Annotated in this window: 882 protein-coding genes, 12 tRNA genes, 17 pseudogenes, 3 riboswitches and 2 other annotated features (2 of these 916 running past the window's edge); of the genes and pseudogenes, 396 read left to right on the top strand and 515 right to left on the bottom strand. The window is 53.3% G+C overall.

The window, feature by feature from the left end; all coding sequences use genetic code 11:
• From dmsD to KI228_RS10590, 6 genes are all read right to left on the bottom strand, one after another.
• Window positions 1–494, bottom strand: the 5' portion of a protein-coding gene (dmsD, locus tag KI228_RS10565) for a Tat proofreading chaperone DmsD (protein ID WP_061070152.1). Its footprint begins 121 nt before the window's first position; the window shows 494 of its 615 coding nt (coding positions 1–494); its start codon is at window positions 492–494; the stop codon falls past the left edge of the window.
• A 42-nt stretch (window positions 495–536) separates the two neighbouring features.
• Window positions 537–1,394, bottom strand: coding sequence for a dimethyl sulfoxide reductase anchor subunit family protein (locus KI228_RS10570; protein ID WP_061070151.1), 858 nt, complete (start codon window positions 1,392–1,394; stop codon window positions 537–539).
• A 1-nt stretch (window position 1,395) separates the two neighbouring features.
• The gene (dmsB, locus tag KI228_RS10575) at window positions 1,396–2,013 is read right to left on the bottom strand and encodes a dimethylsulfoxide reductase iron-sulfur subunit DmsB (protein ID WP_141227516.1); all 618 of its coding nucleotides are present in this window, start codon (window positions 2,011–2,013) and stop codon (window positions 1,396–1,398) included.
• 10 nt (window positions 2,014–2,023) lie between these two features.
• A complete protein-coding gene (gene ynfF, locus KI228_RS10580; protein ID WP_141227517.1) occupies window positions 2,024–4,459 on the bottom strand; it encodes a selenate/tellurate reductase subunit YnfF in 2,436 nt (811 codons plus the stop codon).
• Between the two features lie 271 nt (window positions 4,460–4,730).
• Window positions 4,731–5,039 (bottom strand): DUF1161 domain-containing protein, encoded by a 309-nt coding sequence (locus tag KI228_RS10585; RefSeq protein ID WP_080343316.1) that lies wholly within the window; start codon window positions 5,037–5,039, stop codon window positions 4,731–4,733.
• A 169-nt stretch (window positions 5,040–5,208) separates the two neighbouring features.
• Window positions 5,209–7,797, bottom strand: a complete 2,589-nt coding sequence (locus KI228_RS10590; protein ID WP_081097271.1) for an autotransporter outer membrane beta-barrel domain-containing protein — start codon at window positions 7,795–7,797, stop codon at window positions 5,209–5,211.
• Window positions 7,798–8,397: 600 nt separating this feature from the next.
• Between KI228_RS10590 and KI228_RS10595 the strand changes: the two genes are divergently transcribed.
• The gene (locus tag KI228_RS10595; protein WP_043000746.1) at window positions 8,398–9,108 is read left to right on the top strand and encodes a YnfC family lipoprotein; all 711 of its coding nucleotides are present in this window, start codon (window positions 8,398–8,400) and stop codon (window positions 9,106–9,108) included.
• 16 nt (window positions 9,109–9,124) lie between these two features.
• On the opposite strand, the gene speG is transcribed toward KI228_RS10595, so the two are convergent.
• Together speG and KI228_RS10605 are read right to left on the bottom strand one after the other, a co-directional pair.
• Complete coding sequence (speG, locus tag KI228_RS10600) at window positions 9,125–9,685, bottom strand: spermidine N1-acetyltransferase (protein WP_043000745.1); 561 nt, start codon at window positions 9,683–9,685, stop codon at window positions 9,125–9,127.
• Between the two features lie 33 nt (window positions 9,686–9,718).
• Complete coding sequence (locus tag KI228_RS10605; protein WP_044326672.1) at window positions 9,719–10,060, bottom strand: DUF1283 family protein; 342 nt, start codon at window positions 10,058–10,060, stop codon at window positions 9,719–9,721.
• A 152-nt stretch (window positions 10,061–10,212) separates the two neighbouring features.
• Here KI228_RS10605 and KI228_RS10610 point away from each other — a divergent pair, with 152 nt between their 5' ends.
• The 4 genes from KI228_RS10610 to KI228_RS10625 all read left to right on the top strand — a co-directional run bounded on the left by KI228_RS10610 (window position 10,213) and on the right by KI228_RS10625 (window position 15,099).
• Window positions 10,213–10,539 carry a YnfA family protein gene (locus KI228_RS10610; protein ID WP_043000743.1) on the top strand — a complete coding sequence of 109 codons (327 nt, stop codon included), beginning with the start codon at window positions 10,213–10,215 and terminating at the stop codon, window positions 10,537–10,539.
• A 269-nt stretch (window positions 10,540–10,808) separates the two neighbouring features.
• Window positions 10,809–12,023, top strand: coding sequence for a starvation-sensing protein RspA (gene rspA / locus KI228_RS10615; RefSeq protein ID WP_043000742.1), 1,215 nt, complete (start codon window positions 10,809–10,811; stop codon window positions 12,021–12,023).
• A gap of 58 nt (window positions 12,024–12,081) precedes the next feature.
• Window positions 12,082–13,419: an MFS transporter gene (locus KI228_RS10620; RefSeq protein WP_043000741.1), complete on the top strand. Its 1,338-nt coding sequence runs from the start codon at window positions 12,082–12,084 to the stop codon at window positions 13,417–13,419.
• A gap of 213 nt (window positions 13,420–13,632) precedes the next feature.
• Window positions 13,633–15,099: a mannitol dehydrogenase family protein gene (locus KI228_RS10625; RefSeq protein WP_044268060.1), complete on the top strand. Its 1,467-nt coding sequence runs from the start codon at window positions 13,633–13,635 to the stop codon at window positions 15,097–15,099.
• Window positions 15,100–15,148: 49 nt separating this feature from the next.
• Here the strand turns inward: KI228_RS10625 and ydfZ are convergent, their stop codons facing one another.
• The 3 genes from ydfZ to ydfG all read right to left on the bottom strand — a co-directional run bounded on the left by ydfZ (window position 15,149) and on the right by ydfG (window position 17,055).
• Window positions 15,149–15,352 carry a putative selenium delivery protein YdfZ gene (ydfZ, locus tag KI228_RS10630; RefSeq protein WP_042319125.1) on the bottom strand — a complete coding sequence of 68 codons (204 nt, stop codon included), beginning with the start codon at window positions 15,350–15,352 and terminating at the stop codon, window positions 15,149–15,151.
• Between the two features lie 183 nt (window positions 15,353–15,535).
• Entirely contained in the window at window positions 15,536–16,222 is a 687-nt protein-coding gene (locus KI228_RS10635; protein ID WP_043000739.1) for a GntR family transcriptional regulator, read from the bottom strand.
• Window positions 16,223–16,308: 86 nt separating this feature from the next.
• Window positions 16,309–17,055 carry a bifunctional NADP-dependent 3-hydroxy acid dehydrogenase/3-hydroxypropionate dehydrogenase YdfG gene (gene ydfG, locus KI228_RS10640; RefSeq protein ID WP_043000738.1) on the bottom strand — a complete coding sequence of 249 codons (747 nt, stop codon included), beginning with the start codon at window positions 17,053–17,055 and terminating at the stop codon, window positions 16,309–16,311.
• Window positions 17,056–17,193: 138 nt separating this feature from the next.
• Between ydfG and dcp the strand changes: the two genes are divergently transcribed.
• On the top strand, window positions 17,194–19,239 hold the full coding sequence (gene dcp / locus KI228_RS10645; RefSeq protein WP_061070147.1) for a peptidyl-dipeptidase Dcp: 2,046 nt from the start codon (window positions 17,194–17,196) through the stop codon (window positions 19,237–19,239).
• A 124-nt stretch (window positions 19,240–19,363) separates the two neighbouring features.
• Window positions 19,364–20,530, top strand: coding sequence for a serine hydrolase domain-containing protein (locus KI228_RS10650; protein WP_061070146.1), 1,167 nt, complete (start codon window positions 19,364–19,366; stop codon window positions 20,528–20,530).
• Window positions 20,531–20,963: 433 nt separating this feature from the next.
• Here KI228_RS10650 and KI228_RS24600 read toward each other — a convergent pair whose 3' ends face one another.
• The 3 genes from KI228_RS24600 to ftrA all read right to left on the bottom strand — a co-directional run bounded on the left by KI228_RS24600 (window position 20,964) and on the right by ftrA (window position 22,262).
• The gene (locus KI228_RS24600; RefSeq protein WP_224267578.1) at window positions 20,964–21,071 is read right to left on the bottom strand and encodes a hypothetical protein; all 108 of its coding nucleotides are present in this window, start codon (window positions 21,069–21,071) and stop codon (window positions 20,964–20,966) included.
• The gene (gene mgtS, locus KI228_RS10655) at window positions 21,071–21,166 is read right to left on the bottom strand and encodes a protein MgtS (RefSeq protein WP_000901367.1); all 96 of its coding nucleotides are present in this window, start codon (window positions 21,164–21,166) and stop codon (window positions 21,071–21,073) included. Before mgtS ends, KI228_RS24600 begins: the two co-directional genes overlap by 1 nt.
• Before the next feature lie 103 nt (window positions 21,167–21,269).
• Window positions 21,270–22,262: a transcriptional regulator FtrA gene (gene ftrA / locus KI228_RS10660; RefSeq protein WP_061070145.1), complete on the bottom strand. Its 993-nt coding sequence runs from the start codon at window positions 22,260–22,262 to the stop codon at window positions 21,270–21,272.
• Between the two features lie 73 nt (window positions 22,263–22,335).
• Here ftrA and KI228_RS10665 point away from each other — a divergent pair, with 73 nt between their 5' ends.
• The 7 genes from KI228_RS10665 to urtE all read left to right on the top strand — a co-directional run bounded on the left by KI228_RS10665 (window position 22,336) and on the right by urtE (window position 29,809).
• Entirely contained in the window at window positions 22,336–22,737 is a 402-nt protein-coding gene (locus KI228_RS10665) for a rhodanese-like domain-containing protein (RefSeq protein ID WP_044258864.1), read from the top strand.
• 151 nt (window positions 22,738–22,888) lie between these two features.
• Window positions 22,889–23,992: a cobalamin-independent methionine synthase II family protein gene (locus tag KI228_RS10670; RefSeq protein WP_044258865.1), complete on the top strand. Its 1,104-nt coding sequence runs from the start codon at window positions 22,889–22,891 to the stop codon at window positions 23,990–23,992.
• A 225-nt stretch (window positions 23,993–24,217) separates the two neighbouring features.
• Window positions 24,218–25,489, top strand: a complete 1,272-nt coding sequence (gene urtA, locus KI228_RS10675) for an urea ABC transporter substrate-binding protein (RefSeq protein WP_043000733.1) — start codon at window positions 24,218–24,220, stop codon at window positions 25,487–25,489.
• A 167-nt stretch (window positions 25,490–25,656) separates the two neighbouring features.
• Window positions 25,657–27,231, top strand: coding sequence for an urea ABC transporter permease subunit UrtB (gene urtB / locus KI228_RS10680; RefSeq protein ID WP_061070144.1), 1,575 nt, complete (start codon window positions 25,657–25,659; stop codon window positions 27,229–27,231).
• Window positions 27,231–28,304 carry an urea ABC transporter permease subunit UrtC gene (gene urtC / locus KI228_RS10685; RefSeq protein WP_044326677.1) on the top strand — a complete coding sequence of 358 codons (1,074 nt, stop codon included), beginning with the start codon at window positions 27,231–27,233 and terminating at the stop codon, window positions 28,302–28,304. Before urtB ends, urtC begins: the two co-directional genes overlap by 1 nt.
• Window positions 28,304–29,101: an urea ABC transporter ATP-binding protein UrtD gene (gene urtD / locus KI228_RS10690; RefSeq protein ID WP_043000730.1), complete on the top strand. Its 798-nt coding sequence runs from the start codon at window positions 28,304–28,306 to the stop codon at window positions 29,099–29,101. The genes urtC and urtD overlap by 1 nt, the downstream gene beginning before the upstream one ends.
• Before the next feature lie 9 nt (window positions 29,102–29,110).
• The gene (urtE, locus tag KI228_RS10695; protein ID WP_043000729.1) at window positions 29,111–29,809 is read left to right on the top strand and encodes an urea ABC transporter ATP-binding subunit UrtE; all 699 of its coding nucleotides are present in this window, start codon (window positions 29,111–29,113) and stop codon (window positions 29,807–29,809) included.
• A gap of 35 nt (window positions 29,810–29,844) precedes the next feature.
• Here the strand turns inward: urtE and ydeE are convergent, their stop codons facing one another.
• The gene (gene ydeE / locus KI228_RS10700) at window positions 29,845–31,032 is read right to left on the bottom strand and encodes an efflux MFS transporter YdeE (protein WP_061070143.1); all 1,188 of its coding nucleotides are present in this window, start codon (window positions 31,030–31,032) and stop codon (window positions 29,845–29,847) included.
• 196 nt (window positions 31,033–31,228) lie between these two features.
• On the opposite strand from ydeE, the gene eamA reads away from it, so the two are divergent.
• Complete coding sequence (gene eamA, locus KI228_RS10705) at window positions 31,229–32,131, top strand: O-acetylserine/cysteine exporter (protein ID WP_054177037.1); 903 nt, start codon at window positions 31,229–31,231, stop codon at window positions 32,129–32,131.
• A 273-nt stretch (window positions 32,132–32,404) separates the two neighbouring features.
• Window positions 32,405–32,758 (top strand): nuclear transport factor 2 family protein, encoded by a 354-nt coding sequence (locus KI228_RS10710; RefSeq protein ID WP_044258874.1) that lies wholly within the window; start codon window positions 32,405–32,407, stop codon window positions 32,756–32,758.
• Between the two features lie 105 nt (window positions 32,759–32,863).
• Here KI228_RS10710 and marB read toward each other — a convergent pair whose 3' ends face one another.
• From marB to marR, 3 genes are read right to left on the bottom strand one after another with little or no spacing between them, the layout of a single operon-like run.
• On the bottom strand, window positions 32,864–33,082 hold the full coding sequence (gene marB, locus KI228_RS10715; RefSeq protein ID WP_043000725.1) for a multiple antibiotic resistance protein MarB: 219 nt from the start codon (window positions 33,080–33,082) through the stop codon (window positions 32,864–32,866).
• A gap of 33 nt (window positions 33,083–33,115) precedes the next feature.
• Complete coding sequence (marA, locus tag KI228_RS10720; RefSeq protein ID WP_139155862.1) at window positions 33,116–33,496, bottom strand: MDR efflux pump AcrAB transcriptional activator MarA; 381 nt, start codon at window positions 33,494–33,496, stop codon at window positions 33,116–33,118.
• A 19-nt stretch (window positions 33,497–33,515) separates the two neighbouring features.
• Window positions 33,516–33,950: a multiple antibiotic resistance transcriptional regulator MarR gene (gene marR, locus KI228_RS10725; RefSeq protein WP_043000723.1), complete on the bottom strand. Its 435-nt coding sequence runs from the start codon at window positions 33,948–33,950 to the stop codon at window positions 33,516–33,518.
• 259 nt (window positions 33,951–34,209) lie between these two features.
• On the opposite strand from marR, the gene KI228_RS10730 reads away from it, so the two are divergent.
• Complete coding sequence (locus KI228_RS10730; RefSeq protein WP_043000722.1) at window positions 34,210–34,872, top strand: MarC family NAAT transporter; 663 nt, start codon at window positions 34,210–34,212, stop codon at window positions 34,870–34,872.
• Between the two features lie 34 nt (window positions 34,873–34,906).
• On the opposite strand, the gene KI228_RS10735 is transcribed toward KI228_RS10730, so the two are convergent.
• Entirely contained in the window at window positions 34,907–36,103 is a 1,197-nt protein-coding gene (locus KI228_RS10735) for a sugar transporter (RefSeq protein WP_044258876.1), read from the bottom strand.
• A gap of 93 nt (window positions 36,104–36,196) precedes the next feature.
• Complete coding sequence (ptrR, locus tag KI228_RS10740) at window positions 36,197–37,057, bottom strand: putrescine utilization regulator PtrR (protein WP_044258879.1); 861 nt, start codon at window positions 37,055–37,057, stop codon at window positions 36,197–36,199.
• A 99-nt stretch (window positions 37,058–37,156) separates the two neighbouring features.
• Here ptrR and sad point away from each other — a divergent pair, with 99 nt between their 5' ends.
• The 10 genes from sad (at window position 37,157) to KI228_RS10790 (ending at window position 50,240) form a co-directional block, all read left to right on the top strand.
• Complete coding sequence (gene sad, locus KI228_RS10745; protein WP_061070142.1) at window positions 37,157–38,545, top strand: succinate-semialdehyde dehydrogenase; 1,389 nt, start codon at window positions 37,157–37,159, stop codon at window positions 38,543–38,545.
• A 101-nt stretch (window positions 38,546–38,646) separates the two neighbouring features.
• The gene (locus tag KI228_RS10750; protein ID WP_061070141.1) at window positions 38,647–40,236 is read left to right on the top strand and encodes a methyl-accepting chemotaxis protein; all 1,590 of its coding nucleotides are present in this window, start codon (window positions 38,647–38,649) and stop codon (window positions 40,234–40,236) included.
• Window positions 40,237–40,299: 63 nt separating this feature from the next.
• Window positions 40,300–41,226: a glutaminase B gene (glsB, locus tag KI228_RS10755; RefSeq protein WP_044258885.1), complete on the top strand. Its 927-nt coding sequence runs from the start codon at window positions 40,300–40,302 to the stop codon at window positions 41,224–41,226.
• Window positions 41,226–41,585 (top strand): DUF4186 domain-containing protein, encoded by a 360-nt coding sequence (locus tag KI228_RS10760; RefSeq protein ID WP_043000716.1) that lies wholly within the window; start codon window positions 41,226–41,228, stop codon window positions 41,583–41,585. The genes glsB and KI228_RS10760 overlap by 1 nt, the downstream gene beginning before the upstream one ends.
• A gap of 183 nt (window positions 41,586–41,768) precedes the next feature.
• Window positions 41,769–43,205 (top strand): sensor domain-containing diguanylate cyclase, encoded by a 1,437-nt coding sequence (locus tag KI228_RS10765; RefSeq protein ID WP_044258890.1) that lies wholly within the window; start codon window positions 41,769–41,771, stop codon window positions 43,203–43,205.
• A 74-nt stretch (window positions 43,206–43,279) separates the two neighbouring features.
• The gene (locus KI228_RS10770) at window positions 43,280–43,807 is read left to right on the top strand and encodes a GNAT family N-acetyltransferase (protein ID WP_141227518.1); all 528 of its coding nucleotides are present in this window, start codon (window positions 43,280–43,282) and stop codon (window positions 43,805–43,807) included.
• Window positions 43,808–43,913: 106 nt separating this feature from the next.
• Window positions 43,914–45,365, top strand: coding sequence for a tagaturonate reductase (locus tag KI228_RS10775; RefSeq protein WP_054177032.1), 1,452 nt, complete (start codon window positions 43,914–43,916; stop codon window positions 45,363–45,365).
• Window positions 45,366–45,571: 206 nt separating this feature from the next.
• A complete protein-coding gene (locus KI228_RS10780) occupies window positions 45,572–46,486 on the top strand; it encodes a bestrophin family protein (RefSeq protein ID WP_058588058.1) in 915 nt (304 codons plus the stop codon).
• A gap of 223 nt (window positions 46,487–46,709) precedes the next feature.
• Window positions 46,710–49,493 (top strand): autotransporter outer membrane beta-barrel domain-containing protein, encoded by a 2,784-nt coding sequence (locus tag KI228_RS10785; RefSeq protein ID WP_212807574.1) that lies wholly within the window; start codon window positions 46,710–46,712, stop codon window positions 49,491–49,493.
• 321 nt (window positions 49,494–49,814) lie between these two features.
• Entirely contained in the window at window positions 49,815–50,240 is a 426-nt protein-coding gene (locus tag KI228_RS10790) for a CaiF/GrlA family transcriptional regulator (protein ID WP_081048547.1), read from the top strand.
• A gap of 2 nt (window positions 50,241–50,242) precedes the next feature.
• Here the strand turns inward: KI228_RS10790 and tam are convergent, their stop codons facing one another.
• On the bottom strand, window positions 50,243–51,001 hold the full coding sequence (tam, locus tag KI228_RS10795; protein WP_044258896.1) for a trans-aconitate 2-methyltransferase: 759 nt from the start codon (window positions 50,999–51,001) through the stop codon (window positions 50,243–50,245).
• 92 nt (window positions 51,002–51,093) lie between these two features.
• Between tam and KI228_RS10800 the strand changes: the two genes are divergently transcribed.
• From KI228_RS10800 to KI228_RS10815, 4 genes and pseudogenes are all read left to right on the top strand, one after another.
• Window positions 51,094–51,459, top strand: coding sequence for a glyoxalase/bleomycin resistance/dioxygenase family protein (locus tag KI228_RS10800; protein ID WP_054177028.1), 366 nt, complete (start codon window positions 51,094–51,096; stop codon window positions 51,457–51,459).
• A 403-nt stretch (window positions 51,460–51,862) separates the two neighbouring features.
• On the top strand, window positions 51,863–53,191 hold the full coding sequence (locus KI228_RS10805; RefSeq protein WP_061070124.1) for a glycoside hydrolase family 10-like protein: 1,329 nt from the start codon (window positions 51,863–51,865) through the stop codon (window positions 53,189–53,191).
• Window positions 53,192–53,827: 636 nt separating this feature from the next.
• Entirely contained in the window at window positions 53,828–55,210 is a 1,383-nt protein-coding gene (locus KI228_RS10810; RefSeq protein WP_044268086.1) for a diguanylate cyclase, read from the top strand.
• A gap of 26 nt (window positions 55,211–55,236) precedes the next feature.
• Window positions 55,237–56,652, top strand: a pseudogene (locus KI228_RS10815) (PAS domain S-box protein); the annotation flags it as partial.
• Between the two features lie 15 nt (window positions 56,653–56,667).
• Here the strand turns inward: KI228_RS10815 and KI228_RS10820 are convergent.
• Both KI228_RS10820 and hdeB read right to left on the bottom strand, forming a co-directional pair.
• Window positions 56,668–58,599: a methyl-accepting chemotaxis protein gene (locus KI228_RS10820; protein ID WP_061070123.1), complete on the bottom strand. Its 1,932-nt coding sequence runs from the start codon at window positions 58,597–58,599 to the stop codon at window positions 56,668–56,670.
• Between the two features lie 157 nt (window positions 58,600–58,756).
• Window positions 58,757–59,086, bottom strand: coding sequence for an acid-activated periplasmic chaperone HdeB (gene hdeB, locus KI228_RS10825; RefSeq protein ID WP_043000705.1), 330 nt, complete (start codon window positions 59,084–59,086; stop codon window positions 58,757–58,759).
• 402 nt (window positions 59,087–59,488) lie between these two features.
• Between hdeB and KI228_RS10830 the strand changes: the two genes are divergently transcribed.
• The 7 genes from KI228_RS10830 to KI228_RS10860 are packed head-to-tail and all read left to right on the top strand — an operon-like array spanning window position 59,489 to window position 66,376.
• Window positions 59,489–60,355, top strand: a complete 867-nt coding sequence (locus KI228_RS10830) for a MurR/RpiR family transcriptional regulator (protein ID WP_044267623.1) — start codon at window positions 59,489–59,491, stop codon at window positions 60,353–60,355.
• 14 nt (window positions 60,356–60,369) lie between these two features.
• On the top strand, window positions 60,370–60,957 hold the full coding sequence (gene ddpX, locus KI228_RS10835; protein ID WP_044267621.1) for a D-alanyl-D-alanine dipeptidase: 588 nt from the start codon (window positions 60,370–60,372) through the stop codon (window positions 60,955–60,957).
• A gap of 15 nt (window positions 60,958–60,972) precedes the next feature.
• Entirely contained in the window at window positions 60,973–62,523 is a 1,551-nt protein-coding gene (locus KI228_RS10840; protein ID WP_061070122.1) for an ABC transporter substrate-binding protein, read from the top strand.
• A 44-nt stretch (window positions 62,524–62,567) separates the two neighbouring features.
• Window positions 62,568–63,590: an ABC transporter permease gene (locus tag KI228_RS10845; protein WP_054177023.1), complete on the top strand. Its 1,023-nt coding sequence runs from the start codon at window positions 62,568–62,570 to the stop codon at window positions 63,588–63,590.
• Window positions 63,587–64,474: a D,D-dipeptide ABC transporter permease gene (gene ddpC, locus KI228_RS10850; protein WP_043000700.1), complete on the top strand. Its 888-nt coding sequence runs from the start codon at window positions 63,587–63,589 to the stop codon at window positions 64,472–64,474. Before KI228_RS10845 ends, ddpC begins: the two co-directional genes overlap by 4 nt.
• Window positions 64,474–65,460, top strand: coding sequence for an ABC transporter ATP-binding protein (locus KI228_RS10855; RefSeq protein WP_061070121.1), 987 nt, complete (start codon window positions 64,474–64,476; stop codon window positions 65,458–65,460). Before ddpC ends, KI228_RS10855 begins: the two co-directional genes overlap by 1 nt.
• Entirely contained in the window at window positions 65,453–66,376 is a 924-nt protein-coding gene (locus KI228_RS10860) for an oligopeptide/dipeptide ABC transporter ATP-binding protein (RefSeq protein ID WP_043000698.1), read from the top strand. Before KI228_RS10855 ends, KI228_RS10860 begins: the two co-directional genes overlap by 8 nt.
• 75 nt (window positions 66,377–66,451) lie before the next feature.
• Here the strand turns inward: KI228_RS10860 and osmC are convergent, their stop codons facing one another.
• Entirely contained in the window at window positions 66,452–66,883 is a 432-nt protein-coding gene (osmC, locus tag KI228_RS10865) for a peroxiredoxin OsmC (protein WP_061070120.1), read from the bottom strand.
• Between the two features lie 227 nt (window positions 66,884–67,110).
• Here osmC and sra point away from each other — a divergent pair, with 227 nt between their 5' ends.
• From sra to KI228_RS10885, 4 genes and pseudogenes are all read left to right on the top strand, one after another.
• The gene (sra, locus tag KI228_RS10870) at window positions 67,111–67,254 is read left to right on the top strand and encodes a stationary-phase-induced ribosome-associated protein (RefSeq protein WP_042319017.1); all 144 of its coding nucleotides are present in this window, start codon (window positions 67,111–67,113) and stop codon (window positions 67,252–67,254) included.
• A gap of 171 nt (window positions 67,255–67,425) precedes the next feature.
• Complete coding sequence (gene maeA / locus KI228_RS10875; RefSeq protein WP_061070119.1) at window positions 67,426–69,123, top strand: malate dehydrogenase; 1,698 nt, start codon at window positions 67,426–67,428, stop codon at window positions 69,121–69,123.
• A gap of 308 nt (window positions 69,124–69,431) precedes the next feature.
• Window positions 69,432–71,147: an ABC-F family ATP-binding cassette domain-containing protein gene (locus KI228_RS10880; RefSeq protein ID WP_141227521.1), complete on the top strand. Its 1,716-nt coding sequence runs from the start codon at window positions 69,432–69,434 to the stop codon at window positions 71,145–71,147.
• 3 nt (window positions 71,148–71,150) lie between these two features.
• Window positions 71,151–71,279, top strand: a pseudogene (locus KI228_RS10885) (HigA family addiction module antitoxin); the annotation flags it as partial.
• A gap of 44 nt (window positions 71,280–71,323) precedes the next feature.
• Here the strand turns inward: KI228_RS10885 and KI228_RS10890 are convergent.
• From KI228_RS10890 to fdnG, 4 genes are all read right to left on the bottom strand, one after another.
• Complete coding sequence (locus KI228_RS10890; protein ID WP_044257938.1) at window positions 71,324–71,926, bottom strand: inorganic diphosphatase; 603 nt, start codon at window positions 71,924–71,926, stop codon at window positions 71,324–71,326.
• Between the two features lie 126 nt (window positions 71,927–72,052).
• Window positions 72,053–72,709 carry a formate dehydrogenase-N subunit gamma gene (gene fdnI, locus KI228_RS10895; protein WP_043000691.1) on the bottom strand — a complete coding sequence of 219 codons (657 nt, stop codon included), beginning with the start codon at window positions 72,707–72,709 and terminating at the stop codon, window positions 72,053–72,055.
• On the bottom strand, window positions 72,702–73,586 hold the full coding sequence (fdxH, locus tag KI228_RS10900) for a formate dehydrogenase subunit beta (RefSeq protein ID WP_043000690.1): 885 nt from the start codon (window positions 73,584–73,586) through the stop codon (window positions 72,702–72,704). The genes fdnI and fdxH overlap by 8 nt, the downstream gene beginning before the upstream one ends.
• Before the next feature lie 13 nt (window positions 73,587–73,599).
• Entirely contained in the window at window positions 73,600–76,647 is a 3,048-nt protein-coding gene (gene fdnG, locus KI228_RS10905; RefSeq protein ID WP_141227522.1) for a formate dehydrogenase-N subunit alpha, read from the bottom strand.
• A 235-nt stretch (window positions 76,648–76,882) separates the two neighbouring features.
• On the opposite strand from fdnG, the gene yddG reads away from it, so the two are divergent.
• The 3 genes from yddG (at window position 76,883) to KI228_RS10920 (ending at window position 79,915) form a co-directional block, all read left to right on the top strand.
• The gene (yddG, locus tag KI228_RS10910) at window positions 76,883–77,764 is read left to right on the top strand and encodes an aromatic amino acid efflux DMT transporter YddG (RefSeq protein ID WP_044257934.1); all 882 of its coding nucleotides are present in this window, start codon (window positions 76,883–76,885) and stop codon (window positions 77,762–77,764) included.
• A 546-nt stretch (window positions 77,765–78,310) separates the two neighbouring features.
• Window positions 78,311–79,387 carry a porin OmpC gene (ompC, locus tag KI228_RS10915; protein WP_044257932.1) on the top strand — a complete coding sequence of 359 codons (1,077 nt, stop codon included), beginning with the start codon at window positions 78,311–78,313 and terminating at the stop codon, window positions 79,385–79,387.
• A gap of 87 nt (window positions 79,388–79,474) precedes the next feature.
• Window positions 79,475–79,915 carry a GFA family protein gene (locus tag KI228_RS10920; RefSeq protein WP_043000687.1) on the top strand — a complete coding sequence of 147 codons (441 nt, stop codon included), beginning with the start codon at window positions 79,475–79,477 and terminating at the stop codon, window positions 79,913–79,915.
• A gap of 1 nt (window position 79,916) precedes the next feature.
• Here the strand turns inward: KI228_RS10920 and KI228_RS10925 are convergent, their stop codons facing one another.
• The 8 genes from KI228_RS10925 to KI228_RS10960 all read right to left on the bottom strand — a co-directional run bounded on the left by KI228_RS10925 (window position 79,917) and on the right by KI228_RS10960 (window position 87,861).
• Window positions 79,917–81,404, bottom strand: a complete 1,488-nt coding sequence (locus KI228_RS10925) for an MFS transporter (RefSeq protein ID WP_061070114.1) — start codon at window positions 81,402–81,404, stop codon at window positions 79,917–79,919.
• Window positions 81,405–81,615: 211 nt separating this feature from the next.
• A complete protein-coding gene (locus KI228_RS10930; protein ID WP_061070113.1) occupies window positions 81,616–82,389 on the bottom strand; it encodes a 1,6-dihydroxycyclohexa-2,4-diene-1-carboxylate dehydrogenase in 774 nt (257 codons plus the stop codon).
• A gap of 9 nt (window positions 82,390–82,398) precedes the next feature.
• Window positions 82,399–83,415: a benzoate 1,2-dioxygenase electron transfer component BenC gene (benC, locus tag KI228_RS10935; RefSeq protein WP_141227523.1), complete on the bottom strand. Its 1,017-nt coding sequence runs from the start codon at window positions 83,413–83,415 to the stop codon at window positions 82,399–82,401.
• A 9-nt stretch (window positions 83,416–83,424) separates the two neighbouring features.
• Window positions 83,425–83,910 (bottom strand): benzoate 1,2-dioxygenase small subunit, encoded by a 486-nt coding sequence (gene benB / locus KI228_RS10940; RefSeq protein WP_044328245.1) that lies wholly within the window; start codon window positions 83,908–83,910, stop codon window positions 83,425–83,427.
• Window positions 83,904–85,292 carry a Rieske 2Fe-2S domain-containing protein gene (locus KI228_RS10945; RefSeq protein WP_104010311.1) on the bottom strand — a complete coding sequence of 463 codons (1,389 nt, stop codon included), beginning with the start codon at window positions 85,290–85,292 and terminating at the stop codon, window positions 83,904–83,906. Before KI228_RS10945 ends, benB begins: the two co-directional genes overlap by 7 nt.
• A gap of 122 nt (window positions 85,293–85,414) precedes the next feature.
• The gene (catA, locus tag KI228_RS10950) at window positions 85,415–86,341 is read right to left on the bottom strand and encodes a catechol 1,2-dioxygenase (protein WP_043000681.1); all 927 of its coding nucleotides are present in this window, start codon (window positions 86,339–86,341) and stop codon (window positions 85,415–85,417) included.
• Between the two features lie 65 nt (window positions 86,342–86,406).
• Complete coding sequence (gene catC, locus KI228_RS10955; protein WP_141227524.1) at window positions 86,407–86,697, bottom strand: muconolactone Delta-isomerase; 291 nt, start codon at window positions 86,695–86,697, stop codon at window positions 86,407–86,409.
• Window positions 86,698–86,709: 12 nt separating this feature from the next.
• Window positions 86,710–87,861 (bottom strand): muconate cycloisomerase family protein, encoded by a 1,152-nt coding sequence (locus tag KI228_RS10960; RefSeq protein WP_224267579.1) that lies wholly within the window; start codon window positions 87,859–87,861, stop codon window positions 86,710–86,712.
• Window positions 87,862–88,056: 195 nt separating this feature from the next.
• Between KI228_RS10960 and KI228_RS10965 the strand changes: the two genes are divergently transcribed.
• The 9 genes from KI228_RS10965 (at window position 88,057) to KI228_RS11005 (ending at window position 102,509) form a co-directional block, all read left to right on the top strand.
• Window positions 88,057–88,893, top strand: a complete 837-nt coding sequence (locus KI228_RS10965; RefSeq protein WP_161215637.1) for an IclR family transcriptional regulator domain-containing protein — start codon at window positions 88,057–88,059, stop codon at window positions 88,891–88,893.
• 66 nt (window positions 88,894–88,959) lie between these two features.
• Window positions 88,960–89,538, top strand: coding sequence for a TetR family transcriptional regulator (locus KI228_RS10970; protein ID WP_141227525.1), 579 nt, complete (start codon window positions 88,960–88,962; stop codon window positions 89,536–89,538).
• A gap of 216 nt (window positions 89,539–89,754) precedes the next feature.
• Window positions 89,755–91,143: a NarK family nitrate/nitrite MFS transporter gene (locus tag KI228_RS10975; RefSeq protein WP_141227526.1), complete on the top strand. Its 1,389-nt coding sequence runs from the start codon at window positions 89,755–89,757 to the stop codon at window positions 91,141–91,143.
• 85 nt (window positions 91,144–91,228) lie between these two features.
• Window positions 91,229–94,969 carry a nitrate reductase subunit alpha gene (locus tag KI228_RS10980; protein ID WP_061070109.1) on the top strand — a complete coding sequence of 1,247 codons (3,741 nt, stop codon included), beginning with the start codon at window positions 91,229–91,231 and terminating at the stop codon, window positions 94,967–94,969.
• Window positions 94,966–96,510: a nitrate reductase subunit beta gene (narH, locus tag KI228_RS10985; RefSeq protein WP_043000675.1), complete on the top strand. Its 1,545-nt coding sequence runs from the start codon at window positions 94,966–94,968 to the stop codon at window positions 96,508–96,510. The genes KI228_RS10980 and narH (KI228_RS10985) overlap by 4 nt, the downstream gene beginning before the upstream one ends.
• Window positions 96,510–97,205 carry a nitrate reductase molybdenum cofactor assembly chaperone gene (gene narW / locus KI228_RS10990; RefSeq protein WP_044257968.1) on the top strand — a complete coding sequence of 232 codons (696 nt, stop codon included), beginning with the start codon at window positions 96,510–96,512 and terminating at the stop codon, window positions 97,203–97,205. Before narH (KI228_RS10985) ends, narW begins: the two co-directional genes overlap by 1 nt.
• A complete protein-coding gene (gene narI, locus KI228_RS10995) occupies window positions 97,202–97,882 on the top strand; it encodes a respiratory nitrate reductase subunit gamma (RefSeq protein ID WP_043000673.1) in 681 nt (226 codons plus the stop codon). Before narW ends, narI (KI228_RS10995) begins: the two co-directional genes overlap by 4 nt.
• A 668-nt stretch (window positions 97,883–98,550) precedes the next feature.
• A complete protein-coding gene (locus tag KI228_RS11000) occupies window positions 98,551–101,490 on the top strand; it encodes an autotransporter outer membrane beta-barrel domain-containing protein (RefSeq protein WP_061070108.1) in 2,940 nt (979 codons plus the stop codon).
• Between the two features lie 125 nt (window positions 101,491–101,615).
• Entirely contained in the window at window positions 101,616–102,509 is an 894-nt protein-coding gene (locus KI228_RS11005; protein ID WP_061070107.1) for a PhzF family isomerase, read from the top strand.
• A 39-nt stretch (window positions 102,510–102,548) separates the two neighbouring features.
• Here the strand turns inward: KI228_RS11005 and nhoA are convergent, their stop codons facing one another.
• Window positions 102,549–103,394, bottom strand: a complete 846-nt coding sequence (nhoA, locus tag KI228_RS11010) for an N-hydroxyarylamine O-acetyltransferase (protein WP_043000671.1) — start codon at window positions 103,392–103,394, stop codon at window positions 102,549–102,551.
• A gap of 136 nt (window positions 103,395–103,530) precedes the next feature.
• Here nhoA and KI228_RS11015 point away from each other — a divergent pair, with 136 nt between their 5' ends.
• Window positions 103,531–104,100: a flavin reductase family protein gene (locus tag KI228_RS11015; protein ID WP_043000670.1), complete on the top strand. Its 570-nt coding sequence runs from the start codon at window positions 103,531–103,533 to the stop codon at window positions 104,098–104,100.
• Here KI228_RS11015 and KI228_RS11020 read toward each other — a convergent pair whose 3' ends face one another.
• Complete coding sequence (locus tag KI228_RS11020; protein WP_054176188.1) at window positions 104,101–104,856, bottom strand: DeoR/GlpR family DNA-binding transcription regulator; 756 nt, start codon at window positions 104,854–104,856, stop codon at window positions 104,101–104,103.
• Between the two features lie 148 nt (window positions 104,857–105,004).
• Between KI228_RS11020 and KI228_RS11025 the strand changes: the two genes are divergently transcribed.
• On the top strand, window positions 105,005–105,370 hold the full coding sequence (locus tag KI228_RS11025) for a TIR domain-containing protein (RefSeq protein WP_043000668.1): 366 nt from the start codon (window positions 105,005–105,007) through the stop codon (window positions 105,368–105,370).
• A gap of 158 nt (window positions 105,371–105,528) precedes the next feature.
• Window positions 105,529–106,892, top strand: a protein-coding gene (locus KI228_RS11030; protein ID WP_141227527.1) for an IS3 family transposase whose coding sequence is annotated in 2 segments (ribosomal slippage) — window positions 105,529–105,997 and window positions 105,997–106,892 — 1,365 coding nt in all. Because the reading frame shifts where the segments join, the coding sequence is not laid out codon by codon here.
• A 54-nt stretch (window positions 106,893–106,946) separates the two neighbouring features.
• Here the strand turns inward: KI228_RS11030 and pptA are convergent.
• The 3 genes and pseudogenes from pptA to KI228_RS11045 all read right to left on the bottom strand — a co-directional run bounded on the left by pptA (window position 106,947) and on the right by KI228_RS11045 (window position 108,187).
• Window positions 106,947–107,174, bottom strand: coding sequence for a tautomerase PptA (gene pptA, locus KI228_RS11035; RefSeq protein WP_061070105.1), 228 nt, complete (start codon window positions 107,172–107,174; stop codon window positions 106,947–106,949).
• Window positions 107,175–107,238: 64 nt separating this feature from the next.
• A pseudogene (locus KI228_RS11040) lies at window positions 107,239–107,541 on the bottom strand (substrate-binding domain-containing protein); the annotation flags it as partial.
• Between the two features lie 28 nt (window positions 107,542–107,569).
• Window positions 107,570–108,187 (bottom strand): glutathione S-transferase family protein, encoded by a 618-nt coding sequence (locus KI228_RS11045; RefSeq protein ID WP_043000665.1) that lies wholly within the window; start codon window positions 108,185–108,187, stop codon window positions 107,570–107,572.
• 402 nt (window positions 108,188–108,589) lie between these two features.
• Between KI228_RS11045 and KI228_RS11050 the strand changes: the two genes are divergently transcribed.
• A complete protein-coding gene (locus tag KI228_RS11050; RefSeq protein ID WP_043000664.1) occupies window positions 108,590–110,131 on the top strand; it encodes a methyl-accepting chemotaxis protein in 1,542 nt (513 codons plus the stop codon).
• A 228-nt stretch (window positions 110,132–110,359) separates the two neighbouring features.
• Window positions 110,360–111,802 (top strand): L-asparagine permease, encoded by a 1,443-nt coding sequence (gene ansP, locus KI228_RS11055; RefSeq protein WP_044267069.1) that lies wholly within the window; start codon window positions 110,360–110,362, stop codon window positions 111,800–111,802.
• A 35-nt stretch (window positions 111,803–111,837) separates the two neighbouring features.
• Here ansP and yncE read toward each other — a convergent pair whose 3' ends face one another.
• Window positions 111,838–112,899 (bottom strand): 7-bladed beta-propeller protein YncE, encoded by a 1,062-nt coding sequence (gene yncE / locus KI228_RS11060; RefSeq protein WP_044257908.1) that lies wholly within the window; start codon window positions 112,897–112,899, stop codon window positions 111,838–111,840.
• Between the two features lie 263 nt (window positions 112,900–113,162).
• On the opposite strand from yncE, the gene pqqU reads away from it, so the two are divergent.
• Window positions 113,163–115,283: a TonB-dependent receptor PqqU gene (gene pqqU, locus KI228_RS11065; RefSeq protein WP_061070103.1), complete on the top strand. Its 2,121-nt coding sequence runs from the start codon at window positions 113,163–113,165 to the stop codon at window positions 115,281–115,283.
• A gap of 56 nt (window positions 115,284–115,339) precedes the next feature.
• On the opposite strand, the gene KI228_RS11070 is transcribed toward pqqU, so the two are convergent.
• From KI228_RS11070 to KI228_RS11080, 3 genes are all read right to left on the bottom strand, one after another.
• Complete coding sequence (locus KI228_RS11070; protein ID WP_061070102.1) at window positions 115,340–116,005, bottom strand: GntR family transcriptional regulator; 666 nt, start codon at window positions 116,003–116,005, stop codon at window positions 115,340–115,342.
• 236 nt (window positions 116,006–116,241) lie between these two features.
• Window positions 116,242–117,279, bottom strand: coding sequence for an NADP-dependent oxidoreductase (locus KI228_RS11075; protein ID WP_044327435.1), 1,038 nt, complete (start codon window positions 117,277–117,279; stop codon window positions 116,242–116,244).
• A 57-nt stretch (window positions 117,280–117,336) separates the two neighbouring features.
• The gene (locus tag KI228_RS11080) at window positions 117,337–117,912 is read right to left on the bottom strand and encodes a helix-turn-helix domain-containing protein (RefSeq protein WP_044327434.1); all 576 of its coding nucleotides are present in this window, start codon (window positions 117,910–117,912) and stop codon (window positions 117,337–117,339) included.
• Window positions 117,913–117,949: 37 nt separating this feature from the next.
• Between KI228_RS11080 and KI228_RS11085 the strand changes: the two genes are divergently transcribed.
• Window positions 117,950–118,468, top strand: coding sequence for a GNAT family N-acetyltransferase (locus KI228_RS11085; protein WP_061070101.1), 519 nt, complete (start codon window positions 117,950–117,952; stop codon window positions 118,466–118,468).
• On the top strand, window positions 118,465–118,914 hold the full coding sequence (locus KI228_RS11090; RefSeq protein ID WP_043000656.1) for a DMT family transporter: 450 nt from the start codon (window positions 118,465–118,467) through the stop codon (window positions 118,912–118,914). The genes KI228_RS11085 and KI228_RS11090 overlap by 4 nt, the downstream gene beginning before the upstream one ends.
• A 90-nt stretch (window positions 118,915–119,004) precedes the next feature.
• Here KI228_RS11090 and KI228_RS11095 read toward each other — a convergent pair whose 3' ends face one another.
• Window positions 119,005–119,238, bottom strand: a complete 234-nt coding sequence (locus tag KI228_RS11095; protein WP_044267074.1) for a YdcY family protein — start codon at window positions 119,236–119,238, stop codon at window positions 119,005–119,007.
• 9 nt (window positions 119,239–119,247) lie between these two features.
• A complete protein-coding gene (locus KI228_RS11100; RefSeq protein WP_044267075.1) occupies window positions 119,248–120,846 on the bottom strand; it encodes an ABC transporter substrate-binding protein in 1,599 nt (532 codons plus the stop codon).
• A 259-nt stretch (window positions 120,847–121,105) separates the two neighbouring features.
• Here KI228_RS11100 and KI228_RS11105 point away from each other — a divergent pair, with 259 nt between their 5' ends.
• Genes KI228_RS11105 through KI228_RS11115 form a run of 3 tightly spaced genes read left to right on the top strand, consistent with a single transcriptional unit; the run spans window position 121,106 to window position 127,540 of the window.
• Window positions 121,106–122,407 (top strand): SrfA family protein, encoded by a 1,302-nt coding sequence (locus KI228_RS11105; protein WP_061070100.1) that lies wholly within the window; start codon window positions 121,106–121,108, stop codon window positions 122,405–122,407.
• Window positions 122,408–122,411: 4 nt separating this feature from the next.
• Window positions 122,412–125,393, top strand: coding sequence for a virulence factor SrfB (locus KI228_RS11110; RefSeq protein WP_061070099.1), 2,982 nt, complete (start codon window positions 122,412–122,414; stop codon window positions 125,391–125,393).
• Complete coding sequence (locus KI228_RS11115; RefSeq protein ID WP_141227528.1) at window positions 125,390–127,540, top strand: virulence factor SrfC family protein; 2,151 nt, start codon at window positions 125,390–125,392, stop codon at window positions 127,538–127,540. Before KI228_RS11110 ends, KI228_RS11115 begins: the two co-directional genes overlap by 4 nt.
• 34 nt (window positions 127,541–127,574) lie before the next feature.
• On the opposite strand, the gene ortT is transcribed toward KI228_RS11115, so the two are convergent.
• Window positions 127,575–127,748, bottom strand: coding sequence for an orphan toxin OrtT (gene ortT, locus KI228_RS11120; protein ID WP_042318948.1), 174 nt, complete (start codon window positions 127,746–127,748; stop codon window positions 127,575–127,577).
• A 193-nt stretch (window positions 127,749–127,941) separates the two neighbouring features.
• Between ortT and yncL the strand changes: the two genes are divergently transcribed.
• Entirely contained in the window at window positions 127,942–128,037 is a 96-nt protein-coding gene (gene yncL / locus KI228_RS11125) for a stress response membrane protein YncL (protein ID WP_071887673.1), read from the top strand.
• A gap of 96 nt (window positions 128,038–128,133) precedes the next feature.
• Here the strand turns inward: yncL and patD are convergent, their stop codons facing one another.
• The 7 genes from patD to KI228_RS11160 all read right to left on the bottom strand — a co-directional run bounded on the left by patD (window position 128,134) and on the right by KI228_RS11160 (window position 135,741).
• The gene (gene patD, locus KI228_RS11130) at window positions 128,134–129,558 is read right to left on the bottom strand and encodes an aminobutyraldehyde dehydrogenase (RefSeq protein ID WP_043000650.1); all 1,425 of its coding nucleotides are present in this window, start codon (window positions 129,556–129,558) and stop codon (window positions 128,134–128,136) included.
• Between the two features lie 21 nt (window positions 129,559–129,579).
• Window positions 129,580–130,386, bottom strand: a complete 807-nt coding sequence (locus KI228_RS11135) for an ABC transporter permease (RefSeq protein WP_043000649.1) — start codon at window positions 130,384–130,386, stop codon at window positions 129,580–129,582.
• On the bottom strand, window positions 130,376–131,320 hold the full coding sequence (locus KI228_RS11140; protein ID WP_061070097.1) for an ABC transporter permease: 945 nt from the start codon (window positions 131,318–131,320) through the stop codon (window positions 130,376–130,378). The genes KI228_RS11135 and KI228_RS11140 overlap by 11 nt, the downstream gene beginning before the upstream one ends.
• Window positions 131,321–132,334 (bottom strand): ABC transporter ATP-binding protein, encoded by a 1,014-nt coding sequence (locus KI228_RS11145; RefSeq protein ID WP_044267088.1) that lies wholly within the window; start codon window positions 132,332–132,334, stop codon window positions 131,321–131,323.
• A gap of 17 nt (window positions 132,335–132,351) precedes the next feature.
• Window positions 132,352–133,497: a putative ABC transporter substrate-binding protein YdcS gene (gene ydcS, locus KI228_RS11150; RefSeq protein WP_061070096.1), complete on the bottom strand. Its 1,146-nt coding sequence runs from the start codon at window positions 133,495–133,497 to the stop codon at window positions 132,352–132,354.
• A gap of 324 nt (window positions 133,498–133,821) precedes the next feature.
• Window positions 133,822–135,231 carry an aminotransferase-like domain-containing protein gene (locus KI228_RS11155; protein WP_044267092.1) on the bottom strand — a complete coding sequence of 470 codons (1,410 nt, stop codon included), beginning with the start codon at window positions 135,229–135,231 and terminating at the stop codon, window positions 133,822–133,824.
• An 87-nt stretch (window positions 135,232–135,318) separates the two neighbouring features.
• Complete coding sequence (locus tag KI228_RS11160) at window positions 135,319–135,741, bottom strand: type II toxin-antitoxin system HicB family antitoxin (protein WP_044257883.1); 423 nt, start codon at window positions 135,739–135,741, stop codon at window positions 135,319–135,321.
• Between the two features lie 221 nt (window positions 135,742–135,962).
• Here KI228_RS11160 and KI228_RS11165 point away from each other — a divergent pair, with 221 nt between their 5' ends.
• From KI228_RS11165 to KI228_RS11175, 3 genes are read left to right on the top strand one after another with little or no spacing between them, the layout of a single operon-like run.
• The gene (locus KI228_RS11165; protein ID WP_044327425.1) at window positions 135,963–137,366 is read left to right on the top strand and encodes a cytochrome ubiquinol oxidase subunit I; all 1,404 of its coding nucleotides are present in this window, start codon (window positions 135,963–135,965) and stop codon (window positions 137,364–137,366) included.
• Window positions 137,366–138,376, top strand: coding sequence for a cytochrome d ubiquinol oxidase subunit II (cydB, locus tag KI228_RS11170; protein WP_043000643.1), 1,011 nt, complete (start codon window positions 137,366–137,368; stop codon window positions 138,374–138,376). Before KI228_RS11165 ends, cydB (KI228_RS11170) begins: the two co-directional genes overlap by 1 nt.
• Window positions 138,376–138,504, top strand: coding sequence for a DUF2474 domain-containing protein (locus KI228_RS11175; protein WP_071888398.1), 129 nt, complete (start codon window positions 138,376–138,378; stop codon window positions 138,502–138,504). Before cydB (KI228_RS11170) ends, KI228_RS11175 begins: the two co-directional genes overlap by 1 nt.
• 39 nt (window positions 138,505–138,543) lie before the next feature.
• Here KI228_RS11175 and KI228_RS11180 read toward each other — a convergent pair whose 3' ends face one another.
• Window positions 138,544–140,505: a peptidase U32 family protein gene (locus KI228_RS11180; protein ID WP_141227530.1), complete on the bottom strand. Its 1,962-nt coding sequence runs from the start codon at window positions 140,503–140,505 to the stop codon at window positions 138,544–138,546.
• A gap of 78 nt (window positions 140,506–140,583) precedes the next feature.
• Window positions 140,584–141,120 (bottom strand): helix-turn-helix domain-containing protein, encoded by a 537-nt coding sequence (locus KI228_RS11185; protein ID WP_043000641.1) that lies wholly within the window; start codon window positions 141,118–141,120, stop codon window positions 140,584–140,586.
• 91 nt (window positions 141,121–141,211) lie between these two features.
• Here KI228_RS11185 and KI228_RS11190 point away from each other — a divergent pair, with 91 nt between their 5' ends.
• Window positions 141,212–142,378 carry a benzoate/H(+) symporter BenE family transporter gene (locus KI228_RS11190; protein WP_061070094.1) on the top strand — a complete coding sequence of 389 codons (1,167 nt, stop codon included), beginning with the start codon at window positions 141,212–141,214 and terminating at the stop codon, window positions 142,376–142,378.
• On the opposite strand, the gene KI228_RS11195 is transcribed toward KI228_RS11190, so the two are convergent.
• Window positions 142,355–143,230 carry a helix-turn-helix domain-containing protein gene (locus KI228_RS11195; protein WP_043000639.1) on the bottom strand — a complete coding sequence of 292 codons (876 nt, stop codon included), beginning with the start codon at window positions 143,228–143,230 and terminating at the stop codon, window positions 142,355–142,357. The two genes, KI228_RS11190 and KI228_RS11195, sit on opposite strands and share 24 nt — an antisense overlap.
• 171 nt (window positions 143,231–143,401) lie before the next feature.
• On the opposite strand from KI228_RS11195, the gene KI228_RS11200 reads away from it, so the two are divergent.
• Entirely contained in the window at window positions 143,402–144,295 is an 894-nt protein-coding gene (locus KI228_RS11200) for a DMT family transporter (RefSeq protein WP_061070093.1), read from the top strand.
• A gap of 33 nt (window positions 144,296–144,328) precedes the next feature.
• Here the strand turns inward: KI228_RS11200 and KI228_RS11205 are convergent, their stop codons facing one another.
• From KI228_RS11205 to tehA, 3 genes are all read right to left on the bottom strand, one after another.
• On the bottom strand, window positions 144,329–144,997 hold the full coding sequence (locus tag KI228_RS11205) for a DUF3313 domain-containing protein (protein WP_043000637.1): 669 nt from the start codon (window positions 144,995–144,997) through the stop codon (window positions 144,329–144,331).
• 156 nt (window positions 144,998–145,153) lie between these two features.
• Window positions 145,154–145,750: a tellurite resistance methyltransferase TehB gene (gene tehB / locus KI228_RS11210; protein WP_061070092.1), complete on the bottom strand. Its 597-nt coding sequence runs from the start codon at window positions 145,748–145,750 to the stop codon at window positions 145,154–145,156.
• Entirely contained in the window at window positions 145,747–146,751 is a 1,005-nt protein-coding gene (gene tehA, locus KI228_RS11215; protein ID WP_044257870.1) for a dicarboxylate transporter/tellurite-resistance protein TehA, read from the bottom strand. The genes tehB and tehA overlap by 4 nt, the downstream gene beginning before the upstream one ends.
• Before the next feature lie 112 nt (window positions 146,752–146,863).
• On the opposite strand from tehA, the gene ydcK reads away from it, so the two are divergent.
• A complete protein-coding gene (gene ydcK, locus KI228_RS11220) occupies window positions 146,864–147,844 on the top strand; it encodes a YdcK family protein (RefSeq protein ID WP_061070090.1) in 981 nt (326 codons plus the stop codon).
• Here the strand turns inward: ydcK and rimL are convergent.
• Complete coding sequence (gene rimL, locus KI228_RS11225; RefSeq protein WP_044257864.1) at window positions 147,836–148,381, bottom strand: 50S ribosomal protein L7/L12-serine acetyltransferase; 546 nt, start codon at window positions 148,379–148,381, stop codon at window positions 147,836–147,838. The genes ydcK and rimL overlap by 9 nt on opposite strands.
• 183 nt (window positions 148,382–148,564) lie before the next feature.
• Between rimL and KI228_RS11230 the strand changes: the two genes are divergently transcribed.
• The 7 genes from KI228_RS11230 (at window position 148,565) to KI228_RS11260 (ending at window position 154,091) form a co-directional block, all read left to right on the top strand.
• Window positions 148,565–149,686, top strand: coding sequence for a M42 family metallopeptidase (locus tag KI228_RS11230; protein WP_044257863.1), 1,122 nt, complete (start codon window positions 148,565–148,567; stop codon window positions 149,684–149,686).
• Window positions 149,683–149,961 carry a PTS sugar transporter subunit IIB SgcB gene (gene sgcB, locus KI228_RS11235; protein ID WP_086512595.1) on the top strand — a complete coding sequence of 93 codons (279 nt, stop codon included), beginning with the start codon at window positions 149,683–149,685 and terminating at the stop codon, window positions 149,959–149,961. The genes KI228_RS11230 and sgcB overlap by 4 nt, the downstream gene beginning before the upstream one ends.
• A 12-nt stretch (window positions 149,962–149,973) precedes the next feature.
• Window positions 149,974–151,287, top strand: a complete 1,314-nt coding sequence (sgcC, locus tag KI228_RS11240) for a PTS sugar transporter subunit IIC SgcC (protein ID WP_043000630.1) — start codon at window positions 149,974–149,976, stop codon at window positions 151,285–151,287.
• Window positions 151,288–151,298: 11 nt separating this feature from the next.
• Entirely contained in the window at window positions 151,299–152,105 is an 807-nt protein-coding gene (gene sgcQ, locus KI228_RS11245; RefSeq protein WP_044267104.1) for a BtpA family protein SgcQ, read from the top strand.
• Between the two features lie 118 nt (window positions 152,106–152,223).
• Window positions 152,224–152,655, top strand: a complete 432-nt coding sequence (gene sgcA / locus KI228_RS11250; protein WP_061070089.1) for an SgcA family PTS sugar transporter subunit IIA — start codon at window positions 152,224–152,226, stop codon at window positions 152,653–152,655.
• Window positions 152,656–152,666: 11 nt separating this feature from the next.
• Window positions 152,667–153,299: a ribulose-phosphate 3 epimerase family protein gene (locus tag KI228_RS11255; protein WP_043000628.1), complete on the top strand. Its 633-nt coding sequence runs from the start codon at window positions 152,667–152,669 to the stop codon at window positions 153,297–153,299.
• Window positions 153,300–153,314: 15 nt separating this feature from the next.
• Complete coding sequence (locus tag KI228_RS11260) at window positions 153,315–154,091, top strand: DeoR/GlpR family DNA-binding transcription regulator (protein ID WP_043000627.1); 777 nt, start codon at window positions 153,315–153,317, stop codon at window positions 154,089–154,091.
• Between the two features lie 210 nt (window positions 154,092–154,301).
• Here the strand turns inward: KI228_RS11260 and KI228_RS11265 are convergent, their stop codons facing one another.
• The 4 genes from KI228_RS11265 to hglS all read right to left on the bottom strand — a co-directional run bounded on the left by KI228_RS11265 (window position 154,302) and on the right by hglS (window position 159,466).
• Window positions 154,302–154,526, bottom strand: a complete 225-nt coding sequence (locus KI228_RS11265; RefSeq protein WP_042318909.1) for an HP1242/YdcH family protein — start codon at window positions 154,524–154,526, stop codon at window positions 154,302–154,304.
• A 166-nt stretch (window positions 154,527–154,692) separates the two neighbouring features.
• Window positions 154,693–156,348: a glucan biosynthesis protein D gene (locus KI228_RS11270; RefSeq protein WP_044327040.1), complete on the bottom strand. Its 1,656-nt coding sequence runs from the start codon at window positions 156,346–156,348 to the stop codon at window positions 154,693–154,695.
• Window positions 156,349–156,568: 220 nt separating this feature from the next.
• Window positions 156,569–158,077 (bottom strand): carboxylesterase/lipase family protein, encoded by a 1,509-nt coding sequence (locus KI228_RS11275; protein ID WP_061070680.1) that lies wholly within the window; start codon window positions 158,075–158,077, stop codon window positions 156,569–156,571.
• Window positions 158,078–158,122: 45 nt separating this feature from the next.
• Window positions 158,123–159,466, bottom strand: coding sequence for a 2-oxoadipate dioxygenase/decarboxylase HglS (gene hglS / locus KI228_RS11280; RefSeq protein WP_044257856.1), 1,344 nt, complete (start codon window positions 159,464–159,466; stop codon window positions 158,123–158,125).
• Window positions 159,467–159,703: 237 nt separating this feature from the next.
• On the opposite strand from hglS, the gene pcaH reads away from it, so the two are divergent.
• Together pcaH and pcaG are read left to right on the top strand one after the other, a co-directional pair.
• Window positions 159,704–160,444, top strand: a complete 741-nt coding sequence (gene pcaH, locus KI228_RS11285) for a protocatechuate 3,4-dioxygenase subunit beta (protein ID WP_043000624.1) — start codon at window positions 159,704–159,706, stop codon at window positions 160,442–160,444.
• On the top strand, window positions 160,441–161,061 hold the full coding sequence (gene pcaG, locus KI228_RS11290; RefSeq protein ID WP_044257855.1) for a protocatechuate 3,4-dioxygenase subunit alpha: 621 nt from the start codon (window positions 160,441–160,443) through the stop codon (window positions 161,059–161,061). The genes pcaH and pcaG overlap by 4 nt, the downstream gene beginning before the upstream one ends.
• Window positions 161,062–161,096: 35 nt before the next feature.
• Here the strand turns inward: pcaG and KI228_RS11295 are convergent, their stop codons facing one another.
• Window positions 161,097–162,005, bottom strand: coding sequence for a manganese-dependent inorganic pyrophosphatase (locus tag KI228_RS11295; RefSeq protein ID WP_061070088.1), 909 nt, complete (start codon window positions 162,003–162,005; stop codon window positions 161,097–161,099).
• A gap of 125 nt (window positions 162,006–162,130) precedes the next feature.
• Between KI228_RS11295 and KI228_RS11300 the strand changes: the two genes are divergently transcribed.
• Complete coding sequence (locus KI228_RS11300) at window positions 162,131–163,054, top strand: LysR substrate-binding domain-containing protein (protein WP_043000621.1); 924 nt, start codon at window positions 162,131–162,133, stop codon at window positions 163,052–163,054.
• Between the two features lie 43 nt (window positions 163,055–163,097).
• Here the strand turns inward: KI228_RS11300 and KI228_RS11305 are convergent, their stop codons facing one another.
• From KI228_RS11305 to KI228_RS11325, 5 genes are all read right to left on the bottom strand, one after another.
• Entirely contained in the window at window positions 163,098–164,786 is a 1,689-nt protein-coding gene (locus tag KI228_RS11305) for a methyl-accepting chemotaxis protein (RefSeq protein ID WP_044257852.1), read from the bottom strand.
• Window positions 164,787–164,952: 166 nt separating this feature from the next.
• Window positions 164,953–166,071, bottom strand: a complete 1,119-nt coding sequence (locus tag KI228_RS11310; RefSeq protein WP_043000619.1) for an S-(hydroxymethyl)glutathione dehydrogenase/class III alcohol dehydrogenase — start codon at window positions 166,069–166,071, stop codon at window positions 164,953–164,955.
• A gap of 32 nt (window positions 166,072–166,103) precedes the next feature.
• Window positions 166,104–166,379, bottom strand: coding sequence for a metal/formaldehyde-sensitive transcriptional repressor (locus tag KI228_RS11315; RefSeq protein WP_003833178.1), 276 nt, complete (start codon window positions 166,377–166,379; stop codon window positions 166,104–166,106).
• A 226-nt stretch (window positions 166,380–166,605) separates the two neighbouring features.
• On the bottom strand, window positions 166,606–166,857 hold the full coding sequence (locus KI228_RS11320) for a helix-turn-helix domain-containing protein (protein WP_130097082.1): 252 nt from the start codon (window positions 166,855–166,857) through the stop codon (window positions 166,606–166,608).
• Between the two features lie 63 nt (window positions 166,858–166,920).
• On the bottom strand, window positions 166,921–167,187 hold the full coding sequence (locus KI228_RS11325; protein ID WP_141227532.1) for a hypothetical protein: 267 nt from the start codon (window positions 167,185–167,187) through the stop codon (window positions 166,921–166,923).
• A 474-nt stretch (window positions 167,188–167,661) separates the two neighbouring features.
• Between KI228_RS11325 and KI228_RS11330 the strand changes: the two genes are divergently transcribed.
• From KI228_RS11330 to KI228_RS11350, 5 genes are all read left to right on the top strand, one after another.
• Window positions 167,662–168,240: a fimbrial protein gene (locus KI228_RS11330; RefSeq protein ID WP_052443920.1), complete on the top strand. Its 579-nt coding sequence runs from the start codon at window positions 167,662–167,664 to the stop codon at window positions 168,238–168,240.
• A gap of 41 nt (window positions 168,241–168,281) precedes the next feature.
• Window positions 168,282–169,004, top strand: coding sequence for a fimbrial biogenesis chaperone (locus KI228_RS11335; protein ID WP_044257850.1), 723 nt, complete (start codon window positions 168,282–168,284; stop codon window positions 169,002–169,004).
• Window positions 169,005–169,025: 21 nt separating this feature from the next.
• On the top strand, window positions 169,026–171,605 hold the full coding sequence (locus KI228_RS11340; RefSeq protein ID WP_192575741.1) for a fimbria/pilus outer membrane usher protein: 2,580 nt from the start codon (window positions 169,026–169,028) through the stop codon (window positions 171,603–171,605).
• A 2-nt stretch (window positions 171,606–171,607) separates the two neighbouring features.
• On the top strand, window positions 171,608–172,795 hold the full coding sequence (locus KI228_RS11345; RefSeq protein ID WP_061070085.1) for a hypothetical protein: 1,188 nt from the start codon (window positions 171,608–171,610) through the stop codon (window positions 172,793–172,795).
• A gap of 198 nt (window positions 172,796–172,993) precedes the next feature.
• Entirely contained in the window at window positions 172,994–174,088 is a 1,095-nt protein-coding gene (locus KI228_RS11350; protein WP_141227533.1) for a hypothetical protein, read from the top strand.
• A gap of 63 nt (window positions 174,089–174,151) precedes the next feature.
• Here the strand turns inward: KI228_RS11350 and cybB are convergent, their stop codons facing one another.
• A complete protein-coding gene (gene cybB / locus KI228_RS11355; protein WP_043000618.1) occupies window positions 174,152–174,679 on the bottom strand; it encodes a cytochrome b561 in 528 nt (175 codons plus the stop codon).
• A 189-nt stretch (window positions 174,680–174,868) separates the two neighbouring features.
• Between cybB and gap (KI228_RS11360) the strand changes: the two genes are divergently transcribed.
• Window positions 174,869–175,870, top strand: a complete 1,002-nt coding sequence (gap, locus tag KI228_RS11360) for a type I glyceraldehyde-3-phosphate dehydrogenase (RefSeq protein ID WP_054176214.1) — start codon at window positions 174,869–174,871, stop codon at window positions 175,868–175,870.
• 39 nt (window positions 175,871–175,909) lie between these two features.
• Here gap (KI228_RS11360) and aldA read toward each other — a convergent pair whose 3' ends face one another.
• Window positions 175,910–177,349 (bottom strand): aldehyde dehydrogenase, encoded by a 1,440-nt coding sequence (gene aldA, locus KI228_RS11365; protein WP_061070083.1) that lies wholly within the window; start codon window positions 177,347–177,349, stop codon window positions 175,910–175,912.
• A 197-nt stretch (window positions 177,350–177,546) separates the two neighbouring features.
• Window positions 177,547–178,341, bottom strand: coding sequence for a YdcF family protein (locus KI228_RS11370; protein ID WP_061070679.1), 795 nt, complete (start codon window positions 178,339–178,341; stop codon window positions 177,547–177,549).
• 391 nt (window positions 178,342–178,732) lie between these two features.
• On the opposite strand from KI228_RS11370, the gene KI228_RS11375 reads away from it, so the two are divergent.
• Window positions 178,733–180,052 (top strand): MFS transporter, encoded by a 1,320-nt coding sequence (locus KI228_RS11375; RefSeq protein ID WP_061070082.1) that lies wholly within the window; start codon window positions 178,733–178,735, stop codon window positions 180,050–180,052.
• Between the two features lie 126 nt (window positions 180,053–180,178).
• Here KI228_RS11375 and hrpA read toward each other — a convergent pair whose 3' ends face one another.
• On the bottom strand, window positions 180,179–184,081 hold the full coding sequence (hrpA, locus tag KI228_RS11380) for an ATP-dependent RNA helicase HrpA (RefSeq protein WP_061070081.1): 3,903 nt from the start codon (window positions 184,079–184,081) through the stop codon (window positions 180,179–180,181).
• A 201-nt stretch (window positions 184,082–184,282) separates the two neighbouring features.
• On the opposite strand from hrpA, the gene azoR reads away from it, so the two are divergent.
• On the top strand, window positions 184,283–184,888 hold the full coding sequence (azoR, locus tag KI228_RS11385; RefSeq protein WP_043000613.1) for an FMN-dependent NADH-azoreductase: 606 nt from the start codon (window positions 184,283–184,285) through the stop codon (window positions 184,886–184,888).
• 36 nt (window positions 184,889–184,924) lie between these two features.
• On the opposite strand, the gene KI228_RS11390 is transcribed toward azoR, so the two are convergent.
• From KI228_RS11390 to KI228_RS11410, 5 genes are all read right to left on the bottom strand, one after another.
• Window positions 184,925–185,335 carry a GFA family protein gene (locus KI228_RS11390; protein ID WP_043000612.1) on the bottom strand — a complete coding sequence of 137 codons (411 nt, stop codon included), beginning with the start codon at window positions 185,333–185,335 and terminating at the stop codon, window positions 184,925–184,927.
• 14 nt (window positions 185,336–185,349) lie between these two features.
• Window positions 185,350–186,225, bottom strand: coding sequence for an aldo/keto reductase family oxidoreductase (locus tag KI228_RS11395; protein WP_043000611.1), 876 nt, complete (start codon window positions 186,223–186,225; stop codon window positions 185,350–185,352).
• 114 nt (window positions 186,226–186,339) lie between these two features.
• The gene (locus tag KI228_RS11400; RefSeq protein WP_043000610.1) at window positions 186,340–186,663 is read right to left on the bottom strand and encodes a YdbL family probable chaperone protein; all 324 of its coding nucleotides are present in this window, start codon (window positions 186,661–186,663) and stop codon (window positions 186,340–186,342) included.
• Window positions 186,664–186,670: 7 nt separating this feature from the next.
• Window positions 186,671–186,853, bottom strand: coding sequence for a YnbE family lipoprotein (locus KI228_RS11405; RefSeq protein ID WP_416246402.1), 183 nt, complete (start codon window positions 186,851–186,853; stop codon window positions 186,671–186,673).
• 8 nt (window positions 186,854–186,861) lie between these two features.
• On the bottom strand, window positions 186,862–189,498 hold the full coding sequence (locus KI228_RS11410) for a YdbH family protein (RefSeq protein ID WP_141227534.1): 2,637 nt from the start codon (window positions 189,496–189,498) through the stop codon (window positions 186,862–186,864).
• Window positions 189,499–190,053: 555 nt separating this feature from the next.
• On the opposite strand from KI228_RS11410, the gene KI228_RS11415 reads away from it, so the two are divergent.
• A complete protein-coding gene (locus KI228_RS11415; RefSeq protein WP_042318863.1) occupies window positions 190,054–191,043 on the top strand; it encodes a 2-hydroxyacid dehydrogenase in 990 nt (329 codons plus the stop codon).
• Window positions 191,044–191,152: 109 nt separating this feature from the next.
• Window positions 191,153–191,572: a heat shock protein HslJ gene (hslJ, locus tag KI228_RS11420; protein ID WP_054176219.1), complete on the top strand. Its 420-nt coding sequence runs from the start codon at window positions 191,153–191,155 to the stop codon at window positions 191,570–191,572.
• 10 nt (window positions 191,573–191,582) lie between these two features.
• Here the strand turns inward: hslJ and KI228_RS11425 are convergent, their stop codons facing one another.
• Together KI228_RS11425 and KI228_RS11430 are read right to left on the bottom strand one after the other, a co-directional pair.
• Window positions 191,583–191,855 (bottom strand): putative hemolysin, encoded by a 273-nt coding sequence (locus KI228_RS11425; protein ID WP_043000605.1) that lies wholly within the window; start codon window positions 191,853–191,855, stop codon window positions 191,583–191,585.
• Window positions 191,856–192,011: 156 nt separating this feature from the next.
• Window positions 192,012–192,362 carry a C40 family peptidase gene (locus KI228_RS11430; protein WP_141227535.1) on the bottom strand — a complete coding sequence of 117 codons (351 nt, stop codon included), beginning with the start codon at window positions 192,360–192,362 and terminating at the stop codon, window positions 192,012–192,014.
• 738 nt (window positions 192,363–193,100) lie between these two features.
• Between KI228_RS11430 and nifJ the strand changes: the two genes are divergently transcribed.
• From nifJ to uspF (KI228_RS11450), 4 genes are all read left to right on the top strand, one after another.
• Complete coding sequence (gene nifJ / locus KI228_RS11435) at window positions 193,101–196,625, top strand: pyruvate:ferredoxin (flavodoxin) oxidoreductase (RefSeq protein WP_061070078.1); 3,525 nt, start codon at window positions 193,101–193,103, stop codon at window positions 196,623–196,625.
• 356 nt (window positions 196,626–196,981) lie between these two features.
• Window positions 196,982–198,106: a porin OmpC gene (gene ompC, locus KI228_RS11440; protein WP_043000602.1), complete on the top strand. Its 1,125-nt coding sequence runs from the start codon at window positions 196,982–196,984 to the stop codon at window positions 198,104–198,106.
• 156 nt (window positions 198,107–198,262) lie between these two features.
• Window positions 198,263–198,475, top strand: a complete 213-nt coding sequence (locus tag KI228_RS11445; protein WP_043000601.1) for a KTSC domain-containing protein — start codon at window positions 198,263–198,265, stop codon at window positions 198,473–198,475.
• Between the two features lie 81 nt (window positions 198,476–198,556).
• A complete protein-coding gene (gene uspF / locus KI228_RS11450; RefSeq protein WP_043000600.1) occupies window positions 198,557–198,991 on the top strand; it encodes a universal stress protein UspF in 435 nt (144 codons plus the stop codon).
• Window positions 198,992–199,061: 70 nt separating this feature from the next.
• On the opposite strand, the gene KI228_RS11455 is transcribed toward uspF (KI228_RS11450), so the two are convergent.
• Window positions 199,062–200,255, bottom strand: coding sequence for a zinc-dependent alcohol dehydrogenase (locus KI228_RS11455; protein WP_061070077.1), 1,194 nt, complete (start codon window positions 200,253–200,255; stop codon window positions 199,062–199,064).
• Window positions 200,256–200,288: 33 nt separating this feature from the next.
• Entirely contained in the window at window positions 200,289–201,197 is a 909-nt protein-coding gene (locus KI228_RS11460) for an SDR family oxidoreductase (protein WP_061070076.1), read from the bottom strand.
• A gap of 378 nt (window positions 201,198–201,575) precedes the next feature.
• Here KI228_RS11460 and KI228_RS11465 point away from each other — a divergent pair, with 378 nt between their 5' ends.
• From KI228_RS11465 to cydB (KI228_RS11480), 4 genes are all read left to right on the top strand, one after another.
• On the top strand, window positions 201,576–201,761 hold the full coding sequence (locus tag KI228_RS11465) for a con-10 family general stress protein (RefSeq protein WP_043000597.1): 186 nt from the start codon (window positions 201,576–201,578) through the stop codon (window positions 201,759–201,761).
• Window positions 201,762–201,853: 92 nt separating this feature from the next.
• Window positions 201,854–202,351 carry a YciE/YciF ferroxidase family protein gene (locus tag KI228_RS11470; RefSeq protein WP_061070075.1) on the top strand — a complete coding sequence of 166 codons (498 nt, stop codon included), beginning with the start codon at window positions 201,854–201,856 and terminating at the stop codon, window positions 202,349–202,351.
• Window positions 202,352–202,436: 85 nt separating this feature from the next.
• A complete protein-coding gene (locus KI228_RS11475; protein ID WP_061070074.1) occupies window positions 202,437–203,843 on the top strand; it encodes a cytochrome ubiquinol oxidase subunit I in 1,407 nt (468 codons plus the stop codon).
• A complete protein-coding gene (cydB, locus tag KI228_RS11480) occupies window positions 203,843–204,853 on the top strand; it encodes a cytochrome d ubiquinol oxidase subunit II (RefSeq protein ID WP_044257787.1) in 1,011 nt (336 codons plus the stop codon). Before KI228_RS11475 ends, cydB (KI228_RS11480) begins: the two co-directional genes overlap by 1 nt.
• Before the next feature lie 33 nt (window positions 204,854–204,886).
• Here the strand turns inward: cydB (KI228_RS11480) and KI228_RS11485 are convergent, their stop codons facing one another.
• Both KI228_RS11485 and KI228_RS24515 read right to left on the bottom strand, forming a co-directional pair.
• The gene (locus KI228_RS11485) at window positions 204,887–205,405 is read right to left on the bottom strand and encodes a 2-oxo-tetronate isomerase (RefSeq protein WP_061070073.1); all 519 of its coding nucleotides are present in this window, start codon (window positions 205,403–205,405) and stop codon (window positions 204,887–204,889) included.
• Between the two features lie 11 nt (window positions 205,406–205,416).
• Window positions 205,417–205,521: pseudogene (locus KI228_RS24515) on the bottom strand (DUF421 domain-containing protein); the annotation flags it as partial.
• Window positions 205,522–205,610: 89 nt separating this feature from the next.
• Here KI228_RS24515 and KI228_RS24295 point away from each other — a divergent pair.
• A pseudogene (locus tag KI228_RS24295) lies at window positions 205,611–205,820 on the top strand (site-specific integrase); the annotation flags it as partial.
• 47 nt (window positions 205,821–205,867) lie between these two features.
• A complete protein-coding gene (gene ttcA / locus KI228_RS11490; protein WP_043000592.1) occupies window positions 205,868–206,803 on the top strand; it encodes a tRNA 2-thiocytidine(32) synthetase TtcA in 936 nt (311 codons plus the stop codon).
• Window positions 206,804–206,846: 43 nt separating this feature from the next.
• Here the strand turns inward: ttcA and dbpA are convergent, their stop codons facing one another.
• The 4 genes from dbpA to KI228_RS11505 form a co-directional block, all read right to left on the bottom strand.
• Window positions 206,847–208,220 (bottom strand): ATP-dependent RNA helicase DbpA, encoded by a 1,374-nt coding sequence (gene dbpA / locus KI228_RS11495; RefSeq protein ID WP_061070072.1) that lies wholly within the window; start codon window positions 208,218–208,220, stop codon window positions 206,847–206,849.
• A gap of 23 nt (window positions 208,221–208,243) precedes the next feature.
• Window positions 208,244–208,432: a proline-rich small protein YnaL gene (gene ynaL / locus KI228_RS24485; RefSeq protein ID WP_071888396.1), complete on the bottom strand. Its 189-nt coding sequence runs from the start codon at window positions 208,430–208,432 to the stop codon at window positions 208,244–208,246.
• Window positions 208,433–208,707: 275 nt separating this feature from the next.
• A complete protein-coding gene (zntB, locus tag KI228_RS11500) occupies window positions 208,708–209,691 on the bottom strand; it encodes a zinc transporter ZntB (RefSeq protein ID WP_043000590.1) in 984 nt (327 codons plus the stop codon).
• An 89-nt stretch (window positions 209,692–209,780) separates the two neighbouring features.
• Window positions 209,781–210,914, bottom strand: a complete 1,134-nt coding sequence (locus tag KI228_RS11505) for a methyl-accepting chemotaxis protein (RefSeq protein ID WP_061070071.1) — start codon at window positions 210,912–210,914, stop codon at window positions 209,781–209,783.
• Window positions 210,915–211,380: 466 nt separating this feature from the next.
• Here KI228_RS11505 and KI228_RS11510 point away from each other — a divergent pair.
• Both KI228_RS11510 and KI228_RS11515 read left to right on the top strand, forming a co-directional pair.
• Window positions 211,381–211,549, top strand: a pseudogene (locus tag KI228_RS11510) (hypothetical protein); the annotation flags it as partial.
• Between the two features lie 30 nt (window positions 211,550–211,579).
• Window positions 211,580–212,812 carry a sensor domain-containing diguanylate cyclase gene (locus KI228_RS11515; RefSeq protein WP_043000588.1) on the top strand — a complete coding sequence of 411 codons (1,233 nt, stop codon included), beginning with the start codon at window positions 211,580–211,582 and terminating at the stop codon, window positions 212,810–212,812.
• A gap of 44 nt (window positions 212,813–212,856) precedes the next feature.
• Here the strand turns inward: KI228_RS11515 and pcaC are convergent, their stop codons facing one another.
• Genes pcaC through KI228_RS11545 form a run of 6 tightly spaced genes read right to left on the bottom strand, consistent with a single transcriptional unit; the run spans window position 212,857 to window position 217,920 of the window.
• Entirely contained in the window at window positions 212,857–213,246 is a 390-nt protein-coding gene (pcaC, locus tag KI228_RS11520) for a 4-carboxymuconolactone decarboxylase (protein ID WP_043000587.1), read from the bottom strand.
• Window positions 213,236–214,000, bottom strand: a complete 765-nt coding sequence (pcaD, locus tag KI228_RS11525; RefSeq protein WP_061070070.1) for a 3-oxoadipate enol-lactonase — start codon at window positions 213,998–214,000, stop codon at window positions 213,236–213,238. Before pcaD ends, pcaC begins: the two co-directional genes overlap by 11 nt.
• Window positions 213,978–215,342 carry a 3-carboxy-cis,cis-muconate cycloisomerase gene (locus KI228_RS11530; protein ID WP_061070069.1) on the bottom strand — a complete coding sequence of 455 codons (1,365 nt, stop codon included), beginning with the start codon at window positions 215,340–215,342 and terminating at the stop codon, window positions 213,978–213,980. Before KI228_RS11530 ends, pcaD begins: the two co-directional genes overlap by 23 nt.
• A gap of 9 nt (window positions 215,343–215,351) precedes the next feature.
• Window positions 215,352–216,554 carry a 3-oxoadipyl-CoA thiolase gene (pcaF, locus tag KI228_RS11535; protein ID WP_044257775.1) on the bottom strand — a complete coding sequence of 401 codons (1,203 nt, stop codon included), beginning with the start codon at window positions 216,552–216,554 and terminating at the stop codon, window positions 215,352–215,354.
• Between the two features lie 9 nt (window positions 216,555–216,563).
• Window positions 216,564–217,220, bottom strand: coding sequence for a 3-oxoacid CoA-transferase subunit B (locus tag KI228_RS11540; RefSeq protein ID WP_054176227.1), 657 nt, complete (start codon window positions 217,218–217,220; stop codon window positions 216,564–216,566).
• Between the two features lie 10 nt (window positions 217,221–217,230).
• Window positions 217,231–217,920, bottom strand: a complete 690-nt coding sequence (locus KI228_RS11545; RefSeq protein WP_044257772.1) for a 3-oxoacid CoA-transferase subunit A — start codon at window positions 217,918–217,920, stop codon at window positions 217,231–217,233.
• A 170-nt stretch (window positions 217,921–218,090) separates the two neighbouring features.
• Between KI228_RS11545 and KI228_RS11550 the strand changes: the two genes are divergently transcribed.
• Entirely contained in the window at window positions 218,091–218,897 is an 807-nt protein-coding gene (locus KI228_RS11550; RefSeq protein WP_054176228.1) for an IclR family transcriptional regulator domain-containing protein, read from the top strand.
• On the opposite strand, the gene smrA is transcribed toward KI228_RS11550, so the two are convergent.
• On the bottom strand, window positions 218,894–219,457 hold the full coding sequence (smrA, locus tag KI228_RS11555; protein WP_043000580.1) for a DNA endonuclease SmrA: 564 nt from the start codon (window positions 219,455–219,457) through the stop codon (window positions 218,894–218,896). The genes KI228_RS11550 and smrA overlap by 4 nt on opposite strands.
• 424 nt (window positions 219,458–219,881) lie before the next feature.
• Between smrA and ogt the strand changes: the two genes are divergently transcribed.
• The 3 genes from ogt (at window position 219,882) to uspE (ending at window position 222,445) form a co-directional block, all read left to right on the top strand.
• Entirely contained in the window at window positions 219,882–220,397 is a 516-nt protein-coding gene (gene ogt / locus KI228_RS11560) for a methylated-DNA--[protein]-cysteine S-methyltransferase (protein WP_043000579.1), read from the top strand.
• A gap of 194 nt (window positions 220,398–220,591) precedes the next feature.
• On the top strand, window positions 220,592–221,344 hold the full coding sequence (fnr, locus tag KI228_RS11565; protein ID WP_003020397.1) for a fumarate/nitrate reduction transcriptional regulator Fnr: 753 nt from the start codon (window positions 220,592–220,594) through the stop codon (window positions 221,342–221,344).
• Window positions 221,345–221,494: 150 nt separating this feature from the next.
• Entirely contained in the window at window positions 221,495–222,445 is a 951-nt protein-coding gene (uspE, locus tag KI228_RS11570) for a universal stress protein UspE (RefSeq protein WP_043000578.1), read from the top strand.
• A 46-nt stretch (window positions 222,446–222,491) separates the two neighbouring features.
• On the opposite strand, the gene KI228_RS11575 is transcribed toward uspE, so the two are convergent.
• On the bottom strand, window positions 222,492–222,752 hold the full coding sequence (locus tag KI228_RS11575) for a DUF2534 family protein (protein WP_043001925.1): 261 nt from the start codon (window positions 222,750–222,752) through the stop codon (window positions 222,492–222,494).
• Between the two features lie 243 nt (window positions 222,753–222,995).
• Between KI228_RS11575 and KI228_RS11580 the strand changes: the two genes are divergently transcribed.
• On the top strand, window positions 222,996–224,015 hold the full coding sequence (locus KI228_RS11580; RefSeq protein WP_061070678.1) for a mechanosensitive ion channel family protein: 1,020 nt from the start codon (window positions 222,996–222,998) through the stop codon (window positions 224,013–224,015).
• Between the two features lie 84 nt (window positions 224,016–224,099).
• On the opposite strand, the gene KI228_RS11585 is transcribed toward KI228_RS11580, so the two are convergent.
• A complete protein-coding gene (locus KI228_RS11585) occupies window positions 224,100–224,483 on the bottom strand; it encodes a VOC family protein (protein WP_043000576.1) in 384 nt (127 codons plus the stop codon).
• A gap of 98 nt (window positions 224,484–224,581) precedes the next feature.
• Here KI228_RS11585 and KI228_RS11590 point away from each other — a divergent pair, with 98 nt between their 5' ends.
• Window positions 224,582–225,352 (top strand): DeoR/GlpR family DNA-binding transcription regulator, encoded by a 771-nt coding sequence (locus KI228_RS11590; protein ID WP_043000575.1) that lies wholly within the window; start codon window positions 224,582–224,584, stop codon window positions 225,350–225,352.
• 35 nt (window positions 225,353–225,387) lie between these two features.
• On the opposite strand, the gene KI228_RS11595 is transcribed toward KI228_RS11590, so the two are convergent.
• Complete coding sequence (locus KI228_RS11595; protein ID WP_043000574.1) at window positions 225,388–227,001, bottom strand: peptide ABC transporter substrate-binding protein; 1,614 nt, start codon at window positions 226,999–227,001, stop codon at window positions 225,388–225,390.
• 183 nt (window positions 227,002–227,184) lie between these two features.
• On the opposite strand from KI228_RS11595, the gene mpaA reads away from it, so the two are divergent.
• Window positions 227,185–227,913: a murein tripeptide amidase MpaA gene (gene mpaA, locus KI228_RS11600; protein ID WP_141227537.1), complete on the top strand. Its 729-nt coding sequence runs from the start codon at window positions 227,185–227,187 to the stop codon at window positions 227,911–227,913.
• Here the strand turns inward: mpaA and ycjG are convergent.
• The gene (ycjG, locus tag KI228_RS11605; protein ID WP_043000572.1) at window positions 227,888–228,853 is read right to left on the bottom strand and encodes an L-Ala-D/L-Glu epimerase; all 966 of its coding nucleotides are present in this window, start codon (window positions 228,851–228,853) and stop codon (window positions 227,888–227,890) included. The genes mpaA and ycjG overlap by 26 nt on opposite strands.
• 121 nt (window positions 228,854–228,974) lie before the next feature.
• Between ycjG and tpx the strand changes: the two genes are divergently transcribed.
• A complete protein-coding gene (tpx, locus tag KI228_RS11610) occupies window positions 228,975–229,481 on the top strand; it encodes a thiol peroxidase (RefSeq protein WP_043000571.1) in 507 nt (168 codons plus the stop codon).
• A gap of 43 nt (window positions 229,482–229,524) precedes the next feature.
• Here tpx and tyrR read toward each other — a convergent pair whose 3' ends face one another.
• The 4 genes from tyrR to KI228_RS11630 all read right to left on the bottom strand — a co-directional run bounded on the left by tyrR (window position 229,525) and on the right by KI228_RS11630 (window position 234,521).
• Window positions 229,525–231,066 carry a transcriptional regulator TyrR gene (gene tyrR / locus KI228_RS11615; RefSeq protein ID WP_212807454.1) on the bottom strand — a complete coding sequence of 514 codons (1,542 nt, stop codon included), beginning with the start codon at window positions 231,064–231,066 and terminating at the stop codon, window positions 229,525–229,527.
• A gap of 149 nt (window positions 231,067–231,215) precedes the next feature.
• A complete protein-coding gene (locus KI228_RS11620) occupies window positions 231,216–232,277 on the bottom strand; it encodes a YcjF family protein (protein WP_044267155.1) in 1,062 nt (353 codons plus the stop codon).
• A complete protein-coding gene (locus tag KI228_RS11625) occupies window positions 232,274–233,671 on the bottom strand; it encodes a YcjX family GTP-binding protein (RefSeq protein ID WP_061070677.1) in 1,398 nt (465 codons plus the stop codon). Before KI228_RS11625 ends, KI228_RS11620 begins: the two co-directional genes overlap by 4 nt.
• 154 nt (window positions 233,672–233,825) lie before the next feature.
• Window positions 233,826–234,521, bottom strand: coding sequence for an alpha/beta fold hydrolase (locus KI228_RS11630; protein ID WP_161220226.1), 696 nt, complete (start codon window positions 234,519–234,521; stop codon window positions 233,826–233,828).
• 220 nt (window positions 234,522–234,741) lie between these two features.
• Here KI228_RS11630 and KI228_RS11635 point away from each other — a divergent pair, with 220 nt between their 5' ends.
• Entirely contained in the window at window positions 234,742–235,752 is a 1,011-nt protein-coding gene (locus KI228_RS11635) for a LacI family DNA-binding transcriptional regulator (protein WP_043000568.1), read from the top strand.
• 38 nt (window positions 235,753–235,790) lie between these two features.
• Here the strand turns inward: KI228_RS11635 and KI228_RS11640 are convergent, their stop codons facing one another.
• The 15 genes from KI228_RS11640 to pspA all read right to left on the bottom strand — a co-directional run bounded on the left by KI228_RS11640 (window position 235,791) and on the right by pspA (window position 250,204).
• Window positions 235,791–236,696: an OmpG family monomeric porin gene (locus tag KI228_RS11640; RefSeq protein WP_061070067.1), complete on the bottom strand. Its 906-nt coding sequence runs from the start codon at window positions 236,694–236,696 to the stop codon at window positions 235,791–235,793.
• A 76-nt stretch (window positions 236,697–236,772) separates the two neighbouring features.
• Window positions 236,773–237,852 carry an ABC transporter ATP-binding protein gene (locus tag KI228_RS11645; protein WP_141227538.1) on the bottom strand — a complete coding sequence of 360 codons (1,080 nt, stop codon included), beginning with the start codon at window positions 237,850–237,852 and terminating at the stop codon, window positions 236,773–236,775.
• Between the two features lie 10 nt (window positions 237,853–237,862).
• Window positions 237,863–238,525, bottom strand: coding sequence for a beta-phosphoglucomutase (gene pgmB, locus KI228_RS11650; RefSeq protein WP_043000565.1), 663 nt, complete (start codon window positions 238,523–238,525; stop codon window positions 237,863–237,865).
• Window positions 238,522–240,798: a glycoside hydrolase family 65 protein gene (locus KI228_RS11655; RefSeq protein WP_061070065.1), complete on the bottom strand. Its 2,277-nt coding sequence runs from the start codon at window positions 240,796–240,798 to the stop codon at window positions 238,522–238,524. The genes pgmB and KI228_RS11655 overlap by 4 nt, the downstream gene beginning before the upstream one ends.
• Window positions 240,795–241,850: a D-glucoside 3-dehydrogenase gene (gene ycjS, locus KI228_RS11660; protein WP_061070064.1), complete on the bottom strand. Its 1,056-nt coding sequence runs from the start codon at window positions 241,848–241,850 to the stop codon at window positions 240,795–240,797. The genes KI228_RS11655 and ycjS overlap by 4 nt, the downstream gene beginning before the upstream one ends.
• Before the next feature lie 9 nt (window positions 241,851–241,859).
• On the bottom strand, window positions 241,860–242,648 hold the full coding sequence (gene ycjR / locus KI228_RS11665) for a 3-dehydro-D-guloside 4-epimerase (RefSeq protein ID WP_061070063.1): 789 nt from the start codon (window positions 242,646–242,648) through the stop codon (window positions 241,860–241,862).
• Between the two features lie 19 nt (window positions 242,649–242,667).
• Window positions 242,668–243,720: a D-guloside 3-dehydrogenase gene (gene ycjQ, locus KI228_RS11670; RefSeq protein WP_044327764.1), complete on the bottom strand. Its 1,053-nt coding sequence runs from the start codon at window positions 243,718–243,720 to the stop codon at window positions 242,668–242,670.
• Window positions 243,721–243,748: 28 nt separating this feature from the next.
• Complete coding sequence (locus tag KI228_RS11675) at window positions 243,749–244,591, bottom strand: carbohydrate ABC transporter permease (RefSeq protein ID WP_044267167.1); 843 nt, start codon at window positions 244,589–244,591, stop codon at window positions 243,749–243,751.
• Window positions 244,578–245,459 carry a carbohydrate ABC transporter permease gene (locus tag KI228_RS11680; protein WP_043000559.1) on the bottom strand — a complete coding sequence of 294 codons (882 nt, stop codon included), beginning with the start codon at window positions 245,457–245,459 and terminating at the stop codon, window positions 244,578–244,580. The genes KI228_RS11675 and KI228_RS11680 overlap by 14 nt, the downstream gene beginning before the upstream one ends.
• Window positions 245,460–245,479: 20 nt before the next feature.
• Window positions 245,480–246,772, bottom strand: coding sequence for an ABC transporter substrate-binding protein (locus KI228_RS11685; protein ID WP_212807456.1), 1,293 nt, complete (start codon window positions 246,770–246,772; stop codon window positions 245,480–245,482).
• A 13-nt stretch (window positions 246,773–246,785) separates the two neighbouring features.
• Window positions 246,786–248,495 (bottom strand): sugar phosphorylase, encoded by a 1,710-nt coding sequence (locus KI228_RS11690; RefSeq protein WP_061070061.1) that lies wholly within the window; start codon window positions 248,493–248,495, stop codon window positions 246,786–246,788.
• Between the two features lie 159 nt (window positions 248,496–248,654).
• Window positions 248,655–248,879, bottom strand: coding sequence for a phage shock protein PspD (pspD, locus tag KI228_RS11695; protein ID WP_043000556.1), 225 nt, complete (start codon window positions 248,877–248,879; stop codon window positions 248,655–248,657).
• Between the two features lie 18 nt (window positions 248,880–248,897).
• Entirely contained in the window at window positions 248,898–249,257 is a 360-nt protein-coding gene (pspC, locus tag KI228_RS11700) for an envelope stress response membrane protein PspC (RefSeq protein WP_043000555.1), read from the bottom strand.
• Window positions 249,257–249,481: an envelope stress response membrane protein PspB gene (gene pspB / locus KI228_RS11705; RefSeq protein ID WP_042318763.1), complete on the bottom strand. Its 225-nt coding sequence runs from the start codon at window positions 249,479–249,481 to the stop codon at window positions 249,257–249,259. The genes pspC and pspB overlap by 1 nt, the downstream gene beginning before the upstream one ends.
• Before the next feature lie 54 nt (window positions 249,482–249,535).
• Entirely contained in the window at window positions 249,536–250,204 is a 669-nt protein-coding gene (gene pspA, locus KI228_RS11710; protein ID WP_043000554.1) for a phage shock protein PspA, read from the bottom strand.
• Window positions 250,205–250,372: 168 nt separating this feature from the next.
• On the opposite strand from pspA, the gene pspF reads away from it, so the two are divergent.
• The 14 genes from pspF to osmB all read left to right on the top strand — a co-directional run bounded on the left by pspF (window position 250,373) and on the right by osmB (window position 265,999).
• On the top strand, window positions 250,373–251,347 hold the full coding sequence (pspF, locus tag KI228_RS11715) for a phage shock protein operon transcriptional activator (RefSeq protein ID WP_044267222.1): 975 nt from the start codon (window positions 250,373–250,375) through the stop codon (window positions 251,345–251,347).
• 542 nt (window positions 251,348–251,889) lie between these two features.
• Window positions 251,890–252,342 carry a YqhG/Tai3 family protein gene (locus KI228_RS11720; protein ID WP_061070676.1) on the top strand — a complete coding sequence of 151 codons (453 nt, stop codon included), beginning with the start codon at window positions 251,890–251,892 and terminating at the stop codon, window positions 252,340–252,342.
• A 179-nt stretch (window positions 252,343–252,521) separates the two neighbouring features.
• Window positions 252,522–254,165 carry an ABC transporter substrate-binding protein SapA gene (gene sapA / locus KI228_RS11725; RefSeq protein WP_044257738.1) on the top strand — a complete coding sequence of 548 codons (1,644 nt, stop codon included), beginning with the start codon at window positions 252,522–252,524 and terminating at the stop codon, window positions 254,163–254,165.
• On the top strand, window positions 254,162–255,127 hold the full coding sequence (gene sapB / locus KI228_RS11730) for a peptide ABC transporter permease SapB (protein WP_043000551.1): 966 nt from the start codon (window positions 254,162–254,164) through the stop codon (window positions 255,125–255,127). Before sapA ends, sapB begins: the two co-directional genes overlap by 4 nt.
• Window positions 255,114–256,004: a peptide ABC transporter permease SapC gene (gene sapC, locus KI228_RS11735; RefSeq protein WP_043000550.1), complete on the top strand. Its 891-nt coding sequence runs from the start codon at window positions 255,114–255,116 to the stop codon at window positions 256,002–256,004. Before sapB ends, sapC begins: the two co-directional genes overlap by 14 nt.
• Entirely contained in the window at window positions 256,004–256,996 is a 993-nt protein-coding gene (sapD, locus tag KI228_RS11740) for a peptide ABC transporter ATP-binding protein SapD (protein WP_061070059.1), read from the top strand. The genes sapC and sapD overlap by 1 nt, the downstream gene beginning before the upstream one ends.
• A gap of 1 nt (window position 256,997) precedes the next feature.
• Window positions 256,998–257,804: a peptide ABC transporter ATP-binding protein SapF gene (gene sapF / locus KI228_RS11745; protein ID WP_043000548.1), complete on the top strand. Its 807-nt coding sequence runs from the start codon at window positions 256,998–257,000 to the stop codon at window positions 257,802–257,804.
• Between the two features lie 122 nt (window positions 257,805–257,926).
• The gene (gene fabI / locus KI228_RS11750) at window positions 257,927–258,715 is read left to right on the top strand and encodes an enoyl-ACP reductase FabI (protein ID WP_043000547.1); all 789 of its coding nucleotides are present in this window, start codon (window positions 257,927–257,929) and stop codon (window positions 258,713–258,715) included.
• Window positions 258,716–258,915: 200 nt separating this feature from the next.
• A complete protein-coding gene (locus tag KI228_RS11755; protein ID WP_043000546.1) occupies window positions 258,916–260,055 on the top strand; it encodes a CMD domain-containing protein in 1,140 nt (379 codons plus the stop codon).
• 89 nt (window positions 260,056–260,144) lie between these two features.
• Entirely contained in the window at window positions 260,145–262,079 is a 1,935-nt protein-coding gene (locus KI228_RS11760) for an exoribonuclease II (RefSeq protein WP_043000545.1), read from the top strand.
• Window positions 262,080–262,326: 247 nt separating this feature from the next.
• Window positions 262,327–264,318, top strand: a complete 1,992-nt coding sequence (gene pdeR / locus KI228_RS11765; RefSeq protein ID WP_044257827.1) for a cyclic di-GMP phosphodiesterase — start codon at window positions 262,327–262,329, stop codon at window positions 264,316–264,318.
• 181 nt (window positions 264,319–264,499) lie between these two features.
• Window positions 264,500–264,682, top strand: coding sequence for a YciZ family protein (locus KI228_RS11770; RefSeq protein WP_044257733.1), 183 nt, complete (start codon window positions 264,500–264,502; stop codon window positions 264,680–264,682).
• Between the two features lie 90 nt (window positions 264,683–264,772).
• A complete protein-coding gene (yciT, locus tag KI228_RS11775) occupies window positions 264,773–265,522 on the top strand; it encodes a DNA-binding transcriptional regulator YciT (RefSeq protein ID WP_043000543.1) in 750 nt (249 codons plus the stop codon).
• Window positions 265,523–265,780: 258 nt separating this feature from the next.
• Window positions 265,781–265,999 (top strand): osmotically-inducible lipoprotein OsmB, encoded by a 219-nt coding sequence (gene osmB, locus KI228_RS11780; protein ID WP_042318738.1) that lies wholly within the window; start codon window positions 265,781–265,783, stop codon window positions 265,997–265,999.
• 123 nt (window positions 266,000–266,122) lie between these two features.
• On the opposite strand, the gene yciH is transcribed toward osmB, so the two are convergent.
• From yciH to pgpB, 5 genes are all read right to left on the bottom strand, one after another.
• Window positions 266,123–266,449 carry a stress response translation initiation inhibitor YciH gene (yciH, locus tag KI228_RS11785; RefSeq protein ID WP_043000542.1) on the bottom strand — a complete coding sequence of 109 codons (327 nt, stop codon included), beginning with the start codon at window positions 266,447–266,449 and terminating at the stop codon, window positions 266,123–266,125.
• Window positions 266,449–267,186 carry an orotidine-5'-phosphate decarboxylase gene (pyrF, locus tag KI228_RS11790; RefSeq protein ID WP_043000541.1) on the bottom strand — a complete coding sequence of 246 codons (738 nt, stop codon included), beginning with the start codon at window positions 267,184–267,186 and terminating at the stop codon, window positions 266,449–266,451. The genes yciH and pyrF overlap by 1 nt, the downstream gene beginning before the upstream one ends.
• 176 nt (window positions 267,187–267,362) lie before the next feature.
• Complete coding sequence (lapB, locus tag KI228_RS11795) at window positions 267,363–268,532, bottom strand: lipopolysaccharide assembly protein LapB (protein ID WP_043000540.1); 1,170 nt, start codon at window positions 268,530–268,532, stop codon at window positions 267,363–267,365.
• Between the two features lie 6 nt (window positions 268,533–268,538).
• Window positions 268,539–268,847, bottom strand: coding sequence for a LapA family protein (locus KI228_RS11800; protein ID WP_042318731.1), 309 nt, complete (start codon window positions 268,845–268,847; stop codon window positions 268,539–268,541).
• 150 nt (window positions 268,848–268,997) lie between these two features.
• Window positions 268,998–269,762 (bottom strand): phosphatidylglycerophosphatase B, encoded by a 765-nt coding sequence (gene pgpB / locus KI228_RS11805; protein WP_044257730.1) that lies wholly within the window; start codon window positions 269,760–269,762, stop codon window positions 268,998–269,000.
• 196 nt (window positions 269,763–269,958) lie between these two features.
• Here pgpB and ribA point away from each other — a divergent pair, with 196 nt between their 5' ends.
• Complete coding sequence (ribA, locus tag KI228_RS11810) at window positions 269,959–270,549, top strand: GTP cyclohydrolase II (RefSeq protein WP_044257729.1); 591 nt, start codon at window positions 269,959–269,961, stop codon at window positions 270,547–270,549.
• A gap of 50 nt (window positions 270,550–270,599) precedes the next feature.
• Here the strand turns inward: ribA and acnA are convergent, their stop codons facing one another.
• The 6 genes from acnA to topA all read right to left on the bottom strand — a co-directional run bounded on the left by acnA (window position 270,600) and on the right by topA (window position 278,261).
• Window positions 270,600–273,275, bottom strand: a complete 2,676-nt coding sequence (gene acnA, locus KI228_RS11815; protein ID WP_061070058.1) for an aconitate hydratase AcnA — start codon at window positions 273,273–273,275, stop codon at window positions 270,600–270,602.
• A 333-nt stretch (window positions 273,276–273,608) separates the two neighbouring features.
• Window positions 273,609–273,704 carry a small membrane protein YmiC gene (gene ymiC, locus KI228_RS24305; RefSeq protein ID WP_224267580.1) on the bottom strand — a complete coding sequence of 32 codons (96 nt, stop codon included), beginning with the start codon at window positions 273,702–273,704 and terminating at the stop codon, window positions 273,609–273,611.
• 129 nt (window positions 273,705–273,833) lie between these two features.
• Window positions 273,834–274,007: a hypothetical protein gene (locus tag KI228_RS24675; protein ID WP_224267581.1), complete on the bottom strand. Its 174-nt coding sequence runs from the start codon at window positions 274,005–274,007 to the stop codon at window positions 273,834–273,836.
• A 2-nt stretch (window positions 274,008–274,009) separates the two neighbouring features.
• Window positions 274,010–274,150 (bottom strand): YmiA family putative membrane protein, encoded by a 141-nt coding sequence (locus tag KI228_RS11820; protein ID WP_212807457.1) that lies wholly within the window; start codon window positions 274,148–274,150, stop codon window positions 274,010–274,012.
• 321 nt (window positions 274,151–274,471) lie between these two features.
• Window positions 274,472–275,446: an HTH-type transcriptional regulator CysB gene (gene cysB / locus KI228_RS11825; RefSeq protein WP_212807458.1), complete on the bottom strand. Its 975-nt coding sequence runs from the start codon at window positions 275,444–275,446 to the stop codon at window positions 274,472–274,474.
• Window positions 275,447–275,663: 217 nt separating this feature from the next.
• Entirely contained in the window at window positions 275,664–278,261 is a 2,598-nt protein-coding gene (gene topA, locus KI228_RS11830) for a type I DNA topoisomerase (protein ID WP_043000535.1), read from the bottom strand.
• A gap of 395 nt (window positions 278,262–278,656) precedes the next feature.
• Between topA and KI228_RS11835 the strand changes: the two genes are divergently transcribed.
• On the top strand, window positions 278,657–278,908 hold the full coding sequence (locus tag KI228_RS11835; protein ID WP_042318668.1) for a YciN family protein: 252 nt from the start codon (window positions 278,657–278,659) through the stop codon (window positions 278,906–278,908).
• A gap of 50 nt (window positions 278,909–278,958) precedes the next feature.
• Here the strand turns inward: KI228_RS11835 and sohB are convergent, their stop codons facing one another.
• Window positions 278,959–280,005: a protease SohB gene (gene sohB, locus KI228_RS11840; RefSeq protein WP_043000534.1), complete on the bottom strand. Its 1,047-nt coding sequence runs from the start codon at window positions 280,003–280,005 to the stop codon at window positions 278,959–278,961.
• 214 nt (window positions 280,006–280,219) lie between these two features.
• Here sohB and KI228_RS11845 point away from each other — a divergent pair, with 214 nt between their 5' ends.
• Both KI228_RS11845 and cobO read left to right on the top strand, forming a co-directional pair.
• Window positions 280,220–280,981: a YciK family oxidoreductase gene (locus tag KI228_RS11845; RefSeq protein ID WP_061070056.1), complete on the top strand. Its 762-nt coding sequence runs from the start codon at window positions 280,220–280,222 to the stop codon at window positions 280,979–280,981.
• On the top strand, window positions 280,978–281,568 hold the full coding sequence (cobO, locus tag KI228_RS11850) for a cob(I)yrinic acid a,c-diamide adenosyltransferase (RefSeq protein ID WP_044257724.1): 591 nt from the start codon (window positions 280,978–280,980) through the stop codon (window positions 281,566–281,568). Before KI228_RS11845 ends, cobO begins: the two co-directional genes overlap by 4 nt.
• 42 nt (window positions 281,569–281,610) lie before the next feature.
• On the opposite strand, the gene rluB is transcribed toward cobO, so the two are convergent.
• The 3 genes from rluB to rnm form a co-directional block, all read right to left on the bottom strand.
• Window positions 281,611–282,486, bottom strand: coding sequence for a 23S rRNA pseudouridine(2605) synthase RluB (rluB, locus tag KI228_RS11855; protein ID WP_043000531.1), 876 nt, complete (start codon window positions 282,484–282,486; stop codon window positions 281,611–281,613).
• 100 nt (window positions 282,487–282,586) lie between these two features.
• Entirely contained in the window at window positions 282,587–283,207 is a 621-nt protein-coding gene (locus tag KI228_RS11860) for an L-threonylcarbamoyladenylate synthase (protein ID WP_043000530.1), read from the bottom strand.
• Entirely contained in the window at window positions 283,204–284,085 is an 882-nt protein-coding gene (rnm, locus tag KI228_RS11865; RefSeq protein ID WP_061070055.1) for an RNase RNM, read from the bottom strand. The genes KI228_RS11860 and rnm overlap by 4 nt, the downstream gene beginning before the upstream one ends.
• 158 nt (window positions 284,086–284,243) lie before the next feature.
• Window positions 284,244–284,338 (top strand) — a sequence feature (Trp leader region).
• Window positions 284,339–284,361: 23 nt separating this feature from the next.
• Here rnm and KI228_RS11870 point away from each other — a divergent pair.
• From KI228_RS11870 to trpA, 5 genes are read left to right on the top strand one after another with little or no spacing between them, the layout of a single operon-like run.
• The gene (locus tag KI228_RS11870; protein WP_061070054.1) at window positions 284,362–285,924 is read left to right on the top strand and encodes an anthranilate synthase component 1; all 1,563 of its coding nucleotides are present in this window, start codon (window positions 284,362–284,364) and stop codon (window positions 285,922–285,924) included.
• Entirely contained in the window at window positions 285,924–287,519 is a 1,596-nt protein-coding gene (gene trpD, locus KI228_RS11875) for a bifunctional anthranilate synthase glutamate amidotransferase component TrpG/anthranilate phosphoribosyltransferase TrpD (protein WP_044257722.1), read from the top strand. Before KI228_RS11870 ends, trpD begins: the two co-directional genes overlap by 1 nt.
• Before the next feature lie 3 nt (window positions 287,520–287,522).
• Entirely contained in the window at window positions 287,523–288,881 is a 1,359-nt protein-coding gene (gene trpCF, locus KI228_RS11880; protein ID WP_061070675.1) for a bifunctional indole-3-glycerol-phosphate synthase TrpC/phosphoribosylanthranilate isomerase TrpF, read from the top strand.
• A gap of 10 nt (window positions 288,882–288,891) precedes the next feature.
• Complete coding sequence (gene trpB / locus KI228_RS11885; protein ID WP_044257721.1) at window positions 288,892–290,085, top strand: tryptophan synthase subunit beta; 1,194 nt, start codon at window positions 288,892–288,894, stop codon at window positions 290,083–290,085.
• On the top strand, window positions 290,085–290,891 hold the full coding sequence (trpA, locus tag KI228_RS11890) for a tryptophan synthase subunit alpha (RefSeq protein ID WP_061070053.1): 807 nt from the start codon (window positions 290,085–290,087) through the stop codon (window positions 290,889–290,891). The genes trpB and trpA overlap by 1 nt, the downstream gene beginning before the upstream one ends.
• Window positions 290,892–290,927: 36 nt before the next feature.
• On the opposite strand, the gene KI228_RS11895 is transcribed toward trpA, so the two are convergent.
• Window positions 290,928–292,391 (bottom strand): GGDEF domain-containing protein, encoded by a 1,464-nt coding sequence (locus KI228_RS11895; RefSeq protein ID WP_061070052.1) that lies wholly within the window; start codon window positions 292,389–292,391, stop codon window positions 290,928–290,930.
• A gap of 581 nt (window positions 292,392–292,972) precedes the next feature.
• Here KI228_RS11895 and KI228_RS11900 point away from each other — a divergent pair.
• The 4 genes from KI228_RS11900 (at window position 292,973) to KI228_RS11915 (ending at window position 295,214) form a co-directional block, all read left to right on the top strand.
• The gene (locus tag KI228_RS11900; protein ID WP_044257720.1) at window positions 292,973–293,155 is read left to right on the top strand and encodes a con-10 family general stress protein; all 183 of its coding nucleotides are present in this window, start codon (window positions 292,973–292,975) and stop codon (window positions 293,153–293,155) included.
• An 88-nt stretch (window positions 293,156–293,243) separates the two neighbouring features.
• On the top strand, window positions 293,244–293,744 hold the full coding sequence (locus KI228_RS11905) for a YciE/YciF ferroxidase family protein (protein WP_043000522.1): 501 nt from the start codon (window positions 293,244–293,246) through the stop codon (window positions 293,742–293,744).
• 64 nt (window positions 293,745–293,808) lie between these two features.
• Window positions 293,809–294,315 carry a ferritin-like domain-containing protein gene (locus tag KI228_RS11910; RefSeq protein ID WP_043000521.1) on the top strand — a complete coding sequence of 169 codons (507 nt, stop codon included), beginning with the start codon at window positions 293,809–293,811 and terminating at the stop codon, window positions 294,313–294,315.
• A 20-nt stretch (window positions 294,316–294,335) separates the two neighbouring features.
• Window positions 294,336–295,214, top strand: a complete 879-nt coding sequence (locus KI228_RS11915; protein WP_044267184.1) for a manganese catalase family protein — start codon at window positions 294,336–294,338, stop codon at window positions 295,212–295,214.
• Between the two features lie 74 nt (window positions 295,215–295,288).
• Here the strand turns inward: KI228_RS11915 and ompW are convergent, their stop codons facing one another.
• Window positions 295,289–295,942 carry an outer membrane protein OmpW gene (ompW, locus tag KI228_RS11920; protein ID WP_043000519.1) on the bottom strand — a complete coding sequence of 218 codons (654 nt, stop codon included), beginning with the start codon at window positions 295,940–295,942 and terminating at the stop codon, window positions 295,289–295,291.
• A 251-nt stretch (window positions 295,943–296,193) separates the two neighbouring features.
• On the opposite strand from ompW, the pseudogene KI228_RS11925 reads away from it, so the two are divergent.
• The 5 genes and pseudogenes from KI228_RS11925 to yciA form a co-directional block, all read left to right on the top strand.
• Window positions 296,194–296,271 (top strand): annotated as a pseudogene (locus tag KI228_RS11925) (YkgJ family cysteine cluster protein); the annotation flags it as partial.
• Window positions 296,272–296,299: 28 nt separating this feature from the next.
• Window positions 296,300–297,043: a YciC family protein gene (locus tag KI228_RS11930; RefSeq protein ID WP_044257714.1), complete on the top strand. Its 744-nt coding sequence runs from the start codon at window positions 296,300–296,302 to the stop codon at window positions 297,041–297,043.
• A gap of 55 nt (window positions 297,044–297,098) precedes the next feature.
• Entirely contained in the window at window positions 297,099–297,638 is a 540-nt protein-coding gene (locus KI228_RS11935; protein ID WP_043000517.1) for a septation protein A, read from the top strand.
• 175 nt (window positions 297,639–297,813) lie between these two features.
• Complete coding sequence (locus tag KI228_RS11940) at window positions 297,814–300,000, top strand: TonB-dependent siderophore receptor (RefSeq protein WP_061070050.1); 2,187 nt, start codon at window positions 297,814–297,816, stop codon at window positions 299,998–300,000.
• 99 nt (window positions 300,001–300,099) lie between these two features.
• The gene (yciA, locus tag KI228_RS11945) at window positions 300,100–300,498 is read left to right on the top strand and encodes an acyl-CoA thioester hydrolase YciA (protein ID WP_141227539.1); all 399 of its coding nucleotides are present in this window, start codon (window positions 300,100–300,102) and stop codon (window positions 300,496–300,498) included.
• 48 nt (window positions 300,499–300,546) lie between these two features.
• Here the strand turns inward: yciA and tonB are convergent, their stop codons facing one another.
• On the bottom strand, window positions 300,547–301,263 hold the full coding sequence (gene tonB, locus KI228_RS11950; RefSeq protein WP_054176350.1) for a TonB system transport protein TonB: 717 nt from the start codon (window positions 301,261–301,263) through the stop codon (window positions 300,547–300,549).
• Between the two features lie 212 nt (window positions 301,264–301,475).
• Here tonB and KI228_RS11955 point away from each other — a divergent pair, with 212 nt between their 5' ends.
• Entirely contained in the window at window positions 301,476–301,772 is a 297-nt protein-coding gene (locus KI228_RS11955) for a YciI family protein (RefSeq protein ID WP_043000514.1), read from the top strand.
• 41 nt (window positions 301,773–301,813) lie between these two features.
• On the opposite strand, the gene KI228_RS11960 is transcribed toward KI228_RS11955, so the two are convergent.
• Window positions 301,814–301,987, bottom strand: a complete 174-nt coding sequence (locus KI228_RS11960) for a YciY family protein (protein WP_086512586.1) — start codon at window positions 301,985–301,987, stop codon at window positions 301,814–301,816.
• Between the two features lie 141 nt (window positions 301,988–302,128).
• Between KI228_RS11960 and cls the strand changes: the two genes are divergently transcribed.
• Together cls and KI228_RS11970 are read left to right on the top strand one after the other, a co-directional pair.
• Window positions 302,129–303,589 (top strand): cardiolipin synthase, encoded by a 1,461-nt coding sequence (gene cls, locus KI228_RS11965; RefSeq protein WP_043000513.1) that lies wholly within the window; start codon window positions 302,129–302,131, stop codon window positions 303,587–303,589.
• A 34-nt stretch (window positions 303,590–303,623) separates the two neighbouring features.
• Complete coding sequence (locus KI228_RS11970) at window positions 303,624–303,953, top strand: HI1450 family dsDNA-mimic protein (RefSeq protein WP_043000512.1); 330 nt, start codon at window positions 303,624–303,626, stop codon at window positions 303,951–303,953.
• A 35-nt stretch (window positions 303,954–303,988) separates the two neighbouring features.
• Here KI228_RS11970 and KI228_RS11975 read toward each other — a convergent pair whose 3' ends face one another.
• The 7 genes from KI228_RS11975 to ychE all read right to left on the bottom strand — a co-directional run bounded on the left by KI228_RS11975 (window position 303,989) and on the right by ychE (window position 311,890).
• Window positions 303,989–304,825 (bottom strand): ion transporter, encoded by an 837-nt coding sequence (locus KI228_RS11975; RefSeq protein ID WP_043000511.1) that lies wholly within the window; start codon window positions 304,823–304,825, stop codon window positions 303,989–303,991.
• Between the two features lie 47 nt (window positions 304,826–304,872).
• On the bottom strand, window positions 304,873–305,877 hold the full coding sequence (gene oppF / locus KI228_RS11980; RefSeq protein WP_043000510.1) for a murein tripeptide/oligopeptide ABC transporter ATP-binding protein OppF: 1,005 nt from the start codon (window positions 305,875–305,877) through the stop codon (window positions 304,873–304,875).
• On the bottom strand, window positions 305,874–306,887 hold the full coding sequence (gene oppD, locus KI228_RS11985; protein ID WP_061070048.1) for a murein tripeptide/oligopeptide ABC transporter ATP-binding protein OppD: 1,014 nt from the start codon (window positions 306,885–306,887) through the stop codon (window positions 305,874–305,876). Before oppD ends, oppF begins: the two co-directional genes overlap by 4 nt.
• An 11-nt stretch (window positions 306,888–306,898) precedes the next feature.
• Window positions 306,899–307,807 carry an oligopeptide ABC transporter permease OppC gene (gene oppC / locus KI228_RS11990; RefSeq protein ID WP_044267192.1) on the bottom strand — a complete coding sequence of 303 codons (909 nt, stop codon included), beginning with the start codon at window positions 307,805–307,807 and terminating at the stop codon, window positions 306,899–306,901.
• Between the two features lie 14 nt (window positions 307,808–307,821).
• Window positions 307,822–308,742, bottom strand: a complete 921-nt coding sequence (gene oppB, locus KI228_RS11995) for an oligopeptide ABC transporter permease OppB (protein WP_043000507.1) — start codon at window positions 308,740–308,742, stop codon at window positions 307,822–307,824.
• Window positions 308,743–308,861: 119 nt separating this feature from the next.
• Window positions 308,862–310,490: an oligopeptide ABC transporter substrate-binding protein OppA gene (oppA, locus tag KI228_RS12000; protein ID WP_043000506.1), complete on the bottom strand. Its 1,629-nt coding sequence runs from the start codon at window positions 310,488–310,490 to the stop codon at window positions 308,862–308,864.
• 752 nt (window positions 310,491–311,242) lie between these two features.
• Window positions 311,243–311,890 carry an NAAT family transporter YchE gene (gene ychE / locus KI228_RS12005; protein ID WP_043000505.1) on the bottom strand — a complete coding sequence of 216 codons (648 nt, stop codon included), beginning with the start codon at window positions 311,888–311,890 and terminating at the stop codon, window positions 311,243–311,245.
• Between the two features lie 476 nt (window positions 311,891–312,366).
• On the opposite strand from ychE, the gene adhE reads away from it, so the two are divergent.
• Entirely contained in the window at window positions 312,367–315,042 is a 2,676-nt protein-coding gene (gene adhE, locus KI228_RS12010; protein ID WP_043000504.1) for a bifunctional acetaldehyde-CoA/alcohol dehydrogenase, read from the top strand.
• A 139-nt stretch (window positions 315,043–315,181) separates the two neighbouring features.
• Here adhE and tdk read toward each other — a convergent pair whose 3' ends face one another.
• A complete protein-coding gene (gene tdk / locus KI228_RS12015) occupies window positions 315,182–315,799 on the bottom strand; it encodes a thymidine kinase (protein WP_044257707.1) in 618 nt (205 codons plus the stop codon).
• 604 nt (window positions 315,800–316,403) lie between these two features.
• On the opposite strand from tdk, the gene hns reads away from it, so the two are divergent.
• A complete protein-coding gene (gene hns, locus KI228_RS12020) occupies window positions 316,404–316,817 on the top strand; it encodes a histone-like nucleoid-structuring protein H-NS (protein ID WP_042318627.1) in 414 nt (137 codons plus the stop codon).
• Window positions 316,818–316,956: 139 nt separating this feature from the next.
• On the opposite strand, the gene galU is transcribed toward hns, so the two are convergent.
• From galU to rssA, 3 genes are all read right to left on the bottom strand, one after another.
• Entirely contained in the window at window positions 316,957–317,865 is a 909-nt protein-coding gene (gene galU, locus KI228_RS12025; protein WP_043000503.1) for a UTP--glucose-1-phosphate uridylyltransferase GalU, read from the bottom strand.
• 200 nt (window positions 317,866–318,065) lie between these two features.
• A complete protein-coding gene (rssB, locus tag KI228_RS12030; protein ID WP_043000502.1) occupies window positions 318,066–319,079 on the bottom strand; it encodes a two-component system response regulator RssB in 1,014 nt (337 codons plus the stop codon).
• A gap of 92 nt (window positions 319,080–319,171) precedes the next feature.
• The gene (rssA, locus tag KI228_RS12035; protein ID WP_043000501.1) at window positions 319,172–320,080 is read right to left on the bottom strand and encodes a patatin-like phospholipase RssA; all 909 of its coding nucleotides are present in this window, start codon (window positions 320,078–320,080) and stop codon (window positions 319,172–319,174) included.
• Between the two features lie 111 nt (window positions 320,081–320,191).
• Here rssA and KI228_RS12040 point away from each other — a divergent pair, with 111 nt between their 5' ends.
• The 4 genes from KI228_RS12040 to KI228_RS12055 all read left to right on the top strand — a co-directional run bounded on the left by KI228_RS12040 (window position 320,192) and on the right by KI228_RS12055 (window position 321,910).
• Window positions 320,192–320,647, top strand: coding sequence for a YchJ family protein (locus KI228_RS12040; protein ID WP_061070047.1), 456 nt, complete (start codon window positions 320,192–320,194; stop codon window positions 320,645–320,647).
• 55 nt (window positions 320,648–320,702) lie between these two features.
• On the top strand, window positions 320,703–321,545 hold the full coding sequence (gene purU / locus KI228_RS12045; RefSeq protein WP_043000499.1) for a formyltetrahydrofolate deformylase: 843 nt from the start codon (window positions 320,703–320,705) through the stop codon (window positions 321,543–321,545).
• A gap of 160 nt (window positions 321,546–321,705) precedes the next feature.
• Window positions 321,706–321,790: transfer RNA gene (locus KI228_RS12050), tRNA-Tyr, on the top strand.
• Between the two features lie 35 nt (window positions 321,791–321,825).
• Window positions 321,826–321,910 (top strand) — tRNA-Tyr (locus KI228_RS12055).
• Window positions 321,911–322,025: 115 nt separating this feature from the next.
• On the opposite strand, the gene KI228_RS12060 is transcribed toward KI228_RS12055, so the two are convergent.
• A complete protein-coding gene (locus KI228_RS12060; RefSeq protein WP_044257703.1) occupies window positions 322,026–322,469 on the bottom strand; it encodes an Lrp/AsnC family transcriptional regulator in 444 nt (147 codons plus the stop codon).
• Window positions 322,470–322,576: 107 nt separating this feature from the next.
• Between KI228_RS12060 and KI228_RS12065 the strand changes: the two genes are divergently transcribed.
• Window positions 322,577–323,458 (top strand): DMT family transporter, encoded by an 882-nt coding sequence (locus KI228_RS12065; protein WP_104010310.1) that lies wholly within the window; start codon window positions 322,577–322,579, stop codon window positions 323,456–323,458.
• Between the two features lie 12 nt (window positions 323,459–323,470).
• On the opposite strand, the gene narI (KI228_RS12070) is transcribed toward KI228_RS12065, so the two are convergent.
• From narI (KI228_RS12070) to KI228_RS12090, 5 genes are all read right to left on the bottom strand, one after another.
• On the bottom strand, window positions 323,471–324,148 hold the full coding sequence (gene narI / locus KI228_RS12070) for a respiratory nitrate reductase subunit gamma (RefSeq protein WP_044257700.1): 678 nt from the start codon (window positions 324,146–324,148) through the stop codon (window positions 323,471–323,473).
• Entirely contained in the window at window positions 324,148–324,858 is a 711-nt protein-coding gene (narJ, locus tag KI228_RS12075) for a nitrate reductase molybdenum cofactor assembly chaperone (protein WP_044257699.1), read from the bottom strand. The genes narI (KI228_RS12070) and narJ overlap by 1 nt, the downstream gene beginning before the upstream one ends.
• Window positions 324,855–326,390, bottom strand: coding sequence for a nitrate reductase subunit beta (gene narH / locus KI228_RS12080; protein ID WP_044257698.1), 1,536 nt, complete (start codon window positions 326,388–326,390; stop codon window positions 324,855–324,857). Before narH (KI228_RS12080) ends, narJ begins: the two co-directional genes overlap by 4 nt.
• The gene (locus KI228_RS12085; protein WP_044267200.1) at window positions 326,387–330,130 is read right to left on the bottom strand and encodes a nitrate reductase subunit alpha; all 3,744 of its coding nucleotides are present in this window, start codon (window positions 330,128–330,130) and stop codon (window positions 326,387–326,389) included. The genes narH (KI228_RS12080) and KI228_RS12085 overlap by 4 nt, the downstream gene beginning before the upstream one ends.
• A gap of 389 nt (window positions 330,131–330,519) precedes the next feature.
• Window positions 330,520–331,911, bottom strand: a complete 1,392-nt coding sequence (locus KI228_RS12090; RefSeq protein WP_043000493.1) for a NarK family nitrate/nitrite MFS transporter — start codon at window positions 331,909–331,911, stop codon at window positions 330,520–330,522.
• A 352-nt stretch (window positions 331,912–332,263) separates the two neighbouring features.
• On the opposite strand from KI228_RS12090, the gene narX reads away from it, so the two are divergent.
• On the top strand, window positions 332,264–334,060 hold the full coding sequence (gene narX, locus KI228_RS12095) for a nitrate/nitrite two-component system sensor histidine kinase NarX (protein WP_200040444.1): 1,797 nt from the start codon (window positions 332,264–332,266) through the stop codon (window positions 334,058–334,060).
• On the top strand, window positions 334,053–334,703 hold the full coding sequence (gene narL, locus KI228_RS12100; protein WP_042318615.1) for a two-component system response regulator NarL: 651 nt from the start codon (window positions 334,053–334,055) through the stop codon (window positions 334,701–334,703). The genes narX and narL overlap by 8 nt, the downstream gene beginning before the upstream one ends.
• Here narL and KI228_RS12105 read toward each other — a convergent pair whose 3' ends face one another.
• Window positions 334,704–336,110 carry a YchO/YchP family invasin gene (locus KI228_RS12105; RefSeq protein WP_061070045.1) on the bottom strand — a complete coding sequence of 469 codons (1,407 nt, stop codon included), beginning with the start codon at window positions 336,108–336,110 and terminating at the stop codon, window positions 334,704–334,706.
• A gap of 208 nt (window positions 336,111–336,318) precedes the next feature.
• On the opposite strand from KI228_RS12105, the gene KI228_RS12110 reads away from it, so the two are divergent.
• Both KI228_RS12110 and KI228_RS12115 read left to right on the top strand, forming a co-directional pair.
• A complete protein-coding gene (locus tag KI228_RS12110) occupies window positions 336,319–336,672 on the top strand; it encodes a DsrE/DsrF/TusD sulfur relay family protein (RefSeq protein WP_043000489.1) in 354 nt (117 codons plus the stop codon).
• Between the two features lie 263 nt (window positions 336,673–336,935).
• On the top strand, window positions 336,936–337,181 hold the full coding sequence (locus KI228_RS12115) for a DUF1883 domain-containing protein (RefSeq protein ID WP_042318612.1): 246 nt from the start codon (window positions 336,936–336,938) through the stop codon (window positions 337,179–337,181).
• 47 nt (window positions 337,182–337,228) lie between these two features.
• Here KI228_RS12115 and KI228_RS12120 read toward each other — a convergent pair whose 3' ends face one another.
• Both KI228_RS12120 and chaB read right to left on the bottom strand, forming a co-directional pair.
• Complete coding sequence (locus KI228_RS12120; RefSeq protein WP_044257693.1) at window positions 337,229–337,924, bottom strand: gamma-glutamylcyclotransferase; 696 nt, start codon at window positions 337,922–337,924, stop codon at window positions 337,229–337,231.
• Between the two features lie 196 nt (window positions 337,925–338,120).
• On the bottom strand, window positions 338,121–338,351 hold the full coding sequence (gene chaB / locus KI228_RS12125) for a putative cation transport regulator ChaB (RefSeq protein WP_043000487.1): 231 nt from the start codon (window positions 338,349–338,351) through the stop codon (window positions 338,121–338,123).
• Between the two features lie 273 nt (window positions 338,352–338,624).
• On the opposite strand from chaB, the gene chaA reads away from it, so the two are divergent.
• Window positions 338,625–339,725, top strand: coding sequence for a sodium-potassium/proton antiporter ChaA (gene chaA / locus KI228_RS12130; RefSeq protein ID WP_061070044.1), 1,101 nt, complete (start codon window positions 338,625–338,627; stop codon window positions 339,723–339,725).
• Window positions 339,726–339,778: 53 nt separating this feature from the next.
• On the opposite strand, the gene kdsA is transcribed toward chaA, so the two are convergent.
• From kdsA to hemA, 6 genes are read right to left on the bottom strand one after another with little or no spacing between them, the layout of a single operon-like run.
• Window positions 339,779–340,633 (bottom strand): 3-deoxy-8-phosphooctulonate synthase, encoded by an 855-nt coding sequence (kdsA, locus tag KI228_RS12135; RefSeq protein ID WP_043000485.1) that lies wholly within the window; start codon window positions 340,631–340,633, stop codon window positions 339,779–339,781.
• A 36-nt stretch (window positions 340,634–340,669) separates the two neighbouring features.
• A complete protein-coding gene (sirB1, locus tag KI228_RS12140) occupies window positions 340,670–341,479 on the bottom strand; it encodes an invasion regulator SirB1 (protein WP_043000484.1) in 810 nt (269 codons plus the stop codon).
• 3 nt (window positions 341,480–341,482) lie between these two features.
• Window positions 341,483–341,875 (bottom strand): invasion regulator SirB2, encoded by a 393-nt coding sequence (sirB2, locus tag KI228_RS12145; RefSeq protein ID WP_043000483.1) that lies wholly within the window; start codon window positions 341,873–341,875, stop codon window positions 341,483–341,485.
• On the bottom strand, window positions 341,872–342,705 hold the full coding sequence (gene prmC, locus KI228_RS12150; RefSeq protein ID WP_054176259.1) for a peptide chain release factor N(5)-glutamine methyltransferase: 834 nt from the start codon (window positions 342,703–342,705) through the stop codon (window positions 341,872–341,874). The genes sirB2 and prmC overlap by 4 nt, the downstream gene beginning before the upstream one ends.
• Window positions 342,705–343,787, bottom strand: a complete 1,083-nt coding sequence (gene prfA / locus KI228_RS12155; RefSeq protein ID WP_044257688.1) for a peptide chain release factor 1 — start codon at window positions 343,785–343,787, stop codon at window positions 342,705–342,707. The genes prmC and prfA overlap by 1 nt, the downstream gene beginning before the upstream one ends.
• Before the next feature lie 37 nt (window positions 343,788–343,824).
• Window positions 343,825–345,081, bottom strand: a complete 1,257-nt coding sequence (hemA, locus tag KI228_RS12160) for a glutamyl-tRNA reductase (RefSeq protein ID WP_043000480.1) — start codon at window positions 345,079–345,081, stop codon at window positions 343,825–343,827.
• Between the two features lie 201 nt (window positions 345,082–345,282).
• On the opposite strand from hemA, the gene lolB reads away from it, so the two are divergent.
• From lolB to KI228_RS12220, 12 genes are all read left to right on the top strand, one after another.
• Window positions 345,283–345,906, top strand: a complete 624-nt coding sequence (gene lolB / locus KI228_RS12165; RefSeq protein WP_044328030.1) for a lipoprotein insertase outer membrane protein LolB — start codon at window positions 345,283–345,285, stop codon at window positions 345,904–345,906.
• Window positions 345,903–346,754: a 4-(cytidine 5'-diphospho)-2-C-methyl-D-erythritol kinase gene (gene ispE, locus KI228_RS12170; RefSeq protein ID WP_043000478.1), complete on the top strand. Its 852-nt coding sequence runs from the start codon at window positions 345,903–345,905 to the stop codon at window positions 346,752–346,754. The genes lolB and ispE overlap by 4 nt, the downstream gene beginning before the upstream one ends.
• Before the next feature lie 266 nt (window positions 346,755–347,020).
• Window positions 347,021–347,968, top strand: coding sequence for a ribose-phosphate diphosphokinase (gene prs, locus KI228_RS12175; protein WP_001518537.1), 948 nt, complete (start codon window positions 347,021–347,023; stop codon window positions 347,966–347,968).
• 137 nt (window positions 347,969–348,105) lie between these two features.
• Window positions 348,106–349,785, top strand: coding sequence for a C4-dicarboxylic acid transporter DauA (gene dauA, locus KI228_RS12180; RefSeq protein ID WP_071888393.1), 1,680 nt, complete (start codon window positions 348,106–348,108; stop codon window positions 349,783–349,785).
• Window positions 349,786–349,932: 147 nt separating this feature from the next.
• A complete protein-coding gene (locus tag KI228_RS12185; protein ID WP_043001918.1) occupies window positions 349,933–350,442 on the top strand; it encodes a GNAT family N-acetyltransferase in 510 nt (169 codons plus the stop codon).
• A 161-nt stretch (window positions 350,443–350,603) separates the two neighbouring features.
• A riboswitch (cobalamin riboswitch) is annotated at window positions 350,604–350,831 on the top strand.
• Between the two features lie 220 nt (window positions 350,832–351,051).
• A complete protein-coding gene (locus KI228_RS12190; RefSeq protein ID WP_061070042.1) occupies window positions 351,052–352,104 on the top strand; it encodes an ABC transporter substrate-binding protein in 1,053 nt (350 codons plus the stop codon).
• Window positions 352,105–352,168: 64 nt separating this feature from the next.
• Window positions 352,169–353,236 carry a FecCD family ABC transporter permease gene (locus KI228_RS12195; RefSeq protein ID WP_099433069.1) on the top strand — a complete coding sequence of 356 codons (1,068 nt, stop codon included), beginning with the start codon at window positions 352,169–352,171 and terminating at the stop codon, window positions 353,234–353,236.
• A complete protein-coding gene (locus KI228_RS12200) occupies window positions 353,233–354,048 on the top strand; it encodes an ABC transporter ATP-binding protein (RefSeq protein WP_044257681.1) in 816 nt (271 codons plus the stop codon). Before KI228_RS12195 ends, KI228_RS12200 begins: the two co-directional genes overlap by 4 nt.
• Before the next feature lie 11 nt (window positions 354,049–354,059).
• Window positions 354,060–354,500: a pseudoazurin gene (locus KI228_RS12205; protein WP_044267213.1), complete on the top strand. Its 441-nt coding sequence runs from the start codon at window positions 354,060–354,062 to the stop codon at window positions 354,498–354,500.
• Between the two features lie 14 nt (window positions 354,501–354,514).
• Window positions 354,515–355,066: a ubiquinol-cytochrome c reductase iron-sulfur subunit gene (gene petA, locus KI228_RS12210; protein ID WP_044257819.1), complete on the top strand. Its 552-nt coding sequence runs from the start codon at window positions 354,515–354,517 to the stop codon at window positions 355,064–355,066.
• 1 nt (window position 355,067) lies between these two features.
• Entirely contained in the window at window positions 355,068–356,207 is a 1,140-nt protein-coding gene (locus tag KI228_RS12215; RefSeq protein ID WP_043000472.1) for a cytochrome b, read from the top strand.
• A 5-nt stretch (window positions 356,208–356,212) separates the two neighbouring features.
• On the top strand, window positions 356,213–357,016 hold the full coding sequence (locus KI228_RS12220; RefSeq protein ID WP_044267231.1) for a cytochrome c1: 804 nt from the start codon (window positions 356,213–356,215) through the stop codon (window positions 357,014–357,016).
• 69 nt (window positions 357,017–357,085) lie between these two features.
• Here the strand turns inward: KI228_RS12220 and ychH are convergent, their stop codons facing one another.
• On the bottom strand, window positions 357,086–357,364 hold the full coding sequence (ychH, locus tag KI228_RS12225) for a stress-induced protein YchH (RefSeq protein WP_012132144.1): 279 nt from the start codon (window positions 357,362–357,364) through the stop codon (window positions 357,086–357,088).
• Window positions 357,365–357,638: 274 nt separating this feature from the next.
• Between ychH and pth the strand changes: the two genes are divergently transcribed.
• The gene (gene pth, locus KI228_RS12230; RefSeq protein WP_043000471.1) at window positions 357,639–358,223 is read left to right on the top strand and encodes an aminoacyl-tRNA hydrolase; all 585 of its coding nucleotides are present in this window, start codon (window positions 357,639–357,641) and stop codon (window positions 358,221–358,223) included.
• Window positions 358,224–358,339: 116 nt separating this feature from the next.
• Window positions 358,340–359,431 (top strand): redox-regulated ATPase YchF, encoded by a 1,092-nt coding sequence (gene ychF / locus KI228_RS12235; RefSeq protein ID WP_043000470.1) that lies wholly within the window; start codon window positions 358,340–358,342, stop codon window positions 359,429–359,431.
• Window positions 359,432–359,529: 98 nt separating this feature from the next.
• Here ychF and KI228_RS12240 read toward each other — a convergent pair whose 3' ends face one another.
• A complete protein-coding gene (locus KI228_RS12240; RefSeq protein ID WP_054176266.1) occupies window positions 359,530–361,203 on the bottom strand; it encodes a methyl-accepting chemotaxis protein in 1,674 nt (557 codons plus the stop codon).
• Window positions 361,204–362,090: 887 nt separating this feature from the next.
• Between KI228_RS12240 and oqxR the strand changes: the two genes are divergently transcribed.
• Window positions 362,091–362,570 carry an efflux pump transcriptional repressor OqxR gene (gene oqxR / locus KI228_RS12245; RefSeq protein ID WP_044257678.1) on the top strand — a complete coding sequence of 160 codons (480 nt, stop codon included), beginning with the start codon at window positions 362,091–362,093 and terminating at the stop codon, window positions 362,568–362,570.
• A gap of 65 nt (window positions 362,571–362,635) precedes the next feature.
• Here oqxR and oqxB read toward each other — a convergent pair whose 3' ends face one another.
• Window positions 362,636–365,791: a multidrug efflux RND transporter permease subunit OqxB gene (gene oqxB, locus KI228_RS12250; RefSeq protein WP_109740302.1), complete on the bottom strand. Its 3,156-nt coding sequence runs from the start codon at window positions 365,789–365,791 to the stop codon at window positions 362,636–362,638.
• A gap of 24 nt (window positions 365,792–365,815) precedes the next feature.
• Complete coding sequence (gene oqxA / locus KI228_RS12255) at window positions 365,816–366,991, bottom strand: multidrug efflux RND transporter periplasmic adaptor subunit OqxA (RefSeq protein WP_044263763.1); 1,176 nt, start codon at window positions 366,989–366,991, stop codon at window positions 365,816–365,818.
• Window positions 366,992–367,327: 336 nt separating this feature from the next.
• Between oqxA and KI228_RS12260 the strand changes: the two genes are divergently transcribed.
• The 4 genes from KI228_RS12260 to KI228_RS12275 all read left to right on the top strand — a co-directional run bounded on the left by KI228_RS12260 (window position 367,328) and on the right by KI228_RS12275 (window position 371,328).
• Window positions 367,328–367,681, top strand: coding sequence for a helix-turn-helix domain-containing protein (locus KI228_RS12260; protein ID WP_043001911.1), 354 nt, complete (start codon window positions 367,328–367,330; stop codon window positions 367,679–367,681).
• Between the two features lie 205 nt (window positions 367,682–367,886).
• A complete protein-coding gene (locus KI228_RS12265; protein ID WP_141227540.1) occupies window positions 367,887–368,867 on the top strand; it encodes a GlxA family transcriptional regulator in 981 nt (326 codons plus the stop codon).
• 78 nt (window positions 368,868–368,945) lie between these two features.
• Window positions 368,946–369,956, top strand: coding sequence for a type I glyceraldehyde-3-phosphate dehydrogenase (gene gap, locus KI228_RS12270; protein WP_061070039.1), 1,011 nt, complete (start codon window positions 368,946–368,948; stop codon window positions 369,954–369,956).
• Window positions 369,957–370,611: 655 nt separating this feature from the next.
• Window positions 370,612–371,328, top strand: a complete 717-nt coding sequence (locus KI228_RS12275) for a YebC/PmpR family DNA-binding transcriptional regulator (protein WP_043000457.1) — start codon at window positions 370,612–370,614, stop codon at window positions 371,326–371,328.
• Window positions 371,329–371,594: 266 nt separating this feature from the next.
• Here KI228_RS12275 and KI228_RS12280 read toward each other — a convergent pair whose 3' ends face one another.
• On the bottom strand, window positions 371,595–371,819 hold the full coding sequence (locus KI228_RS12280; protein WP_043000456.1) for a hypothetical protein: 225 nt from the start codon (window positions 371,817–371,819) through the stop codon (window positions 371,595–371,597).
• Window positions 371,820–372,029: 210 nt separating this feature from the next.
• Between KI228_RS12280 and KI228_RS12285 the strand changes: the two genes are divergently transcribed.
• The gene (locus KI228_RS12285; protein WP_043000455.1) at window positions 372,030–373,499 is read left to right on the top strand and encodes a hypothetical protein; all 1,470 of its coding nucleotides are present in this window, start codon (window positions 372,030–372,032) and stop codon (window positions 373,497–373,499) included.
• Between the two features lie 49 nt (window positions 373,500–373,548).
• Here KI228_RS12285 and dhaR read toward each other — a convergent pair whose 3' ends face one another.
• Window positions 373,549–375,465: a dihydroxyacetone kinase operon transcriptional regulator DhaR gene (gene dhaR, locus KI228_RS12290; RefSeq protein WP_061070038.1), complete on the bottom strand. Its 1,917-nt coding sequence runs from the start codon at window positions 375,463–375,465 to the stop codon at window positions 373,549–373,551.
• A 228-nt stretch (window positions 375,466–375,693) separates the two neighbouring features.
• Here dhaR and dhaK point away from each other — a divergent pair, with 228 nt between their 5' ends.
• From dhaK to KI228_RS12310, 4 genes are all read left to right on the top strand, one after another.
• Window positions 375,694–376,764, top strand: a complete 1,071-nt coding sequence (gene dhaK / locus KI228_RS12295) for a dihydroxyacetone kinase subunit DhaK (RefSeq protein WP_061070037.1) — start codon at window positions 375,694–375,696, stop codon at window positions 376,762–376,764.
• 10 nt (window positions 376,765–376,774) lie between these two features.
• Complete coding sequence (gene dhaL / locus KI228_RS12300) at window positions 376,775–377,407, top strand: dihydroxyacetone kinase subunit DhaL (RefSeq protein ID WP_044263749.1); 633 nt, start codon at window positions 376,775–376,777, stop codon at window positions 377,405–377,407.
• Window positions 377,408–377,417: 10 nt separating this feature from the next.
• Entirely contained in the window at window positions 377,418–378,851 is a 1,434-nt protein-coding gene (gene dhaM, locus KI228_RS12305) for a dihydroxyacetone kinase phosphoryl donor subunit DhaM (protein WP_141227541.1), read from the top strand.
• Between the two features lie 102 nt (window positions 378,852–378,953).
• On the top strand, window positions 378,954–380,660 hold the full coding sequence (locus tag KI228_RS12310) for an alpha,alpha-trehalase (RefSeq protein ID WP_061070035.1): 1,707 nt from the start codon (window positions 378,954–378,956) through the stop codon (window positions 380,658–380,660).
• Between the two features lie 53 nt (window positions 380,661–380,713).
• On the opposite strand, the gene KI228_RS12315 is transcribed toward KI228_RS12310, so the two are convergent.
• On the bottom strand, window positions 380,714–382,825 hold the full coding sequence (locus tag KI228_RS12315; RefSeq protein ID WP_061070034.1) for a TonB-dependent siderophore receptor: 2,112 nt from the start codon (window positions 382,823–382,825) through the stop codon (window positions 380,714–380,716).
• Window positions 382,826–382,947: 122 nt separating this feature from the next.
• Complete coding sequence (locus KI228_RS12320) at window positions 382,948–383,202, bottom strand: GlsB/YeaQ/YmgE family stress response membrane protein (RefSeq protein ID WP_043000449.1); 255 nt, start codon at window positions 383,200–383,202, stop codon at window positions 382,948–382,950.
• A 203-nt stretch (window positions 383,203–383,405) separates the two neighbouring features.
• Here KI228_RS12320 and ycgR point away from each other — a divergent pair, with 203 nt between their 5' ends.
• The gene (ycgR, locus tag KI228_RS12325) at window positions 383,406–384,140 is read left to right on the top strand and encodes a flagellar brake protein YcgR (RefSeq protein ID WP_043000448.1); all 735 of its coding nucleotides are present in this window, start codon (window positions 383,406–383,408) and stop codon (window positions 384,138–384,140) included.
• Here the strand turns inward: ycgR and emtA are convergent, their stop codons facing one another.
• The gene (gene emtA, locus KI228_RS12330; protein WP_042318553.1) at window positions 384,141–384,752 is read right to left on the bottom strand and encodes a membrane-bound lytic murein transglycosylase EmtA; all 612 of its coding nucleotides are present in this window, start codon (window positions 384,750–384,752) and stop codon (window positions 384,141–384,143) included. It lies immediately after the preceding gene.
• A gap of 138 nt (window positions 384,753–384,890) precedes the next feature.
• On the opposite strand from emtA, the gene ldcA reads away from it, so the two are divergent.
• Both ldcA and KI228_RS12340 read left to right on the top strand, forming a co-directional pair.
• Window positions 384,891–385,805 (top strand): muramoyltetrapeptide carboxypeptidase, encoded by a 915-nt coding sequence (ldcA, locus tag KI228_RS12335; RefSeq protein WP_141227542.1) that lies wholly within the window; start codon window positions 384,891–384,893, stop codon window positions 385,803–385,805.
• Between the two features lie 97 nt (window positions 385,806–385,902).
• Window positions 385,903–387,639 (top strand): potassium/proton antiporter, encoded by a 1,737-nt coding sequence (locus KI228_RS12340; protein ID WP_061070033.1) that lies wholly within the window; start codon window positions 385,903–385,905, stop codon window positions 387,637–387,639.
• Between the two features lie 109 nt (window positions 387,640–387,748).
• Here KI228_RS12340 and dadX read toward each other — a convergent pair whose 3' ends face one another.
• Both dadX and KI228_RS12350 read right to left on the bottom strand, forming a co-directional pair.
• Complete coding sequence (gene dadX, locus KI228_RS12345) at window positions 387,749–388,819, bottom strand: catabolic alanine racemase DadX (RefSeq protein WP_061070032.1); 1,071 nt, start codon at window positions 388,817–388,819, stop codon at window positions 387,749–387,751.
• Between the two features lie 12 nt (window positions 388,820–388,831).
• Entirely contained in the window at window positions 388,832–390,130 is a 1,299-nt protein-coding gene (locus tag KI228_RS12350) for a D-amino acid dehydrogenase (protein ID WP_044257663.1), read from the bottom strand.
• 328 nt (window positions 390,131–390,458) lie between these two features.
• Between KI228_RS12350 and KI228_RS12355 the strand changes: the two genes are divergently transcribed.
• Window positions 390,459–391,991, top strand: a complete 1,533-nt coding sequence (locus KI228_RS12355; protein WP_061070031.1) for a SpoVR family protein — start codon at window positions 390,459–390,461, stop codon at window positions 391,989–391,991.
• A 33-nt stretch (window positions 391,992–392,024) separates the two neighbouring features.
• On the opposite strand, the gene fadR is transcribed toward KI228_RS12355, so the two are convergent.
• Entirely contained in the window at window positions 392,025–392,744 is a 720-nt protein-coding gene (gene fadR / locus KI228_RS12360; RefSeq protein ID WP_042318544.1) for a fatty acid metabolism transcriptional regulator FadR, read from the bottom strand.
• Window positions 392,745–392,966: 222 nt separating this feature from the next.
• Between fadR and nhaB the strand changes: the two genes are divergently transcribed.
• The gene (gene nhaB / locus KI228_RS12365; RefSeq protein WP_043000442.1) at window positions 392,967–394,511 is read left to right on the top strand and encodes a Na(+)/H(+) antiporter NhaB; all 1,545 of its coding nucleotides are present in this window, start codon (window positions 392,967–392,969) and stop codon (window positions 394,509–394,511) included.
• A gap of 141 nt (window positions 394,512–394,652) precedes the next feature.
• A complete protein-coding gene (dsbB, locus tag KI228_RS12370; protein WP_043000441.1) occupies window positions 394,653–395,183 on the top strand; it encodes a disulfide bond formation protein DsbB in 531 nt (176 codons plus the stop codon).
• Between the two features lie 223 nt (window positions 395,184–395,406).
• Here the strand turns inward: dsbB and ycgN are convergent, their stop codons facing one another.
• The 3 genes from ycgN to KI228_RS12385 form a co-directional block, all read right to left on the bottom strand.
• Entirely contained in the window at window positions 395,407–395,853 is a 447-nt protein-coding gene (gene ycgN / locus KI228_RS12375; protein WP_042318693.1) for a cysteine cluster protein YcgN, read from the bottom strand.
• A gap of 92 nt (window positions 395,854–395,945) precedes the next feature.
• Entirely contained in the window at window positions 395,946–396,605 is a 660-nt protein-coding gene (locus tag KI228_RS12380) for a fumarylacetoacetate hydrolase family protein (RefSeq protein ID WP_061070030.1), read from the bottom strand.
• Between the two features lie 68 nt (window positions 396,606–396,673).
• Complete coding sequence (locus KI228_RS12385; protein ID WP_043000439.1) at window positions 396,674–396,967, bottom strand: YcgL domain-containing protein; 294 nt, start codon at window positions 396,965–396,967, stop codon at window positions 396,674–396,676.
• A gap of 126 nt (window positions 396,968–397,093) precedes the next feature.
• Here KI228_RS12385 and minC point away from each other — a divergent pair, with 126 nt between their 5' ends.
• From minC to minE, 3 genes are read left to right on the top strand one after another with little or no spacing between them, the layout of a single operon-like run.
• A complete protein-coding gene (gene minC / locus KI228_RS12390) occupies window positions 397,094–397,801 on the top strand; it encodes a septum site-determining protein MinC (RefSeq protein ID WP_061070029.1) in 708 nt (235 codons plus the stop codon).
• Between the two features lie 23 nt (window positions 397,802–397,824).
• The gene (gene minD, locus KI228_RS12395; protein WP_043000437.1) at window positions 397,825–398,637 is read left to right on the top strand and encodes a septum site-determining protein MinD; all 813 of its coding nucleotides are present in this window, start codon (window positions 397,825–397,827) and stop codon (window positions 398,635–398,637) included.
• A gap of 3 nt (window positions 398,638–398,640) precedes the next feature.
• The gene (gene minE, locus KI228_RS12400; protein WP_043000436.1) at window positions 398,641–398,907 is read left to right on the top strand and encodes a cell division topological specificity factor MinE; all 267 of its coding nucleotides are present in this window, start codon (window positions 398,641–398,643) and stop codon (window positions 398,905–398,907) included.
• A 103-nt stretch (window positions 398,908–399,010) separates the two neighbouring features.
• On the opposite strand, the gene ant(3'')-Ic is transcribed toward minE, so the two are convergent.
• Complete coding sequence (ant(3'')-Ic, locus tag KI228_RS12405) at window positions 399,011–399,811, bottom strand: aminoglycoside nucleotidyltransferase ANT(3'')-Ic (protein ID WP_141227543.1); 801 nt, start codon at window positions 399,809–399,811, stop codon at window positions 399,011–399,013.
• A 77-nt stretch (window positions 399,812–399,888) separates the two neighbouring features.
• Window positions 399,889–400,539: a metal-binding protein ZinT gene (gene zinT, locus KI228_RS12410; protein ID WP_043000434.1), complete on the bottom strand. Its 651-nt coding sequence runs from the start codon at window positions 400,537–400,539 to the stop codon at window positions 399,889–399,891.
• 165 nt (window positions 400,540–400,704) lie between these two features.
• On the opposite strand from zinT, the gene uspF (KI228_RS12415) reads away from it, so the two are divergent.
• Complete coding sequence (gene uspF, locus KI228_RS12415) at window positions 400,705–401,133, top strand: universal stress protein UspF (protein ID WP_043000433.1); 429 nt, start codon at window positions 400,705–400,707, stop codon at window positions 401,131–401,133.
• A 29-nt stretch (window positions 401,134–401,162) separates the two neighbouring features.
• Here the strand turns inward: uspF (KI228_RS12415) and sedR are convergent, their stop codons facing one another.
• Complete coding sequence (sedR, locus tag KI228_RS12420; RefSeq protein ID WP_044327690.1) at window positions 401,163–402,023, bottom strand: beta-lactamase transcriptional regulator SedR; 861 nt, start codon at window positions 402,021–402,023, stop codon at window positions 401,163–401,165.
• A 191-nt stretch (window positions 402,024–402,214) separates the two neighbouring features.
• Between sedR and cdiA the strand changes: the two genes are divergently transcribed.
• Window positions 402,215–403,099, top strand: a complete 885-nt coding sequence (cdiA, locus tag KI228_RS12425; protein ID WP_044263728.1) for a CdiA family class A beta-lactamase — start codon at window positions 402,215–402,217, stop codon at window positions 403,097–403,099.
• Between the two features lie 59 nt (window positions 403,100–403,158).
• On the opposite strand, the gene KI228_RS12430 is transcribed toward cdiA, so the two are convergent.
• The 4 genes from KI228_RS12430 to KI228_RS12445 all read right to left on the bottom strand — a co-directional run bounded on the left by KI228_RS12430 (window position 403,159) and on the right by KI228_RS12445 (window position 405,495).
• Window positions 403,159–403,233 (bottom strand) — tRNA-OTHER (locus tag KI228_RS12430).
• 178 nt (window positions 403,234–403,411) lie between these two features.
• Window positions 403,412–404,041, bottom strand: coding sequence for a helix-turn-helix transcriptional regulator (locus KI228_RS12435; protein ID WP_043000430.1), 630 nt, complete (start codon window positions 404,039–404,041; stop codon window positions 403,412–403,414).
• 52 nt (window positions 404,042–404,093) lie between these two features.
• On the bottom strand, window positions 404,094–405,074 hold the full coding sequence (locus tag KI228_RS12440; protein WP_061070026.1) for a threo-3-hydroxy-L-aspartate ammonia-lyase: 981 nt from the start codon (window positions 405,072–405,074) through the stop codon (window positions 404,094–404,096).
• A gap of 31 nt (window positions 405,075–405,105) precedes the next feature.
• Window positions 405,106–405,495, bottom strand: coding sequence for a RidA family protein (locus KI228_RS12445; protein WP_043000428.1), 390 nt, complete (start codon window positions 405,493–405,495; stop codon window positions 405,106–405,108).
• Between the two features lie 228 nt (window positions 405,496–405,723).
• On the opposite strand from KI228_RS12445, the gene KI228_RS12450 reads away from it, so the two are divergent.
• The gene (locus KI228_RS12450; RefSeq protein WP_044257654.1) at window positions 405,724–406,560 is read left to right on the top strand and encodes an MBL fold metallo-hydrolase; all 837 of its coding nucleotides are present in this window, start codon (window positions 405,724–405,726) and stop codon (window positions 406,558–406,560) included.
• A 64-nt stretch (window positions 406,561–406,624) separates the two neighbouring features.
• On the opposite strand, the gene KI228_RS12455 is transcribed toward KI228_RS12450, so the two are convergent.
• The 7 genes from KI228_RS12455 to KI228_RS12485 all read right to left on the bottom strand — a co-directional run bounded on the left by KI228_RS12455 (window position 406,625) and on the right by KI228_RS12485 (window position 413,424).
• Entirely contained in the window at window positions 406,625–407,890 is a 1,266-nt protein-coding gene (locus KI228_RS12455; RefSeq protein ID WP_044263724.1) for a Y-family DNA polymerase, read from the bottom strand.
• A gap of 389 nt (window positions 407,891–408,279) precedes the next feature.
• Window positions 408,280–408,699 (bottom strand): translesion error-prone DNA polymerase V autoproteolytic subunit, encoded by a 420-nt coding sequence (locus KI228_RS12460; RefSeq protein WP_043000425.1) that lies wholly within the window; start codon window positions 408,697–408,699, stop codon window positions 408,280–408,282.
• A 253-nt stretch (window positions 408,700–408,952) separates the two neighbouring features.
• A complete protein-coding gene (locus KI228_RS12465; RefSeq protein ID WP_012132688.1) occupies window positions 408,953–409,135 on the bottom strand; it encodes a DUF1869 domain-containing protein in 183 nt (60 codons plus the stop codon).
• A 2-nt stretch (window positions 409,136–409,137) separates the two neighbouring features.
• On the bottom strand, window positions 409,138–409,500 hold the full coding sequence (yeaR, locus tag KI228_RS12470) for a DUF1971 domain-containing protein YeaR (protein WP_043000424.1): 363 nt from the start codon (window positions 409,498–409,500) through the stop codon (window positions 409,138–409,140).
• Window positions 409,501–409,667: 167 nt separating this feature from the next.
• On the bottom strand, window positions 409,668–411,644 hold the full coding sequence (locus KI228_RS12475) for an acyltransferase family protein (RefSeq protein WP_061070025.1): 1,977 nt from the start codon (window positions 411,642–411,644) through the stop codon (window positions 409,668–409,670).
• Window positions 411,645–411,773: 129 nt separating this feature from the next.
• Window positions 411,774–412,412, bottom strand: coding sequence for a leucine efflux protein LeuE (leuE, locus tag KI228_RS12480; RefSeq protein WP_043000422.1), 639 nt, complete (start codon window positions 412,410–412,412; stop codon window positions 411,774–411,776).
• A 94-nt stretch (window positions 412,413–412,506) separates the two neighbouring features.
• A complete protein-coding gene (locus KI228_RS12485; RefSeq protein ID WP_044257651.1) occupies window positions 412,507–413,424 on the bottom strand; it encodes a LysR substrate-binding domain-containing protein in 918 nt (305 codons plus the stop codon).
• Window positions 413,425–413,527: 103 nt separating this feature from the next.
• On the opposite strand from KI228_RS12485, the gene KI228_RS12490 reads away from it, so the two are divergent.
• A complete protein-coding gene (locus KI228_RS12490; RefSeq protein ID WP_043000420.1) occupies window positions 413,528–414,613 on the top strand; it encodes a tartrate dehydrogenase in 1,086 nt (361 codons plus the stop codon).
• 44 nt (window positions 414,614–414,657) lie between these two features.
• Here KI228_RS12490 and rnd read toward each other — a convergent pair whose 3' ends face one another.
• From rnd to yoaA, 5 genes are all read right to left on the bottom strand, one after another.
• Window positions 414,658–415,785, bottom strand: a complete 1,128-nt coding sequence (gene rnd, locus KI228_RS12495; protein ID WP_081097235.1) for a ribonuclease D — start codon at window positions 415,783–415,785, stop codon at window positions 414,658–414,660.
• Window positions 415,786–416,016: 231 nt separating this feature from the next.
• Window positions 416,017–417,702 carry a long-chain-fatty-acid--CoA ligase FadD gene (fadD, locus tag KI228_RS12500; RefSeq protein WP_061070023.1) on the bottom strand — a complete coding sequence of 562 codons (1,686 nt, stop codon included), beginning with the start codon at window positions 417,700–417,702 and terminating at the stop codon, window positions 416,017–416,019.
• 204 nt (window positions 417,703–417,906) lie between these two features.
• Complete coding sequence (locus tag KI228_RS12505) at window positions 417,907–418,488, bottom strand: Slp/YeaY family lipoprotein (RefSeq protein ID WP_044264737.1); 582 nt, start codon at window positions 418,486–418,488, stop codon at window positions 417,907–417,909.
• Window positions 418,489–418,547: 59 nt separating this feature from the next.
• Window positions 418,548–419,243 carry a tRNA (adenosine(37)-N6)-threonylcarbamoyltransferase complex dimerization subunit type 1 TsaB gene (tsaB, locus tag KI228_RS12510; RefSeq protein WP_044257648.1) on the bottom strand — a complete coding sequence of 232 codons (696 nt, stop codon included), beginning with the start codon at window positions 419,241–419,243 and terminating at the stop codon, window positions 418,548–418,550.
• A gap of 57 nt (window positions 419,244–419,300) precedes the next feature.
• On the bottom strand, window positions 419,301–421,211 hold the full coding sequence (gene yoaA / locus KI228_RS12515) for a DNA repair helicase YoaA (RefSeq protein ID WP_044257647.1): 1,911 nt from the start codon (window positions 421,209–421,211) through the stop codon (window positions 419,301–419,303).
• Window positions 421,212–421,340: 129 nt separating this feature from the next.
• Between yoaA and KI228_RS12520 the strand changes: the two genes are divergently transcribed.
• On the top strand, window positions 421,341–421,685 hold the full coding sequence (locus KI228_RS12520; RefSeq protein ID WP_043000414.1) for a RidA family protein: 345 nt from the start codon (window positions 421,341–421,343) through the stop codon (window positions 421,683–421,685).
• Between the two features lie 7 nt (window positions 421,686–421,692).
• Here the strand turns inward: KI228_RS12520 and KI228_RS12525 are convergent, their stop codons facing one another.
• Complete coding sequence (locus KI228_RS12525) at window positions 421,693–421,872, bottom strand: YoaH family protein (protein WP_043000413.1); 180 nt, start codon at window positions 421,870–421,872, stop codon at window positions 421,693–421,695.
• A gap of 73 nt (window positions 421,873–421,945) precedes the next feature.
• Between KI228_RS12525 and pabB the strand changes: the two genes are divergently transcribed.
• From pabB to KI228_RS12545, 4 genes are all read left to right on the top strand, one after another.
• Window positions 421,946–423,307 (top strand): aminodeoxychorismate synthase component 1, encoded by a 1,362-nt coding sequence (pabB, locus tag KI228_RS12530; protein WP_061070022.1) that lies wholly within the window; start codon window positions 421,946–421,948, stop codon window positions 423,305–423,307.
• 3 nt (window positions 423,308–423,310) lie between these two features.
• Window positions 423,311–423,889 (top strand): CoA pyrophosphatase, encoded by a 579-nt coding sequence (locus tag KI228_RS12535; RefSeq protein ID WP_043000411.1) that lies wholly within the window; start codon window positions 423,311–423,313, stop codon window positions 423,887–423,889.
• A 185-nt stretch (window positions 423,890–424,074) separates the two neighbouring features.
• Window positions 424,075–425,439, top strand: a complete 1,365-nt coding sequence (gene sdaA / locus KI228_RS12540; RefSeq protein WP_061070021.1) for an L-serine ammonia-lyase — start codon at window positions 424,075–424,077, stop codon at window positions 425,437–425,439.
• Between the two features lie 151 nt (window positions 425,440–425,590).
• Entirely contained in the window at window positions 425,591–427,189 is a 1,599-nt protein-coding gene (locus KI228_RS12545; RefSeq protein WP_151192017.1) for an EAL domain-containing protein, read from the top strand.
• A 6-nt stretch (window positions 427,190–427,195) separates the two neighbouring features.
• On the opposite strand, the gene yoaE is transcribed toward KI228_RS12545, so the two are convergent.
• Window positions 427,196–428,755 carry a CNNM family cation transport protein YoaE gene (yoaE, locus tag KI228_RS12550; protein ID WP_043000408.1) on the bottom strand — a complete coding sequence of 520 codons (1,560 nt, stop codon included), beginning with the start codon at window positions 428,753–428,755 and terminating at the stop codon, window positions 427,196–427,198.
• Window positions 428,743–429,048: a protein YoaL gene (locus KI228_RS24605; RefSeq protein WP_396426848.1), complete on the bottom strand. Its 306-nt coding sequence runs from the start codon at window positions 429,046–429,048 to the stop codon at window positions 428,743–428,745. The genes yoaE and KI228_RS24605 overlap by 13 nt, the downstream gene beginning before the upstream one ends.
• Window positions 429,049–429,197: 149 nt before the next feature.
• Between KI228_RS24605 and manX the strand changes: the two genes are divergently transcribed.
• The 5 genes from manX (at window position 429,198) to mntP (ending at window position 433,393) form a co-directional block, all read left to right on the top strand.
• The gene (gene manX / locus KI228_RS12555; RefSeq protein WP_043000406.1) at window positions 429,198–430,166 is read left to right on the top strand and encodes a PTS mannose transporter subunit IIAB; all 969 of its coding nucleotides are present in this window, start codon (window positions 429,198–429,200) and stop codon (window positions 430,164–430,166) included.
• A gap of 58 nt (window positions 430,167–430,224) precedes the next feature.
• The gene (locus KI228_RS12560) at window positions 430,225–431,025 is read left to right on the top strand and encodes a PTS mannose/fructose/sorbose transporter subunit IIC (RefSeq protein ID WP_042318487.1); all 801 of its coding nucleotides are present in this window, start codon (window positions 430,225–430,227) and stop codon (window positions 431,023–431,025) included.
• Window positions 431,026–431,037: 12 nt separating this feature from the next.
• Window positions 431,038–431,889 (top strand): PTS mannose transporter subunit IID, encoded by an 852-nt coding sequence (locus tag KI228_RS12565; protein ID WP_043000405.1) that lies wholly within the window; start codon window positions 431,038–431,040, stop codon window positions 431,887–431,889.
• A gap of 61 nt (window positions 431,890–431,950) precedes the next feature.
• A complete protein-coding gene (locus tag KI228_RS12570; protein ID WP_061070018.1) occupies window positions 431,951–432,409 on the top strand; it encodes a DUF986 family protein in 459 nt (152 codons plus the stop codon).
• Between the two features lie 417 nt (window positions 432,410–432,826).
• Window positions 432,827–433,393: a manganese efflux pump MntP gene (gene mntP, locus KI228_RS12575; protein WP_043001909.1), complete on the top strand. Its 567-nt coding sequence runs from the start codon at window positions 432,827–432,829 to the stop codon at window positions 433,391–433,393.
• On the opposite strand, the gene rlmA is transcribed toward mntP, so the two are convergent.
• From rlmA to mgrB, 6 genes are all read right to left on the bottom strand, one after another.
• A complete protein-coding gene (rlmA, locus tag KI228_RS12580; protein WP_061070017.1) occupies window positions 433,390–434,199 on the bottom strand; it encodes a 23S rRNA (guanine(745)-N(1))-methyltransferase in 810 nt (269 codons plus the stop codon). The two genes, mntP and rlmA, sit on opposite strands and share 4 nt — an antisense overlap.
• Before the next feature lie 63 nt (window positions 434,200–434,262).
• Window positions 434,263–436,008 (bottom strand): peptidoglycan glycosyltransferase FtsI, encoded by a 1,746-nt coding sequence (gene ftsI, locus KI228_RS12585; protein WP_061070674.1) that lies wholly within the window; start codon window positions 436,006–436,008, stop codon window positions 434,263–434,265.
• A 220-nt stretch (window positions 436,009–436,228) separates the two neighbouring features.
• Entirely contained in the window at window positions 436,229–436,438 is a 210-nt protein-coding gene (gene cspE / locus KI228_RS12590) for a transcription antiterminator/RNA stability regulator CspE (protein ID WP_001062678.1), read from the bottom strand.
• Window positions 436,439–436,450: 12 nt separating this feature from the next.
• Window positions 436,451–436,594: a DUF2627 domain-containing protein gene (locus tag KI228_RS12595; protein WP_043000402.1), complete on the bottom strand. Its 144-nt coding sequence runs from the start codon at window positions 436,592–436,594 to the stop codon at window positions 436,451–436,453.
• Between the two features lie 656 nt (window positions 436,595–437,250).
• The gene (locus KI228_RS12600; RefSeq protein WP_043000401.1) at window positions 437,251–437,538 is read right to left on the bottom strand and encodes a YebO family protein; all 288 of its coding nucleotides are present in this window, start codon (window positions 437,536–437,538) and stop codon (window positions 437,251–437,253) included.
• Window positions 437,539–437,612: 74 nt separating this feature from the next.
• Window positions 437,613–437,756: a PhoP/PhoQ regulatory lipoprotein MgrB gene (mgrB, locus tag KI228_RS12605; protein WP_042318479.1), complete on the bottom strand. Its 144-nt coding sequence runs from the start codon at window positions 437,754–437,756 to the stop codon at window positions 437,613–437,615.
• A 160-nt stretch (window positions 437,757–437,916) separates the two neighbouring features.
• On the opposite strand from mgrB, the gene KI228_RS12610 reads away from it, so the two are divergent.
• The gene (locus KI228_RS12610) at window positions 437,917–438,156 is read left to right on the top strand and encodes a YobH family protein (RefSeq protein WP_043001907.1); all 240 of its coding nucleotides are present in this window, start codon (window positions 437,917–437,919) and stop codon (window positions 438,154–438,156) included.
• Window positions 438,157–438,267: 111 nt separating this feature from the next.
• Here the strand turns inward: KI228_RS12610 and kdgR are convergent, their stop codons facing one another.
• Window positions 438,268–439,059 (bottom strand): DNA-binding transcriptional regulator KdgR, encoded by a 792-nt coding sequence (kdgR, locus tag KI228_RS12615; protein ID WP_043000400.1) that lies wholly within the window; start codon window positions 439,057–439,059, stop codon window positions 438,268–438,270.
• Between the two features lie 176 nt (window positions 439,060–439,235).
• On the opposite strand from kdgR, the gene KI228_RS12620 reads away from it, so the two are divergent.
• On the top strand, window positions 439,236–440,609 hold the full coding sequence (locus tag KI228_RS12620) for an MFS transporter (RefSeq protein WP_141227546.1): 1,374 nt from the start codon (window positions 439,236–439,238) through the stop codon (window positions 440,607–440,609).
• Window positions 440,610–440,654: 45 nt separating this feature from the next.
• On the opposite strand, the gene htpX is transcribed toward KI228_RS12620, so the two are convergent.
• The 4 genes from htpX to KI228_RS12640 all read right to left on the bottom strand — a co-directional run bounded on the left by htpX (window position 440,655) and on the right by KI228_RS12640 (window position 445,078).
• The gene (gene htpX / locus KI228_RS12625; RefSeq protein WP_042318474.1) at window positions 440,655–441,536 is read right to left on the bottom strand and encodes a protease HtpX; all 882 of its coding nucleotides are present in this window, start codon (window positions 441,534–441,536) and stop codon (window positions 440,655–440,657) included.
• A 192-nt stretch (window positions 441,537–441,728) separates the two neighbouring features.
• The gene (gene prc, locus KI228_RS12630; RefSeq protein ID WP_043000398.1) at window positions 441,729–443,777 is read right to left on the bottom strand and encodes a carboxy terminal-processing peptidase; all 2,049 of its coding nucleotides are present in this window, start codon (window positions 443,775–443,777) and stop codon (window positions 441,729–441,731) included.
• A gap of 19 nt (window positions 443,778–443,796) precedes the next feature.
• On the bottom strand, window positions 443,797–444,483 hold the full coding sequence (gene proQ, locus KI228_RS12635; RefSeq protein ID WP_141227547.1) for an RNA chaperone ProQ: 687 nt from the start codon (window positions 444,481–444,483) through the stop codon (window positions 443,797–443,799).
• A 97-nt stretch (window positions 444,484–444,580) separates the two neighbouring features.
• Window positions 444,581–445,078 carry a GAF domain-containing protein gene (locus KI228_RS12640; protein WP_043000396.1) on the bottom strand — a complete coding sequence of 166 codons (498 nt, stop codon included), beginning with the start codon at window positions 445,076–445,078 and terminating at the stop codon, window positions 444,581–444,583.
• Between the two features lie 130 nt (window positions 445,079–445,208).
• Here KI228_RS12640 and yebS point away from each other — a divergent pair, with 130 nt between their 5' ends.
• The 5 genes from yebS (at window position 445,209) to KI228_RS12665 (ending at window position 451,255) form a co-directional block, all read left to right on the top strand.
• Window positions 445,209–446,492: a membrane integrity lipid transport subunit YebS gene (gene yebS, locus KI228_RS12645; RefSeq protein WP_061070015.1), complete on the top strand. Its 1,284-nt coding sequence runs from the start codon at window positions 445,209–445,211 to the stop codon at window positions 446,490–446,492.
• On the top strand, window positions 446,461–449,094 hold the full coding sequence (locus KI228_RS12650; protein ID WP_043000394.1) for a PqiB family protein: 2,634 nt from the start codon (window positions 446,461–446,463) through the stop codon (window positions 449,092–449,094). Before yebS ends, KI228_RS12650 begins: the two co-directional genes overlap by 32 nt.
• A gap of 77 nt (window positions 449,095–449,171) precedes the next feature.
• On the top strand, window positions 449,172–450,611 hold the full coding sequence (gene rsmF, locus KI228_RS12655) for a 16S rRNA (cytosine(1407)-C(5))-methyltransferase RsmF (protein WP_061070014.1): 1,440 nt from the start codon (window positions 449,172–449,174) through the stop codon (window positions 450,609–450,611).
• Window positions 450,612–450,725: 114 nt separating this feature from the next.
• Complete coding sequence (locus KI228_RS12660) at window positions 450,726–450,962, top strand: YebV family protein (RefSeq protein WP_161215572.1); 237 nt, start codon at window positions 450,726–450,728, stop codon at window positions 450,960–450,962.
• A 101-nt stretch (window positions 450,963–451,063) separates the two neighbouring features.
• Window positions 451,064–451,255, top strand: coding sequence for a YdfD/YebW family protein (locus KI228_RS12665; RefSeq protein ID WP_043000391.1), 192 nt, complete (start codon window positions 451,064–451,066; stop codon window positions 451,253–451,255).
• Here KI228_RS12665 and pphA read toward each other — a convergent pair whose 3' ends face one another.
• The 4 genes from pphA to yobA all read right to left on the bottom strand — a co-directional run bounded on the left by pphA (window position 451,256) and on the right by yobA (window position 453,932).
• On the bottom strand, window positions 451,256–451,918 hold the full coding sequence (pphA, locus tag KI228_RS12670) for a protein-serine/threonine phosphatase (RefSeq protein ID WP_043000390.1): 663 nt from the start codon (window positions 451,916–451,918) through the stop codon (window positions 451,256–451,258). It abuts the gene before it with no gap.
• A gap of 409 nt (window positions 451,919–452,327) precedes the next feature.
• Window positions 452,328–452,666 (bottom strand): YebY family protein, encoded by a 339-nt coding sequence (locus KI228_RS12675; protein ID WP_043000379.1) that lies wholly within the window; start codon window positions 452,664–452,666, stop codon window positions 452,328–452,330.
• Window positions 452,667–452,682: 16 nt separating this feature from the next.
• The gene (copD, locus tag KI228_RS12680) at window positions 452,683–453,555 is read right to left on the bottom strand and encodes a copper homeostasis membrane protein CopD (protein ID WP_061070013.1); all 873 of its coding nucleotides are present in this window, start codon (window positions 453,553–453,555) and stop codon (window positions 452,683–452,685) included.
• 2 nt (window positions 453,556–453,557) lie between these two features.
• Window positions 453,558–453,932: a CopC domain-containing protein YobA gene (yobA, locus tag KI228_RS12685; protein WP_044326804.1), complete on the bottom strand. Its 375-nt coding sequence runs from the start codon at window positions 453,930–453,932 to the stop codon at window positions 453,558–453,560.
• A gap of 137 nt (window positions 453,933–454,069) precedes the next feature.
• Between yobA and KI228_RS12690 the strand changes: the two genes are divergently transcribed.
• From KI228_RS12690 to exoX, 3 genes are all read left to right on the top strand, one after another.
• Window positions 454,070–454,300: a DNA polymerase III subunit theta gene (locus KI228_RS12690; RefSeq protein WP_042318454.1), complete on the top strand. Its 231-nt coding sequence runs from the start codon at window positions 454,070–454,072 to the stop codon at window positions 454,298–454,300.
• A gap of 108 nt (window positions 454,301–454,408) precedes the next feature.
• Complete coding sequence (locus tag KI228_RS12695) at window positions 454,409–455,071, top strand: carbon-nitrogen hydrolase family protein (protein WP_061070012.1); 663 nt, start codon at window positions 454,409–454,411, stop codon at window positions 455,069–455,071.
• 23 nt (window positions 455,072–455,094) lie between these two features.
• A complete protein-coding gene (gene exoX, locus KI228_RS12700) occupies window positions 455,095–455,757 on the top strand; it encodes an exodeoxyribonuclease X (protein WP_043000375.1) in 663 nt (220 codons plus the stop codon).
• Here the strand turns inward: exoX and ptrB are convergent.
• The 4 genes from ptrB to yebG form a co-directional block, all read right to left on the bottom strand.
• Complete coding sequence (gene ptrB, locus KI228_RS12705; RefSeq protein WP_141227548.1) at window positions 455,739–457,814, bottom strand: oligopeptidase B; 2,076 nt, start codon at window positions 457,812–457,814, stop codon at window positions 455,739–455,741. The two genes, exoX and ptrB, sit on opposite strands and share 19 nt — an antisense overlap.
• Before the next feature lie 88 nt (window positions 457,815–457,902).
• Window positions 457,903–458,562 (bottom strand): tellurite resistance TerB family protein, encoded by a 660-nt coding sequence (locus KI228_RS12710; RefSeq protein WP_061070010.1) that lies wholly within the window; start codon window positions 458,560–458,562, stop codon window positions 457,903–457,905.
• A gap of 94 nt (window positions 458,563–458,656) precedes the next feature.
• Window positions 458,657–459,010, bottom strand: a complete 354-nt coding sequence (gene yebF / locus KI228_RS12715; RefSeq protein ID WP_043000372.1) for a protein YebF — start codon at window positions 459,008–459,010, stop codon at window positions 458,657–458,659.
• A gap of 73 nt (window positions 459,011–459,083) precedes the next feature.
• Window positions 459,084–459,374 carry a DNA damage-inducible protein YebG gene (yebG, locus tag KI228_RS12720; protein ID WP_141227549.1) on the bottom strand — a complete coding sequence of 97 codons (291 nt, stop codon included), beginning with the start codon at window positions 459,372–459,374 and terminating at the stop codon, window positions 459,084–459,086.
• 131 nt (window positions 459,375–459,505) lie between these two features.
• Between yebG and purT the strand changes: the two genes are divergently transcribed.
• Window positions 459,506–460,684: a formate-dependent phosphoribosylglycinamide formyltransferase gene (gene purT / locus KI228_RS12725; protein ID WP_061070009.1), complete on the top strand. Its 1,179-nt coding sequence runs from the start codon at window positions 459,506–459,508 to the stop codon at window positions 460,682–460,684.
• A 105-nt stretch (window positions 460,685–460,789) separates the two neighbouring features.
• Here the strand turns inward: purT and kdgA are convergent, their stop codons facing one another.
• The 3 genes from kdgA to zwf form a co-directional block, all read right to left on the bottom strand.
• Window positions 460,790–461,431 (bottom strand): bifunctional 4-hydroxy-2-oxoglutarate aldolase/2-dehydro-3-deoxy-phosphogluconate aldolase, encoded by a 642-nt coding sequence (kdgA, locus tag KI228_RS12730; RefSeq protein WP_043000369.1) that lies wholly within the window; start codon window positions 461,429–461,431, stop codon window positions 460,790–460,792.
• A 35-nt stretch (window positions 461,432–461,466) separates the two neighbouring features.
• Window positions 461,467–463,278, bottom strand: a complete 1,812-nt coding sequence (gene edd / locus KI228_RS12735; protein ID WP_061070008.1) for a phosphogluconate dehydratase — start codon at window positions 463,276–463,278, stop codon at window positions 461,467–461,469.
• A gap of 233 nt (window positions 463,279–463,511) precedes the next feature.
• Complete coding sequence (gene zwf, locus KI228_RS12740; protein WP_043000367.1) at window positions 463,512–464,987, bottom strand: glucose-6-phosphate dehydrogenase; 1,476 nt, start codon at window positions 464,985–464,987, stop codon at window positions 463,512–463,514.
• Between the two features lie 330 nt (window positions 464,988–465,317).
• Here zwf and KI228_RS12745 point away from each other — a divergent pair, with 330 nt between their 5' ends.
• The gene (locus KI228_RS12745) at window positions 465,318–466,187 is read left to right on the top strand and encodes a MurR/RpiR family transcriptional regulator (RefSeq protein ID WP_044257634.1); all 870 of its coding nucleotides are present in this window, start codon (window positions 465,318–465,320) and stop codon (window positions 466,185–466,187) included.
• 247 nt (window positions 466,188–466,434) lie between these two features.
• A pseudogene (pyk, locus tag KI228_RS12750) lies at window positions 466,435–467,878 on the top strand (pyruvate kinase).
• A 44-nt stretch (window positions 467,879–467,922) separates the two neighbouring features.
• Here pyk and lpxM read toward each other — a convergent pair.
• From lpxM to znuA, 3 genes are all read right to left on the bottom strand, one after another.
• Window positions 467,923–468,894 (bottom strand): lauroyl-Kdo(2)-lipid IV(A) myristoyltransferase, encoded by a 972-nt coding sequence (gene lpxM, locus KI228_RS12755; RefSeq protein WP_043000364.1) that lies wholly within the window; start codon window positions 468,892–468,894, stop codon window positions 467,923–467,925.
• A gap of 122 nt (window positions 468,895–469,016) precedes the next feature.
• Window positions 469,017–470,339: a murein DD-endopeptidase MepM gene (gene mepM, locus KI228_RS12760; protein WP_043000363.1), complete on the bottom strand. Its 1,323-nt coding sequence runs from the start codon at window positions 470,337–470,339 to the stop codon at window positions 469,017–469,019.
• Window positions 470,340–470,354: 15 nt separating this feature from the next.
• Window positions 470,355–471,299 carry a zinc ABC transporter substrate-binding protein ZnuA gene (gene znuA, locus KI228_RS12765; protein ID WP_043000362.1) on the bottom strand — a complete coding sequence of 315 codons (945 nt, stop codon included), beginning with the start codon at window positions 471,297–471,299 and terminating at the stop codon, window positions 470,355–470,357.
• Window positions 471,300–471,377: 78 nt separating this feature from the next.
• Here znuA and znuC point away from each other — a divergent pair, with 78 nt between their 5' ends.
• Window positions 471,378–472,133: a zinc ABC transporter ATP-binding protein ZnuC gene (gene znuC, locus KI228_RS12770; RefSeq protein ID WP_044257630.1), complete on the top strand. Its 756-nt coding sequence runs from the start codon at window positions 471,378–471,380 to the stop codon at window positions 472,131–472,133.
• Window positions 472,130–472,915, top strand: a complete 786-nt coding sequence (gene znuB / locus KI228_RS12775) for a zinc ABC transporter permease subunit ZnuB (RefSeq protein ID WP_044257629.1) — start codon at window positions 472,130–472,132, stop codon at window positions 472,913–472,915. The genes znuC and znuB overlap by 4 nt, the downstream gene beginning before the upstream one ends.
• Before the next feature lie 86 nt (window positions 472,916–473,001).
• On the opposite strand, the gene ruvB is transcribed toward znuB, so the two are convergent.
• The 6 genes from ruvB to aspS all read right to left on the bottom strand — a co-directional run bounded on the left by ruvB (window position 473,002) and on the right by aspS (window position 478,380).
• Window positions 473,002–474,012 carry a Holliday junction branch migration DNA helicase RuvB gene (ruvB, locus tag KI228_RS12780; RefSeq protein WP_043000359.1) on the bottom strand — a complete coding sequence of 337 codons (1,011 nt, stop codon included), beginning with the start codon at window positions 474,010–474,012 and terminating at the stop codon, window positions 473,002–473,004.
• 8 nt (window positions 474,013–474,020) lie between these two features.
• A complete protein-coding gene (ruvA, locus tag KI228_RS12785; RefSeq protein WP_043000358.1) occupies window positions 474,021–474,632 on the bottom strand; it encodes a Holliday junction branch migration protein RuvA in 612 nt (203 codons plus the stop codon).
• 77 nt (window positions 474,633–474,709) lie between these two features.
• Window positions 474,710–475,231, bottom strand: a complete 522-nt coding sequence (ruvC, locus tag KI228_RS12790; RefSeq protein ID WP_000022509.1) for a crossover junction endodeoxyribonuclease RuvC — start codon at window positions 475,229–475,231, stop codon at window positions 474,710–474,712.
• 34 nt (window positions 475,232–475,265) lie between these two features.
• Complete coding sequence (locus tag KI228_RS12795) at window positions 475,266–476,009, bottom strand: YebC/PmpR family DNA-binding transcriptional regulator (protein ID WP_043000357.1); 744 nt, start codon at window positions 476,007–476,009, stop codon at window positions 475,266–475,268.
• A 28-nt stretch (window positions 476,010–476,037) separates the two neighbouring features.
• Window positions 476,038–476,490, bottom strand: a complete 453-nt coding sequence (gene nudB, locus KI228_RS12800) for a dihydroneopterin triphosphate diphosphatase (RefSeq protein ID WP_043001901.1) — start codon at window positions 476,488–476,490, stop codon at window positions 476,038–476,040.
• 117 nt (window positions 476,491–476,607) lie between these two features.
• Entirely contained in the window at window positions 476,608–478,380 is a 1,773-nt protein-coding gene (aspS, locus tag KI228_RS12805) for an aspartate--tRNA ligase (RefSeq protein ID WP_044328622.1), read from the bottom strand.
• Between the two features lie 265 nt (window positions 478,381–478,645).
• On the opposite strand from aspS, the gene KI228_RS12810 reads away from it, so the two are divergent.
• From KI228_RS12810 to cmoB, 5 genes are read left to right on the top strand one after another with little or no spacing between them, the layout of a single operon-like run.
• The gene (locus KI228_RS12810; RefSeq protein WP_044264778.1) at window positions 478,646–479,212 is read left to right on the top strand and encodes a hydrolase; all 567 of its coding nucleotides are present in this window, start codon (window positions 478,646–478,648) and stop codon (window positions 479,210–479,212) included.
• Complete coding sequence (locus KI228_RS12815) at window positions 479,209–480,027, top strand: DUF72 domain-containing protein (protein ID WP_141227550.1); 819 nt, start codon at window positions 479,209–479,211, stop codon at window positions 480,025–480,027. Before KI228_RS12810 ends, KI228_RS12815 begins: the two co-directional genes overlap by 4 nt.
• A gap of 51 nt (window positions 480,028–480,078) precedes the next feature.
• Window positions 480,079–480,474: an MAPEG family protein gene (locus KI228_RS12820; protein ID WP_042318401.1), complete on the top strand. Its 396-nt coding sequence runs from the start codon at window positions 480,079–480,081 to the stop codon at window positions 480,472–480,474.
• A 40-nt stretch (window positions 480,475–480,514) separates the two neighbouring features.
• Complete coding sequence (cmoA, locus tag KI228_RS12825; protein ID WP_061070006.1) at window positions 480,515–481,258, top strand: carboxy-S-adenosyl-L-methionine synthase CmoA; 744 nt, start codon at window positions 480,515–480,517, stop codon at window positions 481,256–481,258.
• Window positions 481,255–482,223, top strand: coding sequence for a tRNA 5-methoxyuridine(34)/uridine 5-oxyacetic acid(34) synthase CmoB (gene cmoB / locus KI228_RS12830; protein WP_061070005.1), 969 nt, complete (start codon window positions 481,255–481,257; stop codon window positions 482,221–482,223). Before cmoA ends, cmoB begins: the two co-directional genes overlap by 4 nt.
• Before the next feature lie 167 nt (window positions 482,224–482,390).
• Here the strand turns inward: cmoB and cutC are convergent, their stop codons facing one another.
• Together cutC and KI228_RS12840 are read right to left on the bottom strand one after the other, a co-directional pair.
• Entirely contained in the window at window positions 482,391–483,137 is a 747-nt protein-coding gene (gene cutC / locus KI228_RS12835) for a copper homeostasis protein CutC (RefSeq protein ID WP_061070004.1), read from the bottom strand.
• A 2-nt stretch (window positions 483,138–483,139) separates the two neighbouring features.
• Window positions 483,140–483,709, bottom strand: coding sequence for a VOC family protein (locus KI228_RS12840; protein WP_043000350.1), 570 nt, complete (start codon window positions 483,707–483,709; stop codon window positions 483,140–483,142).
• 238 nt (window positions 483,710–483,947) lie between these two features.
• On the opposite strand from KI228_RS12840, the gene argS reads away from it, so the two are divergent.
• Complete coding sequence (gene argS / locus KI228_RS12845) at window positions 483,948–485,681, top strand: arginine--tRNA ligase (RefSeq protein WP_044257623.1); 1,734 nt, start codon at window positions 483,948–483,950, stop codon at window positions 485,679–485,681.
• A gap of 47 nt (window positions 485,682–485,728) precedes the next feature.
• Here argS and bglB read toward each other — a convergent pair whose 3' ends face one another.
• The 5 genes from bglB to flhB all read right to left on the bottom strand — a co-directional run bounded on the left by bglB (window position 485,729) and on the right by flhB (window position 492,336).
• Window positions 485,729–486,868, bottom strand: a complete 1,140-nt coding sequence (gene bglB, locus KI228_RS12850; protein WP_061070003.1) for a beta-galactosidase BglB — start codon at window positions 486,866–486,868, stop codon at window positions 485,729–485,731.
• Window positions 486,869–486,872: 4 nt separating this feature from the next.
• Entirely contained in the window at window positions 486,873–488,456 is a 1,584-nt protein-coding gene (locus KI228_RS12855) for an MFS transporter (protein ID WP_061070002.1), read from the bottom strand.
• Between the two features lie 262 nt (window positions 488,457–488,718).
• The gene (gene flhE, locus KI228_RS12860; RefSeq protein ID WP_043000346.1) at window positions 488,719–489,111 is read right to left on the bottom strand and encodes a flagellar protein FlhE; all 393 of its coding nucleotides are present in this window, start codon (window positions 489,109–489,111) and stop codon (window positions 488,719–488,721) included.
• Entirely contained in the window at window positions 489,111–491,189 is a 2,079-nt protein-coding gene (gene flhA, locus KI228_RS12865; RefSeq protein WP_043000345.1) for a flagellar biosynthesis protein FlhA, read from the bottom strand. Before flhA ends, flhE begins: the two co-directional genes overlap by 1 nt.
• The gene (flhB, locus tag KI228_RS12870; protein WP_043000344.1) at window positions 491,182–492,336 is read right to left on the bottom strand and encodes a flagellar biosynthesis protein FlhB; all 1,155 of its coding nucleotides are present in this window, start codon (window positions 492,334–492,336) and stop codon (window positions 491,182–491,184) included. Before flhB ends, flhA begins: the two co-directional genes overlap by 8 nt.
• Window positions 492,337–492,851: 515 nt before the next feature.
• Between flhB and KI228_RS12875 the strand changes: the two genes are divergently transcribed.
• From KI228_RS12875 to KI228_RS12890, 4 genes are all read left to right on the top strand, one after another.
• Window positions 492,852–493,406 (top strand): fimbrial protein, encoded by a 555-nt coding sequence (locus tag KI228_RS12875; RefSeq protein ID WP_044264788.1) that lies wholly within the window; start codon window positions 492,852–492,854, stop codon window positions 493,404–493,406.
• Between the two features lie 72 nt (window positions 493,407–493,478).
• Window positions 493,479–494,174, top strand: coding sequence for a fimbrial biogenesis chaperone (locus KI228_RS12880; protein WP_061070001.1), 696 nt, complete (start codon window positions 493,479–493,481; stop codon window positions 494,172–494,174).
• Window positions 494,175–494,254: 80 nt separating this feature from the next.
• A complete protein-coding gene (locus KI228_RS12885) occupies window positions 494,255–496,714 on the top strand; it encodes a fimbria/pilus outer membrane usher protein (protein WP_224267586.1) in 2,460 nt (819 codons plus the stop codon).
• On the top strand, window positions 496,715–497,863 hold the full coding sequence (locus tag KI228_RS12890; RefSeq protein ID WP_061069999.1) for a fimbrial protein: 1,149 nt from the start codon (window positions 496,715–496,717) through the stop codon (window positions 497,861–497,863).
• A gap of 198 nt (window positions 497,864–498,061) precedes the next feature.
• Here KI228_RS12890 and cheZ read toward each other — a convergent pair whose 3' ends face one another.
• From cheZ to tar, 6 genes are read right to left on the bottom strand one after another with little or no spacing between them, the layout of a single operon-like run.
• Window positions 498,062–498,706: a protein phosphatase CheZ gene (gene cheZ / locus KI228_RS12895; RefSeq protein ID WP_043000339.1), complete on the bottom strand. Its 645-nt coding sequence runs from the start codon at window positions 498,704–498,706 to the stop codon at window positions 498,062–498,064.
• Window positions 498,707–498,716: 10 nt separating this feature from the next.
• A complete protein-coding gene (gene cheY / locus KI228_RS12900) occupies window positions 498,717–499,106 on the bottom strand; it encodes a chemotaxis response regulator CheY (protein ID WP_043000338.1) in 390 nt (129 codons plus the stop codon).
• Window positions 499,107–499,123: 17 nt separating this feature from the next.
• Window positions 499,124–500,173 (bottom strand): protein-glutamate methylesterase/protein-glutamine glutaminase, encoded by a 1,050-nt coding sequence (locus tag KI228_RS12905; RefSeq protein ID WP_043000337.1) that lies wholly within the window; start codon window positions 500,171–500,173, stop codon window positions 499,124–499,126.
• Complete coding sequence (cheR, locus tag KI228_RS12910) at window positions 500,170–501,036, bottom strand: protein-glutamate O-methyltransferase CheR (protein WP_043000336.1); 867 nt, start codon at window positions 501,034–501,036, stop codon at window positions 500,170–500,172. Before cheR ends, KI228_RS12905 begins: the two co-directional genes overlap by 4 nt.
• Before the next feature lie 19 nt (window positions 501,037–501,055).
• Window positions 501,056–502,657, bottom strand: coding sequence for a methyl-accepting chemotaxis protein IV (tap, locus tag KI228_RS12915; RefSeq protein WP_043000335.1), 1,602 nt, complete (start codon window positions 502,655–502,657; stop codon window positions 501,056–501,058).
• 44 nt (window positions 502,658–502,701) lie between these two features.
• On the bottom strand, window positions 502,702–504,363 hold the full coding sequence (tar, locus tag KI228_RS12920) for a methyl-accepting chemotaxis protein II (protein ID WP_044264796.1): 1,662 nt from the start codon (window positions 504,361–504,363) through the stop codon (window positions 502,702–502,704).
• Window positions 504,364–504,695: 332 nt separating this feature from the next.
• Between tar and KI228_RS12925 the strand changes: the two genes are divergently transcribed.
• Window positions 504,696–505,964: a dicarboxylate/amino acid:cation symporter gene (locus tag KI228_RS12925; protein WP_061069998.1), complete on the top strand. Its 1,269-nt coding sequence runs from the start codon at window positions 504,696–504,698 to the stop codon at window positions 505,962–505,964.
• Between the two features lie 90 nt (window positions 505,965–506,054).
• Here KI228_RS12925 and cheW read toward each other — a convergent pair whose 3' ends face one another.
• The 6 genes from cheW to flhD all read right to left on the bottom strand — a co-directional run bounded on the left by cheW (window position 506,055) and on the right by flhD (window position 511,482).
• Window positions 506,055–506,558, bottom strand: a complete 504-nt coding sequence (cheW, locus tag KI228_RS12930; RefSeq protein WP_043000332.1) for a chemotaxis protein CheW — start codon at window positions 506,556–506,558, stop codon at window positions 506,055–506,057.
• Between the two features lie 21 nt (window positions 506,559–506,579).
• A complete protein-coding gene (cheA, locus tag KI228_RS12935; protein ID WP_043000331.1) occupies window positions 506,580–508,601 on the bottom strand; it encodes a chemotaxis protein CheA in 2,022 nt (673 codons plus the stop codon).
• Between the two features lie 4 nt (window positions 508,602–508,605).
• Entirely contained in the window at window positions 508,606–509,535 is a 930-nt protein-coding gene (gene motB / locus KI228_RS12940; RefSeq protein WP_212807460.1) for a flagellar motor protein MotB, read from the bottom strand.
• Window positions 509,532–510,425, bottom strand: coding sequence for a flagellar motor stator protein MotA (motA, locus tag KI228_RS12945; RefSeq protein WP_043000329.1), 894 nt, complete (start codon window positions 510,423–510,425; stop codon window positions 509,532–509,534). Before motA ends, motB begins: the two co-directional genes overlap by 4 nt.
• Before the next feature lie 125 nt (window positions 510,426–510,550).
• A complete protein-coding gene (flhC, locus tag KI228_RS12950; RefSeq protein WP_042318680.1) occupies window positions 510,551–511,129 on the bottom strand; it encodes a flagellar transcriptional regulator FlhC in 579 nt (192 codons plus the stop codon).
• Between the two features lie 2 nt (window positions 511,130–511,131).
• On the bottom strand, window positions 511,132–511,482 hold the full coding sequence (flhD, locus tag KI228_RS12955) for a flagellar transcriptional regulator FlhD (RefSeq protein WP_043000328.1): 351 nt from the start codon (window positions 511,480–511,482) through the stop codon (window positions 511,132–511,134).
• Between the two features lie 795 nt (window positions 511,483–512,277).
• Between flhD and uspC the strand changes: the two genes are divergently transcribed.
• The gene (gene uspC, locus KI228_RS12960; RefSeq protein ID WP_043000327.1) at window positions 512,278–512,706 is read left to right on the top strand and encodes a universal stress protein UspC; all 429 of its coding nucleotides are present in this window, start codon (window positions 512,278–512,280) and stop codon (window positions 512,704–512,706) included.
• Window positions 512,707–512,722: 16 nt separating this feature from the next.
• Here uspC and otsA read toward each other — a convergent pair whose 3' ends face one another.
• The 6 genes from otsA to KI228_RS12990 form a co-directional block, all read right to left on the bottom strand.
• A complete protein-coding gene (gene otsA / locus KI228_RS12965) occupies window positions 512,723–514,144 on the bottom strand; it encodes an alpha,alpha-trehalose-phosphate synthase (RefSeq protein ID WP_044264801.1) in 1,422 nt (473 codons plus the stop codon).
• Complete coding sequence (gene otsB / locus KI228_RS12970) at window positions 514,119–514,919, bottom strand: trehalose-phosphatase (RefSeq protein WP_043000325.1); 801 nt, start codon at window positions 514,917–514,919, stop codon at window positions 514,119–514,121. The genes otsA and otsB overlap by 26 nt, the downstream gene beginning before the upstream one ends.
• A 165-nt stretch (window positions 514,920–515,084) precedes the next feature.
• Window positions 515,085–516,077 carry an arabinose ABC transporter permease AraH gene (gene araH, locus KI228_RS12975; RefSeq protein WP_043000324.1) on the bottom strand — a complete coding sequence of 331 codons (993 nt, stop codon included), beginning with the start codon at window positions 516,075–516,077 and terminating at the stop codon, window positions 515,085–515,087.
• Between the two features lie 14 nt (window positions 516,078–516,091).
• On the bottom strand, window positions 516,092–517,606 hold the full coding sequence (araG, locus tag KI228_RS12980) for an arabinose ABC transporter ATP-binding protein AraG (protein ID WP_044328750.1): 1,515 nt from the start codon (window positions 517,604–517,606) through the stop codon (window positions 516,092–516,094).
• Between the two features lie 85 nt (window positions 517,607–517,691).
• A complete protein-coding gene (araF, locus tag KI228_RS12985) occupies window positions 517,692–518,681 on the bottom strand; it encodes an arabinose ABC transporter substrate-binding protein AraF (protein ID WP_043000322.1) in 990 nt (329 codons plus the stop codon).
• A gap of 318 nt (window positions 518,682–518,999) precedes the next feature.
• Window positions 519,000–519,557 carry a DJ-1/PfpI family protein gene (locus KI228_RS12990; RefSeq protein ID WP_043000321.1) on the bottom strand — a complete coding sequence of 186 codons (558 nt, stop codon included), beginning with the start codon at window positions 519,555–519,557 and terminating at the stop codon, window positions 519,000–519,002.
• 520 nt (window positions 519,558–520,077) lie between these two features.
• Between KI228_RS12990 and KI228_RS12995 the strand changes: the two genes are divergently transcribed.
• Window positions 520,078–520,581, top strand: coding sequence for a non-heme ferritin-like protein (locus tag KI228_RS12995; protein ID WP_043000320.1), 504 nt, complete (start codon window positions 520,078–520,080; stop codon window positions 520,579–520,581).
• Window positions 520,582–520,707: 126 nt separating this feature from the next.
• Here KI228_RS12995 and KI228_RS13000 read toward each other — a convergent pair whose 3' ends face one another.
• Together KI228_RS13000 and azuC are read right to left on the bottom strand one after the other, a co-directional pair.
• Entirely contained in the window at window positions 520,708–520,959 is a 252-nt protein-coding gene (locus KI228_RS13000) for a DUF2766 family protein (RefSeq protein ID WP_043000319.1), read from the bottom strand.
• Between the two features lie 120 nt (window positions 520,960–521,079).
• The gene (gene azuC, locus KI228_RS13005; RefSeq protein WP_086513008.1) at window positions 521,080–521,166 is read right to left on the bottom strand and encodes a stress response protein AzuC; all 87 of its coding nucleotides are present in this window, start codon (window positions 521,164–521,166) and stop codon (window positions 521,080–521,082) included.
• 213 nt (window positions 521,167–521,379) lie between these two features.
• Here azuC and KI228_RS13010 point away from each other — a divergent pair, with 213 nt between their 5' ends.
• Window positions 521,380–521,610 (top strand): hypothetical protein, encoded by a 231-nt coding sequence (locus KI228_RS13010; protein WP_044257609.1) that lies wholly within the window; start codon window positions 521,380–521,382, stop codon window positions 521,608–521,610.
• Window positions 521,611–521,657: 47 nt separating this feature from the next.
• Here the strand turns inward: KI228_RS13010 and KI228_RS13015 are convergent, their stop codons facing one another.
• On the bottom strand, window positions 521,658–522,296 hold the full coding sequence (locus KI228_RS13015; protein WP_043000317.1) for an RpiB/LacA/LacB family sugar-phosphate isomerase: 639 nt from the start codon (window positions 522,294–522,296) through the stop codon (window positions 521,658–521,660).
• Window positions 522,297–522,555: 259 nt separating this feature from the next.
• On the opposite strand from KI228_RS13015, the gene yecR reads away from it, so the two are divergent.
• Window positions 522,556–522,891: a YecR family lipoprotein gene (gene yecR / locus KI228_RS13020; RefSeq protein ID WP_044257608.1), complete on the top strand. Its 336-nt coding sequence runs from the start codon at window positions 522,556–522,558 to the stop codon at window positions 522,889–522,891.
• A gap of 182 nt (window positions 522,892–523,073) precedes the next feature.
• A complete protein-coding gene (gene ftnA, locus KI228_RS13025; RefSeq protein ID WP_042318344.1) occupies window positions 523,074–523,571 on the top strand; it encodes a non-heme ferritin in 498 nt (165 codons plus the stop codon).
• 34 nt (window positions 523,572–523,605) lie between these two features.
• Here the strand turns inward: ftnA and KI228_RS13030 are convergent, their stop codons facing one another.
• Window positions 523,606–523,845, bottom strand: coding sequence for a YecH family metal-binding protein (locus KI228_RS13030; RefSeq protein ID WP_044257607.1), 240 nt, complete (start codon window positions 523,843–523,845; stop codon window positions 523,606–523,608).
• Between the two features lie 191 nt (window positions 523,846–524,036).
• Between KI228_RS13030 and tyrP the strand changes: the two genes are divergently transcribed.
• On the top strand, window positions 524,037–525,248 hold the full coding sequence (gene tyrP / locus KI228_RS13035) for a tyrosine transporter TyrP (protein WP_043000314.1): 1,212 nt from the start codon (window positions 524,037–524,039) through the stop codon (window positions 525,246–525,248).
• Between the two features lie 27 nt (window positions 525,249–525,275).
• Here tyrP and KI228_RS13040 read toward each other — a convergent pair whose 3' ends face one another.
• From KI228_RS13040 to KI228_RS13055, 4 genes are all read right to left on the bottom strand, one after another.
• Complete coding sequence (locus KI228_RS13040) at window positions 525,276–525,941, bottom strand: YecA/YgfB family protein (RefSeq protein WP_043000313.1); 666 nt, start codon at window positions 525,939–525,941, stop codon at window positions 525,276–525,278.
• A 110-nt stretch (window positions 525,942–526,051) separates the two neighbouring features.
• Entirely contained in the window at window positions 526,052–526,516 is a 465-nt protein-coding gene (locus KI228_RS13045; protein WP_061069997.1) for a hypothetical protein, read from the bottom strand.
• Window positions 526,513–527,292 carry a winged helix-turn-helix domain-containing protein gene (locus tag KI228_RS13050; protein WP_081097232.1) on the bottom strand — a complete coding sequence of 260 codons (780 nt, stop codon included), beginning with the start codon at window positions 527,290–527,292 and terminating at the stop codon, window positions 526,513–526,515. Before KI228_RS13050 ends, KI228_RS13045 begins: the two co-directional genes overlap by 4 nt.
• A 100-nt stretch (window positions 527,293–527,392) precedes the next feature.
• Complete coding sequence (locus KI228_RS13055; protein ID WP_043000311.1) at window positions 527,393–527,905, bottom strand: LuxR C-terminal-related transcriptional regulator; 513 nt, start codon at window positions 527,903–527,905, stop codon at window positions 527,393–527,395.
• Window positions 527,906–528,615: 710 nt separating this feature from the next.
• On the opposite strand from KI228_RS13055, the gene KI228_RS13060 reads away from it, so the two are divergent.
• Window positions 528,616–528,978, top strand: coding sequence for a RidA family protein (locus tag KI228_RS13060; protein WP_043001899.1), 363 nt, complete (start codon window positions 528,616–528,618; stop codon window positions 528,976–528,978).
• A gap of 112 nt (window positions 528,979–529,090) precedes the next feature.
• Here the strand turns inward: KI228_RS13060 and KI228_RS13065 are convergent, their stop codons facing one another.
• From KI228_RS13065 to uvrY, 10 genes are all read right to left on the bottom strand, one after another.
• Window positions 529,091–529,711 (bottom strand): LysE family translocator, encoded by a 621-nt coding sequence (locus tag KI228_RS13065; protein WP_081097231.1) that lies wholly within the window; start codon window positions 529,709–529,711, stop codon window positions 529,091–529,093.
• 83 nt (window positions 529,712–529,794) lie between these two features.
• Window positions 529,795–530,601 carry an AraC family transcriptional regulator gene (locus KI228_RS13070; protein ID WP_061070672.1) on the bottom strand — a complete coding sequence of 269 codons (807 nt, stop codon included), beginning with the start codon at window positions 530,599–530,601 and terminating at the stop codon, window positions 529,795–529,797.
• 181 nt (window positions 530,602–530,782) lie between these two features.
• Window positions 530,783–533,842 (bottom strand): autotransporter outer membrane beta-barrel domain-containing protein, encoded by a 3,060-nt coding sequence (locus KI228_RS13075; RefSeq protein WP_052443913.1) that lies wholly within the window; start codon window positions 533,840–533,842, stop codon window positions 530,783–530,785.
• A 597-nt stretch (window positions 533,843–534,439) separates the two neighbouring features.
• Window positions 534,440–535,354: an alpha/beta hydrolase fold domain-containing protein gene (locus KI228_RS13080; protein ID WP_061069992.1), complete on the bottom strand. Its 915-nt coding sequence runs from the start codon at window positions 535,352–535,354 to the stop codon at window positions 534,440–534,442.
• A gap of 208 nt (window positions 535,355–535,562) precedes the next feature.
• A tRNA-Leu gene (locus KI228_RS13085) sits at window positions 535,563–535,649 on the bottom strand.
• Window positions 535,650–535,661: 12 nt separating this feature from the next.
• A tRNA-Cys gene (locus tag KI228_RS13090) sits at window positions 535,662–535,735 on the bottom strand.
• 49 nt (window positions 535,736–535,784) lie between these two features.
• Window positions 535,785–535,860, bottom strand: a tRNA-Gly gene (locus tag KI228_RS13095).
• Between the two features lie 150 nt (window positions 535,861–536,010).
• Window positions 536,011–536,559 (bottom strand): CDP-diacylglycerol--glycerol-3-phosphate 3-phosphatidyltransferase, encoded by a 549-nt coding sequence (pgsA, locus tag KI228_RS13100; RefSeq protein WP_042318323.1) that lies wholly within the window; start codon window positions 536,557–536,559, stop codon window positions 536,011–536,013.
• 56 nt (window positions 536,560–536,615) lie between these two features.
• Window positions 536,616–538,448 (bottom strand): excinuclease ABC subunit UvrC, encoded by a 1,833-nt coding sequence (gene uvrC, locus KI228_RS13105; RefSeq protein ID WP_043000306.1) that lies wholly within the window; start codon window positions 538,446–538,448, stop codon window positions 536,616–536,618.
• Complete coding sequence (gene uvrY / locus KI228_RS13110) at window positions 538,445–539,101, bottom strand: UvrY/SirA/GacA family response regulator transcription factor (protein ID WP_043000305.1); 657 nt, start codon at window positions 539,099–539,101, stop codon at window positions 538,445–538,447. The genes uvrC and uvrY overlap by 4 nt, the downstream gene beginning before the upstream one ends.
• 394 nt (window positions 539,102–539,495) lie before the next feature.
• Between uvrY and KI228_RS24610 the strand changes: the two genes are divergently transcribed.
• Complete coding sequence (locus tag KI228_RS24610) at window positions 539,496–539,543, top strand: hypothetical protein (RefSeq protein ID WP_418219740.1); 48 nt, start codon at window positions 539,496–539,498, stop codon at window positions 539,541–539,543.
• 19 nt (window positions 539,544–539,562) lie between these two features.
• Window positions 539,563–539,787 carry a DUF2594 family protein gene (locus KI228_RS13115; RefSeq protein WP_042318315.1) on the top strand — a complete coding sequence of 75 codons (225 nt, stop codon included), beginning with the start codon at window positions 539,563–539,565 and terminating at the stop codon, window positions 539,785–539,787.
• Window positions 539,788–539,853: 66 nt separating this feature from the next.
• Here the strand turns inward: KI228_RS13115 and sdiA are convergent, their stop codons facing one another.
• From sdiA to KI228_RS13155, 8 genes are all read right to left on the bottom strand, one after another.
• Entirely contained in the window at window positions 539,854–540,576 is a 723-nt protein-coding gene (gene sdiA / locus KI228_RS13120) for a quorum-sensing transcriptional regulator SdiA (protein WP_043000304.1), read from the bottom strand.
• A gap of 234 nt (window positions 540,577–540,810) precedes the next feature.
• Window positions 540,811–541,563: an L-cystine ABC transporter ATP-binding protein TcyN gene (tcyN, locus tag KI228_RS13125; RefSeq protein ID WP_043000303.1), complete on the bottom strand. Its 753-nt coding sequence runs from the start codon at window positions 541,561–541,563 to the stop codon at window positions 540,811–540,813.
• Window positions 541,560–542,228 (bottom strand): cystine ABC transporter permease, encoded by a 669-nt coding sequence (gene tcyL, locus KI228_RS13130; RefSeq protein WP_042318310.1) that lies wholly within the window; start codon window positions 542,226–542,228, stop codon window positions 541,560–541,562. Before tcyL ends, tcyN begins: the two co-directional genes overlap by 4 nt.
• A 14-nt stretch (window positions 542,229–542,242) precedes the next feature.
• Window positions 542,243–543,229: a D-cysteine desulfhydrase gene (gene dcyD / locus KI228_RS13135; RefSeq protein WP_061069991.1), complete on the bottom strand. Its 987-nt coding sequence runs from the start codon at window positions 543,227–543,229 to the stop codon at window positions 542,243–542,245.
• A gap of 108 nt (window positions 543,230–543,337) precedes the next feature.
• Window positions 543,338–544,138 (bottom strand): cystine ABC transporter substrate-binding protein, encoded by an 801-nt coding sequence (tcyJ, locus tag KI228_RS13140; protein ID WP_043000301.1) that lies wholly within the window; start codon window positions 544,136–544,138, stop codon window positions 543,338–543,340.
• Between the two features lie 87 nt (window positions 544,139–544,225).
• Complete coding sequence (gene fliZ, locus KI228_RS13145) at window positions 544,226–544,777, bottom strand: flagella biosynthesis regulatory protein FliZ (RefSeq protein ID WP_043000300.1); 552 nt, start codon at window positions 544,775–544,777, stop codon at window positions 544,226–544,228.
• Between the two features lie 59 nt (window positions 544,778–544,836).
• A complete protein-coding gene (locus tag KI228_RS13150; RefSeq protein ID WP_212807462.1) occupies window positions 544,837–545,556 on the bottom strand; it encodes an RNA polymerase sigma factor FliA in 720 nt (239 codons plus the stop codon).
• A 162-nt stretch (window positions 545,557–545,718) separates the two neighbouring features.
• A complete protein-coding gene (locus KI228_RS13155) occupies window positions 545,719–547,293 on the bottom strand; it encodes a flagellin N-terminal helical domain-containing protein (protein ID WP_061069990.1) in 1,575 nt (524 codons plus the stop codon).
• A gap of 254 nt (window positions 547,294–547,547) precedes the next feature.
• Between KI228_RS13155 and fliD the strand changes: the two genes are divergently transcribed.
• The 4 genes from fliD (at window position 547,548) to amyA (ending at window position 551,307) form a co-directional block, all read left to right on the top strand.
• Window positions 547,548–548,957 (top strand): flagellar filament capping protein FliD, encoded by a 1,410-nt coding sequence (gene fliD / locus KI228_RS13160; RefSeq protein WP_061069989.1) that lies wholly within the window; start codon window positions 547,548–547,550, stop codon window positions 548,955–548,957.
• Between the two features lie 15 nt (window positions 548,958–548,972).
• Window positions 548,973–549,380 carry a flagellar export chaperone FliS gene (gene fliS, locus KI228_RS13165; RefSeq protein WP_043000297.1) on the top strand — a complete coding sequence of 136 codons (408 nt, stop codon included), beginning with the start codon at window positions 548,973–548,975 and terminating at the stop codon, window positions 549,378–549,380.
• Window positions 549,380–549,751, top strand: coding sequence for a flagella biosynthesis regulatory protein FliT (gene fliT / locus KI228_RS13170; RefSeq protein WP_043000296.1), 372 nt, complete (start codon window positions 549,380–549,382; stop codon window positions 549,749–549,751). Before fliS ends, fliT begins: the two co-directional genes overlap by 1 nt.
• Window positions 549,752–549,819: 68 nt before the next feature.
• Window positions 549,820–551,307 (top strand): alpha-amylase, encoded by a 1,488-nt coding sequence (gene amyA, locus KI228_RS13175; RefSeq protein ID WP_061069988.1) that lies wholly within the window; start codon window positions 549,820–549,822, stop codon window positions 551,305–551,307.
• A gap of 39 nt (window positions 551,308–551,346) precedes the next feature.
• Here amyA and yedD read toward each other — a convergent pair whose 3' ends face one another.
• A complete protein-coding gene (yedD, locus tag KI228_RS13180; RefSeq protein ID WP_043000294.1) occupies window positions 551,347–551,760 on the bottom strand; it encodes a lipoprotein YedD in 414 nt (137 codons plus the stop codon).
• Between the two features lie 185 nt (window positions 551,761–551,945).
• On the opposite strand from yedD, the gene yedE reads away from it, so the two are divergent.
• Window positions 551,946–553,151, top strand: coding sequence for a selenium metabolism membrane protein YedE/FdhT (gene yedE, locus KI228_RS13185; RefSeq protein ID WP_043000293.1), 1,206 nt, complete (start codon window positions 551,946–551,948; stop codon window positions 553,149–553,151).
• Window positions 553,148–553,381, top strand: a complete 234-nt coding sequence (gene yedF, locus KI228_RS13190) for a sulfurtransferase-like selenium metabolism protein YedF (protein ID WP_000790504.1) — start codon at window positions 553,148–553,150, stop codon at window positions 553,379–553,381. The genes yedE and yedF overlap by 4 nt, the downstream gene beginning before the upstream one ends.
• 85 nt (window positions 553,382–553,466) lie before the next feature.
• Here the strand turns inward: yedF and fliE are convergent, their stop codons facing one another.
• Window positions 553,467–553,781, bottom strand: coding sequence for a flagellar hook-basal body complex protein FliE (gene fliE / locus KI228_RS13195; protein ID WP_043000291.1), 315 nt, complete (start codon window positions 553,779–553,781; stop codon window positions 553,467–553,469).
• 216 nt (window positions 553,782–553,997) lie between these two features.
• On the opposite strand from fliE, the gene fliF reads away from it, so the two are divergent.
• From fliF to rcsA, 14 genes are all read left to right on the top strand, one after another.
• Window positions 553,998–555,692 carry a flagellar basal-body MS-ring/collar protein FliF gene (gene fliF / locus KI228_RS13200; RefSeq protein WP_061069987.1) on the top strand — a complete coding sequence of 565 codons (1,695 nt, stop codon included), beginning with the start codon at window positions 553,998–554,000 and terminating at the stop codon, window positions 555,690–555,692.
• The gene (fliG, locus tag KI228_RS13205) at window positions 555,685–556,683 is read left to right on the top strand and encodes a flagellar motor switch protein FliG (RefSeq protein WP_042318283.1); all 999 of its coding nucleotides are present in this window, start codon (window positions 555,685–555,687) and stop codon (window positions 556,681–556,683) included. The genes fliF and fliG overlap by 8 nt, the downstream gene beginning before the upstream one ends.
• Complete coding sequence (fliH, locus tag KI228_RS13210) at window positions 556,676–557,380, top strand: flagellar assembly protein FliH (RefSeq protein WP_043000289.1); 705 nt, start codon at window positions 556,676–556,678, stop codon at window positions 557,378–557,380. Before fliG ends, fliH begins: the two co-directional genes overlap by 8 nt.
• Complete coding sequence (gene fliI, locus KI228_RS13215; RefSeq protein ID WP_043000288.1) at window positions 557,380–558,750, top strand: flagellar protein export ATPase FliI; 1,371 nt, start codon at window positions 557,380–557,382, stop codon at window positions 558,748–558,750. The genes fliH and fliI overlap by 1 nt, the downstream gene beginning before the upstream one ends.
• Window positions 558,751–558,771: 21 nt before the next feature.
• On the top strand, window positions 558,772–559,215 hold the full coding sequence (gene fliJ, locus KI228_RS13220) for a flagellar export protein FliJ (protein WP_043001895.1): 444 nt from the start codon (window positions 558,772–558,774) through the stop codon (window positions 559,213–559,215).
• Window positions 559,212–560,423 carry a flagellar hook length control protein FliK gene (gene fliK / locus KI228_RS13225; protein ID WP_061069986.1) on the top strand — a complete coding sequence of 404 codons (1,212 nt, stop codon included), beginning with the start codon at window positions 559,212–559,214 and terminating at the stop codon, window positions 560,421–560,423. The genes fliJ and fliK overlap by 4 nt, the downstream gene beginning before the upstream one ends.
• A 104-nt stretch (window positions 560,424–560,527) precedes the next feature.
• Window positions 560,528–560,992 carry a flagellar basal body-associated protein FliL gene (gene fliL / locus KI228_RS13230; protein ID WP_043000286.1) on the top strand — a complete coding sequence of 155 codons (465 nt, stop codon included), beginning with the start codon at window positions 560,528–560,530 and terminating at the stop codon, window positions 560,990–560,992.
• A gap of 4 nt (window positions 560,993–560,996) precedes the next feature.
• Window positions 560,997–562,001 carry a flagellar motor switch protein FliM gene (gene fliM / locus KI228_RS13235; protein WP_042318275.1) on the top strand — a complete coding sequence of 335 codons (1,005 nt, stop codon included), beginning with the start codon at window positions 560,997–560,999 and terminating at the stop codon, window positions 561,999–562,001.
• Window positions 561,998–562,411, top strand: coding sequence for a flagellar motor switch protein FliN (gene fliN, locus KI228_RS13240; protein WP_042318274.1), 414 nt, complete (start codon window positions 561,998–562,000; stop codon window positions 562,409–562,411). The genes fliM and fliN overlap by 4 nt, the downstream gene beginning before the upstream one ends.
• Entirely contained in the window at window positions 562,411–562,788 is a 378-nt protein-coding gene (gene fliO, locus KI228_RS13245; protein ID WP_080343230.1) for a flagellar biosynthetic protein FliO, read from the top strand. Before fliN ends, fliO begins: the two co-directional genes overlap by 1 nt.
• The gene (gene fliP, locus KI228_RS13250) at window positions 562,788–563,525 is read left to right on the top strand and encodes a flagellar type III secretion system pore protein FliP (protein WP_043000284.1); all 738 of its coding nucleotides are present in this window, start codon (window positions 562,788–562,790) and stop codon (window positions 563,523–563,525) included. The genes fliO and fliP overlap by 1 nt, the downstream gene beginning before the upstream one ends.
• A gap of 9 nt (window positions 563,526–563,534) precedes the next feature.
• Entirely contained in the window at window positions 563,535–563,804 is a 270-nt protein-coding gene (gene fliQ, locus KI228_RS13255; protein ID WP_044257593.1) for a flagellar biosynthesis protein FliQ, read from the top strand.
• Between the two features lie 8 nt (window positions 563,805–563,812).
• Window positions 563,813–564,607, top strand: coding sequence for a flagellar biosynthetic protein FliR (gene fliR, locus KI228_RS13260; protein ID WP_043000282.1), 795 nt, complete (start codon window positions 563,813–563,815; stop codon window positions 564,605–564,607).
• Between the two features lie 279 nt (window positions 564,608–564,886).
• The gene (gene rcsA / locus KI228_RS13265) at window positions 564,887–565,510 is read left to right on the top strand and encodes a transcriptional regulator RcsA (RefSeq protein ID WP_043000281.1); all 624 of its coding nucleotides are present in this window, start codon (window positions 564,887–564,889) and stop codon (window positions 565,508–565,510) included.
• A gap of 55 nt (window positions 565,511–565,565) precedes the next feature.
• Here rcsA and dsrB read toward each other — a convergent pair whose 3' ends face one another.
• Window positions 565,566–565,754: a protein DsrB gene (dsrB, locus tag KI228_RS13270; protein WP_042318262.1), complete on the bottom strand. Its 189-nt coding sequence runs from the start codon at window positions 565,752–565,754 to the stop codon at window positions 565,566–565,568.
• Window positions 565,755–565,883: 129 nt separating this feature from the next.
• Here dsrB and yodD point away from each other — a divergent pair, with 129 nt between their 5' ends.
• Window positions 565,884–566,111, top strand: a complete 228-nt coding sequence (gene yodD, locus KI228_RS13275; protein ID WP_042318260.1) for a YodD family peroxide/acid resistance protein — start codon at window positions 565,884–565,886, stop codon at window positions 566,109–566,111.
• A 290-nt stretch (window positions 566,112–566,401) separates the two neighbouring features.
• On the top strand, window positions 566,402–567,217 hold the full coding sequence (locus KI228_RS13280; RefSeq protein WP_061069985.1) for a mannosyl-3-phosphoglycerate phosphatase-related protein: 816 nt from the start codon (window positions 566,402–566,404) through the stop codon (window positions 567,215–567,217).
• Here the strand turns inward: KI228_RS13280 and dgcQ are convergent.
• From dgcQ to KI228_RS13295, 3 genes are all read right to left on the bottom strand, one after another.
• Window positions 567,214–568,908, bottom strand: coding sequence for a cellulose biosynthesis regulator diguanylate cyclase DgcQ (gene dgcQ / locus KI228_RS13285; RefSeq protein ID WP_043000279.1), 1,695 nt, complete (start codon window positions 568,906–568,908; stop codon window positions 567,214–567,216). The two genes, KI228_RS13280 and dgcQ, sit on opposite strands and share 4 nt — an antisense overlap.
• 118 nt (window positions 568,909–569,026) lie before the next feature.
• Window positions 569,027–569,209, bottom strand: a complete 183-nt coding sequence (locus KI228_RS13290) for a YodC family protein (protein ID WP_061069984.1) — start codon at window positions 569,207–569,209, stop codon at window positions 569,027–569,029.
• Window positions 569,210–569,284: 75 nt separating this feature from the next.
• Entirely contained in the window at window positions 569,285–570,202 is a 918-nt protein-coding gene (locus KI228_RS13295) for a DUF808 domain-containing protein (protein ID WP_104010307.1), read from the bottom strand.
• A gap of 171 nt (window positions 570,203–570,373) precedes the next feature.
• Here KI228_RS13295 and yedA point away from each other — a divergent pair, with 171 nt between their 5' ends.
• On the top strand, window positions 570,374–571,294 hold the full coding sequence (gene yedA / locus KI228_RS13300) for a drug/metabolite exporter YedA (RefSeq protein WP_044266922.1): 921 nt from the start codon (window positions 570,374–570,376) through the stop codon (window positions 571,292–571,294).
• Here the strand turns inward: yedA and KI228_RS13305 are convergent.
• The 4 genes from KI228_RS13305 to drpB are packed head-to-tail and all read right to left on the bottom strand — an operon-like array spanning window position 571,286 to window position 574,238.
• Window positions 571,286–571,753, bottom strand: a complete 468-nt coding sequence (locus KI228_RS13305; RefSeq protein ID WP_044257588.1) for a very short patch repair endonuclease — start codon at window positions 571,751–571,753, stop codon at window positions 571,286–571,288. The two genes, yedA and KI228_RS13305, sit on opposite strands and share 9 nt — an antisense overlap.
• Window positions 571,734–573,167, bottom strand: coding sequence for a DNA cytosine methyltransferase (locus KI228_RS13310; RefSeq protein ID WP_061069982.1), 1,434 nt, complete (start codon window positions 573,165–573,167; stop codon window positions 571,734–571,736). The genes KI228_RS13305 and KI228_RS13310 overlap by 20 nt, the downstream gene beginning before the upstream one ends.
• Before the next feature lie 50 nt (window positions 573,168–573,217).
• The gene (locus tag KI228_RS13315) at window positions 573,218–573,916 is read right to left on the bottom strand and encodes a phosphohydrolase (RefSeq protein WP_043000273.1); all 699 of its coding nucleotides are present in this window, start codon (window positions 573,914–573,916) and stop codon (window positions 573,218–573,220) included.
• A gap of 52 nt (window positions 573,917–573,968) precedes the next feature.
• The gene (gene drpB / locus KI228_RS13320; protein ID WP_043000272.1) at window positions 573,969–574,238 is read right to left on the bottom strand and encodes a cell division protein DrpB; all 270 of its coding nucleotides are present in this window, start codon (window positions 574,236–574,238) and stop codon (window positions 573,969–573,971) included.
• 647 nt (window positions 574,239–574,885) lie between these two features.
• Here drpB and ompC (KI228_RS13325) point away from each other — a divergent pair.
• Window positions 574,886–576,067: a porin OmpC gene (gene ompC / locus KI228_RS13325; protein WP_044257584.1), complete on the top strand. Its 1,182-nt coding sequence runs from the start codon at window positions 574,886–574,888 to the stop codon at window positions 576,065–576,067.
• A gap of 53 nt (window positions 576,068–576,120) precedes the next feature.
• Here ompC (KI228_RS13325) and KI228_RS13330 read toward each other — a convergent pair whose 3' ends face one another.
• Entirely contained in the window at window positions 576,121–576,483 is a 363-nt protein-coding gene (locus tag KI228_RS13330; protein ID WP_043000270.1) for a winged helix-turn-helix transcriptional regulator, read from the bottom strand.
• Between the two features lie 101 nt (window positions 576,484–576,584).
• On the opposite strand from KI228_RS13330, the gene KI228_RS13335 reads away from it, so the two are divergent.
• From KI228_RS13335 to KI228_RS13345, 3 genes are all read left to right on the top strand, one after another.
• Entirely contained in the window at window positions 576,585–577,334 is a 750-nt protein-coding gene (locus tag KI228_RS13335; protein ID WP_044257582.1) for an SDR family oxidoreductase, read from the top strand.
• Window positions 577,335–577,929: 595 nt separating this feature from the next.
• Complete coding sequence (locus tag KI228_RS13340; RefSeq protein WP_224267587.1) at window positions 577,930–578,502, top strand: hypothetical protein; 573 nt, start codon at window positions 577,930–577,932, stop codon at window positions 578,500–578,502.
• A gap of 433 nt (window positions 578,503–578,935) precedes the next feature.
• Window positions 578,936–579,604, top strand: a complete 669-nt coding sequence (locus tag KI228_RS13345) for an SOS response-associated peptidase (protein WP_141227553.1) — start codon at window positions 578,936–578,938, stop codon at window positions 579,602–579,604.
• A gap of 28 nt (window positions 579,605–579,632) precedes the next feature.
• On the opposite strand, the gene KI228_RS13350 is transcribed toward KI228_RS13345, so the two are convergent.
• The 3 genes from KI228_RS13350 to KI228_RS13360 are packed head-to-tail and all read right to left on the bottom strand — an operon-like array spanning window position 579,633 to window position 582,235.
• Complete coding sequence (locus KI228_RS13350; RefSeq protein ID WP_141227554.1) at window positions 579,633–580,565, bottom strand: DUF2971 domain-containing protein; 933 nt, start codon at window positions 580,563–580,565, stop codon at window positions 579,633–579,635.
• Between the two features lie 30 nt (window positions 580,566–580,595).
• Window positions 580,596–581,864, bottom strand: coding sequence for a Y-family DNA polymerase (locus KI228_RS13355; RefSeq protein ID WP_141227555.1), 1,269 nt, complete (start codon window positions 581,862–581,864; stop codon window positions 580,596–580,598).
• Window positions 581,864–582,235 carry a HumD family translesion DNA polymerase gene (locus tag KI228_RS13360; protein ID WP_141227556.1) on the bottom strand — a complete coding sequence of 124 codons (372 nt, stop codon included), beginning with the start codon at window positions 582,233–582,235 and terminating at the stop codon, window positions 581,864–581,866. Before KI228_RS13360 ends, KI228_RS13355 begins: the two co-directional genes overlap by 1 nt.
• A gap of 79 nt (window positions 582,236–582,314) precedes the next feature.
• On the opposite strand from KI228_RS13360, the gene KI228_RS13365 reads away from it, so the two are divergent.
• Window positions 582,315–582,554, top strand: a complete 240-nt coding sequence (locus KI228_RS13365; protein WP_141227557.1) for a DinI family protein — start codon at window positions 582,315–582,317, stop codon at window positions 582,552–582,554.
• Between the two features lie 277 nt (window positions 582,555–582,831).
• Here KI228_RS13365 and KI228_RS24525 read toward each other — a convergent pair whose 3' ends face one another.
• The 44 genes and pseudogenes from KI228_RS24525 to KI228_RS13575 all read right to left on the bottom strand — a co-directional run bounded on the left by KI228_RS24525 (window position 582,832) and on the right by KI228_RS13575 (window position 616,505).
• Window positions 582,832–584,313: a tail fiber domain-containing protein gene (locus KI228_RS24525; RefSeq protein ID WP_141227695.1), complete on the bottom strand. Its 1,482-nt coding sequence runs from the start codon at window positions 584,311–584,313 to the stop codon at window positions 582,832–582,834.
• Window positions 584,314–584,784: 471 nt separating this feature from the next.
• Window positions 584,785–585,192 (bottom strand): annotated as a pseudogene (locus tag KI228_RS24320) (hypothetical protein); the annotation flags it as partial.
• 9 nt (window positions 585,193–585,201) lie between these two features.
• Window positions 585,202–586,158, bottom strand: coding sequence for a DUF6453 family protein (locus KI228_RS13375; RefSeq protein ID WP_141227558.1), 957 nt, complete (start codon window positions 586,156–586,158; stop codon window positions 585,202–585,204).
• Between the two features lie 7 nt (window positions 586,159–586,165).
• Complete coding sequence (locus KI228_RS13380) at window positions 586,166–589,369, bottom strand: TipJ family phage tail tip protein (protein WP_141227559.1); 3,204 nt, start codon at window positions 589,367–589,369, stop codon at window positions 586,166–586,168.
• Between the two features lie 52 nt (window positions 589,370–589,421).
• Complete coding sequence (locus KI228_RS13385; protein ID WP_212807466.1) at window positions 589,422–590,006, bottom strand: tail assembly protein; 585 nt, start codon at window positions 590,004–590,006, stop codon at window positions 589,422–589,424.
• 55 nt (window positions 590,007–590,061) lie between these two features.
• Window positions 590,062–590,469, bottom strand: coding sequence for a hypothetical protein (locus KI228_RS13390; RefSeq protein ID WP_141227560.1), 408 nt, complete (start codon window positions 590,467–590,469; stop codon window positions 590,062–590,064).
• 41 nt (window positions 590,470–590,510) lie between these two features.
• Window positions 590,511–591,185: a hypothetical protein gene (locus KI228_RS13395; protein WP_156594879.1), complete on the bottom strand. Its 675-nt coding sequence runs from the start codon at window positions 591,183–591,185 to the stop codon at window positions 590,511–590,513.
• A gap of 7 nt (window positions 591,186–591,192) precedes the next feature.
• Window positions 591,193–591,909 carry a C40 family peptidase gene (locus KI228_RS13400; protein WP_212807468.1) on the bottom strand — a complete coding sequence of 239 codons (717 nt, stop codon included), beginning with the start codon at window positions 591,907–591,909 and terminating at the stop codon, window positions 591,193–591,195.
• A gap of 1 nt (window position 591,910) precedes the next feature.
• Entirely contained in the window at window positions 591,911–592,666 is a 756-nt protein-coding gene (locus KI228_RS13405; protein WP_141227562.1) for a phage minor tail protein L, read from the bottom strand.
• 17 nt (window positions 592,667–592,683) lie between these two features.
• Window positions 592,684–593,009: pseudogene (locus tag KI228_RS13410) on the bottom strand (phage tail protein); the annotation flags it as partial.
• Between the two features lie 5 nt (window positions 593,010–593,014).
• Window positions 593,015–595,528 (bottom strand): phage tail tape measure protein, encoded by a 2,514-nt coding sequence (locus tag KI228_RS13415; RefSeq protein WP_141227563.1) that lies wholly within the window; start codon window positions 595,526–595,528, stop codon window positions 593,015–593,017.
• Window positions 595,512–595,826 (bottom strand): annotated as a pseudogene (locus KI228_RS13420) (phage tail assembly protein T); the annotation flags it as partial. The gene KI228_RS13415 and the pseudogene KI228_RS13420, both read right to left, overlap by 17 nt.
• 8 nt (window positions 595,827–595,834) lie before the next feature.
• Entirely contained in the window at window positions 595,835–596,248 is a 414-nt protein-coding gene (gene gpG / locus KI228_RS13425; RefSeq protein WP_141227564.1) for a phage tail assembly chaperone G, read from the bottom strand.
• Window positions 596,249–596,282: 34 nt separating this feature from the next.
• Window positions 596,283–597,020 (bottom strand): phage tail protein, encoded by a 738-nt coding sequence (locus tag KI228_RS13430; RefSeq protein ID WP_044266887.1) that lies wholly within the window; start codon window positions 597,018–597,020, stop codon window positions 596,283–596,285.
• A 7-nt stretch (window positions 597,021–597,027) separates the two neighbouring features.
• Window positions 597,028–597,426, bottom strand: coding sequence for a phage minor tail U family protein (locus tag KI228_RS13435; RefSeq protein WP_141227565.1), 399 nt, complete (start codon window positions 597,424–597,426; stop codon window positions 597,028–597,030).
• Window positions 597,423–597,977, bottom strand: coding sequence for a phage tail protein (locus KI228_RS13440; protein ID WP_141227566.1), 555 nt, complete (start codon window positions 597,975–597,977; stop codon window positions 597,423–597,425). The genes KI228_RS13435 and KI228_RS13440 overlap by 4 nt, the downstream gene beginning before the upstream one ends.
• 9 nt (window positions 597,978–597,986) lie before the next feature.
• Window positions 597,987–598,340 carry a head-tail joining protein gene (locus tag KI228_RS13445; RefSeq protein WP_141227567.1) on the bottom strand — a complete coding sequence of 118 codons (354 nt, stop codon included), beginning with the start codon at window positions 598,338–598,340 and terminating at the stop codon, window positions 597,987–597,989.
• A gap of 11 nt (window positions 598,341–598,351) precedes the next feature.
• A complete protein-coding gene (gpFI, locus tag KI228_RS13450) occupies window positions 598,352–598,750 on the bottom strand; it encodes a DNA-packaging protein FI (protein ID WP_141227568.1) in 399 nt (132 codons plus the stop codon).
• 46 nt (window positions 598,751–598,796) lie between these two features.
• The gene (locus KI228_RS13455) at window positions 598,797–599,822 is read right to left on the bottom strand and encodes a major capsid protein (RefSeq protein ID WP_044257429.1); all 1,026 of its coding nucleotides are present in this window, start codon (window positions 599,820–599,822) and stop codon (window positions 598,797–598,799) included.
• Window positions 599,823–599,892: 70 nt separating this feature from the next.
• Window positions 599,893–600,222 carry a head decoration protein gene (locus KI228_RS13460; RefSeq protein WP_094465318.1) on the bottom strand — a complete coding sequence of 110 codons (330 nt, stop codon included), beginning with the start codon at window positions 600,220–600,222 and terminating at the stop codon, window positions 599,893–599,895.
• A gap of 9 nt (window positions 600,223–600,231) precedes the next feature.
• Window positions 600,232–601,557, bottom strand: a complete 1,326-nt coding sequence (locus KI228_RS13465; RefSeq protein ID WP_141227569.1) for a S49 family peptidase — start codon at window positions 601,555–601,557, stop codon at window positions 600,232–600,234.
• The gene (locus tag KI228_RS13470; protein WP_141227570.1) at window positions 601,538–603,130 is read right to left on the bottom strand and encodes a phage portal protein; all 1,593 of its coding nucleotides are present in this window, start codon (window positions 603,128–603,130) and stop codon (window positions 601,538–601,540) included. The genes KI228_RS13465 and KI228_RS13470 overlap by 20 nt, the downstream gene beginning before the upstream one ends.
• The gene (locus KI228_RS13475) at window positions 603,127–603,333 is read right to left on the bottom strand and encodes a phage head-tail joining protein (protein WP_043001120.1); all 207 of its coding nucleotides are present in this window, start codon (window positions 603,331–603,333) and stop codon (window positions 603,127–603,129) included. Before KI228_RS13475 ends, KI228_RS13470 begins: the two co-directional genes overlap by 4 nt.
• Window positions 603,333–605,255, bottom strand: coding sequence for a phage terminase large subunit family protein (locus KI228_RS13480; protein ID WP_141227571.1), 1,923 nt, complete (start codon window positions 605,253–605,255; stop codon window positions 603,333–603,335). Before KI228_RS13480 ends, KI228_RS13475 begins: the two co-directional genes overlap by 1 nt.
• Window positions 605,230–605,775, bottom strand: a complete 546-nt coding sequence (locus KI228_RS13485; RefSeq protein ID WP_044258782.1) for a terminase small subunit — start codon at window positions 605,773–605,775, stop codon at window positions 605,230–605,232. Before KI228_RS13485 ends, KI228_RS13480 begins: the two co-directional genes overlap by 26 nt.
• Before the next feature lie 349 nt (window positions 605,776–606,124).
• Window positions 606,125–606,298 (bottom strand): GnsA/GnsB family addiction module toxin, encoded by a 174-nt coding sequence (locus KI228_RS13490; protein WP_141227697.1) that lies wholly within the window; start codon window positions 606,296–606,298, stop codon window positions 606,125–606,127.
• Between the two features lie 208 nt (window positions 606,299–606,506).
• Window positions 606,507–606,737 carry a hypothetical protein gene (locus tag KI228_RS13495; protein ID WP_043001123.1) on the bottom strand — a complete coding sequence of 77 codons (231 nt, stop codon included), beginning with the start codon at window positions 606,735–606,737 and terminating at the stop codon, window positions 606,507–606,509.
• 65 nt (window positions 606,738–606,802) lie between these two features.
• The gene (gene ymcF, locus KI228_RS24325) at window positions 606,803–606,991 is read right to left on the bottom strand and encodes a cold shock small protein YmcF (protein WP_071887719.1); all 189 of its coding nucleotides are present in this window, start codon (window positions 606,989–606,991) and stop codon (window positions 606,803–606,805) included.
• A 10-nt stretch (window positions 606,992–607,001) separates the two neighbouring features.
• Window positions 607,002–607,214, bottom strand: coding sequence for a transcription antiterminator/RNA stability regulator CspE (gene cspE / locus KI228_RS13500; RefSeq protein WP_042319517.1), 213 nt, complete (start codon window positions 607,212–607,214; stop codon window positions 607,002–607,004).
• Window positions 607,215–607,457: 243 nt separating this feature from the next.
• Window positions 607,458–607,994: a DUF2514 domain-containing protein gene (locus KI228_RS13505; protein ID WP_046401841.1), complete on the bottom strand. Its 537-nt coding sequence runs from the start codon at window positions 607,992–607,994 to the stop codon at window positions 607,458–607,460.
• Window positions 607,991–608,440 (bottom strand): lysozyme, encoded by a 450-nt coding sequence (locus tag KI228_RS13510; protein WP_046401840.1) that lies wholly within the window; start codon window positions 608,438–608,440, stop codon window positions 607,991–607,993. Before KI228_RS13510 ends, KI228_RS13505 begins: the two co-directional genes overlap by 4 nt.
• The gene (locus KI228_RS13515) at window positions 608,424–608,747 is read right to left on the bottom strand and encodes a phage holin, lambda family (protein ID WP_090049440.1); all 324 of its coding nucleotides are present in this window, start codon (window positions 608,745–608,747) and stop codon (window positions 608,424–608,426) included. Before KI228_RS13515 ends, KI228_RS13510 begins: the two co-directional genes overlap by 17 nt.
• Before the next feature lie 143 nt (window positions 608,748–608,890).
• Window positions 608,891–609,943: a DNA-methyltransferase gene (locus tag KI228_RS13520; protein WP_141227572.1), complete on the bottom strand. Its 1,053-nt coding sequence runs from the start codon at window positions 609,941–609,943 to the stop codon at window positions 608,891–608,893.
• A gap of 202 nt (window positions 609,944–610,145) precedes the next feature.
• Complete coding sequence (locus KI228_RS13525; RefSeq protein ID WP_156594895.1) at window positions 610,146–610,358, bottom strand: hypothetical protein; 213 nt, start codon at window positions 610,356–610,358, stop codon at window positions 610,146–610,148.
• 194 nt (window positions 610,359–610,552) lie between these two features.
• The gene (locus KI228_RS13530; RefSeq protein ID WP_141227573.1) at window positions 610,553–611,311 is read right to left on the bottom strand and encodes an antitermination protein; all 759 of its coding nucleotides are present in this window, start codon (window positions 611,309–611,311) and stop codon (window positions 610,553–610,555) included.
• A 13-nt stretch (window positions 611,312–611,324) separates the two neighbouring features.
• Window positions 611,325–612,314, bottom strand: a complete 990-nt coding sequence (locus KI228_RS13535; protein WP_141227574.1) for a DUF968 domain-containing protein — start codon at window positions 612,312–612,314, stop codon at window positions 611,325–611,327.
• The gene (locus KI228_RS13540) at window positions 612,311–612,994 is read right to left on the bottom strand and encodes a phage antirepressor KilAC domain-containing protein (RefSeq protein WP_141227575.1); all 684 of its coding nucleotides are present in this window, start codon (window positions 612,992–612,994) and stop codon (window positions 612,311–612,313) included. The genes KI228_RS13535 and KI228_RS13540 overlap by 4 nt, the downstream gene beginning before the upstream one ends.
• 16 nt (window positions 612,995–613,010) lie before the next feature.
• Window positions 613,011–613,400, bottom strand: a complete 390-nt coding sequence (locus KI228_RS13545) for a RusA family crossover junction endodeoxyribonuclease (protein ID WP_046401832.1) — start codon at window positions 613,398–613,400, stop codon at window positions 613,011–613,013.
• Window positions 613,397–613,717: a LexA family protein gene (locus KI228_RS13550; RefSeq protein ID WP_317987694.1), complete on the bottom strand. Its 321-nt coding sequence runs from the start codon at window positions 613,715–613,717 to the stop codon at window positions 613,397–613,399. The genes KI228_RS13545 and KI228_RS13550 overlap by 4 nt, the downstream gene beginning before the upstream one ends.
• 32 nt (window positions 613,718–613,749) lie before the next feature.
• Window positions 613,750–614,442: pseudogene (locus KI228_RS13555) on the bottom strand (phage N-6-adenine-methyltransferase); the annotation flags it as partial.
• Window positions 614,442–615,374 (bottom strand): conserved phage C-terminal domain-containing protein, encoded by a 933-nt coding sequence (locus KI228_RS13560; protein ID WP_212807470.1) that lies wholly within the window; start codon window positions 615,372–615,374, stop codon window positions 614,442–614,444. The gene KI228_RS13560 and the pseudogene KI228_RS13555, both read right to left, overlap by 1 nt.
• A complete protein-coding gene (locus tag KI228_RS13565; RefSeq protein ID WP_212807472.1) occupies window positions 615,358–615,543 on the bottom strand; it encodes a DUF4222 domain-containing protein in 186 nt (61 codons plus the stop codon). Before KI228_RS13565 ends, KI228_RS13560 begins: the two co-directional genes overlap by 17 nt.
• Before the next feature lie 163 nt (window positions 615,544–615,706).
• Window positions 615,707–616,261, bottom strand: coding sequence for a YmfL family putative regulatory protein (locus tag KI228_RS13570; protein ID WP_125339915.1), 555 nt, complete (start codon window positions 616,259–616,261; stop codon window positions 615,707–615,709).
• A gap of 43 nt (window positions 616,262–616,304) precedes the next feature.
• Window positions 616,305–616,505, bottom strand: a complete 201-nt coding sequence (locus tag KI228_RS13575) for a helix-turn-helix domain-containing protein (RefSeq protein WP_044268867.1) — start codon at window positions 616,503–616,505, stop codon at window positions 616,305–616,307.
• 88 nt (window positions 616,506–616,593) lie between these two features.
• Here KI228_RS13575 and KI228_RS13580 point away from each other — a divergent pair, with 88 nt between their 5' ends.
• From KI228_RS13580 to KI228_RS13630, 12 genes and pseudogenes are all read left to right on the top strand, one after another.
• Entirely contained in the window at window positions 616,594–617,268 is a 675-nt protein-coding gene (locus KI228_RS13580) for a LexA family protein (protein ID WP_141227698.1), read from the top strand.
• A 166-nt stretch (window positions 617,269–617,434) separates the two neighbouring features.
• Window positions 617,435–617,755, top strand: a complete 321-nt coding sequence (locus tag KI228_RS13585; protein ID WP_212807474.1) for a hypothetical protein — start codon at window positions 617,435–617,437, stop codon at window positions 617,753–617,755.
• Window positions 617,756–618,350: 595 nt separating this feature from the next.
• On the top strand, window positions 618,351–618,722 hold the full coding sequence (locus tag KI228_RS13590) for a hypothetical protein (protein ID WP_001515608.1): 372 nt from the start codon (window positions 618,351–618,353) through the stop codon (window positions 618,720–618,722).
• Window positions 618,723–618,778: 56 nt separating this feature from the next.
• Window positions 618,779–619,606 carry a YfdQ family protein gene (locus tag KI228_RS13595; protein WP_141227580.1) on the top strand — a complete coding sequence of 276 codons (828 nt, stop codon included), beginning with the start codon at window positions 618,779–618,781 and terminating at the stop codon, window positions 619,604–619,606.
• 131 nt (window positions 619,607–619,737) lie between these two features.
• Entirely contained in the window at window positions 619,738–620,277 is a 540-nt protein-coding gene (locus tag KI228_RS13600; protein WP_141227581.1) for an HD family hydrolase, read from the top strand.
• Entirely contained in the window at window positions 620,265–620,441 is a 177-nt protein-coding gene (locus KI228_RS13605; RefSeq protein WP_212807476.1) for a hypothetical protein, read from the top strand. Before KI228_RS13600 ends, KI228_RS13605 begins: the two co-directional genes overlap by 13 nt.
• Window positions 620,438–620,692, top strand: coding sequence for a hypothetical protein (locus tag KI228_RS13610; protein WP_141227582.1), 255 nt, complete (start codon window positions 620,438–620,440; stop codon window positions 620,690–620,692). Before KI228_RS13605 ends, KI228_RS13610 begins: the two co-directional genes overlap by 4 nt.
• Window positions 620,689–620,808: pseudogene (locus KI228_RS24615) on the top strand (DNA-methyltransferase); the annotation flags it as partial. The gene KI228_RS13610 and the pseudogene KI228_RS24615, both read left to right, overlap by 4 nt.
• A complete protein-coding gene (locus KI228_RS13615; protein WP_141227583.1) occupies window positions 620,807–621,073 on the top strand; it encodes a hypothetical protein in 267 nt (88 codons plus the stop codon). The pseudogene KI228_RS24615 and the gene KI228_RS13615, both read left to right, overlap by 2 nt.
• Before the next feature lies 1 nt (window position 621,074).
• Window positions 621,075–621,433: pseudogene (locus KI228_RS13620) on the top strand (3'-5' exonuclease).
• Window positions 621,434–621,475: 42 nt separating this feature from the next.
• Window positions 621,476–621,697: a DUF4224 domain-containing protein gene (locus KI228_RS13625; protein WP_141227584.1), complete on the top strand. Its 222-nt coding sequence runs from the start codon at window positions 621,476–621,478 to the stop codon at window positions 621,695–621,697.
• A gap of 4 nt (window positions 621,698–621,701) precedes the next feature.
• Window positions 621,702–622,697: a tyrosine-type recombinase/integrase gene (locus tag KI228_RS13630; RefSeq protein ID WP_141227585.1), complete on the top strand. Its 996-nt coding sequence runs from the start codon at window positions 621,702–621,704 to the stop codon at window positions 622,695–622,697.
• A 4-nt stretch (window positions 622,698–622,701) separates the two neighbouring features.
• On the opposite strand, the gene KI228_RS13635 is transcribed toward KI228_RS13630, so the two are convergent.
• From KI228_RS13635 to KI228_RS13650, 4 genes are all read right to left on the bottom strand, one after another.
• Window positions 622,702–623,160: a hypothetical protein gene (locus tag KI228_RS13635; RefSeq protein WP_141227586.1), complete on the bottom strand. Its 459-nt coding sequence runs from the start codon at window positions 623,158–623,160 to the stop codon at window positions 622,702–622,704.
• A gap of 1 nt (window position 623,161) precedes the next feature.
• A complete protein-coding gene (locus tag KI228_RS13640) occupies window positions 623,162–623,515 on the bottom strand; it encodes an STAS-like domain-containing protein (RefSeq protein WP_224267588.1) in 354 nt (117 codons plus the stop codon).
• Window positions 623,512–624,624 (bottom strand): ATP-binding protein, encoded by a 1,113-nt coding sequence (locus KI228_RS13645; RefSeq protein WP_141227588.1) that lies wholly within the window; start codon window positions 624,622–624,624, stop codon window positions 623,512–623,514. Before KI228_RS13645 ends, KI228_RS13640 begins: the two co-directional genes overlap by 4 nt.
• Window positions 624,625–624,788: 164 nt before the next feature.
• Window positions 624,789–624,878: transfer RNA gene (locus tag KI228_RS13650), tRNA-Ser, on the bottom strand.
• A gap of 93 nt (window positions 624,879–624,971) precedes the next feature.
• Here KI228_RS13650 and mtfA point away from each other — a divergent pair.
• Both mtfA and KI228_RS13660 read left to right on the top strand, forming a co-directional pair.
• Window positions 624,972–625,769, top strand: a complete 798-nt coding sequence (gene mtfA, locus KI228_RS13655; RefSeq protein WP_043000268.1) for a DgsA anti-repressor MtfA — start codon at window positions 624,972–624,974, stop codon at window positions 625,767–625,769.
• Window positions 625,770–625,869: 100 nt separating this feature from the next.
• Window positions 625,870–625,945 (top strand) — tRNA-Asn (locus KI228_RS13660).
• 36 nt (window positions 625,946–625,981) lie between these two features.
• Here KI228_RS13660 and cbl read toward each other — a convergent pair.
• Both cbl and nac read right to left on the bottom strand, forming a co-directional pair.
• Window positions 625,982–626,932 carry an HTH-type transcriptional regulator Cbl gene (gene cbl / locus KI228_RS13665; protein WP_043001894.1) on the bottom strand — a complete coding sequence of 317 codons (951 nt, stop codon included), beginning with the start codon at window positions 626,930–626,932 and terminating at the stop codon, window positions 625,982–625,984.
• 101 nt (window positions 626,933–627,033) lie between these two features.
• A complete protein-coding gene (gene nac, locus KI228_RS13670) occupies window positions 627,034–627,951 on the bottom strand; it encodes a nitrogen assimilation transcriptional regulator NAC (RefSeq protein ID WP_061069981.1) in 918 nt (305 codons plus the stop codon).
• A gap of 327 nt (window positions 627,952–628,278) precedes the next feature.
• Here nac and KI228_RS13675 point away from each other — a divergent pair.
• From KI228_RS13675 to KI228_RS13685, 3 genes are all read left to right on the top strand, one after another.
• Window positions 628,279–628,354: transfer RNA gene (locus KI228_RS13675), tRNA-Asn, on the top strand.
• 208 nt (window positions 628,355–628,562) lie between these two features.
• A complete protein-coding gene (gene shiA, locus KI228_RS13680; protein ID WP_044257580.1) occupies window positions 628,563–629,879 on the top strand; it encodes a shikimate transporter in 1,317 nt (438 codons plus the stop codon).
• Between the two features lie 115 nt (window positions 629,880–629,994).
• Window positions 629,995–631,449 carry an AMP nucleosidase gene (locus KI228_RS13685; protein ID WP_043000265.1) on the top strand — a complete coding sequence of 485 codons (1,455 nt, stop codon included), beginning with the start codon at window positions 629,995–629,997 and terminating at the stop codon, window positions 631,447–631,449.
• A gap of 55 nt (window positions 631,450–631,504) precedes the next feature.
• Here the strand turns inward: KI228_RS13685 and KI228_RS13690 are convergent.
• The 3 genes from KI228_RS13690 to KI228_RS24620 form a co-directional block, all read right to left on the bottom strand.
• Window positions 631,505–631,580 (bottom strand) — tRNA-Asn (locus tag KI228_RS13690).
• 99 nt (window positions 631,581–631,679) lie between these two features.
• Window positions 631,680–633,167: an EmmdR/YeeO family multidrug/toxin efflux MATE transporter gene (locus tag KI228_RS13695; RefSeq protein WP_043000264.1), complete on the bottom strand. Its 1,488-nt coding sequence runs from the start codon at window positions 633,165–633,167 to the stop codon at window positions 631,680–631,682.
• A gap of 1 nt (window position 633,168) precedes the next feature.
• Complete coding sequence (locus KI228_RS24620; protein WP_220132970.1) at window positions 633,169–633,321, bottom strand: DUF5951 family protein; 153 nt, start codon at window positions 633,319–633,321, stop codon at window positions 633,169–633,171.
• A gap of 6 nt (window positions 633,322–633,327) precedes the next feature.
• Here KI228_RS24620 and KI228_RS13700 point away from each other — a divergent pair.
• Window positions 633,328–633,403, top strand: a tRNA-Asn gene (locus KI228_RS13700).
• Window positions 633,404–633,463: 60 nt separating this feature from the next.
• Here KI228_RS13700 and ldtA read toward each other — a convergent pair.
• From ldtA to pduF, 23 genes are all read right to left on the bottom strand, one after another.
• Entirely contained in the window at window positions 633,464–634,396 is a 933-nt protein-coding gene (gene ldtA / locus KI228_RS13705; RefSeq protein WP_090049505.1) for a L,D-transpeptidase, read from the bottom strand.
• A 119-nt stretch (window positions 634,397–634,515) separates the two neighbouring features.
• Window positions 634,516–635,580, bottom strand: a complete 1,065-nt coding sequence (cobT, locus tag KI228_RS13710; protein ID WP_061069961.1) for a nicotinate-nucleotide--dimethylbenzimidazole phosphoribosyltransferase — start codon at window positions 635,578–635,580, stop codon at window positions 634,516–634,518.
• A gap of 25 nt (window positions 635,581–635,605) precedes the next feature.
• Window positions 635,606–636,349 carry an adenosylcobinamide-GDP ribazoletransferase gene (gene cobS / locus KI228_RS13715; RefSeq protein ID WP_043000259.1) on the bottom strand — a complete coding sequence of 248 codons (744 nt, stop codon included), beginning with the start codon at window positions 636,347–636,349 and terminating at the stop codon, window positions 635,606–635,608.
• Window positions 636,346–636,891 carry a bifunctional adenosylcobinamide kinase/adenosylcobinamide-phosphate guanylyltransferase gene (cobU, locus tag KI228_RS13720; protein ID WP_043000258.1) on the bottom strand — a complete coding sequence of 182 codons (546 nt, stop codon included), beginning with the start codon at window positions 636,889–636,891 and terminating at the stop codon, window positions 636,346–636,348. Before cobU ends, cobS begins: the two co-directional genes overlap by 4 nt.
• The gene (locus KI228_RS13725; RefSeq protein ID WP_061069960.1) at window positions 636,888–638,408 is read right to left on the bottom strand and encodes a cobyric acid synthase; all 1,521 of its coding nucleotides are present in this window, start codon (window positions 638,406–638,408) and stop codon (window positions 636,888–636,890) included. The genes cobU and KI228_RS13725 overlap by 4 nt, the downstream gene beginning before the upstream one ends.
• The gene (locus KI228_RS13730) at window positions 638,405–639,220 is read right to left on the bottom strand and encodes an energy-coupling factor ABC transporter ATP-binding protein (RefSeq protein WP_061069959.1); all 816 of its coding nucleotides are present in this window, start codon (window positions 639,218–639,220) and stop codon (window positions 638,405–638,407) included. The genes KI228_RS13725 and KI228_RS13730 overlap by 4 nt, the downstream gene beginning before the upstream one ends.
• Window positions 639,221–639,228: 8 nt before the next feature.
• Window positions 639,229–639,906 carry an energy-coupling factor ABC transporter transmembrane protein gene (locus tag KI228_RS13735; protein ID WP_141227699.1) on the bottom strand — a complete coding sequence of 226 codons (678 nt, stop codon included), beginning with the start codon at window positions 639,904–639,906 and terminating at the stop codon, window positions 639,229–639,231.
• Window positions 639,893–640,174, bottom strand: a complete 282-nt coding sequence (locus tag KI228_RS13740; RefSeq protein ID WP_043000254.1) for an energy-coupling factor ABC transporter substrate-binding protein — start codon at window positions 640,172–640,174, stop codon at window positions 639,893–639,895. Before KI228_RS13740 ends, KI228_RS13735 begins: the two co-directional genes overlap by 14 nt.
• Before the next feature lies 1 nt (window position 640,175).
• Window positions 640,176–640,913 carry a cobalt ECF transporter S component CbiM gene (gene cbiM, locus KI228_RS13745; protein ID WP_104010305.1) on the bottom strand — a complete coding sequence of 246 codons (738 nt, stop codon included), beginning with the start codon at window positions 640,911–640,913 and terminating at the stop codon, window positions 640,176–640,178.
• Window positions 640,910–641,623 carry a cobalt-factor II C(20)-methyltransferase gene (locus tag KI228_RS13750; protein WP_061069957.1) on the bottom strand — a complete coding sequence of 238 codons (714 nt, stop codon included), beginning with the start codon at window positions 641,621–641,623 and terminating at the stop codon, window positions 640,910–640,912. The genes cbiM and KI228_RS13750 overlap by 4 nt, the downstream gene beginning before the upstream one ends.
• Window positions 641,620–642,414: a sirohydrochlorin cobaltochelatase gene (gene cbiK, locus KI228_RS13755; protein ID WP_043000251.1), complete on the bottom strand. Its 795-nt coding sequence runs from the start codon at window positions 642,412–642,414 to the stop codon at window positions 641,620–641,622. Before cbiK ends, KI228_RS13750 begins: the two co-directional genes overlap by 4 nt.
• Before the next feature lie 11 nt (window positions 642,415–642,425).
• Window positions 642,426–643,211 carry a cobalt-precorrin-6A reductase gene (locus KI228_RS13760; protein ID WP_044266784.1) on the bottom strand — a complete coding sequence of 262 codons (786 nt, stop codon included), beginning with the start codon at window positions 643,209–643,211 and terminating at the stop codon, window positions 642,426–642,428.
• Complete coding sequence (locus tag KI228_RS13765) at window positions 643,208–643,933, bottom strand: precorrin-3B C(17)-methyltransferase (RefSeq protein WP_042318211.1); 726 nt, start codon at window positions 643,931–643,933, stop codon at window positions 643,208–643,210. Before KI228_RS13765 ends, KI228_RS13760 begins: the two co-directional genes overlap by 4 nt.
• Complete coding sequence (gene cbiG / locus KI228_RS13770) at window positions 643,933–644,988, bottom strand: cobalt-precorrin 5A hydrolase (protein WP_044326738.1); 1,056 nt, start codon at window positions 644,986–644,988, stop codon at window positions 643,933–643,935. Before cbiG ends, KI228_RS13765 begins: the two co-directional genes overlap by 1 nt.
• Window positions 644,969–645,742: a cobalt-precorrin-4 methyltransferase gene (locus KI228_RS13775; protein WP_044257572.1), complete on the bottom strand. Its 774-nt coding sequence runs from the start codon at window positions 645,740–645,742 to the stop codon at window positions 644,969–644,971. The genes cbiG and KI228_RS13775 overlap by 20 nt, the downstream gene beginning before the upstream one ends.
• Window positions 645,735–646,304: a decarboxylating cobalt-precorrin-6B (C(15))-methyltransferase gene (locus KI228_RS13780; RefSeq protein WP_043000246.1), complete on the bottom strand. Its 570-nt coding sequence runs from the start codon at window positions 646,302–646,304 to the stop codon at window positions 645,735–645,737. Before KI228_RS13780 ends, KI228_RS13775 begins: the two co-directional genes overlap by 8 nt.
• Entirely contained in the window at window positions 646,294–646,899 is a 606-nt protein-coding gene (locus KI228_RS13785) for a cobalt-precorrin-7 (C(5))-methyltransferase (protein ID WP_043000245.1), read from the bottom strand. Before KI228_RS13785 ends, KI228_RS13780 begins: the two co-directional genes overlap by 11 nt.
• Window positions 646,893–648,032 carry a cobalt-precorrin-5B (C(1))-methyltransferase CbiD gene (gene cbiD / locus KI228_RS13790; RefSeq protein WP_043000244.1) on the bottom strand — a complete coding sequence of 380 codons (1,140 nt, stop codon included), beginning with the start codon at window positions 648,030–648,032 and terminating at the stop codon, window positions 646,893–646,895. Before cbiD ends, KI228_RS13785 begins: the two co-directional genes overlap by 7 nt.
• Window positions 648,029–648,661, bottom strand: a complete 633-nt coding sequence (locus KI228_RS13795) for a cobalt-precorrin-8 methylmutase (protein WP_043000243.1) — start codon at window positions 648,659–648,661, stop codon at window positions 648,029–648,031. Before KI228_RS13795 ends, cbiD begins: the two co-directional genes overlap by 4 nt.
• 12 nt (window positions 648,662–648,673) lie before the next feature.
• Entirely contained in the window at window positions 648,674–649,633 is a 960-nt protein-coding gene (gene cbiB, locus KI228_RS13800; protein WP_061069955.1) for an adenosylcobinamide-phosphate synthase CbiB, read from the bottom strand.
• On the bottom strand, window positions 649,630–651,009 hold the full coding sequence (locus KI228_RS13805) for a cobyrinic acid a,c-diamide synthase CobB (protein WP_061069954.1): 1,380 nt from the start codon (window positions 651,007–651,009) through the stop codon (window positions 649,630–649,632). Before KI228_RS13805 ends, cbiB begins: the two co-directional genes overlap by 4 nt.
• 89 nt (window positions 651,010–651,098) lie before the next feature.
• A riboswitch (cobalamin riboswitch) is annotated at window positions 651,099–651,273 on the bottom strand.
• 302 nt (window positions 651,274–651,575) lie between these two features.
• A complete protein-coding gene (gene pocR, locus KI228_RS13810) occupies window positions 651,576–652,493 on the bottom strand; it encodes a transcriptional regulator PocR (protein ID WP_043000240.1) in 918 nt (305 codons plus the stop codon).
• A gap of 207 nt (window positions 652,494–652,700) precedes the next feature.
• Window positions 652,701–653,510, bottom strand: a complete 810-nt coding sequence (pduF, locus tag KI228_RS13815; RefSeq protein WP_043000239.1) for a propanediol diffusion facilitator PduF — start codon at window positions 653,508–653,510, stop codon at window positions 652,701–652,703.
• 521 nt (window positions 653,511–654,031) lie between these two features.
• Here pduF and pduA point away from each other — a divergent pair.
• The 21 genes from pduA (at window position 654,032) to KI228_RS13920 (ending at window position 670,814) form a co-directional block, all read left to right on the top strand.
• The gene (gene pduA, locus KI228_RS13820; protein ID WP_012906330.1) at window positions 654,032–654,316 is read left to right on the top strand and encodes a propanediol utilization microcompartment protein PduA; all 285 of its coding nucleotides are present in this window, start codon (window positions 654,032–654,034) and stop codon (window positions 654,314–654,316) included.
• A complete protein-coding gene (gene pduB, locus KI228_RS13825) occupies window positions 654,313–655,125 on the top strand; it encodes a propanediol utilization microcompartment protein PduB (protein ID WP_043000238.1) in 813 nt (270 codons plus the stop codon). Before pduA ends, pduB begins: the two co-directional genes overlap by 4 nt.
• Window positions 655,126–655,143: 18 nt before the next feature.
• Window positions 655,144–656,808, top strand: a complete 1,665-nt coding sequence (gene pduC, locus KI228_RS13830) for a propanediol dehydratase large subunit PduC (RefSeq protein WP_042318193.1) — start codon at window positions 655,144–655,146, stop codon at window positions 656,806–656,808.
• A 10-nt stretch (window positions 656,809–656,818) separates the two neighbouring features.
• Window positions 656,819–657,487, top strand: coding sequence for a propanediol dehydratase medium subunit PduD (gene pduD, locus KI228_RS13835; protein ID WP_043000237.1), 669 nt, complete (start codon window positions 656,819–656,821; stop codon window positions 657,485–657,487).
• A gap of 13 nt (window positions 657,488–657,500) precedes the next feature.
• Window positions 657,501–658,022 (top strand): propanediol dehydratase small subunit PduE, encoded by a 522-nt coding sequence (gene pduE / locus KI228_RS13840; RefSeq protein WP_043000236.1) that lies wholly within the window; start codon window positions 657,501–657,503, stop codon window positions 658,020–658,022.
• A gap of 9 nt (window positions 658,023–658,031) precedes the next feature.
• Window positions 658,032–659,864 carry a diol dehydratase reactivase subunit alpha gene (locus KI228_RS13845; RefSeq protein WP_043000235.1) on the top strand — a complete coding sequence of 611 codons (1,833 nt, stop codon included), beginning with the start codon at window positions 658,032–658,034 and terminating at the stop codon, window positions 659,862–659,864.
• Window positions 659,854–660,204, top strand: coding sequence for a glycerol dehydratase reactivase beta/small subunit family protein (locus tag KI228_RS13850; RefSeq protein WP_043000234.1), 351 nt, complete (start codon window positions 659,854–659,856; stop codon window positions 660,202–660,204). The genes KI228_RS13845 and KI228_RS13850 overlap by 11 nt, the downstream gene beginning before the upstream one ends.
• A gap of 19 nt (window positions 660,205–660,223) precedes the next feature.
• Complete coding sequence (gene pduJ, locus KI228_RS13855; protein WP_042318188.1) at window positions 660,224–660,499, top strand: propanediol utilization microcompartment protein PduJ; 276 nt, start codon at window positions 660,224–660,226, stop codon at window positions 660,497–660,499.
• A gap of 23 nt (window positions 660,500–660,522) precedes the next feature.
• Entirely contained in the window at window positions 660,523–661,014 is a 492-nt protein-coding gene (locus KI228_RS13860) for a BMC domain-containing protein (protein ID WP_283247494.1), read from the top strand.
• Between the two features lie 5 nt (window positions 661,015–661,019).
• Entirely contained in the window at window positions 661,020–661,652 is a 633-nt protein-coding gene (locus KI228_RS13865; RefSeq protein ID WP_043000232.1) for a phosphate propanoyltransferase, read from the top strand.
• On the top strand, window positions 661,649–662,140 hold the full coding sequence (gene pduM, locus KI228_RS13870; RefSeq protein WP_044327502.1) for a microcompartment protein PduM: 492 nt from the start codon (window positions 661,649–661,651) through the stop codon (window positions 662,138–662,140). Before KI228_RS13865 ends, pduM begins: the two co-directional genes overlap by 4 nt.
• A gap of 3 nt (window positions 662,141–662,143) precedes the next feature.
• Window positions 662,144–662,419, top strand: a complete 276-nt coding sequence (gene pduN / locus KI228_RS13875; RefSeq protein ID WP_012906340.1) for a propanediol utilization microcompartment protein PduN — start codon at window positions 662,144–662,146, stop codon at window positions 662,417–662,419.
• Window positions 662,420–662,428: 9 nt separating this feature from the next.
• A complete protein-coding gene (pduO, locus tag KI228_RS13880) occupies window positions 662,429–663,436 on the top strand; it encodes a two-domain cob(I)yrinic acid a,c-diamide adenosyltransferase PduO (protein WP_058588250.1) in 1,008 nt (335 codons plus the stop codon).
• Entirely contained in the window at window positions 663,433–664,818 is a 1,386-nt protein-coding gene (pduP, locus tag KI228_RS13885; RefSeq protein WP_044267059.1) for a CoA-acylating propionaldehyde dehydrogenase PduP, read from the top strand. The genes pduO and pduP overlap by 4 nt, the downstream gene beginning before the upstream one ends.
• A 10-nt stretch (window positions 664,819–664,828) precedes the next feature.
• Window positions 664,829–665,941: a 1-propanol dehydrogenase PduQ gene (locus KI228_RS13890; RefSeq protein WP_054176332.1), complete on the top strand. Its 1,113-nt coding sequence runs from the start codon at window positions 664,829–664,831 to the stop codon at window positions 665,939–665,941.
• On the top strand, window positions 665,938–667,293 hold the full coding sequence (locus KI228_RS13895) for a 4Fe-4S dicluster domain-containing protein (RefSeq protein ID WP_044267056.1): 1,356 nt from the start codon (window positions 665,938–665,940) through the stop codon (window positions 667,291–667,293). Before KI228_RS13890 ends, KI228_RS13895 begins: the two co-directional genes overlap by 4 nt.
• A 2-nt stretch (window positions 667,294–667,295) precedes the next feature.
• Window positions 667,296–667,850, top strand: coding sequence for a propanediol utilization microcompartment protein PduT (gene pduT / locus KI228_RS13900; RefSeq protein WP_061069951.1), 555 nt, complete (start codon window positions 667,296–667,298; stop codon window positions 667,848–667,850).
• A complete protein-coding gene (pduU, locus tag KI228_RS13905) occupies window positions 667,850–668,200 on the top strand; it encodes a propanediol utilization microcompartment protein PduU (RefSeq protein WP_042318179.1) in 351 nt (116 codons plus the stop codon). The genes pduT and pduU overlap by 1 nt, the downstream gene beginning before the upstream one ends.
• Window positions 668,201–668,204: 4 nt before the next feature.
• Window positions 668,205–668,657, top strand: a complete 453-nt coding sequence (gene pduV / locus KI228_RS13910) for a EutP/PduV family microcompartment system protein (protein WP_061069950.1) — start codon at window positions 668,205–668,207, stop codon at window positions 668,655–668,657.
• Window positions 668,642–669,856 (top strand): acetate/propionate family kinase, encoded by a 1,215-nt coding sequence (locus KI228_RS13915; RefSeq protein WP_061069949.1) that lies wholly within the window; start codon window positions 668,642–668,644, stop codon window positions 669,854–669,856. Before pduV ends, KI228_RS13915 begins: the two co-directional genes overlap by 16 nt.
• 91 nt (window positions 669,857–669,947) lie before the next feature.
• Entirely contained in the window at window positions 669,948–670,814 is an 867-nt protein-coding gene (locus KI228_RS13920; protein ID WP_061069948.1) for a GHMP family kinase ATP-binding protein, read from the top strand.
• A gap of 35 nt (window positions 670,815–670,849) precedes the next feature.
• On the opposite strand, the gene KI228_RS13925 is transcribed toward KI228_RS13920, so the two are convergent.
• From KI228_RS13925 to dacD, 4 genes are all read right to left on the bottom strand, one after another.
• Complete coding sequence (locus tag KI228_RS13925; RefSeq protein ID WP_042318175.1) at window positions 670,850–671,185, bottom strand: DUF496 family protein; 336 nt, start codon at window positions 671,183–671,185, stop codon at window positions 670,850–670,852.
• A gap of 160 nt (window positions 671,186–671,345) precedes the next feature.
• Entirely contained in the window at window positions 671,346–672,404 is a 1,059-nt protein-coding gene (locus KI228_RS13930) for an FUSC family protein (RefSeq protein ID WP_043000222.1), read from the bottom strand.
• 125 nt (window positions 672,405–672,529) lie between these two features.
• Entirely contained in the window at window positions 672,530–673,003 is a 474-nt protein-coding gene (gene sbmC / locus KI228_RS13935; protein ID WP_044267048.1) for a DNA gyrase inhibitor SbmC, read from the bottom strand.
• A 121-nt stretch (window positions 673,004–673,124) separates the two neighbouring features.
• Window positions 673,125–674,297 (bottom strand): serine-type D-Ala-D-Ala carboxypeptidase DacD, encoded by a 1,173-nt coding sequence (gene dacD, locus KI228_RS13940; protein WP_061069947.1) that lies wholly within the window; start codon window positions 674,295–674,297, stop codon window positions 673,125–673,127.
• Window positions 674,298–674,537: 240 nt separating this feature from the next.
• On the opposite strand from dacD, the gene sbcB reads away from it, so the two are divergent.
• The gene (sbcB, locus tag KI228_RS13945; protein ID WP_043000219.1) at window positions 674,538–675,962 is read left to right on the top strand and encodes an exodeoxyribonuclease I; all 1,425 of its coding nucleotides are present in this window, start codon (window positions 674,538–674,540) and stop codon (window positions 675,960–675,962) included.
• 35 nt (window positions 675,963–675,997) lie between these two features.
• On the opposite strand, the gene tsuB is transcribed toward sbcB, so the two are convergent.
• From tsuB to KI228_RS13975, 6 genes are all read right to left on the bottom strand, one after another.
• Window positions 675,998–676,225, bottom strand: coding sequence for a thiosulfate utilization sulfurtransferase TsuB/YeeD (gene tsuB, locus KI228_RS13950; protein WP_000985275.1), 228 nt, complete (start codon window positions 676,223–676,225; stop codon window positions 675,998–676,000).
• Window positions 676,226–676,240: 15 nt separating this feature from the next.
• Window positions 676,241–677,299 carry a thiosulfate utilization transporter TsuA/YeeE gene (gene tsuA / locus KI228_RS13955; protein ID WP_212807480.1) on the bottom strand — a complete coding sequence of 353 codons (1,059 nt, stop codon included), beginning with the start codon at window positions 677,297–677,299 and terminating at the stop codon, window positions 676,241–676,243.
• 202 nt (window positions 677,300–677,501) lie between these two features.
• Complete coding sequence (locus KI228_RS13960) at window positions 677,502–678,863, bottom strand: APC family permease (protein ID WP_044258725.1); 1,362 nt, start codon at window positions 678,861–678,863, stop codon at window positions 677,502–677,504.
• On the bottom strand, window positions 678,853–678,915 hold the full coding sequence (yoeI, locus tag KI228_RS13965; RefSeq protein ID WP_099433339.1) for a membrane protein YoeI: 63 nt from the start codon (window positions 678,913–678,915) through the stop codon (window positions 678,853–678,855). Before yoeI ends, KI228_RS13960 begins: the two co-directional genes overlap by 11 nt.
• A gap of 216 nt (window positions 678,916–679,131) precedes the next feature.
• Window positions 679,132–680,061 (bottom strand): LysR family transcriptional regulator, encoded by a 930-nt coding sequence (locus tag KI228_RS13970; RefSeq protein WP_212807481.1) that lies wholly within the window; start codon window positions 680,059–680,061, stop codon window positions 679,132–679,134.
• Between the two features lie 46 nt (window positions 680,062–680,107).
• Window positions 680,108–680,932 carry an SDR family oxidoreductase gene (locus tag KI228_RS13975; RefSeq protein ID WP_061069897.1) on the bottom strand — a complete coding sequence of 275 codons (825 nt, stop codon included), beginning with the start codon at window positions 680,930–680,932 and terminating at the stop codon, window positions 680,108–680,110.
• A 162-nt stretch (window positions 680,933–681,094) separates the two neighbouring features.
• On the opposite strand from KI228_RS13975, the gene hisL reads away from it, so the two are divergent.
• From hisL to hisIE, 9 genes are all read left to right on the top strand, one after another.
• Window positions 681,095–681,145 (top strand): his operon leader peptide, encoded by a 51-nt coding sequence (gene hisL / locus KI228_RS13980; RefSeq protein ID WP_001364200.1) that lies wholly within the window; start codon window positions 681,095–681,097, stop codon window positions 681,143–681,145.
• Window positions 681,121–681,244: a sequence feature (His leader region), on the top strand. Its footprint overlaps the gene before it by 25 nt.
• A 46-nt stretch (window positions 681,245–681,290) precedes the next feature.
• Window positions 681,291–682,190, top strand: a complete 900-nt coding sequence (hisG, locus tag KI228_RS13985; protein ID WP_043000214.1) for an ATP phosphoribosyltransferase — start codon at window positions 681,291–681,293, stop codon at window positions 682,188–682,190.
• Window positions 682,191–682,195: 5 nt separating this feature from the next.
• The gene (hisD, locus tag KI228_RS13990) at window positions 682,196–683,500 is read left to right on the top strand and encodes a histidinol dehydrogenase (protein ID WP_212807482.1); all 1,305 of its coding nucleotides are present in this window, start codon (window positions 682,196–682,198) and stop codon (window positions 683,498–683,500) included.
• Complete coding sequence (hisC, locus tag KI228_RS13995; protein WP_061069896.1) at window positions 683,497–684,576, top strand: histidinol-phosphate transaminase; 1,080 nt, start codon at window positions 683,497–683,499, stop codon at window positions 684,574–684,576. The genes hisD and hisC overlap by 4 nt, the downstream gene beginning before the upstream one ends.
• Complete coding sequence (gene hisB / locus KI228_RS14000) at window positions 684,573–685,640, top strand: bifunctional histidinol-phosphatase/imidazoleglycerol-phosphate dehydratase HisB (RefSeq protein ID WP_043000212.1); 1,068 nt, start codon at window positions 684,573–684,575, stop codon at window positions 685,638–685,640. Before hisC ends, hisB begins: the two co-directional genes overlap by 4 nt.
• Entirely contained in the window at window positions 685,640–686,230 is a 591-nt protein-coding gene (gene hisH / locus KI228_RS14005) for an imidazole glycerol phosphate synthase subunit HisH (protein ID WP_043000211.1), read from the top strand. The genes hisB and hisH overlap by 1 nt, the downstream gene beginning before the upstream one ends.
• Window positions 686,230–686,967, top strand: coding sequence for a 1-(5-phosphoribosyl)-5-[(5-phosphoribosylamino)methylideneamino]imidazole-4-carboxamide isomerase (gene hisA / locus KI228_RS14010; protein ID WP_061069895.1), 738 nt, complete (start codon window positions 686,230–686,232; stop codon window positions 686,965–686,967). The genes hisH and hisA overlap by 1 nt, the downstream gene beginning before the upstream one ends.
• Window positions 686,949–687,725: an imidazole glycerol phosphate synthase subunit HisF gene (gene hisF / locus KI228_RS14015; protein WP_061069894.1), complete on the top strand. Its 777-nt coding sequence runs from the start codon at window positions 686,949–686,951 to the stop codon at window positions 687,723–687,725. Before hisA ends, hisF begins: the two co-directional genes overlap by 19 nt.
• On the top strand, window positions 687,719–688,330 hold the full coding sequence (hisIE, locus tag KI228_RS14020) for a bifunctional phosphoribosyl-AMP cyclohydrolase/phosphoribosyl-ATP diphosphatase HisIE (protein WP_061069893.1): 612 nt from the start codon (window positions 687,719–687,721) through the stop codon (window positions 688,328–688,330). The genes hisF and hisIE overlap by 7 nt, the downstream gene beginning before the upstream one ends.
• A gap of 62 nt (window positions 688,331–688,392) precedes the next feature.
• Here hisIE and wzzB read toward each other — a convergent pair whose 3' ends face one another.
• The 34 genes from wzzB to KI228_RS14190 form a co-directional block, all read right to left on the bottom strand.
• Window positions 688,393–689,376 carry an LPS O-antigen chain length determinant protein WzzB gene (gene wzzB / locus KI228_RS14025; protein WP_141227701.1) on the bottom strand — a complete coding sequence of 328 codons (984 nt, stop codon included), beginning with the start codon at window positions 689,374–689,376 and terminating at the stop codon, window positions 688,393–688,395.
• Between the two features lie 143 nt (window positions 689,377–689,519).
• Window positions 689,520–690,686 (bottom strand): UDP-glucose 6-dehydrogenase, encoded by a 1,167-nt coding sequence (gene ugd, locus KI228_RS14030; protein ID WP_061069891.1) that lies wholly within the window; start codon window positions 690,684–690,686, stop codon window positions 689,520–689,522.
• Window positions 690,687–690,933: 247 nt separating this feature from the next.
• The gene (gndA, locus tag KI228_RS14035; protein WP_061069890.1) at window positions 690,934–692,340 is read right to left on the bottom strand and encodes an NADP-dependent phosphogluconate dehydrogenase; all 1,407 of its coding nucleotides are present in this window, start codon (window positions 692,338–692,340) and stop codon (window positions 690,934–690,936) included.
• A 53-nt stretch (window positions 692,341–692,393) separates the two neighbouring features.
• Window positions 692,394–692,852, bottom strand: coding sequence for a PssE/Cps14G family polysaccharide biosynthesis glycosyltransferase (pssE, locus tag KI228_RS14040; RefSeq protein WP_061069889.1), 459 nt, complete (start codon window positions 692,850–692,852; stop codon window positions 692,394–692,396).
• Window positions 692,849–693,337: a PssD/Cps14F family polysaccharide biosynthesis glycosyltransferase gene (gene pssD, locus KI228_RS14045; RefSeq protein ID WP_061069888.1), complete on the bottom strand. Its 489-nt coding sequence runs from the start codon at window positions 693,335–693,337 to the stop codon at window positions 692,849–692,851. The genes pssE and pssD overlap by 4 nt, the downstream gene beginning before the upstream one ends.
• A complete protein-coding gene (locus KI228_RS14050) occupies window positions 693,324–694,367 on the bottom strand; it encodes a glycosyltransferase family 4 protein (protein WP_061069887.1) in 1,044 nt (347 codons plus the stop codon). Before KI228_RS14050 ends, pssD begins: the two co-directional genes overlap by 14 nt.
• A complete protein-coding gene (locus tag KI228_RS14055) occupies window positions 694,364–695,110 on the bottom strand; it encodes a glycosyltransferase family 25 protein (protein WP_061069886.1) in 747 nt (248 codons plus the stop codon). The genes KI228_RS14050 and KI228_RS14055 overlap by 4 nt, the downstream gene beginning before the upstream one ends.
• Complete coding sequence (locus KI228_RS14060; RefSeq protein ID WP_224267589.1) at window positions 695,107–696,162, bottom strand: glycosyltransferase family 61 protein; 1,056 nt, start codon at window positions 696,160–696,162, stop codon at window positions 695,107–695,109. Before KI228_RS14060 ends, KI228_RS14055 begins: the two co-directional genes overlap by 4 nt.
• Window positions 696,162–697,535 (bottom strand): MATE family efflux transporter, encoded by a 1,374-nt coding sequence (locus tag KI228_RS14065; protein WP_212807484.1) that lies wholly within the window; start codon window positions 697,533–697,535, stop codon window positions 696,162–696,164. Before KI228_RS14065 ends, KI228_RS14060 begins: the two co-directional genes overlap by 1 nt.
• Complete coding sequence (locus KI228_RS14070) at window positions 697,528–698,751, bottom strand: O-antigen ligase family protein (protein ID WP_061069883.1); 1,224 nt, start codon at window positions 698,749–698,751, stop codon at window positions 697,528–697,530. Before KI228_RS14070 ends, KI228_RS14065 begins: the two co-directional genes overlap by 8 nt.
• A 4-nt stretch (window positions 698,752–698,755) precedes the next feature.
• Window positions 698,756–699,514 carry a glycosyltransferase family 2 protein gene (locus KI228_RS14075; protein ID WP_061069882.1) on the bottom strand — a complete coding sequence of 253 codons (759 nt, stop codon included), beginning with the start codon at window positions 699,512–699,514 and terminating at the stop codon, window positions 698,756–698,758.
• A complete protein-coding gene (locus KI228_RS14080) occupies window positions 699,511–701,100 on the bottom strand; it encodes an aminoglycoside phosphotransferase family protein (RefSeq protein WP_224267590.1) in 1,590 nt (529 codons plus the stop codon). Before KI228_RS14080 ends, KI228_RS14075 begins: the two co-directional genes overlap by 4 nt.
• A complete protein-coding gene (locus KI228_RS14085) occupies window positions 701,097–701,468 on the bottom strand; it encodes an HAD-IIIC family phosphatase (protein ID WP_061070666.1) in 372 nt (123 codons plus the stop codon). The genes KI228_RS14080 and KI228_RS14085 overlap by 4 nt, the downstream gene beginning before the upstream one ends.
• Window positions 701,469–701,810: 342 nt before the next feature.
• Window positions 701,811–702,704, bottom strand: coding sequence for a UTP--glucose-1-phosphate uridylyltransferase GalF (gene galF, locus KI228_RS14090; protein ID WP_061069880.1), 894 nt, complete (start codon window positions 702,702–702,704; stop codon window positions 701,811–701,813).
• A gap of 177 nt (window positions 702,705–702,881) precedes the next feature.
• Window positions 702,882–704,285 carry a colanic acid biosynthesis protein WcaM gene (gene wcaM, locus KI228_RS14095; protein WP_061069879.1) on the bottom strand — a complete coding sequence of 468 codons (1,404 nt, stop codon included), beginning with the start codon at window positions 704,283–704,285 and terminating at the stop codon, window positions 702,882–702,884.
• Window positions 704,286–704,296: 11 nt separating this feature from the next.
• A complete protein-coding gene (wcaL, locus tag KI228_RS14100; protein WP_043000196.1) occupies window positions 704,297–705,517 on the bottom strand; it encodes a colanic acid biosynthesis glycosyltransferase WcaL in 1,221 nt (406 codons plus the stop codon).
• Entirely contained in the window at window positions 705,514–706,794 is a 1,281-nt protein-coding gene (gene wcaK, locus KI228_RS14105; RefSeq protein ID WP_061069878.1) for a colanic acid biosynthesis pyruvyl transferase WcaK, read from the bottom strand. The genes wcaL and wcaK overlap by 4 nt, the downstream gene beginning before the upstream one ends.
• Window positions 706,795–706,829: 35 nt before the next feature.
• The gene (gene wzxC / locus KI228_RS14110) at window positions 706,830–708,308 is read right to left on the bottom strand and encodes a colanic acid undecaprenyl disphosphate flippase WzxC (protein WP_061069877.1); all 1,479 of its coding nucleotides are present in this window, start codon (window positions 708,306–708,308) and stop codon (window positions 706,830–706,832) included.
• A 9-nt stretch (window positions 708,309–708,317) separates the two neighbouring features.
• Complete coding sequence (wcaJ, locus tag KI228_RS14115) at window positions 708,318–709,712, bottom strand: undecaprenyl-phosphate glucose phosphotransferase (protein ID WP_043000193.1); 1,395 nt, start codon at window positions 709,710–709,712, stop codon at window positions 708,318–708,320.
• A gap of 54 nt (window positions 709,713–709,766) precedes the next feature.
• Window positions 709,767–711,137, bottom strand: coding sequence for a colanic acid biosynthesis phosphomannomutase CpsG (gene cpsG, locus KI228_RS14120; protein ID WP_043000192.1), 1,371 nt, complete (start codon window positions 711,135–711,137; stop codon window positions 709,767–709,769).
• A gap of 193 nt (window positions 711,138–711,330) precedes the next feature.
• Window positions 711,331–712,767: a mannose-1-phosphate guanyltransferase gene (cpsB, locus tag KI228_RS14125; protein WP_043000191.1), complete on the bottom strand. Its 1,437-nt coding sequence runs from the start codon at window positions 712,765–712,767 to the stop codon at window positions 711,331–711,333.
• 3 nt (window positions 712,768–712,770) lie between these two features.
• Window positions 712,771–713,994 (bottom strand): colanic acid biosynthesis fucosyltransferase WcaI, encoded by a 1,224-nt coding sequence (gene wcaI, locus KI228_RS14130; RefSeq protein ID WP_043000190.1) that lies wholly within the window; start codon window positions 713,992–713,994, stop codon window positions 712,771–712,773.
• A complete protein-coding gene (locus KI228_RS14135) occupies window positions 713,991–714,470 on the bottom strand; it encodes a GDP-mannose mannosyl hydrolase (protein WP_061069876.1) in 480 nt (159 codons plus the stop codon). The genes wcaI and KI228_RS14135 overlap by 4 nt, the downstream gene beginning before the upstream one ends.
• A gap of 2 nt (window positions 714,471–714,472) precedes the next feature.
• Window positions 714,473–715,438: a GDP-L-fucose synthase gene (gene fcl, locus KI228_RS14140; protein WP_043000188.1), complete on the bottom strand. Its 966-nt coding sequence runs from the start codon at window positions 715,436–715,438 to the stop codon at window positions 714,473–714,475.
• A 2-nt stretch (window positions 715,439–715,440) separates the two neighbouring features.
• Window positions 715,441–716,562, bottom strand: a complete 1,122-nt coding sequence (gene gmd / locus KI228_RS14145; RefSeq protein WP_043000187.1) for a GDP-mannose 4,6-dehydratase — start codon at window positions 716,560–716,562, stop codon at window positions 715,441–715,443.
• 144 nt (window positions 716,563–716,706) lie between these two features.
• On the bottom strand, window positions 716,707–717,252 hold the full coding sequence (gene wcaF / locus KI228_RS14150; protein ID WP_043000186.1) for a colanic acid biosynthesis acetyltransferase WcaF: 546 nt from the start codon (window positions 717,250–717,252) through the stop codon (window positions 716,707–716,709).
• A 16-nt stretch (window positions 717,253–717,268) separates the two neighbouring features.
• Window positions 717,269–718,015, bottom strand: coding sequence for a colanic acid biosynthesis glycosyltransferase WcaE (gene wcaE / locus KI228_RS14155; protein WP_043000185.1), 747 nt, complete (start codon window positions 718,013–718,015; stop codon window positions 717,269–717,271).
• A gap of 13 nt (window positions 718,016–718,028) precedes the next feature.
• Window positions 718,029–719,249, bottom strand: coding sequence for a colanic acid polymerase WcaD (gene wcaD / locus KI228_RS14160; protein WP_043000184.1), 1,221 nt, complete (start codon window positions 719,247–719,249; stop codon window positions 718,029–718,031).
• Window positions 719,224–720,441 carry a colanic acid biosynthesis glycosyltransferase WcaC gene (gene wcaC, locus KI228_RS14165; RefSeq protein WP_061069875.1) on the bottom strand — a complete coding sequence of 406 codons (1,218 nt, stop codon included), beginning with the start codon at window positions 720,439–720,441 and terminating at the stop codon, window positions 719,224–719,226. Before wcaC ends, wcaD begins: the two co-directional genes overlap by 26 nt.
• Entirely contained in the window at window positions 720,438–720,926 is a 489-nt protein-coding gene (gene wcaB, locus KI228_RS14170) for a colanic acid biosynthesis acetyltransferase WcaB (RefSeq protein WP_043000182.1), read from the bottom strand. The genes wcaC and wcaB overlap by 4 nt, the downstream gene beginning before the upstream one ends.
• 2 nt (window positions 720,927–720,928) lie before the next feature.
• Entirely contained in the window at window positions 720,929–721,771 is an 843-nt protein-coding gene (gene wcaA, locus KI228_RS14175) for a colanic acid biosynthesis glycosyltransferase WcaA (protein WP_044258698.1), read from the bottom strand.
• Window positions 721,772–721,828: 57 nt separating this feature from the next.
• Window positions 721,829–723,991, bottom strand: a complete 2,163-nt coding sequence (gene wzc / locus KI228_RS14180; RefSeq protein WP_043000180.1) for a tyrosine-protein kinase Wzc — start codon at window positions 723,989–723,991, stop codon at window positions 721,829–721,831.
• Complete coding sequence (wzb, locus tag KI228_RS14185; protein WP_043000179.1) at window positions 723,991–724,437, bottom strand: low molecular weight protein-tyrosine-phosphatase Wzb; 447 nt, start codon at window positions 724,435–724,437, stop codon at window positions 723,991–723,993. Before wzb ends, wzc begins: the two co-directional genes overlap by 1 nt.
• 5 nt (window positions 724,438–724,442) lie before the next feature.
• A complete protein-coding gene (locus tag KI228_RS14190; protein ID WP_043000178.1) occupies window positions 724,443–725,579 on the bottom strand; it encodes a polysaccharide export protein in 1,137 nt (378 codons plus the stop codon).
• Window positions 725,580–726,255: 676 nt separating this feature from the next.
• Between KI228_RS14190 and KI228_RS14195 the strand changes: the two genes are divergently transcribed.
• Window positions 726,256–727,839, top strand: a complete 1,584-nt coding sequence (locus tag KI228_RS14195; RefSeq protein ID WP_043000176.1) for a TerC family protein — start codon at window positions 726,256–726,258, stop codon at window positions 727,837–727,839.
• Between the two features lie 110 nt (window positions 727,840–727,949).
• Here the strand turns inward: KI228_RS14195 and asmA are convergent, their stop codons facing one another.
• The 3 genes from asmA to udk all read right to left on the bottom strand — a co-directional run bounded on the left by asmA (window position 727,950) and on the right by udk (window position 731,139).
• Complete coding sequence (asmA, locus tag KI228_RS14200) at window positions 727,950–729,803, bottom strand: outer membrane assembly protein AsmA (protein WP_044266092.1); 1,854 nt, start codon at window positions 729,801–729,803, stop codon at window positions 727,950–727,952.
• A gap of 21 nt (window positions 729,804–729,824) precedes the next feature.
• The gene (gene dcd, locus KI228_RS14205) at window positions 729,825–730,406 is read right to left on the bottom strand and encodes a dCTP deaminase (RefSeq protein WP_043000174.1); all 582 of its coding nucleotides are present in this window, start codon (window positions 730,404–730,406) and stop codon (window positions 729,825–729,827) included.
• A gap of 91 nt (window positions 730,407–730,497) precedes the next feature.
• Window positions 730,498–731,139 carry a uridine kinase gene (gene udk, locus KI228_RS14210; RefSeq protein WP_042318055.1) on the bottom strand — a complete coding sequence of 214 codons (642 nt, stop codon included), beginning with the start codon at window positions 731,137–731,139 and terminating at the stop codon, window positions 730,498–730,500.
• Between the two features lie 326 nt (window positions 731,140–731,465).
• On the opposite strand from udk, the gene KI228_RS14215 reads away from it, so the two are divergent.
• Window positions 731,466–734,795 carry a diguanylate cyclase gene (locus tag KI228_RS14215; RefSeq protein ID WP_054176021.1) on the top strand — a complete coding sequence of 1,110 codons (3,330 nt, stop codon included), beginning with the start codon at window positions 731,466–731,468 and terminating at the stop codon, window positions 734,793–734,795.
• Here KI228_RS14215 and alkA read toward each other — a convergent pair.
• Window positions 734,763–735,632 carry a DNA-3-methyladenine glycosylase 2 gene (gene alkA, locus KI228_RS14220; RefSeq protein ID WP_043001888.1) on the bottom strand — a complete coding sequence of 290 codons (870 nt, stop codon included), beginning with the start codon at window positions 735,630–735,632 and terminating at the stop codon, window positions 734,763–734,765. The genes KI228_RS14215 and alkA overlap by 33 nt on opposite strands.
• 136 nt (window positions 735,633–735,768) lie before the next feature.
• Here alkA and yegD point away from each other — a divergent pair, with 136 nt between their 5' ends.
• Window positions 735,769–737,121 carry a molecular chaperone gene (gene yegD / locus KI228_RS14225; protein WP_141227591.1) on the top strand — a complete coding sequence of 451 codons (1,353 nt, stop codon included), beginning with the start codon at window positions 735,769–735,771 and terminating at the stop codon, window positions 737,119–737,121.
• 98 nt (window positions 737,122–737,219) lie between these two features.
• Here yegD and KI228_RS14230 read toward each other — a convergent pair whose 3' ends face one another.
• Window positions 737,220–737,279 carry a type I toxin-antitoxin system Ibs family toxin gene (locus tag KI228_RS14230; RefSeq protein ID WP_105887528.1) on the bottom strand — a complete coding sequence of 20 codons (60 nt, stop codon included), beginning with the start codon at window positions 737,277–737,279 and terminating at the stop codon, window positions 737,220–737,222.
• Window positions 737,280–737,557: 278 nt separating this feature from the next.
• Here KI228_RS14230 and KI228_RS14235 point away from each other — a divergent pair, with 278 nt between their 5' ends.
• The 8 genes from KI228_RS14235 to yegS all read left to right on the top strand — a co-directional run bounded on the left by KI228_RS14235 (window position 737,558) and on the right by yegS (window position 751,250).
• Window positions 737,558–738,805, top strand: a complete 1,248-nt coding sequence (locus KI228_RS14235) for an MdtA/MuxA family multidrug efflux RND transporter periplasmic adaptor subunit (RefSeq protein ID WP_061069874.1) — start codon at window positions 737,558–737,560, stop codon at window positions 738,803–738,805.
• On the top strand, window positions 738,805–741,927 hold the full coding sequence (mdtB, locus tag KI228_RS14240) for a multidrug efflux RND transporter permease subunit MdtB (RefSeq protein ID WP_141227592.1): 3,123 nt from the start codon (window positions 738,805–738,807) through the stop codon (window positions 741,925–741,927). Before KI228_RS14235 ends, mdtB begins: the two co-directional genes overlap by 1 nt.
• Window positions 741,928–745,008, top strand: coding sequence for a multidrug efflux RND transporter permease subunit MdtC (gene mdtC / locus KI228_RS14245; RefSeq protein ID WP_212807485.1), 3,081 nt, complete (start codon window positions 741,928–741,930; stop codon window positions 745,006–745,008).
• Window positions 745,005–746,417, top strand: a complete 1,413-nt coding sequence (gene mdtD, locus KI228_RS14250) for an MFS transporter (RefSeq protein ID WP_043000169.1) — start codon at window positions 745,005–745,007, stop codon at window positions 746,415–746,417. Before mdtC ends, mdtD begins: the two co-directional genes overlap by 4 nt.
• Window positions 746,417–747,820, top strand: coding sequence for an envelope stress sensor histidine kinase BaeS (gene baeS / locus KI228_RS14255; protein ID WP_104010303.1), 1,404 nt, complete (start codon window positions 746,417–746,419; stop codon window positions 747,818–747,820). Before mdtD ends, baeS begins: the two co-directional genes overlap by 1 nt.
• On the top strand, window positions 747,817–748,539 hold the full coding sequence (baeR, locus tag KI228_RS14260) for an envelope stress response regulator BaeR (protein ID WP_043000167.1): 723 nt from the start codon (window positions 747,817–747,819) through the stop codon (window positions 748,537–748,539). Before baeS ends, baeR begins: the two co-directional genes overlap by 4 nt.
• A gap of 166 nt (window positions 748,540–748,705) precedes the next feature.
• Window positions 748,706–750,067: a prephenate-dependent tRNA uridine(34) hydroxylase TrhP gene (gene trhP, locus KI228_RS14265; protein WP_043000166.1), complete on the top strand. Its 1,362-nt coding sequence runs from the start codon at window positions 748,706–748,708 to the stop codon at window positions 750,065–750,067.
• Between the two features lie 283 nt (window positions 750,068–750,350).
• Window positions 750,351–751,250 carry a lipid kinase YegS gene (yegS, locus tag KI228_RS14270; RefSeq protein WP_043000165.1) on the top strand — a complete coding sequence of 300 codons (900 nt, stop codon included), beginning with the start codon at window positions 750,351–750,353 and terminating at the stop codon, window positions 751,248–751,250.
• Here yegS and fbaB read toward each other — a convergent pair.
• Window positions 751,247–752,299, bottom strand: coding sequence for a class I fructose-bisphosphate aldolase (gene fbaB, locus KI228_RS14275; RefSeq protein WP_043000164.1), 1,053 nt, complete (start codon window positions 752,297–752,299; stop codon window positions 751,247–751,249). The genes yegS and fbaB overlap by 4 nt on opposite strands.
• A gap of 250 nt (window positions 752,300–752,549) precedes the next feature.
• Between fbaB and KI228_RS14280 the strand changes: the two genes are divergently transcribed.
• The 3 genes from KI228_RS14280 to KI228_RS14290 are packed head-to-tail and all read left to right on the top strand — an operon-like array spanning window position 752,550 to window position 755,784.
• Window positions 752,550–753,821: a nucleoside permease gene (locus tag KI228_RS14280; protein ID WP_044258683.1), complete on the top strand. Its 1,272-nt coding sequence runs from the start codon at window positions 752,550–752,552 to the stop codon at window positions 753,819–753,821.
• A complete protein-coding gene (locus tag KI228_RS14285; protein WP_061069870.1) occupies window positions 753,818–754,822 on the top strand; it encodes an ADP-ribosylglycohydrolase family protein in 1,005 nt (334 codons plus the stop codon). The genes KI228_RS14280 and KI228_RS14285 overlap by 4 nt, the downstream gene beginning before the upstream one ends.
• Complete coding sequence (locus KI228_RS14290; RefSeq protein ID WP_061069869.1) at window positions 754,819–755,784, top strand: carbohydrate kinase family protein; 966 nt, start codon at window positions 754,819–754,821, stop codon at window positions 755,782–755,784. Before KI228_RS14285 ends, KI228_RS14290 begins: the two co-directional genes overlap by 4 nt.
• Here the strand turns inward: KI228_RS14290 and KI228_RS14295 are convergent.
• The 4 genes from KI228_RS14295 to KI228_RS14310 form a co-directional block, all read right to left on the bottom strand.
• Entirely contained in the window at window positions 755,758–756,504 is a 747-nt protein-coding gene (locus tag KI228_RS14295) for a GntR family transcriptional regulator (RefSeq protein WP_043000160.1), read from the bottom strand. The genes KI228_RS14290 and KI228_RS14295 overlap by 27 nt on opposite strands.
• 41 nt (window positions 756,505–756,545) lie before the next feature.
• The gene (gene thiD, locus KI228_RS14300) at window positions 756,546–757,346 is read right to left on the bottom strand and encodes a bifunctional hydroxymethylpyrimidine kinase/phosphomethylpyrimidine kinase (RefSeq protein WP_054176013.1); all 801 of its coding nucleotides are present in this window, start codon (window positions 757,344–757,346) and stop codon (window positions 756,546–756,548) included.
• The gene (gene thiM, locus KI228_RS14305; RefSeq protein ID WP_043000158.1) at window positions 757,343–758,131 is read right to left on the bottom strand and encodes a hydroxyethylthiazole kinase; all 789 of its coding nucleotides are present in this window, start codon (window positions 758,129–758,131) and stop codon (window positions 757,343–757,345) included. Before thiM ends, thiD begins: the two co-directional genes overlap by 4 nt.
• 31 nt (window positions 758,132–758,162) lie before the next feature.
• Window positions 758,163–758,260, bottom strand: a riboswitch (TPP riboswitch).
• A gap of 257 nt (window positions 758,261–758,517) precedes the next feature.
• A complete protein-coding gene (locus KI228_RS14310) occupies window positions 758,518–758,952 on the bottom strand; it encodes a hypothetical protein (RefSeq protein WP_044258744.1) in 435 nt (144 codons plus the stop codon).
• Between the two features lie 738 nt (window positions 758,953–759,690).
• On the opposite strand from KI228_RS14310, the gene rcnB reads away from it, so the two are divergent.
• Window positions 759,691–760,017 carry a Ni(II)/Co(II) efflux transporter accessory subunit RcnB gene (gene rcnB, locus KI228_RS14315; protein ID WP_043000157.1) on the top strand — a complete coding sequence of 109 codons (327 nt, stop codon included), beginning with the start codon at window positions 759,691–759,693 and terminating at the stop codon, window positions 760,015–760,017.
• A 212-nt stretch (window positions 760,018–760,229) separates the two neighbouring features.
• Here rcnB and apbC read toward each other — a convergent pair whose 3' ends face one another.
• Entirely contained in the window at window positions 760,230–761,339 is a 1,110-nt protein-coding gene (gene apbC, locus KI228_RS14320) for an iron-sulfur cluster carrier protein ApbC (protein WP_043000156.1), read from the bottom strand.
• A gap of 165 nt (window positions 761,340–761,504) precedes the next feature.
• Between apbC and metG the strand changes: the two genes are divergently transcribed.
• Entirely contained in the window at window positions 761,505–763,538 is a 2,034-nt protein-coding gene (gene metG, locus KI228_RS14325) for a methionine--tRNA ligase (RefSeq protein ID WP_061069868.1), read from the top strand.
• A 203-nt stretch (window positions 763,539–763,741) separates the two neighbouring features.
• Entirely contained in the window at window positions 763,742–764,200 is a 459-nt protein-coding gene (locus KI228_RS14330) for a YehR family lipoprotein (RefSeq protein ID WP_043000154.1), read from the top strand.
• 44 nt (window positions 764,201–764,244) lie between these two features.
• On the opposite strand, the gene KI228_RS14335 is transcribed toward KI228_RS14330, so the two are convergent.
• From KI228_RS14335 to KI228_RS14345, 3 genes are read right to left on the bottom strand one after another with little or no spacing between them, the layout of a single operon-like run.
• The gene (locus KI228_RS14335; protein WP_043001885.1) at window positions 764,245–764,715 is read right to left on the bottom strand and encodes a YehS family protein; all 471 of its coding nucleotides are present in this window, start codon (window positions 764,713–764,715) and stop codon (window positions 764,245–764,247) included.
• Window positions 764,716–764,761: 46 nt separating this feature from the next.
• The gene (gene btsR, locus KI228_RS14340; RefSeq protein ID WP_141227593.1) at window positions 764,762–765,481 is read right to left on the bottom strand and encodes a two-component system response regulator BtsR; all 720 of its coding nucleotides are present in this window, start codon (window positions 765,479–765,481) and stop codon (window positions 764,762–764,764) included.
• Window positions 765,474–767,162: a sensor histidine kinase gene (locus KI228_RS14345; RefSeq protein WP_141227594.1), complete on the bottom strand. Its 1,689-nt coding sequence runs from the start codon at window positions 767,160–767,162 to the stop codon at window positions 765,474–765,476. The genes btsR and KI228_RS14345 overlap by 8 nt, the downstream gene beginning before the upstream one ends.
• Before the next feature lie 223 nt (window positions 767,163–767,385).
• On the opposite strand from KI228_RS14345, the gene mlrA reads away from it, so the two are divergent.
• Together mlrA and KI228_RS14355 are read left to right on the top strand one after the other, a co-directional pair.
• Window positions 767,386–768,117: an HTH-type transcriptional regulator MlrA gene (gene mlrA / locus KI228_RS14350; RefSeq protein WP_043000151.1), complete on the top strand. Its 732-nt coding sequence runs from the start codon at window positions 767,386–767,388 to the stop codon at window positions 768,115–768,117.
• A gap of 59 nt (window positions 768,118–768,176) precedes the next feature.
• The gene (locus tag KI228_RS14355; protein ID WP_042318015.1) at window positions 768,177–768,284 is read left to right on the top strand and encodes a protein YohO; all 108 of its coding nucleotides are present in this window, start codon (window positions 768,177–768,179) and stop codon (window positions 768,282–768,284) included.
• Here the strand turns inward: KI228_RS14355 and KI228_RS14360 are convergent.
• From KI228_RS14360 to bglX, 5 genes are all read right to left on the bottom strand, one after another.
• Window positions 768,265–768,996, bottom strand: a complete 732-nt coding sequence (locus KI228_RS14360) for an ABC transporter permease (protein ID WP_044266120.1) — start codon at window positions 768,994–768,996, stop codon at window positions 768,265–768,267. The two genes, KI228_RS14355 and KI228_RS14360, sit on opposite strands and share 20 nt — an antisense overlap.
• Window positions 768,980–769,927, bottom strand: coding sequence for an ABC transporter ATP-binding protein (locus KI228_RS14365; RefSeq protein WP_061069867.1), 948 nt, complete (start codon window positions 769,925–769,927; stop codon window positions 768,980–768,982). Before KI228_RS14365 ends, KI228_RS14360 begins: the two co-directional genes overlap by 17 nt.
• On the bottom strand, window positions 769,920–771,086 hold the full coding sequence (locus tag KI228_RS14370) for an ABC transporter permease (protein WP_061069866.1): 1,167 nt from the start codon (window positions 771,084–771,086) through the stop codon (window positions 769,920–769,922). The genes KI228_RS14365 and KI228_RS14370 overlap by 8 nt, the downstream gene beginning before the upstream one ends.
• 15 nt (window positions 771,087–771,101) lie before the next feature.
• The gene (gene osmF, locus KI228_RS14375; RefSeq protein WP_044258663.1) at window positions 771,102–772,019 is read right to left on the bottom strand and encodes a glycine betaine ABC transporter substrate-binding protein OsmF; all 918 of its coding nucleotides are present in this window, start codon (window positions 772,017–772,019) and stop codon (window positions 771,102–771,104) included.
• A 141-nt stretch (window positions 772,020–772,160) separates the two neighbouring features.
• Complete coding sequence (bglX, locus tag KI228_RS14380) at window positions 772,161–774,458, bottom strand: beta-glucosidase BglX (protein WP_141227595.1); 2,298 nt, start codon at window positions 774,456–774,458, stop codon at window positions 772,161–772,163.
• Between the two features lie 216 nt (window positions 774,459–774,674).
• On the opposite strand from bglX, the gene dld reads away from it, so the two are divergent.
• Both dld and KI228_RS14390 read left to right on the top strand, forming a co-directional pair.
• Entirely contained in the window at window positions 774,675–776,396 is a 1,722-nt protein-coding gene (gene dld / locus KI228_RS14385) for a D-lactate dehydrogenase (protein WP_061069864.1), read from the top strand.
• Window positions 776,397–776,508: 112 nt separating this feature from the next.
• Window positions 776,509–777,063 carry a GNAT family N-acetyltransferase gene (locus KI228_RS14390; RefSeq protein WP_043000144.1) on the top strand — a complete coding sequence of 185 codons (555 nt, stop codon included), beginning with the start codon at window positions 776,509–776,511 and terminating at the stop codon, window positions 777,061–777,063.
• Here the strand turns inward: KI228_RS14390 and pbpG are convergent, their stop codons facing one another.
• Window positions 777,064–778,011, bottom strand: a complete 948-nt coding sequence (pbpG, locus tag KI228_RS14395; protein WP_061069863.1) for a D-alanyl-D-alanine endopeptidase — start codon at window positions 778,009–778,011, stop codon at window positions 777,064–777,066.
• Between the two features lie 165 nt (window positions 778,012–778,176).
• Window positions 778,177–778,764: a Yip1 family protein gene (locus KI228_RS14400; protein ID WP_043000142.1), complete on the bottom strand. Its 588-nt coding sequence runs from the start codon at window positions 778,762–778,764 to the stop codon at window positions 778,177–778,179.
• A 163-nt stretch (window positions 778,765–778,927) separates the two neighbouring features.
• Between KI228_RS14400 and KI228_RS14405 the strand changes: the two genes are divergently transcribed.
• The gene (locus KI228_RS14405; protein ID WP_043000141.1) at window positions 778,928–779,497 is read left to right on the top strand and encodes a DedA family protein; all 570 of its coding nucleotides are present in this window, start codon (window positions 778,928–778,930) and stop codon (window positions 779,495–779,497) included.
• A 5-nt stretch (window positions 779,498–779,502) separates the two neighbouring features.
• Here the strand turns inward: KI228_RS14405 and KI228_RS14410 are convergent, their stop codons facing one another.
• From KI228_RS14410 to mhbT, 8 genes are all read right to left on the bottom strand, one after another.
• Window positions 779,503–780,264, bottom strand: a complete 762-nt coding sequence (locus KI228_RS14410; RefSeq protein ID WP_061069862.1) for an SDR family oxidoreductase — start codon at window positions 780,262–780,264, stop codon at window positions 779,503–779,505.
• A gap of 67 nt (window positions 780,265–780,331) precedes the next feature.
• Window positions 780,332–781,771: a multidrug resistance outer membrane protein MdtQ gene (gene mdtQ / locus KI228_RS14415; protein ID WP_061069861.1), complete on the bottom strand. Its 1,440-nt coding sequence runs from the start codon at window positions 781,769–781,771 to the stop codon at window positions 780,332–780,334.
• A 144-nt stretch (window positions 781,772–781,915) separates the two neighbouring features.
• The gene (gene dusC / locus KI228_RS14420) at window positions 781,916–782,854 is read right to left on the bottom strand and encodes a tRNA dihydrouridine(16) synthase DusC (RefSeq protein WP_044266169.1); all 939 of its coding nucleotides are present in this window, start codon (window positions 782,852–782,854) and stop codon (window positions 781,916–781,918) included.
• 92 nt (window positions 782,855–782,946) lie between these two features.
• The gene (locus KI228_RS14425; RefSeq protein WP_043000137.1) at window positions 782,947–784,140 is read right to left on the bottom strand and encodes a 3-hydroxybenzoate 6-monooxygenase; all 1,194 of its coding nucleotides are present in this window, start codon (window positions 784,138–784,140) and stop codon (window positions 782,947–782,949) included.
• Between the two features lie 14 nt (window positions 784,141–784,154).
• Window positions 784,155–784,799 carry a maleylacetoacetate isomerase gene (gene maiA, locus KI228_RS14430; protein WP_043000136.1) on the bottom strand — a complete coding sequence of 215 codons (645 nt, stop codon included), beginning with the start codon at window positions 784,797–784,799 and terminating at the stop codon, window positions 784,155–784,157.
• Window positions 784,800–784,807: 8 nt separating this feature from the next.
• Window positions 784,808–785,509: a fumarylacetoacetate hydrolase family protein gene (locus KI228_RS14435; RefSeq protein ID WP_044258653.1), complete on the bottom strand. Its 702-nt coding sequence runs from the start codon at window positions 785,507–785,509 to the stop codon at window positions 784,808–784,810.
• Window positions 785,510–785,523: 14 nt separating this feature from the next.
• A complete protein-coding gene (gene gtdA, locus KI228_RS14440) occupies window positions 785,524–786,561 on the bottom strand; it encodes a gentisate 1,2-dioxygenase (RefSeq protein ID WP_043000134.1) in 1,038 nt (345 codons plus the stop codon).
• A gap of 11 nt (window positions 786,562–786,572) precedes the next feature.
• Entirely contained in the window at window positions 786,573–787,931 is a 1,359-nt protein-coding gene (gene mhbT, locus KI228_RS14445) for a 3-hydroxybenzoate transporter MhbT (RefSeq protein WP_061069860.1), read from the bottom strand.
• Window positions 787,932–788,057: 126 nt separating this feature from the next.
• On the opposite strand from mhbT, the gene KI228_RS14450 reads away from it, so the two are divergent.
• The 6 genes from KI228_RS14450 (at window position 788,058) to KI228_RS14475 (ending at window position 792,366) form a co-directional block, all read left to right on the top strand.
• Window positions 788,058–788,966, top strand: a complete 909-nt coding sequence (locus tag KI228_RS14450; RefSeq protein WP_042317990.1) for a LysR family transcriptional regulator — start codon at window positions 788,058–788,060, stop codon at window positions 788,964–788,966.
• 131 nt (window positions 788,967–789,097) lie between these two features.
• Complete coding sequence (locus tag KI228_RS14455) at window positions 789,098–789,496, top strand: CidA/LrgA family protein (RefSeq protein ID WP_043000132.1); 399 nt, start codon at window positions 789,098–789,100, stop codon at window positions 789,494–789,496.
• Entirely contained in the window at window positions 789,493–790,188 is a 696-nt protein-coding gene (locus KI228_RS14460; protein WP_044258648.1) for a CidB/LrgB family autolysis modulator, read from the top strand. The genes KI228_RS14455 and KI228_RS14460 overlap by 4 nt, the downstream gene beginning before the upstream one ends.
• A 129-nt stretch (window positions 790,189–790,317) precedes the next feature.
• Window positions 790,318–791,202, top strand: a complete 885-nt coding sequence (cdd, locus tag KI228_RS14465) for a cytidine deaminase (protein WP_061069858.1) — start codon at window positions 790,318–790,320, stop codon at window positions 791,200–791,202.
• A 202-nt stretch (window positions 791,203–791,404) separates the two neighbouring features.
• The gene (gene sanA, locus KI228_RS14470) at window positions 791,405–792,124 is read left to right on the top strand and encodes an outer membrane permeability protein SanA (RefSeq protein WP_043000129.1); all 720 of its coding nucleotides are present in this window, start codon (window positions 791,405–791,407) and stop codon (window positions 792,122–792,124) included.
• Between the two features lie 2 nt (window positions 792,125–792,126).
• Complete coding sequence (locus tag KI228_RS14475; RefSeq protein ID WP_043000128.1) at window positions 792,127–792,366, top strand: DUF2542 family protein; 240 nt, start codon at window positions 792,127–792,129, stop codon at window positions 792,364–792,366.
• Between the two features lie 51 nt (window positions 792,367–792,417).
• On the opposite strand, the gene mglC is transcribed toward KI228_RS14475, so the two are convergent.
• The 6 genes from mglC to folE form a co-directional block, all read right to left on the bottom strand.
• On the bottom strand, window positions 792,418–793,428 hold the full coding sequence (mglC, locus tag KI228_RS14480; RefSeq protein WP_043000126.1) for a galactose/methyl galactoside ABC transporter permease MglC: 1,011 nt from the start codon (window positions 793,426–793,428) through the stop codon (window positions 792,418–792,420).
• Window positions 793,429–793,443: 15 nt separating this feature from the next.
• Window positions 793,444–794,964 carry a galactose/methyl galactoside ABC transporter ATP-binding protein MglA gene (gene mglA, locus KI228_RS14485; RefSeq protein WP_043000125.1) on the bottom strand — a complete coding sequence of 507 codons (1,521 nt, stop codon included), beginning with the start codon at window positions 794,962–794,964 and terminating at the stop codon, window positions 793,444–793,446.
• A gap of 66 nt (window positions 794,965–795,030) precedes the next feature.
• Window positions 795,031–796,029 carry a galactose/glucose ABC transporter substrate-binding protein MglB gene (mglB, locus tag KI228_RS14490; RefSeq protein ID WP_043000124.1) on the bottom strand — a complete coding sequence of 333 codons (999 nt, stop codon included), beginning with the start codon at window positions 796,027–796,029 and terminating at the stop codon, window positions 795,031–795,033.
• A gap of 294 nt (window positions 796,030–796,323) precedes the next feature.
• The gene (gene galS, locus KI228_RS14495) at window positions 796,324–797,349 is read right to left on the bottom strand and encodes an HTH-type transcriptional regulator GalS (protein WP_044258641.1); all 1,026 of its coding nucleotides are present in this window, start codon (window positions 797,347–797,349) and stop codon (window positions 796,324–796,326) included.
• A 142-nt stretch (window positions 797,350–797,491) separates the two neighbouring features.
• The gene (yeiB, locus tag KI228_RS14500; RefSeq protein WP_043000122.1) at window positions 797,492–798,649 is read right to left on the bottom strand and encodes a DUF418 domain-containing protein YeiB; all 1,158 of its coding nucleotides are present in this window, start codon (window positions 798,647–798,649) and stop codon (window positions 797,492–797,494) included.
• Between the two features lie 14 nt (window positions 798,650–798,663).
• Complete coding sequence (gene folE / locus KI228_RS14505; RefSeq protein WP_043000121.1) at window positions 798,664–799,332, bottom strand: GTP cyclohydrolase I FolE; 669 nt, start codon at window positions 799,330–799,332, stop codon at window positions 798,664–798,666.
• A gap of 308 nt (window positions 799,333–799,640) precedes the next feature.
• Here folE and fghA point away from each other — a divergent pair, with 308 nt between their 5' ends.
• A complete protein-coding gene (gene fghA / locus KI228_RS14510; RefSeq protein ID WP_061069857.1) occupies window positions 799,641–800,477 on the top strand; it encodes an S-formylglutathione hydrolase in 837 nt (278 codons plus the stop codon).
• Between the two features lie 284 nt (window positions 800,478–800,761).
• Window positions 800,762–802,747: a ligand-gated channel protein gene (locus tag KI228_RS14515; RefSeq protein ID WP_044258635.1), complete on the top strand. Its 1,986-nt coding sequence runs from the start codon at window positions 800,762–800,764 to the stop codon at window positions 802,745–802,747.
• A gap of 64 nt (window positions 802,748–802,811) precedes the next feature.
• On the opposite strand, the gene lysP is transcribed toward KI228_RS14515, so the two are convergent.
• Both lysP and yieE read right to left on the bottom strand, forming a co-directional pair.
• Complete coding sequence (lysP, locus tag KI228_RS14520) at window positions 802,812–804,281, bottom strand: lysine-specific permease (RefSeq protein WP_044258633.1); 1,470 nt, start codon at window positions 804,279–804,281, stop codon at window positions 802,812–802,814.
• Between the two features lie 185 nt (window positions 804,282–804,466).
• Window positions 804,467–805,330, bottom strand: a complete 864-nt coding sequence (gene yieE / locus KI228_RS14525) for a DNA-binding transcriptional regulator YeiE (protein ID WP_043000117.1) — start codon at window positions 805,328–805,330, stop codon at window positions 804,467–804,469.
• Window positions 805,331–805,429: 99 nt separating this feature from the next.
• On the opposite strand from yieE, the gene KI228_RS14530 reads away from it, so the two are divergent.
• The 3 genes from KI228_RS14530 to KI228_RS14540 all read left to right on the top strand — a co-directional run bounded on the left by KI228_RS14530 (window position 805,430) and on the right by KI228_RS14540 (window position 808,534).
• The gene (locus KI228_RS14530) at window positions 805,430–806,479 is read left to right on the top strand and encodes a YeiH family protein (RefSeq protein ID WP_044258631.1); all 1,050 of its coding nucleotides are present in this window, start codon (window positions 805,430–805,432) and stop codon (window positions 806,477–806,479) included.
• A 103-nt stretch (window positions 806,480–806,582) separates the two neighbouring features.
• Window positions 806,583–807,440, top strand: a complete 858-nt coding sequence (gene nfo, locus KI228_RS14535; protein ID WP_090049688.1) for a deoxyribonuclease IV — start codon at window positions 806,583–806,585, stop codon at window positions 807,438–807,440.
• Between the two features lie 2 nt (window positions 807,441–807,442).
• Window positions 807,443–808,534 (top strand): sugar kinase, encoded by a 1,092-nt coding sequence (locus tag KI228_RS14540; RefSeq protein WP_043000114.1) that lies wholly within the window; start codon window positions 807,443–807,445, stop codon window positions 808,532–808,534.
• A gap of 55 nt (window positions 808,535–808,589) precedes the next feature.
• On the opposite strand, the gene KI228_RS14545 is transcribed toward KI228_RS14540, so the two are convergent.
• From KI228_RS14545 to fruB, 6 genes are all read right to left on the bottom strand, one after another.
• Window positions 808,590–809,840: a NupC/NupG family nucleoside CNT transporter gene (locus KI228_RS14545; RefSeq protein WP_061069856.1), complete on the bottom strand. Its 1,251-nt coding sequence runs from the start codon at window positions 809,838–809,840 to the stop codon at window positions 808,590–808,592.
• A gap of 85 nt (window positions 809,841–809,925) precedes the next feature.
• Window positions 809,926–810,861 carry a pseudouridine-5'-phosphate glycosidase gene (locus tag KI228_RS14550; RefSeq protein ID WP_044258629.1) on the bottom strand — a complete coding sequence of 312 codons (936 nt, stop codon included), beginning with the start codon at window positions 810,859–810,861 and terminating at the stop codon, window positions 809,926–809,928.
• A complete protein-coding gene (locus KI228_RS14555) occupies window positions 810,849–811,790 on the bottom strand; it encodes a pseudouridine kinase (protein ID WP_044258740.1) in 942 nt (313 codons plus the stop codon). The genes KI228_RS14550 and KI228_RS14555 overlap by 13 nt, the downstream gene beginning before the upstream one ends.
• A gap of 284 nt (window positions 811,791–812,074) precedes the next feature.
• Window positions 812,075–813,766 carry a PTS fructose transporter subunit IIBC gene (gene fruA, locus KI228_RS14560; RefSeq protein ID WP_043000111.1) on the bottom strand — a complete coding sequence of 564 codons (1,692 nt, stop codon included), beginning with the start codon at window positions 813,764–813,766 and terminating at the stop codon, window positions 812,075–812,077.
• 16 nt (window positions 813,767–813,782) lie between these two features.
• Window positions 813,783–814,721: a 1-phosphofructokinase gene (gene fruK, locus KI228_RS14565; RefSeq protein WP_043000110.1), complete on the bottom strand. Its 939-nt coding sequence runs from the start codon at window positions 814,719–814,721 to the stop codon at window positions 813,783–813,785.
• Complete coding sequence (fruB, locus tag KI228_RS14570; RefSeq protein WP_043000109.1) at window positions 814,721–815,851, bottom strand: fused PTS fructose transporter subunit IIA/HPr protein; 1,131 nt, start codon at window positions 815,849–815,851, stop codon at window positions 814,721–814,723. The genes fruK and fruB overlap by 1 nt, the downstream gene beginning before the upstream one ends.
• Window positions 815,852–816,220: 369 nt before the next feature.
• On the opposite strand from fruB, the gene setB reads away from it, so the two are divergent.
• Entirely contained in the window at window positions 816,221–817,402 is a 1,182-nt protein-coding gene (gene setB / locus KI228_RS14575) for a sugar efflux transporter SetB (RefSeq protein WP_043000108.1), read from the top strand.
• Here the strand turns inward: setB and KI228_RS14580 are convergent.
• Complete coding sequence (locus KI228_RS14580) at window positions 817,399–817,653, bottom strand: YkgJ family cysteine cluster protein (RefSeq protein WP_043000107.1); 255 nt, start codon at window positions 817,651–817,653, stop codon at window positions 817,399–817,401. The genes setB and KI228_RS14580 overlap by 4 nt on opposite strands.
• Before the next feature lie 150 nt (window positions 817,654–817,803).
• Between KI228_RS14580 and yeiP the strand changes: the two genes are divergently transcribed.
• Entirely contained in the window at window positions 817,804–818,376 is a 573-nt protein-coding gene (gene yeiP, locus KI228_RS14585; RefSeq protein ID WP_012131588.1) for an elongation factor P-like protein YeiP, read from the top strand.
• 59 nt (window positions 818,377–818,435) lie between these two features.
• On the opposite strand, the gene uxuA is transcribed toward yeiP, so the two are convergent.
• Entirely contained in the window at window positions 818,436–819,626 is a 1,191-nt protein-coding gene (uxuA, locus tag KI228_RS14590) for a mannonate dehydratase (RefSeq protein WP_044258619.1), read from the bottom strand.
• 205 nt (window positions 819,627–819,831) lie between these two features.
• On the opposite strand from uxuA, the gene KI228_RS14595 reads away from it, so the two are divergent.
• The 9 genes from KI228_RS14595 (at window position 819,832) to yejF (ending at window position 831,506) form a co-directional block, all read left to right on the top strand.
• Window positions 819,832–821,298: a mannitol dehydrogenase family protein gene (locus KI228_RS14595; protein WP_044268667.1), complete on the top strand. Its 1,467-nt coding sequence runs from the start codon at window positions 819,832–819,834 to the stop codon at window positions 821,296–821,298.
• 116 nt (window positions 821,299–821,414) lie between these two features.
• The gene (locus KI228_RS14600) at window positions 821,415–822,401 is read left to right on the top strand and encodes a CobW family GTP-binding protein (RefSeq protein ID WP_044268673.1); all 987 of its coding nucleotides are present in this window, start codon (window positions 821,415–821,417) and stop codon (window positions 822,399–822,401) included.
• A gap of 29 nt (window positions 822,402–822,430) precedes the next feature.
• Window positions 822,431–823,153, top strand: a complete 723-nt coding sequence (locus KI228_RS14605; protein WP_080721930.1) for a phosphatase PAP2 family protein — start codon at window positions 822,431–822,433, stop codon at window positions 823,151–823,153.
• 413 nt (window positions 823,154–823,566) lie between these two features.
• Window positions 823,567–824,136 (top strand): bifunctional murein DD-endopeptidase/murein LD-carboxypeptidase, encoded by a 570-nt coding sequence (gene mepS / locus KI228_RS14610; protein ID WP_043000104.1) that lies wholly within the window; start codon window positions 823,567–823,569, stop codon window positions 824,134–824,136.
• 185 nt (window positions 824,137–824,321) lie between these two features.
• Window positions 824,322–825,878, top strand: coding sequence for a cyclic di-GMP phosphodiesterase (locus tag KI228_RS14615; RefSeq protein WP_061069855.1), 1,557 nt, complete (start codon window positions 824,322–824,324; stop codon window positions 825,876–825,878).
• A 102-nt stretch (window positions 825,879–825,980) separates the two neighbouring features.
• Window positions 825,981–827,795 (top strand): extracellular solute-binding protein, encoded by a 1,815-nt coding sequence (locus KI228_RS14620; RefSeq protein WP_061070664.1) that lies wholly within the window; start codon window positions 825,981–825,983, stop codon window positions 827,793–827,795.
• Entirely contained in the window at window positions 827,796–828,890 is a 1,095-nt protein-coding gene (locus KI228_RS14625; RefSeq protein ID WP_044258612.1) for a microcin C ABC transporter permease YejB, read from the top strand.
• Window positions 828,890–829,915: an ABC transporter permease gene (locus KI228_RS14630; protein WP_043000101.1), complete on the top strand. Its 1,026-nt coding sequence runs from the start codon at window positions 828,890–828,892 to the stop codon at window positions 829,913–829,915. Before KI228_RS14625 ends, KI228_RS14630 begins: the two co-directional genes overlap by 1 nt.
• A 1-nt stretch (window position 829,916) precedes the next feature.
• A complete protein-coding gene (gene yejF, locus KI228_RS14635) occupies window positions 829,917–831,506 on the top strand; it encodes a microcin C ABC transporter ATP-binding protein YejF (RefSeq protein ID WP_061069854.1) in 1,590 nt (529 codons plus the stop codon).
• Window positions 831,507–831,509: 3 nt separating this feature from the next.
• Here yejF and KI228_RS14640 read toward each other — a convergent pair whose 3' ends face one another.
• From KI228_RS14640 to rsuA, 3 genes are all read right to left on the bottom strand, one after another.
• Window positions 831,510–831,854: a YejG family protein gene (locus tag KI228_RS14640; RefSeq protein ID WP_043000099.1), complete on the bottom strand. Its 345-nt coding sequence runs from the start codon at window positions 831,852–831,854 to the stop codon at window positions 831,510–831,512.
• A gap of 342 nt (window positions 831,855–832,196) precedes the next feature.
• On the bottom strand, window positions 832,197–833,387 hold the full coding sequence (locus KI228_RS14645) for a Bcr/CflA family multidrug efflux MFS transporter (RefSeq protein ID WP_043000098.1): 1,191 nt from the start codon (window positions 833,385–833,387) through the stop codon (window positions 832,197–832,199).
• A 15-nt stretch (window positions 833,388–833,402) separates the two neighbouring features.
• On the bottom strand, window positions 833,403–834,110 hold the full coding sequence (gene rsuA / locus KI228_RS14650; RefSeq protein WP_043000097.1) for a 16S rRNA pseudouridine(516) synthase RsuA: 708 nt from the start codon (window positions 834,108–834,110) through the stop codon (window positions 833,403–833,405).
• Window positions 834,111–834,261: 151 nt separating this feature from the next.
• Between rsuA and radD the strand changes: the two genes are divergently transcribed.
• Both radD and rplY read left to right on the top strand, forming a co-directional pair.
• Window positions 834,262–836,022, top strand: a complete 1,761-nt coding sequence (radD, locus tag KI228_RS14655; RefSeq protein WP_061069853.1) for a DNA repair helicase RadD — start codon at window positions 834,262–834,264, stop codon at window positions 836,020–836,022.
• Between the two features lie 124 nt (window positions 836,023–836,146).
• Window positions 836,147–836,431 (top strand): 50S ribosomal protein L25, encoded by a 285-nt coding sequence (gene rplY / locus KI228_RS14660; protein WP_043000095.1) that lies wholly within the window; start codon window positions 836,147–836,149, stop codon window positions 836,429–836,431.
• Window positions 836,432–836,482: 51 nt separating this feature from the next.
• On the opposite strand, the gene yejK is transcribed toward rplY, so the two are convergent.
• Window positions 836,483–837,490 (bottom strand): nucleoid-associated protein YejK, encoded by a 1,008-nt coding sequence (yejK, locus tag KI228_RS14665; RefSeq protein WP_044268661.1) that lies wholly within the window; start codon window positions 837,488–837,490, stop codon window positions 836,483–836,485.
• Window positions 837,491–837,670: 180 nt separating this feature from the next.
• On the opposite strand from yejK, the gene KI228_RS14670 reads away from it, so the two are divergent.
• From KI228_RS14670 to narP, 4 genes are all read left to right on the top strand, one after another.
• On the top strand, window positions 837,671–837,898 hold the full coding sequence (locus KI228_RS14670) for a YejL family protein (protein ID WP_042317936.1): 228 nt from the start codon (window positions 837,671–837,673) through the stop codon (window positions 837,896–837,898).
• 31 nt (window positions 837,899–837,929) lie between these two features.
• A complete protein-coding gene (yejM, locus tag KI228_RS14675; RefSeq protein ID WP_061069852.1) occupies window positions 837,930–839,690 on the top strand; it encodes an LPS biosynthesis-modulating metalloenzyme YejM in 1,761 nt (586 codons plus the stop codon).
• Between the two features lie 73 nt (window positions 839,691–839,763).
• A tRNA-Pro gene (locus tag KI228_RS14680) sits at window positions 839,764–839,840 on the top strand.
• A 191-nt stretch (window positions 839,841–840,031) separates the two neighbouring features.
• The gene (gene narP, locus KI228_RS14685) at window positions 840,032–840,679 is read left to right on the top strand and encodes a nitrate/nitrite response regulator protein NarP (protein ID WP_061069851.1); all 648 of its coding nucleotides are present in this window, start codon (window positions 840,032–840,034) and stop codon (window positions 840,677–840,679) included.
• A 62-nt stretch (window positions 840,680–840,741) separates the two neighbouring features.
• On the opposite strand, the gene KI228_RS14690 is transcribed toward narP, so the two are convergent.
• The 15 genes from KI228_RS14690 to napF all read right to left on the bottom strand — a co-directional run bounded on the left by KI228_RS14690 (window position 840,742) and on the right by napF (window position 852,967).
• Entirely contained in the window at window positions 840,742–841,794 is a 1,053-nt protein-coding gene (locus KI228_RS14690) for a cytochrome c-type biogenesis protein CcmH (RefSeq protein ID WP_061069850.1), read from the bottom strand.
• A complete protein-coding gene (gene dsbE, locus KI228_RS14695) occupies window positions 841,791–842,348 on the bottom strand; it encodes a thiol:disulfide interchange protein DsbE (protein ID WP_043000089.1) in 558 nt (185 codons plus the stop codon). Before dsbE ends, KI228_RS14690 begins: the two co-directional genes overlap by 4 nt.
• Entirely contained in the window at window positions 842,345–844,288 is a 1,944-nt protein-coding gene (locus tag KI228_RS14700; protein WP_061069849.1) for a heme lyase CcmF/NrfE family subunit, read from the bottom strand. Before KI228_RS14700 ends, dsbE begins: the two co-directional genes overlap by 4 nt.
• Window positions 844,285–844,764 (bottom strand): cytochrome c maturation protein CcmE, encoded by a 480-nt coding sequence (gene ccmE, locus KI228_RS14705; protein WP_043000087.1) that lies wholly within the window; start codon window positions 844,762–844,764, stop codon window positions 844,285–844,287. The genes KI228_RS14700 and ccmE overlap by 4 nt, the downstream gene beginning before the upstream one ends.
• Window positions 844,761–844,973, bottom strand: a complete 213-nt coding sequence (gene ccmD, locus KI228_RS14710; protein WP_043000086.1) for a heme exporter protein CcmD — start codon at window positions 844,971–844,973, stop codon at window positions 844,761–844,763. Before ccmD ends, ccmE begins: the two co-directional genes overlap by 4 nt.
• The gene (locus tag KI228_RS14715; protein ID WP_044268653.1) at window positions 844,970–845,707 is read right to left on the bottom strand and encodes a heme ABC transporter permease; all 738 of its coding nucleotides are present in this window, start codon (window positions 845,705–845,707) and stop codon (window positions 844,970–844,972) included. Before KI228_RS14715 ends, ccmD begins: the two co-directional genes overlap by 4 nt.
• Before the next feature lie 122 nt (window positions 845,708–845,829).
• On the bottom strand, window positions 845,830–846,489 hold the full coding sequence (ccmB, locus tag KI228_RS14720) for a heme exporter protein CcmB (RefSeq protein WP_043000084.1): 660 nt from the start codon (window positions 846,487–846,489) through the stop codon (window positions 845,830–845,832).
• Window positions 846,486–847,106, bottom strand: a complete 621-nt coding sequence (gene ccmA, locus KI228_RS14725) for a cytochrome c biogenesis heme-transporting ATPase CcmA (protein ID WP_043000083.1) — start codon at window positions 847,104–847,106, stop codon at window positions 846,486–846,488. Before ccmA ends, ccmB begins: the two co-directional genes overlap by 4 nt.
• A gap of 23 nt (window positions 847,107–847,129) precedes the next feature.
• Complete coding sequence (gene napC, locus KI228_RS14730) at window positions 847,130–847,732, bottom strand: cytochrome c-type protein NapC (protein ID WP_043000082.1); 603 nt, start codon at window positions 847,730–847,732, stop codon at window positions 847,130–847,132.
• Window positions 847,733–847,741: 9 nt separating this feature from the next.
• On the bottom strand, window positions 847,742–848,191 hold the full coding sequence (napB, locus tag KI228_RS14735) for a nitrate reductase cytochrome c-type subunit (protein WP_042317908.1): 450 nt from the start codon (window positions 848,189–848,191) through the stop codon (window positions 847,742–847,744).
• Complete coding sequence (napH, locus tag KI228_RS14740) at window positions 848,188–849,051, bottom strand: quinol dehydrogenase ferredoxin subunit NapH (protein WP_044268651.1); 864 nt, start codon at window positions 849,049–849,051, stop codon at window positions 848,188–848,190. The genes napB and napH overlap by 4 nt, the downstream gene beginning before the upstream one ends.
• Complete coding sequence (gene napG / locus KI228_RS14745) at window positions 849,038–849,733, bottom strand: ferredoxin-type protein NapG (RefSeq protein WP_043000080.1); 696 nt, start codon at window positions 849,731–849,733, stop codon at window positions 849,038–849,040. Before napG ends, napH begins: the two co-directional genes overlap by 14 nt.
• Before the next feature lie 6 nt (window positions 849,734–849,739).
• Window positions 849,740–852,226 carry a nitrate reductase catalytic subunit NapA gene (gene napA / locus KI228_RS14750; protein WP_044258593.1) on the bottom strand — a complete coding sequence of 829 codons (2,487 nt, stop codon included), beginning with the start codon at window positions 852,224–852,226 and terminating at the stop codon, window positions 849,740–849,742.
• Window positions 852,223–852,486, bottom strand: coding sequence for a chaperone NapD (gene napD, locus KI228_RS14755; RefSeq protein WP_043000078.1), 264 nt, complete (start codon window positions 852,484–852,486; stop codon window positions 852,223–852,225). Before napD ends, napA begins: the two co-directional genes overlap by 4 nt.
• Window positions 852,476–852,967: a ferredoxin-type protein NapF gene (gene napF / locus KI228_RS14760; protein ID WP_043000077.1), complete on the bottom strand. Its 492-nt coding sequence runs from the start codon at window positions 852,965–852,967 to the stop codon at window positions 852,476–852,478. The genes napD and napF overlap by 11 nt, the downstream gene beginning before the upstream one ends.
• 410 nt (window positions 852,968–853,377) lie before the next feature.
• On the opposite strand from napF, the gene eco reads away from it, so the two are divergent.
• Window positions 853,378–853,875, top strand: coding sequence for a serine protease inhibitor ecotin (eco, locus tag KI228_RS14765; protein WP_043001880.1), 498 nt, complete (start codon window positions 853,378–853,380; stop codon window positions 853,873–853,875).
• Between the two features lie 47 nt (window positions 853,876–853,922).
• On the opposite strand, the gene mqo is transcribed toward eco, so the two are convergent.
• Window positions 853,923–855,578 carry a malate dehydrogenase (quinone) gene (gene mqo / locus KI228_RS14770; protein ID WP_061069848.1) on the bottom strand — a complete coding sequence of 552 codons (1,656 nt, stop codon included), beginning with the start codon at window positions 855,576–855,578 and terminating at the stop codon, window positions 853,923–853,925.
• A gap of 277 nt (window positions 855,579–855,855) precedes the next feature.
• Between mqo and KI228_RS14775 the strand changes: the two genes are divergently transcribed.
• Window positions 855,856–857,103, top strand: coding sequence for a SulP family inorganic anion transporter (locus KI228_RS14775; RefSeq protein WP_061069847.1), 1,248 nt, complete (start codon window positions 855,856–855,858; stop codon window positions 857,101–857,103).
• Here the strand turns inward: KI228_RS14775 and mgtE are convergent.
• The 6 genes from mgtE to KI228_RS14805 form a co-directional block, all read right to left on the bottom strand.
• Window positions 857,066–858,502 carry a magnesium transporter gene (gene mgtE, locus KI228_RS14780; RefSeq protein WP_043000074.1) on the bottom strand — a complete coding sequence of 479 codons (1,437 nt, stop codon included), beginning with the start codon at window positions 858,500–858,502 and terminating at the stop codon, window positions 857,066–857,068. The genes KI228_RS14775 and mgtE overlap by 38 nt on opposite strands.
• Before the next feature lie 140 nt (window positions 858,503–858,642).
• Window positions 858,643–860,286, bottom strand: a complete 1,644-nt coding sequence (locus KI228_RS14785; protein ID WP_044258587.1) for a multidrug ABC transporter permease/ATP-binding protein — start codon at window positions 860,284–860,286, stop codon at window positions 858,643–858,645.
• Window positions 860,287–860,361: 75 nt separating this feature from the next.
• Entirely contained in the window at window positions 860,362–861,012 is a 651-nt protein-coding gene (gene alkB / locus KI228_RS14790) for a DNA oxidative demethylase AlkB (protein WP_058586850.1), read from the bottom strand.
• Entirely contained in the window at window positions 861,012–862,076 is a 1,065-nt protein-coding gene (gene ada / locus KI228_RS14795; protein ID WP_044328459.1) for a bifunctional DNA-binding transcriptional regulator/O6-methylguanine-DNA methyltransferase Ada, read from the bottom strand. The genes alkB and ada overlap by 1 nt, the downstream gene beginning before the upstream one ends.
• A gap of 83 nt (window positions 862,077–862,159) precedes the next feature.
• The gene (apbE, locus tag KI228_RS14800) at window positions 862,160–863,215 is read right to left on the bottom strand and encodes an FAD:protein FMN transferase ApbE (RefSeq protein ID WP_044266183.1); all 1,056 of its coding nucleotides are present in this window, start codon (window positions 863,213–863,215) and stop codon (window positions 862,160–862,162) included.
• Between the two features lie 115 nt (window positions 863,216–863,330).
• Window positions 863,331–864,461 carry a porin OmpC gene (locus KI228_RS14805; RefSeq protein ID WP_043000069.1) on the bottom strand — a complete coding sequence of 377 codons (1,131 nt, stop codon included), beginning with the start codon at window positions 864,459–864,461 and terminating at the stop codon, window positions 863,331–863,333.
• Between the two features lie 739 nt (window positions 864,462–865,200).
• On the opposite strand from KI228_RS14805, the gene rcsD reads away from it, so the two are divergent.
• Together rcsD and rcsB are read left to right on the top strand one after the other, a co-directional pair.
• Window positions 865,201–867,870 carry a phosphotransferase RcsD gene (gene rcsD, locus KI228_RS14810; protein WP_061069846.1) on the top strand — a complete coding sequence of 890 codons (2,670 nt, stop codon included), beginning with the start codon at window positions 865,201–865,203 and terminating at the stop codon, window positions 867,868–867,870.
• Between the two features lie 15 nt (window positions 867,871–867,885).
• Window positions 867,886–868,535: pseudogene (rcsB, locus tag KI228_RS14815) on the top strand (response regulator transcription factor RcsB).
• 51 nt (window positions 868,536–868,586) lie between these two features.
• On the opposite strand, the gene rcsC reads toward rcsB, so the two are convergent.
• Window positions 868,587–871,433 (bottom strand): two-component system sensor histidine kinase RcsC, encoded by a 2,847-nt coding sequence (gene rcsC / locus KI228_RS14820; RefSeq protein ID WP_212807486.1) that lies wholly within the window; start codon window positions 871,431–871,433, stop codon window positions 868,587–868,589.
• A 174-nt stretch (window positions 871,434–871,607) separates the two neighbouring features.
• Here rcsC and atoS point away from each other — a divergent pair, with 174 nt between their 5' ends.
• The 7 genes from atoS (at window position 871,608) to KI228_RS14855 (ending at window position 879,808) form a co-directional block, all read left to right on the top strand.
• Window positions 871,608–873,434 (top strand): two-component system sensor histidine kinase AtoS, encoded by a 1,827-nt coding sequence (atoS, locus tag KI228_RS14825; protein ID WP_054175989.1) that lies wholly within the window; start codon window positions 871,608–871,610, stop codon window positions 873,432–873,434.
• Complete coding sequence (atoC, locus tag KI228_RS14830) at window positions 873,431–874,816, top strand: acetoacetate metabolism transcriptional regulator AtoC (protein ID WP_061069844.1); 1,386 nt, start codon at window positions 873,431–873,433, stop codon at window positions 874,814–874,816. The genes atoS and atoC overlap by 4 nt, the downstream gene beginning before the upstream one ends.
• Window positions 874,817–875,013: 197 nt before the next feature.
• Entirely contained in the window at window positions 875,014–875,676 is a 663-nt protein-coding gene (atoD, locus tag KI228_RS14835; protein WP_043000064.1) for an acetate CoA-transferase subunit alpha, read from the top strand.
• On the top strand, window positions 875,676–876,326 hold the full coding sequence (locus KI228_RS14840) for a 3-oxoacid CoA-transferase subunit B (RefSeq protein WP_141227599.1): 651 nt from the start codon (window positions 875,676–875,678) through the stop codon (window positions 876,324–876,326). Before atoD ends, KI228_RS14840 begins: the two co-directional genes overlap by 1 nt.
• Entirely contained in the window at window positions 876,323–877,645 is a 1,323-nt protein-coding gene (locus KI228_RS14845) for a TIGR00366 family protein (RefSeq protein WP_043000062.1), read from the top strand. The genes KI228_RS14840 and KI228_RS14845 overlap by 4 nt, the downstream gene beginning before the upstream one ends.
• A 30-nt stretch (window positions 877,646–877,675) precedes the next feature.
• Window positions 877,676–878,860 carry an acetyl-CoA C-acetyltransferase gene (locus tag KI228_RS14850; RefSeq protein ID WP_054175988.1) on the top strand — a complete coding sequence of 395 codons (1,185 nt, stop codon included), beginning with the start codon at window positions 877,676–877,678 and terminating at the stop codon, window positions 878,858–878,860.
• A gap of 192 nt (window positions 878,861–879,052) precedes the next feature.
• Window positions 879,053–879,808: a MurR/RpiR family transcriptional regulator gene (locus tag KI228_RS14855; protein ID WP_061069843.1), complete on the top strand. Its 756-nt coding sequence runs from the start codon at window positions 879,053–879,055 to the stop codon at window positions 879,806–879,808.
• Between the two features lie 94 nt (window positions 879,809–879,902).
• Here the strand turns inward: KI228_RS14855 and KI228_RS14860 are convergent, their stop codons facing one another.
• The 6 genes from KI228_RS14860 to gyrA form a co-directional block, all read right to left on the bottom strand.
• Window positions 879,903–880,919, bottom strand: a complete 1,017-nt coding sequence (locus tag KI228_RS14860; protein WP_044258571.1) for a Gfo/Idh/MocA family protein — start codon at window positions 880,917–880,919, stop codon at window positions 879,903–879,905.
• Between the two features lie 11 nt (window positions 880,920–880,930).
• Window positions 880,931–881,947 carry a PTS glucitol/sorbitol transporter subunit IIB gene (gene srlE, locus KI228_RS14865; RefSeq protein WP_044266195.1) on the bottom strand — a complete coding sequence of 339 codons (1,017 nt, stop codon included), beginning with the start codon at window positions 881,945–881,947 and terminating at the stop codon, window positions 880,931–880,933.
• A complete protein-coding gene (locus tag KI228_RS24335) occupies window positions 881,928–882,146 on the bottom strand; it encodes a PTS glucitol/sorbitol transporter subunit IIA (protein WP_346730021.1) in 219 nt (72 codons plus the stop codon). The genes srlE and KI228_RS24335 overlap by 20 nt, the downstream gene beginning before the upstream one ends.
• Window positions 882,147–882,149: 3 nt before the next feature.
• Window positions 882,150–882,326 carry a PTS glucitol/sorbitol transporter subunit IIA family protein gene (locus KI228_RS24340; RefSeq protein ID WP_249413425.1) on the bottom strand — a complete coding sequence of 59 codons (177 nt, stop codon included), beginning with the start codon at window positions 882,324–882,326 and terminating at the stop codon, window positions 882,150–882,152.
• 9 nt (window positions 882,327–882,335) lie between these two features.
• The gene (srlA, locus tag KI228_RS14875; RefSeq protein WP_042317872.1) at window positions 882,336–882,857 is read right to left on the bottom strand and encodes a PTS glucitol/sorbitol transporter subunit IIC; all 522 of its coding nucleotides are present in this window, start codon (window positions 882,855–882,857) and stop codon (window positions 882,336–882,338) included.
• 356 nt (window positions 882,858–883,213) lie between these two features.
• Entirely contained in the window at window positions 883,214–885,850 is a 2,637-nt protein-coding gene (gene gyrA / locus KI228_RS14880) for a DNA topoisomerase (ATP-hydrolyzing) subunit A (RefSeq protein WP_044266198.1), read from the bottom strand.
• 146 nt (window positions 885,851–885,996) lie between these two features.
• Here gyrA and ubiG point away from each other — a divergent pair, with 146 nt between their 5' ends.
• The 4 genes from ubiG to yfaE all read left to right on the top strand — a co-directional run bounded on the left by ubiG (window position 885,997) and on the right by yfaE (window position 890,926).
• Window positions 885,997–886,725, top strand: coding sequence for a bifunctional 2-polyprenyl-6-hydroxyphenol methylase/3-demethylubiquinol 3-O-methyltransferase UbiG (ubiG, locus tag KI228_RS14885; RefSeq protein ID WP_061069842.1), 729 nt, complete (start codon window positions 885,997–885,999; stop codon window positions 886,723–886,725).
• Window positions 886,726–887,141: 416 nt separating this feature from the next.
• Window positions 887,142–889,427 carry a class 1a ribonucleoside-diphosphate reductase subunit alpha gene (nrdA, locus tag KI228_RS14890; RefSeq protein ID WP_044258561.1) on the top strand — a complete coding sequence of 762 codons (2,286 nt, stop codon included), beginning with the start codon at window positions 887,142–887,144 and terminating at the stop codon, window positions 889,425–889,427.
• 114 nt (window positions 889,428–889,541) lie between these two features.
• A complete protein-coding gene (gene nrdB / locus KI228_RS14895; protein ID WP_061069841.1) occupies window positions 889,542–890,672 on the top strand; it encodes a class Ia ribonucleoside-diphosphate reductase subunit beta in 1,131 nt (376 codons plus the stop codon).
• Complete coding sequence (gene yfaE, locus KI228_RS14900) at window positions 890,672–890,926, top strand: ferredoxin-like diferric-tyrosyl radical cofactor maintenance protein YfaE (protein WP_043000054.1); 255 nt, start codon at window positions 890,672–890,674, stop codon at window positions 890,924–890,926. Before nrdB ends, yfaE begins: the two co-directional genes overlap by 1 nt.
• A gap of 6 nt (window positions 890,927–890,932) precedes the next feature.
• On the opposite strand, the gene inaA is transcribed toward yfaE, so the two are convergent.
• The 3 genes and pseudogenes from inaA to glpT form a co-directional block, all read right to left on the bottom strand.
• Window positions 890,933–891,583, bottom strand: a complete 651-nt coding sequence (gene inaA, locus KI228_RS14905; RefSeq protein ID WP_061069840.1) for a lipopolysaccharide kinase InaA — start codon at window positions 891,581–891,583, stop codon at window positions 890,933–890,935.
• Window positions 891,584–891,799: 216 nt separating this feature from the next.
• Window positions 891,800–892,876, bottom strand: coding sequence for a glycerophosphodiester phosphodiesterase (gene glpQ / locus KI228_RS14910; RefSeq protein WP_043000052.1), 1,077 nt, complete (start codon window positions 892,874–892,876; stop codon window positions 891,800–891,802).
• Window positions 892,877–892,880: 4 nt separating this feature from the next.
• Window positions 892,881–894,239, bottom strand: a pseudogene (gene glpT / locus KI228_RS14915) (glycerol-3-phosphate transporter).
• Window positions 894,240–894,512: 273 nt separating this feature from the next.
• Here glpT and glpA point away from each other — a divergent pair.
• From glpA to KI228_RS14935, 4 genes are all read left to right on the top strand, one after another.
• The gene (gene glpA / locus KI228_RS14920) at window positions 894,513–896,141 is read left to right on the top strand and encodes an anaerobic glycerol-3-phosphate dehydrogenase subunit A (protein ID WP_141227600.1); all 1,629 of its coding nucleotides are present in this window, start codon (window positions 894,513–894,515) and stop codon (window positions 896,139–896,141) included.
• On the top strand, window positions 896,131–897,390 hold the full coding sequence (gene glpB, locus KI228_RS14925) for a glycerol-3-phosphate dehydrogenase subunit GlpB (RefSeq protein ID WP_061069839.1): 1,260 nt from the start codon (window positions 896,131–896,133) through the stop codon (window positions 897,388–897,390). Before glpA ends, glpB begins: the two co-directional genes overlap by 11 nt.
• Entirely contained in the window at window positions 897,387–898,577 is a 1,191-nt protein-coding gene (gene glpC, locus KI228_RS14930; RefSeq protein ID WP_043000049.1) for an anaerobic glycerol-3-phosphate dehydrogenase subunit GlpC, read from the top strand. The genes glpB and glpC overlap by 4 nt, the downstream gene beginning before the upstream one ends.
• Before the next feature lie 182 nt (window positions 898,578–898,759).
• Window positions 898,760–899,674: an Rpn family recombination-promoting nuclease/putative transposase gene (locus KI228_RS14935; RefSeq protein WP_061069838.1), complete on the top strand. Its 915-nt coding sequence runs from the start codon at window positions 898,760–898,762 to the stop codon at window positions 899,672–899,674.
• Window positions 899,675–899,719: 45 nt separating this feature from the next.
• Here the strand turns inward: KI228_RS14935 and yfaU are convergent, their stop codons facing one another.
• From yfaU to KI228_RS14965, 6 genes are all read right to left on the bottom strand, one after another.
• Window positions 899,720–900,523: a 2-keto-3-deoxy-L-rhamnonate aldolase gene (gene yfaU / locus KI228_RS14940; protein ID WP_044258552.1), complete on the bottom strand. Its 804-nt coding sequence runs from the start codon at window positions 900,521–900,523 to the stop codon at window positions 899,720–899,722.
• Between the two features lie 25 nt (window positions 900,524–900,548).
• Complete coding sequence (locus KI228_RS14945) at window positions 900,549–901,838, bottom strand: MFS transporter (protein ID WP_043000046.1); 1,290 nt, start codon at window positions 901,836–901,838, stop codon at window positions 900,549–900,551.
• Window positions 901,839–901,894: 56 nt separating this feature from the next.
• Window positions 901,895–903,100 (bottom strand): L-rhamnonate dehydratase, encoded by a 1,206-nt coding sequence (gene rhmD, locus KI228_RS14950; protein ID WP_043001877.1) that lies wholly within the window; start codon window positions 903,098–903,100, stop codon window positions 901,895–901,897.
• Window positions 903,101–903,114: 14 nt separating this feature from the next.
• Window positions 903,115–903,897: an IclR family transcriptional regulator gene (locus KI228_RS14955; protein ID WP_043000045.1), complete on the bottom strand. Its 783-nt coding sequence runs from the start codon at window positions 903,895–903,897 to the stop codon at window positions 903,115–903,117.
• A 212-nt stretch (window positions 903,898–904,109) separates the two neighbouring features.
• Window positions 904,110–905,306 (bottom strand): nicotinamide mononucleotide deamidase-related protein YfaY, encoded by a 1,197-nt coding sequence (locus KI228_RS14960; RefSeq protein ID WP_054175981.1) that lies wholly within the window; start codon window positions 905,304–905,306, stop codon window positions 904,110–904,112.
• Window positions 905,307–905,420: 114 nt separating this feature from the next.
• A complete protein-coding gene (locus tag KI228_RS14965; protein WP_043000043.1) occupies window positions 905,421–905,963 on the bottom strand; it encodes a YfaZ family outer membrane protein in 543 nt (180 codons plus the stop codon).
• 311 nt (window positions 905,964–906,274) lie between these two features.
• Here KI228_RS14965 and nudI point away from each other — a divergent pair, with 311 nt between their 5' ends.
• The gene (nudI, locus tag KI228_RS14970; protein WP_043000042.1) at window positions 906,275–906,700 is read left to right on the top strand and encodes a nucleoside triphosphatase NudI; all 426 of its coding nucleotides are present in this window, start codon (window positions 906,275–906,277) and stop codon (window positions 906,698–906,700) included.
• Window positions 906,701–906,748: 48 nt separating this feature from the next.
• Here nudI and KI228_RS14975 read toward each other — a convergent pair whose 3' ends face one another.
• A complete protein-coding gene (locus KI228_RS14975) occupies window positions 906,749–907,354 on the bottom strand; it encodes a histidine phosphatase family protein (protein ID WP_043000041.1) in 606 nt (201 codons plus the stop codon).
• 280 nt (window positions 907,355–907,634) lie between these two features.
• Here KI228_RS14975 and arnB point away from each other — a divergent pair, with 280 nt between their 5' ends.
• The 7 genes and pseudogenes from arnB (at window position 907,635) to arnF (ending at window position 915,007) form a co-directional block, all read left to right on the top strand.
• Window positions 907,635–908,774, top strand: a complete 1,140-nt coding sequence (gene arnB, locus KI228_RS14980; RefSeq protein WP_054175980.1) for a UDP-4-amino-4-deoxy-L-arabinose aminotransferase — start codon at window positions 907,635–907,637, stop codon at window positions 908,772–908,774.
• Window positions 908,775–908,776: 2 nt separating this feature from the next.
• Complete coding sequence (arnC, locus tag KI228_RS14985; RefSeq protein WP_044266219.1) at window positions 908,777–909,757, top strand: undecaprenyl-phosphate 4-deoxy-4-formamido-L-arabinose transferase; 981 nt, start codon at window positions 908,777–908,779, stop codon at window positions 909,755–909,757.
• Window positions 909,757–911,738, top strand: a pseudogene (arnA, locus tag KI228_RS14990) (bifunctional UDP-4-amino-4-deoxy-L-arabinose formyltransferase/UDP-glucuronic acid oxidase ArnA). Before arnC ends, arnA begins: the two are co-directional and overlap by 1 nt.
• On the top strand, window positions 911,735–912,637 hold the full coding sequence (gene arnD, locus KI228_RS14995; protein WP_054175978.1) for a 4-deoxy-4-formamido-L-arabinose-phosphoundecaprenol deformylase: 903 nt from the start codon (window positions 911,735–911,737) through the stop codon (window positions 912,635–912,637). The pseudogene arnA and the gene arnD overlap by 4 nt, the downstream one beginning before the upstream one ends.
• The gene (arnT, locus tag KI228_RS15000) at window positions 912,634–914,289 is read left to right on the top strand and encodes a lipid IV(A) 4-amino-4-deoxy-L-arabinosyltransferase (protein WP_044266224.1); all 1,656 of its coding nucleotides are present in this window, start codon (window positions 912,634–912,636) and stop codon (window positions 914,287–914,289) included. Before arnD ends, arnT begins: the two co-directional genes overlap by 4 nt.
• A complete protein-coding gene (arnE, locus tag KI228_RS15005) occupies window positions 914,286–914,621 on the top strand; it encodes a 4-amino-4-deoxy-L-arabinose-phosphoundecaprenol flippase subunit ArnE (protein WP_058586865.1) in 336 nt (111 codons plus the stop codon). The genes arnT and arnE overlap by 4 nt, the downstream gene beginning before the upstream one ends.
• Window positions 914,621–915,007: a 4-amino-4-deoxy-L-arabinose-phosphoundecaprenol flippase subunit ArnF gene (gene arnF, locus KI228_RS15010; RefSeq protein ID WP_043000034.1), complete on the top strand. Its 387-nt coding sequence runs from the start codon at window positions 914,621–914,623 to the stop codon at window positions 915,005–915,007. The genes arnE and arnF overlap by 1 nt, the downstream gene beginning before the upstream one ends.
• Before the next feature lie 3 nt (window positions 915,008–915,010).
• Here arnF and pmrD read toward each other — a convergent pair whose 3' ends face one another.
• From pmrD to elaB, 8 genes are all read right to left on the bottom strand, one after another.
• Window positions 915,011–915,274 carry a signal transduction protein PmrD gene (pmrD, locus tag KI228_RS15015; protein WP_044258528.1) on the bottom strand — a complete coding sequence of 88 codons (264 nt, stop codon included), beginning with the start codon at window positions 915,272–915,274 and terminating at the stop codon, window positions 915,011–915,013.
• 98 nt (window positions 915,275–915,372) lie between these two features.
• Window positions 915,373–916,743 carry an o-succinylbenzoate--CoA ligase gene (gene menE / locus KI228_RS15020; RefSeq protein ID WP_061069837.1) on the bottom strand — a complete coding sequence of 457 codons (1,371 nt, stop codon included), beginning with the start codon at window positions 916,741–916,743 and terminating at the stop codon, window positions 915,373–915,375.
• Complete coding sequence (menC, locus tag KI228_RS15025) at window positions 916,740–917,702, bottom strand: o-succinylbenzoate synthase (protein WP_061069836.1); 963 nt, start codon at window positions 917,700–917,702, stop codon at window positions 916,740–916,742. Before menC ends, menE begins: the two co-directional genes overlap by 4 nt.
• Complete coding sequence (gene menB / locus KI228_RS15030) at window positions 917,702–918,559, bottom strand: 1,4-dihydroxy-2-naphthoyl-CoA synthase (protein WP_043000030.1); 858 nt, start codon at window positions 918,557–918,559, stop codon at window positions 917,702–917,704. Before menB ends, menC begins: the two co-directional genes overlap by 1 nt.
• 14 nt (window positions 918,560–918,573) lie before the next feature.
• Window positions 918,574–919,332, bottom strand: coding sequence for a 2-succinyl-6-hydroxy-2,4-cyclohexadiene-1-carboxylate synthase (gene menH / locus KI228_RS15035; protein ID WP_061069835.1), 759 nt, complete (start codon window positions 919,330–919,332; stop codon window positions 918,574–918,576).
• Window positions 919,329–920,999 (bottom strand): 2-succinyl-5-enolpyruvyl-6-hydroxy-3-cyclohexene-1-carboxylic-acid synthase, encoded by a 1,671-nt coding sequence (menD, locus tag KI228_RS15040; RefSeq protein WP_109740426.1) that lies wholly within the window; start codon window positions 920,997–920,999, stop codon window positions 919,329–919,331. Before menD ends, menH begins: the two co-directional genes overlap by 4 nt.
• A gap of 84 nt (window positions 921,000–921,083) precedes the next feature.
• The gene (gene menF / locus KI228_RS15045; protein ID WP_061069833.1) at window positions 921,084–922,382 is read right to left on the bottom strand and encodes an isochorismate synthase MenF; all 1,299 of its coding nucleotides are present in this window, start codon (window positions 922,380–922,382) and stop codon (window positions 921,084–921,086) included.
• 97 nt (window positions 922,383–922,479) lie between these two features.
• A protein-coding gene (gene elaB / locus KI228_RS15050; protein ID WP_043000026.1) for a stress response protein ElaB crosses the window boundary here: on the bottom strand, window positions 922,480–922,746 show its 3' portion. Its footprint extends 39 nt past the window's final position; 267 of the gene's 306 nt are visible here — the last part of the coding sequence; its start codon lies off the right edge, out of view; the stop codon is at window positions 922,480–922,482.

Here is a 922,746-nt window from a genome sequence, read left to right on the forward strand (position 1 = left end):
ACGTCCAGAAAGCGGGATGACCAGGGGAACAGATGCCACGCCAGCAGTTGTTCGCATTCGCTGTGTCGGCCACTTTCCGCCAGCCACGCCGCCATCAGTAACAACGAGCCGAAATGATCTTCGGGTTCGTTCTGCTCTGTCTCGACGTGAATACCGTTGTCGCGCATCCACTGACGCAGGGCCAGCGTCGATTCGCCAAACAGGACATTTTCACGATCTAGCCAGACCGATCCCCAGGGCGGCGACGGTAACGCGTAGGGTCCCACGAACAGGCGCTGGAATGCCTCGGGAAGTGACTCATCGCTGACGCGTGTAAAGTCCGTTGCCAGCGGGGACAGGGTTTCCGCTGCCAGCGGCCATTGTGTCTGCCAGTCATCAGCGGTTAACGCAGACACCAGAGGCGCGGCTTCGGCGCTGTCGGGGGCGTAGTAAAACAGCGCCCCCAGCACGCGTGCCGTCATCGCAAAATCATCACGTTGAGTAAAATCAGTCATCTGAAACATCCTGAAAAGTGCGGGTTTCCCCGCACGGATTTGTTAACCTGCCACCGCCATACCGACGGTCATATGCAGGCCATAAAACAGGCCGCGGCCAATGATTTCGCCGCCAAGCACGAGGAGCAGCCCCAACAGCAACCCGGCGACATGCGGCTCTTTACGGCGTACCAGCGGGCAGATCCAGCAGCCCAGTCCGGCAGCGACCAGCACCACGCGCCATACCTGCAGAGAGGCGTAATCCGGCACCAGCGCGGAAGCCTGCTGAACCGAACTGTGAATGGTTGCCAGCGACATGCCCTGCAGGACGATGACCGCCACGCTGACCAGTAGCGCCAGCACGCTGATACTGGCAAACAGGGTTCCATTAAAGGTGACACGGGACGCCCGCAGCAGCAATGCTGCGAACAGCGGGCCGCTGAGCAACACCGTCATGAAGAACGCCAGCGTCGTATAGCCAGTATACCAGGTCGGCACGGTATCGATCAGGTAAACCCGGGTCATTGCCCAGACGAAGACGACCCCCAGTACCATACTGACCAGCAGCCAGAGTTTACCCAGCGCGGGCGGCATTTTACCCAGAACGGCGACCAGCCACCAGATTCCACCCACCGCGAAAAAGACGGAGCCTGCGGCGATTTCATTGCTCAACCCGGATGCGCCAATGCGATTGAGTGAGTTGAATGCCCGCATCGGCGACCCCAGGTGCATGATTGACGCCAGGAATCCCAGCCCCATCACCAGCCAGAGAAAAAACATGCTGCGAACCAGTCGTTGCCGGGCGGCGGCATCGTCTTTCATCGCCAACCAGCCTGCTCCACAGACAATCAGCGCGCCCACGACGCACTGGCCGAGTACCGTAAACAGCACCAGCGGCCATTCATGCCATCCATTTCCCATTTCAGACCTCCTTCGGATTCGCCAGATAACCGGTGGTATCCCCGGTCGGGCGGCTGTTGGCATTCGGTTTAATTACAATACTCGGTTTGGTGAAGTGCGCGCCTGGAAGCGGAGCAACCGCAGCCAGATCGCCGTGTTTCTGACGCAGTTCGTCAATCGGACCGAAGTCCAGCGCCCGCAGCGGGCAGGACTCCACACAGATAGGTTTCTTGCCGTCCGCCACGCGGTCATGACAGCCGTCGCACTTGGTCATGTGACCTTTGGCGGCATTGTACTGCGGCGCGCCGTACGGACAGGCCATATGGCAATAACGACAGCCGATGCAGACATCTTCATCAACGACCACAAAGCCGTCTTCCCGTTTGTGCATCGCCCCGCTCGGACAGACCTTGGTACAGGCCGGATCTTCACAGTGGTTACAGGCAATAGAGAGATAGTAGGCAAACACGTTCTGGTGCCAGACGCCATTGTCTTCCTGCCAGTCTCCGCCCGCATATTCATAAATGCGGCGGAAGCTGACGTCCGGGGTTAAATCCTTGTAGTCCTTGCAGGCCAGTTCGCAGGTTTTGCACCCGGTGCAACGGCTGGAATCAATAAAAAATCCATACTGAGTTGTCATCGGTTACTCCTTAGACCTTTTCAACCTGAACAAGATTACTGTGCGAAGGATTGCCTTTGGCCAGCGGCGAAGGGCGGTGCGACGTCAGGATGTTAATGGAGCCGCCGTGGTCTATTTGATCACCAAACATGTCGGCTTTGAGCCACGCACCCTGACCGATGGCCGTGACACCGGGCAGAATGCGTGGGGTCACTTTGGCAGGGATCAGCATCTGACCGTTATTGTTAAACACCCGGACGGTGTCGCCGTGTTGAATCCCACGCGCACTGGCATCGATCGGGTTAATCCAGATCTCCTGTGGGCAAGCTTGTTGCAGGACATCAATGTTGCCGTAACTGGAGTGAGTGCGCGCCTTGTAATGGAATCCGGTGAGCTGCAGCGGGTACGTTTTGCGGATCGGATCGTCCCAGCCGTCAAAACCGGGTGCATAGGCGGGCAAAGGATGGATTATCTCATCCTGCTTCAGTTCCCAGGTATTGGCGATAGTGGCCAGTCGCGCAGAGTAAATTTCAATTTTCCCTGACGGCGTTTTCAGCGGGTTAGCAGTGGGGTCTTCACGGAAGGCGCGGAAGGCGACGTAATGTTCTTCCGGGCATTTTTTCTTGAAGATACCGGTTTGCTTCATCTCTTCGTAATCCGGCATTTCTGGATTGCGTTCTTTGGTCTTCGCATGCAGGTATTTCACCCATTCATGCTGCGAGCGTCCTTCAGTGAATGTCTGGTAGACGTCCGGGCCGAGTCGGCGGGCGATTTCACTGAGCATCCAGTAGATCGGTTTTCTTTCAAACTTCGCTGAAGTCGCGGGCTGACCGAGGATCACATAGCCCATGTTGCCGGCGGATTCGTGAGAAATCAGGTCTTCCTGCTCGGTCGGCATTAAATCCGGTAGCAGAATGTCGCAGTACTTCGCCGATGCCGTCATGAAATGTTCGATGCCGACAATCATTTCGCACTTGCTGTCGTCCTGTAGCACGTCATGAGTGTGGGCGATATTGCCATGCTGGTTAATCAGCGTATTACTGGCGTAACACCACATGAATTTGATAGGAACATCCAGCTTGTCTTTACCACGCACGCCGTCGCGTGTGGCGGTCATTTCGGTGCCGTGATCGATAGCGTCGGTCCAGGTGAAGACGGAGATTTGCGTTTTCACCGGGTTATCAAGCATCGAAAACCATTCCACACCGAGATCCCAGGTGCCTTCACGGACGCCTGAGTTGCCGCCGTTGATACCGACGTTACCGGTGAGCACCGACAGCATGGCGATCGCCCGCGCGGTTTGCTCGCCGTTGGAGTGACGCTGAGGTCCCCAGCCCTGGCAAATATAGGCCGGCTTCGCCGAACCAATTTCACGCGCCAGTTGAATGATTTTATCCGCCGGAATACTGGTGATATGAGAAGCCCACTCCGGTGTTTTGGCAATGCCGTCCGGGCCTTCACCGAGGATATAGGCCTTGTAATGCGCGTTACGCGGCGCGTCGGCAGGCAGGGTGGTTTCATCGTAGCCGACGCAATATTTGTCGAGGAACGGTTTATCGACCAGATCTTCCGTAATCAGCACCCAGGCAATCGCAGCCGCCAGTGCGCCATCCGTACCGGGGCGGATGGGCAGCCATTCGTCTTCACGTCCGGCGGCGGTGTCGTTATAGCGCGGATCGATCACTATCATTCGCGCATTTGAACGTTCGCGAGCCTGTTCAACATAATAAGTGACGCCGCCGCCACTCATGCGGGTTTCCGCTGGGTTGTTGCCAAACATCACCACCAGTTTCGTGTTGGCAATGTCATCCGGGCTGTTGCCATCGTTACTGCCAAACATGTAGCTCATGGCGGCGCTGATTTGCGCGGTACTGTAACTGCCATAACGGCTAAGATAGCCACCACAGGAGTTCATCAGACGGTAAGGGACGTTGGAGTTGGTAATGTTGCCGCCGTCGACACCGGTGCCGTACAGTACGTGAACCGCCTCATTGCCATACGCTTTCAGGATCCGCTTCAGGTTGTCGCCGATGGTATCCAGCGCTTCATCCCAGGAGATACGCTCAAATTTCCCTTCGCCGCGTTTACCAACACGTTTCATTGGATATTTCAAACGGTCCGGATGGTTCATGCGGCGACGTATTGAGCGACCGCGCAGACAGGCGCGAACCTGGTGGTTTCCGTACTCATCGTTGCCGGTAGTGTCAGATTCAACCCAGTAAACGGTGTCATCTTTAACATGCAGACGCAGCAGGCAGCGACTTCCGCAGTTGACGGTACAGGAACTCCAGACCGCTTTTTCTTCGACCGGCGCTGGCGTCATGCCGTCGGCGGCGCGGGCGATACTGGTGAAAGGAAGGGTGAAAGCGCTACTGGCAAGCGCAAGGCTGCCAATAGCGGATGATTTCACCAGACTACGGCGGCTGATATTGGCCTTCATGAGGGCCTCAGGCGTGGTGATTTTCATGGTTGCTCACTTTGCTAATGTCAAAAACTGGCCTGGTTGCTTCCTTGTCCGGGGAACAGCCATTCGCATTTTTTCTGTTTTAATCAACGTGGTGTGGAGGGCGTTGTGCAGATGCCGCACCTTCAAAACAGATCGCTGTATAATATTTTCTATATCGATATCAGAGACATGCTAAACAGAAATGAATTTTACCCCTTAATGGGTAGGGGTTATTAATGCATATCAAAGTGAGGGGAACCCTCCGTTGCCGGAGGGGAAAAAACAGGCGGAATTACTGGGGTTCGGCGTTGGCGCCTTCCTGAGAAGGCGTGGTGCTGGCAGGGGCATTACCACTGCTGGTCCGGGTGTAAAGAATTTTATGTGTGTCGTTAGCGCAATGTCCGACGACCTGTGAATCCGGTTGGTCAGCCTGATCGTTTGGCACAATACTCAGGGTGAAGTTGGCCTCCGGCACGCCGTTATTGATGATGCGCTGCTCAATATCACTCTTGACGCGTTCGCAGGAGTCAGGGGCGGCAAAAACCAGCGGGGAGGCGGTCAGCAGAATGCCTGTCAGTAGTCCTCGGGATAATTTCATCATCAGCTCCATTGTTGAGATGCTCATAATAAGCATAGCATTGCGAGTGTAAGCATTTGTCATGGCCGCCAACCTGTTGATGAATCTGAAAGATCGCTTTGCTCCCTAAAAACACAAACCCTGACAAGGTCAGGGTTTGTGATAAATCTCCATGTCGCCATGGGGGAAGGGATTAGAAGCTGTATTTCAGCCCCAGCATACCTTGCGTATCTTTATAACCGTTATCGCCAATCTGTTGGGCAACGTTACCCCACAGGGTGACGTTCTTCGTCAGTTGGCCTTCAACACCGGCTTTCAGCTCGCCAATATTGCGGCTGCCTTTCACGTCGTTGCTGATGTCATCCATCTGCACGCTGTAATTCTGCGTGTTGTGGACCCAGTTGACTTCGACGAACGGCTGGAAGGTGCGGCCTTTGCCGTCATCCATGGCGTTATGGCCTTGCAGGTAGGCTTTGACGCCAAGACGCGTTTGCAGGTTGCCGTCGGTTTTATCCACCACCCGGGTGCCGTTTTTCTCAACGTGCGTATCAGCCTGCACGTCCATCCAGGTGATTTGCGCTTTAGGCTGGATGTACAGCGCGTTACGCTCGCTGAATTCGGCCAGTTTCCAGGTGTAGCCTGTTTCGACAGAGGCGGTGATGCCGTCTGAATCATACTTTTCAGACGCCAGACCCTGTCCGGACACGGTGTTATCAAACCAGTTGTAGAGCAGCCAGCCATCGACATACGCACCGGTTTTATCGGCGTCGTTGGCATACCAGGTGCCGTACAGACCGGCGCTGTAGCCGCTGATTTCCCCGCGAGAGGTGTAGCCGGTCAGGCTGGAGTGGCTGCGGCTCTTGCTGTTGGCGTAACCGGCCATCAGACCCAGATGCCAGCGATCGAGGCCGTCGGTGCTCCATTGCGCGATATCGCCGCCCAGTTGCATCACGTAGCGGTTACTCTGGGTGCTGATCTGCCCGGAACTGTCTTTGAAGCGGTTATGTCCGCCAATGTGGCGCATCCACAGGCTGGTGACTTTCTGTTCGCCTGTAAAGACGTCAGTGTACTGGGTTTCGCCCAGACGATCGTGAAGCCGGGTGGTGAACAGCGTGTTGGCGGCAAGGGTGTTCGCCAGATAGCTGCCGGTTTCCGGGCGATACTGATGTTCACCAGGCTGGGGAATAGGCTGCTCTGGCGTTTCTGGTGAGGCTGGCGCGGGTTCATCTGGCGGTAACGGATCCGGAATCGCCTCGCTGGTCAGATGCCAGTTCTGGTTGTTCTTTTTAATGATGTTGTAATCGTAAGCACCCGCGACGATACGACCTTCTTTGACGAAGGTCCCGTTAGAGGCACCTTCCACTTCCACAATGGGGATGCCTTCTACCGTCTGCGAACCGCCGCCGCCAGCGTTGGTGACGCTGACACGTGTAGTGCCACTGGTGTCACCACGGACAATCATTTTATCAGTCGCGGAAAGGTCATCACCCAGTACGGTACGCAAGGCCAGCAGACCGTTGTTACCCGCGTAGTTGCCCGCGATGGTTAACGTGGTCGGCGTAAAGGCCGCTCTGGCTTGTGATGGGGAGGAGAGCGTTACTGTACCTGCCAGATCCAGCGAGTTCAGGGTTTGCGAATAACCATTGAGATCCAGACTGGCGCCTTCGCTGACGGTGTAATCTGACGCGGCGCTAAACGTATTCTCCGCACCTGCGCGCAGCGTCCCTCTGGAGACAAGCGTGTTGCCGCTGTAGGTATTGGCTCCTGTGAGCGTGGTGATACCGGACCCAACATGATTGACTTCACCATTACCGTAGATTCGTGATGCCAGCACGAAGTCCTGACTTGAGTGGTTAAAGTTCAGAAGAGCGGTGCTTAAGCCGCTGTTATTCATTAGATAAATTCGAGACGCCTCAATGTTACCCGCCGCCTGTTCGGCTTCGCCCTGCGCGCCGCCGATATTTAAAATCCCGGTACTACCGTTGCCATAGGCGAGACGGATCAACGATCCGGACTTAACGGTTGCCCCATTGCTGACGGTGAGGATCCCCTTCGCGGTGTTATTCGCTGTAGAGAATCCGCCCAGATTGATGGCCGTTGCCACATCCAGGGTGGAGCCCGCGCCGTCGACCAATGTTTCACCAAAACCGTTGCGATTACTATTATCTGTCACGCCGACGTAACCAATACTCATGTGCTCCGTCGTTGAGAGTTTACCTCCATTGGTAATCAATAATTTACCGTGATTCTGATCCCCAACGATAATATGGTTGGTCGCAACGGATGAATTAGCACCGTCGATGGAAAGTAGACCCTCTCCCGTTTCGTAAAATTCGCCAACGCGTAATCCAGCAATACCGGTGATTTTGCTACCGTTATGTACATTCAGTATGCCGGTACCGCCCTCCAGACCAATTTGAATTAACGAATTATTCAGTTCCCAGGTTGCGCCATTGGTTAATGTCACGGAGCCTGTCGCCGCACGGCCAATTTCCGCCCCTGTTGTTGTCAGAATATCCCGCCCGTCAATGATCATTGATCCGGCGCTAGCGTCTCCAACACGTAATGTACTGAAGTTATTCCAGTAACTCTCAGTATTTTCTGTGTTAGAAAGGGTGAGTGTGTCATTATTATTAACAAGGACAATACTGTTGCCTCCGGTCGGAGGGGTAACAGCTAACAGATTGATATTATCCACATTCGCTGCGGCGGCAGTTTGTACAGCCAGTGCCACAGCGATTGCGAGCATTGATTTTGGGTGGTGCAAGTATTTAATTTTCATAATTGTCTCTTCCATAAGAGAGTGCCTGGTGTTGAAAATAACATTTCGTCTTTAAAACAATCTCTTAATGCTTTTATGTTGAACGCGATATAATATGTGTAAATAAATATTGTTTATCTAAGGCATATTTTATTTGCATCATTGAAAATAACGAAATGGTTTTATCTTTGAATTATTGGAACCTTTAATAGGTTTTATCTATTTAATATAATGTTTATTTTCTTATATAAGATCTTATATGTTTTTTTTGCAAGTAATATATCTTATTAAGGCTATTTAAAATAATAGGAATTGTACAAATAATTATCCTTATACAATGAGATAATGGATAGGCAGGATGAGTCATTTTCATTGTCAAAGGAATGACTCATCGGCTAGTCATTTGACGGGTAATCATTACTTAAATGCCACGAGGCGTATTTTTTAGGAATACTGTAAAAAACAGATACACATTAGTTTGATCTTGATCAATTAACGTGAGAGGAAACCGTGAATTCTGCTCACGATTTACCCTTGTTTATGCCACTTTCGCGCAGGTATACAGTAAACGACAGTCTTTGCTACTATGACTGAAGATCATCTTTTTCTCTTGGGGAACCTGTGAAAAAACAGATATTTCTTTTGTCGCTTGGTGTTGCGCTGGTGGGATGTGACAACAGCGCAACGCCGCTCTCCTTTACGCCGGAAATGGCCAGTTTTTCTAATGAATTTGACTTTGATCCCTTACGCGGGCCGGTAAAAGACTTCAGCCAGACGTTGCTTAATGAGAAGGGAGAAGTGACGAAGCGCGTCAACGGTACGTTGTCTGAAGAAGGTTGTTTTGACTCGCTTGAGTTGCACGATCTCGAAAACAATACCGCTGTAGCGCTGGTGCTGGACGCGAACTATTATCGCGATGCCGAAACGCTGGAGAAAAAGGTGCGTTTGCAGGGGAAATGTCAGTTGGCGGAACTGCCGTCAGCGGGTGTCGTCTGGGATACCGATGATAATGGTTTTGTGGTTGCGGCAACGGGAAAAGAGATGAAAGTCCAGTACCGCTATGATGCGGAAGGGTATCCGCTCGGCAAGACCACGATCAGCAAGGACCAGACGTTATCCGTCAGCGCGAAACCCTCGACCGATCCGCGCAAGAAGCTGGATTACACGGCGGTGAGTCTGCTTAACGATCACCCTTTGGGGAACGTTAAACAGACCTGCGACTATGACCGTCATGCCAATCCCACCGACTGTACGCTGGTGATCGTCGATGAAAGCGTCAAACCCGCGGTCGAGCACAACTACACGATCAAAAATACCATCGATTACTATTGAGAGGACCGCGCAGCGGTTACTGCGCGGTAGGTTTTAGCATCGTCGATCCCGGCGAGCGATGCTCTGCCAGGTACTGATGCTGGAAGATACACATCCGGATCGTATTGCGGTATTCCCCGTTGATAAAGAATTCATGAATCAGCTCGCCTTCGACCATAAAGCCCAGCTTACGGTAGATGTGGATCGCCTTCTCGTTCTCTTTATCAACGATGAGGTACAGCTTATAGAGGTTAAGTACGGTAAATCCGTAGTCCATCGCCAGTTTAGCGGCCCGTGAGGCGAGACCTTTTCCCTGGTATTCCGGGGAAATAATGATCTGAAATTCAGCCCGACGGTGGACATGGTTAATTTCAACCAGTTCGACCAGGCCCGCTTTTTCGCCATCACATTCCACGACGAAACGGCGTTCACTTTGATCGTGAATGTGCTTATCGTAGAGATCGGACAACTCGACGAACGCTTCGTAAGGCTCTTCAAACCAGTAGCGCATCACGCTGGCGTTGTTGTCAAGTTGATGGACAAAACGTAAATCTTCACGCTCCAGCGGGCGCAGCTTAACACTGAGGGCGCTTGTCATACTTAATCCTTAATGTCTTTTTAACGCGTTATATCAAGGGGCAATCACGCGACCGGTGCGACGATCCAGACAGCGCAGGGTGTTCGGTTCCCAGTACGCATTCAGGTTGGCGCTCTGTTCGCAGCTGTCGCGGTTATCAAAGGCGGCATCCGCTTTATCCCACTCTTTTTCCGCGCGTTTGTTCACTTTCTGACGCAGACTGCGCGTGTCATCCCACTGTTCTTTTTGCATGGCCGCCTGTTGACGGCTCAGGGCGCTATCGCCTGATTCAATCACCAGTCGGCTGGTCTCAGCCTGCGCGGTCGCGGTGTAGACGACAGCACCCAGCAGCAGCATTGCCGTCAGGCACAGGCGTTTGCGAAGCGTAATGTTCATGGCAAGTTCCTTTTATGAGCGACGCAAAAAGCATCATTTGCAGGCAAATTCTACACCATTCCTTGCGCAGGGCATACCCGCCGCAAGGTTATGGATAAGATCGGAGGATTATGGCGTATCATGCCTGAACCTCAGGTCAATGAACGATTCAGATGCTTAAAACCACGCTGCTTTTTTTTGCCACTGCGCTTTGCGAAATTATCGGTTGCTTTCTTCCCTGGCTCTGGCTGAAGCGGGGAGCCACCGTCTGGTTGTTGTTACCCGCAGGCGTTGCGCTGGCGCTTTTCGTCTGGCTGCTGACGCTGCATCCTGCCGCCAGCGGTCGGGTGTATGCCGCGTACGGTGGCGTTTATGTCTGTACCGCACTGATCTGGCTGCGCGTGGTCGATGGCGTCAAACTCAGCCTGTATGACTGGAGCGGGGCGCTCATCGCACTGTGCGGAATGCTGATTATTGTAGCGGGATGGGGGCGCGGCTAAGCGTTCTCTGCGCAAGATGTGTCATGCTCTTGGCGTATGACATGTGTCATTTCTCGTAAATCTCTCTTTATTCTTATTTAAATTCAATGGATTAATGTGTCTGATGCTTCTCTGTTCAGGCATCCGCCAGACGTTTTCCCTGAAAAGCCTCCTTTTTATAGCCCGTGATTTTTTGTGATCAAGATTGAAAAACAAACCGTTCATACTTGTATGGTAGTATATGTATTGCGTAGATTCTCACCATCACCACACAGAACCAGGAAGAAAAAATGAAGATTGTAGGGGCTGAGGTTTTTGTCACCTGTCCGGGACGTAACTTTGTCACACTGAAGATTACGACCGAGGACGGTATCACCGGTCTTGGAGACGCCACGCTGAATGGACGTGAGTTATCCGTCGCGTCTTACCTGAAAGATCATCTTTGCCCACAGTTGATCGGTCGTGATGCGCACCGCATCGAAGATATCTGGCAGTTCTTTTATAAAGGCGCGTACTGGCGTCGTGGCCCGGTGACCATGTCTGCTATCTCCGCCGTCGACATGGCGCTGTGGGATATCAAAGCGAAAGCCGCCAACATGCCGCTGTATCAACTGCTTGGCGGCGCATCACGCGAAGGGGTGATGGTTTATTGTCACACCACCGGTCACACCGTGGATGATGTGCTGGAAGACTATGCACGCCATAAAGAGATGGGCTTCAAAGCCATTCGCGTTCAGTGCGGCGTGCCAGGTATGAAAACCACCTACGGCATGGCAAAGGGAAAAGGGCAGGCCTATGAACCCGCCACGAAAGGACAGTGGCCGGAAGAGCAACTGTGGTCGACGGAAAAGTATCTTGATTTCACGCCGAAACTGTTCGAGGCGGTGCGCAATACGTTCGGCTTTAACGAGCATCTCCTTCACGACATGCACCACCGCCTGACACCCATAGAAGCGGCGCGCTTTGGTAAAAGCATTGAAGATTATCGCCTTTTCTGGATGGAAGATCCGACGCCTGCCGAGAACCAGGAGTGTTTCCGATTGATCCGTCAGCACACGGTGACCCCGATTGCCGTCGGTGAAGTCTTCAACAGCATCTGGGACTGCAAGCAGCTTATTGAAGAACAGCTCATCGATTATATCCGCACCACGATCACCCATGCGGGCGGGATCACCGGCATGCGTCGCATCGCCGACTTCGCTTCGCTCTACCAGGTGCGTACCGGTTCACACGGCCCGTCCGATCTTTCTCCGGTTTGTATGGCCGCTGCGCTGCATTTTGACCTGTGGGTACCGAACTTTGGCGTGCAGGAATACATGGGCTATTCCGAACAGATGCTGGAAGTCTTCCCGCACAACTGGACCTTTGACAACGGCTATATGCATCCGGGCGAGAAGCCGGGACTGGGTATCGAGTTCGATGAAAAACTGGCGGCGAAATATCCCTATGACCCCGCCTATCTGCCGGTTGCCCGGCTTGAAGATGGCACCTTGTGGAACTGGTAAGCTAACATTTATACGACACGGATGTTGTTCACCTCTGAACCAACGAAGGTAATTATTTATGGTTAGTTCCGTTGATATTAAAAATGATGTTGATAGCAAACCCGTAGTTCGTCGCGTCGCTTCTGCTTCAGCGATTGGTACAGCTGCTGAATACTATGACTTTTTTGCCTATGGCACTGCGGCAGTGCTGTTCTTTGGTCACCTGTTTTTCCCCAGTGACGATCCGTTAATCAGTACGCTGGCCGCATTTGCCACTTATGCGGTGGGCTTCCTGGCAAGGCCTTTGGGCGGAATTGTCTTTGGACATATCGGCGATAAAGTGGGGCGTAAAAAAGCGCTGGTTATCACGATACTGATTGTCGGGCTCGGGACATTCTGCATTGGCTTATTGCCAACGTACGAAAAAATCGGTGTCTGGGCACCCGTTCTGTTGATCTTCATTCGCGTACTCCAGGGGTTTGGTGTCGGGGGTGAACAGGCCGGGGCGGTCTTGATGACGGCAGAATATGCCGAACCTAAACGGCGCGGATTCTTTGCCAGTTGGGTACAAATTGGTGCGCCGGTCGGCTTTTTGTTACCGATGGCACTGTTTGCACTGCTCAATGCCACCTTATCTCCTGAAGCAATGATGGATTACGGCTGGCGTATTCCGTTCCTGCTTAGTCTGCTGCTGGTGATCGTTGGCCTGTTTATTCGCCTAAGAATCGATGAGTCTCCTGTCTTTGCGCAGATTCGTGAGACGAAAGCAGAAGAGTCCCGTCCACTCATTGAAGTCATCCGCGATTTTCCTGGCATTGTGGTAAAAGGCGTCTGCGCAAAACTGATTGAAGCCTGTACGTTTGCCATGTTCACGGTAATCGTCCTGGCGTACGGCAAAGCCAATAATCTGGATGCCAATATCTTAATGGAAACCATGATCATCGCGGTGGTGATCGAAGTGCTTGCCATACCCATGATGGGGGCGCTCTGTGACAAAATTGGTCGTAAGCCGGTGTATATCATGGGCGCGCTGATTCAGGTCATAATGATTATTCCGTTCTTCCTGGCCATTAATCAGGACAATTTCTGGCTGACGCAGCTGGTGATGATCATCGTCATTAGCTTTGGTCATAGCATGTGCTACGCACCGCAGGCATCGTTCTTCCCGGAGCTGTTCCCGACGCATATTCGCTGCAGCGGCATCGCTTTAATCTGGCAATTGGGTTCACTGATTGGCAGCGGGGTGCTGGGGCTGGTGGCAGTGAAGATTTTGCAGATGACCGGTGGGCATTACTACGGGTTAGCAAGCTATGTGATTGTTCTCGGCATCATTTCTGTTATCGGCTTGCTCATGATGCCTGAAACGGCGCCACAGCGACTCAAGCGTGAATACCAGGAGTGGCGCAAGCACGATTAAGAGGATTGTCACCTAATGGCTGCAGGGATGCAGCCAGTACTCAGCCCAGGGATCCTGCCCTGGGCGTCAGGCTCAGCATCAGGAATTGCATCCTGTCACATAACTTTCAAATGATGTTATACCAATTGGCAAAATATTAATTCAAATCAAAACATACAACCATACAGGCGTTACTCTGGAACCGTCCTGATTTCATTCAAAGTAGGTCATACAATGCAAAACAAGCTCTTAACGGCAAAAGCGACGCTTCCTGACTACGATCGCAACCGACTGATCCCGCGTATTGTTCATCTTGGTTTTGGTGCTTTCCACCGTGCGCACCAGGGCGTCTATACCGATATCCTGGCGGCGGAGCACAACAGCGACTGGGGATACTGCGAAGTGAACCTGATCGGCGGGGAACAGCAGATCGCCGATCTCAAACAGCAGGATAATCTCTATACCGTGGCGGAAATGTCTGCCGATGCCTGGACCGCGAGAGTCGTGGGGGTGGTGAAAAAGGCGCTGCATGCTCAGGTTGACGGGCTGGAGAGCGTGCTGGCGGCGATGTGTGAACCACAGGTTGCGATTGTTTCACTGACGATTACTGAGAAAGGGTATTGCCATTCCCCGGCGACAGGACAACTGATGTTGGATCACCCGATGATCGCAGCCGATCTGCAAAACCCACATCAACCGAAATCTGCGCCGGGTGTGGTGGTTGAAGCGCTGGCGCGCCGTAAAGCGGCGGGCTTAGCCGCCTTCACCGTGATGTCCTGCGACAACATGCCGGAAAACGGTCACGTGATGCGTAACGTGGTCACCGCTTACGCGCGTGCCGTGGACGCCGAACTGGCCGCATGGATCGAACAACACGTCACGTTCCCGTCGACGATGGTTGACCGCATTGTTCCGGCCGTCACCGCTGACACGCTGGATAAAATTGAAAACCTGACCGGCGTGCGCGATCCGGCCGGTGTGGCCTGCGAGCCATTCCGTCAGTGGGTGATTGAAGATAACTTTGTTGCCGGTCGTCCGCAGTGGGAAAAAGCCGGGGCAGAACTGGTCTCTGACGTGATCCCGTTTGAAGAGATGAAACTGCGGATGCTCAACGGCAGCCACTCATTCCTCGCGTATCTGGGCTATCTCGCCGGGTATCAGCATATCAACGACTGCATGGGTGATGAAAATTATCGGGTGGCTGCCCGCGCACTGATGCTCAACGAGCAGGCGCCCACGCTGAAAGTGCAGGGGGTGGATCTCACCCGCTATGCAGACCTGCTTATTGAACGCTACAGCAACCCGGCGCTGCGTCACCGTACCTGGCAGATTGCGATGGACGGTAGCCAGAAATTACCTCAGCGGATGCTCGATTCAGTACGCTGGCATCTGGCACATAACAGTCGTTTTGATTTGCTGGCGCTGGGCGTGGCGGGCTGGATGCGCTATGTCGGCGGCGTGGATGAACAGGGAAATGCCATTGAAGTCAACGATCCGCTTCTGCCAGTGATCCAACAGGCGGTACAAAACAGTGCGGAAGGCGCAAGCCGTGTTGAAGCGCTGCTGGCTATTGAGGCAATCTTTGGTAACGAACTGCCGCAGGTCGCGTTATTCACGCAGGCCGTGAAAGACGCGTATCAGACGCTGCTGGCGGAAGGGGCGAAAGCCACCGTGGCAAAGTATGCAGCAAACGTGAAGTAAATGCCTCAGGACTGCCGGATAATCAAGGCATTATCCGGCACTCACACCATTAGTTCATGCCGAGACGAATCAGTTCTACCGGGGCAAATTTGCCTTCACAGCCTTCCACTTCGACTGTTTTTTCACGACGAATTTGCGCCGCATCCAGGCCTTCGGTCTCAATCGCTTTAATGCGACCGGTATGGCCGGTGCCACTGATCATCACACGGCTGCCTGTGGTGATTGCGTTACGGTTACGATCGTATGTCATCATGGTATTTTCTCCTTTCTAACTTACCGTCAAAGCCCGTGGGCTCAGGTCCCACGTAACGGGCGCTATATAAATACGCTTATCAGTCAGGATTTTTTTTGTTTTTGATCAATCTCACATCTTTTTTGATGTAGACATGCAGGGGGGAGGGAGAGACCTCATCTCACGAGAGATGAGGCAGGGGAATTACTCTTCGCTGAACCAATCGCTGTTTTCCTGGCGGATCAGCAGGACCGACTCGCCGATTTCTTGCAGATGTTGAGTCATGGCTTTCTCGACAGCATCGGCGTCATGTTTTTCCAGGGCTGAAAAAATATCGAGATGCTGGCGAAGCAACATTTCTGGTGGAGAGACGTGATCAAGACTCATATAACGCACACGGTCGATGGTGGCCTTGATATTTTCGATGGTGTCCCATGCCAGTTGGCAGTCCGCAATGGTTGCCAGCTTCTGGTGAAAATTGTCATCCAGCTCGAAGAAATCATTCAGCTGTTTGCGCTCAATCGCAATCCGCTGCTGATTAAGATTCTGTTCAAGCTGATAGCACTGACTGTCGGTGATTTGGGCTGCGGCCCGCCGCGCCACCGCGCATTCGATAGCCTGACGGACAAAACAGCCGTTTCGCACCTGCGAGAGGGAGATCTTGTTGACGTAGCTGCCGCGCTGCGGACGGATCTGAATCAAGCCGTTTTCCGCGAGCTTAATAAACGCTTCACGCACCGGTTGGCGAGACACATCGAAGCGAACAGACACCTCTTTTTCGGACAGCGGCGTGCCTGGCGCAATGAGGCAGTGCACGATGTCACGGCGAAGAATGCGATAAATCTGCTGATTTACGGGCTGTGTAGGATTGAGTTGCGTTTCGACGGTCATTCGCTCTTACTTTTTAGAAAATTAACCCACAAATTCTACCACTTTTTTGTCGCGAGCTATACCCGGCCCGCGGGCCGGGAGGCAAATTAACCGCGATGAACGCTCAGTCCGGCAAAAGATTGCGTCACTGGCATCATTTCTACCGTATTGATGTTCACATGGGCAGGCAGGGTGGCGACCCACCAGACCGCTTCGGTCACATCTTCCGGCGTCAGCGCCGTGGTGTTCTCATAGGTTTTTCCCGCTTTATTGTCATCGCCTTTAAAGCGCACGTTAGAAAACTCGGTGCCGCCCACCAGACCCGGCTCGATATCCGTGACGCGAACGGCCGTGCCGTGCAGGTCGGTACGCAGGTTCAAACTGAACTGACGTACAAACGCCTTGGTCGCGCCATACACGTTGCCGCCAGCATAAGGCCAACTGCCTGCGGTAGAGCCGATGTTGATGATATGCCCACGGTTACGCTCGACCATGCCCGGCAGGACGGCGCGGGTCATGTAAATCAGCCCTTTGTTGTTGGTATCGATCATGGTTTCCCAGTCTTCCACGCTGGCTTTATGCGCAGGTTCCAGACCCAGCGCCAGCCCGGCGTTGTTGACCAGCAGGTCGATGTCACGCCACTCGGCAGGTAACGATGCCAGCATCTCTTCAATGGCTGCGCGGTTACGCACATCCAGTTGCGCGATCAGCACGTTATCACCCAGCGACTCTTTTAACTCTTGCAGGCGTTCCTGGCGACGGCCAGTGGCAATGACTTTATGCCCGTTCTCAACAAAACGACGTGTAATGCATTCACCAAAACCTGCGGTTGCTCCGGTTACTAAAACGATCATCTCACTGTTCCTCAACGCTTTTTACGTTTGACTACCATAGCATGTGATCCGCTCTCACGGGTAACCCTGGTTTTACAGGATTGCGGTCTTTTACCCTGAAGCCTACTCTATTGAACAAATCGTTTTCAGGAGTGAAAGATGTCGTTAACGAATCCGTTCTTTAGCCACAGCCTGTTACCGTATCAGGCGCCCCGTTTTGATTTGATTAAAACGGAACACTATCGTCCCGCCTTTGACAAAGGGATCAAGCAAAAGCGCGCGGACATCGCCGCCATAATTGCTAATAGCGCGGCCCCGGATTTTGCCAATACGGTTCTCGCCCTGGAGAAAAGTGGTGAGCTGTTAACCCGCGTCACCAGCGTCTTCTTCGCCATGACCGCGGCACATACGCATGATGAACTTCAGCGTCTCGATGAGGCGTTTTCTGCCGAGCTCGCGGAACTGGCGAATGATATCTGGTTGAACCGCGCGTTGTTTTCCCGCGTTGATTGCGTCTGGCAACAACGTGATGCGCTGGGGCTCGACGATGAATCCGTGCGTCTGATCGAGGTGACACACCAGCGTTTTGTTCTCGCCGGGGCCCAACTGAGCGATGCCGATAAAGCGCAACTCCGGGCGCTCAATACCGAAGCCGCGACGCTCACCAGCCAGTTTAACCAGCGCCTGCTGGCGGCGAATAAATCTGGCGGACTGGTAGTCGATTACGCCCATCAACTGGAGGGGCTCAGCGCGGAAGAGATCGCCAGCGCGCGACAGGCGGCGAGCGAAAAAGGGCTCGCCGAGGGATGGCTGATACCACTGCTGAATACCACGCAACAGCCGGCATTAAGTGCACTGCGCGATCGCCAGACCCGGGAGAATCTGTTTAACGCCGGGTGGCGTCGTGCCGAAAAAGGCGATGACAATGACACGCGTGCGCTGATTCAGCGGCTGGTAGCCCTGCGCGCCCGCCAGGCGCAACTGCTGGGGTTTGCCGATTATGCATCGTGGAAAATCGCCGATCAGATGGCAAAAACGCCGGAGGCCGCACTGGCCTTTATGCGCGCGATCGTCCCTGCTGCGCGCCAACGGGCGCTGAGTGAACTGACCGATATCCAACAGGTAATTGACGATGAACAGGGTGGGTTTACCGCGCAGGCCTGGGACTGGTCTTTTTATGCCGGGCAGGTGCGGCGTGCGAAATACGCGTTAGATGAATCACAGCTCAAACCGTATTTCGAACTGAATACCGTTCTGCACGAAGGGGTGTTCTGGACCGCCAACCAGCTGTTTGGCATCAAATTCATCGAGCGCTTTGATATTCCGGTCTACCATCCGGATGTGCGCGTCTGGGAAATCTTCGATCATAACGGTGTTGGGCTGGCGCTTTTTTACGGCGATTTCTTTGCCCGGGATTCGAAAAGCGGCGGTGCCTGGATGGGCAATTTCGTCGAGCAGTCGACGCTCAACGAAACCCAGCCGGTTATTTACAACGTCTGTAATTATCAGAAGCCCGCCTCAGGACAGCCCGCGCTGTTACTCTGGGATGATGTCATCACGTTGTTCCATGAGTTCGGCCATACCCTGCACGGACTGTTTGCGTCACAGCGCTATGCGTCGCTGTCGGGAACCAATACGCCGCGTGATTTCGTCGAGTTTCCATCGCAAATCAATGAACACTGGGCGAGCCATCCGACGGTGTTTGACCGCTATGCCCGCCATGCGGTCACCGGCGAAAAAATGCCAGAGGCGTTACAGGACAAAATGCGTAAGGCCAGCCTGTTCAATAAGGGGTATGACATGAGCGAACTGCTTAGCGCCGCGCTGCTGGATATGGGCTGGCACCGTCTGTCTGTTGACGAACCCCCTCAGGACGTTGAAACATTTGAAAAACAACGGCTGGCGGCGGAGCAACTCGATCTTCCGGCGGTGCCGCCGCGCTATCGCAGCAGCTATTTTGCCCATATCTTTGGGGGCGGTTACGCGGCAGGCTACTATGCCTATCTGTGGACGCAAATGCTGGCGGATGACGGCTATCAGTGGTTTGTGGAGCAGGGCGGACTGACGCGTGAGAACGGCCAGCGGTTCCGTGACGCGATTTTATCACGGGGCAACAGTGAAGATTTAGAACGCCTTTACCCGGCATGGCGGGGTAGTGAGCCACAGATCGAGCACATGCTCAAACATCGTGGTCTGGCGGGATAACACAATCGACACTTCATTATTAGCAACTTGATGTACAATGCGGGCTCCTTTTTCCGGAGTCCGTATTGTACATGTCTGTTTTCCTGCCTTTCTGCGCTGATATCCTTCAGGCGACTTTCTGCTCATGAAAGCGTCCGCGCCACTCCTTCTTTCTTCTGCTCTGCTGCTGACTGGTTGTAGCAACAGCACCTTATCGCAGTTGAATATGCCTGCCGAACAGAGTGCGCAGGCGGTGGTGGGGTACTATGCTCGCGGTATCGATCCGATGATCCACCAGTATATGCAGGAAAAGCAGGTGAGCGGAATGGTGGTTGCGGTCATTCAACATAACGGACCCGCTGAGTTCCACAGTTACGGTGTGACCGACAGCCGACATCAATATCCGATCACCCCAGACACGCTGTTTGCGCTGGGGTCGCTGAGTAAAGGGGTAACGGCCGAAATCACTACCGTGCTGGTGAATCAGGGTGTGCTGCACTGGAACGACACGCTGGCGCAGCTACTGCCAGCGGATACGCCGCTGAGCGATGACGCCAGAAAGATTACCCTGCTGCAACTGGCGACGCATACCTCCGGTCTGCCCAGACAGCCGATGGATCTGTTGACTCTGGAAAATCTCCTGCGCTATTTCAGTACGGGGGAGAATTTCTATACCCAACTGGATAACGATACGGTGCTGACTTCTCTTGCCGACTTCACCGCGCCCGAGGCACGCGTGCCGCACTATTCCAATATCGGTTACGCGCTGCTCGGTTTCATCGTGCAGCATCGTACCGGCGAGTCGATCCCGTCGCTGGCGAATCGTCTGATTTTCCAGCCATTACAGATGAACAACAGCAGTTTTGAGCCCATGACGCTCAACGCCTATCCGTATCGCGCATTAGGTCACGCGGGAGATCAGCCCAAGCTTATTCGACGCGGTGAACTGACGCCTGACTGGACGTTTAACCACAATATGGTCGGGGCGGCGAGTTTATACAGCAGTGCGCGCGATCTGGCGGGCTATGCGCGAGCGCATTTTGCCACGCAAGACAATGCCGGGCTTGCCCGTGCATTTGCGGACGTCGCCAGAACCCAGTTTTATCGTCAGAAAGAAGCCGCAAATATTGCATGGGTAACCGATACGTTAGCCGATCGTCAGATCACCTATCAGGTCGGATATATTGGCGGTTATTCCAGTTATATTGGCTTTGATAAAAAGAACCAGAATGCAGTGGTGGTTCTGCAAAATAGTTTTAACTGGAGTAATTATCTGGGGCACACCATTCTCAGTCAGTTAGCGCCGCGGTAAATTAAACCGCTAGTTGACGTTTTCGCTGCCAATAATTGGTGGTGGGTTACTGCCTTTACAAAACAGGCGGTTTATTGACATTAACCTGCGCTCAATATGCTACATTCCCTCCAACAAATTGATTAATGGATTAAAACAGTGACAACCGGAGGTAATATGCAGCTGTTCATGGGCAAGAAATTACAGAGAAAACGCTGGAATTCCCGTCCCGAAACGCAGGACTTACAGAATACACGCTCTGTTGAGCCGTGGTCTTCCCGTACTGCATCTTGCCAGAGTAAAAAAGAGTGGAAACGAGAAACGCCTCAATCTTAGCGCCTGCCGTTTAACATTCATTGAGAATCGGCGTGGTAAGGTGTAAGTGATCCATTGTCGCTGCCGGGAGTGGCGGGACGGTGGAAAAAGTAAAATACAAATCTATCCATGCAAGCATTCACCGTCGGTTATCCGGCGGTTTTTTTTGCCCGTCAGCCATAAAAAATGGCCCCTTGTGCAGTGATGCGACAAGGGGCCTTATCGGTTCAGGACTTTCTCCGTTCATTAGTCATCCCATTTGTGGCTGAAATACGCGGCCAGAAATCCAGAAAATAAAATAATTCCCAGAACGGCCATAAAAACGTTCATATTACCCAGCATGTTTGCCTCCATTTAATGAGTAGTGTGTTTCCTCGCTTACCTTAATTTGGTTGGTGAAAGAGATAATAGCAGCTTTAACCTAAACAAAAGCTGAATTAGGTGATTATTTAGCGATAAGCGTAAATTTCTTTCGATATTGTGAAGGAGACAGACAATACATGTGGCGAAAATGGTGGCGAAATAACGCGGCGCTGCCAAAACCAGTTTGTTCCGCGATCAATTCCACGCTGAGCGGTGAGTTTTCCAGGTAATCGCGCGCCCGTAATAAGCGTTCGTTGAGGATCCAGCGTGCAGGCGTGGTGCCGGTACAATCGGTAAAACGACGCAAAAACGTCCGCGGACTCATCCCGGCGCGTTTGGCCAGCGAGGCGGTATCGTGATTCACCGTCAGATTCTGATGCAGAAAATCAAACAACTGGCCCAGCGTCTGACTTTCACGTTGCCGGGCAACGGGGCGCAGAAGCTGCTGTGGCTGTGCGCCATCTCGATGGGGCTGCACCACCAGCCGTCGGGCAACGCTGTTGGCAACCTCAAGACCATAGTCCTCGCGGATCAGATAAAGACACAGATCGATCCCCGCTGCGCTGCCCGCCGAGGTCAGCAACAGTCCGGCATCATGGTAGAGAACGTCATCAAGCACCTCGATAGCCGGAAAACGCTGCCGGAGCGTGTCCGTGTAGCGCCAGTGAGTGGTGGCCTTGCGCCCGTCCAGCAACCCTGTCGCTGCCAGCACAAACACGCCAGAACAGATCGACAACAGACGGCAACCTCGCGCCCACGCGGCACGCAGCGCGGTACACAAGGCTTCGGGTACCGGCGCGTCGATGCCTCGCCAGCCGGGAACCACAACGATATCGGCCTCAGCCAACAGTTCCAGTCCCCCATCCACCATCAACCGCACGCCGCCGGTCGCGCGGAGTGGACCAGCATCGACCGACGCGACGGCAAAACGATACCAGTCCGCGCCCAGTTCCGGGCGCGGCAGACCAAAGACTTCGACCGCTACGCCAAACTCGAAGGTGCACAGTCCGTCATAGGCGAGTACGACCACAAGCGGGCGCGGCGATTTTGGCAGAATCCTGGTGTTTTTTGGCATGGTCGAAGGCGGTACGTCAGCTCAGAGATGGTTAAATTATTGTAAACATAATCGTCACTGAGGAGAAAGTAGAATGAGTCATGTCACTGAGTTTCCCGCCGCCGCATCCACCGTTGCGGTCAACCATTTCCTGTCGCGTCTGAGTCTGGAAACCGATTGTGCCGACGTCCATGAGAGTATGCGCAAGGGGGAACCCGATTTCGTCTTACTTCACGTGGTGGGAAAACCGGAGGCGTTTGCACGTCGTCATCTTCCCGGGGCGATTCATCTGCCGCACGCCATGATGACCGCCGAACGGATGGCGCAGTGGCCTGCGGATACGCTGTTCGTGGTTTACTGCGCCGGACCTCACTGTAACGGTGCCGACCGCGCGGCATTAACGCTCGCCAGACTGGGTATACCGGTAAAGGTCATGATTGGCGGCATCACCGGATGGGAAGATGAAGGGTTCGCGTTTTCCTGTCTTGCGGAGTGAAGATGAATTTTTTTCATAAGCCATGAATTTATCTCGTTTGCCTGTCCGACAAGGGTATGTCAATTTGGACGCATAGACATCCAGAAGTCTAAATGTTCAAATAAGAAACTATCACGTCAGGCAACCTTTGCCTGACGACGAAGGAGATCACATGCAAAGACAACAGGCCCCATTTCGCGCAGAAGTCGTAGGCAGCTTTTTACGTCCCGACGATATCAAAGTGGCTCGTCAGCAGTTTTCACGCGGCGAGTTAAGCGCACCGCAGCTGCGCGCCATTGAAGACGACGCCATTCGTCGGGTGGTCGAACAGCAGTGCGCCTGTGGTCTGCATGTGGTGACGGACGGCGAGTTCCGCCGCGCCTGGTGGCATTTTGATTTCTTCGATGGTTTGCAAGGGGTCGAACGTTATGACTCACAGCAGGGAATTCAGTTTAACGGCGTACAGACCAAAGCACATGGCGTTCGGGTCACGGGTAAACTGGCGTTCGGCGATCATCCGATGCTGGAAGATTTTCGCTATCTGAAGAGCATTAGCGGTAACGCCCAGCCGAAGATGACGATTCCCAGCCCCAGCGTGTTGCACTTTCGCGGCGGACGTAAAGATATCGATGCCACGGTCTATCCGGATCTGAAGGACTATTTTGACGATCTGGCGACCACCTGGCGCGATGCGATCCACGCTTTCTATGCTGCAGGTTGTCGCTATTTGCAACTGGATGACACGGTGTGGGCTTATCTCTGTTCCGATGCTCAGCGCCAGCAAATTCGCGAACGTGGTGACGACCCTGACGCGCTGGCGCGAATTTACGCCGATGTGATCAACCGGGCGCTGGCGGATAAACCCGCCGACATGACGGTGGGACTGCACGTATGCCGCGGCAACTTCCGTTCAACCTGGATCTCTGAAGGCGGCTATGAACCGGTTGCGGAGATCCTGTTCGGCAGCGTCAATGTCGATGCTTTCTTCCTGGAGTACGACAACGATCGCTCTGGCGATTTTGCGCCGCTGCGTTTTATCCGTCCTGGCCATCAGCAGGTGGTTCTGGGACTGGTGACGACGAAAAATGGTGAACTGGAAAACCCGGATGGCGTAAAAGCACGCCTGCAGGAAGCGGCACAATATGTCGACCACGCGCAAATTTGTCTCAGCCCGCAGTGCGGCTTTGCCTCAACGGAAGAGGGGAATTCGCTCACGGAAGCCCAGCAGTGGAACAAAATCAAACTTATCACCGAAATAGCTCAACAGGTCTGGTAAGTTGCCTCAATAATGCACACCGCGTTGCACATAAATAATGCAACGCGGGTACATTGTGGAGCATCCCCCGCGCGAAGCCTTGCAGGCCGCGCACGCCAACGCTTTTTCCTTTCTGCCTTCGTCCTGGCATCCTTTTTGCCTTATTCCTCCTGAACTCTTTTTTGCGCCGTGTTGTTTGTCGGTAGCACCAGAACTCACAGCATTTTTATTTTCAGGAGTGAAATTATGCAGCGTCGTACCTTACTCAAAGCGTTTGCCCTCTCGGCCTCGGTGGCTGCGATGGGACTCAGTTTTAGCGTTCAGGCCGCCGATACCATTAAAGTGGGCATTATGCACTCACTGTCCGGCACGATGGCGATCTCCGAAACACCGCTGAAAGATGTGGCCCTGATGACGATTGATGAGATCAACGCCAAAGGGGGCGTATTAGGCAAAAAGCTGGAACCGGTGGTGGTTGATCCGGCTTCGAACTGGCCGCTGTTCGCCGAGAAAGCCCGACAGCTGTTGAGCCAGGATAAGGTGGCGGTAGTGTTTGGCTGCTGGACCTCCGTGTCGCGTAAGTCAGTATTGCCGGTTTTTGAGGAGCTGAACGGCCTGCTGTTCTACCCTGTACAGTACGAAGGGGAAGAGATGTCGCCGAACGTCTTCTACACTGGCGCGGCCCCCAACCAGCAGGCGATCCCGGCGGTTGAATACCTGCTGAGTGAGGATGGCGGGAGCGCCAAACGCTTCTTCCTGCTGGGCACCGACTATGTTTATCCGCGCACCACCAACAAGATCCTGCGTGCGTTCCTGCATTCGAAAGGGGTTGCGGATAAAGACATCGAAGAGGTCTACACCCCGTTTGGTCACAGTGATTACCAGACCATTGTCGCCAATATCAAAAAATTCTCCGCAGGTGGCAAAACGGCTGTCGTTTCAACCATCAACGGCGATTCCAACGTCCCGTTTTATAAAGAGCTGGCAAACCAGGGCCTGAAAGCCACCGATGTTCCGGTGGTCGCGTTCTCGGTGGGTGAAGAAGAACTGCGCGGGATTGATACCAAACCGCTGGTTGGCAACCTTGCCGCCTGGAACTACTTCGAATCGGTCGATAACGCCACCAACCAGAAATTTGTTGCCGATTATCGTGCATACGCCAAAGCCCATAAGCTGCCAAATGCTGACACCGTGGTGACAAACGATCCGATGGAAGCCACGTACGTGGGTCTGCATATGTGGGCGCAGGCCGTCGAAAAAGCCGGGACGACAGATGTCGATAAAGTTCGGGCGGCAATGGCCGGACAGTCCTTCCCGGCACCGTCGGGCTTTACGCTGACGATGGATGCCACCAACCACCATCTGCATAAACCGGTGATGATTGGCGAGATTGAAGGCAATGGTCAGTTCAACGTCGTCTGGCAGACTGAAGAACCGGTTCGCGCCCAGCCGTGGAGCCCGTTCATTGCCGGTAATGACAAGAAATCAGAACAACCAGTGAAAACCGCCAGCAACTAAAATCAACCGCTTCGGCGGGGGCAGACGGCGACATGCCCGATGGCGCAAGCTTATCGGGCCTACACCGAGCAGGGTTAAGCAGATGTAGGCCGGATAAGGCGAAAGCGTCGCAAGGTTTGTCAACGTGCTTATCCCTCCCGCAGAGGGTGACTTCTGGAGATCTTGACATGAAAGCCATGGGCTTTATTCGCGGTTTGTTGCTGGCGTTCGGGCTTCTGCCAGGGTTCGTTCAGGCCAGCGATGCCGACGCGTTTGTCGCCGCCAGCCGTACCATCCAGGCGCAACTGCTCGAACAGTGGGCGGCAACACCTGACCCTCAGCGTTTGCCGCTGCTGACGGCGCTGAGCCGGGAGGCGCTGCTCACCGACAGCACAAAACAGGCTTTCACCCGCGAGGGAACGCAGGTTGTGCCTCTGGGAACGGCCAGTAGCCCAACGGGAACGTTAAAACCCCTACGCCTGACCAACCGACTGCGCATTCTTGTTGCCGGCGCGCTGGCGACGCATCAACTTGTTAGTGACAGTGTCACACAAAGGCTGGCGGCTACCCGTACGCTACAGCGCGACGCACAGCCGTCCATGCTGCCTTTTATCCAACAGCGCCTGGCACAGGAAACTGATGCGGAGGTGAAATCACGCCTGACCCGCGTTCTGGCTAACCTGCAACTGGCCAGTCCATCGGCGGAGATTCGCCGTCAGGCGATCATGCTGTTGGGCGACTCCAGCGATCCGGAAATGCAGGCACGCCTGCAACCGTTTACTGACAAAGCGCATGAACCGGATGCCAGCGTGCGCGCGGTGGCCAGTGACAGCCTGGCGCGTATCCAACAGCGAATGGCGATTGGCGATCTGCTTGGACAGGCGTTTATGGGGCTGTCGCTTGGATCGGTGCTGCTGCTGGCGGCGCTCGGTCTGGCGATCACCTACGGCCTGTTGGGAGTGATCAACATGGCGCACGGCGAAATGCTGATGCTCGGGGCTTACTGTACGTGGATGGTGCAACAGGCGATGGCGCAGTTTGTCCCGCAGTGGCTGGCCTTTTATCCGCTGGTTGCCTTGCCGGTTGCCTTTATGTTTACCGCAGGCGCGGGAATGATTCTGGAACGCGGGGTGATCCGCCATCTTTACGGACGTCCACTGGAAACGCTGCTGGCGACGTGGGGTATCAGCCTGATGCTGATCCAGCTTGTGCGGATGACCTTCGGGGCACAAAACCTGGAGGTGGCGAATCCGGCGTGGCTGTCGGGTGGCGTACAGGTTTACGCCAGTCTGGTGCTACCGTGGAATCGCATTGTGGTGCTGGGGTTCGCGCTGCTGGTGCTGTTCTTCACCTGGCTGCTGCTGAACAAAACGCGGCTGGGCATGCGGGTACGCGCCGTGACCCAGAACCGCAGTATGGCGGCCTGCTGCGGTGTTCCGACGGGGCGTGTGGATATGCTGGCCTTTGGTCTGGGTTCAGGTATTGCCGGACTTGGCGGCGTCGCCCTGTCGCAACTGGGTAACGTCGGTCCGGAACTGGGCCAGGGCTATATCATCGACTCCTTTCTGGTGGTGGTGCTGGGCGGCGTCGGCCAACTTGCCGGTAGCGTGGCGGCGGCGTTCGGTCTCGGTGTGTTCAACAAAATCCTTGAACCGCAGATGGGTGCGGTACTCGGGAAGATTGTCATTCTGGTGTTGATCATTCTGTTTATCCAGAAGCGACCCCAGGGACTGTTTGCTCTGAAAGGGAGAGTCACCGAATAATGACCATGCCAATGACCTTAACACTGGCGCGTAAAGCGCCGCGTATCAGTCGGGTGCTGGCGGGGATTATCCTGCTAGCGCTGATGGTGCTGCCGTTTCTTGCCTTGCTACCCGCCGATCATCCGCTGGCGATTTCCGTGTGGACATTGACGCTTGCCGGGAAAATTCTTTGCTATGCGGTGGTGGCGGTCGCCCTGGATCTGGTCTGGGGGTATGCCGGGATGCTGTCGCTGGGACACGGGCTTTTCTTTGCGCTTGGCGGTTACGCGATGGGGATGTATCTGATGCGCCAGGCCTCCGGTGAAGGGCTGCCCGCGTTTATGTCCTTTCTCTCCTGGAGCGAGTTGCCGTGGTTCTGGTGGGGAACCCAGCATTTTGCGTGGGCAATGGCGCTGGTGGTACTGGTGCCCGGCGGACTGGCGCTGATCTTTGGCTACTTCGCTTTCCGCTCGAAGATTAAAGGCGTCTACTTTTCGATCATGACGCAGGCGCTGACCTTCGCCGGTATGTTGTTGTTCTTTCGTAATGAGACCGGTTTTGGCGGCAACAACGGGTTTACCGGTTTTACCACGCTTCTGGGGCTGCCGGTCACTGCTACCACCACCCGTATCGGACTGTTTCTGGCGACGCTAGGGTTGCTGGTACTGGCATTGTGGCTGGGGTTTGCGCTGGCGCGCAGTAAGTTTGGCCGGATCCTCACCGCCGTGCGCGACGCGGAAAACCGGCTGATGTTTTGCGGCTATGACCCGAAAGGTTTCAAATTGCTGGTCTGGACGCTCTCTGCCGTGTTGTGCGGGTTGGCAGGCGCACTGTATGTGCCGCAGGTCGGGATCATTAACCCCAGCGAAATGTCGCCCACTAACTCTATCGAAGCCGCCATCTGGGTGGCGCTCGGCGGGCGTGGCTCGCTGATCGGCCCGGTCATTGGTGCGGTGATGGTAAACGGTGCCAAAAGCCTCTTTACCGTCATCATGCCGGAATACTGGCAGCTGTTTCTGGGGCTGATCTTCATCGGCGTCACGCTGTTTTTACCCCGTGGCGTGATTGGCCTGTTTCGTAAAGGAGACAAATAATGCAGCCGGATGAAGGCCTTTTTACCCGCCAGGTTCCCGGCGATCGCTATCGCCAGCAGACGGACCCGGTGCTGCAACTGGAAAACATCAACGTCAGCTTTGACGGTTTTCAGGCATTAACCAATCTCACGCTGAATATTGGCGTTGGCGAACTGCGTTGCGTCATTGGTCCTAACGGCGCGGGGAAAACCACGCTGATGGATGTGATTACCGGGAAGACGCGTCCGCAAAGCGGAAAGGCGCTGTATGACCAGTCAACCGATCTGACCGCGTTGGATCCGATCGCCATTGCCCGTCAGGGTATTGGCCGTAAGTTTCAAAAGCCGACGGTGTTCGAAGCGCTGACGGTGGCAGAAAACCTTGAGCTGGCGATGAAAAACGATAAATCGGTGTGGGCGTCACTGCGCGCAAAGCTAAACAGCGAACAGCGCGACCGCATCGATGAGATGCTTGGCTTGCTGCGCCTGCGGACCGAAAGAGGGCGCCATGCCGGGATGCTGTCACACGGCCAGAAGCAGTTTCTCGAGATCGGTATGCTGTTGGTGCAGGAGCCGCACCTGCTATTGCTGGATGAACCCGCCGCTGGCATGACCGATGCAGAGACGGAATATACTGCAGAACTGTTTCGTACGCTGGCGGGCAAACATTCGCTGATGGTAGTGGAGCATGATATGGGCTTTGTAGAAACCATCGCCGACCACGTCACGGTGCTCCATCAGGGAAGCGTACTGGCGGAAGGCAGTCTGCGTGAGGTGCAGGCCAACGAGCAGGTGATTGACGTCTATCTTGGGCGCTAAGGAGTACAGATGCTACAGGTAAATGAACTGAATCAATATTATGGTGGCAGCCATATTCTGCGCGGCGTCACCTTTGACGCCAGCCCTGGTGAAGTGACCTGTCTGCTGGGTCGCAACGGCGTCGGTAAAACTACCTTGCTGAAATGTCTGATGGGGCTGATACCGGCGCGTAGCGGAACGGTGACCTGGCAGGAAAAGAACATCACCCATCGCAAGCCGCATCAGCGGGTACAGGCGGGCATCGCGTATGTGCCGCAGGGCCGCGAAATTTTCCCGCGACTGACGGTGGAAGAAAACCTGTTGCTGGGGCTGTCGCGCTTTTCGTCACGCGAAGCGAAAGCGGTTCCGGAAGAGATCTACACACTATTCCCGGTACTGAAAGAGATGAAACAACGGCGCGGCGGCGATCTCTCCGGTGGTCAGCAGCAGCAACTGGCGATTGGCCGCGCGCTGGCGAGTCGTCCGCAGTTATTAATTCTCGATGAACCGACGGAGGGGATTCAGCCGTCGGTTATCAAAGAGATAGGACAGGTGATCGCTCAGCTCGCCCGGCGTGGCGATATGGCGATTCTGCTGGTTGAGCAGTTCTACGACTTTGCAGCGGAACTGGCGGATAACTATTTGCTGATGTCGCGCGGTAGCATTATTCAACGCGGACGCGGCGAAAATATGGAATCGGAAGGGGTACGCGGTTTAGTGGCTATCTGACAGACGTGCAGGCCTTGGACCTGCACGACATCAGCTCAACACAACGCCGGTTGGCCCCAGGGTCTGACCCGCATGCCTTTAAGCATCAGCGCCCACGCGACAATAATCGCCACTATCAGGACGATAAACAGCGTCCAGGCGGGGAAAGAGGTCAGAATGACGCCGCTGGCCAACGGGTTAAACGCCGCACCCAACCAACCCAGCGACTGCGCGGAGAAATAACTGGCCTTCATACCCGGTGGGGCGATGTTATCGATCAACATGTATTCACCTGGTGCGTAGATCACTTCACCAAGCGTAAAGATCGCGGCGGATACGCCCCAGAGTAGCAGGCTGTTGCCGGAGATCATGAATCCGCCGAGACCAATGACAAAACAGACGGTGCCAAAGCCCATCAGCGGACGAATGTTAGCCGGCGTCAGTCTGCGCCCCACGGCATACTGCAAGCTGACGACCACCGCGGCGTTGACGGGCAACACCACCGCCACGACTTTCTCAGCGAAATTGCCATCGGCGACGACCATCACGTACTGAGAGAGACAGGACGCAAACGCACCGGAAACAAACGAGGCCAGAAACGCCGACAGCGTAAACCAGAACAGCGCTTTATCGTGCAGCAGTACCGCAGGCGACCAGGCGACGCTGTTTTCGCTATTAACGGCGGCGGCAGAACGCTTAACCAGAAGCTGGATAAACACCAGCGGAAAGGCGGAGCAGAAGGCGGCGAGCCAGAAGGGTAAGTTGATGCTCTGCATCACCAGCAGCGTGCCGAGCGGCGGGCCAACGGTCCAGCCGATATTCAGTACCGTATAGTTAAGCGAAAAGATTTTTGCCTTCGCGCCGGGCGAAAGATGGTCGGCAAACCAGGCTTTCAGCACGGTGGCAAACACCGAATAAGCGCAGTTGATCAGGGCAAAAAGCAGCACCACCAGCATTACGCTATCAACCAACGGAATGGCGATAAAGCCAAAGGCAAAGGCGGAAATCGCCAGAAGCATGTAGCGCTTCTTGTCGAATTTGTCCGCCAGAATGCCAAAGCCAAGGCTAAAGACCACGCCGATGGTCAACGCAATGGTCATGGCATAGCCGATCAGATCCACGCTCAGGTCGTACTGGCGACTCAGATAAATGGTCATGAAGGGCAGCGTTGCGCCACGACCGATCGTCAGTAACAGTGAGGAGGCGAGTAAAGCAAGGGTGGATCGTCTCAGCGTTTTGTTCATTTCTCTGCCCGACAGTGTGTTTCGTTATATTTGTTTTAGATATGTAAAGAAATAACACGGCAAAAGTGTGATGTATAGCGGATAAATTGTTCTATTGTGCACTGCTATCCCTACCAGAATTAATGATCTGTTGCGGGCTACTCATTTCCGTTACTTTAACTTGTTTACAAAAATTTAAACTTCGCGGAGCGGTGGTATGACGCGCAAAGACGGGCTGTTGGCATTACTGGTGGTGGTGGTTTGGGGGCTGAACTTTGTTGTCATTAAGGTGGGGCTGCATGCAATGCCACCGCTGATGCTGGCGGGGTTGCGCTTTTTGCTGGTGGCGTTTCCGGCGATATTTTTTGTTGCGCGTCCGCGTATTCCGCTGTCGCTGCTGCTCGGTTACGGCCTGACAATCAGCTTCGGTCAGTTTGCCTTTCTGTTTTGCGCGATCAAGTTTGGCATGCCAGCTGGACTGGCGTCGCTGGTATTGCAGGCTCAGGCCTTTTTCACCATCGTGCTGGGCGCATTTGCCTTTGGCGAACGTTTGCAGGGCAAACAAATTGCCGGAATTGCGCTCGCAATTTTTGGTGTGCTGGTGCTGATTGAAGGCAGCCTCAACGGACAGCATGTCGGGATGCTCGGCTTTATGCTGACGCTGGCGGCGGCATTTAGCTGGGCCTGCGGCAATATCTTCAATAAAAAAATAATGGGGCATGCCTCGCGCCCGCCGGTAATGTCGCTGGTGGTCTGGAGTGCACTGATTCCGATACTGCCGTTCTTTGCAGCATCGCTGTTGCTCGACGGCGCGACGCAAATCGTTGAAAGCCTGATTGCCATCGATCTGACCACGATCTTATCGCTGGTCTATCTGGCCTTTGTTGCCACGATAGTCGGCTACGGGATCTGGGGGACGCTGCTCGGGCGTTATGAAACCTGGCGTGTTGCGCCGCTCTCCCTGCTGGTACCGGTGGTGGGACTGGCCAGCGCGGCGCTGTTGCTCGACGAAACGCTGAGCGCATTACAGCTGTTTGGCGCGATGCTGATCATGGCCGGTCTGTACATCAACGTGTTTGGTTTTCGCTGGCGCAGAACGGCGCAGGTGAGGGGATCGTAGGTAGGAAAAAGCAAATAGCGCAGGGATTGCCTGAAGTCGCTGCGCTGATCAGGCCTGGCAGGTAAAAACTGACGTTAATATTATCACAATCATCAATTGTCATTTAATACTTAGAAGTGAATTTAAAAATAGTAACAGATATTTTAATAGAGCAGCCATGTACAGGCTGCTCTATTTTTAAGTAATGGCTATATTTTAAATAAATGTTGAACTTGATAATTTTTTGATGATATGTTACGACGAGGGAATGTTCACAGGTTGGAGGTAAATTATATGACGCCAAAAGAGATACTTTGCCAATGGGTTGACGCATTTAATAATGCTGATATAGAAACTATTTCAGAATTATATGATGAGAATGCAATAAACCATCAGGTTGCCAATGAGCCAGTTATTGGTAAAGAGGCGATAAAGAAAATGTTTGAACAAGATTTTTCTTACACGGATATGGTTTGTATCGTTGAAAATATTTTCGAAGATGGACAATGGGCAATTTTAGAGTGGCGTGACCCATTAGGTCTGAGAGGTTGCGGTTTTTTCCAAATAGTAAATAATAAAATTTTATTTCAAAGAGGCTACTGGGATAAGCTAACTTTCTTGAAGCAGCATAATTTGCCTATTGAATAAAATGAATACGTAAAAGAAGAGCGAAAACGGCGCTGCGGGAAATTTTAAGAATATAAAGATCAGGGGGATAAAAAAAGCCCCGCTTTTCAGCAGGGCGAAAACGAATCACAGGCTGTGCCGGTTGTAATAGGGCACGCCCAGTTCGTCGGACTTGTCACTTCCCGCGCCCATGTGATTAAAATCAAACGGCGACTGTTCCTGCGAAGTGGGGACAATCATCGTGTCACGACTGTTTGTCGTGGTGGGCTGCGCGGATTGCTCCGCAACGCTCTGACCTGAGACAACAAGCAGCAGGGCCAGCATTGCAGAAGACAACAGTTTCATGATTTCCTCGATTACGTCGTTTACAGGCGATGGTTAGTTACAATGGTTCAGCGGTAGCAAATACCGCGATTCGCCGCGCATATTGGTAATACGGTATTTATGCGGCGGAACGTCGAAATAGTTTTTGAATGTCCGGGTCAGCGTCTGCTGCGACTCGAAACCGTAACGTTCTGCCAGATATAAAATCGGCTCGTTACTCTCTTTTAATTTCTGCGCTATTTCGGTCATTTTACGGCTGCGGATGTACTGGCCTAATGAATGGCCGGTCTCTTTTTTGAACATCCGCTGCAGGTGCCATTTGGAGTAACCTGAACGCTCAGACACTTTTTCCAGTGAGAGCGGCGATTCCAGGTTATCTTCGATCCAGTCCAAAATGCTATGAATGGTGATAGCGTCAGTATTGCGTCTGGACATCGTCATACCTCTTCTTGTTTTACGGCAGTACTTTCTTAAGCAAATGCTCAAGTGTTGCCACTTCGTCCGCCGTTAAGTTTTTTGTTAATTCCTGGTGCAGGTCTTGTCCTACTAATTGATGACATTGCTCACAAATTGCCGCGCCGTGTTCGGTGAGTTTCACCAGCACACCGCGTTTGTCATGTGGGTTAGGCAGTCTGTCAATCCAGCCTTTGCAGACCAGACGCTCGAGCATGCGCGTTAAGGCGCCGAGATCGACAGACAACACTTTTTTCAGTTCAACCGGGGTAATGCAGCCCGCACAGCGGATAGAGCAGAGCACCTTAAACTGTGCTGCCGTGATATCCAGCGGCGAGAGATAGTCGTTCAACAGACGATCTTTCTTCTGATTGACCATGTGGATCAAGCGCCCCAGTGGGATGATTTCATTGAATAAGTCACTGGTGCTTTTCACAATGGTTGCCCTGGCAAGTATTTAGTTACGGCAGATAATATTGCCCAGGCAACTATAAGTCAAACGAATGGATTTACCGATCACACGTTTTGCTAAAAGCGAAAAGACACGCGCTGTGTCACATTTTATTTAGTTAATGATAATTAGCGGTTATCTCTCAGGTCGCTAACGAATGCTTACAGCACCAGAATGGCTAACTTCATGGTTTTCCACTTATACTTGCCGCTAATACATGGGTGAAACAGGAATGACGGCCAATATGATGGATTTGTTTAAAGCAATAGGGCTGGGGCTGGTAGTGATTCTCCCTCTGGCGAATCCGTTGACGACCGTCGCGCTGTTTCTCGGCCTTGCCGGGAACATGAACAGCGCAGAACGGAATCACCAGTCGTTAATGGCATCGGTTTACGTGTTTGCCATCATGATGGTGGCCTACTATGCGGGCCAACTGGTGATGAATACTTTCGGTATCTCCATTCCGGGCCTGCGTATCGCCGGGGGGTTAATTGTGGCGTTCATCGGTTTCCGCATGCTGTTTCCGCAGCAAAAAGCGCATGAATCGCCGGAGGCGCGGAGCAAGTCGGAAGAGCTGGAAGATGAGCCGACCGCCAATATCGCGTTTGTGCCGCTGGCAATGCCAAGCACGGCGGGGCCGGGGACCATTGCGATGATTATCAGCTCTGCCTCAACGGTGCGTCACGGCACGGATTTTCCTGACTGGGTGATTACCGTCGCGCCGCCGCTCATCTTTGCCCTGGTGGGGGTGATCCTGTGGGGATGCTTACGCAGTTCCGGGGCGATTATGCGTCTGGTGGGCAAGGGCGGTATTGAAGCCATTTCCCGGCTGATGGGCTTTCTGCTGGTCTGTATGGGCGTGCAGTTTATTATTAACGGCGTGCTGGAAATTATTAAAACCTACTGATCAAAAAGCCCGGTCGCGATGACCGGGCTGTCTGTCAGGAATGCTGTGGTTGTTCTTCTAATGAGACCGGCCATTTACGGAAGATAATCACCGACCAGATCAGCGCGGCAAGTGCCGGAACGGCCCCCACGTAGCCAATGGTTGACATCGACCAGTGCAGACTCACCTGATTTCCCACCAGCGCGCCCGCACCAATACCAATATTGAAAATGCCGGAAAACAGCGCCATCGCTACATCCGTGGCATCCGGAGCCAGCGCCAGCACCTTCACCTGCATCCCGAGGCCAATCACCATGATGGCAATCCCCCAGAAAACGCTCAGAACAGCCAGATGAGATTCACTGTCAGCGGCAGGTAACAGCAATACCAGGCAGAGCAGCAGCAGCGCGATGGCGATGCCGATGAGCGCCGAGGCATGGTGATTGCCGAGCTTGCCAAAGATGATGCTGCCGATAATGCCTGCACCGCCCAGCACCAGTAACAGTACGGTGGCGAAATTCGCGCTCAACCCGGCAACAGTCTGCACAAACGGTTCGATATAGCTGTACGCGGTGTAGTGCGCCGTCACCACCACCACCGTCAACAGATAGAGGCACATCAGCGCCGGACGGCGGAACAGCAGTGGCAGACTTTTCAGCGAGCCGGAATGTTCACTTGGTAATTTCGGCAGCAGCTTGATCAGGCAAATCAGGGTGATGAATGCCCCCATCCCGATGGCGAAGAAGGTGGTTCGCCAGCCAAAATACTGACCAACAATACGACCAAGCGGTAAGCCCAGCACCATCGCCAGCGCCGTTCCGGTGGCGAGTAAACTTAATGCCTGAGCGCGTTTGCCCGCGGGAGCAAGGCGGATCGCCAGTGAGGCGGTAATCGACCAGAAGATCGCGTGCGCAAAGGCAATCCCGATGCGGCTAATCACCAGCACGGTGAAGTTCCACGCCAGGAACGAGAGCACATGGCTGGCAATAAACAGCACAAACAAGCATATCAGCAGCTTACGCCGCTCAACCTGACTGGTCAGCAACATGAACGGCAGGGACAACAGCGCGACTACCCAGGCGTAGATCGTCAGCATGATCCCGACCTGTGCGGTCTGCATACTAAAACTCTGTGCGATGTCGGAAAGCAGACCCACGGGGACAAATTCTGTGGTATTGAAAATAAACGCAGCAATAGCCAGCGTAACGACCCGTAACCACGCGACTTTGCGGGAAACCGTTTGAGTTGTCATAAGAGTGCATCGGTTCGTTGCGAAAAGGAGAGGATGCGATCTTAAAACGTTTGCTGATGAAAAGACAACCGTTTTGTGATTCAGATCTCGTTTTCAGCATTGTTCCGTCAGCAGCTCAATGAACGCCTCCAGTTGGCGCATCTTCGCCCCGCGCCGCCAGACCAGCCAGGTCGTCAGCCAGCGCCAGTTACCGGACAGCGGCCAGGCCTCAACCTGCTGATGTCCGGGCATACTTTCCAGCATCGAACGGGGGATTAACGCGATACCGGCACCGGCGATCACACAGGCCAGCATGCCGTGATAGGACTCCATTTCGTGGATCGTGCCTGGCATTGCCCGATCGGCATGAAACCAGCTTTCGAAATGGCGGCGATAGGAACAATTGGCGCGAAAGGCGTAAATGTGACTGCCGTTGACCTCGCTGGCGCGTGTCACTGGCGGGTGACCGTGCGGCGTAACCACCATCATCTCTTCCTGATACACCGGCATCCCTTCAAGACCGGGGTGGGTAATCGGTCCGTCCACAAAGGCGGCATTGAGATGACCCTGAAGCACGCCGTCCAGCATGTTGCCAGAAGGCCCGGTCGCCAGGGAGAACTGGATTTTGGGGTAGCGCTGATTGTAGCGAGCAAGCGTAGCCGGTATGCGTACCGCGGCGGTACTTTCCAGCGCGCCCAGTGAGAACAGCCCCTGGGGTTCATCACCCGCGACAACCATTCGCGCCTCGTCAACCAGCGCGAGGATCTGCTGACTGTAGCGCAGAAAGTTGTGCCCGGCGGGGGAAAGGCGCAGGCGCTGATTCTCGCGAATAAACAGATCGACGCCGAGATCGGCCTCCAGTTGGCGAATGCGGGTGGTGAGATTGGAGGGGACACGGTGCACCTTCGCTGCTGCCTGGGTGATGCTGCCCGTTTCGGCAACCGCGTTAAACATCTCCAGTTGGGTCAGATCCATAATGTTCTCTCATCGTGAATAGTTTGGTTAATATTATTCATTTTTCGGAAAGAGTAAATGCGTCCATGATGATCGCATCAAGAACGATGGAGAGACTGTATGACGATTTCACCGGCAACCCACGCCATTTCCACCAACCCGTACAATGGCGAACGCCTTTCAGCATTGCCGTGGTCTACGGCCCAGGACATTGAACAGGCGCTACAGCTTGCGGCCGTGGGATTTCGCGACTGGAAACAGACTACGGTGGCGTATCGGGCGCAGAAATTACGTGACATCGGCCAGGCCTTACGCGTGCGTGGCGAAGAGATGGCACAGTGCATTACCCGTGAGATGGGCAAACCGATTAAACAGGCGCGTGCAGAAGTGGCAAAATCGGCGGCACTGTGTGACTGGTATGCAGAACACGGCCCGGCAATGCTGGACGCTGAACCCACGCAGGTGGAAAACCAACAGGCGGTCATTGAGTATCGTCCGTTAGGTACCATTCTGGCGGTCATGCCGTGGAATTTTCCGCTGTGGCAGGTGCTGCGCGGAGCGGTGCCGATTTTGCTGGCCGGTAATGGCTATCTGCTTAAGCCTGCGCCGAACGTTATTGGCTGCGCGCAAATCATCCGCCAGGTTTTTGCTGATGCAGCGATACCCGTCGGCGTCTACGGCTGGCTGAATGCGGATAATCAGGGCGTCAGCACATTGATAAACGATGCGCGGATTGCGGCCGTGACGGTGACCGGTAGCGTGCGTGCAGGGGCAGCCATTGGCGCTCAGGCCGGAGCCGCGTTGAAAAAATGTGTGCTGGAACTGGGAGGTTCCGATCCGTTTATTGTGCTTAGCGATGCCGATCTGGATCTGGCAGTGCAGGCGGCGGTGGCCGGACGCTACCAAAATAGTGGGCAGGTTTGTGCGGCGGCGAAACGCTTTATTCTCGAAGAGGGGATCGCAGAGTGTTTTATCGGGCGCTTTGTGGCGGCTGCCGCCGCGCTGAAGCAGGGCGATCCGCTGGCGGAGGAGAGCGAACTCGGACCGATGGCGCGTGCCGATCTGCGTGACGAGTTGCATCAGCAGGTGCAGGCGACGATTGCCGAAGGCGCTGAGTTACGACTTGGCGGTGAGATGCCTTCCGGAGCCGGTAACTTTTATCCGGCCACGGTGCTGACTAACGTAACCCCTGAGATGACGGCGTTTCGCGAAGAACTGTTCGGGCCGGTTGCGGCGATCGCCATAGCGAAGAGCGCTGAGCATGCGCTGGAACTCGCAAACGACAGTGACTTTGGTCTGTCGGCGACACTTTTTACCGCCGATGAAGCCCGGGCACTGGAGATGGCCGCACGTCTGGAATGCGGCGGTGTCTTTATCAACGGCTTTAGCGCCAGCGATGCCCGGGTGGCGTTTGGCGGCGTGAAGAAGAGCGGCTTTGGTCGCGAACTCTCGCACTTTGGTCTGCGTGAATTCTGTAATGTGCAGACCGTCTGGAATAACCGACGCTAATCTTTCCGGCGCTCTGCGGGGCGCCTTGTCACATTTCTGCCATAGTTTTGTCATTTACGCTTCGTAGACTCGCGCTTAACGTGTTGATACTGAAGAATGTTATGAACTTAACTCAAATTTTACGTCGCGTTGCGCGCCGTTTTCTACCGCAGCAGTTTGGCCTGTTAACCGGGATTTTTTGCATCATTACGCTGTTTTCCGTGCTGCAAATGACGTCGTCACTGATGCTGTCGTTTTCTGTCAGTCAGGCCCGGGAAAACGAGCAGCGTAACCAACAGGCGTTGCGTCAACAGACAAAAGTTGAAGAGGCACGGATTGCGCTTCTGACCGCCAGCGATCTGCTCAATCGGGCGGGTGTTTACTTTATGCAGGATGCCGCCACGGGTTCTGAAGGCAGCTGGCAGCCGTTGATTGACGAAGCCCGGCAGGCGTTAACTCAGTCGACAACCGCGTGGAAGGCATGGCGCGAAATGAACCCGCAGGCGGACGACGGGCTGGTCGACAGCTATCAGCGTTTTAGCGGCGGTATCCAGGAACAGGTGACAGGGCTAAGTAAGACGCAGTCGATTGACGCGTTCTTTGCGGTGCCCATTCAGGCGTTTCAGGCTGACTTCAATGATAACTATGCCAGAGTGCAAAAAGTCACTGCCCAGGAGCGGGAGAGTGGACGACAACAACTGCTGGATCGTCTACTCAATCTTCAGCATCTGTTCTTACTCCTGCCGATAATGCTGCTGGCCATTGCGATCGCGGTCTGGTGGGGGATGTCGCGCTGGGTGATTTCTCCGCTGCGTCGGCTGATCGCACATATTGATATTCTGGCGGCAGGCGATCTCTCACAGCCGCTTCCTGCCGTACCTGGGTCTAACCGGGAAGTGTCGCAGCTCCACGTAAGAATTGGTGCGATGCAGCAGGGGCTACGTGAGCTGGTCCAGCAGGTCAGTGAGGCAACGACGGCGATGGCTGACAATATCGAAAGGCTGGCGCAGAACAATACGCGCTTGTATCAGCAGTCGGCGAAACAGAGTGAAGAACTGCATAACGTCACCTCGCATATTTCTGTGCTGGAAACGCACGTTGAAGATAACAGCGGATATGCCCAACTGGCGAATCAGCGTGCGGAAGAAGCGCGCGCCATTGCGGCAGGCGGTGACCGAATGATGGATACCGTGAATCGTTCAATGCAGGCGATTGTGACGCGCTCGGCGGAAATGCGCGGGATTATTGCGCTGATTGATAACGTCGCCTTCCAGACTAATATTCTGGCGCTGAACGCGGCTATCGAAGCCGCCCATGCCGGTGAGCAGGGACGCGGCTTTGCGGTGGTGGCAAGAGAAGTGGGATTGCTGGCGCGCAAGAGCAGTCAGTCCACGCAGGATATTCAGGCGCTGATCTATCACTCTCTGCAAGGAATAGAAGAAGGGTCAAGCGCAGTGACGCATCTGGAAGAGAACTTACAGCAGGTGATCGCGCTGGTGGAAAATCTGGGCGCCTCGCTGAATGATATCTCCGCCGCGACGCTGCATCAGGGAGCCCGAATCCATCAAATGACGCGTCAGCTGCAAGCGCTGAACCTGGTCGCGCGTGATACCCGCGAACTGGTGGATACGGCATCGGCTTCCTCGCAGCAGTTGCATAATGAATCGCGCCAGTTGATTCACGCCGTGGCGAGATTCCGACTTCCGGCCTGACGTGGGGTATTTCGCTCTGTTATACTCGCAGCCCTTTTCAGACCGGCAGGCAAGGAGCGTGGTGTGGCAATCACTCTGGACAATTCAATTTTAGAGACCATTCTGGCGGAGGTTCGCCCGCTGATAGGTCAGGGCAAAGTTGCGGACTATATTCCCGCGCTGGCCTCGGTTGACGGGTCCCGACTGGGTATTGCGATTTGTACCGTGGAAGGTCAGCTCTGGCAGGCCGGGGATGCGACTGAACGCTTTTCTATTCAGTCAATTTCGAAGGTACTCAGTCTGGTGGTGGCAATGCGTCACTATTCAGAGGATGAGATCTGGCAACGGGTGGGGAAAGATCCGTCCGGTTCGCCGTTTAATTCGCTGGTGCAGTTAGAAATGGAGTACGGCATTCCGCGTAATCCGTTTATTAATGCCGGGGCGCTGGTTGTCTGTGACATGTTACAGGGGCGACTCAGCGCACCGCGTCAGCGTATGCTGGAAGTGGTTCGTGCGCTGAGCGGTGTGCCGGATATCGCTTATGATGCGGTGGTGGCCCGTTCAGAGTTCGAACACTCCGCCCGTAATGCCGCCATTGCATGGCTGATGAAATCCTTCGGTAATTTTCATCATGACGTGACGACGGTCCTGCAAAACTATTTTCATTACTGTGCGCTGAAAATGAGCTGTGTGGAACTGGCGAAGACGTTTGTCTTTCTGGCGAACCAGGGGAAAGCGTTTCATCTTGATGAGCCTGTGGTGACGCCGATGCAGGCACGACAGATCAATGCGCTGATGGCGACCAGCGGAATGTATCAGAACGCCGGGGAATTTGCGTGGCGTGTTGGCTTGCCCGCGAAATCGGGTGTAGGCGGGGGAATTGTGGCGATAGTGCCGCATGAGATGGCGATCGCCGTGTGGAGTCCTGAACTGGATCCGACCGGGAATTCGCTCGCGGGTATCGCTGCGCTGGAACAACTGACTCAACGCTTAGGACGTTCAGTTTACTGATGAACACGTTTGATCCGCTTTTTGCCCGTCTGTCGCGCTCGCCGTTTCGCTCCCGTTTTCGTCTGGGCACGAAAGAGAGACAGTATTGCTGGGATAAAGGAGCAGAGGTTATCGATCAACATGCTGCGGATTTTGTGGCGAAGCGACTTGCGCCAGCCGCACCGGTCAATGACGGCAAACAAACGCCGATGCGCGGTCATCCGGTATTTATCGCCCAACATGCCACGGCGACCTGCTGTCGCGGCTGTCTTGCTAAATGGCATAATATCGCCCAGGGACAGCCGTTGAGCGATGAGCAACAGCAGTATGTGGTCGCTGTTATCCATCACTGGTTAGTGCTTCAAATGAATACACCGTAATAATTAAATGGTTACGTTAATCCCATAAAATAAGCATGGTTTATTGCTGGCGGATTTAACAAATAAAAATGTTAACGCAGCTGGAGTACGACTACCTTTGAGAATAATTCATGCTATTCTCTTAAATATTATAACCATTACGCAGAGATAATTGCCGACGGCAATTATATGGATAGATATTTAATGCACGTACTCCACATTCCGTCTTTCCGGCTGTTTCAGGAAGGCCATTCACTGCGTAACGCCAGCGTTATTTTTGCTTTAACCACACTGTTCTACTTTATTGGCGCCGAGCTGCGCCTGGTGCATGAACTCTCGCTGTTCTGGCCGCTCAACGGCGTGATCGCCGGGATTTTTGCCCGTTATGTCTGGTTAAACAAGCTGCATTATTATGCTGTTAGCTACGTCGCCATGCTGGGTTATGATGCGATCACCACCGAGTGGGGATGGGTATCGCTGATTATTAATCTCTCCAACATGGTGTTTATCGTGGTTGTCGCCCAACTGGTGATCCGCGATAAGCGACTGGGGAAAAATAAATATGAGCCTATCAGTGCGTTACGCTTATTTAATTACTGTCTGATTGCGGCACTGCTCTGCGCCATAATTGGCGCGATGGGATCTGTGGGTATCGACCGACTGTCATTCTGGCCACTGGTGGCTGACTGGTTCAGCGAACAATTCTCAACCGGGGTGCTGATTGTGCCCTGTATGCTGACGCTGGGTATTCCCGGCGCGGTAAAACGCTTTAAACCTGAACAACTGATGCCGGTGGCGGCGTTAATTATCTCGGTGCTGGCATCGGTCATTATTGGCGGCGCCGGAAGCCTGGCCTTTCCGCTGCCGGCGCTGATCTGGTGTGCGGTGCGCTACACCCCGCAGGTCACTTGTCTGCTGACTTTTCTTACCGGCGCCGTTGAAATTGTGCTGGTGGCAAATTCGATAATCAATATCGCGGTGGCGTCACCGTTGTCTACGCCGCAGATGTTCTCTGCCCGACTGGGAATTGCCACGATGGCAATTTGCCCCATTATGGTTTCAGTCAGCGTGGCGGCGATTAATTCCCTGATGAAGCAGGTTTCCCTGCGCGCTGATTTCGATTTTCTTACCCACGTTTATTCTCGTTCCGGACTTTATGAAGCGCTGAAGCGTCAGGAGTATCCGCGCTCGCAGCATATCACCGTCATGCTGTTGGATATCGACTATTTCAAGAGCATTAATGACAACTTCGGTCATGAATGCGGCGATGTAGTACTCCGCGTGTTTGCACAACGTATTCGCGAGATTATCGGTGACCGGGGGCTGGTGGCGCGTATGGGAGGGGAAGAATTTGTCGTGGTGGTTCCCTCAGTCCACCCTGATGAGGGAATGCTGCTGGCGGAAAATATTCGTACGGCGGTCGCACAGCAACCCTTCACCTGGAACCAGCAGAATATCTATCTGACAGTCAGCATTGGCCTTGGGAATGGCAGTATCGGCACCCATTTGCTGACGGACGTTTTCAACACCTTGATGGTTGAAGCGGACGAGTGTTTGTACCGTTCGAAGAACGAAGGTCGTAATCGGACCAGCGATCGCCGGACGGATAAGACCGTCTTTGCTGGAAGCGATCTGGCATAACAATATCCTATGGAACTCCCCGTTGTGTTATCACAATGTTAAGTGCATGGTGTTGTCTCTATTACGGAGGCAACATGACCCTGGCAAAATCCTGTTATGTGTTGGATGCGGGAGCTATCGAGGCGAGAATTGATGAGCTCTGTGACGTCCTGACCGACTGTGTGACGCGCGGCGCATCAGTCAGTTTTGTATTACCGTTTACCTGTTCAAAAGCACGTGCATTCTGGCATGACGTCGCGCAAAGTGCGGGCAGAGGGGATCGTGTCGTTCTTGCGCTCGACAACCCCTCAGGCGTGATTGTCGGTACCGTGCAACTCATTCTCAAGCAGCCGGAAAATCAACCTCATCGCGCGGACGTGGCGAAACTTTTAGTTCACTCCAGCGCACGTCGTCAGGGATTTGCTCGTCAGTTGATGACGGCGCTGGAAACGTGCGCAATACAGCAGCAAAAAACGCAGCTTGTGCTGGATACCGCTACAGGAAGCGATGCTGAGTTGTTCTACCACTCTTGCGGCTGGCGCAAAGCCGGTGAGATCCCTAATTATGCGCTGATGCCAGATGGAAAGCTGACCGGCACCACGCTTTTCTATAAATCTCTATAAATAGTTGTCATGAATTGATCAAAACAGGGTTTTACTCTCGTGAAGTTTTGCTAACCTGTTCTACCAATTTAATCAGGTTGTATGACTAATCGAAAGGGAACCCATTGTGAAAACACTTAACCGTCGCGATTTTCCCGGTGCTCACTATCCTGAACGCATCATTCAGTTTGGTGAAGGTAACTTCCTTCGCGCCTTTATTGACTGGCAAGTTGATCTGCTGAATGAACATACCGATCTGAATTCTGGTGTGGTCATTGTTCGACCTATTGAAAGTACTTTCCCACCTTCACTCAGTACCCAGGATGGTCTTTACACGACAATCATTCGCGGTCTGAATGAACAGGGAGAAGCCGTCAGCGATGCTCGTCTGATACGTTCGGTGAATCGTGAAATCAGCGTTTACGGTGATTACGATGCGTTCCTGAAACTGGCGCACAATCCTGAGATGCGTTTTGTGTTCTCTAACACCACGGAAGCAGGTATCAGTTATCACGCAGGTGATAAATTTGATGATGCGCCAGCGGTAAGTTATCCGGCAAAGCTGACGCGTCTGCTGTTTGAACGCTACAGCCATTTCAACGGCGCGTCGGATAAAGGCTGGATCATCATCCCTTGCGAACTGATTGATTATAATGGTGATGCCTTACGTGAGCTGGTGCTGCGCTATGCGCAGGAGTGGTCACTGCCAGCGGCATTTATCACCTGGCTGGATCAGGCAAACGTCTTCTGTTCCACGCTGGTGGACCGTATTGTCACGGGTTATCCGCGCGATGAAGCGGCGCAACTGGAGAGCGAACTGGGCTATCACGATGGTTTCCTCGATACAGCCGAACACTTTTATCTGTTTGTGATCCAGGGACCGAAATCACTGGCAGCAGAACTGCGTCTCGATAAATATCCGCTTAACGTTCTGATTGTTGAGGATATTAAGCCGTACAAAGAGCGTAAAGTGGCCATCCTTAACGGTGCGCACACGGCGCTGGTACCGGTGGCATTCCAGGCAGGACTGGATACGGTCGGCGAGGCGATGAATGACACCGAAATCTGCGCCTTTGTGGAAAAAGCGATTTATGAGGAGATCATCCCGGTTCTCGATCTGCCGCGTGATGAACTGGAGTCATTTGCCAGTGCGGTTACCGGACGTTTCCGTAACCCCTATATTAAGCACCAGTTGCTGTCGATTGCGTTGAACGGGATGACTAAATTCCGCACCCGCATTCTTCCCCAGTTGTTGGCAGGGCAGAAGGCGAACGGCCAACTCCCGGCTCGTCTGACCTTCGCGTTAGCCGCCCTGATTGCGTTCTATCGCGGTGAGCGTAATGGGGAAGCTTACCCGGTTCAGGACGATGCGCACTGGATCACCCGTTTTCAGCAACTCTGGAGCCAGCATGGCGATCGCCAGATGACGACTCAGCAACTGGTGAGTGACGTGCTGGCGGTAGAAGAACACTGGGAGCAAGACCTGACGAAAGTGGCAGGGCTGGTTGAGCAGGTGGCTGCCGATCTCGATGCCATTCTGTCAAAAGGAATGCGAGAAGCGGTGAAACCGCTTTGCTAAAGCAGTGACCCGGCTAAGGCCGGGTTTCTTATACAAGCACTATAGTTACAACATACAATGTATTTAATAACTATTCCCCTCTGTTAGCCTTGTGCATGAACAGGTCTCTTAGCATAAGGCAGGTGACAACGTCACGTTGGACATGCTTGAATGTTTGATCCAGATCACGTTTAATAGCAGGATTCGTTTCTTTCCAGAAAACCGTCATGATCGTTCGTCCGCAACAGCACTGGTTACGCCTGATATTCGTCTGGCACGGCTCTGTACTGGCAAAAATCTCTTCCCGCTTGCTGCTTAATTTTCTGCTGTCTATTGTCGTGATCGTCCTGCTGCCGTGGTATACGATGCTGGGTATCAAATTTACCCTTGCACCGTTCAGCATCCTCGGTGTGGCAATCGCTATCTTTTTGGGTTTTCGTAATAACGCCTGTTATTCCCGTTATGTTGAGGCGCGTCAACTCTGGGGACAATTGATGATCGCTTCTCGTTCACTGCTGCGGGAAGTCAAAACGGTCTTACCGGATGACCGCGAGTTAGGGCAGTTTGTCCGACTGCAAATCGCCTTCGCTCACTGTCTGCGCATGACGCTGCGGCGTAAACCGCAGGCTGAGCCGCTGGCGAAGTATCTTAGCACGGAAGATCTGCAACGTGTATTTGCCTCTCACTCTCCGGCAAACCGCATTTTACTGATAATGGGTGAATGGCTGGCGACACGTCGTCGAGACGGGCAACTCTCGGATATCCTGTTTCATAGTTTAAACAATCGCTTAAATGACATGTCCGCCGTTCTTGCCGGTTGCGAAAGAATCGCCAATACGCCGGTCCCGTTTGCCTATACGCTGATCCTCCATCGCACCGTTTATCTGTTTTGCATCATGCTGCCTTTCGCCCTGGTGGTCGATCTGCATTACATGACGCCTTTTATTTCGGTCCTCATCTCCTATACCTTCATCTCTCTGGATGCACTGGCGGAAGAACTGGAGGATCCGTTTGGAACAGAGAATAACGATTTGCCCCTGGATGCTATCTGTAATGCCATCGAAATTGACCTGCTGGAGATGAATGATGAATCGACCATTCCAGCGAAACTGATGCCGGATAAGCACTACCAGTTGACGTAAAAGAAGGGAACATTCCAGTAAATGAACGACAGGCTGGGTGTGTCAATGCGCTAACATCGGTTTTCAGGATTAACTTATCACCGATGATTGAATTTCAGATAATGTCCGCATATTTTCTGCGCGATTAAAAATAACTCTTGATAAGGGTCGTAAGGCGTTCTTAAAACATCGGCATGCCATCAGTGCATATCAGGATGTTAAACGATGATCAGGAGGATTATCTATGAACGCTATTCAATCAGGAATGAATGACACCCCGCGTGTCGATGCAAAGGCGTCGACGCCATCACTGGTATCAATAAAGTCTCTCTCTCCGTTGCCGGTTATTCCAGGACTGCTGCTTGCCACCACCGGTCTTTTTGCCCCGACAGGTCTGTTGGCAGAGGAAATACGCTGCGAAAGTGAAACGGCCGCAGAGTGTATTGAGAAAAAAATCAAAGCGACAAAGACATTAACAGCATCCTGGACGCCCACGACGGCGAACAGTAGTGTTCTTATTAACGAAAATGCCCAGGTCATTTTATCTGCGGAAGTGAATAACGAGCCTGGTTGGCGTGAGTTTGGCTCCCTGACCGTCGGTCAGGGCACAAAAGGTGAACTCACAATAAGAGGACGCACCATTAAATCCTCTGCAAGCGCGATTGGTAATGGTGCTGTCGGAATTGTGACGTTAACCGAAGGTGCGCAATGGGATCTCAGTGGCGAGAATCTGTTTGTCGGCAAAAATAACGGCGACGGAACATTAACCGTTAAAGAGGGAAGTCAGATCTCCAATATTAACGAACTGCGCATCGGTGAATTTTATGCTGATGCAAAAGGACTGACCACGGTAGAAGGTGAGAATTCGTCGATCCGTTCCGGTTGGGCTGTTGTGGGCGATCAGGCAGAGGGCCGACTGGATATTTTGAACGGTGGTCAACTTTCAGTTAGTAGACATATGAATATTGGCTATGTCGGAAAGACGTTAAACTCAACGCTTAAAGGAAACGGCGTCGTGAATGTCGACGGCGAAAATTCTCTTTTAGAGGTTGGTACATTACTCATTTTAGGGGGCTTTGGAACCACGCCAAATGATGCCAAAGGTGAACTTAATATCAGTAATGGCGGCAAAGTTAAGACAGGAGAGGGAATCTGGCTTGGCATAGGGACAGGAAGTACCGCCACACTGAATATAGGTGGCAAACCCGGTGAAACTGCACAAGAAGCAGGATCTATCGAGACGCCGCTCATTATACTGAGTGACACAAACCAGAAAAATAGTACTGCAACACTGAACTTTAACCACTCCAGCGAAGATTATTCTCTTAATGCAGCGATAAAAGGCTACGGTAATGTCAACCATAGCGGACCGGGTACGACGCAACTGAGCGGCGATAATCGTTATACCGGAAATACTCACATCAGTCGCGGAACGCTCAGCGCCGGAAGTGTCACAGGTTTTAGCCCGAATTCTGATTTTACTGTCGGGGAGGGCGCCACACTCGATCTGAACGGCTACAGTCAGACCATTCAGTCACTTCAGCTTGGTGGGAGGCTGAGCTTTGGCGATCCGCTGGCCAACCGCGATGCTCTGGCGCTGTCAAGTAGTGTTCTGACGGTCAGGGGCGATTACAACAGTGACAATGGCTTACTGAGCCTGAACAGCACACAGGATCAAGTGCAACAAAAACCGGTGGTTAACCAGCTTAATGTCTTGGGAAACACCGCAGGAACAACCCGGGTCGTGTTGAAGGAATTAGGCAATGTCGCAGTTGGTGATCTGAACGGTGCGCGAGTTGTCCAGGTTGCAGGGGATTCTGCGGGTGAATTTGTTGCCCAAAGCCGTCTGGTTGCCGGGGGGTATGATTACGCGCTTTTGCGCGGAGTTGAAAGTGAAAATGACGACGGGATCATGGATTCCAACCATTGGTATCTGGTCAATACCTGGGCGCTCGTCGACGATATCGATCCTATAGATGACCCGATTATTGAACCGAAAGAGGATGATCCGATTCCCTTGCCTACGCCATCCCCAGGCGTCGAGCGCTCATCCGCGGCGGTGATGCGCCCGGAAATGGGGGCATACCTGGCAAACCGCAGGGCGGCTAACACCCTGTTTGTTACCCGTTTGCACGACCGGTTAGGTGAAACGCAGTATATCGACCCGATCACCGGGGAAACGCGTGTCACCAGTCTGTGGTTACGCAATGTTGGCGGGCATACTCGTTTTCATGACCGTTCCGGCCAGCTAAGCAGCCAAAGTAATCGTTATGTGGTGCAGATTGGTGGCGATCTGGCTCAGTGGAGTTCCGGTCTGGAGGATCGCTGGCATCTTGGTGTCATGACGGGTTATGCCAACAGTCAGAGCAATACCCGGTCATCATTATCCCATTATCGTGCGGACAGCACGGTTTCAGGTTACAGCGCAGGCTTGTACGCGACCTGGTATGCCGATAATGCCGCGAAGCAGGGGACCTGGATAGACGCATGGGTGCTCTACAACTGGTTTGAAAACACGGTACGCGGAGAATCTCTGGCGGAGGAACGCTATCGTTCGAAAGGAATTACCGCATCTCTTGAGATGGGACATACCATTAAACTGGCTGAACAACCGCGTCTGAGTTACTGGTTGCAACCGCAAGCGCAGCTTATCTGGATGGGCGTCTCTGCTGACGATCACCGTGAAGATAACGGCACATGGGTGCGGGATAGAGGGAAGGATAATCTACAAAGTCGTCTTGGGGTAAAAGCCTTTATGCAGGGTTACCCTATTCGCGATGAAGGTAAAGATCGACTCTTTCAACCTTTTGTTGAGCTGAACTGGCTGCATAATACGCGTAATGATACGGTCTCAATGAATGAGATCAGTGGCTCTGTCGATGGAGCGAAAAATATTGCAGAGCTTAGAACGGGCGTTGAGGCGAAAATAGATTCGCGCCTGCATCTGTGGGGAAATATTGGTCAGCAGATCGGTAGTGAGGGATTTAGCGATACCCAGGCAGTGCTTGGTCTGAAGCTGCTCTTTTAACGCTTAACCCCGCGCATTCTGCAGGATGTGCGGGGTTGTCTCTATCATCAACACCTCCCTGAACTATTAACGAAAAGTGTGAATTAATAGACTGCATCACTCTATTACCTGACGAATAACGCAGGAAACCTCCGTTACAAGGTAATTAAAGCGATTTATCTCAGGCGCGTTGAGATCAAATAATTCCACTCTATTTGCGTGATAAATGTATTGGACACTTTTAATCCACCTGATATTCAGACCAATCGTTATTAAGGGAACGCGATGCTTATTAATTCATCGTCCTCCACCACGAAAAGACGCGCGGAGCACCGTTTTCACATGCCCGAGGAAATCCGGCATTTAGGGGAAATGCCGCTGTTCAGAGCCGTTGCCTGGTGGGGATTTCTGCGCAATAAAGAATTTTCACGCAATGACGTAAGCCAGGCATTTCATATTGACCTGCGCCGGGCCAGCGGGATACTGCATTATCTTTGTCACCGCTACGATAAACACGACATCGAATTCAGCGTTCGCAAAACGGCAGTACGGGGCGGACATTGTCAGCTATTAGTCAAAATACATTCACCGGCGACGGCGGGGAACTTAACGGCACCGCCTGCCAAAGCGGCACCTGCAACTCGTCAGGTAAAGAAGAGTACCGCAACGGACGATCGTCAGCTTTCACACTGGCTATTATCACGACCAACCGGGAATAATGAAGCGAAGCTGGCCGCCTGGAAAGCAGCCTGTCCGCTGAGAGAGTGAGATCAGGACTGGCGACGCGCAATCACGAACAAGCGCGGAAACGCCAGTAATATCTGGCCATCTTCCTGAAGTGGGTATTGCTCTTGTAAAAGCTGATGATAACGCTCCAGGAACCGTTGCTGTTCGTGTTCATTGAGATCCTGCAGCCAGGGGCGCAACCCTGTGGCACTGACCCAGTCAATAATCGCCTGATGGGAACGCATCCTGTGATAATAGGTTGTGCGCCAGATATCCACTTCGCATCCCGCTTCGCTCAGAATGTCGTAGTAGGCGTGAACGCCGGGCAGGGCGTCACGACCACGATTCGGATAATCCTGTTCATAAGCCACTTCACGCATCAGCACGTGTGTAGGTTCCAGCCAGTTATCCGGCATTTGCACGGCCAGAATGCCGTTATCATTCAGCAGGGTGACCAGGCGGGGAAACAGATCATAGTGATCGGGGATCCACTGTAGCGAGGCATTGGCATAAATGACATCGGGCGGTGTGACGGGTTGAAACTGACGAATATCCGCTTCAACAAAGTGACAATTTGGCAAAGCCGTTCGAGCCTCATCCAGCATCGCTGGAGAGGTATCTACACCGGTAATACTCGCTCCAGGCCAGCGGCTTTGGAGTAACGCCGTACTGTTACCGGGGCCGCATCCCAAATCAACCACGGAAGAGACATGCTCAAGTTGAATTCTGGCCAGCAGTTCAGCGGCGGGTCTTGAACGTTCTGCGCCATACTGCATATACAACGCCGGATTCCAGTCGGACATCAGTAATTCTCCTGTCAATGGTTCAACTAATTGTGCATAAGGTATGAACTATACTAGTTTAGTATTGCCAGCGACTGGGAAGGAAATTCCTTATGAATAAACCAGATATCAAAGGTGGTATCGATATTGCGATGAAGGTCCCATCACATCAGTATCAACAGACGATTGATTTTTATCGCAATGTTATTGGATTACCGGAAATTATCGATAAGCCGCCAGCAGTCGGATTCGAACTCGGATCGAACAGGCTCTGGATTGATGAAGCGCCGGGACTCAGTCAGGCTGAACTCTGGCTGGAATTATTCACGCCTAATTTCAGCGCTGCCGAAAAATATGTTGAACAATGTGGCGTAGTCCGTTGTGACGCAGTTGAACCGTTACCCAACGGTTTCAAGGGCGGCTGGATCATGAATCCGTGCAACATTGTCCATATGCTAAGAGAGCCAGAGGCCTGGTGAATGTAATTCATTGGAGAGGCTGCAGCGAATTCTGTTTGTAGGCATCAGGAACTGGCGAGAACGCTTGTAATCAGCAGGACAATGACGACCGTGAAATGGCAGATTCTGTCTTAATCTTTATTGGTGCGCATAATGTATATTATGTTAAATACAATATTACCAACCGCACTGTACCGGTGTCTGAGTCATTCCCTGCTGTTTTGGTCTTCAGGACCGCTCTGGTTTTCACTCATACTCAGCGAGATGCGTTCTGGTGATTCGTAAACACATTTTTAAGCCGTTGAACAAATCATTCCTCTCCGCTAGCCTGTTTATTGTACGCCTCGCCCCTTCTCCGGCTTGACTTAACGTCGATTAGGAACAAAATAATTTCTCTTTTGTGTTAACCGGATGACTGGCCTATATGGATATCTGTTCTCGTGCCGTTTGCTCTCTGTCTCGCGTTAAAAAAATCAGTACGTTGGTTGTCGCAACGATCTTTCTGGCGAGTTGTTCATCAAAGCCGCCTGTTTCACTGGTGACGCCGCCAAAATCGACGCCGACATCGCCGTATAAGACGCAAAAACTGAATGTGCCTGTTCGCGGCGTGTGGCTGGCGACGGTTTCCCGGCTTGACTGGCCGCCGGTTGCATCCGTGAATGTCAGTAGCGCCACCACGCGGATCGCCATGCAAAAGAAAGCCCTAACAGACAAACTCGATAATTTACAGTCACTGGGTATAAATACGGTCTTCTTCCAGGTTAAACCTGACGGCACTGCCCTTTGGCCGTCATCCATTTTACCGTGGTCGGATATGCTTACCGGGAAGATTGGTGAAAATCCGGGCTACGATCCGCTCCAGTTCATGCTCGATGAAGCGCACAAACGTGGTATGCGCGTTCACGCCTGGTTCAACCCTTATCGCGTCTCCACCAATGTGAAACCGTCAACGGTGAATGAACTGAACCGTACCGTGTCGCTTCAGCCAGCCAGCGTGTTTGTCCTCCATCGCGACTGGATCCGTACCGCCGGTGACCGCTATGTTCTCGACCCGGGGATCCCGGAGGCCCGTGACTGGATAACCAGTATCGTGGCTGAAGTGGTGAAACGGTATCCGGTGGATGGCGTCCAGTTTGACGACTATTTCTACGCTGAATCCCCCGGTTCCGCGCTGAACGACAACCTGACCTTCCGGCGCTACGGCCAGGGCTTTAGCTCAAAAGCGGACTGGCGTCGGCATAACACTCAACAATTAATTGAACAGGTTTCGCGGACGATCAGACAGATCAATCCGGACGTGGAGTTTGGCGTCAGTCCAGCCGGTGTCTGGCGGAACCGTTCGCACGATCCGGCCGGATCGGATACCCGTGGCGCTGCCGCTTATGATGAGTCGTATGCTGACACGCGGCTTTGGGTTCAACAAGGCCTGCTGGACTATATCGCACCGCAAATTTACTGGCCCTTCTCTCGTGATGCGGCACGTTATGATGTGCTGGCAAAATGGTGGGCGGACGTCGTGAAACCGACAAAAACACGGCTCTATATTGGCGTTGCGTTGTATAAGGTCGGCGAGCCCTCTCGCAATGAACCGGACTGGACGGTCAACGGCGGCGTTCCGGAACTGAAGAAACAGCTCGATTTAAATGAATCAATGCCACAAATCAGCGGCACGATTTTGTTCAGAGAAAACAATCTCAACCAACCGCAGGCCCAGCAGGCTGTCAGTTACCTGAGAAATCGCTGGTCTAAGTGACACCGTAACGTAAAGAGAGACATCGAGCTCTCTTTGCGTCGCCATTTAGGTTCCGTTTCCAGTCCCCGCGCTCGCTCCGTCGTTGCCCGTTGTCATCATTTAACGCCTCAACAGGCGGGATAGCATTATTTATGCCAGTGATACGCTTCAGGATAGTGTAATGATTAAATGGGATACCTAAGAGAAAAAGATTATTCAAGCCTCCACTGATATGTGATTATTATTACCCGCAGTCAAAACGGGATTTATTACGTAATGATGACCATATCGCTCAAAAAACTCTCATATCATTTTATGAATTGAAAAAATGCTGACATTAAAAGAGAGTGTGAGCTACCTTACAGGGGGACATGATTCCTCTCAACGATCAAACGGATGGACTATACTTTTCAGACGTCAATACGTTTAAAAAGTCGCTTAAAAAGGATTTTTCTTGCTACTTTTGGCTATATCCATAATTGTTTCAGGCTTACTTCACCGGAATGAATGAAAATATGGCTTAAGGCATTACACTATTTCATTAATGTCACCCTGCACGCTTTCAGGTGTTTTATGTTTTAGATTCATCTTACTATCCAGATTGTGCATTTGAGCCAGGCAAAATGTTGTTCGCTAACTACTGTAAGGATCTTCACCATGGAGATGTATCTTAAAAGAATGAAAGACGAATGGGTCGCGCTGGTTGAACAGACCGACCCTCACATTCGCAGACTCGCTTCTGAGATAGCGATCGCCCATGCCCATGCTTTAAGCATTGAGTTTTATCGTATTGTTCTCGCCGATCCGCATGCTGAGGAGTTTTTGAGTAATGAACAGGTTGAGCGCCAACTCAAAAGCGCACTTGAAAAGTGGATTGTGGATGTGCTCTCCAGTGAAGTCGACAATATTGATGAACTGATAAAAATACAGCATACGGTGGCTGAAGTGCATGCGCGTATCGGTATTCCGGTGGAACTGGTTGAAATGGGTTTTCGCGTACTGAAGAAAATTCTCTATCCGATCATCATTGACAGCCACCATGAAGCGACACATAAGCTGCTTGTTTACCACTTCTCCATTAACAGTATTGATCTGGCGATGGAAGTCATGTCCAGAGCCTTCTCCTTTAGTGAAAGTACCGCAGCAAAAGAAGATGAAAACTACCGTATTTTTTCTTTGCTGGAAAACGCAGAAGAAGAGAAAGAGCGCCAAATCGCCGCGTTACTGTCGTGGGAAATGGACATTATCTATAAGGTCTTACTCGACTCCGATCTCGGCAACAGCCTGCCGTTAAGCCAGGCGGATTTTGGTTTGTGGTTTAATCATAAAGGACGTCATTATTTCAGTGGTATTGCGGAAGTCGGTCACATCTCACGACTGATTCAGGACTTTGACGGCGTGTTTCACCACACCAGTGGGACAACGAAAACGTTAAGCAATAAAGCATCACGGGTGAAATTCCTGCTGCAAATCCGCAATACCGTCTCGCAGATCATTACGCTACTGCGTGAATTGTTTGAGGAAGTGTCCCGCCATGAGGTAGGGATGGATGTACTGACCAAATTACTCAACCGACGTTTCCTGCCAACCATCTTCAAGCGGGAAATCGCCCATGCTAATCGCGCCGGCACCCCCCTCTCTATTCTTATTATTGATGTCGATAAATTTAAAGAGATCAATGATACCTGGGGGCACAATACCGGTGATGAGATCCTTCGTCGGGTGTCTCAGGCTTTTTATGACAACGTTCGCAGCAGTGATTACGTTTTTCGCTACGGTGGCGATGAATTTATTATTGTTCTTACTGAAGCGACACAAACCGATACGCTACGTATTGCGGAGCGTATTCGCAGTCGCGTCGAGAAAACAAAAATAAAATCGCCTGCGGGGGATTTTATTCCGCTTTCATTGTCCATTGGGGCAGCGATGTTTAATGGTCATCCGGATTATGAACGTTTAATTCAGATAGCAGACGAAGCGTTATATACCGCAAAAAGACGGGGCAGAAATTGTGTTGAACTGTGGAAACCCGCTTCTTAATGGGTATACGGAAGCAGAGGTAATAAATGAAGCTATCCGACGTTAAAAGCACCGGAGACAGCATCTTCATTCCTGCTCTTGAGCAGAACATGATGGGTGCCGTGCTAATCAATGACAATGACGAGGTTTTATTTTTCAATTCTGCTGCGGAAAAACTGTGGGGATACCGTCGTGAAGAGGTGATTGGTCAGGGGATTTCGATGTTGATCCCGCATGATTTACGCGCAGCGCACCCCGATTTTATCCGTCATAACCGTGAAGGGGGTCAGCCCCGCGTTGAAGGCATGAGCCGGGAATTGCTGCTGGAAAGAAAAGACGGGACCAAAGTCTGGACCCGTTTCGCCCTTTCCAAGGTCAACGTTGAAGGCAAAATTTTCTATCTTGCCTTTGTGCGTGACGCTAGCGTAGAGATGGAGCAAAAGGAACAGAAACGCCTCCTGGTATTGGCGGTAGACCACCTGGACCGCCCGGTAATCGTACTCGACCCTGAGCGGCGTGTTGTGCAGTGCAACCGCGCTTTTACCGAGATGTTTGGTTACGACATTACCGATGCAAAGGGTCAACAGCCGGACAACCTGCTCAACCTCCCCGAAGAGCCGTCGGACAATGGCCTGCGACTCACACAGTTACTCTGGAAAACGACCCGCGATCAGGATGAGTTTCTGGTAATCACCCGTGCGGGTGAAAAGATCTGGATTAAAGTGTCTATCAGTCAGGTTTATGACCGGCGAAACGCACTGCAAAATCTGGTTATGACGTTTTCCGATATCACCGAAGAGCGGCAGATTCGTCAGCTCGAAGGCAACATTCTGGCGGCGATGTGCAGTAGCCCGCCGTTTCACGAAATGGGCGATATTATTTGCCGCAATATTGAGGCGGTGCTGCGGGATACGCATGTTTCACTGTATGCCTTAAAAGATAACGTCCGCCAGTTCTGGGCGTCGTCATCGAAAGAGATTGACGCAAAAGAGGTGAACGTCTGGACGCTCACCATCCGTCAACGGGATGGTGAGCCAGCCGGGACGCTGTTAATTAAAACGGCGAAAGGAAAAGAGACCAGCGCCTTTATTGAACGCGTGGCAGACATCAGTCAGCATATGGCGGCCCTGGCGCTCGAACAGGAAAAAAGCCGACAGCATATTGAGCATCTCCTGCAATTTGATCCGCTCACCGGTTTGCCCAACCGCAATCATTTGCACTCCTATCTCGATGATCTCATTCACGGCGCGAAAGGGATTTCACCAGTGGTGTTTCTCATCAGCGTCGATCACTTCCAGGATGTTATCGACAGTCTCGGCTATGCCGTGGCCGATCAGGTCTTGCAACAGGTCATCAATAAAATCCGCGAGCGGCTCAGACCCGATCAGTATTTAAGCCGTATTGAAGGCACGCAGTTCGTGCTGGTCAGTGACGACAATGAAATGAGTAATATTACCCAGTTACCGGGCTTCCTGGCGTTACGGCAATTTAAACGATGACACCTGTAAGGCCAGCTCTTCTGCTTCCGCCTTTAAGATCTGCGTCCGCGCCGCGGCATCATCAATCAACGACGCGTTCTGCTGGACCGTGCTGTCCATTTCCGTAACCGCGAGCGTCACTTCGGCTACGCCTTTACGCTGTTCTTCCCCTGCGACGCGAATTTCGCCCATTAACTGACGCACCTGACGAACATGCCCCACCAGTTCCTGTAGACGATCGCCGGCATGATGAATTTGCTCGCTACTGTCATTGACGTGCGACACCGACTCATCGATGAGCGCTTTGATTTCCTGAGCAGCGGTCGCGCTACGCTGCGCCAGCGTTCTCACTTCAGACGCCACCACCGCAAATCCACGTCCGGCATCCCCGGCGCGAGCCGCTTCCACAGCAGCATTGAGCGCCAGGATGTTGGTCTGGAAGGCAATGCTGTCAATTACCGAGACAATCTCAACCATGCGGCCCGAAGAGGCGCTGACGTTATCCATGGTTGAAATCACCCCATGCATAACATCACCGCAGCGGTTGGCCGTTTGCGCTGTACTTTCTGACAGTTCATCCGCCAGTTGAGTATTACCCGCATTCTGATGAACGGTCGCATTAAGCTGTTCCATCGCAGCCGCACTCTCTTCCAGCGCAGCTGCCTGCTGGGTAACGCGTGTTGACAGCTCAGTATTACTGTCGGCAAGGCTAACGGCGTTATTCGCCACCACTTCACTGCTGCTACGCACCGTAAGCAAAATGGCGGCAATTTTGTCCACGAAGAGGTTAAACGCCTCCGCAATCGCTGAAATTTCGTCCTTGCCCTTCACTTCTAAGCGCCGGGTCAGATCGCCGTCTCCCTGCGCGATATCATCCAGCGCCTGCCGCGTGTCGTCCAGACGGGCAATCAACCGGCGAACCACCAGCCAGGAGCCCACCAGCAGCAACGTCATGACCGGGATCAGTACTTCAAGAACATCGCGCATCATGACTTTTGCCAGCCCAACGATGCGTTCTTGCGGTGTTACCAGTCCCACCACCCAACCGGTATCGGCCATCGGGAACAACATCACGCGTGATGGTGCGTTCAGAATGCCATCATTTTCCAGCGCCAGGGAGCTGACATCGGTGGTTTCAGTGCGCAGTTTCTGCAAACGTTGAGCGACAGGACTCAGCCAGCCTGATGCCTTCACCAGATCGCCGACGGTCTTGTAGTGATCCCGATCGTTTTGTGGGAAATAGAGAATTTGCCCCTGTTTGTCGACCACAAAGGCGTATCCTCCGGTGCGTCCACCCTGCTGCTGCATAAAGCTGGCGACGTTATCGAGTCGAATATCGGTGGTTGCCACACCGGCGAATTTACCCGCCAGTAGATAGGGAATGCTGCAGGTCACCATGTTGATTCCGGAAATGGCATCCTGATAAACATCAGACCAGACACAGTTTTCTTGCGAATGGCCCTTCGCGCCCTGATACCAGCTTTCGTTGTGGTAGCCATTGCCACCTGCTGCGTTGTATTCGTCGGAATACACCAGCTTATCGTCAGCACCGCGCGCCCAGAAAAAGCTGCGCCGTGCAACACCAGGCGTAAACGCGTCCGGCTCAGGCCAGATCCCGCCCCCGGTGATGATCGAATTATTTTGTTCGCCGAGAATATGCGGCACGACAGCGCGGTACAGCGCTTCATCATTTGGCAGGACTTCAGCCAGTCGCGACAAACTGACGGTTTCTCCCTCAATACGTGACAGGACGCTGCTGAGTTGACGCGTCAGGCCATGCCCGGTCTCCTCGATCAGTGCCGTATTGACTTCAACGACGCGGGGTTGCCCGCGCCAAAGCATAATGACAACAATCACTAACGTCGTTACGGCAAGTAACGCGATCCCCCCGAGTGTCAAACGAGTCGAAATACGTGACGGATACCAGACCATATAAACATCCTTTTATTTTCAGGGTAATTTATATTCAGTATCGGCACGTATTTTTAGAGCTTTATACAGAATTCCGTATTGACTTAAATTAATAATGTGACGTTGTCACAAATAGCAAAACCCAGCACTCTGGCTGGGTTTAAATACATGCTTAATCTTATTTACTTAATTCTTTTTTGATTTCGTCTTTAATTTTAGTCAGTTCGCTCTGCGGATGTTTTTTACAGATTTCAACGGTCAGAGGAACCGCCGTTGTTACTGTTTCATCGAAAGTAACGTAGTCGCCGCCTTTAAAGTCTTCATCTTCATTTAATACCCAGAAGGCAACCGGCGCCATTGTCTGCGGGTTCAGGTCAATGAACTCCTGGCAACTCATGTTTTTAGGAGTGACGTCGGTTTTCGCGTCAGTGGTTGCTGCATTGACGCTGACACTGGTTAACAGCGCTGCCACTAAAATACCTGCTGTAGAAAGGGAAAATTTGTTCATTATGATGGCTCCGTTAATGATATAAATAACCTCTACATGAGCGCTTTAAACCGTTAATGTAGAACGAAAAGAATAATACCCTTCCCCTCACAGAAATAAATACACCCACACTGGTTATGGCTGTTATTGATATTTCCCGGTACCGATCCTGATGTTTGCCGTTTATTTCGTCGCGAGAGTGTGATCGCGCCTGCGTATCCGGCAGATAACCGCCCTTTCACCTTACCGTTGCACCAAAACTGCACTACGCTGCACAAATGTTGATCATAAGTTAACTAATACGGCATTAATTTAACAATTAACGCCCGTCGCGGCGGCGTTTTCGAACATGGCACGCGTCCTGCATTGTTAATTAACTAACAGTCAGTGGACATTTGACAGCCTGGTAACAGCGAGACGGTGATGACAGCAAAACCTGAGTTACTGAACCGAATTGAACAGACCTTCAGCCTGCATACGCCGAGTGAAAAGCGGGTTGCCAGTTGGCTGTTGACCCACGTGGCGCAAATCCCGTTTGAAACCGCCGACAGCATTGGCAAAGCAACGGGCACCAGCGGGATTACCGTTGGGCGCTATCTGCGCAAAATCGGCTATCGCAATCTGGAAGATGCTAAAGCCAGCCTGCGTGAACTGCCTTCTGTCCCCTATCAGCCCTGGGGAATGAACGAACGTCTGGACTCCTGGCAACAACAGCAACAGTTGCCGGACCGCGCGCGGCAGTCGCTATCGCTGGAGATTGACGCGATCGCCCATGTTTATCAACTGGCGCAAGGGGACGCTTTCCAGCGTATTACCCGACAACTGGCGCAGGCGGAAGCGGTGTATGTCCTGGGGATCCAGTCGACGCGGGGGATCGCCAATGCCTTCTTCAGTCATCTCGAATATCTGCGTCCTCGGGTGAACTACTCCGAAGGGCTCTCCGGCAGTTGGGTGGAATCCCTCAACTCCGGATTTGAGAAACCGTATGTGGTGCTGACCGATACCCGCGCTTACTCCGCCATCGCCCGGCAGTACTGTCGCGTCGCCAGCGAGCGGCACATTCCGCTGGCGCTGATCACCGATGTCTGGTGTCCCTGGGCGCGGGATTACCCCATTGATTTACTGCAGGTGAAAACGGACACCGGACATTTCTGGGATTCGCTGGCGCCGGTGAGCTGCCTGTTCAACCTGCTGCTTTCCGGCGTGGCGGAACAACTGGGCGATTCACTTACCGGGCGGCTACAGACCAACCGCCAGTTACAACAAGAATTTGGTCAATTCGAACAATAAACAGGAAACGTGCTATGTCTGAAACTCCGCAACTGGTCGATCTGTCGGTGATTTTTCCGACGCTGGATATCGACCTCAAATATGCGACCGCCGATAACCTGACCGGCGCGCCGATTTATCGCGAATCGCGCTGCCTGCTGCACCAGGATGCGGTCACCGCGCTGGCGAAAAGCATCAGCATTGCGCAACTGGCGGGCCTTTCTCTGGTGGTGTATGACGCCTATCGTCCGCAACAGGCACAGTCAATCCTGTGGGATGCCTGCCCCGATCCGCAGTACGTGGTCGATGTAGCCATCGGCTCGAACCACAGTCGCGGAACGGCCATCGACGTCACGCTGAAAGACGCCAATGGCAAGATCCTCGATATGGGCGCGGGTTTTGATGAAATGCACGACCGTTCACATGCATATCACCCTTCTGTTCCTGCCGCTGCACAGCGTAACCGGTTGTTACTCAACGCCATTATGTTTGGCGGTGGCTTTGTCGGCATCAGCAGCGAGTGGTGGCATTTTGAGTTACCCGCCGCGAGTCGCTATCCGCTGCTGGAAGACTGTATTGCCTGTTTTCCCGTTACAACCACAACAACACACACCTCTTTTTGATTCCGGAGCGTCGTCATGAAAGTAACTTCGTTGTTTCGTCCCGCGTTGATTGCCGTTTCCCTGGCGATGGCCCTGCCTGCGGTCCAGGCTGCCGTCCCGAAAGACATGCTGGTGATCGGTAAAGCCGCTGATCCGCAAACCCTTGATCCGGCGGTGACTATCGATAATAACGACTGGACGGTGACCTACCCGTCCTATCAGCGTCTGGTGAAGTACAAAACCGAAGGCGATAAAGGCTCAACCGAGGTGGAGGGTGACCTGGCAAGCGGCTGGAAAGCCTCTGATGACCAGAAAGAGTGGACTTTTACGCTTAACGATCAGGCCAAATTTGCCGATGGTTCCCCCGTCACCGCTGAGGCGGTGAAACAGTCCTTCGAACGCCTGCTGAAAATCAGCCAGGGGCCGGCAGAAGCGTTTCCTAAAGATCTCAAGGTAGACGCGGTCGATGCGCACACGGTGAAATTTACCCTCAGTCAACCGTTCGCCCCGTTCCTTTACACGCTGGCCAATGACGGCGCGTCCATCATCAACCCGGCGGTGCTTAAAGCGCATGCCGCAGATGACGCCCGTGGTTTTCTGGCGCAAAACACCGCAGGTTCCGGGCCGTTTATGCTGAAAAGCTGGCAGAAAGGCCAACAGCTGGTGTTGGTCCCGAACCCGCATTACGCCGGTCCAAAACCGAACTTTAAACGCGTATCGGTGAAAATTATCGGCGAGAGCGCGTCGCGTCGTCTGCAACTGTCGCGCGGCGATATCGACATCGCGGATGCCCTGCCGGTGGATCAGCTTAACGCGTTAAAACAGGAAGGCAAAGTTGCCGTAGCTGACTATCCGTCACTGCGCGTGACCTATCTCTATCTGAACAACAGCAAAGCACCGCTGAATCAGGCGGATCTGCGCCGGGCGATTTCCTGGTCCACCGACTATCAGGGAATGGTGAAAGGGATCCTCAGCGGCAACGGCAAACAGATGCGCGGGCCGATCCCGGAAGGCATGTGGGGTTACGACGCCTCTGCGTTGCAATACAACTTTGATGAAGCCAAAGCGAAAGCGGAATGGGAAAAAGTTGCCAGCAAACCCACCAGCCTGAGCTTCCTCTATTCCGACAACGATCCGAACTGGGAGCCGATCGCCCTTGCCACTCAGGCCAGCCTCAGCAAACTGGGAATTACCGTCAAGCTGGAGAAACTGGCGAACGCCACTATGCGTGACCGTGTAGGCAAAGGTGATTATGACATCGCCATCGGCAACTGGAGCCCGGATTTCGCTGACCCCTATATGTTCATGAACTACTGGTTCGAGTCTGACAAGAAAGGACTACCCGGTAACCGCTCGTTCTATGAAAACGCCGATGTCGACAAGCTGTTGCGCAGTGCGCTAAGCACCACCGACCAGACCGCCAGAACCAAGGACTACCAGCAGGCGCAGAAAATCGTCATTGATGAAGCGGCCTACGTCTACCTGTTCCAGAAGAACTACCAGTTAGCGATGAACAAAGAGGTCAAAGGCTTCGTGTTCAACCCGATGCTCGAACAGGTCTTTAATATCGGCACCATGAGCAAATAAGCCACGTTAATGCGGAGCCGTACAGGCTCCGCAAGGGGAAGCCAATGACTTTCTGGAGCATTTTGCGCCAGCGCTGCTGGGGACTTGTCCTTGTGGTGGCCGGCGTTTGCGTCATCACCTTTATTATTTCGCACCTGATCCCCGGCGATCCGGCGCGCCTGCTGGCGGGCGACCGGGCAAGCGACGAAATTGTCGAAAACATTCGCCAACAGCTTGGGCTGAATCAACCGCTGTATGTGCAGTTCGCGCGCTACGTGAGCGATGTCTTCCACGGGGACTTAGGCATTTCCATTCGCACCGGGCGTCCGGTGATGGAAGAACTTCGCGTCTTTTTCCCGGCAACGCTGGAACTGGCCTTTTGTTCACTGCTGCTGGCGCTGGTCATCGGTATTCCGTTGGGCATTCTTTCCGCCGTCTGGCGTAACCGCTGGCTGGATCACCTGGTACGTCTGATGGCAATCACCGGTATTTCGACGCCAGCCTTCTGGCTGGGGCTGGGCGTCATCGTGCTGTTTTACGGCCATCTGCAAATTTTGCCGGGTGGCGGACGACTGGATGACTGGCTGGATCCGCCAACGCATGTCACCGGGTTTTATCTGATCGATGCCCTGCTGGAAGGCAACGGTGAGGTCTTTTTTAATGCCTTACAGCATCTGATTTTACCGTCGTTGACGCTGGCGTTTGTTCACCTGGGAATTGTGGCGCGGCAAATCCGCTCCGCGATGCTGGAACAGCTCAGCGAAGATTATATCCGCACGGCGAAAGCCAGCGGTCTTCCCGGCTGGTACATCGTGCTGTGTTATGCGCTACCCAACGCGTTGATCCCGTCAATTACCGTGCTTGGACTGGCGTTGGGCGATCTGTTGTATGGCGCGGTACTGACCGAAACCGTCTTTGCCTGGCCCGGAATGGGCGCCTGGGTGGTGACCTCTATTCAGGCGCTCGATTTCCCGGCTGTGATGGGCTTCGCCGTGGTGGTCTCTTTTGCCTATGTACTGGTCAATCTGGTGGTGGATCTGCTCTATCTGTGGGTGGACCCGCGCATTGGGCGTGGAGGTGCTGAATGATGTTAACCGAAGAGACGCCGGTACGCGTGACGCGTCGGCGCATTGACTGGGCCAGACTGCTCTGGCTGATGAAAAGCAGTCCGCTGACGATGATTGGCGGTGTGATTATTGTCCTGATGCTGTTATTGATGGTGCTGTCGCCGTGGATTACGCCTTACGATCCGAATGCAATCGATTTAAGTGCGCGGCTGTTGCCGCCAACGGCGGCGCACTGGTTCGGAACCGATGAGGTTGGACGCGACCTGTTCAGCCGCGTGCTGGTGGGCAGCCAGCAGTCGATTGTCGCCGGGCTGGTGGTGGTCGGGATTGCGGGCGGTATTGGCTCACTGCTCGGCTGCCTGTCCGGCGTCATGGGCGGTCGCGCTGACGCCATCATCATGCGGATGATGGATATTATGCTGTCGATCCCCTCGCTGGTGCTGACGATGGCGCTGGCCGCAGCGCTCGGGCCGAGTCTGTTTAACGCGATGCTGGCGATTGCCATTGTACGTATTCCCTTTTACGTGCGTCTGGCGCGGGGGCAAACGCTGGTCGTGCGCCAGTTTACCTATGTTCAGGCCGCCCGCACGTATGGCGCTTCCCGCTGGCATTTGATTAGCTGGCACATCCTGCGTAACTCGTTGCCGCCGCTGATTGTGCAGGCATCGCTGGATATTGGCAGCGCCATTCTGATGGCGGCCACGCTGGGCTTTATCGGGCTTGGCGCTCAGCAACCGAGCGCCGAATGGGGCGCGATGGTCGCGATTGGTCGTAATTACGTTCTCGATCAGTGGTGGTATTGCGCTTTCCCTGGCGCCGCCATCCTGATCACGGCCGTCGGTTTTAACCTGTTCGGTGATGGGATCCGTGATTTATTGGATCCGAAAGCAGGAGGAAAACAGTAATGACTCAACCGGTGCTGGAAATAGACGATTTACACTTGAGTTTTCCGGGATACAAGGCCGACGTTCACGCCCTGAGCCATGTGTCGCTGCGCATTCAACGCGGCGAGATTGTTGGCGTGGTGGGTGAATCGGGTTCAGGGAAGTCAGTCACCGCAATGCTCACCATGCGCCTGCTGCCGGAAGGCAGCTACCGCATTCATCAGGGGCGCGTCTCGCTACTGGGCGAAGATGTGCTGAACGCCAGCGAGAAACAAATGCGTCAATGGCGCGGCGCGCGCGTGGCGATGATCTTCCAGGAGCCGATGACGGCCCTCAACCCGACGCGACGTATCGGCCAGCAGATGGTGGAAGTGATTCGCCATCATCAGACGGTGAGCCGTGCGCAGGCCAGGGAAAAGGCGATTACCCTGCTGGAGGAGATGCAGATCCCCGACGCCGCCGGCGTGATGAGCCGCTTTCCGTTTGAGCTTTCAGGCGGCATGCGTCAGCGGGTAATGATCGCCCTTGCCTTCTCCTGCGAACCGGCGCTGATCATCGCTGATGAACCTACCACTGCGCTGGATGTCACCGTACAGTTGCAGGTGCTGCGCCTGCTGAAACACAAGGCCCGCGCCAGCGGTACGGCCGTGCTGTTTATCAGTCATGACATGGCGGTGGTATCGCAACTGTGCGATCGACTGTACGTGATGTATGCCGGCAGCGTGATTGAAAGTGGTCAGACCGATGCCGTGATCCACCATCCTACCCATCCCTATTCGATTGGCCTGCTGAAATGCGCTCCGGAGCAGGGAGAAGCACGCCAGCCGCTGCCGGCGATCCCTGGCACCGTACCGGATCTCACCCGTCTGCCGCGCGGCTGCGCGTTCCGGGATCGCTGCTTTGCCGCGGGCCCGCTTTGTGAAACGGTACCCGCGATGAGCCCACATGGCGCTGGCAACCAGCACTCGGCCTGCTGGTATCCTCATCTGGAGAATCCTCATGTCTGAAACGTTACTGGCTTTACACGATGTGCACGTCAATTTCCCGGCGAAGAAAAACTGGCTGGGACGGGTCACCGAACGCGTGCATGCGCTCAACGGCATGGATTTACAGATCCGCCGGGGCGAAACGCTGGGGATTGTCGGTGAATCCGGCTGTGGGAAAAGCACACTGGCACAGTTGCTTATGGGAATGCTAAAGCCCAGCCAGGGGCAGTATCAACAGGATTCATCGTCGACCGAAATGCAGATGGTATTTCAGGACCCGCTCTCCTCACTGGATCCACGTCTGCCAGTGTGGCGAATTATCACCGAACCGGTGTGGATTCAAACACGCAGCAGTGAACGGGAGCGACGGGCGCTGGCGGCAACCTTAGCCAGCCAGGTCGGGATACGTCCGGAATATCTCGATCGTCTGCCGCACGCTTTCTCTGGCGGACAGCGCCAGCGTATCGCGATTGCCCGAGCACTGTCGTCAGAACCGGATGTGATCGTGCTGGATGAGCCGACCTCCGCGCTGGATATTTCCGTCCAGGCGCAGATCCTGAATCTGCTGGTTGCGTTGCAGGCCAGTCGCAATCTGACCTACATTCTGATCTCACATAATGTCTCGGTTGTACGCCATATGAGCGACCGGGTGGCAGTGATGTACCTCGGGCAAATCGTCGAACTCGGCGATACCGCGCAGGTGCTCTCCACCCCGGCACATCCTTATACCCGTCTGCTGCTGGATTCCGTGCCAAAAACCGGCGTGCCGTTGGCTGAAGAACGGGTAATTCGCAAAACGGAATTACCTGGCAACCGGGTACTGCCGACGGGCTGTTTTTTTCGCGACCGGTGCCCGTTGGCGACCCACGGCTGCGAAACTCGACAGGCGCTGCGCAGGCTTGATGCGGGAACTGACGTACGTTGTTGGCGTGCCTGATAATGCCCGGGAATCGTAGGCCGAATTCAACGTATTTATGCCCGGTCAGCATCGCGCGACCGGGCAATACTGCCGTTACGACTTCAGTTGATAATCGAGGGTGATTTCAGCTTTCAGCACCTGCGACACCGGGCAGCCGGCTTTCGCTTTCTGAATAATACCGTCGAAGGTGGCGACATCGATTCCCGGCACGTTCACTTCGCTGTGCAGCGCGATTTTGGTAATCGCAAAACCGGCATCAACTTTGTCCAGCGACACGTCAGCCGTGGTGTCGATAGCCTCCGGCGTAAAGCCCGCCTCACCAAGCATCAATGAAAGCGCCATAGAGAAACAGGCAGCATGCGCTGCGCCGATCAACTCTTCCGGATTGGTGCCTTTCGCCCCTTCAAAACGGGTATTGAAACCATAAGGCTGCTGGTTCAGCACGCCGCTTTCCGTCGAAACGGTGCCTTTTCCGCGTTTGATGTCGCCTTCCCAGTGTGCCTGACCTTTCTTATGGATTGTCATCGTTCGCTCCTTATTGTCGTCGGGATAACAAGTATAGGACGCTCACCCGATTTCGTGGCCGTTAGCAGAGACTTCTTAATTCCCTGCTTACACATTGACCTTTCCGATTAAATGTCCGACTATCAATCAGGTCGGTATCCATCGGTACCGTCGACCTTAAGGGTTATATTTCGTCCGCAGTCATATGGACTCATCCTTGAAACCAGTAACAGGATAAAGGAGTTAGAATGAAATCGAACCGTCAGGCCCGTCATATTCTTGGACTGGACCATAAAATCTCCAATCAGCGCAAAGTGGTGACTGAAGGTGATAAATCCAGCGTGGTGAACAACCCTACCGGCAGAAAACGCCACGCAGACAGCAAAAAGTAACCGCACAGCCCGAATATGACGATAAACACCATCGCAAACGCGATGGTGTTTTTGCTTACAAAAGCCTTAATTCATGCACGATGCTTTATACTCTGTGCCCGATGCCCTGGCGGAATGGCAACATATTATAAAAAGTGCCAGGGACGGATATTCAAAAAAAGAGTGAGTGACATGGAAACCAAAAGTAAAAAACTGCGTTCCCTTTATATTCCTTACGCTGGCCCTGTATTGCTGGAATTCCCCTTACTGAATAAAGGCAGTGCATTCAGCATGGAAGAGCGCCGTAACTTCAACCTGCTGGGGTTACTGCCGGAAGTGGTCGAGTCGATTGAAGAACAGGCAGAACGTGCCTGGATCCAGTATCAGGGATTCAAAACGGAAATCGACAAGCATATCTACCTGCGCAATATCCAGGATACCAACGAAACCCTGTTCTACCGACTGGTTAACAACCATCTCGATGAGATGATGCCAGTGATCTATACCCCAACGGTAGGTGCGGCCTGTGAACGTTTCTCCGAGATTTATCGTCGCGCGCGCGGCGTGTTCATCTCTTATCAGAACCGCCACAACATGGATGACATCCTGCAAAACGTCCCCAACCACAACATCAAAGTGATTGTGGTCACCGACGGTGAGCGAATTCTTGGTCTTGGCGATCAGGGGATCGGCGGGATGGGTATTCCCATCGGTAAGCTTTCGCTGTATACCGCCTGTGGTGGCATCAGCCCGGCCTACACCCTGCCCGTCGTGCTGGATGTGGGAACTAACAACCCGCAACTGCTCAACGATCCGTTATACATGGGCTGGCGCAATCCGCGCATCACCGACGACGAATACTATGCGTTTGTCGATGAATTCATTCAGGCCGTTAAGCATCGCTGGCCGGACGTTCTGCTGCAGTTTGAAGACTTCGCGCAGAAAAACGCCATGCCGCTACTTAACCGCTATCGCGACGAAATCTGTTCGTTCAACGACGACATTCAGGGCACCGCCGCGGTGACCGTCGGTACGCTGATCGCCGCCAGCCGGGCGGCAGGCAGCCAGCTTAGCGAACAGAAAATTGTTTTCCTCGGCGCGGGTTCCGCTGGTTGCGGTATCGCCGAACAGATCATTGCCCAGATCCAGCGGGAAGGATTAAGTGAAGAGGCCGCGCGTGAGAGAGTCTTCATGGTGGATCGCTTTGGCCTGCTGACTGACCAGATGCCGAATCTGCTCTCCTTCCAGACCAAACTGGTGCAGAAGCGTGAAAATCTGCAGGCGTGGGACAGCGACAACGAAGTGCTGTCGCTGCTTGATGTGGTCCGTAACGTTAAGCCTGATATTCTGATTGGGGTTTCCGGGCAAACCGGTCTGTTCACTGAAGAAATCATCCGCGAAATGCACAAGTATTGCCCGCGTCCGATCGTGATGCCGCTGTCTAACCCCACCTCGCGTGTGGAAGCGACGCCGCAGGACATCATCGCCTGGACCGAAGGCAACGCGCTGGTCGCTACCGGTAGCCCGTTTATGCCGGTGGTCTGGAAAGACAAAGTCTATCCCATCGCCCAGTGTAACAATGCCTATATTTTCCCGGGGATTGGGCTGGGTGTGATTGCTTCCGGCGCCTCCCGCATTACCGATGAGATGCTGATGTCCGCCAGTGAAACGCTGGCCCAGTACTCGCCGCTGGTGCTTAACGGTGAAGGTCTGGTGTTGCCTGAACTGAAAGACATTCAGACCGTCTCGCGCGCCATTGCGTTTGCCGTCGGGAAGATGGCGCAGCAACAGGGTGTGGCGGTGAAAACCTCCGCTGAAGCGCTGTTGCAGGCTATCGAAGAGAACTTCTGGCAGGCGGAATATCGCGACTATCGTCGTACGTCTATCTGACGAACTGCCCGGTAGCACGCGCTGCCGGGCCTTCAGGCTTGCGCTGTCTCATCACTTGCGATTACACTTTCGCCATCGATTAACATTCGGATAAATAAAAGGAGGATACTTATGCTGTACTGTGAACGCTTCATCGCTTCACATGCTTTTGGCGATCGCCAGTGCTCAAGCGTTATCGGTATCGTGCTGCGATAACTTCTGCTTGAGCGAAGCTAACTTCTGAATTCCCCTTCTCTCGGGCTTACCGGGTTATCGTCAGCGATGTTTGACGAGGCGTTTTGACGCCTGTAACTCTTGAGTAAGCAACAATGAGCACATTACTAACCGCACAATCCCTGCACGTTGATACCGCGTTCGGCACGCTTTTCGACGATCTGACGTTTACCCTGAAAAAAGGCGATCGCATTGGGCTTATCGGCTACAACGGCTGCGGCAAAAGCACGCTGCTGAAAGTTCTCGACGGTTCGATTGTCCCGACTGGCGGCAGCCTGGCGCTGGCGAACCACTGTCATCTTGCGCGTGTCGAACAGCACCTGCCCGACGAGATCCTGCCGCTGACGTTACAGGAAGCCGTTCTGGCACAACTTCCTGAACATGAACGGGCCAGCCAGCTCTGGCAGGTCGAGGCGTTACTCGCGCAAATGGGCTTCAGTGTCCAGGATCGGCAATTAACGGCACAAACCTTGAGTGGCGGTCAGCATACACGTTTACTGCTGGCCCGCGCGCTGATGCGCCAGCCTGATCTGCTGCTGCTTGACGAACCGGGAAACCACCTGGATTTACCGACGTTACTGTGGCTGGAGCAGTTTCTACAGAACTGGTCCGGCAGTTTTGTGGTCGTGTCTCACGATCCGCAACTGCTCGACGCGATCACAAACGGCACGTGGATCTTGCGCGATCGTACCCTACACGCCTTTGCATTGCCCTGTAGCGCGGCACGCCAGGCACTGCTTGAACGCGACGCCAGCGACGTGTTGCGCCATAAGGCGGAACAAAAAGAGATCGATCGCATCACCGCCAGTGCGAAACGACTGGCCACCTGGGGCCGGGTGTATGATAACGAAGATCTGTCGCGCAAAGCGAAGCAAATGGAAAAGCAGGTATTACGTCTGAAGGAGGTGCAAACGGATCTGACGGCAGGAAGTCAGTGGTCACTAACATTGCGCGGAGACGCGCTGCGGGCAGACCGTCTGCTGGAACTGTCTCAGTTGTCGGTCACGCCTGCCCCGGAGGCGCCGACGCTGTTTACCATTGCGGGCATCCGTTTGAAGAGCGGCGATCGGGTGGCGATTGTCGGGCGCAACGGTTGCGGTAAATCGTCGCTGTTAAAACTGATCTGGCAACATTATCAGACCGAACAGGAATCAGATTCGCTGCGCCTCCACCCTCGCGTGGCGCTGGGCTACTACGATCAAACGCTGCATCAATTACCGGATGACGCGTCGCTGTTTGACGCCCTGGAACCGTTCGCCCCGCAGCCGGATATCCGTAAAATGGCGCTAATTAGCGCGGGATTCCCGTGGATACGCCACGCGCAATCGGTCAGTACGTTAAGCGGTGGCGAGCGCTCTCGTCTGCTGTTTGTCGGTCTGTCGCTGGCGCGCTATAGCCTGCTGATGCTGGATGAACCGACCAACCATCTGGATATGGAAGGTAAAGAGGCGCTGGCGCAGACGCTGCAAAGCTTTGAAGGCGGCGTGCTGCTGGTCAGTCACGATCGGCAACTCATCAGCCAGAGCTGTAATCGGTTTTGGTTTGTTGACGACGGCGAGCTCAGCGAATGGCACGATGTCGACGCCATCAATGCCCGTATCCGACAGTCCGCAACAGAACACTTACCAGCGGTGTTGGAGGATAATGCTTCACTGGTCGCGGAGCTGGTTGATGAGGAGCAACTGCTGGAAAAACTGCTCGTACTCGAACAGCGTCTGGCTGAGGATCTGGCGCGAAAACCGAGACACCAGAAACCGCAGTTGCAGGCTCAGTGGCGTAAAGAGATAGACGACATCACCGCGCGTCTTTAACCCTCAATGCCCGTCTCGGTGGTGATCGGCAGCTCCCCGGAAATGTGGCTAAATCTGCAAAATACCTGGAGTCTGGCACAAGCGCAAAAAAGCGTGGACGTGTCCCGCCTGCGCCGTCTGGCGGTGCAGTAATCGCGTTGACAGCCGGACGGGTAAACCCCGTCCGGCAAAATCGCTTATTGCTGTGGTTTTTTCGCTTTCCAGGCGTCCCATGCCTGTTTGATTTCCTGCTTTGCGGTCGCCGCGTCGTTAAAGCCGTTCAGCTCCACTTTCTTGCGTCCTTCCGGTAATTCTTTGTAGACGCGGAAGAACGATTCCAGGCGCTGAACTTCGATTTTCGGCAGGTCGGCCAGTTCCTTGATATTGTCATACGTAGGATCAATTTTGCTGGCGGGAACCGCCACAATTTTGTCATCCTTCTCGCCGCCATCAATCATTTTCAGTACGCCAATCGCACGCAGTTTGATCAGCGTACCCGGAGCCATCGGCGCGCGGGTATAGAAAATCACATCCAGTGGATCGCCATCACCTGCCAGCGACTGGGTCAGCGAACCGTAGTTTGCCGGATAGGCCACCGGCATCGACTGAAAGCGGTCTGCAACGATAAAGCCGGTATTGGCGTCGGTTTCATATTTAATGATCCCGCCTGCCGGGATTTCCGTCACGGCGTAAAATTCTTCCGGATTGTTCTCCGGCTGTGGGAATTCGAGGATGTTCTGCGCCTGAACTGACGCGGAAAGAAGTACGCTCACAGCGAGCAATTTTTTGACCAGATGCATTGTTGGTTAACTCTTCGGTTATTAGTGAAGACAACACGTTACGTTTAGCTAATGACAGGATCATGACGTTTTTATGGCAAAAAAAAGGCGCTACCTGCGTAGCGCCTTCATCTGCTGAAAAAGGAATTAGTTTAGCCCTTCTTCACTCTCTTTTTTCGCTTCTGCTTTCTCGATATCACGGTACCAGCGCGGGTGGTGCTTCTTCGCCCAGCGGCGACTCACCTTCCCTTCAACCATCCCTTTAATCGATCCTTTCACCCAGAATGCCATGTACATATGAATGAGGATGGCGTGGATCAAAATGATCCCTGCCGCTGCGTGGATCAGCAGGCTGTAACGCACCACCTGCATCGGGAAATACTGCGCGAAATACGGACGCCAGATAATCACGCCGGTCACCAGCAGCACAAAAATCATGCTCATGATCGACCAGAACATCATCTTCTGCCCGGCATTATATTTGCCGACATCCGCCACTTTGTGTTCGTTGCCTTTCAGCACTTCGACAATGTTTTTCAGCCACGGTATGTCTTTCTTGTCCGGGATGTTGTGGTGAACGAAGCGGACAAACATGAACATCAGCGCGATAAAGATCGCCACGCCAAAGAACGGGTGCAAAATGCGTCCCATCTGCGGCGTACCGAAGGTTTGCGTCAGCCATTGCAGCGTCGGGAAGAAAAATGAAATCCCCGACAGCGCGACCAGGAAGAAGCAAATCACCACCGTCCAGTGACAGGCGCGATCGATGAACTTCGTGCGCACAATCATTTTCGATTTACTCATGATGGTCCTCCTCGTCATCGTCCACTTCTTTGTTCGGACCTATACCGATGTAGTGATAGATCAGCCCGGCAAAGGTGGCGATAAATCCGGCGGCCGCCAGTGGCTTCAGCGCCCCTTTCCACAGATTGATAGAGGTGTCGACTTTCGGCTCGTTCGGTAAACCGTGGTAGAGCTCCGGCTGATCCGCGTGATGCAGGACATACATCACATGCGTACCGCCAACGCCCTGAGGGTTATAGACACCAGCATGTTCGTAGCCGCGCGCTTTTAGCTTCGCGACGCGCTGCTCGCCCATTTCCAGCATCTCTTGTTTGGTGCCGAAATGAATCGCCCCGGTCGGACAGGTTTTGACACAGGCCGGTTCCTGACCCACGCTGACGCGATCGACGCAGAGTGTACATTTATAGACGCGGTTGTCCTCTTTATTAAGGCGCGGAATATTAAACGGACACCCGGCGATGCAGTAGCCACAGCCAATGCAGTGCTCGGACTGAAAATCGACAATCCCGTTGGCATACTGGATGATTGCACCTGCAGACGGGCAGGCCTTCAGGCAGCCCGGATCTTCACAGTGCATGCAGCCGTCTTTACGAATCAGCCATTCCAGTTTGCCGTTCTGTTCGGTTTCGCTAAAACGCATCACCGTCCAGGACTTGGCGCTGAGATCGGCGGGGTTGTCGTACACCCCGACACAATGTCCTACCTCGTCACGGATATCGTTCCACTCAGAGCAAGCCACCTGGCAGGCTTTGCAGCCCACACAGGAGGAGACGTCAATGAGCTTGGCGACCTCGGCTTTGTAATCACGCGCCTGCGGTGGCGGCGTAATCGTGTTTGTTGCGGACCGTTTGATGATGTCCTGCGTTTCCAAAGACATATGCTCGCCCCCCTTACGCCTTCTCGATGTTAACTAAAAACGCTTTGTACTCCGGCGTTTGCGAGTTTGAGTCACCGACGTTTGGCGTCAGGGTGTTGGCGATATAGCCTTTACGCGCCACCCCTTCAAAGCCCCAGTGCAGCGGGATCCCGACGGTTTCAACCTCCTGACCGTTGACGTGCAGCGTACGCAGACGACGTGTCACCACCGCAACCGCACGAATGAATCCGCGCTTGCTGCTTACCTTCACGTAGTCACCGTTGCCAATGCCTTTGGCGGCGGCCAGCGTTTCGCTGATCTCCACAAACTGTTCCGGCTGCGCGATAGCGTTCAACAGCGCGTGCTTGGTCCAGGTGTGGAAGTGTTCGGTCAGACGATAGGTCGTTCCGACATACGGGAACGCGTCCTTCTTCCCTAAGCGCAAGACGTCATCTTCATAGATGCGCACGACCGGGCTGGACACCACGTTCGGATGCAGCGGGTTAGTACCCAGCGGCGTTTCCATTGGTTCGTAGTGTTCAGGGAACGGGCCTTCCGCCAGTTTATCAAGGGCAAACAAGCGCCCCAATCCTTCGGGCTGCATGATAAACGGGCCGGTTGCGCTGCCCGGAGGCGCGGTGTTGAAGTCCGGGATATCGTTACCCGTCCATTTCGCCCCGTCCCACTGGATCAGCATGCGTTTCGCATCCCACGGCTTACCGTTGATATCCGCTGAGGCACGGTTATAGAGCACGCGACGGTTCAGCGGCCATGCCCATGCCCAACCCAACGTGTTGCCCAGCCCTGATGGGTCGGCATTATCGCGGTTGGCCATCTGGTTGCCCTTCTCCGTCCAGCTACCGGTGTAGATCCAGCAGGAAGACGAGGTCGTACCATCATCACGCAGTTGCGCGAAGCTGGTGAGCAGTTGCCCTTTCTTCGCAATCAGCACGCCGTTGGCGTCATAGAGATCGGCTAACGCGTAGCCGTTGTTCTCTTTCGCCACTTCTTCTGACTCTGGGTGATCCGGCTGTTTGTAGTCCCAGCGCATTTTCAGCAGCGGTTCCACACCTTTACCGCCTTCTGTGCGATACATTTCGCGCAGACGATGGAAAAGCCCGGCCAGAATTTCACCGTCGTTACGCGCTTCACCCGGTGCATCCTGACCTTTCCAGTGCCACTGTAGCCAACGCCCGGAGTTGGCAATGGAGCCATCTTCTTCAGCAAAACAGGTGGATGGCAGGCGGAACACTTCCGTCTGAATGGACGCCGGATCGACATCGTTCGACTCGCCGTGGTTCTGCCAGAAGGTTGAGGTTTCAGTCACCAGCGGATCGATCACCACCATGTACTTCAGCTTGCTCAGGCTGCGAACCACTTTGTTTTTGTCCGGGAAGGACGCAACCGGGTTGAAGCCCTGACAGATGTAGCCGGTGACTTTCCCGCTATCCATCATGTTGAAGTATTTAATGACGTCGTAGGCCTGATCCCATTTCGGCAACCAGTCAAAGCCCCAGTCATTCTCTTTCTGCGCATCATCGCCGTAGAACGCTTTCATCAGGCTGACGGCAAACTTCGGATAGTTGCTCCAGTAGTTCACCTGATCCGCCAGCGTGGCTTTCGGCGTGTTGGCGTTCAGCCAGGTCTGCCAGTCGCTCTGCTTTTCCGACGGCAGCGTCAGATAGCCAGGCAAACTGGTGGAAAGCAGTCCGAGGTCAGTCAGCCCCTGAATATTGGAGTGACCACGCAGGGCGTTCACGCCGCCGCCGGCCATCCCCATGTTGCCGAGCAACAGTTGGATCATCGCCATCGTGCGGATGTTCTGCGCCCCGACCGTATGTTGGGTCCAGCCCAGCGCATACAGGAACGTGGTTGTACGATCCGCCGCACTGGTGGAGGCCAGCACGTCACACACTTTCAGGAAGTCAGCCTTCGGCGTCCCGCAGATGTTCTCGACGACGTCCGGCGTATAGCGGGAAACGTGCTGTTTCAGCAAATTCCATACACAGCGCGGATGCGACAGAGTGTCATCGCGTTTGGCATAGCCGTTTTCATCGAACTGGTAGTTCCAGGACGACTTATCGTACTGCCGCTTTTTCGCGTCATAACCGCTGAATAAACCGTCATCAAAGGTAAAATCATCCCGCACCAGCAGGCTGGCGTTGGTGTAATGCCTGACATATTCGGCGTTAATTTTGTTATTTTCAATCAGATACCGCAGCACACCGGACAGGAACGTAATGTCCGTGCCGGAGCGAATCGGCGCATAAATATCCGCAACCGAGGCGGTACGGGTAAAACGGGGATCGACAACAATCAGCGTGGCGTCATTGTTGTTCTTCGCTTCCATCGCCCAGCGGAAACCCACTGGATGGGCTTCAGCGGCGTTACCGCCCATCACCATCACGACGTTGGCGTTTTTGATATCAACCCAGTGGTTGGTCATCGCACCGCGACCAAATGTTGGAGCAAGACTTGCTACCGTTGGTCCGTGTCAGACGCGCGCCTGGTTGTCTACTGCCAGCATGCCGAGTGAGCGCACAAATTTTTGCGTCAGCATGCCGGTTTCATTACTGGCGGCGGAGGCGCAGAGCATCCCCGTGGAAAGCCAGCGGTTTACCGTTACGCCCTGTTCATTTTTCTCGATAAAGTTGGCGTCGCGGTCGGTTTTCATCAGTTTTGCAATGCGGGTCAGTGCTTCATCCCAGCTAATGCGTTGCCATTTGTCGGAGCCGGGTGCACGGTATTCCGGGTAGCGCAGACGGTTTTCGCTATGAATGTAATCCAGCAGACCGGCGCCCTTCGGACACAATGCGCCACGGCTGACCGGATGATCCGGATCCCCTTCGATATGATAAAGCGCTTCTTTGGCGTTTTTTGCTCCATCTCCCAGGCTATACATTAATAGCCCGCAACCTACGGAACAGTATGTGCAGGTGTTTCGGATCTCTTTCGCGCGCAACAGTTTATAATTTCGCGATTGAGCCAGTGCCATTTTGGGCGTAAATCCCAGCGCAGCAACCGTTGTTCCAGCCATACCGCCCGCGCAGATTTTAAAAAACTTTCTGCGGCTGACGTTCATTGCTTTCCCTCTTTTTCCAGAGTTGTCATGTCGCCGAGGAAACTAACAGCAATACCCATATTTTTTTTGAGTCAAATCAATAACGAAACGGTTCCGCTACTAAATAGTCCCAATTGTCGGTTTTATATACCACTAAGGTGGTAACCCCTCTTTGGATTCACCTGGATAATTTCGCTAAAAAAGTGCTATATATTTCGACTTCTTTTTAGATAAGGCATGGGAAACGGCAAACGGAATGACGAAACAAAAAGCAACGCTGATTGGACTTATAGCCATTGTGCTGTGGAGCACCATGGTAGGTCTGATTCGCGGCGTCAGTGAAGGACTTGGGCCAGTCGGCGGTGCGGCGGCAATTTATTCATTAAGTGGACTGTTACTGATATTTACCGTGGGATTTCCCACTATCCGTCGTTTTCCTGTTGGTTATTTAATCGCCGGTAGTGTGCTGTTTGTCAGTTATGAAATATGTCTGGCGTTATCGTTGGGCTATGCCGCCACACGTCATCAGGCGATTGAGGTCGGTATGGTTAATTATTTATGGCCAAGTCTGACTATTTTATTCGCGATTCTGTTTAATGGTCAAAAAACCAGCTGGATAATCGTTCCTGGATTACTGCTCGCGATAACCGGTATTTGTTGGGTGCTGGGGGGCGAAAATGGTCTGAATCCAGGGGAAATTATCAGCAATATCACCAGCAGTCCATTGAGCTATTTTCTCGCCTTTCTTGGGGCATTTATCTGGGCGACCTACTGTACCGTAACCAATAAATATGCGCGTGGATTTAATGGCATCACGGTTTTTGTTTTACTGACCGCACTCAGTTTGTGGGTCCACTATTTTCTGACGCCGCAACCTGAAATGGTGTTCAGTACACCGGTGGTGATAAAACTGGTCTCTGCCGCCCTGACATTGGGCTTTGCCTATGCGGCCTGGAACGTGGGAATTTTGCACGGGAATGTCACCATCATGGCGGTTGGTTCGTATTTCACTCCGGTGCTGTCATCTGCGCTGGCAGCCGTGCTGCTGAGTGCCCCGCTATCGTTCTCTTTCTGGCAGGGAGCCATTATGGTCTGCATCGGTTCTCTGCTCTGCTGGTGGGCCACACGCCGCGCATAACACTCTACCGGGTTGGTACGCTTTCTGGCCCGGACTTCACCTTCGCGCGACAAATCGTCACTCGTTTATTTTTAGGATATTCATTTTTTGTTAGAAAATTCTTATTTTATTTTTCTACCCACTCAACCATAACTGTATTAATCAATGGAATCGGATTTATTTATTTCATCTTTGGTAAGAGCGTTAACTCTTTAACTTTATGTTAAATTTATGCTAACAAGACGCTAATAAGACAGTGAGTTACATTGTGTGACAATTATTAATCCGTATATAGTACACATTGTTAACTACCTCAATTAATAACCAATTACGCGTATATAGTCCCCTGTGAAAATATTGCATGAAAGGTAATTTCTAAGAATATCTGCGACTCAGATTTGACTTAAGGCGATCTGGATCACACAAATAGAAATAATCTGCAATTACATGAAACTTATTATTGAATTGATACTGCTGCGTAATTTAAAAATAGCTTGCCATTGATTAAATGATTCGATCGACAATGGTTCAGGAATCACACCAAGAAAATTATAAGGATTGTTAACAATGAAACTTAAATTAGTTGCAGTGGCAGTGACTAGCCTGTTGGCAGCAGGCGTCGTGAATGCGGCAGAAGTGTATAACAAAGACGGCAACAAACTGGATCTGTACGGTAAAGTTACCGCTCTGCACTACTTCTCCGACAATGACGGCGATGATGGCGACAAAACTTATGCACGTCTGGGTTTCAAAGGTGAAACGCAGATTAACGATCAGCTGACCGGTTTCGGCCAGTGGGAATATGAATTCAAAGGCAACAACGACGAAGCGAATGGCAACAAAGGCAACAAAACTCGTCTGGCGTTTGCTGGTCTGAAATTTGCTGAGTTCGGTTCTTTCGATTACGGCCGTAACTATGGCGTTGCTTACGACGTTGGCGCATGGACCGACGTTCTGCCTGAGTTCGGTGGTGACACCTGGACCCAGACTGACAACTTCATGACTGCCCGTACCACTGGCGTTGCAACCTACCGTAACACCGACTTCTTCGGTCTGGTTGAAGGCTGGAACTTTGCCCTGCAGTATCAGGGTAAAAACGATCGTGGCGACGAAGTTAAAGCGAACGGTGACGGCTTCGGTCTGTCCACCAGCTATGAGTACGAAGGTTTTGCAGCAAGCGCCGCTTATGCGAAATCTGACCGTACTGATGACCAGGTTGCTTACGGTAACAACAGCCTGAATGCTTCCGGCGACAACGCTGAAGTGTGGGCTGCTGGCCTGAAATATGATGCAAACAACATCTACCTGGCAACTACCTACTCTGAAACTCGTAACATGACGCCGTTCGGTGATGATCACATCGCGAACAAAACTCAGAACTTTGAAGTTGTTGCTCAGTATCAGTTCGACTTCGGTCTGCGTCCGTCCCTGGCTTACCTGAAATCCAAAGGTAAAGACCTGGGTGCATGGGGCGACCAGGATCTGGTTGAATACGTTGATGTTGGCGCAACCTACTACTTCAACAAAAACATGTCTACTTATGTTGATTACAAAATCAACCTGATCGACGAAAGCAACTTTACTCGTGCTGCTGGTGTAGGCACTGACGACATCGTTGCCGTTGGCCTGACCTATCAGTTCTAATTTTTTAGAATTGAGCTGTACAAAAGCCAGCCCACGATGGGCTGGTTTTTTTTCCCCCGAAATCGAATCGGTCATAAGGAGAATGCCGTGCAAACCTATACAGGACGTTGTCTCTGCGGGCAGAGCCATTTCACCGTCGACCTCGAATCCCTCGATGTCTACGCCTGTCACTGTACGATTTGCCAGAAATGGTCCGGTGGGATCGCGATGTATCTGGAAGCCTGTGGGCAGCCGATGATGGATGCCGATGCATCCGACCCGGCGCATTTTGCATCGTCGCCACGCGGGGAACGGTATTTTTGTTCCGGCTGTGGATGTCCGTTGTGGATCAAGTTGACCGACACTGAGCGCTACTTCATTCCCTGGACGTTGCTCGAATTTAACGAGGTCGATCGTCGTCGTCTGATCCTCGCCGCTGAGATTTATACCGAAACGCAACCCGCATTCTGGCGGCTTACAGGTCAGTACGCTCGTCTGAGCGGCAAGGAAGTGGAAGAACTGGACAACCGCTGCCAGTTCACCTACTGAGTTACTCGCGTGCGGCCTTCGCCAGACTGAACCACATGCCGACTGCCAGCAAAATCAGCATGCTCCCGGCGCTGCTTAATGCCACGCTATGCGACCAGGTAAAAGCCTGCTTCGCGGCCAGCAGAACAGGATCCGCCAATGCCGAGGGAAGCGACTGCGCCAGTTGTACCGCTTCACCCATTGAAGACGAGGCACGTTCCATTTCTCCGGCGTTCAGACCGTCAGGCAGCACAATCGACGCAGAGAAACTGCGGCTGAGCAACAGACCAAAGATAGCAATTCCCAGCCCCGCCCCCAGCTCATAGGCCATCGTTTCGATCGCCCCGGCCGCTGCCGCTTTCTCAGCTGGCGCCTCCGCCATGATCGCCGCCGTTGAGGCCAACAGCGCGCTGGCGGCACTGAATCCCAGTAGCGCCATTAACATCCAGGCCTGAATTTGCTGGGTACTGAAATCCGTTGCCGCCAGGCCATAGAAACTCAATGCGCTTAGCGCCATTCCGCCGGTTGCCACTTTCCGCAGCCCCAGTCGTGATACCAGCATCCCGGCAATCGGGCCGCTAAACCCACTGGCCAGCATCACTGGCAGCATAAACAATCCAGCCTGATACGGCGTTAAGCCATGAACAAACTGCAATTCCTGCGCCATTAACAGCTCAAAACCGACCAGTGTAATCATCGCTGTCATCGCCATCACCACGCCGCTTAAGATAATACGATGGGTGAACAGGCGCATATCAATCATGGGACGACTCGCCGCCAGCTGAATGCGGACAAACTGCGCCAGCAACAGTGCGCCGCTCACCAGCGCCAGCGCGATAACGCCGGTGGCTATGTGCCCTTTCAGCGCCGTTTTCGCACTGTAAACCAGCAGCAAAATCGCGACAATCAGCATAATGGCATGTCCCAGATTGAGCGACTGATCGCGACGTCCGGCCTGACGCGGAACATAGCGCGCAGTGAGCGCCACCACGACAAGTACAATCGGCACATTGATTAAGAACACTGAGCCCCAATAGAAGTGCTCAAGCAGCATGCCGCCCACCAGCGGGCCGAATGCCGCCCCGCCAGACCCCACTGCCGCCCAGACGCCAAGCGCCATGTTGCGATGGCGTGCTTGCGAGAAGGTGGCGCGGATCCCGGCCAGCGTCGCCGGTACGATCATCGCCGCGCCAATTGCCAGAATGGCCCGAGTGGCGATCAGCCAGCTGGCGGTGTGGGCAAAGGCGGCAGCCAGTGACGCGAGACCGAACAGCGTCCCGCCGAGGATCAGCAGGCGCTTAAAGCCGATGCGATCGCCGAGCGCGCCCATCGGCAGTACCATCCCTGCCATCACCAGCGAGTAAATATCAATGATCCACAACAGCTCGTTGCCACTGGCAACCAGCGTCATACTCAGCGTGGGTGCGGCAACATGCAGCACCGTTGCATCAATCGCAACAGGAATGTAGACCAGCACAATAATCACTAACGTTAACCACTGACGAAACATAAAGCTCCCTGTAAATACAAACTGGACACATGTCCAGCTTCCACGATCCTACGGAAAATTGAACGTATGTCCAACTTTTTGTTCAGCTACGTGATTATCGAAGATGAGGGTTATTGAATCTGTGAATGATTTTGACGTCGGTGAATGATGGCAATCCAGCGGAATAAAACAGCAAGCCGACCTCCCGTGTCGGCTTACGGGCAGAACAACATCAGCCGAGATCGCCTCCGGCGACCGGTAAGATGACGCCGGTAATATAGCTGGCGTCATCGCTGGCGAGGAACAGGATCGCATTCGCCTGCTCCGCCAGCGTTCCATAGCGGTGCATCAGACTGCTGTCGATGGTCTGATCAATCACCTGCTGATACCACGCCTGCTCCTGGGCGGACGGCGTTTCGTCATTACGCGGAACGAGACGCGCCGGGGCGTCGGTCCCTCCGGGTGCCACCGCATTGATGCGAATACCGCAGCCGCTGTATTCCATTGCAATCGATCGTGTTAGCGCGTTGACGCCGCCCTTCGCGGCTGAATATGGCACGCGGTTTACCCCGCCTGTGGCAACAGAAGAGATATTAACAATACTGCCGCGCCCCTGTTTCAGCATCCACGGGAGCGCTGCGCGGCAGCCCCACAGTGTCGGAAACAGCGAACGACGGATCTCTTTCTCAATCTGATCCGGCTGGTATTCGGCAAACGGTCGGGCCCAGATAGTCCCGCCGACGTTATTGACCAGCACGTCCAGTTGTCCAAAATGCGCGACGCCTGCGGCAAAAACCTGTTCGGTGCTTTCCCATTGTTCCAGGTCCGCTTCCAGCGCCAGCACCTGACACCCACCCGACGCCAGCGTTGCCGCCAGTTCATGGACGTGGCGGGAACGATCGATAAGCAACAGCCGCGCCCCTTCTTGCGCGGCCTGAATAGCGGTCTGGCGACCAATTCCCTGCGCCGCGCCGGTAATGGCCACAACTTTATCGTTAAATCGCATAGAGGCTCCTTACGCCGCCGCACTCTGGCTGGCGATAAATTTTTCGTACCAGAATCCGGCTGGCGTAATGCCCCGCTCGCGTAACGCCGTGGTGATGGCATTGACCATCGGCGGCGGACCACAAAGATAAATATCCACATCGCCCTGATTGAGCATCGCCTCGCTAAGATGATCGGTGACAAACCCGCGCTGTGGACAACCACTTTGCGCGTCGGCGACAACCGGTAACCAGCGGAAGTCAGCCAGTTTCTGCTGAAAGGCGTCCAGCGCGTCGGTTTTGACCAGGTCGACATCATAGGTCACGCCATACAGTAACGAGATCTGACGCTGGCTCCCCTGCGCAGCGAGCGTTTCCAGCATGGACAGCATCGGGGCCAGTCCGGTACCGCCAGCCAGCATCAGCACCGGGCGTTCGCCGTGGCGCAGATAAAAATTGCCCATCGGACCGCTAAGCGTAACGGTATCACCGGGTTGTCCGCGCTGGGTCAGCCACTGACTCATCAACCCACCGGGCACATTACGGATCAGAAAGCGTCCTTCGTTACTGCCCGGCAGCGAACTGAATGAGTAGGCACGCTGCTGCGTCGTCCCCGGAACCTGAATGTTGATGTACTGCCCGGAGAGAAAATGGAGCGCGGTATCCGGGCGTACGATCAGTTCAATCGCGGTGTCAGAGAGCGCATTGATCGCCAGCACATCTGCATGCGTCGTCGTGATGCTGGTTTTACACTGTGCCGCAGCGACCGGCACGTCAATGACACAGTCGCTGGCGGGGATCATCTGGCAGATCAGCACCTGTCGTGCAGTGGCTTCATCCTCGCTCAGCGCCTCTTCCAGAAAGTCCTCTCCCAGCGCGTAATCGCCGCTGGCGCAGTGGCATTTACAGGTGCCGCAAACGCCGTCGGAGCAATCCATCGGCAGGTTCACCTTCTGCCGGTAAGCGGCATCCAGCACCTTTTCACCGGCGTTGCATTGAATAAAACGGGTGATGCCGTCCTCAAAATTGAGGGCAATTGTAAAACTCATAAGCACCTCTTAAATATGGTAAACGTCAATCACCTGACGGATATAGTCGTTATTGAGTCGCACAGTTTTCCGCGTGATTTGCGGCTGGCCGTCCTGTTCAACCAGCGTGCAGTGTGTGGTGCCGAAGTAGGCATCGGTATGCTGATAACGGTGGCTGTAAGTGACCCAGTTGTAGCGCACCTCGATGCCGCCTTCTTTCTCGCCCAGCAGTTCGATGTTGCTGATCATATGCGTGGTACGCGGCTCCGGGGTGCTGGCGCCGGAACGTTCGGTTTTGATGCGGTACACCCGATCTTCCAGTCCGTCCCGGTTGGGATAATAGATAAGCGAAATCTCCCGCTGTGGGTCGCGGGTGGTTTTATCATCATCGCCCCAGGCGGGCATCCAGAAGACTACCTTCGGGCTATAGCAGTTGAGCCACGCGTCCCACTGGCGATCGTCCAGCAACCGCGCTTCGTAGTAGAGAAACTGGCGAACCTGTTCAAGCGTTAACATCCGCCCACCTCCACGCGTTGCGTAATCGACTGTTCATATTGCTGCTGTTCTTTTTCCACCGCTGCGAGCATCAGGTTTTGCCAGTGATGATGATGAGCGATGTAGAGCGCCTCATCTTCGGACTTCACACCACTCAACAGCGGTCTGAATCCTGCCTGTTGCGCATGTTCATCCGGACCATCTACCCAGTGCAGCGCGCCGCGACTGAGATCGCTCCACGCCAGATTTTCTCCCAGATAGCCGCGCTGGCAGGCGCTGAACTCTTCCAGATCGTCGGGGGTTCCCATCCCGCTGACGTTAAAGAAATCCTCATACTGGCGAATGCGTAGCGCGCGAGCCTGGTCAGATTCGCCTTTAGGCGCAAAGCACCAGATCGTCACTTCGGTTTTATCGACCGCGATGGGGCGAATCACGCGGATCTGCGTGGAAAACTGATCCATCAGGTACACGTTGGGATAGAGACACAAATTCCGTGTCTCATTGACCATCTGGTCGGCACGATTTTCACCAAATTCCGCCTTTAACCGCTCACGATGATCGTAAACCGGGCGGACTTCAGGGTTCATCGCCCGCGTCCACAGCAGCATATGACCGTGTTCAAACCCGTAACCACCGCCGAGACTCTTAGACCAGCCGTTGGCATCCACCGTCCGCGTGCCTTCCGCTTCGTAATTACGGCGCGACATGGTTGAGGCATAATTCCAGTGCACCACGCTGACGTGATAGCCGTCGGCCCCGTTTTCCGCCCCCAGTTTCCAGTTGCCTTCATAGACATAGCTGGACGAACCTTTCAGGACTTCCAGCCCCTCGGGAGCCTGATCGACCATCAGATCGATAATTTTGCTGGTCTCGCCGAGGTAGGTTTCCAGCGGCAGCACATCTTCACTCAGACTACCGAACAGAAATCCGCGATACGAGGCAAAGCGCGGAAGCGATTTCAGATCGTGCGACCCGTCATGCCTGAATGTCTCCGGATAACCACCGGTACTTTCATCTTTCGCCTTCAACAGTTTGCCGTTATTACTGAAGGTCCAGCCGTGAAACGGACAGGTAAAGGAGTTTTTATTTCCCGTCTTTCGTCGACATAACATCGCGCCACGATGCGCACAGCTATTAATAAGCGCATGCAGTTCGTTCTTTTTATCGCGGGTAATTATGACCGGTTGACGTCCCAGGGTCAGCGTAAAATAATCACCGGGTTCCGGGATCTGACTTTCATGCGCCAGAAATACCCAGTTCCCTTCGAAGATATGTTTGAGTTCCAGATTAAATAACTGCTCATCGGTAAATATAGAACGATGGCAACGATAAATATGATTATCACGATCCACAATCAGAGCCTGCGTGATTTTATCTTTTAATGCCGAGAGCGTTTTTTGCATGAGTGTATCCCTCCTGCATAATTCAGGATGTATATACCCGTCATACTTCAAGTGGCAGTTGTGTTGGCTGCGCTCAAATTATGTAGGGTATAAAACGATATGGGTCAGACAGGCGTCGCGTATTATTCCTGAGCGCGCAGTCGGGTAATTCGTTGTTCTTCTTCAGCACGTTGCGCCGCGCACAGCGTAAAGTCGAAACAGACTTCTGTATGTTCACCGGCAAGGTCGCGTTGCTGAATCAACGCCGGATCGCTGATTTTCACCGGGTCGGCAATCAGACCATCACGGGTAGCGAAGGCGAAATCATCCCACAGATACTGGTCACCGTTCAGGTTGATCTGACTGGTCAGGTGCTTAAAGCCCGGCGCAGAGACAAAGAAGTGGATGTGCGCCGGGCGGTTGCCGTGGCGGCCCAGTTGATTGAGCAATTTCTGCGTCGGGCCGTCCGGCGGGCAACCGTAACCCGAAGGCAGAATACTGCGCACGCTGTAGCGCCCTTCAGCGTCGGTACGAATGCGACGGCGCAGGTTGTAGTCGCTCTGGCTCTGATCGAAGAAAGAGTAATTGCCCAGCGTGTTGGCATGCCAGATATCGACAATCGCCCCGGCCACCGGTTGTCCGTGTACGTCCTTGACCTGACCGTGCAACCACATCACTTCGCCAGCATCTTTGCCGTCATCCATCCGGGCATAGCCATCAGCCAGCGGTGCGTTAGCCACATACAATGGCCCTTCGATGGTACGCGGGGTACCGGTCTCTGATGACTGGCGGGATTCGATCGCTTCCTGGCGCAGATCGAGGAAGTGTTCCAGACCCAGACCGGCAGCAAGCAGGGCCGCTTCCTGACGTCCGCCCAGTTCATGCAGATAATTCACCGCATGCCAGAATTCTTCCTGCGTGACATTATAATCATCAATAAGGGTACAAATATCACCGAGCAGGCGGTGAATAATCGATTTAAAACGTTCATTCCCTTCCGGCCCATTTAATCCGGCACCTTCACGCAATAATTTCTGTACGTCATCTTGTTGGATAAAAGAATGGCTCATAATGCGTCTCGCTTATTATTGTCTGTAGGGTTATGCCGGATCATTTCCGGCATGCGGTACTGATATTATCGGTCGTTATTCTGAATAGACGATGGATGGCGGCACAGCGCTTCGATACGAATATCCATGAATGGATATAACGGCAGTGCCATTAATATCCGGTGTAATTCTTCGGTATCATCGACATTAAAGATACTGACATTGGCGTACTGTCCTGCAACGCGCCAGATATGTCGCCATTTACCGTCTCGTTGTAACTGTTGGGAATAGGCTTTTTCCCGTAATTTAATCTCTTCAATTTCATTCGCCGGCATTCCGTAAGGAATCTTCACGGTCATATCCACTTTAAATAACATTTGTCTCTCCTGTTATTCCCGACGCTTGCGGGCATAAAACTGCAGTTTTTCCTCATCCAGTTCGACTCCCAGTCCCGGTGCTTGCGGCAGCGTGACACAACCATCGGCGAAGGAGAGCGGAAAGCTGACGATGTCATCTTTTAACAGCAGCGGGCCAAACATCTCTGTGCCCCACTGCAACGGCAGAGTTGACCATGCATGCAGTGATGCCACCGTACCCACGGTACCTTCGAGCATCGTGCCGCCGTACAGTCCGATTCCTGCCGCCTGTGCAACGTGCGCCAGTTTCAGCACGCTGGCCGGTCCACCGGCTTTGGCAATCTTCAGCGCATAGGCGCCGCTGAACCCCTGCTGCGCCAGACGATAACCGTCGAAATGGCTGGCAACGGATTCATCCGCCAGGATCGCTGCGTCACTGCGATGACTCAGGCGAACCAGCGCATTGTTGTCTTCGGCGCTCACCGGTTGCTCAATCAGGTCAACGCCCATGGCCGCCAGTTCCCGACATCCTTTTGCCGCTGAAGTGGCATCCCACGCCTGGTTGACGTCAACACGGATGCTGGCGCGATCCCCCAGCGCTTCCACAATGGCACGGGTATGACGCAGGTCGGTTTCCAGCTCCCGGGCGCCGATCTTCAGCTTAAATGCCCGATGCCGCCCGGCATCCAGCAGCCGCTGTCCCTCGGCAATATCGTTGTCCGTGTTGCCGCTGGCGAGCGTCCATAAGACCGGCAGGACGGTATTCAGCGCGCCGCCCAGCAGTGCGGAAACCGGCAGTCCTAACGCTTTTCCCTGGGCATCCAGCAGCGCGGTTTCAATAGCCGATTTGGCAAAGGTGTTGCCTTTGATTGCACTGCGAATACGCGACGTCAGCGCATTCAGATTCCCGGCAGGCTGGCCTTTCAACAGAGGTGTGAAATAGTGCGTAATCGCGGACTGAATCGCCTCCGGACTTTCCACCCCATAGCTCAGACCACCAATAGTAGTGGCTTCGCCAATGCCGCAGATCCCGTCTGAACGTGTGATCCGGACAATCACCAGCGTCTGGCACCCCATCGTGGTCATGGAAAGTTTGTGAGGCCGAATCGTCGGGACATCAACCACCCAGCTTTCAATATGTTCAACGGTCGCAGTCATTCGTTTCTTCCTGAGCATAAATATCATTACTTTTCGTGCCACCGGTGATAACCCACGGTGACGATGCTTTTGACAATAGGTGTGTGCTATGGAGGTGGTCAACGGCGATAATCGAAATGTTGTGCGATTATCGGCGTGATTGTTACGTTGAGGTTAATAGTGTGATCCCGGTGGGAAAATGGGGATATTCCCGGGCTCGCGTTCATTCGCGCGGTATAGTTGATGCGGTTTAAGATTTGCGTTGCACAGGAGAAGGACTCAATGAGCGATAAAAATCAGATAGTTATCAATAGCCCGCCGGCTAAGTCTGACCCTAATTTTATGCTGTCCCTGGCGCGGGGTCTGGAAGTCCTGAATGCGTTTACTCCTCAACGTCAGCGCCTGACGATTTCACAACTCAGCCAGAAAACGCAGATTTCCCGTGCGGCTGTGCGTCGCTGTCTCTATACCCTGGCGGCACTGGGTATGGTGCACAGTCCCGACGGCCGCAGTTATGAACTGCTGCCACGCGTACTGGCCGTGGGTCACGCCTATCTCGCCGGTACGCCGCTGGCAAAAGTGGCGCAGGCCGCGCTGGATAATCTGGGTAAATCACTCGGCGAATCCTGTTCTGCTGCCACGCTTGATGGCGATAACGTACTGTATATCGCCCGCGCGGCGGTGAATAACCTGCTCAGCGTCGACATTGGACGCGGTAGCCGTCTGCCCGCATGGGCCACGTCGATGGGTCGCGTGCTGCTTAGCGCGCTTCCCGAAGAACAGTTAGAAGTGACATTGTCACGCGCTCAGCTCCTCCGCTATACCCCGCATACGATTTGCGACCTGACGGCGCTGCGGGAAGAGATCGCACGGGTACGTATCCAGGGCTACGCGTTGGCTGACCGACAGATCGAAGTTGGACTCTGTTCCCTGGCCGTTCCGCTGCTTTCCCGCAGTGGCAATGTGGTGGCGGCCCTCAATGTCGGGGTGCCGGCGTCATCAATGAGCGCCGCCGCGTTGAAGGAAAAAGCGCTGGCCCCCCTGCGTCGTTCCGCGATGGAACTCTCGCTTCAGTTGTAGCGTGTAACAATTGAACGGTTGTCCAGCTTGTTGATACACTGCCTCTCCGCAAAGAATGGAGGGGATATGAGCTATCTGAACAAAGATGAGCGTCGCGAAGTGATATTGCAGGCCGCCATGCGCGTGGCGCTCGAAGACGGTTTTTCGGCCATGACCGTCCGACGGATAGCCACAGAAGCAAAAGTGGCCACCGGGCAAGTCCACCACCATTTCAGCTCCGCTGGCGAACTGAAATCACAGGCTTTTGTTCGTCTGATTCGCACCTTGCTGGATGCGGAACTGGTCGCGGAAGATGCCACCTGGCGCACGCGTCTGCACGCCGCGCTGGGCAGTGATGATCGCGGATTCGAGCCCTACATTAAGCTCTGGCGCGAAGCGCAGATCCTTGCGGATAAAGACCCGGAAATCAAAAGCGCTTATCTCCTCACCATGCGCATGTGGCACGAGGAAACGGTCGCGATTATCGAAAGCGGACTCGCTGACGGAGAGTTCACCCCCGCCTCCGACCCTGCCGACATCGCCTGGCGCCTGATTGCGCTGGTCTGTGGCCTTGATGGCATGTACGTTCTCGGCATTCAGGAGATGGCCGACCCGGCGTTTGATCGCCATCTTGATCGCATGATTGAGCTGGAGCTTTTTTCCTGAACGAATGAAGGTTAATCACTTATACTTTTTATTTACATTTGGTAACACTTAAGCAACCTGTTATTCCCCCTTCGCTCCGCGTGGTTGCGCATTTTTATCTATCCTTTCATCAATATTCCTAAAAGCATTAATAAATTCTAAAAAGGGCGTATAGCGCCCTTTTACGCAGACTATTTCTTATTTTTTTATGAACGATCTGTGCATGTGAGGGGTAATATGGCACGACAAAATGAGAAAAATAATCGTTATCTTTTGAGTGACTGGAAGCCGGAAAATCCTGCATTTTGGGAGAATAAAGGAAAGCACATAGCGCGAAGAAACCTTTGTATCTCAGTTACTTGCCTTTTACTCGCCTTCTGCGTCTGGATGTTATTTAGTGCCGTTGCCGTCAATCTTAATAAAATTGGTTTTAATTTCACCACCGATCAACTCTTTTTATTGACCGCATTACCTTCTCTTTCTGGTGCAATATTACGTGTTCCCTACTCCTTTATGGTGCCTATATTTGGCGGACGCCGTTGGACGGTGTTTAGTACCGCAATCCTGATTATTCCTTGCGTCTGGCTCGGCTTTGCGGTGCAAAATACCACCACCCCTTTCGAGGTATTTATCATTATCGCGCTGCTATGCGGTTTTGCTGGCGCAAATTTTGCTTCCAGCATGGGCAACATCAGCTTCTTTTTCCCAAAATCGAAACAAGGCAGCGCGCTGGGAGTGAACGGTGGACTGGGTAATCTCGGCGTCAGCGTGATGCAACTCGTCGCGCCGCTGGTGATCTTTCTGCCGATCTTCACCTTCCTCGGCGTTCAGGGCGTCCCCCAGGCCGATGGGTCACTGTTGTCGCTGGCAAACGCGGCCTGGATCTGGGTACCGCTGCTGGCGATTGCCACGATTGCCGCCTGGGTTGGCACCAATGATATTGCCAGTTCCAAAGCCTCTATTGCGTCTCAGTTACCGGTGCTCAAGCGCTTTCACCTCTGGCTGTTGAGCCTGCTCTATCTGGCCACATTCGGATCGTTCATCGGCTTTTCCGCGGGTTTTGCCATGTTGGCGAAGACGCAGTTCCCCGACGTGAACATCCTCAATCTGGCGTTTTTTGGCCCGTTTATCGGCGCGCTGGCGCGTTCTGCAGGTGGTGTCATCTCTGATAAGTTCGGCGGCGTCCGGGTGACGCTGATTAACTTCATCTTTATGGCGCTGTTCTCGGCCCTGCTCTTCCTGACACTTCCCGGCTCCGGTTCCGGCAGCTTTATTGCCTTCTATCTGGTCTTTATGGGGCTGTTCTTAACTGCCGGTCTGGGCAGCGGCTCTACCTTCCAGATGATCGCCGTCATCTTCCGCCAGCTCACCATCTACAGGGTGAAACTGCGTGGTGGCAGTGACGAACAGGCACAGCGTGAAGCGGTGACCGACACCGCCGCCGCGCTGGGCTTTATTTCCGCTATTGGCGCCGTCGGCGGCTTCTTCATTCCTAAGGCCTTCGGCAGTTCGCTGGCGATGACCGGTTCTCCCGTCGGTGCCATGAAAATCTTTCTGGTGTTTTACATCGTCTGCGTGCTGGTGACCTGGCTGGTCTATGGCCGCCGTAAACCGAAGCAAAAATAACAACATATTCACCGATGTTTTGTAGGTCGGATAAGGCGCCTGCGCCTATCCGGCCTACAAGACCCTATGGAGCAGGAGAAATGTCATGAGTAAACTGTTGGATCGCTTCCGTTACTTTAAACAAAAGGGTGACACCTTTGCTGACGGTCACGGCCAGGTGATGCATACCAACCGGGACTGGGAAGACAGCTATCGTCAGCGCTGGCAGTTTGACAAGATTGTCCGTTCCACCCACGGGGTGAACTGTACCGGCTCCTGTAGCTGGAAGATCTACGTCAAAAATGGTCTGGTGACCTGGGAAACCCAGCAGACCGACTATCCCCGGACGCGTCCGGATCTGCCTAACCATGAACCGCGCGGATGCCCGCGTGGTGCCAGCTACTCCTGGTATCTGTACAGCGCCAACCGCCTGAAATACCCGCTGGTGCGTAAGCGTCTGATCGAACTGTGGCGTGACGCGCTGTCCACCCATGCCGATCCGGTGCTGGCGTGGGAGTCAATCATGAACGACCCGCTAAAGAGCCAGAGCTACAAGCAGGTACGCGGACGCGGTGGATTCATCCGCTCTAGCTGGAAAGAGCTTAACCAGTTGATTGCCGCCGCCAACGTCTGGACGGTGAAAACCTATGGACCGGACCGCGTCGCCGGTTTCTCGCCGATCCCGGCAATGTCGATGGTCTCCTACGCCGCCGGCACCCGTTACCTTTCCCTGCTCGGCGGTACCTGCCTGAGTTTTTACGACTGGTACTGCGACTTACCGCCCGCGTCACCGATGACCTGGGGCGAGCAGACTGACGTGCCGGAATCGGCCGACTGGTACAACTCCAGCTATATCATCGCCTGGGGCTCCAACGTACCGCAAACGCGTACTCCGGATGCACACTTCTTTACCGAAGTCCGTTACAAAGGGACGAAAACGGTCGCCATTACCCCTGACTTCTCCGAAGTCGCCAAACTCAGCGATCAGTGGCTGGCACCAAAACAAGGTACCGACAGCGCGCTGGCGATGGCAATGGGCCACGTGATCTTAAAAGAGTTCCACCTCGACAATCCCAGCGACTACTTCCTTAACTACTGCCGTCGCTATACCGATATGCCGATGCTGGTATTACTGGACGCCCGTGAAGACGGCAGCTACGTGCCAGGACGAATGATGCGCGCCTCGGATCTGGTCGACGGTCTGGGCGAAAGTAATAATCCGGAGTGGAAAACGGTCGCCTGCAACACCACCGGTGAACTGGTAGTGCCTAACGGCTCGATTGGTTTCCGCTGGGGCGAAAAAGGTAAATGGAACCTTGAGTCGCTGGCGGCGGGTACGGAAACCGAGCTGTCGCTGTCATTGCTTGGTCAGCATGATGAGGTATTGGGCGTCGCATTCCCCTATTTTGGCGGCAACGAAAACCCGCATTTTCGCAGCGTGAAGCAGGAACCGGTACTGGTGCGCCAGTTGCCAGTGAAGCAACTGACGCTTGTCGATGGCCGCCGTTGTCCGGTGGTCAGCGTTTACGATCTGGTGCTGGCCAACTACGGCCTCGATCGCGGTCTGGAAGACGCATACGCCGCGAAGGATTATGCTGAGGTGAAGGCCTATACCCCGGCGTGGGCGGAGCAGATCACCGGCGTGCCGCGTTTCAAGATTGAAACCATCGCCCGTGAGTTCGCTGATACCGCACATAAAACCCACGGTCGCTCGATGATTATCCTTGGTGCCGGTGTCAACCACTGGTATCACATGGACATGAACTACCGGGGAATGATCAACATCCTCGTGTTCTGCGGCTGTGTCGGACAGAGCGGCGGCGGCTGGGCGCACTATGTCGGCCAGGAAAAACTGCGTCCGCAAACCGGCTGGCTACCGCTGGCGTTTGCGCTGGACTGGAACCGTCCGCCGCGTCAGATGAACAGCACCTCGTTTTTCTATAATCACGCCAGTCAGTGGCGCTATGAAAAACTGACCGCCCAGGAACTGCTCTCACCGCTGGCGGATGCCTCGAAATTCACCGGTCATCTGATCGATTTCAACGTGCGTGCCGAGCGCATGGGCTGGTTGCCTTCTGCGCCGCAGCTCAACCTCAACCCGCTGACGGTGAAGGCCAGCGCCGAAAAAGCCGGCTTGTCACCCGTGGAATACACCGTTCAGGCGTTGAAATCCGGCGATATTCGTTTTGCCTGCGAACAACCCGACAGCGGCAAGAACCATCCGCGTAACCTGTTTGTCTGGCGCTCTAACCTCCTTGGTTCTTCCGGTAAAGGCCACGAGTACATGCTCAAATATTTACTGGGAACAGAGAGCGGCATTCAGGGGGAAGCGCTGGGTTCCCGCGAAGGCATTAAACCTGAAGAGGTTGAATGGGAATCCCCCGCCATTGAAGGCAAGCTCGATCTGCTGGTGACGCTCGACTTCCGCATGTCCAGCACCTGCCTGTTCTCAGATATCGTTCTGCCCACTGCCACCTGGTATGAAAAAGACGACATGAATACCTCGGACATGCATCCGTTTATTCATCCGCTGTCTGCGGCGGTGGATCCGGCGTGGGAATCAAAAAGCGACTGGGAAATCTACAAAGGCATCGCCAGCGTCTTTTCTGAGGTCTGTGTCGGCCATCTGGGACAAGAAACCGACGTGGTGTTGCAGCCGTTGCAGCACGATTCACCGGCAGAACTTTCGCAGCCGTTCGACATCCAGGACTGGCGTAAAGGGGAATGTGAGTTAATCCCCGGTAAAACCGCGCCGAACATTGCCGTGGTGGAGCGCGATTACCCCGCGACGTACGAGCGTTTCACCTCGCTCGGGCCCTTGATGGACAAGTTGGGTAACGGCGGCAAGGGCATTTCGTGGAACACCCAGACGGAGGTCGATTTCCTCGGCAAGCTCAACTACACCAAGCGTGATGGCCCGGCGAAAGGTCGTCCGCTGATTGAAACCGCGCTGGACGCGTCGGAAGTGATCCTCACTCTGGCCCCGGAAACCAACGGTCAGGTCGCCGTGAAAGCATGGGAAGCGCTCGGCGCGATGACTGGTCGCGAACATACGCATCTGGCGCTCAACAAAGAAGACGAGAAGATTCGCTTTCGTGATATTCAGGCACAGCCACGCAAAATCATCTCCAGCCCGACCTGGTCCGGACTGGAAAGCGAGCATGTCTCCTATAACGCGGGCTATACCAATGTCCATGAACTGATCCCGTGGCGTACCCTCTCCGGTCGTCAACAGCTGTATCAGGACCATCAATGGATGCGGGCATTCGGCGAAAGCCTCGTGGCTTATCGTCCGCCGATTGACACCCGCAGCGTCAGCGAAATGCGGGAGATCCCACCGAACGGCTTCCCGGAGAAAGCGCTTAACTTCCTGACACCGCATCAGAAATGGGGCATTCACTCCACCTACAGCGAAAACCTGCTAATGCTGACGCTGTCGCGCGGCGGGCCGATTGTCTGGATCAGTGAAACGGATGCGAAAGAGCTCGGCATTGAGGATAACGACTGGATCGAAGCCTTCAACGCCAACGGCGCCCTCACCGCCCGTGCGGTGGTGAGCCAGCGCGTGCCGCCCGGCATGACGATGATGTACCACGCCCAGGAACGCATCCTGAATATCCCCGGTTCGGAAGTCACCGGGATGCGCGGCGGGATCCACAACTCCGTCACCCGCGTGTGCCCGAAACCGACGCACATGATTGGCGGTTATGCGCAGCTTGCTTACGGCTTTAACTATTACGGTACCGTCGGCTCCAACCGCGACGAGTTCATCATGATTAGAAAAATGAAAAACATTGACTGGCTGGATGATGAAGGTCGGGATCAGGTACAGGAGGCGAAAAAATGAAGATACGCTCACAGGTTGGCATGGTACTGAACCTCGATAAATGCATTGGCTGCCACACCTGCTCCGTCACCTGTAAAAACGTCTGGACCGGACGTGAAGGAATGGAGTACGCGTGGTTTAACAACGTTGAGACGAAACCCGGCATCGGCTACCCGAAAAACTGGGAAGACCAGGAAGAGTGGCAAGGCGGCTGGGTTCGCGACGTGAACGGTAAAATCCGACCACGTCTGGGCGGCAAAATGGGCGTCATCACCAAAATCTTCGCCAACCCGGTCATTCCACAAATCGATGATTACTACGAGCCCTTCACCTACGACTATCAGCATTTGCACAGCGCGCCGGAAGGCAAACATCAACCTACCGCCCGTCCCCGCTCGTTGATTGACGGTAAGCGGATGGACAAAATCATCTGGGGGCCGAACTGGGAAGAGCTGCTCGGCGGCGAATTCGAAAAGCGCGCGCGAGACCGTAACTTCGACAAGATCCAAAAGGAGATGTACGGCCAGTTCGAAAACACCTTCATGATGTATCTGCCGCGTCTGTGTGAACACTGCCTGAACCCAAGCTGTGTCGCCACTTGTCCGAGCGGCGCTATCTACAAGCGTGAAGAAGACGGCATTGTGCTGATCGATCAGGATAAATGCCGCGGCTGGCGTCTGTGTATCAGCGGCTGCCCATACAAAAAAATCTACTTCAACTGGAAAAGCGGCAAATCCGAAAAATGCATTTTCTGTTATCCGCGCATTGAATCGGGCCAGCCGACGGTCTGTTCCGAAACCTGCGTCGGGCGCATCCGTTATCTTGGTGTGCTGCTCTACGATGCGGACCGCATTGAAGAAGCGGCCAGCACCGAGCATGAAACCGATCTCTATGAGCGTCAGTGCGACGTGTTTCTGAATCCGCACGACCCGGCGGTGATAGAAGAAGCGCTTAAACAGGGCATTCCACAGAACGTGATCGACGCGGCGCAGCGTTCGCCAGTTTACAAAATGGCGATGGACTGGAAGCTGGCGCTGCCGCTGCATCCGGAATACCGCACTCTGCCGATGGTCTGGTATGTGCCGCCGCTGTCGCCGATTCAGTCTTACGCCGATGCGGGTGGACTGCCGAAAAGCGACGGCGTACTACCGGCGATCGAAAGCCTGCGTATTCCGGTGCAGTACCTCGCCAATATGCTGAGCGCTGGCGACACCGGCCCGGTGCTGCGGGCGCTGAAGCGCATGATGGCGATGCGTCATTATATGCGCTCGCAGACCGTGGAAGGCGTCACCGACACCCGCGCGATTGACGAAGTCGGGTTGACCGTGGAACAGATTGAAGAGATGTATCGCTACCTGGCGATTGCCAATTACGAAGACCGTTTTGTCATCCCGACCAGCCACCGTGAAATGGCGCGTGATGCCTTCCCTGAGCGCAACGGTTGCGGCTTCTCTTTCGGTGATGGATGCCACGGCTCCGATACCAAATTTAATCTGTTCAACAGTAGCCGTATTGACGCGATCAACATCACCGAAGTACGTGACAAAGCGGAGGGGGAATGATGCAAATCCTCAAGGTGATTGGCCTGCTGATGGAGTATCCGGATGAGCAACTGTGGGAGTGTAAGGACGATGCGCTGGCGCTGGTGCGACACGATGCGCCGATGCTCACCGACTTCACCGAAACCCTGCTCAGCGCGCCGCTGCTCGATAAACAGGCCGAATGGTGCGAAGTGTTTGATCGAGGGCGCGCCACCTCGCTGCTGTTGTTCGAGCATGTGCATGCGGAATCGCGCGATCGCGGTCAGGCGATGGTCGATTTGCTGGCGCAGTACGAGAAAGTCGGGCTACAGCTTGATTGTCGCGAGCTGCCGGACCATCTGCCACTGTATCTGGAATACCTGAGCGTACTGCCGGAAGCGGAAGCGCGCGAAGGTTTGCAGAACGTCGCTCCAATTCTGGCCCTGCTGGGCGGGCGCTTAAAGCAGCGCGACACGCCGTGGTATCAACTGTTTGATGCCCTGCTTTTTCTGGCGGGCAGCCCACTATCAAGTGACAGTGTCACGAAACAGGTGAACGCCGAGGACCGTGATGATACCCGACAGGCGCTGGATGCCGTCTGGGAAGAGGAACAGGTGAAATTTATCGAAGATAACGCCACGGCCTGTGACAGTTCGCCGTTACAGCAATATCAACGACGCTTTAGCCAGGACGTGGCGCCACAGTACGTCGACGTCAGCGCGGGAGGCCCGAAATGATACAGTTCCTGAACGTCTTTTTTTACGACATCTACCCCTATCTCTGCGGGACGGTGTTTATCCTTGGCAGTTGGCTGCGCTATGACTACGGCCAGTACACCTGGCGGGCGTCTTCCAGTCAGATGCTGGACAAGCGCGGGATGGTCCTGTGGTCGAATTTGTTCCACATCGGTATTCTGGGGATCTTCTTTGGTCACCTGTTCGGCATGTTAACCCCACACTGGATGTACGCCTGGTTCCTGCCTGTTGCGGTGAAACAACAGATGGCGATGATTGCCGGCGGGATCTGCGGCGTACTGACGCTGGTAGGCGGCGCGGGCTTGCTGGTGCGTCGTCTGACCAACTCTCGCGTCCGGGCCACCTCGTCCACGGCAGATATCCTGATCCTCTGCATTCTGCTGATTCAGTGCATTCTGGGCTTAAGCACAATACCGTTCTCCGCCCAGCACCCGGACGGCAGTGAAATGCTGAAACTGGTGGAATGGGCGCAGTCGGTTGTCACCTTCCGTGGCGGGGCTTCTGCCCACCTCGACGGCGTGGCGTTTATCTTCCGCGTGCATCTGGTGCTGGGAATGACCATCTTCCTGCTCTTCCCGTTCACCCGTCTGGTTCATGTCTGGAGCGCACCGTTTGAGTACTTTACCCGACGCTACCAGATCGTTCGTTCCCGTCGTTAGGCATTTCGGTGTCGGATGGTAATGCCATCCGACACGCTGCACGTTATGACGCTTCTTCACCTCAGGGAGAATGCTGCTGGTGAAAAGACATCAGGAGCGAGTATTAGTCCGCGAGGGTATTGTCGATATTGAAGTAGTCATTCAGGGTAACCAACTGCTTAAAGTGACTATATTCGTCAATGCGGCGAACTTGTTTCACGCACAGCGGGTAATAGATTTTTAAAAATTCACGGGTAGGAAATATTCCTACCCGTGCGGTTTATTTGTCTGTCATGATACTGATGAGTTTAAATTACGCCATGAAACATCTTAATAAATCTTAAATCGGATTTAAGACATGTTATCTCTTTAAAAATCATAAAGATGACATCAATCCCTCTCTTTTATTATATGCAATACCTGTTGCGAAATTAACGTCATTTCATCTGTAATCCATTATTTCACTTCACGCTTAACTGATTTCTTTAGTTACGTAAGATCAATTCATTTGTGATCCATTCAGCAACATGAAAAATAAATCACTGTTGCACGAATGAATTACTGGAAGGAATTCGGCAGATATCGTCTGACTCAAATTGCTTTCGCTCTGTCTGGAAACCAAAACGCAGCGTTGAGAAATATAATTTATTCCGTGCTGTATTTGTCTATTAAAAAAAGCGAATAGGGATATGAAAGAATTTAAATTAACCACTATGGCGCTGTTGATCGGCAGCCTGTTAATGACAAATAACGTAAATGCAAAAATTTATGATGAAGATGATGGCATTATCACCGGCAGTGGTGCCCTGGTTGCAGGTGGCAGCTATAAAATTATCAGCGTCGCAGGGGAAGACAACACCCTCTTCGTGGAAAACAATGGCGCGATTACGGTAACGGCTCCGGCTGGAACACCGATTGTTAGCGGCATGGGCGAGTTTGAAGATGGCGATTTTTCACTTGCCTCTGGCGCTGTCTTTGTTGCCAATAGCGGCACAATCAATTTGGGGTCAGGTTCTACCATTAATCAGCTTGTCGGGGATTACATTCCGGGTACGGTTGAAGGACGCCCTGACCTGGCGCTGGACAATGATTATCACACGATGTTCGCGGTTGGCATTCTCAATGTCGGCGGATCAAGCGATGCCTATCTTGCGAAAAAAGGCGCGATTATTGCTGATGATTTAACCATAAACATCAGCCACAAACGTGATAATAAGGACATCATGGGTATTTACGCTGATAAGAATAACGGCGTGATTACCCTGACCGGTGACACCACGGTGAATGCAACCATCACCGGAGCGAAGGGACACATTTTTGGCATTTATGCGAAAGAAGGAACCCTCATCAACGCTGAAAACCTGATTGTTAATAACAAGAGTACGGAATACTCCGTGGGGATCGTTTCAGAATCGACAAATTCCACTCACCGCTCGCTTATTCGTTATCAGAATGCCACCGTGAAATCCGTTGCTGATGAGTTTGCAGACGGCATTAATGCTAACGCGGGTTATATTGAAGCCTTTGGGGATACCGCGGTCGATATCACTGCCAATCGCGTTGGGGCGGTTGCTACAGGTATCTGGCTATCTGATGGTATTGATGACATCGATTTGGATTCGTACATCACCACTCATGGAACGACGTCAGTATTGTTAAAATCAGGCGCGGATCAGACGGTTCTTGAAGGCGTCGATTCAATGGGCTCCTCGCAATATACCGGTAGTAACCTGACCATTACCCTGGATACTCAAGGGCATCAACAGACGACCGGTTCCGGTATTATGGCCAGTAAAGAAGATGCGCTCACGGCGGGTAAAATCGACATTAATGGTCGTCTGAACATTGATGTTATCGATACCACCCGCAGTGGGAGCTGGAAATACGTTCAGGCGAATAAAGGCGGCGAGATCACGCTAAACGGTGAAGTGCAACTGGGGGTTAACTACAACGACCCGGATGCCACTGCCATTCTGGCGGAAAACGCCGACTCCCGCGTGACGATTAACCCGCAGAAAATCGACGTTGTCGGGACGATTGAAGCCCTGGATTCCGCCGTGGTTGATGTGAATGCGATTAACCAGTCGCGTTTCGTCGGCGGGATGGTCACCAGCGGCAATGCAGTGAATAACCTGTCGCTGGCCGACGGCTCGGCCTGGAGCATGACCAAAAGTTCTCAGCTCACCAACCTGACGCTGAATGACTCCACGCTGACCTTTATGCCAGCCGCCACACAGCGTCGTATGCTGACGCGTGATACCGCGAGCTTCAAAACCCTGACAGTGGACGGTGATTACACAGGCACTAACGGTAATCTCGTGATGAACACCCAACTGGGCGATGACAACTCACCGACTGACCGGATGATCGTTGCGGGCAACACCTCCGGCAGCACGAACGTTAAAGTACTGAACGCCGGGGGCGCGGGCGGTCTGACGACGTCGGGCATCGAACTGATTAGCGTTGGCGGCAATTCTGACGGTGTGTTTACACAAAATGGCCGTATCGTGGCCGGTGCGTATGACTACACCCTGCATCGCGGTGAAGGCGAGAATAATAAAAACTGGTATCTGAGCAGCGCCCTGTCTCCGGTTACTCCGCTGGATCCTCTGAATCCTACCGATCCACAGCCGCCAACTCCGACGCCGCGCGAACACGCGGTGCGTCCGGAAGCCGGTCTGTACGGCATGAACCTGCAGGCGGCGAACACGCTGTTCAATACCCGTTTGCAGGATCGTCTGGGCGAAACGCATTACGTGGACGCGCTGACCGGCAAAGAAGCCGTCACCAGTATGTGGCTGCGTAACGTGGGCGGTCATACCCGTCAGAAAGACAGCAGTAGTCAACTGGATATGCAGGCCAACCGTTATGTCATGCAACTGGGCGGCGACATTGCGCAGTGGTCTTCGAACAACACTGACCGCTACCATCTGGGTCTGATGGCCGGTTATGCGAACCAGAAAGCGCGTGCCGAAAACCAGCGTAACGGTAACCGGGCCGACAGCCGCATCAGTGGTTACAGCGTTGGTTTGTACGGCACCTGGCTGCAGGACAACGCGACGCACGAAGGCGCGTATGTCGATAGCTGGGCGCAGTACAGCTGGTTTGATAACACCGTTTCTGGTCGTGACGTCGAATCTGAAGAGTATGATTCTAAGGGCTTCGCCGCCTCTGTTGAATCCGGCTACACCTGGAAACTGGCCGAACTCAGCGAGCGTAACGCGCTGTATATTCAGCCAAAAGCCCAGATCACCTGGATGGGCGTGAAGGCAGATGAGCACAAAGAAGTTAACGGTACCCGCGTTGAAGGTAACGGCGATGGCAACATCCAGACCCGCGTCGGCGTCCGTCTGTTCGGCAAGGGCCACAACACACTGGACGACGGCAAAGACCACACCTTCCAGCCGTTTGTCGAAGCCAACTGGATCCACAACAGCAAAGACTTTGGCGTCGCAATGAACGGTGAAAATGTGAATCTGAAAGGCGCCCGCAATATTGGCGAACTGAAAGCCGGTGTTGAAGGCCAGTTGACGAAGAACGTCGCCCTGTGGGGCAACGTCGCTCAGCAGGTTGGTAACAACGGCTACAGCGATACCTCTGCAATGGTGGGGATTAAAGCCTCCTTCTGATAATAAAACACCCGGCTCATGTAAATGCCTGCCGGGTTTTATTCTTTCACACGCCGGATTGACAGATGCATCGCTATCCGGCCTTTTCCACGTTATGATGCTTCCCTCACTCAGGGAGAACGCTAATGAAACCACAGGTTTACCACGTTGATGCTTTCACCAGAACCCCCTTTCGCGGCAATTCCGCAGGTGTCGTCCTGAATGCTGATGGCCTCAGCGAAACACAGATGCAACTGATTGCCCGCGAACTACGCCACTCTGAAACTGCATTCCTGCTGCGAAGCGATGACAGCGATGTCCGCATTCGCTACTTTACGCCGACCGTAGAAGTGCCGATTTGTGGGCACGCCACCGTTGCGGCGCATTATGTCCGCGCCACGGTGCTGGGACTGGGCAACACCACAGTCTGGCAAACCTCGCTGGCGGGTCGACACCGGGTGGCGATCCGTCATGATGACGGTGATTACCGTATTTCGCTGGAACAAGGCACGCCAACCTTTGAAGCGCCGATTGAAGGTGACATCCGCGCGGCTATTCTTCGTGCGCTGCACCTGAATGAAAGCGATATGCTGCCGGGCTTGCCGATTCAGGTGGCGTCGACAGGCCATTCTAAAGTGATGATTCCGCTTAAGCCTGAAGTCGATATCGATGCCCTCGCTCCCGATCTTTCTGCGCTTTGTACCATCAGTCAGCAAATTGGCTGCAATGGCTTTTTCCCATTCCAGATCCGTCCGGGCAAAAATGAGACTGACGGGCGCATGTTCTCACCGGCAATTGGTATTGTTGAAGATCCGGTGACCGGCAATGCCAATGGCCCGATGGGTGCCTGGCTGGTGCATCACGGTTTACTGGAACACGACGGGAAATCGCTGCAGGTAAAAGGACATCAGGGACGGGCATTGGGTCGCGATGGCACCGTTGAAATTAACGTGACGATTCAGAATAACCAGCCGGAAAAAGTCACCATCACGGGTAACGCGGTGATTCTGTTTCACGCTGAATGGGCGATAGATTTTTAAAATTATGCCCGGTAAGCGCCTGCGCCTACCGGGTTTTCATTATTTTCCCGCTTCGGGATGCGTATCAAACGCCGCCATCACCCTGGCAAGCTCAGTTTCCGTAAAACCATGCTTCGCGTCTGTCACTCCCAGACCAAAACGTTCCTGTAGTAGCGCGTACAATGAAGCGACATCCGGTAAATTGCGCTGTTCTGCCACTCTGTCACCTTCGTAATGCGTGAAATGGAAGTTAGTGAGGGTCAATTTTCCCCCGTCCGGCAAATGACGGCACATCAGCAGATGATGACGAAAATGTGATTGCGGCCAGTGCGCAGACCAAAAGTTGCCCATCACATAATCACTTTGCTGCTGCACCACCCGATCAAAACGGTACATCGATTGCCAGCGATCGTGATGACAAAACTGCAGGATCCAGTCGTCCCCCTCCTGCTGCAAACGGTATTCTCCATGTGGCGTCTTCTGGATAATGTCCGCTTGCAGACGAATGGGGGCAGTAAGCGTCTGACCACCAAATCCCACATCGGCGATCCACGATTCGCCATCCAGTTCAACCAGCAGCAGACGGTGAGTTCGCGGTGGCAGGCTCGGCGGATTAGCCAGCACCACGCGTCCCAGCAAACTACGCACGGTAAACCCCAGTTCGCGCAGAACGCGCTCAAATACGCCATTTTGCTCAAAGCAATAGCCGCCGCGACGTGCGGTAATCAGTTTCTCTTCCAGCGACCTGTCATCAAGGTGCATTTCTCGCGGTAACAGCACGTCGAGATTTTCAAACGGGATAGTACAGTTATGCTGCAAATGTAGCGCCCGAAGCGTCTCAATATTGACTTCGGCACGCCCTGACCAGTTCAGACGAGCAAAATAAGCATTCAGGATAGGCGTCATCAGATTTCCTGTTGTGGGCCTTAAATCGTTATCCGAGTATAAACGATGTGCCAAAGAGTGAGGCGGGTGTTATTCGGCGCTTGGCGCAACGTCAGTTTTCAATAATACTGAGAAAAACCCTTTGCGAGACAATTCTATGAGTCGATTTCGTCCTGTCGAATTACGCCACGCCAGTCGTCTGCTCAATCATGGTCCCACGGTACTGATCACCAGTCGCGATGAGGTCAGCAACCGGCGCAATATCATGGCCGCCGCATGGTCGATGCCCGTTGAGTTTGATCCGCCTCGTCTCGCCATTGTGGTCGATAAAACGGCCTGGTCGCGGGAATTAATTGAGCGCAGCGGCCTGTTCGGTATTGTCATTCCCGGTGTTGCCGCCACTAACTGGACATACGCCGTTGGCAGCGTTTCCGGGCGCGATGAAGACAAATTCAACTGTTACGGCATTCCGGTGGTCAAAGGCCCCGTACTGGGACTGCCGGTCGTCGAAGAAAAATGTCTGGCATGGATGGAATGCCGCCTCCTCCCCGCCACCGCTGCGCAGGAGAAATACGATACCTTATTCGGTGAAGTGGTTTCTGCCGCCGCCGATGAACGGGTGTTTGTCGAAGGCCGCTGGCAGTTCGATGACGACAAACTCAACACCCTGCATCATCTTGGCGCCGGTACATTTGTCACCAGCGGCAAACGCGTGACGGCGGGCTAACTACGCCCTCACCACCGTGATCCCCTTCGCGTTCATCGCGCGGATCCAGCTTTCGTCGGTATTCTCTTCCACGACGACCGTATTAATCAGCGATACGTCGCCAATGGCAAAGGGAGACGCGGTGCTGATCTTCTCCGGTGACGCCAGGACGATAGTTTCTGCGGCTCTGGCGGAAAATGCACGTTTGATGCACGCTTCTTCGTAATCTCCCGTGGTTAACCCCGCTTCCGGGTGAATCCCCGTCACGCCCATGAAAAAGAGATCGGCCTGAATGTTACGCATTCCTTCAACCGTCGCCGCGCCTACCGTGACAATGGAGTGCTTATACACGCGACCACCGATGAGGATGATCTCGATAAGCGGATGATTGACCAGCCCTAATGCGATGCCCGGACTGTGGGTCACCACGGTAATGTTTAAATCTTCCGGCAGACAGGCGATCAGTTCTGTTGTTGTCGTCCCACCATCAATGATTACCACCTGACCGGGGGAAATCAGCGTAGCCCCTTTTTGCGCCACGCGCTTTTTGGCGTCGGTTTTCAATGACTTTCGTTCAAGAAAAGGCGCCGTCGCACCAGACGATGGCAGCGCCCCGCCGTGTACACGCTGCAGAAATCCTTCCGCGGCAAGTTCACGTAAATCGCGGCGGATCGTGTCTTCGGAAACCGCGAACCGGTTACTGAGCGCCTTCGATAACACCTGACCTTCGGCGGCCAGCAGTTCAAGGATCAATTTCTTTCGCTGATCGGTAAGCATAGGGTTATTCCTGAATGTGCACGATTAACCTTGATTGTGCACGAATTTGCTGTTTATGATACGTACTCTACAAATACAACGGCCTTCAGGCAACTAAAACGTGCAGAAATGTGCATTTCTGCCTACGACAACAAAGAGTGAGGATATCATGACAGCACAACTCATTTTAATCGCCGGCCCTTATCGCAGCGGTACCGACGGAAACCAGGCACTGATCGACGCCAACCTTCATCGTCTCGAAGCCGCTGCACTGGAGGTATACCAACGCGGACACATTCCGCTGATTGGCGAATGGCTCGCGTTGCCGCTGGCAAAGGCGGCAGGTTCCATGTCGTTAGATGATGAGATCAGCGAAGCGATGCTCTACCCGGTCGCCCACCGACTCATTACCCGCTGTGACGCGATTTACCGGATTGCAGGGGCATCTAAAGGTGCCGACATGGATATCGAGGTCGCCCGCCAGCATGGACTGACAATTTATACCTCAGTCAATGACATTCCACAGAACGGATGAAAGGTAGACAACAGGTAAAAAGGAGCGAGCCGCCTGGAGAAAGGGATAAATTTGAGTTCTGGTTCAATGTCGTCACGCGATAACCCGATGCGGCCCGGTCAACCTTCTGGACTGCACCCCAAAAGTTGGACACTCAACTGAGTAAGGTGCAGTTTTTTATGGCAAAGCCAAAATATTCCCCTGAAACAAAACTGGCTGTGGTTAATCATTATTTGTCCGGAAAAGACGGAGAAGAGCGTACAGCCGACCGTTTTGGTGTTGAAAGAACTTCCGTCCGTCGCTGGGTCAGGGCGTGGCAACTCCACGGTATGGAAGGGCTGTCAGGGAAAAATAAACATCATTCAGCTGAATTTAAACTCGTCGTCGTCCGGGCGGTTATCCGTGACCACCTGACGATGCGTGAAGCAGCTGCCCGGTTTAATCTCTCTGCAGAAACGCTTGTCCGACACTGGGTCTGCGTGTACAACGATGCCGGAGCGGAAGGACTGCTAAACATTCAACGCGGGCGGCCTGGAAAAATGACAAAACAAAAAATCCCCCCATCCCCTACAGATAAAGAACTGGAAAAACTCTCCCCCGAAGAACTCCGGGCTGAACTCCGTTACCTGCGGGCAGAGAATGCCTATCTAAAAAAGTTGAAGGCCTTGGTTCAGAGCGAAAAAAACGGCAGCAAGCCCTGATAATCAGTGAACTGAGGCATAAGCACGCTCTGCGAGACCTCCTGCGCGCGGCAGGCATGTCCCGCAGTACATGGTATTACAATATGAATGCCCTGAAGCAGGTGGACAGGCATGCCGGGCTGAAAGATAAAATCCGTGAGATATACGCCTGGCACAAAGGCCGTTATGGCTACCGCAGGATCACGCTTTCGCTGAGAAAGCAGGGTCTGCTGGTGAACCATAAAACCGTGCAGCGGCTGATGACAGAGCTGTCGCTCCGGTCTCTGATAAGGGCGAAGAAATACCGCTCATGGAAGGGGGAAACAGGCAAGGCAGCCCCCAATATCCTGAGCAGGAACTTCAGTGCATCAAAAGCCAATGAAAAATGGGTTACGGATGTTACAGAGTTCTCGCTGCAGGGTAAAAAGCTGTACCTGTCGCCGGTACTCGATCTTTTTAACCGGGAAATAATCTCCTACAGCCTGTCGGAAAGGCCGGTGATGGAGATGGTTAATACCATGCTGCGGGATGCGTTCTTAAAGCTCGGACCAGACGACGCCCCCTTGCTGCACACAGATCAGGGCTGGCAATATCGGATGGCAGGCTATCAGGCAAAGTTAAAGGCGCAGGGCATGACGCAAAGTATGTCCCGAAAAGGAAACTGTCTGGATAATGCCGTGATGGAAAACTTCTTCGGGACGCTGAAATCGGAGTGTTTTTACCTGAGTCAGTTCAGCAATATCAGCGAACTGAGGAAGGCGATAGAGGATTATATCCGTTACTACAACAACGAGCGGATAAGCCTGAAACTAAAAGGCCTGAGTCCGGTAGAGCACCGGGCCCAGGCTCTGAAGGCCGCTTAATATAAACTGTCCAGATTTATGGGGTCAGTCCACCTTCGTAACCGGGCTTTTGTATTACATGCTGTAGCCTGGCTTTTTAATCAGCACGTCCATTTGCGGTCCAATCTCGCGCTCCCAGACGCCCTGCCACTCATCCTCCGAAACTTCAGTCAGCGCCACGCTCACTGAGCGCTCCTTGCTTTTCAGATGACGGATGATCACCTCAGTTATATCATCGGCCAGCGCCGCTTTTTGTTCATCATTCAGGTCGCGCGGAAAACATTTAATATCAACGTGTGGCATAGCAGGTTCCTTATTGTCAGTGTGACGTTAACGCTAGCACACTCGACAACATGCATGTGTCGGTTTATGCGGATTCACGCTCGATCAGGTGAAAACCGATATCGATAATGGCCTCTTCCACTGCCGCTTGTTCAATGCGATTCGCCAGCAGCGTGGCGGCGCGCTGACCAATGGCGCGGCGGTCGACGCTGACGGTGGTAGTCGACGGGCGATTGCTGGCGGCAAAATCGAGGTTGCCAAAACCGATGACGGCCAAATCCTGCGGAATACGTCATCCACGGCTTTCCGCTTCCATCATTGCCCCCTGCGCCAGGGTATCGGAACTGCAGACAATCACGTCAAATTCCCCTTCGCTGAAGAGTTTAGTGTGCTGTTACCCGCCACTCCCGTTGCTTTCAGAGGATCCCATTGTTTTTCAACACCTGACGTAATTCTGCCCGCTGACACACGGCGTCCGCTATTGCGCTGATATTCGGCGTATTATCCTGAAACCAGTCATGCCCCGGCCCCCAGGTGCGCATCACGCACAGATAACAGTCGAGCAGCGTTAACTGTTCGCCGAAGGCATACGGTTCCGCGCTGAGCCGATCGTTGAGCCAGAGATAGAGTGATTTACGGTATTCAATACAGTTCTTTTTCAACTCTGCGGGCGCATCAGGCGCCCAGCGTTCCGGGTAGTCGGCATACGTAAATGTCGGATAGATATTGGCCACCAGCCAGATCAACAGACGCTGAAACTGCTGACGCTCGCTGCGTCCGATGGGCGGTGCCAGATCGGGGCGACGATCGAGGACCATCAGCGCGATGGCGGCTGTTTCAGTCATTACCTCACCATTTTCAAGCGTCAGCGTCGGTACCTGACACAGCGGATTGATTTTTTGCAACAGATCTCGCTGTGGCCCTTCGCTGTCAAAGCCACTGACATCGACAAAACGATACGGAATATCCGCCAGGGTAAGCATTAATTCGCTGATCGCTGAACCCCACCCAGGCGCGCCATAAACCTTTATCATGCTGCCTCCTGCAGGTTAAAACTCTAAGTGTAGAGTAACCTGCATTTCTGGCATGGCTTTCTCACTGTTCTTCCCGTCTGCCCCCTACGAAAATTAATAGGTCTGTAAAACTTATGATGTTAACCGTAATTGCACAATCATATTGTCTTTTTGTCATTTTTTTATCGGTCAGGTTTTACTTAAGGGAGCACGCCTACCTTCACAGGTTACGCAGATGTATTTATTTTTCATTTTAATGACATCACAGTTTAATTAAAGCCTGTAAATTTCATTTTAAATACTTTCGCCATTCTTATGTTTAGTAGAGAATGCAGCATTCTAAATACATCAATCTTTATTATCCGTCAGCCCAGGCTGACGGACTTTTGTGTTTATTCCGCACAGCATCACCAGGAGTCTTTCATGAGAAGTAACATCCCTGTTACACAGAAAGAGTATTTACTTAACGAGAAAACGACGCTGTTATCGACAACGAATACGCAAAGCCATATTACCTATGCGAATTCAGCGTTTATCGACGCCAGCGGATTTGGCGAAAATCAACTGATGGGCGAGCCGCACAATATCATCCGTCACCCGGATATGCCGCCTGCTGCATTTGCCGATATGTGGTTTACCCTGCAACAGGGCGACAGCTGGACCGGCATGGTCAAGAACCGCCGTCATAACGGCGATCATTACTGGGTTCGCGCCAACGTCACCCCCGTCTGGCATAACGAACAATTAACCGGATACATCTCGGTACGTACCGTTCCCGCGCGACAGGAAATTGAGCAAAGCGAGCAGCTTTATCACAAGATAAATAATAACAATTTCAAGGGGCATCGTTTATTTAAGGGAATTATTATCCGTCGTGGTGTACTGGCTTGTTTGTCGGCATTTAAATGGTTGTCCATCCGTCAACGTGTCAATTATGCTATCGGTATCAGTCTGTTTCTCACCTTGGGTATTATTTTCTTAGCCATTAATCCGCTTATTCAGGCAGGCGCATTTACCCTCTTATTTTTGCTGCTGGCTATTTACCTTAAGTATCAAATTTGTCATCCGGTTAAACAGATCCTGGCCCAGATGCAGAAAGTGGTCGCCGGGCGAAAGCCCGACAGCATTCATTTAAATCGTGTCGATGAACTGGGGATGATGATGCGTCTGGTTAATCAGGCCGGATTAAATCTGAATTCACTGGTGGATGATGTGAGTACGCAAATTGCCGGGATTCAGGAAATCAGCAAGCGCGTCAGTCAGGAAGGCACGGCGTTGCATAAGCGTTCCGAAGAGACCTCGGCCAATCTACAACAAACCGCGGCAGCCATTGAAGAGATTGGCAGCGCAGTACAGCAAACGGCGGATACCGCCGCACAAACCATGACGATGGCGGACAGAACCAGCGCTAACGCCAGCGAAGGGGGCGATTTTATGAAGCAGACGATCGGCATGATGCAATCGATTTCCCGTGATAACGGGCAGATCGTCGACATCATTGGCGTGATCGACAGTATTGCTTTCCAGACCAATATCCTCGCGCTTAACGCAGCGGTCGAAGCCGCGCGCGCCGGTGAGTCCGGACGTGGGTTTGCGGTCGTTGCCGCCGAGGTGCGGAATCTGGCGCAACACTCCGCGTCAGCAGCCAAAGAGATTACCTCGCTGATTGAGAAGAACGTCGCCAACGTCAATGCCGGCGTGAGCATGGTTGAGCAGACGGAAACCCATCTGACCGGGATGATCGAGGACGTGTTCCAGATGTCGACCATGATCAGAGAAATTGGCCTTGCGACGCGTGAACAAACCCAGGCGCTGGAACTGATCAACGATTCGATCTCCCGCATCGGCACCATGACCGATAACAACGCCGCGATGGTGGAAAGCGTCAGGGATGCCGCCGGCAGTCTTTCCCGGCGCTCCTCACGCCTGCAACAGGCGGTGAGCGTCTTCGGCACCTCCGCCTAATCCCCCTCCCGCTCTGCCTGTTCAGAGCGGGATTCCACTTCAGTTTTGGTTGATTATTACGCAATCTGATCATTTTAAATGGACTATTTTGCACCGTTTATTATTTGCAGGTAGGATGCTCCGCCGGTGGTGTTATCCCTACCCAGAATGATGGGAAGCATCACCGGCGTCGCGCCGGGGAGTTGCGGCAAAAGGTTCGATTTATCAGACAGGTAAACAGGTAACGTAATGAATACACAAGAAACAACGGTGTCGGAGCAGCACGCGGCGAAACGACGCTGGTTGAATGCCCATGAAGAGGGGTATCACAAAGCGATGGGCAACCGTCAGGTCCAGATGATCGCCATCGGCGGCGCCATTGGGACCGGGTTATTTTTGGGCGCCGGTGCGCGCCTGCAAATGGCAGGTCCCGCGCTGGCGCTGGTCTATCTGGTCTGCGGGATCTTTTCATTCTTTATTTTGCGCGCATTGGGCGAACTGGTTTTACACCGCCCTTCCAGCGGCAGCTTCGTGTCGTACGCCCGTGAATTTCTCGGTGAGAAAGCCGCCTACGTCGCGGGATGGATGTACTTCATCAACTGGGCAATGACGGGTATCGTCGATATCACCGCCGTCGCGCTGTATATGCATTACTGGGGGGCGTTTGGTGATGTTCCGCAGTGGGTTTTCGCCCTTGGCGCGCTGGCGATCGTCGGCACCATGAACATGATTGGCGTGAAGTGGTTTGCGGAGATGGAGTTCTGGTTTGCACTGGTCAAAGTGCTGGCCATTGTGCTCTTTCTGGTGGTCGGGACGATTTTCCTCGGCTCGGGTAAACCGCTGGACGGTAACGCCACCGGTTTTCATCTGATTACCGATAACGGCGGATTCTTCCCCCACGGCCTGCTGCCGGCGCTGGTGCTGGTACAAGGGGTGGTCTTTGCCTTTGCGTCTATCGAACTGGTGGGAACCGCCGCCGGTGAATGTAAAGATCCGCAGACGATGGTGCCTAAAGCCATCAACAGCGTGATCTGGCGTATCGGCCTGTTCTACGTCGGTTCTGTGGTACTGCTGGTGCTGCTGTTGCCATGGAACGCCTATCAGGCGGGACAAAGCCCGTTTGTGACTTTCTTCTCGAAGCTCGGCGTGCCTTACATTGGCAGCATTATGAACATTGTCGTGCTGACTGCCGCCCTCTCCAGCCTGAACTCCGGCCTCTATTGCACCGGGCGCATTTTGCGTTCGATGGCGATGGGCGGATCTGCGCCAAAATTCATGAGTAAGATGAGTCGTCAGCATGTGCCCTACGCGGGAATTCTGGCGACGCTGGCGGTGTACGTTGTTGGAGTTTTTCTCAACTATCTGGTGCCATCGCAGGTCTTCGAAATCGTGCTGAACTTTGCGTCACTGGGGATCATCGCTTCATGGGGCTTTATTGTGGTCTGCCAGCTGCGTCTGCGTCAGGCAATCAAAGAAGGAAAAGCCGCCGATGTCAGCTTCAAACTGCCTGGCGCGCCGTTTACCTCGTGGTTAACGCTGCTGTTCCTGTTGAGCGTGCTGGTGCTGATGGCCTTCGATTATCCGAACGGGACATGGACCATTGCTTCCCTGCCGCTGATTGCCATCCTGCTGGTCGCCGGTTGGTACGGCGTGCGTAAGCGAGTGGCGGAAATACACCGCAGCGCGCCATAAACAACAAGGCCTGCACACGGTGCAGGCCTTTTACTTTACAGGGCGATGCGAATCACATCATCCGGTTCAGTGGCTTCTTTCTCACGCGTAGATTTCTGCTTCACGCTTACGTACAGCGTTTTGCCATCGGCGGACAGCGCCAGGCTGTTCGGGAAGGTTGGCGTATCAAACGTTTTCACCACGTTGTAACTCTTCGCGTCAATCACGCTCACTTTACCCGCCTGACGGTGCGTGACGTACACTTCGTTACGCGTTGGGTTGAACAGAATGGCCAGCGACTCCGGCGCCGCGACTTTCGCCAGCACGTTGCCGTTGCGGGTATCGACAACCACCACTTCAGCCGCTTTTGAGTCGGTCACAAATGCGCGATGACCTGCTGTATCAAGGCTCAGGTTGATGAAGAAGTGCTCTTTGCCATCCTCCAACAGTTTTTTACGGCTGAGGATCTTGTTGGTGGCAGTATCGATAGTAATGAATTCGCCATCGGCATTGGTGGTGTACAGACGTTTCGCCTGGCTGTCGATCGCCAGGCCCGCGCCCATTTTACCGGTATTCTGGATCGTCTCTTTCAGCGCAATTTTTTCGCCATCCACCACCCAAATCACGCTCTCTTTACCGAGACCACTGATATAAACCGTATTGGTCGCTTCATCGACAACCAGCTCACGCGGCTGCAGCGGACGTACCTCTTCTGAGCGCTTACGGGCGTCGAGAACCAGTCGCCCTTTCACTTCACTCGTTTTCGCATCAATGGCCGTCACCGCACTGTTGACCGTGTTGCCAAACCACAGCGTCTGGGTCGCATTATTGATGGTGGCACCAAACGGTTTGAGATCGTTGTGGATAACCTGCGTGACGTCCAGCGTCACCGGATCAAGACGATAGACGATACCGCCCTTGTCCAGTTTGCGGCTTTGCGAGGTCGCCAGCCACAGGGCGTTTTCCTGCTGGCTGAAGGCCATTTCGTAGGCGCCTTTGCCCACACCTTTACGCAGCAGGTCTTCTGCAGCCTGAGCGCTGAAGGAAGAAGCAACCAGCAGTGAACCTAACAGCAATGAACCCCGCAGACGCGGTGAGAACAGATGACGAAAATGCATGACGACTCCCTTTGATAAATAGCTATTTTGCTGCTTCACATCGCTTCAACGAGCAACATCCTGGTATTGCTCTTGTTTATAGATGGGAATGGTAATCATTATTCATGTGAATGTGGAGCATTTATTCGCATTCTGGCTACAATCTTCTTAATTTCCTCATTAATTTTTAACGCATCGTGCCGTTAAAATTTTCAAATATTTACAAATCCATTAACATAGAACTTACATACCTCTGGGTACGTTCAATTTAACTGGCCTTTTTCATGAATATTATTTCCACACGACATATCACAGTACCCGCACTTTTTCTCCCGCTTGTGTTCTCATCGTCGGTTATGGCAGATGAGGCTGGCGATGACCAGACAATGATCGTCAGCGCTTCACCCCAGGCGATATCAGAACTGGATACCCCTGCAGCCGTCAGCGTCGTTGACGGTGAAGATATGCGTCTGGCCGCGCCGCGCATCAACCTGTCGGAATCACTGACCCGCGTGCCGGGACTTCAGGTGCAAAACCGGCAAAACTATGCGCAGGATTTGCAGATCTCGATGCGTGGGTTCGGCTCCCGATCCACCTATGGGATCCGCGGCATTCGTCTGTATGTGGACGGCATTCCGGCGACGATGCCGGACGGTCAGGGGCAGACATCGAACATTGATCTCAGCAGCGTACAGAACGTTGAAGTGCTGCGCGGTCCCTTCTCTGCGCTATACGGTAATGCTTCCGGCGGCGTGATGAATGTCACGACCCAAACCGGTCAACAGCCGCCGACGATAGAAGCGAGCAGCTATTACGGTAGTTTCGGGAGCTGGCGTTATGGGCTGAAAGCCACGGGCGCGATGGGTGATGGTACTCAGGCGGGCGACGTGGATTACACGGTCTCCACTACCCGTTTCACCACCCACGGCTATCGCGATCGCAGCGGCGCGCAAAAAAATCTGGCCAACGCAAAACTGGGCGTACGTATCGATGACGCCAGCAAGCTGAGTCTGATTTTCAATAGCGTCGATATTAAAGCCGACGATCCGGGTGGTCTGACTGAAGCGGAATGGCGGGCGGACCCTCAACAATCCCCCCGCGCTGAACAATACAACACGCGCAAAACCATCAAGCAGACCCAGGCCGGATTGCGTTATGAACGCCAACTCAGCGCGCAGGATGACATGAGCATCATGATGTACGCCGGAGAGCGCGAAACCACGCAGTATCAGTCGATACCTATGGCGCCACAGCGTCGCCCATCTCATGCGGGCGGCGTGATCGCTTTGCAGCGCCATTACCAGGGTATCGACAGTCGCTGGACGCATCGCGGTGAACTGGGCGTCCCCGTAACCTTCACCACCGGTTTGAACTACGAAAACATGAGCGAAAACCGCAAAGGCTATAACAACTATCGACTGAATAATGGCGTACCGGAGTACGGTCAGAAAGGCGATCTGCGCCGCGATGAACGTAACCTGATGTGGAACGTGGATCCCTATCTGCAAACCCAGTGGCAACTGACCGACAAACTCTCGCTGGATGCTGGCGTGCGCTACAGTTCGGTGTGGTTCGATTCCAACGATCATTACGTCACGCCAGGCAATGGCGATGACAGCGGTGACGCCAGTTACCATCAGTGGTTACCTGCCGGTTCGCTGAAATACGCCTTAACCGACGCCTGGAACGTCTATCTCGCTGCGGGCCGGGGCTACGAAACGCCGACCATCAACGAGCTTTCTTACCGTGCAGACGGGCAAAGCGGGATGAATTTTGGTCTCAAACCTTCAACCAACGATACGGTAGAAATCGGCAGCAAAACCCGGATCGGCGATGGATTGCTGACGGCGGCGCTTTTCCAGACCGATACCGACGATGAACTGGTGGTTGATTCCAGTAGCGGCGGACGCACGACCTATAAGAATGCCGGGAAGACGCGCCGCCAGGGGGCGGAGCTCGCCTGGGATCAACGCTTTGCCGGAAACTGGCGGTTCAACGCTTCCTGGACCTGGCTGGATGCCACTTATCGCAGTAACGTGTGTCGTGACCAGAACTGCAATGGTAACCGAATGCCCGGCATCGCGCGGAACATGGGGTTTGCTTCGCTGGGCTACGTGCCTGATGAAGGTTGGTACGCAGGAGCCGAAGCGCGCTATATGGGCGATATCATGGCTGACGATGAGAACACCGCCAAAGCCCCGTCTTATACTGTTGTCGGCCTGAATACCGGCTATAAATTCACCGTCAGCAGCCTGACGGTGGACGTGTTCGGTCGTGTCGATAATCTGTTCGACAAAGAGTATGTCGGCTCAGTTATCGTGAATGAATCGAATGGCCGCTACTACGAACCGGCGCCAGGACGAAACTACGGTGTAGGTGTCAATCTGGCCTGGCGTTTTGAGTAAAATCGATTATTCATAACGTACTAGCGGGGATATTCCCCGCTATATTTAAGCCAGACTTAATGATGGTACTGTTGTTTAATTATCGCTACATTTTTATTGATAAGGTCAATTAAACAATGACGGCTGGCGTCTTTATTTCCCGCCGCCATCGCATTCAGTAATTCCTGATAATGCCCGACGTTGTGTTGATAAGCGTCATGCTTCGCCCTGTCATAGAGAAAATGCAGACTCGGCCCCATGCGTACCCAAAGCTGTTCGATCATTTCGACCAGGGTGGGCATATTCGCAAACTGATAGATTTTGAAGCGCAGCGCCCGGTTTGCCAGCAGGCGATCCTCGACCGTACCGCTCTCGTGGGCCAGCTGATAGTCCGCCAGAAGCGCTTGCAGAATCTCCATCCGCTCCGCCGTCACCTCGTCCGTCGCCGTCATTACCGCCATGCCTTCAAGCTCGCAGCGGATGTGTATGATTTCGCTAAAATGCGTCATCGTAATATCCGGAACCATAAAGGCTTGTGCAGGCGCGATAGCCAATGCGTTTGCGGAGACCAGGCGTAATAGCGCTTCCCGAACCGGGGTGATACTGATCCCCAGCTCCTGCGCGATATTTTTAGTGATTAGCCTGGTGCCAGGACGTAATGCGCCAATGCTTAATTTGTCTTTTAGCCCTCTTTCAACTTGCGTGGTCAAACTTATATGTTGCGTTTTTTCCATACCAGGCATTCTGTTTCTTCACCTCATAACATAGCCAATCGCAATTAAGCTAAATCGCCTAATTGATATAAATATCGCCTGGTTTAAAAAATGTGAAACGTAATGAATAGTACTTTACCCGCGTTTTATTAACAACGCCGACAGATTATTCGTCGGTTACGCGGTGATATATACCCTAAATAATTAAAGCTGGAATTTAAAAATTTGCCCATTTTTTTATGGCGGCTCTCGCCGCCAGGTATGGTTTACGCGTCGTCGGCGAGGCGTATCACCACTTTACCAAAGTTTTTACCGGTCAACAGGCCGATAAAGGTTTGCGGCGCGTTCTCCAGTCCGTCGGTAACCTGCTCACGATAATGGATTTTCCCCTCTTTCACCCAGCGTCCCATCTCCTGCTGGAATTCGTGAAGACGATGTCCGTAATCCTGACCGATGATAAAGCCCTGCATACGGATCCGTTTTTTCAGCAGGGTCGCCATCAGCAGCGGCAGTCTGTCAGGCCCAGCCGGTAAGTTTGTCGCGTTATAACCGCTGACCAGACCACAAAGAGGAATTCGCGCCGAGGTGTTCAGTAACGGCAGCACGGCATCAAACACTTTCCCGCCCACGTTTTCGTAGTAGACATCAATGCCTTGCGGGCAGGCTTTCGCCAGTTGTTCAGCAAAATCGCTGGCATGATGGTCCAGACAGAGATCGAAGCCCAGCACCTCGGTAGCATGACGGCATTTTTCCGCTCCGCCAGCCACGCCCACCACGCGACAGCCCTTCAGTTTCCCAATTTGTCCAACCGTGGCGCCGACAGGCCCCGTGGCGGCCGCTACGACCAGCGTCTCGCCCGCTTTTGGCTGGCCGATGTCCAGTAATCCCATATAGGCGGTGAATCCAGGCATCCCCAGCACGCCGAGCGCCCACGACGGATTTTCAGGATTGTCTCCAAGCTTCACCAGTCCCGTGCCGTCGGAAATATCGTAATCCTGCCAGCCGCTGTAACTCAGCACCCATTCACCCGGTTTATAGTCGGGGTGATTTGACGCCACCACACGACTGACGGTGCCGCCCACCATCACCCCGCCAATCTCCACCGGCGGCGAGTATGACGGCTCATCGCTCATGCGCCCACGCATATACGGATCGAGCGACAGATAAACAGTGCGCAGTAAAACCTGGCCTTCGCCAGGGGTGGCGACATCGTCCTCTTCCAGACGGAAATTCTCTGCCACCGGTGCGCCATGGGGTCGGGATGCTAATACCCAGCGACGGTTACGGTGTGTTTGTTGAGCCATGATGTTCTCCTCTGCTTTTAGCATGAATCCATCAATAGTAGCAGGCCGCGGCGGTCATTAACTCCCGGCCTGGTTTAAGCGCACAACGAGGTAAACACAGGGTTGCGTTGTCTCATTGATAAAACGACAGTCATTCGGCGGCCCCAGTTCCAGGCAGTCACCCGCCTTCATCTCGTGGCGCGTGTCACCTTCCATAAACACCAGTTCGCCCTGCTGCAGCCAGATCAGTTGCCGGGCCTGAACATACGATGAGGCAGGCATCGGGATATCGCTGCCCGCCGGCAATTCAATTTGCACCAGATCGATCGGCAAATCGCTGCGCGGCGACACATGGCGGCGCAGATAGTGGCTTTGCGGGTCGCGCCAGACGGGCTGATCGGCGAAACGGGACAGTTTGCCCTCCTGCATTTCAGCACGGGCAATCAGCGTGGACATACTGATGCCAAACGCCCCGGAGAGCCTGCCAAGCAGCGTCGCCGTTGGACTACTTTCACCGCGTTCAATTTTGTGGATCATCGCGCGCGACACACCCGCCCGTTCAGCCAGATCGGTTAGCGACCAGCTGCGGGATTCACGTTCAAGGCGAATTCTTGCGCTGATCCGTTGATTTATGCTGTCTTCAATAGTATTCATATCGTAATACTATAGTGTACAACCCCTGAGGTTCAACATGTCTATTCGATTCGCCAGCAAAGAGGATTGCGCCGCCATCGCAGAGATCTATAACCATGCGGTGCTGCACACGGCGGCCATCTGGAACGACCAGACGGTCGATACCGATAACCGCATCGCTTGGTATGAGGCACGACAGGCGCTGGGTTATCCGGTACTGGTGAGCGTGGAAGGTGACGTTGTCACGGGATATGCCTCCTTTGGGGACTGGCGTAACTTTGATGGCTTCCGCCATACCGTCGAACATTCGGTTTATGTCCATCCGGATCATCAGGGAAAAGGGCTGGGACGCCAGTTACTGAGCCGGTTAATCGAGGAAGCTCGCCGCTGTGGTAAGCATGTGATGGTTGCCGGTATCGAATCGCACAACCACGCCTCATTGCATTTACATGAAACGCTCGGGTTTAACACCACAGCGCAGATGCCGCAGGTAGGCACCAAATTTGGCCGCTGGCTGGATCTGACCTTTATGCAGTTGCAGCTTGACGATCGCCACGAACCGGACGCGCACGGATGAACCAGTCGCTCACCCTCACCTTTCTGATCGCCGCTGGTATCGGCCTGGTGGTGCAAAACACTCTGATGGTGCGGATTACGCAGACCTCATCGACCATCCTGATCGCCATGTTGCTGAACTCGCTGGTCGGAATTGTGCTGTTTGTCAGCATTCTGTGGTTCAAACAGGGAATGGCGGGATTTGGTGAACTGGCCGCCAGCGTGCGCTGGTGGACGCTGATTCCGGGTCTGCTGGGCTCGTTTTTCGTTTTCGCCAGCATTAGCGGCTATCAGCATGTGGGGGCTGCGACCACGATTGCGGTGCTGGTCGCCAGCCAGCTCATTGGCGGTCTCGTACTGGATATTTTGCGCAGTCACGGCGTCCCGCTAAGAGCCTTGATCGGCCCGGTCTGCGGCGCAGTGATGCTGGTGGTCGGCGCCTGGCTGGTGGCGAGACGCCAGTTTTAATGCCTGATGGCGCTACGCTTATCAGGCCTACACATATCCATCGCCATAGGCCAAGTCAGCGCAGCGTCATCCGGCACTACAGAGACTAAATCAAAGGATCGTGCCGCCTTTCGTGAGTTGTTCGCGACGCGCTTCCATATCTTCCTTATGCTGACGACCGTGATGCGCAATTGCGGTTCTTAGCCGCTGCTGCTGCGTGTAGCGATCGTCACGGCTTAACTGCGCATCATCGCTCAGGGCTATCAGCAGTTCATTCATATGGGTAATGACGCCCTCATCAATAGCGGCATCGACACGGGCGCTGACCTCATCCAGGTGCGACATAAAAACTCCTTAATTCAGTTTTGCTTTCGAAAAATCACTGCCCATCAGGCTGACGCTATAACCGGTCACGTTGCTGCGCGTGGCGTAGAACGTTTTGCCGTTTGCCAGCGCAATCCACGGCGCCTGCTGATAATAGATCTCTTGCGCCTGCTGGTAGAGTTTCACACGCTCTTCCGGCTTGCTGACCCGCTTCGCTTTCAGGACCAGTGAATCATACTCCTTATCACACCAACGTGCGGCATTCGATCCGGTTTTGATGCTGTTGCAACCCAGCAACACATCGGCAAAGTTGTCCGGGTCGCCGTTATCCGACATCCAGCCAAACAGCGCGCTGTCATGTTCGCCTTTACGCATACCGGAAAGGTATTCGCCCCACTCGTAAGAGACAATCTTCGCCTTCACGCCCACTTTTGCCCAGTCGCTTTGAATCATCTCGGCAATGCGTCGCGAGTTGGGGTTATACGGTCGCTGCACCGGCATCGACCAGAGCGTCACCTCAAACCCTTTTTCCTGCCCGGCCTGCTTCAGCAGCTCTTTCGCTTTTTCCGGATCGTATGCGTAATCCTTCAGTTCCGGGTTAAAACCCATCATATTCGGCGGGATCGGGGATTTTGCCACTTTCGCCGAATCGAGGAAAACGGCCTTCACAATCGCCTGTTTATCGGTGGCGTAGTTCAGCGCCTGACGCACCAGCACGTTATCAAACGGCTTTTTCTCGGTGTTGAAGGCCAGATAACCGACGTTGAGCGCCTCAACGGCATGCAGCGTCAGGTCTTTATTCTTTTTGATTTCGTCGAACTGTACCGGCGATGGCGCCGGGATAATCTGACATTCGTTGGTTTGCAGTTTCGCCATTCGCGTCTGCACGTTTGGCGTGATGGAGAAGATCAGATGCTTTGTCGGCACCTCTCCGTCCCAGTAATTCGGATTTGCCAGATAGCGAATTTGCGAATCCTGCTTGTACTGCTGGAGCACGTACGGCCCGGTACCAATCGGCCAGTTATCGACGTTTTCCGGTGTCCCTTTTTTCAGCATCGCGTCGGCGTATTCCGCCGAGAGGATCGAGGCAAAATCCATGCCCCAGTCGGCAAGAAACGCCGCATTTGGCTCGCTCAGCACAAACTGTACATGGTAATCATCGACCTTTTTCACCTCTTTAATCAGCTTATCGAAACCGACGTCGTTGAAATACTCATAGCTGCCCTGCGACACATTGTGGTACGGATGCGTGGCCTCTTTCTGGCGTAATACTGAGAAAATGACGTCATCGGCGTTGAAGTCGCGGGTCGGCTTGAAGAACTTGTTGCTGTTGAACTTCACGCCCTGACGCAGCGTAAAGGTGTAGGTTTTGCCATCCTCAGAAATGGTCCAGTCCGTGGCCAGCGACGGTACCGGCGTGTTTTTTACCGGGTCAAAATTGATCAGCCGGTTGTAGAGCACCTGCGAACTGGCGACAAACGACGGGCCAGAGCTGGCAATTTGCGGATTAAAGGATTCTGGCGAGGCTTCCGAGCAATAAACAATCGTGTCGTTATTTGCCGCAAACGCGGCTCCGGTCGGTAGCACTGCACTGAGCGCCAGTGCGAGCAGCGTTTTCCCTGTGGACATGATATGAACCTTCATCGTTATTATTGAGGGGGTTATAGGAGCATAGATTAAGAAAACTGAAAAATAACAAATCCGTCTCAGGTTATGCGAATCCGCACATTTTTGTTGGATCTTTCGCCACAGAATTTCCGTTAAGGCTTTTCGAAAACGTCAACGCCTCTATGCCCAGAAAATTCACCCCTTTTTGCCTCTCTTCCACCGTTTGCCTGAGCCACGAATCCGTAAAGTAGATGCGTGAAAAAGTCTTAGGGACCTTATCGTGGCAAAAACACTCTTGCGCAGCGGCAATCTGGATGATTATCAGGCCGTCGGCGGTGGCGGCCAGGCCGTCTTTGATTCAGCACTACAAATTCGTGAAACGCTCCGTCTGCGTAAACAGCAGGCGATGGTAGATTGTCTCGCCATTCCACAAGTCAACGACAGCGGCGATCGGGTTGACTGGTATTCCCCCCTTGAAGGCGTAGCCGTCGCGTGGAAAGCCGCCGATGAAGAGGCTCGCCTTCGCGCCCTGCGCTACCTTTCCGCGACGCTGGAAAGCGCTGCATCGCTGAGCCGCAAAAGCCTGCAGTCCGGGAAGACGTCACTGCAACTGTTTGGTTCGCTGCTGGAAAAGGCCGTCCAGTTTCCTGGTGAGAATCACGTTTTTCTGGTAGATGGCAAGCCGGTCATCACCTTTTGGGGATTTATCAATCTCAATGAGAACATCCGTGAGGAGGTACTGGAATGCCTGCGTATCCAGGAAGAACCCGAACCGGAAATTCACATTGAACCAGAACCTGTCGAAGAGCCCGCGCCTGAAGTGACGTTTGCCCAGGCGGATGAACCGCTGCTCTCTACGCCGATCGTACCGGTCAGCGAGCCTGACCCCGTGATTGCACCGCAGCCGGTTCCCGCGCTCGCGGAAGAAAAGGTGATGCCTGTTGCGGTTAAACCGTCACGTCGCCTGCCGCTCTGGAGTCTGCCCGTCGCCGCAGTGATCGTTGCCGCCATTGCCGCCCCGCTGCTGTGGAAAGCGCAGGCCCCCGCCATTGCAACGGAAGTGGTCAATGCGCCGCAGCCGGAAATGGCGCCTCTGCCAACGCTCACCGTCGCGCTGCCGCTGCATCAGGCAGAGGTCATTGCACCAGTGAAAAAAGAGAAACCTGCCGATGAGCCGATGGTGATTGCTGCGATCCCGAAAGACGCGCTGGTGATGGATGCGAATCAGATGAAGGCTGGTACTACGCGCTTTCTCAACGGTAACTGGCGCGTCATGGTGGACGTGAAAGATCCCGTCACCGGTAAAGCGCCGTCTCTGCGTTACCAGATCCAGAACAATAAAGGCACGGCGCGCGTGGTTCACGGCGATAACATCGTCTGCCGCGCGGAGCTCTTCTCAGGGCTGCATCAGAGCGGGGAATTAATGATTAAGAGTCGCGGCAATGCGCGCTGCACCGACGGTTCACGCTATCCAATGCCGGAAATCACCTGCAAAGCCGGGACTCATGATGTCGCCGTTTGTACCGCCCGCTTCGATGCGAAAGCCGCGATCCCGTTGACGTTCAAGAAGACAGGGGCCTGATTTTATGCTGGTGAATTTGTGTGATTACAAACAGAGCGTCACGCTCATCGCAAACAGCGGCGTGCAGTTTCTCGATTTCGGGCTGACGCCGCAGGAATCCGCGCATCATGGTCGCTTCGTGCGTAAAACGGCCAACGGTCCCCTGCTGCGTCTGGATTTCGACCTGGCGAATGGTCGCTATACCCTGCCTGCGCGACCGGGCTCGCAGCCGGAAGTGGTAAAACCGGAAAGTACGCAAACGCTGCATTATTCCCTGGAGGTTCTCGACGGCATCTGGCTGCCGCTGCCGTTCCTGCGTTTTAATCCGCCGCGCACCTTCGTTGAAGGGCCAGACAACTGGGCGCGCGTTCAGGTACGTAAGCTTGCCGAAACCGACAGCGCGGGCAACACCCATCGTGTGACGCTCGCGCTCGATAGCCAGTTGAGCGAGAATGCCCCCGCCTCGCTTGCGCCCGGCGAAAACGATCTGCTGAACGGCACCCGTTTTGCCCTCGCCTGGCGCGATGATGAGATCGCCGATTTTCTCGATCAGACCTGGATTGACGGCTGGCTACGCGAGGCGTTCCTCAACCACGTCAGCCAGCAGGAAAACCGGACTGAGCAGGCCATCAGCCTGGCGCTGCGTAACTTTGAGTATCAGGCGCACTGGCTGAACCTGCTGACGCTGCTGGGTGAACAGCTCGCCGTACCGGAAGTCAAACTGGTGACCCACACCCTCAGTACCCCGGCGATCCCGGTTGATTTGATTCTGGATGTCGGTAACACCCATACCTGCGGCGTCTTGATTGAAGATCACGGCGACGCCAATGACGGGCTGCGCCAGACGGCGGAACTGCAGGTCCGTTCGCTCAGCGAACCGCAGTATCTCAACGATCCGCTGTTCACCAGTCGTCTTGAATTTTCAGAAGCCCGCTTTGGTAAACAGCATTTCTCGGTCGAAAGCGGCCGTGAGGATGCGTTCATCTGGCCGTCGATTGTGCGGGTCGGTGACGAAGCGCGCAAGCTGGCGATGCAGCGTACGGGGACGGACGGTAACAGCGGCATTTCCAGTCCGCGCCGCTATCTGTGGGATGAAACGCCGGTACTGCATGACTGGCGCTTCAGCCAGATGAACAGCAAAACCCAGCGCGAACCGCTTGCCACCGCCTTTCCGCTGATGAACCTGATGAACGACGATGGACAGCCGCTCTACTCGCTGCCGCAGGATGACCGTCTGCCGGTGTTTTCGCCTCAGTACAGCCGCAGTACGCTGATGACCCACATGCTGTGTGAGATCCTCGCCCAGGCGCTGGGACAAATTAACAGTGTCGCAACCCGACTGCGTCTGGGTTTCCCGGCGTCCCCACGTCAGTTACGCTCATTGATCCTCACACTCCCTTCGGCGATGCCGAAACAGGAGCGTGAGATCTTCCGTCTGCGCATGTTTGAAGCGATAGCGATTGTCTGGAAAGCGATGGGCTGGCACCCGCAGGATGAAGATTTCAGCACCCGCAAGCAGCAGGAAAAAAGCGTGGTTCCGGTGCCAGAAATTCAGATGGAGTGGGACGAGGCCAGCTGTGGTCAACTGGTCTGGCTGTATAACGAAGCCATTTCCCATTACGCCGGACGCAGCGAAGCATTCTTCAACACCCTTGCCCGCCCGGATCGCCTGCCGGAACCTGGCGAAACGAAAGGCCGGGCGCTGCGCGTGGCCTCGATTGATATCGGCGGCGGCACCACCGATATGGCGATTGTTCACTATCAACTGGACGACGGCGTCGGCGCCAATGTGAAAATCACGCCGCATCTGCTGTTCCGCGAAGGTTTTAAGGTCGCGGGCGACGACATGCTGCTGGATGTGATCCAGAAATGCATTTTACCGGCCTTGCAAACCCGGCTGCAGCAGGCGGGAGTGACGGATGCCGCTGCCCTGCTCGCCACGCTGTTTGGCGATTCCGGACGCATCGACACCCAGGCCGTTTTGCGACAACAAACGGCGCTTCAGCTCTTTATGCCACTCGGTCACGCGGTCCTTTCTGCGTGGGAGAAGAGCGACATTAACGATCCGCTGGCCGGACTGCACGCTACCTTTGGCGATCTGCTGAACCATCGTCCGACCCGCAACGTGCTCAATTACATTCAGCAGGCGATTGATCACGCTCTACCGTCGGGCTCGCCGACGTTTGATCTCTTTAGCGTCCCGTTACAGGTGCAGTTCAGCCAGTTACAGGAGGCGATGCTGGCAGGTCAGTTTACCCTGACGTCCCCACTGCATGCGGTCTGCGAAGCCATTTCACATTACTGTTGTGATGTTCTGCTGGTCACCGGCAGACCGACCTGTATCCCGGCTGTTCAGGCGCTGATCCGCCATCTGCAGCCGGTTCCGGTCAACCGCATGGTGTGGATGGATAACTACCGCGTCCATGAATGGTATCCGTTCAGCCAACAGGGACGCATCGGCAATCCGAAATCCACCGCCGCAGTCGGCGCGATGCTGTGCAGCCTGGCGCTGGATCTGCGCCTGCCGCGCTTTAACTTTAAAGCCGCTGATATTGGCGCCTACTCGACCGTGCGTTACCTCGGCGTCCTCGACAATACGGTGAATACGTTGCGTGAGGAAAACGTCTGGTATCAGGATATCGATCTTGATAAACCCGGGGCGAAGCTCGACACCCGCGTGCACTTCCCGCTCCGCGGTAACGTTACGCTCGGTTTTCGCCAACTGGCGAACAGTCGTTGGCCCGCGACGCCGCTGTATACGCTGAGCATTAACGCCGCCGATCTGGCAAAGAATATCGCCGGTGACGGCGTGTTAAACGTGCGTTTGCAACTGCGCGGCGGCAACAAAGAGACCGGCCCCGAGTCGTTTGTGCTGAGCGATGCGTGGTTACAGGACGGCACGCCGGTGGCGGCGAATGCCCTGACTTTAAAACTGAATACCCTGGCTGACCGCCGACACAGCGGCAGCCATTACTGGATTGACAGCGGGAGCGTGTACCTGAAATGAGCAAGATGTTGAATACCACTCAGGCCGCGATCGCGTGGGTTAACCGCACCCGGCAGCATGCCGTCACGCTGGATGACGAAGCGGATGCGCTACTGGCCCAACTCAACCGCGCAGCCGCCACCGAATCCGCGCTCAATGCCGCCCGACACGATCGCGCCAGCATTGGACTTTACGGCTACTCGCAGGCGGCAAAAGCACATCTCCTTGCCGCGCTGTGCAGCAGCGGCAACGGTAAGGTCAATGTCATAACCCCGGACCGCAGCTTTGACTATTTCAGTCATCTCAACCCCGGACACGCGCCAACTAATATGGCGCTGCGCTTTACACGGCAAAAAAAACTGCCGGATGACGAGTGGCCGTTACGCCTGCGGCTGGTTACGGAAGCAGAACTGGTGCAGATCTTCATCACCCAGGCCTGCGCGCAGCCAGCGTACCGGCAGGTGGAAAAAGCGATTATCGAATCGCGTATTGAAAAGTGGCAGTCGCTGCGTCAGTTGCACCCGGTTCAGGGCGTGACGGCGCAGGAAGTCGCGACCATTGCCCGCTTCTGGCAGCGCTGTATCCCCGCCTCACAACAGCAAATTGATGACGCGCTGTGGCACCAGTTTGCCCTGCTGCTGCCGACGGTCGATCTCTCAACCCGTGCCAGCGCCTGGTCGTTGCTGTGGGGTGAACAGCCAGAGCTGACGCAGCAGTGGCTGCAACTGGCGCAGGTCCTCCAGCAGACGGGTCATGCCGGCGAAGTCGCCGCGCCGCTGAGCCTGTTGGTCGATCAGTTTGGCTTACCGTCTGAAAATTTTATCACCCAGGAATTTCTGGCCTCGCAGGAGCCGCAAAGCGATGTAGTTGTCCATCCGATCGTGGATGAGAAATTACTTAATGCCGTCAGCCTGGCTCAGGCATCGCTGGCTCTGCTGACCCGCGAGATGGTACTGAGCGTCGAAGAGTGCGTACTCGATAACGTCGATCTGCTGGATATTCCGCTTGCGCCGCTCAGTCACCCGCAGCCGCTCTGGCAGGCCAAACTCGGCTGGTTGTTGGAGCATTACCGCCAGCAGTTACAGCCCGATGTGTTGGTCATCTGTAACGCCACCGCCACCCGCACACAAACACCGTCTACGGCCAGAATACTGCTCAACTGGGTGCACGATACACAGCCGACGCGCGAGACCGCGTTGCCCGGCGTGGTATGGGCCATTACGCCGCAAGATGCGCGCTTTACAACACAACAGAATCTTGATGAAGCGGTGCAGCATCTGATGGGAAAACCAGGCCAACGCTGGGGCACTCTGCAGGCGCTGGACAATCACAGTCTGCTGCGCCTGATCGAGTGGCTGTCGCAAGCCACTTCAGCCCCGCAGCGTCAGGCACGCCTGGAGGCGCTGAGCGAACAGCATCAGCAGCGCGTTCGTGAACTGATGTTTGCGCAACCTGCTGAAGCGCTCAGTGCGGAAGCGGTGGTTCGCCAGCTACAGCAACAGGCGGCACATCACGGCGATCTGCTTGATGGTTTGTTACCAGCGGTTCAACAGTTTGAAACCCTGCTCCGCATTCAGCAACCGCGTGAAGAACAGGTCAGCGGTTTATTCAATGAGACCATTGACCTTTTCGCCGAAGTCCGTGATACGCCGCAGCCGTCAGAGAACAAGGAGACGGGCTATCAGGCGCACCGCCTGTGGCTCAACCATATTCGCCAGTGGAGTCGCGATGACAGTCAGGCGCAGCGTGTAGGGTTGACGCCCGCTGCGCTGCGTCAGGTCGTCGACATCCTGGCGATCACCAGCTATCGCCTGCAACTGCCGCAGCAACTGCAACAAATATTGCAGCGTGAAGAGGTTTGCGGCGCTCAGTTGCACGCCTGCATCGCCAACTTTATTGCCTGGCTCGGCTATGCCGAAGTGGCAGAAACAGAGCGACCCGCCAGCCGAATCGCTAAAGGAACGGCAATTTTCAGCGCGGTCAAACGCCAGCCGATGGCGCGTCTGACGCATCTGGAAGAACAGCCGGTGCACGCCGCCAGCCGCTATGTTTATGACTGGCTGGTTGCGCTGTATACCCGGGCAATGGAAAACAAGGGATATCAGCATCCGCAGGAAGTGACTGAAGCCGACCGAAAGGCACTAAACGCGCTGCTGGCAACGGTTTGAGCGTTCCGCCGGAATGGATGCCGGCGATGTCTGCTCAAAACAATGAAAACAACAGTGCCACCGGGAAACTCATGGGCCAGGTGGCCCCGACCAGAAAGGCGCTCAGAAAGCGGATGCGTTTTTTATCGTGCGAGAGAAACCAGGTGATCAGAAAGGCAATCGCGGCCATCACCGCATAGAACATCAACATTTTTTGGTACAAAGACATTTACGGGCATCCGGCCAGAAGAATAAATCGCGCGCAATATGCTCCATTTTTTGACATACATCAAGTTTTATCCCCTTCGGTCAAACCATTTGCCATTTTTTATGACCGCTTACGTTAAGTCCCTGGTTCGTACTATTGCGGATCACAGGATGCCGGACTATACACAAAGGGGCACTAACGCAAGGTGGCAAATATGAATGTATCCAGTAGAACCGTAGTGTTAATAAATCTCTTTGCTGCTGTGGGTCTTTTTGCTCTTATCTCATTGAGATTTGGCTGGTTTATGTAATTTTTGAGAGCTTGCGGCGCAGACAGGCAGAGAGAATATTTCTCTCTGCCTTCGAGTGATCATCTTCCCACGCCACCTTTCGGGCGTAAATTACCCTTAATGTTTAACCATTACGTGGCGGATCACGGTGTAATCCTCCAGCCCATAAAGTGACATATCTTTGCCATAACCGGACAGTTTCTGCCCGCCGTGCGGCATTTCGCTCACCAGCATGAAATGGGTGTTAACCCACGTACAACCGTACTGCAGACGCGCGCTGACCCGGTGAGCGCGTCCGACGTCGCGCGTCCAGACCGACGACGCGAGGCCATATTGCGAATCATTGGCCCACTCCAGCACCTGCTCTTCATCCTCGAAGACGGTCACACTGACCACCGGACCAAACACTTCTCGCTGGACAATTGCATCTTCCTGTTTAGCCCCTGCCAGAAGCGTCGGGGCAAAGTAATAGCCCGGCCCCTCTACTTTTTTTCCACCGGTGACCACGTTGATATGTCCCAGCGCTTTGGCCTCTTCAACGGCTTTAGTGACGCGCTCCAGATGCGCCAGTGAACTCAGCGGCCCCAGTTCGGTCGATTCCTCCTCCGGTGCGCCGGTTTTCAGGCTGGCTACGGCGGCCCCCAGTTTCTCCACCAGCGCGTCGTAAATACCCTTCTGTGCGTAGAGGCGACAGGCGGCGGTACAGTCCTGACCGGCATTGTAAAAGCCGAAGGTGCGCACACCTTCCACCACCGCATCCACATCGGCATCATCAAACACAATCACCGGCGCTTTACCGCCCAGTTCCATATGCGTGCGCTTAATCGACGGCGCAGTATGGCTGATGATGTGTTCACCGGTCGCGATGGAGCCGGTTAACGAGACCATACGCACCTTCTTGTGCCCGGTCAGCGGATCGCCAACCGTTTTGCCTCTGCCAAACAGCACATTGAGCACACCCGGCGGGAAGATATCTTTGGCATATTCCGCCAGCTTCAGCGCGGTCAGCGGCGTGATTTCCGAAGGTTTGATCACCACGCAATTACCGGCAGCCAGCGCGGGGGCCAGTTTCCATGCCGCCATCATCAGCGGATAGTTCCACGGCGCAATGGAGGCCACCACGCCAACCGGGTCGCGGCGAATCATCGAGGTATGGCCCTCCAGATATTCCCCCGCCGCCAGACCGTTCAGACAGCGGGCGGCACCGGCGAAAAAGCGAAACACATCGACAATCGCCGGGATCTCATCATTGAGCGCACAATGCAGCGGTTTACCACAGTTGCGCGATTCCAGTTCAGCAAACTCATGCGCATTCTGCTCAATAACATCCGCCAGCTTCAGCAGCAGTTCACTGCGCACTTTCGGGGTTGTCTGTCCCCATTCGCTAAACGCACGATCGGCGGCGAGGACGGCCGCATCTACCTGAGCGGGAGACGCTTCTGCAATTTCCAGCAGCACCTCGCCGGTGGCAGGGTTATAGACGGGCTGCTTTTCACCTTCACCCTTGACCAGCTCGCCGTTAATCAGTAATTGATGTTGCATAGCATTTTCCCATATCGTTGTTTATTGACCATTTCCGGCGACGCTGTCGCCTTCGCGCGTAAGCCACCACGCCCCCAGAATCGGAATGGTTGTGACCAGCATAACCAGCAGTGCCACGACGTTTGTCACCGGTACGTCACGCGGTCGCCCTAACTGATTGAGCAACCACAGCGGCAGCGTCCGTTCATGACCGGCAGTAAAGGTCGTGACGATGATTTCATCGAATGACAGCGCGAACGCCAGCATTCCCCCCGCCAGCAACGCCGAACCCAGATTCGGCAGCACGACATAGCGGAAGGTTTGCCAGCCATTCGCGCCAAGATCCATAGAAGCCTCTACCAGACTCCATGAAGTACGACGAAAGCGGGCTATCACGTTGTTAAACACCACCACCACGCAGAACGTCGCGTGACCGACCACAATGGTGAAAAAACCCGGATCGAGATTGACCGTCTTAAACGCGGTCAGTAGCGCCAGACCGGTGACAATCCCCGGTAAGGCGATCGGTAACAGCAGCAACAGCGAGATGGCGTTTTTGCCGAAGAAATCACGCCGCCAGAGCGCCGCCGCTGCCAGTGTGCCAAGCACCAACGCAATCGCCGTCGATAACGCGGCGATTTTTAGTGACAACGTCACGGCATCCAGAATATCGCTCCGCTGTGCCGCAACGCTAAACCAGCGCAGCGTCAGTCCCTGCGGGGGAAAGCTAAAGGCCGCGTCCTCGCTATTAAACGCATAGGCGGCGATGATCAGAATGGGAAAGTGCAGGAAAACAACCCCGCCCCAGGCCGCCAGTTTGAGGAAAAACGGTGCGCGCTCAGAGTGCATCAAACGCTCCCAGACGTTTCACGAACGCCAGATAAAGGGCTATCAGCACGATCGGTACCAGCGTAAACGCCGCCGCCATTGGCATGTTGCCAATCGCCCCCTGCTGCGAATAGACCATGTTGCCGATGAAATACCCCGGCGGTCCCACCAACTGCGGCACGATGAAATCGCCCAGCGTCAGGGAAAAGGTGAAGATCGAACCGGCGGCAATTCCGGGGATCGCCAGCGGCAGAACCACATAACGGAAGGTCTGTCGTGGACGCGCGCCCAAATCGGCAGACGCCTGTAACAGCGACGGCGGCAACCGCTCCAGCGCGGCCTGAACCGGCAGGATCATGAACGGCAGCCAGATGTAGACGAACACCATAAAGCGCCCTAATCCCGACGTTGAGAGCGTGTTTCCTCCCACGGCTGGCAGCGTCAGCAGACTGGTCAGTAAAGGTTCTAAACCAAGATGGTTCAGAAACCATTGCGCCACGCCATCTTTTGCCAGCAGCAGGGTCCATGCATAGGCTTTGACGATATAACTCGCCCACATTGGCAGCATGACCGCAATATAGAAAAACGCTTTCATCTTGCCGCGGGTGTAGCGCGCCATGTACCACGCCATCGGAAACGCCAGAATCGCACTGGCTATCGTCACCGCGATCGCCATCGTCAGCGTGCGTAAAATGATGTCGTAATTGGCGGGATTAAACAGCGCACGAAGATTGGCAAGCGTCAGGTCCGGCGTTACCGACATGGTGAAGTCGTCAAAGGTGTAAAACCCCTGCCACAGCAGCGTCAGTAGCGAGCCGAAGTAGACAATACCAAACCACATCAGCGGACCAAGCAACAGCAAAAACAGTCCCAACCCGGGATAACGCCAGAAAAAACCGGTGAGTCTACTCAAGCCGCCGGGCCGTGAAGGCGTGGAGAGCACGTTCATTGCCATTCACCTCTCCTCGACCAGCGGTACCATGACCTCGCGCGGCCAGGAGACCATCACCGGCTGACCGGGCGCAAGCGTGGTCGCAAAGGGTTCTCCCGACTGATTAGCCTGACTGACCAGCAGCTTTTCACCGCCGGTAAGCTTTAGCTCAAAACGGGTGGCGGCGCCCTGATACTGCACCGCCTGAATCACACCCTGCGCCTGGATCTCGCCAGGAACATTGAGCCGGATATGCTCCGGGCGCAGCGAGAAGCTGCCCGTCATCCCGCATACCTTCGAGGCCATCGCCGGATCAAAAACGTTCGCTGTCCCGACGAAGCCCGCAACAAACGGCGTGCGTGGTCGCATGTATAACTCACGCGGTGAATCCACCTGTTCAATGCGTCCGTTGTTAAATACCGCCACACGATCGGACATCGACAGCGCTTCGCCCTGATCGTGCGTGACGAAGATAAACGTGATCCCCAGCGACTGCTGGAGTTTTTTCAGCTCCAGTTGCATCTGCTCGCGCAGTTTCAGATCCAGCGCACCGAGCGGTTCATCCAGCAACAGCACACGCGGCTCGTTGACCAACGCCCGGGCGATCGCCACCCGTTGACGCTGACCGCCGGAAAGCTGTGACGGCTTGCGCTCAAAGACAAACCCCAGCGCCACCTTCTCCAGCGCCTCGCGAGCCTGGGCATGACGCTGTTTTTTATCAATGCCTTTGACCATCAGCCCATAGGCGACATTATCGAGAATCGACATGTGCGGAAACAACGCATAGTCCTGGAACACGGTGTTCACATCCCGCTCCCAGGGCGGCAAATCGCTGGCAGGCTTGCCAAAGATAGCAATCGAACCGCCCGAAAGCTGCTCAAAACCGGCAATCAGGCGCAGGCAGGTGGTTTTGCCGGAGCCAGATGGCCCCAGCATAGAGAAAAATTCCCCGTCTTTAATCGCAATACTGACGCCATCGACCGCCCGCACGTCACCATACAGGCGCGTGACGTTGTCAAACTCCACTGCGTACGTCATAAATCACCCCAGTGACGTTAACGACCGCCCATGATGGCGATGTAATCCTGCGTCCAGCGACTGTACGGCACGAATTTACCGCCTTCAGCAACAGGCGTTTTCCAGAAGGCGATTTTGTCAAAATAGCGGTAACCATTGGTTTCGCAGCCTTTATCGCCCAGCAACGTGCTGGCTTTACAGCCTTCGGTGACCACCGGCAGCGATCCAAACCAGGCGGCTATATCACCCTGAACTTTTGGCGTCAGCGACCAGTTCATCCACTTATAGGCGCAAACCGGGTGTTTGGCTTCACTGTGCAACATGGTGGTATCAGCCCAACCGGTGACGCCCTCTTTCGGGAACACTGTGCCAATGTGTTGTCCTTCACCTTTCAGCGCGTTCGCCTGATACGGCCAGGCGCTCGAGGCCACGACGCCCTCATTTTTGAAATCGCTCATTTGCACCGTGGTGTCGTGCCAGTAGCGATGAATCAACGGTTGTTGTGCGCGCAGCACTTTCAGCACCGCCTGGTATTGTTCTTCGGTGAGTTGATACGGGTCCGAGATCCCCAGTTGTGGCTGGGTGGCTTTCACGAACAGCGCCGCATCGGCAATGTAAATCGGTCCGTCATAGGCCTGAACGCGGCCTTTGTTGGTTTTTCCGTCCGGAAGGTTTTGTTCGACGAATACCACACTCCAGCTATCTGGTGGCGTCGGGAAGGTTTGAGTGTTGTACATCAGCAGGTTCGGCCCCCACTGATACGGCGTACCGTAGACTTTGCCCGCCACGTTAAACCAGTCGCCTTTGACCACGCGAGGATCGACGTTTTTCCAGTTCGGGATGAGCGCCGTATTGATTGGCTGCACGCGTTTCCCCATGATCAGACGCAGCGAAGCATCACCTGAGGCCGTGACCAGATCGTAGCCCCCTTTCGCCATCAGGCTGACCATCTCATCCGATGTCGCCGCCGTTTTGACGTTAACCGCACAGCCGGTCTCTTTTTCGAATTGTGTTACCCAGTCGTACTGTTTATCGGTCTGACCGCGTTCGATATAACCCGGCCAGGCGATAATATCCAGGCGACCTTCAGTCTGACCTAACGTGGTGGGGGGTTCGGCGGAGTGCGCGGTCATCAGCGTCATACTGAGCGCGCACAGGCTGCTGCGGGCAAATTTCTTGCTCATAAGATCTTACTCCTGTCGCAAAATATTGAGCGGCAGCCTTGCCGTAAATATATGTCCTTTCCTAAAAATAGTCGGCGCGCCGTCAGCGCACCTCCCGGCATGAGGAAATTTAATCAGGTTGTGACATAACGCGCATTACGCCCCGGACTGCGGCGTTGTGTGGCTATCTTCTGGAGTATAGACAAGGGGTTAGCTGACGAGGAGGAAAAACAAAAGCTATTGATATTTCCTATGATGGTCTACGGGAAATAACGTCGTACGGTTTTTGCTGATATTTTCTAAATAAGAACGCGCCATTCTTTTATATTGAATCGCGCGCACGTTTTATTTCATCTGCGCGCGAATGAGTTGCCCCAGTTGTTTTACCGCGGCTTCTTCACGTTCCCCCCAACCCCATGCGGTATTGAAGCGGAAAAAGCGTTTCCAGGTGTCTGAGGTCGAGAACATTTTTCCCGGCGCGATGCTGATGTGGTGGGCCAACGCCTGTGCGGTCAGTTCGCCCGCATCCTGTGATTCCGGCAGTTCCAGCCAGAGAAAATAGCCGCTGTTGTTGTGATGTATTTTCACTTCGGCAGGGAGATGGCGCAGCAGCGTTTGCCAGGCCTGCTGTTTACGTTCAGCCAGTTGACGACGCAGGCGGCGCAAATGGGCGTCATAACGGCGCGTTGAGAGATAATCGACCAGCGCCAGTTGCATCGGCGAACTGGTGGAAAGTGTGCTCATCAGTTGTAAACGCTGGATTTGGCGGGCGTGTTTGCCTGCGGCGACCCAACCGATGCGAAAACCCGGTACCAGACACTTGGAGAATGACGAACAATGCAGCACCTTGTCGGCCCGATCCCACGCTTTGGCCGGTAGCGGTTTCTCCCGGCCAAAATAGAGTTCGCTGTAAACGTCATCTTCAATCAACATCACATTATGACGATCGAGTATCTCAACCAGACGCGCTTTTTTCTCCGGACTGAGAGTAAAGCCAAGCGGGTTCTGGCTGTTGGTCATCAGCCAGCATGCTTTAACCGGATACGCCTGCAACGCCTGCTCCAGCGCCGCGAGATCGATCCCCTCCTTCACGTCAGTGGCAACCGACAGCGCTTTAAGACGCAGTCGTTCCAGCGCCTGTAACGCGCCATAAAAACAGGGGTTTTCGACAATCACCCAGTCACCGGGTTTAGTCACCGCTTGCAGGCTCAGGTTGAGCGCCTCCAGCGCCCCGGCGGTGATGACGATTTCATCCGGCGAGACGGTAATGCCCTGTAAGGCGTAGCGACGGGCAATGGCGTGGCGTAGTTCCGCGTTACCCGGCGGCAGATTCTCAATTACGCTCATCGCGGTTGCGGTTCTGCTCACCTGTGCCAGAGAACGGTTCAGTTGCTGGAGGGGAAATAAACGCGGATCGGGAAATGCAGAAGCAAACGGCATCACCGACGCATCCCGGCTGGCCTGTAGCATCTCGAAAATATAAGTGTTGATATCCACCGCTTCGTCGCGCATCACCTGGGCCGGTTGCACCGTTGGCTGGTGAACCGGGCGCGGCGCGACATAATAGCCAGACTGCGGGCGCGCAATGATCCGCCCCTGACTTTCCAGCAGTTGATAGGCATGCCCGACGGTCATAAAGCTCATCCCGCTGCTGACCACCTGTTCACGCAGCGACGGCAGGCGATCGCCAGGTTGCCAGACGCCAGAGGCAATCTGTTCGCAGAGTTGTTCAGCCAGACGCTGGTACTTTTTCATTGTTATTCACTCGTGGATCCGTGGCAGGTGATCCTTGCAGTGTATATCAGTGAATTAAATACTCAACATCCTAAGAACTGTTATGGTTTACGACAGCGTAAGCGACAGTTCTTTGCCGAGCGCGCGCGCCGCCGTCTGCACCGCATCAATTTTTGTTGCGTGTCGTAAGTCGAACAGGCGGGTAATTTCCTGTTTCGGTCTGCCAATGCGTTTCGCCAGCTCCTGCTGGCTGATTTTTGACGCCAGGAAAGCGTTGAGCAAAAGGACTTTTGACGCGACGCTGAGCGGGACCTCAACAAAGTCGTCACCTTCCTTCACCGGCGAAGGTAACGGGACCGACTGGCTATCTTCGAAATAGAATTCAAAAGCGGTGACTAACGCTTCCAGAGCGGTATCAAGGGATTGCTGGCGGGTCTCACCCTGAGTGAGCGCTTCCGGAATATCCGGAAACGAAACCACATAGCCACCTTCTGGCGCAGGAACGAGACGAACGGGAAAGTAAACATTTATGCTTACTTTTCTCGCCTGATAAAAGGGAAATACAGAAAAATGCCCGTCGTGTAGAGCCGCTCATATCAATTCGGGAAGGCAGATTCCAGAATTTATATCAACAGATGCAATTTGTAACATTCACGCAACTGTTATGGTTAAATAGAACCGTTCTGTTTCTGCCACTGAAACCCTTACCGGCCTAGAATTGCGCTGAATCAATTTTTAGTGCGGAGCAATGCATGTCTGGTCTTGATGCGTTTCATCTGGCAAGGATCCAGTTCGCCTTTACGGTTTCCTTCCACATTATTTTTCCGGCGATCACTATTGGTCTTGCCAGCTATCTTGCGGTGCTGGAAGGTCTTTGGCTGAAAAGCAAAAATCCTGTCTGGCGCTCGCTATATCAGTTCTGGTCAAAAATTTTCGCCGTTAACTTTGGCATGGGCGTGGTGTCTGGCCTGGTGATGGCCTATCAGTTTGGCACCAACTGGAGCGGGTTTTCCGAGTTCGCTGGCAGTATCACTGGGCCATTACTGACCTATGAGGTGCTCACCGCCTTCTTCCTCGAAGCCGGGTTCCTCGGTGTGATGCTGTTTGGCTGGAACAAGGTTGGCCCCGGATTACACTTTTTCTCCACCTGTATGGTCGCTCTGGGCACGATTATTTCCACCTTCTGGATCCTCGCCTCCAACAGCTGGATGCAGACGCCGCAGGGCTATGAGATTGTCAACGGCCAGGTCGTGCCGGTGGATTGGTTCGCCGTCATTTTCAACCCGTCGTTCCCTTATCGCTTATTGCATATGTCGGTGGCGGCGTTTCTCAGTAGCGCGTTATTTATTGGAGCCTCTGCGGCCTGGCATTTACTGCGTGGCAACGCGACGCCCGCTATTCGCGCCATGTTTTCGATGGCACTGTGGATGACGCTGATTGTCGCACCGTTACAGGCGCTCATTGGCGACATGCACGGTCTGAATACCCTCAAACACCAGCCAGCCAAAATTGCCGCCATTGAAGGCCACTGGGAAAATCCGCCAGGGGAACCGACGCCGCTGCTGCTGTTCGGCTGGCCGGATATGGAACAGGAACGAACCCGCTATGGTCTGGCGATCCCGGCGCTGGGTAGCCTGATCCTGACTCACAGCCTGGATAAACAGGTCCCGGCGCTTAAAGAGTTTGCGAAAGAGGATCGCCCCAATTCGACGATGGTCTTCTGGTCGTTTCGCATCATGGCGGGGCTGGGTATGCTCATGATCCTGCTCGGCATTTGCGCGCTGTGGCTACGCTACCGGCAGCGTCTTTATACCTCGCGACCGTTTCTGCGCTTCGCCTTATGGATGGGACCGTCAGGATTGATAGCCATTCTGGCCGGCTGGGTCACGACGGAAGTGGGCCGCCAGCCGTGGGTCGTCTACGGGTTGCAACGCACGGCGGATGCGGTCTCCGCTCACGGCGACCTGCACATGAGTATTTCTCTGCTGGCGTTCTTTGTGGTCTATAGCGCCGTCTTCGGCGTGGGCTACAGTTACATGATCCGCCTCATCCGCAAAGGACCGCTGGACACGATTTCCCCGACGCCGCCTACCGGCACGCCTGCCAGACCACTGTCTGCTGCCGTCCTCGATTCTCAACATGAGGCACACCGCTAATGGGTATTGATTTATCGGTAATCTGGTTCGTTATCATCGTTTTCGCTACGCTGATGTACATCGTGATGGATGGATTCGATTTGGGTATTGGCATTTTGTTTCCTGCCATTCGCGACGCTGACGATCGCGATGTGATGGTTAACAGCGTCGCTCCGGTCTGGGACGGTAATGAAACCTGGCTGGTCCTCGGCGGAGCGGGATTATTTGGCGCGTTTCCGCTGGCCTATGCGGTGATTATTGACGCCCTGACGATCCCGCTGACGCTGATGCTTATCGGGCTGATTTTTCGCGGTGTCGCCTTTGAATTTCGCTTCAAAGCCACGCCAGCGCATCGCCCGTTCTGGGATAAAGCTTTTCTCTGCGGTTCGATTCTCGCGACGTTCACTCAGGGCGTGGTGGTGGGTGCGGTGATCAATGGTTTTGCCGTCACCGGGCGTCGTTTCAGCGGCGGGCCGTTTGACTGGCTCACCCCTTTCACCCTGTTCTGCGGCGCGGGACTGGTGGTCACTTACGCCCTGTTGGGCGCCACCTGGCTGGTAATGAAAAGTGAAAATCCGTTGCAGGATAAAATGCGAGCCGTGGCGAAAAAGTTACTGCTGTTGATGCTGCTGGTGATTGCGATGATCAGCCTGTGGACGCCGCTGGCACACCCGGTGATAGCGGAACGCTGGTTTAGCCTGCCGAATCTGTGGTTCCTGCTGCCGGTTCCGCTACTGGTTGCGGTGATTAGCATCTGGCTATGGCGAACGCTTCATCAACCGCACCGCCACGCGCTGCCCTTTGTGTTGACTCTCGGGCTGATTTTCCTCGGCTTTAGCGGACTCGGGATCAGCATCTGGCCGCATATCATTCCGCCATCCATTACGCTCTGGCAGGCAGCCGCACCCGCGCAGAGTCAGGGTTTCATGCTGGTCGGCGCGTTACTGATCATCCCTGTTATTCTGGTTTACACCTTCTGGAGTTATTACGTGTTTCGCGGCAAAGTTCAACATGGCGAGGGGTATCACTGATGCAACACTCTGTCTGGAAACGCCTGATGTGGCTGGTCATTTTGTGGGGCGGCAGCGTGCTGGCACTGGCCGCCGTAGGGATGTTCTTTCGCCTGATCATGACGGCGGCAGGATTTAAATCACATTAATGGGGCGCCGGATAGCGCTATGCGTATCCGGCAGCTTTGTTAGCCTTTACGCTTCGGCAGCGTTTTCATCAGCTCTTCCGGGCTGACGGAAGCCACCACGCTGCCAGGCAGCGGCATCTTCAGAATGTGATTTTTGATTTTACCAATCACATGCATTTCGCACGGACGGCAGTCAAATTTAAGCGTTAGCACCTCATCGCCGTTCACCAGTTGCATCGGCGTCGCCTTCCAGCTTTTGATATTGCCTTTCGCCTGCTTCGGACACAGATTAAAGGCAAAGCGCAGGCAGTGTTTGGTGATCATCACCGGCACCTCGCCCTTTTCTTCATGCGCTTCATAGGCCGCATCAATCAACTGCACGCCATAACGATGGTAAAACGCCCGCGCCTTATGGTTGTATACGTTGGCCAGAAAACTCAGGTGTGATTGCGGATAAACCGGCGCAGGCTCGGACACCGGCTTGCGAACGCCGCGCTGGTAGCTCGCAAGGCGCGCGGCATCCAGCATCTCTACCGCTTCCCGGCGGAACGCATTAAGCAGGCTGTTCGGCACAAACAGCGCGCCGGGCAAATTCACTGCGATATCGCGGGCGTAATAGATTGTCTGCCCCAGTTTTGCCAGTCCGTCCTTCAGTCCGTTCAGCGCTTTTTCCGCGTTGTTGGCCTCATCAAACTGTCCATCAAGCGTATGGGTGATACTGACGCCCTCTTCGCTGGTCAGCGTCAGGATCAGTTGTTCCTGCCAGCCGCCCAACTCAATATCCACCGCCACCCGACGCTCGCTCGAGGTTTTGGTTAACGCCTGCTGCCAGTTATGGTCAAGATTGCGGTTCAGCGGATGGTGTGGACGCAATTTATGCAGTTCGGCAGGCATTTCGTTCGGCCAGACGCGATAGCGATTTTGTCCGGTTTTTTCCACCGTATTGGCACGAAAGCCGACAACATCACGTTTGATCAGGACATTAAGGCCATCGCCGTTCGCCAGCGGCTCGCTGACATCAACGTCGAGGTGATCTTTCGCTACGTTCAGCACTTCACCCACCGGCAGGCCGATAAACTTTGGCGAATCAAAAGCGCCGATATCCCCTTTGCGCGCATTCACAAAGTAGTCGGTGCTGCCGCGATGAAAGGTTTTGTCCGTTGATGGGGTAAAGAAATGTTCCGTGCGTCCGGCGGAAGCCCGCGCCAGGTCACCGCGATCCTCAATGATGGCATCCAGCATCTGCCGATAGTGCGCGGTAATGTTCTTCACGTAGCTCATGTCTTTGTAACGCCCTTCAATCTTGAAGGAACGCACACCGGCGTCGATCAGCGCGCCAAGGTTAGCGGTCTGATCGTTATCTTTCATCGACAGCAGGTGTTTTTCATACGACACCACCCGCCCCTGATCGTCCTTCAGGGTATATGGCAGACGGCACGCCTGCGAGCAGTCGCCACGGTTGGCGCTACGCCCCGTTTGCGCATGCGAGATATAACATTGCCCGGAATACGCCACGCACAGCGCCCCGTGGACAAAAAATTCGATGGTGGCATCGGTCGCCTGATGAATGGCCTGAATCTGCTCAAGGCTCAGTTCACGCGCCAGCACGATCTGCGTGAACCCCACGTCAGCGAGAAATTTGGCTTTCTCCACGCTGCGAATATCGCATTGGGTACTGGCATGCAGTTCGATCGACGGAATGTCGAGTTCCAGAATCCCCATGTCCTGCACAATCAACGCATCCACGCCGGTCTGGTAGAGATCGGTAATCAGTCGCTGTGCGGGTTCCAGTTCATCGTCGTGAAGGATCGTGTTCAGCGTGACAAAGATTTTTGCGCCATAGCGATGGGCGAACGGCACCAGCTCCGCGATATCTTGCAGGCTATTGCTGGCATTATGACGCGCCCCAAAACCGGGGCCACCGATATAGACGGCGTCCGCACCATGTAAAATGGCTTCGCGGGCGATGGCGGTATCACGTGCCGGGCTTAACAATTCAAGGCGATGTGGAGACGGGCGCATAGCGTTGTTTTTATCCAGTAGCAGCAAAATGGCGGCTATTGTAGTCAGAAGCGCCGCTTTGCGAAATAGTTTTCCCGCTTAACTGCGCGGGTAATGGATGAGCGAATGAAAGTGCACGGTCTGTTCGCTGCTGTTGCGATAAGCATGGGCGCTATCGCCGGCAAAACGAATGCCTTCTCCGGCCCTGATGACGCGCCATTGCTGGTCAATGCACATCTCCAGATCGCCTGCGATTACCACCACATGTTCAATCACGCCCGCTTCGTGCGGCGTGGATTCGCTGAGCGCACCGGGTGCCAGCAAAATTGAAAAGTGATCAAAACACAGCACCGGATCCCACGGGAACAACGGCGTCACGACCATCGCCTGCTCTTGCGGATCAAATGTCGGCAACGGCTCAGATTCCGGCGGCGAAATAAAAGTAGAGAACGGGACATTCAGCCCGGTGGCAATCTTCCATAACGTCGCCACCGTGGGACTGGACTCGTTGCGCTCAATTTGCCCGAGCATCGCTTTTGACACACCGGTGGCCTCGGCCAGGCGCGATAAACTCCACTCACGCTGTTTGCGCAATGTTTTCAAGGTGTTCGCCAGATAGTGTGTCAGGTTGTCCATTGATATCCTCCCAAAACATCAGCTTACCACTTGTACGTTATAACGCCCAGATGCTAGATTAAATGACCGTTATAACGCACAAGGAATGCCTATGCGTTCATTTTCCCTCCCCTTACCCACGCTGCTTTCTGGCTTTGTCGCCGTACTGGTCGGCTATGCCAGTTCAGCGGCCATCATCTGGCAGGCCGCCGTGGCGGCGGATGCCAGTTCCGCGCAAATTGCCGGCTGGATGAGCGCTCTGGGCCTCGCGATGGGGAGCAGTACGTTGATCCTGACGCTCTGGTATCGTGCGCCTGTATTGACGGCATGGTCAACACCCGGTGCGGCGCTGTTGGTGACTGGACTCCAGGGACTGACGCTGCCGGAGGCGATTGGCGTGTTCATCATCGCCAACGCGCTGATCGTGTTGTGCGGCGTGACCGGATTATTCGCCCGCCTGATGCAGGTCATCCCCCATTCGCTGGCGGCAGCCATGCTGGCCGGGATTTTGCTCCGCTTTGGCCTGCAGGCATTTGCCAGTCTCAATGATCAGTTTCTGCTTTGTGGCGGCATGTTGTTGGCGTGGTTGATTCTGAAGCGTATTGCACCGCGCTATGCGGTGATTGCGGCGCTGATTGCGGGTGCGGCCATTGCGTTATTTGAAGGTGACATTGCCACCTCTTCGTTAGCGATGACCCCGGTGTTGCCCACGTTTATTGCCCCTCAGTTTTCGCTGGCCCACAGTCTGGGGATTGCCGTACCGCTCTTTCTGGTGACGATGGCGTCGCAGAATGCGCCCGGTGTGGCGACCATGAAAGCTGCAGGTTACGATGTCCCCGTCTCGCCCCTGATTATTGTCACCGGATTACTGGCGCTGCTGTTATCTCCTTTCGGCGTTTATTCCATCTGCATTGCCGCTATCACGGCGGCGATTTGCCAGAGTCCGGAGGCCCATCCGGATGCAGCAAAACGCTGGCTGGCCGCCGCTGCTGCTGGCGTGTTCTACCTGTTAGCCGGCGTTTTCGGCAGTTCCATTACCGGGATGTTGGCGGCGCTGCCAGCGAGCGGTATCCAGATGCTGGCAGGACTGGCACTGCTGGGGACGATTTCGGGTAGCCTGTATCAGGCGTTGAGTCATGAAAACGAACGTGATGCCGCCGTGGTGACGTTTCTGGTCACCGCCAGCGGGCTGACGCTGTACGGAATTGGTTCGGCGTTCTGGGGGCTGATCGCGGGCGGGATCTGTTACACCGTCTTAAGGCTGGCGCGACGCGCGTAGCTGCGATGGCGTCTTCCCGGTCACCTGCTTGAAACGGTTACTGAAGTGACTTGGCGAACTGAATCCGCAGGCCAGCGCAATCTCCGTTAACGGACGCTGTGAGTGACAGACCAGTTGCTTTGCCACTGCCATCCGGCGCTGCATCACGTACTGATGCGGTGCCATTTTCATCGACTGGCGGAACATTCTGGCGAAATGAAATTCGCTCAGCGCAGCTTCATGCGCCAGATCGGCAAGCGTCAGTGGTTCTGCCAGATGGGCGTCGATATAAGCCAGCACATTACGCAGCGTCACCGGCGCGAGTCCACCCGTTACCGTCGGCAATCGCCACTGCACGTTGCTGTAGTGCTGAATAAGATGGGTCATCAGCAATGACGACGCGGCGCTGAGCGTCAGGTGATTCGCAGGCTGGTGCCAGTCGTTGCCCAGTAAAAACTGGCGGTAAACCGCTGTAATCCCTGGATCGTTGCCAAACGTCCGTTCATCCAGCGTAAAACGGTAAGGGCTTTTATCCCAGACTTTTTCCCCGACTTCACGCAAATGCGCGTCAGTGCAGTAAAGATGCACGAACGAGAGGTCGTCGCGGATATCCCAGGTAGATTCACTCTCTTTTGGCAACAGGCAAAACCGGTCCGGGCCGCCCCCATTTTTCCAGCCTGAGGCCGTTTTTTGATAGCTCTCGTAGCCATCTGCCACATACAGACTGAGCGTGTGATGATCGCAATACTGCGTGATGGTATCGCGCTTATTCGACCATGCAGCTAACTGAACGCCCGAGCGCAGCTCGACCGACTCGTGTAACACGGCATTGTGCTGACTCAACTTTTCAAAGGCATCGTAGGACCGGGTCATACCACCACATAAACACTGTTATTCAGGCATTCAGTCTATCGCAGGTCATTGCGGTTACCACCCGTCCGACGGAAAAAAGCGCAAGATTTTGCAAGTATCCCGCAAGCCGATGAAAGCGCGTCGCCCGTGCAATCTGCGACAGTGAATTATTAGGTATGAAGGGAGAAAATAATGAACGCACTATTATATTGTCTGGTCGTGGTGATCTGGGGTACCACGTGGATCGCCATTTATTTACAGCAAGGTCCGGTTGCCGCACCCGTCTCGATTTTCTGGCGTTTTGCGGTGGCGACGGCGTTGATGATGTTGATTATGCAGATTCGTGGAAAGTTACGGACGCTGTCGTTACGTGACCATCTGTTTTGTCTGCTGCAAGGCAGTTGCGTTTTTTGCTTTAACTTCTGGTGTTTTTACACGGCGGCCGCCTGGATCAATACCGGACTGGAATCAGTTATCTTTTCCATGGCGGTGCTGTTTAACGCGGTGAATAGCTTCTTCTTCTTTGGGCAAAAACCTCCGCTGCGGTTTTACTGCGCCGCCGCGCTGGGACTGACGGGTATCGTCACCCTCTTCTGGCAGGATCTGATGAACAGCGGATTTAGAGGATCGCTGCTGCTGGGGATTGGTCTGAGCGCGCTGGGGACATTTGGTTTCTCTCTGGGAAATATGATCAGCCTGCGCCATCAGAAAAAAGGTCTGGAAGTGATGACTACTAACAGTTGGGCCATGCTGTACGGCACGCTGCTGATTGCAACGATTGCCCTTCTGCGCGGGGATAACTTCACTCCGCAATGGACCTTCAGCTACATCGGCGCCCTGCTGTATCTGGCAGTATTCGGATCGGTCATCGCCTTCGGTGCCTACTTTACGCTGGTAGGAAGAATTGGCGCGAGTAATGCCGCGTACAGCACATTGCTCTTTCCGCTGGTTGCGCTGTCATTTTCTACGGTTTATGAAGGTTATAGCTGGCAGGTGAATGCGGTAGCGGGACTGATTCTGATTCTGGTGGGAAACCTGGTGATGTTTGCCCGTCCACCGGCGCTGTTGCGCCGCCGGACAGCATAAAGAAACGCGCCATCAAACGATGGCGCGTCACGATTATTTCTGGTTTACATCAAACATGGTGGCATCCGTCGCCATGTCATCAACCACTTGTTTCAGCGTCTCAAATGCCATCGGCGTATTCTGGTTATTCAGATCTTTGCCTTCACCCTGACGCACGACTTTAATCACCGGCTTATTGGTCGCCGCATCAATTAACTCGCCTTCAAAGTAGAGATGGGTGTCCATCGTGCGGTGACCGGTTGCCATTTGGGTACCGGCAACCACCAACGCCACAGGCACCACTTCATAGAACTGCAGCCCTTCTTTGCTGGTATCCACCCCGGTGATCGCCCCGCGGAAGATCAGGCTACGCGGTCCCGGCGTGGTCACCAGCGGTTTACGTTGACCAATAGAGGTCTTCATCTTTGTGTTGGTGTAGTTTAACAACTGATCCAGCACATTCTGTCCAACCTGTGTGGAAGGTTTCGGGACCGGATAATAGGTTATTGGGTTCCAGACGATGTTGTCATATTTGGTATCACTAAAGTTGGGATCAACCCAACGCAATACCGGATGCCCCGTAGCAGATTTTGTTTCCTTAAGACCTGAGTAGTCTTTTAAAAAACCCGAGTATTTATCAGGCTGCGTCACTTTTGAGGCACAGCCAGATAACGCCAGTAAACCAGTAAGCACTGCAACTTTAAATAAAGTATGAGTACGCATGAAACGATCCCTTAGAATATGCAAATATGCAGTTGAAATAGTAGCAAAGGGAAATCATCTGCGTTGGATTAAAAATGGTAACCAAAGCACAATTTCTTCAGAGCGCCCATTTTTAAGAAAAATGCTGGGCGCAGAGGGGGTTAGCGGAACATCGACTTAGGCTGTTTTACGTGCCAGCAGCGTGGCAAAGCGCAGTTTAATTCGGTTACCGTTGGCGTCAGTACGATGCAATTCACCAACATCTTCATTATATTTCAGTAAATCCCAGCCTTCGTAATAACGACGAAGTTCTCCTTCTTTAAACGCAAAGGGGAAACCCACGGTGCACGGAAAATCAGCGGTATCCATGGCGGCAACAATCAGGTTATAACCGCCAGGTTTAGTGCAGCGCTGCATATTCTCGATTAAACCCGGAATCGTTTTGGCTTCGAGGAACATCATCACCACGGTGGAGAGAATAAAATCATATTCGCCCTCAAACGTTAGCGCGTTGAGATCCACCACGTTGGCCTGGAGATTGTCCAGCCCTTCTGCCGTCTTAATTCGCTCGACGTTGGCAATGCTCATCGGATTTTTATCCCACGCGGTCACGTCAAAGCCCTTCGCCGCCAGATAGAGACTGTTACGCCCATTGCCACAGCCCAAATCCAGCGTTTTTCCCGGTTTAACGACCTTCATCGCCTCCAGCACTTCCGAGTGGGTGCGGGTTAAGTCGTATTTTTCAGTGAAGTAATTTTCGTCACGAAGGGTCATTTTTTATCCTCAGATTTCAGTAATGCCGCGCGCTCTGTGCGAATGAGCAGTTTTCCCTGCATCAGCAGCGCGAACGTGCGTACCAGCAATAATGCAATGATAACATTGGTAAAGATGAATAGCGGCAGCGCCAGCGTGTGAAAAAAGCCCGACGGGCTGGCGTGACCAAGATGTAATCCGGTGGTCGCCAGCGCCGACACGCCGAACGAGAAACTCCAGAATGAGGCGTTAAACGGCTGCGACAAATACCAGGGCATCAGGCGGAGCATAAACAGCAGTTGCAGCAGGCCGTAGCCAAACAGCATTTTCGCCAGCGTGTCGCTCTCGCCGCCGTTGACGCTCAGCCAGGCGCTACAGGCCACCAGCGCAGGCGCAAGCTGGATCCCCAGCGAAGTCCGCATGGCAGTGGGTAATTCCCCGGCACTGCGCAGACGTTGCAGAATAACCGGTTCCAGGCTCAGCCAGGAAAAGACGCCGGCGCCTAAAAAGACCAGTCCGGCATCGGTATAGCCTAACGCGCCGCAGGCCATCGCACTGATAAAGTTGTTGGCGACCGTCGGTAAATACAGTCCGGGCGTCGTCGCCTCTTGCGGATGCGAGCCGCGCCACAGCCCGGCGGTCTGCCACGCGGCGTAAACCAGTTGAATAACCACCCCGACGCTGAACAACCCCATCGCCAGCGGACGACACCACGGTACAAAACCCATCGCCACCAGCATTGTGGTGGCCGGAAACAGGCTGACAAAACTGCTCATCACCGGATGGCGAATCTCAGCAATCACGCTGTGCGGGAAACGAATCAGACGCGTGATAAACGCCAGCGTCAGCAGCCCCCATATCATCATCGCCAGAATCACCAGACCATCACCAAACCAGTGGCTGACAGGCCAGATTTGGCTGGCATAACGCCAGGCAAACCCCATTCCAATCGTTCCCAGCACCATGCCAAAGTAACCGGCGGGAAGGTTCAGAACACGATCGCTATGCTTGCTGTTACTCATTTTGTTTATTTTATAAAGTATATTTGAAATGCATTTTATGGAATTTCATCCGTTTTAGCCAGTGCCGCAGAATTTGCTACGGTTAGAGTAAGCCACTAAACGGAATGCCTTCATGCGTAAATACCGACTCAGCGACGAACCGCGCGCGTTCAGCTACCAGGATAATGGCAATAAAATGAGCGTTTTACTACGCCAGATTATTGCACTCATTGACTTTAATGATGTGAAAGCCGGTGACGCCGGCGGCTGGATTGATGATGAAAGCGTGCTGGACCACGCCGGACACTGCTGGATTTACGACGAAAATACGCTGGCCTTTTCCGGCTGTACGATTTCGGGCAATGCGCGTATCACACAACCCTGTCTTCTGCGCGACAACGTTCACATTAGCGATAATGTCTGGATTGACCGCGCTGAACTCAGTCACGGCGCCAGAATAAGTGACAACGTCACCATTCAGTCATCCACGGTCCGTGGCGATTGCCACCTCTTTGGCGATGCGCGAATTTTGCAGCAATCGGAAATCATCGCGGCACGCGGGCTGACCGTCGAGCGCGATCAGATCCTGCAAATCTATGACCGCACCACGGTCAGCCATTCACGCATTGTCCATCAGGCACAAATTTATGGCGATGCCATCGTCAGTTACGCCTTTATTGAGCATCGGGCAGAGGTCTTTGATGAGGCGCTGATTAAAGGAAATGATGAAAACGACGTCTGGATTTGCGATTGCGCGAAAGTGTACGGACGGGCGCAGGTGATCGCCGGAACGGGAGACGATGCGATCCCCACGCTACGCTACAGTTCACAGGTGGCGGAACAAGCGCGGATTGAAGGTAACTGTGTCCTTAAACATCACGTTCTGGTGGGCGGAAACGCCGTGTTGTGCGGCGGTCCCATTTTACTCGACGATCATATCCTGATTGAAGGCGATGCGCGCATTCTTGGTGAGGTGCTGATTGAAAATCACGTTGATATCCGGGGACATACCACCGTGGAAGCCGCCACAGACGACGCCATTCACCTGCGCGGGCCGAAAGTGTTCAACGGCGATCAGCATATCACCCGCACGCCGCTGATTGGCTCACTGTAGCGTCGAATCAATGATGCGAGCATACAGGTTAACATCGTCATAGTGCCCGTTCAGAAACTCCGCCTGTTTCAGGCAGCCTTCCAGTTCAAAGCCATTACGCTGCGCAACCTGATTGCTTGCCTGGTTCTTTATCCGGCATTTGATCACAAAGCGACGGATTTCGCCGCGCCCGGCATAGTGGTGAATAAATGCCTGCAACGCCCGCGACAGGATCCCTTTCCCCTGCTGCGTTTCGTCTATCCAGTAACCGATATAGGCCGCTTTGTTCAACGGCTCAATCTGATTGAACGACAGCACGCCCAGCATCTCCTCGCCGGCAAAAATGAGGAACATTTTGGCGTAGTCCCGCTGATGCAGCATCATATTACCCTGCACCGTTTTGCGCGTATCCTCTACCGTATTGACGTACTGCGGCCAGTCAAAGAACTGCATTAGCCATGCCTTGTTTTTACATACCAGTTGATACAGCCCGGTAACGTGACATTCTTCAACCGCCCGTAGCTGCAGCGTGTCATCGATCTCAATAATTTCACTCACCCGTTCCTTCCTCCCACGTTCAGACTTTCATCAGCATTGAGCGTTTTTATTCCACTCACCTCACATTATTTTTTATTTCCTCAGCTTTCGCTATTTCCACGTGAAGCAGCTCACAATTATTCGCCCAGCCAGCGCCTATAAAACGCTCAACGAGTGATTGTTTTATCGTCTACGGAGATACTTATGTCATTTTCTGTGCAGGAAACACTGTTCTCGCTTTTGCATCTCAATGCGGTTTCTGGGCATGAAAACAGCGTCGCTGAGGTCATGCTACGCGAATTTTCACGTCAGGCAAAAGAGGTCTGGCGCGATCGCTTAGGAAATGTCGTCGCCCGCTACGGCAGTGATAACCCAAACGCCTTGCGCCTGATGATGTTTGCCCATATGGATGAAGTCGGCTTTATGGTGCGCAAAATTGAGCCGTCGGGTTTTTTGCGCTTCGAACGCGTGGGCGGCCCGGCGCAGGTCACCATGTCCGGCTCGATGGTCACGCTTGCCGGGGATAACGGCCCGGTGATGGGATGCATCGGCATTAAGGCGTACCACTTCGCAAAGGGGGATGAACGCACGCAGTCGCCTTCCGTCGATAAACTGTGGATTGATATTGGCGCGAAAGATAAAGCCGACGCCCAGCGGATGGGCATTCAGGTTGGCACACCGGTTACGCTGTATAACCCGCCGCAACTGCTGGCGAACGACCTGGTGTGTAGCAAAGCGCTGGACGATCGTCTGGGATGTACCGCGCTACTGGGCGTCGCGGATGCCATCGGTGCGGCGTCGCTGGATATCGCGGTGTATCTGGTGGCCTCGGTGCAGGAAGAGTTCAACATCCGCGGCATTGTCCCGGTTTTACGTCGCGTTAAACCAGATCTTGCAATCGGTATTGATATCACGCCGTCCTGCGATACGCCGGATCTGCAGGACTACTCAGAGGTTCGCGTCAATCAGGGCGTTGGCATCACCTGTCTGAACTACCACGGTCGTGGCACGCTGGCGGGATTAATTACACCACCACGGCTGATCCAGATGCTCGAGCAAACGGCTCTTGCGCACCATATTCCCGTGCAGCGCGAAGTGGCGCCTGGCGTCATCACTGAAACCGGTTATATCCAGGTTGAGCAGGACGGCATTCCCTGCGCCAGCCTTTCCATCCCTTGTCGTTATACCCATTCTCCGGCGGAAGTCGCCAGTCTGCGTGATTTGACTGACTGCATTCGCTTATTGACCGCCCTGGCTGGCCTGCCAGCCGGGCACTTTCCCGTTGAGCCTGATTCAGGCACTACACAAGAGGCAAATCCATTATGAAAAAGATCCTTGTGGCATGCGGTACCGGCATGTCGACGTCAACCATGATTGCACACAAGTTGCAGGAGTTCCTTGCCGAGCAAGGCATTGCGGCAAGCACCGCCCAGTGCTGTCTTAATGAGATCCCGCTGAACTGTAACGGCATGGACCTGATTGTGACCTCCATGCGCACCAACAACGATTACGGTGTTCCCACGTTAAACGGCGCGGCCCTGCTAACGGGAATTAACGACGACGCCTTAAAACAAGAAATCAAGGCACTGTTAACGCAATAACAAGGAGGCACTATGTTTGACTACATCCTGTCTCTCGGCGGTACTGTTTTTGTCCCCATCATCATGATTGTGATTGGGTTGATCTTCCGTATTCCCTGGCTGCAGGCGATCAAGGCCGGGGTGACGGTAGGGATTGGTTTTGTCGGGATGGGACTGGTGATCGTGATGGCGATCGACAGCCTCAGCCCGCCCATCAAAGTGATGATTGAACGCTTCGGCCTGACCCTGCATGTGTTTGACGTCGGCGCAGGGCCGGCTTCCGGCGTCGGGTACGCCACCGCCATTGGCGCAATGATTATCCCGATCATTTTTCTGCTCAACGTTGCGATGCTGGTCACTCGTCTGACCAAAACCATGAACGTCGATATCTATAACTACTGGCACTACGCCATTACCGGCACCGTGGTCCAGTTAATGACCGGTAGCCTGATTTATGGCGTGCTGGGGGCCATTTGCCACGCGGCGCTGTCGCTAAAAATGGCCGACTGGACGGCAAAACGCGTGCAAAGCATTGTCGGTCTGGAGGGGATCTCGATCCCGCAAGGTTATGGTTCGAGTTCCGTACCGCTGTTCGTTCTGCTGGATGCTATCTACGAAAAAATCCCGTTCATGAAGGGACGCAACATCGATGCCCAGGAGATCCAGAAACGCTACGGGATGGTGGGCGATCCGGTCATTATCGGCGTCGTGCTCGGCCTGATCTTTGGCCTCGCTGCAGGTGAAGGTTTTAAAGGATGCGCCAGCCTGATGATTACCGTCGCGGCGATTATGGTGCTGTTCCCGCGCATGATCCGCCTGATTGTTGAAGGGTTGCTCCCCATCTCCGACGGCGCACGGAAATTTTTCCAGAAATATTTCAAGGGGCGCGAGGTGTATATCGGTCTGGATACCGCCGTCACGCTGGGCCATCCCACCACGATTGCCGTTGGTCTGCTGCTGATCCCCATCATGCTGATTCTGGCCAGCATCTTACCCGGCAACAAAGTGCTGCCGCTTGCCGATCTGCCCGTCGCACCGTTCTTTATCTGTATGGCGACGGTGATCCATCGCGGCGACCTGATTCGTACCTTGATCAGCGGCGTGATTGTCATGGTCACCGTCCTGTTGATTGCCACGCAGTTTGCCCCGTATTTCACCGACATGGCGCTTAAGGGCGGCTTTAGTTTTGCCGGTGAAAATGCGCAAATCTCCGCGCTGTCCGTGGGCAACATGTTTGGCTGGTCAATCTCGGAGCTGATGTCGCTTGGCATTATTGGCGTCGTCGTGGCGGTGGGTATCGTCGCCAGCGTCGTGCTGTTCTTACGTAAACGTGAACTATCGGAATAAGGAGTACCTTCATGAGTTGGCTGAAAGAGGTTATTGGAACGGAAAAAGCCGTCATTGCCATGTGCCATTTGCGTGCATTGCCCGGCGACCCGAGCTTTGATGCACAGAAAGGGATGAACTGGGTTATCGACCGCGCCCGGGACGATCTGCTGGCGCTACAGAATGGCGGCGTGGATGCCGTCATGTTTTCCAACGAGTTTAGTCTTCCCTATCTCACGAAGGTTCGCCCGGAAACCACGGCAGCAATGGCGAGGGTGATTGGGCAGTTGATGAGCGAAATCCGCATTCCGTTTGGCGTCAATGTGTTGTGGGATCCGGTCGCATCATTCGATCTGGCAATGGCGACGGGCGCAAAATTCATTCGCGAGATTTTTACCGGTGCCTACGCCAGCGACTTCGGGGTCTGGGACACGAACGTCGGCGAGACCATTCGTCATCAGCACCGCATCGGCGCAGGTGAAGTCAAAACGCTGTTCAACATTGTGCCTGAAGCGGCGGTGTATCTGGGTAATCGCGATATTTGTTCCATTGCCAAATCCACGGTCTTTAACAACCATCCTGACGCCCTTTGCGTCTCTGGTCTGACGGCGGGCGCACGCACCGACAGCGCCCTACTGAAGCGGGTCAAAGAAACGGTACCGGATACCGTGGTGCTGGCGAATACCGGGGTGTGTCTGGAAAACGTCGAGGAGCAACTGAGCATCGCCGACGGTTGCGTAACCGCCACCACCTTTAAAAAGGACGGCGTGTTCGCCAACTTTGTCGATCAGGCGCGGGTCAGTCGTTTTATGGAAAAAGTGCATCACATACGGCAATAAAAAAGGGGATAAGCAGCGCGCTTACCCCCGGTAGAACAGCGATCCCTGCCGCCTTCGTCAAAAGTCTCGACGGGGATCGCTATCAGAGTAACCCTAACCGGCAAGGAGTCAACGACTGATGATTAACGATGTTAAGTGGGTACAGGCACAGCGAGAGGCCAGGGACTGGCGTCAGGCCGTCGAAATCGCTGCTCGCCCACTGATTACCTTTGGCGCGGCGCAACCAGACTATGTGGACGGTATTATCGACAACACCCTGAACTGGGGGCCGTACTATGTCATTGCCCCCGGCATCGCCTTGCCTCATGCGCGGCCCGAACAAGGCGCTAACCATAATCAGGTCAGCATCACGACGTTAAAAACGCCCGTTGCTTTTGGGCATGAAGAGTGTGATCCGGTCTGGCTGCTGCTGTGCGTCAGCGCGACGGATGCCAATGCGCATATCCTCACCATCCAGCGCATCAGCCAGTTTATCGATTCGCCTGAACGACTCGCGGCAGTCCGACACGCGCAAACCGACGCCGCGCTGTTCGCGCAGATTAGCGGTTAACGGAGGCGATAATGATTCTGCACCCTTCTCTCGCATCGGCAGATCCACTGCACTACGGGGCGACGTTGAGCGCGCTGGCCGATGCCGATATCGGCTCACTGCATCTGGATATCGAAGACAGCAGCTTTATTAACAACATCACCTTTGGCCTCAAAACCGTACAGGCTGTCGCCCAACAGACGACGCATCCCCTTTCGTTTCATTTCATGATTGCCCGCCCGCAGAGTTGGTTTCCCATCCTGGCGGAGATCAAACCGGCATGGATTTTTGTTCATGCCGAAGCGCTGGCATACCCTTCTGAGACGCTGGCAGAAATTCGCGAAATCGGCGCAAAAGCCGGGCTGGCGGTGAATCCCGCCACACCAATTGACGGGTATCGCTATCTGGCCTCGCAACTGGATGCGCTAATGGTGATGACCAGCGAACCAGACGGGGTCGGACAACAGTTTATTCCCACCCTGTGCGCCAAAGTCCGCCAGGTGCGTGAGTATTTTCCACAAGCCGTGTGCTGGGCCGATGGCGGCATTACGCTTTCTGCGGCACAACACCTGGCGACGGCGGGCGCACAACATCTTGTCGTGGGGCGTGCACTGTTCTCATCAGAGAATTATCACACCACGTTATCCCGGTTTGCAGGACTGTAAGAGGAGATTGCTTCGATGAGCCAACAGCGCCCTGACCGTATCAAACAGATGCTGCACTATCTGTGGCAACATCGTCATCTCTCCACCCAACAGGCCATGGAACTGTTTGGTTATGCGGAGGCGACCGTCCGTCGCGATTTCCAGTATATCGCCAGCCAGTATCCCGGTATGACTCGCGGTCATGGCTGTCTGGATTTCGACGACAGTATGGACGACAAAGAGTATGTCTTTGAGGTTAAGCGGACACTGCAATCCGAGGCAAAAAAAGAGATTGCTGCCCTTGCCCGCACGATGATCAAAGACGGTGACTGTTTCTTTCTCGATTCCGGCTCGACCTGCCTCGAACTGGCGAAATGTCTGGCCGATGCACGTGTGAAGGTCATCTGCAACGACATCAAAATCGCCAATGAACTGGGCTGTTTTCCGCACGTCGAAAGTTACATTATCGGCGGGCTTATTCGTCCGGGTTACTTTTCGGTAGGTGAAAGCCTGGCGCTGGAGATGCTCAATGCGTTTTCAGTGGAACGGGCCTTTATCTCCTGCGATGCGCTGTCGCTGGCCACGGGGATCACTAACGCCACCCTGTTTGAAGTCGGCGTGAAGACGCGGATTATTCAGCGTTCACGAGAAGTGATACTGATGGCCGATCATTCAAAGTTTGATGCGGTGGAACCCCATGCCGTCGCCACGCTCTCTTGCATTAAAACGATTATCAGCGACAGCGCGTTAGCGGATGATATTGTTCAGCGTTATACCCACGCGGGATGCCACCTGGTTTTACCACATCGCTGAGTTTCAGGCACAAAAAAGCCGCCAGGGCTGGCGGCTTAGATTGCTGACAGAGAAGGAAAAAGCGTGGTTTTTCCTTCTCTGTAATTATCAGCCGAAAATCAATAAATTGATTTTCCTGATTTTTAATGAGGTGATCTCTTCTTATCCGGTATCAGGATAAGGTTTGTCATCTCTCTCAAGCCGCCAGGGCTGGCGGCTCATAAATGCGGATTATCCCGCGTCAACACTTTCTTTCTGCAGTATTTTGAGCATATCGTCCTTCAGTTGAAGCTTCTGTTTTTTCAGCCGAACGACTTCGAGATTGTATCCCCGACCATCGGAACCTTCCAGCCTGGCAATTTCATGATCAAGGTTGTTATGCTTTTCAAAAAGCGACAAAAAGCGAGGATTCTCGGATTTCAGTCGGGAAATCAGATCTCTGTATTCTGGAAACATACGCTCTCCCTGTTAGTGATAAACCATGTGTATAAGAAATACACTCCATCAGCTTACCCATTTGACTTAGGGAAAAATGCGAACAGGATCGTGTTTAATTCCTGAACAGATATTTCGCATGCCTGGCTGTTGACGCCCTTCGCATTTCGAAGGGCGTTGGCGCAGATTAACGCATCACGCGATCGTCGACGTAGGTCCGTTTATCCGGCGCCGGCGGGAAATACTGGTACAGCCAGGTTTCACTGATCGCGTCGCCCTGGCAGCGCAGGAACATACGCATGTCCACCGGTTCGGTCGAGTCTGACGTGGGATACCAGTCAAACTGGATGCGGTAACCGTCAAACGGCTCAACGTAGAGAATTTCAATCTGCTTCGCTTCGCCGCTGGACAGCGTAATCACCGGCTCAATGCCTTTCGGTGCGGCCGCTTTCAGATCGCCACCGACGAAATCGACTGCAAAACGTCGCGCCCATTTCTCTGGATAGTGCTCGCCCGGCGCCCAGCCCTCCGGGAATCCGCCCATACCGGTGCGGGTGGCCATCACGCGCGCCAGTGGCGAACGGACCGGCGGCTGTGCGCTCCAGTACAGACGGTATTTATATTCCAGCTCATCACCCGCTTCGATGGCTTTTTCCGGCTGCCAGAAGCAGACCACGTTATCCAGCGTTTCGCCGGTTGTCGGGATCTCCATCAGCCCGATGGTGCCTTTGCCCCACTTGTTACGAGGTTCCACCCACAGGCTTGGGCGCTTGTTGTACCAGCCCATGATGTCCTGATAGTGGGAGAAATCACGATCCAGTTGCAGCAGGCCGAATCCTTTCGGGTTGTTATCGGTATAGGCGTTGAATTGCAGCTTTTGCGGGTTATTCAGTGGGCGGCAAATCCACTCGCCGTTGCCCCGCCACATTGCCAGACGATCGGAGTCATGGATTTGCGGATGAATGGTATCGCACATGCGTCGTTCGTTATTGCCGCAGCTGAACATGCTGGTCATCGGCGCGATGCCCAACTGTTTGATGTCTTTGCGAGCATACAAACGGTTTTCAACGTCCATGATCACCTGGCTCTTCTCACAGTGAATCACAAACTTATAGGCACCGGTGATGCTCGGACTGTCCAGCAGCGCGTACACGGTAAAGGTGGTGGCGCCGGGTTTCACCGTATCGAACCAGAAGGCGGTGAAGTCCGGGAACTCTTCTTTGGTGTCGGTGTAGGTGTCTATCGCCAGACCACGCGCGGAAAGCCCGTACTGATAGGTATCATCGACGGCGCGGAAATAACTTGCACCGAGGAAAGAAACCACGTCGCGTCGTGCCAGCTCAGGCGCTTTGAAGACGCGAAAACCGGCAAAGCCGAGATCGGTTTGCCCTTCCAGTTGTCTGGTATCAACGCCGGCATCATTGTATTTAAACAGTTCCGGGCGGAAGTGAATCTCCCGCGCCAGATGGGTGCTGGAATCGACGGAGAACATGCGCACGCGACGACGGAAGCCCATCCCAACGTGGAAGAACTGCGCGTCCAGCTGACGGCCTTCGACGTTGTTCCACAGCGATTGCGCGGCATCATACTGAATGCTGTTGTAGGCCTGCGGCGTCAGATTCGCCAGCGTATTGGGCAATGCGCGCGGCGCACCGCCCCACGGTTTCTGCGCAAGATCGTGCGCCATGGACTGCAGCACGGAAAAATCAAAGCGGACGGTTTGTCCGTCCGCAATGTCGGATTCCGCCGCATACGCGGCACGGGTGAAAAGTGATGCAATACCACTGGTACCGCACACGGCGGCCATTGCCATTGAACCTTTAATAAATCGTCTGCGATTCATACCTGAAAGTAAATCCTTCTGGTCATGTGAAGGGTCCCGCGCTGGCGCTCGACAGCGGCAAGAAGATGCATAATTCTGACCGCTCACTCTAGACAAAATTGATTAATAATCCAATTGTTGGCCGCAGATTATCTGAACAAAATGGAAAATATTTTGTGTCGATGGGAACAGCCTGATTTCCACGTAAAGTTCCCCGCGCAAACTTTCAACTTTTGCAAAGCTAGTCGAGACTGACGTGCTGGGTCATCACCCGTTTAAAGAGCGCAAGTCGCGCCCGCATAAACCGGTTCTCCACCTTAAAACCAGCAAACTTATTCAGCCCAATACGTAACAACCGATCGCGGCCCTGAATACAGGCCGGCCAACGGACCGGTCCGTGTAGAACATCGCAACTCCGACTGGCATGACGGGCAAAATTGACCCAGTAATCCGCAACGTGGACAGCAAAGGCGAGATCGTTTTCGTTCACATAATTTCGTGAAGGTTCAGCGAGCGTTAGAGTATTAAACACGTAAGGCACTTCGTTGCCATGCCAGGCGCCGTTGGCATAGGTGTGATGCTCCGATTCCGCAACGTAATCAAACCAGTACCGCCAGCAAGGCTCGCCGACCCGCTGTTGCGCCTGCATCACCACGTAGCCTAATGCCGTAAACGCCATATCCCGACACACCTGCCGTCCCAGTTCTTCATCGCCCTTCACGCCCGGATACAGTAGCTTAATCAGGCCGAGTCCCAGCCTGCGTTCACGACGCAGTTTCTGAATTTGTTCGGCAAGATCGACGCCGAAAACCGCCATCACGCTGGCTTCATCGCTGTTAGAACCAATCATCACCGGCATCGGGTGCTGTCTGGCGGCGAAAAAGACGTCCAGCATCGGCTCCGGCAGTACCGCATCGCCAGAGACAGGTGTTGGCGCAATTTTGTACGGTGCGCCCAACGGCCAGAAGGCCTCGGCCGGAATCGCGCGTAGCTGTTCCGCCGTTGCATTCTGCAAACCAAAGTGTTCAGCCAGCGCAACGCCGTTTTCCAGCGCGATTTCACGAGGCGTGTCCGGCAACGTGTAGCCGCTCTGCACAATCGCTTTATGAAACAACCCTTTTCCGCGCGGCGAAGCCAGCAGCGAGAGTACGCTGCGCGCCCCGGCCGACTCACCAAACAGCGTCACGTTTTGCGGATCGCCGCCGAACGCAGCGATGTTTTCCTGTACCCAGCGCAGCGCCGCTATCTGGTCGAGCAAAGCAAAGTTATTGAGAGCCTCGCTCTCTTCGCCTTCCAGTGCCGGATGAGCAAAAAAGCCGAGGTGACCGAGACGATAGTTGACGGTCACGACAACCACGTTGCGCTTTGCCAGCTCAACGCCGTCATAAGGCGGCAGACTACCCGCGCCAATGGTGTAGCCGCCGCCGTGCAGCCAGACCATCACCGGAAGCGGCTGATGACGTTCCGCCGGAGACCAGACGTTGAGATAGAGACAGTCTTCAGAAAATGCGCCGGGATCGCCGCCGCCCAACTCTTTGCAGTACTCAATGTCCTGCCAACTGGCGCTGGAGAAGGTATTGGCGTCACGAATCCCGGACCAGGGAGTAACCGGCTGCGGCGCGCGCCAACGCCATTTCCCCGTTGGTGGCGCGGCGTAAGGAATACCGCGCCAAAGGTGGATGTCGTCCTGGACGACACCCATTAGCTGTCCCTGTACGGTTTGAATCAGTGGAATACCAGGTTTGATCATGTCCATATTTACCCGTTAATCGCAGATCCCTACAGGATACCTGGATTAAAGCAGGCCGCAACGCCGTTTGCTGCGTTCTTCCGCTTCCTGATACAACACAAACTCGTCAAACACCGGACACCCCAGCGCCTGTTCAAAGGCCTCGCGGCTGGCATTGCCATGACTGCGCGCCTGCGTTTCGTTACCGAGATTCGACTGAAAAATCCCCGCCGCGCTGACAGGCAGGAAATCTTCATAGGTGATGGGCTGCGCCTGCACCCAGCCACGTTCAATGTGCGGTTGCGGATCGTCGCCAGGATGAATCGCATTGCGGTGCGCTTCGCCTGACGGCGTCAGACGATAGCGGAACCAGGCCAGTCCCTGTTGGCGCAGCAGGAATTCGCTGTCCGGAAACGCGTTAAACACCTCCTGCAAATGCAGTTGATGCGTCAGGTTGTCTTTCCCGGTACCGGCATGGCGCAGTAATTCATCGTATAGCTGACGCCCTTTTATCGTCAGCGCCACGCCGCGTTGTTCAATCTCGCCGAAGCGGGCCGTGTGTGTCCCCTGCATTTCGCCCGCAAACAGCACCGGTTCTTCCAGCGCTTTGAAGCTGGTCTGGCGCAGCAGAATCGGCACCTCACGGCGCGGCGGGCCTTCGATAAGGACTTTCGGTTCAATGCCGCATTCCGGCATCATCGACTGCACCCGGTCGATATCCAGCGTTCTGGGTGTCAGATGATTAATGTGACAGCCCGGGAAACAGACCACATCGGCGATCAGGCGATGTTCGTTATGCAGTGCATGATAGGTTTTTTCATCCACGGTGGCGTGGCGATGCCAGCGAAACGTTTCCAGCGCTTCTTTCACGAACTCGCGAGCCTGCGTCGCGTTAAACCCCTTCTGACTCTCCCAGACGTCGAGCAGTTCGCGACAGCGTGGCGTAAAGATATCGCGCTGCGCGAGGATCTCCGCCGCACGCTGGCGGAGCGACGCGTTTTCAATCAGTTCAAGTCGCAGTAAGGAGGTAAAGACGCGAAACGGATTTCGCGACAGCGATGCATCGTCAATGGGACGAAATGCAGTTGAATGTACCGGCACCCCGGCCTGAGAGAGATCGTAATAGCTGACCGGAAACATCCCCATGATCGCAAACATGCGTCGCAGTGTGGACAGTTCGTCTGCCGTTCCGACACGAATTGCGCCATGACGCTCCACGTTGAGGCGCGCCAGTTCATCTGCATTGGCCAGTTTTTCATGCAGCGTGGGGTTATTTTCGAGAACTGCCAGATTCACGTCAGCCACAAGTTCCAGTAACGTGCCGTATTGCGGAACTTCCTGCTGGTACATTGCTGACATTGCCTGCGAAAAATGTTCCCGAATCTCATCTGCCGTGATGGTGTTCGCCATAATGTCATGCCTCCAGTGAATGTTACCTGGAGTGTAGGAAACACCATTCACTCTGGGGAGAAGAATTTACAAAGTGTGATCTCACCTGAATTCGCTCTGCATCAGTCCTTGCGCCATCGTATAGCCACTGGTTATGAAATAATCGACATAAATTCACTTTTAATTAACAACGCATTTACACACACTGCCTCAGGTCATCATAAAACAATAAATCTCTTCCCTGTACCGGAGTCCGCTATGCGTGAAAAAGTGTCCTCTCGCGAGGTGATCCATCGCGACTATAACAGCCATCCGCCCGCCTTCGCCCCCGGCTATAAGACCAGCGTTCTGCGCTCGCCGCGCAACGCGCTGATCTCTTTGCAGAATTCATTGTCTGAGATCACCGGGCCGGTATTCAGCGACAACGATCTTGGCCCGCTGGATAACGACCTGATTATGAATTACGCCAAAGACGGCCTGCCGATTGGCGAACGGATTATCGTCCACGGTTACGTGCGCGACGGTTTTGGCCGCCCAATGAGAAATACGCTGGTCGAAGTCTGGCAGGCCAATGCCGGTGGTCGCTATCGTCATAAAAAAGACCAGTATCTCGCGCCGATTGATCCTAATTTTGGCGGCTGCGGACGGGTATTAACCGATGAGAACGGCTATTACTTTTTCCGTACCATCAAACCCGGCCCTTACCCGTGGCGCAATCAGGTCAGTGACTGGCGTCCCTCGCATATTCACTTTTCACTCTCCGGCGAGGCCTTTGCCCAACGGTTGATTACGCAAATGTATTTTGAAGGCGACCCGTTGATCAAACAGTGCCCAATTGTGAAAACTATCAATAACGATGATGCGATCCGCACATTGATTGCCGAACTGGATACCCACGCCGCCGTACCGCTCGACTGCCTGGCATATCGCTTTGACCTCGTACTTCGCGGACAGCGCGCTACGTTGTTTGAAAACCGCACTCAGGGAGGCGCGCAATGAAAGAGTATTTGCAGGAAACCGCCTCGCAGACGGCGGGACCGTATGTGCACATTGGGCTTGCGCCTGACGCCGCTGGATTTCACATCTTTGAGAAAAACTTCAGCTCCACGCTGACCAATAGCCATACCGAAGGCGAACGTATTGTGATCGAGGGACGGGTGATTGATGGTTCCGGTACGCCGTTGCGCGATGTGCTGCTGGAGATCTGGCAGGCCAACGCCCATGGACGCTACAACCATCCGGCTGACCGTCAGGAAGATAAGCCGCTCGACGCGGACTTTCGCGGCTGGGGACGAACCTGTTCAGACTTCGACAGCGGCGTGTGGCGTTTCGATACCATTAAGCCGGGCTGTGTTGTGGGACGCGATGGCCGCCTGATGGCTCCCCACGTTAATCTGTGGATCGTCGCGCGCGGCATCAACATTGGCCTGAACACCCGTCTCTATTTTGCGGATGAGCAAGAAGCCAATCAGCGCGATCCGGTGCTCAATCTGATCGAATGGGAAGTTCGCCGTCAGACCCTGATTGCCCGCCGCGAACAGCGTGGTAGCGAGATCGTCTATATCTTCGATATTCACCTGCAGGGAGAAAACGAAACCGTCTTTTTCGACGTTTGATGAAGAGAACGGGCTGAATCTCTCAGCCCGTTTTGTCAGGCCTGGTCTATTTTCGCAACATGGCTTTCGAGCCACGGCAGCATCTGTTTCTTGCGGCTCAACATCCCCTCTACCGTCACCGGTTGTGCCAGTTCCAGTTGGCGCGGGCCGGCAAACCAGAGTTGCGAATTGCCAGCGTTGATATCCGTCAACATCAGCACCACCAAATCCGCCCCGCTGCGGGTCGCATAATCGGCCATTTCTTGCCGCAGGGCATCCATCACGTCGGCGACCTGGCTCAATGCATACAGTTCGATCTGCGCAACGCTCACCTGCTTACCCTTGATGGTGAAACGCTTGATATCTTTTTGCAGCAGTTCACTGGCGCTTAATCCTTCGACGCTGGTTTTAGCACTCAGCAGGTCAGCGCTGAACGCCGCCAGCTCAACCCCGGCACGCGTTGTCAGTGCTTCAATGGCCTGACGGTCATCCGCCGTGGTAGTTGGCGAGCGAAGCGTGACAGTGTCACTCAATATTGCGCCCAATAGTAATAACGCCTGCGCAGACGTTATCTGCGCCCTGTCCTCCGGGCTCATCAGTTGCCATAGCAGCGTGGCGCTGCTGCCCACCGGCTTTATCCACACTTCTGGCGGCAAACGGGTCACCAGTCCACCCAGACGGTGATGATCGATAATACCCACGATATTGCTCGCCATAAGGGTTTCCGGTCCCTGCGCTGGCTCGGTGAAATCCACCAGCCAGACGTCGAGGTCTGTCAGCGGCATCGTCAGTAACGGCGGCATGTCCAGCCCCGCACGCTCAAACAGAAATTGGGTTTCGCGATTGGCTTCACCCAGGCGCCAGGCCGAGGCCTGACGTCCGCGCATGTTCAACCAGCGGGCAGCCATAAAAGCGGTGCAAATGGCGTCACTGTCCGGATTCAGGTGGCCTACGACATGGATCATTTTCGCCTCCGAAGAGAAAGTGCTGTTACTTAAATAAGTTAAATGTTAATAATATTTTGCAATCAAGTTATCAAAAACAAACAACTTTACTTGTCACCGGCATCGCTCTGTTCTTAACATCGCTTATGGAAAAAAATAGTCTGTTCAGTCAGCGCATCCGATTGCGCCATCTTCATACATTTGTCGCTGTCGCTCAACAAGGAACCCTGGGGCGCGCAGCCGAAACCCTTAACCTCAGCCAGCCTGCGCTTTCCAAAACGCTTAACGAACTGGAGCAACTGACCGGCACCCGCCTCTTTGAGCGCGGACGGCTCGGTGCGCAACTGACGTTACCTGGCGAGCAGTTCTTAACCCATGCGGTGAAAGTGCTAGATGCGCTCAACACCGCCGGGCAGGCGCTGAACCGTAAAGAAGGTCTTAACAATGATGTGGTAAGAATAGGCGCGCTACCGACCGCCGCGCTGGGTATTCTTCCGTCGGTCATCGGTCAGTTTCATCAGCAGCAAAAAGAGACCACGCTGCAGGTGGCAACGATGAACAATACCATGCTGCTGGCGGGCCTGAAATCCGGCGAGCTCGACATCGGCATTGGCCGGATGTCCGATCCGGAATTGATGAGCGGCCTTAATTATGAGCTGCTGTTTCTCGAGTCATTAAAGCTGGTCGTGCGTCCGAATCACCCACTATTGCAGGAAAACGTGACGCTGAGTCGCGTGATGGAGTGGCCCGTGGTTGTTTCGCCCAAAGGCACAGTACCACGGCAAAATGCCGAGACGCTGTTGCAAAGCCAGGGCTGTAAGATGCCAACCGGCTGCATTGAGACGCTCTCCGCCTCGCTGTCGCGCCAGTTAACGGTTGATTATAACTACGTCTGGTTTGTGCCCTCTGGCGCGGTGAAAGAGGATTTGCGCCAGGCGACGCTGGTTTCGCTACCCGTGCCCACACAGGGCGCAGGCGAGCCGATCGGTATTCTCACCCGTGTGGATTCACCGCTCTCTTCCGGCGCGCAACGCTTAATTGCCGCTATCCGTAAATCGATGCCGTTATAACAGGCCGGATGAGACGCCTTTTCGCCTCATCCGGTAATGGCGCTTAGAAGGTTTCCCAGTTATCCCCGTGATCGGTAACCGGCTGTGTCAGAGGCTGAACGGGGGTGTTTGTTGTCGGTACGCGCTTGCTCGTGGGTCCACCCTGTAAGCGAAACGTCCCCACCGCCTCCGTCAGTCGTGCCGCCTGCTCTTCCAGCGACGCCGCTGCCGCAGAGGCCTCTTCCACCAGCGAAGCGTTCTGCTGAGTTACTTTGTCCATCTCAGAGATGGCCTGGCTGACCTGCACGATCCCGCGGCTCTGCTCGTCCGACGCCGCGGCGATTTCCAGCATGATATCGGTGACGCGTTTTACCGCCTCCACGATGTCGGTCATCGTGTTCCCCGCCGCGACCACTTCACCAGAACCTTGATCGATGAGACGGACGGATTCGCTGATAAGCCCCTCAATCTCTTTCGCTGCCTGGGCACTGCGGCTGGCCAGCGTGCGGACCTCACTGGCGACCACGGCGAATCCACGTCCTTGCTCGCCGGCACGCGCGGCTTCAACCGCAGCGTTCAGCGCCAGAATATTGGTCTGGAAAGCGATGCTGTTGATAACCGCTGTGATCTCAGAGATTTTCTTCGAACTGGTCGAAATATTGCCCATCGTCTGGACCACGCCGGAAACCATCTGCCCGCCACGGCTGGCTTTGCCGGACGCGTCTTCCGCCAGTTTGCTGGCGTGGTGTGCGTTATCGGCGTTTTGCTTCACCGTCGCGGTCAACTCTTCCATGCTGGCCGCCGTCTGTTCGATCGCCGCCGCCTGTTCTTCGGTGCGTGACGACAAATCGGTATTGCCCGCCGAGATTTCGCTGGTACCGCGATAAATCTCTTCTGCCCCCTGACGCACCGAACCGACCGTTTGCACCAGCGAACGCTGCATTTGTTGCAGGTGGCGGCTCAGTCGCCCAATCTCGCTACGCCCGGTAGGTTCATCCTGCATGGTGAGATCACCGGCGGCAATTTGCTCAATACGCTGCGCGGCATGCTGCAACGGCTGAATGACGGTACGACGCAGAACAATAAACGTCATCAGCGTCAGCACCAGTGCCAGACCAAAAGCGCCAATCATGAATATCATGCCCAGTTGGGTGCGCTGATGAGCCTGTTCGCTTAACTGGTTAGCCCGCGCCATGCGCAGTTCAATCGCCTTCAACAGGACCTTATTGTAACTGGCATCCAGTTGTCTTGCGTGTTCGCTTTCGTGGTTGATGATCGCTTCAAACATACCGTTTCTGGCGTACTTGAGCATCGGTTGCATTCCCGCTATATAGGCTTTGAAACTGCTCTCCAGTTCGCCATCCAACGCTTCATCCGCAGGGGTTTTCACCTTGCGCGCCATGTAAATAGTAAACCCTTCTTCAGACTGCTTAATACGCTTTTCCGCCGCCGCAATGTTGGCTTTCATGTCATCCATTTCAGCAATTCGGCTCGCCGCGCCGGCATGAATCATGTTGATTCGCGCGGTACGCAGGTGGTTCGAACTGTTCGATAATCCCATGCGGACCTGGATCTCATCCGTCACATCCCGCTGATCGCGGTCAGCCTGCATGAGAAAGTAGCCCGCCAGACCGGAGCTCAGCGCGAACAGTAAAAGGATGCCACCGAGAATGGAGGAAAACAGCGGAACCAGCCTGATGTGATGCAGAAAGCCCAGCTTATGTGGTGCTTGCATCGATGATGTGTTGTCCATGACCGTCGACTCTCTTGTAGGATTAATGCGTAATACGCGCCCGTAAGATAGTCATCGGCATTCCGCGAATTTTACTTACCGGGAAAAGCGCCGTTTTCGTCACAGTTTGACAACATTTATGTTAAAAAATGGAAAGCGCCAGCGGTGATTTCCGCTGGCGGATGAATCAGTTATCGCCAAAATGGATAACGGTACGGATGGATTTACCTTCGTGCATCAGGTCAAACGCGTCGTTGATTTGCTCCAGCGGCAAACGATGGGTAATGAACGGATCCAACTGGATTTTCCCGGCCATTGCCTCTTCCACCATGCCCGGTAACTGGGTGCGCCCTTTGACGCCGCCAAACGCGGAACCGCGCCAGACCCGGCCTGTCACCAGCTGGAACGGGCGAGTTTTAATTTCCTGGCCCGCCCCGGCAACACCAATGATGATGCTCTCGCCCCATCCTTTATGGCAGCATTCCAGCGCCGCACGCATCACGTCGACGTTACCGATACATTCGAAGCTAAAGTCGACACCACCGTCGGTGAGCTCAACAATCACCTCCTGGATCGGTTTGTCATAATCTTTCGGATTAATGAAGTCGGTTGCGCCCATTTCAGCCGCCAGTTTGAATTTTTCCGGGTTGGTATCGACAGCAATAATACGCCCTGCTTTCGCCTGTACAGCGCCCTGAATCACCGCCAGGCCGATCCCGCCAAGGCCAAACACGGCAACGGTATCGCCCTCTTTGACTTTCGCGGTGTTATGCACGGCACCTATGCCCGTAGTGACGCCACACCCCAGCAGACAAACCTTATCCAGCGGGGCTTGCGGGTTGACTTTCGCCAGTGAGATTTCCGCACATACGGTGTATTCGCTGAAGGTACTGGTACCCATGTAGTGATAGATTGGTTCACCATTGTAAGAAAAACGGGTGGTGCCATCCGGCATCAGACCTTTTCCCTGGGTGGCGCGCACGGCCTGACAGAGGTTGGTCTTCCCGGATTTACAGAATTTGCACTCTCCGCATTCGGCGGTATACAGCGGGATAACATGGTCGCCCGGCTTCAGACTGGTCACGCCTTCGCCGACGTCGACCACTACACCGCCGCCTTCATGTCCCAGTACCGCCGGGAACACACCTTCCGGATCGTCACCAGACAGCGTAAACGCGTCAGTGTGGCAAACCCCGGTGTGGGTAATTTTAACCAGAACTTCGCCTTTTTTCGGCGCTGCGACGTCAATCTCAACAATTTTGAGCGGCTGACCGGGGCCAAACGCGACTGCTGCACGTGATTTCATCTGTCTCTTCCCTTTATTGCGAGGTGATAGGTTTATTTTAGATAAGCGCGAAGAAGGTGGCCGATTTCAGCCATACGCACGGCGCGCTGGTCAGGAGTGGTTTCACCACTCACCAGCTCATCTTTCAGGTGGATCTCAACCATTTCGCCCATTAAACCGTTGGACGCACCGCGGACCGCAGCGATTTGTTGCAGGATAGCCAGGCAAGGTTCGCCAGACTCCAGCGCACGCTCCAGGGCATCCACCTGCCCCCGAATGCGTCGGACGCGAGTCAGAATACGTTTTTTATCTTCAGGTGAATGCGGCATAGGCCCCCCTTAATACTATAGGGGGGTATACTATCAGAGTTTTAATCGCAGGAGGGAAAAAAAGCGTTTTCTATTTAGTGAGCGTTAAATTTCACTGTTTCAGCCTTTAAAGGCGGGTTTACCTATGTACCTTTCGTTCATCACCGGCGAAAACCATACTTTAGCCCTGTTTTAATTTAGGTTATGTAGATTTATCTCATGCCAGAAATATCAATTTTGCAAATATCTAAAACTGCGCTGGAATATGTTTTATTTCCTTCAGATGCCCATTCAGTATTGTAATGTAGCCTCCGGCTTTTAATGCCGAGAGCACGTTCATCACTGCGGAACGAGAAAGCCGGGTTTTTCCGCGGATATAATTCTCGGCGGTGATCGACTCTCTCAGTGTTTGCGGTTTGCTCATGAGCTCAAAAAGCTGATAGCGAACCTGCTCAAATACGGTGGGTGAGACGAGCTTAAACAGTACCTCTGCGGCCATGCTGGCGATCAGTTGCAGATGTCTGGCATAGGGTTCCCACAGGTTGTGTTCTGTCAGCAGCGCCTATAAATCCTCTTTATTCAACGTGGCGATTTCAGCCGGTTCAATAACGCGAAGGATATGTATTGATCGGGAGGACTCATGTACCGGGATGATCCCACGTAGTGTCGGGGCTTCGATAAGTTCGATAAGAATATCATCGGGCTGCCGGTAAAGTGAGAGCGCCCCCTTACGAATAATATAACAATCAGGCTGGTGAGCGGCGCTGATGGTAATGCGCTTACCAACAGGACACTGCTGATAGCGCAGGTGCGAATCAAGTGTATCCAACAATATCGTCAAATAGGGCGATTCAACGCGCGTGCTTATGGGCCCCGCCATCTCTACTGGATTGAATGTGCTCTTCATTTTTTATTATTACCAACCTACGTACACATGCCACTATGATAGCAGAAAATGGCTATCACGGTAAAAACATGGTTGCAAAAATGACACAAAACAGTATCCATCTAAAAATAATTTCGTAGATATTGTTAATGCAATGTATGTTTAATATAGATTATCCGCATACTTAATATTGTATATTACATTGTTAATAATTAATTAAATTCAAATAAAATTAACAGTTTATAATTCAAACCAAAATTTGAAGTACAAAAATGGACCATAAAACAATAGACCTCCATTATAATGGGGCATAAATTATGACACCTAAAGCTACTATAATATAGTAGTAATAGTCCCTTTTATTATTCCATAGTTATTTTACACAAAGACGAGTGCGACACTCTGATGGAGCTATAAATGAAATTTAATAAATTAATAGCTGCTGGCACAATTCTGGCGGTGAATTTAGTTAATCTACCGCACGCCTTCGCAGCAAATACCATTACTTTTAACGGTAATATTACAGATGCAACATGCGACGTTTCTCTGGAATATAAAGGCGCCGCTGTTGGAACGGCTGGTACAGGTACAATTGCCCTGGACGAAGTTTCAAAAACAGCGCTGGCTGGTGCAAACTCCTCTGCAGGCCAGGTACCGTTCTTTATTGTGGCTGAAAACTGCACCCTGGGTACGCCTGCAAAAACCAAAGTGGCGGCCAACTTTAAAAGTGCTAACGGTGACAACCAGGGCTATCTGAATAATACAGCGTCAACTGATGCAGCGACAAATGTTCAGTTCCGCCTGCTGGATTCGAATCGTAGCACAATTAAAGTGAACGACCCAGGTCAGTCAACCACGTCACAATTCACCGCTATTGACACTGAAGCAGGTGGTAAAACCCGGATGCCCTATTTTGTTGAATATGTATCGGCAGCCGGTTCTGCAACTGCGGGGTCAGTCGTCAGCACTGTGGATTATGAGCTGATGTATCAGTAATCACTTATTTTATTTCCCTGGTTAAACCTTAGGTATTTTGTATGTTATTTTTCAGTAAAAAGGCAGCAACAGTATATTGCGCCCTTAGTGCTGGCATGATGATGAGTCAGCCAGGTCACGCCAGTATTGTTTTGGATGGAACCAGAGTCATATACCAGGGAAGTAAAAGTCAGGTTACGCTCAGCCTGACAAATAAAAACGCCAGACCTGTATTAATTCAGAGTTGGATCGATACGGGGAATGAGAACACGTCACCCGAAAAAATATCCGTCCCTTTCGTGATCACTCCGCCGATCAATCGGGTAGACTCGAATAAGGGCCAGACGCTGCGTATCAGCTATACCGGGGTTCCAGCGCTCCCTACTGACAAAGAGTCAGTGTTTTGGCTCAATGTTCTTGAGGTCCCGGCAAAAGATAAGAACAGTGACGACATCAAACAGAAACTCAATGTTGTCTTTCGCACGCGTATTAAACTTTTTTACCGCCCTGAAGGGTTAGAAGGTAAAAGCAGTGATGCACCAGAACAATTACACTGGCAATTAAATGGTAAAAATGCCACGGTGCAAAACAGCTCAAAATATAACGTCACTATTTTTAGTGTTAACTTTAAAGACAAGAACATCACATCTGAAACTGCCGGTAAAATGCTGGCACCGGGTGAAACAAAACAATTCCCTTTGAACAATACGGGCAATATTGATGGGTTATCTTTTAGCACAATCAATGACTATGGAGCGCTCATTGATCATAAAGCGAAACGCTAACGCCTTTTGAGGGTAGATCGTGTGTCTATTTCAAATAAATTTCTCCCCGGATTCTATCTCTGTTGCTTTTCTACAGTTATATTGTCTTTCTCATTTAGCGCTACCGCTAATGACACTGAGAACCATTCTGGGGAGGATAAGTCTGTCTCATCTGAAGAGACTGCTGCTGAATTTGACACACAACTTTTGCGCCAGGACAGGGCAAATCAAATCGATGTAAATCGCTTCACCTACGGCTCAAATGTTATCCCCGGAAAATACCTTATCGATATCATTGTGAATGGTTCTCAAATTTCACATGAAGAGGTCACTTTTACTGAAGTCGATAAATACCGGGCTGAGGCCTGTTTAACGCCGAAAATCATTCAGTTGATTAAACTTAATATGGACAGAGTACCAAAAGATTCGCGCAGCGAACTGTCTAACCCCGCAGCATGTTCTGACCTCTCCCAACTCTTGCCAAATGCCACCGTACATTTTGATGCGGATAAGCAGCAACTTAATATTGAAATACCACAAATTTACCTTCAGCACACGGCGCAAGGAAGTGTTGATCCGTCACTTTGGGACAGTGGTGTTCCGGCGCTGATGCTCGGCTATTATGTCAATGGCTATGACTCCCACTACAATAATGCCGACACGGCACGTTCGCTCTATTCTTCGTTAAATGCCGGGCTAAATATTGGTAATTGGTACTTTCGCCACAATGGCTCTTATACCTGGACACCGGAACAGGGCGGCGGCTATCAAAGTAGCAATAGCTATGTACAACGCGATGCCGAGTTTGTTCATGGTCATCTTTATCTTGGTCAATATTTTACCTCAGGCCAGATGTTTAATTCGGTTTCGTATACCGGCGCACAACTGGCCAGCGACGACAGAATGTTACCCGCCTCTCAGCGTGGATACGCGCCGGAAATCCGAGGGGTCGCGAAGACGAATGCTAAAGTGACGATACGTCAGTCTGGCCATATTTTGTATCAGACCACCGTGACACCGGGAGCGTTTCTGATCGATGATCTCGGGCAGACAGGGTATGGCGGCGATCTGGATGTCACCGTCGAAGAAGCGGACGGTAGCACCCAGCAATACTCAGTGCCTTATTCGTCTCTGGCGCAATCACTGCGTCCGGGGACCCAGCAATTCACTGCAACGGTTGGCAAGCTTCGCGACTACAACGCCGCTGAAATGCCGTTGTTCTATGAAACAACCTACATGCGCGGCTTAACCAATATCCTGACTGCCTATACGGGCTTACAGTACAGTCAGCACTATCAGGCTGCCCTGCTGGGGGGAGCAATAGGTACGCGAGCGGGGGCGATCAGCGCGGATGTCACTCAATCGACGAGTCAGATCGGCGGCAAGATCGGTAATCCGATGGGGCAAAGTTATCGACTGAGTTACAACAAACTGTTTGATGCGACAAACAGTAACATCACGATTGCTGCCTATCGTTATTCCAGCTCCGGTTATATGGATTTTCAAACCGCCATGAGTACACGCGACGCAATGAATAATGGCAGCGATCCGGATAGCGTCTCCCGTTCTAAAAATCAGTTCTCATTAAGCTTTAATCAGGGCCTCCCTGCCGGGCTGGGTAACCTTTATGTCAGCTCATCAATGCAAAACTACTGGAATAACAACGAGGGTTACAACACCCAGTATCAGTTGGGGTATTCCAATAACTATAAGCTGCTGAACTACAGCATTAACGCCAGCCGAAACAAAGCGGGAAACGGAAATGATCAAACCACCTGGTATCTGACGTTTTCCATGCCGTTAGGCATGGGTAATGGTACAGGAATGCCTTATCTGAGCATGCGCTATAACCAGGACAGTGCCGGCGGACGTGGTCAACAGGCAAACCTTTCTGGCTCGTTCGGTGAAGACAATAAATACGGCTACAACGTTAGCGGTGCGCATGATGACAATTCGGGAAGCTCTGGCAGCGTCAGCGGAACCTGGGAGGGAAGCAAGGCAACGATGAACGGTAGCTACAGCACCGGTAAAGGCTATAGCAGTACCTCCGTCGGGATGTCCGGGGGGATGGTCGTCCACTCGGGTGGGGTCACTTTCTCGCCTTACAGCAGCGATAACTATGCCCTGATTGAAGCAAAAGGGGCAGAAGGTGCCAAAGTCACGGGTTATGCAGGTGCCGTCATTGATGGTTCAGGCTACGCCCTGTCACCGTCACTGGTCCCCTATCAGGAAAATCGGATAGGTATTAACCCTGAAGGCTCTGATTTGGGCGTTGACTTTGAAAACACGGCGCAGAATGTTGTTCCGCGTTCAGGATCGGTGGTCAAAGTAAAATTTGCTACCCATACCGGCACGCCGGTGCTGATTACCACAAGCTGGCAGGGAGAGCCGCTCCCCTTTGGCGCCGACATTTTTGATGATGAAGACACGCACGTGGGTGCGGTGTCCCAGGGCGGGGTTATTTACGTTAAAGTCAGTAAGCAAAAAGGAACATTGCTCGTGAAATGGGGTGAGAACGCGAATAATCAATGTCGTGTCCCTTATTCCCTTAATCCAGATGATTCCAGCGCGAAAGGTAAAAACGCGATCCAGCGCTTTACTGCCGTATGCCAAAAGGTGTAGCTATGTCTTTTTTGAAATATCTATTTATTCTTTTTTTCTTCCATATTGCCTCGGCCTCGGCCTATGTAGTTAAATGCGACCCATCAACAAGCTCCACCAATAATTATAACCAATGGTCGACGATGCATCAGCCCTTTAATCTAACCTCACCAGGGGCGACCATTACCTTAGGAGCTAATATCCCCGACTGGCACACCATTTATTCTGTAAACGCGATTATTGGCATTGATACAGGAAACTGTAACTCCGTTGTCAGCACGTATTATGCTTTTCTGAACAACGCACAGCCTGTAGGCTCCATAAACGGCTATGACATTTATAGCACCAATATTTCTGGTATTGGCATTTCTGTTTCAGCACCCGATGTCGTCGGGAAAAATGCTGTGAACGCTTATCCTAAAGCACTTTTTTATACCCGGGATATTCTAGGCCTCCAGTTTGAAGCAGATATAAAGTACTGGAAAATTCCTGGCACTATTCCCGCCTATAACGGCCCGGTCACCATTACCGGACCCGACACCGCCGTTTTATATATGTCCTCGGGTAGCACCTTTACCAGTTCGAACCCCGACCGGATAGTCAGTGACGATAAGGCCTATATTAGTGGGTCGCGAATTTTAACCATTACCATGACCTTTCAGTCTGGCACCTGCAATATACAAGGGGACAATGTTAAGGTGGATATGGGCGATTCAACCGCACCTTTCCCCTGGAAGGATGCCAGTTTCAATTTGATATGTCCGAATGCGATGGGATATGATGGAATGACGAACTCCAAATCGACCTATACTTATCCCTATAATATTGACCCCAAGTCAGAACTTTCACCTAATTCCCCAAACGGAAAAGTGCAGATCAGTATAGCGCCTTACACCCAAGTGGTGGATGCCAACAGAGGGATTATCGCGCTCGACGGCACAGGTGCCCAGGGCTATGGGATACAACTGGCCTGGGGTGATTACACCACGCAGAATTCACAAGAACCGTTAAACCCCGTCGTCTTAAACAGTTATGTTGCTGCCAATACGCTTAACCCCAACTTCAGTGCGGATGATACCCCTGTAGGGGGGAACGGATTCCACGGTTCAGATAACACCATAAAGATGGCGGCGCGGTATATTCGTACCGCCGGTAATTCAGCACCAGGCACTGCCAACGCCGTGGTACAGGTTATCGCTAATTACCAGTAATAGTGACCCTTTTAACAGTGAGCCTGGCGAACAGAATAAAAGCTCTAAAGCGAGTTTATTAGGTAACGATACGCGTCGTCGCGTGTCGGAGTTGATTTTTTGCTACGCAATGTTAATAACATGAGATATTTAAAACTGATGTGGCAATCCACTTAGATTGCCAGCCATCGCATTATTAGGTCTATTTTCACGTTAGCTATGCTGGTTCTGTTTTTGAATGCAGCATCAGCGTCGGCGACGGTTATTCACTGCGAATCCCAACCCCGCGCGATAACGCGTTATCACACGTGGCCTGAGATCTATAAGGCAACCGAGGTCAATGTTGATAACATTCGCATGTCATTGCCGTTGCCACTGTCTGAGTGGGCCGTTATTTATACGGCTGAGAATCACGTTATTGATCTCGATGTTGGGGTTTGTGACATCGACGGACTCTCTCCTCGCTTTACCCTGCTCTCGGCTACACCTGCTATTGCCCATCAGGGGAATGACTATATTTATGCGACTAACGTTCCGGGGATTGGGATATCTGCGGCGGAATCATTTCGTGCGCGATACAACTCGTTACAACCTTATCCCCTTACGGATAGGTGGGATGAAGCGACGTCCTACACTCACCTTTATGCCACGATAAAATACTGGAAAATTCCCGGGCAAAATATTCCATCTGACGCGGGCGCCCTGACCGTAATCGGTCCGGAAGTGGGAATGGTTTATGAGAAATCGGGATACTCTTTTACCAGCTCAGAAACCAACAGGATTACCCGGGAGGGTCGTGCCTATATTAATGATTCAAGAATAATAAAAGCGACGATATTTTTTCAGCCTCCGACCTGCGATATCAAGAGTGACCATGTCAGTATCAACATGGGTGATTATGACGGAACCGCTGTCGTCTCACGCTGGAAAGATGCCAGTTTTACAATCCGATGCCCGGCATCATTCGACGACAGAAAGCATAAGATACAGTTCACAATGATTCCTGTTACTCGTGTAATGGATATCCGCAGAGGCATTATTGCTCCGGGAACAGACGACGCGCACCATTACAGAATTCAACTGGCATGGGGAGATTATCAACACCAACCTTCAGGCGACCCGGCTATGCCCGTGAGAGCAGACCGTTATGTCGAGGCGCATGAACTGATCAAGGGTTATAGCGAGGTTGATGGGCTCGCTGACAGTGAGTCTGGTCACACCATTAGAATGGCGGCGCGCGCTATTCGTACCTCCGGTGACGAAATTCCTGGGCCAATCAGTACCGTGATACAGGTCATTGCCTATTACCGCTAAACTTTGCAAAGTCGCCCGCAGAATACAGGCGCCGGAAGCGCTCCCCGCGCCTGTATAATCACGCTAGCGTTTACGCGGCATCATGCGCAGCAGCGTGTTGTCCTTCCAGAAATAGTGGTGCAGTAGCGCGGCGGCGGCATGCAACGCAATCACAAAATAGCCCAGATTGGCCAGCGTGATGTGCCAGGATTTCAGCGTATCCACCAGGTCAAAGTTCCCTTCTGCCGCGTGCGGCATCACCAGACCAAAGGCCATCCACGGATTACCACGGTTGTACATCATCACCATGCCGATCAATGGCAGCGCGATGAACAGCAGATAAATCACCAGGTGCCCAAGATGCGCCAGTCCGGTCATCATCGGCTTCGGTTTGGGCACGATGGGAGGAGCCGGATATTTCAGCCTGATCAGCAGACGCGCCACCATCAGCACCAGAATCGCTATCCCACTAGAAACGTGAATCATATTAATGAGGGGACGATCGCTGCGAGGAAAAAAGCCCCGAAACTCCATCGCACAGTAAGCGACAATCACCAGTAAAAAGACCAGCCAGTGGATGCCAATTTGCAGGCTTGAGTACTTATTGCCCATAACACTTCCTGAGTAAAAAACAATAAAGCGACAACATAGCGATCTTTCCTTAAAAATTCATTAACTTTTCTACGCCGCATTTCAGACAGTTAGGGTTAACGGCAAGATGTGCGATTGCTCACCCCGGCATCCTGGACTATGCCTGGTAGGGAAAAAAGAATGTCCGCTACATCCTCACAGGAGTTAATCATGAGTAAAATTGGCATTAACGGTTTTGGTCGTATTGGTCGCCTGGTGTTGCGTCGGTTACTCGAAGTCAAAAGCGATGTTGATGTGGTCGCGATCAACGACCTCACCTCCCCTAAAATCCTTGCCTATCTGCTAAAGCATGACTCTAACTATGGTCCGTTCCCCTGGAGCGTGGACTTTACCGAAGACGCGCTGATTGTTGACGGGAAAACGATCGCGGTTTATGCAGAAAAAGACGCCAAGAATATCCCGTGGAAAGCGAAAGGAGCGGAAGTCATTATTGAATGCACCGGCTTTTATACCTCAACTGAAAAGTCTCAGGCGCATATCGATGCTGGCGCGAAAAAAGTGCTGATCTCCGCGCCGGCTGGCGATATGAAGACCATTGTCTACAACGTTAACGATGACACGCTGAATGCCAGTGATGTGATTGTTTCGGTGGCTTCCTGCACCACCAACTGCCTGGCGCCGATGGCGAAAGCGCTGCACGACAATTTTGGTATTAAAGTGGGCACCATGACCACCATTCACGCCTACACCGGCACGCAGTCGCTGGTGGACGGTCCGCGTGGCAAAGATCTGCGCGCATCGCGTGCGGCCGCTGAAAACATCATTCCGCATACCACAGGCGCGGCAAAAGCAATTGGTCTCGTTATTCCGGATCTCAGCGGCAAGCTGAAAGGTCATGCTCAGCGCGTGCCGGTGAAAACCGGTTCTGTCACTGAACTGGTGTCGATTCTGGCTAAGAAAGTGACGGCGGAAGAGGTTAACAACGCGCTGAAGAAAGCCACGCACAACAATGAATCTTTTGGCTATACCGATGAAGAAATTGTCTCTTCAGACGTTATCGGTTCGCACTTTGGTTCTGTGTTTGATGCCACCCAGACCGAAATTACCGAGGTGGGCGATCTGCAACTGGTAAAAACAGTGGCCTGGTACGACAACGAATACGGATTCGTGACGCAACTGATCCGTACCCTTGATAAGTTCGTCAAACTTTAAGCGTAAAGGCGGAGTGAAACCTCCGCCCTGCTTTGCCGATCAGGACTGCAAATAAACCACCTGGGTTTGCAGATACTCGTTCAGCCCGTGCTTGCCGTCTGCGCCGCCAATCCCCGACTTACGCCATCCCGCGTGGAAGCCCTGCATTGCTTCAAAGTTCTCGCGATTAATATAAGTCTCACCAAACTTCAGCCCGTTAATGGCTTTCATCGCGACGTTGAGATTCTGCGTATAAATAGACGATGTCAGGCCGTAATCACTGTCATTAGCCATCGCGATAGCCTCCTCCAGCGTGTTGAAGACCACCACAGGCAGCACAGGGCCAAAGGTCTCTTCGTGCATGATGGCCATCTCCTGACGAACATCCAACAGCAATGTTGGCGGATAGAAGTAACCTTTGCCCTCAACGGCTTTGCCGCCGAGCGCCACCCGCGCCCCCTCCTGTACCGCCCTCGCCACTTTCTGCTCCACACGTTGCAGGGCCGCGGCATTGATAAGCGGCCCCATGGCGATATCGTTACGCTCGCCTGGATTCCCGAACTGTACCGCTTTCAGGGCTTCGCCCAGGCGGTTCACGAACAGGTCATAAATCCCTTTTTGTACGTAGACACGCTCCGCGCAGTTACAAACCTGTCCGGTATTGATGACCCGGGAATCCACAATCGCTTTGACCGCCAGTTCAAGATCGGCATCATCCATCACAATCGCTGGCGCCTTGCCACCCAACTCCAGGCACACTTTGGTGATATTTTTCGCCGCAGTCGCCATAATCTTTTCACCTGCTGCCACGCTGCCGGTCATGCTGACCATCGCCACTTTCGGGTTACCGGCCAGTTCCTGGCCGACGGTTTCACCACGCCCCAGCACCAGGTTAAACACACCACGCGGCAGACCAATCTCATCAACAATTTTGGCAAACGCAATCGCGTTATTGGGCGTGAATTCGCTGGGTTTAATCACGATGGTGTTCCCGGTCAACAGGGCCGGAGCCAGCTTACGGGCGATCAGGAAGAACGGGAAATTCCACGGCAGGATCCCGGTGGTGACCCCCAGCGCGCGCTTAAACAGCAAGATATTCTCGCCAGGGCGATCGCTTTGCAGAATTTCGCCTTCATAGCGACGAGCCCACTCCGCCATATAGTCGAGATAGTCGGCAGTAAAAGAGACTTCCACCTCGGCCAGTTGCTGAATTTTTCCTCCTTCAGCCACAATTAAGGCACTGATTTCGCCAGCACGTTCACGGATCCCGGCGGCAATTTTGCGCAGCCAGCCAGCACGAACGATCGCTGGCAGCGCTTCCCACTCAGCCTGCGCACGGTCCGCCGCTGCAATGGCTTTGCGCGCGTCTTCTGCACGACCATCAGGAATACGCGAAATCACCTCTTCCGTCGCCGGGTTGATGACATCAATCCAGGCATCCTCGTGCCAGGTCACAAACTGTCCATCGATATACATAGGATGTTGTACGGGTACTGACATGCGCTACTCCTGTGATTGAATTGTTTTTAACAAGTGAAACTATTGTTAATAAACATCAATCATGCCTCGGCGATCCCGGCTGGTGTCGTAATTCTGTGAACTGCTTCATAAAAGAGAGGGGTCAGGCTGGGGAGAACGAAAACGCAGGCATTTTTGTTTTGCCCGTTTGAGAGAAAACACTCCCAAACGGGCAGGAGTTAGCGTAACGAACGGTGGTTCATCGCCTCATTCAGCGCCGCATCCTGTTGCAGGATCTGCCACGCGGCCTCGACCTCCGGCGGAAAATCCACATGCACAATGAAGTCACGCCCCCGAGGTCCATAGCCGGTGTCATCATTGCGCAAGCGCGGGATTTCGCCCACCACCAGCGCTAAATAGCGATCGATGCTCCACAGGCCGCCAGGGTCATTAGCAAATACAATATCGTCCTCCTGCTGACACAAGACAGGCGTAAATCCCGGATGGCTCAACCAGCGCGGTGCGTCCGGATCGTCACGGGTTACCCGGCGAAAGGTCGCTACGGTACGCCGTTGCATCGTAGGATCCTGTACCACAATGGCCGTGTTAATCGGTGTTGCGGCCTGCGCGATCATTTGCGCGCTAAAACGGGCGTTCTCTCCGCAGTTAGTTGACTGATCTTCCAGCCAGATTTTGTCTGCGGGAATGTGCCAGAACTGCCGGGCAATATCCGCCAGGATGGCGGCTTCGGCGCGTCCGGTCGTCTGGATCGTGTTGTAACGGGGATGTTGGGCAACGGCGGCATACAGGAAGGTCGTGGAGTGACCAATCCCACCAGCGATCAGCAGCGGAACCTCTTGCTGTTGGGCTATCTGGCAGGCCGCGTCAATTGTCGGGATGACGGCATTGCCCGCCAGTACCACGCAGTCTGCCGGGTAAGCAGGCCCGCCGCAGAAATCATCCTGCGCCAGCCACTGCCCCACCGTGTTGATCGCCTCAAGAGTGTTGGCGGAAAGTCTCGGGAACGGTTGCATCATTAAGCTCCTCCTCTTATTTCAGCAGAGTACCGCACCCGCGCTGAATAAACAGTAGATCTCTCTGAAAGGCTGATGATTGATATTTCGACGCTTTTTTTGTCATCTCAGTGAAATAACACAAAACGTCTAAAAATCGGGCGGTTGCACCTGCACATTATCCTGTTTAATTATCATAATATGAATAATTAACGTCATTTATTCTGCAATTACAGAAATTCATCCTGGCAAAATGCTCTCTTTTTAGCCCATTACGGCGTGCCTCCTCTTGTTAAATGTTACTAACACACCTAGTTTGATTAACAATTTCACAACCTTTTAACGTAACAGGTTGCACCTGCCGCACTGCCAGGTGACACCTTTTTTGTTCTCTGGCGGAGGTTTACAGTTAATGACGACCCATGAAAGCAGTACGGTTATTCTGAAGAAAAATAAGAAGGTACTTGTCGCCAGTCTGACCGGCAGTGCGATTGAGTGGTTCGATTACTTTCTGTATGGCACCGCGGCTGCGCTGGTGTTTAACAAGATTTTCTTCCCGATGGTTGACCCGGTAATCGGTCTGATCCTCTCGTACCTCTCCTTCTCGTTGACCTTTTTTATTCGCCCGATTGGCGGGGTAATTTTCGCCCACATCGGCGATCGCATCGGGCGTAAGAAAACGCTGGTGCTGACGCTTTCCCTGATGGGCGGCGCGACGGTGATGATCGGTCTACTGCCCACCTATGAGATGATCGGTATCTGGGCCCCCATTCTGCTTATCCTGATGCGCATCATTCAGGGGATGGGCATTGGTGGCGAATGGGGTGGCGCACTCCTGCTGGCCTATGAATACGCGCCGGAAAAACGCAAAGGCTTCTTCGGCAGTATTCCGCAGGCGGGCGTGACTATTGGCATGCTGATGGCGACGTTTATCGTCTCGCTGATGACCCTGTTTAGCGAGGAAGATTTCCTCTCCTGGGGCTGGCGTATTCCCTTCCTGCTGAGCTCCGTGCTGGTGCTGTTAGGACTGTGGATCCGTCGGGATATCGATGAAACGCCAGACTTCAAAAAGGTCAAAGCGACGGGTCAGGTTGCCAAAGCACCGCTGCGCGATACGCTGACTCATCACTGGCGTGAAGTGCTGATTGCCGCAGGTTTGAAGGTGGTGGAAACCGCGCCGTTCTATATTTTCTCGACCTTTGTGGTCAGCTATGCCACCAGCACACTGAGTTATCAGAAGTCCCAGGTGCTGGAAGCCGTCACCGTGGGTGCACTGATTGCTACGGTGATGATCCCGCTGATGGGGCTGCTGTCGGACAAAATTGGCCGCAAACGGATGTATGCCATCAGCGTCGCCCTGCTTGGCCTGTTTATCGTGCCATGGTTCTTGCTGCTGAATACCGGCACCACCTGGGGCATTATGCTGGCGACCATCGTGATGTTCGGCGTGCTGTGGGCACCGGTCACCGCCGTGCTGGGGACGCTGTGCTCGGAAATTTTCAGCGCTAACGTTCGCTACACCGGCATCACCCTCGGTTACCAGATTGGCGCAGCGCTGGCGGGCGGTACCGCTCCCCTCATCGCTACCGGGTTGCTGGCGAAATATGACGGCGACTGGGTGCCCGTGGCGTGGTATCTGCTTACCACCGTGGCGATATCCCTGGTTGCCATTTTCTTTGCCAGTCGGGTGAAACATAGCCCGGCGATCAACGCTCAGCCTAACGAATTGTAATCCCTTCGCGGCCAGATCCTCTGGCCGCTTCTGTAACAATAAGGTACAGACTCGAACGTCTCACTTGCGTCCGATGGCGCTGCGCTTGTCGGGCCTACGGACAATATATTGCCATCCGGTACTGAATTACCCGCTAATCTGCTCCATCGCCTGCAGGATACGTTTATCCGAAATGGGATACGGCGTTCCCAGCTGTTGGGCAAAATAGCTGACCCGCAATTCTTCAATCATCCAGCGGATCGCTTTCACCTCCTCGTCTTCGCGTCGCGCCGGCGGCAGTTTGTTGAACCACTGCTGCCAGGCCTGCTGTACGCTTTCGACTTTCAGCATCTGCGCGCGATCGCGATGGGGATCAATCGCCAGTTTCTCAAGACGTTTTTCAATCGCCTGCAAGTAACGCAGCGTATCGCCAAGACGACGGAAGCCGTTGCCGGTGACAAATCCGCGATACACCAGTCCGCCCATCTGCGCTTTGATGTCGGAAAGCCCCAACGCCATCGTCATGTCCACGCGCCCCTTCAGGCGTTTATTGATATTAAAGACGGCGGTCAGGATCTGTTCGACCTGCTTCGCAATCTCCACAACCGTCTCATTCAGCTCGGCACGAACCTTCTCATGCAGCGCGGCAAAACCCTCTTCCGTCCAGACCGGACCACCGTTAGCATCAATCAGCTTATCCACGCCGCAGGAAATGCAGTCGTCAATCAGCTCCAGCACTTTGCCGTACGGGTTGAAGTACAGACCCAGCTTGGCTTTATTCGGCAGCTTCTCGTGCAGATATTTGATCGGCGACGGGATGTTCAACAGCAACAAACGGCGTAAGCCAGACCACATCGCCTGCTGTTGCTCCAGCGGATTATCAAAGAGTTTGATCGCCACGCTGTCGCGCTCATCCACCAGCGCAGGCCACGCTTTGACTTTGTAATTGCCACGTTTTTGCTCGTAGCTTTCCGGCAGTTGCCCAAAACTCCAGATGTGCAACCCGCTCTGTTCAATGCCATCATCGGCCACCGCCGAGAGCGTCTCCTGCACTTTTCCTTTCAGCCGGTCTTTTAGCTCCTGTAGCGAGCGCCCTTCATCCAGCTTCTTGTTTTTATCATCCACCACCCGGAAGGTGATTTTCAGATGATCGGGCACCTGATCCCAGTGCCAGTCCTCGCGGTCAACCGTCACGCCTGTCATCCGACGCAGCTCACGCTCCAGCGCGTCCAGTAGCGGCAGCTCCAGTGGCGTCACGCGGCCTAAAAACGCCTCGGCATAGTTTGGGGCCGGAACAAAGTTACGCCGCACCGGCTTCGGCAGCGATTTAATCAGCGCAATCACCAGTTCGCGACGTAAGCCCGGGATCTGCCATTCAAAACCATTTTCGTCGACCTGATTCAACAACGGCAGCGGAATATGTACCGTCACCCCGTCCGCATCCGCCCCCGGTTCAAACTGATAGCTCAACCGCAGTTTCAGCGAGCCCTGATGCCAGAAGTTCGGGTAATCCAGCTTGCTGATGTTGTCCGCGCCCTCTTTGATCAACATGCTCTTTTCAAAATTGAGCAGGTCCGGCGTCTCGCGACTGGTCTTCTTCCACCAGTTATCAAAGTGACGGGCAGAAATGACATCATGGCTGATGCGCTGGTCGTAGAACTCGAACAGCGTCTCGTCGTCCACCAGAATGTCACGGCGACGCGATTTATGCTCCAGTTCTTCCACTTCGGCACGCAGTTTGAGGTTTTCGCGGAAGAAAGCATGACGCGTCTGCCAGTCGCCCTCCACCAGCGCATGGCGGATAAACAGTTCACGGCACAGCGCCGGATCAATCTGGCTGTAGTTCACCTTACGCGCTGCGACGATCGGCAGACCGTAGACGGTCACCTTTTCCGTCGCCATCACCGCGCCCTGCGCCCGCTCCCAGTGCGGTTCACTGTACGAGCGTTTAATCAGATGCTGAGCGACCGGTTCCACCCACTCGGGATCGATGCGTGCTGCAATGCGCCCCCACAGACGGCTGGTTTCCACCAGCTCCGCAACCATTGCCCACTTCGGCGGCTTCTTGAACAAGCCGGAACCGGGGAAAATCGAAAAACGGGCATTACGCGCGCCGGTATATTCCTGCTTATCGGCATCTTTCATGCCAATATGCGACAACAGCCCGGTCAGTAGCGCAATATGGATCTCGCGGTATTCCGCCGGTTCGCTGTTCACCGGAATACCCAGCTCTTTTACCACCTGACGCAGTTGGGTGTAGATATCCTGCCACTCACGCACGCGCAGATAGTTCAGATAGTCGGTCCGGCACAGGCGACGAAACGCGTTGGACGACAGCGCTTTTTGCTGTTCGCCGAGGTAATTCCACAGATTCACAAAGGCAAGGAAATCGGACTCTTTATCGTGGAAGCGACGGTGTTTTTCATCAGACGCCTGCTGTTTGTCCATCGGGCGTTCGCGCGGATCCTGAATCGACAGCGCCGAGGTAATGATCATCGCCTCGCGCACGCAGCCATGTTTTTGCGCTTCCAGCACCATGCGTGCCAGGCGCGGATCCACCGGCAACTGGCTCAACTGGCGCCCCAACGGCGTCAGTTTATAGGCCGTCGCCTGTTCATCTGTGGTAATCGCACCCAACTCTTCCAGCAAACGCACGCCGTCCTGAATGTTGCGCTTATCCGGCGCTTCGACAAACGGGAACGCGGCGATATCGCCCAGCCCCAGCGCCGTCATCTGCAAAATGACCGACGCCAGGTTGGTGCGCAGAATCTCCGGGTCGGTAAACTCCGGACGCGACAGGAAATCATCTTCAGAATAAAGACGAATGCAGATGCCTTCGGATACACGACCGCAGCGCCCTTTACGCTGGTTGGCGGAGGCCTGCGATACGGGCTCGATCGGCAAACGCTGTACTTTGGTGCGGTAGCTGTAGCGGCTGATACGCGCCGTACCAGGGTCGATCACATATTTGATCCCCGGTACCGTCAGCGAGGTTTCCGCCACGTTGGTCGCCAGCACAATGCGCCGCCCGCTGTGCGACTGGAAGACGCGGTTCTGTTCGCTATTCGACAGTCGCGCATACAGAGGCAACACTTCCGTATGGCGCAGGTTGAGTTTATTCAGTGCGTCGGCGGTATCGCGGATCTCGCGCTCACCGCTCATGAAGATCAGGATGTCGCCGGGGCTTTCACGCCCCAGCTCATCTACCGCATCGAAAATGGCCTGCAACTGGTCGCGTTCGGTGTCATCGGCCTCTTCAACGATCGGTCGATAGCGGACTTCCACCGGAAAGGTGCGCCCAGACACTTCAATAATCGGCGCATTGTTGAAATGCTTCGAAAAACGCTCCGGATCGATGGTCGCGGAGGTGATGATAATTTTCAGATCCGGACGGCGCGGCAGCAGTTCTTTCAGATAGCCGAGCAGAAAATCGATATTCAGGCTACGCTCATGCGCCTCATCGATAATGATGGTGTCATACTGCATCAGCAGACGGTCCTGCTGAATTTCCGCCAGCAGGATACCGTCGGTCATCAGCTTCACCATCGTGTTATCGCTGACGTGATCGTTAAAGCGCACCTTATAACCAATGCACCCGCCCGGCTCTGTCTGCAGCTCTTCCGCGATACGGTTCGCCACCGTTCGCGCCGCCAGACGACGCGGCTGGGTGTGGCCAATCAGCCCTTTCACTCCACGCCCCAGTTCCATACAGATTTTCGGGAGCTGAGTGGTTTTCCCCGAGCCGGTTTCCCCGGCCACGATCACCACCTGATGGTCGCGAACGGCGTCGAGGATCGCCTGTTTTTTCTGACTGACGGGCAGGTTTTCCGGGTAAGTAATCTCTGGTCGCGCCGCTTCACGTAGCACAACTTTACCTGCTGCCTGTTCAATCTCTTTCGCCATCTCCTGGTAAATGGCTTGTTGTGCATCAGGATTTTTAACCTTCTTCACACCGTGCAGGCGGCGCGAAAAGCGCTGCCGATCGCGCAGCATTAATGAATCTAACTGCTGCTGTAAGGCATGAAAGGATAATTTTTGTTGTTCTGTCATAGCGTTAAAAGGCAGAGCACTGCCTGGTTAAATCTCTTCTAAATGATAGGTATAGAGTACCACATCAGCACATTTTGTGTGTTGTTCAATAAATTCGAACATAGGATTCGATATATTGCGCTTTCTCTGCGACAGGATTGTGAATAAAGTGTCAACAAGCAACGGGGCACAGCCCATTCAAACACCTATAAGGAAACACCCATGAGCAAGGTATTAGTTCTCAAATCCAGTATTCTGGCAGGGTACTCTCAGTCTGGTCAGTTGTCTGATTATTTTGTTGAACAGTGGCGTGAAAAGCACTCTGCTGACGAAATCACCGTCCGTGACCTGGCTGCTAATCCGATCCCGGTACTGGATGGCGAACTGGTGGGTGCCCTGCGCCCGAGCGACGCGCCGTTGACGCCTCGTCAACAGGACGCACTGGCGCTCTCTGATGAGCTGATCGCTGAACTGAAAGCACACGACGTGATCGTTATCGCCGCGCCGATGTACAACTTTAACATCCCGACGCAGCTGAAAAACTATTTCGACCTGATTGCACGTGCTGGCGTGACGTTCCGCTACACCGAGAAAGGGCCGGAAGGTCTGGTGACCGGTAAACGTGCAGTGATCCTCTCCAGCCGTGGCGGTATCCACAAAGACACCCCAACTGACCTGATTGCGCCGTACCTGAAAGTCTTCCTCGGCTTTATCGGCATCACCGATGTGAACTTCGTGTTCGCAGAAGGGATTGCCTACGGCCCGGAAGTGGCGTCTAAAGCGCAGTCTGACGCCAAAGCCGCCATCGATAGCGTGGTTGCAGCGTAAGTTCTCCCCCTCCCGCTCCGGTGGGAGGTTTTTTTATCACTTCGCCTGATAACGCAAATATCCCACCACGCCATTACTCGCACCATCACTCGGATGATTCACCCCGTCAGTGACTTCCACGCAGGCAAAATCAAACGGCGACACATTCTCAATGCATGCCACGTTCACGCCATACTGATCCGGACTGGAACGTCGCTGGTGGAAAGTGTAAATCCCACACACTGAACAGAAAAAGTGCCTTGCTGTGCCGGTATTGAAACGATACTCCGTCAGTTTATCCTGCCCTGAGAGAACCGTTATCCCCATCAACGGCGCAGAAACAACCACCGCACCGCGCATCCGACAAAATGAACAGTTACAACGCCGGATGGTATTAAACCCATCGCTAAGTTGAACGGTAAATTTGACAGCCCCGCAGTGACATTGTGCATTTCGTTTTTCAGTCATGGTCAACCTCCGCCTCATGCCTTTTGCGCAATACTGTCCAGGGTCGCCAGCACTTCCGCTGAAAGTGTCAGATCCCCTGCCGCCATGTTTTCATGCAGATGCGTCACTGAAGAGGTACCCGGTATCAGCAAAATATTCGGTGAGCGATGGAGCAACCATGCCAGCGCAACCTGCATTGGCGTTGCATTCAGGCTTGCGGCCACGTCGGAGAGCGTTGAAGACTGTAGCGGCGTAAACCCGCCCAGCGGAAAAAAGGGAACGTAAGCAATGCCGTCTTCCGCCAGCGCGTCGATCAGCGCATCATCCTGACGATGGGCGATATTGTACTCATTTTGCACACAGACCACCTCTGCGATACTGCGCGCTTGCGCCACCTGGCTGGCAGTCACATTGCTCAGACCGATGTGTCTGACCAGCCCCTGCTGCTGAAGCTCAGCCAGCACGCTGAAACTCTCTTCAATGGAACCTTCATGCGGGCCGTGCCCCTCGCCCAGCATAATGCGTAAGTTAACGACATCCAGTACATCCAGACCCAGATTGCGCAGATTATCGTGAACCGCCTGCCTGAGTTCCGCTGGCGAGAATGCCGGTAGCCAGGAGGCATCGTCTCCACGGCGGGCACCGATTTTCGTGACAATCACCAGATCGTCCGGATAAGGATGCAACGCTTCGCGAATGATTTGATTGGTAACGTGCGGACCGTAAAAATCGCTGGTATCAATATGATTGACGCCCAGCGCGATCGCTTCCCGAAGCACCGTCAAGGCAACATGACGATCGCGCGGTGGACCAAAAACCCCAGGCCCCGCCAGTTGCATCGCCCCATACCCTATGCGTTTGACCTGCCGGGAACCGAGAGTAAACGTTTCTGTGATGCCGTGACTTGCCATAACTGCCCCTTCTGCTGAATAGCGCGTAAGAAAACAGAGTATAGAAACTTACCCTGCAAATTATTACGCGTCACCCAACAAAAAGGAAAAACCGCAGACGGCAATGTGAAATGATTATTTCCGCAACCACTTCCCGTTAATGCCCTGGACATATTCTCCTGGTTTCGCCCGCTCGACCAGTTTCTGTCCGGCCATTTTCGCCACTTCATCGACCGGGATGTTATGACTCTCGGCCAACTGTTGGTAGCTGGCGCTGCGTGCTTTGTTGATCTCACTGACCAGCGCCAGCGTCTGCGCATCCTGTTTCAGCGCCACCAGATAACCATTGAACGTTTCACCGACCCGGCCCTGGGTTCTGGCCTCATTTAACGTCAGCGCAAAGGCACTGCCACTCAGCAAACTCAGAATGAGCGCCGCCAGAATAAAGGTTCTTTTCATCATCACCTCAGAACAAGTCGCTGCGGGATTTGAGCAGGCTTTCAACGTCCTTATCCACTTTGATATGAATCTCATGCTCAATTTTGACGTTCATATTAATGGTGATGGGCTCTTTTGGCGCCGCGACTTCAATGCGCGGCGTGCAGCCCGTTACGAACCACAGCGGGAAAAGCGCCAGCACGGCTATCATTGTTTTCATTAAGGTTCCTCACATTCCTTGCCTTGTTGACAGGTTTTTTCCGGCAGCGCCGCATTTTGTTCAAGCCATGCCTGGAGATTGTCGCCAAAGCGCAGACTGCGCCACAGCGTAAAGACATTCTCTTCGTGGGTATAGTTGAGATTCACCGTACCGACCTTGCCATCCACATGGCTGTTGCCACGAATTTGCGCCTGCATCGTCAATACGCCCAGATTGTCCAGATTGATTTTGGTCCATGAATGGGCAATCTCCATATACCGCAACCAGTTGATGGCCGCCCCTGCTGCCATGTTGTCTTTTACCACCGCATCGGCGGTGTCTTTATCGATGCGCAGCGTCATCGGACCCGGATTGGTTAACCAGCCATCTTTGATAATCCATTTCTCATCGTTCAGCCACAGAGGGAGCGCACCGCTCACCGGCCCGGACATGGCAAACTGTTTCGGATTTATTGCGCTGATAAGTTCGCTTGAGGAGATATTTTGCACCCGCACCAGCGCCGGATCGTGCTGCGGCATGCGCAGTTGTTGCATGGAAACCTTACCGCCCAACACATCCACATTCACGTCAGTCAGTAGCAGCGGAGCAGCTTCACTCCACGGATAAGCGCCTTCCAGATCGGCGGTGATATTGGTAGCAGTCACCTGGTTGACGACTTCGGCAATGCGTAGCGACACCGGTCCGCGCGTGCCCAGTTGCCACGCGCCCTCACTAAAGCGGAACGGCAATACAAAATCGACGCCGTTGATCTGGTTATCCGGCATCCAGGCGCTGCCGCCTTTCAAGACGCCGTGACCACCGGCCTCGAATCCTTGTTCTGCCGCTGCCGAAAACGCCACCTGGGCATACAGTTCGCCCTCACGTAATTTCATTTTCCACTCTGGCGGCACCAGCGGCTGGAACACCTTCAGTGACTGTTTTGGCCACCAGGCCTGGCCTCGTAAACGTAAGCCATCCCAACGACCGTTTAACCGCACGGGGCCGATCGCCCCGGCATGCAAATCGCCTTTGAACTGGAAAAAAGTTGGATCGCGCCCCTCCACGCTGAACTTGAGCGTTGAGGGCGGCAAAACGCTGCCGCCGGAGAAATGGGTTTCTCCGGCATCGAACGAGAGCGCCCCACTGAACCGGGGATGTGCGGCATCACGCACCCATTCGACCGGTTTATCCATGATTAAACGGGGTGTTTCAACTTTCATGGTGCCGTACTGAAGCTGATCAAATCCCGTAGACAAATCGGTCAGCGTGATGGTGTTGTCATGCCATTCACCTTTGCCTGCCACATCCCATTTCGCGTGCATCGGGGTAAAACTGCCCTCGCCCCAGTAGCGCCACTGCCAGCGCCCCGCATCGGGCAGAAAATCATTCGCCAGACCGTCCAGATGCAGAACGAAATCCCCCATCTGATTCTCATGGGCGCGCAGAATCGCCTGCAATCGTCCGTCCACGCCACGCTGCGTGACCTTCACGCCCGCCAGCGGCCAGCGAATTTCGTCAATATCCAGTGAGTCGATGACCCGTCCGCGCGAGCGCAGCAGCGCGCCTGGTTCAAACGCCAGCTCCGGATCGGTCAGGCTGCCGGTCAACCGGGCAGGTAATCTGGCATAGAAAATCAGATCATCCTGCTTGGCTTCGCCAGTCAGTTGCAGCGGCATCGCGCTGTTGTCCATGCTCAGTTTTCCCGGTCCAAACGAAAGCACGGCGTTCCCTTTCCCCGCCTCCCCCTGGGTCAGCACATTAAACCGTCCGCTGATCACCGCGTTCTCGGTGCCTTCCTGCCAGTTCTGCACCTTCACGCCCAGACGCCCGCTGAGGGGAAACCCCTGATAAGGCCACGACCAGCGTCCGTCGCTGATGGTTAACTGCTGACGCGTGAGTTCCCACGGCAGGTCAAGCAGCGGATCGGCATTATCCCGTGCCATTACGATGAGCTGCCCGGCATTCTCACGCCACTCCAGTTCCGCATCGACCAACGATGACTCCTGCGGCAGACTGAGCGTGGCAACGGTGTGTCCGCTCACCGGCAGTCCATCCGGCACCAGCGGCATCGTGAACTCACCAACCAGTTTGACCGGCGGTTGGCCTTCAAACGCCATGACATCAAGCTCACTCACCGTCAGCGTCTGACCGCGCAACTGCCCCTGAAACTTCACTTTATCGCCCTGATAACGCAGTTGCTGGAGCGAAGGGGTCAGCGAAACGTTCAGTTTGCCCTGCCACACCTGCCAGGGTGAAAGAATAACGTTGTCGATGGTGATCCAGGTATTGGGCAGCATGGACTGCCATTCCGCGAGAGTGCGCGGCGCCGCGGGAGATTGTTCCGTTTGCGGCAGTTTTGCCAGACAGGCAGAATCGAGTTCCAGTGTGCCAATATCCAGTTGCCAACGGCTGGGATGCGACAACCAGGCCTGACTGACCCTGGCCAACTGGCAATCATCAACCAGATAGCGAAGTTCAGGAATATGTAAACCGTGGCGCGTGAATCGGGGACTATCATCCAGTGCAATGCGCGTTCCAACTGGCAGCCAGATGCCCGCCAGCGTCGGAACCCACCACCCCAGCGTCATCACCAGAGTCAACGGCACGAGGATCACGAGTAAGAGAAGCGCCAGAACGGCTTTATATTTACCCTTCATGGGCAGTTAATATCCTGATTTAGCGAAAAATTAAGCCGAATTAGGCCGTTATTGTGTCATGTTTAGTTAACCATGCCCAGATTAAGAATAGATGCTCCAGGGTGACACACAAACTTTTCACCATCGTTAAGATCAGAAAGTCAGATAAATTACAGAGACTTATCAGATAAATCTAAAGATTAATAGCGGGCAATAGCCGACAAACTATTGCCCTCTATTCTGCAATCTGGCCCGGATAATGTGAAAGTCAACGGCCGTAGAAAGTGAGTAAATCGTTCGGTTGAAATGCAGACTGTTGCACAGGAACATATTGATATTAATCGATGTTGACGCCATATCAGTCGTATCCTGACGAACAACGGGCTGTCTGTGTCACCGAAACAGAGGTGTGGAGCAGCACTGTCACCTGCTGAAATCTGCAATCGATACACTGAACGAACAATCTATTGATGCTCTAGAATTATTCATTATAGGTATCACTTTCAATAATATTTTATGTTTTGTAAAATAATTTGAATTCGATAATTGTGATTCGATATCACTGGAGAAAGACTTATGAAACTCGCCGTCTACAGTACAAAACAGTACGACAAAAAGTACCTGCAGCAGGTTAACGAAGCCTTTGGTTTTGAACTTGAATTCTTTGATTTTCTGTTGACGGAGAAAACGGCTAAAACCGCTCATGGCTGCGAGGCGGTTTGTATTTTCGTGAACGATGATGGCAGTCGCCCGGTGCTCGAAGAACTGAAAAATCATGGCGTTAAGTACATTGCTTTGCGTTGCGCGGGGTTCAATAACGTCGATCTGGATGCGGCAAAAGAGTTAGGTCTGCAGGTCGTTCGTGTCCCGGCCTATTCTCCGGAAGCCGTCGCGGAACATGCGGTGGGCATGATGATGACGCTGAACCGCCGTATTCACCGCGCTTATCAGCGTACCCGTGATGCCAACTTCTCACTGGAAGGATTAACCGGCTTCACGATGCACGGAAAAACGGCGGGGGTGATTGGTACCGGGAAGATCGGCATCGCGGCCCTGCGTATTCTGAAAGGCTTTGGAATGCGTCTGCTGGCGTTTGATCCGTACCCCAGCGCAGCTGCGCTCGAACTCGGCGTGGAGTATGTTGATTTGCCGACGCTGTTCGCCGAATCCGATGTGATTTCACTGCACTGCCCGTTAACGCCGGAAAACTATCACCTGCTGAACCATGCCGCGTTTGATCAGATGAAAAATGGCGTGATGGTAATCAACACCAGTCGTGGCGCCCTGATCGATTCTCAGGCGGCGATTGAAGCGCTGAAAAATCAGAAAATAGGTTCACTGGGGATGGACGTTTACGAAAACGAGCGCGATCTGTTCTTCGAAGATAAGTCGAACGACGTTATCCAGGATGATGTTTTCCGTCGCCTGTCGGCCTGTCATAACGTCCTGTTTACCGGGCATCAGGCTTTCCTCACCGCTGAAGCGTTGACCAGTATTTCTGAGACTACGCTGCAAAATTTACAACAGTTAGCGAACGGAGAAACCTGCCCTAACGCCCTGTTCTGATCCGCCGCCTTCCTGTTCGCAGGAGGGCATTTCAGAATTTCCCCAAAGCCACTGGCGATGAAATAGGTATGCTGTCGGTGGCGATTACGTTTAAATGCAGAGAGTTAACATGAAGAAGGTCATAGCGCTGGTTGCGCTGAGCCTGCTGGTTGCAGGTTGTGTAAGCAACGGAAAAGTATCGGTCAGCCGTGAGCAATTACAGCATCACCGCTTTGTGCTGGAGAGCGTAGACGGTAAACCGGTCAATGCAACGGGTCATCCGCTTGAACTGAGTTTTGGCGAAAAGATGATGATTTCGGGCAATATGTGTAATCGCTTCAACGGTCAGGCATCACTTTCTGACGGTGCATTGAAAGTAAAAGAGATGGCGATGACCCGAATGATGTGCGCCAATCCCCAGCTCAACGAGCTGGACAATACCCTCAGCACCATGCTGAAACAGGGCGCACAAGTAGACCTGACCGCCAACCAGCTCACCCTGGCCACAGCGGAACATACGTTAAGCTATAAGCTTGCCGATTTAATGTAGTAATGGGTGCTTAATAGCTACCACAGCTTCCCGCGGCGAGGGATTGTTCACTGCAACGTTTGCCGTTGGGAAGCGCGCACATACCAATTGCCGATCCGTCTAACTGACGGGCAACGGAAAGTGAACCGCCTATCATGGCGCAATTTGCCTCACCGGAACTGGTCATCGATGCTTTTAAACCCGGTGCGACATGCGCTGCTGTCGCCTGCTGAACAGGTTCATTGTCACTGCTGCAAGCCGACAACAATAACGCGGCACATCCTACCCAAAACGCTGCGCGCATTTGACTCCCCTCATATTCTGTAAGCGTAAACAAGCCGCACTAATAATAGGCATCCGAATCCGTCGCGTCGAGAGTCAAAACGCGCAATTATGCGGCCTCGCCGCATTTTATTGTGCTTTTTCCCCTGGATTGGGATCCCATAGGCCTGTTCTGTCGTTATGCGCTCACCCGGCGAGCGGTCAAATAGTGCGCCTGCCAGTACTGATTCGACAAATGTGACATTGTCACGCCTTGCGAGCTGGAGGCATGTATAAAGGAGTCATTGCCGATATAAACGCCAACGTGATGCACGTTCGGCTCCGTCTTAAAAAACACCAGATCGCCGACTTTCAGCTCACGCTGACTGACTTTCTGCCCCATACGACTTTGCTCCTGCGCGGTACGCGGCAAGCGTCTATGGATAACCGAGGCAATAATTCTGCGCGTGAACGCCGAACAATCAATACCATTGCGACTGTCACCTCCCCAGCGGTAATCGGTTCCTCTCCACTGCGCAAATTCACTCATAATGCGATGCTTAAGCTGCGCTTTCTTATTCTGAACAGGCGCTTGTGAAAAGTGCCCTTCAGAATAAGAGAGTGGCGAAAAGGTATTGGCTCCCCAGTTTTTGGTCTGAATTTTCACAAAGGCAAATGACGACGATGAGGCGGAAATAAGTAAAGTAAGTAATAAAATTCGTAACATAACCTAATCAAAACAATTAAATACCTGAACACATCCATACTTTTGGCGCACGAAAAAAGTTATCAATAATGATAAATAAAAGAGTTATTTTTGTTTTAACGTCTATTCACGATAACAAGAGTATCGACCTTCAATAACGCAAAGGTTTACAGGCTCTTCCCGTCCTGAATTGCGCTCAGTATAGGCGCGGGCGGCCTGACACCGAACTTAAAAAGTCTTATTAAGAAATTCACATCATGACGATAATGGCGAGGATAATAAATTCATTAAGGAAATCCTTAAAGAAAATCTCACTCCACTTTTGGACAATATGTTTTTAATATCGCCTGCCTCGCAGGCAATAACCAACTCATAACAAAAAAGCACAATTAAATATACAACCCGGTGTTACCTACCGGGCAATAAAATTGTCATTGTTTTTGCGAGCTTTGTGTCAATTTGTGCACTCGAAAGTGGCACAACTTCTAGGGAATACAGGAAAGTCCTATACTAGAGAAATAACTATCAGGACGCTAAGTGGTTTCCTGCGTCCCTCTTTTTTGCGCAATGTAAGGGTGTCATATGATTACTATTGACGGTAATGGTGCAGTCGCTTCGGTGGCGTTTCGTACCAGTGAAGTTATCGCCATCTACCCCATTACGCCCAGTTCAACGATGGCTGAACAGGCTGACGCCTGGGCAGGCAACGGGCTGAAAAACATCTGGGGAGATACACCGCGCGTCGTCGAAATGCAGTCGGAAGGCGGTGCAATAGCGACCGTTCACGGTGCGCTGCAAACCGGCGCGCTTGCCACCTCCTTTACCTCTTCACAGGGGTTACTGCTGATGATCCCCACGCTGTACAAACTGGCGGGACAATTAACCCCCTTTGTACTGCATGTCGCCGCCCGTACCGTGGCAACCCACGCGTTGTCGATTTTTGGCGATCATTCAGACGTCATGGCGGTCCGCCAGACCGGCTGCGCCATGCTGTGCGCCGCAAGCGTACAGGAGGCGCAGGACTTCGCGCTGATCTCGCAAATCGCGACCCTGAAAAGCCGGGTTCCCTTTATTCACTTCTTTGATGGTTTCCGCACTTCGCATGAAATCAACAAAATCATCCCGCTGGCAGATGACACGATTCGCGGCCTGATGCCGCAGGCTGAAATTGATGCACATCGCGCCCGGGCGCTCAACCCAGAGCACCCGGTGATCCGCGGCACCTCAGCGAATCCCGATACGTATTTCCAGTCCCGCGAGGCGACCAACCCGTGGTATGACGCGGTATACGATCATGTCGAACAGGCGATGAATGATTTCGCTGCCGCAACCGGTCGTCAGTATCAGCCGTTCGAATATTACGGTCATCCGCAGGCCGAACGGGTCATCATTCTGATGGGTTCTGCTATCGGCACCAGCGAAGAAGTGGTTGACGAACTGCTGACGCGCGGCGAGAAAGTCGGGGTGCTGAAAGTCCGCCTGTTCCGCCCCTTCTCAGCTAAACATCTGCTGCGGGCCTTGCCTGAATCCGTCCGCGCGGTTGCCGTGCTCGATCGCACCAAAGAACCGGGTGCCCAGGCCGAACCCCTGTATCTCGACGTGATGACCGCGCTGGCGGAAGCATTCAACGGCGGTGAGCGTGAAACGTTGCCGCGCATGATTGGCGGCCGTTATGGTCTCTCGTCAAAAGAGTTTGGCCCGGACTGCGTGCTCGCGGTCTTTAATGAACTGCGCCAGGCAAAACCCAAACCGCGCTTCACCGTTGGTATCTACGATGATGTCACCAACCTGTCGTTGCCATTGCCTGATAACACCTTGCCGACGACGGCGAAGCTGGAAGCACTATTTTACGGTCTCGGCAGTGACGGCAGCGTTTCGGCGACCAAGAACAACATCAAGATCATCGGTAATTCAACGCCGTGGTATGCCCAGGGCTACTTCGTGTATGACTCCAAAAAGGCAGGCGGTCTGACGGTGTCTCACCTGCGCGTGAGTGAACAGCCGATCCGCTCTGCTTACCTGATCTCACAGGCCGATTTTGTCGGCTGTCACCAGCTGCAGTTTATCGATAAATACCAGATGGCTGAACGACTGAAGCCTGGTGGTATTTTCCTGCTGAATACGCCGTATCCCGCAGATGAGGTCTGGTCACGCTTGCCACAGGAAGTACAGGCGGTACTGAACCAGAAGAAAGCGCGTTTTTACGTCATTAATGCGGCGAAAATCGCCCGTGAATGTGGCCTGGCGGCACGGATTAACACCGTCATGCAGATGGCGTTTTTTCATCTGACTCAAATTCTGCCGGGCGATAGCGCGCTGGCTGAACTTCAGGGGGCAATTGCCAAAAGTTACAGCAGCAAAGGTCAGGACCTGGTGGAACGCAACTGGCAGGCACTGGCGCTGGCGCGCGAGTCTGTTGCTGAAGTGCCGCTGCAGGCGGTTGATCCGCACAGCGCCCACCGTCCTCCGGTGGTGTCTGACGCCGCGCCTGATTTTGTGAAGACGGTGACCGCGGCAATGCTCGCGGGGCTCGGCGATGCCCTTCCCGTCTCTGCGCTACCGCCCGACGGCACCTGGCCTATGGGTACCACCCGCTGGGAGAAACGCAACATCGCCGAAGCGATCCCCATCTGGAAAGAGGAGCTTTGCACTCAGTGTAACCACTGCGTTGCGGCCTGCCCGCACTCGGCTATTCGTGCCAAAGTGGTTTCGCCGGAAGCAATGGAGAATGCTCCCGCCAGCCTGCATTCGCTGGATGTGAAATCACGCGATATGCGCGGACAGAAATACGTTCTGCAGGTCGCGCCGGAAGACTGCACCGGCTGTAATCTGTGTGTGGAAGTGTGCCCGGCGAAAGACCGTCAGAATCCGGAAATCAAGGCCATCAATATGCTGTCGCGCCTTGAGCACGTCGAAGAAGAGAAAGTGAATTATGACTTTTTCCTCAGTCTGCCGGAAATTGACCGCAATAAACTCGAACGCATTGATATTCGTACCTCTCAGTTGATTACGCCGCTGTTTGAATATTCCGGTGCCTGTTCCGGCTGTGGCGAAACGCCGTATATCAAGTTACTGACCCAACTCTATGGCGACAGAATGCTGATTGCCAACGCCACGGGGTGTTCGTCAATTTACGGTGGGAACCTGCCTTCCACACCGTACACAACCGATGCCAATGGGCGCGGTCCCGCATGGGCAAACTCGCTGTTTGAGGATAACGCAGAGTTCGGTCTGGGCTTTCGTCTGACTGTCGATCAGCATCGCTTACGCGTGCTGCGTCTGCTCGAACAGTTTGCCGACCAGATCCCGGCTGAACTGAACGACGCTTTACATACCGATGCGACCCCTGACGTGCGTCGTGAGCAAGTTGCCGCGCTGCGTCAGCATCTGAAGGATGTCGATGGTGCACGTGAACTGCTCACCGACGCCGATGCGCTGGTTGAAAAATCCATCTGGCTGATCGGCGGCGATGGCTGGGCCTACGATATTGGCTTCGGCGGGCTGGATCATGTAATGAGCCTGACTGAAAACGTCAATATTCTGGTGCTGGATACGCAGTGCTACTCCAACACGGGCGGTCAGGCCTCGAAAGCCACACCGCTTGGCGCGGTAACGAAATTTGGTGAGCACGGCAAACGGAAGGCGCGTAAAGATCTGGGCGTCAGCATGATGATGTACGGTCATGTCTATGTCGCACAGATTTCGCTCGGGGCGCAACTCAACCAGACCGTGAAGGCGATTCAGGAAGCGGAAGCGTATCCTGGTCCGTCGCTGATCATCGCCTACAGCCCGTGTGAAGAACACGGCTATGACCTCGCACTGAGTCACGATCAGATGCGTCAGTTGACGGCGACCGGCTTCTGGCCACTCTACCGCTTTGACCCACGTCGTGCGGATGAGGGCAAATTGCCGCTGGCGCTGGACTCTCGCCCGCCGTCAGATGCGCTGGCAGAGACATTACTCAACGAGCAGCGTTTCCGTCGCCTGAATGCGCAGCAACCAGAAGTGGCAGAGCAGTTATGGAAGGACGCCGCGGCCGATCTGCAAAAACGCTATGACTTCCTGGCGCAACTGGCCGGTAAAGCGGAGAAGACCAGTACTGACTGATCGGAGGGTTCACGTCGGCCAAAAAAAAGCCCGAACATCTGTTCGGGCTTGTCAATTTCTTTGTCGGCAAATCAGTACGCGTTGCATTGGACCAACAAAAAAGCAGTATGTGACAATAAAGGCATATAACGAACGAAGAATATCGCACTGGATTTATTTTGTATAATTTTTATTTTATATGCTTTATGCAATTATATTCACACCAATTATTGTCATTTCGATGGAATTATTTATTTAAGGTTTCACTTAAGACGTAACAATTGATACTTATCTCTTTACGGAACTTCTCCTTTAGCATGTTTTTACTCCCCAACAGAGGGAGTGAAAGCTAAATATAAAACTAAAGGATTACTGCGATGAAAAGAAAAGTACTGGCCCTTGTCATCCCTGCCCTGTTAGCAGCAGGCGCAGCACATGCTGCTGAAGTTTATAATAAAGACGGCAACAAATTAGATCTTTATGGCAAAGTTGATGGTCTGCATTATTTCTCTGATAATGCCAACAGTGATGGCGATCAAACTTATGTTCGTATGGGCTTTAAAGGTGAAACACAAATTAATGATCAACTGACCGGTTACGGTCAGTGGGAATATCAGGTTAACGCCAACACTACCGAAGGCGACCACGGCAACAGCTTCACGCGTCTTGCTTTTGCTGGCCTGAAATTTGGTGAATACGGTTCATTCGACTACGGTCGTAACTACGGCGTGATGTATGACGTGGAAGGCTGGACCGATATGCTGCCTGAATTCGGCGGCGACTCCTACACCTATTCCGATAACTTTATGGTAGGTCGCACCAACGGTGTTGCCACTTACCGTAACACGGACTTCTTCGGTCTGGTAAACGGTCTGAACTTCGCACTGCAGTATCAGGGTGCCAACGAAGATCAAATCACCAATGAGCAGGAAGGTACTGGCAACGGCGGCGATCGTACTGTCCAGAACTCCAACGGCGACGGTTTCGGTATCTCGTCGACCTATGACTTCGGAATGGGCGTTAGCTTCGGTGCAGCCTACACCACCTCCGACCGTACCAACGAGCAAGTCAATGCGGGTGGCCGCGTCGCGGGTGGCGATAAGGCAGATGCCTGGACAGCGGGTCTGAAATATGACGCCAACAACATTTATCTGGCTACCATGTACTCTGAAACCCGTAACATGACCCCGTACGGTGATGACGGCGTAGCAAACAAAACCCAGAACTTTGAAGTGACGGCGCAATACCAGTTCGACTTCGGTCTGCGTCCGGCGGTGTCCTTCCTGATGTCAAAAGGTAAAGATCTGACCGGTCAGGGCAATGACGACAGCAAAGATCTGGTGAAATACGCGGATGTTGGCGCGACTTACTACTTCAACAAAAACATGTCCACCTACGTTGATTATAAAATCAACCTGCTGGATAACGACGACAACTTCTATTCTCGTAACAATATTAATACCGATGACGTCGTCGCACTCGGTATGGTCTATCAGTTCTAAGCCCTTCTGCCCGCTGGTATCGGCGGGCTTCTGCCCTTTCCCTCACCGTCATAACCCATTCGTTTTGCCTATAACAAAATGCGATATCACGAAGACTAAAATCCCCGTGGGTTAAATGATATATTCATGGTATGACCTGCCGTCGAGGATGCCGCCATGAACCATCAGCCTGTAAAATCATCACGAATTGCCTCCGTCGGCTATGACGAGAAATCCTCAACGCTGGAAATCCGTTTCTACCAGACCGGTGTTCTGCAATATCGCGGTGTTCCTGCGCATATATACCGAAATTTTCTTTCTGTGGTCTCAAAAGGCCGATTTTATGACGGCGTTATTAAGGGAAAGTACCCGGAAATCAAAAGCAAATAATGTTGAATTGTGATCTTTGTCATTGTACTGAATCGGTGATAAGACGTTACACTTTATAGGGATACTCAAACAGGAGGTTTAATGAACAGAACAATTCTTGTACCTATCGATATTTCAGACTCAGAATTAACTCAACGTGTGATTAATCATGTCGAAGCCGAGGCGAAAATTGACGATGCTCAGGTTCATTTCCTGACCGTCATTCCGTCTCTGCCTTACTATTCTGCACTGGGCCTGGCCTACTCTGCGGAGTTGCCTGCCATGGACGATCTGAAAGCCGAAGCGAAATCTCAACTGGAAGAGATTATCAAGAAGTTCACTATCCCGTCGGACAGAGTGCAGATCCATGTCGTTGAAGGCTCGCCAAAAGATAAGATTCTGGAAATGGCGAAAACACTGCCTGCGGATATGGTGATTATCGCATCCCACCGTCCGGACATTACCACCTATCTGTTAGGGTCGAACGCCGCTGCCGTGGTACGCCATGCAGAGTGTTCCGTTCTGGTCGTACGCTAGCATTTTCAGCCCGCACATCGCTGCGGGCTTTTCGTTGTGCCATAACCGGTGTTGCTGATCAATCCACGCCTCAGACGGTGGCCTTTTCTTGCGTCAGACCAGGCACCAGAATCACTTTTCGACACGCCTCTTCACGCTTTTCAAATATTTCGTAACCCCGCGCGGCCTCTTCGAGTGGCATATGGTGAGTCACGATTTCTTCCGGTGTCAGTAGCCCCTGTTCAATGAGACTAAGCAGATCCGGTAGATAAGCATGCACGTGGGTCTGACCCATTTTGAAGGTCAGTCCTTTGTCAAAGGCATCACCAAACATGAATCCATGAATAAAACCGGCATACACGCCAGGGACGCTGACGACCCCACCACGGCGCACAGCGGCGATACATTGCCGGAGCGCTTTACCGCTGCTGCCTTCAATTTTCAACGTGCTCAGTACGGTTTCTGTCAGACTGCCCTTCGCCTCAAAACCGACAGCATCAATCACCGCATCCACACCGCGATGTCCGGGCGTGTTATCAATGATCCATTCTGCCGGATCGTCGTTTTTATCAAAATTAATCGGGATCGCGCCGTAACGCTGATGCGCAAACTCGAGCCGGTAGTCGTTATGATCAATGATAAAAATATGCTCCGCACCGTTCAGCCGGGCACAGGCGGCGCAGAGTAAACCCACCGGGCCCGCGCCAAAGATAGCCACGCTTGAACCCTGCCTGATGTCGGCATTCTTCACCGCTTGCCACGCTGTTGGCAAAATATCTGACAGAAAAAGCACCTTTTCATCCGGCAATGTATCCGGCACTTTGAAGGGGCCGGCATTCGCCTTCGGGACGCGGACAAATTCTGCCTGCCCGCCGGGGATCCCGCCGTAGAGATCGCTGTAGCCAAACAGCGCGGCGGGCGGCGTGATGTTTTTACGGTTCAGGGCTGCACCTTTACCGCTGTTGGTATTTTCGCAGGCGGCATATTGATGCAGATGACAGAAAAAGCACTCACCACAGGCGATGACAAAAGGTATCACCACCCGATCGCCTTTACTGACTGCCGTCACCTCCGGACCGGTCTCCACCACTTCGCCCATAAACTCATGACCAAAAATATCGCCATGATGCGTACCAGGGATTTTGCCGCGGTAAAGATGCAAATCCGATCCGCAAATGGCGGTGGCGGTCACGCGAAGAATAATATCGTCCGGCGCCTCAAGGCCCGGATCGGGCACAGAATCAACGCTAACGTGATGCGGGCCATGATAAGTGAGTGCTTTCATTCACATTTCTCCTGTTGGCTGGCAAACCGCGCTTTATAAGGTCCCGGTGCCACCGTCTGAACACCAGACCTGACCGGACGTGTAGCTGTTCTCTGGTGCCGCCAGCGTGACATACAGCGGTGCGATCTCCGCCGGTTGACCGGGTCGACCAAGCGGGGACTGCGCGCCAAATTTCTCGATTTTTTCCTGTGGCTGACCTCCGCAGCACTGCAACACCGTCCAGTAGGGACCCGGCGCGACGGCGTTAACCCGAATCCCCTTCGGCGCCAGTTGTTTCGCCAGCGATTTGGTGAAGACGGCGATCGCCGCTTTGGTTTGCGCATAATCCAACAGGATATCGCTCGGTTCGTACGCCTGGACTGAGGTGGTGTTAATGATCACACTGCCCGATGAGAGATGACGAAGTGCAGCCTTCGTAATCCAGAATGTCGCGTAAACATTGGTCTTGAACGTGGCATCAAACGCTTCGGTAGTGAGATCGTCAATTGACTCACAGAATTGCTGGCGCCCCGCGTTATTCACCAGGATATCCAGCCCGCCTAACGCATCTACCGCCTGGTTAACCAGCGTCTGGCAGAAGGTTTCATCGCGGATATCACCCGGAATCGCGGCCACGTTCCTGCCTGCTTTTTGAATCAGTTCAACCACTTCACGGGCATCTTCTTCTTCATCAGGTAAATAATTAATTGCCACATCGGCACCTTCCCGCGCATAAGCAATCGCCACCGCGCGACCAATACCGGAATCGCCCCCAGTGATTAAGACTTTCTTGCCATTAAGCCTGCCGCTCCCTTGATAGCTCTCTTCGCCATGATCGGGACGAGGCTGCATTTTACTGGCAAGTCCTGGAAAAGGTTGTTTTTGGTGCGGAAATGGCGGAGCCGGAAAATGCTCAGAATGCGTTTTATTGGTGATCTGCTTTTGATTATTCTGGTCAGCCATGCGTTTACCTCTCGTTATTTTTCCTACGGACTTTTAAGCGTAGAACAAAATTGGCGAGAAGGTTCTCAAAGCCGTCTGAGTGATTAATTTTCGGTCATTCAAACGCCGCCTCTTAATGAATACTGTTTTATTCTGAAGACTATTTTTTTAATCGCCCTGCGCTCAGACAGTTACATACCAACATTTACAAAACCCCCATAAAATAAGCGAGGCGGGTGTTTTCGATAATATATTGAAAAGTAACCCGTCAATTTTTTCTGATTTTCTGTGGAAATTTGACTCCTCGCGGATAGCCGCTAACTTTAAGCCCTGAACAACGACGGATACAAATTACATTTTTGTATCTGACTGACATAACCGATATACAAGAGGTGAGATATGGCAGAGCATCGTGGTGGTTCCGGTAATTTCGCAGAAGACCGTGATAAAGCATCTGAAGCGGGTAAAAAAGGCGGTCAGCACAGCGGCGGGAACTTCAAAAACGATCCGCAGCGTGCATCCGAAGCAGGGAAAAAAGGCGGTCAGAACAGCCATAGTGGCGGACGTAAGTCTGATAACTCCTGATTGTAAGACTGCTTTAGCCTTTAATAAATAAAGTGTCCTGCGGGTCTGTCTGTAGACTCGCAGTTATTTTTTCTGAACCGGGAGAGGATGTTATGAATATGAAAACGCTCGAGGATGTTTTCATCCATTTACTTTCAGACACCTATAGCGCGGAAAAACAATTAACCCGTGGTCTGGCGAAACTGGCCCGCGCGGCCTCTGACGAAAAACTCAGCGCCGCGTTTAATGCGCACCTGGAAGAAACTCAAGGGCAAATTGCGCGTATAGACCAGATAATCGAACAGGAACCGAAGATTAAGATTAAACGCATGAAATGCGCAGCGATGGAAGGCTTAATTGAAGAAGCCAATGAAGTCATCGAAAGTACAGAAAAAAATGAAGTTCGCGATGCTGCATTAATTGCGGCCGCCCAAAAAGTTGAGCACTATGAAATTGCCAGTTACGGCACGCTGGCAACCCTCGCCGAACAGTTGGGCTATCCCGCCGCGGTAAAACTTCTGGCGCAAACGCTTGAAGAAGAAAAAGAAACCGATTTGAAATTAACTGACCTGGCGGTCGGTAATATCAATAAAAGTGCGGAGAAACGATAACCGCGCCCGAGGTTATTGGTTGGTAAGAAAAAACAGTTTTGTTGCGCTCTGCTTATGGCAGCGCTTTGTCATGGGGTAGCATACCGTGCCTGAACTTGATGCTTTTCATCTGGCCCGTTTTCAGTTCGCCTTCACTGTCTCTTTTCACATTCTTTTCCCGGCGATTACCATCGGGCTGGCCAGCTATCTGGTGGTACTGGAAGGAATGTGGCTGCGCACGCACAACAACCTCTGGCGTTCGCTTTACAACTTCTGGCTAAAAATCTTTGCCGTCAATTTTGGCATGGGCGTCGTTTCCGGTCTGGTGATGGCCTACCAGTTCGGCACAAACTGGAGCGGATTTTCCCAGTTTGCCGGCAGTATTACCGGCCCACTGCTGCTTTACGAAGTGCTCACCGCCTTCTTCCTGGAGGCGGGTTTTCTGGGCGTGATGCTGTTTGGCTGGAACAGAGTTTCTCCAGCGCTGCATTTTTTCACCACCTGCATGGTGGCACTGGGAACGCTGATGTCCACTTTCTGGATCCTCGCGTCAAACAGCTGGATGCAGACGCCGCAAGGTTTCAGCATTGAAAACGGTCACGTGATCCCGCAGGACTGGATGGCGATCATTTTCAACCCCTCCTTTCCGTATCGTCTGTTCCATATGTCGATCGCCGCCTTCCTGAGTAGCGCGATGTTTGTGGGAGCCTCTGCCGCCTGGCATTTACTTCGCGGCAACGACACGCCGGCCATCCGCAAAATGTTTTCCATGGCGATGTGGATGGCGTTAATCGTCGCGCCGATTCAGGCGGTGGTCGGCGATATGCACGGTCTCAATACCCTTGAGCATCAGCCGGTAAAAATCGCCGCTATCGAAGGCCACTGGGAAAACACACCCGGCGAGGCTACGCCGCTCTTGCTGTTGGGGATGCCGGACATGGAAGAGGAGCGCACAAAATACGGTCTGGAGATCCCGGCGCTGGGTAGTCTGATCCTGACCCACAGTCTGGATAAACAGGTTCCTGCGCTGAAGGATTATCCCAAAGAAGATCGCCCTAACTCCCCTGTTGTCTTCTGGTCGTTTCGTATCATGGTGGGCATAGGTTTACTCATGATTGCGCTGGGTCTCTGTAGCGTCTGGCTGCGCTGGCGCCAGCGCCTGTATCAGTCTCGCCCGTTCCTGTGGTTTGCGCTGGGAATGGGCCCTGCCGGACTACTGGCGCTGTTAGCGGGTTGGGTCACGACGGAAGCAGGACGTCAACCGTGGGTGATCTACGGATTCTTACGCACCCGCGATGCGGTGTCATTACACAGCACGATGCAAATGGTCATCAGCTTGCTGGTCTTTATCATCGTCTACTGTGCTGTTTTTGGCGTGGGCTATTACTACATTTTCAGGCTCATTCGCAAAGGTCCGCAACCTGTCAGTGAACTGACGTCACAAACGGATGGCACCCCGGCTCGCCCCCTCTCGGCGGCAGAACCGGTGACGGATGAAGAGGAGAAGGTGTAATGGGTATCGATATCACCGTAATGTGGTTTGTCATCATTATCTTTGCCACCCTGATGTACATCGTGATGGATGGTTTCGATCTGGGCATTGGGATGTTGTTCAGCGTGGTTCACGACGCTGGTGAGCGTGACGTGATGGTAAACAGCGTGGCACCCGTCTGGGACGGTAATGAGACCTGGCTGGTGCTCGGCGGCGCGGGCCTTTTTGGCGCGTTCCCGCTGGCCTATGCGGTGATCACCGACGCACTGGCGATTCCGCTGACAATGATGCTCATCGGTCTGATTTTTCGTGGCGTGGCCTTTGAGTTTCGTTTTAAGGCGACCCCTTCCCACCGACCATTCTGGGATTACGCCTTTGCCGGCGGTTCGCTGCTCGCGACATTCAGCCAGGGCATTGTGGTGGGCGCGGTGATTAACGGCTTCGAGGTGACAGAACGCCGTTTTGCGGGTTCAGCACTGGACTGGCTCACCCCCTTCAACCTCTTTTGCGGCGTCGGCCTGATCGTCGCCTATCTGCTGCTCGGCACCAGTTGGCTGATTATGAAAAGCGAGGGTTCGCTGCAAGCGCGAATGCGCGTTCTGACCCGTAAAGTCCTCCTCGCCCTGTTGGGGGTTATTGCGGTGGTGAGCGTCTGGACGCCGCTCGGCTGGCCCGCTATCGCCGAACGGTGGTTTACCCTGCCCAATTTCTTCTGGTTTGTCCCGGTGCCCATTCTTGTACTGGTATTGAGCCTGTGGATTTGGCGACTGAGCGCAGAGATGAACAGCCATGCGCGACCCTTTATTCTGACGCTGGGTTTGATTTTCCTCGGCTTCAGCGGGCTGGGCATCAGCTTATGGCCGCATATTATCCCACCGCATATCACGCTGTGGGAGGCGGCAGCACCGCCTGCCAGCCAACGGTTTATGCTGGTGGGAACCCTGCTGATTATCCCGGTCATTTTGATGTACACCGCCTGGAGCTACTTTGTTTTCCGTGGCAAGGTTTCCGGGGGTGAAGGCTATCATTGAGCGTCAGATCGCAGAGCGTATTGATCACTGGGGTCAACGCCCCTCCCAGGCAGAGATCTCTTCCAGGAGTACTGCAAGGCTGAAACGGACTGCTTTTTCGATAACATCCTGACACTCACCAGAAAAAAGCTCGCGCTTTGTGACAATCTCGCCGCGGAGATTCCACGCAAACCAGACCGTTCCGGCGGGCGTTCCGTCTTCCCCACCGTCCGGACCGGCGTACCCACTGATGGCAATGCTGATATCGGTCCCGGCACGCTCGCGTATGCCCGTGGACATCTCTTTGACCGTCTGTTCACTCACTGCGGTATATTTTTCCAGCGTACTGGCCTGTACGCCGAGCAGTGTCTGCTTCGCCCTGTCACTAAAGGTAATAACGCCAATATCATAAAAGGCGGCGGTATCGGATTCCGCACAGAGTGCCGTCGCCAGATTACCGCCGGTGCAGGACTCAGCGGTGGTTAACGATAATCCTCGGTCAATGAACATATTGGCTAGCTGTTTCGTGAGTTCGCCGGTGGTTTTCGCTTCGTTATAGGCTGCTTCATTCATCCTTCTTCTCCTTAGCTTTCATCAGGAATAACGGAAATATGATCATTACGCTCCAGAATGGCGTATTGACTTTTTGCGGGCTCCGTAATGCCCTGATTCTGTCGCACCGTGACCAGGCTAATCATCGTCAGCGTCGCACCAGTGACAGAAAATCATTGTCTGACCAGAATTCAGAAGTAAGTTTAAGCCGTTTACCGTCGGACGTGTAAAAGGTGCTGGTATTCGTCGCCGTAATCCGTACCATACGCGACATACTTTTGCCTGTAGGCTTCGCTCAACCGAAGCGTTCACGTCTTTTATTGCAAACCCGATGGGGCATGAAACGCGCGCAGGTGGTATATGAAATTGACGTAGCCTGAATCGACGTATTGACGACGAGCAGACTGCCAGGCGAAACGCAAAACTGGCACGGTGATACGCGTGTCGTGACATGCCCCTTTCCGGTGTTCGAGACAGTAAATAATGTTAGAAAATCAACAAGCGACGAAGAAAGAACAGTACAACCTGAATAAATTGCAGAAACGTCTGCGCCGTAACGTCGGCGAAGCGATTGCCGATTTCAATATGATTGAAGATGGCGACCGGATCATGGTCTGCCTGTCCGGTGGTAAAGACAGCTACACCATGCTGGAAATTTTGCGCAATCTACAGCAAAGCGCCCCGATTAGCTTTTCGCTGGTTGCCGTTAACCTGGATCAGAAACAACCCGGTTTCCCTGAACACATTCTGCCTGAGTATCTTGAGCAACTGGGCGTTGAGTACAAAATAGTTGAAGAGAACACGTATGGGATCGTGAAAGATAAGATCCCGGAAGGCAAAACCACCTGCTCTCTTTGTTCACGCCTGCGTCGCGGTATTCTGTATCGCACGGCGACGGAACTGGGTGCGACTAAAATTGCGCTGGGTCACCATCGCGACGACATTCTGCAAACCCTGTTCCTGAATATGTTCTACGGCGGGAAAATGAAAGGGATGCCGCCGAAACTGATGAGCGATGATGGTAAACATATCGTGATCCGCCCACTGGCTTACTGCCGTGAGAAGGATATCGAACGCTTTGCTGAAGCCAAAGGCTTCCCGATCATCCCTTGCAACCTGTGCGGTTCGCAACCAAACCTGCAACGTCAGGTGATTGCCGATATGCTGCGTGACTGGGATAAGCGTTATCCAGGCCGTATTGAAACCATGTTCAGCGCCATGCAGAACGTGGTGCCTTCACACCTGAGCGACATTAACCTGTTCGACTTCAAAGGGATTAAGCACGGTTCTGACGTTATTGATGGCGGCGATCTGGCATTTGATCGTGAAGAGATCCCGCTCCAGCCTGCAGGCTGGCAACCGGAAGAAGACGATAATCAGCTTGATGAACTTCGCCTGAACGTTGTCGAAGTGAAGTAATAGCCATGGGCCGGATCGTTTTCATCTCCGGCCCAACTCGGGTTTATTTCAGTAAACGCACCCGACAGGTTTTACCTTTAATCTTCCCATTCTGCAGTTGTTTCCATGCCTTATGCGCGACCGACTGACGGACCGCCACATAGACATGCGCCGGATGCACGGTAATTTTGCCAATGTCCGCGCCATCCAGACCCATATCTCCAGTTAACGCCCCCAGCACATCGCCTGGTCGCATTTTGGCTTTCTTGCCACCGTCGATACACAATGTCGCCATTTCGGCGACCAGCGGCGCGATGCTGCGTTGCGTTGGCGCAGGGACCCAGTTAAGGCGGATCTGCAGCATTTCAGAGAGAATATTCGCCCGCTGCGCCTCTTCCGGAGCACAAAAACTGATAGCCAGACCGCTGTTCCCGGCGCGCGCGGTACGGCCAATCCGGTGGACGTGCACCTCCGGATCCCACGCCAGTTCGAAATTCACCACCAGCTCCAGCGATTTGATATCAAGCCCGCGGGCCGCAACATCCGTCGCCACCAGCACCCGCGCGCTGCCGTTGGCAAAACGCACCAGCGTCTGATCGCGGTCTCGCTGTTCCAGATCGCCATGAAGCGCCAGCGCGCTTTGCCCGGCCTCATTGAGCGCATCGCACACCGCCTGACAATCCTTTTTAGTATTACAGAACACCACGCAGGAAGCCGGCTGATGCTGACTGAGCAACGTTTGCAACAGCGGTATCTTACCGTGCGCAGAGGTTTCAAAGAATTGCTGTTCGACGGCGGGGAGCGCATCCACCGTGTCAATTTCGATAGCGAGCGGATTTCGCTGCACGCGACCGCTGATTGCGGCAATCGCTTCCGGCCAGGTGGCCGAAAACAATAGCGTCTGACGCGACGCGGGCGCGAAACGGATCACCTCGTCGATTGCCTCACTGAATCCCATATCCAGCATCCGGTCTGCTTCATCCATCACCAGCGTGGTCAACGCGTCCAGCGAAACGGTGCCCTTTTGCAAATGGTCGAGCAAACGACCAGGCGTGGCGACGATAATATGCGGCGCGTGCTGAAGAGAATCGCGCTGTGCTCCGAAGGGTTGACCACCGCAAAGCGTCAGGATTTTGGTATTCGGTAAGAAACGCGCCAGACGACGTAGTTCAGCGGCCACCTGATCCGCCAGTTCGCGCGTCGGGCACAGAACCAGCGACTGCGTCTGAAACAGAGTGGCATCAATATGCTGTAACAAACCGAGACCAAATGCTGCCGTTTTACCGCTGCCAGTTTTTGCCTGCACCCGCACATCCTGCCCGGCAAGGATCGCTGGCAGCGCCGCCGCCTGGACGGGGGTCATGGACAGATACCCCAACTCGTTCAGATTCTCGAGCTGGGCGGCGGGTAATACATTCAGGGTAGCAAAAGCAGTCACAATTTAATCTCACGGTAAACGACTCACAGTCGGCAGGCGCGTATCCTCGCAGATCTGCGGCTGTGATGCGACAACTTAATCGGTACTTCGTCGGGCGGCGGGTCGGGCATCGGCTGTGGACGTGGGATCGGATCGGGCACAGGAACGGGATCGGTGGGAACGGGATCCGAGAAATGAATGTCTTGTTGGCGGTGAGTTAACAGATGGAACATTTTTGCCTCCGGGATTTCATTGGCTCCCTTTCAGGGTAGTCGCTGAAAACGTACAGGCAAAAAAAAGCCGACTTATTTAAGTCGGCGTCGTACGAATCAATTGTGCTATGCAGTAATTCAAAAAAGGAAGTAAGACAATATGGAGCGCAACGCCCATCGCTTGACGTTGCATTCACCTGCAAGAGTGATATTGCCCCGAACAGGCGTGCTATTTATTGACTTCGCTCAATCTTAAAGCCGTTTTTAGGCAGAGAAATCTCTTAAAACACCCGTTTTTACAACCATTTACTACGATGCAACCATAAAGTAACACCACCAATCAGAACCACTAACAGAATACAAAAGAGTGAAAAGCCAAATTGCCACCCTCCACCGGGTATGCCGCCGAGATTGACGCCGAACAGTCCGGTCAGAAACGTGCTGGGAAGGAAAACCATCGCCATCAATGACATGGTATAGGTACGTCTTGCCAGCGACTCCTGCATTACCTGGGCAATTTCATCCGCCATAACGCCCGTGCGGGCGATACAGGCATCAATTTCATCCAGCCCCCTGCCCAGTCGGTCGGCAATATCTTGCATCCGGCGTCGCTGATCGTCCGTCATCCACGCCAGACGCTCGCTGGCCAGTCGCGAATAGACATCGCGTTGCGGCGCCATATAGCGGCGCATCACAATCAGTTGTTTTCGTAATAACGCGAGGAAGCCGCGCGGCGGGATTTGCTGATCGAGCAGATTGTCTTCAAGATCGATGATTTTATCGTGTAACTGTTCGATAAATTCACTGGCGTGATCGGTCAGCGCATCGCATACGTCCACCAGCCAACCGCCGCAGTCAACTGGCCCGGTGCCTTCCTGGAGATCGCTGACGACATCGTCGAGCGCCAGCACCTTCCGCTGACGCGTGGAGACAATCAGCCGTTCATCCATATACAGACGCATCGCCACCAGTTGGTCCGGGCGCTCATCCGTGCTGCCATTGATGCAGCGCAGCGTAATAAGCGTCCCTTCACCCAGACGACTGACGCGTGGACGAAGGCTTTCCCCCGCCAGCGCATCCCTGACATTATTCGGCAGTAGCGGCGTCGTCGCCAGCCATTGCGCGCTGTCCGGATGCGTGTAGTTCAGATGCAGCCAGCACGGATGCTCACGGCTGATCACATCATCATCTTCCAGCGGTTTCACACCGCCCTTGCCATCCAGCAACCAGGCAAATACTGCATCCGGCACACTAACTTGAGACCCTTTAATGGCTTCCATTTTGCCTCCCATACTTCGCGCTTTTCTGGTTAGTCTAGCTGTCGACGCATGTTAAGCAACCACTCATTCTCCCAATGTGTTATCAGGACTTATGAAAACCCGCGAGTGTAGCGCTTGTGCGCTGAGGGAGAAATCACTTCTGTTGCATCACTTAAACGGAACTGATGGGTTTTCGACTGGAGATCGACAACCTGTGATTTCAGTACATCCGACGATCCGGATAATTCATCCACCATCAACGCGTTACTTTGAGTAACTTTTTCCAGTTCATTCATTGCCTGGGCTATCTGATTTATTCCTTTTTCCTGTTCCGCCGTGGTGGTTGATATTTCATGCATCAACTGACTTAACTGCCCAGCGCCCTGGACGATTTCCTGCATATTCTTTTCTGTCTCGCCCACAACCGTTGCGCCTTGCTGCACATTTTGATGGGTGACGTCGATAAGCCCCCGAATATTTTTTGCGGCTTCGGCACTTCTGTGCGCCAGATTTCGCACCTCCGTCGCCACCACGGAAAATCCTTTTCCCTGCTCACCGGCGCGCGCCGCTTCGACTGCGGCATTCAGGGCCAGAATATTGGTCTGAAACGCAATATCATCAATCAGGGTAATTATTTCTGTCATTTGCTGGGTACAAGTCGTAATCGAATGCATGTTGCTGGCAACCTGAATCATTAATTCGCTGCCTTTGTATGCACATTGCATCGCGCTATTGGCCTGCTGGTTAGCGAGTCGCGTGTGGTCAGCGTTGTTACGCGTACTGGCGGCCATCTGTTCCATGCTGGCCGCCGTCTGGATTAAAGAGGCAGACTGCTGCTCCGTTTTTACGGATAATTCAGCGCTACGGGCGGCCAGTTGCTCTGACAACAACAGCGCCGTCTTCGAGGAAAGTCGGATCTCACGTACCAGCGTCGCGATACTGCCGGATAAGCTGTTGATACCCGGAATCAGTCTCCCGGCACAGTTATTACCAAATTCGGGAATATAAACGGCGAGATTTCCCGCTGTCACCTGTTCAATACTTTTCTTTACGGTATTAATGGGCGTGACAAGATATATTGTCATGTAGCACCATAAGGCGAATAACGCCAACAAAAAAATCACGTTCATTGAAATAATAACCGGCAGCCTGACCGAGTACATTATTTGCACAGTGTTAATCAGGCCAAAGGTAAATAGCAGAAATACGATAATAAATGTTCTGACGCTAATGTGTTTTAACATTTTAAACCTGTTAGAGGTTAATATGGCAGGTCATATTTATATAGCATCAGAAAAGCATATATTCTTCTCGTTCCGCTCTCTGTCCAAACTTCACGCAGAGATCCATAAAATTTACCTTAAAGAAGGATATTGCCGATTAAGTTTACCTTATTCTTATTGTTCATCATGAGGTGAGGCCGCTTTCCCTTACCCTCCCAAGCGATTCTACTGCTTAACAATTAAGTGATACGACACTCATCATTGATGAACGTTTAATCTGGCTTAAATGATTAGATTTCATAACGTGTTAATAAGCGCACTCGTGCTCTTGCCGCTTTTCGCCTCTGGACGTTAATGAGGTGGGCAAAAATTCCAGTAGCTGACCTTTCATTTCTCATGCGAATGGATGAATCCCTGCTAAATTTAACTGCACGACAGACATTCGATGGAAAGCCAGATGTTGCACGTATCATGGGCGCCCGTTTGAATCAGCATCTCGTTTCTTGTTGCGTTCATCGCTGCATTTGTCTCCCTCGACAGCGTGCGCGTGTAAAGTGGCTATTTCTGTGCGGCGAGAATCGGCATTCTGGCGCTTATCGGGCGGTATTACGCTTGGTATGGGGATCTGGTCAATGCATTTCATCGGCATGGTCGCACAATAATTAATAAAAAGAACAGGATTACTGATGATTGCGCACAACCTGAATGCACTGGATTTATTAACACAGCCGGTCTGGATCGTCTCCCCCTGTACCGAAGAATTAGTTTTTGCCAATCGTATCGCCAGAGAGGTGATGCAAGGGTACACCTTCAGCCAGCTGCGTAAAGGGGTGTATTCCACCCATGCGCAGAATACGTTGCCGAACTATATTACCGATCTTCGCCGCCAGCGGGATATTGTCGAGATTCTGACGGTGCCTCGTGAAAATCATCAGGCCGCACTCACCTGTCGGTTATCGATTAACGATCTGCCAGGAACCGGTGAAGTCATTCTGTTCGAAGGCATTGATATCCCGGCGGTACAGGGGTTGAAAGCCAGCCGGTCTGCCACCTATCAGCGTAAAAAGCAGGGATTTTATGCCCGATTTTTTCTCACGAACTCCGCCCCTATGCTGCTGATCGATCCGTCAAGAGATGGTCTGATTGTCGACGCCAACCTGGCGGCGCTCAATTTCTACGGCTACAGCCTGGAGGCGATGTGCCAAAAACACACATGGGAAATCAATATGTTGGGTCGCCAGGTTCTGCCTGTTATGCATGAAATTGCGCGACTGCCGGGTGGGCATAAACCGCTGAATTTTGTCCATAAAATTGCCGATGGCACCACCCGCCATGTGCAAACCTATGCCGGGCCGATTGAAATCTACGGCGACAGACTGATGTTGTGCATCATTCACGATATTACCGAGCAGAAACGTCTTGAACAGGAACTGGAGCGCGCCGCCCTGCATGACGCACTCACCGGACTGCTCAATCGCCGCCAGTTCTATCAACTGACCGAACAGGGGCAGATGCAGCATCTCACCCTGGCACAGGACTACAGCCTGCTGCTCATTGATACCGATCGGTTTAAAAGCATTAATGACCTGTATGGTCACCTGAAAGGCGATGAGGTTCTCTGCGAGCTGGCGCGAAACCTGGAGTCCTGCGCACGCAAAGGGGATTTAGTGTTTCGCTGGGGCGGCGAGGAGTTTGTCCTGTTGTTACCGCGCACGCCGCTGGAGACCGCGTTGCAGTTAGCCGAATCCATCCGCGCGTCGGTCGCGAAAATCGGGCTTCCCGGCCTACCGCGCTTTACCGTGAGCATTGGCGTGGCCCACCGCGAACCGAACGAAAGTATCGATGAACTGTTTAAGCGGATGGATGCTGCGCTTTACCGGGCCAAAAATGATGGCAGAAACCGGGTACTGGCCGCCTGAGAAACAGCGTCCCCGACGACACGCACCGCCGCCGGGGGCCTGATTTACTTCCCGTCGGCGTCGCGCTGGTCAAAAACTTGCTGTGCCAGATGCAATGTCGCATTGGCGGCGGGCAGACCGCAATAAAGTGCCGAATGCATGATCAGCTCTTTCAACTCCTCACGCGTCACGCCGTTGTTGAACGCGGCATTGAGATGCATTTTTAGCTCCGCTTCGCGGTTTAACGCAATCAGCATCGCAATGGTTATCATACTGCGCGTATGCCGATCCAGTCCGGGGCGGCTCCAGATATCGCCCCAGGCATAACGGGTAATAAAGTGTTGAAATTCTTCATTCAGCGGCGTCAGGTTTTCCACCGTCCTGTCAACATGCGCATCGCCCAGAACCGCCCTGCGTACGGCCATTCCCTGCTGATAACGTTCTTCATCCTGCATATTGTCCTCCCAGAAACGATAACAACGCCGCGTTCACCGCACCCGGCGCTTCAATAGTGGATAAATGGGACGCCTTCACCACAGCCAGTACAGAACCGGCAATACGCTGGTGCATAAACTGAGCGTCGTCCACCGTGGTGACGGGGTCATTTTCACCGGCAATCAGCAGCACTGGCCGTGTGATCCCGGCAATTTGCTCACGCAAATCGGCCGTTGCCAGCGCTTCACAGCAGGCGGCGTACCCTTCGGCTGACGACGCGGCGAGTTGCTCACACAATGCGGCGACCGTTTGCGGTGCCGACTGACGAAAAGCAGGGCTGAACCAGCGTTCCGGGGCGCTGGCGGCAATCTCGCGCAGTCCATTCTGACGAACGCTTTGCGCGCGGGCGCGCCAACTCGCCTCGTCGCCTATACGTGCAGCGCTGTTAATCACTGTTACGCTCAGCAATCGTTGCGGCTGATGACAGGCCAGCCACAGCCCGGTGAGTCCTCCCATTGAGATCCCGCAAAAATGCGCTGCCGGGATATCCAGGTGATCGAGTAACGCAATCACATCCTGCCCCAGCCGGGCGAGATCGGTTGGCCCCGCATTCTTCGTCGCGCCATGTCCGTGGGTGTCATAACGCAGCACTCGATATTGCGCGCTCAGCGCCGCAAGCTGTGGCGCCCACATCGCAAGCGTCGTACCGAGAGAATTGGATAGCACTACCACCGGCGCGTCGTCCGGGCCATCAATCTGGTAATTCAGTTCCATGCTGTTGTTCCTCATAACGTGCAAGCACGCGTTGCACAAACTGCGCCGCGCAGCCCGTTGCCGTGCCTGGGTCCAGTAACGCCACCAGTTGAGATTCATTAAGATGGGCCATCACCTGCGGCTCCTCAACGAGTACCGAATGCAGGGAATGACCGCTTGTCACCGCGCGATGGCACAGCCTTTCAATCAGATGATGGGCATCCTGCTTGCCGATAAACGCCGCCAATGCCAGCGTGACCGATTCCGCCATCATCAGGCCCTGAGTGATATCCAGATTGTCACGCATCTTTTGCGGGAAGACCTTCATATTCAGGACGAGCGATTGGGTTTCCTCAATTGCGTGCCCGACCAGCATGACGATCTCCGGCAGAACTTCCCATTCTGCCTGCCAGCCGCCGAGCGCACGTTCATGCTGCTGTAACTGACTGTTGTAGAGTGTGGCCATCAGTCCCGGCGTTTTCTGCATGGCAGTGAGGATCGCCGCGCAGCTCACCGGATTTCGCTTGTGCGGCATCGCCGACGATCCGCCCCGACCCGCGACGGCGGGTTCGCTCACTTCCGCCACTTCGGTCTGCATCAGCAGCGCGAAGTCCTGAGCAAACTTACCGAGAGTACCGCCGACACCGGCGTACCATGCCCCCACTTCCAGCAGCCGATCGCGCTGGGTATGCCAGGGCGTATCTGGCAACGTCAACGCCAGTTCCTGCGCGAGTCGCTCTGCCACCGGTAGCGCGTTCTGCCCAAGTGACGCCAGCGTTCCCGCCGCACCGCCAAACTGCAGCACCAGTACACGCGGCAACAGCGATTGCAGGCGTTCCTGCCAGCGCAGCAGCGCATCAAGCGTACCGGCCAGTTTTAGCCCCCAGGTCACCGGCAGCGCCTGCTGCATCCAGGTGCGACCCGGCATGACGGTATGCTGATAGCGATGCGCCTGCTGAGCAAAGACCGCCGTCAATTGACTCAGCGCACATTGCGTGTGATTGAGCGCCACTCGCAATTGCAGGACCAGTCCGGTATCGATCACATCCTGGCTGGTTGCCCCCCAGTGTACGTAACGTGCGGCGTCAGGATCCTCACGCTTCACCCGCGCGGTTAAGTGTTGCACCAACGGAATGGCCAGATTGCCCGCCGCCCGCGCCGATTCTGCCAGTGCTTGTCGATCAAACTCCTGCGCATGACAAGCCTGGGTGATAGGCCCGACAGCCGTTGCCGGTATCACGCCGCAGGCCGCCTGCGCACGGGCAAGCGCGGCCTCAAAATCGAGCATCCCCTGAAGAAGCTGGATGTCTGAAAATTCTGCCGTGAGCGCCGTTCCGCGCATCAACGGGGTTAGCAAGGTCATTCCTGCTCCTTACACACGTTCAATAATCAATGCGATCCCCTGGCCGACGCCAATGCACATGGTACAGAGTGCATAGCGTCCGCCGGTACGCTGCAACTGGTAAGCGGCGGTCATCGCCAGACGCCCACCTGATGCCCCCAACGGGTGACCGAGGGCAATCGCACCGCCGTTAGGATTCACCTGCGCGGCATCATCGGGTAACCCCAAATCACGCATCACCGCCAGTGCCTGCGCGGCAAACGCCTCGTTAAGCTCGATAACATCCATCTGGCCAAGCGTTAAGCCCGTCTGCGCCAGTACTTTACGGACCGCTGGCGCCGGGCCAAACCCCATAATTCGCGGGGCGACGCCGGCAGTTGCCACGCCGACAATCCGCGCCAGTGGGTGCAGACTTTGCTGCGCCATCGCCTGCTCGCTGGCGATGAGGAGCGCACAGGCACCGTCGTTAACGCCAGACGCATTGCCCGCCGACACGGTACCGTCAGGACGGACGACCCCTTTCAGCCTGGCGAGCGCCTCCAGCGATGTCGCACGCGGATGTTCATCTTTGCCAAAAAGCAGCGGCTCGCCTCTTTTTTGTGACACTGTCACTGAAATTAACTCTTGTGCAAATAGCCCCTGCTCCTGAGCGGCAGCGGTTCTCAACTGGCTGCGCAGCGCAAACGCATCCTGATCGGCGCGCGTTATGCCAAACTCCTGCGCCACGTTTTCTGCCGTTTCCGGCATAGAATCCACGCCATAGCGGGCTTTCATTTGCGCGTTGATAAAGCGCCAGCCAATCGTAGTGTCTTCGATTTTCATGTTGCGGCTGAACGCATTTTCCGCTTTGCCCATCACAAACGGCGCACGTGACATGCTCTCCACGCCACCGGCGATCATCAGCTGTGTTTCGCCGCTTTTAATCGCTCTCGCGGCAATACCAATGGCATCGAGGCTGGAACCACACAGACGGTTTACCGTACTGCCCGGGACGCTTTCCGGCAACCCGGCCAGCAGCAGCGCCATCCGCGCCACGTTGCGGTTATCTTCTCCCGCCTGATTCGCACAGCCGTAAATCACGTCATCGATCGCCGCAGGATCAAGGCCTGGGTTGCGTTCAAGCAGTGCTTTCAGTGGAATAGCGGCCAGATCGTCGGCCCTGATGTTCGCCAGCGTTCCGCCGAATCGACCAAACGGTGTGCGCACTGCATCGCAGATAAATGCCTGATTCATCATAGTTCCTTATGCGCTTTGCGCCAGCGGTTCACAGCTCAGAGTCACCGGCGTCAGACGTTGCAGTTCCTCAAAAGACAGACCATTGAAAATTTCCCGGACAACCGGTCCCGAATCGGTAATGTCGATCACCGCCAGGTCGGTATAAATGCGGCTGACGCAGCCCATGCCGGTTAAGGGATAGGTACAGTGTTCAACCAGTTTGCACTCGCCGTCGCGGGTCAGATGGTCCATCATCACAAATACCTGACGCGCGCCGATCGCCAGATCCATCGCGCCGCCCACGGCGGGAATGGCGTCCGGCGCGCCGGTGCTCCAGTTGGCGAGATCCCCGGAGACTGAGACCTGATACGCCCCCAGCACGCAGATATCCAGGTGCCCGCCGCGCATCATGGCGAAGGAGTCACCATGGTGGAAATAGCAACCGCCCTGCAACAGCGTGACGTACTCTTTCCCGGCATTAATCAGCTCCGGATCTTCTTCCCCTTCCGCCGGTTTTGGCCCCATCCCGAGCAGGCCATTTTCACTGTGCAGGAAAATCTCTTTTTCCGCAGGCAGGTAGTTGGCGATACGGGTTGGTAAACCAATCCCCAGATTGACGTATGCCCCTTCCGGGATATCCTGCGCTACGCGTCTGGCCATTTCGTCACGGGATAATTTCTTCATCGTTTACTCCTTAGGCCCGCAGCGCGGCGTGGGTGAGGTTTTCCAGAGAAAATACGCGCTGGACAAAAATCCCCGGCGTGATGACGTGCTCGGGATCAAGCTCGCCGAGAGGGACAATCTGATTCACCTCCACCACCGTGGTTTGCGCGGCGGTCGCCATGATCGGACCAAAGTTTCGTGCCGCTTTGCGGTACACCAGATTCCCCCAGCGATCGGCCTGATGCGCCTTTATCAGGGCAAAATCGGCGTTAATCGGGTATTCGAGCACATAGTTTTTCCCTTCGATGTGGCGGGTTTCTTTGCCTTCAGCCAGCGGCGTACCGTAGCCTGTTGGCGTATAGATAGCCCCCAGGCCAGCACCGGCAGCCTGAATGCGCGCCGCCAGATTCCCCTGAGGTACCAGCTCCAGTTCAACCTCGCCACGGCGATACAGGTCATCGAAAATCTGTGAATCCACCTGACGCGGAAAAGAGCAGATCATTTTGCGTACGCGTCTGGCCTTCAACAGTGCCGCCAGACCGACTTCACCGTTACCCGCATTGTTATTGATGATGGTAAGGTCGCGAGCCCCCTGCGCGATGAGCGCATCAATCAATGTGGTGGGTTGTCCGGCCGTACCAAAACCACCAATCATGATGGTCGCACCGTCCGGGATCCCGGCGATGGCCTCCTCCAGCGAAGGCACACTTTTATCAATCATCAGCTCGCTCCTTGTGGTGCGGATTTCGCACATTTTTGCGTTGTTCGCACAAAATGTGACCCACTTAACGAAGTCAGGCAAGGGCGATAATCGAAATATGGTGCGATAATCGAACATCGTTTATGTTTGTACGAAGAATGTGATCCGTGGCGAACAACGAGAGGAAAACAGTGGAAAAACATCCTGATGACCGTCTGAACAATGAGACCGATCCGTTTAAGGGCGATCCAAACTATATGGCATCACTGGCACGCGGGCTGGAGGTGATTCAGGCGTTCACGCCGCAGCGACGGGTTATGTCGATATCGCAGATTAGCCAGAAAACCGGGATCCCGCGCGCGGCAGTCAGACGCTGTCTGTATACGCTGGGAAAACTGGGTTTCGTTTATGCCGAAGATGGGAAAAATTTCGAACTGCGTCCGCGGATCCTGGCACTGGGACATGCCTATCTGGCCTCCACTCCGCTGGCTCGCGCCACTCAACCGGTTCTGAAACATCTGAGCGAAATGCTCAATGAATCCTGTTCCATCGCCACCCTCGACGGTGACGATATTTTGTATATCGCCCGCGCCTCCAGCTCACGCATTATGACCATCGATCTGGACATCGGCAGTCGGCTGCCCGCGTGGTCCACCTCAATGGGACGCGTTTTGCTTAGCCATCTTTCTGAGGAAAAGCTGAACGACATGCTCGGGCGCATCACCATGATCCGCTACACCTCGCAGACTGTGGATTCCGTCCCCGCCCTGCGCGCCGAACTGAAGAGAGTCCGGCAGCAGGGCTATGCGCTCAACGATCAGGAACTGGAAATGGGGCTGCGGTCCATTGCTGTGCCGCTGATGAACAGCCAGGGTCAGGTCCAGGCGGCGCTGAATGTGGGTGTACATGCCGGACAGGTGACGGCGGACGAGCTGCGCAGCCGCGTACTGCCCGAGCTCCAAAAAGCCGCGCAGGAGTTGTCGCTTTTACTGCATTAACGGCTGCGCTTGGCGTGACGTTCCCAGTTTTCCTGCTTCGCCTGTGCGGATTTACGCAACGCCACATAGCACGCTCCGCTGCCGCCGTGATGTGGCAGCGCCGTGCAGTAGGCCTGAACCTCGTCGAATTCGGTCAACCAGCGTGCCAGATAGCTGCGCACGATGTTGGCATGTGAGTTATCGTCTCGCCCTTTACCGTGAATGATCAGCACATTGCGCAGTCCATCGCGTAACGACTGGAGCAGAAAGCTATACAGCTGTTGACGACAGGCTTCCACCGGCTGACGCAACAGATTGAGGCTCGCCTGCTGGCTGTATTTCCCCGTACGCAGCTTATCGAGTACGCCCTGTTGCAGCCCCTCACGGCGAAACTCTAAAGGTTGCGCCAGCGGGACGATCTCCAGAAAACCGGTGGTGAGAAAATTATCAAGCTGGAGTGTATCAATACGTTGCGGGGTCCGCACATTGCGCACGGGCTGCCAGTGTACGTCGGCGCAACGTTTCAGCGGCTGAACATCCTCCATGGCGTCAAGAAATAACGATTTGTCGTCAAGATTCATGCTGTGTCCTCCCGCTTTTTAAAGGCAGCTACTATCATAGCCGTCCCCCTGGAGGGCGACAACGGTTTACAGATGCTTCCAGTAAACATCCACGTGTCACATACCTTTGCTTTACTAATTAACGCTGGTTTTACTCAGAGTAAAACAGTGCAGCAGTGCCGTTTAATCTGGTTGATTTAACTTAGATTTTCGTGAAATCAATCACTCCAGTTTGCTGGCATAGTTAAACGGTTCTTGCTATAAGACATTACCCGCCACCAGGAAAAATAACGGGCATAGATGAAGGATAAACTGCTGTGTGTACTGTAGAGTCTGGCGGATGTCGACAGGCTCTATTTTTTTATCCCAAATCAGGGGTATAGCACTGCTGGCAGTGACCATGATACGTTGATGCCCCACCGACTGCATGCCAACGAGGCAACCGATGCTGACACTACTGGAAGAGAAAATGATGACCCCGCTGGGCCCACTTTGGGTCATTTGCGACGAGCAGTTCAGACTTCGCGCTATCGAGTGGGAACAGTACAGTGAGCGCATGGTGCAACTGCTGGATATTCATTACCGCGCACAAGGTTATACCCGTATTAGTGCGACCAATCCGGGCGGTCTGTGCGACAAACTTGCCGACTATTTTGCCGGTAACCTCAGCGCGATCGATACGCTGCCAACCGCCACCGGCGGCACTCCTTTTCAGCGGGAAGTCTGGCAAACCTTACGCACTATTCCTTGTGGTCAGGTGATGCACTACGGTCAGTTGGCTGAGCAACTGGGACGCCCTGGTGCGGCGCGAGCGGTTGGCGCGGCGAACGGTTCAAATCCGATCAGCATCGTGGTGCCCTGCCACCGCGTGATCGGACGTAACGGCACCATGACCGGTTACGCCGGTGGCGTGCAGCGGAAAGAGTGGTTGTTGCGCCATGAAGGTTACCTGTTGCTGTAGTATCCAGGCAATTCGTGCCTTCTTGCTCACACTTTTACGTAAAGACGCCACAGGGAAAGTAAGGTTTTTCAAAGGGATAGAAATATTTTATTCACACATGTCGGAATTATCCGCTATTGGGGTGACCTCAGACTTACGTGCTCACCAAAAAGATGTTAAAATTGACAAATATCAATTACGGCTTGAGCAGACCTATGATCCCGGAAAAGCGAATTATACGGCGCATTCAGTCTGGCGGTTGTGCTATCCATTGCCAGGATTGCAGTATCAGCCAGCTTTGCATCCCGTTCACACTTAACGAGCATGAGCTTGATCAGCTTGATAATATTATCGAGCGTAAAAAGCCGATCCAGAAAGGCCAGACGCTGTTTAAAGCGGGTGATGAGCTGAAATCGCTCTATGCCATTCGTTCCGGTACGATCAAGAGCTATACCATTACTGAACAAGGCGATGAGCAAATCACCGGCTTCCATCTCGCGGGCGACCTGGTCGGTTTCGACGCGATTGGTAGCGGCCATCATCCGAGTTTTGCGCAGGCACTGGAAACCTCAATGGTCTGTGAAATCCCGTTTGAGACACTTGATGATCTGTCCGGCAAAATGCCTAATCTGCGTCAGCAGATGATGCGTCTGATGAGTGGTGAGATCAAAGGTGACCAGGATATGATCCTGTTGCTGTCGAAGAAAAACGCGGAAGAGCGTCTGGCGGCATTTATCTATAACCTGTCTCGTCGCTTTGCGCAGCGTGGCTTCTCTCCACGTGAATTCCGTCTGACCATGACCCGTGGCGATATCGGTAACTACCTGGGCCTGACTGTTGAAACAATCAGCCGTTTGTTGGGTCGTTTCCAGAAAAGCGGAATGCTGGCGGTGAAAGGGAAATACATCACTATCGAAAACAGTGATGCGCTGGCGGTTCTCGCCGGACACACCCGCAACGTTGCTTAATCTTTCCGCAACCCTTCTGAAACCCTTCTGTCGAATCGTTAAATTTTCCTGATTTATTGATCTGACAGAAGGTTCTTCCCTGTTTCAATTCACATTCTTGGGTTACTCTTTTAGTTACAAACTGCGATGACAGTTGTAAGGAGACCCTGTATGGCTATGTATCAAAACATGCTGGTGGTTATCGATCCGAATCAGGACGATCAACCTGCGTTACGGCGTGCGGTTTATTTGCATCAACGGATTGGTGGCAAAATTAAAGCCTTTTTGCCGATCTATGACTTTTCCTACGAGATGACCACCCTGTTGTCGCCTGATGAGCGTACGGCAATGCGTCAGGGTGTCATTAGTCAGCGGACGGCGTGGATACGCGAACAAGCAAAATACTATATTGAAGCAGGCGTTCCTGTTGAAATTAAAGTGGTCTGGCACAACCGTCCTTTTGAAGCCATTATTCAGGAAGTGATCAGCGGCGGACACGATCTGGTGCTGAAAATGGCGCACCAGCATGACCGACTGGAAGCAGTGATCTTCACTCCTACCGACTGGCATCTGCTGCGTAAATGCCCAAGTCCGGTGTGGATGGTGAAAGATCAACCCTGGCCGGAAGGCGGTAAAGCGCTGGTGGCGGTAAACCTGGCCAGTGAAGAACCCTACCATAATGCGTTGAATGAGAAGCTGGTGAAAGAGACGCTGCAACTCGCCGAACAGGTTAACCATACTGAGGTGCATCTGGTCGGGGCCTACCCTGTCACGCCGATCAACATCGCGATTGAACTGCCGGAATTTGATCCCAGCGTCTACAACGATGCGATTCGCGGTCAGCACCTGCTGGCAATGAAAGCGCTGCGGCAAAAATTCAGTATCGACGAGAAAGTCACACACGTTGAGAAAGGATTACCGGAAGAGGTAATCCCCGATTTGGCGGAACATCTGCAGGCGGGGATAGTGGTTCTGGGTACAGTGGGCCGCACGGGCATTTCCGCTGCCTTCCTGGGGAATACAGCAGAACAGGTCATCGATCATCTGCGTTGTGACCTGCTGGTCATCAAACCCGACCAGTACCAGACGCCCGTTGAGCTTGACGACGAGGAAGACGACTAACGCGTTGTGTAAAAAACGAAAGGCCCAATGATTTGGGCCTTTTCTTTTAATGCTTGTCCTCACCGCCGAGGAAATAAATTCCTAACGGGATGGCCAGCAGCACGGTGAAAACCAGGCTATAGACGAAAATCATTGATGACTGAATGACATACATCGACGTCGTCCAGTCAGAAAGCGGAATATCATACTGTTCAATCACCCCACCGATCGTGGCGCGCGTGACAACCGATGCGGCAATAATAAACACACCCAGCAGACAGAGCAGAAACTTTTTGCCCTTCGCCGTCTTCAGCTTTTCCATTATCATCATAGTGTCCTTCTGTCACCAAACTTTTGTTACCTTAGCGCAACAATACCATGACAATATGAAAAAGTCTGCATCAGTTCCCCTGACAAATCCGTCACATTGAAAGCGCCTTTGCGTAAAAACGCTAAAAGCGCTATTTATTCCCCCTTTTTATTGATGACTTGAATGTTTATCCTGAGTACCATTAATGAGTTGCAGTTTATTTTTTGTTATGTCAGTGGCAGCGGAAAGCCGGGGATAAATATGTTTGCAGAGCTGTTCGTAAAAAACGTCTTCAATCTGACGGTTATTTTGAGTAGCGTCTTTAGCTTAATTCTGATGAATGTTTTCTTTCGTCATGCACATAAACGCAAGAAAGGGTTTGTCTTCCATACGGCTCAGTTTCTTATTTATGCGCTGATTATCGGTACATTAGGGCGAATCGCTAACACCGTTATTAGCCATTATAACATCAGCGCGGTTTCATCCAGTATTATCGACTTTGTCTGTACGTCGTTGATCGCCCTGATTCTGACTATTAAATTGTTTCTGGTGATTAATCAGTTTGAAAAATCGCAAATTAAAAAAGGGCGAGACGTCACCAGCGCGCGAATTTTATCGCGGATTATCAAAATCGCCCTCATTGTCGTCATTATTTTGCTTTATGGTGAACACTTCGGCATGAGCCTGTCGGGGTTACTCACCTTTGGCGGCATCGGCGGCATCGCCGTGGGCATGGCAGGGAAAGATATCCTCAGTAACTTCTTTTCCGGCATTATGCTTTATTTCGATCGCCCCTTCAGTATCGGCGACTGGGTACGTTCCCCGGATCGCAATATCGAAGGCACCGTGGCGGAAATTGGCTGGCGGATGACTAAAATCACCACCTTTGATCACCGTCCGTTATACGTTCCAAACTCTGTGTTTTCCTCGATTAGCGTAGAGAATCCCGGTCGGATGAGTAACCGTCGAATCAACACGGTTGTCGGGTTACGTTACGAAGATGCCAGCAAAGTGGGCACGATCGTCAATGCTATTCGACAAATGCTACAAACCCATGCCGATATCGATCAGCAACAAACGCTGCTGGTCTATTTTAATGGCTTTGGTGACTCTTCATTAAATATTATGGTGTATTGTTTTACCCGAACAACGGTCTGGGAAGAGTGGTTAGCGGTTCAACAACAGGTTTATCTTAACATTATTGATATCGTGCAGAGCCATGGCGCTGATTTCGCCTTCCCGAGCCAGACACTCTATCTCAATAATAGCAGTCAGGGTTAATGTAAAACGCCCCTGCCCGACTCGTGATAGCCTCAGGACATATTTACCTGAGGCTCCTTACTCAGACAATGTGTTATTCTCTGTTCATTCAACAATTTCGATGAAATTCCCGTCCGGGTCTTTGATGACCGCTTCATAATAACCGTCCCCGGTCGTGCGCGGTGGTGAAACCAGGATCCCCAGCGCCCGTGCTTTTTTTGCCAGCGCATCCACTTTTTTAGCACTGCCAACCGCGATTGCCAGATGCACCCACCCGGTCGTCTGGTTATCCGGGCGCAGGGCTCGCAGGGCGGGTTTCGTCATCAGTTCAATCGCAATATCATCACCGATGCGCACAAAATAAGACTCAAATCCGGGGTTGTTCTTGCTGATGTATTTCTCATTAAGCGTCCCGCCAAAAAAACCGGTCCAGAAGCGCGCCTGCGCTTCCAGTTCTGTGGTCCATAACGCCATATGTGCGATTTTCATGTTTCACCTCGTTTCAACCCGTTAGAATGTTGACAGCACTGACCGTTTTGCCCGATCATGCGCTATATTGCTCGATGATATGGTTTTCAGGATTTATCATGCTCGATTATGCAGCTTTCCCGGAACAACGACAAGCCCTGATTCAGCAGATCCTGCAGGAGAATGGGCGCGTGGTATGCAGTGACCTCGCCTCCCGGCTGAACGTCTCGGAGCACACGATTCGCCGCGATCTCCATGAACTCAGCAAGGAAGGCATCTGCAAAAAGGTGTATGGCGGCGCGGTCATGATGCTGCCGGAAGCGGGTGACTATTCCATTCGCAAAACGAAGAAGCCCGACCAAAAGAGCAGCATCGCGCAAAAATGTGCACGACTGGTCAAATCCGGTAGCTGTATTTTTATCGACACCGGTACGACCAACCTGGCGATGGCGGAGGCGCTTCCGGCAGAACTGTCTCTGACCGTGGTGACCAACTCGCCGGAAATCGCTGCCGTACTGTTAAAAAAGCCCCTGTACGACGTCATCATGCTCGGCGGTCAGCTGCAGCGCTCTTCTGGTGGTTGCGTCGGCGCTTCGGCGATTGCGCAGGTTCAGGGGATGTTATTCGACCAGGGGTTTATCGGCGGCTGTGCGATGGCGCCGGAATCCGGTCTGACCGGGTTTGATTACGCCGATTGTGAATTCAAACGCGCAGTGATCCGACAGTGTAATGAGACCATTGTCGCGCTGACGGCGGACAAGATCCCGGCGGTGGCTCGCTATGTCGTCGCCCAGAGCAGTGAGATCGATGTCATGGTAGTTGAAGCGAATATCAGCAAGGCGTATTGCGAGGCGTTTCGCGAACATGATATCCGCATTTATACGGTGTGAACGGCAGGCGCGTTTCCGCGCCCGCTGACGGAGGGTTAGTGCTTGATGATATACATGGTCCGGCTGTAGGCCACATCTTCCGGGTTCATGATCGGGTACCCTTTCAGCCACGGTTTGATTAAGCGCCCGTTGGTGTACTGATAAATTGGCGCAATGGGTGCCTGCTCCATGAGGATTTTTTCCGCCGCATTGTAGTCCGCATTACGCGCTTTATCCGTGTTTTCCATCGTCGCCTGAGTGATGATTTTGTCATACGCCGGGTTGTTAAAACGCGAAATATTGCCTGAGTGCGTCGACGTCAGCAGCGACAGGAAGGTCGAAGGCTCGTTGTAATCCCCCACCCAGGAAGCACGAATCACATCGAAGTTCCCGGTATTACGGCTGTCGATGTAAGTTTTCCACTCCTGGTTTTGCAGCTTCACATCCACACCTAAGTTTTTCTTCCACATCGAAGCCACCGCGATGGCAATTTTCTGGTGGTTCTCAGAGGTGTTGTATAACAGCGTCAGGTTAAGCGGTTTCTGCGGACCGTATCCCGCCGCACGCAACAGCGTTTTCGCCTGGGCATTCAGCTCTTCCTGACTCATCTGTTCGAACGGAGACGGTTCAGGCGTAAAACCGGCAGTGACGTCCGGAGTAAAGTGCCAGGCCGGTTTTTCCCCGGTACCCAACACTTTCTCCGCCATAATGCGACGGTCAATGGTCATGCTCAGCGCCAGACGCACGCGGGAATCCGCCGTTGGCCCTTTTTGCGTGTTAAAGGCGTAGTAATAGGTTCCCAACTGCGGTGGCGTATAAACCTGCCCTGGAATGTCCTTTAACAGCTTCTGGTACATATTTTTCGGGAATGATTCGGTGATATCAATATCACCCGCCAGGTAACGTTTAGTGGCCGATGACTCTTGATTAATCGGCAGGAAAGTCACTTTTTGCAGCACCGTTTTTCCGTTATCCCAGTACTGCGTATTCGGCACCACCACCAGCTTTTCATTTACCACGCGATCCTGCAACACGTAGGCGCCATTCCCCACCAGGTTGCCCGGTTTGGTCCAGTCTTTACCGCTTGCCACGTTGGCATTTTGCACCGGATAGAACGCAAAACTGGCGGTGAGGTTGGCGAACCACGGCAGCGGCTTATCCAGTTGCACTCTCAGGGTGCGGGCATCAATGGCGGTCACACCGAGCTTATCGGGCGTCACTTTGCCATCAATGATCGCCTGGGCGTTATTGACCCCTGCCAGCGCGGCAAACCATGCAAAGGGCGACAGCGTTTTCGGATCCACCAGGCGTTGCCAGCTATAGACAAAATCCTGGGCGGTCACCGGCGTACCATCAGACCAACGCGCATTATCCCGCAGCGTAAACGTCCAGATGCGATTGTCGTTGCTTTTCCATTGCGTGGCGACGCCAGGTACGATTTCACCCTTCTCGTTCTGGTTCACCAGTCCTTCAAACAGATCGCGAATAACCTGAATTTCCGGCAGGCCAACCGCTTTTGCCGGATCAAGCGTCGCCGGTTCATCTTTTATATGGCGAACCAGCTCCTGCTTCTCTGCCAGTACCGTTCCGCTGGGAACATCCGCAGCATATGACAGAGAAATGCTGCTAACCAACAGCGCACAACAGGTTACTGAAACAGCGTGCTTCATAGAGTCCCCTCAATCCGGCTTATTCACGATGGCGTAATTATTTGTTTCGCCTGAAGGAAATGCAAACATCTTCCTGCAGAAAATTGATATTACGACTAAAAATCCGTCCATGCGAAAACGATTTGATTATCGACCCAATTTGCACAACACTGCGAGTAATAATCCCTGAATTCAGAGACGCTTATGACCGTTACCCGCCCTCGCGCCGAACGCGGCGCCTTCCCGCCAGGAACTGAACATTATGGTCGTTCACTGTTGGGCGCACCGCTGATCTGGTTTCCGGCAGCCGTCGCCAGTCGTGACAGTGGCTTGATTATCGCGGGAACGCATGGTGACGAAAATGCATCGGTGGTCACGCTCTCCTGCGCACTGCGCACGCTGACGCCTTCACTGCGCCGCCACCATGTGATCCTCGCAGTGAACCCGGACGGCTGTCAGCTCGGTTTGCGTGCGAACGCTAACGGCGTCGACCTTAATCGCAATTTTCCGTCAGCAAACTGGAAAGCCGGCGAGACGGTTTATCGCTGGAACAGCGCTGCGGAAACGCGTGACGTGGTGCTGTTGACAGGGGATCATCCGGGTTCGGAACCGGAAACTCAGGCGTTATGTCAGCTCATTCACCGCATTCACCCCGCGTGGGTGGTTTCTTTCCATGACCCACTGGCCTGTATTGAAGATCCCAAAAGCAGCGAGCTCGGTGAATGGCTGGCGCAAGTGTTCGAACTACCGCTGGTGACAAGCGTTGGTTACGAAACGCCCGGCTCTTTCGGCAGTTGGTGTGCGGATCTGAATTTACACTGCATCACAGCGGAATTCCCGCCGATCTCATCAGATGAGGCCAGCGAGAAATATCTCCAGGCGATGTCCACGCTTCTGCGCTGGCATCCTAAAGATGCAGTTGTCCGGTCGTAAAGTGCAATGCGGGCTCCACATCGACCGCAAGCCAGGTAGGACCATCAAGATCGGCAAAGCTGACCTGCGGCGTCAGCGGTAATGCGGCAGAAATGGCCCGTGACGTGCAAAGCATGCAGCCCAGCATCAGGGCAAATCCTTGTTCGCGGGCATCGGTAGCCAGCGCCAGCGCCTCTGTCAATCCGCCGGTTTTGTCCAGCTTGATATTGACCATTTCATAACGCCCATGCAGCGCTTTCAGGCTGCTACGGGTATGACAGCTCTCATCGGCGCAGATCGGCAGCGGATGGATAAAATTTTCCAGCGCGGCATCATCCTGCGCCGGAAGCGGTTGTTCCAGCATCGCGACACCCAAATCTGCTAACAGCTGGCAGCGCGCCGCCAGCCCTTCCGCCCGCCAGGACTCATTGGCATCGACAATTAAGGTCGCCTCCGGTACTGCCGACCGAATCGCCACCATACGTTCGCTGATCAGGCGATCGTCCAGCTTCACCTTCAGCAGCCTGGCTCCGGCTTCCCATAGCGCCGCTGCGCTGGCCGCCATTTGTTCCGGGCTACCAATCACGACGGTCTGTGCGGTGGCAATTGTCGTCGGCAACGCCACGTTAAGGGTTTCCGTCAGCGTTTGTTGCTGCTGGCGTGCCTGGAGATCCCACAGCGCACAGTCAACCGCGTTGCGTGCCGCACCTGCCGGGAGCAGTTTTTGCAGCGCTTCCCGGGTCAACCCCTTTTCCAGTTGCGGGACAATGCTCATGATCTGTGCCATTACGGAGGCATCGCTTTCCCCGTAACGCGGATAGGGCGTGCACTCACCAATCCCTTTCACACCCTCTTCTTCCAGTTCAACCACCACGACACGCGCCTCACTGCGGCTGCCACGGGCAATCACAAAAGGGGTATGTAACGGCCAGGCTTCCTCGTATACCTTCACAGAACGCATTTTTTCTCCTTAAGCAATGACGTGGTGGTTTGTGCGCTTCACCGAAATAGCGTTTGCCGTGTTATCGGCTGTTGGCATAAACTAGCTGTGACGTTAACTATATGTAAACAGGAAGATAACCATGTCACAAACCGTTCATTTCCAGGGCAACCCGGTTGCAGTCGCCAACTCCATTCCTCAAGCGGGTAGCAAAGCGCAGCCTTTTACCCTCGTGGCAAAAGATCTGTCTGACGTCGCACTGAGCCAGTTTGCTGGCAAACGCAAAGTCCTGAACATTTTCCCGAGCATCGATACCGGCGTTTGCGCCGCATCGGTACGTAAGTTTAACCAACTGGCCACCGAAATCGACAATACCGTGGTGCTGTGTGTGTCTGCCGATCTGCCGTTTGCCCAGTCCCGCTTCTGTGGCGCTGAAGGTCTGAGCAACGTTATCACGCTGTCCACGCTGCGTAACGCTGAATTCCTGAAAAACTACGGCGTTGAAATCACCGAAGGCCCGCTGAAAGGTCTGGCTGCGCGTGCGGTCGTCGTTCTGGATGAAAATGACAACGTCATCTTCAGTCAACTGGTGAATGAAATTACCAACGAACCTGACTATGCCGCTGCGCTGGAAGTCCTGAAAGCGTAAGGTCCCCGTCATACAAAAATGCCTCCATTTCGGAGGCATTTTTTTACTCTTCGCCCTTCTTCTGATTCAGGCCATATTCACGCAGCTTATTCGCAATCGCGGTATGGGATACCCCCAGGCGTTTCGCCAGCTTGCGGGTACTGGGATAACTGCGGTAAAGCTGGGTTAACACTGAGCGCTCAAAACGGCTGGTGATATCATCCAGCGACCCCTCCATCGCATCTTCACCTACCGCAACCGTCGTCGCATCGTAGTCAGGCAGCAAAATATCATGCGGTCGCAGTTCGTAACCTTCAAGCTGCGTCAGCGCCCGGTAGATGGCGTTTTTCAGTTGACGCACATTGCCGGGCCAGCCGTAACGGGTCAATACCGTACTGAGATCGGCAGCCAGTTTAGGACGCGGCACGCCCTGCTCATCGGCGAAACGCGCCACAAACAGTTCAGTCAGCGGCATGATGTCCTGCGGACAATCGCGCAGCGGCGGCAGATTCAGCGTCAGCACGTTAAGGCGATAATAGAGATCTTCGCGAAACAGTCCTTTCTGCACCAGTTCAACGAGATTCTTTTGCGTCGCACAGATCACGCGCACATCGACATGTACCTCATGATCTTCCCCCACCCGACGAAACGTACCGTCATTGAGGAACCGCAGTAGCTTGGTCTGCATGCGCGGCGACATTTCACCAATCTCATCAAGCAGCACCGAACCGCCGTTTGCCTGCTCGAAGAAGCCTTTTTTGCCTTCTGGCGCATGACCAAACAGTTCGCTTTCCACCGCATCTTCAGGGATCGACGCGCAGTTGAGCGCCAGATACGGTTTGCCCGCGCGCGGGCTGGCCTGGTGACAGGCATACGCAAACAGATCTTTACCGGTGCCGGTATCGCCGGTAATCAACAGCGGCGCACTCAGCATCGCCAGTTTGCGCGCCTGTTCGACAACATGCTTCATTTTTCCGCTGACGGCGATGATTTGGCTAAAAGCGCTGACATCCTGGGTTGCCAGATTCTGCAACTGACGTCCCATCCGGAGTGTTGAACGCAACATGACCACCGCACCGGTGAGCATGGTTTCGTCAGTTTCCCCTTGCAGATAAACCGGCGTGATTTCCATCAGGAAATTCTGCCCGTTGATCACCACATGTTCGTTATGGGACGTCTGCGGATTGCCTTCCAGCCAGCGCTGGAAGTTAAAACCGTTGATCAGTTGTGCAGCGGTATGGTTGCGCATCCGCTCCGGGTTAAGCGCAAACAGCTGGCAGCTTGCCGGGTTCGCTATCTCAATCTTGCTTTTCAGATCCAGCGACAGAACAGGTTCAGGCAGTGCCTCAAGCAGCGCGCTAAGCGCGAGGTGCTCCCGCTCTGATGGCATCCATGGCACAGTGCGTACATCGGTGACGCCTGCAATGCGGCGAATTTCCGCCATTAAACTGCTGAAGTTAGTGAACTCCAGTTCAGCAAAGTTAAGGTAGATTCGCCCGATGGGGTCAATCTCGATACCGCGCAAATCGATGCTGCGTAGCACCAGTAAATCAAGTAATTCGCGAGTCAGACCAAGTCGGTCTTCACAAAAGACTTCCAGACGCATGGGGGAACCTTCAACTGAATAATGAGCTATAGATATGATGATAAGCCAGGAATGGGGAACCAGGAAGGATTCTGTCAACAAATATTGACAGCATGGCGGAAAAACAGGCGTTTCGGCGTAAAGTTACGCGGTCAACGCCTGTGATTAGATTACTTTTCTCGCGGGGAACCGTTTTTCTGCAACGTCTCTTTGAGCTGCCCGATCAATTGGCGCCGGAAATCACCCAAGCGCGGTTTGTCATCGTCCAGCCACGGCAACGGGCGGCAAAGCTCCATCGCTTTGATCCCCAGTCGTGCGGTTAACAACCCCGCACCGATCCCCTGCGCGGCTCGGGTCGACAGGCGCGCCGCGAGATCCTGCGACATCCAGTCCATCCCCACTTCCCGTACCAGTTCGCTGGCTCCGGCAAAAGCGATGTTGAGCAACACCAGTCGGAACAGACGCAAACGGCTGTAATAGCCCAGCTCTATCCCGTACAGCGTGGCGATGCGGTTAATCAGTCGCAAATTGCGCCAGGCAATAAATGCCATATCCACCAGCGCCAGCGGACTGACTGCGATCATCAGCGTCGACTCCGCCGCCGAACGGCTGATTTCTCGCCGCGCCTGAGCATCCAGCACCGGCTGAACCAGATGGGCGTAAAGACTGACCACTTCGCGATCGTTCTGCGTTTCGTGGATCGAGGCATACCAGCGCTGCAACGCCGGATGCGACTGGTCGATTCCGGCCTGCTGGGCCAGTTTCTCGCAGAAGGCCCGTCCTTTGCCGGCACCGTGGCTGTGCAGCAGGTCACGCGCTTCATCGCGCTCGTGAGCACGCTGACGCAAACGCCACAGACGTCGCCATTCGGTTGCCACCGATCCGACTCCCGCCCCAATAATCAGCGCCCCGGCCGCGCAACCGCCGAGCGCCACCCAGTCCTGGGTTTGCCAGGCGTTCATTGTCCACTGAACACCTTGTCCCACCACGCTTACGCCGAACAGCGCCAGGCCGCCCATCACCATCTTGCGCCACAGACTGCGCTTCGGGCGTAGCGCCGCGTCAATCACCGCTTCGGCTTGTCCCTCTTCTTCCAGCGGTTCATCAACGGTGGCCGGGGCAAAGGACTGAGCTTGCGTCTCGCTAAACGTTTGTTGCGCTTTAAAAGCCGGGCTCTGCTCGACGTCAAGCGGACCAGCGAAATCAATCCGCGGTTTTATCGGTTCGCTCATCGCAATTTATCTCCTATTAAAAACTCCAGCGCGGCATCCAGGCGAATGTGCGGCAGCGGCTTATCGACGTCCATTTTTTGCGGTCGAAATGCTTCAAACTGAAATCCCTGGCGGTCCCAGAACGCCTGTCCTGGCAGACGTGCCGGCACTTCACCGGGGTAGACCGTCAGCGGAGAGCCATCGCTTAAGCGATTCCCGCGTAGCGCCGGGATCTTCTCACCGTTCACGTCAATCAGCCCGCTGGTGGTAGCCTGAACGGAGGCCAACCCCAGACAATCCATGCTGATCCCTTCAAACGCGGCGTTCTGCCAGGCATCCTGAATCAACTGTTGCAGCAGCGACACCATATTGGCGTGCTGATCGATCGTCACATGATCCGCTTTGGTGGCAGCAAACAGCAGTTTGTCGATCACCGGTGAAAACAGCCGACGGAACAGCGTACGCTGACCGTAATGGAAACTTTGCATCAGTTGAGTTAAGGCAAGACGCATGTCGTTGAACGCCTGCGGCCCGCTGTTGAGCGGTTGCAGGCAATCCACCAGCACAATCTGGCGGTCGAAACGCAGAAAATGGTTCTTATAGAACCCCTTCACCACCTTTTCGCAGTAATAGTTAAAGCGTTCACGCAGCATCCCGGCGTTGGTGTGTTTATCCGCCTGAGCCAGTCTGGATTCCCCCCACGCCTCCACATCCGGCCAGGGGAAGAATTGCAGCGCCGGTGCACCCGCCATATCGCCGGGCAGGACAAATCGGCCCGGCTGGATAAAGTGAAGCCCCTGCTGTTTACACTGATGCAGGTATTCCGTCCACGCCGCCGCGATATCAGCCAGGCGGTTTTCATCAGCAGTGGCTAGCGGATCCAGCCCTTGTGTCAGTTGTCGCCATTTTGCCGACCATTCCGCCCGCTGCCCGGTGAGCAACCCGGTCATCTGCCGCGACCAGCTCAGATAATCCTGCGCCAGCATCGGCAGGTCGAGCAGCCATTCGCCGGGATAATCGACAATTTCCAGGTACAGCGTCGACGTCTCTTTGAAGTGACGTAGCAGAGAGTCATTGGATTTATAGCGCAGCGCCAGGCGAATTTCGCTGACCCCACGGGTGGGCGTCGGCCACGTCGGCGGATCGCCATACAGCTGGGCCAGCCCTTCATCGTAGGTAAAGCGAGGAATGCCAAAATCTCGCTGGGGGACACGTTTCACCCCGAGCAGGCGCTCCTCGCGTACTGCGCTAAGCAGCGGCAGCCGCGCACTGGCATGGATATTGAGCAACTGATTAACCATCGCCGTGATAAATGCGGTTTTTCCGCTCCGGCTCAGCCCGGTGACCGCGAGGCGCAAATGCCGGTCTACACCGCGATTAACCAGCGCATTGAGTTCATTGGTGAGTCTCTTCATCGCCATCCCGTTATGCCTGAAGACCAGAAAAAAGTATAACGCATCCCTCTAATATAGGGGCAGGTCGTTGATTTTCAATCGGGTTGTGTCGAGTGGGATGTTCACCCGACTGACCCCGTTAAGGGAAAACAGGACAGGCTGAAATAAAAGTATGCTAATGAGCTAAGCAGCGTTCAAAAGCCGAGCGAACACTTTCATAGCATGCTCTTGAACGCATCAACTGCTCCCAGATCGAGTTATGACCCGCCCCATCGATCGTGAGTAGTGTCTTTTGGCAGGCCTGCGCTGCCGACGAGACCAGTTTTTTCGGTATATCGGCAGGGATGATGGTGTCATTTTCGGCAGCGATAACCAACAAATCACCGGTAAATTCAGCGGTGATGGCCCACGCATCCGTCGCGTCCCAACTGCGATCCTGGCGTATAATGGCCGAAAAATCGGGGCCAAATTTAACCGGATACGCGGGTGTGGCATAGACACCTGGCACCATCAGAATCAACGAGCGCAGCGGAACCATTTTACTGAGTTGAAGCGCATTGTACGCCCCCATGCTGACGCCCACACAACCGGTAAAAATCTGCCCCTGAAAATCCATCACCGCCGTTGCCTGTTGGGTGCGGCTCAACAACGAGGAATCGCGAATGTCGCCGCCGGTTTCTCCATGACCTAAAAAATCGAATATCGTCGTTCCAAAACCTGACTCATCCAACATAACGCGATACTTGTGGAAAATGGTTCTGTCTTTCCCGCCGCCGTGTAGCATCAGGACATGTCCATTGCGGCCAAACGTACTTTCAGCGTAAAGCGTTTCGCCCTGAAAAGGGACCAGGAAAGAGTGGCTTTGCATCATGAGCGTCGCATTATTAAAGGATGGGATATCAGGTTTTATCAAACCCGATAACTTCATGCAATGGTCTGCAATCAAACTGCCGCGCCAGGTTCGGGCTGCCACAGAAATGCTGATTCATGAAGTTCATTGCTACACGGCACAATCCACCGCGCTGTGTTGTCAACCGCAGACTAACTCCCTAAGATGTATGGTATTAACTCTCCGATGGAGTTGCAGGAGTATGACCCCCACTATTTATGATATCGCTCGCGTGGCGGGTGTGTCGAAGTCGACGGTCTCGCGCGTATTAAACAAGCAAACCAATATCTCACCGGAAGCGCTGGAAAAAGTGCAGCGCGCTATTGATGAACTGCAGTATCAGCCGAATAAACTGGCCCGCGCCCTGACCTCATCCGGGTTTGACGCCATCATGGTGATTTCAACACGCTCGACCAAAACAACTGCTGGTAACCCCTTCTTCTCTGAAGTTTTGCACGCCATTACCGCAAAAGCAGAGGAGGAAGGTTTCGACGTGATCCTGCAAACGTCACGTAGTACTGAAGACGATCTGCAAAAGTGCGAGAGCAAGATTAAGCAGAAGATGATCAAAGGCATTATCATGCTTAGTTCGCCCGCAGATGAGACTTTTTTCGAGCGTCTGGATAAATATGATATTCCAGTGGTGGTCATCGGTAAGGTAGAAGGTCAATACACTCACGTTTACTCGGTCGATACCGATAATTATCGTGACAGTATTGCACTGACTGATGCCCTGATTGACAGCGGCCATCAGAATATTGCCTGTTTGCACGCGCCGCTGGAATACCATGTTTCTGTTGATCGCGTAAATGGCTATAAGCGCAGTCTGGCGACGCATCAACTGGCAGAGAATAAACGCTGGATTATTGATGGTGGCTATACGCACGAAAGTGCGCTGGAAGCGGCGAGAGCATTATTAAACCAGCACCCCTTACCGGATGCTGTTTTTGCCACCGACAGCATTAAGATCCTCAGTTTGTATCGCGCAGCGTCGGAGAGAAAAATTGCCATTCCGCAGCAGTTGGCGGTCGTCGGTTACAGCAACGAAATGCTCTCTTTTATTCTCACCCCTCCGCCCGGCGGCATTGACGTCCCGACACGTGAACTCGGCGAGCAAAGCTGCGATCTGTTGTTTAAGCATATTGCCGGGAAAACCGACGCTCGCTCCATCACCGTCGAAACCCGTATCTCTCTGACCGCATCTCTGGCCTGAGCGAATGGCTGCCCGTAATTGACGGGCAGCCAGGGCTATCAGAAGGCGTAGTTAACGCCTATGCCCGCATAATGGAACCGGTCACTGTCACCTTCATCGTGATCTTCCCACTCATAGGCGTATTCCAGCGTCATCGACACACCATTCTGGAAATCATAGGCATACTGTAATCCGAGACGGTTGAAGTCATGACCTTCACGCTCCGGATCGTCTCGCCAGTCCCAGTTTGACCACCGATCCAGACCAATACGGGTATAGGGTGTCAGCGTGGTATTGCCCAGCGAAATCGGTAAATAGGCGCGAATTTCCTGAGTAGAAAACTCGCCATTATTACGATGTTCAGCAAGGTTGAAACCGCGCTCCAGATAGTAATTTACCGTCAGTCCCACCGTTTCATTAAAGGTATAATTCAGGCCCGTTTCGCTTTCGACACGACTGTCTGAATAGCCGGTGGTCGTCAGATCGTTGACGAATTGATACATCGCCAGCCATCCGCTAAAGCGCAAATCATCCGTGAGCTTCACATTCCAGTCCGGCGCCACTTTCCAGCGCTGCATATTTGCGGTGTCTTTGCCCGCTTCATTCACATAGTGATAGCCGTAGTTACGAAAGCCACCCGTCAAACCAAAACTGAAATCATCACTTTCCAGGATCTGATAGTGAACTTCCAGTTCCGGGCGATCAAACCAGGTACCGCGTTTGCCAGCACTATAGTCAACCGGGCCTTCCTGATAATAGGCAAGGGATATTCTCCACGGACCGTTCGAGGCATTAAAATAGACAGACGGTTCAGCAAGTCCGTCCATATCTTCGCCGTAACCTTCAACGTTTTCAATTTCGTACATGGCACCAATATTAAAATGCCAGTCTTTATTATCGGCAGCCTGCGCGCAGGCCATCCCAGCGCATATCAGCAGCGCTGAAGAGGACAGTAAGGTTTTCATTTTTATTCCTTGTTAAAGTACAGATAAATAAAATATCGCGAAAGCCAGGGGGCCACGCCCCTGGAGATATTTATTGTTAAATAGCGAATTCCGTCTCTACGTCAAAGAAATGGCATTTCGCCATATCAAAATGGATGGTGATATTGTCTCCTGCATAATAGTCATTAACAGACCCGGCACGGACCACCAGCTCGTGCCCCCCAATCGTGCTGTACAACATAAATTCTGCGCCGGTCAGTTCCGCCACGCTTATTTTTGCTGTCACACTATTCTCTTCTTGTATTCCAGGGTGAATATCCTCCGGGCGGATCCCCAGCACGACAGCTTTATGTTCATAACCCTTCGCTTTTAATATCCGTAATTTGTCTTCCGGAAGGGTTAATTTAAGGGTTTCCGTAACAAATTTATTTCCGTCAATCGCACCACGGATAAAATTCATTGCCGGAGAACCGATAAAACCTGCAACAAACATATTTGCGGGATGGTTATAAACCATTTTGGACGCTCCAACCTGCTGGACGATCCCATCCTTCATGATCACAATCCGCGTCGCCATGGTCATGGCTTCTGTCTGGTCGTGCGTGACGTAAATCATGGTGGTATTCAACTTCTGGTGTAGTTTGCTGATCTCTGCGCGCATCTGGACACGGAGTTTGGCGTCGAGATTAGAGAGCGGCTCATCCATCAGAAACACGCCCGCTTCACGCACAATGGCCCGGCCCAGCGCAACACGCTGGCGTTGCCCGCCCGACAATGCGCCAGGTTTGCGCTTGAGGTACTCCCGTAAACCGAGGATCTGCGCTGCCCAGTTGACGCGTTCGTCAATAACGCCGGGATCAATCTTTTGCATCTTCAGACCGAACGCCATGTTGTCATAGACACTCATGTGCGGATACAGCGCGTAGTTCTGGAAGACCATTGCAATATTGCGCGCCTTTGCGGGCACATCATTCATCCGCTTGCCGTCGATCAACAGTTCGCCGGCGCTGATCTCCTCAAGCCCCGCAATCATTCGTAGCGTGGTTGATTTTCCGCATCCCGACGGGCCGACAAACACGATGAATTCTTTGTCTTCAATTTCCAGATTGAAGTCTTTAACCACATGCACCTGGTTGTCATAAATTTTCTGTATATGCTGCAACGAAAGCTGTGCCATGTTGATTCCTTTACTTGTCGAGTTGCCAGAAAGCCGATAAGCGCGGCCACGTCAAAAATTCCGTTGTCGGAAGTAGCAAATCTGCGTCGGTTAAGGTGGATCCAATACCCACCGAACGCATTCCACTGGCGTTAATCGCCTCAATCCCCGCCTGCGCATCCTCTATTCCAATACATGCTCGTGGATTAACGTGCAGACCGTTGCACGCCGCGAGAAAAATCTCCGGATCCGGTTTAGAACGGCGGATCAGCGCGGCATTGGCGCAAAAATCGAATAACGATGTCATTTGCAACGCCTGTAAGATCGCGGGCGCATTCAGTGACACTGACGCCAGTCCGGTTTTTATCTGTTCCGTACGCAGCGTAGTCAGCAGTTCCTTAATTCCCGGCAGTACCGCCTCCGGCGTCAGTGAGCGCAGCGAGTCAACATAAAGCGCATTTTTACGCGCGGCGATCTGCTCCCGTTCCGCCTGGGTGAATACCCCTTCTTTTCCACCGTGACGCAAAATACGCAGCAGCGACTCACCACGACTGATGCCTTTCAGGCGATCGTTGAACACCTCGTCAATCACGATTCCCAATTCAGCAGCCACCTGTCGCCAGGCAAGAAAATGCAGATGTGCCGTATCGGTAATGACCCCATCAAGATCAAACACTATTGCCTGTGGTTTCATTCTTTTCCCCTTTCCGTGGTAGCGGTCCCAAAAACAGGCAAAATCATGTCAGGAAATTCGAGTTTATATTCACCATCAATAACGATTGGTTTTGCATTAAGCCACAGCGTAACCGGTCGTGAACTGCTTATCGTCACGTGACTTTTGCTGAGCGAAATCATCATCTCGCTTCCCTGCCAGTACAGAGGGAACATCAGTTTTTTCCATCCCTCTGGCAGCGCCGGGTCGAGGTGCAGTGCACCGTTACGTACGCTCAGCCCCGCAAATCCCTGAATCGCCCCCAGCCAGATGGCCCCCGTTGCCGCCGCGTGGATGCCGTCGTCGCAACTGTGCGGATCGTCGCCAAGATCGATCTGCGCGCCTTCATGCCAGAACTGATAACCCTGTTCTGGGTTGCCACAGCGTGCCGCTACGATCCCGTGAATCGCTTTACTTAAAGAGGAGTCATGTATGGTGCGCGCTTCGTAGAAATGGAGATTGTTGAGGCAAACTTCCGCTGTGAACAACTCCGGGAGCATATAGGTCAGCATCACCACATCCGCTTGCTTCAGAATTTGCAGTTCATTGACTTCCGCCCGCGAGTAATCCAACAGGATCGTCTGCTTGCCCGCCGTTGTCTTGTACGCGCTCAGATCAATAGCCGGTTTGCTGAGAAACGTATCATCCTGCGGTAAAATGCCATCTGCCAGAACCTCTGGTCGCCATAAGAACTGGAGAAAATGCTCGGCACGATGAATAAACGCGTCGTCCGTGCAACCATAGCGACGGGCAAAATGCAGTGCCTGCTCGACGTTGTAATACGCCATATAGTTAGTGAAGGCGTTATTATTCACGTGTTCGGTGTATTCATCCGGGCCAATGACATCATGGATCTCAAGTCGCCCCTTCACTTCCGTTGTACGACTCAGCCAGAACCGTGCCGTTTCCAGTAGAAGCGTTAGTCCTTCATGGGACATAAATTGCTCATCGCCTGTGACCTGCCAGTACGCCACAACGGCCCAGGCAATATCGGCCACCAGATGATGTTCCGCCTGCGCAGAAGCCACCTTCTGACGTAATCCGGTTCGAATGTTGATCGCCGCGAACTCCGGCGTCTCTTCATCACCGCTGCGCGCGCTTTCCCATGGAAACAGCGCCCCCTGCCAGCCGTTTATTCGCGCTTTTTCCCGCGCCCCGGCCAGATTATGCCAACGGTAGCGCAACAAATTCCGCGCGACGTCAGGGTAAGTGAGCAGATGAAAAGGAAGCAGAAAGACTTCGGTATCCCAGAAAACGTGTCCTTTATAACCTTCACCGGTCATCCCCTTCGCGCCGATGCTACAACGCTCATCATGGGCAGGTGTCATAATCCGTAAATGATACAGGGCGAAGTCCAGCGCACGCTGATCGTCTGCGTTTACGCTATTCACTTCTACTCGACAATGCTGCCACCAGCGCTGCCAGTTGGCGGCGGATTGCGCCAGTAACGCGTCATAACCCAGCCCCACGCAGGCATTCAGGTGCAGAATCCCCTTTTGCCCCCAGCTTTCCAGTGAGACATCGCACTCTGTGGTCCAGTCCACCCATGTGAGTTTTTCCAGCGTCAGGCATTCCCCTGCTTTCATCAACGAGCTGGTGTGCTGCATCAGCCGCCGTTCTTTTGCTGTAAAGCAGGACTGCGCATCACCGTTGACGCGGCAATGTGTGGAAACAGCGACATGACTTCGACCATCCTGAGTGGTGTAAATCCCTTGCAGGAGATGTTGGCCGAACACCCGCAACTGCGTTTCATCCAGATGCTGGCGACCATGGTTGGTGATTGTTGCGTCAATGCCGGTCGATAACGCAATTATGGCATCGCTGTCGAGCGGGGTAATCGACAACGTCATCGCCAGGAGTGGCAATTGCTCTGCTGAGACAAAGCGTCGACTCTCAATGGCGAAACGCGCCCCGTCAGGCGCACGCCAGATCAGCGAACGCGTTAACTCGCCGGTAGCGAAGTCGATCTCTCGCTGCCAGCTTTCGAGTGTTCCGCTGAGCAACGAGAAAAGCTCACCATTCAGGAAGATGTCGACGCCAATAACGTCCGGAAGGTTCACCCGTTCATTGATTTCCCCCTTCCCGGACCGGTGATACAACCCGGCCAGATACATCCCACGCGTTTGATGGGTATAAGCTTCTTCGTGGCTGGCGCGACACCCCAGGTAACCATTGCCTGTCGCCAGTAGTGAGGCATATTTATTCAGGCTGTGCGGACAAAAACCCGATTCGGATAACGTGACTGGCTTGCTCATAATTCAACACACATCCCTGTTTCTGCAGACTGATACAGCGCCGCCACCAGTTGCTGGATCAGCCATCCCTGTTCGGCGTCCGCGATAGTGACCGGCTCACCGCGAACATGATTCACGAAAGCTTCCATACTGCGAAAATGACGCTGATCGTCTGCACATTCACGGGCAAATAGCGTCTCCAGTTCGCCGCCCTTATCGGTATAGACCTGCGCCGGGAACAGCGTTGCCCCCGCTTTGTCACCACAAAAATTCACATTCATGATGGATTGTTCGGGGATATTCAACGCAAAGGAGGTTTCAAGACGCAGAATGCTGCCGTTGTGGAACTCGACGGTGCCAAACAGAGAATCCTCTACGGTATAGGTCGTCGGATCCCACTCACCGAACTGGCCACAATTTTTCTGTGTGCCAATTTTCTGAAAACTGTGGGCCCAGACCCGTTTCACCATTGGGAACCCCAGTACATACATCGCGGCATCCAGCATGTGAATACCAAGATCGATCAGCGGCCCGCCGCCCTGCAGCGCTTTATTGGTAAAAGCCCCCCATCCGGGAACGCCGCAGCGACGCAGCGCTCTGGCGTTGGTCACGTAGATTTCACCGAGAACGCCCGACATGACCTGCTCACGCAGTAACTGCGTATCCAGCGCGAACCGATGATGGAAATCATAGGCCAGTACTTTACCCATACGACGCGCGGTATTACGCATCTCCAGCGCCTGATCCGGGGTCATCGCTGGCGGTTTCTCACACATCACGTGACAACCGGCCTCCAGTGCCAGCAAAGTATGCTGGTAATGAAAACGATTCGGTGAACAGATGCTGACGATATCGGGCTTTACCTTCTGAAGCATCGCCTGCGGATCGTCCCAGACCTGCGCATTACCGTATTTATCTGCCAGCGTTTGCGCCTGAGAACGGCGGCTGTCACAGACAGCCACCAGTTCCAGATCCTCGCGGGTGCAGTAGTACGAAGCATGAACTTTATCCGCTACCTGTCCGGCGCCAATGATGGCAACACGAAGCGGAGAACGAGTCATTGCACTTTTCACGGCAACCTCTTAGCAGGTACGCAACCAGGCCAATGACTGACGGTAGGTTTCCGGCAGATTTTCTGCCCGCACCCGCCCTTCATACACCACGTAGCCCTGATAGTTATCTTCGCGCAACTGATCAAACAGCATGCTGAAGTTCAGGCTGCCGCTGCCCGGTTGATAGCGATGATTATCCGCGATATGCACATGTCCCAGCAGATCGCGGTTATCGTGCAGCGCCTTCGCCATATCATCTTCTTCGATATTCATGTGGTAGAAATCGCCGATGATCTGTACGTGCTTCAGATTATTTTCCACAATGTACCGACGCGCATCCGCCAGCGTGTTGATCATATGATCCTGATAACGGTTAAGCGGCTCGAGATAGACGGTGGTACCGGTACGTGCTGCCACACTGTCAAGGTAACCTAGCGAGTCGCTAACTGCTTTGCGATCGCCAGCCAGACTGCGCGGCGAGGTCATTGGCGGTAGACGGAAGGTAAACATTCCCCAAGCCGCAGGCACAATGATGCCCTGCCCGCCCACTTCCGCCAGCGCTTCAAGAATGCGTTCGATCTGCTGTAATCCGTTCAGACGACGCTCTTCGATGAAATCGCCGATCCAGCCATCATAACCACCACAGGCGGTCGTGACTGGCAGACCCGTTTCTTTAATGGCAGCCTTGACTTCATCAAGGTGATTAACCAGCAATTTGCCGTCGATCTCAAAGCCATCAAAACCCATCTCTTTGATATAGCGAAACTTCTCCAGAATATTTTCCGGGAAAAATGCCTGATTCTGTGTGCCGATTTTCATTGCTCGTCTTCCTTTACGCTTAAAATGTGACGCCCATTTTGATGCTCTGTTCCGGATGTCTGTCGACATACTGCATATAGCTTTCCGGGCTAGCCGCAAAGGTCACCACCGGGTCGATAAGATCCTCACAGTTAAGATAACCATTCATCAGCAGTTCCCAGCAGGTCTCCTCAATACGTTTGCGACTCCAGCGCGGATAGTCCGGGTTCGGCTCGCTGCACGCGCGCGAGAAGACAATTCTGGCGTTATTGAAATGGGCTTCGCGCCCGAGATTGAAACCTTCGGCAAAGGGTTTGGCAAACGCGACATAAGAGATAGTGCCGCCATAAGCCAGCCCACGTAGCGCGGACTGCAACGCGTCGGCATAGCCGCTGGTTTCGATGATGACATCCGCCCCCTGCTTACCGGTCAGCATTTTGATCTCTTTACCGACATCAGTACCCATCGGATTCAGGCAGAAATCCGCGCCATGGCGGCGAGCGATATCACAACGATGGGCGATCGGATCGATGCCAATGACTACCGACGCGCCAGCTTTCTTTGCCAACTGGACAGCTATCTGCCCAATCGCGCCAAGACCAACGATGACGACGAAATCACCTACCCGCACGTTGGCATCACGCACGCCGCTCATCGCAAACTGAGCCGGGTCGTAGCACACCGCGTTTTTCCAGCTCGCCCCCTGCGGCATCTTGCGGAGTTTGTAGTTATTGACGCCGTTAATAATGACCGTTTCGGCTAAAGGGGCGTAACCACAGACGCTATCACCAATGGCATAGTCAGTGACGTCGCTCCCGCACTCGATAATGTCGCCAACGACCATATTGCCGAGCTGGAACTTACCAAACTCAATACCGCGCGGCGCGTCTTTCGCACGTGGCGTAAACATTTGCCATTCGCTATTAAAATCTTCATCAATAAACGGACTGGCGGCGCGAAAATCCACCACTTCCGTACCGTGTTTCGGTGCGCCAAACCGCACGCGAATTTTCACCTCATTCGCCATGACAGCGCGATCGTCATACTCTACCAGCGCCGCGACGCGCGGTTCTGTTGCGACTAACTTCTTCATTTACCACTCCTTGTTTAAACTGGCCGCTTTAGCCCTTCACGCCACCCGCGGTCAAACCACTCTTAATAAACCGTTCCGAAAGTGCATACATAATGACAACCGGTAATGCCGTCACCAGCGACGCCGCCATCATCCGCCCCCAGATATAATCCGGCGTACTGAACAGGGTGTTCAGGCCCACTGGCAACGTGAAATTGCTGGCGCTGGAAAGAAAGATCGAGGCGAACAGATAATCGTTCCAGGCCACCATAAAGCAGTAGACAAAAACCGATACCAGTCCGGACATCGCCAGCGGCACGGTAATGCGAAAGATGATTTGCAGGCGATTCAGCCCATCCATCATCGCTGCTTCTTCAATCTCATCCGGAATCGTGTCGAAATAACTTTTCAGCATGAATACGGCGGTCGGCAACGTCTGGGTGACCATGGTGACAATCAAGGCCATTTCTGTGTCGTAAATGCCCAGCGCGGTAATGATTTTGAACAGCGGGACCACCAGCAAAATACCGGAGAACATGTAGACGGTGTAAAAACTGGCATTGATGGTCATCCGCCCTTTAAAACGCAGTCGGGACAGCGCGTAGGCACCGAGCGTGCCCAGGAATACCGCCACCACTGATGACACAACGGAGACCAGCAGGCTGTTACGAAAGTAATCAATAAACGGAAAAATCAGTGGATTAAAAATGTCGATGTAATGCTCAAGCGTCCACTCTTGCGGCAGCAATGTCGGGTGCAATGAAATCGCTTCTTTCGCGCTTTTGAACGACGTCATTAACATCACAAAAAAGGGAAACAATGTGATGATCAAAAACACAATCAGGCCACAATAAAAGCCCACGCGTCCGAGTCTGCGTTTATTTGTTGCCATTGAGGTTCACCCTATTTCTGGTCAGTAAAATGACGGCGAAAATAATGATAAAAAGCACGACGGAAATGGCTGCAGCTTTACCTAAATCATTAAAAGCAAACGCTGTTTTGTAGAGATACACCCCGAGAATGTCGACCTTTGTCGTCAGCAGATACACATCGGCAAACATATAAAACATCCAGATGGTACGCAGGGTAACCACCGTCGCCAGGACCGGCATAATGGCGGGCAGCGTGACGATACGAAAACGCTGCCAGGCATTCGCGCCATCCATTTCGGCTGCTTCATAGAGCGATTTATCGATGGTCTGCAAAATTGCCAGAAACGAAATAAAGGCGTACGGGAAATAGCGCCAGATGGCAAACAGCACCACCAGCACGAAACTGCTACCGGGATTGTCGAACCACAAGGGGGCCTGATCGTACAAATGCAGCAGATCGACTCCCAGATAGTTCACGATGCCGTATCCGCTGTTGAACATGTACTTCCAGGCAAAGACCAGCGAGATAGACGGCGTGACATAAGAGAGAATCACCAGTGAGCGCGCCGTCTTGCGTAACCGGAACTCGCGATTAAAGAACATCGCCACCCCGAGTCCAAGCACGGTACTGCCCGTCACCACCAGCGCGGTATACCAGACCGTCATCCACAACGAATGCCAGAAATCCGGATCGGAAAGGATGCGAACGTAATTCGCGACCCCAACAAATGTGGCGTTGATACGCGGATTCAGCGGCAGGCGCAGAAAGCTGATTTCAATATTCGATAGCATCGGCCATGCCACGAGGCCACCCAACAGAATCAAACTGGGTGCCAGCAATAGCATCGCAAAGGGCATATCGGAGCGACCGGAGAATAATCGGGCCATAACGACGTTCCTCTTACCCATCAACGCTGCCCTACCAGGGCATCCAGTTTTTGCTGGCTTTTCTGAAGCGTTGTCGGGAGATCGGCTTTGCCTACCGTCACGTTATGTACCGTCGTGCTTATCACGCCAGAACCGGTGACATCCCCCATACGGGTGAAGTTCTTATCCCCTACCGCGCCAAAAACCTGAATATTCGGTAGCTCAGCAATGAGTTGTGCCGGGAGCTCACCTAACGCTTTAATCACGCTGTTGTTTTGCCAGGTTTGGGTTTTTACGACCTCCTTATTGACCGGCAACGCAGCGCCCGGCGACATCATCACCCAGTCAGCGATGTTGTCTGCCTGTTCCATAAACGCGACAAACTTCTCGGCTGCCGCCGTCTCCTCTTCTTTTTGCCCATTCGTGATCGTCAGTGAGGTCAACATGCCATAAACGGCCGCTGTCTTTTCGGTCGGAACCACAAAGCCCACGTTCTGGGGATCCCCTTCTTTAATTATCGCGGGGAGAATGTAGGTGGAATAAATCGCCATCGGCGCAGTACCATTCATAAAGGCATCTTTCACCTCCATGATGTCGTTAGAGCCCGGCATCGTGGTGGCGGCCAGATCGCGGTAATATCCCAACGCCTGATTCATTTCAGGCGTGTTAAACGTGATGTGGCCCTGGGCATCAAAGACGTTGGCATTATTGGATAAGGCAAACTGCGAGAAAGATTGCTCCGTCAGCACGCTTTCTGCGGTCGGCAGGGCAATGCCATATTTTTTATGCGCCGGATCATAGAGTTTTCGCGCAGCGGCAAGCAGCGTTTCCCAGTTTTTCGGTTCATCCAGTCCCGCCTGAGCAAGGATGTCTTTGCGATACCAGATACCGCCGATCCAGGCGCTCACCGGAACCCCTGTCCACGCGCTGCCATCTTCGGTACGAACGATGCGCAATACGCCATCGTAGAAGATATCTTCCCCGATCTTCTGAATGACGTTCGCCACCGCATCCCGATCGATTAACTGCTCTTTATCCATGACCTTGGCATAGTCATGACTGGTTTCGATCACTTCCGGTAGCGACCCGCTTCTCGCCAGCGTAATAACTTTGGTGTTATAGGCATCTTCTTCAACCGGAACCTGTTTAACACTGATATCTGGGTTCGCTTTTTCAAAGCGTTTAATCAGCGTGGTAATAACGGCCTGGCGCTCCTGTTCCACAGAAGAGTGCATAAACTCAATTGAAACATGGGCGGGTTTATCATCCTTACAACCAGAAATCAGGGCGCAGGAAACCAGTGCTGATAACAGCACCATTTTAGTTTTGATCATCAGATATTCCTTTTTATTTTTTAATCCACATAACCTGCCAGGGTTGCAGTGTTAATGTCTCTCCGGAAACACTCACTCCGCTAATTAAATCAACGCCTGTATAAATACTGGCATCAATGATTTGTTGGCGATCGCTAAAATTAAAAAGTGCATTGATTTTTTCATGTTCATCGGCCGAGCGAATAATCCGCAGAACAGAAGGTGTCAGACAGCGAATATCAAACATGGTCTCGGGATGAAACGCCTTATTACCCCTGCGAATAACAATTAATCGGGACAACGCCTGATAAATCTCATGACGAAGAGAACCTTCAGTCATCAATTCCTGTTCAATTGATTTTTGCTCATATTTTTTTCGGTTAATAGCCCGGTTATAACCGTGTTTTTCGACGCCTTCGTAGTCATTGCGCGACCCCAGAATGCTCTGAATATAAATCGCAGGAACGCCAGGGAAGGTTAATAGCAGAACATGGGTGAGAATAAATTTGGCAAGGCGTTCTTCATCGCTGTCATCCTGATGGCCTAACGCATCCATCCAGGTCACATTTAATTCATACGGACTCCGGGTGCCATCTGGATTATTTTTCCAGTTCACTAAGGCCCCTTCTTTCTGCAGATCCGTCACCAGTGTCAGAATATCGTCTTCCGCTAACAGCCCGCGCAGTGGATTCAATCCAATGCCATCATGCGAAGCCAGAAAATTGAACCAGGTGGTCTCTGTCGAAGGCAATGATAACGACTGCGCCCATTGGCACAGCACCCGGCAATCCTGGCGATGCAGGGAGTGCAGGACAAGTGGCGGCAAAGAGAACTGATAAACCATATGTGCTTCGTCATGCCCGTTACCCAGATAGGAAACATTGTCTTTGTGCGGGACATTGGTCTCAGTAATGATGACCGTGCCAGGGGCGACCTCATCTGCTATCGCGCGAAATAACTTGATCAGTTGATGCGTTTTTTCCAGATGAATGCAGGTCGTACCCGGTGTTTTCCACATATAACCAACGGCATCCAGACGTACATAATCGGCTCCGTGTTCCAGGTAGGTCAGCAGTACGTCAATCATGGCAAGTAGCACGTCCGGGTTATTGTAGTTGAGATCAACCTGGTCTTCGCTAAATGTCGTCCATAAATAACGAACGGATTTATCCTGCATGGTAAACGGTGTTAATAATGGCAATGCCCGTGGACGCGTTACTGCATGTAAATCAGTCTCTGGGTCCATCTCAATAAAAAAGTTTTCGTATCCAGGAACTTGCCGCAAATAACGTTCAAACCAGTCACTTTTTGCTGACATATGATTGCAAACAAAATCAAACATCAAACAACAGGAGCGGTTTAACTCACGAATATCATTCCACTCGCCGGCTTCGGGAGACACCTGATAGTAATCAATAACCGAAAAACCATCATCTGATGACCAGGGGTAAAATGGCAAAAGGTGAACATGTGAGAATACCGAGGAAAACCAGCGCGTCCAGAACTGATTAAAGGTTGGCAGCGGTTTTTCTTTCTCGCTATGAAATTGATCGGCATACGTAATGAGCACCACATCACTTTCATCCCAATGAGGTTTACGCTTTTTATTAATAATCTTACGCGCCCTTTCCATGCGCATTTTTAATGATCCATCGTGAAGCCCTGTCCATGTATCGCCATAGACGGCGCTGAGGCATTCCTTAATTTTTCGGTTCACTTTGTTTTTCCGTGGTAGCGGTCCCATGACAAAAAAGACTACTCTCGAGGAAATTAACTGTCAATGCAGTGAAAGAGGTTAAAAGCAGGAATTAATAGAATTTTAGCAGCTCAACAATCGATTTGTGAGCTGCCGCAAATTAATAACCAGGATGTGATTTAATTGTTAAAAAGAAGGCAATGGAAATTAACTTCCAGAATAATGTTTTGAAATTTTCGCCGCCATACGGCTTAAAAACGGTTCCAGAGCCAGCGCCAGCAACATTTTTAGCGGACGACGGGCGACGGATTTTACTGCCCACCCTGCGACACCCGCGGGGCCGTAGCGTAGCGCAGTCAGAAGCACCAGCTTACCTGCTATTTTCATACCGGGTTTTACCTTTTGCCCGGCGCGTTGCCAGCGATTATTCATCTCAGCTCTCTTAATGACTTACAATTGACGGAAACGGCTACGCAAAGTAAACGTGTCCGAGGTGACATAACGCTCCATTTCACGTAAGCGTTTCTCCCCCGCCGCCAGTTCTTTATCGACGATATCCAATAGCTCACCGCTGGACGGTTGCTGCTCGCCTGCGGCAAGGTTATCCGGCATCGGATCAAGCACAAATGCCAGAATGATGTAGACGACCAGGGTAAAAAAGGCCAGCCCGAAGAAGATCGACAACACCACTAAAATACGCACCAGTTTTACCGGCACATCCAGATACTGCGCGATCCCTGCGCACACGCCTCGCAGCATGCCCTGCTGCGGAATACGCCATAATTTTTTGTTCAGATCAATGCCGCCCATTAGCGATCCCTCCAGTTCGGATGTTCCGCATCGAGAATATCTTCCAGCGCCTGAATACGTTCACGCATGCGCTGCGCGTCATCGGTCAACTGAACTAAACGTTGCTGTTCGCTTTGCGATAATTCTCCGCGACTGGAACGGTTGCTGTAATGCAGCCATAGCCAAATCGGTAACACAAACAGCACGAAGATGGTTAACGGAATGGCCAGAAATAGCGCGCTCATGAGGTCTCCTTACAGGTGATGAGCGGCGGCGCGTTCGAGCGCCGCCAGGTATTATTATTGCTTGTCTTGCTGCATTTTGGCTTTCAGTTGCGCCAGTTGTTCGCTGATTTCATCATCCGCTTTCAGGTCGGCAAACTGCTGATCCAACGTTTTCTGTTTGCCAAAGTTGTGGCTTTCAGCTTCCGCTTCCATGTGGTCGATGCGACGCTCGAAAGATTCAAAGCGCGCCATCGCTTCATCCAGCTTACCGCTGTCCAGTTGACGACGCACGTCACGGGATGAGCTGGCGGCCTGATGGCGCAACGTCAGCGCCTGCTGACGGGCACGGGTTTCGCTGAGTTTGTTCTCCAGCTCGCCAATCTCTTTTTTCATGCGCGTGAGCGTATCGTCCACCAGCGTCACTTCATGCTCCAGATTGCCAATCAGATCGGTCAACTTCTGTTTTTCGATCAGCGCGGCGCGGGCCAGATCGTCCTTCTCTTTACGTAGCGCAAGCTCCGCTTTCTCCTGCCACTCTGCCTGCTGAGCCGTCGCCTGTTCGATGCGGCGTGATAACTGTTTCTTTTCCGCCAGCGCACGTGCCGAATTGGAACGCACTTCAACCAGCGTATCTTCCATTTCCTGAATCATCAGACGAACCAGCTTCTGCGGATCTTCCGCTTTCTCGAGCAGTGCGTTGATGTTGGCATTCACGATGTCGGCGAAACGAGAAAAAATACCCATAATTCTATCCTCACATTTTTCTGATGTCGGGCGATGCCCTGCTGATTCTCTAATACAATCCGCGTGCCAACTTTTTAATTTATTGATTTATATTGAGATGTACGGTTTTACCTTGACGAGAAAACAGGGTAAAGTGGTGAAATACACTAACATGTGGCGAAATTCATCATGGCAGAATACAAAGATAATTTGTTAGGGGAAGCCAACAGCTTTCTGGAGGTACTGGAGCAGGTTTCCCGCCTCGCACCGCTGGACAAACCGGTACTGATTATCGGCGAGCGCGGTACCGGTAAGGAACTGATTGCCAACCGTCTGCATTATCTCTCCTCTCGTTGGCAGGGGCCGTTTATTTCGCTTAACTGCGCGGCGCTGAATGAAAACCTGCTCGACAGTGAACTGTTCGGTCATGAAGCCGGGGCGTTTACCGGTGCGCAAAAGCGCCATCCCGGACGTTTTGAACGGGCCGACGGCGGCACGCTGTTCCTGGATGAACTCGCCACGGCCCCAATGCTGGTACAGGAAAAGCTGCTCAGAGTGATTGAGTACGGCGAGCTCGAGCGCGTCGGCGGCAGTCAGCCATTACAGGTAAACGTCCGTCTGGTTTGTGCGACCAATGCGGATCTTCCGTCGATGGTTAACGAAGGGTCCTTCCGGGCTGATTTGCTCGACCGACTGGCGTTCGACGTGGTGCAACTGCCGCCGCTGCGCGAACGTCAGGCAGATATCATGCTCATGGCGGAACACTTTGCTATTCAGATGTGCCGGGAAATTCGTCTGCCGCTGTTCCCCGGATTTACAGCGTATGCCAGAGAGACGCTGCTTAACTACGCCTGGCCGGGAAATATCCGCGAATTAAAAAACGTGGTCGAACGTTCGGTATACCGGCATGGCACCAGCGAAACGCCGCTGGATGAGATTGTGATCGACCCATTTAAACGCCACGCGCCAACGCCCCCTGCCGCTGAAACCGCAGCAACGGGTCCTTCGCTGCCCCTCGATTTACGTGCGTTTCAGCAGCAACAGGAGAAAGAGCTGCTGCAAACCAGTCTGGAACAGGCAAAATTTAATCAGAAACGGGCGGCGGAATTACTCGGGCTGACCTATCACCAGTTGCGCGCATTGCTCAAAAAACATCAGATTTAGCGCTCGTGTTAAAGGGAGCTGTTATCACCTGGAGCTGACAATACGCTGGATGGATTGATTAAGCATTCTTATTATAAATTTCGATGTTGATTAATATTGCATTAGAAATAATTACAGAGTTTATTGCTTTCCTTGAGTAATGTTTCGTCTCCATTCATTTGCTATCAAAGGGAAAAAAATGAGTTGGGATAAACATGTCGCAGTAGAATGCGCACGTAGACACGCAGGTAATTCACGTCAGAAAAAATGTGCACATTTTGTTTCTGAAGCAATACGAGCTGGGGGAGCAATCCTACACAACACTAGCCACGCGAAAGATATGGCATCAAATTTATACGCAGCCGGGTTTCGCCCAGTGTCTGGTGAAGCACGAGAAGGTGATGTCGCCGTTATTCAGTTAATTCCAGGACATCCTTCCGGACACGCATGCATTTATGATGGACACGGCAACTGGTATTCAGATTTTAAACAGCACAGCATGTACCCTGGCTCAACGTGGAGTAAAGCCGGACCCGCTTATCAACTCTACAGACGGGACTGAGATGAAAAAAATTATTCTTACCGGACTTCTCATCAGCTCCTCAACATTTGCCAGCATTTCCCCAATCGGGCCTGAAGCAGCGGCACTAAAATTTAATCACTGGTATATCGCACAGTTGTTGCAAGGGAAAGAGCCGCTAACTGATTATCGTGGTCTTGAGCCATATGTCACTGCCAATACCATTGCCGCCCTAAAGGCTTCAAATTCGGCAGACCCCGACGCTGAGGATGTACCTGATGTCGATATGTTTATCAAAGCGCAGGACTTTTTCGATGCCTGGCGACAGATTACCGTCGTTTCTTCAGACTTTGATCCTGTCTGTTATCAGGTCTACGTCTCGTTTGGTGTAAAACAGGAGCATACCGTTATAGATTGCATGGTGAAGGAAGATAATGTATGGAAAGTCCAGTCCGTCGCCGGCCAGGAAATATTACGCAACGTAATCCTAAAGTGATACTGCTCCACCGCGCATAACTTTTCTGAACGGACAGTGATATTGTCGTTTATTCGGTCAGATTTAGCGCGTCCCACCCCCTGATTGCGCATATTTACGCCAGTTACCCGCAGACATTTGTACCTCGCGGGCGATAGTGCGATACACTTTGCAAATCGTACCTAAAAACCTTAAAAATTATGCGCCTGGTTTTATCGTCTCTGATCGTGATGGCTGGACTTCTGAGTGGTCAGGCTACTGCTGCGCCTGAAACCGCCCCACGTGAAGATATTCGTGACAGCGGCTTTGTCTATTGCGTGAATGGACAGGTCAATACCTTCAATCCGCAAAAAGTGAGCAGCGGGCTGATTGTCGACACGCTCGCTGCCCAGCTCTATGATCGGTTGCTGGATGTCGATCCCTATACTTATCGTCTGGTCCCGGAACTGGCGGAAAGCTGGGAAGTGCTGGATAACGGCGCCACTTACCGCTTCCATCTGCGCCGCGACGTGGCGTTTCAGAAAACGGACTGGTTTACGCCTACGCGTAAACTGAATGCCGACGACGTGGTTTTTACCTTTCAGCGCATCTTTGATCGCAACCATCCGTGGCATAACGTCAACGGCGGCAATTTCCCCTATTTCGACAGTCTGCAGTTCGCCGATAACGTGCAGAGCGTGCGTAAGCTCGACAGTCACACCGTGGAATTTCGCCTGACGAAGCCGGACGCCTCTTTCTTATGGCACCTCGCAACCCACTATGCGTCCGTGATGTCGGCGGAGTATGCTGATCAACTGACAAAACAGGATCGCCAGGAACAGCTTGACCGCCAGCCGGTTGGCACCGGCCCGTTCCAGCTTTCCGAGTATCGCGCTGGACAATACATCCGCCTGCAACGTCATGACAAATTCTGGCGGGGCAAGCCGCTGATGCCGCAGGTGGTAGTGGATCTCGGATCCGGCGGAACCGGACGTTTATCGAAACTGCTTACCGGCGAATGTGACGTGCTGGCCTGGCCCGCCGCCAGCCAGTTGACGATCCTGCGCGACGACCCACGCCTGCGCCTGACCTTGCGTCCGGGGATGAACATCGCCTACCTGGCGTTTAATACCGACAAGCCTCCGCTGAATAATCCGGCGGTTCGCCACGCGCTGGCGCTGTCCATTAATAACCAGCGTCTGATGCAGTCTATCTATTACGGCACGGCAGAAACGGCGGCCTCTATTTTACCTCGCGCCTCGTGGGCCTATGATAACGAGGCTAAAATAACAGAATACAATCCGGCCAAATCTCGTGAGCAACTCAAAGCGCTGGGGCTGGAGAATCTGACGCTGCGCCTGTGGGTGCCGACCAGTTCACAGGCGTGGAACCCGAGCCCGCTGAAAACCGCTGAACTTATCCAGGCGGATATGGCGCAGGTTGGGGTGAACGTGGTGATTGTACCGGTTGAAGGTCGTTTCCAGGAGGCGCGGTTGATGGACATGAACCATGATCTGACGTTGTCCGGCTGGGCAACCGACAGTAACGATCCGGACAGTTTCTTCCGCCCGTTGCTCAGCTGCGCGGCCATCAATTCACAGACTAACTTCGCCCACTGGTGCAACCCGGAGTTCGACAACGTGCTGCGCAAAGCGCTCTCTTCTCAGCAGCTTTCTGCGCGTATTGATGCGTATGATGAAGCGCAGAACATTCTCGCTAAAGAGTTGCCCATCCTGCCGCTCGCCTCGTCACTGCGCCTGCAGGCCTATCGGTATGACATTAAAGGCCTGGTGTTGAGCCCATTTGGTAATGCCTCTTTCGCCGGCGTGTCGCGCGAAAAAAACGATGAGGTGAAAAAACCATGATTATCTTCACCTTGCGTCGTTTGCTGTTGCTGATGGTCACACTGTTTTTTCTGACCTTTATCGGCTTCAGTCTGAGCTATTTTACGCCACATGCGCCGCTACAAGGCGCATCGTTGTGGAATGCCTGGGTGTTCTGGTTCAATGGCCTCATCCACTGGGACTTTGGCGTCTCCAGCATCAACGGACAGCTTATCACTGAACAGCTCAAAGAGGTGTTCCCGGCCACGATGGAACTCTGCACCCTGGCGTTCGGCTTTGCGCTAATGGTGGGGATTCCGGTGGGTATGCTGGCGGGCATTACCCGCAACAAGTGGCAGGACCGCTTGATCAGCGCCCTCGCCCTGCTCGGCTTTTCAATCCCCGTGTTCTGGCTGGCACTGCTGCTGACCCTTTTCTTTTCCCTGACTCTCGGCTGGCTGCCGGTGTCGGGCCGATTCGATCTGCTTTACGAAGTGAAGCCGGTCACCGGTCTGGCTATTGTCGATGCGTGGATCTCTGACTCTCCCTGGCGGGATGAGATGGTGATGAGCGCCGTGCGCCATATGGTGTTGCCGGTGCTGACGCTGGCGGTTGCGCCGACCACAGAAGTGATTCGCCTGATGCGTATCAGTACCATTGAGGTGTTTGATCAGAACTACGTGAAGGCTGCGGCCACGCGCGGTTTGTCACGATTTACGATCCTGCGCCGCCATGTACTGCATAACGCCTTACCGCCGGTGATCCCCCGCCTGGGCCTGCAATTCTCAACGATGCTGACGCTGGCAATGATCACCGAGATGGTCTTTAGCTGGCCGGGTCTCGGTCGTTGGTTGATTAACGCTATCCGTCAGCAGGACTACGCGGCGATATCCGCAGGCGTGATGGTGATTGGTTCGCTGGTCATCATCGTCAACGTGATTTCCGATATTTTGGGTGCTATGGCTAACCCTCTGAAACATAAGGAATGGTATGCCTTACGATAGCGTTTATAGCGAAAAGCGCCCGCCAGGTACGCTGCGCACCGCATGGCGCAAATTTTATGGCGATACTACGGCAATGGTTGGCTTGTACGGCTGTGCAGGGCTGGTGGTACTGTGCCTGTTCGGCAACTGGTTTGCGCCGTATGGCATCGATCAGCAGTTCCTTGGCTATCAGTTGCTGCCGCCCTCCTGGTCACGCTATGGCGAAGTCTCTTTCTTCCTCGGTACTGACGATCTGGGACGCGACGTCCTGAGCCGACTGCTCAGCGGCGCAGCCCCCACCGTGGGTGGCGCGTTTGTCGTTACGCTCGCCGCAACGCTGTGCGGACTGTTTCTCGGCGTGGTCGCCGGAGCAACGCACGGTCTGCGTTCTGCCGTGCTGAATCATATTCTCGATACGCTGCTGTCGATTCCGTCTCTGCTGCTGGCGATTATCGTTGTCGCCTTCGCCGGGCCGCATTTAACCCATGCCATGTTTGCCGTCTGGTTGGCGCTGTTGCCACGCATGGTCCGTTCGGTCTACAGCATGGTGCATGACGAACTGGAAAAAGAGTACGTCATCGCGGCGCGTCTTGATGGCGCCTCGACGCTGAACATCCTCTGGTTCGCCATATTGCCCAACATTACCGCAGGACTGATCACCGAAATCACCCGCGCGCTGTCGATGGCGATACTGGATATTGCCGCGCTCGGTTTTCTCGATCTTGGCGCGCAGCTCCCCTCTCCCGAATGGGGTGCGATGCTGGGCGATGCGCTGGAGCTGATTTACGTTGCGCCGTGGACGGTGATGCTGCCCGGTGCAGCCATCATGATCAGCGTCCTGCTGGTCAACCTGCTGGGTGACGGCGTTCGCCGCGCTATCATTGCGGGGGTGGAATAATGCCATTACTGGATATCCGCAACCTGACCATTGAATTTAAGGCCGGTGAAGAGTGGGTCAAAGCCGTCGACCGCGTCAGCATGACCTTGAGCGAAGGGGAAATTCGTGGGTTGGTGGGTGAATCCGGCTCCGGTAAGAGCCTGATTGCCAAAGCCATCTGCGGCGTTGCCAAAGATAACTGGCGCGTCACCGCCGACCGGATGCGTTTTGACGATATCGACCTGCTGCGCCTTTCGCCGCGTGAGCGACGTAAACTGGTGGGACATAACGTTTCGATGATTTTCCAGGAGCCGCAGTCGTGTCTGGATCCGTCCGAGCGCGTGGGTCGCCAGTTGATGCAAAACATTCCGGCATGGACGTACAAAGGCCGCTGGTGGCAACGTATTCGCTGGCGGAAACGTCGCGCCATTGAACTGCTGCACCGCGTGGGGATTAAAGATCATAAAGACGCCATGCGCAGCTTCCCGTATGAACTGACCGACGGTGAATGTCAGAAAGTCATGATTGCCATTGCGCTAGCGAATCAACCGCGACTGTTGATTGCGGATGAGCCGACCAACGCGATGGAGCCGACCACTCAGGCGCAGATCTTCCGCCTGCTGACGCGCCTGAATCAGAACAGCAATACTACCATTTTGCTGATCAGCCATGACCTGCAGATGCTCAGCCAGTGGGCGGACAAGATTAACGTGCTGTACTGTGGTCAGACGGTGGAAACCGCGCCGAGTAAAGAGCTGGTGACGACGCCCCATCACCCATACACCCAGGCGCTGATCCGCGCTATTCCTGACTTTGGTAGCGCCATGCCGCACAAAAGTCGTCTGAACACCATGCCCGGAGCCATCCCTTTGCTGGAACAATTGCCCATCGGTTGCCGTCTTGGGCCACGCTGTCCCTACGCACAGCGCGAATGTATAGAAACGCCGCGTCTGACCGGGGCGAAAAATCATCTCTACGCCTGTCATTTCCCCCTCAACATGGAGAGAGAGTGAGATGGTTGAGACCTTACTTGAAGTTCGCAATCTGAGTAAAACCTTCCGCTACCGGACAGGCTGGTTTCGCCGTCAGACCGTAGAAGCCGTGAAACCGCTGAGCTTTACCCTCCGTGAGCGACAGACGCTGGCCATCATCGGCGAGAACGGTTCCGGCAAATCCACGCTGGCCAAAATGCTGGCAGGAATGGTCGAGCCAACCAGCGGCGAGTTACTGATTGACGATCATCCGCTCGAATTTGGTGATTATTCGTTTCGCAGTCAGCGCATTCGCATGATTTTCCAGGACCCGTCGACCTCGTTGAACCCGCGTCAGCGTATTTCGCAAATCCTCGATTTTCCGTTGCGCCTGAATACCGACCTTGAGCCGGAACAGCGACGCAAGCAGATTATTGAGACCATGCGGATGGTAGGACTGCTGCCCGATCATGTCAGCTATTATCCGCATATGCTGGCGCCAGGACAAAAACAGCGTCTGGGACTCGCCCGCGCGATGATCCTGCGCCCGAAAGTCATTATTGCCGATGAAGCGCTGGCGTCGCTCGATATGTCGATGCGCTCGCAGTTAATCAACCTGATGCTGGAATTGCAGGAGAAACAGGGTATCTCTTATATCTACGTCACCCAGCATCTTGGCATGATGAAACACATTAGCGATCAGGTTCTGGTGATGCATCAGGGGGAAGTCGTCGAACGCGGCAGTACCGCCGATGTACTGGCCTCTCCGCTGCATGAACTGACAAAACGATTAATCGCCGGTCATTTTGGCGAAGCGCTGACGGCCGATGCCTGGCGAAAAGACCGTTAACCGCTCTCCTGTTGTGGTCGGACTCGATCGCCCGATGTCACATGTTAAAATGACCGCGCTTTTACGGCACTGGCCCCCTAACCGAGGCCGGTCGCCACAACATTCACATAAGGATTTAAGCTATGGGTTTTCTTTCCGGTAAGCGTATTCTGGTAACCGGTCTTGCCAGCAAACTGTCCATCGCCTGGGGTATCGCTCAGGCGATGCACCGCGAAGGTGCGGAACTGGCATTCACCTACCAGAACGACAAACTGAAAGGCCGTGTGGAAGAATTTGCTGCTCAACTGGGTTCAGACATCGTTCTGCAATGCGATGTCGCAGAAGATGAAAGCATCGACACCCTGTTCGCAGAGCTGGCCAAAGCCTGGCCGAAATTTGACGGTTTCGTTCACTCGATCGGTTTTGCCCCTGGCGATCAGCTGGACGGCGACTACGTGAACGCGGTCACCCGCGAAGGCTTTAAAATCGCTCACGACATCAGCTCCTACAGCTTTGTGGCAATGGCGAAAGCCTGCCGTTCTATGCTGAATCCGGGTTCTGCCCTGCTGACGCTCTCCTACCTGGGCGCTGAGCGTGCGATCCCGAACTACAACGTAATGGGGCTGGCAAAAGCGTCTCTGGAAGCGAACGTTCGGTATATGGCGAACGCGATGGGCCCGGAAGGTGTACGTGTTAACGCCATCTCTGCCGGTCCGATCCGGACTCTGGCCGCCTCCGGCATCAAAGATTTCCGTAAAATGCTGGCGCATTGCGAAGCGGTAACCCCGATTCGTCGTACCGTGACTATCGAAGATGTGGGCAACTCTGCAGCCTTCCTGTGCTCCGATCTGTCCGGCGGTATCTCTGGCGAAGTGGTTCACGTTGACGGCGGATTCAGTATCGCTGCAATGAACGAACTGGAACTGAAATAATCGTGCCGACTTCCCCCGTGGGCGGCGCCCTGCCGCCCATGCTCTTAACTCTTCCCAGCAATATAGCTTTTTGATCTTTGTTATCACGCAACAATCTTTCATCCCTTCCCCCGCTTACGCCAGGATAAAGCAGCGAGAACGATCCGGCGTGATTCGACGACGACGTGTCCGGGTCGCCACATACAGACCAAGGAACGCCCATGGAACAACGCCGATTCAACGGCAAAAGCCACTGGTATCATGAAACCCAGTCCAGCACCGGTCCGCAGGACGTGTTGCCGCTGGTGCCCGAAGCCGCACACGTTGAAGACCGCTTTCTGTTGGATTTGGTGATCCCTGAAGATGCGCTTTTACCCTTTCAGTCCTGGCTGCAACCGGCCCGCCAGCTTGCTCATGAACTGTTCCCTGACACCGTTTTATTGAACCGCCTACATACCTTCAGCGCCTATGAACGCATGAGTACCGCGTTGACGGTCGCCCAGGTATATGGTGTTCAGCGGCTTTGCAACCACTATGCCGCCCGTTTGACGCCGCTTCCCGGCCCGGATTCGTCGCGTGAAAGTAATCACCGGCTGGCACAGATTACTCAGTACGCGCGCCAGCTCGCCAGTTCACCCTCAGTGATTGATAACCGCGCGCGCCAGCATTTATGCGATGTTGGCCTTTCTGCGTGGGATATCGCATTGATGAACCAAATCATCGGCTATGTCGGTTTTCAGGCGCGTGTCGTCGCTACGTTTCAGGCATGGCTGGGGCAACCGGTACGCTGGGTGCCAGGTCTGGACACACAATCATTCGCCGACGTATCCCTGTTTCAGCAACCCGATGCCACCTGGCATTCGGCGCACGAGCAGGTCGAACTGCGCTTCGCAACGGCGGAACAGTTGGAGTGTCTGTCGTGTTATCAGCCAATCGCCGCCCTTCAGCCCATCGCTCCTAATCTGGTTCATCAACCGACGCTGCTTACGCTGCTCGGTACCCTGCTTAAAAGCACATTGTCCATTGAGTCCCCCGCGCACAATTTCACCACACTACTGACATCGCGAATTAACGGCAGTGCAAGCTGCTTTAACCAACTGGCGACGTCAGTGGAAATCGCCGACTTACTGCGCCAGAGCGAACACGAAATAGAACGCCGGGAACAACAGCAGCCGGTTGAGCGTCCGCTGTTCCAGGCGATACAATTGTTGACGCGTGCCCCCGATCGTTTCAGTGCCGCGCAGTTCAACCCGTTCAACGAGTCCTGTACCTCCGTTGAACAGGCAATCAACCTGCTGGCCTGGTCGGGGTTATGCGGATGGCTGAATCGTCTGAAAATCGCGCTGGGTGAGACACATTAACCCTTTCATTGCCATAAAGAGCGCTTGCCGCATCAGGTACTTTCGCGTAAAACTGTCAGCCGCTCTTATGGCCACGAAAATAGACAAATATGTTTCAGGACAACCCGCTGCTAGCGCAGCTTAAACAGCAACTGCATTCCCAGACGCCACGTGCTGAAGGGGTGGTAAAAGCCACGGAAAAAGGCTTTGGCTTCCTGGAAGTCGATGCGCAAAAAAGTTATTTCATTCCACCGCCGCAGATGAAAAAAGTGATGCATGGCGACCGTATCATCGCCGTCATCCACACTGAAAAAGATCGCGAATCTGCGGAGCCGGAAGAGCTGGTTGAGCCGTTCCTGACCCGCTTTGTCGGTAAAGTACAGGGTAAGAACGATCGCCTGTCCATCGTGCCGGATCACCCGCTGTTGAAAGACGCCATTCCCTGCCGCGCCGCTCGCGGTGTGGAGCATGAATTTAAAGAGGGTGACTGGGCCGTTGCTGAAATGCGCCGTCATCCGCTCAAAGGCGATCGCACCTTCTTCGCCGAATTAACCCAGTTCATCACGTTTGCCGACGACCACTTCGTCCCCTGGTGGGTCACCCTGGCGCGGCATAATCTTGAAAAAGAAGCGCCGGATGGCGTAGCGACGGAAATGCTGGATGAAGGGCTGGAACGTCAGGATCTGACAGCGCTGAATTTCGTTACTATCGATAGCGCCAGCACGGAAGATATGGACGATGCGCTGTATGCCGAAGAACTGGCTGACGGCAAATTGCAACTGACCGTGGCGATTGCCGACCCTACCGCCTGGATCGCCGAAGGCAGCAAACTGGATAACGCCGCGAAAATCCGGGCGTTCACTAACTATCTGCCGGGCTTCAACATTCCAATGTTGCCACGCGAACTGTCTGACGACCTCTGCTCACTCCGCGCCAATGAAGTGCGCCCGGTACTCGCCTGTCGCATGACCATTGCCGCTGATGGCACCATTGAAGATGATATCACGTTCTTCGCTGCCACCATTGAGTCAAAAGCAAAACTGGCTTATGACAACGTCTCTGACTGGCTGGAAAACCGCGGTCGCTGGCAGCCTGAAAGTGAAGACATCGCCCAGCAGATTCGTCTGCTGCAGCGTATTTGCCTGAGCCGTGGTGAGTGGCGTCATCAGCATGCGCTGGTGTTTAAAGATCGCCCAGACTACCGCTTCATTCTCGGCGAAAAAGGTGAAGTGCTCGATATCGTCGCAGAACCGCGTCGCATCGCGAACCGGATTGTCGAGGAATCCATGATTGCGGCCAACATCTGCGCCGCACGCGTGCTGCGCGACAAACTCGGCTTTGGCATTTACAACGTTCACCTGGGCTTTGACCCGGCCAATGCCGATGCGCTGGCCGCGCTGCTGCAATCTCACGGAATGCATGTGAACGCCGAAGAAGTATTAACTCTGGAAGGCTTCTGCAAGCTGCGTCGTGAACTGGATGCGCAACCGTCGGGTTTCCTCGACAGCCGTATTCGTCGCTTCCAGTCTTTTGCGGAAATCAGCATTGAGCCGGGTCCGCACTACGGGCTGGGTCTGGAGGCTTACGCCACCTGGACGTCACCGATTCGTAAGTATGGCGATATGATCAACCATCGCCTGCTGAAAGCCGTCATCAAAGGTGAAACCATTAACCGTCCGCAGGAAGAGATCACCGTACAGATGGCTGAGCGTCGTCGCCTGAACCGCATGGCGGAACGCGATGTTGGCGACTGGTTATATGCCCGCTTCCTGAGTGATAAAGCGGGCACGGATACCCGCTTCGCGGCGGAAATCATTGATGTCAGCCGTGGCGGGATGCGTGTACGTCTGGTGGATAACGGCGCGGTAGCTTTTATCCCTGCGCCATTCCTGCATGCGGTGCGCGATGAACTGGTTTGCAGCCAGGAGAGCGGCACCATCCAGATCAAAGGTGAAACCGTCTATAAAGTGACGGATGTGATTGATGTCACCATCGCCGAAGTGCGGATGGAAACCCGCAGCATCATCGCCCGTCCTGCCGCCTGACGACCTGCCCAGTAACGGCCTTTCTTTTCAGGAAAGGCCGTTTTCTTTCCCCCAAATCGCCATTCTCTCACTACACTCTGACTGTCAGCCGGATATATTTTCTACAGCGCCTATGCTTTTTCCCGGTTCTGAATTACAAATAAATACATAAACAAAACAAGATGTTCAGCTACCGTAATTTTTAATTAACGCTGGCTAATCCCTTCCATTCAGGGTTGTTTGTGCTTTAAGCGGGAGGGTGTTCATGATGAAAGACAGTCTGGAGTCCACAACGTTGTATAGCTTTTTGGGTACTCACGCGCCTTACTGGCGTTTGTCAGAAGATTCCAACACCCTGCATTTGTCCGTCACCGAAGCGACCGACCGAGTGGAGAGCGTTGAGCTTGCGCCCGAGCAAGCCGAACGGATCCGTGAAATGACCGTCATCACCTCCGGTCTCATGATGACACTCCCCTTTGAAGACAACGATGTCCCGGTGCACCTGGTGGGCCGCAAAATTAACAAACATGAATGGGCTGGCAGTGCGTCGGCCTGGCACGACACCCCTTCTGTTGCGCGTGACCTGGTCAAGGGGCTCTCGTTTGCTGAACAAGTAGTGACAGAAGCCAACTCGGCGATTGTGATCCTCGACAGTCGGGGTAACATTCAGCGCTTCAATCGCCTGTGTGAAGAGTACACCGGGTTGAAAGAGCAGGAAGTGATTGGACAGAGCGTCTTTAAACTCTTCATGAGCCGCCGGGAAGCCGCCGCTTCGCGTCGCAACATCAGCGGCTTCTTTCGCAACGGCAACTCGTATGAAGTGGAGCGCTGGGTAAAGACCCGCAAGGGACAGCGTCTGTTCCTGTTCCGCAATAAATTTGTGCACAGCGGCAGCGGTAAAAACGAAATCTACTTGATCTGTTCCGGTACGGACATCACGGAAGAACGACGTACGCAGGAACGGTTGCGCGTGCTGGCGAATACCGACACGATTACCGGGTTGCCAAACCGCAACGCTATCCATGAACTGATCAACGAGGCCATCGAACAGGCTGGCGACAGTCAGGTGGGTATTGTTTATCTCGACCTGGATAACTTCAAGAAGGTGAACGATGCCTATGGTCATATGTTTGGCGATCAGCTTTTGCAGGCGGTATCGTTAGCCCTCCTGAGCTGTCTGGAAGAGAATCAACTGCTGGCACGTCTCGGCGGTGACGAGTTTATTGTGCTGGCCAGCCAGACGTCTCAGAGCTCGCTTGAGGCGGTCGCCTCGCGGATCCTCACCCGATTGCGCCAGCCCTTTCGTATCGGCCTCATAGAAGTCTATACCGGCTGTTCTGTTGGTATCGCGATGGCGCCTCAGCACGGCGAGGACAGCAGCAACCTGATCCGCAATGCGGATACCGCAATGTACACCGCCAAAGAAGGCGGACGTGGCCAGTTCTGCGTTTTCTCGCCAGAAATGAACGAGCGGGTATTCGAATACCTGTGGCTGGACACCAACCTGCGCAAAGCGCTGGAAAACGATCAGTTACTGATTCACTATCAGCCGAAAGTGACCTGGCGAGGTGAAGTCCGCGGCCTTGAGGCGCTGGTGCGTTGGCAGTCCCCTGAACGTGGGCTTATCCCTCCGCTGGAGTTCATCTCATACGCTGAAGAGTCCGGGCTGATTGTGCCGCTCGGCCGCTGGGTGATCCTCGATGTTATACGCCAGGTCGCGAAATGGCGGGATAAAGGCATAAACCTGCGCGTGGCGGTTAACATCTCTGCCCGGCAACTGGCTGATCAAACGATTTTCACCGATCTGAAGCGCGTATTGCGCGAGCTCAATTTCGAATATTGCCCTATTGATGTCGAGCTGACGGAGCGTTGCCTGATTGAGAACGAAGAACTTGCGCTATCCGTCATTCAGCAGTTTAGCCAGCTTGGCGCTCAGGTGCACCTGGATGACTTTGGTACCGGTTATTCCTCGCTTTCGCAACTGACGCGTTTCCCAATTGATGCCATTAAGCTGGATCAGATTTTTGTCCGCGACATTCACAAAAAGTCGGTGTCACAATCGATGGTGCGCGCGATCGTCGCCGTGGCACAGGCTTTGAATCTCCAGGTGATTGCCGAAGGTGTGGAGAGCGCCAAAGAGGATGCTTTTCTGACGAAAAACGGCGTCAATGAGCGACAAGGTTTTTTATTTGCCAAACCGATGCCTGCCGTTGCGTTTGAGCGCTGGTACAAACGTTACCTCAACAAGAAAAAGCGCTAAGCCAGCAATATGATCATCCGGGCGAAACGGGAAGTATCGCTTTTCGCCCTATTCATATCTGTCTGTAATCGCGGAATATATAATATTCCCCAAAGGTACAGGCCTGGCGGAATTTTCCCTTCTCTTTTGCCGCCATTTTTTGCATCATTAAATCCTTTATACTTTGACCAAGGATCCCCCCATGTCTGATATCGATGCTAAACGGGTTGCCGAGCGTATTGATACCGTGCTTGATATCCTGGTGGCCGGTGATGTCCACTCCGCCATCCATAATCTCGAAATTCTGAAGGCGGAATTGTTGAGTAAGGTGCAGGATGACGCCATATCAGCGGCGAACAAACCCCGGGCACCGTGGGAGATCTAAATTTTTCGCGCGCGGCTTGTGTCGCCTGGATGCCACACCGCCGCATGTGTTTAATCTCGCGGTATCATTACCGCTATAAAAACTAACGCTATGAACTCCCGACAACAAAAAATTTTGCAAATGGTCATTGATAAAGGCCAGATGAGCGTCTCTGAACTGGCCAAAATCACTGGCGTTTCTGAAGTTACCATTCGACAGGATCTAAATACCCTCGAGAAGCAGAGCTTTCTGCGCCGCGCGCACGGTTTCGCCGTTTCGCTGGATAGCGAAGATGTGGAAACCAGGATGATGACCAACTACACCCTGAAGCGTCAGCTTGCCGAGTTTGCGGCGTCGCTGGTCAGCCCTGGCGAGTCGGTATTCATTGAAAATGGCAGTAGCAATGCCCTGCTGGCAAGAACGCTGGCGGAACAAAAGGACGTCACCATCATCACGGTCAGCAGTTACATTGCGCACCTGCTAAAAGAGACGCCCTGCGAAGTGATCCTGCTTGGCGGTATTTATCAGAAAAAAAGCGAAAGCATGGTGGGACCGCTGACTCGCCAGTTTATTCAGCAGGTCCATTTCAGTAAGGCGTTTATCGGCATTGATGGCTGGCAGACCGAAACGGGATTCACGGGGCGCGACATGATGCGTGCTGATGTGGTCAATGCCGTGCTGGAGAAAGGTTCGGAAGCCATTGTCCTGACCGACAGTTCAAAATTCGGTGCGGTCCATCCCTACACCCTTGGCCCTATCGAGCGGTTTAGCCGTGTGATCACCGATGCCAGAATTAGCGCCAGTGACCGGGCGCTGATGGAACAGCGTGGTCTGACCGTTAATATCGTCGACGCCGAGTAAAATATCCGCAAATGATTTGCTCATCGCAGATCATTTGCGCTCTGAGACTATTCTGACTCCCGAATTAAGACTATTTACCTGTTGTTCACAGGCGAAAGTCGTAAAATTACTATTAGCGATATAACAGGAAGTGACTATCACCTGCGTGATATTACCCTGCGCACTAAGGTTTCACGGATGCCCTCTTTAATGACCGATATTTTAACTATAGTTAAAGAGAGCTTACTTCCGTGAATCATTAATTCAGGAGAAAGTATTATGTTTGTAACGAGCAAAAAAATGACCGCCGCCGTGCTGGCGATTGCCCTGGCAATGTCCCTGAGCGCCTGTTCTAACTGGTCTAAACGTGATCGTAACACCGCTATTGGTGCGGGTGCGGGTGCATTAGGTGGCGCTGTCTTAACGGATGGTAGCACACTGGGTACGCTGGGTGGTGCCGCTGTCGGTGGTATTATCGGCCACCAGGTAGGTAAATAATCGTAAATAATCTACGGTTGTCCGGCTCGATATAATAATACGATTATTTTTTTCTGGTCTGCACTACACAGTTTATTTAGCAGTAACAATAAAAGCCACGATATTTATATCGTGGCTTTTTCGTTAACCACCTGCCAGTTTCACTTTCAGGCCGCGAGCTTCCAGTAGCGACTTAATTAAATCGCGCTTATCACCCTGAATTTCAATTACGCCATCTTTGACTGCTCCACCGCAGCCACATTTTTTCTTCAGTTCCGCAGCCAGTTTGCTGAGTTCGCCGTCATCCAGATCAATACCAGTAATCAGGCACACGCCTTTCCCCTTGCGCCCGCTGGTCTGGCGCTGGATACGGACAATCCCGTCGCCCTTCGGACGTTCGGGCGCGGCTTTAGGTTCATCAATCCGCCCACTCTCCGTCGAATAAACCAGACGGCTGTTGGAATCGCTCATTACGCCTCCCGCTTCAATGACGCATTGATGGCCTTCAGCGTCTGCGCCGGATCGTCAGACTGCGTCACCGGACGGCCAATGACCATATAATCAACACCCGCCGCCAGTGCCTGTTCAGGGGTCATAATCCGCCGCTGATCGCCAGCGGCGCTCCCCTGCGGTCGGATACCCGGGGTAACCAGTTTGAAATCGCGACCAAATGCCTGCTTAAAGCGCACCGCTTCCTGAGCTGAACAGACCACGCCATCCAGACCACATTTTTGCGTCAATGCCGCCAGGCGCTCGGCGTGCTCCGCCGGTGACAGTGTCACGCCGATATCCGCCAGATCGCTGGCTTCCATACTGGTCAACACGGTGACCGCGATTAACAGCGGCGCATCTTTACCAAACGGCACCAGCGCTTCACGGGCGGCGGTCATCATTCTCGCCCCACCCGACGCATGGACGTTGACCATCCAGACGCCAAGATCCGCTGCAGCAGCCACCGCATGAGCGGCGGTATTTGGGATATCATGGAATTTCAGATCCAGAAAGATATCAAAGCCACGCTGCTGGAGATCGCGTACCAGTTGAGGTCCGAACAGCGTGAACATCTCTTTGCCAACTTTCAGACGACAGTCGCGCGGGTCGATTCGATCGACAAACGCCAGGGCGCTATCACGGTTATTATAATCGAGAGCAACGACGACGGGAGAATCGGTAGCAGCGCGGGGAGAAGATGAAGCAGTTAACGTCATAACCAGGCCTTCTTGCTAAGGGGGCAAATGGGTAAACGGCGTGCATTCTACCTGTCAGGCGCAAAAATTAACAGACGCGATTACACCACTGCCAGGCGATGTGGCGCCGATGCCAACGTGAGGAAGTGGACTAAACTATGAGTATGTTGTAACTAAAGCGGAATTTTTTTTAAAAATTACAATCCATCAAGTCCACGAATTGGCTTAATCGTTGACCAGGCGCGGCAGGATGGACAGTGCCAGTACAGGGTATACGCGGTAAAACCGCATTTAGAGCAGCGGTAGCGCGGCTTGCTACGCACCTGCTCGCCCACCATATCACGCAGCACCATCAGGCTCTCTTTTGCACGACCCTCTTCGGCTTCGTTAAGGTGATAATCCATCAGCTTATGGAATACGCGCATCGTCGGATGACGCTGGAGCTGACGGGTAATATACACCTGCGCGGTCTCCGTCCCTTCGCGCGCTTCGAGAATATCGGCCAGCATCAGTTCTGCGGCCGCGCCGGTATTTTCTTCTACCGCACGGCGCAGGAATTCCGCCCATTCATCATTTTTACCTAGCTGTTGATAGCAGGTCTGGAGCATTTCCAGCGTTTCGCTGACCAGTTCTTTATCCTGGGAAATCACCCGCTGGAGACATTCAACGGCCTTCGCGTAATCGCCCTTCGCCATCCAGACGCGGCCCATCATGATAGAAACCCTGGCGCTATTTTTATCCGCCGCTGCCCCTTTTTTCAGCAGCGCCATGGCGCGATCCATATCGTCGCTGCCCATCTGTTGCAACGCCAGTTCGCAGTAAAAATGGGCGATTTCGATACGCTGTTTATCTTTACCAAGTTTGACCAGTCGCTCGGCAACCTCAATGGCCTTCTGCCAGTCACTGGTCGCCTGATAGATCTGCAACAGTTGCTGCAACGCACCTACGCGAAATTCCGTTTCATCAGTAAGCTGATTAAACATATCCTCCGCCCGGTCATACAGCCCGGCGGCCATGTAATCACGGCCTAACTGCTGAACCGCCAGCAGCCGCTGTTCATAGGTCAGCGAGGCGCTTTCCATGAGAGTCTGGTGAATACGGATGGCGCGGTCGACTTCGCCGCGAGAGCGGAACAGGTTTCCGAGGGTGAGATGAGCCTCAACGGTGCCGGTATCCTCTTTCAACATATCGAGGAACAGATCCACCGCTTTATCTTGTTGGTTGCTCAGGAGGAAGTTAACCCCCGCGACGTAATCGCGGGACAGGCGGTTAGCTTCATCCTGTTTTGTTTGTTGCGCACTTCTGCGACCCATATACCAGCCATAGGCGGCAGCAACAGGTAAAAGCAGAAACAACAACTCCAGCATAAACGATTATTCCTTCGCGACCGACGTACCAGACGTCACCACAACGTCTGTCGCAGGCGAGAGTTGGTTTTCCAGTCGTTTAATTTTACGTTCAGCACGCACCAGAGAAACACGAACCCGCAGCCAGAAAAGACCGCAGATCAACCAACCAATGGCGAAACCCGCAGCGAACAAAACGGCCAACAAGGTTGAGATACGATACTCGCCCTGAGCCAACAGGTAATTAAAGGTCACCTGTTGATCGTTCTGCGCACCCAATGTTACCGAGATAACAAATATCGCCAACACCAGTAAGAAAATGAGTAAATATTTCACATTACTTCCCGTTATGTGGTTTAAGCGAATAAATCGTGTTCAACTTACCGCATTTAGCCTTTTAAATTACCATTTTCACGGCGTGTGCGAAATGGGAAAGCAGTCAGCTATTGGATGATTTAAGGGTAAACCAGTCAAAATCAACCCTGGTCAGCGGTTTTGCTCACGTTCAGCAATCTCCTGCCTTTCTTCTGGCGGCGGCGTCAAAGGCCCGCAGAACCGCTGTGCAAGCCAGGTCGCCAGCGTCACCAGCGCCCATGAAATCAGCGTCGCGACCACCAGATCGCGCGGCCAGTGCATACCGAGCAGCAAACGACTGCCCATCACGCCCGTCGCCCACACCAGTAAAATGGCAATCGTCACCGTCCGGCGTCGCGGCCACAATAAGCCGACAGCGAGCAGCGCCCAGCTTGCCGCAAACATCGTGTGACCTGACGGAAACGCAAACCCGGTCTCTTTTTGCCAGTGTTGGCGTAAAAAGTGTGGAATAGCCTGCTGGGTGGTAAGTTGCTCCTTCACCAGGTCGCTGCGATCCTTACGTTTTAAAGTGTAGAACTCATCAACCGGAATATGATGCGTTTTTTCCAGCCATATCACGAAAGGACGCGGTTCCTGTACCCGCTCTTTCACCCACGACTTGACGCCCTGACCTAGCAGGATTGCCCCCGCCAGAATAGTAAAAAGCATTACCGCCGCTTTAAGACGAAAGCGCAAACACCAGAAGAACCAGCCACAGAGAATAACATGTGTGATGATACCCCACGGCTGAGTGACCGTTTCGGTTATCCAGTACATCGCTTTTAGCCATCCGGTATCCTGCCCCGGTTGCCAGCTCCAGCCGGACACCCACACGGTAACGGGCATAATCAACAACAATCCCGCGCCAGCCGCAGTACGCTTTGCAATCGACAGCATGAACACCTCTTTAACGGATAAGTGTCACAATCATAACCGAAAAATCCCCTGTTCGGGGAAATTGACAGATTTGTGCCATTCGCAGGATGATTGCGCGGCGGCGATTAGGTGAAGTCCGTCGCCTTATGGCAAAATAAGAAGATAAGCCAACAGGCAACGGCACAACATCGCGTGCCGGCATTATCTGGAGAAACACATGCAGCTTAAACGAGTGGCAGAAGCCAAACTGCCAACCCCATGGGGCGATTTCCTGATGGTGGGATTTGAAGAACTGGCAACCGGACACGATCACGTCGCGTTAGTATATGGTGATATTTCAGGTCAGACGCCGGTTCTGGCCCGTGTCCATTCAGAATGTCTGACGGGCGATGCCTTGTTCAGCCTGCGCTGCGACTGTGGTTTTCAACTGGAAGCCGCCCTGACGCATATTGCGGAAGAAGGACGCGGTATTCTGCTTTATCATCGTCAGGAAGGACGTAACATCGGCCTGCTCAATAAGATTCGCGCCTACGCGTTGCAGGACCAGGGCTACGACACCGTAGAGGCCAATCACCAGTTAGGGTTTGCCGCGGATGAGCGCGATTTCACCCTCTGCGCGGATATGTTCAAGCTGCTGGGCGTTGACGAAGTACGTCTGCTCACCAATAACCCGAAGAAAGTTGAGATTCTCACTGAAGCAGGGATCAATATCGTGGAGCGGGTCCCGCTTATTGTGGGCCGTAATCCCAATAATGAACATTATCTGGATACCAAAGCGGCCAAGATGGGTCACTTGTTGAGTAAGTAAGCCATGCGTTAAAAAAAGCCTGCATCGTGTCATGCAGGCTTTTTTACGACTTACTTCAGCATGTTACGAATCACGTAATGTAAAATGCCATCGTTCTGGTAGTAAGTTAACTCGGTCGCGGTATCGATGCGGCAACGGCACTGCACCACCTCTTTGTTCCCGTCGGTCCGGGTTAACGTCACCGGCACCGTCGCGCCAGGTTTCAGTTGTTGCAGATCGGCAATATCGATAGTCTCTTCCCCGGTTAGCCCCAGCGTTTTGCGCGTAACACCCTGTGGGAACTCCAGAGGCAGGATCCCCATCCCAATCAGGTTGGAGCGGTGGATACGTTCGAACGACTCCGCAATGACGACGCGAATTCCCAGCAATCGCGGCCCTTTCGCCGCCCAGTCACGACTGGAACCCGACCCATATTCTTTACCAGCAATCACCGCCAGCGGGATGTTCTCCTGCTGATACTGCATAGCCGCATCATAGATAGACAACACCTCGGTGCCAGGCAGATGTCGCGTCATTCCGCCTTCCACACCCGGCACCATTTCGTTGCGAATACGGATGTTAGCGAAGGTCCCGCGCATCATCACTTCGTGGTTACCGCGTCGCGAACCGTAGGAGTTGAAGTCTTTGCGCTCCACGCCGTGGTTTTGCAGATACCGCCCTGCAGGACTATCAGCTTTAATACTCCCGGCCGGAGAAATGTGGTCAGTGGTCACCGAATCCCCCAACATCGCCAGAATGCGCGCGCCGTGAATATCGGTCACCGGTGCTGGCTGCGCCAGCATCTCGTCAAAGAACGGCGACAGGCGAATGTAGGTCGAGTCATTTTGCCAGCCGTAAGTGTCTGAGCGGTCAACATTGATTGCTTTCCACTCAGGCGTCCCTTCGAACACTTCCGCATATTCTTTGCGGAACATTTCTGAAGAGACCAGATCGACGGCGCGGGCAATTTCCTGCGCCGACGGCCAGATATCTTTCAGATAGACCGGCTCGCCTTTGCGATCGTGGCCAAGCGGATCTTTCTCCAGGTTGATGTTCATATTGCCCGCGAGCGCGTAGGCAACGACAAGCGGCGGTGACGCCAGCCAGTTGGTTTTCACCAGCGGGTGAATACGACCTTCAAAGTTACGGTTGCCTGACAGCACCGCGCCTACGGTCAGATCGCCCTTCTTAATCGCGGTTTCGATAGGCTCCGGCAGCGGTCCAGAGTTACCTATACAGGTCGTACAGCCATATCCCACCAGGTTAAAGCCCAGTTCATCAAGATACGGTGTCAGTTTCGCCTTTGCCAGATAATCTGACACCACTTTCGACCCTGGCGCCAGCGACGCTTTCACCCACGGCTGACGCTTCAGTCCCAGCGTAACGGCTTTTTTCGCCAGCAAACCCGCCGCCATTAGCACGCTGGGGTTAGAGGTGTTGGTACAGGAGGTAATGGCCGAGATGACCACCGCACCGTCAGGAAGCTGATATGACTGTCCGTTTAGCACATACTCTACTGGCCGACGGTCTTTCTGCGCAGTGTTCAGTTCCAGTTCGCTGCTGGCAGCAAAGGCTTTCGGCACATCGCCGAGTGCGACGCGATCCTGCGGACGTTTCGGTCCGGCGAGGCTTGCCTCGACATCATTCATATCCAGTGCCAGGGTACTGGTGAAGATCGGTTCATCACCGGTGTTGCGCCACATCCCCTGCGCCTTCGCGTATTTCTCCACCAGTTCGATTTGGTCTTCACTGCGTCCGCTCAACCGCATATAGTCCAGCGTCACGCCGTCGATCGGAAAGAAACCACAGGTCGCACCATATTCCGGCGACATATTGGCAATGGTGGCCCGGTCAGCCAGCGGTAAGGAATCCAGCCCGTCGCCATAAAATTCGACAAATTTGCCGACTACACCGTGCTTACGCAGCATCTGGGTGACGGTTAACACGAGATCCGTTGCAGTGATCCCCTCACGCAGTTTTCCGGTCAGTTTGAAACCCACCACATCCGGGATCAACATTGAGACAGGTTGCCCCAACATTGCCGCTTCAGCCTCGATACCACCCACGCCCCAGCCCAGAACACCCAGACCGTTAATCATGGTGGTGTGTGAATCTGTGCCGACCAGCGTGTCCGGATAAGCCACCCATTCACCGTCCTGCAATTCGCTCCACACCGCTTTGCCAAGATATTCCAGGTTAACCTGGTGGCAAATACCGGTTCCCGGCGGCACGACGCTGAAGCGACTGAAGGCCTGTTGGCCCCATTTCAGAAACACATAGCGCTCATGGTTACGTTCCATTTCAAGGCGCACGTTCTCTTCGAATGCATCGTCATCGCCAAAATGGTCAACGGTGACGGAGTGGTCGATCACCAGATCCACTGGCGAGAGAGGATTCACTTTCGCCGTATCGCCGCCCAGGCGTTTTACCGCTTCGCGCATTGCGGCGAGGTCCACCACCGCCGGGACGCCGGTAAAGTCCTGCATCAGTACGCGTGCTGGACGGTAGGCAATTTCGCGATCGGCATGGGCATTTTTTAGCCACCCTGCCAGCGCCTGGATATCGTCCTGGGTAACCGAATCGCCGTCCTGCCAGCGCAGCAGGTTTTCCAGTAAGACTTTCAGTGATTTGGGCAGACGGGTGAGATCGCCCAAAGATTTCGCAGCCAGCGGCAGACTGTAATAGTGGTAGGTTTTGTCTTTGGCCTGCAGTGTGTCCTTACTGGCTTCTCGTAGGGTTGACGACATAGCTCCTCCTTAATGACAGGGTTGCGATGCCCTGATTCTCCTCAGGGTGAATATTAAAGATAACACAAACAGAATGTAACGTTTTGATAACAACCCAAATTGATAAAAGAGGAAAAACCGAACGGCGAAGATACAAGTGAGGACGAGCGCGTGTATGAGGGGGAAGAAAACCTCGCCGTAGCGAGGTTTCAGATTGCTGGCAACCTGTAGATTTGTGTTTATGCCGGGTGGCGGCTAAGGCTTACCTGTTCTACAGACTTTTCGATATCAATGTGTTGCTCAGGCCACATATGAGCCTGCTAAGCGTAGCGCCATCAGGCGGAAGGGTTGAGATTAATTCATCACGATCCAGAGCAGTTCAGCCCAAAAGAGCAGCGAGACGGAAAATGCACCCATCCAGGACCAGTATTTCATATTTGCAGACATCATCAGCTATACCCGTTTTGTTTAATACATTGTGTTGAGACTTTCTCAACGCTTTATTGCTGCGGTGTATAGGTAAAAGCGCACCGTGATAATTTATCGGTACAAAAGAAACGGTAATAAGAATGGTGACGATTATTGTTTCTGTTGATCGTCTTCGTCGAATAACTCAATAAACTTTTGCTGTTGCTGAGTCAGCTTCCAGGATTTGGGAACAGTTTTCACGCACGCGCCTTTTTTCGTTTCTCGTACGGTGTCACCAGAGTGACATGTAGGTAACGACGTCTGTTGTGGGTCGTGAACCTCCATTTTTACCCCCAGGCATTCCAGATCAACAGTGCGATCACGACCCAAAACAGCGCTGAGCCCAGGAAAACCGCAAGCCAGGCTTTGCGTTTCATCTCAGGGTCCCGACGTGGCTCCTGGTTTTCAGACGGCATTGCTAACCTCATACAATCGGCATCACTTATCATTTAAGCACCAACAATCGGTACAATTAATCATCAGATGAGACAAATCCTAATGAAACTTTAGTCAAAAATCCAGTGAATTTACGAATCGTTTCCAGTGAATAAATCAATCTTTTGATCGAAAATAAATATTTGAAAAGGGAAATTTGCGAGGCGGGGAATAAGACACTACTTTACGGTCGATTATCCATAATCATCATGTGGACATTATTATTACGCCAGCCTTAATAAAACCAATGGCGATTTAATTAAAACTTTCGGTATCTCCTGCTAACAAAAGATACCGATCGTTTTCTGTGACGATTACTTTTCAGGTAATTTGATATCTTTAAACATCTCTTCTATTTCTTCGTTCGAGCGCAACGCCACGGCGGTATCCACCACGTCACGCGTCAAATGCGGGGCGAAACGTTGAATGAAATCATACATGTAACTGCGCAGGAACGTGCTGCGACGAAAACCAATCTTTGTCGTGCTGTGGCTGAAGACGTCGTGGGCGTCCACGCGAACCAGATCCGGGTCGGACAGCGGATCGACGGCCATGCTGGCAATCACTCCCACTCCTAAGCCTAAACGCACGTAAGTTTTGATCACATCGGCGTCAGTCGCCGTAAAGACGATACGTGGCGTCAAACCTGCGCGGTTAAACGCGTTATCCAGTTCAGAGCGCCTCGTAAAGCCAAAGGTGTACGTCACCAGTGGATACTGTGCCAGTTCTTCAATGGTCACCGACTCTTTATTGGCCAGCGGATGCTCAGGCGTCACCACAATCGAACGATTCCAGTGATAGCATGGCAACATGACCAGATCGTCATACAGATGCAGCGCCTCGGTAGCGATGGCAAAATCGGCATTTCCTTTTGAAACCGCTTCAGCGATCTGTGTCGGCGATCCCTGGTGCATATGCAGCGACACACGAGGATAGCGCTCAATAAAACCTTTAATCACATTCGGTAGCGCATAACGCGCCTGGGTATGCGTCGTCGCAATATAGAGAGAGCCTTTATCCGGCCAGGTATGCTCACCGGCAACGGACTTTATCGCATCCACTTTGGAGAGCACTTCGCGCGCAATGCGGATAATCTCCTGACCAGCCGGCGTCACCTGAGTCAGATGCTTACCGCTACGGGCAAAGATCTGGATGCCAAGTTCGTCTTCTAGCATGCGAACCTGCTTACTGATACCCGGTTGCGAGGTATAAAGGCCTTCCGCGGTGGAGGAGACGTTAAGGTTGTGATTCACCACCTCAACAATGTAGCGAAGCTGCTGTAATTTCATGTTAAACCATCCAGATTAGCGCCATCAGGTCATCGTTTCAGAGCAGGCAGTGATGCGCTGCTAATACGATTTAATAATAAAAAAGCCGTTAACTATAACCACTATATCATTAATAAACAGGCTGTATAGCGGTGAGTAAAAAATAATAAGTCCGCTATAAAAACAAAAAAAAGGGCCGCTTACGCGACCCTCTTCAGCACAACTGCACCGTGGGCGGTTACTTCTTGCCTTCGACCCATTTGCCATCAACAAAGAAGGCAGACCAGCCGGTCGCTTTCCCGTCTTTTTCAGCGGCAACATACTGCTGTTTGGTCTTACGGCTAAAACGCACCAGCGTTTTATTGCCTTCCGGATCCTGTTGCGGCGCATCGGCCAGATAACGCAGTTTTTCTGGCAGACGATCGCGGAAACGGTATAACTCTTCCACCAACGGCGCGCGCGTCTCACGGGATTTCGGGAAAGTATTGGCAGCCAGGAAGACCCCGGCAGCGCCATCACGCAGCACGAAATACGCATCCGATTTTTCACACGGCAACTCGGGCAGCGGAACCGGATCTTCTTTCGGCGGTGCAACTTCACCGTTACGCAGGATCTTACGGGTGTTTTTACACTCGTCGTTAGTGCATGCCATGTACTTACCGAAACGCCCCATCTTCAGGTGCATCTCAGAGCCACATTTTTCGCACTCGACGATCGGACCGTCATACCCTTTGATACGGAATTCGCCTTCTTCGATCTCGTAGCCGTCGCAGGTCGGGTTATTACCACAAACATGCAGCTTGCGCTTCGGATCGATCAGGTAGCTGTCCATCGCCGTACCGCACTTCTGACAACGACGTTTGGCGCGCAGGGCGTTGGTTTCCGCGTCATCACCTTCCAGCACGTTCAGGACTTCGTTTTCCGGCACCAGGTTAATGGTGGTTTTGCAGCGCTCTTTCGGCGACAACGCATAACCCGAGCAGCCAAGGAACACGCCAGTACTGGCGGTGCGAATTCCCATTTTGCGTCCGCAGGTGGGGCAGTCGATGCTGGTCAACACCATCTGGTTCGGACGCATCCCGCCCTCTTCCGGATCTTTCTCCGCTTTGTCGAGTTGCTGAGTAAAATCACTGAAGAAGTTGTCGAGCACGCCTTTCCATTCGATTTCGTGATTCGCGACCTGGTCGAGGCTGTTTTCCATCTGCGCGGTGAAATCGTAGTTCATCAGCTCGCGGAAATTCTCTTCCAGACGATCGGTGACAATCTCACCCATTTTTTCCGCATAGAAGCGACGGTTTTCCACCCGCACGTAGCCACGATCCTGAATGGTCGAAATGATCGACGCATAGGTCGACGGACGGCCAATTCCGCGTTTTTCCAGCTCTTTCACCAGCGAGGCTTCGCTGAAGCGCGCCGGTGGCTTGGTGAAGTGTTGAGCCGGGATCAGTTCAACCAGAGACAGCGCATCACCTTTATTCACCGCCGGCAGCGTCCGGTCTTCATCACCTTTACGCAACGCGGGCATCACTTTCGTCCAGCCGTCGAAGCGCAGAATACGACCGCGCGCCTTCAGACGAAAATCACCCGCACCCACGGTTAGGGTGGTGGAATCGTACTGCGCCGGGGTCATCTGACAGGCGACAAACTGACGCCAGATCAGCTGATACAGTTTTTGCGCGTCGGCTTCCATATCCTTCAGCGTTTCCGCCAGCACGGAGACGTCGGAAGGACGAATCGCTTCGTGGGCTTCCTGCGAATTTTCTTTGCTGGCGTACTGATTCGGACTTTCCGGCAGATATTTCTTGCCGAAATTGTCGCCGATGTAACCGCGCACCATATTCACGGCATCCTGACTCAGGTTGGTCGAGTCGGTACGCATATAGGTGATGTAGCCCGCTTCGTACAAACGCTGCGCCATCATCATGGTCTTTTTCACGCCAAAACCGAGACGCGTGCTGGCCGCCTGTTGCAGCGTGGAGGTGATAAACGGCGCGCCCGGCTTGCTGCTGGTCGGCTTGTCTTCACGTTCCAGAACGCTGTAGCGCGCTTTCTCCAGCAGGCTTACCGCCGCAAGCGTCTGCTCACGGTTTTCCGGACGAAACGGCTTGTCGTTCTGATGGGTCACCTGCAAAGGCAGCGCATCGCCGGAAGGCGTGGTGGTATTGGCATCAATTTCCCAGAACTCTTCCGGTACAAACGCTTTAATCTCGCGCTCACGCTCAACGACCAGACGCACCGCCACGGACTGAACGCGACCGGCTGACAGACCGCGAGCAATTTTTTTCCACAACAGCGGCGAGACCATATAGCCCACCACGCGATCCATAAAGCGACGTGCCTGCTGAGCGTTAACCCGGTCAATGTTCAGTTCGCCCGGCTTTTCAAACGCCTGACGAATCGCATTCTTGGTAATTTCGTTAAACACCACGCGACTGTAACGCGTGTCATCACCCCCGATCACTTCCCGCAGGTGCCATGCAATGGCTTCCCCTTCGCGGTCAAGGTCGGTTGCGAGATAGATGTGGTCGGCCTTTTCAGCCAGTTGTTTCAGTTCAGAGACGACCTTCTCTTTACCGGGCAGCACTTCATAGTGCGCATCCCAGTTGTGCCACGGGTCAACGCCCATACGGTTGACGAGCGCGCCACGTTCATCCTTTTTGGGCTTTTTAGCCGTTTTGGTGGAGGTAGAGTCGGCGCTCTTTTTAGCTGCTGAGCCACTGGTCGGCAAGTCACGGATATGACCGACGCTGGACTTAACCACGTAGTCATTACCCAGATACTTGTTGATCGTTTTGGCTTTTGCCGGGGACTCAACGATGACAAGAGCTTTACCCATATTCACCTTTACCTAAATTGATTCTTCCAGGAATGCGTCGCACGTTGATACACCATCCACTGGCGACGAGCCACGGATATGGTCCCTGCGTCTGCGGATATCAACCCCTTGTACTGACTCTGTACACTAAATAGCCAGGTGACTGAGTTGACAGGTTTTTTCGCACAGAGGCGCTATAGCACGACGGAATTTCGGTCGAATGTCAAGCAAATCTGTTGCCTGGTTGACGAAAGCGTCACACTGTACCTGATAAAATTCGTTACGCAACTTTATTAGCATGCAAAACTAAATCCTGCCAGTCAGCAAAGGTTGACAACCCCTTGTACACACTGAGGGAATATTTGCCCAAAAGAGTCGGTCGGCGTAGACTAATGCCCTTGTTTAAGGAGTAAAAAATGCGCAAAGAGACACAACCTATCGATCGCGAAACGCTGTTGATTGAAGCCAACAAAATCATTCGTGAGCATGAAGATACGCTGGCGGGCATTGTTGCCACCGGTGTGACCCAGCGAAATGGGGTGTTGGTCTTCAGTGGGGATTACTTTTTAGACGAGCAAGGTTTACCCACGCCAAAGAGCACTGCCGTGTTCAATATGTTTAAACATCTGGCGCATGTACTTTCTGAAAAGTATCACCTGATTGATTAAAGCAAAAACGCGAGGCCTTGGAGCCTCGCGTTTTTCATTAATACCGTCTCTTACATCAACGGTTTTTGTCCGCGCTGCCACCAGCGCAGGAGCAGCCGATCGGCACTTTCCGCGGCACTGCCTGTCACCCGATCGACCAGTTTCTTCCGTTGCAGATAGCGAACGTTCAGTACCTCTCGTCCTTCCATCAGCCCAAGGATCACCTCGTCGCTGGTATTTATCTCATCAATGAGCCCTTTCTCCAGCGCCTGCTGTCCGTACCAGTGTTCACCCGTCGCAACCTGTTCAATGTCCAGAGTCGGACGCATACGATGGACAAAATCTTTAAACAGGTGATGGGTTTCGTTTAAATCCTCACGAAACTTCTGCCTCCCTTCTTCGGTGTTCTCACCCAGCAGCGTCAGCGTCCGTTTGTACTGTCCGGCGGTATGCAACTCGATATCGATATCCTTGCCTTTCAGGAAACGGTTGAAGTTGGGGATCTGCGCAACCACGCCAATCGAACCGACAATCGCGAAGGGTGCGGAGACAATTTTGTCCGCCACACAGGCCATCATGTAACCGCCACTCGCCGCGACTTTATCCACGGTCACGGTCAACGGGATCTTTTTATCGCGTAAGCGTTGCAGTTGTGATGCGGCAAGGCCGTAGCCGTGCACAACGCCACCAGGGCTTTCCAGACGCACCACCACCTGGTCCTGCGGTTTCACCACCGCCAGTACGGCCGTCACCTCTTCACGCAGTGAACTGACCTCGTGGGCATCCATACTGCCTTTGAAATCCAGCACCCAGACGCGCGGTTTATCCGACGTGTCGCTGTCGCCCCGTTTGGCTTTTACTTTGGCGGCTTTCACTTCCTGCTTATGCTTTTTCTTTTGCGCTTTATGCCAGAGTTTCTGTTGATGGCTATCGAGAAGCGCCATCGCCAGTTCATCCTTCATTTCTTTATATTGTTCGCTGAGGTTGGTAACCCGCAGTTCGCCACGCTGGCGCTTACGTTGGGCAACATTCACGATAATGGTGGCAATCGCCGCGATAGCCAGCACAACGGTCACGATTTTTGCTAAAAACAAGCCATATTCAGACAACAATTCCACACGTCCCACCTTGGTTAAACAACTTAGCGTCGGCTCAGTGTACATCAGGTGTAATGCGTCGTCTCGCGGGATATGCGGATGGATAAAAGTATGACAAAGTGTTCATTTTAGGGCGTTATCGCCGTTGGCTGATTGAAATTGAGTCCTGTTTCAGGCATAAACCCGACACACCAACGAGAAGCAGAGCGACCAGGCATGTCGCCGAGGAGTCCCCATGCATTATCAACCGAAACAAGACCTTCTGCAGGAGCGCATTATTCTGGTGACCGGCGCCAGCGACGGCATTGGCCGTGAAGCGGCCCTGACCTACGCTCGCTACGGTGCCAACGTCATTTTGCTCGGCCGTAATGATGAGAAATTGCGCCACGTCGCCGACAGCATTACCCAGCAAACGGACCGCCAGCCGCAGTGGTTTACACTCGATCTGTTAACCTGCACCGCTGATGACTGTCATCATCTGGCGCAGCGCATCGGCGGACAGTATCCGCGACTGGACGGCGTCTTACACAATGCCGGTTTACTGGGTGACGTCTGTCCGATGATCGAGCAGGACCCGCAGGTCTGGCAACAGGTTATGCAGGTCAACGTCAATGCAACGTTTATGCTGACCCAGGCATTGCTTCCTTTATTACTTAAGTCAGATTCCGGATCGTTAGTCTTCACCTCCTCCAGCGTGGGCCAGCAGGGTCGTGCTAACTGGGGCGCCTACGCGGCCTCTAAATTTGCTACCGAAGGCATGATGCAGGTGCTGGCAGATGAGTACCAAAACCGTCCGCTACGCGTGAATTGCATCAATCCGGGCGGCACCCGTACCGGGATGCGCGCCAACGCCTTTCCAACGGAAGATCCGCAAAAACTCAAAACACCCGCCGATATTATGCCGTTGTACCTGTGGCTAATGGGCGACGACAGCCGCCGCAAGACCGGCATGACCTTCGACGCCCAACCGGGCCGCAAACCAGGAATCGCCCAATGAGTGAAGAACGCTATCAACAGCGCCAGCAGCGCGTGAAGGACCGGGTTGACGCCCGGGTAGCCCAGGCCCAGGACGAACGCGGCATCGTGATTGTCTTCACCGGCAACGGGAAAGGAAAAACCACCGCCGCCTTCGGCACCGCCACTCGCGCAGTGGGACACGGTAAAAAGGTCGGCGTGGTGCAGTTTATCAAGGGGACCTGGCCCAACGGCGAGCGTAACCTGCTGGAGCCGCACGGCGTTGAATTTCAGGTGATGGCGACCGGGTTTACCTGGGAGACGCAAAACCGCGAAGCTGACACCGCAGCCTGTCTGGCTGTATGGGATCACGGCAAACGCATGCTTGCCGATCCGCAACTGGATATGGTGGTGCTGGACGAACTGACTTATATGGTGGCATACGACTATCTGCCGCTTGAAGAGGTGATTAACGCGCTGAATGCGCGCCCGTCTCACCAGACGGTGATCATCACCGGTCGCGGCTGCCATCGGGATATTCTCGAACTGGCCGATACCGTCAGTGAACTGCGTCCGGTTAAACATGCCTTTGAGGCCGGGGTCAAAGCCCAGATGGGGATTGACTATTAAAAAAGGCCCCTTGGGGCCTTTTAGCAATTACGGGATAGCGGATTAACCGTTGTTATTACGACCGCCTGCACGGCGACCGCCGCTCACCTGGCTGTGACGCTTCACGGCACGGCGAATCTGATTTGCCTTCATGCGGCGACGATCTTTCTCTACCGCCACTTTCGAGGTGGTTTCCGGCTCCAGTTCCACCAGCTCACGCAGATAGTTGGTCTGGGCGAGATCCAGTTCCGTCCAGCCGCCGCGCGGCAGACCTTTCGGCAACGGAATATCACCGTAGCGTACGCGAATCAGACGGCTTACCTGCACGCCAACGGCTTCCCACAGGCGACGCACTTCACGGTTGCGCCCTTCGGTCAGGGTGACGTTGTACCACTGGTTGATCCCTTCACCACCGCTGAACTTGATGGTCTTGAACGCTGCCGGACCGTCTTCCAGCTGCACGCCACGGCTCAGATCGCGCAGTTTAGCATCGTCAACCTGGCCAAAGACGCGCACCGCGTATTCACGTTCAACTTCACGGCTCGGATGCATCAGGCGGTTTGCCAGTTCACCATCGGTAGTGAACAGCAGCAGACCGCAGGTATTAACGTCCAGACGCCCTACCGCAATCCAGCGAGCACCGCGCAGTTTCGGTAAGCGATCAAACACCGTAGGACGACCTTCCGGGTCGTTACGCGTGCACAGTTCACCTTCCGGCTTGTAATAGGCCAGAACGCGACAAATTTGTTCCGCCGACTCTTTCACCGAAATCAGGTGACCGTCGATACGAATTTTCAGGCCGGGAGTCACTTCAACGCGATCGCCCAGCGTGGCAATTTTGCCGTCTACGCTGACGCGACCTGCTGCAATGATGGATTCAATTTCACGGCGGGAGCCGTGGCCAGCGCGCGCCAGCACTTTCTGTAACTTTTCGCTCATAGAGCTTCCTTTAGCTGTCGCCTTCACAGGCGTCGAACAGGAGAATCAACGGCGCTTCTCAGCGCCATTTTAAGGCCGCGTAGTATACAGAGTTGCGTCCTTATAAGAAAGGTTTAACGTCTCCGACGCCTTCACGCAAGACAACCGGAGAATCATCGGTTAAATCAATCACCGTTGTGGGTTGCTGGCCCAGATAACCGCCATGAATAATCAGGTCCACCTGCTTTTCCAGTCGATCTTTAATTTCTTCCGGATCGGACTCGGTAAAATCACTGCCTGGCAGCATCAGCGAGGTAGAGAGCATCGGCTCGCCCAGCGTCTGCAACAGTTCGAGCGCGATCGGGTTCGACGGCACGCGCAGACCAATGGTCTTACGTTTTTCCTGCAACAACCGACGCGGTACCTCTTTCGTCCCCTTAAGGATGAAGGTGTAGTTACCCGGCGTATTGTTCTTGATCAGGCGAAAAGCCACGTTGTCGACAAACGAATAGGTCGACAGTTCGGACAGATCGCGACACATCAGGGTGAAGTTATGTCCATCCGGCAACTGGCGAATACGGCAAATCCGTTCCATCGCGCCTTTGTCTTCAATTTTACAACCGAGCGCGTAGCCGGAGTCGGTTGGATACACAATCACCCCGCCCTTACGCACAATCTCAACCGCCTGATTGATCAGGCGCTGCTGTGGGTTATCAGGATGAATATAAAAAAACTGGCTCATACTTCCCTCACTGTGGTGTTCTGTGGCTGCTCCCACGTCTGCCAGACGCCTTCAACGCCTGCCGGCAGCCAGAGCTTGCGACCCAACTCGATCCACGGGCAAGGTTGATGAAAATCAGATCCTTGCGATGCCCATAGCAGATGCTGGCGGGCGAGCGTAGCCAGTTGCGTGCGCTCATTCGGGGACTGTTGGCACTGCGCGACTTCCATCGCATCACCACGATGTTGCGCAAAATACGCCACCAGCCTTTTCAGCCACTTAGCGCTAAGATCATACCGCCCAGGATGGGCCAGTACCGCCTTACCGCCAGAATGATGAATGACATCAATAGCTTGTTCTATTGTACACCACTGTGGCGGAACGTATCCTGTTTTCCCGCGCGCGAGATACTTTTTAAACACATCCGCCATGGTGGTCGCTTTACCACACTCCACCAGATAACGGGCGAAATGGCCACGGGTCACCGCGCCGCCATCGGCCAGGCGCAATGCCCCTTCCCATGCGCCGGTGATGTGCGCTTTTTCCAGGCGGTCAGCGATGAGCCGCGCCCGCTGCTGTCGGCGTTCCGTCTGTTGCGCCAGAAACGCGCACATCACCGGATTTTCAATATCAATATTCAGACCCACAATATGGATTTCGTGGTTTTCCCAGACCGTGGAGATCTCAACGCCAGGGATCAAATTTAGCGCAAGGCCAGAACGTGAAATTTCTTCGCTTGCCGCGGGGATCGCGGCTGTGGTGTCATGGTCGGTAATCGCCAGCGTGCCTACACGCATCTCGACGGCGCGGTGGACTAGCGCTTCTGGCGTCAGCCGTCCATCGGATGCCGTGGTGTGACTGTGCAGGTCATAAATCACTGCATAATTCGTGTCGCTCAAGGCGAACTCCCGTCTCTCAAAAATAGTCTTTCCTGCGCATCATAACGGTTCCGGCAAATTTACTGAAATCAGGTGTTGACAATAACCCATCGAACTAGTTAACTAGTACGAAAGTTCACAAGCAAAAGGGTATCGAAATGAAAGCAACGTTTGTTCTGCACGGTGGGTGGCGCACTTCCTGATTTCGGGCAGTGTATTTCGCGTGTAGATCGCCACCAGATACCCGGCCCGCCAACAGCGCGGGCTTTTTTTTGAACAAAATTAATGAGAATAACCATGCAGACATCAAAACCGACACTTGAACTCATTACCTGCGATGCCGCCTATCGCAAAAACCCGACGGAATTGTTCCACCAGGTTTGCGGCAATCGTCCGGCAACGCTGCTGCTGGAATCTGCGGATATCGACAGCAAAGACGACCTTAAAAGCCTGTTACTGGTGGATAGCGCGCTACGCATCACCGCTACCGGTGACACTGTCACTATTCAGGCCTTAACTGACAATGGCGCCGCACTGTTGACATTGCTCGATGCCGCCCTGCCCGCAGGCGTTGAAAATGAACGCCAGGACGCAGGTCGCGTGCTGCGTTTCCCGCCAGTCAGCCCATTATTAGACGAAGATGCACGCCTGTGCGCACTCTCGGTCTTTGACGCCTTCCGCCTGCTGCAGGGACTGGTGAACGTCCCGGCGCAAGAGCGCGAAGCGATGTTCTTTGGCGGTCTGTTTGCGTACGATCTGGTTGCCGGTTTTGAAGATTTACCACAGCTTGAGGCTGGCAACCGCTGCCCGGATTACTGTTTCTATCTGGCGGAAACGCTTGTGGTGATCGACCACCAGAAACAAAGCTCCCGCATTCAGGCCAGCCTGTTCAGCGACAATGACGCGGAAAAACAGCGACTCACCGCACGTCTGGCGCGTCTGAGCCAGCAGTTGACCGAACCTGCGCCGCCGTTGCCGGTCGTTTCCGTGCCACAAATGCGCTGTGAATGTAATCAGAGCGATGAAGAATTTGGCGCAGTGGTTCGTTCAATGCAGAAAGCGATCCGCGCCGGGGAAATTTTTCAGGTGGTCCCGTCCCGCCGCTTCTCACTGCCCTGCCCGTCGCCGCTGGCGGCCTATTACGTGCTGAAGAAGAGCAACCCCAGCCCGTACATGTTCTTTATGCAGGACAACGATTTCACCTTGTTTGGTGCGTCGCCGGAAAGTTCACTGAAATACGATGCCGCCAGCCGCCAGATTGAAATTTACCCGATTGCCGGTACGCGTCCTCGCGGTCGTCACGCCGATGGAACGTTAGATCGCGACCTCGACAGCCGCATTGAACTGGAGATGCGCACCGACCATAAAGAGCTTTCCGAGCATCTGATGCTGGTTGACCTGGCGCGTAACGATCTCGCCCGAATCTGTACGCCAGGCAGTCGGTACGTGGCAGACCTGACGAAGGTTGACCGTTATTCTCACGTTATGCACCTGGTCTCTCGCGTCGTCGGCGAATTACGTCACGATCTCGATGTCCTGCACGCCTACCGCGCCTGCATGAACATGGGCACGCTGAGCGGCGCACCGAAAGTGCGGGCAATGCAGTTGATTGCCGAAGCCGAGGGCCGTCGACGCGGCAGCTACGGCGGTGCAGTCGGTTACTTCACCGCGCACGGCGATCTGGATACCTGCATTGTGATTCGCTCCGCGCTGGTGGAAGACGGTATCGCCACCGTCCAGGCGGGCGCCGGTATTGTGCTCGATTCTGTTCCCCAGTCAGAAGCCGACGAAACCCGTAACAAAGCGCGCGCGGTCCTGCGTGCCATTGCCACCGCGCACCACGCACAGGAGACTTTCTGATGGCTGACATTCTGCTGCTCGACAACATCGACTCATTCACCTATAACCTGGCAGATCAGCTGCGTACCAACGGTCATAACGTGGTGATTTACCGTAACCATATTCCGGCTCAGACTCTGATTGAGCGTCTGGCCACCATGAAGAACCCGGTACTGGTGCTGTCTCCAGGCCCTGGCGTACCCAGTGAAGCAGGTTGCATGCCGGAACTGCTGACCCGTCTGCGCGGCAAGCTGCCAATTATCGGCATCTGCCTGGGCCATCAGGCGATTGTCGAAGCCTACGGCGGCTATGTCGGACAGGCAGGTGAGATCCTGCACGGTAAGGCGTCCAGCATTGAACACGATGGACAGGCTATGTTTGCCGGTCTGACGAATCCGCTGCCGGTTGCCCGCTATCACTCTCTGATCGGTAGCAATATCCCCGCCGGCCTGACCATCAACGCCCATTTTAACGGCATGGTGATGGCGGTTCGTCATGATGCCGATCGCGTGTGCGGCTTACAGTTCCACCCGGAATCCATTCTGACCACCCAGGGTGCACGTCTGCTTGAGCAGACGCTGGCCTGGGCGCAGCAGAAGCTGGAGCCGACCAATACCTTGCAGCCGATCCTCGAAAGACTGTATCAGGCACAGACCCTGAGCCAGCAGGAAAGCCACCAGTTGTTCTCCGCCGTGGTACGCGGTGAACTGAAACCGGAACAGCTGGCTGCCGCGCTGGTCAGCATGAAGATTCGCGGCGAGCATCCGAATGAGATTGCCGGTGCGGCAACCGCCTTACTGGAAAACGCTGCGCCGTTCCCCCGCCCTGATTATCTGTTCGCCGATATCGTTGGCACCGGCGGCGACGGCAGTAACAGCATTAATATTTCTACCGCCAGTGCATTTGTCGCGGCGGCATGCGGCCTGAAGGTGGCAAAACACGGCAACCGCAGCGTTTCCAGTAAATCCGGCTCATCAGACCTGCTGGCCGCCTTCGGTATCAATCTCGATATGAATGCCGACCGATCGCGTCAGGCGCTGGACGAACTGGGCGTTTGCTTCCTGTTTGCCCCGAAATATCACACCGGATTCCGTCATGCGATGCCGGTACGCCAGCAGTTAAAGACCCGTACGCTGTTCAACGTACTGGGGCCGCTGATTAACCCGGCGCATCCGCCGCTGGCGCTGATTGGCGTTTATAGCCCTGAACTGGTTTTGCCGATTGCCGAAACCCTGCGCGTGCTGGGTTACCAGCGTGCCGCGGTCGTACACAGCGGCGGAATGGATGAAGTCTCTCTGCATGCGCCGACCATTGTGGCGGAGCTACATGACGGCGAGATCAAAAGCTATCAGCTGACGGCAGATGACTTTGGCCTGACCCCTTACCACCAGGAACAACTGGCAGGCGGTACGCCGGAAGAAAACCGTGACATTCTGACACGCTTACTACAAGGTAAAGGTGACGCCGCCCATGAGGCAGCCGTTGCCGCAAACGTCGCAATGTTAATGCGACTGCATGGTGAAGAAGATCTCAAGGCTAATGCGCAAACCGTTCTCGAGGTCTTGCACAGTGGTTCCGCTTATGACCGAGTCACCGCTCTGGCGGCAAGAGGGTAAATGATGCAAACCGTTTTAGCGAAAATCGTCGCAGACAAGGCGATTTGGGTGGAAGCCCGCAAACAGCAACAACCGTTGGCCAGTTTTCAAAACGATGTCCAGCCCAGCTCGCGTCACTTTTATGACGCCTTACAGGGCGCGCGTACGGCTTTTATTCTGGAGTGTAAGAAAGCCTCCCCGTCTAAAGGCGTGATCCGCGATGATTTCGATCCGGCGCGGATTGCCGGGGTGTATAAACATTACGCCTCCGCCATTTCCGTTCTGACGGATGAGAAGTACTTCCAGGGCAGTTTTGATTTCCTGCCGATCGTGAGCCGCATCGCGCCGCAGCCGATTTTGTGTAAGGACTTTATTATCGACCCTTACCAGATTTACCTTGCGCGCCACTATCAGGCCGACGCCTGCCTGCTGATGCTTTCGGTCCTCGACGACGAGCAGTATCGCCAGCTTTCTGCCGTGGCACACAGTCTCAAAATGGGCGTGCTGACAGAAGTCAGTAATGAAGACGAACTGGAGCGCGCCATTGCGCTTGGCGCGAAAGTGGTCGGGATTAACAACCGCGACCTGCGCGACCTGTCGATTGACTTAAATCGTACGCGCCAACTGGCGCCGAAACTGGGCCAGGGTGTGACGGTGATTAGCGAATCGGGGATCAACACCTACGCTCAGGTTCGCGAGTTGAGCCATTTTGCCAATGGTTTCCTGATTGGTTCCGCACTCATGGCGCATGACGATCTTAACGCCGCCGTACGCCGTGTTCTGCTGGGCGAGAATAAGGTCTGTGGCCTGACGCGTCCGGAAGATGCCAAAGCCGCCTGCGAGTCTGGCGCGATCTATGGTGGACTGATTTTTGTTCCTTCATCACCTCGTTTTGTCAATATTGAACAGGCCCGCGAAGTGCAGTCCGCCGCCCCGCTACAGTATGTTGGCGTATTCCGCAATCACGACATCGCCGACGTCTGTGAAAAAGCTGTACAGCTTTCACTGACAGCCGTACAGCTGCATGGCCGCGAAGATCAGGCGTATGTTGATGCGCTACGCGCCTCGCTGCCTGAAAACGTACAGATCTGGAAAGCGCTGAGCGTCGGTGACACTCTCCCGGCCCGCGATTATCAGCATGTCGACAAATACGTGCTGGATAACGGCCAGGGCGGCAGCGGTCAGCGTTTTGACTGGTCGTTACTGCAAGGACAATCGCTGGATAACGTATTGCTGGCAGGCGGTCTTGGCGCGGATAACTGCGTTGAGGCTGCTAAGACTGGCTGTGCCGGTCTCGATTTTAATTCAGGTGTAGAGTCACAGCCGGGCATCAAAGATGCACGCCTTCTGGCCTCGGTATTTCAGACACTGCGCGCATATTAAGGAAAAGGACATGACAACATTGCTCAATCCCTATTTTGGTGAATTCGGTGGCATGTATGTGCCGCAGATTCTGATGCCTGCTCTGCGTCAACTGGAAGACGCGTTTGTCAGTGCGCAAAAAGATCCCGAGTTTCAGGCCCAGTTTACCGACCTGTTGAAAAACTACGCAGGGCGTCCCACCGCGTTGACCAAATGTCAGAACATCACCGCCGGGACCAATACCACGCTGTACCTGAAACGTGAAGATCTGCTGCACGGCGGCGCGCATAAAACCAACCAGGTGTTAGGTCAGGCATTGCTGGCAAAACGCATGGGTAAAACCGAGATTATTGCGGAAACGGGCGCGGGCCAGCACGGGGTAGCTTCGGCGCTCGCCAGCGCCCTGCTCGGCCTGAAATGCCGTATCTACATGGGGGCAAAAGACGTTGAGCGCCAGTCACCAAACGTCTTCCGTATGCGTCTGATGGGTGCGGAAGTGATTCCGGTTCACAGCGGTTCAGCCACGCTGAAAGACGCCTGTAACGAGGCGCTGCGTGACTGGTCTGGTAGCTACGACACCGCGCACTACATGCTCGGCACCGCTGCTGGCCCGCACCCGTTCCCGACCATCGTGCGTGAATTCCAGCGCATGATCGGTGAAGAAACCAAAGCGCAGATCCTCGAAAAAGAGGGTCGCCTGCCGGACGCGGTGATCGCCTGCGTGGGCGGCGGTTCCAACGCCATCGGGATGTTTGCCGATTTTATTAATGAGCCAAACGTTGGGCTGATTGGTGTAGAACCGGGTGGTCACGGGATTGAAACCGGTGAACATGGTGCGCCGTTGAAGCACGGTCGCGTCGGGATCTATTTTGGTATGAAAGCGCCAATGATGCAGACCGATGAGGGACAGATCGAGGAGTCCTACTCCGTCTCTGCAGGTCTGGATTTCCCGTCCGTCGGCCCACAGCATGCGTACCTGAACAGCATTGGTCGTGCCGACTACGTGTCGATCACCGATGATGAAGCGCTGGACGCCTTTAAAACGCTCTGTCTGCACGAGGGCATTATCCCGGCGCTCGAGTCGTCACACGCCCTGGCCCACGCGCTGAAAATGATGCGTGAGAATCCGGAGAAAGCGCAACTGCTGGTGGTTAACCTTTCCGGTCGTGGGGACAAAGACATTTTCACCGTACACGATATTCTGAAAGCGCGAGGGGAAATCTGATGGAACGCTATGAAAGTTTGTTTGCACAACTAAACGATCGCAAGGAAGGTGCCTTTGTTCCCTTCGTGACCCTCGGCGACCCTGGCGTTGAACAGTCGCTGAAGATTATCGATGCCCTGATTGAGGCAGGTGCAGATGCGCTGGAGTTAGGGATCCCTTTCTCCGATCCGCTCGCTGATGGCCCGACCATTCAGAGCGCCACGCTGCGCGCGTTTGCCGCTGGCGTCACGCCGACCCGTTGTTTTGAGATGCTGGCCGCCATTCGCGAAAAACATCCGACCATTCCCATTGGTCTGTTGATGTACGCGAATCTGGTATTCAGCAAAGGTATTGACGCGTTTTATGCCAAATGTGCCGAGGTCGGCGTGGATTCGGTTCTGGTCGCCGACGTGCCGGTGGAAGAGTCTGCGCCATTCCGTCAGGCGGCGCTGCGCCACAACATTGCGCCGATTTTCATCTGCCCGCCCAATGCCGATGATGACCTGCTGCGCCAGATCGCCTCTTATGGCCGGGGTTATACTTATCTGCTGTCTCGCGCAGGGGTGACAGGCGCAGAAAACCGCGCTGCGCTGCCTTTGCATCATCTGGTAGAGAAACTGAAAGAGTACAACGCCGCGCCTGCTTTACAGGGCTTTGGTATTTCCGCACCGGAGCAGGTGTCTGCCGCCATTGACGCAGGCGCCGCTGGCGCGATCTCCGGTTCCGCGATCGTCAAAATCGTTGAGAAAAATGTCGAGCAGCCTGATCAGATGCTCGCAGAACTCAAATCATTCGTCAGCAGATTAAAAGCCGCTACCCGTCAGTAATACCCAAAGACCGCCAGTCTCGCGCTGGCGGTCCCATTATTTAGCCTGCTTCATTTTGTACATCTCGCCATCTGCATACTGAATGGCATCATCAATGCCCTCAGTCACTTCGGCTACGCCCCATGAGATGGAAAGCGGCACCTGCGTCTCCTTCACGAGAAACTGATACTCTTTGATTTGCTGGGTGATACGTTCCGCGATGGCGACCGCATCGCTCGTTTTCGCCTTATACAGCACAATCACGAACTCATCTCCCCCGGTGCGAATCACCAGATCGTCACTGGTGCGGGTATTGGACAACATCCGGTTGGCAATAATCTGTAACGCTCTGTCCCCGGCAACGTGTCCCCAGGTGTCGTTAATTGCTTTGAATTTATTGCAATCAACCAACACCACCGAACTGTCAGAGAGATCCCGCCGCTTGATGATGTCGAGAATTTTACGGTTGAAACAGCCCGTCAACGAGTCGATGTAGACTTTCAGATCGCTCTCATTTAGCCAGGATTTTAACCCCATCATGATCAGTACAAAGAAGAACGGTGCCATCAGGATCAGCAACCCCGCCTGGGTGTCATGCATCGCAAACCCACTGAGCGAGATAGCGTAGTGAATGACATATTTCTCAGAGAGCACTTTGAAGGCAATTTCCGGACGCTTTTTACATTCCCCCCACAGACAAAGCGACTGCTGATTCAAAGTATTCACCAGCGAAACGTTCAGCCCATGCGGCACCTGTCCATCAAAGGCGTCGCGTAATGCCTCCTGAAGTTCCGGCTTCGCATGATCGTAAACCAGATAGCCAAGGATATGGTCGGAAATCTCAGTACGCGAGAGGTCATAAATATAACTCACGACGCTAAAGGCTTTCTCATCCGTGATTTTATCGTTATAAAAATCCGTGGAGCTTAAGGCCTTCGTTTTGACACTCTTTTCCAACAGGCGGGTATAAAAATCGACGGGAGGTAAAAAGAAGTCGGAGATATTCTGCGCCATTTGCGACGTACGATAATTAAACGCTTTGGTGTCAGTCGGCGTAAACCAGTAAAAATAGCTCGCATCCTCGGCAATAACGTAGCGATGAGCATCGAAATTTCCGGGGTTAAGCGCATTCACCCTACCGCGAATAAACTCAGCGGCGGTATACATGCACAGTGCGTTCAACGTCGGTTCACGCGCCACCATCGCGCCCGATGCGGAGTGAATGCGTTTCCTGTCGGCGTTAATTCCCCAGACCCTTCCACGAGGGAGAAATAGTGACATGGCACCACACTGATCGGCGGCTTTGATCTGCCGGTAGCGCACGCCGGTCGCATCCGCGATCATTTCATTATCATTGAAGATATCAAGCATCCGCGTTTGCAGGCGGTTCATTCCTTCATTGACTGCTGCCAGTCGCTGCTCATAAATAATAAACAAGAAAAGTGATGTAAATAGCAGCGTGGTTAGCGCTGAAATAATAAGTGCCTGTCTGTTTCTTAAACTGTCCTGCACGATTTTCACTAAGGCACCCTGAGCATCAACACGCTGTTAACACTACGTTATTCGATTTTAAGAAGGCAGTACAGGTCTCACGGGAGAATCTCGCCCTTCTGTCAGACGACTTGTGAGTAGAACCGCCCCGCTACAAATAATTTTAGTCTACCTGCGCCGCTTTACGTGGTGCGCAAACACTCAGCGTTAGCCTGTCATCAGGCTGAAAGCGCGGTTTTGATGCCTGCGTCCTCTGGGTTGTAGCACAGATCTGCGACCAGGAATATTCTTAAAGAGACAGTCTTATGATTATTTACAATGTCAACCCATCCACATAAATGTAAATTTACGTCAGTTACATTAACAGTATTAATATAACCACGCATTATGATACCCTGCGTTATTAATAGAAAAGTGAATTATAAGACGTTAAGTCGCTCATTTCTAAAGGGCAGCATTATTATTTTCTGATGGCTGTACCACATTATATTCCCCCCACGTGACAAATTCGTAACAATTTGACTATCCCGGGATAGCGACTAATTTTAGAAAGGTACCGACACTGGTCACAAATTAACAATTATGTTTACCAACGAAACAGGAGAAATAACATGGCCGAACATCGTGGTGGTTCTGGAAATTTCGCCGAGAATCGTGAGAAAGCATCAGAAGCGGGCCGTAAAGGTGGCCAACATAGCGGCGGTAATTTTAAAAATGATCCGCAACGTGCTTCTGAAGCAGGTAAAAAAGGCGGCCAAAACAGCCGTGGCGGAAATAAATCCGACAAATCGTAGACATCCTTTTGTTTTATAATTTTTAAGATTTATCGTTTACAAACGCTGCGAGTCTTTCGACTCGCAGTATCATCCCAGGAGAATAGAGATGAATATTAAAACTGTTGAAGATGTTTTTATCCACCTGCTTTCAGACACCTACAGCGCAGAAAAACAATTGACTCGGGCGTTATCGAAATTAGCCAGAGCCGCTTCCAGTGAAAAATTAAGCCAGGCATTTCAGGCACACCTTGAAGAGACACAGGGGCAAATTGAACGTATTGATCAGATCGTTGAATCCGAAGCGGGTCTTAAAGTAAAACGCATGAAGTGTGTGGCGATGGAAGGTCTGATCGAAGAGGCCAACGAGGTCATTGAGAGCACCGAGAAAAACGAAGTGCGTGACGCTGCGCTTATTGCCGCCGCACAGAAAGTTGAACACTATGAGATTGCCAGCTACGGCACTCTTGCCACTCTCGCAGAGCAACTGGGCTATCGCAAAGCAGTGAAACTGCTGAATGAAACCCTGGAAGAAGAGAAAGCAACCGATATTAAACTGACCGATTTAGCCATCGGCAACGTGAATAAGAAAGCGCAAAATAAATCCTGAATTATTTTTACCCTGGTTATTAAATATCCGCTTTTAATTAATTCATTCCCAGAGGACATTACAAATGAATGCTATCGAACATTATCATGACTGGCTTCGTGACGCCCATGCTATGGAAAAACAAGCCGAATCGATGCTGGAATCAATGGCGGGTCGTATCGATAACTATCCTGATCTACGCTCGAGAATTGAGCAACATATTAGCGAAACCAAACATCAAATTACGATTCTGGAAGAGATCCTCGACCGCAATAATATCTCACGTTCTGTCATTAAAGATTCGATGAGTAAAATGGCGGCGCTGGGACAATCCATTGGTGGTATTTTTCCATCTGATGAAATCGTAAAAGGTTCGATCAGCGGTTATGTTTTTGAACAATTCGAAATTGCCTGCTATACCTCCCTGCTTGCTGCGGCGCAAAAAGCAGGCGATACCGCCTCAATTCCGGCTATTGAATCTATTCTCAATGAAGAGAAACAAATGGCTGACTGGCTGATTAAGCATATTCCGCAAACGACGGAACAATTTTTACTGCGCTCGGAAACTGACGGCGTAGAAGCCAAAAAATAACAAATACATCAGGAGGCATAATGTTTCGACACGTTAAGCAACTTCAATATACGGTGCGAGTCAGCGAGCCTAACCCTGGTTTAGCGAATCTTTTGCTGGAGCAATTTGGCGGCCCACAGGGCGAACTGGCTGCGGCATGTCGTTACTTCACTCAGGGCCTGGGTGATGATGATGCTGGACGCAAAGAGATGCTGATGGACATTGCGACCGAAGAACTGAGTCACCTTGAAATCATCGGCTCCCTTGTCGGGATGCTGAATAAAGGGGCCAAAGGCGCATTGGCTGAGGGGACGGAAAATGAAGCCGAACTGTACCGATCCTTAACGGCAAATGGGAATGACAGCCATATCACCTCGCTGCTGTATGGCGGCGGTCCGGCCCTCACTAACTCCGCCGGTGTGCCCTGGACTGCGGCGTATATCGATACGATTGGCGAAGTGACAGCCGATTTACGCTCCAATATCGCAGCTGAAGCACGCGCTAAAATCATCTACGAACGCCTGATCAACGTAACGGACGATCCCGGTGTTAAGGATGCACTGGCATTTTTGATGACGCGCGAAGCGGCACACCAGCTCTCCTTTGAAAAGGCGCTCTACTCTATTCGTAATAATTTTCCGCCGGGCAAATTGCCGCCGGTCGAGCAATACACGAATGTGTATTACAACATGTCGCAAGGCGACGATCCGCGTGGAAGCTGGAACAGCGATGACTATTTCGATTATGTTGCCGATCCGCAGCCTGCCGTGGATGGCGGAGATGGCCTGGCGACCGTCAAACTGACCAAAGAGCAACAGGCGATGGTCAAAGCCATGGCGAAAAGGACCCAGTCCGATCCGAACGCAGACCCATTAACCGGCGCTGAGCTGGGTGATGGCGAACCAAAGGACAAAGCATAAGCAGATATAGCGATAAAACCGTGTGTGTCATGTCCCTGTTGACCCCGTAAATACGGGGTCTTTTTTTAGGCCAATCAGAAACGGTAACCGGCAGAGAACATAAATACCCACGGGTCGAGGCGGATGTTGTCGTTGTAACGACCTTCCGGCAGTACGGCGCCGTTAGATTTATATTTGGCTTCGGTATCAATATCCATGTACCACACTGACATGTTGATCAGCCAGTCGCGGTTGATGAGATAATCCAGACCGACTTGCCCTGCCACACCCCACGAGTCTTTCAGACTAAGATCGGACAGCCCTGCATTCTGACCATCATCATTGAATTTCGTGTCGAAAAAGGTGGTGTAGTTAACGCCTGCGCCAACATAAGGACGCAGTTTGCTGCTGGAATCACCGAAATACCACTGCGCCATCAGGGTTGGCGGCAGGTGATGAACGGTGGCGATATCACCGGTCGCCTGCGTGCCTACTTTATGGCGGAATGGCGTTGCCGCCAGCAGTTCAACACCGATGTTATCGGTCGCCATATAAGTGAATGTCAAACCTAACTGCGTGTTGTTACTGACATTAAAGCCGCCTAAATGGCCTAACGTTCCATCCGCACCTTCCGTCGGTCTTACCGTCGCCGAACCGGCACGAATAAAGAACTCGCCAGCTTCATGCGCGTAAACGCTGCCAGAGAGAAGTGTACATACTGCCAACGCCGCCACTGTTAATTTTTTCATATCCGCTCCATCGTTATGGTTATAAATACGTTACAAATATACCTACATTGGAGTAATAAGTGATCTCTCCAGGGTCACATTCGACTATCAAATTCAATGTTTGGTGATCCAGATTAAAGTAGAAGTGGTATTAAAAATACAATTATTGGAATCAGATCAATTTTTAATATTTCCATGATGAATGCATTTCTTGCGTTTTTTGCGTTTGTTAAAACTGACTCCCCGTAGATTTGTTGAGCAAATTACTCTGGCTTTACAAAGATATGCTTTTCCATACACCCCTTGATGCTGCCACTGCGCAGTTATCCAGGGTACAATTGCATGCTTAACAACACCTGCAGAACTCAAGGAGAGTGCATGTCTATCACGGCGAAATCTGTATACCGTGACACCGGGAATTTTTTCCGTAATCAATTTTTAACCATCCTGCTGATCTCGCTGCTGTGCGCGTTCATAACGGTGGTATTAGGGCATGCCTTCTCACCCAGCGATGCGCAGATTGCGCAACTGAGTGAAGGGGATCATCTTGAAGGAAGCGTAGGCTTGTTCGAACTGGTGCAAAACATGACGCCGGAGCAGCAGCAGATCCTGTTGCGCGCCTCGGCAGCGTCTACCTTTTCAGGACTGATTGGTAATGCCGTCCTGGCCGGTGGCGTTCTGCTGATGATTCAGTTAATTTCAGCCGGTCATCGCGTCAGCGCCCTGCGCGCGATCGGTGCCAGTGCGCCGATCCTGCCGCGTCTGTTCATCCTGATTTTACTGACGACCCTGCTGGTACAGCTCGGGATTATGCTGGTCGTGGTACCAGGCATCCTGTTGGCAATCCTGCTGGCGCTTGCGCCGATTATGCTGGTTCAGGATAAAATGGGTGTATTCGCCGCAATGCGCAACAGTATGCGTCTGGCGTGGTCTAATATGCGACTGGTCGCCCCGGCGGTGATGGGCTGGCTGCTGGCAAAAACGCTACTGTTGCTGTTTGCCTCCAGCTTTGCTGCGCTTGACCCTAACGTTGGCGCCGTTATCGCGAATACGTTGAGCAATCTGATCTCCGCCATATTGCTCATCTACCTGTTCCGTCTGTATATGTTGATTCGCCAATAACCCTGTCTGCGTCGCCGGCAGTAATGCCCGACGCGTTTGATTACGGAATCGAAGAATGAAGCAGTTTCTTGATTTTTTACCGCTGGTTGTCTTCTTTGTTTTTTACAAAGTGTACGACATCTATGCGGCCACCTCGGCGCTCATTGTCGCAACGGCAATCGTGCTCATCTACAGCTGGGTTCGCTATCGCAAAGTTGAAAAAATGGCGCTGATCACTTTTGTTCTGGTGGCCGTGTTCGGCGGGTTAACCCTCTTCTTCCATAATGATGAGTTTATTAAATGGAAAGTGACGGTGATTTACGGCCTGTTTGCCGGTGCGCTTCTGGTTAGCCAGTGGATCATGAAAAAGCCGCTGATCCAGCGCATGCTGGGTAAAGAACTGACGCTACCACAGCCGGTCTGGTCTAAGCTCAACCTCGCGTGGGCCATCTTCTTTATTCTGTGTGGGCTTGCCAATATCTACATCGCCTTCTGGCTACCGCAAAATATCTGGGTGAACTTTAAGGTATTCGGCCTCACCGCCTTGACGCTGATCTTTACCCTGTTGAGTGGTGTTTATATCTATCGCCATCTCCCGCAAGAAGACAAATCGTAAATGCTCATCCAACCAGGCCCATGGGCCTGGTTTTGCTTTCTGCACAATCCCTGCCGTACTCGCCCTAAATTGCCTGAATCGTGAAGATATTATGGAGATTGCCTTCACAACATTGAAATGAGAATAATTATCATTGATATTCCGTATCGAATTTTTACAATTGGGATGTCAGTTGATGAATACGATAACAAAAATTTCTCCACGCCCTCTGGCGCTTTTGATTGCCACAGCATTAAGCGGAAATGCATTCGCCGCAGACGACGTTCTGAACGACGGTGAAACGATGGTCGTCCAGGCCACCGCCGAAGAAGCTCTCAAACAACAACCCGGTGTTTCTATTATCACCGCCAAAGACATTGAAAAATCCCCACCGGTCAACGACCTCTCCGATATTATTCGCACCATGCCCGGTGTGAACCTGACGGGCAACAGCGCCAGCGGCAGTCGGGGAAATAACCGTCAGATTGATATTCGCGGCATGGGTCCGGAAAACACGCTGATCCTGATTGACGGCGTACCGGTCACCTCGCGAAACTCGGTGCGCTATAGCTGGCGCGGGGAGCGTGATACCCGTGGTGACACAAACTGGGTACCGGCAGAGATGGTCGAGCGTATTGAGGTGCTGCGCGGCCCGGCAGCGGCACGTTACGGTTCCGGCGCGGCGGGTGGCGTCGTAAATATCATCACTAAACGGCCAACGAACGACTGGCATGGCTCGCTGTCTCTTTATACCAACCAGCCCGAGAACAGCAAAGAAGGTGCCACCAGGCGAGCGAACGTCAATCTGAGCGGCCCGCTCATTGACGATGTTCTCACCATGCGTTTGTATGGCAACATCAACAAAACTGACGCCGATGCGGCGGATATCAATACCCGGCAAAATGGATCCTATGCCGCAGGGCACGAAGGGGTGCGCAATAAAGACATCAACGCCCTGCTCTCCTGGAAACTGACGCCACAGCAAATTGTCGATTTTGACTACAGCTACAATCGTCAGGGCAATATCTATGCCGGGGATACCCAGTATAGCAACGCTAACGTCAGTCCTGACGGGCTGGTCAGTACCCTTTACGGCGATGAAACCAACCGGATGTATCGTCAGTCGTGGGGGCTGACGCATAACGGCATCTGGGACTGGGGGCAGTCTACATTCGGCGTCTACTACGAAAAAACCAATAACACCCGAATGCAGGAAGGCTCGACCGGTAAAGTGGAAGGGATGATCAATAACACCGAATACGCCACCAGCCGCCTGGAATCTTATCGTTCTTCCGGAGAACTCAACATCCCTGTCTTCTGGCTGGTTGATCAAACCCTGACGGTGGGTGCGGAGTGGAACCGTGACGAACTCAACGATCCGGCGTCTATGCAGGCCACCAGCGCATCCGGCGTGCAGATTGGCAATGTCTCCGGTGACGCCTCCAGTCGCAGTTCCAAAAATAGCGCCACGCTCACCGGTATATATCTGGAAGATAATATCGAAGCGCGGCCTGGCACGGATATTATTCCGGGGATCCGTTTTGACTATCACGACGAATTTGGCAGCAACTGGAGCCCCAGTCTGAATATGTCGCAGGAACTGGGCGATCTGTTTAAGCTGAAAGCCGGGATTGCGCGCGTCTTTAAAGCGCCAAACCTGTATCAGTCCAGCGAGGGATATTTGCTCTCCACGCGCGGCAACGGGTGTCCGAATACTATCGCCACCGGCAGTTGTTATCTGCTGGGTAATCCGGATCTGGACCCGGAAATCAGTATTAACAAAGAGATCGGCCTGGAATTTAATTACGCTGGGTGGGATGCGGGAATCACCTGGTTCCGTAATGACTATAAGAATAAAATCGTCGCCGGGACCGATATTATCGGTTACGCCTCCAACGGAAATAACATCCTGCAATGGGAAAATGGTGGCAAAGCGATTGTCGAAGGTCTGGAAGGTAACGTGGTGATTCCGCTGGTGCCGGAAACGTTAAGCTGGCGCACAAACGCGACGTATATGATCAAATCAGAGAACAAGGACACCGGTAACCCGCTCTCCGTGATCCCGAAATACACCATTAATACCCTGCTCGACTGGCAGGTGAACGACAAGCTTTCCACGCAGCTACAGTGGACGCAGTACGGTCGACAAAAACCGCGCGAGTATGCTGAAACGCGCAACGAAACGGGTGCCATGTCGGATAAGGAGATAGGTGCCTACGCGGTTGTCGGACTCGGCGCTAATTACCAGATGACGAAAAACTTGCGCCTGAATGCCGGGATCAGTAACCTCTTCGACAAGCGGATCTATCGTGAAAACGATGGTGCCTCAACCTACAACGAACCCGGACGCGCTTACTATGCGGGCGTAACGATGTCATTCTAATCACCCAAACGCCCGTCTCGCGGGCGTTTCCCCTCTGTTCTCCATGCTAAAATCATAGTAGCATCGCGCCTGAAATTTTTTTCTACAGTCGGTTTTACAATGACAACAACAACTCACGCCCCGCAGGGCGAACTGGTTTTACGCACACTGGCTATGCCTGCCGATACCAATGCCAACGGTGATATTTTTGGCGGCTGGCTGATGTCGCAGATGGATATTGGCGGTGCTATTCAGGCCAAAGAGATTGCCCATGGTCGCGTGGTGACCGTCCGCGTGGAAGGAATGAGCTTTCTGCGTCCGGTTGCCGTCGGCGATGTGGTATGTTGCTACACCCGTTGCGTGAAGCGCGGAACCACTTCCGTCAGCATCAATATTGAAGTCTGGGTCAAGAAAGTGGCGTCAGAGCCAATTGGCCAGCGCTACAAAGCGACAGAGGCACTGTTTATCTACGTCGCGGTAGATCCAGACGGTAAACCCCGCCCGCTACCGGTAGAATAAATACAAAAAAGCCTCCATTACGGAGGCTTTTACGTTATCACCAGATGATCATTCGATTTGCGTGGTGCCGTTCAGACGGAAGACGATATTCACGACCAGCCCTGAACCCGGTTTACCGGCTTCATAGCGCCATCTGCGCATCGCATTCTTCACTTCACGTTCAAACATGTTAGCCGGTTGCGCTGACACGATTTGTACGTTGTCCACCCGGCCATCGGACGTAACATCAAACTTCACTTTTACCCGCCCCTCAATGCGTAATGCCTGAGCGCGCGCAGGATACTGCGGCTGGTTACGCGTTAACGCACGTGGACCTGCCGGAACGCTCACTGTCGGCTTGCTGGTTGCCGGCGCAGTGCTGGTGGCCGGACGCGAAGGCGCGGTATTCTCAAACGGCGACGCCGGACGCGGCTCGGCAGGTTTGACATCACGCTTCGGCTGCTCCTGTACCTTTTTCACCGGTTTCGGTTTGGGCTTGGGTTTAGGCTTCGGTTTCTCGATAACAACCGGCACCTCTTTGGGCGGTTCGGGAATCGGTTCCGGCTCAGGTTCAGGCTCGACAACCGGTTCCGGCGGCGGCTGGACAGCCTGCGGCGGTTCCAGGTCGGCTGGCGAAACCATCGTTACGGAGATGGGCTGCGCAGGGGCAGGCAATTCAATAACCTGATGTACCGAGGTATACAAGAGTCCCGCCACTAAAGCGCCATGAATGCCGACAGAAAGTAGCGTCGGCCAGGGAAAGCGACGAGGTAAATCAAGGGTCATTGAAGTCATAATCGTTTCAGTTGAAAAACCAGGCCCCAATTTTAAATGCAAATAGCAATCATATTCAATAAGCCATCGCCATAAGCGCCATTTTTCTCCTAAAAATTCCCTGACAATTGTACGGCCTTAACAAGGCTGTCATCTTTGCGTTGCAGTAAAGAGGCCTTTCAAATAACGTATTTAGCACTTTTACCGAACAAGGAGCCCTATCCGTGCTTTATGTCATCTACGCGCAAGATAACCCGAATTCACTTGAAAAGCGTCTTTCCGTCCGCCCCGCGCATCTGGCACGACTACAGTTGCTTCACGACGAAGGACGTCTCCTGACTGCAGGCCCCATGCCAGCGGTAGATAGTAACGATCCCGGTGCGGCAGGTTTTACCGGCTCGACGGTGATTGCTGAATTTGACTCACTGGAAGAGGCGCAATCCTGGGCCGAGGCTGACCCGTATGTTGCCGCCGGGGTTTACGCGCAGGTTTCAGTGAAACCCTTTAAGAAGACGTTCTGAAAGACGTGTTCATTGGGCACCGCATGCGGTGCCCTGTTCACTCAGAGGCTATGGATCGCAAACAGCAGCGAATTACGTTGCTGATTCAGGACACATTTTCTGATTGAGTGGATCCGCATATTCCGACGCGACTGTCCTTCAAGCCAACGCGCTTTACGGCGACTGGCCTGACGCAGCATCCGCCAGCGTCCCACTTCCGTTCTACTCCGCTTCATGATACCTACTCTTACAGTGCAAGAATGGGCATTATACCCCCCACAGACAGGCAGGCTAGCGCTTTTGCCGTGTTTTTATTTGCCAGATTTATCATGACGCGTAAACTCATAACAATACGCTTTCAAAAGGATTTTTAATCTATGACAACCTTCTACACGGTGGTGAGTTGGCTGGTCATTCTGGGCTACTGGGTGCTCATTGCCGGTGTAACATTACGTATTTTAATGAAACGTCGCGCGGTTCCTTCTGCGATGGCCTGGCTGCTGATCATTTATATTCTGCCGTTGGTCGGAATTATTGCTTATTTATCCTTCGGGGAACTGCATCTGGGCAAGCGTCGGGCAGAACGCGCTCGCGCAATGTGGCCATCCACCGCAAAGTGGCTGAACGATCTTAAAGCCTGCAAACATATCTTTGCCGAAGAGAACAGCAGCGTCGCCGCTTCGCTGTTCAAACTCTGTGAGCGTCGCCAGGGCATCGCGGGGGTTAAAGGCAACCAACTCCAGTTGCTCACCGATTCTGACGATGTGATGCAGGCGCTGATCCGCGATATTCAGTTGGCACGACATAACATCGAAATGGTGTTCTATATCTGGCAACCTGGCGGTATGGCGGATCAGGTGGCGGAATCCCTGATGGCTGCCGCACGACGCGGGATCCATTGCCGACTCATGCTGGACTCTGCCGGTAGCGTCGCTTTCTTCCGCAGCCCCTGGGCGGCGATGATGCGCAACGCTGGTATCGAAGTGGTCGAAGCGCTGAAGGTTAACCTGTTCCGTGTGTTCCTGCGCCGCATGGACCTGCGTCAGCACCGCAAAATGGTGATGATTGATAACTATATTGCTTATACCGGTAGTATGAATATGGTGGATCCGCGCTTTTTCAAACAGGATGCGGGCGTCGGTCAGTGGGTGGATCTGATGGCGCGGATGGAAGGTCCGGTGGCAACCGCAATGGGCATCGTCTATTCCTGCGACTGGGAGATTGAAACCGGCAAACGCATTCTGCCTCCGCCGCCGGACGTCAACATAATGCCGTTCGAAGAGGCCAGCGGACACACAATTCATACCATCGCTTCCGGCCCAGGCTTTCCGGAAGATCTGATACACCAGGCGCTGCTGACGGCGGCTTACTCGGCGCGTGAGTATTTAATTATGACCACCCCCTACTTCGTGCCGAGCGACGATTTGCTGCATGCCATCTGTACAGCGGCGCAGCGCGGTGTGGACGTCAGTATTATTCTGCCACGCAAGAACGATTCACTCCTGGTTGGCTGGGCCAGCCGCGCCTTCTTTACCGAGCTGTTGGCGGCCGGGGTGAAAATTTATCAGTTCGAAGGCGGTCTGTTGCATACCAAGAGCGTACTGGTCGATGGTGAACTCAGTCTGGTCGGGACCGTGAATCTGGATATGCGCAGTCTGTGGCTGAATTTTGAGATCACGCTGGTGATTGATGACGTCGGATTCGGCGGCGATCTGGCGGCTGTGCAGGACGATTATATCTCCCGTTCTCGCCTGCTGGACGCGAATTTGTGGCTAAAACGCCCGCTCTGGCAGCGGATCACCGAGCGACTGTTTTACTTCTTCAGTCCGTTGCTGTAAAACGTGCCCAAGAGACGGTAAACAGGTAGTCACTATGGATATGGATCTGAACAATCGCCTGACTGAAGACGAAACGCTTGAGCAGGCTTACGATATTTTTCTCGAACTGGCGGCCGATAACCTCGACCCGGCGGACATTATTCTGTTCAACCTGCAGTTTGAGGAGCGCGGCGGCGCGGAGTTATTTGACCCGTCAGAAGACTGGCAGGATCACGTGGATTATGACCTGAACCCGGACTTCTTTGCCGAAGTGGTGATTGGTCTGGCAGACAGTGAAGACGGCGAGATCAACGATATTTTTGCCCGCGTGTTGCTGTGTCGCGAAAAAAATCACAAGCTCTGCCATATTCTCTGGCGCGAATAATCAAAGACAAGAGCCGCAATCGCGGCTCTTTTTATTTAGTCCGGCAATTTACTGCCGCAGTGGTTACAAAATTTCGCGCTATGTTCATGCTGGCTCTGCTGGCACTGTGGGCATTGGCGCTGTTGATTCCGCTTTTGAAACGCCATGCTCATATGCGTGGTGATCAACCCAGTAGGAATGGCAATCACTGAATAGCCAATCAAAATCAGGACTGATGCTACAATCCGCCCCAATGGCGTATGTGGCGAAATATCGCCATACCCAACCGTCGTGACGGTCACAATCGCCCAGTAGACCGACGCATTCAGCGTGGTGAATCCATATTCCGGTCCTTCGATGAGATACATCAGCGTGCCGAAAATAATCATCAAAATGCCGATAAACGAATAAAACAGAATCAGTTGATGCCGGGCACTCATAATCGCCCGCCAGAATACCCGTAATGAAGGCATAAAACGCAACAGCTTAAGGATCCGCAGGATACGAATGGCCCGCATAGCCCGCCAGGCAAAAACGTAATTGAGGCTGATTTCCGGCCACAGCCACATCACATACAACGGCAGAATAGTCGCTAAATCAATTAAGCCCCAGAAGCTGAAGACATATTTCGCCGGATTCGGCCAGCTCACTAAACGCAGCAAATATTCCAGCGTAAAGACCAGCGTGATGATGAGTTCAAGCCAGACAAAAATATGCCACTCATCAAGCGTCAGGTGATATTGCGTGCCAAGGCCCGATTCAATAAAAATAACCAGCACGCTCAACAGCGCGAACAGAGCACATAACCCCTCGCCCCGTCGCCCTGAGCGGGTGTTCAGATCGAACAAGCGGTGATAAATCTGCCTGCGAAGCGATGACAAGGAAAACGACACGATAACCTCTGCGAAAAGAAGGGCTGACAGTTTGTCAGCCCTTGCGATTATAGCGGGTCTACTTTAAGGCAGGAAACCGCATGCCGGAAACTGCCTTCCAGTACCGGACGCGTTTTCGCACATTCCGGGCCGGCTATCGGACAACGGGTACGGAATACACAGCCTGACGGCGGGTTAATCGGTGACGGCAATTCCCCTTCCAGTAGCTGAATCGTCTTGTTCTTTTCCAGATCGGGATCGGGAATCGGTACCGCCGACATCAGCGCTTTAGTGTAGGGATGCAGTGGGTTGTGATAGACCTCGTCATAGGTCCCCAGTTCCACGGCATGACCCAGATACATCACCAGCACGCGATCAGAGATATGTTTTACGACCGCCAGGTCATGAGCGATGAAGATCAGCGACAGCCCCATTTCCCGCTGAAGCTGCTGCAAGAGGTTGACGACCTGCGCCTGAATTGACACGTCCAACGCGGAGACCGGCTCATCGCAGATGATCAGCTTCGGCTCCAGAATCAACGCCCGGGCAATCCCGATACGCTGGCACTGACCGCCCGAAAACTCATGCGGATAGCGGTTAATCAGGTTTGGCAGTAAGCCCACCTTCATCATCATCGCTTTCACCCGATCGCGCACTTCCTGACGCGGTAATTTCGGATGATAGGTCCGCAGCGGTTCAGCGATGATTTCACCAATGGTCATGCGAGGGTTCAGCGATGCCAGCGGATCCTGGAAAATCATCTGAATATCACTGCGAACGTCCCGCCATTCATCGGGGTTCATCCCCAGCAGGTCTTTACCCAACCATGCCACCCGACCATCGGTCGCTTTTACCAGCCCGATAATGGCCCGGGCAAAGGTCGACTTCCCGCAGCCGGATTCGCCAACGACCCCCAGCGTCTCTCCTTCATACAGCCGCAGCGTCACGCCATCGACTGCCTTCAGCGTTTTTGAGGGCTGCCAGAACCACTGCTTGCCATCTTTAATATCGAAATGCACCTTCAGATCGGCGATTTCCAGGAGGACTTTACGTTTTTCATCTACAGCGTTCATGCCAGATCCTCCACCGGTTTAAAGCAGGCACGCAGGCGACCTGGACTGAACTCCTCCAGCGGCGGAGTGGTGCTACAAATCTCCATCGCATGCGGACAGCGCGGCTGGAACGGACAGCCTTTCGGCAGACGCAGTAAGTTGGGCGGGTTCCCCGGAATCGTCAGCATCTCGTCACCTTCGCCATCCAGACGCGGCACCGCATTGAGAAGACCTATCGAATAAGGATGAACGGGCTGATAAAAGACATCGCGGGCATTACCGTATTCCATCGTCCGACCGGCATACATCACCAGCACTTTGTCGCAGATCCCGGCCACCACCCCAAGATCGTGGGTAATCATGATGATGGCGGTGTTGAATTCACGCTTCAGTTCATTGAGAAGCGTCATGATTTGCGCCTGCACGGTAACATCCAGGGCGGTCGTCGGTTCGTCGGCAATCAGTAACTTCGGCCGGCACAGCAGCGCCATTGCGATCATCACGCGCTGACGCATACCGCCAGAAAATTCATGCGGGAACATTTTCATCCGCTTACGCGCTTCCGGCATTTTGACCGCATCCAGCATTCTGACCGACTCTTCAAACGCCTCCGCTTTGCTCATGCTTTTATGCAGCATCAGCACTTCCATCAGTTGCTCCCCGACACGCATGTAGGGATTCAGCGAGGTCATCGGGTCCTGAAAAATCATCGAGATTTGCTCGGCGCGCAGCTTATTCAGTTCGTACTCCGGCAGATTGAGGATCTCGCGGCCGCTAAACGTCGCCGAACCGCCTATCCGGCCATTCGCGGCCAGCAGCCCCATCAACGCAAACGCGGTCTGTGATTTACCTGAACCAGACTCACCGACGATGCCGAGGGTTTCTCCGGCGCGCAGCGTAAAGTTCAAATCATTCACCGCGGTGACATCACCGTCCGGGGTACTGAACGACACACGAAGATCTTTTACGTCCAGCAGTGCGTTAGCCCTTTGCTGCGCGAACGGCACGCCTGCAGTTTCAATTACGCTCATGGCTGCACTCCTTAACGGTCTTTCGGGTCGAGGGCATCACGCAAGCCATCGCCAATAAAGTTAAAACAGAACAACGTCACCACCAGAAAAGCGGCCGGGAACAGCAGTAGCCACGGCGACACTTCCATCGAGTTGGCGCCATCGCTCAGCAACGCGCCCCAACTGCTCAGCGGCTCCTGCGTCCCCAGCCCCAGGAAGCTGAGGAACGATTCGAACAGGATCATGCTTGGCACCAGCAAGGAGGCGTACACCACCACCACGCCCAGCACGTTAGGCACAATATGACGCAGGACGATGTTACCGGTCGACACGCCGCCCACCTGCGCGGCTTCAATAAATTCTTTCCGCTTCAGGCTCAGGGTTTGCCCGCGCACAATACGCGCCATATCCAGCCAGGAAACCATCCCGATCGCCACAAAAATCAGCAGAATATTTTGCCCGAAGAAGGTGACCAGCAGGATAACGAAGAACATAAACGGGAAGGAGTTGAGGATTTCCAGCAGGCGCATCATCACCGAGTCGATTTTGCCGCCCAGATAGCCTGAAAGCGAGCCGTACAGCGTCCCCACGACCACCGCAACGAGCGCGGCCGCGATGCCGACCATCAGCGAGATCCGCCCGCCAATCGCCACGCGCACCAGCAGGTCGCGTCCAGAGGAGTCGGTACCAAAATAGTGACCAGACTCGCTATCCGGCGCGCTGGACATCATGCCCCAGTCGGTATCGAAGTAGGTGAACTGCGACAGCATCGGTGCCAGCGTCACGAACAGCGCAATCATCACCAACACGATCAGACTGGCAACCGCAGCGCGGTTATGCATAAAACGACGGCGAGCATCCTGCCACAGGCTGCGCCCCTCGACCTCCAGCTTCTCACTGAAATTCTCCAGCGCTTCGCTGTTTTTCTTACCTAACATCATCGCGAGCTCCAGTATCAGTATCGAATTTTCGGGTCGATGACGGCATAGAGCACGTCAACAATCGCATTAAAGACAATGGTCAATGTCCCCACGAGGATCGTCAGACTGAGAACCAGCGAGTAATCGCGGTTCAGCGCGCCGTTAACAAACAGCTGACCAATCCCCGGCAAACCATAGATTGTCTCAATGACCATTGAACCTGTGATAATCCCGACAAATGCCGGTCCCATATAGGAGAGCACCGGGAGTAACGCCGGTTTCAACGCATGGCGGAAAATAATACGGCGCATCGGCAGCCCTTTCGCTCGCGCGGTGCGAATGAAGTTTGAGTGCAGCACTTCAATCATTGAGCCACGGGTGATACGCGCAATACTGGCAATATAGGCCAGTGATAACGCCACCATCGGCAGGATCATAAATTTCAGCGCCCCGCCATTCCAGCCGCCACCCGGCAGCCATTTGAGGGTGATCGCAAATATCATGACCAGCAGAGGCGCGACCACAAAGCTCGGTATTACCACCCCGGTCATCGCCACCCCCATGACCGCATAGTCCCATCGCGTGTTTTGCTTCAACGCGGCAATTACGCCAGCGCTCACCCCGAGGATCACGGCCAGAAAAAAGGCGGCAAGACCCAGTTTCGCCGATACCGGAAAACTCGAAGCGACCAGGTCGTTAACCGTATAATCTTTGTATTTAAAGGAAGGACCGAAATCACCGTGCGCCAGTTGCTTCAGATAGCTGAAATACTGGGTCATGATAGGGTCGTTAAGATGGTATTTCGCTTCAATGTTTGCCAGAACTTCTGCCGGCAGCGCGCGTTCACCGGTGAAGGGACTTCCCGGCGCAAGACGCATCATAAAGAACGAAATGGTAATAAGAATAAACAGCGTCGGAATTGCTTCCAGACAGCGGCGTAGAATAAATTTCAACATTGCCCGTACCTTCTGGCGTGTGCCTTTACACCTCTTCACGCAGAACCGCTAATGAGAGGTGTTGAGAGTCGACGAAAAAAGACACTGTGGGGCAACGTCTGCTGCCCCACCCTTTGCCATTAATGCTTGATAATATACAAATCTTTGACGTGGATATTATCCATCGGGTCTTTACCGGTATAACCACCCACCCACGGTTTCACCAGACGGGCGTTGACGTAGTAGAACACCGGCACAATCGCAGAATCTTTATCAAGCTGCTGCTCGGCTTTGCCGTAAAGCTCAGTACGCTGCTCTTCATTCGTTGCTTTCAGCGCATCGGCAAGGATCTTGTCAAACGCCGGGCTCTTATAATGCGTCGTGTTGTTTGAGCTGTCAGACAACACCATGTTCAGGAAGGAAGTCGGTTCGTTGTAATCCGCACACCAGGCCGCACGAGAAACATCATAGTTGCCCTGATGACGCGTATCGAGGAAGGTTTTCCATTCCTGGTTTTCCAGCTTGACGTTCACACCTAAGTTTTTCTTCCAGATGGACGCCGCGGCGATAGCCAGTTTCTTGTGCAGATCGGACGTGTTATACAGCAGGTTGAAGGTCAACGGTTTATCAGCGGTATATCCGGCTTCGGCCAGTAATTTTTTCGCTTCTTCGTTACGTTTTTCCTGCGTCCAGCCAAACCATTCTGGTTCAGCCAGTTTTGCGCCGTCAGTATACGGAGGCGTGAAGCTGTATGCCGGCAGGTCGCCCTGGTTTTTCACTTTATTAACGATAATATCGCGGTCCAGCGCCAGCTTAAGCGCGGTACGCACGCGGACATCCGTAAACGGTGCTTTCTGGTTATTGATTTCGTAATAGTAGGTGCACAGATACGGGTCAACGTGAACTTCGTTCGGGATCTCTTTTTTCAGTTTCTGGAACAGTTCAATCGGCATGTTGTTATAGGTCATGTCGATTTCACCGCTGCGGTAACGGTTAACGTCTGTCACCTCTGATGCGATCGGCAGGTACGTCACCTGATTAATGACCGTTTTGGCGTTGTCCCAGTAATTAGGATTGCGCTCGAGCACGATATGCTCGTTAACCACCCAGTCTTTCAGCTTATACGCACCGTTGGTGATAATATTGGCTGGCTGAGTCCACTTCTCACCGTATTTTTCAACGGCGGCTTTAGGAACCGGGGAAACGGATGAGTGCACCAGCAGTTTGTAGAAATAAGGTACAGGCTCGCTGAGGGTCACTTCAAAGGTATTATCATCAATGGCTTTAACGCCAAGATCGGTTGGCGGTTTCTTGCCGGCAACGATGTCATCAATATTGACGATATGACCATACTGCAGATAACTGGCGTACGGGGATGCGGTATTCGGATTCGCCAGACGCTGCCAACTGTAAACAAAATCGTGAGCCGTCACCGGTGAGCCATCAGACCATTTTGCGTCTTTGCGCAGATGGAATGTCCAGACTTTAAAATCTTTATTTTCCCATTTCTCAGCCACGCCCGGAGACGGTTTACCGTCGACGTCACTGATGATTAAACCTTCAAACAGATCGCGGCTGATATTGGATTCCGGCACCCCTTCGATTTTATGCGGATCGAGAGACTGAACTTCCGAACCATTATTTCGCACCAGCGTCTGCTTTTCCGCCAGTTGCACACCTGCGGGGACGACGGCAGCTGTCGCGACATTTCCGGCGATGAGCGCAGTTAAAATTCCTGCCGCCACTAAACTTTTCTTCGTGTTGGTCATTGTGTTTGTACTCCCTCATTATAATTACTGGTTTTATCACCAGCCTGTTAATCCCGTCAGGGATCTCTGATCAGCTTCGGAGACTTTCAGCTGCCAGGTCGTTTACTGCCTGCTATCACCGACTTTATTTATTCTGGCGATTCGTTTGATCACCTTACGTCGATTCGTTATGCACCTCCCCTGTCAGGGGGCGCATGAATAGTGGCTAAACTGCTTTGTTGATATTTATTCTCATCAACGAACAATCCGCTGCAATATGAACTGTCGGAAAGTAACAAAAGCATTTATTAACCGCCAATACAATTTACAGATTTGTTAAGCAATTCTCTTTTAGAGAAAAAATTGCGTTCCGGCGGAACGTTCCGAAACAGGAAAAATGACAACAATCGCTTAGCAATCAATCAATTAGTGACACACCATTCGTCTGAGACCCTTGAGCTTTGCAACAGGCGGATAAATATACAAAAATTTAACAATTGATTATTTTTTAGCACATTCATCTGCGAGTTCATTGAATTAACTAATATCATCTCAATTATCCTTCAGCAAGCCCCGGATTGTGATGTGAGCAAAATAACAATGCAGAGCCTCGCAAAGGGACTAAAAAGACTGTTAAATCAAGGGACTTAATATCGACAGAGGCATCAGTGATTCCCGGTAAGCGGGACTGAAAGTAAGAAAGGTGACGAGACGGGATGATAAAAAAGACGGAGCCGTGAACAGCTCCGTGGGATATTTCATCTGAAAGCGAATTAGCTTAAAAGCCCTGGAAATATGGCCTTAATACCGGTGACAATAAACTCGATGCCCAGCGCCATTAAGAGTAGCCCCATAATTCGGGTAATCACGTTAATACCCGTTTGGCCCAGAACACGCACCAACCACGGTGCCATGCGGAAAAGTCCCCAACAGCACAGGGCAAAAAGCGCAATCGCCACAAAGAAGCCAAGCAGGTACATCACACTGTGATAACGCGTTCCCCACACAATGGTTGAACTGATCGCGCCGGGGCCTGCCATCAGCGGCAGCGCCAGGGGAACCACACCTACACTTTCACGGATCGCCGTTTCTGATTTTTCCTGCTTGTTCTGCTTATCCTCGCCCAGTTTGCCGCTAATCATCGACATCGCAATGGTGACCACAAGGATCCCGCCGGCGATACGAAACGAATCAATTGAGATACCGAACAGTTGCAGAATGCCGTCGCCGAGGAATAGCGAGGTCCACAGAATGATCGCAACGGACAGGTTAGCAGTGAGGTTCGTTTTGTTGCGCGCCGCCGCTGTCTGGTAGCTGGTCATACTGATGAAGACAGGAATAATCCCAACCGGGTTCACTAACGCGAACAACCCGATGAAAAATTTAAAATAAACAGGAAAATCAAACAGCGTTTGGATCACGGTTAGCTCCGAAGCGTTAGCCGTATAAAGTAAGTTAAAATAACCGGGTAAAAACCGTGCTGAAGATACGCCTTTTCACAGCACATTTCACCAGGGCAAACGTAAAATTGCTACCATTCCTGAGTGTTACTAATATGTTTTAATTATGATAATTTGAGACCCATTCACCACTACAATTACACAACACTTAGCGTTTAGGGCTAAAACGGCCTGCTGAAAGGTGTCAGCCTTGCTAAATCTTGATCCAGATCACGTAATCGCTACTCAGAAGTGAGTAACCTTGCTTACGCCACCTGGAAGTAACGCGTTAGAGTTAGATGACGCTGACGCATAAGCTCTTTTAGTAAATCAGAGCAAACTGAACGTTAAGTAACCAATTGATTTTCTGGCTGTTATACAAACTAACGCCCGCTGTCTATACTCACGTATCGAGCAGATGATTTACTAAAAAAGTTTAACATTATCAGGAGAGCATTATGGCTGTTACTAATGTCGCTGAACTTAACGCACTCGTCGAGCGCGTCAAAAAAGCCCAGCGTGAATATGCCAGTTTCACTCAAGAACAAGTTGATAAAATCTTCCGCGCCGCCGCTCTGGCTGCTGCAGATGCTCGAATTCCTCTCGCGAAGATGGCCGTTGCCGAATCCGGTATGGGTATCGTCGAAGATAAAGTGATTAAAAACCACTTTGCTTCTGAATACATCTATAACGCTTACAAAGATGAAAAAACCTGCGGCGTGCTGTCTGAAGACGACACCTTCGGGACCATCACCATTGCTGAACCAATTGGTATCATCTGCGGTATCGTACCAACCACTAACCCAACCTCTACGGCAATCTTTAAGTCTCTGATTAGCCTGAAAACCCGTAACGCGATCATCTTTTCTCCGCATCCGCGTGCAAAAGATGCTACCAACAAAGCGGCCGATATCGTACTGCAGGCTGCTATCGCTGCCGGTGCGCCGAAAGATCTGATTGGCTGGATCGATCAACCTTCCGTTGAACTGTCTAACGCACTGATGCACCATCCGGATATCAACCTGATTCTGGCGACCGGTGGTCCGGGCATGGTTAAAGCCGCATATAGCTCCGGTAAACCCGCTATCGGTGTGGGCGCAGGTAACACGCCAGTGGTTATTGATGAAACCGCTGATATCAAACGTGCAGTCGCCTCTGTACTGATGTCCAAAACCTTCGACAACGGCGTTATCTGTGCTTCTGAACAGTCTGTTGTTGTGGTTGATTCTGTTTACGATGCCGTTCGCGAACGTTTCGCCAGCCACGGCGGCTACATGCTGCAAGGCAAAGAGCTGAAAGCGGTTCAGGACGTGATCCTGAAAAATGGCGCGCTGAACGCCGCTATCGTAGGTCAGCCTGCGTACAAAATCGCTGAACTGGCAGGTTTCACTGTGCCAGAAACCACTAAGATCCTGATCGGTGAAGTGAAAGTGGTTGATGAGAGCGAACCGTTCGCTCACGAAAAACTGTCCCCGACGCTGGCGATGTACCGTGCGAAAGATTTTGAAGACGCGGTCATCAAAGCGGAGAAACTGGTGGCGATGGGCGGTATCGGTCATACCTCTTGCCTGTACACCGACCAGGACAACCAGCCGGAGCGCGTGGCTTACTTCGGTCAGATGATGAAAACCGCACGTATCCTGATCAACACCCCGGCATCTCAGGGTGGTATCGGTGACCTGTATAACTTCAAACTCGCACCTTCCCTGACTCTGGGTTGTGGTTCCTGGGGTGGTAACTCCATCTCTGAAAACGTTGGTCCGAAACACCTGATCAACAAGAAAACCGTTGCTAAGCGAGCTGAAAACATGTTGTGGCACAAACTTCCGAAATCTATCTACTTCCGCCGTGGCTCACTGCCAATCGCGCTGGATGAAGTGATTACTGATGGCCACAAACGTGCGCTCATCGTGACTGACCGCTTCCTGTTCAACAACGGTTATGCAGACCAGATCACCTCTGTACTGAAAGCGGCTGGCGTTGAAACTGAAGTGTTCTTTGAAGTGGAAGCGGACCCGACGCTCTCTGTTGTCCGTAAAGGTGCAGAGCTGGCAAACTCCTTCAAACCTGACGTGATCATTGCGCTGGGTGGCGGTTCCCCGATGGACGCCGCGAAAATCATGTGGGTGATGTACGAACATCCGGAAACTCACTTCGAAGAACTGGCGTTGCGCTTTATGGACATCCGTAAACGTATCTACAAGTTCCCGAAAATGGGTGTCAAAGCGAAAATGATTGCGGTCACCACCACTTCTGGTACCGGTTCTGAAGTAACTCCGTTTGCGGTTGTTACTGACGATGCGACCGGTCAGAAATACCCGCTGGCTGACTACGCCCTGACCCCGGATATGGCAATTGTCGATGCTAACCTGGTCATGGACATGCCGAAGTCCCTGTGTGCCTTCGGTGGTCTGGATGCCGTCACTCACGCCCTGGAAGCTTACGTTTCCGTACTGGCTTCTGAGTTCTCTGATGGTCAGGCACTGCAAGCGCTGAAACTGCTGAAAGAAAACCTGCCGGCGTCTTACAACGAAGGGTCTAAAAACCCGGTCGCCCGTGAACGTGTTCACAGTGCAGCCACTATCGCCGGTATCGCGTTTGCGAACGCCTTCCTCGGCGTGTGTCACTCCATGGCGCACAAACTGGGCTCACAGTTCCACATTCCGCATGGTCTGGCGAACGCCCTGTTGATCAGCAACGTTATTCGCTACAACGCGAACGACAACCCGACCAAACAGACTGCCTTCAGCCAGTATGACCGTCCGCAGGCACGCCGTCGTTATGCTGAAATCGCAGACCATCTGGGTCTGAGCGCACCGGGCGACCGTACTGCTGCGAAGATTGAGAAACTGCTGGCATGGCTGGAAAGCCTGAAAGCTGAACTGGGTATTCCGAAGTCAATCCGTGAAGCAGGCGTTCAGGAAGCTGACTTCCTGGCTCACGTTGACAAGCTGTCTGAAGATGCATTCGATGACCAGTGCACCGGCGCTAACCCGCGCTACCCGCTGATCTCCGAACTGAAACAGATCCTGCTGGATACCTTCTACGGTCGTGAGTTCTCTGAAGGCACCCCGGCGGCGAAAGAAGTTGCCGCTGCTCCGAAAGCAGAGAAAAAAGCAAAGAAATCTGCGTAATTCTCGCTGAACTGTTACAACGTAAAAGCGGCCTCTGATGAGGCCGCTTTTTTATCTCCGAAATCCGTCTCTGTTGTCGCCCCACGGTCGGGTCTGTAAACGGTTCAGCGCGTCGCTAAGCGTTTATCAGTAGGTAAAATTAGTCGTGGCTATGGCGTTCCTGTATCGCCGTCAGAGAGCCCTCCTCCAGCGCTTCCTTATAATGCTTACGACAGACCGAGACATACCGCTCGTTGCCGCCAATAACTACCTGCTCGCCTTCATTGTAGGGTCTGCCCGCCTGATCAAGACGCAACACCATACTTGCTTTACGCCCGCAGAAGCAGATCGTTTTTAATTCCACCAGCTTATCTGACCACGCCAACAGGTATTGGCTACCCACAAATAGTTCACCGCGAAAATCAGTGCGTAATCCGTAGCACAACACCGGAATATCCAGTTGATCAACAACTTCCGATAATTCATAAACCTGCTGCCGGGTTAAAAACTGACATTCATCCACCAGCACGCAATGAATAGGTTGACGCGCATTATCGGCTGCAATCTCTTCATACAACGATGAATTCTGGTTAAACAATTTGGCGGGAGAAGACAACCCGATACGCGAACTCACTTTCCCCGCACCATAACGATCGTCTATTTCCGCGGTATATACGACAGTACGCATCCCGCGTTCCTGGTAATTGTATGAAGATTGCAGTAAGGCTGTCGACTTACCTGCATTCATTGCTGAATAGTAGAAATATAGCTGTGCCATCGGCCACAGACCCTCACCAAAGTGAAATAAAGACGGGGCGCAGTGTAGCATAATTTCAATCGTTATCGGTGCCAGGTTCTGTTCTCGTTGGCTATATCCTCCGCCTCCCCCTCCCGGCGCGAGAAAAATCTGTAGGGCCGAATGTACGGAAAATACGAATTAACAATTGAACAAACAATGCGCGGCGGCTCCCATTCTTGTCGTAATGTGCGTTTGATATTCATCAACGCTGCTTATCAACGCTGACCTAATGGAAACCCTGAACTTATTGTTACTGTTCTACATAACTGTTGCGAAGTAATAGACTGTGCTCATCAACAAAACTAATACAAAAGGTTGAAATCACTACAATGAATGTCTATTTCATCATGTGAAAATGTGACCTGAATCCGGATGTTCTCGCCTGAAAAAAGGAGTAACCGCTCAGCCAATAAGCCTTTTTTTGTGCGTTCCTTCAAGAAAAATTTAAGTTCGGATATTTATTGCAGGCAAAAAATAAAGGGCAATTTTGAATTCCTTACATTCCTGGCTATTGCACATCTGAATTTAACGCTCTATTATTAGCTCAACAAACCACCCCCAATATAAGTTTGAGATTACTACAATGAGCGAAGCACTTAAAATTCTGAACAACATCCGTACTCTTCGTGCGCAGGCAAGAGAATGTACCCTTGAGACGCTGGAAGAAATGCTGGAAAAATTAGAAGTTGTTGTTAACGAACGTCGTGAAGAAGAAAGCGCGGCAGCCGCTGAAGTTGAAGAGCGCACTCGTAAACTGCAACAATATCGTGAAATGCTGATTGCTGACGGTATTGATCCGAATGAACTGCTGAATAGCATGGCGGCGGTTAAATCCGGTACCAAAGCTAAACGTGCAGCGCGTCCGGCTAAATATAGCTACGTTGACGAAAACGGTGAAACTAAAACCTGGACTGGTCAGGGTCGTACTCCGGCAGTGATCAAGAAAGCAATGGAAGAGCAAGGTAAACAACTGGACGATTTCCTGATTAAGGAATAATCTGTAATCTCCTTGCTTAAAATCCCGCGCTCTGCGGGATTTTTTATGCCTGCAATCTGACGATTTCTCATCAAACGTTGGTATAAAAAAACGGCGCTGGATGTCAGCGCCGTCTCAGTTCGTTAATTATAACGTCTGGTTACTTTTTAATACCCATCTCTTCTTCGAGCCAGGCCTTAAATTCGCTACCAAGCGAATTATGTCGAATGCCATATTCCACAAACGCCTGCATATAACCTAATTTATTGCCGCAGTCGTGGCTCTTTCCTTTCATATGGTAGGCTTCAACAGTCTCTTTTTCGATCAGCATGTCAATCGCGTCAGTCAACTGAATTTCGTCACCTGCGCCTGGAGGGGTTTTCGCCAGCAGAGGCCAGATGTCCGCGCTCAACACGTAGCGGCCAACAATCGCCAGGTTTGACGGGGCGACATCGGCTTTCGGTTTCTCCACAACGCCCACCATTGGCACGCTCTCACCTGGTGCCAGCGGTACGCCTTTACAGTCAACCACACCGTATGCGGTCACATCCGCGACCGGTTCAACCATAATCTGGCTATTTCCGGTTTCATCAAATCGACGGATCATTTCAGCCAGATTATCCTGGGATAAATCGGACTCAAACTCATCAAGAATAACGTCAGGCAAAATAACCGCGACAGGTTCATTACCAACCACGGGATGGGCGCACAATACCGCATGGCCCAGGCCTTTTGCCAGCCCCTGGCGAACCTGCATTATCGTGACGTGTGGGGGACAAATAGACTGAACTTCTTCGAGTAGCTGGCGCTTAACGCGTTTTTCCAGCATCGCTTCCAGTTCGAAACTGGTATCGAAGTGGTTTTCGATCGAATTTTTCGAGGAGTGCGTCACCAGTACAATTTCAGTGATGCCCGCAGCAATACACTCGTTTACGACATACTGAATTAATGGCTTATCAACCAGCGGCAACATCTCTTTCGGGATCGCTTTCGTCGCCGGTAACATCCTGGTTCCTAATCCCGCTACCGGGATAACGGCTTTTTTGACTTTCGTGTTAATGGCAGCCATTTAAATTCTCCTGGACTGTTCATGTATTGAACGTGTTCATCAATCTGTATCGCATCGAGTATATCAGGACTGACACAAGCCTCAGGTCCGAAAAGGATGCGTGTTCGTATAATTAAGATAAATACGTATAAGACTGGCGCAGATAGTAACACCCGCAGAGAAAGGCAGATACGGCAATTTGCATCCGCCCTCTCGATTGTTCATTCCGCAGACAACATAAGACGTAGCCGACCTCCTGCCCCCCAAATTTGACACTGCCAGGCGTCGCAGCGTTGGCTAATTTGGTTAAGGTAAGTATTACCCAACGTTCCCAGTGGAACGCCGTTACTGATCTGCACATTATGCAATCCGGTATTTAATGTCGCATTGAGTCCGGCAGAAACCAGAATCAGATTTTTAAGCTCACTGTGATAATAGCCAACTAATAGCGGAAACTGTCCGGGTAAATTGGCCTGGCGAAGCAGATGGTTGACCTGTTTCAATAATGCCCCCAGTTCCGGTAGACGCTGATTCTGATGTGCAAGTTGATCCTGTAACAGGCCATTAAATAACGCCCGCAGGAGTAACGCCGCCAGCACACCGTTGTCGCCAGCCCGGGTAACGTCCAGACAATAAAATGCGAGATCGTTATCCGAAAGCGGCGCGATATCCAGCACCAGTCCAGGCTTATCCGCCGAAACCAGTTGTCGGTAATTGACCCGGCAATGCGAAATAATCTGCTGCACCGGAGGTTGAAGTTCCTGAAGTAATTTTGCCGCGGCGGCAGGATTATCCACCATCGCATCCCAGTCGCGAAACAGGCGCTCTTCTTCTTCAACCCGGGAATTAAACATATTCGGATACAGACAGGCAAACACCGTTTCCCGCAGTCGGGTCAGGTCTTTCACCGGCTTCAGCAGGACGTCATCTACGCCAAGACGTAAAGCTTTGGCAATATCCGCCATATTTTCTGTCGCCGAGATCACCAAAATCGGCGTCTGGTCACCGCGATTACGCAAATGCTCCACCAGACTGAGGCCGTTCATTCTTGGCATTGCAAGATCGCAAATCATGAGATCGGGTGTGAAATCAGCTAAACGGTCCAGTGCTTCTATGCCATCGGCCGCCAGTGCTGTTGTCGCTCCCAAAGAGGAAAACCACGAATCCAGAAGCGAGCGGAAAACCGGCTCGTCCTCAACGATTAGAATCTGTTTTCCGACCAATGGCTGCGTCATGTTCTCTCCCCTGACTGGCTTTACTCAATAGTGGCATGCTATTGCCACACACGCCTGTCAGAATATGCTTAAGTGTAGTTAAAAATGGTGCGTCAAACGCCGGCACGCACCAGAGGTAAAAGCTCGTCCATCTTTTTCTCTACCGCTAATCGCCCTGCTTCTATGGCAGAGCTGGCGCGATGAAAATCCAGGGTGGAGATTTGTGGACAGAACGGTTGAATTAAGATATCCGGCGGGTCGCCCGCCATGCGATTACGCTTCAGACGATTTTCCAGCACCTGAATCGAGGTGGTCATGATTTCCATCGCGGTTGGCGCTGTCACCACACGGCGGGCGGTAATATTGCCCAGCCGTTCTTTCAGGCGCGCATGCCAGGAAAGTCCGTCATTATCTCCCTCCGGGCTGTCATCGCTGACGTTCAATGACAACAGATCCTGCTGCATCAAATGCGCGTCATGTTGCAGATCGACGGCAATCACAATATCCGCGCCCAGCGCGCGGGTCAGTGAGATGGGAACCGGATTAACGACGCCGCCGTCCACCAGCCAGTAGCCATTGTGAGCGACGGGCGACATCAGGCCGGGAATACTACAGGAGGCGCGAACGGCAAGATGGAGATCGCCCTCCGTAAACCATAATTCACGCCCCGTGCTGAGATTGGTCGCCACCGTCGCAAACCGACGGCTGCACTGTTCAATTTCAGCCACGGGCATGACGTTGCGATATTGATTAAAGACGCGCTCGCCGCGCAACAGTCCGCCTCGACGCCAGGAGAGATCCATCAGACGCAGGACATCCCAATAGCTGAACGAGCAGACCCACTCTTCAAGCGCGGGCAATTTGTTACAGGCGTAGGCGGCACCAACCAGCGAACCGATGGAGCACCCAGCGACGATATCAACATCAATGCCCATGTGTTTGAGGGCTTTGATGACACCAATATGGGACCAGCCTCGCGCAGCACCTGAGCCCAGCGCCAGACCTATTTTCATTTTTCTCATTTGACCGACAAACTTCCCCTGGCTTACGGGCGTAGCAACATCTCCAACGCTCAGTTAACATAGTGCTACCCTGGCTTTTTTATACGCCGTTTTTTTATCAGGGAGTTTTTTGTGTCTCAGCTTTGTCCCTGTGGTAGCGCAGTCGAGTATAGCCTATGTTGCCACCGATATCTGTCTGGCGAGCAAGTCGCACCCGATCCATTGCACCTCATGCGTTCGCGCTACTGCGCTTTTGTGATGAAAGACGCAGATTATTTGATCAGTACCTGGCATTCGGCCTGTCACGCGGCCCGTTTCCGGGATGAGATCAGTGCCGGATTTGCCACAACTGAATGGCTGGGGCTGACCGTTTTCGAACACACCGTGTCTGAGGCGGACAACACCGGTTACGTCAGTTTTGTCGCCCGTTTTCGCGAACACGAAAAACCAGGGGCGATCATTGAACGTTCTCGTTTTTTAAAAGAAAACGGTCAGTGGTACTATATCGATGGTACACGCCCGCAATTTGGACGCAACGACCCCTGCCCTTGTGGCTCAGGTAAAAAATTTAAAAAATGCTGCGGCTAGTCAATTGCCCGACAGTATTCACTCAGCAAACATCATCAACAGGATTACCGCTGCAATGCATTCTTTACAACGAAAAGTGCTTCGTACCATCTGCCCTGACCAGAAGGGGCTTATCGCGCGTATTACGAATATTTGCTACAAACATGAACTGAATATCGTGCAGAACAATGAGTTTGTAGACCACCGCACCGGTCGTTTTTTCATGCGCACCGAACTGGAAGGCATTTTTAACGACGCCACGCTGCTGGCCGATCTGGATAGCGCCTTACCGGAAGGCTCCATTCGCGAGTTGAATCCTGCCGGGCGCCGTCGCGTGGTGATTCTGGTCACCAAAGAAGCGCATTGTCTGGGCGATCTGTTAATGAAAGCCAACTATGGCGGTCTGGATGTGGATATCGCCGCCGTGATTGGTAATCACGAAACGCTGCGTTCGCTGGTCGAGCGTTTTGAAATTCCTTTCGAGCTGGTCAGTCACGAAGGATTAACCCGTGAAGAGCACGATCAGAAGATGGCGGACGCGATTGACGCGCACCAACCGGATTACGTGGTGCTGGCGAAATATATGCGCGTGCTGACACCGGAGTTTGTGGCGCGCTTCCCGAACCAGATTATTAATATTCACCACTCGTTCCTGCCAGCGTTCATCGGCGCACGCCCTTACCACCAGGCTTATGAGCGCGGGGTGAAGATCATCGGCGCGACGGCGCACTACGTGAATGACAATCTGGACGAAGGTCCGATCATCATGCAGGACGTCATCCATGTGGATCACACCTACACGGCCGAAGACATGATGCGCGCCGGGCGCGACGTCGAAAAGAACGTTCTGAGCCGCGCGTTGTATCAGGTACTTGCCCAGCGCGTGTTTGTGTACGGCAACCGGACGATTATTCTTTAATCGACTGAGAAATGAATTGGTTAGCTTTTACGCCTTTACGGGTAAAAATCAGGCAACCAGTTTATTTTTCTCGCCGGAATGCTTTACAGGGGCGCATCATTTGATATGATGCGCCCCGCTTCCCGAAATGGAAGCAGGCCAGTAAAACGCATTACCCCGTGGTGGGGTTCCCGAGCGGCCAAAGGGAGCAGACTGTAAATCTGCCGTCATCGACTTCGAAGGTTCGAATCCTTCCCCCACCACCATTCACGCTGTAAGTTCTGACAATATATTTACCCCTGGTGGGGTTCCCGAGCGGCCAAAGGGAGCAGACTGTAAATCTGCCGTCATCGACTTCGAAGGTTCGAATCCTTCCCCCACCACCATCACTTCCCTGTTATCCCTTTGCCAAATCAATTGATGTTTCCCTGTATTCTGCCCATGCGGGGAAGGATGAGAAGCTTCGATTAAGGTTCGATTCGAACGCCACCCAGCAAAACGCTACATCGGTGGCAATCTGCGCTTCACCGGCGAGCTTTTCACGATCGATGTATTACACTGCGCATGCTCGGAAAGTCCATCAAGCAAGGTATCGAGTTGATCGATGGTGCGCACCACCAGCCGGATAACGAAACAATCCTCGCCGGTCACTTTGTCGCTTTCAATACATTCGGGCATCGCCTGAATATATTTATCCACTTTATGAAGCAGGCCCGGTAAAGGCCGAACCCGTACCAGCGCCTGCAAGGTATATCCCAGCGCAGTCAGGTTTACCTGCGCGCCATATCCCTGAATGACGCCGCGCTCTTCCAGGCGTTTCACACGCTCAGCGGTACTCGGTGAAGTCAATCCTACCCGACCACTCAATACCTTTAATGACATCCGCGCATCTTCTACCAGACACGCTACTATCCGTCGGTCGATTTCATCAATAAGGTCATTCATCAATTTTTCCTTATAATAAAAAGTTATTCACGCATTTCACCTTATATCAACGCTGTAAAAGCGAACAGCCATTTTCGAAAATAGAGCCTTCAATCAGGAGGTGTGTGATGCGTGATCTTCAGCAAGGCGTCTGGCAAATGAGCCTGGCAATGGTGATTTCCGGTTCAATCGGCGCGTTTGTGTTACTTTCCGGCCTGCCGGTTACTGACGTGGTGTTCTGGCGCTGCCTGATTGGGGCTATCGCGCTATTTCTCTTTATCCGTCTCAGCAAACAACCGTTTAGCCCGCTGACCAGCGTCACGTTGGGGCTGGCAATCCTGGGCGGCATCGCGCTGGTCGTAAACTGGTTGCTGCTGTTTGCCGCCTACGAGCGCATCTCAATCGGTCTGTCGACCGTGGTGTACAACACCCAGCCCTTTATGCTGGTGATGATGGGAATGCTGATGGGCGAGCGAGTCAGTGCAGTAAAATGGGGCTGGCTGTTCCTCGCCTTTGGTGGTGTGGTCATTTTATTATCGGGTGAACTGACCGGAGGCCATCCTACAGCCTGGTTAACCGGTGTGGCCCTCGCACTTGGTGCAGCGTTCTTTTACGCCCTGACGGCAATCATTACCCGCAGACTGAGAAGCATCGCGCCACAGCATATTGCCTTTATTCAGGTGCTGACGGGGGTGGTCATGCTCTTGCCGCTGGCCCAGTTCCCGGCGCTCATCCACGCATACCCGTGGGGTATCTTACTGACGCTGGGGATTGTTCATACCGGCATCATGTACCAGTTGCTGTACAGCGCCATTCAGAAATTGCCCACGCCTGTTACCGGTTCGTTATCCTTTATTTATCCGGTGGTGGCGATCGTCGTCGATAACGTGGTGTTTGGTCATTCACTTAACGCCACACAACTGACAGGCGGCGCGTTAATTCTGTTTGCGGCGGCAGGAAATAACCTCGGCTGGGGCGAAAAAAAAACCCCGCAAATGCGAGGTTTCTGATAAAGCCACCCATCAGTGACGGGCGCGAACAATCTGGTATTTGCGCGTCAGATACTCCACGGGCGCGCTCCAGATGTGTACCAGACGGGAGAACGGGAACAGCAGGAACAGCGTCATCCCCAGTACCAGGTGCAGACGGAAGATAAACGCCACCCCCTCCAGATGCGCCGATGCCCCCCCGTGGAACGTCACCACAGACTGCGCCCATCCCACCAGTTTCATCATTTCGCTGCCGTCCATATGCTGGGCGGAGAACGGAATGGTCGACAGTCCCAGCGCACACTGGATCACCAGCAGCGAGAGGATCAGGATGTCAGCGCCGGTGGTGGTCGCCCGCACGCGTGGGCTAAACAGACGACGTTTGAGCAACAACACGCCACCCACGAGACACATCAGGCCCGCCGCGCCGCCGCCAATCATTGCCATCTTCTGTTTCACTTCAATAGGCAGCCACGCTTCATACATCCAGTGCGGCGTCAGCATACCGAGGAAGTGACCGGCGAAGATCCCCAGAATCCCGAAGTGGAACAGGTTTGAGGCCATGTTCATCCCCTTGCGATCCAGCATCTGGCTGGACGCGGCGCGCCAGGTATACTGACCGTAGTCATAACGCAGCCAGCTACCAATCAGAAACACAGACCCGGCGATATACGGATAGATGTCAAAGAAGAACATATTCAGGAAGTGCATTATTGCTGTCCTCCGGTGGTGATATTCAGATATTGCGGCGCAACGGCTCCGGCAAAACGACGCTGGTGAGCGGAGATTTCAGACTCGCCGCAGCCCTGATCGGCAAAGAATTTCACCTGCTCTTCTTCCCAGACCGCATCGAGCGCTTGCGGCGTATCGTCGCGAACTTCATCGGCAATTTTTTCGGCAACTTTGTCACTGTCGATCGTCGCATTCGCCAGCTTCAGCAGCAGGTCGAACAGCACCGCATAGCGGCTTTCACGTTGTTGCAGACGCGCACTCAGTAGCGCCAGAATCGGGGCGATGTCCTGCAACCCGCCCAGCGCCTCGCGCTTCGGCAACTGTGCCAGGTATTCCAGATACAGCGGCAGATGATCCGGCAATTCACGACTGTCGAGCTGTAAACCGTGCTGCTCGTACTGCGCCATCAGATCAACCATCGCCTGACCGCGGTCGCGTGACTCACCGTGGACATGTTCGAACAGCAATAGCGAGGTTGCCCGACCGCGGTCAAACAGTTCGCTGTAGTTGGCCTGCACATCCAGCATCTCCTGCGCGGTTAAATCGCGCAGGAAAACGCTGAGCGTATGCGCATCCTCTTTATCAAGATTTTCAGATGACGCGAGTGCATCGTACAGTTCCTGCTGATGCTGCCACAGGGCAGCATCCGGGTACTCGAGCAGACGCGAAACAATGACGAGTTCAATCATTGGTGCGGCTCCGTTTTGCTGGTCACATCGATGGCGTCAATGCGGCGGCTGTTGAACAGGTTGAATTTGGTGTCAGAACCGTGGCAACCGTCGCCGAAGGTAAAGCCACAACCGCTTTTCTCCGGGAACGCATCCCGCGCCAGTTCACGATGGCTACTCGGTACGACAAAACGATCTTCGTAGTTGGCAATCGCCAGATAGCGGTACATCTCCTGCGCCTGTGCTTCGCTTAAGCCCACCTCTTCCAGCGCGCGGGTATCCACTTTACCGTCAACGGTTTCCGCACGTTTATAGTGACGCATCGCCAGCATCCGTTTCAGCGCCAGCAGCACCGGTTGGGTATCGCCTGCGGTGAGCAAGTTAGCAAGGTACTGAACCGGAATACGCAGGCTGTCGACGTCCGGCAGAATGCCGTTGCTGCCAAGCTCACCCGCATCCGCCGCCGACTGAATCGGGGACAGCGGCGGCACATACCATACCATCGGCAGCGTGCGATATTCCGGATGCAGCGGCAGTGCCAGCTTCCAGTCCATCGCCATTTTATAAACCGGCGACTGCTGTGCGGCATCAATCACGCTCAATGGAATACCGTCTTTCAGCGCCTGTTCGATGACCACCGGGTCGTTCGGATCGAGGAAGACATCCAGTTGGCGCTGATACAGATCTTTTTCGTGTTCGGTGCTCGCCGCGCTTTCAATCGCATCTGCGTCATACAGCAGTACGCCGAGATAACGAATACGGCCCACGCAGGTTTCGGAACAGACGGTTGGCTGGCCAGCTTCAATACGCGGATAACAGAAGATGCACTTCTCGGACTTCCCACTCTTCCAGTTGAAGTAGATCTTTTTGTACGGACAGCCGGTGATGCACATCCGCCAGCCGCGGCACTTATCCTGGTCGATCAGCACGATGCCGTCTTCTTCACGCTTGTAGATGGCGCCGCTCGGGCAGGTCGCCACGCACGCCGGGTTGAGGCAGTGCTCGCACAGGCGCGGCAGATACATCATGAAGGTGTTTTCAAACTGACCGTACATCGCCTTCTGCATGTTTTCGAAGTTCTGGTCTTTGGCGCGTTTTTCAAATTCGCCACCCAGAATTTCTTCCCAGTTCGGACCGCTGGTGATTTTGTCCATCCGCTTGCCGGTAATCAGCGAGCGTGGACGGGCAATCGGCTGGTGCTTACTTTCCGGCGCGTTGTGCAGGTTCTGGTAGTCGTAGTCAAACGGCTCGTAATAGTCGTCAATTCCCGGCAGATGCGGGTTGGCGAAAATTTTACCGAGCAGCATCGCACGGTTCCCCATACGCGGCTGCAGTTTGCCGTTGATTTTACGGATCCAGCCGCCCTTCCATTTCTCCTGGTTTTCCCAGTCATTCGGGAAACCAACGCCAGGCTTGCTTTCCACGTTGTTGAACCAGGCGTATTCCATCCCTTCGCGGCTGGTCCAGACATTTTTACAGGTCACAGAACAGGTGTGGCAGCCGATGCACTTATCGAGATTCAGCACCATGCCGACTTGTGAACGAATTTTCATTTTACGCTCTCCTGTACCTGGTCATTGCCTTCGCCGTCCAACCAGTTAATGTTCTTCATCTTACGTACCACAACAAATTCATCACGGTTTGAACCGACGGTGCCGTAGTAGTTAAAGCCGTAGGCCAGTTGCGCATAACCACCAATCATGTGAGTGGGTTTTGGCGTAATACGGGTCACTGAGTTGTGGATCCCGCCGCGCTGCTGGGTAATTTCAGACCCTGGCAGGTTCACGATACGTTCCTGGGCGTGATACATCATGGTCATCCCGGCCGGAACACGCTGGCTTACCACCGCACGCGCCGTCAGGGCACCGTTACTGTTGAACACTTCGATCCAGTCGTTATCTTCAATGCCCAAATCTTTGGCGTCGGTTTCACTCATCCACACAATCGGGCCGCCGCGTGACAAGGTCAGCATCAGCAGGTTGTCGCTGTAGGTAGAGTGGATGCCCCATTTCTGGTGTGGCGTCAGGAAGTTGAGCGCTTTTTCCGGGTTACCGTTGGATTTCTCGCCCATCACTGATTTCACCGAACGGGTGTCGATAGGCGGACGGTAAACCAGCAGGCTTTCGCCGAAATCACGCATCCACTGGTGATCCTGATACAGCGACTGACGACCGGTCAGCGTACGCCACGGAATCAGCTCATGTACGTTGGTGTAACCGGCGTTGTAAGAGACGTGTTCGTCTTCCAGACCGGACCACGTCGGGCTGGAGATGATCTTACGCGGCTGCGCCTGGATATCGCGGAAGCGGATTTTTTCCTCTTCTTTATTGGTCGCCAGATGCGTATGGTCGCGTCCGGTAAACTCGCTGAGCGCGGCCCAGGCTTTTACCGCCACGTGCCCGTTCGTTTCCGGCGCCAGGGTCAGGATCATCTCTGCCGCGTCAATGGCGGTGTTGAGCATTGGTTGGCCTTTTGCCGGGCCGTCTGCCTTGGTGTAGTTAAGCTTACGCAGCAGGTCCATTTCGCTCTGAGTATTCCAGGCGATCCCTTTACCGCCGTTACCGATTTTCTCCATCAGCGGGCCGATCGAGGTGAACCGTTCATAAGTCGCCGGGTAATCGCGTTCAACGGTCATAATGTGCGGCGCGGTGACGCCCGGAATCAGATCGCATTCGCCTTTTTTCCAGTCCTTCACGTCCAGCGGCTGCGCCAGTTCGGCGGCAGAATCGTGTTGAATCGGCAGCGTGACGACATCTGTCTCTTTCCCGAGATGCCCCACGCAGACTTCTGAGAATTTCTTCGCGATAGCCTTGTAGATTTCCCAGTCGCTTTTCGATTCCCAGGCCGGGTCAACGGCCGCAGACAGCGGATGAATAAACGGATGCATATCCGAGGTATTCATGTCGTCTTTTTCATACCAGGTCGCCGTTGGCAGCACGATGTCGGAGTACAAACAGGTACTCGACAGACGGAAGTCCAGCGTCACGACCAGGTCCAGCTTGCCGTCGAGACCGTTGTCCTGCCATTCCACTTCTTCCGGCTTCACGCCTCCCTGCTGACCCAGATCTTTCCCCTGGATCCCGTGTTCGGTTCCCAGCAGGTATTTCAGCATGTATTCATGCCCCTTACCGGATGAGCCCAGCAGGTTGGAGCGCCAGATGAACAGGTTGCGCGGATGGTTTTTCCCGTTCTCCGGCTGCTCGGCCGCGAAACGGATCGAACCTTCTTTCAGTGATTTGACGGTGTAATCCACCGGCGTCATCCCGGCTTTCTTCGCGTCTTCGGCGATAGTCAACGGGTTGGTACCAAGCTGCGGTGCGGACGGCAGCCAGCCCATGCGCTCAGCACGCACGTTGAAATCAATCAGATGACCGCTGTAGCGCGATTTATCCGCCAGTGGTGACAGCAGTTCCTGCGCGGTAACGGTCTCATAGCGCCACTGGCTGGAGTGGTTGTAGAAGTACGACGTACTGTTCATGTGACGTGCCGGACGCTGCCAGTCAAGGGCAAACGCCAGCGGCTGCCAGCCGGTCTGCGGACGCAGTTTTTCCTGGCCGACATAGTGCGCCCAGCCGCCGCCGCTCTGGCCGATACAGCCACAGAACACCAGCATGTTGATCAGACCACGATAGTTCATATCGAGGTGATACCAGTGGTTCAGACCGGCACCGACGATGATCATCGAACGGCCATGCGTCTTATCGGCGTTGTCGGCAAACTCACGCGCGATGCGGGTGATCTGTGCACGTGGTACGCCGGTAATCTGTTCTGCCCACGCCGGGGTATACGCTTTGATGTCGTCATAACTGGTGGCGCAGTTGGCATCGTTCAGACCGCGTTCCAGACCGTAGTTAGCCATCGTCAGGTCATAGACGGTGGTAACCAGCGCCGTTGTGCCGTCTGCCAGTTGCAGGCGTTTAGCCGGCAGTTTGTGCAGCAGCACGTTTTCCAGTTCGACTTTATTGAAGTGCTCGGTGCCTTCACCGCCAAAGTACGGGAAGCCCACCTCGGCGATCTCGTCCTGGCTACCCAGCAGACTCAATTGCAGTTCTGTCTCGGCACCGGTCGTACCATCGCGCTGCTCGAGGTTCCATTTGCCTTTTTCACCCCAGCGGAAACCGATCGAGCCGTTCGGCGCAACCATGTCACCATTGTTGTTAATGGCAACGGTTTTCCATTGCGGATTATTTTCCTGGCCCAGTGAATCCACAAGGTCAGCAGCGCGCAGCATACGGCCCGCGGCATAGTAACCGTCACGCGCTTCCAGCATCACCAGCATCGGCATGTCGGTGTAGCGACGTACGTAGTCGGTAAAGTACTGGCTCGGATTGTCGAGATGGAATTCACGCAGCATGACGTGACCCATTGCCAACGCCATCGCCGCATCGGTGCCCTGCTTCGGCGCCAGCCAGAGGTCGCACAGCTTGGCGATTTCTGCGTAGTCCGGCGTTACCGCAACGGTTTTGGTGCCTTTATAACGGACTTCGGTAAAGAAGTGAGCATCCGGCGTACGGGTCTGCGGAACGTTAGATCCCCAGGCGATGATGTAGCTGGAGTTGTACCAGTCAGCGGATTCCGGCACGTCGGTCTGCTCACCCCAGGTCTGCGGAGATGCCGGTGGCAGGTCACAGTACCAGTCGTAGAAGCTCAGGCAGGTGCCGCCAATCAGGGAGAGATAACGCGCGCCGGACGCATAAGAAACCATCGACATCGCCGGGATCGGCGAGAAGCCCGCTACGCGGTCCGGGCCGTACGTTTTCACGGTATAGACGTTAGAAGCGGCAATCAGCTCATTCACTTCCTGCCAGGAAGAACGGACGAAACCACCGCGACCACGCGCTTGTTTAAAGCTTTTTGCTTTATCGGCGTCTTCGATGATGGACGCCCAGGCGTCAACCGGATCGCTGTGCAGTGTCTTCGCCTCACGCCACATCTTCATCAGACGTTTGCGCATCAGCGGGTATTTCAGTCGGTTAGCACTGTAGAGATACCAGGAGTAACTCGCACCACGCGGACAGCCACGAGGCTCGTGGTTTGGCATGTCCGGACGGGTACGTGGGTAGTCGGTTTGCTGGGTTTCCCAGGTCACCAGACCGTTTTTAACGTAGATTTTCCAGCTACATGAGCCGGTGCAGTTAACCCCGTGGGTTGAGCGCACAACTTTATCGTGCTGCCAACGCTGGCGATATCCATCCTCCCAGTCCCGGTTGGTTTCGAGAAGCTGGCCGTGCCCATTGGCAAAGGTTTCACCCTTCTGCTTGAAGTAGCGAAACCGGTCCAGGAATTTACTCATCGGTTCTCTCCTGTGGAGCCTGACGGCTCTCTGATAAATCGACATTGCTTGATTGAGAGCGAAGGTAACGCTCTGAAAGGTCGTGAGAATTGATAACGATCAAGGCATACAGGGATGAAAACGGAGGGTAATTTTTGAAATACCCCTTTTGGAGGATTGGACATTTAACTATATCCATCTGTTTTTAAAGCTTATTTTTTCAATCGTATTTTCCGCAAATGTTAAATTCTTTACGAGTGGGTATTAAGGGGTATGCCCCTCTGGTTGACCTCTTTTCGTAACGAACTGACAGAGCGACGTGACAATAACCATCAGTATGTTGTAACTAATCAGAGGCAAAAAAAAGCGCGGTCTAACGCCGCGCAATGGGGAATACATGACTGCTGTTTTTATTTTTTCGAATGTCGTCCGTATACCAACCAGGTGATAATCACACAGGCGATATAGAAGATCAGGAAGACTTTCATCGCGTCAACCGGTGAGCCGGTTAACGCCAGCGAGGTACCAAACGCTTTCGGGATAAAGAAGCCGCCAATCGCGCCAATTGCAGAGATAAAGCCTAACGCTGCTGCCGTATCGGTCGCCGCTTCGCGCATCGCTTTCTCTTCAGAGCCGCCTTCAGCCTTCACGCGATCCATCGTCAGCTTACGGAAGATAACGGAGATCATCTGGAAGGTGGAGCCGCTACCCAGCCCGGCCGTCATAAACAAGGCAAGGAAGACCGCGAAGAAGGCGATGAAACTGCCACCCGCGCCGTTGGTTGGTAAGGTCAGGAACAGCAGACCGCTGAAAATCGCCATCAGCACGAAGTTCACCAGCGTGACACGAGTCCCGCCTAATCGGTCAGAGATCGCCCCGCCCGCAGAACGCGCCAGCGCGCCAACCAGGGGACCAAAAAATGCATAATGCAGGATCTGAATCTCCGGAAACTGGGTCTTTGACAGCATCGCAAAACCTGCGGAAAACCCTATGAACGAGCCGAACGTCGCCAGATAAAGCAGGCTCATGATCCACAGATGACCGCGCTTGAGAACCGGTAATTGCTCCTTCAACGATGCTTTTGAGGTCGCCAGTTCATTCATACCAAACCAGGCCGCCAGCGTGAAGAAGGCGAGGAACGGCACCCAGATCCATGCGGCATTCGCCAGATACAGTTGCGAACCATCCGGTTGCTCAACGCCGTGGCTGCCAAAGACAGCGAAGATCGACAGCGAGACCACCAGCGGCGCAACAAGCTGCATCACGCTGACGCCCATATTTCCCAGACCGCCGTTCAGCCCCAGCGCACCGCCCTGCTTCTGCTTTGGAAAGAAGAAACTGATGTTCGCCATACTGGAGGCAAAGTTTGCGCCGGCAAAGCCGCACAGCAGTGAAATCACGATAAAGGTACTGAACGGTGTGGACGTATCCTGCACCGCGAACCCTAACCAGACGCACGGGATAATCAGGATCCCGGTACTGAACGCGGTCCAGCGACGACCGCCGAAGACCGGTACCATAAAGGAGTAAGGCACACGTAATAACGCGCCAGAGACCGACGGTAACGCCGTCAGCATAAACAACTGTTCAGTGGTAAACGTGAAACCGACTTTCGGCAGATTCACCGCAACAGCACTGAATAACATCCAGACGCAAAACGCCAGCAGCAGACAGGGGACAGAAATCCACAGGTTGCGACTGGCGATACGATGACCTCGCTGTGCCCAGAATGCCGGATCTTCCGGCCGCCATTCTGTGATTACAGCTCCAGATGCCCTTTCGGGGGCGGATGAGTGACTCATAGACACCTCTGATACTCGATTCGATGCCTGAAACATTAGGGTTTACAGCGCGAGGTAAGTTGATATAAATCAAAGGAAAAGTTGTCGATATCTCAACGGAAAAATCATGATCACCCTAAGTGAGTAGGATAATTCACCAAAAAATACGTGGTTTTTCACAGTGCTGCCTGCCGCAGCTACCCCCTTCCTCAAATCCCCTCCGGATACGGCAATTAAGAGGTAACTCGCTTTAGGTATGGGTATACTCCAGGGGATGGTCGAGAATAACGCCACTGCCGATTCTGCCCGGCACTCTCGTCATTCATTGAGGTTTCCCCATTCGCTGTCCGGAGACCTGAAGGAAGAAGGTTTTATGCTAAAACGTTGTCTCTCTCCGCTCACGCTGGTTAACCAGGTGGCGCTTATTGTGATGCTCTCAACCGCGATCGGCGTGGCGGGTATGGCTGTCTCTGGCTGGCTGGTTCAGGGCGTCCAGGGTAGCGCGCACGCCATTAATAAAACCGGATCGCTGCGGATGCAAAGCTATCGACTGCTCGCCGCGGTACCACTGAGCGCTGACGACCAGAAATTGCTTGATGAGATGGAGCAGACCGCGTTCAGCCCGGAACTGACCCGCGCAGCAGAACGCGACGGTCAGCAGGAACAACTGCGCGCCCTCCAGGATTACTGGCATCGCGAACTCTCCCCCGGCCTGCGGCAAGCCAGTAGCAGAGACGCCGTCGCGGCCGACGTCAACCAGTTTGTCGCTGGCCTTGATCGGCTCGTCTCCGCGTTTGACCACACCACCGAAATGCGCATCGAACGCGTGGTGATGGTGCACCGTGTGATGGCGATTTTTATGGCGCTGCTGCTGGTCTTTACCATTATCTGGCTGCGGGCGCGACTGCTTCAGCCGTGGAAGCAATTGTTGTCGATGGCCCGCGCCGTCAGTCAGCGCGACTTTACCCAACGCGCGCAAATCGGCGGGCGTAATGAGATGGCGATGCTCGGCGACGCGCTTAATAACATGTCCGACGAACTGGCAGAAAGCTATTCAGTGCTCGAACAACGCGTCAGAGAAAAAACGGCCGGACTGGAGCAGAAAAACCAGATCCTCTCTTTTCTCTGGCAGGCCAACCGCCGTCTGCATTCGCCGGTGCCACTTTGCGAACGACTCTCCCCGGTGCTGAACGGTCTGCAAAACCTGACCCAAATGCATGACATCGAACTGCGGGTTTATGACCAGGAAGATGAAGAGAACCATCAGGAATTTACCTGCCAGTCCGATATCAGCTGTGATGATAAAGGGTGCCATCTCTGTCCCCGCGAGTCGCTGCCGCCAATTGAAGGGGGAATGACGCTGAAATGGCGCTTAACGGACACCCATACCCAGTACGGCATTTTGCTGGCGACCCTGCCGCAGGGGCATCACCTGAGTCACGATCAGCAGCAACTGGTGGATACCGTCGTGGAACAGCTCACCGCGACGCTGGCGTTGGATCGCAATCAGGAACGCCAGCAGCAGTTGATTGTCATGGAAGAGCGTGCAACCATTGCGCGCGAACTGCATGATTCTATTGCACAATCACTGTCCTGTATGAAGATGCAGGTCAGTTGCCTGCAAATGCAGGGAGAGACATTGCCGGACAGCAGCCGCGACCTGCTCGGCCAGATCCGCAACGAGCTGAATGCGTCATGGGCGCAACTGCGTGAACTGTTGACGACGTTTCGCTTACGGCTGACGGAACCCGGTCTGCGCCCCGCGCTGGAAGCCAGCTGCCAGGAATACAGCGTCCGTTTTGGTTTTACGGTGAAACTGGATTATCAGTTACCACCGCGCCTGGTGCCTTCGCATCAGGCGATTCACCTGCTGCAAATTGCCCGCGAAGCCTTAAGCAATGCGCTTAAGCATTCTCACGCTGATGATGTGGTGGTCACCGTGGCGCTGAAAGGCAAGCAGGTAAAATTGACTGTACAGGACAACGGCTGCGGCGTTCCTGAGAACGCCGAACGCAGTAACCACTATGGCATGATCATTATGCGCGACCGGGCACAGAGCCTGCGCGGAGATTGCCAGGTACGCCGTCGCGAGACGGGAGGCACTGAAGTCGCTGTCACGTTTATTCCCGAAAAATACTTCACAGAAGTTCAAGGAGATACCCATGAATAATCAGGAACCGGCAACTATCCTGCTCATCGACGATCATCCGATGTTGCGGACCGGCGTCAAACAGCTTGTCAGCATGGCGCCCGATATCACCGTGGTCGGTGAAGCCAGCAACGGCGAACAGGGTATCGAACTGGCCGAATCGCTTGACCCGGATCTGATCCTGCTCGACCTGAACATGCCGGGGATGAACGGGCTGGAAACCCTCGACAAATTACGTGAGAAAGCGCTGTCCGGACGGATCGTCGTCTTTAGCGTGTCGAATCATGAGGAAGATGTCGTGACGGCGCTCAAGCGCGGGGCTGATGGTTATCTGTTGAAGGATATGGAACCGGAAGATCTGCTTAAGTCGTTACAGCAGGCTGCCGCCGGAGAGATGGTCTTAAGCGAAGCGTTAACGCCGGTGCTGGCTGCCAGCCTGCGCGCCAACCGCGCCACCTCCGATCGCGATGTCACCCAACTCACCCCGCGTGAGCGTGACATTCTGAAGCTTATCGCCCAGGGTCTACCGAACAAAATGATTGCCCGCCGCCTGGATATCACCGAGAGCACGGTGAAAGTCCACGTGAAGCATATGCTGAAGAAGATGAAGCTTAAATCACGTGTTGAAGCGGCAGTGTGGGTGCATCAGGAACGTATCTTCTGATTACTCCTCCGGGAGCAACCTCCAGCGCGGATCGTCCCCTGGCATTGCCATAAAGGGTTCCGTCAGCGTGAGCGTGATCTCATTGGAAGAGACACGCTGCCCCTTCTCATCTTCCACCACTACCGACAACTGCCAGCGGTTATTCGCGCCTTCGCTGCTGTCCCAGGCCGGCATAATCACCGTCCAGCCCTCAACGCTTTCCGCGTTCGCCCCCGCCGTCAGGCTCAGCGCCTGCGCGTCCCCCTGCCAGGTGAGATGACGAACGCCATGCCGACTACGTACCTGCAATTTTAGCGGCACCGTTTCGCCCGGATGCAGATCCCACGGTGGGGTTGCCAGAAATACGCTCAGGGTTTTGCGCTGACGATACTCCATCGTCGGCAGGTTGTTGCGCTGCGGATGATCGTAGCGGCTTCCGCGCAGCGACTGGCTCTCCGCCACCTCGCTGGCAGCCAGTTGTTTTTTCAGCGGTACGCCGAAGCGGTAGTTCAGGTTCAGCCCGAGGTTGTTCTGGCTGAGACCGCTCTCCCCCTGCTTGTGCTGGGCGGTGACCGTGACCAGCGGGACCGGGGTGTAATTCAGCCCCAGTTTCACCGCCACCGGATTGTGATAGCCCGTTCCGGAATCGAACAGATCGACGCTGTCACCAAAATATTGTTCCACGCTAACGCTGGTATTGAGATATTCGTAGAACGGCAGTCGCATTTGCGCCGTTACGTCGTAACCGCGCGCCATTCGTTGCTCCAGCGTCGGCGTATGGGCGCGCCATGAGGCAAACGGCTGGTAATAATTGGCCGACAGCCGCAGGTATTCCCCCCACGCTTCAGCGCCCAGCCCGCCGCGCTGGAGGTTTTCATCGAGCAGATTATCGTAGAAAGTGTTATAGCCGAGCAGCCAGCCGTCACGCACCCAGCGCTGGCCGATACCCACATTACTCACCAGCCCGTCATCCTGCTGAGTAAGACCCAGTTGACCCCAGGTGAGGTAGCGCGAGTTATCCTGCCAGGGGACAAACCAGCTTCCGCGACTACCGTTGAAATTGCCTTCGTTATCGACCTGCACGTTGACGCTGGCCTTCCCCCATGGCGACAGCCAAGATTCCAGTTGTTGATTCACCTGCTCACTCACCGCATCGCGCACCTGGCCAAAGGCAAATTGTTTTGCCTGCTCGCCGGTGTCCAGACCGTTGTCGATCATGCTCGCCTCGCCAAAGGCTTTTACCATCTCGGCGAAATGTTTTTCGCCTTCATGCGATTCGGGAGCCATGCCCAGATCGGGCAACCCGTCCTGGTTATTATCAAAGGGATTTTCGGCCTGTTGCATAAAGGAGGATTGTGCACTGGCGTGACCGCCTGCTAACAGCAAGAGTAACCAGAGAGGGAGGGAATGCGATACAAAACGACTCAAATTGACGATAGCTTCTTACGGAATTCAGTTAACTTAACCTTTAAAAGCTTACCTGACTCCTCGTCGTTTTGCAGGTTTTCTCACACTTTCAGGAATATCCTTACTCTTGCCAGGCTCTCCTTTTCCTCAGACTTTCGTTGGTATCACCCCGCTTGCGCGGTAACATAAGTGACTGACAATTCAAACTTCCCCGCTAACAGGAGTCAACATGCAAAAGATAGTGATCATTGCCAACGGTGCGGCATACGGTAGCGAATCGTTATTTAACAGCCTGCGGCTGGCGATCGCGTTACGTGAACAGGCGAGCGACCTAGACCTTCGTCTGTTTCTGATGTCGGATGCCGTTACGGCGGGTTTGCGCGGTCAGAAGCCCACAGAAGGCTACAACATCCAGCAGATGCTGGAGATCCTTACTGCCCAGAACGTCCCGGTAAAACTGTGCAAGACCTGCACGGACGGGCGCGGGATCACGACACTGCCGCTGATCGACGGCGTGGAAGTCGGAACGCTGGTGGAACTGGCGCAATGGACGCTGGCCGCCGACAAAGTGCTCACCTTTTAATCCCCCTTTTCAGGCAAGCTTGCTGAAACAGCCGGTTATTTCCGAATTTAATCTTATTGGGGCGTATCTTTACCAAAAGTAAGTGCGCCCGATCACGCTTTTCTCCGGGATTTTGTCACTATTGTTTAATCGTTATGCCATTTTTTGATCAAAATCAGCATCCGCAGCCTAACTCTTTGGTGTTATGCCTCATGGGTAAAATGTGAACAACATCACGCAGCACTTCCGAAAGGAAGTACGTTGTTTTCAATACGGGGTGAGAAATGGCATTAGTAAAGGCAAGTTTGAAGTTATTTGGTGGGGATACCGTGGTCGTACGCTGTTCGGAGCGTTGCCACATCCATCTGATGAGCGAAAAAAATCACGTTAAAGACACGCAGACCGACATATTAAGCGTGCAGAACCGTGATAACGCATGGTTGACCGTACCGTATACCGGCGTCTGGAATGTCCTGATCGACAGTCATAGCCAGTCGCTTGAACATTCCATCAGTTATATCGCCGCCTGATACGCAAATGGCCCGGTCGCGCTTACGCAGCCGGGCCGACATAAGCCTCACGCGAAACCCGGCCGCAAAACACCTTCAGGCAGGGACTCCCCTAACAAACCGCGCACGTTAGTCACCAGATCGTTAAGACACTCATCCTGCATCCCCAGTTTCTGCAACTCCTGTTCAAGCGAAAACAGGTACTGCGCGTTCGTACCAAGCGGCCCACTGGCAGCAGCAATCAACGGGGCGATAATTTGCGCTCGCGTGTCCGACTCATACAGCGGATGGCGCGGATCCATAATAAATACCAGTGCATTGACCGTTCGTCCGTCGTCCAACGCCAGTTGACACCACGTCGGCAGGTAGCAGCCGGTGATCATTTCGCGCTTCCACAGCAGCGTTAATTCCTGTTCAAGCGAGGCATCCGGAAGACGATAGGCCACACCGGTGGTGCGTCCGCCCTCTTTTAGTGCAAGCATTCGTCCCGGCTGACACGCGGTTCCGCGCCCTGCCGTGAGACGCAGGCAAAATGCCCGATGCCATCCCACCAGCGTACCGGTACATGACTCCTCAAATTCTAACGCCGGGTTCCACATCAACGATCCATAACCGAAGATCCACACCGGTCCATCATCTGGTCGGCATGCCAGCGTCGCCGCAAGGGACGCTGCACGTTGCTCTGCTGACCATAAGAGTGATTCTTCAATAGCACCAAATGCCGTTTTACAATCGGCATTCATCAAGAAATCACGCGTTAACACCTTACACCTCCGCCACTGCATACTTCCCTGCGACAACTTTTTGACGCCTTCCGGGCATTTTAACTGCTCATTTTGAAACCAATATCACGACAATATGCAATTCATGGGCCGCTTGCAAGGCAGCAACGGGGGCGGGTAGCACGATTCGCCTACGCGTTCACGGGAGCTATAGCGTTAGACCTTATAATTGAAGTGGTTAGGATTTCTTATGCCACTTCTCATCTTCACCTTTGGCATACTCTTTTTTCACTGCTGACCACGCCACCTTATGTGCGGTCTCTTCCCGACTGGCATCATCGCGGCGATCGGCTTTGTCCTTGTACTGCTCCCAGGCACTATTGAACGCCTCTTTGTAGATCTCCTGGGCATGGGCGGGTAAGACGTGTTGTACGCTGTCTGGCAGATCTTTTTTTGCTTGATAGGGCATCATTGACTCCACTTTTTGGCTAAACCTTAAGTGTGGTCAACCCTGAGCGCCTCTGCCACTACAATAAGGTTTATTCATTCTGCAGCCTGCATAAGTTTCTGTTATTTAAACACTCTATAAACAAGAGTTTCTCTTTCTGTCGTTTTAAAGGTGAAAGGCCGAAATGCCGTAAAATTTCGTAAAATATCACCGTAAAGCCTGCGTTTTCTGTTATTTTTTACACGCTTTATTACATTTATAACTAAAATCGACCTGCAGAGATGGAGAGCATTCATGACATATGCACATGAGGCGGTGAAAACCCGCCATAAGGAGACATCGCTTATTTTCCCGGTTGTGGCGCTGGTAGTGCTGTTCCTGTGGGGGGGCAGCCATTCACTACCAGCGGTAATCGGCATTAACCTTCTTGCCCTGATTGGTATTTTAAGCAGCGCCTTTAGCGTTGTTCGTCACGCCGACGTACTGGCTCATCGCCTCGGCGAACCCTACGGCTCACTCATTCTGAGCCTGTCAGTGGTCATTCTTGAAGTCAGCCTGATCTCAGCGCTGATGGCGACCGGTGATGCGGCACCTACGCTGATGCGCGACACGCTCTATTCCATCATCATGATTGTCACTGGTGGTCTGGTGGGCTTTTCGTTATTACTGGGCGGGCGTAAGTTCGCCACTCAGTATATGAATCTGTTCGGTATCAAACAGTATCTGATTGCCTTGTTTCCGCTGGCAATTATCGTGCTGGTGTTTCCGATGGCGCTGCCCGGTGCGAATTTCACCACCGGCCAGGCGCTGTTGGTGGCCTTAATTTCTGCCGCGATGTACGGCGTATTCCTGCTCATTCAGACCAAAACGCACCAGAGTCTGTTTGTTTATGAGCACGAAGATGACAGCGACGACGACGACCCGCATCACGGTAAGCCCTCTGCGCACAGTAATGTGTGGCATGCCGTCTGGCTGGTGATTCATCTGATTGCGGTCATTGCCGTCACCAAGATGAACGCAAACCCGCTGGAGACACTGCTGACCGAACTGAACGCCCCGGTCGCCTTTACCGGCTTCCTGGTCGCGCTGCTGATCCTCTCTCCGGAAGGGCTTGGGGCGCTGAAAGCAGTGCTGAATAACCAGGTGCAGCGCGCCATGAATCTGTTCTTCGGTTCAGTGCTGGCCACTATCTCCCTGACGGTACCGGTGGTAACGCTGATTGCGTGGGCGACGGGGAATGACCTGGTGTTCGGCTTAGACGCACCAGAAATGGTAGTGATGGTGGCGTCACTGGTGCTGTGCCATATCTCGTTCTCAACGGGGCGCACTAACGTACTGAACGGTGCGGCGCATCTGGCGCTGTTTGCCGCCTATCTGATGACGATCTTTGCCTGATCCCTCAGACGAAAAAAACCCCGCTGCGGCGGGGTTTTCTGTTTCTGCGTGACTTAGTTCTCAGTGTCGAGCTCGTCGAAGCTTTTCACCAGATCGTCAACCGCTTTCATCTGCACCAGGAACTGTTCCAGCTTCGCCAGCGGTAGCGCGGATGGGCCGTCGCATTTCGCGTTGTCCGGATCCGGATGCGCTTCAATGAACAGACCGGCCAGACCGACCGCCATACCGGCACGCGCCAGCTCAGTCACCTGACCACGACGGCCACCAGACGCTGCGCCAAACGGGTCGCGGCACTGCAGCGCGTGGGTCACGTCGAAAATCACCGGGCTGTTGCCAGAAACTTTCTTCATCACGCTGAAGCCCAGCATATCGACAACGAGGTTGTCATAACCGAAGTTTGCCCCACGGTCACACAGGATCACCTTGTCGTTACCGCCTTCATGGAATTTATCCACGATGTTGCCCATCTGACCCGGGCTCACGAACTGCGGTTTCTTCACGTTAATGACCGCGCCGGTTTTCGCCATCGCTTCCACCAGATCGGTCTGACGCGCGAGGAACGCCGGTAACTGAATCACATCTACAACGTCAGCGACAGGCTGCGCCTGGCTGGCTTCATGAACGTCGGTGATCACTTTTACGCCAAAGGTCTGCTTCAGTTCCTGGAAGATTTTCATCCCTTCTTCCAGGCCCGGTCCACGGTAGGAGTGGATAGAGGAACGGTTGGCTTTATCAAAAGAGGCCTTGAACACGTAAGGGATACCCAGTTTCTGGGTAACGGTCACGTAGTGCTCACAAATGCGCATCGCCAGATCGCGCGATTCCAGCACGTTCATCCCGCCAAACAGCACGAACGGCAGATCGTTTGCTACCTTGATGTCGCCAATGCTAACCACTTTTTGTTTCATAGGATCGCCTTAATGATGAGTAAGAATGTCGATAAATTAATGCAGGACAATTTGCTTATGCGAGATGTTATTAATCTGCGCACGAATCATTTCGCTGATCGGGTCTTCCGGACACTGCTCAACGAAATAGCTTAAATCGGTCAGCGCGACATGTTCACATTCCAGTTGCGCATAAATTAAGCCCCGGTCACGTATTTCATACGGATCTTCCGGGTTAAATTGCAGTAACGCTTCGCTCGCTCGCAGCGCCAGCTCCATCTGTTGTTCTTCCATTAAGGAAGATTTCAGCGTGTCCAGCAGCTTGCGAATCACTTCCGCGTTATCCGCTTCATCCAGGTCCTCGTTAAATAACTCAGCGACCGGACTGATATTCCCCTTCAGCCACACTTCCAGCGTATGCTCATTCAACGTTTCCCCGTTAAACGGGTTGATGAGCCACATCTCGCCTTCCAGCGACTCGATACGCAAAATAAGCTGCGTCGGGAATATCACCGGCACCAGCGGTAATGACAATCGGTTGGCAATCCACAGTAAAATTGCCCCCAATGACACCGCACTGCCCTGGCGGTTCTTCAGTACCTGGTCAAGCCATAGCGCGTCGGACAAGCGGTAAACGCCGCGGGTGTCAGTAAAGCCCCACTCGCCGTAGAAAAGTGCCAGCAATTTTTCCAGTTGCTCATCCTGAGACAAAAGCTGGCTAATTTCTTCTTGCGCCAGGCTGACCAGACGTTCCAGCTCGTCATAGACAGTTTGCGAAGGGAAATCCAGGCGGATCGATTCCGATGCCAGGATCATCCCGTCGCACAATGGCGCTTTGTTAAATTCGAAATCAGCTAACGACCTCATGACTTACCCCAGTAACGGTATTTTTGTGGTGGCGAGTTTAATGATGATGTACAGCACCACCAGCGCCAGCGGGAACGCGATTAATCGCGCCTGCCGACTGCGCGCCCGACGGTAATCGAGCGCAATAAAACCCAAAACGATGTAAATGATAACTCCAAACAGCTTCTCAGTCAGCCATGTCCCCTGCTCCGTGAATGGCAGGATGTGCGTTTTAGCGATCAACCCCACACCAGTGAGCAACAAAACGGTGTCAACAATCGGCGGTACGACGCGCGTCCAGCGCGCGTGAGCCCGCGCAGAATGACATTCACTCCACCCATAACGCAGCACAAACAGACTAACGGAAAGCGCAATGCTAGCGAGGTGAACCCCTAACAGGAGCGTAACGCTGTTCATACGGGCTTGCATCCGAGCGTAAGACGCTCGTTGTCGCCATAATCGCGACAGGTTTCTACCGCCTGGTAGCCCGCGCGATTAAAGGCGTCACGCACCACGGCGCCCTGCTGCCAGCCATGCTCGATCAGCAGAAAACCGCCCGCTTCCAGCCGCGTGCGAGATTGCTCGATGATGTGCACAATGTCGGCCATTCCGCAGTCACCGGCGACCAGGGCGCTCAGCGGTTCGAAGCGGACATCGCCCTGCGCCAGATGCGGATCCTGCTCGTCAATGTACGGCGGATTGCTGACAATCATCGCAAACTGCTGCCCCGGCAAGGCGCTAAACCAGTCGCTTTGCAGAATATGGACATTATTGATAGCCAGATGAGCCGCATTACGCTGCGCCAGCGCAACGGCATCCGGCATTCTGTCAACCGCCGTGACCTCGCAGTCAGGGCGCTCAGACGCCAGCGCCAGCGCAATCGCACCAGTGCCAGTACCCAGATCGAGAATGCGGCACGGGGTTGTTGGCAGTCGCGCCAGCGCCTGCTCCACCAGACATTCGGTATCCGGACGCGGGATCAACGTGGCCGGTGAAACAAACAGCGGCAACGACCAGAATTCCCGCACGCCAGTTAAATGTGCGATCGGTTCCCCCCGTTGACGGCGAGCCAGCAGCGTCGCCAGTTGCGCCTGCTGGGCGTCGGTCAACGTCGTTTCGCCAAACGCCAGTATCCAGGTGCGCCCTTTTCCGGTCACGAATTCGAGTAAGATCTCGGCATCGCGACGCGGGCTTTCACTCTCCTGTAGCTGGCTTATCGCCTCACGTAACCAGTGCTGAAAATCCATTATTCCTGCTCGGACAGCGCCGCCAGCTGATCGGCCTGGTATTCCTGCACGATCGGCTCAATCAGCATATCCAGTTTGCCTTCCATTGCTTCATCCAGACGGTAGAGCGTCAGGTTGATGCGGTGATCGGTCACACGCCCCTGCGGAAAGTTGTAGGTCCGGTTGCGGTCGCTGCGGTCGCCGCTGCCCAGCAGGTTACGACGCGTTGACGCTTCGGCCTGCTGACGCTTCGCCACTTCTGCCGCGCGAATACGCGCGCCGAGCACCGAGAGCGCTTTGGCTTTGTTCTTGTGCTGCGAACGTTCGTCCTGACACTCCACCACAATGCCGGTCGGCAGGTGAGTAATACGGATCGCGGAGTCGGTGGTGTTAACGTGCTGACCACCCGCCCCGGAGGAACGGAAGGTATCAATACGGAGATCGGCCGGGTTGATATCCGGCAGTTCGGCTTCCGGCAGCTCCGGCATCACCGCCACGGTACAGGCAGAGGTGTGGATTCGGCCCTGCGATTCCGTTGCCGGTACGCGCTGCACACGATGCCCGCCGGACTCAAACTTCAGTCGACCATAGACGCCGTCGCCGCTGATCTTGGCGATAATCTCTTTATAGCCGCCGTGCTCGCCTTCGCTGGCGCTCATGATCTCCACGCGCCAGCGGCGTGTTTCGGCATAGCGGCTGTACATGCGAAACAGATCACCGGCAAATAAGGCCGCTTCATCACCGCCAGTCCCGGCGCGGACTTCCAGAAACGCATTGCGTTCATCGTCCGGATCTTTCGGCAGTAACAATACCTGTAGCTGCTGTTCCAGTTGTTCACTCTTGTCTTTCGCTTCGCGCAGTTCTTCCTGCGCCATTTCACGCATTTCAGGATCGTCGAGCATCATTTGTGCTGTTTCGATATCGTCCTGAATCTGTTGCCAGTCCGTAAAACAGCGAGAAACATCGCTTAGCTGTGCATACTCGCGCGACAGTGCGCGAAAACGTTCCTGGTCTGCGATGGTTCCCGCATCACCCAGCAGCGCCTGAACTTCTTCATGGCGTTCATGCAGGGCTTCCAGTTTGGCAACGATAGAAGGCTTCATAGGCGTAAATGCACCTTGTAAAAAGAAGGGTGTGTTGCTACTCCAGCCCGAGGCTGTCGCGCAAGATATTCAGGCGTTCGTCATCCCCGTCACGGGCGGCCTGCTGAAGAGATTTGGTTGGTGCATGGATCAGGCGGTTGGTCAGTTTCCATGCCAGATCCTGCATAATGGCCTGCGCGTCACCGCCCTGTTCCAGAGCAGCAAGCGCTTTTGCAGTCAGTTCATCCCGTACATGCTCAGACTGACTCCGGTATTCACGAATGGTTTCACTGGCGCCCTGAGCACGCAGCCAGGCCATAAACTCGCTGGTTTCTTGCGCGACAATCGTTTCGGCTTCCACTGCCGCAGCTTTGCGCTGCGCCAGGTTGTGCGAAATGATGCTTTGCAGATCGTCAACGCTATAGAGATAAGCGTTCGCCAGTTTACCGACTTCCGGTTCGACATCGCGCGGAACGGCGATATCCACCAGCAGCATCGGCTGATTGCGGCGGCTTTTCAGCGCACGCTCCACCATCCCTTTACCAATGATAGGCAGCGGGCTGGCGGTTGAACTGATGATAATGTCAGCTTCCCGCAGACGTTCGTCGATGTCGCTGAGTGCGATCACTTCAGCACCCACTTCATCGGCCAGAACCTGCGCCCGCTCACGGGTGCGGTTGGCGATAATCATCTTCTGCACTTTGTGTTCGCGCAGATGGCGCGCCACCAGTTCGATGGTTTCGCCCGCGCCGACCAACAGCACAGTGACCGTGGAAAGTGATTCAAAGATTTGGCGCGCCAGCGTACAGGCGGCAAACGCAACGGACACGGCGCTGGCGCCGATATCGGTTTCGGTACGAACCCGTTTGGCAACGGAGAACGATTTCTGGAACATACGTTCCAGCGCGCTGGCGTTCAGGTGGCCTTTTTGTGAATCCGCAAACGCTTTTTTCACCTGGCCGAGGATCTGTGGTTCACCGAGTACCAGCGAATCCAGACCACTGGCGACACGCATCAGATGGCTGACTGCATCGTTATCCTGGTGCCAGTAGAGACTGCTGCGCAGATCGTCTTCATCAAGATTGTGGAAATCACATAACCAACGAATCAGCGCTTCCTGCAGGTTGTCCTGCTCTTCCACGCTCAGATACAGCTCCGTGCGATTACACGTCGACAAGACCACGCCGCCCTGCACCATTGGCTGCGCAAGCAGGCTTTCCAGCGCCTGATCGAGCGTATCTGGCGAAAACGTTACGCGTTCTCGCAGCGATACAGGTGCCGTCTTATGGTTAATGCCGAGCGCTAAAAGGGTCATGTCTGCGGGAGTAGTACCAGCGTTGATATGGTTAGTCTGCTCGCATCATACAGGATGCGCGGAATCAATAAAAGAGAGTGCCCCCTTTTGGAGTAATCGCTTATTGCTTAAATTAAGATAACGTGAACGTAGACGATATACCCGCGCGGCGCTAGCATTAAGGGTTATTATTGCAACGTATCACAAGGATTCGTCATCATTATGACCCTGCCTGATTTTCGCCTGATCCGCCTGCTTCCGCTGGCAACCCTGGTTCTGACCGCCTGTACGATCAACGCGCCGAAAGGCCCGGGGAAAAGTCCGGACTCTCCTCAATGGCGGCAACATCAGCAGGAGGTTCGCCAGTTAAATCAGTATCAAACGCGCGGCGCGTTTGCCTATATTTCCGACGAGCAGAAGGTCTATGCGCGCTTTTTCTGGCAGCAGACCGGCCAGGATCGCTATCGCCTGCTGCTGACCAACCCGCTTGGCAGCACCGAGCTTGAACTGAACGCGCAGCCGGGTAACGTGCAATTGATGGACAATAAAGGCCAGCGCTATACCGCTGACGATGCCGAAGAGATGATCGGCAAGCTGACCGGTATGCCGATCCCGCTAAACAGCCTGCGTCAGTGGATCCTTGGCCTGCCGGGCGACGCGACCGACTATAAACTCGACGACCAGTACCGCCTGAGCGAAGTGAACTACAGCCAGGACGGAAAAAACTGGAAAGTGGTCTATAGCGCGTACGACAGCAAAACCTCCCCGGCAATGCCGGCCAATATGGAACTCTCCGACGGTGCTCAGCGTATCAAGCTGAAAATGGATAACTGGATTGTAAAATGATGACCCAGTGGCCCTCTCCGGCAAAACTGAATCTGTTTTTATACATCACCGGACGACGTGCGGACGGTTATCACACGCTGCAAACGCTGTTTCAGTTCCTCGATTATGGCGACACCCTCAGCCTGGAACCGCGTCGCGACGGCGAAATTCATCTCCTGACGCCGGTTGACGGCGTGGCACATGAAGACAACCTGATCGTCCGTGCCGCGCGACTGCTGATGAAAACAGCCGCAGAGCGCGGTCGGCTGCCAGCCGGTAGCGGTGCGGATATCCGTATCGAAAAGCGTCTGCCGATGGGCGGAGGCCTGGGCGGCGGATCGTCGAACGCGGCAACCGTGCTGGTCGCGCTAAACCATCTCTGGCAGTGTGGTCTGTCGCTGGACGAACTGGCCGAGCTCGGTTTAACGCTCGGGGCTGACGTGCCGGTGTTTGTCCGCGGACACGCCGCCTTTGCCGAAGGCGTCGGAGAGATCCTGACCCCGGTGGAACCGGCCGAAAAATGGTACCTGGTGGCTCATCCTGGCGTCAGTATTCCAACGCCGATGATTTTTAACGATCCCGACCTCCCCCGTAATACGCCAAAAAGGTCAATAGAAACGTTATTAAAATGTGAATTCAGCAATGATTGCGAGGTTATCGCAAGAAAACGTTTTCGCGAGGTTGATGCGGCGCTTTCCTGGCTGTTAGAATACGCGCCGTCGCGCCTGACTGGTACAGGAGCCTGTGTCTTTGCTGAATTCGATACAGAGTCTCGTGCCCGGCAGGTGCTTGAGCAAGCCCCGGAATGGCTCAATGCCTTTGTGGCGAAGGGTGTCAACCTCTCTCCACTGCATAGAGCGTTACTCTAACTCATTGAAGTTTCAGTACGTTGGCGAGATGACGAATTGCCAGCCGCATACATCAGTATGTGACTGGTGTGAGGCCTTGAACCCAGCGCGCATAAAACATAAATGATGACGGGTAAGCCGGGCAAGCTGAGTTTCGGTGACAACGTCACCCTGTTCCAGACGTTGCATCGCGCTCGTTAATACACCGCATGGAGAGAGTCCTGCCTGGCCCGCACAGTTTTTGGCAAACTCTTTCCACCAATGGACGCATGCCTGAGGTTCTTCTCGTGCCTGATATGAAGCTTTTTGCTGGTAACGCCACCCCGGAACTAGCACAACGTATTGCCAACCGCCTGTACACTTCTCTCGGCGACGCCGCTGTAGGTCGCTTTAGCGACGGCGAAGTCAGCGTACAAATTAACGAAAATGTACGCGGTGGTGATATTTTCATCATCCAGTCCACTTGTGCTCCAACGAACGACAACCTGATGGAATTGGTCGTTATGGTTGATGCCCTGCGCCGTGCTTCCGCAGGCCGTATCACCGCCGTTATCCCTTACTTTGGCTATGCGCGCCAGGATCGTCGTGTACGTTCCGCTCGTGTGCCGATTACGGCAAAAGTTGTCGCTGACTTCCTGTCCAGCGTCGGCGTTGACCGCGTTCTGACCGTTGACCTGCATGCTGAACAGATCCAGGGCTTCTTCGACGTACCGGTTGATAACGTATTTGGTAGCCCAATTCTGTTAGAAGATATGCTGCAGCTGAATCTGGATAACCCGATTGTGGTTTCTCCGGACATCGGTGGCGTCGTGCGTGCCCGCGCTATCGCTAAGCTGCTTAATGACACCGATATGGCGATCATCGACAAACGCCGTCCGCGTGCAAACGTCTCTCAGGTGATGCACATCATCGGTGACGTAGCGGGTCGTGACTGCGTGCTGGTTGACGATATGATCGACACCGGTGGTACGCTGTGTAAAGCAGCTGAAGCGCTGAAAGAACGTGGTGCAAAACGCGTATTTGCTTATGCCACTCACCCGATCTTCTCAGGCAATGCGGCAAACAACCTGCGTAACTCTGTGATTGATGAAGTCGTTGTCTGCGATACCATTCCGCTGACCGACGAAATCAAAGCACTGCCGAACGTGCGTACGTTGACCCTGTCGGGTATGCTGGCCGAAGCGATTCGTCGTATCAGCAACGAAGAATCGATTTCTGCTATGTTCGAGCATTAATCGAACCCGGCTCAAAGACCCGCTGCGGCGGGTTTTTTTGTCTGTAACCTTTATTTGTATGACTTATGCCTCCTTCACCTGCCAACCCGCCATTTCATTGAGTTGACAGATGATGCGCTCATGGATGAAACATTATTGTGAACAGAATTTTTTCCTCACATGTGATGCCTTTCCGCGCCCTCATCGACGCTTGTTGGAAAGAAAAATATACCGCCTCACGGTTTACCCGTGATGTGATTGCCGGGATCACCGTCGGGATTATTGCTATCCCGCTGGCGATGGCACTGGCTATCGGGAGTGGTGTCGCGCCGCAGTACGGACTTTATACCTCCGCTGTGGCCGGGATTGTTATTGCCTTAACCGGGGGCTCGCGTTTTAGCGTCTCAGGCCCGACCGCCGCGTTTGTGGTGATCCTCTACCCCGTTTCACAACAGTTTGGGCTGGCAGGCCTGCTTGTCGCGACGCTGATGTCCGGGGTCTTCCTGATCCTCTTTGGCCTGGCCCGCTTTGGCCGCCTGATTGAGTACATCCCGGTCTCAGTTACCTTAGGTTTTACCTCAGGGATTGGTATCACCATTGGTACCATGCAAATCAAAGATTTCCTCGGTTTGCAGATGGCCCACGTTCCGGAACACTATCTGCAAAAAGTCGGCGCGCTATTTATGGCTCTGCCGAGCATTAACCTGGGCGATGCCGCCATCGGGGTGGTCACGCTGGGCACGCTGATGATGTGGCCGCGTTTGGGCATTCGCCTGCCGGGCCACCTGCCCGCCCTACTCGCCGGCTGTGCTGTCATGGGGATCGTCAACCTGCTGGGCGGCCACGTTGCCACCATTGGTTCTCAGTTCCACTATATTCTGGCCGACGGCTCACAGGGCAACGGGATACCGCAACTGCTGCCGCAACTGGTGCTGCCGTGGAACCTGCCGGATTCTGATTTCACGTTGAGTTGGGATTCCCTGCGCGCCCTGCTTCCGGCGGCCTTCTCAATGGCCATGCTGGGGGCAATCGAGTCCCTGCTCTGCGCCGTGGTACTCGACGGAATGACCGGCACGAAACACAAAGCCAACAGCGAGCTGATTGGTCAGGGCCTGGGTAATATTGTCGCCCCCTTCTTTGGTGGGATTACCGCAACGGCGGCGATTGCCCGTTCGGCGGCAAACGTCCGCGCTGGCGCAACATCCCCTATTTCCGCCGTGATCCACGCGCTGCTGGTGATCATGGCGCTGCTGGCGCTGGCACCGCTGCTCTCATGGCTGCCGCTGTCGGCGATGGCGGCCCTGCTGCTGATGGTGGCCTGGAACATGAGTGAAGCGCACAAAGTTGTGGATTTGCTGCGTCATGCGCCCAAAGACGACATCATTGTGATGATGATGTGTATGTCACTGACAGTGCTGTTTGACATGGTCATTGCCATCAGCGTCGGGATTGTACTGGCCTCGTTACTGTTTATGCGCCGTATTGCACGCATGACGCGACTGGCAGCGGTTAACGTCGAGGTCCCCGATGATGTACTGGTGCTGCGCGTGATCGGCCCACTGTTCTTTGCAGCCGCTGAAGGATTGTTTACCGATCTGGAGTCACGCATCGAAGGAAAACGCATTGTCGTACTGAAATGGGACGCGGTACCGGTGCTGGACGCAGGTGGTCTGGATGCCTTCCAGCGCTTTGTGAAAAGATTGCCAGAAGGCTGCGAACTGCGCGTAAGTAACCTTGAGTTCCAGCCGCTGCGCACGATGGCGCGCGCTGGCATTAAGCCGATTCCGGGTCGTCTGGCCTTTTTCCCGAACCGCGACGCGGCGCTGGCTGATTTATAATCTTTTTGCGCTTACCGGTCTGTTCCTGTACAGGCCGGTAACATTTTCCGCTCTGTCCCCTGTTTTTCCCCTCCCGTGTTGTTATTATCAGCTTTCAGTTTCTGCAAATAAGAGTGACAACTCGTGATTTCATTTACGCTACGTGAAATGACCGGAGAAGATATTCCGGCGGTTCAGTTATTTCTGATTCAACATCTGAATGAATTTTTTGCGGCTGACAGACCTGCCCCTACTCCCGGGCAGGATGTTTTTAACCTGCAACAGCAGTATATTCAACAGCAGCGCAATGTATTGCTGTGCGCCTGGAGCGAAAAGCAGGAACTCATTGCGACCCTGGCCGTCTGCCAATATGACGACCGTATAGCCGAACTTCGCGGACGCTATATTTTGACAGAAACGGCAGAAATTTGTCGCTGCTATGTGGACAAACGTTACCGCAGAAAAGGTATTGGACGTCAGTTACTCGCTTTTGCTGAAACATTCTGCGAGCAGCAGCGGTACAACTTATTATACTTACATACCCATCATTTTTTACCGGGAGGTTATTCATTCTGGCGACGTAATCATTTTCAGGTTGTGATGGATATGCACGATGACTGGCAATTAGTGCATATGGAGAGATCACGTAAATCACGCATGAATAAGAATATTACTTGATCAATGTCAATCAATTCTCATTTAGCTTTTCATTATTACATTTCGACATCCGCAATTTCATCCTCAAAAAAAACATAACACATTGATACACAACAACTAAAATTTATCCCACTCAATAAAATTCGTCTTTCCCCTTGCGATTGATCTTGTTAACAAATGCCGATACAGTCTTTTTCGACAGTATTTCATTGCACCAACATTGTAATGAATAGGAACATGGTGCGGATTATTGCAATCCCATTCCATGACTGCCCCCGCAACTGTAGGCGGATGCAGAATATCCTCGTGCAGCATATTTTGTTGCAGGTCACTGTAAAGCGAATCTTTATGGGAAGGCCGATATTCTGATTACCGTGAGTCAGGAGACCTGCTGTCAAATTTATACCCCATTGAGTGGACGGGATGGTCCATGTGATGAATTATTTGATATTAGGCACCGTGAAAAAGTGAATCAGATCCTTGACTGAACCGCTGACTTTCTTTATTTGCATAACGTCATGCATAAATTTCACGATGTCCTGTCATCTATCGTCATGAACTCTCCCGATATATGGAACGATATAATCCATGACCAGACGTTCAGATTCTGGCATGAACGGGATGATAATAATGCACGCTAATGTTACCTCTTTACCTTATAAAAAAATGCTTCTGGTTGTTGCTGGTGCCGCACTGTTTCTCACCTCAGGTCTTTCTCATGCAGCCAAAACGGAATATCCATTGACGATAAAAAACTGTGGTCGGGATATGACATTTCACGCAGCGCCAAAACGTGTTGCCACCGTAGGACAAAACAGCACTGAGATCCTGTATGCGCTGGGCCTGGCCGATCGCGTGGTAGGCACATCGCTGTGGTTCGGGCCCGTTCCCGACGCGTATAAGACGGCAAATGACAAGATTGCAGTTATTGCGCAGAACATCCCCAGCTTCGAAGGCATCATTGCCAAAAAACCGGATCTGGTCGCCAGCCAGTTCGAATGGCAGATCGGCCCTGCGGGCACGGTGGCGTCTTATGAACAGTTCAGCGAACTGAAAGTCCCGGTCTATACCGCACCGGCAGACTGCGCGAAAGATAACGAAGATGGCGGTGACGGCGTGCGCAAAGGCATGTTTGATATCGCAATGGTCTATCAGGAAGTGGCCGACTTAGCGAGGATCTTCGACGTTCAGGATAAGGGCGAAGAACTGATTGCCAGCCTCAAAGCACGTGAAACGGCAGCGAAGAACAAAATCGCCGGGATGGACAACAGCGTCTCCGCCGTTTTCTGGTTCTCCAGCGCCGACCTGCAATTGGATCCGTATGTCGCCGGGAAATTAGGGCCTGCTGCCTGGATTGCGCAGACCCTGGGTATCAAAAACGTCATTGATTCCGCAGAGGAGTGGCCAACGGTCGGTTGGGAAACCATCGCCAAAGCCCAACCGACAGTGATTGTGCTGGGGGAAATGAGTCGTCGACGTTTCCCGGCCGATGACTGGCAGGTGAAAATGGATTATTTGAAATCCGATCCGGTCACCCAGTTGATCCCCGCCGTAAAAGCCGATCATTTACCAGTGATTGATGTACAGACCATGAATGCCGGAATCAGAACGATTGACGGTGTTGAAAAACTGGCTGACGCCCTGGTTGAGTATGGCTTAGCGCATCCACAAGCCGCGCATTAACCCTCGTTTCGCGCCAGTTCCTGACGTGGCCGGCGCGTGTTATGCACTCCAAACGCAGGTGACTATGAGCGATTTACGCAGGACGCGTCACGCCGTTAGTCGGCTGGCGGTCAATGTTTGTGGCCATGCCCTCTGGGTTAGCGTGCTGATGTGTGGCGTCCTGCTGGCAGGGATCGCCATTGGCGAGACGTTTATTCCCTGGCAGCACGTATTCAACACGCTGGCAAACCATCTGTTTGATACCGATTATCCGGTTGATGCGCTGGATGCCGGGATTGTCTGGAACTATCGCCTGACCCGTGCGCTGGTCTCAGCCAGTTGTGGCGCCTGCCTGGCCGTGTCCGGCGTGGTTTTACAGTCGTTACTGCGCAATGCGCTTGCCGAGCCGTATCTGCTGGGCATTTCCGCAGGCGCATCAACCGGTGCGGTGCTGGTTGCGCTGACCGGACTGGGCGCCGGGATGATCAGCATGTCGTTCGGCGCATTTGTCGGTGCCCTGACTGCCTTTTTGTTTGTGGCCCTTCTGGCGGTAGCGGCAGGCGGCAGACAAGGCGGTGGGGTGACGACGCAAATCATTCTCGCCGGGATTGCCAGTTCCCAGTTATTCAATGCGCTGACCTCGCTGATCATCACCCGTTCAGCTAACGCGGAACAGGCACGCGGCATTATGTTCTGGTTACTCGGGAATCTGAGCGGCGTCCGCTGGCCGGATGTGGTGCTGGCGATCCCCACAGCGTTAGTTGGCGTTGCGATATGCTTCTGTTATGCCCGCCATCTGGATGCCTTCTCTTTTGGCGCGGAGTCCGCCGCCTCACTGGGGATTCCGGTAAAACGCACACGTGGCGTGCTGATTGCCGCCGTAACGGGTATGACGGCCATTATGGTCTCCATCGTCGGCGCTATTGGCTTTGTGGGACTGGTGATCCCTCACGCCGCCCGTCTGCTGGTAGGCCATCAGCACCATCGTTTGCTGCCTGTCAGCGCGCTGATCGGCGCCATTTTCCTGATCGTCGCTGATGTTATCTCCCGCACGCTTCTCCCCGGACAAGTTCTGCCTATCGGCGTTATTACGGCCCTGGTCGGTGCGCCCGCGTTTTCCATCATCCTGATCAGAGGAAACCCGACCAAATGACCGTCAATCCTGTACCGACTCCGGTTGCCATCCGCGACGCGATAATTCAGGCGAAAAGTCTGCACTGGCAGGTGAAAGGCAAAGTGATCGTCAATGACGTCTCACTCAGCGTGGCGCCGGGTGAGTTTGTCGGCATTATCGGCCCCAATGGTTCCGGGAAAACGTCGCTGATTTCATTGCTGGCCGGTCTGCTGAAGCCCACCGCCGGTCACATCCTGTTGCAGCAAAAAGCGCTGCATCGCTATTCACGTCGTCAACTGGCGCAGCAGGTCGCGCTGGTTGAGCAGCAGGCAGAAACCAGTGAGCGCCTGACCGCGATACAGGCCGTCTCGCTGGGGCGAACCCCGTGGCTGAGCCTACTGAATCCGTGGTCGGACAACGATGACGATATCGTCCAGACCATGCTGGAGAAAGTCGATCTTCAGCATCTTCGCCATCGCTGCTGGCACACCTTTTCCGGCGGCGAAAAACAACGCCTGCATATTGCCCGCGCGCTCGCTCAGCAGCCACAACTGCTACTGATGGACGAGCCCACTAATCACCTCGACATTCAACATCAGATTGGCCTTCTCAGTCTGGTGAAACGCGAAAAACTGACGGTTGTCGCCGCTCTCCACGATCTCAATCATGCTGCCATGTTCTGCGATCGCATCATCGTGATGAACGCCGGTCGTCTGGAAATGCAGGGCCGTCCCTGCACCATTTTCACCCGCGAGAATCTCCGCGCCTGGTTTGGCATTGACGCCATCGTCGAGCGCGATCGCCATGGTGCGAACTGTTTTATTCGTTATCAAAGACCTGAAGAAACCTAAGGAAGCCCCCCATGAACTCTCTGAAAAAGAGCCTGAACGTATTGTGTTTGCTGCTCCTCACCGCCTCTGCCTTCGCGCAAACCCACGAAGTACTGATGAAGAATCGCGGTTCAGCAGGCCCCATGGTCTATGAGCCAGACTACCTGGAGATTCAGCCTGGCGATACGGTGAAATTTATCCGCAAACATAAGAGTCACAACGCAGCCTCGATTGCTGAACTCTCGCCTGCGGGCTACCCGGGATTTATCGGCAAAATCGATGAGGAGATCGCAGTGAAGTATGACAACGCGGGCTTCTACGGCATTAAATGCACCCCGCATTATGCGCAAGGGATGGTCATGCTGATTAAAGTCGGCAACGCCACCCTGCCGGACAGCTATCGCGCGTTTACGGCCCCCGGGATCGCTAATAAGCGCTTCCAGGATATCTATTCGCGTATTGATAAACAGTAAGGGAGAGCGCTGTGGTGGTGGAGAACAAACAGCCGGATAAAGACATTCAGCAGCAACGACGCAACTGCCTGTGCAAATTGACAAAATTTGTTGGCGCAGCGGGAGTGACCGCCGCCGTCTGGCCGTTAATTTCCGCATTAGGGCCGGACGAAACAACGCGCGGAGAAAATGAGCCGATAGACGTCTCGCTGGCGGGGATCGCCGCAGGACAAACCCTCAGACGCATCTGGCAAGGGAAGCTGATCCTCATCCATCATCGCACGCCGGAAGAGATTGTCGCGGCCCGCACGGGTGACCACAGCACGCTTGTCGATCCGCAATCGGACAGCGAACGGGTCGCGTCTGACTATCCGCAGTGGCTGGTTGTTCAGGGGTATTGTCCGCATGCCGGCTGTGTTCCCAATACCAGACCCGGTGGACAGGGCTGGATTTGCCCGTGTCACGGTTCGGAGTTTGATACGTCCGGACGGGTCACCCGCGGCCCCGCAACCACTAATCTGGCCGTTCCTGAGTTTGCCTTTCATCCTGATGGTCTGACCGTGCGTATAGGCGCTAAGGACGTGTGAGATGATCCGCTGGCGCATTCCTTTCCCGCGCTCCATCGCCGGTGTATGGCTGTTTGCCGTTGGTGCGATCCTGCTGGTGATGCTGGGAATACAGATCCTGACCGGTATCGTGCTGGCGATGTTTTACGTCCCGACGACATCGCTGGCGTTTGATTCCATCATCCACATCATGCGCGCGGTCAGTCACGGAGAGTTGCTGCGCAATATGCACGCCATCGGCGCATCGCTGTTTTTCTTTGCCTGCTATTTGCATATTTTCCGTGGCATGTATTACAGCGTCTACCGCAGACCGTATGTGACGATGTGGATGGTTAGCGTCACGTTGTACGTGCTGCTGATGATCACCGCGTTTCTTGGCTACAGCCTGATTTGGGGGCAAAAGAGCTACTGGGCAGCGACGGTGATCACCAGTTTCGCCCGCGCTATTCCGGTAGTGGGCGACGGGTTGTATACCTTGCTGGTAGGCGGCTATGCGCCTGGCACCCCTACGCTTGGGCGCTTTTACGTCCTGCACTTTATTCTTCCCGTTGTGGTCGTGGTGATGACGATTTTCCACGTCCGTACGGTACAGTCGGCCTTTGCTCACGCGATGAAACGGGCCTTCAGCGAGAAAGCGTCTCGTCGTCTGCTCTTCGATTACCGAATCACGGATGCAGATGCTATTAAAATCACGTTATTCCTGATGCTGTTCACCTGGTTTTTGTTCTTCGCGCCGCACTATCTGAGCAGCGCGGATAACTTCATCCCGGCGGATCCCACGGTGACTCCGGCGATTGTTGCCCCGGAATGGTACTTTCTCCCCTTCTTTTCCATTCTGCGCTGCTTCCCGAACGAACTCGTCGGGCTGGTGGCGATGTGCGGCGCGGTGCTGATCTTCTATTTTCTGCCGTGGCTGGATACCTCCCGCGCACGTTTTCGTCACTACAGCAAATGGGTGAAATGGGGTTTCTGGCTGTGGGTGCTGAACGTCTGTTTTCTTGGGTGGCTGGGATCAAAAGCCCTGGTTGGCCCCGATCTGACGGAGGGCATTCGTAATGAAGAGGGATGGATCCGCGCGGTCTCGCAACTGTCGACAATCGGCTATTTCGCCTGGTTTTTACTGGTGCTGCCCTGTCGTCGTTTTCTGGAAAAGCAGGACTGAAGATGATGAGACAATTACTCAGATGCAGCATGCTGTGGGTGGTACTCTGCGCGATGAGCCCCACATTCGCGCAAGAGCCTGTTCCCACGCGCCAGGAGTGGAGCTTCAGCGGTCTCTCCGGAGAATATGATAAGGCGCAATTGCGACGCGGTTTGCAGGTCTATGAAGAGAAGTGTCGGGCCTGTCACGGCATGAAATACCTGACGTTTCGCACGCTGACCAAACCTGGCGGCCCGGAACTAACGACAGAAGACGCGAAAAATCTCGCCAGCGGCTATGTCTTTCCGATTATTCAGGATGACGGTCAACCCGGTGAGCGGGACGGCACCCTGAACGACAGCTTTATTTCGCCTTATCTCAACGATCAGGAAGCGAGACACCTGAATAACGGCGCCCTGCCCGTGGATTTAAGTTATATCGTTCGCGCCCGAACCTACGATCGCGGCTTTCCGCAATTTCTGCTGGACGCGTTTATTCCCTACACTGAGCAAGGCGCGGATTACCTCTTCGCGCTCTTAACCGGTTATCTGCCTGATGACCCGGAACTGAAGGCGAATCGTTATTATCCTGGTGGGGTGATTAACATGCCAAAACCGCTGGCGGACGGCGAAATCGAATGGCAGTCAGAATCGCATGTCGCGCAAACTGAAGAACAATACGCACGGGATGTCACCGCCTTTCTGACCTGGGCGGCCGATCCCGACCTGACGGCGAGAAAACATCAGGGAATGTACGTCATGGGGTATCTCGCCATCATGCTGGCGTTATTATGGATGATGCTGCGGATGAAAAGACGCGCACAACAATAACGCGAGAAAGAAATCGCAAACCGTGACCAGTCAGCCTGATGCTGGCTGGTCATTATCTTGCAGGGAACGTTAACTGTGACGACGATTATCGTTACGGCGGCAACGTTTGTCGTAATGGCGCACCCACCAGTAGCGGTCGCTGACTTGTTCATGCCCCCCTACGCGGGCACCCGCCAGCCACAAAATGGCGCCGACGAAGATACTGAGCACTGCACCATGTGCGAAAAATTGCGGCAGGTTAAATTGCGGCAACTGGTTTAAAATGGAGTAACCCACACCAACCACCATAACCACTAACCCCAAACCCATGAGCACATTACCGAGTAACGAAGCGTTTTTGCGTTTCATGTGTCACCTCCGGAACTTTTGGGTTGCTTCAGGGAATACCCCTAATCCATATGTGTAAAGTATAGACAACACACCACTTTGGTAGTGCGCCTGCGATCACAATTACACCCCATTATTCAACAAATCTTTACAAATAAGCCTCTGAACACCTTGACTTTCCAATAATCAATAAAGGCAATTATTCAGTTTCCGGGTAAAGTGACACGGTGCTTTGTCAAGCGGGGCGACAGACAGTAAACTACGCGCCAGTTATTGAAACACTCAGGATAAAAACGTGACGATTAAACTGATTGTCGGCCTGGCGAACCCCGGCGCTGAATATGCAGCCACCCGACATAATGCGGGCGCATGGTACGTCGATTTACTGGCAGAGCGGTTGCGTGCTCCTCTGCGCGAAGAGCCGAAATTCTTTGGCTACACCTCCAGAGTCAGTCTGGAAGGTGAAGATGTCCGTTTATTAGTTCCCACCACGTTTATGAATCTGAGCGGCAAAGCGGTCGGCGCAATGGCGAGTTTTTATCGCATCAATCCCGACGAAATTTTAGTGGCCCACGATGAACTGGATCTTCCCCCTGGCGTGGCAAAATTTAAACTCGGCGGAGGTCATGGCGGACACAACGGGCTGAAAGACATTATCAGCAAGCTCGGCAATAACCCTAACTTTCATCGCTTACGTGTCGGAATCGGTCATCCGGGCGATAAAAATAAAGTTGTCGGCTTTGTATTAGGCAAACCGCCTGTTTCAGAACAGAAGTTAATTGATGACGCGATTGACGAAGCGGCGCGTTGCACTGAGGTATGGTTCAAAGACGGTTTGACCAAAGCAACGAATCGATTGCACGCCTTTAAAGCGCAATAAGCAGTGATGTGCGGCATTTTTGCCGTACGCTGTGTATAATAGGCAAAGTTATTTCCATTTCTACAATCTGTTTTCTACAACAGGTTGATTATTAAGATATTAAGGTGATTTAAATCATGGGATTCAAATGCGGTATCGTCGGTTTGCCCAACGTCGGGAAATCTACCCTGTTCAACGCGCTGACCAAAGCCGGTATTGAAGCGGCAAACTTCCCATTCTGTACGATTGAGCCGAATACCGGCGTCGTGCCGATGCCCGACCCGCGTCTGGAGCAGCTGGCTGAGATCGTTAAACCGCAGCGTATCCTGCCGACCACAATGGAATTTGTTGATATTGCCGGTCTGGTAAAAGGCGCGTCCAAAGGTGAAGGTCTGGGTAACCAGTTCCTGACCAACATTCGTGAAACCGAAGCGATTGGCCACGTGGTGCGCTGCTTTGAAAACGACAACATTATTCACGTTTCGGGCAAAGTGAACCCGGCGGAAGATATTGACGTGATCAACACCGAGCTGGCGCTGGCGGATCTCGATACCTGCGAACGCGCTATTCACCGCGTACAGAAGAAAGCCAAAGGCGGCGATAAAGACGCAAAAGCCGAGCTGGCCGCGCTGGAAAAATGCCTGCCGCAACTCTCTGAAGCTGGCATGCTGCGTTCTCTGGATCTGACTGACGAAGATAAGGCGGCGATCCGCTACCTGAGCTTCCTGACGCTGAAACCGACCATGTATATCGCCAACGTGAACGAAGACGGTTTCGAAAACAACCCGTATCTCGATCAGGTACGTGAAATTGCCGCGAAGGAAGGTTCCGTCGTGGTTCCGGTGTGCGCCGCCGTTGAAGCGGACATCGCTGAACTCGACGATGACGAGCGCGACGAGTTCATGCAGGAACTGGGGCTGGAAGAACCGGGCCTGAACCGCGTGATCCGTGCTGGTTACAAGCTGCTGAACCTGCAGACCTACTTCACCGCTGGTGTGAAGGAAGTGCGTGCATGGACCATTCCTGTCGGCGCCACCGCACCGCAGGCGGCAGGTAAAATCCATACCGATTTTGAGAAAGGCTTTATCCGCGCACAGACGATCGCGTTTGACGACTTCATCACCTACAAAGGTGAACAAGGCGCGAAAGAAGCCGGTAAAATGCGTGCTGAAGGGAAAGATTACATCGTTAAAGATGGCGATGTGATGAACTTCCTGTTCAACGTCTAATTCGTTTCTGTTGTCTCATGAGATTTCGCTGAATCTCATGAGAATCACAAAAAACCAGAAAATCCACGCAATTGCGTGGATTTTTCGTATTAGGGTGCTCAGAAAGTTTCCCAGTTGTCTGTTTCTGAAGCTATCTTTTTGGACACCACGTATTTTTCGCCATTATTCCTCTCCCTCTGGCGACTAACACGTTTTTCTGAGGTCATGTTTACTGGTTGTATTCCTTCCTCATTCAAACTGAACACGCTCACCATATCCTGGAGTACACGAGACTGCTCCTGCATTGAAGAGGCAGCTGCAGCTGACTCTTCAACGAGCGCGGCATTTTGCTGTGTGGTGGTATCAATCTGTCCCATCGCACTGTTGATTTGGGCAATCCCATCACTCTGCTCCCGACTCGCTTGTGCGATTTCCTCAATCAGTTGAGTCATGTTCTGAACGTTGGAAACAATTCCCATCATGCCAGCATCTGCTTTTTCAACCAGATTGCGGCCAGAGGCAATACGGGAGACAGAATCATCGATCAATTCCTTAATTTCACGGGCAGCTGACGCACTGCGTTGTGCCAGTGTTCGGACTTCTCCAGCCACCACAGCAAAACCACGTCCGGATTCACCCGCTCGCGCAGCTTCCACTGCTGCATTCAGCGCCAGAATATTGGTCTGGAAGGCTATACCATCAATAACCTGGATGATGTCCGCCATTTTTGATGAGGAATCGTAAATTTCCTGCATCCGGGAAGACACTTCACTCATAACGGCGCCATTCTGTTTCACGACAGAGGCTGTCTCACTCACGTAACGATGCGCCTGCGCCGTGTTTGCTGCAGTATTGTTAATAGTTGCCGTCAGCTCTTCCAGCGTCGAGGCAGTCTCTTCTACCCCTGCCGCTTGCTCTTCCGTGCGAGAGGCCAGATCGGTGTTACCACTATTAATTTCAGCCGCGGCTAACGCAATGCTGTCGGCCCCTTCACGAACCTTGCGTACCGTATTACGCAGACTCTCTGTCATTTCCCTCAGGGAGAGCATCAGTTGTCCAGGCTGGTCTCGGGATTCCACTTTGACGTCGATACCCAGATTACCGGACGCCACTTCCCGAGCCACATTAACGGCTGACAGCAATGGGCGAGTTATCCCACGTGTGATAAACCACGCTAACAGACTGCCGACGACAATAGCGATGACGCCAAGAACAATCAGAGCCTGAATTGCCGCCGAGCCATTCTCCTGAATGGACCCGCTGGCTTCATCAATTTGTGCTTTATCGTAATTTTCCAGTGCTTTTACGCTGCCGGAATAGACCTCCATGGCGGGAATGAGTTTCTGGCGAATAAATGCATTGGTGGCATCACCATTCCCTTGTTCACTGATGCGAATCGCCTCATTGCGGATATCGATGTACAGCTTTCTTTTATCCCCCACGGTCGCCAGGAGTGACTTACCCGTATCAGAGACAATTAATTCTGCCAGTTCCTTCTGAATGGCACTCACCCGCTCTGACATTACCTTCATCTTTGACTGGGCAAATTTTTTAATTCCATCATCAGAGGAAGTCAGTACAGATAGCCCCATCGCACCATTATAGTCAATTGCCGCCCCCCACGCCCCCGTGAGTCGCTCCAGCACCAGCAACCTGTCCGTAATAGCATGGGTTTCTTTCAATATGCCATTTAATTTAACGATCCCCGTTACAGCCATAATAACGACAAGGGTGAGAACAATACTGAAGCCAACTCCCATTCGGGTACCAACACCAAAATCATTTATTTTCATTTGCTATCTCATACAAAAAAAGTCACCTTTTCCCTGCCACCCGTTGAAAAAACCAGAACAATGCCGGGAGCGTTCGACTTAAGGGCGGAGTCAAGCTAACATATTGAAATTGATCATGTTTTAAACATGTGCCAGCGTATCTATCGGCAGAAAGGGAGAGGACTTTAACGTGACCATTCTCTTAGAAAAACATTGACATTGTGAAACGAGACAGGAAATCGCGTGTAAAACAAACCGTATCATGTTGTTTTTTAATTGAAAAAGACAACTCAATTTTTATCGCATAATTTCATACCGGAAACAAAAGAATAAAAAAACAACAACCGATTCCATATTAATCTAATGATACCCCCTCAACCCACTTCCATTAATTGCATCGAAAATAGTTAACATTGATACTAACGTATTCCGATAAAAAGAAAACACCACTATTCTTAAACGACAGGCTTTAATCCATTGAAAGTTTCAGAAAGGATAGACTGATATTTTTACTCCAAAGACCTGAATTGATGATATTTTGCCCCCCTACGTATAGCGTACATTTGGTGTTATAAGTGAACGCAGATTCGGCGATATTGTTCAGGCAAAGAAAATCACCACTAAATATGAGTATGGCTATAACGAATACAAACCACGTTCAGCACTGATTTATCTGACGTCATCTGGGTTTATAACAATGTTTAAAACAGGGTTTCACTCCTTTGGTTCGATAACATCGTTTCAGTGTCTGATTCTCTGGACTGAGATCCCAGGCTGTTCGTCTGGCATGTCAGGTCAAATGTTGACTGCTTCAAAAAAATTACCGTTTTTGTTATATTGATGCTTACTGATTATCCACCTCCGCGGTGCCAAAAAGAACAAGATTCACCGCAACCCAGGACAATAAAATGTTAGATTACCGCTTCCCGACAGCTTTGCAGATGGTTCTCAGCGTAGCGATGGCGGAGCAATCGGGTGAACGTTCGACAAGTGCAATTCTGGCCTATGGTCTGGAAGCAAATCCGAGCTTTATTCGCAAATTAATGGTTCCGCTCACGCGTGACGGTATCATCGTCTCAACGCTTGGCCGCAACGGTTCTATTCATCTTGGTCGCCCGGCGGAAGAGATCACCCTGCGTGATATCTACCTTTCTGTTATCGAAGATAAAAAGCTATGGGCATCGCGTCCTGACGTACCGGCTCGCTGCGTGGTCAGCGCCAACGCTTGCTGGTACTTCAAATCTATCGCCGATGAAGCGGAGCAAGCTTCGTTAGAGGTATTAGCTCGCCATACCGTGGCAAGCGCGCTGGAGAAGGTCAAAAAAGCCGATACCAGCGGGTGCGATCCGGTCCCTGAGATTGATACCCAGTCTAAAAAAGCGCATTAATTATTTCCTTAACTGCAAAAAAACCGCCTTAACGGTGAAGGCGGTTTTTTGTTATGTGCAATTCCTTAAGAAACCGGCAAAACATCCCTTATCGGTTTACCGCGCGTAACGAACTTACGCAGCGTCACGTAAAACACCGGCGTCAGGAACAGACCAAACAGCGTCACGCCCAGCATCCCGGAGAAGACCGTGATCCCGGTGACGCCGCGCACTTCTGCGCCCGCGCCATGGCCAAGGATCAGCGGAATGGTCCCGGCAATAAAGGCGATAGAGGTCATCACAATCGGGCGTAAACGCAGGCGGCACGCTTCCAGCGCGGCTTCCATGATGCCTTTGCCCTGAATTTCCAGCTCGCGGGCAAACTCCACGATAAGAATCGCGTTTTTACAGGCCAGCCCCATCAGCACCACCAGCCCCACCTGCACGAACACGTTGTTATCGCCACCGGTCAGCCAGACGCCAAACAGCGCGGAGAGCATGGTCATCGGGACGATAAGGATCACCGCCAGCGGCAGCGTCCAGCTTTCATACAGCGCCGCCAGGACCAGGAACGCCAGCAGCACCGCGACCGGGAAGACGATCAGCGCCGTGTTGCCCTGGGTGGCCTGCTGGAAGCTTAGATCCGTCCATTCAATGTTCATCCCGTTCGGCAGGATCTGCTTAGACATCGCGTCCAGCTGCGTCATCGCCTGCGCAGACGAGAGCACGCGCGGGTCGGCATCGCCAATCAGATCCGCCGCCGGGTAGCCGTTGTAGCGGATTACCGGATCCGGCCCGTAGGTGGTCGTGATTTTCACCATACTGCCAATTGGCACCATTTCGCCCTGGCTATTACGGGTGCGTAAATTGGCTATGTCTTCCACACTGTCGCGGAACTGCCCGTCAGCCTGCGCCATCACGCGCCAGGTACGGCCAAACTGGTTGAAGTCATTCACGTACGACGAGCCCAGATAGGTTTGCAGCGTACCGAAAAGGTCGGTCAGCAACACGCCCTGCGCTTTCGCCTTATCACGATCGACCTGTACATCCAGCTGCGGAACGTTAGCCTGATAAGTTGAGATCGGAAAATGCATTCCCGGCGTCTGCATAATCGCCCCGGACATGGTATTCACCGCGTTTTGCAGCGCGCCATAACCCAGACCTGCGCGATCCTGGATATACAGCGAATACCCGGAGCCCTGCCCCAACCCTAATATCGGCGGCGGCAGAATGGAGAAGCCAAAACCTTCCTGAATTTGCGCAATTTTCGCGTTGATCTCCGCGTTAATTTCCGCCGCGGAATGTTTACGCTGATCGAACGGCTTCAGGCCGAAGAAGACCGTCCCGGTATTCGGCGTGTTGGTGAACTGCAGCGCGTTCAGCCCCGGGAACGCAACCGCATAGTCCACGCCTTCGGTATTCATCCCGATTTCGCTCATTTTGCGGATCACCGCGTCGGTGCGCGCCAGCGACGAACCTTCCGGCATTTTCACGCCGCCAATCAGATACAGCTTATCCTGCGTCGGGATAAACCCGCCGGGCACCGCTTTAAACATGACGCCTGCGGCACAAAGCAGCAGCAGATACACCGCAAATACCGCGCCGCGTCGTCCCAGCGTTTTACCCACCAGCCCCTGATAGCCGTTCGAGCTGCGGTGGAAAAAGCGGTTAAACGGACGGAAAATCCAGCCGAACAGACGATCGATTAGCCGGGTCGGGAAATCTTTCGGCGCGCCGTGCGGTTTTAACAGCAGTGCCGCCAGTGCCGGAGAGAGCGTCAGCGAGTTAATGGCAGAGATGACCGTGGAAATCGCGATCGTCACCGCAAACTGCTTGTAGAACTGCCCGGTGACGCCCGAGAGAAACGCCATCGGCACAAACACCGCACACAGCACCAGCGCAATCGCGATAATCGGCCCGGACACTTCTCGCATCGCCTGGTGCGCTGCCGCAAGCGGCGCAAGCCCCTCTTCAATGTTTCGCTCGACGTTTTCCACCACCACGATGGCGTCGTCCACCACGATACCGATGGCTAATACCAACCCGAACAAACTCAGGGTATTCAGCGAGAAGCCCAGCAGGTAGAGAATGCTGAAAGTACCCACCACCGACACCGGCACCGCGATCAGCGGAATAATCGACGCGCGCCAGGTTTGCAGGAACAGGATCACCACCAGCACCACCAGCACCACCGCTTCCAGTAGCGTTTGCACCACCGCACGGATCGAATCACGCACAAAGACCGTCGGATCGTAAGGTGCCGCCCACTTCATATCTGCCGGGAAGCGCGTGGACAGTTCGTCCATTTTCGCGCGTACCGCGTTAGACAAATCAATGGCGTTCGCCCCCGGCGACTGGAAGATACCAATCCCGACCGCGTCTTTATTGTTCAACTGGGAACGCAGCGCATAGCTGCCGGACCCCATTTCGATACGCGCCACGTCGCGCAGGCGGACGACCGTACCGTCCTGCGTCGTTTTCAGGACAATATTGCCAAACTCTTCTTCCGTATGCAGACGGCCCTGGGCGTTAATGGAGATCAGAAAATCGCTCTCTTTCGGCAGCGGCTCGGCACCAAGCTGCCCGGCGGACACCTGTATGTTTTGCTCCTGCATCGCTGTCACCACATCCGACGCGGTCAGCCCGCGCGCCGCCACCTTGTTGGGATCCAGCCAGATGCGCATCGCGTATTCACCCGAGCCGAAAATCTGGATCTGGCCGACGCCCGGCAGGCGCGCCAGCTCGTCCTTCACCTTCAGTGTGGCGTAGTTACGCATATACAGGGAGTCGTACTTACCGTTGGGCGAAAACAGATGCACCACCAGCGTCAGCGTCGGGGACTGTTTCTGGGTGGTAATGCCCAAACGCCGCACGTCTTCCGGCAGACGCGCTTCGGCCTGCGCAACGCGGTTTTGCACCTGCACTTGCGCCTGATCCGGGTCGGTTCCCGGACGGAAGGTGACGGTGGTCACCAGCACGCCGTCGGAGCCCGCGACGGACTTCATGTACATCATGTTCTCAACGCCGTTAATCGCCTCTTCCAGCGGCGTCGCCACGGTCTCGGCAATCACTTTCGGGTTGGCGCCGGGGTATTCCGCGCGCACCTGCACGCTTGGCGGCACGACGTCAGGATATTCGCTCACCGGCAGCAGCGGGATGGCGATTAACCCGGTGATAAAAATCAGAATCGACAGGACGGCGGCAAAAATCGGCCTGTCGATGAAAAAGCGGGAAAAGTCCATGGGTTGGATTCTCAGGTCAAGGGATCAGTTGAGGGCGCTGCTGGCGGTCATGGCAACGGTTTTGGCGTTAACCGGCATACCCGGCATAAACACTTTTTGTAAGCCCTCGACGATGACTCTGTCGCCAGGGTTCAGTCCCTGCTGCACGATGCGTAAGCCGGCGGCGAGACGCCCCGGCGTAATATCACGACGCTGTGCTTTACCCTCTTTATCCACGATATACACGTACTTACGATCCTGATCGGTCAGCACCGCTTTGTCGTCGATCAGCGTGGCTTTGAATTCCGCGCTACCCGGCAGGCGTACGCGGGCAAAAAGTCCCGGTGTGAACTGACGCTGCGCGTTATCCAGCAGCGCGCGCATACGGATGGTGCCGGTACTCGGCGTCAGCTGATTATCCAGGAAGTCCACTTTGCCCTGATGGGGATAGCCCTCCTCGCCCGTCAGGCCAATCTCAACCGGCAGCGCCGTGTGATGGCTGGATGCCCCCTGCCCGCTGCGGGCCAGATTTTGATAGTGGAGATAGGTTGACTCGTCCACGTCAAAATAGACGTAAACCGTCTTCTGCGAGACCACCGTAGTGAGGACGCTGGCGCTGTCGCCCGCAGTCACCAGGTTCCCGCTGGTGATCAGCGCCCGGCTGGCGCGACCGTCAATAGGCGCGGTGACTTTGGTGAAGTCAAGGTTGAGCTGCGCGGCGTCAACCGCCGCCTGCGCGGCGCGAATATCGGCCTGCGCCTGAGTGGCGGCCGAACGGCGCTGCTCCCACTCTTCGCGGGATACCACATTCGTGTTGACCAGTTTATCGGTGCGGTTTGCCTCACTTCGCGCCAGGCTTGCCTGCGTTTTAGCTCTTGCCAGGTTCGCCTGCGCCTGTTCCAGCGCCGCGCGATAGGTTCGGTCATCAATCGTGAACAGCACCTCGCCCTTTTTCACTTCCTGACCGTCGGTGTAATTCACTTTATCAATGTAACCAGAGACGCGGGGGCGTAGCTGGACGCTCTCCACCGCTTCAATCCGACCGTTAAAGCTATCCCACTGGCTAATGGATTTTACGACCACGTCAGCAGCACTGACGGCGGGCGCAGGCGGCGCGGCGTTTTGCGCGACGCTGTTATCACATCCGACAAGCAACATAGAGAGCAACATCGCCCCCAGCGCGCTCGGATAAACGTTACCCCAGGTTTTTTGCAGGCTCATTATTTTTATTCCGGTATTGGTAGCCGCCGGGCAAGACGCTGCGGGAGACGCCGCGCCACCTCCTTTGTCCGGTAGCTGACTTAAGGCCATTTGTGTCGTTCATCGCCACAAAACTGTAACAGTTGCAAATACACTATCGCGGCGATTGTAGGAAGGCGCTTAACTAAGTGCAAGAATAATTGTTGCACTTTATGTGCTATTTGAGCGGATGTGAAAAGACCTGTTTCAGGCAGGGATTTAAATGTAACAATAAAACTTGCAATTATTTTCAAAACGAGCCACCTTTAAATGCAACAGATAAAGATGCTTTTTGATACGCAGCCCGGGGGAAGCGAGATGAACACTGGCGCATTTATTCACGATTTACTCGACTGGATCAATAACAACCTTGATAACCGCCTGGACATCGACACCGTTTCCAGACGAGCCGGTTATTCGAAATGGCACCTTCAGCGCATCTTCAAAGAACATACGGGTTATCCCATCGCCGGGTATATTCGCGCGCAAAAGCTGCGAAAATCGGTTGAACGCTTAACCCACAGCGACGAACCGATTTTGAACGTGGCGATCGCGTTGGGCTTTGACTCTCAGCAGTCATTCAACCGCAGCTTCAAGCGTCAGTATGGTCAGGCCCCCGGCGCATGGCGCCGCAATGCCGGTTGCCCGTTGAGTAAACGCCAATGTCAGTAATGCCTCTGTCGGGGGTCAGGACCACCGCGAATGCCTCTACGCCAGCCTGATGAATTGATTGACCCTCTCTTCGCCGCTTATTGTCACGATTCACCGCCCGTTTACTGGCGGTCAGAGGCGGGACAGTCTCTGCGGCAGGGATAAGACCGCTTCCATCTGCGTCTGTGCTGTTGACTTATTCTGTAAAAAGATTACTTTTCAGGACATGAAGAAGATACTCATCATTGTCCCCGATGGCGGTATGCTGTTTGAATCCGCTGGTATTGCCGACATTCTGATGCAGGCCAATCGCCTGCATCCGGAAGGTGCTACGGACATCTGTTACCAGGTGCAATTAGCAACAACTCAACCGCATCAGGTGATCCATGGTCAGTCTGGTTTAAATTTACTGGCAGATCATCGCCTGCATGAAATTGACCCTCGTGAGCCTCTGGATACCATCATTATCACCGGCAGAGGTCAAAATCCGCAGGAAGGGATTGCAGTGGTTGACTGGCTGCGCCTTGCCGCTCCCCATGCCCGCCGCATTGCATCCATTTGCGGCGGCGCGATGCTGCTGGCGCAAACCGGACTGCTGGACGGCAGACGAGCCACCACCCACTGGAAGCTACTGGAAACTATGCAGGCAGAATTCCCTCAGGTGCGCGTCGAAGGCGGTCCGCTTTATATTCAGGACGAACACATCTGGACGTCAGGCGGAGTCAGTTCCGGCTTTGACCTGACGCTTGCCCTGGTTGAAGAGGACTACGGCTTCAGTCTGGCACGCGACATCGCTCAGGACTTCGTCATGTACCTGCGCCGACCCGGAGGCCAGTTGCAGTTTAGCCGCTACAACCTTCAGCAGAGCAGTACCCAGGGCCCCATTAGCGATCTACAGGCCTGGCTGCTCGAAAACCTTACCGCCGACCTCAGTGTGGATAAACTGGCGACAAAAGTCGCCATGAGCCCGCGTAATTTCACCCGCGTGTTTACCCGGGAAACCGGCGCTTCGCCGGCCCGTTACGTCGCCGAAGCCCGTCTGGCTGCTGCACGACAGCGTCTGGAGCAGACCAACGAGACGCTGGATCGTATCGCTGAACAAACGGGATTTGGCAGCAGCATTAACCTACGGCGACTGTTTGAGAAACAGCTCCAGCTCACGCCGGGAGAATATCGTCAGCGCTTTCACTGTCGTAAAATGGCGTAAAGTGATCCTTTTTTGTCATTTACGCCAACTGATGACCGACCTACATTACCTTCAGAGACAACAGATAAGGAGTTGATCATGGTAAAGGTCGGTATTAACGGTTTTGGCCGTATCGGACGCAACGTACTGCGTGCAGCGCTGGGTAACCCGGATATTCAGATTGTGGCAATCAACGATCTGACAGACAGTAAGACACTGGCGCATCTGCTGACATACGATTCGCTGCTCGGAAAACTCGATGCCGACGTCACCGCCGGTGAAGGGCAGCTTGTCGTTGACGGTAAACCCATTACCGTGTTCAGCGAACGCGACCCCGCCAACATCCCATGGCGTCAAAGCGAAGTTGATATTGTTATTGAAGCAACCGGCTTCTTCACTGACCGTGACAAAGCAGCGGTGCATATCCACAGCGGTGGCGCAAAGCGCGTGATTATCTCCGCCCCCGGTAAAAACGAAGATTTAACCATCGTGATGGGCGTTAACGATGGCCTCTACTCCCCGGATAAACACGTCGTGGTCAGCAACGGTAGTTGCACCACTAACGGTCTGGCACCTGCCGCGCAGGTTCTGCACCAGCATTTCGGTATTAAGCATGGTCTGATGAACACCACCCACGCCTATACCAACAGTCAGGCGCTGCATGACCAGCCGGAAAAAGACCTTCGTGGCGCTCGCGCTGCCGCATTGTCGATTGTGCCTTACTCCAGCGGTGCCGCGAAGGCGCTTGGCAAAGTCATTCCTGAGCTGGATGGTCGTTTGACCGGTTACTCGCTGCGCGTACCGGTTCCGGTGGTTTCCATTGTCGATCTAACCGTAACGCTTGAGCGGGATGTGACGACGGAAGAGGTCAATAATGCGTTTCGTGAAGCCGCCGCAGCGGGACCACTGAAAGGGATCCTCGGTTACAGCGATGAACCACTCGTCTCAAGCGACTACCAGGGCGACCCGCGTTCTTCCATTATCGACGGCCTGTCGACGCTGGTGATTGGCGGAAATATGGTCAAAATTCTGGCGTGGTATGACAATGAATGGGGATTCTCCAACCGCCTCGTCGACCTGGCGCTGTTGATGGCAAGGCGTGAACGCTAATCCCCTGCTCTCGCATTCCCTCTAAATCCACGCCTGGCGTGGATTTTTAATTTCTGCTCAGCGAGAATTATCATGAAATCGGTAGGTTTAACCGACAGGTGCGCCCCTTACTGAATAGTCGCAGCGTCCCCCTTGATTAAGGATAGCGTTGCATCGACCCGTTGAACTCACAGCTCATAGCAGACCTGAGAACCAGCCAACCTATCCTCTGCGAGCTTACAGCAGACGTGAACGTGTTATATAAAAGGCGAAGGCAGTACTTGCATGAATACCATTCGAAATGGCAACCTCCTGAATCCGATCTCACCTGTGGCATGCACAATGCCAAATCCAGCATTTTTGATAGCTGTTTAGTTAATACTGTATCGAAAGCCTTTAAAAAGGTATTTTGCCTGATTCATCACTTTTGTTTCTCTTGTCTTATGTATTATTGCTGTGGTTCAGCCATTAAGAATAAAAAAGAGCCAGATGACATTTCAGATATAGCTTATCCATAATATTAACAATTGATAGTATTGAAATAGCACTCTAGGAAATGGACTATTTTTATTTCTCATAGACGAGAATTTACATATCATGATATAATGTACGAGGAAAAGCACGCAGGTTATTAACCTGTATGCTTTGTGATTAAATTTTCGAGGGGACTATTCCAGTGGGACGTAAATGGGCCAATATTGTTGCTAAAAAAACGGCTAAAGACGGTGCAACATCTAACGTATATGCAAAGTTCGGTGTAGAAATTTATGCCGCGGCTAAACAAGGTGAACCAGACCCTGAATTAAACACATCTTTAAAGTTCGTTATTGAACGTGCAAAACAAGCACAGGTCCCAAAACACGTTATTGATAAAGCCATTGATAAAGCCAAAGGTGGCGGAGATGAAACGTTCGTGCCAGGGCGTTATGAAGGCTTTGGCCCCAATGGTGCAATGGTTATCGCTGAAACGTTAACGTCGAATGTTAACCGTACGATTGCTAATGTCCGCACAATTTTCAATAAAAAAGGCGGCAATATCGGCGCGGCAGGTTCTGTAAGCTATATGTTTGACAATACTGGCGTGATTGTATTTAAAGGAACAGACCCTGACCATATTTTTGAAATTTTGCTTGAGGCTGAAGTTGATGTTCGCGATGTAACCGAAGAAGAAGGAAACATCGTTATTTATACTGAACCTACGGACCTTCACAAAGGAATTGCAGCGCTAAAAGCAGCAGGTATTACTGAATTCTCAACAACAGAATTAGAAATGATTGCTCAATCTGAAGTTGAACTTTCACCAGAAGATTTAGAAATCTTTGAAGGTCTTGTTAATGCCCTTGAAGATGACGATGATGTTCAAAAAGTCTATCATAACGTTGCAAATCTCTAATTAAGAATGAAAGGAATCTGCCATTATGGCAGGTTTTTAACCTTATCACGTTGTTATAACGAAGCATATTTAGCCGGGTATCAGGGATAGTGTCCATCGACCCGTTGGACTCACCGTTCAGAACAGACCCGTCTCCCTGGTACCAGACTGCAGATCGCACAAAGGGCACCCGTGATGGGTACCCTTTGTAGCAACTTTCAACATCATTCTGGATGACATGGCTCTACGGATAATTGCAGCACATCGCAAACCGAGCTTTCCGCAAGTCAGCGAGGAATATGCGCCAGAATCGTGTCCAGCGTTTGTTCATCAAACATCAACTCCTCGATGCCCCGATGCGACTGAGCACGTACCTGCTGCGGCGCGGTCATCCGCACCATTTGTCTCGCAACATGCTTTGTGGTTGCCTGATTCACTTTTACCGCAATTTCAAAGTCATGCTCGGCCAGCGTCTCATCGGTAAAGACATGGATGTTCGTATTGTTACTCATTGATTACTACCTCTTTTTACTCGTTCACGTTTAAAACGCAGCGATGCTGTAAGACCTCGGGCCAGGGCATTCTGCGCTTCCCGGAGGAAAATATACCCATTCATTTTTCGCAATAAATCCTCATTTAACCGATAAAATAGCGCCTGTTATTGCATAATTACTTACGCTACATTTTGCGGTTTAGGGCAGCGAGAACAGAGTGAGTATCAAATGGGAAAAATACTGGAAAACAACAGAAAGAATGCGCTCTCTGCCATCCGGGATCTTCTGGCAAAGGAGGTCTATAAGCTGGCGGTGATCAAACAGTTCCCGGAGGAGTTCACACGTATCATCGAGATTTACGCGGACATCTCGCGTACATTCCAGTTTCTTAGTGATTACACAGATAGCGAGACCCTCAATCGGTTCAAAGAAGAAATTTTTGACTGTGTGGTCGTCCGCCCACCGATGGCTGCACTCAAAACCCGTATGCAAAACGGCGTAGACTACCTTAAGCGTTCAATAGAAGAGCCAGACGATAAATTGAGCACTCAGCTAAAGAAAGGGGTTAACGGCATCTTTAATAACTATAAAACCTTTCAGTCCAGCATCCCCTATCGCTATCCCCCCGCGTTACTGATCCACTGGCATGACTATATTTCCCTCTATCGTGAGCTACAACGATGGGAGGAAAAGAGTGGTTTTGACAGAGTATGGGACGATTTTTTTGACGGCGGGTATATTACTCAAATCACATCTCCCGTATCCGTTACCGACCATATCCGCTCTTATGACAGCTATTTGCCCATCTCTTTTCATTACGCGACTGAGCAAGTTGACATCCCTGAAAATGCTTATTACCGCCATGCCGTCCCCTTTTCGCCTGATATCTCAAAAGCGGAAATGGAAGAGGTCATGATGATGCAATTCCAGGACAATTATTCACCCCAACGTCATGTTGAAATTAAAAACGAACTTAATTTTTCTATACGTCTTAATCCGGACATGACACAAGCGCATGTCGATGAAATCGTGGAACATGTCCGCTATCAGTTAAGCCGGGGACATAACGCGAATCTCGAAGCTGAAAAACAGTTAGCCTGTGACCAGAGCACATTTATGCGGATCTCATCGGCATCAAAACTTAACGAGCCCGACTTTGCGGACCTTCGACTGCTCCAGAGTGCACGCCTGATAAAAATTGATAACCTGGCCCAGGGAATTAAATATGTTTATGGGCTGGCGCTTCTGCAAGAAGCTTATCTTGAATGGCACCAGGAAAAATCGTGCGAACTCTCCTGGTACCGCTGGAAAAGGCGCACTGGCCAGAGGCTGGAGATCCTGGCGGAGAAAGTCGCCGAGAAAATAGAAACCGCCGTATTACGTAATAACCGTGATAAAAAATACCGGCACGACATCAGGCTACCAACCGCCTCCATGATTAAAAACAGCTACGATGAAGTCAGTGTGGAAATACAAAAGCACATTGACCAATTTCAGTTCGGACGTCTTCAGATGCAGAAACGCTTGAATCCTGTGCAAATGCGAAAGCTCATGGATACGCCTGAAATTCTGCTCAGCCAACTGCATGAAGAGGATAGTGACATCGCCAGACAGCGTATCGCTGAACTGACACGTAAAGGCAAAACGGCTTCGATTCGACGCCGCGAAAATGGCAGTTTTGTCATTGTCTGGTTTTAACCGACGCCTGACGGGAATCGCTTAAAATTCCTGGCAACAATCCCGCGTATCAGGAGCTCAACTTAAAATGAGCCGCGTTGATATGGTACAATTTCATTTTTCGCCACAAGGTGGTGCGGCCAATTTTCAGCAGGCTGGCCATCTCCTGAATCCGCCCACCGGTCACCCTTGCCACATGAATAATGGCGTCTTTCTCAATATCACTGAAAGCGACGCTGGCAGAGAAACGATCGGTCGCGGGTTCTGAGGCACGGTGCTCGTTAAAGAGATATTCCGGCAGATGGTTCAGGTGAATACGCCCGTTGTCACTTCTCAGCGCCGTATTTTCAATGACACTGTTGAGCTCGAAGTCATTCCCCGGCCAGTCGCAGGCAATCAGCGGAGTCAGCACATCGTCATCCATAAACAGGCGGGTCGAAAAGCGTTTTTCCAGGCGACGCAGGCGGTGATTCACCAGCGAAGGAATGCTGTTACGCCGCTGTCGCAGCGGTGGAATCATTATTTCAAAGGCGTGCAACGCGTAATAGAGCTGGCGGCTAAAGCGGTTTTGTTCCACCAGCCGCGCCAGATCCACCGTTGTGGCGGCAATCACTTTCACGTCAACTGGCACCACCCGCCGCGCGTCCAGGCGAGTGATCACCCCTTGTTTAATCACCTGTAACAACGCCGACTGCAGTTCTGGCGCCAGATACTCAATTTTTTCCAGGTACAGCGTACCGCCGTGCGCCAGTTCCAGGCGGCTCAACCGCCCTTCGCTGTCGTCATCCGCCGTACTGGCGATAAAATCCCGTACCTGATCGGCATACAGCTGACAGTTCACCGCAATATACGGGCCTTCTGCCCGTTCGCTGGCATTATGAATAGCCTGACTCAGCAACTCTTTACCCACGCCCTCTTCGCCGCATAACAACACCGGAAAACTGCCCCGCGCCGCCTGACGGCCAAAATGAACGATACGCTGGGTCTGCGGATCGTCCTGCGCCATCTGCGCGAAGGTATGGCTTACTTTACCCAATTGACTGGTCATCAACTGACGCATCTTCTCCACCGGATGCAGCAGCAGAATAAAACTGGTGCCCTGCGTTTCGACAATCGGTTTGAGAGTAATCACGGTATCAATGAACTGATGCTGGCTTTCAAATGTCGCCTCAACATGATGCAGCGGACGCTGATGGCGGATCGCACGCACCAGCAGGCTGGGCAGCGTCAGGAGTTCATTGAGGTTTTTGCCATGGGCAGCCGTCACATCAAGATGCAGTAGCCGTGCCGCCTGAGCATTGATGAATTGCAGACTGCCCTGCGCGTTCCAGGTCATCACGCCGTCATCCATGCTCTCCAGCAAACCGTACAGTTGATTGAGATGACGGTTTGATTCGGCAAGAAGACTGTCGGTGAGCAGCGAGTTTCCCACTTCACGCGCAATCGCCAGGGTTAATGGCAGATCGGCAGGCGATGCGTGATCTGCCGGACAGCCCAGCGCAATGGATCCTAAGAGGCGTCCATGGTTGTCGAAAACAGGCGTTGAGCAAAAACACCACGCACCGAGCGCATGTTTAAAATGGTGATCGGGCAGCGTTTTTACCGGTTGCCCTACGACAGAGGCCAGCGACAGCGCGCAACTGCCAATGATGCTTTCGGCACAATAGGTGCCGTCGACAAAACCGAGTTCCGCCAGTTGCCCGAGCGTTTTTGGATCGCCACAGCGGCTCAGCACACACGCACTCTCATCCAGAATGAACAGCGCACACTTTCGCGGCGCCATGTATTCCCATGCGTCCTCCAGCGCCGCCTGTCCAAGCGTGAGCATCGCCGTCTTACGCCGACAAATCGAATCAAACGTCAGTCCCTGTGCCTGGTGCGGTTGCGCCCAGAAATCACGCTGCATTATTTTGCCGCAGCGTAGCCACGAGTCGCGAATAAATTCAGGAATATTCGATTCATCGCTTATGTTCACGCTGTTATTCATTGTCTGTTTTCCCTCATTTCAGGGTGCGGTCGCTCGCAATTCTGCGGTATCTCGCGCTTTTACGTTCCGTTATGGAACATTCATCAAAATAAATGTTCTCTTTTGGAACATAACATCGATGAATTTTCTTTTTCGCGCGCTGGGGCACAATTACGTTATCGGCAGCGAGCGGTCGCCGTGGCGTTGTACACCATCGATCCCCTGGAGCCTAAGACCCGGAGTAAGAAAATGAAAAAGCTGATTAACCGTGTGGAAGACGTACTGAGTGAACAACTGGCTGGCCTCGCAAAAGCGCACCCGTCGCTGACCCTGCATCAGGATCCGGTGTATGTGACCCGTGCAGATGCCCCCGTTCAGGGCAAAGTCGCGCTGCTTTCCGGCGGTGGCAGCGGGCATGAACCCATGCACTGCGGCTATATTGGTCAGGGCATGCTGTCTGGCGCCTGCCCCGGCGAAATTTTTACCTCCCCAACGCCCGACAAAATGTTTGAATGCGCCATGCAGATTGACGGCGGCGAAGGCGTGCTGCTGATCGTGAAAAACTACACCGGCGATATTCTTAACTTCGAAACCGCCACTGAACTGCTGCACGAAAGTGGCGTGAAAGTCACCACTGTGGTGGTGGATGACGACGTGGCCGTCAAAGACAGTCTCTATACCGCCGGACGACGCGGCGTCGCCAACACCGTGCTGATTGAAAAACTGGTCGGGGCGGCGGCAGAGCGCGGCGATTCCCTGGAAGCGTGTGCGAAACTTGGCCGTAAACTTAATAATCACGGCCATTCGATCGGTATCGCCCTCGCTGCCTGTACGGTTCCGGCCGCCGGTCAGCCCTCTTTCACCCTTGCCGACAATGAAATGGAGTTCGGAGTCGGGATCCACGGCGAGCCCGGCATCGACCGTCGCGCTTTCGTCTCCCTCGATCAGACCGTTGACGAGATGTTCGATACCCTGCTGGAAAACGGCACCTATAGCCGCACGCTGCGCCACTGGGATCCCGCTCAGGGCGTCTGGCAGGAGGATAAGCAAGGCAAACAGCCTTTGCAGCGTGGCGATCGCGTCATCGCGCTGGTCAATAACCTCGGCGCCACGCCGCTTTCTGAACTGTATGGCGTCTATAACCGCCTTGACGAACGCTGCCAGCAGGCGGGTATCGTTATCGAACGTAATTTGATTGGTTCGTACTGTACGTCACTGGATATGACCGGCTTTTCCATCACCCTGTTAAAAGTGGATGACGAGACGCTGGCACTCTGGGACGCACCGGTTCATACCCCAGGCCTGAACTGGGGCAACTAAGGAGAGCGTCATGTCACTGAACAGAGAACAAATTGTGAGTTGGCTTTATCGCTGCGGGGAGATTTTCAGCAAAGAGAGTGATTATCTCACCGGGCTGGATCGCGAGATTGGCGATGCCGACCACGGTTTGAATATGCATCGCGGCTTTAGCAAAGTGGTCGAAAAATTACCGTCCATTGCGGATAAAGATATTGGGTTCATTTTAAAAAATACCGGGATGACGCTGCTGTCAAACGTCGGGGGAGCCAGCGGCCCGCTGTTCGGCACCTTTTTTATCCGCGCCGCGCAGGTCACTCAGGCGCACCAGAGTTTGTCGCTAAATGAACTCTATCAAATGATGCGTGAAGGCGCCGATGGCGTGATCAGCCGGGGTAAAGCCGAGCCGGGTGATAAAACGATGTGTGATGTCTGGGTGCCGGTGGCGGAGTCACTGCGCCAGTCGAGCGCACAGAACCTCTCCGTCACCGCTGCGCTGGACGCCGCCGCCGTTCAGGCTGAAGCCGCCGCGCAAAGCACAATTACGATGCAAGCCCGCAAAGGTCGCGCCAGCTATCTGGGCGAGCGCAGCATCGGGCATCAGGATCCGGGCGCAACCTCGGTGATGTTTATGATCCAGATGCTGGCAGCCGCAGCAAAAGAGTAAGGACAGTAAGATGGTAAACCTGGTGATAGTCTCTCACAGCGCCCGCCTCGGTGAGGGGGTGGGCGAACTGGCGCAACAGATGTTAATGGGCGGCGACTGTAAAATCGCCGTTGCCGCCGGTATCGACGATCCGCAAAACCCCATCGGTACCGACCCTATCAAGGTGATGGAGGCGATCGAGTCTGTTGCTGATACCGACCACGTGCTGGTGATGATGGACATCGGCAGTGCCCTGCTCAGTGCGGAAACGGCGCTGGATCTTCTCGACCCGAGCATTGCCGGGAAAGTGCGGCTTTGCGCCGCGCCACTGGTTGAAGGGACGCTGGCGGCAACGGTGAGCGCCGCCGCGGGCGCGGATATCGAAAAGGTCATCGCCGATGCGACGAACGCCCTTGAAGCTAAGCGCGAGCAACTGGGTTTACCCTCTTCTGCTGATGAGCGCCGCATGACTCCGGTTTTTAGCACACCGGACGCAGCGGCAAAATCAGTGTCCGTGGTGATCAAAAACCCTAACGGTTTGCACATTCGTCCGGCGTCCCGGCTTGTGGCAACGCTGTCAGCCTTTGACGCGGATCTGCTGCTGGAAAAAAACGGCAAGTGCGTCACGCCGGATAGCCTTAATCAGATATCGCTGTTGCAGGTTCGCTGTAATGACACGATCCGTCTGCTGGCAAGCGGAGCGCAGGCGGATGACGCGCTCGCCGCATTTAGCCAACTGGCTGCGGAGAACTTCGGTGAATCGCTGGACGATGTCGAAATTACCGCATCGTCGACGGAGAAGATTACGGGCAGCGCGTTCTGTTACACCCCAACGCTGCCGCCGGTTCGACAAGCCTCGGATCTCAGTCCCGTTGCAGAACAGGCGCGACTGCGTAACGCGCTGGATCTCACCCTGCTCGATCTGATGACGCTGCTCACCCGCATGGAAGAACACTGGCCTGGTGACCTGGCGGCCATTTTCTCTGGTCACCATATGTTGCTGGACGATCCAGAGCTGTTTGATACCGCCTGCGGGATCCTGCGTAGCGAACACTGTACGGCGGAATATGCCTGGCAGCAGGTGCTGAGCAGCCTCAGCATGCAGTATCGGCAACTGGATGATGCCTATCTGCAGGCGCGCTACATCGATATCGACGATCTCCTGCATCGCACGCTACGTCATTTGCTGCAAAGCCCGCTGACGTTGCCTGATTTCACCGCGCCTGCCATCCTGGTCGCCGACAATCTGTTTCCCTCAACGGTGCCGGAATTCGACCCGAACGTGGTGAAAGGCATTTGCCTGCGTGAAGGCAGTCCGCTCGCGCATGGCGCCTTGATCGCCCGCGAGATGGGCATCGCCTGGATATGCCAGCAGGGCGACGCACTTGACGATGTGCAGACGGGTGAGCGGTTGACCCTTGATGTGGCGCAAAATCGCGTCGTCAGGGAAAGGAAAACCCTGTAACGTCGCAAAAAAAGGAGGGTAACAACGCGCCGGGGGCGATCCTGGACTACGATTTTCTCATGGTAGATACCGTTTTTCGGTACACACTAAGGAGATGAATCAATGCATACCCCTGCTTTTTGCACGTCTGGTTCGCTGTCGTGGGTCATAAAATTAGCGGTTTCCGGCACCCTTCTGTCCTTCTCTTCACTGTCTGTGCACGCAGAAGAGATGCCGGTTACCCCGCCGCAACCGCCGGATATTTTGCTCGGCCCGCTGTTTAACGATGTGCAGAATGCCAGACTGTTCCCCGATCAAAAGACCTTTGCTGATGCCGTGCCAAACAGCGATCCGCTGATGATCCTTGCGGATTACCGGATGCAAAAAAATCAATCCAGTTTCGATTTACGCCACTTTGTGAGCGTCAACTTCACGTTGCCAAAAGAGGGAGAAAAATATGTTCCGCCGGAAGGACAATCGCTGCGCGAACATATCGACGGGCTGTGGCCAGTATTAACACGCTCTACCGAAAGCGCGGGAAAATGGGATTCGTTGCTGCCGCTGCCTGAACCTTACGTGGTACCCGGCGGGCGCTTCCGGGAAGTCTATTACTGGGACAGCTACTTCACCATGTTGGGACTTGCCGAAAGCGATCACTGGGACAAAATTGCCGATATGGTGGCGAACTTTGCCTGGGAGATTGATGCCTTCGGTCATATCCCCAATGGCAACCGCACCTACTATCTGAGCCGTTCCCAGCCCCCCTTCTTCTCCCTGATGGTGGAACTGCTGGCGCAGCATGACGGCGACGATACGCTGACAAAATACCTGCCGCAACTGCAAAAAGAGTATCTCTACTGGATGGAAGGCGTCGAAACGCTGCAGGCAGGTCAACAGAACAAACGGGTGGTGAAACTGGATGATGGCACCATTTTGAACCGCTACTGGGATGAGCGGGATACGCCACGACCGGAATCCTGGGTTGAGGATATCGCCACGGCAAAAAGCAATCCAAACCGTCCGGCCACCGACATTTATCGCGATCTGCGCGCTGCGGCGGCATCCGGCTGGGATTTCAGTTCGCGCTGGATGGATAACCCACAGCAGCTCGGCACGCTGCGGACCACCAGCATCGTTCCGGTGGATCTTAACGCGCTGCTGTACAAGATGGAAAAAATCCTCGCGCGCGCCAGCAAAGCCGCGGGGGATGAAGCAAAAGCCAACCAGTACGATTCGCTGGCGAACGCCAGACAGAAAGCGATTGAGCACTACCTGTGGAATGACAAAGAAGGCTGGTATGCGGATTACGATCTGAAGAGCAAGCAGGTGCGTAATCAACTGACCGCTGCCGCCCTGTTCCCACTGTATGTCAACGCGGCCTCGAAAGATCGCGCCAGCAAAATGGCCGTGGCCACTCGCGCGCATCTGCTGCAGCCGGGCGGGCTTGCCACCACCTCGGTGAAAAGCGGACAGCAATGGGATGCGCCAAACGGCTGGGCGCCGTTGCAGTGGGTCGCCACCGAGGGCTTACAGAACTATGGACAGAGTGAGGTGGCAATGGAGGTAAGCTGGCGTTTTCTGACCAACGTGCAGCACACCTACAATCGCGAGCAAAAGCTGGTGGAAAAATATGACGTCAGCAGCACCGGAACCGGCGGTGGCGGCGGTGAATATCCGTTACAGGATGGTTTTGGCTGGAGCAACGGCGTCACGCTGAAGATGCTCGACCTGATCTGTCCGAAGGAAAATCCATGCGACAACGTGCCGGAAAAACGTCCTGTGACTCGCCAGACCTCCACCGAACCGACACAAAAACAGGCAACGCCGTAATAGCCAACGCCTGACCGGCCTGGAAATACCAGGCCGGTTTTCGCTTCACGCGATCAGAAACGGTAGCTTGCCCCGACCTGAACGGTACGATCACGACCAATCCAGCAATTGGTGCTGTCGTAGCAACTGAAGGTTTCTTTGTTGGTGATATTCTGCGCGCTGGCTTTTAACGTCACGCCGCGCAATGAAGGCAGCGCCTCGCCTAACTGATACGACACGGCGAGATCGTACTGCGTTGTGCCTCCGAGCTTACCGCTCTTGTTATCCGGCGCAATTTCCATCGGCCCGGTATAGCGCGCCCCTGCGCCCATTGTTAGCCCGCGCAGTACGGTCGCATCGAAGGTGTAATCGCCCCACAGATTAAACGCATTCTCCGGCACCTGTGTCGGGCGTTTGCCTTCGTATGTTTCGTCTTCAGTATTGATCGCATGAGTATAGGCGTAGTTGGCAATCAACGTGACGTTGTCACCTGGTCGGCTAATCACCGACAGTTCCGCGCCTTTTGATTCGATCTCCCCGGTCTGCCGATAATCCCAGGTTGGCGTGGCGGAAAGAACATTCTTCTGACGGATGTTAAACACGGATGCCGTCAGCGTAGTCGCGTAATCGGCCAGCAGGTATTTCACCCCGCCTTCCAGTTGTTTGCTGGTTGTCGGCTTCACCTCTTTTGACGTCAGCGTGCCCTGCGGTGAAATCGGTTTGAAGCCTTCGGAATAACTGATAAACGGTGAAATACCGTTTTCAAAGGCATAAAGCGCGCCAAAACGTTTGGTCACCCGGTCCTGGGCGATCCAGGTTTTCTCATCATTTTGCAGCGCGTCGGTCGTCGTTGACCGATAGTCGTCGTAACGCAGACTGGCCAACAGATTTAAGCCGCCAAACGCCACCTGATCCTGCAAGTAGTAGCCATTTTGCTGATAAGAAAGGCGGTTTTTCTGTGCGGTGTACAACCCCAGATCGGCAGTATGCACCTGATGGAAATCCGGGTCGCGCATGTCGATTCCCGGCGTGGCGCTGGCGTAACGGTAGAAGTAATGGCTGTCGAGTTTCTGATAATCAAAACCGGCCAGAATATGGTGCTGCCAGTCGCCCAGCGTGACCGTTTTCGTTACCTGGCTGTCAATGTTGAAACTTTTCAGATCTTCATCGGTGGTATAGGCAAAGCGGTTCAGCATCCAGACCGGGTTTGTGCCATTGCCGGTTGAATAGACGCTGCGCTGGTGCGTATCAACATCAAAATAGCGCGCCCGCTGACTGAATCCCCAACCGCTGTCAAATTCATGTTCGAAATGATAACCCACCATCCACTGACGCTGCTTAAAGCCACTCCACTCATCACCGGCGTAATCACGGCGATCGGCATACCCCGAGCGCAAATAGGCAATGGGTAACGGGTTTGACGGCGACAACGACGGTGTATTTTGCACCAGCGCATCCAGCGTCAGGCGCGTTTTGCTGTCTGGTTGCCAGGTGACGGAGGGCGCCAACAGATAGTCTTCATAACGGGTGGTGCGCGGTTGATCGTCGCCCTCCGTCGCCTTGCCCAGCAGACGGTAATTCCAGTCGCTGTCGCTGATTTTGCCGGTGGAATCCAGATAGCCTTCTTTCAGATTTCGTGTACCGGTATTAAAGCCGATCTCCGTTTTTTGTTCAGCCTGCGGTTTTTTGCCCTGAATATTCACCAGTCCTCCTGGCGAACCGCTGCCATACAGCACAGAGGCGGGCCCTTTCAGAATATCGACGCTTTCCACCAGCAGCGGGTCGATACGTGCTTTGGTGTTGCCAGTGACGTTGTACGGCAACTGCAGGCCGTTGTAGTACTCCTGATCGACAGAGAAACCGCGAATCTTGTACTCGCTCAGGTAGGAGGTATTGCCGCGCATTTCTGTCGACACCCCCGGCGCATAGCGCAGGATCTCGTTGACGGAATTCGCATGACGTAACGCGATCTCGTGATTATCGATGGTATTAATCACCTGCGGCGTTTTACTTTCCGGGACAGCAGATTTGGTGGCGCTGTTAGTCCAGGCAGGCAGCAGGCTCTCCTGACCTGTCGCTGAAACGACAATAGTCGATTCGTTGGTGTCCGCCGCATATGACAATGTGGTCAGAGCCAGTGAGATACAGCCAGAAAGCGCGCAAAGTCGAAAACAAGAAGTTGTCATAGTGAGAATAATTATCAGTTTAAATTGGAATGCCAATTATTCTCATTTCAAAGGGTAAATCAAGAGAGGAATTGAAGGGGAATACCATTAAAAACACGGCTCCCGCAGGAGCCGTATTGTTATTAATCGCGGCGTACGAGCCGGTATACCACCAGCACCACAATGGCGCCCACCACAGCGACCAGGAAACTGTGAAGGTTAAAACCACTGATCGTGCCGCCAATACCAAACATGGTCGCCAGCCATCCGCCCACTACAGCACCGACGATGCCGAGTATACAGGTCAGGATGAATCCGCCGCCGTCACGTCCCGGCATGATCAATTTGGCGATAACACCGGCAATCAAACCAAATACAATCCAGGCAATAATTCCCATGTTCAGACCCTCTTTTCAGGGAAACCACACGCAACCGTTTCTTGCGCTTGTCCGTTAAGTATAGGCAACCCCTTGATCCCCGTTGTTTCTGCGAGGCTGAATTATTTGTCTTTGGTAAAAAAAATCACGCGTTTGTATTAAGTTCTCCTGCGTCTTGCCGATAACCGTTCGATAGACTGTCAGGCAGCCAGGAGGCATTCCGCGTGAGTCATTACAATGAGCAGTTCCTGAAGCAAAATCCGTTGGCGGTGTTGGGGGTTCTTCGCGACTTAAACAGCAACCAGGTGCCTTTGCGCGTCTCCTGGTCCGGCGGACAATTCATCAGCAAGATCCTTGACGTCTCGGCCGAAAGACTGGTGATGGATTTTGGCAGTCAGCAAAAAGAAAATCTCGCCGTGCAAAAAGCGCGCAATATTACCTTTACCGCCGAAACCCAGGGCGCGAAGGTCGAGTTTACTCTTGAGCAGTTGCAGAGCGGTGAGTATCAGCAGCTTCCCGCCTTTATCACCCCGCTCCCTCCGGCGCTGTGGTTTGTGCAACGACGGGAATACTTCCGCATCTGCGCGCCGCTCCATCCTCCCTACGGTTGTACGGCACAGATGCCGGATAACAGCACCCTACGTTTTCGTCTATACGATCTTTCCCTCGGCGGAATGGGTGCTCTGCTGGAAGGCCCGAAACCGTCAGGTCTCACCGAAGGGATGCGTTTTTCGCAGGTGGCATTGGATATGGGGGAATGGGGGATGTTTCACTTTGACGCACAGCTGATTTCCGTCACCGAACGCAAAGTGATTGACGGCAAAAACGAGACCATTTCCACTCCCCGCCTGAGCTTTCGTTTTCTCAACGTCGGCCCGGCGGTGGAGCGGGAACTTCAGCGGATTATCTTTTCCCTTGAGCGCGAAGCGCGCGAAAAATCAAATAAAGTCCGCGACTAATTACATCGCATCCAGCGCGCGCTGCAATTTATAGATGTAGCGCGGCGCCTGAGGCGCAGGATGATTATCCGCGACGTGTTCAACGAACTCATCAGCACTGAGATCGTTGATTTTGTTAATTGCCTTTTTCCGGTCGGAAGAGAACGTGCGTAGCAGTGCGCCTGCGCCGTTAGCGTAGGAGACGACCAGCGCGTACTGCATCACCTGCGGATCCTCAATGCCGGCGAGCGGGCCGGTCTCCAGAATACTCAGGTAGGCAGCGCCCATTGAGATATTCCGTTCCGGGTTTTTCAGTTCACTGGTCGTAGGCTCGCCGCTCCAGCCCATCCGACGATAGACATCGCGTCCTGAAGTTGACGCTTTTAATTGCATCAACCCTATCGCATTCGATTTGCTAACCGCATTGGGATTCCCGCCTGACTCAATGGCGATAATCGCCGTAATCAATTGTGGGCTAACGCCCCACGCCGCACCGGCTTTTTCGCTGATCGGCATCCATTGCATGGCACGTTTTACCGGCACTTCCGCGTTCCACGGGGGATTTTTATAATCTTGTTTTGAACTACAGCCTGCAAGCAGCACAATTAAAAAAGCAAACCATCTCAATTTCACGTCTTCTGTCCTTATCGCCGGAACGCTTTGTTACTAAAACCACCGTTATAAACCGGATAAGCAAAGCACCCTCCGGCAAAACGTTCTACTATAAGCGGCATGATATACATTTGGTTTCTGTTGTAGCAAGGAATTGCCATGTCCCGGTTTCACTTAATTGCCCCCTCGGGCTACTGCATCAATCAGCACGCGGCTTTACTTGGTATCCAGCGCCTTAAAGAGGCCGGGCATCAGGTCGATAATACGGCGGTGGTCAGTCGTCGCCATCAACGCTTTGCGGGTACGGATTCGGAGCGTCTGGCGGACGTGAACGACCTTGTGCATCTCACCGCGCCGGACACCATCGTCATGCCGGTGCGCGGTGGCTATGGAGCGAGCCGTCTACTGCAACACATCGTCTGGCAGGCCCTTGCCGCCCGACAACAGCGGGATCCGCTGCTTATTTGCGGACACAGTGATTTTACGGCGATCCAGTGCGGTCTGCTGGCGCTGGGCAATGTCATCACTTTCAGTGGTCCAATGCTGGCGGCGAACGTTGGCGCGCCGGAGCTGAATACCTTTACGCAAACCCATTTCTGGCAGGCATTACGTCACGCGCAGTACACGGTGGAATGGCAAGGCGACGGTCCGGCCTGTCACACGCAAGGAACGCTGTGGGGCGGTAATCTGGCGATGCTGATTTCGCTCATCGGTACCCCGTGGATGCCCAAAATAGAAAACGGCATTCTGGTACTGGAAGACATTAACGAGCACCCTTTTCGCGTTGAGCGCATGTTATTGCAGTTGGTTGACGCCGGTATATTGAACCGGCAGAGCGCCATTGTGCTGGGCAGTTTCAGCGGTAGCACCCCGAATGAGTATGATGCCGGTTACGATCTTAACACCGTGTATGCGTTTTTACGTGAACGCCTCTCTATTCCCCTGATAACCGGACTCGATTTTGGTCATGAGCCGCGAACCGTTACGCTGGCGTTGGGCGCGCATGCCGTATTGCAAAACAGTCAAAACGGTACACAACTGACGATCTCGGGTCATCCCTTTCTGAAATCATAAAAAAAAACGGCTGCAGGACTAAGTAACGCCCGGATGTAGCCGTTAATATGATAATGTCAATGCACCAAAAAATTCCTGATTGAGGAGTAATCGAACGTTGGACGCCGCGGCAATAATCAGTCTTTTCATTTTGGGGTCCGTCCTCGTTACCAGCAGTATCTTACTCAGTTCATTTTCATCACGCCTTGGCATTCCGATTCTGGTTATCTTCCTGGCCATTGGCATGCTGGCGGGCGTCGATGGCGTCGGCGGCATCCCGTTCGATAATTATCCCTTCGCCTATATGGTCAGTAACCTTGCGCTGGCGATTATTCTGCTCGATGGCGGGATGCGCACGCAGGCCAGTTCGTTTCGTGTCGCGCTGGGCCCGGCGCTTTCTCTGGCGACCGTTGGCGTCCTGATCACCTCCGGGTTAACCGGTATGATTGCCGCCTGGCTGTTTAATCTCGATCTGATTCAGGGTCTGTTGATTGGCGCCATTGTCGGTTCAACAGATGCGGCGGCGGTTTTTTCCCTGCTTGGCGGCAAGGGGCTGAACGAGCGTGTCGGCGCGACGCTGGAAATTGAATCCGGCAGTAATGACCCGATGGCAGTATTTCTGACCATTACGCTGATCGAGATGATTCAGCAACACGAAACCGGCTTAAGCTGGATGTTCGCTGTCCACATTATTCAACAGTTTGGTCTGGGCATCCTGCTTGGGCTGGGCGGCGGCTATCTGCTACAGCAGACGATTAATCGTATCTCTCTACCCGCCGGACTCTACCCGCTATTAGCCCTGAGCGGCGGGATTCTGGTGTTTGCCCTGACCACGGCGCTGGAAGGCAGCGGGATCCTGGCGGTCTATCTGTGCGGTTTTTTACTGGGCAATCGCCCTATCCGCAACCGCTATGGTATTTTGCAAAACTTCGACGGACTGGCCTGGCTGGCACAGATCGGCATGTTCCTTGTGCTCGGACTGCTGGTGAATCCTTCTGACCTGTTGCCGATTGCTATTCCGGCGCTGATTCTTTCCGCCGGGATGATTTTCATTGCCCGTCCACTCTCTGTATTTATCGGACTGCTGCCGTTCCGCGGTTTTAATCTGCGTGAACGCGTCTTTATTAGCTGGGTGGGTCTGCGCGGTGCGGTACCGATCATTCTTGCCGTCTTTCCGATGATGGCGGGTCTGGAAAATGCCCGTCTGTTCTTTAACGTCGCTTTCTTCGTAGTGCTGGTGTCACTGGTTTTGCAGGGGACGTCGCTCTCCTGGGCGGCGAAAAAGGCGAAGGTGGTGGTACCACCGGTCGGTTGGCCGGTCTCACGCGTGGGTCTGGATATTCATCCGGACAATCCGTGGGAGCAGTTTGTCTATCAGCTCAGTGCCGATAAATGGTGTGTCGGCGCGGCGCTGCGCGATCTGCATATGCCTCAGGAAACGCGCATTGCGGCGCTGTTTCGTGACAATGTGCTGTTTCATCCCACCGGCAGCACCCGTCTGCGTGAAGGCGATGTGCTGTGCGTCATCGGGCGTGAACGCGATCTTCCGGCGCTGGGCAAACTGTTCAGCCAGTCGCCGCCGGTGGCGCTGGATCAGCGCTTCTTCGGCGACTTTATTCTCGAAGCCAACGCTAAGTATGCCGATGTGGCGCTGATTTATGGTCTGGATGACGGAACGGAGTACCGCGATAAGCAGCAAACGCTGGGGGAAATTGTTCAGCAACTGCTGGGTGCCGCCCCGGTCGTCGGCGACCAGGTCGAATTTGCCGGGATGATCTGGACGGTTGCCGAAAAAGAGGATAATCAGGTGCGCAAAGTCGGTGTCCGCGTTGCCGGGGATGAAGACGAAGAATAGTGACTCTGCCGGAAGGCGCTGCGCTTATCTGGCCTACTGAGACGCCGCGTAGCGTGTGCTGTAGGCCGGATCAGGCGCATCGCGCCGGCATCCGGCAATACCAGAAAAGTTACACCGTCACAACAGGAACGCGCAACGCCAGCGAACACATCAGCTCATAACCCACCGTTCCAGCTGATTGCGCCACGTCGTCAATTTTGATCTCTTTGCCCCACAGCTCCACCGGCGTTCCGATGCCCGCCTGCGGGCATGGCGTCAAATCCACCGCCAACATATCCATTGACACTGTCCCCACCGTCGTGGTCCGGACACCGTCCACCAGCACCGGCGTGCCGCTAGGCGCATGGCGCGGATAGCCATCCGCATAGCCAGCCGCCACGATGCCAATGCGTTGCTCGCCTCTGGCGGTATAACGTCCGCCATAGCCGACGCGGTCTCCCGCTTTTAGTGTCTGTACACCAATGATTTCGCTGCTTAGCGTCATCACTGGCTTCAGTCCGGTATTGGCGATATCGCGCCACTGGCCTGACGGCGAAGCGCCATAGAGAATAATGCCCGGGCGTACCCAGTCAAAATGTGCATCAGGATGCCACAGCGTGGCCGCGGAGTTTGACAGCGAACGCCGGCAATCCAGCCCTTCCGCAGCCTGCTCGATGCGCGCCATTGCATTGTGGATCCCGTCAGGGTGCTCAGCGTCGGAAAAATGCGACATCAGCGTCATTTCACCGACGTTCGGCATCGCGCGCAGTTGCTGCCAGACGGTTTGCAGCCGTTCCGGCTGGAATCCCAGGCGGTTCATGCCGCTGTTAACCTTCACATAGACATCCAGCGGCGCCTTAAGCTTCGCATTCTGGATCGCTTTGAGCTGCCAGTTGCTGTGCACGCAGGTGGTCAGACGCCAGGTGTCATACCGTTCCAGATCTTCAGCGTGGAAAAAACCTTCCAGCATCAGGATCGGCCCTTTCCAGCCGCGCTCACGCAGGGTGACCGCCTCTTCCAGATTCAACAGGGCAAAACCGTCGGTGTTGCCCAGCGCACTCCAGATACGTTCTATGCCGTGTCCATAAGCATTGGCTTTCACCACTGACCAGACGCGGGCGTCCGGTGCGGCCTGACGCACAATGCTCAGGTTTTGTTTCATCGCCTGCAGGTCAAGGCTGGCCAGTATAGGGCGGGTCATCTCTCGTCCTTCTTAGTTATGTGCGCCGTGCAGATGTTGGGGACGTGAAGGCGTAAAGCCTGCGTGGTAGCGCGCCACGCTCAAATCGTCATACGGAATGGCGGGCGTGCGACCTGACAATATATCGCTCAGCAACTGCCCTGAACCACAGGCCATCGTCCATCCCAGCGTACCGTGTCCGGTATTTAACAACAGATTTTTGAAGCGGGTACGTCCCACAACGGGCGTACCGTCCGGCGTCATTGGCCGCAGACCGGTCCAGAATGTCGCCTGCTCAACATGCCCCCCGCGCGGGTAGAGATCGCGCACCACCATCTCAAGCGTTTCCCGACGCGGCTGGAGCAGTTCGGTATTGAAACCGACAATTTCCGCCATCCCCCCCACGCGGATGCGCTGGTCAAAACGGGTAATGGCGATTTTGTAAGTTTCATCAAGAATAGTCGAAACCGGCGCGCCGTCCTCTTCCGCCACCGGAATCGTCAGCGAATAGCCTTTCAGCGGATAGACCGGAATATCGACAATCCCTTTCAGCATCGCCGTGGAGTAAGACCCCATCGCCATGACGTACGCATCAGCTTTAACGATCTCATCACCACATTTCACGCCGTAAATCTGTTCGCCTTCGCAGAGCAGTTTATCCACCGGTGTGTTGAAGCGGAATTTGACGCCCGCCTGTTCGGCCATCTGCGCCAGACGCTGGGTAAAGAGCTGGCAGTCGCCTGTTTCGTCATTCGGCAGACGCAAGCCGCCGGTCAGTTTGTGCGCCACTTCCGCCAGCGCCGGCTCGACTTCCGCCAGTCGACTGGCTTCCAGCAACTGATACGGCACACCGGCGTCTTCCAGCACGGCGATGTCGCGCGTGGCGTTCTCATATTGCTGCGCGGTACGGAACAGTTGCAGCGTCCCGCCCTGCCGCCCTTCATACTGGATACCTGTCGACGCACGTAGCGCTTTCAGGCAATCACGGCTGTATTCCGCCAGACGTACCATCCGCCCTTTGTTTTCCATGTAGTGGCTGGTGTCGCAGTTGCGCAGCATCTGCCACATCCACTTTAACTGGAACTGTGTCCCGTCAAGACGAACGGCCAGCGGCGCATGGCGCTGGAACATCCATTTAATCGCTTTCAGCGGTACACCCGGCGCAGCCCAGGGCGCGGCATAGCCCGGAGAGATCTGCCCCGCATTCGCCGCGCTGGTCTCCAGCGCCGGGCCGGGTTCACGATCGATGACGGTAACATCATGTCCAGCCTGACTCAGATACCAGGCGCTGGTCACGCCAACGACGCCACTTCCCAGTATGACAACTCGCATAGCCACTCCGTTAACAGTAACAGTAAAAGAACAATCATCTAATTACATCTTGATAACCCAGATGAAAATATTATTCAACATATGGCTTTTTTATGGTGACACATCTCACATATAGCAGGCAGAACAGTGAACTCTCTGCTTTGGTATCTCCTGCTGTGGGTTATTTTTATCCAGCAGAAAATATCGTGACCACCCCGTAATCTGGCGAGTCGACAAGCGGAAATCGCAAAGAAAATATTTCTTCACTGACACGGTTTTTAATCGGGTGTTCTATGCTTGAAATGAGGTGCTCCACACAGAGAGTGCCGCCAACAATGAGGGTGCGCGAATGGCTACGATTGATTCCATGAACAAGGACACCACACGCTTGAGCGATGGACCCGACTGGACGTTTGATCTGCTGGATGTCTACCTGGCGGAAATAGATCGGGTGGCGAAACTCTACAGACTGGATACCTACCCGCACCAGATTGAGGTCATCACCTCCGAGCAGATGATGGATGCATATTCCAGCGTCGGAATGCCGATTAACTATCCTCACTGGTCGTTTGGTAAAAAATTCATCGAGACCGAACGACTGTACAAGCACGGTCAGCAAGGGCTGGCCTATGAGATTGTGATCAACTCCAACCCGTGTATTGCATACCTGATGGAGGAGAACACCATTACCATGCAGGCGCTGGTGATGGCGCACGCCTGTTACGGACATAACTCGTTCTTCAAAAATAACTATCTGTTCCGCAGCTGGACTGATGCCAGCTCCATTGTTGATTACCTGATCTTCGCGCGTAATTACATCACTCAGTGCGAAGAGCGATACGGCGTGGACGAGGTTGAGCGATTGCTCGACTCCTGCCACGCGCTGATGAACTACGGCGTTGATCGCTATAAACGCCCGCAGAAAATCTCCCTCCAGGAGGAGAAGGCCCGCCAGCAGAGTCGTGAAGAGTATCTGCAAAGCCAGGTGAACATGCTGTGGCGTACCCTGCCGAAAAAAGAGGAAGAGAAGACGATTGCCGAAGCGCGGCGCTATCCCTCAGAACCGCAGGAAAATCTGCTCTACTTTATGGAAAAAAAAGCCCCGCTGCTGGAGTCATGGCAGCGCGAGATCCTGCGCATTGTGCGCAAAGTCAGTCAGTATTTTTATCCGCAAAAACAGACGCAGGTGATGAATGAGGGCTGGGCCACGTTCTGGCATTACACCATCCTGAACCACCTGTATGACGAGGGGAAAGTCACTGAACGTTTTATGCTGGAGTTTTTACACAGCCATACCAACGTGGTGTTCCAGCCGCCTTATAACAGCCCGTGGTACAGCGGCATAAACCCTTACGCACTGGGTTTCGCTATGTTCCAGGACATCAAGCGCATCTGCCAGTCGCCGACGGAAGAAGATAAGTACTGGTTCCCGGATATCGCCGGTTCCGACTGGCTGGAAACGCTGCATTTTGCCATGCGCGACTTCAAAGATGAGAGCTTCATCAGCCAGTTTCTGTCGCCGAAGGTGATGCGCGATTTTCGCCTCTTTACGGTGCTGGATGACGATCGGCATAACTATCTGGAAATCTCTGCCATTCATAACGAAGAAGGCTACCGCGAAATCCGCAACCGCCTCTCGTCGCAATATAATCTGAGCAACGTAGAGCCGAATATTCAGGTCTGGAACGTGGATCTGCGGGGCGATCGTTCGCTCACCCTGCGTTATATTCCGCATAATCGCGCGCCGCTGGATAAAGGCCGCAAAGAGGTGCTCAAGCATGTGCATCGGCTGTGGGGATTTGATGTGTTGCTGGAACAGCAAAACGAGGACGGAAGCGTGGAACTGCTGGAGCGCTGTCCCCCCAGAATGAACAGCCTGTAAACAAAAACCCCCTCATCGTGAGGGGGTTCGTTTTTAGCGGCCCTGAATGGCTAAATCGCCGGGCAGGTTTTTCTGCATCCGGTGCCAGATCTCGCCGCTGTCGTGACCGTAACGACGCACCGTTTCGTACACCTGATCGTGCGCGCCCTGCAGGCACAGTTGCGACAGCTTATGGTAGAAACCCAGCGCCAGGCTGCGCGCTTCCGGATTGGCAAAATAGTGACGACCAATGCGGGTATACAACCCTTTCATGCCGTTCAGGATCAGACCATAAATCGGGTTGCCGGAGGCAAATGCCAGACCACGGAAAATGTTGTAATCGAGATCGGCAAACGCATCGGCGTGATCGGCCACTTCCTGCGCGGTCGCCAGCACTTCCTGCGCTTTGTCAGGATGCTGACGAAACGCGGTACGAATGAAAATAGTGGAGATGTTGGTCCGCACCGACAGCAGATTGTCGATCAACTGCGGGACGCTTTCGTGATCGAGACGCGCCAGCGTTTCAAGAATATTCAGTCCGGAGGTTTCCCAGAAATTATTCACCTTCGTCGGTTTGCCATGCTGAATGGTCAACCAACCGTCTCGCGCCAGGCGCTGCAGCACTTCACGTAAAGTGGTACGTGTCACCCCAATCAGTTCGGAGAGTTCTCGTTCTGCAGGCAAGATAGTGCCAGGAGGGAAGCGGTTATTCCAGATACTTTCAATGATGTACTCTTCCGCGAAACCCGCCGGGCTCTGCGCCTTAATGACCATAGTGAGATTTCCATTACACAGCAAAACATAGTTACACTCATCATACCAGACGGGTTACATGCCCGATAGGAGACACAACGAAGAAAAAGTGGATCAAGGCTTCATTTTCTTGATAACGCTGGCTGTCTGGGGTGAAAGGCTTGCCTGCATTCAGACTGACCGTTACTCTTTGTCGCTAACCATAAAAACATCATTTCAATAAATAAGGTAAGGGAAACCATAATGGAACTCTCATGGGGCCGCGCGCTCTGGCGCAACTTTTTAGGCCAGTCGCCAGACTGGTACAAGCTTGCGCTACTGATCTTCCTGATAGTTAATCCACTGATTTTCATCATCAACCCGTTTGTTGCGGGCTGGTTGTTGGTGGCGGAATTCATCTTCACGCTGGCGATGGCGCTGAAGTGTTATCCACTGCTACCGGGCGGTTTGTTAGCCATTGAAGCAGTTATCATCGGGATGACCAGCGCCGCGCATGTTCGCGAAGAGGTGGCAAACAATCTGGAAGTTTTACTGCTGCTGATGTTCATGGTCGCGGGCATCTATTTTATGAAGCAGCTGTTGCTGTTTATTTTTACCCGGCTGCTGCTGAGCATTCGTTCTAAAATGCTGCTGTCGCTGGCGTTTTGTGTGGCGGCGGCCTTCCTTTCCGCCTTCCTTGACGCACTGACCGTGGTAGCGGTAGTGATCAGCGTCGCCGTCGGGTTCTACGGCATTTATCACCGCGTGGCCTCTTCCCGCGGCGATGATAGCGACATCCTGGATGACAGTCACATTGATCAACACTACAAAACAGTGCTTGAGCAATTCCGCGGCTTTTTGCGCAGTCTGATGATGCATGCCGGGGTGGGTACCGCTCTGGGCGGCGTGATGACGATGGTGGGCGAGCCGCAGAACCTGATCATCGCCAAAGCCGCTGGCTGGCACTTTGGCGACTTCTTCCTGCGGATGTCGCCTGTTACCGTTCCGGTACTGATTTGCGGCCTGCTCACCTGTGTACTGGTTGAGAAACTGCGCTGGTTTGGCTATGGCGAAACACTGCCGGAAAAAGTGCGTGACGTCTTGCAGCAGTTTGACGATCAGAGCCGCCATCAGCGTTCACGTCAGGACAGAGTAAAACTGATTGTGCAGGCGATTATCGGCGTCTGGCTGGTGATTGCCCTGGCGCTGCATCTGGCGGAAGTGGGACTGATTGGCCTCTCCGTGATTATCCTCGCAACGTCGCTGACCGGCGTGACGGATGAACATGCCATTGGCAAGGCGTTCACCGAATCTCTGCCTTTCACCGCGCTGCTGACGGTCTTTTTCTCCATTGTCGCGGTGATTATCGACCAGCATCTCTTTTCGCCGATTATTCAGTACGTATTGCAAGCCTCAGAGCACGCGCAACTGACGCTGTTCTATCTCTTCAACGGCCTGCTCTCGTCGATCTCGGATAATGTTTTCGTCGGTACTATCTACATTAACGAGGCCAAAGCGGCCATGGAAAGTGGTGCGATCTCCCTGCAGCAATACGAGCTGTTAGCCGTTGCGATCAACACCGGGACAAACCTGCCATCCGTGGCGACGCCGAACGGTCAGGCGGCATTCCTGTTCCTGCTCACCTCCGCACTGGCACCGCTGATTCGCCTCTCCTATGGTCGGATGGTCTGGATGGCGCTGCCCTATACCATCGTGCTGACGCTGGTCGGCCTGCTGTGCGTCGAGTTTACCCTGACGCCAATGACCGAGTGGATGATGCAAACCGGTTGGTTAGCTACACTTTCATAACAACTGACCGGGCATTTCACTGCCCGGTTTGCCTTTTTGCGTGATATTTCTCCAATTACACAATATTTGAGTTTCTCCTGGTGGCGCGGTAATCGAATTGGTTTACACTGCCGTGTCTACGCATGTTGCAGGGAAATTATTATGTTGCGATATTTGAACCAGTGCTCACGGGGTCGGGGCGCGTGGTTATTGATGGCTTTTACTGCCTTAGCGCTTGAACTGGTCGCGCTGTGGTTTCAGCACGTTATGCTGCTTAAGCCGTGCGTACTGTGCATCTACGAACGCTGTGCGCTGTTTGGCGTCATGGGGGCCGGTCTGGTTGGGGCTATTGCGCCTAAAACACCGTTGCGCTATGTGGCGTTGATTATCTGGATCTACAGTGCCTGGCGTGGGGTTCAACTGACATGGGAACATACCATGATCCAGTTACACCCTTCCCCGTTCATGACCTGTGATTTCATGGCTCGCTTCCCTGCCTGGTTGCCACTGGACAAATGGTTACCACAGGTGTTTGTCGCCTCTGGTGATTGCGCCGAGCGTCAGTGGGAATTTTTATCTCTGGAAATGCCGCAATGGCTATTAGGCATTTTCGTTGCCTATCTGGTCGTCGCGGTTCTGGTGCTGATTGCTCAGCCGCTTAAACCGAAAAGACGCGATCTGTTCGGTCGTTAATCTCAGACGCTCCCAGCCGGGAGCGTGAGAGTGATGACAAACATCATCCCGATACCGGACAAGCAAAGATCACCTCATTAAAAACCCGGAAAATTAATTCATTGATTTTCGGCTGATAACCACAAAGAAGGAAAAACCACGTTTTTTCCTTCTTTGTCAGCAGTCTGACGCTCCCAACCGGGAGCGTTTTTTTTGCCGTTAGCCTGAAATCAGACCAGGCGGTTTAGTCCGCCCATGACGGTTTGTTGAGAATATGGTCCTGCCAGTCATGGACTTCTGACTCTCTTACCGCAATGTGACGCACCGAAATTCGCTCGCCGTGCATTGCCGCTTTCGACCCCGTCAGCAGCGGGTGCCATTCAGGCAGTCCTTTCCCTTCCGCCAGCAGACGATAGGCGCAGGTCATCGGCAACCATTCAAAGGTGGGCAGGTTATCACGCGTTAGCTTGATACAGTCAGGCTCGTACTCGAACCGACGTTCGTAATTGCGACACTGGCAGGTTTTGATGTTGAGCTGGCGGCAGGCGACGTTGGTGAAATAAATCTCGTCGGTATCCTCGTCCATCAGCTTATGCAGGCAGCACTGACCGCAGCCATCACATAACGACTCCCATTCGGCATCGGTCATTTCATCCAGGGTTTTACGTTGCCAGAAAGGTAAATCGCTCATCAGGGTATCCGCCATTGCTATAAAGCTGCACCTTATAACCAGTCTGGCACGTTGATGCAAGTTTTGCCGCCTAAAAAGGCGGCAAGCAGGCATTACAGGACACGGGTTGTCAGGGAGTGACCGTTAAAATTGACCACCAGCTCGTCGCCGCTGGCGAGCGGTCCGACGCCTTCCGGGGTGCCGGTCAGCACGACGTCACCCGCTTTGAGGGTAAAGAATTTGCTCATGTAGGCGATTAAGGGGACGATTTTATGGATCATATCCGCCGTTGTACCCTGCTGGCGAACTACGCCATTGACCGTCAGCCCCAGTGGCGTCGCCTGCGGATCGCCGTTAAATTCTGCGACCGGAATGAATCCGGATAACGGGCATGAATTATCAAATCCTTTTGCCTTCTCCCAGGGCTGCCCGGCCTTCTTCATTTTGCCCTGGATATCACGCAGCGTCAGATCGAGCGCCACGCCATATCCAGCGATAGCCTTACGAACATGCTCTTCGGTCGCCTGACGCAGCGTCGCGCCGATCAATACCGCCAGTTCGACTTCATGGTGCACCGAGCCCATATCCGTCGGAATGACCAGCGGCTGGCGCAAATCACACAGGGCGGTTTCCGGCTTGATAAACAGCACCGGCTCATCCGGCGTGACGCTGCCCATTTCCTTGATGTGGTTGGCGTAGTTGCTCCCCACGCACACCACTTTGCTTACCGGGTAGTCAAGCAGCGCACCCTGCCAGTTATGATGTTGATACATTCATTTTCCCCTAATTTGTCATCGTTGACTTCAGGAATGGCACCGACAGGTATGACGCCGGGTACCGTTTATTTATCGGTTTCTGGATTGTTTTGTGAGGCGTTGAAACGATGTTGCTTCAATAAATCTTCGGGTGGCGGAGGCAGTTGTAAATAATATCCCTGCTCCGTTAAGGCTTGTTTTACTTTATCCAGCGAGGCGTTGACTAACTTTTTGCTACCATCTAACGGCAATATCATTGCCAGCTGTGGTTGACCAAATCCTTTCATCAGTTCTTCAGGCACACGTGAGAAATCGTCTTTTTTTTCGACATACAAATAGGTCTGGTCACGCTTAGCACTTCTGTAGATCACACAAAACATACATTTTACTCTGAATTAAACGGATGGCGACTTGCCTCAATATAATAGTGACTATAACATGCCTTCTGGACTTCGGAATATCACTCCACATCGGGGATGATAAATAGCAAATTGAGTAAGGCCAGGATGTCAAACACGCTCATCGAACTTAAAGGCAGTAGCTTCACCTTATCAGTGGTTCATTTACATGAAGCAGAACCCGAGGTTATTCGTCAGGCGTTAGAAGACAAAATCGCTCAGGCTCCTGCTTTTTTAAAACATGCTCCTGTGGTAGTGAATGTCAGTAGCCTTGATGCGCCGGTAAACTGGCCGCAGTTGCAGAAGGTGGTGGCGTCGACGGGATTGCGTATTGTTGGCGTCAGCGGTTGTAAAGATGCCCGGCTCAAAGCTGAAATCGACAAAATGGGCCTTCCTTTACTCACTGAAGGTAAAGAGAAAATGGCGCGTTCCGCTCCGGCTGACCCCGTTGCTCCCGCCGCTGTAGTGCAAAACGCTACTCCCGTCACAAAAACGCGATTTATTGATATACCCGTTCGTTCCGGTCAACGCATTTATGCACCACAATGTGATCTGATTGTTACAAGTCACGTCAGTGCTGGCGCTGAGCTGATCGCCGATGGCAATATTCATGTCTATGGCATGATGAGAGGCCGCGCGCTGGCAGGGGCAAGTGGTGACCGGGATGCGCAAATTTTTTGTACCCATCTGACGGCAGAACTGGTGTCTATCGCAGGTGTTTACTGGCTGAGTGATAAAATCCCAGCAGAATTTTATGGCAAAGCGGCACGTCTGCAGTTAGCAGATAACGCTTTGACAGTTCAACCGTTGAATTGATCCCTTTTTAACAAGGAATTTCTATGGCACGCATTATTGTAGTTACTTCGGGTAAAGGGGGCGTTGGCAAGACCACCTCCAGCGCGGCCATCGCTACTGGTTTGGCCCAGAAGGGAAAGAAAACTGTCGTTATTGATTTTGATATCGGCCTGCGTAACCTCGATCTGATCATGGGGTGTGAGCGTCGGGTTGTTTATGATTTCGTCAACGTCATTCAGGGTGATGCTTCACTCAATCAGGCGCTCATCAAGGACAAGCGCACTGAGAATCTCTTTATTCTTCCGGCCTCTCAGACGCGCGATAAAGACGCATTAACCCGTGAAGGCGTGGCAAAGGTTCTCGACGATCTGAAAGCAATGGATTTCGAGTTTATCGTTTGCGACTCCCCTGCGGGGATTGAAACTGGCGCGCTGATGGCGCTCTATTTCGCTGACGAAGCGATTATCACCACCAACCCGGAAGTCTCCTCGGTACGCGACTCTGACCGTATCCTGGGTATCCTGGCGTCTAAATCGCGCCGTGCCGAAAACGGTGAAGATCCGATTAAAGAACATCTGCTGTTGACGCGCTACAACCCAGGCCGTGTTAACCGTGGCGACATGCTCAGTATGGAAGATGTGCTGGAGATCCTGCGCATTAAACTCGTCGGAGTTATCCCGGAAGATCAGTCTGTTCTGCGCGCCTCTAACCAGGGCGAACCGGTCATTCTGGACATCAATGCAGACGCAGGTAAAGCGTATGCCGATACGGTAGATCGTCTGTTGGGAGAAGAACGTCCTTTCCGCTTCATTGACGAAGAGAAGAAAGGTTTCCTCAAACGCCTGTTCGGAGGATAAGTTATGGCATTACTGGATTTTTTTCTCTCGCGGAAAAAGAGTACAGCGAACATCGCGAAAGAGCGATTGCAGATTATCGTTGCTGAGCGTCGTCGTAGTGACGCTGAGCCGCATTATTTACCGCAGTTGCGTAAAGATATTCTTGAGGTCATTTGTAAGTATGTACAAATTGATCCGGAAATGGTCACCGTTCAGCTTGAACAAAAGGACGGCGATATTTCCATTCTCGAACTTAACGTTACATTGCCGGAAGCTGAAGAGTTGAAATAAACGCTCTTCTCAGATAATTTCTGATAAAAAAAGGCAGAGCAATCTGCCTTTTTTATTATCAGCCATTTTTCTGTTGCGGCAACACGATGCCTGAAATATGGCATCACTTATCCACGAGCGATAACTGTTCGGCTATTTTTGCTTTTGCATAGCAGACAAAGCGCGAAACAGCGGGCATTATCGCTGCCCAGTCAACACTTACCTGTCCCAGATAGTCGAGCCGCGCGGCTGCAAGTAGAGAAGCGTGCTCGTCCGGGAGATAAGGCATTAACCAGTCTGCCGCGCTGTCTTTCGCGGTAAAACCGCCTGTCGCCACGCTGTACCAGATGCGCGCCAGGGTCAACACGATATTGCGCTCGTCGCCCTGTAAATCACCATTGTCCTGCCAGAGCGTCAGCGTCTGACGGAATGTCTCCCGAATGTCGTTTTCCGGGACCGGCTCAAAAAGCAAATCCGCACGCTCGCCGGTTAAAGCCATGCTGGCACTACGCGCCTGAGTCAATAAAATCGCCAGATCGCTATCCTGCTGTGCGGGTTCATACTTCCCGGCGTGAATATCCTCGCGCAACCACTCGCCAAACTGCATTTCCCGTCGGGGAGGAAAACGCCAGGGCACCACATCGGTATGCACCACAACCGTCACCTCAAGCGCCCGCCAGAGCGTCGACGTACCAGGCCAGGCTGACACCGACAGGAGTTCCTGCATCAGCGCTTCTCGCTGTGCCGTCGTCAGCGGCACACGCGTGGTGACCAGCAAATCAATGTCGCTGTAAGGTTTTAACCCACCTTCAACGGCAGATCCGTACAGGTGAATGGCCAACAGATCCTCTTCAAAGATCCGTTCAATGATGGCCGTCGCCTTTTCCAGTTGTTTCCGAAGGGTATCCGGAATCTTCAATGTCATCGCCTCACCGTCATCATGTCAGGTGCCACCTTAGCGCGACAGGAAGCCCGCTGACAAGCAACGGGCTGAGCCTGAATTTAGTGGTGCAGCATTTCGTCTACCACGGCCTGCGCCTTGAGTTGATAAGGATAGTAGGTTGGCCAGTTATCCATCTCTTCCAGTAGCGCCTGCTGTGAGGTATTGCCCATAAAAATATGGAAGTGGTTCGACGCCCGCGGCGCAATAATATGATCGCTGAACTGCACAAACTTCGGCGCTTTACTGTTTGCGTCTTTGCATTCAAACAGATAACGCACCCCTTTTTTACCTGAGGTGTAGGTCAGGATCTTGTACCCGGCATAGTCATACTGACAGGAGGCCACCTGCTTACCGGTATGAAACTCCATCACGCCATTTTCGATACCAATGGTGTCGACTTCCGTCGCATAGCCTTTCCGGTAATAGGCTTTCACCTCTTCCGCCGTTTTCCCCTTATCCTTTGCCGCCTTCTGTTTGAAAACCGGATCCAGCTCACCGCTGACCAGATAAGGATAAACGGATTGCCACATGCCATCCCAGTCGGTAAGCGCCCTGTCCTTAACATTGCTATCCGCAAATTCGCCTTCCGCTGCTTTCTGTTCCATCTCCGTCAACGGCACACCATGCGCGTGATCGCCATGGGCGAAGGCATAACTGCTGAACCACAACATTCCCAGAGAAACAGATAATTTTTTCCAATGAATAGCCAACGTCGTACCCTCAATCAAATGAACAAGATGAAATGTTATATTATAACAATAAAATTTATTCAACACTGTTGCGCGTAAATGAAGGAAACTTGATCTGGTCACTTTTTATGCAAAAACCAGATTCGATATACTGAAACCGGAGACAAAAAACAGGAGGTAATGACTATGTATCGTTCTGTTCTGGTGCCCATTGATATCTCAGAAGCCGATCTCACCCGGCAGCTTATTCCTCAGGTCAAAATCCACGCCAAAACGGCAAAAGTCCATTTTCTGTCAGTCATTCCCTCAGTCCCCTTTTATGCATCCCTGGGGCTCGCCTACTCTGGCGAACTCCCGGATAAAAATGGACTGCAGACGAAGGCATTACAAAAACTCAACGAGATTGTGAAGCAATTCGATATCCCTGAAGGACGGGTACAGACGCATGTGGTATACGGCCCCCCGAAGGATCAGATCCTGAAGCTGGCGGATACCGTCAGTGCTGACCTGGTGATCATCGCGTCACACCAGCCCGGTATTTCAACATATCTGTTAGGTTCTACCGCCGCCGCCGTTGTGCGTCACGCGCACTGTCCGGTGCTGGTCGTTCGCTGAGCCGCAAACGGGAGCCTGCGGGCTCCCGTTTATGCCATTTTAACGATCCAGTCGCGGAAGATTTCCATCGCGGGCGTCATCGGTTTCGACTTCAGATGGGTGAGCCAGTAACCGCCCATTTGGATCTCAATGTCAAAGGGGCGAACGAGTTGTCCGGCCGCCAGTTCTCTGGCAAACATCACTGCCGGAACCAGTGCCGCACCGCCGGTATGGATAACCGTTTCAACCATCAGACGTGAGGAGTCAAAAACGGCACCATTGATCCGCTCTGCCGTCACGCCTGCTGCAGCAAACCAGTTATCCCACTCATCTACCCGATATGAACGCAGAAGATTCTCTTGCAAGAGATCGGCTGGCCGCCTGAGCCGTTGGGCCGTTTCTGGCGTGCACAGGACAGTCAGCGGAGCCTCAAACAGCATTTCGTTATGGGTGGCGGGCCACAAGCCATTGCCAAAGCGGATGGCAAAATCCAGTCCCTCAGCCGCCAGATTCACAACGTTATTATTTGTACGCAGGCGTAACTCAACGAACGGATGCGCCTGCCGGAATTGTTCAATGCGCGGCAGTAACCAGCCAACGGCAAAGGTACCGACTGCAGCAACCGTGAGCACTTCACGATATTCCCCACCCTCAAACTGACGAAAAATGGTGTCGATTTGACCAAAGGCGTCGGTCAGGACGGCAAACAGTGCCTGCGCCTCATCCGTCATCTCCAGCCCTCTGGGCAGACGTTTAAACAGCACTCTGTTCAGGCGATCTTCCAGGATACGTACCTGCTGGCTGACGGCGGCCTGCGTGACACAAAGTTCCAGTGCCGCACGAGTAAAACTCAAATGGCGAGCCGAAGCCTCAAAGGCCCGTAGGGCATTAAGCGGAAGATTAGAGCGCATAATAAAGACTCATAAGATTTTCTTTATCCCAGGGTAAATTCTTCTCGCTTGTTAAGCAAGCGCAGAGAGCGGATAGTTCTGGCATCGCAAACACATCATGCGCCTTTAATTCTCTTTCTTCTTTTGTCTGTTTGAGCGGAAAAATAAAGTGCGTGCATTGATCAATTTACTGATTATCAAGGATGTTATTTATGTTTAAAAAACGAGGTCATCAGACGGTACTTATTGCCGCCGTGCTCGCTTTCTTTACTGCCAGTTCACCGCTTTTGGCTCGCACGCAGGGGGATCCCGCACAGGTCCAAGAAAAGCTGGCAGCATTAGAAAAACAATCGGGTGGTCGACTGGGCGTTGCGCTGATTAATACCGCCGATCGTTCGCAAATTCTTTATCGCGGTGATGAGCGCTTTGCCATGTGCAGCACCAGTAAGACGATGGTCGCTGCCGCGGTATTAAAACAGAGTGAAACTCAGCACGATATTTTGCAGCAGAAAATGGTCATCAAAAAAGCCGATCTGACAAACTGGAATCCGGTGACGGAAAAATATGTCGATAAAGAGATGACATTAGCGGAGCTAAGCGCTGCCACGCTGCAATACAGCGATAATACGGCAATGAATAAATTACTTGAGCACCTGGGCGGTACCAGTAACGTCACGGCTTTTGCCCGCTCAATTGGCGACACGACGTTTCGTCTGGACCGGAAAGAACCCGAGCTGAACACCGCCATCCCTGGCGATGAGCGCGACACGACCTCGCCGCTAGCGATGGCGAAAAGCCTGCACAAACTGACGCTGGGCGATGCGCTGGCTGGCGCACAGCGTGCACAGCTTGTCGAATGGTTGAAAGGCAATACGACCGGCGGTCAGAGCATTCGTGCCGGACTCCCTGAAGGGTGGGTGGTTGGCGATAAAACCGGAGGCGGTGATTACGGCACAACCAATGATATCGCGGTGATCTGGCCCGAAGATCGTGCGCCGCTGATCCTCGTCACCTACTTTACACAGCCACAGCAGGACGCCAAAGGGCGTAAAGATATTCTGGCCGCCGCTGCAAAGATTGTGACGGAAGGGCTTTGAGCCCGGCGGGTAAGCGAAGAAAGCAAAAAGGCCCAGACAGATGTCTGGGCCTTCAAATTTGGGCCGCCATCGAGGCCTCGAACCCCGTTCCCTACAACAAAAGTCGTTCGCTCTTCCAGATGAGCTAATGGCGGTCTGCCGGTTTTTATTTCCGATTGAGAATCTACTCATTATCAGAACCGGGCGAGATAATACATAACTCAAATTACCCCTGCAATAGGTGTGGATGACTTTCCCTTATTATTACCGTTCGTTTGCTCATTATTCATGCTGGGCAATATATAAGAGATGATATATCGCACACCGGCGAATTCACCCGGACTGGCGCGCATAGAGGTAGGCTGTCGCCCGTGACACCCCTAAATGCTGTGCCACCGTATCCATGGATTTACGCACATTCAGCAATCCCTCTTTGCGTAACTGTTGGATCAGAACCTTTCTGTCTTCCGTTTTAAGCGCGCGCGCCGTGGTGGCGCGTTTCGCGGCAAAGTCATCGATGCGCTGGCGAATGACTTCAGTGCTCCCGGGGTCAAGATGTTCACGCACCGGTGAACTCTCTGTTTCGGTAAAACGCGCCAGCGCGCTTTGCATCCCCCGGAAAAGCGTCATATCGACATTAAGGCATAATGCGGCGACGTAATTACCCTTTTCATCCTTAATGCCAATAGACGTACTCTTTACCGGACGGCCATCAGCAAACTGATTGCCGTAGTTCGCAATAATTTCAGGAAAATCCGGAGAGGCAATCCTTGCCAGCCCGAGTTCCGTCGCCGGTTGTCCCGCCTCACGACCGGATAAATTATTATGTATCGACATAATCGCATGCTCAGGATCCTTGAGGTCATGAACAACCACTTCGCAAAAAGGAGAAAACGTTTCGCTTAATCCCTTCGCGATAGTGTCAAGTTGGCTGAGAAGCGAATTCTCGTCGTTTTTTGGCATGCCGGTCTCCCACAGTGATGCCCGTTGTCATTATTGCTATCCGTTTACAGCCTCACGAAACGGATTTCCCGGCCAGAAACTCACCGTAGCGCGCGATATCCACATTGCCGCCGCTGATGATAATGCCGACTTTTTTCCCGCTGAGTTCTGCTTTTCTCGCCCTTGCCGCTGCAAAGCCAAGACAGCCCGTGGGTTCTGCGACGACTTTCATACGCTCGGCCATAAACCTCATCGAAGCAATTAATTCATCGTCTGAAACGGTCAGAATATCATTGACGTATTTTTGAATCAGAGGGAACGTATAGTGCCCCAGATGTTGCGTCTGTGCACCATCAGCAATCGTTTTTGGCGTATCGATGTGAACGATTTTTCCGCTTCGAAAAGACTGCTGTCCGTCGTTACCGGCTTCAGGCTCCACGCCATAAATTATGCAATCTGGCGAAAGTTGCCGGGCGGCCAGTGCTGAACCTGAAAGTAAACCACCGCCCCCCAGACAGACAAAAAGAACATCCAGCGGACCAACCTCTTCAATTAACTCTTTGGTGGCCGTGCCCTGACCGGCGATAACATGCGGATGATCGTAGGGAGGGATGAGCGTCAGTCCCTGTTTCTCAGCCAGTTCACGGCCAATCTGTTCACGATCTTCCGTATAGCGATCGTACATAACAACATTGCCACCATACCCTTTGGTTGCCGCTACTTTCGCGGCTGGCGCATCATGAGGCATGATGATTGTCGCCGGAATACCCAGCAATTTAGCTGACAGCGCTATCGCCTGAGCATGGTTTCCGGAAGAAAATGTCACCACGCCAGCAGCACGTTGTTCCGGCGTAAACTGGCGTAATGCATTCATCGCCCCACGAAACTTAAAGGCTCCCATACGCTGTAGGTTTTCACATTTAAAGAAAACGTCAGCGCCAAATTCCGCATTGACGGTCCGGGAGGTCATCACCGGCGTCTTGTTTGCATATCCTTCAATACGCCCTGCGGCGGCGGCAACCTCAGCATATTCCGGGAGTGTAATCTCAACCATTTTTTCACCTGTATAGCGTTAAGCGTCGGGCTTATTGCGCCAGCGCGAGTGCTTCTACTTCTAAGGCAGAACCATAATGCAGTTCTGCCACCCCAGCAACGACACGAGATGGACGGAAATCGCCAATCCATTCGGCGTAAATGTCGTTAAACGTCGGCCATTGGTTGATATCTGTCACATAGACACGTACGGAAACCAGATGCTGACGGGAGACACCGGCCCCCTTCAGACAGGCATCGACATTTTCCAGAACTTGTCTGGTCTGTTCCTCAAAAGACGCCCCCGCCTTTTTCTCACCATGCGGGGTGATTGGCAGTTGCCCTGAGATAAAAACAAATCCCCCTGCTGTCACGCTCGCCGAGTAGTGTCCAGCGGGAGGAAGCCCATGGGATGTTGTGTTCAATGTGATATCCGGGTGCATGTGCATCTCTCCTGCGTTCCATAGCTAATACATAATGTATTAATTTATACTTTTTGTATAGGTCGTTTATACACCACATTGCGCTGTGCGACTACCCCTTGTTTTGACGTCCGCCGTTTCCGCTCCTCGCTTATGTGACAGAGATCGCGGTTATGATTTGCGTCAGAAAATCAAAAGGTTCGATAATGGCCTCAATCGATATAGTGAATCCGAATGGGATGCAGAGTGATGAAATTAACCATACTGGTAGATAACAATACTTACATTGACAGGTATTTGACCGGAGAACCTGGCGTTTGCTATTACATTGAATGCTCAGGCTTAAAACTTCTTTTTGACGTTGGCTATTCTGATATTTTTTTAAAAAATGCACAGATCCTGGATATCGATCTTACGCACATTGATAAAATTGTATTATCACATGGACATAACGATCACACCTGGGGGTTAAACCATTTATTCCAGCATTACGACAGACTTCCATCATCTCCAGCAAAGAAAGTCGATATCATCGCCCACCCCGCCGCATTTACGCCTAAATTTTATGAGTCGAAACCCATTGGGATGAACCATAATGCCCTTTGTTTTGATTACTTCTTTAATATCGTCAGTTCCACACAACCCCTGAAATTATCCGAAGACATCACTTTTTTAGGGCAAATCCCCCGCCTTAACCATTTTGAAGCGCAAAATCCGGTAGGCCACACACATAATCATGATGGTGAGTTAACGGCTGATTACGTGATTGATGATAGTGCAATGGCAATTAAGACAAAGGATGGACTGGTGATTGTCACCGGATGTTCTCACGCCGGGATTTGTAATATTATTGAGCACGCAAAATCAGTCACTGGAGAATCGAAAATTGCTTCCGTTATAGGCGGCTTTCATCTCCTTAATGCTGATGAATCCTTACTCTCGGAAACCGGGAAATATCTTAGCGCATTGTCGGCTACTACGCTTTATCCCAGCCATTGCACCGATCTTGCCGCAAAAATCCATCTGTCCCGTTATGTGGATCTCAAAGAAACGGGCGTGGGACTCACGCTGACTTTCCCCATGTAGGAGCAGATTATGTGAAGGGAGACCGTGTTTTCTGTCTCCCGATGATTCATACCTGCAGCGACGATCACCTGACCACCAGCAGATCGGAAAAACGCGTGGTGTAGCGCGGAGAAAGCATCTGCCGTCTTAACTGCCATGGTGGCTGAATCCCCTGCCCGACAAAGTACAGCGTTCCTCTTCCCTGTTTGGCATTGAGCGTATCCAGAACTTCCATCAACTTCTCGCTGCCGGGACGCGGTGCGTTATCATCGAACAGATTGAGTTGCGCCACGCCCTGACTGAAAAAATCACCGAGCATGACTCCAGCCTTCTGATAACGATGCCCCTCTTTCCAGATAGCGTCCAGGCATCGCGTGGCTGCGCTGATGATGTCCCGGCTGTCCTGCGTCGGTGTCAGCAGTTTTACGGACGCGCTATTGCCGTACCAGGTTTCATTCGGCGCAAACGGCGACGTTTTCACAAATGTCGAAATGAACCGGCAATACTGATGCTCACTCCGGAGCTTCTCCGCCGCGCGCGTCGCATAAGCACAAATCGCCTGGCGCATCTGTTCGTATTCCGTAATGCGCTCGCCGAATGAGCGACTAAAAACGATCTCCTGCTTCGCGGGCGCAAACTCCTCAAGCGCCAGGCAAGGCTCACCGCGTAACTCTCGCACGGTTCTTTCCAGTACGACATTGAAGTGCTTTCGTATCACCGCGATGTGCGTATCCGCCAGATCGAGTACCGTTTCTATGCCCATCGCGGTCAGCTTTTTACTGATACGACGACCAACGCCCCACACCTCATCAACCGGCAGAGCCGCCATCAGTTTTCGCTGCCGTTCGAGATTCGACAGATCCACAACGCCACCCGTCTGCTGCGGCCACTTCTTCGCCGCGTGGTTGGCCAGCTTGGCCAGCGTTTTTGTCTGTGCAATCCCCACGCCGAGCGTCAGATGTGTCCGCTTTAAGACCGTGTCGCGGATCTCTTTGCCAAAATCCGTGAGATCCCGACAGTTTCGGACTCCCGTCAAATCGCAAAAGGCCTCATCGATACTGTAAATTTCAACGCGTGGTGATAGCGCTTCGAGCGTCGACATGACCCGATTGCTCATGTCACCGTAGAGTTCATAATTCGAACTGAAACACACCACCCCATGACGCCGGAACGCCTCTTTTTGCTTGAAATAGGGCGCTCCCATGACCACCCACGGTTTCGCTTCGGGACTACGGGAAATCACGCAACCATCGTTATTTGACAGCACAACAACCGGTTTGCCTTTCAGATCGGGCCGAAACACCGTCTCACAGGACGCATAAAATGAATTCACATCGCATAACGCAAACACGTCACACCCCATAGAAACTGTATTTATATACAGTATTATTTAAGATATTTTTTAACTTGCAAACAAAATTCTGGCGCTTTTTTAGTGGATTGTTCTGCCTGAAAACGTGGTCGGTTATCCACAGAAACGGTGCATAACCCTGTGGGTGAGTGACATGACGTTGTTAATCAGGTTTGTTCGCATGCCGTATCCCTACGTCAGCCGGATATCTCCGTTCCTCTCCGTAACAACGTAAACCGAAGTGGGTATGTCTGCTCACAAAACAGGCAGGTTAATGAGTAATTAACCTGCCTGCCATTGGGATACCACTTAAGGCCACCGGGGAATCACAAGGAAACCAGCCGTGTACGGTTTGCAACGCTAGGGGGACGAACAATACGCAGCAATAGTTAACTCACTGCCTTTACAATAAATGTCACGACGCCAAAAATCGCCAGGGCGTCCTCACTGCCGATGATGATGGGAGAATAGGCGCTGTTCATAGGGTTAAGCTGAACGGTAGGTCGTAACTGCAACCGCTTCACCGTGAATTCCCTCTCCACCGCCGCAATCACGATATCTCCGTGGCTGGCAGTACGTGAACTGTCCACCACCAGCAGATCGCCGTCGCCGATCCCCGCATCGATCATCGAGTCGCCAGCAGCCCTGACGAAATAAGTCGAACTGGGATGCTGAACAAGTAATTTGTTGAGATCGATACTCTGCTCAACGTAATCGGCCGCCGGACTGGGGAATCCGCACGGAACCCGATCGCTGAAAAGTGGAAAGGTAATGACTTCATGCCATTCCGCAGGTCTGTACAACGTCATAATGCACACCTTTAATACTGTTTTTATATACAGTAATTTCAACTCCGACAGGGATCAAGTCATTGGCAACACGCCGCTGCGCAAAGCGTCGCCACATTGTGCGTAACCATTTATTGATCCTACAAATATACGGTTTGTAAATTTTTGCGCTGAGTGACGACGTCCGCCGTTTCAGGACTGGTATAAGGGAGCATTTCCGGAAAGCAAAAAAAAACCGGCGATGACAGCCGGTTTCCTCTCTGCATAGCGTGACTTACCAGCCGCAGACGTCGTGCTCATTTTCCGTATCGTAGGAACGCACGGTATTGACGAGATCTTTCACCACTTCAGCGGCGACGTCAGGCACCAGTAAAGTCATTGGCGCTTCGGTTTCGTAATCGACAGAGACGCCATTACTGTTGTTCGTCACAGTGACGGTATAGGTTGCTTTGCCCATGATTATTTCTTCCCGGTATGAATGACTTTTCGTTGATTCGCGCTTTCCATCAGTACCTCTGGCGCGACGAAAAAGTCGATATTGAAATAGGTGTCATCGCTCATCACTTCGATGTTGTGCCACTTTTCCGGTGGGAACACACCAAACTGGCCCGCTTCAATGATCATCACTGTTTCGGCTTCTGGACTGTGTTCATCCGCATATCCGAGATATTTGACCGCCCCCTGCATCACCGACAAACGGGGATAAACGCCCGGTCGGGTTCCTTTATCAAGGTGGCGTTCGAAAATTCCGGCAGGTGCCGTTTCTTTGTTCCAGAACGGCGTGGCACGTGTGTGAATATGATTTTGTGGAATCTGAAGCATGTCCTTCCCTCTTCCAGTCGGTAGGATGCGATTGTGAGTAAACCGCTGTTCCAGAAAGGTTACGCCTCATAACTGGCATTTTAAATACACCAAAAGGGGCAAGTGACATTCATCACTGGTTTTGTCTGAGAGAGGAAAGCCTGCCTCCAGGCTCTCCTCCTGCTATATTATCGACCAGGTGTTTTTAATGGATTGCCAAATTGCTCCAGATACACCTCCCCCAACGCTTTCGTGGCGTAATCATTTAAATGACCGACGTCACGATACAGCGGTATGCCCTCAATTTCCGTCCTGCACAGCCCGTCAGGACATTGCACATTTTTGGGATCGACAATAATCAACGATGGGAAGCGGGCCTGTAACGTGGCAAAAAACGGTTCCGTCCAGACACTTTTATTAATCTGTGGATTCGGGTTGCATGCCTGAGGCTCATACTCTCCCCGCGTCTTAAAATGTTCATAAAAACAGGTCAGGAAGTTCTTCGGCATCGGGAACATCGTTTTCACCAGTACCGGCTGCGCCCCGGCATCAATAATGTCCTGTATTGCCTGTTCCGTGGCTCGGGTGAGAATATTGATAGATTCCGCAGGCGATGGGGAATCCTCAATCTGCGATCTGACCCTGAATGCCGCATAGTTTTCCCAGACCTGAGAAATGATCACATATTTATATTTATGGTTTCGGATCGCTTCATAGTATTTTTTGACATTCTCATGACAGGCCCGGTAATAATCGCCTTTATAAGTATAGAGATCGTCGTGATACACACGGGGAATCGCCAGGCACAGTGAAGTCGCTTTCATATCAACAGCAACATGCGCATTTTTTCCCATAATATCGAAGAAATTCCAGTACTGATTAGAGTGCGAATCGCCCATCAGGAGCGCTTTCTCAGAAGCTGTTTTATCCCCCACCACACAAGCCATATCGGTTCCTGTGACGTTTTCGTTCATACAATCCTGACGCTGCTTTATCTTCGTCTCTTTGAGCACATGGTTGATATGACTTAACGACTCGCCGAATCGTAGATAGCTAAATCCGTCAAAACGCTTACTGACCGACATCAGGGTAATAATGGCAATCAGTGGGATAACCACCAGCAGAATCAGCGTTTTTTTCAACGACTGACGAGGCTTCCGGTAGGGTTTCTCGATGAAATAATATGATCCCATCGCCAGCAACACAGCCAGACCCAGACCAGCCATTCTGGCATAGACACTGGTAATACCGATGTAGTGCAGTGTCGCGAAAATCGGCCAATGAAAGAGATAAAGCGAATAGGAGATCGTGCCAAGCCAGACCAACGGCGGGAATGACAGCAATTTACAGGTCAGAATATTTTGCTGGCTACCGGTGAAAATTAACACCGCGGTACTGACACAAACGATCAGGGTGTAAGCATTGGGATAACCCAGAATGACATCACTTCTGACGCTAACAAACAATATTGCCGCCACCGCAATGAACGAAAGGCTATTAAGCGCGATCTTGTTTATTTTTTGTGCCATCGGGAGATAAATACAGGCACAGACACCGAGCATGAACTCAAAGAGTCGGGAGGCGAAGAAATAATACGTTTTCGTCGGATGCGCACCTGAGTAGTGCCAGGCGATATAGATGCCTGCAATCGTCAGCAATGGCGCCAGATAGTTAAGCGCCCGTTCGTGCGTTTTTTTACGGATGACGTAATAGATTACCGGAAAAAAGACATACCATTGCCACTCGATGGATAAAGACCAGGTGTGAAGCAACAGCATGGCGTTTGAATCAGGCGCTGCATAGGCGGTTGTTTCATCGCCAAAATAGCGGTTTGAGACAATCAGCAGTGTCTGCTTTATGCTTTTGAGAAAAGAGGCATAATCTTCAGGCAACCAGAATAGCGACGCAATGACAACGCACAGCAGCATCATTGTCAGCATTGCTGGCTGCAATCGCCATATTCTACGCAAATAAAAATCGCTAAAGCTGAAATGCCCCGCATCCATTCGGTCTTTTATTATCGATGCGATGAGAAAGCCTGAAATGACGAAGAAAATATCGACCCCGATGAAACCGGATGCAAATAGCGAAAATCCGGCGTGAAATAACACCACCAGCAATACGGCAATCGCCCTTATGCCGTCAATATCAGAACGATACTTCATCGATTATCCTGCGAACGAAATATAAAGTGCGGATTTTACATGAGATTATTCAAAAGTGAACCGCCAATGACACGCTGTTTTGTTGTCGTTTACCTCAATAAAAAACCCGCCGATGGCGGGCTCCATGGCTTACGACTGTAGGGTCGCCAGCCGTGCGGCGAAACCGACAAAAATCAGGCCAATCAGCGAGTTTCCGATCTTCGCCAGTTTCTTTTTAGTACGAATGTACTGGGTGACAAAGGCGCCCGAGATAATCAGGAAGCTCAGGTAGCAGAAGCTCACCACTTCAAGCGTGATCGCTAAAATAAAGAATGACAGTCCCGCGTGCGGCGCATTCACATCAATAAACTGCACAAAAAAGGAGACGTAGAACAGAATGGCTTTTGGGTTCGTCAGGCTCAATACCAGCGCACGTTTAAAAATGGCGCCAAAGGGAACCGCGTCTTCAGTTGTCTCACCGCTTTTTGCTTTAAGCGTGGCATAGAGGATTTTTGCGCCCAGATAAAGCAGGTAAAAGGCACCGAGATAGCGGACGATATTAAACAGCACTGGCGTCGTTTTAATCAGCGTCGCCACCCCGGCATACGCCAGAAACATGAGCACCGCGTCACCAATAAATACCCCGCTTGCCGCAAGGTAACCGCCCTTCATTCCACGTCCGACGCTGTTTTTCAGCACAAATATCGTGTTCGGTCCCGGAACCAGGACAATAAAAATAGCCCCGACCAGATAAGTCCAATAATTCAGTACACCATACTCTGCAAACACGTTAACCTCTTCTTCCTGAAACCACTTTTTCGCTTAACTGCGAAACAATATGCTAACGGATGCACCAGTCCAAGGGAAGCGCTTATCCCCCGCTTTATTTCAGTGAGAATGCCGGATAGCGCTCGGCAAAATAGTGGCGTAAGAATTCCACCGTAATACGCACTTTGGCTGACGTCGCCAGTCGTGAAACATACACCGCCCAGATATTGGCCGGTTGGTAATACTCCGGCAGGACATGCACCAGATGACCGCTGGCAATGTTATCGCAGACATCCCACCAGGAGCGCAGCGCAATCCCCTGTCCGTCCAGACACCACTGATGCACAATCTCACCATGATTCGATGACAGCGGCCCGGTCACCTTAATGGCGTGCTCCCCCTCTTTATTCTGCAATTGCCAGATCCCAAAGGGATGGTCACGCTCTTTGATCACTAAGCAGGAACAGGTAGCAAGATCGGCAAGCTGTTTTGGCGTACCGTGCTGTGCCAGGAACGACGGCGATGCACAAAGGATTCGGTAGTTCGTTCCCAGCTTGCGGGCGATCAAATTTGGCGCAATGTCGTCGCCAATACGGATATCGAGATCGACACCTTCATTAGCCAAATCCACCAGCCGGTCTTCCACATCAAAGCGCAACTCCAGTTGCGGATACTGTCTTGCCAGGGCGGACAGCGCAGGAGCCACCACCTGTCGACCAAAACCAAAACTACTGATGATGCGCAGCATCCCTTGCGGAACCTGCCGGACATCAGAGAGTTCATCCATCATCTGATCGACATCATGCAGAATACGCTGCGCCCATTCATAGATGCGCTCACCCTCTTCCGTAATGGTGACGCGACGCGTGGTGCGGTGCAGCAGAACCACATTCAGGTTCTGTTCAAGCAGCGCAATGCGTTTACTGACATAGGCGGGTGAGACCCCCAGTTCCTGGGCGACGGCAGCGAATCCCGCCCGACGGGCGACCAGCATAAAGACGCGTAAATCAGTCAGCAGAGGAGGATTATTCATGATCTGTGTTTTATGTTTCACCAGTTAGGGAGATTAACTGTGGATCAGTCAATTATAGGATAAGGAGGAAGTCAATTTTGCTACCCTACAAGTGAGAACTGGTATGAAAAAAACCTGTCGTATTGCCGCCATTGCTGGTGATGGCATCGGTAAGGAAGTGCTGCCAGAAGGCATTCGCGTTTTGCAGGCCGCCGCCAGACGTTGGGATCTGTCGCTCAGCGTTGAGACGTTCGAATGGGCCAGTTGCGATTATTACCTTGAGCACGGGAAAATGATGCCGGATGACTGGCGCGAACAGTTATCCTCCTTTGACGCGATTTACTTTGGCGCCGTCGGCTGGCCGGAGACGGTTCCGGACCATATTTCCCTGTGGGGGTCGCTGCTGAAATTCCGTCGGGAATTCGATCAGTATGTGAACCTGCGCCCGGTTCGCCTCTTCCCCGGCGTGCCCTGCCCGCTGGCCGGCAAGAAGCCTGGCGATATTGATTTCTACGTCGTGCGTGAAAACACTGAAGGGGAATACTCTTCACTGGGCGGACATATCAACCCAGGCACTGAGCATGAAGTGGTCATCCAGGAGTCCGTTTTCACCCGTCGGGGCGTGGATCGTATTCTGCGCTATGCGTTTGAATTAGCCCAAAGCCGCCCGCGTAAGACGCTGACGTCGGCGACCAAATCCAATGGTCTGGCAATCAGTATGCCGTTCTGGGATACACGCGTAGAAGCCATGGCGCAGCACTACCCCGATATCCGCTGGGACAAGCAGCACATTGATATTCTTTGCGCCCGTTTTGTGATGCAGCCGGAGCGCTTCGATGTGGTGGTCGCCTCGAATCTGTTTGGCGACATTCTTTCCGATCTCGGTCCGGCCTGTACCGGCACCATTGGCATTGCCCCCTCGGCTAACCTGAACCCTGAGCGTAACTTCCCCTCGTTGTTCGAACCGGTACATGGTTCCGCACCGGATATTTATGGCAAAAACCTCGCCAATCCGATTGCGACCATCTGGGCGGGGGCGATGATGCTGGATTTCCTCGGTGCAGGAGAAGCGAAGTACACCGCCGCGCATGACGGAATTCTGGCAGCGATTGAGCACGTCATTGCCACTGGCCCTAAAACGCCGGATCTGAAAGGTAGCGCATCGACGCAGCAGGTCGGTGATGCCATTTGTAAGGTGTTAGAGTCGTAAAACCATCGTGCCGGATGCCGCTAATGACATCCGGCAACAGCCGCTTATTGCGGGTATTCCTGCAGTAGCATATTGAGCTTCGTCGCCATTAACGCCGCACGCCAGCCGGAAATGAGTTCAGGTTCCGTTGTCTGCGGCTTTAACTTCCAGTGCCAGTTGAGCAGTTGGTTGATCTGACGACGTGACGCCAGCAGCTCTGCGCTGACGTGATGTTCCGTACTCACTTCCGTCACCAGCGCCTTGATCGCCTTAAACGCTTTGCGATAACCCGGCATATCCATCAGATTCAGCAGCGGTTCCGGCAGCGCCTCTTCCGGCAACGCCTGCGCTTTGGCAACCAGCGAGAGCAGCGTTTTGCCGTGGAAGCGAATTTCACTGCCAGAAAGCCCCAGGCTGTCGAGTTCGCCCATGCTGCCGGGCATATAGCGCGCCACGGACCACAGGTGCTCTTCGCGAACCACGAAGTTAACAGCCAGATCGCGCTCACGCGCTTTACGCAGACGCCAGTCGGCAAGCAGTTGCAGGCAGGCCAGTTGACGCGTGCGTAGCTGCCAGGCGTTGGTGATCTCGCGCCAGGCATCTTCCGGTGCCAGGATCTCCTGACGACGGGTTTGCATCAGACGACACTCATCCAGCACCGCAGGCAACCAGCCCGCCGCCTCGGTTTCCGCCATCAGTTTCCCGGCAATCGGTAACAGATACCAGACGTCGGCTGCCGCGTATTCGCACTGGCGCTCAGTCAGTGGACGCGCCAGCCAGTCGGTACGTGACTCGCTCTTATCCAGCGCCACGCCGGTGAACTCTTCCACCATTGATGCAAAACCCCACGACAGGGGACGACCACAAAATGCCGCCAGGATTTGGGTATCGATCAGCGGCTGCGGCAGTTCGCCAAACGCATTCAGAAAGACTTCCAGATCTTCACTGCCCGCGTGCAAAAACTTGGTGATGGCGGTATCGCGCAGAATCGCTTTCAGCGGCGACCAGTCGCTAATGCCATGCGGATCAATCAGCGCGACATGTTCGCCGTCAAACAGCTGAATCAGGCCCAGTTGCGGATAATAGGTGCGGGTACGAACAAATTCGGTATCCAGGGCAATCGCAGGAAACGCACGGACCGCTTCGCACAGGGTCGCCAGCGCGTCGTCAGTGGTGATCATTTGGTAATTCAAATTGCATTCTCTTCGGTTTACGCCAAAAAAAACGCCGGATTCACCCGGCGTCAGATTGCTGACAAAGAAGAAAAAAGCGTGGTTTTTCCTTCTTTGTGGTTATCAGCCGAAAATCAATAAATTGATTTTCCTGGTTTTTAATAAGGTGATCTCGGCTTGTCCGGTATCGGCATAAGGTTTGCGATCACTCTCACGCCGGATTCACCCGGCGTTTGACGTGTTGCTTAACGCTCAGCCCTTATTGTCCACTTTGGCACGGGCTTCGTCACGCAATTCTCGACGTAAAATTTTGCCGACGTTTGATTTCGGCAGTTCATCGCGGAATTCAACCAGTTTCGGGACTTTATAGCCCGTGAGCTGACGGCGGCAGAAAGTGACCAGCGCCTCTTCGGTGAGTGAAGCCTCTTTTTTCACCACAAAAATCTTCACCGCTTCGCCGCTGCTGCCGGACGGAACACCGACGGCAGCCACTTCCAGCACGCCCGGATGCTGCATCACCACATCTTCGATCTCGTTCGGATAAACGTTAAATCCGGAGACCAGAATCATATCTTTCTTACGATCGACAATGCGCAGGAAGCCTTCATCGTCCATGACTGCGATATCACCGGTGTGTAGCCAGCCGTCTTTGATGATTTCATCGGTCGCATCAGGACGCTGCCAGTAGCCCAGCATCACCTGCGGCCCTTTCACGCACAGTTCACCCGGCTGATCCGGCGACACTTCGTTGTCGTCATCGTCCACCAGTTTGGCTTCGGTCGATGGCACTGGCAGGCCGATGCTGCCGCTGTGATAATCAATATCGTGCGGGTTAACGCTGACCAGCGGCGCGCATTCGGTCAGGCCATACCCTTCAAGCAGATACTGTCCTGTCAGTTTTACCCAGCGTTCTGCCACCGCCTGTTGCACTGGCATGCCGCCGCCCGCAGAAAGATGCAACGAAGAGAAATCCAGTTGCTGGAACTCTTTATTGTTCAGCAAGGCGTTAAACAAAGTGTTCACGCCGGTCATCGCGGTAAACGGATACTTCGCCAGCTCTTTAACCAGCCCCGGAATGTCGCGCGGGTTGGTGATCAGCAGGTTCTGCCCTCCCAGCTCGATAAACAGCAGGCAGTTCATGGTCAGGGCAAAAATGTGGTACAGCGGCAACGCGGTCACCACCAGTTCTTTACCCGGATGCAAAAGCGGTCCGTAAGTGGCTTTCACCTGCTCCAGGTTAGCCAGCATATTGCGATGCGTCAGCATCGCCCCTTTCGCCACTCCGGTCGTTCCGCCGGTGTACTGTAAAAACGCCAGGTCCTCAGAAACCACTTCCGGTTTAACATACTGCATACGGTACCCGGCGTGCAGCGCACTGCGAAAAGAGATCGCATCCGGCAGATGATATTTCGGCACCAGTCGTTTGATGTACTTCACTACGAAGTTCACCAGCGTGCCTTTAGCCGTGGAAAGCTGGTCGCCCATACGGGTCAGAATGACGTGCTTAACGCTGGTTTTATCAACCACTTTTTCCAGGGTATGGGCGAAGTTGGAGACAATCACAATCGCCGCCGCGCCGCTGTCGTTTAACTGATGCTCCAGTTCACGCGGGGTATAAAGCGGGTTGACGTTCACCACAATCATCCCGGCACGCAAAATGCCAAACAGCGCCACCGGATATTGCAGCAGGTTTGGCATCATCAGCGCGACGCGGTCGCCCTTTTTCAGCCCCAGCCCCTGTTGCAGGTAAGCTGAGAAGGCGCGGCTACGCTCCTCCAGCTTGCGGAAGGTCATTACCTCCCCCATGTTCATAAACGCGGGCTGATCGGCATAACGCGCGACAGCATGTTCAAACAGTTCCACCAGGGATTGATAACGGTCAGGATTGATCTCCGCAGGCACATCTGCGGGGTAACGGTTTAACCAAACCTTCTTCACTGCATCACCTCTAAAATGAGTGTTCGTCGTCATCTCAACCCCAGATAATAAACAAGTCGTTAACATAATATTAACTCAGCGTACCAGTTTATTAATTACTCAACTGAAAGGTTGCGAAGCGCGTCACTATTTATTTTTGTTATGACGTTAATAAAACAGAAACAGCGGACCAGCCGCTGTTTCTTTTACTGATAATACAACGCGTTACTCTGTGACGATCGTTTGAACCTGTGCAGGACCAGGGTTGTACCATCCCCAACCGCCATAGCCATACGGCCAGCCTCTCCCGCCGTAGAACCACGGGTCGATCGGTTGTGGTGGCATCACCACCTGCTGAGCAAGCCGCCAGCGTTTGTAGCCCGTCACGTCCATGGTCATGAATTTGTACGGCGTGCTACCCACTTTACCTTCAACGGTACCCGTAATCGGCCCAACGACGGTCACCAGTTGCCCCCGGAAATCAACCGGGTCGAGGAAGCCATTCACATTGGCGTATATACGACCACGCGACGGTTCGCCCAGAATCGGCCGCGCCCCGCTATCGAGCGGAACAGTGGCAATTTCCAGACGGGTTTTTCCCTGCTGGTTTTGAATCTCCACCACTTTACCGCCAAAGCGCGCTTCCTGTCCGACATACAGCTGCGGGGCATTCATCACCCGCACCAGATCGTCCTGCGGCGTGGGGCTGGAGCCCTTAATCGCCTCCGGAACCGTGACGCACCCGCTTAACATGAGGGCGATGGCGCCCGCGAGCAGGCCTTTCACAACTTGTTTTTGAACCGCCATACTGCGACTCCTTTTCTCAAACGGCTAACCCGATGTTTTACGGGTCATACTACTGAGATTCACTCTTTTCCGGGAAGTTTCTTCCAGGCCACGTTGTTACGTAAATAAACCGGTTCCGCGTGTTCGACCGCCACGGTTTTACCGTCAGCCAACATCTGGCAGGCGATCGGCAACATATCTTCCGCGGCGGGCAGCAGGACGTCACCGTCGCGCAGCGCCAGTCCGCTCTCTTTGCCAAGTTCAGGCCAGGCAGGCCAGCCCGTCCCGACAGTCACCCATTCGCCGGAAAGCTGTTGTAAGCGCTCGGTGACCTGCTCAGGCTTCAACACGGCCTCGGTTTCTTCACCGTGCCAGACGCCCTTTTCATCACGCTGATACTCGGCCCAGTAGACCTCGCCCATTCGCGCATCAATGGCCGCCAGAACGCGAGTCGCGCCGGTTTTACGCCATGCGCCCTGCGCCATTGTCGCCAGCGTGGAGACGCCAATCATCGGCAGGTCAGCACCTAACGCCAGCCCCTGGGCGATGCCAATTCCGATGCGCACGCCAGTAAAACTGCCCGGCCCGCGCCCGTAGGCCAGCGCATTGAGTTCAGTCAGAGAGGTGCCGTTAGCGGCAAGGATATCCTGCACCATCGGCAGGATGCGTTGAGTATGTTCTCGTGGGCAAAGCTCAAAATGAGCAGAGTGAGTACCGTCGTTCCACAGCGCCACAGAACAGGCTTCTGTGGCGGTATCGATAGCCAGAATTCGCATGAGTCTTCGTGCTTAGATCAATAAAATGGCCCGCATCTTACCATACTCCGTAACAAATTACTCGGAGGATGGTATTGCGAGGAATCGCACAGCACGGGCGATATCCCGGGTGCGCGGCGCCGGCGGCAGACTGGCAAGAAACGTCGCGCCGTAAGGTCGCATCACCAGTCGATTGTCACAAATCACCAACACGCCACGGTCATCGGCATCACGGATCAAACGACCGACGCCCTGCTTCAGCGTAATCACCGCGTCGGGCAGTTGCACCTCATCAAACGGATCGCCGCCACGTAAACGACAGTCTTCCATCCGTGCCTTCAGTAGCGGATCGTCTGGCGATGTAAACGGCAGTTTGTCGATGATCACCAGCGACAGCGTATCGCCGCGCACGTCCACCCCTTCCCAGAAGCTGCTGGTCGCCACCAGCAACGCGTTACCCGCGCTGACGAACTGTTGCAGCAGTTGGCCTTTGCTGGTTTCACCCTGCAACAGCACCGGAAGCGTCATGGTAGCGCGGAACTGCTCCGCCAGATCGCGCATCATCGCATGCGAGGTACAGAGCATAAAGCAGCGCCCGTTGTTCGCTTCGATGATCGGTCTTAACATTGCCGCCAGCTGTCGCGCCGCGCCCGGTTGATTGGTTTGTGGCAGATTACGCGGCACACAGAGCAGGGCTTGGCGGGTGTAATCAAACGGACTCGGCAACAGCATTGATTCCGCTTCTTCAATCCCCAGACGCGCCGTAAAGTGATGCAGGTCATCATTCACCGACAGCGTTGCCGAGGTGAAAATCCAGCTTCCTGGCTTCTGCGCCATCACCTCTTTGAACTTGTCCGCCACCGTCAGCGGGGTCAGCGCGAGGGTAAAATTGCGCGAGGTACATTCGTACCAGTAGCTATAACCGGGCTGGTTGATCTCTTTCAACCGTTTGAGACGTGCGCGATACAACGTAGCGCGCTCAAACGCGGCATCAAGCAACGCCGAACGTCCAAGGGATAATTTCGCCACGTCGTAACACAGCTCCAGCGTATCATCGAGCAGTAAAAACGCGCGCTGCACCCGCTGATCGGCCAGCAGTTCACGCAGGTTGCCGCGATATCCCGGCTCACCCAGTTGCAAGCGGAAATCCTGCGCGCTTTGCGCCAGACGGTCGGCGCATTTCTGTAACTGCTGGGTGTCTTTCAGCTCGGTACGATAGGCAATGGTGATGTCCTTCGCCAGATCCATCAGCTGACGACTGGAGAGCGACTGGCCAAAATACTGGCTGGCGATGTCCGGTAGCTGATGAGCTTCATCGAAAATCATCACCTCCGCCTCCGGGATCAGCTCACCGAAACCGCTCTCTTTGACCACCATATCGGCCAGAAACAGGTGATGGTTCACCACTACCACGTCCGCGTCCATCGCCTTTTTACGTGCTTTCACCACAAAACAGTCTTTATACAACGGGCAGTCGCTGCCGAGGCAGTTGTCGTTGGTGCTAGTGACCAGCGGCCAGGCCTGAGAATCCTCGGCTACGCTGACACAGGTACTGATGTCGCCATCTTCGGTCTGATTCGACCACGAGCGCAGCAGGATCACATCGCTTAAGGTCTGAACAGGCAGATCGCCACCCGCAAGCGCCTGCTGTTCAAGGCGCTCCAGGCATAAATAGTTTGAACGTCCTTTCAACAGGGCCAGCCTTCCGGTGTACTTCAGCGCTTTAGCCACCGTTGGCAGATCGCGGCTATATAGCTGATCCTGCAACGCCTTCGAACCGGTCGAGATAATCACTTTCTTTTTTGCGCGCAGCGCCGGTGCCAGATAGGCGTAGGTTTTCCCTGTCCCCGTTCCGGCTTCTACCACCAGAGGCTGTGATTTTTGGATGGACTGAGCGACGGCCATCGCCATCTGCCGCTGTGGTTCGCGCGGTTTGAAACCCGGTATCGCTTTAGCCAGTTGACCTTCTGGTGCAAAATCGTCCGTCACACTACCCCCTGTTGATTTGAACAGGGATTATGTCAGGCCGCAGCGGCTTACGCCAGTTGAAGAGGTGACGCCGCCCTGACAATATGGCAGTCTTGCCATTTTATGCAGAACGTAAAAGAGGAAGGCTTTATGACTATCATCCGTATTGATGCCGAAGATCGTTGGTCTGACGTGGTGATCCACAACAACACGCTCTACTACACTGGCGTACCGGCAAACCTTGATGCCGATGCCTTCGAGCAGACCGCCAACACGCTGGCACAGATTGACGCCGCGCTGGAACAGCAAGGCAGCAACAAGTCACGCATTCTTGATGCCACCATTTTCCTTGCCGATAAGCATGATTTCGCAGCGATGAACAAAGCCTGGGACGCCTGGGTTGTGGCCGGTCATGCGCCGGTACGCTGCACGGTTCAGGCTGGATTAATGAACCCGAAATATAAAGTTGAGATTAAAATCGTCGCCGCGGTGTAAGCCGGGGCTACTCGTCTTCGTCTTCAAAACGCGCCACAATCCGCTCACCGGTATGGGTGGCGCGCAGCTCTTCGGCCACCAGCGCAATCGCCTGACCGCTGCTCATACCCTGTGACATCAGTTCCTGAATACGCTCAACCGCTTTCTGTTGCTGTTCGTGACTGAGTGAAGGTAAACCTGCAAACATCGTTAACTCCTGCTAAATTGTCTGCGCTAATTATTTCATGCAACCCGGAACATAGCCAGTACAGTCAGGATCAATGAAGACGTTATCTCCCGCTATTATCACGCTCCCCTGGCGTCAGGACGCCGCCGAACAGTATTTCGCGCCAATAAGCCATCTGCCGTGGGCAATGCTGCTGCATTCCGGTCACGCGGATCACCCACATAGCCGTTTTGACATTGTGGTAGCCGATCCGCTTTGCACCGTGAAAACGCACGGCGAAACCACGCAGATTCGCGATGCGCAAGGCTGTCGTCTTACTCATGACGATCCGCTGGCCGTACTGCAAAGCACACTGACCGCGCTGAATCTTCAGCCGCCAGTGAACGCCGATTTACCGTTCCAGGGTGGCGCGCTGGGGTTATTTGGCTACGATCTGGGACGCCGCTTCGAATCTTTGCCCAGCTATGCCCGGCAGGATATCGCGCTGGCGGACATGGCGATAGGCCTCTACGACTGGGCGCTGATTGTCGATCATCAGCGCCAGACCGTGAGCTTACTCAGCCACACGGACGCCCACGCCAGACTCGCCTGGCTGGAAAGCCAGCAACCTCCTGCGCGTGTGCCGTTCAGGTTAACCACCGACTGGCAATCGAACATGACGCGTGAGCAATACGGCGAAAAATTCCGCCAGGTGCAGGCGTATCTGCACAGTGGCGACTGCTATCAGGTCAATCTGGCCCAGCGTTTTCAGGCGTCTTATCAGGGCGATGAGTGGCTGGCCTTCGCGCGGCTCAATCAGGCGAACCGCGCCCCGTTCAGCGCGTTTTTACGCCTGGATGACGGCGCCATTCTGAGCCTGTCGCCTGAACGGTTTATTCTTCTGGCTGATGGCGACATTCAGACCCGCCCCATTAAGGGCACCCTGCCGCGATTGCCGCAGGAAGAGGCAGACCGGAAACAGGCGCAGAAACTGGCGAACTCAGCAAAGGATCGGGCGGAAAACGTAATGATTGTCGATCTGATGCGCAACGACATTGGTCGCGTGGCGGTACCGGGCTCGGTGAAGGTGCCGGAACTGTTCGTGGTTGAACCCTTCCCGGCGGTGCATCATCTGGTCAGCACCGTGATCGCGCGGTTACCCCCCACGCGGCATGCCAGTGACCTGCTCCGCGCCGCGTTTCCGGGCGGCTCGATTACCGGGGCACCGAAAGTGCGCGCCATGGAAATTATTGATGAGCTGGAACCCCACCGCCGTAACGCCTGGTGCGGCAGCATCGGTTATCTGAGCGTCTGCGGCAATATGGATACCAGCATTACCATCCGCACCCTGACCGCCGTGAACGGTCAACTGTACTGTTCCGCTGGCGGCGGTATTGTCGCCGATAGCGAGGAACAGGCGGAATATCAGGAAACCTTTGATAAAGTGAATCGTATCCTGCAACAACTGGAGAACTGAGACATGGAGAACAAGAGCCTGACGCTGGATGATTTTCTATCGCGCTTCCAACTTTTGCGCCCGCAGATTAATCGCGAGTCGCTGAACCTGCGCCAGGCCGCCGTGCTCATTCCCGTGGTTCGCCGCCCCCAGCCAGGGCTGCTGTTGACCCAGCGTTCGGTGCATTTACGCAAACACGCCGGGCAGGTGGCCTTCCCCGGCGGCGCGGTTGACAGCACCGACGCCTCTCTCATCGCCGCCGCGCTGCGTGAAGCCGAAGAAGAAGTGGCAATCCCGCCTGAAGCCGTTGATGTGATCGGCGTGCTGCCGCCGGTGGACAGCGTGACCGGCTTCCAGGTCACGCCGGTAGTGGGCATTATTCCGCCTAATCTGCCTTACCGCGCCAGCGAAGACGAGGTTTCCGCCGTCTTTGAAATGCCGCTGGCGCAGGCGCTGCATTTAGGCCGCTATCACCCGCTGGATGTCTGGCGTCGCGGGGATTCGCATCGCGTGTGGCTTTCCTGGTATGAGCATTATTTCGTCTGGGGAATGACCGCCGGAATTATTCGTGAACTGGCGCTACAAATTGGTGTGAAGCCCTGACTATACTTATCTTTACGCGCAGAAGACACAACCTGAAACTCCCGTCACAACATTAGTAAAAACGCGGTTACCCATTAGTTTAATTCATGTGAATAGTTAAGCCGATCCCCGCGTTCCCTCTTACACTATGCGCAGTTATTACATCGTTTCTGGAAGTTTCCAGTCACCCTGTCAGGAGTATTATCGTGATTAGTCTATTCGACATGTTTAAGGTGGGGATTGGTCCCTCATCTTCCCATACTGTAGGGCCTATGAAGGCGGGTAAACAGTTCGTCGATGACCTGGTCGAAAAAGGATTACTGGATAGCGTTACTCGTGTTGCCGTCGACGTGTATGGTTCACTGTCGCTCACGGGTAAAGGTCACCACACCGATATCGCCATTATTATGGGTCTGGCAGGCAATGAGCCAGCCACCGTGGATATTGATAGTATCCCAGGTTTCATTCGCGACGTAGAGACGCGCGGTCGCCTGCTGCTGGCGCACGGTCAGCACGAAGTGGATTTCCCCCAAAACGACGGCATGCGTTTTCATAACGGCAACCTGCCGCTGCACGAAAACGGCATGCAGATCCATGCCTATAACGGCGATGCCGTCGTTTACAGCAAAACCTACTACTCCATCGGCGGCGGTTTTATCGTCGATGAAGAGCACTTTGGTCAGGATGCGGCAAATGAGGTAAGCGTTCCTTATCCGTTCAAATCTGCAACCGAGTTGCTGGAGTACTGCAACAACACTGGCCTGTCCCTTTCCGGACTGGCGATGCAGAACGAACTGGCCTTGCACGACAAAAAAGAGATTGAAGAATACTTCGGTCACGTCTGGCAGACCATGCAGGCCTGTATCGATCGCGGTATGAATACCGAAGGCGTGTTGCCGGGTCCACTGCGCGTTCCGCGTCGCGCCTCTGCGCTGCGTCGGATGTTGGTTTCCAGCGATAAGCTCTCTAACGACCCGATGAATGTGATCGACTGGGTGAACATGTTCGCCCTCGCGGTCAACGAAGAGAACGCGGCAGGCGGTCGGGTGGTCACCGCGCCAACCAATGGCGCGTGCGGTATCGTGCCAGCCGTTCTGGCCTACTACGATCACTTTATTGAGTCCGTCAGTCCCGATATTTATACCCGCTACTTCCTGGCGGCAGGCGCCATCGGCGCGTTGTATAAGATGAATGCCTCGATTTCGGGAGCGGAAGTCGGCTGTCAGGGCGAAGTGGGCGTGGCTTGCTCAATGGCGGCGGCCGGTCTTGCGGAACTGCTGGGCGCGAGCCCGGAGCAGGTGTGTGTCGCCGCTGAAATTGGCATGGAGCATAACCTGGGGCTGACCTGCGACCCGGTTGCCGGTCAGGTGCAGGTACCGTGCATTGAACGTAATGCAATTGCCTCTGTAAAAGCGATCAATGCCGCACGGATGGCGATGCGTCGTACCAGCGCACCGCGCGTCTCACTGGATAAAGTCATCGAAACGATGTACGAAACCGGTAAGGATATGAACGCCAAATACCGCGAAACCTCACGCGGTGGTCTGGCGATTAAAGTTCAGTGTGACTAAATACTTCAGCAAGCGACGCTAATACTTTTTCCTCGCCCATCTGCAACGGATGGGCGAAATTTTGCCCCCTTTCTCGTCTGCTCGCCAATTCCCCACTACACTTGCTCTGTTACGGTTGGCTTTTGTGGCTGACGGTTATCAGGCGGCCCGCATGCAGACAGCACAACGGATCATAAAAAAATATCGTCGCAAACGTTTTATCCTGTGCATACTTTGCGCGCTCATTACGCTCATCCTGACCCTGGGCGTCCGATTTATTTCACAGCGCAATTTAAATCACCACCACACCGTTACCTTTGCCTCCAGGGCGGTCGCCACGCTCGATGAAGTACTGCGTCCGTTGCAGAATGGTCGCGATATCCTGTTACCACTGATTGGCCTTCCCTGCTCCGCTACGCATCTCCCGCTGCGCAAACAGGCTGCCAGACTGCAAACGGTACGCGCAATTGCCCTGGTCCAGCGCGGCATACTGTACTGTTCCAGCGTCTTTGGCTATCGCAATATCCCGGTTCATCAGCTTCAGCCCGACCTCCCTACCGCAAACGCGCAACTGCTGTTGTCCACCGATCCACTGCTGATTAAAGGCAGCCCGATTCTCGTCCAGTGGTACCCGGCCTCTCCCGACGGAAAGGACGGAATACTGGAGATTATCAATATCGACCTGCTTACCAGGCTGCTGCTGGAACCGCGTAAGCCGCAGATTACCGCTGCCAGCCTGACAGTCGGCAACCGACATTTAATTTACGGGAGCGGCGTAGTACAGCGCCTGCCTGCGCTCAACGATGAGCAACGCTATCAACTCACCTCACAGCACTATCCCTTTACTATTAGCGTGACCGGGCCAGCGGCAGAGGCTCTGGCGATCAAAGCCCTGCCCGCGCAGTTGCCGCTGGCATTATTGCTCAGTCTGCTGGTGGGCTATCTGGCGTGGCTGGCCACCGCCAGTCGAATGAGTTTTTCCTGGGAGATTAACCTCGCGCTGGCACAGCGCGAATTTGAGCTTTTTTGCCAGCCGCTACTGAACGGGCGGACCGGACAGTGCATGGGGGTGGAGATCCTGCTGCGCTGGAATAATCCACGTCAGGGGTGGATTTCACCGGACGTCTTTATCCCGATTGCCGAAGAGCATCACCAGATCGCACCACTGACGCGTTATGTGCTAGCGGAAACCATTCGGCAACGTCATTTTTTCCCCATGAGCAGCCAGTTTCATATTGGTATTAATGTCGCTGCCAGCCATTTTCAGCAGGGTGAATTGCTAAAAGATCTCGATCAGTACTGGTTCAGTCAGCAGCCCATTCAGCAACTGGTGATAGAACTGACCGAGCGGGATGCGCTGCAGGATGTTGATTACCGAATCGTTCACGCGTTGCAACGGCAAAACATCAAGCTGGCGATCGATGATTTTGGAACCGGCAACAGTTCATTGTCATGGCTGGAAAAGTTGCGCCCTGACATTCTGAAAATTGATAAGTCTTTTACCCATGCGATTGGTACTGATGCGGTCAATTCAACGGTGACCGACATCATCATCGCCCTTGGGCAACGACTGAATATCGAACTGGTCGCGGAGGGAGTTGAAACGCAGGAGCAGGCGCAGCATCTGCGTCGCCACGGTGTGGATTTACTGCAGGGATTTTTATTTGCGAAGCCGATGCCGCTGCGCGATTTTCCGCAGTGGCTGGCGGGCAGTAACCCGCCGCCGCCCAGGCATAACGGACGCATCGCGCCCGTTATGCCCCTGCGTTAGAGAGGATTATTCCTCTTCTTCTTGCGCAGGTTGTTCTTTAACAATTCGCACCAGATCCACGCGGTAGTCATTAGCGTCGACAATGGTAATGCTCAGCGGAGGAACCTCGATCACATCGCCCGTACGGGGAATGTGACCCTTAGCCGCAATCACCAGTCCCGCGACCGTGGCGATGTCTTCGTCTTCATCAACCAGGTTATCCACCGCCAGCGCCTGTTGCAGGGCATGCAGATCGGTGCCGCCTTTGACTAACCAGCCTTCGCCGTCAACGGTAATTTCCGGCGTTTCATCAGCATCCGGGAACTCACCGGCAATGGCTTCAAGGACATCCAGCGGCGTAACCAGCCCCTGCACCACGCCAAATTCGTTGGTGACGATAACAAAGCTACCGCGTGCACGACGCAGGACACCCAACAGGTTGATAGGGTCCAGCGTTTCCGGCACCACGATAGCCGGTGTAGCCGACGCAATAGCCGCGACGTCAACGCCCTCTTCCAGCGCCACCAGCAGCTCTTTCGCCCGCACGATACCGATGATCTCATCCAGTTCGCCACGACACACCGGAAACAGGCTGTGCGGCGAGGAGAGCAACTGCTCGCGGATCTCATCAACGCTCAGATTAGCATCCACCCAGCTGATTTCACCGCGCGGAGTCATGATGCCGCGCAGCGAGCGCTGTGCCAGCGTCAGCACGCCGTTAATCATATAGCGTTCTTCTTCCGCAAATGCCCCTTCCGGGATCGGAACGGCGGCCTGGCTGTCGGATTCATGCGCTACCGCCGCCTGACGTTTACCCCCCATCAGACGCAGGATCGCGTCAGCCGTGCGCGCACGCAGCGGCAGTGTTGACTGATGGCGAATAAAGTTGCGACGCGCAATCTGATTAAACACTTCGATAATGATCGAGAAGCCAATCGCGGCGTACAGGTAGCCTTTCGGAATATGGAAACCAAAACCTTCGGCGACCAGGCTCAGACCAATCATCAGCAGGAAGCTCAGACAGAGCACCACCACCGTCGGATGTTGGTTGACGAAACGCGTCAGCGGCTTGGATGCCAGCAGCATCACCGCCATCGCGATCACAACCGCCGCCATCATCACAGGCAGATGGTTCACCATACCGACGGCAGTAATCACCGCATCCAGCGAGAATACCGCATCCAGGATAACGATCTGCGTCACGACCACCCAGAAACTGGCATAACCTTTACCATGCCCGGAATCGTGTTCGCGGTTTTCCAGCCGTTCATGAAGTTCCGTCGTGGCTTTAAACAACAGAAAGATCCCCCCCAGCAGCATGATCAGATCGCGACCGGAGAAAGTGAAATCCATGACGGTGAACAGCGGTTGGGTCAGGGTGACCATCCACGAAATAATAGACAGCAAGGCCAGACGCATCACGAGCGCCAGGGATAAACCAATCAGACGCGCTTTGTCACGCTGCTTCGGCGGCAGCTTATCCGCAAGAATCGCAATAAAAACCAGGTTATCGATACCCAGGACAATTTCCAGGACGACAAGCGTGAGCAAACCCGCCCAAATCGAGGGGTCCATTAAGAATTCCATGACAAGCTCCTGCTTAAGGAATGGTTAACAGGCGATAAAACACAGTGCAGATAAAACGTGTGGCAAGACATGCCAGACTGGCAGGCGCGATGCGGCCTGAAAGTGAAATGACGTCGGTGACGATCCATACAGCAGGCTAGTGCCCTATACTCCTGGTTAGTTAAACAGAACGTAAACATAACAGAGGCAACCTGTTTTTGGCAAAGATTTACCTTCCTTTGCAAAGTGTTGTAACAGGGATATTTTACTCTACGAAATTTCTCATTGCCGAAAACTAAATTACGGATCTTCATCACATAAAATATTTTTTTCGATATCTAAAATAATTCACGGACATCATATGTTTTTCATTGTAACCCTTATCTGAATCGATTCTGTTGCGGACGGCGATTCAAATACATCTCTCACGTTGATGTGTTAACGATAATAAAGGAGGTAGCAAGTGACCATTGCTATTGTTATAGGCACACATGGTTGGGCTGCAGAGCAGTTACTCAAGACAGCAGAAATGCTGTTAGGCGAGCAGGAAAACGTCGGCTGGATCGATTTCGTGCCCGGCGAAAATGCCGAAACGCTGATTGAAAAGTACAACGCTCAGTTGGCAAAACTCGATACCAGTAACGGCGTGCTGTTTCTCGTCGATACATGGGGAGGCAGTCCGTTCAACGCTGCCAGCCGCATTGTCGTCGACAAAGAACAGTATGAAGTGATTGCCGGGGTGAACATCCCTATGCTGGTCGAAACGCTGATGGCGCGTGACGACAACCCAAGCTTCGATGAACTGGTCGCGCTGGCAGTTGAAACCGGTCGCGAAGGCGTGAAAGCGCTGAAAGCGAAACCGGTGGAAAAAGCCGCCCCTGCCCCCGTCGCAACGGCCCCCAAAGCCGCGGCCCCGGCAAAACCAATGGGACCGAACGATTATATGCAAATCGGTCTTGCCCGTATTGATGACCGTTTGATCCATGGTCAGGTGGCTACCCGCTGGACCAAAGAAACCAACGTGACCCGCATTATCGTAGTCAGCGATGAAGTGGCGGCAGACACCGTGCGTAAAACGCTGTTGACGCAGGTGGCGCCTCCTGGCGTGACCGCTCACGTGGTGGATGTTGCCAAGATGATTCGCGTTTACAACAACCCGAAATACGCGGGCGAACGTGTAATGCTGCTGTTCACCAATCCGACCGATGTTGAACGCATTGTCGAAGGCGGCGTAAAAATCACCTCCGTAAACATTGGCGGCATGGCTTTCCGTCAGGGTAAAACGCAGGTCAACAACGCCATCTCTGTCGATGAGAAAGACATCGAAGCCTTTAACAAACTTAATGCCCGCGGTATTGAGCTTGAGGCGCGTAAAGTGTCAACCGATCAGAAACTGAAAATGATGGATTTGATTGCCAAAGTGGGCAAGTAACCCCTGGCATTGAATGAGCTTTCACACTTAAGGCTGTTATAGCAATAGGAGAAGTACAATGGAGATTACCACTCTTCAGATTGTGCTGGTGTTCATCGTCGCATGTATCGCGGGTATGGAGTCGGTACTCGATGAATTTCAGTTCCACCGCCCACTGGTGGCCTGTACGCTGATTGGTGCCGTTCTCGGGGATATGAAAACCGGTATTATCATCGGTGGTACCCTGGAAATGATCGCCCTTGGCTGGATGAACATCGGTGCTGCCGTTGCACCTGATGCCGCACTGGCGTCCATTATCTCTACCGTTCTGGTTATTGCGGGTCACCAAAGCATCGGTGCCGGTATCGCGCTGGCGATTCCGCTGGCTGCAGCAGGCCAGGTTCTGACGATCATCGTTCGTACTATCACCGTGGCATTCCAGCACGCGGCGGATAAAGCGGCGGAAAACGGTAACCTGACAGCGCTCTCCTGGCTGCATGTCTCTTCCCTGTTCCTGCAGGCGATGCGTATCGCTATCCCGGCGGTTATCGTTGCGATTTCCGTAGGCACCAGCGAAGTTCAGGGCATGCTGAATGCGATTCCGGAAGTGGTGACTGGCGGTCTGAACATCGCCGGTGGCATGATCGTTGTGGTCGGTTACGCGATGGTTATCAACATGATGCGTGCAGGCTACCTGATGCCGTTCTTCTACCTCGGCTTCGTGACTGCGGCATTTACTAACTTCAACCTGGTTGCTCTGGGTGTGATTGGTGCGGTCATGGCCATCCTCTACATCCAACTGAGCCCGAAATATAACCGCGTGGCGGGTGCACCAGCACAGGCTGCGGGTGACAACTCCCTCGATAACGAACTGGACTAGCAGGTGAGCGAAATGGTTGATATGACTAAAACTACCACTGAGAAAAAACTCACACAGAGTGACATTCGTGGCGTGTTCATTCGTTCTAACCTGTTTCAGGGTTCATGGAACTTCGAACGTATGCAGGCGCTGGGTTTCTGCTTCTCCATGGTACCGGCTATCCGTCGCCTGTATCCAGAGAACAACGATGCGCGTAAGCAAGCCATCAAGCGTCACCTGGAATTCTTTAACACCCATCCGTATGTAGCCGCGCCGGTGCTCGGCGTAACGCTGGCGATGGAAGAACAGCGTGCTAACGGCGCAGAAATTGACGATGGTGCCATTAACGGTATCAAAGTCGGTCTGATGGGCCCGTTGGCAGGCGTGGGCGACCCGATTTTCTGGGGTACTGTGCGTCCGGTATTCGCCGCGTTAGGTGCGGGTATCGCGATGAGCGGCAGCCTGCTCGGTCCCTTGCTGTTCTTCATTCTGTTCAACGCAGTCCGTCTGCTGACCCGTTACTACGGTGTCGCCTACGGTTATCGCAAAGGTGTCGATATCGTTAAAGATATGGGCGGCGGATTCCTGCAAAAACTGACTGAGGGGGCGTCAATCCTCGGCCTGTTTGTCATGGGGGCGTTGGTGAACAAGTGGACGCATGTAAACATCCCGCTGGTGGTTTCAACTATCACCGGTCAGGATGGGCAGACACGTGTTACCACCGTACAGACCATTCTCGACCAGTTGATGCCGGGTCTGGTTCCGCTGCTGCTGACCTTCGCCTGTATGTGGCTGCTGCGTAAGAAAGTCAACCCACTGTGGATTATCGTTGGCTTCTTTGTCATCGGTATCGCGGGTTATGCGCTCGGCCTGTTGGGTCTGTAAGACTGTAGTACACTACCGGGGCCTATAAGGCCCCTTTTTTTATCTGGAGGAACAAGGCTCAATGACTATCACGGACCTGGTGCTGGTTTTCTTTATTGCCGCGTTACTGGCTTATGCCATTTACGATCAGTTCATCATGCCACGCCGCAATGGCCCGACTTTGCTTGCGATTCCCCTGCTGCGCCGAAGCCGCGTCGACAGCATCATCTTCATTGGCCTCATCGCAATTCTTATCTACAACAATGTCACCAGCCATGGGGCAATCATCACCACCTGGTTATTATGTGCTCTGGCCTTAATGGGGTTTTATATTTTCTGGATCCGGGTCCCTAAGATCCTCTTCAAACAGGATGGATTTTTCTTCGCCAACGTCTGGATAGAATATAACCGCATTAAAGCGATGAATTTATCGGAAGATGGTGTTCTGGTGATGCAATTAGAGCAACGGCGTCTGCTTATTCGTGTACGGAATATCGACGATCTGGAAAAGATATATAAACTTCTCGTTTCCTATCAGTAAGTTAGAGATATATCCTGGGCTTTATTTTTCGCAATTTACTTGCAGTTAAAAACATAGCTAAGGCTATAATACGACAGCGCAAATGTTATTTATTTTAACGTTCTATCTACCAATAAACCCAAATGAAAATCGTTTTCAACTAGAGATCAAATAATATTTCTCCGTTGTTGTTTTATATTCTCAAAATATGTTAAGGTTGCGCCGTCATTTGGGGAGTAGCCGATTTCCAGACTCCGGAAATGTACGTGTCAACATACTCGTTGCAAAACGTGGCACGTACGGACTGAAATCTCTTTCAGTCAGGCGAGACCATAGGCACATCAACTGCTATGCATACTGTATGAACCCCGGGTTCAGGTGTGCATGTTTACTGGGGGCAGTGGTGTGTTTTATGGAAACCCCGGTCAGGACGCTGTCATGAATATCACCGCCACTATTATTCTCGCTTTTGGCATGTCGATGGATGCTTTTGCCGCATCAATTGGCAAAGGCGCTACCCTGCATAAACCCAAATTCTCTGAAGCCCTGCGTACCGGTTTAATCTTTGGCGCAGTTGAAACATTAACGCCGCTAATCGGCTGGGCGCTCGGTATGTTAGCCAGCAAATTCGTGCTGGAATGGAATCACTGGATTGCTTTCATCCTGCTGGTCTTTCTGGGCGGACGAATGATCATTGAGGGATTTCGCGGCGCGGATAATGAAGATGATGAACCACTGCGCCGTCACGGTTTCTGGTTACTGGTCACCACCGCTATCGCCACTAGCCTCGACGCTATGGCGGTCGGCGTGGGTCTGGCGTTCTTACAGGTCAATATTATCGCGACGGCACTGGCTATTGGCTGTGCCACGCTTATCATGTCCACACTGGGGATGATGGTTGGTCGCTTCATTGGCCCGCTGCTTGGCAAACGGGCTGAAATTCTGGGCGGGGTGGTACTGATCGGTATCGGCGTCCAGATCCTCTGGACGCACTTTCACGGTTAATCCGCACGCTGCCAGAGGTGAAGACGAAAATCTGTCTGGCAGTTAAACACTTCTGTACTTGCCAGACGTTCCCAGACCTCCGGCTTTGCCCGCCAGGCAAAAGGCGTCATCTGCAATAACGCTACCGCTTCCTTTCCGTTCAGGCGCATCGGATACGCCAGTGCGATATCCTCCAGCAGGGTGAACCCTTCCAGTTGCTCAGCATGCGGCGCATGGAGTCTGACCTCATCGTAAATCAACCCTTTCAGCTCCATTAAATGGCGCGGTCCCGGCGTTGCCGTCATCACCCACCCCTGCGGTTTGACCACACGCGCCAGCTCTTGCGCTTTACACGGCGCGTAAATCCGCACAATGGCGTCCTGGCTTGCATCTGCAAACGGCAAACGATGGCTCGAGGCGACGCAGAATGTCACCTGCGGATAGCGTCTGGCCGCCGCTTTAATAGCCACTTTCGCCACGTCCAGTCCATAGGTGGTCACCGTCGGCAACGCATCGGCAAAGGCATGAGTGTAATACCCTTCCCCACAGCCGATATCAAGAATCGAGGTTGCCGACGCGTCGAGACGCGCGGAAAGCTGCTCAACAATAGCATCACGCAAGGGTTGATAATGTCCGGCATCCAGAAACGCACGCCGTGCCTGCATCATCTCCGCGCTGTCGCCCGGATCGCGTGAACGCTTATGCTGTACCGGCAACAGGTTAACGTATCCCTCTTTTGCCACATCAAACTGATGCCGCTGCGGACAGATAAAACTGTTATTAACGTGCGCAAGGGGCTGGTGACAAAGTGGACAGGAAAACGACATAACAACTCCGGCAGGTAAATTCAGGGCGCAAGTGTAACGCGATTTACGCCCCGGGAGAATCACTTAGCGCGTGGAGTGTGTCGGCGAATTGCTCTGCATCACCAGCAAATGGCTGGAGTCGGCGGGCATCCCATCCGGTTTGACGTTTTCCAGTCGCAGCACATCGCCCATTATCTGGCTGAAAACCGGTGCCGACACCGCGCCACCGTAGTAGGCCCCGTTCTGCGGATCGTTGATCACTACCACCAGCGCAAACTTCGGGTTGCTTGCCGGTGCCACCCCTGCGGTGTAAGCCACATATTTATCAATGTATTTACCGTCAGCGCCGATCTTCTTCGCCGTCCCGGTTTTAACCGCCACGCGATAATCCCGGACCGCCGCCTTCGTCCCACCGCCCCCCGGCAGGGCGACGCTTTCCATCATGTGCGCCACCTGTCTGACCAGCGCTTCCGACATGACACGCTTGCCGATAACGGGCGGGTCGATGCGCGTGATAGAGAGTGGTCGGTACAGGCCAAAACTGCCAATCGTGGCATAGACGTGCGCCAGTTGCAGCGGCGTCACCATCAGGCCGTAGCCAAAGGCAAAGGTCGCGCGATCCAGATCGCTCCAGTAACGACGTTGCGGCATCACCCCCTGGCTCTCACCGGTGAGTCCCAGCCCCGTGGGTTGACCAAAGCCAAAGCGGCGATAGGTATCGACGACACGCTGGACGGGCATTGCTAATGAAAGATGCGAAACCCCGGTGTCACTCGATTTTTGCAAAATGCCGGTCAGCGTCAGTTCCGGATAAAAGCCCACATCGCGAATCCGATGCCCGTCGAGGTAAAACGGATGCGTGTCGATCACGCTATCAGGCTGGACAATCCCTTGCTCAAGCGCCGTCATGATAACCAGCGGTTTCACCGTCGAGCCCGGCTCGAAAGTATCGCTAATCGCACGATTGCGAAAATCATCAAGCACCGCACCATCACGATTGTTGGGGTTAAAATCGGGGAAGCTGGCCATCGCCAGGATCTCACCGGTGGCAATGTTCACCAGCACGGCGGCGCCGGATTCCGCTTTGTTCCAGCTAACCGCATTGTCCAGCGCATCCTCGGTGACGGTCTGCAGCCGCTCATCAATGCTGAGTTGTAGTTCATGCGCAGGCACAGGATTAACTTCCGTGATGTTTTCAATCACGTGACCGAATTTATCTTTGCGGACCAGGCGGGAGCCCGGCTTTCCGATTAACTGTGCGTTAAAACTTTTCTCAACCCCTTCAATGCCCTGCCCATCGATATTGGTGAAACCAATCAGATTCGCCGCGACATGTCCTGCCGGATAAAAGCGCCGGGACTCTTCGCGCAAATTGATGCCGGGCAGGTTCAGCTTATCGATCCACTGCGCCTGTTGAGGAGAGACCTGACGCGCAAGATAGATAAACCTTGCCGACGGATCGTGGTTAACGCGCGCCGCCAGGTTCGTGAGTGAAAGATGTAGCGTGTTGGCCAGCGCCTGCCAGCGTTCGTTGTCGCCTACGCCTCCTTTGCTCAATAACGTGTGGGGGTCAGCCCACACCGCATTCACCGGTACGCTGACCGCCAATGGTCGCCCCTGCCGATCGGTGATCATTCCACGCGGCGATGCCGTGGTGACTTCACGCAATGAGCGCATATCTTCTTGTTTGACCAGACGGTCGGGTTCAACAATCTGCAACCAGGCAACGCGCCCTAGCAACAGTCCCAGGCTCAGCAATATGGCGATACAAAGCAGCGCAAAACGCAGCGGTGTGAAACTTCGCACCGTACCATCATTTTTCTTTTTCACCTGTTCTCCGGCAAACATGATATTCAGGTGACTGATTTAACGGGAATAACGGCGGGAAAGCGGTGAAAACTATGCTAATAACATCACGGCTTTGCAACAAAGCGCTAACGGAGGAGGCATTCAGACATACTTTGAAGGAAGATGAATGAAAAAGCCCCGCATCAGCGAGGCTTTAAATCTGAGGTTGATGCGCAGATGCGCTTCAAATCAGTGGTGTCGATCAGATAGCTGTTACGTTAACAGCAGCCGGACCTTTCTGGCCGTCCTGAATTTCGAACTCAACGTTCTGGCCTTCAGCCAGAGTTTTGAAGCCATTACCCTGGATAGCGGAGAAGTGTACGAACACGTCTTTGCTGCCATCAGCCGGAGTAATAAAGCCAAAACCTTTAGACTCGTTGAACCACTTAACTTGACCTTTAATCTTTGCCATTTGCAAAATTCCTTAGAGTGTTTTCTTCGCCCGCAGGCATAACATAGATAAAACTGAGACATTACTGCTTGAGGCACTAATATAAGGCTCGGCAGAGAAGCGGTATTCAACGACAACGTGTTTACTCAGGACTTCTTTACTGAAAATGCCACACATAAACAGAACTGTACCTCGTTTAACCCAAAACGTGTTATCACATACAACGTTAATTATGGCAAGCCATTTTTAAACGTGTCTCGATCGGTCGCACAAATCTCGCCAGTCGATACAGAGTATCTGCACAGTTATGCGTCAATCCTCAAGCCGATATATTCCCGCGCGCTCGCTGAGCCCTTACCAGACCCGCAGCGCGGCGGGATCTTTTCAACCATAGCTCAATAATTTCGCGACTTCCAGATCGTTGCGATGTCAAAACGTAGCAATCTGCGGTTATCACAAATTCTGCTTTGTTATGCATAATTTGTTTCAACGCAAAATGGCCCGATATCATAATAACGCCACATTTCGCTCCATCTTGATATCTACTGTTCTTATGCACTCATTTAATGAAAGAATGATGACAATGCACAAAAATAGTGAAAGAAACGTTTCGCTTATTATAAAGCCGATCATTCTCACAAAACGGGGAAGATCACATTATTAACGTATGGAAAAATATAATTACGTGTGTGCTGGCAATAACTCGCACAATGACACAAGAAGGAACGGATATAGCGAAGCGGCATGCGACTGCACTAATAGGGTGCAGGATAACAAACCAGGAAGGAAAGACTGGCGAGACGCCAGCCCCTTCGCTTCCTGTTACACGAGGATTAACGTTCTGCGACCAGACGGATGATATCCTCATCCTCTTGCGGGTCATTAGCCTTAGGCGATGCCTCTGCCACTTTTTCCGGCTCGTTCGCTTCACAGAGACGACGCAATAGTGCATTTTGTCGCTTCTGCTGGTCTAACAACGCTTCAAGCAGCTCAATCTGCTCATTGGTTCGCGAGCTCGCACGGTTGATAAAGAACCACAGCACCAGCCCAACAACCAGAACCCCCACCGATACAATCAACGACGCAAAATTAAGCACGCCGGAATTCAGGACTTCGTTCATTTCACCACCTCAATGTAGACGCGCCATTTTACCACCGCGCCACAGGAAGGAAATCAACGGATGAAAAAATGATCTCACCAGGGGATAAATTTATTGATGGCGCAAATTCCGCTGAAAAATTGTACATCCTGGTCACACATGATGTTGAACACCTGGGCCCACAGCAGCAGACACACAAGCACGACCACCACCAGAATTATCCATCGAAACTTTTTCACTCCACTCTCCGCATCTACATCTTATGCCACCAAATTATCATGTGTATCTTAAACCAGGACTAACTACAGCAGACATTCGCGATTTTTTAAGAATCATTTACTTGTATCAATGAGCGTAAGCGCTAAGCTCAATCTAACTTATAGAAGAAAAGAGGTCATAATGCGTTTGATTATTCGCGCTATCGTGTTGTTTGCGCTTGTATGGATTGGATTATTACTCAGTGGGTATGGTGTGCTGATAGGCAGTCAGGAGAATGCTGCCGGGCTGGGGTTGCAATGCAAGTATCTCACCGCGCGAGGAACCGCCACCGCGCAATATGTTCATACCGATAGCGGTATCATCGGATTAACGGATTGTCCGATATTGCGCAAGAGTACCGTGGTCGTCGATAACGGTTAATATCCCGTCGTCGTGAGTCGCGCCTGGCGTATTGCTTAAGCAGAATGTCACAGGATTAAAGCGGCCGGCGAAAATGCCGGCCGTTTCTTTACTATCGACAGCATGACATCGTCAGAACGGATAATCGTTGTAACCCATCTGCTCAGAGATTTTACGCGCCGCGGTATGCAGCATCGAAACGTAGTCATGCAGTTTTTCTTCAGAAAAACGCAGCGTGGGGAAGGAGATACTCAGCCCCGCAATCACGACGCCGAAACGATCGAATACCGGTACGCCAATGCAGCGTAAACCTTCTTCTTGTTCTTCGTTATCTTCGCCATAACCCTGTTCGCGGACTTTATCCAGCACCGGCAGCAATGCTTCCGTGGTGGTGATAGTGCGCCCGGTACTGCGCTTGTACTCAACGCCGTCCAGAATCTGCTTCACTTCGTCACGATCGCGCCAGGCCAGCAGCACTTTACCAATCGCGGTGCTGTAAAGCGGGTTGCGGCGACCCACACGCGAATACATGCGCAGGTTGTACATCGAATCAATCTTATGAATATAGACGATGCTGTCTTCGTCCAGCGCGCCGAGGTGCACCGTCTCTTTCGTCAGACGAGAGAGTTCACGCATCTGGATGTCCGCACTGCGGATAAGGTCAACATTCTGTAGCGCGCGAGCGCCCAGTTCAAACAGTTTCAGCGTCAGAGAATACTTCTCGGATTCACCTTCCTGTGACACATATCCCAGTGTTTTCATGGTCTGTAAAAAGCGATAAACGGTGCTTTTTGACATCATGACGCGTTGTGATAACTCGGTAATCCCTATTTCGCGCTCTTCACCCAGCGCCTGCAGAATGCCAAAAACCTTCAGCACGGAAGATACAGAATCAGGCTGTTTATCCAGATCTGCGTTAGCCATCTATCACCTCATTACGAGTGTTTTATAAAAATCAGAACGATTTTTTATTATAATTTCATGGCCAGGCCCCCGCAATCCATCTTTGCTTACTTCGTTACAAATCTGCGATATAAAGCCTGAATATCAATGCTAAAATCACTACCCTGATCATATTCTTCGCAAAAACTATCAATCACATGAATAAATCCCAGACCGACGGCCTGCCGCTTCCACAGCGATATGGTGCTATTTTAACCATCGTTATTGGTATTTCGATGGCCGTACTGGACGGTGCCATTGCCAACGTGGCGCTCCCCACGATAGCCACTGACTTACACGCCTCCGCCGCCAGCTCAATATGGGTCGTCAACGCCTATCAGATCGCCATTGTCGTCTCGTTACTGTCGCTGTCGTTTCTCGGCGATATGTTTGGCTATCGACGCATCTATAAATGCGGACTAGTGGTTTTTCTGCTGGCCTCACTGTTTTGCGCTCTCGCGGACTCGCTACAAATGTTGACGATGGCGCGCGTCGTTCAGGGTTTCGGCGGCGCGGCGCTGATGAGCGTCAACACGGCGTTGATTCGTCTGATTTATCCTCAGCGCCATCTGGGTCGCGGGATGGGTATCAACTCCTTTATCGTTGCCGTCTCTGCGGCCGCAGGCCCAACCATCGCGGCCGCTATCCTCTCAATTGCCTCGTGGAAATGGCTGTTTCTGATCAATGTGCCGTTAGGGATTATTGCGTTGATTCTGGCAATGCGCTTTCTGCCGCCTAATGGCTCACGCAGCAATAAACCGCGTTTTGACATCCCCAGCGCCGTGATGAATGCGCTGACGTTTGGTCTGTTGATCACCGCACTGAGTGGTTTTGCACAGGGACAACCCATGACGCTGATCGGGGCCGAAGTGGCGGCAATAATGGTGGTGGGCTATTTCTTTATCCGTCGTCAGCTTTCATTACCGGTACCATTATTGCCGGTCGACCTGCTGCGTATTCCTCTTTTTTCACTGTCGATAGGCACCTCAATCTGCTCTTTCTGCGCGCAGATGCTGGCGATGGTCTCCCTGCCCTTCTATCTGCAAACGGTACTGGGGCGGAGTGAAGTAGAAACCGGTTTGTTGCTCACCCCCTGGCCGCTGGCAACGATGGTCATGGCGCCGCTGGCCGGGTATCTGATTGAACGCGTCCATGCCGGTTTACTGGGCGCGCTGGGCCTGCTGGTGATGGCAAGTGGACTGTTTGCCCTGGTATTACTTCCTGCCGTGCCGTCCGATCTGAATATCATCTGGCCGATGATTCTCTGCGGTGCCGGGTTTGGTTTATTTCAATCCCCCAATAACCACACGATCATCACCTCTGCGCCACGTGAACGCAGCGGCGGCGCCAGCGGCATGCTGGGCACCGCCCGTCTGTTAGGACAAAGCTCAGGTGCGGCGTTGGTTGCGCTGTTGTTGAACCAGTTCGGAGATAACGGCACGCATGTTTCTTTGCTGATGGCAGGGATTCTGGCGACCGTGGCAGCGGTGGTGAGCGGTCTACGCATCACACAGCCCCGGGCACAGGCGTAAAAAAAAGCGCGTCCATGGACGCGCTTTCTCTTCTTACCGACAGGCTTACTTCAGGTATTCCCCACTGCGCAGCGCTTCGATACGTTTATCCAGCGGCGGGTGAGTCATAAACAGTTCGCTCAGCGATTTACCTTTACCATTGATACAGAAGGCCATCATGCTGGATGCTTCCTGCGGTTCGTAGCTGGTTTTCAGACGCTGAAGCGCAGCAATCATCTTTTCACGGCCGACCAGTTTGGCGGACCCCGCATCAGCGTGGAATTCACGGTGACGAGAGAACCACATGGTAATGATGCTCGCCAGAATACCGAACACCAGTTCCAGTACCATTGCGACCGCAAAGTAGATCATCGGGTTGCCATTGCTGCCTTCGCCTTCATCACGGTTACCACCGAGAAAACCAGCGGCGATCTGCGCCAGAATGCGCGAGATGAAGATAACAAAGGTGTTCACAACCCCCTGGATCAGCGTCATGGTAACCATGTCACCGTTCGCGATATGGCTAATTTCGTGAGCAATAACGGCTTCAGCTTCATCCGGGCTCATGTTTTGCAGCAGACCGGTACTGACCGCAACCAGAGAGGCATCACGGCGCGCCCCGGTGGCAAACGCGTTAATGTCCGGCGCATGGTAGATAGCGACCTGCGGCATGGCGATACCGGCCTGACGCGCCTGCGTGGCGACCGTATTCATCAACCAACGCTCTCTTTCGTTACGCGGTTGCTCGATCACTTCCCCACCGACGGAGCGTAAGGCCATCCACTTTGACATCAGCAGTGAAACGAAGGAACCACCGAAACCGAACAGCAGCGCCATAATCATCAGGCCCTGAACGCTGCTCGACTGAATCCCTGTCAGGCTCAGCACCAGCCCGAAAACGACCATGACGGCCAGGTTCGTCAACAGGAAAAGCGCGATTCGCATCATAATTTTCTTTTAACCTCAACTTAACAAAACGCACTATGCGATTACCCACATCGTATGGGTCGTACGGCTATTTTCAAGCATCAATGCCCGGTAAGTCACCAGAAAGACACAACTTTACATTTTTCTGCATCAGGCTGACGACTTCATGCGCTTGTTAAAAAAACAGGCACAATTTCTTGTGCCTGTATGAGGTTATTTCGTTGCGGTCGGTTGTACCGCGGGCTTCGCTTTCTCGAGCGTCGCCAGATCCAGCGCAATCTTCACTGTTTCATCAAGATACGGATCCGGTTCCTGGTAATCTTTTGGCAGGTCGTCCAGTTTCTTCAGAACCGGTTTTCCTTCTCGTTTAAACCGGTCATTGATTCGCGCCAGGCGCAGCGCATCATCTTCGTTATTCTCTTTTTCACGCTGTGCGTAATTCAGAGATACGATGTTGCGTTTATCCTTCATCGCATTGAAACGGGCGATATCCTTCATGATGTACTGGAACTCAGGATCCTGCGCGATACGCGCGTTATGATCTTTGAGTAATTCAGGGCCGAACGGCGTCAGATCGTCTGATTTCACATACGTTGCGGCATCGATGCTATCCCACGGCAACGCATTATCTTCAAATTTCTCACCGGTTTCGGTCTCTTCATTCCCCGTCGGCATGATGATATCCGGCGTGACGCCTTTACGCTGAGTACTGCCGCCATTCACACGATAGAACTTCTGGATCGTGTACTGAACGGAGCCCAGTGCGGGCCATTCTGGACGCAGCATCTGATCGTAAATACGATTCAGCGAACGATACTGCTGCACGGTACCTTTACCGAAAGTCGGCTCACCAACAATCAGCGCACGACCGTAATCCTGCATGGCCGCGGCGAAAATTTCCGATGCCGACGCGCTGAAGCGATCGACCAGAACCACCAGCGGGCCTTTGTAATACACAACGCCATCGGTATCGCTGTCCTCACGGACTTTACCGTTGTTGTCACGAACCTGAACCACCGGACCGGAAGGAATAAACAGACCGGACAGCGAAACAGCCTCCGTCAGCGCCCCGCCGCCGTTGGTCCGCAGATCGATGACGATGCTGCTGACGTTCTGTTTTTCCAGTTTCTGCAACTGAACTTTGACATCGTCAGTCAGGCCAACGTAGAAGCCCGGGATATCCAGTACGCCGACTTTCTCTTTACCTACCGTCTTCACAGACATTTTAACGGCACGGTCTTCCAGACGGATACGCTCACGCGTCAGTGTGACAATACGGGTTTTTGTGCCTTTGCCGGCAGGCAGAACTTCAAGACGAACCTTGCTGCCTTTTGGCCCTTTGATAAGCGCAACCACATCATCCAGGCGCCAGCCGATCACATCGACCATGCTCTTACCGGTCTGACCCACACCGACAATGCGATCGCCGACGCTAATCGCCTTGCTCTTCGCCGCCGGACCGCCAGCCACCATGGAGTTAATGACCGTATAGTCATCGTCCATTTGCAGCACGGCACCAATCCCTTCAAGGGACAGGCTCATCTCGGTATTAAACTGCTCGGTATTGCGTGGCGAGAGATAGTTGGTATGCGGATCGATTTCCCGCGCAAACGCGGTCATCGCCAGTGAGAAGACATCTTCACTGTTAGTTTGCGTCAGACGACGGATCGCGGATTTATAACGACGCGTCAGCGTCTCACGAATTTCTTTATCGTCTTTGCCGGTCAGTTTCAGACTTAACTCATCGAACTTCACCTTGCCGTCCCACAGCGCATTCAGCTCAGCCTCATCTTTTGGCCAGGGTGCTTTGCTGCGATCGAGATTGAAGGTGTCAGTCCCGGTGAAGTCCATCGGACGTTCCAGCACTTTCAGTGCGTACTGAAAACGCTCGAAGCGGCGTTTTTGCGCCAGATTATAGAGATCGTAAAAAACGTCGAGCTTACCCGAACGCAATTCGTCACCCAGTTGCCCTTTCTTCTTCGCAAACTGTTCAACATCCCCCGCCAACAGCACGTTGTGGCTGTAGTCGAGTAAATTCAGATAGCGGTCGAAAATTTTGGCGGAAAAGGCCGAATCGAGATCGAACTGACGGTAGTGAGAACGCGTAAAACGCGACGTGACGCGTTCACTCACCGTCGCGTGCTGGGTTTCTTCCTTAAGTACAGGAATCTGATCGGCACGCGTAATGTCGTCCACTGCGAAGGTCTGGCCTGCTATTGCAAGCAGGCCAGCTAACGCGGTAAGCCTAAAAAATGTGTTCATGCCAGGCCTGGCCTCCGTTTCAGAACACCAGGTGTTCTGCGCGTACAATCAAAGACATACCCGAATTCAGCTGTACACGGACGCCATCTTTGGTGATTTCTAATACGGTGGCATCCATCGCATCGTTGCCCGCTTTCACCTTCAGAGACTGTCCAACGCTCAGCGCTGAAATATCCGAAACCGGAGTCAATTTCTCTTCACGAGGTGCGCGAGGCGCTTTCGCGGCAGGTTTTTCAGCACGCGGTTTACGCTCAGTCGCTTCTTTGCGGCGTGGTGCAGGACGCGGCTTACGTTCACGACGCGGGGCGTCTTCAGTTTCCCCTGCAGCAGCGGCAGCTTCACGTTTTTTCGCTTGCTGTTCTGCACGCTGCGCCTGAACGCGAGCTTTCGCTTCTTCAAGCTGCTTACGCGCATGTTCAACGTGCTGCTCATCCAGCTCACCGCACGGGTTGCCGTCGAGATCGACACGCGTTGCGCCCGGCTTAACGCCGTACAGATAACGCCAGCTTGAAGTGTAAAGACGTAAAGCGGAACGAAGTTGCGTTTTGCTGAGGTTCATTTCGCCCTCAATACGCTCTACCAGATCCTGAAAAATGCCAATTTTCGGTGGGCGCGCTTCGCCTTCCGCACTAAAACACTGCGGAAAACGCTCGGCCAAAAACGCGATGACTTCTTTACTGCTATTCAACTTAGGTTGATTTTCCATGAAATTTCCTGATTACAACGGACGTAGCCAACAAGCAGCAGGCATGAACAGGCGTCATTATAATGACGCCATCAGTAATTGCTACGTTATCCGTTGATTATCCTGCGACGCTCGCAAAGAATTTTTTGTAATCCGTCATTGCAAGCACGGTTTCAAGCTGCGCAACGAGCCGGCGAAGCCCCTCTTCATCCTCAGCGGTGAAGCGCCCAAACGCCGTACTGTCGATGTCCAGCACGCCAATAATATGACCATTGACGGTTAATGGCAGGACAATTTCCGCATTACTGGCCGCATCGCAGGCGATGTGACCATCAAAGGCGTGAACGTCGTCAACCCGCTGCACCTGGTTGTGGGCAACGGCTGCGCCGCACACACCGCGACCCACCGGGATTCGTACACAGGCAATTTTGCCCTGAAACGGACCTAATACCAGCGTATCGCCCTCAAGCAGGTAAAACCCCGCCCAGTTCACTTGCGAAAGACGTTCGTATAACAGTGCGCTGGTGTTCGCCAGCGTGGCCAGAAAACTGGTCTCTCCTGCCATTAATGCCTGGAAATCGCGGTTCAGTTCCGCGTATAGCTCTGTCTTGTTCATTATATAATCACTTAGTTGTCTTACTCTGATACTGCCAGCCTATTAAAATAAGCATTAAATGCGTTAATGCTCAAGATCATTCCCGTCATGAGTTAAGATTACATAAATCTAACACTTTGATTCGCGATACATGGCTCTCAAGACACCCCAGATCACGCCGACAAAAAAAATAGCGATCCGATCCATCAGCGAAGCACTGCCTCGTGCGCACTATCAGCGTTGCCCTCAGTGCGATTTGCTGTTTAGTCTGCCGAAGATGCGTTCTCACCAGAGCGCATACTGTCCCCGCTGCCAGGCGAAAATTCGTGATGGCCGCGACTGGTCGCTGACGCGGCTGGGCGCTATGGCGGTCACCATGCTGTTGCTGATGCCCTTCGCCTGGGGCGAGCCGCTGCTGCACATCTATCTGCTGGGCATCCGTATTGATGCCAATGTGATGCAGGGGATCTGGCAGATGACAAAACAAGGCGATCCCATTACCGCGGCGATGGTGCTGTTTTGTGTCGCGGGCGCGCCGCTGATCCTCGTCACCGCAATTGCGTATCTGTGTTTCGGCAATATTCTCGGTATGAATTTGCGCCCGGTGCTGCTAATGCTGGAAAGGCTTAAAGAGTGGGTGATGCTGGACATCTATCTGGTGGGCATTGGTGTGGCATCGATCAAAGTTCAGGATTACGCTTTTTTGCAGCCGGGCGTAGGACTTTACGCCTTTATTGCGCTGGTGGTCCTGAGCATCCTGACGCTGTCGCACCTGAACATCGAACAGCTGTGGGAACGTTTTTATCCGCAGAGACCGGCAAAGCGTCCGGATGAGCAGTTGCGCGTTTGTCTCGGCTGCCATTTTACCGGCTATCCGGACCCGCGTGGCCGCTGCCCGCGCTGCCATATTCCTTTACGCGAGCGCCGAAACCAGAGCATCCAAAAATGCTGGGCGGCATTGTTGGCATCGATTGTTTTGCTGCTGCCTGCTAACCTTCTGCCTATCTCGGTTATCTACGTGAACGGCGGACGACAGGAAGATACGATCATGTCCGGTATCCTGTCGCTGGCGAACAGCAATGTCGCCGTGGCCGCCGTGGTCTTTATCGCCAGTATTCTGGTGCCATTCACTAAAGTGATCGTCATGTTTACGCTGCTACTCAGCATTCAGTTCAAATGCGAACAGGGTTTACGCACGCGAATGCAACTCTTGCGTCTGGTCACGTGGATCGGTCGCTGGTCGATGCTGGATCTTTTTGTTATCGCTTTAACCATGTCGCTGATTAACCGCGACCAGATTCTTGCTTTTACTATGGGACCGGCTGCGTTTTATTTCGGCTCAGCGGTCATTTTGACTATTCTTGCAGTGGAATGGCTGGACAGCCGCTTACTTTGGGATGCACATGAGTCAGGAAACGCCCGCTTCGCAGACTGAAGCGCAGATTAAAACGAAACGCCGTATCTCACCATTCTGGCTACTCCCGCTGATCGCATTAATGATTGCGGGATGGCTGATATGGAACAGCTATGAAGATCGCGGTAACACTGTGACCATCGACTTCATGTCTGCGGATGGCATTGTCCCGGGCCGTACGCCTGTTCGCTATCAGGGCGTTGAGGTGGGTACGGTTCAGGACATCAGCCTCAGCAAGGATTTACGCAAAATTGAGGTGCGGGTCAGCATCAAGTCCGACATGAAAGACGCGCTACGCGAAGAGACGCAGTTCTGGCTGGTGACGCCTAAAGCGTCGCTCGCGGGCGTCTCTGGCCTCGATGCGCTGGTCGGAGGCAATTATATCGGCATGATGCCCGGTAAAGGTAAAGAGCAAGATCATTTCGTCGCCCTCGACACCCAGCCGAAATATCGGCTGGATAACGGCGATCTGATGATTCATCTCAACGCACCAGACCTCGGATCGTTGAACAGCGGCTCGCTGGTTTATTTCCGCAAAATCCCGGTCGGTAAAGTCTACGACTACAGCATTAACCCGAACAAACAGGGCGTCACCATCGACGTGCTGGTTGAACGCCGCTTTACCAATCTGGTGAAAAAAGGCAGTCGCTTCTGGAACGTTTCCGGCGTGGATGCTGACGTCAGCCTGAGTGGTGCGAAGGTTAAACTGGAAAGTCTGGCGGCCCTGGTGAATGGTGCAATCGCCTTTGACTCACCCGATGATTCAAAAACGGCAGAGCAAGATGATACCTTCGGCCTGTATAAAGATCTGGCCCACAGTCAGCGCGGCGTCATTATTAAACTTGAACTGCCGAGCGGCGAAGGACTGAAGGCTGATTCTACTCCCCTGATGTATCAGGGGCTCGAAGTCGGCCAGCTCACAAAACTGGATTTACAATCCGGTGGCAAAGTCACCGGTGAAATGACCGTTGACCCCAGCGTCGTAGCGCTGTTACGTGACGGCACGCGCATTGAATTGCGCAGTCCCAAACTTTCGCTCAGTGACGCTAATATCAGTTCGTTACTGACGGGTAAAACCTTTGAACTGGTGCCCGGCACCGGTGAACCGCGCAGCGAGTTCGTGGTCGTCCCCGGTGAAAAAGCACTGCTCCACGAACCGGACGTCCTGACCTTTACCCTGACCGCGCCCGAAAGCTACGGTATCGATGCAGGTCAACCGCTGATCCTTCACGGCGTCCAGGTGGGCCAGGTGATCGAACGTAAGCTGACCAGCAAAGGGGTCGAGTTTATTGTGGCGGTCGATCCGCAACATCGTGGCCTGGTCCAGGGTGACAGCAAATTCGTGGTCAACAGCCGCGTGGATGTCAAAGTAGGTCTGGATGGCGTGGAGTTCCTCGGTGCCAGCGCCAGCGAATGGATCAGTGGCGGTATTCGCATATTGCCCGGCAGCAAAGGGGAAATGAAATCAAGCTATCCGCTGTATGCCAACCTGGAAAAAGCGGTAGAGAATAGCCTTAGCGATCTGCCGACCACTACCCTGAGCCTGCGAGCAGAAACATTGCCGGACGTGCAGGCCGGCTCCGTGGTGCTGTATCGTAAATTTGAAGTGGGTGAAGTGATTACCGTACGCCCGCGCGCCGACGCCTTTGATATCGATCTGCACATCAAACCGGAGTACCGCAACCTGCTGACCAGCAATAGCGTCTTCTGGGCCGAAGGTGGCGCAAAAGTGCAGCTCAACGGCAGCGGGTTGACCGTGCAGGCCTCTCCCCTGTCGCGTGCGCTGAAGGGGGCGATCAGCTTTGATAACCTCAGCGGCGCCAGCGCCAGCCAGCGCAAAGGCGACAAGCGCATTTTGTATGCTTCCGAAACCGCCGCACGTGCGGTTGGCGGGCAGATTACCCTTCACGCCTTTGATGCCGGGAAACTGGCGGCAGGAATGCCCATTCGCTACCTCGGTATTGATATCGGACAGATCCAGACGCTTGAGCTGCTCACTTCGCGCAACGAGGTACAGGCGAAGGCGGTATTGTATCCGGAATATGTGCAGACCTTCGCCCGTGGCGGGACGCGCTTCTCTGTGATTACGCCGCAAATCTCGGCCGCTGGCGTGGAACATCTCGACACGATCCTGCAACCCTACATCAACGTCGAGCCGGGTCGGGGTAATCCGCGCCGTGACTTTGAACTGCAAGAAGCGACCATTACCGACTCACGCTACCTTGACGGGCTGAGTATTGTGCTCGAAGTTCCCGAAGCGGGCTCGCTGGCGATCGGTACGCCGGTACTGTTCCGCGGGATTGAAGTTGGTACTGTCACCGGCATGACGCTCGGCACCCTGTCTGACCGCGTGATGATCGCCTTGCGCATCAGTCAACGCTACCAGCACCTGGTCCGCAACAACTCTGTCTTCTGGCTGGCGTCCGGTTACAGTCTGGACTTCGGCCTGACGGGCGGCGTAGTGAAGACCGGTACCTTTAATCAGTTCATTCGCGGCGGCATCGCCTTCGCCACGCCCCCTGGCACTCCGCTGGCACCGAAAGCGCAGGCGGGTAAACACTTCCTGCTGCTGGAAAGTGAACCAAAAGAGTGGCGTGAATGGGGCACCGCGCTGCCACGTTAATATCCTGCTCCGGCGTGCTCGCGCCGGAGCCTTTATGCTACACTGCGCGCTTGTTTTTCTGCCGGTGGTACTCCCCCGTGACTCAACACGCTGTTTATTTTCCTGACGCCTTTTTAACGCAAATGCGCGAGGCAATGCCTGCGCACCTCTCTTTTGACGATTTTCTCGCCGCTTGTCAGCGTCCGTTACGCCGCAGCATCCGCGTGAATACGCTTAAGATTTCAGTGGCCGATTTTCTCACCTTAACCGCCCCGTATGGCTGGTCGTTGACGCCCGTTCCCTGGTGCGAAGAAGGTTTCTGGATTGAGCGTGAGGATGAAGATGCGCTGCCGCTCGGCAGTACCGCCGAGCATCTGAGTGGTCTGTTTTATATTCAGGAAGCCAGTTCCATGTTGCCGGTTGCCGCCCTGTTTGCCGACGATAATTCCCCCAAACGCGTGATGGACGTTGCTGCCGCGCCTGGCTCAAAAACCACGCAAATCGCCGCGCGCATGGGTAATCAGGGCGCGATCCTCGCGAACGAATACTCAGCCAGTCGGGTGAAAGTGCTGCATGCCAATATCAGTCGCTGTGGGATCAGTAACGTGGCACTGACCCATTTTGACGGCCGCGTATTTGGTGCAGCGCTGCCGGAAATGTTCGATGCGATTTTGCTTGATGCACCTTGCTCGGGTGAAGGTGTGGTGCGTAAGGATCCGGATGCGCTAAAAAACTGGTCCGTTGAGAGCAATCTTGAGATTGCCGCAACCCAGCGCGAACTGATCGAAAGTGCGTTTCACGCCCTGCGCCCTGGCGGTACGCTGGTCTATTCAACCTGTACGTTGAATCGTGAAGAAAACGAGTCGGTGCTGGCCTGGCTGAAAGAGACCTGGCCGGAGGCAGTGGAATTTTTACCGTTGGGCGATCTTTTTCCTGAGGCGAATCAGGCGCTGACGGCAGAAGGTTTCTTGCATGTGTTCCCGCAGATTTATGACTGCGAAGGATTCTTCGTCGCCCGCCTGCGTAAAACGGCCTCCATTCCCGCACTGCCAGCACCGAAGTACAAAGTGGGCAACTTCCCCTTCACCCCCGTCAAAGGTCGCGAAGCCGCGAATCTGACCCAGGCAGCTAATGCCCTCAGTCTGCACTGGGGCGAAAACCTGCACCTCTGGCAGCGTGATAAAGAGGTCTGGCTTTTCCCGGCGGAGATAGAACCGCTGATCGGCAAAGTCCGTTTCTCCCGCCTCGGTATTAAGCTGGCTGAAACGCATAATAAAGGTTATCGCTGGCAGCACGAAGCGGTCATCGCGCTGGCTGATGTCAATCATCGCTGTGCGTTTGAACTGTCTCAGCAGGAAGCCGAAGAGTGGTATCGCGGTCGCGATGTCTACCCGCAGACCGTCCCCGCCACTGACGATGTGCTGGTGACCTTCCAGCATCAGCCGATTGGCCTTGCCAAACGGATCGGCTCGCGCCTGAAAAACAGTTACCCGCGTGAACTGGTTCGTGATGGCAAATTGTTTACCGGTAACGTCTGAAATCAGAAAATTTGCGCATTTTTTGACTGGCGCTTTTGCCTGCGTTGACTACGCTGAAAAATGGACGGCCTAACTGGTCGTACCACAATCAGCGAATTAACGGAGAGCACGATGATGAAAACCAGTGTGCGCATTGGCGCCTTTGAAATTGACGATGCCGAGTTACACGGCGAGTCGCCGGGAGACCGAACGTTAACCATTCCGTGTAAATCTGATCCGGATTTATGCATGCAACTGGATGCCTGGGACGACGAAACCAGCGTTCCGGCCCTACTGAATGGCGAACATTCGGTTCTTTTCCGTAAACACTACGATCGTAAGTCTGATGCCTGGATCATGCGTCTTGCCTGATTCAAAAAGAACCCGTCTGCCGGCGGGTTATTTATTTCCCCCTTCCCGCTTGCGTTAATTCCTCCTACACTTTTGTTATGGCTGTACAAAATGAGGATAGGATGTTCGCACTGGTTCTGTTTGTCTGTTATCTGGATGGTGGTTGCGAAGATATCGTAGTGGATGTTTACGATACAGAGCGGCAGTGCCTGTATTATATGGACGATCAACGGATTCGTCAGGGCGGCTGCTTTCCGGTTGAAGATTTTATCGATGGATTCTGGGCGCCCGCCCAGCAATACAGCGACTTTTAATTACTGTAGTTGTACCAGCGTTAACTCGCCGCCGAATACCGCTCCCGTATCGATGTAGTGCAGATTGTCGCTGTCTACACGTTGACGCAACGGCGTATGGCCAAACCAGAAATGGTCAGCGCCGGCGATAGCTGTCCCTTCTCCTGCCAGATGCGCACTCAGTCGCGCGCGTCGCCACAACACCTCCGTAAGGTTAACCGGCTTTTGCCACTGATAAATATCTTCCGGGTAATCGGCGTGGGCGACCACATGGGTCGCCTCGCGGCAATGCAATTCCAGGATCCACGGCAGATGCTGGCAGTATTCCAGTGCCAGCGTTGCATGATGCCGTTTCTGCTCAGGCAACGCCGTAAACCAGCCGCCACCATTCATCGTCCACAACGACCACTGTGACGTGCGCAATGCATCTATCGCCATCTGCTCATGGTTCCCTCTGACTGCCACCATCCAGCGCTTATGCAGCAACTGCAGGCAGCGCAGACTGTCAGGACCGCGATCGATGAGATCGCCCACAGAGACCAGTAAATCTTGCCAGGGATCAAAGCGACAGGCCCGCAGCTTTGCCATCAGCAGCGCAAAACAGCCGTGGATATCCCCGACCACCCAGATGTGTCGCCACTGTGCCCCTTCGATCATTTGATAGCTTTTTTCAGGCTGTTTCATGAGAGTTTTTGTCCTCAGTCACGCCCTAACACAAATTTAACAATAGCAGCAAAAAACGCTGGACGTTTATGCCCGGGTGTGGGTATGGTTTATTCAGAATGATAAGTGCGAAATGCCATTAGGCTCAGGAAAAGCACCCGTTCTACAGATAAAAAGAGACCGAATACGATTCCTGTATTCGGTCCAGGGAAATGGCTCTTGGGAGAGAGCCGTGCGCTAAAAGTTGGCATTAATGCAGGCTAAGTCGCCTTGCCTTTTAAGAATAGATGACGACGCCAGGTTTTCCAGTCTGCGGCTTGCACGGCTGGAAAAAAACGGCGCTGATCACTGGCTGAAATGTAAAAACCGCAAGACGCTTTACAAAAGACTTGCGGTTTTTTATTGGAAATCAGAAAGATACTTTTGGTAACTAACAGAGCTTTTCCGCTCGTTCGATAAACGGTGCCAGACTCATTTTTTCACCCGGTTTTGCCGGATCGTCAATCTGAATCACCGACAGGGGCTGCGCATTTGTTTTACCGCTCGCCACCTGCTCTTGTGCAACATCGTTTAACGGATACTGAACAAGCGTGCTGGGGTTAATCACATACAGCGCGTTTCCTGGCCGACAGGTCAGCATCACCTCTTCACGATTGAACGCCCATTTATCTTTACCGATTTCAAAACGGCTTACGGTGATGACCTGCGGTGCCGCCAGCGCAACCCCTGAGCTAGTCAGAAGCAGCAAAGAGAGAATCACTTTTTTCATGAATTTTGCCTGTCCTTCAGAACGGTTCCAGCGTCGCAAACACACTGACGATTGCCAGCACGACGGCGCCAACTCCCCATTCGATCTTCGTCATCCAAATAAAACACCGATTGATGCGTCGACTATCCTGCCGCATTCGTGGTACGAGAAGATACCGATTCGCCAGTGCGATTGCCACCATTAGCAGGACAAGTGCACATTTTAGCAAAAGCAGTTGTCCCCAGGCGGTCTGCCATGGCAGGGAAAAACCCTGAATAAACAGCACATTGGTGATACCGGTGAGTAATACTCCCGCCACGGCAAGATGCCCATAGCGGGAAAAACGCATCATGGTGTAAACCGCCTGCTGCTGCCAGCGTCCTTTTGCCATGTGCATGCAATAAATCACCGGTAGCAGTCCTCCAAACCAGGTTGCAGCGCAAATCAGATGCATTGCATGGTTTGTCTGCTGGAGCGCACCAATAACCCCCGAGTGCAGTGTGGCATGCCCAACCCCCGTCAGCAGGGCAAACTGTGCGAGAGTTAAGAGCAGTAATAGTCGCGCTAAATCACGCGGCACAATCAACGCGACAACCAACGTAACCAGCGCCAGAACGATTTGCCAGAGCCACACACCGCCAAACTGAGTTTGCAATACCGCGCCCCAGACAGACACAGAGATAACATCCGGCCAGCCAGAGCCCATAAGCCCACCCTGGACCGCCAGCATCAGTAATGCACTCACAAAACTCCATAACGCAGCATGTTGTTGCAGGCGCAGGAAGCGTCTGCTCATCAGACGGCGGATCGATGCCGGCGCAAGCCATGCGCCGTAGAGCGCAGAGCCAAACACCAGCATCAGGGCGGTAAAATGGATGAAGCGGAGAACAACCCACGTCAGCGTCAGCATGTTTATTTCACACTAAATGTGTACTGCCCTTTGGTTTTGTGCCCATCGACAGACACCACGTGCCAGTTCACCGTGTATTGACCCGGCTTCAGCGTTTCATCAAGCGGGACGATGAGCTGTTTTTTATCCTGTTCGTTACGCTTTGCGGGACGGGTTCTGATTCCCTCTTGTTTTGGACCGGTAATTGTCGCCCCGCTGAATCCGGGCTCAATACCTTCAGAGAAATTAAGCGTGAGCGCCTGCGGCGCGGCGGTCACCTCGGCATCCGCCGCGGGATACTGGTGTGTCAGATGCGCATGCGCCCACACCGTGGGGGTTGCCAGAGCGGCTGCCAGAAAAAGGAGCGTATAGCGGAAAGTACGTGCAGGAGAGACCATATCAACTATTCCCTTTTGTAATGACTTATCCTGAGAGGATAACCTTCTATAATGTTCGCGTCGACAATCATCAATTGCGGCTTGCCATTGTGGTCGACTCTTAGTAACTTCTGCGCGCAAGATCGAAGGAGAAGCCCATGCACAAAAATCTGGCTCAGCTTGAACAGGCTGAAATGGACAAAGTAAACGTAGATCTGGCCGCTGCCGGCGTCGCGTTTAAAGAGCGCTACAACATGCCCGTTGTCGCTGAAGTGGTAGAACGTGAGCAACCTGCACATCTGCGCGACTGGTTTCGCGAGCGTCTGATCGCCCATCGTCTGGCGTCCGTTTCGTTGTCCCGTTTACCGTATGAGCCGAAACCTAAATAATTTTTCGGCGTGAAGTTACATATCCTTACATATTGCCTGCTACAGTATAAGTGCATTCTTATTCTATGATTTAAGGATGATTATAGACACTATGAAAAGGAAGTCATTATGTCACGCTGGAAAATCGCTGCTGCACAGTATGAACCGCTAAAAACATCTGTTCGTGAACATATCGCTCATCACCTGAATTTCATCGACGCAGCAGCCCGGCAACAGTGCGAACTGTTGGTGTTTCCCGCCCTCTCCTTACTCGGTTGCATGGACGAATCGCAGTGCCTGCCTGCGCCGCCGGATATCGATATCAGTCTGCTACAACCGCTCTCTCAGGCCGCTCACGCGCACCGCATGACGATCATTGCCGGTCTTCCGGTCGAGCATAACAACCGTTTTGTCAAAGGGATTGCCGTCTTCGCACCATGGATAACCTCACTGCGTCTGTTTCATCAAAGCCACGGCGCCTGTCTTGGTAAGGGCCTGAAAACTATCAGCGTGGTGGATGAGCAACCGGAAGGTGTCGATATGGATCCGGCGTTTTCTCTGTTTACTACCAGCCAAAGCGTCAGTGAGCCGGAATTGCTGACCTCCACGTCGCAGTTACAACATTTCTCACATCAATTCTCGATTGCCGTACTGATGGCCAATGCGCGAGGAAGTAGCGCATTATGGGATGAAAGCGGGCAATTAATTGTCCGCGCCGACCGTGGTTCGCTGTTATTAACGGGGCAGCGCACAACGCAGGGTTGGCAAGGTGATATCATTCCATTACGCTAATCGTTTTCGGTCAGGAGTTTTACATGCTGCGCATCATCGATACTGAGACCTGTGGCCTGCAGGGCGGGATTGTAGAGATCGCCTCTGTTGACGTGGTTGACGGTAAGATCGTGAATCCTATGAGCCACCTGGTGCGCCCTGACCGGCCAATCTCGCCACAGGCGATGGCCATTCATCGCATTACCGAAGCGATGGTGGCAGATAAGCCGTGGATTGAAGAGGTTATCCCCCACTATTACGGCAGCGAATGGTATGTGGCGCACAACGCCAGCTTTGACCGTCGTGTGCTGCCAGACATGCCAGGCGAGTGGATCTGCACCATGAAACTTTCCCGCCGCCTCTGGCCGGGGATTAAGTACAGTAATATGGCGCTCTACAAGTCACGTAAACTGAACGTGCAAACGCCTGCGGGTCTGCATCACCACCGCGCACTCTATGACTGCTATATTACCGCCGCGCTGCTCATCGATATTATGAATACTTCCGGCTGGACGGCGGAGCAGATGGTCGATATCACCGGGCGGCCGGGGTTACTGACCACCTTCACCTTTGGTAAGTATCGCGGCAAAGCCGTTTCCGATGTCGCAGAGCGCGATCCGGGCTATTTGCGCTGGTTGTTTAATAACCTCGACAGCATGAGCCCGGAGCTGCGTTTAACCCTCAAACACTATCTGGATAACGCCTGAACAGCGCCGTTACCGGGCAATGTTCCTTGTGCCAGACCAATCAGGAATGCAAATTCCAGCGCCACGCCTTCCCAGGATTTATAACGACCTGACTTACCGCCGTGTCCGGAATCCATATCGGTGCACAGTAACAGCAGATGGTCATCAGTTTTCAGCTCGCGCAGTTTCGCCACCCATTTTGCCGGTTCCCAGTACTGGACCTGCGAATCATGCAGTCCGGTGGTGACCAACAGATGCGGGTAAGCCTGCGCCCTGACGTTATCGTACGGACTGTAGCTTTTCATGTAAGCGTAATACTGCGGATCTTTCGGATTCCCCCACTCCTCAAACTCACCGGTCGTCAGGGGTATCGACTCATCCAGCATCGTCGTCACCACATCCACAAACGGCACCTGGGCAACCACGCCATGAAAGCGTTCGGGACGCTCGTTGATCGCCACGCCCATTAGCATTCCTCCCGCGCTACCGCCCATGCCATAACAGAGAGAGGGCGAGCCGTAGCCCTGGGCAATCAACGCATCACAGGCATCAAGATAGTCGTTGAAGGTATTGCGCTTTTTCAGGAATTTACCGTCTTCATACCACTGCTGCCCCAGTTCGCTTCCGCCTCGCACGTGAACGATGGCATAGACAAATCCACGATCCAGCAGACTTAACCGGCTGCTGCTGAAATCGGCATCCATGCTGGCGCCGTAGGAACCGTAGCCGTAAACCAGTAACGGATTTTGCCCCTTACGGAAGTATTTCTGATGATAGACCAGTGATACCGGAACCTCGACACCATCACGGGCGGTGATCCACAGGTGTTCACTGCGATAGTTGGCGGCGTCAAATCCCGGTACCTCTGTCTGTTTAATTACCCGTCGTTCACCCGTATCCATGTCCAGTTCAAACAGCGTGTCCGGCGTGGTCATCGAGGAGTAGCCATAGCGCAGGCGTGAGGTTTCCGGTTCCGGATTGTACGCAAGCCAGGTGACATAAGCCGGATCGTCGAAGGCAATCCCCACCTCCTCGCGAGTTTTACGATTGATCTGCCGCAGGCTGGTTAAGCCACGCTGGCGCTCTTCCACTACCAGCCAGTCGGTAAAAAGCGTAAACCCTTCCAGCATGATTGCTTCACGGGCCGGGATCAGCGTTTCCCACTTTTTCTCATCGCGCACACGGGTGCGATAAAGACCAAAATTTTTACCCTCGCGGTTCGAACGCAGATAAAACTTATGTTGATAGTGATCGAGGCTGTATTCGTGGTCCTTGCGGCGCGGCAGAAATATGAAAGGTTCAGCATCAGCCAGTTCAGCATCCAGCAGTAAAACCTCGCTGGTCGTCGCGCTCGCCAGATGAATGACGAGGTAATGTTGCGACGTCGTTTTGTGCAGGCTGACGTAGAAAGTGTCGTCTTTTTCTTCGTAAATCAGCTCGTCATCGGCTGAGGGCGTGCCGACGGTATGACGCCAGACCTGGTAAGGTAAGAGCGTCGTGGCATGTTTACGGACGTAGTAAAAGGTCAGGGAATCATTTGCCCAGACAAATTCGGGAGCCACATTATCCAGCATCTCCGGATACCAGTTACCGTTTTCCAGATTGCGAAAACGGATCCCGTACTGGCGGCGCGAAAGATAATCTTCCGCCAGCGCCATAATGGTGTTATCCGGCGTTATCGCCAGTCGTCCCAGAGTGTAGAACTCACTGTGTGCCGCCCGTTTGTTGCCATCAAGCAGCGTTTCCCAGTCATCCCATTCCTCACTCAGTGCAGACTGGCGTTGATAAATGGCGTACTCACACCCGGGTTCATAGAGATGGCGATAGCGATAACCGTTCTTCACGTATGGCGCAGAGGTGTCGCGGGGAGGAATGCGATCGATAATTTCTTTTAGCACGCGATCCTGCAAGGCTTGCTGCGTAGACATAACCTGATGTCCGTAGCGGTTTTCCTGTTGCAGGTAGTCAAGCACCTCGGGCTGCGAGCGCGTGTCGTCCCGCAGCCAGTAGTAGTTATCAATGCGCGTGTCGCCATGGACCGTCATGGCGTAAGGGATTCGATTTGCTTTTGGCAGCATGTGTCTGTTTCTTTCGTCTTTATACATCCTCTAAGGGTGGCAAAAGTCACGAATGATGCAAGCGAAACATGCTGCGCGCGGTATTTCGTTAGCCAGGTAATGCCTGTTTTTGCTGTTTCAGATCCTGCTCAATGCCATCACGGACATCCTGTGGGATCTTCAGCGCATCACCCAGCGCGTTCAGGTAGCTGCGCTCCATAAAGTGGTCGATATCAATCGCCGCACAGCTGAGGAAATAGATCTCCAGCGCCTCTTCTTCGTTGCGGATCCCCTGCGCAAGGCGCTGAGGATCGAGCGGCTGCTCAATCGCCTGTTCAATGAAAACGCGCCCCTGCTCTTCTACGCCGGCTTCACGCAGTTGCTGTTCGATTGCCGCCCGCTCGTTGGCATCGATATGGCCATCACTTTTCGCGGCGAAGACCAGCGCCAGGATCAGCCGTTCGGTGCGCACATCCAGCGGCGTACTTTGCGCGCCGAACTGTGGTTCACCCTGATGCGCCGCACGGACTTTATCCTTGTACTTGTTCCACAAGACCGTCCCCGCTACCGCACCGCCGCCGACCAGCAGCGCGCTGGTGCCATATTTGCTGAGCAGTTTGCGTGAGGATTTGTTAGCGACCAGTAACCCCGCCAGACCACCCAACGCGCCGGGTACCAGCAGCTTACTTAATCCCTGTTCACCTGAAGAAGAGGAGGACGATCCGTTTTGCCCGAGAAGAGAGTGTAATTGATTAAGCCAGTTAGCCATTTTGCCCCTCAAGTACTGACAATGAATTGTCAAAGCGTACCCGAGGGGATGTCAGGAAATGTCTGTCAGCGCTAAAGATGCGCAAATGTTCGTGCTATTGCGAACGATATTCCGCCGTGCCGGCCTTGCAGTCGACCTTCACCAGATAATGAATATCCGCACTTTTCCCACGCACGGTCAGCGGTACTACCCACTTACCCTCTCCACCGGTGATCTCTTTTGGATTAACCCATGCCACCGGGTCGGCCTGACCCACATGTTTTTGATCGTCGGCCCAACGCGCAATGCGATTCTGCTGATAATCGCGCTTAACGCTCGCCGCAATACCCTCGGTATCCAGACCTTCACAGTTAAGGAATTTAACCGTCTTACTGTCCGTACCTGCCGCAGACACCGATACGCTGGTGCATAACAACAGCAAGCAGGCTAACACGCCCGTTCTTTTCATACTTTTCCCTTTCTCCATAGCACAGTGATACAGGGAAAAGCATGGTACAAAACGTCAGGAGCGCAAGTCAGATTCAGGCCGCCTGCGTATCGTCCCCGGCAGCGGCGTCATTATTAACCACCTGCGGAGAAGGCAACTTGCCGGTTTTGAGGATGGTGCTCAGCACCTCTTTTTGTTCGGCCAGCCACAGCGACAGCGCTTCACGCTGTTCGTCTTCCAGCGCTAACGGGGACTGTTCAAGCCAGGTGTCGAGTAGATCCGCCGTATCCAGCATCTTGTCATACGCATCGGCTTCCTTTTTGCTGGTAAATGACATTTTTTCCTCACCTTCCCGAATGACTACGTATTTAACTTCAACCGCCATGTTGCAGCCTCTCAATATTACTGTATTTATGTACAGTATATTCTATTTCACCGCTGAAATCAACCTGGCAATAAAGACAGACGCAAACGTTTTCGTATATACTGCGGCCAAATTTGTTGGGGGATATTTTCATGACGATATTAGGCACAGCGCTGCGTCCGGCAGCAACTCGGGTGATGTTATTGGGTTCTGGTGAACTGGGTAAAGAAGTGGCCATCGAGTGCCAGCGTCTCGGCGTGGAAGTGATCGCGGTGGACCGGTATGCCGACGCACCGGCCATGCATGTCGCACATCGTTCTCACGTCATTAATATGCTGGATGGCGACGCGCTTCGTCGCGTAGTGGAGCTGGAAAAACCGCACTATATCGTGCCAGAGATTGAAGCTATTGCCACGGATATGCTGGTGGCGCTGGAACAGGAAGGGTTGAACGTCGTGCCCTGCGCGCGCGCGACAAAACTCACGATGAACCGTGAAGGTATTCGCCGCCTGGCGGCAGAAGAACTGGCACTGCCCACATCAACCTTCCGTTTTGCCGACAGTGAAGCCACCTTCCGCGACGCCGTGACTGAAATTGGTTATCCCTGCATTGTCAAACCGGTGATGAGTTCATCCGGCAAGGGACAGAGTTTTATTCGTTCCGAAGCGCAGCTGGCACAAGCCTGGGACTATGCCCAACAGGGCGGTCGCGCGGGTGCCGGTCGGGTCATCGTCGAAGGGGTTGTGAAGTTTGATTTTGAAATCACCCTGCTCACCGTCAGCGCGGTCGATGGCGTCCATTTCTGTGCACCGGTGGGTCATCGCCAGGAAGATGGCGATTATCGTGAATCCTGGCAGCCGCAACAGATGAGCGCACTGGCGCTGGAACGCGCTCAGGACATTGCCCGTAAAGTGGTATTAGCCCTGGGTGGTCACGGTCTGTTTGGCGTGGAGCTGTTTGTTTGCGGGGATGAGGTCATCTTCAGCGAGGTCTCCCCTCGCCCGCATGATACCGGCATGGTGACGCTGATCTCTCAGGATCTGTCGGAGTTTGCCCTGCATGTACGCGCTTTCCTCGGACTGCCCGTGGGGGCCATTCGTCAGTATGGTCCGGCAGCTTCTGCGGTGATTTTACCGCAACTGACCAGTCAGGACGTGACGTTTGGCAATGTTCAGGCCGCCGTCGGTGCCGGTGTGCAGGTCCGTTTCTTCGGTAAGCCGGAAATTGAAGGATCGCGTCGCCTGGGTGTGGCGCTGGCAACGGCAGACAACGTTGATGACGCTATTGAACGCGCGAAGAACGCCGCCGCGCAGGTGAAAGTGACTGGGTAAACAACAGCAGCCGTAGGCCGGATAAGGCAGTCATGCCACCATCCGGCAAAACCCGATGGCGGCGCTAACGCGTCTCATCGGGCCTACGGCTTATACATGGGTAGCTTACTGCTTCGCGCCTTCAACCGCTTCGCGAGCCAGTCTGGTGATACGATCGTAGTCACCGGCTTCCAGCGCGTCATTCGGCACCAGCCAGGAGCCGCCGATGCACAGCACGCTTTTCAGTGCCAGGTAATCGCGGTAATTAGCGGGAGAGATGCCGCCAGTCGGGCAGAAACGCACCTGAGAGAACGGACCGGCAATGGCCTGCAGCGCTTTAGTGCCGCCATTGGCTTCTGCCGGGAAGAATTTGAACTCTTTCAGGCCGTAGTCCATACCCAGCATCAGTTCAGAAACGGTGCTGATGCCAGGAATCAACGGGATCGTGCCTTCGGTTGCCGCTTTCAGCAGCGGCTCGGTCAGACCTGGGCTGATAGCGAACTGCGCACCGGCTGCAGTAACCTCAGCCAGCTGCTGCGGATTCAGCACCGTACCCGCACCCACAATGGCTTCCGGAACCTCTTTGGCGATAGCGCGGATAGCATCCATCGCGCAGGCGGTACGTAACGTCACTTCCAGTACGCGCACCCCACCCGCAACCAGCGCTTTTGCCATCGGCACAGCGTGTTCCAGTTTATTCACTACGATCACCGGGACAACCGGGCCGGTGGTCAGGATTGCTTCTGCACTTGTTTTCCAGTTTTTCATCAGAGTTTTTCTCTCGCCTGATTACAAAATATGCCTTAAAAATGAATACAGGTTGCGCCCTGTTCTGCGCCGGACAACTGTTCACGCAGCGCGCCGAACATTTCACGCCCCGTACCGATGCGCGATGCGCTCAGATCCGGGATATGCGGCTGGCGAGCGGCAAGCTCCGCCTCATCAACCAACAGCGTCAATTCACCTGTCTGTCCGTTCACCCGAATAATGTCGCCATCGCGTACTTTTGCCAGCAGTCCGCCATCATAGGCCTCCGGGGTTACATGGATGGCTGAAGGCACTTTACCGGACGCACCGGAAAGTCGACCATCAGTAACCAACGCAATTTTGAAACGACGGTCCAATAATACACCAAGTGGCGGCATGAGTTTATGTAATTCTGGCATTCCGTTCGCTTTTGGTCCCTGATGACGCACAACTACCACGCAGTCACGGTCCAGCAGACCCGCTTCAAAGGCCGGCAGGACATCATGCTGACTTTCAAAAACAACGGCCGGCGCTTCAATCACCTGATTCTCGGCCGGTACGGCGGACGTTTTCATAACCGCACGACCGAGGTTACCACTCAGCACTTTAGTGCCACCATGATGCGAGAACGGCTGGTCAAAGGAAGCAATGACATTGCTGTCCAGCGATTTGGCCGCGCCTTCACGCCAGTCGAGTTCGCCATTGTTCAGCCACGGTTCCAGGGTGTAGCGCTTCAGGCCGTAACCGGCCACGGTGTTGACGTCTTCATGCAGCAGACCCGCGTTCAGCAGTTCACGCATCAGGACCGGGACACCGCCCGCGGCCTGGAAGTGGTTAATATCCGCCGGGCCGTTAGGATAGAGACGCGCCATCAGCGGCACGATGTCGGAGAGGTCAGAGAAGTCATCCCAGTTAATCTGGATACCCGCAGCGCGGGCCATCGCCACCAGGTGCATGGTATGGTTCGTTGAACCGCCGGTCGCCAACAGCGCGACAATCCCGTTCACCACCACTTTTTCATCAATCATTTTGCCGATCGGCATCCATTCGTTACCGTTACCGGTCAGGCGCGTCACCTGGCGCGCTGCTGCTGCCGTCAGCGCTTCACGCAACGGAGCATCCGGGTGAACAAACGAGGACCCCGGCAGTTGCATCCCCATGAACTCCACCACCATCTGGTTGGTGTTCGCGGTACCGTAGAACGTGCAGGTGCCCGGCGCATGATAGGAGGCGGCTTCAGACTCCAGAAGCGCCATACGATCAACTTTACCTTCAGCATAAAGCTGACGAATGCGGACTTTCTCTTTATTCGCCAGGCCGCTCGCCATTGGACCTGACGGCACGAAGATGGAAGGCAGATGACCGAATGACAGCGCCGCCATCGCCAAACCCGGGACGATTTTGTCACAGACGCCGAGGAACAGCGCGCCGTCGAACATGTTGTGAGAGAGTCCCACCGCGGCGGACATCGCAATCACTTCGCGACTCAGCAGCGAAAGCTCCATACCGTCCTGCCCCTGCGTGACGCCGTCACACATTGCCGGAACGCCGCCCGCGACCTGCCCGACCGCATTGGCTTGATGCAGCGCTTTGCGAATGATGTCCGGATAATGTTCGTAGGGTTGATGTGCGGAGAGCATGTCGTTGTAGGAAGTGATGATCGCGATATTGTTACGCAACATGCTTTTCAGAGAGGCTTTATCGTCTGGCTGACAAGCCGCGAATCCGTGCGCCAGATTCCCGCATGCCAGTTGTGAGCGGTGAACGGTCGAGGATTTAGCCTGTTCTATACGAGCGAGGTAGGCAGAACGGGTCTCACGGGAACGTTCAACAATACATTGTGTTACGCGTAACAAATTCGGATTCATAGAGGCTCCTGAAATTTATCTGTCAGAGCTACAGGTTTGGCAAGTTCATTTACTGCGTGTATAAATACAGGAAACGCTTGTTCACCGGAGCTCAGGGGCAAAATCGTTTTAGGCAGTGTAATAAAAAAAGCCTCGCGGGTGAATCCACACGAGGCTTAAAAGTGCAAAAATTGTTCAACAATCTGTGTTAGATCATGTTACCGGTAAAATAACACAGGAGTGGCAGACACTTTTTACTCGAATTCATTCCAGGAACGACCGTCACGGGTGATCATCGCCACCGAAGCAACCGGCCCCCAGGTCCCGGCCTGGTACGGTTTCGGCGCATCGTTGTCCATCGCCCACGCTTCGGTAATGGAGTCTACCCACTTCCACGCCTCTTCGACTTCATCACGACGCACAAACAGCGCCTGAATGCCGCGCATAGTTTCCAGCAGCAGACGCTCGTAAGCATCCGCCAGATGCGTTTGATTGAAAGTTTCGGAGTAGCTCAGATCCAGCTTGGTGATTTGCAGGTTATGCTTGTGGTCAAGACCCGGAACTTTGTTCAGAACCTGGATATCCACGCCTTCATCCGGCTGCAGACGAATGGTTAGCTTGTTCTGCGGCAGATCCTGCCAGGACTCTTTAAACAGGTTCAATTCAGGCGTTTTGAAGTAAACCACAACTTCAGAACATTTCGTCGGCAGACGTTTACCGGTACGCAGGTAGAACGGCACGCCCGCCCAGCGCCAGTTATCAATGTCGACGCGGATCGCCACAAACGTTTCGGTGTTACTGCTCTTGTTCGCACCCTCTTCTTCCAGATAGCCCGGGACTTTTTTGCCCTGAGCAAAGCCGGTGGTGTACTGGCCGCGAACGGTTTTTTCACGCACATTTGAACGATCGATACGACGCAGCGACTTCAGCACCTTCACTTTTTCATCACGAATGGCGTCAGCGCTCAGATCCGACGGCGGCGACATCGCAATCATGCACAGAATTTGCAGCAGGTGGTTCTGGATCATGTCGCGCATCTGCCCGGCCTGGTCGAAATAACCCCAACGCCCTTCAATGCCCACCTCTTCTGCCACGGTGATTTCCACATGATCGATCGTGCGGTTATCCCAGTTATTCACAAACAGGGAGTTGGCAAAACGCAGCGCCAGCAAGTTCAGAACGGTCTCTTTTCCCAGATAGTGGTCGATGCGGTAAACCTGGCACTCTTCAAAATATTCGCCAACCTGATCGTTGATCTCGCGAGATGTCGCCAGTGAGGTACCCAACGGTTTTTCCATCACCACGCGTGCCGGTTTGGCATTCAGTTTCGCTTCGCCCAGTCCCTTACAGATTGCGCCAAACGTGCTTGGCGGCATGGCGAAGTAGTTGATCGTGGTGCGGTTTTTCTGATCGAGCATCGCCCCAAGACGAGTAAACGCCGCGGTATCATTCACATCCAGATTGCAGAAATCCAGGCGAGCGCTCAGGGTGTCCCACAATCCTTCATCTATCTTTTCTTTCATGAAGGTTTCGAGCGCTTCGCGCACCACCTTCGTGTAGGCATCTTTATCCCAGTCGGCACGGCCTACCCCGATAATGCGGGTTTCAGGGTTGAGCTGACCGGCTTTTTCAAGTTGATACAGGGAAGGCAGCAATTTACGACGCGCAAGGTCGCCTTTCGCGCCGAAAATGACCAGGTCACATGCCTGGGCTGTTTGCGTTACCGCCATGTCATTCTCCTTAGTTAGCTATCCTGGTACTTTGCCAGGCATTACTTGTAATTTTATTACAGTGCACTGTACTGCTTTTACGTGATTCCGGAAACCGTAAACGCTTAACCCACTGTGCGGTTGGCGCTTAACGGCGCAAATTGGTCAAAATTGTCGTTGGTTTGCGACGCATAACGTTGAGTCAAAACACGATGTTGATCATGTTATGAAAAAAAACAACAACTCTGCTGACCATTTTGCCCCCTTCTCTGATTAGCAGGGGTACTATCTACCAAAATTGCATCTCGATTTCTTGTATCACTGAAATCGTTATTTCCGTGGGTCTACATCATGAATATGCTGGAAAAGATCCAGTCTCAACTGGAACATTTGAGCAAATCTGAACGCAAAGTCGCCGATGTCATCATCGCCTCACCCGAGCGGACCATCCATTGCAGTATTGCCACGCTTGCGCAGGAAGCCAACGTCAGTGAACCGACGGTGAACCGTTTTTGTCGCAGCATGGAAACCCGGGGCTTCCCCGATTTTAAACTGCATCTGGCACAAAGTCTGGCAAATGGTACCCCTTATGTTAATCGTAATGTGGATGAAGATGACAGTGTCGAATCCTATACGGGCAAGATTTTCGAATCCGCGATGGCCAGTCTTGACCACGTTCGCCAGTCGCTGGACAAATCGGCGATCAACCGCGCGGTGGATTTACTGACGCAGGCCAAGAAAATCGCTTTCTTTGGCCTGGGGTCGTCCGCCGCCGTCGCCCATGATGCCATGAACAAGTTTTTCCGTTTCAACGTTCCGGTTATCTACTCCGACGACGTCGTTTTGCAACGGATGAGCTGTATGAATTGTAGTGACGATGACGTGGTCGTGCTGATTTCGCATACCGGTCGCACCAAGAGTCTGGTCGAACTGGCGCAGCTTGCACGTGATAACGATGCCATGGTGATCGCGTTAACCTCCGCTGATACGCCGCTGGCGCGTGAAGCCACGCTGGCAATTACGCTCGATGTGCCGGAAGATACTGACATTTATATGCCCATGGTCTCTCGACTTGCGCAGTTGACCGTGATAGATGTGCTGGCTACGGGATTTACTTTGCGCCGTGGGGCAAAATTCAGAGATAACTTGAAGCGTGTCAAAGAAGCGCTCAAGGAATCGCGTTTTGATAAAGAACTGCTCATCAAGAGTAATGACCGCTAATAGCAATAATAAGTACGACTTAAATTCGTCATCCGGTTTTGTTCGCTATGCTATGTAGACCCTACGTAATTCGAGTTGTGGAAAGGCGGCAACACAGCGAATCTTCAGGAGCTTACTGAAATCAGTGACTGGGGTGAGCAAGGAGGCCAACGCACAGGCAACCAGAAGTATGACAGGGGTAAGGTTTTCAGAACTGCCGGATCAATTTTCACGCAACACCTAGTTGTTTCAGTCAACGGAGTATTACATGTCCAGAAGGCTTCGCAGAACCAAAATCGTTACGACATTAGGCCCGGCTACCGACCGCGATAACAATCTTGAAAAGATTATCGCTGCTGGTGCTAACGTCGTGCGGATGAATTTCTCTCACGGTTCGCCAGAAGATCATAAAATGCGCGCGGATAAAGTTCGTGAGATCGCTGCCAGATTGGGACGCCACGTAGGCATTCTGGGTGATCTCCAGGGGCCAAAAATTCGCGTCTCTACCTTTAAAGAAGGCAAAGTATTCCTCAACATCGGTGACAAATTTCTCCTGGATGCCAACCTGGGTAAAGGTGAAGGCGACAAGGAAAAAGTCGGCATTGACTACAAAGGTCTGCCAGCAGACGTGGTACCTGGCGACATTCTGCTGCTCGACGATGGCCGCGTGCAGTTAAAAGTGCTGGAAGTTCAGGGTATGAAAGTGTTCACGGAAGTGACCGTGGGCGGCCCGCTCTCCAACAACAAAGGCATCAACAAGCTGGGCGGCGGTCTCTCCGCAGAAGCCCTGACCGAAAAAGACAAAGCCGATATCGTGACCGCCGCTCAGATTGGCGTTGACTATCTGGCTGTCTCCTTCCCGCGTTGCGGCGAAGATCTGAACTACGCTCGCCGCCTGGCGCGTGATGCGGGCTGTGATGCCAAGATTGTGGCCAAAGTTGAGCGTGCGGAAGCGGTCTGCGACCAGAATGCGATGGATGACATCATTCTGGCTTCTGACGTGGTGATGGTCGCTCGTGGCGACCTCGGCGTTGAGATTGGCGATCCGGAACTGGTCGGCATCCAGAAGACGTTGATTCGTCGCGCACGTAAGTTGAACCGCGCGGTGATTACCGCGACCCAGATGATGGAGTCGATGATCACCAACCCAATGCCAACCCGTGCGGAAGTGATGGACGTCGCGAACGCCGTGCTGGATGGTACTGATGCGGTCATGCTGTCAGCCGAAACGGCGGCAGGCCAGTACCCGGCGGAAACCGTCGCGGCGATGGCGCGCGTCTGCCTGGGTGCAGAAAAAAATCCCCAGCATCAATGTCTCCAAACATCGTCTGGACGTGCAGTTCGACAATGTTGAAGAAGCGATTGCGATGTCCGCCATGTACGCGGCAAACCACCTGAAAGGGGTGACCGCGATCATTACCATGACGGAATCCGGTCGTACTGCGCTGATGACTTCTCGCATCAGCTCCGGCCTGCCGATTTTCGCCATGTCACGTCATGAGCGTACGCTGAACCTGACGTCGCTGTACCGTGGCGTCACGCCGGTGCATTTCGACAGTGCGGCGGAAGGCGTTGTCGCAGCAAGCGAAGCGGTGAATCTGCTGCGTGACAAAGGCTACCTGGTGTCCGGCGATCTGGTGATCGTGACGCAGGGCGACGTGATGAGCACCATTGGCTCAACCAATACCACGCGTATTCTGACCGTCGAGTAATCGACGGCTGATACAAAGAGGCCTCTCATGTGAGAGGCCTTTTTTTATTTGAGGGGGTAGAGATCTTTGCGCTTATACGGCTGGATCTCGCCCGGTTTGCGGGTCTTCAGCAGTTTCAGGATCCAGGTATATTGCTCGGGATGCGGGCCAACAAAAATTTCCACCTCTTCATTCATTCGACGGGCAATAGTGTTGTCATCTGCGGTCAGAAGATCGTCCATGGGCGGGCGCACCTGAATCGTCAACCGGTGGGTATCGCCGTTGTATACCGGGAACAGCGGAATGACGCGCGCCCGACACACTTTCATCAGTCGACCAATGGCCGGCAACGTCGCTTTATAGGTGGCAAAGAAATCGACAAACTCACTGTGTTCAGGACCATGATCCTGATCAGGCAGATAATATCCCCAGTACCCCTGACGAACAGACTGAATGAACGGCTTGATGCCGTCATTACGCGCATGCAGGCGACCACCAAAGCGGCGGCGCACCGTGTTCCAGACGTAATCAAACACCGGGTTTCCCTGATTATGGAACATTGCCGCCATCTTCTGGCCCTGAGACGCCATTAACATTGCCGGAATATCCACACCCCAGCCATGCGGCACCAGGAAGATCACCTTTTCGTTGTTGCGGTGCATCTCCTCGATGATCTCAAGCCCTTCCCAGTCAACGCGCGACTGAATTTTTTCCGGACCGCGAATCGCCAGTTCCGCCATCATCGCCATGGCCTGCGGCGCAGTTGAAAACATCTCATCGACGATAGCCTCGCGCTCAGCTTCGCTACGTTCCGGAAAGCACAATGACAGGTTAATCAACGCCCGGCGACGCGAGCTTTTACCCAGACGCCCGGCGAAACGGCCCAGTTTTGCCAGCAGCGGGTCGCGAAAGGATGCAGGCGTTAAGGCGATACCCGCCATCGCCGCGACGCCCAGCCATGCGCCCCAGTAACGCGGATGGCGAAAAGATTTCTCAAACTCAGGGATGTACTCACTATTATTTTTTTTTGTTTCCATGCTTATCCAGTGCCTGATGACGCGAAAAGTAAATCTGATGATAGTGTAGCGGCGCACCCTGCCGCGCACAAAATAAAAAAGCCGGCACACGCGCTGCGTACCGGCTTTGAGGTCATGAGTGATTAATCGAAGCGTAACTGCGGCAGAACCTCTTTGACCTGCGCCAGGTAATCGGTACGATCTTTACCGGTCAGTCCTTCGGTACGCGGCAGTTTCGCCGTCAGCGGGTTAACCGCCTGCTGGTTAATCCAGACTTCATAGTGAAGATGCGGGCCAGTAGAACGTCCGGTGTTACCGGAGAGTGCGATACGATCGCCACGTTTAACCTTTTGTCCCGGTTTCACCAGCAGTTTACGCAGGTGCATATAGCGCGTGGTATAGGTACGACCGTGACGCACCGCCACATAATAGCCAGCCGCACCGCTGCGTTTCGCCACGACGACTTCACCGTCACCCACGGACAGCACCGGCGTCCCCTGCGGCATCGCGAAGTCCACGCCTCTGTGCGGCGCGACACGTCCGGTAACCGGGTTGGTTCGACGCGGGTTGAAGTTAGACGAAATGCGGAACTGTTTCGCCGTCGGGAAACGCAGGAAGCCTTTCGCCAGCCCGGTACCATTGCGGTCGTAGAACTTACCGTCTTCGGCACGGATAGCGTAATAATCTTTACCTTCTGAACGCAAACGCACGCCCAACAACTGGCTCTGCTCACGCTTGCCGTCCAGCATTTCACGAGACATCAGCACAGAGAACTCATCGCCTTTTTTCAGTTTGCGGAAGTCCATCTGCCACTGCATCGCTTTGATCACCGCGCTAATTTCAGCGCTGGTCAGCCCGGCAGCTTTCGCACTGGCGACAAAGCTGTTGCCAACGGTGCCTTTCATCAGGCTGTTTACCCAATCGCCCTGCTGCGTTTCCGCGCTCATTTTAAAGCCGTTCGCCGCAGTACGGTCATAGGTGCGGGTTTCGCGACGCGACATTTCCCACGTCAGACGCTGTAAATCGCCGTCCGCGGTCAGCGTCCAGGAGAGCTGTTGACCAATCTTCAGATTACGCAGCTCTTTATCGGACGCGGCAAGCTGGGTGATATCACCCATATCAATGCCGTACTGATTCAGAATGCTGCTGAGGGTATCGCCCGTCGAAACGACATATTCATGAACGCCCGCTTCTCCCGAGGTTTTGTCGTCCAGCTCATCCTGAGGAATGGCTTCATCTTCTTGTGCCGCCTGATCGATAGGCTCGCTGGCCTCCGGGAGCAGTGAACGAATTTCGCTCTTCTCCAGTTCGATCGTTTTAACAATGGGGGCAGATTCCGGGTGATAAACGTAAGGCCGCCAGACAGCAACGGCCAGTGTCAGAACAGTAAGCGACCCCAGCATAACGCGATGGGGTCTGGGCAGATTATTAAATGCCAGGGCGACAGAGCGGGCTATCTGTTGCACGTATTCACTTCCTCATTAATCTCCTTTCAGGCAGCTCGCATACTGGTTCGCTAGTTGGTTCAAGAACGCTGAATAGCTCGTTTTACCCAGTTTGATGTTTGTCCCGAGGGGATCCAACGTTCCCATTCGAACGGATGTCCCTCTCGCAACGGCTTCAACGACCGCTGGCCTGAACTGTGGCTCAGCAAAAACGCAGGTTGCTTTTTGCTCAACCAACTGTGTTCTTATTTCATGTAAACGCTGCGCACCAGGTTGTATCTCAGGGTTGACGGTGAAGTGACCCAATGGAGTGAGTCCGTAGTGTTTTTCGTAATAGCCATAGGCGTCATGAAAAACGAAATACCCTTTGCCCTTGAGCGGTGCGAGCTCGTTACCGACCTGCTTATCGGTTGCGGCTAATTGTGCCTCAAAATCCTTCAGGTTGGCGTCAAGTTTGGCTCGACTTTGCGGCATAAGTTCCACTAATTTTTCATGGATTGCAACCGCTGAGGCCCGCGCTATCTCTGGGGAGAGCCAAAGATGCATGTTGTAATCACCATGATGGTGATGTGCGTCACCTTTTTCGCCGTGGTCATGATCGTGGTCGTGCTCATCATCATCATCGTCAGCCCCTTTCATGAGCAACGGTTTCACGTCTTTGAGTTGCGCAATCGTTACCTGTTTAGCGGCGGGAATGTTGCTGACGGACTTTTCCATGAACGCTTCCATTTCCGGCCCAATCCAGACAACTAAGTCCGCGCCCTGTAAGCGTTTTACGTCAGATGGACGTAGTGAATAATCATGTTCGGATGCCCCATCCGGAAGTAAGACTTGGGTCTCCGTGACGCCATCAGCAATGGCAGAAGCAATGAACCCTAATGGCTTGAGAGAAGCGACAACGGCGGCATTTGCCGCCTGTGTTGCACTGCCCCAAAGAGCGGCGGATAATGCAGCGAAAAGAAGCGTATTTTTATGTAACATAATGCGACCAATCATCGTAATGAATGTGAGAAATGTGATATTATAACATTCTATAACTTCTGCAAGACTAAAATTGACATGACGACTTTGGTTTCACTGGAAAATGTCTCGGTCTCTTTCGGCCAGCGCCGCGTCCTTTCTGACGTTTCGCTTGAACTGAGACCCGGAAAAATTTTAACGCTACTCGGCCCAAATGGCGCCGGGAAGTCAACGCTGGTTCGCGTCGTTCTCGGACTGGTCGCCCCGGATGAAGGGGTGATCACGCGTAATGGTAAGCTGCGAATTGGCTACGTTCCGCAGAAATTGTATCTCGATACCACCCTGCCGCTTACCGTCAGTCGTTTCTTACGCCTGCGCCCCGGTACGAAGAAAGATGACATCCTGCCGGCCCTGAAACGTGTACAGGCCGGGCATCTGATTGACGCGCCGATGCAAAAGCTCTCCGGCGGCGAGACGCAGCGCGTCCTGTTAGCGCGCGCGCTCCTCAATCAGCCACAGCTTCTGGTGCTTGACGAACCCACTCAGGGCGTAGATGTCAACGGCCAGGTCGCGCTGTACGACCTTATCGATCAGTTACGTCGTGAGCTGGATTGCGCCGTGCTGATGGTGTCCCATGACCTGCATCTGGTGATGGCAAAAACCGACGAAGTGTTGTGTCTGAATCATCACATTTGCTGTTCAGGTACTCCTGAAATCGTTTCCATGCACCCGGAATTTATCTCGATGTTCGGCCCTCGCGGCGCGGAGCAACTGGGAATTTACCGTCATCATCATAATCACCGCCACGACCTGCAGGGTCGTATTGTGTTGCGCCGGGGAAATGGTCAATCATGATTGAATTATTACTGCCTGGCTGGTTAGCCGGGATCATGCTGGCCTGTGCGGCGGGTCCACTGGGTTCATTTGTCGTCTGGCGTCGGATGTCTTATTTTGGTGATACGCTGGCACATGCGTCGCTGCTCGGCGTCGCTTTTGGCCTGTTGTTGGATGTGAACCCTTTCTATGCGGTCATTGCCGTGACGCTAATGCTGGCGACAGGCCTGGTCTGGCTGGAGAAGCGCCCTCACCTTGCCATCGATACGCTGCTTGGCATTATGGCGCACAGTGCGCTGTCGCTGGGCCTGGTCGTGGTCAGCCTGATGTCGAATATTCGCGTGGATCTGATGGCTTACCTGTTTGGCGATCTGCTGGCGGTTACGCCGGACGATTTGATCTCTATCGCCATGGGCGTGGTGATCGTGCTGGCAATCCTCTTCTGGCAATGGCGCAATCTGCTGTCAATGACCATCAGCCCCGATCTGGCATTTGTTGACGGGGTGAAACTGCAGCGCGTGAAGCTTTTACTGATGCTGGTGACAGCATTAACCATTGGCGTGGCGATGAAGTTCGTCGGGGCGCTGATCATCACCTCGTTGCTGATTATCCCGGCAGCTACGGCGCGTCGTTTTGCGCGGACGCCGGAACAGATGGCTGGCGTTGCAGTAGGAACTGGTATGATAGCGGTTACAGGTGGGCTGACCTTCTCGGCCTTCTACGATACCCCTGCGGGCCCATCAGTGGTGCTGTGCGCCGCACTGCTGTTTATCTTCAGCATGATGAAGAAGCAGGCAAGCTGACGGGTATGTTGCCGGATGGCAACGCTAACGCGTCTTATCCGGCCTACGTGATTTTGTAGGCCGGATAAGCGCAGCACCATCAGGCATTAAGGCATTTCCGGTGGCGTAATGCCAAAGTGGTTCCAGGCGCGTACTGTCGCCATTCTTCCGCGCGGCGTGCGCTGCAAAAAACCTTGCTGAATCAGATACGGCTCCAGCACATCTTCAATGGTTTCACGCTCTTCACCGATGGCTGCCGCCAGGTTATCCAGCCCGACCGGCCCACCAAAGAATTTGTCGATCACCGCCAGCAGCAGCTTGCGGTCCATGTAATCAAACCCTTCCGCATCCACGTTCAACATATCCAGCGCCTTAGCAGCTATATCGGCGGAAATGGTGCCATCATGCTTCACTTCGGCAAAATCCCGTACGCGCCGCAGTAGCCGGTTGGCGATACGCGGCGTACCGCGTGCGCGACGCGCCACTTCCAGCGCCCCTTCCTCGCTCATCTCCAGCCCCATAAAGCGCGCGCTGCGCCCAACGATATGCTGGAGATCCGGCACCTGATAAAACTCCAGACGCTGCACAATGCCAAAGCGATCGCGCAGAGGAGAGGTCAGTGAACCCGCGCGAGTCGTTGCGCCAATCAGGGTAAACGGCGGTAAATCGATTTTAATTGAACGCGCCGCCGGCCCTTCGCCGATCATAATATCCAGCTGATAATCTTCCATCGCTGGATAGAGCACCTCTTCCACCACCGGCGACAGTCGATGGATCTCATCGATAAACAGTACGTCGTGCGGCTCAAGGTTGGTCAGCATCGCAGCCAGATCGCCCGCTTTTTCCAGCACCGGACCGGAAGTGGTACGCAGATTGACGCCCATTTCATTGGCAACGATATTGGCAAGCGTGGTTTTCCCCAGTCCGGGAGGACCAAAAATCAGCAGGTGGTCGAGCGCATCACCCCGCAGTTTTGCCGCCTGGATGAAAATCTCCATCTGCGAACGCACCTGAGGTTGACCGATATACTCTTCGAGTAATTTCGGGCGAATGGCGCGATCGGCGACATCTTCTGTGAGTGCGGCACCTGCCGAAATCAGGCGATCTGCTTCTATCATCCTTTACCTCATAACGCGGCGCGCAGGGCTTCGCGGATCAGTGTTTCACTGCTGGCATCCGGGCGAGCGATTTTGCTCACCATGCGGCTGGCTTCCTGTGGTTTATAGCCCAGCGCCACCAGCGCCGCAACCGCTTCCTGTTCGGCATCGTCCGTCGCCGGGCTCGCTGGCGAGGTCAGCACCAGATCGGCGGCTGGCGTAAAGAGATCGCCATGCAGACCCTTGAAACGGTCCTTCATTTCGACAATCAGTCGTTCAGCCGTTTTTTTGCCAATACCAGGCAGCTTGACCAACGCGCCCAGTTCTTCGCGTTCGACAGCATTGACGAACTGCTGTGCGGACATCCCGGAGAGGATCGCCAGCGCCAGTTTAGGCCCGACGCCGTTGGTTTTAATGAGTTCTTTAAACAACGTGCGCTCTTGCTTATTGTTAAAACCGTACAGCAGCTGCGCGTCTTCGCGAACCACGAAGTGGGTAAAGACAACGGCTTCTTTTCCGGATTCCGGGAGCTCATAAAAACAGGTCATGGGCATATGCACTTCATAGCCGACGCCGCCCACTTCGAGTAACACCAGCGGGGGTTGTTTTTCCAGAATGATGCCTCTGAGTCTGCCTATCACGTTACGCTCCTGCGTTGGGCCGAAAGTAAAGCTGTATCATAAAAAAAGGCTGGATAGATATCCAGCCTCATTTGTCATTATCGCAAGCGACCTCGGGCAAGATTGAGGCGTGATTCGCTCATTTGCATCGCATTCTGACTAACATGGCAGTGCGTAATGGCGATGGCCAACGCATCTGCCGCATCCGCCTGCGGATTCGCGGGCAGTTTCAGCAAGGTTCGCACCATGTGCTGCACCTGACTTTTCTCTGCGCTACCAATGCCAACCACCGTCTGCTTGACCTGACGTGCCGCGTATTCAAATACCGGCAGTTCCTGGTTGACCGCCGCCACAATCGCTACCCCGCGCGCCTGCCCCAGTTTGAGCGCAGAATCGGCGTTCTTCGCCATAAACACCTGCTCGATGGCAAAGTAGTCGGGCTGAAACTGGGTGATGATTTCCGTCACGCCGGCATAAATCAGCTTCAGGCGTGACGGAAGATCGTCGACTTTGGTACGAATGCAGCCGCTGCCGAGATACGTCAGTTGTCTACCGACCTGACGTATCACGCCGTAACCGGTGATGCGGGAGCCCGGATCAATACCGAGAATGATGGACATCACGCGCCTCCGGTTCTAACGGGATTAAGCCCCATCATTCTAATGTAGCGGCAACCTCATCAGAGATTTCACCGTTGTGATAAACTTCCTGCACGTCGTCACAATCTTCCAGCATGTCGATCAGACGCATCAGTTTCGGTGCGGTTTCCGCATCCATTTCCGCTTTGGTCGACGGGATCATAGAGACTTCAGAACTGTCGGCTTTCAGACCGGCGGCTTCCAGTGCGTCACGCACTTTACCCATCTCTTCCCATGCCGTGTAGACATCAATCGCGCCATCATCGAAGGTCACCACGTCTTCCGCACCCGCTTCCAGTGCCGCTTCCATAATGGCGTCTTCATCCCCTTTCTCGAAAGAGATGACGCCTTTTTTGCTGAACAGGTAGGAAACAGAACCATCCGTGCCCAGGTTACCCCCGGTTTTGCTGAAGGCATGACGCACTTCGGCAACGGTACGGTTACGGTTGTCAGACAGACATTCAATCATCACGGCAGTGCCGCCAGGACCATAACCTTCATAGATGATGGTTTCCATGTTCGCATCATCATCACCACCCACGCCGCGGGCGATTGCACGGTTCAGCGTGTCACGGGTCATGTTGTTAGCCAGCGCTTTGTCGATAGCCGCACGCAGACGCGGGTTCGCATCCGGATCGCCGCCGCCCAGTTTGGCTGCTGTCACCAGCTCACGAATAATCTTGGTGAAGATTTTGCCGCGCTTCGCATCCTGCGCCGCTTTACGGTGTCTGGTGTTGGCCCATTTACTATGACCTGCCATAAATATTTCCTCAAAAAAGCACGCCCTCTCAGGCGATGTTAATCACAAATTCTTCAATCGCCTGCCGGTTGCTCCATGACTTAGTGAGCGCCGCCGCAGCTGGCGCATCAAGCCACTGGTAGGCCAGATGTTCGCTAAAAACGATCTGACGCTCGTGCGGCAGCGCAAGGCAGAACCAGGATTCTGTATTGCGCAACACACCCGGTGCATAGCGATGACGTAAATGAGAAAAAATCTCAAACTCCACCGTGCGCTGACAGTCAATTAAGGTCAGTTGCTCAACCGCAACGTCAATGGCGACCTCTTCCTTTACTTCGCGCATGGCGGCCTGCGACGCGGTCTCTCCCTCTTCCACACTGCCGGTAACCGACTGCCAGAATTCAGGATCGTCGCGTCGCTGTAACATCAACACCCGTTTCGAGTCCTGCGCGTAGATAACGACCAGAACCGAAACGGGACGCTTATACACTTTATCCTTCACGCTATCTCGTTGTTGGCTGCCTTCGCTCATCCCATTCATAGTGTTAGCTATGATCATGGGAACTCACTCCGTTGCCGCCGCGAGGTAGCGCGAATGATTTCGTGCATATCAGCCATATCAGTTTTTCTCTTCCTTCTTCACCACGTCGATACCCAGTTCAGCCAGTGCTGCCGGGTTCGCGATGCTCGGCGCTTCGGTCATCAGACACGCCGCAGCGGTGGTTTTCGGGAAGGCGATTACGTCACGAATATTATCGGTGCCGGTCAGCAGCATGGTCAAACGGTCAAGACCGAATGCCAGACCCGCGTGCGGCGGCGTACCGTATTTCAGCGCGTCGAGCAGGAAGCCAAACTTCTCACGCTGTTCCTGTTCATTGATGCCCAGAATGCCAAACACGGTCTGCTGCATTTCACCGCTGTGAATACGCACGGAACCACCACCGACTTCGTAGCCGTTGATCACCATATCGTAGGCATTCGCCACCGCGTCTTCCGGCGCCGCTTTCAGTTCTGCAGCCGTCATGTCTTTCGGTGAGGTGAACGGGTGGTGCATCGCGGTCAGACCGCCTTCGCCGTCGTCTTCAAACATCGGGAAGTCGATGACCCACAGCGGCGCCCATTTCGTTTCGTCAGTCAGACCCAGGTCTTTACCCAGTTTCAGACGCAGCGCGCCCAGCGCGTCAGCCACCACTTTCTTGTTGTCCGCACCGAAGAAAATCATATCGCCGTCCTGCGCGCCAGTGCGCTCAAGGATGGCTTCCACGATTTCCGCATTGAGGAATTTCGCCACCGGGCTGTTGATACCTTCCAGACCTTTCGCTCGCTCGGTGACTTTGATATAAGCCAGACCTTTCGCGCCGTAGATCTTAATGAAGTTACCGTAGTCGTCGATCTGCTTACGACTTAAGCTCGCTCCGCCTGGTACACGCAGCGCAGCAACGCGACCTTTCGGATCGTTCGCCGGACCAGAGAACACGGCAAACTCAACGGCCTTCAGCAGGTCGGCAACGTCCACCAGTTCCATCGGGTTACGCAGGTCCGGTTTGTCAGAACCGTAACGACGCTCGGCTTCAGCAAAAGTCATGACCGGGAAGTCACCCAGTTCCACACCTTTCACCTCATTCCACAGGTTACGCACCAGCGCTTCCATCACTTCACGTACCTGTTCGGCGGTCATGAAGGAGGTTTCCACATCGATCTGGGTAAATTCAGGCTGACGGTCAGCACGCAGGTCTTCGTCGCGGAAGCATTTGACGATCTGGTAGTAACGGTCAAAGCCGGACATCATCAGCAGTTGTTTAAACAGCTGAGGTGACTGCGGCAGCGCGTAAAATTTGCCTTTGTGTACACGCGAAGGAACCAGATAGTCACGCGCGCCTTCCGGCGTGGCTTTGGTCAGCATTGGGGTTTCGATATCGAGGAAACCGTGGTCGTCCATAAAGCGACGTACCAGGCTTGTGATCTTCGCGCGGGTTTTCAGGCGTTGCGCCATTTCCGGGCGACGCAGATCCAGATAACGGTATTTCAGACGCGCTTCTTCGGTGTTCACGTGGTTAGAGTCAAGCGGCAGTGATTCTGCACGGTTGATGATCGTCAGCGAAGAGGCCAGCACTTCGATTTCGCCAGTCGCCATTTCGCTGTTAACGTTTTTCTCGTCACGCGCACGCACGGTGCCCGTCACCTGGATGCAGAACTCATTACGCAGTTCAGAGGCCAGCTTTAACGCGTCCGCACGATCCGGATCGAAAAACACCTGCACGATACCTTCGCGATCGCGCATGTCGATGAAGATCAGACTACCAAGATCACGACGACGGTTGACCCAACCACACAGAGTCACCTGCTGCCCCACGTGGGACAGACGCAACTGTCCGCAATATTCTGTACGCATGAGATATCCCTTAATTAGCCGCAGGCGGATTGTCGCCTGTCTTGCAGGCCACGATGTCGCAGCTTTAACTGTATGTCACAACTGAATGAAAAAAGGCGGCTATTATACTGGAAATTCCGCCGCACGATAAGCCCGGTACTGACTGTACGCCTGTTTCCTGGACGGGCATTGCGTATTCTCACAAAAAATAACAAAAATTGTCGCTCGTTACACACCCAATCGCGATTAAGGTGTAACGGAATTTCGATTCTTGACGGGAGTTATCATGTTACAACTGAACGCAAAAACGACCGCCCTGGTCATTATCGACCTGCAGGAAGGGATCCTGCCCTTCGCCGGCGGCCCTCATTCTGCCAATGACGTGGTGGCGCGCGCTGCCCGACTGGCACAGACGTTTCGTGCTAACGGCTCCCCAGTGGTAATGGTCCGCGTGGGCTGGTCTGATGATTACGCCGAAGCGCTCAAACAACCCGTAGATGCACAGGCACCAGCCAACGCGCTGCCGGAAAACTGGTGGACCTATCCGCTTGCGCTGGGCAAAGACGACAGCGATCTGGAAGTGACCAAGCGCCAGTGGGGCGCATTCTATGGCACGGATCTTGAGCTTCAGTTACGCCGCCGCGGTATCGACACCATCGTACTGTGCGGGATTTCGACCAATATCGGCGTCGAGTCCACCGCACGTAACGCCTGGGAGCTGGGTTTTAGCCTGGTGATTGCCGAAGACGCCTGTAGTGCCGCCAGCGCCGACCAGCATAAGAACAGCCTGACGCACATTTTCCCTCGTATTGCGCGAGTGCGCAGCACAGAAGAGATCATCAACGCCTTATGATCTACATTGGCCTGCCGCAATGGTCGCACCCAAAATGGGTGCGTCTTGGCATCACCGGTCTTGAAGAATACGCCTGCCACTTTAACTGTGTGGAAGGCAACACCACGCTGTATGCGCTACCAAAAGCGGAGATTGTGGCACGCTGGTACGCACAAACGACGGATGCGTTTCGTTTCTGTTTTAAATTTCCAGCGACCATTTCCCATCAGGCAGCTCTGCGCAATTGCGATGATCTGCTGCACGAATTCCTGACCCGAATGTCGCCGCTGGAAAGCCGCATCGGTCAGTACTGGCTGCAATTGCCCGCCACCTTTGGCCCACGCGATCTCCCTGCGCTCTGGCATTTTCTCGATGCCCTGCCACGGACGTTTACCTACGGCGTCGAAGTCCGTCATCCTGAATTTTTCGCTAAAGGTGACGCTGAACAGCAGCTTAATAGCGGATTGCATCAGCGCGGAGTGAATCGGGTTATCCTCGACAGTCGTCCGGTACACGCGGCCCATGCGCATAATGAAGCCATCCGCGACGCCCAGCGCAAGAAGCCGAAACTGCCGGTACATGCAGTAGTGACCGCGAACCATCCGCTGGTGCGCTTTATCGGCAGCGATGATATGCGACAAAACCGGGCGTTCTTTGCCGACTGGCTAAAAAAATTACCGCTCTGGGAACAGGCCACCACACCGTATCTCTTTTTGCATACCCCGGATATCGCGCAGGCTCCGGAACTGGTCGATACCCTGTGGCAGGACTTGCGAGACGTCTTACCAGATATCGGAACTGCTCCGTCCATTCCACAGCAATCTTCTCTTTTCTGAAATTGCCACCTATCATAGACAGTGCCATCAGCCATTTTAAAGGGAGTTTGTATGGTAAGCGCGCTGTATGCCGTTTTGGGTGCGTTGTTGTTGATGAAGTTTTCTTTTGACGTTGTCCGCCTGCGGATGCAATACCGCGTTGCCTATGGTGACGGCGGCTTCAGTGAACTCCAGACAGCCATCCGCATTCATGGTAATGCGGTGGAATATATTCCCGTCGCGTTAGTGCTGCTGCTGTTTATGGAAATGAACGGCGCAGAAACCTGGATGGTGCATATTTGCGGCATTATTCTGCTCGTGGGTCGGCTGATGCATTATTACGGTTTCCATCACCGTCTGTTCCGCTGGCGTCGCTCCGGCATGAGCGCCACCTGGTGTGCATTGTTACTGATGGTGCTGGCGAACCTTTGGTATATGCCGTGGGAGTTGGTTTTCTCCCTGCATTAGCGCACAATACGCCACTTTATTTTTCCCGGATTTTTACGTTATGTCTCACCGCGACACGCTTTTTTCTGCGCCCATCGCCAGCCTGGGCGACTGGACCTTCGATGAACGGGTAGCCGAAGTCTTCCCGGATATGATCCAGCGTTCTGTTCCCGGCTATTCCAATATTATTTCGATGATTGGCATGCTTGCCGAGCGCTTTGTGCAGCCGGATACGCAGGTCTACGATCTGGGTTGTTCGCTGGGTGCGGCGACGCTCTCGGTGCGTCGCAATATCCATCATGAAAACTGCAAAATTATCGCCGTTGATAACTCCCCGGCGATGATCGAACGCTGCCGCCGTCATATCGATGCTTACAAGGCACCCACGCCAGTTGAGGTTGTGGAAGGCGACATCCGCGCCATCACCATTGAGAACGCCTCATTGGTGGTACTGAATTTTACCCTGCAATTCCTTGAGCCGCCGGAGCGCCAGGCGTTGTTGGATAAGATTTATCAGGGGCTGAATCCGGGCGGCGCGCTGGTGCTGTCGGAAAAATTCAGCTTCGAAGATGCGAAAGTGGGCGAACTGCTGTTCAACATGCACCACGACTTCAAGCGAGCCAACGGCTACAGCGAACTGGAAATCAGCCAGAAGCGCAGCATGCTGGAAAACGTGATGCTGACCGATTCAGTTGAAACCCATAAAGCCCGCCTGCGTCAGGCCGGTTTTGAGCACAACGAACTGTGGTTCCAGTGCTTTAACTTTGGCTCACTGGTGGCATTGAAAGCTGAGGCAAGCGCATGATCGACTTTGGTAACTTCTATCAGCTGATTGCCAAAAATCATCTTGCCCACTGGCTGGAAACGCTGCCCGCGCAGATTGCCGCCTGGCAGCGCGATCAGCACGGTCTGTTTAAGCAGTGGTCAAACGCGGTGGAATTTCTGCCGGAACTGACGCCGTACCGTCTGGATTTATTACACAGCGTGACGGCGGAAAGTGAAGCGCCGCTGAGCCCGGGGCAGATCAAGCGTATCGACACCCTGATGCGAAATCTGATGCCATGGCGTAAAGGGCCATACTCGCTGTATGGCGTGAACATTGATACTGAATGGCGTTCTGACTGGAAATGGGATCGCGTACTGCCGCATCTGTCGGATCTGACCGGTCGCACGATTCTGGATGTGGGTTGCGGCAGCGGCTACCATATGTGGCGCATGATTGGCGCGGGTGCGCATCTGGCTGTTGGTATTGACCCGACGCAACTGTTCCTGTGCCAGTTTGAAGCGGTGCGAAAGCTGCTGGGAAACGATCAGCGTGCGCATCTGCTGCCGCTGGGTATAGAACAACTTCCGGCGCTGAATGCGTTTGATACCGTCTTTTCGATGGGCGTGCTTTACCATCGCCGCTCCCCACTGGAGCATCTCTGGCAGTTGAAAGATCAACTGCTGAAAGACGGCGAACTGGTGCTGGAAACGCTGGTGCTGGAAGGCGATGAAAATACTGTGCTGGTGCCGGGCGATCGCTACGCGCAGATGCGCAACGTCTATTTCATCCCTTCCGCGCTGGCGCTGAAAAACTGGCTGGAAAAATGTGGCTTCGTTGATGTTCGCATCGCGGATGTCTGCGTGACGACGACCGAAGAGCAGCGCCGTACCGAATGGATGGTCACCGAATCGCTGGCCGATTTCCTCGATCCGAACGATCACAGCAAAACGGTCGAAGGCTACCCCGCCCCATTACGTGCCGTATTAATTGCGCGTAAGCCGTGATGTCATGGGTCGTAAGCCGGATAAGGCATTTTGCCGGGGGCGCTTCGCGTGCCCGGCCTACAACGTCATTCATCAGCGAAATTTAGCGTAAAAAAAGGCCCCTGTTGAATGGGCAGGGGCCTGGTACGAGCAAGCATCATATTGGGCGACATGATGCAACGGTAAAATCATTTGGCCTGATGGCGAACAATGATTCTTTTCATTTCAGCAACCGACTTGCCGTCTACCGCATAGCGGGAATATTCATCCGCTTGCTTATCTGTCGACATTGACAGACCCTGATTGCGATAGCGCATAGGTGAAACCAGCAAGGTTCCGGCGGAACTGTGTACTTCCCGTACTCCGGCATCCAGGAAACGCGGCAGATTTTCTGCGCGAACCCCCGCTCCGGCCATAATGATTGGAGCACCGGGATGAGCAATAAGTTCAATAATATTTGCTAAACCTTGCACTGCATCGGATTTCTGCCCCGACGTCAGCACTCTGGCGACACCCAGTTCCGCAAGATTATTTAGTGCATTTAACGGATTAGCACACATATCGAACGCGCGGTGAAAGGTCACAGCCAGAGGACCTGCCGCGTCCATAATCTGCCGCATACGTGGCATGTCGACATGACCGTCAGGATCAAGAATGCCTGTCACCAGTCCGGGAAACCCCAGTTCACGCACGGTCCGTACATCGTCCAGCATCGCCGCGAACTCACCGTCGGTATAACAAAAATCTCCACCGCGCGGCCGAATGATCGGATGTACCGGAATCGTCACCGCCTGACGAACCGAGCGCAGCACGCCCAGTGATGGCGTTAAGCCCCCTTCTTTTGGCGCGGCGCACAGTTCAATGCGGTCCGCGCCGTTTTGCTGCGCCGTAAGCGCGCACTCCATGCTGTAACAACAGATTTCCAGCAATGTCATATTCACTCCTGTTGCTGTTCGCTGGCGACGATTGCCTCAATTGACCACGGGTGGAATTTGACGGTGACCTTCCCGTCAGTGACCGCCAGCGTCGGGTTCGGCAGACGTTCGTGTTCCCCTTTCGGTGAACTGGTTTTCACAAAAATGCCCGGCTGGCTCAGTCCGTCATCTGAAAGCAGCGCTAATGCACGGGCATTCAGGGTTTCAGGCTCGCCAGGCAGGACAATCTCAATGTGTTCCCATCCTTCATGAGGATACCGCTTTTCCCCGGGCCACGGCAGTTCCACAATGCTCAAGCGCCAGTGCGCGACGCACACCGGCTCATGCAGTTTGAACAGACAAATTGGTCGCCCGTTGATGGTATTTTCCGACAGCAGCTCGCCGCATTGTTCAAATCCTCGACGCCAGCGTTCAGCAGTGGCGTTCTGATGACAACGCAGAGAAATGTGATCGGCCTCAAGCGGTGCAACATCCAGACCGAGGCGAGTGGAAAGTTCTGTGAACGCCTGAGTGAATCGCGGTAAATCTGCGGAAATATCATGCAGTTCGTCAATGGTCTGCCAGTTGGCCATAATAAGAGCTCATATCGGTGTTCAAAGCCGCTAATTTACTCCGTTGACCTCCCGCAACCAACCGTAGATTGCAGGATTTGCGGTATGCATGCTTATGCACTCCTTTAACGCTTATTTTCTGTACGCGCTTACGGCTGCGCAGTGCTGACGCAGGGGGGCATTTGCAGTATACTCCCGCCCTTAATTCTTAAACTGGTGCGGTAAACATCAACCCGCTTCATCAACGTAAGGTATTCCGGTGAATATTCAGGCTCTTCTCTCAGAAAAAGTCAGTCAGGCCATGATTGCTGCAGGCGCGCCTGCAGATTGCGAACCGCAGGTTCGTCAGTCAGCAAAAGTACAGTTCGGCGACTATCAGGCCAATGGCATGATGGCAGTTGCTAAAAAACTGGGTATGGCTCCACGACAACTGGCTGAGCAGGTGCTGACTCATCTGGATCTGAACGGTATCGCCAGCAAAGTTGAAATCGCGGGCCCTGGCTTTATCAATATCTTCCTCGACCCGGCATTCCTGGCGGAACATGTGGAACAGGCGTTGACCTCCGATCGTCTCGGCGTGACTAAACCGGCGAAGCAGACGGTAGTTGTCGATTACTCCGCGCCAAACGTGGCGAAAGAGATGCACGTCGGCCACCTGCGCTCCACCATTATCGGTGACGCCGCCGTGCGTACCCTTGAGTTCCTCGGCCACCACGTTATTCGCGCCAACCACGTCGGCGACTGGGGCACTCAGTTCGGCATGCTGATCGCGTATCTGGAAAAACAGCAGCAGGAAAACGCCGGTGAAATGGCGCTGGCGGATCTCGAAGGTTTCTATCGTGAAGCCAAAAAACATTACGACGAAGATGAAGCCTTCGCCGAGCGCGCCCGTAGCTACGTGGTAAAACTGCAGGGTGGCGACGAATACTTCCTGCAGATGTGGCGCAAACTGGTCGACATCACCATGTCCCAGAATCAGATCACCTATGACCGTTTGAATGTAACCCTGACCCGCGACGATGTGATGGGCGAAAGCCTGTACAACCCGATGCTGCCGGGGATCGTGGCCGATCTGAAAGCCAAGGGTCTGGCCGTCGAAAGCGAAGGCGCCACCGTCGTATTCCTTGATGAGTATAAAAACAAGGAAGGCGAACCGATGGGGGTCATCATTCAGAAGAAAGATGGCGGCTATTTGTACACTACCACCGATATTGCCTGCGCCAAGTACCGTTATGAAACATTGCATGCCGATCGCGTGCTCTATTACATCGACTCCCGTCAGCACCAGCACCTGATGCAAGCGTGGACCATCGTGCGTAAAGCCGGTTACGTGCCTGACGCCGTGCCGCTGGAACATCACATGTTCGGCATGATGCTGGGCAAAGACGGTAAGCCGTTCAAAACGCGCGCAGGCGGTACGGTGAAACTGGCAGACCTGCTGGACGAAGCGCTGGAACGCGCCCGTCGTCTGGTGAGCGAGAAGAACCCGGACATGCCGGCAGACGAACTGGAAAAACTGGCCAACGCCGTCGGGATAGGCGCGGTGAAATACGCCGATTTGTCCAAAAACCGCACCACCGACTACATATTCGACTGGGATAACATGCTGGCCTTCGAAGGCAATACCGCGCCTTACATGCAGTATGCCTACACCCGTGTGCTGTCGGTATTCCGTAAATCCGGTCTGGATGAAAATGATCTGGCGAACGCGAAGGTACAGCTCAGCGAAGATCGCGAAGCGCAACTGGCTGCCCGTCTGCTGCAGTTTGAAGAAACGCTGACCGTTGTTGCGCGTGAAGGGACGCCGCACGTAATGTGTGCCTACCTGTATGACGTCGCCGGTCTGTTCTCAGGCTTCTACGAACACTGCCCAATCCTGAGTGCAGAAAACGAAGAAGTTCGTAACAGCCGCCTGAAACTGGCGCTGCTGACGGCGAAAACGTTGAAGCTCGGTCTGGATACTCTGGGTATCGAAACCGTAGAACGCATGTAAGCGATAAACAGAACCCGGCAAATGCCGGGTTTTGTTTTTTCAGGCTATCAGAAATACTTCCGCAAATACTCCGTCAGACACAGCATCGCCATCGCCTGGCCATAGGGCATGGAAGTCAGCGGAATCGCCCGGTAGAAGTCGAGATCGTGGCCCATGCCCGTACCGAAAGACGTTTGCAGCAACTCCCCTTGCGGTGAAATGTTCCGCACAATTCCACGAATCGCTTTTTCCGCCACATCGGCATAGTCCGCACTGACATAACGCTTGCGCACCGCTTTTAAAATTCCGTAGGCAAATCCTGCGGTAGCGGAGGCTTCCAGGTAGGAGTGCGGATCGTCAAGCAGCGTGTGCCACAACCCGCTTTCATCCTGACAGTTCGCCAGCGCAGCAATCTGCGCATTCAGCACCTGTACCAGATAGCGGCGCACGGCGTTATTTTCTGGCAGGTCCACCAGTTCGAGGAAGTCCGGGATCACAATGGTCAGCCAGCTATTGCCGCGTGCCCAACGGGCACTGGCAAAGTTATGATGCCCGTCGTAATTCCAGCCGTGGAACCACAGGCCAGTCTCCCGGTCCATCAGATTCTGTACGTGCAGCAAAAACTGATAGGTCGCCTCTTCCACATATTCAGGACGCTTAAGCAACTTACCGATTTTCGCCAGTGGCAGCACCGTCATCATCAGGGTGTCATCCCACATTTGCTGATGGTTCTCTTCCGCCAGCGTGATGTGCTGCATACCGCCGTGATCGGTGCGCGGCATCTCATACATCGCCCATTCCGCCCACGCGTCAAGCCACGGCAGATAAGCGGGATTACGCGTCTCCTCGTAGCGATACGCCAGAGTCAAAAATGGTGCCATCGTGTTGACGTTTTTGGTGGTGGTCCCTTCAGCAAAACGGTCAGCAAACCAGTTGTCGATGATGTCGCGTATCGTTTCGTCGCCGGTCTGCTGGTAGTACTGATACATCCCGTACAGCCCAACGCCGTGCGTCCATTCCCATCCTGCCCAGCCTTTGGTGTCTATCACACGTCCGTCGTCAAGGCGCAGCAGAAATTGACCCGTCTCGTCCTTAATGTTCACCAGATTGGTCGTCACCGTCTGAATTAACGCTTTCAGCGCTTCCCGTGAGATAAACCGTTCCGGCTGACGCAGTAACGAGCTATGTTTGACAGGCCAAACCTTCATATCTTTACCCTCTGTGATAAGTCGAATTCCATATCGCAGCCTGCTTCAGTGAAGGAGCCGCGGGTTTATTACGATTCAGGTAACCAATATTGTTGTTACCCCAAAGTGATTCATACGGCAGCCCGGCAAGCATCTCGACGGTGGCGCGTGCCTGTGGGGTAATACTTTCCGGCATTGTGCGACCGGATTCGCGCATTTTCACCGTCTCTTCACGCAGCGTGCTGTGGGTCTGCAAATTCAGTTTAAAGCGCAGGGAGACCAGGAAGCCGCAGGCCAGCACCAGCAGCGTACCGCAACTGAGAATCAACAGAATGGTATGGCTGACCGCTTCAGGCTGCGTGCTCTGCCCTGAAACAAAGCCCGACATTTGCATGATAATCCCAACCAGCATCACCGCCCCTGCCTGCGACGCTTTACGCGTCAGGGTCATGATCCCGGCGAAGATCCCTTCGCGGCGCTGACCGGTAATGACTTCATCGACATCCGCAATGTAGGTGTAAGTGTTCCACGGAACGTAGTTGATACCGCCACGACCCAGCCCCGCCACCGCAGAAACCAGCAGCAACAGAGAGTAGATGTCGCTCAATCCGGCGTAGTAAAGCACCGCGTAAGAGAGCGAGCTCAGACCGAACAACACCACGACCATTCGATAGGACGGCGCGGGCCCAAAACGGATGCACAACGGGATCATGGCAATAACCGCAATGAACTGGAAAATCGCCATCGTACCGAGCAAATTCGACGCCATTGACGCTTCCTGCATCAGGACAAACACCACATAGTAAGTAAAGACGGCGTTGAACACGTCCTGCGCGATGTAACCGCCGAGATACATCCCCAGATGTTGACGGAAAATCTTAATCCGCAGTGTGGAACTCAACTCTACGAACAGGCGGTTCATGCTCTGGCTGAACGTCAGGCTCTTTTTCTCTTCTTCCGCCCGCAGCGCCGCTTCCGTCCACTCTTCACGCGGGCGTTCCCAGGTAAAGAACCAGACAAAAGTCAGCATCAGTGCGCACAGCACTGAGAACACCAGACTTGCATAAAAGAAGGAGATGGGGTTGTCCTTGCCGAAGGCGGTTAACAAAATGCCGGGCAGGAAAGAGGCCAGAATGGCGGACATTTGCGCCATTCCGATACGCGCGCCGGAAAACTTGGTTTTCTGTTTGAAATCATCGGTCATCTCCGGCACCAGCGTTTCGTAAGGCACCAGAATCATGGTATAGACGATATCAAACAGCAGATAGGTCAGCAGGTAATACCAGAATCCCATGTCCCCTACCCACATCAGTGAATAGCTGAATACACATGGGATCCCCAGCAAGATAAAGAATTTACGCCGACCAAAGCGTTTACCGAGCCAGGTGGAACCGAAGTTATCGGTCAAAAAGCCCATCAGCGGACTGACGACAGCATCAAGCACCCTTGCAGCCGCAAAGATGAAGGTCGCTTCGATAGGAGAAAGCCCGCAGAACGTCGTATAGAAATAGAGCAGCCAGGCTGCCGTGAGCGCCGTGGTGCCTGCTCCCAGAAAATCGCCTGAACCATAGGCGAAATAATTCACCAATCCAATTTTACGTGTTTTCATTGCCGTTAACCCTGCAAATGGTTGGGGGACTCCCGGCCGGTTGGCTGCGCCAAAGGAGTTCTTACACGGCTACAGTAAGAGCTTACAAAGTGGGATACCTTTTCGTTTTTGCCACCGGTGAGAGTGAAATGGCAAAAACGCAAAGAGACCGGCAACGCGTGTCACCGATTTATAAAACAGCGTTTCTTTTCAATCAAAAGGCAAGGTCAAAAATGCGAGTCAGGCAGCAGTTTAGCGTACTGCCTGATGAGGAGAATAACCGTTAACGATAGTTCACAATCACCTGATTGCTCTGAACTTTTAATGCGGGAATTAAGCGACCACCGCCGGGAACTTCCCAGATGAAACGCAGGGGTTCAACGGCAGGCACGTTGTTAAATGCCTGCGTGGTGCCGCTCTGCCCTTCTATCTCTACACAGCGTGATTGTGAACATAAGCGCACGCGTAAACCGGCAGGCGTCGGGCCATTCAGTTCATATCGCCAGGCGACCAGCGTCATCAGACCGGAGACAGGCTGGCTGGATGAAAGCGGCGACGACGAGGCCGCCACGCCGCGGTGATTCAGGGTTATGCCGATACTACTGGCCTGCCACGCCCCTTCCCCGGCAGCCTGTACCACCAGCGGGAAAAGTAACAGCCAAAGCAGTTTGCGCATTATTTACCTCCAATGGTTGCCGTCATGCGGATGTTACGGTTATCGGACAGCTCCATGTTCGACAGCACCACCAGTTGCGGCAGGCTGCGGCGCAGGAAGCGCGACAACAATGGACGCAACGCATGGTTAACCAGCAGCACCGGCGGCGCACCCAGCATTTCCTGGCGGGACAGCGCCTCCTGAGTTTGCGCCAATAGTCGATCGGCAAGGCCGGGTTCCAGTCCCCCACCGCCCTGGAGTGCCTGCAGCAGCAGGCGTTCGAGCGCGGTATCGAGGCCAATCACATTAACTTCATGATTACCCGGGAACCACTGCTGGGTGATGGCGCGCCCCAGCGCCACGCGAACCACCGCCGTGAGTTCATGCGGATCGCTCTGCAATGGCGCATGTTCCGCCAGCGTTTCCAGAATAGTGCGCATATCGCGAATTGGCACTTTTTCGTCCAGCAGGTTCTGCAACACTTTATGCAGCGTGGTCAGGGTCACCACGCCCGGCACTAAATCTTCGGTCAGCTTCGGCATCTCCTGCGACACGCGATCCAGCAGTTGCTGCGCCTCCTGGCGACCGAACAGTTCAGCCGCATACTGACCAATCAGATGGTTCAGATGGGTGGCGACTACTGTACTGGCCTCCACTACGGTAAAGCCCTGAATCTGCGCCTGCTCTTTTAAGGCACTTTCAATCCAGATCGCGTCCAGTCCAAATGCCGGATCCACTGTCTGTTCGCCCGGTAATGTCCCCGCCGCCGTGCCTGGGTTTATCGCCAGCCAGCGTCCCGGATAGGCGTCGCCGCTGCCAATCTCCACCCCTTTCATCAGGATGCGGTAATGCGCAGGTTGCAGATCCATATTGTCGCGGATATGCACCACCGGCGGCAGAAAGCCCATGTCCTGGGCGAACTTTTTACGGATACTGCGGATACGACCCAGCAGTTCGCCGTCCTGCTGAAAATCGACCATCGGGATCAGGCGATAGCCCACTTCCATGCCGAGTGAGTCTTCCAGTTGCACATCGTTCCAGGTGGCTTCCACCACTGAGTTGTTTTCCGCAACTTTAGTCGGTTGTGGCTCGACAGGCGCCTTCTGCTCACGTCCCCGGATCCACCAGGCCAGTCCCAGCAGCGCGGCGGTAAACATCAGGAACACCAGGTTTGGCATGCCCGGCACCAGGCCCAGCAGACCCAGAACCGCGGCGCTCAGCAACATCACGCTCGGATTACTGAACAGTTGCCCGACCATCTGCTCGCCGACGTCCTGATCGGTACTGACGCGGGTGACGATGACGCCCGCCGCGGTTGAAATCACCAGCGCGGGGATCTGCGCCACCAGACCATCACCGATGGTCAACAGGGTATAGCTTTCCGCAGCATGCCCCATGCTCATCCCATGTTGCAGCACCCCCACCAGCAGACCGCCCACAACGTTAATCACCATAATCAGAATACCGGCGATGGCGTCGCCACGAACGAACTTACTCGCACCGTCCATTGAGCCATAGAAGTCGGCTTCCTGAGTCACTTCAGAACGACGCTTTTTCGCCTCATCTTCACCGATAAGGCCGGCATTAAGGTCGGCGTCAATCGCCATCTGTTTACCCGGCATCCCGTCAAGAACGAAGCGCGCACCCACTTCAGCGATACGCCCGGCACCTTTGGTGATAACCATAAAGTTGATGATGACGAGAATAACAAACACCACGATGCCGATAGCAAAGTTACCGCCGACCAGGAAGTGACCAAACGCTTCAACGACCTTGCCCGCCGCCGCCGCGCCAGTGTGCCCTTCCATCAAAATAATACGAGTGGAAGCCACGTTCAGCGCCAGACGCAGCAGCGTAGTGAACAGCAGAATGGTCGGAAACGCGGCAAACTCCAACGTGCGCTGGGTGAACATCGCCACCAGCAGCACCATAATCGACAGTGCGATGTTAAAGGTAAACAGCAGGTCAAGGATGAACGCCGGCAACGGCAGGACCATCATCGACAGGATCAGCAGAATGAGGATTGGCCCGGCAAGGATCTGCCACTGCGTGGTTTTCATGTTGTTGGGCAGGCGCAGCATCGCAACCAGATTAGCCATCGGTAGTCTTCTCGTTCATAAAATCCAGGGCTTCAGGCACTGGAAGATTTGCAGGTTGTGGTGGACGTTCCCCACCGGCGAGCCGCCAGCGTTTAAGCTGCCACACCCAGGCCAGCACTTCCGCGACGGCGGCGTACAGTTGTCCGGGGATCTGCTGACCAATCTCAGCATGGCGATAAAGCGCACGCGCCAGCGGCGGCGCTTCAAGGGTGGGAATTTTGTTCTCGGCACCGATCTCGCGAATGCGCAGGGCCACAAGTCCGGCCCCTTTCGCCACGACTTTCGGCGCGCTCATCTTATTTTCGTCGTATTGCAGCGCCACCGAATAGTGAGTCGGGTTGGTGACGATGACATCGGCATTAGGGACATCACTCATCATGCGTCGACTCGCCGCCTGGCGCTGCATCTGCCGGATACGCCCCTTCACATGAGGGTCGCCTTCATTCTGTTTAAATTCGTCACGGATATCCTGGCGTGACATGCGTAATTTTTTCAAATGGCTCATGATCTGGAAAATCACGTCGAATCCGACCATCGGGATCACCCCCAGCACCACCAGCAGCGCACACAGCCCAACGAGATCCAGCGCATTGCCCATCGCCGCGCGCGGTGACTCCGCCATCAGGCGCATCATCTCCGGCCAGTTATGCCACAGATACATCGCCGTCACGCTGCCCACCAGTGTGGATTTCAGAATGGCTTTCAACAATTCCGCCCCGGTCTGCGCGGAAAACATGCGTTTGATGCCTGGCAGCGGATTGAGCTTGGAAAATTTGGGTTGCAGTGATTTACCGCTGAAGACCAGACCGCCAAGCAGAACCGGCGAGATCAGCGCCACCAGCACCACGCCGGTAATCAGCGGCAGCAGCGCGATCATCGCTTCTTTAATCAGCAGAATAATTTGCCCGAGGATCAGATTAGGATCATTGACCATGCTGTGGTCAAAACGCAGTCCTGCCGACAACATGCCCGATAATCGTCTGGCCAACGACTCGCCGCCAATCCAGATAATGCAGACGCCCACCAGCAAAATGAGCAGTGAGGTCAATTCTCTGGAACGGGGGATCTGCCCCTCTTCCCGCGCTTTCTCAAGTCGGTGGGGTGTGGGGGCTTCTGTTTTGTCGTCGTTGTCGTTTTCGTCTGCCACGGCCCGCATCTGTGATGATTTACAATAGGGCTCATTGTGCCCTTCCCCGCGCGAAGCAATGCGGAGAACAAAGGGGTGATTCCCCGCTTTTTTGACTGTTACCCCTCTCAGCAGAGTATTTTCAGAATTTATTTAGTCTTAATCTGGAATCTATCTTTTGACGCTGAGGACAACATAATGATTGACAAACCCTCAAAGAGAAAAATAAAAACTCAAAAAGACACATGACACTAACAATACAAAACAAATAAAAAACACAGGTTAACACATTCATTTCTACAAATAAAAAATACATCAACACATTAAATTCAGTGTTTTTATTTTATAACCCCATCTTACTTAACCCACTTTATATATAGACATTATAAATATAAAAAACACATTTCATCGCGCAATCAAAAGGATTATTTTAAGTAACCTAAAACCATTAAACGATGGCAGAGTCAACAAACAAGCCCACTGTGTTGCTTAATAACAAAGTGACGGGATATGAACGTTAACATATGGAGATTGCGATGCGTTTAACACCACTATTAATAGCAGCTTCGCTATTATCACTCGCCTCTATGGGGAGTAGGGCAGATGAGAACAATGCAGGTACTATCCACTTCACCGGTGAAATTGTTGATCCAAGTTGTACTATAACGGGCGATAGCGGAAAAGACAGTACCGTATATCTTGGTTCTTTCGCGCCCAGCTTTTTTACCGGTAACGGTGGTAAATCCGACGATGCCGCATTTACCATTACGTTGGCTGGCTGCCCAGTGGCAACCACAGGATTAGATCGTATTCAGTTAACATTTAAAGGCATCACCATCGTCGGACACGATGACCTTCTGGCACTTACGGCCGGCGGTGCCACTGGCGTCGGCATCTCTGTTAGCACTGAAGCAGCACCAACAACAAACCTCAACCTGACCGGCGCGGATGGCCAGGTGTATATTCCACTGCAAGCAACATCAGCCGATATATCCCAAAATTTCGTCGCCCGCTATGAATCCTATGATGCGACGCCCATCACACCCGGAAATGCGTATGCAGATATGACAGTCAATATTTTGTATCGCTAAGTCGCCTCTTTAATTATCAGATGATAGCCTGCCCCGTGGCAGGTTATCTTCGCTATGCGTTGAGAAAATAAAATGAAGGCACCGTTGTTACTTATTCTATTAACGACATCCAGTTCCCTCTTTTCCCTGGGAAGTAGTGCAGAAGGCATTCAACTGGGCCGTACACGCGTGGTATATGACGCCAATAAAAAAGAGGCAGCCCTCCCACTTATCAATACGGAAAAAGAATTGCCCTGGCTTGTTCAGTCATGGGTTATGAATGCAGATAATAAAACACGGGCACCTTTTATTATCACACCACCACTGTTTCGTTTAGACCCGAAGTCCGGACAAAGCCTGCGAGTCATGCGCAGTGAAACGATAGCCACAACAGACAGAGAATCACTTTATTATCTGATTGTCAGAATGATTCCAGCCCGTGACCGTAAGGATGAACAGTCTAATGCTCTCCACCTTATCTACAGGACGCAAATTAAGTTGTTCTACCGTCCTTCGGGTCTGAGCGGGACGCCAGAAGAGGCGTGTCAAAACCTTCGGTATAGCCAATCAGGCAATCAACTACGAATCGAGAATAGTAGTGCGTTTTACAGCGTTTTTGATTCTGTACTGGTAGGAAACACACAGCTAAGGACAGCAGATATGGTTGCCCCTAAAAGCAGTGTCTCACTGACATTCGATGCCAAAACGGCAGCGCAGAGTGTTTCATGGCGCTGCATCAACGACTATGGCGGAACGACCGATAAATTTACCACGTCGTTGAAACCATGAATAACCGCGCTCAGCCACTAAGCCATTCCTCCAGCCGCGCTTTTGCCCCCTTATTGCACGGGCTGAGTGGTTTATTGTTCTTGAGTAGTTCTGTTCTCTATGCCCGCGATTTTTATTTTCAACCCAACTCCCTTGAAGGTGGCGAAAACACACCACAGACGACCAACCTGGCGATTTTCGACAACCCGAAGGCTCAGCTCGCAGGTAGCTATCCTTCACACATTCTGCTCAACGACAGAAAAATCCAGGAAAAAACGCTGGCTTATGTCAACGCCGAAGACGGAAGCCTGGTTCCCCTGCTTACCCCGAAAATGCTGCGCGAATGGGGAATCAAGGTGGACGACTACCCCATACTGGCATCCGAGCCTGCCGATAAGCCCCTGAAACACGATCTGGGAACTTATATTCCTGCTGCAAGTGCTGTTTTTGATTTTAAATTACAGAATCTGCATCTCAGCATCCCCCAGATTGCGGTTCAGAAAGTGAATGCGAACGCTGTCGATCCCTCACGCTGGGATGCGGGCGTTCCGGTGCTGTTTGCTGATTACGCGTTTAGCGGTCAGGATAATCTCGCACACACTCAGGGACAGCACAGTAATCAATATTTGAATCTTCGCAGCGGCGCGAATCTGGGGGAATGGCGTCTGCGCAACTATGGCACCTGGTCAAATGCCGCGGATAATCAGGGCTGGCAGAATATTGCCACGTGGATACAACACGATGTGCAAACGTTAAAAGCGCAGTTTATCGCCGGTCAGAGCAGCACGCGTGGAGAAGTCTTCGATAGCCTGCAGTTCAATGGTATTAACATCGCCTCTGATGACGAGATGCTGCCAAACAGCGAAAGAGGCTATGCACCGACGCTCCGCGGAACGGCCTATTCCAATGCCGTGGTGACCGTCAAACAAAATGGCTACACCATTTATCAACAAAACGTCGCCCCTGGAGCTTTCGAAATCAACGATCTGGCAGCCTCCACCAACAGTGGCGATCTGGAACTTAGCGTACAGGAAGCGGATGGCTCGGTGCGTACCACCATCCAGCCTTTTTCCAGCATTGCGCTAATGCAGCGCCCTTCTCGCCTGCGTTTTGAAGCCACTGCAGGCCGCTATCGGGCAGACAATGGCAGCAACGACAAAGAACCCGAATTTGCTCAGGGCAGTATCATTTATGGAATCAATAATACATTCACGGCGATCGGTGGTTTAACTACCGCACAAGACTATAACGCTGTCAACGCGGGAATGGGCATTAGCCTCGGCAACTGGGGGGCGATCTCCGCGGATGTCACAGCTGCACGAAGCGTTCTGGATTCAGGTAACATCAGCAGCGGGCAGTCATGGCGAGTCCTGTACACTGGGGATTTCAACCCAACCAATACGCACTTTTCCCTTTCAGGCTACCGATACTCAAGTGAAGGTTATTACAGTTTTGTGGAAGCCAATCAACACCAGACGAAAGATTCATCAGATGAAACGCGGGATCATAAACGTAATCGGCTGCAACTCAATATCAGCCAACCGGTGGGCGCCGGAAATATTTATATCAACGGCTATCAGCAAAATTATTGGAATAATAGCCGTCGTGATAGCTCCCTTTCTGCAGGTGCAAGTTACAGCCTGATGGGCATCAGCTACAATCTCTCTCTCACCTGGAGCACAACCAGCAATAGCGAGGACGATCGTTCACTTTATTTAGGGTTAACGATTCCCCTAAGCCACTGGCTACCTGATAGCTGGGCAACCTACAGCCTTAACAATAATCAGCACGGTGCAACCACGCAGAACGTAGGGCTGAACGGTTCGCTACTGGCCGATAACCGCCTGAACTATTCGCTTCAGCAAAGCCGCAGTAATCAGAGTCCTCAGGACAGCAGCAGCGTATATAGCACCTGGTATGCCCAATACGGCAGGCTCAATGCCGGTTATTACACGGCGTCAGATGGCTCGCGCCAGCTCAGCTACGGTGCGAATGGCGCACTGGTCGCGCATCCTCGTGGCATTACGCTGTCGCAACCCCTCGGTAGCCAGTTTGCGATAGTCGATGCCGACGGCGCACCCGGTGTCAGTTTCCAGAATCAACGCGGGATCCATACTGATATGTTTGGCAACGCCATCATTCCTTCCATTTCAGCTTATCAGGAAAATCACATCAACATTGATACCACTACGCTGCCAGATGATGTCGACAGCAGTAATACCTCATCAACAGTGGTCCCTTCGCGAAACGCCGCCGTCGTGGCGCATTTCAGTGCTCGTCGGGGTTATCGCGCGCTGGTTACGCTGGTGCAATCATCAGGACAACCGCTGCCCTTTGGTACGATGGTGACCTCAGAAGATGGTCTGCTCAATGGCATTGCCGATGATCAGGGCGTGGTCTATCTCGCCGGACTCAGCGGTACCGTCACGCTCAAGGCAAAATGGGGAAATCAGGAGCGGCAAAGGTGTATCGCAACGATTACAACCGGTGAAGAGATTCCCCAGAATACGGATGCCGCCGACATCAAGCGCATGACGGCGGCTTGCAAGCAAGGAGGTTAAATGAAGCAATTTCGATGGGCCTGGCTTTTCACCCCACATCGTCTGCACGTACTGATTTTGTTGAGCGGGCTACTTCCCGTATTGCAGGCATTCGGTGCAACCACCTATCTGAGTGGTTGCTTCCCCACCAAGGGCAGAGTCGATGTCCCGCTCAATTACGACCTGAGCGCGGAGGATAACTACGCCGGGAATAGAATCCAGCCAACAATAAGCTTTGTATTTCCCTCGGATCCGCATGCAGCGCAGTGCAGTTCGTGCCCTGGGGTGACAGGTACAACCACCGAGAAGATCTACAGTTACCGTACCACGCCACTGCCTACCGGCCGAACGGCTAAATATGGCAAGCTCACTAACAACTTAGATATCCAGATATCAGCCTTCTCCGATACCGTCTCGGGAGGAGGTACCGCTTATCTCCTCGAAACCTATCCCAATCAGTCGCCCACAACCAGTCTGTTCGAAGGCGATAATAGCGAAGCGACGCAGTCACTTTGCGCAAACAGTCCTGTAGCCGGCAATCCTAAGCGTTTATTCAACTGGAACAAGATAAGTCTCTCGTTGTATATCGTTAACCCGATATTCGGCATAGAAACCATTCCGAATCAGCTACTGATGTCCACCAGCGTATGCATCTTTTACGGCTCGGGGTCGTGTAACTTCAGCAAAGCCAGTGTCGCGTCGGAAATGTACATCTCTGGCGCTATTAACGCACCGCTCAGTTGTACGATAAACGCAGGGAGTACGATCAATGTCGATTTTGAAACCCTGGCCAGTTCTAATTTTACTGCGCCTGGAGCCGTTCCTTCAGGATTCACGCTGCGTGATGTAGATATCAAATTCCACTGCGACAGTACCGCTGTCAGTAATAGCGACAAAATAAAGCTGACCCTATCCGCCGATCAGGGCGTTAACGATACAGGCACAGGATTCATTGCCAAAATGATAGGACGAGACGACATTGGCGTAAGAATGTATGACAGCAATGATAATGGCATACCGCTGGATGGTAGTGCGGACTTCCCCATTGTGTTAGATGGCAACGGCGATGGTCATATCCAGATGACCGCCGCACCGGTTGCCACAACCAGTAATAAACCCGATGCTGGCCATTTTGAAGGCAACGTCACGGTAAAAATGGATATCCGTTAACTGCAAAGTGAACAATGGCCCCGACGGGCCATTCAGACTGCTGACAAAGAAGGAAAAAGCGTGTTTTCTCCTTCTTTGTAGTAAGCAGATGAAAATCAATGAATTGATTTTCCTTATTTTTTACTGGGCGATATCTGCTCGCCCAGTATCAACAGGAGATTTGTCATCACTCTCAATGGCCCTTGAGGGCCATTGTTCTCAAAAGCCTAAACTATCCAGCAGGTCGTCCACCTGGTCCTGGCTGGCGACAACGCCCGCTTTGGTCGCATCGACCTGCGGACCATTCAGCAGGCTTTCACTTTCGCGTTTGGGTCGAGAACTCTGCTCTGGAATATTTTCCAGTAGTACCATCAGCAGCTGACGTTCAATCTCCTGAATCACATCCATCATGCGTTTAATCACCTGACCGGTCAGATCCTGGAAGTCCTGCGCCATCATGATGTCAAGCAACTGTGCGTTGGTGAAACTGGTATGCCCGGGCACATCGCCGAGGTATTTTCGAGTGTCTGTCACCAGCTCGCGGGCGTCAGAGAGCTCAATCGGGTTTTCAAACCACTCGTCCCAACGCTTGCTCAGCGCCTTCGCCCCTTTCTCCATCTCGTCCTGATGCGGCTGAGAAGCCTCAACGCTGTTCAGGGCGCGCTCAGCCGCCTGCGCGGTCATCTGTACTACATAGTCCAGACGGTCACGGGCATCAGGAATGGCTTCTGCCGCTTCGGCAATCGCCTGGTCCAGTCCCAGTTCGCGCAGACTGTCACGCAGCATACGGGTCAGGCTACCAATGCGGGCAATGATATCCCCGGCAGAATGTTCATCTACGGGTTTAATCTGTGGTTGCATCATGGTCAGCCCCTTACATGCCCAGTTTCTCAAAGATTTTATTGAGTTTTTCTTCCAGCGTCGCCGCCGTGAACGGTTTCACTACGTAGCCGCTGGCCCCGGCCTGCGCCGCGGCAATGATGTTCTCTTTCTTCGCCTCTGCCGTGACCATCAGCACCGGCAGTGAGGACATTCCGCTGTCCGCGCGAATGGTTTTCAGCAACTCGAGACCGTCGATGTTCGGCATGTTCCAGTCGGAAATGACAAAACCAAACCCACCTGCCTGCAGTTTATTCAACGCATCCGCGCCATCTTCGGCTTCTTCCACGTTGTTAAATCCCAACTCCTTAAGCAGGTTACGCACGATGCGACGCATGGTGGAAAAGTCATCCACAACCAAAAACTTAAGCTCTTTATCCGCCATAAAAAATTACTCCTGATTCAAATACGTATTGCCTGTCCGGCACTGATTTTCGCCAGCATCTGCTGGCTAACCTGACTAAGATCGACCACTTCGCTGACGCCACCCATATTGATGGCTTCGCGCGGCATGCCGAACACCACACAACTTGCTTCATTTTGCGCAATCGTCCAGGCGCCTGCCTGGTGCATCGCTAACATTCCGGCGGCGCCGTCGTTGCCCATTCCCGTCAGGATCACCCCGACAGCATTGCGCCCCGCATGAATCGCTACCGAATGAAACAGCACATCCACCGACGGCCGGTGCCGGTTAACCGGCGGACCGTCATGAATTTTGATTTGATAGTTTGCCCCGCTGCGTGCCAGTTCCATGTGTTTATCGCCCGGCGCAATGTAGGCATGACCCGGCAGAACACGCTCGCCGTCCTCCGCCTCTTTCACGGTTATCTGACACAGCTTGTTCAGACGTTCAGCAAACGAGCGGGTAAAACCGGGCGGCATATGCTGCGTAATAATGACCGCCGGACTGGAGAGCGGCAGCGGTTGCAGCACATGGCGAATTGCCTCGGTGCCCCCCGTCGAGGCGCCAATCGCAATCAGTTTTTCCGAACTGAGCAGCGGTCCCGCCTTTAAGGTGACCGGCGCCGCAAGCGGTTTATGGGCTGTCAGACGTGCGCGTGACGCCGTGCGCACTTTCTCCGCAATCATCTCGCTGTAGGCCAGCATCCCTTCGCGGATCCCCAACTGCGGCTTGGTGACAAAATCGATCGCCCCCAGTTCCAGCGCCCGCAGTGTCACTTCCGAGCCTTTCCCCGTCAGCGACGACACCATCACCACCGGCATCGGACGCAGTCGCATCAGCTTTTCAAGAAAATCGAGGCCGTCCATCCGCGGCATTTCGACGTCCAGCGTCAGCACGTCAGGGTTATATTTCTTGATTAAATCCCGGGCGACGAGCGGATCGGGTGCGGTTGCCACCATCTCCATGTCGCTATAGCTGTTAATAATTTCGGTCATGATTTGACGCATCAATGCAGAATCATCGACCGACAACACCCTGATTTTACTCATGCTTTACCCTTACTTAGCGCATAAACCGTTTGACCGCGCAGGCTAAAGTCGCGCACGAGGTTACTAAAGTTCTCTGAATGCCCGGCAAACAGCAGACCATCAGGCTTAAGAAGAGGGACAAAACGGCGCAGAATGTCCTGCTGCGTCGTTTTATCGAAATAGATCATCACATTGCGGCAGAAAATGGCGTCGAACGGTCCCGGCACGTTGTACTGCTTATCGAGCAGGTTAATCACGGAAAACTCGACGTGGCTTGCCAGTTCCTGACGTACACGCACCAGCCCATCATGAGGACCGGTTCCGCGCATGAAATAACGCTGGAGCTGCTGCGGCGACAGGGTCTTCAGTTCGTCCAGGCGATAGATCCCGCTACGGGCCTTTTCCAGCACTTCGGTATCAATATCGCTGGCGAACACCTTCCAGCGCCCTGGCGCCATGCCCAGCGTATCGGCCAACGTAATGGCGATACTGTACGGCTCTTCACCGGTCGATGCCGCGGCGCTCCAGACCCGGTATTCGCCGCTGTGACGACGCGCGCTTTCCGCCAGTACCGGGAAATGGTGCCCTTCGCGGAAAAAAGCGGTCAGGTTAGTGGTCAACGAGTTGATAAAAGCCTGCCACTCTGCGCTGCTTTGATTCGCTTCCAGCACGCTGAGATAGTGACCAAAATCATCCATTCCCAGCGTACGCAGGCGACGGACCAGGCGGTTGTAAACCATGTCCCGCTTGTGGTCCGCCAGCACGATCCCCGCACGCTGGTAGATTAATTGACATATCCGACGAAAGTGCGCGTCGGACAGCGCAAGGCGCTGGGTCATCTGTAACAATAATGACGTTTGCCCGTTGGGCAGAGATGATGTCATAGCGCCTTCTCAATCACATTCAGGATACAACGGGCACAGCCTGCGGCGGTGCCGATTCTTGGTGTGTTACCACATGCTCTTCAAGTTTGAATACTGCTACACGGGCTGACAGCGTGTCGGCCTGATGCGCGAGTTGCCCGGTCGCGGCGGCGGCTTCTTCCACCAGCGCGGCGTTCTGTTGTGTCACCTGATCCATCTGGGTGACGGCCTGTGCCACCTGCTCTATTCCTCTGCGTTGTTCGTCTGACGCCGAGGCAATCTCGCCCATGATGTCGTTGACCCGGGTGACCGAGCTGACGATTTCCGTCATGGTACGGGCAGCCGTATCGACGAGTTGCGATCCCTGGTGGACGCGGTTCACCGACTCTTCAATTAACCCTTTAATCTCTTTTGCTGCCTGGGCGCTGCGGCTCGCCAGGTTTCGTACTTCTCCGGCAACCACAGCAAATCCACGCCCCTGCTCACCAGCACGCGCCGCTTCGACCGCCGCGTTGAGCGCCAGAATATTGGTCTGGAAGGCGATACCGTCTATCACCCCGATAATGTCGCCAATCTTTTGCGAACTGGCGGCAATCGCCTGCATCGTACTGGCGACTTTGGTGGTCTGTTCGCCGCCGGTTTTCGCCGTATCGGCGGCGCTTTTTGCCAGCCCGGAAGCCTGGCGCGCATTGTCGGCGTTTTGACCGACGGTAGCCGTTAACTGCTCCATGCTGGCCGCCGTCTGCGCCAATGACGCCGCCTGCTGCTCGGTGCGTGAGGAGAGATCGTTATTACCCATCGCGATTTCAGAAATCCCGGTGTGCATCGCCAGACTGCCCTGACGCACGTCGCTGACGGTTTCCCGCAGCGCCTGTTGCATCGCCTTCAGGCTGGCAAAGATCGCCGAAATCTCATTACGCCCGTAAACCGCAATCGGCCGCGCCAGGTTGCCCTCGGCAATGCTGTCAAAATGACTGCCGATAATCGCCAGCGGCTGGACGATCATTTTGCGCGACCAGTACAGCGCTCCGGTGGTTAACAGCGCGGCAATAATGACCATGCTGATAAAGATCGCTGCCGACATGTGATAGTTGTTTTTGCTCTGTTGCCCAGCCACCACCAGCACATGGTTAATGTTCTGCTGCCAGGCGTTAAAGTTCACATCAAAGGCATCCTGTGACGCCTGCACTGGCGCGGTCAGAAAGTCTGACAACTGGTTGTTTTCAAGCCAGGTGGCCTGATGTTCCAGATCGCTGTGCCACTGGGTGAAGCTTTTCTCCGTTGCGTCCTGCAGCGCTTTGCCCGATTCCGTATTCGCCTCGATAGCCTTGAAGCCATTGAACAACGTGGCAGACTGCGCCAGGCTTTCGCGCGCGATAACCATCAGGCTTTTGATGTCATCGGGCGGATAGCTCAGCGCCGTTAATGTCCCGGCCTTGTTGAGGGCGGTACTCGCCTGTAATAAAACGGCGCGCGTTTGTGCCAGCGCCGCGCGTTGCTGATTACTCTGCTCGACCTGATTCAGGCTCTGAAAACCGTCCCGAAATGCCCAGAAAGACAAGCCATTACTGCCAATCTGCAATACACCGCAGAGGATCAAAATCAAAAACAGCGTGGTCGAGATTCGAATACGATTAAACATCAACGCTCCCATCAGGCGGCAACGGCCGCAGTGTTAAATTTCGGTCAAAATGTTTCCCAGTTAGTATCGTGCTCCATGCTTAACGAGGGCTTCTGCGCGCTGCGGGGCGCGTCTGCAGAAGTCCGTTCTTCTTTGGTTTTTACCGCATAAGGACGCGCGGCAAGACGAAATGCGGAGACCGCCATCGTCAGTCGGCTGGCCTGTTCTTCCAGCGCGGCCGCGGCGGCTGCGGATTCCTGGACCAGCGAGGCGTTTTGCTGCGTCACGCGGTCCATTTCAGAAACCGCCAGCGCCACCTGATCGATGCCACGGCTTTGTTCATCAGAAGCCGAGGCAATTTCGCCCATAATGTCGGTCACGCGGGTCACCGCATTGACGATATCGTTCATGGTCTCACCCGCGCTTTCGACCAGCACGGAGCCGGTATCCACGCGCGAAACGGAATCTTCAATCAGCGCTTTGATCTCTTTTGCCGCCTGCGCACTGCGACTGGCCAGATTACGTACCTCACCGGCGACCACCGCAAAGCCACGCCCCTGCTCACCTGCTCGCGCGGCTTCCACCGCGGCGTTCAGTGCCAGGATATTGGTCTGGAAGGCAATACCGTCGATAACGCTGATAATGTCGGCAATTTTCTTCGAGCTACCGGCAATTTCATGCATCGTTTTAACGACGTTATCCACCACTTTGCCGCCGTGCTGCGCGGTTTCCGAGGCGCTCTGCGCCAGTTGCGACGCTTGTCGGGCATTGTCGGCGTTCTGTTTCACCGTCGCGGTTAACTCTTCCATGCTGGCCGCCGTCTCTTCCAGCGCCGACGCCTGTTGTTCGGTCCGCGATGAAAGATCGGTGTTGCCGGTGGCGATTTCCGTGGTACCGGCGTAGATGGCATCGGAGCCTTCGCGCACCTGGGTGACGGTGTCTACCAGCGAGCGCTGCATGTGATCGACGCTACCAGCCAGTTCGCCAATTTCATTCCGTCCGGCAACGGTCAGCGTGTTGGTCAGGTTGCCGCCGGCGATTTCACGAATATGAGCGATGACGCTGGCAAGCGGGTTGAGCAGGGTGTGACGAATGCCGTACCACACCACCACCAGGATCAGCACCAGCACCACCGCCAGAATGGCGAGTTGCCACTGCGCAAACTGGTAGTCGCGCGCGCTTTCATCAAACGCCTGGCGATAGAGTTTTTCGCTGACGCTGGCGTACTTGCTCTTCGCGTCGCCGAGTCCGTTTTGCATTCCCTGCGTCGGTTGCGCGAAAAAGGCATCCATGTTGCCGCTTTCCAGGAACTGCACCAGTTCGGTTAAACCGGCAAAATAGTTCTGGTATTTTTCGTCCACATTGTTGCTGACCTCCACCATCTCTGGCAGCGGATCGATAGCTTTAAATCTGGCGTAGTGCTCTGCCGCCTGAGCGAGGGAATTTTTCGCGCTCTTCAGCAGATCGTTTTTTGCGCTACTCTGCTGATTGTTGGCGTCCATCATCATGCGTGCAGAGGAACGGCTGAGGTTGATACGTGTTTGCAGCATCAGATCCCATGTCGAGGTCAGTTCACTCTGCTGTTGGCGTAGATCGTTGGAAATAACAAAACTTTTTTGATTCTGCTGTAAAGACGAAAACAGCAAACCACCAGAGACAAGCTGTAGCAGTGCGAAAACCCCCAGCACCATCATCAGCATTGTGACAACGCGGATACGGTTAAACATAAGGCACCTTCCTGAAAACGAGTTAACAACGTTATCGGCACCCTTGATAAGAACTTTACGTTTGCGAAAGGGAAATCCAGGTCAGAAGGCGATATCCACTCCACCCTGTCACTGAGATGGCAGACGCGTGGCTGGCAGTCACAGACGTTTATGCTATCCCGTGCTAAAAAGTACGCGGTCATGAATACAACAAAATAAGCAAATAATAAAAAAAAGTTGTAACCCACAACGAATTACTCCAGGTTAGGTAGGAAATGATTTGGCGTAATTAAATACATAAAACATATGTATCGCTGATAAAAAATTGTTAAATTCAGCCTGAGGGATTTTTAGTGGCAAATGCAAATAAACTCACGATATTCATCGTGATTTTCATGCTGGCAGGTATTGTGTCAGGTGCGGTTATTCACTCGTATACATCCGAAAGCGTCATTGCCGCCTGGTCGGATAACATCACCCTCCTCACCGACATCTTCTTACGTTTGATTAAGATGGTTATCGCCCCCCTGGTGTTCAGCACTCTGACTGTGGGCATTATGCGTCTTGGCGAGACGTCCACCATCGGACGTGTGGGCGGCAAAGCGATGATCTGGTTCATCAGCTCTTCTATTCTTTCCATTCTGGTGGGCCTTTTTATTGTCACCCTGGAACAACCCGGCAGCGGACTCAATCTGGCTATCCCGAAAGAAGCCGTGGATACCGGTCTCGCCGTCGGCGGGATGAGCCTGAAAGGTTTCCTGTCACATACCATTCCTACCAGCATTGCCGGTGCGATGGCCAATAACGAAATTTTGCAGATTGTGGTGTTCTCAATGTTCTTCGGGATCGGCGGCGCGTCGTTGGGCGAAAAATTCAATACCCCGCTGGTGGCGGCGCTGGACGTGGTTTCCCACATTATGTTGAAAGTGACCGGCTACGTGATGTACGTCGCCCCGCTGGCCATTTTTGCCGCCATCTCCTCGGTGATCGCCACCGAAGGATTGGGCATTTTGCTCAACTACGCCTCGTTCATTGGCGGTTATTACGTGGCAATTCTGATGACCTGTCTGGTGTTGCTGGCAGTGGGATATCTGGTACTGAAAAAAGAGGTGTTTCGCCTGCTTGGTATGCTCAAGGATCCGGTTCTGGTGGCCTTTACCACCAGCAGTTCTGAAGCGGCCTATCCGAAAACGCTGGAGCAACTGACGACATTTGGCTGCTCGCGCAACATCGTCTCTTTCGTGCTGCCCATTGGTTACTCGTTCAACCTGGTCGGTTCAATGGTTTACTGCTCTTTTGCGTCGATGTTTATCGCGCAGGCCTACAACATTCATCTGTCGTTTGCTGAGATTAGCGTCCTGATGCTCACGCTGATGCTGGCGTCAAAAGGTATTGCCGGCGTTCCGCGTTCCGCGTTAGTGGTGCTGGCGGCAACGATTCCGAGCTTTAACATTCCGGTCGCCGGCATTTTGCTCCTGATGGGTATCGACCATTTTCTCGACATGGGCCGTTCCGCCATTAACGTGTTAGGTAACGGTATTGCGACGGCGATGCTGGCACAAAACGAAGGTTTACTGGAAGAGAGTGATGTGGAGGCGGTGTCACAGCAGGTCGGAGCATAACGGTTGACTGTCAGATAGCGCTTCGCTTATCCGGCCTACGTTGAGGTGGTAGGCCGGATAAGGCGTTTACGCCGTCATCTGATCATGCGATTAGGCGACGTGAGAGGCGGCCATATCTAACAGCGCCATTTCGTCACTGTTCAGCAGTTTCTCAATGTTCACCAGAATCAACATCCGGTCGCCTAGCGCACCGAGTCCGGTCAGGTATTCCGTTGACAGCGTTACGGCAAATTCCGGTGCAGGACGGATTTGCTCTGCGGTCAGCGACAGCACATCAGACACGCCATCGACAACGATCCCCACCACGCGCTGTCCCAGATTCAGCACAATCACCACGGTGTTATCGTTGTAATCAACATCACCCTGGCAGAACTTCACGCGCAGATCGACAATCGGCACAATCACGCCGCGCAGGTTGGTCACCCCTTTGATGAAGGCAGGCGTGTTGGCAATGCGCGTGACCTGATCGTAACCACGGATCTCTTGTACTTTCAGGATGTCGATACCGTACTCTTCATCTCCCAGCGTAAACACCAGGAATTCCTGACCTGACGGCTCGCCGGCCAGTTTGCTTACATTAGTCATACCGGTCATATTTTACCCTTTCTTACTCAATCAGGCGGCGGTGATCGCCATACGTTGTTCGCGATTTAAACCCTGCAGGGCGGAGACATCCACAATCAGCGCGACGCTGCCATCGCCAAGAATAGTGGCGGCTGAAATACCCGGCACTTTGCGATAATTACTCTCCAGGTTTTTAACCACCACCTGGTGCTGACCGATCAACTGATCGACCAACAGCGCGTAACGGCGACCGCCGCTTTGCAGGATCACCACGATGCCCTGGGTGGCTTCGGTTTTCGCCCCTTCCACTTCAAAGACTTTCCACAACTCAACCAGCGGCAGATATTCGCCGCGTACTTCCAGCACACGCTCGCCCCCGGCCAGCGGATGCAGATCATCGTCACGTGGTTGCAGGGATTCCATCACCGCATTCAGCGGCAGAATGAAGACTTCGTCGGCGACGCGCACGGACATGCCGTCGAGGATCGCCAGCGTCAGCGGCAGCAAAATACGAATGGTGGTGCCGGTCCCTTGCTTCGACTGGATTTCAACGTGGCCGCCCATCTCCTGGATATTCCGTTTCACCACATCCATACCCACGCCGCGTCCGGAAACGTCGGTCACCTGCTCGGCCGTCGAGAAGCCTGGGGCAAAAATCAGCATCCCCACTTCGTCATCGGTCATGTTTTCATTGACCGCCATCCCCTGGGAGATCGCCTTCGCCAGAATGCGCTCGCGGTTCAGTCCAGCCCCGTCATCGGTCACTTCGATGCAGATGTTGCCGCCCTGATGTTCCGCCGACAAAATCAGATTGCCCACCACATTCTTACCGGATTCCATGCGTTTTTCCGGCAGTTCGATTCCGTGGTCGAGGCTGTTACGCACCAGGTGCGTTAGCGGGTCGATAATGCGTTCAATCAGGCTCTTGTCGAGTTCCGTCGAGCTGCCGACCAGCGTCAGTTCAACCTGTTTACCAAGCTTGCCCGCCAGGTCGCGCACCAGACGCGGGAAGCGGCTGAATACGTATTCCATGGGCATCATACGAATCGACATCACCGATTCCTGCAGATCGCGGGCGTTACGTTGTAACTGCCCCATGCTGGTGATGAGATCGCCATGATTGACCGGGTCGAGTTCGTTCGAACGCTGGGCCAGCATTGACTGGGTAATCACCAGCTCACCGACCAGGTTGATCAGCTGATCAACCTTCTCCACCGCCACGCGAATGCTGGTGGATTCACTGGCGCGTGCCGGTTTTTCCCGCTCTACGCGTCCGGTTTGCGCTTCTCTGCCAACCGCTTTCACCGCTGGGACGGCGACGACAGGCTGTTCGACCGCAACCACTTCAGCCACTTCCGGCTGGACCGCGGGTGCCGTCGCTGTCACCACTTTCTCAAAGGCAATCTGGTCGGCTTCAATCACAAAGCACAGCACGGCAATGACGTCATCCTCTGCAATGTCGCCATCAAGCGTGGCCGCCAGGCTGTCTTCGCCCTTGACGACATCAGACAGGGTGGACAGATTGCCCAGCTCTTCTTCCAGCAGGGCCACTTCACTGGCCTTCAGGCGCGAGAGAAAGATGCGTAATTTCGCTTCTTCTGCCACGACCACGTCGTCAGGTGTCGTGTTGTCGACCACGCTCAGTCGGGCATTCGCCACCACCGCTGGCGCGGTTTCACCTTTTGCTTCCAGCGCTAACTGGCGTAATGCCGTGCAGATGTATTCGAAACTGGCGGCATCCGGCTCCTGCGAACTTTTATAGGCATCGAGCTGTTCCTGCATAATATCTTTCGTTTCCAAAAACAGGTTGATAATGGCGGTATTGAGCTGCATCTCACCGCGACGCGCATCATCCAGCAGGTTCTCCATCAGATGCGTGGTTTCCTGCAAAACGGTAAAGCCGAACGTGCCGGCGCCCCCTTTGATGGAGTGCGCTGCACGAAATATGGCATTCAGTTGCTCGGCATCCGGCGCTTCGGGCGCCAGATCGAGCAGATGTTGCTCCATGTCAGCCAACAACTCGTCAGCTTCATCAAAAAAAGTCTGATAAAAATCGCTTATATCCATGCTCACGCTATCACCTCGGATTGGCTGGTGGCGATGTGGGAACGCTTACCTGCGGACTGGCCTCAGGCTGTTGTAATACACTTACCGGCTCGTTCTGGCTTTCAGCGTTTTCATGCAAAATGGCCTGTTCGGACTGTTTGTTCAGCACCAACAGACTGATTCGGCGGTTGATGGCGTCATCCGGACCGCGATCGCTCATACGCATCGTGGCGGCCATGCCGACCACCCGTAATACTTTTCCGTCATCCAGACCGCCCTGTACCAGTTCACGCCGCGAAGCATTGGCGCGATCGGCAGAGAGCTCCCAGTTGCTATAGCCTTTTTCACCGTTCGCGTAAGGGAAATCATCCGTATGCCCGGACAGGCTGATACGGTTGGGAATACCGTTCAGCACCGGGGCGATTGCCCGCAGGATGTCACGCATATAAGGCTCAACCTCGGCGCTACCGGTTTTAAACATCGGGCGATTCTGGCTGTCGATAATCTGAATACGCAGCCCTTCCTGCACCAGGTCAATCTTCAGATGCGGACGCAGCGCCCGCAGTTTGGGATCCGATTCGATAAGCTGATCGAGGTCGCCACGCAGTTTGCTCAGGCGATTTTGTTCCATACGTTTTTTCAGTTCATCGAGGTTCGGCTGCTTATTCACTTCACCCTGTTGCTGGGTAAAGTCATCGCCACCGCCAGGAATCGCGCTCTGGCTATTGGAAATGCGATTCCCTCCCGTCACCGCCGTCGCCAGCGGGGTACGGAAGTATTCGGCAATCTGAATCAGTTCTTTAGGGCTGGAGATGGAAATGAGCCACATCACCAGAAAAAAGGCCATCATGGCGGTCATAAAGTCAGCGTAACCAATCTTCCACGATCCGTGTGCGCCGCCGCCATGCCCCTTATGTTTGCGCCGTTTAACCACGACGATAGGATGAGACCGATTCTTCATGCGCCCTCAGTCGTCGTCTGCTGCTGTTGGTTCGGGTTTTTCACGGCGCGAACATGTTCTTCCAGTTCAATGAATGACGGGCGCTCGCTGGAATACAACGTTTTACGTCCAAACTCGACGGCGATCGGCGGGGCGTAACCGTTCAGATTTGACAGCAACGTGATTTTCACACACTGCATCATCTTGCTCGTTTCCGCGCTCTTCTGACGCAGGACGCTGGCAAGCGGTGAAATAAAACCGTAGGCCAGCAGAATACCGAGGAATGTACCGACCATCGCATGGGCAATCAGTGAGCCCAGTTCTGCAGCCGGTCGATCCGCTGACGCGAGGGCGTGTACAACCCCCATCACCGCCGCAACGATACCAAACGCCGGCAGTGAATCCCCCATCAGTGCCAGGCTATTGGCCGGGACTTCAGATTCACTTTCGTGCGTTTCAATCTCTTCGTCCATCAGCGCTTCGATCTCGAAGGTATTCATGTTGCCGCTGATGATCAGGCGCAGGTAATCGACGATGAATTCCAGCATCACCGAGTCGGCCAGAATACGGGGATAGCTGGCAAAAATTTCGCTCTCTTTCGGGTTCTCAATGTCTCGTTCAAGCGAGAACATCCCCTGCTGGCGAGACTTAGCCATCAGGCGATAGAGCAGTGCCAGCAGATCCATATACATCGCTTTGGTGTATTTCGAACGACGAAACAGTAACGGCAGCGCTTTCAGTGTCCCCTTGATGGCTTTACCGTTGTTACCCACGATAAATGCCCCTATTCCCGCGCCACCGATGATGACAAATTCAGCCGGTTGATAGAGTGCCCCCAGGTTTCCACCAGTCATCATGTAACCGCCGAAAACTGTACCAATAACCACCAGGTAACCTAATAAGATAAGCACGACATCATCCTTCTGCTGTTGACTATGACAGGATGCGCAGTCGGGGCGTTAACGCGTTGGCGAGGCAAAAAAAAGCAGCGGTAATGACTTACCGCTGCTGGAGTGTTTCGTCCACACCGTATCGGTTAAACAGCCTGTTCGATCTGTTCATCCAGCAGTTGTGGAATAATATCGGCAGCATCCTGGGAAAGTTTACGTCTTTTTACCGCACGGGAAGGCGGCTGGCATAAACTGCAGGCAAAACTGCCCGCAGGTTGGTGAGCGTGGGTAATGAAATTACCACCACAGCAGTTACAGCTTGATAACTGAAGCAAGCCGCTTTCGACAAAACGCACCAGCGTCCACGCGCGAGTCAACGCCAACAGCGGCCCATCTTCACCCTGCGGACACTGTTCCAGGTACAGTCGATACGCCTTAATGACGGCATCAACACCGCTACACAGGCCCGTTTTAAGTAAGAACTGCCAGGCATTACAGAACATGGAAGCATGTATATTTTGCTCCCAGGTCATAAACCAGTCAGTGGAAAACGGCAGCATGCCTTTTGGCGGGGGACTGCCGCGAAGTTCTTTGTACAGCTTGATGAGGCGACCGCGGCTTAACTGCGTTTCGCTTTCCAGCATTTGCAAACGGGCACCCAGTGTGATCAATTCCATCGCTAACTGGATATCACGAGCTTCCTGAACAATGCTTTTTTCACTCATCATCAGGCCCTTTTCTTACGCGCGGTTTCATCAGCCTGATTGACATCACTTAACAGACGCGTGGACAGCATGATACCGGTGTGAATTTGCTGGAGATCGTCTACTCTGGAATCCTGAGTCAGACGCGTAATGGTTTGATGACTGTCGAAACGGAAATGACACACAAGCTGATTCGTTTCTGCCAGTTTTACCATTTGCGGAAGGGTCAGCGCCCCCAGAGAGGTCGCCATTTCCTCATTGATTCCGAGACGAAACATGGCGGACGCTTTGTCCTGAACGATTAGACGCTGTGCAAGGAGTAAATATGACAAATTGATGTCATAAATGTGTTTCAGCAACTCGGATGTATGCATTATTCCCATCCAGAATAACCAACTTTTATTTTTATGCGGAAAAACCGCACCCCGTGATGTCGCCGGGAATTCCCGGTAAAAAAATCAAATAGGTCAAACACATACCTTCGACTCAGGCGCTTAAAACATCAATGCGCGCGTCACGCTGGCATCTTGCCTGGTTGTAACGCGAGCACATGAATTCTTACAAATGCCTAAGATTTTTCCTAATTCGACGCAACTGTACTCGTCACACCCGAGACATACAACAAATCCACGCTGCGAATTTGGAAAATATGTGATGCACTTCACATAAATTAACTTAATCGTTAACATAAATCCATCAGTTGGGCTTTTATTTTGCTGGGAAATTAATCAGCAAAACGCCATTTTATTCTCACGGGTATTAAATCAAGCGTCAGGGGCAGCGAAAGATTTTACGCAACCAGCGTTAATATCACGTAAGTAAAATAATTGAAATGCATTTATCCGCCTGCGCAAGCAAAATTATTTTTATGCTTGTGAAACAACATGTTATGTGTTACTTATTTTTTATGAATACGCAGAGTTTATGATTAGATTGCGATTAATCACGAACATGAATTTGTTAAACCAAATTTTGATTGACTCGCTGATTTAATTTAAGTCAATCGATTTGGTTAACTTTTTTAGTTATTCCTGAGTTACACCTATAAGGAATATTAATGAATAATTATGATAGCGTTCACATTATTGTCATATAGAGGCATTGCAGTTGTAAGCAAATCGGAGTAATGCTGAAGAACCACCTCATATTCTTGCAATAAGGAGCGAGTTATGAGCTACACCCACATTCTTGTCGCCGTGGCAGTCACCCCGGAAAGCCAACAACTCCTGGCGAAAGCCGTCTCCATTGCCCGTCCCGTCAACGCACGAATCAGCCTCATCACCCTCGCCTCCGACCCCGAGTTATACAATCAATTTGCCGCCCCCATGCTGGAGGATTTACGCGCGGTAATGCATGAGGAGACCACTGATTTTCTTGAAAAACTGGGGAAAGAGGCGGGCTATCCGATCGCGCAGACGTTCATTACCTACGGCGAGTTAAGCGAGCATATTCTGGACGTGTGCCGCAAACACGACGTGGATCTGGTCATCTGTGGCAACCACAACCATAGCTTCTTTTCGCGAGCCTCCTGCTCGGCGAAAAGTGTGGTGAGTTCAAGCCTGGTGGATGTCCTGCTGGTCCCGCTTGAAGGAGATTGATCCCCAAAAACCTCGCTCAGGCAAGCTTTGGAAACGTCGCGACTTTCCGTTGCTGAAGAGTTTCAGCGCTGCGCGGGGTGATCGTCTTTAGATCGCAGATAAACTGCTCCTGCCAGTGGTTGATGTCGTTTTTGACAATCACTTCCAGCATCTCAGCATGCCGCGAAATACGCTCGGAAAGCGGCATTGTGAGTGCACGATCCAGCGCCGCCGCGACTTCATCGCGATCGTAAGGATTAACGATCAGCGCTGAGGTCAGCTCATTTGCCGCACCGGCGAACTGAGACAACACCAGAACGCCTGGATTGGCGGGATCCTGGGCAGCAACGAATTCCTTCGCCACCAGATTCATACCATCTCGCAGCGGCGTGACCAGCCCTACATCTGAATAGCGAAACACTTTCATCAGTAATTTGCGGTCGAAATGTTGGTTGAGATAGAACAGTGGCGTCCAGCCTAGTTGCCCGTATTTACCGTTAATGCGCCCGGCTTCTGTCTCAAGCTGGTGACGGATATCCTGATACGCCTGCACATCGCCACGTGAAGTGGGCGCAATCTGCGTATAACGGATTTTTCCGTGATGCTGAGGGTATTTCTCCAGCAACGCCTCGTAGGCCTGAAAACGCTCTGGCAACCCTTTTGAGTAATCCAGTCGCTCAACGGAAAAGATATTCTTTAGATTCTTCAACTCCGCTTTCAGCTGCGCCAGTTTTGGCGGCAGTGGACCAGAAGCCTGCTGGGCAATCTCCTGCGGCTCGATTCCGATGGGATACACCTCGGTGCTGAACGATTTTCCCCAGGCCGTGTGGCTGTGCGTATCGTGAGTCGTGACTCTCGTCAGGCTGGAGAGACAGTCAAGGAAGGCCAGCCTGTCGTTTTCCGTCTGGAATCCCAGCAGGTCAAAATCGCATAACTGCTCAAGCAACTCTTCCGATGACGGCAACGCGTTAAAGATTTCCGGCGTTGGGAAAGGAATGTGTAAGAAGAAACCAATACGATTATTCACGCCACGTTTACGCAGTTCGCTGGCGAACGGCAAAAGGTGATAATCATGAATCCAGAGGATGTCATCTTTTTTCAGTAACGGCAGCAGCTTATCTGCCAGCAGCGCGTTCACCCGCAGATAGCCTTCCCAGGCGGTGCGCTGAAAATTCACCAGATCTAAACGGTAGTGAAAGGCGGGCCACAACACGGCATTAGAGAACTGGTTGTAATACTCCTCGTGGTCTTTTTCGCTCAGGTTAAACGACGCCCAGGTGATATTGCCCCGGGTGACCTTTTTTAATGGCTGATCCTCGTTACCCAGCTCGCCACTCCAACCGAACCACAGTCCCCCCGCCGCTTTCAGCGCGCCCAGCACACCAACGGCCAGGCCGCCTGCACTGGTTTTGTTATCGGGGGGCGCAATTCGATTAGATACTACGACTAAACGACTCATGGCCATCTCTCCTGTCATTCATGGTTGTTTCTTGTTGTGCAGTGTAAACAGACTCCAGCCAGCGCCAGACGTCTGGCACCCCGGCTAATCGCCATTGCGCCTGCGTCTCCCCCTCTCCCACCTTCACTGAAATACCACCCGCCTCGTTCACCACGCGAAACCCGGTCTCATCGGTCAGATCGTCACCCAGAAAAACAGGGACCCGCCCGGCAAACGGCGCTTCACGCATAAACGCGGCTATCGCTTCACCTTTATTGGTGCCTTTCGGCTTAATTTCGACAACGCACTTCCCTTGCTGGAGCGCAAGCTGCGGCCAGGTTTGCGTAATACGCAGCGCCAGCGCCTGCAGCGCAGCTTCATGTTCTGGCGCCTGTCGATAGTGCAGCGCAAACGCCATCCCTTTGGTTTCCATCTCCGTCCCCGGCAGTTTCGCCAGCGCCGTATGTAACTGCACGCTAATATCGCGTTCTATTGCCGAAGGGAGATGCACAATATGCATTTTCCCATTGATGTCACGGCGTTCAGCCCCATGCACCCCTGCCAGCGGAAAGCGCCAGGGGTGAGCCAACGCGTCAAGTTCAACCATTGAGCGCCCTGAAATCAATGCCAAAGCCCCTGCGTTGCGTTCTGCAAGGTGGTGGAGCATCTGAAGGATCGTGGGAGGAATCACCACCTGGTCTGGATGCGGCTTTAACTCCGCAAGGGTTCCATCGAGATCAAAAAAATAAGCATAGTGCACGGACTGTTCAGGGGTTACGGTTAACGGTTCTGCCACCCGGTACTCCTCCTTATTGTTATATCTGAGCCGCGCGAATCGCGCCTCATAAGCAACCGTAAGTATAGACAGTGTGACGATGCTCGCCATTTGCAAAGACAATTGCCAGCCGGGTGTAGCGGCTGGCAAAGGAGAGGAACTAGACTAAAAAGTTAAACTTTTTTATCAGACCGTACGCTTGGCTTTTTGTTTGTAACGGTCGAAGATCACTGCTGCCAGCAGGATCAAGCCGCGTACGACGTACTGGGCGAAGGGCGAAATGTTCAGCAGGTTCATCGCATTCTCCACGGTCCCCAGGATCAGGACACCCGCCACCACATATGAGATTTTTCCGATGCCGCCCTTCAGGGAAACGCCGCCTAACACGCAGGCGGAGATGACGATCAGTTCATAGCCAATGGAGGTCATCGGCTGTCCACTTGTCATACGCGAGGCGAGGATAATCCCGGCCGCCGCAGAGACCAGACCGGAGAGCACGAAAATAATGATTTTGGTACGCACCACCGGCACCCCGGCCAGACGCGCCGCCTCTTCGTTGCCCCCAATCGCCAGCGTGTTGCGCCCGAAGGTGGTTTTGTTCAACAACAAGCCAAAGATAATCAGGCAGCCTACCGTGAGCCAGATCGGCGCCGGTAAGCCGAACCAGTTGGCGTAGCCGAGGGTAAAGAAGCGCTCGTCTTCAATCCCCACCGCTTTACCGTCGGAAATGATGTATGCCAGACCACGGACGATTTGCATCGTTGCCAGCGTGGTGATCAGCGCGTTGATCTTGAGTTGTGCAATCACGAAGCCGTTAACCAGCCCGCACAGCACCCCCAGCAACAGACCCGCCCCCACGCCAATCCACAGGCTTTCGGTCATGTTGATGACCACCGCCGTGGTCACCCCGGCACAGGCAATCACCGACGCCACGGACAGGTCAAAATCTCCTGATGCCAGGCAGAACAACATGCCGCAGGCCACCATGCCCGACATGGAGATCGCCAGCCCCAGCCCTTTCATGTTGATGAATGTTGCGAAGTTCGGCACAAAAATAGCGCAGGCGAGGAACAGGACGGCGAAGACCACCAGCATGCCATACTGGTCCCAGATACGTCCCAGGCTAAAGGGTGATGGCGACTTTGGTGCGCCCGATCCGGAAGTTGTTACGGAAGACATCATTCTCTCCTTTCTCAGGCGACAGCCTGGCTAACTTTAGGCATCGCAAGGCTTAGCGCCTGGCGCTCATCCGCCTGTTCGTGAAGTAATTCCCCGGCGATCTCTCCTTCCCGCATCACCACAATGCGGTCAGCCACGCCGAGGACTTCCGGCAGGTCACTGGAGGCGAACAGCACGGCAACGCCGCGTGCGGCCAGGGCATAAATAACGTTATAAATTTCGTGCTTCGCGCCAACATCAATGCCGCGTGTCGGTTCGTCGAGCAAAATCACTTTCATCTCTTCCGATAGCCAGCGACCGAGAATCGCCTTTTGCTGGTTACCACCGGAGAGATTCATAATTAACTGTTCGGCACTGGGGGTTTTGATATTCAGCGAGCGAATGTGTTGGTCAGCATTGGTTTCTTCCCATCCGTTGTTGATCACACATCCCCCCAGCACATGCTTACGCCGGGCGCTGATGTTGATGTTGTCACGTACCGAATGCACCGGGATGATCCCCTCCGCTTTCCGGTCTTCCGGGCACAGCATCATGCCTGCCGCGATAGCATTCGCCGGCTTGCGGATATCAATCGGTTTTTCGTCGATGTACACCTGCCCTTCGCTGATACGGGTGCCGCCAAATAAGCCTTTCATTAACTCACTGCGGCCCGCGCCTACCAGCCCAAACAGCCCAACGATTTCGCCGCTGCGTACCGTAAGGCTGATGGGTGTGCGTACGCCCTGCGCTTTTACGGCATGCAAGCGCAGGCGTTCTGCGCCATAGGGACGTGGCTGCCAGCCGTAAATATCGCCCAGATCGCGCCCAACCATCGCCTGCACCAGCGCATCGTGGTTGACCTGCTGCATGTCGGTAAAGGTTTTCACGTAACGGCCATCTTTAAACACGGTAATCGCATCACTGAGCGCGAAAATCTCTTCCATGCGGTGCGAAACATACAGAATGACGCGCCCTTCTTTACGCAGTTCGCGTATCACCCGGAACAGGTTTTCGATCTCCCTTGCAGAGAGCGAACTGGTCGGTTCATCGAAGGCAATAATCTTGGCGTTGCGCGCCAGTGCTTTGGCAATTTCCACCATCTGCCACTGGCCGATGGAGAGATATTTCAGAGGGGTCGCAGGATCGATATCCATCCCCAGATGTTTAAGTTGTAAACCCGCTTCATAATTAAGCAGAGTGCGGTTCACAATGCCGCCTTTGTGTGGCAGTTGCCCGAGATAGATATTCTCGGCAACGGTCATCTCCGGCACGAGATGTAATTCCTGGTAAATAATGGCAACGCCGGCATTCAGCGCGGCGGTGGTATCCGCGAAGCGCATTTCCTGCTCGCGAATCGCCAAAGAGCCCGTGGTTGGCGCATAGTTACCGCTGAGAATTTTTAAAAGCGTTGATTTCCCGGCGCCATTTTCACCCATCAGCGCATGCACCTGACCGGCGTAACAGTCAAAACTGATATCCGTAAGCGCTTTAACGCCGGGGAAGGTTTTACCAATGCCGCGAAATGAGAGATACGGGGTAGACTGTTGCATAACGTCTCCGTGAGTCAGTATCGTTCTAACCGGTTGCCGGATGGCGACATGAGCGATGCCATCCGGCTTTTCATTTGCTGTCGTCTTACTTACCGCCTAACCCTTTTTTCGCCAGCTCTTCTTTGAAGTTGTCACGGGTGATCAGCACCACGTCAGTCACTTCGGTGAATGCCGGTGGTTCTGCGCCTTTAGTCACCCAGTTGTAGAGCATTTCGCTGGATTTATAACCGTGAACGTCCGGGCTTGGCAGCAGTGAGCCATAGAAGCCGGTCGCCTGCCCTTTCGACAGTTCGCTCACTGCGTCAACGCCATTGATACCAATGCCGATCACGTCCGCCGCCTTAAAGCCCTGGCCTTCAGTGGCGCGCACGCCGCCGAGTACCGTGTTATCGTTCATGCCGACAATCAACCAGTGTTTAACTTCAGGGTGCTGAACCAGCATGGAGTTGGCGGCATCAAATGCGCCGGGGATATCGTTAGATTTGGTAGGAACCTGGTAGATCTGTTTTTCCGGGAAACCGGCGGCTTTCAGCGCTTCCATCGAGCCGCCGGTACGACGACGTGCGGTATCCAGTTCGTTGGCCGTAATCGCCATAACCGCGGTGTCTTTGACGTCCCAACCCCGTTTCTGCATCTCTTTATACAGTTCCTGGCCCTGACGTTCGCCGATTTTGGTTGCCGCCATCATCACCAACGGGACGGTATCCATCGGTTTGCCTTTGGCATTGACGAACTGATCGTCCACGGCGATCACTTTCATGTCGTAGCCGCGCGCCTTCGCGACAATAGCGGAACCCAGTTTTGGATCCGGGGTACAAATAACAAACCCCTTCGCCCCGCTCGCCGCCAGGCTGTCGATCGCATTCAGCGTCTTCTCGCCGTCCGGCACCGCAATTTTAATCACTTCAAAGCCCAAATCTTTCCCGGCTTTATCGGCAAATTTCCACTCCGTCTGGAACCAGGGTTCTTCCGGTTGTTTCACCAGAAAACCCAGTTTCATCGATTCTGCCATAGCGGATTGTGACATAACGGCAGCCAGACCGATGGCTGCCAGCGCTTTAGTGAATTTGTGCATGGTTAACTCCAGCTTTAGCGTCATTTTATGTAGGGTAATATTCAACGACTTTATGTAATTCAGACGAAAAACAAGGCATTACCAAAAGAACTCAAGATAAGTGCCAGTGCTGGAATAGTTGTAGCGGGAAATTGATTCTCCATAGGAGAGCGGCATCACACCGCAGAATTACAGTAATTGCGTACATAAATTCAGCGGAAAATGACATAAGAAATGGGGTAATTGTCAGACAAATAAAAAGTGACGTAGCACATTAATCCATAAGGTCAGCTCACAAATCCTTGTACCCGAATACCCCTGTATTCGGGTACAAACGAATTACCACGGATAATAGATATGTTCAGCATGTTCACGAACGGGTTGGTCATCGCCTAACAAACGGGCTGACAGCGTCAGGGCAAAATCAAAAATATGGCCTAATCCTTTACCACTCAGGAGATGCCCATCCTCCACAACCGGCGCATCAACATAAACGCCATCAGTCACCGTTTTATAGAGATCGCCTGAGCAGACATAACGACGCCCCTTCAGTAAGCCGTTGCCGCCTAATACACGAGCGGCCGCTGAACAAATGGGACAAATTAATTTTCCGGCGGCATCATGGCGCGAGACAAACTCAATAACCTGTGGATTCGCCGCCAGGTTTACGCTCCCTTGTGGGCCGCCCGGCAGCACCACCGCGTCATACAGGCGCTCCTGCTGCCCCGCCAGCGTGTAATCGGTGACCATTGGGACATTGTGGTAGCTCACGACGGCGCGAGATTCCGCGCAGGCCAGGGTATCGACGTCAATATTCAGACGACGCAAGATATCAATAGTAACGATCGCTTCCGCTTCCTCGAAACCCGATGCCAGCAAGACGGCCACTCTTTTCATTCAACTTTCCTCATTTATTACAGGCTGATAACACCGAAAATGACGAATTAATCATTCGGTTATAATTGAACAAGATGTCGCTGCCCTGATTTTTTAGTAAGAGACAAACTGGCATTATTTCTGCCATAACGGTTTCACAGGATTATTATCGCGGCAGGGACGGTAAAGATTATCAATATTCTGATATTACCACGCCAAACTATCCACTTTTGTGACTTAAAACATCATTTCAAAATCATAAATCCATTCAAGTTTCAACAAAATCAATCAGATATATAATTTCACATTATGTTTACCAAATACAGGGTGATGTATTAACTTCAGTAATGTGTAAAAAATCATAAACAATACCACTTAAGGATTTTCTTATTCCGTTGATGCAGGTATGCTTATTTTCGATTCGCGATGGAATTGACTCTTCGATCACATAATGGACTGGCAGAATGGACGTATTCTGCTAACAGTAAGTTGTGCAGATTAGCGCTGCACATCCCTTCTATCAGGAAATAAGGATATTGATATGGCTGCAGTTGGAATGGTAAACAAACTCAATAATCAAATGAATCTTGAGTTTTATGCTTCCAATCTCTACCTCCATCTGAGTGAGTGGTGTTCTGAACACCGTCTGATGGGTACTGCGACTTTCTTACGTACTCAAGCCCAGAGTAATGTCACCCAAATGATGCGCGTCTTTAACTTCATGAAAAATGCCGGGGCGAATCCGGTCGTTAAGGCCATTGATGTACCAGGCGAAGACTTACATTCGCTGGAAGAACTGTTTCAGAAAACAATGGAAGATTATGAGCAGCGCGCCAGCACGCTTTCGCAGCTCACCAACGAAGCGGAAGCCCTGAACGATGCGCCTACCCTGAATTTTCTCCACGCTCTGGAAAAAGAACAGCAGCAAGATGGGCTGTTGTTACAAACGATTCTTGAGGAAGTGCGTAGCGCCAAACGCGCGGGACTGTGCCCGGAGCAGACCGATCAGCACGTGCTCAACGTCGTCAATTATCAACAGCATTAATTGACCACGCTATTGGCCTGCATTTCACTCCCCGGCAGGCCAATTCGCAAAGCCTTTTCAGCCTGATGCCTCCACTTTGGGAGGCATTGCAAAAAGTATTTCTATAATATAAAACAACGGCTTATTTTAGTGCGCTTCGCCCTGCGGCGTGAATTTCAGTTCAATCAGTGCGATCGCTTTCTGGATAGCGCGCCGCGTGACGGGATCGGCAGCTGCGGGATGCGTTGAAAAATCAATGTTTTTCAGCTGGCTGGTCATTTTTTCGCGAACTTCAACGGGAGCAATCACGTCGAGAACATCGAGAATTTGTTTGATGACGAGCTGGCAGGCGACAACGTCAGAGACCAGTTCCTGATCGGCATTCAGCGGTTGGGACATAGCAGGCGTTCCTGTTAGTGATGAAAGACCGTCATAGTACCGATTCAGAGGCCGAAACGATAGCCACACCTGACGCCGCGGACGACGGGTATAAAAAAACCTGCCGAAGCAGGTTTTTTATCAGCGGAACATATCGCCCGGCGGTACGTCTTTAAACGTTTTGCAATAATTTTCAAACATGCTTTTCAGGATTTTGCGCAGTTTCATGCCATGACTCCAACTATTTTGTTATGCAGGTGTTATCGTCTATGCGCATATAGTATGACCGTCATCACAAAAATCAACTACTTCGTGATTTTCATCACGTTTTATACTTAACATATTCTTTGCATTTGCGACTCTTTCACCGATAAATCAATTACCTACAGCAATATCAGTTCTGGTGAATTTTTATCGTTTTTTTTGAATGGCAAGTGCACGATGCAAGAAGCTCGAACCACAGAAAGCAAACGAAGAATCTCTTCTGCCACCCAGATCACCTTCAGCACGCCTGTCTGGCTTATTTTGCTGGTGCTGTACCTCGGGATTCAGTTTAGCGGCATCAGCTTTCGTCTGGTTTTTGTGGTCATCGCGCTTATCTGCCTGACTGGCATGGTGGAGACGTTACGACTGGTGAAAGAGGCGGGCAGCGCGGTGTCTGCCAGGAAGTAAAGTGGAAAGCCGGATGCGCATTACGCCCGCCGGCTTGTCAGCAAAAATTAGCCGAGGATTTCGCGAACGAACGCTTCAATCTCTTTGCTCTGGCCATTTTCAAAGAAGCATTGCTGGAAACGCTGCCCAGAAACTGCCGTCTTCACCAGTTCCGGATCGATTGCACGCAGCGTATCAAGATAGTTGTCTTTAACGACCGCCGCTTTGACCTGGTTAAGGATCCCGGCGTTACGCACCTGCGGTTCTTTACGCTCTGGCGGGTAACCTTCGCCATTGCGCCCCGTAAAGGCTTTCTCGAAGATAAAGCGCACGTTCAGTTCAGCACCCCAGCCAAACCCTTTCGCAAACGGCAGAGACAGCGCATTACCGTTGTTAATCTGCGCGAACAGGAAGGCATCCGCCGGATCAATGCAGTAGCCACACACCACGCCCGGATGAATATTCAGTGACATCAACGCGCCCTGGCCTGTACCACAGCCGGTCACCACAAAATCAACCGCTTTTGAATTCAGCAGAATGCTCGCCATGATGCCAAGGTGGATATAGGTCAGGTGGTGGTCATTCTCGTCGCTCATCCCGACGTTGAATACCGGAAAACCCTTTTCATCCGCCACCGCTTTGAGCTCGCGGTGAATGATGGCGTTTTTACCCGCCTGGCTGTTTTCCATCATCAGTGCAATTTTCATTCTGTCTTCTCCTGAATGCGATGCGGGAAGTCCCGCCTTGAGTCATCACGATACCGCACAGTACTACTTAGCAAACATACTTTCAAATTTTATGAAAGATGCTTTTAAAAATGAGGGGTAGCTTCACATTTTCTTCAGGTGACCGCAAAATGACCGTCGTCGTGTGAATTAGTCGTTGCTGATCTATAAGTTATTCAGGCCATTGAAACGCTGATGTGTGAATTAGGATAGCGTATCACCGAACATTCAGAGCGATACCATGAAGACTCTTTTTATTGCCCTCTCACTGATACTCCTGACGGGATGCGCGATCAACAGACAGGCGCAGGTAAGTGATGCCAGCGCGACAACCGGCGTTGTGCGATTGACTTATGATCAGGCGATGCTGCAAAACGCCTATACCGACGATTATATCGCCCAGGGCACCGCCACACGCGCGTGTCAGCAACTAGGCTATGCCAGCGCCCAGCCATTCGGTCAACCCGTCAGCACCTGCAGTGTTTATGCTGGCTCCCTGTGTATGAACACGAAAATTACACTCTCCTGGCAATGTCAGGGCATCGCCATTTCGCAAGCAGCACCTCATTATTATTAATTTACGGGCCAGTATTAACTGGCCTGATTTATCCCGCGCTAATTATTTTATAGCGCAAATGCGTTTTATTCCCATTCGTATTTTTAATAATTAAATTTATTATTTTACCTTTTGCAAATATTTAAATAACAAATTATAGTGACGCCACATCAACATATTTATGAATTTTGTGGAGCGAAGTCATGCTGAAAACAGAAATGATCGACAAACTGAATGAGCAAATGAACCTGGAATTATATTCCTCCCTGCTCTATCAGCAGATGAGCGCCTGGTGTAGCTACCACAGCTTTGAAGGTGCCGCCGCGTTCCTGCGTCGCCACGCGCAGGAAGAGATGACGCACATGCAGCGTCTGTTTGACTATCTGACCGATACCGGCAGCCTGCCGCGCATTAATACCGTCTCATCGCCTTTTGCTGAATATGCATCGCTGGATGAGTTATTCCGTGTGACTTACGAACACGAACAGTTGATCACCCAGAAAATTAACGAGCTGGCGCATGCCGCAATGACCAGTCAGGATTATCCGACCTTTAATTTCCTGCAATGGTATGTTGCCGAACAGCATGAAGAAGAGAAATTGTTTAAATCGGTGATTGATAAATTAACGCTGGCAGGAAAAAGCGGCGAAGGTTTGTATTTTATCGATAAAGAACTGTCGACGCTCGATACCGCAAATTAATCATAAAACGGTGAGGAAATTCCTCACCGTTTTCTTAATGACGGCATATCTTGCTTTCGTGCGTAGAGAAACCGCCATCCTGAGCGATAAATTTCCCTTTCGCCGCCAGAAACGCCACCAGTTCTCCCGCCGTCATGTCCGACGCTGAGCAAGTATGAAAACGCGCCGCTTCGCCAAACCGCGCCTTAATCGCAGCTTCGAGGCTAGCCGTAGAATAGTTCTCGCCTGACTCAATCATCATATTCAACACTTCGTGACCGTGAACAGAATCCATCATTCCTCCTCAATAAAGTGCGTAGCCTACGGCGAAACGGCATCCGCTGCTTTGCGCCAACGCAGGTTGCGCTCATTTAGGGCGTAAATATTCTTATACAGTCGATGTAACGGTCATTTGACGAAAATAGCGTTTTGCCTTACCCTGCGCCGCAGATCTAACCGTTGTTTTTCTCTGGGACAGTGTAAAGCGTGAAGAATAGAACTCTGGGAAGTGTTTTCATCGTGGCAGGCACCACGATTGGCGCAGGGATGCTGGCGATGCCTTTGGCGGCCGCCGGGGTCGGTTTTGGCGTCACTTTAGCGTTATTGATTGGGTTGTGGGCATTGATGTGCTACACCGCGCTGTTGCTGCTTGAAGTGTATCAGCACGTCCCGGCTGACACCGGTTTAGGGACGCTGGCTAAGCGCTATCTGGGACGCTATGGTCAGTGGATAACCGGCTTCAGTATGATGTTCCTGATGTATGCGCTGACCGCTGCCTATATCAGCGGCGCGGGTGAGTTACTCGCCTCCAGTATCAGCGACTGGACCGGAAGCGAAATGTCCCCCACCGCTGGCGTATTACTGTTCACCTTTGTTGCCGGTGGCGTCGTCTGCGTGGGCACCTCGCTGGTCGATTTGTTTAACCGCTTTCTCTTTAGCGCCAAGATTATTTTCCTGGTCGTGATGCTGGCGCTGCTGATGCCGCACATTCATAAAGTCAATCTTCTGACCCTGCCGCTTGAGCAGGGGCTGGCGCTTTCGGCTATCCCGGTCATTTTCACCTCTTTCGGCTTTCACGGCAGCGTCCCCAGCATCGTGAGTTACATGGAAGGCAACATCCGCAAACTGCGGTGGGTATTTATTATCGGCAGCGCGATTCCGTTAGTGGCCTATATTTTCTGGCAACTGGCGACGCTCGGTAGCATCAACTCCACAACGTTTATGGGACTGCTGGCAAATCATGCCGGGTTGAATGGTTTGTTGCAGGCGTTACGGGAGGTCGTTGCCTCGCCGCACGTTGAGCTGGCGGTGCACCTTTTTGCTGACTTAGCGCTGGCAACCTCTTTCCTCGGCGTCGCACTGGGGCTGTTCGATTATCTGGCCGATCTGTTTCAGCGCCGCAATACAGCCGCTGGCCGGTTGCAAACGGGTGCAATCACCTTTCTGCCACCGCTGGCTTTCGCCCTCTTCTATCCACGTGGTTTTGTGATGGCACTGGGCTACGCCGGCGTCGCGCTGGCAGTGCTGGCGCTGATCATCCCTTCACTGCTGGCATGGCAGAGTCGTAAACAGAATCCGCAGGCGGGCTATCGCGTACTGGGCGGACGCCCCGCGCTGGCACTGGTGTTTACCTGTGGCATTGTGGTGATCGGCGTACAATTTCTGATTGCCGCCGGACTGCTGCCCGAAGTGGGATAAAGAAAAGGGGCGTCAGCCCCTTTCTTTTCAGTGCAGACAGCACTGCTTGTATTTTTTACCGCTTCCACACGGGCATGGATCGTTGCGGCCGACTTTCACTTCCGCTTTCACTGGCACCTGCACTGGCGTTTCCTGCGGGTGCGCCATCCAGTATGCATGGAGATCCAACGCTGCCAGGCGGATCGCCTCAACGCTTTCTTCAAACGCTTCCGGGGTGAGTTTCTCAACCACCTCGAAATTCTCTTCTGTACCGTGCAACGCAATGGCGTCAAGAGCGGGTTTCAGTGTATCCGGTAGCGCGGACCAGTCGGAAAGCGCAACGCCGCGCATGTAGCCGAAGCACCACTCTTCCACGATGGTAATCTCACGACCTTCAATTTCGCGCAGACCAAACAGCGGTTCAAACTGTTCCGGGAAATCATTCAACCGGTCAGCGGTGTCCGCCATATGCTGGAAAGCGAGATTCATAAAACGCGTCATCTCTTTTTCAGAGGACCAGCGCGGCACATATTGCGCCCCACCCCATACGGCAACCAGCCACTGCTCTGGCTCAATTTCACGTGGTGAACTGAGTACAGCCGTCAGCAGTCCATCCAGTTCTGCCACGTCAAGAATGGCATGTTCGGTGTTGTACTTGGTCAGCACATCATCCAGCCACTCCAGTTCACTTTCGTTCAACGGTCCCGTTTTCATCATACTTGTCCTCGGTAAACACTCTCGCCAGCGGCTATCTTACATGGCGAACGAGGAAACGGATACTGATTGCCGCGTGGGACACCTCACATGGGCATCCATTCTCCTCATCATTTCTTTCTGCAAAACAGATACGGCACATTGGCGTTTGAAAAGACATACGCAGATTGATACTCATCCACGGTCAGGGTCAATTCACCACCTTTCTTCAAAAAGAATGGAGATAATATCTTTTCGAGTTTTTCATCCGTCACGGTATCGGAAAAGGTTTTGACAATGCGTACTGTATGTAAAATCCGCGTTCTGAACTGCTGGGTATAGTTAAAATAGACCAGCCGATTGACATTAATCTTTGTCTCGCCATCCACTTTACCCGTAATGACGGCCAGCCCTTCTCGCTTGTGCATCTGATAGGAAACCACGCCAACGAAACGGGCATCACCAACATTCCAGTCAGCATCACCAATACAATCCAGGTATGACGGTTTGAATAGCAGATATAACAGGTAAACACCGGAAATCACCGATGTGCTGAACAACCAAATCAGGAGTAATACAACCGTATTTTTACTCATTGGAGTAAATTCCAGAAAAAATGAGATGAACAAAATGCCTCAGTGTCAGATCGAACATCTTTGTTGCACACAAAAGCCACAGCACGTCCGGTTTTGGCGTAGTCAGAGAGAAAGATATAATTGTTGTCCTGGCAAAAGTTCGGATATTTTTTTATCAGCGCAGCGTAATTATCAGTGACCGACTGCGTCACTTCATAATAGACATGGCAGCGATTATCATTTTTCTTATCCATGTGCAGGGCCACAAAATTCTGAAATGGCATTTTCAATCGATTCTGATACATAAACATGCAGTTTATTATCGTCACAATAAAGAAAAAGGATATTCCAATGCGTAGCCCGCGGGATTTGTTCGGTAGAATGCTTGCGGTGCATTCTTTTTCACTGGTTAGCGTTTTGATTGCTGAATTTTCAGAAATAGCAAGATTCTGAAGAGGAAACGGTTCAATCACAATATCTGATGATAATGTTAGTCCTTGACGGGAAATAGTTTTTACCATATGTCTTGGTAATCCTATCTCTTCCAGTGTCTTACGTAATGTTAAAATAGTCTGATAAAACGTATTGGGCAGGGTCACAACATCACGCGCTTTCCAGCCTTCGTTTACCAGTTCTTTTTGCGCGATGACCCTACCCTGATTCAAAATAAGATAAAGGAAACATGCCGTGGCGGGTTGCTGTAAATAAACAACCTCTCCAGTTGATTGATTTTTCAGGCTTCTGGTCTGCGGATTGAACTCTACTGTTCCATTAATTAAGTACAATATCATCGCCATGTCCTTTGGATAATACCCGTTATCCCCCTAAAATGGTTCTTCATCACCATGTCGTCCCCTGGACATGTTGCCCAATGGAATAATCGATAATTCTTAAAGCCTATGGCAAAAATGTGATACTGCGTTCACAGGAATATTTGGCTCTGAAGACGCACCAGTTGCGCATAACCTGAAGAAACAATGCAATATTCTTCATATTCATTTTCCGCAACGCTCTTAACTGACTATTGCTGATAGCTCCCTCGCTGAGCAGCATGTTTCGTGCAATGGCGCGCTTTCCGAGTCCCGCCAGATAATATTCAATGATTATCCGTTCCCTGTTCGACAATGATCGGGTATGCAGAGGGATCCGCTTATTCTGCTTTAGCTGATCCAGTACGTAAAAGTACTCCGTTAAAGGCGCATTTCGGGTCAATGAATAGCATCGTAGTTGTGTAAAATGCGTTAACGTATCCATTGTATCCGCACGCAGACATTCAATACTGTTTGTAATATAAACAGTACCACCTCCTGGATCAAAAACAACAATCTCAGGTGATTTATCAAGACCAGTAAAGAACAGTATTTGCTGCAGACCAGCAATAAAGTACTGATCATGTGAAAATATATGCATTATTCGTTAACTCCACTTGTAACAGCGATATTTCCAGGATTTGAAATTGCATGCTAAATTCATCTATTACAACATTATATTTTTACCGTTTCCACAGAGTCGATTCCTTTCGCCTGGCGATACACTCCTGAAAATTAATTGAAAAATTCAAACAAAACCACAATAAAGACAACTACCGTCTTTATGATATTGATTATTGCTGTAAATATCTTAAACTGTCATTTTAAATAGCCTTAAACGACCTTAAATGAAGAACATCAGACATCTCAAGTAAAAATCATGTTTGTAACCGTATGATTTACAATAAGATAAAACAAAAACATTAAACTGTCAGCACACAATAAAATCATATTAAAGGAATATTGATGAGTGATGCAGTCCTGAGATCACCCGTCTCATGCAATGACGCCGGGATAAGCAGCCTGAGTTTCTCACTGACCATAAGAAGTTTAAATACGTTACTCATTCTTTACACCGAATGTTACTTACTAAAAATAATGTTATTTTCTTACCTGGATCGAGAAGCCTCCCCTCTGGAGAAACGCATTAACCACGTCGGAGTATTTATAAAAAATGATAAAAAAATCTTTAAGGACATTTGACCTTTTTTATTTCTCACCTTTGAAAGATCCCTTTATCATGAGAATGTCTGAGGCTAGTATGGTGACAGAAACGACCCCATGTAAAACCAAAGGATAATGACTTACATTATGACGACGATTACAAGGCATGAAATAAATGAAGACTGGGCGCTTGCCGGAATGGTTGAGGCTGGCGGTTTTATCTTTGTGAGTTACTGTGTTGGTAATATCGGACAACCCATTGAGGCACAAATCAATGGCGCGTTTGATAATCTGAGTGAAAGGCTAAGCACTATCGGCCTGACGCTGCAGTCAGTCGTGAAAATTGATGCGCTGTTCCGCGACGTGTGGGATATTCCGGTGATGGAGAACGTCATGAAGCAGCGCTTTGATGGCCAATTTCCGGCCAGAAAATCCATTCAGACTGAATTTGCTCATCGCGGAGGCACATCAGGAATGTTGTTTCAACTTGACGCCATTGCTTGCCGATAATATCCCATCCTATTACAGAGCGTTCTTGCGGCGTAATGAATAAACTCACCGCAAGAGCAATTCTCAGGAATAACCTTCCCACAGACATAGTATGCCATAGACCTGACTCGCGCTACCCACGCTGGGTTAACAATAAATTCACCGCCAGACTCACAAAACCACATGAAAACAGGATCCGTAGTCCCGACAAAATCATCGGGTGGTTTAATACCTTCGTGCGCATAAAGGATGAAAAAACACCATACAACATGAACACGAGCAGCGTCATTAACATGAAGATCAGACTCAGTATTAACATATCGGTTGCCGGTGCGGTTGATGTGGTTTGAATGAATTGAGGAAGGAAGGCCAAAAAGAACAGTGACAACTTGGGATTTAACAGATTGATAAATATTGCGTGCAGGATCACTTTTACCCTTGACTGAGAAATGTCGCAATCATCCGGTTGTAATGTTGATTTCTCTTTTATGATATTCCACGCCATATATAACAGCCACACGACCCCGGCATATTTGATGACGGTAAACGCCATTTCACTGGAGTAGAAAATGGCGGCTAATCCCGTGATGGCGGCCAACATATGCGGAATAATCCCCAATGTACATCCCACGGCAGCCAGCAAACTCATCGCTGTCCCCCGCGACAGCCCCATCGCGATGGTGTAGATAGCACCGGTTCCCGGCGAAATAATCACAATCAAAGAGGTTAATAAGAATTCGATACTGATTAGCATGGCGTTATCTCTGGTAAACACAAAACAGGAGAGTCAGTGTTTATCAGGATACCCCTGCAGATCTTGTAGAAAATTGCAGATGGTTAATCCACCATCGCGGAACGATATTGCCCCGGCGTGATGCCTGTCTGTTTCTGAAATGCATGAGTCAGATGGCTTTGATCGGAAAAACCAGCCATTAATGCAACATCAACCGTTCTCTTGCCCTGTGCCAAGAGTTTTTTTGCCAGCCGAACTCTGGACTGTAAAAGATAAGCATGCGGCGTCATCCCCACCTCCCTGGAAAAACGGCGAATGAGCTGGAATCGGGAGATGTCACACAGACTGGCTAATCTTGTCAATGTCATGTTCTCCTCCGGGGCATCATCAATGAACTCTTTTACCCGTCGTACTGTCGGAGAAGGCAGAATACGCGGTGCGGCAGAAAGGGTGTGGTGCCGTCCAGCCTGCATAAGGCAACGCATGATCATCTCTTCAATCGCCATAGCATCAGGATCATCGGCAGCGAGCTGATGAAGAAACTGCCTAATCATCAGACCAAGAGTAGGATCGTTAGCCACAGGCTTCAGGGTTAAATCACCTGTGGGTATGTCGGTATTCCATTCTTTTATAAAGACGTCAGGATTGATATACAACATATGCCAGCCCCGCGGACCCGTAGCGGGGATCCCGTCGTGAATTTCGCCGGGATTGACCATGATGATATCCCCTGGTACCGCATTTACATTGCCGATATTACTCCATGAGCGATGGCTTCCCTGGATGAAAACCCCAATGCCGAATTGATCATGAGAGTGACGAGGGAACGCGCGCGCTGAATATAACGACAGTATTTCAACATCAGGTATCACACGACGGTACTGCTTCACCTGATGAACGTCTTTTTTCATGGTCGTTTTCTCATGGTCATGGAGGGAGATAAACATCGATTCTCTCAAGATACCCTCTGAAACGAAGACAGACGACCCATCTTTTGTAATTAGCTGGAACAGACTCGACTCAGGCCCGAATAAAAAAGGAGCAGATTTTACCCTGCCCCTCACCCTTCTCATGGAATATCCAGTCCCATGCTTACCAGTTGTATTTCACACCCACCATGCCCTGGGCATTGCTGTAGTGGTCGCTCCCCACTTGCCCGGAGATATTTCCCCAGACCGTCAAGCGAGAGGAGAGTTGTCCTTCCACACCAATTTTCAGTTCTGCCAAATCTTTTACTCCCTGGACGTCATTTGGCATCTCACCCATGGTCACTCGCGGGCTGTGTGAGTTGTGGATCCAGTTCGCTTCAACAAATGGCTGGATGCCTGCCATCTTGTCCTCTTCGACGGTGGGTTTACGATTGACGTATGCTCTGACACCCAGACTGGTCATCAGATTACCAGTGCTATCCGCCTTCACCGGCGTGCCATTACGTTCCCGATGATCGTCCGCCTGCACATCCATCCAGACGATCTGAGCTTTGGGCTGGATCCAGTACGTCAATTGCTGACTTTCTGCAACCTTCAGGCTGTAACCCGCCTCAACCGCAGCCGTGATGCCTTTGGATTTATACGTTTCACTTGCCTGATACTGACCATTGACGGTGTTATCAAACCAGTTATAGAGCATCCAGGTGTCCACATAGCTTCCGGATTGATCAGGTTCGTTGGCATACCAGGTACCATACAGACCCACACTGTAACCGTCGACCGAACCACGGGAATGATGGTTATTTAACGCTGATGTGGTGCGGCTACGGCTGTTGGCATAACCCGCCATTAGCCCAAGATGCCAGCGGTCCAGACCATCTGAACTCCACTGCGCCAGATCGCCGCCAAGTTGCAGCACATAACTATTGCTCTGGGTTTTTAACTGTTCGCTATCGTCGTTAAAGCGCGTATGACTTCCCACGTTGCGTATCCACATGCTGGTAGTTTTACTCTCACCAGTTAGCGCATCGGTATACTGCGTTTCGCCAAGACGATCGTGAAGCCGCGAAATGAACAGGGTATTGGCAGCCAGGTTATTAGCCAGATAACTGCCAAATTCCGGGCGAATCTGTGAAGGACCACCAGGGTGAACCGGTGCCTGCGGGATTTCTGGCGAAGCTGGCACGCCCGGGTCAACGGGGTCACTCAGCCCCCCAGTGCTGCTTAAATACCAGTTGCTGCCGCGCCGGATCACATTGTAATCATACGCACCGGCAACAATGCGACTCTCTTTCTCGAAAGTCCCACTGGAGTTTCCTGCAACATTGACAATTTCAATCCCTTCGACCGTCTGCGCGCCCATGCCACCAATATTATTGATTGCCACCAACGTGTGGCCGGAGGTATTTCCCTCTACGATGAGTTTGTCCGTTGCGGAGTTATCCCCTCCGAGTACAGTGTTCATCATCAGGGTGCCACCGCCGGTATAATCGCCTTCCACAGTCAAAGACTTAAACGCGCCAGTATTGCCCGGCGCCAGCATATTCACTCGCCCGCCCGACAGCGACAGGTTAGTGACATGCGAATTGCCAGTCATGTTCCATACCGCGCCGTTAGTGATATTCATGTCTACGACACCCTGGCTGGTCGACGTTGTTGTTGCGGTATAACTGGCCGCGGTTAACCAGGAGTTGGCATTATTGAGGGTCATATTCAGCGTACCGCCGTTTGTCGCCCCAATATCGCCGTCAATCTGAACGGTTCCGGTTTCTGATGTGTTCACATCAATCAGGCTTCCATCGCCTGATGAGAACAGCGACCAGGTTATCGCAGGATTATCATTGATAAATAACCCTTTCTGAATGTCCGCTTTGCCTCCGGCAAGAACTTCAATCCCGGAAATATACTCCGCCTGAGAACCTGAAGTGGAAACCGTCAGGTCATCCTGAAATTCAGCATAAGTCGTTTCTTCGGGACTGCCATAAAGATAGACACCCCGAGTTGTATCCACGCCGTTTAATACGGAAATAGACGTTCTCCCTTTGAAGAGGGCCTGACTTTCCCACAGGTAGAGTCCCGTGTTGTAATATCCCCCGTTGCTCTGGAGTTTGAAATCCGCATTGGCGATTAATGATGAGGTATCCATCAGCGCGACGCCTCTAAGCCAGTGCCCATCTAACCATCCAAGATATTCGTGTTCATATTCACCACGCGTACCGAGTGGCGTCAGGTTTTCACCAATCAGGGTCGTGTCGCTGTTAAAGACAAAATCTGTCGAGTTAGCAGAAAGAATGTCCCCCCCAACATTGTCACCAAAAAGATTGTCTATATCTCCATGGACAATGGCTTCAATGAGCGTAGTGCCGGTGAAGGTGAAACGCGAGCGGGTGAGGTAATCGCTACTCACTCTGGATAAAATACCCTGGCTGCTTTTCAGATGGATGAAATTTGCTTCCAGATTCGCGCTGTTGACGACATTATTGGCCATCGGGTAATTAGCCGATCCTGCATCTCTCCCGACCATGATTGCAGATTCATTTGTATCAATCAGAATGTTATCCGCCCTGACGTTCACTGAACTGCCCCCGGCTATTAATATCCCGATGCGTCTGTCAATCGAGTAACTCCCCGGATCGCCATCAACATTGATGTAAAACAGCCCTCCGTCAAAATTCAACTCTCCCCCATAAAGACCAATACCATGGCGGTGCGTAGAAACCTCATCGGCCAGAGGCACGAGCACAGAGAGATTGATTTTATTTTCACCATCGCTCTCAAAATTTAGTACCCCTCCAGGCCCGGCGAAGAGGCCATAGATATCGGAATAGCTGTCTTTAACAACATTGCTGACAACAACATTGCCTCCGGTAAAGGTCATCGTTCCGCTAAGTGTTCCTCTTTTCCAGGCATAAACCGCAGAACTGTTATCAACGGGATTATTATTAAACCCTATAATGCTCAATGTCTTGCCCTGAGCAATGTCAATATTCATCCTGCCATTAGTCGTATTAAGTATTGAACGCTGGTAATAAAACATTCCGGTATATCCGCTAGCATCCAGCAACACATCACCCGCCGTTACGGTATGATCACCCGAAGCAATCTGGTTTATGCCGGTGGTGTAATTCCGGCTGACTAATTCTTCCGTGTAGACAGGAAAAGCAACTATAACGGTACAACCTGAAGCTGCTAATAATATCTTTTTCAATATCCCTTGAATCATTTGTCTGTCCTCCTGATAAGCATTTTCATTGCCAGTGTCGCTGCGATAACGTTTTTCCCCAGAAAGAAAATTTCCCGGCTAATGATTTTAAATAAAACAATAACACTATCTCCTCACTACGATATATTTCATCAATACCAGGTTCTTAATAACAGCGTATAACCTTGCTAATTAAGATAATTAGCATCCAATTCCCATTATTCCGATTTATTAAAAACCAATACTCCTGATAAGAATTCTCTTTGTTTTTAAAAGAAATATTACTTTTCAGGCGTCATATAAAAGCCGGTAGAATATAAAATTAGATGCACAGAAAACCACCAAAACTGTACGTTTCAGAATAATGGCCTTCATGTTAAATGATAAAATACTCTCGTAACATCAGATGATTTCATCTACTGAAAGATGAAGAATAGAAATCACCCGTATTAAATATAGCCAGAAAAATGCCAAATGTATAGAGCTATTTATTTGTGAAAATATCATTCTATTTTTATCATTGACTTGTTAAATAGGGACTGGATTATTCCTGGTTTTTTACAGACCCAATATATCTCTGTTGCGTATTATATTGACGCGCTTTGTTTGAAGTCCCCTCTACAACGCCTCAAGCGGCTGCGAATGAATAAAGGAAGCAATTCGGCGTATTGCGCGATTTGCTTCCGGTATCTTGTCTGCGGATGACTGGAATACGTGCCACATACCTTTCCACACTTCAATTTGAACGTTAACACCCGCCTCTGTCGCCTGTTTCGCAAGGCGGATCGCGTCATCGAGAAGTAATTCATCGCTTCCTGTCTGTACCAGGAGAGGGGGAAGTCCGGTCAGATCGCCAAAAAGAGGAGAAACCAGCGGATTTGAGGTTTCGGCATCAGAACAATAGTATGCGACGGTTTGCCGCAAATCCTCAATAACGATCAGCGGGTCCTTATCTGCACAGGAAGAGATGCTGTCGCCCGATAAGGTGTAATCAAGCATCGGAGATAATAAGAAACCGGAATGCGGCAACGGAAAATTTTCACTTTTGAGTAGCAGGAGCAGAGATAAAACCAGCCCTCCACCGCTTGAGTCACCGCCAAGAATGATCTCATCAGGCCGATACCCCTGCGCTAATAGCCACTGCCACGCATATTTGGCATCCATCAAACCGGCGGGAAAGGGATTTTCAGGAGCTAATGAATAGTTGAGCGTGAGGGCATTCACGTTTGCATAATGGACAATATGTCCAACCAGTTTCCGGTGTGTGATGCTTGATCCCTGACTGTTACCTCCGCCATGAAGGTACAGAATAACTTTCCGCTTTTCGGCCTGCGAATGTCGCACCCACTCCGCTGAAATACCCTCTTCATCAATTTCTTCTGTGCTGACATTTTCGGGTAACGGAACATTCTTTGCCCCTTCTTCCCATACTCTTCTTTGCTCATGAAGAGGCGTGTTAAGCACGAAATCTACATTGCTTGCGTAATTCCTGAAAAGTGCGTCTCTTTTGCGCTTAGCTTCAATGCTTAACATGATGTCGCCTCACTGCGAATCGCCAGACTGGAGATCAGTATACAGAAAACGCGTTCGGTTTCAGCACAATACACCATAAACTCTCGTCCATGAAATGACGCCCACAGACGGTTACCAGACAATCTGGAGGCAAATTTCAGACACAAAAAAACCACCCGTAGGTGGTTTCACGACACTGCTTATTGCTTTGATTATTCTGCTTTTCCCATGGTACCCGGAGCGGGACTTGAACCCGCACAGCGCGAACGCCGAGGGATTTTAAATCCCTTGTGTCTACCGATTCCACCATCCGGGCTCGGGAAGAAAGTGGAGGCGCGTTCCGGAGTCGAACCGGACTAGACGGATTTGCAATCCGCTACATAACCGCTTTGCTAACGCGCCTTAAATCTTTGTCTTGCGACTGACACCCGCAACTGCCGATGTCTTAATCTGGAGCGGGAAACGAGACTCGAACTCGCGACCCCGACCTTGGCAAGGTCGTGCTCTACCAACTGAGCTATTCCCGCATCATCAAGCAAATCGTTAATCACTTGATTTTACTATCGTCTGGCAATCTGTGCTGCCGTTCGATGCGTTGCATTCTACTTACCTGACGCAATGAGTCAACGATATTTTTCGCCACTTAGGATCGTTTGCTGAAATTTACGGCGAAACGATCACTGATCAAGCAAATCCCCACGCGCGGCGTTCAAATACTGGAACATTGACCACAGCGTCAGGACCGCAGCGACGAAGAACAGTGCAATCCCCGCGTACTCCACCCAGATATTCGGACGCCACAGCAGCCAGGCCAGCGCTGCCATTTGCGAGGTGGTTTTGACTTTGCCGATCCAGGAGACCGCCACGCTGCTGCGCTTACCCAGTTCCGCCATCCATTCACGCAGCGCGGAAATGATGATTTCACGTGCAATCATCGTGGCCGCGGGCAGCGTCACCCACCAACTGTGATAGTGCTCGGTCACCAGTACCATCGCAATTGCCACCAGCACTTTATCCGCAACCGGGTCGAGAAACGCACCAAAACGCGTACTCTGGTTCCAGCGACGCGCCAGAAAACCGTCAAACCAGTCGGTCACCGCAGCGATACAGAAGATCAGCGCAGCAACGAACGGCGCCCAGGTGAATGGCAGATAAAACACCACGACAAAGAATGGGATAAGTATGACGCGAAACAGCGTAAGCAACGTTGGAATATTAAATTGCATAGTGACGGGTAACTATCTGTTGTCAGAGAATTTACCCCTATGTTGCTACAGCGGACTCAATGTTTCAACGACCAGAAGATCTTTTCTGCCAGTCCTTGCGAAATACCCGGCACTTTTGCAATTTCTTCAACGCTGGCGTTACGTAATCCTTGCAAACCACCCATATATTTCAACAACATTTGGCGACGTTTCGGTCCAACGCCTTCGATGGTCTCCAGCGTACTGGTGTTTTTCACTTTCGCCCGTTTTTTACGGTGGCCGCCAATGGCATGATCGTGGGACTCATCGCGGATATGCTGAATCACATGCAATGCCGGCGAATCCGGCGGCAAGCTAAATCCCTCACCTTCCGGTTCAAAGAACAGCGTTTCCAGACCGGCTTTACGGTCAGCGCCTTTTGCAACACCTAACAGTAGAGGGTGGTTTTTATCCCAGGGGACATCCAGCTCGGCGAAAACGGCCTTCGCCTGCCCCAGTTGCCCTTTTCCGCCGTCGATCAGGATCACATCCGGAATCTTACTTTCTTCGATGGCTTTACCATAACGGCGACGCAGTACCTGATTCATTGCCGCATAGTCATCGCCCGGCGTGATACCGGTGATATTGTAGCGACGGTATTCCGCACGCAGCGGCCCGTTCGCATCAAAGACCACGCACGATGCCACCGTCTGTTCGCCCATCGTGTGGCTGATGTCAAAACATTCCATCCGTTTTACAGCTGGCAGCTTCAGCACGGTTGCCAGCGCCGTCAACCGTTGGGTAATGGTCGACTGCTGAGAGAGTTTCGTGGTCAGCGCCGTGGCGGCATTGGTCCGCGCCAGTTTCAAATAACGTGCGCGATCGCCGCGGGGTTTGGTCTGCACATTAATACGACGCCCTGCCAGTTCAGAAAGCGAATCGGCCAGCAGCGTTTTGTCGTGCAGATTGAAATCCAGCAGGATCTCGCCAGGCAACGTGCGCATCTGGCTGCCCTGGAGGTAGAATTGCCCGACGAAGGTTTCTACCACTTCGCCCAGTTCAGTCCCTCCCGGCACTTTCGGGAAATAACTGCGGCTGCCCAGCACTTTCCCCTGGCGGATAAAGAGCACATGGACACAGGCCATCCCGGCATCAAACGCAACGCCGATCACGTCCAGATCGTCCCCCGCGTTGGAAACGAACTGTTTCTCCGTCACCCGGCGCACGGCCTGGATCTGATCGCGTATACGCGCAGCCTCTTCGAACGCCAGATTTTGACTGGCTTTCTCCATCCGCGCGATCAGTTGAGTTAAGACCTGGTCATCTTTACCGGATAAAAACAACCGAACATAGTCAACCTGCTGCGCATACTCTTCTTCACTCACCAGGCCTTCGACGCAGGGCCCCAGGCAACGGCCGATCTGGTATTGCAGACAAGGGCGCGAGCGATTGCGATAAACGCTGTTTTCACACTGACGGATCGGGAAAATTTTCTGTAAGAGCGCCAGCGTTTCACGGACGGCATAGCCGTTGGGAAACGGGCCAAAGTATTCGCCGCGGGTATGTTTCGCGCCACGGTGCATAGCCAGCCGGGGATGCGTATCCGCGCTGAGAAAAATAAAGGGATAGGATTTGTCATCACGTAACAGCACGTTGTAACGCGGCTGATACAGCTTGATATAGTTGTGCTCGAGCAGCAACGCTTCCGTTTCGGTGTGCGTTACCGTCACATCGATTTGCTGAATGAGCGCAACCAGCGCTTCGGTCTTACGCGAAGCCAGGTTGCTGCGGAAATAGCTGGAAAGCCGTTTTTTCAGGTCTTTCGCTTTACCCACATAAATAACCGTACCACCGGCATCATACATACGATAAACGCCGGGTTGACTGGTTACGGTTTTTAGGAACGCTTTCGCGTCAAACTGATCGCTCACTGGCTTGTTAACGTCTCCGCATTACACAGGCCATGGCGAATTGCCAGGTGAGTCAGCTCTACATCACCATGAATGTTTAGTTTACTGAACATACGGTAGCGATAGCTGTTCACCGTTTTAGGGCTGAGATTCAACTGCTCGGAAATCTCATTCACCTTCTGACCTTTAGTGATCATCAGCATAATCTGCAATTCGCGCTCAGACAAACTGGCAAACGGGGTTTCCGTTTTTTCGGGTTCAATCTGGCTTAATGCCATTTGCTGGGCGATGTCAGAAGCAATGTAGCGCTGCCCGGAATAAACCGAGCGGATGGCACTTACCACTTCCTGAGGCGCAGCGCCCTTACTCAGGTAACCTGCGGCTCCGGCCTGCATCACTTTTGCCGGCAACGGATTTTCCGTGTGAACGGTCAACATAATCACTTTAATATCGGCAGTTGAACGCGCAATTTTGCGCGTGGCTTCAAGGCCACCAATACCGGGCATGTTCATGTCCATCAACACGACGTCGACGGTGTTGGCGCGACACCATTTAACGGCATCCTCACCGCAACCTGCTTCACCGACAACTTTTATACCCTTTATATCTTCAAGAATGCGTCGTATCCCTGCGCGCACCAGTTCGTGGTCATCAACAAGAAGAACGTTGATCAAAGGAATATCTCCAGAATAGGGATAACGCTACTGATAGTGGATCGCCACTATATTAGCGGGTTTTATCTCAACTTTAAAACGTAAAAAACGTCCGGTAACCGATTTTGCTCTCGTTTTCGGAAATTAGTCTGTACGCTTTGTGGAAACTTAGGCTAAGAACAGCCAGTTACACGCACTATTTTCGGGAACGAGGTTTCACAATAGTGACAAAAACTCGCTTTCTCTCGCCTAAATGCTAAATAGACAGGTAAGTTTGTAACAATAATTAACGAGTAAAATACTCGGAATAAACAATAAATGAGGAAAATATAGACTTCTTATGTTGTTGTTTAATTTAACTCCGCTGGCGTGATTTCCGATCGAAAAACAACCACTGCTATTTTTCCCTCAGCTTATGGTATACTCCGCGGCCTTAACATTTATCATCGCAAATTTTTACTGAAACATTACGAGGAAAATAAATGAGTACGCCTGATTTTTCCACTGCCGAGAATAATCAAGAACTGGCTAATGAAGTCACCTGCCTGAAGGCGCTGTTAACGCTGATGCTGCAAGCCATGGGCCAGGCGGATGCGGGCCGCGTGATTCTTAAAATGGAAAAACAGATCGCGCTGGTCGAAGACGACGCGCAGGCTGCAGTATTTTCCAGCACTGTTAAGCAAATTAAACAAGCTTACCGTCAGTAAAGAAAAACCGGCTGAGAGCAGTGCTTTCAGCCGGTTTATCGTCTGCCACGCAGAACGTTTATTGTTTCAGATAAGCCCGGTCGCCGCGGCATAGCACGCAATCTGCGTCTTATTCGGCGCGTTAAACTTCTTCTGCATATTCTTCTGGTGAAAGTTAACGGTATTTTCTGATATCGACAGAATCATCGCAATTTCAGCCGAAGTCTTCCCTTCCGCCGTCCATTTCAGAATCTCTTTTTCTCGTTTGCTAAAGCGCATTTCCGGCGCCATCACCATTTCATCTTCGAGTCGGGAAAGTGCCGTTAAGCTTTCGCGCACCAGCAACTGCAGTTTCAATTCGACTTCATCGCCCGCAAACGGCGTATTACGCAGGCTTGACCGTGAGACCGAGAGAAAGCCTAATGCGCGATTTGGCAGCATGAGACATTGCGTGACGCCTTTGCGTAATCCGTGTGAACGGGCAGCATCCCACATTGTCTGCGCGTCACTGAATAATGCGTCATTCCAGGGCAGATGTCCCTGAATGAAGTTTTCCGGCTTCAGCACTGGATCAATCGCGAAATAGTTTTCCGCCTGATATTGCGAAACCCACGCATCGGGATAAGTGGTATGAAGGGAAATTTTAGGACGCGTGAACGGAACCGGATGCCTGACACACAGCGCGTAATAATCAAATTCCAGCAATAGTGTCTGCTGTTGTAATTCGCTGTAGACGTCTTCTGCGCAAGTCATTTCGTGAAAGCGTAACAGCATCGTCCGTCGCCAGGTAAAGAAATCTAAATCCTGCATACTCAGTATTCGCACCCTTGAGAGTGATAATCATTTTAAATGTGAGAAATAACCTATCACATAAACATACGGTAGATGTATAAAATATCGGTCAGGGAGCAGATTACTTGAGCGTTGTTTCAGTTCGCGTATTTTGTCCAGGGAAATACGTTCATCATCATGCGTCTGGTATTACTATTTATGCATCTCCACTCGGCCGAAATGGGATAATCCCGGACGAGTGGAGAAAACCAATCATTGCAGCAGAAACTTCTCAAGAAACTGACGGGTTCTCGGTTGCTGTGGATTGGCAAATAGCGCTTTGGCTGGCCCCTGTTCCACAATGCGCCCCTGATCCATAAATATCGCCCGGTCCGCAACATCGCGGGCAAAGCTCATTTCATGGGTCACAATCACCATGGTGCGTTTTTCCTGCGCCAGTTGACGGATAGTGCTCAACACCTCGCCCACCAGCTCAGGATCGAGCGCAGACGTCGGTTCATCAAACAGAATCACTTCCGGGCGCATGGCCAGCGCACGGGCAATCGCCACTCGCTGCTGCTGCCCGCCGGATAAGCGCCGCGGGTAGCTGGTCTCTTTCCCGGCCAACCCCACTTTCGCCAGCAGTTCCCGCGCCCGCGCCATCGCCTCTTCTTTGCCCTCGCCTTTCACGATAACCGGACCTTCAATGATATTCTCCAGTACCGTGCGATGGGGAAAGAGATTGAAGCTCTGGAACACGAAGCCCACATGCTGGCGCAACTGGCGAATCAGCGTTCGTTGCTGACCGAGCGATCGCGCCGTATCAATGGTGATATCACCCACGGTGATCGTACCCGCTTCCGGTTGTTCCAGCAGGTTAATACTGCGCAGAAGCGTCGTTTTTCCCGACCCGCTGGGACCGATGATCGCGACCACCTCTCCCGCCTGCACTTGCAGATCGATGCCGTGCAGCACCGTCTGCCCATGAAATTTCTTGACCAGGTTTTTTACGTCGATCGCACTCATTTCGGCTCTCTCTCCTGGCGGTTCAGTTGATTTTCAAAGTAGTTCTGCAATGAAGACAGCACGGTTGCCATGATCCAATAGATCAGCGATGCCGCCAGATACATGGTGAATACCTCCAGCGTGCGCGAGGTGATCAGTTGCGCCTGACGGAACAATTCTGGCACCTGGATGGTGGCCGCCAACGACGTGTCTTTCACCAGACTGATAAAACTGTTGCTCAGCGGCGGCAGCGCTACCCTGGCAGCCTGCGGTAAAATGGCGCGACGCATGGTCTGCCACGGCGTCATCCCGATACTGGCAGCCGCTTCCCACTGTCCTTTGTCAATCGATGAAATCGCCGCGCGCAGCGTTTCCGCGGCATAGGCCGCCGTATTGAGCGACAGGCCAATCATTGCGGACGGCACCGGATCCAGCTCAATACCAAACTGCGGCAGACCGTAGTAGATCATAAACAGTTGTGCGATAAGCGGCGTACCGCGAAAAATAGAGATATAGAAACGCGCCAGCCAGCGCAGTGGCAGCAGCGGCGACAGGCGCATCAGCGCGAGGATAAATCCCAGCAGCAGGCCGAAGAACATCCCGCCAATACTGAGTTGCAGCGTAAACACCGCCCCTTTGAGCAGATACGGCAGGGAATCAATAACCAGTTGGATACTTTCTTGCATGAGCTTATCCGAAATTACACGTGTGGATGGTAGGCAAACAGCGCAGGCGCCCCACCAGTATGGATAAAGAGAATCGGGCCTTCGTCTTTAAAGCGTTTCTGGCTGATTCCGTCAATCAGTCCGGCCATCGCTTTTCCGGTATAGACGGGGTCGAGAAGGATCCCTTCCAGACGCGCCAACAACTTCACGGCTTCCATCCCCTCTTCATTTGGCGTGCCATAGCCTGGGGCATAGTAGTCATCCCACAACAAAATCTCCGCCGCCACTGTCAGTTCCAGTTCTCTGGCAACAGCCTGTTGCAGCGCCACCACTTTCGGTTTTTGATCGGCTACGCTGCGTGAAACGGTTACGCCAATCAGATCCACATCCGGCATCAGTTGTTCCAGCCCAACCGCCAGCCCGGCGTGCGTTCCTGCACTGCCAGATGCTACCACCACCGAAGAGAGCTGCACCGCGCCTTCACACTGCTGAGCGATTTCCAGCGCGCTTTCAACATAGCCTAATGCCCCCAACGCGTTTGAACCACCGACCGGTATAATGTAGGGACGAAAGCCCTGCGCTCCGATTCGGGTGGCCAGTTCTTGCAATTGGGCATCCGGTGCATGTAGCGCATCGCACATCTCAACCTGTACGTTGAACAGATCCAGCAGCAGTCGGTTGCCATTGGTGAGATAGTTTTCCGCCGTGGTGCCAATGGGGTTTTCCAGCAGCGCCACGCAGTGCAGTCCCAGCTTCGCGGCGACCGCCGCCGTCTGACGCACGTGGTTAGACTGAATCGCGCCTGCCGTGATCAGCGTATCAGCGCCTTCACGCAGCGCATCTGCGGCCAGGAACTCAAGCTTGCGCAGCTTATTTCCGCCCATCGCCATCGGTGTGACGTCATCGCGTTTGATGAAGATATCCCGTCCCAGGTAGTCAGAAAAGCGCGGCAGGTATTCCAGCGGCGTCGGCGCACCGATAAATTCCAGGCGCGGAAAGCGTGTCAGGTTGTGCAGTGGCATAAAGCCTCCGATTATTCGTTGTTGTGATGTTCTTTTTATTATGCACGTTCAAACGCATGAAATAAAAAAGGCGCTGATTAAAGCGCCTTTTTTTTCATATCGTTCGGACTATTTGGTGATATCCGCGCCAAACCACTTCTCAGAAAGCGCCTTCAGCGAGCCGTCTTTCTGCATTTCAGCAATCGCTGCGTCCACCGCCTTCAGCAGATCTTCATTGCCTTTACGCAGCGCAACGCCTGACTCCTGACGGGAGAAGGCTTCACCGGTGACCGCCAGCGTATCTTTGGTCTTTTTAACCAGATCTAACGCCGCCAGACGATCCACCAGAATGGCGTCGATACGGCCTACGCGCAGATCCTGATATTTCGTCGGGTCATCATCATAAGTCCGGATATCAACGCCCTGGACGTTCTGACGTAACCACTCTTCATAGTTAGTACCCAGACCCACGCCCACTTTCTTATCTTTCAGATCGGCTGCGGTTTTAATCGCGCCTTCATTGCCTTTTTTCACCAGCGCCTGGATACCGGAGACGGTATAAGGGGTAGAGAAATCATATTTCTTCTTCCGCTCGTCGGAGATGGTGACCTGATTGATCACCACATCGATGCGTTTAGAATCCAGAGAGGCCAGCATCCCGTCCCATTTGGTCGGTTTCAGCGTGGCTTTCACGCCCAGATGCTTCGCGAGCGCTTCGGCAAATTCCACTTCAAAGCCGGTCAATTTACCGTCATCGCCCTGGAAACTGAACGGCGGATAGGTGCCTTCCAGCCCCACCAGCAGCGTGCCGCGATCTTTAACCTTCTTCAACAGACCTTCATCTGCAAACGTTTTTGCGCTCATTCCCGCGACAAGCGCCACAGCCATCACGCCCATCAGCGCCTGGCGCCCCAGAAGTGCTAATTTCATATTTACCCCGAATGTTGTTATGAATGCCCGTAGTGTAGAGCGTTTATGGGTAACGACATAAATCACTCTGCTACATCTTATTCATTTTTAATATATATCAGAAGTCATCCGGAGGGAGGAATTCTGTTGCTGCTCGGGGCGAGCATGCGCTTTATATTGTGCGTACTTACGCAGCGCGATGCGATAGTTGTTGGTGCTGGTCTCCGGCAGCCACGGCGCCAGGTTTTCATCAAGGTAACCGTCCTGGAGCAGATCGTGAGAAATTTTCTGCTCGCTGAGATGATTACCGAGACGGCGCAGACGGACAACATACTCGCGTACGGTCCCGTGGCTCATTTCGGTCTGTTCAAACAGGAATTGTTTAAAACCAATGATGTCGAAGAAATCGCTCTGCGTCTTGCAGTGCAGATCGCCGCAGAAACGGCATAGCGCCACCCACTCTTTCTGCTCCTGCTGCCAGGCGGCTTCATCCATGAGTGTATCGAGGCGGGAAATGGCGATTTTATTGACGATCTGCCCTTTGCGCACCAGCGTGATGCGATCCAGTAACTTGTGGCAATGGGCGCAATGCGTCTGGCTGTGTTTAAAGTCTTTGAGGTAGCGGCTTAGAGGCCGTCTTTTTGATTGCTGCACCGTCATGAGAACTCCTGGTAGTCAATACGTTGTGCGGCATTTTTCAGCGCCGACAACGTCGTTCGCTATAACTTACCCAGCTTCGTGCGTAACCGTTTTATGGCCTGACTGTGCAACTGGCTGACCCGTGACTCTCCGACTTCCAGAACCGCGCCAATCTCTTTGAGATTGAGTTCTTCCTGGTAATAGAGCGTGAGCACCAGTTGTTCGTGTTCCGGAAGGGCTTCAATGGCATCCATCACGCGCTGGCGCAAATTGCTCTCAAGGAGCTGTTGTAACGGGTTTTCCTGCTGATGTTCTTCTGTCACCAGCTCGATACTATCGCCATGCTCTTCCCGCCACTCGTCATAGGAGAAGAGTTGGCTGTTGTTGGTATCAAGCAACATCTGACGATATTCTTCTACAGGAATCGCCAGCCGCTCCGCCACCTCAGTTTCCGTCGCGTTGCGCCCTAATTCCTGTTCCAGTTGCCCCATCGCCTGTGCCACTTCGCGGGCATTGCGCCGAACGCTACGCGGCACCCAGTCGCGGCTGCGTAGTTCATCCAGCATCGCCCCACGAATACGCTGCACTGCGTAAGTGGTAAATGCCGTTCCTTGCAGAGCGTCATATCGGTCAACTGCATTCAATAACCCGATACCGCCCGCCTGTAGCAGATCGTCCAGTTCTACGCTCGCGGGCAAACGCACCTGCAGGCGCAACGCTTCGTGACGCACCAGCGGTACATAACGCTGCCACAGCGAGTGTTTATCCATTACACCTTCAGCGGTATACAGTGAATTCACGATAAACAGCCCTGCGTTAAATGAGTTATCGGCATGATTATCCGTTTCTGCAGGGGTTTTAATCGGGTGAATAGTGGGTGAAATGAGGGGTTATTTAGGGGTTACCGGTAAAGCCAGAACGAAAAAACCCCGCCGGAGCGGGGTTTGCGCAAGAAGCGTAAATTAACGCAGCAGAGACAGAACGTTCTGAGTCGTCTGGTTAGCCTGTGCCAGTACAGAAGTACCTGCTTGTTGCAGGATCTGCGCACGAGACATGTTAGACACTTCAGTCGCGTAGTCAGCGTCTTCGATACGGCTACGAGCAGAAGACAGGTTGTTAACGGTGTTGCCCAGGTTGGTGATAGCAGAATCGAAACGGTTCTGTACCGCACCCAGGGAGCTACGCAGTTTGTCAACTTTAGCCAGAGCTTCGTCCAGCTTAGCCAGCGGATTGGAAGTTGCTAATGCTTTCAGGTCAGATGCGCTGATTTCAGTACCTTTAGTTGCAGTAGCACCGGCGATAGTTGCGCCATAGATTTTATCATCTTCACGCATGATAGCCTGAGCAGAACCATCACTCTTAACCGCCCACTCAACAGCTTTGCCATTCGGATCGGTAATGACCGCGGTATTACCAGTCGCGGCGTCAACGTTAACCGCCAGGTAAGTACCATCTGACGTTTTGGCAGCAAAGGCACCAGCAACCGCTTTACCATCGGTATCCAGAACCTGATGAACGTCCAGGTTTTTGCCACCGAAGTAGACAGACATCGGAGAGTCGTTAAATGCTAATGCTTTGCCTACTTTACCGGCAGCCAGGTCAACAGATTTCGCGGTGCCAGCATCGTCAACAAATGCCGTTACGCGGCCGCCAAAGTTCGCCAGTTGAACATCATTACCGTCAACCTGAACTTTTTCATAACCTGTGCCATTTTGCTTCAGTAAATTGAATTTACCACCCGCAGCATTGCCATCCTGTGCGACAAAATAAGTCTGGCCATCAACCTGAATCTGATAAACATCATCAGTTTTACCAGCACCGTTGGCATCAGTCACATCACCAGTCGTCTTCGCATTTGCGTCAAAATAAGTCGGAAGATCGTCAGTGGCATAAGTTGCACCAAACGCATCAACTGTACCGACTTTACCGTCAGCAGCATTCACCTGAGTCAGTGTCGGCGCAGCTTCGCTTTTCAGAGCAACAGCAGAATTCATCGGAACTTTGCCCGGTGCTACGCTGAAGCTGTCCAGACCTAAGGTTTTCGCATCGATTTTGTCCAGTTTGATTTCGATGGTTTCGCCATCGTTCGCACCCACCTGGATTTTCATGGTCTGGTCGGAAGCCAGCACTTTCACGCCGTTGAACTGAGTCTGACCGGATACGCGGTCAATTTCGCTCAGGCGCTGGGTGATTTCGTCCTGGATGGAGCTCAGGTCAGAATCGGAGTTAGTACCGTTCGTTGCCTGCACAGACAATTCACGGATACGCTGCAGGTTGTTGTTGATTTCAGACAGCGCGCCTTCCGTCGTCTGAGCAACAGAGATACCGTCGTTGGCGTTACGAGAAGCCTGAGTCAGACCTTTGATGTTAGACGTAAAGCGGTTAGCAATCGCCTGGCCCGCAGCATCGTCTTTCGCGCTATTGATACGCAGACCGGAAGACAGGCGCTCAATCGCAGAGCTCAGGGAAGACTGAGATTTGTTCAGGTTGTTTTGGGTCAACAGCGACAGGCTGTTTGTATTAATGACTTGTGCCATGATCTTTTCCTTATCAATTACAACTTGATGTTATTGGGCTGTTGCCCACGGTTTCTCACCGTAACCCTTGTATCGGCACCTGAATTTCGAACTTTAGAGAATTTTTAGTTTCCCCCCATTTTTTCTTAGCCTTTGAATAACCCGTCTTCTTGCACACTATTCCGGCCATTATTTCTCCAAATTTATTATTAAACTTTGCCGCCAGATTGCCGATAAGGTGGCTAACCACTGTTTGCAATTAAAAGGGATTACGCATGGCTTCTTTTACTTCATTAGGCGTGGGTTCAAACCTGCCGCTGGATACGTTACTGACGAACCTGACCACGGCTGAGAAGGGACGCCTGAAACCTATCACCCAGCAGCAGAGCAGTTTTACAGCAAGACTGACGGCGTTTGGAACGTTAAAAAGCTCACTGGAAAAATTCCAGACCGCCAACACGGCACTCAATGATGCGACTCTTTTTAAAAGCACCACGGCGGTAAGCAACTCAACGGATCTCACGGTGAGCACAACAGCAGGAGCGGCTGCCGGGATCTACAAAATTAACGTGACCCAATTAGCCCAGGCCCAATCTATTCGTACCACCTCTACGGTAACGGACAGTAAAGCGGCGCAAGGTAACGACAATGCCCAGCGGACGCTGATTATTAAGCAGGACGGCAAAGAGAAACCTTTAGAGATTAAACTGACCAAAGATCAGACCTCGCTGGAAGGGATGCGTGATGCGATTAACAATGCCAACGGTGGGGTCTCTGCAAGTATTGTAAAACTGAAAGACAACGATTATCAGCTTGTACTGACCTCGTCAGAAACCGGTCTCGCCAATAAGATGAGTATCTCGGTAAAGGGCGATGACAAGTTAAACCAATTTATCAGCTTCAATAACCCGGACGTAATCGGTAATAACGTTGAGCAAATTGTCGAAGCAAAAAATGCTGAACTTAACGTTAATGGTATTGATATTGTTCGCAGCAGCAACACAATTACTGATGCCCCCCAGGGAGTGACATTAGTTCTTTCTAAAGAAGTCAAAGATGTCACCGTTACCGTATCGAAAAGCAATGACAAATCCACCACCGCGATCAAAGCCTGGGTGGATGCGTATAACTCTTTAGTTGATACCATTGGCTCCTTGACGAAATACACGTCGGTTGATGCAGGCGCAGAAGAGCAGGACGCCAGCAACGGCGCACTCCTCGGTGACAGCACCGTTCGCACCATCCAGACCGGTATCCGTGGTCAATTCTCCTCCAGCGCCAATGACGGGAAATTCCAAACGTTATCGCAAATGGGCATTACCCAGGATGGCACCACCGGTAAGCTGAAAATTGATGATGAAAAACTGAAAAAAGCGCTAACCGATAATAGCGTGGATGTTCAACAGCTGTTAGTCGGTGATGGCAAAGAGACCGGAATTACGACCAAAGTGGCTTCACTGGTGAAAGGTTACCTGGCCGATGATGGCATTATCGACAGCGCCCAGGACAGCATCAATGCCACGCTGAAAAAACTGACTAAACAGTATCTTTCCGTCAGTGCCAGTATCGACGATACCATTGCGCGGTATAAGGCTCAATTTACGCAACTGGATACCATGATGAGCAAGTTGAATAACACCAGTAGCTACCTGAACCAGCAATTTACTGCGATGACCAGTTCCTGATAACCAGAGGTAAACATGTATACCGCGAGCGGTACCAAAGCTTATGCGCAAATCAGCGTGGAAAGCGGCGTGATGAGTGCGAGTCCGCACCAGTTGATCGAAATGTTGTTTGATGGCGCAAACAGCGCCCTGGTGCGCGCTCGCCTGTTTTTAGAGCAAGGTGATATTACCGCCAAAGGGGAAGCGCTGAGTAAGGCTATCAATATCATTGATAATGGTCTGAAAGCGGGACTGGATCAGGAGAATGGCGGCGAACTCGCCGACCATCTCTCTTCGCTGTATGACTATATGATCCGTCGTTTATTACTTGCTAATTTACGCAATGACAGTCAAGCCATTGAAGAAGTGGAAGGGTTACTCGGCAACATTGCGGAAGCCTGGAAACAGATCTCACCGAAAGCATCTTCCCAGGAGTCTCGTTAATGACCTCAGCCGTGGAGTTTATCAACCGTTGGCAGCGCATTGCGCTGCTCAGTCAGTCGCTGCTCGAACTTGCGCAGCGGGGTGAATGGGACCTTTTACTGGAACAGGAAGTCACCTATCTGCAAAGTATTGAAGCGGTCGTTGAAACGCAAACTCCACCGGGCATGACACGCAGCATTCAGGATATCGTGGCCAGTTATATCAAACAGACGCTGGATAACGAAGAATGCCTGAAAGGTTTACTGCGCCAACGGCTCGATGAGCTTAGTGGTCTGATAGGCCAGTCAACGCGTCAGCAGTCGCTCAACAATGCTTATGGTCGGCTTTCTGGCATGCTGCTGGTACCCGACGCTCCCCCTGCTCCACAATAATTCCCGCTACGTTAGCAAAAATCTTCCATACTCCAGAGGTCGTCTACAAGACTTCTGGAGCTCGGAAGATGAAAAACCCCACGTTACTGCAGTTCTTCCACTGGTATTACCCTGAAGGTGGCAAACTCTGGCAAGAGGTGACAGAGCGCGCAGACAGCCTCAATGATATCGGTATCAACATGGTCTGGTTACCGCCCGCCTATAAAGGCGCGTCAGGCGGCTATTCCGTCGGCTATGACTCTTACGATCTGTTTGATCTCGGCGAGTTTGACCAAAAAGGTTCCCTTGCCACCAAATATGGTGATAAGGCGCAGCTTCTTACGGCTATCGACGCGCTGAAGAAAAACGACATCGCGGTGCTACTCGACGTGGTGGTGAATCACAAAATGGGGGCGGACGAAAAAGAGCCCCTGCGCGTACAGCGGGTCAACGAAGACGATCGCACGCAGATTGCCGATGAGATCATCGAATGCGAAGCCTGGACGCGTTACACCTTCCCGGCGCGAGGCGGTCAGTACTCGCAGTTCATCTGGGATTTCAAATGCTTCAGCGGCATCGACCACATCGAAAACCCTGACGAAGACGGCATTTTTAAAATCGTCAACGACTATACCGGCGAGGGCTGGAACGACCAGGTCGACGATGAAATGGGCAATTTCGATTACCTGATGGGTGAAAATATCGATTTTCGTAATCACGCCGTCACTGAGGAGATTAAATACTGGGCGCGCTGGGTGATGGAACAAACGCAGTGTGATGGCTTTCGTCTCGATGCGGTAAAACACATTCCGGCCTGGTTCTATAAAGAGTGGATTGAACACGTTCAGGAGGTGGCACCGAAGCCGCTGTTTATCGTTGCCGAATACTGGTCGCACGAAGTGGATAAGCTGCAAACCTATATCGACCAGGTGGAAGGCAAAACGATGCTGTTCGACGCCCCGTTACAGCTCAATTTTCATGAAGCGTCGCGTCAGGGACGTGATTACGACATGAGCCAGATCTTCAGCGGCACGCTGGTAGAAGCCGATCCGTTTCACGCCGTGACGCTGGTCGCCAACCATGACACCCAGCCGTTGCAGGCGCTGGAAGCCCCCGTTGAAGCATGGTTCAAACCGCTGGCCTACGCGCTCATCCTGCTGCGGGAAAATGGCGTACCGTCGGTTTTCTATCCCGATCTCTACGGCGCGCACTATGAAGATACCGGAGGCGACGGGGAAACCTATACCATCGACATGCCTGTCATCGAGCAACTCGCCGAACTCATTCTTGCCCGCCAGCGTTTCGCCCACGGCATTCAGACGCTTTGGTTTGATCACCCCAACTGCATTGCTTTCAGCCGTAGCGGAACGGACGACGATCCCGGATGTGTGGTGGTGTTATCCAATGGCGACGACGGTGAAAAAACGCTTACGCTGGGTGAAAACTACGGCAATAAAACCTGGCGCGACTATCTGGGAAACCGCGAGGAGATCGTCATCACTGACGAAAATGGCGAGGCTACGTTTTACTGCAATGGCGGCAGCGTCAGCGTATGGGTCATTGAGGAGGTGATCTGATGAAGCGCCCCGACAGGGAAAACTGTCGGGGACAATTGATTACGGTAATGGCGTTGGCAGCGGGGATTTCTCCAGCGCGGCGGCACACTCCACCGTTGGACGATCCACGCGTTGCAGGGTCATCCCGTCATATTCCAGGGTGTTCCCTTCCCGCTCGATCTCATAAAGTTCACGTTTGACCGTCACGTTGGTCAAGTCACCGGACAACATCGTTAGCTTACCCGGCAGCGCAATAACCCTCTGCCACTGGCGACAATCGAGCGTATCGCCCTCTTTGGTCACCACCAGACTGGCAATAGCTTCCGGGCTCACCAGTTTGCGCTGCGGCCCGTTAGTCTGCCAGTACCCTTCCAGCCCGGCGGGCGCAGGCGTTTTGACCACATCATTGTAGTTTTCCACCTCGGCGCATCCCGCTAACATCAGTAACGCCCCAACGATTGCACATTTTTTCATCATTCATCCTGCATGCGAAGAAAAGAGGATTGTGGCATTAAAGGCCTGCGGTCGCCAGCCTTTCGCGGTGCCAGCAGAACTTTGATCCATTTGGGATTACCGCTTAATAGTACCAGGCAAAATTGCCGCCGTGGTGTACTATCCGCTTTCTTGTTTCACACCTTCTGAGTTCAGAGGCAAAACACATGTCATGGCAACAGTTCAAACAAGCCTGGTTAGTTAAATTCTGGGCGCCCATCCCTGCGGTCATCGCAGCGGGTATTCTCTCTACGTATTATTTTGGCATCACTGGCACCTTCTGGGCCGTCACGGGTGAATTTACCCGCTGGGGCGGACAAATCCTGCAACTGTTTGGCGTCCATGCGGAAGAATGGGGCTACTACAAGCTGATCCACCTGGAAGGCACCCCGCTCACTCGCATCGACGGGATGATGATCCTCGGTATGTTCGGCGGTTGCTTCGCGGCAGCGTTGTGGGCCAACAACGTCAAACTACGCATGCCGCGCAGTCGCATCCGCATCATGCAGGCGGTGCTGGGCGGGATCATCGCCGGGTTCGGCGCGCGTATGGCGATGGGCTGCAACCTGGCGGCATTCTTTACTGGTATTCCTCAATTCTCTCTGCACGCCTGGTTCTTTGCCCTGGCAACCGCCATCGGTTCCTGGTTTGGCGCGCGATTCACCCTGCTGCCAATATTCCGCATTCCGGTCAAGATGCAGAAAGTCTCCGCTGCGTCGCCGTTGACGCAGAAACCGGATCAGGCGCGCCGTCGTTTCCGCCTCGGCATGCTGGTGTTTATCGGCATGATTGGCTGGGCGCTGCTGACCGCCATGAACCAGCCGAAGCTGGGTCTGGCGATGCTGTTCGGCGTGGGTTTTGGTCTGCTGATCGAGCGCGCGCAAATCTGCTTCACCTCCGCCTTCCGCGATCTGTGGATCACCGGACGCACCCATATGGCAAAGGCGATCATCTTCGGGATGGGCGTCAGCGCAATCGGTATTTTCAGCTACGTACAACTGGGCGTGGAAGCCAAAATCATGTGGGCGGGCCCGAATGCAGTAATCGGCGGGCTGTTGTTTGGTTTTGGTATCGTGCTGGCAGGCGGGTGTGAAACCGGCTGGATGTACCGCGCGGTGGAAGGCCAGGTACACTACTGGTGGGTGGGTCTCGGTAACGTCATCGGCTCAACGATTCTGGCCTACTACTGGGATGACTTCGCCCCTGCGCTGGCCACCAACTGGGATAAAATTAACCTGCTCAACACCTTCGGTCCGCTCGGCGGCCTGCTGGTGACCTATCTGCTGCTGTTTGCCGCCCTGATGTTAATCATCGGCTGGGAAAAACATTTCTTCCGTCGTGCCGGGCTGACCCCTGCTAAGGAATCCGCATGAAAAACATTGTTCCTGATTATCGCCTTGATATGGTCGGCGAGCCCTGCCCTTACCCTGCCGTCGCGACGCTGGAAGCGATGCCGCAGTTGAAGAAAGGGGAAATTCTGGAAGTGGTCAGCGACTGTCCGCAGTCCATCAATAACATTCCGCTGGATGCGCGCAACCATGGCTACACCGTGCTCGATATTCAGCAAGATGGGCCGACAATTCGTTATTTGATTCAGAAGTAACTGATTGCCGGAAGGCAACGGCCCCTTATCCGGTCTACAGGGAATCACAGGCCGGATAAGCGCCAGCGCCATCCGGCACTCAAACCTAAACCTGCATGGACATCACTTCCTGATAGGCCGACACCAGTTTGTTGCGCACCTGAATTCCCATCTGCATGGAAACTGAGGCTTTTTGCATATCGGTCATCACATCGTTGAGCGCAATCCCCGGCTCACCCAGCGTGAATTTTTCCGCCTGTACGCGGGCAGCAGTTTGCGTATCGCTGATGCGGTCCAGCGCCGCGTGCAATTGACCGGCAAAACTCACGGTCGGTTGCGGCAGTGTCTCCTGCGCCCTGGCGCTCATCGCCGTCGCCTGGAGCTGGCTGATAACCCCTTCAATCCCCTGAATCGCTGACATGATAATCCTCTGGATGGTTTTCTACGCAGCAGAGATTACCAGTTTGTCAATAAGATAAAGGCGCTAAATAACGATAAAAAACCCCGGTTTTTGCCGCATAGAAAAAAACGAAACCGCAAATAATGAGACCGTCAATTTTTCGATTTTGCTGACCCGGGAGTGAGTCTTGTTCCACTTTGCAAATAAAGCCGTCCACGAGCAGTCACGAGGTGCGAGATGAACGCGACTGCATCGGCTGCAACCCAATCTAAACCTCTCGAGTGGCTTAATCGCCTGCGTGCGAATCCCAAAATTCCTCTGATTGTGGCAGGCTCTGCGGCCGTCGCCATTATTGTGGCGATGGTGTTGTGGGCTAAAGCGCCTGATTATCGTACGTTATTCAGCAATTTATCCGATCAGGATGGCGGCGCGATCGTCACCCAGTTGACCCAGATGAACATCCCGTACCGCTTCTCGGAAGGCAGTGGCGCGATTGAAGTTCCCGCCGACAAAGTCCATGAACTGCGCCTGCGTCTTGCCCAACAAGGACTGCCGAAAGGGGGGGCGGTGGGCTTTGAGCTGTTGGATCAGGAAAAGTTCGGCATCAGCCAGTTTAGCGAGCAGGTTAACTACCAGCGTGCGCTGGAAGGCGAACTGGCACGCACCATCGAAACCCTTGGCCCGGTTAAGCGCGCCCGCCTACATCTGGCAATGCCCAAGCCGTCTCTGTTCGTGCGTGAACAGAAATCCCCTTCAGCCTCGGTGACCGTCAATCTGGAACCGGGGCGTGCGCTGGATGAAGGTCAAATCACTGCGGTCGTCCATCTGGTTTCCAGCGCGGTAGCCGGTCTGCCGCCGGGCAATGTAACGCTGGTCGATCAGGCTGGTCATCTGCTCACGCAGTCAAATACCAGCAGTCGCGATCTGAACGACGCACAGCTGAAATACGCCAGCGACGTGGAAGGCCGTGTCCAGCGTCGTATCGAATCGATCCTGTCACCGATTGTCGGTAACGGGAATGTCCACGCGCAGGTCACCGCGCAGCTGGATTTCGCCAATAAAGAGCAGACAGAAGAACAGTATCGGCCAAACGGCGATGCCTCTCAGGCCGTGCTGCGTTCGCGTCAACTGAATGAAAGCGAGCAAATTGGCTCCGGTCTGCCCGGTGGCGTACCGGGTGCGCTGTCCAACCAGCCTGCCCCAGCCAATACGGCGCCGATCACCACGCCGCCAGCGAATCAGCAAAATGCGCAGAATGCACAAAATGGACAGAACGCGCAGCAGCAGACGGCCACCAGCGCCAGTGCTGGTCCACGTAATACCCAACGCAACGAAACCAGCAACTATGAAGTTGACCGCACCATTCGCCACACAAAAATGAACGTCGGCGATATACAGCGACTCTCCGTCGCCGTGGTCGTGAACTACAAAACGTTGCCGGATGGCAAACCGCTGCCGCTCACTGCCGATCAAATGAAGCAGATTGAAGATTTGACCCGTGAAGCAATGGGCTTCTCGGACAAGCGCGGCGATACCCTGAACGTGGTCAACTCACCGTTCAGCGCTACCGATGACAACGCTGGCGAACTGCCGTTCTGGAAACAGCCGTTGTTTATCGAACAGTTGATCTCGGCCGGACGTTGGTTGCTGGTGCTGTTGGTGGCATGGATCCTGTGGCGCAAAGCGATTCGTCCGCAGTTGACCCGTCGCGCTGAAGAGGCGAAAGCCGCGCAGGAACGCGAGCAACTCCGTCAGGAGACCGAAGAAGCCGTTGAGGTTCGCCTCAGTAAAGATGAGCAGACTCAGCAGCGTCGGGCTAATCAGCGCCTGGGCGCCGAAGTGATGAGCCAGCGCATTCGCGAAATGTCAGATAACGATCCGCGCGTCGTGGCGCTGGTCATTCGCCAGTGGATGAATAACGATCATGAGTAATGCTCTTTCCGGTACCGATAAAAGCGTCATCCTGTTGATGACCATTGGCGAAGATCGCGCGGCGGAAGTGTTCAAACACCTCTCCCAGCGCGAAGTGCAGACCCTGAGCGCCGCCATGGCGAACGTCCGCCAGATCTCCAACAAACAGCTGACCGACGTGCTGGCGGAGTTTGAGCAGGAAGCCGAGCAGTTCGCCGCCCTGAACATCAATGCCAACGAATATCTGCGTTCGGTACTGGTGAAGGCGCTGGGCGAAGAGCGAGCCTCCAGCCTGCTGGAAGATATTCTTGAAACCCGTGATACCGCCAGCGGCATTGAAACGCTCAACTTTATGGAGCCGCAAAGCGCCGCCGACCTTATCCGCGACGAACACCCGCAGATTATCGCCACCATCCTCGTGCACCTCAAACGCGGTCAGGCGGCGGATATCCTGGCGCTGTTCGACGAACGTCTGCGTCACGATGTCATGCTGCGTATCGCCACCTTCGGCGGCGTACAGCCTGCCGCACTGGCGGAACTGACCGAAGTGCTCAACGGCCTGCTCGACGGTCAGAACCTCAAGCGCAGCAAAATGGGCGGCGTGAGAACGGCGGCAGAAATTATCAACCTGATGAAAACGCAGCAAGAAGAAGCGGTTATTACCGCTGTGCGCGAATTCGACGGCGAGCTGGCACAAAAAATTATCGACGAGATGTTCCTGTTCGAAAACCTGGTCGATGTGGACGACCGCAGCATCCAGCGTTTGCTGCAGGAAGTGGATTCCGAGTCGCTGCTGATCGCCCTGAAAGGCGCGGAACAGCCGCTGCGCGAGAAGTTCCTGCGCAATATGTCGCAACGTGCGGCAGATATCCTGCGCGACGACCTCGCCAACCGTGGCCCGGTGCGTTTGTCGCAAGTGGAAAACGAGCAGAAGGCCATTCTGTTGATTGTGCGTCGTCTGGCCGAGACCGGCGAGATGATGATTGGCAGCGGCGAGGATACTTATGTCTAACGAGCTGCCGTGGAAAATCTGGACCCCGGACGATCTCGCGCCGCCGCTGGCTGAATTTGTGCCCATGGAGCACGACGATGACCCCGTGTCTGAAGAGGACGAACCCGAGATCAGTGCGGAACAACAGCTTGAGCAACAGTTAGCCCAGCTGAAAATTCAGGCCCACGAGCAAGGTTACAACGCGGGACTGGCGGAAGGACGGAAGTCCGGTCATGAACAAGGCTATCAGGAAGGGTTGGCACAAGGGCTTGAACAGGGCCAGGTGCAGGCACGCACCCAGCAGGCGCCGCTTCATGCACGGATGCAACAACTGGTCAGCGAATTCCAGCACACGCTGGACGCGCTGGACAGCGTAATCGCTTCGCGTCTGATGCAGATGGCGCTGGAAGCCGCGCGTCAGGTCATTGGTCAGACGCCCGCGGTGGATAATTCCGCCTTAATCAAGCAGATCCAACAGCTCTTACAACAGGAGCCCCTGTTCAGCGGCAAACCGCAGCTGCGCGTCCATCCGGATGATTTACAGCGCGTTGAAGAGATGCTCGGTGCCACCCTCAGCCTGCACGGCTGGCGTTTGCGTGGCGATCCGACCCTGCACCATGGCGGCTGCAAAGTTTCTGCGGATGAAGGCGATCTCGACGCCAGCGTGGCGACCCGCTGGCAAGAACTGTGTCGTCTGGCCGCGCCGGGAGTGATCTGATGACCTCACGCCTGACTCGCTGGTTGACGACGCTGGATAATTTCGAAGCCAAAATGGCGCAGCTTCCGGCCGTTCGTCGTTACGGACGACTGACCCGCGCCACCGGCCTGGTTCTGGAGGCCACCGGGTTGCAGTTGCCGCTCGGCGCGACCTGCGTGATTGAACGCCAGGACGGAACGGAAACCCGCGAAGTAGAAAGTGAAGTGGTGGGCTTTAACGGTCAGCGCCTGTTTCTGATGCCGCTCGAAGAGGTCGAAGGCATTCTGCCCGGCGCGCGTGTCTACGCCAAAAACATCGCCGGTGAAGGGTTGCAAAGCGGTAAACAGTTGCCGCTGGGTCCGGCGCTGTTAGGTCGCGTGCTCGACGGCAGCGGCAAACCGCTTGACGGCCTTCCCTCCCCCGACACCACGGAAACCGGAGCGCTGATTACCCAGCCGTTTAACCCGTTGCAGCGTACGCCGATTGAGCATGTGCTGGATACCGGCGTGCGCCCGATCAACGCCCTGTTAACCGTCGGTCGCGGCCAGCGTATGGGGCTGTTCGCCGGTTCCGGCGTCGGGAAAAGCGTGCTGCTTGGCATGATGGCGCGCTATACCCGCGCCGACGTCATCGTCGTTGGACTGATTGGCGAACGTGGCCGCGAAGTGAAGGATTTCATCGAAAACATTCTCGGTGCCGACGGACGCGCACGTTCGGTCGTGATCGCCGCGCCGGCGGACGTGTCGCCCTTACTGCGCATGCAGGGTGCCGCTTATGCCACCCGTATCGCCGAGGATTTCCGCGATCGCGGTCAGCACGTGCTGCTGATCATGGATTCCCTGACCCGTTATGCCATGGCCCAGCGTGAAATCGCGCTGGCGATCGGTGAACCACCGGCCACCAAAGGCTATCCGCCGTCGGTCTTCGCCAAACTTCCGGCGCTGGTTGAACGCGCAGGTAACGGGATCCACGGCGGCGGTTCCATCACCGCCTTTTATACGGTACTGACCGAAGGCGACGATCAGCAGGACCCGATTGCCGACTCGGCGCGAGCCATCCTTGATGGTCACATTGTGCTGTCGCGACGTCTGGCGGAGGCCGGACACTACCCCGCTATCGACATTGAAGCGTCGATTAGCCGTGCGATGACGGCGCTGATAACGGAACAACACTACGCCAAAGTACGTCACTTCAAGCAGTTGCTGTCGAGCTTCCAGCGCAACCGCGATCTCGTCAGCGTCGGCGCCTATGCCAAAGGCAGCGATCCGATGCTCGATAAAGCCATCGCGCTGTGGCCACAACTGGAGGCGTTTTTGCAGCAAGGTATTTTCGAACGCGCTGACTGGGAGGATTCTCTGTCGGCGCTCGATCTGATTTTCCCGACGGTGTGATGAAGCAAGAGGGTAATGGTCATGGCTGAACATGGTGCACTGGCAACACTCAAAGATCTCGCCGAAAAAGAGGTGGATGACGCGGCGCTGCTGTTAGGTGAAATGCGCCGCGGTTTTCAGCAGGCGGAAGAACAGCTCACGATGCTGCTTGACTACCAGAATGAATATCGCAGCAACCTCAACAACGATATGAGTCAGGGGATTGCCAGTAATCGCTGGATTAACTATCAGCAATTTATTCAGACCCTGGAAAAAGCGGTGGAACAACACCGCCAGCAGTTAACGCAGTGGACGCAAAAAGTAGATATGGCGCTGAACAGCTGGCGTGAAAAAAAACAACGGCTTCAGGCCTGGCAAACCTTACAAGACAGACAGAACGCGGCGGCCTTACTGGCTGAAAACCGCCTGGATCAGAAAAAAATGGATGAATTTGCGCAGCGTGCAGCAATGAGGAAACCAGAATGATCACTTTACCCCAACGGGTCACCACGGACACTGACCTTATTACCGGCTTGTCGTCCGGTAAGGCGACGGATTCCGCCCAGGATTTTCTGACCCTGCTGGCAGGCGCATTAGGCGCAGGCGACGCACAGAGTAAAGACGCGCCGCTGACGTTAGCCGATTTACATGCCGCCAGCGGCAAACTGCAAAAAGGCCTGCTGGCACAGGACGGTGACGCTTCGCAGACCGTGAAACTGGCCGACCTGTTAGCGGCCAAAGAAGGACAGTCTGAAGAGTTGCAAAAAGGACTGAGCGATGCGCAGGCCCTGCTGTCCGCCCTGACACCCACACAAAAGAGCAGTGCGCTCGCGGCCCTGCGCCAGTCCGCGCAGAAAGATGAAGGTGCCACGGCTCTCAGCGATGACGATCTCGCCAACCTCAGCGCCCTTTTCGCCATGCTGCCGGGTCAACCGGGAATGACGACACCGCCGGTAACTACCGGTGAAAAAGGGCGTGTGCTGAGCACCACGTTGAGCACCGATCCCCGTTCGCTCGCGCAGGCCGCGACCAGTCCGTTGACCCATGACGATGCGAAAAAAAACAAAATGGACAATGCCACGCCGGTGATCGCTGCGGAAAGCGCTAAAGGTCAGCCGGTCACTACGCCTGTGGTGGCTGCCGCTGCCGTCAACGCGGAGATCGACAGTACGCCTTCACCTGTGACGCCAGGCATCGCGATGACCACAACCCCGCATTCCGCCTCACAGCCGCTGCCCACCAGCGCCGCACCGGTTCTGAGCGCACCGTTGGGTAGCCATGAGTGGCAGCAATCCCTGAGTCAACACATCACGCTGTTTACCCGTCAGGGTCAGCAGAGCGCGGAACTGCGTCTGCATCCGGAAGATCTGGGTCAGGTACAAATCTCGCTTAAACTTGATGATAACCAGGCACAATTGCAGATGGTCTCAGCCCATAGTCACGTTCGCGCGGCGCTGGAAGCCGCCCTGCCGACGCTGCGCACGCAACTGGCGGAAAGTGGCATTCAACTGGGACAAAGCAGCATTAGCAGCGAGAGTTTCGCCGACCAGCAGCACGCCTCATCCCAACAGCAGCAGACGGCTCGCACGCAGGGACAGGATCGGCTCATGGTTGATGACGAGAGCGAGCTGGCGGTTCCCGCTTCGCTCCAGTCCGCCGCACGCGGTAATGGCGCCGTCGATATCTTCGCCTAACGCCAGAGGTAGCACGATTATCCGCGTCTTTTCCACGCTTTGCCGTGGTCAGGACACGGGATAATCAGCCGATAAGCTGTACCGAAACAGGAAGCCCGTATCAGATGACTGATTCCGCGATTAGCAAAAAGAGCAAACGCTCAATTTGGATCCCGCTGCTGGTAATCATTACCCTTGCCGCCTGCGCCACCGCAGGCTATAGCTACTGGCGTATGCAGCAGCATCCCACTCCGGCGGCCAATGAACCACCGCCGCCGCCTGCACCGGTGTTCTTCGCCCTGGATACGTTTACCGTCAATCTGGGCGATGCGGATCGCGTTCTGTATATCGGCGTGACGCTGCGTCTGAAGGATGAAGCCACGCGCACGCGCCTGAACGAATATTTGCCAGAAGTCCGTAGCCGTCTGCTGTTGCTGTTCTCTCGTCAGGACGCCAACGCACTGTCTACCGAAGAAGGTAAGCAAAAATTGATCGCGGCGATTAAAGAGACGCTTTCCCCTCCGCTCGTTGCCGGACAACCCAAACAGGACGTCACCGACGTGCTGTATACAGCTTTCATTCTGCGGTAAAGACATGGGCGACAGTATTCTTTCTCAGGCTGAAATCGATGCGCTGTTGAATGGCGACAGCGACACGAAAGACGAGCCGACTCCGGGTATCGCGGGCGAAAGCGAAATTCGCCCGTACGATCCCAATACCCAGCGTCGCGTAGTGCGCGAGCGTCTGCAGGCGCTGGAGATCATCAACGAACGTTTTGCCCGTCAGTTCCGGATGGGGTTGTTTAACCTGTTGCGTCGTAGTCCGGATATCACCGTCGGCGCGATCCGCATTCAGCCGTATCACGAGTTTGCTCGTAACCTGCCGGTACCGACCAACCTGAACCTGATCCACCTGAAGCCGCTGCGCGGTACGGGTCTGGTAGTGTTCTCGCCGAGCCTGGTGTTTATCGCCGTCGACAACCTGTTTGGCGGTGATGGCCGCTTCCCGACGAAAGTGGAAGGCCGCGAGTTTACCCACACCGAACAGCGCGTCATCAACCGCATGCTGAAACTGGCGCTGGAAGGTTATAGCGACGCCTGGAAGGCGATCAATCCGCTGGAAGTGGAATACGTGCGTTCTGAAATGCAGGTGAAGTTTACCAACATCACCACGTCACCGAACGATATCGTGGTCAATACCCCTTTCCATGTCGAGATTGGCAACCTGACCGGTGAGTTCAACATCTGTTTGCCGTTCAGCATGATTGAACCGCTGCGCGAACTGCTGGTGAACCCGCCGCTGGAAAACTCCCGCAATGAAGATCAGAACTGGCGCGACAATCTGGTGCGTCAGGTTCAACACTCCGAGCTGGAGCTGGTGGCGAACTTTGCCGATATTCCGCTGCGCCTTTCTCAGATATTAAAACTGCAACCCGGCGATGTGCTGCCAATAGAAAAACCAGACCGCATTATTGCTCATGTGGACGGTGTACCTGTACTGACCAGCCAATACGGCACGGTTAACGGCCAGTATGCGTTACGCGTGGAACATTTGATTAACCCGATTTTGAATTCGCTGAATGAGGAACAGCCCAAATGAGTGACATGAATAATCCGTCTGATGAGAACACTGGCGCATTGGACGATCTGTGGGCTGACGCGTTGAACGAGCAAAAAACCACGACCAGCAAAAGTGCGGCCGACGCCGTTTTCCAGCAGCTTGGCGGTGGCGATGTCAGCGGCACGCTACAGGATATCGATCTGATCATGGATATTCCGGTCAAACTGACCGTCGAATTGGGCCGCACGCGGATGACCATTAAAGAGCTGCTGCGCCTGACGCAGGGTTCCGTGGTGGCGCTGGACGGCCTGGCGGGTGAACCGCTGGATATCCTGATCAACGGCTATCTGATCGCCCAGGGTGAAGTGGTGGTCGTGGCCGATAAATACGGTGTACGCATTACCGACATCATCACCCCGTCCGAGCGTATGCGTCGTCTGAGTCGTTAATCATGAAAACCCAGGCCACCGTTCAACAGCCTTCTGCCGTACCGGGCTCGCCTTTGATGCAGGTAAGCGGCGCGCTGTTGGGGATCATCCTGTTGATCCTGGTAGCCGCCTGGGTAATCAAGCGCCTGGGTTTTGCGCCGAAAGGCGGCAGTACGCGCGGCCTGAAAGTCTCCGCCAGTACCTCATTGGGTCCGCGCGAGCGGGTGGTGATTGTGGATGTTGAGGATGCACGGCTGGTGCTTGGCGTCACGGCGTCAACCATCAATGTGCTGCATACCCTCCCCCCAGCCCCTGTCGTGCCAGAAGAGACGCCGTCTGCTCCTGCCGATTTTCAGGCCATGATGAAGAGTTTGCTTAAGCGTTCCGGGAGATCCTGATGCGCCGTTTGTTATCCCTTACGCTGACCGGTCTATGGCTAATCAGCCCCGCCGCACTGGCGCAACTTCCTGGACTGGTGAGCCAACCGCTGCCCGGCGGTGGACAAAGCTGGTCGCTCCCCGTACAGACGCTGGTCTTCATCACCTCGCTGACCTTTATTCCGGCTATTTTGCTGATGATGACCAGCTTCACCCGCATCATCATCGTCTTCGGTCTGTTGCGTAATGCGCTCGGTACACCGTCCGCACCGCCAAACCAGGTGCTGCTGGGACTGGCGCTGTTCCTGACCTTTTTCATCATGTCGCCGGTCATCGACAAGATTTATGTTGAGGCCTATCAACCGTTCAGCGAAGAGAAAATCTCGATGCAGGAAGCGCTGGACAAAGGCGCACAGCCGCTACGTGAATTTATGCTGCGCCAGACCCGCGAAGCCGATCTGGCCCTGTTCGCCCGTCTGGCAAACAGCGGTCCGCTTCAGGGGCCAGAAGCGGTACCGATGCGCATTTTGCTTCCCGCCTATGTGACCAGCGAGCTGAAAACCGCGTTCCAGATCGGCTTTACGATTTTCATTCCTTTCCTGATTATCGACCTGGTGATCGCCAGCGTGCTGATGGCGCTGGGGATGATGATGGTTCCCCCGGCAACCATTGCCCTCCCGTTCAAACTGATGTTGTTCGTGCTGGTTGATGGCTGGCAACTGCTGGTGGGTTCGCTTGCACAAAGTTTCTACAGTTAGAGGCGAAAAATGACACCCGAATCGGTCATGATGATTGGCACCGAGGCCATGAAAGTTGCCCTGGCGCTTGCCGCCCCCCTGCTGCTGGTCGCGCTGGTGACGGGGCTTATCATCAGTATTTTACAGGCCGCCACACAGATTAACGAAATGACGCTGTCGTTTATCCCGAAAATCGTGGCGGTGTTTACGGCGATTATCGTGGCCGGTCCGTGGATGCTGAATTTGCTGCTGGATTACGTGCGCACGCTGTTCACCAACCTGCCATACATCATCGGGTAAGACGACGGATGTTGCAGGTAACCAGCGATCAATGGCTGCAGTGGCTGAGCCTCTATTTCTGGCCGCTGCTGCGCGTACTGGCGCTGATTACTACCGCTCCGATCCTCAGTGAACGTGCCGTCCCCAAACGGGTAAAGCTGGGGCTGGGGATCATTATTACCCTCGTCATTGCCCCTTCGTTGCCGCCTAACGACGTGCCGATTTTTTCGTTTAATGCGTTATGGCTGGCGATGCAGCAAATTCTGATCGGCATCGCGCTCGGCTTTACCATGCAGTTTGCCTTTGCGGCGGTGCGTACAGCGGGTGAGATTATCGGTCTGCAGATGGGGCTTTCCTTTGCCACCTTTGTCGATCCGGCAAGCCATCTGAATATGCCGGTGCTTGCCAGAATCATTGATATGCTGGCGATGCTGCTGTTCCTGACCTTTGACGGTCATCTGTGGCTGATTTCGCTGCTGGTCGACACGTTCCACACCCTGCCCATTGGCGGTAATCCGGTGAACAGCAACGCGTTTCTGGCGCTGGCCAGAGCGGGCAGCCTGATCTTCCTCAACGGGTTGATGCTGGCGCTGCCGGTCATCACCATGCTGCTAACGCTGAACCTGGCACTGGGATTACTAAATCGTATGGCACCGCAATTATCCGTATTTGTGATTGGTTTTCCGCTTACCCTGACCGTGGGCATCGCGTTAATCGCGGCATTAATGCCGTTGATTGCGCCGTTTTGTGAACACCTATTTAGCGAAATTTTCAATTTATTAGCTGATATTGTTAGTGAATTGCCCGTTAATAATAGTCCATAATGTTTATCTTGTTATTCTAAGGATTATCCTAAAGTCATTCAGTAAAAACATCTACCAGGATAACTCTCACGCGCTTTATTTGTTTTTATCTCACTCACATAACGCAACATTTACTTTACTTTAAGACAATTCCAGGCAAATTATACGTAACTTTACGGGATAGTAAGTCCGCCTGAAAACCGCAAACGCGTCTCATTAGGTGAAGCATTCGGTTCCGTTAAGTTGTGTGAGATATTCGGGTAAGGGGAATTATCGTTACGCATTGAGTGAGGGTAAGCCATGTCAACGATTATTATGGATCTATGCAGTTACACCCGGCTAGGTTTGACCGGGTATCTGGTAAGCAGAGGGGTGAAAAAAAGGGAAATCAACGACATCGAGACCGTTGACGAACTCGACATCGCTTGTGATACACACCAACCTTCTGTGGTGTTTATTAATGAAGACTGTTTTATCCATGACCCAGCCAACAGTCAGCATATAAAGCAAATCATTAATCAGCATCCCAATACGTTATTTATTGTTTTTATGGCAATTGCCAATGTGCATTTTGATGAATATCTGTTAGTCAGAAAAAACTTATTGATCAGTTCAAAGTCAATAAAGCCAGAATCACTGGACGATCTCCTTGGCGATATTCTGAAAAAAGAGACGGATTCCGCCAGTGTAATAAATTTACCGACGTTATCATTAAGTCGTACTGAGTCCAGCATGCTGCGCATGTGGATGGAAGGCCAGGGAACAATTCAAATTTCGGATCAAATGAATATCAAGGCAAAAACGGTGTCATCCCATAAGGGGAATATAAAACGAAAGATAAAGACGCATAACAAACAGGTTATCTATCATGTCGTCAGACTAACCGATAACGTGACCAACGGTATCTTTGTTAACATGCGATGAGACGTCCCGACTGGTGGATGTCCCACCAGCCGGGTTTACATCGGCTGTCGCAATCCTACTCCGCCTTCTCCACAAAGATACCATCCTGATGCCCTGACTCATTAAAGAACCAGATGCCGAGCGGGTAGTCTTCCAGCGAAACCAGGTACATTGTGCCTTCACTAAACTCTTCCACTGCCAGTACCACGCCAGGACGACGAGAACCGCCGTCCGTTTTGACTGTGACCCGATCATTCACCTTCATCATTATCCTCCTGTGGCTTTGTGCCAGTGTAGAACAAAAACCGCTGACTGACAGCGTCTGAGCGGTTCGATTGCGGGTTTTCTCAACGGTCTATACTTAGTCTGTGGCACGGTGAATGACGAGGTTGAAATGAAGACCGCGAAAGAGTACAGCGATACCGCAAAACGTGAAGTCAGCGTCGATGTTGACGCGTTGCTGGCGGCGATTAATGAAATCAGCGAGAGTGAGATCCATCGTAGCGGAAACGACCCGGACAGAGTCAGTGTGGATGGCCGTGAGTATCATACATGGCATGAATTGGCCGAGGCGTTTGAGCTCGACATCCATGATTTTAGCGTGACAGAAATTAATCGATGAGCTGCAGCGAAAAAAATCCCGACCCTGACGGGTCGGGATGAAACTTGCTTATGCAAGAAGCACTTGAAAATTCGTTACACCAGGAAATCTGATGTACGCTAAACCTTATCCGCAATTTTTTTGCATGACAAGCAAATATTTTTCAGACAAATGATTAATCCTTCTAATGGTTGGGGCGGACCGGCTGCCAGCGCGCCTGATGACGGGATCGATCCCATTCCCCCTTCAGGCCAAACACCCTGTTTTTAGGATTTATCCAGAATACGGCGGTCCACGTGACAGGAATAAACATGCTTTCACTCGACGCTCCACTGCTGATTTTTACCGATCTGGATGGCACGCTGCTGGACAGTCACACTTATGACTGGCAGCCTGCCGCCGCCTGGCTCGCCCGACTGCGTGGGAAAAATATTCCGCTGATCCTGTGCAGCAGCAAAACGGCGGCGGAAATGCTGCACATCCAGAAGTTACTCGGCTTACAGGGATTGCCGCTGATTGCTGAGAATGGCACCGTGGTTGAACTGGACAGCCGTTGGCAGACGCATCCTGACTTCCCGCGACAGATAGCCGGTGCTTCACATGCTGAAATTAGCGCCGTGATTAACAAACTTCGTACCCGATCCTCGTTTAAATTTACAACGTTTGATGATGTCGATGAATCCACCATCGCCGAGTGGACTGGCCTGACACATGCCCAGGCCAGCTTAACGCGCCTGCATGAAGCCTCAGTCACGCTGATCTGGCGCGACAGCGATGATCGAATGGCCGACTTCACCCGACAGCTAAACGACCTGGGATTACAGTTTGTTCAGGGCGCGCGATTCTGGCATGTCCTGGATGCCAGCGCTGGAAAAGATCAGGCTGCAAACGGGCTGATTGATCTCTATCAGCGCCAGTGGAAGCGACGTCCGGTCACCGTCGGACTGGGTGATGGCCCGAATGACGCGCCACTGCTGGAGGCGATGGATTACGCCGTCATCGTGAAAGGCTTAAGTCGCGAAGGGGTAATTTTACGCCCCGACAGCACCGTACAGGTTTACCGTACGCAGCGTGAGGGGCCGGAAGGCTGGGACGAAGGCATGACCCATTTTTTCGCCACGCCTTAGCCTTTATCCGAGACACAGACCCGGTTACGGCCTGCCTGTTTTGCCAGGTAGAGTCTACGGTCCGCCAGTGACTGGAGCTGCTCAAAATCATAGTCTCCGGTCTCCTGGGTACTGCTCACCCCGAGTGAGGCGCTAATCCACAACGTGGCACTTTTCGCCACCAGAATCTCTTTCTCATTCAGCCGCAGGCGGATGCGCTCAGCTATCTGCTCCGCCTGCGCCAGAGACGTTTCCGGCAGGACCACACAGAACTCCTCCCCGCCGACTCGCCCTGCAACATCATAAGTACGCAACGTCCCGCTGATTAAGCCTGCGGCATGCGTTAACACCCGATCCCCGGCCTGATGACCAAAGCGATCATTAATACTTTTGAAGTGGTCCAGATCGATCTGAATAACCGACAGCGGTTGTTTTTGCGTTCGGCAACGCTGAGTCAAGTGCTTAGCTTTTTCAAAGAGCGCGCCGCGGTTATACAAGCGGGTCAGCGTATCGTGCCAGGCCTGCCACTGGAGTGAACTTTGCAGCACAAACATATTGCTGACCATTTGACGGATGACCACCCAGGAGATGATCAGCATCGCGGTGAACAGCGCCCACAGTAACGCCAGCGCAATACTGATGCTGCCGAAATCGCCGTGTACCCCTTCGCTTAAGGTATGTACCCGCACCAGTACGCCATCGAAATGATCCAGACGTTGCCAACTGATGTAGCGGCTCCCCATGCGCAAACCGCCTACGGTATCCTGCTCGATATCGTGCGCGAGCATCGCCAGTTCGCGCTCATCAAAGGTGTTCGCGTTTCTCAATTCCGCCGAGGAACCGGCCAGCAGCTTCAGTTTGCTGTCATAGAGTTGATACACCCCCTCCACGTCCTTATCGATGGCTTCATCCATAAACCGTTCGACTGCCGACACGGGGATGGTCATCGCCAGCACGCCAAGCCAGTAAAAGTGATAATCCAGCGGTACGCTAACGGTCACGCGCTGCTGCTCGTAAGAGAGATCGGGTGACGGCGTGGTGAACCAGCGTACGCCGCGCATGCGGTTTTTTCGCTGCGACTGCTCGGTAAACCAGGGTTGGATCACGTAGTCGTAATATCGGGTAGTAATATCGCTGGACAGCGATGTCGGTAACGTGGAGACGTAAAAGCCCGCGCGCGAGACATACATCGCCTGTTGCGACATCGATGTACGGATGATCGCTAAACGCAACAAATAGCCCACTTCCAGCGCGGCGGTCAGCTCGTTATTCAGCGATTGATCGTCACGCGAGAGCAACTGAGTTTGACTTACAAACGCATCAGAAACGCCATTCAGCGGCAGCGTCCGTCGCTTATCCAGCTCAAGCTGCCAGACGCGTGAATGACGCAACTGCTCAAAATGGGTAACCGCATCTCTTAAGACCGAAAACCCCAGCGGGGTGATCAGCGCCTCATGCATCCCGTCACGCAGAAACAGCAGCTTATCCACATTGAATTGCAACTGCTTGTCGAGCGAGTTGGCGACATTTTCCAGATGATTACGCTGGCTGGAGATATAGGCGTCTTCCAGGACGACCACTTCCCGCCAGGTCAGAAGAGTCGAAAAAAACATGACAATCAGAAAGCAGAGATTCACGACGTGGCCAGGGCCGAGTCGCCGCGCCAACGTTTTCAGCCAGCCCCCGTTTTCCATCGTTGCTTCGTGCGGCACTCTGCCCACTCCCTACTCGCTGTTGCTTTCCTAATCCTGGCATAACGCAGTACGTTACGTATTGTTGCCGTCACGCATTTTTTAAGAAAACGCCCGACATCCGCCGGGCGTTTTGTCATCAGGCTTCATCACACCGTCTACAGGTAGCGCCAGCGACGAGTTCATACTCATGGAATGCCTCTCGCTTGACGCCAAACCCATCATACCACCGACACTCCACCATATCGCTGGAATAGCCGGTGACAATCATACGCGGACCGCCCTCTTTCACAGTCACTTCCTCACTGACCAAAAAAACCATGTTACCTCCTGTATCCAGTGAACGTTTTCACCTTAGACGAGGATGTCCGGTTTTGCCTCATTCTGAGGAAGACTTTTAGTGCGCAACCCCGCGCATTCTGGCAACGGCTTTCACCAGCAGCACAACGATGGCACCGATGATAAACCCCAATACCAGATTCAGCAGCGTCGGTAAAATCAACGCCACCACAGCATTTTGCTGCTGGGCAAACTGTTCAATGGCATGATGCAACGGCGCAATACCGTGTACCACAATTCCCCCGCCCACCAGGAACATGGCCAGCGTACCCACCACCGACAGTGACTTCATCAGCCACGGCGCGACAACCAGCAGCCCTTTCCCTAATGTCTGCGCCAGCACGCTGGCTTTTTCTGCCAGCCAGTACCCCATATCATCCAGCTTAACGATGAGACCAACCAGGCCATAAACGCCAATGGTCACCACCAGCGCGATGCCTGACAAAACCAGCACCTGGTTGAGCAACGGCGCCTCGGCCACAATCCCGAGCGTGATCGCCACGATCTCTGCCGAGAGTATAAAGTCGGTTCGCACTGCGCCTTTGATTTTATCTTTCTCAAACGCCAGCGGATCCTGCGCCGCCAGCGCTTCCAGCCGCCGCTGTCGCTCAGCCGGATCTTCTTTGTGTTTTCGCGATTCGAAGGTGTGCAGGACTTTCTCCACGCCCTCAAAACAGAGGAAGGCGCCGCCAATCATCAACAACGGCGTAATCGCCCAGGGAATAAAGGCGCTGATGAGCAGCGCCAGCGGCACCAGGATCACTTTGTTAACCAGCGAGCCTTTCGCAACGCTCCAGACCACCGGCAACTCGCGGTTTGCTCTTACCCCCGTCACCTGCTGCGCGTTAAGCGACAGGTCATCCCCCAGTACACCAGCGGTTTTCTTCGCGGCCAGTTTGCCCATCATCGAGATGTCATCCAACAGCGTGGCGATATCATCGAGTAAGGTCAGTAAGCTACTTCCTGCCAAAATTATTCCCTCATTTTTTTATTCTTGAAGCGTTAAGTATGGAGTAAAACACGCGAGGCCGAAACTGGTGTTATTCGTCAACATTTTTTTAACAAGACGCATGAATTATATCACTCGCCAGCCTGATAGTTTTCGCGTTTACTATGTCGCTTGTTAGCGTTTTTCACGTGAGGGATTATGCGTTTCAGGCAGTTGTTACCGCTTTTCAGCGCGCTGTTCGCGCTGTATATCATCTGGGGTTCCACCTATTTCGTCATCCGTATCGGTGTGGAAAGTTGGCCGCCGCTGATGATGGCTGGCGTGCGCTTTCTCGCCGCCGGGGGACTGTTAACCGCCTTTTTACTACTGCGCGGCCATAAACTGCCGCCGCTTCGTCCTCTGCTTAACGCGGCGCTGATTGGTATTTTACTGCTGGCCGTCGGCAACGGTCTGGTTACCCTGGCGGAGCATCAAAACGTCCCTTCCGGGATCGCGGCGGTCGTGGTGGCGACGGTGCCGCTATTCACTCTGTGCTTTAGCCATTTCTTTGGCATTAAAACCCGCAGGCTCGAATGGCTGGGGATTGCGATTGGGCTGGCGGGGATCGTGATGCTCAACAGCGGTGGTAATCTGAGCGGCAATCCGTGGGGGGCGATATTAATTCTGATCGGTTCGATCAGTTGGGCGTTTGGCTCCGTCTACGGTTCGCGTATTACGCTACCGGTGGGGATGATGGCCGGCGCAATAGAGATGCTCGCCGCCGGGATCGTACTGATGTGTGCCTCACTGCTCAGCGGTGAAAAACTGACCGCGCTGCCGTCGCTGTCAGGCTTGCTGGCGGTCGGTTACCTGGCGTTGTTCGGTTCCATCATTGCCATCAATGCCTATATGTATTTGATCCGTAACGTCAGCCCCGCGCTGGCAACCAGTTATGCCTATGTGAATCCGGTCGTTGCGGTGTTACTGGGGACGGGACTGGGAGGTGAACGTCTGGCGCCGATTGAATGGCTGGCGCTGGGGGTCATTGTCTTTGCGGTCGTTCTGGTCACGTTGGGGAAATACCTTTTCCCGGCCAAACCGATGCCTGACGCGGTGGAAAACAAAAAAACGTTACAGTAAATGCATCCCCTGAGTGTCGATCTGCGCGGGCGCGCCGCCGCCGCAGATCCACTCTTCAAGACGTTCTGACAGCGCAGCGTCGCTAAGCTTTTCCCGTCCGCGTAGCGCACATTCCCAGACGATCAGCACCCGCCAGCCCAGTTCCTGTAAATGCTGGATATCGCGGCGATCGCGCGCCACGTTTTTACCAATCTTATCCAGCCAGAAATCGGTGCGCGTCGCGGGCACTTTGAACAGATAACAGTGATGATGGTGCCAGAAACAGCCGTGGGTAAAAATGACGCAGCGATACTCATCCACCACAAAATCAGGACGACCGGGTAGTGAAGCATCCTGAACGCGATAGTCGAGCCCCTGCTCCGTCAGCAGCCCCGCCAGTCGTTTTTCGATAGCCGTATCGCGGGTTGCAATGGCCCGCATGTTTTTACTGCGCGTTGCCTTATCGTGAACGTCCGCCATGAGCGCTCTCTTGCTGCCGTAACGCGACCGCCGCATTAATGTTCTCTTCCAGCAATTTCGCCACGGCGGCGAACGCGGGCACGACCACCGAGTTTCCAAACTGGCGATAGGCCTGGGTGTCAGAAACAGGGATACGGAACTGGTATCCCTGCGGCGACTCGAAGCCCATTAGTCGTGCGCACTCTCTCGGCGTCAGGCGACGTGGACGATGCTGTTGATTTTGCGGATCGTCGAAATTCACTTCCCCGGTAGCGAAATCCCAACCGCGGTCGATCAGAATTTCAGCACCATCTTTGTAATAGCGCGCGGAAAGCGTTCGCGTCACGCTATTCGGATTCGCTGGATCGACCATGCCGTAGCCAAAACCGTTACCTTTCGCCTGATGTTTTTTCGCGTAGCGGTAGAGATATTTCCACAGTACAGGCGTCAACACATATTTGGCTTCAACCACTGGTTCCAGTAATTCCGCCAGCGTCGTCCGCCGCGGCGGGTAACGCGTGCTGATGTTACGCAGGGTAAAATCGCGCTTCAGGTTCAGATCGCGACGAAACCCGACTAGCACGATGCGTTCCCGGTGCTGCGGCAAAAAATGTTTGCCGTCGATGATTTTCGGATCGTCCGGGCCATTATCCTCTGCATCGGCAACGTCGTAACCCAGAGCGTCCAGCGTCTGCATAATAATGCGGAACGTTTTGCCCTGATCGTGGCTCTTCAGGTTTTTCACGTTTTCCAGAACAAAAATCGGTGGACGGCGGGCATCGATGATTCGCACAACGTCAAAGAACAGTGTTCCCTGAGTATCGCAGGCAAAACCGTGGGCGCGTCCCAGCGCATTTTTCTTCGACACCCCGGCAAGGGAAAACGGCTGGCACGGAAAGCCTGCCAGCAGAACATCATGTTGCGGCACATGCTGACGAATATGGTCCGCCGCCTGACTGTCGCTGACACCTTCGCGATGGCTGAGCGTGATGTCGCGAATGTCTTCATTAAAGTGGTGGCTGGCCGGGTCGCAGTAATAGTTTGCTTTATAGGTACGCACCGCATGTTTGTTCCACTCGCTGGTAAACACACACTGCCCGCCTATCGCCTCAAATCCGCGACGAATACCGCCAATACCGGCAAAGAGATCGATAAAGCGGAAGGCATAGTGCGGATGGTGCGCTGGCGGCGTGGGCAACAGGGTACGCAAAAACCCCGACTCTCGTTCGCTTAATCGGTGCCAGGCGGAGGCATTCGCCACCACGCGCTTTAAAATGGCCGGACTCCAGTGGTTCTCGCCGATTCCATTCAGATGAGTCACCAGCGTTTTAACATCATAAATTTCCAACAATTTCGCCAATAACGCCTGCGCAACGTCTGCATTGCTGTCTGTTGCGGGAACCAGCGAACCTGTTACTGAAAGATTTTGCTGCATATCGTTAACCGACCAAAAAAGAGTGGCGTCAGGTTAACATAAAATTGGCCTCACGAGTGGCTGGGACTAAACGTGCGGATCACCGCCGGATCGACAGATTCGTATTCCCCTTTTAGCTCCGCGCTCAGTTTTGCCATGTAGTTCACCAGGAAGCCGGCATTATGCCGGGCCAGTTCCCGGCCACGCTCGGTTTGCATGGTGTCGGGCAACGCCAGTAATTTGGTCTGGAAGTGATCAAGGGCAAACTGTTTATCGTTGAGCGCTCTCCGCTCGGCGAAGGGGTCTTCGCCATCAAAAAGCGCCACGCCTAACGCGCCGGAAACGGCAAAAACACGCGCCAACCCAATCGCGCCCAGCGCTTCAAGCCTGTCGGCATCCTGAACAATTTTCGCTTCCAACGTGAGGGGGGCAATATTTGCGCTAAAACTGTGGGCTTCAATCGCATGGCAAACCGAGGCCAGTTGCGACTCGGGGAAAGCAGGAAAATCACGGATGAGGAGACGGCGGGTTTCTGCCGCCGCCAGGACCGACGAGCGATGACGATCCGGATGATTTTTGGCAAGGCTGACAATGTCATGAAAATAACACGCGGTCAGCACGACCAGCTCATCGACCGTCTGTCCCTCCATCAACTGTCGGGATGTCGCCCAGACGCGGCGGAAGTGAAAAATATCATGCGCGGCGTCCTGCCGGGTGTGATGATGGCAAAGCCATGCTTCAAATTGTGATTGCCAGTGCTGAAGATCCACAGTGCCTCCCGTACGTTAAGAAAGGCTACAGTAGCAAGTTTCTCCGGCAGCTTCACGTTGGCTGACGACGCGGGCGCGTATACCAGGCGATGCCGCCAAGAATCAGCCCCACCAGCCCAAGTACCAGAAACCCCAGCAAAGCCCCCATCCATTTTCCGCTGGTTGAGCCAAGCGAACTTTCAAATCCGGCAACCGGAATTGACTGGATGTGGCTGATCACCCAGGCATAACGAAGCATGGCCCAGACAAAATAGACGCAGAAAGCGTAAAACACCCACAATGCCAGTTTACCGCCCAGACTCCGCGTTGCTTTTTCTTCCATACTGCTCAAAGGAAACTCCATTTTTGTGACGTAACTCGAAAGATTTTTTTGCTCTTTTTTGTGATTATAGTCACATTTTTCTGTTCTGTGCGTCACAATATAGCCACGAATCATTGATTTTGCAGATGTATTGATCCAGGGCAATTTTAGTTATGTCACAAAACACTCTGTTATTTCCATTTATTTTCAAAAATATCCAGACTCCTGTTTATTTACTCATATCATAAACAAATAAAACGCCAACCCATCAATCTGGTTTTTGTTTTATATTAATCATGGCACTATAAACGTGTTATTAGCCTTTTTATCATTTAATCATTTTTTTATAACCGGCATTTATGCCGGTTTTTTTTAATTATCACACTCGGCAAATGGGTACGATTGTCATCTGGAAAACATCCAAGTCATCAATATCAAAGCAAAAAAGAATAAATATTTGATATTAAACCATAAATATCATGAATTTGTTTTATATTTATCATGCAATATGAATTATAAATACCCATATTGAAACATTTAGAAATATTTAAAATACAATTGTTACATGTTATTTTTAAAATAAAATGAACTCCTGGAATAGTATCCAGACGTGCTCTTCTGGAAAGCAGCACTTATTCATGAAGATTATTATCATAAGGGAATACATAATGAAAAGAAAAGTATTGGCAATGCTCGTTCCAGCATTATTGATTGCTGGCGCAGCCCATTCTGCTGAAGTCTATAATAAAGACGGCAATAAACTGGACCTCTATGGGAAAGTGGATGGACTGCACTACTTCTCAGACAACACTGACAGTGATGGCGACATGTCCTATGTGCGTCTGGGCTTCAAGGGTGAAACCCAGATCATGGATCAACTGACTGGTTACGGTCAGTGGGAATATAACATTAACGCAAGCGGTACCGAAGGTGACAAAGGCGATTCCGCAACGCGTCTGGGCTTCGCGGGTTTAGGTTTCGGTCAGAATGGTACCTTCGACTATGGTCGTAACTACGGCGTGGTTTATGACGTCGAAGCGTGGACTGATATGCTGCCGGAATTTGGTGGTGACTCCTACACCCAGACCGACGTCTATATGCTGGGTCGTACTAACGGCGTAGCCACCTACCGTAACAAAGGCTTTTTTGGTCAGGTTGATGGCCTGAACTTCGCGCTGCAGTATCAGGGCAACAATGAAGGCGCAAGTTTTGGCCAGGAAGGCTCGGGCAATAGCACAAATCGTAAACTGGCCCAGGAAAACGGCGACGGTTTCGGTATGTCCACCTCTTATGACTTTGACTTCGGTTTAAGCCTGGGTGCTGCCTATTCTTCATCTGACCGCACGGATGATCAGGTTTCTCGCGGATATGGCGATCGTTCTCGTGCCAACAACTACGCCGGTGGTGAAACAGCTGAAGCCTGGACCATTGGCGCGAAATATGACGCGAACAATATCTATCTGGCCACGATGTATGCCGAAACTCGCAACATGACCTATTACGGCGGCGGTAAAGGTGAAACCAATGGCGGTATTGCCAACCAGACCAAAAACTTTGAAGCGGTTGCACAGTACCAGTTCGATTTCGGTCTGCGCCCTTCTATCGCCTACCTGGTATCTAAAGGGAAGGAACTGGGTGGTCAGGATCATGATGGTGATGGTAACCCACGCTACACCGACAAAGATCTGGTGAAATACGTTGATGTAGGTATGACTTACTACTTCAACAAAAACATGTCCACCTACGTTGATTACAAAATCAACCTGCTGGATAACGATGACCACTTCTATGCAGACAATGGCATCGCGACCGATGACATCGTTGCTGTGGGCTTAGTGTATCAGTTCTAATCGCCAGAATAATTCCAGGCCCGCTTCCGGCGGGCTTTTTTGTGCCTGAAATGTCACTCAGTATTGAGCTTGTCGCCATTTTCCCGCATCCAGTCAGCCAGAGGCGCCAGTGCACCATGCATGGTCAATCCCAATGGCGTTATCTGATACTCAACGCGCGGTGGAATTTCCGGATAAACTGTACGTGACACCAGTCCGCGTAATTCAAATAAACGCAGCTGTTTTGTCAGCTCTTTTTGCGTAATGGGGGCTGCAGCCCGCAATAACTCGCCGAAACGCACCGGGGCATTCAGTACGATCAGACGGTACAAAATCGGTATTGCCCACTTTCCGGAGACCAGACTGACGAAGCGAGTCATCGGACAGGGTTGATGCTGAACATTTTTCTCCGTTACACCGTCGGCTGATTCCGCCATAGCACACCTCTTGCCTCTTTAGTATCCATTTGGTACCTGGTTTCCTTTAGATACTAACGTTTCTATAGTGCATTCTCCAGAGACAATTCAGGAGAAGTAAAATGGGTCGCTTAACAGGTAAATATACGCTCATTACAGGCGGGACCAGTGGTATTGGTCTGGCAACTGCGCAGGAGTTTATTGCCGAAGGCGCGCATGTCGCTGTCACAGGGCGCAATCCCGGCACGCTCGCTCAAGCCCAACGCATTCTGGGTGACAGCGCATGGGTGATTGCCACCGATGCCGGGGATATTCAGGCACAAAAAGGGCTGGCAGAAACCCTCGCTTCGCGTTGGCCGGGGCTGGATGCCGTTTTCGTCAATGCGGGTGACGTCACGCACGGACTGATCGAAGAGTGGGATGAGGCAAAGTGGGACCGCCTGATGCAAATCAATCTAAAGGGGCCTTTCTTTTTGCTGCAGGCACTGCTGCCACTTCTGAATAATCCCTCTTCCGTGATCCTTTGCGGCTCGGTCAGCGCGCATATTGGTCTGCCAACCAGCAGCGTTTACGCCGCCAGTAAGGCCGGATTATTATCGCTCGCACGCACACTGTCGGCAGAACTCTTACCCCGGGGAATACGCGTTAATGGCTTAAGTCCAGGCCCAGTTGCCACACCCGCGCTTAATAAGCTGGGACTTAGTGAAGAAGCGCAGCGCACGCTGCAAAGTGACATTGCCAGCCTGGTGCCTCTGGGACGCATGGGTACGCCAACGGAACTGGCGAAGGCCGCGCTCTATCTGGCATCTGATGAGTCGGGTTATACCGTAGGTACGGAACTACTGGTAGATGGTGGAACCGGCAATCTGTGATTCCAGGCTTCCTGGCTGTTCGTGATCGTCATTGAAAATGTGACGAACATAATGGCGCTGAAGGGAACTTCGGCGTTATATCTCTGTTCGTTTTACTCAACGGGACGTGTGTCACTGACAACAGGAAGGGTAAGTGTTTGAATAGTGGCGGAGAGAGGGGGATTTGAACCCCCGGTGGAGTTGCCCCCACTCCGGTTTTCGAGACCGTCCTGATCTATATAAAACTCATAAACTTATCTTCGAAATTGAGAAAATTGTTTATTGTTTGTACTCGGTTTTTTCAGCGAGTTACGTAAATCATCCATGTCATTTTCTCATCATTTTTTTAAAGTATTGAGATAAGACTAGATAACTTTCCTGATGTGAATGGATGTCAGATCACCGGACAATCATCATCATTGAGCCTTCTGAATATATAGAGGCCTAAAGTCCGCCTTGATCGAACAGCGGAAGTTCACCAATGTGGCTCTGCCCCCGAATATGTTCCAATCATGATCAGGAATAATCGGCTTCTGAATTGTGTGCGAGTGTGAATTTTCAACAAGATCCAGTGGATAGTTAATAGTGTATCATATAGCCCTTACCTGGAGGGTTCATGATGGAACAATACGATTTCAAGAATGCTACATATCAGATTGGTAAACACGAAGCTGGGCACTGGTTGGCTGCATTCAAATTAGGATGGAAGCCGCGAAACATAGAAATCAGAGTTCCTTTCCATGAAAAGGGACATTTCGGATCAACGCTTACCAGTTTTAAAACGTCTCTGACTAGTATTGCCGATGTGCGTAGCTATGCGTTGGGGCGAGTTAAAATTTTATATTCAGGTGCTTATGCTGAGCATTTTGATGGTAAAGAATTCAATTTTGACAGTATTTTAAGCGATTTCAAGCCAGGAGGTGGGGCGTACTCTGACTATTGGAAAGCCGAGGAAATTTATTTTTTCTATCACAACTGTCTCGAGCATTCTGCGGGTTGGGAGGAAGAGTTCAAACCCATAATTTATGATGTGCAAATGATGGTTCAAATGCATTTCAATTTCATAAATAGCGTAGGATTACATCTGGCGGAACTGGCTCACCAGCCAGGTGATGTTATTACCATGCCAGGTGAAAAGCTTGTTGAGATCTTCAATAGATCTAAGATTTCCTTGCCTGATTTTTCATGAATGGTGATACTTTTCGCCTAAGCCAACCCTAAATAGTTGGTTAATTTGGAGATGCAGACAAGTAGCGAATTGGAGATCCAACTTATCAAAAGCTGACGCGTTGCGATTACCCGAGGCGGCCGATAAAATTTGCCCACAATATGTAAACTTGTCAGAACCACTAAACATCCGCTCTTGGCACACAGCAGCCTTTTAGACATTAGCACTCCGTCATGGGGTGTCGGGGGTCGGAGGTTCAAATCCTCTCGTTCCGACCAAAATTCCCCTTAAGAACCAGCCTTTTACGGCTGGTTTTTTTATGCCTGAAATTTGTACGGGGTGAAACTGGGGTGAAATGGGGGAATTATTCTGACATAAGTTGCCCAGGAAATACCGGAACAGCCACTCGCATATCCTCTTCTATACTTTCAGTCTGACCGACTGGAGGTTTCCTATGTGTGGACGCTTTGCACAAGCACAGACCCGTGAAGAATACCTGGCATATCTGGCCGATGAAGCCGAGCGTGATATCGCTTATGACCCTGAACCTATAGGCCGGTACAACGTGGCGCCCGGTACCAAAGTCTTGCTGCTCAGTGAACGCGACGAACAACTGCATCTGGATCCGGTGTTCTGGGGATACGCTCCCGGGTGGTGGGATAAACAGCCGCTGATTAATGCGCGCGTTGAGACTGCGGCCACCAGCAGAATGTTTAAACCTCTGTGGCATCATGGGCGGGCTATTGTGTTCGCAGATGGTTGGTTTGAGTGGAAGAAGGAAGGCGACAAGAAACAGCCATACTTCATCCATCGCTCCGATGGTCAGCCGATATTCATGGCGGCGATCGGCAGCATACCGTTCGAACGCGGAGATGATGCCGAGGGATTCCTGATTGTCACGTCAACAGCTGATCAGGGACTGGTCGACATTCACGACCGACAGCCACTGGTTCTGTCGCAGGAAGCTGCAAGGGAATGGATGCGCCAGGACGTAGGCGGGAAAGAAGCTGAGGAGATAATTGCCGTCGGAACAATCCCCGCCGACAAGTTCATATGGCACGCGGTGTCACGTGCCGTGGGAAATCCAAAGAACCAAGGTAAAGAGTTAATAGCACCTCGTTAGAATATTTCTCAACTGATCGAGTAAAATATTACTCATCCATCAAGTCAAAAAGAAGTTCACTGTCTGAATATAAACATGGCATGTTATTGAAATAATCATCCGGTCTAATCAACTCTCTTTTCAGATCAAATCCCATCCCATCATTCTTCATTTTCCAAAACTTCAATTTGCGTTTTTCTGAAACCATTGCCTTCATCACTGCATAAATAGTTACGTCTGGACATTTATAGCCAAATATAATTGACTTAATTGGGGGAAGTGAATTTCCAAGACCTATAGAACTGAATATTCTCCACTCCGATTCATATCTCCACTCTCCAGATTTTGTTAATAAGCAGACCTGTTTTATTCTTGAATCATTACCGGGATTATCCAGCCACTCGCTTATTTCACTTGTTAAAATTTTTCTTGAACCACCATATATAACCTCATGGACTTGTTCAGCGCTCACAGAATTCATATCATATTCAATACATAGCCCTTTGTGTTGATTTGCATAATGCGACCACATTAATGGACTATTGAATTTTTTACTAAGACACAATACGCCTTTTTTGAAAGCATTCACAATTTCATCTTGAATAACATCAGTATAACACCTTTCCAAGTATTTATTACGATGTATAGATTCGAACTCTGTTGCGGAATACTCAAAGTCAGAGAGTGCTTGCTCAACCTCACTATTAGCAAGAAGATAAGCTCTTTGAGCAGTCTTCTCCTTAGGGAATTTCAACTTTTTTAGACTGTTTGCAAATTGCTTTTCAGCTTTCTTCAATATTATTCTTGAGCAGACGCTTCTTAAGCTTGATAATTGCAAGTCATTTACAACAATAGGCTGACAATCCAAAGGATCATTGAAATTAGATGGGTCAGAATAATAAGCTTGTTGCATACAAATAAGATTAAGGGTATTTTCACTAAAAGTTAAATACTTATAGAGGTGTTCCGGTTTATTAGCCATCAAAGCTATTCCTGAAAAATGAGGATGTTTTTACTTTACAATAAGTAAATCACTAAATCGAGTTGTATATCTTGGTGATAACATCTCCCGCTTCATCTGCCATTTCTGCTCGATGCCCTGTCCTGCAAAATACAGCGTCCCTCTCCCGCCTTTGGCATTGAGTTGATCCAGCACTTCCATCAACTTCTCGCTGCCGGCGCGCGGTGCATTGTCATCAAACAGGTTAAGCTGTGCGACACCCTGGCTGAAGAAGTCTCCCAACATTACTCCTGCTTTCTGGTATCGGTGTCCGTCTTTCCAGATGGCATCAAGGCATCGTGTGGCCGCTGCTATGATGTCCCGGCTGTCTTGCGTCGGTGTCAGCAGCTTAACCGATGCGCTGTTACCGTAATATGGCTCATTAAGCGCAAATGGCGATGTTTTAACGAACGCGGAGATGAACCGACAATACTGGTGTTCTCCACGCAACTTCTCCGCTGCCCGCGACGCGTAGCTACAGATAGCCTGCCGCATTGCATCGTATTCAGTGACACGTTCACCGAAAGACCGACTGCATACAATCTCTTGCTTAACGGGGGCAAACTCTTCCAGTTCAAGACACGGTTCACCGCGCAACTCGCGCACAGTCCTTTCCAGTACCACATTGAAGTGCTTTCGGATAAACCGGATGTCGGTATCAGCCAGGTCGAGAACCGTCTTGATCCCCATAGCCTCGAGCTTTTTGGTAATGCGGCGGCCGACGCCCCAGGTCTCATCAACAGGAAGTGCCGCCATCAACTTGCGCTGCCGATCAACGTTAGACAGGTCAACAACTCCACCAGTCTGTCGTTGCCACCTTTTCGCAGCGTGATTTGCAAGTTTCGCCAGCGTCTTTGTCTGCCCTATTCCCACACCAACAGCAAGTCGTGTATTGCGATACACAGCATCCTGCAGTTCCCTACCAAAGTCCTCCAGTACACGGCAGTTCCGCACGCCGGTAAGGTCACAGAAGGCCTCGTCTATTGAGTATATTTCGCAGCGCGGCGACATCTCTTCGAGCGTCGTCATCACCCGGTTTGACATGTCAGCATAGAGCTCGTAATTGCTGCTGAAGCAGACAACACCACACCGCCGGAACAGTTCCTTCTGTTTGAAATACGGGTCGCCCATTTTTACGCCGAGAAGTTTTGCTTCAGTAGAACGCGCAATCACGCACCCGTCATTGTTCGACAGCACAACAACCGGTTTTCCTTTCAGATCGGGCCGAAACACCGTCTCGCAGCTCGCATAAAATGAATTTACATCAACCAGGGCAAACATCAGATCACCGGGCAGTCGTCAAGCTCGACACTACGGGCATCGTTAATGATATAGGTCACCACTCCCATAATGAGAGTTTCAGACGTCAGCATCTGATGCCGATCCGGAGAGTTGAGATCTTCAATGCATCGCACCGGAGAGAACCGTAGACGCTTAAGTCTAAGCTCATCGTTTAGCTGACATACGACAATGGAGCCATCAACAGGAGTCGCGGCGCTGTCCACAACGAGCATTGCATCTTTCATGATGCCTACCCGCCAGATAGTTTCCGCAGACTGCATGATGTAAGTCGATGTTGGTCTGGGGATCAATTTACTGTCGAGAGAAAGCCTTTCAACTGCATAATCTGATGCTGGAATGTGAAAACCCATATCGCCCCCTTCTATTGACACTGGATATAAAAACAGTATAAATACTGTATATCCAACCAGTAAAGAGGGAAGGGAAAATATGTTTGTTGAGCTGGTTTATGACAAGAGAAACGTTGCAGGGTTGCCTGGTGCAAGTAGCATCATTCTGGCAGAACTGACAAAGCGGGTGCACAGGATTTTTCCCGATGCCGAGGTGAAGGTAAAGCCAATGCAGGCTAATGCTTTAAACAGCGACTGCACCAAAACTGAGAAAGAAAGGCTGAACCGTATGCTTGAGGAAATGTTCGAAGAATCTGACATGTGGCTGGTGAGCGAGTGAACTATGGACAGCTTGATCATATCGGGGATCAGAATCTATTTCCCTAAACCCGGTGAGCGTCTCCCCACTCCACCGGATAACATGCGCAACTTTGCCATCAAGGGTACCGTAGGTGAGCGCTGTTGCATCCTGGCATTTCTACGAAAAAATTGGCAAGTTCTCTCGCTTCCTGAATACGAGCATACAGGAGCGGCCATCATGGAAGCGGTAAGGCAGGGAAAGCAAAACTGGAGATAGAGTTCGCGTGGGAAAGGGGCCAACCGGCCCCTTCAGTTAATTAACCCGTCAATGCAGTTTTCAACATTTCGATCTCTGCCTTCAGGTGTTTCACATACCCCAGCAAGTCCATCACGATCGGGTTGTTGTCTACCGACGGACGGTCGCGAGTTTCCTCTCCGATCTTATTGCCATCTTTGTCCAGAATATCAGCGGTTGGCTCACTGTTATGCTTGATGTACTGCGGCGCAACCTGTTCAGCTTCTTCCGCTATAAAGCCGAATCGCTCTCGGTTCTGTTCGTCGTCGTTATAGACGAAATTGACCATACGAAGCGCATCAATGCGGCCTACTGCTTCCGCTAGATCGGCATCCTTGACACTATGTTTATACGCAAGTCCTGATGTACCTTGTAAGGCAATCGTACCAGACGCCGACGGCATGTTGATGACAATCTGTCCTGTGTTCACCCCGTTACGGCGTCTCTTGATGAAGTAAGCTCCGTAGTTACCGTCTAGTGCAAAAGACCACCATTTGCCAACCCCATCAGCATCGGCGGACCTGCGATCTTCAACAATAAAGGATGAGAATTCATCGCCGGTGATTTCCACATTACCGGTTGGATTTATAACCCCGGAATAATGAAAGCGACCGTCAGAAGATACCACATCCCCATTGGAGTTGAACCACCATAGGTAGGAGTCATTAGCTGACGCGGCGGCAAGCTGTGCCCTGGCTCGAATGCCAGAAGCTAACTCGGTATATTGTGCTGTTAATGACAACGCGGACGCCATAGTACCGCCGATTTGGTACTCACTACGAATTGCGCCGCCATTGGTAGTTGTGTTAACAGGTGGCGCTACGTCATCGCCGTTGTAAACCGTCCATGACGTGTTAGCCGCCGTGAAGCCGCCGGACGCGCGGATGATCCAGACACCCACAAAAGAGTTAGGCCATACCTGGTTAGCGCTACGCCCATATACAGGGTTACTGTCGGACGCTTTAAATGATAGCAACTGCAACGCTGTGGCTAGCGTGCCGTTGAGGCTAATAGGTCCGTACTGTCCTGTTGTTCCGGTTGATGTGGAGAACGCGCCACCACTCCCAACTAGGTTATTATTTAATTCTCCCGCTGGCGCTCGAACTTGCCGGAAGTTTAATGTACCGGCAATGTCAGGTGCGGCGCTTTCGTATACGTTACCCGACGGCAATAACCCTCCCTGATCGCCTCTACCGAAAAGTCCCGGTATAGATCCACTTTGCACACCGTTAAAGTCTGGCACACGGAAAGTCGTCGCCCCGTCGCCGTCGGAGTAGTTGCCGCGCTTGCCTGGGTTAGCTAACCAATCCGCGTCCGAAATCGGTGTGTGCATCTGAGCATGTGCCCATAACTCGGGCCAGTCTGCACGGTTCAGGATCTGCCCGTCCGCCACTACCGACCAGGCCGGAATAAATGCGCGACTGGTCCACAATGCAGGCTGGCCAACACCGAAGTTTTGCACCCCGTTTAGTGTTGGACCAAGACCACCACCGGCACCAACCATATTCTCAACCTGGCGTAATGTTGGCGCATCGTATGGGTTGACCGCATCCCCTGCCAGCGGAGTAGACCCGATTGGGCGCACATTAAGCCAGGCGGCGGCACGGTCCGCAAGGTCAGACAGGTTCAGCGATTTTACGAGAGCTTCTGCAGGGTTATGTGAGGCCGCGTCTTCAGCGGATTTCCTCGCTTTCTCCGAATAGTGAAGCGCTGAATATTCGTTACCTGTTACCGGGTTATCTTCCGGGTTAAGCGCATATTTTCGAGCCAGTTCCTTATAGCCTTCGGCATTCGTTTCACTCTCGGCAGCATCAGCGGCTGAGCCCTTCGCACCAGTTGCAGCAGTGGTTGCTGTCTGCGCATCAGTTGATACCTGCTGAGCAGTGTCAACGACAGTGTTTTTATCGGTTTCAACCTGCTGTGCATCTTCTTTGATTTGTGCAGCAAGTTGATCGAGATACTCAACATCCAGTGTGTTCAGGATGTTTGCAATACTTAACCACGAGGGACCAGTGAAGGAGGAGCCATCCGGCAACATGACGGTGATATGACCGTCCACACTGAATACAGCCTGCCAGTTTTGTTTGTCGTAGTTCAGCCCACGCAATGCCTCGGTGCTCTGCACCACCAGCGCCGCCGTAACCTGGTTCTGTGTGGCACGTGGTACTGCATTCCACGCAGAACCTTGTTGTGTCGGTCCGGGATATTTGCTGATGAGGGTGATTTCAGTATCACCTTCAACGGACTTAACCGGCAGCGTATAAGTTACACCCCCAACAATAACGACAACGAAATCACCTGCGGTCAGTTCCGTGGAAAATGAGGTACCTGCCCCGGAGACCAAATCTGAGTTATTGGTCAGGGTTAACGTTCCTGCTGACATATTATTTCCTCAATACATGGGGGGAAGGACAAGAATTGGCATACCAATATTTTGGTTAAATGTGGCATCCCAACCGCTAACGTCATAGTTCCCGAAAACACGGTTATAAGCCGATCGGATACTTCCACCAGACATGACGATCCCTTTAGTACGCACATTGGCGACCCCGTTAACCATCCTTGTCTGCGCTCCGGTGCAGGTAAGATGGCAATATCCGCCACCAACTCCTTGAAATGAATCAGTTAACTGAATGGTGCGGTCATAGACCATTGGTCGCTTTAGTGTTGAAAACGTCACCTGACCCGCTGGATTTGTCATAGTTATGCCATCACCACCGACCGGCGCAGTCTGATTAAAGATTGCAAGGTCAATTGTGACGGATGCTGTAACATCATCCGTTCCGCTATAAGAGATACTCCGTACAATGATGCTGGTCCCGTCGAATGCAACAGAAACATTTGGATTATCCCATTTGCCAAATGGAATACCTGAAACTGGTAGCGCCGCGCTTCCGTTTACAGTAATTCGGCCTGTATAAGCACAAGTCATCAATAATGAACGATTCGAAATAGCGGTAAAATCTGTTGAATTGGCTACCAGAATCCCTTCGTTATATGTAGCGGCAGGAAGAATTTCGAGAAATGTTGCGTCAAAATCTACCTTCTCGCCATTCCTGAACCCTTTTTTACCAAAGTTAATATTTACCGATGAATTTCCATTCCTTGTTACGGAAGACATAAAATAAATATTTGGAGGATTTGTAAAATTCTGAATTACAACAGGCCTTTGTGCAATGGTAACAAGCTCTGAACCCGCAGTCATGGTAACAGGGACACTGTAACTGGAACCTCCACCATCTCCATATTGCCCGGATATTGCGCCACAATAAGAAGGGGCACGAAGCCCTGCTGTAATCGCCATCACCGGGCGACCATCGTTATAATCAATCAGAATACCTTCCGGCATAATTCACCTACCATTTACCAACAACGACTCGCCCACCACCAGACAGATTCACAGTAATTCCATTGCCGTTAATAACGACCGTATTGTTCACACCGTTAAATGCAAACTGGCCGCTGGTCGCATACAGTTTCCCATGGAATTCACAGTCACCACTCTTATCAATATTCCAGCCACGTGTTCCGGCGAGGAAATTATTCGAGCGAATATAGTTTGCAATTTTGGCATTGGTGATCGTTCCGTCCTGGATAAACGCCGAACTAATAAACACCTGGCCGTTTACAACGGCAAATGGTGAATACTGAGTCGTTCCACTACCGCTCATCAGCACAAACTGGTTGGCGTTAAAACCGATTCGGGTAATCACGGGCTGACCAGCCTGCGCCAGCACAGCAATCGACATCCCGGCGTTGTACATCACGCCATTGATTCGCACACCAGCCTTCAGTGTATGAATTGCCGTCGCCCCGTCCGCATCAACTACCGCGGTGAGCTTGTCCTCCAGCGTGGCGGTCACATCTTCGATCTGTGCCTGAACCTGGGTAGATAATTCAGCCATCGCTTTATCAACATCAGCGATGGTTGTTTTAACAATCAGGATATCCGCACGGACCTCACCCAACTGTGCCCACTGATGCTCAACGGTCGCATGATTCGCCAGAGCATTTTGCAGGGCAGCTTCCAGACTGGTGTCAATGTCTCCGGTCAGGCGATCGCCATCTTCGGAAGTCAGGAAACCATCCGCAATATCGCCGAGATAGTCATCGGCGTTATCGTTGGACATGCCGCGGATCCAGTCGGTATATCCCGATTCGTTTCCGGTCTTATCCACCAGCTGCGCGCGGTACCAGAATTCCTGCCCTGCTCTCAGCCCGAGTTGTGTGTATTCCGATGAAGGATACGGCACATCAGAAAGCAGCAACGGATCTGAAAAATCACTGTTCGCGGTATACTGAACCTCCGTTTTCAACGTATCCGCAGTGTTTGCCGGGAACCCCCAGTTCAGACGAATACCCCAGTTGATGCCCGTTGCCATAAAACCAACCGGCTTCGGCGGGTTACCGACCTTACCCTTCAGTGTTTTCTCTTCCGAGTAACCCCATCCGGAGGAGATCTCCGCGGCGTTAATGGCACGCACACGCACCAGGTAGCGCCCGGCATAAATCCCCGTAACATCGAAAGACGTGGTGGAACTGCGCGGTACGTTTACCCAGTTGCCATCATTGCGGCGCCACTGTGCCTCATAAGCGATAGCATTGGGTGCCTGGTCCCAGCTGGCACGCATCGTCTCGACGCTGATACCCTGCTGAACAACGGAAAACGAACTGATAATGATGTTTTCCGGCGCATGCTGATTACCCAGAGGAACGACAGTGACAGGCCGCTGATCAATGATGGCGCCAGTATCAATGCGGGCGTATTTATCCGGATCATGATAAGCCCCGGAAATTGTGAATGTGCCATCGTTATTGTCGGCCACACTCACAACGCGGTACTGCTGCGCATAGAGCTCATCTGATTCAGCAACCCATACACATTCGGCCTGCGGTGTTTCTCCGTAGGCTGTCGTGACTGTAATGGCTCTGCCGTTCACCGCCTGTACTGTTCTGGCCTGCGACACGCCGGAAGGCAGGTTCACAATAAGACGGTTACCGGGAGCGATATCGGCCACACGATCCAGGGTGAGAACCCTCCCGTTCACCGAACTGATACGACCGCCGGTGACTTTACCCGACAGCATTTCATCAGCGACCGCAATGACGTAACCTGGTTGCGGGATATTACCGTCCAGACCAACAGAGAAAGTCACTACCCGATCTTTGTTATTGGTCAGGATCCCCCAGCGGCCCTTACGGTTTGCCTCCGATTGCCGGGTGCAGCCGATTGCAGTGAGCTCGAGCTGATTGAAGCCGTACCGGGCAACAAGCGACTGTTCAAACACCGGCTCCATCGCGTCCGCATAAGCATTATCCGGATCGGACCAGGAGACCAGCGCAGTTGTATAGCGGTTTTTTGTCGTGCTGCTTGAATAAACAAACTGCCCGTCAATGACGTTGGCGCGTGTATAGGTGTAATCGATATCGCGGGGCATGTCAGCCAGCGCCACTATCTGATCGCCACCCCAGTAAGTCATCCCGCGGAATATGGCTGCGAAATCCCGCAGCACGGTGTATGCCTCATTCCGGTTCTGCACATAGACGTTGCAGATATAACGGGGTTCGGTACCACTGCCACCCTTTCCATCCGGCACCGGCTGATCGCAATACTGTGCAACCTGATACAACGTCCATTTATCAATGTTTGCCGCCGTCAGGCGATTACCCAGACCAAAACGATCCGTCACAATCAGATCGTAAAAAACCCATGCCGGGTTGTCTGTCCACGCCCATTTAAACGCGCCGGTCCATGTACCGCCGTAGGTCCGGGTTTCAGGGTTGTAATTATCCGGCACGCGGATCACGCGCCCCCGTGGCTCGCAGGAAATCTGCGGAATGGAGCCATTAAACTGACTGGAGTCAAATTCAATGTAGAGCAAAGCGGTGTTCGGATAGCGCAACTTGGCATCGATCACCTCGGTGTAGCTTTGCAGCGTCATCGCATCGCCAATTTTTGCACTGTTGGCATCAGCGGTGATTTTGCGAAGTCGCACTGTCCATGTTGTTCCTGCCTGCGGCAGAGCAATGCGATGGCTGCGCTCATAACCTGATGTGGTTTTCCCGGTCACACGCGTATTAATCACTGTCTGCCATGCGCCACCGTCGGTCTGCAGATCGATCGCATAATTAATCGAGTATCCGACCAGGTCGCCGTCGTCTTCCTGCCTGAAAAGTGAGGGCCATTTCAGACGCAGGCGAATGGCTGAAAGCTGGGTATTTGTAAAGGTGTGAGTCCATGCCGTACTGCTGGAGATCGCCGTACCCACATTAATTTCATTTTCGGTGCCCGGTATCCCCTGAATATATTTTTGCGCCTGAGTACCAGGACGAAATTCCCAGGCCACTCCACCGAAGTTTTTCGAACCGTCAGAGTTTTCAATAGGCGTTCCGTCAAGGTAGATGTCTTTCCCGGTCAACTGGCCTGCAAATTCGCCTTCACCCAACGCAATCAGGATTTTTGCTTTTGCAACAGACTGCAGATCATCGGGTTGTTCGGTTGGAGTGCGAGTCTTTGAACTGCCGCCCTTGCGGCCCTTAATAGCGGTTGCAGTTGCCATATCGTACCCATAAAAAAAGCCACCCTAAGGTGGCCTGGAGGAAAGTGATTTTTTATTGCTGATCTTCGACGTAGATGCCGGCGGAGATGATTGCGCCACCGATGCGCCGCTTTCCGTATAAAAGGGGAACTGGGTAACCCTGTGCGGCGGTATTCGTCACGCCACCGAAAGCGTAACTGGCCTGATTAGCTGCATCCTCTTTGCTGGCGAGACCAGCTGGTTGCGGAGAAAGCATTTGTATAACCCCACCGAGCATCATTGATGCTCCTGTACCATAAAACCATGGTGCGGCTGCAGCTGCTGGAGTAAAACTTAATACGACACCTACAACGACTAACACAGCTCCAAGTATTGTTTGTAAAACTCCTGATTTTTTGCTTCCTATTACCACAGGTACAATACGAATTATTTCGTTTGTTACAGGAAATGCTAAATCCTCTTTACTTAAATTCTTTTTGCCTCGAAAAACAGCATAAGTTATCCCTCTTTGCTTGCTGGTGTTCAGGTAATTTTCAAAGCCATTTATAGTACAACATAAAGCTCTAATAGCTTCTGCCGTAGTTGTAACAACACGATTATGTGATTTACCGAAAGTTTTACCTAAAGTTCCGCCAAGCACAATAGTAATCATAGTCATGTATTCGAAACCCCCAATAAAAAGGCCGAAATTTTTCGGCCTAAAATACAATATATTACTTGGTTCGCCACATCCTATATTGGCCCCACACTCCTTGTTCAGTAATGTATTCCTGTTCAGCCCCATCAGCAATGATATCAAGCGTCTTACGCATACCCATACTGAGGGTTGCGCAATCATTACTTACTCGTAACTTATGAGGACCTTTATCTAAATAGGCGGTTACGAACTGATTTTGACGGAGAAGAGCTAAATCTCTATCATCGATTGCAATTAAAAATTTACACATTCCCCCACTGCCACCGCCAATAAATTGTTTATTCCTGGTAATGGTAATTTTCGTTTGCTCTTTATTGTTATTAGGTGTCACTAACTCTTGATTTAAAATTTTCTCGGCTGGACCATATGGACGAGCACACCCAATCAATCCTAAAACAGCAACAAATAGAAGAATAGCTCTCATAAATACTTACCCTCAATAAAAACATCAACGTTAAAACAGATTCAATTAAAAAACTTCATATACAACCCAGGGAGAAATTTTTCACACACTTCAATATGTTCAAGAGAAAACTCCTTATATTTCTCCTTAATCGTACCAAAACTATCTGGACATTGGCCTGCATATTTATAGTAATTATATATACACGGATCAACCTTTACCTTATCAAAAGAGTGAGCTATACCATCAATCACTGTAAGAGAAGAGTTTAGATGTTGAGCAAGTGATAATTGATAGATTAACTCAGAGCTAGTGTAAACAGGTCCTAAAGCGCAAGTTTTTGCCGCGTTATTAAAAATAACTGATTTATCACCGCACTTATCGGAAGCATTGTTAAAAGCAATAGTAAGGTCGCTACGAAGATCAATATGCTTGATATCCAGTGCTGTTGACTGATTTACAATCCCTATAACTCCTAAAATAAAAATAGCGCCTACAATAATATTAGTTGTATCTAAATTCAATTCCCTGCTAAATATGCGTTCCACAGCTGCCGCCCCCCCAACACCCGCTAATATATAGCTCCCCCCTGTCCATAAATTAACTTTACAGCCTAATATTTCATTAGCACACAGCAAAATTCCAGCGACTATTAACAAAACAATTAATGCTATTTTTACATAATATAAGACATTAGCTATCATTTTAATTAAATTGCCTTTGTGATGATTAATCATCTTGCCATTATCCATCAAATAGACCGACATGACGAACTACTAAAATTGTCCTATCTTGCCAGTATCCACCATACGGGACACGCTGGCTCAAGTGTCCGTAAAGGTGATGCAGCAACATGTTACCTTCCAGCAGGATCCCGGCATGGTTCCACTTATTCGCCTGTACCTGCATGATCACCATATCACCAGGCTGAGGAGAACCTTTAAACTCCCTGAATCCGCATTTAAACCAGCACTCCTGATAAAAATTATCCGGATACTGATCTTCCCACCACGGATAATCCACGCGGTAATCGTGAAGTTCTATCCCGTGAGTTTGCCGGAAGTAGCTCATCACCAGCCCCCAGCAATCGAAGTGACCAAGAACAAACGGTCGCTCAAGCAACGGTAGCTCCCCGCGGGGCTGAATGGTCCGTAAATCACCTTCCGGCCAGCTAATGATATGCCAGGGAAGCAACGTTGCGTCACACTGAGCCTTATCCAGTTCACTCGGTTGCGTTGTTGCATCCGGATGGCTGTGAACGATGGCGATCACCGTTCCCCAGTCTTCCGCGGCCGCATAATCCTCCGGTGAAAGATGAAAATGCTCTGTCGGTTCTGCTGCCAGATTGCGGCACGGAAAGTAACGCTCAACACGGCTTTTCTGCGCCACCACACCACAGGATTCCCGAGGATACACGGCAGCGGCATGCGCCATAATGGCACTAATGGTTTTTTGCCGCATATTAACTCCTGATCAAAGAGGTACCGGGGAACCCGCCAAACGGCAACTCGTTACTTTCACCATGTCGCAGTTTGCATGCTGTCAGAGTACCGTTGCATTCATCCAGGGAAGGATCACTGACGGGCTTGTTGTTTTTGTCGAAATAGCGCGTGCCGGCGTAATCACAACCATCGCCAGAGCGATACTTATTGCGAATGCACCAGGTACACAGAGAATGCAACTGGCGCGTCGGGATCATCAGCCCCTGCAGGTCCATCGGGCTGGTCAGCGTAAATTCAACAACCTCGTTGGTCTCGCTGCTTTTAGCGTCAATGTAGAAAACCTTCAGCTTCTCCTGCGTCGGATCGGCTGTCGGGTTACCGCCAGTAAAATTTCTGGCATCAAGATACTTCGCCAGGGTGTCGTGGACAGACACTTTCGCCTGCAGAAGATCATCATAAGCAAGACACAGGGCAGTAATCGAACTATCGAGATTGGCTACGCTGAGCTTGGGTTGTGGGCTGGTGCCGTCAGTAGTTGCTTCAATGCCTTCGATCTGACATGGCCAGGCTTTATATTCATTCCCCTGCCACCAGATCGACTTTGCCGGAAGTTTACTTTCATCACCGCCGGCAGCGTCAATTTCCTCCGGTGTATACGCGACGTTATGCGCGTGAAAATGCATCACTTCAGACACACCAAACGCGGTTCCGTCGACTTCAAAAAGCCGCACCGGATTGCCAGGCTCAAGCTTCTGATAATCTGTGTGTAATGTCATGGTGCAAATGCCTGCTCGAATGTTGCTGTAATGGTCATAACCTTTTTGTTTTTGACCACCTTCCTGAGGCTGTCAGCCTCAACCCGCCACAGATTTTTATCCTCGTAAGGGGGCGTAAAAATAAAGGACTTCGTTTTATGCCGGCGTAAAAACGCGTAGATCTCCAGCGCTGTATCCGGGTTTCCTGTATATGAAAACTCATAGTGAGCACTTCATCATTCAGTCCCGATCCGCTGATTTGCGTATACCCGTCACCAAACTGCACCTTCCGGACAGCATCCCTGCTGCCCGTTGTCGGCTGACTTGCCGCCTGGATACGCCAGGTAAAAGTTTCTATTGCCATAAAACCTACCTGCCTTTTGTCGCATTCCAGATTAGACCGCCAGGCTGGATCGCTTTGGCAATCCCTTCATGCACCGATTTATTAATCACCTGCTGATAGGCTCGTCCCAGCGCTTCCCCGTTGTTCTGCTGCTGTGTACCGGAGGAGGGATTTTCAACCGTCACCGGTGCATAGACACTGACGCCGAAGGGTGCCGCCGGACCAGCAGTGCCACCACCTACCAGACCACCAGAGGCATAGCCCTTCATCATCCGGTACAGGTTGCCGACGCCGATCCGGCTGGTAGCCTCTTTGGTGAAAACAAATTCACCACGGTGAACCACCCCGGCGGGCTCATACTTCCCACCTGAACCAGTAAAACCACCGCCCGCAAATCCCATAGCCGTTGTTGCCGAGTCAACAAGACCAACCATGGCCTGTTTCATCAGGATTTGAGTCAGCATTGACAGCGTGGAGCGTGTAAAGTCAGCCCAGTTAGCTTTCCCGGTTGTCAGCATATCGGCCATGTTCTTACTGATGCCATCCAGTGTGCTTGTTGCAGCAGATTTAACCTGACCATAAGCATCTGATGCAGAATCAACGTAGTCGGCCCAGGCGGATTTTGCACCGGACTGCCAGTCATTGCGCAGATTGTCCTGCTCTTCGTAGTAGTTTTTCAGTGCGGCCAGTTCATTCTGGTAGCCCTGATCGGTATCAGTGCCTCCCGCATTGAGCCATCCCTGACGAAGCTGTGCCTCTTCATTCTGACGTTGCGCCGCCCGGCTGCTCATCGCACCACCAGCAACCAGCGCCCGCGTTTTTTCGCCGATCTGCGTGACGTATTTCCGGGAAGTATCCTGCAGGCGATTCAGGCGCTCCTGCGCCATGATCTGATCACCGAGACGCGCGTTAACCTCTGCGCGCGAAAGGACTTCATCCTTGCTGGCCAGTAAGGATTTTTCCTGAGTGGAAAGGGTTCGTGTTTTTGCGGCTTCCTCAAGGACAGTAAACCGTGACTGCTGGCGCCAGAGTTCCTGCCGCTGCTGGCTGATGGTGTCAGTAATACTGCGGTGCTCCTGAAGTGTTCTCAGTTGCGCCTGCAGTTCAATCGTCTGTGCGCTGGCGGTATCGACGGCCCTGACGCCGGAGGGCGTTTTCACCGCCGGAGCCTTGCCCGGTTTTTTCAGTGAATCCTCGTACTCCTTTTTCGCCGCCGACATATTAATGTTGTAATCTGCCTGAAGAATGCGCCCTTCTTTCAGCGCATTATTCAGCTCATTCTGCCTTTGCGTGTACTTCTCAAGTGCAGACTGCGTTTTTGCATAGTTAGCCTGTGCCTGTGCGGCATATTTCTGCCTGTCAGACTCAGCAACCGCTTCACGGGAGGCATTCTCCTCATTCGCCCTTGCAATACCCGCCTGCTGCTGTGCCATTTCCAGCGCCAGTCTGGCTGTTTCCCTGTCATTCCAGAACCGGTCACGCGCTTCGCTGTTCACGTAACCGTCATTTTTACGCAGGTTCCAGATTTCATCCGCGCGTTTAAACGCTGCTTCTGCCTTACTGACCATCTCCTGCGCCGTATCCGGTCGCCCGACGTCCAGCGCCGCATCCCACATCGATTTAAAAGCGCGCTTCAGGGAATCCGCTGCAGACTCAATGGTCCCCATATTATCGCGCAGGGATTTTGTCTGTTCGTTAAACCCGCTGGTTGCCGCATCATTAGCCGCCTGCAGGGCAGCAGCCTCATCACCGGCACGTTGCAGTTGCGCAACATACGCAATCTGCTCAGCCGTCACATTATGGAACTGCTGGGCCATCGCGATAAGACCGGAAGTTGGGTCATTCGTCAGTTTGCCAAACGCTGCTGCAACCTTATCAACCGGAACGCCGGACGCTTCGGTAAAGCGGGAAACTGACTGGCTCATCGCATCAAAATTCGCCCCGGCGCGCACGCCAGCATTAACCAGTTCCGTCAGCGCCTCGCTCGTCTGGCTGAACGTCAGCCCGGCAGTCTGTCCGTTTCTTGCCAGAACCAGCATTCTGTCTGCCGTCAGGCCTGCTGAATTACCTGAAAGAACGAGCGTTTTATTGAAATCTGAAAGCGTGGATGAGCCCTGGTACCACGAATAAAATAACGCCCCCGTTGCCACTGACAATGCACCAACACCCACCATCAGCGGAGATATGGCCCCCGTCAGAGCCCGGAACGTGGGAATAATCCCGCCGAATGAGTCTTTAACCTGCCCGCCCTGCTGCAGCATAATGAGCCACGGACTCTGCCCGCCCGCCAGTTGCGTCGCAATATCCGTAAATTGTGCGGGCAGCATACGCATCGCATTCGAGTACTGCCCCACGGAAAGACCGGCTTTTTTTGCCGCAATTTCCTGACGCGAGAACGCCTGCCGGATACGTAACTCCGTATCATTAGCCGCGTCCCCTGTTTGTCTGAACTGTCGCTTAACGTGGGTTATCTGTTCATTAAATTTTGTCGAGTTAACGTCAAGGTTAACAACCAGATCCCCGACTGCCGTCTGGGCCATAGCGAACGCCTCCTGTCATTCCTGACGCCTTCGCCATCAACATATCGTCATCAGGCTCTTCCGGCGGCAAATCGTCGGAAGTCGGTGTCAGTATGCTGAAGATGGCAGGAGTCAAATCCGGGTCACGGAAAAACATCGATGAAAGGGTGTAGAGCAAACCTGAAAAGTGAGCATCAAGTTGCACGTCATGAAAATAGTTGTCCCGGTAGAAAATACGCCAGTCGCTGTATTCCGTGGAGGACATGCCAGCCAGCATTGCGCGCCAGTCAGGACGACTGAACTCACGCGCCAGCTTCATGACGAACGTCAGCTCGCTGGCGAGGACTTTTCCGCGGTGACCGGCTCTGCCTGAACGTCGCTTTCAGGTTCAGGAACGTCTTCTGGCGGCGGTAACATGCCGGACAGGATTTTTATCCTGTATTCAGCCAGTGCCAGCACCTCGAGAGGCCAGGTAGACAGCACCTCATCCTGTATTTTCTTAACCTCTTCTGCACCACCACCAGGCAGCGTGCCTTTCAGTGCATGGGCGTGCCATAGTGACATCGCCACCACAAATGCGCTGCCGCGCACAGTGGTTTCCATGGCTGTCTGGATATCCCCTTCTTCAACGGCTTCAATTTTTTTCAGGTATTCAAGATGCTCAATACGCTGCAGCGCCGACAGCTCATACAACGTAACGCTCGCACCGTTATGCTTTAGCGGTTCGCTTTTCAGAAACATGATTAACTCCGGGATGGGGCCGAAGCCCCGGTATTCAGGAAACGGTTACGCTGCAGATCGCCACGAAAAGGCCATCATTGGTCATGACCACAATATCTGCGGTACCTGCCGCCGCCCCTGTAATCGTGACGGTGTCATCACTTGCAGTTGCTGTCGCGACTGACGGATCGGATGAGGAAAGGCGGAAGGTTTTATCTGATGCCCCTGCAGGAGTAATCCCGACGACCACGGTGGTCGTGTCACCAATACCCACCGCTGCAGTCTCTTTATCCAGCGTGACGCCGGTTACCGGAACAACCGGCGCGCCGCTTTCTTCTGCCAGTCCAGGTTTGCCGGTGTTGGTGACTTTTGCTGTGCGGGTGATGACTTCTTTGGCAGGGATCGCCTTGCCGAGACTGCTGCACCAGCCGCGGAACACATCAACGGCACCGTTCGGGTATTTGATTTTGTAAGCGCGAACCGAGCCATCATTAAACCAGGTTACCAGGTCTTTCTGACCAGCTTCACCCGGCTTCCAGGCCAGCGTAAAGGACGTATCCCCGGCTGATTTTTCCCCCTGAGCCGTTGCACTCCAGTCTGCATCTTCATCGTCGAGATAGGTATCATCATACGACTCAGCCGTCATTTCTCCCGGAGTCAGATCCTTGATTTTCGCCAGGCGGCTCCAGTCGATATCCGAAAGCGGGTTGGCGAACGGATTCCCCGTGCCGGTATAAATCCACAGCGTGGTGCCTGCACCTTTTACAGGCTCAAGCGGGTTTGGTGTTGGCATAGCATCCTCACATTTCGTAAGTAATGGAATATTTAAGGTCGGCGGAACTCCACAGCGCCAGATCCTCATCGCGCTGGTAGTCATACCCCAGGACATTCATGAGCGTAACGATCCCCTCCAGCGCCGGAATATCCGCCATAGCCAGGTAAACACGGGACTCCATCCACTCATCCAGTTCTGAATCAGGGACCTGGGCAGGCAGAAAAACTTCTATATGCAGGGTGGCCTGCCATTCATTTGCATCCAGGACAGCATCTGTTGGTTCTGCGTCCGTCAGAAAAACAGCCACTGCCGGAAATTCATTTTCTTCAAATGTCACTGGCCGGCCGTCAAAATAAATCGCGTCATGACCGATAGTCCCTTCAAGGGCATCGATAACCGCCTGTCGGATATCACTGTGTTTCATCGTTTCAGAATCAGCCTGAGTTGGTTTTTAAGGGATGCCCGTAGCTCTTTGGGCATATCGGTTTCCATCAGTTTTGGCAGTTCATCCTTAAACGCCGTTGTCAGTGGCACCGCCAGCGGGATGCTGACGACCTCAATCGGGTAGCGGGGTTTTGCCGTTCGCCGCATAACATGCCAGCGACCGTTTTTCAGTTGCTGAATAAATGCGCCCGGAAAACGAAACGGACCAATGCGCAACACACTGTTTGCCCCTCGCCTGTCATGTTTACGGCGGGAAAGTCTGACACTGGCGGTACCGAGTTTGATCGCCGGCAGGTTACCCCGGTTTACACGGATAAGCGCCCGTGGCTTCTTCACCGTGGCACGCCTTACCCTGGTGCGCTGTTTAACCAGTTTGCGTGGCACCCGGGTGTCTTTCGATACGACGGAGACGCTTTTATTGACTGCGCGTGTCGCAACACGGTTAACCGCCTGCGCAGAAGCACGCGGCACAGCGGTAGTACTGATACTGTTCAGGTTTGCGATTGCCTGTTCCAGCCCTTTAATGGACATGCCTCCCCCTTAACGCCGTCGGTTTGATCCCGGCGGAGAACCTTTACCAAGGAAAACATGACAGCTTCCGCAATCATCCGGCCCGATACGATCAACCCAGTAAGACGAACCGTTGATCACCAGGGTATCGGAGCGCCGCAACCCGCTGACAGAAGATGTCTCCACGAACAGTGACGGGCTTGTACCTTCCACCCGGACACCACTGCCTGCATATGCGACACTCTCGGGATCATCAAAAACACCACACACCGTTTGCCCCGTCATTTCGCCGGAAGTCACTGAGGCTTCCACCCCCATAGCGCAACGAATAACATCATCAGCACGGGACAGAGCAGCATCGAAAATATTGTCGAAATCAGTCACGTCACCCCCGGTTATTTTTCGCTGGCAAGCCCACCAGCAATCAATGCTTCGGCTTCATGCGGCAGAACACGGATCGACATCCCTGTCACGGCGATGGCGACAGGCGTATTTTCTGTTTCATGCAGCGCATCGATGTGCAGGGTGGCGCGCGTAATAACCGTCACCAGCCCGGCATCCGTTACCGCGGGTTTCTCCTGCACCTGATCATCATCAGGATTGTCCGTGGCGTTATCCTGCGCGTTAATCCCGTTATCACCGGACTGTTCGTCATCGTTACCGTCGTCAAGCTCTTCCTCAAGCTCTGCAACCCGCATCGTCAGTTCTTCGATAGTGCCGGTAACGTTCACATCACGCCCAAGTTGTGCGCCAAGCGCTTTCAGGCGCTCAACCAGTTTTTCTTTTGCTGTCATGGATAGTGCTCCAGAAAAATGGCCCCGGAGGGCCATACGAGAGGAATTACGCGAGTTTTACCGAAACAAATTCATCAGGATCGGCCAGCAGCATCAGTGGCGCAGACTGGACCATCGTAAACTCACGCGCCGGATCGCCGGTCTGGATCCAGTTTTTCGGATAACGAGTGGAGGAGTTGATACCGGCATTCAGTGCGTCAACGTCCTGAATTGCGCCATAGGTACGCAGACCGCGCGCCAGAGTGTTGCCCAGCACCATAGAAAGATCCGGCAGGTAGTTCTTTTTGGCGTCACCTTCAATGTACTGCCCGGCGTAAACCACAATCGCGACATCGCCGTACATGCCCTTGTAAGACACCGCCTTGCCCAGGTCCTTGAGCGCGGTTTCCAGCTCGGAGTTTGAGCCACGACGGGTATCCAGTTTCTCTCTTACTGCCTTGAAAGAACGGAACAGTGCCCAGCCTTTCGGGTCAAAAACAATAATATTGACCACGCCGCTGGCATTAAGCGCATACGCTTCGATGTCCTCCGTCGGGTCATACGTTTCTTTGTCTTTGCCGGACCATGCAGCCCCGCCAGCCTGGGTGATGTTGTTGACGGCACTGCGCCCCATATCCACCTCAACCGGGTCAAACTTATCCCCTGTCATGGTGTATTTACCGTAGAGCACAGCCGAAACCGCCTGCATCTCTTCAACCTGCGCAATCGCCAGCTCTTCATCTTTCATGTTCTGGAGGATGATGCGGCGACGGCGGTATGCCGGATCGGCGAGGTTCTGCGGATCTTCGTCAGGCAGGCGACGAAGCGTCATTTGCGGGTTTACCTCGTGCTTCGGTTTCACATAACCCGGCGTGAATTCGGAAGTGTTACCGCCGCGTGAGCGGATCACATTGCCGGAGACAATCGGCGACACATACAGCGCCATATTCACCAGTCCGGGGATCTGAGAAAGGTAAACTTTTTCGGTGGAAAACGGATAGCTTTCACGAAAGAAGATACGCAGAAACAGCGGATCGAATTTGAATTTTTTCTCGGTAACCGCCAGCAACTGGGCAGTGGTATACATAGACATAGTTTTTTCCCGTAGAAAAAAGGCCGCTCATGCGGCCTTTATGGATGGAGATAACTGGCTGGTTAAGGGGTCACACAATACTGATGGAGGTACCGGCGAAGGCGTTGCGTCTGACGTTATCGGTTGCCGCAGCATCAGGCCACAACACATCTTCAATCCGGAAAGAGCCCGTTTTAAAGAACGTCAGTTGAGCACTGTTCTGATCGGCGTCAATCGCGAGAATGCCTGTCGCTGTGCCAGCGGCAGCACCGTCCCAGACAACCAGCTTTCCGGCAGCGGGATCAAGCATCAGCGGCGTCATCGCCGGAACACTGTCCGTTAAGGCACCGGGTGCGGATGCGGTATGTGCCGGGTCACTGTTACCCAGCGGCTGATAATGCTTAAATTCTTCGTTTGGCATTGGAACCTCTTATACAGGTGTGTTCATCAGGTCATCGGTATCAGATGCCTGGCTGGCGGCACTGACAGCACCAGGCGCGGTGTCCATCAGGCGATCAAGTGCGGTATCCGTTCTGACCTGCGCGCTCGCTGGCGCCGCGGCGAGGATCAGTTGCGCATTTTCAATCGTCATACCCGGTGTTGCCGCGAGCACCCGCGCCTGCGATTCACGGCCCTTCGCCTCTTCACAGTTCAGGATCCCCATGATTCGGCTGTTTTCGGCATTTACCGCCGCTGAAACCTGCGCGCTGATATCGGCGGGTGCAGCATTTACCGCCGCGGCAGGCATCGCACCGTCGAGAGTGACTCCGGCTGATGCGTCCGCTACAGGCTGAGTTGTTTCAGCGGATGCAGTGGTAGTTTTCATATTTCCTCCGAGGGTTATTTTCTTTCGTTTATCAAGTGCATCGCGCATCACACTGAGCGCGTCGGTGTTATTGACGAGTTCGTCTGCGATTCCGTTCTCAATGGATTCCTGTCCGGTGAAAACCGCCGCTTCGGTATCCAGTACCGCCTGAACAGTCAGGCCGGTGTACCCGGCCACCTTCTCAGCAAACATCTGTCGGGTGGCATCAATACGTGACTGAAAATCAGCACGCACATCCTTAGGCAACTTTTCGTAAGGGTTTCCGTCGACCTTGTGATCGCCGCTGTAGATGAGCGTGACTTCGACGCCGCTGGTCTTGAGTGCAGCACCGTAGTTGCTGTGCGCCATCATGACGCCGATCGAACCGGTTCTGGCGGTCTGTGTAACAAGACGACGGGATGTCGCGCTGGCGATAAGCTGCCCGGCGCTACAGTTCATGTCGTTCGCCAGCGCCCAGACCGGTTTGATATCCCGCAGACGGGCAATAATGTCAGCGCAGTCAAAAGCACCGGATACCATGCCGCCAGGTGTATCCATATCCAGAAGAATGCCGTCCACGCCGGGATCACTGATAGCCTGTTGCAAGCGGGCAATAATGCCGTTGTAACCCGTCATACCTGAATACGGTTTCAGCGAACGGGTTTTACTCACCAGCGTGCCAGAAACCGGCAAAACCGCGATACCGTCGATCACCTGGTAACTGCGTGACGGGCGCGGCCCCATCTCTTCATCGTCACCAAACAGCGCAAGAGGTTCAGCAATCTGTTCACCGCTGAGAGTGACGCCGGAAACGGTATCTGTCAGACGGGTAATACCCAACTGGCCCGCCAGCGCGCAAAAGAAAACCCGCGCATAGGCGGGTTCAAGTAGCAGCGGCTCATTAAAAGCCAGGCTGGCAATATGCGGGAGATTACGCAGCTCGGGCGTCATCTTTCTCCTCCTTAGTGGAATTCTCTAACCCGGACTGGAAGGCAGCAGCAGCCCATGAAGGCGGTTTGAGCCCGGCGGCGCGGCGCTCCATCGTTTCGCGAACCTGCTGCGCGAAAATTTCCTGATAATCTTCACCGCGTTTGGCGCACTCTTTTTCATACGTACTGAGGCCCGCTTCAATCAGCATGACCGCTTCCTGAACCTCTTTCAGTCCGTCAATAGCCATGCGCCCGGAACCAATCCAGTCGCAGTTTCCCCAGGCGCTTCGCGCTTCCTGAAAGCTGAACCTTGCCCGGGAAGGCAATGTCACAACCCGACGGATAATGGCCTCCTCCAGCCAGCAGAGAAACATCATGCACGCCTGACGGGACGCCACGAATTTCCGGCGCCCCATAAAAAACGCCCATGATTCATTGGCGCTGGCGCGGGCGGTGGAGTAACTCATCTGGGAGTAATTCCGGGACAGTTGTTCAAACGAAACGCCAAGCCCGGCAGAGATATACCTCAACAGCGACTGTTCGAAGACCGAATAGCCGTTATCCGCGTTCGGTGGCGACTGGAGATTCAGGGAATCACCCGGCATAAGGTGCGGTACTTTAGCCCCACCCAGGCGAACCGGCGCCGCAGAGTAGTACGACGCCATTTCCGCCAGCCAGCCCGTGAATTTGTTCTGCTGCTCTTTATTATCAGCGCCGAGAATAAAATCCATCGCAGTCTGGGTATCGAGTTCGCTCTCGATAGTGGCAGCATACATTGCCTTCACGATAGCGCTCTGCAACTGTGTGTTCTGCAACGTATCGAGCATCTTCATTTGCTCCATAACGCTGTAAAACTGGTTGGCGCCGCGGGTCTGGCCGTCCTCAAGCGGCTCAAAAATGTGAATAAATGAAGTGCGCCCACCAGCCAGTTCACGCGGGATATACGTCCATTTCTGCGGCATCCAGCCAGGATAACCATCATCGCTGACGTAATACCCCACCGCGGCCCCGGTGTTGTTCACCGCCACACCGGCGCGACAGTTTCGCGTGTCGCCCGTGTTATTCGGGTTACTGATACGCTTCGGACTGACCATTTTGAACTGTGTACGGAAAAGGCGTCCGGGGCTGCTGTCCCACGCGGGCTGCACACACAATTCACCATTAAAGGAGTGCATTGCCACGCCTTCACGGATCATCATCGTGAAAGTGCGTTTGCGCTCCGCATCGATAAAGCAGTTGTCGTCTTCGGCAAACTCTTTCCATGCGGCTTCCACCTCGCGGGAGAAAGCCCGGGCATCCTCTTCAGAAATGCCAAGAAAACGCCAGCTCGGACGGTGGCTCAGGCGAAAGAATGAGCCGACGATATGATCCTGGTGCAGTTGTATCGCATTTGCGGCATAGCCGTTATTCCTGACCAGATCGTCTGCGCGGGCGTTACCGCGCACAAAATTGGGCAGTAATGCCGCATCAGGGCTTTCGCTCTGCGGTTGCCACCCCCTGAGTTGACCACCAAAACCATGACCACCGCCGTGATAACCGGCGTATTCCCGTAACGACGTCCTGCCGTCCGGCCCCAAAAGTGCAGGTGTTTTCATACGTAAAATCCTGCCGGCCCCCGGCGACGTTGAGTGATACCGACCTGAACCTCCAGATCAGCAATGTATTTTTTAAGGTCGCTCACCGAAGTCACCGTAAACTCCACCCGGCGACCGTCCTTTTGTACCGTCGCCACCCGCTTTCCCGTCATCAGGTCATGCAGTGCGGCGCGGGCGCTGTCGAGATCGGATTGTGACGCCATTACTCATCTCCAGATAATGCCCTGGCGTAATCTGCCACGGTCTTTTTCGGTTTACGCGCCCCTTCTTCCTCCAGCAGGCTTACCAGAAGAGAATCAAGGTTCAACTGCCAGCGGGAAATACTGATCCGCAGTGCCGCCAGCGCATACACAAAACAGTCGAGTGCCTCATTGCGCCGCTTTTTGCTGTCCCAGACTATTTTCTTCCGCCCGTCCACCCATTTCTCAACCTGTTCCTCGGCGGTCAGCTGCTGTGCCTCAGTCAGGTCGTAAATATCAGGGTTGTTGGGGAAGTGAACGGCCCCCGGCAACGGTTCATCACCTTCGGCTACCAGGGTGAAACGGTTGTAAATCTGCTCTTTCGCGGTATCAGTACCGACTTCCGTCAGATAGACACCGTTCTTATTGCGCTTGCGAGGCATATTCGCGACGGGCTTGCCGTAAACGGATGCCCCTTTTATCGGGATCACACGGAACAGACCATGTTTTTTCGAGCGGTTATAGACAATGGTGGGATCAATACCGCCAATATCCCAGCAGATACGGGATATCGACATTTCAACGCCATTGTGTCGGGGATATGTTTTGTTGAGCGCTTCATCAACCCTGAGAAGCGTCGCCTCATCATCATGACGGCCCATGATGATCTGCCGGTCAATGAGCCAGCTTTCTTCGCCAGGCCCCCATCCCCAGACGCGCATTTCGTATCGATCAAGCTGGGAGTCGATCCCGGCGGTCAGATAGGCAACCCGATCAGGGACTGAGGCTTCAAAGTGTTCCTTACGCTCAGCCATCACATCCGCGTCAGGCCGTTCACCGATTTTCGGCTCCCACGTTTCACCCAGCGTGGTATTCACGAAGGTTTTGCGCTTTCCGGTATCCCCCTTCGTTTTGATCCAGTCCTTGACGATCTGTACCCAGGTAGTGAACGGGCTGTATGCCGTCCAGATGTGAAACGTCACGCTGTCCGGCGGGTCAATTTCTGCGCCTGTTGATGAAAACCAGGATAAACCGTCACGCGTCCAGATCCCTGTGGTATCACAGATGTACCTGGCCTCAGTAAAGTCCAGTTCCTGCTGTTTAATCACGCAGGCGTTATGTTCACAAAGGTAAAAAACACTGGCCGGTTCACCGGGCGTCCACTTCAGCCCGAATGGCGTTTCTTTATCACCAAACTTAAGATATTGCTCCTCGCCGCAGTGCGGGCAGGCAACGTGGAAACGCATGAAGTGTTCTGACTCTTTTGCCGCACGCTCAATCTGGCATGTTCCTTTCACTTTGGGCGTAGAGCCGCGGATTGATTTGGGCCACACCGAACCCTCAATACGCTTATCACCGAGAAAGGTCGGAGATCCCTCTTTTTCAATATCGTCGTCGAATGCTGCGAGCTCATCGTATCCGGCAATATCCACTGATTTTTCACGGTAGTTTTTTGCCGCCTTTCCGCCCAGGCACCAGAAGCCGCGACCGTTAGAAAAACGCTTCATACTGAGCGTGTTGTCACGGTGCTTTTTGCCGTACCACGGTGCCAGTGAAAGCAGTGAAGGAATATCCCGGATAGTCGGCTCAACATGCGACTTCATGAAGTTTTCGGCGTCGCCGTCGGTAGGAAGCCAGATCAGGGTGTTTCGCTGTTTGTGCTCAATAAAATATGCATAAACCCCGAGCAACATTTTTGAATAGCCAACACGGGCAGATTTAACGACGTTCACCTCGCGGATATAGTCGTTTCCCATCGCATTCATGATCGCGCGCTGAAAAGGCAATGTTTCCCAGCGCCCTTCCTGATAAGCAGATTCTTTCGGGAGATAATAATGGGTATCAGCCCATTCAACTGCCGTCTGCGGCTCTGGCCTGTACAGGGAATGAAGCCCCGCACTCGCAGAGTGCTGCAGTCCCTTAACCTGACTGTTCGATATATTCACTCAGCAACCCCGGTATGATTTCATCCAGCGCAGCTGCTTTGTTCATGGCTTTGATGATGTCCTTTTTGAGGAAATCAATATGTCGGTTTTCCAGTTCCGGAAAACGCCGCTGAACCGACAGAGGGATCCCATCGAGAATACTGGCTATTTCACCGGCGATCCGTGACAGCACGAACGTGCAGAATGCGGTCTCCACCACCTCAGCGGTATCTTTGGCATTTTTTAGCTCCTGGGCGTCAGCCTGTGCTCGGGTTAGCCGGTGCCGCTCATATTCAATCGTGCCGGGATGGAGGTCGGATTCCGAAGCAATGCGAAGATCCTCTACCTCTTTCCGTAATTTCTCATTCTCAATCTCCGCGTCGCGCGCGGAATACCACTCGATAGCTGCGGCTGAGTCATAGAGTACTTCGTTACCTTTTCCACCACCGCGCGCAACCGGCATCCCCTGATCCTGCCAGTTCTGTATCGTGCGCACACTGACACCGAAGATGTCAGAAAGCCGCTTTTTGTTGACCTCCATAGCTCACTCCGTGCGCAAAAAAAGAGAACGGAAACAATCTCTGGTTTTTTACCCATTTTTCTGGCTTAACGTTTCCTTTCTTTTGAGGGGGTGTTTTCTTTTAAAACAATGGATTAACGAGAAGAAGAACGGAAACGGCAAAAACCCGAAAATTTTCATAAATAGCGAGAATCTGCGCGGACGCCGCCCCGTAACAGACCAGATCGCCAGAAAGGACCCACAAAAACAAAGCAAACAAAATGTGATGAAGTTCAAGCTGAATCACTTACTCAACTTCAAATGCCGAAATAAAAAAGCATCATCTCTTGAGAAAGATGATGCTTTTATTAGAACTGGCCGTCGATGACGATTAGATTAAATTAATTTTTATGTCATAGCTTTCCAGTCCAGTCATTTTTTCCCGAGCAGTAAACTGGATATCAGCAACTTCTTTACCTGTCTTTTTTTTGAGCTCATTTATTTTTTTAGTAATGAAATCAGAAATATCCGCTTCAGTTTTTCTTTTTAACTCTTCGATTTTCATCATGCACCTCTTCTGGTCTGTATTGGCATCTATGCCCGGCAGATCCCATGATTCATGTGATAACTTGAACAACCATTGGTATCTATAAACAATAAGTTGGAAAGTTTCAATAATCAAGGGGTTAGTGCATATTGTTTATACTAATTTCGCTCAATAATCAAACAACCATTCACTACTTTAGCCACATTCATAAAGGTATGAACAGTAATCATTTAAAGAGTTTTGATGCTGCTTCAAGAATTTCTTCAGAAGTAACATCCCGGTCTGAGGCAACATAAACAATCTTATGATCTCCGGTTATAGACGGAAAACCTGCAGACATTACTTGTAGATGTGCTTTTTCCCCATTAGGGTACTCGCGCATTATTGTAGTAATACCCTTCATTACTGATACTACTACAGCGGATTCTGAATTAAAAAACACTATCACTTTTTTCATAATTCTCCCGTGTACACCCTGTCAATAAGAACCGCATAAAAAAGGCCCCATAAGGGGCCTGATTTTTATTTTCTGAAATCTAATGGAGACTGACCAGAACGAATGTACATTGCAATATTATCGAATGTAATCATTGTAGTTTTGCAAAAAATACATTTCGCGCCGAAAGGATTGCTATCTGTGACATCAAAAGATGATGTTCTGTACTGAGACCCATGGCAACAAGGGCATCTGAAGTGAATATTATTAGTAATAACAGTTTCCTTAAAGGGCTACGACATTAACTGCCGAGGGACCTTTAGGGCCCTGTTCAACACCAAACTCGACTTCCTGATTCTCATTCAGCGTCTTAAAATCGTTACTTTGGATAGCAGAAAAATGTACAAATACATCCTTACTACCATCTTTTGGAGTGATAAAACCAAACCCTTTTTCAGGATTGAACCATTTAACTAAACCAGTCATTTTGTTAGACATAATCATTACCTTTTTTGAGTAAGCCCTTGGGCAGAATGGTCCGAAAAAAATTATCAGAGAGAAAAAGCCGACAAGGAAATCTCAATAGGAACAAATAATAAAATTATTACAGTGACTGCTTCAGATAAATTTGTAACAAACCAGAGCCCCATTAACGCATGATTAACACTACATAGCAAGATATAGTTTTGTAAGGCAGTAACACTCTGCTACTGCACATGTTTTTATGTTAATTGACGAATTTTATTTTGATTCATCCCTCTGCAATACACTTTTAGTTTGCCTTAAGGATTCATATGTACGTTGACAAGTCACTCCTGCAATGTAGCGTTCGTCAGCGATTGCAGCATAACGTTTAGCTTCTGCTGCAATATCTCCGAGCATGTCGGCGAGCATTCCGGCGTCGGCTCTGGCTGTTTTGCTTCTGACGGCAGCGGCAAGATCTGCGGTGTGCTTTGCGGCGTCCAGGCGGGTGGCAAGTTTTGTTGCTTCGGTGCGCAGCTTGTTAACAGTGGCAGACAGGCCAGCAGCAGTGGCAGCAGCTTTGGCGGCTTGTGCTTGTGCATCTTTTACAGCCTCATCACGGGCAATTATGCGCCCTTGTTCAATCATGCGGGCGGCGGTCTGCGCGTTCACTGTCTGTGACGACTCAGCGCTGTCGCGTTCTGCCCACTTCTTTTCCCAACCCCGATCACTCCAGACATTTCCGGCAATGAATAAGGCGGCCACCAGCAACATCATCACCAGTGGTTTCCAGTATTTCTCCAGGATGCCCATCATGACAGGAACACATCACGCTCAGCCTTGCGGCGATTCGTGAGCCCCGGCATAACTTTTCCACCAGCTTTATTCCAGCGCAGAAACTCATCTGCAGCGCCTTTGATATCGCCAGCGTTCAATTTCTTCAACAGCGTGGATGTTGATAGCGCACTCGAGCCAACGTTGTAAGCGAACGATACCAGCGCATCAAACTGGCCTTGTGTCAGTTTCACTCTGACCAGTTTCAGCACATCGTTTTCATAACTCACCAGCCCCGTTTTCAGCAGCCGATCAGCAGTGGTCTGGTCGATAGTCATTCCAGGCTTTACTGGCTTGCCATCTACCGGGTAGGTCCAGCCGTAGCCAATCGTCCACGGTGCGCCGCCTGTTCCCGGATCTGGATAGGCGGACAGCCGGCAACCTTCGAATTTTTTTATCAGCGCAATGCCGTCAGGACTGGTTTGCATCGTCAACTCCCGCCTTTTTGGCTGCGAATTTTTTAATCAGGTTGCCGATCGAATCGGTGCCGATGTATCCAATAAAGACGCTGGCAATGTATGCGAGGTTGCTACTCAATCCGGAGAAGTCGAGCAGGTCACGAATAAACCAGGCGATCATCGCGCACATCAGCGCATCAATTAGCGTCTTCATCTTGGCGCCACCGTTATAGCGACCACGCAGGTACGCCATAATAAAAGCCAGCATTGCACCAATACCCTGCTCCTTAGCGGCAAATAGCGCAGCGATGAAATCTTGTTTGTATGGCATTTTCATAGGCCTCACCTCCGATAGTTCGGATGGCGCTGTGTGTGATTGAAAGAAATCAGGCTTCCGGGCTCTTTTGTAAACGTGAAAAAAGAAGGTGATTCCCGGAGCCTGAAGATGATGATCACCACAGCGGGATGACGTGATGATCGTTATGTCTTATCCAGTTCGCGGATTTCCTCCACAGTCTGAATAAATCGCTCTGTTTCCAGCTCAACACCGATTGCCCGTCGCCCCAGCCTCATAGCCGCTTTAATGGTCGAACCTGATCCCATGAAGAAATCAGCCACAACATCACCCGGCCTGCTGCTGGCGTTAATGATCTGCTGCAACATGTCTGCTGGCTTTTCACAGGGGTGTTTCCCGGGGTAAAACTGAACCGGCTTATGCGTCCAGACATCGGTGAAAGGAACAGAGACTGAAACAGAAAAGAACCGCCGGAGAGACTTATACTCTTCCAGCAATTCTGAATACTTCCGGTTCAACGAATGCCACGTGGCCACCAGTTGGTGGTGTGGTGTGTCGAGTTCATTGTTTCGATGCTTATCGAATGCAACCTGAGTGAATAGTTCCTGCAGTTTCTGGTAATCCGCTTCGCCCGGCAGTTGCCATTGAGATGCACCGAACCAGTGGGACACCATATTCTTTTTCCCGGTCGCATCGGCGATCTGCTTAGAGGAAACCCCCAGCGATTCACGCGCGTCACGGAAATATGAAATCAGCGGCGTCAGCACATGCTGTTTGAGCTCGTTACTTTTCTCTGCGTATCCATCACTCTTGAGCTTATATGGGCCCTGGTAATGTTCAGCGAAGAGAATGCGCTCAGTCGCAGGGAAGTATGACCGCAGGCTTTCTTTGTTGCAGCCATTCCAGCGACCGGAAGGTTTTGCCCAGATGATGTGATTAAGGACACTGAACCGCTCCCGCATCATGATTTCAATATCAGACGCAAGGCGATGCCCACAGAACAGATAAAGGCTACCGGCGGGTTTCAAAACACGCCAGAACTCAGCCAGGTATCCATCAAGCCAGCGTAAAAAATCCTCGTCCCCTTTCCACTGGTTGTCCCATCCTTCAGGCTTCACCCTGAAGTAAGGTGGATCCGTAACGATAAGGTCAATGGAGTTATCAGGGAGAGAAGCGATGTAATGCAGGGAGTCAGCGTTGATTAACTCAACACTGTTTATTTTTACAGTATTTTTCATAGATCAGTAAGCGTAACTCTGGTAGGCTCACTATGCTTTTGCGCTAAAGCAGTGGGCCCTGGTTAGCTTGTGACCTGAAAGCATGAGCTGATGGCTGGCTGGGTGCGTCAACACCCACCAGCCGCCCATTTCCACAGCAAAAGCCTCCTTAAAAGGAAGCCGCAGGTATAAAAAAGGCCGCCCGTAGGCAGCCTTAAAAATCTTACTTCCACCATCGCGAAGGATGAAGGGTTTTATGACGAGGCTTGATGTAAACCTCATAGGAATGAGACGGCTTGTCTACTTTTATAATTGGTAATTCCCAACCAGTATTCAGCGAAATACTTTTCTGACTAGCAGACACTGATACTGTGCCAATCTCAATGTTTCCTGTAATAGCTACGACCTTCTTGGTCGCTAATCTATTTTTAAACATGGCTAACTCCTGTATGCCAACGCCGCAAAAGTGCGACATAGATCACACTATCAGCAGTTTAAAAAACATGCAACAAAAAACCCGCCTGAGCGGGTTTATAAACGTTAGACATTCAAAGCCCATCGTTACGAAAATACTAACCACATTTTTTGAATATTGCAAGCATCGTGCAGCGAAAATCATTAAAAATGTAGCTATCGTGTCACTTTCCGTAATTGCAGCTCTGCGAATGCTTCTTCCTGCCAGCATTTAGTGACCAGCTTATTGATCACTTCACCATAACCGCTGTACCAGGTGTAATTCGTCAAATCAGGAATGACCTTTTGCACCTGCGCCCGGGCAATAGTTGTTGGCAGCCTGCTGTAACGATTGCCATTACAGCGACCGCATACTTTCATTACCGGCACGCCGTGGAGTTTAGTGCGCTTCTCATCAAGTACAGTTCCCTTCCCCCTACATCCTCTGCATGCTGTCGAGACAGTTCCCTTACCGTTACAGTGCTGACAAACTTCTTCAACTTCCTCATGGCGGATCATAGGCTCTACACCTTTTACGCCTGGATGTTTTACAACATCACACATTGAACGTAACACCCCTTCACCATTGCAATGTGGGCAAACTGATTTACTCGCCGCCGAACGGGAATAGTCCTCATATGCAAACTTCACCAGTACAGGAAGAATTTCAAGGCGAGACTTCTCACTTAGTTTTTGTAATACCGGATTTTTCATTGCCAGGGCGTAGTTAAAAAGCCCCTCCAGTGCAGGTGCTGGATCCTGTATTCCCATCTTTGCCAGAAACAGATTAAACCCAAGTGGTGCCACTGACTGCACCATGCCCTGCGCAGCCATCACATCAGTGATTGTTAACGCCTCAGAGCTGGTTCCCGGCGTTTCATCATTTAGTTTCGGTGATTTTGGTGAGTAAAATTTTGGTAATGATTCAAGGTTCATACTTGTTCTCCACTTACGCCAGCACACCAATTGCAAGCGCGCGATCGATAAAACGAAATATCAACTCCAGCTGCGAGCCGTATTTCTCTTCGAATGCCACGGTATCCGCATGTAACTCGTCGTGATGCTTTCTGCACAAAGGCAACACCCAGAGGTCATGCGCTTTTGTCCCCATGCCGCCCTGACCGTGACCTATCAGGTGGTGCGGATCATCTGCCTGCTTACCACAGCAGGCGCACGGTTGGGCCTTCACCCATCGCGTGTATTTCTCATTTTCCCAGCGTCGGCGCTTCGGGCGTAGCATGAAGCTTTCCGGCGATTCCGGATCAATCCTGAGTGTCAGTACCTTCTTCGCCTTCTCCTGCACAATGCTGGTGGCCGGTAACGAGGGCACAATATCGCTTTCTCGCATGATGGATTTCGGCTCTTCACCCGGTAGTCTCAGCGCCTTATGCGCAACACTTTCCGGGATCACGTCACCCAGATCACTTCTGACCATCCACCAGCACAACTCCGGGAGAGTCAGAACATGCGACTCAGAGAAACCTAAATCTGTTCGAATGACTGACAAAATCCAGGATACCAGGTTTTTGCTGGCTATACCTGCAAGCTGTTCCGTGTATTGACCAGCGAGGGTGTGATCGCAGTGCCAGCACAGCCGGATGCTACCAGGCTGATGGCGCATTATCGTGAAATTCTTGTCGTGCCATGTTGAATGGGGCCACTGGCATTCGAACTTTTTGTTTAACCAGCCATCAAGCGAAGACAATCCACCAGCGCGCTGAATAACACGCTGATTTTCAAATATCCCACTCATTACCGGATCGTCTGCCAGTGGTTGAACCGCTGCCGGCACATGACCAGTATCGTAAGAGGCCATGCTTTCAGGTTCTGGCTCAAGTAAGACCCGACCACGCATGAATAGCGGCATCAGTTCAGCACCGGGTCGGAAAAGCACAACCCCCATTCGGTGGGCTATTTCCGGTGTTAACAAAGCTCTCACGCTGCCTGCCCCTTAGCGATATGTTCCGCCCATAGACCGCCGATCCAGCGCACCCCCTTAGCAGTAAACCGCGCCTGGCTGAATGCGTGGTTTGAAGTGACAGAGGTCCCCGTCTTAACCTCAAATCGCCCCGCATCAATGTGCGCCGCCATCGGTGTAAGCGTACCACCCAGGCGGTAAAGGATGCCGCGATCAATCAGAAACAGGCGGAACTCGTTTTCCTTTGCCTTAAGTAATTTTGCCACCTGCCGGAACGACATTGACCCACTGGCAGAGCAGTAGCGATCGACAAATTCCACCTTTGGCGCCGCGGCAGCCAGTTCAGTGGCTAGTTTCTGCTTTTGCTCCGCCAGATCAGCGGCAAGCCGCAGTGCTTCAGAGAATGACTGAGGGATCGCCTGCTGTTGCGCCTGCTCAAGTTCCTGCCATCGATCAACAAGCCGCGCAGTGAACTCAGGCGACAACTGAGCCACAACCACATAACTGTCCCGCTTTCCTATCAGGTAGACGGCTACAGACTGATTGAGGTGATTTTTAACTTCCCCCATCGGGGGGAGTTTAATAACCCCGCGCTCTGCCAGCCGTTCAATCGAGCGCTTAACGTGGTCATGACGTGATTCCACTAAATCAGCGATATCACTGCTGGACATGGTTAACGCCACGGTTGCTAACTGATTCATAATTGCTCTCCACTTATCAGGCGGCTGCACCCGCCCCCGGTTCAAATTTGGTGATAGTGATTTCCACTTTCCCCTTTGGGATAATCGGCCCCCACTCCACCAGCATTCTTTTCACCTGGCTGTCGTCCTCCCAGATCCCCGCATGGGTAAGAGCGTCGAACAGCGCTTTGTTGTAGTTATCCAGATCCCGGATCCGGTTGTCCGGTGGGAACAGGATTATTTCAACAGCCGCCGGTGACGATGATGGCTTCGGGAGCATGCGCAGTTGTTCAATGATTGCCGCACATGCTGACGACTGGAACTGGCGACCTTTGGCACTTATCAGGTGACGCCCCGCCAGCGGCCCCTTATTCGGGGCGCGCCAGTACGTGTTCACACTCGGAGGAAACGGCAGCACCAGTTTCATACCGTGATCCCCTTGTTTTTGAGATAGGTGATTGCGCGGTCCTTCGCACCATCCTCACCATTCACAAGCGCATGCAGCAGGGAATCTGCATCAGCAGCGTTCTCCTGATCGTTGATGGCTATTCCCCGCGAAACGCCACGCGTAAGGGTGATAGCCCCTTTTCTCTCCAGCGCGCGCAGATGATCCGCAGCGGCATTTGGGGAGCTGCATCCCAGCAGCGCCGAAAGTTCTGTATTGGTTGGAGGATAACCATGCTCGCATTGAAAGCTGATCAGGGTATCCAGTACATGCTGCTGGCGAGCCGTTAAGTTCATCATGCTGCCTGTTCCTCCTTGCTCACTCATAACTCAGGCAAATAGGCGCGCACCAGCGCTTCAGTGAAAGGTGGCTGTATTGTTTCTGCCTGGCGGGCCTTACCAGCGACAAATGTGACCAGCGACATAAACGCCTTCCCTTTTTCCTCCAGATCGGTACGGCTGATGTAGCTGAAACGCTCGCCGCGCCAGGACTTATCGAACACGGCGATTGCACCAGCAAAAAATGCGCTGGTGGGCTTTTGCTTTTCATCCAATGGAACGAACCATGATGGCAGGTCGAAACCAATACGACCTCGAATGAACATGATGTGATCGGCATCTTCCGGCCACCATGTTTCACTTGTGGCTGACTTAATGAGGTAGATATATCTCCCTCCTTTTTCACGCATCACCATTGTGTAATTCATGATGTGGGTCATGCCAGTGATCGCTTGCTTTTCATGGTACTGAGAGCGGCTATATGGTGGATTCGCAAACGCGGCACCGCCCAGTTCCTCCAGCCGTTCAGACCAGTCCTGCGTCAGCGCATTATCTTCGGCGGTGTACCATACCGGGCATTTCGCGTTATCGTCGTCAGCAAACAGATCCAGAACCAACGGCCCGAATATTGCGTTGATCCCCCAAAACAACAGATCCGGAGTACGCCATTGATCGCCAACCTCTTTCAGTTCGTGGGCTGGTTTGCTACGCAGTTCCGCCAGCGCCTGGCAATATTTGTTTGTCATTATCCCCTGAACCCCTTTGGAATTTTGGTATCAACCGGACCGAACTTCATTGGGTCACGTTTCTTTTCACCCCAGCATTCACGTGCCGGACGCCCCTTCTTGTCCCAGCGGATCCCGCTTTGCAGATACCCCTCAAATTTTTTCGGGCCAAACAGTGTTTCAGGGCGCATGTACTGGTACTGCTCATCGTTGCCGTTCCAGTGCTCGTGTTTCAGGTCAATAACCAGTTGCAGGTCAGCAACGCTGTAACCTTCACGCAGACGAGCACGAATGTTTTCCAGCGAGGTTTTTGATTTCTGAAAGCGGGAGCCGCTGACCTGGTTCAAATGGGTTAAAACCAGAATGGCGTTATCGGTGATCGCAACTTCAGGGTCTGGTTGCAACGCAACCGGACAAGAAGGTTTTATGATCTGTTTGTGGTGATCTGAGTAATGATCTGTATAGAGAATAGGTTCCGCGACTTCGCGGTTATGGTTCCGCGATTCTGCGTTTTCGGTTCCGTGATTCTGCGGAATAGGTTCCGCGACTTCGCGTTTCCCGTTCCGCGATTCTACGGAATCCAGTGTTGTAGGGAATAAAGCCTCGATTAATGCATCCCCGTCGATACGGTAGTGCGTCTTTTTCGTACCGTTTACCTGCTTTTGCGCTTTATCAACAATTCCAGGTAACCAGCGAGTGCAAATCTTGTTTACCAGCCGTTGTACCTGGTCTTCACTGACTCCACGAATTTCCGCAGCTAACTCACTGTGCTCTTTGTAGAACCAGCCATCCTTCAGGTCTGATTTCCCGGACCAGAAGACCAACTGGTTGAGAACTGCCCCCAAAGCATGCGCCTGCTGATCACCGGAAAAAAAATCAAGGTAAGGGACCGGGATTGTTATTGCGTTGCGCTGGCCCGACAGCGACTGAACGATTTCAAATATCTGGCTCATGATCGTCCTTTATCTCAGTAAACTTGCGCTGGAACTGTTCGAGCGGGCTGAAGCATTCATGCTCATAGCCATTGCGCAGGTAGATAACGCGGTGAGTTTCCGGTTCCCATCGGATAATGCGAACGGGGATACCGTAGTGGTCTTTGAACCATCGGTTAAGTTCTCGCATAAGGACTCCCCTCTACGGCGCCATACCCCCACAATTGCCATCGCCCGACTGTGGTTACAGGGAACCCAGCGGCCTGATACCATGCGCTCATACCGAAACATGATGTAACCCCGAACAGGGAATGCACGTAGTTGCGGTATGCGGTTCTTTACCGTTAAACTGTTCATGCGTTAGTTTCTCCACTGATACGACACGCCACGGCGCCCGGAGCTGCACACTCGCGGGCGTCACTCTTTTTCGGCGCACAAAAGACGCGAAAAAGCAGCGTTAAGTGTTCCTGCCATTTAGCCATCACCTGATAGCTGTTCTCTTCGATCTGCGCTCGTTCCTTCTCATCAATCACACCGTCTGCTGTTGCCTTGCGAACGTACTGCGAGTGCTTGCCAATCCACTCGACTGACTCCATCAGGCGCTGGTTGATATCGCCGTTCTCAATCTCTTCAACATCAGCCAAAGGCACAAAAACACCGTTGGAGTGACGTGCGATAGCATTCGCAATATGGTTTGAGCCACCAGCTCTCTGTAACACCATTGCCCAGCCAAGCGGGAAGATCTGATCACCATCAGCCCTAAGGCGGTTAAACAGTGCATTTTCAGTAACGCCCAACCACTCAGCAGCCTCGGCATAACCACCAGGCAATTCGGTGATCGTCTTTTTGATTGCGCCCACCAGCCAGGATGGTTGCTTATCAACTTTCCATTCGGGTTCTTTTCCCACGGCTTGTTCCTCTCTTCTGTGGTTATAAAAAACGAAATATTTGTTACTGTTTTGGATAAATGTCAGGACGAAGATCGGATTTGCTGATAATTCCAGAAGTGGTTTCTTCCAGCTTTTTAGCTAAGGAAAAACCGGCTTTTTTGTAACCATTAAAAACTAAGCGCAGGTAGCCAGGTGTTGACCCAACGCTTCCGGCTAAATCACCTTGTTGCTCTTTGGTTAAAGAGTCCCAATACTCTTTCATGATATGTACCTCCTGTGTACATATTACACGAAAGAAATGAACCATCAAGGTACTTGTACCACTGAGGTACACATTGTTTAATTTACTGATGAAAACTATCCAGGAAATCAGGCGGTTAAACGCCAGAAAATTGAGAGATGGTGTTGGCGGTAATACTTACTTTGCTAACATGATCGATCGCGAGCCAACCCAGACCAGCAGGTTCATGGGAGAAGGTGCCACCAAAGGTATTGGTGACACTATGGCCAGACACATCGAAAAATGTTTCGATCTTCCTCAGGGGTGGTTAGATACAGAACATCAAACGACTAATGTTGCAAAAGAACCTGATGTTTCCGACACTAATAGAAACATTACTATGGTTCCCGTTATATCTTGGGTGCAGGCAGGAGCATGGACCGATTCTGGTTATGCTGAGGTAGATTTGAATAGTGTTGAAACCTATCCTTGTCCCGTGCCATGCGGGCCTATGACATATATCCTACGTGTAATTGGAGACTCAATGATCGACGAATATCGTCCTGGCGATATGATTTTTGTCGATCCTGAGATCGCTGCAACGCATGGTGATGATGTCATAGCCCTAATGCATGATTCTGGTGAGACAACATTTAAAAGGCTTATAGAAGACAGTGGTGCAAAATTTCTCAAAGCATTGAACCCTAACTGGCCTGAGCCATACGTCAAGATTAATGGTAATTGCTCAATAATTGGTACTGTAGTTTTCTCAGGAAAGCCCAGAAGATACAGACATAAACCTTAATTTTTCACAGTAAACCTGCTTCGGCAGGTTTTTTTATGCTTGACAATGTACCTTGACGGTACATAATGTACCTACAAGCAACAGCGAACAGGCAGGACGCCCACGAAGTAGCCGTCGGTGGCGTATGAATAACCGGATGATTCGCAATAGTGATTAGGGAGGGTTTATGAACAAAACGCAAAAAATGACGCCGCAAGAATTCTGGGCGTCAGTAAGGACGACTGCATCACTTAAAATCGCTCAATTTCAACTTCAACATCATCTTGAGAGGCGTTACCAAAACGAGCTTCAGGAGGAAGTTTCCAGCCTTTCATCTCTTGTGCAAGAGCTAACCGGATATCCTCTCTGTCCATCGAGCGACACTGAGAAATCTTCCAATGATGCTTTTGACAAAGGTAAAGGTACACAGCCTCAAATCCGTCAATGCCAGACGGGTATCCGTTCTCTTGCGCAAGATGATCACCAAAGCATTCAAGAGAGTAGTTAAGGTCGGCTAGTGCTCTCTGGAGCTTCCACCTTACGTAATACCGTTCTTTACTCATGTAGCTTTCCTTCCTAGTTATACGGACTTAGAAGGATAACACCGCGCCTGACGTGGATAAAAGCAGGCCAAAGCAATAAGAAACACATCCCTGTTCTGGCGGCCCGGCGTTTTCCCGTGTATTTCCGGCAACCGCCAGCCTTTTCAGGGCACAACATGCAAGCGCACTCCTTCACTTACCAGTTATGGGTGACAGGTGTGAAACGGCGGAGTGCGCTTGCAGTTGTGGTGAAGTGCAGCCCTTAGAGGTAACCAGAAGATAAGCATCTGGCGCCACAACCCAATCACGTAGCCAGCGTGGTACCAGGAAGTAAGAAAGCTGTGTGTAGTCTTGGCGGTACCAGGGTCTTCAACCTGACAAAAGGGGGACGAAGATAATGTTCTACCTCGGTACCGCCCTTTTTTACAAAACAGACAAGGGCATCACCGGGCGACGGGCTCATAACCCAATCCACCCGGGCGGTTGCAGCCGCAGGTGCTCTTGTCTGTTTTGTGGAGAAACTAACTGGCGGTTGCGACCGCCAACTCGAGGGTTAAGACGATGAGTAATGACCGCATGACCGTAGTGCCCGATTTTCTGGGCGAACTGGATGCCGGAGTGTTCATGAACAAGATCGCCGCAGCGCTGAATACCACCGCGCTCGGCGTTCTGAACAACGGCAACAAAGGCAAGGTAGTCCTCACCTTTGATTTTGAGCGTATGGGTAATTCCGTCGAAGAGAAGCGCGTCAAGATCAAGCACAAGCTGAACTACAGCACCCCGACGCCGCGCGGTAAAGCGTCTGAAGAGGACACAACCGAAACCCCTATGTGGGTCAACAAAGGCGGGAAGCTCACCATCCTCCAGGAGGATCAGGGGCAACTGTTCGGGATCACCGGCGCGGTGGACGGAAAGCTTAAAGCGGCTCAGTGATCCGCAGCAACAAATTCACTGATACCAATTCGATCATCAGTTAATAAGGAATTTCTATGTCTCAGTTAGACAGCGGTGCATTTAAGCAGGTAAAAGACCTGGTTCTTTCTGGCTACCACCTGAATGATATTCAGGATCTGGAATGCCCTACCGCTTTGTTGCCTGAAGGAACCAGCGTTGAAAGCCTCGAGCGTTTTTCTCTGGAGCGTTTCCGCTTTCGCGGCGCAATGACCACGACCAGCATTGACGACTTCGCTCGTTACTCGAAGGGTTACGCCAGCGCCGACGAACCCGCCCGTTGCTTTATTGACGCTGACAACATGACCGCCCGCTCGGTATTCAATATCGGCTCCCTGAAAAATCCAGGACATGCCGATAACGTTGCCGCAATCACCTTGAAGAAAACAGCACCGTTCCGCGCGCTGTTGCAGATCGATGGTCAACGTCTGAAGCAAAAACAAATCGCGGAATGGCTGGAGGACTGGAGCGATTATCTTCTGGCGTTCGATGCTGATGGCAATACGATGCAGATTTCCCAGGCAGCCCAGGCTGTACGCCGTATCACTATCCAGCAGGCAACCCAGCAGGATCATGAAACGGGTGACTTCGCAGGTAAACGTTCACTCATGCAAAGCGTCGAAGCCAGCAGCAAAGATGTCATGCCGGTGGCGTTCGAGTTCAAGTGTATGCCGTATGAAGGGCTTGGCGAGCGCCGCTTTAGTCTGCGTAACAGCCTTCTGACTGGTGATGAGCCGTGCTTTGTCCTGCGTATCGTCCAACTGGAAGCTCAGGAAGAAGCGCTCGCCAACGAATTTCGCGATCTGCTGATCAGTAAATTCGACGGTGAATCAGTAGAAACCTTCATCGGTAACTTTAAAGCGTAATTGCTCAGCATTAAATCCCCGGCGCCGCGGGGATTTATTGAAGCGTAATTCCTTTATATATCGCCATCTGGCGAGGGATTCGTGCAACCAAAAATCGTGCGGTGCAGCGCACCAATTAAGGAGAACTAACGATGAGTTTTATCCAGACTCTTTCCGGTAAGAAGTTCGATTATATCAACGCCACCATTGACGATATTGATATCGAGGATATCGCCGGTGCGCTTTCAAATATCTGCCGCTTCGCGGGGCACCTGTCGGAGTTTTACAGCGTGGCGCAGCATTCCGTTCTGTGCAGCCAGCTCGTGGCGCCAGAGTTCGCCTTTGAAGCACTGATGCATGACGCGGCAGAGGCGTACTGCCTGGACATCCCTGCCCCGCTTAAAGCGTTGTTGCCAGATTACCGCCGGATCGAGACGCGCACGGATCAACTGATCCGCCTGAAATTCGGCCTGCCGCTCGACGAGACATACCTCGTTAAATATGCCGACCTGACCATGCTAGCGACCGAACGCCGGGATCTGGATATCGACGACGGTTCCATATGGCCGATTCTGGAAGGTATTCCACCTACAGATTTATTCGAAATTCATCCTTTGCGCCCCGGGCAGGCTTTCGGTCTGTTCATTAACCGGTTCAATGAACTGATGGAGCTGCGCCAATGCGCCGCCTGAAAGTAACAGAGCTCGTTGCGGAGGCGCATGCCTCCGTACCGGAACTACCAGCAAAGCATGGGCGGCTTTTGAAAGAGGTCGCGACACGACTGGAAGCAACCTATGCGGCGTTATCCGAGTCACTGGCTCGGCTGGATCAACAACGTGAAGGTAATGCGCAATGACTGTATTCGAATACGTCCAGGCCCATCCCAATACCACCAGCAGCGATATTGCCAAAGCGCTGCACAGAAGAACACCTGTCGTGGCCGGCGCTCTATCGCAACTCTACACTACTGGCCACATCGTAAAAACTGGCGTTCGTGGTGGCGCACCAACATACCGCGTTAACGATCTGCCATTCGGCTGCAGTAATCCTCTGACGCTGATGTTTAACCAGCTTTTACAGGCTGTCCGCCGGGAGGCCGCGCAATGATCTCCCTGCGCAACGCAGATTGCTTCGATGTTTTCCCGCGACTCTCCAGCGGTACCATCGACCTTGTATGTGCTGACATTCCATACGGAACCACGCAGTGCCGCTGGGATTCAGTTGCAAACAGACCTGGATAGCGAGCGCCGCAAGGCTGGCAACTCTCCGGTAATTCCGGATGGTTCAGAAGACACAAAGCGCCTTGACTGGCTTGATGCACAAAACAAAAGGCTGAATGAGTATTACGTAACATTGTACGGTTGGAAATTTGACGCGAATTTCCAGAGAAACGCCATGACGTTAAATGACAGCAATTATCCGGTTATGACAGTTCGCCAAGCTATTGATCAAGCTATCGCAGCAGTACCAAAACAGGAGACCTTATAACATGAACAACTTAATGATCGACCTCGAAACTATGGGTAAAAAACCAAATGCGCCGATCGTTTCAATGGGTGCTGTTTTCTTTAATCCTCAATCCGGTGAATTGGGTCCCGAGTTCTATGCGGTAGTCAGCCTCGAAGTGGAGCATTTGAGCGTGCCGGTCAACTCTGCCCGTGGGAATTCTGGAATGATCACGACGTTCGAACAATCGTAACCCTCGGTCGCACGATAGGATTCGATCCAAAGCGAGATATGCCATTCGATGGCGATATGCATAACGCCCTGGCCGATGCGCGCCATCAGGCTAAATACGTGTCCGCTATCTGGCAGAAATTGATACCGACCACCAGCACTGATATTTGATGTTACAGCCCGGGTGCAGCCGGGCTAAGTGGAGAACGACTCATGAGCGATCGCTTCCTGACTGATGACGAACTTGCTGAAGCTACTGGATCACCACAGAAGGCTCGGCAAAAAGAAGTCTTAACCCAGAATGGTATTTATTTTATTGAACGCCGGGACGGTGCAGTTAAAACGACCTGGTATCATATAAATCATCCATTCAGGTTAAATCTACCAGCAGGGTCCCTGCCCACTCCGGGCATGAACTTCAACGCAATAGAGTGAAATTATGGGTCGCAAACGCGCACCCGGTAACGAGTGGATGCCAAAGGGCGTTTTCTTTCGCCCTTCTGGTTACTACTGGAAACCAGGTGGAACAACAGAAAAACTGGCACCTGCCGGCGCCTCAAAATCAGAGGTATGGATCGCTTTCGAGAAGGTGGTTGAAGGCAGGAAAAATATACTTACCTTCTCCCAACTGTGGAAGAAGTTCCTCAACAGCACGGATTATGCAGATCTAGCCCCGCGAACACAGAAAGACTATCTGGCACATGAAAAATATCTGCTGGCTGTTTTCGGTGATGCAGAGGCTAAAGCCATTAAGCCAGAACATGTCAGACGCTACATGGATGCCAGAGGAAAGAAAAGCCGTGTCCAGGCCAACCATGAACATAGCTCGATGTCTCGCGTTTATCGCTGGGGTTATCAACGCGGCTTCGTTCCTGGTAATCCATGTGTTGGTGTGGACAAGTTCCCCAAACCACAGCGTGATCGCTACATCACAGATGAAGAATACCTGGCGATTTATGAACACGCCAGTGAGCCGGTTAAAGCCGCAATGGAAATAGCTTATTTGTGTGCAGCGAGGGTATCCGATGTACTGAAGATGGACTGGTCCCAGATAATGGAAGAAGGGATTTTCATCCAGCAAGGCAAAACTGGTGTTAAGCAAATAAAGGCATGGACTGAACGTTTACGAGCAGCAGTGGATCGGTGTCGAGCATGGGGAGAGGATGGTGCGGTCATAAAAACTATGTATGGAGAGCGTTACTCTTACAAGGGGTTTAACGAGGCATGGCGAAAAGCGAGGACAGCAGCTGCCAATAAGCTTCGAAGGCCTATTGACTGTACTTTTCATGACCTGAAAGCAAAAGCAATTTCTGATTATGATGGTTCCACCAGAGATAAGCAGAAATTCAGTGGCCATAAAACAGAATCTCAAGTAATTGTCTATGACAGGAAAATAAATATCACTCCAACATTAAATAAAAAAGCCCCTCTTTGAGGGGCTATTTTCGTGTATAGTAATTTTTCAAATTGGCGCATTCTTCTTGTATTTCTTTAATTCTAAAGTCACCCACGGATAATTTACGCTGTAGTGTTTTGTCGTCATTATAAGCTTCAGTAGTAATTGCTCTTCTTAAAGAAATAAAGTTGGCATTATTATATTTTTGGCCTTTATATTTTTCAATTTCTTTCGCAAGCTGAGTTATATCTTTAATAGATCGAGTTAATTTTCCAAGCTCCAGAATTTCATTCTTATTATTTTCGCCCATCCAAAAATCAATAGCATCATCCTCTAAGGTTGAAATTGCTTTCTTTATATCGCCAATCCAAGAATTTCTAGCATTTCTGAGCAAGAACCTCCATCCAGCAAATACAGAAACTACCCAACCCAGAATGACCAACATCCAAGTCAGCCATTGTTGTGGTGTTGTTCCATTTAGAAAAGTTTTTATATCCTGCATTTTACTTTTTTCCGTTCTTTGCTATTAGAGCTTTATTTATATAATCCTTAATTTCATCAATAAGCTCAGGTTCTTCATTTGAAATAAATGTAAATTTATTTACAATTTTGGCCGGCACCCCTTCACGGATTAACCCACCAAACCCTTCTTCAAGAAAAGAAGAACCATATCCAGCTGAACCATCAAGATCAATAACAACCTCGGAGTCCTTATTCTGTATAAAATCATCACCATAAATTTTATTGATTTGGGCAATCAAATATTGCTTAAACTCCTCACCTGATTGAGGTCCTAATTCTCTAAACCTCGCACCTGGGAATGGAAATTTATCTGCTACTTTTATTAAATGTTTCACAATACCACCTCTTTGTCCAAACTATCAATGTCTAACGGTATTGACCATTCAACAATTGTACCACACATACTTAAATTATGCTCGGTTAATTTATCTTTAGCTACGCCATTCTCTCCATAATATCTATAATAACCTTTATTGCTAAATATAGACAAATTACCTACTTTAAACTGATTAATAATAGATAAAACATCAGACAGCCCTTTCCCTCTATTATTTTGATTAGTTCTAGTTTTACCCATTCTGGTTGCTGCTTTAATTAAAGCCGAGTCAGTTTTAGTTTTAATATTAAGTAAACCAAGTGTTTTATTAACTAAGTCTGCCCCCCATTTAATAGGCAAAGAACTCGGGATGCCAATTCCTTTATCACAAATAACCACGATTAATTTATCTTTATGTACTCCAGCGAATGCCCACCACTTTGTTGCAATTTCATCATCAGCATCGTAGTAAGCATGTTCGACAGAGTTTGCCATTGCCTCACTAAATCCTTTATATAACTTCCGCTTGGCGGCACGCCCTATTTTGTTTTCAATCTCAATCATTGCGCTCTGGGTTTTTTGAAGTTCTGATTTTGCACCAGATGCGTAATTCCAATATGAAACATCATCAAAAACTTTAGTTTTACGAGATTCTTTTCCAACAAGATCATAAAAGCCAACTTGTTTTAGTATACTTTCAGTTTTTTCGTTTTTAGGGTGTTTGAAAGTAATTGCCTTTGATTTGAAAGGTGAAGTCTTCAGAATCAAATCGACCTCAGATAAAAAACAAATCATCGCACTTGCCGTAATGATAGTGGTTTCATCAAAGTTTATTGATATTTTATTTCTTTGCGATTCCTTTCTAATTTTATTGAAAAAAGAAACAGTTTTGGTATAGTTATGTTCATAATAAAAATCAATATATTGAGGGGCAGGTATTGATTTTCTTTTATAAGCAATTGTCTTTATAAACAATTTACTCTTACAATTTATTTTCTTTTTCTTGGCCAACGTTAAGGAGTTTTTATGTATCGAATACACATCACCACTTAATAAAGTATTTTTCAATTTCAGTTTAAACTGAAACATCATAGCTCTTTTGTTCTTTCGCTTTATAATACGATTCATATAAACATCCATTCTATGATTTGAACAAAAAACAACCAATGGCCTACAATGCTTCTATGATACTAAAAGGGTTGAAATTGGTAACTATTTTCTCAATTGATTTTCTCACATTTTCTCAACGAGACTTTGGTCACTGAAAAGGCATTGGTTAAGTGATTGAATTGTGGCGGAGAGAGGGGGATTTGAACCCCCGGTAGAGTTGCCCCTACTCCGGTTTTCGAGACCGGTCCGTTCAGCCGCTCCGGCATCTCTCCGTTTTGATGGTTGCCATCATGCCAGGTAATTTGGCATTTTAACAGACCCTGTCCCTTCAATTTTGTTCAAGTGACGAGTTTGCGAGCAAATCGATGATTAAGTGGCCCTGGAAAGCACAAGACACCGCACAAAATGAGTCTGCTCAGTGGGAGGAAGCCCTTGCAATTCCCCTGCTTGTGACCCTGACCGCGCAAGAACAAGCCAGACTCATTGCGCTGGCAGAGCGATTCCTGCAACAAAAAAGGCTGGTCGCCCTTCAGGGTTTCGAACTCGACTCGCTGAAAAGCGCGCGCATCGCCCTGCTTTTCTGTCTGCCGGTTCTGGAACTGGGTATCGAATGGCTGGATGGCTTCCATGAAGTGCTGATCTACCCTGCGCCCTTTGTCGTCGATGACGAATGGGAAGATGATATTGGTCTGGTCCACAACCAGCGCGTTGTTCAGTCCGGACAAAGCTGGCAGCAAGGACCAATCATCCTGAACTGGCTGGATATTCAGGACTCCTTCGACGCCTCCGGGTTTAACCTGATTATTCATGAAGTTGCCCATAAGCTGGACATGCGCAATGGCGATCGCGCCAGCGGCATCCCGCTGATTCCTCTGCGGGAAGTCGCCAGTTGGGAGCATGACCTGCACGCCGCAATGAACAATATTCAGGATGAAATTGATCTGGTGGGTGAAACGGCATCGAGCATTGATGCCTATGCGGCGAGCGATCCGGCGGAATGTTTTGCGGTCCTGTCAGAATATTTCTTCAGCGCCCCGGAACTCTTTGCGCCACGGTTCCCCGCGCTGTGGCAACGTTTCTGCCAGTTCTATCAGCAGGACCCTCTGCAACGCCTTCGTGATAACGAAGACGATGACCCATTTGACCCTGCGCAGGTTCACTGATCCTCCATTTTGGGGATTAATTAACCACTTGAAAAAGCGTGCTAATTTTACTGTTGACACGCCGTAGCGAGGTCAGTATTATGCGCCTCGTTCACACGATTCCTCTGTAGTTCAGTCGGTAGAACGGCGGACTGTTAATCCGTATGTCACTGGTTCGAGTCCAGTCAGAGGAGCCAAATTTAAAAAGCCCGCTTTTTAGCGGGCTTTTTGCTTTATATCTGATAATCAATCGCCACGTCATCAGGCTCCATCACCTGCCGCTTGATATCCTCCACGGACAATCCCGCATTACACAGTTCGATAAATCGCCAGACGTAGTTGCGCTGGAGTTGCCCGCGCTTCAGTCCTAGCCAGACAGTATTGGCGTCAAACAGATGCCGGGTATCCAGTCGCGTCAGCGCCCCCTCTTCCTGTTCACCGCTGGACTGTTCCGCCACCAGACCAATCCCAAGTCCTAACGCGACATAGGTTTTAATCACATCGGAATCCTGCGCGCTGAGAACAATATCCGGCAGCAGACCTTTACGTGCAAAAGCTTCATCAATGCGGGAACGCCCGGTGATCCCTTGCCGATAAGTGATCAGCGGCCAGTGGGCAATCGACTCCAGCGTAAGCGGCGAAACCAGGGTCAATGGATGATTATTCGGCACTAACAGGCTGTGATGCCAGCGAAACCAGGGGAAAGCAACCAAAAGAGGATCGTTGCTCAGCCGTTCACTGGCAATACCAATATCCGCCCCGCCATTTTGTAATAACGTCTCTATTTCCTGCGGCGTTCCCTGAATTAATTCCAGACGAACTTCCGGGAATAATTCGCGGAAGGCTTTGATCACCCCCGGCAGACTGTATCGCGCTTGCGTATGCGTCGTGGCGATAGTTAACACGCCCGAGGTGTCATTAGTGAACAAATCCGCCAGTCGGCGTACGTTACTGGCTTCATTTAAAATGCGCTCGGCGATAACCAATAACGCCTTACCTGGCTCGGTCATGCCAAGCAGACGCTTGCCCCGACGGATAAATATCTCGATCCCAAGCTCATCTTCTAACTCGCGAATATGCCGACTCACCCCTGACTGTGAGGTAAAGAGCATATTGGCGACTTCCGTCAGGTTGTAATCCTGACGGGCTGCCTCACGGATAATTTTTAGCTGCTGGAAATTCACTTGTTGCTCCGGATACATCAGACATGCCGCTATTGTTAAAGTCAGATGTCCGGCATAACAAATAATAAAAACCTGCATCTTATTCCGTCATGGAATAACGTTTAACTGACCAACTGCAACTCGCGGTTATCCAGTGCCGGACTGCTCACCAGCGACATCAGGATCTCTTTCACCGCCTGTGCCTGCGGTGACAAACTCCCTCTTGCTGACATATTCAGCGACAGCGACAGGCTCATCGACGGCGAAGTAATGCGTGCCATCCAGCCATTTGCCGCACCACACAGAGAACGCGCGGCGGATTCCGGTAGCACCGTCACGCCCATGCCGCTGGCAATCGCGGCAGTCAGCGTGGCTATCGACTCAATCTCGCCGATGACTTTCGCCGTTAAACGGCGCAGTGAGAAGGCTTCATCAACCCGCAACCGGACTGCGCTGTAGTCACGAGGGAGAAAAAGATTCATCTGTGCAACAGCGGTAAGGTCTACGCTCTGCCCAGGGCAATCGCGGGTACCAACAAGGAAGAGGTCTTCTTTGAGCAGAGGTTGGCTGGTAATGCCTGCCTGCGGAGAACGCTCGTAGAGCACCGCCATATCCAGGTGACCACTCAATAATTTATCGTTCAGTACGGCACCACTGTTTTCATGCAGATACACCAGTACCTCGGGCAGTTCTGCGCGCACCGCCTGTAGCAGCGGCATGGTGACCGACGACGCAGCAGTGCCCGGTGCAAGACCGATCGACACCTGTCCCGTTAAGGTTTGCCCAACATTACAGACAGCTAACTGCGCCTGTTCACACTGACGAAGGATCGTTCGCGCATGGGTGTAGAGAATTTTTCCCGCTTCAGTCGGCGTCACCCCCCGTTTGGTGCGAATGAGCAATTGCTGATTGAGCTCGCCTTCCAGAGTGGCAACCTGCTGACTCAGCGCGGGCTGTGCGATATGCAATACTTCAGCGGCCTGTGTCAGGCTACCAATATCGACAATTTTCACGAAATATTTCAATCGTCTGAAGTTCATTTTGCCTCCTGTCCGGAATGCCAGAACCCATGCTGGCAGTGATGTCAGGAGAGAATTGCAAGATGCTTGCCAGTTTCGGATAAGAGGAGGAATTGGTGTTAAATCGCCGTAAAATAAGCATTTATGATTGTTATCGGTAATATCGATTCTCGTCAGCGGTTTCCGATCTGCCCCATCCGGGGTAGACACGCACCAGAATGGGGCAAAGCCCACCGGAGACCGAAAGTTCACCGCTTTGCTGGTTTTGTCAGCAAACAGACGCACAATCGCATTTCCCCCTTTGACAACCCCAATCGTCGTCGCTAATATGCGCCTCGTTCACACGATTCCTCTGTAGTTCAGTCGGTAGAACGGCGGACTGTTAATCCGTATGTCACTGGTTCGAGTCCAGTCAGAGGAGCCAAATTTTGAAGAGCCCGCTTTTTAGCGGGCTTTTTGCTTTTTCGGACGCCATATCCGCTTCATTTTCCTGTTCTGCCCTTTGTGGATTAAAAATCGTTTTCTCTTCCTGTCTGTCGCGGTAGTCTCATAACAACCACTTATAGGTTGGCCGCAATGTGTGTGACTCTTATTCCCATACTAATAATAAAATCAGTACAAACAGGATTACTATGGATTCCACCCTCATCTCCACCCCCTCCGTAGAGGAAACCCCATCGCTTAATCGCGCCAGACGTGCCGCGCTGGGCAGCTTTGCCGGTGCCGTCGTCGACTGGTACGATTTTCTGCTTTATGGCATTACCGCCGCACTGGTCTTTAACCGTGAGTTTTTCCCGCAGGTCAGCCCGGCAATGGGTACGCTTGCCGCATTTGCCACCTTTGGTGTCGGTTTCCTGTTCCGTCCGCTGGGCGGCGTGATCTTCGGCCACTTCGGCGATCGCTTAGGCCGTAAGCGGATGCTGATGCTCACCGTCTGGATGATGGGTATTGCCACAGCATTGATTGGCATTCTTCCTTCATTCGCCGCTATTGGTTGGTGGGCGCCGGTACTGTTAGTACTGCTGCGCGCGATTCAGGGATTTGCGGTCGGCGGTGAATGGGGCGGTGCCGCATTACTCTCCGTAGAAAGCGCGCCAGAAAACAAAAAAGCGTTCTATAGCAGCGGTGTACAAGTGGGCTACGGCGTCGGTCTGCTGCTTTCCACAGGTCTTGTGTCATTGATCAGTTATCTGACGACCGACGAGCAGTTCCTGAGCTGGGGCTGGCGTATTCCGTTCCTGTTCAGCATCGTCCTGGTGCTTGGTGCGTTATGGGTGCGAAACGGGATGGAAGAGTCAGCAGAATTTGAACAGCAGAAACAGCAGGCGCCTGAAGAGAAAAAGCGCCTGCCGGTGATGGAAGCGCTCGTACGCCATCCGGGTGCCTTTTTAAAGATTATTGCACTCCGTCTGTGCGAACTGCTGACTATGTACATCGTTACCGCATTCGCCCTGAATTACTCGACGCAAAACCTCGGCCTGCCGCGTGAGCTCTTTCTGAATATCGGCCTGTTGGTCGGAGGGTTAAGCTGCCTGACCATCCCCTGCTTTGCCTGGCTGGCAGACCGCTTTGGCCGTCGGCGCGTCTATATTACCGGTGCGTTGATTGGCACGCTAAGCGCATTTCCGTTCTTTATGGCTCTCGAATCACAGTCGATTTTCTGGATTGTGTTCTTCTCGATCATGCTTGCTAACATTGCTCATGACATGGTGGTCTGTGTGCAGCAACCGATGTTCACCGGCATGTTCGGTGCAGGATATCGCTACAGTGGGGCTGGCGTGGGTTATCAGGTTGCCAGCGTGGTGGGCGGCGGATTCACCCCCTTCATCGCCGCGGCGCTGGTTACCTTCTCCGGTGGCGACTGGCACAGCGTGGCTATATACCTGCTGGCAGGCTGCCTGATTTCGGCCGCCACCGCATTGCTGATGAAAGATAAGCAACACGCCTGAGTTCTCTGCGAGGGCCATTCGGCTCTCGCCTCTTCTCTAAAACTCTGACTTTTGTTTCACATTCCGGTGACATACTATCGGGTGAGCAGTACACCTGTAGAACAAGGAGACACAGATGAAGAGTAAGGGCTCCAGCCTGACGCCTGCACAAGCGCTGGAAAAACTTGATGCACTCTACGAGCAGTCGGTTCAGGCGCTACGCAGTGCCATTGGCAAGTACATTGAAACGGGGGAACTTCCCGATCTCACCGCCCGGAGTAAAGGTCTTTTTGTTTATCCATCGCTTTCTGTTACCTGGGATGGCAATGCCACCAATCCCCCGAAAACCCGTGCTTATGGGCGTTTTACTCATGCAGGTTGCTATACCACGACCATCACTCGTCCGGGACTGTTCCGCCCCTATCTGGAAGAACAGCTCACGCTGTTGTATCAGGATTACGACGCGCAGATCACCGTCGAGCCATCACAGCATGAGATCCCCTATCCGTACGTGATTGACGGTTCTGAGCTCACACTTGACCGCTCAATGAGCGCTGGGCTAACCCGCCATTTCCCAACCACCGAACTGGCGCAAATTGGTGATGAAACCGCAGATGGCATCTATCATCCCGTAGAGTATTCTCCCCTGTCGCACTTTGACGCACGACGGGTCGATTTCTCACTCGCCCGGTTACGTCACTATACCGGCACGCCGGTGGAACATTTTCAGCCGTTCGTGTTGTTCACCAACTACACCCGCTATGTGGATGAGTTTGTGCGCTGGGGATGCAGTCAAATTCTCGATCCGGACAGCCCATATATTGCGCTTTCCTGCGCCGGAGGCATCTGGATCACCGCTGAAACGGAAGCGCCCGAAGAAGCCATTTCCGATCTGGCCTGGAAGAAACACCAGATGCCCGCCTGGCATCTGATCACTGCCGACGGTCAGGGGATCACGCTGGTAAATATTGGCGTAGGCCCGTCTAACGCCAAAACAATTTGCGACCATCTGGCGGTTCTGCGCCCTGATGTCTGGTTGATGATTGGTCACTGCGGCGGCCTGCGTGAAAGCCAGGCGATTGGCGATTATGTGCTTGCCCATGCCTATCTGCGAGATGATCAGGTGCTGGATGCGGTACTGCCGCCGGATATCCCGATTCCTAGCATTGCAGAGGTACAGCGCGCCCTGTATGACGCAACGAAGATGGTCAGCGGCATGCCCGGTGAAGAAGTCAAACAGCGTCTGCGTACCGGAACGGTGGTGACCACCTCCGATCGCAACTGGGAATTGCGTTACTCCGCCTCTGCGCTACGTTTTAACCTGAGTCGCGCCGTGGCAATTGATATGGAAAGCGCCACCATCGCCGCACAAGGTTACCGTTTCCGAGTGCCCTATGGCACCTTGTTGTGCGTTTCGGATAAACCGCTGCACGGTGAGATCAAACTGCCCGGTCAGGCAAACCGTTTCTACGAGGGGGCCATTTCCGAACACCTGCAGATTGGTATTCGCGCCATTGACCTGCTGCGTGCTGAAGGCGACCGTCTGCACTCCCGCAAACTGCGCACCTTCAACGAGCCACCATTCCGTTAAGAAGAACCAGAGGCAGAAAGCAAAAAGCCCGCTAAAAAGCGGGCTCTTCAAAATTTGGCTCCTCTGACTGGACTCGAACCAGTGACATACGGATTAACAGTCCGCCGTTCTACCGACTGAACTACAGAGGAATCGTGTGAACGGGGCGCATATTAGCGACGCCCACTGCCGTTGTCAAAGCCTGAATGCACCATCGCGATCGTTTGTCGAAATATTCCTCATTTCGTTGTTTATTCAGACGCAACGGGGGATTTTGTCAGCTTTTGATGTACCGGGCGCGGGTATTTCCATAGCCAACGTCCGCTAACCATACGCCAGTAAAACAGCGCTGCACGTACCGCCCAGTCGAAGAACATTCCCATCCAGACCCCGACAACACCCCAGCCAAGTACAATCCCCAGCGTATAACCAGCAACCACTCGACAGCCCCACATTCCCAGCATCGATACCCACATGGCAAAACGTGCATCGCGCGCGCCTTTAAACCCTGAAGGTAAAACCCAGGATGCAGCCCAGATCGGCATAAACGCCGCGTTGAGCCAAATCAGGATGACAACCACGTCTTTTACCTCCTGATCGCGGGTGTAAAACGATGCCATCAGCCCGGCAAACGGCGCGCTCAGCCAGGCGATGGCGGTCAGGCCAATCGTGGAAAGCCAGAACACGTGGCGTAATTGAATCTCTGCCTGGGCAATCTGTCCGTTTCCAAGACGTCTTCCGGTAATAATGGTGGATGCCGACCCCAGCGCGTTTCCTGGCAGGTTAATTAGCGCGGCAATGGAGAATGCGATGAAATTACCGGCAATGACGCTGGTGCCCATCCCGGCGACAAACATCTGCGTTAATAACTTGCCGCCGTTGAACAGTACCGATTCAATGCTGGCCGGGATACCAATCCCCATCACTTCCCAGATAATGGCGAAGTTCAGCGGTTTAAAATAACTTTTCAGCGGAATGCGCAGCGCCGGGTTAAAGCCAATCATCAGCACCCAGATAATGGCAACCGCGCCAATATAGCGCGAAATAGTCAGGCCCAGTCCTGCGCCGACAAAGCCGAGCCCTTGCCAGGAAAAAACTCCGTAAATCAGGATGCTACTGATAATGATATTAAGGATATTCATCCCACCATTTATCAGCAGCGGAATTTTCGTATTGCCCGCGCCGCGCAACGCGCCGCTACCAATCAGAGCAATCGCGGCGGCAGGATAACTAAGAACCGTTAATTCCAGGTAAGTCAGCGCCAGCGCCTTCACTTCCGCTGTCGCTTCGCCTGCCACTACATTGATAATCTGCGCGCCAAAGTAATGAATCACCGCCGCCAGGATCACGGCAAACAGCGTCATAATCACCAGAGATTGCCGGGCCGCAGCACGGGCGCGTCGGCGGTCACGTTTACCGAGGCTAAAGGCCACCACCACCGTCGTCCCCAGATCGATAGCGGCAAAAAAAGCCATAATTACCATGTTGAAGCTGTCAGCGAGACCGACGCCCGCCATCGCTTCTTTACCCAACCAACTGACCAGAAACGTACTGAGTACGCCCATCAGCAAAACGCAGGTATTCTCCAGAAAAATAGGCACAGCAAGTGGGGTAATTTCGCGCCAGAAAAGTACCTTATAGCTCTTGCGTTTGGCATACCAGGGCGTGCGGGTGACGGCCTGACGTAGGGCTGCGGAGACGTTCAAAATGGACCTTAGAGAAGAAAGTTGAAACCTCATTTCAAATGATGAGGGAGAAACGGAAAAGCTGCAAAGTTTTTTGCCGATTAAATCTCCGCAATTGCAACAAATTGTTGAGAGAAGCGCCAATTAACCGTGCATGTCTGAAATGGGGTTTGACAAAAGATTTTTCGCCGCTAAGATAAGCCTCCACAACGATTCCTCTGTAGTTCAGTCGGTAGAACGGCGGACTGTTAATCCGTATGTCACTGGTTCGAGTCCAGTCAGAGGAGCCAGATTTAAGAAGCCCGCTTTTTAGCGGGCTTTTTGCTTTTCAGAACACCATCCCGGCGTCATTAAATGCGAGTTTGTCCGTGGCTGATGTTGACGGGCATCCCCGAACGGCGTTCGAGCGCTTCGCTGACACGGTTCGTATCCACACCCTCAGCGCTCATAAAGCTACGCATCACAGGTGTGATCGGCAGCGGGACTTTTCTGTCAGATTCATATTCCGCGCGGTTGCGGGACAGTGGTTCATGCACTTCTATCCAGCGGCTACCGTCAGGTTCCGTCGTGGTTTTCACCGGCTGATCGATAATCTGCACGCGGGTGCCGACGGGCACGTTCTGGAAAAGATGTTCGATATCATCATTGCGTAAACGAATGCAGCCCTGGCTCACGCGCAGACCAATGCCGAAATTTGCGTTGGTGCCATGAATAGCGTACAGCTTGCCGATATAGATGGCGTACAGCCCCATCGGGTTATCCGGCCCCGCAGGAACGAAGGCGGGCAGGCTTTCTCCTCTGCTTGCGTATTCACGGCGGGTATTCGCCGTCGGCGTCCAGCTCGGCGCCTCTTGCTTACGCTCGACTCTCGTCACCCAGTTACGCGGCGTTTCTCGTCCTGCCTGGCCAATACCAATCGGGAAAATCTCAACCGTGTTGCTGCCGTTTGGATAGTAGTAAAGACGCATCTCTGCCACGTTCACAACAATGCCCTGACGAACGGTAGCAGGCAGAATGATTTGCTGCGGCACAATCAGCGTTGAACCCGACTTCGGAAGGAACACATCCACATCCGGATTCGCTTCCAGCATATTACTCAGCCCCTGCCCATACTGAGCGGCAAATGCTTCAAGCGGTTGCGTATTCTTGTCGGGAACGGTAATCGTCAGCGGATTTCCAACCAGACGACTTCCTTCAGGTGGCAGTGGATAGCTGACAGCCAGCGCGCTCTGGCTTGCAAGCAGCATAAATAATGAACAAAACAATTTTACACGAGGCAACATTTCCCTTTCCTCAGTCGCGGCAGATGTGGGCAAATTATAGCGTTTTTAAAGGCGATTAACCTCTTCTCTCACGCTGACCAGCAAACTGCGCGGTTTACCGGCCAGGCAAGGTCACTTTATTACGCTTCTTTGCCATCCGGCAGCACGATATTGCTGGCCGCCAGTTCTCCCATGTTGCTGTACATCGCGCAGGCCGCTTCCACAATCGGCATCGCCAGTGCAGCACCGCTCCCCTCCCCCAGGCGCATTCCCATGTTGAGATAAGGTTCGAGCTCCAGGTGCTCCAGCGCAATCCGTGCGCCCTTTTCGGCGGAGAAATGTGATGGGATCAGATACGGTTTGATCTCCGGCGCAATCTGACAGGCGGCCAGCGCAGCGGAATAGGACAGGAAGCCATCCAGCAACACCGGTAAACCGCAGGACGCGGCGCCCATGATAACTCCCGCCATGCCCACCAGGTCAAATCCACCGACTTTCGCCAGCACATCCACCCCATCATGCGGATTGGGCTGGTTGACGGCAATCGCCCGGCGAACCACCTCCACTTTATTGCCTACACGGGAAAGCGGCAGGTTAGCGCCAATTCCCACCACCGCTTCAGCCTCACTGCCTGTCAGGACGCTAACAATCGCCGCAGCAGGCGTGGTATTCGCCATCCCCAACTCGCCAACGCCAAACAGCGTCACGCCGCGCTGCGCCTGTTCGCGTGTGTAGCGAATGACTTCCAGCAGTAGCTCTTCCGCCTGCGTACGGCTCATCGCAGGGCCAGTGGCGATGTTTCCACACCCACGTGCGACGCGCATGTTCACTACGCCGGGGATGAGTTCAGCATCAATCCCCACGTCGATCACATGAACCTTTGCACCGGCATGAGCGGCAAGCACACAAACGCCCGTCGTGCCGCGCGTCATATTTGCCGCCTGAATGGCGGTCACCACTTTAGGCGAAACGGCAACCCCTTCATCCCAGACACCGTGATCGGCGCACATCACCAGTATCGCTTTTTCACCGACACGCGGTACACCGTGTAGACCTGGCATACCGGCCAGCTGTACCGCCAGCGCCTCCAGCCGACCCAGGCTACCGGGCGGTTTAAGCAGGCCATCAATATGCTGTTGCGCGCGTGTCATCGCGCCACGGTCTGGCGGCGGAATTTCGCGGAGTAAAGAGGTTAACGTTTGCATATGCGTTCTCATTGTGTTGGCTGACTCACAGCAGAGCCAGCAGGAATATCAACTCGCCAAGTTCTATTGCCGCACCCAGCGTATCGCCGGTTTGCCCACCCAACGTCCGTTTTAACAGTTGTCCCAGCAGGAAGACAGACACCATCGTCACGACCAGTGCCGCCACCCCCTGCATTCCAGGCAACAGAACCGCCGCCAGAATCGCGGCCAGACCAAGGGTAAAACAGGTTTGCGTCCCGGTGACATGACCGATAAACACGTTGCCTAATCCCTCTTCACGGGCGTAGCGGTGGCGATACATCAACAACACGGCTGTCCCACGCCCAACGGCACAGGCGGCTGCCAGCGCGGCCAGCACAGGAGTGCCGCGTAGCGACAGTTCACTGATCACCAGCACTTTCGCCAGCAAGACAAAAATGAGCGCCAGACCGCCGTGCGTTCCCAGTCGGCTGTCGCGCATAATCTCCAGCATACGTTCGCGGCTGCGGGCGGAGAAAACGCCATCGCAGGTATCAGCCAGACCGTCGAGGTGAAAGCCCCCGGTCATCAGCGCCAGCGCTAACACGGTAAAGAGCGCCGCCAGTGGTGCGCCGCACCAGGACTGAAAGAGCATAAACACCAGCCCACTCAACGCGCCGAGTAGCAGACCGATGAGCGGGAAAGTCACAATACCGCGAGAATACTGATCGAATTCCAGTCCCTGCGACCAGCGACCCGGAACGGGCAAACGCGTAATAAAAGAGAGCATTGCCCAGAACAACTTACTCATTTAATTTTGACTCCAATACCAGATACCACCAGCCAGACCTCATCCGCCGCTGCCGCCAGACGCTGATTCACACGCCCGGCGATATCCCGAAAGTGCCGCGCCAGACGGTTTTCCGGCACGATCCCCATCCCGACTTCGTTGGTCACTAGCACCACCCTGGCCGGACATCGCTGACAGGCCGCGATCAGCGTCTGGATCTCCGCCTCAATCGCCGTTTCCAGCGCGGCGTAATCCCAGCTATCGGGGTCACTGTCGCCGCCCAAAGCAAACAGCAGGTTAGTGACCATCGTGGTGATGCACTCCAGTAGAATGGCTTCATCCGGCGCGTTATCCGCAGTGATCAGCGCATCAAGATGCTGCCAGCGCTCGGCGGTACGCCAGTGCGCTGGACGTCCATCACGATGATGCTGAATGCGCGCTGCCATTTCGTCATCAAAAATCTGCGATGTCGCGATGTACAGCACCTGCGGGAAATCAGCGATCAGGGCTTCGGCATGACGACTCTTACCGCTGCGTGCGCCGCCAGTGACCAGAATCATCATACTGACTCCCGATGTTGCTGCATGATGGTATAAATTTTCTCAATATCGATGTGTTGCCGCATCGCATCCGCCAGCAGATCAAACTGCTGCGATTTATATTGCGCGTATTGGAAGGTGGGATCCAGGGGAGTCAGCCCCTTACGCACGCGCAGGCCATTGACCAGCGCTCGCGTAAAATCATCACTGTCGAACAAGCCATGCAGATAAGTCCCAAACGCTCGTCCGTCGGCAGTGACGGCACCATCCGCGACGTTTTCGCCGTGCTTCTGCAGTTGCATCACCGACTGGCAATCGCCGTTCAGCGTCGTTTCGCCCATGTGAATTTCATAACCGCGCACTGGCAACCCGGACGCGGCAGACAACCAGTCCGGCAATGTCGACGACATCGTCGCCGTTACCTGGGTCGTGGTTTTCCGCTGGGCAAAATGCGTTACCGTATCGAGCAGCCCCAGACCCGGTAGCGTTCCCAGCCCTGACTCGACCTCATCGATAATGGTTTCGCCCAACATCTGGTAGCCACCACAGATCCCGCCAATGGGGATGTTTTGTTGGTGCGCCTGCAATACCGCGTGGGCCATGCCGCTTTCACGTAGCCACACCAGATCGCCGAGCGTATTTTTACTGCCCGGCAGGATCACCAGGTCAACGTCCGCCAGTTCTTGCGGATGACGCACATAGCGCACGCGCACATCGGGCTGCGCGGCCAGCGCGTTAAAATCGGTGAAATTGGAGATATGCGGGATCTGCACCACGGCAATGTTGATGTCGCGTTTTTCCGTGCGCAGGTATTTCCCTTTTTGCAGCGCCACGCCATCTTCATCTTCGAGATCGACATCCAGCCACGGCATCACGCCCAGCACGGGAACGCCGGTCAGGCTTTCAATCTGCTCAATACCGGGATTAAGCAACGCCACATCACCACGAAACTTATTGATGATCACCCCTTTCACCCGCGCACGCTCGTGTTCATGCAGCAGCGCCAGCGTACCGTAGATTGAGGCAAACACCCCGCCGCGATCGATATCGGCGACCAGGATCACCGGGCATTGCGCCATCTCGGCCATCCCCATATTGACGATGTCGCGGTCACGCAGGTTGATCTCCGCCGGACTACCCGCCCCTTCCAGCACCAGTACATCAAACTCCTGCGCCAGACTGGTGTAAACGGAAAGGATCTGCTCGCGCAGACGCGGCTTGTATTCGTGATAGCTGACCGCATCCATATCGGTCGCCACCTGTCCCATCAGCACCACCTGCGCCTTGCGATCGCTGGTCGGTTTCAACAGCACCGGATTCATGCGGACATCTGGCACAATGCCCGCCGCTTCGGCCTGGAAAATCTGCGCGCGGCCCATCTCTTTCCCCTCCGGCGTGATGCCGGAGTTGAGCGCCATATTCTGCGACTTAAACGGTGCGGTCCGCCGACCATCCTGATAAAAAATGCGGCACAGTCCCGCCACCAGAACACTCTTGCCGACGTCAGACGCCGTTCCCTGCAACATAATGGCCTGCGTCATGACGCCTCCTTGATTGCGCGTTGTCGCATACAACGGAAAAATTCATCTTCGGTTTTGCACAGCGGCATACCTAGCTCTGCGTGCAGTTTCACCAGCCAGGGTTGCGTTAACCCGGCCTCTTCAATCAGTTCTGTACGGGCAAAAACCTCACCCGGCTCACCGTGCGCCAGCACTTCGCCATGACGTAAAACGTAGACGGCATTGCTGACTTCATAAATCAGATCAATATCATGGCTGGAGATCACCACGTGATTTCCCTGCGCCACAATCCGTTTGATGATGTCGATCATCTGGCTACGTCCTGAAGGATCAAGCCCCGCCGTGGGTTCATCCAGTAACAGGTATTTTGCCCGTAGCACCAGCGCACCGGCGATGGCCACCCGCTTCTTTTGTCCGTGGCTTAAGCACTGAATCGGCTGCTGGCGAAAATGTTGCGCATCTACCAGCGTCAACGCTTCGTCGACTCGTCGGGCAATTTCTCCCTCCTCCACGCCAAGATTGCGCAGGCTGAAGGCGATATCGCTGTCGATATCGGTGTAGAAAATTTGCTGATCGGGATCCTGAAACACCGTCGCGACCTGCTGACGCAGCGCCAGCAGGCCACGCTTACTGTAGTCCAGCGGTTTTCCCTGCCACAATACCGCGCCCTGTTGCGGTCGCAGTAATCCGCTCAGATTCATAAATAGGGTGGATTTCCCACAGCCGTTGGCTCCCACCAGTCCGGTGACGGCATGCTGTGAAAAATCCAGCGTCAGCCCTTTAAGTACATGCGCATCCTGATAACGAAACCAGAGTTCGGTGGTGGCAAGCATGCTTTTCCTTACAGGTGAAAATCGCCCTGATACAATTTGATATCTAACGTCGCCGCCATTTGCTGATAGCGATTCAGCACCCGGGTAAACAAAACGCCCACCAGCATCGCCAGCGAGCGATAGCCAATCGGCAGACTACGATAGCCAAAACGCAGCGTCTGCGCGCGATGAATCGCCATCGCTTCATCTAACAGAATAAAAATAAAGCGCCAGGTCAGCAGGATCTGTTCCGTCAGCAGACGCGGTATCCGCGCCCGTTTGAGCAGTAAAATCAGCTGCGGAAATGGCAGGTTAAGCACCAGCCAGAACGTGGCGGCCAGCGCGGCCAGACTCCGCCAGAACGTCTCGTTCGCGGTGTGCAGCCCAGACGCCGTGACCCCCAGCCAGTAACTGCCAAGCTGAAAACTGACCAACAGCGTTTGTGGGTCGCGGCTGACGCTGAACAGAATCGTCACCACCCCCACCACCAGAAAACCAAACGGCAGCGCCATCCAGCGACACCAACGGCGCAGGGAGATGCGCAGCAGCCAGCAGGTCAGCCCGGCAATCAGCGCCAGCTCGATACCCTGTCCCCAGGCTGGCAGGGTAAACGCCAGAGTCATCAGCAGCAGCCAGAACAGGAACTTACGCTCTGGTGCGACATGAAACCAGCGGCTCTGATAGCTCAGTCGATCAAGCCCGGTCATCACGGCGTTGTCTGCCTTTGGTGTAGCCCAGAATATAGAAAATCACCGCCGCGCCAAGCGAGCCTTGCAACGTAAACAACAGGCTTTCAATTTCTCCGCTCGCCGGTTCATACAGCGGCTGGAACCACGGCTCATAATGCGGAGCAACCACCTGAATCTGGCTTTCCGCTTCACCGTCCGAGCCACCGTATTCACCACCGTGATTGATAAAGAACGGCAACACGACCAAAGCAATCACCATGGCTAACAATATCAGCGTCTTTTTCATGTTAATGTCCTTGCGCGGTTATCAGTTGCCGTTTCGTCAGCTGGTCGTAGATCATCACGGTCAGCAAGCCTTCGGCGATAGCAATCGGGATCTGCGTCAGGCAGAAAATCCCCATAAACTTGACGACAGATCCTGGCGCGCCCGCTTCGGGATCCGGGAAGGCCACGCCAAGCTGTACAGATGTCACAAAGTAAGTCACCAGATCCGCCAGCATGGCGCAGAGGAAGACGCCAACATCACGACGGACCCCGGCGCGACTGGCCATCTTCCACACCATATAGCCGACAACCGGGCCAATCACCGCCATCGACATGCCGTTAGCGCCCAGGGTGGTCAAGCCACCGTGCGCCAGCAGCAGCGCCTGGAACAGCAGTACGATAGCGCCGAGAACCGCCACCACGCCCGGACCAAACAGGATCACCGCCAGCCCGACGCCTGTCGGATGTGAGCAGCTACCGGTAACCGACGGGATCTTCAGTGCCGACAGCACAAAAATAAACGCCCCGCACAGCGCCAGTAGCACTTTCTGATGGCTGTCATCCATCACGATATGTCGCAGGCGCACCAGTCCGTACCACAGGCACGGTAAAAACAGCAACCACCAGGCCAGCGCCCACATCGGCGGTAAAAATCCCTCCATGATGTGCATGGCGAACGCCTGCTCCGGCACAATCATCAGCAATAGCGCCGCAGCCAGACCACTGAATGACAGCTGTTTCAGCTGTTGTTCGAGTTTCATTCTGCATACTCCCACTGTTTGTTGACCAGGATGGTCGAGAAATAAGGCAACGGCTGATCGTCGCTGACCTCGTTGAGATGCCGCCAGCACTGCTCTCCAGGGAGCGTGGCCTCGGACATCATCAGTGCACAATCCAGTAATCCGGCCTGATCCAGCAGCGCTTTAATCCGCGCAAAGCGACCATAGACCTTCATCAGTACCAGACTGTCGTGTTGACGTAGCGCCTGGGCGATCTCCGCTTCCGGTGCGGTACAGGAGATCACCGCCAGCGACTGCTGTTCCATCGCCAGCGGCGTTTTGGATCGGGCGGCAATGGCGGCAAACGACGTCACACCAGGCACGATCTCCAGCCAGTCAGCACACCCGATGCGCTGTAGTAAAAAGACCCAGGTGCTGAACAACATGGCGTCACCCAGGGTGATAAATCCCACCTGTTTGCCTGCCTCCACTTCCTTAACCAACGCTGCGGTCACTTCATCCCAGACCGCCTCTTTTTCCGCGCTGTCTGCGCTCATGGGGAAATGGCAGCAACGAATTTCTGTGTTCGCACCGATGTACTCCCGCACGATGGAAAGCGCGAGGCTGTCGCCACCCTTACGTCCCGCCGGGGCATAGAGAATATCCAGTGAACCCAGAATACGTGAGGCGCGAACGGTGATCAGATCGGCTGCTCCCGGGCCGGTGCTCAGGGCGTACAGTTTGCCGCTCATGCCGCTTCCTCCATCGCCACGCTCAGCGCTTGTTGCAAATGCGCGACGAACATCGCCCGCACCGCCGGATTTTCGCCAAGACCGCTCAGCCACGGCGTTGCCGTGATCCCCGCCGCCGTAAACAGCGTTTTCCACGAATCATCGTCGTCCGAAGCCATATCATTGATGGCGTGATCCCCTGCCACCAGCATCAGCGGCATCAGATGGACGGCTTTGACCCCCTCTTTGCTCAGGCTCTCAATCAGAATATCGACTTCCGGATAGCTCTCCACCGCGCCGACGCGCGCCGGGAAACCCTGCGCCATCATCATGTGGTCGAGGCAGGCATAAGCGGCAAACGCGTGATGGCTGGCGCCGTGGCCCATGAATACCACTTTCTCATTGGCGGCGGGGACAGGCATCTGCTGTTTCAGGGCGAGCATTAACTGCGCGTAATCGTCATGGCTGCTCAACAGCGGCACGCCCAGCGTCAGGCGGGCAAACAGCGGACGCAGAGTCTGCACTTCACGGACAATTTTTTCATATTCGTCGCCGTTAATGATGTGCAGCGACTGAATCGCCACATCCTGATATCCCTGATCAGCAAGCTTTTGCAGCGCCTGCAGCGGGGTATCTATCTCAATACCATCACGCTGTTTGAGCTTGCGAATAATCATTCCAGAGGTAAAGGCACGGAACAGGGTGCGGTCAGGACAGCTGGCGGCCAGATCGCGCTCGCAGGCCACAATGTTCTTCTCGCAGGTATCGTGATAGCTGGTGCCAAAGCTAACCACCAGAAGCGCTTTTTTCATTTTCTGATTCCTTAAGCAGCGGCCAGCCAGCGCGCCAAACGTTGCGCAAATGCGGCCTGACTTTCCAGTAACTCATCTCCCGTCACCAGCGGCGCCGGGCGGGTAATCACGATGCAGGGAATACCTGCATCCAGACAGGGTTGAACCTTTTCCTGATAACCGCCCTCTGCGCCAGAAGCCTTGGTTATCACGACGTCAGCCTGACACTGACGATAAAACGCAGCGTTAAATTCAGCGCTGAACGGCCCGCACAGCGCGAACGTCTCGCCTACGCCAAAGCCCAGATCGGCGCACTGTTGAATCACCTCGGGGACGGGCAACACGCGGGCGAGCAGCGTTTTTTCCGGTAAACCTGTGCGCCATATCGCCAGATCTTTACTCCCGGTAGTCAGCAGTACGCGCTCGCCAAAACGTCGTGCAACGTCGCACGCCTCGGCAATGCTCTGTACGGTAAAGAGCAGCGGATGCGTCAGTTCACTAAGCTGTTCCGGGCGCTGGTAACGACTCAGCAGCACGCCAGCCCGTTCGCAGGCGCACAGAATATTGCGGCTCACCACTTCGGCATACGGGTGCGAAGCATCGATCACCCATCGCGTTCCGTTCTCCTTCAGCCAGTTCACCATTTCATCCTGCTCGAGCCGACCACAGCGCACCTGCCCCTTGATATCGCCAGCCAGTTGTTTCCCGGTCGGCGTCGCCACCGACAGGGTGTAGGCCACATTAGCGGCATCCAGTTGCTGGCACAGCGCACGGGCATCGCTGGTGCCGCCCATGACCAGAACCTCACCAAAACTCACAGCACGTAACCTCGTGGCGTGATCATCAGACCGTCCTGCACATAAGTCGCTTTGTTACCGACGATCACCAGACTGGTCATATCCACCGGTTCAAAATCCATCTCGCCCAGCGTAGTCAGCCATTTCTCCTGCTTTTTACGCCCGGCAGATTTCACCACTCCCACCGGCGTTTGCCCGCTCTTACTGGCGGAAAGCAGTTCAAATGCGCGCGCCAGATGTCCCTCACGGCCCCGGCTGCGCGGGTTGTAGAAGCAGATGACGAAGTCCGCTTCTCCGGCGGCGATAATACGTTTTTCGATAACCGGCCACGGCGTAAGTAAATCGCTTAAACTGATGTGACAAAAATCGTGCATCAGCGGTGCGCCGAGCAGCGACGCCGCCGCGATACTGGCAGTCATCCCCGGGATCAGGCGCACTTCAACGTCCAGTTTCTGTTTGCTGACCAGCTCCAGCACCAGCCCCGCCATGCCGTAAATACCGGCGTCACCGCTGCTGATCAGCGCCACGTTGTGTCCGGCCTGCGCCAGTTCAATCGCCGCATGGCAGCGCTCGATCTCTTTGCACATGCCGGTTTTGATCACCTGCTTGTCACCGGTAAACGCTTTGACGAGGTGAGTGTAGGTTTTGTAACCCACAATAATTTCTGCCGCCTGCAGGGCCTCAACGGCTTCCATGGTCATCATGGCCTGTGAGCCGGGGCCGATTCCGATTACGGTTAACATCAGTGTGAAACTCCCAAAGTGATAGTGACGCCCTGCTCACGCAAGGTTTCGCCGGTCAATTGCCCATGACTCAGCAGCCATGCTGCCGGACCCGAGACGCTTCCGACACCGACCGTCTGGCGAACAAACGGCGAAGCCGGAAAGTGATGTTCATGCTCACGCAGCGCGTCAGCGGTAAAGGTTTCAAACGGCACACGCCAGCAGGAGGCAAGTTGGATCAGCCCCTCTTCGTCTTTCTTGAGCGACACGCTGCCGATGGCTTTCAGCGCCAGCGGATCAAAGCGCTGCGCTTCAAGCTGACGCGCCAGCAGCGCAGCCAGTAGTGGGAACGGCGTATCGCGACGACAGCCAATGCCAGCGACCACCCGTTGTGGCACCAGTTTCCAGTGTTGAACCGGAATATCCGGCAATTCGTTACGTAACGTGACGCACACCAGCGCATCCAGTTCAGGCAACTGCTGGAGATCGGTAACGGTAATGAACCCACGGCGATCGCAGTGGCGGACGTCTTCATCCAGTTCTTCATCCCACCACAGTCCCACGCGCTGGTTGCTCACCAGCATCTGATTCACCGCTTTTACTGCGGTGCGAAAGTCGGTCATACGGGCGTTGAGCTGAAACGCGAGGGTGTCCAGTGCCGCCATCTCATTGACATCGGTGGCAGTGGTAATCACCGGATCGGCGCCCAGCATGCCGGCGAGATAACGGGTCAGCGCGTTCGCGCCGCCCGCATGGCCCGAAAGCAGGCTGATCACATGCTGGCCGCGCTCGTCGATCACCACCACCGCCGGATCGCTGAACTTGTCATTCACCAGCGGGGCCAGCACGCGCACCGCGATGCCGGTCGCCCCGATAAAAATCAGCGCGGAATAGTTCGAAAACGCGTCGCGCGCGGCGTGGGCGAACCCGCCGTCGAACGGTAAGAAACCGTCCTCCAGCAATTTTTCACTGGTAAAACAGGTCAGCGGTAACATCGCTGCCAGCCGTTTAGCCAGCATTACACCGCCGGGCGTCAGGCAAAACAGCGCGATTGATTCAGGCTTTACGGTATTCATGGCTAAAGTCCGCGGCATAGAGTCTGGAGTAGTGATACTCATCTCCGAGGAAATTCCCGACCAGGATGAGCGCCGTTTTGCGGATCCCGGCGTCGCGCACTTTATCGGCGATATCCGCCAGCGTGCCACGCACGGTTTGACTTTCCGGCCAGGTCGCTTTGTAGATCACGGCCACCGGTGTGGTCGCCGGGTAACCACCCTCAATCAACCGTTCCGCAACCCGGTTGATACGCTGGACGGAGAGATAAATTGCCATTGAGGTCTGGTGGCTGGCGAACGATTCCAGTTGTTCACGTTCTGGCACCGGCGTGCGACCTTCGAGTCGCGTAATAATCAGGCTTTGCGAGACTTCCGGCACGGTGTACTCAACCCCCAGTTCCGCCGCCGCGCCGAGGAAAGCGCTGACCCCCGGCACCACCTGCCAGGGGATACCACGTTTGGTCAGCTCTTCCCCCTGTTCGCGCACCGAGCCATACAGCGACACGTCGCCGGTTTGCAGGCGCACTACCGTTTTTCCGGCCTTCACCCCCTCTTCCATCAGGGTGAGGATTTGCTCAAGATGCAGTTCCGCACTGTCGTGGCACTCTGCGTCCGCCGGACAATACTCCAGCAACTCAGTGTTAATCAGCGATCCGGCATAAATCACCACCTGCGCCTGTTGCAACAGCCGGTAACCCTTAAGCGTAATCAGCTCCCGGTCACCCGGACCTGCGCCGACAAACCACACACAACGGGGATCAAATGTCTCAGACATGGCGTTCTTCCTTCTGGCAGGCGATGACAAAAACGGGATTGTTCGGTTTGAAATAGTGACCCGCGCCCAGCGTGGTCAGCGACGAAATCTGCATTTGCAGGCAGTCCACGTCCTGCACACCGCGCTGTTGCAGATGTGCCAGCGCGGTGTTGAGGTTTTCCTGTAGGATGAATGTCATCACCAGGCGTCCACCAACGTGCAACTGGCGCATAGACCAGTCGATCAGTTCCGTGAGATGTCCCCCACTGCCACCCATAAAGACGGCATCGGCTTTCTCGGTCATCATCATTGGCGCTTCACCCGGCAGAATATCGATATTCGCGCAGGCGAAATGCTGACGGTTTTCGTCGAGTAAACGCAGCGCCGCCGGATTGCGCTCGATAGCCGTGATGTGTAGCGACGGAAACTGTAGCGCGGCTTCGATGGACACACTGCCGGTTCCGGCCCCGATATCAATCAGGTGACTGGCCCGGTGCAGTTCAAGTTTTGCGAGAGCGAGCGCACGTACCGCTTCTTTGGTCATCGGCACCTTCTCACCGCGCAGGAAAAGCTCATCTTTCATCAAGGATCACCACTGCATTCATCTCATATTCGGCATGGACCTCGCTGACGCGCAGCCAGTGGATCCGTTCGTTTTCCATCGCCAGGTTTTCACCAATCACCATCCAGCGATCGCCCTTTCCTCGTGCAACCAGTTGTGCAGCAATATCACGCGGCCCGCACTGACCGTCGGTGACCATTGCCACCTTGTTATGCTGCGCCAGCGTATCGAAACAGACGCTGCGCCCGTGGCTACTGGTGAGCCACATGTCATTCATGTCGATTCCCGACTGCGCGCACAGATACTGCACCGCGCTGATACCTGGAATGATGCGTACCTGCGCAACGCCAAAATGCGCCACCATCCGCGTACCGATGCCGTAAAACAGCGGATCGCCAGAAGCCAGAACCACCACCCGCTTATCCTGATGCGCCGCAATCCATGCCAGCAGTTCGGGAATGTTGGCGCCCAGCGCAAACTGCTCGCCGCGAAAGTCCGGGAACTGCTGCAAATGGCGCTTACCGCCGACCAGCACATCGGCCTCATCAACCGCCGCGCGCGCCGCCGGCGTCATCAGGTGCAGACCGGCTGGCCCCATCCCCACGACCGTCAGCATTGCATCTCCCGGGCGATAGCGTCGACGGGGCGGTTGCTACCCAGAACCTGGTTATCAAACGAAAACATGATCGCGTCGCAGGTCGGCGGGGTTTTGGTAAAGCGCAGCATCTGCATCACGCGCTGACAGATGCGTTCAGCAAGATGGTTGTAGAGGTGCTGAAAGCCGAACGCGTCGATGTGCTCCATTGCCGCTTCAGTGGTGTCGCAATCGCTTACCAGCGTCAGCAACTCCCGCGGCGCGCCGAGCAGCGCCAGATGCGCCACCAGCGTTTCCATTCGCGCATCGGCTATGTGGCTGTGGGTATGGAAGATCCCGGCAGCAATTTTGATCAATTTCCCAGGATGACCGACGAGCACGACCTGGCGAAATCCCAGCCGCACCGCCTCTTCAATCATGTAGCCGACAAAGTTGCTCATGGTGACCACCACGTTGGTATCGATGCCCATCTGTTCGCGGACGAAACGCTCACCATGATTACCCGGCACCAGAACTACCCGCTCCAGTCCGGCGGCACGTTTGATTTCCAGCTCCAGCGATAACGACCGCTTCCAGCTCTCTTCGGACATGGGGGTCACAATACCGGTGGTGCCAATAATGGAAATTCCGCCAAGAATACCGAGACGCGAGTTGTAGGTTTTTTGCGCTCGTTCTTCGCCTTCCGGGGCAAATATTTCGATTTCCGCCCCGCGTACCGGGCCTATCGCCTCACGCACGGCGGACTCAATGGTGTGACGCGGGGTGCGATTAATTGCCGCGCTGCCGACAGGCAGACCAATCCCCTTGCGGGTGACGGTGCCGACGCCTTCGCCCCCGGACAGGACAATTTCACCGCTGTCATTCAACGTGACGCGGGCGAAAATCAACATCCCGTGGGTGGCGTCGACATCATCGCCACCATCTTTACGGATCGCGGCAATGGCCTGCTGTCCTTCAATGTGTGGAGATTCCACGTTCAGACACAGAGTGACGCCGGAAGGTGTGACAATCGATACCTGATGGATCAGATGCTGACGCAACACCATCAGCGCGGCGACTTTTGCCGCCGCCGTGGCGCACGATCCAGTGGTATAACCTTTGCGCAGCGCTTTGCCGTTATGCCAGACGGGCGCGTCGAAAGACTGATCGCTCATCGCGCCCCCTGCATGTAATACAGCATGGCGTTCACGATCGCCGCCGCAACGTTACTGCCGCCTTTGCGTCCGAGGGCGGCAATGGCGGGCAATTGGCTGTGCGTCAGCGCCTCTTTGGATTCCGCCGCGCCGACAAATCCCACCGGCACGCCGACGACGCCGCTTACCGCTACATCTTTTTCCAACAGGCGAAACAGCGCAGTGGGCGCGTTGCCAAAGACAAACACTTTTTCGCCTTCTTCCGTCACGGCAATGTCGACAGCCGCCATTGAGCGAGTGATACCCTGCGCTTTCGCTTGCGCTACCACGCGCGGATCGCTGATATAGCAGCGACACTCGCCCCCCGTCTTCGCCAGCAGGGTTTTATTGATTCCCGAAAGCGCCATGGTGGTGTCGGTATAGATAACCGATGGGCGACTTAGCGCTGCACAAAGTTGTTCCAGCGCATCATCCGAAAACCAGAGAATATCCAGCCAGTCGAAGTCAGCGGTGGTATGAATCACCCGTTTGATGATGGCTTCATGTAGCGGACTGGCAAACTGGTACTCCGGGCGCGTTTCATGAATGATCTCGCCAATGATGTCAAAACTTTTGGCTTCAATCGCCTGGGGTTGCTGGATGTATTGCATTGTCATTTATCCTCAGGCCACACCCACTACCAGCCAGCGCGTCACAAGGAACAGCACCAGAGCCAGCGTTGAGGCAACCCACATCAGTCGAATCGTTTGGGAAATGTCATCTATGGAAATAGTGCGCTGCGCGTCGCCGATCCACGGTTTTTCAACGCGCTCGCCAAAGTAATCATTCGGGCCGCCCAGTCGAATGCCCAACGCACCGGCAACGGAAGCCTCCGCCCAGGCACAGTTCGGGCTGCTGTGGTTATAGCGATCCCGCCAGCCCACACAGAGCGCCCGGGCGCCGTCACGACGGCACAGCACCGCTGCCGCGCTCAGCAGCAGCCAGCTCAGCCGTGCAGGAATGTAGTTCGCGACGTCGTCCAGGCGAGCGCTGACCATGCCAATCGCCCGGTATTTTTCGTGTTTATAACCCACCATGGAATCCAGGGTATTCACCGCTTTGTAGGCCATCGCCAGCGGCGCGCCGCCAATTAAGAGGAAGAACAGCGGCGCGATAATGCCGTCAACCGTATTCTCCGCCACGGTTTCCACGACCGCCCGGTTGATCTGTTCTGGCTGAAGTTGCGATGTGTCACGCCCCACAATCCACGAGAGCTTTTCGCGGCTTTGTGCAAGGTTACCTTCGCGCAGCGGGCGCTCAACCTCCTGTGCCGCCGTTGCCAGACAGCGCCCCGCCAGCACGGTGAAAATCATCCAGACTTCAACGACCCAACCGAGCCATGGATGAATCCACGCCGCCAGGTGTAACACGCCCCAGGCAACCGCCCACGTCAAGCCGACAACCACCAGCCACATCACCCCACCACCCATGCGTAACGCCCGGTCGCTGTGGCAGTAGCGGCGGATAATCCGCTGCACGGTAGTGATCAGATTGCCTATCCAGCGCACCGGATGCGGCCAGTGTGGTGGGTCGCCAATCACGACATCGAGAAGCCAGGCCACACACCATGCCAGTAGCGTCATAACGCCTCCCGCGCGGCATTCAGCCAGTGATTAAGCATTAATGGACGCTGAGCAAAGTGAACGTGCAGGTAGCTGGCGAAGGTGTTGCCCGTTCGCCAGCCACCGGACCACGCCTGCACCATCTGACCGTCACGGACTTTACGGCAAGCCAGCACAGCGGGGGTTTCAGGGGAAAAATCGGAGTAATGGAATTCATGACCGCGCAGCACATCGCCTTCCGCGGCCAGCAGCGTGGGCTGCAAAGCCTGCGCTTCACAATAGCCAAAGCGGGTTAGCCGTTTACCCATTTTGCTGCGACCGGGAAGGATATCGGCCATGCGATGCTCAACCCCGTCGGCATCTTCCAGCAGGCTGCCGAGGTACATCAATCCGCCGCATTCGGCATAAATGGCGACACCGCGCTGATGCGCCTCGCGCAGGCTTGTCAGCATAGTAGTATTGGCCGCCAGCGCGGACGCGTGCAGTTCCGGATAACCGCCGCCCAGCCAGACCATTTGACAATCGGGTAATTCGCGATCGTGGAGCGGGCTGAAGCGTACAATGTTGACGCCGGTACGCGCCAGCAGCGCCACGTTATCGGGATAATAAAAATTAAAGGCCTCATCATCAGCCATCGCCAGCGTCAGTCCTTCTCCGGCGTTGGGCGCAGGACATTCAGGCCATTCGCCTGGCGGCAATGCCTGAAGGTGGATTAACGCCAGCAACCGATCGATATCCAGCGTACTTTCCAGCCGGGCGGCGAAATCCTGCCACGATTGTTGATTGACGACGGACTCACGCGCGGTCACCAGTCCCAGATGCCGTTCGGGTAGCGCGACGCCGTCAACACGCGGGACGTAACCCAGCACCGGCACAGCGCAGTAGTGCTCGATAGCGGTTTTCAGCAACTGGAAATGGGACTCACTGTTGACGCGGTTAACGATGACGCCGGCAATGTTCAGCGTCGGGTCGAAATGCTGGAAGCCCATCACCGTGGCGGCAATGGAAGTAGAAACGGCTTTCCCGTCAACCAGCAGAATGACCGGACAGCCCAACTGTTTTGCCATCGCGGCGGTACTGCAATAATCAGGATCTGTACCGTAACCGTCATACAGCCCCATCACCCCTTCGATCACTGCAATATCTGCATCCTGCATCTGTTCGCGGAACAGCGCATTAAGCACCGGCTCGGGGAGCATAAAACTGTCGAGGTTGCGGGAGGCGGTACCGCTGATGGCCGTATGCCAGGCGGTGTCAAGGTAATCAGGGCCGACTTTGCAGGGCTGGACGCGTAAACCACGTTGTTTCATCACGTTCAGCAAGCCCAGCGTCACTGTGGTTTTACCACAGCCGCTACCGGTACCTGCCAGAACAAACGCGTACTGCTTTGCCGCCATGACCCTGATCCTGTTCAGGGTGGTAGGGATGTACTGACACCCAGTCTTCCGACTGTACGCATCTGAGCAACCCACTTCCCACCGAAGTTGTTGGTAGTATCCGACAGGCTGGTCTTCTGGCTTAGCGTCGTCCTCGCCCGTCCTTCCCAATCTTGCGATCAGTGGTCTTCACGGGGTTGTCAGCATCACAGCAGCGGGGGCTGCGGGGGATTTTCACCCCCTTCCCAGACACAAATGTGTCAAACCTGTCGGCTTAAATGATGAACAGAATGAATTCTCCTCATCACAACAATACTTTTCGTTACTTATTCGTTACGCATTTTTTATCAACAAAAAACGCCGCAATAAAACGATTCTGAATGAAATGTCATGCAAGAGAATAATGAAACCTCTTAACAATGACACTGTATCTCATCACAGAAATAAAAACTGGTGAAGTTTATTCCGTAAAGAGCGATATTTTATTGCGCTATGACAATTTATTGCTGTACTAAAAACACTTAACCATTATAAATGACCGGATTACGCGGGAATATCAAAAATCGGCAATAGCAAAATATTGCTATTTATGCCGATTCAGCAGGCAAGTTTTCATTTATTTTTTGCCGATAGGCCTGCGGCGTAACCTGATAAGTCTGACGGAACACTTTGCAAAAATAGCTGGTTTGCGAAAAACCTAAATTGCGGGCAATACTGGCAATGCTCCAGTCACTGTGACAAAGCAGCTCTCTGGCACTGGCCATGCGCTGTTGATTGACCCACGCGTTAAAACCAATGCCCTGATATTTTTTGAACAGTTTGCTGAAGTAGTACGGGCTCAGGTAAACATGCGAGGCCACATCTTCAAGGCGAAGATCGTCTGACAAGTGGGCATCAATATAGCGTAACGCCTTTTTCATTTTGCTGTCATGAGGGCTGGCGGCGCGGGTCGGGCGTGAAGGCTCAGCAGGTTGCGTGCTGTCTTTGATCACCACGAAATTGAGTTGCTTCTTGAGGCAGTTTTCAACAATGAGTTTGAGCAGATCCGCCGAGGCCATCACGCGAGAATAGTCCATTTCCGGGACATTACTGAACTCATTGAGCAGTTCAGGATCGGCCTGCCAGCGATCGTCAACCTTCATGATATCGAGCAGATCGGCACCATCATCGTTACGTAAACGCACCTGGCCGCACAGAACGAATCCAACAAGATGGCCTGCGATCACGAGAGGAATAGAGAAATCGGTAAGCCCGGCATGGCAGCGATAGATACAGGGTTGATCCGATTTTGACGCTTCCAGTCCCCCACAGCGATCGCTCATACGACACCGGGTACTGTGTTGCGGATGCTGACGCATCAGTTGGCAAAAAGGTGTGAAATTAAACAGCTCAGAAATCTCATCACCGTGAATATTGACAACCACAACAGCCAGGCTGGTCGCTTGCGCAAAATCCTGTGCGATTTTATTAATGAGTTCTGAGTTCAGGGTGCTCGCAGAAATCATGATAAAATCCCTCAGTTAATCCATTGTTATAATGAAAACATAAATTTTACATTTACTTCTTATCATCCCCATCCTTGTATGTAAATGACAGAAAGTACAAGGGACAATAACAAAAGTCTCCCTGGGTGGGGAGACTTTTTAGTCAGTTCGTGAAAGCAGATCACGAAAAAGAAATTAAAGACGTGATATTAGCCACGCCAGCCAAAATTACGCGTCCGTCTCTTCGATTTTACACGTATTACAGGGCAAATTTTTACCGATAAGGTACTTATAGATAGCCGCGCCCGCACACGCACCAATCAATGGCGCAATAATCGGCACAATAAAGTACGGAATATCGCGTCCACCAGTCATCGCAATATCTCCCCAACCTGCCATCCAGGCGAACAGCTTAGGACCAAAATCACGCGCCGGGTTCATGGCAAAGCCGGTTAACGGGCCTGTGGACGCACCAATTACCGCCACCAGAATACCGATCAGCAGCGGCGCCAGTGCCCCTTTAGGCACACCGTTACCATCATCGGTCAGCGCCATAATCAGCCCCATCAGGATTGAGGTGATGACGATTTCGACCCCAGCCGCCTGCCACACGCTCAGCGCGGCCGCCGGATAGGTACTGAAAATACTGGCCAGATAGAGGCTATCGACACTGCCGCGAACCATGTTGTGGGCAGTTTCATACTCGGTGAATAAATTGCCGTAAAGCAGATAAGCCAGCACCGCACCGCCAAACGCTCCCGCGACCTGCGCGATGATGTAAGGCAGAACTTTGCGTCCCGGGAAGCAGGCAAACAGCCAGAGTGCGACTGTGATGGCCGGGTTCAGATGCGCTCCGGAAATTCCCGCCGTCAGATAAACCGCAAGCGAAATACCCAGACCCCAAATAATACAAATTTCCCAGAGACCCAGACTGGCGCCTGCGACTTTCAGTGCGCTAAGGCAGCCGATACCAAAAAACAAAAACAATCCGGTACCCAAAAACTCGGCAATGCATTGCGCTTTCAGTGAATCATTCATTGTGACACCTTCTTAGAAGCGTTCGTGTCCTTACCAGCGGACCCTTGCTGGTCGTAGAGTACAACGGCACTACTATAGGAAGAGGCCGCTGAAAATTGTTGGCAAACTGCGCATTCTCAGACCTGGAAAAATCGTGTTGTTATAGCAATTTCTTGCCATCTATTTATTCAAAGGCAGCGTGTAGAGTGCCTGAATGTAATTAACCAGGACGATTCGTGATAGCAAAAATTGGTTATTTGAAGATTTTCCTTTTCCAATCAATGTCACAAATTGGATTTTCCGCATAGCAAATTAAATTAACCCTGTCACCCTCCAAAATGTAAATATGGAATAGCAAAAGCCAAAATATCACATTAATAAAAAATAACAAAAACAATAAAAACAAATAGATAAAATAAAACATAGCAAGTTTGTCACATTCACAGCCCACTAATTTTTCACCCAGACTTTCAAGTCAGCCATTCTTTTTCCTCGCTTCTTTTTATAGTCATGAATATCGGGACAACCCAGGCGAGGTCTTTATGCAACAAGAAGCATTAGGAATGGTAGAAACCAAAGGCTTAACTGCAGCCATAGAGGCCGCAGATGCAATGGTGAAGTCAGCCAATGTCATGTTGGTCGGCTACGAAAAAATTGGCTCAGGGCTGGTAACCGTCATCGTTCGCGGTGATGTCGGTGCCGTAAAAGCGGCGACCGATGCTGGCGCTGCTGCTGCGCGCAACGTGGGAGAAGTGAAAGCCGTACACGTGATTCCACGCCCTCATACCGATGTTGAAAAAATCTTACCGAAGGGAATTAACCCATGAGCAGCAATGAACTGGTTGAACAGATCATGGCGCAGGTCATTGCCCGTGTGGCAACGCCTGATCAAGCGGGTATCCCTGATAAAACCCATCCAAAACGAGAGACGGCTATGGCAGAGAAGAGCTGCAGTTTAACGGAATTTGTTGGCACCGCGATTGGCGACACCGTAGGTCTGGTGATTGCAAACGTAGACAGTGCCCTGTTGGAAGCAATGAAGCTTGAGAAGCGCTATCGCTCCATTGGCATCCTGGGCGCGCGTACCGGCGCGGGTCCGCACATTATGGCGGCAGACGAAGCGGTCAAAGCCACCAATACCGAAGTGGTAAGCATTGAACTCCCTCGCGATACCAAAGGCGGCGCGGGTCACGGTTCTCTCATTATTATCGGCGGTAACGACGTTTCCGACGTTAAGCGCGGAATTGAAGTGGCGCTGAAAGAACTCGATCGCACCTTTGGTGATGTGTATGGCAACGAAGCCGGACACATCGAACTGCAGTACACCGCTCGCGCCAGTTACGCGCTGGAAAAAGCGTTTGGTGCGCCGGTTGGCCGTGCCTGCGGCGTGATTGTGGGTGCTCCGGCTTCCGTCGGCGTGTTAATGGCAGATACTGCCCTGAAAGCCGCGAACGTTGAAGTTGTGGCCTACAGCTCTCCGGCACATGGCACCAGCTTCAGTAACGAAGCGATCCTGGTGATCTCCGGCGATTCTGGCGCAGTGCGTCAGGCGGTTATCTCAGCGCGAGAAATCGGTAAAACCGTTCTTGCGACCCTCGGTGCTGAACCGAAAAACGATCGCCCGTCCTATATCTGAACTCCGTGAGGCTCATTCATGAGATCGAAAAGATTTGAAGCACTGGCGAAACGCCCTGTCAATCAGGACGGATTCGTTAAGGAGTGGATCGAAGAAGGCTTCATTGCGATGGAAAGCCCGAACGATCCCAAGCCGTCGATTAAAATCGTTAACGGCGCCGTCACCGAACTCGATGGCAAATCGGTCAGCCAGTTTGACCTGATTGACCACTTCATTGCCCGTTACGGCATCAACCTGGCACGCGCAGAAGAAGTGATGGCGATGGACTCCGTAAAACTCGCTAACATGCTGTGCGATCCTAACGTAAAACGTCGCGACATTGTGCCACTGACCACGGCGATGACCCCGGCAAAAATTGTCGAAGTGGTTTCGCACATGAACGTCGTTGAGATGATGATGGCGATGCAAAAGATGCGCGCGCGTCGCACGCCATCCCAACAGGCGCACGTCACCAACGTCAAAGATAACCCGGTACAGATTGCGGCCGACGCCGCAGAAGGCGCATGGCGCGGATTTGACGAGCAAGAGACCACAGTAGCCGTGGCGCGTTATGCTCCGTTCAACGCCATTGCACTGCTCGTCGGTTCCCAGGTGGGCCGCCCCGGCGTGTTAACCCAGTGTTCACTGGAAGAGGCAACCGAACTGAAGCTCGGTATGCTGGGACACACCTGCTACGCCGAAACCATTTCCGTCTACGGTACCGAACCGGTCTTTACTGACGGCGACGACACGCCGTGGTCAAAAGGTTTCCTCGCCTCTTCTTACGCTTCGCGTGGGTTGAAAATGCGCTTCACTTCCGGTTCAGGTTCTGAAGTACAGATGGGTTATGCCGAGGGCAAATCCATGCTGTATCTCGAAGCGCGCTGCATTTACATCACCAAAGCGGCAGGCGTACAGGGTCTGCAAAACGGCTCCGTAAGCTGCATCGGCGTTCCGTCCGCAGTGCCATCAGGAATTCGTGCGGTACTGGCAGAAAACCTGATCTGTTCCTCGCTGGATCTGGAATGCGCCTCCAGTAACGACCAGACCTTTACCCACTCCGATATGCGTCGTACCGCGCGTCTGCTGATGCAGTTCCTGCCGGGGACAGACTTTATCTCTTCCGGTTATTCCGCCGTGCCGAACTACGACAACATGTTCGCGGGCTCCAACGAAGATGCGGAAGACTTTGATGACTACAACGTTATCCAGCGCGACCTGAAAGTGGACGGTGGTCTGCGTCCGGTACGTGAAGAAGACGTTATCGCCATTCGTAACAAAGCAGCGCGCGCTCTGCAGGCGGTTTTCGCTGGCATGGGGCTGCCGCCCATTACGGATGAAGAAGTTGAAGCCGCAACCTACGCCCACGGTTCGAAAGATATGCCTGAACGTAACATCGTTGAGGACATCAAGTTTGCGCAGGAAATCATCAATAAGAACCGCAACGGTCTGGAAGTGGTGAAAGCGCTGGCTCAGGGCGGCTTTACCGATGTCGCGCAGGACATGCTCAACATCCAGAAGGCCAAGTTAACCGGGGACTATCTGCATACCTCCGCCATCATCGTCGGCGATGGACAAGTGCTCTCTGCCGTCAATGACGTCAACGATTATGCCGGTCCGGCAACAGGTTATCGCCTGCAAGGCGAACGCTGGGAAGAAATTAAAAACATCCCTGGCGCACTTGATCCCAACGAGCTTGGCTAAGGGGTGAACAATGGAAATTAATGAAAAATTGCTGCGCCAGATTATCGAAGACGTGCTGTCCGAAATGCAGACCAGCGATAAGCCCGTCTCATTTCGTGCACCGGGAACGTCAACCGCGCCTGCTGCACCGGCCGGTGACAGTTTCCTGACGGAAATTGGCGAGGCGAAACAGGGCACGCAACAGGACGAAGTGATTATTGCGGTCGGCCCGGCGTTTGGTCTCTCTCAGACCGTTAACATCGTCGGTCTACCGCATAAAAACATTCTGCGCGAAGTGATTGCCGGGATTGAAGAGGAAGGTATTAAAGCGCGTGTAATTCGCTGCTTTAAATCATCCGACGTGGCCTTCGTTGCCGTTGAGGGTAACCGTCTGAGTGGTTCCGGCATCTCTATCGGCATCCAGTCAAAAGGCACGACGGTCATCCATCAACAGGGACTGCCGCCGCTGTCCAACCTGGAGTTGTTCCCGCAGGCTCCGCTGCTGACGCTGGAAACCTATCGCCAGATTGGGAAAAACGCCGCGCGTTATGCCAAGCGTGAATCACCGCAGCCGGTCCCGACGCTGAACGACCAGATGGCGCGCCCGAAATATCAGGCTAAATCCGCCATCTTGCACATTAAAGAGACGAAGTACGTCGTGACGGGCAAAAACCCGCAGGAACTGCGCGTGGCGCTTTAATAAGGATCCCTTTATGAATACCGATGCAATTGAATCGATGGTTCGGGATGTGTTGAGCCGCATGAACAGCCTGCAGGGCGACACATCTGCCCCGGCAGCAGCTTCGGGCACTACGACCCAGACCGCCAAAGTGACTGACTATCCGCTCGCCAGTAAGCACCCTGAGTGGGTTAAAACGGCCACCAACAAAACGCTGGATGAGTTCACCCTCGAAAACGTTCTGAGCAACAAAGTGACCGCACAGGATATGCGTATCACACCGGAAACGCTGCGCATTCAGGCGGCTATTGCCAAAGATGCCGGACGTGACCGCCTGGCGATGAACTTTGAGCGCGCCGCAGAACTGACGGCGGTGCCGGACGATCGCATTCTCGAGATCTATAACGCCCTGCGTCCTTATCGTTCAACGAAAGAAGAACTGCTCGCGATCGCGGACGATCTTGAAAACCGCTATCAGGCCAAAATCTGCGCCGCGTTTGTTCGTGAAGCGGCGGTGTTGTACGTCGAGCGTAAGAAGCTGAAAGGCGACGACTAAGGAAAGGTCATGAGATATATAGCTGGCATTGATATCGGCAACTCATCCACAGAAGTCGCGCTGGCGACGCTGGATGACACTGGCGCGCTCACCATTACCGGTAGCGCGCTGGCAGAAACCACCGGGATAAAAGGCACATTGCGTAATGTGTTTGGGATTCAGGAGGCGCTCACGCTTGCGGCTAACCGTGCAGGCATCAATGTCAGCGATATCTCGCTTATCCGTATCAACGAAGCCACCCCGGTGATTGGTGATGTCGCGATGGAAACCATCACGGAAACCATCATCACCGAATCCACCATGATCGGTCATAACCCGAAAACACCGGGCGGCGTCGGCCTGGGGGTGGGGATCACTATCACGCCGGAAGAGTTACTCACCCGACCGGCGGATACCCCGTTAATTCTGGTGGTGTCATCTGCTTTCGATTTCGCTGATGTCGCCACCATGATTAACGCCTCTGTCCGTGCCGGTTACCAGTTAACCGGTGTCATTTTGCAACAGGACGATGGCGTTCTGGTCAGTAACCGACTGGAAAAACCCCTGCCCATCGTTGACGAAGTGCTGTACATCGACCGTATCCCGCTCGGAATGCTGGCCGCCATTGAGGTCGCCGTGCCCGGTAAAGTCATCGAAACGCTGTCAAATCCTTATGGCATCGCGACGGTGTTTAATCTCAATGCGGACGAGACCAAAAACATTGTCCCGATGGCGCGAGCGCTGATTGGCAACCGTTCCGCCGTGGTGGTGAAAACCCCGTCAGGCGATGTTAAAGCGCGCGCCATTCCTGCCGGAAACATTGAACTGCAGTCCCAAGGGCGCACGCTACGCGTTGATGTCGCGGCAGGCGCCGATGCCATTATGAAAGCAGTTGGCGAATGCCCGAAACTGGACAACGTTACCGGTGAAGCGGGCACTAATATTGGCGGTATGCTGGAACACGTTCGCCAGACAATGGCGGAACTGACCAATAAGCCAAGCAACGAAATTTTTATCCAGGATTTACTGGCCGTAGATACCTCCGTTCCGGTCAGTGTCACCGGTGGACTGGCCGGTGAGTTTTCTCTTGAGCAGGCTGTCGGTATCGCCTCGATGGTGAAATCAGACCGTCTGCAGATGGCAATGATCGCCAGCGAAATCAAAGAAAAGCTGAACGTGGATGTACAGGTTGGCGGTGCAGAAGCCGAAGCGGCAATTCTGGGCGCGCTCACCACGCCAGGTACCACGCGTCCGCTGGCGATTCTGGACTTAGGGGCGGGCTCGACCGACGCCTCCATTATCAATCCCAAAGGCGAAATTATCGCCACCCACCTCGCCGGGGCTGGCGACATGGTTACCATGATCATCGCCCGGGAGCTGGGACTTGATGACCGCTATCTGGCGGAAGAGATCAAAAAGTATCCGTTAGCCAAAGTCGAAAGCCTTTTCCATCTGCGCCACGAAGACGGTAGCGTTCAATTCTTCCCGACGCCACTTCCCCCTGCGGTGTTTGCCCGCGTCTGTGTGGTCAAGCCGGATGAACTGGTGCCCCTGCCCGGCGATCTCGCGCTGGAGAAAGTTCGCGCCATTCGCCGCAGCGCCAAAGAGCGCGTGTTTGTCACCAACGCCCTGCGCGCACTGCGACAGGTTAGCCCGACGGGCAATATCCGCGATATTCCGTTTGTCGTTCTGGTCGGTGGCTCCTCGCTGGACTTTGAAGTGCCGCAACTGGTGACGGACGCCCTGGCGCATTATCGCCTGGTGGCCGGACGCGGAAACATTCGCGGCACCGAAGGCCCGCGAAACGCGGTTGCGACGGGGCTCATCCTCTCCTGGCATAAGGAGTTTGCCCATGGACAGTAGCGTCACCACGCCTGCCATTGTGATTTCGACCATCGGCGACTGCCTTTCAGTCTGGAAAGAGGTGCTGCTCGGCATTGAAGAAGAAGGCATTCCGTTTGTGATCCAAAACCAGGCGGCGGGAGAAGTCGTTCAGAGCGCATGGCAGGCGGCCCGCCAGTCTCCGCTGCTGGTCGGCATCGCCTGCAATGAAGAAACCCTGGTCGTGCACTACAAGAATTTACCCACTTCAGCGCCGCTTTTTACGCTGACGTATCGCCAAAACAGCCTTGACCGGCGAAGTACTGGAAACAACGCGGCAAGGTTAGTCAAAGGGATCCCCTTCCGGGATCTCAATGCTTAATCCACAGGAGAATTGCAGTATGAATAACGCACTGGGTCTGGTTGAAACAAAAGGGTTGGTCGGCGCGATTGAAGCCGCAGATGCCATGGTGAAATCCGCCAACGTGCAACTGGTCGGTTACGAAAAAATCGGCTCCGGCCTGGTGACCGTCATGGTTCGCGGTGACGTCGGCGCCGTTAAAGCCGCCGTTGATGCAGGCTGCGCGGCAGCAAGCGTCGTGGGTGAGGTGAAATCCAGCCACGTTATCCCGCGTCCGCACAGCGACGTTGAGGCTATTTTACCAAAATCGGCCTGAGCATTATCGAAAAGGAGCACAGCGTGAAGCAATCACTGGGATTACTCGAAGTTAGTGGTCTGGCATTAGCCATCTGTTGCGCAGATGCCATGGCGAAAGCGGCTTCCATCACGCTGGTTGGCCTTGAAAAAACCAACGGTTCAGGCTGGACGGTGATCAAGATCACCGGTGATGTGGCATCAGTACAGTCTGCCATTATCACCGGTGCTCATCTCGCTGAACAGCAAGATGGCCTGGTCGCGCATAAAGTGATCGCCAGACCTGGCGAGGGCATTCTTTCTCGCGCGATGGCTGCCACTCCGGCACCTGTGCCTGCACCCGAAACGGTGTCTGCACCGGAATCCGTACCAGCCCCCATCGAAGAACCTGAAACTGAAGTCGTTGTAGAAGAGTCAGCACCGGAAGCGGCGCCTGAAGACGGGATCATCAGCTGCAATTTGTGTCTGGACCCGGCCTGTAAGCGCCAGAAAGGCGAACCCCGGTCGCTCTGCCTGCATTCAGGTAAACGAGGTTAAGCGTAATGGATAAGCAACTTCTGGAAACGACGGTCAGCAAAGTGCTGAATGAATTACGGGATCGCCCCATTCCACTGGGCGTTTCCAACCGTCATATCCACCTTAACGCTGAGGATTATGCCCGTCTATTTCCGGGACATCCTATTAGTGAGAAAAAAGGGCTTCTGCAACCGGGACAGTATGCGGCTGAGCAAACCGTCACGTTAGTGGGACCAAAAGGTCAACTGAAAAATGTCCGCCTGCTGGGGCCGCTGCGTAGCACCAGCCAGGTGGAGATTTCGCGCACAGATGCCAGAACGCTGGGCATCGCCGCGCCGTTGCGGATGTCCGGAAATCTCAAAGGTACGCCGGGTATTCGCCTCGTGAGTCCCTTTGGCGAACTCGAACTCACCTCCGGGGTGATCGTCGCCCAGCGCCACATTCACATGTCGCCGCTGGATGCGCTGATCCTGCGCGTTGCTCACGGCGATAGCGTCAGTGTCGCTATTGAGGGCACCGATCGTCGGCTGATCTTCGATAACGTTGCGGTACGCGTTTCCCCCGACATGCGTCTGGAGATGCATATTGATACGGACGAGGCCAATGCCGCCGGGGCAGATGATCCCAATGCTTTCGTCACACTGGTGACTGAGCGATGAACGGCGATCTGTTGCAGCGAATCGTCGAGGAGGTGGTCTCCCGCCTGCAACGTCGTGCGCAAAGCACCGTCACGCTGAGCGTCGCGCAACTGCGGGAAACACCGTCCCGCGCCCTGTTTTCTCAGTATGCCTCTGTGCATATTTTACAGGTCGATCTGCCCCTGCTGGAGCAGATCGCCAACAACGATTCGTCACATGCCGCCGCCGTCATGATCCATGAGGCGCTGGCATTTGGCCTGCGGGTGCAACTCTCAGTGCAACGTCGGTTACTGCCCGCCGTGCCGGTAAAAAAACTGGCCCGACTGCCGCTGATTCTCTGTGACGAGCAGGGGCAGCCTATCATGCTGCACCCCACCCGACTGTTAAGTTATGCCGATGTTGCCCCGTTACCTGCAGGGTTGCTGGTGCTGCATCGCAAATGTGTTGTTACCGCGCTGGCTCGCGAGACCGCGAGCTCGCGCCACATCCAATTGATGAAGCAGGAGTGAACCATGCATCTGGCACGTGTTACAGGCGCGGTGGTATCCACGCAAAAATCGCCCTCGTTGGTCGGAAAAAAACTTCTGCTGGTACGCCGCGTGAGTGCCGACGGTGAATTGCCGGCGAACCCAACGGCAGGTGATGAAGTCGCCGTTGACTCCGTCGGCGCAGGCGTTGGCGAACTGGTGCTCCTGAGTAGTGGCTCCAGCGCCAGACATGTTTTTTCCGGGCCGAATGAGGCCATCGATCTGGCCGTTGTCGGCATTGTCGACACGCTTTCTCGGTAAGGGGGAGTTATGGCGATTTATACCCGCACAGGTGATGCTGGCACAACCGCGCTCTTTACCGGACAGCGCGTCAGTAAAACGCACCCCCGCGTGGAAGCGTATGGCACGCTCGATGAGCTTAACGCCGCGCTGAGCCTGTGCGTCTGCGCCACCCATAGCGCGCAGCATCGCGCGCTGCTGGAGGCCATTCAGCTACAAATTTTCTGGTTCAGCGCTGAACTTGCCAGCGAAAGCGAGCAGCCGTCTGCGGATCAGCGCTATATCAGCTCTGAGGAAATTGCCGCACTGGAAGCGGCTATCGACACCGCGATGGGACGCGTTGCCCCCTTGCACAGTTTCATTTTGCCTGGCCGTTGCGAAGCCGCAAGCCGCCTGCATTTTGCCCGCACTCTGGCGCGCCGGGCCGAACGCCGTCTGGTGGAACTCGCGGCCGAGGTCACCGTCAGGCATGTGCTGATGCGCTATATCAACCGCCTGTCAGACTGCTTGTATGCACTGGCGCGCGCGGAAGATCACGACGCCCATCAGGACACCATTATCCGGGAAGTGACGAAGCGCTATCTGGCAGCGGGTCACGCCCCTGTCAAAAAGGAATCTACGATGTCGCTCTCCTTTGGCGATCTTCACCAGTTAACACGCGCCGCCGTCGAGCGAGCGCAAGTCTTAAACGTCCCGGTGGTCATCAGCATTGTTGATGCTAACGGCACCGAAGCCGTCACCTGGCGGATGCCGGATGCCCTGCTGGTCAGCAGTGAACTGGCGCCGAAAAAAGCCTGGACCGCGGTGGCGATGAAAACCGCGACGCACGAACTTGCGTCAGTAGTTCAGCCCGGCGCGCCGCTATACGGGCTGGAAAGTCATATGCAGGGAAAAGTCGTCACTTTTGGCGGCGGCTACGCGCTATGGCGTGATGGATTGCTTATTGGGGGTCTTGGTATCAGCGGTGGAAGCGTTGAACAGGACATGGACATTGCACAGGCTGCCATTGCGGCAATAAACGTGAGAACACATCAATGAATACGACCGAACTGGAAACCCTCATCCGCACTATTTTGAGCGAGCAACTGGCTCCCGCAAAAACTGAAATCAAAGGGAACGGCATCTTTCAGTCTGTTGGTGAAGCTGTCGATGCTGCCCACCAGGCGTTCTTGCGTTATCAGCAATCACCATTAAAAACGCGCAGCGCCATTATTAGCGCTATCCGGGAAGAGCTGGCGCCACAACTGGCTACGCTGGCGGCAGAGAGCGCTGCAGAAACCGGAATGGGTAACAAAGAGGACAAATTCCTCAAAAACAAAGCGGCGCTGGACAATACGCCGGGTATTGAAGATCTGACCACCACGGCACTCACTGGCGACGGCGGCATGGTGCTGTTTGAGTATTCGCCGTTCGGCGTGATTGGTTCCGTTGCGCCCAGCACTAACCCGACAGAAACCATTATTAACAACAGCATCAGCATGCTGGCGGCGGGCAACAGCGTCTATTTCAGCCCGCATCCGGGTGCTAAGGCCGTGTCACTGAAACTTATCGCCATGATTGAAGATATTGCGTTTCGTCGCTGCGGCATTCGCAATCTGGTGGTGACCGTTGCCGAACCGACGTTTGAAGCCACCCAGCAGATGATGGCGCACCCGAAAATTGCCGTGCTGGCGATTACCGGCGGTCCGGGCATTGTGGCAATGGGTATGAAGAGCGGAAAAAAAGTGATTGGTGCAGGCGCGGGGAATCCTCCTTGCATCGTCGATGAGACGGCCGATCTGGTGAAAGCGGCGGAAGATATTATCAACGGCGCGTCGTTTGACTACAACCTGCCGTGCATCGCGGAAAAAAGCCTGATAGTGGTGGAATCCGTCGCTGAACAATTGATTCAGCAGATGCAAAGTTTCGGCGCGCTGTTGTTGAGTCCAGCCGAGACAGAGAAGCTGCGTGCAACCTGTCTGCCAGAGGGGGTAGCCAATAAAAAACTGGTGGGTAAAAGCCCTTGCGCTATGCTTGAAGCCGCCGGTATTCCGCTCCCGGCAAAAGCGCCGCGCCTGCTGATTGGCGTCGTCAGCGCCGACGACAGTTGGGTAACCAGCGAGCAGTTAATGCCGATGCTGCCCGTGGTGAAGGTGAAAGATTTTGACGCCGCGTTGTCGCTGGCGCTGAAAGTGGAAGAAGGATTACACCACACCGCCATTATGCATTCGCAGAATGTCTCTCGCCTGAACCTTGCGGCGCGGACTCTGCAGACCTCCATTTTCGTTAAAAACGGCCCCTCCTATGCGGGGATTGGCGTCGGCGGCGAAGGTTTTACCACCTTCACCATCGCCACGCCGACGGGTGAAGGGACAACGTCGGCACGCACGTTTGCCCGCTCCCGTCGCTGTGTGCTGACTAACGGTTTCTCAATCCGCTAATGAGGTTGTGATGAATACTTTTTCACTACAAACCCGTTTGTACAGCGGCCCTGGAAGCCTGAAAGTGCTTGGCCGCTTTACGGACAAGCACATCTGGATTATCTGCGATGGTTTTCTCGCCCGTTCGCCGCTGATTGATACGCTTCGCGAGGCGATACCGGCAGATAACCGGATCAGCATCTTCAGTGAGATTACGCCCGACCCCACTATCGGAACCGTCGTTCAGGGGATTGCACAAATGCAGTCCCTGCGCCCCGACGTGGTGATTGGTTTCGGCGGCGGCTCCGCGCTGGATGCCGCGAAAGCCATTGTCTGGTTCAGTCGTCAATTTGATATTGATATTGAAACCTGTGTGGCGATCCCAACCACCAGCGGAACCGGATCGGAAGTGACCAGCGCCTGCGTGATAAGCGATCCGGAGAAAGGCATTAAATATCCGCTGTTCAATAACGCGCTCTACCCGGACATGGCGATCCTTGATCCGATGCTGGTCGTCAGCGTCCCACCCGCCATTACCGCCAATACCGGAATGGATGTGTTGACGCACGCGCTGGAAGCCTATGTGTCCACGCGCGCCAGTGACTTTACCGACGCACTCGCGGAAAAAGCCGCTCAGATAGTCTTTCAGTATCTGCCTGTCGCGGTTCGTAAAGGCGACTGCCTCGCTACACGCGGCAAAATGCACAACGCCTCTACGCTGGCAGGGATGGCCTTTAGCCAGGCTGGACTGGGGCTGAACCACGCCATCGCCCACCAGTTAGGCGGTCAGTTCCATTTGCCACACGGTCTGGCGAATGCCCTGCTGCTGGCGTCGGTGATCCGCTTCAACGCGCACGATCCGCGAGCGGCTAAACGTTACGCCCGGTTCGCGAAGGCCTGTCATTTATGTGCTGACAGCGCCAATGAAACGGCGAGCGTGAACGCGCTGGTGCAGCACATCGAGCAACTGAAAAAAGCGTGTGCTATCCCAACCCTTGCCGTGGCGCTTAAAGAACAAAAACAGAACTGGTCAACGCGCATTCCGGCAATGGTTCAAGCCGCGCTGGCAGACGTGACGCTGAAAACCAACCCCAGAGCGGCGGATGTCGGGGCCATTCAGGAACTGCTTGAGGAATTGTTATGAATACCGCCCTGAATGATAAACCAGACGTCCTGGATGCGCCGACGCTCGTTGAACGCGTTCGTGCGGCAGGCATTGTGGGGGCTGGTGGTGCCGGTTTTCCGACGTATGTCAAACTCCAGGCTCAGGTGGAAATTTTCCTCGTCAATGCAGCCGAATGCGAGCCGATGCTGAAAGTCGATCAGCAACTCATGGCGCAGCAGGCAGCGCGTCTGATTCGCGGCGTACAGTATGCAATGAAGGCCACCGGCGCCTGCGAAGGGATCATCGCCCTGAAAGAGAAGTACCAGCCAGCGATTACCGCCCTGACGCCGCTTTTACCTCCGGCGATCAGACTGCACATTCTGCCTGATGTTTATCCGGCAGGCGATGAAGTACTGACCATCTGGATGGCGACGGGTCGCCGCGTTCCCCCCGCTGCGCTGCCGGTCAGCGTGGGCGTGGTGGTCAATAACGTACAAACCGTACTGAATATCGCCCGCGCGGTCGAACAGCACTATCCGGTGACGCGCCGCACGCTCACTATCAACGGCGCTGTTGCTCGTCCACAGACCGTGACCGTCCCCATCGGTATGTCCTTACGCGACGTGCTGGAGATGGCTGGCGGCGCGACCATCGACGATCCCGGGTTTATCAACGGCGGACCGATGATGGGAAGCCTGGTGACGTCACTGGACGCGCCGGTCACGAAAACCACCGGCGGACTGCTGGTTTTGCCGAAAACACATCCACTGATTCAGCGACGTATGCAGGATGAGCGCACCGTGCTATCGGTGGCGAGAACAGTCTGTGAACAGTGTCGCCTGTGTACCGATCTCTGCCCGAGGCATCTCATCGGTCACGAGCTCTCTCCGCATCTGCTGGTGCGCGCAGTTAATTTCCATCAGGCCGCCACGCCACAGCTGTTGCTCAGCGCCCTCACCTGTTCTGAATGTAACGTCTGTGAAAGTGTGGCCTGCCCGGTAGGTATTTCACCTATGCGGATTAACCGGATGCTGAAGCGCGAGCTACGTGCACAGAATCAGCGCTACGAGGGGCCGCTCAACCCGGCCGATGAGATGGCGAAATACCGTCTGGTGCCGGTAAAACGACTCATCGCCAAACTGGGGCTGACACCGTGGTATCGGGAAGCGCCATTAATCGACAGCGAGCCCGTTGTTGAGAGAACGACGCTGCTGTTGCGCCAGCACATCGGCGCCAGCGCGGTGCCCTGCGTTCAGAAAGGCGAGCGTGTCGCGCGTGGTCAGTGCGTCGCTGAAATTCCGCAAGGTGCGCTCGGCGCGCCTGTTCACGCCAGTATTGACGGCATTGTCTGTGAGGTAACAGATCAGGCCATCATCGTTGTAAGAGGTTAACCATGTCTCAGGCCATAGGTATTTTAGAACTCACCAGCATTGCCAAAGGGATGGAAGCAGGCGATGCCATGCTGAAAAGCGCCAATGTGGCTCTGCTGGTCAGCAAAACCATTTGTCCGGGTAAGTTTTTGCTCATGCTGGGCGGCGACGTCGGCGCAGTACAACAGGCGATCGAGACCGGAAATGCGCTCGCTGGCGAGATGTTGGTCGACAGTCTGGTGTTACCCAATATTCATGCCAGCGTGCTTCCCGCGATTAGCGGACTGAACAGCGTGGACAAACGTCAGGCGGTGGGGATTGTTGAAACCTGGAGCGTAGCAGCCTGTATCAGCGCGGCTGACCGGGCGGTGAAGGCGTCCAACGTTACGCTCGTGCGCGTTCATATGGCGTTCGGTATCGGAGGTAAATGCTACATGGTGGTCGCGGGTGATGTCTCCGATGTCAACAACGCGGTCGCGGTTGCCAGTGAGAGCGCGGGTGAAAAAGGCCTGCTGGTTTATCGTTCAGTGATCCCTCGCCCGCACGAAGCGATGTGGCGTCAGATGGTGGAGGGATGATGGAAAGGCAACCGACCACGGATCGCATGATCCAGGAGTACGTCCCCGGCAAACAGGTCACGCTGGCGCATCTGATTGCGAATCCCGGCAAAGACCTGTTCAAGAAGCTGGGGTTGCAGGACAGCGTCTCGGCGATTGGCATTCTCACCATCACGCCAAGTGAAGCATCCATTATTGCCTGCGATATCGCGACGAAATCCGGCGCAGTCGAGATCGGCTTTCTTGACCGCTTCACCGGTGCGGTGGTGTTAACCGGCGACGTCTCGGCGGTGGAATACGCTCTGAAACAGGTTACGCGCACGCTCGGCGAAATGATGCGCTTCACAACCTGTTCCATCACGCGGACATAGCGTAATGCAGCGCATGATGTTAATTGGCCCCAGCCAGTGCGGTAAGACCTCGCTGACGCAGTGTCTGCGCGGCGAGGCTCTCGCGTATCAGAAAACGCAGGCGATTGTCTGGTCTGCCAAAACCATCGACACGCCTGGCGAATATCTGGAAAACCGCTGTCTTTACAGCGCGCTGCTGGCGAGTGCCTGCGAGGCGGATGTCATTGCGCTCGTGCTCAACAGCGATGCTCAGTGGTCACCTTTTTCCCCCGGTTTTACGGCACCAATGAACAGACCGGCGTTCGGCGTTGTGACCAAATCAGATTTAGCGGACCCGCAGAAAATTGCGCAGGTCACAGGTTGGCTGGAACAGGCTGGCGCAGAACGTGTGTTCGTGACCAGCGCCGTCAACCATTCCGGACTCGATGAACTGTTTGCCTTTCTGAACCAAAAGGAATCTTCATGTCTCACAAAATAATGGCGATCAACGCGGGCAGCTCGTCCCTTAAATTTCAGTTACTGGACATGCCGCAGGGTGATTTGCTGTGTCAGGGGCTGATTGAACGTATCGGCCTGCCGGATGCCCGGATCACCCTGCAAGCGCAGGATCAAAAATGGCAGCAGACCACCCCGGTTGCCGACCATCGCGAGGCGGTGACCCTGCTTCTCGAAATGCTGATCAGCCACGGCATTATTACCAGCCTGCAGGACATCGAGGGGGTCGGCCATCGTGTGGCGCATGGCGGGGAATCGTTTAAAGATTCTGCGCGCGTGACCGATGAATCACTGGCGGAAATTGAACGCCTTGCCGAACTGGCGCCCTTGCACAACCCGGTTAACCTGCTCGGCATCAACGTGTTTCGCCAGTTGCTGCCCAACGTGCCTTCGGTTGCCGTGTTTGATACCGCGTTTCATCAAACGCTGGAAGAGCCAGCCTATATCTATCCGCTTCCGTGGCGGTATTACGCAGAGTTTGGTATCCGTCGCTACGGTTTTCATGGGACCAGCCATAAGTACGTCAGCGCGACGCTCGCCGAAAAACTTGGCGTCCCGCTTAGCGCGCTGCGGGTCGTGTGTTGCCATCTGGGCAATGGCAGCAGTATTTGCGCGATTAAAGGCGGTAAGTCGGTTAATACTTCGATGGGCTTCACCCCACAGTCCGGCGTGATGATGGGTACCCGCAGCGGGGATATCGACCCATCCATCTTGCCGTGGGTTGCGCAACGTGAAGGCCAAACGCCACAGCAACTTAACCACCTGTTGAACAATGAATCCGGACTGCTAGGTGTTTCAGGCGTCTCGCATGATTATCGTGACGTTGAGCAGGCTGCTGACGGCGGAAATCCCCGCGCCGCGCTTGCCCTGTCACTGTTTGCAGAGCGTATTCGCGCCACGATTGGCAGCTATATCATGCAGATGGGGGGTCTGGATGCGCTGGTGTTTACTGGAGGTATCGGGGAAAACTCAGCGCGCGCCAGAGCGGCAATCTGCCAGAATCTGCACTTCCTGGGTCTGATCGTAGACGAAGAAAAGAATCAGCGTAATGCGACCTTTATTCAGGCGGAAAACGCCATGGTTAAAGTGGCGGTCATCAACACCAACGAAGAGCTGATGATAGCCCAGGATGTGATGCGGATTGCTCTCGCAGAATCAGAAAGTATCGCCGTGTCGGCCTGAGTTCGCGCCGCGCAAATTGCGGCAAATCATGGTAATAGCGCAATCGCCATGACACTATGCGCCGAGGATTGCAGATCAGAAAGGTGATAACGTGGCTGTTGCGCAGTGCCCCGCGTCGTGCGGTGAACTTATTCAGGGCTGGATAATGGGCAGCGAGAAACTGGTCTCCTGCCCGGTTGACTGGTACAGCACCGTCGAGGTCAGCACCGGTTCCCCTCTGGCGGATGAGCGCCCTCTTTCGCGGGCGATGGTCAACCGACTTCTTGAACACTGGGACTACCCTGCCTACCTGAGTCAGGATATCCGTGTTTCGATCCATTCAACTATCCCGATTGCCAAAGGCATGGCCAGCAGTACGGCGGATATTGCCGCAACCGCTGTCGCCACCGCGCAGCATCTGGGCCATCAGCTGGATGAGTCCACCCTCGCGCAACTATGCGTCTCGCTGGAACCGACGGACAGCACCGTTTTTCAGCAACTGACGCTGTTTGACCACAACGACGCATCAACGCAAATCCCCTGCGATGCTCAACCGGCGCTGGATCTTCTCGTACTGGAGAGTCCGCAAACTTTACGCACCGCGGATTATCATCGCATTCCCCGGCAGGCAGGTTTACATGCGGGCGCACCGGCGCTGAAGCGGGCATGGGAAAAAGTACAGGAAGCCTGTGCGGAGCAAAATCCTTATCGTATGGGAGAAGCGGCGACGCTGAGCGCTATTGCCAGCCAGATGCTGTTGCCAAAACCGGATTTCGACGCGCTATTGTCGCTGGTTGAAGAGTGTGGTTTATACGGCGTGAACGTGGCGCACAGCGGCAGCGTCGTCGGACTGATGCTCGACAGACAGCGACACGATGTTGATTACGTTAAGTGGTTACTGGCAAGGAACAGACTGACTGAGCACTGGCCGGAACAGCATTTATTGCGAATGGTCAGCGGTGGCGTAAAACGACAGTGAGGATCGCCTGACGGATCCTCACTGCTGGCAAAACGTTACTCCGCTTTCGCGTCGCCGTTTTTCATTTCACCCATCGCCTTCAGCTTTTTGGAGATGTCGCGACGTTCTTTGGATATCTCTGCATTTTTGATGATGTAGTCATCAACGCGATCTTCATAGTCGCTTTTCATGCTGGCGATGATGCCCTGAATAGCTTCAACACTCATCCCCGGCTTGATGTAATCGCTCAGGTTGTCCAGCAGCAGAACACGTTTCTGGTTGTCACGGATCTTTTTCTCAACGTCCTGGATTTCACGCTGCAGTTTGTTTTTACGACGGAACAGACGGACAAATTCCAGCACGTCCTGGAAAGATGGCTTGGTAGTTTCCATTTTTACACCCCTGATAATGTGAGAGTCGGATTCGTTTAAACGATAGGGCTAACATTACTTTTCGCAGCCGCAAATGACAATGGCTTCATTCTGGTTTCCATCATACCCTTATTCCTTGCTGAATCGAAGCAGCCAGGGCAGCATTCCCCTTACCTGCTTTTTATTTGCGCAGTGCGCGACAGATAAGATGCGACAGCAGCTCCAGTTGACGGGCGGTTTCCAGGCTTAGCCAGACATAGCCATGAATCGGCGTTTCAGCCACATGATGTTCATCGTGCTGACGGATCAGCGTGCGCAATTCGTTAACGATCTCGTTCAGTTTTTCGCTGTTGGCGAGAATCGGCTGCGGATTACCTTCGAACAAGGCATGGGCAATCGTCAACAGCGCCTGCTGGGTCATTTGCTGCGTTTCCCGCAGCGTATGGGCATTGAGCATGACGAAATGGCTTTCACGGGTCGCCCACAGGGCATTGATCTGCAATTCGAGCATGCAAACCAAATTACGATTGACGGTCTGAATGGCTTCAAAAATAGATTTCTGGATGCGCGTCTCTTTGCTCGCCGGCGTAATAAGTCCGCGCATTTTTACCACGTCACCTAATAGCTGTTGCAGATGTTTATCCAGACGGGGACGTTCTAACAGATTAGGCGACAGCGCGGCCTGATACACCCGGTTATAGGCCGTCACGCAGTGCGCCAGTTGGATGCGCCAGTGAATGAAGGCGCGCTGCGGCCAGATTCCGGTGAACAGCATGGCGAGGAGCGCCCCCAGAATGACATCGCCGCCGCGCCAGAGTGCGGTCTCCATATCGCCAGCGGGCGCACCCACGACGACAGCAAGCGTGATGCCAATCAAGAGCGCCTGATACGGTTTTTTTCCTAACGCGAGCCATCCACACAGGAACATAGCTGCCGCACACCAGAGCAGCATCAGTGGCAATGAGAATAGCTCAAGACGCAGCGCCACCAGGCCCAGCACCGATCCGAGGATCGTACCACCAATCCGCTCCCAGGCACGGGGAACCACGTTTCCCCAGAACGAGATCGGCCCCATAATCACCACCAGCGTAATCAAGGGCCATGTCCCTTCCGGAATGTTAAATAAACGAACAAGCAAAAAAGTCAGGATGAAGGCCAGTGCAATGCGAATACCATGCACAATGCGGTAATGGCGATACAGGCGGATTTCAAATGGACTCAGTGACTTGTCGGCACGCACTCATGCACTCCGTCAGGAAAAAGCAAAAAATAATTGTACCTGTTTTTACGCGCAGAAGTTCACTGTGGCGGACAGGACATCTCGCTAAGCGTAGTCGCTCCGCGCCGGTCCGCCTGGTTTTAGGCTTACTTCGTGGCAGGTTGCACCGCGATATACATCTCGATATCCCAGTAACCGTCTTCGCAACCGTTATTCAGATAGACTTCAAAGCAGGGTTTGCATGCCATTTCATATGCCTTGTCCTGCATCAGGCTATTGAAGAACTGATACCACGGCGTGGCAAAATCATTATTTTCGACGCGTGCAACTGCCGTCGCATATTGACCGCCGTCGATTTCGCTGAGCGTCACGCCTTCGCTGTTTTCCGGGATGACAAAATCAGCAGGCACGGAAACGACCGTACTACAGCGCAGTTTTTCGGCGGGCACTTCATCCGGATTGTCGAAGTAAACGGCGATCCACTCCTGCGCCACAACCTGCTTGCCATCGACCCACATCATCAACTGGTCAAAGCCTTGTTTCACCGTTTGCTCCCACGGTCCCACCAGGTGGAAACCTGCAACGGTGCGCTTATCAGCGTTTCTGATCTCGTAATTCATGTTGCCTCCATCGTTACACTGTATTTATATACAGCATAACGAAGACTAAACCGCCGTCACAAGCACTTTGTGGTTATTATGTGAGCGGAACCGAACTCCTGCCAGTCTCTGTCAGTACGATTCAGACTTTGTGATGGAAATAATCACTCAGACGGGAGAAGACGCCTCCCTTACCGACGACTTCCAGCGTGACCAGAGGCCAGTGAGCGACCAGTTTGTCGCGGTCGTAGAGTTCAATTTCCCCGACCCGTTGATTGGCGGCAAGCGGCGCTTCCAGTTCCTTCTTATCCAGGATGTACTTCGCTTTGATGTGCGGGATTTCCGCCTTTGGCAGTGCCATCCAGAAATCGTGTTCGGTACCTAACGCGATTTTCTCTTTATCACCGTACCAGATACGCTCCGTTCCGACCTGCTTACCGCTGCGCAGGATTTGCACCGTGTCGAAATTTTGTTGTCCCCAGTGCAGCAGTTTACGTGCCTGCTCCTCACGCCCTTTTGGGCTATTCGCGCCCATCACCACGGCAATCAGTCGGCGCTGACCGTCCACCGCAGAAGCAATCAAATTGAACCCCGCGCCTGAGGTGTGCCCGGTTTTCAGGCCATCAACGTTCATGGTTTTATCCCACAGCAGTCCGTTACGGTTTTGCTGGGTAATACCGTTCCAGGTGAGGCTTTTCTCACTGTACATGTGATAAAACGCCGGCTCACCATGAATGATTGCCCGAGACAACACCGCCAGATCGTAAGCTGAACTGTGCTGACCAGGGGCATCCAGTCCGTGCACCGTCTCAAAATGAGTGTCCCGCAAATTGAGCTTCTTGACGTAATTGTTCATCATCGCGACAAACTGCGGTTGTCCTCCGGCGATATAGTCAGCCAGCGCCACGCAGGCGTCGTTACCGGAATCAACAATCAACCCACGGCTTAAATCGCGCACGGACACCCGGTCCCCTTCTTTGAGGAACATCAATGAGGATCCGGCGAACACCGGGTTGTCCTTCGCCCACGCGTCGCGTCCCACGGTGACAATGTCGTCCGGGGTAATGCGCTGGCTGTCAATGGCGCGGTCAACCACGTAACCGGTCATCAGCTTGGTCAGGCTGGCAGGATTGCGCTGCTGATGTTCATTACCCGCCGTGAGAATTTGCCCCGTGGTGTAATCCATAAGCACCCATGAACCGGCTTCAATGCCAGGTGGCGGTGGCGCAAAGTCAGCCGTACCGGCAGCAAGTGCAGAAGAGAGATGCATCGCGAGTAAAGAAGCGGTAATAAACAGACGGGGTTTCAACAGCATGTCCTCAGACGTTTCAAAAGAGCCGTCCTTTTTACGGAAATTCTGATAAACGAACAGGGAATAATTGCAAGAAAATGTGACTTATCGCACATTATTCCCTGTTTGATTGATCCGTTGCACCTTATCTCCAGCCGCTTTCTGTCTTTCTTCTCTGTGAGTCAGGCTGATTACCACGCCGAATTTTGGTACTCTGTGCAGTCCAGGCAGCGCGCAACCAGAAGTCACGGAACCCACTTATTTATGAATGACGGCAAGCAACAACCCACCTTTCTCTTCCACGATTACGAAACCTTTGGCATTCATCCGGCGCTCGACAGACCTGCGCAATTTGCCGCTCTGCGTACCGATAGCGAATTCAACATCATCGGTGAACCTGAGGTTTTTTACTGCAAACCGGCGGATGACTATTTGCCCCAGCCTGGCGCGGTGATGGTCACCGGAATCACCCCGCAGGAAGCACGAGAGAAAGGTGATAATGAAGCTGCGTTTGCCGCGCGGATCCACGCCCTGTTTACGGTGCCGAAAACCTGCATTATTGGCTACAACAACGTGCGCTTCGACGACGAGGTTACGCGCAACGTGCTGTACCGTAACTTCTACGATCCCTACGCCTGGAGCTGGCAGCATGATAATTCGCGCTGGGATCTGCTGGACGTGATGCGCGCTTGCTACGCCCTGCGCCCGGAAGGCATCAACTGGCCGGAAAATGACGACGGCCTCCCCAGCTTTCGCCTGGAGCATCTGACGAAAGCAAACGGTATTGAGCACAGCAACGCGCACGATGCGATGGCGGATGTCTATGCCACCATTGCGATGGCGCAACTGGTGAAGTCACGGCAGCCACGTCTGTTTGAGTATCTCTATACGCACCGCAATAAGCACAAGCTGGCCGCGCTGATTGACGTGCCGCAAATGAAACCGCTGGTGCATGTTTCCGGCATGTTTGGCGCATGGCGCGGCAACACCAGTTGGGTTGCACCGCTGGCCTGGCATCCGGATAACCGTAATGCGGTGATCATGGTCGACCTGGCCGGTGATATTTCGCCGTTGCTGGAACTGGACAGCGACACCCTGCGCGAACGTCTGTACACCGCCAAAGCCGATCTGGGCGATACCGCCGCCGTGCCGCTGAAGCTGGTGCACATCAACAAATGCCCGGTGCTGGCGCAGGCGAACACGCTGCGCCCGGAAGATGCCGACCGTCTGGGGATTAATCGCCAGCACTGTCTCGATAATCTGAAAGTCCTGCGTGAAAATCCGCAGGTGCGTGACAAAGTGGTCGCCATCTTTGCCGAAGCCGAGCCGTTCACGCCGTCTGACAACGTCGATGCCCAGCTTTATAATGGTTTCTTTAGCGATGCTGACCGTGCGGCAATGAAAATTGTGCTGGAAACCGACCCGCAAAACCTGCCGGCACTGGACATCACCTTTGTCGATCCACGTATTGAGAAACTGCTGTTCAACTATCGGGCGCGTAATTTCCCCGGCACGCTGGATGAAGCGGAGCAACAGCGCTGGCTGGAGCACCGTCGTCAGGTCTTTACGCCGGAATATTTGCAGCGCTACGCCGACGAGTTGCAGATGTTGTATCAGGAATATGCGGATGATAAAGAGAAGCAGGTACTGCTGAAGGCGCTGTGGCAGTACGCTGAAGAGATCGTCTGAGAATCGCCCTCCGCGCCACGGCGGAGGGCCTGTTATCACGCTTTCTGGACGGTGATGCTCCAGGCGGCATCGCCAACCTGCTGATAATCTGTAATCGCATGCCCTTCTTCAGCAGCCCACTGTGGGATCGCTTCTGTCGCCTGTGTGCAGTCAAACTCAATTACCAGTTCGTCACCGCTCGCCATTTCAGCCAGCGCGGCTTTTGCTTCAATCAGTGGGAACGGGCAAACCTGTGTGACCACGTCCAGTTTTTTAATCGCCATCATTAATCCTTACGCTTAATTTGCCGCAGCGGTTGCCAGACGGGCTTTACGCTGCGGTCGAACAAACACAATCCATGACGCGGTCCAGACGCCAAGGATCATAAATACCAGGCCAATCCAGCCCTGCCAGGTCATCATCGCCGTCATCACCAGACCGTTACCGATAGAGCAACCACCGGCAATACTGGCGCCAAATCCCATCAGGATCCCGCCGAAGCCGCTGCGCAGCGTGGTTGCCGCATCGGCAGCCCGCACGCGGAATTCACGACTGGCTTTCGCCGCGATGAACGAACCAAGGAAAATCCCCAGCACCAGGAAAACGCCCCAGTTAAGGAATTTGCTGTCTCCCGCCACCAGGAACTGCAGAATGTTAGCCGTCGGCGAGGTGATCCCGAGTCCAAACATACGCCCGGTAGCTTCGCTCAGCGGCCAGGCCAGCAGCGCGATAAGACCAATCAGTACCGCCGTCACGAACGGATGCCAGCGTTTTTCAAACAAAATATGTGCAAGCCCGGTACGACGCGGCGGCAAAGAGGCGACTTTCAGCTTTGGCTTTTTCAGCTCTTTACTGACTACCCAGAGCGTCACCACCAGCAGAACGGCGATCAGCGGCCAGACGGAGAGGTTCAGCGTATCAGCAATGGAGTTGTGCTCCGTGCTGTACGTTTTTAACGTCTGGTTTAAACCGCTGGCATGGGATGAACGCATTACCGCGCTCATCACCATGTAGGTCGCCAGTGCTATCCAGCTGCCGATCAGCCCCTCACCCGCACGATACCAGGTTCCGGTGGCACATCCGCCCGCATAGACAATTCCAATCCCGAAGATATAACCGCCAACAATGGTACCGAGCCACGGGAACGCGCCCGCATCGTAACGAATCACTCCCGCCTGAATCAGCGCAAAGGCACCGACGCTCTGCAAGGAAATCGCAATCAGCAGCGCATAAAACATACGGTTGTTTTTAGCGATATACATGTCGCGGAAACCGCCGGTCAGGCAGAATCGACCACGTTGCATTACAAAGCCCAACAGCGCGCCGCAGATAACTCCGCTTAAAATCATTGAAAACATAAATTCATTAGCCTGAAGAATATCAATCAGGAAATTATTCCTGAGCATGCGGCCGGGAACCAATAACGAAATTCTCTAATTTAGAACGAATGGTTATGAATAATGACGGGAAATAAACCAGCGACATAAAAAAAGCCGGAGTGGTTAACTCCGGCTTCCTGCCCGGTGTCGCTTCGCTTACCGGGTCTACAAACCTTATGAATTACTGGGCGATATCTTCGTACTGCGGAACCGGGTTGCGGAAACTTTTGGTCACGCAGGCCAGATACACCAGACCAATACCGGCCCAGATCAGCCCCAGAACCATAGAGCTCTCTTCCAGGTTGATCCACAGCGCCCCAACAGTCAGCGCGCCACATACCGGCAGCACCAGATAATTGAAGTGGTCTTTCAGCGTCTTGTTGCGTTTTTCGCGGATCCAGAACTGTGAAATCACAGACAGGTTCACGAAGGTAAACGCCACCAGCGCACCGAAGTTGATCAGCGCCGTCGCCGTCACCAGGTCAAATTTAATCGCCATCAGCGCAATTGCCCCCACCAGCAGCACGTTCCATGCCGGGGTACGCCACTTCGGATGAATGTAACCAAAGAAGCGCGTCGGGAATACGCCGTCACGGCCCATCACGTACATCAGACGAGAGACGCCTGCGTGTGCCGCCATACCGGACGCCAGAACGGTCACGCTGGAGAAAATCAGCACGCCCCACTGGAAGGTTTTACCCGCCACATACAGCATGATTTCAGGCTGAGAGGCATCCGGATCCTTAAAGCGAGAGATATCCGGGAAGTACAGTTGCAGGAAGTAAGAGGCACCGATGAATACCAGGCCGCCAATCAGCGCCGTCAGGAAGATAGCCTTCGGGATCACGCGCTCTGCATCTTTGGTCTCTTCAGACAGCGAAGAGATACCGTCAAAGCCCAGGAACGAAAAGCACAGAATCGTTGCTCCAGTAATCATTGGCACGACGTGCGCGCCTTCCGACCAGAACGGACGCGTGCTGGTCAGCGTACCAGCGCCTTCACCGTTCGAAACGCCGTAGATGATCAGGCCAACAATCACCGCCACAATGCCCATCTGCAGGATCACAATCAGGGTATTGAAGTTTGCCACGGTCTTGATGCTGCGCAGGTTGGAGATGGTCATAAAGGCCACCAGCGCGACAACAAAGATCCACGACGGTACGGATGGCACCAGCGCTTCAAAGTAAATTTTTGCCAACAGGATGTTGATCATCGGCATGAACAGGTAGTCCAGCAGAGATGACCAACCAACCATAAAGCCAACGGTCGGACTAATGGATTTCTGGGCATAGGTATACGCCGAGCCAGCGGACGGGAAACGGCGAACCAGTTTACCGTAGCTCAACGCAGTAAAGAGAATAGCGACCAGCGCAAAGGCATACGCCGTTGCAACGTGACCGTCAGTGAGGCCTGAAACGATACCAAACGTATCGAACAGCGTCATTGGCTGCATATAGGCAAGGCCCATCATGACAACCGGAATCAGCGTAAGCGTTTTACGCAATTCCACGCGAGAGGTTTTTGGAGTAGCGTTATGCGACATGGTCATTCCCCTTTACGGCGAATGCCGTCGCGTAAGCAAAAAATTGCCCCATCTTCTGGATTCCTCAGCGACAACAACTGTCGGTTTTTAGTAAATATCTATCCGGTACGAAGCCCGGCCTCTTTGTATGAATGATTGGTTTGATGCAAAAAAATAACCGACGCGTATTAAAACGTCGGTTAATGTCATTTTTTGCAAGCGGCGCATTGTGCACTAAAATGAGGCGAAAAGACAAGAGAATGAGTAGCTTGTCGCGAACTATTTTTTCTTAAATGTTTGATTTTTCGCTATCGTCTTTTTTATAGATCCCCGCAATAGCACTATTTGCTAAAATCGCGTCCCGCCACCAGGCGCTGGCGAGCCCCGCCGTCTGCTCATTCCACCCCATCCATACTGGTTCAAAGAGAATTTGCGCCGCCACTTTTTTCTCGATCAGCGCCCCACTTTCCAGGAAGCGCTGCGCCAGATAACGCGGAAGATAACCGCATCCCAGACCGCTGATTTGCAGTTCCAGTTTGGTTTTAAAATCGAAGACGGTGATGGCCTCTTGATCGTCAAGCAGTTGCGTCGCCGTTGCAGCAGCGAGAGGCGAACTGTCGCCGACCACAATCGCGCGATAGCGTTTGATGGTACTGCGGCTCAGCGGCTCGGCTTCTTCAGCCAGCGGATGGTGTGGCGCAACGGCGAAAATCTGTTCCAGCTCACCCAGGCGCGCAACGCTAAAGTCGCTGGATGAAGGAGGTTCATGCATCGCGCCAACAATAATATCCGCCCTGCCCTGGATCAGCGCATCCCACGATCCCCCCAACACGCCATTAATGAATTTCAGGCGCGTGACGCTGTGGTGCTGATAAAAGGATTCAATCAGGGGGGCGAGCAGGGAAAAAGGAAAGGTATCGTCCACGCCGATCACCAGTTCATTTTCCCAGCCTTCGTGGAGTTTTATCGCCTGCTTTTCCAGTTCCCGCACGGTATGCAGAACTTCTCGCCCTTTCTCTAACAGCATATGCCCCGTGCGCGTGAACCGGGCGCGATGGCCACTGCGATCGAGGATCTGAATGTTGAGGTCGCTTTCCAGACGGTGGACGGTATAGCTAAGAGCTGACGGCGTCTTATACAGTTTGGCGGACGCCGCCGCGAAGCTGCCCTCTTTCTCAAGGGCATCAAGGATGATGAGCACGTCCAGCAGTGGTTTCATACACGCCCCCTTGCGTTGTATGGCGACTAACTGCTGGCGGTATGCATTACTCCAACGGCATCACCAGCGGATCGGGATACTGGTATTCAAACCCAAGCTCATTACAAATCCGGCTGCCATCGATAATTTTACCTTTACCGTTATCCGCTGAATCGCGGAACTGCGGCGGCTCCATTCCCAACAGACGCGCCATCTGCGGATAAAACACATTGCGTGCAGGATGCGAAGGCGCACATATATTATAGATGTGTCCCCCTTTCGGTGCCTGTAACAGCAGCGTAATGGCGGCAATCACATCTTCCAGATGCACCAGATTGACGCCGTGTTCGCCGTCAGGCGCGGTTTTGCCCGCGAAGAAGCGACCTGGATGACGCCCCGGCCCTACCAACCCGGCCAGTCGCAAGATATCAACCGAGGTACCCGGTAAATTATGCAGCCAGTCTTCCAGCTCTTTTAACACACGGCCGCTGGCGGTGACCGGATTGCGCGGGGTTCCCTCTTTTACCGTCCCCTGGACATCACCATAGACGGAGGTCGAACTGGTAAAGATAATGCGCGGAATACGATACGCCAGCGCGCTGTCCACCAGCTCCTGCATCGCCTGCAAATAGAAGTCCTCTCCCGGACCGCTGCGTCGAGCCGGTAAGGTAATCACCAGCGCATCGACATCCATCAGCGCATCCAGATCGTCTGTTTCACACACCAATTCAGGCTCGAGCCGTAGCGGATATCCTTCGATCCCGCTCATTCTGGCCGCTTCCACGCCATCCTGGGTGGTTTTGCTCCCCGTCACCTGCCAGCCTCTGGCAGCGAGCTGCATCGCCAGCGGCATGCCTAACCATCCTAAACCGACAACTGCGACCTTTTTCATCCGTTTTCTCCTGACTCCAGCACTATGTCTATAAGGCTACGCCAGCGTTTTAAGACTGACAATTCATACTATAAATAGGAATTAAAAAAAGCGCTTGCTTTAAGGCGTTAAAGTGGTTTAGGTTAAAAGGCATCACATGAATAAGCATTCATCGAGAATTTTATGACACGCGTTCAATTTAAACATCACCATCATCACCATCATCCTGACTAGTCTTTCAGGCGATGTGTGCTGGGAGACATTCAGATCTTCCAGTGGTGCATGAACGCATGAGAAAGCCCCCGGAAGATCATCTTCCGGGGGCTTTTTTTTGGCGCGAAATTCAGACAGGTTCAGACAGGATAAAGAGGAAAAGAGAATGTTAGACAACAGCCGTTTACGCATAGCTATTCAGAAATCAGGTCGTTTGAGCGATGACTCACGCGAATTACTCGCCCGCTGTGGGATTAAAATTAATTTACACACTCAGCGCCTGATTGCGATGGCAGAGAATATGCCAATTGATATTCTGCGTGTGCGTGACGACGATATCCCCGGTCTGGTGATGGACGGCGTGGTTGACCTGGGCATCATCGGTGAGAACGTTCTGGAAGAAGAACTGCTGAACCGCCGCGCCCAGGGTGAAGATCCGCGCTACTTTACGCTGCGTCGTCTCGACTTTGGCGGTTGCCGCCTTTCCCTGGCAACGCCGGTGGATGAAGCCTGGGATGGCCCCGCCGCGCTGGATGGCAAGCGCATCGCCACCTCTTATCCGCACCTGCTCAAACGTTATCTCGACCAGAAAGGCGTCTCTTTTAAATCCTGCTTGCTGAACGGTTCTGTGGAAGTGGCTCCGCGCGCGGGCCTCGCCGATGCCATCTGCGATCTGGTCTCGACCGGCGCGACCCTGGAAGCCAACGGGCTGCGCGAAGTCGAAGTGATTTACCGTTCTAAAGCCTGTCTGATCCAGCGTGACGGTGAGATGACCGACGCCAAGCAGCAACTGGTCGATAAGCTGCTGACCCGTATTCAGGGCGTTATCCAGGCTCGCGAATCGAAATACATCATGATGCACGCGCCAAGCGAGCGTCTGGAAGAGGTCATCGCGCTGCTGCCAGGCGCCGAACGCCCAACTATTCTGCCGCTGGCTGGCGATCAGCAACGCGTGGCGATGCACATGGTCAGCAGCGAAACCCTGTTCTGGGAGACGATGGAAAAACTGAAAGCGCTCGGCGCCAGTTCGATTCTGGTGCTGCCAATTGAGAAGATGATGGAGTGATGGCCATGAGCTTTAGCACAATCATTAACTGGAACGCCTGTTCCCCTGAGCAGCAGCGTGAATTACTGACGCGCCCGGCGATTTCTGCGTCTGACAGCATCACCCGCACCGTGAGCGAGATTCTGGATAACGTCAAAACCCGTGGTGATGACGCCCTGCGCGAGTACAGCGCGAAGTTTGATAAAACCGAGGTTGCGACGCTGAAGGTGACCCCAGCAGAGATAGCCGCCGCCAGCGCACGACTAAGCGACGATCTCAAACAGGCGATGGCTGTCGCGGTGCAAAACATTGAAACCTTCCATAACGCGCAACAATTACCGATCGTTGATGTGGAAACCCAGCCAGGCGTCCGCTGCCAGCAGGTGACGCGCCCAGTGGTGTCCGTCGGTTTGTATATTCCCGGCGGATCCGCCCCGCTCTTTTCTACCGTGCTGATGCTCGCCACCCCGGCACGTATTGCGGGCTGTAAGAAGGTGGTGCTGTGTTCCCCGCCGCCGATTGCCGATGAAATTCTCTACGCGGCGCAGCTGTGCGGTGTGCAGGAAGTCTTTAATGTTGGCGGTGCACAGGCCATTGCCGCGCTGGCGTTTGGCAGCGAATCCGTGCCGAAAGTAGACAAAATTTTTGGCCCTGGAAACGCATTTGTGACCGAAGCGAAGCGTCAGGTGAGCCAGCGTCTTGACGTTGCGGCGATTGATATGCCAGCCGGACCGTCCGAAGTGCTGGTGATTGCCGACAGCGGCGCCACGCCGGATTTCGTCGCCTCCGATCTGCTTTCGCAAGCGGAACACGGTCCGGATTCCCAGGTCATTCTGCTGACCCCGGATGCCGACATCGCCCGTCGCGTTGCCGAAGCCGTTGAACGTCAACTGGCTGAACTCCCGCGCGCAGAAACGGCGCGTCAGGCGCTCAGCGCCAGTCGATTAATCGTGACGAAAGATCTGGCGCAGTGTATTGCCATCTCTAACCTCTATGGACCTGAGCACCTGATTATTCAAACCCGTCATGCCCGCGAGCTGGTTGATGACATCACCAGTGCCGGTTCGGTGTTCCTCGGCGACTGGTCGCCGGAGTCAGCGGGTGATTACGCCTCCGGGACTAACCACGTGCTGCCGACCTACGGCTATACCGCCACCTGTTCCAGCCTCGGGCTGGCGGATTTTCAGAAGCGCATGACGGTTCAGGAACTGTCGAAAGCGGGATTCTCCGCGCTGGCTTCAACCATCGAGACACTGGCGGCGGCGGAACGCCTGACCGCTCACAAAAATGCCGTCACCCTGCGCGTTAACGCCCTGAAGGAGCAAGCATGAGCACTGAAAACACGTTCAGCGTCACCGACTTAGCCCGTGAAAACGTCCGCAATCTGACGCCGTATCAATCTGCTCGTCGTCTGGGCGGCAACGGCGACGTCTGGCTCAATGCCAACGAATTCCCGACAGCGGTTGAATATCAACTCACCCGGCAAACGTTGAACCGTTACCCGGAATGCCAGCCGAAAGCGGTGATTGAAAATTATGCGCAGTACGCCGGAGTTAAACCTGAGCAGGTACTGGTCAGCCGCGGCGCAGATGAAGGCATTGAGTTGCTTATCCGCGCCTTCTGCGAACCGGGAAAAGACGCCATTCTCTACTGCCCGCCGACCTACGGCATGTATAGCGTCAGTGCCGAAACCATTGGCGTCGAATGCCGCACCGTTCCTGCGCTGGATGGCTGGCAACTGGATATGCAGGGCATCTCTGACAGTCTCGAAGGCGTGAAAGTGGTCTATGTGTGCAGTCCCAATAACCCCACCGGACAACTGATTAACCCGCAGGATCTGCGCACGCTGCTGGAACTGACACGTGGCAAAGCCATTGTGGTCGCCGACGAGGCCTATATCGAGTTTTGCCCGCAGGCAACGCTGGCGGGTTGGCTTTCTGAGTATCCTAACCTCGTCATTCTGCGCACGCTGTCCAAGGCGTTTGCCCTCGCTGGTCTGCGCTGCGGCTTTACGCTGGCGAATGAGGAGGTGATTAACCTGTTGTTGAAAGTGATCGCTCCCTACCCGCTTTCTACCCCTGTTGCAGACATTGCCGAACAAGCGCTGAGCCCGCAAGGCGTCAATGCTATGCGCGAACGCGTGGCGCAGATCCTGCTTGAGCGTCAGTACCTGGTGAAAGCGCTTAAAGAGATTGCCTGTGTTGAACAGGTTTTTGACTCCGAAACCAACTACATTCTGGCGCGCTTTACCGCCTCCAGTAGCGTATTTAAATCTTTGTGGGATCAGGGCATTATCTTACGAGACCAGAACAAGCAACCTTCTTTAAGCGGCTGTCTGCGTATTACTGTTGGTACCCGTGAAGAAAGCCAGCGCGTCATTGACGCTTTACGTGCGGAGCAAGTATGAGCCAGAAGTATCTCTTTATTGATCGTGATGGAACCCTGATTTCCGAACCGCCGAGCGATTTCCAGGTGGATCGCTTTGACAAACTCGCCTTCGAGCCCGACGTAGTGCCGGTGCTGCTGAAGCTGCAAAACGCGGGCTTTAAGCTGGTGATGATCACTAATCAGGACGGTCTGGGAACGCAAAGCTTCCCGCAAGCCGATTTCGACGGCCCGCATAATCTGATGATGCAAATCCTGACCTCTCAGGGCGTGCAGTTTGATGAAGTGCTGATCTGCCCGCACTTGCCTGCAGATGAGTGCGACTGCCGTAAGCCGAAAGTGAAGCTGGTCGAACGCTATCTCGCTGAGCAGGCGATGGACAGCGCCAACAGCTACGTGATTGGCGATCGCGCTACCGATATCCAGTTGGCTGAAAACATGGGGATTACCGGGCTCCGTTACCATCGCGAGACGCTGAACTGGACGGCAATCGGCGAGCAACTAACGAAACGCGATCGCTATGCCCACGTTGAGCGCGTCACCAAAGAGACGCAGATTGACGTTAAAGTGTGGCTGGACCGCGAAGGCGGCAGCAAAATTAACACCGGCGTCGGCTTCTTCGACCATATGCTCGATCAAATTGCGACACACGGCGGGTTCCGCATGGAGATCACCGTCAAAGGCGATCTTTACATCGATGATCACCACACCGTGGAAGACACTGGTCTGGCGCTGGGCGAAGCGTTAAAACTGGCTCTCGGCGATAAGCGCGGTATCAACCGTTTTGGCTTTGTGCTGCCGATGGACGAATGCCTGGCGCGCTGTGCGCTGGATATCTCCGGGCGTCCGCACCTCGAATACCGTGCCGAGTTCACCTATCAGCGCGTCGGCGATCTGAGTACCGAGATGATCGAACACTTCTTCCGATCACTCTCCTACACCATGGGCGTGACGCTGCATCTGAAAACGAAAGGTAAAAACGACCATCATCGCGTGGAGAGTCTGTTCAAAGCTTTCGGCCGTACCCTGCGCCAGGCCATTCGCGTTGAGGGTGATACCCTTCCCTCCTCCAAAGGAGTGCTGTGATGAACGTGGTGATCCTCGACACCGGCTGCGCCAACCTGAACTCGGTGAAATCCGCAGTCGCGCGTCACGGTTATGATCCGGTGGTCAGCCGCGACCCGGACGTGGTGTTAATGGCCGATAAACTTTTTCTCCCCGGCGTCGGTACGGCACAGGCGGCAATGGACCAGTTACGCGAGCGCGAACTGATCGAGCTGATAAAAGCTTGCACGCAGCCAGTGCTGGGCATTTGCCTCGGAATGCAAATTCTGGGGCGGCGAAGTGAGGAGACGAACGGCGTCGACCTGCTGGGCATCGTCGATCAGGACGTACCGAAGATGACCGATTTCGGTTTACCGCTGCCGCATATGGGCTGGAACCGCGTCTACCCGCAGGCAGGCAACCGGTTATTCCAGGGTATTGAAGACGGCGCGTATTTCTATTTTGTGCACAGCTATGCCATGCCGGTCAATCCGTGGACCATCGCCCAATGCCACTACGGCGAACCGTTCACCGCCGCCGTACAAAAAGATAACTTCTTTGGCGTGCAGTTCCACCCGGAGCGTTCGGGTGCCGCTGGCGCACAGTTGCTGAAAAACTTTCTGGAGATGTGATGATTATTCCGGCTTTAGATTTGATCGACGGCACCGTCGTGCGTCTCCATCAGGGCGATTATGCACAGCAGCGCGATTATGGCACCGACCCACTACCGCGTTTACAGGATTACGCAGCGCAGGGTGCCGAGGTGTTACACCTGGTTGACTTAACCGGCGCGAAAGATCCGGCGAAACGACAGATCCCGCTGATAAAAACCCTGGTAGCTGGCGTGAACGTACCGGTCCAGGTCGGCGGCGGCGTACGTACTGAAGACGACGTTGCGGCCCTGCTGGCAGCGGGTGTCGCTCGTGTGGTGGTTGGCTCCACGGCGGTAAAGTCGCCAGACATGGTGAAAGGCTGGTTCGCGCGTTTTGGCGCTGATGCCCTGGTGTTGGCGCTCGATGTCCGCATAGATGAGCAAGGAAACAAACAGGTGGCGGTGAGCGGCTGGCAGGAAAACTCCGGCATTTCGCTCGAAGAACTGGTCGAAACCTATCTGCCAGTGGGCCTGAAACATGTGCTCTGTACGGATATTTCTCGCGATGGCACGCTGGCGGGCTCGAATGTCTCCTTGTATGAAGAAGTCTGTGCAAAATACCCGCAAATTGCCTTTCAATCCTCCGGTGGCATTGGCGACATCAATGACGTTGCGGCCCTGCGCGGAACCGGCGTGCGCGGCGTGATCGTCGGGCGTGCGCTGCTGGAAGGCAAATTCACCGTTAAGGAGGCGATCCAATGCTGGCAAAACGTATAATCCCTTGCCTCGACGTTCGCGATGGTCAGGTCGTGAAAGGCGTGCAGTTCCGTAATCACGAAATCATCGGCGACATCGTCCCGCTGGCGAAACGCTACGCCGATGAAGGTGCCGATGAACTGGTGTTTTACGATATTACCGCGTCCAGCGATGGTCGTGTGGTCGATAAAAGCTGGGTTTCGCGCGTCGCGGAAGTGATCGACATTCCTTTCTGCGTGGCGGGCGGGATCAAGTCGGTTGACGACGCGGCCAAAATTCTCTCGTTTGGTGCAGACAAAATCTCCATCAATTCGCCAGCCCTGGCTGACCCGACGCTGATTACCCGTCTGGCAGATCGCTTTGGCGTACAGTGTATTGTGGTGGGTATTGATACCTGGTACGACGCTGAAACCGGTAAGTACCATGTCAATCAGTATACCGGCGACGAAAGCCGCACCCGCGTTACCACCTGGGAAACTCTCGACTGGGTACAGGAAGTGCAAAAGCGCGGTGCCGGAGAAATCGTCCTCAACATGATGAACCAGGACGGCGTGCGTAACGGTTACGACCTCGAACAGTTGAAAAAGGTACGTGACGTTTGCCGCGTACCGCTGATCGCGTCCGGCGGTGCGGGAACCATGGAACACTTCCTCGAGGCTTTCCGCGATGCCGATGTCGCTGGCGCGCTTGCCGCCTCCGTCTTCCACAAACAGATAATCAATATTGGTGAATTAAAAGCGTACCTGGCAACGCAGGGCGTGGAGATCAGGATATGTTAACAGAGCAACAACGCAGCCAACTGGACTGGAAAAAGACCGACGGACTGATGCCTGCCGTCGTACAGCACGCGGTGTCCGGTGAAGTGTTGATGCTGGGCTATATGAACCCAGACGCGCTGGATAAAACCCTTGCAACCGGCAAAGTCACCTTTTTCTCACGCACCAAACAGCGTCTGTGGACCAAAGGCGAGACGTCGGGCAACTTTCTGAACGTGGTCAGCATTGCGCCAGACTGTGATAACGATACCCTGCTGGTGCTGGTGAATCCTGTCGGACCCACCTGTCACAAAGGCACCAATAGCTGCTTCGGCGAGACCAGTCATCAGTGGCTGTTCTTGTATCAACTTGAACAACTACTCGCTGCACGCAAAACAGCCGACCCGGCAAGTTCCTATACCGCGAAACTGTATGCCAGCGGCACCAAGCGCATCGCACAAAAAGTGGGTGAAGAAGGTGTCGAAACCGCGCTGGCAGCCACGGTACATGACAAATTCGAACTGACCAACGAAGCATCGGATTTGATGTATCACCTGTTGGTCCTGCTGCAGGATCAGGATCTCGACCTGACGACGGTCATTGAGAACCTGCGCAAGCGCCATCAGTGATCGTAAGGCGTAAAAAAACCGGGTCAGTTCAACTGGCCCGGTTTTTTATTACATCAATTAAGTTACTGCGCTTTTGGCTTGTAGTTACGCAGCGCGTTACGCCCCAGCACCACGCCGGCACCAATCATTCCACCGAGCAGTGTCGCCAGTATCAGAGTGATCGTTTTTTTCGGGCTATCGCGACGAATCGGCAACGTCGGCTTCATCACATAGCGATAAGCATGAATACTGTCAGGCTGCACTTTCAGCGCCTTAACCGCTAAGAGATTCTGACGGGTCAGGTAGTAGTCATCCGAAAACGTTAGCGGGCGGGTCGCTTCGTTATTCACCATCGATGAAAGCGCATCGCTCCCCAGCATAAACATAGTGTCCTGGGAGACCTGATCGGCCTGCTGGACCTGCGGCAGCTTGATGTTGGCCTGTTTCGCAACGGAAAGCGCCTGGGTGATCTGGGCAATGCGCAGTGCTTTTTGTTCCTGAGCGACCTTTTCCTGCGCTACGAGTGAATGCTCTAAGTCAGAAGCACGTGTTTTAATGCTCATCGCGAGGTCAGTATTAATTTCTTTGGAGACCGCTTCATCAACCTGTTGAATGTACTGCGCCAGCGTTTTTTGCGCAGATTCAGCCGAGGTTGCCTGATAGGAAACTTTCAACGGAAGAGGCTGGCCTTTTACAGACGGGTCGATGGTCAGCTTCTCTGGCTGTTGCTGATTATCAAGCGTTTCAGAAAGCGCGGAAAATGCCGAGTTAAAACGTCCAATCACACCCGACTGAACATCGTTCACTTTTGGCGCATCCTGACCGTAAAGGATACTCATGGCATTGGTATACGTTGCCAACTGGCCAGCGTCAGGTTGAGTAATAATCGCCGTTGAGGTCCATTTTTCTTTCGCTACCGCCAGGTAACCCACGGCCAGAGCGATAGCCACAATAACGCAGATGATTATTGTCACTTTACCGCGCCAAATCTGAATCACTAAGTCAATCAAATCAATCTGTTCCGGTTCGTTGCTGCGCCCGGATAGGTTGTTATTTTCCACTGTCATCATTGCCTTAAACAAGAAAGCTCTAAACTCGCCACAGTTTATCGGGAAACGTAATTTATGCCATAGGAAATTTGACAAGATTGCGAAAATTCTGGTAGGTCTTTAACCCATTATCAGGGACTCCCTTCCCCTCAGTTGACTTATCAATCACTACCGAAAAGGTCTCGGGTATAGACTTTCTCGAATACGTCTTTGAGTTCTTCAGCCATCCGGTTCGAGATAATGACGTCAGCCTGTTGTTTAAACTGTGTCAAATCACGCTCAATACGCGAATTGAAAAACATCTCTTCCTGCATCACAGGTTCATAAATCACCACTTCCACACCTTTGGCTTTAATGCGCTTCATGATCCCCTGAATGGACGATGCGCGGAAGTTATCCGAGCCGCTTTTCATGATCAGACGATATATCCCTACAATCTTTGGTTTTCTGGCGAGAATGGCATCAGCGATAAAGTCTTTACGAGTGCGGTTGGCATCAACGATCGCTGAAATAATGTTATTCGGGACTGACTGATAATTAGCCAGAAGCTGCTTGGTATCCTTTGGCAGGCAATAACCGCCGTAACCAAATGAGGGATTGTTGTAGTGATTGCCAATACGCGGATCCAGACAAACCCCCTCGATGATCTGGCGGGTATTTAAACCTAAACTTTCAGCGTAGCTATCGAGTTCGTTAAAATAGGCCACGCGCATCGCCAGATAGGTGTTGGCAAAAAGCTTGATCGCTTCTGCTTCGGTAGAATCTGTAAACAGCGTAGGAATATCTTGCTTCACCGCCCCTTCCTGAAGCAAAGCGGCAAACCGCTCTGCCCGTTCAGAGCGCTCGCCGATGACAATACGCGATGGATATAAGTTGTCATAGAGCGCCTTACCTTCACGCAGAAACTCCGGAGAAAAGATTACATTATTAACTCCCAGCCGTTCTTTAATAGCTCGAGTGAAGCCGACAGGAATTGTTGATTTGATAATCATTACTGCATTAGGATTAATTTCCACTACATCGCGAATTACAGATTCTACACTTGAGGTATTAAAATAATTCGTCTTAGGGTCATAGTCTGTTGGGGTCGCAATTATAACGAAATCGGCATTTTGGTACGCATCGTATTTATCTGTCGTAGCACGAAAATTGAGTTCTTTAGTTGCCAGATACTCTTCAATCTCTTTATCGACAATTGGTGATTGCTTTCTGTTGAGCATATCCACTTTAGCCTGCACAATGTCCATTGCGACAACTTCGTGATTTTGCGCAATCAGAATGCCGTTTGAGAGGCCGACATAACCTGTTCCTGAAATTGTTATCTTCATTAGCTCTGACTTCTTCTGGTTAAACATGTTGAGGGCTCTAAAGCACCCAACAACCTATACAATTGTAGGGGTTGTAACCCTAATGCTGATTCCCTGTCAAGGTAAGGAGGTGGGTAGAAAAGCGCGTATTATAACCCTCCTTTTCTTAGTTCTATGTTCTTTCTCCCCCGGTGATATAGGTCTTCGCACAATAAAAAAGCCCGAAGGGTCTCTTCGGGCTTTGCTCCAAACTTGGGACTGAATCAGATTAATCCAACCATTCCGTATGGAATACGCCTTCTTTATCAGTACGCTTATAGGTATGCGCACCGAAGTAATCACGTTGTGCCTGGATCAGGTTAGCTGGCAATACTTCAGCACGATAGCTGTCATAGTAGGCAACGGCCGCAGAGAAGGTCGGTACCGGGATGCCATTCTGAACAGCGTAGGCAACAACATCACGCAGCGCCTGCTGATATTCATCAGCGATGTTCTTGAAGTACGGATCTAAGAGCAGATTGGCAATGCCTGCATTCTTCGCGTAGGCGTCCGTGATCTTCTGCAGGAACTGCGCACGAATAATGCAGCCTGCACGGAAAATCTTCGCGATTTCACCGTAATTCAGATCCCAGTTGTACTCGTCGGACGCCGCACGCAGCTGAGAGAAGCCCTGCGCGTAGGAAACGATTTTGCCGAGGTACAGTGCACGACGAACTTTCTCAATAAACTCGACTTTATCACCCGCAGGCTGCGCTTTCGGACCGGTCAGGACCTTAGAAGCCGCCACACGCTGGTCTTTCAGCGAGGAGATGTAACGCGCAAAAACGGATTCAGTGATCAAAGACAGCGGTTCGCCGAGATCCAGAGAACTTTGGCTTGTCCACTTACCGGTACCTTTGTTTGCCGCTTCGTCCAGAATGACATCAACGAGGTATTTACCCTCTTCATCTTTTTTGGTGAAGATGTCTTTAGTGATGTCAATCAGGTAGCTGCTAAGCTCGCCGTTGTTCCATTCCGTAAAGGTGCTGGCCAGCTCTTCATTAGAGAGATTCAGGCCGCCTTTCAGCAGAGAATAGGCTTCAGCGATGAGCTGCATATCGCCATATTCGATACCGTTGTGAACCATTTTCACGTAATGGCCTGCGCCATCAGCACCGATGTAAGTCACGCAAGGCTCGCCATCCTCAGCGACTGCTGCGATCTTCGTCAGAATCGGTGCCACCAGTTCGTAGGCTTCTTTCTGCCCACCCGGCATGATAGACGGCCCTTTCAGCGCACCTTCCTCACCACCGGAAACACCGGTGCCGATGAAGTTGAAACCTTCAGCAGAAAGTTCACGGTTACGACGAATGGTGTCCTGGAAGAAAGTATTACCACCATCAATGATGATATCGCCTTTATCCAGATACGGTTTCAGAGAATCAATAGCAGCATCGGTACCCGCGCCTGCTTTCACCATTAACAGGATGCGACGAGGCGTTTCGAGGGATTCAACAAACTCTTTCACCGTGTAGTAAGGCACCAGTTTCTTGCCAGGGTTTTCGGCAATCACTTCTTCGGTCTTTTCACGGGAGCGGTTGAACACGGAGACGGTATAACCACGGCTCTCGATGTTGAGCGCCAGGTTGCGCCCCATCACTGCCATACCGACGACGCCGATCTGTTGCTTAGACATTACATACTCCTGTCAGGTGTGGTCACCGCGCGACGTATGCGCGGAATTATTAATTAGCACTTATTATTGATAAATTGTATTATTTCGTCAAATTTAAAAAAAAGATCTTTATCATAAGGTATTGGTGAAAAGGTGGATACTTTTTCCATTGCTGAATTTAGTTCAGATAAATTCCATACCACTAGAGCATGCTGATGTTGACTCATAAATGCTGCTATATCATTTTGATGTTTATCGATACGTTCTAGATTCGGTACAATTATAATTTTCTTTCTTAGCTCCAATAAGCGATATATAGAGCCTGCCCCAGCATGGGTAATAACAACATCAGCCCAATCGTAGTAATGATCAATATCAGAGACAAATGAGATATATTCACCATTATTAGGTACATAACTTCCATCAGCAATCTGGAATATAAAGTTATTGAGTTTATTATCTAAAGCATATTTATCAGCGGCCCTTATAAGTGAATCAAACTTAGTCGTGCCAACTGTTATAAAGTATTTCATAGTTTTCCTGAGTATATTCCTTTTTTATACTTAGCGCATAAACTTTTATTTTGTACGTAAAACCGATCAGCTATATAATACATAAAAAATCCCGTCAAAGATTTTGAGTTAAATCTTGACCATGTTTCAATATGTATAACTTTGGCACCAAATAGCTTAAAAAAAAATGCTGTCATTACTGAAATTCCTGGCCCGTTGGAAATTACACATCTTATTTTATGTTGCTTTTTTATTTTAAATAAGGTCAATAAAATCTTAAAAGGGCCAATGTTCTTAAAAATTTCAAAGTTGCTATTTTTTTTTCTGATTTCTCCAGTTATATAGTGAGCATCGGACCAATCCGGACACCTGCAATTATCTGAAATTGATATAATCTGAAAGCCACTTAATCCAGGCTTAAGTATTCGTGCCAACCTCTCTGCCTGTGCAGAATGCCCGCCTACTCCATAACTAAAAATGACGGCAGTTTTACTACTTAAACACATCGATAAACCCCTTGCATACAACATCTCGAGAATACAATTTCTCTACTAGATGAGAATTCGACCGCGAAATGTTAACATTATCATTTGAAATGATATGCTGCACTCCAAAATTTATAGCCTCAGGAGTAAAATCCTTAATGACTTCAAACTCAAAACCACACTTCAATAATTCATTAAATGCATCTATAGGTGATAATAATACTGATGTTCCACATGCAAGTGCCTCTAAGGGTACGAGTCCTAGACTTTCACTTGATGATGGGTAGACCAGAATAGCTATTTCTTTGTACCATTGAGCTAACTCAATTTGATTCATACTCTCGGAAAAGGTAACTCTATCTCCAAGTCCAAGTTCATTGACTAATATCTTTAGACTATGCTCGCAGCTACCAGAACCGACTATACTTAACTTTAAATCATTTAGCACAAGTGATTTTATTAATAAATCAACATTCTTCGTTTTCTCAAGCCGTCCTGCATAACCTAGCATACCTGTTTTTTTACTGTCTGTGTCTGAATAGTTAAATACTTGGGTATCTACCCCTCCCGATGGGAAAATCACTATCTTATTGGAGTTTAGTGAATAGCTATCTGAAATAAATTTTTTATAACTATTAGAGGGTGCAAAAACAACTGTCGAAATAAAAAGCATCTTTTTTGACAAGAATCTTTTTATTTTAAAGAATATTCCAGACGTACCATTTAATTTTTTTATATCACCGCCATGAGCATGACTGTATATAATTATTTTACGAATTCGATTAAAAACTATAATCGGTAGCGCAACATGAGAGATATAGTGAGCATAGACGATATCATATTTTTTAAACATCAGCCCCCAAAAAACCCTAAAATAGAATAAAAAGTACGATAATATTTTTGATGGTTTACTACTATACTTTCTATCAATTACTATTTTATCGACTTCATGATGATTCAAAAGTAATATGTCTTCTATATTCTTTACAAAAACACCTAAGGAGGGATGGCTATTGCTTGGATACATATTTGATATTAATAATATCTTCATTTATATGCCTTTATTGGCTTTAAACCTTTAATAAATCGTTTTGCCAATTTAAAAAGATTAAAACTTTTTGTGTCAAGGTTTGCGCTGGAAGCTCCTAATTTATTTCTCTCAGATTCCAATGATGAATTACTGCTATTTTCAGCATCCAATTCAATGATTTTTTCTTTTAACCCATATACTCGAATCCGACTATCAGCCCTTCCTCCTGTAACGTAGTCATACGGCCAGATAGGTTCAATATTGTATTTTAATATTTTCTCAGCCCCCTGTCTTGTTATGAGATAAGCATGAGCGCCGTAACCGCAGTCAACAAAGCGAATCAGTTTATTTGAATACCAAATGGATCCCCCCCAAAAGGACCCATAGCCGTTGCGATACCCAAGTAGTAGTACATCAAATAATGGCCAAGACATACTGTGTTTTATAGATTTTATAAAATCAGCTAACTTTGAATCTATTTTTACATCATCTTCTAGTATAATTGCATATTCATCTTGCGTGTTTAAAAATTTCTTAAGACAATTTATATGCGAAAGATAGCATCCAATTTCCCCGGGACTTAATTGCCTGCCAATTTTAATTTTTGACTCTAGTTGGAATTTATTAAGAAAACTGGAATTAATTTCAGAGCCGATCACGGCATTCTCAATATTCAGAACAAGCTCAAGCTTTTTTGCCTCAGATAAAATCCGATTACGCCGATCTTTTTGTGTTATAAGATTAATGACATATATTTTAATCACAATAATTCCTTCAATTTATTTATGTTAACACTCCAGGGAAGAGAATTAGCACTTCGATCAACTGTTTTGGTCATTAGCCATATTGCTTTATAAATTTTTAATTTAATTGATCGAAAAAAACCGACTGAAGTTATTGCAATAAATTGCATATTTTTCTGGTTAGCGATCTCTTCATAAAAATGTCGAAATCTAAAGATATCATGTTCAAGTAATATTAACCTAGTATTTTCTTTGCAAAAAACTATATGCCCCCAGCCAGCACTAAAATCACCAACAATAACGTCTGCATTTTTAAAAATGGAAATCTTTTCTTTAAAATTTAATTGTTCCAGTTTAATAACTTCAAAACCATTTTCAGTTAATATCGCATTTATTTCTTTTCGATTCTTCAATGGCCTTTTACCTTGAGAATCGTCCCTTGTTATGTAGATCTTTTTCGGAGATTGATTATTATCATGAACTAATTTACTGAGCATTTCGTAGTAATTAATTGACAGTGCGTTAACGCTTATTCCAGAACCACTATTGAAATTACATACATACACTTTTTTATATTTTATAATATTCTTATGATATACAAGATCCGCACAATCTATACCTAACAATTTTATTACTTCCATTTTATATGCCAACCTGTCATCGCTAACTAGCAACTTTAACTCAGGTTTTTTTTTCTTTAGCTCACAGTAAATAAAAAGCCTTCCTAGAGAGGAAATTAGCCAATGTTGATAATTATGTCCCCATGAATAATCATAAATAAATAATTCACAATTATTGTTTATGCGTTCATATTTTTTTTCAGGATAAATTATTCCACCATCATGATCAATGCTAACTTCACTATACTTAAATCCTAAATCAGGGTGATTCTTGGCCCTATATTTAATCCACCCATTATTATGGATGTACTCATTTACTGTTGCATCTTCGTAAATTTTCAATTCATCGTTATATGCAAAAAAATCGAGATCGATGATATAATCATTAAGACATTTAACATCTAATGATTTATATTCTGTCAAGACTGGTAATGAGTGCCGAGCTAATTTCATTATTTAAATCCTCTTGTTAAATGCTTAACTTTAACATTTTCAAGATATACAATGAGAGGCCATTTCCAGGCATTATATATGCATTGAACAGCTAACTGTGTGAGAAGTATATTAATCAAAGTAGCATGTCCAAAATAACTAAGAGTGGCGCATATTAGCAAGAACATTACCCCTGTAATAAATTGATATTTCGTGAAGCTAACATTATTACTTGTTGCGATAAAACACATCGATAAACTTTGAATTAGCTCAATTAGAAAAATAAAAAAACATAGGGATAAAACAAAAAAACTTGGAATGATTATTTTTGAATTAGTAAACTTGATTAATTCAGGTAGGGCAGTCACCATTAGTATGTACGAAAAGCTATAAAAGCATATGCTTAAAACAACAACTCGGTAAAATAACGAAAAAAGTTTATTATACTGCCCAAAAGCACGATATTGCACCAAGTTAGGAATCGCATTGTTTATAAGTATAAGCGATACAGATAATATTGTTATACTTAGGTTTATAACAAAAGACACACCTGCAATATTATCCATGGCAACAACTGATGTTAATACTATGATTGTTGTCCTGTTGCAGATAAAATTTCCCAGACCTCCAAATCCAAGCAATAGTGATTTACTTCTGATTATTTTTAAAAGAATTTTAAATTTGCTATTATCGATTCCATCTTTTTGAACGGCATTCTCCGTAACTTGCCTAATAAAATTTAGCTGGGTGGAAGAAGAAGCATTCAGAATTAACATAGCCAATGATGAAATGGCTCTTGCCAAACATAAACCTACTAGAGGGAATTGCAGATCGATAAACAAAAAGGCCAAAACGAAGAATATTACTGTTGAAAAAATAGTATTTCTGTAGATCTTTGATACGTTACCAGAACCATGAAGATATCCATTATACTTTATGCTTATCAACTGAAAAAAAATTGATGAGGAGAATATTAACCAAGCAATTTTATCTTCAGACGACAACTCTAACTTTACTATTATATCATAATACATATATACTAAAGAAAGAACAATAATAGCGAAGAGAGCAAGAATATGGAAAATATAATTATTAATCCTTATTAATGCCTGCAGTGCCTGAAGATCGATACTCTCTTTATTTATCTCTTCAGGATTCTCATTATTATACAACTGCTTTAAGGTTACACCACTGAGAATGAAACTTAGATATCTACTTATCGTTGAACTGAAGCCAAAATCAAATATTATTACAAGGCTATAAAACGATATAAAGAGCATCCATAGAGAGAAATCATTAGCTGTTAGGTGTTTTAATATAAGAGGTATAATTATTATATTTGACAACACAGAGAAGGATCGCGATAAGAAACCAAGACCTGCAGATTTAAACATTTATCTTTCTCCTCATTAACATATAGTTATAGTTAGCAGTCCAATGAGGAAGTGCTATTATTACACCCAAGTACAGAGTAACCATCCCATTAAAAAGTATGTGGCCTGCGATTGAGGACACAAGGAATAGCATGGTGCCAATATAAGTTGAAAGGACTATTATTTTTTTCGGCGAATACAGTTTGATAAATTTATTTTCATAAGATAACAAGCTTAAGAATGTAATTAAATATAAAAGCAGGGTAAATACGCCATATATAATAGCTATGTCGGCTATGTCTATTTCAGTCAATGGCTTATGGAATGAATTTATTCCAGAGAACCCCATTCCTGTCAGAAACAATATTATATTACCATTAAGAAATGAATGCATATTATCAATGAAGAAAATATCTCGACCGGAAAAAATAACCTTAGCCAGTCCCCCGACACCATAAAAATGGCCTATCCTTTCGGCAAGACTTGAATTTAGTATTTCTTCCAAATAAACCATAAAAAAACAGAGAATAGATAATAAGATAACCAATAATGTCCAAAAATTTTTCTTCTTTTTACCAACCAAAATCGGAAGAACGACAATCGATAATGCAACGAATATAATACTTGTCTTCGTTCCAATACCTGCAGCACAAACCAGTAGAAATGCTGATGATAGCCAGTAATATTTCATACCAGCATTAAGAGAAATATAAAGCGTAATGCCAGCGATTATACAGTAAACACCTGAAAGAGCATTTGCAGCATAGAAAAATCCCTTGAATCCAAAGTCAGTATATGATGATTCACCCAAGCCTAAAATACTGAAGGTTAAATTGATTGATATAATTAATAATGAGTAGCTGGATAGTACTTTTATATACCACTGAGGGTTAAAATATGTAAAGTTTGCAACAGATGCAAAAATAACAAAAGTCGTAGCTAGTTTTATATATTCAGATAGATCCATTGCAAGATTTGAAGATGTGCTATATATGGAGTGGATTGAAAGAATAATTAGACCATATAGTATTATCAAAAAATTACAAATAAGACTATTTTTAGAAAAGCAATTATATATAAGACAAATACAAAATATTATTATTTTGTATATAGCCGATACTCCTGCATCGGTATTAAACTTAAAAAGCAAAAAGCCGTTCAATGTATCGATTACTAGTTGATTTAAAATCAAAAACAATAACAAATACTCAAGTGATTTTTTAATTTTACATTTCATATGGCTATTTACTTTCAAAGATATTGTTCACTTTTTTTAGAGCAACATATTCCTCTGGGATGCCAGCAAAAACAACATCAGCTTTATCAATTTTATGATAATGAATTTTTTTATTTTCCCTAATAAGTATATTATATAGCGGAGCAACGTATAATTCCCCCTTTTCCCATTCATCTTCTGGCAATTTAAGATAATTTTCAAATGCAAACAAATAATCCTTTATGTTCGTGAAATAATAAAGCCCTGTACAACATAAGCTCGAAATTGGATCCTTTTCAGTCGTTTTCACAACAAGAGTTGATAATGAATTTTCAGGTTTAACAAATGACCAATTATTGCCCTCACCATCGAAAACTTCTAGATAGCCGTCCTCAATTAAATTTTTGTCCGGATAATAAAAGTTACGTCTTATAGTATCTATATTGAAAATAGTTAGTGATTCGTCCGGATCGAATATAATGGTTTTATTTATTTTCTTGATGCCTTCATAAACAGTCTCTGCTTGTCCACGTGTTTCATGTGAGAGAACACAAACATGATACTGTTTTATACCTAACTTACTAATTTCAGACTTGATAAATTCCACTGAATTTAATGAATCCCTAACAATGAAAACAAAACGCTCAGTTTCAAATAATGTCTCAAAGCTAGACACAGTATAATGAAATAATGTTTTTCCATGTACTTCAAGCATATATTTGGGAGAAGTGTAACCAGCTTTGAAAAAACGTGAACTTAATCCAGCCATAGGAATTACAATCATTTTGCTTTCTCATGAATTAATTTATATAGTCTAAAAGCATTCGCAAATAAGGCATTTTGTCTCTTAGCATCATCTGCATGTAAAGGCAACATCGATAAAAACAAATGAATCTGCATTGCATAAAGATTATTTTCTGAAATTGAGAATTGAGACAATACCATATCAGTGAACATCTTCTGTAACTGTTTTATTTTTTCATTTTCATCGAGAATAAAGTTTATCTTATAGTCAGTAAGGTCGATATCGTAATATCCGGCAATAATCCAGTCATACATTCCTAGTATTGAGTGGCTTATTTTTGCTAAGTCATAATACATTGACCCATAGATAGTGAGCTCTTTATTTGTTGTTAAGCCTCTAGGGTCGATGACTTTAATCCTATTCGCTCGAAAATCAAAAAGGATATTGCTAAAACAAAAATCTCCATGCATGAGACTTACTTTGATATCCTGTGGTATATTTTTATTTGCAACGTTCAGAACATCTGAAACACTTATATATTCACCATTGAACTCCCATGCATCGTCTAAATTAAACTCCCTTTCCTTACAGAACACTTTCAGTCTCTCATTTGTTTTTTCTACTAATAATTCGCTTAGCCTAGAATAAGATTCCTTCTGTTGAGGTTCATAAAGCGAGCAATTTTTAATGAATTCTAAACATCTATCTAAAATACATTTCCATACTATGATGGGTAAATCTGCAAATACATAAAGTTCATTTAATGCTGTAAAATATAGATACTCTAGTTTATAGCTTAAATTATTATTTCTTACTGCCTTTCCAAAGTATTGTGGTGTATATCTTTTAATCTCTTGTGGTACACTCTCAAACCAATTGGCTTCGGCAGATATTTTAACAGCATCATGACTCGATTTTTCAACCCAATCGGATGTTATTTCTAACTCATTGAAAGCCCTCTGAGTTGTAAACTTGGCTTTAGATTTATAATACGTATTTATATGCCCAAAATCTAACCATTGTTCAACTTCAACAACCAATAAATTATCATTGCTGTGGTATTTATTTAATGCTTCAATGAACCCATAGTTACTTTCAATTAAGCACTCTTGAAGCAACAGTATATTATCAAAGCCAAAATGACCACATACTACATTATTATCTAAAAACTTAATTTCTTCTTCTGAAAATTCAAGATTATCGTCTTTTTTATTTATAATAGCCCAATTGTAACTATCATCTGCCTTTGAAATTGCTATAAAATTCGAACTATCTAACACTTGTTTGATAGATACTATTGTATCTCCAAACAATACTTGGAGTTTTTCATCTTTCGATTTTCGCTTGATATAATCAATAGCAAATGACAACGATTTACCAAGTGAAAAATCATCATCTACAGCAATTATATCCACATCATGATTTTCCAACCACTTTTTATCTAATTCTGAAATGCCATAGGATTTAGGAAATGTAATATATTTCTCTTCTGAATCACTAAATAATCGTATTTGATGTTGAAACAATCGCTTATTACCTAAGGGCAACATACTCGGTGGTAGTTTACCAAATTCGGATTGTAGTTCGAGATCAATATATGCTGCTGAAAGTATTAAAACCATCATTTATCCTTAATGAATAGAGTATTTAATTCATCCATACTCATTCTTGAAAACTCATCAGGCCTTACAGCTCGATCATCTACATAAAAACCCTCATTGCCACACCAAGGTTTTCCAACGATTATCTCATCGAATGGAACATTATGCTTATTTAGCCAATCAATTATGATTGGCAATGTGTGTATATTTATTTTCCCTACATTCCCTTCATACGTTCGCATATTACGAGCAGTCATGATAACAATAGAAAAACCTAATTCTTTGTACTCCTGAAGTTTCTTAATGACTTTCAGTTTAGGCTTAACATTTTTATAATCATTCGTATCAGCCTCAGTAAGTGTTCCATCAAGATCTATAATTATCTTGTTCACAATAACCTTCATTTTTAATATTTAAAGCTCTGTTTACACGCTACCGCCCCTGGCTTTACAGCTACCAGTGCACTGCGTACTCTCACAGACGTGTTGAGCTCTGCTTTCTCTCGCGCAAAGCTGCTAAACTCAAACCCTAATTGTCTTACCAATTGATGTCAGAAACAAGAAGAAATCTTATAAAAAGCGGTGCTAAATTTTGTAGTTAACCCAATGAAATCATAAATATTTTTCGAAGATGAAAAAACGGTAGCAACATTCCGGGCATATCTGCATCACCGCGTCGAATGTTAACTACCGTTATGTGTTTTTACGATCTGACGGACCGTCGATTCTTTAAACTTACTCGCTAAACAACTTCTCAATGCCTTTACGGAACTTCGCCCCTTCTTTCAGATTGCGCAGTCCGTACTTCACAAACGCCTGCATGTAGCCCAATTTTTTACCGCAGTCGTAGCTGTCGCCGGTCATTAGCATGGCGTCAACGGATTGTTTTTTCGCCAGTGCTGCAATTGCATCGGTCAACTGGATACGGCCCCAGGCGCCCGGTTCGGTTCTTTCGAGTTCGGCCCAGATATCCGCTGAGAGGACATAACGCCCTACCGCCATCAGATCGGAATCCAGCGTTTGCGGCTGATCCGGTTTCTCAATAAACTCAACAATGCGACTCACCTTGCCTTCATTATCCAGCGGATCTTTCGTCTGGATGACGGAGTACTCGGAAAGGTCACCCGGCATACGTTTCGCCAGAACCTGACTACGGCCAGTTTCTTCAAAACGCGCAACCATTGCCGCAAGGTTATAGCGCAGCGGATCGGCACTGGCGGTATCAATAACGATATCAGGCAATACCACCACAAAAGGATTATCGCCAATCGCCGGACGCGCGCAAAGAATGGAGTGACCCAGCCCCAGCGGCTGCGCCTGGCGCACGTTCATAATGGTCACGCCCGGAGGACAAATGGACTGCACTTCCGCCAGCAACTGACGCTTCACGCGTTGCTCAAGGAGTGACTCAAGTTCATAAGAGGTGTCGAAATGGTTCTCAACGGCGTTTTTAGACGCGTGTGTGACCAGGAGGATTTCTTTGATCCCTGCAGCTACGATTTCGTCAACGATATACTGAATCATGGGTTTGTCGACGATCGGCAGCATCTCTTTGGGAATTGCCTTGGTGGCAGGCAACATGTGCATACCCAGACCCGCTACCGGTATAACTGCTTTCAAATTACTCATTATTTCATCCACCTGTAAAATGGTTGCTGAATTATAGCCTTTTGACTCGTTTTAGCCAGCATGAATTAGTTAGAGGAAATCATCGCTGCTTTGTCACTGATGCTACGCCGGTCACTGATAAATTGCAGTAGCCATAATCTTAAGTATGGACCGATTTCGCCAGGAATGGTCGCAAATTCACCCCCTCCCCTCCGGTAAGCGGAAGTTGATCGCATCAACGTTCACCACATGATGGTTTATGCGGTCTATATCCACTGAGCTTTGCCCCTTCTCATTCACCGCATGTACGTTTGCCAACGACAGCAGCGTGTCGTCTTTCGCCATAAACTTACCGCGCACGTCTTTGCGCAGATCAAAGTGCATCTTCAGCGCCGGTCCCGTTGCTGACTCTTGCATCACCTTGATATTGCGCAGAAAAAGATGCTGCGGCTGATTATGCAACTCCAGCGTCGCGCGTTTCATCTCGATATTAGTCAGTGCAACGAAGGAGGTGGCATTACCCGACGATATTTGAATGCCGCGCAATTTATATTCAAGCTGCGTGTTATCAAGGGAGATATGGTTGAGTTTGAAATTTTGCGGGATGGAGAGATATTTCCCTTTGACCACGCCATAGCCAATGAGCATCCCGGCACTGTTAACCATATCGACATTATCAATCACAAAATTATCGCAACCGTAAATGGCAACCGTCGCATTGTCGATGCCGGCCTTCTTGCTGAAATCCGGGGTGATGTTCTTCGCCTTCACATTGCGAATCACAAAATGTTTGCCGTTCTCGACATGCACCAGTTGCCGACAATCTGATCCGGTAATGTTGGCGACCACAAAATTTTTAACCGTCTGCTGCTCCGGATAGGTGTTGTCGTAGGTGCTCCCCGCAAGCCCAATGCCAATCCCCCAGTTAATCTTGCCGTTGGTACAGTTGATCCGTTCAATGACGTGGTCAGAAATCAGGATATTGCGATCGTTAATAGCGACATTCCATTCGATGGCGTCACCCTGCAAATCGCTGAAACGACAGTGGGTAATACGCGCGCCATCAACCTGATTGTGGAATCCCTGACGCAGAATCGCATAGTTGGCCTGGGTCACGGTGAGATTATCGATGACCAGATTGCGCATCACGCGCGGCTTTTTCCCGCCGATATAAATTTGCGTCACCGGCCCGAAACCACTCATCGTAAGATCGGTAATCGCGCAGTCGGAACCGCGAACATCCAGCGTAATATTGTGCAGGCTCCCCCCCTTCTCGCCAGTGACCTGACATCCCTCCTGCAACACAAAGCGACCACGCCCATTACCGCTCAGGCGGCCCAGCACATGCAGCGTTTTTCCCGGTGGGATAAAAATGCCGGTATTGATGTTCTCGCACACCAGTCCCGCTGGCACCACCACGGTCTCTGCGTCGCTGAAGGCCTGTCGAAAGGAGGCAATCCAGTCTTTCGCATTGTAATCCTGAATATTGACGGTTTTGCGGGACGCAACGGCGCGGGCAAAAGGTGAATGGAGGACAGGAAGTACGGCAAGCGCGGAGCTTGCCGTCAGGAAGGTACGTCGGGAGAGTGTTTTCTCTGGCATACAACCTCGGTTTACATCGTTTGCAGCAGGCTGGCCAACTGACGATTGATCACCTGCTGATTAAAATCATGTTCAACTTTTTCACGCGCGCGCTGGATGATGGGTTCCAGCGTCTGGTGATCAAGTTGGCTGAACAACGCGAGCTGTTGCGCCAGCGCATGGGCGTCGTTTTCCGGTACCAGCCAGCCGGATTCCCCGGCATCCACCAGCTCCGGGATCCCACTGTGAACGGTAGAGACCACCGGGATCCCCACCGCCATCGCTTCCATCAACGCAACGGGAATGCCTTCCATGTCGCCATCCGTGCCGGTAATTGACGGCAACAGAAAGACATCCGCGTTATCCAGCATCGTTTTCACTTCATGGCTGGGCTTAAATCCCGGCATCTCAATCACATCATCGAGCTGATACTGCTCAATCAACGTGCGCAATCGCCGCTCCCAGGGACCCATACCCAGAATGCGATAACGAAACGCCACACCCTGCTCTTTCAACTGGCGGCAGGCCTCTATCGCCACATGCAGTCCTTTTTTCTCAGTCAGTCGCGCAACAGAGATAATCTCCAGCGGCGTACCGGGTGCTTTCACTGGCCGGTGCGTAAAGCGCGTCATATCCACGCCCATCCGCGAAACGGCAATCTTCTCCGGTGGACAGCCCATACTTTTCAGCCTTCCAGCCCAGAGATCGCTAATCGGCAACATCAGATCGCCACGACGGAACAATTGCTGGTACTCCGGCGTGTAATGGTTAAGAACTTCCCGACTGGAAATATCAATACCGTGAAAAATCGTCGCAATCTTGCCCTGAATAACGCCCAGCTCACGCAGCTTCGCCGCCGTTACGCCCGCCGGACCAAAGTGGGCGATAAAGACATCCGCACGCAGGGGTTGACTTATCTGCGCACAGATTGATGAGAGGATCAGGTTACGTGATTCATCGCCGTAGCGAGAGAAGTTGAGCGATTTCCACGTCGTCGCCCGGTGCAGTCCTGACAGCGTTTTCACTGCCCGAGTGCGCAGCTTTGCCAGACGTCCCGGCGGCTCGTCCTGTAGCCAGCGCGTTCTGGCCGCCAGGCCATATTTTTCCCAGGCGGCATGCGTATTTTGCGTGTCACCTTTTTGCAGGGCGACAATCTCAACGTCAAAACCCATGTCGATAAACGCGGTAATCTGGTTGAGGACGAAGGTTTCCGACGACAGCGGAAATTTCAGTAAAAAAAAGCTGACCTTCATTTCCCCTCCCCGATGCGCGTTAACACCGACTCCACCATACGGTATCCCTGTTCACGCTCGCGACGCACCGCCTGCGCAAGACGCTCATTGATCTGCGGCAACTGTCCGAGCGTATCCGCCACCATCGCTTGCAGACTGCCATCCAGCAGATGACGGATATCTATCGCCATCTCCGGCATCCCCAGTTGCTGCATGATGCCCGCCGATTTGTGCTCGTAATTAATCGCAATAGCAGGCGTCGCGAAGTTCATCGAGATAATGGCGGAATGCAGGCGTGTGCCAACCGTCAGGTCGCATGCGCCGAGGATCTTGCCCATTTCCAGATCATTGAGTTCATCCATCACCACGTGGTAACGCGCCGGGTCGCTGACGTACTGGCGCAGATTCAGCGCCACCATGCGGTCATCTTTGTTATAGCTGTCAATGCCGGTACAGGTAGACAGTGCGATAACCTGATAGCCCTCATCCAGAATGCGGTTGACCACACCGGCGAAGGCCTTCTCATAAGCCTCCTGCGTGGTGCCCAGGCGTTTATCAAACGGCGCCAGTTCTCGCAGAGTAATTGCCACCGTTTTCTGCTGCGCCGCTACGCTCAGCCAGTGTTGAACGGCATAGCCCGGCGTAAAATCTTCATCATGATGATCCACCAGCCAGGCGGTATCCACGCCGTGCTCCACTTTTTCGGTGGTGATTTCACTGCGTTTCATCAGTTCCAGGCTGACCGACTCCCGCAGGATCAGTGCATCACAGTGGCCGAAAACATAGTTGGCCAGTTGATTAAATTGCGGATCCTGGAACGGACCGACGCTGTGACCAACCATGTACAGTGGTTTTTTCGCCATAAAGGTACACAGCGCGTGTTCAAACTGCGGAACACCGTACAAGTCGACGAAGAATGAACCGCCCACCTGAACGATAGCGTCATAACCCGAAAGCAAACGCACGAAATCGGTAAAACCCTGAGCAATCGCGATATTGCGCAGCTTGCCGGTATCGGTAACGCGGGAAAGCAGCACCTGATGCTGATAGCGACGACGGAGGATTTTTTTCACCCGCCCCACTACGCCAGCCGCGCTGTTGTGCTGTTTCATCTGTAAAAAGAGCGGATCGCCCATCACCGGACGGTTCAAAAGCCAGGACGAACTCACCGGGTAGCGGCTCATCACATCCACTTCCGCGTCAGGCTCGAGGCGGTGAATGGCGTCCAGCAGACCACGTAAAATCGCACTGTCGCCACGGTTGCCGCAGGTATGGTTGCCCAGAATCAATAATTTCATTTCACCCTCTTAAAATCGTTGCCATCCGGCAAAACTTATCCTGCACGAAGCAAGGTTTTCATTTTTTCGCTGCGACAAAACTGGCGCTTCATCTCCACCACCAGCGGATGGCGTGAGAGCACGATCATCACCGCGAACGCCAGCGCACCGGCGGCAATCTGCGTCGCCAGCAGCACACCGAGCGACAGATGTCCCTGTAACGCGATACCCAGACCGTAGCTCACCGCCAGCGTCGGCAATGAGAGATAGAACGGCAGCCACAGGCTCAGAATGTACTGGCGGTAGCTGGAACCCAGCACCGGTTTGATCATCACGAAATAGCTCAGAATGGTGTTGATAATTTGCACCAGCAGGAAGCCCAGCGTCACGCCAATTGCGCCCGCCATCTGCCCGCCGACAATAATCGCCGGAATAAAGAGAAACGTTTTGAAGACGTTAAATTTAAAACTGATGTCTACCCGCGCTTTCGCCATGAGCAGCGAACCAATCGGATTACCAACCGAGCGCAGCAACCCCACCACGCACAGCAGTTGCAGCACAGGAATGATGCTGTTCCACTTCTCGCCAAAGACCCACGGCACAAAATTATTAGCAACCACCATCAGGCCCAGCAATGCCGGGAAGTTGATAATGCCCACCACGGAAAGCAGTTTGTAGAAGTTCACGCGCAGCTTCTGGGTGTCGTCCTGAATTTTGGCAAATGCCGGAAACAGCACGCGGGTGATGATGGGGTTGAGCTTCATCGGCGGCACCACTGCCACGTTATACGCCAGGTTATAGCCCCCTGCGACGCCGGCACCGAGAATACGCGCCAGCACCAGCGTGGAAAGGTTGGTGTTGACGTAGTTGATGATGCTGTCCGCCGTCAGCCACGCACCAAAGCGCAAATTCGACGAAACGGACGCCAGCGAAAAGTGCAGACCCGGACGGTAGATCTTGCGGCCAAAATAGCCAAACAACAGCGTGCGCACCGCGCTATTTACCAGGTAACCGAGTATGGCCGTCATCGCCAGCGGCCAGAAATGCGCGCTGACAACGGTAAACGTAAAGCCTGCCAGTACAGCGCTGGTTTCAATCATCCCAATCTTGTTGAACTCCAGCTCTTTCTGCATCAGCGCGCGGAACTGCTGCCCGTGCGGGATCACCACAAACGCCAGCGACAGCGTTTTAATCAGCGGCGCCAGATCCGGGTTATGCAGCACATTGCTAATCACATCGCTAAGCAGGAAGACCGCCACACAGACGATGATTCCCAACCCGACATTCAGCCAGTACAGCGTGGTCAGCTCAAGATGGTTTATCTCCTTGCGTTGAATAATGGAGTTGGCAATACCGAAGTCAGACAGCGTATCGGCCAGCGCAATGATCACCAGCGACACGGTCAGCAGGCCGAACTGGTGGTTATCGACGATCCGCGCCAGTACCGTCATCTGGATAAGGCCAAGGCTGATAATGATCACCGTGGCAATCGCCGACCACTTCGCGCCGCTGATGGTTTTTTCACGTAAGCTCATGACCGTTCCTCAGTACGCCGCTTTGTTAACAAAGCCCTTAAACACCGTCAGAAAAACGATCTTGATGTCGAACCACACGCTCCACTCGCGGATGTACTCCAGATCGTACTCCACGCGTTTTTCCATTTTCTCCAGCGTGTCAGTTTCACCGCGCCAGCCGTTGATTTGCGCCCAACCGGTGATCCCCGGCTTCACCTTGTGGCGCAGCATGTAGCCTTCAATCAGTTGACGATACTGTTCGTTATGCGCCACCGCATGCGGACGCGGCCCGACGATAGACATGCCACCGGTCAGCACATTAATAAACTGCGGTAGTTCATCCAGCGAGGTACGACGCAGGAAATTCCCCACTCGGGTGACGCGCGGATCGTTCTGCGTCGCCTGTGTGACGACCTTGTCGTTTTCCATCACCTTCATTGAGCGGAATTTCCACACGTTGATCGGTTTACCGTCCATGCCATAACGGGTCTGACGGAAGATGATCGGCCCCGGCGAACTCAGCTTCACCGCCAGCGCAATGCAGCACAACACCGGGGAGATCAGCAGCAGGATCAGCGACGCCAGCACAATATCTTCCGCACGCTTAAGCAGACGGTTGATACCCGACAGCGGCGTGTCATACAGCGGCACCACCGGCACGCCACTCACTTCTTCGATGCGGGAATGCAGAATGTTAAAGGTAAACACGTCCGGAATGAGGATCACCGAACAGGTAGTATCCGCCAGTTCGCGCACCAGTTTTTTCACCCGCGCGCCGTCGCACATCGCCATCGCAATGTAGACGTTATGGATGCGTGACGCTTTCGCGTCTTCAACCAGTTGTTCGAGGTTACCTGCCCAGTCAGAGGTAACGCCGCCCGGTTTCGGATCGTGATAAACGCCAACTACCTCAAAACCTAACCACGGTTCGTTGCGGAAGCTATCGAGCAGCGCCCGTCCGGCAGGCAGATCGCCTGCGACGGCCACCCGGCGCGTGTTGTAGCCACGGTTGCGCAGCCATCCTGCACCGATGCGAATAAACGATCGGCAGAAGACCAGTCCGACGCTGGTCAGCAGATACCACGCCAGCCAGACCGCGAGGCGGTTATCGAAATCCTGATTGAATGCCACCAGACCGGCGCTAAAGACGAGGCTCAGCGTCCAGTTTTGCAGCAGGAGAGTCAGTTCAGTGGAAATTTTGACGCCGCGCCATGAGCGATAGAAATCGGTTATGCCACCCAGCATCTGGAAAACAACCAACGTGATCAGCGCCACCAACAGGTGCATATACAGGAAAGGCAGTCCACTGACTTCGCAGACAACCCACAGCCCGCCAAACATGATGGTGATATCTGAAAAGCGTTGCACCATAGAGATTAACGATGCATTGGTTTTGGCCCGTTCGCGCTTTTTTAGATTTGTCATCGTTGTTCCTGTTATTAGCCCCTTACCCGCCAGCGGGTAAGGGAAGATCTGACCTTACTGATTCAGTAACGCCAGCAGAGTGCGCGTTCGCGCTTCCATCAGCGGAATATCGCCGCGTGACTCCACGTTCAGGCGTACCACCGGTTCGGTGTTGGAGGAGCGCAGGTTGAAACGCCAGTCGACGAACGACATGCTGATCCCGTCGGTTCTGTCCACCGCCAGCGCCTCGCTGGCAAAGTGTTGTTCCACCCGAGAAATCGCTGCCGCCGGTTCCTCCAGCTTGCTGTTGATTTCGCCGCTCGCCGGGAATGCCGCCATCCGGTCTCGTACCAGTTCACCCAGTGACTGTCCCTTCAGACACACCAGTTCCGCCACCAGCAACCACGGGATCATTCCGCTGTCGCAGTAAGCAAAATCACGGAAATAGTGGTGGGCGCTCATCTCGCCGCCGTAGATGGCGTCTTCGTGGCGCATCCGCTCTTTAATGAAAGCGTGACCGGTTTTCGACATCACCGGCGTGCCGCCCGCCGCTTTCACCACATCCACCGTGTTCCAGGACAGACGCGGGTCGTGAATGATTTTGGCGCCCGGCTGTTTTTCGAGGAACGCTTCCGCCAGCAGGCCGACAATGTAGTAACCCTCGATGAACTGGCCTTTCTCGTCGAACAGGAAGCAGCGGTCGAAATCACCGTCAAAGGCAATCCCCATATCCGCGCCATGTTCAATCACCGCATTGCGGGTATCGGCGCGACACTCCGGCAACAGCGGATTAGGAATGCCGTTCGGGAAGTTGCCGTCCGGGGTGTTATGCACTTTGATCAATTCTACCGGCACGCCCAGCGCCTGAAAGCGCGCGTCGATGGCGTCCACCACCGGGCCTGCCGCGCCGTTACCGGAGTTGATCACCAGCTTCAGCGGGGTGAGGTTTTTAACATTGATGTAGCCGAACAGATGGTCGATATAGGCATCACGCAGGGAGATTTGCTTATAGCTTCCGCGCTGCGCGGGGTTCACCGGCGGAAAGTCATTGGCCTCGGCCAGACGCTGCACGTCACGCAGACCGGTATCGCCACTGATGGGACGCGCGCCTTCGCGCACCAGCTTCATGCCGTTGTAGTCCATCGGGTTGTGGCTGGCGGTGACTTCAATCCCGCCGTCCACGCCAAGGTGGAAAGTCGCGAAGTAGATCTCTTCGGTGCCCGACAGGCCGATATCCAGCACGTCAACGCCGGCATCCTGCAACCCTTTTGCCAGCGCCAGCTTCAGCGCCTCACTGGTCAGACGCACGTCGCCGCCCAGCACAATGGTTTTCGGCTTCAGAAATTCGCCGTAAGCGCGACCAATCCGCCACGCAATCTCTTCATTCAGCTCTTCGCCCAGCCTGCCGCGAATATCGTAGGCTTTGAAACAGGTTAATTTTGTCATGTTTTTACCCTTATTCAGGCAACAGTTGTCCCTCTCCGGACTGGAGATATTTTTTGTAAAGTACATAACCATTAGATTTCGCGTTGCAGGAAGGCGGCGACTGCGCGTATCCCCGGGAGCTTAGTCAACGAAGTGACCGGGGTGCGTAAAGGAAGCCAACGCATCTGCGGCGCGAAAGATGATGGTTAGGGCGTCACACCCGGCCGTAGCGATCCTCAAACCGCACCACATCATCCTCTTCGAGGTAAGAACCCGAGCGCACTTCAATCAGATCGAGTGGAATTTTCCCTGGGTTTTCCAGACAGTGGGTGGCTCCCAGCGGAATGTAGACAGACTCGTTTTCACCGAGCAGTTTGATCTCACCGTCAATGGTTACTTTAGCGGTACCCGCCACCACCACCCAGTGTTCGGCGCGGTGGTGGTGCATCTGTACCGACAGCCCTTCCCCTGGTTTCACGGTGATGCGTTTGACCTGATAGCGGTCACCGGCGTCGATGGAATCATATTTCCCCCACGGACGGTACACTTCGCGGTGAATATGGTGCTCGTGGCGGCCATCGGCTTTGATTTGTTCAACCACTTTTTTGACGTCCTGCACCGCGTTACGGTCGGCAATCAGCACCGCGTCTTTGGTCTGCACCACCACCAGGTCTTTCACGCCGACGGTGGTCACCAGTCCCGATTCGGCATAGACGTAGCTGTTTTCCGTTTTATGGCTGATGACGTCGCCGTGATGGACGTTTCCCTCGGCGGTATGGGCGCTGATTTCCCACAGCGAGGACCAGGAGCCGACATCGCTCCAGCCCGCATCCATCGGCATCACCACCGCATCCGCCGTGCGTTCCATTACTGCGTAATCGACAGATTCTTCCGGACACGCCAGGAACGATGCTTCATCCACGCGAATGAAATCGAGATCCGGATCGACCACGCTCATCGCGTTTTCGCAGGCTTCCAGGATATCGGGACGGTATTTTTTCAGCTCTTCCAGATAGCGTCCGGCGCGGAACAGAAACATCCCGCTGTTCCAGTAATAATCACCGCTGGCGACATAGGCCTGCGCTGTTTCCAGACTCGGTTTTTCCACAAACTGCGCAACGTCAAACGCCACGGCATCGTTAACGCCGGGGGTGACATCGCCACGACGGATATAGCCGTAGCCCGTTTCCGGCAGATCCGGAACGATACCAAACGTGACCAGCTTTCCGGCTTCGGCGTACGGCATTGCGTTGCGCACCGCGTCGCGAAAGGCCTCTTCGTTGGCAATCACGTGATCTGCCGCCAACACCAGCATCAGCGGGTCGCAGTCCGGACTGTGACGTTTTGCCGCCAGCGCCGCTAATGCAATGGCCGGCGCGGTATTACGTCCCGCCGGTTCAAGAATAATGTTCTCCGTCAGTTTATTAAGCTGACGCAATTGCTCCGCGACGATAAAACGGTGCTGCTCATTGCAGATCACCACCGGACTTTCGCACTCCACGCCGTTAAGACGACAAATGGTCGTTTGCAGCATGGTGAGATCGCCTTTCAGGCACAGGAACTGCTTAGGATAAAGTACACGGGAAAGCGGCCATAAGCGGCTACCGGAGCCACCGGCCATCACAACCGGATAGAGTGTTGTCTGACTCATAATTTAATCCCGAATATCATTCATAAATTGACGTAGCACATTCTCTTTATCGAGCGTGCGTTCGGCATATTCACGTGCCACCGTGTTGTTTTTTGGCATGGTGAGCGCCATCGTTATCCCTGCCACCAGCGCATCGACCGATTCCGGCTCAACGCACACCGCAATGCCTGCATAGCGGTCGCAAAGCTGGCCGAGTTCCGTCTCAGGTTCTGCGGTAATCACCGCATTGCCGCCCACCGCCAGAATATTGGTCAGCTTGGAGGGCAGAACGGCATCCGCCGCCCCACGTTTTTGCACCACCAGGTGGCAATCGCCCATCTTCAATAGCGCAGGTAGCGCCTCGTAAGGCTGCAACGGGAAAAACAGAACGTTGCGCAGACCGCGCTCGCGGGCCATTTTCTCCAGACGCGCTTTGCCGCCGCCCTGCCCGACGATAGCGAAAACCAGCGGCTGCTCACGCAGTTGTTCCGCCGCCGCAATCACGTTTTCCAGCCCTTGCTTCTCGCCGATATTGCCGGAGTAAAGAATGATTTTTTTGTCATCCGGCAAACCAAGCTGTTGGCGGAGGCTGATAACCTCGTCATCGTTAACATTCTGAAAACGGGCGACTTCTGACCAGTTAGGGAAGAAGATCACTTTCTCTGCCGCCACCCCTTTCGCCTGGGCTTTATTCATCATTGAGCGGGAGATGGTGGAGACATTGTCGACGTTATGCAGACCGCTACGCTCGAAAGCGGTCGCCAGCTGTGCCACTTTGCCGGTTTTACCGTTGCCTGCCAGACCGAGCCCCAGCATCGCATCGACTTCATAATCCTGAATGTGCAGCAGCGTGCGGGCGCCTGAGAGTTTCGCCAGCAGCCGCATTCCCGGCGTACAAAACAGCGTGGGCACCACGCCAATAATGCGATCCGGCTTCCAGCGACGCTGCGCCATCAGCGGGAAAAAGCTGCTGAGGGCGAAGCTGCCCAGATGCAGTAATCGTTTCAGTGTTGACGGCTGCTTTGGCACATACAGTGGGCAGCGCCAGACAGTGGCATCCCCCTCTTCCCGGCGATAGCGCCAGGCTGAATAGCGCTCGCCCACTTTCCACTGCGGGTAATACGGCGGCGCGGTGATAACCCGCACGTCATGGCCTTCGCGCGCCATCCACTCCACCATTTCACCGGTGTATTTACCGATGCCGGTTAACTCCGGTGAGTAGTTGATGCCATACACAAGGATCCTCATAATCCCAGCGCCTTAGCCTGACATTCCGGCAAAAAATACGCCCGACTGTTGTCATGGACGTTGTCGCTAGTCAGCAACGCCGCGGGCGTCAGCCAGCAGTAAGCGCCGTGCTGCGCGTCAGGCAGAGGCAAATCATGCGCCTGCACCCGCAGACGGAAACCGAGCACGATGTAATGCGTTGAGAAGTCTTCACCGGAAAAGTTGTCGTCATAGAAATGCTGCCAGACGCCATAAAACTCCCCGGCAGACAGCGGCAAACGTAGCCCCAGTTCGGCTTCGGTCAGGCGTTCGAAGGCCGCACTCAGCGGCTCATCTTTTTGCACCCGGCCACCGGGCACGAACCAGAAGCCCTGCGCCGGTCGGTTCAGTCGTTTACCCAGCAGAAATTCCCCCTGCGCGTTTTCCACGATCAAATCGAGGGAGACAAGCGGCGTGGAACGCACGACGGTAGCAAAATCTTCCTGACGTAAAAACATGTTTACCCCCGGAACCGATGCTGATTCTCAAGGAACCACTGATATGTGCTGGCAAGGCCCGCTTCCAGTGAGATCTCGTGATACCAGCCCAGCTGATGCAAACGGGTCACATCCAGCAGTTTTCGCGGCGTACCGTCCGGCTTCGTCGCGTCAAATACCACGCGGCCCTTGTAGCCCACAACCTGAGCGATGGTCTGCGCCAGTTCGCGAATGGTGCAATCCACGCCCGTACCGACGTTAATGTGCGACAGCATCGGCTGGGTGTTCTCCTGCCAGACTTCGCTGTCCAGTTCCATCACATGGATGCTGGCGGCGGCCATATCATCGACGTGCAGAAACTCACGCATCGGCGTCCCGCTGCCCCACACCACCACGTCCGCCGCATTCTGCATGGTCGCTTCGTGGAAACGACGCAGCAACGCCGGGATCACGTGCGAATTGCTCGGATGGAAGTTGTCATGTGGACCATACAGATTGGTCGGCATCACGGAACGATAGTCGCGCCCGTACTGGCGGTTGTATGACTCGCACAGTTTGATACCGGCAATCTTGGCAATGGCATACGGCTCGTTGGTTGGTTCCAGCGTGCCCTGCAACAGTTCACTCTCCGCCATCGGCTGTTTTGCCAGTTTGGGATAGATACAGGACGAACCGAGGAACAGCAGCTTATTCACGTTATGCAGATGCGCGGCGTGAATGATGTTGCTTTCCATCATCATATTTTCAAAGATGAAATCGGCCGGATACGTGTTATTGGCAACAATACCGCCCACCTTCGCCGCCGCCAGATAAACCTGATCGATACGCTCAGTGGCAAAGAAATCCAGCACTGCCTTGCTGTCCAGCAGGTTCAGCTCATCGCGGGTGCGCAGCACCAGCTCCACATCACCACGCTGCGCAAGCTGGCGGGCAATCGCGGAACCCACCATTCCGCGATGACCAGCGATAAAAATACGTTGTTTGCTCATTCTCAGGACTCCAGCGCGATGGCAACCTCGTAGCCATGAGATTTCAGCAGGGAGTGTTTCTTCGCCGCTTCCAGATCTTTAGCGACCATCTCGGAGACCATTTCCTGCAACGTAATTTCCGGTTTCCAGCCCAGCTTCTCATGCGCTTTGCTCGGGTCACCCAGCAGGGTTTCCACTTCTGCCGGACGGAAGTAGCGCGGATCAACGGCCACAATCACATCACCCGGTTTCACGCCTGGCGCGTCATGACCGGTGACAGAAACCACAATCCCTTTCTCTTCCACGCCTTCGCCTTCAAAGCGCAGTTTGATCCCCAGCTGGGCCGCCGCCATTTCGACGAACTGACGCACGGAGTACTGCACGCCGGTCGCGATCACGAAGTCTTCCGGCTGTTCCTGTTGCAGCATCATCCACTGCATTTTGACGTAGTCTTTCGCATGGCCCCAGTCACGCAGGGAATCCATGTTGCCGAGATACAGGCAGGACTCCAGCCCCTGAGCGATGTTAGCAATCGCGCGGGTGATTTTACGGGTGACGAAGGTTTCGCCACGACGCGGCGATTCATGGTTAAACAGGATGCCGTTACAGGCGTAGATACCATAGGATTCACGGTAGTTGACGGTGATCCAGTAGGCGTAAAGTTTGGCGACCGCATACGGCGAGCGCGGGTAGAATGGCGTGGTCTCTTTTTGCGGGATTTCCTGCACCAGACCGTACAGCTCAGAGGTCGATGCCTGATAGAAACGGGTTTTCTTTTCCAGACCGAGGAAGCGGATGGCTTCCAGCAGACGCAGCGTTCCCATCGCATCCACATCGGCGGTGTATTCCGGCGATTCGAAGGAAACCGCAACGTGGCTCATCGCACCCAGGTTGTAGACTTCATCCGGCTGCACTTCCTGCAGAATACGCGTCAGGTTGGAGGAGTCCGTCAGATCACCGTAGTGCAGATGGAATTTCGGGTTGCTCGCATGGGGATCCTGATAGATGTGATCCACGCGCTCGGTGTTAAATGAAGACGCACGACGCTTAATACCGTGAACCTCATAACCTTTTTCCAGCAGAAGTTCTGCCAGGTAAGAACCATCCTGCCCGGTAACGCCGGTAATGAGAGCGACTTTAGACATTTTATTACCTCTTAATTATTCCCTAAATCGTTCGGGTTATAGCAAGGCGGTGACGCCGCTTATCCAGGAGCTTACAGAAGTAAGTGACCGGATAATCAAGGAAAGCCAACACTGCTACAACCCGAAACATGACGGGGAAACTGATTACTTTTCAACGCGTTCGCGTATCACAACTGCGGGATTGCCACGGCAAATCATATTTGCCGGTAGCGATTTAAAAACACTGCTGCGCGCACCAACGACAGTGCCATCGCCTATCGTGACGCCTGGCGCCACAAACACATCCGTTGCCAGCCAGCATTTATCGCCAATCACAATCGGGGTGGCGTTAATATCAAAATGCGCGCTGGTATGATCGTGACTGCCGGTACACAAATAGCTTTTCTGCGAAACCACCGCATGGGCACCAATCGTAATATCGCCGAGCGTATATAAATTGACGTCATCCCCTACCCAGGCATAATCACCAATGGTTAATTTCCACGGATAGGTAATTTTCACCGACGGTCGAATGACTACGTTTTTTCCTATTTTCGCGCCAAACAGACGGAGCAAAAAAGCGCGCCAGCGATATAACACCTGCGGTGACCAGGAAAATAATGTTGCCTGTACGGCCCACCACAATTGCACTTTAATTACATTTCCGCCACGAAATCCTTTCGGTACGGAGAAACCACGTAAATCCTGCATCATTAATCCTTATATTTCAGGCTTTGTTATATAAGGCTTTCGTTTTACCCGTCGTACGTAAGCGTAATAGCTTCGATAATTCAGCCCAAAAACCCGGCACGCGTAATATCTGACGCTGCACTTTTTTGGCGTCTTCGCATAATTCCAGATTATTCGTCGTTGACACGCCGCCCATTGAAAATTCAGAGACCAGACCGTCCAGTTTTTTAAAGTCATAACCTTCTTTATACAATCTGGCGGCCAGCGCATAATCCGATGACACTTTATATTGCAGGTCGTAGTGCCAGACTTTTAGTCCCGCCAGCGGGAAAAAGATTGCCTGATGGCTGGCCGGCAGGCTGTGATAGATATACCAACCGGGTTTCGCGCTACGCTTCGTTTTATGACCATCGCCAAAATCGAGCAGCGCATCGCCGGTAATCATCACGTCATCTTTTTGTGTCTGTAACTGACGTACAACGTGGGCGACATCCGGATGAAAGATATCGCCGGAGTTAAGGAACAGCGCGAACTTGCCACGCGCCATTTCAATGCCCTTGTTCATCGCATCATAGATGCCGTTATCCGGTTCGCTGACAAAACGTAAGTGGTAGTTACCGCAGAGGTTTTCCAGAAATTCTTGCGTACCGTCATTTGAACCGCCGTCCACCACGATCCACTCAAAGCGGATGTCGGTCGCCTTCGCCAGATGCGCCAGCGACGCATGGGTTTTGACGATGCCGTCCAGATTGCGAAACGCGACGGTGATAATACTGAGCAGCATAGAATTAACCTCATCATACTTTTGTCATATTCAGCGCCTTGCGCAAAATAAACGGACAAACGATTAAAAATGCATATTCCGGGCTAAATATCGAACCGGTAAAAAACAGTGACACCGGTGTAAAAAGATAAAGTTGCACCCGAAAATTCCGATTATCGCCAAATGCATTTAACGTCATTTTTAAGATTTTCCACATGTACCACAGCGTCATTAACACCGCGAACCAGGAAAAATAAATAATCAGCAGATACAAACCATTGTCTATTGTTTTCCCGACATCTGCACCGTTAAAGATTCCGAATGATGCGACATATTCATAAAGTGAGCCAAATCTGACGACGCCATCAATATGGGTTAAAGAATAACCGACCATCACTAACGGACCGACAATACGATAATAAGAAGACGACCCTTCCGTTCCTAAATCTCCAAGACGTGTGGAGATATAAGGAAATGCAAATATCACCCCTACTAAAAACACGGCTAATGAGATTATCGCCAGCGGCAGTTTTTTCTTTATCGCATCCTTATTCAGATACTGGAACGCCCATTCCAGCAGGTAAAACAGGATAAATGTCATTACCCCTGAAAACGATCCTGATAATATTATCCCTGCCAGAATCATAGCATCGGTTTTAGGCGTTTTGATACCAAACTGTTTGATGCTGAGCCAAATTGAGATTAAGGCCAGAGCAAAAAATGCCGGTTCGAAATAGAGCGCGGTGGTTCGCTTGCCGCCAAATTTAATAAAATTCAACACATAGCTATTGCTGTAAATAAGGTACTTCGAAATGCTTTCCATCAGGCTACTGCCGCCGGTCAGGATAATTTGCGCCATTTCCGCCGCCGCCAGCACCACCACCAGCGCCACCACCAGATAGAAAAAGCGCAGGATCTTACGGTAGTTATGCGGTGAGATGGTTTTGAAGCGAATGCTCCAGACCATACCGATAATGATCACGATATAGACAAACAGCATCGTTGAGGTGACGTATTTGCTGGCGTCCAGAGACTGACCGAACAGATAGTTAAACGCCGTCAGCCCTGCTCCAATCCCTAATGCAATCATCAGTTTCTTAATGCTGATTCGTTCAACGTACAGCAGCAGTAAAACGGGTAAAAAAGTGACAATAGTGATGGGGAAACTTTCGCCCAGTTGGGCAATTTTGACGTTGACCAGCAGGTAGATCAGCGGCAGCAGCAGATAGCTACAGATTCTGATAGAACGAGACATATTCCTCCAGCATCTGTTGACCACTGTACGCCGCACGACTGCGCTCGCGGAAGGCGCTGAGCGAGGTACCAAAAACCGTCTGCGCGATGTCAGTTTTGTTCATCTGCACCAGTGACAGCACCTCTTCAGCGGCAAACGTTTTTCCGCCCGCCTTGCGCAGCACTTCCTGCGCCGCGTCGCTGTGGGTGGCGATCACCGGCACGCCGATTGACAACGCTTCACATAAAATCAGTGGATAGTTATCCACGCGGGAGCTGAACACCAGCGCGTCCATCTGGTTGAGCGCGCTCATCAGTTTGCGTTTGTCAGTTTCGAAGCCGTGATTCACCACGTTTGCCCCGTCAAACGGCGAGAATTTGCCAAAGGTATGCAGTTCAACCTTATCGCCCAGCGCTATCATGTCGCGCACCAGACGCTGATTGGTTTTTCCGTCATAGCGCAGGTCATGAGCCACAATCGCAATTTTCGGTTTCCCCGGGGTCTCATTGACCGGAGACAATTCTGCCAGAATCGCTTCGGTCGCCACATCGATCCCATTATTGATAATGCGGCAGCGCCCCGCGCCGTACAGGCTGTTAAACGCATCGGCAACGTGTTGGCTTGGAGAGATAAACTGGCAACCCAGCGCCAGCATCTGGCGGAACAGTTGGCGTTTTCCATTGACCAGGTTATGCGCGCGGTCAACGTTCACCGGCGGATAATTACTCAGCGTCGGGCATTTCTGGCAGCCGGTTTTCCACCCCTCGCAGCCGTCGGTAAAGGCGCAGCGCCCGGTCACACTCCAGTGATCGTGCAGTGTCCAGACCAGCGTGACGTCCGGCTTGTGGTTTTTCACCTTTTCGCAGAACGCTACCACGTCAGCCAGATTCAACCAGTAGCTGTGCAGAACGTGAAAATGCAGCACTAGCGGGCCTGACGTGCGGGTCACGGTACGATAGAGATTGTTCAGATTGCCAAACAGATCGCGATTGAACAGGCGAAACAGGGCGATATTAGCCACTGATGTCAGACGCGGCGTCTGTTTGATGACATGAGGATAGTGGCTATGGCTGACGCTCTTTTTCCCGCCCTTGCCGTAGCCGTAAATAAATTGCGAAGTCAGCCCTTTTTGCAGTGCGCGCTGATGCAGATCTAATGCCACTCCAGCCGCACCACCTTCCGCCAGTCGCACATTAAATTGCACAATATTCATTTAATTACCTTCACCCGGGCCTTCTCGCCCACCACCAGCGCATTGTCCGGGATGCTGTCGAGCACCACGCTGCCTGCGCCAATCGTCACGTTATTTCCGATGCGGATGTCACCCAGCACGATCACGTTGGCACCCAGTTCGACGCCGTTGCCTATCACCGGACAGGCCAGGCTGTCAGCACCACGATTGCCGATAGTGACGCCATGACGAACCGTGAAATCGTCACCGGCCACCACGTTTTTGTTAATCACCACGGCGTAACCATGATGAATGGTGAAGCGCCGTCCGATGGTGGCCGCCGCCTGGATTTCATAGCCGAACAGGCATTCGGTTATCAGCCGATACAGCACCAGCACCGGCGCGGCCCACAGATTGTTCAGCACGTTTTTTTTGCGCCAGACGGAGCAGAAATGAGCAACCCGGTAGGCCAGCACCATGCAGCACGGGCGCAGGCTCCAGCTGTTAGCACGGATATCTTCCAGCATGCTTAACGTCCTCGCAGCCCGTCAGCCAGACGCTTGCCGTTGCGCAGTGAAAACAGCGTCAGCAACGTGCGCCAGGTCATGCGCTTATTGCGGATCTGGTAGAGCGTAAACAGCTGATATTTCTTACTGGCGCGGTCAAATTTATCTTTATGCTTGCGGTAAAAATGGAAGTAGCCAGAGAATTTCTTCGGCGACGAGGTGATCTGCATTTCGCCATGATTAACGTGCAGGATCTGCGTCGCCTCCTCCACCTTCCACGGTTCGCCATACTCCACCACCATCCGCAGAAAGATGTCGTAATCCTGCGCGGCTTTCAGTTCGGTATCGAACAGGCACTCTTTAAACCGCCACGCCCAGGTAAAAACCTGATTGCCAATGATGTTGCGTTTATAGAACAGGTGGCGCGAGTAAGGGGATTTCGGATACAGCGGCAGGCTCGCCGGCTGCGAGTAAACTTCGCCTTCGCAGACATAATCGTTGGCGTACAAAAAAGCGTGAGTCACCAGTTGATGTTTATGGGCAAGGAACACGCTCAAACGGTTTGGCGTCCACTCATCATCATCATCAATACCGGTGATGTAATGCCCTTGCGCCTGGACGATGGCCTGATTACGCACCGCGCAGGCGCCAGAGTTGATCTCATTATGGGTGTAACGTACGCGCGGGTCGTTTAATCCCTCAACAAACTGCTGTAGCTGTTCATAAGAGGAAGAGCAATCATCAACAATGATCATCTCCCAGTGGGGATAGTCCTGACGCAGCACCGATTTAATTGCCCGAATGGCGAGCTGCTGCCGGTTCCAGGTTGGCATATAAATGGAGATCAGCGGATTTTCTGTATTCATGCTCTTTTCCCAGGAAGTGATGCCGGAGGGCCCAACGTGTAGGCCACTCACGATTTTTTATTTTGTGTCGGACTTGTATTCGTACTCGTAGTACCCGTAATCCTGATACCCGGTGGCGCGCCGGAAGATGGAGTTAAGGATCACCCCTTTCACCTGAATGCCGTTTTGCTCAAAACGGCTCAGGCTGGTTTCCACCTCTTTCAGGGTATTGACGGCATAGCGAGCGACCATCAACGTCGTGCCTGCGTGACGTCCGACAATCGCGGCGTCGGTGACGGCCAGGATTGGCGGCGTATCGATCAGCACCAGGTCATAGTGGCTACTCGCCCAACGCAGCAGTTCAGCAAAGCGTTCGCTCATCAGCAGCTCAGACGGGTTTGGCGGTACCTGACCGCGCGGTACAAGGTCAAAATTAGGAATGGACGTCGGTTTCGCGCAGGAGGCGATATCCCCTTTGCCGACCAGAATCTCGGACAGACCGTTGACGTTATTGGTGCCGAGCAGTTCGTGGGTATAGCCTTTACGCATATCGCAGTCGATCAGCAGTACACGCTTGTTGGTCTGGCTGATCACCGCCGCAAGGTTGGCGCAGACAAAGGTCTTCCCGATAGACGGGCTAACCCCGGTGAGCATCAGGACATTGTTTTGTGCCTGCATCATGGCGAAGTGGAGGCTGGTGCGCAGGCTGCGCACGGCTTCAATCGCCAGATCGGTCGGGTTACCCACTGCCAGCAGTTGGCTCTGCTTGTAACGCTTAACACCCTTAATGGTCTTGACGCTATCCCGCGCTTTCTGCCATTCCGACAGCGGAATGCTGGCGTATACGCTGATGCCATTCTCTTCCAGCACCTGCGGGCTTTCGATACCGCGGTTGAGCAGTGAACGCAGCAGCACACCAACGATAGAGAGCATCAGGCCCAGAATGATGCTGCCGAGAATGATCAGCGCTTTCTTCGGCTTCAGCACGCCAGGCTGGGCAATGGCCGGGTCAACGATCCGCACGTCACCCACGGTGCTGGCCTCGGTGATCTTCAGCTCCTGCTGTTTGTTCAGCAATTGCATATAGACCTGCTGACCCGACTCAACGTCACGCGTCAGGCGCACAATCTCCTGCTGCGTTTTCGGCATCGCCGTCACGCGCCCGTTCAGTTTGGCTTTTTCATCTTCCAGCGCCTGACGTTTTTCCAGCAGCGTGCGGTACGCCGGGTGCGCTTTGGTGAAGAGTTTCGAGATTTCCGCTTCTTTAAAGGTCAGTTCGTTAAGCTGCGCATCAATGTTAACCATTGAGTCCAGCACGGCTTTCGCTTCCAGCGGCAAATCGACGGAGTCTTTATCCTGACGAAACGCATTGAGTTTATTCTCTGCCACGTCCAGATGCTGGCGCACTTCCGGCAACTGTTTCGCCAGGAAGGCCAGGCTTTTCGCCGCCTCGGCAGATTTGCGCTCAACGTTCTGTTCCAGATAATTTCGGGTAATGCTGTTGAGAATGTCGCGGATCTGATCGCGGTCTTCGCCAGTAAAGCTCAGGCTGAGCACGCCGGTATCTTTGCCGTTTTCGACTACCGTCAGGTTGTTTTGCAGGTTATTGATCATCCCCAACGTGGAGAATTTGGTGACAGTAAATTCCGTGTCCGGTCGAGCATGAATTTCACTGACTACTATCGTGACGCCGTCTTTGCTCAGCGTCTGCCCGACCTGTCCGCGCGCGCTGAAGCCGCCGTCGCTGGTCAGTTGGTAGTCTTTGTCACTCAGCACCGTCAGGGTGAAGGTCTGCTCGTTCATCCCTTTCGGCAGGGTAAAGGTGGTGACTTTTGCCGATTCATTCTGTCGCCCCATCAGCCGTTCCCAGCCCGCGCCGAACAGCGGGAAGGTGTTTTTGGTGACCGAAATATCCAGATCCAGATCGTCCACCGTTTTGCCTAATACCAGACGCGACTGGATGAGCTGAATTTCCGCTTCCGAAGCCGGCGGCTTGTTGGATAACGCAGAGCCGATATCCTGCACCAGCGAGTTGCCGGTGTTTTGTTCAATCTGTACCAGCGCATCCGCACTGTAGATCGGCGTGGCGAAGAGTGTGTAAATCACCGCGCATAACGCAAAGACCGCCGTAATGCCCAGCACCCACCAGCGCGCTTCAATAACGGTTCCCACCAGACGACCGATATCGATCTCATCATTGCCCGTTACCGGTGCGGCAGACTGTTTTACTTTTTCTGTCATTATTTTACCTGCTCTGCGTTCAATGCCTGCGCCCACTGGCGAGCAGACCGTTCAAGTAAGGCGTACACCGCTTCAAACGCCTCACGGCTTTTACGATACGGGTCGGGAATTTCGCGTTCATCGTCCCAGTGCCCGAAAAGCATGACCTTGCCACGCATCTCGGGCGCCAGTTCGTGCAGAGAGGCGATATGTCTTTTTTCCATCGCCAGGATCAGGTCATAGTCCCGGCACAGCCGCCCGGTGACCTGACGCGCGCAGTGTCCTTCCAGAGAAAGATCATGACTTGCCGCCACGCTCACCGCTGAAGCGTCAGCGCCTTTTCCCACCAGCGCGCCCAGACCGGCGGATTCCACCGTTATCTGCGGGTGATATTGTTTAAGCAAACGCTCTGCCGTCGGGGAACGGCAAATGTTCCCCACGCAAACCACTAATATTTTGTTAAACATGACGATTACCAGTTATGAAGGTCGCTGGCCGTATCCGTCATGTAACGGACACCGCTGATGGTCGGCAGCAACTGATTGATCAGACGGTTCCAGCGCGCGACCGGTGCGGTGGTGACATACACCACGTCATACGGCTGCAGACGGAATTCCGTCGCCATGACCAGAGAGGTCGCATCAGACATATCGAGCTGATAGATGTTGGCAATCTTGCCGCCAGGGCCTTTGCCTTTCAGCGGCCGGATCACGAAGATGCCGCTGGCGTTGGAGGTGGTCAGATCGATGCCTTCGGCGTTACCCAGCGCTTCGGTCAGCGTCATGCCGCTGAAGTCCATTTTGAGGGTGCTCTGTTTTTTCACTTCACCCATCACGAACACTTTCAGGTCGTCATTGCGCGGCACATAGAGAATATCGCCGGGATAAAGCAGACGGTTCTGGCTGAGATCGCCGTTTTGCATCAGCGCCTGCAGTGAAATGCGTTGTTCTTTACCTTTGTGCGTCAGCACCACGTTGCGCCAGTCAGCCACTTCCGTCAGGCCGCCGGCGGCGTTAATGGCGTCCAGCACGGTCAACGGCACGTTGGTGATCGCCTGCTGCCCGGATTTATTCACCTGCCCGGAGATGTAGGCTTTTTGCGAACGGAAAGCGGCGATATTAACGTCCACCTGCGGGTCAGCAATGTACTTCGCTAAGCGCCCGGTAATATCACTACGGATTTCTGCCAGGGTTTTTCCGACCACGCTGACCTTGCCGATGTACGGGTAAAACATGGTGCCATCGGGCTGAACCCAGTTACCGGTATCGCTGGAGCTACGGTATTGGCCCGCAGGCGTAGTGAGTTCCGGGTGATCCCAGACGGTCACGCTCAGCACATCCCCTGCCCCGACACGGTACTCATAGCTGGCGAGCTCCTGGTCCAGCGACATATTCGGCTGGGCGACATTCGGGCGCGGGCGTAATTGTTCTACCAGTCGTGGCGTGAGTGGATACACGTTCACCATCCGGTCGAGATCAAAGTCAGCGTCTTGCTGTTTAATCACGTCTTTGCCCATCGTAGACATATTGCTGCCCGGAAGTACTGTGCAACCGCTTATCAAGGTTACCGACACCAATAATGGCATCAATTTCATTTTGGATTTCATCATTGATTATTTATCACTTTGGCAGAGTAATTATCCTGTGCAATTTAAATAGCGACTTCGCCGTACACATTTACATTGCAGTTAATTGAAAAGAAATTTAACTGGCATCAGTCCTAAAAAAATTGAATTCATCCGTAAGCTATTGACAGAATAATGCAGACTCGTCATCAGGCGTTCAGGCACGCTACCGCCCCTGGCTTTTTAGCTACCAATACACTGATTAGGTTATGTTTTTATAAGCCTTGTTATTTCACTGTTTGTCGTAACAGAGAAAATGTTAAGGCATTCTGAATGTCAGCCATTAATGAACCGGAACCCCACGTAATATATTTACTCGTCCATCATTAACGCTGGAAGAATTGTTACAGCTAACGTAATTGCAGGCAAGGTAACACGCCTGCTATTCTCTGTTTTTAAGATTAATATTAAGCGATATATTGGCCAGATTTTAGGAATTACTTGATGTTGACAGAATCTATTTCCTCTATTCACCCTGCGATATTTCCTAAATAGCTTTTTGCCATATTTAATTATTCCCGACAGAAACTTTATGGTTATTTTCAGCGCAATCAGCAAGGTGAATACATGAGAAATCCCCTCTCGCCATTGCATTTTCCGTCCGCTTTATCCATGATCGAATTGTGACAATTGTCATATAACGAAAGGTATTACATTTACTATGGAATGGATCGCCGATCCGTCAATCTGGGCCGGACTGGTCACGCTGGTCGTGATCGAATTAGTCCTCGGCATTGATAACTTAGTCTTTATTGCCATCCTCGCAGAGAAACTGCCGCCTGCGCAGCGCGACCGTGCGCGCGTGACCGGGCTTATCCTGGCAATGCTGATGCGTCTGCTGCTGCTAGCATCAATCTCGTGGCTGGTCACGCTGACCAAACCGCTGTTTAGCGTGCACGGTCTGAGCTTTAGCGCCCGCGATTTGATCATGTTGTTTGGGGGCTTCTTCCTGTTGTTTAAAGCCACAATGGAGCTGAACGAACGGCTCGAAGGGAAAGACAGCAACAACCCCACTCAGCGCAAAGGGGCGAAATTCTGGGGCGTGGTGGCGCAAATTGTGGTGCTGGATGCCATCTTCTCGCTCGACTCCGTGATCACCGCCGTCGGTATGGTGGATCACCTGGCGGTGATGATGGCGGCGGTGATTATTGCCATCAGCCTGATGCTACTGGCGAGTAAGTCGCTCACCCGCTTTGTGAACAGCCACCCGACCATTGTCATCCTCTGTCTTAGCTTCCTGCTGATGATCGGCTTCAGTCTGGTGGCGGAAGGCTTCGGCTTCCGGATCCCGAAAGGGTATCTGTACGCCGCCATTGGCTTCTCGGTGATGATCGAAGCGTTGAACCAGTTGGCTATCTTTAACCGTCGTCGTTTCCTGTCGGCCAATCACACCCTGCGCCAACGGACGACCGAGGCGGTAATGCGTCTGTTGAGCGGCCAGAAAGAAGAAGCCGAACTGGATGCGGAAACCGCCTCGCTGCTGGTTGACCATGACGACAGCCAGATTTTCAACCCGCAAGAGCGTCGAATGATTGAGCGCGTACTCAACCTCAATCAGCGCACGGTCAGCAGTATTATGACCTCGCGCCATGACATCGAGCATATCGACCTCACCGCGCCGGAAGAAGAGATTCGCTCGCTGCTGGAAAAAAACCAGCATACGCGCCTGGTGGTGACCGGTGGTCACGATGAGGAAGATCTGCTGGGCGTGGTGCACGTGATTGACCTGCTACAACAGTCGCTGCGCGGTGAACCGTTGAACCTGCGGGTATTGATTCGTCAGCCGCTGGTGTTCCCGGAAACGCTACCTCTGCTTCCGGCGCTGGAACAGTTCCGCAATGCGCGAACGCACTTTGCTTTTGTCGTCGATGAATTCGGCTCAGTGGAAGGGATCGTGACGCTCAGTGACGTCACGGAAACCATTGCCGGTAATCTGCCGAACGAGGCGGAAGAGATAGATGCCCGCCATGACATCCAGAAAAACCCGGACGGCTCATGGACCGTCAACGGCCACATGCCGCTGGAAGATCTGGTGCAATATGTCCCGCTGCCGCTTGATGAAAAACGGGAATATCACACCATTGCGGGTCTGCTGATGGAAGAATTGCAGCGCGTGCCGAAGCCGGGAGAAGAAGTCCAGGTGGGCGATTTCCTGCTCAAAACGTTGCAGGTGGAAAGCCATCGCGTACAGAAGGTTCAAATTATGCCTTTACGCAATGAGGATGAGATGGATTACGAGGTTTAATATAAAACAATGCCGGGTGACGAATGTGCCGCCCGGCATATGGCCATTATCCGTTTCCAGGCCGGATTAAGACGCGAAGCGTCGCCATCCGGTACACACGCCCTACCGAATCAGAGTTTATCCAGCAGCTTCTTCACATCTTTGCCGTTGCGGGAATCTTTATTTCGCTCCGCCCAGTCGTTCAGACGACGCTTCGCTTCATCCTGCATATGCTTACGCAGTAACTGATCCACCTGCAGATTGTAATTCAGCGCCTGCCAGTTACCGTAAACTCGCAGCGGAACCGGAGTCGCCTTCAGGAAATCGATCAGCTTGCTTTCTCCCTTCCAGCCATCCAGCACCCGCACGTTAAACTGCGTGTCACAGGTTTGCCCGACCAGGTCGAGCGTCCCCTGCCCCGTCAGGGACAACATTGCGGACTCGCCTGCCATGTTATCCAGCGTCAGTTTACCGTGATCCAGCGTCAGGTCCGTGACAAAGCGGGCCAGACGCGTCGCGTTATCAACGCTTTGCATCGACTGTACATCGCCGCCGCTGCGTTCCACGGCCTGCTGAATCAACTGCTGGAAGTTCATGCCCTCCATCCGCGTGTCGCGCATGTCAACATGGGCTTTCCCCTGCCAGCTGTGACGGAATGACTGGGCATCGATATCCACACCGGAAAAATCTCCCGCCAGCGACATCTTGCCGGTCAGGGCAATCGGATAGTTGAATGCCTTGAGGATCGTACCGATTTCAACGTCGTCCAGACGCGGCTGGAATACCACTTGTGGCGTTTGCGCACGCGTATCCAGCGTCCCCGGCAGCGATATCATCCCGCCATCGAGTTTGCCTTGCAGTTCAGCGATCGTCAGCACATCGGACTGATTCGTCATACGGCTACTGACGTCGGTAAAATTCATCCCACGCCAGGTCACGTTATCCGCTTTCAGCGCGATATCGGCACTAAAGCCTTTCAGCCCCTGATAGGCGGGTTCATCCACACGACTTGAAATCACCGGACGCGCCAGCGGCGGCTGACTTCCCCCCTGCGCCACCGCGCCGTTGGCGCTGCTGGCATTTTCGGGCGGTGCTAACAGGTTATCCAGATTCAGGCGGGCAAATTGCAGGTTGACGAGCCATGCCGGTTGTTCCTTCAGCGTCACCTGCACGTTTCCGGTCAGGGCGCTATCGTTCGCCGTCACATTGAGTTGGCTGAAGGTGAGCGTTTTCTTCTCTTCCTGCCACTGCGCCTGCAGTTGTCCCTGCCCCTGGATGCCCTGTTTCGGCAAATCGGCGCCCTGCAACTGCCAGCTTAACTGTTGAATACCCGCGGTGAAGTTATGCGGATAGTCGGAAGCGTCAACGGTACCGTTGAAAGCAAGGGTAAGGTCGCGCTGGTCGCGATTCACCCGGCCTGAAAATTCGAAGGTGCCGCGATGCTGTGCATCCTGCTCCATCTGCAGACGAATATCGCGAACGGTTACCTGTTCATCATCTTCATGCTGAAAGACCAGTACGCTGTCCGCTACACGCAGGCTGGCGACATCAAACGACCAACCGCGATCTTCAGCAACATCTGGCAAGGTGTTGTCTTTCGGGGCCACCGGGGCGTTTTCACGGCGTACCGCTTCCGTTTGCGGCGTTAGCTGAATCACTGCGCCTTTGAGCATCACCTGTTTGACACTGAGCTGATGGCTCAGCAGCGGCCACAGTGCGACATCCAGACGCATATTATCCGCACGAACCAGGGGTTCAGCGGCCCCTTCTGCCGTTAACACCATACGCCCGGAGAGGATGCTGAGTTGCGGCCAGACGTGCCAGCGCAGTGGGCCGTCCAGTTGCAGTTGATAACCGCTTCGCGCAGCCACCTGTTGCACCATATAGGCGCGGAAATCATTCGGATTGACTAACAATACTAACGCGGAGAAGCCGGCCACCAACACGACCAGCAAAATCATCAGCGTCGTCAGAAATCGTCTCATGCTATCCTCAATGGAGTAGACTCAGTCTTTATCAATCCGGCTGGCGACAGCGCCCTGCTGATCGCGATACTTCGCATCTTCACGACGGTTGTAAGGTCTAAGCGCAGGTCCCGATAGCGGCTCGAAACTCAACGCGCCGATCAGCATCCCTGGGCGCAGAGCCAGCGGCAATTTACCGGAATTATAGAATTCCAGCACGATACAGCCAGACCAGCCCGGATCGATACGGTGCGCGGTCACATGAACCATCAGACCCAGGCGCGCCAGTGAAGAGCGACCGTCCAGCCACCCCACCAGGTCCGCTGGCAGGGTCACCGACTCATAGGTCACTGCCAGCGCCAGTTCGCCAGGATGCAGGTAAAATGCATCCCCTTCCGCCAGGACTATCTCATCGCTCATTACGCGATCCAGCGCAGCGCTCACTTCTGCCTTCGGTCCACTTAAATCGATAAAGGCAGCGGTATGTCCACTAAATGTACGAAATTTATTGCCCAGGCGCACATCCACAGTTGCGCCATTAATGCGCTCAACGGGCGGACGCGGGTTGATCGACAAACGGCCTTCATCAAGCCAGGCTTCAATATCTCGGTCACACAGACGCATGGCACTTTCTCCTTTCGTGCATCGGGCGCTTAACGCATTGTGCATTAAGGGCAAACCAGGTTATCACTGAACGGTACACAATTCGCCGGGCTTATTCAAAGAACTGACTGATTTTCGCTTTCAGAATATCAATGGCGATGCGATTTTTCCCACCGCGCGGCACGATAATATCGGCGTATTGTTTAGACGGTTCAATAAATTGCAGGAACATCGGACGCACGGTCTTCTGATACTGCGCCATGACGGAATCCATTGAACGACCACGTTCGTTAACATCACGCTTGATACGGCGCATCAGGCAGATATCCAGCGGGGTATCGACAAAAATAGAGAAGTTCATCTCTTCGCGTAAACGCGCGTCGGTCAGCAGCAAAATCCCTTCAAGAATGATGACTTTCTTTGGCTCAACACGAACCGTCTCTTTCATGCGGGTGTGTTCGACGTAGCTGTATACCGGTAGTTCGATCGCCGAACCCCGTTTGAGGGCCTGCAGGTGCTGAAACAGGAGGCTGTGATCCATCGCATTCGGATGGTCGTAGTTAGTTTTAACGCGTTCTTCCATCGACAGATGGCTTTGATCTTTGTAATAGCTGTCTTCGGGAATAACGCCGATATGTTCGTCACCGACTTGTTCACGCAACTCGCGATAAAGGGTACTGGCAATAAGACTCTTGCCGGAAGCCGATGCGCCAGCAATACCGATAATGACGCACTGATGGGACTGATCAGTCATAAATTTAGCGACCTGAATAACCTGGTTAGGAAGGACGACGCCGCATGGGCGTCAAACGCGGCAATTATAGGGATTTCGGGCGTGCGATACCAGTCGAGATAGCAGGGAGTGTATTTCGCGCCCAACGTTTCCCTGTCGCAAATTTATTTGTTCAGATTTAGAGCACCCCGCGGAATTAACCCGGTTTCGCAGTAATTAATCGCCATATAATGTCAAATAATGAGCAACCGGGATATAAATTGTAAATTGTTTGTACTAGCATAAACAGAGAATATCACGATGCGTCCGGGCGTTCCGCGACGTTCCGGCCACTCGGATACAGGGTAATGAGTAAACCATCCCAACATGTTTTAGTTACCTTGCCGCATCCTCTGCTGCGCTTCGTCAGTTTAGGGCTGACGGCTTTTATTTTTACCCTTTTCTCACTGGAATTATCCCAGTTTGGCACCCAACTCGCCCCGCTCTGGTTCCCGACGTCGATCATGATGGTGGCCTTTTACCGTCACGCCGGACGGATGTGGCCCGGAATTGCGCTCGCCTGTTCGTTAGGGAGCATCGGCGCATCGCTGGTCTTGTTCCCGCCCAGCGCGCTGAATTTTACCTACACCGCGATCAACATCATTGAAGCCGTCGTCGGCGCCATGCTGTTACGTAAGCTGTTACCCTGGTACAACCCGTTACAGAATCTCAATGACTGGCTACGTCTTGCCTTCGGCAGTGCGGTTATCCCGCCGCTGTTGGGCGGTATTCTGGTGTGGATTATGTCGCCGAATGAAACGCCGTTGAAAGCGTTTCTGATTTGGGTGCTGTCGGAATCCATCGGCGCGCTGGCGCTGGTACCGTTGGGATTATTGTTCAAACCACATTACCTGTTGCGCCACCGCAACCCGCGTCTGCTCCTGGAAACATTGCTGACGCTAGTCGTCACCCTGGTTCTGAGCTGGTTCGCCATGAAGTATGTTCCATGGCCCTTTACGTTAGTGATCGTATTGCTGATGTGGAGCGCCGTGCGGTTGCCACGGATGGAAGCCTTTCTCATCTTCCTCGCTACCGTCATGATGGTATCGCTGATGATGGCGGCCGACCCGTCACTGTTGGTCACCCCCAAAGTGCATGTCATGAACAACCTGCCGTGGCTGCCGTTCTTAATGATTCTCTTACCCGCGAACATCATGACCATGGTGATGTACGCCTTTCGCGCCGAACGTAAGCACATTACGGAAAGCGAAGAACGTTTTCGCAACGCGATGGAGTATTCAGCGATCGGTATGGCGCTGGTCGGTACAGAAGGGCAATGGCTGCAGGCCAACAAAGCGTTATGCCAGTTTCTCGGCTATAACCAGGATGAGTTACGCGCGCTGACCTTTCAGCAGCTCACCTGGCCGGAAGACCTGCATAAAGATCTGGAGCAACTCACCATGCTGGTGAGCGGCGACATTAATAGCTATTCGATGGAGAAACGCTATTACACCCGTACGGGCGAGATCGTCTGGGCGCTGCTGACCGTCTCGCTGGTCCGCCATTCTGACGGCACGCCGCTTTACTTTATTGCCCAAATTGAAGATATCAACGATCTCAAACATACCGAATGGGTTAACAAACGGCTGATGGAACGCATCACGCTGGCAAACGAAGCTGGCGGCATTGGGATCTGGGAATGGGAACTGCAACCCGACGTCATCAGTTGGGATAAGCGTATGTTCGAACTGTATGAGGTTCCCGCTCATGTTAAGCCCACCTGGTCGCTCTGGTACGACTGCGTTATCCCGGAAGACCGCGAGTATGCAGAAAAGGTGGTGCGTGACTCCTTAGCCGCGCGCCTGCCTTTTAAGATGGAATTCCGCATTGCGGTGAAAGACGGCGTCCGCCATATCCGCTCGCTGGCGAATCGGGTGTTAAATAAAGATGGCGAAGTCGAACGACTGCTCGGTATCAATATGGACATGACCGAAGTGAAGCAGTTGAATGAAGCGCTGTTTCAGGAAAAAGAGCGTTTGCACATTACCCTCGACTCCATCGGGGAAGCGGTGGTGTGTATTGACGTTGATCTGAAAGTTACTTTTATGAACCCGGTCGCCGAGAAGATGAGCGGCTGGCAGCAGGAGAATGCCATTGGCGTACCGCTGTTGACGGTACTGCGCATCACCTTTGGCGATAACGGCCCGCTGATGGAGAACATCTACAGTGCTGATATGTCCCGCTCCGCCATCGAACAGGATGTGGTTCTCCATTGTCGCAACGGCGGCAGTTACGACATTCACTACAGCATAACCCCGCTTAGCACCCTGGACGGTGGAAATATCGGTTCAGTGCTGGTGATTCAGGATGTCACCGAGTCACGTAAGATGTTGCGCCAGCTAAGCTACAGCGCCACCCACGACGCCCTCACCCACCTGACCAATCGGGCTAGTTTTGAAAACAAGCTGAAACTGCTGCTGCAAACCGTCCGCAGTGCGCATCAGCGCCACGCGCTGGTCTTTATCGATCTTGATCGTTTTAAAGCGGTAAATGACAGCGCCGGTCACGCGGCGGGCGATGCGCTGCTGCGCGAACTGGCGCAACTGATGCTCAGCATGTTGCGTTCCAGCGACGTGCTGGCGCGTCTGGGCGGTGATGAGTTCGGCCTGCTGTTGCCGGAGTGTAATATTGAAAGCGCGCGCTTTATCGCCACGCGGATCGTTAACGCCGTCAATGATTACCACTTTATGTGGGAAGGCCGCCTGCATCGCATTGGTGCCAGCGCCGGGATCACGCTCATCGACGAGAACAATTGCCAGGCGGTTGAGGTGATGTCGCAGGCAGATATCGCCTGCTATGCCTCTAAAAATGGCGGGCGCGGCCAGGTGACCGTGTATGAACCACAACAAGAGCAGGCGCATCACGAGCGCGCGATGATGTCGCTGGATGAGCAGTGGCGGATGATTAAAGATAACCACTTGCTGATGGTCGCCCGCGGCGTTGCGTCACCACGCATTCCCGAAGCACGTAATTTCTGGCTGATCTCGCTGCGACTGTGGACCAGTGAAGGAGAAGTCATGGAAGAGCAGGCCTTTCGGGCAAGCTTAGCCGATCCGGCGCTCAGCCATGCGCTGGATCGCCGCGTGCTCCATGAATTTTTCCATCATGCAGCGCCGGCGGTTGCCAGCAAAGGACTCAGCGTCGCCCTGCCGCTTTCGGTGGCGGGATTAATCAGCACAACGCTGATTGACGAACTTCTGGCTCAACTGGAGCAGAGCACTCTGCCGGGACGCCTGCTACATCTGATTGTGCCTGCGGAAGCGCTGTTACTGAACCCACAGGAGAGCACCAAAGCAATTCAGACATTGCGCCAGGCAGGGTGTCACATCATTGTGAGCCAGATTGGCCGCGATCTGCAGATCTTCAATCTGATGACCAAAAGTTTGGCGGATTACCTGCTGCTCGACAGTGAGTTGAGCGCCAGCATTCACGGCAACATGATGGATGAAATGCTGGTGTCGATCATCCAGGGCCACGCCCAGCGCCTGGGGATGAAAACCATTGCCGGGCCGGTGCAAACGCCGATCGTCATGGATACGCTGTCAGGTATTGGTATCGACCAGATTTATGGCGATATCATCGCCGAAGCGCAACCGCTGGATCTGCTACTCAACACCAGTTATTTCGCGATCAACTGACGGCTGCCATCCCTCGGTATACCAGATGTGCAATAACGCGTAGGAGCGCCAGGGTTTCCAGCGCTCCGCATAGCGACGGATCTGCGCGGGAGTCATCCCCGGGAAACGTTGTTTGATCAGATAGTCGTCAGGCAAAAACACGTCCTTCGCCTGCCAGCCGCGCAGGGCAAAATAGTTTGCCGTCCAGCGACCAATCCCCGGAAATCCCTGTAGCATTTTGATTCCCTGTTCAATATCTTCCGGCGGCTGGGTTACCAGTATTCCATCCCGGGCGGCCTGCGCCAGATAGATAAGCGCGTTGGCGCGCATCAGCGGCATGCCCAACGCTTTCAGTTCCAGCGGATCGGCTGCGGCTAGCTGTTCAGGCGTAGGGAAACAGACGTACTCCGGGCTGTCCGCTAACACGTCGCCATACCATCGTGCAACCTTCGACGTCAGCTTTGCCGCCATCGCCACGCTCACCAGTTGGCCCAGAATCGCCCGGACGCCCTGCTCAAAGGCGTCCACCGAACCGGGCAGGCGCAGTCCCGGACGCGCCGCGCCCAGTTCACCTAACGCATGGCTGATCTGCTGTGGTTTACAGCGCAAATCAAACAGTCGCTCCATTTTTTCAAGGCAGATATCCGCGACCGGCAATAGCCCTTCACTCAGCGTTACCTGAAGCGTGTTCGTCGCGGTGTCGGGAACGGCGGCGATGATTCCCTTATGTTGTCCTATCGCCAGGCTTCGCGTGTAGCGTAACGCCTCGACGGTTTCCACCCCGTCGACCGCACGGGCGGCAAGGAAACCCAGAATCCATGACCAGTCATAAGGCGGTTGCCAGTTCAGGGTAAACATCATCCTCTCCTTTTTCTGCAAACCTTCAGCATAATCGCTATTCAGGCGTTGTGCTTTGCTTTCATATTCCAGTTGTCGCGACGACGACATTTCGCTAAAGTCACGCCCCTTCTTCACTGGCATGGGGATTTTCAAGGTGTTTATTGGATTTGATTACGGTACCGCTAACTGTTCTGTCGCCGTCATGCGCGACGGCAAGCCGCAACTGCTGAAAATGGAAAATGGCAGTACGCTGCTGCCTTCCATGCTTTGCGCGCCGACGCGTGAATCGGTGAGCGAATGGCTCTACCGCCATCATGATGTTCCGACACCAGACGATGAAACGCAGGCGCTGTTGCGTCGGGCCATTCGCTTCAATCGCGACGAGGACATTGACGTTCACGCCAGCAGCGTACAGTTTGGCCTGTCATCGCTTGGACACTATATTGATGACCCGGAAGAGGTGTACTTCGTTAAGTCGCCGAAATCCTTCCTCGGCGCCAGCGGATTAAAACCGCAACAGGTCGCGCTGTTCGAAGATTTAGTCTGCGCAATGATGCTGCACATTCGTCAACAGGCACAAAACCAGCTCCCCGAAGCCATCACCCAGGCCGTGATCGGACGTCCCATTAACTTCCAGGGATTAGGCGGCGATGAGGCGAACAGCCAGGCGCAGGGTATTCTGGAACGAGCGGCAAAACGAGCTGGCTTTCAGGATGTCGTTTTCCAGTATGAGCCGGTGGCGGCGGGACTGGATTACGAAGCGACATTACAGGAAGAGAAACGCGTCCTGGTGGTGGATATCGGCGGGGGGACCACCGACTGTTCGTTACTGCTGATGGGGCCACAATGGCATCACCGCGCTGACCGCGAATCCAGCCTGCTGGGTCACAGCGGCTGTCGCGTTGGCGGGAACGATCTGGATATCGCGCTGGCGTTTAAACACCTGATGCCGCTGCTGGGGATGGGGGGCGAAACCGAGAAAGGGATCGCCCTACCGGTGCTGCCGTGGTGGAACGCGGTGGCGATCAACGACGTTCCGGCACAAAGCGATTTCTACAGCAGCGCCACGGGGCGTCTGCTGAACGACCTGGTACGCGATGCCCGCGAACCGGAACAGGTGGTGCTGCTGCTGAAAGTCTGGCGTCAGCGTCTCGGTTATCGGCTGGTCCGCAGCGCCGAAGAGAGCAAAATTACGCTGTCTGCACAAGCCGAAGTTAATGCAGCGCTCCCGTTTATCCGCGACGATCTGGCCGCCGTCATCAGCCAACAGGGGCTGGAGAACGCGCTGGATCAGCCGCTTTCCCGGATACTGGAACAGGTGCAACTGGCGCTGGATAACGCCCAGGAAAAGCCAGACGTCATCTATCTGACCGGTGGCAGCGCACGCTCGCCGCTGATCAAAAAAGCGCTGGCCGCCAAACTGCCGGGTATTCCCATTGCCGGTGGCGATGACTTCGGCTCCGTCACCGCCGGTCTGGCGCGTTGGGCTGAGGTGGTATTCCGCTAAACGCCTCGCAAGCTGAACGCAGATGGATTGACATTAAGGTTCATGTGGCTTAGTTTCAGGAGTGAGGGTAAGGGAGGGTTTCCCCTCCCCCTGGTGTCTTAGTAAGCCGGTAAGCTAATGACTAAGAGTATCACCAGTATGATGACTACCTTCATCATAACCCTTTCCTTATTTTGGCCCCTTCCTCGGGAGGGGCTTTCCCGTTTCAGCGTCCTGCTGAAATCCGTGGCTTACCTCCTTTTTGCCGTGCCGCCACTGTAGCGCACAATTTTTCATGCGCCTTTTTCAGCGATGATTGTTGCGTAACGCCTCGCAAAGCGCGCCGCCATTCGGATGAATCCGTACAGGGTTTCATAATTCCTCCATTTTTCTCCCTTGATGGCTGGCTAAACTAGTATCATTCCGCGAAACGTTTCAGGATGAGAAACTCATAACGATGAAAGGCAGTCACAAATCCCGCTGGGTAATCACCATCGTGGTGGTCATCGCCGCCATCGCCGCATACGGATTCTGGCAGAACCGGAGCGAACCGCAGAGCAGCGCGCCCGGCGCAACCGGACAAACGAAACCCACGGCTGGCGCAGGTCGTCGTGGTATGCGCTCAGGTCCACTCGCGCCGGTACAGGCCGCGACCGCCACAGAGCAGGCCGTTCCGCGTTATCTCACCGGTCTGGGCACGATGACCGCCGCTAACACCGTCACCGTACGTAGCCGCGTGGATGGACAACTGCTGGCGCTTCATTTCCAGGAGGGTCATCAGGTTAAAGCCGGTGACCTGCTGGCGGAGATCGATCCCAGCCAGTTTAAAGTGGCACTGGCACAGGCGCAGGGCGTCCTTGCGAAAGACAAAGCCACCCTCGCTAACGCGCGTCGCGATCTGGCTCGTTACCAGCAACTGGTCAAAAGCAACTTAGTCTCCCGCCAGGAGCTGGACGCCCAGCAGGCGCTGGTGAGCGAATCCGAAGGTACGATTAAGGCCGATGAGGCCAGCGTCGCCAGCGCGCAGCTACAACTTGACTGGAGCCGCATCACCGCACCGGTTGATGGTCGGGTTGGTCTGAAACAGGTAGATGTCGGCAATCAGATTTCCAGTGGTGATACCAACGGTATTGTGGTGATCACCCAGACGCATCCCATCGACCTGATTTTCACCCTACCGGAAAGCGATATCGCCACCGTCGTGCAGGCGCAAAAAAGCGGACAACCGCTGGTTGTTGAAGCCTGGGATCGCACCAATTCGAAAAAGCTCAGCGCGGGCGTATTGCTGAGTCTGGACAACCAGATCGACGTCACGACCGGGACGATCAAAGTAAAAGCTCGCTTTGATAACCAGGATGACGCGCTGTTCCCGAATCAGTTTGTGAATGCCCGCATGCTGGTCGACACGGAACAAAACGCCGTGGTGATCCCGACAGCCGCTCTACAAATGGGCAACGAAGGACACTTCGTCTGGGTGCTGAACGATGAAAACAAAGTCAGTAAGCATCTGGTCAAAACGGGCATTCAGGACAGTCAGAAGGTGGTGATCAGCGCCGGGATTTCGGCCGGTGACCGCGTCGTCACCGACGGGATTGACCGCCTGACGGAAGGGGCGAAAGTGGAAGTGGTGGAAGCGCAAGCCGCCGCCACCACCGATACAAAAGCCACCAGCCGTGAATACGGTCAGAAAGGAGCGCGCTCCTGATGCAGGTGTTACCTCCGAGCAGCACAGGCGGCCCGTCGCGTCTGTTTATTATGCGTCCTGTCGCCACCACGCTGCTGATGGTGGCGATTCTCCTCGCCGGGATCATCGGCTATCGTTTTCTGCCCGTCTCCGCGCTGCCGGAGGTGGACTATCCCACCATTCAGGTGGTGACGTTGTATCCTGGCGCCAGCCCGGATGTGATGACCTCTGCGGTCACCGCGCCGCTGGAACGGCAGTTCGGCCAGATGTCCGGGCTGAAACAGATGTCGTCGCAAAGCTCCGGCGGCGCGTCGGTGGTGACGCTCCAGTTCCAGTTGACCCTGCCGCTGGATGTGGCCGAACAGGAAGTTCAGGCGGCCATTAACGCCGCCACCAACCTGCTGCCGAGCGACCTGCCGAACCCGCCGGTCTACAGCAAGGTCAACCCTGCCGATCCGCCGATCATGACGCTGGCGGTGACCTCTACCGCCATGCCGATGACCCAGGTCGAAGACATGGTCGAAACCCGCGTGGCGCAGAAAATCTCCCAGGTCTCCGGCGTCGGGTTAGTGACGCTCTCCGGCGGTCAACGTCCGGCGGTCCGCGTGAAGCTCAATGCTCAGGCCATTGCCGCGCTGGGCCTGACCAGTGAAACCGTCCGCACAGCGATTACCGGCGCAAACGTCAACTCCGCCAAAGGTAGCCTTGATGGCCCCACCCGCGCGGTGACGCTCTCGGCGAACGATCAGATGCAGTCTGCTGACGAATACCGTCAGCTCATTATTGCTTACCAGAACGGCGCGCCGGTTCGTCTGGGCGATGTCGCGACTGTAGAACAAGGGGCGGAAAACAGCTGGCTCGGCGCATGGGCAAATAAAGAACAGGCTATTGTGATGAACGTCCAGCGCCAGCCTGGCGCGAACATCATCTCAACGGCGGACAGCATTCATCAGATGTTGCCACAGCTTAAAGAGAGCCTGCCAAAATCGGTAAACGTGACGGTACTGTCTGACCGCACGACTAACATCCGCGCCTCGGTCAGCGACACGCAGTTTGAGCTCATGCTGGCTATTGCGCTGGTTGTGATGATTATCTATCTGTTCCTGCGCAATATTCCCGCCACCATTATTCCGGGCGTCGCCGTCCCGCTGTCGCTGATCGGCACGTTTGCGGTAATGGTGTTTCTCGATTTCTCCATCAACAACCTGACGCTTATGGCGCTGACCATTGCCACCGGCTTTGTGGTGGATGATGCGATTGTGGTGATCGAAAACATTTCGCGCTATATCGAAAAAGGGGAAAAGCCGCTGACAGCCGCGCTGAAAGGAGCCGGAGAAATCGGTTTTACCATCATCTCCTTGACCTTCTCGCTGATTGCGGTCCTGATCCCGCTGCTGTTCATGGGCGATATCGTCGGACGTCTGTTCCGCGAATTTGCTGTGACGCTGGCAGTGGCGATTTTAATCTCTGCCGTGGTGTCGTTAACCCTGACGCCGATGATGTGCGCCAGAATGCTGAGCCAGGAGTCACTGCGTAAGCAAAACCGCTTCTCCCGCGCGTCGGAGAAAATGTTTGACCGGGTGATTGCCGGTTACGGACACTGGCTGGCGAAGGTGCTGAACCATCCGTGGCTGACGTTGAGCGTGGCGCTCGGCACCCTGCTGTTAAGCATCATGCTGTGGGTGTTTATTCCGAAGGGCTTCTTCCCGATCCAGGATAACGGCATCATTCAGGGCACGTTGCAGGCACCGCAGTCCAGTTCCTTTACCAGTATGGCCCAGCGCCAGCGGCAGGTATCGGACGTGATACTGAAAGATCCGGCGGTTGAGAGCCTGACCTCCTTCGTTGGCGTCGATGGCACCAACCCGTCACTGAACAGCGCGCGTCTGCAAATCAACCTGAAGCCGCTCGACGAACGTGATGACCGCGTCCAGAAAGTGATCGCCCGTTTGCAGGACGCCGTGGCGAGAGTGCCGGGCGTCGACTTGTATCTGCAACCGACGCAGGATCTGACGATCGATACACAGGTCAGCCGCACGCAGTATCAGTTCACGCTGCAGGCCACCTCGCTGGATGCCCTCAGCACCTGGGTGCCGCAACTGATGGAAAAACTACAGGCGTTGCCGCAGCTTTCTGACGTCAGCAGCGACTGGCAGGATCAGGGGCTGGTGGCGTATGTGAATGTCGATCGCGACAGCGCCAGTCGGCTAGGGATCAGCATGGCGGATGTCGATAACGCACTGTATAACGCTTTCGGTCAGCGCCTGATTTCCACGATCTACACTCAGGCGAATCAGTATCGCGTGGTGCTGGAACACAATACGGAAACGACGCCTGGACTGGCAGCGCTGGATTCAATCCGTCTGACCAGTAGCGACGGCGGCATGGTGCCGCTCAGCGCCATTGCCAAAATTGAGCAGCGCTTCGCGCCGCTCTCGATTAACCATCTGGATCAGTTCCCGGTCACCACTATCTCGTTTAACATTGCGGACGGTTATTCGCTGGGCGATGCGGTCCAGTCGATTCTGGACAGCGAAAAAACGCTGAATCTGCCAGTGGATATCACCACTCAGTTCCAGGGTAGCACCCTCGCCTTCCAGGCGGCGCTGAGCAGTACCATCTGGCTGATTGTCGCGGCGGTGGTGGCGATGTATATCGTGCTCGGCGTGCTGTACGAAAGCTTTATTCACCCGATCACCATTCTCTCTACGCTGCCCACGGCTGGAGTCGGCGCGCTGCTGGCGCTGATGATTGCCGGTAGTGAACTCGGCGTGATCGCCATTATCGGCATTATTTTGCTGATCGGCATTGTGAAGAAGAATGCCATCATGATGATCGACTTTGCCCTTGCCGCGGAGCGCGAACAGGGGATGGCGCCGCGCGAGGCGATTTTCCAGGCCTGTCTGCTGCGTTTTCGTCCGATCCTGATGACCACACTGGCGGCGCTGCTGGGCGCACTACCGCTGATGCTGAGCACCGGCGTGGGGGCAGAACTGCGCCGTCCGCTGGGGATCGGTATGGTGGGCGGCTTACTGGTCAGCCAGGTGCTGACGCTGTTCACCACCCCGGTTATCTATCTGCTGTTTGACCGCCTGTCACTGTATATGAAAAACCGCTTCTCGCACCGGGAAGAGGAGGCGTAAATGAAGTTTTTCGCTCTCTTCATTTACCGCCCGGTGGCGACGATTTTAATTTCTCTCGCCATCACGCTCTGCGGTGTGCTGGGATTTCGACTGTTGCCTGTCGCCCCGCTGCCGCAGGTTGATTTTCCGGTGATTATGGTCAGCGCCTCGCTGCCCGGAGCCTCGCCGGAGACCATGGCGTCATCCGTCGCAACGCCGCTGGAGCGATCACTGGGGCGCATTGCCGGCGTCAGTGAGATGACTTCAAGCAGTTCCCTCGGCAGCACGCGCATCATTTTACAATTTAACTTCGATCGCGATATCAACGGCGCGGCGCGAGATGTGCAGGCCGCGATAAATGCGGCGCAAAGTCTGCTGCCAAGTGGCATGCCGAGCCGCCCAACTTACCGCAAAGCCAATCCGTCCGACGCGCCGATCATGATTCTGACGCTAACCTCGGAGACATACTCACAAGGTGAGCTCTACGACTTCGCCTCAACCCAACTGGCGCAGACCATCGCGCAAATCGACGGTGTCGGCGACGTCGACGTAGGCGGCAGCTCGCTGCCCGCCGTGCGCGTCGGGTTGAATCCGCAGGCGCTGTTTAATCAGGGCGTCTCGCTGGATGAGGTACGCACCGCTATCAGCAACGCCAACGTGCGCAAACCGCAAGGGGCGCTGGAAGATTCCACGCACCGCTGGCAGATCCAGACCAATGACGAACTCAAAACGGCGGCGGAATATCAGCCACTGGTGATTCACTACAACAATGGCGGCGCCGTACGGTTGGGTGATGTCGCCACGGTGACGGACTCGGTACAGGATGTCCGCAACGCCGGGATGACCAACGCCAAGCCGGCGATTTTGCTGATGATCCGCAAACTGCCGGAAGCCAACATTATCCAGACGGTCGACAGCATTCGGGCCAGACTCCCGGAGTTGCAGTCCACCATCCCGGCATCGATTGATATGCAAATCGCGCAGGATCGCTCGCCGACCATCCGCGCCTCGCTGGAGGAAGTTGAGCAGACGCTGGTCATTTCCGTGGCGCTGGTCATTCTGGCGGTCTTTCTGTTCCTGCGATCCGGACGCGCCACGCTGATCCCCGCCGTGGCGGTTCCGGTTTCGTTAATTGGCACCTTTGCCGCGATGTATCTGTGCGGATTCAGTCTCAATAACCTGTCGCTGATGGCGCTGACCATCGCCACCGGCTTTGTGGTCGATGACGCCATCGTGGTGCTGGAAAATATCTCGCGCCACCTGGAAGCCGGAATGAAACCTTTGCAGGCTGCGCTTCAGGGCACGCGTGAAGTGGGCTTTACCGTGCTGTCCATGAGCCTGTCACTGGTCGCCGTGTTCCTGCCGCTGCTGCTGATGGGCGGGCTGCCGGGACGATTACTGCGTGAATTTGCCGTCACGCTGTCGGTGGCGATTGGTATCTCGCTGCTGGTGTCGCTCACGCTCACCCCGATGATGTGCGGCTGGATGCTAAAATCCAGCCAGCCACGGGAGCAGAAGCGGCTGCGCGGATTTGGCCGCATGCTGGTCGCGCTGCAACAGGGCTACGGTAAGTCGCTGAAATGGGTGCTCAACCATACGCAACTGGTCGGCGTGGTGCTGCTCGGCACTATTGCGCTGAATATCTGGCTCTACATTTCGATTCCGAAAACCTTCTTCCCGGAACAGGACACCGGCGTACTGATGGGCGGGATTCAGGCTGACCAGAGCATCTCGTTTCAGGCGATGCGCGGTAAGCTTCAGGACTTTATGAAGATTATTCGCGATGATCCGGCAGTGGATAATGTCACCGGATTTACCGGCGGCTCGCGAGTCAACAGCGGGATGATGTTTATCACCCTTAAGTCCCGCGATGAACGCCGGGAGACCGCGCAGCAGGTGATCGACCGTCTGCGGGTGAAACTGGCAAAAGAGCCCGGTGCCAATCTGTTCCTGATGGCAGTGCAGGATATTCGTGTCGGCGGACGCCAGTCCAATGCCAGCTATCAGTACACCTTGCTGTCAGACGATCTGGCGGCGCTGCGCGAATGGGAACCGAAGATTCGTAAAGCCTTAGCCGCCCTGCCCCAACTGGCGGACGTCAACTCTGATCAACAGGATAACGGCGCGGAGATGAATCTTACCTACGATCGTGAAACCATGGCGCGCCTGGGTATTGACGTGCAGGCGGCAAACAGCCTGTTAAACAACGCTTTTGGTCAGCGGCAGATCTCCACCATCTATCAGCCGATGAACCAATATAAAGTGGTGATGGAAGTCGACCCGCGTTACACCCAGGACATCAGCGCGCTGGAGAAAATGTACGTCATTAACAGTGACGGTAAGGCGATTCCGCTCTCCTGGTTTGCCAAATGGCAACCGGCGAACGCGCCATTGTCGGTGAATCATCAGGGGCTGTCGGCAGCGTCCACCGTCTCTTTCAACCTGCCTACGGGCTCCTCGTTGTCAGAAGCCAGTGACGCCATTAATCGGGCGATGACCCAACTGGGCGTGCCGTCTACCGTGCGCGGCAGTTTTGCCGGGACCGCGCAGGTCTTCCAGGAAACCATGAATTCCCAGGTGATCCTGATTATTGCCGCGATCGCCACGGTCTATATTGTGCTTGGCATACTGTATGAAAGTTATGTCCACCCGCTAACCATCCTCTCCACGCTTCCCTCCGCGGGGGTGGGCGCGCTCTTAGCGCTGGAGATTTTCGATGCCCCGTTCAGCCTCATCGCCCTGATAGGGATCATGCTCTTAATTGGCATCGTGAAGAAAAACGCCATCATGATGGTCGATTTTGCGCTGGAGGCGCAAAGGCATGGCAACCTCACGCCAGAACAGGCGATTTTCCAGGCTTGTCTGCTGCGTTTTCGCCCGATTATGATGACCACGTTGGCCGCGCTGTTTGGCGCGCTGCCGCTGGTGCTTTCCGGCGGTGACGGTTCTGAACTGCGTCAGCCGCTGGGGATTACCATTGTCGGCGGTCTGGTGATGAGCCAGTTGTTAACACTCTATACCACTCCGGTGGTGTACCTCTTCTTCGACCGTCTGCGGCTGCGTTTTTCGCGTAAACACCGTAAACCGATAACAGAGACATGACAGAACTTCCCAACAGCACCCGCTGGCAACTGTGGATTGTGGCATTCGGCTTCTTTATGCAGTCGCTGGATACCACCATCGTCAATACCGCGCTTCCCTCGATGGCAAAAAGCCTCGGGGAAAGCCCGCTGCATATGCACATGGTCGTGGTTTCGTATGTGCTGACCGTGGCGGTCATGCTGCCTGCCAGCGGGTGGCTGGCAGACAAAATCGGTGTGCGGAATATTTTCTTTACCGCCATTGTGCTGTTTACCCTAGGCTCGCTGTTTTGTGCCGGTTCCGGCACGCTCAATGAACTGGTCATGGCGCGGGTGTTACAGGGCGTTGGCGGTGCCATGATGGTACCGGTCGGCCGGCTGACGGTGATGAAGATTGTCCCGCGCGAACAGTACATGGCGGCGATGACGTTTGTCACGCTGCCAGGTCAGATAGGCCCGTTGCTGGGCCCGGCGCTGGGCGGGATCCTCGTGGAATATGCCTCCTGGCACTGGATTTTCCTGATTAATCTGCCGGTCGGTATTGTCGGCGCGATCGCCACGCTGCTGCTGATGCCCAACTACACCATGCAAACCCGACGCTTTGATCTCTCGGGTTTTCTGCTACTGGCGACGGGGATGGCGGTTCTGACCATCGCGCTGGACGGCAGCAAAGGGATGGGGATGTCGTCGTTCGCGCTCGGTGCACTGGTAGTGTGCGGCGTGGCGGCCATTTTGCTCTACCTGAAACACGCCAAAGCTAACCCGCGAGCGCTGTTCAGTCTCCACCTGTTCCGCACGCCAACCTTCTCGCTGGGGCTGTTCGGCAGCTTTGCCGGACGCATCGGCAGCGGCATGTTGCCTTTCATGACGCCGGTCTTTTTGCAGATTGGTCTCGGCTTTTCCCCGTTTCACGCCGGGCTGATGATGATCCCGATGGTGCTGGGTAGCATGGGCATGAAACGCATTGTTGTACAGGTGGTTAACCGCTTTGGTTACCGTCGGGTGCTGGTCGCCACGACGCTTGGGTTGTCGGTGGTAACCCTGCTGTTTATGTCCACTGCGCTGCTGGGCTGGTATTACGTGCTGCCGCTGGTGCTGTTTGTTCAGGGCATGGTCAATTCGACGCGTTTCTCCTCCATGAACACCCTGACCCTGAAAGATCTGCCGGATGAGTTGGCCAGCAGCGGGAACAGCCTGCTGTCGATGATTATGCAACTCTCAATGAGTATCGGCGTCACCGTTGCCGGTCTGCTGCTAGGGATGTTCGGGCAGCAACAGATTACGGTGGATAGCGGAACGTCGCATACCGTCTTTATGTACACCTGGCTGTGCATGGCTTTTATCATCGCGTTGCCCGCCGTGATCTTTGCCCGCGTCCCAAACGATACCCATAAAAATGTCGTCATTGCGCGACGCAAAAGGAGAACCTGATGAAGCTCTGGCGACCCGGCATTACCGGCAAACTGTTTCTGGCGATTTTCACCACCTGCATCGTGTTGTTGATCAGTATGCATTGGGCGGTACGCATCAGCTTCGAGCGAGGGTTCATTGACTACATCAAAAACGGCAACGAGCAGCGTCTGACCATGCTCAGCGACGCGTTAGGTGAACAGTACCAACAGCACGGCAGCTGGCGCTTTTTGCGCAATAATGACCGCTTTGTGTTTCAGATCCTCCGCTCCTTTGAACATGACAAAGACGATGATAAACAAGGCCCAGGTATGCCGCCGCACGGCTGGCGCACGCAGTTCTGGGTGGTGGACCAGGATGCGCATGTCATGGTTGGCCCGCGCGGTCCGGTTCCCGCAGACGGCACGCGGCGGCCCATTCTGGTTAACGGTCAGGAGGTCGGCGCCGTCATTGCCTCCCCTGTTGAACGTCTGACGCGTAACACCGACATTAATTTCGATAAACAGCAGCGGCGCACCAGTTGGCTGATTGTGGCGCTCTCAACCCTGCTGGCAGCGCTGGCGACCTTTCCACTCGCGCGCGGACTGCTGGCCCCGGTCAAACGGCTGGTCGAAGGCACGCACAAACTGGCTGCGGGGGATTTCACCACCCGTGTTACCGCCACCAGCGCCGATGAGCTGGGCAAACTGGCGCAGGACTTTAATCAGCTCGCCAGTACCCTGGAAAAGAATCAGCAGATGCGTCGCGATTTTATGGCCGATATCTCGCATGAGCTGCGCACACCGCTGGCAGTCCTGCGCGGTGAACTGGAAGCGATTCAGGACGGCGTGCGAAAATTCACGCCGGAATCGGTGGCCTCGTTACAGGCGGAAGTGGGGACACTGACCAAACTGGTCGACGATCTGCACCAGCTTTCGATGTCTGACGAAGGCGCGCTGGCCTACCAAAAAACTACCGTCGACGTGATCCCACTGCTGGAAGTGGCGGGCGGCGCATTCCGCGAACGTTTTGCCAGCCGGGATCTGACGCTACAGTTTTCCCTGCCCGATAGCGTTACCGTGTTCGGCGATCGCGATCGCCTGATGCAGTTATTCAACAACCTGTTAGAAAACAGCCTTCGTTACACCGATAGCGGCGGCAGCTTACGTATCAGCGCAGAGCTGCGCGACAAACGCGTGCTGATCACCTTCGCCGACTCCGCGCCGGGCGTCAGTGACGATCAGCTTAAGAAACTGTTCGAGCGATTCTACCGCGCCGAAGGTTCACGTAACCGCGCCAGCGGAGGGTCCGGACTGGGACTGGCGATCTGCGTCAACATCGTTGAGGCCCATAATGGCCGCATCCACGCTGCCCATTCGCCTTTTGGCGGGGTAAGCATTACAGTAGAATTACCGCTGGAACGCGATTTACAGAGAGACATATGACTGAGTTACCCATTGATGAAAACACGCCACGCATTCTGATTGTGGAAGATGAACCCAAGCTGGGACAGTTACTTATCGACTATCTGCGCGCCGCGAGCTATGCCCCGACGCTGATTAGCCATGGCGATCAGGTACTGTCTTATGTGCGCCAGACGCCGCCGGATTTAATCCTGCTGGATCTGATGCTACCGGGTACCGATGGCCTGACCCTGTGTCGCGAAATCCGTCGTTTCTCCGAGGTGCCAATCGTGATGGTCACCGCCAAAATTGAGGAGATCGACCGCCTGCTGGGACTGGAAATTGGTGCGGATGATTACATCTGCAAACCCTACAGTCCGCGCGAAGTGGTCGCCCGCGTGAAGACCATTCTGCGCCGCTGTAAGCCGCAGCGTGAATTACAGCAACTGGACGCCGAAAGCCCGCTGATCGTCGATGAAAGCCGTTTTCAGGCCTCCTGGCGTAATAAAATGCTCGACCTGACGCCTGCGGAGTTCCGCCTGCTGAAAACGCTGTCTCACGAACCGGGGAAAGTGTTTTCCCGTGAGCAGTTGCTGAATCATCTCTATGATGATTATCGCGTGGTGACCGACCGCACCATCGACAGTCATATCAAAAACCTGCGTCGCAAGCTGGAAGCGCTTGACGAAGAGCAGTCGTTTATCCGTGCAGTGTATGGCGTCGGCTATCGCTGGGAAGCGGATGCCTGCCGGATTGTCTGACACGGTAGCGCAAATAGTGGCCCGATAACGCCGCGTTATCGGGCCCGGCGTTTTCCTTTACCTCATTTGCCCGCAGCGCTACAATGCCCGCCCTTAACGTGAGGACTCTCCTCTAGCCGCTTCATCAGGTGAAGCGGATCTGACCTGTCATCAGAACGAGAACATTATGTTTAAACCGGAACTCCTTTCCCCGGCGGGAACGCTGAAAAATATGCGTTACGCTTTCGCCTATGGCGCAGATGCCGTCTATGCGGGCCAGCCGCGCTACTCGCTGCGCGTGCGCAATAACGAATTCAACCACGAGAATCTGCAGCGCGGCATTAATGAAGCCCATGAGTTGGGGAAAAAATTCTACGTGGTGGTCAACATCGCCCCGCACAATGCGAAGCTGAAAACCTTTATCCGCGATTTGAAGCCGGTGGTGGAAATGGGTCCGGATGCCCTGATCATGTCCGATCCGGGTCTTATCATGCTGGTACGTGAGAATTTCCCGGAAATGCCGATTCACCTCTCGGTCCAGGCCAACGCCGTGAACTGGGCGACGGTAAAATTCTGGCAATCGATGGGGCTGACCCGTGTGATTCTGTCGCGCGAACTGTCGCTGGAAGAGATTGAAGAGATCCGCAACCAGGTACCGGAGATGGAGATTGAGATCTTCGTTCACGGCGCACTGTGCATGGCCTATTCTGGTCGCTGCCTGCTTTCCGGTTACATCAATAAGCGCGACCCGAACCAGGGCACCTGTACCAACGCCTGCCGCTGGGAATATAACGTACAGGAAGGCAAAGAAGATGTGGTCGGTAATATCGTCCACAAATACGAGCCGATTCCGGTACAAAACGTGGAGCCGACGCTGGGTATCGGCGCGCCAACCGATAAAGTGTTTATGATTGAAGAGGCCCAGCGCCCGGGCGAATACATGACCGCGTTCGAAGACGAGCACGGCACTTACATCATGAACTCGAAAGATCTGCGTGCCATTGCCCACGTTGAACGCCTGACGCAGATGGGCGTGCACTCGCTGAAAATTGAAGGCCGCACCAAATCCTTCTACTACTGCGCGCGTACCGCACAGGTTTATCGTAAAGCGATTGACGACGCCGCTGCCGGTAAGCCGTTTGATCCGCAGTTGTTGGAAACGCTGGAAGGTCTGGCGCACCGTGGTTACACCGAAGGTTTTCTGCGTCGCCACACCCATGACGATTATCAGAACTACGAATACGGTTACTCGGTATCCGAGCGTCAGCAGTTCGTGGGTGAGTTTACCGGTGAGCGCAATGGCGACCTCGCGGCCGTGGCAGTGAAAAATAAATTCTCTGTCGGCGACAGCCTGGAACTGATGACCCCACAGGGCAACGTGAACTTCACGTTAGCGCAGATGGAAAACGCCAAAGGCGAGCCAATGCCAGTGGCGCCGGGGGACGGTTATACCGTATGGATCCCTGTTCCACAGGATCTGATGCTGGATTATGCACTGTTAATGCGCAATTTTTCCGGCGAATCGACGCGAAATCCGCACGCTAAATAGTTAATCAGGGTTATTTTTTCACGCCAGGAGGAATCTTAGAAACCGATCACATACCGCTTCGTTCATTAAGGGTATTATCCGTTTCGCTGAAAAACATAACCCATAAATGCTAGCTGTACCAGGAACCACCTCCTTAGCCTGCGTAATCTCCCTTACGCAGGCTTATTTTTTTGCGGCCTGAATCGTATATTGTGTGCGTATTTTAAGCCTGTTCTGACCTCCCCTTTTCGTTTCTGCTATACACTTTCTTCATAGATTCCAAAAACAAACAGGCAAAAAAGGAATGGATCATTTTCCCTCCAGCGTATTGATTCTGAATGGTAAAAGTGCTGATAACCCCGTACTGCGGGACGCCATTGGGCTGCTCCGTGACGAAGGAGTAGAGATTCACGTTCGCGTTACCTGGGAAAAAGGCGATGCGCAGCGCTATGTCGAAGAGGCTCGTCGTCTGGGCGTTGAAACGGTGATCGCCGGCGGCGGTGACGGCACGATTAACGAAGTATCGACGGCGCTGATCCAGTGTGAGGGGGCCGATATTCCCGCACTGGGCATTCTGCCACTGGGCACCGCCAATGACTTTGCCACCAGCGTCGGGATCCCCGAGGAGTTAGATAAGGCGCTGAAGCTGGCGATTGTCGGTAACGCCATTGAGATTGATATGGCGCAAGTCAACGATAAAACCTGTTTTATCAATATGGCAACCGGTGGTTTTGGTACGCGCATCACCACCGAGACGCCGGAAAAACTGAAAGCGGCGCTGGGCGGCGTGTCATACATCATTCACGGCCTGATGCGCATGGATACGCTAAAACCGGACCGTTGCGAAATCCGTGGTGAGAACTTCCACTGGCAGGGTGATGCGCTGGTGATTGGGATTGGTAATGGGCGTCAGGCTGGCGGCGGTCAGCAGTTGTGTCCGAATGCGTTGATCAACGACGGTTTGCTGCAACTGCGGATTTTCACCGGGGAAGAGATCCTGCCCGCGCTATTTTCCACCCTGAAACCACAGGAGGAAAACCCCAATATCATCGACGGCGCTTCAGCCTGGTTTGATATCCGGGCACCGCATGACATTACCTTTAATCTTGATGGCGAACCGCTGAGCGGACAGGAATTTCATATCGAAATCCTGCCCGCTGCATTGCGGTGTCGACTGCCGCCAGATTGCCCGCTACTGCGTTAAGCAATCGTCACTTTGTTATCGAGATAGACATCCTGCACGGCGTTGATCAATTTCACGCCGTCAGCCATCGATTTTTTGAAAGCTTTACGACCCAGAATCAACCCCATCCCGCCTGCACGTTTGTTGATTACCGCCGTACGTACCGCGTCGCTCAGGTCAGTTTCGCCGCCTGCCGCGCCGCCGGAGTTAATCAACCCGGCACGCCCCATGTAGCAGTTTGCCAGTTGATAGCGCACCAGATCGATCGGGTTCTCTGTGGTCAGTTTGCTGTAGACGCGATCGTCGGTGTAGCCATAATTCACGGCTTTGTATCCGCCGTTATTTTCCGCCATTTTCTGTTTGACGATATCCGCACCAATGGTTGCCGCCAGATGGTTCGCCTGCCCGGTTAAGTCGGCGGAGACGTGGTAATCGACGCCCTCTTTTTTGAACGCGGCATTTCGCAGATAGGCCCACAGTACGGTGACCATACCCAGCTCATGCGCCCGTTCAAAGGCGGCGGAAATCTCTTCAATCTGCCGACGTGACTCTTCTGAACCAAAGTAGATGGTTGCGCCTACGGCCACCGCCCCCAGATTAAACGCTTGCTCTACGCTGGCATACAGCGTCTGGTCGTAGGTATTCGGATAGCTGAGGGTTTCGTTATGGTTGAGTTTCACCAGAAACGGAATGCGATGCGCATAACGACGCGAGACGGAAGCCAGTACGCCATAGGTTGAGGCCACACAGTTACATCCGGCTTCGATCGCCAGTTCAACGATGTTTTTCGGGTCGAAATAGAGCGGGTTGGCGGCAAACGACGCCCCTGCCGAGTGTTCCACTCCCTGATCGACCGGTAAAATGGACAGGTAACCCGTTCCCCCCAGACGCCCGGTGTTATACAACGTCTGCATGTTACGCAGTACCGCAGGCGGACGGTTGTTGTCCACCATCACGCGGTCGACGTAATCATGTCCGGGCAGATAGAGTTGGTCTGAGGGTATGGTCATGCAACGATGCTGTAAGAGGCTGTCGGCGTCTTTGCCAAGCAACTGCGCAATATCAGTCATAGTTATGCTCCCGTAAGTTCCGAATGCGTCGGAATGTGGATTGTCCTGACCCGCGTTTTGCGGGCAGCCATAAGTCTGGTACCGACCGACCATTTTTTCCATCTTTCGGGGATTTTTCAGCGCTATCTGCTGGCACGATTCACTGACGATAAAGTGTTAAGACGGTCAAGGTTTCACCTCAAAGGTATTTTAAAGGTATTATTAAATGGTACTGTCATGACGTACCTTACCTGTCATGAAGGATTTAAAGATGAAAACTACAGTGAAACTGTCGTTCATGATGTTCGTTGAATGGTTTATCTGGGGAGCCTGGTTTGTTCCGCTCTGGCTCTGGTTGAGTAAAAGTGGTTTTACCGCCGGTGAGATTGGCTGGTCTTATGCCTGTACGGCGATCGCCGCAATTCTGTCGCCGATCCTCGTGGGCTCGCTGACCGACCGTTTCTTCTCGGCGCAAAAAGTGCTGGCAGTACTGATGTTCGCCGGTGCGGTACTGATGTATTTTGCCGCTCAGCAGACGACGTTCGGTGGATTCTTCCCGCTGCTGCTGGCCTATTCGCTCACCTATATGCCAACCATTGCGCTGACCAACAGCATCGCGTTTGCTAACGTGCCGGACGTGGAGCGTGACTTCCCGCGCATCCGCGTAATGGGCACCATCGGCTGGATTGCCTCTGGTCTCGCCTGTGGATTCCTGCCACAGATGCTGGGCTATAATGACATCTCGCCAACCAACATCCCGCTGCTGGTGACGGCGGCCAGCTCTGCGCTGCTGGGTGTGTTTGCCTTCTTTCTGCCGGATACCCCGCCGAAAAGCACCGGCAAGATGGACGTCAAAGTCATGCTGGGCCTGGATGCGCTGATCCTGCTGCGTGATAAAAACTTCCTCGTCTTTTTCTTCTGCTCGTTCCTTTTCGCGATGCCACTGGCGTTCTATTACATCTTCGCCAATGGGTATCTGACCGAAGTGGGGATGAAAAACGCCACCGGCTGGATGACCCTCGGTCAGTTCTCCGAAATCTTCTTTATGCTGGCGCTGCCTTTCTTTACGAAACGCTTTGGTATTAAGAAGGTATTGCTACTTGGTCTTATCACCGCGGCGATCCGCTACGGCTTTTTCATCTACGGCAGCGCAGACGAATATTTCACCTATGCCCTGCTGTTCCTCGGTATTTTGCTGCACGGCGTGAGCTATGACTTTTATTACGTGACGGCATACATCTACGTCGATAAAAAAGCGCCAGTGCATATGCGTACCGCCGCACAGGGGTTGATTACGCTCTGCTGTCAGGGCTTCGGCAGCCTGCTGGGCTACCGTCTCGGCGGCGTGATGATGGAAAAAATGTTTGCTTATCCGGAGCCGGTCAATGGCCTGACCTTCAACTGGGCGGGCATGTGGACATTCGGGGCGGTGATGATCGCCGTGATAGCCCTACTATTCATGATTTTCTTTCGCGAATCGGACAAAGAAATTACCGCTATTGAAGTTCGCGAGACTGCGTTGACACAAGGGGAAGTAAAATGAAAGCAGAACGTATTCTCGGTGCTCTTTACGGGCAGGCGTTAGGGGATGCGATGGGTATGCCGTCAGAACTGTGGCCAAGAACCCGCGTCAAAGCACACTTTGGCTGGATTGACCGCTTTCTGCCGGGCCCAAAAGAAAATAATGCGGCCTGTTATTTTGGCCGCGCAGAATTTACCGACGATACCTCAATGGCGCTCTGTCTGGCGGATGCTCTGCTGGAACGCGACGGCGAGATCGACCCGGACCTGATTGGACGGAACATTCTCGACTGGGCGTTGCGCTTTGACGCCTTCAATAAAAACGTTCTCGGGCCGACGTCGAAAATCGCCCTGAACGCGATTCGCGACGGGAAACCGGTAGCAGAACTGGAGAATAACGGCGTCACCAACGGCGCGGCCATGCGCGTATCGCCATTGGGATGCCTGCTGCCCGCCCGCGATCTGGATGCGTTTATTGAGGATATCGCGCTGGCCTCCAGCCCGACGCACAAATCCGATCTGGCTATCGCCGGTGCGGTGGTGGTGGCATGGGCGATTTCACGGGCGATTGAGGGTGATTCCTGGGCCGCAATTGTTGACTCGCTTCCCGCCATCGCCCTGCACGCCCAGCAAAAGCGCATTACTACGTTCAGCGCATCGCTTTGTGCGCGTCTGGAGATGGCGCTGAAAATTGTGCGTAATGCTGACGGAGCCGAAGCGGCCAGCGAACAGTTGTATCAAGTGATTGGCGCCGGAACCAGCACGATAGAATCGGTGGCCTGCGCCATCGCGATGGTCGAACTGGCGCAAACGGATCCCAATCGCTGCGCCATTTTGTGTGCCAACCTCGGCGGCGATACCGATACCATTGGAGCAATGGCAACGGCCATTTGCGGCGCGTTGCAGGGTATAGGTGCCATCAACCCGGTATGGAAACAAGAGCTGGATACGGTCAATCAGCTCGATTTCAGCCGCTATGCGACGGCGCTTGCTCGTCTGCGCCAACGTCGGGAGGCGTCATGAACACTTCACGTTTAGCCGAACTGTTGCCGGGGTTAACGACCCGCCATCCGGTCACGGTTATCGGCGCGGCGGTCATCGATGTCATCGCTGATGCCTATGCCCTGCCCTGGCGCGGGTGTGACATTGAACTCAAACAGCAAGGCGTTAACGTCGGCGGCTGCGCGCTGAACATCGCCGTGGCGCTGAAACGGCTGGGTATTGATGCCGGTAACGCCCTGCCGCTGGGCCAGGGAGTATGGGCGGAGATCATTCGTAACCGGATGGCGAAAGAAGGGTTACACAGCCTCATCAAGACCACACAAGGTGATAACGGCTGGTGCCTTGCGCTGGTCGAACCGGATGGCGAGCGCACGTTTATGTCATTCAGCGGCGTGGAGAACCAGTGGAATACCGACTGGCTGGCCCAGCTCACCATCCCACCTGACAGCCTGATTTATCTTTCGGGCTATCAACTCTCCTCACCCTGCGGCGAGCTGTTGGTGCAGTGGCTGGAAGGGCTGGATCGCGTTATGCCGTTTATCGATTTTGGCCCGCGCATTGGCGATATTCCTGATGCACTGATGTCACGCATTCTGGCTTGTCGCCCTCTGGTGTCGCTCAATCGTCAGGAAGCCGAAATCGCGGCGGAGCGGTTTGGTCTCAGCCAGGATGTGGAAGACTTAGGTGCGCAATGGGTGAAGCAATTTTCTGCGCCGTTAATCGTGCGCCATGACAAAGAAGGCGCCTGGTACTTCAGCGCGCAATCTTCCGGATGCGTACCCGCCTTCCCGACAACGGTCGTTGACACGATTGGCGCCGGTGACAGCCACGCGGGCGGCATGCTGGCCGGGCTGGCGTCGGGCTGGTCGCTGGCGGATGCCGTGCTGCTCGGCAACGCCGTGGCATCGTGGGTGGTAGGACATCGCGGCGGTGACTGTGCGCCGTTTCGCGAGGAGTTACTCCTCGCACACAAAGACGTATAAATCGCTTCGGCAGTAGCTGATGCTGTACTCGATGGGCCGCTGCTGTTGGTCAAGCGCTACCTGTTTGATCACCAGCACCGGCACTTTGCTGTCCATCTGGATATGCGACTGGAATTCAGCATCCGGCATCTTTGCACTCACCCGTGAGCGCGTGCGCTGGGGATGGATATGCTGGCTGCGGAAATAGTCGTACAGCGATATGCCAATTTCATCGGCATCATGAATAAGATGCGCGGGTACCCACGACTCCTCGATAGAAACCGCGTCCTCATCAACGTAGCGGATGCGCTTAAGCAGAAACACATCGCTGCCGGCGGCAATCGCCAGCTGTTGCGCCACCTCTTCCGGACACTTAACCACCCGTTTGTTGACCCATAAGGTGTCCGGTTTTTTCCCGCGCAGCACCACCTGTTGAGAAAACCCACGCGCCTCTTTCAGCGAATATTCAAAGATGTTGTTGATCTGCGTGCCGTAGCCGCGAGCACGCGTCACCACGCCTTCTTCTTCCAGCGCCTGCATCGCTTTGCGCACCGTGATGCGCGAAACGCCCGTTAACTGACTGAGATCGCGTTCGCCAGGCAAAATGTTGCCATGCGCAATCACACCACTGCGCACGGCATTTTTCACCGTTTCGGCAAACTTGATATACAGCGGGGTATTATCCACCGCTGAAATACGTTCGTTCAGTTGCGCGATAAGTTGAGTATGCGCTTGTTCCATGAGTCTTTTTCCTGACAGCCAGTCTGCTGCCAGTATATACGCTACCAATACGCGTGGAAATGATGAACCGGCCCGATGCCGTGTCCAACCTCCAGTGTGTCAGCCTGCGCGAGCGCCGCCGACAGCCAGACTTTCGCCTCCTGCACTGTCCCGGCCCAGTCAGCATGCCGTGGACGCAGCGCGGCCAGCGCCGCAGAGAGCGTACATCCGGTGCCGTGCGTGTTTTTGGTCATCACCCGCGGTGCGGTAAAGCGCTGCTCACCGGTCGCTGTAAAGAGCCAGTCAGGACTTTGTTCATCGTCCAGATGACCGCCTTTCATCAACACTGCGTCACAGCCCATCGCCAGCAACGCCCGCCCCTGTTCCAGCATCTCTTGTTCTGTTCGTGCGTGCGGGCAATCCAGCAGCGCTGCCGCTTCAGGCAGATTGGGCGTAATGAGTGAAACCTGTGGCAACAGTCGCCTGCGCAATGTCTCAACGGCGGAAGTCGACAATAACGGATCGCCACTTTTCGCCAGCATGACTGTGTCGAGTACGACATTCTGCACCTGATGGCGTTCCAGTCGCTCCGCCACCGCCTCAACGATATCGGTTTCCGCCAGCATACCGATTTTGGTGGTATCGATGCGCACATCGCTGAACACCGAATCAAGCTGGGCGGCGACAAAATCCGGTTCAATGCGATACACCGACTGCACGCCGCGTGTATTCTGCGCCACCAGCGCGGTAATTACCGCACAGCCGTAAGCGCCGAGCGCCGAGAAGGTTTTCAGATCGGCCTGAATACCGGCGCCGCCGCTGGGATCGGTACCGGCAATGGTCAGTGCGTTAATCCGCTTCATGCTGCGACCTCCGCATCCAGGGTGTAGAGCGCATCAAGAAAGGCCGGAAGAAAACTGCCGGGTCCGTGACAGATTTTGCTGGCGTGCTGTCCTGCCAGTTTCATCCATCCACAGGCGGACGCGATGTTTTCGATCCGGTTTCCGGGTAGCGCGCAGCTGGCGGCGACCACGGCAGAAAGCGCACAGCCAGTGCCCACGACTTTCGTCATCAGCGGATCGCCGCCGGTGACGCTCAGAGTGCGCTCGCCGTCGGTGATGTAATCCACTTCGCCGGTGACTACCACAACAGCGCCGGTGTGGCGTGCCAGAATCTGCGCCGCCGGCAGAGCCGTTGCAACCGGGTCGGTAGCATCCACTCCACGCCCGCCAGCGCTTTCACCGGCTAACGCCAGGATCTCAGAGGCGTTACCGCGAATGGCAGCCGGTGTTAAGGCAAGGAGTTCTAGGCAGAAACGGCGACGGTATTCAAGCGCGCCTACGGCAACCGGGTCCAGTGTCCATGGAGTTTTGGCGCTGTTTGCCTGCTCAACCGCCGCCCGCATTGCATGTGCACGCGGTTGTGTCAACGTGCCGACGTTGATGAGCAACGCGCTGGCAAGGGCTGCAAACTGGCGAGCTTCTTCGGGCTCAATCACCATCGCCGGAGAAGCCCCCAGCGCCAGTAGCGTATTGGCGGTAAAACTCTGCACGACGTCATTGGTCATACAATGTGTTAACGGAGAAAGGGTACGAAAATCTTGTAAGGTACGAACCGCATGTTCGCGGCTGTGCAGGTCAGGCTGCATGGTTACGCTCCTGCCCGCGCGAAGAAGGGACACGAGCAGTGTCTGACTTCCCTACGCTGGCATTATCCAGATCAGGTGGTACGGGTATTTCTCAGCCCTTCGTGAAAAGGGGCACCCCGAGTCATTAACGAAATTTTTCTGCGTGACGGTCAGGTCACTCGCGTGATGATACCCTCACTGCCCCGATTTGTAACCCTTTCGCTACTCTGCATTTACCTGTTCAGCCTGAACATCAATAGTGAAAGCCGCCACCCGCACGGCGGCAATATCCTCTTATACCGCGTCAACCATTGGTTGGGCATGAGCAACGGCTTGTTGTGCCTGCGCAATATCAGAAGCATCTGCGGAAAAGGACGTTAGCGGAATAAGCGCTAACAGATAATTTCTCATTTCGCCCACCCCAAAAACTGTCTCTGTTCGTTCAGCACGGCTAACCGTCCGTTGGTGTACACGACAAAATAGTGCAACCCTTGTTGATAGACTGTCGCTTTTTCCTCTTTCTCGATAACCGCAGCATGAGCTCCATCAATATCAAGCCCGGTGCTCACCTTTTTAATTTCCATGCCTTCAAAGTGATATATGTTTTTTTTCTTTGCCGCCTGAGCGTGTTGCTTTACCGCTTCACGTGCATTCACATACGCGTTTTGCTCCGCGTTATTGATAATCATCTGTTGATTAGACTGTTCTACCTGATAGCAGACATCACGACTGACGCCTTTGGCTTCACAGCGCGCCAGGCGCTGCTCTTCCGACACACAGCCGGACAGAATACTGACAACCAAAAGCGAAAATACCGCCTTTTTTATAGTTAACTGTTTCATCACTGCCATCACCATCATTAATTAACAAAATAATATCACCCTGCAAAAGCAGCGTGTTTTTATATCACTATTTAGTGCGCAGAATATTTAGGCCGCTTTCATCTGTCAATATAATTTAGGGAAATTAAGATCAAATAACTTAGAGGATGCATGACACCAGGATAAATCCGAAGAAAATAGTTATTCTCCGTCTTCAAATTTGCAATTAATTAACGTAACAAATACAAAAGACTAATGTCATCAAAACGATGATTCTTAATAGCTATTCAGCGTGTTTTCCATGATCTTTATCAATATTGACAATTCAGGAATAATCCATAGTTTTATTTCAATCTGTTTATATGTTGACATTAATTAATTGTTATAGCTAGACAATTCTCAACAACATCGTCTGTAATACGTATTTAAAAATGAGCCTCCGGATAGTGAAGTTAATTATTTTTCATTTTTTCCTGCACACCCTTATTATCAGTGCGGGTTTTATTGCAGGCGTGATGTACGCTGAACGTCTGCATTTTTGCATATGGGGCTAATCCACTGTTAGCCTGTGTTCCGAAAGGCATCGCCCCTCTCCCCGTATTTGGCGATTTTCTTCTATAGTACATGTCAGACTAATAAATTTTACATTTTTTACGAATTTTTCGGGAATCTAACAAACCCGCGCTTGTCAGTTATCATGAAGGCCGGGAAAGATACACGACTGATTTTGAGGGTCCTAACAGTGGAGAGCGTAGAAGTATGAAGAATAAATTGGTGGTAGGCGCGCTGCTGCTCGCATCCAGCGCGGTCTGGGCCGCACCAGCTACAGCCGTCCCCGCGAAGGGGATTGATCAATATGAACTCAGTGGTTTCATCGCCGACTTTACCCACTTCAAGCCTGGCGATACGGTGCCAGAGATGTATCGCACTGACGAGTACACCATCAAACAGTGGAATCTGCGTAATTTACCTGCGCCAGATGCCGGGACACACTGGACCTACATGGGCGGTGCCTATGTGCTGATCAATGACGCTGACGGTAAAATTATTAAAGCTTACGACGGCGAGATTTTCTATCATCGTTGAGGTTCGCCCCCCTCGGGCTGAGGGGGAATCCAACGCTTATTTTATCGTTAAGGTCATCAGGATAACCCCGCACAGACGGTCAGATTTAAGAAGAACGCCCACGTTATTCAGTGGCTCTGCATAACTCAGATAGCGTTATTCAAATTAGATATTCACCACACCGATATAAAATCAATGCGGTGAATAGAAAGAATAAAACCGATTAGCCGAAATCAGACGGCGCGAAAGGCAATTTCGCCGGGGATGACTTCACCCTGCCAGTAAAGCTGTGCGGCAACACGTCCCGCCAGTTCGCGATACATTACGGTGAAATCACTGTCCGGACGGCTGACCACGGTTGGCGTCCCGCGATCGAGATCTTCACGCAGACTAATATGCAACGGCATTTGTCCCAACAGTTGCGTGTGATACTGCTCAGCCAGTTTTTGCGCGCCACCGGTACCAAAGATCGGCTCATGATGACCGCAGTTGCTGCAGATATGCATGCTCATGTTTTCGACAATGCCCAGCACCGGCACCTCGACTTTTTCGAACATGACAATGCCTTTTTTAGCGTCAATCAACGCAATATCCTGCGGCGTGGTCACCACAACGGCCCCCGTGACCGGGATGTTTTGTGCCAGCGTCAGCTGGATATCACCAGTACCCGGCGGCATGTCCAGCACGAGGTAATCCAGATCCGGCCACAGCGTCTCTTGTAGCATCTGCATCAGCGCTTTACTGGCCATCGGCCCACGCCACACCATCGCGTTATCATCAGTGACCAGATAACCGATGGAGTTCGTCGCCAGCCCGTGAGACATGATCGGTGCCATATGGGTACCATCCGGCGAGGTTGGGCGCTGGTTTTCCGCCCCCAGCATAGTTGGGATCGACGGACCATAAATGTCGGCGTCCAGAATCCCTACTTTCGCCCCTTCTGCCGCTAATGCCAGCGCCAGGTTTACCGCAGTCGACGATTTACCGACGCCGCCTTTGCCGGAGCTGACGGCGATAATGTTCTTCACGCCGTTCACGCCCGGCTGATTTTTCACGCGCTTCAGGGTGGCGATGTTGTGAGAAAGCTTCCAGTCGATCGCCTTCGCCCCGGTAATTCGCAGCAGATCAGCGCTACATTGCTCTTTTAACACCTCAAAGGCACTGTGCCAGACGAACGGCATGACCAGTTCAACGTGCAGCGTGTCATCCATCCAGGCGACGTGGTGTAACGCTTTAAGTGTCGTCAGGTTATGCTTCAGGGTGGGGTGCTGAAAATTCGCCAGCGTCCCGGCGACCATGGCGCGCAGGGTTTCTGGTGATTTGGCCTGGGATTGTGCGTTCATCCCGACTCCTTTTTGTTGTTCTGAAAAGGTCAATTGTAGTGAGGTAGTGTACTCCAGCGGTAACAATTATTCATTTGTGGTTTGATGCCCTTAATTCTTGGCGTAGTTATTCCCTTTCAGGTAACATCAGAACCCCCTTTCAACAGAGAAGAAGTAACATCTACTATGACTCAAGTCGCGAAGAAAATTCTGGTAACGTGCGCGCTGCCGTACGCCAACGGCTCAATCCACCTCGGCCATATGCTGGAGCACATCCAGGCTGATGTCTGGGTCCGTTACCAACGAATGCGCGGCAACGAGGTCAACTTCATCTGCGCCGACGACGCCCACGGCACGCCGATCATGCTGAAAGCACAGCAGCTTGGCATCACCCCGGAGCAGATGATTGGTGAAATGAGTCAGGAGCACCAGACGGATTTCGCCGGGTTCAACATCAGCTATGACAACTACCACTCCACGCACAGCGACGAGAACCGGGAGTTGTCTGAGCTCATCTATACCCGTCTGAAAGAGAACGGTTTTATTAAGAACCGCACCATTTCTCAGCTCTACGATCCGGAAAAAGGTATGTTCCTGCCGGATCGTTTTGTGAAAGGCACCTGCCCGAAATGTAAATCACCGGATCAGTATGGCGACAACTGCGAAGTGTGCGGCGCGACCTATAGCCCGACGGAGCTGATCGAGCCGAAGTCTGTGGTCTCTGGCGCGACGCCGGTGATGCGTGACTCCGAACACTTCTTCTTTGACCTGCCCTCGTTCAGCGAAATGCTACAGGCGTGGACCCGTAGCGGCGCGCTGCAGGAGCAGGTGGCGAACAAAATGCAGGAATGGTTTGAATCCGGCCTGCAGCAGTGGGATATCTCCCGCGATGCCCCTTACTTTGGTTTTGAAATCCCGAATGCGCCGGGCAAATATTTCTATGTCTGGCTGGATGCGCCAATCGGCTACATGGGCTCATTCAAAAACCTGTGCGATAAGCGCGGCGATACCGTCAGCTTCGACGAATACTGGAAGAAAGATTCTACTGCCGAACTGTATCACTTCATCGGCAAAGATATCGTCTATTTCCATAGCCTGTTCTGGCCTGCCATGCTGGAAGGCAGCAACTTCCGTAAACCGACGAACCTGTTCGTGCATGGTTATGTCACGGTCAACGGCGCGAAGATGTCCAAATCCCGCGGCACGTTTATTAAGGCCAGCACCTGGCTGAACCATTTTGATGCAGACAGCCTGCGTTACTACTACACTGCGAAGCTCTCTTCGCGCATTGATGATATCGACCTGAATCTGGAAGACTTCGTCCAGCGCGTAAACGCCGATATCGTCAACAAGGTGGTTAACCTCGCCTCCCGTAACGCTGGCTTTATCAACAAACGTTTCGATGGTGTACTGGCGGCTGAACTGGCTGACCCTGCGCTGTATAAAACCTTTACCGATGCAGCGGCTGTGATTGGCGAGGCGTGGGAAAGCCGTGAGTTCGGCAAAGCGATCCGTGAAATCATGGCGCTGGCGGATGTCGCGAACCGCTATGTTGACGAACAGGCGCCGTGGGTGGTGGCGAAACAGGAAGGTCGCGACGCCGATCTGCAGGCGATCTGCTCGATGGGCATCAACCTGTTCCGCGTGCTGATGACGTACCTGAAGCCGGTGCTGCCGACGCTGAGCGAGCGCGTTGAAGCATTCCTGAACAGCGAACTGCGTTGGGATGCTATTGCGCAACCGCTTCTGGGCCATAAGGTCAATACTTTCAAAGCTCTGTATAACCGTATCGATATGAAGCAGGTGGAAGCGCTGGTGGAAGCCTCTAAAGAAGAGGTGAAAGCTATGGCAGCTCCGGTAACCGGCCCACTGGCGGACTTCCCGATTCAGGAAACCATTACCTTTGACGATTTCGCGAAAGTCGATCTGCGCGTAGCGTTGATTGAAAACGCTGAATTCGTTGATGGCTCCGATAAACTGCTGCGCCTGACGCTGGATTTGGGCGGCGAGAAGCGTAACGTCTTCTCCGGCATTCGCTCTGCTTATCCGGACCCGCAGGTGCTGATTGGTCGTCATACGGTCATGGTGGCAAACCTGGCGCCGCGTAAAATGCGCTTTGGCATCTCAGAAGGGATGGTGATGGCCGCAGGTCCTGGCGGGACAGACATCTTCCTGCTGACCCCGGATGAAGGCGCAAAGCCTGGACACCAGGTTAAATAAGCCTCTCTAAAGCGCCGCTCTCACGGCGCTTTTTCTTTTGCGTCATATTAATCCAGGCAATAACTCGCATGATTTCAGATTTTTCAATGATCATTATCAGACATATTCAGTAGCCATTTTCCCCTCTCCTGCCTCATTTCTGGTATACATACCCTGCAAGGTTTATTTTTGAGCAGCAGACGTTTAATAAAATGGAGTTTTACATGAAAGCATTAAATACGTTTTTTTCGGTCGTTTTTGCGTCAGTTCTCGTTTTCTCTCTGGCAGGATGTGGCGACAAGGAAGAAAGCAAAACATTCAAAGCGGACGTCAATGGCACTGAGATCGTAATGACCTATACCTACAAGGGTGACAAAGTCATTAAGCAGACCTCAGAGAACAAAATCAACTACGCCTCTATCGGGGTAAAAACCAAAGAAGATGCGGCGAAAATCCTCGATCCGATCAGCGAAAAATATCAAAACATTCCTGGCGTGGAAGAGAAGCTGACCTATAAGGATGGCTACGCGGAAGAAACCGTTTCTGTTGACATGGAAAAAGTTGACTTTAAAAAGCTGCAGGGCGTGATGGGTACGCAATTCTCGGGTGACCCAAGCAACGGCATTAGCATGAAACAGAGCCAGAAAATGCTGGAAACCGCTGGCTTTAAAGAAGTGAAATAATCAAACGACGACGACCTGGCATCCAGCCGGGTCGTCGCTTTCTATCAGCCTTTATTGCCGTGCAGACGCGCCGTCAATCCGCGCAGGAAATAACGCATAAACTGATCACCACACTCGCGGTAGTTTTTATGATCCGGAGAACGCATCATGGCGGTGATTTCCGGCATTGAAACGCGAACGTTCTGCTGGGTCATAATCGCCTGAATATCATCCGTTTTCAGTGAAAAAGCGATACGCAGCTTTTTCAGCACCGTATTGTTGTTCACCCGACGCTCAAGCGCCAGTTCAGGCGCTGACTCATCTTTGCCACGCTTCTCGTAAATCAGGCCGTTCAGGAATCCGGAGAGGATAATATCCGGGCAGCGGACAAACCCCTCTTCATCTTCCCTGGTCATCCAGGTGTCGAAACCCGCAGAGGTGGATTCCATGTCGGCCAGCGCAAGAATGCGCACCATGTCGTTATTATTGGCTTTCAGGGCGTAGCGCAGGCTACGAAGAATATCGTTACTTAGCATAGAGCCTTCAACTGTCGATAATGCAATGGCGCGCAGTGTATCAGTTTTACAGGCCAATCGCCTCTTTCAAACTTTTCAGATAGCGGCGACTGACCGGAACAGTTAACCCATTACGCAGTATCAGTTCCGCCTGACCGTTATCTTCCAGACGAATTTCCTGTAACTGCGCCATGTTAACCAGATATTGACGATGACAGCGCAGCAATGGCGTGCGGCTTTCCAGCGTTCTGAGCGTCAGTTCAGTAAAGCCTTCTTTGCCGTCGCTGCTGGTGACATAAACACCGCTCATGCGACTGCTGACGAAAGCGACATCATCCATTTGCAGCAGATAGATCCGGCTATGGCCGCTACAGGGGATAAACTTCAGCGACTGTTGGTTTTCCGGCAATACCGATACGTCCTGTTTGCTCCGCTCCTGGCGCAGGCGGCTAAGGGTTTTCTCCAGCCGCGCCTCTTCTATCGGTTTAAGCAGATAATCAAAAGCGTGTTCTTCAAAGGCTTTAATTGCGTATTCGTCAAAAGCGGTCAGAAAAACAATATACGGCCGATGCTCCGGGTCGAGCATACCCACCATTTCCAGCCCGCTGATACGCGGCATTTGAATATCCAGAAACAGCACGTCCGGATGCAGTCGATGCACCGCGCCAATCGCTTCTACGGCGTTGGCGCACTCGCCAACGATCTCGATATCAATTTTTTCCTGTAACAGGATCCGCAGATTTTCCCGCGCTAACGGTTCATCATCCACAATCAGCACTTTAATCATGCGTCTCCTCCAGGGGCAGTCGTAGGGTTATTCGGGTAAAGCAATCCGGTTCGCAGACGACGCTAATACCATAATCATCGCCAAACCGTTCACGCAGGCGTTTATCCACCAGATTCATGCCCAGACCGCTGACGTTCGCGGAGGGCTGATACAACCCGGCGTTATCTTCAATATCCAGCATCAAATACTGCCCTTCCTGACGGGCGGTGATGGACACCTCCCCCGTGCCCAGTAGTTGCGATGTCCCATGCTTAATGGCGTTTTCGACTATGGGTTGCAGGGTGAAGGCTGGCAACTGTTGATGCGCCAGCGCATCCGGCACGTTTAAACTCACCTGCAACCGCGACTGGAATCGCGCTTTCTCAATTTGCAGATAGGCATTCACGTGCTCAATTTCGTCGGCCAGTGTGACGATCTCCGACGGGCGCTTTAAGTTCTTACGGAAAAAGGTAGAGAGATCCTGTACCAGTTGGCTCGCCTGTTCACTGTCGCGACGCGCCACCGCTTTGATGGTGTTGAGCGCATTAAACAGAAAATGCGGATTGACCTGCGCATGCAGCAGCTTAATTTCTGACTGCGTCAACATCGCTTTCTGACGTTCATATTGTCCAGCAAGGATCTGCGCGGAAAGTAGCTGAGCAATCCCCTCACCCAGCGTTCGGTTAATGGAACTGAACAACCGGTTTTTCGCTTCATAGAGTTTGATGGTGCCCATCACCCGTTGGTTTTCTCCGCGTAAGGGAATGACCAGCGTAGAACCGAGCTTGCACTGTGGATGCAGCGAACAGCGATACGGCACTTCGTTACCGTCAGCGTAAACCACCTCGCCCGTCTCGATGGCCCGCAACGTGTAACCGGAGGAGATCGGCCTGCCCGGCAGGTGATGGTCGTCGCCAATCCCGGTAAAGGCTAACAGCCGCTCGCGGTCAGTAATTGCCACCGCGCCGATATCGAGTTCTTTGTACAGCACCTGCGCCACCTTCATGCTGTTCACTTCGTTGAATCCCTGGCGCAAGATCCCCTCGGTGGAGGCCGCCACTTTCAGCGCAGTAGCGGAAAACGCAGAGGTATATTTTTCAAACATCGCCCGCTTGTCGAGCAAAATACGCATAAACAGCGCCGCGCCGACGGTGTTGGTGACCATCATGGGAGCGGCGATATTGCTGACCAGTCGGTAAGCATCGTCAAACGGCCGGGCTATCAGCAAAATGATCAGCATCTGTACCATTTCGGCGACAAATGTGATCGCCCCGGCCGTCAGCGGATTAAAGACTTTATCCGTGCGTCCCCGCCGCGTCAGCACGCTGTGCACCAGGCCACCCAGCAACCCTTCCACGATGGTGGAGATCATACAACTGAGCGCCGTCATGCCGCCCATTGAGTAGCGGTGCAGACCCCCGGTCAGCCCCACCAGTCCACCCACGACCGGCCCGCCAAGCAGACCGCCCATCACCGCGCCAATTGCCCGTGTGTTGGCGATAGAGTCGTCAATATGCAGACCGAAATAGGTGCCGAGGATACAGAAAATGGAGAAGGTTACGTAGCACAGCAGTTTGTGCGGCAAACGAACGGTTACCTGCATCAATGGTATGAATAAACGAGTTTTACTCATCAGCCATGCGATAACCAAGAACACGCACATCTGCTGAAGCAGCAGCAACACCAGATTAAACTCGTACATACCTGCAGACCACACATCAACTAAAACCGCGTAACATACATCGAGTCGCGGGATCTGTCTTTGAACTGTTGCATAAAATGAGTAATTAGTAAGGGATATCACACAAAAAGTACCGGTGTACTGATAAAACCACCCCTCACCTGAACAAAAAACAGACAAAACTACCTGGTTCGAAAAAGAGCGACTAAAGTTAGACTGGGACCTCGCGAGCAAGGATAAAATAATGGCGCTTTACACCATAGGTGAAGTGGCTTTGCTTTGTGATATTAACCCCGTTACGCTTCGCGCGTGGCAACGGCGTTATGGATTATTGAAACCCCAGCGTACCGACGGGGGGCATCGCCTGTTCAATGATTCGGATATCGACAGGATCCGCGAAATCAAGCACTGGATAGATAACGGGGTGCAGGTCAGCAAAGTCAAAATGCTGTTGAGCAATGAGAACGTAGACCTGCAAAACGGCTGGCGTGAACAACAGGAAATCCTGTTGCACTATCTGCAAAACAACAATCTGCACAACCTGCGGGTCTGGCTGAAAGAGCGTGGCCAGGATTTCCCCGCGCAAACGCTGACCACCCATCTTTTTCTTCCGCTACGTCGACGATTGCAGTGCCAACAGCCGACGCTACTGGCGCTACTGGGGATCCTTGATGGCGTACTGATCAATTACGTCGCCATTTGCCTCGCCTCAGCCAGAAAAAAACAGGGGAAAGATGCGCTGGTGGTGGGCTGGAATATTCACGATACCACGCGTTTGTGGCTGGAAGGCTGGGTCGCCAGTCAGCAGGGATGGCGGGTTGACGTTCTGGCCCATTCGCTGAGCCAGTTTCGCCCGGACCTGTTCGAAGGGCGCACCTTACTGGTGTGGTGCGGTGAAAATCAGACATCGGCGCAGCAACAGCAACTGAATGCCTGGCGTGCGGAAGGGCATGATATTTACCCGCTTGGCATTTAATGATTCATTAACAGCTACGCTTCTCTGTATAATCTCTGGGTTAACATAAGGAGAACATCATGAGCGTAGCAAAAATCGGTGTCATCACCCTCTTTTTACTCATGGCCATCGGCGGTATTGGCGGCGTGATGCTTGCAGGCTATACCTTCATTTTGCGTGCCGGCTAAGGTGCTGCACTAACCGTTCGAACAGGCGGTCTACGATGATCGCCGCCAGCGCAACCAGCAACGCCCCCTGAATGACATACGCCGTATTGAACCCGCTCAGACCAATGATAATCGGTGTACCGAGCGTGCTGGCACCTACCGTCGACGCGATAGTCGCAGTGCCAATATTGATAATCACCGACGTTCGCACACCTGCCAGAATCACCGGTGCCGCCAGCGGCAGCTCAACCTTGCGTAACTGTTGTCCCGGACTCATTCCCATGCCACTGGCAATGCTGCGCACACTTTCCGGGATCGATCCTATCCCCGCCAGCGTCGCCTGGAGGATGGGTAACACGCCGTACAGAATCAACGCAATAATGGCCGGTTGCTGACCAAACCCCATCACCGGCACCGCAATCGCCAATACCGCGACGGGCGGGAAGGTTTGTCCAACGGCGGCAATGGTCTCCACCAGCGGACGAAACTCTCTTCCCCATGGTCGGGTCACCACAATCCCGGCGCCGACACCAATCACCACCGCAAACAGGCTCGACACGGCCACCAGCCAGAAATGGGCCAGCGCCAGCGCGAGAAAGCTCTCCTGCTGATAGACCGGACGTGGAAGTTCGGGAAACAGGCTGGCGAAAATCGCCTGACTGTGCGGTAACCCCACCAGCATCAGCAGGAAGAAAACAATCAGCCAGCACAGCGGATCACGCAGTCGTTTCATGCACCGCCCTCTCCACAAGCAGATCGCGAAAATGCAGTGTCCCGCAAACCATGCCCTGCCGGTTGACCACCGGTAACACATCGCGGCCGTGCGCGACAAACGCTGAAAGCGCATCGCGCAGCGTCATCGCTTCCGTCAGCGCCTCTCCGTCAATGCGCTCATCCCGGCGAACATAGTCCGCCACGGTGCGCAGTGACAGCAGTCGCACCCCCAGTTCACTGCGACCGAAAAACTGTTGCACAAAATCATTCGTCGGGGCCGTCAGCATCGCCAACGGTGTCCCTTGCTGGACTATCTCGCCGCCGTCCATCAGCACCAGATGCTCCGCCAGTCGCAGCGCTTCATCAATATCGTGCGTCACCAGCACAATGGTTCGCCCCAGCAAACGGTGGATACGGGTCATCTCTTGCTGCAACGCCCCACGCGTGACCGGATCCAGCGCGCCAAACGGTTCATCCATCAGCAGTACCTGCGGATCGGCGGCCAGCGCCCGCGCCACGCCCACGCGCTGCTGCTGCCCACCGGAAAGCTGGTGCGGATAGCGCTCGCGCAATCCCTCTTCCAGCCCGAGCAACGCCATTAATTCTGCCACCCGCTCATCAATTTTTTTACGCGGCCACTTCAGCAGTTGTGGCACGGTGGCGATGTTCTGCGCCACCGTCCAGTGCGGAAATAGGCCAATCGACTGAATCGCGTAGCCCATCCGTCGGCGCAGTTCCAGCACCGGCAGACTGCGGATTTCTTCGCCTGCAAAGCGGATCCTGCCGCTGTCATGCTCCACCAGTCGGTTAATCATTTTCAGGGTCGTGGATTTCCCCGAGCCCGAGGTACCAATCAGTACTGAGAAACTGCCTTCCTGAATGTGCAGGTTCAGGTTGCTAACCGCGTTGTGCTCACCAAAGGCTTTATTTACGTGGCTAAATTCAATCATGGTGGGTTACCTTCAGCAGAGCGATCCCTAAATCAAACAGCGCATCAATCAGTACCGCCAGCGCGATAACCGGGATCACCCCCAGCAGCACCAGATCGACGGCACTGCTGAGCAGTCCCTGAAACACCAGCGCGCCAAAACCGCCAGCGCCAATCAGCGCCGCGATGACGGCCATCCCGACGGTCTGTACCATCACCACCCGCAGGCTACGTAAAAAGACCGGCAACGCCAGCGGCAACTGCACGTGAAGGAAACGCTGAGCGGTGCTCATGCCCATCGCGCGTGCGCTTTCCAGAACATCACGGGGAACCTGATTCAGCCCGGCCACCACGCCACGAACCAGTGGCAGAAGCGCATACAGCACCAGCGCGATCAACGCCGGGGTCAAACCGGTTCCCGCCACGCCCACCGTGGCAAGCCAGGGGAACGCTTTTACCAGTCCGGCAAGCGGCGCAATCAACAAGCCAAACAGGGCAACGGAAGGAACGGTCTGGATCACATTAAGGACGGTAAACACCGGTCCCTGGCGGGACGGGAAAAAATAACATCCGATACCGAGGGGAATGCCAATCACCAGCGCGGGCAATACGGTACCTGACAACAGCGTCAAATGTTGAGCCAGTGCATCATCAAAGACATCCTGGCGGTTAGCGTACTCTTTGAGTAACGAGAGATCGTCGAACGTTCCCGTCAACAGGAGTAGGACGGGAACAATCGCTATCTGCGTATGTAACGCCCAGCGCCAGAGAGGTTGCACGGTGATCCGCCGGATGGCATCGCTGCAGGCCAGCAATCCGAGCGCAAGCCCCAGCCACAGACCGCTTCCCACACTGGTTCGCGCCAGCGGCGTCCCGGTTTCAGCCAGATACGCCGCCGCCTTGCCGACGCTCCACAACATCAGGATCACCAGCAGTTGCGCCACCACCAGCGTGCACACGGCCCCCTTTCTTCCCGGCACAAAGCACAAGGTCAACATGGCGCAACCCGCGCCGGTGAGCATCGACACCGAACCTGGCCAGAGCGTCCAGAGCTGGCGTCCCTCGCCCGATACCAGGCGATTCGGCGCATAGTTCACAAACGGCAGCGCGACAGCAGCGGCTGAAAGAATAACCAGCAGCAACAGTACGCGCTGAATACTGACTTTTGACACGTCACCCAACCTTTTTCAGTCCGTTTACTTCACCCATCCCTTTTGTTTCAGATAGTCCGCCGCCACTTTTTTGGCGTCCAACCCTTCAACGGCAATGCTGGCATTAAGTTGTTGCAACGTTTTTTCATCGAGGCTGGCAAACACCGGTTGCAGCCATTCCGCCATCTGCGGGTATTCCTTCAGTACCGCCTCACGCACCACAGGCGCTGGCGCATAAATGGGCTGAACGCCTTTAGGATCGCTTAAGGTCTGTAGCCCCAGCGCGGCGACCGGACCATCCGTACCGTAGGCCATCGCGGCATTGACGCCGGACGTTTGCTGCGCGGCCGCTTTGATGGTCACGGCGGTGTCACCCCCTGCCAGCGACAGCAACTGATCCTGACTGAGTTTGAAATCGTAGGCTTTTTCGAAAGCGGGCAGCGCGTCTGCACGCTCGATAAATTCAGCGGAGGCGGCCAGTTTGAAAGTACCGCCCTCTTTCAGATAACGCCCGAGATCGGCCAGTGAGGTGAGTTTATTTTTTTCGGCGACATCGCTGCGCACCGCGATAGTCCAGGTATTATTGGCTGGCGCCGGCGTTAACCAGACCAGCTTGTTTTGCTCAGCATCGAGTTTTTTGACTTTCTCAAAGCCAGCTTGTGCGTTTTTCCACGCCGGATCGTTTTCATCTTTGAAAAAGAACGCGCCGTTACCGGTATATTCAGGGTAGATATCCAGTTCGCCTGAGGTGATCGCGCCGCGCACGACCGGCGTGGTGCCCAACTGGACTTTATTGACCGTTTTGACGCCGTGGCTTTCCAGCACCTGCAAAATGATGTTGCCGAGCAGCGCGCCTTCGGTGTCAATTTTCGAACCGACCTTTACCGGCGACGCCGCCTGCAAGGGTAAGCTCACTGCCGCTAACAGCGCCAGCGAACCGGCCCAAATCTTTGAGATTGTCATGAAGCTTTCCTCATCTTTTTGCCGACTTTTTCAGCGACTTGAGGGGAAAGCATAGTCGAAAAGTATTCGGTTAACCCGACATTTCCGTATTTTCACGGGACCAACAAGGGGGAACCCATTGGTCAGTTCCCCCTGTAACCGTTACAGCAATTCAAACGACCCCTGCTTCACGCGGGCAGAATCGACGCCGATAAAGACGTTGAACTTGCCGGGTTCGGCATCGAACTTCATCTGCTGATTCCAGAACTTCAACGCATTGATATCAATCGGGAAACTAACGGCTTGCGTTTCACCAGATTTCAGGTTCACTTTCTTAAAGCCTTTCAGCTCTTTCACCGGGCGGCTCAGGGAAGCCGTGACGTCCTGCACATACAGCTGGATCACCGTCTCACCTTCACGCTTACCGGTGTTGGTCACCTTCACACTTGCCGTCACGCTGCCGTCGCGTTTCAGGGTTGGCGCAGAGAGCGTCACGTCAGAAACGTCAAACGTGGTGTAACTCAGACCATAACCAAATGGATAGAGCGGACCGTTCGCTTCGTCAAAGTAGCGAGAGGTGTATTTGTTCGGCTTGTCGGCGTTATACGGACGACCGGTGTTGAGGTGGCTGTAATAGGTCGGGATCTGCCCTACCGAACGCGGGAAAGACATGGGCAGTTTGCCCGACGGGTTGTAGTCGCCAAACAGGACGTCGGCAATCGCGTTGCCGCCTTCCGTACCGGCAAACCAGGTTTCCAGAATCGCATCGGCCTGTTGATCTTCTTTCACCAATGCCAGCGGACGACCGTTCATTAGTACCAGCACCAGCGGTTTGCCGGTCGCTTTCAGGGCCGTAATCAGATCGCGCTGGCTCTGTGGCAGCGTGATATCAGTACGGCTTGACGCTTCATGTGCCATGCCCTGCGCCTCACCCACTACGGCGACAACTACGTCAGACTGCTTCGCCGCCTTGACGGCTTCATCAATCATCTCCTGAGGTGAACGCGGATCCATCTTCACCGCCTCTTCGTACTGATTGAGGAAGGTGACAATGTCTTTATCGTTAGTGACGTTGGCCCCATGGGCGTACACCACTTTACCCTTTGTACCGAGAGCATTTTTAATACCGGTCAGCACCGTGATGGACTGATCGGCAACGCCTGCGGCGGACCAACTGCCCATCACGTCGCGTTTGCTGTCCGCCAGCGGGCCGACAACCGCAATCGTCCCCGATTTTTTCAGCGGCAGCGTGTCGAGGCGGTTTTTCAACAGCACCAGACTTTCACGCGCCACTTCACGCGCCTCTTTCCGGTGCAGACGGCTTTCGGCGTTGGTATCCACCGGATCAGACTCTTTTGCCCCCAGATGGCTGTACGGATCGTTAAACAGCCCCATGTCATATTTCACGTTGAGTACATGCCGCGCCGCGTCATCCAGCTCCGCCATCGTCACTTTGCCGGATTTGATCAGCCCTGGCAGATATTTGCTGTAATACTCGTCGCTCATACTCATGTTAATGCCGGACTTGAGCGCCACGCGGACGGCATCTTCCGGGTCGGAGGCGGTGCCGTGTTTAATCAGCTCTTTGATAGCACCATGGTCAGAAACGGTAATGCCTTTGAAGCCCCACTTGTCGCGCAGAATGTCTTTCAGCAGCCAGGCATCAGAGGTCGCTGGCGTGCCGTTCAATGAGTTCAGCGCCACCATCACCGCGCCGCTGCCTGCATCCAGCCCGGCTTTGTACGGCGGCATGTAGTCGTTAAACAGGCGCTGCGGGCTCATGTCGACGGTGTTGTACTCTTTACCGCCCTCCACGGCGCCGTAGGCGGCGAAGTGCTTAACGCTGGTCATCACCGAATAGCGATCCGCTGGGCTTTTGCCCTGCATCGCTTCCACCATCGTTTTTCCCATGATGGAGGTCAGATACGTATCTTCGCCAAAGCCTTCCGAGGCGCGTCCCCAGCGCGGATCGCGGGAGACATCGACCATCGGCGCCCAGGTCATGTTCAGGCCGTCGTCGGCGGCTTCATACGCCGAGATGCGTCCGACGGTTTTCACCGCGTCGAGGTTAAAAGAGGACGCCAGTCCGAGGCTAATCGGGAAGACGGTACGCTGGCCGTGCAATACGTCGTAGGCAAAAAAGAGAGGGATTTTCAGGCGGCTCAGTTCCATCACCTGATCCTGCATTTTGCGGATATCCTGACGGGTAACGGTGTTAAAAATTGCCCCCACCTGGCCGTCTTTGATCATCTCGCGGATCGCTTCTTTCGGGTTATCCGGACCGACGCTGATTAAACGCAACTGACCAATCTTTTCATCGACAGTCATTTTCGTCAGCAACTGGGTGACAAACGCGTCCCGCGCTTCCGGCGTCAGCGGATGGTTTCCGAACAGCTCCTCCGCCAGCGCGGGTTGCAATGCCAGACTAACTGCGACACCTACAGAACATAGCCATTTCATGTTGATTCTCTCTTCCTCTAAAGCCCGACGTGGCTGCGAAAATATAGCAAAAACCACATTTTGCCATAAGCCTAAACGGCAGCGCGGCAGAAAGCTAAGGTTATTCTCTTAATTTTCAACGCCGCCAATTCAAAGACAGCGTGAATGAGAAAGCGTATTGTCATACAAAGCGCTATGCTTGAACCTGATATTTTGTCCCACCACAAGGAGTGGAAAATGTCTTCCATTACAACAACTGATAATAAAACCTTCCTGAATGAGCTCGCCCGTCTGGTGGGACATTCACACCTGCTTACCGAACCGGCTAAAACCGCCCGCTATCGCAAGGGCTTCCGTTCCGGTCAGGGCGACGCCCTGGCGGTGGTCTTTCCCGGATCGCTGCTGGAACTCTGGCGCGTACTGAACGCCTGCGTCAACGCCGATAAAATTATCCTGATGCAGGCCGCCAATACCGGCCTGACCGAAGGTTCCACGCCGAACGGCAATGACTATGACCGCGAGATTGTGATTATCAGCACCCTGCGCCTCGACAAACTGCACGTGTTGGGCAAAGGCGAGCAGGTATTGGCGTATCCAGGTACCACGCTGTACTCACTGGAAAAAGCGCTGAAACCCCTGGGGCGTGAACCGCACTCGGTGATTGGCTCATCATGTATCGGCGCGTCGGTCATTGGTGGGATCTGTAATAACTCCGGTGGCTCGCTGGTGCAAAGAGGCCCAGCGTATACCGAAATGTCCCTGTTTGCCCGCATTGATGAAAACGGCAAGCTGCAACTGGTTAACCATTTGGGGATCGATCTGGGGCAAACGCCGGAGCAGATCCTGAGTCAATTGGACGATGAGCGGATCAAAGAGGAAAATGTCCGCCACGACGGGCGTCATGCGCATGACCACGACTACGTCACCCGCGTCAGAGACATTGATGCCGACACCCCCGCGCGCTATAACGCTGACCCGGAGCGCCTGTTCGAGTCCTCCGGCTGCGCCGGGAAACTGGCGGTCTTCGCCGTGCGTCTCGACACCTTTGAAGCGGAAAAAAACCAGCAAGTGTTTTACATTGGCACCAACCAACCCGAGGTGCTGACAGCGATCCGTCGCCATATTCTGTCGACGTTCGACAATCTGCCGGTCGCGGGTGAATACATGCACCGCGATATCTACGACATTGCTGAACAGTACGGCAAAGACACCTTCCTGATGATTGACAAGCTCGGCACCGACAAAATGCCGTTCTTCTTCACGCTGAAGGGCCGCACCGATGCGATGCTGGAAAAGGTGAAATTCTTCCGTCCGCACTTTACCGACCGCGCGATGCAAAAGTTTGGTCACTTGTTCCCGAGTCATCTGCCGCCGCGCATGAAAAGCTGGCGCGATAAATATGAACATCATCTGCTGTTAAAAATGGCGGGCGATGGCGTCGCTGAAGCGCAAAACTGGCTCACGGAATTTTTTAAAACCGCAGAAGGCGACTTCTTTGCCTGCACGCCGGAAGAAGGCAGCAAGGCCTTCCTGCACCGCTTTGCAGCCGCTGGCGCAGCGATTCGCTACCAGGCGGTTCATGCTGATGAGGTGGAGGATATTCTGGCGCTGGATATCGCCCTGCGCCGCAATGACACCGAATGGTATGAACATTTGCCGGCGGAAATCGACAGCCAACTGGTACATAAACTCTATTACGGTCACTTTATGTGCTATGTCTTCCACCAGGATTACATCGTGAAGAAAGGCGTGGATGCTCACGCGTTGAAAGAGCAAATGCTGGAACTGCTGCAACAGCGCGGTGCGCAATATCCGGCAGAGCATAACGTCGGGCATCTGTATGAAGCACCGCCCGCGCTGACCCGTTTTTATCGCGAAAATGACCCGACCAATAGTATGAATCCCGGAATAGGCAAGACCAGTAAGCAGAAATTCTGGAAAGTCCCCTCTTCTGATTAACTCCAGTAAACTGCTTAATGGCGCAGGCTGGATTTGCACGAAATATCGTGCAAAAGTAAGCAGATGTACCGGAGTCGTGAGGACTCCGGTTTTCTTCGCAAAGGTGAGAACCATGTCTGTTGCCGATACGCTTTCTGATAACGATATTGCGGTGCGCGACGCGCTGCCCGACGACGTAGAGGCGATCTCCTCGTTATATGCGTGGCATGTGTTGAATGGCCGCGCCTCTTTTGAAGAAACGCCTCCGACGATCGATGAGATGCGCCGACGTATGCGTACGGTCGCGCAGTATGGTCTGCCGTGGCTGGTGGCGCTCTATCGCGGCGTGGTTGTCGGTTATTGCTACGCCACACAATATCGCCCGCGCCCGGCCTATCGCTATACCCTGGAAGAGTCGATTTATGTCGATGCCAGCATGACCGGACGCGGCATTGGCAGCCTGCTGATGCAGACGTTAATCACCCGCTGCGAGGAAGGGCCATGGCGGCAGATGGTGGCGGTGATTGGCGACGGGCATAACAATCCCGGGTCGCTGCGGTTGCATAAAAAACACGGTTTCGAGATTGCCGGACAATTGCGTAGCGTCGGGTATAAGAAAGGAGACTGGCGGGATACGTTGATTATGCAGCGCCCACTCAACGAAGGTGACTGGACGCTGCCGGAGTAATTAATCGTTTTGCGCGGTCTGCTCACCCGCATTGCCGCCCGTTGCAGCCATCTGTGCGGCTTTTTGCTTTTTATAGCTCAATGCCGCCGCCGGAACCGGCATCACTTTCCCGGTTTCGATCCACGTGCGTAAACGACTGGCATCGGCAAAATGGGTGTACTTGCCGAATGCATCCATCACCACCAGCGCCACCGGTTTATTGTTGATTACCGTGCGCATCACCAGGCAATGCCCTGCGGCGTTGGTGAAACCAGTTTTAGTGAGCTGAATATTCCAGTTGTCGCGATACACCAGATGGTTGGTATTGCGAAACGGCAGTGTATACGCCGGGTTGGCGAAGGTCGCCATATCTTCACGCGTGGTGCTCAGTTGTCCAATCAGCGGATACTGCTTGCTGGCGATCAGCAGTTTGGTGAGATCGCGCGCGGTCGACACGTTGTGAATCGACAAACCGGTTGGTTCCACAAAACGCGTCCGGGTCATGCCCAGCGCTTTTGCCTTCGCGTTCATCGCCTTAATAAAGGCGTTATAGCCGCCCGGATAATGGTGCGCCAGGCTTGCTGCGGCCCGGTTTTCCGAGGACATCAGCGCCAGCAGTAACATATCTTTACGGCTGATTTCACTGTTTAGCCGCACGCGAGAGTAGATCCCTTTCATCTCTGGCGTCTGGCTGATATCCACTTTCAGTTTTTCGTTCAGCGGCAGCCGTGCATCAAGCACCACCATCGCCGTCATTAATTTGGTTATCGACGCAATCGGACGCACCAGGTCCGGATGGTTCGAATAGATCACCTTATTGGTGTTCAGATCCACGATCATCGCGCTACCGGAGGCAATCTCAGGTTGAGACGCCGCGGCAGCCGCCGCCGTTTTTGCCAGCGCTTGCGGCGCATAAGGCACAGCCAGCATCAGCGCCAGGCTCAGTATGGAAACTCGGAATTTCAGCATGATGAGATTTCAGAAAATGATTCACGCGTGATGACACGCACCGCCGAAGTCAGGATGGCTCAGGCTAGCAGTGGAATCATAGCGAGCTAATGACCTTGCCGCCAGAAGAGAATCGTCAGGAAATGCTGCGTTGCTGGCTTTTACACCAGCAACGCAGCACGATAATCAGAACAAGCGATAGCCGTATCCCCAGAGGATGACGGTCAGCGCCAGCAGCACTTCCAGTACCAGTACGCCGATAGCCAGGGTTGAACTGGAGAAGCTCAGCCCTTCGTCCTTATTGATATTCAGGAATGTCGGAATGCCTACATAGAGCAGATAGCCGGTATAGAACAACGCTACCGTCCCGACAAATGCGCAAAGCCACACCAGCGGATACAGCGCCACCAGACCGCTAAGAAACAGCGGCGTCGCCACATAACCGGCAAACACCATACAGTGCGTCAAAGACGGACGCTGCGGATAACTCCGCGCCATCCACCAGATCACGCGCCCCATGATCGCCACGCCCGCCAGCATCACGGCATAGAACAGAACAGCCAGCACCAGGCCCGTAAACAGAGAAAGCTTCAGGACAGTGCCGTCGCCAAAATTCCAGCCGATTTGCGTCGTACCAATGAAGGCACAAATGACCGGGATGGCCGCCATCAAAAGCACATGGTGGGTGTAGTGATGCGAAACCGTTTCGTTCTCGCTGTTGATCACCTGCATTTCACGATTGGGATGAGAAAACAGCCCCCAGACATGGTTCATACCGCCCCCTTGTTGTCAGCTGTGAACCTAACACTTCAAGTATAATTCAGCTTTGCGATTATTTATTGTACAGATAAAGAAGTGCCGCCGCGCCTGATGGCCCTTTTTGAGCATCACGAATTCAGAGGGTGTATGCTTACCATTGTGGAGGTCATACATACGTATGGATATAAACAGTCTTATTGCGCAATACGGTTATGCCGCGCTGGTGGTTGGAAGTCTGGCGGAAGGCGAAACCATTACTCTGCTGGGGGGCGTGGCGGCGCATCAGGGATTACTCAAGTTCCCCCTCGTGGTCGTGGCCGTGGCCTTAGGCGGCATGATAGGCGATCAGTTACTTTATCTGCTGGGACGCCGCTTTGGTGGCAGGATCCTGCGCCGCTTTGCTCGTCATCGTGACAAAATTCGTCAGGCGCAGAAGATGATCCAGCGTCGCCCGTATCTGTTCGTGATCGGCACCCGCTTTATGTACGGGTTTCGCGTGATTGGCCCGCTGTTGATTGGCGCCAGTCATCTGCCGCCAAAGATTTTTTTACCGCTGAATATCCTTGGCGCGCTGGTCTGGGCGCTGATCTTCACCACCCTGGGTTATGCAGGAGGTGAAGTGGTCGCGCCATGGTTGCATCATCTCGATCAGCATCTCAAACATTGGATCTGGCTGATTCTGGCGGTGGTGCTGGTGATCGGCGTTCGCTGGTGGTTGAAGCGCCGCAGCCGTAAACAGGTGGGGTAAGCGGGTTATTCCGGCCTGAACTGGGGATTGGCCAGCATAAATCCCCCATCCACAATAAACGATTGCCCGGTGGTATAACCCGCCTCTTCCGAGCACAGCCAGGCGACCAGACTGGCGATTTCTAGCGTCGACCCAGGTCTTCCCAGCGGGATTGACGGCTCGGTTCCCGGCTTAACGTCACTGTCATCCATATCATTCATCGGCGTGGCTATCGCCCCAGGCGCCACAGCGTTAACCAGAATGTTATGGCGGACCAGCTCAAGCGCCATGGCTTTGGTGAGTACGCCGAGAGCATGTTTCGCCGCCGTGTAGGCGCTGGCCTCAGGTAACGGGGTATGTTCGTGCACCGAGGTAATATTGATAATGCGCCCCCCCTGTCCCTGCTTCACCATCTGGCGGGCCGCCAGCTGTGAGCAGAGAAACGCCCCATCGACATCGACCGTAAATATCTGCCGCCAGTCGTCAAAGGAGGTCTCCAGGAATGCGGATTTGCTCATCGTTCCCGCGTTATTGACCAGCACGTCGATCCGGCCAAAGCGCGCAATCAGATGTTCCAGCACCTGTGCACCTTGCGGCAGCTGGCTCAGGTCCAGTTGAAGGGTCTCCGCCCGGACGCCATGACTTTCCACCTCACGGGCGGTATCACGCGCTCCCTGCTCGTCTGAATGCCAGGTGATGCCGATATCAAATCCCGCTTTCGCTAACTGAAGGGCGCACGCCTTGCCAATACCTGAATCGGAAGCCGTCACGATTGCTGCTTTTGCCATATCATCCTCCGGTTGCAACAGAACTGAGCCTTAAGTATAGAAACTCTCTTCGAAGCAACCGAAATAATCAGGAATGATGGTAACCGCCGCCGAGCGCGCTGGTAAGCTGGATGGAGGCATCCAGCCACTGCCCCTGCAAAATCAGTCCGTTACTCTGCTCGCGCAGCGCGGGAATTCTGGCCTTGCTAACGAGAGAGCCTGCGATAATCCCGGCGTTATAGCGCGCCTGCGCCAGGCTGACCACTCGATCGGCGTCATGTTCAATCTGCTGCTGATGCTGATTTTTCTGCATCAGCGTCGCCACCTGACTGGCCGTGCGCGCCACGTCATTTACCGCATCAACGACGGCTTTGTTATAACTGGCGATCGACAAATTGTTCTGCGCCTGAGCGATATCAAGGTTGGCATTTAGTCTGCCACTGTCGAAGATCGGCAGCGTCAGGCCTGCGGTCACGCCCATCTGCTGGGCGGAACTGCGGAACAGATCGCTCAGATGCAGCGCATCCTGTTGCAAAAAGGCCATCAGATTGACGTCGGGGTAGAACGCCGCCTTCGCCGCCTCCACGCTGCTCATTGACGATTCGATCACCCAGTGCGCCGCCTGTAAATCCGCTCTGCGCGCCAGTAAGGAGTAGCCCAGCTGCGTCGGTAACTGGCTTTCCACTTTTGGCAGGCTCACCGGATGCAGCTTCAGCGCCGCCGACTGCGTGTTGGTCAGCGCGCTCAGACGCGCCTCAATCACCTTCATCTTCCCGGCAACCTCATTCAACTGCTGCTGGGTTTTACTGTCATCGATATCCGTTTCCACGCCTTCTACCGAAGAGGTGATGCCGTTATTGTACAACTGGCGATCGCTAGCAATGATGTTACGCTGTTCCCGTTCAATTTGGGTCAGCAGTTTGCTCAGCGCCGCCTCGGTCTGCCATTCCCAGTAAAGCCGCGTCACGCCGCTGGCTAACAGTTGACGGGTTTGCTCACGCTCGGCTTCCCGCGCTTTCACCGCCCCGATGCGCGCGGTCACTTCCGCGCGGTTCTTGCCCCATAAATCGAGATCCCAACCGGCCGTCAGGCCAAACGTACCGTTGGTGTACCACGGCCCCGTCGTGCCTGCGGCCGGATCGTTCAGGGCAAACGGCCCCATGATGCCTTCCGCGGACATTTTCTGCCGTTCGGCATTGGCGGAGAAATCGACCTGCGGCCCGTCCTGGGCTTCAACGGCTTTAGCCTGCGCTTCGGCCAGTCTGATTCGCTGTTCCGCCACCTGCATATCCGGAGAACGGGAAAGTGCGTTCTTCACTAACTCGTTCAACTGTGCGTCATGATAATCCTGCCACCACTGGCTTCCGGGCCACCCGTTCTTCAACGCTGACGGCAGCGCCGAATCTACGTGAGAAGCGGGAAGTTGTTGAGTCAGCGTCTGTTGAGTGTCATGCATGGGAGCACATCCCGCGAGCAGAATAACCAGCGGAAAGCCCGCTTTCAGCGCGTGAAAAGAGTAACGAGTCATTAAAATATTCTGATAAGAAAAGGTGCGCGGAGCTTACCCGTTGTTGTGCGCGCTTTTTTAGTTACGCGTGGCATAACATCTTCAGCAATGAAAAGTCACACCTGGCAAAATATATCCAAGCAGAATATATGCAGCTCAATAATATTAAATTTCTATCGACTGGATCGCGCGGGCAATATCCGGTGAATTATTTAACGCGCGGATAGACTGGAAGACGTCCGTGGCTTCTTCATATTCTTTTCGCAAATAGCCCAGCCATTGTTTAATACGCGCGACATGATATAAACCGGTGTCGCCCTGTTTTTCCAGACGGGTATACTTTTTCAGCAGTTCGACAACCTGCGGCCATGGCATTCGCGGCTCGTTATACTTCACCACCCGGCTGAGGTTGGGAATGTTCAGTGCCCCGCGGCCAATCATCACCGCGTCACAGCCACTGACGGCCAGGCATTCCTGGGCGCTTTGCCAGTCCCAGATTTCACCATTGGCAACCACCGGAATAGACAGTCGCTCGCGAATTTCGCCAATCGCCTGCCAGTTGATATGTTCCGCCTTATAGCCCTGCTCTTTGGTGCGCCCGTGTACAACCAGTTCACTCGCCCCGGCTTGCTGGACGGCATCTGCAATCTCAAACTTTTTGTCGCCGCTGTCCCAGCCCAGACGCACTTTCACCGTCACCGGCAGATGCGCCGGCACCGCTTCACGCATCGCTTTCGCGCCCTGATAGATGAGTTCCGGGTCCTTCAGCAGCGTCGCACCGCCGCCGCTGCCGTTGACCATTTTTGACGGACACCCGCAGTTAAGATCAACACCGTAAGAACCGAGTTCCACGGCGCGGGCGGCATTTTCCGCCAGCCACTGGGGATACTGCCCTAACAGTTGCACGCGCACTAAGGTGCCGGATGGAGTCCGGCTGCCGTTGAGCAGTTCGGGACAGAGTCGATGAAAGACTTTTACTGGCAAGAGTTGATCCACCACGCGCACAAATTCGGTGATGCAAAGATCGTAGTCATTCACTTCCGTCAGAAGTTCGCGCACCAGTGAATCAAGTACGCCTTCCATCGGCGCCAGTAAAACACGCATATCGTTATCCGCAAAAAAAGAGGCGCTATCATAGCGCCTCTGTGCGATGAGCAAAACCTTTTGCCGGATGACGGCGCAAAGCGCCTGTATTCTCAGCGTGGCAGAAGACAGTTATCTTCTTTCCAGCCGTACAGCCATTCCATGCCGCGATAAAACTCCGCCTGCGATTTACCTTTCCACAACAGGTTTCGCACCTGACGCTCCACGCCTGCTGCGTGATACACGCGCCCCATTTCGCGCGTCGACCAGACGATGCGCGCCGTGCGTGGAATGCGTACCGACTCATACAGCGCAAAGGCTTTCGCCGCATCGCCATCGCACTGCTCCAGCGCTTTACCCAGCGTCACAGCATCTTCCAGCGCCATACAGGCACCCTGCGCCATGTACTGCGCCACCGGGTGCGCGGCATCGCCCACCAGCGTGATGCGCTCAGTGCCCCATTTCTCTACCGGTTCGCGATCGGCGGTTGACCAGCGACGCCAGGTCGTGGGTTTATCCAGCATCTGCCGCGGGCGCGGATGGATCCCGGCGAAATACGACAGCACCTCTTCCTTACTGCCGTCTTTCACGCCCCACTCCTCCTGCTGGCGGCTGTGGAAGGTGACAACCAGGTTGTACTGCTTGCCACCGCGCAGCGGGTAGTGCACGAGGTGGCAATGCGGCCCGGCCCAGAGCACTGGCGCGTTAATGCGCAGGTCTTCCGGCATGTCCGCACAGTCAATCACCGCACGGTAAACGACGTGTCCGGTCACGCGCGGCGAATCGCCCAGCAAACTCTGACGCACCACCGACTTCACGCCATCACAACCGACCAGAATATCAGCGGTCCAGCTATTCCCCTGCTCGTCGAACACCGTTACGTCGTCCGCCGTCTGGCGAATGTCGACCACATTGGTCGAGGTCCGGTACTCAACGTTTGGATGAGTCAGTACGGATTCCCAGACGGAAGCGTGAATATCGACCCGGTGGATGACCGCATACGGACCGCCGAAGTGGTCGCGAAAGGCCTGCCCGGTCTCGATGTGCACCACTTCTTCCGCGTTCACGGCATCCATCATGGTAATGTGGTCGGTAAACACCGCACGCTGACGCGCGACGTCGCCGACGCCGAGGCTGTCCAGCGCAGAGAAGGCGTTGGGACCGAGCTGAATGCCCGCGCCGATCTCACCAATTTCATGGGCTTTTTCCAGCAGCATCACTTTGATACCCTGACGCGCCAGCGAAAGCGCGGTGGCTGCCCCGCCAATTCCGCCGCCGACAATAATTGCGCTCGTCACTTTAGCCATTGTCATTCTCCTTCTCAGGCTGAGATTTTATCTTGTTGATTTTCCGGGGCGGCGGCGATGAACGCCGGGAGCTGTGTGCAGGCGTCATACACGGCTTTGCAGCGCGGATAGCCGCTCAGATCGCACCCCATTCTTAACGCATTCGCCCATTGCGGGACCAGACAGCAGTCGGCAAGCGTCGGTGCATTACCCACGCAGAAGTTCTGCGACTGACTCTGACGCAGTAGCTGCTCAACGGCGCTTAACCCCTGCTGGATCCAGTGTGCGTACCAGCGTTTTTTCTCTTCTTCACTGACCTTCAGTTCCTCGCTCAGATAGCGCAGCACCCGCAGGTTATTAACCGGATGAATATCGCAAGCGATGGCATAGACAATCTCCAGCACCTGCGTGCGCGCCGGATCGCTGACGGGCAGCAAGCGTGATTGCGGAAAATGCCGGTCCAGCCAGTCGATAATCGCCAGCGACTGGCCCAGCGCTTCGCCATCATCGGTTACCAGCGTTGGTACCAGCCCCACCGGATTCATCCGCCGGTAGGCCAGTTCATTTTGCTGCCCAATACGGATATTGACGCCCACCGTGTGGTAGTCGATGCCCTTTAATGCCAGCGCGATACGCACGCGGTACGACGCCGAACTGTTAAAAAAACTGTACAGCTTCATACATCACCTCAGACAATCTTCACAGCGATAGGCGTCAGTCCGTCCACGCCTCCGGTGATCACATCCCCTTTCACTACGGCACCCACGCCTTCCGGCGTGCCGGTGAAGATCAGGTCGCCCGGTTGCAGTTCGAAGAAGCCGGACAGATAGCTGATCGTTTCATTTACCGACCAGATCAGATGGCGAATGTCGCTGCGCTGATGATCGTCGCCATTCACCTGTAACCAGATGGGCGCAGAGGTGATATCCGCAATTTCATCCGCTTTATGCAGCGGCGCGATGGGCGCAGAGAGATCGAACGCTTTGCCGATTTCCCACGGACGTCCCATCTGACGCATCTCCATCTGGCGATCGCGGCGGGTCATGTCCAGTCCGGTGGCATAGCCCCAGATATACTCATGAGCGTTTTCTAACGGGATATCGCTGCCCTTTTTGCCGATGGCGACCACCAGCTCAATTTCATAGTGATAGTTATCCGTTTGCGCCGGGTATGGCAGCGCTAACGTTTCGCCTGCGGCAACCGGCACAATCGCATCGGCAGGCTTACAGAAAAAGAACGGCGGCTCACGGTCCGGATCAAATCCCATTTCGCGGGCATGAGCGGCGTAGTTACGCCCCACGCAGTACACGCGACGGACGGGGAACTGCGCATCGCTGCCGACAACCGGGACAGTAACGGGGGCCTGTGGTGCAAATACATACTGAGTCATGGTTCTCTCCCAAATTAATAGCGGGCTTCGCGGAACAACCCGAGGGCTTCCTGTACCGGTCGGTCCGAAAAACTGAATAAAACGGTCTCATCGGTGGTTTTGAATGACACGCCGTGCCACGTCGGAACCACAAAAATATCTTTGGCTGAGAAATGGAACGTCTCGTTGCCGACGGTGACATCACCCGCCCCTTCAACCACGTGATAAATGGTGCTGTCAGTGGTACGCGCCACCCGCGAGGTAAAGCCTTTTGGCAACAATTGCAGGAACGTCCCCATCGATGGCATCGGGTAGCCGCCGGTTACCGGGTTGACATAGCGCATTTTGTAGCCATCCCACTCGTCGGCATCGCCCAGACGGGTCAGGTCGTGCAGCGCGTCGCGGCTGCGGTCATAGCGATAGTTGAAAATTGGCGATGAATTGCCTTTCTGATGGCGCAGCGGCAGCATATTGGCGGCATAGCGCGGCAGATAGTCGCCCTCTTTGCGTGAAACCGGCTGCTGATCTTCCGGGTAATCCTCGGCAAAACCACAGCCCAGAATGTTAACCAGCGGCAGATCCAGACCGTCCAGCCAGACGACAGGCTCATCGCCAGGGTTGCCATGGTCGTGCCATTGCCACTGCGGGGTCAGAATAAAATCGCCGGTGTGCATCTGGGTGCGTTCACCGTCCACGGCGGTAAATGCCCCTTTCCCTTCCACAATAAAGCGTAACGCCGACTGGTTATGACGATGGCTGGGAGCGACTTCGCCCGGCATGATGAGCTGCAGTCCCGCATAGAGCGTTGACGTAATAGAGGACTGACCGCGCAGCATCGGGTTTTCCAGTACCAGCACGCGACGAATCGCCTCTTTCGCGCCAATCAGGTTGCCGCTTTCCAGCAGCAGCGGACGAATTTCCTGGTAGTTCCAGTATGCTGGCGCACAAGTCGGATTCGGCGTTTGTGGAACCAGATGATGCAGCGATTCCCACAGCGGGGTCAGGTTCTGCCCCGAAATATGCTGGTAAAACTGCTGACGGCTATTTTTAACATCCTGATTATGGTCTGACATAGGGATTCTCCTTATTCGTTCACGACGCTTGCGTGCGGCATAGCATCAGGGACAGAGGCTGACTGGCGGACAACTACCGTAAGTACGGCTAACATCACCGCGCTAATGGCCGCCGGAACAGCGATAATGAAAAACAAGGTGTCGAAAGAGAAATTCATCGCCATCATCACGCCGCCGGAAAGCGAACCGACAATCGCTCCGCAGCGCCCCACCGCGTTGGACCAGCTCACGCCCGTCGCCCGACTCTGGGTGGGATAGAGCGTGGCGGTTAAGGCATTGAGGCCCACCTGCGATCCGCTGATACCTACCCCGGTACCGAAAATCGCCAACGCCATCAGCCATAAACCGTTTTCGCTCAGGCCAATCATGACAATGCATACCGCTCCCAGCGCGTAGCTCGTAGCCAGCACCCGGAAGGGATTGTGTTTATCCATCAGCACGCCCAATGCCAGCGCGCCGAGCGTACCGCCAATCTGGAACGCCGCCGTCACCCAGGAAGCCTGCTGCAGGTCAATCCCACGATGGTTCAACAGCGTCGGCATCCAGCTCGACAGCAGATAGATGATTAACAGACTCATGAAGAACACCACCCATAACATCAGGGTAATGGGCAACTGGCGGCCAACAAACAGCTGACGAATGCTGCCTTTGGCTATCGCCGCCGCCTCCTGGAGGTAAAACTGGGTATTGTCGTAACGTTCGCCGGTGATCGCGCTGACCGTTCTGGCGATGGTTGCCTGCGGCAACTGGCGACGGACCTGCCAGCGTGGAGATTCCGGCAGGACCGCGAGCAGGACGAAGAACAGTATCAGCGGTAACACGCCGCCGAGGACCAGGATCCCGTGCCAGCCAATAACCGGCACCAGCTGCGCGCTGACAATTCCGCCCATCGCTGAACCGAGCGTAAAGCCACAGAACATCAGGGTGACCAGCGCACCGCGGCGGCGGGCGGGCAAGTATTCAGAGGTCATGGTGATGGTGTTGGGCATGGCACCGCCGAGGCCCAGACCGGTCAGAAAGCGCAGGATAACCAGCGTTTGCAAATCCGGCGAAAAGGCGGAGATCAGGCTCAGCGCACCAAACAATGCCACGCAGAGCTCAATCACCCGTTTGCGACCGAAACGGTCAGACAGCGGTCCGCAAAGTAAGGCGCCGGCGGTAAGTCCTAACAGACCTGCGCCAAACAGCGGAGCGAGGTCTCCGGCAGTTAACTGCCAGTGGGTACGAATATCGGGTGCAATAAAGCCAATGGCTGCGGTATCAAAACCATCAAGCATGACCACCAGAAAGCAGCAGATGATCACCCGCCACTGTGTCTTGCTGACAGGAGCAGCATCGATCAGGGCTTGTAGTTCACGTCGTTGAGTCATAGTGAATGCCTCGGTGCAGGTAGGGACAGATGTTGTTTTGTTTTTGGTATGTTACGAGTTTGTAGACTGGGCGATAAAATGTACAATGGCATTTCATGCAGAGACATAACCTGGAGGTTATCGCTGATGGCAAACTGGGCGCAAAAACTGAAGCTGCACCATCTGCAAATGCTGGTGGCGCTGGGCGAACAAGGGAATCTCACGCACGTTGCACGAATGATGAATATCACCCAGCCCGCGCTGTCGAAATGGCTGTCACAGCTCGAAGATGAGATGGGGATCACGCTCTTTGAACGTCACAGTAAAGGCCTGCGCCCCTCGGAAGGCGGCAAGTTGCTGCTGCAACACGCCCAGCGCTTAATCAATGACATGGAGCGTTCACAGTATGAAATGGCACGCTTTAAAGAAGGCGGGCTGGTAGGGAGCCTGAAGATTGGCTGCTCGCCAGTGGCGACCGACTGTGTGTCGCAGGCGATCCTTAATCTGCTCGTGGAGATGCCGACGCTGCACCTTAACATTGAAGAAAAGGTCATGACGCCGCTGCTGCACGACCTGCTTGCCGGTTCCGTGGATGTCGTGGTCGGCCGCGTCGGTGGGCGAGCGCTGCAGCTTCCGCTCAATTATCAGGTGCTGTATACCGAACCCGTTTGCTTTGTCGCCCGTCCCCACCATCCATTAGCGAAGTTTGACACCCTGAGCTGGGCCGATCTAGCGCACTGGCGCTGGATCGTCTGGCCGACGGGAACGCCTATCCGCCTGAGTATTGATAACGCGCTGGTCGATAACGGAGTGATGTTGCCGGAGAACACCATCGAGTCGGCATCGATGAACGTCAGTACTAACCTGCTGCAAAGCAGCGATATGATCTCTATCCTTTCTTTACGGCTGGCGCAGCGCTATGCCAGCCAGGGACAGCTGGTGATCCTCAACCTACCGAAGATTGAACAAAAAGGCAGCGTGGGCGTGTTCTGGCGCAATAATGAGACGCCGTCCAGCGCGCTGAGTCGTTTTCTGCAACTGCTGGCACAAGTTTAGCATCACGTATTGGGGATATTGCCCAATGTTCCCGCTGTCTATGTTCAGTATGCTAAGAATTCATGATGTGATCGATAGCACGTTTTAAAGTTTAATTGTATGATGAATCCGTCGCTTCGAGGAATTTCAACATGAGCAAGACACTGAATATCATCTGGCAATACTTACGCGCTTTCGTGCTGATTTATGCCTGTCTGTATGCAGGCATTTTTATTGCGTCCCTGCTGCCTGTCGCCATTTCTGGCAGCATCATCGGGATGCTGATCCTGTTTGTGCTGCTGGCGCTGCAAATTATCCCGGCGAAATGGGTGAATCCTGGCTGCTATGTGCTGATTCGCTATATGGCGCTGTTATTTGTGCCGATTGGCGTCGGCGTGATGCAGTACTTCGATCTGCTGCGCGCGCAGTTTGGCCCGGTGGTGGTGTCGTGTGCGATCAGTACGCTGGTGGTGTTTCTGGTCGTGAGCTGGAGTTCACATCTGGTTCACGGTGAACGGAAAGTGGTGGGTCAGGAAGGATCTAAAGAATGATGTCGTCAATCTGGTGGTCTTTACCGCTGACGCTGGCGGTTTTTTTCGGTGCGCGCAAACTGGCGACACGGTTTAAATTTCCCTTACTGAATCCGCTGCTGGTGGCGATGGTGGTGATTATCCCGTTCCTCCTGCTGACCGGCATCTCCTACGACAGCTATTTTAAAGGTAGCGAAGTGCTGAATGACCTGCTGCAACCGGCGGTCGTGGCGCTGGCCTATCCACTGTATGAACAGCTGCATCAGATTCGCGCCCGCTGGAAGTCAATCATTACTATCTGTTTTGTTGGCAGCGTTGTGGCGATGGTGACCGGCACCACAGTAGCGCTGTTGATGGGCGCCACGCCTGAAATCGCCGCCTCCGTCTTACCGAAATCCGTCACTACGCCGATTGCGATGGCCGTGGGCGGCAGCATCGGCGGCATTCCGGCGGTCAGCGCCGTGTGCGTGATTTTCGTCGGTATACTCGGCGCCGTCTTTGGTCATACCCTGTTAAACGCCATGCGCATTAAAACCAAAGCCGCACGCGGACTGGCGATGGGCACCGCGTCCCACGCCCTCGGCACCGCCCGCTGTGCGGAGCTGGATTATCAGGAAGGCGCATTCAGTTCGCTGGCGCTGGTGATTTGCGGGATTATTACCTCGCTGATCGCCCCGTTCCTGTTTCCGGTTATTCTCGCGGTTGTGGGCTAAAATTTGCGATACGTCGCGCATTTTTAATTTATGTTTCATAAGTTGCATACACAATGAGAATTAGATCACACATATAGCCATAACAGGCCCGTACACTACGATCCCAATACATTGTTATGAGGCAACGCCATGCACCCACGTTTTCACACTGCGTTTAGCCAACTTGCGGACAACCTGCAATCCGCGCTGGCGCCCATTCTGGCAGATACGCATTTCCCCGCGTCGCTGACGGCTGAGCAGGTATCAATACTTAAAAGCGCAACGGTACTGGACGAAGACGCACTGGCATTCGCGCTGCTGCCGCTGGCGGCGGCCTGCGCCTGTACGCCGTTGTCGAACTTTAACGTTGGCGCAATTGCGCGCGGCGTGAGCGGAACGTGGTATTTCGGCGCCAATATGGAATTCCTCGGCGCGACGATGCAACAAACGGTTCACGCTGAACAAAGCGCCATCAGCCACGCCTGGTTGCGCGGCGAGAAAGGTCTCGCCGCAATCACCGTTAACTACACCCCGTGCGGCCACTGCCGCCAGTTTATGAACGAACTGAACAGCGGGCTGGATCTGCGCATTCACCTGCCCGGTCGGGAACCGCATACGCTGCGCGACTATTTGCCGGATGCGTTTGGGCCGAAAGATCTCGACATCAAAACGCTACTGATGGACGAACAGGATCACGGTTTCGCCCCTCAGGGAGATGCGCTGACGCAAGCGGCCATTGCCGCCGCGAGCCGCAGTCATATGCCGTACAGCCAGTCACCGAGCGGTGTAGCGCTGGAGTGCAAAGATGGACGTATCTTTAGCGGAAGCTATGGCGAAAACGCCGCATTTAACCCGACCATCCCACCGCTACAGGGCGCGCTGATTATGTTGAATCTGAACGGCTATGGTTATGCCGATATTCAGCGTGCGGTGCTGGCGGAAAAAGCCGACGCGCCGCTGATCCAGTGGGATGCCACCGCCGCCACGCTGAAAGCGCTGGGCTGCAGCAACATCGATCGCGTACTTTTGGGCTAATTGTCTGATGGCGTCCGCGCACAGGCCAGATAAGGCGTTTTTATCGCTATCCGGTCTAACCACCTGATGGCGCAACGTTTATCAGGCCTACGCTTGTTTCACGTATTGCTGAAAATCCCCCCAATCAGACTGCTGTTTCTTGCGCTTCGCCAGCGGGTACAGTAGCCTGATTGAAATTTCATCCAGTGACAGAGTTTTCTTCATGCTAAAGCGCGCCCTCTACAGCCTGTTGGTCCTGATCGGCTTGCTGCTGTTGATCGTGCTGGGCCTTGATCGCTGGATGAGCTGGAAAACTGCCCCCTATATTTACGATGAGCTTCAGGACCTGCCCTACCGCCAGGTTGGCGTGGTGCTCGGCACAGCCAAATATTATCGTACCGGGGTGATCAACCAGTATTATCGCTACCGTATTCAGGGTGCGCTGAACGCCTATAACAGCGGCAAAGTTAACTATCTGCTGCTCAGCGGCGACAACGCCTTGCAAAGCTATAACGAACCGATGACGATGCGCAAAGACCTGATTGCCGCTGGCGTCGATCCTGCCGATATTGTGTTAGATTACGCCGGATTCCGCACGCTCGATTCGATTGTCCGCACCCGTAAAGTCTTTGACACCAATGACTTCATCATCATTACCCAGCGTTTCCACTGCGAACGCGCGCTGTTTATCGCGTTGCATATGGGGATTCAGGCACAGTGCTACGCCGTGCCGTCGCCAAAAGATATGCTGACGGTTCGGGTACGCGAGTTTGGCGCACGTTTTGGCGCGCTGGCCGATCTGTATCTGTTTAAACGTGAACCCCGTTTCCTCGGCCCGTTAGTGCCAATTCCCTCCCTGCATCAGGTTCCCGACGATGCCCAGGGCTATCCGGCCGTAACACCGGAACAATTGCTTGAACTGCAAAAGAGACAAGGAAAATAAGCATGGAAGACAAAACGCTTTTTATCGTGATTGGCGTACTGATGATCGTCGCCTGGACCCTGCGGGAAGGTATTAAAGGGTTACGCTCTGGCGTCGTTGAGAAAACGGTCAAAGGTTCGCAAACGCCGCGCTTAATTCAGCGCGCAGAGGAACCTGGCGCTTACTGGAGCTATATTGGCGTCTACTTTGGCCTTTCGGTCGGCGCGCTGCTTGTCGGCATCTGGTTAGTTTTTATCAAATAAAAAAACCGGCGCAGAGCACGTCTGCACCGGTTTGATTCTGCCCTGAAGGGATTACTTCTTACGCGCGTATTTCAGTGAATCCAGTGCGACCGCAAAGATAATGATGCCGCCCTTGATGATGTACTGCCAGTACGGGTTAACGCCGATGTAGGTCAGACCGTAGTTGATGACGGTAAAGATGATCACACCGGTCACCACGCCGAACACCGTTCCCACCCCACCGCTAAACGACACGCCGCCGACCACGCACGCCGCGATCGCATCCAGTTCGTACATAAAGCCCAGGTTGTTGGTTGCCGAGCCGATACGCCCCGCTTCCAGCAGACCGCCGAAGGCATAGAACACACCGGACAGCGCATAGATCATCAGCAGGTTCAGCGCCACGTTCACGCCTGATACCTTAGCCGCTTCCGGGTTACCGCCGATGGCGAAAATGTTTTTACCGAAGCGGGTTTTATTCCACAGCACCCAGACAAACGCCACGGCGATTAGCGCATAGAACGTGATATACGACAGCCGGAAGCTGCCCAGTGCGATAAAGCCCTGCGCAAAGGTCGAGAAGCCGCTATCAAAGCCCGAAATCGGTGAAGCCCCCACGAAGTCGTAATACAGGGAGTTGATCCCGTAGACGATAATCATCGTGCCGAGCGTCGTAATAAACGGTGTTACGTTCAGGTAAGCAATGATAATCCCGTTCACCAGACCGATGACCGCGCCAATAGCACAGACGATCAGGATAACCAGCGCAATCGGCATGGTCGCCATTTCGGGGAACACTTTATTGGCGTTCTCCATCGACTGTAGCAACGTTGCCGCCACCACCGCCGCCAGACCCACCTGACGACCCGCTGACAGGTCTGTCCCCTGGGTGACAATCAGACCGGCGACGCCCAGTGCAATGATAATACGCACGGAAGACTGGGTCAGAATATTACTTAAGTTAAGCAGACTTAAGAACGTGGGATCCTGGAAAATAATAATGGCCAGCAAGACTAAAAGAACGACGTAAATACCGCCCTCTTTCAGATAAGTAAGAAAACTTTTCTTATTTAACGCACTCATGAGGAGCCCCTGATCTTAAAGGTGCAAAGACGCAAGACGCAGAATTTCGTTTTGCGTTGTCGTTTTTGTATCAACAATTCCAGAAACGAGGCCGTTGCTCATGACCAGAATACGATCCGTTATCCCTAACAATTCCGGCATTTCGGAGGAGATAATAATGATCCCCTTACCTTTTTTCGCCAGTTCCGCAATTAACTGATAAATTTCAAACTTCGCACCGACGTCGATCCCACGGGTGGGTTCGTCGAGCATTAAAATTTCCGGTTGCGTCAGCAGCCAGCGACCAATAACCACTTTCTGCTGGTTACCGCCCGAAAGCGAACCAATTTGCGTCTTGTGACCTGGCGTTTTTACCCGCATAGAGTCAATAACCCATTGGGTATCACTTTTCATTCGTGAGTTATCTAACAGACCCACTTTATTTTTGTAATTCTGAATATTGGAAATTAAGGAGTTAAAACCAATGTCCAGATAAGCATAAATCCCGGTAGAACGACGCTCTTCGGTGACCAGCGCGAAACCGTGGTTAATGGCTTCATTCGCACTGTGGTTATTAATCTTTTTGCCGTGCAGCGTAATGGTGCCCGATGATTTCTCACGGATACCAAACAGCGTTTCAACGATGTCAGTACGCTTAGCGCCGACCAGTCCTGCGATACCGAGGATCTCGCCTTTATGCAAATCAAAGGAAACATCCCGAATAGACGGCTGACGCAGCGAGGTCAGGTTGCGCACTTCAAGAATCACTTCCCCCGGATTGTTGGATTTATCCGGGAATCGCTGGTTCAAGGAACGGCCGACCATCATGGCGATGATCTTGTCCATATCCAGCCCTTCCAGCGGTTGCGTCGCAATCCACTGTCCGTCGCGCAACACGGTAATTTCATCACACAACTGGAAAATTTCTTCCATTTTGTGGGAGATGTAGACAATACCGCAACCGCGTTCTTTCAGCTTGCGAATAATGGTGAACAGATGGTTGACCTCTTTTTCGGTTAACGAAGAGGTCGGTTCATCCATAATCACAATTTTGGCGTTATACGAAAACGCTTTGGCAATTTCAATCATCTGCATTTGCGAGACGGACAATGTTCCGACGCGCGCACGCGGATCGATATCAATATCCAGCTCGTCAAAAATCGCTTTGGTATCGCGGTACATTTTATCCTGATCGACAAACATGCCTTTGGTGGGATAACGCCCCAGCCACATGTTGTCCATAACAGAACGTTGTAATACCAGGTTTAATTCCTGGTGTACCATTGAAATACCATTCTCCAGCGCTTCTTTGGCTGAATGAAAATCGATTTCTTTACCCTGAAATAATATGCTGCCAGAATCTTTTTGATAGATCCCAAAAAGACATTTTAATAGTGTCGACTTTCCTGCGCCATTCTCTCCCATTAATGCATGAATCGAATGTGGGCGGACTTTTAAATTAACATTATCAAGTGCCTTAACGCCGGGAAAAGACTTGTTGATGCCGCTCATTTCCAACAAGAATTCGCCTGACGGCTGAGTAGTTGTGCTGACCATAATTATACCTTGTTGGCCTCGCAGAGTGCGGGATGAAAGGGCGCGATAACATCGCGCCCCACAAACTTACTTCTTAGTGAACTCGGCCAGGTTATCTTTATCAACGCCTACGTAAGGAACGCGGACGATTTTATTTTCGATTTTCCACTCAGTGCCGTCAGCCGCCCCCTTGCCATCGGCAAGGTTTTTCGCCAGGTCAAAGGTCGCTTTTGCCTGGTTGTTCGCATCGTTCAGCACAGTACCGGCCAGTGCGCCGGATTTCACCAGTGCCAGCGCTTCTGGCAGCGCATCGACGCCAAATACCGGTACGCTGGTTTTGTTGTGTGCTTTCAGCGCTTCAACGGCGCCCATTGCCATCGCATCGTTGTTGGCAATAACCACTTCAATTTTGTTGGCGTTCGGACCGGAAAGCCACGCATCCATTTTGTCCTTCGCCATTGCGGTGTCCCACATGGCGGTATCTAACTGCAGCTGTTCGGTTTTGATGCCTTTGTCGTTCAGCTCTTTGATAACGTAAGTGGTACGCGCTTCAGCATCCGGATGACCCGGCTCGCCTTTCAGCAGCACGAACTGAATCTGACCGTCTTTGTTCAGATCCCAGCCCTGGTTTGCCGCCCAGTGTTTGGCTATCAGATCGCCCTGGATAATACCGGATTCTTTGGAGTCAGTACCGACGTAGTAAGCCTTGTCATAGCTGTCCAGCGCTTTACGGGAAGGTTCTTTGTTGAAGAAGACCACAGGCACATTCTGACCGCGCGCTTTTTCGATAACGGTGCCCGCAGCCGCCGGGTCAACCAGGTTGATGGCCAGCGCTTTCACGCCTTTTGCCAGCAGCACGTCGATCTGATCGTTTTGTTTGGACTGGTCGTTCTGCGAGTCGTTCATCAGCAGTTGCACATCTGGCGCCGTTTTCGCATCTGCTTCGATAGCCTTACGCACCACGGACATAAAGTTATCGTCATATTTGTAGATTGTCACACCGATGCGAGTATCCGCAGCGTGTGCAGCCGCGCCGAATAACATGCTTGCCATAACGGCAGAAAGGGTCAACACCTTCTTATTCATGGTAACTCCGGTTTTATTATGCAGGGTAGTACGTAAGATAAATGCCCGGCGGGACAAAACGTTAGTGAAGTGTTATGTAAACGCCGAAGCTCATTTTAAAAAAATCTCTCTTCCTTGCCCGGTAACGCTCCAGAAATAGGCTTTAATTTCGCTTAAAGCGCTTTTACCTCGGTAAAAGTGATTACTCACAGTTACATCGTAGTTACAGTGCGACAAGCGGTGCCATCATAGCTATCACAATGTTAAGATACTGTGAATTTACTCACATATTGAAAGCGGTTACATCTGGCGAAATCATAAGTTAGTGATCGCCGCCGCATTCTGTCGTACAGCAACCGAATGACGCCGCACGAGGGTCGGCATAAAGCAGTGGGTCGCGGATAAATCCAGCGTTCCCGCAGCGCCCTGTAATGCGAGTTCTGTCGCCAGTTTTGCCATAGAAGCAATGGGATAGCGCACCGTTGTCAACTGGGGATCGGTGTAACGGGCGATGGGAATATCGTCGAAACCAATGATTGAAAGGTGTAAGGGAATGGAAATGCCGTTGTCCTTTAGCGCCGTCAGCGCGCCCGCGGCCATATTGTCGTTATAGGCAAACACGGCGCTTAGCTGCAGGTTGCGCCCCAGCAGCTCAACCATTGCCGCCTCACCGCCCTGCATATCCGGCGATCCGATGCCAATCCAGCTTTCAGGCGCCACAATGCCCTGCTCCTTAAGCGCACTGCTCCACCCTTCCCGGCGCATGACGTCATCTTCAATGCGGTGACTGGAAGCCAGATAGCCAATCCGCTGATGACCATTATTCAATAACATACGGGTCGCCATTTTCGCGCCGCTGATATTGTCCAGGCACACGCAGCGGTGGGCGTAGCCAGGGACAATGCGGTTGATCAGCACCATACCGGGGATCTGATCCATAAACTCGCCCAGTTCCCGATCGCTTAACGCTTTTGAGTGAACGATCAGCGCGTTACAGCGCTGGCGGATCAACACCTCAATGGCATGACGCTCTTTTTCGGCTTCATGATAGCTGTTGCCGATCAGCACATATTTTTGATGCTGTTGAGCGACCAGATCGACCGCTTTCACCAGCGCGCCAAAAAACGCATCGGACACGTCCATCACCACCACGCCGATGGTTTCACTGACCTGCGTGGCCAGCGCCTGGGCATTGGCGTTTGGCCGATAGCCCAGCAGCGTCACCGCCTTCATTACCGCCTCGCGCGTATCAGGACTGACCAGCGCGCTGTTATTTAACACGCGGGAAACCGTCGCTACCGATACGCCTGCCTGACGCGCCACATCACGAATGGTGATCATATTCACTACCCTGTCTGGAATTGCAGCCACTCGCTGCATAACTGGCGGCTATTTTGTCAGCGGAGGGAAAAGGACTACGTGAGTGCGGTCACAGCGATGAAAGCGCTTACATCCATTTTGTTAATGATTGTGATCCAGATCGTTATCTGGATGTATGGGACAAAGATGTCCCTGACGCTCGCAGGGTTAATTGCCGCCAGAGCCACTCCATCGGGCCCTGAGGCAGGAATCGTAACCAGATCACGGAGAAAAGCAGGTTTGCCAGCCACACCGGGATGACAAACAGCAGCAGTTCCAGTCGGTCAAATTTCATAAATAAGCCGAATTGATAAAACAGCGTGGTGCAAATCACGGTTTGCAGCAGATAATTTGTCAGCGCCATTCGCCCAACACAGGCAATCGCATGAGCGATTTTGCTGCGGCTTAACTGCGGCCAGTAACCAAACATCAGCGCGGTATAGCCGAGCGTCTGAAATGGTGCGCTAAGCTCACGCGGAGCCTGTAACAAGAACGCGCACCAGCGATAGCTCCACTCCAGTTGCCACTGTACGACCACGGCAGGCAGGTTAATAAGTAGACCCACGGCGATCAGTAAAAAACCGCTGCGTCGGTAATGCGAAAGACGAAACTGCCCTTTCAGCCAGCCACTACGCATCAGTGCCGCCCCGAGCAACATCATACCCGCCAGTTGCCAGCCGTACTGCGCGCCCAACGCCAGCAGGCTATTCGATAAGGCATCGACCCGATTACTGATGGCTTCCACGCCGCCATTCACCTTCCAGTATTGTTCATACAGCAACGCAGACGCATCCGGCGTCCAGGCGCGGTTTGTTTCACTGCCGGAGATCGCGCCAAGCAGCAGCAGAACGGCAATGCCGACCAGATAGAGCATCACGCCGGTGTTAAACAGGCTTTTCACCGATGGTGCATCGCGCACCAGTCGCCAGCAGATCAGCCCCACCAGCCCATAGGCCAACAGAATATCGCCGTCCCAAAACAGCAAGGCATGAATAAAACCAAGGAGCACCAGCAGAGTCAGGCGGGACTGGATCCAGCGCTTACCGCGCGGCAGCAGCATTTGCAGGCCCGCGCCAAACAGCAGTGCAAACAAAGTGAGAAATTTTACCTGCGCGAACAGATCCAGAATGGCCCATGTCCAGGCATCTGAAGCCGTGATATTTCCGTACCAGGCGGGATTGAGGTAAGCCGCCTTTGGCAAACCAAAGGCGCTGATATTTAATAGCAGGATGCCAAGGATGGCGACGCCACGGACAAAATCCAGCGTGACATTACGCTCCATAGCTCCTGCCTTAATCAGTTGTGATGACGGACCGCGCGCAAAAATTCCTGACGCGTATTCTGGCTCGATTTAAACAGACCGCCAAGCGAGGTGGTGGTGGTTGCACTGGTGGCATCACGAATACCGCGTGCTTTCACGCAATAATGCACTGCATCAATCGATACGGCCACGTTATTGGTTCCCAGCAGAGTTTGCAGCGCGGTCAGGATCTGTTGCGTCAGACGCTCCTGTACCTGTGGACGTTGAGCAAAGAACTGGACGATGCGGTTGATCTTCGACAAACCAATCACCGACTCTTTCGGGATATAGGCCACGGTGGCTTTACCATCAATGGTCACAAAATGGTGTTCACACGTGCTGGTGAGAGTGATGTCGCGTACGGTAACCATCTCATCGACTTTCATTTTGTTTTCAATGACGGTGATTTTCGGGAAATTGGCGTAATCCAGGCCTGAGAAAATCTCATCGACATACATTTTGGCGATGCGATGCGGGGTTTCCATCAGGCTGTCATCGCTCAGGTCGAGGTTCAGCAACTGCATGATCTCGGTCATATGGCCTGAGATAAGACGTTTGCGCGTTTCGTTATCCATCTCATGCACGGGCGGGCGCAGCGGCGTTTCCAGCCCTCGCGCTACCAGCGCTTCATGAACCAGGGCCGCTTCTTTACTGAGTGATGACATTTATTCTTCTCCTGCAGGTGTGGCGCCTCTGCCCTGCGTGGGGCAAAGTTTGTAGGCTGTTGACAGCCTGATTATTGTGCGTGAGGCCGCGCACATAATCCAGTATTCACAACGATAATTATTGAAATCGCCGTTGCCTTTCAAACCGCGTTTCGTAAAAGGGGACGGGAAGGGTTACATCGACGTGTGCTCGATGATGAAGCAAGTCTGCGCGATGCGGAAGTGAAAGTTACTCACAGTGCCATGAATTATCTGTATTATGGGGAGTTTGCGAACACATTCAGGTTCAACATAACAAGGAGCCACGCATGGAAATGCTCGAAGAGCACCGCTGTTTTGAAGGCTGGCAGCAACGCTGGCGTCACGACTCCACCACGCTGAACTGTGCAATGACGTTCAGCATTTTTCTCCCTCCCCCTCGCGATACGACCCCTCCGCCGGTTCTGTACTGGCTGTCCGGGTTAACCTGTAATGATGAAAACTTTACCACTAAGGCCGGTGCGCAGCGTATCGCGGCTGAATTAGGCATCGTTTTAGTCATGCCGGATACCAGTCCGCGCGGTGAACAGGTCGCCAACGATGAGGGGTATGATCTTGGTCAGGGGGCCGGTTTTTATCTCAATGCGACGCAGCAACCCTGGGCTGCTCATTTCCGCATGTATGATTACGTGCGGGACGAACTCCCGTCGCTGATTCAGGCGCATTTTAACGTCAGCGATCGCTGCGCGATCAGTGGACATTCCATGGGCGGTCACGGTGCGCTGATCATGGCGTTGAAAAATCCAGGCAAATACACCAGCGTTTCTGCATTCGCCCCCATCGTTAACCCGTGCCGCGTCCCGTGGGGAGAAAAAGCGTTTCTCGCCTATCTCGGCGAGGATCGCGCCGCATGGACGCAATGGGATAGCTGTGAGTTGATGTACGCCAGCCAGCCGGAAGACGCCATCCCGACGCTGATTGACCAGGGCGACAGCGATCAGTTTCTGGCCGATCAGCTCCAACCCGCGGTTCTGGCTGAAGCCGCACGCCAGACCGCATGGCCGATGACGCTGCGTATTCAGCCTGGTTACGATCATAGCTATTACTTTATTGCCTCATTCATTGAGGATCATCTGCGCTTCCATGCCGAACATTTGATGAAATAACCGCAGGAGGGCAATGCGCCCTCCTTCTTCTTCTCCACATCTCCATGATTTCTTCATTTTTTCCTCACATTTACGTTCCGCTATCTTATTGACTTAAAAGGTTTTTCCTTACAAACCAAACAAACGCAAATGATTTCAATTATCATTTGTGTTTACAAATATTCATTCTTTTGTACAATTTCCCCCGCTTCTTTACCGCTAAGAGTTCTTAAAAGACAAACACATACAGTTGTCATGGCCTTTTACATGGCACGCGGTTTTTATTCGTTTAATGGAATGACAAAATGACTATACCTCACGTTAAGGCTATTGCCATCGTCGTCAGCGCGGCATGCCTCCCATCGCTCGTTCATGCTGCCGATCAGGATACCGTTGTGGTTACCGCGACGGGATTTGAGCAGAAGATCCAGAACGCCCCAGCTTCAATTTCGGTTATTTCAAAACAGCAAATTGAAGACAAAGCTTATCGTGACGTTACCGATGCACTGAAAGATGTCCCTGGCGTAGTCGTCACAGGCGGGGGCAGCAGCAGTGATATCAGCATCCGAGGGATGGCGTCGCAATACACGCTGTTCCTGGTGAACGGTAAACGCATCAGCACTCGCGGTACGCGTCCGAACAGCGATAATTCTGGGATCGAGCAGGGCTGGCTGCCGCCGCTGGAGTCCATCGAGCGTATCGAAGTCATCCGTGGCCCGATGTCCTCGCTGTACGGATCCGATGCGATGGGCGGCGTGATTAACGTGATCACCAAAAAAGTCTCTAACACCAAAGGCTGGACCGGTTCTCTGCACGGTGACGCTACTTTCCAGGAAAACAGCGACTCCGGCGATCTGTTCCAGACCAATGCCTATGCTTCTGGTCCGCTGATCGACGGCTTGCTGGGTGCGAAAGTCACCGGACTGCTGTCCCGCCGCGCGGAAGATCAGATCGTCAACGGTTACAATGAGCAGCGCCTGCGTAACGGCGGTCTGACCCTTAACTTTACACCGGATGATAAGAACGACATCGATTTTGATATCGCTCGTGAATTGCAGGATCGCAACAGTACGCCAGGTAAATCGATGGCCGAGGAAACCTGCCGGAAAGGCACCTGTAAGCCAAACACGAAAAGTGAAAACCGCTATGAGCACACCACGTATTCACTGACGCACAGCGGCTATTACGATGATTTCAACAGCACCAGCTATATCCAGCAGGAAGAGACCCACAACCCGGGTCGTGAGATGAAGTCATACAACACGATCTTCAATAACCAGAACCAGATTTTCCTCGGCGCCCATACGATGACGCTGGGCGGTCAGTACCGTTATGAAAAACTGCGCGATAACGGCAACCAACTGGAAGCGGCTGACGGTCTGAATAAACTGACCCGCTGGAGCTGGGCGCTGTTTGCAGAAGACGAATGGGCGATGACCGATAGTTTTACCCTGACCGGCGGGATCCGTATGGATAAGGACGAAAACTACGGCGACAACTGGACGCCGCGCGGTTATGGCGTCTGGCATCTGAGCGATCAATGGACCTTAAAAGGTGGCGTCTCCGCAGGCTACCGCGCACCCGATCTGCGTCAATCCTCCGCAAACTGGGGTCAGGTAACCGGTGGCGGTCGTTTGAATGGCATTATTGTCGGCAACCCGGATCTGAAACCGGAAAAGAGCCTGAGCGAAGAGCTGGGACTGCTGTGGGATAACGGCGATAACCTTAATGCCGGCATCACCCTGTTCAATACTGATTTCAAAGACAAGATCACCGAAGTCCGTCGCTGCAACAGCAGCGCCGATCCGGCCTGTACGATTGGCAGCGAAAGCTATGATTTTGTCAGCGATCGCGTGAACGTCGATAAAGCCAACATGCGTGGCGTGGAATCCACATTCGGCTGGAAGATGACCCGCGACCTCAACTGGACGGCTAACTACACCTATACCGAGTCAGAACAGAAGAGCGGCCAGTTTGAAGGCAAGCCATTAAACAAAATGCCAAAGCATATGTTTAACACCACGCTGGACTGGCAGGCAACGGAGACCGTCGGCTTCTGGAGCCGTCTGAACTTCCGCGGTAAAACGTCTGAATACCTGAGCCGCACCTCAATGTCGCAGGGCACACCGTCCTATACGCAGGTTGATGTCGGTCTGCGTTACAACGCGAACAAAAACCTGCTGGTGACAGCCGGGGTGTATAACGCGCTGGATAAACAGATTGATTACGATACCTATGACACCATTCTCGATGGTCGTCGTTATACGGTAGGTCTGACGTACAACTTCTGAGTCCCTCCCAAAAAAAAGCCTCCGCAACGGAGGCTTTTTTATCGCTTTATTCATGCGGTGACGACTATTTTTTCACGCGTTCCGGGAAGTGCATTTCATTGTAACGTACGAAGTGAGTCCCGCGGGTCAGCTTATAGCCGAACCAGATAATCAGGAACAGCGGGATACCAATATAGGTTGCCGCCACGCCGCCCCAGTCAATGGTGTCTTTCAGGAACGCTTCATAGTTCTGGCCCAGCGTGATGATAAGACACAGAACAAACGCGAAGATCGGCCCCAGCGGGAAGAAGCCGGAACGATACGGCAGATCCTTCACGTCATGCCCTTGCAGAACATACCCACGACGGAAACGATAGTGGCTGATGGCAATCCCCAGCCAGGCGATAAAGCCCGTCATCCCGGAAGTATTCAGCAGCCACAGGTACACCGTCTGGTTACCGAACATTGAGGTCAGGAAGCACAGACCGGCAATCACCGTCGTGGCATACAGCGCATTACGCGGAACACCGCCGCGAGACAGTTTCGCAAAAATACGCGGCGCTTTACCATCGCAGGCCAGGGTGTATAGCATACGGGTTGAGGCGTACATCCCGGAGTTACCCGCCGACAGCACCGCCGTCAGGATCACCGCATTCATCACTGCCGCCGCAGAGAGCAGACCGGCATGCTGGAAGACCAGCGTGAACGGGCTGACGCTGATGTCTTTAACATCGTTACGCAGCAGGCTCGGATCGGTGTACGGAATGATCAGGCTGATAATCAGAATCGCGAAGACATAGAACAGCAGGATTCGCCAGAACACCTGACGCACCGCACGCGGAATGTTCTTCTCCGGATCTTCAGATTCACCGGCGGCAATACCAATCAGTTCCGTCCCCTGGAAGGAGAAACCGACAATCATCGCCACGCCAATCATCGCCGCAAAGCCACCGGCAAACGGCGCATCGCCCGTCGTCCAGTTGCTCCAGCCCACCGGCTGAGTGCCTTTGAAAATACCGACGATCATCATAACGCCAACAATGATGAAGATAATCACAGTGGCCACTTTGATCAGTGAGAACCAGTATTCCGCTTCACCAAAACCTCTGACCGAGATGTAGTTCAGCAGGAAGATGACGCCGAGGAACAGCGCACTCCAGATCCAGCCTGGGGTATCAGGGAACCACCAGCTCATCACCAGCTGTGCCGCCACAAGGTCAACAGCGATGGTCACCGCCCAGTTGTACCAGTAGTTCCAGCCCAGCGCGAAGCCGAAGCCCTCTTCAACATAGTTCTGACCATAGGTCGCAAACGAACCGGACACCGGCATATACGCCGCCAGTTCGCCCAGACTGGTCATCAGGAAGTACACCATCAGGCCAATCAGAATATAGGAAAACAGCGCACCGCCTGGACCCGCTGCGGAAATGGTGGCACCAGATGCCACGAAAAGACCTGTACCGATAGAACCGCCAATCGCGATCATCGTCAGGTGACGCGCCTTCAGTTCGCGACGTAACGCGGGCGCTTCTGTGGTTTTAGTTTCGGAAACCATGTGAAAATGCTATCCATCCAAAAAATGAGGCGCGATTGTAGCAGACGAAACGCTCGTCTTCCGGCACAAATGCGCTGTTATAAGAGACCTTCATGACTGGCCGCGGATTATAAGTAATAGCAGAGAATGGGGAACTTACTGCCCCCAGGACGTATCACCGTCAGGCGATCGGTCCCCGGCAGGCATTATTCGCAATAATTGAGGAAGCGCTGGAGCGCATTAGAGAGGTGTTTCTGGCGATGATGGATCCGCCAGAGCGTACGCACCAGACGCGGAAGCGGCACTGCCACTTCGCTCAGCGTTCCCGCCTGGAGTTGTTCATCAATCACGCGTCGTGACAGACAGCTAATGCCCAGCCCATGACGAACGGCATGTTTGATGGCTTCGGAGTTTCCCAGCTCCATCGCCATTTCAAATTTGGGCAGGTGCGACAGCAGCAGATAATCGACAATTTCGCGCGTCCCGGAACCGCGTTCGCGCAGGATCCAGGGGGCGGCTGCGAGCTGTTCAAGCGTCACCGGTCCCTGCGCCAGGGGTGAAGATGGTGCGGCGAAGACCACCAGTTCATCTTCCAGCCACGGCTCCGAGATGATCTCCGTATTGTGACACGGCCCTTCGATAAGCCCAATGTCGACCCGAAAATCGAGCACCGCTGTAATCACATCCTGACTGTTGCCGACGCTAAGTTCCAGCGGCAGCGCGGGGAAATCTCGCCGATAACGGGCAATCACCCCCGGAAGGATATAGTTGCCGATGGTGCTGCTGGCATACACGCGTATCGCGCCGTTGTCTTCGCGGAACAACTGCTCGATCTCCACCGCCTGCTCCAGCAACGCCAGCGCCCGCGGGTAAAGCAAGCGCCCGTGCTCATTCACCACCAGCCGTTTGCCTACGCGGTCGAAAAGCTGAACGCCCAGTTGACCTTCCAGATCGGTCAGCGCCGCGCTGACTGCCGATTGCGACAGCGCCAGCATCACCGATGCCTGCGTTGTTGAGCCGCTTTTCAAAACTTCGGTGAAGACTTCGAGTTGCCGCAGGGTGATGTGCATGGTCGCTTACCACTTATAAAGATTAATTATAAATATATAATCAATTTTATTTTTAAGCCAGTTCGCCGTAACCTTTTGCCCATAAAAGAGGAGAAGGCAATGACAGAACTCACCTTAACGAATCATCGTCGAACAATGTGGCATTTTATTCCGGGGCTTGCCCTGAGTGCAGTGATTACCGGAGTCGCCTTATGGGGCGGGTCCATTCCCGCCGTGGCGGGTGCCGGATTCAGCGCCCTCACCTTAGCGATTTTATTGGGGATGGTGATCGGTAACACCGTCTATCCCCAGATCTGGAAAAGCTGTGACGGCGGCGTCCTGTTTGCCAAACAACATTTATTGCGCCTGGGGATCATCCTCTACGGCTTTCGCCTCACCTTCGCGCAAATTGCTGACGTAGGTGTCAGCGGCATTCTGATCGACATCCTGACGCTGTCCAGCACCTTTATGCTGGCGTGCTTTCTGGGGCAAAAAGTCTTTGGGCTGGATCGCCAGACCAGTTGGCTGATCGGCGCGGGTAGCAGCATTTGCGGCGCGGCGGCGGTACTGGCGACGGAACCAGTTGTGAAAGCCGAAGCCAGCAAAGTCACGGTTGCCGTCGCAACGGTCGTGATCTTCGGGACGATGGCGATTTTCCTCTACCCGGCGATGTATCCGCTGCTGGCGCACTGGTTTAGTCCGGAAACCTACGGCATCTTCATTGGCTCCACCATGCATGAAGTTGCTCAGGTTGTGGCGGCAGGACACGCGATTAGCCCGGACGCCGAAAACGCAGCGGTGATTGCCAAAATGCTTCGCGTCATGATGCTGGCTCCGTTCCTCATCTTTATGGCCGCTCGCGTTAAGCAACTGTCACCGGCCAGCGGTGGGGAAAAAAGCAAAATCACCATTCCGTGGTTTGCGATTCTGTTCATTGTGGTCGCCATTTTCAACTCATTCCACCTGCTACCGCAGGCGGTGGTGAACATGCTGGTCACACTGGATACGGTCCTGCTGGCTATGGCAATGGCGGCACTGGGGCTGACGACGCATGTCAGCGCGCTGAAGAAAGCTGGAGCGAAACCGCTGTTGATGGCACTGGTGCTGTTCATCTGGCTGATTGTCGGCGGTGGCGTGATTAACGTCCTGGTCCAGCACGTTATTGCATAATTCACTACATCCTGACCCTGTTAACCCGCTATGATTGGCAAGATTCAATTTCCGGATACACAAATCCGCCAGGCCACATCTGGTGGGTTAACAGGAGTCTTTAATGAAATACATCGGAGCACACGTCAGCGCAGCTGGCGGGCTGGCAAATGCCGCAATTCGCGCCGCTGAAATCGAGGCAACCGCGTTTGCACTCTTTACTAAAAATCAGCGTCAATGGCGCGCCGCCCCTCTTACCGCGCAAATCATCGATGACTTTAAAGCCGCCTGTGAGCAATACCACTTCACATCCGCTCAAATCCTGCCGCACGATAGCTATCTGATCAACCTGGGCCACCCGGTCGGCGAGGCGCTGGAAAAATCCCGCGCGGCTTTTCTTGATGAAATGCAGCGTTGTGAACAACTCGGCTTATCTCTGCTTAACTTCCATCCAGGCAGCCACCTGATGCAAATTTCGGAAGACGAGTGTCTGGCAAAGATTGCTGAGTCGATCAACATCACACTCGCCCAGACCAAAGGGGTGACTGCGGTGATTGAAAATACTGCCGGTCAGGGCAGCAACCTCGGATTCAAATTCGAGCACCTTGCCGCCATCATCGATGGCGTAGAAGACAAATCACGCGTCGGCGTTTGCATTGACACCTGCCACGCTTTCGCCGCGGGTTACGACTTGCGTTCCGCCGCCGAATGCGAAAAAACCTTTGCCGAATTCGAGCGCATCGTCGGTTTCCAGTATCTGCGCGGTATGCACCTGAACGATGCCAAGAGTGCCTTTGGCAGCCGGGTCGACCGTCACCACAGTCTGGGCGAAGGCAACATTGGTCATGACGCGTTCCGCTGGATCATGCAGGACGCCCGTTTCGACGGCATTCCGCTGGTGCTGGAAACCATCAATCCCGACATCTGGGCAGAAGAGATCGCGTGGCTGAAAGCGCAGCAAACTGAAAAGGCGGTTGCGTAATCATGAACGACAGGGAAAAACAGATACTCAAAATTCTGCGCCGCAACCCGCTGATTCAGCAAAACGAAATCGCTGATATTTTGCAGATCAGCCGTTCACGCGTCGCCGCGCACATCATGGACCTGATGCGTAAAGGGGCAATCAAAGGAAAAGGTTACATCCTTACCGAACAGGCCTATTGCGTGGTGGTAGGGGCGATTAACATGGATATTCGTGGGATGGCGGATATCCACTACCCGCAGGCCGCGTCTAACCCGGGCAGTATCCACTGTTCTGCAGGTGGCGTCGGGCGCAACATTGCCCATAACCTCGCCCTGCTGGGTCGCGATGTGCATCTGATTTCCGCTGTCGGCAGTGATTTTTACGGCGAGACGTTGCTGGAACAAACACGCCAGGCAGGCGTCAATATCTCCAGTTGCATTCGCCTGCACGGGCATAACACCTCAACTTATCTCTCCATCGCCAATCAGCAAGAAGAGACGGTGCTGGCAATTAATGATACCCATATCCTGCAACAGCTGACGCCGCAGTTGCTGAACAGCTCGCGGGATTTAATCCGTCACGCCGGAGTGGTGCTGGCGGACTGCAACCTGACGCCGGAAGCCATCGAATGGGTCTTTACGGTTGCTGATGACATTCCGGTATTTATTGATACCGTTTCCGAGTTCAAAGCGACGAAGGTGAAAACCTGGTTTACGCGCATCCATACGCTGAAACCGACACAAAAAGAGCTGGAGATCTTATGGGGTCACCCCATCAACAGCGATGCAGATCGACTCAGCGCGGTGAATGCCCTTCATCAACAGGGCATTCAACAGATTTTTGTCTGTCTGGAAGATGAGTCAGTCTTTTGTAGCGAGAAAGATGGTGAGCAATTCTTGCTCACGCCGCCCGCGCATACGGTGGTCGACAGCTTCGGTGCCGATGACGGTTTTATGGCCGGACTGATCTATTGCTTTCTGGAAGGGAGCGATTTTCGCGAAAGCGCGAATTTCGCAATGGCCTGTGCGGCCCTGTCACGCGCCAGCGTCAGTATCAACAACCCCACCCTTTCCGCTGATAACGCGCTGTATCTGTTAAAAACAAGCCAGTGAAAACGGCTTATCCGGCCCAGGGTCGGTCCCCTGACCGGATAAGCTATCAGCCACGCTACGCCAGTCCAATAAAGAACCCGGCAATGGTCGCACTCATCAGGTTAGAGAGCGTGGCTGCCGCCAGCGCCCGCATACCCAACTGGGCGATTTCCGGCGCGCGCTGAGGCGAAATAGCCGAGAACGCCCCGACCACTACGCCAATGGAACCAAAGTTGGCAAACCCACACAGCGCAAAAGAGATGATGGCGATGGTTTTCACATCCAGGGTGCCGCCATCCTGCAAATAAGGCGACAGGTTGAGGTAAGCGACAAATTCGTTGATTGCCAGCTTCTGCCCAATCAGGCTCCCTGCCAGGGTGGCATCGCTCCAGTCAACGCCCATGATCCACGCCAGCGGGGCTAACACCCAGCCGAAGATCCCTTCAAGCGTCGCATGACCATAGCCGAACCAGCCGCCAATTCCGCCGATAATGCCGTTAAACAGTGCGATAATCGCGACAAACGCCATGACCACCGTTGCCACGCCTGCGGCAATTTTCAGCCCGGTCATCGCACCGCTTGCCGCGGCTTCGATAATGCTTTTCGGTGGCGTCTCGGTGAAAGAGAGGTTTTCGAAAGTGACTTTTGACTCTTCCGTTGCCGGACTCAGAATACGCGCAAACAGGATCCCGCCAGGAATCGCCATCAGCGAGGCCGCCAGCAGATAATCAATCGGCACGCCCATACCGGCGTAGCCAATCATCATCGAGCCCGCAATCGAGGCCATCCCGCTACAGATCGCGGTAAACAGTTCATTGCGATTCAGGCGGTCAATAAACGGCTTCACAATCGCCGGGATCTCGTTTTGCCCGAGGAAAATCGTCGTGACCGCAACGAACGATTCAATCTTACTGATATTCAGGGCCTTCTGGAAAATCCCGCCCAGGATGCGAATCAGCAGTCCCATCACGCCAATGTAGTACAACAGGCTGATAAGCGCGGTGACAAAAATGATCGCCGGGAGCACGCGGAAGGCGAAGATAAAACCGGCGCCATCAAACAGCACATCCATTTTTGGCCCAACCAGAGAGCCAAAAATAAAGGCACTGCCCGCGTCACTGTAAGACATAACTTTATGCACGCCCAGCGCCGCCTGTTCAACCAGCCATTTGCCCGGCGGGAAATAGAGCATGATCCCGCCAATCGCAATTTGCAGCACCAGCGCTGCGCCCACGGTACGTAAGCTGATGTGTTTTTTATTCACTGACAGTAAGTATGCGATCACCAGCAGTACCGCCATACCCACAACACTTCTCATTATATCCATAATGATTTCCCTTCATGCCAGGAAACCCGGCGCGAGGCCAGGTTTTGGTGGTTTCGGGCGACCGCACGCTGCCCGTTCGTTTCGATCAGGCGAGGCGTTGATATTCCTTCGCTATCTCGCAGGCCAGTACGGCGTTGTTAAACACCAGTTGGATGTTGGACTTCAGGCTGTCGCCTCCGGTTAATTCAGCAACGCGCGCCAGCAGGAACGGCGTGCTCTCTTTACCGATAACGCCCTGCTCTTCCGCTTCCCGGACGGCCTGGTCAATCGCCGCATTGATTTTCTCTTCCGCCATGGCGTAGGTTTCCGGGATTGGATTGGCGACCACCAGACCTCCGTTCAGGCCGGTTTGCCATTTCACTGCCATCGCCCGGGCAATTTCCTTCGCGCTGTCGAGACGAATGCTGACCTCAAACGGACTGGTACGGCAGAAAAATGCCGGTAACGCAGTGGTCTGATATCCAATTAACGGCACACCAAACGTTTCTAAATATTCCGTGGTTAAACCTAAATCGAGAATAGATTTCGCGCCGGCACAAACCACGGTTACATTGGTATGAGCCAGTTCCTGAAGATCGGCGGAAATATCAAACGTATGTTCCGCACCGCGATGAACGCCGCCAATACCCCCGGTAGCAAAAACGTGAATACCCGCAAGGGCGGCAATAATCATGGTTGAAGCAACCGTGGTCGCGCCATTTTTTCCAGCGGCTACCACAAACGGTAAATCACGACGACTGACTTTAGTTACGCTATGTCCTTCGCGACCTAATAATTCAATTTCTTCTTTACTCAGGCCGACTTTCATTACTCCGCCAATAATGGCAATCGTTGCCGGCACAGCACCGTGCTTACGAATAGTTTCTTCGACTTCAATTGCCGTCTGCGCATTTTGTGGAAAAGGCATACCGTGAGAAATAATTGTCGATTCAAGCGCAACAATCGGTTTTTTACTGTTAATAGCGTCCTGGACTTCTGGCGAAATATGCAGTAATTCAGAGGAAATCGTTAATTCAGACATTCTGTGTTCTCCACAAGGGTTTTAACGTTCGCAACAGATAATTCAGGGTTATTGGTATATTCACTGGCCAGCGCCATTGAGGAACAACCCTGTGCAAATCGAATAGAATCAATGAAGGGCATGCCTTCAACCCAGCAGGAAGCGAGTCCCGCCATCATGGCATCTCCCGCTCCGGTAACGTTAACGACATGGGTTTTTATCGGTAGCGACCAGCCGCTCTCACCGTCTTTTTCACTGTAATAGACCCCATCGCCCCCCATGCTGAGTACCAGACGGTGCAGGCCACGCGCATGGAACCAGGCAGCGACTTTCGCAACATCTTCGCGCCCTGAAAGCGCAATGCCGCTGAGAGTTTCCGCCTCAAGACGATTAGGTTTGAGGGTATGAATTTGGGCCAGACGCTCGCGGATCTTGACGCATTTCCACGCCGATACCGGGTCAACAAACACCGGTACATCCCCCACGTTATCCAGTAACCAGGCCAGCGTCTGTTCACTAATATTACAATCCGCCACAATGACACGGGCACCCCGGATAAAATCGAGATGCTGCGCCAGAAACGCCGCCGAAATATGTTCGGTAATGCTCATGTCATTGATTGCCACCAGCATTTCACCGGTATTATCGAGAAGAGATAAATAACTTGAGGTGTTCTCACCGGCAACAATCAGGCAATTATCCACATGCACGCCTGACTGATTCGTCTGCGCCAATAACGATTGGCCATAGAAATCATTGCCAACCGCCGTCATTAACCAGGAATTTTTCCCGAGCAATGCAAGATTGTGAGCGATATTGCGACCAACTCCGCCAGGTGTAAATTTAATTTTCCCCGGATTAGAGTCCGCATAATTCAAGGAAGCATGCGAATATCCTGCAACGTCCATATTGGCGGAACCAATCGTGATGATGTATTCCTTTTCGCGCATAGCACATCTCCTGGTACGAAAATACCATGACTTTGAGATTGTTAAGACTATTCACGGCTCAAACGACTTATTAGAGCACATGTTTATATTCAAACATGTGTTTATAGTAAGCTTGTTTTTATGAAAGTAAACGCACTGGCAAGAGCAAAAACCGCCAGATATGAACAGAATCACAATTTTTTATAGATACAGTTTGCAAGCGAGGAAATATTTGAGAGGAAGGACACAAAACGAAGATAAAAAAAAGGGCAGAGAACTCTCTGCCCTGGTGTGTAATGATGACTTTATGCCGCTTTGGCGACGGTATCTTCTTCCGGACGTTTCAGGAAGGCATAGGCCAGACCCGCAACCAGCGTACCGGCGACAATGGCAATCAGGTATCCCAACACCGGGGTAATCGCCCCTGGGATCAGCAGAACAAACAGACCACCATGCGGTGCCATCAGTTTCGCCCCAACCGCCATTGAGATCGCCCCCGTCAGCGCGCCGCCAACGATACAGCACGGCAGAACACGCATCGGGTCGCGCGCGGCGAAAGGAATGGCTCCTTCGGTGATAAAGCACAGACCCAGTACCAGCGCCGCTTTACCCCCTTCCTGCTGCGCCTTGTCGAACTTACGACGCGCAACAATGGTTGCCAGCCCCAGCGCCAGCGGTGGCACCATGCCTGCCGCCATAATGGCCGCCATTGGCGCGTAGGTTTGTGTACTCAGCAAACCGACGCCAAACGCGTATGCCGCCTTGTTAACCGGCCCCCCCATGTCGGTACACATCATCCCACCGAGGATCGCACCCAGCAGCACCGCATTCGCCGTCCCCATGGTTTGCAGCCAGTGCGTTAACCCTTCGAGGATCCCGGCGACCGGTTTACCGATGAGGTAGATCATAGCCAGACCCACCACGAGGCTGGAAATCAGCGGAATAATCAGGATCGGTTTCAGCGCTTCCATACTCTGCGGCAGCTTCAACTTCGTGCTGATGGCCTTCGCCACATAGCCTGCAAGGAAACCCGCAATGATCCCGCCAATAAAGCCAGAACCCGTGCTGACGGCGAGCATACCGCCGATAAGACCTGGCGTCAGACCCGGACGGTCAGCAATCGAGAAAGCAATGTAGCCCGCCAGAACCGGCACCATCAGCGCAAAGGCTGAACCGCCGCCAATTTGCATCAGCGCGGCCGCCAGTGTCCCTTCGACTTTAAACGCTTCGATACCAAAGGCGAAGGAAAGCGCGATACACAGACCGCCGGCAACCACCATCGGCAGCATGTAGGACACGCCCGTCAGCAGGTGACGATACGCGCCAGCACTCTCTTTTTTCCCTTCATTCGCCGCAGCCTGCGCTTTGCCGGCGGGCTCATATACCACGGCTTGCGCCACGGCGTTATCCAGTTCCTGCGCGGTTTTCTTCAGCGCCAGACCGGTAGAGGTACGGTACATGGGTTTACCAGCAAATTTCGCCAGATCCACTTCAATATCTGCTGCCACAATCACCAGATCCGCCTGGGCCACTTCTTCCGGTGTAATGGCATTGCCAGCGCCCACAGAACCGCGGGTTTCGACTTTCACCCACCAGCCGCGTTTTTTCGCTTCGGTTTCGATCGCTTCCGCCGCCATAAAGGTATGTGCTACGCCGGTTGGGCATGCCGTCACGGCCACGACGCGTTTCGGACCGCTGGTTGTGGCAACAGGCGCTACAGCAACCGGTGCGCTATAAGGCTTCGCGTGACCTTTGGCTTCGCTAAGAAATAGCTCAGGATGCGCCACCGCCCGGGCAATATCACCCAGCCAGACTTTTTTGCCGTTCAACGCGTTGTCATTAGGGATGGCATCGGCCAGTACGATCGCCAGTTCAGCGTCATTTGGATTGTCGATGATATCCAGATTTGCTTTATGCGCCGCCGCACCGAGCAGAGTTTTCGCCATGTAAGCGCGAGCCTGCCCGAGGTTAGCGTCAATAATCAGCAGCGTTTTCATTATGCCTCTCCTGCTGTCAGTTAAACGGTTGTAAGTCGACACGCGACATCATTGCGGCCAACTGAGGACGATCGGTAATACCGACATTGCTCTGACTGACTGCCAGCGCAGCAACGGCTGTCGCCAGACGCAGCGTATGTTCGCTGGATTCACGCATCAGCAGACCGTAAATCAGGCCGCCAACCATCGAATCCCCGGCGCCTACGGTGCTGACCACGTCAACCGAAGGCGGTTTGGCGAGCCATTCTCCCGAGGCGTTCACCCACAGCGCGCCTTCTGCTCCCAGGGAGATCACCACATGTGCGATACCCTGTTCACGTAACGCATGCGCCGCCTCAATCACATCTTTCATTTCTGGCAGCTTGCGGCCGGCCCAGATTTCCAGTTCACGGCGGTTCGGTTTCACCAGCCACGGCGCGGCTTTTAGTCCTGCAACCAGGGCTTCACGACTACTATCAAAGATAATGCATGGACACTGACTGCGCAGACGCGTCATCCAGTCGGTGAAGGCTTCCGGACTCACGCCGGATGGCAGACTGCCGCTGACGCAAACCATGTCGAACTGACCCAACCAGCTCAGGGAATCATTAACAAAACGCTCCCAGTCGGCAGGCGTGACCTCAAAACCGGAGAAGTTGAAGTCGGTGACTTCACCGTCTTTTTCCGTCAGCTTGACGTTGATGCGGGTACGCCCCTGCACCACCTGAAAACGGTTAGCAATTCCCAGTTCGCTGAACAACTGCTGAAAACCGTCCTGGTTATCTTTGCCGAGGAAACCGCCGACCGTCACGTCGATCCCGAGATCCTTCAGCACTTTGGCGACGTTGATCCCTTTCCCCGCCGCGTGCAGACCGGTCGTTTTTACCAGGTTAACTTCACCGCGCTCAATTTCAGGACAGAACCCCACCAGATCGTAGGCCGGGTTTAGCGTGATGGTCGCAACACGTCTGCTCATTACGCGCCCTCCCCAAGACCGGCAGCGATGGCATCGCCAATCGCTTTCAGCGCCTGTTCAGCATCAGCCCCCTGCGCCGTAAAGCGCAGGCGATGTCCTTTCTTCACGCCCAGCGCCACCACTTTCATCAGACTACGTCCATTTGCCGGTTTGCCGGTTCCATCAAGGTTTGCCACGGTAATTTCACTGTTGAATTGTTTAATCGTATTGACCAGCATGGTCCCTGGACGGGCATGCAGGCCGTGCTCATTGCGGACCACAAACTCGGCGTTCAGCACATCATCAGTCAGAGCGTCATCGTTGGTCAGCAGTGCCAGGACAGTCGCCGCGTCGGCGTTCAGCAGACGGTCAGCTTTCGTCTCCAGCAGCAGATCGCCCAGACGCTTCAGCACGGCGACGGGCTGGTCGTCAGCCATGGCAACGGTCACTAGCAGCGCCGCTTTTTCGCCCTGTACGTCAAAAGCATTTACCGCACGACTTACCGCCACGGCGCTGCGCAGGTTGCCTTCAGCACTGTCGCTGAGCCAGATCCCCTGACCCAGGTTCATCGGCTGTTCGTTAATCACTTTCGCGACAAACGCCGCATCTACGACGCCAGCCTCTTTCAAACGTGCCGCATTCAGCGCCTGCAACGTCACTAAATCGGTCGCGACGACATCCAGCATCAGCGTGTCGTTGTCGAGCTTCAGCTGCTCACTCTGCTTTTCGCCCATCAACAACGCACGCAGTTCTTCAGCCGTGGTCGCTGACTTAAGCTGTTCAGCTACGGAGTCATCGCTCAGCACGTGCGTCAGCTGACGCAGCAGACCAAGGTGCTCATCGGAGCTGGCGGCAATGCCAATCGCCACATATGCCACCTGACCGTCACCCCAGGTTACGCCCTGTGGGAACTGAAAAACCTGAACGCCGGTTTTCAGCACCTGATCGCGGGTGTCGGTTGTGCCATGCGGAATCGCAATCCCGTTGCCGAGAAAAGTGGACGTCTGCTGCTCGCGAGCAAGCATGCCGTCTACGTAGCCGTCCGCAACGTTGCCAGCCTGCACTAACGCAGCGGCAACCTGACGGATGGCTTCCTGTTTGTCTCCGGCCTGCTCGCCCGGATGAATGTCCTGAACGGATAACTGAAACATGGTTCTCCTCTCCTGCTGAATTGAAACGATTCAGCTTACATGAGAAAAAAGACGCTATACGGTTCCCTCAACTGAAACTCGACAGCGCTGAAACGTTTCAAGAAGTCTTGCGCTTTCTGCTTCAGCACGCAAGTAAAGTTGCATTTTTGATCGCAAAATTTAGAAGCAATGCACATTTTTGCCTCACTGGCGGTAGGTTGCTGAAGTCAATACAGCGTCATTTCACTTAAGGTTCAGCAGCGTCAGCTAACAGCATTGTCAGAGTGAAATGCCATTTTGATTTTTCGTGGCGATTTTGATTTAGTCATCTGTTTATTTCTCACTAAGCGGCGTAAACTCCGCGTCTCGTCACACTACTGATATCCAAACATGCACAATACCCCCGCTGCCGCCTCGCCAAAAACGTTTGACCTGACGTCTACGGCTTTCCTTATTGTCGCCTTTCTCACCGGTATCGCCGGTGCGCTACAGACCCCCACGCTAAGCCTTTTTCTGACTGATGAAGTCCATGCGCGCCCAGCAATGGTCGGCTTCTTTTTTACCGGCAGTGCGGTGATCGGCATCCTGGTGAGCCAGTTTCTGGCGGGACGTTCAGATAAAAAAGGCGATCGCAAAAAGCTGATCGTCTTCTGCTGTGCGCTGGGCATGCTGGCGTGCGTGTTATTTGCCTGGAATCGTAACTACTTTATTTTGCTGTTTGTCGGGGTGTTTCTCAGCAGTTTTGGTTCGACCGCCAACCCGCAAATGTTTGCCCTGGCCCGCGAACATGCTGACCGCACAGGCCGTGAAGCGGTGATGTTCAGTTCCATACTGCGCGCCCAAGTTTCCCTCGCGTGGGTGATCGGCCCGCCGCTGGCTTACGCGCTGGCAATGGGCTTCAGCTTTACGGTGATGTACCTCAGTGCCGCGGTGGCGTTTGTGGTTTGCGGTGCAATGGTATGGTTTTTCTTACCGTCCATGCGCAAAGAGACCGCACTGGCGATCGGTACGCTGGAAGCGCCGCGTCGTAACCGTCGCGATACCCTGCTGCTGTTTGCCATTTGTACCTTAATGTGGGGTACCAACAGCCTGTATATCATTAATATGCCGCTGTTTATTATTAATGAGCTGCATCTGCCGGAGAAACTGGCGGGTGTGATGATGGGGACAGCGGCTGGGCTGGAAATCCCGACCATGTTGATTGCTGGCTACTTCGCAAAACGTCTGGGTAAACGTCTGCTGATGTGCATTGCGGTCGCTGCCGGTTTCTGCTTTTACACAGGAATGCTGGTCGCGCACTCCCCTGTTGTGCTGCTGGGTTTACAACTGCTGAACGCCATCTATATCGGTATTCTCGGCGGCATCGGTATGCTCTATTTTCAGGATCTGATGCCTGGTCAGGCAGGGTCCGCCACCACGCTCTACACCAATACCATCCGCGTCGGCTGGATTATCGCCGGATCGCTGGCGGGCATTGCCGCTGAAATCTGGAACTACCATGCCGTTTTCTGGTTTGCGCTGGTGATGATTGTCGCCACCATGGCCTGCCTGTCGCGCATTAAGGATGTTTAGGGCGCGGTCAGCGCTTCAAGATCAATAAGCCAGGTCATCGCCTCGTCGCGGTTCGTTAAGCACATTTCCTGGGACGGTTTGAGGCTGCGACAGACGTTGGGGCGGAGGCTGGAGCCAAAGATACGGCACAGGTTGTCATCTGAGAGCTGGACGCACCTGACGTTTGCGGGCTTTCCCTGCGGCATGCCGGGGATGGGGCTGGAAATAGAAGGGGCAATACAACACGCCCCACAATCCGGACGGCATTCCATAATCTGACTCTCTTTATTGTGACCACCGGACAGGCGCGCACAGTACCACCTTTTTTGCACCAGCAAAAGGTGAATTCCACTTGCCTGAATGACCCGGCGCGAGTAGTTTGACGCGATAATTTAGCTAATCTCTATAACAGGATCTTTTCGATGCCAAGAGCGAACGAAATCAAAAAAGGTATGGTACTGAATTACAACGGCAAACTGCTGATTGTGAAAGATATCGATATTCAGTCCCCGACAGCCCGTGGCGCGGCAACGCTGTACAAAATGCGGTTCTCCGATGTCCGCACGGGTCTGAAAGTGGAAGAGCGTTTCAAGGGCGATGACATTGTCGATACCGTGACCCTGAGCCGCCGTGGCGTCGACTTCTCCTATATCGATGGCAACGAATACGTGTTCATGGATAAAGAAGACTACACGCCTTATACCTTCACCAAAGATCAGATCGAAGAAGAGCTGCTGTTTATCCCGGAAGGTGGAATGCCGGATATGCAGGTGCTGACCTGGGACGGTCAACTGCTGGCGCTCGAACTGCCGCAGACGGTGGATCTGGAAATCGTGGAAACCGCTCCAGGCATCAAAGGCGCTTCCGCCAGTGCGCGTAACAAACCCGCGACGCTGAGCACCGGTCTGGTTATTCAGGTGCCAGAATACCTGAGCGCCGGTGAGAAAATCCGCATTCATATCGAAGAGCGCCGCTATATGGGCCGTGCGGATTAATTTTTGAATGGATGTAAAAAAGGACAGCCTGAGCTGTCCTTTTTTTGTCGTTTGCTGTTTTACAGCAGGTCGCGGAACTGGGTCATTTTCAGCGCCAGTTCAACACCGCGTACTTCCGCCAGCCCTTTCAGACGGCCAATCGCGGAATAACCCGGGTTGGTTTTCTTATGCAGATCGTCCAGCATTTGATGACCGTGATCGGGGCGCATCGGAATGGGACGCAAATCCCCCGCCTTCTTGCGGCGCTGCTCTTCGGTCAGAATCGCCGTCACCACCGCGACCATATTCACATCACCCTGCAAATGTGCGCCTTCATGGAAGGTTTTCGGGTTCGCTTCGCGGCACGTCGAGCGCAGATGGGTAAAGTGGATACGATCGCCAAAGGTTTCAATCATTTTCACCAGATCGTTATCCGCACGAACGCCGTAAGAGCCTGTGCACATGGTGAAACCATTGTAGATGCTGTCGACGGTCTCTTTCAGCCACTGCATATCTTCAATGGTGGAGACAATGCGTGGTAACCCGAGAATCGGACGCGGCGGATCGTCAGGATGCACTGCCAGACGCACGCCCACTTCTTCAGCCACCGGGACAATCGCACGCAGGAACACGGCCATATTGTCACGCAGATCGTCTTTGCTGATGCCGTCATACTCGGCCAGACGCGCGCGGAACTGATCGAGCGTATAACCCTCTTCCGCACCAGGCAGACCGGCAATGATATTACGGGTCAGTTTTTCGATATCCGCGTCGCTCATGGCATTGAAATAGGCCAACGCCTGACGCTGTTCTTCTTCGCTATAGTCCGCTTCCGCACCCGCACGCTTGAGGATATGCAACTCAAAAGCGGCGAAGGCTATTTGATCGAAACGCAGCGCTTTCGAACCGTCTGGCAATTCGTACTCAAGGTCGGTACGCGTCCAGTCCAGAATCGGCATAAAGTTATAGCAGACGGTGTCGATGCCGCAGGCTGCCAGATTACGGATGCTCTGCTGATAATTTGCGATCCATGTCTGATACTGACCGGAGCGGGTCTTGATCTCTTCATGAACCGGAATACTTTCGACCACCGACCAGGTTAACCCTTTTTCCGCCAGAATCGCCTGACGTTTTTTAATCTCATCGACCGGCCACACTTCACCGTTCGGAATGTGGTGCAATGCTGTCACAACACCCGTTGCACCAGCCTGACGCACATCATCAAGCGATACCGGATCGTTAGGCCCGTACCAACGCCAGGTTTGTTCCATTGCTTTACCTCACAAAGTTGTTATACCAAATTAGCTTACCTGAATGACGACTACCATACAGGCTTCTACGAGGTGATCAATAAAAGGGGCGTGATTGATTGATCCAGCTCACATTACCCGGATAAATCAGGCTTACCAATTTAATTTGTTGTCATATAACTTTACACTGGTGTTGTTAATTTATGGTTAATCAGGTGTGTAATAAATGACTACAATTGCCTCAGCAATATTGCCGGATGGCGTACAAACGCCACGCTATGACCGCCAGCAACTGAAAACCCGCATGGTGCATTTCGGTTTTGGTGCCTTTCATCGTGCGCATCAGGCATTACTGACCGATCGGGTGCTGAACGCCCAGGGCGGAGATTGGGGAATTTGTGAAATCAGCCTGTTCAGCGGCGACACTCTGATGCGTCAACTCCGCGAGCAGGATCATTTATACACCGTGCTGGAAAAAGGCGCAGACGGCAATCAGGCGATTATTGTCGGTGCCGTCAACGAATGTCTGAATGCGAAACTCGATTCGCTCGCCGCTATAATCGAAAAATTCTGCGAACCTCAGGTGGCGATTGTCTCACTGACCATCACCGAAAAAGGGTATTGCATCGATCCGGCTACTGGCGCGCTGGACCTGACAAATCCGCGCATTGTTCACGACCTGCAATCGCCTGATGAACCCCATTCAGCACCGGGTATTCTGGTGGAAGCACTGTCACGTCGGCAGGCACGCGGCCTGGCAGCTTTTTCTGTACTCTCCTGCGATAACATTCCTGATAACGGGCACGTCGTGAAGAACGCCGTGCTGGGGATGGCGGAAAAACGATCCCCCGCGCTGGCGGACTGGATCCGCGAGCACGTCAGCTTCCCTGCCACGATGGTTGACCGCATTGTTCCGGCCGCGACGGAAGAGTCGCTGGCGGAGATCACTCGCGAACTGGGCGTGACCGATCCTTGCGCCATCAGCTGTGAACCGTTCATTCAATGGGTGGTTGAAGACCACTTTGTCGCCGGTCGTCCCGCATGGGAAGCGGCTGGCGTGCAGATGGTCAGCGATGTGCGTCCCTGGGAAGAGATGAAATTACGGATGCTTAATGGCAGCCACTCGTTTCTCGCGTATCTCGGTTATCTTTCCGGATTTCAGCATATTAATGAGTGCATGCAGGACAGCGCATTCCGCGAAGCCGCGTACCGACTGATGATGGACGAACAGGCGCCGACGCTCACTATTACTGACGTGGATTTGACCGGTTACGCGCAAAGCCTGATTGAACGCTTTGCGAATCCGGCGCTGAAGCATAAAACCTGGCAAATCGCGATGGACGGCAGTCAGAAACTGCCGCAGCGGATGCTGGCGGGCATTCGTCTCCATCTGGCACGCGAAAGCGCATGGCCACTCTTAGCGCTGGGCGTGGCGGGGTGGATGCGCTATGTCAGCGGCGTCGATGATGCCGGCACGACCATCGACGTTCGCGACCCGCTGAATGATAAAATCCGCGCAAGGGTCGCGGCCAGTACTGAGGATCAGCGCGTGTCGGCACTGCTCTCTTTATCGGAAATTTTCAGCAACGACCTCCCGCACAATCCGGTTTTTGTCCAGGCGATTGAAACGGCCTGGCAGCGTATCGCGCAACACGGTGCACATCAGGCGGTGATTGATACGTTAAAAAATTAACAATTTCTGCCATTAAGGCGAACGGAGGCCGTCTTCGTTCGCCCCGCCCTTCTCTTTTTCACTTTTTTTCGCCAGGATTAATGGAAACCGTTACGGTACATTATTCTGGAGCAGGCGTGACCAAAACTAACCTCATCACCGGTTTCCTCGGCAGCGGAAAAACCACTTCTATCCTCCATCTGTTAGCGCACAAAGACCCCACCGAAAAATGGGCGGTACTGGTCAATGAGTTCGGTGAGGTCGGCATTGACGGCGCTCTGCTTGCTGATAGCGGCGCGTTGCTCAAAGAGATCCCCGGCGGCTGTATGTGCTGCGTGAACGGCCTGCCCATGCAGGTTGGACTGAATACCCTGCTGCGTCAGGGAAAACCAGACCGCCTGCTGATCGAACCAACTGGACTGGGGCATCCGAAACAGATCCTCTCCCTCCTCACCGCACCGGTGTATGAACCCTGGATCGACCTGCGCGCCACGTTGTGCATTCTTGATCCTCGCGGATTGCTGGATGAAAAAAGCGTTACCAATGAGAACTTCCGCGATCAGTTAGCGGCAGCAGATATCATTGTGGCGAATAAAACCGATCGTGCGACTGCGGAAAGTGAACGTGCGCTGCAAACCTGGTGGCAACAGTTTGGCGGCAACCGTCAGTTAGTGCAGGTCACGCATGGTCAGATTGACAGACAGTTGCTCGATTTACCGCGTCTGAATCTGGCTGAATTGCCCACCAGCGCCGCGCATTCGCACAGCCATCCAGAACCGCGAGGATTGGCGGCGCTGAGCCTGCCAACTCAACAACGCTGGCGTCGTAGCCTGAACAGCGGTCAGGGGCATCAGGCCTGCGGCTGGATTTTTGATGCCGATACGGTCTTTGACACCATCGGACTGCTGGAATGGGCACGACTGGCGCCGGTTGGCCGGGTGAAGGGAGTCATGCGTATTCCGGAAGGCCTCGTGCGCATTAATCGCCAGGGCGAAGATCTGCACATTGAAACGCAGAATGTCGCGCCGCCGGACAGTCGTATTGAACTGATATCCAGCACCGAGGCAGACTGGAATACGTTGCAGAGCGCATTGTTGAAGCTTCGTTTAGCTGAACACGCGTAAGGTTGCCTGCGATTTATTGAACAGCGAACATGTTAAATATGAAAATCCGGTTACCACTGATACTTCTGCTGAATGTTGCCGGTCTGGCGTTATTCATGAGCTGGTATATGCCCGTGAATCATGGATTCTGGTTCCCGGTTGACGCCGGCATTTTCCACTTCTTTAACCAGAAACTGGTAGAGAGCCCGGCCTTCCTGTGGCTGGTCGCCATCACCAATAATCGGGCGTTTGACGCCTGTTCCCTGCTGGCGATGGGTTGTCTGATGCTGAATTTCTGGCTGAAAGAGACGCCTGCAGGCCGCCGCCGTATTGTCATCATCGGTCTGGTGATGCTGCTTACCGCCGTGGTTCTGAACCAGGCAGGTCAGGCGCTGCTGCCTGTAAAACGCGCCAGTCCTACGCTCAGTTTTGCTAATATTTATCGCGTCAGCGAATTGCTGCATATTTCGACGAAGGATGCCTCCAAAGACAGTTTCCCTGGCGATCACGGGATGATGCTGCTTATTTTCGCCGCATTTATGTTGCGCTATTTCGGAAAAGCCGCAGGATTTATCGGCCTTATTATTGTTGTGGTTTTTGCTTTCCCGCGTGTCATGATCGGCGCCCACTGGTTCACCGATATCGCCGTAGGATCATTAACCGTGGTTCTAATTGGCCTGCCCTGGTGTCTCCTGACCCCGTTAAGCGATCGCCTTATCGCGCTTTTCGACAATTATCTTCCCGGCAAAAACACACAAATCTTAAACAAATAACCCACAATTATTAACATCATCAGGGTTTATTCTTACGCCCTGATGATGTGTTAAGATAAATTATTCATCTCATCGTCATTATTTTGTCATGACATTACCTTTGAGAATGAATGAGTTGCCTGTTTTTCCGTCATTTTGCGTTTAAATTGACCAATCCCGTTTATTCACTTTCTGTATCACATTTTCTTATTAAAATTCAGATAAAATCACTCGCCAAGCCTGAAACGATCGGGTAACCTCGAACTCGTTTTGCCTCGCTGGGTTATTATTCTCTTCGCGAATAAATTTGTGCGTTCTGCCACAGTTTTGCGCTTAAAGAATTGTCTCATTGTGCGCAGGTAATTAGTCTCGTCACGTTTGGCATTTTTTATAACGATATTTATCGTTAAGGACTTCAAGGGAAAACAAACAAAATGGTCAAATCTCAACCGATCTTGAGATATATCTTGCGCGGGATCCCCGCGATAGCAGTCGCGGTACTGCTTTCTGCATGTAGCACTACCACAAACACCGCAAAGAACACGCATTCTGAGACGCTTGGTGTGAATCAAGAAGCTTCCTCACTGCAAGCTTCTCAGGATGAATTTGAGAGTATGGTACGTAACCTCGATGTTAAATCGCGGATTATGGATCAGTACGCTGACTGGAAAGGCGTGCGCTATCGTCTCGGCGGCAACTCCAAAAAAGGTATTGATTGTTCCAGCTTTGTACAGCGTACATTCCGTGAACAGTTTGGTTTAGAACTCCCACGCTCCACCTACGAGCAACAGGAAACCGGTAAATCCGTTTCGCGCACTAATCTGCGTACTGGCGATCTGGTTCTGTTCCGCGCAGGTTCGACGGGCCGTCATGTTGGTATTTACATTGGCAACAACCAGTTTGTTCATGCCTCTACCAGCAGCGGTGTCATCATCTCCAGCATGAACGAGCCATACTGGAAGAAGCGCTATAACGAAGCGCGTCGGGTTCTGAGCCGCAGTTAATCGTTTGGTTGCTATCCCTTGGCGACCCTGACGAGACAGACGAAAAGCATCGCTTCGGCGGTGCTTTTTTTTGATTCCCTTTTTCTCCCTGTGGAAAAGCATGACTCGCCGAAGCAATCCAGGCTATAGTCTTGTTATTCCATCACATTTATCATCATCGCAATCTCAGGATAAAGCCAGGCATCATGTTCACTCACGCCTTAACGACTGGTCGAAAAATCGTGCTTACCTGCCTGATTACCGGGGTTGTCGTTGCTATTGTTATCAGTAGCTTACAATTCGTGATGGCGTGGCATAAGCGGGAAGTTAAATACGACACGCTGGTTTCTGACATTCAGCATTACCTGGTTAGCTATTTTGCCGATCTCAAAAGTACTACCGACATTCTTCAACCGTTGACTTTAAAGACCTGTAAACAAGTCAGCGCAGAACTCACTTCCCGTGCCGCCTTTAGCCTGAACGTTCGTGCCTTTTTGCTGGTCAAGGATAAGAAAGCATTTTGCTCATCGGCAACCGGAGGCATGGATACGCTGCTGACTGAACTGGTCCCCAGCCTCGATATTGGTAAAGATATCGATATGGCGATTATCCCAGGAACGCCGATGATGCCCAATAAACCCGCGATGGTGATTTGGTATCGTAATCCCCTGATGATGAATAGCGGCGTTTTCACCTCCCTGAATATCAACCTTACGCCGTATTTGCTCTATACCGCCCGCCAGGAAGACTTTGACGGGATTGCCATCATCGTCGGCAACACCGTGTTGTCGACCTTTTCAGACCATCTGCTCACCGTTGATGAACTCGACGGTTCACCGGAGCGCGAAGCAAAAATTGCCGGTGTTCCGGTGACGATCAGGCTATACGCAACCAACTGGACCTGGCCCGACTTATGGTATGCCCTGCTTCTCGGCGGGATGGGTGGGATCATTGCGGGTTTACTCTGCTACTACGTCATGAGCATTCGCTTGCGGCCCGGAAAAGAGATCCTCACCGGGATCAAACGCGATCAGTTCTACGTCGTCTATCAGCCCGTCGTGGATACGCAGTCGCTGAAGGTCACCGGGCTGGAAGTGTTGCTGCGCTGGAGACACCCAACGGCAGGAGAAATCCCACCTGATGCGTTTATTCATTACGCTGAGGCCCAGCACATGATAGTGCCGCTGACCCAGCATCTGTTTAAGCTGGTGGCGCGGGACGCCCCTACGCTGCAAAAAGTCCTCCCGGTCGGCGCGAAGTACGGTATCAATATTGCGCCTGATCACCTGCACAGCAGCAGTTTTAAAGATGACGTTCGGCAGTTAGTCGCCGCGATGCCGCCCAACCACTTCCAGATCGTGCTGGAAATTACTGAACGCGACATGCTCAAGCAACATGAAGCGTCACAGTTATTTGAGTGGCTGCACACCGCGGGCTTCGAAATTGCGATAGACGACTTCGGTACCGGCCACAGTGCGCTGATTTATCTGGAACGCTACACCCTGGATTATCTGAAAATCGATCGCGGTTTTATTAACGCCATTGGAACAGAAACCGTCACTTCGCCGGTGCTGGATGCAGTGCTGACGCTCGCTAAACGCCTCGATATGATGACGGTAGCTGAAGGGGTGGAAACGCCTGAGCAGGCAAAATGGCTGCATGAACGCGGGGTTCGCTTCCTGCAGGGCTACTGGATTAGCCGCCCGCTGCCGCTCGACGAATTTGTTGATTGGGTTTCACAGCCACACGCGCTGAAATGGTAAAGTCCCAACGCGTGGATTCACAACAGACGCCACCTGCCCTATTATTCAGGCATCAGAGTGACCTGCGCGGGCAGGTAAGCAAGACAAGGAATCCCTTTGCAGATAATCGTTCGCATATTGCTGCTGTTTGTCATGTTGATAAGCGCGAGTGTCCAGGCGCAGGCGATCAAAGAGAGTTATGCCTTCGCGGTACTGGGAGAGCCTAAATACGCGTTCAACTTTGATCATTTTGATTACGCCAATCCCGCCGCCCCCAAAGGCGGTCAGATTACCCTTTCCGCGCTCGGCACCTTCGACAACTTCAACCGCTACGCCCTGCGAGGAAACCCCGGCGCCCGGACCGAACAGCTTTACGACACCCTGTTTACCACCTCTGATGACGAGCCCGGCAGCTATTATCCGCTGATCGCCGAGAGCGCACGCTATGCAGAGGATTATTCGTGGGTGGAAATCACGATCAACCCCCGCGCTCGTTTTCATGATGGCTCGCCCGTCATGGCCAAAGATGTCGCCTTCACTTTCAACAAATTTATGAATGAAGGCGTGCCACAGTTTCGTCTGGTCTACAAAGGCACAACGGTTAAAGCCATTGCCCCACTCACCGTACGCATGGAGCTCGCGAAGCCGGGTAAAGAGGATATGCTCAGTCTGTTCTCATTACCCGTAATGCCACAAGCGTACTGGAAAGATCATAAGCTCAGCGACCCGTTGTCCAGACCGCCGCTGGGTGGTGGTCCTTATCGCATTAGTCAGTGGAAGATGGGGCAATATATTGTCTATACGCGCGTGAAGGATTACTGGGCGGCCAATCTGCCGGTCAATCGTGGCCGTTGGAACTTCGATGTCATTCGTTATGACTATTATCTCGACGACAACGTAGCCTTTGAGGCCTTTAAGGCCGGCGCGTTTGATTTGCGCCTGGAGAGCGATGCCAAAAACTGGGCGACGCGCTATGTTGGCAAAAACTTTGATAATCAGTACATCATCAAAGATGAGCAGAAAAATGAATCAGCGCAGGATACGCGCTGGCTGGCGTTCAACATTCAGCGCCCCGTTTTCAATGATCGACGCGTCCGTGAAGCCGTTACGCTGGCGTTTGATTTTGAATGGATGAATAAAGCGCTGTTCTACAACGCCTGGAGCCGGGCAAACAGCTATTTCCAGAACACCGAGTATGCGGCCAGAAACTACCCCGATGCGGCTGAACTGGTCCTGCTTGCGCCGATGAAAAAGGATCTGCCGCCGGAAGTCTTCAGCCAGATTTATCAGCCTCCCGTATCCAAAGGTGACGGTTACGATCGGGAAAACCTATTAAAAGCGGATAAATTACTGAAAGACGCGGGCTGGGAACTGAAAGGTCAGCAACGGATTAACATGGTCACTGGCAAACCGCTGAATTTTGAACTGCTCATTTCCGCCGCCAGTAACAGCCAGTGGGTCTTGCCCTTCCAGCATAATCTCCAGCGTCTGGGGATTACGATGACTATTCGTCAGGTGGATAACTCACAGCTCACCAATCGCCTGCGCAGCCGGGACTACGACATGATGCCGACCCTGTGGCGGGCGATGCCGTGGCCCAGTTCCGATCTGCAAATCTCCTGGGCGTCCGAGTATATCGACTCAAGTTATAATTCTCCAGGTGTGAAAAGTCCGGTGGTCGACAAACTGATCGCCCAAATCATCGCCGCACAGGGTGATAAAAACAAACTGCTGCCGCTTGGACGTGCGCTGGACCGCGTGCTGACCTGGAATTACTACATGTTGCCGATGTGGTACATGGCGGAAGATCGACTGGCCTGGTGGGATAAATTTTCCCGTCCAGGCATTCGTCCAATTTATACTATTGGCCTGGATAACTGGTGGTATGACGTAAACCGGGCAGCGAAGTTACCTGCCGCCAGACGGCAGGGTGAATAAATGGGCGCGTACCTGATTCGTCGTTTGTTGCTGGTTATCCCGACGCTCTGGGCAATCATCACCATCAACTTTTTTATCGTGCAAATTGCCCCCGGCGGCCCGGTCGATCAGGCGATTGCCGCCATCGAATTTGGTCAAACGAGCGCGCTGCCCGGTGCCGGGAGCGAAGGTGTTCGCGCCAGCCATGCCCGAACCGGGGTGGGAAATATCAGCGACAGCAACTATCGCGGGGGACGCGGCCTTGATCCGGAAGTGATTGCCGAAATCACCCAACGCTACGGTTTCGATAAGCCACTGCACGAGCGCTATTTCACCATGCTGTGGAACTATATCCGCTTCGATTTCGGCGACAGCCTGTTTCGTAGCGCCTCGGTACTGACGCTCATCAAAGAGAGTCTGCCGGTGTCGATCACCCTGGGGTTGTGGAGTACGCTCATCATCTATCTGGTGTCGATTCCGTTGGGGATCCGCAAGGCCGTGCATAACGGCAGCCGGTTTGACGTCTGGAGTAGCGCGTTTATTATCATCGGCTACGCTATCCCGGCGTTTCTGTTCGCAATACTGTTGATTGTCTTCTTTGCCGGCGGCAGCTATTACGACCTCTTCCCGCTGCGTGGTCTGGTCTCGGCGAATTTTGACACGCTGCCGTGGTATCAAAAGGTAACCGACTATCTGTGGCACATCACCTTACCCGTCCTGGCGACAGTCATTGGCGGGTTTGCTGCATTAACGATGCTGACCAAAAATTCCTTTCTTGATGAAGTGCGCAAGCAGTATGTCGTCACTGCCCGCGCCAAAGGGGTCAGTGAAGGGAATATCCTGCGGAAGCACGTTTTTCGTAACGCCATGCTGCTGGTGATCGCCGGTTTTCCGGCCACCTTCATCAGCATGTTTTTTACCGGTTCGCTGCTGATCGAAGTGATGTTTTCCCTCAACGGTCTGGGCCTGTTGGGTTATGAGGCAACGGTGTCACGCGACTACCCGGTGATGTTTGGCACGCTGTACATCTTCACCTTGATCGGCCTGCTGCTGAATATTCTCAGTGATATCAGCTATACGCTGGTCGATCCGCGCATTGATTTTGAGGGACGTTAATGGCCCATTTAAGCCCCGTCAATCAGGCCCGCTGGGCGCGTTTTCGCCATCATCGTCGTGGCTTCTGGTCGCTGTGGATTTTTCTCGTCCTGTTTGGTCTGAGTCTGTGTTCTGAATTGATTGCTAACGATAAACCGCTGTTAGTGCGCTACGACGGAAGCTGGTATTTCCCGCTGGTCAAGAACTACAGTGAGAGCGATTTTGGCGGGCCGCTGGCAACAAGGGCGGATTACCAGGACCCGTGGCTGAAGCAACAACTGGAAAGCCGCGGGTGGGTCCTCTGGGCTCCGGTGCGCTTTGGGGCGAACAGCATCAACTTTGCGACTGACAAACCCTTCCCCTCGCCCCCTTCGGCGCAGAACTGGCTGGGTACCGATGCCAACGGCGGCGACGTACTGGCGCGAGTGCTTTACGGCACGCGGATCTCCATTCTTTTCGGCCTGATGCTGACCTTGTGTTCAAGCGTCATGGGTGTACTGGCCGGGGCGCTACAGGGCTACTACGGTGGCAAAGTGGATTTATGGGGCCAACGGTTTATCGAGGTCTGGTCGGGTATGCCGACGCTGTTCCTGATTATTTTGCTCTCCAGCGTCGTGCAGCCTAACTTCTGGTGGCTGCTGGCGATTACGGTGCTGTTTGGCTGGATGAGTCTGGTCGGCGTGGTGCGTGCGGAGTTCTTACGCACGCGAAACTTCGACTATATCCGGGCCGCCCAGGCGCTCGGCGTCAGCGACCGCAGTATCATTTTTCGTCACATGCTTCCCAACGCGATGGTTGCCACCCTGACCTTCTTACCGTTCATTTTATGCAGTTCCATCACCACTCTGACGTCGCTCGATTTTCTTGGCTTTGGTTTACCGTTAGGTTCTCCTTCGCTCGGTGAGTTACTCCTGCAAGGCAAAAACAACCTGCAGGCGCCGTGGCTGGGTATTACTGCGTTTTTGTCGGTCGCCATTCTCCTCTCGCTGCTGATCTTTATTGGCGAGGCCGTCCGTGACGCATTCGATCCCAACAAGGCGGTGTAACATGACGCAACCTTTGCTCGATATAGACAATCTGACGCTGGGATTTCGTAAGCAGGAAACGGTTCGTACGGTAGTTAACGCGGTGTCGTTGCGCGTGGAGGCCGGCGAAACGCTGGCGCTGGTCGGTGAATCCGGTTCCGGCAAGAGTGTTACCGCACTGTCGATTCTGCGCCTGTTGCCCACGCCGCCCGCCGTATATCTTAGCGGCGATATCCGTTTTCACGGCGAGTCATTACTCCACGCCAGCGAGCAGACGCTACGCGGCGTGCGCGGCAACAAGATCGCCATGATTTTTCAGGAGCCGATGGTGTCGCTGAACCCGCTCCATAACCTCGAAAAACAGCTCTATGAAGTCCTTTCCCTGCACCGCGGTATGCGCCGGGAGGCGGCACGCGCAGAGATAATAAGCTGCCTCGATCGGGTCGGTATTCGGCAGGCTGCAACCCGGCTGGGCGATTATCCGCACCAGCTTTCCGGCGGCGAGCGTCAGAGGGTGATGATTGCGATGGCGCTGTTAACGCGACCCGAATTACTCATCGCCGACGAGCCGACTACCGCGCTGGATGTCTCGGTACAGGCGCAGATCCTGCAACTGTTGCGCGAACTCCAGCGCGAGCTGAACATGGGGATGCTGTTTATCACCCATAATCTCAGTATTGTCAGGAAGCTCGCCGACAGCATAGCGGTGATGCAAAACGGGCAATGCGTTGAGCAAAACCGGGCCGCTCCCCTTCTCCACGCGCCCACGCATCCCTATACGCAGAAATTGCTCAACAGCGAGCCGACAGGCGACCCCGTACCGCTACCAGCCGGACATTCACCTCTGCTAAAGGTCGAGGATTTGCGCGTCGCCTTCCCCATTCGCAAAGGGATTCTCAAGCGCGTGGTGGCAAACAATGAGGTGGTGAAAGGCATCAGTTTCAGTCTGCAACCGGGTGAAACGCTGGGGCTGGTTGGTGAGTCAGGGTCAGGGAAAAGTACCACCGGGCTGGCGCTCCTGCGGCTTATCACCTCTCAGGGCAGCATAGAATTTGACGGCCAACAGTTACAACATCTTAACCGCCGACAGTTGTTGCCCGTACGTCATCGTATTCAGGTGGTCTTCCAGGATCCCAACTCCTCGCTGAATCCGCGTCTGAGCGTGTTACAAATCATTGAAGAGGGACTGCGCGTTCATCAACCATCGCTCTCAGCCGAACAGCGCGAGCAGCAGGTCATGGCGGTGATGGCGGAAGTGGGACTGGATGCCGACACGCGCCACCGCTATCCGGCGGAGTTTTCCGGCGGTCAGCGCCAGCGGATTGCGATAGCCAGAGCGCTGATCCTGAAGCCGTCATTGATTGTTCTTGATGAACCGACATCATCTCTCGACCGGACCGTGCAGGCGCAAATTCTCGCGCTGTTGAAATCGCTACAGCAAAAGCATCGCCTGGCCTATATCTTCATAAGTCACGATCTGCACGTGGTACGTGCGCTATGCCATCAGGTGATTGTGCTGAAACAGGGAGAGGTTATTGAGCAGGGGCAATGCGAGCGCGTCTTTAGCGCACCGCAACAGGCGTATACGCGTCAACTTCTCACGCTAAGCTGACGCTCAAAATGGATTGTTGTTAGAAAACGGTTCGGCAATGGCCACGCCAAAGTTTTTCAGACGACAGGTCGCGGCAAATTCGTCCTGGCGATTCACAAACAGACACGGTTCGCCTTCACATTCCAGTACGGAACATGGCACTTCGATATCACTGAGCGCCTGACTGAGTTTATGCATCACCGGCCAGGCGCTATCGCCATCCGGACTCAGCAGTTTAAGCGCCACCAGACTGTTTTCGACGCTTTGGCCATTTTGCGGAATCGGTTCAACTTTCGAACCTGCGAAACCCGCTGACCAACGATAGTTCTGTGGTAAGCGATGAACGATTGAGAGCTGTAATGTTGTCACTTTCTTTCCCCGGAAGCACAATCACTTCACAATTTATTTACATCTATATTAACACATCATTGACAATCCGTCCTTAAACGGATGCATAACGTGGCAATCCTTCTCCCGCGTGGCCAGTATGTTGGGTATGGCCTTTATTAAAATAGAGATTTCCAGTCGGGACAGGAGCGCGGGCTATATGTACCCGTTTCTGCGATCTAACTCAACCTTTTTAACTACAATGATGTGACTTTTTACATAAATTGATTTTACATAAAATAAACATATATCGGGGGAATGATAGGATTGTCGTTGACATACATCAACAAAGGAAGCCGAACGGCTTCCATATTGTGTATTTGATCACCGTTTTTTCGGGCGGCTCGCATAGAGATAGAACAAAATTGAACAGCTTGCACAGAAGGCAATAGACCAAATCATCGGCCAGGCTGAGTTAAACGTTGCCAGAGAGAGTAACGCGCCAACAAGCGCGCCAATGCCAAAGCGGAAAGTGCCCGCCAGCGATGAGGCCGTTCCCGCCATGTGTGGGAACTCATCGAGGATCACCGCCATCGCATTGGAAGAGATCATCGACACGCAACCGACAAAGACTGCCACCCCCAGCACCAGCGCCCAGAAACCGATGCCAAACAGCGCACTCAGCACCATCCACACCGCCATCGCCAGTTGGATCCACAATCCGGTACGGAACATGTTCAGCGCACCGATCCGGCGTACGAAGCGACTGTTAAAAATCGTCATAATGAATAAAAAGACGATGTTTAGCGCGAAGTAGTAGCCAAAATCCTGCGGCGATACGTGGTTGATTTCGATATACACGAACGGCCCGGCGCTGAGAAAAGAGAACATCCCGGCAAAGCTAAAGCCGCTTGCCAGCATATAGCTCAGCACCCGCTTATGGCGAAACAGCGAGGCAAAGTTACCTATTGTCGTGCGGATATGGAACGGCTGGCGCTTTTCAACCGGTAACGTCTCTTTAATGAGCGTTGCGATCATGACAGAGGCCAGAACCGCGGCGATCGCCAGGATCCAGAAGATAGAGTGCCAGCTCAACCACACCAGCACCCAGCCGCCGATGATTGGTGCCATCAGCGGTGCAATCGTGGTCACCAGCATGACGAACGACATCATGCGGGAGAACTCTTCTTTAGGATACATATCGCGCATCAGCGCATTGATCACCACGCTGGCAGCGGCTGCAGCCAGACCGTGGAAGAATCGCATCACAATCAGCTGATCGATGGTCTGCGCCAGCGCACAGGCTACGGCGGCGGCAGCGAACACCAGCGTGCCACCGAGGATCACCGGTTTTCGCCCAAGGCTATCCGCCATCGGCCCATACAATAACTGCCCGACTGCGAAGCCCAGAATATAGGTGCTAAGCGTCATCTGTGCGCTGCCCGCCGGCACGCCAAACTGCTCGGAGATCACCGGTAGCGCCGGAAGGTACATATCGATCGACAGCGGCATTAACATCGCCAGCAGACCGAGAATAAAAACAATGGCAAAGGACGAGTGCTGCCGGGTGGTCACAAAAAACTCCTGAATTTAGCTGGACGACATGCCGACGCTGGCAATTTCGGCTTCGGTCAAAGGGCGATACTCACCGGGTTCAAGGTCAGCATCAAGGGTAATGGCGCCTATCCGCTCGCGGTGCAGTTCTACCACGTGGTTACCCACGGCGGCAAACATCCGTTTCACCTGATGATAGCGTCCTTCGCTGATAGTCAGACGCACCTGCGTCGGGGTGATAACCTCAAGCACAGCCGGTTTGGTGAGATCTTTTTCATTATGTAACTGCACGCCTTTCGCAAACTGCGCGGCGGTATCTTCGGCGACGGGCGACTCCAGCGTGACCAGATACGTTTTCTCGCAGTGGTGACGCGGAGAGGTGATGCGGTGCGACCACTGCCCGTCGTCGGTCATCAGCACCAGACCGGTGGTGTCGATATCCAGGCGACCCGCAGCGTGTAATTTATGCGCGACCGGCTCATCCAGGAAATACAGGATTGTCGGATGATCCGGGTCATCCGTCGAACACACATAGCCCTGGGGTTTATTAAGCATAAAGTAACGTGGGCCGTTTTGCTGAACTAGCGTGTTGCCGTCATATGCTACGTCGTGTTCTGGCAGCAGTTTGAACGCAGTATTCCGGATGATTTCACCATCCACGGTAACACGGCTACCGCGGATTTCACGCCCGGCAATAGCGCGGCTGACGCCGAGTTGCTGAGCGATAAATTTATCAAGTCGCATGAGTGTGATTTTGCCTGTAAAAATACGGGAGTCGGGCGCGTCGCCCGAAAAGTGGAGCCGTTATCTGCCCAGTATAGCGGGCTAACAACATCCCTCAAGGGAAAACGATTCGTGGCATACTATACCCGAGTTCGTTACGTATTGTGAGACTATGATTTTTACACTTCGCCCCTACCAGCAAGAAGCCGTGGATGCCACGCTCAACCATTTCCGTCGCCATCACACGCCTGCGGTGATTGTTCTGCCCACTGGCGCCGGTAAAAGCCTGGTGATTGCTGAACTGGCGCGCGTCGCCAGAGGGCGCGTGCTGGTTCTGGCGCATGTGAAAGAGCTGGTGGCGCAAAACCATGCCAAATACTGCGCACTGGGGCTGGAAGCCGATATTTTTGCCGCCGGACTTAAACGTAAAGAGAGCCACGGTAAAGTGGTGTTCGGCAGCGTTCAGTCCGTGGCTCGCAATCTGGACGCCTTCCAGAGCGAGTTTTCGCTGCTGATTGTTGATGAATGCCATCGTATCGGCGATGACGAAGAGAGCCAGTATCAGCAGATACTCACCCATCTGAGCAACGCCAATCCCCACATTCGCCTGCTGGGGCTGACCGCCACCCCTTTTCGTCTGGGCAAAGGCTGGATCTATCATTTTCACTACCACGGTATGGTGCGCGGCGACGACAAGGCGCTGTTTCGCGACTGCATTTACGAACTGCCGCTGCGCTACATGATTAAGCACGGCTATCTTACGCCGCCGGAACGCCTCGACATGCCGGTGGTGCAGTACGATTTCAGCCGCCTGCAGGCGCAAAGCAACGGTCTGTTTAGCGAAGCCGATCTGAATCGTGAGCTGAAAAAGCAGCAGCGTATCACACCGCATATCATCAGCCAGATTATTGAATTCGCCCAGACCCGCAAAGGGGTGATGATTTTTGCCGCCACCGTCGAGCATGCCAAAGAGATTGCCGGACTGCTGCCGAAAGCGGATTCCGCGCTGATTACCGGCGACACGCCGGGTCCTGAACGTGATGAGCTGATAGACGCGTTTAAGGCTCAGCGTTTTCGTTATCTGGTCAACGTCTCCGTCTTAACCACGGGCTTCGATGCCCCGCACGTCGATCTCATTGCCATTCTGCGCCCCACCGAGTCAGTCAGTCTGTACCAACAAATTGTGGGTCGCGGCCTGCGTCTCGCACCGGGAAAAACGGACTGTTTGATTCTGGATTACGCCGGTAATCCGCACGATCTCTATTCTCCGGAGGTGGGGAGCCCGAAAGGCAAAAGTGATAACGTGCCGGTCCAGGTCTTCTGCCCGGCCTGCGGTTTCGCAAATACCTTCTGGGGCAAAACCACCGCTGACGGTACGCTGCTCGAACATTTTGGCCGCCGCTGTCAGGGTTGGTTTGAAGATGATGAAGGGCATCGCGAGCAGTGCGATTTTCGCTTCCGCTTTAAAAATTGCCCGCAGTGCAACACCGAAAACGACATTGCCGCTCGCCGCTGTCGGGAATGCGATACGCTCCTTGTCGATCCCGACGACATGCTGAAAGCAGCGTTGAAACTGAAAGACGCGCTGGTGCTCCGCTGTAGCGGCATGACGTTGCAGCACGGCCATGACGAGAAAGGCGAATGGCTGAAAATCACCTACTATGACGAAGATGGCGCGGACGTTAGCGAGCGCTTTCGCCTGCAAACCCCTGCCCAACGTACGGCATTTGAACAACTGTTTATCCGCCCGCATACCCGCACGCCAGGTGTGCCGCTACGCTGGATCACCGCGGCGGATATCCTCGCGCAACAACCCTTGTTACGCCATCCCGACTTTGTGGTGGCGCGGATGAAAGGCCAGTACTGGCAGGTGCGGGAAAAGGTATTCGATTACGAGGGGCGTTTCCGTCGGGCACATGAATTACGCGGTTAATCGTACTTTTGATTGATGTAACGGGCGTTTGAGGATAGAATCTCGCCCGCTTTTGCATACGCAAAGCAGATCACTTACCTGTTGCTGGGTCGCCTGTAGCAGGAATTATTAAAGAGAGATTTAAATGTTTACTATCAACGCTGAAGTACGTAAAGAGCAGGGTAAGGGTGCGAGCCGCCGCCTGCGTGCCGCTAACAAGTTCCCGGCAATCATCTACGGTGGCAAAGAAGCCCCGATTGCTATCGAACTGGACCACGATTCCATCATGAACATGCAAGCTAAAGAAGGTTTCTATAGCGACGTTCTGACCATCGTTGTTGACGGTAAAGAAGTAAAAGTTAAAGCTCAGGCTGTACAGCGTCACGCGTTCAAGCCAAAGCTGACTCACATCGACTTCGTTCGCGCGTAATCGCCAACAAGTTGAAGAAAACCCCGCTCCGGCGGGGTTTTTTTATGGCTTTTAATTACCGCCAGACGTACGGCGCTGAAGCTGATCGCGCAGGTTCGGCGGCGTGCCTTTAATGGTCAACGTATCCGTTGCCGGATCCCAGAAAATACGCTCGCCCAGTAGCATCGCGTCAAAGTTAATGGTTAACCCACCGCCGCTGCCGGCATATTTGGTCAGTTGGCGCAGCGTGCTGCGATCGGCCGGGAAGCTCTCTTCCAGCTCATAGCCCTTCTCTGCCGTAAACTCGCTAAAACTCACTTCACTGACGCCAGAAAGTTCTTTTGACAGCGACTCCAGCTCAATTTCCTCACCGGCCTGAAGCTGCTCGTTGCAGTAGCTGTACACCTGCTGGCGCACGTTTTGGCGCTCAGCTTTATCCAGTTGCGCTTCAGCGGTGAAGTCATCGACCGCCTGCAGCAGTCCACGGTTTTGCGCCTTGGCGTTGAGACCTTCGCTGGCTCCGAGGAAATCCATAAAGAAGTCAGCCACTTTTCGCCCTACCCGCCCCTTCAGGAAGGTCAGATAGCGGGTGGATTCCGGATTGGTTTCCCACTCGGTCAGATCGATACGCGCGACGATATCCGCATGGTTGATATCCAGATAGTGCGTCGGGTTGATATCCAGATTCTCATTGACGCGCATGCTGCTTAAGTTGTTCAGCACCGCCACCAGTAAATACTCTACCGCCAGATAGCGATAATGACAGAACAGCACAATGCCGCCGTCAGCAAACGGGTATTTGGCGAGCTCGTCACGTAAACGTCCGGTCGCCGCACGGCTAAAGGCGAGAAAATCTTCCTCACCCTGGCGCTGTAAGCGCAGCGCTTGCGCCAGTTCGCTCTCTTCGCTGAACAGACCATACGCTTTGTTTTTCGCGCTATAGACCCGATGCAGTTCAGCCATCATATCGACAACGGTGTTTGTCGGTTCCAGTAATGAATCGCGCAGGACCAGCTCAAGGTTTTGCTCATCACGCTTGATAAGCTGGTGCAGGGCAATCTGGTTGATATCCAGACTCATGATAAACTCTCCTTAAAGACCGGGCGGTATTCAACCACCACCGGCGAGGCGACGCAACAGAAGATGCAGCGCCGTTTTGCCTGTCGCACGGTAGCGCGAATTATTGAGGATAAAAAAGCGGAAAAAAAACTGTTGCTACGGTAATATGTTGCCCTTTCATGAATAAACTGATGTCGATTTATGCCACAAATCTCCCGCTATAGTGACGAACACGTTGAACAACTGCTCACCGAGATGCTCAACGTACTGGAAAAACATAAGGCACCGACTGATCTTTCCCTGATGGTGCTGGGAAACATGGTCACCAACCTTATTAATACCAGCATTGCCCCGGCTCAGCGCCAGGCGATTGCGAACTCTTTTGCCCGCGCATTGCAGTCCTCGGTTAACGACGACAAAGCGCACTAAAAGCCGATTTTGGGGAAACGAACGACACGTTATGGTAACTCATCGTCAGCGCTACCGTGAAAAAGTCTCCCAGATGGTTAGTTGGGGGCACTGGTTTGCACTGTTCAACATTCTGCTGGCTATCGTGCTCGGCAGCCGTTACCTGTTTGTCGCCGACTGGCCGACAACGCTGGCCGGTCGCGTTTACTCTTATCTGAGTATCGTCGGCCATTTCAGCTTTCTGGTGTTTGCCACCTATCTGCTGATTCTGTTCCCGCTGACGTTCATTGTGATGTCCCAGAGGCTGATGCGTTTCCTGTCAGCCATTCTGGCGACGGCCGGAATGACGCTTCTGCTGATCGACAGCGAAGTGTTTACCCGTTTCCACCTGCATCTTAATCCCATCGTCTGGGAACTGGTGATTAACCCCGACCAAAATGAAATGGCGCGCGACTGGCAGCTGATGTTTATCAGCGTGCCGGTTATCTTATTGATTGAAATGCTGTTTGCGACCTGGAGCTGGCAAAAACTGCGCAGCCTGACGCGTCGTCGTCACTTCGCCAAGCCGCTGGCCGCCTTCTTCTTTGTGTCATTTATTGCTTCACATGTGGTCTATATCTGGGCGGATGCCAATTTCTATCGTCCGATCACCATGCAGCGCGCCAATCTGCCGCTCTCCTATCCGATGACCGCGCGCCGGTTTCTGGAAAAACATGGCCTGCTGGATGCGCAGGAGTATCAGCGCCGTCTGGTCGAACAGGGGAATCCGGAAGCGGTGTCCGTGCAGTACCCACTAAGCGAATTACGCTATCGCGATATGGGAACCGGGCAAAATGTCCTGCTGATCACGGTCGATGGCCTGAACTATTCGCGCTATGAAAAGCAGATGCCGGCACTTGCCGAATTTGCCGGGCAAAACATTGCCTTCACGCGCCACATGAGTTCCGGCAACACCACCGATAACGGTATTTTTGGCCTGTTTTACGGCGTGTCGCCGAGCTATATGGACGGTATTCTGTCCACCCGAACGCCGGCTGCGCTGATTTCGGCTCTGAATCAGCAAGGCTATCAGCTGGGACTGTTCTCTTCCGACGGCTTTACCAGCCCGCTCTACCGCCAGGCGTTACTGTCTGATTTCTCGATGCCAAGCGTACAGACGCAGTCTGACGAACAGACCGCCAGCCAGTGGATCAACTGGCTGGGGCGTTACGCGCAGGAAGACAACCGCTGGTTCTCGTGGGTTTCGTTTAACGGCACCAACGTTGACGACAGCAACCAGTCTAACTTCGTTCGCCGCTACGCTCGCGCGGCGGGAGATGTTGATAAGCAGATCAACCGTGTGCTCGGCGCGCTGCGTGAGTCCGGTAAACTGGATAACACGGTGGTGATAATCACCGCCGGTCGCGGCGTCGCGTTGAGCGATGAAGAGAAAAACTTCGCCTGGTCGCGCGGTCACCTGCAGGTTCCGCTCATTATTCACTGGCCGGGGACTCCCGCACAGCGGATCAACAGCCTGACCGATCACACAGACGTCATGACCACGTTGATGCAGCGTCTGCTCCACGTCAGCACGCCTGCTAATGAATATTCGCAGGGGCAGGATCTGTTCAATGCCAATCGTCGTCACTACTGGGTAACGGCGGCCGATCTCAGTACGCTGGCAATCACCACGCCGGAAATGACGCTGGTGCTGAACAACAACGGCAAGTACCAGACATACGATTTACGCGGCGAGAAGATTAAAGATCAGAAGCCACAGTTGAGTCTGTTATTACAGGTGCTGACAGACGAGAAGCGTTTTATCGCTAACTGATTTATTATTAATCAGTTAGCTGGATGTCCCCTTGCATTCGGTACGGAAAGCGGTAGTATTAGCTCCCACGAGTCGGCACGTAGCGCAGCCTGGTAGCGCACCGTCATGGGGTGTCGGGGGTCGGAGGTTCAAATCCTCTCGTGCCGACCAAAATACTCCTTAAGAACCAGCCCTGATGGGCTGGTTTTTTTATGCTCCTGAATATCCTTTCATCTTTCAGGTTTTACTTCTTACCCATGCGTAATCTGGGGTAATATTTCTCCCTCTTATCGATGCGGTGAATCTGGACGATTCGCGATCGAATAACAATAATGATTCTAATAAAATCTCGGGAGATAACTATGCCTGAAGCAACGCCTTTTCAGGTGCTGGTGGTAGATGACCACCCTCTTATGCGTCGTGGTATCCGTCAATTACTGGAACTGGATCCGACATTTGAGGTGGTTGCCGAAGCGGGCGATGGTGCAACGGCGATTGATCTGGCAAACCGTCTCGATCTGGATTTAATCCTGCTTGATCTGAATATGAAAGGGCTGAGCGGTCTGGATACGTTGAACGCCCTGCGCCGCGATGGGATCACGGCGCAGATCATCATTCTCACCGTTTCGGATTCGGCCAACGACATCTACGCCCTGATTGACGCCGGCGCAGATGGCTACCTGCTGAAAGACAGCGATCCGGAAGTTCTGCTGGATGCCATTCGCACAGGCGCCAATGGCGGCAAAGTTTTCAGCGAACGCGTCAGCGATTATCTGCGCGAGCGCGAAATGTTTGGTGAAGAGGACGATCCGTTCAGCATGCTGACCGAGCGAGAGCTGGATGTGTTGCACGAGCTGGCACAGGGGCAGTCTAACAAGCAGATTGCCTCGGTCCTCAATATTTCCGAACAAACCGTAAAAGTGCATATTCGCAACCTGCTGCGCAAGCTCAACGTACGCTCACGCGTTGCCGCGACCATCCTGTTTTTACAAACCCGCGGTATGCAATAGCCCAGCAAATGCCCGATGGCGCTACGCTTATCGGGCCTGTGCCTCGCCATCTGGCCGGGTGGTTACTCGCTCTTTGGCGATAAGTGCTGCATCGCCTGCGCGATACTGCGCTCAATCACCGCACGACGCGTATCGTTCGCTGGCAGCATCTTCAACATCATCTCCCAGGCGGCAACCGCCTCGCCAAAACGCTCCTGCTCAAAGGCGTTGAAGGCATACATGCTCAGAACCCGCACATTGGCGTGATCGCTACGCACCAGTTCTCGCAGCAGCTCCCCTCCACGACGGTTATCATCAGGATCGGAAGAACGGGTCAGCGCCTCGGCATAGCCCAGCGCAGCATCGCTGTTCTTCGGATCGAGTCGATAGGCGTTGGCATACGCTTCGGTAGCGGTACTGGCATTGCCAAGCACCATTCCGATCCGCCCCAGCATGATCCAGCCTTCTACGTTCGTCGCATCACTTTGCAGACGAGTACGTAGCCCCAGCGCCAGACGCGTCATCTCTTCCTCATCCAGCGGCTGCGCTTTTGGATCCAGCGCGCGTTCCAGCAGTGCCGGACTTTGTGCCGTCGCCAGTTGCCAGATTTCCACCTGCTTATAGCTCCCGGTCTGGTAATAACTGACGGCCCCCACGATGACGGCAATCACTATCCCTGGCAGATAAACCGCCAGCCCGGCTCGTTTACCCTCCGGTAACGATATCTCATCCGGGAACACCTCCTGTTTCAGGCGTACCCGCCGACGCGAACGGGCAACGATAATCCAGCCACCTGCGCCAATTGCCGCCACGGGAAGCACCCACAGCAGGACAGTCAGTGGTGTCAGCGGCGGATCATAGGTGACGAAGTTACCGTAGCGCGCCACCATATAGTCGACGATCTCTTTCTGACTTTTCCCTTCCTGCATCAGCTCATAGACTTTCTGCCGCAGGTCGGTCGCAATCATCGAATTGGAATCCGCGATGCTGTTGTTCTGGCATTTTGGACAGCGCAGCTGTTCAGTCAACTGGCGGAATTGTTGCTCCTGGGTCTCATCCTTAAACTGCATCACATCAATGGTGGCCAGCGCGTTAGCAGAAAACAGCAGCATCAGCACACTCAGCAAAAGTCTCATTGCCCGGCCTCCTTACTGTATTTCTCCCACAGCGGCTTGATTTCACTCTCCCAGACGCGGGCGTTCAAATCCCCGGCATGGCGATAGCGAATAATGCCTTTACCGTCGATCAGGAAGGTTTCCGGCGCGCCATAGACCCCAAGATCCAGGCCCAGCATACCGTCGCCGTCAAACAGGCTCAGCGCGTAAGGATTACCCAACTCTTTCAGCCAGACGATGGCCTTCTGGCGATCGTCTTTATAATTCAGCCCCACTACGCGAATCCCCTGTGCCGACAGCTGGTTCAGGTACTGATGCTCAGCGCGGCAGGTCGGACACCACGTTGCCCAGACGTTGAGTAAGACCGGTTTACCCTGAGTCAGCACGTCTGCCTCATAATGCTTACCGGGGTTCTCCAGCGACTCAAGCCGGAAAGTCGGTACCGGTTTACCAATCAGCGCCGACTCCAGATTCGTCGGCGTGTCGCCTTCTGCGTTACGCGCCAGTTGCCACAGCAGCGCTGCGGCAATCACGAGAAAAATCACAAAGGGAATCAAAAGTACGTTGCGCTTCATACCGCCTCCGACGCCGATTTTTGCGGTTGTACGCGTTTGCGATAACGCGGGTCAAACAGGCATAACAGCCCTCCCAGCGCCATCAATATCCCACCCGCCCAGATCCAGCGAATAAACGGTTTGTAGTACAGACGAACAGCCCACGCGCCGTTATCCAGCTCTTCACCGAGCGCGGCGTACAGATCGCGGGTGATACCACCATCAATCGCCGCTTCCGTCATCATCGAACTGGTGCTGTTGTAGAACCGTTTTTCAGCGTGCAACGTTGCTTCTGCCTTGCCATCACGGGTCACGCTGATAATCGCCACACCACCGCGATAGTTTGGTCCGGTGATATCCTTCACTTCACGGAAGGTGAAGCGATATTCATGAATATCGACGCTGTCACCGGCTTTCATGCGAACATCGCGCTCGACGCTGTAGTTCTGGCTGAAGGCGATGCCGACAATTGTCACCGCCAGGCCGACGTGCCCGGCCACCATTCCCCAGTAGCTCAGCGTCATTTTCGCGCCACGTGAAATTCGCAGCGCAAGCTCCGCCATCGCCAGCACAAACACCCAGCAGGCCATTGCCAGCCCGACTACGGTCATGGCGACAATCTTGTTCTCAAACAGCCACGGCAGCAGCAGAGAGAGTACGAGGGTGCTGACCAGCGCGATAACCAGCAGTCGTTGCAGTTTACGCGGTCGATCGCGTCCCCAGCGGACCAGCGGGCCAATACCCAACAGCAGGGCAAACGGCGCCATCAGCCAGGTAAACATGGTATTAAAAAACGGTTCGCCAATAGAGATACTGCCCAGACCGAGTTGCTTATGCACCAGCGGCAGCAGCGTGCCGAGCAGCACGACCAGCATGGCGGCAATCAGCAGCACGTTATTACCGAGCAGCAGCGATTCACGCGACCAGAGGGCGTTATTGACCCGGGAGCGAACCTTATGTCCTCGCGTGGCAAACAGCAGCAGCGAGCCGCCGATGACCAGCACCATGAAGGCCAGAATGAACATCCCGCGAGACGGGTCGGAAGCAAACGCATGCACCGACACCAGCACGCCTGAACGCACGAGGAACGTCCCCAACAGACAGAGCGAAAACGCGCAGATGGAGAGCAGTAGCGTCCACGCCTTGAAACTGCCGCGCTGTTCAGTGACCGCCAGTGAGTGCATCAGTGCGGTTCCCACCAGCCATGGCATAAACGAGGCGTTTTCCACCGGATCCCAGAACCACCAGCCTCCCCAGCCCAGTTCGTAATACGCCCATGCTGAACCCAGCACAATCCCCAGCGTCAGGAAAACCCACGCTGCCAGCGTCCATGGACGGGAAAAACGGGCGAAAGTGCTGTCCAGGCGACCGCTCATCAGCGCCGCGATAGCGAACGCGAAGGCGACCGAGAAACCGACGTAGCCCATATATAGCAGCGGCGGATGGAAGATAAGCCCAGGATCTTGCAACAACGGGTTGAGATCGCGCCCTTCTATCGGGAAATTCGGCAGCGTGCGGGTGAACGGGTTGGAGGTAAACAGGATGAACAACAGAAAACCGACGCTAACCATCCCCATCACCGCAAGTACGCGGGCGACGATATCCAACGGCATCCGCTGGGAAAACAGCGCGACGGCAAAGGTCCAGCCGCTCATCAGCAACACCCACAGCAGCAGCGAGCCTTCATGCGCCCCCCAGGTGGCGGCGACGCGGTACCAGACCGGCAGCTGCGTGTTGGAGTTACTGGCGACGTAAACGACGGTGAAATCATTCACTACAAAGGCGTTGACCAGCACCAGAAAGGCGCCCATCACGAGGATAAACAACAGCCAGGAAAACGGTCTTGCCGACGCCATCATCCGCGCATCGCCTCGCGCCACGCCCCACAGCGGATAGACTGAGAGTAACAACGCAACGCCCAGTGCCAGGCATAACAGCGCATTGCCAATTTCAGGCATCATGATGTTTTATCCTTATAGACGCTCTCCGGACGGCGGTGGTTATCCTGCATCGCTTTTTCAACTTCCGGCGGCGTGTAGTTTTCATCATGCTTGGCGAGGACTTCTTTCGCCTGAATATGGTTTTTCTCGCCGAGTTCCCCCTGCACCACCACGCCTTGTCCTTCACGGAACAGGTCCGGCAGAATGCCTTCGTAGGTCACATCCACCACGCCTTCGGCATCATAGATGCTGAAATTCACCTTCAGCGAGTTGGGGTCGCGCTTGACGCTGCCGGGCATAACCATACCGCCCACCCGAAGGCGCTGACCCACTTCCGGCATTTGCTGCGTTTCGCGCTTGCCGTAGAGAATCTCGCCTGGCGTGTAGAACAGGTCGATGTTGGCGCGCAGCGCATACAGCACCAGCGTAATCGTCAGCGCTAACCCGACAAGCACGCCGCAGGCAATCCATAAACGGTTCTTACGTCGAATATTCACGCCGCCTCCCGTTGTGTCTGCGCTGCACGCAGGCGGGCTTCACGCGCCCGCTGACGGGAGACATCACGCAAAATTGCGCGATGCTGCGTCACGGTATGAATGACCAGCACTGCCAGCGGGATGACGCTCAGCGCCACAGCCAGCCAGACGTAAAAGGCGTAACCGCCCATCGCAAAAAAATCACTCCAGGATGCAAATGCAGTGGTCATTGGCGGCCTCTTTTTAAGATCAGTTCACTCACCCACGGGCGACGTTTTTCCATTATCAGAATCAGGTTACGCATCCGCATCAGCGACAGCGTGATAAACAGCAGCAGATAGCCGACAATCGCCAGCCGCAGCGGCGTGCGCATGGCCGGGTCGATGCTTTGTTGCATACGGGTCGAGCCCTGATGCAGCGTGTTCCACCACTCCACCGAATAGTGAATGATCGGCAGGTTCACCACGCCAATCAGCACCAGGATCCCCGCCGCGCGCCCCGCCATCTTACGGTCATCAAAGGCGTGCCACAGAGCAATTGCGCCGACGTAGAGAAACAGCAGCACCAGTTCCGACGTCAGCCGCGCATCCCACACCCACCAGGTACCCCACATCGGTTTACCCCAGGCCGAGCCGGTGACTAGCGCAATAAACGTAAACACCGCGCCAATCGGCGCCATTGCAGCCAGCGCCAGGTTCGCCATCTTCATCTGCCAGACCAGACCGATAAACGCGGCTACCGCCATCGAGGCATAAATCCCCATTGACCAGATCGCCGCCGGAACGTGCAGATAAATAATGCGGTAGCTCTGCCCCTGCTGGTAATCCGCCGGCGCAAAACCGAATCCCCAGATCCAGCCCGTCGCCAGAACCAGGACGCAGGCGACGGCCAGCCACGGCACAAAATAGCCACAAAGCTGATACAGTCGTGGGGGCATAGCCAGTTGATGAAGTGTTTTCCACATAGTTCAGTCACCAGACTCAAACGAATAAAGTTACCGTCATGCCGGATAGCGGCTGATGCCTTATCCGACCTAAAAACCCGGCTCTTGTCGGCCTGAAAAGCGCAGCGCCATCAGGCAACTCATTACTGCAAACTAATGCGTAACGCCGCCGCCGTTGCAAAAGGACTTAACGTCGCGCTACCTGCCAGTAACGCGCCCAAAATCGCCATGTATCCATCCACTGGAAGATGCATGGATGCCGCATCCATCGCGGCAGTCGCAAAAATCAACAAGGGAATGGTCAACGGCAGTACCAGTACGCTCAGCAATACACCGCCGCGCTTTAACCCGACCGTTAACCCCACCCCCGGTGCGCCGAGAAAGCTCAGCGTCGGCGTCCCCAGCAGTAGAGTCAGCGCCATAATTTTCCAGCCGTAGAGGTCCATCCCCAGCAGCAATGCCACCAGCGGAGAGAGGATCAACAGCGGCAGACCGGTGACCATCCAGTGGGCCATCACTTTTGCCAGCACCACCATCGGTAATGGGATTGGCAGCAGCATCAGTTGCTCAAGGCTGCCGTCCTGCAGGTCATCGCGAAACAGTCGCTCCAGCGCCAGCAGCGAGGCCAGCAGTGCAGCAACCCAAATAATCCCCGGCGCAATGCGCGCCAGCAGCTGCGGTTCCGGCCCAATGCTCAGCGGGAACAACGTAATAACAATCAGGAAGAACCACAGCGGGTTGGCAATTTCCGCGCTATGGCGAAAGGCAACGCGCAGTTCGAGACGGAAGATACGCCACATCATTGCCCTGCCCTCTCGTGAGTCAGCGCAATCCGGCGAATGCGGTCTGTAGCAACGTTCATTGGCTGGTGGGTGGTGAGGATAACGATCCCACCTTCATCGGTATGCTGCGCCATCCGCTGCGTCAGGCGTTCAACGCCGTTCACATCAATGGCGGTAAAGGGTTCGTCGAGGATCCAGAGCGTGGCGCGGGTCAGCCAGAGACGCGCTAACGCCACACGGCGCTGCTGTCCGGCAGAAAGCTGGTTAACAGGGATATCTTCGTAACCGGCAAGACCGGCCTGCGCCAGCGCCGCGAGACATTTCGCGATATCGCCGTCCTGATGGAAAAAACGCAGGTTCTCCAACGCCGTCAGCCGGGTTTTGATCCCCGGCTGATGGCCAATCCACAACAAATTTTGATGGTAGCTGTCCCGCACACGATGTAGCGGTTGCTCCTGCCAGCACACCTCACCGGCATCAGGACGAGAAAGTCCTGTCAGCAACCGCAACAGGGTGGTTTTCCCTGCGCCGTTGCCGCCGGTGACCTGTATCCACTCCCCGGCGTTGACCTGGAACGACAAATCGCTAAACAGGACTCGTTCATCCCGCTCACAGAGGAGCTTTCTGGCTTCAAGCATACTACCCACTCATTACCATCCCGTCAGAAGCCCGGTTTGACGTCGCGCATATCGGGGAGCTTATGCGCAATCCCCTTATGGCAGTCAATACAGGTTTGCCCGTCTTTCACCGCCTGATCGTGCATTTTTGCGGCGACACTCTTCTGGGCCGTTAAGTCCATGAAGTCAAAGTTGTGACAGTTACGACACTCCTGAGAATTGTTATCTTTCATTCTTCGCCATTCATTCTGTGCCATCGTCAGACGATGCGCTTCGAACTTCTGCGGGGTATCAATCAGTCCCAATGCTTTTGCGTACAGTTCTTTACTGGCCTTGATCTTACGGATCATTTTCGGCACAAACTCGTGTGGTACGTGGCAGTCAGGACAGGTCGCACGCACACCGCTACGGTTGTTGTAGTGTACGGTTTCCATGTATTCCTGATACACGGTATTGCGCATTTCGTGGCAGCTAATGCAGAACTCTTCGGTGTTGGCCTTTTCCATCCCGGTGTTAAATCCACCCCAGAAAATAATCCCGCCGACGAACCCGATTAACAGCAGCGTACCCAGCGCCAGGCGACTGGGGCGACGCCACCACTGCCAGAGGCGCTTAATCCGGCCTGGTTTACGGTTAGCATTTTCCATAATAACCTCTTATTTCCCGTAACCTTTCGATGGGGTAAAGGTGTTACCCACAATCGGCGGGGCGTCAGTCTGCGGCACGTGACACTGCAGACAGAAGTAACGACGCGGCGCCACTTCGGCCAGCACTTTGCCGTCGCTGTCCATAAAGTGCGTCGGACTAATACGCGGCGCGCCGGTGGTACGATAGCTTTCAACGCCGTGGCATTGCAGGCAGCGGTTGGTGTTAGTGGTCACCTGGTAACCATCGACGCTATGGGGAATCATCGGCGGCTGATTCACATAGTTCAGCGGCATACGCTCTTGCTCTTTGTGCATGCGAATCGCCCCTTCCTGTGTCCCCGACACTTCCGGAGACTGGCTAAGATCCACTCCGTTTGCCGCCCAAACCGCACCGCTCACCACCAGGGCCAGCAGGGCTGTCCATTGACACAGCGCTTTTTTCAGGTCATGGCTTTTCATGATTTCGCTCCCGAACTCCATCGTGTAGTTATTGTAAATACGTCCTCAGAACAGACATCCACGCAGCGACCGCAGGCCATGCAATCGCGGCTGGTGACCTGCACCGGGCTTTGCTCATCCAGCACCGGGGCACGTAATACATGCGGTTCCGGGCAAACATGAAAACAGTCCATACAGCGGTTACATTTCTGTCGGTCTTTCGCCGCAACGGTTAATACGCCCTGGCTACCCAGCACGCCATACAGTGCGCCTAAAGGACAAAGATGCCCGCACCAGCCGTGTTCAACGACCAGCAAATCAAATAAAAACAGAGCGATAATCAGCAGTGCGCCGCTACCGAATCCCATCACCAGGCTACGCCCCAGCAGTGAAACAGGGTTAATCCATTCCCACAGTAGCGTCCCGGTCAGTGCTGAACCCACCAGCACGACAACCAGAAGTACGTACCGTATATGACGTGGAATAGTTGCGGACTGATTCAGGTCAAACCTTCTGCGTAGCCAGGCCGCAAAATCGGTAATCGGGTTCAACGGGCAAACCCAACCGCAAAACAATCGCTTTCCTGCCAGGGCGTAAAGCACGGTAATAATCGCCGCGCCTGTTAGCGCCACCGCCACAGGCAGATGACCGCTCGCCAGGCTTTGCAGGGTGATGAGCGGATCGGTCAACGGGATCGACTCCAACAACAGGCTGCTGGAGTAATTCCCATGCAGGATCCACACGCCAAACCACGGGCCGCTCAGAAACATCCCCAGCACCATAAACTGACAGAGCCGGCGGAAAATCAGCCAGCGATGACTCCGCCAGACGCCTTTTTTCGCCTGCGCTTCACGCCCGGCATCACGTTTACGATTTGCCATCGTTCCCCTCCAGCCAGCCGAAGCGGTAATGGTGACCTAACTCCCCTTTCGCCAGCGACAGCGGCAACACTTTTATCGCGGGTTGCTCCAGCACGCAGACTTTTTCACATTTCCCGCACCCCGTGCAGGCGTCGCTGTGAACGGTCGGGATAAATCGCGCATGTTTGCCGGTTCGCATGTTGCGATCCAGTTCCAGCGTGATAGCCTCATCGATTTTTGGGCATTCGCGATAGCAGACGTCACAGCGTAATCCCTGGAAGTTCAGGCAATTTTCCTGATCCAGCAGCACCGCCAGCCCCATCCGCGAATCGTCAATGGAGGCAATCTCCCGGTCCAGTGCCCCGCTGGGGCAGACTTTGGCGCACGGAATGTCTTCACACATCTCGCACGGGATCTCGCGGGCAACAAAATACGGCGTCCCCGCCGACAACCCTGATGCGAGCGTCGCCAGTTTTAAGGTGTCATACGGACATGCCTGAACGCACTGCCCGCAGCGCACGCAGGCGCTGGCAAAGGCGTTCTCGTTCACGGCCCCAGGCGGGCGCAACCGCACGCCTGTAGCCCGTGCGGTTTGCTGCTGTAACCCCAGCGCCACGCCAACGGCAGCCAGTCCGCCCGCTGTGCGAACAACATCGCGCAGAAAGCGGCGGCGGCCATTTTGGGGTTTCGCTGACCTGGACATGGCGTGTTACACCTTCGCCAGTTTCACGGCGCACTTCTTGAAATCCGTCTCTTTAGAGAGCGGATCCGTCGCATCCAGCGTCAGGTTATTCACCAGCTGTGCGGCGTCGAAGAACGCCATGTAGACCAGCCCCTGCGGCGGACGGTTACGTCCACGGGTTTCAACAATGGAAATCACCTCACCACGACGTGAGATCACTTTGACCTTGTCGCCACGGCGCATATCCCGTTTTTTCGCATCCAGCGGATGGATAAACAGAACCCCTTCCGGGAACGCACGGTGCAGTTCCGGCACGCGGCGCGTCATACTGCCGGTATGCCAGTGCTCTAGCACACGCCCCGTGGAAAGCCACAGGTCGTACTCGGCATCCGGCGCTTCTGCGGCCGGTTCAAACGGTAGCGCGAAGATCACCGCTTTACCGTCTGGCTTACCGTAGAACTTGTAGCCTTCACCTGCTTTGACGTACGGATCGTTGCCTTCGCTGTAGCGCCACTGCGTCTCTTTCCCGTCAACCACCGGCCAGCGAAGGCCGCGCGCCTTGTGATAGTCATCGAACGGGGCGAGATCGTGACCGTGTCCACGACCAAACCAGGCGTACTCTTCAAACAGCCCTTTTTGCAGATAGAAGCCCAGCTCACGTGATTCGTCGTTAAGCTGATCCTCTTTCAACTCCGTCAACGGGAACTTGCTCACCGCAGGGGTGGCAAACAGCACGTCGTACAGGGTTTTGCCGCGCAGTTCCGGTTTCTGTGCCAGCAGCTCTTCCGGCCAGACCTCTTCCGTTTTAAAACGTCGCGAGAACTGAACCAGTTGCCACAGATCGGATTTCGATTCGCCCGGCGCTTTAATCTGTTGACGCCAGAACTGGGTACGACGCTCGGCGTTACCGTAAGCCCCTTCTTTCTCCACCCACATTGCGGTTGGCAGGATCAGGTCCGCGGCCAGCGCGCTGACGGTCGGGTACGGATCGGAGACAATGATAAAGTTGCGTGGATCGCGCCAGCCCGGCAGACGATCTTCGTTGATGTTCGGACCGGCCTGCATATTGTTGGTACACATCGTCCAGTAGACGTTCAGCTTGCCGTCTTTCAATGCCCGGTCCTGGGCAACTGCGTGGAGACCGATTTTCGCCGGAATGGTTCCAGCCGGGATATTCCAGTGCTTTTCACAGATCTCACGGTGTTTTTCGTTAGTGACCACCATGTCCGCCGGCAGACGGTGGGCAAAGGTTCCCACTTCACGCGCGGTACCACAGGCAGAAGGCTGACCGGTCAGTGAGAACGGTCCACAGCCCGGCTGCGCGATTTTGCCAGTCAGCAGGTGAATGTTGTAGATCAGGTTGTTGGCCCACACGCCGCGCGTATGCTGGTTGAAGCCCATCGTCCAGTAAGAGATGACTTTCTTGTTCGGGTCGGCATACAGCTTCGCCAGTTGCTCCAGCTGATCTTTCGGCACGCCGGTCATTTCAGCGGTTTTATCCAGCGTGTATTCAGCCACAAACGCTTTGTAGTCTTCAAAGCTCATCGGCTCAGAAGCATCAGAGCCTGGGTTTTTCGCGGCTTTTTCCAGCGGATGCGTCGGACGCAGGCCGTAACCGATATCCGTTGCCCCTTTGCGGACGTTGACGTGCTTGCTGAAGAAGTCCTGGTTAATCGCGTTGTTTTGAATGATGTAGTTAGCGATGTAGTTGAGGATCACCAGGTCAGACTGTGGCGTAAACACCATCCCGTTGTCCGCCAGCTCGAAGCTACGGTGCTGGAAGGTGGACAACACGGAGACGTTAACATTCGGATCGGAGAGACGACGGTTGGTAATGCGCGACCAGAGGATCGGGTGCATTTCCGCCATGTTCGAGCCCCACAGGACAAACGCATCGGCATGCTCGATATCATCGTAGCAGCCCATCGGTTCGTCCATGCCAAAGGTACGCATAAAACCTACCACCGCTGAGGCCATGCAGTGACGCGCGTTGGGATCGAGGTTGTTCGAGCGCAAGCCCGCTTTAAACAGTTTGGAGGCGGCGTAACCTTCCCAGATGGTCCACTGGCCGGAACCAAACATGCCGACAGACTCCGGGCCTTTCTCTTTCAGCGCGGTTTTAAACTTCTCTTCCATCACATCGAAAGCCTGATCCCAGCTGATCGGCGTAAATTCACCGTCTTTGCTGTACTTACCGTCTTTCATACGCAGCAATGGCTGCGTTAAACGGTCCTCTCCGTACATAATTTTGGGCAGGAAATAGCCCTTGATGCAGTTCAGACCACGGTTAACCGGGGCTTCCGGATCACCCTGACAGGCGACAATACGCCCCTGCTGAGTGCCGACCAGCACGCCACAGCCTGTACCACAAAAACGGCACGGGGCTTTATCCCACTTAATGGCTTCCTGTTGACCGACAACTGCGCGGGCAACGCCCGGTACGCTTAGCCCGGCAGCCGCCGCAGCGGCCGCAACGGCGTTAGCTTTCATAAAGCTACGACGACTGAGTTTCATGGTGTTTCCTCACCTTGTTCTTCCTGCTGGTGATAAACCAGCGACACCGCCAGCACGCCCGCAACGTTGCGTACCGACTCAATTGTTTGCATCAGCGTTTCGCTGTGTTCTGCTTCAACCACCGCAATCATCTGGCCGCTTTGCTCGTCGCTTACGGCCACTTCGCAGCCCGGCAAAGCATTTAGCTGCGTGCTAATATCCTGTACCTGTTCGCCTTTGGCCTGAACAATCAGGCTGCAGACCTGCCAGTTAATGTGCATGGTTATACTCCGCGGTAATGGCTGACACCGGGCAACTGGCGACACACGCGCCGCATCCGTTACAGTTCTGGTTATCGAGTTGTGGCTGATAAATGCCGGACAACGTTGGGCGAAACAGGATCGCCTGCGGTTCACAGCTATCCTGACAGCGGCGGCACTCTACGGACTGATACGCCAGACACGCTTGCCCAATGGTGAAAATCAGATCCCATGCCCTGGTGTGGCGCGGAGAAAAGAGAGATTCAGGGCAAGCCTGCGCACAGGCGTAGCAGAAGGTGCATTCGCTTTGTTGGAAATTAACGCTCGGATAGCCACCCGGGCCACGCTGCAAAACATCGTGTTCACAAGCCTGAATACAGGCGTCGCAACGGGTGCACTGGGACAGAAACTGAGATGCTTCCATGATCCACGGCGGACGAATCCCACGATTGGCACTACGCCAACTGCCAGTCAGTATGCCTCGACGGGATAGATCAACCATGGCATCGCCCTTCCATAAACGACGCTCCCCCGGCTGGGTGAACGACAATAAAAACCGCGTTACTACTAAGTCATTATTATGATCGGTAAGATAGTAAAGGATGTGTTCCAGGTGCATACCCCAATCGGGGTAAAACCAGTGGTTGGATCAAAAGAGTGTTAATGAAGCTTGTCAGAATGTGCTTCTCCGCACAGATCAAATGGTTATGTAATATTTTATATATCGCAATGATTGTCGGGATAATTAACCAAAACAAACGGCAAAAACAAGAATAAATAACCAACCAATTTACATAACCACAGTAAATAGACTTTAAAAATACGTAAAGACAGATCAATGATTCTGGTCTATATGTTAATCTGCCGTGAAATCGTTCATAAGATAAAAAAGGAAAACCTGTGAACTCAAAAATAAAGACAATGGTTCCTGCCGTTTTGTTCGCTGCTTTCGCCAGCACCTCTGTGTGGGCGGCCTCCACGGAAGCTAATCCGCAACCGCTGGAAAAAATCGCCCCCTGGCCGCAGGCGGAAAAAGGCATGAAGCGCCAGGTTATTCAGCTACCCCATCAGGAAGATGAATCTACTCTTAAAGTGGAACTGATGATCGGACAGACGCTGGAAGTCGACTGCAATCAGCATCGCCTGGGCGGCGAGCTGGAAAGCAAAACGCTGGAAGGTTGGGGTTATGACTACTACGTCTTTAATAAAGTCACCTCCCCGGTATCGACCATGATGGCCTGTCCGGATGGCAAAAAAGAGCAGAAATTTGTGACTGCATATTTGGGTAATGACGGTATGCTGCGTTACAACAGCAAGTTGCCGATCGTGGTGTATACCCCGGCAAATGTTGATGTGAAATTCCGCATCTGGAAAGCGGAAGATAATGTGCAGAACGCGGTAACGCGTTAAGTCTCTGATGATGCCGGATGGCGGCACAGCGCCATCCGGCAATACCGTTACAGTGCGATATCTGCCACTTCTTTACGCGCAGGCTGAGCCTGTGGTTTAAGCTGCGCTTTTGGTGCCGCGTCCGTCGTCTGCGGCTGGACATATTGCAGCCCCAGCACTTCACTGGTGTATTGCAGTTCCTGCTGCGTCGCCTCAACGTTGCCGTTCAGTTTTGTACCGTAAGACGGAATAATCGTTTTCAGCTTCGCCTGCCATTGCGGCGTACTCACCTTCTCTTTAAAGACGGTTTCCATCAGATGGAGCATGATCGGTGCCGCAGTGGATGCGCCCGGTGACGCGCCCAGCAGTGCGGCAACGGTCCCCTCTTTGTCGCTCACCACTTCCGTCCCCAGACGCAGCACGCCCCCTTTGTCTTCATCACGTTTGATGATCTGGACACGCTGACCCGCCTGCCACAAACGCCAGTCCGCTTTCTTCGCCTGCGGATAGTACTCTTTCAGCGCGTCGAAGCGGTCATCATCGCTCAGCATCACCTGACTAATCAGGTATTTCACCAGATCGAAGTTATCCATCCCGACGTTGACCATCGGCATGAAGTTGGAAGGCGTGGTTGAACTCAGCAGATCCCACAGCGAACCGTTTTTCAGGAATTTAGTGGAGAAGGTGGCGAACGGCCCGAACAGCACGACACGTTTACCATCCAGAATACGGGTATCGATATGCGGGACCGACATCGGCGGCGCGCCGACGGAAGCCTGACCGTACACTTTCGCCAGATGCCGGTTCACCACGTCCGGGTTTTCTGCGACCAGGAATTGCCCGCCAACCGGGAAGCCTGCGTACTCTTTGGCTTCCGGAATACCGGTTTCCTGCAACAGTTTCAGCGCTGCGCCGCCCGCACCGATAAAGACGAATTTGGCTTTGATGTTATGTTCCGCTTCGCCGTTTTTCAGATCGGCGACGGTCACCGTCCAGGTATTATCGTCGTTACGTTTAAATCCACGGACTTCGGTGCTCAACTCCAGTGCAAAGTTAGGCTTTTTCTGCAACGAAGCAATCAATTGGCGCGTAATTTCGCCGTAGTTCACGTCCGTTCCCATTTCGGTACGCGTAGCGGCGACTTTCTGTTTCGGATCGCGCCCTTCCATCACCAGCGGTGCCCACTCTTTGATTTGCGCGTGGTCTTCGGAGTAGCGCATACCACGGAACAGCGTGCTTTGTTGCAGGGCCGCATAGCGGGCGCGCAGGAAGTTGACGTTCTCTTCACCCCAGACGAAGCTCATGTGCGGAACGGTGGTGATGAAGGTGCGCGGGTCGTGCATCACGCCACTCTTGACCTGATGCGCCCAGAACTGGCGGGAAATCTGGAAAGCTTCGTTAATTTCGACTGCCTTTTCGGTACTGATACTCCCGTCGGCTTTCTTTGGTGTGTAGTTCAACTCCATCAGCGCAGAGTGCCCGGTTCCGGCATTGTTCCAGCCGTTTGAACTCTCTTGCGCGACACCGTCCAGGCGCTCCACCATGGTCATCGACCAGTCGGGTTCCAGTTCCTGTAGATAAGTTCCCAGTGTGGCGCTCATGATGCCGCCGCCGATCAACAGTACGTCCGTCTCCTGCTCTTCCGCCGCTTTCGCTTTTGCCGCCATCGAGACAGCATTCAGCCCTACGGCCATCGAGAAGAGCATGGCAGTCACTTTTTTCATATGGTTAATGCCTTACTTTTAGTATCGTTTTTTTGCTTTTTGCAGGTGAAAATCGAGCGGCACCAACGTTAACACTTCAGTAATAATATTTAAATATTGTTTATAAATTATATTAAGATTTTAAAAACGTTAAAAATACGTTGAGTCTTTATAGGGTTATTCACAATATTTTCTGGAAACAGACGCTCCAGAAAGGTACTATGCGGCGCGTTGTTATTCACCGCACGGACGCCTGTCGGTCTGCTGTTATCAGGCCCTTTCCGACCTGAGAGTAAATATGTCTGTAACCCCTTCGTCTCCTGCTCTGGCAGCGGAACACACGGTCAGTGGCGTTCTTCGCGCCCCACGTCTGCTGGTACGCGAAACGCTGGCTGGGGTGATCACCGCGCTGGCGCTGATCCCGGAAGTGATCTCCTTTTCGGTGATTGCCGGCGTTGACCCGAAAGTCAGCCTGATTGCCTCAGTGGTGCTTTGTCTGGCAATGTCTTTCATGGGCGGTCGCCCGGCGATGGTCACGGCAGCAGCCGGTTCCGTTGCGCTGGTGATAGGCCCGATGGTGCACCAGCATGGCGTACAGTACATTCTGCCAGCGGTCGTATTAGCCGGGTTTATCCAGATTCTGTTTGGCGTTACCGGGATGGCGCGCCTGATGCGTTTTATTCCCGCCGCCGTCATGACCGGGTTTGTGAACGCCCTCGGTATTCTGATTTTTTTCGCCCAGGTCCCCCATTTCTGGAGCAAAAGCCCGCTCATCTGGGGGCTGTTTGCCTTAACGCTACTCATTGTGTTGTGGGTGCCGCGCGTTATTAAAAGCATTCCTGCGCCGCTGATTGCCATTGTTTTATTGACGCTGTTTACCGCAACCACCGGTCAATTGCTGCCGACCGTCGGTGATGAAGGCGCAATGAGCGGCGGGCTACCGGGACTGACGCAGCTGTTAGTGCCGCTGAATCTGCAAACGCTGACAATTATCTGGCCCTGCGCGCTGAGTATCGCCTTTGTGGGCCTGATGGAGTCGCTACTGACGGCGAAACTGGTTGATGACCTGACGGTCACGCCGTCGAACAAAAATCGTGAAAGCGTGGGTCTGGGGTTCGCCAACATTCTGGCGGGCTTTTACGGCGGCATTGCTGGCTGCGCGATGATCGGACAGACCATCGTGAATGTGGAGATGGGGAAAGGCCGTAGCCGCGTGTCGACGATCGCCGCCGGGTTGGTTTTACTGCTGCTGGTCACTGCGCTGAGCGACGTGATGGCGAAAATCCCGATGTCGGTTCTGGCCGGGATCATGGTGATTGTGGCGGTGAAAACGTTCAGTTGGCACAGTATCCAGCCCGCCACCCTGACGACACTGCCCGTGGTGGAAACGCTGGTAATGGTCATTACCGTTGGCGCAACGGTCTCCACCGGCAACCTGGCGATTGGCGTGGTTGCCGGCGTGGTGGCGATGGGATTACTACCTCGCGTCGTGAAACGTAAACGACGCACTACATCAGAAACAGCGTCGCCAGCCCAAGAAAAATAAAGAATCCGCCGGTATCGGTAATCGCGGTGATCATCACGCTCGAGCCGACCGCCGGGTCGCGCCCGAGCTTCACCATCGTCATCGGGATAATCACCCCCATCAGCGCCGCCATTAACAGGTTCAGCATCATTGCCAGGGTCATCACCCCGCCGAGCGCCATGTCGTCGTACAGCCACCAGGTGATCCCGCCCATAATCCCCCCCCAGACGAGGCCATTGACCAGTGCCACCCCCATCTCGCGCAGAATAAGAAACGTCAGGTTGCCCGGCTGGATGTTTTGTAACGCCAGCGCCCGAACAATCATGGTGATGGTCTGATTACCGGTATTCCCGCCGATCCCGGCGACAATGGGCATCAGCGACGCTAATGCCACCAGTTGTGAAATGGTGTGTTCAAAGCCATCAATCACGCGCGAGGCAATGAACGCAGTACACAGGTTGATAGCCAGCCACGCCCAGCGCGTTTTCACCGCTTTGGGAACGGGCGCAAAAACATCCTCTTCGGCGCTCAATCCGCCCATTCGACGCAGATCGGTGTCCGTCTCTTCGTAGACCACGTCGACGATCTCGTCGATCGTCAAACGTCCCATCAGTTTACCGGCAGAATCGACTACCGCCGCACTGACCAGGTTGTCACGCTCGAAGGTACGCGCCGCATTTTCCGTTTTATCTTCCGGGGCGAAGGTCAGCGGATCGTCATCCATCACCTCGCTGACTTTACACTGCACGTCATTGAGCAAAATACAGGTCAGGGTTAGCTCACCAACCAGCGTTTTGTCGCGACGGGTGACAAACAGTTTGTCAGTGTTTTCCGGCATCTTGCCCAGACGACGCAGATAACGCTGCACTACTTGCAGCGTCACATCCGGGCGCACGGTGATGACCTCGAATTCCATGATCGCGCCGACGCGATTCTTTTCGTAATGCATGACCTGGCGCACGCGGGCCCGCTCTTCGGGCGGCAGCGTCGCCAGCAACCGGCCTGTGAGGTTACGCGGCAGGTGCTGAACCAGGTAAATCTGTTCGTCGATGTCGAGATATTGCAGCGCCTCAAGCAGTTCCCGGTCGGTCATTTCATCGATCAGGTCATCCCAGACGTTTTCGGACGCCTCAAGCAGGACGTATCCACGCTTATCACTCTGAATCAGCCGCCAAAGGGCGTGACGTTCTTCCGACGGGAGCGCTTCAAGGGTATCCGCCAGGTCAGGTGGTGGAAGATGGTCGACCAGCGCGCCTACCTCAGCAATATCGTCGGCTAACGTTCCGACATCATATTGCTCAGCCAGGGTGAGCTTGCCTAACAGGGTGGAAACAATGGCTTTATCGGTGGTAAGCAGCCAGATCAGCCGCGCACGCTCTTCATCGCGCAGCCTTGCGCTGTTTTGGTGTTTTGCGAACATTAATCATAAATCCATGATACGAGATGCCATTAAGCATGGCGCGAGGTTATGTAAATAACAATAAACGGGGGCGTCAGATGAATAAAAAAACAACCGTTGTCCCGAAACGCCTTGCGCCATCGGGACCACGGTCAGATGAATCAGGCCGTGCGCGCGACGGCATCGCGTGACGCAGCATCACGCTCATCGCCCACCAGCTCAATCAGTTGTCCGTTACGCATTTCCAGCAAACGATCGGCGTGAATAAAATAGTGATCGTCGTGACTAATGGCAAAAATGGTTTTCCCCATCTCCTGCATCAGCGGCAACAACACCTGGTAAAACTCGCGGCGGAAGTGCGGATCCTGATCGGCCGCCCACTCATCGAGCAGGATAATGTCGCGATCTTCCGCCAGCGCCAGCAGCAGCGCCACGCGCTTTTTCTGCCCCTTCGACAGTTTCAGATTCAGTATCCGGCCATCGCTCAGCTCCAGTTTGTGCGCCATTTTCAGGTGCCCCAGCCACTTCTCAACCAGAGCAGGATCGGCCGGTTTGCCTTCTGGTCCCAGTAGCTGGTCAAACAGCCAGACGTCGGTAAACACCGCGGAAAAGAGCTTGCGATAATCTTCCGGCTTTTCGGCGCTGACAGGCTTACCGTCCAGCAGGATCTCCCCTGATTGCGGCTGGTACAGCCCCGTCAGCAGCATCGCCAGCGTCGATTTGCCGCTGCCGTTACCGCCGATTAAGAACAGCAACTCACCGCGATTGATCGTCAGATTCACCGGCCCCACGGAGAACGCATTGTCCTGATAGTGGAACATGACGTTACGCAGTTCGAGGGTTTTCCATCCCGGGAACGCCTGCGGGCGCGGAAATTCTGCTTTAAACGGTGCCAGCGCGAATGTGTTCAGCTTGTTGAAAGCAACCTGCGCCGTAAGCAGCGTAGGGAGTGCTCCCACCGCCGACAGCAGCGGCGTGCGCAGGAATAAAAGCGTCAATGAGTAGGTCGCCGCAACGTTGGTATCCGCCCAGCCGAGACTGTTTGCCATCCAGAACACCAGGCCAATCGCGCCGAGCATCATAATGTTCGACCAGTTCACGGCGCTGAGGTGGAAGGTATCGGCGCGAATAATGTGGTGGCGATACGCTTTGGCATCCGGAATATAGAGGTTGTTGAAGATATGTTCCGCCCGCTCGCGGTTGAGCGTCAGCTCTTTGCGTCCTTCCAGCACCGTCTGATAATCGTTATACAGCTTATCTTCGGTTTCGCGCAGCGTCGCCATGTGCCGGTAAACCCGCGACACCAGCATAAACCCACCCCAGATGGTTATGACCATCCAGATAGCGGTCACCAACAGCATTTTGGTCGACAGCATCGCCAGATACGCCGCCGAACCGACGGTCAGAATAATCCCCTGCACCAGTTCAGGCAGACGAACAAAAGCGATGGTGATATTGCGCACGTCGCTGGTCAACCCGGCCAGCAGAGAGGCACTGCCCAGTTGTTCAATACGTTCCACGTGCGTATCGAGAATACGCTTGATGAATTCACTGCGCAGACGGAAGACAAAGTGGTGTCCCAGCGTGGTGAGCGCCAGTTGTGAACCCAGCGTCACCGCCATCAGCAGTAACAGTAGTCCGAGAAATTCCGGTAAAACCAGCAGAGAGGGATCCGCAGTCTCAATAAGACGCTGATTGATAAAAGCGATAAGGCCAATCCCCAGCGCCGCGCTGACGAGGCTGAGCGCCATCACGCAAATAAATGGCCAGCGATACTGCCGCCAGACAAGAAGAAGTAGTTCCATTCATACAACCCGGACAAGGAATAACAGCCCGCAGTTTAAACATCTCAACGCGTTCAGCAATAATAATTCTTATTTTTATTCTTTTTTACCCGCCTGGCGAAAAGTCAGATTGTAACGACAGTCGGCGGTCGCCGGATGGAACCCAGCCTTCAGCGGCTGAATTCCGTGGTAAAACAAGCGCGATTCGCCGCCCCAGACCACTACATCGCCATGTTCCAGTAGAACGCGCGTCAGCGGATCGCTACGTTTCAGGCCGCCAAACTGAAAGACAGCCGGTAATCCCAGCGAGACAGAAACAATAGGCGCCCGCAGATCCGGCTCGTCTTTATCCTGGTGCAGCGAAAGCTTTGCGCCAGGCGCATAGCGGTTGATCAGGCAGGCGTCCGGCTGATAATCCGTATAGCCTGCCGCCGTTGCCGCCTGCTGACACAACCGCAGGAAGGACGGCGGAAAATCCGGCCAGGCGTGCCCCGTCAGCGGATCGATTGGCGAATAGAGGTAGCCGTGACGGTCGGTCGTCCAGCCCAGCCGTCCACAGTTAGTCATCGCCACCGACATGGTGTAACCGCCGGGGGTGATCATCTGGCGAAACGGCGACCGACGGGCGACCGCCTCAATCTCCTGCACCAGTTGCAACGCTGTGTTGAAGGCAAAGCGGCGCAAAATGACGGCACCAGGTGCCAGCGGTTCCTGCCAGGGCTGCGAATCGGCAAACAAATCAAGCATTATGCCCCCTCATCAGGAGACTCACGTCGCAGGATTTGTGCCTTACGCGACACGCCCCAGCGATAGCCGGAAAGCGATCCGTCTCCTCGCACAACGCGATGACAGGGGATCACGATCGCCAGTTTATTCGCGCCACAGGCGCTGGCGACGGCACGAACCGCGTTCGGCTTACCGATGGCTTTTGCCAGTTGCTGGTAGCTGACGGTCTCACCGTAAGGGATCGCCCGCAGCGCCTGCCAGACCTGTTGTTGAAACGCGGTACCCTGAATATCCAGCGGCAACGACAGCGCGGCATCACGCCCGTCAATACTGGCGATAACGCGGTGAATACGCTGCTGGAAAGCGGGATCGGCGGGTTGAGCCTGAGCGGCCGGGAACAATGTCCGCAGTTCAGCCATCAGCGCCGCATCGTCATCTCCTAACAAAATGGCGCAAATCCCCCGCTCGCTTTCCGCCACCAGACAGCGTCCGAGTGAGCAATCCGCCAGCGCATAGCGCACCGCCAGCTTGTCACCGCCGCGACGGAACTGCTTCGCCGTCATCCCAAGCGTTGCATCAGCATTACGATAGTAGCTGCTGCTGTCCGGGAATCCGGCATTCAGAATCGCCTGCGTCACGCTTTCGCCGTGGCTCAGGGCATCGCGCAGTCGGCGGGCGCGATACGCCTGCTGCCACGCTTTTGGCGTCATCCCGGTCGTGGCTTTGAACACGCGATGCAGATGGTACGGACTCATCGCCACCTGTTCAGCCAGCGCATCGAGCGTGATGGGGCTCTCCTGCTCCAGAAGCTGACAGGCAAGCGTAATTTTATCCAGTCGATGCTGCCGGGCGTTGGCTTTATCCGGCTGACAGCGTTTACACGGGCGAAACCCGGCCAGCAACGCGGCCTGCGCGTCAGGAAAGAAGCGGACATTTTTACGCAGCGCATGTTTTGCCGTGCAGGAAGGTCGGCAAAAGATGCCGGTCGTCTGCACCGCAAAGACAAACTGTCCGTCAGCCTCAGAATCACGTTCCAGCACCGATTGCCAGCGCTGGTCGTCATTTACGCGTAGAGAATTTTTCATACTGGACTCCTTCGTTAAGCATAGTGCCTGCTTAGCGGCAGTGTGTCCGAAACCCATCACACGAAAACCCGCAATCTTGCTTTTTAATTTTGTTCACGAATGAGAAAACTTTCAAACTGCGGAGACATCCAGGTTTTGAATCCCTCCCCCTCTTTGATAATCATGTACACCGCCAGCCCTTCCCGGCGTACGACCTCTTTGGCTTTCTCCGTGCCGAGCACCATCAGTCCGGTATCCCAGCCATCCGCTTCCAGCGCCGTTGGCGCTATCACCGTCACTGACACCAGATTATGCTCAATGGGGCGTCCCGTCTGCGGATCGATAACATGAGTGAGGCGTTTTCCGTTCAGCTCATAATAGTTGCGATAGCTGCCGGAGGTACTAATACCGTGCCCGTTAATATCCACCACCGCCTGAACCGCGTTTTCACGGTCGGTAGGCTTCTGGATCGCCACCCGCCACGGATGCCCTTCAGCGTTCATCCCGCGACTGTTCAGCGCCCCCCCGACAGAGACCAGATAGCGTGCGATACCTTCGCGCTCCATCAACTGTGCCAGGTGATCGGCGGCATAGCCTTCACCGACAGTGGAGAGATCGACAAACAAATCTGGCAGATCTTTTTGCAGGTACTGCTGTTTCGCCTGGTTGATCACCGACAGGTGCTGCAACCCGCTGTTGGCTTTTGCCGCATCAATTTGCGCCTGCGTCGGGATCTGGACCGGTTGCTTGTCGGGACCAAACCCCCACAAGTTCACCAACGGCCCAACGGTGATGTCCATCGCCCCCTGGGTTTTATGCCCAATACGCAGCGCTGAGGTAACAATGTCCGCCATTGCCTCGTTGACGGGCCAGGGAGAAAGACTTTTCGACTGGTTGAAGCGCATTAGCGCCGAATCATTTTTATAAGTGGAGAGCAGTTGGTCGTCGGCATCCAGTTGCGTCTGAATTTTCGTTTGTAGCGCCGCTGCTGATTTGGCATCGACTCCGACCACGCTCACGCGCCAGAAGGTGCCCATTGTTTTCCCTTCCAGCACGACCGGAGCCGCGGCAGGCGTTTGCGCCGCGTCCGGTGCGTTATCGCACCCGGTAAAAAAGAGAGTCACAGCCAGTAAGGCCGCACGAGCAACGTTCATTTCCATACGTGATTGTCCTCCTGCAAAAGAGGCGCAAGAGTACACCAAAAACCGGCGGTTGTACGCCGAAAAACCGCACAAAAAAAGGCCCCGCAGGGCCTTTTATCGACATTAAGCAAACTTAGAACTGGTAAACCAGGCCCAGTGCAACAACGTCGTCGGTGCTGATACCGGCATCACGAGTGAAGTTGTTGTCATCCAGCAGGTTGATTTTGTAATCAACGTAGGTGGACATGTTTTTGTTGAAGTAGTAGGTTGCGCCCACATCAACATATTTCAGCAGATCTTCATCGTCGTAGTTACGACCGTTGAGAGTCCCCAGGTTTTTACCTTTGGACTGCAGGTAAGCAACGGACGGACGCAGACCGAAGTCGAACTGGTACTGAGCAACCACTTCGAAGTTCTGCGCTTTGTTTGCCCAACCTTCGCCGCCTACACGCGTTGCGTTATAGGTCTGAGTGTACTGCGCCGCCAGGTACAGGTTGTTAGCGTCGTATTTCAGGCCACCGGTGTAGGTTTCAGCGCGATCGCCGTTACCCAGGTAGATCGCTCTGTTCTGCTCATCAGTACGTTTGGAGCTGCTCACTGCCGCACCCAGACCGAAGCCTTCGCCGATGTCATAGGTTACAGAACCGCCAACGCCGTCACCGTTCTGACGCAGCGCTTCACGACCGTTGTTAGTCACGCCGGTGTAAGCGATGCCATCAGCACCTTCACCAGATGGGCTACCGTTTTTACCCTGATACTGCAGGGCAAAGTTCAGGCCATCAACCAGACCGAAGAAATCAGCGTTACGGTAAGTCGCGAAGCCGTTACCACGCTGCTGCATGAAGTTATCAGAACCGTAGGTATCCCCACCGAATTCTGGCAGGACGTCGGTCCAGGACGTGACGTCATACACAACGCCGTAGTTACGACCGTAGTCGAAAGAACCCGCATCGCCGAATTTCAGACCGGCGAAGGCAACACGAGTCCAGGAGTTGTTTTCGGATTCAGGCGCGTTACCCTGGATCTGATACTCCCACTGGCCGTAACCGGTGATCTGATCGTTAACCTGGGTTTCGCCTTTGAAGCCAATACGCATGTAGGTCTGATCGCCATCAGCGTTTTTATCATCGGAGAAATAATGCAGACCGTCGACTTTACCGAACAGGTCTAATTTGTTGCCGTCTTTGTTGTAAATTTCAGCCGCATTTGCTGCGCCTGCTACCAGCAGTGCTGGTACCAGGAGGGACAGTACTTTAACTTTCATGTTATTAACCCTCTGTTATATGCCTTTATTTGCTTTTTTATGCCACTGCATACTGATTAACCCTCATTAACCAGTCGGCAAGATCATTCTCCTCAAAATTGCAGAATAATCCAACACGAATATGATACTAAAACTTTTAAGATGTTTCATTTATCCACATAGATGTTTCAAAATGTAAATTCCAAGGAACTTTTTTTTTGCTTCAAAAAGACAAAAAATAAGCACAATCACTCAAGAAATATATAAAATACATATAAAACAATTAATTACACAAATAAGTTTGATAGCACTGAATGACAAAACAAAATCGTCATGCATCTCTAAAATATCTCTCGCTATCATCATTAACTTTATTTATTACCGTCATTCATTTCTGAATGTCTGTTTACCCCTATTTCAACCGGATGCGATGCGTCCGGTTTTTTTTACCCTTCTTTACACTTATTTTCTCTTTATGTGCTACCGCATAAAAATAATAACAACTATTAACTATTTACCTTCATTCAGTCACTGACTGATATCAGAAACCGATTTCTTGTTATTTCGTGCTATTTCTTCACACTTGACGGGGAATATGTGTACGCCTCTGGTGGGCCTGTACACTTTTACGCCATTTAACTGATGAATTCTTTTTGGCAAAAAATGCAGAACATCAATGAGTAGAGAGTGTGGAAATTCACACCGTACCCTTTATACTGCCCTTTCACCTTCTGCGTTGTTTTACAGGTCATAACCACGAATGAGTCAGTCTGATACAACGGCTACGTCCCGATTTTCCCTCCTGCCGGGAAGCATTACCCGTTTCTTTTTATTGCTGATCATTGTGTTGCTGGTGACGATGGGCGTGATGGTGCAAAGCGCGGTTAACGCCTGGTTGAAAGATAAAAGCTATCAAATCGTCGATGTCACCCATGCAATTCATAAGCGTATCGATACCTGGCGTTACGCGACCTGGCAAATCTATGACAACATCGCCGCGACGACGAATCCGTCGAGCAGCGAAGGATTGCAGGAAACGCGCCTGAAACAGGACGTTTACTATCTTGAAAAACCACGGCGAAAAACCGAAGCGCTGATCTTTGGCTCGCATGACAGCTCAACGCTGGAAATGACGCAGCGCATCTCGTCCTACCTCGACACTCTGTGGGGCGCTGAGACGGTGCCGTGGTCCATGTATTATCTCAACGGGCAGGATAACAGCCTGACGCTCATCTCGACGCTGCCGTTAAAAGATCTCTCTTCGGGATTTAAAGAGTCGACCATCGGCAGCATTGTCGATTCCCGTCGGGCAGAAATGCTCCAGCAGGCCAATGCGCTTGACGAACGGGAAAGTTTCTCATCGCTGCGTCGGCTGGCATGGCAAAACGGCCACTATTTTACGCTGCGAACCACGTTTAATCAGCCGGGACACCTGGCGACCGTTGTCGCGTTTGACCTGCCCATCAACGACTTAATTCCTCCCGGCATGCCACTGGACAGCTTCCGCCTTGAGCCTGACACGACTCCAGCCAGCGCACGCAATGCAGATAAAGAATCGCCCGACAGCGTAAGCATCAGCTTTAACAGTTCGAAAATTGAAATCTCGTCGGCGCTCAACTCGACGGGAATGCGCCTGGTCTGGCAGGTGCCGTTTGGCACCCTACTGCTCGATACGCTGCAAAACATCCTGTTACCGCTATTGCTGAATATCGGGCTGCTGGCGCTCGCCCTGTTCGGCTATACCACCTTCCGCAACCAGCCGGGACGCACAACGGAAGTCGCGCCGAATACCGCAGCTAATAATGAGCTACGGATTCTGCGCGCGATTAACGAAGAGATTGTCTCCCTACTGCCGCTGGGTCTGCTGGTGCATGATCAAGAAGCGAACCGCACAGTGATGAGTAACAAAATTGCCGACCATCTGTTGCCGCATCTGAATCTGCAAAACATCACCAGCATGGCGGAACAGCATCAGGGCGTGATCCAGGCGACCGTCAATAACGAGCTGTATGAGATACGCCTGTTCCGCAGCCAGGTCGCTCCACGCACCCAGATCTTTATTATCCGCGACCAGGATCGTGAAGTGCTGGTGAACAAAAAGCTCAAACAGGCTCAGCGGTTATATGAAAAAAATCAGCAGGGCCGCGTCGCCTTTATGCAAAACATCAGCGAGACGTTGAAAGAGCCGGTCAAAACGCTGGCAGCGGAAGTTGCTCAATTGCAAACGTCTGATGCACAGCAACTGGCGAATCATGCCGATGTACTGGTCCGCATGATCGATGAAATTCAACTGGCGAACATGCTGGAAAACGACGCCTGGAAGAGTGAGCCTACCCTCTTCTCGGTTCAGGCGTTAATTGACGAAGTCGTCCCGCAAGTGCTGCCCGCGATGAAGCGTAAAGGCCTGCAACTGCTCATCAACAACCATCTGAAGGCAAACGACGAACGACATGGCGATCGCGATGCACTGCGACGGATCTTACTGCTGTTGATGCAGTACGCGGTAACAACTACCCAGATTGGCAAAATCACGCTCGAGGTTGATCAGGACGAATCGGTGGCCGAGCGCCTGACGTTCCGCATTCTGGATACCGGCGAAGGCGTGACGTTAAGCGAAATTGACAACCTGCATTTCCCGTTCATCAGTGAGACGCAGAAAGACCGTTACGGTAAAGCCAATCCGCTGGCCTTTTGGTTATGCGATCAGCTGGCGCGTAAACTTGGCGGACATTTGAGCATAAAAGCGCGAGATGCGCTGGGTACACGCTATACAGTCCATGTTAAAATGACGCCGCTCGACCAGCATAAAGAAGACGAAGAGCGTCTGCTGGATGATGTCAGCGTGATGATCGACGTGACCTCTAACGAGGTGCGCAATATCGTGCTTCGCCAGTTGGAAAACTGGGGAGCGACCTGCATCACCCCGGATGAGAGACTCATAAGTCAAGAATATGATCTCTTTTTAACTGATAATCCGTCTAATCTTACTGCCTCCGGCTTGCTTTTAAGCGATGATGAGTCAGGCGTGCGGAAAATTGGCCCAGGCCAGCTTCGCGTCAACTTTAATATGAGCAACGCTATGCAGGAAGCTGTACTACAACTAATTGAAGAGCAACTGGCACAAGAAGCGATCCCGGAATCCCCTCTGGGAGGTGATGAAAACGCCGAACTTCATGCCAGCGGTTATTACGCACTATTTGTAGACACAGTACCGGATGATGTTAAGAGGTTGTATACTGAGGCTGCAATCAGCGATTTTGCTGCGCTAGCCCAAACGGCTCACCGCCTGAAAGGCGTGTTTGCCATGCTAAATCTGGTACCCGGCAAGCAGTTATGTGAAACGCTGGAACATCTGATTCGTGAGAAAGATGCTCCAGGAATAGAAAAATACATCAGCGACATTGACACCTACGTCAAGAGCTTGCTGTAGCAAGGTAGCCTTTACATGAACAATATGAACGTAATTATTGCCGATGACCATCCGATTGTACTGTTCGGTATTCGCAAATCACTTGAGCAAATCGAGTGGGTGAATGTTGTTGGCGAATTTGAAGACTCCACAGCACTGATCAACAACCTGCCAAAATTAGATGCACACGTGTTGATTACCGATCTCTCTATGCCGGGCGACAAGTACGGCGATGGGATCACCCTGATCAAATACATCAAGCGTCATTTCCCAAGCCTGTCGATCATTGTTCTGACCATGAACAATAACCCGGCAATCCTGAGCGCGGTGCTTGATCTCGATATCGAAGGGATTGTCCTGAAACAGGGCGCGCCAACAGACCTGCCGAAAGCGCTGGCTGCGCTGCAGAAAGGCAAAAAGTTCACCCCGGAAAGCGTCTCTCGCCTGCTGGAAAAAATCAGCGCGGGCGGCTACGGTGACAAACGTCTCTCTCCGAAAGAGAGTGAAGTTCTGCGTCTGTTTGCCGAAGGTTTCTGGTGACTGAAATCGCCAAGAAGCTGAACCGCAGTATCAAAACCATCAGCAGCCAGAAGAAATCAGCGATGATGAAACTGGGCGTTGAAAACGATATCGCACTGCTGAACTATCTCTCTTCCGTGACCCTGAGTCCGGCAGACAAAGACTGATTCTTGCAGACGTAAAAAAGCCCGGTAAGTTTCAGCGCTTACCGGGCTTTTTTATGCTCGCGTTTTCCTGACCCGCTCCGCATACACCGCCAGCGTCTGCCTGATAACGTCCAGCGTGACCGGCTTCGACAGGCAACTGTCCATCCCCGACTCCAGACAGCGCTGCTTCTCTTCGGCTAAAGCGTTGGCCGTCACCCCAACTACCGGTAAAGTCAGCCCTAACTGACGTATGCGCTGTGTCAGTCGATAGCCATCCATATTCGGCATGTTTACGTCGCTCAGCACGATATCGATATGGTTTTTGCTCAGCACGTTCAGGGCATCCACGCCGTCATTGGCGGTTTTGCACTGATACCCGAGCGATCCCAGCTGATCGGCCAGCAGGCGGCGGTTAATCGGATGATCGTCAACCACCAGGATCATCATGTCATCATTGGTGGCCGCCGCTTTTTCCGGAGCCGGTAACGCGGAGGAGAGCTCCTCATCGTCCAGCTCAATACGGTAGATCCGGGCCAGCAGCGCCGGCAGTTCATGTGGCGACGCCACGCTGTACACCCATTCCCCCGGCACCCTTTCCAGTGGAATACCAATGTGGCGCCGACAGAAAATCACCGCTGCCCGCCCCTGCCACGGCTGTTCCAGGGCATCGTCGGTGATCAACATGTCATCACTCGCCGGTATCTGCCCTTCATAACGCATCACCTCAACACCGTTACGCGTCAGGCTGTTTTCGACAAACTGGCACAAAGACGCATTACGCACCGCCAACCAGCAACGTGTTCTGGCAAGTCCATCAAGCCCTTTTTTCGCCGGATACTGCGCGCCATACAGCGGAATACGCACTGTAAACTGGCTCCCCATCCCTGGTTCAGAATCAACCGAAATGTCACCATCCATCATGCTGATCAGCTTTTCGCAAATCGCCAGTCCCAGCCCCGTTCCCTGGAAATTGCGCTGCACACCCGTACCGACCTGGAAGAACGGATCGAACAAGCGCACCACTTCTTTCGCCGGGATCCCGACGCCGGTATCCCGCACCCGAATGCTGAGATAATCATCGTCGCGGCTGACATGCAGCACAATGCAGCCGATGTCGGTGAATTTAATCGCGTTGCTCAACAGATTAGAAATCACCTGTTGCAGGCGCATCGGATCGCCATTAAGCGCAACCGGCACATTCGGTTCGATAAAGCAGTACAGCCCAAGCTGCTTGCGCACCACCAGCGGCAGATAGTTCGCGGTAATGTGGCTCATCACCTCACGTGGCGAGAATTCACGCGGCTCAATTTTCAACTGCTCCGATTCGATTTTCGAGAAGTCGAGAATGTCACTGATGATTTTCAGCAGCAGACTGGAAGAGTTATTCATCGCCGTCACCAGGCGATCGACCCCTTTTGGCAATTCTTTGGTTTGCAGCAGATCAAGGTTACCGATAATGCCATACAGCGGCGTGCGCAGCTCGTGGCTGACGGTCGCCAGGAACATCGATTTCGACTGACTCGCCTGTTCAGCCGCCTGCGCCATCTCCTGCAACGACTCCTCCATTTTGACGCGGGCGGAAACATCCACCAGCACGCAAATCGCCACGTTTTCATTGCGATAGCGGGAATGGACGAAGCTAATCTGCAAATTGGTGTTATTGCTGGTCAGCACATCGACAAAGTTCACCTGCTGACCACAGATGATTTGCGTCAGCCGCTGTCGATCCTCATGGGTGAGCATGTTCAGGTAGGTATGGGCCAGCTCGTTACTGAGGATGTTAATACCGTCAACGGTGCGCAGAATACAGATCCCGACCGGTGCGGACGCGACAATCTTACGGTTAAACTGCTCATGCTCTTCCAGCCGTTGGGCGTCGCTTTCCGCCGGAATAAAGATTCGTCGTTCGTACATGCGCGCGAGAGTAAACAGTGCCGCACCTACCAGCACGTTCAGCAGAATGGCATTCAGAATCAGCATCCGGATCCGTTCCAGCACCAGATCGACCGGAACGGAATAGACAATGCTTAACGAAGACGGCGGCAGATTTTTCTTCAGCACCAGCTCACGAAAGCCCGGCGTATAGCCAAACGAGGAGCGTTCCTGCATCCAGCGAGGTTCCGCCTTGATGGTACTTTCCGGCCCGGTCAGCGAAATCAACGCATGCCCATTTTCATCCAGAATGGTCACGCCCATCGGCAGACTGCCCGGCGTAAAGAAGTTTTCCATTCGAATGGATTGTTCAATGCCCAACAGCGCCTGCAGGCGGTTTGCCAGATAAACCGGCGTCAGCGCGTAGAAATAGCCAATCCCTGGACGTGGTCCCTGCGCCACCCAGTAGAGGTTGTTTCCGGATTCATCCTGCGGCGCGTTGCGGTACTTCATAATCCGCTCGTGCAGCGTTTTCAGCGCGTTATCGCGCTCGACGGGCATATCGCGCAGGCCGAAATTCGCCATGCAGAGATTATCGCTGCCAATGAGAAATACACGATTCAGATCGTACGCAGCGGAAAAGTTGTCACGCCAGTAGCGCATGAACCACGCCAGCGACTCCAGCGATCCGCGCCAGGCGTTGCCCATTGCCGCGCAGTCGGAATCGGCAAACAGTGGCTGAAAGGTCGGCACCTCGGTTTTATCGTCACGCGACCGTGAAGACAACACGCCGTTCTCCGCCGTCAGGCGATTCTCCGCGATGTACTTGAGCTCTTTCATCACATCCGACGTGCGCTGAATGTAGCGCAGGGCCTGATCGGAACTGAGATTAAACTCCTGGCGGATCTCTGACTCCCGCTGATGCAAGGCGTTCACAATGTAGAACACCGAAGCAAAGGCAATCAGCAGCCAAATCAACAGCGCCAACGCTCTGAACAGATAGCGCGAGATTTTCAGGGTCGTGCGAAAGGATGCAAGGTATTTCAAAAGGGCGAAGCTCCGCCTCAGGCGATAAATGGAGTGTGGTTAAGGTAGCGGTAAATGCGCGTCGTCGCAATGCCCGCGCCTGCGTTTGCGGGAATATGATACACCGCTGAGAAACAGTTGCCGCAACCCCCGATAATTAGCGTTTGTCAGAAAATGGGTCACAGGGATGCCAGCATGCGCTTTTTGAGAGGGTTATACCCGCGACGCTTACGCAATCAGATGATCCTGATGGCGCTTCTGATGGTCATCGTGCCGACGCTGTCGATTGGTTATATCGTAGAAACCGAAGGACGGTCAGCAGTCTTATCTGAAAAAGAGAAAAAATTATCTGCCGTTGTACACCTGCTCGATCAGGCGCTGGGCGATCGCTTTACCCATTTTACGGCGCTGCCGCGGGACGAACGTATTCAGGCGCTGAATACCGAACTCGGCCCCATCACTGAGCGGATCACTCAGGCATTTCCGGGCGTCGGCGCGGGCTACTATAACAAAGCGCTGGATGCGATTGTGACCTACGCCCCTTCCGCGCTGTACCAAAATAACGTTGGCGTGACGATTGCCGCCGATCACCCCGGACGCGAAGTGATGCGCAGCAATGCCCCGGTCGTCTTTTCCGGTCGCCAGGTGCGCGGCGATATTCTTAACTCCATGATCCCCATCACCCGGGATGGCGACGTGCTGGGCTACATCTGGGCGAATGAGTTGACGGAAGATATCCAGCGTCAGGCGTGGAGGATGGACGTGCGCATCATTGCGGTGCTGGCGGCAGGTCTGCTCTGTAGCCTGCTCTTGATCGTGCTGTTTTCCCGACGCCTTGGCGCCAATATCGACATCATCACGGACGGTCTGTCGACGCTGGCGCAAAAAACGCCAGCACAACTTCCCAATCTGCCTGGCGAACTGGGGCAAATTAGCCGCAGCGTTAACGCGTTGGCGCAAACGTTGCGTGAAACGAAAACCCTTAACGATCTGATCATTGAAAACGCCGCCGATGGGGTGATCGCAATCGATAGACAGGGCGATGTCACCACCATGAACCCTGCGGCGGAAATGATTACCGGCTATACGCTCAATGAACTGGTCGGTCGCCCCTATGCCACCCTCTTCTCCGACCCGCATTTTGCCAGCCCGGTTCTCGATACCCTGGCGCACGGGACGGAGCATCTGGCACAGGAAGTTAGCTTTCCGGCGCGCGACCGCACCATTGAACTCAGTGTCACCACCAGCCGTATTCATAACCCCAATGGTGAATTGATCGGTGCGCTGGTGATTTTTTCCGACCTGACTGCCCGCAAAGAAACGCAGCGTCGCCTGGCGCAAACCGAGAGACTTGCCACTTTGGGTGAACTGATGGCCGGGGTGGCGCATGAGGTACGTAATCCGCTCACCGCCATCCGGGGTTATGTGCAGATCATCCGTCAACAAACCAGCCTGCCTGTGCATCAGGAATATCTGTCCGTGGTACTGAAAGAAATTGATTCCATCAACAAAGTCATTCAGCAGTTGCTGGATTTCTCCCGGCCGCGACAAAGCCAGTGGCAGCAAGTTCTGCTCAATTCGCTGATCGAAGAGACGCTGATTCTGGTGCAAACCTCCGGCGTTCAGGCACGGATCACGTTCAACTTTGAACAGGATACGGGACTGCCTGCCATCGTTGCCGATCGTGAGCTGTTAAAACAGGTGATCCTCAATCTTTTGATTAATGCCGTGCAGGCCATCAACGCACGCGGTGAAATCCGCATTCGCACCTGGCAATATTCAGCCACGCAACAAGCCGTGGCGATTGAAGATAACGGCGGTGGGATTGATATCGCGCTACAGAAAAAGATTTTTGACCCCTTTTTCACCACCAAAGCCTCAGGAACAGGGCTTGGACTCGCGCTCAGCCAACGCATTATCAATGCTCATCAGGGCGATATTCACGTCGCCAGTATGCCCGGATGTGGCGCGACGTTTACCCTTATTTTACCGATTAACCCACAGGGAAACTTGTCAGTATGAAAACCCGCTACCGTATCCTCATTGTGGATGACGAAGATAACGTTCGTCGCATGCTCACCACCGCCTTTTCGCTACAGGGGCATGAAACGCACTGTGCCAGCAACGGGGAGGAAGCGTTGCAGCGCTTTGCCGACGCTCCACCGGATGTGGTGCTGATGGATATCCGCATGCCGGAAATGAACGGGATCGACGCCCTGAAAGTCATGCGCACTCAGCAGCCGCGCATCCCCGTGATCCTGATGACCGCTTATGCCGAAGTCGAAACCGCCGTCGAAGCATTACGCAGCGGGGCGTTTGATTACGTGATCAAACCTTTCGATCTCGATGAACTGAATTTACTGATCCAACGCGCCCTGCAACTGCAGGCGATGAAACAGGAGATCCGCAGCCTGCATCAGGCGCTGAGCACCAGCTGGCAGTGGGGACATATCCTGACCAACAGTCCGCGGATGATGGATATCTGCAAAGACACGGCGAAAATTGCCCTGTCGCAGGCCAACGTTCTGATCAGTGGTGAAAGCGGTACCGGCAAGGAGTTGATTGCGCGCGCTATTCACTACAATTCGCGCCGGGCAAACGGTCCGTTTATCAAAATCAACTGCGCCGCGTTACCGGAGTCGCTGCTGGAAAGCGAGTTGTTCGGTCATGAAAAAGGGGCTTTCACCGGCGCACAAACTCAGCGTCAGGGACTGTTCGAACGCGCTCATCAGGGAACGCTGCTACTCGATGAAATTGGTGAAATGCCGCTGGTGCTCCAGGCTAAATTACTGCGCATTCTGCAGGAACGGGAATTCGAACGCGTGGGCGGGCATCAGACGATTCAGGTGGATATCCGCATCGTCGCTGCCACCAACCGCGATCTCCATGCGATGGTGAAAGAAGGCGCTTTCCGTGAAGACCTGTTCTATCGTCTGAATGTGATTCATCTGCAACTTCCCCCGCTGCGCGAACGACGGGAAGACATTGCGCTGCTGGCTAACCACTTCCTGCAGAAATTCAGTTCGGAAAATCAGCGCGACATTATTGAGATCGATCCGGCGGCCATGTCGATGCTTACCACCTGGCCCTGGCCCGGAAACATCCGCGAACTTTCAAACGTCATTGAGCGGGCGGTGGTGATGAATACCGGTGCCGTCATTTTTGCAGAAGATCTGCCTGCCCCGCTCCGCCAGCCGGTGGGTAGTGGCAGCGAGATAAAGGCCACACAGCCCGGTGAACGCAATCTGAAAGAAGAGATTAAACGCGAAGAGAAGCGGATCATTATCGAGGTACTTGAACAGCATGAAGGAAACCGCACCCGCGCCGCCCTGATGTTAGGCATCAGTCGACGTGCCCTGATGTATAAATTGCAGGAATACGGTATCGATACGGCAGGCTTGTAGAACCAGAATCTGCTATGCAGAATTTTGCACAGTGCGCAAAATTCTGCATAGCATCCGCACTAAGATCACACAACACCCCCATGAATATTTAATTATATTCAACAGGTTAACTAATATCCCTGTCCGTTAGCCATTCTGGCATCCCGCTTGCTATTCCCTTTGTGTACCCAAAATGGAGTATGCAAAAGGGAAACATAATGAAAACAAAACTGATTACCTTACAGAACGCTGCCGGATTCTTTCGTGACGGCATGACCATCATGGTTGGTGGTTTTATGGGGGTCGGGACCCCGCCCCGCCTTGTCGAAGCCTTACTTGAATCCGGCGTCAGAGACCTGACACTGATCGCCAACGATACCGCCTTTGTCGATACCGGCATCGGCCCGCTGATCGTCAATGGCCGGGTGAACAAAGTCATTGCGTCCCATATCGGCACTAACCCGGAAACCGGGCGTCGGATGATCGCCAAAGAGATGGACGTTCAGCTGGTGCCGCAGGGTACGCTGATTGAACAGATCCGCTGCGGCGGTGCTGGACTCGGCGGCTTCCTGACCCCAACCGGCGTCGGCACGATTGTGGAAGATGGCAAACAAACCCTGACGCTTGACGGCAAAACCTGGCTACTGGAGCGACCGTTGCGTGCCGACCTGGCACTCATCCGCGCGCACCGTGCCGACCCACTCGGCAACCTGACCTACCAACTCAGCGCCCGCAACTTCAACCCGCTTATTGCCCTCGCCGCCGATATCACTCTGGTGGAACCTGACGAACTCGTTGAGACAGGCGATCTGTTGCCTGATCAGATAGTCACCCCCGGCGCCGTTATCGACCATATCGTCATGCCACAGGAGAGCAAATAATGGATGCTAAACAACGTATTGCGCGCCGTGTGGCGCAAGAACTTCGCGATGGTGATGTTGTGAATTTAGGCATTGGCCTGCCGACGATGGTCGCCAACTATCTGCCGGATGACATTCATATCACCCTGCAATCAGAGAACGGATTTCTCGGACTGGGACCGGTCACGACCGCGCATCCCGATCTGGTGAACGCCGGTGGTCAACCCTGCGGAATATTGCCGGGTGCGGCGATGTTCGACAGCGCGATGTCATTCGCGCTGATTCGTGGCGGCCACGTCGATGCCTGCGTACTGGGCGGGTTGCAGGTTGATGAACAGGCTAACCTCGCGAACTGGGTCGTGCCCGGCAAAATGGTCCCTGGGATGGGCGGCGCGATGGATCTGGTAACCGGAGCGCGCAAAGTGATTATCGCGATGGAACACTGCGCGAAAGACGACTCGGCGAAAATCCTTCGCCACTGCACCATGCCACTGACGGCCCAGCATGCGGTGCATATGCTGGTTACCGAACTCGCCGTGTTCCGCTTTATCGACGGCAAAATGTGGCTGACGGAAATCGTCGACGGGTGCGACCTCGATACTCTGCGAGCAAAAACAGAAGCGCAGTTTGACATTGCCGCCGATCTGGTCGTTCAGCGAGGTGAAGCATGATCGGCCGTATCTCGCGTTTCATGACGCGCTTCGTCAGTCGCTGGCTGCCCGATCCCCTGATTTTCGCCATGCTGCTGACGCTGTTGACGTTCGGCATCGCGCTGTGGCTGACGCCGCAAACGCCGATCAGTATGGTGCGTTTCTGGGGGGATGGCTTCTGGAATCTGCTGGCCTTCGGGATGCAGATGGCGTTGATCATCGTGACAGGTCACGCGCTGGCCAGTTCCGGTCCGGTGAAAAACCTGCTGCGTACTGCCGCGTCTGCCGCAAAAACGCCCGCGCAGGGCGTAATGCTGGTGACCTTCTTTGGCTCCGTCGCTTGCGTCATTAACTGGGGCTTCGGTCTGGTAGTGGGAGCGATGTTTGCCCGTGAAGTTGCCCGTCGCGTGCCGGGATCCGATTATCCGCTGCTGATTGCCTGCGCTTATATCGGTTTTCTGACCTGGGGCGGCGGCTTCTCAGGCTCGATGCCCCTGCTGGCGGCAACGCCGGGTAACCCGGTGGAACACATTGCGGGCTTGATTCCGGTCAGCGACACCCTGTTTACCGGTTTCAACATCTTCATCACTCTCGGTCTGATTGTGGTCATGCCGTTTATCACCCGCATGATGACGCCAAAACCGTCGGATGTTGTCAGCGTCGATCCGAAACTGTTGATGGAAGAGCCTGATTTCCAGAAGACCTTGCCAGCAGATGCGCCTCCGTCCGAAAAACTGGAAGAGAGCCGAATCCTGGCGCTGATCATTGGGGCATTAGGCATCGCTTATCTCGGGATCTACTTCGCCGAGAAAGGGTTCAACATCACCATCAACACCGTCAACCTGATGTTTATGATTGCCGGTCTGCTGCTGCACAAAACGCCGATGGCCTATATGCGCGCCATTAGTGCCGCTGCGCGCAGCACCGCCGGTATCCTGGTGCAGTTCCCGTTCTATGCCGGTATCCAGTTGATGATGGAGCACTCCGGTCTCGGAGGACTCATCACCGAGTTCTTCATCAACGTCGCCAATAAAGACACCTTCCCGGTCATGACCTTCTTCAGCTCTGCGCTGATCAACTTTGCCGTGCCGTCAGGCGGTGGCCACTGGGTTATACAGGGACCGTTCGTCATGCCAGCCGCGCAAGCGCTAGGGGCCGATCTGGGTAAATCCGTGATGGCGATTGCCTACGGCGAGCAGTGGATGAACATGGCGCAACCCTTCTGGGCGCTTCCCGCACTGGCCATCGCCGGGTTGGGGGTTCGCGACATCATGGGGTACTGCATCACCGCCCTGCTTTTCTCCGGTGTCATTTTTGTTGTCGGTCTGACCTTTTTCTGACGGCAGCGACTCACTTTTAAGGAACAGAAGATGAAAAATTGTGTCATCGTCAGCGCAGTACGTACCGCCATCGGCGGCTTCAACGGCGCGCTGGCCACCACCAGCGCCATCGAACTTGGCGCGACTGTGATTAGCGCCGCGCTGGAACGCGCGCAACTCGACCCGCAACGTGTGGATGAAGTGATCATGGGCAACGTGTTGCAGGCCGGTCTGGGACAAAACCCGGCGCGCCAGGCACTGTTAAAAAGCGGCCTTAGCGAAACCGTCTGCGGGTTTACCGTCAACAAAGTCTGCGGTTCAGGGCTCAAAAGCGTCGCACTGGCCGCCCAGGCAATTCAGGCCGGTCAGGCACAGGCGCTGGTTGCTGGCGGCATGGAAAACATGAGTCTGGCCCCCTATCTGCTGGATGCGAAAGCCCGCTGGGGTTATCGCCTCGGCGACGGCCAGTTGTCGGATGTGATTCTGCGTGACGGTCTGCTCTGTGCCACCCATGGTTATCACATGGGGATCACCGCCGAAAACGTCGCCCGTGAATACGGTATCAGCCGCGACATGCAGGATGAGCTCGCACTGCTCTCTCAGAAAAAAGCGGTCGCCGCCATCCATTCTGGCGCCTTTGAGGCCGAAATTGTGCCGGTCAGCGTCACGTCGCGTAAAAAAACCATTGTCTTTGACCGCGACGAATTCCCCAAGGCTGACTCAACAGCAGAAGGTCTTGCGGCACTGCGTCCGGCGTTTGATAAGGCCGGCACCGTCACCGCTGGCAACGCCTCTGGGATCAACGACGGCGCGGCCGCGCTGGTGGTCATGGAAGAATCTGCCGCACTGGCGGCAGGACTGAAACCGCTGGCACGCATTAAGGCATATGCCAGCGGCGGCGTCGCGCCAGCGCTGATGGGGATGGGGCCGGTACCCGCCACGCAGAAAGCCCTGAAACAATGCGGATTGCAGCTTTCCGATATCGATCTGATTGAAGCCAATGAGGCGTTTGCCGCGCAGTTCCTTGCCGTCGGCAAGACGCTGGGCTTCGACCCACAAAAGGTGAACGTGAACGGTGGCGCGATTGCGCTTGGGCATCCGATCGGCGCCAGCGGCGCGCGGATCCTGGTGACATTGCTGCATGCGCTTTCCGCCAGGGATAAAACGCTGGGTCTGGCAACGCTGTGCATCGGCGGCGGTCAGGGTATTGCAATGATTGTGGAAAGGATGAATTAACCCCTGGGGTCCCCTGGTTAGACACTAAATCCTTCGAGTCGCAGGACAACAGGCAGCAGGCATTTTGAACAACGCTTGCGCTGGCTTAAAGGGACGAGGCTCATGGACGAGCCGGATCGCTCCATCGCCAACACAGAGGCTGCTTGAAGGATAAAGTGTATCTGTCATAATAAACAAAACCGAGGGACCTCAATGAACATTATCGAACAACTTCAGTTACTGGTAAAAACAGGTACGCACGCGGAGCAAACAATTAGCCGTTACATTCTGGCTACATTATCGGGCGCGGAAAAACTGACGTCGACGGCAATTTCAAAAAAGACGCAAACCAGCCAACCCTCCATTGTTCGCTTTGCGCAATCTCTCGGTTATACCGGCTTTACTTCATTTAAATATGATTTAATTAAGTGTCTGCGCAGCGCACCTGAGGCACTGCTTCCGGCCCAGGCAACGAAAAACAATGTTATTCTTGGCGAGTTTATTAATAATAATAACCCTGCGGCCCTTAATACTTTCTTTGAAATTATTAATTCCAGCCGTAACCTCTATTTCTGTCATCCGCGAGAACTGAGTTCATTACTCAGCAATATCATTCAGGATTATAGTGATATTGGCAAAGTCTGCATTCCCGTAGAGTACCAGAATGCCCATTTATTGCTGACAAACACCTTGACGGATTGTGATTCCGTGATCCTGCTTCCTGGACTCAAAGATGAGCCGGATAATCAACTCATTACCTTGATTCGCGAGCATGAGGCCGCCTCACTGGCAGTCGCCTGCCATCAGAGCGGCGCGACGCTTGCCGATGTAACCTTATATACGCCTCAGTCCAGCGTCAGCCCCCTCAGTTTCGCCGCACTGAAAATGTCTTTACACACGCTTTTTTTCCACGCGCTGCAATATTGCTATCTGAATATGAATAATGAAAAGGCGCCTCATAAACAATGATCATCGACCGGGTTGAGGGGGAATAACGAACCCTGCCTTAATCAAAGAAATTAAAGCCAGCAAAACGGTTTATGAGGCGTAAACCACCGATGAGTTATAACTGCACAATACGTCCTGTCGATAACGAATGATGTACGGCTTCACATATTAACGTCGCCTGCAACCCATCATCAGCGGTTGCCAGATAAGGGGTATCAAATAATATGTGCTCAACAAAATCATGTATTGGCTGAATCCCATAGCCACTGGCTTTATTATTAACGTAATTAATAAAATTATAATTTGGCGTTGCACTGCGCTGAGGGGTGAACATTTCATATCCCCGCAACTGCGCATCGGCGCGATAATAGTTATTCTCGGTAATAACAAAACTACGCCCATCGTTTGCTTTGGGAAATGAAGGTGGTAAGCACCACCCCACTTCAACGGTCCATTGCGCGCCATTATCAAAGGTGACAAACGACTGAATGGTATCCCAGGAATCAACGCCTTCCGCCACCAGCTTCTTCTTCTGCCCTATCGCATAGACGCTCACCGCATTGGCACCGTTCATATAATATCTAATCAAATCAAAACAATGCGTTCCGAGAAAATGAACGGGAGAACTCTCATTCGCCCATGACAGCCAGTTTTTCGGCACGTCGATAATATCGTCCATGCTCATATAGCCACGCAGGACCTGACCGGTTTCGGGTTTCAGCAGCTCATGGTGAATATGCTGTGCCATCCCGTCCCAACGCTTGTGGTAATCAACGCCAATCTTCACTCCTTGTTGCTGCGCACAGCGGATGATTTCCCGACATTCCGCTGACGTTGTCGCCATCGGTTTCTCAATCAGCACATGTTTGCCCGCCCTGATGGCTTCAATCGTGGCATCAAAGTGGAACGGATCCGGCGTCGCGATTGATATCAGATCAACGTCCGTCGCGGCAAACAACTCTGCCAGCGAGGCATAACCAGGCACCTGAAACTCCGCCGCAACGTTGGCGCGGATGTCCGGATTGATCTCGCAAAACCCCACCAGGTTCACCCACGGATTATAGTGATACGCATTGATATGATGTTTGCCATAAATACCGGCCCCCACCACCGCGGCATTGATTTTGTTCATTACACATTTCCTCAGTTAAACAAGCCAAACGAAAACAGATAACCGATGGCCACCGCCAGAGGCGCGGTAATCATCCGTGACAGCAAGAAAGAGGGCACGCCAAGACGAATGGTTTTCTCTTTCGCCTCCTGCATGGAAAGCCCAACGGGAATGAAATCGGCACCGACCTGGACGTTAATCGCGAACAGCGCCGGCAACGCCATCAGCGGTGAAACCACCCCGCTACCGATTAGCGTTCCTACCAGCACACCAACGACCTGCGCAATCGCCGCGCCAGGAGCCAGAATGGGAGAGATGAAGGGCAGACCACAAATAATCGCAATCACAAACAGACCGGTTAACGATCCGGCAAGCGGCGACAGCGCATTCCCGGTCCACTGACCAATCGCGGTCTCCTGAACCAGAGCGATCAGAACCGAGATAAAGGCCATAAAGGGGATCACGTTTTTAATACACAGCTCGACCGATTCACGCGCCGAGGAGTAGAGCAGGCTGACAAAGTTACCGATTCCCGTCGCAAAACGCGTCATCAACTCCAGCGCGGTGTTGGTCGCGGAACCGCGTGGTTTTGCCTCCACGCGTTCGTGAGCCACGGCACAGGCATGGTCTGCCGGGAGAGGATCACTGAGCTCAACGTTTTCCTCCCCGGTTACCGGTTGATTAATGGTTTCAATCAGCGAAAGCGATTCAAGACTGACATCAGAGATGTAAATATCTTCGGTGATATATTTCGCCAGCGGCCCCATCGCACCGGTAGGGAGTACGTTGATTGTCTTGATTCTTTTCTGCGGATAAATGCCGCAGCGCAGTGAACCGCCACAGTTGATGACCACACAAAGGATTTTCTTATCATCCGGCATGGCGTCAAAGCCGTTAACCACGGTCATTTCCAGCATTTCACCCAGTTTTTTCGCGACCGGATCAATGGTTTTGCCGGTAAGCGACAGGATGACCATGCGGGTATCGCGAGATAAATACATGTCATCGCCAATCCCTGAATGACCTTTTTTAATCAGTACGGTTTTCATTGGTTTTCCTCATTATTGTCAATGGGCCAATCAATTCATTTACGGATGGAGAACAATGACTGTTAACGTGTAATGAACCATAGGCTATTGGCTTTTCAGCCCCGTCAAATACCACTGTCACATGACCTAACTCGCATAAATTTTGCCATGCGGCCTCTCCCCAGCAGGTTATATTCCAGGTCTGATTATTAATCTGCAGAACTTAATCCATTGTTTTTTGTAATGGGGTAACATCACAAACAATATTCTTAATGACCAGGACATAATCGAGATAATCTTCCGGAGCATGGTCATTAAAGGTAATCAACATGCCATTAAGCAGTCCCTCTTCCACTTTTCTTCCAGCCTTTACGACGTCAGCCGAAAATAGTACTTTCATTGTTTTCCCTTATTCCTGATTAAGTTCGCGTTTCTCCAGCCGGGTGAAGATATATTCCGTCAGAAAACCACGGATAAAACCGAGTAGAATACCCGCAGCGATATAGCGTAATGCCAGGTCGGCAACCGGTAGATCGAGTCGCGTCAGGCCAGCGGCGACGCCCAGCCAGATAAAGAGTTCAGATGGCACAATGTGTGGGAACAGAGAGGTCAGCGGGTGTACGGTGCTGCCCAGCGCATCCTGATAAGCGGGTTTACAACGTTCGGGCAGAAATTTACCCATCGTCAGCGCACCCGGACTGCTAAGAAAGAACCAGGCAAAACTCGGCAAAATTCCATAGGTTAATATTTTTGACTTCCCCATCAGGGTGGCGACTTTTTCCATTCGCTGTTGGCCAATTAATTTCATAATAAAATTAACGGTCAAAATTAAGGTTATCAGCATCGGAATGGTACTGACGATCATCCCGGAGAATATCTTACCTGCGCTCTGGAAAAGATGGATAAAGCCTTCTGCTATTTCAACTATCATAGTTAATTCCCAACGTGTAGGTATAAGTATATTCATCCGTCAGAAGTGTATTGACAGATGAAGGCAGCCAACGCTTTTGTCTTTAAGAATTCAGATGATGTTATTTAATAATTTTTCAGTTCTCCTGGCAGTAAGGGCTCGTAAATATCGCGGTTTGGTAACAGGAAAGTTAACGGGAAATGGCTGCACAAACAGTGAGCACCTTCACAGAGTTATAATTATTCATTTTATTTTGTATTTTTATACATGAAGGAAAAAGTCACCGGACAGGACCTTTTGGCAAGGGGAAATGGTGAATTCAGGACGAAAAAAAGGGAGGCAGCGCCTCCCTTTTTTGCAGTCGTTAAACTCGCCGATTACTCGTCAGCGTCATCAGCGACATCGTCGTCGGTTTCCGCTTCCGGGGCGATATCATCATCCCCTTCCGCCGCGCTACCGTCGATGGAGTCGAGTTCTTCGTCATCCACCGGCTCAGCTACACGCTGCAGACCCACCACGTTTTCATCTTCCGCCGTACGGATGAGGATTACGCCCTGAGTATTACGTCCTACCACGCTGATTTCCGACACGCGAGTACGCACCAGCGTACCGGCATCGGTGATCATCATGATCTGGTCGCAATCATCAACCTGCACCGCGCCAACAACAGAACCGTTGCGCTCGGTCACTTTGATAGAGATAACGCCTTGCGTCGCACGGGACTTGGTCGGATACTCTTCCGCCGCCGTACGCTTACCGTAACCATTTTGCGTCACGGTCAGGATCGCGCCTTCACCACGTGGAATAATCAGGGAGACGACTTTGTCTTCGCCCGCCAGCTTGATGCCTCGTACGCCAGTCGCAGTACGGCCCATCGCACGGACGGCGTCCTCTTTAAAGCGCACCACTTTGCCCGCCGCCGAGAACAGCATGACTTCGTCAGAACCGGAGGTCAGATCCACGCCAATCAGTTCGTCGCCATCGTTCAGGTTCACCGCAATGATACCGGCAGAACGCGGGCGGCTGAATTCGGTCAGCGCGGTTTTCTTCACCGTACCGCTGGCGGTCGCCATAAAGACGTTCACGCCCTCTTCGTACTCACGAACCGGCAGGATAGCGGTAATACGTTCGTCGGCTTCCAGCGGCAGCAGGTTGACGATCGGACGGCCACGCGCACCACGGCTCGCTTCTGGCAGTTGATAAACCTTCATCCAGTACAGACGACCCCGGCTGGAGAAGCAGAGGATCGTGTCATGGGTGTTGGCCACCAGCAGACGGTCAATAAAGTCTTCTTCTTTAATACGTGCAGCCGATTTGCCTTTCCCACCACGACGTTGTGCTTCGTAGTCGGTCAGCGGCTGATACTTCACGTAGCCCTGATGAGACAGGGTCACAACCACATCTTCCTGGTTGATCAGATCTTCGATATTGATATCAGCGCTATTCGCGGTGATTTCGGTACGACGCTCATCGCCAAACTGATCGCGGATCAGCTCCAGCTCTTCGCGAATCACTTCCATCAGGCGATCGGCGCTGCCCAGAATGTGCAGCAGTTCCGCGATCTGTTCCAGCAGCTCTTTGTATTCATCGAGCAGTTTTTCATGCTCAAGGCCGGTCAGTTTCTGCAAACGCAGATCCAGAATCGCCTGGGCCTGCTGTTCTGTCAGGTAGTACTGACCGTCACGCACGCCGAATTCTGGCTCCAGCCATTCCGGACGCGCAGCGTCGTCACCGGCACGTTCCAGCATCGCAGCCACGTTGCCCAGATCCCACGGACGTGCGATCAATGCGGCTTTCGCTTCCGACGGGGTCGGCGCGCGACGAATCAGCTCAATGATCGGGTCGATGTTCGCCAGCGCAATCGCCAGTGCTTCAAGGATATGCGCACGATCGCGGGCTTTACGCAGTTCGAAAATGGTACGGCGGGTCACCACTTCACGGCGGTGGCGCACAAACGCTGAAATGATGTCTTTCAGGTTCATGATCTTCGGCTGACCATGGTGCAGTGCCACCATGTTGATACCGAAAGAGACCTGCAGTTGAGTCTGGGAGTAGAGGTTGTTCAGTACCACTTCCCCGACCGCGTCGCGCTTAACTTCAATCACGATGCGCATACCGTCTTTGTCAGACTCGTCACGCAGCGCGCTGATGCCTTCAACGCGTTTGTCTTTTACCAGTTCCGCGATTTTCTCGATCAGGCGCGCTTTGTTCACCTGATACGGAATTTCATGCACGATAATGGTTTCACGACCGGTTTTCGCGTCTACTTCCACTTCCGCGCGGGCACGGATGTACACTTTACCGCGACCGGTACGATAGGCTTCTTCAATACCGCGACGACCGTTGATGATCGCCGCCGTCGGGAAGTCCGGACCCGGGATGTATTCCATCAGCCCTTCAATGCTGATGTCTTCATTGTCGATATACGCAAGGCAGCCGTTAACCACTTCCGTCAGGTTGTGTGGCGGGATGTTGGTCGCCATCCCTACTGCGATACCGGACGAACCGTTTACCAACAGGTTCGGGATTTTGGTCGGCATAACGTCAGGGATTTTTTCCGTGCCGTCATAGTTGTCGACAAAATCAACCGTCTCTTTTTCCAGATCGGCCATTAACTCATGGGCAATCTTCGCCAGACGGATTTCCGTATAACGCATCGCCGCCGCGGAATCGCCATCGATGGAACCGAAGTTCCCCTGGCCATCCACCAGCATATATCGCAGCGAGAACGGCTGAGCCATACGGACAATGGTGTCGTATACCGCAGAGTCGCCATGCGGGTGGTATTTACCGATTACGTCACCAACGACACGGGCTGATTTCTTATAGGCTTTGTTCCAGTCATTGCCCAATACGTTCATGGCGTAAAGTACGCGACGGTGTACCGGCTTCAGGCCATCTCGGACATCCGGCAGCGCACGGCCAACAATGACCGACATCGCATAATCCAGATAAGAGTTCTTCAGCTCTTCCTCAATGTTGACCGGTGTAATTTCTCTCGCAAGGTCGCTCATCTAACCGCTATCCCTCTACTGTATCCCGGATTCAAAGGTCGCAAATTATAACACAACCGCAGAGATTGAGGTAAACCAATAAGCTTTATTCACCCGCGTGGACTGATATACTCCTGTCACTAGCCCTATAAGGAGTAAAAGCCCCGATGAATGCCGTAAAACCACCGGTAAACCACAACGTTGACCATGAAGAAATTGCCAAGTTTGAAGCAGTCGCGTCGCGCTGGTGGGATCTGGAAGGCGAATTTAAGCCGTTGCATCGCATTAACCCGCTGCGGCTGGGTTATATTGCTGAACGCTCAGGCGGCCTGTTTGGTAAAAAGGTGCTCGACGTCGGCTGCGGCGGCGGCATTCTGGCAGAGAGCATGGCGCGTGAAGGCGCCACAGTGACCGGTCTGGACATGGGGTTTGAGCCCTTGCAGGTAGCAAAACTGCATGCGCTGGAAAGTGGTATTCAGGTGGATTACGTGCACGAAACCGTGGAAGAGCACGCGGCAAAACATGCCCATCAGTATGACGTGGTAACCTGTATGGAGATGCTGGAACATGTGCCCGATCCGCAATCGGTGGTTCGCGCCTGCGCACAACTGGTGAAACCCGGCGGCGAGGTGTTCTTCTCAACGCTCAACCGTAATGGCAAATCCTGGCTGATGGCGGTTGTCGGTGCGGAATATATTTTACGCATGGTGCCGAAAGGGACCCATGATGTGAAGAAATTTATTAAACCTGCGGAGCTGCTAGGTTGGGTGGATCAGACGGTCTTGCAGGAGCGCCATATGACCGGGTTGCACTACAACCCCATCACCAACACCTTCAAGCTTGGCCCTGGCGTTGATGTGAACTATATGGTGCATACCACCGCAAAAGCGGAATAAGCCCCCTGCCTGATGGCGCTTCGCTTATCAGGCCTACAAAGATGTGCCTGTAGGCCGGATACAACATTACTGTCGCCATCCGGCTTACAAAAATTGCGCCAGATCATGAGAACTTTCTACACCTTCGTTGAAGAAATCAGCACTCGATCAAATTATCTATTTTTTTTATGAATTATTGACATCCCCGCCAGGCCTTATGCGACGTGCACTTAGCCTTTCTTACCCTTTTGCAACCTCAATTTAACCTCAAAATCAACTCTTGTGCTGAAAAGAATCCCTACTAGAATACTCACCATATAGCGTTTACTTTAACACTCAACCCCTACATATAGTATTTATCCACAGAGTTAGTCACAAGGTGGCATTGTGGATAATGCAGGGGATATTTTTTCTTTCACGGACAGGTAAAAAACCACATGAATCAGAGTCTGCTGGTGACAAAGCGTGATGGTAGTACAGAGCGCATCAATCTCGACAAAATCCATCGGGTTCTGGATTGGGCGGCAGAAGGACTGAATAACGTATCGATCTCTCAGGTCGAACTGCGCTCCCACATCCAGTTTTATGACGGTATCAAGACCTCCGATATCCATGAAACGATCATTAAAGCGGCGGCGGACCTGATCTCCCGCGATGCGCCGGATTATCAGTATCTGGCTGCGCGTCTGGCGATTTTCCATCTGCGTAAAAAAGCCTACGGCGAATTTGAACCGCCGAAACTGTTTGACCATGTGGTGAAAATGGTTGAAATGGGCAAATACGACAATCATCTGCTGGAAGACTACACGGAAGAAGAGTTCAAGCAGATGGACTCGTTCATCGTACACGACCGTGATATGACCTTCTCCTACGCCGCCGTTAAGCAGCTGGAAGGGAAATATCTGGTACAGAACCGTGTCACCGGTGAGATCTACGAAAGCGCCCAGTTCCTCTATATTCTGGTAGCAGCCTGCCTGTTCTCGAATTACCCGCGCGAAACCCGTCTGGAATACGTCAAACGTTTTTATGACGCGGTGTCGACGTTCAAAATTTCTCTGCCGACGCCGATCATGTCCGGCGTTCGTACCCCGACGCGTCAGTTCAGCTCTTGCGTGCTGATCGAGTGCGGCGACAGCCTGGACTCGATCAACGCCACCTCCAGCGCGATTGTGAAATACGTTTCCCAGCGTGCTGGTATCGGTATCAACGCCGGTCGTATCCGTGCGCTGGGCAGCCCGATTCGCGGCGGCGAAGCGTTCCACACCGGCTGTATCCCGTTCTACAAGCACTTCCAGACCGCCGTGAAATCCTGCTCTCAGGGCGGTGTACGCGGTGGTGCGGCCACGCTGTTCTACCCGATGTGGCATCTGGAAGTGGAAAGCCTGCTGGTATTGAAAAACAACCGTGGCGTGGAAGGCAACCGCGTGCGTCACATGGACTACGGCGTACAAATCAACAAACTGATGTACACCCGTCTGCTGAAAGGGGAAGACATTACCCTGTTCAGCCCGTCCGACGTCCCTGGCCTGTATGATGCGTTCTTCGCCGATCAGGACGAGTTCGAGCGTTTGTACACGAAATATGAGAAAGACGACAGCATCCGCAAACAGCGTGTCAAAGCCGTTGAACTGTTCTCGCTGATGATGCAGGAACGCGCCTCTACGGGGCGTATCTATATTCAGAACGTTGACCACTGCAACACCCATAGCCCGTTCGATCCGCAGGTCGCGCCGGTGCGCCAGTCCAACTTATGTCTGGAAATCGCGCTGCCAACCAAACCGCTGATGGATGTGAACGACGAAAACGGTGAAATCGCCCTGTGTACGCTCTCCGCGTTCAACCTGGGAGCAATCAACAGCCTCGAGGAACTGGAAGAGCTGGCGGTACTGGCCGTTCGTGCCCTTGATGCGCTGTTAGATTATCAGGACTACCCGATCCCGGCCGCCAAACGTGGTGCGATGGGGCGTCGTACGCTGGGTATTGGCGTGATTAACTACGCTTACTATCTGGCGAAGCACGGCGTACGTTACTCCGACGGTAGCGCCAACAACCTGACGCACAAAACGTTTGAAGCCATTCAGTACTATCTGCTGAAGGCCTCTAACGAACTGGCGATTGAACAAGGCGCCTGCCCATGGTTTAACGAAACCACCTACGCACAGGGCATTCTGCCGATCGATACTTACAAGAAAGATCTGGATGCCATCACCAGTGAACCGCTGCATCATGACTGGGAAGCGCTTCGTGAGTCCATCAAGACCCACGGTCTGCGTAACTCAACGCTCTCTGCCCTGATGCCGTCCGAGACCTCTTCGCAGATCTCGAACGCCACTAACGGTATTGAGCCGCCGCGCGGTTACGTCAGCATTAAAGCGTCGAAAGACGGCATCCTGCGTCAGGTCGTGCCGGACTACGAGCACCTGGGCAACGCCTATGAGCTGCTGTGGGAAATGCCGGGGAATGATGGTTATCTGCAACTGGTCGGGATTATGCAGAAGTTTATCGATCAGTCGATTTCAGCCAACACCAACTACGATCCGTCGCGCTTCCCGTCCGGAAAAGTGCCGATGCAGCAGTTGCTCAAAGACCTGCTCACCGCCTATAAGTTCGGGGTCAAAACGCTGTATTATCAGAACACCCGCGACGGCGCGGAAGATGCCCAGGACGATCTGGTGCCATCCATTCAGGACGATGGCTGCGAAAGCGGCGCATGTAAGATTTAATCTGTTGCCGGATGGCGGCGAAAAGCCTCATCCGGCCTACAAAATCAATCGGATGTTGTAGGCCGGATAAGCGAAGCGCCATCCGGCATTACACAGCTGACAGGACTCACTTCAATGGCATACACCACATTTTCACAGACGAAAAACGATCAACTGCTGGAGCCGATGTTTTTTGGTCAGCCGGTTAACGTGGCCCGCTACGATCAGCAAAAATATGACATCTTCGAAAAGCTGATCGAAAAACAACTCTCCTTCTTCTGGCGTCCTGAAGAGGTTGACGTTTCACGCGACCGCATCGACTACCAGGCGCTGCCAGAGCATGAAAAACACATTTTTATCAGCAATCTGAAGTACCAGACGCTGCTGGATTCTATTCAGGGGCGTAGCCCGAACGTGGCACTGCTGCCGCTGATCTCCATTCCGGAACTGGAAACCTGGGTCGAAACCTGGGCCTTCTCCGAGACCATTCACTCGCGCTCTTACACCCATATCATTCGTAATATCGTTAACGATCCGGCTATTGTGTTTGATGACATCGTCACCAACGAGCAGATCCAGAAACGTGCGGAAGGCATTTCCAGCTATTACGATGAGCTGATTGAGATGACCAGCTACTGGCACCTGCTGGGCGAAGGGACGCACACCGTGAACGGCAAAACCGTCACCGTGAACCTGCGTGCGCTGAAGAAAAAACTGTATCTGTGCCTGATGAGCGTCAACGCGCTGGAAGCAATCCGCTTCTACGTCAGCTTCGCCTGCTCATTCGCTTTCGCCGAGCGTGAACTGATGGAAGGCAACGCTAAAATCATTCGCCTGATTGCCCGTGACGAAGCGCTGCACTTGACTGGCACTCAGCACATGCTGAACCTGTTGCGCAGCGGCGTTGACGATCCGGAAATGGCGGAAATTGCCGAAGAGTGTAGGCAGGAGTGCTATGACCTGTTTGTGCAGGCCGCCCTGCAGGAAAAAGAGTGGGCAGACTATCTGTTCCGCGACGGTTCAATGATTGGCCTGAACAAAGACATTCTGTGCCAGTACGTCGAATACATCACCAACATTCGTATGCAGGCGGTCGGTCTGGATCTGCCGTTCCAGACCCGTTCCAATCCGATCCCGTGGATCAACACCTGGCTGGTGTCCGATAACGTTCAGGTGGCCCCGCAGGAAGTGGAAGTGAGTTCTTATCTGGTCGGGCAGATCGACTCTGAAGTCGATACCGACGATCTGAGTAACTTCCAGCTCTGATGGGACGCGTCACACTGCGCATCACTGGCACACAGTTGCTGTGCCAGGATGAACACCCTTCCCTGCTCGCCGCGCTTGAATCGCACAACGTTGAAGTGGAATATCAGTGCCGCGAAGGCTATTGCGGCTCTTGCCGCTGCCGTCTGGTTGCAGGTCAAGTGGACTGGATCGCCGAGCCGTTAGCATTCATTCAGCCCGGCGAAATTTTGCCCTGCTGTTGCAGGGCAAAAGGCGACATCGAAATTGAGATGTAGCGCGCGTTACAGCGCGTAGTAATACGCTTTCACCTGTTCCCAGTCCGCTTTCGGGATGGGACTCAGGTACTTCTCAAGCTGAGAGAAGTCATGGTGCGCCGCTTTATGGCGGCGCAAACGACGACGGCTTTTTTCCAGATCTAAAAACCCGGCTTCTACCGTCCCTTCCGTTTTCACATAGATATGTCTTACGTAGCAGCAGCCGTGCTGACGATTGACGCTGTGCATCTTTTTAAAGGCCAGCGCGACCGCTTTTAGCATTGCATCACGCACCTCATCAGGATACGGCGTCACTGTATGCTGTTTATACCACTCTTCGATGCTCACAAAGCCTTTCATATCTTCGGTGATCAGCAGCGCACGCCATTCACCGTTAACTTTTGTCGCGTTGCCATAGACAATTTTCGGCACGATAACGCCCGCGCGGGCCAGTTCGTTGATCACCTCGATTTCGCGCACAATCGTCGGACGTCCGAAAGGATAGCGTACCGAGTGAAACAGGTGTTGTGTCATCCGCTTCACATACAATTTCTTCCCGTCACGTTCGATGCATTGCACACCGCTCATCCCTTTGCGTCGATAATTCGGTTCTTCGACCCAATCGCCTTCCGTTGCCCACCAGCTCTCAAACTCATCCTGCACTGCTGCCTGCGCCATTGTGACCATCCGTTACAGTAACGACATAAATTATTTATCGAACAAATATAAATCTTCTTCTTAAGGAAATCTTAAGAAATTCATGATCGGCTACGGACTTCTTGATCTGACGTGTGCTTTTTTGCATTAAACCGGCAGGAAAAGAGATAAAAAAAACTGCACCTTACTCAGCGGTTGCCCGCCTTTGGGGTGCAGTGGAGAGGGATAACGCGGTTGTTACTCTTTACGTAAGAACATCACCGCTTTGTCGGGGAAGTCGGTGAACAGCCCGTCCACGCCCGCTTTGTTGTAGAGGATGTCGTACAGCTGATTCACATCCGTCGTGTACTCCGGCAACTGATCGGCGCGCACCGTATAAGGATGAACCGCCATCTTATTCTGGTGGGCCTCTTTCACCATATCTGTCAGGACGATATTGCCTTTCGTCGACTTCTCGTCAATCAGCATGTGGTAATCCGGACCGATGCCGTCCGCATATTCCGCCACCTGCTTCATCGCCCCGGGTTTAAACATCCAGTCGTAGTTGTAATTGACCCAACTGCCGTCCGGCTGCTTCTCCTGGGTTTCATTCCAGTCGGTATAGGCAATCAACTGCACCAGGTTCAGATCCATCCCCATTTTAGGTTCCAGCTCATTTTTGATGCGCTTGAGTTCTGCTACATCAAAACTTTGCAGATAGACTTTGTCCTGCTTGTCGCTGTAACCGTACTGTTTCAGCACTTCCAGGGTCTTCGTCGCAATGTCCTTCCCTTCCTGATGATGGAACCACGGCGCTTTGATCTCCGGATAGATACCGATGTTCTTGCCGGTAGAATGGTTCAGTCCCTGAACAAACTCGATCTCTTCAGCAAAGGTATGCACGCGGAAATCCGATTTACCCATCGGGAAACGCCCAGGATAGGTTTGCACCTTCTTGCCATTTTCCAGATCAAACCCTTCGGTAAATTTCAGAGATTTGATTTCGTCCAGCGTAAAGTCGATGGCGTAATAACGACCGTCTTTGCGCGCACGATCCGGAAAACGCTCGGCGACATCCGTCACGCGATCAAGATAGTGGTCATGCAGGACGACCAGTTGGTCGTCTTTCGTCATCACCAGATCCTGTTCCAGATAATCCGCCCCCTGCGCGTAGGCCATCGCTTTCGCGGGCAGCGTATGCTCCGGTAGGTAGCCGCTCGCGCCACGGTGGGCAATCACAACTTTATCTGTGTTGCTGGCAGCCAGGGCATGACTTCCCATTACCGCACCCGCCATCATCAGCGTCAGGCTCAGGTTTTTCAGTGTTTTTTTCATTCACTTAGCCCCCGTTGCGTTTCAGTTGCATCTCAGCATGGTGGCGTTTTTCGCCGATCATCACCACAATCAACAGAATCACCGCCAGAATGCTGCCGCCGATCATCACCATGAAACCGCCGTCCCAACCGAAGAAGTCCACGGTGTAGCCGACGATGGCGCTGGCCGCCACGGAACCGCCGAGGTAACCAAACAGGCCGGTAAAGCCCGCTGCCGTCCCTGCGGCTTTTTTCGGTGCCAGTTCCAGCGCATGCAGACCAATCAGCATCACCGGACCGTAAATCAGGAAGCCGATCACAATCATACAAACCATATCGACGGTCGGGTTACCTGCCGGGTTCATCCAGTAAACGATGGTAGCGATCGTCACCAGGGTCATAAAGAACACACCGGTCGCGCCACGGTTACCACGGAACACTTTGTCCGACATCCAGCCGCACAGCAGCGTGCCAGGGATCCCTGCATATTCATAGAAGAAGTAGGCCCAGGAGGATTTATCCAGCGCAAAGTGCTTCACTTCTTTCAGATAGGTTGGAGACCAGTCGAGAATGCCGTAACGCAGCAGATAAACGAACACGTTCGCAATCGCGATCTACCACAACAGTTTATTCGGCAGAACGTACTGCATGAAGATCTGCTTCGCGGTCAGCTCTTCTTCCGCTTTCTCGTTGTAGTCGTCCGGATAGTCGTTTTTGTACTCTTCGATGGGCGGCAGGCCACAGGATTGCGGCGTATCACGCATCAGCGCGAAAGCGAAAATAGCCACCAGAATGGCGCCGAACGCTGGCATATACAGGGCAGCTTTCCAGTCGTTAAACCAGGCCATCCCGAGCAGGAACAGCAGCGGAGGGATCCCGCCACCGACGTTATGCGCACAGTTCCAGACGGAGACAATCCCGCCACGTTCCTTCTGCGACCACCAGTGCACCATGGTACGTCCGCACGGCGGCCAGCCCATTCCCTGGAACCATCCGCAGAGGAACAACAGCACGAACATAATGGCAATGCTCGATGTCGCCCACGGTACAAAGCCCATGAACAGCATCACTGCCGCGGCCAGAATCAGACCGGCTGGCAGGAAAACGCGCGGATTCGAGCGATCCGAAACCGACCCCATGATGAATTTCGAAAATCCGTAGGCAATAGAGATCCCCGACAAGGCAAAACCTAAATCACCGCGTGAAAACCCCTGCTCGACCAGGTAAGGCATTGCAAGGGCAAAGTTCTTGCGCACCAGATAGTACGCGGCATAGCCAAAGAATATCCCCAGGAATATTTGCCAGCGAAGCCGGCGGTATGTCGGATCGATCTCCGCTGCAGGCAAGCGAGCTTTATGCGCCGCTGGTTTAAAAATACTCAACATAATGTAGCCTCCGTGGCCCGTCTTTTATAAGTAGTAAACACCGCAGGTGGTACACGCAACCCCCGCTGCTTCCAGTGTTGGTCGCGATGTTATGCAAAGATACATGCCGTGAATGTGAATTACAGCACATATTGTTACAGATTTATGATGAATGTTCAGAAAGGCGCACGAAATCACGTTTCATTTTCGAATTATGAGCGAATATGCGCGAAATCAAACAAACCATGCTTTTTATGTGGCTAAATGATAAAAAACGAACTGTGAGGGAAAACAATGAAAACTCGCGACTCGCAAACCAGTGACGTGATTATCATTGGGGGTGGTGCCACTGGCGCAGGGATTGCCCGCGACTGCGCGCTGCGTGGACTCCGTGTTATTTTAGTCGAGCGTCATGATATTGCGACCGGAGCGCCCGGTCGTAACCACGGACTGCTGCACAGCGGCGCACGTTATGCGGTGACTGACGCCGAATCTGCCCGCGAATGCATCAGCGAAAACCAAATTCTGAAACGTATCGCCCGCCACTGCGTTGAGCCGACAGACGGTCTGTTTATTACCCTGCCCGAAGATGAGCTTTCCTTTCAGGCCACCTTTATCCGTGCCTGTGAAGAAGCGGGCATTCGGGCAGAAGCGATCGATCCGCAACAGGCGCGGATTATCGAACCGTCGGTGAATCCACAGCTGATCGGCGCGGTCAAAGTGCCGGACGGAACGGTCGATCCGTTCCGCCTGACTGCAGCCAACATGCTTGATGCGAAAGAGCACGGTGCTATTATCCTGACCGCCCACGAAGTGACGGGGTTGATCCGTGAAGGCGCGACCGTTAGCGGTGTCCATGTGCGCAACCATCTCAATGGCGAAACGCAAACGCTGCATGCGCCGGTGGTGGTGAACGCCGCCGGGATCTGGGGACAGCGGATCGCGGAATATGCCGATTTGAGTATCCGCATGTTCCCGGCGAAAGGGTCGCTGCTCATTATGGACCACCGCATCAACCAACACGTCATTAACCGCTGCCGCAAGCCTTCCGACGCCGATATTCTGGTACCCGGCGATACCATTTCGCTGATTGGCACCACCTCAACCCACATTGATTACAATGATATCGACAGCAACCGCGTCACCGCCGATGAGGTCGATATTCTGCTGCGCGAAGGTGAAAAGCTGGCGCCGATCATGGCGAAAACGCGCATTCTGCGCGCCTACTCCGGGGTGCGTCCACTGGTGGCAAGCGATGACGATCCCAGCGGTCGTAACGTCAGTCGCGGCATTGTGCTGTTCGATCACGCGAAACGCGACGGCCTGGACGGGTTTATCACGATTACCGGCGGCAAACTGATGACTTATCGTCTAATGGCGGAATGGGCCACCGACGCGGTCTGCCGGAAACTGGGTAACACGCGTCCTTGCATCACTGCAGACACGCCGCTACCGGGCTCGCAGGAACCCACGGAAAGCACGCTGAAGCGCGTGATCTCTCTGCCAGCCCCACTGCGAGGCTCCGCGGTGTATCGCCACGGCGACCGTACGCCAGCATGGCTGAGTCATGGTCGTCAGCACCGCAGTCTGGTCTGTGAATGTGAAGCCGTCACTGCGGGTGAAGTGCAGTACGCCGTCGAAAATTTAAACGTCAACAGCCTGCTTGATCTCCGTCGTCGCACCCGCGTGGGGATGGGCACCTGTCAGGGCGAGCTCTGCGCCTGCCGTGCCGCCGGGTTGCTGCAACGCTTTAACATCACCACCGCTGCGCAGTCCATTACCCAGTTGTCAGACTTCCTCAACGAACGCTGGAAAGGCGTACAACCGATCGCCTGGGGTGATGCCCTGCGCGAAAGCGAATTTACCCGCTGGGTATACCAGGGATTATGTGGTCTGGAAAAGGAGCCTCGCGATGAGATTTGATACGGTCATTATGGGCGGCGGTCTCGCCGGACTGCTGTGCGGACTGCAGTTGCAAAAGAGCGGATTACGCTGTGCGGTGGTCACTCGCGGTCAGAGCGCGCTGCACTTCTCTTCCGGCTCGCTGGATCTGCTCAGCGCGCTACCGGACGGGCAACCAGTGAATGACATCACTGCCGGTCTGGACGCCCTGCGCGAACAGGCCCCAACACATCCCTACGCCACGCTGGGTACGCAACGCGTTCTGACACTCGCTGAACAGACACAGGCGCTGCTGGAAGCCTCCGGCGCGCATTTGCAAGGCGAGGTTCGGCAGTCACATCAGCGGGTCACCCCGCTCGGCACACTGCGTTCGACCTGGCTCAGTTCACCGGAAGTCCCTGTCTGGCCGCTGGCGGCAAAACGCCTTTGTGTGGTGGGCATTAGCGGCTTACTCGATTTTCAGGCGCACCTGGCGGCGGCCTCTTTACGTCAACAGGATCTGACGGTTGAAACCGCCGAAATCGACCTGCCGGAACTGGACGTGTTGCGTGACAACGCCACCGAATTTCGGGCGGTGAATATTGCGCGTTTTCTGGATAACGAAGATAAATGGCCCTTGTTGTATGACGCGCTGTTGCCGATCGCAAAAACCTGCGAAATGATCATCATGCCCGCCTGCTTTGGTCTGGTGGATGACCGCCTCTGGCGCTGGCTCAACGAGCGTCTGCCATGCTCGCTCATGCTACTGCCTACGCTACCGCCATCGGTGCTGGGGATCCGTCTGCATAACCAGTTGCAGCGTCAGTTCGTCCGTCAGGGCGGGATCTGGATGCCAGGCGATGAGGTGAAGAAAGTCACCTGCAAAAATGGCGTGGTGAGCGAAATCTGGACGCGCAACCACGCGGACATTCCGCTACGCCCGCGTTTCGCGGTGCTTGCCAGCGGGAGTTTCTTTAGCAGCGGCCTGCTTGCCGAACGTGAAGGGATCCGCGAACCGATTCTGGGACTGGATGTTCAGCAAACGGCGACCCGCGCCGAATGGTATCAACGCGATTTCTTTGACGCGCAACCCTGGCAACAGTTTGGCGTCAGCACTGATGAGGCGCTGCGCCCGTCGTTGGCCGGACAAACCGTAGACAACCTCTATGCGATTGGCTCGGTTCTCGGCGGATTCGACCCCATTGCCCAGGGATGCGGAGGCGGCGTCTGCGCAGTCACCGCGTTACATGCCGCCCATCACATTGCAGCACGTGCAGGAGGTGAGCAATGAGCGATACGAGTTTTGAAAGTTGCATCAAATGCACGGTCTGTACTACCGCCTGTCCGGTCAGCCGTGTGAATCCAGGTTACCCGGGCCCCAAACAGGCCGGTCCCGACGGCGAGCGCCTGCGTCTGAAAGATGGCGCGCTGTACGACGACGCGCTGAAATATTGCATTAACTGCAAACGCTGCGAAGTGGCCTGCCCGTCTGACGTCAAAATCGGCGATATCATTCAGCGCGCGCGGGCAAAATATGACACCTCCACCCCGTCGCTGCGTAACTTTATCTTAAGCCACACCGATCTGATGGGCAGTGTTTCCACCCCGTTCGCGCCGGTGGTCAACACGGCAACGTCACTGAAACCGGTGCGCCAGTTGCTCGATTACGCGCTGAAAATCGACCATCGCCGGACGTTGCCAAAATACTCTTTCGGCACCTTCCGCCGCTGGTATCGCAGCGTGGCGGCCCAGCAGGCACAGTACAACGATCAGGTTGCCTTCTTCCACGGTTGTTTTGTGAATTACAACCATCCGCAGCTCGGCAAAGATTTGATCAAAGTGCTGAACGCGATGGGCACCGGCGTCCAGTTATTGAGTAAAGAGAAGTGCTGCGGCGTGCCGCTGATTGCCAACGGGTTCACCGACAAGGCGCGTAAACAGGCGGTGACTAACGTCGAATCACTGCGTGAAGCGATTGGCGTGAAGGGGATTCCGGTCATTGCCACTTCCTCGACCTGTACTTTTGCGCTGCGTGACGAGTACCCGGAAGTGCTGGACGTCGACAACAGCGGTCTGCGGGAACATATCGAACTGGCAACCCGCTGGCTGTGGCGAAAACTGGACGAAGGAAAAACCCTGCCGCTGAAGCCGTTACCGTTAAAAGTGGTGTATCACACGCCGTGCCATATGGAAAAAATGGGCTGGACGCTGTACACCCTTGAACTGTTACGCCGCATTCCGGGGCTGGAACTCACGGTGCTGGATTCTCAGTGCTGCGGAATAGCTGGTACCTACGGCTTTAAAAAAGAGAACTATCCTACCTCGCAAGCCATCGGCGCACCGCTGTTTAAACAGATTGAAGACAGCGGCGCGGATATTGTGGTGACCGACTGCGAGACCTGCAAATGGCAAATCGAGATGTCCACCAGCAAACGCTGCGAACATCCGATCACCCTGTTGGCGAAAGCATTAGGCTAAATGACTCGCCCGGCGGCACGGTGCCCCGGGCGTTTTTGCGTTTAGCCTTCCACAAAATTGAATACGTTACCGTCGTACGTATTTATCTCCCGTCCCTCTTCGCAAAGACTGAATTTCGGGCATGCAGCCCTTAATGTAACCTCGTATCGTCACGTCACTGGATTCTTTGGTGACGGACAACCATGGCGAAATCAACGACGTCAACACCGCACGATGCCGTGTTTAAAAAGATGATGACCCATCCTGAAATTGCGCAGGATTTTCTTAAGATTCATCTTCCTGAGTCATTATGCAAACTTTGCGAGTTAACCACGCTCAAACTGGAATCCACCACCTTCATTGAAGACGACCTGAGAACCTACTATTCCGATGTTTTGTGGTCGCTGAAAACACACGAGGGTGAGGGTTACATTTACTGCGTTATCGAACATCAGAGTACCGCCGTGCCGCACATGGCCTTTCGTTTGATGCGCTATGCCACTGCCGCGATGCAACACCACCTTGATAACGGAAATAAAACCCTGCCGCTGGTGATCCCGATGCTGTTTTATCATGGCGAACAAAGCCCATACCCTTTCTCACTGAACTGGCTGGACGAATTTAACGACCTACAGCTGGCGCGGCAACTCTACACAGAAGCCTTTCCACTGGTCGATATCACGGTGATTACTGACGACGAAATCATGCAGCATAAGCGCATAGCTCTGCTGGAACTGATGCAAAAACATATCCGCGATCGTGATTTGATGGGGCTGGTTGACCGACTGGTCACGCTGTTAATTACAGGTACTGCTAATGACAGCCAGTTGCATACACTGTTTAATTATCTGGTGCAGTACGGCGATGTGTCCCGCTTCAGTGACTTTATCCGTAACGTCGCTGAGCGAGTTCCCCATCACAAGGAGAAATTGATGACGATTGCAGAAAGGCTTCGGCAGGAAGGCCACCATACGGGATTGCAGGAAGGCAGGCAAAAAGGCACCAGGGAGGAGGCATTACGTATCGCGCGGATGATGCTGAAAAGCGGGATCGAACGCGACAAGGTGTTGATGATAACCGGACTGTCACTCGACGATATCATGGCAAACAGTCCGTAAAGTCTGACAGATGGCCCGGCGGTGCAGCGCCGCCGGGCTATGGATTTAGTAACTGCTTTTCAGTTTCGGCATCGTCTGACCGGGCTTAAACATTGCCAGCCGCTGATCCAGCGCGTCAGTATACAACATAGTATCAACGCCCACGGCGACAAAGTTTGCCCCCCATTCCAGACATTTCTGCGCCATGAGCGGATCGACGGCGAGAAAACCCGCCGCTTTTCCGGCCGCACGAATGCGCTGGATGCTCTCTTTGATAATCCTCTGCACCTCCGGGTGCCCGCTGTTGTCCGGATACCCCAACGAAGCCGAAAGATCGGCGGGACCAATAAACACGCCGTCAATCCCGTCTACATCGAGGATCGCATCCAGATTATCCAGCGCGGCTTTACTTTCAACCTGCACCAGCAGACAGAGTGACTCATTGGCCTGCGCCATATAGTTTTCAATGCGTCCCCAGCGCGCTGCCCGCGCCACGCTGGCGCCGACGCCGCGCTCCCCCACCGGCGGGTAACGGGTTGCAGCAACCACCTGCCGCGCCTGTTCTGCGCTATCGACCATCGGTATCAACAGCGTCTGCGCGCCGATATCCAGTACCTGCTTGATCAATGCCTTAGCGCCTTCTACCGGACGAATCACCGGCTGGCTGGCGTAAGGGGCTATCGCCTGCAACTGATGATAGAGATCCTGCATCGTGTTCGGCGCGTGTTCGCCGTCGATCAGCAGCCAGTCATAACCCGACGTCGCGGCAATTTCCGCCATATAAGAGGTGGTCGAACTCAGCCACAGTCCGATTTGTACTTCCCCTTTGCGGAGTGCGTCCTTAAAAGGGTTTGCTAACAATGCGTTCATAATGATCCTTACAACATGGATAAACTTATTGATGCGCAGCACCCGGTTGCGACGCAGGACGATTTACGCTCAGGGTGAAAATAATCAATGAGCCGATGATGGCGACGCCCGCCAGCGTCAACAGTCCTGCGGCATCGCTGGCAAACATCGTTTCTGCTTTAACACGCAGGATTGGCGCAATAAACCCGCCCACCGCGCCAAACAGGTTCACGAAGCCGATCCCCGCCGCCAGCGCGGTGCCGGAAAGTAATTGCGTCGGCATGGTCCAGAACACCGGTTGTACGGCGATAAAACCGACAGCCGCTACGCAAAGCGCCAGAATCGCCACCATCGGAGACGCCAGCCCGGATACGCCGATGCCAATCCCCGCCGCCAGCAGCGTCAGCGCAGCGACATTACGACGTTCACCCGTACGGTCTGAGTAGCGAGGGATCAGCCAGGTCCCGAACAGTGCGGCAACCCATGGAATGGCAGTCACCACCGACGCCGTGAAGCCGACTTTGGTGCCCAGCAGTGCAGCAACCTGAGTCGGCAGGAAGAAAATCAGTCCGTACACCGCCACCTGAATCGTCAGATAGATAATCGCCAGTTGCCAGACGCGTCCGTTACGCAGGGCATCCGTCAGTTTTGACGTGGTCTTCTTCTCTTCTTCACTCGCCAGTTGGCTTATGAGCGCCGCTTTCTCTTCTGCGCTGAGGAAACGGGCCTGCTGCGGGGTATCATCCAGCCAGAAGAAGGTGAAGACCCCGGCACCAACTGCCAGCAAACCTTCGATAACGAACATCCAGAACCAGCCAGGATGCCCCATGAAACCGTGCATCTCCAGCAGCGCGCCGGACAGCGGCGATCCCAGCGTCAACGCCAGCGGCGCCCCCATGTAAAACAGCCCCATAATGCTGGCGCGGTTACGCTGCGGGAACCATTGCGAGGTGAGATAGATCATGCCGGGGAAGAAACCGGCTTCCGCCGCTCCCAGCAGGGTACGGATAATCAGGAATTTCGCCTCGGTATCCGCCCACGCCATCGCGGCGGAGAGGAATCCCCACAACAGCGTGGTGGTGCCAATCCATGTTCTGGCCCCCAGCTTGCGCATCAGCAGGTTAGCGGGCACGCCAAGAAAGGCGTAGACCACAAAGAAAATCCCCGCGCCAAGCGCATAGGCTTCGTTGCTCAGCCCGGTATCAATCTGATAGGTCTCTTTGGCAAAGCCAATGTTCGAACGGTCCAGAAACGCCAGTACATACAGTGCCAGCATAAACGGGATTAAACGTGCGCGGTTTTTCTTCACCACGCCGTCAAGAAGAGTGGTACTCATAGCAAGATCCTCAAAGAGATGAGGGCGTTGCCGACGCTGCGGCAACGCACAGGTCATTAGTGGCTATAAGGCCGTTTCAGATTGCAGTCGCGGTTAAGCTCCACGCCGAATCCTGGTTTATCCAGCACGGACTTATGAATGCGGCCCTGTACCGGTACCGGTTCATCAAGCAGAATCGGGTCAAACTGCGGACGCATGGTTGAGCAGTCCGGGCTGGTCATCAGGAACTCACTGAACGGCGTGTTGGTGAAGGTAATCACCGCATGATGTGAGTAGACCGACGAGCCGTGCGGTACCACCAGTTGTCCGCGCGATTTCGCAATCGCAGCAATCTCGACCAGCGTGGTCAGGCCGCCGCACCAGCCGACATCCGGCTGCATGATATCGATACCGGTTTCCGCCAGCGTACGGAAGGACTGCAGTGTGCCGTGGTGTTCACCGCTGGTGACCATCATGCCTGCCGGCGCATTGCGTTTCAGTTCGCGATAGCCTTCATACTGCTGTGGCGGTAAACACTCTTCGATCCACTTCAGGTTAGATGGCGCGCAGGCGTGAGCCAGCTTCGTGGCGTAATTCACGTCCTGACTCATCCAGCAGTCCAGCATCAGCCAGAAATCCGGGCCGCACTTCTCACGCATCTCCGCCACCATCGCGGCATCTTTGCGGATCCCCACATCGCCGTCGTGTGGTCCCCAGTGCGTCGGCATTTTGCCGCCAATGAAGCCCATCTCTTTTGCCAGATCCGGACGAGCACCCGTGGCGTAAAACTGAATTTCATCGCGCACCGCGCCGCCCAGCAGTTTGTAGACCGGCAGACCGACCACCTTGCCAAAAAGATCCCACAGCGCCAAATCAACGCAGGAGATGGTGTTCATCACCAGACCGCCAGAGCCTGAGTAATACATGGTCGCACCGAGCATCTGATCGTGAATGAGTTTGATATCGCTGACGCATTTTCCTTCGATAAAGCGATTGAGGTGTTTTTCAACAATAAAGCACCCCATCTCCCCTGCCGTAGAGACCGCAAATCCCGTCTGTCCGTTTTCGGCTTCAACTTCGACAATCAACGTACCCAGCACGTTAATCCCAAAGGACTGGCGTGACTGTTCGTATTCACGATATTTGCTCATCGGCGTGGCGATATGATCGTCAATCCAGTGATTCGCCCCCTGGTCATGATAATCACCGCCGCCAGCGCCTTTTTCTGCGGTAGCGCCACCGGTAAACCAGGCGCGGACATGTTTAATTTTGGGTAGGGTCATGATGTTCTCCATTATTATGATGCGAGTGAATCGAAGGGACTTTTCCATCCCAACAGACGTGAAATATCCTTCGCGCAGGCAATGGCTTTGCCGGCAAGATAATCACGATTCTCTTCGTTAATTTCTAAGCGAGTGCCAACCACCGAAATGGCGGCGGCGGGTTCGTTATTGGCATTAAATACAGGGGCAGCAACACAGCGTACATCCGGATAATCCTCTCCGTTGTCGAAGCTCCAGCCGCGCTGACGGATGCGTTCCAGTTCATCGCTAAGTTGCTGAGGTTGGGTGATCGTGGTGGGGGTCGCCTGCTCCCACACCAGCTGTTCAATAATGGCGTTACGCACGGCGGCGGGCTGCCAGGCCAACAGGCACTTACCAATACCAGAGCGATACAACGAAAGGCTTTTCCCTTCATGGGAGCGCACGCTGATGGTCGAAGACGATTCCACCTTCAGGATGTAATACGCGCTTTCATGGTCAATGATCCCCAAATGGCAGAGCAGCCCCGTTTCATCCATCAGTTGCGTCAGGCGTGGTCGCGCCAGTTCACGCAGATCCATTTTGCTGAGCGCATGGCCGGAGAGTTCCACCAGTTTGGTCCACAGACAAAAGTTCTCCTGGTGATCGACACTGATAAACCGCTGACGCTTCAGTTCACTCAACAGCAGGTACGCCGTGCTTTTGGGAATACCCAGCGTTTCGATAATCGTGGCGGCGCTACAGGGGCCAATCCGCGCAATCAGATTGAGAATATCAATGGCGCGGGTGAGCGCCGGGACTTTGCTTGATTCCAACATACTGGACTCCAGTCTGAGATACTGGAATCAGTGTGATCGGTCGCGTCAGGTAAATTTGTGAAGCGCGTCATGTCGCGCCTTTCTTCCAGCAGAATGGAGAAATTACGTGCAGGAATGTGAGGTGACGCACGGATTTTTTCGTGGGGAGTACAATGGGTTGGACAAAAAAAGAATCAGCCCGAAAAACGCAATGCCTTCGGGCGAGGTAAAGACTACAGCGTCAGGGATTCAACCACCTCAATCCAGCCGTGTTCGCTGGCAATATCCTGCTTGTTGAACCAGCGACGTAACATGTTTAGCGCCATCATCGCACAGACCTCCTGACGGACCAGCAGACTGTGACGGGTCACGCTGAAATGCACGCGCAGGGCAAACGTCCCGTCGGGGGTCGCCAGCGCAAAATTCAGGTGATCGTTTTCCAGCCCGGAGATCGCCAGCGCCAGTCCGGCGTAGTGGTTATCGCGCCGTTCTGTCGTCCAGTGCGCAGTCTGCGCCAGCGTCTCTTCCTGCGAAGGCACCACTTCACTGGCCAGCAGCGGCGCGCCCACGCGGGAGAGCTGCAGTGCCACCAACCCGCCGGTGAACTGCTCGCTCAGCGTCAGGCTGAGCTGCCTTTTCTGCAACTCGCGGGCGATTTGCAACGGAAGTCCCTCGGTACCTTCAAAAATCAGGCTTTGGCCGGCAACACGTTTGACCTCCTGCCACAGACCGCGCATCGCTTCACGCTGGGCATACGGTCCGGTTAATTTCAGTTCGATAATTGGCATCGAAGAACGGTAACCCAGCGTCACCCCTTCCGGTAATGAAAGCGAGTCGAGGCTTTGCGCCAGATCGCTTTCCGAACGACCAAAGGTGGTCAGACGCAGACACAGCGGCGGTTCGGTGAGAGAGAAGCGCTCGCGCAGACGCGGCAGGATCTCATGTTCTACCATCACCTTAAATTCTGACGGTACACCCGGCGTAAAGAACATCAGACAGCGATTAAGCTGTACCGCGAAACCACAGGCGGTGCCGACAGGATTATTGATGAATTCAGCGCTGGCGGGCAGTTCCGCCTGTTTGCGGTTGCTGGGCGCCATCACTCTGCCGCGCTCGCGGAAGAATCGTTCCATCTCGGCAAGCCAGGCTTCGTGCAGAACCAGCCCTTCCCCTTTCGCCGTCGCCGCAGCAAGCGCGCTGAGATCGTCACTGGTCGGCCCCAGTCCACCGTTGACGATCAGTACGTCAGCATGCTGACTCCGCTCGCGCAGAATGGCGACCAGGCAATCGAGGTTATCGCCCACCGTATTACGACGGGTTAAGGGCAATCCCTGATTAAAGAAAAAATCGGCCAGCCAGGCTGCATTCGTGTCGACGATTTGCCCGTGCAACACTTCATCCCCGGTGGATAACATCTCCACGTTTAACATCGTGTTCTCCTGCTTTTATGATGAAAACACTATAACGCAAAGGGGGAAGTGGCGTGGTAGAGAAATATCAGGAAGGTAACAAAAGTGGCGCGGCAGAAGACCGCGCCACCAAAATTAGAAGCTGGCATTGACCCCAACATACGGGCCGTCCGCAATGGCGTTATCACGATTGCCGTCTTTACCCGCCAGGTTGAGGTAGCGATAACCCGCTTCGATGCTGAGCGGACGCATGATCGTCAGACGCGCGCCGGCATTCGCCTCTTCATAGCTCTGGATCCCGCTGGATAACGAGTCCGGTGAGTAGTAGTACTCGCCGAACAGGCGGAAACTGTCGCCTATTGGCCACTGTAATCCACCGCCAACCGCAGCAGCATAGCCTTCATCACTGTCGTTCGGGTTGGTATAGACCCCTTTGCCGCCCACCGTCGCCATCAGCGGACCGAGCGGTAGATTTAGCCCCAGCCCCAGACCCGCGACGTCACCGTCGTCATCGCTATGCATCCAGTTACCGCTCAGCGCCAGTCCCGTGGACTCGGTGCCAAAGCCGACGCCAACGTTGGTATATTCTTTACCCGCCTGTCCGCTGATGCTCATTGCACTCGCAGAGGCGGAAACGAACAGCATTCCCGCTATGCCAAATAATACGCTTTTTTTCATTTTTACCCTTTCCAGCAAGCAAATACGTAAAGTTCCCCAAAGCCGCAGGATTGTACTGCCAGCGCTAAAGGAATCAATGAGCTAAAAAAGCGATCGTGCGGCATTTTGTAACTAAATAATACCGTTCAGAGACAAGAAGAGTCCCGTTAACCCTCTTTACCGTCCGGAAAAGCGCCAGGATACTATTTTTTATTCATAGCAATCCATCAAAGTACATTTCTCATATGAATAGAAAATAAACATTTTCTCCCCTGTTGCCAGGGGATAAACTTTTCCCTGCTAACACTCCCTCTGCTTCAAGGAACATTACCGTGCGTCAAAGGACTATTGTTTGCCCCTTAATACAGAATGCTGGAAGTTATCTCCTGTGCCAGATGGCCGACGACCGGGGCGTTTTCCCGGGCCAATGGGCACTGTCTGGTGGTGGCGTTGAACCAGGCGAACGCATTGAAGAGGCCCTGCGCCGTGAGATTCGCGAAGAACTGGGTACTGAGTTGGTTCTGACTGATATCAAACCCTGGACCTTCAGCGATGATATCCGTACCAAAACCTACCCCGATGGCCGTCAGGAAGAGATTTATATGATTTACCTGATTTTCGACTGCATCGCTGCCAATCGTGAGGTGCATATCAATGACGAGTTTCAGGCGTTTGCCTGGGTCAAGCCGGAAGATTTAGCGAAATACGATCTGAACGTTGCGACGGTGAAAACCTTAACACTGAAAGGGTTATTGTAATATTTGATGACAGCCATTACGGCTGTCATTCTTTATTCATAATAGGGGTTAGAGTGATACCAGTTTACCATCAAGGAATAATTTTCCCTTATCGACATGCATCACCAGGCCGTCCAGATAATCCGGGGTCAATTTTACACCCCGCATATTTTTTGCAAGATATGTCAAACAATGATTATGGGTAAAAATTACCACATCTTTATTTTCCGACTTATTGGCTAAACGCTCAATGGCCTGATAAGTCCCCCGCCCACAGGCATGCATGCCTTTATCTACCGTCAGTTTTTTATCCGCAGAAAACCAGGTCGCTGACTGAATGGTGCGTACCGTATCGCTGGCATACAAATCGTAGTCTTTTATCTCTTTACCAAACGCGGCGCCCAACGCACGGGCTTGCTTCGCGCCATGCTCGGTAATGCCGGTTTTATCCGACAGGCAGAGATTGTCTGACCTGTCGCAGCGCTCGGCATGACGAAACAACACCACCACCGGATGCTGTTTTGCCAGTACCGCCAGAGTACGGGAATCGATTCGCGGCAATCCGTTACTACTCCAGGCGAAATGGCTGCCCAGCCCTACCATTATCACCAGCGCTGATAACAGGATAACCGTATATTTTTTGGATTTAATGAAATACTGGGACACGATAAACACAATAAACTCCACCCGTTACCGGCGAACAGAAATATCACTTTACGGCATACCGCTTAATCAAAGGCATGATCATTTAAGTGGGCAAAATGCCCGAAAACCCTGGCCAATGCAAATGCAATATAGAGAAAAAAGGATATATTTTCTTAACGTTAAGTTCTTAAGGTTAAATTAATATTCAGCCACTATTATTTGGCTTTAACTGGATAATCCTCATTTAGCCTCCTGTTTATGACTTAATAAATAAGAGGATCGCAGTATCCAAATGGCTAAAGGAAATATAATGTCTGATTTTCTGCCTTTCTCTCGCCCGGCGATAGGTACGGAAGAACTTGCCGCAATCAAAGCGGTTCTTGATTCCGGATGGATTACGACCGGCCCGAAAAATCAGCAACTGGAAGAGGCCTTCTGCCAGCTGACGGGAAACCACCACGCTATTGCCGTTAGCTCCGCCACGGCAGGTATGCATATCGCTCTCATGGCGCTGGGAATCGGTGCCGGTGATGAAGTCATCACCCCGTCAATGACCTGGGTTTCCACCCTGAACATGATTGTGCTATTGGGCGCCACCCCAGTGTTGGTGGATGTCGACCGCGACACGCTGATGGTCACCGCTGAGCACATTGAAGCCGCCATAACGCCGCGCACGAAAGCCATTATTCCCGTCCATTACGCCGGCGCACCGGCCGATCTGGATGCCATTTACGCCCTTGCAGAACGTCACGGCATTGCGGTTATCGAGGATGCCGCCCACGCGGTCGGGACTTATTATCAGGGTCGTCACGTCGGCGCACGAGGTACCGCGATTTTCTCCTTTCACGCCATCAAGAATGTCACCTGCGCAGAGGGAGGACTGATCGTCACCGATGATGAGCCACTCGCCCGGGAGTTACGTAAGCTGAAATTCCACGGACTCGGCGTGGATGCCTACGATCGCCAGACCTGGGGTCGCGCGCCTCAGGCCGAGGTACTGACACCGGGTTACAAATATAATCTGACCGATATTAACGCGGCGATAGCGCTGGTTCAGTTAGACAAACTAGAGACACTAAACCGTCGCCGGACAACCATCGCCCACGCGTACCAACAAGCGCTGGCCGATCTGCCGTTTCAACCGCTGAGCCTGCCGTCATGGCCCCACGTCCATGCATGGCATCTGTTTATTATTCGTACCGACGAAGAGTGCTGTGGCATCAGTCGTGACGCGCTGATGGAGGCGCTCAAAGCCCAGGGAATCGGGACCGGTTTGCATTTTCGCGCGGCACACACGCAGAAATATTACCGCGAGCGCTTTAACACTCTGTCGCTCCCCCATACCGAATGGAACAGCGCACGTATTTGCTCGCTACCGCTGTTTCCTGATATGACCCCGGCGGATACCGATCGTGTCATCACCGCACTTCGCCAGATTGCAGGTAAATAACCATGTTTGAAGCTCTTCCGATTACGAAAGTGTCGGTGGTGATCCCTGTCTATAACGAACAGGAAAGCCTGCCGGAACTGTTCAGGCGAACCACTGCGGCCTGCGAGAGTCTGGGAAAAGACTATGAAATCCTGTTGATTGATGACGGTAGCAGCGACCACTCTGCCCGGTTGTTGATCGACGCATCAGAAGCCGAAGGCAGCCACATCGTTTCGATTTTACTCAATCGCAACTACGGGCAGCATTCCGCCATCATGGCGGGATTTAGTCACGTTACTGGCGACCTGATCATTACGCTCGATGCCGATCTGCAAAACCCGCCGGAAGAGATCCCGCGTCTGGTGGCAAAAGCCGATGAAGGGTATGACGTCGTTGGCACCGTACGCCAGAATCGTCAGGACAGTCTGTTCCGTAAAACCGCCTCGAAGATGATCAACCATCTGATTCAGCGCACCACGGGCAAAGCCATGGGCGACTACGGCTGCATGCTTCGCGCCTATCGCCGGCACATTATCGATGCCATGTTGCATTGTCATGAGCGCAGCACATTTATCCCGATTCTGGCGAATATTTTTGCCCGGCGCGCCACGGAGATCCCCGTTCATCACGCGGAACGTGAATTTGGTGATTCCAAATACAGCTTTATGCGGCTGATTAACCTGATGTACGACCTGGTGACCTGCCTGACGACGACGCCTTTGCGCATGTTGAGCCTGCTCGGCAGCGTCATCGCCGTTACCGGATTTACTCTGTCGATACTCCTCGTCATTCTCCGCCTGACGCTGGGGCCACAATGGGCGGCTGAAGGGGTATTCATGCTGTTTGCCGTTCTGTTTACCTTTATCGGCGCGCAGTTCATCGGCATGGGATTACTCGGCGAATATATCGGTCGAATTTACAACGATGTCCGCGCCCGCCCCCGCTATTTCGTCCAGCAAGTTATTCGTCCGGAAAGCCCGCACTCTACAAAGGAAAATCAATAATGAAAGCCGTTGTCTTCGCGTATCACGATATGGGCTGTCTGGGCGTTCAGGCCGTGCTCGACGCCGGCTATGACATTGCCGCCATTTTTACACATGCGGATAATCCAGGAGAAAACACGTTTTTTGGCTCCGTTTCTCGCTTGGCCGCTGATGCGGGGATCCCGGTCTACGCCCCGGATGACGTGAACCATCCAATCTGGGCTGAGCGTATCAGCCAACTCGCTCCTGACGTTATTTTCTCTTTCTATTACCGTCATCTACTCAGCGATGCAATTCTGGAACAGGCTCCGGCTGGTGCATTCAACCTGCACGGTTCACTCCTGCCAAAGTATCGCGGTCGCGCCCCGTTGAACTGGGTGTTGGTGAATGGCGAAAGTGAAACCGGCGTGACGCTGCACCGCATGGTCAACCGCGCCGATGCAGGCGCCATTATCGGGCAACAGCGTGTCGCTATTTCGCCTGACGATACGGCCCTTACGCTACATCATAAGCTTTGCCAGACCGCCCGACAGGTGCTGGAACAGGCACTACCCGCTATCAAACGCAGAGAGACGCGTGACGTTTTGCAAAACGAGAGCGACGCAACGTACTTTGGTCGTCGCACGCCTGAAGACAGTTTCCTGACGTGGAACCGACCGGCAACGACGCTGCATAACATGGTGCGGGCGGTCGCGGCCCCCTGGCCGGGCGCGTTCAGCTATTCCGGCACGCAAAAATTCACCATCTGGTCATCCCGCGTCCACTCACAGCCCCAGACCGCGCAACCGGGTACCGTGATTTCCGTCGCGCCCCTGCTGATCGCCTGTTCCGAAGGCGCGCTGGAGGTAGTGACCGGACAGGCGGGTAACGGCATCACCATGCAGGGTGCACAGTTAGCGCAGGTACTCGGCCTGGTTGCAGGCTCCCGTTTAAACAGCCCATCGCTGGCTGCCAGCAAGCGCCGTACCCGCGTGCTGATCCTCGGCGTGAATGGTTTTATTGGCAACCATCTTACCGAACGCCTGCTGCGCGAAGACCACTACGAATCTATGGTCTGGATATCGGCAGCGATGCGATTGGCCGCTTCCTCAACCACCCGCGTTTTCATTTTGTGGAAGGCGACATCAGCATTCACTCTGAATGGATCGAATATCACGTTAAGAAATGCGACGTGGTGCTGCCGCTGGTGGCCATTGCCACGCCAATTGAATATACCCGCAACCCACTGCGCGTCTTTGAACTGGATTTTGAAGAAAACCTGAAAATCATTCGCTACTGCGTGAAATACTGTAAGCGGATCATTTTCCCCTCGACTTCTGAAGTGTACGGGATGTGTACCGACAAAGTGTTTGATGAAGACAGCTCGAATCTGATTGTCGGGCCGGTCAATAAACCCCGCTGGATTTACTCGGTGTCCAAACAGCTTCTCGACCGTGTCATTTGGGCCTATGGCGAAAAAGACGGGCTCCGCTTTACCCTCTTTCGCCCCTTCAACTGGATGGGGCCGCGACTCGACAGCCTGAATTCTGCGCGAATTGGCAGCTCACGCGCCATCACACAGTTGATCCTTAACCTGGTGGAAGGCTCGCCGATTAAGCTTATCGAAGGCGGAAAACAGAAACGCTGCTTTACGGATATCCGCGACGGCATCGAAGCGCTGTACCGGATCATTGAAAATGCGGGGGGTCGCTGCGACGGTGAAATCATCAACATCGGCAACCCAGAAAACGAAGCCAGCATCAAGGAACTGGCGGAAATGCTGCTGGAGAGTTTCGACAAACATCCACTGCGCCATCATTTTCCACCGTTTGCCGGGTTACGGGTGGTTGAAAGCAGCAGCTATTATGGCAAAGGCTATCAGGATGTGGAGCACCGTAAGCCCAACATCCGTAATGCAAAACGTTGCCTGGACTGGGAGCCTACCATCGATATGCGCGAAACGGTTGACGAGACGCTGGATTTCTTCCTGCGCAGTGTAGAACTCACGGAACATTCATCATGACAAAAGTCGGCTTGCGTATTGATGTCGATACCTTCCGCGGCACCCGCGAAGGTGTGCCGCGCCTGTTAGCGTCATTGAGCCGATACCACATTCGGGCAAGTTTTTTCTTTAGCGTTGGGCCTGACAACATGGGGCGCCATCTCTGGCGCCTGATTAAACCGCAGTTTCTGTGGAAAATGCTGCGCTCAAACGCCGCGTCTCTTTACGGCTGGGATATTTTGCTGGCCGGTACCGCCTGGCCGGGAAAAGAAATCGGTCGCGCAAACGCCGAGATTATCCGTGAAGCGGCACGCCAGCATGAAACGGGTCTGCACGCCTGGGATCACCACGCCTGGCAGTCCCGGAGTCCTCAGTGGAGCGAACAGCAACTGATCGCCGATATTTCACACGGGATCACCGCCCTGGAGGCGATCACCGGCCAGCCCGTGACCTGTTCAGCCGTCGCGGGCTGGCGCGCTGACCAGCGTGTGGTGCTCGCCAAAGAGGCATTTCCTCTGCGATACAACAGCGACTGCCGCGGCTGGGCGCCGTTCCGTCCGGTTCTCGGGGCTGATGCGTTCGCTACGCCACAAATTCCGGTCACGTTGCCCACGTGGGATGAAGCGGTGGGTCGTGAGGTTCAGGCAGAGGATTTCAACGACTGGATCCTCTCCCGAATACAGCGGGATACCGGTACGCCGGTGTATACCATTCATGCCGAAGTCGAAGGCGGTGCCTGGCACCGCCAGTTTGAGGAACTGCTCCAGCGTGCGGCCGATGCGGGCATCACCTTCTGCCCACTTGGCGATCTCCTGCCTGAGGATCGCAACACCTTGCCGCCGGGAGAGATTATTCGCGGTCACATCGCGGGAAGAGAAGGATGGTTAGGCTGCCAGCAAGCAATGAGTGTCATACGATGAAAAACACCCGTTATTATCAGATACTGGCCGCGCTAATCGCGTTCTGGTACATCATCCCCATCAACCTGCGTCTGTTGTGGCAACCTGATGAAACGCGCTATGCCGAGATCAGTCGTGAAATGCTGGCCTCCGGCGACTGGCTTGTTCCTCATTTTCTTGGCGTCCGTTACTTTGAAAAACCCATTGCCGGGTACTGGATCAACAGCATCGGGCAGGGGTTGTTTGGTGCGAACAATTTCGGCGTTCGCGCGGGCGCCATTTTTGCGACGCTGGTCACCGCCGTGCTGGTGGCATGGCTTGCCATGCGCCTATGGCGCGATACGCGTACCGCCCTGCTGTCGGCCATCATCTTCCTGTCGTTGTTTATTGTCTACGGGATTGGCACCTATGCAGTGCTCGATCCACTGATTGCGCTCTGGCTAATGGCGGGACTGTGCTGCTTCTGGCAGGCGATGCAGGCCACCACCTGGCAAGGGAAAAGTGCAGGGTTCCTGCTGCTGGGCGTCACCTGCGGGATGGGCGTAATGACCAAGGGTTTTCTGGCGCTTGCGGTACCGGTGCTCAGCGTTCTGCCGTGGGTCGCCGCGCAGAAACGCTGGAAAGATCTGTTCCTCTTTGGCGGATTAGCGGTCATCAGTTGTGTCGTCGTCATTCTGCCGTGGGGACTGGCAATCGCCCAACGTGAACCCGATTTCTGGCACTACTTTTTCTGGGTCGAACACATCCAGCGTTTCGCGATGGATGACGCCCAGCACAAAGCGCCGTTTTGGTACTATCTGCCGGTGCTGATCGCCGGAAGCCTGCCGTGGCTTGCGCTGCTTCCCGGAGCCTTAAAGACCGGCTGGCAGACGCGAGATGAATCGCGCAGCGCATTCTATCTGCTCGGTTGGATCGTAATGCCGCTGGTGTTTTTCAGCATCGCGAAAGGCAAATTACCGACCTATATTCTGTCCTGTTTCGCCCCGCTCGCCATACTGATGGCGAGATACGGATTGAACGCAGCGGAAAAGGGCTTTGCCGCGCTGCGCATCAACGGCTGGATCAATATTCTGTTCGGCGTCATCGGGATTATCGCTACGCTGGTTGTCTCGCCGTGGGGACCGCTGAAATCGCCGGTCTGGATGCACATTGAGGTGTATAAGGTTTTCTGCACGCTGGGGATGTTTGCTCTGTGGACTTTTTTCGGCTGGTATACGCTGACTAACACCGAAAAGAGCTGGATTTATGCCGCGCTGTGTCCCGTGGCGCTGGCGCTGTTGTTTGGTTTTTCCGTGCCCGATCGGGTCATGGAATCCAAACAGCCACAGTTTTTTGTCGAGATGACCCGGGAAAACCTGGCGCCAAGCCGCTACATTCTTACCGACAGCGTAGGCGTCGCCGCCGGGCTGGCCTGGAGCCTGAAACGCGACGACATTTTAATGTACGGGCAAACCGGCGAGTTGAAATATGGCCTTAACTATCCCGATGCTAAAGGCCGGTTCATTCGCTACGGCGATTTTGCGGACTGGCTCAGCCAGCACCGTCAGGAGGGTATTATTACGCTCGTGCTCACCATCGCGAAGGATGAAGACATCAACCGCCTTGCCATTCCCCCTGCTGACAGTATCGATAATCAGGGGCGTCTGGTGCTGATTCAGTATCGTCCCAAATGATCTGGCTGGTATTAGTACTGGCCAGCCTGCTTAGCGTTGCAGGGCAGTTATGCCAGAAACAGGCGACGCTCCGCGTGCCGACCCGCGCGCGAAGACGCCATATTGCCCTGTGGCTGGGGCTGGCGCTCGCCTGCCTTGGCCTGGCGATGATCCTGTGGTTGTTGGTATTGCAGAACATTCCCGTGGGTATCGCTTACCCGATGCTCAGTCTCAACTTTGTCTGGGTCACATTGCTGGCATGGAAAATCTGGCGTGAACCGGTGGCGCTTCGTCACTGGCTGGGCATCGTCTTGATCATCAGCGGTATTTTTATTCTGGGGAGTGCGGCGTAATGGGATTACTCTGGGGACTGTGCAGCGTGATCATCACGTCCGTCGCGCAACTGGGCCTGAGCTTTGCGATGGCAAACCTGCCGCCGATGACACAGTGGCAGACGTTTATCCCGGTGCTGTTCTCCCTCCATACCGGTACGCTCGTGCTATTCACCAGTTTAGTGGGCTATCTGCTGTCGGTTTTCTGCTGGCATAACGCGCTACATCACCTCGCGCTGAGCAAGGCTTACGCGCTGCTCAGCCTGAGTTATGTGCTGGTGTGGGTGGCGTCGATAATCTTACCCGGCTGGCAGGGCACGTTTTCTCTGAAAGCGCTGCTGGGCGTACTGTGTATCATGGCCGGACTGATGTTCATTTTTCTGCCCGCACCGCGGAAAACGCGCTGACGTTTATTTGTTCCCCAACAACGTCTTCAGGCGCTCCCACTCGTCGCAGGTATAATTTCTGGCATCCAGAATCTTCACCGTCCGCCCGCTGTCACGGTTGACGGAATACAGCGCATCCTTCTGCGGAGAAAGGATATCACCGGCATTCACCACAATGTCAGACTGGACTTCAGCGATCATTTTCAGTGAACCGCCGGCATCACTTAACACTAATGCATGCTTCCCTGACCTTTTGTCATAGCACGACTTCTTCACCTGCCACTCCATTGCATACCTTTACGTATCGGGAACTTTTACATTACGTTACACAGTAGCAGATAAACAAAGTGGCAATGGGCATCAATTGGTAAAACTGCGAAGTGAAATTAATGTTTTCCTAATGTTTCATTCACCCAATCAACGACGGCACGCCGGGATATCTTGATCCCCCCATTTTTCAGTTCGGCAGGCAGAGAAAGCCAATGTACCGGCTGCTGGAAACGTGCCAGTTTGTCTTTCACCCATTCGTTAAGTTCTGTCTCTGCGACGTCTGCGTCACATTCCACCACCGCCACCGGTCGATGACCAAATTCGGCGTCCTCGATCGGCACGATAAACGCCTGCAGCACGTGAGGATGCGTAACAATGACCCGTTCCACCTCTTCGGGTTGTATCCCCTCTCCGCCGCTAAAAAAGAGATTATCCAGACGTCCGGCGATGGTCAGTTTTCCGTCATTCAGCACGCCGCGATCGCGTGTGGCAAACCAGCCTTCATCGTTAACCAGCGAAACCAGTTTACCGTCTCGCCAGTAGCCTTCCGCCATACTGGCCGCCCGCAGCCAGACTTCATCATTTACGATTCTGACTTCTCGTCCCGGTAAAGGCATACCGACATCAGCCAGACCGTCCGCCTCTTTTGCACATACCGTTGAGGCAAATTCCGTCAGGCCGTATCCGCACCAGCAGCGAATGCCCTGCGCGCGCGCCTGCTCGGTTAACGCCACCGGAATCGCCGCGCCACCCAGCAAAACGGCTTTCAGCGCCACCGGCGTCTGGTTCACCAGCAGTCGCCAGAGTTGCGTTGGCACCAGCGAAGCATGGGTGCATCCGGCCAGCATCTGTTCCAGCGGCTGTTTTTCCCGTACCGTCATCCGCGCCCCGGCCACTAACCAGCGCCACAGAATCCCCTGTCCGGAGACATGAAACAACGGCAGAGAGAGCAGCCAGTCGTCCTCTGTTGCCAGCGGCATCAGCGACAGCACACCGTCAGCACTGGCAATATGCGCCTGACAGGTATGAACTGCCGCTTTCGGTAGACCGGTCGAACCGGAGGTCAGCGTCATGGAACACAGACGCTGCGGCTGCCAGTCGACGGCATGCTGCCCGTTCGCGTTCAGGCAGTTCAGCGGGATCAGAAAGGGAAAGCGGTTTTCTCCCTCCAGGTCCAGCGCAAACTGCAGCGTGAGATCGGGCAGCAATGTTGCCAGTAAGGCGTGAGGAAGCTGCGGGTTGACCGGCAGGATCCGTGCACCGCACTGCAACAGCGCCAGCCATGCCAGCAGTGTCTGCGGATGATTCCAGGCGCGCAGCATAACGCCGCAGCCTTCGGTAACCCCCTGTGCGGCAAAACCGCTCGCCAGGGCATCAATACGCGTACAGAGCGTGCGCCAGCTTAGCACCTCATCATTCAGGCGTATGGCTGGCGCGTCTCCCTGAACCTGCCGCCAGTATCGCCACGGCCAGTCAGGAAAGGTCATCGCAGGCGTTCCAGGGCTGATTCGTCAATCAGTGGTAATGGACTTCCCGGCCAGCGACGAATCTGCTGCGCCTGCATCAGGCTCAGCGTATCCAGTCCCGGAATGGTGTCTGGCGTCAGCCACGCGGCAATGCGCGCCAGTTGGGTCAGACCCAGGCTCGACTCGATGGATGAACTGATCACCGCCGTCAGCCCCAGTGTATGCGCGGCCTGTACCTGCTCACGCACTTTTTCCAGCGACCCGGTCAGCGTCGGTTTGATCACCACTGCACGTACGCCCTCTTCTGCTTCAAAGACAAAATCCGCCTCACGCAGGCTTTCGTCCCAGGCGATAGCAATCCCGGTTTCACGGGCAAAGGCTCGCGAGTCGTCGCGCGTTTTGCACGGTTCTTCGAGGAAGGCGATGCGGTTACGGTAGTCCGGGTTCACGTACTTCGCGAACTGCTGCGCCTTCAACGGCGTCCAGGCGCGGTTGGCATCCAGCCGCAGCCGCAGTTCCGGTATCGCCTCCAGTAGTAGATTGACCACCATGCCGTCGCGAACCGCTTCGTACAGTCCGACCTTCACCTTCGCGACTTTTTCGCCGGGCATATCCGCCAGTTGCAGCACCAGATCGTCCGGATCGCCGGTACACAGCGGCGCCGCCCGATAGTCTGCGGCTTCAGACAGCGTTCCGGCTATTTCCGCCAGCGCACAACTGACGCCAAAGGCCACAGAAGGCATGTCAGGCAATGCATCTTCTCCCTGCAGCCAGCCGTCAACCCAGGCCAGCAGCGCAACCTGCGCCTCTTCATGGGTTTCCTGACTGAATCCCGGCAGTGGGGAGATCTCTCCCCATCCCTGACGCTCGCCGTCGTGCAGGCGAACATACAGCCCGTCACGCGTTTTTAACCGCCTGTCGCGCAGAACCACCCCCGCGTCCATGGGGATCTGCCAGCGGTATACCTGCGCGCTACGCATTACGGATTCCGTTTGAATTTGCTGAAATCAGGCTGACGTTTCTGGTTGAAGGCGTTACGGCCTTCCTGACCTTCTTCCGTCATGTAGAACAGCATGGTGGCGTTACCCGCCAGCTCCTGCAAACCGGCCTGACCATCACAGTCGGCGTTCAGCGCCGCTTTCAGGCAACGCAGCGCCATCGGGCTGTTTTGCAGCATTTCACGACACCAGCGCACGGTTTCTTTTTCGAGTTCAGCCAATGGGACAACGGTGTTCACCAGCCCCATATCCAGCGCCTGTTTGGCATCGTACTGACGGCACAGGAACCAGATTTCACGCGCTTTCTTCTGCCCCACGATCCGCGCCATGTAAGACGCCCCCCAGCCGCCGTCAAAGGAGCCGACTTTCGGGCCGGTCTGCCCGAAGATGGCATTTTCCGCCGCAATCGTCAGGTCGCACATCATATGCAGCACGTGACCACCGCCAATGGAATAACCCGCCACCATCGCCACGACCGGCTTCGGACAGGTACGGATCTGGCGCTGGAAATCCAGCACGTTCAGGTGATGCACACCGGAGTCATCCTGATAGCCGCCGTAGTCGCCGCGAACCTTCTGGTCGCCGCCAGAACAAAAGGCTTTATCGCCTGCGCCAGTCAGAATAATCACGCCCACGTTATCGTCGTAACGGGCATCCGCCATCGCCTGAATCATCTCTTTGACGGTCAGAGGACGGAATGCGTTGCGCACCTGCGGACGATTAATGGTGATTTTTGCGATACCGTCGGTCGATTTCTCATAGCGAATGTCGGTGTAGCCTTCCGAGCAATCGTGCCATTCTACCGGTGCGTAAAGCATTGTTTCATCAGGATAGATCATAGTGTGTCCTTTAGTCAGAGACGCAGAATCTGAGCCAGACAGTCCACCACGCCTGCGGGATTTTCCCGGTGCGCATTGTGTCCGGCGTTACGAATCACATGGCGGGTCGCCGCTAATTCCGTCGCCAGGGCGCAGAATTTGCTGTCACGTTCACCACATAAATAATAAAACGGAAAGGCGCGCGCGGTGAGCGCAGCGCGTAAATCAGGCTGGACCGCCAGCGAAGTGGCTTCCAGCATTGCCGCCAGCGTTTCGCCGTTATTCTGGCTACGCAGTGCAACAAGCGCTTCTCGTTGCCGCGCGTTCAGCGAAGCAAAAACCGGCTGCTGATACCAGTCAGTAAACACCTCAGTCAGCGTGTCATGGCGAAAACGTTCCGCCCAGTGATGGTCAGAATCCCGGCGCGCGTCGCGTTCGGCGTCGCTTTGCAGTCCCGGATGCCCGCCTTCAACCACCAGGCCGCAAAGCCCCGGCATTTCCTGACAGGCCGCGATCATCGCCACTCTGCCGCCGAGGGAATATCCCACCAGCCAGTATTTCAGTATGTTGTAACTAAAGAGGGTATCACGCAGCAAGCTGATCACATCGTTAAATCCGCTGACGCGGATCTCCGCCGATCCACCGTGACCAGGCAGATCGATGTACAAGCGTGAAAAGCCGGAAAGCCGCTCGCCGATCGGTTGCCATTCCTGGCTATCGCCGGAAAAACCGTGCAGGAAAACCAGCCAGGGTGAGTCTGACTGCGCGGCTTTTGCCCGCGCGTGCAGGATCATAATTGGCTCACCTGCGCCAGCAGCTGTTGTAGCGTCTGCGCGCCGTCGGTGTCGTTGACCACCAGTTCAATCACCGTGGTCGCAGGCATACGCCACGCGCCAGCCAGCGCCGCCTCCAGTTCATCCCAGCTTTCCGGACGATGATACTTGAGGTTAAACATTGCAGCCGCGTGTTCAAAATGGACATTTTGCGGCATCAGGTAAAAGCGTTCACGTTCGCTCTGCGGCGTGGGCAGCAGCGAGAAAATCTGCCCGCCGTTATTGTTCACCACAATCAGTACGAACGGCGCGGAGACCTGCCGTAACAGGGCTAACGCATTGAGATCGTACAACGCCGATAAATCGCCCACGATCGCCAGCGTTGATTTCGCGCTGGCGCGCTGCACGCCCGCAGCGGTCGATAACAGACCATCAATACCACTTGCGCCGCGATTGCTGTATACCGGGTAACCTGCCGGAAGCTGCGACAGCGCGTCAATCAGGCGCACCACCAGGCTGTTGCCGACAAAAAGCTGCCCCTGCTCGGGCAGATAGTCGCGAATGCGATGCGCCAGTTGCGCCTCGCCAAAAGTATCACGCCGCGCCGCCACAGCCTGCCAGGCCTGCTCCGCCAGACACGGAATGTCTACACACCACGGTTGCCGTTTTTCCGCAGGATGCAGTTCCAGCCAGTCGCCGATTTTTGCCACCAGACGACGACCGCGATGATGCGCCGGATCCAGCCGCCCTTCGATATTATCGACAATCCAGTACTCCTCCGGCTCACAGTTTGCCTGCCATTGCAGTAAACGTTTTCCGGTCAGACTGCTGCCCAGCTGCACTACAATCTGTGCCTGCTGCAGTTCCGTCACCGCCTTCGGATTGCCGAGCCAGAGGTCGGCACAGGGAAGCGGCTGTCCGGTTTGCGACAGCACATCGCCAATCAGCGGCCAGCCCAACGTCTGCGCCCATTGCGCAACTTTCTTGCCCTCTTCTGCACCCATTCGCCCGGCAACAACAACGCCGCGTTTTTGCCGCCAGAAGAACCAGTCGCGCTGTTTGTCGCTCTCCAGCCGACGCGCTTCGCGCAGCCAGGGTTTGTCATCCTGCCACCAGTCACCGAGACGCTGTTGCCAGGCCAGACCGGTTTCGTCCATCTCGCCATATAACGGCTCGGCAAACGGACAGTTGATATGGACCGCGCCGGCATGCAGCGAGGCCAGCGCATTATCGATAGTCGACACCAGCCAACGGGCCGGAATGTCCTGCGTCGGGCGCGGAAGCGAAAGCGTTTGTGACGGGTGTGACGCAAACATGCCCGCCTGACGAATCGCCTGATTCGCGCCGCAGTCAATCAGTTCAGGAGGACGATCGGCCGTCAGAAGGATCAGTTTTTCACCGGTCAGCCCCGCTTCAATCAGCGCCGGATAGAGGTTAGCGACCGCCGTACCGGAGGTCACGATCACGGCAACAGGCTGTTTACTCACCTTCGCCAGTCCCAGCGCCAGATGACCAAGACCACGCTCATCAAAATGCGTGTGGTGAATAAAAGCCGAATTTTCCGCCGCCGCCAGAGTGAGCGGCGTGGAACGAGAGCCAGGGGCAATGCAAACATGCCTGACGCCATGGCGAGTTAATGCTTCCAGAATGACCGCCGCCCAGCGTCGGTTAAATGCGCTTACTGACATGAGATTGTCCGGTATCAATATTGCGACTCAGTATAAAGAACGGAAAAAAGGGATTATTGATATGAGTCGGGAATATGTAACTCATTATCCATCCATCTGTAACAAAGATCGCAGACCAGCGGCTTTATTATCGATTTCCTGCCACTCCTGCTCAGGGTCTGACCCACGAACAATACCCGCACCGGCATACAGCCGAACCACGTTACCGCTGATTTTCGCCGACCGCAGCGAAACACAAAATTCGCTTTGCTGTAATGACAGATAGCCCGCCGACCCGGCGTACCATTCCCGCGCAAAAGGTTCACGCTGCTGAATAAATGCCCGTGCCCGTTCGCGTGGGATCCCGGCCACGGCTGCCGTGGGCTGCAACTGCAGTAAACAGAGCGTGTCATCCGCCTGATTCAGCGCCGTCCAGATGCAGCGTCGCAAATGCTGCACTTTTCGCAACCGCAGCACCTGCGGCGGCAAAACGTCCAGTGTATGCGTGTAGTCCTGCAGGCGCTGACAGATATCCTCGACCACCAGCATATTTTCGCGCTGATTTTTGTCGTCCTTCATCAGCCATTCGCCCAGTTGCCAGGCCTTATAATCATCCGGGTGATTCGCTACCGTCCCGGCGAGCGCCTCGGTACGGAGCGCGGTATCGCGACGTCGCCAGAGACGTTCCGGAGACGAACCCAGGAACGCACTCTGCGCAGAAAAAGCCATATAAAAATGGTAGCAGTTCAGGTTCAAACGGCGACTTGAAGCCATCACAGCAGCGGCATTCACCGGGCGAGAAAAGTGCAGATCGCTGGCGCGCGCCAGCACCACTTTATCCAGTTCACCTTCGGCAATCGTCTGCGTGGCCTGCTCAATCAGGGTGATCCAGCCTGCTTTTTCGGGCCAGTGCTGTTCAGCGGTTTTGCTCAGACGTAATGTCGGCAGCGGTTTTACACTCACCAGCGAGGCGAGAAAGGTCAGCGCCCGGTCAGCATCCTCGCGCAGAGAAACATCACTCCACAAATGCAGACGCAGCACAGCCACGCCCGCACAGCGCCGCCACTCAAGACGCGGTAACACCAGGTTACCCTGCTCTGGATCAAACGCATTCAGTCCCCAGATACGCAGGTCGGTTTGCTGCGGATGTTGGCGAAGAAAGCATTGCGCCTCATCGAGAGAAGAAAATGGCGCAACGACGCCCAGCACGGCGGCCTCTTCATCACCGTTGCGCTGCTGCCAGTAAAATTGCGGATAAATGGACTGACTTGCCAGCCAGCTTAACGCATCGAAAGCGTCATTAAGGGGAAAAGGAACATCGAGAACCCGAATGCCTGGTGCCGCCGGGATTGCCTGCGACAAAAGACGCGTCAGACCTTCCAGCGCAGTAGTGAGTGAATGCACGCGGACCTCTCCCTGTTAAAAACCTCACATTATACGGGGTACTGCACAAAAAAAGCAGTACCCCAGTTTAGGGAGTCAATGCGATCTCGCTTGCAGATTAGCGTCGTGCCAACAGTAAGCCGAGCACCAGTCCGACCGCCGCGCCAACGCCAATCCCCTGCCAGGGTTTTTCGTGCACATAATCATCTGCACGATAAACGGCCTGTCTGGCACGATAATAATAGCTATCTGAAGCCTGACTTACGCGATTTTTGACCTCATCCAGCGCCTTTTCAGCCCGCGCTTTCAGCTCAATGTATTTCTGATCGGCGGGATCCCCTGAGGAACGCAGCACCTCTTCCAGCGTTTCACTCAGCAACGTCAG

It is taken from the genome of Citrobacter amalonaticus, from assembly GCF_018323885.1.
Taxonomy (GTDB): Bacteria; Pseudomonadota; Gammaproteobacteria; order Enterobacterales; family Enterobacteriaceae; genus Citrobacter_A; species Citrobacter_A amalonaticus.

Bases quoted from the DNA above. Each gene is read 5' to 3' on its own strand.
- KI228_RS10570 (WP_061070151.1), bottom strand. From the start codon at position 1,394: ATGGGAAATGGATGGCATGAATGGCCGCTGGTGCTGTTTACGGTACTC.
- dmsB (WP_141227516.1), bottom strand. From the start codon at position 2,013: ATGACAACTCAGTATGGATTTTTTATTGATTCCAGCCGTTGCACCGGG.
- ynfF (WP_141227517.1), bottom strand. From the start codon at position 4,459: ATGAAAATCACCACGCCTGAGGCCCTCATGAAGGCCAATATCAGCCGC.
- KI228_RS10585 (WP_080343316.1), bottom strand. From the start codon at position 5,039: ATGATGAAATTATCCCGAGGACTACTGACAGGCATTCTGCTGACCGCC.
- KI228_RS10590 (WP_081097271.1), bottom strand. From the start codon at position 7,797: ATGAAAATTAAATACTTGCACCACCCAAAATCAATGCTCGCAATCGCT.
- speG (WP_043000745.1), bottom strand. From the start codon at position 9,685: ATGACAAGCGCCCTCAGTGTTAAGCTGCGCCCGCTGGAGCGTGAAGAT.
- KI228_RS10605 (WP_044326672.1), bottom strand. From the start codon at position 10,060: ATGAACATTACGCTTCGCAAACGCCTGTGCCTGACGGCAATGCTGCTG.
- KI228_RS10610 (WP_043000743.1), top strand. From the start codon at position 10,213: ATGCTTAAAACCACGCTGCTTTTTTTTGCCACTGCGCTTTGCGAAATT.
- rspA (WP_043000742.1), top strand. From the start codon at position 10,809: ATGAAGATTGTAGGGGCTGAGGTTTTTGTCACCTGTCCGGGACGTAAC.
- KI228_RS10620 (WP_043000741.1), top strand. From the start codon at position 12,082: ATGGTTAGTTCCGTTGATATTAAAAATGATGTTGATAGCAAACCCGTA.
- KI228_RS10625 (WP_044268060.1), top strand. From the start codon at position 13,633: ATGCAAAACAAGCTCTTAACGGCAAAAGCGACGCTTCCTGACTACGAT.
- ydfZ (WP_042319125.1), bottom strand. From the start codon at position 15,352: ATGATGACATACGATCGTAACCGTAACGCAATCACCACAGGCAGCCGT.
- KI228_RS10635 (WP_043000739.1), bottom strand. From the start codon at position 16,222: ATGACCGTCGAAACGCAACTCAATCCTACACAGCCCGTAAATCAGCAG.
- ydfG (WP_043000738.1), bottom strand. From the start codon at position 17,055: ATGATCGTTTTAGTAACCGGAGCAACCGCAGGTTTTGGTGAATGCATT.
- dcp (WP_061070147.1), top strand. From the start codon at position 17,194: ATGTCGTTAACGAATCCGTTCTTTAGCCACAGCCTGTTACCGTATCAG.
- KI228_RS10650 (WP_061070146.1), top strand. From the start codon at position 19,364: ATGAAAGCGTCCGCGCCACTCCTTCTTTCTTCTGCTCTGCTGCTGACT.
- KI228_RS24600 (WP_224267578.1), bottom strand. From the start codon at position 21,071: ATGAACGGAGAAAGTCCTGAACCGATAAGGCCCCTTGTCGCATCACTG.
- mgtS (WP_000901367.1), bottom strand. From the start codon at position 21,166: ATGCTGGGTAATATGAACGTTTTTATGGCCGTTCTGGGAATTATTTTA.
- ftrA (WP_061070145.1), bottom strand. From the start codon at position 22,262: ATGCCAAAAAACACCAGGATTCTGCCAAAATCGCCGCGCCCGCTTGTG.
- KI228_RS10665 (WP_044258864.1), top strand. From the start codon at position 22,336: ATGAGTCATGTCACTGAGTTTCCCGCCGCCGCATCCACCGTTGCGGTC.
- KI228_RS10670 (WP_044258865.1), top strand. From the start codon at position 22,889: ATGCAAAGACAACAGGCCCCATTTCGCGCAGAAGTCGTAGGCAGCTTT.
- urtA (WP_043000733.1), top strand. From the start codon at position 24,218: ATGCAGCGTCGTACCTTACTCAAAGCGTTTGCCCTCTCGGCCTCGGTG.
- urtB (WP_061070144.1), top strand. From the start codon at position 25,657: ATGAAAGCCATGGGCTTTATTCGCGGTTTGTTGCTGGCGTTCGGGCTT.
- urtC (WP_044326677.1), top strand. From the start codon at position 27,231: ATGACCATGCCAATGACCTTAACACTGGCGCGTAAAGCGCCGCGTATC.
- urtD (WP_043000730.1), top strand. From the start codon at position 28,304: ATGCAGCCGGATGAAGGCCTTTTTACCCGCCAGGTTCCCGGCGATCGC.
- urtE (WP_043000729.1), top strand. From the start codon at position 29,111: ATGCTACAGGTAAATGAACTGAATCAATATTATGGTGGCAGCCATATT.
- ydeE (WP_061070143.1), bottom strand. From the start codon at position 31,032: ATGAACAAAACGCTGAGACGATCCACCCTTGCTTTACTCGCCTCCTCA.
- eamA (WP_054177037.1), top strand. From the start codon at position 31,229: ATGACGCGCAAAGACGGGCTGTTGGCATTACTGGTGGTGGTGGTTTGG.
- KI228_RS10710 (WP_044258874.1), top strand. From the start codon at position 32,405: ATGACGCCAAAAGAGATACTTTGCCAATGGGTTGACGCATTTAATAAT.
- marB (WP_043000725.1), bottom strand. From the start codon at position 33,082: ATGAAACTGTTGTCTTCTGCAATGCTGGCCCTGCTGCTTGTTGTCTCA.
- marA (WP_139155862.1), bottom strand. From the start codon at position 33,496: ATGTCCAGACGCAATACTGACGCTATCACCATTCATAGCATTTTGGAC.
- KI228_RS10730 (WP_043000722.1), top strand. From the start codon at position 34,210: ATGATGGATTTGTTTAAAGCAATAGGGCTGGGGCTGGTAGTGATTCTC.
- KI228_RS10735 (WP_044258876.1), bottom strand. From the start codon at position 36,103: ATGACAACTCAAACGGTTTCCCGCAAAGTCGCGTGGTTACGGGTCGTT.
- ptrR (WP_044258879.1), bottom strand. From the start codon at position 37,057: ATGGATCTGACCCAACTGGAGATGTTTAACGCGGTTGCCGAAACGGGC.
- sad (WP_061070142.1), top strand. From the start codon at position 37,157: ATGACGATTTCACCGGCAACCCACGCCATTTCCACCAACCCGTACAAT.
- KI228_RS10750 (WP_061070141.1), top strand. From the start codon at position 38,647: ATGAACTTAACTCAAATTTTACGTCGCGTTGCGCGCCGTTTTCTACCG.
- KI228_RS10760 (WP_043000716.1), top strand. From the start codon at position 41,226: ATGAACACGTTTGATCCGCTTTTTGCCCGTCTGTCGCGCTCGCCGTTT.
- KI228_RS10765 (WP_044258890.1), top strand. From the start codon at position 41,769: ATGCACGTACTCCACATTCCGTCTTTCCGGCTGTTTCAGGAAGGCCAT.
- KI228_RS10770 (WP_141227518.1), top strand. From the start codon at position 43,280: ATGACCCTGGCAAAATCCTGTTATGTGTTGGATGCGGGAGCTATCGAG.
- KI228_RS10780 (WP_058588058.1), top strand. From the start codon at position 45,572: ATGATCGTTCGTCCGCAACAGCACTGGTTACGCCTGATATTCGTCTGG.
- KI228_RS10785 (WP_212807574.1), top strand. From the start codon at position 46,710: ATGAACGCTATTCAATCAGGAATGAATGACACCCCGCGTGTCGATGCA.
- KI228_RS10790 (WP_081048547.1), top strand. From the start codon at position 49,815: ATGCCCGAGGAAATCCGGCATTTAGGGGAAATGCCGCTGTTCAGAGCC.
- tam (WP_044258896.1), bottom strand. From the start codon at position 51,001: ATGTCCGACTGGAATCCGGCGTTGTATATGCAGTATGGCGCAGAACGT.
- KI228_RS10800 (WP_054177028.1), top strand. From the start codon at position 51,094: ATGAATAAACCAGATATCAAAGGTGGTATCGATATTGCGATGAAGGTC.
- KI228_RS10805 (WP_061070124.1), top strand. From the start codon at position 51,863: ATGGATATCTGTTCTCGTGCCGTTTGCTCTCTGTCTCGCGTTAAAAAA.
- KI228_RS10810 (WP_044268086.1), top strand. From the start codon at position 53,828: ATGGAGATGTATCTTAAAAGAATGAAAGACGAATGGGTCGCGCTGGTT.
- KI228_RS10820 (WP_061070123.1), bottom strand. From the start codon at position 58,599: ATGGTCTGGTATCCGTCACGTATTTCGACTCGTTTGACACTCGGGGGG.
- hdeB (WP_043000705.1), bottom strand. From the start codon at position 59,086: ATGAACAAATTTTCCCTTTCTACAGCAGGTATTTTAGTGGCAGCGCTG.
- KI228_RS10830 (WP_044267623.1), top strand. From the start codon at position 59,489: ATGACAGCAAAACCTGAGTTACTGAACCGAATTGAACAGACCTTCAGC.
- ddpX (WP_044267621.1), top strand. From the start codon at position 60,370: ATGTCTGAAACTCCGCAACTGGTCGATCTGTCGGTGATTTTTCCGACG.
- KI228_RS10840 (WP_061070122.1), top strand. From the start codon at position 60,973: ATGAAAGTAACTTCGTTGTTTCGTCCCGCGTTGATTGCCGTTTCCCTG.
- KI228_RS10845 (WP_054177023.1), top strand. From the start codon at position 62,568: ATGACTTTCTGGAGCATTTTGCGCCAGCGCTGCTGGGGACTTGTCCTT.
- ddpC (WP_043000700.1), top strand. From the start codon at position 63,587: ATGATGTTAACCGAAGAGACGCCGGTACGCGTGACGCGTCGGCGCATT.
- KI228_RS10855 (WP_061070121.1), top strand. From the start codon at position 64,474: ATGACTCAACCGGTGCTGGAAATAGACGATTTACACTTGAGTTTTCCG.
- KI228_RS10860 (WP_043000698.1), top strand. From the start codon at position 65,453: ATGTCTGAAACGTTACTGGCTTTACACGATGTGCACGTCAATTTCCCG.
- osmC (WP_061070120.1), bottom strand. From the start codon at position 66,883: ATGACAATCCATAAGAAAGGTCAGGCACACTGGGAAGGCGACATCAAA.
- sra (WP_042319017.1), top strand. From the start codon at position 67,111: ATGAAATCGAACCGTCAGGCCCGTCATATTCTTGGACTGGACCATAAA.
- maeA (WP_061070119.1), top strand. From the start codon at position 67,426: ATGGAAACCAAAAGTAAAAAACTGCGTTCCCTTTATATTCCTTACGCT.
- KI228_RS10880 (WP_141227521.1), top strand. From the start codon at position 69,432: ATGAGCACATTACTAACCGCACAATCCCTGCACGTTGATACCGCGTTC.
- KI228_RS10890 (WP_044257938.1), bottom strand. From the start codon at position 71,926: ATGCATCTGGTCAAAAAATTGCTCGCTGTGAGCGTACTTCTTTCCGCG.
- fdnI (WP_043000691.1), bottom strand. From the start codon at position 72,709: ATGAGTAAATCGAAAATGATTGTGCGCACGAAGTTCATCGATCGCGCC.
- fdxH (WP_043000690.1), bottom strand. From the start codon at position 73,586: ATGTCTTTGGAAACGCAGGACATCATCAAACGGTCCGCAACAAACACG.
- yddG (WP_044257934.1), top strand. From the start codon at position 76,883: ATGACGAAACAAAAAGCAACGCTGATTGGACTTATAGCCATTGTGCTG.
- ompC (WP_044257932.1), top strand. From the start codon at position 78,311: ATGAAACTTAAATTAGTTGCAGTGGCAGTGACTAGCCTGTTGGCAGCA.
- KI228_RS10925 (WP_061070114.1), bottom strand. From the start codon at position 81,404: ATGTTTCGTCAGTGGTTAACGTTAGTGATTATTGTGCTGGTCTACATT.
- KI228_RS10930 (WP_061070113.1), bottom strand. From the start codon at position 82,389: ATGCGATTTAACGATAAAGTTGTGGCCATTACCGGCGCGGCGCAGGGA.
- benC (WP_141227523.1), bottom strand. From the start codon at position 83,415: ATGAGTTTTACAATTGCCCTCAATTTTGAGGACGGCATCACCCGTTTT.
- benB (WP_044328245.1), bottom strand. From the start codon at position 83,910: ATGTTAACGCTTGAACAGGTTCGCCAGTTTCTCTACTACGAAGCGCGG.
- KI228_RS10945 (WP_104010311.1), bottom strand. From the start codon at position 85,292: ATGCAAAAAACGCTCTCGGCATTAAAAGATAAAATCACGCAGGCTCTG.
- catA (WP_043000681.1), bottom strand. From the start codon at position 86,341: ATGAGCCATTCTTTTATCCAACAAGATGACGTACAGAAATTATTGCGT.
- catC (WP_141227524.1), bottom strand. From the start codon at position 86,697: ATGTTATTTAAAGTGGATATGACCGTGAAGATTCCTTACGGAATGCCG.
- KI228_RS10960 (WP_224267579.1), bottom strand. From the start codon at position 87,861: ATGATATTTATGCTCAGGAAGAAACGAATGACTGCGACCGTTGAACAT.
- KI228_RS10965 (WP_161215637.1), top strand. From the start codon at position 88,057: ATGCGGTTTAAGATTTGCGTTGCACAGGAGAAGGACTCAATGAGCGAT.
- KI228_RS10970 (WP_141227525.1), top strand. From the start codon at position 88,960: ATGAGCTATCTGAACAAAGATGAGCGTCGCGAAGTGATATTGCAGGCC.
- KI228_RS10975 (WP_141227526.1), top strand. From the start codon at position 89,755: ATGGCACGACAAAATGAGAAAAATAATCGTTATCTTTTGAGTGACTGG.
- KI228_RS10980 (WP_061070109.1), top strand. From the start codon at position 91,229: ATGAGTAAACTGTTGGATCGCTTCCGTTACTTTAAACAAAAGGGTGAC.
- narH (WP_043000675.1), top strand. From the start codon at position 94,966: ATGAAGATACGCTCACAGGTTGGCATGGTACTGAACCTCGATAAATGC.
- narW (WP_044257968.1), top strand. From the start codon at position 96,510: ATGCAAATCCTCAAGGTGATTGGCCTGCTGATGGAGTATCCGGATGAG.
- narI (WP_043000673.1), top strand. From the start codon at position 97,202: ATGATACAGTTCCTGAACGTCTTTTTTTACGACATCTACCCCTATCTC.
- KI228_RS11000 (WP_061070108.1), top strand. From the start codon at position 98,551: ATGAAAGAATTTAAATTAACCACTATGGCGCTGTTGATCGGCAGCCTG.
- KI228_RS11005 (WP_061070107.1), top strand. From the start codon at position 101,616: ATGAAACCACAGGTTTACCACGTTGATGCTTTCACCAGAACCCCCTTT.
- nhoA (WP_043000671.1), bottom strand. From the start codon at position 103,394: ATGACGCCTATCCTGAATGCTTATTTTGCTCGTCTGAACTGGTCAGGG.
- KI228_RS11015 (WP_043000670.1), top strand. From the start codon at position 103,531: ATGAGTCGATTTCGTCCTGTCGAATTACGCCACGCCAGTCGTCTGCTC.
- KI228_RS11020 (WP_054176188.1), bottom strand. From the start codon at position 104,856: ATGCTTACCGATCAGCGAAAGAAATTGATCCTTGAACTGCTGGCCGCC.
- KI228_RS11025 (WP_043000668.1), top strand. From the start codon at position 105,005: ATGACAGCACAACTCATTTTAATCGCCGGCCCTTATCGCAGCGGTACC.
- pptA (WP_061070105.1), bottom strand. From the start codon at position 107,174: ATGCCACACGTTGATATTAAATGTTTTCCGCGCGACCTGAATGATGAA.
- KI228_RS11045 (WP_043000665.1), bottom strand. From the start codon at position 108,187: ATGATAAAGGTTTATGGCGCGCCTGGGTGGGGTTCAGCGATCAGCGAA.
- KI228_RS11050 (WP_043000664.1), top strand. From the start codon at position 108,590: ATGAGAAGTAACATCCCTGTTACACAGAAAGAGTATTTACTTAACGAG.
- ansP (WP_044267069.1), top strand. From the start codon at position 110,360: ATGAATACACAAGAAACAACGGTGTCGGAGCAGCACGCGGCGAAACGA.
- yncE (WP_044257908.1), bottom strand. From the start codon at position 112,899: ATGCATTTTCGTCATCTGTTCTCACCGCGTCTGCGGGGTTCATTGCTG.
- pqqU (WP_061070103.1), top strand. From the start codon at position 113,163: ATGAATATTATTTCCACACGACATATCACAGTACCCGCACTTTTTCTC.
- KI228_RS11070 (WP_061070102.1), bottom strand. From the start codon at position 116,005: ATGCCTGGTATGGAAAAAACGCAACATATAAGTTTGACCACGCAAGTT.
- KI228_RS11075 (WP_044327435.1), bottom strand. From the start codon at position 117,279: ATGGCTCAACAAACACACCGTAACCGTCGCTGGGTATTAGCATCCCGA.
- KI228_RS11080 (WP_044327434.1), bottom strand. From the start codon at position 117,912: ATGAATACTATTGAAGACAGCATAAATCAACGGATCAGCGCAAGAATT.
- KI228_RS11085 (WP_061070101.1), top strand. From the start codon at position 117,950: ATGTCTATTCGATTCGCCAGCAAAGAGGATTGCGCCGCCATCGCAGAG.
- KI228_RS11090 (WP_043000656.1), top strand. From the start codon at position 118,465: ATGAACCAGTCGCTCACCCTCACCTTTCTGATCGCCGCTGGTATCGGC.
- KI228_RS11095 (WP_044267074.1), bottom strand. From the start codon at position 119,238: ATGTCGCACCTGGATGAGGTCAGCGCCCGTGTCGATGCCGCTATTGAT.
- KI228_RS11100 (WP_044267075.1), bottom strand. From the start codon at position 120,846: ATGTCCACAGGGAAAACGCTGCTCGCACTGGCGCTCAGTGCAGTGCTA.
- KI228_RS11110 (WP_061070099.1), top strand. From the start codon at position 122,412: ATGCTGGTGAATTTGTGTGATTACAAACAGAGCGTCACGCTCATCGCA.
- KI228_RS11115 (WP_141227528.1), top strand. From the start codon at position 125,390: ATGAGCAAGATGTTGAATACCACTCAGGCCGCGATCGCGTGGGTTAAC.
- ortT (WP_042318948.1), bottom strand. From the start codon at position 127,748: ATGTCTTTGTACCAAAAAATGTTGATGTTCTATGCGGTGATGGCCGCG.
- yncL (WP_071887673.1), top strand. From the start codon at position 127,942: ATGAATGTATCCAGTAGAACCGTAGTGTTAATAAATCTCTTTGCTGCT.
- patD (WP_043000650.1), bottom strand. From the start codon at position 129,558: ATGCAACATCAATTACTGATTAACGGCGAGCTGGTCAAGGGTGAAGGT.
- KI228_RS11135 (WP_043000649.1), bottom strand. From the start codon at position 130,386: ATGCACTCTGAGCGCGCACCGTTTTTCCTCAAACTGGCGGCCTGGGGC.
- KI228_RS11140 (WP_061070097.1), bottom strand. From the start codon at position 131,320: ATGGCAATGAACGTGCTCTCCACGCCTTCACGGCCCGGCGGCTTGAGT.
- KI228_RS11145 (WP_044267088.1), bottom strand. From the start codon at position 132,334: ATGACGTACGCAGTGGAGTTTGACAACGTCACGCGCCTGTATGGTGAC.
- ydcS (WP_061070096.1), bottom strand. From the start codon at position 133,497: ATGAGCAAGAAATTTGCCCGCAGCAGCCTGTGCGCGCTCAGTATGACG.
- KI228_RS11155 (WP_044267092.1), bottom strand. From the start codon at position 135,231: ATGAAAAAGTACCAGCGTCTGGCTGAACAACTCTGCGAACAGATTGCC.
- KI228_RS11165 (WP_044327425.1), top strand. From the start codon at position 135,963: ATGTCTGGTCTTGATGCGTTTCATCTGGCAAGGATCCAGTTCGCCTTT.
- cydB (WP_043000643.1), top strand. From the start codon at position 137,366: ATGGGTATTGATTTATCGGTAATCTGGTTCGTTATCATCGTTTTCGCT.
- KI228_RS11175 (WP_071888398.1), top strand. From the start codon at position 138,376: ATGCAACACTCTGTCTGGAAACGCCTGATGTGGCTGGTCATTTTGTGG.
- KI228_RS11180 (WP_141227530.1), bottom strand. From the start codon at position 140,505: ATGCGCCCGTCTCCACATCGCCTTGAATTGTTAAGCCCGGCACGTGAT.
- KI228_RS11185 (WP_043000641.1), bottom strand. From the start codon at position 141,120: ATGGACAACCTGACACACTATCTGGCGAACACCTTGAAAACATTGCGC.
- KI228_RS11190 (WP_061070094.1), top strand. From the start codon at position 141,212: ATGCGTTCATTTTCCCTCCCCTTACCCACGCTGCTTTCTGGCTTTGTC.
- KI228_RS11195 (WP_043000639.1), bottom strand. From the start codon at position 143,230: ATGACCCGGTCCTACGATGCCTTTGAAAAGTTGAGTCAGCACAATGCC.
- KI228_RS11200 (WP_061070093.1), top strand. From the start codon at position 143,402: ATGAACGCACTATTATATTGTCTGGTCGTGGTGATCTGGGGTACCACG.
- KI228_RS11205 (WP_043000637.1), bottom strand. From the start codon at position 144,997: ATGCGTACTCATACTTTATTTAAAGTTGCAGTGCTTACTGGTTTACTG.
- tehB (WP_061070092.1), bottom strand. From the start codon at position 145,750: ATGACCCTTCGTGACGAAAATTACTTCACTGAAAAATACGACTTAACC.
- tehA (WP_044257870.1), bottom strand. From the start codon at position 146,751: ATGAGTAACAGCAAGCATAGCGATCGTGTTCTGAACCTTCCCGCCGGT.
- ydcK (WP_061070090.1), top strand. From the start codon at position 146,864: ATGCGTAAATACCGACTCAGCGACGAACCGCGCGCGTTCAGCTACCAG.
- KI228_RS11230 (WP_044257863.1), top strand. From the start codon at position 148,565: ATGTCATTTTCTGTGCAGGAAACACTGTTCTCGCTTTTGCATCTCAAT.
- sgcB (WP_086512595.1), top strand. From the start codon at position 149,683: ATGAAAAAGATCCTTGTGGCATGCGGTACCGGCATGTCGACGTCAACC.
- sgcC (WP_043000630.1), top strand. From the start codon at position 149,974: ATGTTTGACTACATCCTGTCTCTCGGCGGTACTGTTTTTGTCCCCATC.
- sgcQ (WP_044267104.1), top strand. From the start codon at position 151,299: ATGAGTTGGCTGAAAGAGGTTATTGGAACGGAAAAAGCCGTCATTGCC.
- sgcA (WP_061070089.1), top strand. From the start codon at position 152,224: ATGATTAACGATGTTAAGTGGGTACAGGCACAGCGAGAGGCCAGGGAC.
- KI228_RS11255 (WP_043000628.1), top strand. From the start codon at position 152,667: ATGATTCTGCACCCTTCTCTCGCATCGGCAGATCCACTGCACTACGGG.
- KI228_RS11260 (WP_043000627.1), top strand. From the start codon at position 153,315: ATGAGCCAACAGCGCCCTGACCGTATCAAACAGATGCTGCACTATCTG.
- KI228_RS11265 (WP_042318909.1), bottom strand. From the start codon at position 154,526: ATGTTTCCAGAATACAGAGATCTGATTTCCCGACTGAAATCCGAGAAT.
- KI228_RS11270 (WP_044327040.1), bottom strand. From the start codon at position 156,348: ATGAATCGCAGACGATTTATTAAAGGTTCAATGGCAATGGCCGCCGTG.
- KI228_RS11275 (WP_061070680.1), bottom strand. From the start codon at position 158,077: ATGATCAAACCTGGTATTCCACTGATTCAAACCGTACAGGGACAGCTA.
- hglS (WP_044257856.1), bottom strand. From the start codon at position 159,466: ATGGCGAACACCATCACGGCAGATGAGATTCGGGAACATTTTTCGCAG.
- pcaH (WP_043000624.1), top strand. From the start codon at position 159,704: ATGCGTGAAAAAGTGTCCTCTCGCGAGGTGATCCATCGCGACTATAAC.
- pcaG (WP_044257855.1), top strand. From the start codon at position 160,441: ATGAAAGAGTATTTGCAGGAAACCGCCTCGCAGACGGCGGGACCGTAT.
- KI228_RS11295 (WP_061070088.1), bottom strand. From the start codon at position 162,005: ATGATCCATGTCGTAGGCCACCTGAATCCGGACAGTGACGCCATTTGC.
- KI228_RS11300 (WP_043000621.1), top strand. From the start codon at position 162,131: ATGGAAAAAAATAGTCTGTTCAGTCAGCGCATCCGATTGCGCCATCTT.
- KI228_RS11305 (WP_044257852.1), bottom strand. From the start codon at position 164,786: ATGGACAACACATCATCGATGCAAGCACCACATAAGCTGGGCTTTCTG.
- KI228_RS11310 (WP_043000619.1), bottom strand. From the start codon at position 166,071: ATGAAATCACGTGCAGCAGTCGCGTTTGGCCCCGGTCAGCCGCTCAAA.
- KI228_RS11315 (WP_003833178.1), bottom strand. From the start codon at position 166,379: ATGCCGCATTCACCTGAAGATAAAAAACGTATTCTGACTCGCGTCCGA.
- KI228_RS11320 (WP_130097082.1), bottom strand. From the start codon at position 166,857: ATGGCCGCAGAGGTACTGTTTAAGCTCGTCTCACCCACCGTATTTGAG.
- KI228_RS11330 (WP_052443920.1), top strand. From the start codon at position 167,662: ATGAAATTTAATAAATTAATAGCTGCTGGCACAATTCTGGCGGTGAAT.
- KI228_RS11335 (WP_044257850.1), top strand. From the start codon at position 168,282: ATGTTATTTTTCAGTAAAAAGGCAGCAACAGTATATTGCGCCCTTAGT.
- KI228_RS11345 (WP_061070085.1), top strand. From the start codon at position 171,608: ATGTCTTTTTTGAAATATCTATTTATTCTTTTTTTCTTCCATATTGCC.
- KI228_RS11350 (WP_141227533.1), top strand. From the start codon at position 172,994: ATGCTGGTTCTGTTTTTGAATGCAGCATCAGCGTCGGCGACGGTTATT.
- cybB (WP_043000618.1), bottom strand. From the start codon at position 174,679: ATGGGCAATAAGTACTCAAGCCTGCAAATTGGCATCCACTGGCTGGTC.
- gap (WP_054176214.1), top strand. From the start codon at position 174,869: ATGAGTAAAATTGGCATTAACGGTTTTGGTCGTATTGGTCGCCTGGTG.
- aldA (WP_061070083.1), bottom strand. From the start codon at position 177,349: ATGTCAGTACCCGTACAACATCCTATGTATATCGATGGACAGTTTGTG.
- KI228_RS11370 (WP_061070679.1), bottom strand. From the start codon at position 178,341: ATGCAACCGTTCCCGAGACTTTCCGCCAACACTCTTGAGGCGATCAAC.
- KI228_RS11375 (WP_061070082.1), top strand. From the start codon at position 178,733: ATGACGACCCATGAAAGCAGTACGGTTATTCTGAAGAAAAATAAGAAG.
- hrpA (WP_061070081.1), bottom strand. From the start codon at position 184,081: ATGACAGAACAACAAAAATTATCCTTTCATGCCTTACAGCAGCAGTTA.
- azoR (WP_043000613.1), top strand. From the start codon at position 184,283: ATGAGCAAGGTATTAGTTCTCAAATCCAGTATTCTGGCAGGGTACTCT.
- KI228_RS11390 (WP_043000612.1), bottom strand. From the start codon at position 185,335: ATGACTGAAAAACGAAATGCACAATGTCACTGCGGGGCTGTCAAATTT.
- KI228_RS11395 (WP_043000611.1), bottom strand. From the start codon at position 186,225: ATGGCAAGTCACGGCATCACAGAAACGTTTACTCTCGGTTCCCGGCAG.
- KI228_RS11400 (WP_043000610.1), bottom strand. From the start codon at position 186,663: ATGAAAAGAACCTTTATTCTGGCGGCGCTCATTCTGAGTTTGCTGAGT.
- KI228_RS11405 (WP_416246402.1), bottom strand. From the start codon at position 186,853: ATGATAGCCGTGCTGGCGCTTTTCCCGCTGTGGTTCGTAACGGGCTGC.
- KI228_RS11410 (WP_141227534.1), bottom strand. From the start codon at position 189,498: ATGAAGGGTAAATATAAAGCCGTTCTGGCGCTTCTCTTACTCGTGATC.
- KI228_RS11415 (WP_042318863.1), top strand. From the start codon at position 190,054: ATGAAACTCGCCGTCTACAGTACAAAACAGTACGACAAAAAGTACCTG.
- hslJ (WP_054176219.1), top strand. From the start codon at position 191,153: ATGAAGAAGGTCATAGCGCTGGTTGCGCTGAGCCTGCTGGTTGCAGGT.
- KI228_RS11425 (WP_043000605.1), bottom strand. From the start codon at position 191,855: ATGCGCGCAGCGTTTTGGGTAGGATGTGCCGCGTTATTGTTGTCGGCT.
- KI228_RS11430 (WP_141227535.1), bottom strand. From the start codon at position 192,362: ATGAGTGAATTTGCGCAGTGGAGAGGAACCGATTACCGCTGGGGAGGT.
- nifJ (WP_061070078.1), top strand. From the start codon at position 193,101: ATGATTACTATTGACGGTAATGGTGCAGTCGCTTCGGTGGCGTTTCGT.
- ompC (WP_043000602.1), top strand. From the start codon at position 196,982: ATGAAAAGAAAAGTACTGGCCCTTGTCATCCCTGCCCTGTTAGCAGCA.
- KI228_RS11445 (WP_043000601.1), top strand. From the start codon at position 198,263: ATGAACCATCAGCCTGTAAAATCATCACGAATTGCCTCCGTCGGCTAT.
- uspF (WP_043000600.1), top strand. From the start codon at position 198,557: ATGAACAGAACAATTCTTGTACCTATCGATATTTCAGACTCAGAATTA.
- KI228_RS11455 (WP_061070077.1), bottom strand. From the start codon at position 200,255: ATGAAAGCACTCACTTATCATGGCCCGCATCACGTTAGCGTTGATTCT.
- KI228_RS11460 (WP_061070076.1), bottom strand. From the start codon at position 201,197: ATGGCTGACCAGAATAATCAAAAGCAGATCACCAATAAAACGCATTCT.
- KI228_RS11465 (WP_043000597.1), top strand. From the start codon at position 201,576: ATGGCAGAGCATCGTGGTGGTTCCGGTAATTTCGCAGAAGACCGTGAT.
- KI228_RS11470 (WP_061070075.1), top strand. From the start codon at position 201,854: ATGAATATGAAAACGCTCGAGGATGTTTTCATCCATTTACTTTCAGAC.
- cydB (WP_044257787.1), top strand. From the start codon at position 203,843: ATGGGTATCGATATCACCGTAATGTGGTTTGTCATCATTATCTTTGCC.
- KI228_RS11485 (WP_061070073.1), bottom strand. From the start codon at position 205,405: ATGAATGAAGCAGCCTATAACGAAGCGAAAACCACCGGCGAACTCACG.
- ttcA (WP_043000592.1), top strand. From the start codon at position 205,868: ATGTTAGAAAATCAACAAGCGACGAAGAAAGAACAGTACAACCTGAAT.
- ynaL (WP_071888396.1), bottom strand. From the start codon at position 208,432: ATGTTCCATCTGTTAACTCACCGCCAACAAGACATTCATTTCTCGGAT.
- zntB (WP_043000590.1), bottom strand. From the start codon at position 209,691: ATGGAAGCCATTAAAGGGTCTCAAGTTAGTGTGCCGGATGCAGTATTT.
- KI228_RS11505 (WP_061070071.1), bottom strand. From the start codon at position 210,914: ATGTTAAAACACATTAGCGTCAGAACATTTATTATCGTATTTCTGCTA.
- KI228_RS11515 (WP_043000588.1), top strand. From the start codon at position 211,580: ATGATTGCGCACAACCTGAATGCACTGGATTTATTAACACAGCCGGTC.
- pcaC (WP_043000587.1), bottom strand. From the start codon at position 213,246: ATGCAGGATGAAGAACGTTATCAGCAGGGAATGGCCGTACGCAGGGCG.
- pcaD (WP_061070070.1), bottom strand. From the start codon at position 214,000: ATGGAACTGAATTACCAGATTGATGGCCCGGACGACGCGCCGGTGGTA.
- KI228_RS11530 (WP_061070069.1), bottom strand. From the start codon at position 215,342: ATGACCTTGCTAACCCCGTTGATGCGCGGAACGGCGCTCACGGCAGAA.
- pcaF (WP_044257775.1), bottom strand. From the start codon at position 216,554: ATGAATCAGGCATTTATCTGCGATGCAGTGCGCACACCGTTTGGTCGA.
- KI228_RS11540 (WP_054176227.1), bottom strand. From the start codon at position 217,220: ATGAAGAAATTATCCCGTGACGAAATGGCCAGACGCGTAGCGCAGGAT.
- KI228_RS11545 (WP_044257772.1), bottom strand. From the start codon at position 217,920: ATGATTGATAAAAGTGTGCCTTCGCTGGAGGAGGCCATCGCCGGGATC.
- smrA (WP_043000580.1), bottom strand. From the start codon at position 219,457: ATGAATCTTGACGACAAATCGTTATTTCTTGACGCCATGGAGGATGTT.
- ogt (WP_043000579.1), top strand. From the start codon at position 219,882: ATGCTGACACTACTGGAAGAGAAAATGATGACCCCGCTGGGCCCACTT.
- fnr (WP_003020397.1), top strand. From the start codon at position 220,592: ATGATCCCGGAAAAGCGAATTATACGGCGCATTCAGTCTGGCGGTTGT.
- uspE (WP_043000578.1), top strand. From the start codon at position 221,495: ATGGCTATGTATCAAAACATGCTGGTGGTTATCGATCCGAATCAGGAC.
- KI228_RS11575 (WP_043001925.1), bottom strand. From the start codon at position 222,752: ATGATAATGGAAAAGCTGAAGACGGCGAAGGGCAAAAAGTTTCTGCTC.
- KI228_RS11580 (WP_061070678.1), top strand. From the start codon at position 222,996: ATGTTTGCAGAGCTGTTCGTAAAAAACGTCTTCAATCTGACGGTTATT.
- KI228_RS11585 (WP_043000576.1), bottom strand. From the start codon at position 224,483: ATGAAAATCGCACATATGGCGTTATGGACCACAGAACTGGAAGCGCAG.
- KI228_RS11590 (WP_043000575.1), top strand. From the start codon at position 224,582: ATGCTCGATTATGCAGCTTTCCCGGAACAACGACAAGCCCTGATTCAG.
- KI228_RS11595 (WP_043000574.1), bottom strand. From the start codon at position 227,001: ATGAAGCACGCTGTTTCAGTAACCTGTTGTGCGCTGTTGGTTAGCAGC.
- mpaA (WP_141227537.1), top strand. From the start codon at position 227,185: ATGACCGTTACCCGCCCTCGCGCCGAACGCGGCGCCTTCCCGCCAGGA.
- ycjG (WP_043000572.1), bottom strand. From the start codon at position 228,853: ATGCGTTCTGTGAAGGTATACGAGGAAGCCTGGCCGTTACATACCCCT.
- tpx (WP_043000571.1), top strand. From the start codon at position 228,975: ATGTCACAAACCGTTCATTTCCAGGGCAACCCGGTTGCAGTCGCCAAC.
- tyrR (WP_212807454.1), bottom strand. From the start codon at position 231,066: ATGCGTCTGGAAGTCTTTTGTGAAGACCGACTTGGTCTGACTCGCGAA.
- KI228_RS11620 (WP_044267155.1), bottom strand. From the start codon at position 232,277: ATGAGCGAACCGATAAAACCGCGGATTGATTTCGCTGGTCCGCTTGAC.
- KI228_RS11625 (WP_061070677.1), bottom strand. From the start codon at position 233,671: ATGAAGAGACTCACCAATGAACTCAATGCGCTGGTTAATCGCGGTGTA.
- KI228_RS11630 (WP_161220226.1), bottom strand. From the start codon at position 234,521: ATGATGCAAAGCCACTCTTTCCTGGTCCCTTTTCAGGGCGAAACGCTT.
- KI228_RS11635 (WP_043000568.1), top strand. From the start codon at position 234,742: ATGACCCCCACTATTTATGATATCGCTCGCGTGGCGGGTGTGTCGAAG.
- KI228_RS11640 (WP_061070067.1), bottom strand. From the start codon at position 236,696: ATGAAAACCTTACTGTCCTCTTCAGCGCTGCTGATATGCGCTGGGATG.
- KI228_RS11645 (WP_141227538.1), bottom strand. From the start codon at position 237,852: ATGGCACAGCTTTCGTTGCAGCATATACAGAAAATTTATGACAACCAG.
- pgmB (WP_043000565.1), bottom strand. From the start codon at position 238,525: ATGAAACCACAGGCAATAGTGTTTGATCTTGATGGGGTCATTACCGAT.
- KI228_RS11655 (WP_061070065.1), bottom strand. From the start codon at position 240,798: ATGAGCAAGCCAGTCACGTTATCCGAATCGGGTTTTTGTCCGCACAGC.
- ycjR (WP_061070063.1), bottom strand. From the start codon at position 242,648: ATGAAAATCGGCACACAGAATCAGGCATTTTTCCCGGAAAATATTCTG.
- ycjQ (WP_044327764.1), bottom strand. From the start codon at position 243,720: ATGAAGAAGTTAGTCGCAACAGAACCGCGCGTCGCGGCGCTGGTAGAG.
- KI228_RS11675 (WP_044267167.1), bottom strand. From the start codon at position 244,591: ATGGCAACAAATAAACGCAGACTCGGACGCGTGGGCTTTTATTGTGGC.
- KI228_RS11680 (WP_043000559.1), bottom strand. From the start codon at position 245,459: ATGGCCCGATTATTCTCCGGTCGCTCCGATATGCCCTTTGCGATGCTA.
- KI228_RS11685 (WP_212807456.1), bottom strand. From the start codon at position 246,772: ATGATCAAAACTAAAATGGTGCTGTTATCAGCACTGGTTTCCTGCGCC.
- KI228_RS11690 (WP_061070061.1), bottom strand. From the start codon at position 248,495: ATGGGACCGCTACCACGGAAAAACAAAGTGAACCGAAAAATTAAGGAA.
- pspD (WP_043000556.1), bottom strand. From the start codon at position 248,879: ATGAATAATCGCTGGCAACGCGCCGGGCAAAAGGTAAAACCCGGTATG.
- pspC (WP_043000555.1), bottom strand. From the start codon at position 249,257: ATGGGCGGCATTGATCTGAACAAAAAATTATGGCGTATTCCGCAGCAG.
- pspB (WP_042318763.1), bottom strand. From the start codon at position 249,481: ATGAGCGCGCTATTTCTGGCCATTCCGTTAACCATCTTCGTGCTGTTT.
- pspA (WP_043000554.1), bottom strand. From the start codon at position 250,204: ATGGGTATTTTTTCTCGTTTCGCCGACATCGTGAATGCCAACATCAAC.
- pspF (WP_044267222.1), top strand. From the start codon at position 250,373: ATGGCAGAATACAAAGATAATTTGTTAGGGGAAGCCAACAGCTTTCTG.
- KI228_RS11720 (WP_061070676.1), top strand. From the start codon at position 251,890: ATGAAAAAAATTATTCTTACCGGACTTCTCATCAGCTCCTCAACATTT.
- sapA (WP_044257738.1), top strand. From the start codon at position 252,522: ATGCGCCTGGTTTTATCGTCTCTGATCGTGATGGCTGGACTTCTGAGT.
- sapB (WP_043000551.1), top strand. From the start codon at position 254,162: ATGATTATCTTCACCTTGCGTCGTTTGCTGTTGCTGATGGTCACACTG.
- sapC (WP_043000550.1), top strand. From the start codon at position 255,114: ATGCCTTACGATAGCGTTTATAGCGAAAAGCGCCCGCCAGGTACGCTG.
- sapD (WP_061070059.1), top strand. From the start codon at position 256,004: ATGCCATTACTGGATATCCGCAACCTGACCATTGAATTTAAGGCCGGT.
- sapF (WP_043000548.1), top strand. From the start codon at position 256,998: ATGGTTGAGACCTTACTTGAAGTTCGCAATCTGAGTAAAACCTTCCGC.
- fabI (WP_043000547.1), top strand. From the start codon at position 257,927: ATGGGTTTTCTTTCCGGTAAGCGTATTCTGGTAACCGGTCTTGCCAGC.
- KI228_RS11755 (WP_043000546.1), top strand. From the start codon at position 258,916: ATGGAACAACGCCGATTCAACGGCAAAAGCCACTGGTATCATGAAACC.
- KI228_RS11760 (WP_043000545.1), top strand. From the start codon at position 260,145: ATGTTTCAGGACAACCCGCTGCTAGCGCAGCTTAAACAGCAACTGCAT.
- pdeR (WP_044257827.1), top strand. From the start codon at position 262,327: ATGAAAGACAGTCTGGAGTCCACAACGTTGTATAGCTTTTTGGGTACT.
- KI228_RS11770 (WP_044257733.1), top strand. From the start codon at position 264,500: ATGTCTGATATCGATGCTAAACGGGTTGCCGAGCGTATTGATACCGTG.
- yciT (WP_043000543.1), top strand. From the start codon at position 264,773: ATGAACTCCCGACAACAAAAAATTTTGCAAATGGTCATTGATAAAGGC.
- osmB (WP_042318738.1), top strand. From the start codon at position 265,781: ATGTTTGTAACGAGCAAAAAAATGACCGCCGCCGTGCTGGCGATTGCC.
- yciH (WP_043000542.1), bottom strand. From the start codon at position 266,449: ATGAGCGATTCCAACAGCCGTCTGGTTTATTCGACGGAGAGTGGGCGG.
- pyrF (WP_043000541.1), bottom strand. From the start codon at position 267,186: ATGACGTTAACTGCTTCATCTTCTCCCCGCGCTGCTACCGATTCTCCC.
- lapB (WP_043000540.1), bottom strand. From the start codon at position 268,532: ATGCTGGAGTTGTTGTTTCTGCTTTTACCTGTTGCTGCCGCCTATGGC.
- pgpB (WP_044257730.1), bottom strand. From the start codon at position 269,762: ATGCTGTCGATTGCAAAGCGTACTGCGGCTGGCGCGGGATTGTTGTTG.
- ribA (WP_044257729.1), top strand. From the start codon at position 269,959: ATGCAGCTTAAACGAGTGGCAGAAGCCAAACTGCCAACCCCATGGGGC.
- acnA (WP_061070058.1), bottom strand. From the start codon at position 273,275: ATGTCGTCAACCCTACGAGAAGCCAGTAAGGACACACTGCAGGCCAAA.
- ymiC (WP_224267580.1), bottom strand. From the start codon at position 273,704: ATGATGTCTGCAAATATGAAATACTGGTCCTGGATGGGTGCATTTTCC.
- KI228_RS24675 (WP_224267581.1), bottom strand. From the start codon at position 274,007: ATGGAGGTTCACGACCCACAACAGACGTCGTTACCTACATGTCACTCT.
- KI228_RS11820 (WP_212807457.1), bottom strand. From the start codon at position 274,150: ATGAGGTTAGCAATGCCGTCTGAAAACCAGGAGCCACGTCGGGACCCT.
- cysB (WP_212807458.1), bottom strand. From the start codon at position 275,446: ATGAAATTACAGCAGCTTCGCTACATTGTTGAGGTGGTGAATCACAAC.
- topA (WP_043000535.1), bottom strand. From the start codon at position 278,261: ATGGGTAAAGCTCTTGTCATCGTTGAGTCCCCGGCAAAAGCCAAAACG.
- KI228_RS11835 (WP_042318668.1), top strand. From the start codon at position 278,657: ATGCGCAAAGAGACACAACCTATCGATCGCGAAACGCTGTTGATTGAA.
- KI228_RS11845 (WP_061070056.1), top strand. From the start codon at position 280,220: ATGCATTATCAACCGAAACAAGACCTTCTGCAGGAGCGCATTATTCTG.
- cobO (WP_044257724.1), top strand. From the start codon at position 280,978: ATGAGTGAAGAACGCTATCAACAGCGCCAGCAGCGCGTGAAGGACCGG.
- rluB (WP_043000531.1), bottom strand. From the start codon at position 282,486: ATGAGCGAAAAGTTACAGAAAGTGCTGGCGCGCGCTGGCCACGGCTCC.
- KI228_RS11860 (WP_043000530.1), bottom strand. From the start codon at position 283,207: ATGAGCCAGTTTTTTTATATTCATCCTGATAACCCACAGCAGCGCCTG.
- KI228_RS11870 (WP_061070054.1), top strand. From the start codon at position 284,362: ATGCAGACATCAAAACCGACACTTGAACTCATTACCTGCGATGCCGCC.
- trpD (WP_044257722.1), top strand. From the start codon at position 285,924: ATGGCTGACATTCTGCTGCTCGACAACATCGACTCATTCACCTATAAC.
- trpCF (WP_061070675.1), top strand. From the start codon at position 287,523: ATGCAAACCGTTTTAGCGAAAATCGTCGCAGACAAGGCGATTTGGGTG.
- trpB (WP_044257721.1), top strand. From the start codon at position 288,892: ATGACAACATTGCTCAATCCCTATTTTGGTGAATTCGGTGGCATGTAT.
- trpA (WP_061070053.1), top strand. From the start codon at position 290,085: ATGGAACGCTATGAAAGTTTGTTTGCACAACTAAACGATCGCAAGGAA.
- KI228_RS11900 (WP_044257720.1), top strand. From the start codon at position 292,973: ATGGCCGAACATCGTGGTGGTTCTGGAAATTTCGCCGAGAATCGTGAG.
- KI228_RS11905 (WP_043000522.1), top strand. From the start codon at position 293,244: ATGAATATTAAAACTGTTGAAGATGTTTTTATCCACCTGCTTTCAGAC.
- KI228_RS11910 (WP_043000521.1), top strand. From the start codon at position 293,809: ATGAATGCTATCGAACATTATCATGACTGGCTTCGTGACGCCCATGCT.
- KI228_RS11915 (WP_044267184.1), top strand. From the start codon at position 294,336: ATGTTTCGACACGTTAAGCAACTTCAATATACGGTGCGAGTCAGCGAG.
- ompW (WP_043000519.1), bottom strand. From the start codon at position 295,942: ATGAAAAAATTAACAGTGGCGGCGTTGGCAGTATGTACACTTCTCTCT.
- KI228_RS11930 (WP_044257714.1), top strand. From the start codon at position 296,300: ATGTCTATCACGGCGAAATCTGTATACCGTGACACCGGGAATTTTTTC.
- KI228_RS11935 (WP_043000517.1), top strand. From the start codon at position 297,099: ATGAAGCAGTTTCTTGATTTTTTACCGCTGGTTGTCTTCTTTGTTTTT.
- KI228_RS11940 (WP_061070050.1), top strand. From the start codon at position 297,814: ATGAATACGATAACAAAAATTTCTCCACGCCCTCTGGCGCTTTTGATT.
- yciA (WP_141227539.1), top strand. From the start codon at position 300,100: ATGACAACAACAACTCACGCCCCGCAGGGCGAACTGGTTTTACGCACA.
- tonB (WP_054176350.1), bottom strand. From the start codon at position 301,263: ATGACCCTTGATTTACCTCGTCGCTTTCCCTGGCCGACGCTACTTTCT.
- KI228_RS11960 (WP_086512586.1), bottom strand. From the start codon at position 301,987: ATGAAGCGGAGTAGAACGGAAGTGGGACGCTGGCGGATGCTGCGTCAG.
- cls (WP_043000513.1), top strand. From the start codon at position 302,129: ATGACAACCTTCTACACGGTGGTGAGTTGGCTGGTCATTCTGGGCTAC.
- KI228_RS11970 (WP_043000512.1), top strand. From the start codon at position 303,624: ATGGATATGGATCTGAACAATCGCCTGACTGAAGACGAAACGCTTGAG.
- oppF (WP_043000510.1), bottom strand. From the start codon at position 305,877: ATGAACGCTGTAGATGAAAAACGTAAAGTCCTCCTGGAAATCGCCGAT.
- oppD (WP_061070048.1), bottom strand. From the start codon at position 306,887: ATGAGCGTAATTGAAACTGCAGGCGTGCCGTTCGCGCAGCAAAGGGCT.
- oppC (WP_044267192.1), bottom strand. From the start codon at position 307,807: ATGATGTTAGGTAAGAAAAACAGCGAAGCGCTGGAGAATTTCAGTGAG.
- oppB (WP_043000507.1), bottom strand. From the start codon at position 308,742: ATGTTGAAATTTATTCTACGCCGCTGTCTGGAAGCAATTCCGACGCTG.
- oppA (WP_043000506.1), bottom strand. From the start codon at position 310,490: ATGACCAACACGAAGAAAAGTTTAGTGGCGGCAGGAATTTTAACTGCG.
- adhE (WP_043000504.1), top strand. From the start codon at position 312,367: ATGGCTGTTACTAATGTCGCTGAACTTAACGCACTCGTCGAGCGCGTC.
- tdk (WP_044257707.1), bottom strand. From the start codon at position 315,799: ATGGCACAGCTATATTTCTACTATTCAGCAATGAATGCAGGTAAGTCG.
- hns (WP_042318627.1), top strand. From the start codon at position 316,404: ATGAGCGAAGCACTTAAAATTCTGAACAACATCCGTACTCTTCGTGCG.
- galU (WP_043000503.1), bottom strand. From the start codon at position 317,865: ATGGCTGCCATTAACACGAAAGTCAAAAAAGCCGTTATCCCGGTAGCG.
- rssB (WP_043000502.1), bottom strand. From the start codon at position 319,079: ATGACGCAGCCATTGGTCGGAAAACAGATTCTAATCGTTGAGGACGAG.
- rssA (WP_043000501.1), bottom strand. From the start codon at position 320,080: ATGAGAAAAATGAAAATAGGTCTGGCGCTGGGCTCAGGTGCTGCGCGA.
- purU (WP_043000499.1), top strand. From the start codon at position 320,703: ATGCATTCTTTACAACGAAAAGTGCTTCGTACCATCTGCCCTGACCAG.
- KI228_RS12060 (WP_044257703.1), bottom strand. From the start codon at position 322,469: ATGAATGACCTTATTGATGAAATCGACCGACGGATAGTAGCGTGTCTG.
- KI228_RS12065 (WP_104010310.1), top strand. From the start codon at position 322,577: ATGCGTGATCTTCAGCAAGGCGTCTGGCAAATGAGCCTGGCAATGGTG.
- narI (WP_044257700.1), bottom strand. From the start codon at position 324,148: ATGCACTTCCTGAATATGTTCTTCTTTGACATCTATCCGTATATCGCC.
- narJ (WP_044257699.1), bottom strand. From the start codon at position 324,858: ATGATTGAACTCGTCATTGTTTCGCGTCTGCTCGAGTACCCGGATGCT.
- narH (WP_044257698.1), bottom strand. From the start codon at position 326,390: ATGAAAATTCGTTCACAAGTCGGCATGGTGCTGAATCTCGATAAGTGC.
- KI228_RS12085 (WP_044267200.1), bottom strand. From the start codon at position 330,130: ATGAGTAAATTCCTGGACCGGTTTCGCTACTTCAAGCAGAAGGGTGAA.
- KI228_RS12090 (WP_043000493.1), bottom strand. From the start codon at position 331,911: ATGAGTCACTCATCCGCCCCCGAAAGGGCATCTGGAGCTGTAATCACA.
- narX (WP_200040444.1), top strand. From the start codon at position 332,264: ATGCTAAAACGTTGTCTCTCTCCGCTCACGCTGGTTAACCAGGTGGCG.
- narL (WP_042318615.1), top strand. From the start codon at position 334,053: ATGAATAATCAGGAACCGGCAACTATCCTGCTCATCGACGATCATCCG.
- KI228_RS12110 (WP_043000489.1), top strand. From the start codon at position 336,319: ATGCAAAAGATAGTGATCATTGCCAACGGTGCGGCATACGGTAGCGAA.
- KI228_RS12115 (WP_042318612.1), top strand. From the start codon at position 336,936: ATGGCATTAGTAAAGGCAAGTTTGAAGTTATTTGGTGGGGATACCGTG.
- chaB (WP_043000487.1), bottom strand. From the start codon at position 338,351: ATGCCCTATCAAGCAAAAAAAGATCTGCCAGACAGCGTACAACACGTC.
- chaA (WP_061070044.1), top strand. From the start codon at position 338,625: ATGACATATGCACATGAGGCGGTGAAAACCCGCCATAAGGAGACATCG.
- kdsA (WP_043000485.1), bottom strand. From the start codon at position 340,633: ATGAAACAAAAAGTGGTTAGCATTGGCGACATCAAGGTAGCAAACGAT.
- sirB1 (WP_043000484.1), bottom strand. From the start codon at position 341,479: ATGAGGTCGTTAGCTGATTTCGAATTTAACAAAGCGCCATTGTGCGAC.
- sirB2 (WP_043000483.1), bottom strand. From the start codon at position 341,875: ATGAACAGCGTTACGCTCCTGTTAGGGGTTCACCTCGCTAGCATTGCG.
- prmC (WP_054176259.1), bottom strand. From the start codon at position 342,705: ATGGATTTTCAGCACTGGTTACGTGAGGCGATAAGCCAGCTACAGGAG.
- prfA (WP_044257688.1), bottom strand. From the start codon at position 343,787: ATGAAGCCTTCTATCGTTGCCAAACTGGAAGCCCTGCATGAACGCCAT.
- hemA (WP_043000480.1), bottom strand. From the start codon at position 345,081: ATGACCCTTTTAGCGCTCGGCATTAACCATAAGACGGCACCTGTATCG.
- lolB (WP_044328030.1), top strand. From the start codon at position 345,283: ATGACCCTGCCTGATTTTCGCCTGATCCGCCTGCTTCCGCTGGCAACC.
- ispE (WP_043000478.1), top strand. From the start codon at position 345,903: ATGATGACCCAGTGGCCCTCTCCGGCAAAACTGAATCTGTTTTTATAC.
- KI228_RS12185 (WP_043001918.1), top strand. From the start codon at position 349,933: ATGACCGGAGAAGATATTCCGGCGGTTCAGTTATTTCTGATTCAACAT.
- KI228_RS12190 (WP_061070042.1), top strand. From the start codon at position 351,052: ATGCACGCTAATGTTACCTCTTTACCTTATAAAAAAATGCTTCTGGTT.
- KI228_RS12195 (WP_099433069.1), top strand. From the start codon at position 352,169: ATGAGCGATTTACGCAGGACGCGTCACGCCGTTAGTCGGCTGGCGGTC.
- KI228_RS12200 (WP_044257681.1), top strand. From the start codon at position 353,233: ATGACCGTCAATCCTGTACCGACTCCGGTTGCCATCCGCGACGCGATA.
- KI228_RS12205 (WP_044267213.1), top strand. From the start codon at position 354,060: ATGAACTCTCTGAAAAAGAGCCTGAACGTATTGTGTTTGCTGCTCCTC.
- KI228_RS12215 (WP_043000472.1), top strand. From the start codon at position 355,068: ATGATCCGCTGGCGCATTCCTTTCCCGCGCTCCATCGCCGGTGTATGG.
- KI228_RS12220 (WP_044267231.1), top strand. From the start codon at position 356,213: ATGAGACAATTACTCAGATGCAGCATGCTGTGGGTGGTACTCTGCGCG.
- ychH (WP_012132144.1), bottom strand. From the start codon at position 357,364: ATGAAACGCAAAAACGCTTCGTTACTCGGTAATGTGCTCATGGGTTTG.
- ychF (WP_043000470.1), top strand. From the start codon at position 358,340: ATGGGATTCAAATGCGGTATCGTCGGTTTGCCCAACGTCGGGAAATCT.
- KI228_RS12240 (WP_054176266.1), bottom strand. From the start codon at position 361,203: ATGAAAATAAATGATTTTGGTGTTGGTACCCGAATGGGAGTTGGCTTC.
- oqxR (WP_044257678.1), top strand. From the start codon at position 362,091: ATGTTAGATTACCGCTTCCCGACAGCTTTGCAGATGGTTCTCAGCGTA.
- oqxB (WP_109740302.1), bottom strand. From the start codon at position 365,791: ATGGACTTTTCCCGCTTTTTCATCGACAGGCCGATTTTTGCCGCCGTC.
- oqxA (WP_044263763.1), bottom strand. From the start codon at position 366,991: ATGAGCCTGCAAAAAACCTGGGGTAACGTTTATCCGAGCGCGCTGGGG.
- KI228_RS12260 (WP_043001911.1), top strand. From the start codon at position 367,328: ATGAACACTGGCGCATTTATTCACGATTTACTCGACTGGATCAATAAC.
- KI228_RS12265 (WP_141227540.1), top strand. From the start codon at position 367,887: ATGAAGAAGATACTCATCATTGTCCCCGATGGCGGTATGCTGTTTGAA.
- gap (WP_061070039.1), top strand. From the start codon at position 368,946: ATGGTAAAGGTCGGTATTAACGGTTTTGGCCGTATCGGACGCAACGTA.
- KI228_RS12280 (WP_043000456.1), bottom strand. From the start codon at position 371,819: ATGAGTAACAATACGAACATCCATGTCTTTACCGATGAGACGCTGGCC.
- KI228_RS12285 (WP_043000455.1), top strand. From the start codon at position 372,030: ATGGGAAAAATACTGGAAAACAACAGAAAGAATGCGCTCTCTGCCATC.
- dhaR (WP_061070038.1), bottom strand. From the start codon at position 375,465: ATGAATAACAGCGTGAACATAAGCGATGAATCGAATATTCCTGAATTT.
- dhaK (WP_061070037.1), top strand. From the start codon at position 375,694: ATGAAAAAGCTGATTAACCGTGTGGAAGACGTACTGAGTGAACAACTG.
- dhaL (WP_044263749.1), top strand. From the start codon at position 376,775: ATGTCACTGAACAGAGAACAAATTGTGAGTTGGCTTTATCGCTGCGGG.
- dhaM (WP_141227541.1), top strand. From the start codon at position 377,418: ATGGTAAACCTGGTGATAGTCTCTCACAGCGCCCGCCTCGGTGAGGGG.
- KI228_RS12310 (WP_061070035.1), top strand. From the start codon at position 378,954: ATGCATACCCCTGCTTTTTGCACGTCTGGTTCGCTGTCGTGGGTCATA.
- KI228_RS12315 (WP_061070034.1), bottom strand. From the start codon at position 382,825: ATGACAACTTCTTGTTTTCGACTTTGCGCGCTTTCTGGCTGTATCTCA.
- KI228_RS12320 (WP_043000449.1), bottom strand. From the start codon at position 383,202: ATGGGAATTATTGCCTGGATTGTATTTGGTTTGATTGCCGGTGTTATC.
- ldcA (WP_141227542.1), top strand. From the start codon at position 384,891: ATGTCCCGGTTTCACTTAATTGCCCCCTCGGGCTACTGCATCAATCAG.
- dadX (WP_061070032.1), bottom strand. From the start codon at position 388,819: ATGACCCGCCCTATACTGGCCAGCCTTGACCTGCAGGCGATGAAACAA.
- KI228_RS12350 (WP_044257663.1), bottom strand. From the start codon at position 390,130: ATGCGAGTTGTCATACTGGGAAGTGGCGTCGTTGGCGTGACCAGCGCC.
- KI228_RS12355 (WP_061070031.1), top strand. From the start codon at position 390,459: ATGGCTACGATTGATTCCATGAACAAGGACACCACACGCTTGAGCGAT.
- fadR (WP_042318544.1), bottom strand. From the start codon at position 392,744: ATGGTCATTAAGGCGCAGAGCCCGGCGGGTTTCGCGGAAGAGTACATC.
- nhaB (WP_043000442.1), top strand. From the start codon at position 392,967: ATGGAACTCTCATGGGGCCGCGCGCTCTGGCGCAACTTTTTAGGCCAG.
- dsbB (WP_043000441.1), top strand. From the start codon at position 394,653: ATGTTGCGATATTTGAACCAGTGCTCACGGGGTCGGGGCGCGTGGTTA.
- ycgN (WP_042318693.1), bottom strand. From the start codon at position 395,853: ATGAGCGATTTACCTTTCTGGCAACGTAAAACCCTGGATGAAATGACC.
- KI228_RS12380 (WP_061070030.1), bottom strand. From the start codon at position 396,605: ATGTATCAACATCATAACTGGCAGGGTGCGCTGCTTGACTACCCGGTA.
- KI228_RS12385 (WP_043000439.1), bottom strand. From the start codon at position 396,967: ATGTTTTGTGTGATCTACAGAAGTGCTAAGCGTGACCAGACCTATTTG.
- minC (WP_061070029.1), top strand. From the start codon at position 397,094: ATGTCAAACACGCTCATCGAACTTAAAGGCAGTAGCTTCACCTTATCA.
- minD (WP_043000437.1), top strand. From the start codon at position 397,825: ATGGCACGCATTATTGTAGTTACTTCGGGTAAAGGGGGCGTTGGCAAG.
- minE (WP_043000436.1), top strand. From the start codon at position 398,641: ATGGCATTACTGGATTTTTTTCTCTCGCGGAAAAAGAGTACAGCGAAC.
- uspF (WP_043000433.1), top strand. From the start codon at position 400,705: ATGTATCGTTCTGTTCTGGTGCCCATTGATATCTCAGAAGCCGATCTC.
- sedR (WP_044327690.1), bottom strand. From the start codon at position 402,023: ATGCGCTCTAATCTTCCGCTTAATGCCCTACGGGCCTTTGAGGCTTCG.
- cdiA (WP_044263728.1), top strand. From the start codon at position 402,215: ATGTTTAAAAAACGAGGTCATCAGACGGTACTTATTGCCGCCGTGCTC.
- KI228_RS12435 (WP_043000430.1), bottom strand. From the start codon at position 404,041: ATGCCAAAAAACGACGAGAATTCGCTTCTCAGCCAACTTGACACTATC.
- KI228_RS12440 (WP_061070026.1), bottom strand. From the start codon at position 405,074: ATGGTTGAGATTACACTCCCGGAATATGCTGAGGTTGCCGCCGCCGCA.
- KI228_RS12445 (WP_043000428.1), bottom strand. From the start codon at position 405,495: ATGCACCCGGATATCACATTGAACACAACATCCCATGGGCTTCCTCCC.
- KI228_RS12450 (WP_044257654.1), top strand. From the start codon at position 405,724: ATGAAATTAACCATACTGGTAGATAACAATACTTACATTGACAGGTAT.
- KI228_RS12460 (WP_043000425.1), bottom strand. From the start codon at position 408,699: ATGACGTTGTACAGACCTGCGGAATGGCATGAAGTCATTACCTTTCCA.
- KI228_RS12465 (WP_012132688.1), bottom strand. From the start codon at position 409,135: ATGGGCAAAGCAACCTATACCGTCACTGTGACGAACAACAGTAATGGC.
- yeaR (WP_043000424.1), bottom strand. From the start codon at position 409,500: ATGCTTCAGATTCCACAAAATCATATTCACACACGTGCCACGCCGTTC.
- KI228_RS12475 (WP_061070025.1), bottom strand. From the start codon at position 411,644: ATGAAGTATCGTTCTGATATTGACGGCATAAGGGCGATTGCCGTATTG.
- KI228_RS12485 (WP_044257651.1), bottom strand. From the start codon at position 413,424: ATGAATAATCCTCCTCTGCTGACTGATTTACGCGTCTTTATGCTGGTC.
- KI228_RS12490 (WP_043000420.1), top strand. From the start codon at position 413,528: ATGAAAAAAACCTGTCGTATTGCCGCCATTGCTGGTGATGGCATCGGT.
- KI228_RS12505 (WP_044264737.1), bottom strand. From the start codon at position 418,488: ATGGCGGTTCAAAAACAAGTTGTGAAAGGCCTGCTCGCGGGCGCCATC.
- tsaB (WP_044257648.1), bottom strand. From the start codon at position 419,243: ATGCGAATTCTGGCTATCGATACCGCCACAGAAGCCTGTTCTGTGGCG.
- KI228_RS12520 (WP_043000414.1), top strand. From the start codon at position 421,341: ATGACTATCATCCGTATTGATGCCGAAGATCGTTGGTCTGACGTGGTG.
- KI228_RS12525 (WP_043000413.1), bottom strand. From the start codon at position 421,872: ATGTTTGCAGGTTTACCTTCACTCAGTCACGAACAGCAACAGAAAGCG.
- pabB (WP_061070022.1), top strand. From the start codon at position 421,946: ATGAAGACGTTATCTCCCGCTATTATCACGCTCCCCTGGCGTCAGGAC.
- KI228_RS12535 (WP_043000411.1), top strand. From the start codon at position 423,311: ATGGAGAACAAGAGCCTGACGCTGGATGATTTTCTATCGCGCTTCCAA.
- KI228_RS12545 (WP_151192017.1), top strand. From the start codon at position 425,591: ATGCAGACAGCACAACGGATCATAAAAAAATATCGTCGCAAACGTTTT.
- yoaE (WP_043000408.1), bottom strand. From the start codon at position 428,755: ATGGAATTCTTAATGGACCCCTCGATTTGGGCGGGTTTGCTCACGCTT.
- KI228_RS24605 (WP_396426848.1), bottom strand. From the start codon at position 429,048: ATGAAGATCCGTAATTTAGTTTTCGGCAATGAGAAATTTCGTAGAGTA.
- KI228_RS12560 (WP_042318487.1), top strand. From the start codon at position 430,225: ATGGAGATTACCACTCTTCAGATTGTGCTGGTGTTCATCGTCGCATGT.
- KI228_RS12565 (WP_043000405.1), top strand. From the start codon at position 431,038: ATGGTTGATATGACTAAAACTACCACTGAGAAAAAACTCACACAGAGT.
- KI228_RS12570 (WP_061070018.1), top strand. From the start codon at position 431,951: ATGACTATCACGGACCTGGTGCTGGTTTTCTTTATTGCCGCGTTACTG.
- mntP (WP_043001909.1), top strand. From the start codon at position 432,827: ATGAATATCACCGCCACTATTATTCTCGCTTTTGGCATGTCGATGGAT.
- rlmA (WP_061070017.1), bottom strand. From the start codon at position 434,199: ATGTCGTTTTCCTGTCCACTTTGTCACCAGCCCCTTGCGCACGTTAAT.
- cspE (WP_001062678.1), bottom strand. From the start codon at position 436,438: ATGGCAAAGATTAAAGGTCAAGTTAAGTGGTTCAACGAGTCTAAAGGT.
- KI228_RS12595 (WP_043000402.1), bottom strand. From the start codon at position 436,594: ATGTGTGGCATTTTCAGTAAAGAAGTCCTGAGTAAACACGTTGTCGTT.
- KI228_RS12600 (WP_043000401.1), bottom strand. From the start codon at position 437,538: ATGAACGAAGTCCTGAATTCCGGCGTGCTTAATTTTGCGTCGTTGATT.
- KI228_RS12610 (WP_043001907.1), top strand. From the start codon at position 437,917: ATGCGTTTGATTATTCGCGCTATCGTGTTGTTTGCGCTTGTATGGATT.
- kdgR (WP_043000400.1), bottom strand. From the start codon at position 439,059: ATGGCTAACGCAGATCTGGATAAACAGCCTGATTCTGTATCTTCCGTG.
- KI228_RS12620 (WP_141227546.1), top strand. From the start codon at position 439,236: ATGAATAAATCCCAGACCGACGGCCTGCCGCTTCCACAGCGATATGGT.
- htpX (WP_042318474.1), bottom strand. From the start codon at position 441,536: ATGATGCGAATCGCGCTTTTCCTGTTGACGAACCTGGCCGTCATGGTC.
- prc (WP_043000398.1), bottom strand. From the start codon at position 443,777: ATGAACACATTTTTTAGGCTTACCGCGTTAGCTGGCCTGCTTGCAATA.
- proQ (WP_141227547.1), bottom strand. From the start codon at position 444,483: ATGGAAAATCAACCTAAGTTGAATAGCAGTAAAGAAGTCATCGCGTTT.
- KI228_RS12640 (WP_043000396.1), bottom strand. From the start codon at position 445,078: ATGAACAAGACAGAGCTATACGCGGAACTGAACCGCGATTTCCAGGCA.
- yebS (WP_061070015.1), top strand. From the start codon at position 445,209: ATGGCTCTCAAGACACCCCAGATCACGCCGACAAAAAAAATAGCGATC.
- KI228_RS12650 (WP_043000394.1), top strand. From the start codon at position 446,461: ATGAGTCAGGAAACGCCCGCTTCGCAGACTGAAGCGCAGATTAAAACG.
- KI228_RS12660 (WP_161215572.1), top strand. From the start codon at position 450,726: ATGAAAACCAGTGTGCGCATTGGCGCCTTTGAAATTGACGATGCCGAG.
- KI228_RS12665 (WP_043000391.1), top strand. From the start codon at position 451,064: ATGTTCGCACTGGTTCTGTTTGTCTGTTATCTGGATGGTGGTTGCGAA.
- pphA (WP_043000390.1), bottom strand. From the start codon at position 451,918: ATGAAACAGCCTGAAAAAAGCTATCAAATGATCGAAGGGGCACAGTGG.
- KI228_RS12675 (WP_043000379.1), bottom strand. From the start codon at position 452,666: ATGAAAAAAGTGATTCTCTCTTTGCTGCTTCTGACTAGCTCAGGGGTT.
- copD (WP_061070013.1), bottom strand. From the start codon at position 453,555: ATGCTGACGCTGACGTGGGTTGTTCTCCGCTTCATCCATTTTACCGCC.
- yobA (WP_044326804.1), bottom strand. From the start codon at position 453,932: ATGGTCTCTCCTGCACGTACTTTCCGCTATACGCTCCTTTTTCTGGCA.
- KI228_RS12690 (WP_042318454.1), top strand. From the start codon at position 454,070: ATGCACAAAAATCTGGCTCAGCTTGAACAGGCTGAAATGGACAAAGTA.
- KI228_RS12695 (WP_061070012.1), top strand. From the start codon at position 454,409: ATGTCACGCTGGAAAATCGCTGCTGCACAGTATGAACCGCTAAAAACA.
- exoX (WP_043000375.1), top strand. From the start codon at position 455,095: ATGCTGCGCATCATCGATACTGAGACCTGTGGCCTGCAGGGCGGGATT.
- ptrB (WP_141227548.1), bottom strand. From the start codon at position 457,814: ATGCTGCCAAAAGCAAATCGAATCCCTTACGCCATGACGGTCCATGGC.
- KI228_RS12710 (WP_061070010.1), bottom strand. From the start codon at position 458,562: ATGGCTAACTGGCTTAATCAATTACACTCTCTTCTCGGGCAAAACGGA.
- yebF (WP_043000372.1), bottom strand. From the start codon at position 459,010: ATGAAAAGAACGGGCGTGTTAGCCTGCTTGCTGTTGTTATGCACCAGC.
- yebG (WP_141227549.1), bottom strand. From the start codon at position 459,374: ATGGCGGTTGAAGTTAAATACGTAGTCATTCGGGAAGGTGAGGAAAAA.
- purT (WP_061070009.1), top strand. From the start codon at position 459,506: ATGACGATATTAGGCACAGCGCTGCGTCCGGCAGCAACTCGGGTGATG.
- kdgA (WP_043000369.1), bottom strand. From the start codon at position 461,431: ATGAAAAACTGGAAAACAAGTGCAGAAGCAATCCTGACCACCGGCCCG.
- edd (WP_061070008.1), bottom strand. From the start codon at position 463,278: ATGAATCCGAATTTGTTACGCGTAACACAATGTATTGTTGAACGTTCC.
- zwf (WP_043000367.1), bottom strand. From the start codon at position 464,987: ATGGCGGTAACGCAAACAGCCCAGGCATGTGACCTGGTCATTTTCGGC.
- KI228_RS12745 (WP_044257634.1), top strand. From the start codon at position 465,318: ATGAATATGCTGGAAAAGATCCAGTCTCAACTGGAACATTTGAGCAAA.
- lpxM (WP_043000364.1), bottom strand. From the start codon at position 468,894: ATGGAAACAAAAAAAAATAATAGTGAGTACATCCCTGAGTTTGAGAAA.
- znuA (WP_043000362.1), bottom strand. From the start codon at position 471,299: ATGTTACATAAAAATACGCTTCTTTTCGCTGCATTATCCGCCGCTCTT.
- znuC (WP_044257630.1), top strand. From the start codon at position 471,378: ATGACGACTTTGGTTTCACTGGAAAATGTCTCGGTCTCTTTCGGCCAG.
- znuB (WP_044257629.1), top strand. From the start codon at position 472,130: ATGATTGAATTATTACTGCCTGGCTGGTTAGCCGGGATCATGCTGGCC.
- ruvB (WP_043000359.1), bottom strand. From the start codon at position 474,012: ATGATAGAAGCAGATCGCCTGATTTCGGCAGGTGCCGCACTCACAGAA.
- ruvC (WP_000022509.1), bottom strand. From the start codon at position 475,231: ATGTCCATCATTCTCGGTATTGATCCGGGCTCCCGCATCACCGGTTAC.
- KI228_RS12795 (WP_043000357.1), bottom strand. From the start codon at position 476,009: ATGGCAGGTCATAGTAAATGGGCCAACACCAGACACCGTAAAGCGGCG.
- aspS (WP_044328622.1), bottom strand. From the start codon at position 478,380: ATGCGTACAGAATATTGCGGACAGTTGCGTCTGTCCCACGTGGGGCAG.
- KI228_RS12810 (WP_044264778.1), top strand. From the start codon at position 478,646: ATGTTACAACTGAACGCAAAAACGACCGCCCTGGTCATTATCGACCTG.
- KI228_RS12815 (WP_141227550.1), top strand. From the start codon at position 479,209: ATGATCTACATTGGCCTGCCGCAATGGTCGCACCCAAAATGGGTGCGT.
- KI228_RS12820 (WP_042318401.1), top strand. From the start codon at position 480,079: ATGGTAAGCGCGCTGTATGCCGTTTTGGGTGCGTTGTTGTTGATGAAG.
- cmoA (WP_061070006.1), top strand. From the start codon at position 480,515: ATGTCTCACCGCGACACGCTTTTTTCTGCGCCCATCGCCAGCCTGGGC.
- cmoB (WP_061070005.1), top strand. From the start codon at position 481,255: ATGATCGACTTTGGTAACTTCTATCAGCTGATTGCCAAAAATCATCTT.
- cutC (WP_061070004.1), bottom strand. From the start codon at position 483,137: ATGACATTGCTGGAAATCTGTTGTTACAGCATGGAGTGCGCGCTTACG.
- KI228_RS12840 (WP_043000350.1), bottom strand. From the start codon at position 483,709: ATGGCCAACTGGCAGACCATTGACGAACTGCATGATATTTCCGCAGAT.
- bglB (WP_061070003.1), bottom strand. From the start codon at position 486,868: ATGAAGGTTTGGCCTGTCAAACATAGCTCGTTACTGCGTCAGCCGGAA.
- KI228_RS12855 (WP_061070002.1), bottom strand. From the start codon at position 488,456: ATGAAAACACGTAAAATTGGATTGGTGAATTATTTCGCCTATGGTTCA.
- flhE (WP_043000346.1), bottom strand. From the start codon at position 489,111: ATGCGCAAACTGCTTTGGCTGTTACTTTTCCCGCTGGTGGTACAGGCT.
- flhA (WP_043000345.1), bottom strand. From the start codon at position 491,189: ATGGCTAATCTGGTTGCGATGCTGCGCCTGCCCAACAACATGAAAACC.
- KI228_RS12875 (WP_044264788.1), top strand. From the start codon at position 492,852: ATGCGTTTAACACCACTATTAATAGCAGCTTCGCTATTATCACTCGCC.
- KI228_RS12880 (WP_061070001.1), top strand. From the start codon at position 493,479: ATGAAGGCACCGTTGTTACTTATTCTATTAACGACATCCAGTTCCCTC.
- KI228_RS12890 (WP_061069999.1), top strand. From the start codon at position 496,715: ATGAAGCAATTTCGATGGGCCTGGCTTTTCACCCCACATCGTCTGCAC.
- cheZ (WP_043000339.1), bottom strand. From the start codon at position 498,706: ATGATGCAACCACAGATTAAACCCGTAGATGAACATTCTGCCGGGGAT.
- cheY (WP_043000338.1), bottom strand. From the start codon at position 499,106: ATGGCGGATAAAGAGCTTAAGTTTTTGGTTGTGGATGACTTTTCCACC.
- KI228_RS12905 (WP_043000337.1), bottom strand. From the start codon at position 500,173: ATGAGTAAAATCAGGGTGTTGTCGGTCGATGATTCTGCATTGATGCGT.
- cheR (WP_043000336.1), bottom strand. From the start codon at position 501,036: ATGACATCATCTCTGCCCAACGGGCAAACGTCATTATTGTTACAGATG.
- tap (WP_043000335.1), bottom strand. From the start codon at position 502,657: ATGTTTAATCGTATTCGAATCTCGACCACGCTGTTTTTGATTTTGATC.
- tar (WP_044264796.1), bottom strand. From the start codon at position 504,363: ATGTTTAACCGTATCCGCGTTGTCACAATGCTGATGATGGTGCTGGGG.
- cheW (WP_043000332.1), bottom strand. From the start codon at position 506,558: ATGACCGGTATGACTAATGTAAGCAAACTGGCCGGCGAGCCGTCAGGT.
- motB (WP_212807460.1), bottom strand. From the start codon at position 509,535: ATGAAGAATCGGTCTCATCCTATCGTCGTGGTTAAACGGCGCAAACAT.
- flhC (WP_042318680.1), bottom strand. From the start codon at position 511,129: ATGAGTGAAAAAAGCATTGTTCAGGAAGCTCGTGATATCCAGTTAGCG.
- flhD (WP_043000328.1), bottom strand. From the start codon at position 511,482: ATGCATACATCCGAGTTGCTGAAACACATTTATGACATCAATTTGTCA.
- uspC (WP_043000327.1), top strand. From the start codon at position 512,278: ATGAGCTACACCCACATTCTTGTCGCCGTGGCAGTCACCCCGGAAAGC.
- otsA (WP_044264801.1), bottom strand. From the start codon at position 514,144: ATGAGTCGTTTAGTCGTAGTATCTAATCGAATTGCGCCCCCCGATAAC.
- araH (WP_043000324.1), bottom strand. From the start codon at position 516,077: ATGTCTTCCGTAACAACTTCCGGATCGGGCGCACCAAAGTCGCCATCA.
- araG (WP_044328750.1), bottom strand. From the start codon at position 517,606: ATGCAACAGTCTACCCCGTATCTCTCATTTCGCGGCATTGGTAAAACC.
- araF (WP_043000322.1), bottom strand. From the start codon at position 518,681: ATGCACAAATTCACTAAAGCGCTGGCAGCCATCGGTCTGGCTGCCGTT.
- KI228_RS12990 (WP_043000321.1), bottom strand. From the start codon at position 519,557: ATGAAAAGAGTGGCCGTCTTGCTGGCATCGGGTTTCGAGGAAGCGGAA.
- KI228_RS12995 (WP_043000320.1), top strand. From the start codon at position 520,078: ATGGCTGCAGTTGGAATGGTAAACAAACTCAATAATCAAATGAATCTT.
- KI228_RS13000 (WP_043000319.1), bottom strand. From the start codon at position 520,959: ATGTCCCAACCGCTGAATGCCGATCAGGAACTGGTCTCTGACGTTGTC.
- azuC (WP_086513008.1), bottom strand. From the start codon at position 521,166: ATGAAACTGCGCAAAATCCTGAAAAGCATGTTTGAAAATTATTGCAAA.
- KI228_RS13010 (WP_044257609.1), top strand. From the start codon at position 521,380: ATGCAAGAAGCTCGAACCACAGAAAGCAAACGAAGAATCTCTTCTGCC.
- KI228_RS13015 (WP_043000317.1), bottom strand. From the start codon at position 522,296: ATGAAAATTGCACTGATGATGGAAAACAGCCAGGCGGGTAAAAACGCC.
- yecR (WP_044257608.1), top strand. From the start codon at position 522,556: ATGAAGACTCTTTTTATTGCCCTCTCACTGATACTCCTGACGGGATGC.
- ftnA (WP_042318344.1), top strand. From the start codon at position 523,074: ATGCTGAAAACAGAAATGATCGACAAACTGAATGAGCAAATGAACCTG.
- KI228_RS13030 (WP_044257607.1), bottom strand. From the start codon at position 523,845: ATGGATTCTGTTCACGGTCACGAAGTGTTGAATATGATGATTGAGTCA.
- KI228_RS13040 (WP_043000313.1), bottom strand. From the start codon at position 525,941: ATGAAAACGGGACCGTTGAACGAAAGTGAACTGGAGTGGCTGGATGAT.
- KI228_RS13045 (WP_061069997.1), bottom strand. From the start codon at position 526,516: ATGAGTAAAAATACGGTTGTATTACTCCTGATTTGGTTGTTCAGCACA.
- KI228_RS13050 (WP_081097232.1), bottom strand. From the start codon at position 527,292: ATGGCGATGATATTGTACTTAATTAATGGAACAGTAGAGTTCAATCCG.
- KI228_RS13055 (WP_043000311.1), bottom strand. From the start codon at position 527,905: ATGCATATATTTTCACATGATCAGTACTTTATTGCTGGTCTGCAGCAA.
- KI228_RS13060 (WP_043001899.1), top strand. From the start codon at position 528,616: ATGACGACGATTACAAGGCATGAAATAAATGAAGACTGGGCGCTTGCC.
- KI228_RS13065 (WP_081097231.1), bottom strand. From the start codon at position 529,711: ATGCTAATCAGTATCGAATTCTTATTAACCTCTTTGATTGTGATTATT.
- KI228_RS13070 (WP_061070672.1), bottom strand. From the start codon at position 530,601: ATGAAAAAAGACGTTCATCAGGTGAAGCAGTACCGTCGTGTGATACCT.
- KI228_RS13075 (WP_052443913.1), bottom strand. From the start codon at position 533,842: ATGATTCAAGGGATATTGAAAAAGATATTATTAGCAGCTTCAGGTTGT.
- KI228_RS13080 (WP_061069992.1), bottom strand. From the start codon at position 535,354: ATGTTAAGCATTGAAGCTAAGCGCAAAAGAGACGCACTTTTCAGGAAT.
- pgsA (WP_042318323.1), bottom strand. From the start codon at position 536,559: ATGCAATTTAATATTCCAACGTTGCTTACGCTGTTTCGCGTCATACTT.
- KI228_RS13115 (WP_042318315.1), top strand. From the start codon at position 539,563: ATGAGTACGCCTGATTTTTCCACTGCCGAGAATAATCAAGAACTGGCT.
- sdiA (WP_043000304.1), bottom strand. From the start codon at position 540,576: ATGCAGGATTTAGATTTCTTTACCTGGCGACGGACGATGCTGTTACGC.
- tcyN (WP_043000303.1), bottom strand. From the start codon at position 541,563: ATGAGTGCGATCGACGTAAAAAACCTGGTCAAGAAATTTCATGGGCAG.
- tcyL (WP_042318310.1), bottom strand. From the start codon at position 542,228: ATGCAAGAAAGTATCCAACTGGTTATTGATTCCCTGCCGTATCTGCTC.
- dcyD (WP_061069991.1), bottom strand. From the start codon at position 543,229: ATGCCACTGCACAACCTGACACGCTTTCCGCGCCTGGAATTTATCGGT.
- tcyJ (WP_043000301.1), bottom strand. From the start codon at position 544,138: ATGAAATTAGCACTTCTGGGGCGCCAGGCGCTGATGGGCGTGATGGCT.
- fliZ (WP_043000300.1), bottom strand. From the start codon at position 544,777: ATGACGGTGCAGCAATCAAAAAGACGGCCTCTAAGCCGCTACCTCAAA.
- KI228_RS13155 (WP_061069990.1), bottom strand. From the start codon at position 547,293: ATGGCACAAGTCATTAATACAAACAGCCTGTCGCTGTTGACCCAAAAC.
- fliD (WP_061069989.1), top strand. From the start codon at position 547,548: ATGGCTTCTTTTACTTCATTAGGCGTGGGTTCAAACCTGCCGCTGGAT.
- fliS (WP_043000297.1), top strand. From the start codon at position 548,973: ATGTATACCGCGAGCGGTACCAAAGCTTATGCGCAAATCAGCGTGGAA.
- fliT (WP_043000296.1), top strand. From the start codon at position 549,380: ATGACCTCAGCCGTGGAGTTTATCAACCGTTGGCAGCGCATTGCGCTG.
- amyA (WP_061069988.1), top strand. From the start codon at position 549,820: ATGAAAAACCCCACGTTACTGCAGTTCTTCCACTGGTATTACCCTGAA.
- yedD (WP_043000294.1), bottom strand. From the start codon at position 551,760: ATGAAAAAATGTGCAATCGTTGGGGCGTTACTGATGTTAGCGGGATGC.
- yedE (WP_043000293.1), top strand. From the start codon at position 551,946: ATGTCATGGCAACAGTTCAAACAAGCCTGGTTAGTTAAATTCTGGGCG.
- yedF (WP_000790504.1), top strand. From the start codon at position 553,148: ATGAAAAACATTGTTCCTGATTATCGCCTTGATATGGTCGGCGAGCCC.
- fliE (WP_043000291.1), bottom strand. From the start codon at position 553,781: ATGTCAGCGATTCAGGGGATTGAAGGGGTTATCAGCCAGCTCCAGGCG.
- fliF (WP_061069987.1), top strand. From the start codon at position 553,998: ATGAACGCGACTGCATCGGCTGCAACCCAATCTAAACCTCTCGAGTGG.
- fliG (WP_042318283.1), top strand. From the start codon at position 555,685: ATGAGTAATGCTCTTTCCGGTACCGATAAAAGCGTCATCCTGTTGATG.
- fliH (WP_043000289.1), top strand. From the start codon at position 556,676: ATGTCTAACGAGCTGCCGTGGAAAATCTGGACCCCGGACGATCTCGCG.
- fliI (WP_043000288.1), top strand. From the start codon at position 557,380: ATGACCTCACGCCTGACTCGCTGGTTGACGACGCTGGATAATTTCGAA.
- fliJ (WP_043001895.1), top strand. From the start codon at position 558,772: ATGGCTGAACATGGTGCACTGGCAACACTCAAAGATCTCGCCGAAAAA.
- fliK (WP_061069986.1), top strand. From the start codon at position 559,212: ATGATCACTTTACCCCAACGGGTCACCACGGACACTGACCTTATTACC.
- fliL (WP_043000286.1), top strand. From the start codon at position 560,528: ATGACTGATTCCGCGATTAGCAAAAAGAGCAAACGCTCAATTTGGATC.
- fliM (WP_042318275.1), top strand. From the start codon at position 560,997: ATGGGCGACAGTATTCTTTCTCAGGCTGAAATCGATGCGCTGTTGAAT.
- fliN (WP_042318274.1), top strand. From the start codon at position 561,998: ATGAGTGACATGAATAATCCGTCTGATGAGAACACTGGCGCATTGGAC.
- fliP (WP_043000284.1), top strand. From the start codon at position 562,788: ATGCGCCGTTTGTTATCCCTTACGCTGACCGGTCTATGGCTAATCAGC.
- fliQ (WP_044257593.1), top strand. From the start codon at position 563,535: ATGACACCCGAATCGGTCATGATGATTGGCACCGAGGCCATGAAAGTT.
- fliR (WP_043000282.1), top strand. From the start codon at position 563,813: ATGTTGCAGGTAACCAGCGATCAATGGCTGCAGTGGCTGAGCCTCTAT.
- rcsA (WP_043000281.1), top strand. From the start codon at position 564,887: ATGTCAACGATTATTATGGATCTATGCAGTTACACCCGGCTAGGTTTG.
- dsrB (WP_042318262.1), bottom strand. From the start codon at position 565,754: ATGAAGGTGAATGATCGGGTCACAGTCAAAACGGACGGCGGTTCTCGT.
- yodD (WP_042318260.1), top strand. From the start codon at position 565,884: ATGAAGACCGCGAAAGAGTACAGCGATACCGCAAAACGTGAAGTCAGC.
- KI228_RS13280 (WP_061069985.1), top strand. From the start codon at position 566,402: ATGCTTTCACTCGACGCTCCACTGCTGATTTTTACCGATCTGGATGGC.
- KI228_RS13290 (WP_061069984.1), bottom strand. From the start codon at position 569,209: ATGGTTTTTTTGGTCAGTGAGGAAGTGACTGTGAAAGAGGGCGGTCCG.
- yedA (WP_044266922.1), top strand. From the start codon at position 570,374: ATGCGTTTCAGGCAGTTGTTACCGCTTTTCAGCGCGCTGTTCGCGCTG.
- KI228_RS13305 (WP_044257588.1), bottom strand. From the start codon at position 571,753: ATGGCGGACGTTCACGATAAGGCAACGCGCAGTAAAAACATGCGGGCC.
- KI228_RS13310 (WP_061069982.1), bottom strand. From the start codon at position 573,167: ATGCAGCAAAATCTTTCAGTAACAGGTTCGCTGGTTCCCGCAACAGAC.
- drpB (WP_043000272.1), bottom strand. From the start codon at position 574,238: ATGGAAGAAAAAGCAACGCGGAGTCTGGGCGGTAAACTGGCATTGTGG.
- ompC (WP_044257584.1), top strand. From the start codon at position 574,886: ATGAAAAGAAAAGTATTGGCAATGCTCGTTCCAGCATTATTGATTGCT.
- KI228_RS13330 (WP_043000270.1), bottom strand. From the start codon at position 576,483: ATGGCGGAATCAGCCGACGGTGTAACGGAGAAAAATGTTCAGCATCAA.
- KI228_RS13335 (WP_044257582.1), top strand. From the start codon at position 576,585: ATGGGTCGCTTAACAGGTAAATATACGCTCATTACAGGCGGGACCAGT.
- KI228_RS13340 (WP_224267587.1), top strand. From the start codon at position 577,930: ATGATGGAACAATACGATTTCAAGAATGCTACATATCAGATTGGTAAA.
- KI228_RS13345 (WP_141227553.1), top strand. From the start codon at position 578,936: ATGTGTGGACGCTTTGCACAAGCACAGACCCGTGAAGAATACCTGGCA.
- KI228_RS13350 (WP_141227554.1), bottom strand. From the start codon at position 580,565: ATGGCTAATAAACCGGAACACCTCTATAAGTATTTAACTTTTAGTGAA.
- KI228_RS13355 (WP_141227555.1), bottom strand. From the start codon at position 581,864: ATGTTTGCCCTGGTTGATGTAAATTCATTTTATGCGAGCTGCGAGACG.
- KI228_RS13360 (WP_141227556.1), bottom strand. From the start codon at position 582,235: ATGGGTTTTCACATTCCAGCATCAGATTATGCAGTTGAAAGGCTTTCT.
- KI228_RS13365 (WP_141227557.1), top strand. From the start codon at position 582,315: ATGTTTGTTGAGCTGGTTTATGACAAGAGAAACGTTGCAGGGTTGCCT.
- KI228_RS24525 (WP_141227695.1), bottom strand. From the start codon at position 584,313: ATGGTTGGTGCCGGTGGTGGTCTTGGTCCAACACTAAACGGGGTGCAA.
- KI228_RS13375 (WP_141227558.1), bottom strand. From the start codon at position 586,158: ATGCCGGAAGGTATTCTGATTGATTATAACGATGGTCGCCCGGTGATG.
- KI228_RS13380 (WP_141227559.1), bottom strand. From the start codon at position 589,369: ATGGCAACTGCAACCGCTATTAAGGGCCGCAAGGGCGGCAGTTCAAAG.
- KI228_RS13385 (WP_212807466.1), bottom strand. From the start codon at position 590,006: ATGACTATGATTACTATTGTGCTTGGCGGAACTTTAGGTAAAACTTTC.
- KI228_RS13390 (WP_141227560.1), bottom strand. From the start codon at position 590,469: ATGAGAGCTATTCTTCTATTTGTTGCTGTTTTAGGATTGATTGGGTGT.
- KI228_RS13395 (WP_156594879.1), bottom strand. From the start codon at position 591,185: ATGATTAATCATCACAAAGGCAATTTAATTAAAATGATAGCTAATGTC.
- KI228_RS13400 (WP_212807468.1), bottom strand. From the start codon at position 591,909: ATGCGGCAAAAAACCATTAGTGCCATTATGGCGCATGCCGCTGCCGTG.
- KI228_RS13405 (WP_141227562.1), bottom strand. From the start codon at position 592,666: ATGACATTACACACAGATTATCAGAAGCTTGAGCCTGGCAATCCGGTG.
- KI228_RS13415 (WP_141227563.1), bottom strand. From the start codon at position 595,528: ATGGCCCAGACGGCAGTCGGGGATCTGGTTGTTAACCTTGACGTTAAC.
- gpG (WP_141227564.1), bottom strand. From the start codon at position 596,248: ATGTTTCTGAAAAGCGAACCGCTAAAGCATAACGGTGCGAGCGTTACG.
- KI228_RS13430 (WP_044266887.1), bottom strand. From the start codon at position 597,020: ATGCCAACACCAAACCCGCTTGAGCCTGTAAAAGGTGCAGGCACCACG.
- KI228_RS13435 (WP_141227565.1), bottom strand. From the start codon at position 597,426: ATGAAACACAGTGATATCCGACAGGCGGTTATCGATGCCCTTGAAGGG.
- KI228_RS13440 (WP_141227566.1), bottom strand. From the start codon at position 597,977: ATGTCCATTAAAGGGCTGGAACAGGCAATCGCAAACCTGAACAGTATC.
- gpFI (WP_141227568.1), bottom strand. From the start codon at position 598,750: ATGACAGCAAAAGAAAAACTGGTTGAGCGCCTGAAAGCGCTTGGCGCA.
- KI228_RS13455 (WP_044257429.1), bottom strand. From the start codon at position 599,822: ATGTCTATGTATACCACTGCCCAGTTGCTGGCGGTTACCGAGAAAAAA.
- KI228_RS13460 (WP_094465318.1), bottom strand. From the start codon at position 600,222: ATGCCAAACGAAGAATTTAAGCATTATCAGCCGCTGGGTAACAGTGAC.
- KI228_RS13465 (WP_141227569.1), bottom strand. From the start codon at position 601,557: ATGACGCCCGAGCTGCGTAATCTCCCGCATATTGCCAGCCTGGCTTTT.
- KI228_RS13470 (WP_141227570.1), bottom strand. From the start codon at position 603,130: ATGAAAACACCTGCACTTTTGGGGCCGGACGGCAGGACGTCGTTACGG.
- KI228_RS13475 (WP_043001120.1), bottom strand. From the start codon at position 603,333: ATGGCGTCACAATCCGATCTCGACAGCGCCCGCGCCGCACTGCATGAC.
- KI228_RS13485 (WP_044258782.1), bottom strand. From the start codon at position 605,775: ATGGAGGTCAACAAAAAGCGGCTTTCTGACATCTTCGGTGTCAGTGTG.
- KI228_RS13490 (WP_141227697.1), bottom strand. From the start codon at position 606,298: ATGAAAATCGAAGAGTTAAAAAGAAAAACTGAAGCGGATATTTCTGAT.
- KI228_RS13495 (WP_043001123.1), bottom strand. From the start codon at position 606,737: ATGAAAAAAGTGATAGTGTTTTTTAATTCAGAATCCGCTGTAGTAGTA.
- cspE (WP_042319517.1), bottom strand. From the start codon at position 607,214: ATGTCTAACAAAATGACTGGTTTAGTTAAATGGTTCAATCCTGAAAAA.
- KI228_RS13505 (WP_046401841.1), bottom strand. From the start codon at position 607,994: ATGATGGGCATCCTGGAGAAATACTGGAAACCACTGGTGATGATGTTG.
- KI228_RS13510 (WP_046401840.1), bottom strand. From the start codon at position 608,440: ATGCAAACCAGTCCTGACGGCATTGCGCTGATAAAAAAATTCGAAGGT.
- KI228_RS13515 (WP_090049440.1), bottom strand. From the start codon at position 608,747: ATGAAAATGCCATACAAACAAGATTTCATCGCTGCGCTATTTGCCGCT.
- KI228_RS13520 (WP_141227572.1), bottom strand. From the start codon at position 609,943: ATGAAAAATACTGTAAAAATAAACAGTGTTGAGTTAATCAACGCTGAC.
- KI228_RS13525 (WP_156594895.1), bottom strand. From the start codon at position 610,358: ATGTTTAAAAATAGATTAGCGACCAAGAAGGTCGTAGCTATTACAGGA.
- KI228_RS13530 (WP_141227573.1), bottom strand. From the start codon at position 611,311: ATGAACCTTGAATCATTACCAAAATTTTACTCACCAAAATCACCGAAA.
- KI228_RS13540 (WP_141227575.1), bottom strand. From the start codon at position 612,994: ATGAATCAGTTAGCAACCGTGGCGTTAACCATGTCCAGCAGTGATATC.
- KI228_RS13545 (WP_046401832.1), bottom strand. From the start codon at position 613,400: ATGAAACTGGTGCTGCCGTTTCCTCCGAGTGTGAACACGTACTGGCGC.
- KI228_RS13550 (WP_317987694.1), bottom strand. From the start codon at position 613,717: ATGATGAACTTAACGGCTCGCCAGCAGCATGTACTGGATACCCTGATC.
- KI228_RS13560 (WP_212807470.1), bottom strand. From the start codon at position 615,374: ATGAGCCAGATATTTGAAATCGTTCAGTCGCTGTCGGGCCAGCGCAAC.
- KI228_RS13565 (WP_212807472.1), bottom strand. From the start codon at position 615,543: ATGCGAGAACTTAACCGATGGTTCAAAGACCACTACGGTATCCCCGTT.
- KI228_RS13575 (WP_044268867.1), bottom strand. From the start codon at position 616,505: ATGAAAGAGTATTGGGACTCTTTAACCAAAGAGCAACAAGGTGATTTA.
- KI228_RS13580 (WP_141227698.1), top strand. From the start codon at position 616,594: ATGAAAACTATCCAGGAAATCAGGCGGTTAAACGCCAGAAAATTGAGA.
- KI228_RS13585 (WP_212807474.1), top strand. From the start codon at position 617,435: ATGAACAAAACGCAAAAAATGACGCCGCAAGAATTCTGGGCGTCAGTA.
- KI228_RS13590 (WP_001515608.1), top strand. From the start codon at position 618,351: ATGAGTAATGACCGCATGACCGTAGTGCCCGATTTTCTGGGCGAACTG.
- KI228_RS13595 (WP_141227580.1), top strand. From the start codon at position 618,779: ATGTCTCAGTTAGACAGCGGTGCATTTAAGCAGGTAAAAGACCTGGTT.
- KI228_RS13600 (WP_141227581.1), top strand. From the start codon at position 619,738: ATGAGTTTTATCCAGACTCTTTCCGGTAAGAAGTTCGATTATATCAAC.
- KI228_RS13605 (WP_212807476.1), top strand. From the start codon at position 620,265: ATGCGCCGCCTGAAAGTAACAGAGCTCGTTGCGGAGGCGCATGCCTCC.
- KI228_RS13610 (WP_141227582.1), top strand. From the start codon at position 620,438: ATGACTGTATTCGAATACGTCCAGGCCCATCCCAATACCACCAGCAGC.
- KI228_RS13625 (WP_141227584.1), top strand. From the start codon at position 621,476: ATGAGCGATCGCTTCCTGACTGATGACGAACTTGCTGAAGCTACTGGA.
- KI228_RS13630 (WP_141227585.1), top strand. From the start codon at position 621,702: ATGGGTCGCAAACGCGCACCCGGTAACGAGTGGATGCCAAAGGGCGTT.
- KI228_RS13635 (WP_141227586.1), bottom strand. From the start codon at position 623,160: ATGCAGGATATAAAAACTTTTCTAAATGGAACAACACCACAACAATGG.
- KI228_RS13645 (WP_141227588.1), bottom strand. From the start codon at position 624,624: ATGAATCGTATTATAAAGCGAAAGAACAAAAGAGCTATGATGTTTCAG.
- mtfA (WP_043000268.1), top strand. From the start codon at position 624,972: ATGATTAAGTGGCCCTGGAAAGCACAAGACACCGCACAAAATGAGTCT.
- nac (WP_061069981.1), bottom strand. From the start codon at position 627,951: ATGAACTTCAGACGATTGAAATATTTCGTGAAAATTGTCGATATTGGT.
- shiA (WP_044257580.1), top strand. From the start codon at position 628,563: ATGGATTCCACCCTCATCTCCACCCCCTCCGTAGAGGAAACCCCATCG.
- KI228_RS13685 (WP_043000265.1), top strand. From the start codon at position 629,995: ATGAAGAGTAAGGGCTCCAGCCTGACGCCTGCACAAGCGCTGGAAAAA.
- KI228_RS13695 (WP_043000264.1), bottom strand. From the start codon at position 633,167: ATGAGGTTTCAACTTTCTTCTCTAAGGTCCATTTTGAACGTCTCCGCA.
- ldtA (WP_090049505.1), bottom strand. From the start codon at position 634,396: ATGTTGCCTCGTGTAAAATTGTTTTGTTCATTATTTATGCTGCTTGCA.
- cobT (WP_061069961.1), bottom strand. From the start codon at position 635,580: ATGCAAACGTTAACCTCTTTACTCCGCGAAATTCCGCCGCCAGACCGT.
- cobS (WP_043000259.1), bottom strand. From the start codon at position 636,349: ATGAGTAAGTTGTTCTGGGCAATGCTCTCTTTTATTACGCGTTTGCCC.
- cobU (WP_043000258.1), bottom strand. From the start codon at position 636,891: ATGATGATTCTGGTCACTGGCGGCGCACGCAGCGGTAAGAGTCGTCAT.
- KI228_RS13725 (WP_061069960.1), bottom strand. From the start codon at position 638,408: ATGACGCAGGCCATTATGTTGCAGGGAACGGCGTCTGACGTCGGCAAG.
- KI228_RS13730 (WP_061069959.1), bottom strand. From the start codon at position 639,220: ATGCTTGCCACCACCGAACTCTGGTTTCGTTATCAGGATGCGCATGTA.
- KI228_RS13735 (WP_141227699.1), bottom strand. From the start codon at position 639,906: ATGACCGGGCTTGATCGACTGAGCTATCAGAGCCGCTGGTTTCATGTC.
- KI228_RS13740 (WP_043000254.1), bottom strand. From the start codon at position 640,174: ATGAAAAAGACGCTGATATTGTTAGCCATGGTGATTGCTTTGGTCGTG.
- cbiM (WP_104010305.1), bottom strand. From the start codon at position 640,913: ATGAAACTCGAACAACAGCTGAAACAGCTGTCATTCAGTGGTCTGGCT.
- KI228_RS13750 (WP_061069957.1), bottom strand. From the start codon at position 641,623: ATGAGCGGCAAACTGTACGCCCTGAGCACCGGCCCGGGAGCAGCCGAT.
- cbiK (WP_043000251.1), bottom strand. From the start codon at position 642,414: ATGAAAAAAGCGCTTCTGGTGGTTAGCTTTGGCACCAGCTATCACGAT.
- KI228_RS13765 (WP_042318211.1), bottom strand. From the start codon at position 643,933: ATGTTAACCGTAATCGGAATCGGCCCCGGCTCACAGGCCATGATGACC.
- cbiG (WP_044326738.1), bottom strand. From the start codon at position 644,988: ATGAATACCGTAAAGCCTGAATCAATCGCGCTGTTTTGCCTGACGCCC.
- KI228_RS13775 (WP_044257572.1), bottom strand. From the start codon at position 645,742: ATGTCTGAGACATTTGATCCCCGTTGTGTGTGGTTTGTCGGCGCAGGT.
- KI228_RS13780 (WP_043000246.1), bottom strand. From the start codon at position 646,304: ATGAAAGATGAGCTTTTCCTGCGCGGTGAGAAGGTGCCGATGACCAAA.
- KI228_RS13785 (WP_043000245.1), bottom strand. From the start codon at position 646,899: ATGCTGACGGTCGTGGGGATGGGGCCAGCCGGTCTGCACCTGATGACG.
- cbiD (WP_043000244.1), bottom strand. From the start codon at position 648,032: ATGAGCGATCAGTCTTTCGACGCGCCCGTCTGGCATAACGGCAAAGCG.
- KI228_RS13795 (WP_043000243.1), bottom strand. From the start codon at position 648,661: ATGCAATACATCCAGCAACCCCAGGCGATTGAAGCCAAAAGTTTTGAC.
- cbiB (WP_061069955.1), bottom strand. From the start codon at position 649,633: ATGACGCTACTGGCATGGTGTGTGGCCTGGCTTCTCGATGTCGTGATT.
- KI228_RS13805 (WP_061069954.1), bottom strand. From the start codon at position 651,009: ATGGCGGCAAAGCAGTACGCGTTTGTTCTGGCAGGTACCGGTAGCGGC.
- pocR (WP_043000240.1), bottom strand. From the start codon at position 652,493: ATGATTTCTGCGAGCACCCTGAACTCAGAACTCATTAATAAAATCGCA.
- pduF (WP_043000239.1), bottom strand. From the start codon at position 653,510: ATGAATGATTCACTGAAAGCGCAATGCATTGCCGAGTTTTTGGGTACC.
- pduA (WP_012906330.1), top strand. From the start codon at position 654,032: ATGCAACAAGAAGCATTAGGAATGGTAGAAACCAAAGGCTTAACTGCA.
- pduB (WP_043000238.1), top strand. From the start codon at position 654,313: ATGAGCAGCAATGAACTGGTTGAACAGATCATGGCGCAGGTCATTGCC.
- pduC (WP_042318193.1), top strand. From the start codon at position 655,144: ATGAGATCGAAAAGATTTGAAGCACTGGCGAAACGCCCTGTCAATCAG.
- pduD (WP_043000237.1), top strand. From the start codon at position 656,819: ATGGAAATTAATGAAAAATTGCTGCGCCAGATTATCGAAGACGTGCTG.
- pduE (WP_043000236.1), top strand. From the start codon at position 657,501: ATGAATACCGATGCAATTGAATCGATGGTTCGGGATGTGTTGAGCCGC.
- KI228_RS13845 (WP_043000235.1), top strand. From the start codon at position 658,032: ATGAGATATATAGCTGGCATTGATATCGGCAACTCATCCACAGAAGTC.
- KI228_RS13850 (WP_043000234.1), top strand. From the start codon at position 659,854: ATGGACAGTAGCGTCACCACGCCTGCCATTGTGATTTCGACCATCGGC.
- pduJ (WP_042318188.1), top strand. From the start codon at position 660,224: ATGAATAACGCACTGGGTCTGGTTGAAACAAAAGGGTTGGTCGGCGCG.
- KI228_RS13865 (WP_043000232.1), top strand. From the start codon at position 661,020: ATGGATAAGCAACTTCTGGAAACGACGGTCAGCAAAGTGCTGAATGAA.
- pduM (WP_044327502.1), top strand. From the start codon at position 661,649: ATGAACGGCGATCTGTTGCAGCGAATCGTCGAGGAGGTGGTCTCCCGC.
- pduN (WP_012906340.1), top strand. From the start codon at position 662,144: ATGCATCTGGCACGTGTTACAGGCGCGGTGGTATCCACGCAAAAATCG.
- pduO (WP_058588250.1), top strand. From the start codon at position 662,429: ATGGCGATTTATACCCGCACAGGTGATGCTGGCACAACCGCGCTCTTT.
- pduP (WP_044267059.1), top strand. From the start codon at position 663,433: ATGAATACGACCGAACTGGAAACCCTCATCCGCACTATTTTGAGCGAG.
- KI228_RS13890 (WP_054176332.1), top strand. From the start codon at position 664,829: ATGAATACTTTTTCACTACAAACCCGTTTGTACAGCGGCCCTGGAAGC.
- KI228_RS13895 (WP_044267056.1), top strand. From the start codon at position 665,938: ATGAATACCGCCCTGAATGATAAACCAGACGTCCTGGATGCGCCGACG.
- pduT (WP_061069951.1), top strand. From the start codon at position 667,296: ATGTCTCAGGCCATAGGTATTTTAGAACTCACCAGCATTGCCAAAGGG.
- pduU (WP_042318179.1), top strand. From the start codon at position 667,850: ATGGAAAGGCAACCGACCACGGATCGCATGATCCAGGAGTACGTCCCC.
- pduV (WP_061069950.1), top strand. From the start codon at position 668,205: ATGCAGCGCATGATGTTAATTGGCCCCAGCCAGTGCGGTAAGACCTCG.
- KI228_RS13915 (WP_061069949.1), top strand. From the start codon at position 668,642: ATGTCTCACAAAATAATGGCGATCAACGCGGGCAGCTCGTCCCTTAAA.
- KI228_RS13925 (WP_042318175.1), bottom strand. From the start codon at position 671,185: ATGGAAACTACCAAGCCATCTTTCCAGGACGTGCTGGAATTTGTCCGT.
- sbmC (WP_044267048.1), bottom strand. From the start codon at position 673,003: ATGAATTACGAGATCAGAAACGCTGATAAGCGCACCGTTGCAGGTTTC.
- dacD (WP_061069947.1), bottom strand. From the start codon at position 674,297: ATGCTGTTGAAACCCCGTCTGTTTATTACCGCTTCTTTACTCGCGATG.
- sbcB (WP_043000219.1), top strand. From the start codon at position 674,538: ATGAATGACGGCAAGCAACAACCCACCTTTCTCTTCCACGATTACGAA.
- tsuB (WP_000985275.1), bottom strand. From the start codon at position 676,225: ATGGCGATTAAAAAACTGGACGTGGTCACACAGGTTTGCCCGTTCCCA.
- tsuA (WP_212807480.1), bottom strand. From the start codon at position 677,299: ATGTTTTCAATGATTTTAAGCGGAGTTATCTGCGGCGCGCTGTTGGGC.
- KI228_RS13960 (WP_044258725.1), bottom strand. From the start codon at position 678,863: ATGTCGCATAACGCTACTCCAAAAACCTCTCGCGTGGAATTGCGTAAA.
- KI228_RS13970 (WP_212807481.1), bottom strand. From the start codon at position 680,061: ATGAAACCACTGCTGGACGTGCTCATCATCCTTGATGCCCTTGAGAAA.
- KI228_RS13975 (WP_061069897.1), bottom strand. From the start codon at position 680,932: ATGAAAAAGGTCGCAGTTGTCGGTTTAGGATGGTTAGGCATGCCGCTG.
- hisG (WP_043000214.1), top strand. From the start codon at position 681,291: ATGTTAGACAACAGCCGTTTACGCATAGCTATTCAGAAATCAGGTCGT.
- hisD (WP_212807482.1), top strand. From the start codon at position 682,196: ATGAGCTTTAGCACAATCATTAACTGGAACGCCTGTTCCCCTGAGCAG.
- hisC (WP_061069896.1), top strand. From the start codon at position 683,497: ATGAGCACTGAAAACACGTTCAGCGTCACCGACTTAGCCCGTGAAAAC.
- hisB (WP_043000212.1), top strand. From the start codon at position 684,573: ATGAGCCAGAAGTATCTCTTTATTGATCGTGATGGAACCCTGATTTCC.
- hisH (WP_043000211.1), top strand. From the start codon at position 685,640: ATGAACGTGGTGATCCTCGACACCGGCTGCGCCAACCTGAACTCGGTG.
- hisA (WP_061069895.1), top strand. From the start codon at position 686,230: ATGATTATTCCGGCTTTAGATTTGATCGACGGCACCGTCGTGCGTCTC.
- hisF (WP_061069894.1), top strand. From the start codon at position 686,949: ATGCTGGCAAAACGTATAATCCCTTGCCTCGACGTTCGCGATGGTCAG.
- hisIE (WP_061069893.1), top strand. From the start codon at position 687,719: ATGTTAACAGAGCAACAACGCAGCCAACTGGACTGGAAAAAGACCGAC.
- wzzB (WP_141227701.1), bottom strand. From the start codon at position 689,376: ATGACAGTGGAAAATAACAACCTATCCGGGCGCAGCAACGAACCGGAA.
- ugd (WP_061069891.1), bottom strand. From the start codon at position 690,686: ATGAAGATAACAATTTCAGGAACAGGTTATGTCGGCCTCTCAAACGGC.
- gndA (WP_061069890.1), bottom strand. From the start codon at position 692,340: ATGTCTAAGCAACAGATCGGCGTCGTCGGTATGGCAGTGATGGGGCGC.
- pssE (WP_061069889.1), bottom strand. From the start codon at position 692,852: ATGAAATACTTTATAACAGTTGGCACGACTAAGTTTGATTCACTTATA.
- pssD (WP_061069888.1), bottom strand. From the start codon at position 693,337: ATGTGTTTAAGTAGTAAAACTGCCGTCATTTTTAGTTATGGAGTAGGC.
- KI228_RS14050 (WP_061069887.1), bottom strand. From the start codon at position 694,367: ATGAAGATATTATTAATATCAAATATGTATCCAAGCAATAGCCATCCC.
- KI228_RS14060 (WP_224267589.1), bottom strand. From the start codon at position 696,162: ATGAAATTAGCTCGGCACTCATTACCAGTCTTGACAGAATATAAATCA.
- KI228_RS14065 (WP_212807484.1), bottom strand. From the start codon at position 697,535: ATGTTTAAATCTGCAGGTCTTGGTTTCTTATCGCGATCCTTCTCTGTG.
- KI228_RS14070 (WP_061069883.1), bottom strand. From the start codon at position 698,751: ATGAAATGTAAAATTAAAAAATCACTTGAGTATTTGTTATTGTTTTTG.
- KI228_RS14075 (WP_061069882.1), bottom strand. From the start codon at position 699,514: ATGATTGTAATTCCTATGGCTGGATTAAGTTCACGTTTTTTCAAAGCT.
- KI228_RS14080 (WP_224267590.1), bottom strand. From the start codon at position 701,100: ATGATGGTTTTAATACTTTCAGCAGCATATATTGATCTCGAACTACAA.
- galF (WP_061069880.1), bottom strand. From the start codon at position 702,704: ATGAGTAATTTGAAAGCAGTTATACCGGTAGCGGGTCTGGGTATGCAC.
- wcaM (WP_061069879.1), bottom strand. From the start codon at position 704,285: ATGCCAGAGAAAACACTCTCCCGACGTACCTTCCTGACGGCAAGCTCC.
- wcaL (WP_043000196.1), bottom strand. From the start codon at position 705,517: ATGAAGGTCAGCTTTTTTTTACTGAAATTTCCGCTGTCGTCGGAAACC.
- wcaK (WP_061069878.1), bottom strand. From the start codon at position 706,794: ATGAAATTATTGATTCTGGGCAACCATACCTGCGGCAACCGTGGCGAC.
- wzxC (WP_061069877.1), bottom strand. From the start codon at position 708,308: ATGAGCTTACGTGAAAAAACCATCAGCGGCGCGAAGTGGTCGGCGATT.
- wcaJ (WP_043000193.1), bottom strand. From the start codon at position 709,712: ATGACAAATCTAAAAAAGCGCGAACGGGCCAAAACCAATGCATCGTTA.
- cpsG (WP_043000192.1), bottom strand. From the start codon at position 711,137: ATGACAAAATTAACCTGTTTCAAAGCCTACGATATTCGCGGCAGGCTG.
- cpsB (WP_043000191.1), bottom strand. From the start codon at position 712,767: ATGAGTCAGACAACACTCTATCCGGTTGTGATGGCCGGTGGCTCCGGT.
- wcaI (WP_043000190.1), bottom strand. From the start codon at position 713,994: ATGAGGATCCTTGTGTATGGCATCAACTACTCACCGGAGTTAACCGGC.
- KI228_RS14135 (WP_061069876.1), bottom strand. From the start codon at position 714,470: ATGTTTTTACGTCAGGAAGATTTTGCTACCGTCGTGCGTTCCACGCCG.
- fcl (WP_043000188.1), bottom strand. From the start codon at position 715,438: ATGAGCAAACAACGTATTTTTATCGCTGGTCATCGCGGAATGGTGGGT.
- gmd (WP_043000187.1), bottom strand. From the start codon at position 716,562: ATGTCTAAAGTCGCTCTCATTACCGGCGTTACCGGGCAGGATGGTTCT.
- wcaF (WP_043000186.1), bottom strand. From the start codon at position 717,252: ATGCAGGATTTACGTGGTTTCTCCGTACCGAAAGGATTTCGTGGCGGA.
- wcaE (WP_043000185.1), bottom strand. From the start codon at position 718,015: ATGCTGCTCAGTATTATCACCGTCGCGTTTCGCAATCTGGACGGCATC.
- wcaD (WP_043000184.1), bottom strand. From the start codon at position 719,249: ATGTCTCGTTCTATCAGAATCTGTAGCTATCTGCTGCTGCCGCTGATC.
- wcaC (WP_061069875.1), bottom strand. From the start codon at position 720,441: ATGAATATTGTGCAATTTAATGTGCGACTGGCGGAAGGTGGTGCGGCT.
- wcaB (WP_043000182.1), bottom strand. From the start codon at position 720,926: ATGCTGGAAGATATCCGTGCTAACAGCTGGAGCCTGCGCCCGTGCTGC.
- wcaA (WP_044258698.1), bottom strand. From the start codon at position 721,771: ATGAATACAGAAAATCCGCTGATCTCCATTTATATGCCAACCTGGAAC.
- wzc (WP_043000180.1), bottom strand. From the start codon at position 723,991: ATGACAGAAAAAGTAAAACAGTCTGCCGCACCGGTAACGGGCAATGAT.
- wzb (WP_043000179.1), bottom strand. From the start codon at position 724,437: ATGTTTAACAAAATATTAGTGGTTTGCGTGGGGAACATTTGCCGTTCC.
- KI228_RS14190 (WP_043000178.1), bottom strand. From the start codon at position 725,579: ATGATGAAATCCAAAATGAAATTGATGCCATTATTGGTGTCGGTAACC.
- KI228_RS14195 (WP_043000176.1), top strand. From the start codon at position 726,256: ATGGAATGGATCGCCGATCCGTCAATCTGGGCCGGACTGGTCACGCTG.
- asmA (WP_044266092.1), bottom strand. From the start codon at position 729,803: ATGAGACGATTTCTGACGACGCTGATGATTTTGCTGGTCGTGTTGGTG.
- dcd (WP_043000174.1), bottom strand. From the start codon at position 730,406: ATGCGTCTGTGTGACCGAGATATTGAAGCCTGGCTTGATGAAGGCCGT.
- udk (WP_042318055.1), bottom strand. From the start codon at position 731,139: ATGACTGATCAGTCCCATCAGTGCGTCATTATCGGTATTGCTGGCGCA.
- KI228_RS14215 (WP_054176021.1), top strand. From the start codon at position 731,466: ATGAGTAAACCATCCCAACATGTTTTAGTTACCTTGCCGCATCCTCTG.
- alkA (WP_043001888.1), bottom strand. From the start codon at position 735,632: ATGTTTACCCTGAACTGGCAACCGCCTTATGACTGGTCATGGATTCTG.
- KI228_RS14235 (WP_061069874.1), top strand. From the start codon at position 737,558: ATGAAAGGCAGTCACAAATCCCGCTGGGTAATCACCATCGTGGTGGTC.
- mdtB (WP_141227592.1), top strand. From the start codon at position 738,805: ATGCAGGTGTTACCTCCGAGCAGCACAGGCGGCCCGTCGCGTCTGTTT.
- mdtC (WP_212807485.1), top strand. From the start codon at position 741,928: ATGAAGTTTTTCGCTCTCTTCATTTACCGCCCGGTGGCGACGATTTTA.
- mdtD (WP_043000169.1), top strand. From the start codon at position 745,005: ATGACAGAACTTCCCAACAGCACCCGCTGGCAACTGTGGATTGTGGCA.
- baeS (WP_104010303.1), top strand. From the start codon at position 746,417: ATGAAGCTCTGGCGACCCGGCATTACCGGCAAACTGTTTCTGGCGATT.
- baeR (WP_043000167.1), top strand. From the start codon at position 747,817: ATGACTGAGTTACCCATTGATGAAAACACGCCACGCATTCTGATTGTG.
- trhP (WP_043000166.1), top strand. From the start codon at position 748,706: ATGTTTAAACCGGAACTCCTTTCCCCGGCGGGAACGCTGAAAAATATG.
- yegS (WP_043000165.1), top strand. From the start codon at position 750,351: ATGGATCATTTTCCCTCCAGCGTATTGATTCTGAATGGTAAAAGTGCT.
- fbaB (WP_043000164.1), bottom strand. From the start codon at position 752,299: ATGACTGATATTGCGCAGTTGCTTGGCAAAGACGCCGACAGCCTCTTA.
- KI228_RS14280 (WP_044258683.1), top strand. From the start codon at position 752,550: ATGAAAACTACAGTGAAACTGTCGTTCATGATGTTCGTTGAATGGTTT.
- KI228_RS14285 (WP_061069870.1), top strand. From the start codon at position 753,818: ATGAAAGCAGAACGTATTCTCGGTGCTCTTTACGGGCAGGCGTTAGGG.
- KI228_RS14290 (WP_061069869.1), top strand. From the start codon at position 754,819: ATGAACACTTCACGTTTAGCCGAACTGTTGCCGGGGTTAACGACCCGC.
- KI228_RS14295 (WP_043000160.1), bottom strand. From the start codon at position 756,504: ATGGAACAAGCGCATACTCAACTTATCGCGCAACTGAACGAACGTATT.
- thiD (WP_054176013.1), bottom strand. From the start codon at position 757,346: ATGAAGCGGATTAACGCACTGACCATTGCCGGTACCGATCCCAGCGGC.
- thiM (WP_043000158.1), bottom strand. From the start codon at position 758,131: ATGCAGCCTGACCTGCACAGCCGCGAACATGCGGTTCGTACCTTACAA.
- KI228_RS14310 (WP_044258744.1), bottom strand. From the start codon at position 758,952: ATGAAACAGTTAACTATAAAAAAGGCGGTATTTTCGCTTTTGGTTGTC.
- rcnB (WP_043000157.1), top strand. From the start codon at position 759,691: ATGAAGAATAAATTGGTGGTAGGCGCGCTGCTGCTCGCATCCAGCGCG.
- apbC (WP_043000156.1), bottom strand. From the start codon at position 761,339: ATGAACGCACAATCCCAGGCCAAATCACCAGAAACCCTGCGCGCCATG.
- metG (WP_061069868.1), top strand. From the start codon at position 761,505: ATGACTCAAGTCGCGAAGAAAATTCTGGTAACGTGCGCGCTGCCGTAC.
- KI228_RS14330 (WP_043000154.1), top strand. From the start codon at position 763,742: ATGAAAGCATTAAATACGTTTTTTTCGGTCGTTTTTGCGTCAGTTCTC.
- KI228_RS14335 (WP_043001885.1), bottom strand. From the start codon at position 764,715: ATGCTAAGTAACGATATTCTTCGTAGCCTGCGCTACGCCCTGAAAGCC.
- btsR (WP_141227593.1), bottom strand. From the start codon at position 765,481: ATGATTAAAGTGCTGATTGTGGATGATGAACCGTTAGCGCGGGAAAAT.
- KI228_RS14345 (WP_141227594.1), bottom strand. From the start codon at position 767,162: ATGTACGAGTTTAATCTGGTGTTGCTGCTGCTTCAGCAGATGTGCGTG.
- mlrA (WP_043000151.1), top strand. From the start codon at position 767,386: ATGGCGCTTTACACCATAGGTGAAGTGGCTTTGCTTTGTGATATTAAC.
- KI228_RS14355 (WP_042318015.1), top strand. From the start codon at position 768,177: ATGAGCGTAGCAAAAATCGGTGTCATCACCCTCTTTTTACTCATGGCC.
- KI228_RS14360 (WP_044266120.1), bottom strand. From the start codon at position 768,996: ATGAAACGACTGCGTGATCCGCTGTGCTGGCTGATTGTTTTCTTCCTG.
- KI228_RS14365 (WP_061069867.1), bottom strand. From the start codon at position 769,927: ATGATTGAATTTAGCCACGTAAATAAAGCCTTTGGTGAGCACAACGCG.
- osmF (WP_044258663.1), bottom strand. From the start codon at position 772,019: ATGACAATCTCAAAGATTTGGGCCGGTTCGCTGGCGCTGTTAGCGGCA.
- bglX (WP_141227595.1), bottom strand. From the start codon at position 774,458: ATGAAATGGCTATGTTCTGTAGGTGTCGCAGTTAGTCTGGCATTGCAA.
- dld (WP_061069864.1), top strand. From the start codon at position 774,675: ATGTCTTCCATTACAACAACTGATAATAAAACCTTCCTGAATGAGCTC.
- KI228_RS14390 (WP_043000144.1), top strand. From the start codon at position 776,509: ATGTCTGTTGCCGATACGCTTTCTGATAACGATATTGCGGTGCGCGAC.
- pbpG (WP_061069863.1), bottom strand. From the start codon at position 778,011: ATGCTGAAATTCCGAGTTTCCATACTGAGCCTGGCGCTGATGCTGGCT.
- KI228_RS14400 (WP_043000142.1), bottom strand. From the start codon at position 778,764: ATGAACCATGTCTGGGGGCTGTTTTCTCATCCCAATCGTGAAATGCAG.
- KI228_RS14405 (WP_043000141.1), top strand. From the start codon at position 778,928: ATGGATATAAACAGTCTTATTGCGCAATACGGTTATGCCGCGCTGGTG.
- KI228_RS14410 (WP_061069862.1), bottom strand. From the start codon at position 780,264: ATGGCAAAAGCAGCAATCGTGACGGCTTCCGATTCAGGTATTGGCAAG.
- mdtQ (WP_061069861.1), bottom strand. From the start codon at position 781,771: ATGACTCGTTACTCTTTTCACGCGCTGAAAGCGGGCTTTCCGCTGGTT.
- dusC (WP_044266169.1), bottom strand. From the start codon at position 782,854: ATGCGTGTTTTACTGGCGCCGATGGAAGGCGTACTTGATTCACTGGTG.
- KI228_RS14425 (WP_043000137.1), bottom strand. From the start codon at position 784,140: ATGGCTAAAGTGACGAGCGCAATTATTGTCGGCGGCGGAATTGGCGGG.
- maiA (WP_043000136.1), bottom strand. From the start codon at position 784,799: ATGAAGCTGTACAGTTTTTTTAACAGTTCGGCGTCGTACCGCGTGCGT.
- KI228_RS14435 (WP_044258653.1), bottom strand. From the start codon at position 785,509: ATGACTCAGTATGTATTTGCACCACAGGCCCCCGTTACTGTCCCGGTT.
- gtdA (WP_043000134.1), bottom strand. From the start codon at position 786,561: ATGTCAGACCATAATCAGGATGTTAAAAATAGCCGTCAGCAGTTTTAC.
- mhbT (WP_061069860.1), bottom strand. From the start codon at position 787,931: ATGACTCAACGACGTGAACTACAAGCCCTGATCGATGCTGCTCCTGTC.
- KI228_RS14450 (WP_042317990.1), top strand. From the start codon at position 788,058: ATGGCAAACTGGGCGCAAAAACTGAAGCTGCACCATCTGCAAATGCTG.
- KI228_RS14455 (WP_043000132.1), top strand. From the start codon at position 789,098: ATGAGCAAGACACTGAATATCATCTGGCAATACTTACGCGCTTTCGTG.
- KI228_RS14460 (WP_044258648.1), top strand. From the start codon at position 789,493: ATGATGTCGTCAATCTGGTGGTCTTTACCGCTGACGCTGGCGGTTTTT.
- cdd (WP_061069858.1), top strand. From the start codon at position 790,318: ATGCACCCACGTTTTCACACTGCGTTTAGCCAACTTGCGGACAACCTG.
- sanA (WP_043000129.1), top strand. From the start codon at position 791,405: ATGCTAAAGCGCGCCCTCTACAGCCTGTTGGTCCTGATCGGCTTGCTG.
- KI228_RS14475 (WP_043000128.1), top strand. From the start codon at position 792,127: ATGGAAGACAAAACGCTTTTTATCGTGATTGGCGTACTGATGATCGTC.
- mglC (WP_043000126.1), bottom strand. From the start codon at position 793,428: ATGAGTGCGTTAAATAAGAAAAGTTTTCTTACTTATCTGAAAGAGGGC.
- mglA (WP_043000125.1), bottom strand. From the start codon at position 794,964: ATGGTCAGCACAACTACTCAGCCGTCAGGCGAATTCTTGTTGGAAATG.
- mglB (WP_043000124.1), bottom strand. From the start codon at position 796,029: ATGAATAAGAAGGTGTTGACCCTTTCTGCCGTTATGGCAAGCATGTTA.
- galS (WP_044258641.1), bottom strand. From the start codon at position 797,349: ATGATCACCATTCGTGATGTGGCGCGTCAGGCAGGCGTATCGGTAGCG.
- yeiB (WP_043000122.1), bottom strand. From the start codon at position 798,649: ATGGAGCGTAATGTCACGCTGGATTTTGTCCGTGGCGTCGCCATCCTT.
- folE (WP_043000121.1), bottom strand. From the start codon at position 799,332: ATGTCATCACTCAGTAAAGAAGCGGCCCTGGTTCATGAAGCGCTGGTA.
- fghA (WP_061069857.1), top strand. From the start codon at position 799,641: ATGGAAATGCTCGAAGAGCACCGCTGTTTTGAAGGCTGGCAGCAACGC.
- KI228_RS14515 (WP_044258635.1), top strand. From the start codon at position 800,762: ATGACTATACCTCACGTTAAGGCTATTGCCATCGTCGTCAGCGCGGCA.
- lysP (WP_044258633.1), bottom strand. From the start codon at position 804,281: ATGGTTTCCGAAACTAAAACCACAGAAGCGCCCGCGTTACGTCGCGAA.
- yieE (WP_043000117.1), bottom strand. From the start codon at position 805,330: ATGCACATCACCCTGCGGCAACTCGAAGTCTTCACCGAAGTTTTGAAA.
- KI228_RS14530 (WP_044258631.1), top strand. From the start codon at position 805,430: ATGACAGAACTCACCTTAACGAATCATCGTCGAACAATGTGGCATTTT.
- nfo (WP_090049688.1), top strand. From the start codon at position 806,583: ATGAAATACATCGGAGCACACGTCAGCGCAGCTGGCGGGCTGGCAAAT.
- KI228_RS14540 (WP_043000114.1), top strand. From the start codon at position 807,443: ATGAACGACAGGGAAAAACAGATACTCAAAATTCTGCGCCGCAACCCG.
- KI228_RS14545 (WP_061069856.1), bottom strand. From the start codon at position 809,840: ATGGATATAATGAGAAGTGTTGTGGGTATGGCGGTACTGCTGGTGATC.
- KI228_RS14550 (WP_044258629.1), bottom strand. From the start codon at position 810,861: ATGTCTGAATTAACGATTTCCTCTGAATTACTGCATATTTCGCCAGAA.
- KI228_RS14555 (WP_044258740.1), bottom strand. From the start codon at position 811,790: ATGCGCGAAAAGGAATACATCATCACGATTGGTTCCGCCAATATGGAC.
- fruA (WP_043000111.1), bottom strand. From the start codon at position 813,766: ATGAAAACGCTGCTGATTATTGACGCTAACCTCGGGCAGGCTCGCGCT.
- fruK (WP_043000110.1), bottom strand. From the start codon at position 814,721: ATGAGCAGACGTGTTGCGACCATCACGCTAAACCCGGCCTACGATCTG.
- fruB (WP_043000109.1), bottom strand. From the start codon at position 815,851: ATGTTTCAGTTATCCGTTCAGGACATTCATCCGGGCGAGCAGGCCGGA.
- setB (WP_043000108.1), top strand. From the start codon at position 816,221: ATGCACAATACCCCCGCTGCCGCCTCGCCAAAAACGTTTGACCTGACG.
- KI228_RS14580 (WP_043000107.1), bottom strand. From the start codon at position 817,653: ATGGAATGCCGTCCGGATTGTGGGGCGTGTTGTATTGCCCCTTCTATT.
- yeiP (WP_012131588.1), top strand. From the start codon at position 817,804: ATGCCAAGAGCGAACGAAATCAAAAAAGGTATGGTACTGAATTACAAC.
- uxuA (WP_044258619.1), bottom strand. From the start codon at position 819,626: ATGGAACAAACCTGGCGTTGGTACGGGCCTAACGATCCGGTATCGCTT.
- KI228_RS14595 (WP_044268667.1), top strand. From the start codon at position 819,832: ATGACTACAATTGCCTCAGCAATATTGCCGGATGGCGTACAAACGCCA.
- KI228_RS14605 (WP_080721930.1), top strand. From the start codon at position 822,431: ATGTTAAATATGAAAATCCGGTTACCACTGATACTTCTGCTGAATGTT.
- mepS (WP_043000104.1), top strand. From the start codon at position 823,567: ATGGTCAAATCTCAACCGATCTTGAGATATATCTTGCGCGGGATCCCC.
- KI228_RS14615 (WP_061069855.1), top strand. From the start codon at position 824,322: ATGTTCACTCACGCCTTAACGACTGGTCGAAAAATCGTGCTTACCTGC.
- KI228_RS14625 (WP_044258612.1), top strand. From the start codon at position 827,796: ATGGGCGCGTACCTGATTCGTCGTTTGTTGCTGGTTATCCCGACGCTC.
- KI228_RS14630 (WP_043000101.1), top strand. From the start codon at position 828,890: ATGGCCCATTTAAGCCCCGTCAATCAGGCCCGCTGGGCGCGTTTTCGC.
- yejF (WP_061069854.1), top strand. From the start codon at position 829,917: ATGACGCAACCTTTGCTCGATATAGACAATCTGACGCTGGGATTTCGT.
- rsuA (WP_043000097.1), bottom strand. From the start codon at position 834,110: ATGCGACTTGATAAATTTATCGCTCAGCAACTCGGCGTCAGCCGCGCT.
- radD (WP_061069853.1), top strand. From the start codon at position 834,262: ATGATTTTTACACTTCGCCCCTACCAGCAAGAAGCCGTGGATGCCACG.
- rplY (WP_043000095.1), top strand. From the start codon at position 836,147: ATGTTTACTATCAACGCTGAAGTACGTAAAGAGCAGGGTAAGGGTGCG.
- yejK (WP_044268661.1), bottom strand. From the start codon at position 837,490: ATGAGTCTGGATATCAACCAGATTGCCCTGCACCAGCTTATCAAGCGT.
- KI228_RS14670 (WP_042317936.1), top strand. From the start codon at position 837,671: ATGCCACAAATCTCCCGCTATAGTGACGAACACGTTGAACAACTGCTC.
- yejM (WP_061069852.1), top strand. From the start codon at position 837,930: ATGGTAACTCATCGTCAGCGCTACCGTGAAAAAGTCTCCCAGATGGTT.
- narP (WP_061069851.1), top strand. From the start codon at position 840,032: ATGCCTGAAGCAACGCCTTTTCAGGTGCTGGTGGTAGATGACCACCCT.
- KI228_RS14690 (WP_061069850.1), bottom strand. From the start codon at position 841,794: ATGAGACTTTTGCTGAGTGTGCTGATGCTGCTGTTTTCTGCTAACGCG.
- dsbE (WP_043000089.1), bottom strand. From the start codon at position 842,348: ATGAAGCGCAACGTACTTTTGATTCCCTTTGTGATTTTTCTCGTGATT.
- KI228_RS14700 (WP_061069849.1), bottom strand. From the start codon at position 844,288: ATGATGCCTGAAATTGGCAATGCGCTGTTATGCCTGGCACTGGGCGTT.
- ccmD (WP_043000086.1), bottom strand. From the start codon at position 844,973: ATGACCACTGCATTTGCATCCTGGAGTGATTTTTTTGCGATGGGCGGT.
- KI228_RS14715 (WP_044268653.1), bottom strand. From the start codon at position 845,707: ATGTGGAAAACACTTCATCAACTGGCTATGCCCCCACGACTGTATCAG.
- ccmB (WP_043000084.1), bottom strand. From the start codon at position 846,489: ATGATGTGGCGTATCTTCCGTCTCGAACTGCGCGTTGCCTTTCGCCAT.
- ccmA (WP_043000083.1), bottom strand. From the start codon at position 847,106: ATGCTTGAAGCCAGAAAGCTCCTCTGTGAGCGGGATGAACGAGTCCTG.
- napC (WP_043000082.1), bottom strand. From the start codon at position 847,732: ATGGAAAATGCTAACCGTAAACCAGGCCGGATTAAGCGCCTCTGGCAG.
- napB (WP_042317908.1), bottom strand. From the start codon at position 848,191: ATGAAAAGCCATGACCTGAAAAAAGCGCTGTGTCAATGGACAGCCCTG.
- napH (WP_044268651.1), bottom strand. From the start codon at position 849,051: ATGGCAAATCGTAAACGTGATGCCGGGCGTGAAGCGCAGGCGAAAAAA.
- napG (WP_043000080.1), bottom strand. From the start codon at position 849,733: ATGTCCAGGTCAGCGAAACCCCAAAATGGCCGCCGCCGCTTTCTGCGC.
- napA (WP_044258593.1), bottom strand. From the start codon at position 852,226: ATGAAACTCAGTCGTCGTAGCTTTATGAAAGCTAACGCCGTTGCGGCC.
- napD (WP_043000078.1), bottom strand. From the start codon at position 852,486: ATGCACATTAACTGGCAGGTCTGCAGCCTGATTGTTCAGGCCAAAGGC.
- napF (WP_043000077.1), bottom strand. From the start codon at position 852,967: ATGGTTGATCTATCCCGTCGAGGCATACTGACTGGCAGTTGGCGTAGT.
- mqo (WP_061069848.1), bottom strand. From the start codon at position 855,578: ATGAAAAAAGTGACTGCCATGCTCTTCTCGATGGCCGTAGGGCTGAAT.
- KI228_RS14775 (WP_061069847.1), top strand. From the start codon at position 855,856: ATGTCTGTAACCCCTTCGTCTCCTGCTCTGGCAGCGGAACACACGGTC.
- mgtE (WP_043000074.1), bottom strand. From the start codon at position 858,502: ATGTTCGCAAAACACCAAAACAGCGCAAGGCTGCGCGATGAAGAGCGT.
- KI228_RS14785 (WP_044258587.1), bottom strand. From the start codon at position 860,286: ATGGAACTACTTCTTCTTGTCTGGCGGCAGTATCGCTGGCCATTTATT.
- alkB (WP_058586850.1), bottom strand. From the start codon at position 861,012: ATGCTTGATTTGTTTGCCGATTCGCAGCCCTGGCAGGAACCGCTGGCA.
- ada (WP_044328459.1), bottom strand. From the start codon at position 862,076: ATGAAAAATTCTCTACGCGTAAATGACGACCAGCGCTGGCAATCGGTG.
- apbE (WP_044266183.1), bottom strand. From the start codon at position 863,215: ATGGAAATGAACGTTGCTCGTGCGGCCTTACTGGCTGTGACTCTCTTT.
- KI228_RS14805 (WP_043000069.1), bottom strand. From the start codon at position 864,461: ATGAAAGTTAAAGTACTGTCCCTCCTGGTACCAGCACTGCTGGTAGCA.
- rcsD (WP_061069846.1), top strand. From the start codon at position 865,201: ATGAGTCAGTCTGATACAACGGCTACGTCCCGATTTTCCCTCCTGCCG.
- atoS (WP_054175989.1), top strand. From the start codon at position 871,608: ATGCGCTTTTTGAGAGGGTTATACCCGCGACGCTTACGCAATCAGATG.
- atoC (WP_061069844.1), top strand. From the start codon at position 873,431: ATGAAAACCCGCTACCGTATCCTCATTGTGGATGACGAAGATAACGTT.
- atoD (WP_043000064.1), top strand. From the start codon at position 875,014: ATGAAAACAAAACTGATTACCTTACAGAACGCTGCCGGATTCTTTCGT.
- KI228_RS14840 (WP_141227599.1), top strand. From the start codon at position 875,676: ATGGATGCTAAACAACGTATTGCGCGCCGTGTGGCGCAAGAACTTCGC.
- KI228_RS14845 (WP_043000062.1), top strand. From the start codon at position 876,323: ATGATCGGCCGTATCTCGCGTTTCATGACGCGCTTCGTCAGTCGCTGG.
- KI228_RS14850 (WP_054175988.1), top strand. From the start codon at position 877,676: ATGAAAAATTGTGTCATCGTCAGCGCAGTACGTACCGCCATCGGCGGC.
- KI228_RS14855 (WP_061069843.1), top strand. From the start codon at position 879,053: ATGAACATTATCGAACAACTTCAGTTACTGGTAAAAACAGGTACGCAC.
- KI228_RS14860 (WP_044258571.1), bottom strand. From the start codon at position 880,919: ATGAACAAAATCAATGCCGCGGTGGTGGGGGCCGGTATTTATGGCAAA.
- srlE (WP_044266195.1), bottom strand. From the start codon at position 881,947: ATGAAAACCGTACTGATTAAAAAAGGTCATTCAGGGATTGGCGATGAC.
- KI228_RS24340 (WP_249413425.1), bottom strand. From the start codon at position 882,326: ATGAAAGTACTATTTTCGGCTGACGTCGTAAAGGCTGGAAGAAAAGTG.
- srlA (WP_042317872.1), bottom strand. From the start codon at position 882,857: ATGATAGTTGAAATAGCAGAAGGCTTTATCCATCTTTTCCAGAGCGCA.
- gyrA (WP_044266198.1), bottom strand. From the start codon at position 885,850: ATGAGCGACCTTGCGAGAGAAATTACACCGGTCAACATTGAGGAAGAG.
- ubiG (WP_061069842.1), top strand. From the start codon at position 885,997: ATGAATGCCGTAAAACCACCGGTAAACCACAACGTTGACCATGAAGAA.
- nrdA (WP_044258561.1), top strand. From the start codon at position 887,142: ATGAATCAGAGTCTGCTGGTGACAAAGCGTGATGGTAGTACAGAGCGC.
- nrdB (WP_061069841.1), top strand. From the start codon at position 889,542: ATGGCATACACCACATTTTCACAGACGAAAAACGATCAACTGCTGGAG.
- yfaE (WP_043000054.1), top strand. From the start codon at position 890,672: ATGGGACGCGTCACACTGCGCATCACTGGCACACAGTTGCTGTGCCAG.
- inaA (WP_061069840.1), bottom strand. From the start codon at position 891,583: ATGGCGCAGGCAGCAGTGCAGGATGAGTTTGAGAGCTGGTGGGCAACG.
- glpQ (WP_043000052.1), bottom strand. From the start codon at position 892,876: ATGAAAAAAACACTGAAAAACCTGAGCCTGACGCTGATGATGGCGGGT.
- glpA (WP_141227600.1), top strand. From the start codon at position 894,513: ATGAAAACTCGCGACTCGCAAACCAGTGACGTGATTATCATTGGGGGT.
- glpB (WP_061069839.1), top strand. From the start codon at position 896,131: ATGAGATTTGATACGGTCATTATGGGCGGCGGTCTCGCCGGACTGCTG.
- glpC (WP_043000049.1), top strand. From the start codon at position 897,387: ATGAGCGATACGAGTTTTGAAAGTTGCATCAAATGCACGGTCTGTACT.
- KI228_RS14935 (WP_061069838.1), top strand. From the start codon at position 898,760: ATGGCGAAATCAACGACGTCAACACCGCACGATGCCGTGTTTAAAAAG.
- yfaU (WP_044258552.1), bottom strand. From the start codon at position 900,523: ATGAACGCATTGTTAGCAAACCCTTTTAAGGACGCACTCCGCAAAGGG.
- KI228_RS14945 (WP_043000046.1), bottom strand. From the start codon at position 901,838: ATGAGTACCACTCTTCTTGACGGCGTGGTGAAGAAAAACCGCGCACGT.
- rhmD (WP_043001877.1), bottom strand. From the start codon at position 903,100: ATGACCCTACCCAAAATTAAACATGTCCGCGCCTGGTTTACCGGTGGC.
- KI228_RS14955 (WP_043000045.1), bottom strand. From the start codon at position 903,897: ATGTTGGAATCAAGCAAAGTCCCGGCGCTCACCCGCGCCATTGATATT.
- KI228_RS14960 (WP_054175981.1), bottom strand. From the start codon at position 905,306: ATGTTAAACGTGGAGATGTTATCCACCGGGGATGAAGTGTTGCACGGG.
- KI228_RS14965 (WP_043000043.1), bottom strand. From the start codon at position 905,963: ATGAAAAAAAGCGTATTATTTGGCATAGCGGGAATGCTGTTCGTTTCC.
- arnB (WP_054175980.1), top strand. From the start codon at position 907,635: ATGTCTGATTTTCTGCCTTTCTCTCGCCCGGCGATAGGTACGGAAGAA.
- arnC (WP_044266219.1), top strand. From the start codon at position 908,777: ATGTTTGAAGCTCTTCCGATTACGAAAGTGTCGGTGGTGATCCCTGTC.
- arnD (WP_054175978.1), top strand. From the start codon at position 911,735: ATGACAAAAGTCGGCTTGCGTATTGATGTCGATACCTTCCGCGGCACC.
- arnT (WP_044266224.1), top strand. From the start codon at position 912,634: ATGAAAAACACCCGTTATTATCAGATACTGGCCGCGCTAATCGCGTTC.
- arnE (WP_058586865.1), top strand. From the start codon at position 914,286: ATGATCTGGCTGGTATTAGTACTGGCCAGCCTGCTTAGCGTTGCAGGG.
- arnF (WP_043000034.1), top strand. From the start codon at position 914,621: ATGGGATTACTCTGGGGACTGTGCAGCGTGATCATCACGTCCGTCGCG.
- pmrD (WP_044258528.1), bottom strand. From the start codon at position 915,274: ATGGAGTGGCAGGTGAAGAAGTCGTGCTATGACAAAAGGTCAGGGAAG.
- menE (WP_061069837.1), bottom strand. From the start codon at position 916,743: ATGACCTTTCCTGACTGGCCGTGGCGATACTGGCGGCAGGTTCAGGGA.
- menC (WP_061069836.1), bottom strand. From the start codon at position 917,702: ATGCGTAGCGCGCAGGTATACCGCTGGCAGATCCCCATGGACGCGGGG.
- menB (WP_043000030.1), bottom strand. From the start codon at position 918,559: ATGATCTATCCTGATGAAACAATGCTTTACGCACCGGTAGAATGGCAC.
- menH (WP_061069835.1), bottom strand. From the start codon at position 919,332: ATGATCCTGCACGCGCGGGCAAAAGCCGCGCAGTCAGACTCACCCTGG.
- menD (WP_109740426.1), bottom strand. From the start codon at position 920,999: ATGTCAGTAAGCGCATTTAACCGACGCTGGGCGGCGGTCATTCTGGAA.